This window comes from Fibrisoma montanum (assembly GCF_003583365.1).
GTDB lineage: Bacteria > Bacteroidota > Bacteroidia > Cytophagales > Spirosomataceae > Fibrisoma > Fibrisoma montanum.
In genome coordinates this window covers 288,356-948,717 of sequence record NZ_QXED01000003.1, presented here as the reverse complement: position 1 = coordinate 948,717, position 660,362 = coordinate 288,356, and the positions used below count along the sequence as shown (strand labels likewise).

577 protein-coding genes and 4 tRNA genes (1 of these 581 cut by a window edge) are annotated in these 660,362 nt (G+C 55.5%); 310 read left to right on the top strand and 271 right to left on the bottom strand.

What is annotated here, in order from left to right; translation table 11 throughout:
• Nucleotides 1-150: 150 nt before the first annotated feature.
• From DYU11_RS13990 to DYU11_RS13975, 4 genes are all read right to left on the bottom strand, one after another.
• Nucleotides 151-1,146 carry a DNA-processing protein DprA gene (locus DYU11_RS13990; protein WP_158600285.1) on the bottom strand — a complete coding sequence of 332 codons (996 nt, stop codon included), beginning with the start codon at nt 1,144-1,146 and terminating at the stop codon, nt 151-153.
• 1 nt (nt 1,147) lies between these two features.
• The gene (locus tag DYU11_RS13985; RefSeq protein ID WP_147367941.1) at nt 1,148-2,416 is read right to left on the bottom strand and encodes a hypothetical protein; all 1,269 of its coding nucleotides are present in this window, start codon (nt 2,414-2,416) and stop codon (nt 1,148-1,150) included.
• A 508-nt stretch (nt 2,417-2,924) separates the two neighbouring features.
• Nucleotides 2,925-4,025: a TFIIB-type zinc ribbon-containing protein gene (locus tag DYU11_RS13980; RefSeq protein ID WP_119668282.1), complete on the bottom strand. Its 1,101-nt coding sequence runs from the start codon at nt 4,023-4,025 to the stop codon at nt 2,925-2,927.
• Nucleotides 4,026-4,330: 305 nt separating this feature from the next.
• Nucleotides 4,331-5,320: an SPFH domain-containing protein gene (locus DYU11_RS13975; protein WP_119668281.1), complete on the bottom strand. Its 990-nt coding sequence runs from the start codon at nt 5,318-5,320 to the stop codon at nt 4,331-4,333.
• A gap of 579 nt (nt 5,321-5,899) precedes the next feature.
• On the opposite strand from DYU11_RS13975, the gene DYU11_RS13970 reads away from it, so the two are divergent.
• Complete coding sequence (locus DYU11_RS13970; protein WP_119668280.1) at nt 5,900-7,072, top strand: alpha/beta hydrolase-fold protein; 1,173 nt, start codon at nt 5,900-5,902, stop codon at nt 7,070-7,072.
• A 60-nt stretch (nt 7,073-7,132) separates the two neighbouring features.
• Here the strand turns inward: DYU11_RS13970 and DYU11_RS13965 are convergent, their stop codons facing one another.
• Entirely contained in the window at nt 7,133-7,921 is a 789-nt protein-coding gene (locus DYU11_RS13965) for an SDR family NAD(P)-dependent oxidoreductase (RefSeq protein ID WP_119668279.1), read from the bottom strand.
• Between the two features lie 151 nt (nt 7,922-8,072).
• Between DYU11_RS13965 and DYU11_RS33815 the strand changes: the two genes are divergently transcribed.
• A complete protein-coding gene (locus tag DYU11_RS33815) occupies nt 8,073-8,198 on the top strand; it encodes a hypothetical protein (protein WP_262697108.1) in 126 nt (41 codons plus the stop codon).
• Nucleotides 8,195-9,874 (top strand): sodium:solute symporter family protein, encoded by a 1,680-nt coding sequence (locus tag DYU11_RS13960; protein ID WP_119668278.1) that lies wholly within the window; start codon nt 8,195-8,197, stop codon nt 9,872-9,874. Before DYU11_RS33815 ends, DYU11_RS13960 begins: the two co-directional genes overlap by 4 nt.
• Before the next feature lie 170 nt (nt 9,875-10,044).
• Here DYU11_RS13960 and DYU11_RS13955 read toward each other — a convergent pair whose 3' ends face one another.
• Together DYU11_RS13955 and kefF are read right to left on the bottom strand one after the other, a co-directional pair.
• Nucleotides 10,045-11,931, bottom strand: coding sequence for a monovalent cation:proton antiporter-2 (CPA2) family protein (locus DYU11_RS13955; RefSeq protein WP_119668277.1), 1,887 nt, complete (start codon nt 11,929-11,931; stop codon nt 10,045-10,047).
• Entirely contained in the window at nt 11,928-12,530 is a 603-nt protein-coding gene (kefF, locus tag DYU11_RS13950) for a glutathione-regulated potassium-efflux system oxidoreductase KefF (protein ID WP_119668276.1), read from the bottom strand. The genes DYU11_RS13955 and kefF overlap by 4 nt, the downstream gene beginning before the upstream one ends.
• Before the next feature lie 164 nt (nt 12,531-12,694).
• Between kefF and DYU11_RS13945 the strand changes: the two genes are divergently transcribed.
• The 11 genes from DYU11_RS13945 (at nt 12,695) to DYU11_RS13895 (ending at nt 24,594) form a co-directional block, all read left to right on the top strand.
• A complete protein-coding gene (locus tag DYU11_RS13945; protein WP_119668275.1) occupies nt 12,695-13,258 on the top strand; it encodes a TetR/AcrR family transcriptional regulator in 564 nt (187 codons plus the stop codon).
• Nucleotides 13,259-13,301: 43 nt separating this feature from the next.
• On the top strand, nt 13,302-14,117 hold the full coding sequence (locus DYU11_RS13940) for an oxidoreductase (RefSeq protein ID WP_119668274.1): 816 nt from the start codon (nt 13,302-13,304) through the stop codon (nt 14,115-14,117).
• Nucleotides 14,118-14,240: 123 nt separating this feature from the next.
• Entirely contained in the window at nt 14,241-14,831 is a 591-nt protein-coding gene (locus DYU11_RS13935; protein ID WP_119668273.1) for a GNAT family N-acetyltransferase, read from the top strand.
• Nucleotides 14,832-15,278: 447 nt separating this feature from the next.
• The gene (locus DYU11_RS13930) at nt 15,279-16,373 is read left to right on the top strand and encodes a hypothetical protein (RefSeq protein WP_119668272.1); all 1,095 of its coding nucleotides are present in this window, start codon (nt 15,279-15,281) and stop codon (nt 16,371-16,373) included.
• A 452-nt stretch (nt 16,374-16,825) separates the two neighbouring features.
• Nucleotides 16,826-17,509, top strand: coding sequence for a hypothetical protein (locus DYU11_RS13925; protein WP_119668271.1), 684 nt, complete (start codon nt 16,826-16,828; stop codon nt 17,507-17,509).
• Between the two features lie 36 nt (nt 17,510-17,545).
• The gene (locus DYU11_RS13920) at nt 17,546-18,577 is read left to right on the top strand and encodes a sensor histidine kinase (protein WP_119668270.1); all 1,032 of its coding nucleotides are present in this window, start codon (nt 17,546-17,548) and stop codon (nt 18,575-18,577) included.
• A 274-nt stretch (nt 18,578-18,851) separates the two neighbouring features.
• On the top strand, nt 18,852-19,619 hold the full coding sequence (locus DYU11_RS13915; RefSeq protein ID WP_119668269.1) for a LytR/AlgR family response regulator transcription factor: 768 nt from the start codon (nt 18,852-18,854) through the stop codon (nt 19,617-19,619).
• Nucleotides 19,620-19,710: 91 nt separating this feature from the next.
• Complete coding sequence (locus DYU11_RS13910; RefSeq protein WP_119668268.1) at nt 19,711-20,244, top strand: putative outer membrane beta-barrel protein; 534 nt, start codon at nt 19,711-19,713, stop codon at nt 20,242-20,244.
• 9 nt (nt 20,245-20,253) lie between these two features.
• A complete protein-coding gene (locus tag DYU11_RS13905; RefSeq protein ID WP_119668267.1) occupies nt 20,254-21,414 on the top strand; it encodes a cytochrome-c peroxidase in 1,161 nt (386 codons plus the stop codon).
• A 45-nt stretch (nt 21,415-21,459) separates the two neighbouring features.
• The gene (locus tag DYU11_RS13900; protein ID WP_119668266.1) at nt 21,460-23,769 is read left to right on the top strand and encodes a TonB-dependent receptor; all 2,310 of its coding nucleotides are present in this window, start codon (nt 21,460-21,462) and stop codon (nt 23,767-23,769) included.
• Between the two features lie 18 nt (nt 23,770-23,787).
• Nucleotides 23,788-24,594, top strand: coding sequence for a DUF4249 domain-containing protein (locus DYU11_RS13895; RefSeq protein WP_119668265.1), 807 nt, complete (start codon nt 23,788-23,790; stop codon nt 24,592-24,594).
• On the opposite strand, the gene DYU11_RS13890 is transcribed toward DYU11_RS13895, so the two are convergent.
• From DYU11_RS13890 to DYU11_RS13870, 5 genes are all read right to left on the bottom strand, one after another.
• On the bottom strand, nt 24,570-25,424 hold the full coding sequence (locus DYU11_RS13890) for an N-acyl homoserine lactonase family protein (RefSeq protein ID WP_119668264.1): 855 nt from the start codon (nt 25,422-25,424) through the stop codon (nt 24,570-24,572). The two genes, DYU11_RS13895 and DYU11_RS13890, sit on opposite strands and share 25 nt — an antisense overlap.
• 231 nt (nt 25,425-25,655) lie before the next feature.
• Nucleotides 25,656-26,150 carry an SRPBCC family protein gene (locus DYU11_RS13885; RefSeq protein WP_119668263.1) on the bottom strand — a complete coding sequence of 165 codons (495 nt, stop codon included), beginning with the start codon at nt 26,148-26,150 and terminating at the stop codon, nt 25,656-25,658.
• A 58-nt stretch (nt 26,151-26,208) separates the two neighbouring features.
• Nucleotides 26,209-26,790, bottom strand: a complete 582-nt coding sequence (locus tag DYU11_RS13880; RefSeq protein ID WP_119668262.1) for a Crp/Fnr family transcriptional regulator — start codon at nt 26,788-26,790, stop codon at nt 26,209-26,211.
• A 31-nt stretch (nt 26,791-26,821) separates the two neighbouring features.
• Nucleotides 26,822-28,408 (bottom strand): alpha,alpha-trehalase TreF, encoded by a 1,587-nt coding sequence (gene treF / locus DYU11_RS13875; RefSeq protein WP_119668261.1) that lies wholly within the window; start codon nt 28,406-28,408, stop codon nt 26,822-26,824.
• 119 nt (nt 28,409-28,527) lie between these two features.
• The gene (locus DYU11_RS13870; RefSeq protein WP_229365826.1) at nt 28,528-28,620 is read right to left on the bottom strand and encodes a hypothetical protein; all 93 of its coding nucleotides are present in this window, start codon (nt 28,618-28,620) and stop codon (nt 28,528-28,530) included.
• Here DYU11_RS13870 and DYU11_RS32980 point away from each other — a divergent pair.
• Both DYU11_RS32980 and DYU11_RS13860 read left to right on the top strand, forming a co-directional pair.
• Nucleotides 28,608-28,961: a nuclear transport factor 2 family protein gene (locus DYU11_RS32980; RefSeq protein ID WP_147367940.1), complete on the top strand. Its 354-nt coding sequence runs from the start codon at nt 28,608-28,610 to the stop codon at nt 28,959-28,961. The genes DYU11_RS13870 and DYU11_RS32980 overlap by 13 nt on opposite strands.
• Nucleotides 28,962-29,170: 209 nt before the next feature.
• Nucleotides 29,171-29,593, top strand: a complete 423-nt coding sequence (locus DYU11_RS13860; protein ID WP_119668258.1) for a secondary thiamine-phosphate synthase enzyme YjbQ — start codon at nt 29,171-29,173, stop codon at nt 29,591-29,593.
• Between the two features lie 14 nt (nt 29,594-29,607).
• Here the strand turns inward: DYU11_RS13860 and DYU11_RS13855 are convergent, their stop codons facing one another.
• From DYU11_RS13855 to DYU11_RS13845, 3 genes are all read right to left on the bottom strand, one after another.
• Complete coding sequence (locus DYU11_RS13855) at nt 29,608-30,531, bottom strand: hypothetical protein (protein ID WP_147367939.1); 924 nt, start codon at nt 30,529-30,531, stop codon at nt 29,608-29,610.
• 147 nt (nt 30,532-30,678) lie between these two features.
• Nucleotides 30,679-32,700 (bottom strand): thioredoxin domain-containing protein, encoded by a 2,022-nt coding sequence (locus tag DYU11_RS13850; protein ID WP_119668256.1) that lies wholly within the window; start codon nt 32,698-32,700, stop codon nt 30,679-30,681.
• 226 nt (nt 32,701-32,926) lie between these two features.
• Nucleotides 32,927-34,573, bottom strand: coding sequence for a T9SS type A sorting domain-containing protein (locus DYU11_RS13845; RefSeq protein ID WP_119668255.1), 1,647 nt, complete (start codon nt 34,571-34,573; stop codon nt 32,927-32,929).
• 103 nt (nt 34,574-34,676) lie between these two features.
• On the opposite strand from DYU11_RS13845, the gene DYU11_RS13840 reads away from it, so the two are divergent.
• The 3 genes from DYU11_RS13840 (at nt 34,677) to DYU11_RS13830 (ending at nt 37,477) form a co-directional block, all read left to right on the top strand.
• Nucleotides 34,677-35,153: a hypothetical protein gene (locus tag DYU11_RS13840; RefSeq protein ID WP_229365820.1), complete on the top strand. Its 477-nt coding sequence runs from the start codon at nt 34,677-34,679 to the stop codon at nt 35,151-35,153.
• An 84-nt stretch (nt 35,154-35,237) separates the two neighbouring features.
• Nucleotides 35,238-36,089, top strand: coding sequence for an alpha/beta fold hydrolase (locus DYU11_RS13835; RefSeq protein WP_119668253.1), 852 nt, complete (start codon nt 35,238-35,240; stop codon nt 36,087-36,089).
• Between the two features lie 77 nt (nt 36,090-36,166).
• Nucleotides 36,167-37,477 carry an MFS transporter gene (locus DYU11_RS13830; RefSeq protein ID WP_119668252.1) on the top strand — a complete coding sequence of 437 codons (1,311 nt, stop codon included), beginning with the start codon at nt 36,167-36,169 and terminating at the stop codon, nt 37,475-37,477.
• Nucleotides 37,478-37,485: 8 nt separating this feature from the next.
• On the opposite strand, the gene DYU11_RS13825 is transcribed toward DYU11_RS13830, so the two are convergent.
• Nucleotides 37,486-37,680 carry a hypothetical protein gene (locus DYU11_RS13825; RefSeq protein ID WP_119668251.1) on the bottom strand — a complete coding sequence of 65 codons (195 nt, stop codon included), beginning with the start codon at nt 37,678-37,680 and terminating at the stop codon, nt 37,486-37,488.
• Nucleotides 37,681-38,076: 396 nt separating this feature from the next.
• On the opposite strand from DYU11_RS13825, the gene DYU11_RS13820 reads away from it, so the two are divergent.
• A tRNA-Val gene (locus DYU11_RS13820) sits at nt 38,077-38,151 on the top strand.
• Nucleotides 38,152-38,383: 232 nt separating this feature from the next.
• Nucleotides 38,384-38,950, top strand: a complete 567-nt coding sequence (locus tag DYU11_RS13815; protein WP_119668250.1) for a fasciclin domain-containing protein — start codon at nt 38,384-38,386, stop codon at nt 38,948-38,950.
• A 128-nt stretch (nt 38,951-39,078) separates the two neighbouring features.
• Here the strand turns inward: DYU11_RS13815 and DYU11_RS13810 are convergent, their stop codons facing one another.
• The 3 genes from DYU11_RS13810 to DYU11_RS13800 form a co-directional block, all read right to left on the bottom strand.
• Nucleotides 39,079-40,329, bottom strand: coding sequence for a PAS domain-containing sensor histidine kinase (locus DYU11_RS13810; RefSeq protein ID WP_119668249.1), 1,251 nt, complete (start codon nt 40,327-40,329; stop codon nt 39,079-39,081).
• Nucleotides 40,330-40,345: 16 nt separating this feature from the next.
• Nucleotides 40,346-41,101, bottom strand: coding sequence for an alpha/beta fold hydrolase (locus tag DYU11_RS13805; RefSeq protein ID WP_310589471.1), 756 nt, complete (start codon nt 41,099-41,101; stop codon nt 40,346-40,348).
• A gap of 324 nt (nt 41,102-41,425) precedes the next feature.
• Nucleotides 41,426-41,833 (bottom strand): hypothetical protein, encoded by a 408-nt coding sequence (locus DYU11_RS13800; RefSeq protein ID WP_119668247.1) that lies wholly within the window; start codon nt 41,831-41,833, stop codon nt 41,426-41,428.
• A 226-nt stretch (nt 41,834-42,059) separates the two neighbouring features.
• Here DYU11_RS13800 and DYU11_RS13795 point away from each other — a divergent pair, with 226 nt between their 5' ends.
• Nucleotides 42,060-42,458 carry a hypothetical protein gene (locus tag DYU11_RS13795; protein WP_119668246.1) on the top strand — a complete coding sequence of 133 codons (399 nt, stop codon included), beginning with the start codon at nt 42,060-42,062 and terminating at the stop codon, nt 42,456-42,458.
• A 71-nt stretch (nt 42,459-42,529) separates the two neighbouring features.
• Here DYU11_RS13795 and DYU11_RS13790 read toward each other — a convergent pair whose 3' ends face one another.
• The 3 genes from DYU11_RS13790 to DYU11_RS13780 form a co-directional block, all read right to left on the bottom strand.
• Nucleotides 42,530-43,834, bottom strand: a complete 1,305-nt coding sequence (locus DYU11_RS13790; RefSeq protein WP_119668245.1) for an NAD(P)/FAD-dependent oxidoreductase — start codon at nt 43,832-43,834, stop codon at nt 42,530-42,532.
• A 12-nt stretch (nt 43,835-43,846) separates the two neighbouring features.
• On the bottom strand, nt 43,847-44,932 hold the full coding sequence (locus tag DYU11_RS13785; RefSeq protein WP_119668244.1) for a shikimate dehydrogenase: 1,086 nt from the start codon (nt 44,930-44,932) through the stop codon (nt 43,847-43,849).
• A gap of 82 nt (nt 44,933-45,014) precedes the next feature.
• A complete protein-coding gene (locus DYU11_RS13780) occupies nt 45,015-45,353 on the bottom strand; it encodes a hypothetical protein (RefSeq protein ID WP_119668243.1) in 339 nt (112 codons plus the stop codon).
• A gap of 903 nt (nt 45,354-46,256) precedes the next feature.
• On the opposite strand from DYU11_RS13780, the gene DYU11_RS13775 reads away from it, so the two are divergent.
• On the top strand, nt 46,257-47,282 hold the full coding sequence (locus DYU11_RS13775) for a sensor histidine kinase (protein WP_147367938.1): 1,026 nt from the start codon (nt 46,257-46,259) through the stop codon (nt 47,280-47,282).
• The gene (locus DYU11_RS13770; protein ID WP_119668241.1) at nt 47,279-48,070 is read left to right on the top strand and encodes a LytR/AlgR family response regulator transcription factor; all 792 of its coding nucleotides are present in this window, start codon (nt 47,279-47,281) and stop codon (nt 48,068-48,070) included. The genes DYU11_RS13775 and DYU11_RS13770 overlap by 4 nt, the downstream gene beginning before the upstream one ends.
• Here the strand turns inward: DYU11_RS13770 and DYU11_RS13765 are convergent.
• On the bottom strand, nt 48,048-49,646 hold the full coding sequence (locus DYU11_RS13765; RefSeq protein ID WP_119668240.1) for a 4Fe-4S binding protein: 1,599 nt from the start codon (nt 49,644-49,646) through the stop codon (nt 48,048-48,050). The genes DYU11_RS13770 and DYU11_RS13765 overlap by 23 nt on opposite strands.
• A gap of 58 nt (nt 49,647-49,704) precedes the next feature.
• A complete protein-coding gene (locus DYU11_RS13760) occupies nt 49,705-50,430 on the bottom strand; it encodes a DUF547 domain-containing protein (RefSeq protein ID WP_119668239.1) in 726 nt (241 codons plus the stop codon).
• Nucleotides 50,431-50,740: 310 nt separating this feature from the next.
• On the opposite strand from DYU11_RS13760, the gene DYU11_RS13755 reads away from it, so the two are divergent.
• The 15 genes from DYU11_RS13755 (at nt 50,741) to DYU11_RS13685 (ending at nt 67,639) form a co-directional block, all read left to right on the top strand.
• Nucleotides 50,741-52,297 (top strand): GMC oxidoreductase, encoded by a 1,557-nt coding sequence (locus DYU11_RS13755; protein ID WP_119668238.1) that lies wholly within the window; start codon nt 50,741-50,743, stop codon nt 52,295-52,297.
• A 12-nt stretch (nt 52,298-52,309) separates the two neighbouring features.
• Nucleotides 52,310-53,347 (top strand): VOC family protein, encoded by a 1,038-nt coding sequence (locus DYU11_RS13750; RefSeq protein ID WP_119668237.1) that lies wholly within the window; start codon nt 52,310-52,312, stop codon nt 53,345-53,347.
• Between the two features lie 54 nt (nt 53,348-53,401).
• Complete coding sequence (locus tag DYU11_RS13745) at nt 53,402-53,950, top strand: YHS domain-containing (seleno)protein (RefSeq protein ID WP_119668236.1); 549 nt, start codon at nt 53,402-53,404, stop codon at nt 53,948-53,950.
• An 87-nt stretch (nt 53,951-54,037) separates the two neighbouring features.
• The gene (locus DYU11_RS13740; protein ID WP_119668235.1) at nt 54,038-54,508 is read left to right on the top strand and encodes a GlcG/HbpS family heme-binding protein; all 471 of its coding nucleotides are present in this window, start codon (nt 54,038-54,040) and stop codon (nt 54,506-54,508) included.
• 1 nt (nt 54,509) lies between these two features.
• Entirely contained in the window at nt 54,510-56,156 is a 1,647-nt protein-coding gene (locus DYU11_RS13735; protein WP_119668234.1) for an SMP-30/gluconolactonase/LRE family protein, read from the top strand.
• Nucleotides 56,157-56,213: 57 nt separating this feature from the next.
• Nucleotides 56,214-57,029, top strand: coding sequence for an SDR family oxidoreductase (locus tag DYU11_RS13730; protein ID WP_119668233.1), 816 nt, complete (start codon nt 56,214-56,216; stop codon nt 57,027-57,029).
• A gap of 50 nt (nt 57,030-57,079) precedes the next feature.
• Nucleotides 57,080-59,743 carry an MGH1-like glycoside hydrolase domain-containing protein gene (locus tag DYU11_RS13725; protein ID WP_119668232.1) on the top strand — a complete coding sequence of 888 codons (2,664 nt, stop codon included), beginning with the start codon at nt 57,080-57,082 and terminating at the stop codon, nt 59,741-59,743.
• Nucleotides 59,744-59,749: 6 nt separating this feature from the next.
• A complete protein-coding gene (locus DYU11_RS13720) occupies nt 59,750-61,729 on the top strand; it encodes an amylo-alpha-1,6-glucosidase (RefSeq protein WP_119668231.1) in 1,980 nt (659 codons plus the stop codon).
• A gap of 10 nt (nt 61,730-61,739) precedes the next feature.
• Nucleotides 61,740-62,582 carry an MIP/aquaporin family protein gene (locus DYU11_RS13715; RefSeq protein ID WP_119668230.1) on the top strand — a complete coding sequence of 281 codons (843 nt, stop codon included), beginning with the start codon at nt 61,740-61,742 and terminating at the stop codon, nt 62,580-62,582.
• On the top strand, nt 62,582-62,785 hold the full coding sequence (locus tag DYU11_RS13710; RefSeq protein ID WP_119668229.1) for a hypothetical protein: 204 nt from the start codon (nt 62,582-62,584) through the stop codon (nt 62,783-62,785). The genes DYU11_RS13715 and DYU11_RS13710 overlap by 1 nt, the downstream gene beginning before the upstream one ends.
• A gap of 19 nt (nt 62,786-62,804) precedes the next feature.
• Entirely contained in the window at nt 62,805-63,041 is a 237-nt protein-coding gene (locus DYU11_RS13705) for a hypothetical protein (RefSeq protein WP_119668228.1), read from the top strand.
• Between the two features lie 221 nt (nt 63,042-63,262).
• Nucleotides 63,263-63,973, top strand: coding sequence for a response regulator transcription factor (locus DYU11_RS13700; protein WP_119668227.1), 711 nt, complete (start codon nt 63,263-63,265; stop codon nt 63,971-63,973).
• A gap of 180 nt (nt 63,974-64,153) precedes the next feature.
• Nucleotides 64,154-65,392 carry a hypothetical protein gene (locus tag DYU11_RS13695; RefSeq protein WP_147367937.1) on the top strand — a complete coding sequence of 413 codons (1,239 nt, stop codon included), beginning with the start codon at nt 64,154-64,156 and terminating at the stop codon, nt 65,390-65,392.
• 368 nt (nt 65,393-65,760) lie between these two features.
• A complete protein-coding gene (locus DYU11_RS13690; RefSeq protein ID WP_119668225.1) occupies nt 65,761-66,819 on the top strand; it encodes a Rieske 2Fe-2S domain-containing protein in 1,059 nt (352 codons plus the stop codon).
• Nucleotides 66,809-67,639 carry a hypothetical protein gene (locus tag DYU11_RS13685; RefSeq protein WP_119668224.1) on the top strand — a complete coding sequence of 277 codons (831 nt, stop codon included), beginning with the start codon at nt 66,809-66,811 and terminating at the stop codon, nt 67,637-67,639. Before DYU11_RS13690 ends, DYU11_RS13685 begins: the two co-directional genes overlap by 11 nt.
• 26 nt (nt 67,640-67,665) lie before the next feature.
• On the opposite strand, the gene DYU11_RS13680 is transcribed toward DYU11_RS13685, so the two are convergent.
• From DYU11_RS13680 to DYU11_RS13635, 10 genes are all read right to left on the bottom strand, one after another.
• The gene (locus DYU11_RS13680) at nt 67,666-68,187 is read right to left on the bottom strand and encodes a GNAT family N-acetyltransferase (RefSeq protein ID WP_119668223.1); all 522 of its coding nucleotides are present in this window, start codon (nt 68,185-68,187) and stop codon (nt 67,666-67,668) included.
• A 26-nt stretch (nt 68,188-68,213) separates the two neighbouring features.
• On the bottom strand, nt 68,214-68,762 hold the full coding sequence (locus DYU11_RS13675; protein WP_119668222.1) for a chlorite dismutase family protein: 549 nt from the start codon (nt 68,760-68,762) through the stop codon (nt 68,214-68,216).
• 18 nt (nt 68,763-68,780) lie between these two features.
• Nucleotides 68,781-69,263: a DM13 domain-containing protein gene (locus tag DYU11_RS13670; RefSeq protein WP_119668221.1), complete on the bottom strand. Its 483-nt coding sequence runs from the start codon at nt 69,261-69,263 to the stop codon at nt 68,781-68,783.
• Between the two features lie 27 nt (nt 69,264-69,290).
• Complete coding sequence (locus tag DYU11_RS13665; RefSeq protein WP_119668220.1) at nt 69,291-70,127, bottom strand: hypothetical protein; 837 nt, start codon at nt 70,125-70,127, stop codon at nt 69,291-69,293.
• A 79-nt stretch (nt 70,128-70,206) separates the two neighbouring features.
• On the bottom strand, nt 70,207-70,665 hold the full coding sequence (locus DYU11_RS13660) for a YHS domain-containing (seleno)protein (RefSeq protein WP_119668219.1): 459 nt from the start codon (nt 70,663-70,665) through the stop codon (nt 70,207-70,209).
• A 12-nt stretch (nt 70,666-70,677) separates the two neighbouring features.
• A complete protein-coding gene (locus DYU11_RS13655) occupies nt 70,678-71,622 on the bottom strand; it encodes an alpha/beta fold hydrolase (RefSeq protein WP_119668218.1) in 945 nt (314 codons plus the stop codon).
• A gap of 96 nt (nt 71,623-71,718) precedes the next feature.
• Nucleotides 71,719-72,348, bottom strand: a complete 630-nt coding sequence (locus tag DYU11_RS13650; protein ID WP_119668217.1) for a LysE family translocator — start codon at nt 72,346-72,348, stop codon at nt 71,719-71,721.
• 16 nt (nt 72,349-72,364) lie between these two features.
• The gene (locus tag DYU11_RS13645) at nt 72,365-72,889 is read right to left on the bottom strand and encodes a DinB family protein (RefSeq protein WP_119668216.1); all 525 of its coding nucleotides are present in this window, start codon (nt 72,887-72,889) and stop codon (nt 72,365-72,367) included.
• A gap of 57 nt (nt 72,890-72,946) precedes the next feature.
• Nucleotides 72,947-73,381, bottom strand: a complete 435-nt coding sequence (locus tag DYU11_RS13640; RefSeq protein ID WP_119668215.1) for a DoxX family protein — start codon at nt 73,379-73,381, stop codon at nt 72,947-72,949.
• A gap of 35 nt (nt 73,382-73,416) precedes the next feature.
• Nucleotides 73,417-73,884 carry a YHS domain-containing (seleno)protein gene (locus DYU11_RS13635; RefSeq protein ID WP_119668214.1) on the bottom strand — a complete coding sequence of 156 codons (468 nt, stop codon included), beginning with the start codon at nt 73,882-73,884 and terminating at the stop codon, nt 73,417-73,419.
• A 392-nt stretch (nt 73,885-74,276) separates the two neighbouring features.
• On the opposite strand from DYU11_RS13635, the gene DYU11_RS13630 reads away from it, so the two are divergent.
• From DYU11_RS13630 to DYU11_RS13620, 3 genes are all read left to right on the top strand, one after another.
• Nucleotides 74,277-76,610 (top strand): ATP-binding protein, encoded by a 2,334-nt coding sequence (locus DYU11_RS13630; RefSeq protein ID WP_119668213.1) that lies wholly within the window; start codon nt 74,277-74,279, stop codon nt 76,608-76,610.
• Nucleotides 76,607-78,121, top strand: a complete 1,515-nt coding sequence (locus DYU11_RS13625) for a sigma-54-dependent transcriptional regulator (RefSeq protein ID WP_119668212.1) — start codon at nt 76,607-76,609, stop codon at nt 78,119-78,121. Before DYU11_RS13630 ends, DYU11_RS13625 begins: the two co-directional genes overlap by 4 nt.
• 115 nt (nt 78,122-78,236) lie before the next feature.
• Nucleotides 78,237-78,533 carry a putative quinol monooxygenase gene (locus DYU11_RS13620; protein ID WP_199736720.1) on the top strand — a complete coding sequence of 99 codons (297 nt, stop codon included), beginning with the start codon at nt 78,237-78,239 and terminating at the stop codon, nt 78,531-78,533.
• 160 nt (nt 78,534-78,693) lie between these two features.
• On the opposite strand, the gene DYU11_RS13615 is transcribed toward DYU11_RS13620, so the two are convergent.
• The 3 genes from DYU11_RS13615 to DYU11_RS13605 all read right to left on the bottom strand — a co-directional run bounded on the left by DYU11_RS13615 (nt 78,694) and on the right by DYU11_RS13605 (nt 81,111).
• Nucleotides 78,694-79,407: a DUF8737 domain-containing protein gene (locus DYU11_RS13615; protein WP_119668210.1), complete on the bottom strand. Its 714-nt coding sequence runs from the start codon at nt 79,405-79,407 to the stop codon at nt 78,694-78,696.
• Nucleotides 79,408-79,424: 17 nt separating this feature from the next.
• A complete protein-coding gene (locus DYU11_RS13610; protein ID WP_119668209.1) occupies nt 79,425-80,432 on the bottom strand; it encodes an NmrA family NAD(P)-binding protein in 1,008 nt (335 codons plus the stop codon).
• 94 nt (nt 80,433-80,526) lie between these two features.
• Nucleotides 80,527-81,111, bottom strand: coding sequence for a Crp/Fnr family transcriptional regulator (locus DYU11_RS13605; RefSeq protein WP_119668208.1), 585 nt, complete (start codon nt 81,109-81,111; stop codon nt 80,527-80,529).
• Nucleotides 81,112-81,309: 198 nt separating this feature from the next.
• Between DYU11_RS13605 and DYU11_RS13600 the strand changes: the two genes are divergently transcribed.
• The 6 genes from DYU11_RS13600 to DYU11_RS13575 all read left to right on the top strand — a co-directional run bounded on the left by DYU11_RS13600 (nt 81,310) and on the right by DYU11_RS13575 (nt 88,103).
• Entirely contained in the window at nt 81,310-82,218 is a 909-nt protein-coding gene (locus tag DYU11_RS13600; RefSeq protein ID WP_119668207.1) for a helix-turn-helix domain-containing protein, read from the top strand.
• A 208-nt stretch (nt 82,219-82,426) separates the two neighbouring features.
• Entirely contained in the window at nt 82,427-82,831 is a 405-nt protein-coding gene (locus tag DYU11_RS13595) for a hypothetical protein (RefSeq protein ID WP_119668206.1), read from the top strand.
• 217 nt (nt 82,832-83,048) lie between these two features.
• Nucleotides 83,049-83,786, top strand: coding sequence for a helix-turn-helix domain-containing protein (locus DYU11_RS13590; RefSeq protein WP_119668205.1), 738 nt, complete (start codon nt 83,049-83,051; stop codon nt 83,784-83,786).
• A 54-nt stretch (nt 83,787-83,840) separates the two neighbouring features.
• The gene (locus DYU11_RS13585; protein WP_119668204.1) at nt 83,841-84,779 is read left to right on the top strand and encodes an NAD(P)-dependent alcohol dehydrogenase; all 939 of its coding nucleotides are present in this window, start codon (nt 83,841-83,843) and stop codon (nt 84,777-84,779) included.
• 368 nt (nt 84,780-85,147) lie between these two features.
• A complete protein-coding gene (locus DYU11_RS13580) occupies nt 85,148-85,663 on the top strand; it encodes a GNAT family N-acetyltransferase (protein ID WP_119668203.1) in 516 nt (171 codons plus the stop codon).
• Nucleotides 85,664-86,252: 589 nt separating this feature from the next.
• Nucleotides 86,253-88,103 carry a hypothetical protein gene (locus DYU11_RS13575; protein WP_147367936.1) on the top strand — a complete coding sequence of 617 codons (1,851 nt, stop codon included), beginning with the start codon at nt 86,253-86,255 and terminating at the stop codon, nt 88,101-88,103.
• Between the two features lie 383 nt (nt 88,104-88,486).
• Here DYU11_RS13575 and DYU11_RS13570 read toward each other — a convergent pair whose 3' ends face one another.
• The gene (locus DYU11_RS13570; RefSeq protein ID WP_119668201.1) at nt 88,487-89,122 is read right to left on the bottom strand and encodes a MarR family winged helix-turn-helix transcriptional regulator; all 636 of its coding nucleotides are present in this window, start codon (nt 89,120-89,122) and stop codon (nt 88,487-88,489) included.
• Nucleotides 89,123-89,232: 110 nt separating this feature from the next.
• Here DYU11_RS13570 and DYU11_RS13565 point away from each other — a divergent pair, with 110 nt between their 5' ends.
• From DYU11_RS13565 to DYU11_RS13520, 10 genes are all read left to right on the top strand, one after another.
• The gene (locus tag DYU11_RS13565; RefSeq protein ID WP_119668200.1) at nt 89,233-89,868 is read left to right on the top strand and encodes a DNA-3-methyladenine glycosylase family protein; all 636 of its coding nucleotides are present in this window, start codon (nt 89,233-89,235) and stop codon (nt 89,866-89,868) included.
• Between the two features lie 3 nt (nt 89,869-89,871).
• Nucleotides 89,872-91,077 carry a DUF763 domain-containing protein gene (locus DYU11_RS13560; RefSeq protein ID WP_119668199.1) on the top strand — a complete coding sequence of 402 codons (1,206 nt, stop codon included), beginning with the start codon at nt 89,872-89,874 and terminating at the stop codon, nt 91,075-91,077.
• A 100-nt stretch (nt 91,078-91,177) separates the two neighbouring features.
• A complete protein-coding gene (locus DYU11_RS13555; protein ID WP_119668198.1) occupies nt 91,178-91,531 on the top strand; it encodes a SnoaL-like domain-containing protein in 354 nt (117 codons plus the stop codon).
• 34 nt (nt 91,532-91,565) lie between these two features.
• Nucleotides 91,566-92,408 (top strand): oxidoreductase, encoded by an 843-nt coding sequence (locus DYU11_RS13550; protein ID WP_119668197.1) that lies wholly within the window; start codon nt 91,566-91,568, stop codon nt 92,406-92,408.
• Nucleotides 92,409-92,506: 98 nt separating this feature from the next.
• Nucleotides 92,507-94,243, top strand: coding sequence for a gamma-glutamyltransferase (gene ggt, locus DYU11_RS13545; protein WP_119668196.1), 1,737 nt, complete (start codon nt 92,507-92,509; stop codon nt 94,241-94,243).
• 155 nt (nt 94,244-94,398) lie between these two features.
• A complete protein-coding gene (locus tag DYU11_RS13540; RefSeq protein WP_119668195.1) occupies nt 94,399-95,124 on the top strand; it encodes an NRDE family protein in 726 nt (241 codons plus the stop codon).
• On the top strand, nt 95,111-96,208 hold the full coding sequence (locus tag DYU11_RS13535) for an ATP-grasp domain-containing protein (RefSeq protein WP_229365819.1): 1,098 nt from the start codon (nt 95,111-95,113) through the stop codon (nt 96,206-96,208). Before DYU11_RS13540 ends, DYU11_RS13535 begins: the two co-directional genes overlap by 14 nt.
• A gap of 34 nt (nt 96,209-96,242) precedes the next feature.
• The gene (locus DYU11_RS13530) at nt 96,243-96,938 is read left to right on the top strand and encodes a phosphopantothenoylcysteine decarboxylase domain-containing protein (protein ID WP_119668193.1); all 696 of its coding nucleotides are present in this window, start codon (nt 96,243-96,245) and stop codon (nt 96,936-96,938) included.
• An 8-nt stretch (nt 96,939-96,946) separates the two neighbouring features.
• Complete coding sequence (locus tag DYU11_RS13525) at nt 96,947-97,624, top strand: Crp/Fnr family transcriptional regulator (RefSeq protein WP_119668192.1); 678 nt, start codon at nt 96,947-96,949, stop codon at nt 97,622-97,624.
• A gap of 34 nt (nt 97,625-97,658) precedes the next feature.
• A complete protein-coding gene (locus DYU11_RS13520) occupies nt 97,659-98,465 on the top strand; it encodes a hypothetical protein (protein ID WP_119668191.1) in 807 nt (268 codons plus the stop codon).
• A gap of 4 nt (nt 98,466-98,469) precedes the next feature.
• Here DYU11_RS13520 and DYU11_RS13515 read toward each other — a convergent pair whose 3' ends face one another.
• Nucleotides 98,470-99,966, bottom strand: a complete 1,497-nt coding sequence (locus DYU11_RS13515; protein ID WP_119668190.1) for a sulfatase family protein — start codon at nt 99,964-99,966, stop codon at nt 98,470-98,472.
• Nucleotides 99,967-100,176: 210 nt separating this feature from the next.
• Between DYU11_RS13515 and DYU11_RS13510 the strand changes: the two genes are divergently transcribed.
• From DYU11_RS13510 to DYU11_RS13495, 4 genes are read left to right on the top strand one after another with little or no spacing between them, the layout of a single operon-like run.
• Nucleotides 100,177-100,791 carry a TetR/AcrR family transcriptional regulator gene (locus tag DYU11_RS13510; protein WP_119668189.1) on the top strand — a complete coding sequence of 205 codons (615 nt, stop codon included), beginning with the start codon at nt 100,177-100,179 and terminating at the stop codon, nt 100,789-100,791.
• A 51-nt stretch (nt 100,792-100,842) separates the two neighbouring features.
• A complete protein-coding gene (locus DYU11_RS13505) occupies nt 100,843-101,271 on the top strand; it encodes a DUF2147 domain-containing protein (protein WP_119668188.1) in 429 nt (142 codons plus the stop codon).
• A 16-nt stretch (nt 101,272-101,287) separates the two neighbouring features.
• Nucleotides 101,288-102,115: an SDR family NAD(P)-dependent oxidoreductase gene (locus DYU11_RS13500; protein WP_119668187.1), complete on the top strand. Its 828-nt coding sequence runs from the start codon at nt 101,288-101,290 to the stop codon at nt 102,113-102,115.
• A complete protein-coding gene (locus DYU11_RS13495; RefSeq protein ID WP_119668186.1) occupies nt 102,112-102,876 on the top strand; it encodes a hypothetical protein in 765 nt (254 codons plus the stop codon). Before DYU11_RS13500 ends, DYU11_RS13495 begins: the two co-directional genes overlap by 4 nt.
• A 137-nt stretch (nt 102,877-103,013) precedes the next feature.
• On the opposite strand, the gene DYU11_RS13490 is transcribed toward DYU11_RS13495, so the two are convergent.
• The gene (locus DYU11_RS13490; protein ID WP_119668185.1) at nt 103,014-103,415 is read right to left on the bottom strand and encodes a hypothetical protein; all 402 of its coding nucleotides are present in this window, start codon (nt 103,413-103,415) and stop codon (nt 103,014-103,016) included.
• 249 nt (nt 103,416-103,664) lie between these two features.
• Here DYU11_RS13490 and DYU11_RS13485 point away from each other — a divergent pair, with 249 nt between their 5' ends.
• Complete coding sequence (locus DYU11_RS13485; protein WP_119668184.1) at nt 103,665-104,300, top strand: hypothetical protein; 636 nt, start codon at nt 103,665-103,667, stop codon at nt 104,298-104,300.
• 74 nt (nt 104,301-104,374) lie between these two features.
• Here the strand turns inward: DYU11_RS13485 and DYU11_RS13480 are convergent, their stop codons facing one another.
• Nucleotides 104,375-105,124, bottom strand: a complete 750-nt coding sequence (locus DYU11_RS13480; protein WP_119668183.1) for an NUDIX hydrolase — start codon at nt 105,122-105,124, stop codon at nt 104,375-104,377.
• Between the two features lie 288 nt (nt 105,125-105,412).
• Here DYU11_RS13480 and DYU11_RS13475 point away from each other — a divergent pair, with 288 nt between their 5' ends.
• Both DYU11_RS13475 and DYU11_RS13470 read left to right on the top strand, forming a co-directional pair.
• A complete protein-coding gene (locus tag DYU11_RS13475) occupies nt 105,413-108,805 on the top strand; it encodes a ThuA domain-containing protein (protein ID WP_229365824.1) in 3,393 nt (1,130 codons plus the stop codon).
• Between the two features lie 54 nt (nt 108,806-108,859).
• Nucleotides 108,860-109,231 (top strand): hypothetical protein, encoded by a 372-nt coding sequence (locus DYU11_RS13470; protein ID WP_119668181.1) that lies wholly within the window; start codon nt 108,860-108,862, stop codon nt 109,229-109,231.
• 66 nt (nt 109,232-109,297) lie between these two features.
• Here the strand turns inward: DYU11_RS13470 and DYU11_RS13465 are convergent, their stop codons facing one another.
• From DYU11_RS13465 to DYU11_RS13400, 14 genes are all read right to left on the bottom strand, one after another.
• Complete coding sequence (locus DYU11_RS13465; RefSeq protein WP_119668180.1) at nt 109,298-109,960, bottom strand: YdcF family protein; 663 nt, start codon at nt 109,958-109,960, stop codon at nt 109,298-109,300.
• Between the two features lie 9 nt (nt 109,961-109,969).
• Nucleotides 109,970-110,725 (bottom strand): hypothetical protein, encoded by a 756-nt coding sequence (locus DYU11_RS13460; protein WP_119668179.1) that lies wholly within the window; start codon nt 110,723-110,725, stop codon nt 109,970-109,972.
• Between the two features lie 192 nt (nt 110,726-110,917).
• The gene (locus DYU11_RS13455) at nt 110,918-112,552 is read right to left on the bottom strand and encodes a sulfatase family protein (RefSeq protein ID WP_119668178.1); all 1,635 of its coding nucleotides are present in this window, start codon (nt 112,550-112,552) and stop codon (nt 110,918-110,920) included.
• Nucleotides 112,553-112,562: 10 nt separating this feature from the next.
• Nucleotides 112,563-113,972 carry an arylsulfatase gene (locus tag DYU11_RS13450; protein WP_119668177.1) on the bottom strand — a complete coding sequence of 470 codons (1,410 nt, stop codon included), beginning with the start codon at nt 113,970-113,972 and terminating at the stop codon, nt 112,563-112,565.
• A 52-nt stretch (nt 113,973-114,024) separates the two neighbouring features.
• On the bottom strand, nt 114,025-115,800 hold the full coding sequence (locus tag DYU11_RS13445) for an arylsulfatase (protein ID WP_119668176.1): 1,776 nt from the start codon (nt 115,798-115,800) through the stop codon (nt 114,025-114,027).
• Nucleotides 115,801-115,980: 180 nt separating this feature from the next.
• Entirely contained in the window at nt 115,981-118,500 is a 2,520-nt protein-coding gene (locus DYU11_RS13440) for an alpha-L-rhamnosidase-related protein (RefSeq protein WP_119668175.1), read from the bottom strand.
• A 33-nt stretch (nt 118,501-118,533) separates the two neighbouring features.
• On the bottom strand, nt 118,534-120,252 hold the full coding sequence (locus tag DYU11_RS13435; protein WP_119668174.1) for a GMC oxidoreductase: 1,719 nt from the start codon (nt 120,250-120,252) through the stop codon (nt 118,534-118,536).
• A 30-nt stretch (nt 120,253-120,282) separates the two neighbouring features.
• Nucleotides 120,283-121,728, bottom strand: a complete 1,446-nt coding sequence (locus DYU11_RS13430; protein WP_119668173.1) for an arylsulfatase — start codon at nt 121,726-121,728, stop codon at nt 120,283-120,285.
• Nucleotides 121,709-123,319: a sulfatase family protein gene (locus DYU11_RS13425; protein WP_158600284.1), complete on the bottom strand. Its 1,611-nt coding sequence runs from the start codon at nt 123,317-123,319 to the stop codon at nt 121,709-121,711. Before DYU11_RS13425 ends, DYU11_RS13430 begins: the two co-directional genes overlap by 20 nt.
• A 31-nt stretch (nt 123,320-123,350) precedes the next feature.
• Entirely contained in the window at nt 123,351-124,832 is a 1,482-nt protein-coding gene (locus DYU11_RS13420) for a sulfatase family protein (RefSeq protein WP_229365818.1), read from the bottom strand.
• 33 nt (nt 124,833-124,865) lie between these two features.
• Nucleotides 124,866-126,542: a ChbG/HpnK family deacetylase gene (locus DYU11_RS33225; RefSeq protein ID WP_158600283.1), complete on the bottom strand. Its 1,677-nt coding sequence runs from the start codon at nt 126,540-126,542 to the stop codon at nt 124,866-124,868.
• 127 nt (nt 126,543-126,669) lie between these two features.
• A complete protein-coding gene (locus DYU11_RS13410; protein ID WP_119668170.1) occupies nt 126,670-128,172 on the bottom strand; it encodes a RagB/SusD family nutrient uptake outer membrane protein in 1,503 nt (500 codons plus the stop codon).
• Between the two features lie 17 nt (nt 128,173-128,189).
• Nucleotides 128,190-131,837: a SusC/RagA family TonB-linked outer membrane protein gene (locus DYU11_RS13405; RefSeq protein ID WP_119668169.1), complete on the bottom strand. Its 3,648-nt coding sequence runs from the start codon at nt 131,835-131,837 to the stop codon at nt 128,190-128,192.
• Between the two features lie 49 nt (nt 131,838-131,886).
• Nucleotides 131,887-132,903, bottom strand: coding sequence for a FecR family protein (locus tag DYU11_RS13400; RefSeq protein WP_119668168.1), 1,017 nt, complete (start codon nt 132,901-132,903; stop codon nt 131,887-131,889).
• Nucleotides 132,904-133,097: 194 nt separating this feature from the next.
• On the opposite strand from DYU11_RS13400, the gene DYU11_RS13395 reads away from it, so the two are divergent.
• Together DYU11_RS13395 and DYU11_RS13390 are read left to right on the top strand one after the other, a co-directional pair.
• On the top strand, nt 133,098-133,733 hold the full coding sequence (locus DYU11_RS13395; RefSeq protein ID WP_229365817.1) for an RNA polymerase sigma-70 factor: 636 nt from the start codon (nt 133,098-133,100) through the stop codon (nt 133,731-133,733).
• A 173-nt stretch (nt 133,734-133,906) separates the two neighbouring features.
• A complete protein-coding gene (locus DYU11_RS13390) occupies nt 133,907-134,467 on the top strand; it encodes a DUF6515 family protein (protein ID WP_119668166.1) in 561 nt (186 codons plus the stop codon).
• Nucleotides 134,468-134,900: 433 nt separating this feature from the next.
• On the opposite strand, the gene DYU11_RS13385 is transcribed toward DYU11_RS13390, so the two are convergent.
• The 4 genes from DYU11_RS13385 to DYU11_RS13370 all read right to left on the bottom strand — a co-directional run bounded on the left by DYU11_RS13385 (nt 134,901) and on the right by DYU11_RS13370 (nt 139,730).
• A complete protein-coding gene (locus tag DYU11_RS13385) occupies nt 134,901-135,623 on the bottom strand; it encodes an acyloxyacyl hydrolase (RefSeq protein ID WP_158600282.1) in 723 nt (240 codons plus the stop codon).
• Nucleotides 135,624-135,648: 25 nt separating this feature from the next.
• Nucleotides 135,649-136,425, bottom strand: a complete 777-nt coding sequence (locus tag DYU11_RS13380; RefSeq protein WP_158600281.1) for a DUF4249 domain-containing protein — start codon at nt 136,423-136,425, stop codon at nt 135,649-135,651.
• Between the two features lie 20 nt (nt 136,426-136,445).
• Entirely contained in the window at nt 136,446-138,791 is a 2,346-nt protein-coding gene (locus tag DYU11_RS13375; protein ID WP_229365816.1) for a TonB-dependent receptor, read from the bottom strand.
• A gap of 165 nt (nt 138,792-138,956) precedes the next feature.
• On the bottom strand, nt 138,957-139,730 hold the full coding sequence (locus DYU11_RS13370) for a sterol desaturase family protein (protein ID WP_119668162.1): 774 nt from the start codon (nt 139,728-139,730) through the stop codon (nt 138,957-138,959).
• A gap of 419 nt (nt 139,731-140,149) precedes the next feature.
• On the opposite strand from DYU11_RS13370, the gene DYU11_RS13365 reads away from it, so the two are divergent.
• From DYU11_RS13365 to DYU11_RS13355, 3 genes are all read left to right on the top strand, one after another.
• Nucleotides 140,150-141,157 (top strand): aldo/keto reductase, encoded by a 1,008-nt coding sequence (locus DYU11_RS13365; RefSeq protein WP_119668161.1) that lies wholly within the window; start codon nt 140,150-140,152, stop codon nt 141,155-141,157.
• A gap of 88 nt (nt 141,158-141,245) precedes the next feature.
• Nucleotides 141,246-142,142, top strand: a complete 897-nt coding sequence (locus tag DYU11_RS13360) for a helix-turn-helix domain-containing protein (RefSeq protein ID WP_119668332.1) — start codon at nt 141,246-141,248, stop codon at nt 142,140-142,142.
• Nucleotides 142,143-142,939: 797 nt separating this feature from the next.
• Nucleotides 142,940-143,527 carry a Crp/Fnr family transcriptional regulator gene (locus DYU11_RS13355; protein WP_119668160.1) on the top strand — a complete coding sequence of 196 codons (588 nt, stop codon included), beginning with the start codon at nt 142,940-142,942 and terminating at the stop codon, nt 143,525-143,527.
• Between the two features lie 56 nt (nt 143,528-143,583).
• Here DYU11_RS13355 and DYU11_RS13350 read toward each other — a convergent pair whose 3' ends face one another.
• The 7 genes from DYU11_RS13350 to DYU11_RS13320 form a co-directional block, all read right to left on the bottom strand.
• Nucleotides 143,584-143,943, bottom strand: a complete 360-nt coding sequence (locus tag DYU11_RS13350; RefSeq protein ID WP_119668159.1) for a nuclear transport factor 2 family protein — start codon at nt 143,941-143,943, stop codon at nt 143,584-143,586.
• Nucleotides 143,944-143,984: 41 nt separating this feature from the next.
• On the bottom strand, nt 143,985-144,977 hold the full coding sequence (locus tag DYU11_RS13345) for an alpha/beta hydrolase (RefSeq protein ID WP_119668158.1): 993 nt from the start codon (nt 144,975-144,977) through the stop codon (nt 143,985-143,987).
• Nucleotides 144,978-145,152: 175 nt separating this feature from the next.
• Nucleotides 145,153-145,434: a GNAT family N-acetyltransferase gene (locus tag DYU11_RS13340; protein ID WP_119668157.1), complete on the bottom strand. Its 282-nt coding sequence runs from the start codon at nt 145,432-145,434 to the stop codon at nt 145,153-145,155.
• A gap of 42 nt (nt 145,435-145,476) precedes the next feature.
• Entirely contained in the window at nt 145,477-146,088 is a 612-nt protein-coding gene (locus DYU11_RS13335) for an NADPH-dependent F420 reductase (RefSeq protein WP_119668156.1), read from the bottom strand.
• An 11-nt stretch (nt 146,089-146,099) separates the two neighbouring features.
• Entirely contained in the window at nt 146,100-146,963 is an 864-nt protein-coding gene (locus DYU11_RS13330) for a pirin family protein (RefSeq protein WP_119668155.1), read from the bottom strand.
• A 523-nt stretch (nt 146,964-147,486) separates the two neighbouring features.
• The gene (locus tag DYU11_RS13325; RefSeq protein WP_119668154.1) at nt 147,487-148,251 is read right to left on the bottom strand and encodes a LytR/AlgR family response regulator transcription factor; all 765 of its coding nucleotides are present in this window, start codon (nt 148,249-148,251) and stop codon (nt 147,487-147,489) included.
• A complete protein-coding gene (locus DYU11_RS13320; protein ID WP_119668153.1) occupies nt 148,232-149,290 on the bottom strand; it encodes a sensor histidine kinase in 1,059 nt (352 codons plus the stop codon). Before DYU11_RS13320 ends, DYU11_RS13325 begins: the two co-directional genes overlap by 20 nt.
• A gap of 304 nt (nt 149,291-149,594) precedes the next feature.
• Between DYU11_RS13320 and DYU11_RS13315 the strand changes: the two genes are divergently transcribed.
• Together DYU11_RS13315 and DYU11_RS13310 are read left to right on the top strand one after the other, a co-directional pair.
• Nucleotides 149,595-150,026 (top strand): DUF2147 domain-containing protein, encoded by a 432-nt coding sequence (locus DYU11_RS13315; protein WP_119668152.1) that lies wholly within the window; start codon nt 149,595-149,597, stop codon nt 150,024-150,026.
• Between the two features lie 116 nt (nt 150,027-150,142).
• Nucleotides 150,143-150,928 (top strand): hypothetical protein, encoded by a 786-nt coding sequence (locus DYU11_RS13310; protein ID WP_147367935.1) that lies wholly within the window; start codon nt 150,143-150,145, stop codon nt 150,926-150,928.
• 33 nt (nt 150,929-150,961) lie between these two features.
• Here the strand turns inward: DYU11_RS13310 and DYU11_RS13305 are convergent, their stop codons facing one another.
• Complete coding sequence (locus tag DYU11_RS13305) at nt 150,962-153,166, bottom strand: xanthine dehydrogenase family protein molybdopterin-binding subunit (protein WP_119668150.1); 2,205 nt, start codon at nt 153,164-153,166, stop codon at nt 150,962-150,964.
• Between the two features lie 69 nt (nt 153,167-153,235).
• Nucleotides 153,236-154,108, bottom strand: coding sequence for a helix-turn-helix transcriptional regulator (locus DYU11_RS13300; protein ID WP_119668149.1), 873 nt, complete (start codon nt 154,106-154,108; stop codon nt 153,236-153,238).
• A 182-nt stretch (nt 154,109-154,290) separates the two neighbouring features.
• Here DYU11_RS13300 and DYU11_RS13295 point away from each other — a divergent pair, with 182 nt between their 5' ends.
• From DYU11_RS13295 to DYU11_RS13280, 4 genes are all read left to right on the top strand, one after another.
• Complete coding sequence (locus DYU11_RS13295) at nt 154,291-156,768, top strand: TonB-dependent receptor (protein ID WP_119668148.1); 2,478 nt, start codon at nt 154,291-154,293, stop codon at nt 156,766-156,768.
• Between the two features lie 2 nt (nt 156,769-156,770).
• Nucleotides 156,771-157,598, top strand: coding sequence for a DUF4249 domain-containing protein (locus DYU11_RS13290; protein ID WP_119668147.1), 828 nt, complete (start codon nt 156,771-156,773; stop codon nt 157,596-157,598).
• Nucleotides 157,599-157,663: 65 nt separating this feature from the next.
• Nucleotides 157,664-159,229 carry a glycosyltransferase family 39 protein gene (locus DYU11_RS13285; protein ID WP_119668146.1) on the top strand — a complete coding sequence of 522 codons (1,566 nt, stop codon included), beginning with the start codon at nt 157,664-157,666 and terminating at the stop codon, nt 159,227-159,229.
• A 109-nt stretch (nt 159,230-159,338) separates the two neighbouring features.
• Nucleotides 159,339-159,803, top strand: a complete 465-nt coding sequence (locus tag DYU11_RS13280; protein WP_119668145.1) for a hypothetical protein — start codon at nt 159,339-159,341, stop codon at nt 159,801-159,803.
• Nucleotides 159,804-160,236: 433 nt separating this feature from the next.
• Here the strand turns inward: DYU11_RS13280 and DYU11_RS13275 are convergent, their stop codons facing one another.
• Nucleotides 160,237-161,418 carry a S8 family peptidase gene (locus tag DYU11_RS13275; RefSeq protein ID WP_119668144.1) on the bottom strand — a complete coding sequence of 394 codons (1,182 nt, stop codon included), beginning with the start codon at nt 161,416-161,418 and terminating at the stop codon, nt 160,237-160,239.
• Nucleotides 161,419-161,616: 198 nt separating this feature from the next.
• Nucleotides 161,617-165,021, bottom strand: a complete 3,405-nt coding sequence (locus DYU11_RS13270; protein WP_158600280.1) for a PKD domain-containing protein — start codon at nt 165,019-165,021, stop codon at nt 161,617-161,619.
• 148 nt (nt 165,022-165,169) lie between these two features.
• Here DYU11_RS13270 and DYU11_RS13265 point away from each other — a divergent pair, with 148 nt between their 5' ends.
• Entirely contained in the window at nt 165,170-166,246 is a 1,077-nt protein-coding gene (locus DYU11_RS13265) for a PorP/SprF family type IX secretion system membrane protein (RefSeq protein WP_158600279.1), read from the top strand.
• Here DYU11_RS13265 and DYU11_RS13260 read toward each other — a convergent pair.
• Nucleotides 166,181-167,998: a hypothetical protein gene (locus tag DYU11_RS13260; protein WP_119668141.1), complete on the bottom strand. Its 1,818-nt coding sequence runs from the start codon at nt 167,996-167,998 to the stop codon at nt 166,181-166,183. The two genes, DYU11_RS13265 and DYU11_RS13260, sit on opposite strands and share 66 nt — an antisense overlap.
• A 159-nt stretch (nt 167,999-168,157) precedes the next feature.
• Between DYU11_RS13260 and leuS the strand changes: the two genes are divergently transcribed.
• Together leuS and DYU11_RS13250 are read left to right on the top strand one after the other, a co-directional pair.
• Nucleotides 168,158-171,106 (top strand): leucine--tRNA ligase, encoded by a 2,949-nt coding sequence (gene leuS / locus DYU11_RS13255; protein WP_119668140.1) that lies wholly within the window; start codon nt 168,158-168,160, stop codon nt 171,104-171,106.
• 143 nt (nt 171,107-171,249) lie between these two features.
• Nucleotides 171,250-173,541, top strand: a complete 2,292-nt coding sequence (locus DYU11_RS13250) for a fused MFS/spermidine synthase (RefSeq protein ID WP_119668139.1) — start codon at nt 171,250-171,252, stop codon at nt 173,539-173,541.
• A 30-nt stretch (nt 173,542-173,571) separates the two neighbouring features.
• Here the strand turns inward: DYU11_RS13250 and DYU11_RS13245 are convergent, their stop codons facing one another.
• From DYU11_RS13245 to DYU11_RS13230, 4 genes are all read right to left on the bottom strand, one after another.
• Nucleotides 173,572-174,153, bottom strand: coding sequence for a DUF4256 domain-containing protein (locus DYU11_RS13245; protein ID WP_119668138.1), 582 nt, complete (start codon nt 174,151-174,153; stop codon nt 173,572-173,574).
• A 6-nt stretch (nt 174,154-174,159) separates the two neighbouring features.
• Nucleotides 174,160-174,627 (bottom strand): SRPBCC family protein, encoded by a 468-nt coding sequence (locus DYU11_RS13240; protein WP_119668137.1) that lies wholly within the window; start codon nt 174,625-174,627, stop codon nt 174,160-174,162.
• A gap of 6 nt (nt 174,628-174,633) precedes the next feature.
• Entirely contained in the window at nt 174,634-174,957 is a 324-nt protein-coding gene (locus tag DYU11_RS13235; protein ID WP_119668136.1) for an ArsR/SmtB family transcription factor, read from the bottom strand.
• A gap of 324 nt (nt 174,958-175,281) precedes the next feature.
• Nucleotides 175,282-176,301, bottom strand: a complete 1,020-nt coding sequence (locus DYU11_RS13230; RefSeq protein ID WP_119668135.1) for an LLM class flavin-dependent oxidoreductase — start codon at nt 176,299-176,301, stop codon at nt 175,282-175,284.
• Nucleotides 176,302-176,512: 211 nt separating this feature from the next.
• Here DYU11_RS13230 and DYU11_RS13225 point away from each other — a divergent pair, with 211 nt between their 5' ends.
• Nucleotides 176,513-177,385, top strand: coding sequence for a glycerophosphodiester phosphodiesterase family protein (locus DYU11_RS13225; RefSeq protein ID WP_119668134.1), 873 nt, complete (start codon nt 176,513-176,515; stop codon nt 177,383-177,385).
• Nucleotides 177,386-177,585: 200 nt separating this feature from the next.
• Here DYU11_RS13225 and DYU11_RS13220 read toward each other — a convergent pair whose 3' ends face one another.
• The 4 genes from DYU11_RS13220 to DYU11_RS13200 form a co-directional block, all read right to left on the bottom strand.
• A complete protein-coding gene (locus DYU11_RS13220) occupies nt 177,586-178,545 on the bottom strand; it encodes a YjiK family protein (RefSeq protein ID WP_119668133.1) in 960 nt (319 codons plus the stop codon).
• A gap of 174 nt (nt 178,546-178,719) precedes the next feature.
• A complete protein-coding gene (locus tag DYU11_RS13215; protein WP_158600278.1) occupies nt 178,720-182,073 on the bottom strand; it encodes a choice-of-anchor Q domain-containing protein in 3,354 nt (1,117 codons plus the stop codon).
• Nucleotides 182,074-182,665: 592 nt separating this feature from the next.
• Nucleotides 182,666-185,557, bottom strand: a complete 2,892-nt coding sequence (locus DYU11_RS13205; RefSeq protein ID WP_119668331.1) for a 7TM-DISM domain-containing protein — start codon at nt 185,555-185,557, stop codon at nt 182,666-182,668.
• A 441-nt stretch (nt 185,558-185,998) separates the two neighbouring features.
• Nucleotides 185,999-187,252 carry a hypothetical protein gene (locus DYU11_RS13200; RefSeq protein WP_119668130.1) on the bottom strand — a complete coding sequence of 418 codons (1,254 nt, stop codon included), beginning with the start codon at nt 187,250-187,252 and terminating at the stop codon, nt 185,999-186,001.
• Between the two features lie 306 nt (nt 187,253-187,558).
• On the opposite strand from DYU11_RS13200, the gene DYU11_RS13195 reads away from it, so the two are divergent.
• Nucleotides 187,559-189,772 (top strand): bifunctional alpha,alpha-trehalose-phosphate synthase (UDP-forming)/trehalose-phosphatase, encoded by a 2,214-nt coding sequence (locus DYU11_RS13195; RefSeq protein WP_119668129.1) that lies wholly within the window; start codon nt 187,559-187,561, stop codon nt 189,770-189,772.
• A gap of 131 nt (nt 189,773-189,903) precedes the next feature.
• Here the strand turns inward: DYU11_RS13195 and DYU11_RS13190 are convergent, their stop codons facing one another.
• Nucleotides 189,904-191,496 carry a carbon-nitrogen hydrolase family protein gene (locus tag DYU11_RS13190; RefSeq protein ID WP_119668128.1) on the bottom strand — a complete coding sequence of 531 codons (1,593 nt, stop codon included), beginning with the start codon at nt 191,494-191,496 and terminating at the stop codon, nt 189,904-189,906.
• 249 nt (nt 191,497-191,745) lie between these two features.
• Here DYU11_RS13190 and DYU11_RS13185 point away from each other — a divergent pair, with 249 nt between their 5' ends.
• The 4 genes from DYU11_RS13185 to DYU11_RS13170 all read left to right on the top strand — a co-directional run bounded on the left by DYU11_RS13185 (nt 191,746) and on the right by DYU11_RS13170 (nt 195,567).
• Complete coding sequence (locus tag DYU11_RS13185) at nt 191,746-192,744, top strand: fasciclin domain-containing protein (RefSeq protein WP_119668127.1); 999 nt, start codon at nt 191,746-191,748, stop codon at nt 192,742-192,744.
• Between the two features lie 165 nt (nt 192,745-192,909).
• A complete protein-coding gene (locus DYU11_RS13180; RefSeq protein WP_119668126.1) occupies nt 192,910-193,941 on the top strand; it encodes a sensor histidine kinase in 1,032 nt (343 codons plus the stop codon).
• Complete coding sequence (locus DYU11_RS13175) at nt 193,941-194,705, top strand: LytR/AlgR family response regulator transcription factor (protein WP_119668125.1); 765 nt, start codon at nt 193,941-193,943, stop codon at nt 194,703-194,705. Before DYU11_RS13180 ends, DYU11_RS13175 begins: the two co-directional genes overlap by 1 nt.
• 127 nt (nt 194,706-194,832) lie before the next feature.
• Nucleotides 194,833-195,567 (top strand): hypothetical protein, encoded by a 735-nt coding sequence (locus DYU11_RS13170; protein WP_119668124.1) that lies wholly within the window; start codon nt 194,833-194,835, stop codon nt 195,565-195,567.
• On the opposite strand, the gene DYU11_RS13165 is transcribed toward DYU11_RS13170, so the two are convergent.
• Nucleotides 195,559-196,596: a threonine aldolase family protein gene (locus DYU11_RS13165; RefSeq protein ID WP_119668123.1), complete on the bottom strand. Its 1,038-nt coding sequence runs from the start codon at nt 196,594-196,596 to the stop codon at nt 195,559-195,561. The genes DYU11_RS13170 and DYU11_RS13165 overlap by 9 nt on opposite strands.
• Nucleotides 196,597-196,864: 268 nt before the next feature.
• Between DYU11_RS13165 and DYU11_RS13160 the strand changes: the two genes are divergently transcribed.
• The 7 genes from DYU11_RS13160 to DYU11_RS13125 all read left to right on the top strand — a co-directional run bounded on the left by DYU11_RS13160 (nt 196,865) and on the right by DYU11_RS13125 (nt 203,632).
• Nucleotides 196,865-197,872: an OmpA family protein gene (locus DYU11_RS13160; protein ID WP_119668122.1), complete on the top strand. Its 1,008-nt coding sequence runs from the start codon at nt 196,865-196,867 to the stop codon at nt 197,870-197,872.
• Nucleotides 197,873-197,985: 113 nt separating this feature from the next.
• Nucleotides 197,986-198,474: a helix-hairpin-helix domain-containing protein gene (locus tag DYU11_RS13155; RefSeq protein ID WP_119668121.1), complete on the top strand. Its 489-nt coding sequence runs from the start codon at nt 197,986-197,988 to the stop codon at nt 198,472-198,474.
• A gap of 21 nt (nt 198,475-198,495) precedes the next feature.
• Nucleotides 198,496-199,173, top strand: coding sequence for a helix-hairpin-helix domain-containing protein (locus tag DYU11_RS13150; RefSeq protein ID WP_119668120.1), 678 nt, complete (start codon nt 198,496-198,498; stop codon nt 199,171-199,173).
• A gap of 133 nt (nt 199,174-199,306) precedes the next feature.
• Nucleotides 199,307-200,089: an SDR family oxidoreductase gene (locus tag DYU11_RS13145; RefSeq protein ID WP_119668119.1), complete on the top strand. Its 783-nt coding sequence runs from the start codon at nt 199,307-199,309 to the stop codon at nt 200,087-200,089.
• A 2-nt stretch (nt 200,090-200,091) separates the two neighbouring features.
• Nucleotides 200,092-200,436 (top strand): hypothetical protein, encoded by a 345-nt coding sequence (locus tag DYU11_RS13140; protein WP_229365814.1) that lies wholly within the window; start codon nt 200,092-200,094, stop codon nt 200,434-200,436.
• Between the two features lie 13 nt (nt 200,437-200,449).
• Nucleotides 200,450-201,358 carry a helix-turn-helix domain-containing protein gene (locus tag DYU11_RS13135; protein WP_119668117.1) on the top strand — a complete coding sequence of 303 codons (909 nt, stop codon included), beginning with the start codon at nt 200,450-200,452 and terminating at the stop codon, nt 201,356-201,358.
• Nucleotides 201,359-202,669: 1,311 nt separating this feature from the next.
• Nucleotides 202,670-203,632, top strand: a complete 963-nt coding sequence (locus tag DYU11_RS13125; protein ID WP_119668115.1) for a CvpA family protein — start codon at nt 202,670-202,672, stop codon at nt 203,630-203,632.
• A gap of 55 nt (nt 203,633-203,687) precedes the next feature.
• Here the strand turns inward: DYU11_RS13125 and DYU11_RS13120 are convergent, their stop codons facing one another.
• From DYU11_RS13120 to DYU11_RS13035, 18 genes are all read right to left on the bottom strand, one after another.
• The gene (locus DYU11_RS13120; RefSeq protein WP_119668114.1) at nt 203,688-204,425 is read right to left on the bottom strand and encodes an MBL fold metallo-hydrolase; all 738 of its coding nucleotides are present in this window, start codon (nt 204,423-204,425) and stop codon (nt 203,688-203,690) included.
• Nucleotides 204,426-204,635: 210 nt separating this feature from the next.
• On the bottom strand, nt 204,636-207,785 hold the full coding sequence (locus DYU11_RS13115) for an efflux RND transporter permease subunit (protein WP_119668113.1): 3,150 nt from the start codon (nt 207,783-207,785) through the stop codon (nt 204,636-204,638).
• 129 nt (nt 207,786-207,914) lie between these two features.
• Entirely contained in the window at nt 207,915-209,027 is a 1,113-nt protein-coding gene (locus DYU11_RS13110) for an efflux RND transporter periplasmic adaptor subunit (protein WP_119668112.1), read from the bottom strand.
• A gap of 22 nt (nt 209,028-209,049) precedes the next feature.
• Nucleotides 209,050-210,327 (bottom strand): TolC family protein, encoded by a 1,278-nt coding sequence (locus DYU11_RS13105; protein ID WP_119668111.1) that lies wholly within the window; start codon nt 210,325-210,327, stop codon nt 209,050-209,052.
• Nucleotides 210,328-210,486: 159 nt separating this feature from the next.
• Complete coding sequence (locus tag DYU11_RS13100) at nt 210,487-211,257, bottom strand: LytR/AlgR family response regulator transcription factor (RefSeq protein ID WP_119668110.1); 771 nt, start codon at nt 211,255-211,257, stop codon at nt 210,487-210,489.
• Entirely contained in the window at nt 211,232-212,395 is a 1,164-nt protein-coding gene (locus DYU11_RS13095) for a sensor histidine kinase (protein WP_119668109.1), read from the bottom strand. Before DYU11_RS13095 ends, DYU11_RS13100 begins: the two co-directional genes overlap by 26 nt.
• 206 nt (nt 212,396-212,601) lie before the next feature.
• A complete protein-coding gene (cobA, locus tag DYU11_RS13090; RefSeq protein WP_119668108.1) occupies nt 212,602-213,360 on the bottom strand; it encodes a uroporphyrinogen-III C-methyltransferase in 759 nt (252 codons plus the stop codon).
• A gap of 91 nt (nt 213,361-213,451) precedes the next feature.
• Nucleotides 213,452-215,587, bottom strand: a complete 2,136-nt coding sequence (locus DYU11_RS13085; protein ID WP_119668107.1) for a nitrite/sulfite reductase — start codon at nt 215,585-215,587, stop codon at nt 213,452-213,454.
• Nucleotides 215,588-215,770: 183 nt separating this feature from the next.
• Nucleotides 215,771-217,051: a sulfate adenylyltransferase subunit 1 gene (locus DYU11_RS13080; protein WP_119668106.1), complete on the bottom strand. Its 1,281-nt coding sequence runs from the start codon at nt 217,049-217,051 to the stop codon at nt 215,771-215,773.
• Between the two features lie 97 nt (nt 217,052-217,148).
• Nucleotides 217,149-217,370 carry a PIN domain-containing protein gene (locus tag DYU11_RS13075; protein WP_119668105.1) on the bottom strand — a complete coding sequence of 74 codons (222 nt, stop codon included), beginning with the start codon at nt 217,368-217,370 and terminating at the stop codon, nt 217,149-217,151.
• A complete protein-coding gene (locus tag DYU11_RS13070; protein ID WP_119668104.1) occupies nt 217,367-217,606 on the bottom strand; it encodes a hypothetical protein in 240 nt (79 codons plus the stop codon). The genes DYU11_RS13075 and DYU11_RS13070 overlap by 4 nt, the downstream gene beginning before the upstream one ends.
• Nucleotides 217,607-217,617: 11 nt before the next feature.
• The gene (gene cysD, locus DYU11_RS13065; protein WP_119668103.1) at nt 217,618-218,520 is read right to left on the bottom strand and encodes a sulfate adenylyltransferase subunit CysD; all 903 of its coding nucleotides are present in this window, start codon (nt 218,518-218,520) and stop codon (nt 217,618-217,620) included.
• 83 nt (nt 218,521-218,603) lie between these two features.
• Entirely contained in the window at nt 218,604-219,317 is a 714-nt protein-coding gene (locus DYU11_RS13060; protein ID WP_119668102.1) for a phosphoadenylyl-sulfate reductase, read from the bottom strand.
• A gap of 6 nt (nt 219,318-219,323) precedes the next feature.
• Nucleotides 219,324-219,779 (bottom strand): PIN domain-containing protein, encoded by a 456-nt coding sequence (locus DYU11_RS13055; protein WP_119668101.1) that lies wholly within the window; start codon nt 219,777-219,779, stop codon nt 219,324-219,326.
• Nucleotides 219,776-220,078, bottom strand: a complete 303-nt coding sequence (locus DYU11_RS13050) for a hypothetical protein (RefSeq protein ID WP_119668100.1) — start codon at nt 220,076-220,078, stop codon at nt 219,776-219,778. The genes DYU11_RS13055 and DYU11_RS13050 overlap by 4 nt, the downstream gene beginning before the upstream one ends.
• A 39-nt stretch (nt 220,079-220,117) precedes the next feature.
• The gene (locus DYU11_RS13045) at nt 220,118-221,215 is read right to left on the bottom strand and encodes a Gfo/Idh/MocA family protein (RefSeq protein WP_119668099.1); all 1,098 of its coding nucleotides are present in this window, start codon (nt 221,213-221,215) and stop codon (nt 220,118-220,120) included.
• Nucleotides 221,216-221,286: 71 nt separating this feature from the next.
• Nucleotides 221,287-222,495: a trans-sulfuration enzyme family protein gene (locus DYU11_RS13040; protein WP_119668098.1), complete on the bottom strand. Its 1,209-nt coding sequence runs from the start codon at nt 222,493-222,495 to the stop codon at nt 221,287-221,289.
• A 68-nt stretch (nt 222,496-222,563) separates the two neighbouring features.
• The gene (locus DYU11_RS13035; RefSeq protein ID WP_119668097.1) at nt 222,564-223,658 is read right to left on the bottom strand and encodes a sulfite exporter TauE/SafE family protein; all 1,095 of its coding nucleotides are present in this window, start codon (nt 223,656-223,658) and stop codon (nt 222,564-222,566) included.
• A 39-nt stretch (nt 223,659-223,697) separates the two neighbouring features.
• Here DYU11_RS13035 and DYU11_RS33810 point away from each other — a divergent pair, with 39 nt between their 5' ends.
• The 4 genes from DYU11_RS33810 (at nt 223,698) to treY (ending at nt 232,301) form a co-directional block, all read left to right on the top strand.
• Nucleotides 223,698-223,829, top strand: a complete 132-nt coding sequence (locus tag DYU11_RS33810) for a hypothetical protein (RefSeq protein ID WP_262697106.1) — start codon at nt 223,698-223,700, stop codon at nt 223,827-223,829.
• A 38-nt stretch (nt 223,830-223,867) separates the two neighbouring features.
• Complete coding sequence (gene glgX, locus DYU11_RS13030; protein ID WP_119668330.1) at nt 223,868-225,994, top strand: glycogen debranching protein GlgX; 2,127 nt, start codon at nt 223,868-223,870, stop codon at nt 225,992-225,994.
• Nucleotides 225,991-227,829 carry a malto-oligosyltrehalose trehalohydrolase gene (treZ, locus tag DYU11_RS13025; RefSeq protein WP_119668096.1) on the top strand — a complete coding sequence of 613 codons (1,839 nt, stop codon included), beginning with the start codon at nt 225,991-225,993 and terminating at the stop codon, nt 227,827-227,829. The genes glgX and treZ overlap by 4 nt, the downstream gene beginning before the upstream one ends.
• A 212-nt stretch (nt 227,830-228,041) precedes the next feature.
• Complete coding sequence (treY, locus tag DYU11_RS13020; RefSeq protein ID WP_119668095.1) at nt 228,042-232,301, top strand: malto-oligosyltrehalose synthase; 4,260 nt, start codon at nt 228,042-228,044, stop codon at nt 232,299-232,301.
• Between the two features lie 13 nt (nt 232,302-232,314).
• On the opposite strand, the gene DYU11_RS13015 is transcribed toward treY, so the two are convergent.
• The 12 genes from DYU11_RS13015 to DYU11_RS12960 all read right to left on the bottom strand — a co-directional run bounded on the left by DYU11_RS13015 (nt 232,315) and on the right by DYU11_RS12960 (nt 251,938).
• On the bottom strand, nt 232,315-232,890 hold the full coding sequence (locus DYU11_RS13015; protein WP_119668094.1) for a YceI family protein: 576 nt from the start codon (nt 232,888-232,890) through the stop codon (nt 232,315-232,317).
• A 68-nt stretch (nt 232,891-232,958) separates the two neighbouring features.
• The gene (locus DYU11_RS13010; RefSeq protein ID WP_119668093.1) at nt 232,959-233,342 is read right to left on the bottom strand and encodes a DUF779 domain-containing protein; all 384 of its coding nucleotides are present in this window, start codon (nt 233,340-233,342) and stop codon (nt 232,959-232,961) included.
• Nucleotides 233,343-233,427: 85 nt separating this feature from the next.
• Nucleotides 233,428-234,951 carry an aldehyde dehydrogenase family protein gene (locus DYU11_RS13005; protein ID WP_119668092.1) on the bottom strand — a complete coding sequence of 508 codons (1,524 nt, stop codon included), beginning with the start codon at nt 234,949-234,951 and terminating at the stop codon, nt 233,428-233,430.
• Nucleotides 234,952-235,184: 233 nt separating this feature from the next.
• Nucleotides 235,185-235,562 carry a hypothetical protein gene (locus DYU11_RS13000; protein ID WP_119668091.1) on the bottom strand — a complete coding sequence of 126 codons (378 nt, stop codon included), beginning with the start codon at nt 235,560-235,562 and terminating at the stop codon, nt 235,185-235,187.
• A gap of 910 nt (nt 235,563-236,472) precedes the next feature.
• Nucleotides 236,473-236,760, bottom strand: coding sequence for an antibiotic biosynthesis monooxygenase family protein (locus DYU11_RS12995; protein WP_119668090.1), 288 nt, complete (start codon nt 236,758-236,760; stop codon nt 236,473-236,475).
• A 238-nt stretch (nt 236,761-236,998) separates the two neighbouring features.
• Nucleotides 236,999-238,846 carry a tetratricopeptide repeat protein gene (locus DYU11_RS12990; protein WP_119668089.1) on the bottom strand — a complete coding sequence of 616 codons (1,848 nt, stop codon included), beginning with the start codon at nt 238,844-238,846 and terminating at the stop codon, nt 236,999-237,001.
• A 228-nt stretch (nt 238,847-239,074) separates the two neighbouring features.
• Nucleotides 239,075-240,340, bottom strand: coding sequence for a sensor histidine kinase (locus DYU11_RS12985; RefSeq protein ID WP_119668088.1), 1,266 nt, complete (start codon nt 240,338-240,340; stop codon nt 239,075-239,077).
• A gap of 17 nt (nt 240,341-240,357) precedes the next feature.
• Nucleotides 240,358-240,861 (bottom strand): SgcJ/EcaC family oxidoreductase, encoded by a 504-nt coding sequence (locus DYU11_RS12980; RefSeq protein WP_119668087.1) that lies wholly within the window; start codon nt 240,859-240,861, stop codon nt 240,358-240,360.
• A gap of 164 nt (nt 240,862-241,025) precedes the next feature.
• On the bottom strand, nt 241,026-245,756 hold the full coding sequence (locus DYU11_RS33805; protein WP_158600277.1) for an immunoglobulin domain-containing protein: 4,731 nt from the start codon (nt 245,754-245,756) through the stop codon (nt 241,026-241,028).
• A 73-nt stretch (nt 245,757-245,829) separates the two neighbouring features.
• A complete protein-coding gene (locus DYU11_RS12970; protein ID WP_119668085.1) occupies nt 245,830-246,126 on the bottom strand; it encodes an antibiotic biosynthesis monooxygenase family protein in 297 nt (98 codons plus the stop codon).
• A 167-nt stretch (nt 246,127-246,293) separates the two neighbouring features.
• Nucleotides 246,294-250,223, bottom strand: coding sequence for an ATP-binding protein (locus DYU11_RS12965; protein WP_158600276.1), 3,930 nt, complete (start codon nt 250,221-250,223; stop codon nt 246,294-246,296).
• Between the two features lie 197 nt (nt 250,224-250,420).
• On the bottom strand, nt 250,421-251,938 hold the full coding sequence (locus DYU11_RS12960) for a helix-turn-helix domain-containing protein (RefSeq protein WP_119668083.1): 1,518 nt from the start codon (nt 251,936-251,938) through the stop codon (nt 250,421-250,423).
• Between the two features lie 139 nt (nt 251,939-252,077).
• Here DYU11_RS12960 and pckA point away from each other — a divergent pair, with 139 nt between their 5' ends.
• From pckA to DYU11_RS12945, 3 genes are all read left to right on the top strand, one after another.
• The gene (pckA, locus tag DYU11_RS12955) at nt 252,078-253,709 is read left to right on the top strand and encodes a phosphoenolpyruvate carboxykinase (ATP) (protein WP_119668082.1); all 1,632 of its coding nucleotides are present in this window, start codon (nt 252,078-252,080) and stop codon (nt 253,707-253,709) included.
• An 8-nt stretch (nt 253,710-253,717) separates the two neighbouring features.
• Nucleotides 253,718-254,740 (top strand): class 1 fructose-bisphosphatase, encoded by a 1,023-nt coding sequence (gene fbp / locus DYU11_RS12950; RefSeq protein WP_119668081.1) that lies wholly within the window; start codon nt 253,718-253,720, stop codon nt 254,738-254,740.
• A gap of 444 nt (nt 254,741-255,184) precedes the next feature.
• Nucleotides 255,185-256,117 (top strand): AraC family transcriptional regulator, encoded by a 933-nt coding sequence (locus tag DYU11_RS12945; protein ID WP_119668080.1) that lies wholly within the window; start codon nt 255,185-255,187, stop codon nt 256,115-256,117.
• 200 nt (nt 256,118-256,317) lie between these two features.
• On the opposite strand, the gene DYU11_RS12940 is transcribed toward DYU11_RS12945, so the two are convergent.
• The gene (locus tag DYU11_RS12940) at nt 256,318-256,935 is read right to left on the bottom strand and encodes a 3-keto-disaccharide hydrolase (RefSeq protein ID WP_119668079.1); all 618 of its coding nucleotides are present in this window, start codon (nt 256,933-256,935) and stop codon (nt 256,318-256,320) included.
• Nucleotides 256,936-257,178: 243 nt separating this feature from the next.
• Between DYU11_RS12940 and DYU11_RS12935 the strand changes: the two genes are divergently transcribed.
• From DYU11_RS12935 to DYU11_RS12900, 8 genes are all read left to right on the top strand, one after another.
• A complete protein-coding gene (locus DYU11_RS12935; protein WP_229365813.1) occupies nt 257,179-258,438 on the top strand; it encodes a YdcF family protein in 1,260 nt (419 codons plus the stop codon).
• 12 nt (nt 258,439-258,450) lie between these two features.
• Nucleotides 258,451-259,314, top strand: a complete 864-nt coding sequence (locus tag DYU11_RS12930) for a hypothetical protein (protein ID WP_119668077.1) — start codon at nt 258,451-258,453, stop codon at nt 259,312-259,314.
• 128 nt (nt 259,315-259,442) lie between these two features.
• Nucleotides 259,443-262,811, top strand: a complete 3,369-nt coding sequence (locus DYU11_RS12925; protein ID WP_229365812.1) for a SusC/RagA family TonB-linked outer membrane protein — start codon at nt 259,443-259,445, stop codon at nt 262,809-262,811.
• 236 nt (nt 262,812-263,047) lie between these two features.
• Nucleotides 263,048-264,580 carry a RagB/SusD family nutrient uptake outer membrane protein gene (locus DYU11_RS12920; protein ID WP_119668075.1) on the top strand — a complete coding sequence of 511 codons (1,533 nt, stop codon included), beginning with the start codon at nt 263,048-263,050 and terminating at the stop codon, nt 264,578-264,580.
• A 72-nt stretch (nt 264,581-264,652) separates the two neighbouring features.
• A complete protein-coding gene (locus DYU11_RS12915) occupies nt 264,653-265,792 on the top strand; it encodes a helix-turn-helix domain-containing protein (RefSeq protein WP_147367934.1) in 1,140 nt (379 codons plus the stop codon).
• Between the two features lie 191 nt (nt 265,793-265,983).
• Complete coding sequence (locus DYU11_RS12910; protein WP_229365811.1) at nt 265,984-269,112, top strand: SusC/RagA family TonB-linked outer membrane protein; 3,129 nt, start codon at nt 265,984-265,986, stop codon at nt 269,110-269,112.
• A gap of 10 nt (nt 269,113-269,122) precedes the next feature.
• Complete coding sequence (locus tag DYU11_RS12905; protein WP_119668072.1) at nt 269,123-270,607, top strand: SusD/RagB family nutrient-binding outer membrane lipoprotein; 1,485 nt, start codon at nt 269,123-269,125, stop codon at nt 270,605-270,607.
• 103 nt (nt 270,608-270,710) lie between these two features.
• Nucleotides 270,711-273,170: an alkaline phosphatase family protein gene (locus DYU11_RS12900; RefSeq protein ID WP_119668071.1), complete on the top strand. Its 2,460-nt coding sequence runs from the start codon at nt 270,711-270,713 to the stop codon at nt 273,168-273,170.
• A gap of 143 nt (nt 273,171-273,313) precedes the next feature.
• Here the strand turns inward: DYU11_RS12900 and DYU11_RS12895 are convergent, their stop codons facing one another.
• Nucleotides 273,314-275,974, bottom strand: a complete 2,661-nt coding sequence (locus DYU11_RS12895; RefSeq protein ID WP_119668070.1) for a YncE family protein — start codon at nt 275,972-275,974, stop codon at nt 273,314-273,316.
• A gap of 2 nt (nt 275,975-275,976) precedes the next feature.
• A complete protein-coding gene (locus DYU11_RS12890; RefSeq protein ID WP_119668069.1) occupies nt 275,977-277,056 on the bottom strand; it encodes a phosphatidylinositol-specific phospholipase C1-like protein in 1,080 nt (359 codons plus the stop codon).
• Nucleotides 277,057-277,265: 209 nt separating this feature from the next.
• Between DYU11_RS12890 and DYU11_RS12885 the strand changes: the two genes are divergently transcribed.
• Nucleotides 277,266-277,538: a hypothetical protein gene (locus tag DYU11_RS12885; protein ID WP_119668068.1), complete on the top strand. Its 273-nt coding sequence runs from the start codon at nt 277,266-277,268 to the stop codon at nt 277,536-277,538.
• A gap of 17 nt (nt 277,539-277,555) precedes the next feature.
• Here DYU11_RS12885 and DYU11_RS12880 read toward each other — a convergent pair whose 3' ends face one another.
• Nucleotides 277,556-278,287, bottom strand: coding sequence for a 3-keto-disaccharide hydrolase (locus DYU11_RS12880; protein WP_119668067.1), 732 nt, complete (start codon nt 278,285-278,287; stop codon nt 277,556-277,558).
• A gap of 355 nt (nt 278,288-278,642) precedes the next feature.
• Between DYU11_RS12880 and DYU11_RS12875 the strand changes: the two genes are divergently transcribed.
• The 4 genes from DYU11_RS12875 to DYU11_RS12860 are packed head-to-tail and all read left to right on the top strand — an operon-like array spanning nt 278,643 to nt 281,824.
• Entirely contained in the window at nt 278,643-279,599 is a 957-nt protein-coding gene (locus DYU11_RS12875) for an aldo/keto reductase (RefSeq protein WP_119668066.1), read from the top strand.
• Nucleotides 279,592-280,620 carry a zinc-binding alcohol dehydrogenase family protein gene (locus DYU11_RS12870; protein ID WP_119668065.1) on the top strand — a complete coding sequence of 343 codons (1,029 nt, stop codon included), beginning with the start codon at nt 279,592-279,594 and terminating at the stop codon, nt 280,618-280,620. Before DYU11_RS12875 ends, DYU11_RS12870 begins: the two co-directional genes overlap by 8 nt.
• Before the next feature lie 4 nt (nt 280,621-280,624).
• Nucleotides 280,625-281,446, top strand: a complete 822-nt coding sequence (locus tag DYU11_RS12865; RefSeq protein ID WP_199736719.1) for a sugar phosphate isomerase/epimerase family protein — start codon at nt 280,625-280,627, stop codon at nt 281,444-281,446.
• 36 nt (nt 281,447-281,482) lie between these two features.
• On the top strand, nt 281,483-281,824 hold the full coding sequence (locus DYU11_RS12860; protein ID WP_119668063.1) for an L-rhamnose mutarotase: 342 nt from the start codon (nt 281,483-281,485) through the stop codon (nt 281,822-281,824).
• A 35-nt stretch (nt 281,825-281,859) separates the two neighbouring features.
• On the opposite strand, the gene DYU11_RS12855 is transcribed toward DYU11_RS12860, so the two are convergent.
• Nucleotides 281,860-282,162: a DUF1330 domain-containing protein gene (locus DYU11_RS12855; RefSeq protein ID WP_119668062.1), complete on the bottom strand. Its 303-nt coding sequence runs from the start codon at nt 282,160-282,162 to the stop codon at nt 281,860-281,862.
• A 224-nt stretch (nt 282,163-282,386) separates the two neighbouring features.
• Between DYU11_RS12855 and DYU11_RS12850 the strand changes: the two genes are divergently transcribed.
• Together DYU11_RS12850 and DYU11_RS12845 are read left to right on the top strand one after the other, a co-directional pair.
• The gene (locus tag DYU11_RS12850; protein WP_119668061.1) at nt 282,387-283,250 is read left to right on the top strand and encodes a sugar phosphate isomerase/epimerase family protein; all 864 of its coding nucleotides are present in this window, start codon (nt 282,387-282,389) and stop codon (nt 283,248-283,250) included.
• Between the two features lie 86 nt (nt 283,251-283,336).
• Nucleotides 283,337-283,717: a protease inhibitor I42 family protein gene (locus DYU11_RS12845; protein WP_119668060.1), complete on the top strand. Its 381-nt coding sequence runs from the start codon at nt 283,337-283,339 to the stop codon at nt 283,715-283,717.
• A gap of 2 nt (nt 283,718-283,719) precedes the next feature.
• On the opposite strand, the gene DYU11_RS12840 is transcribed toward DYU11_RS12845, so the two are convergent.
• Together DYU11_RS12840 and DYU11_RS12835 are read right to left on the bottom strand one after the other, a co-directional pair.
• Nucleotides 283,720-285,168: a DUF1593 domain-containing protein gene (locus DYU11_RS12840; RefSeq protein WP_119668059.1), complete on the bottom strand. Its 1,449-nt coding sequence runs from the start codon at nt 285,166-285,168 to the stop codon at nt 283,720-283,722.
• A gap of 103 nt (nt 285,169-285,271) precedes the next feature.
• On the bottom strand, nt 285,272-285,679 hold the full coding sequence (locus tag DYU11_RS12835; RefSeq protein ID WP_119668058.1) for a Dabb family protein: 408 nt from the start codon (nt 285,677-285,679) through the stop codon (nt 285,272-285,274).
• 185 nt (nt 285,680-285,864) lie between these two features.
• On the opposite strand from DYU11_RS12835, the gene DYU11_RS12830 reads away from it, so the two are divergent.
• Both DYU11_RS12830 and DYU11_RS12825 read left to right on the top strand, forming a co-directional pair.
• Nucleotides 285,865-288,738 (top strand): M14 family zinc carboxypeptidase, encoded by a 2,874-nt coding sequence (locus tag DYU11_RS12830; RefSeq protein ID WP_119668057.1) that lies wholly within the window; start codon nt 285,865-285,867, stop codon nt 288,736-288,738.
• A gap of 161 nt (nt 288,739-288,899) precedes the next feature.
• Nucleotides 288,900-290,441, top strand: coding sequence for a TolB family protein (locus DYU11_RS12825; RefSeq protein WP_119668329.1), 1,542 nt, complete (start codon nt 288,900-288,902; stop codon nt 290,439-290,441).
• 84 nt (nt 290,442-290,525) lie between these two features.
• Here the strand turns inward: DYU11_RS12825 and DYU11_RS12820 are convergent, their stop codons facing one another.
• From DYU11_RS12820 to DYU11_RS12785, 8 genes are all read right to left on the bottom strand, one after another.
• Entirely contained in the window at nt 290,526-291,185 is a 660-nt protein-coding gene (locus tag DYU11_RS12820) for a hypothetical protein (RefSeq protein WP_119668056.1), read from the bottom strand.
• 340 nt (nt 291,186-291,525) lie between these two features.
• Nucleotides 291,526-292,548: a transglutaminase-like domain-containing protein gene (locus DYU11_RS12815; RefSeq protein WP_229365810.1), complete on the bottom strand. Its 1,023-nt coding sequence runs from the start codon at nt 292,546-292,548 to the stop codon at nt 291,526-291,528.
• A 191-nt stretch (nt 292,549-292,739) separates the two neighbouring features.
• Nucleotides 292,740-293,171: a hypothetical protein gene (locus DYU11_RS12810; RefSeq protein WP_119668055.1), complete on the bottom strand. Its 432-nt coding sequence runs from the start codon at nt 293,169-293,171 to the stop codon at nt 292,740-292,742.
• Nucleotides 293,172-293,316: 145 nt separating this feature from the next.
• On the bottom strand, nt 293,317-293,859 hold the full coding sequence (locus DYU11_RS12805) for a TetR/AcrR family transcriptional regulator (RefSeq protein ID WP_119668054.1): 543 nt from the start codon (nt 293,857-293,859) through the stop codon (nt 293,317-293,319).
• A gap of 52 nt (nt 293,860-293,911) precedes the next feature.
• The gene (locus tag DYU11_RS12800) at nt 293,912-294,385 is read right to left on the bottom strand and encodes an RES family NAD+ phosphorylase (protein WP_119668053.1); all 474 of its coding nucleotides are present in this window, start codon (nt 294,383-294,385) and stop codon (nt 293,912-293,914) included.
• A gap of 9 nt (nt 294,386-294,394) precedes the next feature.
• Nucleotides 294,395-294,787, bottom strand: a complete 393-nt coding sequence (locus DYU11_RS12795; protein WP_119668052.1) for an Xre family toxin-antitoxin system antitoxin — start codon at nt 294,785-294,787, stop codon at nt 294,395-294,397.
• Nucleotides 294,788-294,870: 83 nt separating this feature from the next.
• Complete coding sequence (locus DYU11_RS12790) at nt 294,871-295,644, bottom strand: trypsin-like peptidase domain-containing protein (protein WP_119668051.1); 774 nt, start codon at nt 295,642-295,644, stop codon at nt 294,871-294,873.
• A 104-nt stretch (nt 295,645-295,748) separates the two neighbouring features.
• Nucleotides 295,749-297,305: a S10 family peptidase gene (locus tag DYU11_RS12785; RefSeq protein WP_119668050.1), complete on the bottom strand. Its 1,557-nt coding sequence runs from the start codon at nt 297,303-297,305 to the stop codon at nt 295,749-295,751.
• A gap of 192 nt (nt 297,306-297,497) precedes the next feature.
• Here DYU11_RS12785 and DYU11_RS12780 point away from each other — a divergent pair, with 192 nt between their 5' ends.
• Entirely contained in the window at nt 297,498-298,772 is a 1,275-nt protein-coding gene (locus tag DYU11_RS12780) for a M20/M25/M40 family metallo-hydrolase (RefSeq protein WP_119668049.1), read from the top strand.
• A 12-nt stretch (nt 298,773-298,784) separates the two neighbouring features.
• Here DYU11_RS12780 and ggt (DYU11_RS12775) read toward each other — a convergent pair whose 3' ends face one another.
• The gene (gene ggt / locus DYU11_RS12775; protein WP_119668048.1) at nt 298,785-300,488 is read right to left on the bottom strand and encodes a gamma-glutamyltransferase; all 1,704 of its coding nucleotides are present in this window, start codon (nt 300,486-300,488) and stop codon (nt 298,785-298,787) included.
• Between the two features lie 263 nt (nt 300,489-300,751).
• Between ggt (DYU11_RS12775) and DYU11_RS12770 the strand changes: the two genes are divergently transcribed.
• Nucleotides 300,752-301,153 (top strand): hypothetical protein, encoded by a 402-nt coding sequence (locus tag DYU11_RS12770; protein ID WP_119668047.1) that lies wholly within the window; start codon nt 300,752-300,754, stop codon nt 301,151-301,153.
• A 116-nt stretch (nt 301,154-301,269) separates the two neighbouring features.
• Here DYU11_RS12770 and DYU11_RS12765 read toward each other — a convergent pair whose 3' ends face one another.
• Together DYU11_RS12765 and DYU11_RS12760 are read right to left on the bottom strand one after the other, a co-directional pair.
• The gene (locus DYU11_RS12765) at nt 301,270-302,838 is read right to left on the bottom strand and encodes a DUF4394 domain-containing protein (RefSeq protein ID WP_119668046.1); all 1,569 of its coding nucleotides are present in this window, start codon (nt 302,836-302,838) and stop codon (nt 301,270-301,272) included.
• A 238-nt stretch (nt 302,839-303,076) separates the two neighbouring features.
• Nucleotides 303,077-306,001: a M16 family metallopeptidase gene (locus DYU11_RS12760; RefSeq protein ID WP_119668045.1), complete on the bottom strand. Its 2,925-nt coding sequence runs from the start codon at nt 305,999-306,001 to the stop codon at nt 303,077-303,079.
• Between the two features lie 181 nt (nt 306,002-306,182).
• On the opposite strand from DYU11_RS12760, the gene DYU11_RS33640 reads away from it, so the two are divergent.
• The 5 genes from DYU11_RS33640 (at nt 306,183) to DYU11_RS12735 (ending at nt 313,543) form a co-directional block, all read left to right on the top strand.
• Nucleotides 306,183-308,366 carry a sensor histidine kinase gene (locus DYU11_RS33640; protein WP_229365809.1) on the top strand — a complete coding sequence of 728 codons (2,184 nt, stop codon included), beginning with the start codon at nt 306,183-306,185 and terminating at the stop codon, nt 308,364-308,366.
• Between the two features lie 202 nt (nt 308,367-308,568).
• The gene (locus DYU11_RS12750; RefSeq protein ID WP_119668044.1) at nt 308,569-309,573 is read left to right on the top strand and encodes an NAD(P)/FAD-dependent oxidoreductase; all 1,005 of its coding nucleotides are present in this window, start codon (nt 308,569-308,571) and stop codon (nt 309,571-309,573) included.
• A gap of 96 nt (nt 309,574-309,669) precedes the next feature.
• Entirely contained in the window at nt 309,670-309,990 is a 321-nt protein-coding gene (locus DYU11_RS12745) for a 2Fe-2S iron-sulfur cluster-binding protein (protein WP_119668043.1), read from the top strand.
• Nucleotides 309,991-310,150: 160 nt separating this feature from the next.
• Complete coding sequence (locus DYU11_RS12740; protein ID WP_119668042.1) at nt 310,151-312,313, top strand: ATP-binding protein; 2,163 nt, start codon at nt 310,151-310,153, stop codon at nt 312,311-312,313.
• A 6-nt stretch (nt 312,314-312,319) separates the two neighbouring features.
• Nucleotides 312,320-313,543 (top strand): oxygenase MpaB family protein, encoded by a 1,224-nt coding sequence (locus DYU11_RS12735; protein WP_119668041.1) that lies wholly within the window; start codon nt 312,320-312,322, stop codon nt 313,541-313,543.
• A gap of 53 nt (nt 313,544-313,596) precedes the next feature.
• Here the strand turns inward: DYU11_RS12735 and DYU11_RS12730 are convergent, their stop codons facing one another.
• Complete coding sequence (locus tag DYU11_RS12730) at nt 313,597-314,112, bottom strand: RidA family protein (RefSeq protein WP_119668040.1); 516 nt, start codon at nt 314,110-314,112, stop codon at nt 313,597-313,599.
• A 147-nt stretch (nt 314,113-314,259) separates the two neighbouring features.
• Nucleotides 314,260-314,793: a GNAT family N-acetyltransferase gene (locus DYU11_RS12725; protein WP_119668326.1), complete on the bottom strand. Its 534-nt coding sequence runs from the start codon at nt 314,791-314,793 to the stop codon at nt 314,260-314,262.
• Nucleotides 314,794-314,908: 115 nt separating this feature from the next.
• Between DYU11_RS12725 and DYU11_RS12720 the strand changes: the two genes are divergently transcribed.
• Nucleotides 314,909-315,982, top strand: a complete 1,074-nt coding sequence (locus DYU11_RS12720; protein WP_119668039.1) for an NADH:flavin oxidoreductase/NADH oxidase — start codon at nt 314,909-314,911, stop codon at nt 315,980-315,982.
• A gap of 37 nt (nt 315,983-316,019) precedes the next feature.
• The gene (locus DYU11_RS12715; protein WP_119668038.1) at nt 316,020-316,514 is read left to right on the top strand and encodes an ankyrin repeat domain-containing protein; all 495 of its coding nucleotides are present in this window, start codon (nt 316,020-316,022) and stop codon (nt 316,512-316,514) included.
• 7 nt (nt 316,515-316,521) lie between these two features.
• Here the strand turns inward: DYU11_RS12715 and DYU11_RS12710 are convergent, their stop codons facing one another.
• The 4 genes from DYU11_RS12710 to DYU11_RS12695 all read right to left on the bottom strand — a co-directional run bounded on the left by DYU11_RS12710 (nt 316,522) and on the right by DYU11_RS12695 (nt 322,927).
• Nucleotides 316,522-316,929 carry a GtrA family protein gene (locus DYU11_RS12710; RefSeq protein ID WP_119668037.1) on the bottom strand — a complete coding sequence of 136 codons (408 nt, stop codon included), beginning with the start codon at nt 316,927-316,929 and terminating at the stop codon, nt 316,522-316,524.
• Between the two features lie 131 nt (nt 316,930-317,060).
• Nucleotides 317,061-317,588, bottom strand: coding sequence for an RNA polymerase sigma factor (locus DYU11_RS12705; protein ID WP_158600275.1), 528 nt, complete (start codon nt 317,586-317,588; stop codon nt 317,061-317,063).
• 275 nt (nt 317,589-317,863) lie between these two features.
• Nucleotides 317,864-321,991: a hybrid sensor histidine kinase/response regulator transcription factor gene (locus DYU11_RS12700; protein WP_119668035.1), complete on the bottom strand. Its 4,128-nt coding sequence runs from the start codon at nt 321,989-321,991 to the stop codon at nt 317,864-317,866.
• A gap of 219 nt (nt 321,992-322,210) precedes the next feature.
• The gene (locus DYU11_RS12695; RefSeq protein WP_119668034.1) at nt 322,211-322,927 is read right to left on the bottom strand and encodes an SDR family oxidoreductase; all 717 of its coding nucleotides are present in this window, start codon (nt 322,925-322,927) and stop codon (nt 322,211-322,213) included.
• A 208-nt stretch (nt 322,928-323,135) separates the two neighbouring features.
• Here DYU11_RS12695 and DYU11_RS12690 point away from each other — a divergent pair, with 208 nt between their 5' ends.
• Nucleotides 323,136-324,371: a DUF5009 domain-containing protein gene (locus tag DYU11_RS12690; RefSeq protein WP_119668033.1), complete on the top strand. Its 1,236-nt coding sequence runs from the start codon at nt 323,136-323,138 to the stop codon at nt 324,369-324,371.
• A gap of 6 nt (nt 324,372-324,377) precedes the next feature.
• Nucleotides 324,378-325,145, top strand: coding sequence for a cupin domain-containing protein (locus DYU11_RS12685; RefSeq protein WP_119668032.1), 768 nt, complete (start codon nt 324,378-324,380; stop codon nt 325,143-325,145).
• Nucleotides 325,146-325,148: 3 nt separating this feature from the next.
• Here the strand turns inward: DYU11_RS12685 and DYU11_RS12680 are convergent, their stop codons facing one another.
• The 4 genes from DYU11_RS12680 to DYU11_RS12665 all read right to left on the bottom strand — a co-directional run bounded on the left by DYU11_RS12680 (nt 325,149) and on the right by DYU11_RS12665 (nt 329,579).
• Entirely contained in the window at nt 325,149-326,456 is a 1,308-nt protein-coding gene (locus DYU11_RS12680; protein WP_119668031.1) for an alpha/beta hydrolase family protein, read from the bottom strand.
• A gap of 102 nt (nt 326,457-326,558) precedes the next feature.
• Entirely contained in the window at nt 326,559-327,758 is a 1,200-nt protein-coding gene (locus DYU11_RS12675; protein WP_119668030.1) for a hypothetical protein, read from the bottom strand.
• A 130-nt stretch (nt 327,759-327,888) separates the two neighbouring features.
• Complete coding sequence (locus tag DYU11_RS12670) at nt 327,889-328,827, bottom strand: S1/P1 nuclease (protein ID WP_229365807.1); 939 nt, start codon at nt 328,825-328,827, stop codon at nt 327,889-327,891.
• A gap of 95 nt (nt 328,828-328,922) precedes the next feature.
• On the bottom strand, nt 328,923-329,579 hold the full coding sequence (locus DYU11_RS12665; RefSeq protein ID WP_119668029.1) for a hypothetical protein: 657 nt from the start codon (nt 329,577-329,579) through the stop codon (nt 328,923-328,925).
• A 303-nt stretch (nt 329,580-329,882) separates the two neighbouring features.
• On the opposite strand from DYU11_RS12665, the gene DYU11_RS12655 reads away from it, so the two are divergent.
• On the top strand, nt 329,883-332,342 hold the full coding sequence (locus tag DYU11_RS12655; RefSeq protein WP_119668027.1) for a TonB-dependent receptor: 2,460 nt from the start codon (nt 329,883-329,885) through the stop codon (nt 332,340-332,342).
• A gap of 250 nt (nt 332,343-332,592) precedes the next feature.
• Here the strand turns inward: DYU11_RS12655 and DYU11_RS12650 are convergent, their stop codons facing one another.
• The 3 genes from DYU11_RS12650 to DYU11_RS12640 all read right to left on the bottom strand — a co-directional run bounded on the left by DYU11_RS12650 (nt 332,593) and on the right by DYU11_RS12640 (nt 338,371).
• Complete coding sequence (locus DYU11_RS12650; RefSeq protein ID WP_119668026.1) at nt 332,593-333,558, bottom strand: nucleoside hydrolase; 966 nt, start codon at nt 333,556-333,558, stop codon at nt 332,593-332,595.
• A 45-nt stretch (nt 333,559-333,603) separates the two neighbouring features.
• Entirely contained in the window at nt 333,604-335,340 is a 1,737-nt protein-coding gene (locus DYU11_RS12645; RefSeq protein ID WP_229365806.1) for an arylsulfatase, read from the bottom strand.
• Between the two features lie 625 nt (nt 335,341-335,965).
• On the bottom strand, nt 335,966-338,371 hold the full coding sequence (locus DYU11_RS12640) for an outer membrane beta-barrel family protein (RefSeq protein ID WP_229365803.1): 2,406 nt from the start codon (nt 338,369-338,371) through the stop codon (nt 335,966-335,968).
• 730 nt (nt 338,372-339,101) lie between these two features.
• Between DYU11_RS12640 and DYU11_RS12635 the strand changes: the two genes are divergently transcribed.
• Nucleotides 339,102-340,436, top strand: coding sequence for a Gfo/Idh/MocA family protein (locus DYU11_RS12635; RefSeq protein ID WP_119668023.1), 1,335 nt, complete (start codon nt 339,102-339,104; stop codon nt 340,434-340,436).
• A gap of 145 nt (nt 340,437-340,581) precedes the next feature.
• Nucleotides 340,582-341,940 carry a right-handed parallel beta-helix repeat-containing protein gene (locus DYU11_RS12630; protein ID WP_119668022.1) on the top strand — a complete coding sequence of 453 codons (1,359 nt, stop codon included), beginning with the start codon at nt 340,582-340,584 and terminating at the stop codon, nt 341,938-341,940.
• 293 nt (nt 341,941-342,233) lie between these two features.
• Here the strand turns inward: DYU11_RS12630 and DYU11_RS33480 are convergent, their stop codons facing one another.
• Both DYU11_RS33480 and DYU11_RS12625 read right to left on the bottom strand, forming a co-directional pair.
• Entirely contained in the window at nt 342,234-342,392 is a 159-nt protein-coding gene (locus DYU11_RS33480) for a hypothetical protein (protein WP_199736718.1), read from the bottom strand.
• 120 nt (nt 342,393-342,512) lie between these two features.
• Entirely contained in the window at nt 342,513-343,409 is an 897-nt protein-coding gene (locus DYU11_RS12625; protein WP_119668021.1) for an alpha/beta hydrolase, read from the bottom strand.
• Nucleotides 343,410-343,690: 281 nt separating this feature from the next.
• Here DYU11_RS12625 and DYU11_RS12620 point away from each other — a divergent pair, with 281 nt between their 5' ends.
• From DYU11_RS12620 to DYU11_RS12605, 4 genes are all read left to right on the top strand, one after another.
• Nucleotides 343,691-344,209, top strand: a complete 519-nt coding sequence (locus DYU11_RS12620) for a GFO_1088 family ECF-type sigma factor (protein WP_119668324.1) — start codon at nt 343,691-343,693, stop codon at nt 344,207-344,209.
• Nucleotides 344,193-344,969 carry a HEAT repeat domain-containing protein gene (locus tag DYU11_RS12615; protein ID WP_119668020.1) on the top strand — a complete coding sequence of 259 codons (777 nt, stop codon included), beginning with the start codon at nt 344,193-344,195 and terminating at the stop codon, nt 344,967-344,969. The genes DYU11_RS12620 and DYU11_RS12615 overlap by 17 nt, the downstream gene beginning before the upstream one ends.
• A 128-nt stretch (nt 344,970-345,097) precedes the next feature.
• Nucleotides 345,098-345,877, top strand: a complete 780-nt coding sequence (locus DYU11_RS12610; protein WP_119668019.1) for a DUF4097 family beta strand repeat-containing protein — start codon at nt 345,098-345,100, stop codon at nt 345,875-345,877.
• A 33-nt stretch (nt 345,878-345,910) separates the two neighbouring features.
• A complete protein-coding gene (locus DYU11_RS12605; RefSeq protein ID WP_199736717.1) occupies nt 345,911-346,606 on the top strand; it encodes a DUF4097 family beta strand repeat-containing protein in 696 nt (231 codons plus the stop codon).
• 167 nt (nt 346,607-346,773) lie between these two features.
• On the opposite strand, the gene DYU11_RS12600 is transcribed toward DYU11_RS12605, so the two are convergent.
• The 5 genes from DYU11_RS12600 to DYU11_RS32975 form a co-directional block, all read right to left on the bottom strand.
• Nucleotides 346,774-347,811 (bottom strand): sugar phosphate isomerase/epimerase family protein, encoded by a 1,038-nt coding sequence (locus DYU11_RS12600; RefSeq protein WP_119668017.1) that lies wholly within the window; start codon nt 347,809-347,811, stop codon nt 346,774-346,776.
• A gap of 95 nt (nt 347,812-347,906) precedes the next feature.
• Nucleotides 347,907-348,353 (bottom strand): DsrE family protein, encoded by a 447-nt coding sequence (locus tag DYU11_RS12595; RefSeq protein WP_229365802.1) that lies wholly within the window; start codon nt 348,351-348,353, stop codon nt 347,907-347,909.
• Between the two features lie 299 nt (nt 348,354-348,652).
• Complete coding sequence (locus DYU11_RS12585) at nt 348,653-349,138, bottom strand: hypothetical protein (RefSeq protein ID WP_119668015.1); 486 nt, start codon at nt 349,136-349,138, stop codon at nt 348,653-348,655.
• 984 nt (nt 349,139-350,122) lie between these two features.
• On the bottom strand, nt 350,123-350,899 hold the full coding sequence (locus DYU11_RS12575) for a hypothetical protein (RefSeq protein WP_119668013.1): 777 nt from the start codon (nt 350,897-350,899) through the stop codon (nt 350,123-350,125).
• Nucleotides 350,900-351,285: 386 nt separating this feature from the next.
• Nucleotides 351,286-351,606 (bottom strand): hypothetical protein, encoded by a 321-nt coding sequence (locus DYU11_RS32975; protein WP_147367933.1) that lies wholly within the window; start codon nt 351,604-351,606, stop codon nt 351,286-351,288.
• Between the two features lie 424 nt (nt 351,607-352,030).
• On the opposite strand from DYU11_RS32975, the gene DYU11_RS33635 reads away from it, so the two are divergent.
• Nucleotides 352,031-352,189, top strand: a complete 159-nt coding sequence (locus tag DYU11_RS33635) for a hypothetical protein (protein ID WP_229365801.1) — start codon at nt 352,031-352,033, stop codon at nt 352,187-352,189.
• Between the two features lie 163 nt (nt 352,190-352,352).
• Complete coding sequence (locus DYU11_RS12565) at nt 352,353-352,850, top strand: DinB family protein (protein WP_119668012.1); 498 nt, start codon at nt 352,353-352,355, stop codon at nt 352,848-352,850.
• 93 nt (nt 352,851-352,943) lie between these two features.
• Here the strand turns inward: DYU11_RS12565 and DYU11_RS12560 are convergent, their stop codons facing one another.
• The 3 genes from DYU11_RS12560 to DYU11_RS12550 all read right to left on the bottom strand — a co-directional run bounded on the left by DYU11_RS12560 (nt 352,944) and on the right by DYU11_RS12550 (nt 356,960).
• Nucleotides 352,944-354,041, bottom strand: a complete 1,098-nt coding sequence (locus tag DYU11_RS12560; protein WP_119668011.1) for a hypothetical protein — start codon at nt 354,039-354,041, stop codon at nt 352,944-352,946.
• A gap of 100 nt (nt 354,042-354,141) precedes the next feature.
• Entirely contained in the window at nt 354,142-355,509 is a 1,368-nt protein-coding gene (locus DYU11_RS12555) for a Gfo/Idh/MocA family protein (RefSeq protein ID WP_119668010.1), read from the bottom strand.
• A gap of 122 nt (nt 355,510-355,631) precedes the next feature.
• Complete coding sequence (locus DYU11_RS12550; RefSeq protein WP_119668009.1) at nt 355,632-356,960, bottom strand: DEAD/DEAH box helicase; 1,329 nt, start codon at nt 356,958-356,960, stop codon at nt 355,632-355,634.
• Between the two features lie 153 nt (nt 356,961-357,113).
• Between DYU11_RS12550 and DYU11_RS12545 the strand changes: the two genes are divergently transcribed.
• Together DYU11_RS12545 and DYU11_RS12540 are read left to right on the top strand one after the other, a co-directional pair.
• Entirely contained in the window at nt 357,114-357,437 is a 324-nt protein-coding gene (locus DYU11_RS12545) for a nucleotidyltransferase domain-containing protein (protein WP_119668008.1), read from the top strand.
• Nucleotides 357,434-357,826 carry a HEPN domain-containing protein gene (locus DYU11_RS12540; RefSeq protein WP_119668007.1) on the top strand — a complete coding sequence of 131 codons (393 nt, stop codon included), beginning with the start codon at nt 357,434-357,436 and terminating at the stop codon, nt 357,824-357,826. Before DYU11_RS12545 ends, DYU11_RS12540 begins: the two co-directional genes overlap by 4 nt.
• Before the next feature lie 73 nt (nt 357,827-357,899).
• Here the strand turns inward: DYU11_RS12540 and DYU11_RS12535 are convergent, their stop codons facing one another.
• The gene (locus tag DYU11_RS12535) at nt 357,900-358,295 is read right to left on the bottom strand and encodes a YybH family protein (RefSeq protein ID WP_119668006.1); all 396 of its coding nucleotides are present in this window, start codon (nt 358,293-358,295) and stop codon (nt 357,900-357,902) included.
• 274 nt (nt 358,296-358,569) lie between these two features.
• Between DYU11_RS12535 and DYU11_RS12530 the strand changes: the two genes are divergently transcribed.
• Complete coding sequence (locus tag DYU11_RS12530) at nt 358,570-360,465, top strand: M1 family metallopeptidase (protein ID WP_119668005.1); 1,896 nt, start codon at nt 358,570-358,572, stop codon at nt 360,463-360,465.
• A 61-nt stretch (nt 360,466-360,526) separates the two neighbouring features.
• Here DYU11_RS12530 and DYU11_RS12525 read toward each other — a convergent pair whose 3' ends face one another.
• Both DYU11_RS12525 and DYU11_RS12520 read right to left on the bottom strand, forming a co-directional pair.
• Nucleotides 360,527-360,838: a hypothetical protein gene (locus DYU11_RS12525; protein ID WP_119668004.1), complete on the bottom strand. Its 312-nt coding sequence runs from the start codon at nt 360,836-360,838 to the stop codon at nt 360,527-360,529.
• Between the two features lie 210 nt (nt 360,839-361,048).
• Nucleotides 361,049-362,449, bottom strand: coding sequence for a chloride channel protein (locus DYU11_RS12520; RefSeq protein ID WP_119668003.1), 1,401 nt, complete (start codon nt 362,447-362,449; stop codon nt 361,049-361,051).
• A gap of 273 nt (nt 362,450-362,722) precedes the next feature.
• On the opposite strand from DYU11_RS12520, the gene DYU11_RS12510 reads away from it, so the two are divergent.
• From DYU11_RS12510 to DYU11_RS12490, 5 genes are all read left to right on the top strand, one after another.
• Nucleotides 362,723-363,133 (top strand): DUF805 domain-containing protein, encoded by a 411-nt coding sequence (locus tag DYU11_RS12510; RefSeq protein WP_119668001.1) that lies wholly within the window; start codon nt 362,723-362,725, stop codon nt 363,131-363,133.
• Between the two features lie 80 nt (nt 363,134-363,213).
• Nucleotides 363,214-363,576 (top strand): hypothetical protein, encoded by a 363-nt coding sequence (locus DYU11_RS12505; RefSeq protein WP_119668322.1) that lies wholly within the window; start codon nt 363,214-363,216, stop codon nt 363,574-363,576.
• 2 nt (nt 363,577-363,578) lie between these two features.
• On the top strand, nt 363,579-364,181 hold the full coding sequence (locus tag DYU11_RS12500) for a DUF3828 domain-containing protein (RefSeq protein WP_119668000.1): 603 nt from the start codon (nt 363,579-363,581) through the stop codon (nt 364,179-364,181).
• Nucleotides 364,182-364,463: 282 nt separating this feature from the next.
• On the top strand, nt 364,464-365,006 hold the full coding sequence (locus DYU11_RS12495) for a hypothetical protein (protein WP_229365799.1): 543 nt from the start codon (nt 364,464-364,466) through the stop codon (nt 365,004-365,006).
• A gap of 114 nt (nt 365,007-365,120) precedes the next feature.
• Complete coding sequence (locus DYU11_RS12490) at nt 365,121-366,458, top strand: vanadium-dependent haloperoxidase (protein ID WP_119667999.1); 1,338 nt, start codon at nt 365,121-365,123, stop codon at nt 366,456-366,458.
• 52 nt (nt 366,459-366,510) lie between these two features.
• Here the strand turns inward: DYU11_RS12490 and DYU11_RS12485 are convergent, their stop codons facing one another.
• Nucleotides 366,511-368,307: a M61 family metallopeptidase gene (locus DYU11_RS12485; RefSeq protein WP_119668320.1), complete on the bottom strand. Its 1,797-nt coding sequence runs from the start codon at nt 368,305-368,307 to the stop codon at nt 366,511-366,513.
• A 256-nt stretch (nt 368,308-368,563) separates the two neighbouring features.
• Here DYU11_RS12485 and DYU11_RS12480 point away from each other — a divergent pair, with 256 nt between their 5' ends.
• Nucleotides 368,564-371,116, top strand: a complete 2,553-nt coding sequence (locus DYU11_RS12480; protein WP_119667998.1) for a glycoside hydrolase family 95 protein — start codon at nt 368,564-368,566, stop codon at nt 371,114-371,116.
• Between the two features lie 6 nt (nt 371,117-371,122).
• On the opposite strand, the gene DYU11_RS12475 is transcribed toward DYU11_RS12480, so the two are convergent.
• Together DYU11_RS12475 and DYU11_RS12470 are read right to left on the bottom strand one after the other, a co-directional pair.
• The gene (locus tag DYU11_RS12475) at nt 371,123-371,569 is read right to left on the bottom strand and encodes a DUF3592 domain-containing protein (RefSeq protein ID WP_119667997.1); all 447 of its coding nucleotides are present in this window, start codon (nt 371,567-371,569) and stop codon (nt 371,123-371,125) included.
• A gap of 345 nt (nt 371,570-371,914) precedes the next feature.
• The gene (locus DYU11_RS12470; RefSeq protein WP_119667996.1) at nt 371,915-373,231 is read right to left on the bottom strand and encodes a hypothetical protein; all 1,317 of its coding nucleotides are present in this window, start codon (nt 373,229-373,231) and stop codon (nt 371,915-371,917) included.
• A 257-nt stretch (nt 373,232-373,488) separates the two neighbouring features.
• Between DYU11_RS12470 and DYU11_RS12465 the strand changes: the two genes are divergently transcribed.
• Nucleotides 373,489-373,776, top strand: a complete 288-nt coding sequence (locus DYU11_RS12465) for a hypothetical protein (protein ID WP_119667995.1) — start codon at nt 373,489-373,491, stop codon at nt 373,774-373,776.
• Nucleotides 373,777-373,898: 122 nt separating this feature from the next.
• Nucleotides 373,899-374,468, top strand: coding sequence for a hypothetical protein (locus DYU11_RS12460; protein ID WP_119667994.1), 570 nt, complete (start codon nt 373,899-373,901; stop codon nt 374,466-374,468).
• Between the two features lie 69 nt (nt 374,469-374,537).
• Here the strand turns inward: DYU11_RS12460 and DYU11_RS12455 are convergent, their stop codons facing one another.
• On the bottom strand, nt 374,538-374,972 hold the full coding sequence (locus DYU11_RS12455; RefSeq protein WP_119667993.1) for a VOC family protein: 435 nt from the start codon (nt 374,970-374,972) through the stop codon (nt 374,538-374,540).
• Between the two features lie 258 nt (nt 374,973-375,230).
• On the opposite strand from DYU11_RS12455, the gene DYU11_RS33220 reads away from it, so the two are divergent.
• The 5 genes from DYU11_RS33220 (at nt 375,231) to DYU11_RS12430 (ending at nt 379,746) form a co-directional block, all read left to right on the top strand.
• Entirely contained in the window at nt 375,231-375,410 is a 180-nt protein-coding gene (locus DYU11_RS33220) for a hypothetical protein (RefSeq protein ID WP_119667992.1), read from the top strand.
• 3 nt (nt 375,411-375,413) lie between these two features.
• On the top strand, nt 375,414-376,703 hold the full coding sequence (locus tag DYU11_RS12445; protein WP_119667991.1) for an MFS transporter: 1,290 nt from the start codon (nt 375,414-375,416) through the stop codon (nt 376,701-376,703).
• A 42-nt stretch (nt 376,704-376,745) separates the two neighbouring features.
• Nucleotides 376,746-377,867, top strand: a complete 1,122-nt coding sequence (locus DYU11_RS12440) for a glycoside hydrolase family 18 protein (protein WP_119667990.1) — start codon at nt 376,746-376,748, stop codon at nt 377,865-377,867.
• A 64-nt stretch (nt 377,868-377,931) separates the two neighbouring features.
• Nucleotides 377,932-378,843: a helix-turn-helix domain-containing protein gene (locus DYU11_RS12435; protein WP_119667989.1), complete on the top strand. Its 912-nt coding sequence runs from the start codon at nt 377,932-377,934 to the stop codon at nt 378,841-378,843.
• 138 nt (nt 378,844-378,981) lie between these two features.
• Nucleotides 378,982-379,746 (top strand): SDR family NAD(P)-dependent oxidoreductase, encoded by a 765-nt coding sequence (locus DYU11_RS12430; RefSeq protein WP_119667988.1) that lies wholly within the window; start codon nt 378,982-378,984, stop codon nt 379,744-379,746.
• Between the two features lie 181 nt (nt 379,747-379,927).
• Here the strand turns inward: DYU11_RS12430 and DYU11_RS12425 are convergent, their stop codons facing one another.
• Nucleotides 379,928-380,404 (bottom strand): VOC family protein, encoded by a 477-nt coding sequence (locus tag DYU11_RS12425; RefSeq protein WP_119667987.1) that lies wholly within the window; start codon nt 380,402-380,404, stop codon nt 379,928-379,930.
• Between the two features lie 208 nt (nt 380,405-380,612).
• On the opposite strand from DYU11_RS12425, the gene DYU11_RS12420 reads away from it, so the two are divergent.
• The 4 genes from DYU11_RS12420 to DYU11_RS12405 all read left to right on the top strand — a co-directional run bounded on the left by DYU11_RS12420 (nt 380,613) and on the right by DYU11_RS12405 (nt 383,226).
• A complete protein-coding gene (locus tag DYU11_RS12420; protein WP_119667986.1) occupies nt 380,613-381,440 on the top strand; it encodes an alpha/beta hydrolase in 828 nt (275 codons plus the stop codon).
• A gap of 17 nt (nt 381,441-381,457) precedes the next feature.
• Nucleotides 381,458-381,718, top strand: a complete 261-nt coding sequence (locus DYU11_RS12415; protein ID WP_119667985.1) for a hypothetical protein — start codon at nt 381,458-381,460, stop codon at nt 381,716-381,718.
• A gap of 37 nt (nt 381,719-381,755) precedes the next feature.
• Nucleotides 381,756-382,148, top strand: coding sequence for a DUF5991 domain-containing protein (locus tag DYU11_RS12410; RefSeq protein ID WP_119667984.1), 393 nt, complete (start codon nt 381,756-381,758; stop codon nt 382,146-382,148).
• Between the two features lie 139 nt (nt 382,149-382,287).
• The gene (locus DYU11_RS12405; protein WP_119667983.1) at nt 382,288-383,226 is read left to right on the top strand and encodes an SGNH/GDSL hydrolase family protein; all 939 of its coding nucleotides are present in this window, start codon (nt 382,288-382,290) and stop codon (nt 383,224-383,226) included.
• A 45-nt stretch (nt 383,227-383,271) separates the two neighbouring features.
• Here DYU11_RS12405 and DYU11_RS12400 read toward each other — a convergent pair whose 3' ends face one another.
• The gene (locus tag DYU11_RS12400; RefSeq protein ID WP_119667982.1) at nt 383,272-384,963 is read right to left on the bottom strand and encodes an ELWxxDGT repeat protein; all 1,692 of its coding nucleotides are present in this window, start codon (nt 384,961-384,963) and stop codon (nt 383,272-383,274) included.
• A gap of 309 nt (nt 384,964-385,272) precedes the next feature.
• Here DYU11_RS12400 and DYU11_RS33215 point away from each other — a divergent pair, with 309 nt between their 5' ends.
• The gene (locus DYU11_RS33215) at nt 385,273-385,485 is read left to right on the top strand and encodes a hypothetical protein (protein WP_119667981.1); all 213 of its coding nucleotides are present in this window, start codon (nt 385,273-385,275) and stop codon (nt 385,483-385,485) included.
• Between the two features lie 122 nt (nt 385,486-385,607).
• Here DYU11_RS33215 and DYU11_RS12390 read toward each other — a convergent pair whose 3' ends face one another.
• The 5 genes from DYU11_RS12390 to DYU11_RS12370 form a co-directional block, all read right to left on the bottom strand.
• Nucleotides 385,608-386,474, bottom strand: coding sequence for a DJ-1/PfpI family protein (locus DYU11_RS12390; RefSeq protein ID WP_229365798.1), 867 nt, complete (start codon nt 386,472-386,474; stop codon nt 385,608-385,610).
• 4 nt (nt 386,475-386,478) lie between these two features.
• Nucleotides 386,479-387,447, bottom strand: coding sequence for a GlxA family transcriptional regulator (locus DYU11_RS12385; RefSeq protein ID WP_119667980.1), 969 nt, complete (start codon nt 387,445-387,447; stop codon nt 386,479-386,481).
• A gap of 103 nt (nt 387,448-387,550) precedes the next feature.
• Nucleotides 387,551-388,303 carry a DUF3307 domain-containing protein gene (locus tag DYU11_RS12380; RefSeq protein ID WP_119667979.1) on the bottom strand — a complete coding sequence of 251 codons (753 nt, stop codon included), beginning with the start codon at nt 388,301-388,303 and terminating at the stop codon, nt 387,551-387,553.
• 6 nt (nt 388,304-388,309) lie between these two features.
• The gene (locus tag DYU11_RS12375; RefSeq protein ID WP_158600274.1) at nt 388,310-388,984 is read right to left on the bottom strand and encodes a SatD family protein; all 675 of its coding nucleotides are present in this window, start codon (nt 388,982-388,984) and stop codon (nt 388,310-388,312) included.
• Between the two features lie 128 nt (nt 388,985-389,112).
• The gene (locus DYU11_RS12370; protein ID WP_119667977.1) at nt 389,113-390,222 is read right to left on the bottom strand and encodes an alpha/beta hydrolase; all 1,110 of its coding nucleotides are present in this window, start codon (nt 390,220-390,222) and stop codon (nt 389,113-389,115) included.
• Between the two features lie 182 nt (nt 390,223-390,404).
• On the opposite strand from DYU11_RS12370, the gene DYU11_RS12365 reads away from it, so the two are divergent.
• The 4 genes from DYU11_RS12365 to DYU11_RS12350 all read left to right on the top strand — a co-directional run bounded on the left by DYU11_RS12365 (nt 390,405) and on the right by DYU11_RS12350 (nt 396,641).
• On the top strand, nt 390,405-391,205 hold the full coding sequence (locus DYU11_RS12365; protein WP_119667976.1) for a 2Fe-2S iron-sulfur cluster-binding protein: 801 nt from the start codon (nt 390,405-390,407) through the stop codon (nt 391,203-391,205).
• Between the two features lie 15 nt (nt 391,206-391,220).
• Entirely contained in the window at nt 391,221-392,243 is a 1,023-nt protein-coding gene (locus DYU11_RS12360) for an FAD binding domain-containing protein (protein WP_119667975.1), read from the top strand.
• A gap of 19 nt (nt 392,244-392,262) precedes the next feature.
• Complete coding sequence (locus DYU11_RS12355; RefSeq protein WP_119667974.1) at nt 392,263-394,383, top strand: xanthine dehydrogenase family protein molybdopterin-binding subunit; 2,121 nt, start codon at nt 392,263-392,265, stop codon at nt 394,381-394,383.
• Nucleotides 394,384-394,781: 398 nt separating this feature from the next.
• The gene (locus DYU11_RS12350; protein ID WP_119667973.1) at nt 394,782-396,641 is read left to right on the top strand and encodes an outer membrane protein assembly factor BamB family protein; all 1,860 of its coding nucleotides are present in this window, start codon (nt 394,782-394,784) and stop codon (nt 396,639-396,641) included.
• A 105-nt stretch (nt 396,642-396,746) separates the two neighbouring features.
• Here DYU11_RS12350 and DYU11_RS12345 read toward each other — a convergent pair whose 3' ends face one another.
• From DYU11_RS12345 to DYU11_RS12335, 3 genes are all read right to left on the bottom strand, one after another.
• Nucleotides 396,747-397,466, bottom strand: coding sequence for a LolA-like protein (locus DYU11_RS12345; protein WP_119667972.1), 720 nt, complete (start codon nt 397,464-397,466; stop codon nt 396,747-396,749).
• 83 nt (nt 397,467-397,549) lie between these two features.
• Entirely contained in the window at nt 397,550-400,114 is a 2,565-nt protein-coding gene (locus tag DYU11_RS12340; RefSeq protein ID WP_119668318.1) for a TonB-dependent receptor, read from the bottom strand.
• A 204-nt stretch (nt 400,115-400,318) separates the two neighbouring features.
• The gene (locus DYU11_RS12335) at nt 400,319-402,154 is read right to left on the bottom strand and encodes a vanadium-dependent haloperoxidase (RefSeq protein ID WP_119667971.1); all 1,836 of its coding nucleotides are present in this window, start codon (nt 402,152-402,154) and stop codon (nt 400,319-400,321) included.
• Between the two features lie 433 nt (nt 402,155-402,587).
• On the opposite strand from DYU11_RS12335, the gene DYU11_RS12330 reads away from it, so the two are divergent.
• From DYU11_RS12330 to DYU11_RS12310, 5 genes are all read left to right on the top strand, one after another.
• A complete protein-coding gene (locus DYU11_RS12330; RefSeq protein ID WP_119667970.1) occupies nt 402,588-403,022 on the top strand; it encodes a hypothetical protein in 435 nt (144 codons plus the stop codon).
• A gap of 30 nt (nt 403,023-403,052) precedes the next feature.
• A complete protein-coding gene (locus tag DYU11_RS12325) occupies nt 403,053-403,358 on the top strand; it encodes a hypothetical protein (RefSeq protein WP_119667969.1) in 306 nt (101 codons plus the stop codon).
• A 682-nt stretch (nt 403,359-404,040) separates the two neighbouring features.
• On the top strand, nt 404,041-404,769 hold the full coding sequence (locus DYU11_RS12320) for a class I SAM-dependent methyltransferase (protein WP_119667968.1): 729 nt from the start codon (nt 404,041-404,043) through the stop codon (nt 404,767-404,769).
• A gap of 83 nt (nt 404,770-404,852) precedes the next feature.
• Nucleotides 404,853-406,622 (top strand): glycosyltransferase family 39 protein, encoded by a 1,770-nt coding sequence (locus tag DYU11_RS12315; protein ID WP_119667967.1) that lies wholly within the window; start codon nt 404,853-404,855, stop codon nt 406,620-406,622.
• Nucleotides 406,623-406,709: 87 nt separating this feature from the next.
• The gene (locus DYU11_RS12310; RefSeq protein ID WP_119667966.1) at nt 406,710-407,846 is read left to right on the top strand and encodes an acetamidase/formamidase family protein; all 1,137 of its coding nucleotides are present in this window, start codon (nt 406,710-406,712) and stop codon (nt 407,844-407,846) included.
• A 60-nt stretch (nt 407,847-407,906) separates the two neighbouring features.
• Here the strand turns inward: DYU11_RS12310 and DYU11_RS12305 are convergent, their stop codons facing one another.
• The 6 genes from DYU11_RS12305 to DYU11_RS12280 form a co-directional block, all read right to left on the bottom strand.
• On the bottom strand, nt 407,907-410,831 hold the full coding sequence (locus DYU11_RS12305) for a M1 family metallopeptidase (protein ID WP_119667965.1): 2,925 nt from the start codon (nt 410,829-410,831) through the stop codon (nt 407,907-407,909).
• A gap of 88 nt (nt 410,832-410,919) precedes the next feature.
• Nucleotides 410,920-412,056, bottom strand: coding sequence for a helix-turn-helix domain-containing protein (locus DYU11_RS12300; RefSeq protein ID WP_119667964.1), 1,137 nt, complete (start codon nt 412,054-412,056; stop codon nt 410,920-410,922).
• Nucleotides 412,057-412,361: 305 nt separating this feature from the next.
• Nucleotides 412,362-412,763 carry a hypothetical protein gene (locus tag DYU11_RS12295; RefSeq protein ID WP_147367931.1) on the bottom strand — a complete coding sequence of 134 codons (402 nt, stop codon included), beginning with the start codon at nt 412,761-412,763 and terminating at the stop codon, nt 412,362-412,364.
• A gap of 26 nt (nt 412,764-412,789) precedes the next feature.
• Nucleotides 412,790-413,617 carry a DUF4190 domain-containing protein gene (locus tag DYU11_RS12290; RefSeq protein ID WP_158600273.1) on the bottom strand — a complete coding sequence of 276 codons (828 nt, stop codon included), beginning with the start codon at nt 413,615-413,617 and terminating at the stop codon, nt 412,790-412,792.
• 321 nt (nt 413,618-413,938) lie between these two features.
• On the bottom strand, nt 413,939-415,915 hold the full coding sequence (locus DYU11_RS12285) for a tetratricopeptide repeat-containing sensor histidine kinase (RefSeq protein WP_147367930.1): 1,977 nt from the start codon (nt 415,913-415,915) through the stop codon (nt 413,939-413,941).
• A gap of 96 nt (nt 415,916-416,011) precedes the next feature.
• Nucleotides 416,012-417,022 carry a glycoside hydrolase family 5 protein gene (locus tag DYU11_RS12280; RefSeq protein ID WP_119667960.1) on the bottom strand — a complete coding sequence of 337 codons (1,011 nt, stop codon included), beginning with the start codon at nt 417,020-417,022 and terminating at the stop codon, nt 416,012-416,014.
• Nucleotides 417,023-417,288: 266 nt separating this feature from the next.
• On the opposite strand from DYU11_RS12280, the gene DYU11_RS12275 reads away from it, so the two are divergent.
• Entirely contained in the window at nt 417,289-418,524 is a 1,236-nt protein-coding gene (locus DYU11_RS12275) for a multidrug effflux MFS transporter (protein WP_119667959.1), read from the top strand.
• A 121-nt stretch (nt 418,525-418,645) separates the two neighbouring features.
• Here the strand turns inward: DYU11_RS12275 and DYU11_RS12270 are convergent, their stop codons facing one another.
• The 5 genes from DYU11_RS12270 to DYU11_RS12250 all read right to left on the bottom strand — a co-directional run bounded on the left by DYU11_RS12270 (nt 418,646) and on the right by DYU11_RS12250 (nt 425,211).
• Nucleotides 418,646-419,437 carry a 3-keto-disaccharide hydrolase gene (locus tag DYU11_RS12270; RefSeq protein ID WP_119667958.1) on the bottom strand — a complete coding sequence of 264 codons (792 nt, stop codon included), beginning with the start codon at nt 419,435-419,437 and terminating at the stop codon, nt 418,646-418,648.
• A 110-nt stretch (nt 419,438-419,547) separates the two neighbouring features.
• On the bottom strand, nt 419,548-420,909 hold the full coding sequence (locus DYU11_RS12265; protein WP_119667957.1) for an amidohydrolase family protein: 1,362 nt from the start codon (nt 420,907-420,909) through the stop codon (nt 419,548-419,550).
• Nucleotides 420,910-421,027: 118 nt separating this feature from the next.
• Entirely contained in the window at nt 421,028-421,741 is a 714-nt protein-coding gene (locus tag DYU11_RS12260; RefSeq protein WP_119667956.1) for a membrane or secreted protein, read from the bottom strand.
• 151 nt (nt 421,742-421,892) lie between these two features.
• Nucleotides 421,893-423,209, bottom strand: coding sequence for a PQQ-dependent sugar dehydrogenase (locus DYU11_RS12255; RefSeq protein WP_119667955.1), 1,317 nt, complete (start codon nt 423,207-423,209; stop codon nt 421,893-421,895).
• A 115-nt stretch (nt 423,210-423,324) separates the two neighbouring features.
• Nucleotides 423,325-425,211, bottom strand: a complete 1,887-nt coding sequence (locus DYU11_RS12250; RefSeq protein ID WP_119668317.1) for a heparinase II/III domain-containing protein — start codon at nt 425,209-425,211, stop codon at nt 423,325-423,327.
• 142 nt (nt 425,212-425,353) lie between these two features.
• On the opposite strand from DYU11_RS12250, the gene DYU11_RS12245 reads away from it, so the two are divergent.
• The 4 genes from DYU11_RS12245 (at nt 425,354) to DYU11_RS12230 (ending at nt 427,489) form a co-directional block, all read left to right on the top strand.
• Complete coding sequence (locus DYU11_RS12245; protein ID WP_119667954.1) at nt 425,354-425,887, top strand: hypothetical protein; 534 nt, start codon at nt 425,354-425,356, stop codon at nt 425,885-425,887.
• A gap of 271 nt (nt 425,888-426,158) precedes the next feature.
• A complete protein-coding gene (locus DYU11_RS12240) occupies nt 426,159-426,398 on the top strand; it encodes a DUF433 domain-containing protein (protein ID WP_119667953.1) in 240 nt (79 codons plus the stop codon).
• Nucleotides 426,399-426,434: 36 nt separating this feature from the next.
• Nucleotides 426,435-426,701, top strand: a complete 267-nt coding sequence (locus DYU11_RS12235) for a hypothetical protein (RefSeq protein ID WP_229365793.1) — start codon at nt 426,435-426,437, stop codon at nt 426,699-426,701.
• Nucleotides 426,702-427,012: 311 nt separating this feature from the next.
• On the top strand, nt 427,013-427,489 hold the full coding sequence (locus DYU11_RS12230) for a group II truncated hemoglobin (RefSeq protein ID WP_119667952.1): 477 nt from the start codon (nt 427,013-427,015) through the stop codon (nt 427,487-427,489).
• 63 nt (nt 427,490-427,552) lie between these two features.
• Here DYU11_RS12230 and DYU11_RS12225 read toward each other — a convergent pair whose 3' ends face one another.
• The 3 genes from DYU11_RS12225 to DYU11_RS12215 all read right to left on the bottom strand — a co-directional run bounded on the left by DYU11_RS12225 (nt 427,553) and on the right by DYU11_RS12215 (nt 430,344).
• Nucleotides 427,553-428,239, bottom strand: coding sequence for a hypothetical protein (locus tag DYU11_RS12225; protein WP_119667951.1), 687 nt, complete (start codon nt 428,237-428,239; stop codon nt 427,553-427,555).
• Nucleotides 428,240-428,312: 73 nt separating this feature from the next.
• Nucleotides 428,313-429,719 carry an enolase C-terminal domain-like protein gene (locus tag DYU11_RS12220; RefSeq protein ID WP_119667950.1) on the bottom strand — a complete coding sequence of 469 codons (1,407 nt, stop codon included), beginning with the start codon at nt 429,717-429,719 and terminating at the stop codon, nt 428,313-428,315.
• Between the two features lie 7 nt (nt 429,720-429,726).
• The gene (locus tag DYU11_RS12215; protein ID WP_119667949.1) at nt 429,727-430,344 is read right to left on the bottom strand and encodes a DUF3137 domain-containing protein; all 618 of its coding nucleotides are present in this window, start codon (nt 430,342-430,344) and stop codon (nt 429,727-429,729) included.
• A 382-nt stretch (nt 430,345-430,726) separates the two neighbouring features.
• Between DYU11_RS12215 and DYU11_RS12210 the strand changes: the two genes are divergently transcribed.
• Both DYU11_RS12210 and DYU11_RS12205 read left to right on the top strand, forming a co-directional pair.
• Nucleotides 430,727-431,098 carry a DUF3244 domain-containing protein gene (locus DYU11_RS12210; RefSeq protein ID WP_119667948.1) on the top strand — a complete coding sequence of 124 codons (372 nt, stop codon included), beginning with the start codon at nt 430,727-430,729 and terminating at the stop codon, nt 431,096-431,098.
• A 201-nt stretch (nt 431,099-431,299) separates the two neighbouring features.
• A complete protein-coding gene (locus DYU11_RS12205; RefSeq protein ID WP_119667947.1) occupies nt 431,300-432,448 on the top strand; it encodes a glycoside hydrolase family 5 protein in 1,149 nt (382 codons plus the stop codon).
• A 74-nt stretch (nt 432,449-432,522) separates the two neighbouring features.
• Here DYU11_RS12205 and DYU11_RS12200 read toward each other — a convergent pair whose 3' ends face one another.
• Nucleotides 432,523-434,439 (bottom strand): S9 family peptidase, encoded by a 1,917-nt coding sequence (locus DYU11_RS12200; protein ID WP_229365792.1) that lies wholly within the window; start codon nt 434,437-434,439, stop codon nt 432,523-432,525.
• A gap of 250 nt (nt 434,440-434,689) precedes the next feature.
• Between DYU11_RS12200 and DYU11_RS12195 the strand changes: the two genes are divergently transcribed.
• A complete protein-coding gene (locus DYU11_RS12195; RefSeq protein WP_374755988.1) occupies nt 434,690-435,943 on the top strand; it encodes a DUF6600 domain-containing protein in 1,254 nt (417 codons plus the stop codon).
• A 141-nt stretch (nt 435,944-436,084) separates the two neighbouring features.
• On the opposite strand, the gene DYU11_RS12190 is transcribed toward DYU11_RS12195, so the two are convergent.
• The 8 genes from DYU11_RS12190 to DYU11_RS12155 all read right to left on the bottom strand — a co-directional run bounded on the left by DYU11_RS12190 (nt 436,085) and on the right by DYU11_RS12155 (nt 444,161).
• Nucleotides 436,085-436,846, bottom strand: coding sequence for an SDR family oxidoreductase (locus DYU11_RS12190; RefSeq protein ID WP_119667945.1), 762 nt, complete (start codon nt 436,844-436,846; stop codon nt 436,085-436,087).
• Nucleotides 436,847-436,964: 118 nt separating this feature from the next.
• Entirely contained in the window at nt 436,965-437,801 is an 837-nt protein-coding gene (locus tag DYU11_RS12185; protein WP_119667944.1) for an alpha/beta hydrolase, read from the bottom strand.
• A gap of 201 nt (nt 437,802-438,002) precedes the next feature.
• Nucleotides 438,003-438,488 (bottom strand): helix-hairpin-helix domain-containing protein, encoded by a 486-nt coding sequence (locus tag DYU11_RS12180; RefSeq protein ID WP_119667943.1) that lies wholly within the window; start codon nt 438,486-438,488, stop codon nt 438,003-438,005.
• Nucleotides 438,478-438,855: a VOC family protein gene (locus DYU11_RS12175; RefSeq protein WP_119667942.1), complete on the bottom strand. Its 378-nt coding sequence runs from the start codon at nt 438,853-438,855 to the stop codon at nt 438,478-438,480. Before DYU11_RS12175 ends, DYU11_RS12180 begins: the two co-directional genes overlap by 11 nt.
• A 209-nt stretch (nt 438,856-439,064) precedes the next feature.
• The gene (locus tag DYU11_RS12170) at nt 439,065-439,601 is read right to left on the bottom strand and encodes a dihydrofolate reductase family protein (RefSeq protein ID WP_119667941.1); all 537 of its coding nucleotides are present in this window, start codon (nt 439,599-439,601) and stop codon (nt 439,065-439,067) included.
• 547 nt (nt 439,602-440,148) lie between these two features.
• Nucleotides 440,149-442,413 (bottom strand): xanthine dehydrogenase family protein molybdopterin-binding subunit, encoded by a 2,265-nt coding sequence (locus DYU11_RS12165; RefSeq protein WP_119667940.1) that lies wholly within the window; start codon nt 442,411-442,413, stop codon nt 440,149-440,151.
• A gap of 2 nt (nt 442,414-442,415) precedes the next feature.
• Nucleotides 442,416-442,919 carry a (2Fe-2S)-binding protein gene (locus DYU11_RS12160; RefSeq protein WP_119667939.1) on the bottom strand — a complete coding sequence of 168 codons (504 nt, stop codon included), beginning with the start codon at nt 442,917-442,919 and terminating at the stop codon, nt 442,416-442,418.
• Nucleotides 442,920-443,168: 249 nt separating this feature from the next.
• On the bottom strand, nt 443,169-444,161 hold the full coding sequence (locus DYU11_RS12155) for an aldo/keto reductase (RefSeq protein WP_119667938.1): 993 nt from the start codon (nt 444,159-444,161) through the stop codon (nt 443,169-443,171).
• 157 nt (nt 444,162-444,318) lie between these two features.
• Here DYU11_RS12155 and DYU11_RS12150 point away from each other — a divergent pair, with 157 nt between their 5' ends.
• A complete protein-coding gene (locus DYU11_RS12150) occupies nt 444,319-445,239 on the top strand; it encodes a helix-turn-helix domain-containing protein (RefSeq protein WP_119667937.1) in 921 nt (306 codons plus the stop codon).
• A 28-nt stretch (nt 445,240-445,267) separates the two neighbouring features.
• On the opposite strand, the gene DYU11_RS33475 is transcribed toward DYU11_RS12150, so the two are convergent.
• Entirely contained in the window at nt 445,268-445,663 is a 396-nt protein-coding gene (locus tag DYU11_RS33475) for a putative quinol monooxygenase (protein ID WP_229365790.1), read from the bottom strand.
• Nucleotides 445,664-446,094: 431 nt separating this feature from the next.
• On the opposite strand from DYU11_RS33475, the gene DYU11_RS12140 reads away from it, so the two are divergent.
• The 5 genes from DYU11_RS12140 to DYU11_RS12120 all read left to right on the top strand — a co-directional run bounded on the left by DYU11_RS12140 (nt 446,095) and on the right by DYU11_RS12120 (nt 451,810).
• Nucleotides 446,095-446,571 (top strand): c-type cytochrome, encoded by a 477-nt coding sequence (locus DYU11_RS12140; protein WP_119667935.1) that lies wholly within the window; start codon nt 446,095-446,097, stop codon nt 446,569-446,571.
• Nucleotides 446,572-446,761: 190 nt separating this feature from the next.
• A complete protein-coding gene (locus DYU11_RS12135; RefSeq protein WP_119668315.1) occupies nt 446,762-450,292 on the top strand; it encodes a ThuA domain-containing protein in 3,531 nt (1,176 codons plus the stop codon).
• Nucleotides 450,293-450,300: 8 nt separating this feature from the next.
• Nucleotides 450,301-450,615 carry an L-rhamnose mutarotase gene (gene rhaM / locus DYU11_RS12130; RefSeq protein ID WP_119667934.1) on the top strand — a complete coding sequence of 105 codons (315 nt, stop codon included), beginning with the start codon at nt 450,301-450,303 and terminating at the stop codon, nt 450,613-450,615.
• Nucleotides 450,616-450,665: 50 nt separating this feature from the next.
• Nucleotides 450,666-451,106: a nuclear transport factor 2 family protein gene (locus DYU11_RS12125; protein ID WP_119667933.1), complete on the top strand. Its 441-nt coding sequence runs from the start codon at nt 450,666-450,668 to the stop codon at nt 451,104-451,106.
• Between the two features lie 32 nt (nt 451,107-451,138).
• Complete coding sequence (locus tag DYU11_RS12120) at nt 451,139-451,810, top strand: NAD-dependent epimerase/dehydratase family protein (RefSeq protein WP_119667932.1); 672 nt, start codon at nt 451,139-451,141, stop codon at nt 451,808-451,810.
• 115 nt (nt 451,811-451,925) lie between these two features.
• Here the strand turns inward: DYU11_RS12120 and DYU11_RS12115 are convergent, their stop codons facing one another.
• Nucleotides 451,926-453,014 carry a Gfo/Idh/MocA family protein gene (locus DYU11_RS12115; protein ID WP_119667931.1) on the bottom strand — a complete coding sequence of 363 codons (1,089 nt, stop codon included), beginning with the start codon at nt 453,012-453,014 and terminating at the stop codon, nt 451,926-451,928.
• A gap of 96 nt (nt 453,015-453,110) precedes the next feature.
• Here DYU11_RS12115 and DYU11_RS12110 point away from each other — a divergent pair, with 96 nt between their 5' ends.
• A complete protein-coding gene (locus tag DYU11_RS12110; protein ID WP_119667930.1) occupies nt 453,111-453,827 on the top strand; it encodes a pseudouridine synthase in 717 nt (238 codons plus the stop codon).
• Nucleotides 453,828-453,852: 25 nt separating this feature from the next.
• Here DYU11_RS12110 and DYU11_RS12105 read toward each other — a convergent pair whose 3' ends face one another.
• From DYU11_RS12105 to DYU11_RS12095, 3 genes are all read right to left on the bottom strand, one after another.
• Complete coding sequence (locus DYU11_RS12105) at nt 453,853-454,524, bottom strand: class I SAM-dependent methyltransferase (protein ID WP_119667929.1); 672 nt, start codon at nt 454,522-454,524, stop codon at nt 453,853-453,855.
• Nucleotides 454,525-454,741: 217 nt separating this feature from the next.
• Nucleotides 454,742-455,197: a YybH family protein gene (locus DYU11_RS12100; RefSeq protein WP_119667928.1), complete on the bottom strand. Its 456-nt coding sequence runs from the start codon at nt 455,195-455,197 to the stop codon at nt 454,742-454,744.
• A 75-nt stretch (nt 455,198-455,272) separates the two neighbouring features.
• Nucleotides 455,273-455,947: a YMGG-like glycine zipper-containing protein gene (locus DYU11_RS12095; protein WP_119667927.1), complete on the bottom strand. Its 675-nt coding sequence runs from the start codon at nt 455,945-455,947 to the stop codon at nt 455,273-455,275.
• Nucleotides 455,948-456,233: 286 nt separating this feature from the next.
• Here DYU11_RS12095 and DYU11_RS12090 point away from each other — a divergent pair, with 286 nt between their 5' ends.
• Complete coding sequence (locus DYU11_RS12090) at nt 456,234-457,214, top strand: SPFH domain-containing protein (protein ID WP_119667926.1); 981 nt, start codon at nt 456,234-456,236, stop codon at nt 457,212-457,214.
• A gap of 136 nt (nt 457,215-457,350) precedes the next feature.
• The gene (locus DYU11_RS12085) at nt 457,351-457,653 is read left to right on the top strand and encodes a hypothetical protein (RefSeq protein WP_119667925.1); all 303 of its coding nucleotides are present in this window, start codon (nt 457,351-457,353) and stop codon (nt 457,651-457,653) included.
• A gap of 122 nt (nt 457,654-457,775) precedes the next feature.
• On the opposite strand, the gene DYU11_RS12080 is transcribed toward DYU11_RS12085, so the two are convergent.
• Both DYU11_RS12080 and DYU11_RS12075 read right to left on the bottom strand, forming a co-directional pair.
• Nucleotides 457,776-458,096 carry a hypothetical protein gene (locus DYU11_RS12080; protein WP_119667924.1) on the bottom strand — a complete coding sequence of 107 codons (321 nt, stop codon included), beginning with the start codon at nt 458,094-458,096 and terminating at the stop codon, nt 457,776-457,778.
• A gap of 215 nt (nt 458,097-458,311) precedes the next feature.
• Nucleotides 458,312-459,877, bottom strand: a complete 1,566-nt coding sequence (locus DYU11_RS12075; RefSeq protein ID WP_119667923.1) for a serine hydrolase domain-containing protein — start codon at nt 459,875-459,877, stop codon at nt 458,312-458,314.
• Between the two features lie 87 nt (nt 459,878-459,964).
• On the opposite strand from DYU11_RS12075, the gene DYU11_RS12070 reads away from it, so the two are divergent.
• On the top strand, nt 459,965-460,201 hold the full coding sequence (locus DYU11_RS12070; RefSeq protein ID WP_229365788.1) for a DUF3820 family protein: 237 nt from the start codon (nt 459,965-459,967) through the stop codon (nt 460,199-460,201).
• Between the two features lie 22 nt (nt 460,202-460,223).
• Here the strand turns inward: DYU11_RS12070 and DYU11_RS12065 are convergent, their stop codons facing one another.
• On the bottom strand, nt 460,224-461,204 hold the full coding sequence (locus DYU11_RS12065; RefSeq protein WP_119667922.1) for a GlxA family transcriptional regulator: 981 nt from the start codon (nt 461,202-461,204) through the stop codon (nt 460,224-460,226).
• A gap of 167 nt (nt 461,205-461,371) precedes the next feature.
• Here DYU11_RS12065 and DYU11_RS12060 point away from each other — a divergent pair, with 167 nt between their 5' ends.
• Together DYU11_RS12060 and DYU11_RS12055 are read left to right on the top strand one after the other, a co-directional pair.
• Nucleotides 461,372-461,803 (top strand): DoxX family protein, encoded by a 432-nt coding sequence (locus DYU11_RS12060; RefSeq protein ID WP_119667921.1) that lies wholly within the window; start codon nt 461,372-461,374, stop codon nt 461,801-461,803.
• Between the two features lie 67 nt (nt 461,804-461,870).
• The gene (locus DYU11_RS12055; protein ID WP_119667920.1) at nt 461,871-462,143 is read left to right on the top strand and encodes a hypothetical protein; all 273 of its coding nucleotides are present in this window, start codon (nt 461,871-461,873) and stop codon (nt 462,141-462,143) included.
• On the opposite strand, the gene DYU11_RS12050 is transcribed toward DYU11_RS12055, so the two are convergent.
• From DYU11_RS12050 to DYU11_RS12040, 3 genes are all read right to left on the bottom strand, one after another.
• On the bottom strand, nt 462,127-463,713 hold the full coding sequence (locus DYU11_RS12050; protein ID WP_119667919.1) for a serine hydrolase domain-containing protein: 1,587 nt from the start codon (nt 463,711-463,713) through the stop codon (nt 462,127-462,129). The genes DYU11_RS12055 and DYU11_RS12050 overlap by 17 nt on opposite strands.
• Before the next feature lie 131 nt (nt 463,714-463,844).
• Nucleotides 463,845-465,980 carry a xanthine dehydrogenase family protein molybdopterin-binding subunit gene (locus tag DYU11_RS12045; RefSeq protein ID WP_119667918.1) on the bottom strand — a complete coding sequence of 712 codons (2,136 nt, stop codon included), beginning with the start codon at nt 465,978-465,980 and terminating at the stop codon, nt 463,845-463,847.
• Nucleotides 465,981-466,058: 78 nt separating this feature from the next.
• Nucleotides 466,059-466,523: a (2Fe-2S)-binding protein gene (locus tag DYU11_RS12040; RefSeq protein ID WP_119667917.1), complete on the bottom strand. Its 465-nt coding sequence runs from the start codon at nt 466,521-466,523 to the stop codon at nt 466,059-466,061.
• Between the two features lie 264 nt (nt 466,524-466,787).
• Between DYU11_RS12040 and DYU11_RS12035 the strand changes: the two genes are divergently transcribed.
• Nucleotides 466,788-467,375: a hypothetical protein gene (locus tag DYU11_RS12035; protein WP_119667916.1), complete on the top strand. Its 588-nt coding sequence runs from the start codon at nt 466,788-466,790 to the stop codon at nt 467,373-467,375.
• A 237-nt stretch (nt 467,376-467,612) separates the two neighbouring features.
• On the opposite strand, the gene DYU11_RS12030 is transcribed toward DYU11_RS12035, so the two are convergent.
• The 3 genes from DYU11_RS12030 to DYU11_RS12020 form a co-directional block, all read right to left on the bottom strand.
• Entirely contained in the window at nt 467,613-468,314 is a 702-nt protein-coding gene (locus tag DYU11_RS12030) for a DUF3431 domain-containing protein (protein WP_119667915.1), read from the bottom strand.
• 94 nt (nt 468,315-468,408) lie between these two features.
• Nucleotides 468,409-468,990 carry a DinB family protein gene (locus tag DYU11_RS12025; protein WP_119667914.1) on the bottom strand — a complete coding sequence of 194 codons (582 nt, stop codon included), beginning with the start codon at nt 468,988-468,990 and terminating at the stop codon, nt 468,409-468,411.
• Between the two features lie 114 nt (nt 468,991-469,104).
• Nucleotides 469,105-469,698 (bottom strand): Crp/Fnr family transcriptional regulator, encoded by a 594-nt coding sequence (locus DYU11_RS12020; RefSeq protein WP_119667913.1) that lies wholly within the window; start codon nt 469,696-469,698, stop codon nt 469,105-469,107.
• A gap of 288 nt (nt 469,699-469,986) precedes the next feature.
• On the opposite strand from DYU11_RS12020, the gene DYU11_RS12015 reads away from it, so the two are divergent.
• Nucleotides 469,987-470,526 (top strand): hypothetical protein, encoded by a 540-nt coding sequence (locus DYU11_RS12015; protein ID WP_147367929.1) that lies wholly within the window; start codon nt 469,987-469,989, stop codon nt 470,524-470,526.
• Between the two features lie 293 nt (nt 470,527-470,819).
• Here DYU11_RS12015 and DYU11_RS12010 read toward each other — a convergent pair whose 3' ends face one another.
• Nucleotides 470,820-472,538, bottom strand: coding sequence for a glutamine--tRNA ligase/YqeY domain fusion protein (locus DYU11_RS12010; RefSeq protein WP_119667911.1), 1,719 nt, complete (start codon nt 472,536-472,538; stop codon nt 470,820-470,822).
• 461 nt (nt 472,539-472,999) lie between these two features.
• Here DYU11_RS12010 and DYU11_RS12005 point away from each other — a divergent pair, with 461 nt between their 5' ends.
• From DYU11_RS12005 to DYU11_RS11995, 3 genes are all read left to right on the top strand, one after another.
• Entirely contained in the window at nt 473,000-474,340 is a 1,341-nt protein-coding gene (locus DYU11_RS12005) for a TolC family protein (protein WP_119667910.1), read from the top strand.
• Nucleotides 474,341-474,384: 44 nt separating this feature from the next.
• Nucleotides 474,385-475,554 (top strand): efflux RND transporter periplasmic adaptor subunit, encoded by a 1,170-nt coding sequence (locus DYU11_RS12000; RefSeq protein WP_119667909.1) that lies wholly within the window; start codon nt 474,385-474,387, stop codon nt 475,552-475,554.
• A gap of 106 nt (nt 475,555-475,660) precedes the next feature.
• Nucleotides 475,661-478,855, top strand: a complete 3,195-nt coding sequence (locus DYU11_RS11995) for an efflux RND transporter permease subunit (protein WP_119667908.1) — start codon at nt 475,661-475,663, stop codon at nt 478,853-478,855.
• A gap of 65 nt (nt 478,856-478,920) precedes the next feature.
• On the opposite strand, the gene DYU11_RS11990 is transcribed toward DYU11_RS11995, so the two are convergent.
• Nucleotides 478,921-479,361: a winged helix-turn-helix transcriptional regulator gene (locus tag DYU11_RS11990; RefSeq protein WP_119667907.1), complete on the bottom strand. Its 441-nt coding sequence runs from the start codon at nt 479,359-479,361 to the stop codon at nt 478,921-478,923.
• Between the two features lie 100 nt (nt 479,362-479,461).
• Here DYU11_RS11990 and DYU11_RS11985 point away from each other — a divergent pair, with 100 nt between their 5' ends.
• Complete coding sequence (locus DYU11_RS11985) at nt 479,462-480,337, top strand: SDR family oxidoreductase (protein ID WP_158600272.1); 876 nt, start codon at nt 479,462-479,464, stop codon at nt 480,335-480,337.
• 31 nt (nt 480,338-480,368) lie between these two features.
• On the opposite strand, the gene DYU11_RS11980 is transcribed toward DYU11_RS11985, so the two are convergent.
• Entirely contained in the window at nt 480,369-481,577 is a 1,209-nt protein-coding gene (locus DYU11_RS11980) for a glycosyltransferase family 61 protein (protein WP_119667905.1), read from the bottom strand.
• 392 nt (nt 481,578-481,969) lie between these two features.
• On the opposite strand from DYU11_RS11980, the gene DYU11_RS11975 reads away from it, so the two are divergent.
• The gene (locus tag DYU11_RS11975; protein ID WP_119667904.1) at nt 481,970-483,022 is read left to right on the top strand and encodes a spore photoproduct lyase family protein; all 1,053 of its coding nucleotides are present in this window, start codon (nt 481,970-481,972) and stop codon (nt 483,020-483,022) included.
• A 61-nt stretch (nt 483,023-483,083) separates the two neighbouring features.
• Here the strand turns inward: DYU11_RS11975 and DYU11_RS33210 are convergent, their stop codons facing one another.
• The 6 genes from DYU11_RS33210 to DYU11_RS11950 all read right to left on the bottom strand — a co-directional run bounded on the left by DYU11_RS33210 (nt 483,084) and on the right by DYU11_RS11950 (nt 487,117).
• Entirely contained in the window at nt 483,084-483,254 is a 171-nt protein-coding gene (locus DYU11_RS33210; RefSeq protein ID WP_158600271.1) for a hypothetical protein, read from the bottom strand.
• A 12-nt stretch (nt 483,255-483,266) separates the two neighbouring features.
• The gene (locus DYU11_RS11970; RefSeq protein ID WP_119667903.1) at nt 483,267-483,464 is read right to left on the bottom strand and encodes a hypothetical protein; all 198 of its coding nucleotides are present in this window, start codon (nt 483,462-483,464) and stop codon (nt 483,267-483,269) included.
• A gap of 147 nt (nt 483,465-483,611) precedes the next feature.
• Nucleotides 483,612-483,821: a hypothetical protein gene (locus DYU11_RS11965; protein ID WP_199736716.1), complete on the bottom strand. Its 210-nt coding sequence runs from the start codon at nt 483,819-483,821 to the stop codon at nt 483,612-483,614.
• A gap of 33 nt (nt 483,822-483,854) precedes the next feature.
• Nucleotides 483,855-484,289, bottom strand: a complete 435-nt coding sequence (locus DYU11_RS11960) for a DoxX family protein (RefSeq protein ID WP_119667901.1) — start codon at nt 484,287-484,289, stop codon at nt 483,855-483,857.
• A 108-nt stretch (nt 484,290-484,397) separates the two neighbouring features.
• Nucleotides 484,398-485,390 carry an endonuclease/exonuclease/phosphatase family protein gene (locus tag DYU11_RS11955; protein WP_119667900.1) on the bottom strand — a complete coding sequence of 331 codons (993 nt, stop codon included), beginning with the start codon at nt 485,388-485,390 and terminating at the stop codon, nt 484,398-484,400.
• A gap of 89 nt (nt 485,391-485,479) precedes the next feature.
• Nucleotides 485,480-487,117, bottom strand: a complete 1,638-nt coding sequence (locus DYU11_RS11950) for a tetratricopeptide repeat protein (protein ID WP_119667899.1) — start codon at nt 487,115-487,117, stop codon at nt 485,480-485,482.
• Between the two features lie 162 nt (nt 487,118-487,279).
• Between DYU11_RS11950 and DYU11_RS11945 the strand changes: the two genes are divergently transcribed.
• Together DYU11_RS11945 and DYU11_RS11940 are read left to right on the top strand one after the other, a co-directional pair.
• Nucleotides 487,280-487,990 (top strand): DUF2461 domain-containing protein, encoded by a 711-nt coding sequence (locus tag DYU11_RS11945; protein ID WP_199736715.1) that lies wholly within the window; start codon nt 487,280-487,282, stop codon nt 487,988-487,990.
• A 22-nt stretch (nt 487,991-488,012) separates the two neighbouring features.
• The gene (locus DYU11_RS11940) at nt 488,013-488,456 is read left to right on the top strand and encodes a RidA family protein (RefSeq protein WP_119667898.1); all 444 of its coding nucleotides are present in this window, start codon (nt 488,013-488,015) and stop codon (nt 488,454-488,456) included.
• Between the two features lie 49 nt (nt 488,457-488,505).
• Here DYU11_RS11940 and DYU11_RS11935 read toward each other — a convergent pair whose 3' ends face one another.
• Nucleotides 488,506-489,996: a glutamate synthase subunit beta gene (locus tag DYU11_RS11935; RefSeq protein WP_119667897.1), complete on the bottom strand. Its 1,491-nt coding sequence runs from the start codon at nt 489,994-489,996 to the stop codon at nt 488,506-488,508.
• Between the two features lie 39 nt (nt 489,997-490,035).
• Entirely contained in the window at nt 490,036-494,634 is a 4,599-nt protein-coding gene (gene gltB / locus DYU11_RS11930; RefSeq protein WP_119667896.1) for a glutamate synthase large subunit, read from the bottom strand.
• 433 nt (nt 494,635-495,067) lie between these two features.
• Here gltB and DYU11_RS11925 point away from each other — a divergent pair, with 433 nt between their 5' ends.
• On the top strand, nt 495,068-496,264 hold the full coding sequence (locus DYU11_RS11925; protein WP_119667895.1) for a S8 family serine peptidase: 1,197 nt from the start codon (nt 495,068-495,070) through the stop codon (nt 496,262-496,264).
• Nucleotides 496,265-496,315: 51 nt separating this feature from the next.
• On the opposite strand, the gene DYU11_RS11920 is transcribed toward DYU11_RS11925, so the two are convergent.
• The 6 genes from DYU11_RS11920 to folP all read right to left on the bottom strand — a co-directional run bounded on the left by DYU11_RS11920 (nt 496,316) and on the right by folP (nt 501,772).
• A complete protein-coding gene (locus DYU11_RS11920) occupies nt 496,316-497,683 on the bottom strand; it encodes an SGNH/GDSL hydrolase family protein (protein WP_119667894.1) in 1,368 nt (455 codons plus the stop codon).
• 250 nt (nt 497,684-497,933) lie between these two features.
• Nucleotides 497,934-498,287 carry an SxtJ family membrane protein gene (locus DYU11_RS33630; protein ID WP_119668312.1) on the bottom strand — a complete coding sequence of 118 codons (354 nt, stop codon included), beginning with the start codon at nt 498,285-498,287 and terminating at the stop codon, nt 497,934-497,936.
• Between the two features lie 84 nt (nt 498,288-498,371).
• The gene (locus DYU11_RS33470) at nt 498,372-498,521 is read right to left on the bottom strand and encodes a DUF5989 family protein (protein ID WP_199736714.1); all 150 of its coding nucleotides are present in this window, start codon (nt 498,519-498,521) and stop codon (nt 498,372-498,374) included.
• 118 nt (nt 498,522-498,639) lie between these two features.
• Entirely contained in the window at nt 498,640-500,502 is a 1,863-nt protein-coding gene (locus tag DYU11_RS11910; protein ID WP_119668311.1) for a carbamoyltransferase family protein, read from the bottom strand.
• A gap of 251 nt (nt 500,503-500,753) precedes the next feature.
• Nucleotides 500,754-500,829, bottom strand: a tRNA-Lys gene (locus tag DYU11_RS11905).
• Between the two features lie 73 nt (nt 500,830-500,902).
• A complete protein-coding gene (gene folP / locus DYU11_RS11900) occupies nt 500,903-501,772 on the bottom strand; it encodes a dihydropteroate synthase (protein ID WP_119667893.1) in 870 nt (289 codons plus the stop codon).
• Between the two features lie 81 nt (nt 501,773-501,853).
• Between folP and DYU11_RS11895 the strand changes: the two genes are divergently transcribed.
• The 3 genes from DYU11_RS11895 (at nt 501,854) to DYU11_RS11885 (ending at nt 504,235) form a co-directional block, all read left to right on the top strand.
• Complete coding sequence (locus tag DYU11_RS11895) at nt 501,854-502,432, top strand: DUF1599 domain-containing protein (RefSeq protein ID WP_199736713.1); 579 nt, start codon at nt 501,854-501,856, stop codon at nt 502,430-502,432.
• A 73-nt stretch (nt 502,433-502,505) separates the two neighbouring features.
• On the top strand, nt 502,506-503,651 hold the full coding sequence (locus DYU11_RS11890) for a BT_3928 family protein (RefSeq protein WP_119667891.1): 1,146 nt from the start codon (nt 502,506-502,508) through the stop codon (nt 503,649-503,651).
• 77 nt (nt 503,652-503,728) lie between these two features.
• Nucleotides 503,729-504,235: a shikimate kinase gene (locus DYU11_RS11885; protein WP_119667890.1), complete on the top strand. Its 507-nt coding sequence runs from the start codon at nt 503,729-503,731 to the stop codon at nt 504,233-504,235.
• An 80-nt stretch (nt 504,236-504,315) separates the two neighbouring features.
• Here DYU11_RS11885 and DYU11_RS11880 read toward each other — a convergent pair whose 3' ends face one another.
• Together DYU11_RS11880 and DYU11_RS11875 are read right to left on the bottom strand one after the other, a co-directional pair.
• On the bottom strand, nt 504,316-505,887 hold the full coding sequence (locus DYU11_RS11880; RefSeq protein ID WP_119667889.1) for a porin family protein: 1,572 nt from the start codon (nt 505,885-505,887) through the stop codon (nt 504,316-504,318).
• A 138-nt stretch (nt 505,888-506,025) separates the two neighbouring features.
• A complete protein-coding gene (locus DYU11_RS11875) occupies nt 506,026-507,345 on the bottom strand; it encodes a pilus assembly protein (protein WP_119667888.1) in 1,320 nt (439 codons plus the stop codon).
• A 291-nt stretch (nt 507,346-507,636) separates the two neighbouring features.
• Between DYU11_RS11875 and proS the strand changes: the two genes are divergently transcribed.
• The 4 genes from proS to DYU11_RS11855 all read left to right on the top strand — a co-directional run bounded on the left by proS (nt 507,637) and on the right by DYU11_RS11855 (nt 511,056).
• On the top strand, nt 507,637-509,109 hold the full coding sequence (gene proS / locus DYU11_RS11870; protein WP_119667887.1) for a proline--tRNA ligase: 1,473 nt from the start codon (nt 507,637-507,639) through the stop codon (nt 509,107-509,109).
• Between the two features lie 3 nt (nt 509,110-509,112).
• Nucleotides 509,113-509,619: an NUDIX hydrolase gene (locus tag DYU11_RS11865; RefSeq protein WP_119667886.1), complete on the top strand. Its 507-nt coding sequence runs from the start codon at nt 509,113-509,115 to the stop codon at nt 509,617-509,619.
• Between the two features lie 287 nt (nt 509,620-509,906).
• Nucleotides 509,907-510,542, top strand: a complete 636-nt coding sequence (locus DYU11_RS11860; protein WP_119667885.1) for a thioredoxin family protein — start codon at nt 509,907-509,909, stop codon at nt 510,540-510,542.
• Between the two features lie 61 nt (nt 510,543-510,603).
• Nucleotides 510,604-511,056 (top strand): FKBP-type peptidyl-prolyl cis-trans isomerase, encoded by a 453-nt coding sequence (locus tag DYU11_RS11855; RefSeq protein WP_119667884.1) that lies wholly within the window; start codon nt 510,604-510,606, stop codon nt 511,054-511,056.
• 86 nt (nt 511,057-511,142) lie between these two features.
• On the opposite strand, the gene DYU11_RS11850 is transcribed toward DYU11_RS11855, so the two are convergent.
• Nucleotides 511,143-511,547 (bottom strand): hypothetical protein, encoded by a 405-nt coding sequence (locus tag DYU11_RS11850; RefSeq protein ID WP_119667883.1) that lies wholly within the window; start codon nt 511,545-511,547, stop codon nt 511,143-511,145.
• Entirely contained in the window at nt 511,528-512,433 is a 906-nt protein-coding gene (locus tag DYU11_RS11845; RefSeq protein ID WP_119667882.1) for a hypothetical protein, read from the bottom strand. Before DYU11_RS11845 ends, DYU11_RS11850 begins: the two co-directional genes overlap by 20 nt.
• 123 nt (nt 512,434-512,556) lie before the next feature.
• On the opposite strand from DYU11_RS11845, the gene uvsE reads away from it, so the two are divergent.
• Nucleotides 512,557-513,510, top strand: a complete 954-nt coding sequence (gene uvsE / locus DYU11_RS11840; RefSeq protein ID WP_119667881.1) for a UV DNA damage repair endonuclease UvsE — start codon at nt 512,557-512,559, stop codon at nt 513,508-513,510.
• Between the two features lie 166 nt (nt 513,511-513,676).
• On the opposite strand, the gene DYU11_RS11835 is transcribed toward uvsE, so the two are convergent.
• Nucleotides 513,677-514,282, bottom strand: coding sequence for a T9SS type A sorting domain-containing protein (locus DYU11_RS11835; RefSeq protein WP_119667880.1), 606 nt, complete (start codon nt 514,280-514,282; stop codon nt 513,677-513,679).
• Nucleotides 514,283-514,553: 271 nt separating this feature from the next.
• Nucleotides 514,554-515,291, bottom strand: coding sequence for a TetR/AcrR family transcriptional regulator (locus DYU11_RS11830; RefSeq protein ID WP_119667879.1), 738 nt, complete (start codon nt 515,289-515,291; stop codon nt 514,554-514,556).
• A 118-nt stretch (nt 515,292-515,409) separates the two neighbouring features.
• Between DYU11_RS11830 and DYU11_RS11825 the strand changes: the two genes are divergently transcribed.
• Genes DYU11_RS11825 through DYU11_RS11815 form a run of 3 tightly spaced genes read left to right on the top strand, consistent with a single transcriptional unit; the run spans nt 515,410 to nt 519,246 of the window.
• Nucleotides 515,410-516,414: an ABC transporter transmembrane domain-containing protein gene (locus tag DYU11_RS11825; RefSeq protein ID WP_119668310.1), complete on the top strand. Its 1,005-nt coding sequence runs from the start codon at nt 515,410-515,412 to the stop codon at nt 516,412-516,414.
• The gene (locus tag DYU11_RS11820; protein ID WP_119667878.1) at nt 516,407-517,759 is read left to right on the top strand and encodes an HlyD family secretion protein; all 1,353 of its coding nucleotides are present in this window, start codon (nt 516,407-516,409) and stop codon (nt 517,757-517,759) included. Before DYU11_RS11825 ends, DYU11_RS11820 begins: the two co-directional genes overlap by 8 nt.
• Complete coding sequence (locus DYU11_RS11815) at nt 517,756-519,246, top strand: TolC family protein (RefSeq protein ID WP_119667877.1); 1,491 nt, start codon at nt 517,756-517,758, stop codon at nt 519,244-519,246. The genes DYU11_RS11820 and DYU11_RS11815 overlap by 4 nt, the downstream gene beginning before the upstream one ends.
• Here DYU11_RS11815 and DYU11_RS11810 read toward each other — a convergent pair.
• The 12 genes from DYU11_RS11810 to DYU11_RS11755 all read right to left on the bottom strand — a co-directional run bounded on the left by DYU11_RS11810 (nt 519,243) and on the right by DYU11_RS11755 (nt 529,148).
• Nucleotides 519,243-519,743 (bottom strand): VOC family protein, encoded by a 501-nt coding sequence (locus tag DYU11_RS11810; RefSeq protein ID WP_119667876.1) that lies wholly within the window; start codon nt 519,741-519,743, stop codon nt 519,243-519,245. The two genes, DYU11_RS11815 and DYU11_RS11810, sit on opposite strands and share 4 nt — an antisense overlap.
• A gap of 32 nt (nt 519,744-519,775) precedes the next feature.
• Nucleotides 519,776-520,411 (bottom strand): NUDIX hydrolase, encoded by a 636-nt coding sequence (locus DYU11_RS11805; RefSeq protein WP_119667875.1) that lies wholly within the window; start codon nt 520,409-520,411, stop codon nt 519,776-519,778.
• Between the two features lie 76 nt (nt 520,412-520,487).
• A complete protein-coding gene (locus tag DYU11_RS11800) occupies nt 520,488-522,071 on the bottom strand; it encodes an NAD(P)/FAD-dependent oxidoreductase (RefSeq protein WP_119667874.1) in 1,584 nt (527 codons plus the stop codon).
• Between the two features lie 116 nt (nt 522,072-522,187).
• The gene (locus DYU11_RS11795) at nt 522,188-523,117 is read right to left on the bottom strand and encodes a bifunctional riboflavin kinase/FAD synthetase (protein WP_119667873.1); all 930 of its coding nucleotides are present in this window, start codon (nt 523,115-523,117) and stop codon (nt 522,188-522,190) included.
• The gene (gene truB / locus DYU11_RS11790) at nt 523,114-523,806 is read right to left on the bottom strand and encodes a tRNA pseudouridine(55) synthase TruB (protein ID WP_119667872.1); all 693 of its coding nucleotides are present in this window, start codon (nt 523,804-523,806) and stop codon (nt 523,114-523,116) included. Before truB ends, DYU11_RS11795 begins: the two co-directional genes overlap by 4 nt.
• 66 nt (nt 523,807-523,872) lie before the next feature.
• The gene (locus DYU11_RS11785; RefSeq protein ID WP_119667871.1) at nt 523,873-524,733 is read right to left on the bottom strand and encodes an undecaprenyl-diphosphate phosphatase; all 861 of its coding nucleotides are present in this window, start codon (nt 524,731-524,733) and stop codon (nt 523,873-523,875) included.
• 75 nt (nt 524,734-524,808) lie between these two features.
• Nucleotides 524,809-525,150: a DUF3098 domain-containing protein gene (locus DYU11_RS11780; protein ID WP_119667870.1), complete on the bottom strand. Its 342-nt coding sequence runs from the start codon at nt 525,148-525,150 to the stop codon at nt 524,809-524,811.
• 110 nt (nt 525,151-525,260) lie between these two features.
• The gene (locus DYU11_RS11775) at nt 525,261-526,142 is read right to left on the bottom strand and encodes a cell division protein FtsX (protein ID WP_119667869.1); all 882 of its coding nucleotides are present in this window, start codon (nt 526,140-526,142) and stop codon (nt 525,261-525,263) included.
• Nucleotides 526,143-526,302: 160 nt separating this feature from the next.
• On the bottom strand, nt 526,303-527,634 hold the full coding sequence (locus DYU11_RS11770; protein WP_119667868.1) for a site-specific integrase: 1,332 nt from the start codon (nt 527,632-527,634) through the stop codon (nt 526,303-526,305).
• Nucleotides 527,631-527,942: a helix-turn-helix domain-containing protein gene (locus DYU11_RS11765; RefSeq protein ID WP_119667867.1), complete on the bottom strand. Its 312-nt coding sequence runs from the start codon at nt 527,940-527,942 to the stop codon at nt 527,631-527,633. The genes DYU11_RS11770 and DYU11_RS11765 overlap by 4 nt, the downstream gene beginning before the upstream one ends.
• Before the next feature lie 44 nt (nt 527,943-527,986).
• Entirely contained in the window at nt 527,987-528,391 is a 405-nt protein-coding gene (locus tag DYU11_RS11760) for a hypothetical protein (protein WP_119667866.1), read from the bottom strand.
• A 1-nt stretch (nt 528,392) separates the two neighbouring features.
• On the bottom strand, nt 528,393-529,148 hold the full coding sequence (locus DYU11_RS11755) for an XRE family transcriptional regulator (RefSeq protein ID WP_119667865.1): 756 nt from the start codon (nt 529,146-529,148) through the stop codon (nt 528,393-528,395).
• Between the two features lie 109 nt (nt 529,149-529,257).
• On the opposite strand from DYU11_RS11755, the gene DYU11_RS11750 reads away from it, so the two are divergent.
• The 34 genes from DYU11_RS11750 to DYU11_RS11585 all read left to right on the top strand — a co-directional run bounded on the left by DYU11_RS11750 (nt 529,258) and on the right by DYU11_RS11585 (nt 554,069).
• The gene (locus DYU11_RS11750; protein ID WP_119667864.1) at nt 529,258-529,506 is read left to right on the top strand and encodes a hypothetical protein; all 249 of its coding nucleotides are present in this window, start codon (nt 529,258-529,260) and stop codon (nt 529,504-529,506) included.
• Nucleotides 529,503-530,165, top strand: coding sequence for an antA/AntB antirepressor family protein (locus DYU11_RS11745; RefSeq protein ID WP_119667863.1), 663 nt, complete (start codon nt 529,503-529,505; stop codon nt 530,163-530,165). The genes DYU11_RS11750 and DYU11_RS11745 overlap by 4 nt, the downstream gene beginning before the upstream one ends.
• A gap of 12 nt (nt 530,166-530,177) precedes the next feature.
• On the top strand, nt 530,178-530,369 hold the full coding sequence (locus DYU11_RS11740) for a hypothetical protein (protein WP_119667862.1): 192 nt from the start codon (nt 530,178-530,180) through the stop codon (nt 530,367-530,369).
• Nucleotides 530,369-530,680, top strand: a complete 312-nt coding sequence (locus tag DYU11_RS11735; protein ID WP_119667861.1) for a hypothetical protein — start codon at nt 530,369-530,371, stop codon at nt 530,678-530,680. Before DYU11_RS11740 ends, DYU11_RS11735 begins: the two co-directional genes overlap by 1 nt.
• 30 nt (nt 530,681-530,710) lie before the next feature.
• Nucleotides 530,711-531,199, top strand: coding sequence for a hypothetical protein (locus DYU11_RS11730; RefSeq protein ID WP_119667860.1), 489 nt, complete (start codon nt 530,711-530,713; stop codon nt 531,197-531,199).
• 12 nt (nt 531,200-531,211) lie between these two features.
• Entirely contained in the window at nt 531,212-531,679 is a 468-nt protein-coding gene (locus DYU11_RS11725; protein WP_119667859.1) for a hypothetical protein, read from the top strand.
• Nucleotides 531,657-531,791 (top strand): hypothetical protein, encoded by a 135-nt coding sequence (locus tag DYU11_RS33800; protein WP_262697104.1) that lies wholly within the window; start codon nt 531,657-531,659, stop codon nt 531,789-531,791. The genes DYU11_RS11725 and DYU11_RS33800 overlap by 23 nt, the downstream gene beginning before the upstream one ends.
• Nucleotides 531,792-531,805: 14 nt before the next feature.
• The gene (locus tag DYU11_RS11720) at nt 531,806-532,084 is read left to right on the top strand and encodes a DUF6948 domain-containing protein (RefSeq protein ID WP_119667858.1); all 279 of its coding nucleotides are present in this window, start codon (nt 531,806-531,808) and stop codon (nt 532,082-532,084) included.
• Entirely contained in the window at nt 532,063-532,506 is a 444-nt protein-coding gene (locus DYU11_RS33465; RefSeq protein ID WP_199736712.1) for a hypothetical protein, read from the top strand. The genes DYU11_RS11720 and DYU11_RS33465 overlap by 22 nt, the downstream gene beginning before the upstream one ends.
• Nucleotides 532,507-532,571: 65 nt before the next feature.
• The gene (locus DYU11_RS11710) at nt 532,572-533,576 is read left to right on the top strand and encodes a hypothetical protein (protein WP_119667857.1); all 1,005 of its coding nucleotides are present in this window, start codon (nt 532,572-532,574) and stop codon (nt 533,574-533,576) included.
• Nucleotides 533,576-533,827 (top strand): hypothetical protein, encoded by a 252-nt coding sequence (locus tag DYU11_RS11705; RefSeq protein ID WP_119667856.1) that lies wholly within the window; start codon nt 533,576-533,578, stop codon nt 533,825-533,827. Before DYU11_RS11710 ends, DYU11_RS11705 begins: the two co-directional genes overlap by 1 nt.
• A gap of 32 nt (nt 533,828-533,859) precedes the next feature.
• Complete coding sequence (gene dnaN, locus DYU11_RS11700) at nt 533,860-535,035, top strand: DNA polymerase III subunit beta (RefSeq protein ID WP_119667855.1); 1,176 nt, start codon at nt 533,860-533,862, stop codon at nt 535,033-535,035.
• 12 nt (nt 535,036-535,047) lie between these two features.
• Complete coding sequence (gene thyX / locus DYU11_RS11695; protein ID WP_119667854.1) at nt 535,048-535,722, top strand: FAD-dependent thymidylate synthase; 675 nt, start codon at nt 535,048-535,050, stop codon at nt 535,720-535,722.
• Complete coding sequence (locus DYU11_RS11690) at nt 535,719-536,186, top strand: pyrophosphohydrolase domain-containing protein (protein ID WP_119667853.1); 468 nt, start codon at nt 535,719-535,721, stop codon at nt 536,184-536,186. The genes thyX and DYU11_RS11690 overlap by 4 nt, the downstream gene beginning before the upstream one ends.
• Complete coding sequence (locus DYU11_RS11685) at nt 536,176-536,400, top strand: DUF3310 domain-containing protein (RefSeq protein ID WP_119667852.1); 225 nt, start codon at nt 536,176-536,178, stop codon at nt 536,398-536,400. The genes DYU11_RS11690 and DYU11_RS11685 overlap by 11 nt, the downstream gene beginning before the upstream one ends.
• Nucleotides 536,401-536,447: 47 nt before the next feature.
• Nucleotides 536,448-536,642: a hypothetical protein gene (locus tag DYU11_RS11680; RefSeq protein WP_119667851.1), complete on the top strand. Its 195-nt coding sequence runs from the start codon at nt 536,448-536,450 to the stop codon at nt 536,640-536,642.
• Nucleotides 536,639-536,944, top strand: coding sequence for a hypothetical protein (locus DYU11_RS11675; protein ID WP_119667850.1), 306 nt, complete (start codon nt 536,639-536,641; stop codon nt 536,942-536,944). The genes DYU11_RS11680 and DYU11_RS11675 overlap by 4 nt, the downstream gene beginning before the upstream one ends.
• Before the next feature lie 5 nt (nt 536,945-536,949).
• Nucleotides 536,950-537,156, top strand: coding sequence for a hypothetical protein (locus DYU11_RS11670; protein WP_119667849.1), 207 nt, complete (start codon nt 536,950-536,952; stop codon nt 537,154-537,156).
• Between the two features lie 5 nt (nt 537,157-537,161).
• Nucleotides 537,162-537,614 carry a hypothetical protein gene (locus tag DYU11_RS11665; protein WP_119667848.1) on the top strand — a complete coding sequence of 151 codons (453 nt, stop codon included), beginning with the start codon at nt 537,162-537,164 and terminating at the stop codon, nt 537,612-537,614.
• Nucleotides 537,611-539,191, top strand: a complete 1,581-nt coding sequence (locus DYU11_RS11660; RefSeq protein WP_119667847.1) for a DEAD/DEAH box helicase — start codon at nt 537,611-537,613, stop codon at nt 539,189-539,191. Before DYU11_RS11665 ends, DYU11_RS11660 begins: the two co-directional genes overlap by 4 nt.
• Nucleotides 539,192-539,237: 46 nt before the next feature.
• Nucleotides 539,238-539,756, top strand: a complete 519-nt coding sequence (locus DYU11_RS33950; protein WP_119667846.1) for an HNH endonuclease — start codon at nt 539,238-539,240, stop codon at nt 539,754-539,756.
• Nucleotides 539,725-542,238 (top strand): DNA methyltransferase, encoded by a 2,514-nt coding sequence (locus tag DYU11_RS11650; protein ID WP_119667845.1) that lies wholly within the window; start codon nt 539,725-539,727, stop codon nt 542,236-542,238. The genes DYU11_RS33950 and DYU11_RS11650 overlap by 32 nt, the downstream gene beginning before the upstream one ends.
• Nucleotides 542,235-542,807: a hypothetical protein gene (locus DYU11_RS11645; protein ID WP_119667844.1), complete on the top strand. Its 573-nt coding sequence runs from the start codon at nt 542,235-542,237 to the stop codon at nt 542,805-542,807. Before DYU11_RS11650 ends, DYU11_RS11645 begins: the two co-directional genes overlap by 4 nt.
• A 16-nt stretch (nt 542,808-542,823) precedes the next feature.
• Nucleotides 542,824-545,031 carry a VapE domain-containing protein gene (locus DYU11_RS11640; protein ID WP_119667843.1) on the top strand — a complete coding sequence of 736 codons (2,208 nt, stop codon included), beginning with the start codon at nt 542,824-542,826 and terminating at the stop codon, nt 545,029-545,031.
• Nucleotides 545,032-545,414: 383 nt separating this feature from the next.
• Nucleotides 545,415-545,837, top strand: a complete 423-nt coding sequence (locus tag DYU11_RS11635; protein ID WP_119667842.1) for a VRR-NUC domain-containing protein — start codon at nt 545,415-545,417, stop codon at nt 545,835-545,837.
• On the top strand, nt 545,821-546,603 hold the full coding sequence (locus DYU11_RS11630; RefSeq protein WP_119667841.1) for a LytR/AlgR family response regulator transcription factor: 783 nt from the start codon (nt 545,821-545,823) through the stop codon (nt 546,601-546,603). Before DYU11_RS11635 ends, DYU11_RS11630 begins: the two co-directional genes overlap by 17 nt.
• Before the next feature lie 25 nt (nt 546,604-546,628).
• Complete coding sequence (locus DYU11_RS11625) at nt 546,629-547,387, top strand: terminase small subunit (RefSeq protein WP_199736710.1); 759 nt, start codon at nt 546,629-546,631, stop codon at nt 547,385-547,387.
• A 143-nt stretch (nt 547,388-547,530) separates the two neighbouring features.
• A complete protein-coding gene (locus tag DYU11_RS11620) occupies nt 547,531-547,833 on the top strand; it encodes a hypothetical protein (RefSeq protein WP_119667839.1) in 303 nt (100 codons plus the stop codon).
• A 35-nt stretch (nt 547,834-547,868) separates the two neighbouring features.
• Nucleotides 547,869-548,264, top strand: a complete 396-nt coding sequence (locus DYU11_RS11615; RefSeq protein WP_119667838.1) for a hypothetical protein — start codon at nt 547,869-547,871, stop codon at nt 548,262-548,264.
• Nucleotides 548,246-548,629 (top strand): hypothetical protein, encoded by a 384-nt coding sequence (locus tag DYU11_RS11610; RefSeq protein WP_119667837.1) that lies wholly within the window; start codon nt 548,246-548,248, stop codon nt 548,627-548,629. Before DYU11_RS11615 ends, DYU11_RS11610 begins: the two co-directional genes overlap by 19 nt.
• 232 nt (nt 548,630-548,861) lie before the next feature.
• On the top strand, nt 548,862-550,274 hold the full coding sequence (locus DYU11_RS11600; RefSeq protein ID WP_119667835.1) for a phage terminase large subunit: 1,413 nt from the start codon (nt 548,862-548,864) through the stop codon (nt 550,272-550,274).
• Nucleotides 550,275-550,373: 99 nt separating this feature from the next.
• Nucleotides 550,374-552,221, top strand: a complete 1,848-nt coding sequence (locus DYU11_RS11595; protein ID WP_119667834.1) for a hypothetical protein — start codon at nt 550,374-550,376, stop codon at nt 552,219-552,221.
• Nucleotides 552,218-552,535, top strand: coding sequence for a hypothetical protein (locus tag DYU11_RS11590; RefSeq protein WP_119667833.1), 318 nt, complete (start codon nt 552,218-552,220; stop codon nt 552,533-552,535). Before DYU11_RS11595 ends, DYU11_RS11590 begins: the two co-directional genes overlap by 4 nt.
• Nucleotides 552,501-554,069 (top strand): hypothetical protein, encoded by a 1,569-nt coding sequence (locus DYU11_RS11585; protein ID WP_119667832.1) that lies wholly within the window; start codon nt 552,501-552,503, stop codon nt 554,067-554,069. Before DYU11_RS11590 ends, DYU11_RS11585 begins: the two co-directional genes overlap by 35 nt.
• Here DYU11_RS11585 and DYU11_RS11580 read toward each other — a convergent pair.
• Nucleotides 554,055-554,282: a hypothetical protein gene (locus DYU11_RS11580; protein ID WP_119667831.1), complete on the bottom strand. Its 228-nt coding sequence runs from the start codon at nt 554,280-554,282 to the stop codon at nt 554,055-554,057. The genes DYU11_RS11585 and DYU11_RS11580 overlap by 15 nt on opposite strands.
• A gap of 174 nt (nt 554,283-554,456) precedes the next feature.
• Between DYU11_RS11580 and DYU11_RS11575 the strand changes: the two genes are divergently transcribed.
• The 26 genes from DYU11_RS11575 (at nt 554,457) to treF (DYU11_RS11455) (ending at nt 583,741) form a co-directional block, all read left to right on the top strand.
• Nucleotides 554,457-554,915: a hypothetical protein gene (locus DYU11_RS11575; protein ID WP_119667830.1), complete on the top strand. Its 459-nt coding sequence runs from the start codon at nt 554,457-554,459 to the stop codon at nt 554,913-554,915.
• A gap of 51 nt (nt 554,916-554,966) precedes the next feature.
• Complete coding sequence (locus DYU11_RS11570) at nt 554,967-555,146, top strand: hypothetical protein (protein WP_119667829.1); 180 nt, start codon at nt 554,967-554,969, stop codon at nt 555,144-555,146.
• Nucleotides 555,147-555,334: 188 nt separating this feature from the next.
• Nucleotides 555,335-555,423, top strand: a tRNA-OTHER gene (locus DYU11_RS33205).
• A gap of 310 nt (nt 555,424-555,733) precedes the next feature.
• Nucleotides 555,734-556,615 carry a hypothetical protein gene (locus DYU11_RS11565; RefSeq protein ID WP_119667828.1) on the top strand — a complete coding sequence of 294 codons (882 nt, stop codon included), beginning with the start codon at nt 555,734-555,736 and terminating at the stop codon, nt 556,613-556,615.
• A gap of 60 nt (nt 556,616-556,675) precedes the next feature.
• Nucleotides 556,676-557,830 (top strand): hypothetical protein, encoded by a 1,155-nt coding sequence (locus tag DYU11_RS11560; protein WP_147367926.1) that lies wholly within the window; start codon nt 556,676-556,678, stop codon nt 557,828-557,830.
• Between the two features lie 87 nt (nt 557,831-557,917).
• On the top strand, nt 557,918-559,015 hold the full coding sequence (locus DYU11_RS11555) for a hypothetical protein (RefSeq protein ID WP_119667826.1): 1,098 nt from the start codon (nt 557,918-557,920) through the stop codon (nt 559,013-559,015).
• Complete coding sequence (locus DYU11_RS11550; protein WP_119667825.1) at nt 559,015-561,210, top strand: right-handed parallel beta-helix repeat-containing protein; 2,196 nt, start codon at nt 559,015-559,017, stop codon at nt 561,208-561,210. Before DYU11_RS11555 ends, DYU11_RS11550 begins: the two co-directional genes overlap by 1 nt.
• A gap of 7 nt (nt 561,211-561,217) precedes the next feature.
• Nucleotides 561,218-565,000 carry a hypothetical protein gene (locus DYU11_RS11545; RefSeq protein WP_147367925.1) on the top strand — a complete coding sequence of 1,261 codons (3,783 nt, stop codon included), beginning with the start codon at nt 561,218-561,220 and terminating at the stop codon, nt 564,998-565,000.
• Between the two features lie 9 nt (nt 565,001-565,009).
• Nucleotides 565,010-566,938: a hypothetical protein gene (locus tag DYU11_RS11540; protein WP_119667823.1), complete on the top strand. Its 1,929-nt coding sequence runs from the start codon at nt 565,010-565,012 to the stop codon at nt 566,936-566,938.
• Between the two features lie 3 nt (nt 566,939-566,941).
• Complete coding sequence (locus DYU11_RS11535; protein WP_119667822.1) at nt 566,942-567,577, top strand: hypothetical protein; 636 nt, start codon at nt 566,942-566,944, stop codon at nt 567,575-567,577.
• The gene (locus tag DYU11_RS11530) at nt 567,577-568,851 is read left to right on the top strand and encodes an SGNH/GDSL hydrolase family protein (RefSeq protein ID WP_119667821.1); all 1,275 of its coding nucleotides are present in this window, start codon (nt 567,577-567,579) and stop codon (nt 568,849-568,851) included. The genes DYU11_RS11535 and DYU11_RS11530 overlap by 1 nt, the downstream gene beginning before the upstream one ends.
• 9 nt (nt 568,852-568,860) lie before the next feature.
• Nucleotides 568,861-569,091 carry a hypothetical protein gene (locus DYU11_RS11525; protein ID WP_119667820.1) on the top strand — a complete coding sequence of 77 codons (231 nt, stop codon included), beginning with the start codon at nt 568,861-568,863 and terminating at the stop codon, nt 569,089-569,091.
• 27 nt (nt 569,092-569,118) lie between these two features.
• On the top strand, nt 569,119-570,126 hold the full coding sequence (locus DYU11_RS11520) for a hypothetical protein (protein ID WP_119667819.1): 1,008 nt from the start codon (nt 569,119-569,121) through the stop codon (nt 570,124-570,126).
• A 6-nt stretch (nt 570,127-570,132) separates the two neighbouring features.
• Nucleotides 570,133-570,669: a hypothetical protein gene (locus DYU11_RS11515; RefSeq protein ID WP_119667818.1), complete on the top strand. Its 537-nt coding sequence runs from the start codon at nt 570,133-570,135 to the stop codon at nt 570,667-570,669.
• Nucleotides 570,670-570,762: 93 nt separating this feature from the next.
• A complete protein-coding gene (locus DYU11_RS11510; RefSeq protein ID WP_119667817.1) occupies nt 570,763-571,389 on the top strand; it encodes a hypothetical protein in 627 nt (208 codons plus the stop codon).
• Entirely contained in the window at nt 571,343-571,735 is a 393-nt protein-coding gene (locus DYU11_RS11505) for a hypothetical protein (protein WP_147367924.1), read from the top strand. Before DYU11_RS11510 ends, DYU11_RS11505 begins: the two co-directional genes overlap by 47 nt.
• Nucleotides 571,732-572,268, top strand: a complete 537-nt coding sequence (locus tag DYU11_RS11500) for a hypothetical protein (RefSeq protein ID WP_119667815.1) — start codon at nt 571,732-571,734, stop codon at nt 572,266-572,268. Before DYU11_RS11505 ends, DYU11_RS11500 begins: the two co-directional genes overlap by 4 nt.
• Before the next feature lie 169 nt (nt 572,269-572,437).
• A complete protein-coding gene (locus DYU11_RS11495; protein ID WP_147367923.1) occupies nt 572,438-572,743 on the top strand; it encodes a hypothetical protein in 306 nt (101 codons plus the stop codon).
• 2 nt (nt 572,744-572,745) lie between these two features.
• The gene (locus DYU11_RS11490) at nt 572,746-576,474 is read left to right on the top strand and encodes a tape measure protein (protein ID WP_119667813.1); all 3,729 of its coding nucleotides are present in this window, start codon (nt 572,746-572,748) and stop codon (nt 576,472-576,474) included.
• On the top strand, nt 576,471-578,342 hold the full coding sequence (locus tag DYU11_RS11485; RefSeq protein ID WP_119667812.1) for a hypothetical protein: 1,872 nt from the start codon (nt 576,471-576,473) through the stop codon (nt 578,340-578,342). Before DYU11_RS11490 ends, DYU11_RS11485 begins: the two co-directional genes overlap by 4 nt.
• A gap of 12 nt (nt 578,343-578,354) precedes the next feature.
• Nucleotides 578,355-579,344, top strand: a complete 990-nt coding sequence (locus tag DYU11_RS11480) for a hypothetical protein (protein ID WP_119667811.1) — start codon at nt 578,355-578,357, stop codon at nt 579,342-579,344.
• 112 nt (nt 579,345-579,456) lie between these two features.
• Nucleotides 579,457-580,053: a hypothetical protein gene (locus DYU11_RS11475; protein ID WP_147367922.1), complete on the top strand. Its 597-nt coding sequence runs from the start codon at nt 579,457-579,459 to the stop codon at nt 580,051-580,053.
• A 111-nt stretch (nt 580,054-580,164) separates the two neighbouring features.
• Nucleotides 580,165-580,536, top strand: coding sequence for a hypothetical protein (locus tag DYU11_RS11470; RefSeq protein ID WP_119667809.1), 372 nt, complete (start codon nt 580,165-580,167; stop codon nt 580,534-580,536).
• Nucleotides 580,537-580,550: 14 nt separating this feature from the next.
• A complete protein-coding gene (locus DYU11_RS11465) occupies nt 580,551-581,141 on the top strand; it encodes a hypothetical protein (RefSeq protein ID WP_147367921.1) in 591 nt (196 codons plus the stop codon).
• Nucleotides 581,138-581,662 carry a D-Ala-D-Ala carboxypeptidase family metallohydrolase gene (locus DYU11_RS11460; RefSeq protein ID WP_119667807.1) on the top strand — a complete coding sequence of 175 codons (525 nt, stop codon included), beginning with the start codon at nt 581,138-581,140 and terminating at the stop codon, nt 581,660-581,662. The genes DYU11_RS11465 and DYU11_RS11460 overlap by 4 nt, the downstream gene beginning before the upstream one ends.
• A gap of 540 nt (nt 581,663-582,202) precedes the next feature.
• Nucleotides 582,203-583,741, top strand: coding sequence for an alpha,alpha-trehalase TreF (gene treF, locus DYU11_RS11455; protein WP_119668309.1), 1,539 nt, complete (start codon nt 582,203-582,205; stop codon nt 583,739-583,741).
• Nucleotides 583,742-583,833: 92 nt separating this feature from the next.
• Here the strand turns inward: treF (DYU11_RS11455) and metF are convergent, their stop codons facing one another.
• Genes metF through DYU11_RS11435 form a run of 4 tightly spaced genes read right to left on the bottom strand, consistent with a single transcriptional unit; the run spans nt 583,834 to nt 589,928 of the window.
• A complete protein-coding gene (gene metF / locus DYU11_RS11450) occupies nt 583,834-584,793 on the bottom strand; it encodes a methylenetetrahydrofolate reductase [NAD(P)H] (protein WP_119667806.1) in 960 nt (319 codons plus the stop codon).
• 10 nt (nt 584,794-584,803) lie between these two features.
• A complete protein-coding gene (locus DYU11_RS11445; protein ID WP_119668308.1) occupies nt 584,804-585,676 on the bottom strand; it encodes a phosphatase PAP2 family protein in 873 nt (290 codons plus the stop codon).
• 44 nt (nt 585,677-585,720) lie between these two features.
• Nucleotides 585,721-586,572, bottom strand: coding sequence for a phosphatase PAP2 family protein (locus DYU11_RS11440; RefSeq protein ID WP_229365784.1), 852 nt, complete (start codon nt 586,570-586,572; stop codon nt 585,721-585,723).
• Nucleotides 586,573-586,607: 35 nt separating this feature from the next.
• Nucleotides 586,608-589,928, bottom strand: a complete 3,321-nt coding sequence (locus DYU11_RS11435) for a UvrD-helicase domain-containing protein (protein ID WP_119667804.1) — start codon at nt 589,926-589,928, stop codon at nt 586,608-586,610.
• A 127-nt stretch (nt 589,929-590,055) separates the two neighbouring features.
• On the opposite strand from DYU11_RS11435, the gene DYU11_RS11430 reads away from it, so the two are divergent.
• Nucleotides 590,056-591,222, top strand: a complete 1,167-nt coding sequence (locus tag DYU11_RS11430; RefSeq protein ID WP_119667803.1) for a BamA/TamA family outer membrane protein — start codon at nt 590,056-590,058, stop codon at nt 591,220-591,222.
• Nucleotides 591,223-591,396: 174 nt separating this feature from the next.
• Here DYU11_RS11430 and DYU11_RS11425 read toward each other — a convergent pair whose 3' ends face one another.
• The 8 genes from DYU11_RS11425 to hisG form a co-directional block, all read right to left on the bottom strand.
• Entirely contained in the window at nt 591,397-591,933 is a 537-nt protein-coding gene (locus DYU11_RS11425; protein WP_119668307.1) for a hypothetical protein, read from the bottom strand.
• A gap of 52 nt (nt 591,934-591,985) precedes the next feature.
• Nucleotides 591,986-593,122 (bottom strand): histidinol-phosphate transaminase, encoded by a 1,137-nt coding sequence (gene hisC, locus DYU11_RS11420; protein ID WP_119667802.1) that lies wholly within the window; start codon nt 593,120-593,122, stop codon nt 591,986-591,988.
• Nucleotides 593,123-593,210: 88 nt separating this feature from the next.
• Nucleotides 593,211-593,744: a GNAT family N-acetyltransferase gene (locus DYU11_RS11415; RefSeq protein WP_119667801.1), complete on the bottom strand. Its 534-nt coding sequence runs from the start codon at nt 593,742-593,744 to the stop codon at nt 593,211-593,213.
• Nucleotides 593,741-594,262: a peptide deformylase gene (locus DYU11_RS11410; protein ID WP_119667800.1), complete on the bottom strand. Its 522-nt coding sequence runs from the start codon at nt 594,260-594,262 to the stop codon at nt 593,741-593,743. Before DYU11_RS11410 ends, DYU11_RS11415 begins: the two co-directional genes overlap by 4 nt.
• The gene (locus DYU11_RS11405; protein ID WP_119667799.1) at nt 594,259-594,642 is read right to left on the bottom strand and encodes a type II toxin-antitoxin system VapC family toxin; all 384 of its coding nucleotides are present in this window, start codon (nt 594,640-594,642) and stop codon (nt 594,259-594,261) included. The genes DYU11_RS11410 and DYU11_RS11405 overlap by 4 nt, the downstream gene beginning before the upstream one ends.
• Nucleotides 594,639-594,878 carry a hypothetical protein gene (locus DYU11_RS11400; RefSeq protein ID WP_119667798.1) on the bottom strand — a complete coding sequence of 80 codons (240 nt, stop codon included), beginning with the start codon at nt 594,876-594,878 and terminating at the stop codon, nt 594,639-594,641. Before DYU11_RS11400 ends, DYU11_RS11405 begins: the two co-directional genes overlap by 4 nt.
• A gap of 29 nt (nt 594,879-594,907) precedes the next feature.
• A complete protein-coding gene (gene hisD / locus DYU11_RS11395) occupies nt 594,908-596,197 on the bottom strand; it encodes a histidinol dehydrogenase (protein ID WP_119667797.1) in 1,290 nt (429 codons plus the stop codon).
• Between the two features lie 93 nt (nt 596,198-596,290).
• Entirely contained in the window at nt 596,291-597,151 is an 861-nt protein-coding gene (hisG, locus tag DYU11_RS11390) for an ATP phosphoribosyltransferase (RefSeq protein ID WP_119667796.1), read from the bottom strand.
• A 354-nt stretch (nt 597,152-597,505) separates the two neighbouring features.
• On the opposite strand from hisG, the gene DYU11_RS11385 reads away from it, so the two are divergent.
• From DYU11_RS11385 to DYU11_RS11355, 7 genes are all read left to right on the top strand, one after another.
• A complete protein-coding gene (locus tag DYU11_RS11385; protein ID WP_119668306.1) occupies nt 597,506-599,053 on the top strand; it encodes a DEAD/DEAH box helicase in 1,548 nt (515 codons plus the stop codon).
• Nucleotides 599,054-599,226: 173 nt separating this feature from the next.
• Complete coding sequence (locus DYU11_RS11380) at nt 599,227-599,643, top strand: DUF3052 family protein (protein ID WP_119667795.1); 417 nt, start codon at nt 599,227-599,229, stop codon at nt 599,641-599,643.
• Between the two features lie 75 nt (nt 599,644-599,718).
• Nucleotides 599,719-600,378, top strand: coding sequence for an NAD(P)-dependent oxidoreductase (locus DYU11_RS11375; protein WP_119667794.1), 660 nt, complete (start codon nt 599,719-599,721; stop codon nt 600,376-600,378).
• A 138-nt stretch (nt 600,379-600,516) separates the two neighbouring features.
• Entirely contained in the window at nt 600,517-600,768 is a 252-nt protein-coding gene (locus DYU11_RS11370; RefSeq protein WP_119667793.1) for a redox-active disulfide protein 2, read from the top strand.
• A 210-nt stretch (nt 600,769-600,978) separates the two neighbouring features.
• The gene (locus tag DYU11_RS11365; RefSeq protein ID WP_119668305.1) at nt 600,979-601,242 is read left to right on the top strand and encodes a hypothetical protein; all 264 of its coding nucleotides are present in this window, start codon (nt 600,979-600,981) and stop codon (nt 601,240-601,242) included.
• A 185-nt stretch (nt 601,243-601,427) separates the two neighbouring features.
• Nucleotides 601,428-602,768 carry a tetratricopeptide repeat protein gene (locus DYU11_RS11360; RefSeq protein ID WP_147367920.1) on the top strand — a complete coding sequence of 447 codons (1,341 nt, stop codon included), beginning with the start codon at nt 601,428-601,430 and terminating at the stop codon, nt 602,766-602,768.
• 98 nt (nt 602,769-602,866) lie between these two features.
• Nucleotides 602,867-603,118: a redox-active disulfide protein 2 gene (locus DYU11_RS11355; RefSeq protein WP_119667791.1), complete on the top strand. Its 252-nt coding sequence runs from the start codon at nt 602,867-602,869 to the stop codon at nt 603,116-603,118.
• A 105-nt stretch (nt 603,119-603,223) separates the two neighbouring features.
• Here the strand turns inward: DYU11_RS11355 and DYU11_RS11350 are convergent, their stop codons facing one another.
• From DYU11_RS11350 to DYU11_RS11335, 4 genes are all read right to left on the bottom strand, one after another.
• Nucleotides 603,224-604,189 carry an arabinan endo-1,5-alpha-L-arabinosidase gene (locus DYU11_RS11350; protein WP_119667790.1) on the bottom strand — a complete coding sequence of 322 codons (966 nt, stop codon included), beginning with the start codon at nt 604,187-604,189 and terminating at the stop codon, nt 603,224-603,226.
• A gap of 101 nt (nt 604,190-604,290) precedes the next feature.
• The gene (locus tag DYU11_RS11345) at nt 604,291-604,962 is read right to left on the bottom strand and encodes a DUF3823 domain-containing protein (RefSeq protein ID WP_119667789.1); all 672 of its coding nucleotides are present in this window, start codon (nt 604,960-604,962) and stop codon (nt 604,291-604,293) included.
• A 9-nt stretch (nt 604,963-604,971) separates the two neighbouring features.
• Nucleotides 604,972-606,822, bottom strand: a complete 1,851-nt coding sequence (locus tag DYU11_RS11340; protein WP_119667788.1) for a RagB/SusD family nutrient uptake outer membrane protein — start codon at nt 606,820-606,822, stop codon at nt 604,972-604,974.
• Nucleotides 606,823-606,841: 19 nt separating this feature from the next.
• The gene (locus DYU11_RS11335; protein WP_119667787.1) at nt 606,842-610,069 is read right to left on the bottom strand and encodes a SusC/RagA family TonB-linked outer membrane protein; all 3,228 of its coding nucleotides are present in this window, start codon (nt 610,067-610,069) and stop codon (nt 606,842-606,844) included.
• A gap of 640 nt (nt 610,070-610,709) precedes the next feature.
• On the opposite strand from DYU11_RS11335, the gene DYU11_RS11330 reads away from it, so the two are divergent.
• A complete protein-coding gene (locus DYU11_RS11330) occupies nt 610,710-611,819 on the top strand; it encodes a Gfo/Idh/MocA family protein (RefSeq protein ID WP_119667786.1) in 1,110 nt (369 codons plus the stop codon).
• Between the two features lie 31 nt (nt 611,820-611,850).
• On the opposite strand, the gene DYU11_RS11325 is transcribed toward DYU11_RS11330, so the two are convergent.
• Complete coding sequence (locus DYU11_RS11325; protein WP_119667785.1) at nt 611,851-613,026, bottom strand: FG-GAP repeat domain-containing protein; 1,176 nt, start codon at nt 613,024-613,026, stop codon at nt 611,851-611,853.
• Between the two features lie 296 nt (nt 613,027-613,322).
• Here DYU11_RS11325 and DYU11_RS11320 point away from each other — a divergent pair, with 296 nt between their 5' ends.
• The 19 genes from DYU11_RS11320 to DYU11_RS11225 all read left to right on the top strand — a co-directional run bounded on the left by DYU11_RS11320 (nt 613,323) and on the right by DYU11_RS11225 (nt 632,145).
• Nucleotides 613,323-613,865: a hypothetical protein gene (locus DYU11_RS11320; RefSeq protein WP_119667784.1), complete on the top strand. Its 543-nt coding sequence runs from the start codon at nt 613,323-613,325 to the stop codon at nt 613,863-613,865.
• 983 nt (nt 613,866-614,848) lie between these two features.
• The gene (locus DYU11_RS11310; RefSeq protein WP_119667782.1) at nt 614,849-615,040 is read left to right on the top strand and encodes a hypothetical protein; all 192 of its coding nucleotides are present in this window, start codon (nt 614,849-614,851) and stop codon (nt 615,038-615,040) included.
• A gap of 65 nt (nt 615,041-615,105) precedes the next feature.
• Nucleotides 615,106-615,960, top strand: a complete 855-nt coding sequence (locus tag DYU11_RS11305) for a fumarylacetoacetate hydrolase family protein (protein ID WP_119667781.1) — start codon at nt 615,106-615,108, stop codon at nt 615,958-615,960.
• Nucleotides 615,961-616,053: 93 nt separating this feature from the next.
• The gene (locus tag DYU11_RS11300; protein WP_119667780.1) at nt 616,054-616,878 is read left to right on the top strand and encodes an amidohydrolase family protein; all 825 of its coding nucleotides are present in this window, start codon (nt 616,054-616,056) and stop codon (nt 616,876-616,878) included.
• A gap of 52 nt (nt 616,879-616,930) precedes the next feature.
• Nucleotides 616,931-617,716: an L-fucose dehydrogenase gene (locus DYU11_RS11295; protein ID WP_119667779.1), complete on the top strand. Its 786-nt coding sequence runs from the start codon at nt 616,931-616,933 to the stop codon at nt 617,714-617,716.
• 131 nt (nt 617,717-617,847) lie between these two features.
• Nucleotides 617,848-619,227 carry an L-fucose:H+ symporter permease gene (gene fucP, locus DYU11_RS11290; protein WP_119667778.1) on the top strand — a complete coding sequence of 460 codons (1,380 nt, stop codon included), beginning with the start codon at nt 617,848-617,850 and terminating at the stop codon, nt 619,225-619,227.
• A 32-nt stretch (nt 619,228-619,259) separates the two neighbouring features.
• The gene (locus DYU11_RS11285; protein WP_229365782.1) at nt 619,260-620,360 is read left to right on the top strand and encodes an MBL fold metallo-hydrolase; all 1,101 of its coding nucleotides are present in this window, start codon (nt 619,260-619,262) and stop codon (nt 620,358-620,360) included.
• Between the two features lie 165 nt (nt 620,361-620,525).
• Nucleotides 620,526-620,852 carry an L-rhamnose mutarotase gene (locus DYU11_RS11280; RefSeq protein ID WP_119667776.1) on the top strand — a complete coding sequence of 109 codons (327 nt, stop codon included), beginning with the start codon at nt 620,526-620,528 and terminating at the stop codon, nt 620,850-620,852.
• A gap of 65 nt (nt 620,853-620,917) precedes the next feature.
• The gene (locus tag DYU11_RS11275) at nt 620,918-621,676 is read left to right on the top strand and encodes an endonuclease/exonuclease/phosphatase family protein (RefSeq protein WP_229365780.1); all 759 of its coding nucleotides are present in this window, start codon (nt 620,918-620,920) and stop codon (nt 621,674-621,676) included.
• A gap of 108 nt (nt 621,677-621,784) precedes the next feature.
• Nucleotides 621,785-622,528, top strand: coding sequence for a (Fe-S)-binding protein (locus DYU11_RS11270; protein ID WP_119667774.1), 744 nt, complete (start codon nt 621,785-621,787; stop codon nt 622,526-622,528).
• A gap of 64 nt (nt 622,529-622,592) precedes the next feature.
• On the top strand, nt 622,593-623,060 hold the full coding sequence (locus DYU11_RS11265; RefSeq protein ID WP_199736709.1) for a hypothetical protein: 468 nt from the start codon (nt 622,593-622,595) through the stop codon (nt 623,058-623,060).
• Nucleotides 623,057-623,257 carry a helix-turn-helix transcriptional regulator gene (locus DYU11_RS11260; RefSeq protein WP_119667772.1) on the top strand — a complete coding sequence of 67 codons (201 nt, stop codon included), beginning with the start codon at nt 623,057-623,059 and terminating at the stop codon, nt 623,255-623,257. The genes DYU11_RS11265 and DYU11_RS11260 overlap by 4 nt, the downstream gene beginning before the upstream one ends.
• 192 nt (nt 623,258-623,449) lie before the next feature.
• Nucleotides 623,450-624,814, top strand: a complete 1,365-nt coding sequence (locus DYU11_RS11255; protein WP_119667771.1) for a lactate utilization protein B — start codon at nt 623,450-623,452, stop codon at nt 624,812-624,814.
• Between the two features lie 259 nt (nt 624,815-625,073).
• Entirely contained in the window at nt 625,074-626,693 is a 1,620-nt protein-coding gene (locus DYU11_RS11250; RefSeq protein WP_119668304.1) for a hypothetical protein, read from the top strand.
• Nucleotides 626,694-626,763: 70 nt separating this feature from the next.
• Nucleotides 626,764-628,734 carry a CocE/NonD family hydrolase gene (locus tag DYU11_RS11245; protein WP_119667770.1) on the top strand — a complete coding sequence of 657 codons (1,971 nt, stop codon included), beginning with the start codon at nt 626,764-626,766 and terminating at the stop codon, nt 628,732-628,734.
• A gap of 15 nt (nt 628,735-628,749) precedes the next feature.
• Nucleotides 628,750-629,031 (top strand): DUF427 domain-containing protein, encoded by a 282-nt coding sequence (locus DYU11_RS11240; RefSeq protein WP_119667769.1) that lies wholly within the window; start codon nt 628,750-628,752, stop codon nt 629,029-629,031.
• A gap of 2 nt (nt 629,032-629,033) precedes the next feature.
• Nucleotides 629,034-629,765, top strand: a complete 732-nt coding sequence (locus tag DYU11_RS11235) for an ABC transporter ATP-binding protein (RefSeq protein ID WP_119667768.1) — start codon at nt 629,034-629,036, stop codon at nt 629,763-629,765.
• Between the two features lie 16 nt (nt 629,766-629,781).
• Nucleotides 629,782-631,341: an ABC transporter permease/substrate-binding protein gene (locus DYU11_RS11230; RefSeq protein ID WP_119667767.1), complete on the top strand. Its 1,560-nt coding sequence runs from the start codon at nt 629,782-629,784 to the stop codon at nt 631,339-631,341.
• Nucleotides 631,342-631,413: 72 nt separating this feature from the next.
• A complete protein-coding gene (locus tag DYU11_RS11225; protein ID WP_119667766.1) occupies nt 631,414-632,145 on the top strand; it encodes a 3-keto-disaccharide hydrolase in 732 nt (243 codons plus the stop codon).
• A gap of 20 nt (nt 632,146-632,165) precedes the next feature.
• Here the strand turns inward: DYU11_RS11225 and DYU11_RS11220 are convergent, their stop codons facing one another.
• Complete coding sequence (locus DYU11_RS11220) at nt 632,166-632,735, bottom strand: hypothetical protein (protein ID WP_147367919.1); 570 nt, start codon at nt 632,733-632,735, stop codon at nt 632,166-632,168.
• 252 nt (nt 632,736-632,987) lie between these two features.
• Here DYU11_RS11220 and DYU11_RS11215 point away from each other — a divergent pair, with 252 nt between their 5' ends.
• The 3 genes from DYU11_RS11215 to DYU11_RS11205 all read left to right on the top strand — a co-directional run bounded on the left by DYU11_RS11215 (nt 632,988) and on the right by DYU11_RS11205 (nt 636,177).
• Nucleotides 632,988-633,905, top strand: coding sequence for an oxygenase MpaB family protein (locus tag DYU11_RS11215; protein WP_119667764.1), 918 nt, complete (start codon nt 632,988-632,990; stop codon nt 633,903-633,905).
• A gap of 40 nt (nt 633,906-633,945) precedes the next feature.
• Entirely contained in the window at nt 633,946-635,454 is a 1,509-nt protein-coding gene (locus DYU11_RS11210; RefSeq protein WP_119667763.1) for a hypothetical protein, read from the top strand.
• Between the two features lie 174 nt (nt 635,455-635,628).
• Nucleotides 635,629-636,177 (top strand): hypothetical protein, encoded by a 549-nt coding sequence (locus DYU11_RS11205; RefSeq protein WP_229365778.1) that lies wholly within the window; start codon nt 635,629-635,631, stop codon nt 636,175-636,177.
• A gap of 54 nt (nt 636,178-636,231) precedes the next feature.
• Here the strand turns inward: DYU11_RS11205 and DYU11_RS11200 are convergent, their stop codons facing one another.
• Nucleotides 636,232-637,842: a SulP family inorganic anion transporter gene (locus DYU11_RS11200; protein ID WP_119667762.1), complete on the bottom strand. Its 1,611-nt coding sequence runs from the start codon at nt 637,840-637,842 to the stop codon at nt 636,232-636,234.
• A gap of 118 nt (nt 637,843-637,960) precedes the next feature.
• On the opposite strand from DYU11_RS11200, the gene DYU11_RS11195 reads away from it, so the two are divergent.
• From DYU11_RS11195 to DYU11_RS11180, 4 genes are all read left to right on the top strand, one after another.
• A complete protein-coding gene (locus tag DYU11_RS11195; RefSeq protein WP_229365771.1) occupies nt 637,961-639,148 on the top strand; it encodes a THUMP-like domain-containing protein in 1,188 nt (395 codons plus the stop codon).
• Between the two features lie 49 nt (nt 639,149-639,197).
• A complete protein-coding gene (locus tag DYU11_RS11190; RefSeq protein WP_119667761.1) occupies nt 639,198-639,881 on the top strand; it encodes a hypothetical protein in 684 nt (227 codons plus the stop codon).
• A 231-nt stretch (nt 639,882-640,112) separates the two neighbouring features.
• Nucleotides 640,113-640,874, top strand: a complete 762-nt coding sequence (locus DYU11_RS11185; protein WP_119667760.1) for a ferritin-like domain-containing protein — start codon at nt 640,113-640,115, stop codon at nt 640,872-640,874.
• Nucleotides 640,875-640,888: 14 nt separating this feature from the next.
• Nucleotides 640,889-641,659, top strand: coding sequence for a ferritin-like domain-containing protein (locus DYU11_RS11180; protein ID WP_119667759.1), 771 nt, complete (start codon nt 640,889-640,891; stop codon nt 641,657-641,659).
• Nucleotides 641,660-641,779: 120 nt separating this feature from the next.
• Here the strand turns inward: DYU11_RS11180 and DYU11_RS11175 are convergent, their stop codons facing one another.
• From DYU11_RS11175 to corA, 3 genes are all read right to left on the bottom strand, one after another.
• Nucleotides 641,780-644,329 (bottom strand): bifunctional UDP-N-acetylmuramoyl-tripeptide:D-alanyl-D-alanine ligase/alanine racemase, encoded by a 2,550-nt coding sequence (locus DYU11_RS11175; RefSeq protein ID WP_119667758.1) that lies wholly within the window; start codon nt 644,327-644,329, stop codon nt 641,780-641,782.
• 146 nt (nt 644,330-644,475) lie between these two features.
• On the bottom strand, nt 644,476-645,834 hold the full coding sequence (locus DYU11_RS11170; RefSeq protein WP_119667757.1) for an agmatine deiminase family protein: 1,359 nt from the start codon (nt 645,832-645,834) through the stop codon (nt 644,476-644,478).
• Between the two features lie 207 nt (nt 645,835-646,041).
• On the bottom strand, nt 646,042-647,154 hold the full coding sequence (gene corA / locus DYU11_RS11165) for a magnesium/cobalt transporter CorA (protein ID WP_119667756.1): 1,113 nt from the start codon (nt 647,152-647,154) through the stop codon (nt 646,042-646,044).
• Nucleotides 647,155-647,238: 84 nt separating this feature from the next.
• On the opposite strand from corA, the gene DYU11_RS11160 reads away from it, so the two are divergent.
• The 4 genes from DYU11_RS11160 to DYU11_RS11145 all read left to right on the top strand — a co-directional run bounded on the left by DYU11_RS11160 (nt 647,239) and on the right by DYU11_RS11145 (nt 650,867).
• Complete coding sequence (locus tag DYU11_RS11160; protein ID WP_119668301.1) at nt 647,239-648,411, top strand: hypothetical protein; 1,173 nt, start codon at nt 647,239-647,241, stop codon at nt 648,409-648,411.
• Between the two features lie 102 nt (nt 648,412-648,513).
• Nucleotides 648,514-649,161, top strand: coding sequence for a DNA-3-methyladenine glycosylase family protein (locus DYU11_RS11155; protein WP_119667755.1), 648 nt, complete (start codon nt 648,514-648,516; stop codon nt 649,159-649,161).
• A 22-nt stretch (nt 649,162-649,183) separates the two neighbouring features.
• Nucleotides 649,184-650,080, top strand: a complete 897-nt coding sequence (locus DYU11_RS11150; protein ID WP_119667754.1) for a helix-turn-helix domain-containing protein — start codon at nt 649,184-649,186, stop codon at nt 650,078-650,080.
• A gap of 100 nt (nt 650,081-650,180) precedes the next feature.
• On the top strand, nt 650,181-650,867 hold the full coding sequence (locus DYU11_RS11145) for an NADPH-dependent F420 reductase (RefSeq protein ID WP_119667753.1): 687 nt from the start codon (nt 650,181-650,183) through the stop codon (nt 650,865-650,867).
• Between the two features lie 9 nt (nt 650,868-650,876).
• Here DYU11_RS11145 and DYU11_RS11140 read toward each other — a convergent pair whose 3' ends face one another.
• From DYU11_RS11140 to DYU11_RS11130, 3 genes are read right to left on the bottom strand one after another with little or no spacing between them, the layout of a single operon-like run.
• On the bottom strand, nt 650,877-652,268 hold the full coding sequence (locus tag DYU11_RS11140) for a DUF4403 family protein (RefSeq protein ID WP_119667752.1): 1,392 nt from the start codon (nt 652,266-652,268) through the stop codon (nt 650,877-650,879).
• A 51-nt stretch (nt 652,269-652,319) separates the two neighbouring features.
• Nucleotides 652,320-652,484 (bottom strand): FeoB-associated Cys-rich membrane protein, encoded by a 165-nt coding sequence (locus DYU11_RS11135; protein WP_119667751.1) that lies wholly within the window; start codon nt 652,482-652,484, stop codon nt 652,320-652,322.
• A gap of 57 nt (nt 652,485-652,541) precedes the next feature.
• Nucleotides 652,542-653,078 (bottom strand): YfiT family bacillithiol transferase, encoded by a 537-nt coding sequence (locus DYU11_RS11130; protein ID WP_119667750.1) that lies wholly within the window; start codon nt 653,076-653,078, stop codon nt 652,542-652,544.
• Nucleotides 653,079-653,366: 288 nt separating this feature from the next.
• Here DYU11_RS11130 and DYU11_RS11125 point away from each other — a divergent pair, with 288 nt between their 5' ends.
• The gene (locus tag DYU11_RS11125) at nt 653,367-654,317 is read left to right on the top strand and encodes a hypothetical protein (RefSeq protein ID WP_119667749.1); all 951 of its coding nucleotides are present in this window, start codon (nt 653,367-653,369) and stop codon (nt 654,315-654,317) included.
• Between the two features lie 111 nt (nt 654,318-654,428).
• Here the strand turns inward: DYU11_RS11125 and DYU11_RS11120 are convergent, their stop codons facing one another.
• From DYU11_RS11120 to purL, 3 genes are all read right to left on the bottom strand, one after another.
• The gene (locus DYU11_RS11120) at nt 654,429-655,232 is read right to left on the bottom strand and encodes an inositol monophosphatase family protein (RefSeq protein WP_119667748.1); all 804 of its coding nucleotides are present in this window, start codon (nt 655,230-655,232) and stop codon (nt 654,429-654,431) included.
• Between the two features lie 49 nt (nt 655,233-655,281).
• Nucleotides 655,282-655,899 carry a Uma2 family endonuclease gene (locus DYU11_RS11115; RefSeq protein ID WP_158600270.1) on the bottom strand — a complete coding sequence of 206 codons (618 nt, stop codon included), beginning with the start codon at nt 655,897-655,899 and terminating at the stop codon, nt 655,282-655,284.
• Between the two features lie 78 nt (nt 655,900-655,977).
• On the bottom strand, nt 655,978-658,248 hold the full coding sequence (gene purL, locus DYU11_RS11110; RefSeq protein WP_119667746.1) for a phosphoribosylformylglycinamidine synthase subunit PurL: 2,271 nt from the start codon (nt 658,246-658,248) through the stop codon (nt 655,978-655,980).
• A 229-nt stretch (nt 658,249-658,477) separates the two neighbouring features.
• Between purL and DYU11_RS11105 the strand changes: the two genes are divergently transcribed.
• The 3 genes from DYU11_RS11105 to DYU11_RS11095 all read left to right on the top strand — a co-directional run bounded on the left by DYU11_RS11105 (nt 658,478) and on the right by DYU11_RS11095 (nt 659,860).
• Nucleotides 658,478-658,562 (top strand) — tRNA-Ser (locus DYU11_RS11105).
• 333 nt (nt 658,563-658,895) lie between these two features.
• Entirely contained in the window at nt 658,896-658,982 is an 87-nt protein-coding gene (locus DYU11_RS33945) for a hypothetical protein (RefSeq protein WP_374755990.1), read from the top strand.
• Between the two features lie 5 nt (nt 658,983-658,987).
• Nucleotides 658,988-659,860 carry an abortive infection system antitoxin AbiGi family protein gene (locus DYU11_RS11095; protein WP_158600269.1) on the top strand — a complete coding sequence of 291 codons (873 nt, stop codon included), beginning with the start codon at nt 658,988-658,990 and terminating at the stop codon, nt 659,858-659,860.
• Between the two features lie 121 nt (nt 659,861-659,981).
• On the opposite strand, the gene DYU11_RS11090 is transcribed toward DYU11_RS11095, so the two are convergent.
• Nucleotides 659,982-660,362 carry the end of a DUF5958 family protein gene (locus DYU11_RS11090; protein ID WP_119667744.1) on the bottom strand. It continues 387 nt past the right edge of the window, so 381 of the gene's 768 nt are visible here — the last part of the coding sequence; its start codon lies beyond the right edge, outside the window — the gene reads right to left on this strand; the stop codon is at nt 659,982-659,984.

The following is a 660,362-nucleotide window of genomic DNA, read 5'->3' as shown; positions in this document are numbered from 1 at the left end:
AAAAAGGAGAAATTGCATCCCATTGAGGGTCGGTCAGTTTAGAAAACTGTTTAGTCACAGCTTTGGAGTTTGGTCGCTACAAAGGTGACCCGATCCTCAATATTCTTTATTTCCCAACACTCTCTTAGATTAAGTCTTGACTAACATAAATTACCCAAATAATGAATTATCTCTGTGTAAACTACCATAGGATTTGCTTAGAAGACTTTCTAACTCTGCATAGTCATCCTTCGTTTTAATAGTAAAAACTCTGCTTGTTATAATTTTATCTTCCTTCAATTCTGTAAATCTACTTAGCCCCTTTTTATAACCTTCAATAATGGCTGTGTTTGCTTCATAAGACGAAAGATGATAATCTTCGCCAACAGGATTTATAACTCCTATAGGTCTTGAAATTTCACAAAAAGCTTTTGTAGTGAATTTCGATCCTCCATCAAGTGAACTCTGAACTAAAACTAATCCATTAGAAAGGCCTGCTTGAATTCTACACGATTTTACAACAGTAAATGTATCTTCTTTCTTGTCAGGTACTATTTCTGAGACGATAAGGCCACCATTTTCAATTACCTTATCAGCATTCAAAGCTGTATTTTTTAACAATGTACGTTGACTGTTATAGTTTAGACCGCCAGCCATTACTCCAATTACATTTCTGTGAAATGACTGTTCAATCTTTACCGAGTATGAATCAATACCTGCTGCAAGACCATTGCATATTGTCCAGTTGGAGTTTGCAAAGAAAGAACCGACTCTTTCTGCAATCTTGATTCCACGCTGATTCGGCTCTCTTGTTCCAATGATACATACTGTCTTACTATACAGTAGATCCAAGTTTCCTTTGCAAAACAGAACAGGCGGTGGGTCTCTCAACTCTTTGAGAGTGGCTGGATAATCTTGATTATTCAAGCTAATTATAGTTATACCATCGTCATTACACTTAGTTATTATTTCTTCAGCATACTCAGTGGCTCTAAATAATATCTCATCCTCGAAAAGCTTACTATTTTCCGTAATAATACGTCTTAATTCCTCATATGCATTAGACGATGATACGCCTAAGCCAGTAACTTTCTTAATAAAAGCTGGCCCTATACCTTTTAGTTGAGATAGGGCTAATACTACTACGCTTTTGCTGTTGTACTTCACGTCAGAAAATATTTTCTATAAATTCGCCACAACCCTTTCCACCATAACGGGGTGACACACAAGATAAAAACCGTGTTCCTCTGCTCCTATTTATTTTAACTTGGAGCTTAGTGCCGCATTTAGGGCAAGCACGCTCACATTCAACAGTACTGATAAGATAGAACATAGTAATGAATAGAACGTTTCTTGCCCCTCTCTCAATAAATTTGCCACATATTGAATAAGCTGTGCCACCTGTAGTAAACTGGTCATCAAGCACAACAATGTTCTTGCCGCTCAGGTTTGTATTTCTATCAATGAAAATGTGTTTGTCTACAAAATCTCTTCGGCTTCTATAATCTTTCTGGTTGCGTATACTGCCCTCTATCTGTTCGACCCAACGAATAAGGTTGGCCTTCGGTATGTTTGTCTGGATTTGACTAAACAATTCCCCAAGCTTATTAGGTGGTTGTGTTGTCGCCTTATCTGATACGTATGTAAAATAGTCCCACAAAGTAGACGGCATACTATTTTGGACGCTCTCTATGTAGTATCCAATGGCATCACTCAAGTTTTTCAAAACCTCTTGTGAACGGTCGGCTCTGTGGAATTCAAAATATTTATCAGCTACTGCATATTTATCACATTGGCCAGCATTTTGTCTTGCGAGTGTACGGTAGGCTGTAAATCGTTCAGAGTTTTTTATAGTTTTAAATTTTACTGCTTTCGATGAATAAGCCCCCTTGAAAATTGCTTCAATCGCGAGTAAGTTTTGTGTAGGGTTATTCAGAATATTATGTATTTCATAAAAATCTTTCGCATAGAAAGTCGGCCCACTCTTTATATGTTTCCAATTTTGTCCTATTCCATCCCTGTTCTCTTGGCTACTCGCAAAATAGAAAGTAGTTAGTATCGTGGGAAAATTCAAGGCTCTACCTAATTCAATATCAAGCCATGTGTCCCCAATTACGATACTATTTTCAGGAGTTGCTTCTCCGTTCAATGTGGATTTTAGATAAGATGTGGTCTTGGCCGAGTTTGGTTTATCCGCGAGACTTAACGAAGGAAGCTGAAAAATTTTATCCGCTATTATATTCACATATCGAGGGTGGCTATCAGATATTATAATTGGCTTATGACCGTTGCTTTTAGCTCGTATTATAAATTCCTTAGCTCCTTCAATCAGGGGGATGTCAGCTACGTTGGTTTCTTCAAGCCCATCTTTATATGGTTTGAATTTTTCATGTGCTGTGTCTGTAAGTGTTCCATCAAGATCAATAAGTAAAAACATAAAACTGGTGTGCAACGATGAATCACTAATTACAAAGCAAACGGTTATACATTTTACACTTTGGATTTCGCAAGTAAGTTTACTTGCGCCATCAAGTGCTTCTATAAACTAAAACTTAGGGAGCCCAACCGGGGCATTTGTCCTGTCGAGCGAGACCCGCCTGGCTTGTTGAGATTGACCTACCCAGGCGTTTGACTTGTCAACCTAGGCATGGCCCACCAGCACAAACCTGCCTAATCGGGGCGTTCAACTTGTCGCCCGCAACCCGCTTTGCAAGCATATTTTGGCCGCTCCACCCAACGTGTTATTGTGCGTGATATCACTAAGCTACATTTAATTAAAATTCAGTGCGTTGTGGTTTAGCACTGTTTTAATTCAGAAACTAATTCTTCGGCTCATATAAACCGGTCCACAATCATAAATAAGTTACCTAACTTCTGCAAAGAGGTACGTATGAGAATTTATTAAGCGTAGTATAAATTTTTGAGATTAGTGTAGATAAATACTTTTACCGCTTCTGCGTCAGCCAGTAAATCAGCGCCACCAGTAGGATAAAGCTGCCGATTAGCAGCGCCATCTTCCAGGCGGATTTTGGGCGTTGGCCGGCTACCTGGCCCGTCTGGCCGTTGACCATGAAGCGGTAGAGCTTGCCGTTGTACGTGTAGGCGCAGATCCAGAGGGGCAGCAGCAGGTGCTTGAACGTCTGGTTCGTCAGGCGTGTGTCTACCTGCAGGCCCTGTTGCGTGTCGCCCCCCAGTTCGGCCGAGCAGGCGTTCATCTCGCGGTCGCGGATCAACGCTTCGGCTTTTTGGGCGCTTTCGGTTAAGTCGATGCTGTAGACCTCGGCTTCCCAGCCCAGCAGAAAACGGGGGTCGTAGTCCACTACGTCGTTCATCTCGTAACGGCTCACTTCCTGCACCGTCCCTTCCTGCGCCGATAGCTGCCGGGAGGCCATTGTCAGAACGTCGTCGTAAAAGGCGGAGTGGCTGCCCGACCGGTATTCCCAGCGGACGCGCCGTTGCTGCTGCGTAACGACCCGGCCGTTGGCGTCCCGGACCTCCACCGGTACGTAGTAATAGTAGCCCGCTTGGCCCACCCAGTCGGAAGCGGCCTGCGCATCGAACGTCCAGTAGGGGATGTAGATGCCGTGGAGCTGATCGAGCATGGCCCCGGCCTTCAGGTCCGAGGGGGCCAGCCAGTCGCTGCCCACCCACGATTTGAAGCGTTCGGTGGCCCCGGCCCGCGAAATGCGGAACGGCAGTACCCCGGCCGGTTCAATCAGTCGGGTTTTCTGCGCGTCGGGGTTCACGTTTTTGGAGCCGCAGAACGCACAGGTGATGGTTGGTGTGTCGAGGTTCACCTGCGTTTTAGCCCCGCAGTTGCCGCAGGTAAACAGCCGTTTTTCTTCCGTGGGGGCGCTGGACAACTGCTGGTTCTCAAAGCGGTACGTGAGCGGGTTCTCAACCAGTTTGGTTTTCGCGAACGGAATGTCCTCGGTGTTGCCGCAGTGCGCACAGGCCAGTTTTTGCTTGTCCGCCGAAAAGTGGAGTTGCGCCCCGCAGTTTCGGCAGGGCGCTTTAATAACGTCGGTGAGGTCGGGTGGGGTCATTGGTCGATGGAACCGCATCGGCGGCTCGTGTAGATGACGCAGAGCACACTTACTATCAACGTGAGTTGTAAATAATTCTGTAGCTTTCAGAGAGCATTTTTGTCATCCCGACGTCAGGAGGGATCTTTGGGCGCCAGACGGTATCCAACTTTTCCCGAAGATCCCTCCTGACGTCGGGATGACAAAATATAAAAACGCAAATCACTGATAGATAGCTAATTGGTCTATGCTTTATCCAGAACTAACGTTAATATCAAAAATACTAGTTATTTATCTGCATAAATCAGTGAAACCTGCGGCCAAACTTATAATCTCGCCAGCAGCTCCGCTTTTTTTGCGGTAAATTCCTCTTCGGTCAGCACCCCGGCCGCTTTCAGTTCGCCGAGCTGTTTGAGAAGTTCCAGCACCTGCGCTTTATCTTCCTTAGGGGCGGCTGCGGGTTGAGGGGCGTTGGCCGCGTTGGCGTTGTTCATGAAGTTGCCCAGACCACCCATCAGGATCGCCGTGCCGGCCGCACCACCGTTTTCGGCCGCGTCTTCGAGGGCCATACCCGCCTGAAACTGCTGGAAACGAGCCATATCACCGACCATGTTCATCTGCGTTGTCTTGTCCAGAAACGCTTCCACTTCGGGCGGCAGGCTGGTGTTCTCGATGTAGAAACGGGTCAGTTCCAGCCCGTAAGCCGTGAAATCGTCCTGCAACATCGGCCGCAGCTTTTCGCCCAGTTCCTGGTAATTACGGGCCAGGTCCAGAATCGATACATTGGCTTCGGCGACCGTATCCGAAAACTTGCTGACGATGGCCGTGCGGAGCTGGTCTTCTACGTCGGCGATGCGGACAATGGGGGTCGTACCGGCAAATTCCTTGATGAATTTACCGCCATCGGTGACGCGCAGGGAGAACACGCCAAAGGCCCGCACCCGTACCTGCTTAAACTCCGGGTCGCGCACGATGATCGGGTTTTGCGTCCCCCATTTCAGGTTGGTGAACTGCTTCGTCGACACGAAGTAGACGTCGGCCTTGAACGGCGATTCGAAGCCGAACTTCCACGACCGCAGCGTGGTCATGATCGGCATGTTCTGGGTTGTCAGTTCGTAGCGGCCGGGCGGGTAGACGTCGGCGATCTGCCCCTCGTTCATGAACACCGCCACCTGCGACTCCCGGACGGTAAGCTGAGCGCCGTATTTGATGTTATTGCCGTTATCCGGAAACTTCCAGATGACCGTATCGGTCGAGTTGTCGACCCAGTCAATGACTTCGATGAGTTCGTTGCGGATGAAATCGAAAAGGCCCATGCGGTTCGTGTGTGATTACCGGCCTAACATACGTAAAAATCTGGTGCAGTCGGCCGCCTTCTTTGCAGTGGTTATTGTAAGGATGGCGGTAGCGGTCAGACGTACCGTGCTGACCGCTACCGCCATCCTTACAATAACCACTGAGACTGACTAAACTTGTCACAAGTGCCCGTCGGATTGGCTTGCGGTCAGACGTACCGTACAGACCACGGCCAATCCGACGGGCAGCTGGCTGAATTAACATAAAAGTCCAGGTCGTTAGGGGTAGTACAAAGCGGTCTGTACGGTACGTCTGACCGCTTTGTACTACCCCTAACGGTGATAGGCTGTAGTCTGCCCAGTGGTCTGGTTGTAGCGTTTGCGGTCTTTGCGGTCAGACGTACCGCAAAGACCGCAAACGCTACCTGTAACGATGTTGTGGCGGGTTGACTGGGGAGTATAGGCGGTCAGACGTACCGTACAGACCGCCTATACTCCCTGATCAACCCGCAAGCTATAACCAGGAAAAGACGTTGTCTGAAAGTAGATCGGAAACTACCGTCACTTTCCGTCGTGATGTCCTGTTACGTATCACACGCTATGAACATACGCTTGTTTACCCTGCCGCTGTTGCTGGTGGGTTTATTGCCGGCGTTGGGTTGGGCCCAGTCGGCTGCCGGTGATTTTCAGCCGGCCAGTTCAAATCTGCCCGGTGCCGAATACCCCAAAATCGCCCCCAACTCGCGGGTGAGTGTCCGCCTGAAAGCACCCGAAGCCACGAAAGTACAGGTGCAGGGGGGCGACGGCCTGCAGAAAGACCCGCTGGATTTGGTCAAGGATGCCGAGGGAAACTGGACCGGTACCATGCCGTCGGCGGGTCCGGGTTTTCATTACTACTGGTTTATTGTCGACGGAGTCCGGGTGAACGATCCCGGCAGCGACGCGTATTTTGGGTACGGTCGTCCGACGAGCGGCATCGAAATTCCGACCCCCAACGAGGATTTTCACCAGCTCAAAACCGTGCCGCATGGCAGCGTGCGCGAACACTGGTATCAATCGAGCATCACCAGCAAATGGCGTCGGGCGTTCGTGTATACCCCGCCCGGCTACGATGAGAACCCGAAGAAACAGTATCCTATTCTGTACCTGCTGCACGGAGCCGGCGAAAACGAACGGGGCTGGTCGTTGCAGGGGCACATGAGCGCCATCCTGGATAACCTGATCGCTGAAAAGAAGGCCACACCCATGCTGGTGGTCATGGACAACGGCTACGCGCTTGTGCCAAACGAAGCCCCTGCCAATACCCCCGGCGACATGGTCAAACGGGCGGCTACGCTCGAACAGGTCTACCTCAGGGAAATCATACCGACGATGGAAACGGCCTACCGGACGCTGCCGGGCCGGGAAAACCGGGCCATGGCGGGGCTGTCGATGGGTGGGCTGCAAACCATGCTGATCGGGATGAAGCACGTAGATATGTTTTCGCACTACGGCTTTTTCAGCGGGGCCATTTTCGGGGACATGCTCGCCGACCCGAAAACGGCCTTCAACGGGGTGTTTGCCGATGCGAAGGCGTTTAACAACAAGGTCAGGGTGCTCTGGTTCAGCGCGGGCAGCGAGGAAAAACGGTTCGTCGAGATGGCCGCCGATGCCCGCAAAAAACTGGGGGATCTGGGCATCAAATCGACGTATTATGAATCGCCGGGCACCTACCACGAGTGGCACACCTGGCGAAGATGCCTCCATGAGTTTGCACCGTTGCTGTTTAAATGACAGACCTGAGCTGACCTCACCGAACGCCGGCTCGGGCCGACGTTCGGTGAGGTCAGCTTCTTAAATCACCGTCCCCCCATCCACGTAGAACAGGCTGCCGGTGCAGTACGACGACGCCGGCGATGCCAGAAACAAGGCCAGCGGGCTCACTTCGTCGGTGGTGCCCATGCGGGCAATCGGCAGCCGGTCGGTGAAGTGGGAGAGGATCTGCTCATTTTGCCAGAGCGCCTGGCTGAACTTTGTCTTGATCAAACCGGGGCAGATGGCGTTGACGCGGATGCCGTCGGGTCCCCATTCTTTCGCCAGGACTTTCATCAGCATGTTCAGGGAGGCTTTGCTGACGCTGTAGATACCCAGCCCCGGGTCGGGTGTGTGGCCGGCGATGCTGCTCATCATGATGATGCTGCCCCCGCCCCGGGATTTCATGCTTGGATATACCAGCTTGCTTAGTTCAAACGGGGCCTTTACGTTGGCCTGCATGATCTTGTCGAAAGCGCCCCCGTCGCAGTCGAGGGCGGGGCCGAACACGGGGTTGGAGGCCGCGTTGTTAACCAGAATATCGATACCGCCGTACGCGTCGATGGTTTTATCGACCAGTTGCTTCAGTTGGTCCAGATCGCCGACGTGGGCCGCGATGCCCGTAGCGTCGCCCCCCTGCGCCCTGATGTCGCTGGCCAGCGCATCGCAGGCGTCCTGCTTCCGGCTGCTGATCACCACTTTCGCGCCGAAGCGGGCGTAGAGCCGGGCAATGTCTTCGCCGATGCCTTTGCTGGCTCCGGTAATGATGGCTACTTTATTGGTCAGGTCGAAAAGTTGCTGCTGGGGCGATAACGTTGACTCGTCTTGCATGTTTTTTGTATTGGATTATGCGTTTGCAAACTATACCATCAATAAGGTAAATCAAAGAAAAAAGGGTATTTGTGCCATAAACACATAGTTTACGCTCGCTTACATGGTTTTCCCCTATTTTCGCCGTTATATTGGTAAACCCACCTATTCTATGACTGATACGTCTGCTGATCTTCCTCCCTTCGTGCGTACCTGGCCCCAGCTTTACGCCATCGTCATCGGGGCCTTAGTGGCCGAAATCATTTTGTTTTACGGCTTGATGGTCTGGTTTTCATGAGTGGACTGGATTGGGGCGTTTTACTTATTACGTTGCTGGCCGTGATTGTCTACGGCGTTGTCCGGAGCCGGGGCAGCCGTAGTATGGACGATTATCTGCTGGCGGGGCAGTCGCTGCCGTGGTACCACGTTGGGCTGTCGGTTATGGCCACGCAGGCCAGTGCCGTTACGTTTCTGTCGGCACCCGGTCAGGGCTTCACCGACGGCATGCGGTTCGTGCAGTTTTACTTCGGCCTGCCGCTGGCGATGGTGGTGCTGTCGGTTACGTTCGTGCCGATTTTCCACCGCCTGAAAGTGTTTACCGCTTACGAGTTTCTTCAAAACCGGTTCGATACCCGCGTCCGGACCCTGACCGCCGGCCTGTTTCTGCTGCAACGGGGCCTGTCGACGGGGCTGTCGATTTATGCGCCGGCCATCGTTCTCTCCACGCTGCTGGGCTGGAACATCTACGTAACGAACCTGATCATGGGCAGTATCGTACTGATCTACACGGTGCTGGGCGGAACCAAGGCCATTTCGCACACGCACCTCCAGCAAATGGCGGTCGTTACGCTCGGTATGGCCCTGGCGGGGTTCCTGACTGTCCGGATGCTGCCCGATAACGTCGGGTTTGTCGAGGCCCTGCACGTAGCCGGAAAGGCCGGTCGGATGAACCTGATCGACCTTCAGTTTGATCCGAACAGCCGGTACAACATCTGGTCGGGGCTAATCGGCGGGTTCTTTCTGCAACTGTCGTATTTCGGTACGGACCAGTCGCAGGTAGGGCGCTACCTGACGGGTAACTCCATCGGTCAGAGTCGGTTGGGGCTGCTGATGAACGGGCTGCTGAAAATACCGATGCAGTTCCTGATCGTGCTGGTCGGGGTGCTGGTGTTCGTGTTCTATCAGTTCAATCCATCGCCCCTGTTTTTTAACCAGCAGGAAACCGACCGGCTGGAGCAAAGTCCCTACGCCCGGGAGTATCAACTGGCGGAGATCAAGCATCAGAACCTGACGACCCAGCGCCAGCGGGCCGTAACGGATATGCAGGTGGCCCTTCAGGCCGACGACCAGGCCGGGCAGGAAGCCGCGGCTACGCTGCTCCGGGAAACCGACGAATCGCTCAAAGCCGTGAAGGCCGACGTAGTGGGGCTGATCAAGAAAAACAACCCGGTTGCCGACACGAACGACGTGAATTACATCTTCCTGCGGTTTGTGCTCGATTACCTGCCCCACGGCCTGATCGGGCTGATCATCGCCGTGATCTTTGTCGCGTCGATGGGATCGATTGCGGCAGCGTACAATTCGCTGGCGTCTACTACGGTGGTGGATGTGTACAGCCAGCTCATAAAGGGCGGAAGCGATGCGCACTACGTCCAGGTGTCGCGCTGGGCTACCATCGGCTGGGGCATATTCTGCGTGGTGGTAGCTCAGTTCGCGAACCAGTTCGGCAGCCTGATCGAAGCCGTAAACATCCTCGGGTCGCTGTTCTACGGCGTTATTCTGGGCGTCTTTGTGGTAGCGTTCTACGTCAAATCCATCGGCGGACGCGCTACGTTCTGGGCCGCTGTCGTTGCCGAGGGGCTCGTTATTCTGAGCTGGTACCTCAACCTTACCGCGTTCCTGTGGCTCAACGTCATCGGATGCCTGGCCGTGGTAGGTATCGCGTGGGTGCTGCAAAAACTGTTCGCCCGCTAACGGCCCGCTCGACCGGGTAGAAGAGGAACTAGCCCTGAAAAAGCCCTTCTCCCAATTTGGGCGGTCCGCCGATGCAGAAGGGGGCGGACAGTAAGCCCCTCTCCTTGTTATGGGCGGTCCGCCGATGCGGGAGGGGTTGGGGTGAGGGTAAATCCCAAAAAGAAAACGGATCAGTTCGTTTGCTGATTGGCTTCCCGGCGCAGCGATTCAGAGTCCCAGCCTTCTTCGACTTCCCGAAGCCAGCGATCGGTCTCGTCTGAGCTTATCAGCTGCTCCAGTTCGCGGATGCGTCGGCGGGCGGTGCTGAAGTACTGTTTCTGATCATGACGGACAGACGCCAGTTCCGACAGTGCTTCTTCGTCGTGTTTGCGGAACAGCCGCGCCGACCGTTCGGCGTGGTAGGCCCGCAGCCCCAGCAGCCGCATGGCATCCACGCCCGTCCGCAGCGATGAATCCAGCGTTTCGCGGTACACGTGCTCGATGCCCGCGTCCATCAACTCGTAGGCATCGTCGCGGTCGCGGGCACGTACCAGGATTTGCAGATGCGGAAAATGTTTCTTGATCGTTTCGACCAGTTCCAGCGACTTTTCGGGTGAGTCGAGGGCAATCACAATCACTTTGGCTTCCTCCGCCCCGGCCGATTTGAGCAGGTCATAGCGCGATGCGTCCCCGTAGTACACCTTAATGCCGATTTTGCGGAGAATATCCACCCGGTCGGAGTCAAAATCCAGAACGGTGGTGCCGATGCCGTTGGCCCGCAGAAACCGCCCGACAATGTTGCCGTACCGCCCGAACCCCGCCACAATGACCGGGTTGGATGCGGAGAACTGATCCGACGCTTTTTTGTCCTGGGCGGTCGTGCCGATGCGGGGCAGCAGCAGTTTTTCATTCACCAGAAAGACGATGGGGGTCAGGGCCATGCTGAGCGCTACGGCCGCCGTCAGCAGGCCAACCGTTCGGGTATCCAGAATGCCGTTCTGCAGGGAGAACGACAAGAGCACAAACGCAAACTCACCCACCTGCGAGAGGGCCAGCGAAAAAATGAGATTCTGATCCGTACTGAGTTTAAAGCGCCGGCCCAATACGGCCAGCACGATGGCTTTCAGGGTCATCATGCCCAGCACCACCCCAACGACCAGCAGTGGGTTTTCCTGGATGAGGCCGAAGTCAATCGAGGACCCGACGGAGATGAAAAAGAGGCCCAGCAGCAACCCCCGGAACGGGTCAATGTCGCTTTCCAGTTCGTGTTTGTATTCACTGTTGGCCAGCACCACCCCCGACACGAAAGCACCCAGGGCCGGGCTGAGTCCCACCGATTCCATCAGCAGGGCCACACCACCCACCAGCAGCAGGGCTGAGGCAATGAACACTTCCCGCAGCCCCGTACTGGCAATGATCCGGAATACCGGACGCATCACAAACCGGCCCAGCATGACGACGGCCAGCACGGCCCCCAGCACGGCCAGGGTCTGTAACCAGCCGGGCAGATCGGCCAGCAGCGTATCGTGGCCGCCCCCTTCGCCCGACTCCGAGAGTGGATACGTAGCCAGCAGGGGTAAAAGCGCCAGAATGGGAATCACGGCGATGTCCTGAAACAAAAGCACCGAAAACGTACTCTGTCCCGAAGCGGCCTGCATCAGCCCCTTCTCATTCATGGTCTGCAGCACAATAGCCGTCGACGACATTGTCAGGATCATGCCCACCGCGAGGGCCGCCTGCCACGGTAAGCCGGTCAGCATGGCCAGGCCGCTGATCACGACCGTGGTAAGAACGACCTGCAGGCCACCCAGCCCGACAATGGGCACGCGCAGTTTCCAGAGCAGGTCGGGTTCCAGTTCCAGACCGATCAGAAACAGCATGATCACGACGCCGAACTCCGCTACGTGCATAACGTCCTGCCCCTCTTCACCAACGAGTCCCAGACCATCCGGGCCAATGACCATACCGGCCAGCAGGTAGCCGAGCACCGAACCTAAACCCAGCCGTTTGGCAATGGGCACAAAAACAACACCGGCAGCCAGGTAGACAATGGCTTGTAGTAGAACAGACTGGCTCATAACGATTGTTTTTCGATTAAAAAGTCATTGGCGTAGGCAAACTGGGCGGCATGGTCGGGGTTGAACTCATCGGCGGTCAGTCGCTCCAGCAACGTGCGGTACTGCTGGACGGCTTCCAGAATACCTTCTTCCGCAATGCGGTGCGTACCGTGCACGACGAAGGGGGGGAGGTACAGCATCTTGCAGAGCAGGGCCGTCTGTTCGAACGGAGCCAGAAACTGGCGGACGGTGTAGCGGTTATAACCGGCTTCCTGGTACGCTTCCTGGCGTCCGCCCGTGGTCATGACGTTCATCATTTTCTTGCCGGTCAGCGCATTACCCTGCCGGCCGTACGCCCAGCCGTGTTCGAGTGTCAGGTCGATCCACTGCTTGGTCATGGCCGGAGCGCTGTACCAGTACATGGGGTGATGAAGCAGTACGTAGTCGTGGCGAAGCAGGAGCTCCTGCTCGCGGTCAATGTCAATGTCAAAATCCGGATACTGTTCATACAGGTCGTTGACTGTCACCAGCGGTACGTCACTGGCTGCTTCGAGAAGTCGTTGATTTACCCGCGACTTCTCCAGAGCGGGGTGGGCAAATTGAATTAAAACAGAAGCCATGAATGTAGGGATTCCATAGAGTGCGTGCAAAGCTATGGATAAGGTATGGTGAATGTTAGAGTAGGGGAAGGTAAGAAAAAAGGATGGATTAAAATAGTGCGTTCAGGATTATGCATGAACCATTCTGACGAGTCTGCTGTATATAGAGTGATTAGTCAATCAATATGGAAAAGCAGGAACAGATCTATCGGGCGGCTTTGGCCTTGTTTGCGCAGTATGGCTTTCACGGAACGCCAACCAGTCGGATTGCGCAGGAAGCAGGGGTGTCAAATGGAACGCTGTTTCATTATTTCAAGACAAAAGAAGAACTGATCATTGCCTTGTACAACAAGATCAAGAACGATATCAGCCAGTACCTGTCGGCCGATATGAATCCGGAAGAAAAGTTTGAACTGGTCTTTAAGCGGTTGTTTATAAAGTCTTTATACTGGGCGGTTGATAACTCGCAGGCGTTTTTTTACATCCAGCAAGTGCACGTCTCTCCGCACTACGAACAAGTGCCGGCCGACGTAATCATGGAGCAAACACGTAGTCATCGGCAGCTGATTGAGCGTGGGTTGGCCGAAGGAGCGCTTAAACCGATGTCAGTTGAATTGATATATACCCTCCTCTCCAGTCAGGTGTTCGGCGTTTATCAATTCCTGACGGCGAATGAACAGACAGAAGCTGACCAAAAACAAGTGATTCAGCAGGCAGCCGACCTGGTTTGGCACATGCTGAAGGCATAAAAAATTTACCAACATAATAGAGTGATTAGTCAATCTAAATACGATGAAAAACAAAACTGTCCTGATCACTGGTGCGTCCAGTGGAATCGGCAAGGCTGCGGCCCTGCTGTTGAACGAAACCGGATACCGGGTATATGCCACGGCCCGGCAGCTCGAAAAAATGAAAGACCTCGAACAGGCCGGAATTCGGGTTATGGCTATGGACGTAACCAACGAGGAATCGATGGTGGCTGTTATGAAGGCAATCGGGCAGGAAGCGGGGGCCATCGATGTGCTGGTCAACAATGCAGGCTACGGGTCTTACGGAGCCGTAGAAGATGTGCCCATTGCGGAGGCTAAGTACCAGTTTGAGGTAAATGTGTTCGGATTAGCCCGACTGGTGCAGCTTGTACTGCCCGCTATGCGCGCCCAACGGTCGGGCCGGATCATCAACATTTCGTCCATCGGGGGGCGAATAGGGGAGCCGCACGGGGCGTGGTACCACGCAACCAAGTTCGCCCTGGAAGGCTTCAGCGACAGCTTACGGATGGAACTCCGGCAGTTTGGCATTGAGGTCGTAGTTGTTCAGCCCGGTGCGATCAAAACGGAATGGAACGGCATTGCCCGAACGAATCTTCTGAACGTTTCAGGCGCTACGGCGTATAAAAACCTGGTCGAGAAGCACGTCCGATTGCTGAAAGCGGCCGATGACCGGGGTTCGGAGCCGGAGGTGATCGCTCAGATCATTGCTAAAGCGATCAGGGCGAAAACGCCCAAAACGCGGTACGCAGCCGGTGCCGGCGCATCCTTGATACTGACCGCGCGCAAGCTGTTGCCCGATCAGGCCTTCGACCGGCTGGTGCTGAGCCAGATGAAATAGCCCAGTGTTCTGTACCAACCCGCCCGCTATGGGTATCGGGCGGGTTGGACTGAAGTTGCCTACACGGGGGCGGTGGCTATCTTTCCAAACGCTTATTTTGCAGCAACTAGTCTGTTCATTCCCATGCCTGAGCCAGCTACCTTGTTTCCCCGGCCAATCACTCTCCCCGATGGCGAAGTGCTAACGATCCGTTTGTTGCAGCCAACCGACGCGGCTACGCTCTACAACTACCTGTCCGGCCTTTCGGAGCAGTCGAAAAGCTACTTCGGACCGCATCCGTTCGACGAAGCGACGGCGCAGCTGATCTGCGATACCCTTGATCCGACGCACACGCTCCGCTTGATAGCCAGTCGGCAAACCGGCGACGTGGTAGCTTATATGCTGCTTCTCCTGGGTGTTTTGCCCGATGATCTGGCGCGTCTTCAGGCCGTTAAGTACCCAATTCAGCTTGACAAAGCCGGTACGGTAGCGCCGTCGGTGGCGGATGTGTATCAGAGCCGGAAGCTGGGCAGCCTAATGCTGGAACACCTGCTTGAGACCGGCAGGAGCCTGGGTAAGTCCCAGGTTGTACTCTGGGGCGGGGTGCAGAAGCGAAATCAGAAAGCGGTTAATTTCTACACCAAATTCGGATTCATGCCGGTTGGCTCGTTCTGGCGGGGCGATATCGACAACTACGATATGGTGCTCACCCTGGATGATTTGCCGCACAGATGAGCCGAAAGACGGAGAAGTCTGATCTTAATCAACACTTAATTCCTGACTAATTTCGATTTAACCCGGTCGGGTGATCTTTGTCTAAAGAAAATGACGTATCCACCGATAATTCATTTCGACGAAAGACTATTGACCACCGTAACTTAAAATCATAATTCCATTAGTACCATCGTACTTGAGAGTAAAAACTGTTCATAATAGAGAAGGTTGAAACACCCGGTCCAGTTTGAGGCCGGGTTTGTTTTTTTATCCGTTAAGGTCTGAATACCAGCTAATACAATGGCGGCTGCTCCCGAACGGCGAAAGCTTATGGCCCTCGATCCGGTGTGCCAACGGCTAAGAACGTATTGGCTACGGTTCATGGAGCGTTCTGCGTCAGCCAGGCTGATTTAGTTGGTGCCCACCCATTGCGGTATCACCTTTGGGCATGAATTACTGGACACCATCATGCTCGGATTTATTTTCTTTCTAATCACCCTGATTTTCTGGCTTGGAATGGCCCTGTTTACTGCTTCCAAACCCACGCTGGTCGGCGAGAATGCCATGGGCTACGGGCTTGGTCTGGCTTTCTTCGGACTTGGCTTTGCTATCAGTGCGCTGGCCTTGACCCTTACGTTACTCATCAAAGGAAATTTTCATTGGGTGGCCAGCGGCACTTCCGGGCGATCGGCGGTGGTGCTGTCAACCTGGCTATTTATAACCATAACCACCTTTTTCTGTGCCGTATTCAAGTGGGAATGGCACAGTAATACTGATCTGACGTATCCTTATTTTTTACGCATCGTAGCCACCTGGCACGGTCAGATATGGATACCGCTGCTCTGGCTGGTGGGTTGTCTGCTGTCTCTGAATACTGATTGGCAGTCGAGCCTTTCCAGTACGTTGATCAGAGCGCCTTTTTGGGGAGGGTTGTTGCTCAGCGGCCTCTATTGCGGGGGATTATTGGTGGGCTACGTGCGGGACTCAGCCGCCAGCGCCCGGGCTGATCTGGAACACAGGCAGCAGCAGCGGGACAGATGGCACCAGCAAAACCTGGACTATTTAGCCTCACAAACGCCCAGTAACCCGATCATGTTTCTACTGGGCTACGCCAACCGGTTTCAGGATGAAGATATTCGCCAGGCAGCTATCAAAAAGATCAGGGCGCATTCTGATTGGGAAGCCAAGATTCTGGCCCTGCTTGAGCACGAGCACACGGCCCGTGAGGTATATTATTTTCTGGATGGTAATGCCGTGACGCAGAAGGAAGCGTTTGCCCGGGCGCTTAATAAGAGCCTGCTACCTCTGGCTTCGACAATTGCCGCCGACATCCGGGACAGCAACAACCTGCAAAACTGGAGCTTCGACATGTACGGCATTGAGCAGGTGCTTCGGGCAATCGATTACCAGTTTCAGGGGACCGGGGTTGATTTTTACCCGAATGTGTACCGACTCAGACAAGCGCTGGAAACGACACCTCCCGAACGATTCAAAGGCGTACGGTTCACCATTGCGCAAGTCATCGACGGTTGGCTACAGACCCATAAACAGCAAACACGTTGAGCCGGTGGCTACCGGGTTGTCTACGTCTTCACAGAAAAAAAGTGAAAAATAAGCCGGCTTCTCTATCAGGGCACACAATAAAGTAGGCCGGGGGGCGTTTTAAAGGTGTTCTGTTCGCAAAACCCAGCTCCCAAGGCTGGGTTTTTTTGTGCCCTTGTCGGTAGTTGTCCAGTCTGCTGAACGGTTCTTCGTCACCTGCACGGCAACGGGTTCGGTGGTTGCGCAGGCAGCGTGTGGTCTGGTTGGCAACCTGAACAGGTTCAGCCCCCCGGCCGGTTAATGAACCTGGTTGGACAGAAATCCCCATTCAGTTCGCCCCGTCTTCTCAAACGCTTCGCCCCCGGTATTCCGACGGTTGACCCTCAACCCGCTTTCGAAACGTATCTGTCGTCGCCAATTTTGATTCGTCAACGCGACAAGAACAGATCGTCAACCAAAAAATAAGACAAGCCATGAAAGCGTCAACGATTACCTTCTTTGCCCTGGTGGCCATCCTTGGAATTGCAACTTCCGTTTCTGCTCAGGACCAGCCGGTTCGCTCAAAGTCCTTTCCGTACTCAAATCGTTTTACGCTGGGCGGAGGGGTTAGCCAGCTGCTGCTCGGTGGCTTCAACGTACAGGCCGAATACACGACCAATCGCCTGGTGTTCGACTACTCCCACGGCTTCAACATTACGTTGAGCGGGCAGTCGGCTTCGCCAGTTGCCCAGGATCAGAAACTCTCCGAAAAGCTCACCTCAACCCTGGGCATCGGGGTTGGTTACCGCATCACGCCAACGTTCGACCTTCGTTTTGAGCCGAAACTGCACATGTATGAGGTCTATTACGATGGACAGCCGCAGGTGGCCGCCAACCGCGTTACGTCGTACCGGACCGTAACGCTTGGCCTGGGTGCTTATTACCGCTACTATCCCTTCCGCAGGCAGGACAACGCCCTGGCCGGTATTCTGGTGATGCCGAGCGTACGCTACTGGCCGAACGTCTGGAGTTCGCTGGACAATAACAAGCTGACCTATGCCAACCGGGTGACGGAGCGTACCGAAACCTACAAGGCTGCTTCGCAGGGATTTCCTGGAACGGGCGGCCTGCTGGCAAACGTAACCATTGGGTATACCTTTGGGCTTCGTAAAAAGTAGTAACTTACAGTGCCTTCATATCGAGCCAGTTATCTCATGGACACAACGGACGCAAAGCCCTATACACTGAACGACCTGACGTTACGATTGATCGGTATCCCGCTGTTCGGCTTCCTGGTTCCGGCTCTCCTGCACGCCGACGAGTTTCGGGAGTTTGCGCCAACAATCTGGATGCACCTGATCGTCGGGATCTGTACAACGCTGCTAGTGTGGGAAGGTAACCGATTGATTATGATCTATATGCGCCGTGCGTTTCCCAACTATAACCAGACCACTAAACGGCTCCTGGGCGAAGGAGCGCTGGCCCTGGTCTACACCTTCGTGGCTACGTATCTGCTGGACGAAGTGGTGTGCAAAGCAATTTTTGGCAAAGAGATCGATCCGTTTACCGGCTTTCGCACGAGTCTGATTCCAACGGTGGTGGTGTATCTGGTCTACGAAGCTGTGTATTTTTTCGAGGCCTGGAAGGCGAACGTCCGCAAAACCGAAGCCCTGGCCCGTGAGAGTGTACAATCGCAGCTGGAGGTGCTGAAGAACCAGCTCGACCCGCACTTCCTGTTCAACAGCCTCAATACGCTGGCCGCCCTGATCGACGACGAAAACGTGAACGCGCAGCAATACCTCGAACGCCTGTCGGATGTGTACCGCTACGTTCTGGTTAGCCGCAGCAAGAACACGGTACCGCTGGAGGAGGAAATCGGTTTCCTGGATGCGTACATCTACCTCAACAAGATTCGGTTCCGGGATAACCTGCAGGTAGTAAAGAACCTGTCGCCGGATGCGTATCGCCAGTACGTAACGCCCCTGAGTCTGCAAATGCTCATTGAAAACGCGATCAAGCACAACGTCGTCTCGAAGGAAAATCCCTTAAAGATCAGGATTCAGCAGGAAGGCGATCAGTACCTGGTGGTGGAGAACAACATTCAGGAGAAGACAATCCTCGAAAAATCGACACGCGTTGGGCTGCAAAACATCATCAACCGCTACAGTCTGCTGACCGACCGGCAGGTGGAGGTAATCCGAAGCGGAGGCCTGTTCACGGTAAAAATCCCACTTCTTTTAAATTAGCGAAAGAGTGAATGAGCGAATGAGCGAATGACCGGGCGGCCGGGTGGTGAAAGAGCGAAAGAATGAAAGAGTGAAAGAGCGAAACACAATCCAGGGTACTAACCCCAAACTACCATTTACGATCATTCATATATCTGATAGTTGCAGACTTCATCACCGAGCGTCCTAGTCTTTCACCGCCCGGTCATTCGCTCATTCACTAATTCATTCACTCATTCATTAATTCTTTCGCTCATTCACTCATTCACTCTTTCGCTCTTTTCCTCCTTGACCCATGAAAGCATTAATCATCGAAGACGAATACCCGGCAGCGGAACGGCTCGAAAAGCTGATTCGGAAGCTGGACCCGCGGGTGGAGATTGTGGGGGTGCTCGAAAGCGTAGAATCGGCGAAGCAGTGGTTCAGAATGGGGCAGCCGGTTGATCTGATCTTCTCCGACATTCAGCTGTCGGATGGACTGAGCTTCCAGATTTTCGAGTCGTTTCCGGCGCACAGCCCGATCATCTTCACGACCTCGTACGATGAATATGCGATCAAGGCGTTTCGCGTAAAGAGCATCGATTACCTGCTGAAACCCATCAAGCTGCCCGAACTGGCCGACGCGATCAGGAAGTACCAGGAATTGAAGCAGGAGTTTTCGCCCCAGGCGTACGCGAAAAAGGTTGAGTCGCTGCTCGATAGTCTGGAAATGACGCGCAAGACGCATAAGACGCGGTTTCTGGTTAAAAACGGTGAACAACTGATTCCCATTTCGCAGGAGCAGGTTGCGTATTTCTACACGGCCAACGAACTGTCGTGCCTGGTTGGTCGCGACGGACGGCAGTATCTGGTCGATTACACCCTGGAAGAACTCGAAGCCGTGGTTGACCCCCTTCAGTTTTTTCGGCTCAACCGGCAGTTCATCGCTCAGGTGACGGCTATTCAAAAGATTCACACGTATTTCAACGGCAAGCTGAAAGTTGAACTCCGGCCCGAAACCGCCCAGGAGGTGCTTGTCAGCCGCGAAAAAGCCCCGGCGTTCAAAGCCTGGCTAGACGGTTAACACCCAGCCATTGCTTTCCTGAGAATAAACGTTTGCAGGCGTCAAAAACGCGCTGCCTGGTACAACTCATGCTTTTGTAAGCCACCAGTCCATGAAAAAGCTTCTCTTCGTACTCCTCATCAGCGTAGCCGTCAGCCAATCGGCGCCGGCTCAGCAAACTCTTCGCTATACGGTCTGGGCCGACGGTGTCCTGAATGCGCAACTCCCCAAATCGAATCTGTATGGCCTGGGTGCCGGATTGCGGGCAGAGGTTAGTAAGCCGCTGCGGACATCAAAAAGCGCACTCTTTGCGCAGGTCGGCTACACCCGCTTTTCCGAGAAAGCGGCCTTCACGGCCAACATTGCGCTGCTGAACGCAGGCTACCGCTATCAGGCCCGGAAGGCTTTCTCGGCGTCGATTGGGGTTGGCGCTCAATACTGGAGCGAACGGATGCGGGTTCGCTTTACGGACTACACCATCGACGAAACCTTTACCAACGTTCTGCCCAGTGCGACCGTCGGCCTCGGCTGGCGATTCAAATCACGGTATCACGTTGGCCTCGAAAACCGGCTCTTGGTCAAGCCCGAACGGGGTCGGCTCCCCATTCGCGATAACGTCGCCTTATCCCTTGGTTACACGCTTTGATGCAACGCCATGACAACACTAAAAACCTTCGCTTTATTCGCCAGCATCGTCCTGTTTGGCACGACGGTCTACTCCTGCCAGTCGAATGGTCTGGAGGTGAATCCCGACGAAACCATCGGTGCCTTACCCCCGACGGTGATCGATCCGGCCGACAATCCACGCACACCCGAAAAGGTTGCTCTGGGGAAGGCGCTGTTCTATGACCCGATTCTGTCGGGCAACAAAGACGTGTCCTGCGCGACCTGCCACCACCCGAATCTCGGCTACGGCGATGGCCTGGATCTGCCGATTGGCGTTGGGGGTGAGGGGCTGGGCAATAGCCGGCGGTTTCGCTCACCGGGCGTAATTCCGTTCACCAAACGCAATACGCCCACGCTGCTGAATGTCGCCTTCAACGGCATCGACGCCCACGGTACGTATAATCCCGTTACGGCCCCGATGTTCTACGACCTCCGGGCGTCGTCGCTGGAAGCGCAGTCGCTGCTGCCGATTGCAGCCTTTGAAGAAATGCGGGGCGATGTGTTCACCGAAGCAACCGCCATCGATAGTGTGCTGGCCCGGCTACGCGCCATTGCCACGTATCGCGAGTCGTTCAGGACGGTGTTTGGTGGGAATACCGCCATCACGGCGCAAAACCTGGGGAAGGCCATAGCGGCTTTCGAGCGGACGCTGGTTACCAATAATGCGCCGTTCGATCGGTATCGGCGCGGGGATGCCTCGGCCATGACCGAAGCCCAGAAACGGGGGATGGTGCTGTTTATTCAAAACGGCTGTACTACCTGCCACAGCGGGCCCATGTTCAGCGATTACAAAGCCCACGTACTGGGTGTTGCCGACAATGACAAGCTGGGCTTCTCCGATAAGGGCAAAGACAACAAATACGCGTTCCGCACGCCGACGCTGCGCAACATCGCCCTGACGGCCCCTTACATGCACAATGGCAAACAGCAGTCCCTCGCCGACGTACTGACGTTCTACGACCGCGTTCGGGACGGCGAACAGTTAAATCCAAATGTGGCGGTTAGCCAGCTGGATTCACTGCTACGCCCCCGCGTAACCCTCAGCAATGACCTGATCGAATTCATGCACGCTTTGACCGACAACAGCTTCGACAAGTCTATTCCGAGCCAGGTGCCGAGCGGGTTACCGGTTGGTGGGAGAATTCAATAGCTAGATCAACAAACGGCCATCAAAAGAGACTGACCCGTCAACATCATGAAAAAATGCCTTCTTTTCTGCCTGCTGGTGGGTAGTACCGCCCAGGCTCAGCCCTACCTGACGGTCAGCGGACAGGTAAGCGATGCGGCTTCCGGAGTGGGCCTTCCCGGCGCAGCTATTACGGTGCTGGAACGAGCCGGCAACGGTACCCGAACGGACAGCGATGGTCGGTTTGTCCTGACGCTACCGGTCGGCAAACAGACGGTACGTGTCTCGTATCTGGGCTACGTTGCACAGCGCCTTACGCTGAACGTGAACCGCAGCGAAGTCATTAATATCCGGCTGAAAGCGGCCGACAATCAGCTCAGCGAGGTCGTTGTGACGGGGCAGAGCAATCAGGATAAAGTGATGTCGACGCAGACGAGCGTGGACGTAGTGGATCGCAAAACAGCCCTGTCGCTGCCGGTCGTGTTCGGCGAGGTGGACCTGATCAAAGTGCTGCAATTGAAACCGGGGGTTAAATCGACGGGGGAGGGGACCAGTGGCATCAGCGTCCGCGGGGGCAGCACCGACCAGAACCTGTTCCAATACGATGGAACAACGGTCTACAACCCCAGCCACATGTTCGGCTTCTTCAGTACGTTCAATATCGATGCGGTCAAAAACGTATCGCTCTACAAAGCAGGCTTCCCGGCCGAGTACAGCGGTCGCCTGTCGTCGGTGGTTGACGTTACGTCATTGACACCCAGAGATAGTAGTTTTCACATCGGTGGCGGCATTGGCCTGATTGCATCCCGGCTGAACGTAACGGGCCCGATCGGCAACAAAATCAAGTTCAACGTAGCGGGTCGACGCACCTACGCCGATGTGTTCACTGAAGCCATCAATCGACGCAATGGCGACCGGCCCAATGCGAACCCGATTCCGCGCTACTACTTCTACGACCTGAACGGACGTATTGACTACACCATCAATGACCGGAGCCGACTTTTCCTGAGTGCCTATACCGGCCGCGATCGGTTCCATCTGCCATCCGATGTGTTTCGCAGTACGTTCGACTGGGGTAATACAGCCGTTTCGCTGCACTGGCATCAGACGTCGAAGGATGCGCGCTGGAACAGCCATACGTCCGGCCATTACGCCAGGTATGATTATCGACTGGTGTCGACCTTCGACCGGTTTACGTTCAACATTGGGTCGGGCATTGCCGATTTTGTTTTGAAAGAACGGGTTTCGTGGCAGCCCGGTCCGCGGCATACAGTGACGTTTGGCGGGGAGTTGACCCGGAGCCGGTTTTCGATCTCGCGGGTAAATATTTCGAGCGCCAAACCGGAAGAAAATATCGATACGGGCGAAAAACCGCGTGTTTGGGAGGGCGGCTTGTTCATTAGCGAAGACTGGGACATATCGCCGAAGCTGAAGCTTAGCGCCGGTTTACGCTGGTCGGGATTCCGGCAGGACAGCGCGGGCTACAATGCTCCGGAACCGCGTATCTCGGCCCGCTACGCCTTTAGTCCGTCGGTGTCGCTGAAGGCTAGCTACGCCCGCATGGTGCAGTATCGGCACCTGGTTGTCAGTTCGGGCGCGGCTTTGCCCACCGATATCTGGTACCCATCGACCGCGAAGATTAAGCCTGAGTACAGTGACCAGCTGGCCGCGGCCCTGACCTGGAACATTGGCAACCAGTTTCTGCTGACCAACGAAGTGTACTACAAGCGGCTGCGCCAGGTTGTCGACTTTAAAACGGGGGCGCAGTTATTCGCCAACGACCGGCTGGAAAACGAGTTTGTTTTCGGCAACGGCAGCGCCTACGGCAACGAAATCTACCTGGAAAAAACGTCGGGACGGCTCCGTGGCTGGGTAGGGTATACCCTGGCCTGGACCTGGCGTACGTTTGAGGATATCGACGGTGGTCGGCGGTTCTTCCCGCGCTATGACCGACGGCACGACATCTCGGTCGTAGCGATGTATCAACTACGCCCCCGCCTGACGCTGTCGGCTACCTGGGTGTATAATACCGGTAATGCCGTATCGCTGGCAACAGGCCGCTACGTAGCGATGGATAACCCGTACGTACGGGTCGAAAACCCGGTCGACCAGGTGGTGCCCGAGTTCCCGAGCCGCAACAATTACCGCATGCCGCCTTACCACCGGCTGGACCTGGGCTTCGTGTATAAATTCCGTCCTAAACGGGGCGATACGGACATCACGTTCAATGTAACGAATGCCTACAACCGCCTGAATCCGTACCTGATTACGTATCAGGCTGAGGAAAATTCGGAGGGCGAGCCGACCGGCCGGTTTCGGGCACGGGCCATTACGTTGTTTCCGCTGCTGCCTTCCGTTACGTACAATTTCCGGTTTTAACGCTTCATTCGTGTAAACATGAAACTGACAAAAGTTACCTACGTACTGACTGTACTGGCAGGCCTGGGCCTGGCTGCCTGTCAGCAGGATATTGACGTTGATCTGCCACCCTACGAGCCTAAACTCGTGCTGGAATGTTACCTCGAAGAGGGTCAGCCGGTGCGTCTGACGTTGCTTGAAAGCCGGGGCTACCTGGATGTAGCCAGCCTGCCGCTGGTCGATGGGGCGACTGTCGTGCTGTCGCATCAGGGCCTGAACGATACCATCCCGAACGTACCGTTTGTGGATCGCGCTACTGGAAAGTCGTACAATTATAGTAGCCCGACGCCAATCAAAACCGACTACGATTCGCCGTACACCCTGACGGTTACGGATAAGCAGGGCCGTAGGTTAACGGCAACGACGCGGTTTATCAGACCCGTCGCCATCAAGAGCATCACGCCCGAGTTCAACCAGAACGGTGAAGCCTACGGCCTGACCAAATTCGACGACAATCCGCAGCAGAAGAACTACTACCGGCTGACGCTGACCCGGAATATCCGGGTGGATACCCTGTCGCTGGATGCGTTGTTGGACGATGCGTTTTCCAACGGCGAGGAGATCAACTGGGGCTCCGGCTATACGTTTAAAAAAGGAGACACCATTCACGCGACGCTGTATCACTGCACCGAGGACTACTACAAGTTTCTGACTACGGCACAGAGCGCCCGCCAGGCTAATGTCAACCCGTTTGCCGCATCCGGTGAGGTGATCAGCAACGTCAGGGGTGGGCTGGGTGTGTTTGCAACGCTCACGTACGATTACCGGAGTGTAGTCATTAAGTGAGTGCGGACAATCCGGCCGTTTTTAAGACGTTCAGCGGACTGGGCGTCGTGGGTTGGCAGGTAGATGGTCGGGCGCTCTTGGCAATAGGATCGGATTGCGCCGAGGGTTCGGCGGGCGGCTGCCTTATCAATGCAGATGCCCGCTACCTGGTGCTCCAGGAGCTGTTGTTCGGTGAACGTCGTGTCGCCGGCGAAGAACAGGTCGACGGTAGCACCGCGAAAAATAACCGACTGGTGACCGTGCGAATGACCATGCGTTGGGACGATAATCACCCGGCCATCGGTTGTCAGCGGATAGGCTTTGCCGAACTGGTTGTGGGCGTACCCCCCTTCAATCCTGCGCGGGTTGAACCAGCCCGGAAACGTACAGGGCACCGAGCCGTAGGGCTGCTCATATTCGTTGCGTGACACCAGGATTTCGGCCCTGGGGAAGTAGCGCAGGCCGTCAGTATGATCGATGTGGAGGTGCGTCAGAACGACCCAGCGCACGGCATCAGGTGGGATACCCAGCGCTTTCAACTGAGGGCCGATCTCCAGTTGTTCCTGAATCCTGAAGCGAAGAATGTGTTTGGTCACCCAGCCGTCGGCTCCTCCGCAGTCGAAGTAGTGGGGTTCGGTTACGCGCTGGTTCTCGCCGGTATCAATCACAATAACCCCTTCCGGGTGCTCGATCACCCACACCCAGATGGGTAGCCACTCCGTCCAGAACGGATCGAGCAGAATGATGGGCGCTCCCAGACTCGGGCTCCGGTGCGATCGCTTGACCTGCACGAACCCGCAGTTGATGGCGTGAACCCTAACCCCGTCGATGGTGGTAGTGATGGGAGGCATGAGAGTGAAAGAGTGAAAGAGTGAATGAGCGAAAGAGTGAAAGAGTGAATGAGCGAAAGAGTGAATGAGTGAATGAGTGAATGAGTGAAAGAGTGAATGAGTGAATGAGCGAAAGAGCGAATCACAATCCAGGGTACTAACCCCAAACTACCATTTAAGATCATCCTTAAATTAGATAGTTGCAGACTTTACCGCCCAGCGGCCCGACCATTCACTCATTCGCTCATTCACTCATTCACTCTTTCGCCCATTACTCACCGCAATCGCGTTGATCGTTTTCATGACATCAGGCAGCATGGCCCGGTAGTTTTTGCCCAGGGCCTTGCCAAAAAGCCCTTTGGTTAGTCCGGTAAACCAGACTTCGTGCGTAAACAGCGTTTTATCCGCTTGCCGGGTCAGATACCGCCTGACGTACAGGGAGCCGAGCGGAAGCTTCGTCCGGAACGTGTACGATTCGTTCGGGACAATCGAATCGATGACGAACGTCGATTTAGGGCCTTTGTCTGGAATCAGAACCCCTTTCGTGCCCACCTGAAACGGACCGCGCAGTTCGGCCGATTGCAGACCGCGGTCCCATTGGTTCCAGTTCGGTACGTCGGTCCAGATCTGCCAGATTCGTTCGGCAGAAGCCGTGGTTTCGAGGGTGTGGCTGAAGTGGGTGTGACGCTGCTGGGCCTGGGTGGTTATGGCCGCAGTAAGAAACGCAACAGTAAGCATACCTTTCATGATTCTGTCTGAGTTGTGTACCACAAAGATCAGAACCACCCAACGGCGGCTACTTCACCTATGTTAAGTTCGTCAGGTTTTTCCGGATCCGGCTCAGCGACTGGGGAGCGATGCCCAGGTACGAAGCCAGGTATTTGAGCGGTATGCGCTGAATCATGGCCGGTTCTTCGGTAAGCATACGCCGATACCGATTTTCGGCCGTTTCGGTCTGGAGTTCGGTCAGAATCTCCTCCGTAAAATGACTGACTTCCTGAATCACCGACTGGATGAATTTTCGCCAGTTGGGTATCTGATCGTAGAGCGTCTGCAGGTCGCTGTACGAAATCTGAAGCAGCGAACAGGCCTCGATGGCCTGAATGTTTTCCGTTGCCGGTTTGCGGGTCGAGAAGCTGTATTGCGACGTAAACAGGTAGTCGTCGAAGGTGAAAAACTTGGTTTTGTCGACGCCGTCTTTCCAGACGAAAAAGCGCAGCAGGCCCTTGTCTACGTAGTAGAGATGGGTACAGATGCGCCCTTCTTCGAGCAGAAAATCCCCTTCCTTCAGCCGCCGGGGGACGAAGAAACGCTCAACCAGGGCCCATTCGCTGTCGGTGAGTGCTACGCGTCGATTAATAAAGTTTCGAAAGTGTGTGGTGTCCATTCCGATGTGAAATGAATGATCCGCTTCGGGGCTACTGTGGCTGCGGTTGTTCAGTCAGGGCCGTTTCCCAGTCGACAAGCCTACCATCGTTTGCCTGAAGAGACAGATAGATCCCGTTCGTCCAGCCAAAGCCATCCTGGTTGGGGTACTCACCACCGCCCGCAGGCAGGTTCGTGTTGATGACGTTATACTTCTCCATCATCTTGCCCGTGTTCTGGAACACGGTATCATTGAGGCCAAGCCAGCGCTCCCGAAGCTTAGCGGCCGTATCCAGGAAGCCGTAGCGAATCAGGGCCTGATGGGCAATCCACTGCAGGGGAGCCCAGCCATTGGGGGCGTCCCACTGCTGGCCACTGGTGTGCAGGGTTGATACAACCCCGCCTGCCTGCAGAAACTTCGTTTTTACGTGTTCGTGAATACGTTCGGCCTGTTCGGGACTGGCAATGCCCACGTACAGCGGAAACAGACCCGCCAGTGACCAGACCGGCGTATGCTGGTTACTGACACTGTCGTAATCCATGAAAAAGCCGGCCTCTTCATTCCAGAAATAGGTCAGAATGTTCCGGCACCGGGTGGCCGCGAGCGCATCGAAGCGTTCGGCAGCTTCCAGAAAATTGCTTTGTCGATACGCCAGGGCCAGGGTGCGTTCAAGGTAGTATAGCAGGCAATTCAGGTCAACCGGTACGATTTCGGTGGTCCGGATGGTAACCAGGCGCTGTTCATCCGCAAACCACCGACAGCTGAAATCCCAGCCGGTTTCGCAGGCCGCCCGTACGTGTCTGTAGAGCACGGAAGGCTGTATGCCCAGCGAAAAGGCTTCCTGCGCCAGTTCTACGTCTTCGCGGTAGGATTCGGGCCGGGGAGCGGGCGTATCGTCCCAGTAGCGGTTAAGAATAACGCCATTGGGCAAACAGATGACCCGCCTGAACGACGATTCTGCTTCGCCGAGCCGGAAATAGCCGTCGACCCAGAAATTATATTCCTTCTGCAGAAACGGCAGGTAACGCGTGAGCGTTTCGGGACCGTCGATGTCGGCGAGCAACCTGACCATATAGGCGAAAAACGGCGGCTGCGACCGGGTTATGTAGTAGCTCCGGTTGGCATTCGGGACGTGGCCATACGTATCGATCAGGTAAGCACAGTTATCGACCATGTGCCGGATATGCTCCTGTTGGCCGGACACATTCAGACCGAGCATGGTGAAGTAGCTATCCCAGTAATACATACCCCGAAAGCGCCCGCCCGGCACGATGTACGGCTTTGGGATGGGAAGCAGTGAACAGTTTGGCTGTGATTTGTGGGTAAGCTTGTCCCAGAGCTGATGCAGATGGTCGGCGGTCGACAAGGTTCGGTCGCTGACATAATCGACCAGTACGGGCGCCGGTACGATAAAGTGTGACTGCACAAATTCGTACAGGCGGAACTCGCTGTGGCTCTGTTCGACCTCGTACTGACTCAGAATGCGCTCGGGTGACTGGCGGGGGTAGGCATCGGCAAACGTAATCGAATCCGGGAATACGTGCTGCATCTGAACGTCGTGGAACAAGGGGCCGAACAACTGATCGGGCGGCAGCATGGCCGGAATTTGATTATAAACAGAAACTGGGTGGTCATTCATCAGGTATCAGTGGGTTGTCTCAGAATTACAACCAGTTATCGGCCCAGAGGTTTACGTAACGGCTGTCGAAAACTGCCGGACTACGTGCCGTGCCGTCGGCTGCCGGCCGGGCCCGACCGCTATTCCGTGGCTAACTGGAAACGCTCAGTGATGGCATGGGCGCTGCCCCAGGCGTGAATCTGGTTCAGCACCGGCACCAATGACTCCCCCAGTTGGGTCAGTGTGTACTCCGTTCGGGGAGGGATCTCGGGATAGATCGTTTTGTGAGGACGCCTTCGAGAAGTTTTACCACGATGCTATTGAAAAAAAGGACATCGACGGGGTTACAATGACCGGCAAAGCCGTGAAATACCAGCGCGGACTGGACCTGCTGGCAAACATTACGGCCGTGCGTGAACTGTCGAACAAGGGCTTTATTGTGGCCGGCGACCGGACGTTTACCACCTGGCAGGTCGATTTCGACCATGTCAACTGGGGTACCGTTAAAGGCACCGAAGTGGCCATTCAGGACTGGCAGGACGGCAAGATCATTCGGGAGCGGATTGTGCTGTAAGCAAACAGCCCGACTACCGATTGGGTAATAAAGCGCCCGAAAGCAGGGTTATAGCCAGCCTGCTTTCGGGCGTTCTGATAAGTACACCGTCGAGTTTCGCCATCCCTCTGCGCCGGACGGCCGGTGCGGAACAGCGAATCAGACAGGATAGCGGCAATCAATCCGGGTGCCGTAGCGTTGTTGAGTCGAACTACGTCTGTTTAGAGAGTATGCCCGTTATTCAACGTACCCTTCGCCTGCCCGAATACCCGCGCGGCTTCCACCTGATCACCCGAGTCATTGAGCGGGAGTTTTCGGACCTGCAACAGATTCGGGTCGGGATGCTTCAGGTATTTATTCAGCACACATCCGCCAGCCTGACCATCAACGAGAACGCCGACCCGACCGTTCGGCAGGATTTTGAAACCCACTTCAACCAGATGGTCCCCGAAAACGCACCGTATTACAAACACGATTACGAAGGTTCAGACGACATGCCGGCTCACCTGAAAGCGGCCCTGCTTGGCAGCTCGGTACTGATCCCTGTAACGAACGGTCGGCTGAACCTAGGCACCTGGCAAGGCATCTACCTCTGCGAACACCGCAACCGGGGCGGTAGCCGAACGCTCGTCCTGACGGCCTGGGGTGACTAACGTATGAAACCGGTTTAGTACGTTTCGTACTCGAAGCGAAGCGTTTCTGTCGGCGAACCGTTGGTCAGCGTCGTTCTAAGCGTAGGCAAGTTAGCCGCATTGTACTGATACTGGTAAACAGACGATGTGCTGTTGGGCCCAGGACCATTCGTGATTTCGGTCAGTACGTTGTTCTTGCTTAGAGTCAGGACATTACTAATACCACCGAAATACGTGTATTTGGCAACATAGTTACCGCTGGGAACATTATAAAATGAAGGCTCCACACCTGGCGCTGGGATGAAGAACACCCCAAAAAAAGGATTGACCTTATCATCGTAGGTAAACGTTTTCTGAAACGAGTAGCCAAAATCGGGTGTGTTGGGAGATCCGCCGAGTCTGATAATGGAATGCCGGTCTGAGGCTGCTGTCACGTTGTTTTCAGTGTAGGAAAACCCACCTCCACCAGAAACGCTCAGTCCACCGGTACCAATGTACGATCGGCTGAAGCCGGTTGGTTTGTTGTTGACCCCGTAGCTGAACGAAAGCAGGGCGGTCGAGGTAGAATTAAGCGTAGCAACCTGCCCCATGGCAGTATAGGTGTAGATGAGTGTCTCCTCATCGAGAGGAAAGGATGGCTGGCGGGTCACAATCCGGCGTTGGGCCTGAGTTAGCTGGTTCTGGGCATTGTACTGGTACGTGGTACGTTCTACCCGGGCTACCGAACTGTCGGGGGTCTGAAACGCCAGGATGAACGCAAGCCGCCCCTGCCCATCGTAGCTGAACTGGCTAACCCAGGTTTTGTTGTTGGGTAGTTCCTCTGTGATGGTTTTTACCCGCAGGCGGACATCCCGGGAGCCTGGGGTGATGGATGGCGTAAGGTGATCCGAGCAGGCAAATACCAGCCCGCCGAATAAAACCAGGACAATCAGGTGCTGAATCAAACGAGGTGCGGCCATTGTGGTTTTGAGAAATGAGGGTGGAACGAAGTTTCTACGGTACTTCGCTCCACCCAAACCACTCTAATGCCGACGACCGGTATTTGTTATTGAACGGTTATAGCCGAATAACTTAACTCCGCCCCGGTGACTGACTCAGTAAATTCGCTAGCGAACCATGCGCCAGACTTCCTCTACACTCGTGACCGGCAACTGACAGGCCCGGTTGTAGCAGACGTACACGGCCGTTTTGCCGTCGATGGGGCCGCGCTGCTGTAGCAACGGCAGTTCACTCTGGCTGGTTGTTCCGCACAGCACCTTGTTTGGATAGAATTCGGCGTCGATTTGCCGGCGGTACGTCTCGGCGTCCTGACCCACAATGGCGATTTCGGCCGTAGGACGTACCCGCAGGGCGTAGAGGGCAGCCCAGTTGGTCAGGTAATCGGCGTTTTGCTGCACCAGCGGCTGCACGCGCCCCAGCATCCGGTCGGCCCGTTCCGCGTAGGCCGGCCGTTCCAGCAGCAGGCTCAGGGCGTACAGATTGCCGGCCATAATGGAGTTTGACGACGGGATCACGTTGTCGAACAGTTCCTTGCGCCGGGCAATGAGTTCTTCCCCGTTCTTGTCGGTGAAGAAAAACAGATCGTCGTCGGGGTCCTGGAAATTATCGAATACGTACTGCGTCAGGCGGTCGGCTTCGGTGAGCCAGGTTTCGGTGAACGTGGCCTGGTACAGGGCCAGCAGTCCGTCGATTACGGCCGCGTAGTCTTCCAGAAAACCCGGTTGCCGGGCGCGGCCCGCTTTGTAGGTATGCCAGAGCCGCCCGTTCCGATTGTCGCGCATTTTCTGCAGCAGGAAATAGGCGTTCCGCAGGGCCAGCGTTAGGAACTCGGGCTCGCCAAAAATACGGTAGGCCGTAGCGAGTCCCTTCAGCATCAGTCCGTTCCAGGAGCACAGGATTTTATCGTCCAGCCCCGGCCGGATCCGTTCGTTGCGGATTTTGAACAGCCGGGCGTGGGTAGCATCGAGCCGAACGCTGAGGTCAGCCGCCGACCAGCCCATGCGTTCGGCAAAGGACTCGTCGCTTTCGGTCCGGTGGAGAATATTCCTTCCATGCTCCCAGTTTCCGTTTTCAGAGAGGTTGTACAACTCCGCAAACCAGTCGAAGTCGACGCCGAGGGCATCGCGGAGTTCGGGGGTGGTAAACGTGTAGAATTTGCCTTCTTCGCCTTCGCTGTCGGCGTCGAGGGCCGAATAAAAGCCGCCGTCCGGACTCAGCAGTTCGCGCTGGGCAAACGCAATGGTCTGGTACACGACGTGTTTATACAACGGACTCTTGGTCAGGCTATACGCTTCGCTGTAGAGAGTCAGCAACTGCCCATTATCGTACAGCATCTTCTCAAAGTGGGGAGCAAACCAGTCGGCATCAGTCGAGTAGCGGGCAAACCCACCGCCCAACTGGTCGTAGATACCACCGAGGGCCATGCGGTCGAGGGTCAGCGTGACCAGCCGGAGGGCCGTATCGTTGCCGGCCGAAACGTCGTAGTAGCGCAGCAGAAACTGCCAGATGCTCGGCATGGGAAACTTGGGTGCGCGACGCATTCCGCCTTTTTCATCGTCGGCTTTGACGTGTATTTTGCGGTAAAGTACGTCGAGGGTTTCGGCCGCGAACAGCGGAGTGGCCGGCTCCAGCCCAAACCGTTCCGAATCGGACAGGTTCAGTTCCGTCGCAAATCCCTCCGCCGACTGCGCCAGGTCGTCGCGGTGCTCATCAAACGCGTCGCGGATATTACCGAGCAGGTTTACCCAGTTCTGAGGAGGCAGGTACGTTACGCCGTAGAACGGTTTGGCGTTGGGCATCAGGAATACGTTTAGCGGCCAGCCACCCTGCACGCCCATCGCCTGCACGGCCTCCATGTAGATCGCGTCCACATCGGGCCGCTCTTCGCGGTCTACTTTGATGCAGACGAAGTTTTCGTTCATCACCCGCGCCACCGGCTCCTTTTCAAACGACTCGCGCTCCATTACGTGGCACCAGTGGCAGGCCGAATAGCCGATACTGACAATAATCGGTTTGTCTTCTTCTTGCGCTTTGGTCAGCGCTTCTTCACCCCACGGATACCAGTCGACGGGGTTGTGCGCGTGTTGAAGTAGGTATGGACTGGTTTCGTTCGCGAGTCGGTTAGCCATGTTTTCGAGTGTACGTTGAGGGTTTGTGGTTTGTAGTTGGCGGGTTTGTGGTTCGTGGTTTGTAGTTGGTGGGGTTTGTAGTTCGTAGTTTGTAGTTGATGGGGGTTTGTAGTTGGTGGGTTTGTGGTTGGGTGTGGTTAAGTGAAGCCTGCGCCTGAACCCGAAACAACGAACCACCAACTACAAACTACAAACAACGAACTACAAACCCCGAAACTCCAAACCATCACCGGGCGATTACCACCCGTCGGGTCTGGCTTTGCGTACCGTTCTGGATACGGAGCAGATAAATCCCGGCGGGCAGGGTCGCTACGCTGAGCGTTTCCCGGACACTGCTGACTGATTTTTTCAGCACCAGCTGGCCGGTCATAGTGTGTAACGTCATTTCGGTAGCCGGGGTTGGGGGGTGGGGAAAAGAAACCGATAATTCGGTCTGGGCGGGGTTGGGCGAAACCTGCATCGGGGGCAGCGTCGGCTCAACGGCCGTTACGGTCGGAATGTCGAACTGACAGAGGTACACCTCGCGGCCGGTCAGCTCGATGGTCTGCTGCCAGGATTTATACCGTACCGTCACCGCTGTCTTCTGCCCGTCGACTGCGTAGGAGTTCTGGGCAGCAATCAGAATCTTCTGGTCTTTGACCACGCCCCGCCAGACGGGCAATTGCTTGTCCATCAGGTCGCGGGCGGGTGTTTCAATCACTAGCTCGTAATTGCCCTGGAACATATCCGCAAACCGCGACAGGCGGTACAGACCGTGAATGAACTGTTCGTAGGCGTTCAGGTTCGCCGTAAACCGGCTCCCCACACCGGGTTCGTCCCACAACCACAGGCCTTTAGCGCCCGAAAAGAACGGGAAGATAGCCGTCGCTTCGGCCATGAACGGCTGAATGAGTTTTGGGTAGAACTCGGTGGTGTTGTGATACCGCAGCCAGACGTAGGGAACCACGGGTTTGTTGCTCCAGGCTCGGTTGGCCTCCACCTGAAACAACAGATAGGGCAGATAATCCCGGGCGAGCGGATTGGGGTAATCGTAGAAGTAGTAGGCCGACGGCGACAGGGCATCCAGCTGGTTGTAATACGGCCCACCAACCTGGCGTTCGGTCGAATCCTTCACGAGGTAATTGACCCGGTTGAGGTTCGTTGTCCAGTCGGCCCAGGTATTGCCGATCACGTTCAGGTACGTATTCAGGATGGGTGTATCGGCGTAGGAACTCACCACGACGTTCGACAGGTCTGCCCGTTCGCGCACGTAGCGCATGCCTTCGGCGTACAGGTTGCGCATGTCTTTTTTGTAGCGGGCGATAAACTCGGCGTCGGGTAGCTGTCGATAGGTTGCCGGTACGGCGGGGTCCTGTTTGAGCCGCAGAATGCGGGTGTCGGTTTCGCTGATGCGTTCGATGTCGAGGGTGAACCGCCCAGCCGGAAAACGATACCGGCCGTTGGCGTCTTTCTGGCCACCCGATACGTCGGACAGGTAGCGGTCCCACTTGGCCCGGTACGCATTCAGGTCATTATTCCACGGACTTTCGATGGTTTCCCAGGGTTGGTTGAGGCCGGTGGCGAAGCCCGCGTATTCCAGCGCCCACTGCCGAAGCTGCACCGACGTACCGAACTCGCCGTCCTGTACGTGAACGATGTGACTGAATCCATGCCGTAGTGGAGCCCCCTGCCGGTCGTTCAGCCGCGGACCGCCGTAGATGACCGGGAAAGGCAGCGTAAACTCCGGAAACTTGTTCCATTCGATCATATTTGGCTGGCTCACCGGGGTGAAATTGAGCCGCTCGGCGCACCGCGACTGAGCCGCAGCCGGTGGAGTCAGGCTGTTCAGCCAGCCCATTGCAAGAACAAACCAAAAGCCGTAACGAAGACGCATAGCTTGATTTTTGCCCAAAAGTAGAGAAATTTAGGCCCACTGAGGGCAATCTACGCGATAAACCAGTAACCAGCACGTTAGGTTTCTGTTACCCATGCACAACATGAAAACGAAAATTTCACTGAGAACCACAGCGTTTGCGATGCTGCTGGCTATTTTTCTGACCGGATTTTTAACCGGATGCGAGGATGATGACGGGGGCACTACCCCCGCAGCGGCTACCCAAACCGAGATGCTGGTCGGCAATTCCTGGCGGGTTAGCCGCGTTGCTACGCCTGATGGGCAGACGCTCGACCGCAACCGCCTGAACGTAACCACGCAGGTGTTGTACGATCTGGATATGCAGTTCAAGGCAGACAAAACAGTACGCGCTGTTGATAAAAATACCAAGCAGGTTATCAACGGCGGTACCTGGGAGCTGGTCGACGACAACAGGGCCATCGATGTAAACGTGACCGGCTTCAAAGGGAAATTTCCCATCGTCGAATTAACGCGGTCCAGAAAATTGATCTTACGTCAACAAGCTCCGGTCGACGGCCGACAGTCCGACATCAACCTTGAATTTGACCCGGTGCTTTAATTGACCGATTGACTGGCTGAATGAATAAGCAATCGCATTGGCTTCATTCAATCATTCAGCCAGTCAGTTTGTCGATATTCCCGTATGCAGACGATTCGATTTGAAACGGAACCTGGCTTTCACGTCGTGGGGGATGCCTGGGGCGATGCGGCCAATCCGATTGTGTTGCTGCTGCACGGTGGCGGACAAACCCGGCATTCGTGGGGCGATACGGCCCGGTGGCTGGCCGAAGCAGGCTGGTACGCTATTGCGCTGGATGCCCGGGGGCACGGCGACAGCGACTGGTCGGCGGAAGGGCACTACAGCATCGACTACCTGGCCGGGGATCTGCGGGCCGTCATTCGCCAGCTTGGCCGGAAACCGGCCGTGGTGGGTGCGTCGATGGGGGGGATGACCGCGCTGATTGCCGAAGGGGAACGGGATGAATCGATCTGCTCGGCAATTGTGCTGGTCGACATTGCTCCCCGCGCCGAACAGAAAGGCATCGAGCGCATTTTCGCGTTCATGAGTGCCAACAAACACGGGTTCGCCAACCTCGACGAAGCGGCTGAAGCCGTGGCTGCCTATCTGCCAAATCGTCCGCGACCGCAGGACCACAGCCGGCTGGAGAAGAACCTGCGCCGGAAAGCCGATGGGCGGTATTACTGGCACTGGGATCCGGTTATGCTCGACATCTGGCGGCAGGCCACTACGCCCGACAAACAGACCAGTAACGAAGAACGGCTCTACCGGGCCGCCAAAGCCCTGACCGTACCGACGCTGATTGTACGAGGGGGCATGAGCGATGTTGTGAGCGATAAAATAATGGCTGAATTTCTGGACCTGGTTCCGCACGTACGCAGCGTGAACGTCGCCGAAGCCGGCCACATGGTCGCCGGCGACTCCAACCACGCGTTTACGAAGGCGGTGATTCAGTTTTTGACTAATATTGAATGACGGAATGGTTGAGTGATTGAATTACTGAATAGTGGGCCAATTCAATCACTCAACCATTCCGTCATTCAATCATTTTTATGAAAAACAACCCTCGCACCTTAACCGCCTGGACGTACTACGATTGGGCCAATTCGGTTCATTCGCTGGTGATCGTATCCAGTATCTTTCCGGTGTATTTTTCCGCTACGGCCCTCAACGAAGCCGGCGGACCAGTCATTGATTTTCTGGGGGTTTCGATTAAAAATTCGGTTCTGTTTTCCTATACGGTATCGGCCGCTTTTCTGTTCACGGCTCTGCTGTCGCCGTTCTGTACGGCCATCGCCGACTACAGCGGTCGCAAGAAGGCGTTTATGAAGGCGTTCTGTTATGCCGGGGCCATTAGCTGCGGACTGCTGTACTTCTTCACGCCCGAAACGACCACCTTTGCCGTTATCATGTTCTGGCTCAGCCTGATCGGATGGAGCGGCAGTATCGTGTTCTACAATTCGTATCTGCCCGATATCGCCACCGAAGACCAGTTCGACCGGGTCAGCGCCCGGGGCTTTTCAATGGGCTACATCGGGAGTGTGCTGCTGATGGTGTTTAACCTGGTGCTGATTCTGAAGCCGGGCTGGTTCGGCAACATTTCCGAAGGCATGGCCTCGCGGATTGCCTTTCTGACCGTTGGGGTCTGGTGGATCGGCTTTGCGCAGATCCCGTTCAGCCGACTGCCCGATGGCGTTCGGAAACCGCAGGTGCCGGGCAACTGGCTGTTCAACGGCTTCAACGAACTGCGGCACGTCTGGCGGGCGTTGCAGGGGCGACCGCTGGCCAAGCGCTTTCTGGTGGCTTTTTTCGTCTATAACATGGGCGTGCAGACGGTCATGTACGTAGCGACGATCTTCGGCAGCGACGAGCTGAAACTACCCGCCCAGAGCCTGATCATTACCATTCTGCTAATTCAACTGGTGGCTATTGCCGGGGCGTATGCGTTTGCCCGGCTATCGGAGCGGTTCGGGAATACCTACGCCCTGATGGTGGCCGTTCTGATCTGGGTCGGCATCTGCGCCGGGGCCTACTTTGTACAGACCGAAACCCAGTTTTTTGGTCTGGCGGCCGTAGTCGGTCTGGTGATGGGCGGTGTTCAGTCACTGTCGCGGTCGACCTACTCCAAACTGATTCCCGCCACGACCGACACGGCCTCGTATTTCAGCTTCTACGACGTAACGGAAAAAACGTCTATCGTACTTGGCACGGCGGTGTACGGTCTGATCGAGCAGATTACGGGCAGCATGCGTAACAGCGTACTGGCTCTGCTGCTGCTGTTCGTAGTGGGCTTCGTACTGCTGTGGCGGATTCCATCGCAAAAAATCTACGGTGTGCGTTTGGAAACCGAAGGAGTTGCGTAAGAGGCTGGTCAGGACCTGCCAGCCTGCGTTCCATCTTTCGCCCGGCCCCGAACTTCATACTGGTAGGTTAATGGGTCCTGTTCCCATTTTACCGTCCCTGCATGCTTCGCTGCGTCAAACCCTTTGGGTTTTTTTCTGACGGCTTTCTTAATTTGCTTCTCAACATCGGTGGCAGAAGCGTTTTTAGGAATGGTGATCGTCATACGATAAAGCAATTATACCACGGCAAATAACGTGAAATAGGCGATTTGAGAGAGCCATCCTCTGTCATCCCGACGATAGGAGGGATCTTCGGTAGCCGTAGAGCCTGTTAGTCTCACCCAAAGATTCCCGCTTCGGCGGGCCGATCCTATCGTCGGGATGACAGAAGATAGCCAATTTTTAAATCCATCTTTCAGTAAGTTACATTGATACCTATCCACAATTTAGACGTTGTAAATACTTAAAATGAAGAAATTTAATCCTGAATAGTCGCCCGGCACCATTCTGCTTATGGCAGAAGCGGGAAACGTCTGTGGCGGATCCCATCGCAAAAAATCTACGGCGTGCGTTTGGAAACCGAAGGACTTTTATAAATTTGCAGTCCCGCAAGGGGACAAAGGAGGTTAGCTCAGTTGGTTCAGAGCGCTGCTTTGACAGAGCAGAGGTCAGCGGTTCGAGCCCGCTACTTCCTACTACGGCAAGCCCCGGATCGTGATGATCCGGGGCTTTTTTCATATCGACGTGGTTACAGCCCGCAAATGCTGTCAGTGAATGTACCTTACTGCCCATATTAACAAATTGCTACTATTAACTACTTATTTATTCCATTATAAACAATCTGGTTAATCAGGCCGTTGGCAATCTGAACGTTAACCTGACAACGGGTGTCAGGCCCTACCTTCATCACTTACTCAGTAACCAGTTATGTTTAAGCAAACCATGTTTAGTCTGGCCCTCGGCATTACGCTGCTAACAGGAGCCGCCGTTTCTGCCCAGGCGCAGTCAACCAACACCATGCCGGCTCAGTCGGGCACATCGAATGGAGCCATGGGGGCTTCTACAGGAAAGGATTTAGCCGCCAGCGCGGGTATGTCGTCCGACCACACCACGCTGCTTCAGGCGTTGCAGGCCGCTGGTCTGGCCGATCGGGCCAAAGGGGCCGGTCCGTACACGGTGTTCGCACCGACCAACGATGCCTTCGCCAAGCTGCCCGCCGGTACGCTTGACAACCTGCTCAAGCCGGAAATGAAAAAACAACTGACCGGCATCCTGGCGACTCACGTGGTACAGGGTAGTGTGAAAGCGGCCGATCTGAAGGATGGTCAGACGATTAAAACCGTCAACGGCGAAACGCTGACCGTAAGCAAGCAGGGCGATACGGTGATGATCAAAGATGCCAAAGGTGGTTCCGCTACCGTAACAATGGCCGATATTCAGGCAACGAACGGCGTTGTTCACTCGATCGATACGGTGTTGATGCCGTCGAAATAAGCAGTACGCCTATTGACAACGAAAGGGACTGGCCTCAGGCTGGTCCTTTTTTTATGGTACCTGATGTATCGGTTCAGAATCAGGTGTATACAGTCGATGCCTACCTGATGGGTCTTTTAAGCGTGCCGTTAGACCGGCAGGTACACGCTGAACGTAGCGCCCTCGCCCGGCCGGCTGTGGGCGGTGATGGCCCCGCCGTGGTTGGTAACGACCTTGGCGCAGATGGCCAGCCCGATGCCTGTACCGGCGTATTGGCTGCGCCCGTGGAGTCGCTGAAACACCTGAAAAATACGGTCGACGTATTTCTCATCGAACCCAATGCCGTTGTCGGATACATCAATGCGGTGGTACATACCGGCCGTACGGGCTGGAACAACAGCAGGAGGTAGGTCGTCGGCCGCTACCTGGCAGACCGTGATGCGAATCCGGGGGGAGATTGGGTTGTCGTCGGTCGATGTTCGGCGGAACTTCAGGGCGTTGCTGAGGAGATTCTGAAATAACTGGCCCAACTGCGACGGATCGCCTTTCACCGGGGGCAGTTGGTCAATGACAACCGTAGCGTGAGCCTCCTGAAGGGCCAGTTCAAGGTCGATCAGTACGGCATTGATCACGGTCGACAACTGGACAAAGGAGCTGGTGTTCTGCCGGGTGGAAATGCGCGAGAACGCCAGCAGGTCTTTGATGAGCATCGACATCCGGCTGGCCGCCAGTTGCATCCGTTCCAGCAGGGCCGTTCCTTCGCCAAGCTCCGTTGCGTACTGCGTTTTCAGCATATCGCTGAACGACTGAATCTTGCGCAGGGGTTCCTGAAGGTCGTGGCTGGCTACGTAGGCAAACTGCTGCAGGTTTTCGTTGGAGCGTTTCAGGTCGGCATTCAGATAATGGAGGTTGCTGTTGGCGATACTCAGTTCCTGCGTTCGTTCGGCTACGCGCTCTTCAAGTTCAGCCGCCAGGGCCCGGTAGCGGGCTTCGCTTTCCTCCACAGCCTGCCGGGCCTGTTCCGCAGCTTTGCGGGCCTGAATGAGTTCTGCTTCAAACAGGTGACGCTGGTCGAGGGGGAGGTAGGCGCAGTAGATCAGCCGCTGACCGTCGACCTCCCGGCAGAGCGCGTTAAGCAGGATTTGTGTGCGCTGATTGGACCGGCTCAGCAGGGTGAGCGCCACTTCATCGACCCGCCCTTTCAGGGTTAGTAGCGGATAGATATGCGTTTGGTAAAAAAGGCGGCTCGCCAGCGAAAGCAGGTTGGCAAACGGTTGCCCTTCCAGTTCAGCCGCGGTATACCCGACGTGATCTTCCACCGTTGCGTTGATCTGCGTGATATAACCGGCTTCAGTAAAAAGAATGACCCCACAGGGAAGCTGGTCAACGAGATCGTCCATAACTGCAAGTGTAGGATTAAGCCACCATTGCGTGGGTCAGATAATCGTCCATCAGTTCGATGGTTTCGGTTGGGGCACTCATGTGGGGGCAGTGGCCGGTTGCCTTCATGTACCGAAGCGTGCTTTTGGGTAGGTGCTGATGCATGTATTCACCAACCGGCTGCGGGGCAATGATGTCGTCGGCACACTGCAGAATCAGCGCTGGTATCTGCAGATAGGATAAATCCCGGCGATTATCAGACAGCAGGGTGGCCCGGGCAAACTGCTGCATAATGACCGGATCGGTCGAACAAAAGCTGTCGGTCAGCTCCTTTCCGAGGCCGGGGCGGTCGGCATTGCCCATGATGGCGGGTGCCAGCGAATTGGCCCAGCCGATGAAGTTATGGTCCATCAGGCTCAGCAGTTCGTCAATGTCAGCCTGCTCAAACCCACCGAAGTACCCGGGCTGGTCGTTGAGATAGCGAGGGGAGGGGCCAATCAGGATGAGCTGGTCAAAATACCGGGGCTGCTGTATGGCGGCCAGCAGTCCGATCATGGAACTGACCGAATGGCCGACGAAGATCGTATTGGTCAGTTGAAGGGCTTCGCAGATGTCGAGTACGTCCTGAGCGTAGCCGGTCAGTTCGCCGTACCGATTGGGGTCGTAGGCCGTCTTGTCCGATTTGCCCGAACCGACGTAGTCGAACAGAACGATCCGGTACCGGTCTTCAAACGCCGGCGTTAAAAAACGCCACATGTGCTGATCACACCCAAATCCGTGCGCAAACAGCATAGGCTGGGTTCCATGACCGAAAACCTTCACATTGTTTCGCTTTAAAACCCCTTCATGCATAGCCTTACTCGTTTCGTTGGACGAATATACGTAATGAACGTATTGTTCTATACGATTTCTATCGATTAGCCACTGAAATCGATCGGGACCGGGTTGGGAAGAAGCCGGCAGCCTGACACTTTCTGAGAAAGTAAATTGGCCGCTGCCGGCTAGGATCGGATGGGGGGGGGCTGAACGGTCAGGACAATGACGCTTTCCGGGTGTTCTTTCTAACCTGAAACAGATCGCGGGGCCTCCTGCCGAAAGCCCCGCGCCTGCAATGATTTACTGGTGTTCGGTCCTGCCGAACAACGGATCGGACCAACCCGATGTTTCGCGCTGGTTGACCAGCAGCGGACTGAGGTCTTCTTCCGTGAGTGGGTCAAACAGCGGCCATAGATCCCGGTCCGCAAAATAGATGGTAATCAGTGGAACCCGCAGGCCGGGATTATCCGGGTGGGTCACGTGGCGCAGGTACGGAATCATAGCTACCACGTAACAGCCCTGTTCGGGTTCGGGCGTGAACACCGTCAGCGTATGTTCGGTGCCATACTGGAAGGTTGGCCCCGTGGCTGTATCAAAATCCGTCCAGGCGTCGGGACACAACTGCGTCGCCGAATGCCGGCTGATTCCGTGGTAAAGCATAAGCCGCAATAACACCTCCGGCTTAGGTAATGACACGTTCTCCTGCATGTTTTAGTTATGTTGTTTACTGTTTCAAGCGCATCATAAAAGTAGGTATTTTATACGATATATAAAAGCTAAAAATCTGTTATTTCGGGCCGGAAGAAACGTTTATGATCTCTGGCGAGTTTATAGCGTACAGCCGCGCAACAGAACTGGCAGGCCCATGTCCATCGCTGATTGAAGGCATGGATTCCGGGCCCGACGGAACTACCTGCGGCTGTGCACCAACGTTATGAAACAGCTACAACTAATGATTGCAATACTGCTGATGGGAGCGTCGGCGGTTGCGCAAACGAAACCCGCAGCCACTACGCCACCGACCGTTGTTTCGGTGGTCGAAGGGGTTACGGGGAAAGATTTTCAGCCGGATACGTCCTATGCGGCTTTGACTCAGGAAGACGCTACGTTGCTGGCCAAAGAGCCGGTTGCCAACTGGAGTTTGGCGCAGGAGTCGGGGCAGATGATGTATTACAACCTGGTGATCGGTACCCGTTCGTACCAGTTGCTCGTTACGCGGTCGCCAAAGTCTTCGCTGCCGACAGCCACTCTGCTGCGGTACACAACGCCTAAATCAAAACCGGAAACGATAGCCCGGGGATCGCTGAAGCCGAAAGAGGATAAGGGGAAATAGCGACCGGTACGATCTGTCCGAATCAGCGAAGCCGCATTCATACGTGAGTGCGGCTTCGCTGCGTTTGGTGGTCAGGACCGGACCAGTGGGCGGGCGTCCGGCTGATCAGCGGTCAGGGCCCGCCGTTGCCGGAATCGGAACAGGTGCGCCCAGTCGCTCAGGGCATCGACCATCACCCGGCGGGATGGCATGAAGAAGTGGAAAAAGGCCCAGCGCATGCCCCAGGCAATCGGTCCGGTAAATTGCAGGCCGTACAACTCCGAAATGCCTTTCCCCAATCCCAGACTGGCCGACTGCCCCAGGCCCCGGTACGTAAACGGCTGCAGTCGACGGCCCCGGATCGCCCGGGCGATGTTACGACCAACGTAGTCGCCATGTTTGATGGCCCAGAGCGCATTGGCCGGACAGGCATCGGTGGTGTGCCGGTAGGGAACGTGACAGGCGTCTCCACCGCCCCAGATGGTGCTATGACCCGGAATCTGCTGGTACGCGTTGGTGATCAATCGCTGCTGGTTGTCGCGGGCCATGAACTCCGTCCCCTGCAGTACCAGGCGGCTTTGCCCTACCGTCGAAATAACCAGCCGGGCGGGCAGAAACTGGCCGTCGTTCAGCAAAGCACCCGCTCCGTTGATTTCAACAATTCGCCGGTAGCTGACCAGCTCAATGCCGTAGCCGGCGATGGTCTTTTCGGCGTAGCGGACCAGCCGGTTGTAGGCAGGCCGTAACGACGGCAGGATTCGGTCGCCACTATGAACCAGTCGGATCTGCGGCTGTATCCCCTGCAGGGAAGGATAGCCCGCCTTCAATACGGTAAGGTACTCGGCCAGGTTCGTGGCGATTTCCACGCCGGTGAAGCCACCCCCGGCTACCACAAACGACAGGTACTGCCGGGCGAGGGCCGGCGGTTCGGCGGCCGCCTGCGCTACCAGATCCTGAATAGCCTGCTTGGTCCGTCGGAAAGCGGCCGGTTCCTTGATCTGGTAGCCAAACGAGCGAATGCCCGGGATGGCTTCGCTGTCGTGGGCACCAATGCCCAGCAGCAGATGGTCGTAGGGAATAACCAGTTTTGTTCCGTTGCTCTGGGCTACGTTAACCACCTTGGCTACCGTATCCAGGGCGGTTGCCACCCCCTGTATCAGCCTGGCTTTAGGCATGAGTTCGGCCAGTGGGCTGGCCTGGCTTTGTTCGCGGAGGATTCCCGTCAGCGTTTCGGCCGTCCAGCCGTGGAAGGCATGGTGCGTGTTGGGGCAGATTACGGTGATCTGTACGTGCCCGGCGTCGATCGCCGACCGTAAGCGCCGGACGAGCGAGCGATAGGCCCAGACCGATACGTAACCACCGCCGAGCAGGACAATTTGGGTAGAGGCAGGTTTCATGGAGCAGTGGGTTTAGCTGATCAGTACGGATTCCGGTTCCTGCGCTACCTGAACCGTTTCGGTAGTCCCGATGGGCCGGCCGAAGCTGTAATCGCGCGAAATGCCGAAGCCCAGGTGAGCAAACTGACGGGCGACCCGGCTGATGTATTCCGCCTGCCCGAGCGTTGGGTGGCCGATGCTGAAATGTCCGTTGTAGTCGGCTTTGGCCAGGAGCATCGTTTCGGCTAAACAGGCGTAGGAGATCTGGCGGGGCAGCCCGATGTACCGATCCAGTTTCAGGAAGGGCATGGATACCAGGCCACCATCAATCACGGTCACGTCGGGGCGTTGCCGGAGCAGGGAAGGGTGCGTATTACGGGGCTGGGTGTCGTCCAGCACAATGGCCCCGGGTTTCAGGTGGCCGCTATCCAGCAACGCATCGGCTGCGCTGGTCAGCAGCACAACGATGTCGGCCTGCCGTACGTCGGTCATCTGCTGCGATACTACCGGCCGCACCCGAGCATTAATGCCGGTCATCTCGGCTGCAAGCGCCGTAAGCTTTCGTTCGTTGCGGGCCACGAGCATATAATCGGCCGTGGGCTGGTACGTAGCCAGCAGCTGAGAAACCAGACTGCCGACGCTGCCGGTAGCACCCACCAGCGCCACGACGGGGTTTGGCTTTGAGGAGGTATGGATTAACTGGGCCACTTTCTGCCAGGTGATGTAGGCAGTGAACGCGTTGCCGTTGGTGACCGAGATGGGCGAGTTTTTGACCAGCAATTTTCCCCCGAGGGTGACCGGCGAAGTAAGCGCCCCGAGCCCGACCAGTTCCGCACCTTTGGCAGCGGCCAGTTGAACGGCCTGCTCAATGCGGGGCAGCATGGCTTTCTGCTGTTCGAGGATTTGCCGGCCGGTATACGGCAGCATGATGATATGTCCTTCGGGTTCGGTAGCGCCCGGAGTCAGGGTTACGTCGCTCCAGACGAACGGCGGCAGGGGGCGGTTACGGAGCGCCAGCCGGTAGATGGAGTCCGGAATCAGGCCCAGTGGTTTAGACAGGGACCGCATATCCGTCTGGTAGCTGGCACGCATGTGGATCAAAAACGCAAATTTTTTCATGGGATTAATAAAAGAGGAAGGTTTTCTGAAAGAAGTCGGGACAGTGGCCTGCTCCGGGAGACGGATTTGGTAAGGTAAGTCGTTAGGAAAGCTGAAAATGGAAACGTACGATGTGCGTTTGTTGACGGGAACCTGACTGTCCGGTCAGTTTGCGACCCAGCAACTGCCGGGTGAGTTCGGCGTTGATCCGCTCGTTGTCGGTGTGAACAACCAGATCGGTCAGGCGCTGATCGGCACCGATCCGGAAGCTGACGACGATGACACCGCTCCGGCCCGACTCGATCAGCGCGGTGGGGCATTGCACACCGGCGGTAAGCTGAGTTGCCAGCGACTGGCCGTGGCGGGATGTTTGCGGATGAACAGGACGGGCCTGGGCGGTGGTGAACAGAAGCAGGAAAGCAGGCAACAATAGCGTTTTCATGAGTATGTGTTGTTTGAGGATTGAACGTGTCGTGTTGACGGATCAAAAGTAGAGGGACGCCCGGTGGAGGGAAACAAATAAAAGCGTGGGTGACCCGAAACGGCCCCTGACTCGTCGGATCGGACGGCTAAGCCGTTGGCTGCTACCGTAAGCACAAAATCCGGGAGTCGGTATTGACAGTCCAGAAGAGTTTGTGAACTTCCCCGACAGCATGTCCGGGCCTTATTCGTAGCCGCACGCTGGCCTCGCGGCTCCACGTTTCAGCCTGAAGCAATCGGCGCCTGGGCGGTAGTGAACAGAAGCAGGAAAGCGGCAGGCATCAGGAGCGTTTTCATGAGTGCGTGTTAGTTGACGGTTGATCGCGTTGGGTTGATGCTGTAAAAGTAGCCGCTACAACCAGGCCCGTGGGACCGATGAGGGTGAAAGCCGGGGGTTGGTAGGTAAACCGGCTTGCTGTGTAGGTAAGACAAAAGCGCAGGTGACCTAAAACCGCCCTGACCCGTCGGATTGGGCTATTCGATCGGGGTTGCTGCTGCTACCGTATTGATAGAATCCGGGCGTGGGTATCGACATGACCGGCGATCTTGTGACTTCACCGACGGCATGTCCGGGCCTTATTCGTAGCTTCACAATAGGCTGCCGGCTCTACGTTTCAGCCTGCAACAACCCGACCGTCTGGCCAACCGTAGTGCATAGCGCGGAACGGGATTCAAACGCTGGCCGGTGGAGGCTACGATTCAGTCGCCGGTATGTTCGACTCGCGCAATGGATTCGACAAGTTGAGCAGGTGTTCGCTGGCGCATCAGGCCGGATGCTGTTGATTTGTCATACGGGTACTGAATCGTGAGCCGTCTGCTGCCTGAGAACCCGAAAGTTACGTACCACCTGATTTACCTGTTACGGATGAGATTTATTCATGACATACGCATTCGGGCCGGGGGGATCCTGGTGATTGCGCTGCTGCGTTTTGGCCTGATGGCCATGGAGGTCTGGCAGGGTAACGTACCTGTCCTGCTGGTCGTTGACAATACGCTTGTAGCCGCGTTGCTGATCTGGGAGTCGAGCCGGGCGGTGGTTCTCTACACCCATCGCCGGTACCCGCTCAGTGACCTCTCGGGTCGGCGGTTTGGCCGGGAAGCGCTATTGCTGTTGCTGGTGATTGGGCTGATATATGGGGTCCGGATGGCCGTTTTCAGCTATTTCTTCACCTATGCTCAGGGGCCGCTGCTGTTGCACCTGTTTGGGTTGTTTTATACCTGTCTGTATGGACTATTGGCGGCCGGTTTTTACGAACTGCTGATTTACATGGATGCCTGGCAGAAAGCCAATCAGGAGGCTGAGCAGCTCAAGAAAGCCAACCTCATCAGCCAGCTCGATTCGCTGAAAAATCAGGTGAAGCCCCACTTTCTGTTCAACAGCCTGAACACGCTGACGGCCCTGGTCGAGAAGGACACCGAGCAGGCCGTCAAGTTCATCGCCGAGTTGTCGAAGGTGTACCGCTACCTGTTGCAGAGCAACGAGAAGGAACTGATTTCGCTGGCCAATGAACTGCAGTTTACGCAGGCGTATTTCTTTCTGCTGCAAACCCGGTTCGGCCCCGGTATCTCGCTGACCGTATCGCAGGCCGATACCTACGCCGACTGCCTGATTCCGCCCCTGACGCTCCAGATGCTGGTAGAAAATGCGGTGAAGCACAACCAGGTTTCGATCAGTAAACCGCTGCACGTCAGCATCGATAGTCCGGACGGCCGGTGGCTGTGGGTGACGAACAACGTTCAGCAGAAGCGCGTCAGCGTACCGACTACCGGCACCGGACTCGCCAACATTGCCACGAAGTATAAACTCCTGAACCAACCGAACGTCGAAGTGCTGGCCGAGCCGACGCGCTTCACCGTTAAAGTTCCTCTTATTCAACCCGTTGCCGAATGAACTTATTTATCATTGAAGACGAAATCGTGGCGGCCGAACGCATCCGGGAGCTGGTGCAGCAAACCGCCCCCGACGCCCGGATTGTGGGCTGGGCCGACAGTATTGAAGACAGCGTCCGGTTCCTGCGCGCCAGCACGGCCGGCCCCGACCAGCCCGACCTGATCCTGATGGACATTGAACTGGTGGATGGGCAGAGCTTTGAAATTTTCCACGAAGTGGAGGTGCCCTGCCCGGTGATTTTCACGACCGCCTACGACGAATACGCCCTTCAAGCCTTCAAGGTACACAGCATCGACTACCTGCTCAAGCCCATCCAGCGCGAGGAACTGCGCAACAGCCTGACCAAGTTCCGGCAGCTCAGCGACCGCTACCGGACTACGGTACCCGCGTTCGACGTCAATGCGCTCATCGAAGGACTCCGGCGGTCGACGGCCCCGGCGCAGGGGGTGCACCGCGAGCACTTTCTGGTCCGGCAGGGGCAGCGGCTGATTTCCGTTGGTATTGATGAGGTGGCGTACTTCTACAGCGAAGACCGCGTTACGTTCCTGAAAGCCCACGACGGCCGGTATTTTCCACTCGACCAGACCCTGGAGGAAGTGGAGCAGCAGATCGACGAGCGGCAGTTTTTCCGGACCAGCCGCCAGTACCTGGTGGCCCGACCGGCCGTATCGGGCGTGTACGTACACCTCAACGGAAAACTCAAGGTGACGCTGAAACCGGCTATCCCCGACATGCTGTTCGTCAGCCGCGACCGGGCACCGGAATTTAAGAAATGGCTGGGCGGCTGATTGTCGGTTCGTACGGACCTATCCGCGCTCCGTTGGTATCCAGTACAATCGGGCGGGGTTCCAGCTGCCGGCCGGTTACCGGGCCGTTTTCCAGGGTCAGGACCCCACGCGGACAGACGGCCGAGCAGATGCCGCAGCCCACGCACGACGATCTGACAATGTCCTGACCGCGCTGGGCGTACCAGCGAACGTCGATGCCCATTTCGCAGTAGGTCGAACAGTTCCCGCAGGAAATGCACTGCCCGCCGTTGGTGGTGATGCGAAAGCGGGATTTGATGCGCTGCACCAGACCGAGGTAAGCGGCCAGCGGGCACCCGAACCGGCACCACACCCGGCTGCCCATCAGCGGATAAAATCCCGTGCCGACCACCCCGGCGAAAACCGACCCGATGCCGAAGCCGTACCAGCTACGCAGGTCGTAGGTGCTAATACCCAGTACAGAACCACTGCCGGTGAAGACGGTGTACAGTACGCCCAGCGTCATCACGACGGCGAAAGCCAGCACGCCATGAACGGAATAGCGCTCAATCTGCCAGGCTTTCAGTGACTTGTCGGACAGGTGGCGGTAGGGGTCGCCCAGCGTTTCGGCCAGTCCTCCGCAGCCGCAGACCCACGAGCAGTACCAGCGCTTGCCGAAAAAATACGTCAGCACCGGCACCCCGACCACAAACAGGGCAATGCCCCAGATCAGCATCCAGATTCCCAGCGTGCCGGCTTGCAGGTGGTTCTCGATGCGGTAGTCGAAGAAGAACGCGTAATCCAGCGGCCACATGTTTTTCAGGTCCTGACCGGGCAGGTTAAATCGCGCGAGCAGTTCCGCCAGGAGGAACGCAAAGGTGATCTGAAAAAACATGACCGATACCGTACGGACCTGCTGGTACGGATTGTTCCGGTACCGGACCAGCATCCGGACGCCCATCACCAGAATCACCAGCGTGTAGAGCGTACCGTACAGAAACCACTGACTGGCCGAGGGGCCGGTATTGGCGTTGCCGCTCAGCGCCCGGTTGAGCGGGTCGACCAGCAGCACCCAGTTGGTGAGGTACTCGGGGTAGAAATACAGGAGGACGTAGAAGCCAATCAGAAACACCGCTACGCTGATGCCGATCCAGCCCCGTGACGTGGCCGGGTGACGGAACAGGTGATCATTCGAGCTACCCGTGGGCAACTGGCGGCCGGCCATCGAATACAGCAGGGCTCCACAAATGGCCACTACGATGCTCAGGATGAAAAACAGGCCGGTATGCTGGGGGAAAAAGCCCGTACTGGCCGCTTTGGTGACGCTGAAAGCGTATTTGTCGTAGATGATCCGGTCCCATTCCTGCCGCCGGCGGTACTCGTCGTTGATCTGGTTCAGCGCGGCTTTAAAATCACCGATAAACTGGATTTGTGAACTGTAGCGTTTGCCCAGCATGGAAGCCGTTCGGGCACGGATAGCGGGCAGGTGTTCGGCTTTGATCGTTTGGGATAGAATCGTTTCCGTGAGCTGAAACTGGCTCAGGGTCAGCGAACCGATCCATACTGCAAAGCCAGTCAGAAACAGAATAAGGCCGGCGCGACGGAGTAGGGTTGGCATGGGAGAACGGGTTTAGGCGGTGAGGTGGGTGTATTGTGTGCTGACGCCGGGCGCAAGACTACCGACCGTTGAGGGTCCAGTTGTATTCGTAGAAACCAAGGGCGTAGTCGTTGGGGATTTTCTCGCGCCGGAAGCCGTTGATGTACCCCAGAATGGACTGGCCGCCTTTTGTGAAGTCGGATTTATACCAGTCGAATATCTTAGATACATTCACTTTTTTTTGCCCCCGGTTCACCTGAGTGAACGACGGGTCGTTGAGGGCCAGCCGGGCGCGTTCGTCGAGCTGGGCATCCAGTTTGTCCGGCATATAGGCGAAGCTGGCCAGGGGTGGACAACTGACAGCCGCGCAAACGACCACGAAATGAACCCGGGCATCGCCGAAGGCGTTCAGCAGCCGGTCTTTTTCGAGCTGGTTCAGGGTCATCTCCTGGCCTGCAATCCGGTGTTTGACCTTGTCGAAGAAGCCGGGCTGATCGAGCGGAGATTTAAGCGGATACTGCTGCACGACCCCGTTAATCACGGCTACGTTATAAGCATTGATGTAAAACGCTTTTTTCTCGGCATCGGACGCGCCCGACAGGGTCGTGTTCCCGGCTTGTTTGTAAAGGGCACTGAGGTCCGCCCCCGATTTTTTGAGCCGGCCGTAGTCGACGCGGCCATCGTCGACGTGGGCTTTCATGAAGGCGTCGGTCGCGTCGTTGAAGGCTTTCGGGCTTGTCTGGCCAAAAAGAGCCGTTGAGACCAGCAGAAAACAGAGGGGTAACCAATACGTACGTATGGGCATGAGCGGGATTGGCATAATTTACACAGATAAATCAACGGAGAATTCAGGCGGCAAGGTGTCGGATATCTGACAAACAAACAACTTCACGGTGAGCCGCCGATGGATAAACGGTTCACCGGGGCCAAAACACCGAATATAGCCGGGTCGTATAGTCACCTCCGGACAGCGGTGCAGCGTATCACCAATGGCGCCCATTTTCAGGTAAATCGTGGGGAATCCAGTTCCAATGTCATCCTACCGACATTTCCCCATTTCGGGGGCCCGTACCTTGAACTCGGAATTGTGATTAGCTACGTTAACCCGCCTTCCTATGCAACCTTCCTCGTACGATGTAATCATTATTGGTACTGGCTCCGGTGGGGGCACCCTGGCGCAGAAGCTCGCGCCCTCCGGCGAAAAAATTCTGCTACTCGAACGGGGTGACTTCATTCCGAAAGAAAAGGAAAACTGGGATGTTGACGAAGTGGTCGTAAAAGGCCGCTACCGGGCCGATGAGGTCTGGTATGACAAAGACGATCAGCCGTTCAAGCCGTTTACCCACTACGTTGTTGGCGGAAACAGCAAAATGTACGGGGCTGCCAGCTTCCGGCTCCGCGAATCGGATTTTCGGGAGGTACAACACCCGGCCGGTGTTTCGCCGGCCTGGCCGTTGACCTACGCTGATTTTGCTCCGTACTACACCCAGGCCGAGCGTCTGTTTAGTGTACACGGCGTGCGGGGTATCGATCCGTTCGAGCCACCCGCCAGTGACCCTTATCCGTTCGGCAGCATCCCGATTGAGCCGTTTACGGAGGAATTGTACCAGCATGTGCAGCAAACAGGGTTGAAGCCGTTCCCGATCCCGATGGCGGTGCGGCTGGCCGAAGATAATCCCTACTGGCCCGATGCGCCTACCGTTCTGGGTAATTTTGACGGGTTCCCGGACCCGACCGAAGCCAAGGCCGATGCGCACGTAACGGGCGTCCGGGCGGCTTTGCAGCACCCCAACGTCACGCTCATGACCCATGCGTTTGTGTATCGGCTCGGCACCGACGAAACCGGTCGGCGCGTAACGACGGTTGAGGTGGAACGACACGGGCAGCGCGAAACGTTTCGGGCGAATGTGATCATTCTCGCAGCCGGGGCTATCAATTCGGCGGCCCTGCTGCTGCGGTCGGCCAGTGACAGACATCCGCACGGACTGGCCAACAGCAGCGGACTGGTGGGGCGGAACTACATGGCGCATATCAACGGCTGCCTGATCGCCTACACGCCCGACAAGCTCAATACGTCGTTCTTCCAGAAATATTTCTGCATCGGCGACTTTTACGAATCCTCGGCCCGGAATCCTTATCCGCTGGGCGAGATTCAGCTCATGGGTAAGAACGATCCCGCAACGGTAGTCGGCCTGAGCCAGACGATGTTCCCCGACAAGGCTGCCGACTGGCTTTGTTCGCATAGCATCGACTTCTGGCTGACGACCGAGGACCTGCCCGACCCCGAAAACCGGGTGACCCTGACGCCCAGCGGCCATATCCAGCTCCTGTATCACCGGGAACGTAACAACGTGGCCGCTTTTGAGCAATTAAAACAGTCACTCAAAGACCTGTTCTGTCGGTTAGGCGACATTGACCCAGCCTTGAAGACCGTACATTGGGCCGGCTATGATCTGGGAATCAGTGGGGTGTCGCACCAGTGCGGTACGCTTCGATTCGGTACCGACCCGGCTACGTCGGTGCTTGATACTACCTGCAAAGCCCACGATCTCGACAATCTGTACGTCGCCGACGCCAGTTTTTTTCCGTCGTCGGGAGCGTATAATCCGTCGCTGACAACGGCTGCCAATGCGCTGCGGGTGGGAGATCATCTGTTGCAACAGGTTCTCTAACCGGTCTGTCCCATGATCCGCCATACGAACTACATAAGGCAGAGCCTGTTGCTCGCCGGGCTGCTGGTTGGATCGGTTCCCGGCCGGGCGCAGGTAGCCGAGCGGGTGATGCACCCGACCATCACGGTGTCGGACCTGAATCGGGTGTTGCCGTTCTACACGCAGGTGCTGTCGTTTGACCTGATCGGTACCCGTACCGTGGCGGCCGGCGTGGCAGCCCGGTTGTTTTCACTGCCCGATTCCACCCATTCCGTGCGCGTGGCAACGCTCCGGCTCGGGCAGGAAACCCTGGAACTGCTCGATTTTGTGGGGCCGGAAACGGGGCGTTCCATGCCGCCCGATTCGCGCAGCAATGACCGATGGTTTCAACATATTGCCATCGTGGTGAGCGACATCGACAAGGCGTACCGGCAGTTACGGCAGCATCGCGTCGGTCACGTATCCACTGCGCCCCAAACGCTCCCGGCCTATCTGCCGGCCGCGGCCGGGATTCGGGCGTTTTATTTTCACGACCCCGATGGTCACGTACTTGAACTGATCTGGTTTCCGCCCGGAAAAGGCAATCCCAGATGGCAGCCACCAGCCGCGGGGCGGCAGGACAGCGCCCTGTTCCTGGGTATCGATCACACGGCCGTCGCTTCCGCCGATACGGACCGGTCGCTGGCGTTCTACCGGGATGGGCTGGGGCTGCAGCTGGGTGGCACGAGCGAAAACTACGGTACGGAGCAGGAACACCTGAATCAGGTATTCGGTGCTCATCTGCTGATCTCGGGCCTGACGACCGGGCGGGGCATGGGTATCGAACTGCTGGATTATCTCGCTCCGCCGGGTGGTCGGCCGTATCCGGAAGCATCGCGGGCCAATGACCTGTGGCACTGGCATACGGTCCTGAAAGTCAGCGGGCTGGCTGCGTTTCGTGATCGGCTGCACCAGCAGGGATACCCGTTTCTGTCGCCCGGAATTGTTTCGCTCGACGGGTTGGGTCTGGCGGTCCGGCGCGGCCTGTGGCTTCGCGACCCTGACGGTCATGCGCTGCTCTTGTGTGAATAACGAATGCTGAAGTAAACCTCTTTATCAATCCGCCTTACTACCCATTAACTCAGTATGAAAGCTATCCTAAGTATGTTCGCTTTGGGTCTGTTGCTCATCGGAGCGGCCCATGCCCAGGTGCCCCAGCGAAGCCGCGACGGCAAATTCCTGCTGAACCTCGACCAGAACGGTTGCGCCCTGCAGGGCTACGACTGCGTGGCTATGTTTACCATGCCCGACCAGACCATCAAGGGTACGTCCAGCTTCGCTTCCGAATACGAAGGAGCCACCTACTGGTTTTCGTCGGCGGCCAATAAAGCCCTGTTCGACGCTGATCCGGCCAGGTACGCCCCTCTGTTCGGCGGGTTCTGCGCCATTGCTGTTGCCGAGGGAAACCTGCGGCCGATCCAGATCTGGACGCACCGTATCGTGGATGGTCATCTGACGGTCAATCATAACGCCAAAGCCCTGAAACTGTGGCTGGCCAGACCGGTAAAGAACCTGAAAACCGCCGAAAGCAAATGGCCGGCCGTGAGTCAGAAAGAGCCGAAGTATGATATTCTGAAGAAAGGTGAAACGCAGGAATCCCTGGCGGCCACCTCGTTCGAAGGACCGAAAGAATAAGCCGGTTCATTGATTCGTGGGGCCGGGTTCCCAAACCCGGCCCCACCACCAACCCGACCCCAGAACACACCTAATTTATTCTGCACGATGGCAACGTCTTTACTCATTACCAGCGTACTGATCACCCTGGCTACCCTCGCGCAGGCGCAGGTGAAAACAACGTACCTGCTCACACAGGAGAGCTGCAAAAAGATAGCGGCTGCTTCGCTCAAATACGCGGCCGACAACGCGGCTCCCGGTGGCAGCGTCGCCATTGTCGATGCGGGCGGACATCTGCTTTACCTCGAACGGATGGATGGCACCTTTGCCCAGGCCGCTGAGGTGTCGTTCCAGAAGGCCCGCTCGGCCGCGCTGTTCAAAAAGGAAACCAAAGGCTTTGAAGACAACATCAACGGCGGTCGCTTTGCGCTGACAACCGTAGGTCCCGTGATGCTGCAGGGCGGGTTTCCAATCATCTACAAAGGTGAGGTCATCGGAGCCATCGGCGTGAGCGGAGCCAAGAGCGCCGATCAGGACACCGAAATAGCTAAAGCGGGCGCCAGTGCGAAACTCGACTAAAATGATTCGACTCTGCATCCTGGCGATTCTGCTGATTTCGGGTCGGGCACGGGCGCAGGAAATCCGCGAACTGGCCTGGGGCAATGCCGTTGCCGTGGTCGACCTGCGTACCACCGAAGGCACGCAGCTGGTAAACGCGAAGTGGAAAACCCTGAATGCCCGAATCGTACCGGCCCCGTTCAACGCCCCCGGCCCGTCTGAAACGGACAACGCGCTTCTGTACCCAACCGGCAGGGCCATCAGCACCTTTGCGCTCGAACCGCAGGCCGGCACACCGGCGTTCGACCAGGCCGACTGGCAGGCCGTGGCGGCTACGGACCTCGAAACCCGCCGTGGCAACGGGCTGCTCAGCCACGTCTGGTACCGGGTGAAGGTCACGCTGCCGGAAACGGTAGGGACGTTTGCCGTGACCGGTTCGCGGGTACTGTTCGAGCTGGTGGCCGACGATTACAGCGAAGTCAGAATCAACGGCAAACTGCGTAAATCGTACGGAGCGCGGGCCAACGGCGTCATCAACGGCTATAATGCCCGCCAGCGTGTCTGGCTGACCGATGATGCCAAACCCGGCGAAACGGTCGACCTGGCCATTCTGGTAACCAACGGGCCGGTGGCTGATCTGCCCGGCAACTACGTCTGGATTCGGAGCGCGACCCTGGATTTTTACCCGAAAAAGCCGACGCCCGATGCCTGGACGAACCTGGGGCAGGTGGTTATGAGGCAGGATGAACTGAAAAAGGCGCTTGATCCGACGGTGAAAATCGAGAAAGTAGCCGATGGGTTTCAGTTTACCGAAGGGCCGGTCTGGCACCCCGACGGCTACCTGCTGTTCAGCGACCCGAATGCAAACGTCATTTACAAATACGACCCGACGATGGGCAACGTGACGGTATACATGACCAAAACGGGCTACACCGGCTATAACATCGGCGAATACCACCAGCCCGGTTCCAACGGCCTGGCCATTGACCCGCAGGGGCGGCTGGTTGTCTGTCAGCACGGCAACCGGCGGATCGTGCGCGATGAACTGAAAGGGCCCATGACGGTGCTCTCGGATACGTACGGCGGTAAAAAACTGAACAGTCCGAACGATCTGGTGATTAAATCAAACGGCGACATCTACTTCACCGACCCGCCCTATGGCCTGCCGAAAGCCTACGATGACCCGCGCAAGGAAACGCCCCACTCGGGCGTCTACCGCATTCGCAACGGCAAAACGGACCTGCTGACTACCGACCTCGGCGGACCAAACGGCATCGCGTTTTCGCCCGACGAAACGTACCTGTACGTATCGAACTGGGACATCCGCGCTATCCAGCGTACCAAAACGCTCTGGCGGTATGAGGTAAAATCCGACGGTATGCTGGCCAATGGCAGGGTATTTTTCGACCTGAACAAAAGCGACCCCGATGGTGGTCCCGCCGACGAAGCCCTCGACGGTGTGAAGGTGGATACCAAAGGCTATCTGTTCGTATCGATACCGGGGGGCGTAGGCATTCTCTCGCCGGCCGGTAGGTACCTTGGCAAAATCATCGGTCCCGAACGCCCGGCGAACATGGCCTGGGGCGACGACGGCAAGACGCTGTACCTGACCGCCCATACGGGTTTGTATAAAATCAGGACGGTGAACGGCGGCAGGCTGGCAAAATAGATTTCAGGACGAGCCGGGCTTGCCAGCCGGGTTCAATCAATTCACTCCCAACACCTCATGTATCAAAAACCAAATCAGCGGCTTGTCGGGCAGACGGCCATTATCACCGGCGCGAGTTCGGGTATTGGCCGGGCCTGTGCCATTGCCCTGGCCCGCGAAGGTGCCAACGTCGTCGTTAATTACATCGGCAACCCCGCCGGGGCCGAAGACGTGGCCGGTATCATCCGCGCCGACGACGGGCAGGTACTGCTGGTGCAGGCCGATATCAGCCAGGAAGATCAGGTACAGCAGCTGTTTGCGCAAACAATCGAGGCATTCGGGACGGTTGATATTCTGGTAAATAATGCCGGTTTACAGAAAGATTCGTTATTTGTCGATATGACCCTGGCGCAGTGGCGGTTTGTACTGGACGTGAACCTGACGGGACAGTTTCTGTGCGCCCGCGAAGCGGCCCGCGAGTTTCTGCGCCGGGGGCCACGGCCGGAGGTGTCGCAGGCGACCGGTAAAATCATTTGTATGAGTTCGGTACATGAGTTCATTCCGTGGGCGGGCCATGCCAACTACGCGGCTTCGAAAGGAGGGGTGATGCTGCTCATGAAGTCGATTGCGCAGGAACTGGGCGAGTACAAAGTCCGGGTAAACAGTGTAGCCCCCGGGGCGATTCGGACGCCCATCAACCGGGGCGCCTGGGAAACCCCTCAGTCGCTGAATCACCTGCTTAAACTGATCCCGTACAAACGAATTGGTGAAACATCGGACATTGGTGCCGTGGTGGCGTGGCTCGCATCCGACGAGGCTGATTATATTCACGGTCAGACCATCGTCGTCGACGGCGGTATGGCGCTTTATCCCGGATTTGAAGATAACGGGTAACTGACTAGTAAAGACCGGCCCGGCGGTCGCCGTATAAACCTTCCAACTGTATGACTAATCCATCCCCTGAACAAGAACGTATTGAAGCCGGACTCACCTGGCGAAAGTGGGGCCCCTACCTGTCTGAACGGCAGTGGGGTACCGTCCGCGAAGACTACAGCCCCCACGGCACCGCCTGGGACTATTTCCCGCACGATCACGCCCGGTCGAGGGCATACCGCTGGGGTGAAGATGGGCTGGCCGGTATCTCCGACGACCGGCAGCGGCTGTGTTTTGCGCTGGCGCTCTGGAACGGTCGCGACCCCATCCTGAAAGAGCGGCTGTTCGGTCTGACCGGCCCCGAAGGCAATCATGGTGAAGATGTGAAGGAGTTGTACTATTACCTCGACAGCACCCCCACGCACTCGTACATGAAGCATTTGTACAAGTACCCGCAACGCGAGTTTCCCTATGCCGACCTGGTACATACTAACCGCAGCCGGGGGCGGCACGAACCGGAATATGAGCTGCTCGATACGGGCGTGTTTCAGGACAGCCGGTACTTCGACGTAGTGACCGAGTACGCCAAAGCGGCCGAAGACGACATACTGATCCGGATTACGGTCCACAACCGGGCGGCTGATCCTGCTGAACTGACGCTGCTGCCGACGCTCTGGTTCCGGAACCTGTGGTCGTTTGGTCAGATGGCCGAAAAGCCGAATCTGTCCTTGATTGCCCACGATCCGGTGGGGCACGTTCGGGCCAGGCACGAAGAACTGGGTACGTATCAGTTCTATTTCCAGCCCGCCCAGCGTACCCTCTTCACCGAAAACGAAACCAACAACGAACGCGTATACGGCTTTCCTAACCCATCCCCGTTCGTGAAGGATGCGTTTCACCGGGCCGTAATCAACCACGATTTCGACTGGATGGACGGGCGAACGGCCGGTACCAAGTTTGCACCGATGTACGCCCTGCGGATAGCGGGTGGCGCCAGCGCGACGGTTTGTCTGCGGCTGAGTGCAGACGTAGTGACTGAGCCATTCGACGGGTTTGATGAGCTGATCGACCTGCGCCGGCAGGAGTCGGATGGCTTTTACAGCCAGTTTGTGGCGTCGCACACGAATCCTGAACTGGCCAACATCCAGCGGCAGGCCTTTGCGGGGATGCTCTGGTCGAAGCAGTATTACCACATCGATATTCCGCGCTGGCTGGCGGGCGATCCGGGGCAGCCGACACCACCCGCCAGTCGCCGGACGGGCCGCAACCACCAGTGGGAGTCGCTCAACAACGAAGACATTATCTCCATGCCCGACAAATGGGAGTACCCCTGGTACGCGGCCTGGGACCTGGCGTTTCACTGCGTTCCGCTGGCGATGATCGACCCCGGCTTTGCCAAGCAGCAGTTGCTCCTGTTTCTGCGGGAGTGGTACATGCACCCCAACGGCCAGATTCCGGCCTACGAATGGGCGTTTGGCGACGTCAACCCGCCCGTGCATGCCTGGGCCTGCTGGCAGGTGTATCAGATTGAAAAGGCCAGACGGGGCGTTTCGGACATCGTTTTTCTGAAAAAGGCCTTCCATAAACTCAGTCTCAATTTCACGTGGTGGGTCAACCGGAAGGATACGCACGGAAAGAATGTATTTGAAGGCGGGTTTCTGGGGCTGGACAACATCGGCGTGTTCGACCGAAGCGCGGCCATTCCCGGCGGAGGACGGCTCGTGCAGGCCGATGGTACTGCCTGGATGGGGATGTACTGCCTCAACATGCTCGAAATTGCGCTGGAGATCACCCGGCACGATGCGGCCTACGAGGATATGGCTACCAAGTTCTTCGAACACTTCGTGTACATCGCCGAATCCCTCAACCGCATCACGCAGGACCCGGATATGTCGGGGTCCTGGGATGAGCGCGAAGGATTTTTCTACGACGTACTGGCCCTGCCCGACGGCCGGCACATTCCCCTCAAAGTACGGTCGCTGGTGGGGTTGTCGACTCTCTTTGCCGTGCTGCCGCTAGACATGAGTCATTTTGATAACGCCCCCGACTTCACGTTCCGGCTCAGGTGGTTTGCCGAATACCGCGCCAAGATTGTAAAGTATCAGGTGGTCGACGCTGCCGAACCGGATCAGATCCTGCTGTCGCTGATTCCACCCCGGCGGTTGCAGCGGCTGTTGCAGGCGATGCTCGACGAAGACGAATTTCTGGCGCCAGGCGGTATTCGGAGTATCTCCAGAGTCCATGAACGGGGGTATCAGGTCGACATCAATGGCGAGCAGTTCGGGTTGCGCTACGATCCCGGTGAATCAACGACGGGCGCGTTCGGCGGAAACTCCAACTGGCGCGGACCGATCTGGATGCCGATGAACTACCTGCTGGTGCAGGCGCTTCGGCAGTATGACCGGTATTATGGTCAGTCCCTTCAGGTCGAGTTTCCTACCGGTAGTGGTCAGTTCATGACGCTCGGGCGGGTAGCCGAAGCCCTGACCGAACGGCTGGTTGGTCTGTTCCGGCCGGGGGCCGACGGCAATCGACCCATCCACGGTTGGGATGCCGTTTACCGCGACGATCCGCACTTCCGGGATCTGGTGCTGTTCTACGAGTATTTTCACGGGGATACCGGGCGGGGCGTGGGCGCGTCGCACCAGACCGGCTGGACGGGTGTTGTAGCGCATCTCATCGATCAGGTTTTTATCAAGACAGTCAGTCGGCAACCGGCCCCTGTCGTCTCCTGATCGGCCATGTACTACTTTCTGAACAGTAATTTCGAACACCTCGCCGAGCGGGAATGGCTGATAACCAACGGCCTCGGCGGGTATGCCGGCAGCACACTGGCCGGGGCCAACTCCCGGCGCTACCATGGTCTGCTGGTGGCGGCCCGGAACCCACCCACCGACCGGCAGGTGCTGGTATCGAAGGTCGAGGAAACGCTCTTTACCGATCAGGCTACGACCGAGCTGTCGAGCAACCAGTACGTCGAAGTGGTCCATCCGCAGGGCTGGCGGTATCTGGTGTCGTTTGAGCGGTTGCCCCTGCCGAGGTGGATCTACCAGGTTGGCGGCCAGACTATTGCCAAAACGGTATTTATGGTGCAGACCGCCAACACGACTGTTGTTGCGTACCAGAACATGGGCCATCAGGCCGTTACGCTGCGGCTGAATCCGCTGTTCGTTCACCGCGATTACCACAGCCTGTTCCACCGTAGCGATTACTTCAACTATTACCTCGAACGACGGGAGGGCCTGCTGAAACTTTACGCGCACTTTGGTGCCGATCCGCTCTACGTCGCTTTTTCGGCCGGGGTGTTTATCGAGTCGCGGGCGTGGTACAACCGCTTCAGCTACCGCGAAGAGCAGCAGCGGGGGCTTGACTACCTGGAAGATGCCTATTCGGTGGGTTTCGTGGAAGTGCGTCTGGAACCCGGCGACGAATGTTTTCTTACGTTTTCGACCGATGAGCGCTTTCTGGCCAGTTCACCCGATGCGTTGCGGGCGTCGGAAATCAAACGGATCCAGACGCTCCGCTGTACGCAGTCCGACCAGTTTTTGCAGGACCTCGTCGTGTCGGCCAATCAGTTCATCGTGCAACGGAAAGTAACCACCGGAACGTCGGCGGCCGGCGTTCCGGCGTCCCAGAGCGAAACCATAATCGCGGGTTACCACTGGTTTACGGATTGGGGCCGCGACACGATGATTGCCCTGCGCGGTCTGTGCATTTCGCTCGGCCAGCAGCAGATGGCCCAGCGGATTCTGAGTACGTTTTTCCTGTATCTCGACGATGGGATGTTACCCAACCGCTTCCCGGACAACAACCAGGACCCCGTCGAATACAACACCATCGATGCAACGCTCTGGCTGTTTGTGGCCCTTTACGAGTACTACCTGCGCTTCGACGACGTATCGTTTATCGAACAGCATTTTGACCACCTGCTGACAATTCTCGACGCCCACCGTGCCGGAACCCGCTACGGTATCCACGTGACCGACGAGGGGTTGCTTTACGGGGGCAAGGGGAACGTACAACTGACCTGGATGGATGCCCGGGTCGGCGATTTCGTCGTGACGCCCCGGCACGGTTGCCCCGTCGAGATCAACGCGCTCTGGTACAATGCGCTCCAGATTACCATTTTCTTCGCCAAACAGCTTCGTAAAAAGCCCGACTTCTACGTCCTGCTGCTTCGGCGATTCGAAGAAAACTTTTCCCCGTACTTCTGGAACGAGCAGGGCTATCTGAACGACGTTGTCAAACCCGGCAGCGCCCCCGATGCCAGCATCCGGCCCAATCAGATCTACGCCCTGAGTTTACCATTCCCGCTGCTGAATCCCCACGCGCAGCAGCAGGTACTCACTACGGTCGAGCAGCACCTCTACACCCCCCTCGGCCTGCGGACACTGTCGCCCCAGGATCCGGCGTTTGTGGCCATGTACGGCGGTGATCCCTGGCTGCGCGATACGGCCTACCACCAGGGAACCGTCTGGCCGTTTCTGCTCGGCGAATACTGGCAGGCGTATCTGCGCATCCATGGTCAGTCGGAAGCCGCCAAACGTCGGATGTATGCCGAACTGGATACCCTGAAGCAGCATTTTTACGAAAACGACTGCCTGTTCGGTATCTCGGAAATTTTCGACGGGCTGCACCCGAAACGGGGCCGCGGAACGGTGCATCAGGCCTGGTCAACGGGCGCAATCATCAAGCTGCTGTCCGATTATCCGCTACGTTAACCGGTTACGCATGGCACCGACTCTCCGCAAAAAATGGCCTGTTTACCTGATTGAAGCGTGGGCTTTGGGTACGTTCATGCTCATGGCTTCCTTTGTCGTGATCCTGATTGAGCATCCAGCCTTTCCGGTTCGGGGGGCTGTTCCCTCGCCGTTGCTGCGCCGGGCGCTGATTGGCTTCGCTATGGGCCTGACCGCGATCAGTCTGATCTATTCCCGCTGGGGCAAGCTGTCGGGGGCGCACCTGAATCCGGCCGTGACCATTGCCCAGTGGCGGCTGAACCGGATTGCGCTACCCGATGCGCTGGCCTATATCGTCGCCCAGTTTGTGGGTGGAGTGCTGGCCATTGCCCTCCTGCACCACCTTATCCCGTACTTTATGACCCACCCAACGGTGAACCACGTAGCCACGGTGCCCGGCGAAACGGGGGTCTGGATCGCGCTGGCGTTTGAATTCGGCATGTCGTTCCTGATGCTGTCGATGGTGCTGGCCCTTAGCAATTCCCGGCGACTGGCCCCGTACACGGGCTATTTTGTGGGGGTACTCGTGGCGGTGTACATCACGGTTGAAGCCCCGTATTCGGGCATGAGCATCAATCCGGCGCGGACGGTCAGCTCGGCGATGTCGGCCGGTGTCTGGACGGCCCTCTGGATTTATTTCGTCGGGCCGATTGCGGGCATGTCGCTGGCCGGCTGGCTGTATCGGCGGCAGTACCGCCGGCGTTACGGGGAATGCCGGTCGATGGCCATGCACCTGTCGGGGCAGCGCAACGGTTGCCAGACGTACGAAGTGCTGTGGTGGGCCGAAGACGGCCCCGGTAAACACCTCATTGAACATCCATCAAACGAATCATAATGTCTGTCGAACTGCTTGTTACTCTCTTCTATGGCTACCTCGTTTCTGGCGCGGTGTTCGGGGTGTATTTTGCCGGTTGGGGAGCCGCCCGTCTTGATCCCGAAGCGCACCAGATGCCCGTTATGCTCAGGCTGCTGTTGTGGCCGGCATCGGTCGCTTTGTGGCCACTACTGTTATGGAAGCTGTGGCGGTCAGATAATTGACTTTCAACCACTTAATGCTATGACTCCAACCCTTCGACGCGCTCATCGCACCATCTGGCTGGTGCTGGCCCTGCCGGTTGGCCTTGTGGCGGCCCTGCTGGCGTACCGCTCTCCGCAGCAACAGGAGCCGGTTCGTCCGCCCCTGCCCGGTGCCTTACCGGTTCTTGTGCGCCCGGCCAGAACGGATAGGCTGGTACTCAGCCTGCGTCAGTTGGCAGATGGAACTGAGCGGCAGATCGGAATCCGGGTACGCTAGCCGTTCGAGGTGCCACTGGCGGTGGTGTGCCGTCGGGAAAAAGGGGAGTAGCAACCGGTTGGCAACTTAATGCGCCTGGTTTGTACCGGTTCCCAATCCGCCTAACCGACACTCATCCGCAGGGCGTTATCCTGGATAATTTACACCGGAAGACGCTGCAATTCATACCGCTTTAAACGGACAGTCTGGTAAATCCTTTTCCTCTAACCGACCCTAACGCTATGAAACCTCACCCCAGGAAAGTGCTGGTTATCGACAACGATGCCTGGATTGTCAATACGATCCGCCCTCACCTCTACCAGCTGCCAGCTAACCTCCTCAGCACCAACTCCGGACAGGCTGGCCTTTCACTGATCGCCGAGCAACCTGTCGATCTGTGCATTCTGAACAGCCACGCTATTGACATGAGTGGTCTGGAAATCTGTCGGCAGATTCGCCGGTTCGACCAGCAAATGCCCATTATGATGCTGACCGCAACGGCCCGGGAGGCCGACAAAGTGGAAGGACTGGAAGCCGGAGCCGATGACTACCTGACCCAGCCATTCGGGATTGCTGAGGTTATGGCACGAATACGGTCTGTACTGCGCCGGAGCAGTCTCTCCACCAACGCGATCCATACGTCCCGGCAGGCGCTTGTACACGGCCCGATGCGAATCGATGTAGCGGCCCGGATTGTGACAATCAGCGGCAACCGGATTGACCTGACTCCTAAAGAGTTTGACCTGCTGGCGTTGCTGGCGGCCAATCCGGGCAAAAGCTACCGACGCAACGATCTGCTCAAACAGGTGTGGGGGTATCAGTTCGACGGCTACGAACATACGCTGACGGCCCACATCAATCGCCTGCGAAACAAAATTGAGCCCGATTATACGCAGCCTGCGTACATCCTGACCACCTGGGGCATAGGCTACCGGTTCACCGACGTACCATAACGGGTCAGCCGGGACCAGGCAGGGGCTTCGATTGCACCCACGACAAGTATAACATTTCTATAACTATTGAATACTGTGAGGTTCTGGCGATATCCACTGCCGTTATTGCTGCTGCCTGGAAAGACAATGCCGGGTGGCAGCAGGCTACTTTTCATTCATACGTCAACAACCAAACTGGTTATGCAGACAACACTAACTTCCCTATTCGGACTTTGCCTCGTGAGCATACTGCTGGCGGGCTGTACGCACGAAACGACCGACCAGCAGCCGGCGCTTAAACAGGAAAAAGCGGGGTTTAACAAGGATGCCGCCCTGACAGAAGTAAACACCCTGCTGGCAACGGCCGACCGCCAGACGGGTCGCTTGGCCGGAGCCCGGCAGGCCGTCCGGTTCACCCGGGAACAGAACGTATTTTTTCCCAGTGCCCTGGCCGTGAACTTCCAGAGCACACCAAAAACCGTTACCCTGCCGCTTTACAAAGGCATCGGTCCCAGCGGCAACCCGACGTATTACATTATCACCGAAGCGGCCAACTTTTACGTAGCGAAACTGCTGGGCGTCAACTTTGCGCCAAAGCTCATCTTCGGCCGTGATACGGAAGGGGCTCAGGACGTGACGCTTGAAGGTGGTATGATCCGGTTTGAAGGCGACGTTGACTTTAGCCCGGTTCGTGAGGTTAAGGCGGGGCCAGACCCCAACACGTTCCCGCCGGCGGTAGCGAAGCCGGGTGCTGTGGGCGATGCCCAGTACTCGCCCCTGCTGGTTCTGCCTAGTGGCTCCGTTATCAACGCGCCCATCGTAGCCAACAGCACCGGCGTACACGACCACCTGGTGAGCATCGACTACGACCGGGGAACCGTTGTGTTTGAGCTACTGGACGGGTTTCAGGGCGGTGCGCAGTTCTATTTCCACCTGGTTACCGAGTCTTCCGATGTTGGCGCTGCAACCATCGAACGGGGAACGTACACGCCCCGGCTGGCGCAACTTCCGGCCTTTGGTCAGAGCTACCCAACGGATGAATCTGCCCTGCTGGGCTTCTCGCCGGTATCGAACGGCGAAACGGGTTTCAACAGCCCCAACCGCCAGGGACTCAACTCAACCATTCTGGATGGAAACCTGGCCGATCCGATCAACATTTTTCCGCTGGACCCGGAAAACAACAAGCAGTTTAACAACAACTACAGCCCCATGTGGGACGCGCACCTCAACGCGTGGACGCCCCAGGCTATTGCAGCCGGTAAACGTCGACGCATCCGGAGTCTGGAAGAGCTTCAACAGTTGGTGAAAGAAGGCCTGGTTACCAATTTCGCGGGCAATGTAGGAGCACCCAACGGGTTTGTGGCCGGACTGAAACCAACGAATGCGATCATCAACTGTCCGGTGATAGCGCAGCCCGTGGCTGCTGTAGTCACGCCTTAAATACACAGCTATACAGGAGTAAATCCACCCGGTGCTTCCTGTTGCCGAATCAGCCAGATGATGTTTCGTCTGGCTGATTCGGTACGTAGGCAGGGGTAGTTCGGGGCCAAAAAGCAAAATAAGGGTTGTCTGCCATTTGTATGCAGTCCTTGAAAAACGATGGCCGCTGCTACCGGGTGTTCACACCATTTCGGGTGACAGGAACGGCCTAGCCGACGAACAGATTTCCGAATGCTGGACTGTGGTCGGTTTTTGTCGTCTTTCTTTGCCGGTTTCTCGGATAATCAGTTGTTACAGAGCCGCAAAGTCTTTATTTTCAGGCAGTAATTGTTTCGTCTCATTCGTCTATCTGCTACTCGCGATCCTGCATGGCCGAGCATTATAGTTCTGTTCTCTGGAACCGTCAAAAGCGCCTGTACGATCTGACCATTGCCGGGTTAGCAGTTGTTTATCTGGTCATCTTCTGCACGCTGCAGGCCGTCCTGTTTCCACAGGTCACGACCGAAACCATTATCATCCGGGCTACCAGTACACTGGCGTTTCTGATGCTGCACGTCATCCTGATGATTGGGCCGCTCTGTCGGCTCGACCGGCGGTTTTTACCCCTGCTCTACAACCGTCGGCACCTGGGCGTCAGTATGTTTGTCGTGGCGGCTGTGCACGGCGGGTTTAGTATTTTGCAGTTTCATACACGGGGCGATGTCGATCCGCTGGTTTCGCTGTTCGCGTCCGAGCGGCAATACGCTAGTTTTTCGCAATTCCCGTTTCAGCCGCTGGGTTTTGTAGCCCTGCTGATTCTGTTTGTGATGGCCGCGACGAGCCACGATTTCTGGCTCAAAAACCTGAGCCCCCGCGTCTGGAAAATGCTGCACATGGGGGTTTATCTGGCCTACGCGCTGATTGTCATGCACGTTGCTCTGGGCATACTGCAACAGGAAACGTCGCCCGTGTATGCTGGGTTGATGGCTGTGGGCATACTGACCGTAACGGGATTGCACCTCGCAGCCGCTTTTATCGGGAATCGGCACGAGCTACACCCTGCGGCCCCGCCAGCAGACGGCTTTGTTCAGGTCTGCGACGTAGCCGATATTGCAGAGAACCGGGCGAAAACCATGCTCATCAACGGACAGAACATTGCCCTGTTTCGCTACGACGGCAAGCTATCGGCGGTAAGTAATCTGTGTCGCCACCAGAACGGGCCACTGGGCGAAGGCAGGATTATCGACGGCTGCATTACGTGTCCGTGGCACGGCTACCAGTACCTGCCCCAAAACGGCCAGTCGCCCCCGCCCTTTACGGAAAGAATTGAAACCTACGCTGTGCGGTGCGTTGGCACTACGGTCTGGGTTAATCCGCAGCCGCATCCACCCGGAACACCGCTGGCCCCGGCGCTCCTCAACCCGACCACTCTGAGCGATGAAAACTGACCCTGATTTCTACGTTGGCTGGCAGGACAAGGCGCCTGCTTCGTTTGCCAGGGCCCTGCGTTGGGTGGTTATTACGTTGGCGATTCTCGTGCCGCTGATGGCTGGATTGCTGGTCTGGGCGCAACGTGGGTTTTCGGAAGCAGTTTTCGAGTACGGTCAGCTGACTACGCTTGAAGGCCGGCTGATTCGCGAACCGGTTCCGTTTTTGCGTGTGCCGACGAACAAAACCTCAGCGGGTGCGCCACGTTTTGAGCGGGTGCTGCTGATTGGGTACGGCAAGCACGGTGCGGAACAAACCATCCGCCAATGGGAAGACCGGTATGGGGCGCTTACCAGCAAGTCGATCCGCATCCGGGGCACTCTGATTCGTTACCAGGGCCATACTGCGCTTGAACTGACCGAAGAAGCGGCTGCCCTACAGACCGTAGCAAACCCCGCTATACCACCCGCCAGGCCGGTTCTCCGACCGCTTGGCCACGTAACGTTGCAGGGTGAAATCACCGACCCCAAGTGTTTTCTGGGTGTCATGAAGCCCGGCGATGGCCGCCCACACCGCTCCTGCGCCATTCGCTGCATCGCGGGGGGGATACCGCCTTTGCTCTGGGTTCAGAACGGCCGGGGGCACGCAAACGGCTATGTTCTCGTCGGTCCGAACGGCGAGCGGATCAATACCCAACTCCTGGAGGCCGTAGGGCGCGGAGTTCGGGTAACGGGTCGGCTCGAACAGGCCGACAACTGGTTGATTCTGTATGTTGATGGGCCGGTTGAAACGACGACCTTACTGGCCGACGTGCAGGCGCAGATCGCGCTGTGCAGATAACGTACTGAACGAATCATTCCAGAGCGTCAGGAAGCGGAAAGCGCCTTTCTGAAAATAACTTTATCGTCGCCGGCTTTGTAGAAATCCCGGATGCGGGCTTCTTCGTCGTAGCCGCACTTGCGGTAAAAGGCCCGCTGGTAGTCAAACTCGGGGATTCCCGACGTTTCTACCAGCAAAATCCGCTCACCCCGGGCGGCCAGGGTATCTTCCACGTAACGTAACAAAGCGGCTCCCCGGCCCTGACCCTGACGGTCGGGGTGAATCGCGATCAGGTACAGGTTCCACGTTCCCTCGGTCAGTCGTTCCGGAGCGTAGTAGGCAACACCGACCGGGCCTTCGTCATCGTCGGTGAGCCAGTAGTGGTCGCTGTCCGGTCCCTTGTCGAAATAGTCGGCCATCATCGCGTCGAGCATCTCCGACGGAAACAGCTCAACGGCGTCGATCAGGGCTTTCAGGGCCGGTACGTCGTCGGGTACGGCCGGCCGAATCGTCGGTGTATTGGCCGGAGCATCCCGACCAGTAGTGGCAAGGTTCGTATTGTTGTGCATGGGATACGTTCATTTGGGTATGGGCCCTATGACGCCCGCACCAGCCGAATGTCAATTTCGCGGCTGATGTAGCTCCATTCCCGGGTTTGACGTAAGGCGTTCACAAGGGCTTCAAACTGAACAGCGTGAGCCGGTGCGTATTCAAACCAGGTCAGGAAGTCGAACGGCCCGCCAAGGTCCCGGCAATGATACAGTTTCCGGGCTATGGCGGGCAGATAAGCCAGTCCCGTCTGGATATGATGCGACTGATCTTCGAACAAATGCCGCCGTTCGTCCTGAGATAAAGCCCACCAGGCTTCTGTCTTGCGGATGGGAATCAGGGCTGCGCAGATGGCTTCGGGACGGCCAAGGCCAGCCTGGATGGCCGTCAGGGCTTCTTTTTCGGTTCGTTCGGTGTAGCGCAGGTTGCTGGCGACGCCTGTCAGGGCCCATACGCCTGCGTCGCGCCCGGGAGTGGAATCCAAATCGATCCGGAGGTGAGATGCCCAGTCAAGCGACTCCCCGGCCACGGTGTGCATGTGGGTTACCTTCCAGGGGCCGTGATTGCCACCGATAAACGTCGAATGTGTCGTCATGAATGCTGCCCGGGCGGGTTATTTAAGTTCTGCGTTACCAAACAGGACCGAAAATGCCTTGCACCAGATCAGCACGAATCGCTGCCGGGATGGGTCGGCCGTAGCCGGAAGTTCGACCGAGAAATTTCCCGTCGTGCTGTTCAGTCTGGCTACTTCGATGAAGTTACGCAGGGCGGTGTTTTCGGCTAGGTAAATGCGCAGGTCAGGGCCGCCGTCGGTTCGGAAGTTGGTGAACACGAGCGTTCGTTTGCCGTTGCTTTCGGATACCTGTACGGTGCCGCTGGTTGGGTGGACATTACTCATGAACACGCCCTGGAAAAGAGTCGGCTGGCCGGTCGTGCCGGTCATTGATCCCGGCGTTGTGCCAACTGACGTGGTGCCCGAGACCGGCGTTGTGCCGGTTGTCGGGGGAGTGGGATCAATGATTTCTTCGGTGGTTGTCGTACAACCGGTCAGTAGCCCTACAGCGAGGACGAAGGTAAGGGGAAACAGCGATTTCATACGTAGGTTGGTTTATGTTGATGCGTATTACCATTTGATGAAAATACCGGCGTTGTACGACCGCGAGAACGGTACGTTTTCGCCCGCCAGCGCTCCAATGACGCTGGCCGTAAGCCCCAGCCGGTCGGGAACGAGGTCGTAGGCTGCCTTCAGGCCGGCTCCCAGAAATAGCTGGTCGTTCAGGTACGTGCCCGTGAACTGATACGCTTCGGTGTTGAAGAATGGACCGTTTCTGGCGGGTAACCGGAAGTCGAGCGTACCGGCTACCCACAGACGCGGATGCAGTCGGTAGCCCAGTTCGCCGTTCAGTTTCAGGAAGTTGCTGTAGTTCTGCGTCATGAAGCCATAACCGGCTTCGGCATAATAGTAAGTACGGCTCCCTCCGGAGCCAACCGACAGGTAGGGCATGACCGTCCAGCCTTCGTAGCCGGTTCGTAACCCCAGCCGGTCGTTGTTGGCGAACGTATTGGCCAGCGCATCGACGCCCACGCTGAGTTTCACCGGGCCGTTCAGCAGGGCCCGTTTCAGACCCAGGCCGATGTTGCCGATGCCCGTCAGCGTACCGGCCGGGGTCGGGTTGGCGCTGAGGTTCGTGCTCCGTTCGGACCTCAGCAGTTTGTAGGGCAGCACGGCCCGCAGTTCCCAGTTTCTGGCGATACCATACTCGGCATACACCTGAAGCGTAACGTCGCTGAGGTTGCGGTAAACGGGCAGTTCGGAGCCGCTCGGACCAAACACGGCGTTGTAGTACAGACCTGAGTAGCCAAACTGGACAAATCCCTTGCGGTACCCCCGAATCCAGGGGCCACCGGCAAGCAATAGCGTTGGCAGAAGCAGGAGAATGATGGTTAGAAATCGGCGCATAGCGTTGGTAGGGTTGGAGGTTTATGGTATGTAGTGGCCGACCGGCCGGGAACCACATACCATAACCTGGTGTGTCTGCTTACTTCGGTTCTTTATCCTTATCCTTGATTGTCGGCCAGTTGGCGTCCGCTTTTTTGATGTAGCCGGCCTGATCTTTAGCCCATTCGGTACGTACTTTGGTGTTGTAGTTGAGGTACAGTTTGCCGTTGTTGATTGTCCAGGCATCGGGCTGGGTTGGGGCTTTGTAGCCGCGTGACGTACCGAACGCACAGTAACCTCCGTACTGGGGGGCGTACTTTTCGGGGTCCGCTTTGAAGGCGTCACGGTTTTTGGCACTGGCAAATTGCCAGTCGGCACCCTCGTAGCTGTACGAAAACTGCGGATCACCGGCTACCGGTTTACCCTCGGTGAAGTAAGCTACCGGATCGTATCCGCGAATGGCTTTGCCGTCGGGCGCAAATACGGGCGACTTCTGCGCAAAAGCGGCTGTGATGGTGAAAAGAAACAGAACCGTAAGTCGAATGGTGATTGATTTCATGGGAGTTGCGTATTATTTGGTTGATAAATCAGGTTGTGCCGAATCGGCAGGTAGGGGTTGATTGAGTTGATGAAGAATTGCATCGCGGATCAGGTCCGGGCGGCTCCAGGGGATAAAATGATTCATTTTTGGAACCATCTGAATCAGAACGGGGGCGCTGACGAGCATTCGTTTTGCAAAAGGGGCGTTATCGGGTGAAACCAGCGGGTCAGCGTCGCCCTGAATCACCGTTACCGGCACGCGGATGCTACGCCACAGGGGCATCATCCGCTGCAGTTCACCCTTAAGCGGTAAGATTTCCTGATTGCTCACGTCGAGTTCAGCAGGCAGCCACTGCCGGAACGGGAAAACATTTCCGACGTGCCGATACCATTCAAATTTCTCCAGGTCCGGGTCAATGGAGGGGGCTACCAGAACCAGACCGCCTACTTCATCGGGGTAATCCATCGCCAGCCGGGCTGCCACGGGGCCACCCAGCGAGTGGCCGACCAGAATGGGTTTACGGTTGGCGTGACCCAGGCGAAGCAGCGGAGCCAGATCGGCGGCCTGTGCTTCCAGCGAGCGTTCGGGCTCACCCAGATCCGATTTGCCGAAGCCCGGCCGGTCGACCGAGATCAACTGCGCCCGGCCGTACAGCGACGAGTCGGCGAAAAAACCGATGAAGGCGTCCCAGGCCCCCGGCGACCCATGAATGAACAGGACCGTCGGGAGTGTATCGGCGTTCGCTGCGGGTGTATGGATGCGGGCGTAATGAATCGTCCGGACACCATCCGGCGAAGGCACATCGTAAAATCCGAACGTGGGTTTAACCGGCCGGTCGGCGAAGTAAGCCTTCACTTTTTTGTCGGACATCCGCACCGAAACGCATTGGGGCAGAAAGACAACCAGCAGGATAAGAACGAGCCAGATCATACGCCAGCGTAGAAGTTGAAGCCACCAGGGCGTTGAAGGTTGCATGATGTAGACGTTTGGCTTTCAGCATTCGGGGGTTGGTTACAGATCAAGTTGAACGCCTGAACAGACCGAATCCCGAACGCCGACGACCGTAAACCGTTAGACTAACCGAACCGCCTGCCACAACGCCATGCCGATAAACAGACTCCCCGACAGGCGGTTGATCCACGGGCCACCCAGATAATCCAAAACGCGGTACCGCTGCCGGTCGGCCAGCCACACGATCCCGACCAGCAAACCAAAGGCACCCACGGCCGTAGCCAGCGAAAACACCAGATGGCTAGCTGCCCGCCCGGCCGGAACCAGCATGGATTGGCCGATGGTGGCCTGGCTCAGGTAGAGCCACACCGCCGACCAGAAGGGCAGGAGCTGAGGGTTCGTGCCGCCCAGAGCCATTCCTTTCCAGAACGGAAGCAGGGGGCCGTTGACGGGCTGACCTGTCAGCGAAACCGGTTTCTGGCGGAAAGCCGCGATACCCGCCCCCAGCAGTACCGGAATGGGGGCGATGGTCAGCACCGTTGCCCAGCCGGAATCCACCGGAATGAGCATCAGCCCGCCAGCCGCCAGCGCACTATACCCGATCTCGGGCAGACTACCCCCCAGCGCCAGCCACAGACCCGCACGTCGGTTCTGGCTGAGGGTCGTTTGCAGCACGGCCAGGTTGACCGTGCCGGGGTGCAGCGACCCGATGAAGCTGATGACACAGACGATGACGAACAGAAGGAGCATGGTGGTAGTGAGTAGGTCAGTGAGACTGATGCTGGACCGTTGAGTAGGCCACGCCAAAATGAGCCGGCAACACCAGGGTAGTAAAATCGCTCCGGACAGCCACCTGGATCAAGGCCATGTGGTGAATCGCGTGTTCAATGTTGTAGAGCAGCTCCCGGGCAAACGTCGACGGTATTTGAATGGTCTCGGCACCCGGAACGCCGGCCGCCGATAGATCCGCTTCCAGATGAAGCGGGTGGTTCAAATCCAGGTGGTGAATAGCCCGGTCGAGGGTGCCGATGCGCCGAAGAGCTTCATCGGTATCGACTTCGAGCCGAAGGTCGCGCTGCCGTCGGTCATAGTTCAACAGAGCGATACCACGTTGGGCGGTTTGGGCACTGTCGACCAACAATTCATAAAACTCCAGAATATGCCGTACGTGTTTGCCGATGGTGTTCCCTGAGAGGACAGGTAACGGGCGAGCGTAGTCCTGGTCAGTCAATTGGCCGATTACGTTGGCGAGTTGCATCAGAATATCAGTACTGGCGGATTTCAGAGACATAGGGGATGTGCGAAAGAGTGAACGGGCAAAAGAGCGAATGAGTGAACGAGCGAACTTTTACTCATTCACTCGTTCGCTCTTTAGTACAGGTTGGGCAGATAGCAGGCTACTCACAAGGGGTAACCACTGCTGGCGCGTCAGGTAGAGAACCACGACACAACTCAGGGCTACGATAAGGCCAAGGGCAAACAGATACCCGCCGTCGCCCAGAATATCAATACCCAGGATCGTGAGGTGAGCCCCGATGGCACCGAGCATTACGCCCAGGCCCAGACCAGCCCCGATCCAGCTCGTCCGGGGAATCAGGATGAGGAGCGCGGCAATCAGTTCGACGATCCCCGAGCCGATGCGGCCCCACGGTTCAACGCCCAGTTTGGCGAAGATGTACACGGATTCGGCCTGCGCACCAAACTTGAAATACAGAGTCTGAAGGAGGATGATGGCGGCTACCAGACGAGCGGCCCAGAGAATATAAACTGATACGTTGTTCATGAGTGATAAGAAGTTTGAAGGGATTGGAACAGAAATCAGGATTGGGTGAATTTTGACCAGCTGGCGTCGGCTTTTTTGTGCAGATTCGGCTCGTCCTTGTTCCACTTGGTTAGAGTGTTGTTGATGAAGCTGTGGTAAAACAGAAATAACTTGCCGTCCTTGATTTTGAAGGTTTCCGGATCGACTTCGACTTTCTCGCCGGCGGCACCCATTGCGTAGGCACACCAGCCGCCGTACTGCGGTTCGTATTTGTCAGGATTGTCCTGAAAGGCCTTCAGATTAGCGGGGGTTGCGAACCGGTACGTTACGTTTTTGTAGGTGAACGCATTGGCGGCTGAGCCTTTCACGGCCTTGTTCTGGGTGAAGTAGGCGACGGGATCATACCCCTGGATAGCGAGGCCATTTTCCAGGTTATACTGTTGTTTGCGGACGGCCGGGTTGGATTGGGCCAGCGCACTGCCTGTCAGAGCGAGGGCGACGAAGAGCGTTACTAGCGTTTTCATACTTCTTGTTTGGTTGCGTTGTGGTTGAGCCGGTTGACTGCGGCTCCCTGTCCATTCATTTTTCAAATACTGTTCCAGCCGGGCCGACCTGCTTAAAAAGGCCTTCTACGAACAGAAAAGGGCTAAAAACAAAGTGGGACGGTGTGCCGGGGCCAACTCTCAATTTGGGAGGAGTTACGATATTTCGTAACTTTCACGAAATGCCAGAGGCAAGCTAACTATTTGCCGGTCAGTCAATTGTCTGTCAGCCGACAAAAGAGACCATTTTCAGCCCGACAAGCGGTTGTCTGCGATCAATACCCCGTGTGGACTGGAAATTGCACGAATTTCTGCCAGCGGACGATCGCCCGGGCGGCTCATTCCATTCGTCGGCTTTTGTCAACCCCCTTGTCATGAACGAAACTGCTTTGATTCCGGCCAATGTGCTGCGTCTGTCGCACTTCACCGTCGAAAATGCGCTGGAGCCGATCCTGCTCTTCGACCACCGCGGGCAGGTGAAGCGGGCCAATGCAGCCGCCTGCCGACAGCTTGGCTATGCGCCGACGCAGGTCGACCGGCTTTATTTTGGCGATATTCACCCCGGCTATACCGATGAACAGTACGTGCAGTTGTGGCAGACACTCAAACAGCGCCATACGTTAACCCTCGAACTGCCCCAGCAGCGGCAGGATGGTACCACCCGGCAGGCCGAAGTCGGGATGAATTTCGTGCAGTTTGAAGGCGATGATTATTTGTGCTGCTTCGTCCGCGACGTAACCGAACGGTCGCAGCTGGACGATACCCTGCGCCGGATCTCGGAAGGAACGGCTTCCGACATTGGCATCGACTTTTTTCAGTCGCTGGTACAGCAGCTGACCACAACGCTGAACGTGCAGTTTGCGATGGTAACGGAGTGTACAAACGTCGAGAAAACCCGCGTCCGTACCCTGGCCTTCAGCGTTAACAACGCCCTCCACGAAAACATCGAATACGATCTGGCGGGGACCCCCTGCGACATTGTTATGAAAGGGCGCGATTTTTACTACCCGACCGACGTAGCCGAAAACTTTTCGAAGGACGCCGGGGTGGAATCGTATCTGGGCGTACCGATCTACGATAAAGCAGGTGAGATTGTAGGGCATTTGTCGGTCAGCGACTCACGGCCGATGACCGACCACCACAAGTACGTGGGTATTCTGCGGGTGCTGGCCGCCCGGTCGGGAGCCGAAATTGCCCGCAAAGTGGCCGAAGAACGGCTGCTTCAGATACAGCAGCACCTGGAGGCCACCGTCGTGGAACGTACCCGCGAACTGGCCGCAGCCAAAGAAGAAGCTGAAGCGGCCAATCGAGCCAAAAGTGAATTTCTGGCTACGATGAGCCACGAACTACGCACACCCCTGAACGGCATTCTGGGATATACGCAACTGTTCAAACGGGATCCGACTTTGAGTGACAGCCAGCAGAATGGCGTCAAGGTCATGCACGACTGCGCCGAAAGTCTGCTGTCGCTCATCAACGACGTACTGGACCTCTCCAAAATCGAAGCCCGTCGGATGGAGGTACTGTCGGAGGCATTTTACCTGCCCGACCTGCTGCACAACATCACCCAGCAAACGCAAATCCGGGCCGAGCAGAAAGGCTTACGGTTTGAAACGGACCTGTCGGCGAACCTGCCCGAGTGGGTATTGGGCGATGAGCGTAAACTCCGGCAGGTTCTGCTCAACCTCCTGGGCAATGCCGTCAAATTTACCCCGTCGGGCTCCATTACGTTCCGGGCCGGGTGGAACCCCCGGACTACCCCCGGTGACGCCGGTACGCCCAGCATCGGCTTTATGATTGAAGACACCGGTGTCGGCATCGCCCATGATCAGCTTGCCACCATCTTTCAGCCGTTTCAGCAGATTCGGGAATCGACCGATTTTGTGGAAGGTACCGGCCTTGGCCTGTCCATCACCGACCAGCTGGTTCGGCTCATGAACGGCGATCTGTACGTATCCAGCCAGGCCGGTCGGGGAACGCAGTTCCGGCTGTCGCTCACGCTGCCCGAGGCACCGGTCAGGCCGGCGAATCCCCCGGTCGTACAACCCGATCAGCCGATTGTGGGGTACGACGGCCCGCGCCGGACGGTACTGATCGCCGACGACGGCTGGGAAAACAGTTCCATCCTGAAAAACCTGCTTCAGCCACTGGGCTTTACGATTATCGAAGCCCGCAACGGACGTGAGGCCGTGGAGAAAGCGGTGCAGCATACGCCGGATCTGGTTCTGCTCGATCTCGTGATGCCGTACCTCGATGGCTACGGAGCCCTGAAGCAGATCCGGGTCAATCCGGCCACAAAAGCCGCTAAAATCTTCGCCTTTTCGGCCAGCGTGTTCGAACAGGACAGACAACGGAGCCGCCACGCCGGATTCGATGATTTTGTGCCGAAACCCGTTGATCTGGACGGCCTCCTGACCAAAATCGGAACCCACCTGACACTGACGTGGCAGACGCAGCAAGCGGTCGCCGATGCAACGGCCAACACGCCCCCGGACCGCGTGGTTTCGGTGCCGGAGCCGGGTCAGCTCGAAGCGCTGTATGAACTGGCCCGGATGGGCGATATTCAGGCTATCCTGACCCACCTGAAGGCCCTTGAAAAAGCCAGCCCGGCCTACCAGCCGTTTGTGGACGATATCCGGCAGGCAGCCAGTGAATTCGATACGCGCAAGATTAAAAAACTCCTCCAGGCTTCTCTGAAACCAGCATGAATGCACTCCCGACCTATCCTGCCGATGTGGACGACGTAGACCAGATGGGCGCTGGCCGTACCATCCTGATCGTGGACGACATGCCCAACAACATCAGCGTGCTGTTCGAAACGCTGACCCGCTTCAACTTCAAGGTGCTGGTGGCCCGCGACGGCAAAAGCGCCATCGAACAGGCCGGGCTGGGGCAGCCTGATTTAATCCTGCTCGACGTCATGATGCCCGGCATGGACGGCTTCGAAACCTGCCGGCGATTGAAGCAGCAGGAGACCACCCGGGCCATACCGGTGCTGTTTATGACGGCCCTCTCCGAAACCATCGATAAGGTCAACGGGTTCAACATGGGCGCGGTAGATTACATCACCAAGCCGTTTCAGTTGCAGGAGGTACTGGCCCGCATCAATACCCACCTGACCCTGCGCCAGTTGCAGCGCGACCTCCAGACTGCGAATGCCAGGCTCGAAACCCGTGTTGCCGAACGGACGGCCTCGCTGGCGAAAGCCCTGGCGGAAGTCGAGACTCTGAAAAATCAGCTTCAGGCTGAGAACACGTACCTCCGCGAAGAAATCAGGCAGACCAGCAATTTCGACGAAATCGTCAGCCAGAGCAAGGCCTTTGGAAAAGTGCTGCGGCAGGTGGAACAGGTCGCCCCAACCAACACATCGGTGCTGATTCTGGGGGAGTCAGGAACGGGGAAAGAACTACTGGCCAGGGCCGTGCATAATTGCAGCGGGCGGAGCAAAAAAACGCTGGTCAAGATTAACTGTGCGGCTCTGCCCGCTACGTTGATCGAAAGCGAACTGTTCGGCCACGAAAAAGGCGCATTCACCGGGGCTACGACCCAGAAAATCGGTCGCTTTGAACTGGCCGACGGCGGTACCATCTTCCTCGACGAGATTGGCGAGATGCCGATTGAGCTGCAATCCAAATTGCTGCGGGTGTTGCAGGAAGGTGAATTTGAGCGGGTGGGCAGCACCAGAACCCTGAAAGTCAACGTTCGTGTGATTGCGGCTACCAACCGCGACCTTGAAAAAGAAATCAGCGAAGGCCGCTTCCGGGAGGATTTGTACTACCGGTTGAACGTATTTCCCATCCAGAGTTTGCCTTTGCGGGAGCGGAAAGAGGACATCCCGCTGCTGGTGCGGCACTTCTGTACCAAACACGGTCCCGGCATCGGCCGCCGGATCGACGTCATACCGCCGGATGTGATCGATACATTGATGGAATACCACTGGCCGGGTAATATCCGCGAACTGGAGAACGTCGTCGAACGCTCGCTCATCATCTCAACGGGCCGGAAGCTGGAACTGGGCGACTGGTTGCTGCGGAAACGGTCGACGCCCAAACCAACCGGGCTCGTCACCATGGAAGAAGCCGAACGAAACCATATTCTGGCCGTGCTGGACCACACGCGCTGGAAAGTAAGCGGCAAAAACGGAGCCGCCGAAATTCTGGGCATGATTCCAACCACGCTCGATTCACGCATGAAGAAACTGGGGATCCAGCGGCCGTAGAAGGTAGACTGTCCCGGCTGCATTGTTAGTAAGTACCCTTTTCAAATGAAAGTGCCCATTTAGGGTGATGAAGTAAATAGAGTCAGTACCATTCACGTTAACCAGTCGAAAAATCATGGAAAAGAACGTAGGATTACTCGTCCGTCTTGTAGCAAAACCTGGTAAAGAACAGGCCGTTGCCGATTTTCTCAGTAGTGCGCTGCCATTAGCTGAAGCGGAACCAAACACCGTTACCTGGTATGCTGCCCGGATAGATGAACAAACGTTTATCATCTTTGACACCTTTCCGGATGATGAAGGTCGTCAGGCTCATTTGAGTGGCCCTATTGCTGCGGCTTTGATGGCTCACGCGGAGGAGTTACTGGCCGAAGCCCCTGACATCAAGCCTGTTGCCGTGCTGGCCTCAAAGTAGCATCTGGTAATTGCCACGCTGGCAACCTGTCCGACTGTTCGTTGAAGCAGGTTTGCCGTGTTAAGAAAGAGAATGTCCCTCTTTCTTAACACGATAGTATAAAGGCAGAACACCGAATCGGCTGGAGTTGTCAGATCCGTTTTAGGTTATAAGACCCGTCTTACGTAGTGGTTAAGCCGACCCGGGGAATAACCAGCAGTTGCCGGATTGACACCAGGTGGCTCCACAGCACCACCGGCACAATGAAGCTGGGCAGCAGCACGAACGGAAACAGGCCTATCCCCACGTTGGGCTGGTCAAAGCCGAACCGCTGAAACGGCAACGGAGCTGACAGGACTGCCGTACCAACGATGTTTAGCAGCAACCCGACACACAACAGGTTCCAGACCAGTAACAGGCGGTAGTTTACCCGTCCGCCGGTAAAGCCCAGCCAGGCTACCAACGGCGCACTTAACCCCGCCAGGATGTCGAAATTACGGCCTTCGAAGGTCATCTCTACCGGCACCAGTTTACCAAAAAACAACCAGAGCAATACCAGTTCCACAGGAATGCGGACGAGGTGAATCAGCGTCAGCCGCTGGAGCGGAAGCGTTTGAAAAAGAGCCCGGCTTCGCTTTCGACTGAACAGCCCGACGAGCAGCAACAGCGGTGGGCCAATCAGAAAAAACAGTCGGGGAGGTCTGGTATTGGCAACCTGAAAGAATCCGCTCAGCGCCAGACTGCTCACCAGCAGCCACCATAGCATGAGCAGTCCCGCCACGGTCAAAAGCCGCGGCTGGCTGACCCGTTGGCGCAGTACATTCAGCAGCAAAAAGAAGGTAAGCAGCACAGTCAGTCCAAAGACGACGGGGACATAAACGGGCAAGGTATTCATGGTGTGTTGTATTGAGTTTAGGATTGGTTTAACGCAGCAAGTTGCCGCTTATGGGGGAGGGGCGTAAAGGGCATGCTCATGAACTTCCTGACGGCGGAGAGCCAGGTAGTGAACGTACGTTTCCCGTAGGGCGACTGCTGAATGAGTCGGTGGGCAATGGTTTCAAAACTTTCGGGTTCGCGGCCGGTCAGTTCGTTGACGACGTCGGTTGGGCCACCCACATCGAATCGGTTGAGTCGAAACTGCTGGTTATAAAAATTGCCCTGAACAATACTGAACGCGTCATACCCAAATTCCTTTCCGGTCATGAATCCGGCTTTCAAAAACAACTGGTCGGGTATGTTTAGTAGCCTGACTTTCCGGCCACTGACTTTAGTGAAAACGGCCGCCATCTGCTCCGCTGAAACCGATTCGGGACCCGTCGGGTGTATTTTCTGGCCGACATAGGGCGCGGGGTTTTTGAGCAAAGCCGCAGCTACGGCACCCAAATCCTGACTCGAAATCCAGGGGCATTTCCCGACCCCGAACGGCGATGGCATAATGCCGAGTTGAACAATAAATTCGATAAGCGGGGCCACGTTCTCCGCAAAATATCCCGGATTGAAATACACAACAGGCAGTCCGGATGCTTCGAGCAACTGGTAGGCCGTTTTTATGTCGTTGGTGAGCATGCTTTCCTGATCGTCGAATTCGGCCAGCCACTGCCCCATAAAAACAATTGCATCGAGTTGGGCTTCCTCAGCCGCCCGGATAAAGAGTTTCACATGCTGCGGCATACCCGGCATGATCGGGTGACAGTAGTACACCCGCTTAACGCCCTTCAGCGCCTTCGTCAACGACTCGTACTGGCCAAACTCGCCGATAGCTAGTTCGGCCCCGAGCTTTTCCAGCTCCAGCGCCCGTGTGTTTCTGGATCGTACAAAAATCCGGACTCGGTACCCGTCTTTCAGCAGTTGAAGGGTAGTTTCGTAACCCGTCTTGCCCGTTGCCGATGTAATCAATATTGGCTCGTTCGTCTGTATCATAATCGTGTTCGTTTACGATACAAAAGACGCTGCCAGCATCTGGCCGCAGCTTCGCAAATGGAAAGAACGTACTTGTCATTTGGCAAGAAATGCGTCAGCCCTTTTTGGCGTACTCACGCCGGATGCGGCTCAGCGACGTGTCGGTAATGCCGAGGTAGGAGGCAATCTGCTTCAACTGGGCGGACTGAAACACCTCGCGGTTTGTGCGGATCAGGTCGGCATAACGCTCTTCGGCGCTTTGGTTAATCAGCGCCAGCGTGCGTTGTTTAAAGGCGGCAAACTCCCGCGCCAGCATCGCCCGCCCAAACTCCCGAAATTCGGGCATCGCGTGGAAGAGTTGGTTCAGCTTATCGAAGGTCAGGATAAAGCCCCGGCAGTCGGTCAGGGCCTGGATGTTTTCATCGGAAATCCTCCGCATGAAAAAGGACGACACCTCAAACACCACCCGATTTTTGGCGTAGAACCCGGTTGTTACTTCGTTGCCGTCGGTATCGAGCGTAAAAGCCCGCATAACACCATCGGTCAGAAACAGATAGTCGTTACTGACTTTACCCGCCCGGACGAAATACTCATTTTTGGCAAACACACCATCCTCGAACTGGTCGGCTATGCGTTCGACCGTTGCGCGGGGAATGGGCAGGGTTTGTTCAATAAACTGAATCAGTGGTTCTTTGTCCATCGTTTGACAACCAGCATAAGAACTTTGGCCGACAACAAGCCGTCTCCAAACCGGTTGGCGCTAAGTTAACCGACCGACATGTAAAAGTGAAGGCAAGGTTAATCAGAGGCCCGGCAAAGGAAGTATCTGAAGCTCTGGACTAGATTCTGGCCCGCTTTTTTTGCGCGTGAAAAAGCTAAATAGTCAAACTTTATAACAATGCAACTTGTCTTCCCGCTCTATTCAATCGGGCATTTTATCAACCAGCCCGACAAGCCAACGGAGTTCGAAATAACGCGCTTCGAACAGATGGAGGAGCCGGATGTGGAGGACCCCCACAAACACACCTTCTATGAAATTATCTGGATTGATTCGGGGCGTAGTCGCCAGGCGATCGACTACGTGGAGTACGAGTTGACGCCCGGTTCGCTGTTCTTCATTTCGCCGGGGCAACTTCATTTTTTTGAGGAGTGGGAGCCGCTCACCGGCGGCAGTATTCTGTTCACCGAAGACTTTTTTCTGCTCAATTATCAGAACCGGGACACGCTGTTTGAACTGAGCTTTCTGGATAATTTTTACGCCAATCCGCTGCTGAGACCCAGCCCCGACAACTTCGCCGATATCCGGCATACCATCGAACTGCTGGGTCGGGAGCAGCAGCGTACGGATCGGTCAAATGCCATTACGCAGTCGCTGCTTCATGTGCTGCTGGCGCAGATTCAGCGGTGCATTGACAGTGAGGCAGGCCAGGCGGTGCCGAAGAAGTACGTGCTTCTATATAAAAACTTGAAAAGCCTGCTGGATCAGCACTTTGCCGACAACTGGCCCGTCAGCGTCTACGCCGACCGGCTGAACATTACCCAGCACCACCTGAATCTAGTGTGTAAACAGGTGACCGGGAAAACGGCCAGTGAGGTTGTACGGGCACGGAGTATGCTGGAAGCCAAACGGCTGCTCTCGTTTTCTGACCTGACCATTACGGAAGTAGCGACGCAGCTTAATTTTCTTGATTCGTCTTATTTTGCCCGGGTGTTCAGGCGTGAAACGGGTGCATCACCGGTAGCGTTCAGGCAGGCTCTGATCGAAACGTGGCGCGGGAGCGGATCGCTCAGCCGGTATCCGACGTAGCCGGGTAAACCACTACGGGTGTTCAGACTATTTCCATGCATAGGGTAAAGCCGAGGGCTTGGTTCTCGCTCGGTTTACGAACCGATAAGCCTTGCCGTACGCTTGATAATGGGCCTTGAGAGGCCTCTAAGCAGAATTTAAGTTGTCTGTAAGCTTTTCTTAAGCTAACAAGAAGTTATTTGTGAATTGACAGTTAACTCAACGTACGATGAAAAAGACACTTGCTAACATCTCTTTTGCTTCGCTGATCCTGATTGCTGGATCATGCACCCCAACAATGAACTTCCTGCCCTCGTCAGTTGTCCCGGCGGCTACTGGTAAGGTGCACGTGAAGCGGGATAAAAACGAAAACTATCTGATTAAGATGAACGTACGGAACCTGGCCCCGGCCGACCGGCTAACTCCCCCACAACGTACGTACATCGGGTGGATGGAATCGGATCGTAACACCATCAAAAAACTGGGTCTGCTCGAACCGTCGTCCAAAGCGCTGGAGGCCGATCTGACCGCAACGGCCATCGACCGCCCTAATCGTGTCTTCGTTACGGCCGAGAAAGGCCCGGAAATTCAATATCCGGCCGGGACAGAGGTGTTAGCCACCGAACGCCGGTAAGCGTGTTGACGAACCGGAGCACCGCCTGAAAGCGCTTTCAAAGCAATGGCCGGAAAATAGTCAACAACGTAGGGCCATTCGCTTTCGGCTAAGCTGCTGTTATGATTCAGGCGCTCATTGCCAACGTATCAAAAGCGGCCGAAATCGTTGTCAACAGGGCTGAGGGTCTCAATTGCTTGCTAAAAATCGGCATATTGAGGCCCAAACCCTGGTTTTGATGAACCCATTCATTTTGTCGTTCAAGGTCTATGGCCTCAACGTGCATATCCACAAGCATTCGGCCTATCAGATTATCCTGGCGCTTAACAACTCACTTACGTCGATTATCAACAACGTGCCGTATACCGATATTGTCGGGTTTGTCATCAGGCCGCAGGTGCCCCATGCCTGCACCATCCTGCCCGACACGACGGTGTGCATCCTGAATATTGAAGCGTACTCGCGGGCCGGTTTGCAGTTGCGCAGCCTGTTCGCCGACGATCAGCCGGTTGTTATTCTGGAGCGTCCCGCTGATGTGGGCCGGGTATTCGATCCGCTCCGCCAGCAACCCCCCGACCAATGGCCCACGAGTTTGTCTTACCTGCTGACCGATGAGCGGTCAATTGGCAAGGTAGATGACCGCGTCCGGAAACTTATCGATTACATTGAGCAGCACTACACGCTGCACACGCTCACCCCACAACGCCTGGCCGAGGAGGTGTTTCTGTCGCCGTCGCGGATGGCTGCTCTGTTCAAGGCCGAGACCGGCAGCAGTCCGTCGAAATACCTGCTCTGGACCCGGCTGCGCCACGCGATTGACATGGCCCTGACCGACCGGCATAAGCACTTGACCGAAATCGCCTATGAGACTGGGTTTTATGACCAGGCGCAGTTTACTAAGTATATGTATGAAATGATGGGGGTGCCGCCCCGGGCCCTCAAGCAAAACAGTGATCTGATACAAGTTTTGGGCTGAAGCGTGATCGACCTTTGCTACCGTCAATGATGTCAAATCAAACCAGACAAGACAATGAAAACGGTAGTGTATAATCAATTTGGGGGTACCAATGTATTACAACTGACGGAAACCGAAACGCCTACGGCCGGAACCAACGAGGTGCTGGTTCGGATCAAGGCTGTTTCCATCAATCCCATCGACTGGAAAATTCGCCGGGGTGACATGAAGCTCATGTCAGGTTCTCACTTCCCCAAGCAGGTCGGTGCCGATTTTGCGGGTGTCGTTGAGGCCGTCGGCTCCGGGGTATCCGATTTTTCGGTGGGCGATGAGGTCTTTGGCGCAGTGGATGTGATGAAACATGGCGTTCTGGCCGATTTTGCCGCCGTCCCGGTAAAATCTATCTGGCACAAACCCGCCCAGCTTACGTTTGCTCAGGCGGCTTCAATACCGGTGGTTGGCGCGGCTGCCTACACGGCCCTGATCGATATCGCCCATATTGGTGCGGGCAGTGAGGTGTTGCTCAATGGCGCATCGGGTGGGGTGGGTATGCTTGCCATCCAGATTGCCCGGCAGCAGGGAGCCACCGTTACTGCGGTGGTGGGCCCGAAAGGCGTTCCGTTTGCCCGGCAGTGGGGCGCTAATGAGGTAATTGACTATACCCGGCAGGATGTTCGGAGCCTGAACAAACAGTTTGACGTGGTTTTTGATCTGGCCGGTAAGTTACCATTCCACGAGGCCGTCCACCTGATGAAAGACCATGCCGTGTTTATCAACCCCGTTCCGACCCCCGTCGGCATCATCAGCACGGCAGTTACGAATCTGGTAGCGAACAGGAAAAACAAAATGCTGATGTCAAACCCTAACTCAACCAGCATGGAGTACTTAACCAAAGCGGTTGAGAACGGACTGCATATTGAAGTTAGCAGAACCTTCCCGATGACCGAGGTGGTAGCGGCTTACGAGTATGCCGAAAAAGGCGGCTACATTGGAAAAGTGGTCATTGAGCTTTAACCAGACTGATGGCTGTCGGCGGAATCTGCAGCGATGAACACGATACGCAGGCCGGCCCCCTGTTCACTCCATTGGGGTAAACAGGGGGCCGGCCTGCTTTGGCGAACAGAAAACACAGAGCAGGTTGTTGCCTGACATAAAAAATCGCAGGAGTTAACTAATTTAGTCACTACACGCAGGTTAGACCCCTGCAACACGCTCATACAGAGTAACTAATACTCCGTGGATGCGCTGGACAGTGACATTGGCCATCACAGTAAACCATTGCGGCAATCCAGCCAGAAAAACTGGATTGCCGTAACTGAACTGCGTATTTTGAGAGGTAGGGTCAGGCTATGGGACAACAAAACAATTAACAGAGAAACAAAATGACAATAGAAACAAAGAACTTAAAACTCATTCCGTGTGACACTGAAATTTTAAAATCAGCTATTCAGGGGAATGAAAATCTTGCTGAGAAATTAAACATATCTGTTCAGGATAACTGGACTGAATTTGGAGTTGGCGCGTTGGAATATTCACTTGACAGACTAACAGAAAGTGAAGAACAAAAAAACTGGTGGACCTATTTTCCTATTCACAAGCAGGACAACAAACTTATCGGTTGCGGTGGTTATAAGGGCAAACCGACAAATGACGGAACAGTAGAACTAGGCTATGAAATTGCACCAGATTACCGAAATCGTGGGCTTGCAACTGAGATGGCCAATGGGCTAATTGAAAATGCGTTTAAAGACGAAAGAGTTAAATTAATTATTGCTCATACACTTGGACAAGACAATCCATCAACAAGAGTTTTGCAGAAATGTGGCTTTGAGAAGGTTGAAGAAATTAATGACCCGGACGATGGACTGATTTGGAAATGGGAGCTAAAAAGACAATAGAACAAGAAGCCCGAACCGCTAACAGCGTGTTGCCTCAATTAACGGTAACATGCAAAATTGAAACGGAGTGCTACTATCAAACCTTCGTGCAGGTTGAGTGATGTGCTCCGAAATCGCCAACTGCGGCAACACGCAAACCGTAGTGCGCAAGGCGGTGGGACAGACTAGATTATTACATTTCAGGATACGCAGGAACGTTGGTGGACCGGCCAAATTGACAAAATTACCAAAGACTTCAGACAGCCATTTGGGACATTGATTTTTATTAACCTGAATAGGAAACCCAACCAAAATCCGTGAAGCATTGGCCGAAACCTCGACCATCTGTTGTCATTAACGAGACGTTCCCTCCCTTTTTTACGGTTTTTTTTACCGTTATAAACTATCCCTCTTTTTATGGATAGGTTTCTTTTTAGAAAAGCCCAATTTGGTATTGCGGACCAAGATATCGCTGATACCACTGTTGACATAGGGACTGTAGGTCGGACCAGTCTTATTAGTAGCCGTGGCTCCTTGTCCACTAACTCAACCATAAAAGCCTTACATAGAATCAGGTTAGCTAGTTGGTAATTGAACAATTAAAATAAATGTGAAGACCATCATTCTACTCATTGTTATTGGAACGACAGTGACGTCGTCCTTTAGCCAGTCCATTCGTTCATCTGCCATTGCAGACAGTATGATTGGATGGATGAAGGTGTACAACTTCAAGGGTGCTAAAAAGCCTTTACAGGTGGACGCCAAACTTTATTCAGTCAATCAGTTGTCTATCTGCGACACGTTTGCGAACTGGATACAGACCAGCTATATACCAAAAGGCGGCTTGGGGGATGTGCGCAGAACGGCTTTGGAAAAACTGGGCCTGTACAACCAGAACAAAGCGGCCCTGCCGCAGAGCTACGGTGCCGTTGCGAAGATTTACACCTTTTTAAAATACGATAAAGGCAAAATGGTGCCTGAAAATAACCTTGGCCTGAACTGGAGCATTATGGCAAATGCCGTTCCCGGTTGGGAAGCCAGCGATATCAGCAGTCCTACGCAGTATTATTTCACCATGCCTTCTTTTGAAAGCGAACCGGGTTACGAAACGCAGCAAAAGATTCACGATCTGTCAACGAACAGCAATGTAAATCCCTACATCAGCTTTTGGGTAAAAAATCTTGAAGCGGGCGGTGGAACCGATTATGTTTTGTTGTGCAAAGACAACCGTTCACCGTTCATTCAATTAAAAAAGGGCGAATATCTCCGGTTGCTGGAACAAGTCATACCAAGAGTGTATGAGATCGAAAAGAAAAAGCTGTATGAAAGAGAACAGGGAGACCAAAAAAGAGCCGAGCCGTTCGTGAAAATCCTCGATGATAAACAAAGGACACGGTTGGCGAACCTCGAAAGGCTCAAAGAAAAGTACAAAGACCGCCTGGCCGAAATTGCCCTCGTCAATGCCCAGCCCTCACTAACCGATCTGGATACGAAAAGAGATGTTTTCAGCAACGGCTACATAACCGATGCCGAATCGACATCAGGAAGAATGCCGGTTTACAAGGTTGATCCGGCAATGGCCGAGCTTTGCAAAAAAGATCAACCACAGTGGATATTGGTAAGCTGGTGGTGGTCGCCAAATCAGCCTGTAGAAAAGCATCTTCATGAATCCATCGTCAACAACTTCAATTTTGGTCACCTCTATAATTTTTTCTTTGCTCCTGAAAAAGTGAAAGGCCAGCCCTACAAACCGCTGCGTTCGCCTACGTACAAAGAAGCCGTTGTTTTCACTGATGAATCCGAGCAGAGCAAAAAAATAAAAGCTGATAAAACTGTTTTCTTTTTTGACGATTTTTCCACAACTCCCGTCGGCAAAAAGCCGAACGGATGGAGTTCAAAACTAAATGCCGAGGGCAAGCCCTGCCTGGTTGCCATGCTTGACGGAGAGCCGGGCAACTGGGCTGAACTGAAGGGCAACGAATCCTTCGTTCCTACACGACTAAAAGGTCCGCTTCCGCAAAACTTCACGATCAGCTACGATGTGGTTGTACCCCAAAATTTTACCTGGGGAGGCAAGCCGCTTGCCATTCGGCTGTCAAAAGAAACATCGTCTGAAAACACCCAATCGTTTTTGAATGTCAGCATACGACCGGGCTTTAGTGGCCGCGAAGGTGAAGTGGAAATTGAACCAAAATTTCCGTCAACACCCGGATATTTGAACACCAGTAAATACTTTCCGGCACCGGGTTTTTCCAACAACAAAAAGAACAACCGGATCACCGTTACCATCAAAAAAAAGGAAGAAGACCTGCAGGTGTTTATTGATCAGCGTAAAATAGCTGAGTACAACAAAGCGATTCCGGCAGGTTTGTTATTGAATACCCTGTCATTTACTCACGGACGAAGCGATAAAGAGACGGAAAAGTATTATGTCAGCAATATTAAGATCATAAAAGAGTAGGCAGTCGCCTAAGACTTACTCAAGGGGAAGCTCTTTATGATTTCAGGTAGGGTGCCTTTTTTGTCATCCCGACGGAGGAGGGATCTTGTGTAGCCGGAGGTTATTAGCCTTACCCGAAGATCCCTCCTTCGTCGGGATGACAAAAAAGGCTTGACTTTTATCGCTTATATAAAATTCTGAACAGGTCCGGGATGTAGAGAAAAACTACGAAAGTCGAAGACCCCGCCAGGACACGAACAGGATAAGTTTTTCCTGAGGTATTACCCAATGTCGGCTATTTAGTGCTGGTAGTCACCAAAGATAGACATTATGTTCAGGTACGCCTTTATTGATCCGTGAATCCTTCCGTAATGAATGCTATCTCTTTTTATTGAAGAATGCCATTACTGATTTCGGGTCGTTTTACCCAGACGCTCGGTATGATACCGGTTGAGCCGGAGCAACAGCCCTTCCAGCACCTCCAGCTCTTCCGTCGACAGGATGTGAAACAAATCGTCGCCGATATAGTCCATCCGGTCCGACGCTTCCTGATACACCTCCTCACCGGCCGATGTCAGCGTAACCCGTTTCTGACGACGGTCGGTGGGGTCTGGTTTTTCTTCAGCCAGCCCCTGCTTGATCAGTCGGGCCAGCATTTGCAGACCCGTTGTGGTCTCCATCAGGTCGGAGTTGAACAGCTGGGTCTTGGTGGGCTCCTGCATATGATGCGCCCCAGACAGGAGCGTAAACTCGTCGATGCTCTGTAACGGATGTCCTTCAAAATGCTGCTTGAACGAAACCCGCATGAACCGCGAAATGCGCCAGATCAGCATACCAATCTTGTCCAGCAAACGGACTTCCTCGTATTCTGCCATTCCCGCCAGTTCCTGCCGTTGCGGTACATCAATAACCGTTGTTTGGCGCAATAACCAACTGGCAAACTGCGGCAAACCGGGGGTGATACCAGCCGCCAGGCACTCGGCAACGTACCGCTCCCACTGCTCAACAACCGGCACGGCGCTATACTGCTCATTCTTCATACTTATTTATCTCAGAAATGAGTAAATTTAATGCGTTTCTGCATAAACAATCCGTTTAGACACCTTGTTGCCCTTTTGTAAGACAATAACGCTGTAAAAGCCAGGCAGCTATGCACCCCACCACCGTATCGGAAGCAATCAGCTACTTAACCAGTAAAGACGTACGCCTGTACCAACTCATCCAAACAACGGCCCCACCTCCGGTCGATTCGTCGGGCGATGTGTACTACGACCTGCTGAGTTGTATCATCGATCAGCAGATTCACTACCGTAGCAAAAGCACCGCCTTCTGGCGTTTTCTGGACCTGTTTTCGGGGGGTTACCCGCACCCGCAACAACTCCTGAGCCTGCCGGAAGAGGCCGTACTTGATTTGAAAGTTTCTGGGCGAAAGTACCAGCATTTACGCGCCGTAGCAACGTGGTGGCGGCACGAAGGCGGAGCGCAGATTGACTGGACGGAATTATCCGACGAAGCGGTTCGCCGGCAACTGGCGTCGGTGCCGGGAGTAGGAACCTGGACTACCGACATGGTTCTGCTCTTCACGCTGCAGCGGCCCAACATCTTCCCGGCCGACGACTACGGTCTGAAAAAAGCCATGCGTGAGCAATACGGCCTCACATCGGAAGGGAAAGCGTTGAAGACCGACATGGAACAGATTGCCCAGGCGTGGGTGCCTTACCGGTCGCTGGCCTGTCGGTATCTGTGGGCGAGTACTCAAGTCAGGAAAACAAGCCAATCGTTATAAGCCATGAAAAAATCGGGTTCGGCTGATCTGCCGCTCTACAATGGTCCAATTCCCGCGTGGTTGTCAGACCGCATGAACGCCCTGAGTCTTGGTATTACCGAAGCCATTCTGCAGGAGTATGGCTCGGATGCGTTTCTGCGCCGACTGGCCGATCCGTTCTGGTTTCAGAGCTTCGGCGCGGTGCTGGGCATGGACTGGAACTCGTCGGGCGTGACCACGGCCGTGATGGCAGCCCTCAAGCGGGCCATCAATCCCCGCTCGAAAGAACTGGGTCTGTACGTCTGCGGGGGCAAGGGCAAATCGTCCCTGCAAACTCCCACCGAACTGTTGGCTGTGGGCGACAAAACCGGGCTGGATGGGCAGCAACTGGCGTATTGCAGTCGCCTGAGCGCCAAGGTTGATAATACCGCCGTTCAGGATGGGTTTCAACTCTACCTGCACAGCTTCGTAGTCAACGACCGGGGCAACTGGTCGGTGGTTCAGCAGGGTATGAAAGGCGATACGGCCATGGCGCGCCGGTACCACTGGCATTCGGGGCAGCTGCAATCGTTCGTGGAGGAACCGCACACGGCCGTTTGTGGGATTTCGCAAGGTACGATTCTGAATCTGGTGGCCAAAGAAGCCAAACCGTCGCAGGAGGCCATGATGCAGATCGTTCGGGAGCATCCCAACAAGATTCTGCGGGAAGCCAACCACCTCGTCATGCCGACCCGCAAGGACGTTAAAGCGTCAGACGTCGACCTGAAACGGCTCGGGGCGATGCTTTGGGTGGCTCAGGAAAAGGCCCCGGCCGATTTCGAAAATCTGCTGATGATTCAGGGCATGGGACCGCGTACGCTGCAATCGCTGGCGCTGGTGAGCGAGGTTATCCACGGTACGCCGTCGCGGTTCAGCGACCCCGCCCGGTTCTCGTTTGCCCACGGCGGCAAAGGCCGACGCCCGTATGCCGTGCCGACTCATGTTTACGACGAAACCATCAGTACGTTGCGGACCTCAGTAGAAAAAGCCAGACTAGGCCAATCCGACAAGCAGCAGGCCCTGAAAAAACTAAGCCAGATGGCCCAGGCCGCCGAACAGGATTTTACACCAAACGCTGATGCGGAAGGTAGCCTGAATCAATTGATTAAAACCGAGAAAAACGAATCGTGGCGGTACGGCGGCATGAGCATTCACGGACCCGAACAGCCACCTAACGTTGACGCTGAATAATTAATGTCCGTAAAGTACCGAGTAAAGTAAGTTCTGTTCTAACCCATTGGAATGCATTGGCTACAACTTTGTGTCGTTAGTCAACCAATCGAATTTGATCATGACAGAACAACAGATTTCAGCAGAACTGGATAGATTAATTTCTATGATGGCATCCGGTAAAGCCCTGGAGACATTTGACGAATTTTATCATAATGACATTGAAAAAACAGACCTTGATGGGGTTACCCACAAAGGGAAAATTGAAAACCGACGAATTGGAGAGGAATTACTCGCTAAAGTAAAAGCGGTGCGGGACTTTACCGCAGTAGGCAAAGTTGTTAAGGGAAACCGAAGTTTTTTAGTCTGGTCGCTCGACTACGATCATGCGGATAACGGACCTGTTAAACTTGTCGAGGTGGCGATTCAGGACTGGCAGGATGGCAAAATAATTCGTGAGTACTACGCGGCTTAAAAGATTATCCCAACTGGTTTACTGATTGCAAAATATGGACAGAAGAATCTGGGTGATCACGGGCGTATCGAGCGGGCTGGGCAAAGCCCTGGCAGAGTTGGTGATGGAGCAGGGCGATTGGGTGATCGGCACGTTTCGTCAGCCGGAACAGGTTGCCGACTTCACCGCAGCCAACGCCGGTCGGGGCTCGGCGTTGCAGCTGGACCTTACCCGGCCGGATCAATTTTTAAAGGTCGCGCAGGCGGTTGAACGTGATTTCGGGCGGATAGATGTATTGGTCAACAACGCCGGTTCTGGCTTTGCCGGGGCCATTGAGGAGACTACCGATGCGGAGCTGCGTACCATCTTTGAGACCAATTTCTTTGGGCCTATTGCGCTTACCAACGCGTTTCTGCCCCTGTTTCGGCGACAACGGAGCGGGCACATCATCCAGCTATCGTCGCACGGGGGCGTCAAGGCTTTTCCGGGCTTCGGGGGGTACAACGCCAGTAAATTTGCGCTGGAAGGGGCCAGTGAAGCCCTGGCGGCCGAGGTAGCCCCCCTCGGCATCAGGGTGAGTATTGTCGAGCCGGGACCATTCCGGACGGCTTTTGCGGGTGCTGGCTTCGGGCAGGCAGCGCAACGGCTGGCTGATTATGAACCCACCGCCGGCGCCTTTCGCGAACGAATGGCCCAGGTACATGGTCGGCAGGAAGGTGATCCTGCCAAAGCCGCCGAAGCCATCTGGCAGCTGAGCCTCCAGGAAAAGCCACCCCTTCGGCTCCCGCTGGGTCGCATTGCTCTGGCATCGATCACGAGTAAGATAGAGAGCCTCCGGCAGGACGTGGAAGCCAGCCGCGACGTAGCCAGCCGGGCCGTATTCGAGTCGGTTGGGTAAAGTAGAGATTACCCCAAAGCCGCTTATGCGTATGAGGTCGGGGAGGGCCTGCCAGCTGCATCTGGTCCCCCCGGCTCCGTCGTAAGCGGCTTTTGTTCATGACTCGACCAACCGTACTTTTTCTACTCCTGACCGTACTGGTTACCCACCTCTACGGACAGAACACCGGCAAAGGCGACCGCGTCGCCGGGGCCAATTTTGCCACCCGCAGTCCCGTACTGGGTCGGCATGGCATGGTGGCTACCAGTCATCCGCTGGCTACGCAGGTTGGTCTGGACGTACTGAAGCAGGGTGGTACGGCCATTGATGCTGCCATTGCCGCCAATGCCCTGCTCGGCCTGGTCGAACCCAACAACTGCGGCATTGGGGGCGACCTGTTCGCCCTGGTCTGGTCGGCCAAAGACCGTCGGCTCTACGCCCTCAACGCCAGTGGCCGATCGCCCAGAGGGCTCACCTACGAAGCCATGCAGCAGCGACTGGGCAGCCGCCCCCAGCTTCCGTTGTACGGTCCGCTGTCGGTTTCGGTGCCGGGGGCCGTCGATGGCTGGTTTCAGCTCCACGGTCGGTTTGGCAAGCTGCCCATGCGCACGCTACTGGCCCCCGGCATCCGCTACGCCAGGGAAGGGGTTCCGGTGGCGCAGGTCATTGCCTACTCCTGGCAGGTGGCGATCCGGCGACTGGTCGCCAGTCGGGACGATATTGGCGAATTTGACAACTTTCAACGGACATTTTCGCCGGGTGGTCAGTCTCCGGCCGAAGGGCAGCTCGTCAAAAATCCCGATCTGGCCGGAACTTACGAAGCGATTGCCACCGGCGGGCGCGATGTTTTTTACAAAGGCCGGTTGGCAGACGTTATGGACCAGTACGCCCGCCGAACGGGGATGCCGCTGCGAAAGGACGATTTAGCCGCCCACCGGAGTACGTGGATCGAGCCGGTATCGGTCAATTACCGTGGCTATGATGTCTACGAGTTACCACCCAACGGCCAGGGCGTAGCGGTTCTGCAAATGTTGAACATGCTGGAAGGCTACGACCTCAAAAAGCTGGGCCACAACAGCGCCGAGTACCTGCATCTGCTGGTCGAAGCCAAAAAGCTGGCGTACGAAGACCGGGCCCGCTACTACGCCGATCCGGAGTTCAGCAACGTACCGCTCACCTGGCTGTTGTCGAAAGACTACGCAGCCCAGCGCCGGAAGCTGATCGACCCGAACAAAGCCGCCGAACGCCTGGATGCTGGCGATCCCGCCCTGAAAACCGGCGACACGGTATTTCTGAGCGTGGCCGACGAGGAGGGCAATATGGTGTCGTTGATACAGAGCAACATGCTGGAGTTTGGCAGCGGCATGGTGCCCGATGGACTGGGCTTTGTGTTTCATAACCGGGGGACCAGCTTCACGATGAAGCCCGGCCACGCGAATGTTTACGCCCCCGGCAAACGGCCGTTCACGACCATCATTCCCGGTTTCGTGCTGAAGGATGGACAGCCCTTTCTGAGCTTTGGGGTTATGGGTGGACCGGTGCAGCCGCAGGGCCACGTGCAGGTGCTGTGCAACCTGATCGATTTTGGCATGAACGTTCAGGAAGCCGGCGATGCCGCCCGGTTCAGTCATTCGGGCAGCAGCGAGCCCATCGGCACCCTTATGACCGATGGCGGGCGGCTGGCGCTGGAATCCGGTATCGGCAAAGACGTACGTACTGAACTGCAACGGCGGGGGCATCGCCTGGCCGAAACGGACTTCTTCGGTGGCTATCAGGCCATTCAATGGGACCCGGTCAATCGCATCTTTTGGGGCGCTTCTGAGATGCGGAAGGATGGTCAGGCCGCCGGGTACTAGTTACGGCCCCTCGTAGGGTTTACGATATTTCGTAACTAGTTCAGGCCTGGCTGCCGGTTAATGTGAGTATTGATTATTGATTGTCAGTTGGTTAGCTGATTTTGGGCTCGTGGTACGGCCCTTGCAGCAGATAAGGCAACAGCTTTACGACTGGCATGTGTACCGCAACCTATATACCTCTTACGCCAAACGGCTTTATCCTGACGCACAGCCGCGATGAGAAAGCCATCCGCCCACCGGCTCAGTTGCCGCAGCCGGTACGGATCGGTGATCATACCGTTACGTTTCCAAAAGATCCCCAGGGCCACGGCACCTGGATCGCTGCATCGGCCGAACTGACCGTTTGTCTGCTCAACGGCGGCTTTGTACCCCACCAGCCTCAACCCCCTTACCAACACAGCCGCGGCCTTGTCCCGCTGCACGTCTTCACGTATCCCACCATTCAGGCGTTTGTCGATGGGTATGACTTCACCGGCATCGAGCCGTTTACGCTGCTTTCGCTTCAGTGGAACCGACTGACCGAATTGCGCTGGACGGGTCAGCGGTTGTTCGTACACGACAAAGACCCCAACCGGTCGCACATCTGGTCGTCGGTGACGCTTTACTCAGCCGACGTGATCGACCGACGTGAAGCCTGGTTTCGCGACTGGCAACTGAGCCACCCAACCCCCGCCGTTGGGGACATTCGGCTGTTTCATCAGTTTACCGGAGACGGTGATGAGGCCAACGCCCTGAGAATGAACCGCAACAACGAGCTTTTTACGGTTAGCCTGACCAGCGTTGTGCAGCATCCCGGCCAGACCGAAATGATTTACGAAGATTTTGGGCAGCAAACGTTCAGCCACGTGTCTATTCATGAATCAGTCTATGCAACCGCTTAGTTCGTCCGTCCGTCAGCCCGCCGGCCTCCGGGAGATACTCCTGGCATTACTACCCCGCATCCGGTTCAACAGTCCATTCTTCATCCGGTTGCGGCACTGGGAGTATTGGCCATTTGCGGTGGTCTATTTCCCAATTTTCATCTACCACCTGTGGCTGTCGATCAAGGCGCGGTCGCTATTTTTCTTTTCGGCGGCCAACCCGTCCATCGAGACAGGCGGACTGCTGGGCGAATCGAAAATTGATATTCTGGATCTGATCAGCGACGAGTTCAAGCCAAAGACGCTGTTTGTCCCAGCCGATACCCACATCAACGACGTATTTGCGCAGATCGACGCGCACGGCCTGACGTTTCCGCTGATTGCCAAACCCAATGTGGGTGAGCGTGGCTGGCGGGTCGAAAAGCTGGAGCATTGGGAAGACCTGGTTAATTATTGCCAGGGCAGTCCGGTCGATTTCCTGATTCAGGAGTACGTCGACGAACCGCTCGAACTGGGGGTGTTTTACTACCGTTTTCCGGGCCAGGTGCAGGGGGTAATTTCGTCCATTGTGCAGAAGGCGTTTCTGACCATCCGGGGCAACGGGCAAAACTGCATTGAAGAACTGATCATGCAGAACGAACGGGCCATTCTGCAACTGCCCGCCCTGACGGCCAAGTACGGTCACCGCTTTCATGAGATACCGGCCCCGGGGGAGGTAATTACGCTGGTGCCGATCGGGAACCACAGCAAGGGCACTACGTTTCTGGATGCCAACCACCTGATTACGCCCGGGCTGACCCGCGTTTTCGACCGCATCAGCGCACCCATCGACGGATTCTATTACGGCCGTTACGACCTCCGCACCCGCAGCATGGCTGATTTATACGCCGGCCGACACATCAGGGTCATGGAACTGAACGGGGCCGGGGCCGAACCGGCGCATATCTACCAGCCCGGCTTTTCGATCTGGGAGGCCTGGAACGTACTGGTAAGTCACTGGCGGGTGCTGTATGACATCAGCCGCGAGAATCATCGCCGGGGCGTGGCCTACATGACGCTGAGCGAGGTGGTCCGAATCTGGCGACGGATTCAACGAAACAAATAAATCTGATACACGATTAGTCAAAAACAACAAGCTAATGAACCCACTATTTGCCACCATCAACACCGATTTGTCGGGTCTTCACGCCCTGGTAACGGCCGGCCCAACGCACGAAGCTATTGACCCCGTGCGGTACATCAGTAACCAGTCAACCGGAAAAATGGGATATGCCGTAGCCGAGGTACTGGCCGAGCGCGGGGCTACGGTCACGCTCGTCAGCGGCCCAACCAGCCAGACCGCCAGCCACCCGGCCATTGCCGTCGTGCGCGTGCAGTCGGCGGCTGAGATGTACGCGGCCTGTCTGGATTACTTTCCCACGGCTTCGATTACCGTGCTGGCCGCAGCCGTTGCCGATTACACGCCTAAAGTGGTGGCCGACCGGAAGATCAAGACGAAGGAACCAGCGTTCCTACTGGAACTTGTCAGGACTGTCGACATCGCGGCCAGTCTGGGCCGGCAGAAACGCGACGATCAGTTTCTGGTTGGCTTTGCGCTGGAAACGGACAACGAACTGGCCAACGCCCGGGCCAAGCTGGTCAGCAAGAACCTGGACCTGATTGTCCTGAACTCGCTCCGGGACCAGGGGGCTGCGTTTGGGCACGATACGAACCAGGTTACCATACTGCACCGCGACGGGGCCATTCATCGCTTTGGATTAAAGGCCAAACGGGCCGTAGCCCACGACATTGCCGATGAAGTCAGCGTGGCGCTGAATACTATGCCTCTGAACTGACACAGACCATGACAAACGAAACTAAATACTGGTACCTGAAGAATCATCAGCTTTTCGATGAACTGTCGCGCAACGCCATCAACGAGATCTGCTACCTGAGTCATTTTCGCTCGCACCGCAAGGGGGATATAATCAACCTGTCGCAGGACGAAAACCGGGTGTATACGTTAAAAGTAGGTATTCTGAAGGTTGTAGAACTGGACGAGGAAGGCAATGAACAACTCATTGAGATACTGCGCCCCGACGATCTCTTTGGGCAATTTACGCTGACACCGGCCGAAAGCAATCAATACGCCGTCGTGCTGTCGGACTACGTCACGTTCTGCAGCTTTCTGGTATCTGATTTTGAGCGCGTCATTCAGCAGAACCCCACGCTCGGCATCCGGTTCACCAAACTGGTTGGGCTGCGGTTACGAAAAGTCGAAAACCGATACATTAACCTGATGTACAAGGACGTGCGGACCCGCTTCCGGCTGTTTCTGAAAGAGTGGGTCGAGAAGGATGCCAAACCTGGTCAGCCGTACGTTCTCAACAACTACTTGACGCACAAGGATATATCTCGGATGATATGCAGCAACCGACAGGTGGTCAGCGAACTGTTCAGTGAATACCGGCAGGCGGGGATGCTGGCGTATAACCGAAACCAGATTATTATTACGAATCCGGCGCTGCTGGATGTGGCTTAATCACCGGACCTCGCCAGAACCCAGACCACCCACCATGAACATCAACCCCGCGACCATCAATGAGGCCGACCGTGTGCTGCACAGTCTAGCTCAGCTCGTTGCCCTGACCGGTACCCAACTGCTCGATCAACAACCCGACGACAGCCACGCGAATATGGGCTGGAATTCCACCCGGCAACGGCTGGAAGGTCGGCCGTTTATCCGCAACGGGCAGGCAAAAAAGCTGGTTATTGACACCGAAACCTTCACCCTGGCGTTCATCGATCAGGCTGAAGCGGTCGTGGCGTCGTTTTCGCCCGAAACCCGGATGCCGGCCGATGCCCTGGCCTGGTGGAAAAGCCAGTTACAGGCCTGGGACCTACAGGCCATCAAACCGTTGAATTACCAGCTCGACCCGCCCGTGGCTCCGGATACGCCCTACGTTCGTCCGGCCGGGCTGCGGGCGTGGGGGCAATGGCGAACGCTGGCTAATACGTCGCTCGACTGGCTGAACGAATGGAGTGGCCGCAGCAGTGAGGTGCGCGTCTGGCCGCATCATTTCGACACGGGCGTTTACTACTCCCTGCGGGATGCAACCGGTCGGGAGCGGGCGGCTATCTGGGCCGGTTATGCCATTGCCGATTCGCTGAGCAACGAACCGTATTTCTACCTGTCCGGCTACGACAGCACGCGCGCTGTTAACTTCCGAGCCGCCCCCACACTGTCTGCCGGACGGTGGCTGATCACAGACGACTGGAAAGGGGCGTTTCTGCCCCTGTCGGCCATCGAAACCGAAGAAACCGTGACCGTTTTTTTGGGGGAAAGCTATACCTGGCTGGACCAGCGGGTAGCGCCGTCCTGACCGCTTACTCGTGCGTCCACTTCACGCGCCAGGGGTCGTTGGTAACCTCCTGAAAGTTTCGCAGCGACGCCAGCAGCGTCTCATACGTTGCTTTGTGCGCTTTGCTGCCCGCCAGATTTGTTCGTTCCTGCGGGTCTTTTTCGAGATCGTACAGTTCAAACGCCGGGCGACGCACGTACGCATCTTTGCTTCGCTGGCCGTACTGCGTCTTTCCGGATGTCAGAAAACCCTGCCAGGTGGCTGAACTCCAGAGGTCGGCTGCAAAGGGGAACGGCAGGTCGTGCGCTATGTTCCAGATCAGCTTGTAGCGTTTGGTCACCACCGATCGCATGGGGTAATACATCGTAACCTCGTGGAAGGTATGCGACAGAAAAACCGTATCACCCCGGAACTGGGTTGTTCCGCCGGTACGGTCGAAGTACGGTTTCCAGGATTTGCCGTGGAAATACGACGTTGGGCCTCGTTCGCCGTATTCACCACCACCCTGTGACCGGCTCGATGTAGCGAGTACAGGCGGGTTGAGTCCGGCAAAATCCAGCAGCGTCGGCGCTACGTCTACCCACGATACCAGTTCGTCGCACACCTGATTTCTGCGGGTCGAGTAGGGATTCCGGACGATGAGCGGCAGCCGCACACCCGGCTCGTAATGTGTCGTTTTGGCACCGGGCACCGGCATGCCATTGTCGGAGAGGTAAATCACGATGGTGTTGTCCCACAGCCCTTTTTCCTTCAGTTGATCGAACAGCCGTCCGATGCCCTGGTCCATGCGCGACACCGACTGGTAGTACTGCGCCAGTTCTGCTTTGGTTTCGGGGGCGTCGGGCAGGAAATACGGTACCCGCAGCGAATCCATTCCATACGGCGTCTCGGTCACCCCTTCGTGACCATTCGGTTTGTTGCCGTGGGGGTTGGCCCCGTGCGGCAGGTTTTTATTGGAACCGGCCCGGTGCGGATCAGTAGTGCAGAAGTACAGAAAAAACGGCTTGTTTCGGTTGGTTTCCAGGAAATCGGCGCACAGAGCAGCCATCTTCACCGGGTTAGAGCCGTCTTCGCTCAGGGCTTTGTCGAAGGGGTAGGCGCTGGCGGGGGCTACGTGGTATTTACCGATGCGGGCCGTGGTATAGCCGGCATCGTGCAGCAGGGCCGGCATGGTTTTCAACTCTTCGTGGGAGCGAAAATGGTGCGTAGCGTGAGCCAGACCGTATTGCCCGTTGTTGTGATTGTGCCGCCCCGACAGCAGGGTCGACCGGCTGGGGCTGCACGACGACGTAGTAGCATAGGCACGGGTAAACCGAACGCCCTCGTTGGCCAGGTAATCCAGATGGGGCGTTTTTACCTGGCGGTTGCCGTAGCAGCCAACTGCACTCAGATCGTGGTCGTCGCCGACAATCAGCACGAAATTAGGGCGTTGGGTAGCCTGAGACGATGAGGTCGTCTGGGCAAATGCGGGCTGGAACAACCCATAGATAATCAGCAGCAGACAGGTAACGGGTAGTTTCATACGATAAGCCGGAAAAGGGTAGACGCCAACGGTATAGTCGGTTTACAGGATGAGGTATAGACCGTATAAAGCAGAAAATGAACCGCTATTACTAGCACTATCAATTGGTACGTACCATTTTTCCGCCCGTTTCTGTCGGCGTAAAAAAAAGTTTGGCAATCAGGAACAAATTTTGAACGTTGTTCAATTTATAAGGCAAACGTAAAGGACATGGGCGTCGCTGAACGAAAAGCGAAAGAAAAGGAGGAGTTGCGGAGTCTGATTCTGCAGGGAGCCAAAAAGCTCTTTGTGCAGAAGGGGATTGAGCAGACAACCATCCGGAGCATCGCCGAAGCCATTGACTACAGCGTCGGTACTGTCTACGTCTATTTCAAAGACAAAAACGCCATTCTGCACGCGCTGCATACGCAGGGGTTCGCCGAGCTGGGCGGTCAGTTTGCAGTGCTTTTCAACGTAACAGACCCGATGGAACGGCTCAAGGCTATGGGGCGGGTGTACATCCGTTTCGCTCACGACAACCCGGATATGTATGAACTGATGTTCAGCATCAAAGCCCCCATGGAGTTTCTGAACGCCGTAAACGAGGAGTGGAAAGAGGGGAAAGCGGCTTTTACCGTACTACAGACCACGGTGCAGCAATGCATGGAGGCCGGGCATTTCGACGGGCACCGGCTCGAACCGATGACGTTTATGATCTGGAGCCTGGTGCACGGCATGTGCAGTCTGGAAATCGGACAACGGACGAAAAGCGTGAACCTGCAGGAGGCCGACGGGATAGTGGAGCAGGCGTACGACGAATTTTTGAAAATAATCGATAAGCTGTGATTTTTTTGCCCTTTTAATGAACAATGTTCAATTTTAAAACATCGATCAATTATGCGTACGTTCACCACGCTGCTCTTTGTCTTGTTCAGCGCAACCGCCTTTGCGCAAACGAAACCGGATGCCATTCTCGGCGAATGGCTCTCGCCTAAAAAAGACTCCCGTCTGCTCATCTACCGGCAGGCCGGCAAATTCTTTGGTAAGATTGTCTGGGGGACAGGCGGATCGGCCAAAGACGAAAAGAATCCGAATCCGGCCCTGCGAAACCGGGATGTGATCGGGCTGGTTATCCTCAACGATTTTCGGCACGACGGCGACGAAACCTGGGAGGGCGGCACCATCTATGACCCCCGCGAAGGCAAAACTTACGCCTGTAAAATGACCCTGAAGGACGCCAGTACCCTGAGCATTCGCGGCTACGTGGGTGTGGCCTTGTTTGGCCGGAGCGAAGTCTGGACAAAAGCTCAAGGAACCACTAACTGATAAACACCCTATAAACATGATACTCAAAACTTCCGAAAAGAATCGCCTGCGGCAGCAGTACGGCCCGTGGGCTGTTGTGACCGGGGCCTCGTCGGGCATTGGCCTGGAACTGGCCCGGTTACTGGCCGACGCCGGGTTGCAGCTGGTTATCAACGCCCGACAGATCGAGCGACTGGCACCGGTAGCTCAGCAGTTGCGGGAAACCTACGGCATTGACGTACGGATGGTAGCCGCCGATGTGTCGGCGCCGGGCGGTGTGCAGCAACTCATCGACGATACCGACGGGCTGGACGTTGGGCTGCTGGTACTCTCTGCGGGCTTCGGTACGTCGGGGCTGTTTCTCCGGTCGAACCTCGACGAGGAAATCAACCTGCTGCGGGTGAATGCTGAAGCGGTGCTGTCGCTGACGCACCATTTCGGCAGGCGGTTTGCGGCCCAACACCGGGGTGGTATCATTCTGCTGAGTTCAATGGTGGCTTTCCAGGGGGTGCCGTACGCGGCCAATTATGCCGCCAGCAAAGCCTATGTGCAGTCGCTGGCCGAGGCCCTGGCGCTGGAGTTGAAGCCCGACGGGGTCGATGTGCTGGCAGCGGCTCCGGGACCGGTCAGGAGTGGGTTTGAGCAGCGGGCCAACATGGCCATGACGATGTCGCTTACGCCCGAGCAGGTTGGCGTACCGATTCTGCGGGCTCTAGGACGACAAACCACGGTGCTGCCCGGCTGGCTGACCAAGCTCCTAGTCTACGCCCTCCGAACGGTGCCGCGCTGGGGAAAGGTACGTATCATGCAGCAGGTGATGGGCGGTATGACCCAGCACCAGCGTCAACTTCAGCCAAATCCATGAAGGTTTTTCTGACCCAACTCCGCCACAGCAACGAGCCACTGTATTACTTCGGACTCGGCTGCCTGCTGGCTGCGCTGCTTTGTCTGGTATGCATTCGGTTTACCCATACGCAGGTTCTGGGCATCAATGCCTGGTATAAACCCATGAAGTTTTTTCTGGCCACCGGCATTTTTGTCTGGACGATGGCCTGGTTTATGCAGTACCTGGGCAACAGCCGGGCGGTTGTCTGGTATTCGTGGGGACTGATTGTTCTGTTCACCTTTGAGGACCTGTTTATTGCCCTTCAGGCGGCTCGCGGGCAGTTGTCGCACTTCAACGTGAGCACCCCTCTGTTCGCTACGTTATACGGGCTGATGGCCGCAGCGGCCGTCGGTATCTCGCTCTGGACGGCCTACATAGCCCTGCTATTCTTCCAGCAGGACCTGCCGGACCTGCCAAGGGCGTATCTGTGGGGCATTCGGCTGGGGCTGCTTTTGTTTATCGTGTTCTCAATGCAGGGGCTGAGCATGGGATCCCGGCTGACGCATACGATCGGTGGGGCCGACGGCAGCCCCGGTTTGCCGGTGGTCAACTGGAGCCGACGCTACGGGGATTTGCGGATCGCTCATTTTCTGGGAATGCACGCCCTGCAGATTCTGCCGCTGCTGTCGTTCTACGTTCTGAAAAGCGTCCGGGCAACGGTTATTGCCGCGCTGCTGTACGCGCTTGTGACGACCTTCGTGTTCTGGCAGGCTATGCAGGGCAGACCGCTGTTTCGATAGAGTAGGGCCGTTCAGGACGGTTGCCGACACAGAGATTATATCGACCGGCGCAAAGACGAAAGCAGCCACGAAGCCCGGCCTGATCATAAGCCGGGCTTCGGTGGACGCGCACGGTGCCGGATGAACGGAACAGGGCCTCAGGCGTGCAGGCGCGGGGTAGAGTCGAGACCAGAAGGGTTGTAGGGTCTGGTATGACCGGCAGACGACAAGCGGTTTTGAGCCTGTTGGGTAAGGCGATTGAGTTCGTCCGTGTGTTGAGCAAGGGTCTGGTAGTCGTCGCCACTAAACGTACCCGATTGTACGTCAGACTGGCTTACGTCGGTAAGCAGGATGGTAAGTTGATCCTGCATGGCCAACGCGACTTCGGTAAGGGCATTGTCCGGAGACAGATGGTCGGCTGGTTGAGTCTGGATGCGCTGAACAAGCTGTTGATACGACCAGTAGAAGGTAGAAACGGCCTCAATCCAGTTTGATAGTATTTGTTCACAAACGTCTGTTGTAAGCGGGACAGAGAGCAACGATGCCTGTTTTGTAAACATTATAGTAGATAAGTTCCTTTTTGTGAGTGTTGTGAGGTTAAAGTTAAACAAATCATATTTAAATACAAGCTGTATTAGTAAAAAATACTGAAATTATTTACTTAAGTAACGTTTGCTTCGCAGCAAGTTAGTGGATAATGTGTAGCGTTTACATCGGGAGGTTAGACAAATTTTTGAACAATCAGGGGGGCGATACGTGTCCCTACTAAGAAGAGATGTATACCTATGAACTCAACGATGTGAGCCGTCATGCGGATTGATGAAAGCAGTACCCGACCCGATGATGTTTCGCCCGAGCTGGCCGCGTTTGGTGAACACAAGCACATTCCGTCGGTAATCCGGAAAAATGTGCTGATTGCGCTGTCGTTTTATCCCGAGCTACGAACAGCCTGTATCCGCTTCGTTTTTAAGCAGAAAATCCGGTCGTCGGTCATGCAGGCGCAGCCGGTGGTCGGCAGTCTGCTGAGTAGCCGGCAGAAGCGGGCGTATCAGATCAATATCAGCGCCATGTTCAAGCTGACGCATACGGCGATTCCTATCCACCACATTCCGGATGCGATCATGATCGGCTGGATTGGTCATGAGCTGGGGCATATCATGGATTACGAGAACCGCAGCACAATCGGCATGATCCAGTTTGGACTGGGGTATCTGTTTTCGCCAGGCTACGTGCGTAAAGCCGAACGCGTCGCCGACGACTTTGCGGTGCAACGGGGCCTTGGCAATTATCTGGTTGCTACCAAACGGTTTATTCTCGATCATGCCGAACTGCCCCAGGCCTACAAAGATAAAATCGCCCGGCTCTACGTATCGCCCGAAGAAATCGTCGAACAGGTCAGAAAGCTGGAAGAAGAGAAACTGGCCAATCAGAAACGGACCCTGTAAGTGCACAACAGCTTTAGTGTAGCCTTTTGGTCAGGTTCAGAACCTAAAGCTGTTCCAGCGCGTAGGGTACGTTGTCAGACTGCTTCCAGAAGCGGGGCTTGTTGCTGGAAACGGTACAGATAAGGCGCTTTGTTGGCCGCGCCGGTATACTTCTTTTCCAGCCGTTCCAGTACGTTCAGGTCCAGCATCTTCTTCTGGAAATTGTTGCGGGCAAACGGTTTGTCGAAGATGGCTTCGTACAACTCCTGCAGGTCCTTCATGGTAAAGGTTTCGGGGAGCAGGTTAAAAGCGATCAGCTTCTGGTCGAGGTTGGCCCGCAGCGTTTCGAGCGCTTTTTCAACGATTTCGTTATGGTCCATAATCATCGTGGGCAGCGCCTTGATCGGGTACCAGTCGATGGATTCGTCAATGTCGTTTTTTCGGGGCACCACCTTGTTGATGTCCACCAGGGCGTAGTAACCAATCGACACAAACCGGCGGGTAAGCCACTCAAATTCTTTGCGATTGAACAGGTGACTGTCAAACTTTTCCCGGTTCAGCTCGACCAGCCGGCCCATAAACTGAACATTGCTTCGTTCGGCATCGCCAAATACCCTGAACTGTTCCAGATAAATATCCCGGATGCCGGTGCGGTCTTCTAAAATCCGAAAGGCGGCTTCATGAATGCTTTCCTGCTGATGAATAAAGCCGCCCGGCAACGCCCAGAAGTCTCCTTTGAAATCCAGTTTGGGGCTTAACACCTTCAGTTGTTTGTCCTGATAGCCAAAGATAACGCAGTCGATCGAAAGCTGTTGGATGTAGTCTCGTTCACTAAGTGGCTGCATAGTATTAAATAAGTGGGTGTAGATCAGGTCGCCAATTTACACACTCTCACGTCAGATTGCTGATACTTCGAACTGCTATGTTATCGGCTCGGTCAGAAACAGGCAATGATTGTCCACAATAACGTAGTACTACAAATGTATGGAATTGTAAAAAAATTATTGTCTAAAAAATAGACAATAGGGAATTTTCTTCTTTACCTTTGCTCATCAAGGGTTAACTACATCCGCTCAATGCTACGTAAGTCTTTACAAACCACGGGGGTATTACTTGGACTTTGGCTGTGGTCGATGTCCGTCTTTGCCCAGGCACCCAAAATGAATCTGCTGGTCTTCAGCAAAACGGCTGCGTTCCGTCACCAGTCGATTGAAGCGGGCAAAACGGCGCTTTCCAGGATGTCGACGGAGAAAGGGTTCGGGGTGAATTTCACCGAAGATGCGTCGCTGTTTTCCGAAACTAATCTGAAGAAGTACAACGCCGTTGTGTTTCTGAACACCACGGGCGATGTACTGAACGACGACCAGCAGAACGCGTTTGAGCGGTTTATTCAGGCGGGTGGTGGCTATGTCGGGATCCATGCAGCCACCGATACCGAGTACGAATGGCCCTGGTATGGCAAACTGGCTGGGGCCTACTTCCTGGACCATCCCATGACGCCCAGTAATGTGCAGAAAGGGAAATTTATCGTTAAGCTGAAGAACCATTGGGCCACCAAAGGTATGCCCGATGCGTTTGAACGCACCGATGAGTTTTATAGCTTCAAGAATATTTCGTCTAAAATCACCCCGGTTCTGACCATCGACGAAACGAGCTATCAGGGGGGCAAGAACCCTGATTTTCACCCGATGAGCTGGTATCAGGAGTTCGACGGTGGCCGGTCGTTCTACACGGCGATGGGCCATACCGACGAGACCTTTGCTGAACCCCTGTTCTTAAATCACCTGTGGGCCGGTATCCAGTACGTAACGGGTGGCGATTCGCCCAAACCGCTGAACTACGCCAAAGCCCGGCCCGAAGAGAACCGATTTGCCAAAGTCGTACTGGCCGAGAAACTGGACGAGCCAATGGAATTAAGCGTACTCGGCGATGGACGCATTCTGTTCATTCAGCGGAAAGGCGAAGTGCGGCTTTACAACACCAGAACGAAGGAACTGAAAACCATTGCCAGGCTGCCGGTCAACATCAAATACGTCAGCAAGGAAGGTAAAGAGTCGATGGGGGAAGATGGGTTGCTGGGCCTCAGCAAAGACCCCAATTTTGCGCAGAATCACTGGATTTACCTGTACTACTCTGACCCGAATGAATCGAAAAACGTACTGGCCCGCTTTGAACTGAAAGGTGATGAGCTGGTGATGGATTCTAAAAAGGTGATGTTGGACGTACCGACCCAGCGCGAAGAGTGCTGCCACACGGGCGGCTCCATTGCCTGGGACCGTCAAGGAAATCTGTACCTGTCAACGGGTGACAACACCAATCCGCACGGCTCCAACGGCTTCAGCCCGAGCGACGAGCGGGCAGGTCGTAGTGCCTGGGACGCTCAGAAATCGTCGGCGAACACCAACGATCTGCGCGGTAAGATCATCCGAATCAAGCCCCAGCCGGATGGCACCTACACTATTCCTGAAGGAAATCTTTTTGCAAAAAGCACTCCCCAGACGCGCCCTGAAATTTACACGATGGGCCACCGGAACCCATTCCGTATTTCGGTCGACCCCAAAACGGGTTATGTGTATTGGGGCGAAGTAGGTCCGGATGCCGCCAAACCCGATCCCAATCGGGGACCAGCTGGCCACGATGAGGTTGGTCAGGCTCGCAAAGCCGGTAACTTCGGCTGGCCGCACTTCGTGGGCGATAACAAAGCCTACAACAAGTTTGACTTTGCCACCAACCAGATTGGCGAAAAGTGGGATGTCAACGCGCCAACCAATACTTCGCCGAACAATACGGGTCTGAAGGTATTACCCCCGGCGCAGAAGGCATTTATCTGGTATCCGTATGATGCATCGCCGGAGTTTCCGCTGGTGGGTGCCGGTGGCCGGAATGCCATGGCTGGGCCGGTATTTTATGCCGATGCCTTCAGCGGAGCCCCCCGCGTTTTCCCGAATTACTACGACGGTAAACTGCTGACGTACGACTGGATGCGTGGCTGGATTATGGCCGTTACGATGGATAAAGACGGCAACTTTGAGTCGATGGAGCGGTTCATGCCCAGCTACAAATTCAGCAATCCAATGGACATGGAATTCGCGACCGATGGCGACCTCTACATGCTTGAGTATGGATCGGGCTGGTTTTCGGCCAATGACGATGCCCGACTGATTCGCATTGAATACAACGGCGGCAACCGCAAGCCACAACTGCAGGTGGCGGCTAACAAAATGGGCGGTTCGGCTCCACTGAACCTGAAACTGACGGCGGCCGGTACGACCGATGCCGATGGTGACGCGCTGACGTATTCGTGGAAGCTATCGTCGAAAAACGGTTTTTCTAAAGTCATCAACACCCCCGATGCGGCCCTGACGCTGGCAAAAGCCGGAGTCTACAAGGCAACGCTCACGGTCAACGACGGTAAAGGCGGTATCTCGTCGCAGTCGATGGACATTACCGTTGGCAACGAATCGCCCGTGCTGACGGTGGACATGCCCGGCGGAAACAAGTCGTTTTTCAGTCCGAACAAGCCATTTAGTTACGCCGTGAACGTAAGCGACAAGGAAGATGGCAAACTAGGCAAGGGTATTGACCCGGAACGCGTAGCGGTTACCATTGACTATCTGCCGGAAGGATTCGATAAGGTAGCCATCGCGCAGGGGCACCGCTCGGCCGACGCGGGTGCTTTGCTGGCCACGGGCAAAAAACTCATCGAAGCCAGCGACTGCAAAGCCTGCCACAGCATCAATAAGAAGTCGATTGGTCCCGCATATGCCGACGTATCCAGGAAATACAAGGGTGATGGCTCCGCGCTGGAGCGCCTGACCAAGAAAATTATCACCGGTGGTGCCGGTGTGTGGGGTGAAACGCCAATGTCGGCTCACCCGCAACTCTCAACGACCGACGCGTCTGAGATGGTCAAGTATATACTCAGCGTATCGAGCCAGGCCGCTGCAGGTTCGCTACCAACCCAAGGCAGCTATACCGCTAAAATTCCGGCCGATGATAAAGGCAAAGGGGTGTACATTCTGCGCGCTTCCTACGAAGACCGGGGCTCGAACGGTCTGCCGGCGCTGCGGTCGGAGCAGACCTACGTACTGCGGAACGCCAGGGTGGATGTGCACGGCTTTGATACCTACGATAACGTTAACAAGATGGCGTTTGGTGGCAACAACCTGGCTATTCCGAGCAAGTCGGGCGCGTACATGGTTCTCAGACAGGCCGACCTGACTGGCGTCGGTGAGCTGCGGATTATGGCCTCGGCTCCCAAGCCACAGCTTAACGCCAAGGGGGGAAAGGTCGAAGTGCGCCTGGATAGTCCAACCGGCCCTTTACTCGGCGAATCGCAGTTTCTGGAGGCCAGCGATAAAATGGATTTCAAACCGTCGGCGTTAACGATTCCCATCAAGCCGTCAACGCCATTGGATGGGAAACTACGCGATGTGTATGTCATTTTCACCAATCCGAAGGAACCCCTCGGCAGCCTGATGGTGGTCATGGGCACTGAGTTCGTGCTGAATCCGAATGCCGAATAAGTCGAGGTACAGTAATAAGTCAGCTTAATTAACCAATCAAAATCCCCTGTTTCCATGAAAAAAGTAAGCTTCTTTCTGCTCTTTCTGCTGCTGAATGTAGTAACCCGCAGCGTTGCTCATGCCCCGGACGATTTCTTTGCCGGCAAATGGGAAATCACCGTAACCGGTACACCGAATGGTGATGCGAAACTCGTAGCTGAGCTGGTTCGGAAGGACGGTAAATTGACCGGCGAACTGGTGAACGCTGCCGACTCAAATCAGGAAAAAATCCCCGTAACTCAGCTCACCGAAAGTGCTGATAAGCTGTCAATGGCCTTCACCGCTCAGGGCTATGACGTTACGCTGGACCTCAGCAAAGTGGACGACGACAACCTGAAAGGTATGCTGATGAATATGTTCGAAGCCAAAGCAAAGCGGCTGAAGTAAGCTATGCCGTGTAATGGGTCTGAAGCAGGCGGTGAGTAATCACCGCCTGCTTCTTTTGCGTTCATGTCAGGCAGATGCCAGATGCCGGTCGTAGCCGGCCTTGACCAGTTCTTCGTAGGCGGCCCAGACGTCGTCGGGGATGGGCTGCGGAATCTGAAAACCCCGTTCCGGATACAGCCGGATGCGCTGTAAGTCCCCGACCATAATGCTGATCACGTCGTCGGGCGTCAATTCCGGGTTGGTGTATCGGCTCAGATAGACCTCGAAGGCGTCCTGCGGGGAGGTGACGATCACCAATTTTTCGGGCCATACCTTCCGGAACGTAGCGTAGCTCCGGCGCTCCATGTACGGCTTCTGTACAACAATGAACGTTTCTGGGTCGAGTCCTTTTTCGGCCAGTAGCTGCCGGGTGAACAAGACGTTCTGGCCGGTGTTGGCCGATTGGTTCTCAATCAGGATATGCTCCGCCGGAACGCCCATTTCCACGGCAATACGGGCAAACAGATCGGCTTCGGGTTCGGTCCACATCGAGCGGGTAATGACCCCGAGCCCACCCGAAAACATGAGCAGGGGTGCCCAGCCCTCCAGAAACAGCTGGGCTCCGCGTTCGGCTACCCGGGTGTCATGACTGCACAGCACCAGAATTACATCGGCTTTCCGGAGCGTATGGTTCACGTGGTGATAATCCCAGAGCGTCTGGGCCAGTTCGCGAATGCGCGCATTCATCATAATCAACGGTTAATTAACCAGGCGAAGGGAAATGATATTGATCAGCAGATTGACCACGAGCGCCAGACAAAACGACGCGCCCACTGAAAAGTGTGGCAGCAGAAACGCCTGCAGAAAAAAGAACGTAGTGAACCCCAGCACGCCAATCAGCAAACCGCGCAGAATCAGGATCGTGGCCGTACTGCCCTGCAGGTAATGCGTAAAAATGGCCAGTATAGACGTAATGATGGGGAAAGGCGTCAGGATGCCGCTCCAGGCGGGGCCGAGTACGTTAGCCAGCCAGGTAACTACTACCACAAACAACGTAGCGACCACCATCCGGATGGGCACATCGAACGGTAGCCGTCGGGGTTGGATCGTCTGCGCTGCGGGTTTGGGAAAAAGCCGCAGCGCAAGCAGGGCACAGCCAAGGGCAATGCCGTAGGTAGCAAACAGATTGAGGGTGAAGAAGGTGAAGACCCAGGCAATGGCTACGTACACCCCATACGAGATCAGGACGGTGGGCAACCAGTGAAACCGACGCGACAGCAGCGCGTAACTGTAGCAGAAGGTTGTCCAGGACACGATTCCCATCAGGATGCCCTGTACAGACCGAATGCCAAAGGTTTTCCCCTGTTCCAGAATAAAAAACAGCAGAATCGGTCCCGCGACCCACGGCAAACTGGCAACCATGCCCCCAATCCGATGGCCCCATTTCCGGCTGGAAAGAGTAATCAGACCGATCACCAGGGGCATCAGGGTCACTTTAACGAGCAAAACAGTCATGAAGCAAACGGAGCGGCCCGGCCTATGTGGCTCAGCCTGACAACCAACGTCCGGCCGCTTATCCGGGTGCAAAATACGACATACCCGGGGAAATATCCGCATGCCGTCCAGGACCCAACTGTCTCTGCCAGGGCCCCGGCATCGCGTTACCGCTTTCGGTGGTTACCCGTCAGGCATGCGTTGGGTAGTTACCTAGGGCATGACCGGTACTTCCGGACTTTTTGTGTACCCGATGCGCATGGCCATGACCGTCAGGACCTGATCTTTTGGCATTGTGATCGGGGTCGTGTACACCCGCCAGCTCTTGCTGTCTCCGATTCGGTAAGCAATGGACGCGCCCGGTGTCGAACAGCTCAGGGTGAGCCGGTCGCCCGACCGGGCTACCTGCGGTGTCGCCGTAACGGGTGGTTTGTCGGCCCCCTGCCACATCTGCCGCACCAGTTCTTTTTCGGGAAGTTTGCCGAGATCGTTGGTTTCGTTTAGCCATTTGTCCAGCTCCTTCCGCAGTCGTTTCAGATGACCCCCGTACGCCGGATTGTCGGCCAGATTGGTCAGTTCGGACCGGTCGGTGGTCAGGTCGTAGAGTTCGTCTACTGGCTTGGTCGTTTGAAACCACCGCATCTGGGTTGAATTGAGTTTACCCGCGTCGCGGAGTTGCAGCAGTTCGGCCATCATCGGCTGCTGCTTCCGGTAGGCGATGTCCATGTACAGCGGACGGTCGGGGTAGAAGTTCCGCACGTACTGGTAACGCCCATCGTGAACGGTCCGAACGCGGTCGTATTCTGAGTCGAGCCGGTCGCGGGCACCGAATACGTACCGCCGGGGCTGAACTCCGGCGGGTCGTCGACCGGTTTTGGGATCAAGAAATGCCCGGCCCTGCATGTAGGCAGGCGGAGCCGTACCCGCCAGGGTCAGGACGGTCGGGGCCAGATCGATCATTGAGATCAGTTCGTCGCGGGTCGTACCGGCAAAACGCCCGTCCGGAAATCGTACGATCAGCGGAACCCGCAGGCCCCGGTCGTAGATTTCGCGCTTTACGAACGGCAGCCCGTCGCCGTGATCCGACCAGAAGAAAATAATGGTTTTATCGAGCAGGCCATCGTCTTCCAGTTGTTTCAGAATACCACCTACCCAATCGTCCATGTCGCGGATGTTGCTGTAGAACCGGGCCATATCCTGCCGAACGGTCTTGGTGTCCGGGTAGTAGGGCGGTACGCTGATACGGGCCGGATCGACCCGCAGGGGCAGGTCTTTGCGCTGCCACACCTGCGATTCGTGCGTGACGGTGTTGTTGAATATGGAAAAGAACGGCTGGTTTTCGGGACGGTTTTTCCAGTGCGCTTTGGTACTGACCTCATCCCAGACCGTCGGCGGGGCTTCGAACTGGTAGTCGGTTTTAACGTTGTTGCTGGTGTAATAACCCGTAGCCCGCAGAAACTCCGGGAACGCTTTTACGTCCGGGGCCATCACGACCGAGTACTCCTTCGGCAGGCCGGTTTTGGCCGGATACGTATCGTAAAGCGTCCGCATGTTGTGGCCGCCCGTGCTGGTCTGGTACATACCCGTAATGATGGCGTTGCGGCTCGGGGCGCAGACCCCCGCTGTGCAGAACGCGTTGCTGAACCGTATGCCTTCGCGGGCGAGCCGGTCGATGTTGGGTGTCGGGATGGTCGTATCGCCGTAGCAGCCCAGCCGGGGCGACATATCTTCGCACGAAATCCAGAGGATATTTGGGCGCTCGGGTGCCGGAGCTTTCTCTACGGCCCAGCCGGACACTAGGGCGGCTGTGGTTACTAATACGAGCAGGAAACGATGGCGAAACAGCATAATCGGCGGCTTATTGGGTAAACGGAAAATCAGTGGATGGAACACGGGCCTGCTCCAGAATCGGTTTCAGTCGGGCAACGACTGCCGGACTACGGTCGGCGAGGTTGTGCTGTTCGGTCGGGTCGCGGTTCAGGTCATACAACTCCAGTTTGTTGTCTTTCAGCAGGTAAACCAGTTTGTAATTGCCCTGCCGAACGGCCTGCTTGCGTCCCTGCTCGTGAAATTCCCAGTAGAGGTAGGGATGCGTCGGCTGCTTACCCCGGCTTAGCAGCGTCGGCAGGTACGAAAGGCCATCGGTTGTGCTCGGTGCGGGCACTCCGGCCACTTCGCAGACCGTTGGCAGGAAGTCCCAGAAAGCCGAAACATGGTTGCTGAGGGTGCCGGCTTTAATGGCGCCCGGCCATCGGGCCAGCATGGGCACCCGGATGCCACCCTCGTACAAATCGCGTTTTATGCCGCGCAGACCGCCGTTGCTGGCAAAATAAGCCGGATCATTACCCCCCTCCGCGTGCGGCCCGTTGTCGCTGGTAAAAATCACCAGTGTGTTGTCGTCCAGCTTCAGCTCGCGTAGCTTGTCGAGCACTTTACCCACGTGCGCATCCAGGTAGGTGATGCTCGCGGCAAACGCTTTCTCTACCTCCGGGAAGTTCTGGTTTGCATAGGGGCCGTAGTCGGGGACCTCGATGCCGTGGGGCGCAACGAGTTTATGTTCGTTGTTGGCGTGGGGCGATACGTAGCTCAGATACAGATAAAACGGCCCCTGCTTCGACTGTTCGATAAACTGCAGGGCTTCGTTGGTAAACAGATCCTGCGTCCAGGCCACCCGTTTGGTAGCTGCTGATCCAATGCCTTTCACCCCGCCGTTTTCTACGTAAATGACCTCATTGGGAAGCTGAACTTTTGCCTCGTTGCGCCAGAGGAAATCGGGGTAGTGATTATGCGCGTGGGTCTGATTCAGGTAGCCATAGAAATAGTCGAAACCCTGCTGGCGCGGAGTGCCCGTGGAGCCCTCTTCGCCCAGGCCCCACTTGCCGATGAGTGCAGTCGTATAACCGGCCTCTTTGAGGTATTCAGCAACTGTTTTGTCGTTCGGTTGCAACGGAACGCGGGCGTTGCCCCGGATGCGGGTATGGCCGGTATGCAGCCCCGTCATGAGGGCGCAGCGCGAGGGGGCGCAAACGGTACTGCCGGCGTAATGCTGCGTAAACCGCATACCCTCCTGCGCCATCCGGTCGAGGTTAGGTGTCTGAATAACGGACTGGCCTGCTCCGGCGTTCCGATAACAGCCCAGATCCCCGTAACCCAGGTCGTCGGCCAGAATAAAGATGATGTTGGGTTTCCGGGGCTGGCGCTGTCCCGATGCGTTGTAGAAACAACCAACGGTCAGACAAAGAAAAAGGGTGGTTTTCAGGTAGTTCATGTCGTATGCGTAAGGGTTTGTGGGAGGCTCACTGTGGCCGGAAGCACTGTTATCATTTCAGTCGGTAAAGCTGTACGTTTTTCAAGTCTATCGGGTCACCACCGGTTCGATTCGTCGCCCGAACGGTCAGGGTAGCGGGCCCCGCGTTCAGGGTCAGCCGACCTAGCAAGCGGGGTGACCATTCGCCCGGTTTCAGCGTCGCGAGGGACTTCTCTACCGACCTGTTACCTACGCGCACCTGCACTACCGGGTCGGAAGTATCCGTCTGTGCCCGCAACGTCAGGGCCACGTCGTACGTACCCGGACGGGTTATCGCCAGGTTCCAGTATACTTCATCCTGCGATGATGTCCAGCCCGACAGCCAGTCGCCGTCTACGCCTTCGGGGTGCGGCCCAATGACACGCTTGCCGTCGATAATCCCCCGGTCGCCAAGGTACCTCAAACCGCCCCGCGCCCGACCGAGGTGGGGCGTGAGGGTAACCGGATTGGCCTCGGCGTACCCCACCGGAATCGGCAGCCGCCGGAAGCCACGCTGAGCGTGTGTCTGCTGCCACCATTGCCGGTACAGACTGTCCAGACGGTGCAACAGGGCCGGGTGCTGGTCGGCCACGTTGCGGGCTTCGGCCGGGTCGGCCTGCAGGTCGTACAGTTCGGTTCCGTTCACCATTTTATACCGCTGCGTACGGGCCATGCCACCGGGGTAGGGGGCCGGCTCGTGCAGGGTTTTCAGGGCGTAGTTCAGATACAACGTCCGCTCCGGCCACGCTTGTGGAGAGGCTTCCAGCAGCGGGCGCAGACTGCGTCCATCCATGGCCACCGGTTTCGGCTGCGCGATGCCACCGAGATCAAGCAGGGTCGGCAGCAGGTCGATATGAGCCGCGACGGCTTCCTCAGCTCTGTTTGCGGAAATATGTCCGGGCCAGCGCACAAAGCACTGCGTTCGAATACCACCTTCGTATACCGAGAATTTTTTATCCCGCAGTCCGGCATTGTAGCGGACGTCGTCGGGGCGGTTAGTGCGCCAGATCGGCCCGTTGTCGCTCAGGAAAATGACAATGGTGTTGCTGGTCAGATCCCGCTGGTCCAGATGAGCCAGTAATCGCCCTACATTTTCGTCGAGATTTTTGATCATGCCGTACACCCGGGCTACGTTGTCGGACAGGCCCTTTGCCCGAAACGCCTGCACGTAGCGGTCGGCAACGTCGAGGGGGGTGTGAGGGGCGTTGTAGGGCAGATAGCAGAAAAACGGCTTACCGCCCTCCGCCTGATCTACGAAGCGGATGGCCTCGTCGGTCAGTACGTCGGTGATGTAGCCCTGCGTGGGGTAGGGCTGCCCATTGCGTTCGAGGGTAGGGTTGACGTAGTGGTCGAAATGGCCCGTTCGGAAGCCAATGTACGTCCCGAATCCCTGGGCATTGGGCAGGCTGGGGTAGTTTTCGCCGAGGTGCCACTTCCCGAATAAACCGGTGCGGTACCCGGCCCGGTGTAGGATTTCGGCCAGCGTCGTTTCGTCCGGGGCTATCGTTTCGAAGCCGTTCGTTACGCTGCGAACCCCCGTCCGCTGGTGGTATCGACCCGTCAGCAGGCTGGCGCGGGTGGGGGCGCAGACGGGCGAGACGTAAAAGTTCGTAAATCGCACCCCTTCCCGGGCCAGCCGGTCGAGGTTCGGCGTGTGCAGGTGCGGATTTCCGGCCAGGCTGTAGTCGCCATAACCCATGTCGTCGGTCAGAATCAGCAGGATATTGGGACGCGGTTGAGGGGGCTCCCCGCTCGGTCGCCAGCCAAGGGGGAGTAACACAGCGACGGTTAGCAGCGAACGGGCGTTCATTGGGTTATCCTGGGTTAGCAGCTTGATTGAAACTATCACCTACCGGCCTTATCCAGCATGTGGAACGGTATGCTCTTTTAAAACAATGGGTCCGAATCAGGGGGTGTCTGATCCCCTTCCGTGCATCTCTCCTCGTAACGACCGTAGACCCCGGTCAGGCATCTGTTTCCGTGTTTAGTCTTACGGCGTATTGATCGTCTGCTGCCCCGGTTTCAGCGGGATAGTTTTTCCGCTCCAGACCAGCGTTCCAGTCACGCCTTCCGGCAGTACAATGGACCCACTCAGGCCCCGGCCTTTCTTTTCCAGCCGGAACACCATCTCGCCCATCGGCAGCGGATAAGTACCATCCAGAAGCGATAAGGCACCAAAGCGGGGCTCCATCCGAATCGACCGGAACCCTGGCTCGGCCGGACGGATGCCGGCCAGCGTACTGAAAAACGTGTAGCCCGGGGCCGTGCTCCAGGGGTGGCACTCTGAGCGCGTCGGCTTATTCGGTGACTCAAACCGTTCGGGCGTGGTCGACAAGCCATCGGCCAGAGCCGCTTTCCAGGGTTGCAGCACTTTGTCGAAAAGCTCACCGGCCCCGGGCGACGATCCTGCGGCTTTGTGCAGCGCTTCAAACAGGTAAATGCGGTAGTAATACGTAGCCTGCCCAAGACTGGTGTCCGCCAGGATCTTCTGCAACACGGGTAGTTGCTGAGAAGCCGGGAGGGCGTCGGTCAGTACGGCCATGATGTTGGTGTGCTGATCGAAATAATCGCGGGTGGGTCGTTCGGCCATCAGCCCCCGACCGGTATCGTAGCAAAGGTTGTACACCTGTTTTCTGATCTGATCGGCGCGTCGGCGGTACGTTTCGGCCGGGCCACGATTGGCCGGGCCACGCATGGCCCCGTCTGATTCGCCCAGCAGGTCGAAGATGCGGGCGGCATTCTGAAGCGCGTACACGTAGTGAAGCGTCACCACGGCGGAGTTGGCTCCGTCCTGCCCGGGTGCCAGACCACCCTTCGCTCCCGGCTCGCTGTACCAGTCCACAAAGTACGCCCAGCGGGTGTTGCCGGCCAGGCCGTTCGGCTGCATTAGCCCATCGAACATGGCCAGTGTCTGGTGGATGCCCGGCACGAACTGGCGGATGAAGGTTTTGTCGCCCGAATGCATCAGGTAATCGTAGAGCATGTCAATCCAGATTACCGAGTAGGTTGGGTGCACGAAGGTAGACCGCAGCGGGTAGCAACTGGTCAGGTTGCCGTCCCAAAGGCGGGAGTAATGAAATTGTTCTAGAGCGTTGCGTACGTGCAGATCGTTGCCGGTCAGGGCGAGCCAGGTGAGGTCGTGAACCTTGCTGTCGCCGAGGTACTGCATGGTTTCATAGTAGGCGTCGCTCAGGAAGTAGTCCTGCGTACACAACTCCACGGTTCGGCGGCAGATGTTGAAAATCTGTTCGTATTCCGGCTGGTCGGTTGCGAACCGGGCTTTAACGGGTATGGGCGATGCCGTGTAAAGGTTGTACAGGTCGTTGATTGTGAGCGGCTGATCACCGGTCGTTACGTCCAGTTGAATAAACCGGAACGTGCGCAGCCAGGTCGGGCGGAACACGCGGCCCGTACTGCCGTCGGGCACGATAACGTCCCGCATGCCGATAAACTGACGCCCTTCAACCTGGTTGCGGTTGCCTTTCCGGGCCGTATTCGGAATGAACAGGTTCTCGGCATACCCGATTCGTACCGTACTGCCCGCCCCACCGGAAAAGTGAAGGTGCGGGTACCCGATGGTAAGCGTACCGTGATCGATCAGCAGGGTGGTTCGGGTCTTGGCCGGGATCACCAGCGGGTTATTCCCCTGTAGAAAAGCTCCGTTGGTGGTTAGCCCTGACACGGTGGCGACGCGGCCGAGTCGTTCCTGGCGCTGGGTCTGCAACGGTACGTTCCGGGGTTCGAGCAACCAGGCAAAACCACCCCCTAAGGCGGAAACGCCTTCGCAGAAGACGGCCGGTTTCCAGCCGGAATCATCGAACGCAAGCTGCTCCCAACCCCAGGGGTAAGCTGCGGTGTTCAGGCTGTCGGTGGGGTTGGCGGCATAGAAACCACCGATGATGTCCCGATCTTCGGGCCGGACCCGCCACCGCACGGGTTTGTGCGTAACGCCCCGGTTGTGCAGCACCCGCCAGCCGGTCTGGGCGGTGGTATTGACATTGACGGGCGTTCCGGGTTCGGGCGTGTTCAGAATAAACGCCGTCCTGTACGATTGCATACCAAAAAAGCGGTCGGGGCCAAAATTGACCACCTCAGCGGCCAGTACGTTGCGCCCCGGCTGCAGCAACGGCGCGAGGTCAACGGTCTCGTAGCGCCAGTGCCGGATGTCGGAAAGCTGCGGCCCCAGACACACCTGCCTGCCGTTCACGAATAGTTTGTAATGGTTGTCGGCCGAGACGTTGACCACAAAGCGCTCCGGCTTCTGGGGCAGTTCGAATACCCGCCGAAACAGCACCACCGCCGACTCCCCGCCCGACAGATCGGGGTGGGTGATCCACTGCGCTTTTATGGCTGTTGGTGCATAGCGGGGGGCCGACCTGTCGCGGCCCGTCGCGGCCCGGCCTGTCGTGGCCGGGCCCTGCACATTCAGTTCCTGCACCTGCGCCTGGCAAAGAGGGGGGAGCACTGCCGTCAGGAGCAGTGTGATACAAATCTGAAAGGTGGGCTTCATGAACAGGTGTCGGGGTAAGGTGTTGTACAGACGTCAGAGGTTCTTGCGTTTCAGTTCAGCAACGGCAAAGTCGGCGGCCCGGGCTGTCAGCGCCATGAATGTCAGCGAGGGATTCTGGCAGGCCGTCGACGCAAAGCTGGCGCCATCGGTAACGAACACATTCCTGGCGGCCCAGAGCTGGTTGTGTGCATTGAGCATCGACGTTTTCGGGTCGCGGCCCATGCGAACGCCACCCATTTCGTGGATGGCGAGACCGGGTGCTGAGTTGTTGTCGTACGTATTGACGTGCTTCAGGCCGGCGGCTTCGAGCATCTCGGCGGCATCATTGGCCATATCCTTTCGCATGAGCTTTTCGTTCTCCCGGAATTTTACGTCGAATACCACCGTGGGCAGACCCCATTTGTCCGTTCGGTTACGATCGAGTGTGATTCGGTTGTCCTCGTACGGCAAACATTCGCCGAAGGCCACCAGTCCCATCGTCCACGGACCGGGTTTGGCGGCTTCTTCTTTCAGTTCCGCCCCGAAACCGGCCGTTTCGGCAACGAGCCGCTGCCAGCCCGACCGCGATGCGCCACCCTGGTAGCCGAAGCCGCGGACGTACTCCCGCTTGTCGGTGCCTATGTTTCGGTAGCGGGGAATGTAAATGCCGTTGGCGCGCCGGCCATAGTAGTAGTTGTCGTCAAAACCCAGCCCCTCGGCCCGGCCACTGGCCCCGATCTGGAAATGGTGGTCCATCACGTACCGGCCCAGCGTTCCGCTGTCGTTCCCGAAGCCATTCGGAAACCGGTCGGATACCGAGTTAAGCAGGATGACGTTGGTGCTCACCGTCGACGCATTCAGGAAGATGATGCGCGCGAAATACTCGGTGGGCTGCTTCGTAACGGCGTCTACCACCCGCACGCCCGTAGCCCGCCCGCGATCCTTGTCGAACAGCACCTCCGATACGATGGACTGCGTCCGGACGGTCAGCCGGTTGGTGTTCCGGGCTGCGGGCAACGTAGCCGACTGGCTGCTGAAGTAAGCGCCGTAGGGGCAGCCCCGGCTGCACATATTCCGGTACTGACACGGCGCCCGGCCAATCGCCGTCTGCACCGCGTTGGGCTGCGAGAGGTTGGCGGTACGGCCGATCATCATCGTCCGGTTCATCTTCTGCTTCAACTGCCGGCTGATGTGCTCTTCCACGCAGTTCATCGGCATGGCGGGCAGGAAGTCACTGTCGGGCAACTGCGGCAGTCCGGCTTTGCTGCCCGAAATACCGGCGAATTTTTCCACGTAGCTGTACCAGGGGGCGAGGTCTTTGTACCGGATCGGCCAGTCGGTGCCGAAACCGTCGCGGGCGTTGGCTTCCAGGTCAATGTCGCCCCAGCGGTAGCTTTGCCGACCCCACATGATCGATTTGCCCCCGAGAATGTCAGGTCGTCGCCAGTCGAACGGTTGAATTTCGCGGTAGGGCGCATCGTGGTCGTTGAACCAGAAGTGCGCGTTCTGGTCATTGTGGGTATGCACCCGGTACTGGGGGGGTGTCTTGTCGACGGGGAGGGGTGTCCGGCCGCGATAGGGAAACTCCCAGGGCGCTTTCAGGGCCGTTTCGTAGCCGGTAATGTGTTCCAGCGGACGGCCCCGTTCGAGCATCAGCACGCGCAGGCCCTTCTCGGTCAATTCTTTGGCTGCCCACCCGCCACTGATGCCGGACCCGACCACGATGGCGTCGAACGTATTGGAAATGGGTGGTGTCTTCAGTTGTAGTGTCATGGTTCAGTTCAGTCAATGATTGGCGGAACGTTACCCGTTCCGACCGAAAGTGAAGTGCGCTGACGGTGTTCGGGCAGACGCCAGCAGGCTTTTCAGTCGGCTGACGGTTTCGGGCTGCTGCTCAACAAGATTCGTTTGTTCGGCCGGGTCGCGGTTTAGGTCATAAAGCTCATACTGATCGGATTTTACCTTGTAAATCAGCTTCAGATTGCCCTGCCGAACGGCCTGCCAGCCCCCCTGTTCGTGGAACTCCCAGTACAGGTGATCGTGTCTGGTCTGCCGTCCCCGGCTGAGCAGCGTCGGTACCATTGACAGCCCATCCGTTGGTGTTGCAGGCTTCACTCCGGCCAGATCGCAGGCGGTGGCCAGAAAGTCCCACTGGGCCGACGGCAGATCACTCACCCCCGGTTTTACCTTGCCGGGCCACCACGCAATCAGGGGAGCGCGGATACCGCCTTCGTACGGACTGCGCTTCATGCCCCGCAGCCGGTTTGTTTTGGCGAATCGCTGCGGTATGTCTTCGGTCGAGCCGTTGTCGCTGCTGAACAGTACCAGGGTATTTTTGTCGAGCCCTTGTTTTTTGAGCGCATCCATGATCTGCCCCACGTAGTCGTCCATGCGGGTGATGGTAGCGGCATACGTCTTTTCGAGGAGCGTCCAGGCCGGGCCACCGGGCGGTTCGTTTTCGTAGGGAGCCAGCGTCGGCGATTGAAACCGCTGGTCTTTGGGCGCTTCGCCGTTGTTATGCGGCAGGGTGTAAGCCAGATACAGGTAGAACGGCTTGTTGTGCGGGCGGGCAATGAACTGAAGCCCTTCTTTGGTGAACAGGTCGTTGCTGTACACTTTCGGTTCCGGCGTGAAGCTCCCCAGTCCCTTGAACAGCGCGGTCTTAGGCTCCCAGATCACTTCGTTGCCCAGCTCTTCCCGCCGACCGTTGCGTACCAGATACGCGGGGAAGTTGTTGTGCGCCAGCACCTGATCGAGGTAGCCGAAATAGGTGTCGAATCCCTGTCTGGTCGGTTCGCCGGTGGTTCCCTCAATGCCCAGGCCCCACTTGCCGACCAGCGCGGTTTCGTAGCCGGCTTCTTTGAGCCGCTCAGCGACCGTAACCGTTTCGGGCGAAATTGGCATCTGGCCGTGTGGCTGCATCTGGATATTTCCCCGCACCTCGCAGTGGCCGGTGTGCATCCCCGTCATCAGGGCGCAGCGCGAGGGCGCGCAGACCGACGTACCGGCGTAGTGCTGAGTAAATTTCAGCCCCTCGGCGGTCATGCGGTCGAGGTTCGGCGTTTTGAAAAGGGGGTGACCGTAGGGGGCGGTTTCCTCAACCCCCAGATCGTCCATGTTGATGTACACGATGTTCGGCGGGCTGGTGTTGGGCGCTTCTGTCAGGGAAGGGGCCGGAATGCCCGCCCAGCAGGCCAGCAGCGTGATCGGCAGGAAGGTCCAGCGAGCGTTACAGGTTTTTTTTCTCATAACGATTGGGATGCGGGAAGATGCGTTTCTCCAGGTCGGATACCTGATCGCGGGGCTCACAGAACCAGGCCAGCGTCTGCTCCGTGGTCAGGTTGGTCGGGAGCCGGGCCGCGTCGGGGTGCGTTTCCCGGAACACGGCGATCAACTGCGCCTGCAGGGTTTGCAGCCGTGTCTGCTGGGCCGGATCGGTGGCCAGGTTATGCAGCTCGTCGGGGTCGCGCCGGAGGTTATAGAGCCGGTGGACGTAGCCGGCTGGTCGCGTATCGCCAATTTCGTAGCCCAGACCCAGATCGTACTGATTGGTCGAAAAGACGTATTTCCAGGGGCCGCCATCGCGATCGTCGGTGCGGAGCATGGCCATATTGTCGACCAGGTATTCCGAAAACACCTGGTCGCGGTGATTCTTTTTGGGGTTTTTAAACAAAGGGATCAGGCTCTTCCCCCGCGTTGGTAACGTCGGTGCGCTGGCCGCTTCCACGAACGTAGGCACCAGATCGACCAGTTCAACCAGTTCGCTGCTCACCGACCCGGCTTTGGTCAGGCCGGGGGCGCGAACCAGCAGCGGAGACCGCACAGCCGGTTCCCACATCGTGTGCTTCTCGAACCGGTTATGATCGTTGAGCAGGTAACCGTGGTCGGCGATGTACACCACGAGCGTATCATCCCGCAGGCCGTTGTCGTCGATGGCATTGAGGATCAGTCCTACGTTTTTGTCCAGGTAGTCGACGCAGGTGTAGTAGCCCGCGACAATCTCCCGTTTCTGGGTGTCGGTCAGGCCCCGGAAGATGGTCGGGGTCCAGGGCAGGTCTTCCGGGCCCGCTTTGCCCAGCATCATCTGCTCCGGCCGGTAGCGGCCGGCAAACTCCACCGGAAAATTCATCGGTGCGTGGGGCGCATGAAACCCCACGAAGAGCAGGAACGGACTGCTTCGCTGCGCCTGCAGGAAAGCAATGGCTTCGTTGGTCAGGTACGTATCGAGTGCGTCGGCATCGTACAACGGTTCGGGCCGAACGCCGGGATTTACCCACTGTTCCACCGAAAATCCTTTGGTTTTGCTCATGTCACGTACCGGTACGTCTGCGGGAACCGGCCTGGGCCCACCTTTACTTTTCAGCCACTTGGTGTACTCGGCGGTATCTTTCCGGATCTCGAACCCATGCGCCGGAACGCCCGCCGGCAGATTGGTGTTGGTGTGCATCTTACCGATGGCCGCCGTGCGGTAGTGCTGAGCGTTCAGGTGCTCGGCCACGGTGAGGTTCTTTTCGTCAGAAAACGGGGTGAACAGCAGGTTTACGCCGGTTTGGTGCGGGTAGTTGCCCGTCAGGAACGACTGCCGCGACGCGCTGCATACCGGTGACTGACAGAATGCGTTGGTAAACCGCATCCCTTCCCGGGCCAGCCGGTCGAGGTTAGGGGTGTTAACCCGCCTGTTGCCGTAACAGCCCATGACCCGCATGGCGTGATCGTCGCCGATGAGCAGAACGATATGTTTATACAGACCACCCGCGCGTTTTCCGTTCAGGAGCGATACGCCAAGGCCGGTGGCGGTCAGGGCTGCGAGCGTTTGCTGGAGGAACGTACGGCGCTGCATGGCTGGATCAGGTTGAGTGTATGAAAAACGATCAATCCGCTTTGGCGACCGTACCGGGGGCGCGCCGGTTCGAACCGGGTCGCTGCTGCAGGTTGTCGCCGAGATCGGCCCGGGCCTGTTCGGCCAGTTGTTGAAGGTCACTGACGACATCGGGGTGCATGGCCTGCCGGTCGTATCGTTCCCCGGGGTCGTGCCGCAGGTCGTACAGCGCCCCCTCGAAGGCGTGGTTGCCGGGCGTTTGGCCGGGTTTGCCGTCCCGGCCGGGTTTACCGGCTTCGTACGACACCCCCGGGTGGGCAAGTACCAGTTTCCAGTCACCTTTCCGAACGGCTTCGAGGTTGTTTTCGCGGAAATAGTAGAGGAACGTCTGCCGGGGGGATTCGGTCGCCGTACCCCGCCAGGCGGCCTGTACGTCGATGCCGTCGATAGGTCGGCGCGGCAGCCGGGCTCCGCACAGCCGGGCCACCGTTGGCAGTACGTCGAGGGTGCTGAGGAGTTGATTGCTGACCTGACCAGCCGGGACTTCGCCGGGCCAGCGGACGATGCAGGGCACCCGATTGCCGCCCTCGAAGGTGGTTTGCTTGCCCTCGCGCAGGCCGCCCGACGAACCGGCATGCTCGCCGTACGCGAGCCACGGGCCGTTGTCGCTGGTGAAAATGACCAGGGTGTTTTTCTCCACGCCGGTCTGCTTCAGCGACGCCAGTATCTGCCCCACGGCCCAGTCGACCTCCGTGATTACGTCGGCGTAGAGCCCGGCTCCGCTGCTGTTGCGGTGTTTGCCGGATACGGCCAGGGGTACGTGCGGCATCGGGAAGGGCAGGTACAGGAAAAACGGGTTCCGGCGGTTGCGCCGGACAAACGACACCGCCCGTTCGGTCAGGGCCGTAGTGAGGCTGTCCTGATCGGTAAGCGACGCCAGGGTTTTCACCGGCTGGTTGCCCTCAATCAGGGGTAGGGGTGGAAACTTCAGGTTGGCCTGATTCGGGTGCTGCGGCCACATGTCGTTGCTGTAGGGGATGCCCAGGTACTCGTCGAACCCCTGTTGGAGCGGCAGGAAGGGCTGCCGGTGACCCAGGTGCCATTTTCCGAAAATACCCGTGCGGTAGCCCTGCTCTTTCAGCAGCTCAGCGATGGTTTCTTCCTCCGGATGCAGACCCACCAGCGCGGTTGGATTCAGGGCGCCACTAATGCCTAGTCGATTCGGGTAGCAGCCGGTCAGCAAGGCCGCCCGCGACGCACTGCAAACGGGCTGGGCTACCAGAAAGTTGGTAAACCGCGTTCCTTCGGCAGCCAGCCGGTCGAGGTTCGGCGTTCGGTAACCCAGCGCCCCGTAGCACGACAGGTCGCCGTAGCCCAGATCATCCATGAATATCAGCACGACATTCGGCCGGTTCGGCCGGGCCACGTCAGGCCGAAAGTCGTGGCCCGGCCTGACGTGGCCCGGCCTGGCGTGGCCCGATATCAGCAAGATTGCCAGCAGGGCAGCGGTACCGGCCAAAAGCTTCGCAAGCATTGAATGTAACAAACGGGTTGTGCGCATACCGGATCAGCGTTGTTGAGAAACCTGAGAGATGGGTTGAGGACCGAGCAGTGATGGGTAGCCGACCAGTTTGATGCCCCGGTTCTGAATGGCCGCCTGCACGACCGGACTTTTCAGCATGGCCGCATCGGCATCGCGGCCGGGGGCGATGGACTGTTTGCCGCCGATGGGCTGTATCTCGTCGGTGTTGTAAGCAGGGTGGGTCACCAGCATGTAGGTGCCGGGGCCGAGCTGGTCCAGGGCTGCGACAAACGCCCGTTCCCGTTCGGCCGGGTCGGTGGCGTTCTGACCAGCGAATTTAGGAAACGGCTCAGCCATTGATGGTTCGAGCGTAGGTAAGCCGTATTCATTGGCTAATTTCTCGACTACCTCCCGCAAACGCAGGTCCGACCGGTCGAAGGCCATGTGAACCGACAAATGCGATACCTGACGGGGCAACGCCTGCCGGACCCGTTCAATCTGTGCCCGCAGTTCGCGCTCAACCTCGGCCATGTCGGGCTGGTGGTCGAGCAGTGATACGCCCGGCGTTGCGCCTTTCCAGGTGGTTGTGTAAAAATAACCGGCCGAATCCACCAGGCTGGGGGCAGCCGTCAACGGACGCCATTTCAGGTTGTTCCACTCGCTGGTCAGGACCAGGTGTACACCGACATCGGCATTGGGTAATCTGGCGAGTTCGGTTAAGGCTTCGGGCAGCCAGGCCGTTGGGGCCATCACTTCCACCGAGCGGGCGATGCCGTTGGTCAGTACGTCCAGACAGGCCCGGTTGGCGCTGTGGGCCATCCCGAGGTCGTCGGCCCGAACCAGCAGCCGGATTTCGTCGCGGTGGGCTTCCCAGTCGCGCAAAAAAGCGATGCTCTGCGGAACCTGCGCCATCGGCCGCAGCGATTCATCTTCAATAAACAGGTGTTTAACCCCATTGCGACGCGCTTCCTGCAAAAAGGCGCTCAGTCCAAGGTCACCTTGTCCGAGTGCCACCTGATGCGGCCGCAGCGCCGGATTTTCCAGCGAGGACGGTGTGCCGGGACGCCGGTCTTTGAGGTGTACCAGTGGAAAGCGACCGGTGTATTTCTTCAACAGGGCGATGGGGTCCTGCGGCCGGGCCGTCTGGCGGGTGTTTTTAGCCCAGATCAGATCCAGTTCGAACTGTACCGCGTCGGCGGGCATTTTCTCCGCCATGTAATCGAACAGCGTGCCATTGCCGTGGGCGACGAACTCGTAGCCGTGATTATGGTAGCAAAGCGTCAGTCCTTTTTTGCGCAGATACTGTCCGGCCTGCGTAAATACCGCAATGGCTTTGTCGGCATCAGCCTGGGTGAAGGTTTCGCCGTGCGGAATCCAGTAGCAGACCACGTACTTAGCGCCCAGCTGTTTCGCCCGGTCGGCCAGGAGGGCGACGCTGTCCTGCAACAGCCTGAAATCGCCACCAATGCCCACCATCCGAAGGCCGTGTTCCTTCATCAGTTTTCGGTACTCCCTGACGGGCATGTTGCGGGGCCAGCCGCCTTCCAGTTCGGTGACGCCCCACGCCCGAAGCTGCGCCATCATGGTGCGGGCGTCTTTGATCTCTTTCATGCTCGACAGTTGGATGCCAATCGGCCACTGAGCCAGCGCAGGCATTACCCAGATGAGCAGACCTGTCAACAGGAAAGCGGCTGTACCGTGTCGGAAAAAGGAGCGTTGCATAGGCCTTGGTTAAATAAAGAGCGGCTGATTCGCAGCCGCTCTGTCGTTGCTATTTTGTAAAAGCATCCGGACGCTCGGCTTTAACGATCAGGTTCGTGTAAATGCAAGTTCGGGTTGAGCGCGTGCGTTAGTACCCCGGATTTTGCTTTACGTTGGGGTTGTTGTCAGTTTCGGCCAGCGGGATCGGGAACAGCAGGTGTTTATTGGCGTCAAAGCCTAACAGCGTGGGCTGGTCGGAGCTGAAATCAAACCCCGACGACAGGTTAATCTGCCCGCCCTTATGCCACCGGCGCAGGTCGAACCACCGGTGTGACTCTTCGCCCGCCAGTTCGAGCAGGCGCTCGTTCCGGATGGCGTCCATGGCCTGAGCGGCCGTAAGCGTTGTCGGCAGATTGGCCGGTACGGTACCGTTCGGCACCATGTTCCGCGCCCGCGTCCTGACCTGATTGACCAGCGCCATGGCATCGGCCACCGCCCCGCCCGACTGCACAATGGCCTCGGCCTGAAGCAGCAGCACATCGGCGTAGCGCAGAATCCGGGCGTTGTTGGCCGAAGCGCCGGGGTTTGATGTCTTCTGGTCGCGGGTCCAGTATTTGCGGATGTCGCGGGTAGTCGGGTTCAGGGTCAGGTCGCGCCGGGGATCGGCCGGGTCGAAAGCCGCCAGTAGCTTCCGGGTGGCGATGAACCGGGCCGTTCCGAACAGCAGCGAATTGTTTGGTTCAAAAAGGCCCCACCAGCCCGACGTTGTCCCGACACCACCCGGCTCAAAGTCGTCGGAGAGGAATACGTTGTCGGTGTTGGGTGGCTGGCTCGCCTGAAATTCGTAGAGCGATTCGGCATTGTTCTCGCGGTCGGCGGCAAAGTTGTCGGCGAAATTAGCCACCAGTGAGCGGTTTCTGATTTTGCTGAAAGCCGCTACGGCCGCCGTAAAGTCGGCCGCTGTTTTGTTGATTGTTCCGCGAAAGACCAGACTCTTGCCCAGCATACCGTTGGCGGCATTGCTCGTGGCCCGTCCGGCATTGCGTGCATCCCAGGCTTCGGGCAGCAGACTGGCTGCTTCCGTAAAATCCTTAACGGCCTGGTCGAGCAGTTGCCCCTCTGTCGCAGACGGAGCCGCTACCTGATCCAGTGAGTTCAGCCGCTCAACTCGCAAGGGTGATGTCCCAAACGTATTGGCCAACCAGAAGTACGACAGTCCCCGCAAAAAGAGAGCCTCGCCCCGGTGCCGGTCTTTCAGCCCTGGGGTTAGGTAGACCCCGTCGGCCACCGTATTGATCTTGTCCAGCGCCGTGTTGGCCCGGTAGATGATTCGGTAAAGCGTGGTGTAGTAGTTCGTGAGTGTACCTACGTTGGGTTGCAAAGAGGCAAAGGTTTCGAGCGGGTTGGCGCCGGTGGTGGTGATATCGTCGCCGGGCAGGTGCCGCACCGCATGGACGTAGCCGCCAACCCGGTAGCCATACAACTCAACCTGTTTAGCGTAAACACCCCGAATCAGGGCTTCAAAATCCAGCTCCGACGTAAAAAAACTGGATTCAGTAGGATTGCCCGGGGCCACCTCCAGGTTATCCGGATTGCACGCGCCCATTGCCAGAGTCAGCGCCAGCACGGCAGAATATAGGAATGATTTCATGGCTTAGGTCAGGTGGTTTAAAAGTTGACGTTTAGTCCCAGAATCCAGGCGCGGGCGGGTGGAATGGCGTCGTTTTCGGGGTCGAGGCCCGACCAGTTGGTGAACGTCAGCAGGTTGTTACCCGTCAGGTATACCCGTACGTTCGACAGCGTATTACCCAGCACCGACTTGGGTAGGGTGTACCCCACCTGCATATTTTTCAGGCGCATGAAACTGGCGTCCTCCACGAAGCGGTCTGAGAAGCGGTTGTTGCTGGACGGATCGCCCTGTACGGCGCGGGGGATTGTATTCGAGGGATTCGTCGGCGTCCAGCGGTCGCGTACGTCCGTCCAGTAGTTGATGTTCTCCGAGTTCATGCTGATACCCGCCTGCCGTTCGGTGTTGATGTTCTGCACATCGCCTACGCCCTGGAAGAAAATCGACAGGTCGAAGCCCCGAAAAGCGGCCCCCAGATTTACCCCGTAGAAGAAGCCGGGGTTGTTAACGTTGCGGCCCAGAAACACCCGGTCGTTGGCGTTCACTATACCATCGCCGTTCGTATCCTGGAAGTAGGCATCTCCCGGCACCATCCGGTCGCCGTTGATGGCGTCTTTCACCGAGGCCCCAGTGGGTTTCGACGCTTTGTAGGCATCAATCTCACCCTGGTTCTGGAAGATACCGCCAAACTTGTAACCGTAGATGTAGCCAATCGACTGGCCGATCTCGGTGCGGAAGTTACCGCTGGTGAAAGCCAGATCCCGGTACAGGCCCGTTACCCGGTTGTTTACCGTCGTCAGGTTTCCCCCGATGTTATAGGTAAGGTCGTTACCCACCTTGCCGTTGTAGGTCACCTGAAACTCGAACCCGCTGTTGCGCACCGACGCGATGTTGTTGGGCGGGGCGGAACCGTCATCAATACCCGCGCTGGCCGGTAGGGTTACCGTTTGCAGAATACCCGATGTTTTCTTGTCGTAATATTCGATCGTAGCGGTAATGCGGTTCTCCAGCAGGGAAGCGTCCAGGCCAATGTTTTGCGTCAGCACCCGCTCCCACGACAGGTTGCGCACGGGGATGTTGGCCAGACGAATGCCGTTCTGCAGGCCACCAATCGCATCGCCGTTCACACCCGACCCGTAGGCATAATCGGGGTTGAAGTTCACCAGCGACACAAAGGCGAACTGGGTGGTTTCCTGGTTGCCGATTTCGCCAATACCCGCCCGGATTTTCAGGTCCGACAGCCACGACAGCGGCTTCATGAACGGCTCGGCCGTGATGCGCCAGGCGACGGCCAGCGAAGGGAACGTACCCCAGCGGTAGTCGCGGTCGAAGCGCGAAGTACCGTCCCGCCGAACGGTGGCATCGACGTAGTACTTGCTCTTGAAGTTATAACTCAGGCGACCCAGATACCCCTGCAGGGCGTTGTTTTCGGGAATAACCTGCCCGGTTGAATAGGGGGGTGTATTCAGCAACGCCAGCGCTTCGGGGTTGTAATAATTGATCTGGCTATTGTTGGCTGAGGTCAAATTGTAACCGTACTTCTGGTCCATGGCGTTAACCAGCAGATCGACCGAGTGCCCGCCAAACGTACGGGCATAGTTGATGGCGAACTCCTTGACGAGGTTGTAGTTGCGCGACAGCCGGGTGTTTATCGTCCCTTTCGAGGTGCCGTTCGTCGACGAGAACGTATTCACGAACGGCGACGCAAAGCGGTAATAATCCACGCTCTGCCAGACGTCACGGTTGTTCAGGTACCAGTCGGCGCTTAACGTACCCTTGACTTTCAACCCTTTGATTGGCTCAAGCTGTACATACGCCGACCCGATGTTGCGCAGCAGGCTGTACGTGGCCTGGCGGGTATCCCAGGCACCCAGTACGTTGGTTCGGGTGGCCGTACCGTACAACAGACCGCTGTTGGTTATGGTAAACGGTCCGCCCCCCAGCGACACGAGCGTTGGGTTGAAGTTGGGATTTGGATTAAACGTGGGGTTCACTACCTGCGCAATACCATTAAACTGCGGACGTCCTTCCAGGGCATAGATGGGCTGCCAGGGGGCAAACCGCCAGGCCGAGGCCAAATCCGTCTGGCTGTTGTCGAGCGCATCGACGTAGCTCAGGCGGTTGGTCAGGCCAACCTCAATCAGCCGGCCTACTTTACTGGTGATGTTGAATGCTAACGAGTAGCGTTTCAGGTTATTCTGCTGAATGGGGCTCTCGGTGCGGGCGTATCCGGCCGACACGTAATACGTTGTAGATTCCGAACCACCCGAAATTTTAGCGCTGTAGTCCTCAACCACCGCGTTCCGGTTGATGATGGCCGATTGCCAGTCCTGCTGGGGCAGATTACCTAGATAAGCCGCGTTTCCTTCGCGGTAAACGGCGGGCAGGTTGTTGGCTTGGGCGGGGTTGTTGGCGTACATTTCCCGCACCAGCCCAACGTACTCGGGCAGGTCAAGCACGTTGTAGCGATTCGGTAAATTCTGCACCCCGCGCGACGCGGCCACTTCAACCCGCGGCCGGCCTACTTTGCCCCGCTTAGTGGTGATAAGCACCACACCGTTGGCCGCCCGAACCCCATAGATAGCCGCCGACGACGCGTCTTTCAGTACCGAGATGCTCTCGATGTCATTAGGGTTAATCAGGTTCAGAATATTGATTGACCCACGGATATCGGTAGCCTGTGCCGTATTGCCCGACTGCGGGGCTCCGTTGCCGTATTCGGTTACCGGAACGCCATCGATGACGTACAGCGGATCGTTGAAGCCGAGCGTATTGACACCACGAATCCGTACCACGGGTCGGGCATTGGGCGCTCCGCCGGGCGTCGATACAAACACCCCCGGCAGCCGGCCCTGCATCGATAATTCAGGGTTCAGCGCTTTGGCTTTCACCAGGTCTTCGGCCCCCACGACCGACACGGCCCCCGTCAGGTCTTTGCGCTGGCGTTCGCCGTAACCGATCACAACCACCTCATTCAATGAGCGGACGTCGGGCTGGAGGGTGACATTGAGAACGGTGTTGCTGCCTACGGTACGGGTCTGCGACTGGTACCCCAGAAAGCTGAACGTCAGTACGCTGGCCGGGCCTTCGACGGTGAGCCGGTAGCGTCCCTCGCTGTCGCTTGTTGTGCCGTTGGTCGTGCCCTGCTCGGTGATGTTAACCCCTGGCAGCCCAGTGCCATTTTCGTCAATGACGCGCCCGCTTACGGCTACCCGCAGTGTTTGGAGGGGCTGGCTTATAGGTGCGTTCAGGTTGAGCGGAGCGGATGAAAAGGCCGACAGGGGAGATGGTTCCGGGCGGTTATCAACGGGGGACAGTGGATTGGTTTGCTGCTTCACCGCCGGTTTGTCCGACACAATCAGGTACGTATCTTTTCGGGTCTGGATGTAGTGCAGGCCATTACCTTCGAGGAGTAGACGCAGCCGATTAGCCAGATTCATCGGGCGGTTGAGCAGTCGGGTGTTAACCTCAATGCCTTCAATCAGTTTTTCGTCGAAAACGATGTTAACACCGTAGCGACTCTGCATGTCGAGCAGCACGTCGCGCAGCTTCATGGTGGCGGGTTGGCTGGGTTTAATACCCTGGGAGCGGTAGTAAGCCAGCGTTTGCCCGTAAGGGACCATCGGGTAGCTGAGCAGCAAACTCAGCCCCAGCAGCCGGTATAGCATGGGTCGTACCAGTTGGGTCATAGGGAGGTATAGGGTTTTAAAGATGCAGAAGTAAAGACTCTATTCGTTGTCAGGGGGCTGCCGACAGGCGGACCACATCCCCCTGTCGGTCGGCCCGCAGGTTCAACACCTGGGTGAGCATGGTCAGAACTTCATCGGCGGTCTGCGCGGGGTAATTGCCCGACAGTTGCCGGGTGGCAATGGCCGAATCTGCAAGCTGTACGTTCAGGCCGAATCGTTCCTGGATCTGCCGGGCAATGTCAGTCAGCGGGGTGCGGTTAAAGACAAAACGGTGCTCTTTCCAGGCACCATGGCTGGCCAGCGGTTCGCCGGTCTGCAGCCGGAAGCTGCCTCGTCGGTCAACAAGCACGACATCGCCCGGCCGGATGGTGAGCGCGGGTTGCCGGGTTTTCAGCGAGCGCAGCGTAACTTTTCCCCGGTTCAGCACCACTTTGCTGCCCCGGTTGCGGCTGTAGACGATAAACTCGGTACCCAATACCCGGACTTCGAGCTGATCGGGGGTATGTACCAGAAACGGCCGATGATCGACGGTGTGGACAACCGAAAATTCGGCTTCACCCAGCAACCGGGCTTCGCGGGTGGTCTGGAGCGCCAGGAAACGAGGGAACCGGAGCGTAGAATTGGCGTTGAGCGTTACGCGGCTGCCGTCGGGGAGTTCAAACCGGCGGATTTCACCGTAGGCCGTAGCATACGTCCGGTAGAGCAGTACGTCCTGCTGCCACCACCCGGTGAAGCCGATCAGCAGTACGGCCGCAGCCGCCATCCACCAACGGAAGCTGTTCCGATGATCGGCCAAAGGCCGGACATTGTCCTCGGTTGTGGGAGTAGGGGTCTGGCCGGACTGGTTGAGCCGGTCCATCAGCCGATGCCAGTCGCCGACCGAATCGGGAATGAGCTGTGGATTCGACTTTTCCCATTCGTGCAAAACCTGAAAGTACATTTCCCGGTTCTGTTCGTCCCGTAGCCAGTCGGTCAGCAACTGCTTTTGCAGTGGCGTTGCCTGCCCGGCAAAAAAAGTCCACAGAAGCGTTTTGGCCTGATGGGCCCCCACCTGATTAGGTTCCATTGAGTAAGGTGCTGTTACCGGATAGACCCGGCTTGTACCAAATACCCTACCTCTTGTCAGAAAAAAAAGCAAAACGAGTACGTTTCTTTTTTAGAACCTTATTGAGAAATATTTACAAAAAAATCAGAAACTTGAGGTAGGGTAAGCCGTCCCAATCGGGTCTTACACCAAAAGGAAAACTTTAGTACTGTCCGGTGGCTGCTGACTCGTTGTTTCCCCTGCCTGCCTCATCTCAACCCGTCCGGCCCGATGCGGAACCGGTGGGACGCCTGTTGACTGACGATGAGCAGTTCATCCGCCGGGCGTTTGACCAGGACCCTCAACAGGGGGCAGCGCTGCTGTTTCGGGAGTACTACGGTCCGCTGTGCAGCCACGCCATCCGGTTCGTTTATTCCCGCGAAGTAGCCCGCGACATCGTCAGCGATACGTTTTATGTTTTCCTGCAAAAACAGCTCTACGCCGACATTACTACGTCGTACCGGGCCTATCTCTACGCGGCCGTCCGGAACCGGTCGTTAAAGTACCTCCAGCGCGAACTGCGGCAGGATATGCGGTTGAGTTCTCTTTATGAGCCGGATACAAACTACGAAAGCGCTTCTGCCGAACGGCTGACCCCGGAAGAACTGATGGCGTATGACGAACTGCACAACCGGGTCGAGGCCGCTATCAGCCAGTTGCCCCCGCAGCGGCAGCGGGTATTCCTGATGAACCGGTTCGAAGGTAAAAAGTACCAGACCATCGCCGACGAGCTGCACATCTCCCTGAAAGCCGTCGAAGCGCACATCACCAAAGCCCTGACCGTGCTTCGGCGGGCGTTTGCGGGCGAATAGGGTTAATTGCCTGTTCGTTCCTGACCGCATACTACGTCCGGCTCACCACCCGTTTTGGCTGCTTCCCTTATGGAGTACTTTGCTATTGCCGTTTGCCGAGTAACCTTTGAGCTGCCTGCCCGCTGATTGGCAGAACGGCAGGCCAGTTTATCAGGGACTTAGCTTTTTTTACTATGAACCGATTTGGTCTGAATGCAGCCGTAGCGATGCTGATCGTACTCGTTACGGCAAAAGGATTAACAATGATGGCGTCACCGCTGCCAAGCTATCAGGTCACAGTTGTGCATGACCGATATGCTTCGTATCCACGGTGGGGATATCGAACAACCAGTCTGCCACGCTCGGCAACGGTGATTCACTACCAGCGGGTTTCGTATCGCTATGTGAACGGCATCGTGTATCGACCGGTTGGCCGAACGTTTGTCGTGGTACCGCCACCAGCCGGCTTACTGGTTCCGGCGCTGCCGGCGGGTTTCGTCAACATCAAGATTGGTGGAACGCCTTTTTATTACCACTATGGGACGTATTACGTCAAGCCGGCCGGCCAGCTGGGCTACAAGGTGGTTCCTCCGCCGGTGGGTGCGCGGGTCGATTCGCTGCCGCAGGGGTATGGCAAAGTCTCACTGGATGGGAAAACGTACTACGTTCTCGATGGCGTTTATTATCAAGCCCGAGTTAACGAAAAAGGAGAAGTAGCATACGAAGTGGTTGGTAGTCATATAAATTCCCGGTAAGCAGGCAGCCACACTGCGTAGGGTCCAATCTGGGGTAACTTTTGCGAGCGTTACTCCGGATTGGGCCCTGGCATTCAGTGGAACCGATGCTGAAAACGTCTTGGGAAAAGATTCCTTATCGCTTCGAAAAGATTTTACGGGCCTTTTTTGTGCTCGTCGGTCATTGCCCCTCGCTACAGCTTACAGGGGTGTATTTAACTCGGAACAGCCGGTACAGATGCTTCACGAAGCCGTTGTACAAGCCGGATTATGCGGAGGTTGTGCCGGGCCGGCTCTTCAATGCTTAACTTGTTGTCAGAGTGACGCCTGACCGGCTCCCATTGAAAACAGCTCTGTCCTGGCATCGTAAATGCCTGGAGGTTCGCCCCTGTAGACCGATTGGACGCTGCTTAAGATCAAAACCGCCCGCAGATAGGTTGAGCAGCTTGTGAGCTTATTTAGGTAGACCATAGCTGAACCCCACATAGAATCCATTGCTGTCGTGTCCGGGATTACGTTCCTGCCCCGGGTGGTTGCCGTTGGAGATGTGAACGTGTCGGACGCCCGCCATAATCGCCGTATGCTCGTTCAGATTCAATTCAACGCCAAGGCCATATTTAGGTGATCCATTCAGGCGCGTGCCCGTACGGGGTTCTGAAAAGGCGCCGTAGCCCGTAGTTGGTTGTGGAAACGGTTTGTTGAAAAGAAGCAACCCCGCCCCGGAATCGATGTACAGCCGAAAGCGGGTTTGGTTCACGGGGTAAAAACGGAAGAACGGGCGCAGACCGATCCCCCAGCTGTTGTTGAACGCGTCGCCCGGGTGGTACACATTGGCCTCTACGCCGATGGATAACCACCGCCGGGCATGAAACAACAGTCCTCCATTCGCCTGGTACATAGTAGTGTAGGGTGGATAATACCCCCAGGACGTGCCTCCTTCGCCAACTACCGAAATGCGGTGGAGGAGACTGGTATCTTTTCGGGTCAGTATTACCCCGATCAGAGCAATGCCGGCTGGTATGATAAGCCCGTTGGCGGTGTGCAGTTTAACCGGTTCAAAACCCAGTGGATTCTGGTACCATCTGGTAAACGGCGGGAAGGTAAGCCCCTGACCCGTTGTGGAGAAGCAGACAGCACCCCATAGCAATAGTGTACAGGCAAGCGTTCGGTGTTTCATGGGGTACATGCCAGGTTCAGTTCGGTTAGGGGATGACAACGGTTCGGCGGGCAACGGTGTGGGCGCTGAAATACCCCAACGCCCCTCCGCTGAGGTTGCCGGGCGGGTTAGTAGGCGAGACGCCCTGATTGATGTTGTCACCCTGAAGCTGGGCCAAGCCATTAAAATACTCGAATACGGCTTTCTCGATACACTGCATGTCGACGGCCATGGTGTCGCCCGGCTGAATCGTGATGTTGTCGTCCCGGATGGTCTGAACGACGCGGTTGCCGTTGATAAAGGCATCGGAGCGGACGAAGAACGTACGGGAAGCCAGGCCATTCTGGTAGTTGACAAACCGGTAATAGTTGCCGGGCGCAGCAGGGTCGGTATAGGTGGCTACCGTCCGGATGGACGTTCCATTCAGCCGATTGTCGGTGGTGTAGCTCACCTGATCCAGTTCTACCCGGGGGGGCATGGTGGCCAGCGCCGAGTAGGATTTTTCGCCAATAGTTACCGTAAGCTGGTAGCGGTGCCCGGGCACACCGGTCAGTTTCGTGATAGGGTAAACGCCCGGAAACGACTGGTGTAACGAGTCCGTCTGGCCGGTTGTCAGGTCGCGTACGGCAACCTGTGCGTTGGTGATGGGTGGAAATTCATTGGCATGATCGAAGTCCACCGATTGCGTAATGCGTACTTCATTCATACTATCCTGGTCAGTGATCCGGCCTTCAATCACCACGGCGGGGTTAGTCCGGTTAAGGTCCAACTGGATCACGTCTACGCAGGAGGTCAGGCTCGACAGCAGTCCGACAAAGAGCATACAATACCGAAGCATATGAATCAGAATCTAAAGTTATAGGTGATGGACGGGACCATTTTGAAGAGGGTAATCCGCTGAATTTCCGTCTGGTTGGGATCATAGACGTCCTGTTCGAAGTTGATGGCGTAGGGGTTGGCCCGGCCATAGGCGTTGTAGAGTCCGAAAGCCAGGTCAGATTCAAAATTTTTCTTCTTGGCAAACTGGACCGTAGCGCCGAGATCCAGCCGGTGATAAGCCGGCATCCGGTAGCCATTCCGTTCGGTGTAGTTAAACACCACGGCATTATCAATGCGGTATTTGCCGGTCGGAAAACTGACCGCGTTGCCGGTGTTGTAAACGAACGTAGCCGAAAGGGTCCACCGCTTCGAGAGTTGGTAGACGCCAACAATCGATACGTCGTGCGTACGATCCTGCCGGGCAGGATACCAGCGGCCGTTGTTGATTCCCTCGATCTGTCTTTCGGTTCGGGAAAGGGTATAGCCTAGCCAGCCCGTTAACGCGCCCGTTTTTTTACGTAGCAGCAGTTCCAGCCCATATGCGCGGCCTTTGCCAAAAAGTAACTGCGTTTCGAGGGCATCGGTAAACTGAAAGTCAGCTCCGTTCTTGTAGTCAATCTGATTCTGCAGGGCTTTGTAATACGTTTCCACACTGAATTCATAACGGTTATCGCTTATGTTCCGGAAGAAGCCCAGCGCAACCTGATCCGCAATTTCGGGGCGAATGACGTTGCTGCTCTGTAACCAGCGGTCGTTGGGCGTTGAGGTTCCCGAGTTGGAGATCAGGTGCAGGTTTTGCACGTTGCGGGTATAGGAAGCCTTGATGGACGTATTGTCGCTGAGCACATAAGCCGCCGAGAGCCGTGGTTCGGGATTAACGTAGTGGGTCACGATCTGCCCGGCCGGGTAGGACAAGGTATCCACGATGGTCTTATTGGCGTCCAGTGTGTAGTACTCGCTGCCGCCCAGCACGGCAAACGAGGTTAACCGCAATCCATATTCCAGCGAAATCCTGGGCGATAGCTGCCACTTATCGCTGACGAACACGGCGCTCTCTACTGAATACCGGCTCTTTTCCCGGGTAGTATTGATACTCGATGATTCGCTGGTGGCCGTGCGGTTGCGGGGCGTAAGGGTGTGATGAATAACGTTGGCCCCGAACCGCAGGGCATGGGCCGGATTGGGAAAATAGCTGAACTCCTGCTTGAGGTTATAATCCCGAATGGATGAGGTTAAGCTGAAATCATTGCTGCCGTTCTGAATTCCAACCTGGTAGTCATACTGGCTGTAAATCAATGACGTATTGCTGAATAGTTTTTCGTTGAGGAGGTGGTTCCAGCGCAGCGTACCCGTCGCATTGCCCCAGTCGATGTTGAACAGATCGCCCAGCCCGAACTTGTCGCGCCCGAAGTAGCCCGACACGAACAGCCGGTCTTTCGTGGAAAGCGTGTAGTTTAATTTGGCGTTCAGATCGTAGAAGTAGAGCGTATTGCGGTTGATGTCCGGATCGTTCGACAGCTTCAGAAACGCGTCGGCGTACGTCCGGCGGCCGGTGATCAAAAACGAGCTTTTGTCTTTCACCAGGGGGCCTTCGGCGTACAGCCGTGAGGCAATCAGTCCGATGCCGCCCCCGGCATGGAAGGTCTGGTTGTTGCCATCGTTCATTTTCACGTCCAGCACCGACGACAGCCGCCCACCGTACTGCGCAGGCATGCCCCCCTTGTAGATAGCCAGGTCCTTGATGGCGTCGGCGTTGAAGGTGGAGAAGAAACCCAGCAGGTGCGACGCGTTGTAAACCGGCGCTTCATCGAGCAGAATCAGGTTCTGGTCGCTGTTACCCCCGCGTACGTGGAAGCCACTGTTGCCTTCTCCGGCCGATTTGATGCCCGGCAGTAACTGGAGCACCTTCAATGGGTCACGCTCACCCAGCAGGACCGGAATCTGTTTGATGGCCGACATTGACAGCCGTTCGACGCCCATGGTGGGGTTTGTGATGTGCTCATTGGCAGCCTGGCTGCGGACCAATACCTCCTGCAACTGGGTGGCCGATTCCGCCAGCGTAACGTCCAGGTGCGTGCTGGTGGTCAGCGTAACCGTTTTCGTAACAGGCTGGTAGCTGACAAGGCTGACCTGAATCGTATACGTACCTTCGGGCAGAGTCAGCGAATAAAAGCCGTATTCGTTACTAATCGTACCGATGACAGGCTGTTGCTGCACGCGTATCGTCGCTCCGATGAGCACCTCACCCGATTGAGCGTCTTTCACCGAACCGCTTAGGGTGTATCGGGTCTGACCGAGGGCGAGTGTGGCCATGAGCAGGCAGCCAATGAAAAAGAGTAATCGTTTGCCGGAAAACATAACGTGGGACATGATGGTGGCACAAAGAGAAGGTATAGTTCAGGAGCTACCTACGGTTTCCCGTGCTGAACGGACAAATTCGGTCGCGAGCCGTTCAGGCACCGGTGCCAATGGATTAGCGTTTAATGGCAGAAGTCGCCCTCGATCAAAGGCGGCTCCTGAAGGAGGCCAGGGCCATTAGTTACGGGACGGACGGAACAAGTTGATGATGCCACCGAACAGGAGCTTAAACGGGTTGGTACCATTATACGATCCGTTTACTCCGTACCGCACCTTTTCGCCTTCCGGTTCATACGTACCCATCATCCGGTCCCAGATCAGCAGAAAGCCACCCATATTTTTGTCTACGTACTGCTCGTTGCTGCCGTGATGAACCCGATGGGCGGCCGGGGTATTGATGATGCCTTCCAGAAAGCCCAGCCTGCCAATGGCTTCCGTGTGGAGGAAAAACTGGTAGAAGATGTTCAGGAACACGCACGAAACAACCATCGAGGGGTTGAAGCCGATCAGGACGCAGGGCACAAAAAAGAATACGTTGAACAGGGCGTAGAGCCAGTTCAGGCGGTAGCTGGTGGTCAGGTTCATACGCTCGGCGGAGTGGTGGGTGATGTGAAAGGCCCAGAAAAAGGTGAGTTTATGGGAGGCAAAATGAAACCAGAAGTACATAAAATCGACTACCAGAAAGCAGGCCACCCAGGTCCAGGGGTTTTCGGGGAGGTGAACCGGGGCCAGCCCGTAGAAGAAATCGAGCACCAGCAACTGATACCCCAGCGTCACAAACTTGCGGGTCAGTTGAAACCCGGCCAGCAAAAACAGATTGGAGAGGGTTTCCCGGGTCTCATATACCTTTTTATCTGCCACCCAGTTCCAGATCATCTCCGCCACGACGGCGAGCACAAAAAGGATCAGAAAAATCAGTCGGTAACTGCCGAAATGTTCGTTCAATATCATGGTAATATCGGGTTGGCGTTAAACAGTCAGGAAAAACGGTTACGCTAAGCAAGCTTCATCAGCCACGTCGTTCAAGCCCTATCGGTTTAAAGCGGACAAATTTGAACCCGAGGCTGTTTGGCGGGAATCTGAGGTGTCAGGAGCCCGAGAGGGTTGGCTTTGCCGTTTCGTACGGCAGCGGCCGCCCGTAAAACCCGTGACTTGGCAGTCTACGATGCATCATTAACTCAATAAGTGATATGAAAGAGCAACACGGTCCGCCGTGCGGTTGATTAGTGACCGGGCCGCCGGGTGGATGGCACTGGTTTAAAAAATCGCATGGCCTCCCGACGGCATCCGGGATTTAACTACAACCTTCAGGAATTTGAACACACCGTTCTCTACTGGGAAGATGAACTTTGCTTCGTAAAACTTCAGGTATGGAACAATTGAAAAAAGTGACCTTAGGTACACAGGGATTGCAGGTGCCACTAATAGGATTAGGCTGCATGGGCATGACGGGCTTTGCCGGCAATGATATGTATGGGCAAGCCAATGAAGCGGAAGCTATCGCTACCATCCACCGCTCAGTTGAGTTAGGTGGGAATTTCTTGGATACCGCTGATTTATACGGGCCATTCGACAACGAAAAACTGATTGCCAAAGCGATCGGCAACAGTCGAGACAAGTATATCATTGCCACTAAATTTGGTTGGGAGATTGATGATGCCGGCCACATTACCTGGGCCATCAATGGAAAACCCGAGTATGTACGAAAAGCCGTCGAGCGTTCGCTTAAACATCTAAGATCCGATTACATTGATTTGTACTACCTGCATCGCCTGGATAAAAACACACCCATCGAAGAAACCGTGGGTGCCATGGCGGACTTAGTACACGAAGGAAAAGTACGCTATCTAGGTTTGTCGGAGATGTCGGCCCAAACCGTGCGCAAGGCCAATGCGGTACACCCTATTTCGGCGTTGCAATCCGAGTATTCGTTGTTTGAACGAACAGTAGAAGCGCGTGGTATCATACGGGATGTAGGGGAAATGGGAATTGGTTTTGTCGCTTATTCCCCGCTGGGCCGAGGCTTTTTGTCGGGAGAGCTACGAACCGTTGATGATTTGCCAGCAACTGATTTTCGTCGTCAAATGCCTCGTTTTCAACCGGCTTATTTCGATAAGAATATTGAGTTACTTAGGGCCATTGAAGCCCTGGCGAGCCAGAAAAGCAGTACCCCATCTCAGATAGCTCTGGCCTGGACCCTGAAAAAAGGAGCGTTGCCAATACCTGGCACCAAACGCAGAACGTATCTGGAGCAAAATATAAGGGCGGCTTCCGTTGAGTTAACCGACTCCGACATGGAACGCCTGGAAGCTATTGTTCCGTTGGGTATAGATACCGGTCAGGCTTACGATGAATTTGGCATGGGCCTGATTGACTAAATTTAATCCGTCGATGAATGCAGCCAGCTTTTGTGAGCTGCATTCATCGACGGGTGGTTTTCCGCCCGATCAATTTTACTGTCTTATTATGAAGAACATCCAGACTATAACGGAGTTTCATCGGTTGTTGTCGCTGCCGGACCCACAGCATCCGTTGGTGAGTGTTACCCCATCGGAGCTATGTAAGTTTGACGCCGATGGGCCTTGGGCTCAGTTTGTTCACCAGTTTTACTGTATTGCGCTGAAAAGGGAGGTGAAGGGCAAAATCAAATACGGGCAACAGACCTACGATTACGATAAAGGCGTGATGAGTTTTACCGCGCCCCGGCAGGTGCAATCGCTGGATGTACAAACCCTGGAATGCGGTACGGGTTTATTGCTGATGTTTCACCCTGATTTTCTACTCAAACACCCCTTAGCGAACGTAATCACCCAATACGGTTTCTTTTCGTATGCCGTCCATGAAGCCCTGCATTTATCGCCCAGAGAAGAAGAGGATGTGATCGGCCTTTTTAAGAAGATAGACCAGGAATGCCAGCATATTGATCGTCATACTCAGGACATCGTTCTGTCGCAGATTGCCTTGTTGCTCACCTATTCCAATCGTTTTTACGAACGGCAGTTTATCACTCGGAAAAACACCAGCAGTGATTTGCTGATAAAATTCCAATCGATTGTCGATGCCTACATCAATTCGGATCAGCCTGCAGAAAAAGGCCTGCTGACCGTCCAGCACGTGGCAGCCGCCCTGCATTTGTCCCCTAATTACCTAAGCGATATGCTGCGTTATCTAACGGGTCAAAATGCCCAGCAACATATCCAGCTCCGGCTGATCGAAAAAGCCAAGGAAATACTGGCAATCAGCAACCTGACGGTCGGTGAAGTAGCGTATCAATTAGGCTTTGAGCACCCTCAATCGTTCAGCAAGTTTTTCAAAGCAAAGACGAATCTGTCGCCTTTGGAATTTAGAACTTCGTTTAATTGATGTGGCTTTGTTGCGATTTCATCGGCCATCCTTTTTACTCAAGATGATACCGTGATGTCATTCGCGCTGGCCTACCGGTGGGTGAAACAATAGGCAATGGGTGGCTAGTCGTGAAATCTGTAAGCTGATCGAGCCATATTTCATTTTACAAAGTGTCACACATCCCTCATTTACAAAGTGAAAATAATGAAGCTGTTTTAAGATTTCAGTATGAGAGCATTTTTGTCATCCCGACGCAGGAGGGATCTTCGGTAGCTAGCGATTTTTCAGCCTCGCTCGAAGATCCCTCCTGCGTCGGGATGACAAAAATCGCCTGACTCTTATCCTTCTCCCCAAATCCTAAACAGTCCAATTTAAGTCGGTTAATTCACTCAGGGTAGTTTTATCAATTCGTAATTACTCGATTGGTACCGGTGTCTTTATTCTAAGGGACAGTTGGCCCTGGGTCGGCGCTCCGACGGCTGGTGTTTTTTCATGCTAGTGAACCGTGGCAGCGAAACGTTCGTCGGATAAAGAACCCAAAGCCAGTTCAAGACAGCCAGTGGTTTGTGCAACTTCCCATTTCAGCAAACCCTAATTTTCCAGTTACTATCTTTAGTGCTTGAAACGATGGCTTAGAAGCCGTTTGGGTTAGCAAGTTGAGTTTGTCAGGAGAGGTTAGTCGCTGTCAAGGCAGTTTTGCCGGTCGTAGCCGAGCTACGGCTCAAAAAAGTAACGCAGACAACGACCAAAAGACGCCCTGACGCACCAAAGCGATTAACTCAATCAGCTTCTTAAACTTTTACTTTATCCTCTTGATGTTTACTTCGCTGATACGCTATATACAGGAGCGCTCCACCATACCACTTTCTGAAACAGACATTAGCTTGATTGAGGAAGCGTTCATCCCGAAAAAATTAAGAAAGAGACAATTTCTGCTACAGGAGGGTGAAGTTTGTAAATACATCGCCTTCATTGTTAAGGGGTCAACCCGCCAGTACACCGTAGACGAAAAAGGGTATGAGCACGTGCTCAATTTATGCATTGAAAACTGGTGGACGGCTGACCGGGAGAGCTTTCACAAAGAATTGCCGTCTATTTACAATATAGATGCCTGGGAAGAAACTGAGCTGCTTCTATTACCGAAGGCAAATGGTTATTACGACCGGGTAAATAATATTCCGGCCTTCCACGAAATGCGGATAAAGCTTGACGATAATCAGCACATTGCAGCTCAGAAACGCTTAAATACGTCAATTAACTATACGGCTGATTATCGTTACGAGGAATTAAGCAAACTACATCCTGAATTTTTGCAGCGTTTTCCTCAACACATCATAGCTTCCTACTTGGGTATAACTAAAGAAACACTTAGTCGCATACGCCGTCAATCTGCAAAGAAATAATTAGGATACTCATTTGCACGTACCTCAAATAGCTTTACGTTGGCTAATAGTAAGCCTTACGACGCATCCATAAATACAAACAGATGCGCTACTTTATCATTTTCTACGACAAAAAAATCCATGCCGGTTAATACGTTCGGTTGAGGTCCGGTGCGGATAGTCCAATAGAGTCTGGCCCCATTTTGCGTACTTTCCATTGGCTGTATTAGGGTAAAACTGAAATCAGCATCACCCGCAAACAGGGTATCGATAAAGTCTGAAACGGCTGTTATGCCGCTAAGGATAAACTCTTTGTCGTACATTTTTATGTCGTCTGCGTAGATTGTCTGCATCAACGCATCGCGTTTTGTACGGTCTTTCTCATTCCAGACCGCTGAATGTGTCTGCTGAAGTCGATCCATTAACTGAGCATCCATAGGAAATCCTGCTAGAAGTTTCTTAACGATATAAGGCCATACTATGCCTTCAGAGCCGCTTTGATCACCGCAGCCGCCTGCAACAAGGCCGTTTGCACCGCCGGTACACTGGCAATGGGGTTCAGCAAACCGTAGTCATGAATCAGACCGCCATACCGGGTGTGGGTTACCGGTACACCGGCTTCGTTCAATTTACGAGCGTAGGCTTCGCCTTCATCCCGCAATACATCGTTTTCGGCGGTCTGTACCAGCGCCGGTGGCAGGTCTTTTAGGTCATCCGTAGTTGCCTGTAAGGGCGATGCATAGAGTTCGTTTCGCCTGCTGGCATCAGGCAGGTAGTTGTCCCAGAACCACTTCATCATGTTTTTGGTAAGGAACCGGCCGTTGGCAAACAGGTTGTACGAGTCAGTGTCAAAATTGGCATCCGTAACGGGCCACAACAGCACCTGCAATTTGAGTTTGGGGCCGTTGTTCTTTTTGGCCATCAAGGCCATAATCGCCGACATATTACCGCCGACGCTGTTGCCCACAACCGCCAGGTTACTACCATCTACACCTATTTCACTGCCCTGTTCGGCTACCCATTGCAGAGCGGCATAAATTTCGTTGATGGCTGTTGGGTACTGCGCTTCGGGCGAAGGCGTATAATCGGGGAAGACGGCCACGGCCCCGCTGTTCACCACCAGATCACGCACGATGCGCCGATGCGTGGGGTAGTCACCCAGCACCCAGCCACCCCCGTGGATAAAGAGGAACACGGGCGCCCCGTCTTGACTACGCTCGGGCTTTACGATGTGGATATTTACCTGATAGCCGTTTTGCGAAATCGTTTTTTCGGTTTCGGTGATACCTGAGTAATCGACCTCGACCGATTGTTGAGCACCGGTCAATACCTGCCGGGCATCGGCAGGACTTAAGGCCTCCACGGGCTTGCCATCGCCTGAATTTAGCGCCTGCAAAAAAGTCCTGATTTCAGAAAAGATCTGTGGATCCTGCTCGCCTTTAAAAGGGCGCTCCTGTCCTGTGCTGCTCATTGTTTATAGCCGTTAAGTTTGTTAAGATTTAAAAAGGATGGCTCCTGAGTGATACCTTGAACGACACGACGAAACTGGCGTTCAGAAAAGCGGAAGACGTTGAGGTGTAGTAAAATGCACCGTTGTTGTGCATTAGTAGAATTTGAAAGCTTGTAGCTCTTATTGGTTTCACTCTTTAAAAGAGTACATCCTGATAGTCAGGCGTTTTGTCAAATACGGCTCGGGCAAATGGACAGAGCGGCAGTATTTTTAGCTGTTTTTCCCGAGCCCAGACAACGGCTGCATGCACCAGTTGTTTACCAACGCCTTCGCCTTTCAGGGCTTCGCTTACGCCAGTATGGTCAATTATAATCCGTTGATCGCCTGACCATACGTAGGTCATTTCCGCTTCTGTTTTACCGTCTATCGCTACGTAAAAAATTCCCTTCTGTCCGTTGTCTTTCTGCTGAATATCCATGTATGACTAGCGCTCGTCTACTGATTAAGGTTAGCCTGTTGCTTACCGTTTTACTTTGATGAGTTCAACCCCAGACAAGGCTCCATCCACATCCTGAAGGGCACCACCTTGCTGGAAGGTGCCGATGTCAATCGGTTCAAAACCCATTGCTTTGGTAATGTCGGCTACTTCTTTTTTCGCATCGTCATCATCACCGCTGATGATAATAACGGTATTGCCCAAATCGCTTTGCGTAGGCTGGGCAAGGGCAGCAGCCGCGAGGGTATTAAACGCTTTCACTACCCGTTGGTCCGGAAACAGAGCAGCTACGTATTCTCCCGTTGTTTTACCCGCAGTATCGGCTAGTTGAAAAGGGTTGACCGAGACGATATTGTTGGTGGCGTCGACGATGATCTTCCCGCTATAACGCTGTAGTTCGTTGGCCAGATCCGATAGCTGTGTCCACGGAACGGCGATGAATAAAACGTCGGCCTGTGCAATGGTCTGGTTTAAGTCAGCGGCCGTTAACGATCCGCCAATAGAAGCTACCAGGTCTGTCAACGACTCTGGGCCCCGGCTGTTGGTAATCAACACCGGATAGGTTGTTTTGGCCAGATGCGTAGCCAGTCCACGCCCAATATGTCCTGAACCGATAATGCCTATTGTATAGCTCATACTTGCAAAAATTAAAATATCAGTTTTTGTGCTTCAGGGGCGGCAGCGATGTGCTGCATCGTACCGCTCCGGTATTGTTTGTACAGGTCGGCAATCTCGGCCTGGGTGTCGGCAATAAATGGCCCATAGGATACAATGGCTTCGTGGGTTGGCTTTGCCGCATACAGCACAAAACGCACCCCGTTTTCGCCGGCCTGCATTGCCAGATTGCTGTCCTCTTCGGTATCGAATAAATCCAGCCAGGCTACCTGATCATGGTTTATGACTTTACCCGCGATTTGTACTGAACCGCTGATGATATACAGGAAAGCGTTGAAATTGGCGGGAAACTGAACGCTGGTGCCAACGCCTGCTTTCAGGTCAAACTCCGCGGCTATGAGCGGTGTGTAGTTCTGTACCGGTGAGTGAATACCGGCGAGCGTACCACTGTACAGCCGCATGTACACACCCTCTTTGTTAAGGACCGGAACATGTTCGGCAGGCAAAATCTGAATGCGTGGCGTCACCCAGCGATCTTTCCGGGGCAGGTTCAGCCACATCTGAAACAAACGCCCTTTGGTGGGGCCTTCTATAGTTTCGGTGTGGATCGTACCACTACCGGCCGTCATGATCTGAAAGTCGCCCTTTTTCATGGACTCCAGCATCTCCTTTATTTCCCCATCAACCAGAAGAGACACTGTTTCAAAGCCTGCATGTGGATGAGGCCCCCCGGCGGGTTCGTGGTCTTTTTTATCCAGCATATCGTCCATTAAGAAAATGAACGGATCTGTCTTGGCGAAACCACCTGTCAAAACGGTACGTGCAACATGACCGGCACCGAGAAAGCCGCGTTCGTTGTTCGGTGTGTAGAGACTGGAAATAGTCCTTTGTATCATCACGCTTGCTCTTTTATTCAGGAGCAAACTTACTAGGCCCGCTACGGCGAGTCATTGAGGTATGGTAATTAAAACTATTGATCTAAATCAACAAAGTCCTGAAAGCGAAAGGGACGATTGTGGGTTAGGACAGATTCAACCGGTGTATGCTGCTGACAATTAATACTATGTATAGCCGTACACGTGTACGCTGGAATTATTTGACGTATGCTGCTAAGCGGACCGCGGTGGCGACGGTCATCCGCTGCTGGCCACTTGGCAGTCATTATAAATACTCGTTCTAGAAAAAACTCCTACCTGAAACAAAGGAGCATTCACGAATCTGCTTCTTTAACCGGGCGACTGAAGAGGCACTAATGCCAGGTACAATTTCGAGGTTTCCAAACCGCTACTTCGTTTTGCCTACCGGGATTCCGCAGCCATTCCGCCAGTGCATTAGCCGAAGCATGCTAAAACCATAAGAACTGAAATTGCAGACTTTACTGTGGCGACGCACTCCGCTTCTTATCCGGAAAACCATTCCTTACCGGTTCTCCAGCCAGTGCAGAAAACTGGTCGATTTCTCCCGGCTAACGAACACGGTCTCGGGTTTGACACTCCGTAGCTTCACGGCCAGTTTCCGGGTGTAGTACGGCTCCACTTCCTTTACAGCTTCAAAGGCGATGATATACTGTCGGTTAGCCCGATAAAACTGGCTCGGATCGAGTTGCTCTTCAATGACGTCGAGCGTCTGGGTGAGGGGTAGCTTGCGCCCGTCGAAGGTGATGATAAACGAAAGACCGTCTTCAATGATAAAGTAAGCAATGTCGCGGGTCGGCACGGGAAACATCTTGCCTTTGAAGGAGACCAGAAAACTGCTTTTCCTGCCCGTTTGCAGGCGGTCGTGCTGCCCAAACCAGCTCAGTAGTTTCTGGGGCCAGTCGCCGAGTTGCTCGCGCAGGGTCGTCAGTTTATCCAGACTCCGTTTGAGATCGGCTTCCTCCAGGGGCTTCAGCAGGTAATCAATGCTGTTGACCCTGAACGCCTGAAGCGCGTATTCGTCGTAGGCCGTGCAGAAAATAACCGGGCTTCGTACATCCACTTCCCGTAGGATCTCAAAACAGACACCATCGGCCAGTTGAATATCCATAAAGATCAGGTCCGGAGCCGGATGCTGGCGAAGCCACTCCACCGAGGTTTCAACACTGTCGAGCAGGGCGAGCATCTGAATACCGGCGTCCAGTTTCTGAAGCATGGCCGCCAGGTCGCGGGCTGCGTTGGGTTCGTCTTCAATGATGAGCGTTTTCATGGGGTGGTTCACAATCAAGCAGGGGTAATAGCACCCGAAAGGAAGTATCGGTTTGGTCAACCTCAATACCCTGGCCGCACAGGTAGGTATAGCGGTTATTAAGGCTTTGCAGGCCGTATTCGTTCGAGGGTTCGGGCGTTCGTTTGGGTTGCAGGTTGTTCTCTACCCGTACGTGCTGATCATCGACCTGTTCAATCTGAATACGTAACGGACGGGCGGCCGAAACCACATTGTGCTTAACGGCGTTTTCGACCAGCAACTGCAACGTAGCGGGCGGGATGCGGGTGGTCAATATGGTCTCCGGCACCGCGACCTGGACGAGCAGGCCGTCGCCGAAGCGGATTTCGAGCAGAAACAGGTACGCTTTCAGAAACTGAAGCTCTTCATCCAGGGTCACCCAGGGCTGCTGTTGCAGCCGGAGCAGGTACCGGAACACGTTGGATAGCTGAATGATGTAGGGCAGCGCTTCCGGTTTGTTGGCTTTAACCAGGGTTTTCAGGGTGTTCAACGTATTGAAAAAGAAGTGCGGGTTAATCTGCTGCCGAATGGCCTCCAGCTGCGCATTCAGGTTCTCCCGTTTCAGCCGTTCATTTTCCAGTTGTATCCGCTGCTTTTCGCCCAACAACTGCATCGTGTACTGAATCAGGAGAACGGCCGTAATGAGCGTGAACGACCGCAGGGGTTGGATCTGGAACAGATACGGAGCGATGTCCTGCCCCGGATTGCGCCTGTCCGTTAGCCGGACGGGGAGAATCCATTGATTTGACCATTGGTAGAACGTGTACGAAACGGCCGACATCACGATAAAACCAATCAGGTACACCAGGATTATTTTCTGCCACAGACGCAGACGCTTCCCCAGGCCATCGGCCAGCCACCACAGGAACAGACTAAACATAAAATTGTACGCAAACGCGTAACCGACGTACAGCCATTCCAGGGATGTAAAAAATACGAGCCGCTGGAAACTGCTGAACAGCCCTGCGATCAGAGCCACCGCCAGTGGAATGGGCAATCGATTCAGTTGGAGCGCTTTCAATGGGTTGTCAGATTAACGAGATGCCCGACCGGTTGAAAAGTAAGAGAAAGATACCGACGATTTCTACAGAAAGTACGCCAACCGGACAAACCAGCCCCTGAACCGGACGAGTTTGCCGCCAAACAATCGATAGTATCCTGACAAGCCGGCGCTCAGACGACCTGTCCTGCAAGCCTATTGATTACAAGCGGGTTACGCGGGTTGTTGGCTGGCTTGGGCTCTGGTTTGTCCGCTTCGATCAAGTCCTGCTGTTACCGGTTTTTCAGCCGCTGCATCTTTAGCCCATCAAACCAACACAATCGTCATGATGAAAATAGGAATGCTACGTGTGCTTTTTTTATGCGGCTGGAGTCTGTGGGGCTGGGCAACTGGGGATGGGAATCAGATTGTGGGCCAGTGGTATAGCGAAGACCGTAATCAGAAATACGAGGTTTTTCAATCGGGTGCTACGTATTCTGCCAGGCTCATCTGGATGGCTGAACCCAACCACCCGGATGGCAGCCCTAAGCTGGACGAGAACAATCCGGACCCGGCCAAACGTCGGCAGCCGCTGGTTGGGATGACGGTTTTCTGGGGGTTGACGTACCGGAATGGAAGCTGGGTAAATGGGAAAACCTACAGCCCCCGACAGGGCCGAACGGCAGACTGCTCCGTACGGCTCCGGTCGAACAATGAACTGGAGCTGACCGGCTCGGTGGGTTTTGTTAAACGGTCCCGAATCTGGAAGCGGGCATGAACGGCTACCGACGGCTGCTGGGTGGGTGGCTGTCATCGTAGGTACGCTGTCAGCCTTTGCCTAGCTTCTTGTCAAACCTACGAACCGATTTATTCAGACGGTCAACTGGTTCGCTCATGAAATCAATCCTTCTGCTGCTATCACTTTTCCTGCTAACAACGGCGCTCCGGGCGCAACGGATTATTCGGATAGAAACACCACCTGCCTGGCATCGACACCGACCAGTCTGTGAGGTGTATCTGGGTAGTCAATTGCCCCTTCAGCATGTAGCGGGTTTGTCGGTACGGCTTCGCCCGCGCTGGGCGGTGTTTGGTCAGGTGGGGTTTTCGTCGGCCTGGTACGCGAACTACCTGCTGCGCCAGCTGGAAAAACGTCGGCCCGATCAGGCGCAATCATACCAGTACCTCCGTGCCAACCTGCAGTCGGTAGCCGGGTTTGGTTTTGGTGGGCGGTGGCAGCCCGGCCACTGGCGGCTGAGCATCTGGATGCAAACCCTGAACTACCGGGTCGACGGAACGGCATCGGAACTCGTCAATAACCTGGCTCCCGACGAAGCCGAACGCATTAACGAACGGGTAGACGATTACCGGAACCGGTTTCCGGTCGTGGGAAATTTCTACGACGAAACCTGGCTACAGCCGGCGGCCAACCTGAGTCAGCTCGGGCTGAGCTTCGGGCGGGCTTTCTCTGTGCCGCGCGTAAACCGGCTGAAGCTGGCGCTGGATCTGGGGGTACTGGCGACGGTGGACGTTAACAGCCGCGTCCGATCGGAGGGCAGTGGATTGATCGGGCGGTTCATTGCCAATCAGATAACGCCTACCGTAACGGAGCGGCTCCGTAAGCGCTTCGATGGGCTGCTGGTTCCTGCCGGATCGCTCACGCTTTCGTATCGTTTTCAATAAGGTCTCCAATACGCGTGACCCAACGGGCCGCAATCAAAACAAATCCGTACCCATTGGAATCTGCCGGATGCGCTGGCCGGTTAGGGCAAACACCGCATTCAGTAAGGCCGGGGCGAGTGCCGGTACGCCCGGCTCGCCGGTTCCCGTCGGTGGCTCCTGGCTGTCTACCAGATGAACGTCAATGGATGGAGACTCGGGCATCCGGATCATTTTGTAATCGTGGAAATTGCTTTGCTGAACCCGACCCTCACGTAGCGTAATTCCACCGTACAGCACTGCCTGCAAACCCCAGATAATGCTGCCTTCTACCTGTCCTTTGACCAGGGAGGGATTGATAACCCGGCCGCAGTCCATGGCGGCCGTTACTTTTATTACCCGTAGCTTACCGTCTTCCAGGGTGACTTCTACCACCTGAGCGCAGTAGTTCGTTACGGCAATTCCCATTCCTTTTTTCGAACCCCAACCCGCTTTCTGAGCGGCCAGCTCCAAAATCTGCCGGGTTTTTCTACGTTCATCTTCGGCCCGCTTCAGCCAGTTGTCCGGATTCTCTACCCCGGCAGGTACAATAAGCGGTTTGCTCAGCAGGTCGAGCCGGTAGGCCAGTGGATCCTTGCCCAGTGCATGGGCCAGTTCATCGACGAAACACTCCCGGGCGAACGTTTCCCGGTGTGAGTCGACGCTGCGCCACGAACCGGTCTGTAAGGGCGACTCCAGGATAACAGCCCGCATGCGGCTGGCTGGAACCCCGTATCGATAGGGGTTCCACGACCAGCCCGCGAAGAAATCATACGTGTACCGCTTGAGGTCCCAGGCGGTAATATTTCCCTGTTCGCCAAGGGCCACCCGATGGTGGTCGCGCTCGTAGGCATGGTAATAATCATGCTGGATTTCATCTTCGCGCGTCCAGGTTACCTTCACGGGTTTACCAACCTGTTTGGAAATGATGACCGCTTCCAGGGCAAAATCGGCTTCCCACCGTCGACCAAACGCTCCGCCTGAGGGAAGGATATGAACGGTAACCTGATCAACGGGAATGTTCAACAACGCAGCGGTTTCTTCGGCCACCCGCCGGCCGTACTGATGACCTACCCATACCTCACACTGGCCGTTTTTGACATGAGCCACGGCGTTTAGGGGTTCCATGATGGCGTGCGCCTGAAACTGAGTATCATACTGGGCTTCGACCATCCGGGTGGCCCGTGCTATCGGTTGGTTTACCGACCCGTGGTGAAATACCTCCTCGCCCGGTTCCTGTTCGGCCGCCCTGAGCTGATCGGCAAGGGCCTGATTGGATACGTTACCGAACGGGCCGCTGTCCCACTCAAGAGTTAAGGCGTTCCGGCCCTGCATGGCCGCCCAGGTCGACGTAGCGACCACCGCGACCCCGGCCGCAATGGTGTAGGGGTACGTCGTCGGGTTGTTGTCGTCCGGACTTAGTTTTACCGCTTTTCGGATGGGCGTGATTGCCACGACATCAAGCACGCCCGGTATGTTTCGGGCGGCCGAATCAGCATAGTGCCTGAGAGTACCCCGGAAGAAGGGGCAGCGGGCAATTACGGCATGGACCATCCCGGGCACCTCCAGATCAATACCGTAGCGCATTTGGCCCAGCACGACACGTCGGGTTTGACGATTACCCAGCGGTTTGCCAATGTACCGGTATTCGGAGGGGTCTTTCAGGCGAGCTTCGGCCGGTATCGGTTTTTGAGCGGCCTGCTCGATCAACGCGCCAAACGGTAAGCGCCGTCCGGTGGGGCGATGAATGACAAAGCTATCTTCGGCCAGGCAGCCGGTTGGTTCGACCTGCCAGCGTTCAGCCGCTACGGTAACCATGAGGTCCCGAACGCGGGCGGCTGCTTCCCGCAGCGGCTGCCAGCAAGCCCGCATGGAATTACTGCCCCCGGTTACTCCCTGAATGACATTTCCGAAGCGAGGGTCATAATCGGCCTGCCTGACCAGCATCCGGTCAAAATCGGCGCCCAGTTCATCGGCGAAGATCATGGCTAAACCTGTACTGATGCCCTGGCCCATTTCCTGTTTCGGTAGATTGAAGACGATCGTATTATCGCGGCTGATCTCCACAAATACGTCTGGCGAAAACGAAGCAGACGGCTCGTTAACCGGGCCGGCGGACGCAGGAGAGGGCAGCCAGATCGACAAGCCGAACCAACCGCCGACCAGACCGCTCAACCGGATAAAGTCCCGGCGCGGTATTGCCTTGTCGTTCATAGTACGCATAGCTGTTAAAGTTGTTAGCGCTCAGTTAATGACGTAGATAGACTGCAGTCACGAACAGGAATGGAGTAGTTAATTAACCGGAATCCAAACCTCGAACTGCTCTACGTTGGCCGGCTCAACCAGGATTAACGAATTGTGGTCCCGCAGCCGAAACAGTCCCTGCTGCACCGATTCCTGAATCAAGGCATACGTCAGCAAACTGCCGGTGGGTAATTCCCCGCTGAATCGGGCCGTCAGGTAGTTACCCGCTTCAAATCGACGCTGGAAGAAACCCGACTGGGCTAGATACGTAGCGGTGCGGTCATCCCTGACGAGAAAACCGGCCCGTATCAGGGCATTCCGGGAGTGGGTGGCACAGCCAATGGCCGACGTACTCAACACGATCGGCTGCTGCACTATGGCCTGGAGTTCGAATACCCGCTGTAGCCGTTGGCTGAAGCTGGTACTGCGATCGGTGGCCATGGTGCCCAGGTACTGGAAAAAGTACACCATCGGCGGGAGAGGGCGTATGGCATACTGCCCCGTCAGCATCCGCTGCTTCCAGTGCCCGCGATACGTTGCCGGCGTCCCTGCCTGATGCACGAAGCTATCGGGAACCACCAGGTTCGACTGCATTCGAATCGCCGAGGGGGTATGATTAAAATGCTGTGAGAACGCCCGGCTAAACGAATGTTTTGAGCCAAAGCCCGTCAGCTCGCCAATGTCTCCGACGCTGTACGCCGAGTGTTTCAAATAACCGAAAGCCTGCTCCAGGCGCAGTCGTTTGATGAGTTCACCCAGCGGCTGACCGGTTGTTTCGCCAAACAGATGATGCAGGTAGAAATACGAAACCCCAAGTTCTTCGCTAATCGTCCGAATGGTAAACGGCTGGTCCAGATGCGCTTCAACGTAGTGAATTACCTGATGGGTCAGGTTGAGGTGTGCGGACGGTTGGAATAACATAATAGCAAAAATTGACAACTAGCCCCCGGATAACGTCTGCCATTTTTGTGCCGGCAGCCGAACTGACTGTGAAGGTAAGTTCTGGGCGCTAACGTTGGTTTTGATTTACATCGGCGGAAAAATAACTTGATAAACAACTGGTTATGTTCGGCCCGCTACCACTATGTACACTCCTCTACGACATGATGATCGTGAAAAAAAACATGCTACTTCTGGGGGCATTCGTGCTGGCTCTGGCCGGGTACCCGGTGGCGGGCCAGCCCGGGCAGACGCTGTATGGCTACGTGCGTGACGCAGCCAACGGCGAAGGACTGGTTGGGGCTTCTGTGCGGCTCAAAAGTCAGCCAACGGGCGTCGCGACCAATGCGTACGGGTATTTTTCGCTGACAGTCCCATCGCTTGCCGATACGTTGGTTATCAGCTACATCGGTTTCCGGAGCCAGGCGCTGTCAGTGGCCGTACTAAAGCCGGATCAGGCGGTCCAGATTCGGCTGGTAGCCGCAGCCCGGCAAATGGATGAGGTAATGGTCAGCGCCAACGAATCCGCTCAGCGCATCCACAATCTGGAGATGGGAACCACCCGGCTGGATCTGAAGACGCTGAAAATCCTGCCGACTTTACTGGGCGAGGTGGATCTGGTGCGAAGCCTGCAATTATTACCCGGGGTTACGTCTGTGGGCGAAGGGGCGGCCGGATTTAATGTTCGCGGGGGCGGGGTAGGTCAGAATCTGATCCTGCTCGATGAAGCGCCGGTTTACAACGCATCGCACCTGATGGGCTTCTTTACGGTAGTCAACCCCGACGCGGTAAAAGAGGCTACACTCAGTAAAGGGGGCGTACCGGCGCAATACGGTGGGCGGCTGTCGTCGGTGCTGGACGTGCGGATGAAGGAAGGGAATACCGAGCGGTTTCAGGCCTCCGGAGGGGTGGGGACTATCAGCAGCCGACTGACCATCGAGGGACCATTGGGAAAAGGCCGTCCAACTGGAGATCATCCAGTCCGGGACCATCCAGTCCGGGACCATCCAGTCCGGGGCTCCTTTCTGGTGGCGGGGCGTCGTTCCTACTCCGACCTGGTCGTGGGGCTTTCCGGGGATGAGCAGCTCCGAAAAAATAGCGTCTACTTCTACGACCTGAGCGCGAAAGTAAATTACCAGATCAGTGCGAAGGACCGGGTGTATGGATCGCTGTATTCGAGTAAGGATGTGTTCCGTGTTGATTTTCAAGGCAAAAAGGTTGACATGGAATGGATGAATCAGACAGGCACGCTTCGCTGGAACCACCTGTTTTCAAAACGCCTTTTTGCCAACCTGACCGGTGTCTACAGCGCCTACAGCTACCAGCTCGGTATACCGCAGGAAGCGCAGGGCGATATCTCGCTTGATCTGCCCAAAGGCATTCGGGGCGCCGTCTGGACGTCGGCCATCAGGACGTACAACCTGAAAACTGATTTTACCTTTTACGCCGGCTATCACAACACACTCACGTTCGGGGGGAGCTTCCTGCGATACCGCTTCGACCCGGGATCTCTTTCACCAACCGGCAATGACTCGCCGGTCGAAGCCATTGCCTTGCCCGCAAAACACAGCCGCGAATACGCGTTCTATATCGATAATGAACAGACGCTGGGCACGCGGTGGGCACTGCGCTACGGGCTACGGTTTTCGGTCTACGATTACCTGGGACCACAACGCGTTCGCGATTATGTGAACGTGGAAAAGGGGCCAAAACAGCCCGTGAATGAGCAGATAGTCGGGCGGGGGGCCGTCATCCGGTCTTTCAATACCTTCGAACCACGTGTTTCGCTGCGGTACGTGATCAACGAACGAAACTCAATCAAGCTGAGCTACAACCGGATGGCGCAGTATATCCACCTGATTTCGAATACAACGGCCGCGTCGCCCCTGGATAACTGGACACCATCGACGAATAATATTCAGCCCGAACGCGCTGATCAGGTTTCGGCCGGTTACTTTCGGACCCTCAGCCCGACGCGCTGGGAGGCATCGGCAGAGGTTTACTACAAAAACGCACAGAACGCGATCGACTACCGCAACGGCGCCCAGACTCGCCTGAATCCTGATCTGGAAGCGGATCTTCTGTACGGTCGGGGCCGGTCGTACGGGCTGGAGGTCTACGTACGAAAAGCCAGCGGCCGACTAACGGGCTGGCTTAGTTATACGCTGTCCCGCACGGAGCAACAAATTGACGGAATCAGCAACAATACCTGGTATGCCGCCAGCCAGGACCGGCGACACGTGGGTTCCGCCGTTGGCACGTACACTCTGTCAAAGCGGTGGAGCGGTTCGGCTACTTTTACGTACAGCACCGGTATCGCCACCACGGCCCCCAACGCCCGGTATGAAGCGGACGGAGGAACCATTGTCGTGCCGATAAACACCGGTAACGTCCGTAATAACTTCAGACTGCCGCCTTACCATCGGCTTGACCTATCGGCCACCTGGCAGGGTCGGTCCAGGCCGGATCGGCGCTGGCGGAGCGAATGGGTGTTTGGCTTCTACAATGTCTACGCCCGCCGGAATCCCTTCTCCATCTACTTTGAACAGAACGATGGGCGAAATACACGGCAAACCAACGCTGTCCGGCTGGCCATTCTGGGTTCGATTCTGCCTTCCGTAACCTATAATTTCCACTTTTGACGATGAAAACCCACAGATTCATGCCTGTTCTGCTGGTAGCTGGGATAGGCTTAGCCGGCTGCGAAGACATTGTATCGGTCGACGTACCTGATGGTGCGACGCAGCTGGTCGTTGATGGCTGGATCACAGACCAGCCGGGCCCGTATGCCGTACGGTTATCAACCACAGCCCCTTATTTCTCGAACCAGAGTACTCCCCGCGTTCAGGGAGCCGAGGTAACGATTACCGATAACAACGGTGTCCGGGACGTATTGAGAGAAACGGAGCCCGGTGTATATCAATCGGCTACGCTACGGGGGAAAATCGGTAGTACCTATACGCTTTCGGTAACGGTAGCCGGGCAAACGTATGTCGCCCAAACGCAGATCAACCGGGTGCCGGCCATCGACTCCCTTGGGGTGGTCTACAGGGAGGAAACCGATGATCAGGATGCCGGTTACTACCTTACCTACTTCGGCCGGGAACTGCCTGGGCGTGGCGATCACTACCGAATCAAGGTCTTTCGCAATGATACGTTGCTGAATAATCCGGAACTGGATCTGTTCTTCTTCAACGACGATTTTCTGGACGGAAACTACCTTACCGGCCTTGAGCTAAGCCCCGGTCCCTTTCGGACGGGCGACCGGGCGCGGGTGGAGATACATGCCATTACCGCCGATACGTATGGCTACCTGGTCGAACTGCAACGGCAGATGCGGAATGATGGTTTGTTTGCCAGCCCTACCGAAAACGTATCGACGAACATTACCGCCCTTAGCACGAATGCCCGGCCCGCTACCGGTTGGTTTGGTGGGTCGGCCGTCCAAAGCAAAACGATTTCCATTCCCTGAACCACGCTTTCTGCGTACCTTTCATCAGCAATGCTATTGGTTGGGCCCGGCCCGGATCTGAAGAGATGGTTTACCCGAACATAAAGACGTTGGCCGGCAAAGCGGCCGAGACCCGACAGACACTCCTCTTACTGGGGTTTATTCTGTTGAAGTTCATCCTGCAGTATTCCCTGATCAGCCCTGAATATGACCTGCAACGGGATGAGTATCTGCACCTTGACCAGGCCAGCCATTTAGCCTGGGGGTACCTGTCGGTTCCGCCGTTTACGTCCTGGCTTTCCTGGATCATCAGGCAGCTGGGCAACTCGGTGTTCTGGGTTAAGTTTTTTCCGGCCCTGTTCGGTGCCATGACCATAGGTGTCGTCTGGAAAACCATTCAGGCGCTGAACGGCAATACGTTCGCCCTGGTTCTGGGCGCCACGTGCGTATTGTTTTCGGTTTTGTTACGGCTCAATACACTCTACCAGCCCAATTCGCTGGACGTTCTCTGCTGGACGAGTCTGTACTTCATTGTGCTGAAATGCATACAGACGCAGCGGCTCAGCTGGTTTTTGGCGGGCGGAGTTGTGTTTGCCGTCGGTTTTCTCAATAAATACAACATCGGCTTTTTACTGGCCGGATTAATACCGGCTCTTTTACTTACCAGGCAGCGTTCTTTGCTCTTCACCCGGAAGGCACTCCTTGCCTGTCTGGTGGGCGCGCTGCTCGTTTTGCCGAACCTGCTCTGGCAGTACAACAACGGCTTTCCGGTGATACACCACATGAACCAGTTAGCTGCCTACCAACTGGTCAATGTTGATCGATGGGCGTTCCTGCGGGCTCAGTTTTTCTTTTTTGCCGGCTCCAGTTTTGTAATCGGTATGGCTTTGTATGCTCTATTGGTCTATCCGCCTTTTCGGCCGTACCGCTCGTTTTTCTGGGCCTTCTTCGGTACACTCGTCGTTTTTCTGTACTTCAGAGCCAAGGACTACTACGCCATCGGTCTGTATCCCATTTACCTGGCGTTTGGGTCTGTGTTCATAGCGAACAAGGTGCAGACGGGCCGCCTGCGGTATCTGCAACCGGTTTGTCTGCTGATTCCAATCGTTTTTTTTGGGTTTATGTACCAGTTCGCTTTTCCGAACAGGAGTCCGGCCTACATCGTTGCGCATAGCCGGATGTATCAGCAACTGGGGATGCTTCGCTGGGAAGACGGCAAAGATCATCCACTGCCGCAGGATTATGCCGATATGCTGGGCTGGCAGGAACTGGCCGCCAAGGTCGATCAGCTTTACGCAAAACTTCCGGAGCCAGACCGCACCCTGGTTTTATGTGACAACTACGGGCAGGCAGGGGCTATCAACTACTACACGAAGCAGGGCATTCGGGCCGTATCGTTCAATGCTGACTACGTGAACTGGTTTGATCTGGATACGTATTACACGAACCTGATCCGGGTAAAAGAGGCCGGGGAAGTCGGCGAGGAACTGCGGGAAACAAGCCCTTTCTTCCGGACTGCCCTCGTTGGAGGAAATATCCAGAACCCCTGGGCCAGGGAACAGGGCACCACTATTTTTGTTTTTACGGGCGCGAAGGTTGACATAAGGCGACGCATCAACGCCGAAATTAATCAGATTACGCAACCGCACTAAAAGGCCGTATAGCGTTTCAAAACTGATTCAGAAAGCCAAAGATCTACTTCGGCCAGCCGGTACAGAAGAAAGAATACCTGTGCAGTATTTGTCCGTTACTACAACCCTCATGAACAACAAAGACATTACAGCCGAAAGGGTGTCCAGGACTGCATCCTTTATCATCAACGCACCAGTCGATACCGTATTCCCGCTTTTTGGCGCTTTCGAAGAACGGAAATGGGCAGAGGGCTGGGAACCGGTTTTGATCTACCCGTCTGCCGAAGTGATTGAAGAAGGCACGACGTTCAGGACGAAGGCATACGACCAGGAGGAACTAGATTATATATGGCGGGTCAATCAGTACGTTCCGGCGGATCATCTGATTCAATACCTGGTTTTTACCCCCAATCGGTACTGGACAATAACCGTTCAGTGTGTTTCGCTAAGCGCCGACCAGACTCAGACTCATGTTACCTACACGTATCTTGGTCTGAACCAGTTGGGTAACCGGCTCAACCAGCAATCGATTGACCGGATGTATGCCGACAACCTGGAAGACTGGGCAGCAGCTATTCACCAATATTTATCGTGAGGTAGTGTTGATAAGGCATCTAACCTCGTGACTACCCACTCTGGATCAGGGAACTCGCCGGAAAGCCGAGGAAACCGGCTTGCCATTTGTAATCCGTTACGAAGTTGCCGGAAGCCGATGCGTTTCCGTATCAGGACGTTCGTGGCTATGGCCGATAAAAAGAAAAAAGGCCCTTAATCGCTTGGAAAGAGCCTTTTTTGCTGAATATATGAATACAACCTGAATAATTCGACGTGTGTGGGGCCGAAGTCGGCCCGCGGAAATTGTTACAAAGAAAGACTTTTTTGAAATATTCGGATAAATATAGACGCCTAAATGCAATAAGGCAAGTATTTAGGCAGGAATATGTGCAACAAATGCTCAAAATAGGCCAGCGGTTGCAATAAACGCCTGACAGGCAGGTTGCTCGGGTTCCTTATCCAAACGAACGAACTTACTCGCCCGCAACCGGATCGGCACGGCCGTCGGGATCACCCTGCACGAAACCACGCGTTGGAAGATTGCTGCCCCGGATCAGCAGCAGACCCGCTACGTGCGGAGCCGCCATCGAGGTGCCCGACAACGTAGCGTACCGGCCGTCTTTGTAGGTAGACGAAATCCGAACGCCATAGGCGCACACATCCACGCTGCTGCCGAAGTTAGAGAACGACGCAAACTGGTTGTTGCGGTCCATCGCCGATACCGTGAACACGTTGGGGTGGTTCACCCGCGCCGGGGAATACGTATCGGCATCTTCGCTATCGTTGCCGGCCGCAATCGCAAAGAGAATGCCCTGATCGGCGGCCTGCCGGATGGCCCGGTCGAGGGTCGCCGACGTTCCCTCACCGCCCAGACTCAGGTTAATGACGTCGCCGGAGCGTCCGTTGCGGATCACGTGATTCACCGCCTGAATTATACCCGACAGGCGACCTTCGCCCAGTTGGTTCAGGACCTTGAGCGACACCAGCCGGGCGCCCGAGGCAATGCCCGTTACGCCGATGTTGTTGTTCAGGGCGCCGATAACGCCTGCTACGTGCGTTCCATGCCCGTTTTCGTCGTCGGGGGTTTTGCCGGTAATGAACGACACGCTGCGTTCGGCATCCACGTTAAGGTCCGGGTGGTCGAGGTCGATACCCGTGTCGATCACCCAGGCGGTTTTGCTGGTTTGCAGGTCACCTCGCCCGTAGCCCGTTTGCCGGATGTTCCAGGACAGGGTGCTGGTTGTGGCAATATCCACGCAGTTGCAGATGGACATGATCCGGTCGGGCTCTACCAGGGCAACGGCGGGGTCCTGCTGCAGCCGGGCCGATTCGGCTTCGGTCAGGTGCGCCAGGAAACTGGGTTGCTGGCCGGTAGCCAGTACATCGATGTGGGTGTCGGCAACCTGATAGCGGGTCAGTAGCTGTTCGGCAGCTACACCCATCCGGGCGTTGGCACTGCTGCCGGGCAGCGCTTCCGGTTTGTAGGTGACAATGTATGAGCCGCTGACGATCTGCCCGTTGTTGGCAGAGGCTTTGACCAGGCAGTCGGCCGCAAGGGCCGTGGGCTCAATCGCCTGATCGGCCTGGCAACCGAGCAGACCAAGCCCGATAAAGGCAGCCTTCGCGAAGGCTGACAGAGACGAAACGTATCGCATGGGTACGAACAGACAAGTGGAGTAAAAAACGAGAAGAATACGCGTAGAGCTGTCAGATCATGCGGTTGTCTGCCCCGGAAAGTGGCTGTTTACTAAACGTAAAATCGCTGGTTTTGGTGCGTTCATCAACGCGGCAAAGAGACGTCCGGCGGGTTGGTCGCGGCCATTCTGCCGATTTTAGCGACCAACCCGCTCTGGTTAGCGAATCAGCGTGAGGCTGCCGACGAATCGTTCGGATTTTTCACCTTTCAGCAGCAGATCGGCTTCGTAGGTGTAGGCGCCGGCCGGCATCGGCACTCCGTTGAACGTACCGTCCCAGCCCTCATTGGCCTGCTGGCTGTTGGCCGGAAAATCCTTACCCTCGAAAATGACTTCCCCCCAGCGGCTGCGGATGCGCAGGAGCCGGATGCGGTCGATGCCTTCGCCGAACAGGGTCCAGAGGTCGCCGATGCCATCTTTGTTGGGTGTAAAGGCGTCCGGAGCATGGACCGCACAGGAGATGCCCCGCAGCACACTCCGCTGCCCTACCGAATCGCGGCAGACGCCGTTGAACGAAGCCACAAGCGATACGTCGTACTGCCCCGGCATGAGGGGTACCTCTACGGTAGCACCGGCCAGCGTCCGGCCGTCGCTGAGGTACCACTGCCACTGGTTGGCGTCGGTGGTGGTGCTGACCAGCCGAACGGTGGCCGGCGCGCACAGCTCCTGTCCGCCTTCGATCGTGAACGAGGCTTTGGGCTTCGCCCGTACGTCGACCTGCTTTTTGATTTCTGTTTTGCAGGCGGCCGATGAGCCGAAGATGGTCAGGGTGACGGTTTTGTTACCCACCCCCTGGTACGTATGAACAGGCGACACATTGACCGAGTCGAGAGCCGAACCGTCGCCGAAATCCCAGCGGAACCGGTTTGCCGGATTGGCCAGACTGGTAAACCGAATGGCCTGCTCGGTACAGGTAAACGGAGCCCCCGTCCGGAAATCGCCCGCGGGGGGCTGGGTGGTGCGTATCGTTCGGCGGGTCGAATCGTAGCCGCAGGCGGTCAGGGCCGTTAGCGAAATGGTGTACGTCGTGTTGGGCTGCGGAAAGCTGTGCTGCGGATTGGGGTCGGTCGATACGGTGCCGTCGCTGAACCGCCAGATCACCCGGTCGGGTTTGGGCGTGGTGGCATCCCGGAACGCAATCGGTTCGCCGGGGCAGGCTTCGGGTTTGTTCAGCGTCATGAGGGCTTTCACCTGACTCGGCGATACGCGGATGGCCACCGTATCGCGGTCGCGGCCACATTCGCCCGCAGCGATCAGCTGAACCCGGAAGGTACGGGTACTGTCGCGGGCTGAAAACAGGTGCGAGAGCGTATCGGCCGTTGACGACAGCGGGGAGGTACCATCATCCCAGAGCCACGTAGCGGGTTGGGTCTGGCCGGTCGAGCGGTTCGAGAACCGGATGCGGGCCGGCGAACACCGGAACGTCGTCGAATCGACGCCGATCTCGGCCAGTACGAGCGGCCGGGTGGTCAGTGTGGCTGTATACGACTGCACCCCGCAACTGTTGCTGGCGGTCAGCACGACGCGGTACGTCTGGGCCTGGCGGGTCTGGTTGAGATATGTCTGCGACGTGGCCTGGAAGGCCTGGCTGGTGGTGCCGTTGCCGTAGTTCCAGGTATACTGCACGTCGGGGTTGGCCGTTCCGGGTAGGGCAAACGAGACCGTCATCGGGGAGCAGCCGGTCGTCTGGCTGGGGGTGAACGTAATGGGTGTCGGCGCGGCCACAATCCTGAGCACCCGGCTGGTCGTGTCGACGCAGCCCGCCGTGCCCACCCTGAGCAGCAGCCGGTTCGTGCCCGGGGGCAACGTAAGGGCAGGGACGCGTTCGGTGGAGATGGTCTGGCCGTTGAGCGACCACTGGAACGTACTGCTGCCGCTGGAGCTGTTCTGAATCTGTACGGCCGAGCCGCTGCAGACGCCCGACACGGTGAACTCGGCGCGGGGGCGCCCGATGCTGACGGTCGCGCTGGCCCGGGCCGGGCAGCCGGACTGGCCGAAGTTGTATTCGTAGGTTAGCCCGATGATGTCGCCCGTAACCCCCTGCAGAAAGAGCGTATCGTTGCGGATGGCATTCGGGAAAGCCGCACTGCGCCAGGTGCCGCCCGCCGGACTGCCCTGTAGTTTGACGAACGAAACGCGATCGCAGGCGGCTACGTTCTGGACGCTTACCTGCCCCCCTTCGACGGTTATCCGGATGGTGTCGGCGCGTTGGCAGACGCTGGTACCCCGCAGGTAAACCAGGCTGTACTCGCCGGCGGTACGTGGATTGAAAAAGACGTTGTTGCCCTGTGTTTCGAGGTACGCTTTCCCGTTGCCTTCCCAGGTGCCGCCCGGCAGATTGACCTGCACCGGAAACCGGGCCGATCCGACGCACACGGCCGTTGTTCGGCCCGGGGCCGTGATCTGTACCGCCTGCGGAGCCTGTACAAAGAACGTATCGGCGACGATACGTCGGCCACACCGGCTGTTCAGTTCGCCCCGAACGATGTAGGGTGCGGTCGATACCGGCGCGTTAACCGACGTGCCGGGGGGCAGCGGCTGTCCGTTGAAGGTGTACGTAGCCCCCGGGGTGGGCGTGGTCAGGGAATAGCTGATCGGTTCGCAGGCATCGGGCTGGGTCGCGAGGTTCACTTCCGGTAGGTCTTCGACGCGGTGTTTGCAGATCAGCGGGGCCGACGTACCGCAGTCGTTCAGGGCCGTCAGGGTGATGGTATACTCGCCGGTGGTCGTAAACTGAACTTTCGTGATGGGCGAACTGCTGCTGGTGTTCTGGATGAATCGGTACGACGACGGGCTGATTGTCCACCGGTACCGCGATTCGTCGAGGGAGACCGTGCCGTCGAGGGTGAGCGTACCGCCGTTGGGCAGGCAAACGACCGTATCCTGGTTGAACAGGGTGTACCCTGCCGTGGTGTAGCTGGCCACGGGCGTACTTTTGATGGGTACCGACACGCTTTTGGTACTGATGCCGCAGCTGTTCGTGGCCGTCATCTTGACGGTATAGTTCGACTGGGTGGTCGGGAAGGTGTGCGACGGCGATACGTTGGTCGAGGTGGTGCCGTCGCCGAAGTCCCACGCAAACTCGGTGTCGTTTGTAATGGGGCAGCTCTGGTTCTGGAAATAAACGGCCTGGCTCCGGCAGGCGTCCGGCACTTTGAAATCGGCCCGGGGTTTCAGCTTGAAGGTAAGCTGAACGCCTTTGTTGTCGCCGGGGCAGTCCGTAACGATGAACAGTTTGAAGACCCGGTTACTGCCGTTTCCGCAATTCTTGATAAAACTGCGCAGGTCGTACACGTGCTTGATCTGGAGCGGACCGGCCTGGTTGAAGGTTTCCTTGTTGCCGTCGTCCCAGTCCATTTCAAATTTCTTGAAGGCACAGGTTGGCGCCGGTTTCACGTTGAAGCACATCTCGTAGAGGGTATCGGCTTCGGTGATGCAGCGTTCGAGGTTGCCCGAGCAGGCATCCAGTTCAACCAGTTGCGCAAAAGAAGGGAACGAGCACCCCAGCAACAGACAGCCGACCAGCAGGCGCATGGTCCGGCGGAGCAGGACTACAAAAGGCATACGGAATGAATGGATGGGTGGATGAACAGGCAAGATAAGGCCTGGCCGTGACAAAAGCATTCGAAAAACGTTGGGTAACAAATAAAAGCCCATAGCCTTGTTACTTAGGCGGTTTATTGAGTAATTCATGGCTATCCACAACCATGTTATGAATCGCCTGACACTTCCTGTACTCTTAATGGCCGTTGGCAGCCTGTCGGTAACAGGCTTCGCCCAGGATCCGCAGTTTTCGCAGTTTTACGCCAACCCCATCTACCACAATCCGGCCTTCGCGGGGGGAGCCGGTGCCTCCCGGCTCATCCTGAATTACCGCAACCAGTGGCCGGCGCTCGGGGCTAATTACCAGACCGTAGCTGCGTCGTTCGATACGTACGTTGCGCCCGACCGGGGGCGGATCGGCATCGGCTGGGGTGGGCAGGCCATCCACGATCGGCAGGGCAGCGCGTGGCAATCCAGTTCCCTGAGTGGCCAGCTCGCGCCGGACGTAACGCTGTTCGAAGACGGAGCGGATGTGATGCGGTTGATCGGAGCGGTTCAGGCCACGGTGACGTCGGGGCTCTACAACCCCGATGGGCTCTCATTCGTCGACCAGTTTTCGTCGGGAGGTCTGACCAATCCGGTCAGCATCGATCCGCTGTCGGTGGCGGGTGTCCGGCAGACGTTCTTCGGGTTCTCGTCGGGGGTGGTGCTGGAACATCAGTTTCAGGACCGCAACGGCAATCTCCAGTCGTACTGGCTCGGCGGAACGCTCCACCACATCGGGCGCTCGCTGTCGCGCTACGACGTACTGGGGCAGCGGTTTGGGTTGCAGGCCGGCCTGCGCATACCCCTCAACTGGAAAATCCGGCCGCGGGGGCTGGGCAACGAAGAAAGCATCGACCGCAGCGTTGGGTTCACGGCACAGTATCGACAGCAGGGCATGGACCGGCAGCTTGATGCTGGCGTTAACCTGACGTACTCGCCGGTAATGTTCGGTGTCTGGTACCGGGGCATTCCCATGCGGAAATACCAGCAAACGTCCCAGCGGGATGCGGTCGTACTGCTGACGGCCCTCCAACTCAATACGTTCATGATCCAGTATAGCTACGACATCACGGTGTCGACGCTGAGCTGGGCCAGTGGGGGAGCCCACGAAATCTCGATCTGGTACGGCTTCGACTCACTGTTCGACTTCTCGGGTCGACGCGCCAACGCCCGCCGGGCGCGGAAGTGCCAGCAGTTTTAGCGGAATGAACTGCACCCGGCCGGCCGACGGGAACCGGGTTTCGATGGCGGGCGGGCCATACCGCCGGTAGAACGCCGTTCGTGCTTCGGCGGTCAGCAGATCGGGGTAGAGGTTGATGCCCGCGAAGTTGTTTTGCCGCAGATACGTATCGAAAAACTGCCAGTCGGCCTCCGTAAACGAGCGATCGGGATTCAGGCACTGCGGCCAGTGGTCGCTCAGAAACGGCCTGATCTGGTCGGGGTGGAGCCGACCGAAATACTGCCCCACTACCTTCTTGTCGTAAAACCGCCGGAACGTAAATACGGCGTTCTGTTCCTCATAGAACGGGCAGAGTCCTTCGCGGGCCCCCACGCCATTGGCCCCGACAACACAGAACGGCCAGTCGAGCACCGCTTCACCGGGCTGCGCCCGAATGTAGTTGCAGTACCGTACCGTATTGGGCGATACCACATCCGTTGGCACAAAGAGCCGCAGGTGATAGCCGTGGTACCATTCGCCCAGCATCAGTAAACCAATCAGGCCGGCTACGGCAAGGGCTGGTCGGTGGCTGGGCCAGCGGAGGGGCAAGGCCATCAGACAGAACAGTACCGGATAAACCAGCGATGCCCGTCCGCCGTGCCGGTTGAAGCTAAACCAGGGAAAGACTTTCAGGGTGGGCAGCACCACCGGATGGTACAGCAGGCAGAGGGTCAGCATGGCCACGATGGGTAGCCACAGAGAAACCTGCCGACGGGTCTGCCAGAGGCCAGCCAGACCCAGCAGCACCACGTACAGGCCCGGACTGCCCTGGCCGTAGCTTTCGTAGGTGTCGCTGAACCAGTGGTTGTCAAAAGCCGCCAGGCTGTCGAGGCCGGGAAGGTACGGCATGAACAGCCGGAGCGGATGCGACCAGGCCCGCAGCTCCGGGACATCGCCAAAATCGAATTGCCAGGCCGTGAAGGCAATCTGAAGCGTGAGCGGCAGGTACAGGTACAGGCTCGCTACCAGCAACGCCAGCAGGAGACCGTTCAGCACCGGCTGTCGGTGCAGCTCGCTCGTTACGTAGCGAATACCCTGCGCCAGCCAGTCGCGGGGCGTTGGGAAGCGTCGAACGAGCAGGTATACCATCACCGGCAGGCTTAGGGTCGTGAACGTCAGCGCAAAGCCGGCGACGTAGCCCAGTTCCAGCCCCAGCGACAGCACGTGCAGGGCCGCCCAGACCAGCAAAAACGCCAGGGACACCGGCCGCCGGTTGAGCAGGTCGAACAGCAGCCGGTACGTAGCTACCAGGCACAGCACCGTCCAGTGCGCAACGCAGACGTTCATGTGCACGGGAAACTTCCAGAGGGCGTAGAAATTGAACACCGACACCACCAGCCCCGTCAGGAACGATTTGCCCACGCCAAACGCCGGTTGCAGCAAGGCGAACGTACCGACCGCCGTGATGACCAGACTGACGACGTAGTAATATTGCAGGAACGGCCCCGGCCCATCGAACAGCCAGTAGCCCAGCGCGTACCAGCAGTCCCGCTCAAAGCCCCAGGGCAGAAACACCTGCGTGGTGCCGTAGGGGTAAAAGGTCTGGTTGTTGACTAAATCAAGCGTTGGCCACGGCCGGAAGGAGAGATTCCTGAACAAATAATAGCCGGTGTATTCGTACTGATCCGTATCGTCGCCATCGGAGAGGGGGAGGCAGAAATTCCCGACGGCCAGTGCGCTCAGCACCGCCGTCAGGATGGTTAATGAACTATACCAGATAAAATGTTTGCGCATGCTCAGAGCCGGTGGCCATGCAAAGTAAAAAACCTTCCACCAATTTTGGATGGATTCCTTCGGGGTAAGCCGGTAATACGCTCAGTTCCGGGCTGAACCGCCCGCAATCGGTCGAAAACCGTTATCTTTGGGTTCTTTTTAGACGACTTCTCCATCCGTATGGAATACAACCACCGCGAAACCGAGCAGAAATGGCAGCGGTTTTGGGACGAAAACCAGACCTACCGCACCGATATTTCACCCAACAAACCGAAATACTACGTCCTGGACATGTTCCCGTATCCATCGGGGGCCGGGCTGCACGTGGGGCACCCGCTGGGCTACATCGCGTCGGATGTCGTGTCGCGGTACAAACGGCTGAAAGGCTTCAACGTACTGCACCCGATGGGCTTCGACAGCTTTGGTCTGCCCGCCGAACAGTACGCCATCCAGACAGGACAGCATCCGGCCGTTACGACCGAACAGAACATTACCCGCTACATTGAGCAACTGAAAAATATCGGTTTCAGCTACGACTGGAGCCGCGAAGTCCGTACGTCCGATCCATCGTATTACAAATGGACGCAGTGGATTTTCATGGAGCTGTTCCGGTCGTGGTACAACAAGGACACCGACCGCGCCGAGCCGATTGAAACGCTGCTGGAGAAGTTCGCGACCAACGGCACGACGGATGTGAACGCCGTCTGCGACGAAGACCGCGACGGCGGACCGGCTCCCACCTTCACTGCCGCCGAGTGGAACGCCATGTCGAAGCGGGAGTCGTACGAAATCACGTTGAAATACCGCCTGACGTACCTGGCCAACGCGGTCGTGAACTGGTGTCCGGCGCTGGGCACCGTACTGGCCAACGACGAAGTGAAAGACGGGGTGTCGGAGCGGGGCGGCTACCCGGTGGAGCAGAAGCTGATGCGCCAGTGGATGATGCGCATCACGGCCTATGCCGACCGCCTGCTGACCGGCCTGGACACCATCGACTGGTCCGAATCCCTGAAAGAGCAGCAGCGCAACTGGATCGGTAAGAGCGTAGGCGCGTCGGTTAGGTTTCCATTAGTTAAGGAGGAAAGCAGAAAAGGAGGAGAGGAGGAAAGCAATTCGGATGCTGTTTCCCTCTCTCCCTTCCTCCTTTCCTCCTCTTCTCCTTTCATTGAAGTCTTCACCACCCGTGTCGACACCATCTATGGGGTTACGTTTATGGTGCTAGCGCCGGAACATGAACTGGTGCCGCAACTGACCACGCCCGAGCAGCGCGACGCCGTCGAAGCATACGTCAATGCGGCTAAAATGCGCTCCGAACGCGACCGGATGGCCGATACCAAAACCGTGTCGGGGGTATTTACGGGGAGCTACTGCCTCAATCCACTGTCCGGCGAGAAGGTGCCCATCTGGCTGGCCGACTACGTACTGGCCGGATACGGAACGGGTGCGGTTATGGCCGTACCGTCGGGCGACCAGCGCGACTGGACGTTTGCGACTTACTTCGGGTTGCCGATTGTGCCGATCCTCGACGCGCAGAAAGACCTCGACAAGCAGGCCGACAACACCAAGGAAGGCCACTATATCAACTCGGGCATTATCAACGGCATGACGTATCAGGAGGCTACGAAAGCCCTGATTGCCTGGCTGGAAGAGCGTAACTTGGGTAGGGGCAAAGTCAACTACCGGATGCGCGACGCCGTATTCAGCCGCCAGCGCTACTGGGGTGAACCCGTGCCGGTGTATTTCGGGGAAGACGGGTTGCCGTACCTGATCGACGAAAGCGACCTGCCGCTGGAATTACCCGCCGTGGACAAGTATCTGCCGACCGAAACCGGTGAGCCACCGTTGGGCCGCGCCGAGGGCTGGCGGTATCATCCGAAAGGAAAGGGAAATAATTCTCCCGCTTCGGAAGAGGGCCGGGGTGAGGGCTACGAATACGAACTGAGTACGATGCCGGGCTGGGCGGGATCATCGTGGTACTGGTACCGCTACATGGACCCGAAAAACGAAACCTCGTTCGCGTCGAAGGAAACGATCAACTACTGGCGGAATGTGGACCTGTATATCGGCGGTACCGAGCACGCAACGGGCCACCTGCTCTACAGCCGCTTCTGGAACAAGTTCCTGAAAGACCGGGGCTACGTACCGGAAGAAGAGCCGTTTAAGAAGCTCATTAACCAGGGCATGATCCAGGGCCGGTCGAACTTTGTGTACCGGGTGAAAGGTACGGGTGTAGAGGGAACGGCTCCGGTTTTTGTCTCGCAGAGCCTGCTCGACGGCCACGACGTAACGCCCCTGCACGTTGACGTGAATATGGTTGAAAATGACGTACTGGATATTGACGCCTTCAAACGGTCGCGCCCTGATCTGACCGAGGGTGCCGAATTCATCACCGAACCCGATGGCCGTTACAGCGTTGGAGCGGAGGTTGAGAAGATGTCGAAGTCGAAGTTCAACGTCGTCAACCCCGATATGATCGTGGAGAAGTACGGAGCCGACGTCTTGCGGCTGTACGAAATGTTCCTCGGTCCGCTGGAGCAGGCTAAGCCCTGGAACACCAACGGCATCGACGGTACGTTCCGCTTCATCCGGAAGTTCTGGCGGCTGTTCTACGGCGAAAATTCGGATGGAACGGAGAAGTGGTTAGTGACCGACGAAGCGCCTACCCCCGCCGAGCTGAAGGTGCTGCACCGGACAATCAAAAAGGCCGAGGAGGATATTGCCAACTACTCGTTCAATACGTCGGTGTCTGCGTTCATGGTCTGCGTAAACGAACTGACCGCGTTGAAGTGCCACAAGCGGGCCATTCTGCAGGACCTGGTGCTGATCCTGTCGCCGTATGCGCCCCACATTACCGAGGAGTTATGGGCCGCGCTGGGCAACGAACCCGGAACGGTGTCTAAAGCCAGCTTCCCGACCTTCAACCCGGCTTATCTGGTCGAGGACGCGTTCGATTACCCCATTCAGATTAACGGAAAAGTGCGGACCACGATCAGTTTTGCCATCGACCGGGCCGCCAGCGAGATTGAAAAAGAAGTGCTGGCCAACGAAGTCGTACAGAAGTGGCTCGAAGGCAAGCAGCCCAAGAAGATTGTCGTCGTGCCGAAACGTATCGTGAACGTAGTAGTGTAACCGTCCGGACCAAGCGGGAGCTTGGCCCGGACAAAAGCGGGGGTAACTTCATGGAAGTTACCCCCGCTTTGCATTCTGAGTGAGCTGCTTGGAAAGCCGGTCAATAATGACTTGTTTCGCCGTTGCTTACCTATCTTGCCCGTATGATTGACTCACTACCAACCACTTCATCACGTCGTTTATCCATACCTGTCCTCATTCTTCTGCTCCTCTTTTTTCTGTCCGGCTTTGCGGCCCTGCAGTACCAGGTGGTCTGGCAGCGGCTGCTGGTGTTTTACACCGGCTCCGACACGGTGAGCATCAGCCTGATCGTATCGGCGTTCATGAGTGGTCTCGGTCTGGGGTATCTGGTCGGCGGGCGGCTGGCCGACCGGTCGTCAGCGGGAACGAACCTGCGCTACTTCGTGGGGGCTGAACTCGGAATTATGGCATTTGCCGCTCTCAGCAAAACGATTCTGTACGACTACCTCTACGCATCGGCCCCGGCCCTGGGCGATTCCCCCGTTATTCTCTACGGGGTAGTGTTTGGGGTTCTGCTGCTGCCGACGTTTCTGATGGGCGTATCGCTGCCCGTGCTGTCGCGGGCGTTTCGGTTTGGCACCATGGGGCAGCAGGCCCGCTACATCAGCCTGCTGTATTTCATCAATACACTCGGGGCTGCCTTTGGGGCTCTGCTCACCGGGTTTCTGCTCGTCCGGCGACTGGGCTACGACAACGCCATCTGGGTGGGTGTCGCGTTTAATGGTATTTGTGCCCTGTCGGCGTTGTGGCTGGGTCGGCGGTGGCTGAGTACGGCTGAATCGGTGGACCCGACCGAAGCCGGCAATCCGGCACCGCTGTCGTTTACGCCCGAGCTGACGGCCTGGTCGGTGCAGTATTTCCTGTCGGGGTTCGCGGCTCTGTCGCTGGAACTGATCTGGTTCCGCGTTCTTGACATCCTCATCAAATCCGTGTCGCTTACGTTTTCGGTGCTGCTGGCGATTTACCTCGGTTCCATGGCCATCGGTACGCTGGTCGGCACCTGGCTGACCCGAAGCGGTCGGTCGGCGGCCTGGCGCGAGCGGGCGTTCCTGACGGCGCAGACCGTGCTGTATGGATACACGGCCCTGTCCCTTACTGTATTCATTAATTCGGTGAGACAGGTGCCGGGGCTGCGGTTTTTATGGGATTATTTTACCAGCGGAGAGCCCATATTGAGCCCGGGGTTCAGCGTATTTACCTACGGGGCCGTGCCGCTGTTTCTGCTGTTTGTTCCAACGTTTCTGATGGGTCTCAGCTTCGCCCTGTCGCAGTCGCTGATTCAGGACAACTACGCTGAGGTTGGACGAAAGGTCGGCTGGCTGCAGTTCATCAACATCGTCGGGTCGGCGCTGGGTGCCTGGGCCATTACCTGGGTCGGCTTTCCGCTGTATGGAACGGCTACGATGCTGCGGGTTATTACGTCACTCAGCGTAGTATATGCCGGTATTCTGTTCGCCCGGCAATACTGGCGGCCGTTAACTACGTCGGTAATCGTGGTGCTGCTGCTCCTTGCCATCCTGACGATTCCCAGGCCGGCTCGATTCTGGCAGTTGCTGAATGGGGTCGAGCAGCCCGGCTCGTTCCTGTTCGACGAAAATGAGTCGGCGGTATCGGTGATCAAAATGGCCCCCAACCGGGCTAGTGGAGTCGTATTTGTCAACGGGCTGGGTCAGAGTGGATTGCCGTTCGTAATCGACGAGGTTCACACGCTATTGGGTGCGCTGCCCGTCATGATTCACCCAACACCCGAACACGTAGCCGTCATTGGATTAGGATCGGCCGGTACGGTCAACGGTATCGCCGGTCGGGCCGAAACCCGCCGAATCGATTGCTTTGAAATTGCCAGCAACCAGGCTGAGGTTCTGGCTGAATATGCCGCGCAGGCCAACGACACGGCGGTTAATGCCGTGTTGAGCGACCCACGACTGCGACTGATTTTTCGCGATGGCCGCTACGCCATCCGCAACCGGAACGTGTTTTACGACGTCATCGAAGCCGACGCTCTGCGGCCTAGTTCGGCGTATTCGGGCAATGTCTACTCGCAGGAGTATTTCGAGCTGATCCGGTCGCGGCTGAAGCCGGGCGGACTGGCCGTTACGTGGTGCCCCACGGCCCGGGTGCTGAATACGTTCCGGTCGGTTTTTCCGTACGTAGCCTACTGCGACCGGCTGGTGCTGATCGGCAGCAACCAGCCCATCCGGCTCGACTGGCCGAGCATCCGACAGCGGGCGGGAAGCGCGTTCAGTCGCCGGCACTACGGCCGGTCGGGCATCGACATACTGGCTTTGCTGGAGAAATACCGTGCGGACCTGCGCCTATTGCCGGCCGGAACCCGGGTGACCGGCGAAATCAACACCGACCTGTTTCCCCGCGACGAATACAGCATCCGGACCAGCGACCGCGCTGCATTCTGAGTGTGAGGTTCGGGAGAAGGGTAGCCATGGTTAAACCCTCAGCGAGCCACGAAACCCCCGGGCCCCGTAGTACGATTCTGCGCCGTTGTGATACACAAAAACATGGCCGTAGCGGCAGTCACAGAAGAGCGCCCCGCCGAGTTTCCGGATAGCATCGGGTGTTTTTACCCAGCTCGACGTTTTCGTGTCGAACGGTCCAAGCTGCTGCAATTCCCGGTACTGCGCTTCGGTTAACAACTCGATACCCATATCTGCCGCCATATCCACCGCGTTACTGGCCGGTTTGTGTTCCTTCCTCGATTCCCAGGCTGCCCGGTCGTAACAGACACTTCGCCGGCCTTTCGGACTTTCGGCCGAACAGTCGTAAAAAATGTAGTCGCCCGTCGTTGCGTCATACCCGACCACATCCGGTTCACCACCCGTCGTTTCCATGTCATCCAGCACCCACAGCTTTTCGGGGTTAGCGGCCAGTTTTGCCTGTACACTCTCCCAGTCGAGACCTTGGTGACGGTTCATGTTTTTCTCAAACCGTGCTTTCAAAACGCTGAGCAGATCGTCCTGCTGTTCCGGCGATAAGTGTTTCTGTTGGTTGATCGTACGTGTCTGGGACATGATGAGTTAATTTAATGGGCTTACAAGGTTCTGTAATCGGTTGTGGGCCATATTCAGACCCTGGGCAAAGGGTAGCTGGAGCATCTGGTCGCGGTGGGCCACCGACTTGAAGACGATCTGCATGGTGAGTTTGCTGGTGTGGTCGGAGAGGCTTTCGAATTCCAGAAACTCAAGCTGTACGGGAAAAGAGGTGGTCTCTATTTCAAACGTCCGGGTGATTTTTCGGTTGGGCACAAACTCGTGGATAACCCCATTGGCCCGAAACACGACGTTTCCCTGGGCATCGGTCGTTTCAAACTGCCAGCTGCCGTGGTTTCTATTGTCGAGCTTCAGCACGTTCGTTCCCATCCATTGCGCAACAAGGTCGGGCTCCACGTACGCCCTGAACAGCAGGTCCAGCGGTAAATCAAACTCCCTGGTAATCAGCAGATCCTGCTTACCGTCTTCAGCAATGATTTTCGTTTTTAGCGTCATGGCTGCCTACTCCCTGGCTTTGTAGTTTTTCATGATGGTTTCCAGCGTATTGAACCGTTCGTCCCACAGTTTGCGGAAAGGTTCAATGAAGTCGGCCAGTTCTTTCAGCTTACCGGGATTTAAGCGGTAGAGAATCTCGCGGCCGTTTGGCTCCTGCGCGAGCAAGTCACATTCGGTAAGGATTTGCAGGTGTTTCGACACGGTCGGTCGGGCGGTACCGAAGTTGGACGCAATAGCGCCGGCCGTCATGGCCTGCGAGGCCACGAGCAGAAGAATGGCCCGGCGGGTAGGGTCCGCAATGGCTTGAAATACGTCTCGTCGTAGATTCATTGCGTAGCTATTTGACTACAAATATACGTGTAGTTATTTGACTACGCAAATGGATTAAGTCATACGAACGGGCCTTCGATAAACGAACTGAGGGTCGGCAAAGGCGGCCAATGGCCGGCTTCAGTTTTATAATTGACTATTAATGTGAAACTAATCACGCTTTAACCTCGATCGGCCAGTTTTGTATTGTCGTTACGGCGAGCCCGTAGCAAAGTCATTGAGGAAGGTTTAGGAATAAAGTGCATAGCAAACACCCCGGCTGCCCTGCGGCCGGGGCTGTTTTTTTGTAGCCATGCGTAATGGTAAGGGGTAGTGCCGGCAAAGTCAGTGCAGATCTGCAACGGCCTGTTGAGCCGCCAGCGTTGAACGGACCTGGGCCGCAATCTCTATGGAACGTAATCGGGCGTGGTGGTCGAAGATGGGCGCGGTGAGAATCAACTCGTCGGCCTGGGTTTGTGCGATGAGGTTCGCGAGCCCTTTCTGAACCGTTTCGGGTGATCCCACGGCCGAACACCCCAGGACCTGCTCAATACCCGCTAGTTCATAATCCGGCCAGCGCGTAGTCAGATCGTCGACGGGGGGCTGCATCTGAATGGATTTTCCCCGACGAATGTACAGAAACTGCTGCTGCACCGACGTAAACAATCGCTCGGCTTCCTCGTCGGTATCGGCCGCGACAACGTTGACCGCCACCATGGCATACGGCTCGGCCAGTTGCGCCGACGGCTTAAAACGAGTGCGGTAGATGTGCAGCGCCCGCATCAGTTCGGCCGGGGCAAAATGGGACGCGAAGGCATAGGGCAGTCCCAGCATGGCCGCTAACTGCGCTCCGTACAGGCTGGAACCTAATATCCAGACCGGGATGGCCAGCCCTTCGCCGGGAACGGCATGCACGAACGGATTGGCATCGTCGTCGGGCTGGAAGTAACGCATCAGTTCCACCACATCCTGCGGAAACGAGTCGGCGCTCATGGGGTCACGCCGAAGCGCCCGGGCCGTGGCCTGATCGGAGCCCGGCGCCCGACCAACCCCCAGATCGATACGGCCGGGATACAGCGATTCCAGTGTACCAAACTGCTCGGCGATGAGCAGCGGAGCGTGATTCGGCAGCATGATACCGCCGGAACCCACCCGAATGGTGTTTGTGCCCCCGGCCACGTAGCCGATGCCCACGGACGTAGCGGCACTGGCAATGCCCGGCATGTTGTGGTGTTCGGCGAGCCAGTAGCGATTATACCCCCACTGTTCTGCGTGCTGAGCCAGATCCAGCGAATTGCGCAGCGCCTGTGTGGCCGTGGTGCCGGCTACGATAGGGGAGAGGTCCAGAATTGAAAAGGGAATCATACGTGATGTAGTCAAAAGCGCCATTTGTAGTCATCCGGTCGTTGATTACCCTTTCCTGTGGGTGCTCCCGAGGACTACAACTGACGGTTGATAAGGTAATGACTAAAAATAAAGAACGGTTCAGCTGCGTAATTCATTCCCAATTCGATAACAGACGTGGCTATGATTCCTGCCACGGCGGCTCTACTTTTGCGGCTTATTCATCAATGCCATGAACACCCGTATCGTATTGACCAGTCTGGTTGTCGCCCTGGCAGCCTGCTCTCCCAAACCTACACCAACCGGTAAGGCAAAGAGTGCGTATGACTATTTTCGTTACCAACCGAACCAGGCCCCTAAAATCAGTGCCCACCGGGGTGGGGGCGACCTGAAAGGATATCCCGAAAACTGCATCGAATCGTTTCAGTACCTGGCTCAGCAGATCGGTACGCCCACGCGGCCGGTGATTATCGAATGCGACATCGACCTGACCAAAGACAGCGTGCTGGTAATGATGCATGACGCCACCCTCGACCGCACCACGACCGGTACGGGCAAACTCATCGAGCAAACCTACGCCGATATCCGGCAGTACCGCCTGGAAGACAATCTCGGTAACGTAACGCCCTACAAAATTCCGACGCTGGAGGAGGTGCTGCGTTGGGGGAAAAACAAGGTTACGTTTACCCTCGATGTAAAGCGGAATGTCCAGTTTGCGAAGGTGGTGGAGATGATCCGCAAAACCGGCACCGGCGATATTGCCGCCGTCATTACTTATAACGCACAGGACGCGGCCAGGGTCCACCAGCTCGATCCGAACCTGATGATTTCGGTCACCATCCGCAACCGGGCCGAATACGACCGGCTGCGCGAACTGGGCGTTCCCGATAACCGCATGATCGCGTTCGTGGGGGTGAAAGAACCCGATAAGGCGTTGTACCAGTTTCTGCACGAAAAAGGCATTGCCTGCATCCTCGGTACGCTCGGAAACCTCGATAAGCAGGCCGCGGCCCGGGGCGATCAGGTATACAGGCAGTTTGTTGAGAACGGTGTCGATATCATGTCAACCGACCGGCCGCTCGAAATGGCCAAGGTGTTGTATTGATTCCCAGAGTAAGGCTAATTAGTCTGTCAATAAAAAGCCCCGGACGAAGACCATCCGGGGCTTGGCTATAGTTGGATAATAAGCGAAAATCAATTCCCTGACTGATTTGGGTGTACTCGTTGTTCGGCGAGGGCAGGACATCGTGGCTTGCTACGCAACTAACCCACCAAATTCAGTCTATCAACAGAAATAGACAGCGATTACTGGCGGGCGTAGTAGTAGATAGCCGCCGGGATGTTGTTCTTGATCTCGCTGACGGTGTAGTAACCCGCCCCGTCGACCTTCCAGCCGATGGCTTCGCCACCCGGTTCAGCCGTGTAGGGCAGCGTTCTGGGGGCCGTTGTCAGCAACTGGGCAATCGTCTGGCTGGACGAGCTTTTCTTCCAGTAGTACACCGTGTTGTAGTTCTTGATCAGCACTTCCTGGCCATTGTTCGAGATGTCGCCACCCGTCGCGGTCAGGATGTTCAGGCTGCTCAGACGCGTCAAGGTGTTGGTGCCCGACTCCCGGTAACCGGCAGCCGCCCGGTACACGCCCCCCTTCACGGGGTTGCTGACCTTGTTTTCGCCGAAGTCTTCCTTGGTGATGAAGTACAGATCACCGTTGGTGTCCACCATCAACGTTTCGCAGTTGTGGCGGCCATCGGCGTAGGCAAAGTCCAGCTTCTCTACTGCGCTGTTGCTCAGGTTTATTGTGGTAGGCAGAGACCGGCCGGCGATCGAGGGCTCAACGAAGCGGTACACATTGACGACGCTGGTATTGAGGCTGTTGTTGCCCACATCCGCTACGTACACATACCAGGTGTTGGGCTGAGGGCCACGGCCCACGGCGATGTCTTCCCAGTCGCGGTTGGCGTCGGGCATGTTCAGGGTAAGCACGGTTCGGCCCTGGGTGTCGATGAGGTAGACCCGGTTGGCGTTCCCGCTGTCTTCGTGGACCCACATGTAGCCCGAGTTGGTGCGGCTCATGGCCAGGCCCGAGATCTCGTTGAGGCTGCCATCTTTGACGGTGCCAAGCTGCTGGCGGGCAGAAAAGTTGGCCGTGGCGCTAAGGCGGGCCTGGACGTCGGAGCCGGTTTCGGTTACGACGACCTCATCCGGTTGGCAGGATAGTGTGGTGAGGCCCAGCAGGGCCAGGGCAAAGTAAACGGACTTTTTCATGGTACTACGTTAGTTTGATCTGGTTGACAGTGTCTGGTTGAAAGACGCTGCTAAGTACCGGCTTCTTGGCCCGAGGTGCTAACACTCCTGTTGCATGGATTGCCACTTATGTATCATTTTGCACAAAAAGCCCGAAAACCGGGCTTTTTGTGAGGTAATTAACGAACCGATGGCTTAGTGTTTGAGCAGTCTGATCGTCTGTCGGCGCGTAGCCGTGCTTACAAGCAGGAGGTAGTGACCAGCTGCCTGACCTACCCGCACCCGGTGCCGGCCATCGCCCTGACCGGCCGACAGCCCCTGCTCGCTGAGCACATGACCCCGCTCATCACTCACCACCAGACGCACCGATTCCGAGCCAACCCCCGCCAGTTCCACCTCCACCCACTCACCCGCCGTCGGGTTGCCTAGCACCCGCACCTGCAAGCCCGGCTCAACCGCTTCACTAACGCCCTGACGGGCCCCGCAGCTCTGCACCGTCACGGCAATCGCCCCCGAGACGACCACCCCGCAATCGCCCGTCACCCGCACGTAATACGGCTCACTCTGGCTCACCTTGACCAGCGTTAAACTAGCCGTGGTCGTGCCCGTCTGACGGGATGCGTTTTCGGCGAGTTTGTTTTGATTGGCCACGCTGCCCCGGAACCACTCATACTTCAGGTTCGTGCCGGTAGCCTGTACCGTCAGCGTTACATTGCTGCCCGAGCAGGCCGTCTGGTTGATGGGGGGCGTGACTAGCTGAGTAGTTAGATTAACCGTCAGCGTGAAGTTGGTCGGTACGCTTTCGCAGCCGGTGGCCGGATCAAACTGGGTAACTGCGAATGGATACGTACCGGGTTGATTAAGCACCACATTGGACGAGGGCAGCAACTGTCCGGCAGCGTTGTAATAGCGTACCGTATAGCTGTTGTTCGTACGGCTCACGTACTGGCCTAGGTTCACCGGTGTTGCGTCGGGACACAGCTGGCGACGGGTGGAGGTCGGCGGGGGAGGGACCGGCCGCTGGTTAACCGTCAAGTACGTTTCCCGCTGCTCAACGACACTACCATCTGCCCCCGTGACGCGGACAATGTAGCGACCGGCTTTGCCGCCGTCCGTAATCTCGACAGTATAGTCAGGGGTGGTAGCCTGGATGGGTTGTCGGGGATCGGCGCTGTTCTTGTACCAGGCGTAGGTAACGCCCTGGTCGGGGGTGACGCGCACCGAGAAGGTAACGCGGCCGCCCACGCAGGCGGTCTGGCTGGCCGGGGCCTGGACCACGGTGAACGAGCTGGCGGGCCGCACGGTCAGTTCGTAGGCGGTTCCGGTACCGCTGCAACCGTTGGCATCGCTGGTCTGTACGGTGATCGAGTAGCTACCGGCCTCCGTTGGCGTACCCGACAACACCCCTGCACTGGACAGGCTCAGGCTGGCGGGCAGGTTACTGCTGACCATCGAGTAGCTGTAGGGACCACTGCCTCCCTGGGCTGTGAAGGGCTGGCTGAAGGCCTGCCCCACCGTAGCCGTGCTGATAGCCGGATTGACCACCGTCAACGTAGTGGGGTTGCCCTGATACTCATAAGCACCCCGGTCGATGACCCCGCCAGTATATTGACGAGCGGCACCCGCCAGATCGGTAGCCGGCCCATTGGCTGCGCTGTAGGCCTGGTTGCTGCCGGTGTTGATGGCCACTGAGCAGTCCCGCAGTTGGGTAGAGGTAGTGGACACAAAGGGGGTAAGGGTGGTGGTGAGGTTGTTACCCTCATCATCGTAGCCGGTTACACTCGCATCAAAGAGACTGTAGCTGGCTGCAACTGGCCTCTCACCGGAAGGATACACGATTGAATTGGCTCCCCCGTTGTTCCATAGCACCGAATTAACCAGTTTAACATTGCCGCCTTCACTATAAATAGCTCCGCCCTGGAGCGCCTGGTTACCCTGGAATGACGTGTTGGTGAGTTGTGGGGAAGTAGAAGCATCATAGATAGCCCCGCCCTGCTCAGTAGCCACGTTGTTTACAAAGGAGCTGTTGGTCACCTGATGATTCTCACCATAGAAAAACACGGCTCCTCCCCGGTTAGCGGTGTTGCTCGCAAAGTGAGTATTGATGATAGTAGCTGAGCCGCTATTGACAAAGACCGCCCCGCCCCCGTCTCCTTCTCCCCGGTTACCTTCAAAGACACAGTTAGTTAGTTTCAGCGCTTGATCACCACCTGAAAATGAGACCCCACCCCCTTCAGCTACAGACGAGTTGCCCGTAAAGCGGCAATCCGTGGCTTCTAAGCCGGCTCCCTGTAAATAGATTGCTCCACCATCTCTCACTAGAGCCTGGTTGTTGACAAACTGGCAACGGGTGAGCTTCAGCAATCCGCTACTTTGATGATAGATAGCCCCCCCATTTCTGGCCGTATTGTTTTCCAGAAAGCAGTCGGTGAGTTCCATCTGCGTATTACCCTCATTCTGGAAAGCCCCGCCTATCCTACCTAAGTTTAGACGAAATGTGCTATTACTGACTACTAGCTTAACGTTATCGCTGATGAAAACAACCCCGTTGCCATTGTCTGTGTGCTTTTCAAATAAGCTCCCGGTGATCGTTATTGTTCCCGTTCCTCGATTGCTAATAGCACTGCCATAGACCCCGCCTGCTGAATTACCCTCAAAGCGACAATTGGTAATTATAGGACTACTATTTTCATTGTAGATTGCTCCTCCATTGGCGCTTCCATAGTTGTCGATGAAAAAGCAGTTTCGGATGCTGGGACTTCCACTAATAGTATAAAGGCCGCCACCCACGACAGAATTAATTGCATTAGGTTCTATAAGTACAGCGTTCTGGCCATTTCCTTTCGTAATGACAAAGCCATCCAGTACGGCGCTGGCCGTGAGACCCGGCTCGCTACGAACTACATGGCCACTGTTGTCACTGTCCCTGCCTGAATCACCCGGTGTACCAATATCACCCGAGAGGGTGCTGCTGGAGGGCTGCCCCGTAACCGGATTGGGGGAGGGTCGGAGAGCGGTTTCGTTGCCCACAAAGCCCCCGTAGATGGCTACCCCCTCTTTCAGCACAAAGCTGATGGTAGGGTCACTACCTGTCGTGGGTTTATAAAGGCCCTGGGCCACCCAGACCTGAGCCCCGCAGGTAGCGGCCGTGTTGATGGCCGTTTGCAGGGCCGTGCCGGCGAAAGCATTCTCCCAACTGCTGCCGTTCTGCAAACCGGCTCCCGCTTGAGTTACGTACACAACCGTTCCGCACGGAGGAGTTAGGTTCTGCACTTCCAGCGCCCCCATATCCACCCGGTTTCCCACAATGCGGGGGTTAGCAGCGGCATCGGTTCGGGGCAGATTCGTGGCCGGGTACGGTGCATTGGCTACTGTCATGCTGGTTGGGTCACCTGCATTGACGGCGGACGAGGTGTTGGGCAGGTTGAGGTCGCTGGACGATACAAAGGGCGAAGCCGTAGCCGTCAGGTTGCCGGGGCCACAGGTGTAGCCGGTGATGGCTTGGAACAGCAAGCCGACGAGTAAACAAAGCAGGTAATGTTTTTTCATACAGTAATTTGAAAAGATAGGTTTAACTACTAAGCGTGCATAGGTTGCTGGTAAACCGGTACGCCTGACAGCCATTCACAGGAGCCCATTTGGTAGCGCTAACGCAACTGGCTGTTTTGCTCAGCAAGTACGTGTTGACTGGCCCGAATTGCTAACACGCTCGTTACATTCATTACCATTGACGTTACATCTTGTGATTTTTTGCCCGAAAACTCCCACGTTTATTTGATAAGATGTTCTTTTCGGTATGCCGGAGAAGGTCTCAACTCACGGTGTCGGGGAAACTGCTGGCTTTATACGGCAGTCGTCTGCGGGCAATGAGGATGCGGATTGTGGGGGCGTTCACAACCCGTCAATCACCCCAATTGACAGGTCGGCCAGGCTCGCATCCGGGCTGGCGGACAAGATTCCGTTGGTTCGAAGAGGGTACGGTGAACGGCGCGCTTTGTCGGCAGACAAGCAGGCGACGACCTGACATCCCCGACGATAATCCTAGCTGCAGAGAAGCGGGGTTACATCAGTCGAGCGAAGAACGCCGGTTTTGAACAAAGTTGACGTAGCGGCTCATACCATGAACCAAGTAGTTGATTTGTTATTTAACCGACGAAGTTGCCTTGCCGTACTGGGAGGGCAGACTACCATACCGCTCCTGAAACACCTTGGCAAAATAGGAGAGGTTATCGAAGCCAACGGCAAAGGCAATCTGCGTTACGCTCTGGCTACCTTCGTTCAGCATTTCAGCGGCTTTGGCCAACCGAATGTCGCGGATAAACAGCGAAGCAGTGGTATTGGTCAGTGCCTTGAGTTTCCGGTGCAGCTGAACCCGGCTCATGTTAACGGCGTCTGCCAGGAGCTCGACCGTGAAGTCAAGATCGTCCAGATGCTGAACAATCACGGCCGTCAGCCGCTCCAGAAACTGCTGCTCAGTGGCTAACAGGGCCGGTTTGGCGGGCAGAACAGGCGGTTGATCCGAAGCCGAGGCCTGTGCCTGCTCCGCAAAATACTGGAACAGGCGTTGCCGCTGCTGAATCAGGTTCCGCACCCGGGCTGTCAGTTCATCCCGGTTGAACGGCTTGGTCAGGTAATCGTCGGCACCTAGTTCAAAGCCTTCCAGCCGGTCCTCCGGGGTCGCTTTGGCCGTCAGCATCACCACCGGGATGTGGCTGGTAGCTGCCTGACTCTTTAACGCCCGGCAAAAACCAAACCCATCGAGCCGGTGCATCATCAGATCGCAGATCACGACGTCGGGCAAGGTGGCTGTTGCCTGTTCCAGGCCGTCCTGTCCATCGACGGCTTCCAGAATCTGGTAGTCGCCCTCAAAAATACTCCGCACGTATGCCCGGATGTCGGCGTTGTCGTCGATGATCAGCAGTACGTTCTCCCGGGCAGCCGCGCTGGGGATTGAGTGATTGGCCCGGATGGGAATTTCAAAGCCAGCCGGTGTCCTCGGCTGTCCATACGCGTCCAGCGGTTCGGATCGCTCTTTAGCGTTCGCCTTTGGATGGCCCGCCGGATGAGGGTATTCGGCGGCTGGCTGATCGAATGGAACGGTGGGTACCAGCGGCATGGTTATATGGAACGTAGTGCCTGCTTTTTCGATGCTGCTGACCTCGATTCGGCCACCCAGTACGTTCGTCAGCTCGTGAACCAGGGCCAGCCCAATACCCGTTCCTTCGTAGGGGCGGTTAATCTTACCGTCTACCTGATAGAACCGCTCGAAAATTCGGGCCAGGTGGGTGGGCGGGATGCCGATCCCCGTATCCTCAACCACGCAGGTGAACTGCCCGGGGCCATAGTGTACGCTCATCCGGACGTCGTTGCCGGCCGGGGTAAACTTAAACGCGTTGGCCAGCAGGTTGTTGACAATCGTTTCCAGTTTCCCCCGGTCAAATTCGGCCCAGCATTCATCCTGGTTCTGGGAAAAGAGAAATCGAATCCGCTGACTTTCCGCCAGCGACTCAAACGACGACGCCTGCGTACGAAAGAAGGTGGCCAGATCACCCGGTTCGGGCTGGGCTTTCAGTTGACCGGCTTCGAGCTTGCTGAGGTCAAGCAGCTGGTTGATCAGGCCCAGCAGCCGGTTGGTATTCCGCTCCATCAGTGGCAGCAGCGGCTCGGCAGGAAACCTGCGTTTTAGATCGGCCAGCGGACCCAGCAGCAGGGTGAGGGGTGTTCGAAACTCGTGCGAGATATTGGTGAAAAACTGCGTCTTCACGGCGTCCAGCTCCTGAAGCTTGTCGACTTCCACTTTCTCCCGAATCAGGGCATCCGCGGTTGCAATGCGCTCTTTGATGTATGAACGTACCACGCGCCCCAGCACCAGCGACATGGACACCATCTCGACGGCGAGGGCCAGCAGCGCCAGCTGGCTGATGACCGGCCGGTACGGAATAACCGACAGCGACTGAAGCTGAAACAGGAAGAATGGAACAGTACAGAGAGCAATCGGCAGGACAAAATGAACCGCCGACCTCGATTTGCTGAACCAGATCAGGAAGACATTGAGAAAAAACAGGCCATACATCATGGCAACAATGACGGCATTGAACCGGCTGAGCGATGCATTTTGAACGAAAAAGGGAAGAATCACACCTACAGCACAGACGCCAATGACGCCGAGCAGGAGCCACCGCAGCGGCCGGAAGACCCGCCGATCATCCAGCAGGCTGTACATCCAGGCCGCCAGTCCGAGCGGCATCAGCCGCCCCATGCCGTAGTGCATCCATTCCAGCAGTACCGGATGGCCCGAGAGAATAATCGGGTAAATGCCCGTGCGGGAGAGCGTGGACAGATACAGCAGGAACGTACAGACGGCGTAGAAACGGAATTGCGGGTCGGGAATGAAACGGGCCAGCACGAAGTTGTTCAACGACCGGAGAATGAACAGACCCAGAAACATCCAGATGGCAAAAATGATGACCCGCCCTTTGCTCAGGTTATAATACTCGTCCCAGACGGTCACCTTGCCGAACATGGCCAGACTGCTCCTGATCCGGAAATAGACCGTAACGGGTGTATTGGGCGGCAGCTCGACCCGAAAAAACGGCGTCGTAGCAAAAAAGCCCTGGTCGACGTAAGGCCGTTTCAGTCCCCCGGCCTGGTGCCTGACCTGGCCATTGGGATAAACCAGGTAGAGGTCGACGTAATCGAGGGTGGCCGCATCCAGGAGTCCCACCAGCCAGTGTTTTGTATTTTCCCGGTTGCGGTTCAGTAAGTCAAACCGAAACCAGTACGCGCTGTTGCTGAACCCGTATTGGAAATTTTCGGACGTACTACGTCTGAAGTCCTGTCGCTGCCTGACCTCCGCCAGCGTCAGGCGGCCGGTTTTGTCTTCCAGCACAGCCAGTTGCTGGCCAACCGGTATAAACCGGGTCGTATCGTACAGAACGGTGGCCTGCCGGGGGGCTTTGTCGGATCGTCCCGACGCACCTGGCTGAGCCAACACGGTAATCGGGCAAAGAAGCAGAACGTAGAGTAAACGCATCGTCAAAAAGGAAGGGGTGTCGTCGATAGACATAAACACCTGATACTACGTAGAAAAGAGCGGTTTCGATTGCAAAGCAGACAATAATCCGGCCAGAGAAACAAATACGTTTTGTGAAAAGGTGTTGCTGGCGCGAACCAAGACTTAAATGGGTATGCGGTTCAAATCTAACCGTTTCACAAATACGAACATATGGAGCTGTTTGTGTATTTTTGGTAGCACATTCGCTATGTGCTACTGTACTTTTCATGCCAAGAATCGTTGCTTTACTGATCAGCTTGATCTGGTCAGCTTCTACCCAGGCCCAGGTAGATAGCCCTTACAGGTAGCTTTCAGCCTTTCTCTTTTCGATCTTTCGGCCGGTCAGCTTGCGGGCCAGTACGTTAAACGCAAAACAGCGGCCTGTGCCGCTGTTTTGCGTTTGAAACAAACAAGACGAGATCAAGCCGCTTCGGTCAGATAAATCTCCTGCGTAGCCAGCGTCGTGACGGCCGGGCGGGCCAGGTTCTGCAGGGCCTGTCGTCCGGTGTTCCACCGGCGAATTACGTTCATCTCGCGCACGGCGATGGGGTCTTTGGGCTGATTGGCTTCAGCGTAGTATTCCGGCATCCGGGCCGTCATCTGGCTTACAATCTCCCCGATGGTACCTTCCAGAATCAGGTCGGGATAATACCGCGCCACCTGGATCAGGGCCCGGCCGATGGAGGCCGTATAAAACGCACAGTCGATGTCCTGGTGCCGAACCGGTACGCCGTCGTGCAGGCGCTGCAGCTTTACGCCCCCATCTTCCAGCAGGTCCGATGCCGGGGCGCTGCCTTCGGGCTGCGGAAAAACCGTATCCACTTTCCGTTTAAAACTATGCCACCAGGGCGGTGTGCCCGAGGGGTTCAGCGTATCGCAGAAGATGATGCGCTGCGGACGGTCGGGATGCTCCGGGTGCATCACCAGCAGGGCCGCGCCCAGATGCCGGTCGTCGGCGGCATGGCGTCGCTGGATCACGAAGCAGTGGGGCTGATGCTCGCCGGTGGCGTGCAGGTGCTCGGCAATGGTTTTCACCATCCGCAGCGAGTCCTCCATATACCCCTCCGTGATGACGTGGACGGGCAACGGGGCGGGCAACAGAGCTTCCTGCTGTAGCTCATTGGCAATCAGCGTCAGGGCTGTGTTGTCGGACCGGCGGGTGCCGAAATACATACCAATGTCCTCGCGTCCCTGCCCTTCGGGCATATCGGCTAGCGCAATGGTGTCGCCGTGATCACCCTGGCGACTTTTGGAACTGTACCGAAACGGGATCTCCAGGTGTTCCCGGTGGGCAGCCAGGTTGTAGATACGGCGCTCAAACCGGGAAAACAGCGGTTCGTAGGCGTCGTGCTGGAAATACACCTCCTCAACGGGGCGCAGCAAATGCCGGGCAATGGCCTCCCGTTCGAGCAGATGCTCAAAAGGATCGGGAGTATGAATAAAGAACGTTCGCAGAGCCCCCTGTTCAATAAATTCGTCGACATCACTGCCGGACTCATGGGGTTTCTCGGAAACGGTGCCGTGTTCAATCCAGTCTCTGAGGAACTGTCTGACGGCATCATCGAAGGCGCGGTTGGCGGCTTCGGCTTTTTCGTTTGGGTAGCTTGTCAGGCTTAGGGGTTGATTCTCAATCGGACGCGCTCCGTCAGAGACGGTCCGAAACTCTTTGTGCATAGGGCGGGGTACGGTTCTGAAGTGAAGTTGTGCAAATTACAGGTTTTAAGTGTATTTTTTACATGGGGAGCTCCATTAAATAAACATAAATTCCGGCTCAATTAGTTGCGACCGGTGTGCCTGTTTTTGAGGTGAAAATCGTGCGCAGACCGGGGGGATTGACACCCCGGCACACCCACCTTTTCCCAAGTTTTTGGCTTGTCATTAAAACCATTCGGTCCCTAATCCTATTGATTTAGTAAAGGGGGCCCGCCGGGCAACGCAATTGGGGCGCTGTGGGCCGTTCGGATCTAGACCAACTACGCTATGAAAAACAATCGACTCGTCATCATCTCTTATCGGCTGCCGTTTTCAATCAAGACCCAAAACCGGGTTACGACGATCAAACCGTCGGCGGGGGGACTCGTTACGGCCGTAAAATCACTGGATCTGAGTGCATCGGCTGAAAAGCCCATCTGGATTGGCTGCGCGGATTTCACGCAGCGAGCCTGGGAGAAGCACCGGGAGGAGGTGGGCGACGATTTTGAATACGTACCGGTCTTTCTGGACAAAGCCACCAATAAGAAGTTTTACAACGGATTTGCCAACTCCGTGCTCTGGCCGTTGTTTCATTATTTCCCGTCTTTCGTCGACTACCACGATGAGTACCTGACAGCCTATCAGGCGGCTAATCAGGCGGTTTGCCAGAAAGTGCTGGAACTGTTGCGGCCCGGTGACCTGGTGTGGGTGCATGACTACCATTTTCTCCCCCTGCCCCAGTTGATCCGCGAGAGCGCACCAACCGCCACCATCGGGTTCTTTCTGCATATCCCGTTTCCATCCAACGAGTTGCTGAAACTCCTGCCCAAGCCTTGCCGGAACTACCTGCTGAACGGTCTGCTGGGCGCAGACCTGATCGGGTTTCATACCAACGACTACATGATCCATTTTCTGCAGTCGGTGCAACTCTCGCTTGGCTTGCCTCACAAACTCGCCCGGATTCAGCACCAGGACCGGAATGTGCAGTGCCAGGCGTTTCCGATTGGCATCAACTACTCGCTTTTCTACGATGCCTACGACAAGCCGGAGGTGGTGCACGAACGGGAAGACCTGAAAAAATCCTATCCGGGAAAAATTATCTTCTCCGTCGACCGGCTCGATTATACCAAAGGGGTCATGCAGCGCCTGGATGCGCTGGAGGTCTTTTTGCAGGCTCATCCGGAGTGGAAAGAAAATCTGGTGTTTATCCTCGTCGTCGTGCCCTCGCGGGACGAGATTCAGACGTACTGGGAACGGAAACAGATGATCGAGCAGGCCGTGGGCCGGATCAACGGGAAGTTTGCCACGCTGACCTGGGTACCGATTGTGTACCGGTACGCGTCTCTGGCGTTTCCGCAGCTACTGGCCCTGTATACGGCCTGCGACGTAGCCATGATTACGCCACTCCGCGACGGAATGAACCTGGTTGCCAAGGAGTTTATTGCCTCCCGGCAGGATCAGCGCGGGGTGCTGCTGCTGAGTGAACTGACCGGGGCCGCCAACGAACTGGGGGAAGCTCTGCAGGTCAATCCGCTCGATGAATACGAAGTGGCCGATCAGCTGAACCGGGCCCTGACCATGCCGTCCGAAGAACAGCGACGCCGGATGGCGGTGATGCAGAAGCGAATTTCCGACTACGATGTGAAACAGTGGGCCGGCGATTTCTTCGATTCGCTGCTGGTTAGCCAGCGGGGTAAAGAAATCAGCCACGTTCGTACGCTGAAAGGACCCAGCAAGCAGAAACTGATGGCGGCTTTCGACCAGGCGCAGACCCGGCTGCTGCTGATCGACTACGACGGTACGCTGGTCGAATTCACCGACGTTCCTGATCAGGCGGCTCCATCCGTGGAGGTGATCAGGCTGCTCAATGAACTGGCCGGCGACCCGCGCAACAAAGTGATCATTATCAGCGGCCGGGCGCACCAGACCCTCGACCGCTGGCTGGACGGTCTGCCCGTCGACATCGTAGCCGAACACGGTACGTTTATCCGGCAGGAGGGAGGCTGGCGCAGTTCGGTACTGGGCGACAGCGACTGGAAAGAGACGGTTCGTCCGCTGATGAACGATTTCGTAAGTCGGTGTGCCGGGTCGTTCATCGAGGAAAAAACGCATTCGCTGGCCTGGCACTACCGCAACGTAGGCGAAGAACTCGGGTTCCTCCGGTCAAGGGAGATGGTCACGACCCTCGAAGCGTTGCTGCCGCACCAACTGCGGGTGATCGACGGCAATCGGGTGGTGGAGGTGAAAAATGCCGATACCGATAAAGGCCGGATGGCGAAGCAGCTGGCCCTGGCAAGTCCCTATGAGTTTGTGCTGGCCATCGGCGACGACCGTACCGACGAGGATATGTTTACCGCCCTGGTTGGTCCGAATCAGTATACCATCAAGGTAGGGCGGGGCGCCACGGATGCCAACTACCGGCTCGACGCGGTGTCGCAGGTGCTGGCCCTGCTTCGCGATTTTGCGGGGCGGCAACCCGTACCCACTGATGACCAGGATTAGTTTACGATAGCTGCCTGACCCGTACGCTCTTCGGGAAAATGGGAGCGCTACGTAATCGGAACGGGTATATATGCATTGGGACAACCGGTCGACCGGTTGTCCCAATGCATAAAATCATCTATCGAGTGCGATTAATCGGCCACCACGATCACCGGTGGTACCATCTCGGGATCATCCTCGCGGGTTGATTTCTTCTTCAGCGCCTTGCGGGCCGCTTTCTTCACGCTGACGTCATAGAGGTCCGTCCGGCGGTCTTTAACGACCTGAACGGAACCGTACTCATGCAGTTCTTTCAGCAGCGACAGGTCCACGTCGGCAATGATCATCAGTTCCGTGTTGGGCGTTGCTTCGGCCTTCACCGCGTTGGTCGGAAACTGGAAGTCGGAAGGGGTAAACACCGCCGACTGGGCGTAGTTGATGTCCATGTTCTGCACGCGCGGCAGGTTACCGACGCAGCCCGAAATGGCAACGTAGCATTCGTTCTCGATCGCCCGGGCCTGGGCGCAGTGCCGCACGCGGGTGTAGCCGTTCTGCGTATCGGTCAGGAAGGGCACGAACAGAATCTGCATACCCTGCGAACCCAGGATCCGGCTCAGCTCGGGGAATTCGACGTCGTAGCAGATCACAATGCCGATTTTTCCGCAGTCGGTGTCGAACACCCGGATCTCATTGCCGCCGACCATACCGTAGTGCCGCACTTCATTGGGCGTAATGTGGATCTTGCGGTACTCCTCCCAGCTACCGTCGCGCCGGCAGAGGTACGCTACGTTGTACAGTTTACCGTCTTCGACCAGCGGCATGCTGCCTCCTACAATGTTCACGTTGTAGGAAATGGCGAACTCACTCAGCTTCTGCCGGACCGGCTCCGTATAGTCGGCCAGTTTCCGGATCGCGACCGGCTCGGGCAGTCCGTTGAAATCGGCCATCAGGGGCGTATTGAAAAACTCGGGCAGCAGCAGAAAGTCGGCCCGGTAGTCGCTCACGGCGTTGACAAAAAACTCGACCTGATCGAAAAACGCCTGAAGATTTCGGAACGGACGCATCTGCCACTGCACCACCCCAAGCCGGATAATGGAATCGGTATGCGGTTTTTTGTCTTTTTCGTCGACGTAGTAAATGTTGTTCCATTCCAGCAGCGTCGCGTATTCCTTCGACTCGCTGTCGCCGGGGAGGTAGCCCCGCAGGACCTTCTTCACGTGGAAGTCGTTCGACAGCTGGAACGTCAGCGTCGGGTCGTAAATTTCCTTCTGCTTTACCTTCGCAATGTACTCGCGGGGCGACAGATCGTCGGCGTATTTGTTATAGTTCGGAATCCGGCCACCGGCCAGAATCCCTTTCAGGTTCAGCTGTTCGCACAATTCCTTGCGGGCGTCGTAGAGCCGTCGGCCCAGGCGCAGATCGCGGAAGTCGGGGTGTACGAACACCTCGATGCCGTAGAGGTAATCCCCTTCTTCATTGTGCGTTTTGAACGTGTAGTTACCGGTGATTTCGGCGTAGGTATGGCTATCGCCGAAGTTGTCGTACTTGATCAGAATCGCCAGCGCGCAGGCAACGACTTTACCGTCGACCTCCACGCAGAACTGCCCCTCCGGAAACACCGACAGCAGTTTATTGATCTTGCTCTTCTCCCAGTAGTCACCACCGATACCACTGTAGACCTCGATCATGGCTTCTTTCAGATCGGGGTAGTCTTCTTTCTTTAAGTTTCTGGTTTGAATGTGCATATACGAACGCCTTGCTAATGAGTAACCCGTCTAACGGCAAATCCGTTTCAATTTCAGGCGGGCAGATGGACTTTACCGGCGATTTATCCGTACGGAGATCGCTGCAACATACGGATCAATTTCGACGGTTCACTCCCCCGATTTTACAATTCACTCCCTTCGCCGATCCAATCGAAACCGACGGCTGGTTAATGGCTTGGTAATCAACCCGCATTCAACCACAAAAACCAACAAAAAAACCGTTTTCCTATGAAAAAAATAGCGAAACTTTCTTTTGTAGCCTGGGCTGCACTCGCCTTACCCGCCCTGACATTCATGAGCTGCCAGGATCAGCTTGCCGAAGGCCCTCAGCCCGCCAGCCGCAAGGGAGCCCGCGTGGGCGTTGAAACCGGCGTGTCGGCCACTCAGATTGTCGTCAACAGTGCCGATCATACCCTGCTCGAAGCAGCCGTAATCCGGGCCGGTCTGGCCAACGCGCTGAGCACGGGCACGCTGACCTTGTTCGCACCGACGGATGCTGCGTTCCAGCGGGCCGGGTTCGCGGATGTCAACGCCATCAACAGCGCCGATATCAACGTACTCACCCGTATTCTGCTCTATCACGTAATTGGCGGCTGGAGCTTCGAAGCCGAACTGTTTCCGATGCGCCAGACGGGTTTCACTACCCTGCAGGGCGGCCAGTTTCTGGTTACCCGCAGCAACACCGGGGTGTCAGTAAACGGTATCCGCGTAACGCAGGGTAACCTGTTTGCAACCAACGGGGTTGTGCACGTAATTGATCGCGTGCTGATGCCGCCCATGGGTAACGTAGTTGAAACGGCCATCGCCAATCCGAACCTGTCGTACCTGGTAGCGGCTGTGCTGCGGGCCAGTCAGGGACCGGTTAACGTGCTACAGGTGCTGGGTACGACCCCGAACCTGACGGTGTTTGCGCCGACGAACCAGGCTTTCATCAATGCGGGCTTCCCGACAATCCAGTCGATCCAGACGGCCGATCCGGCGGTGCTGACCAAAATCCTGACGTATCACGTCGTCGCCGTGCCTCAGTTCAGCCAGTTCTTCTCGGCTAACCTTGCCAGCGGCAACGTACCCACCATCCAGGGCGGTAACGTAGGCGTAACGGTCAGCGGGGGCGGTGTAACCGTGAAAGGATTCAGCAACCCGTCGGCATCGAACGTTGTCATTCCGGACGTTGCCACCATCAACGGCGTTGTGCACGTGATCGATCAGGTGTTGCTGCCGCAATAAGCAGTTGCCGTACTCACCGTTTTTTTATCCTGTTTTCCCACTATTCACTGATCAGGTTGCCAAGCGGACGCAACCCGGCACCTTCGGGCGTCGGGTTGCGCCGTTTTGAGCAATCCCCGTTTGACCGCCGGCCGTATATTTACCAGCCTTAAGACAAGTCAGACCATGTTTGCACACCGGTATCGTTATGGGTTTATGCTCCTGCTAGGTGTGTATTCGTACCTGAATACGCTCTACGTAGAAGCGCTGACGAATTACCACATCGATGCACCGGAATGGGTCGTAGCGTCCAGCATGTCCGCCATCGTCGTGCTGGTGTGGGAGTCGAACCGTCTGCTGGCGGCTGCCCTGCCTGCGCTCCGACGCCGGCTTCCGGTTGCGGTTCATCCGCTTGTGATCCAGTTTCTGGGGAGTTTGCCGCTGGTGCTGCTGACCGTAACGACCCTGGTCTGGGCGGTAGCTACCTTCTATCTGGGCTTTTCGCCGGATGGCCTGCGGCTGCCTTTAAAACTGAGTCTGGTGTTCGGGTTCCGGGTGAATCTGTTCCTGCAAACCATCAATGCCGTTTATTTTTTGCTCAGACAATACCGGCAGGCTCAGATCGAAGCCGCCGAACTGAAAAAAGTCAGCGCCCAGGCGCAGCTCCAGCTCCTGAAAGCCCAGATCAATCCGCATTTTCTGTTCAACAACTTCAACGTGCTGAGTTCGCTGGTCGACAAAGATCCGTTCATTGCCCAGGAGTTCATACAGCAGCTGGCCAGTGTGTACCGCTACGTACTGGACCAGAACAACAAGGAATTGGTGACGCTCGGGGAAGAAATGCAGTTTCTGCGGTCGTACGGGTATCTGCTCAACAAGCGGTTCAACGGCGGGCTGCGCATTAACTTCGACGTGCCGGAGACGTACCTGCATTACTGCATCGTTCCGGTCGCGCTTCAGATGGTGTTCGAAAATGCGATCAAACACAACGTGAATTCGCACAGCCGGCCCCTGCACATTCGCGTAACGGTCGACGACGCGCCGAGCATCATCGTGACCAACAACATTCAGCCTAAAGCGGATGTAGAACCTTCAACCCGAGTCGGTTTGGCAAACATTCGTCAGCGGTATCAGTTTATCACGAAGCGTACCGTCCATATTTTGCGTACGGACGATACGTTCCGGGTAATCCTGCCATTACTACCGCTTCCTGACTGATGAATGCTTTACTGATTGAAGACGAAGACCTGGCGGCCGAGCGGCTGGCTGGTATGCTTCGCGATCATGATCCGGATATCCGGATTGTGGGTACACTCGACTCGGTGACCGATGCGGTGGATTGGTTTTCGACGCACCCGCGCCCCGACCTGATTTTTCTGGATATACAGCTCTCCGACGGCATCGGATTCAGTATTTTCAAACGGGTTACGATCAACAGCCCGGTTATCTTTACGACTGCTTACGACCAGTACGCTATTCAGGCGTTTTCGGTCAACAGCATCGATTACCTGCTGAAGCCGATCAACCGTGACCAGCTCGGCCGGGCGCTCGACAAGTGGCGTTCCCGGCTGACACCCGTACCAGCTTATCCGTTCGACATGTTTCAGGAAATTGCCCGGAACCTCGCCCGGATGTCGCAGCCGTATAAATCCCGGTTTCTGGTCCGGTACGGCGACCATATTCAGTTCAAGAATGTGGGCGATGTCGCGTACTTTTACGCCGACGGGAAAACGGTCTATCTCGTCACCCTCGATTCGAAACGGTACATCATTGAGTACACACTCGAAGAGCTGGAAACGCAGCTCGATCCGGCCCGATTTTTTCGGGTAAACAGAAAAGTCATTGCGCAGATTCAATCCATCCGCGATATTCGGACTCATCTGGGCGGCCGATTGCGGCTGCAATTGCAGCCGGCCGCCGGAGAGGATATCCTGGTCAGCCGCGAACGGGTGGCCGATTTCAAGTCCTGGCTGGAGTATTGATCGGTTTCCCCAAGTAGGTGTTCTGTGTAGGTATCCGGCATCGGGTACTGCACCCCGAACACTGTACACTCCGAACCGGTACTCCGCACACTCAACACCGCAAACTGTACTACATACCGATTAACGAATGCGTACGCTTTCCTCTGTCTTAATCCTGCTGTTGCTGCTGACGGGCTGGTCGGCCCAGGCCCAGAAACCCCTCGACGACGTACTGTACCTTCGCAACGGCTGGATACTACGTGGCCGGTTGCTCTCCACCTCTGCCGATTCGGTGGTGACTATTCAGACGTATGACCATAACCGTTTTGTGTTCCCCCGCGACCAGGTGCAGACCCTTACCAGAGAGCCGGCCAAAAGTCCGTCTTCACTCCGGTACCGCGAACGGGGATACGGTCTTTTTGCTGAACTGGGTGCCCTGGCGGCCCGCAACACCACTGCCGACGCCGTTACGACATCGGCCTTTACGTTCCACATCGTCAATGGCTATAAGTTTAACCAATGGCTGTATGCCGGGCTGGGGTCGGGCGTTGATCTGTACGCTACGCAGACGTTCGTGCCGGTTTTTGGCAGCCTCCGTGGTGATTTTACTAAAACAGGCGGGGTTATTCCGTTCTACTTCGCCGATGGTGGCTACGGCTTCAATGCAACCGTCAACAACAGCCAGAACCTGCGCTACGCGGGTGGGGCCTACGCATCGGCGGGGGCTGGGCTAAAAATCCTGTTTCAGGGCAACTCCGGGTTTCTGGTGAGCGTAGGGTATTACCTGCAGCGGTCTACGATTACGCAGACCACCGCAGGAGTCAGTTCGCGTCAGGGGGTCGATTATAACCGGATTGCCATCCGGGCGGGGTTCTCACTGTAGCACGGGAGCGTCGGTTCGCTGAAGCCGACGTTCGAACTCTTCCATGTGCTCATCGGTCAGATCGAGGTGCGTAACGAACCGAACCAGGTGCTTGCCGAACGGAACAGCCCGGATGCCTTTCTCCGCTAGTTGCGCTACGTAATCGGTGGCCAGGATCTGGTCGGTAAGCCGGAATATAACAATGTTCGTATCGACCGGGAAGACCTCTTCGACTTCGGGTAGTTCCTGCACCAGGGTGCCCAGCTTGCGGGCCCGGAGGTGATCAATTTTCAGCCGTTCGATGTGGTTGTCGAGGGCGTAGATGCCAGCCGCGGCCAGGTAGCCGGCCTGCCGCCAGCCCCCGCCCATCAGCTTCCGGAAGCGCCGGGCCTGGCTGATAACGTCGGCCTTGCCCAGCAACAGGGACCCGACCGGGCACCCCAGCCCTTTGGACAGGCAAATGCTGATGGAATCGAACAGGTGCCCATACGCCGTGGGGGTGTCGCCGGTTTCAACCAGGGCATTGAACAGCCGGGCGCCGTCGAGGTGCAGCAGCAACCCGTTTTCATCGCACACCTGCCGGATGGCCGCAATCTCGGGCACCGTGTAATAGCAGCCCCCGCCTTTGTTCACCGTGTTTTCGAGCACCACCAGCCGCGACAGGGGTTTGTGCGGATCGGCGGGGCTGTAGATGTAATCGCGGACGAGTTCGGGCGTCAGTTTGCCCCGTTCCCCCTGAGCCAGACTCACCGACGCCAGTGCGTTGACGGCAATACCACCGCCTTCGTATAGATACACGTGCGAAAGCTGGTCGCAGATTACATCGTCGCCGGGGCGGGTGTGGGTTCGGATGGCGAGCTGGTTGGTCATCGTACCCGAGGCACAGAACAGAGCCGCTTCCATGCCGAAGAGTCTGGCGGCTTTGGCTTCGAGGGCATTCACCGTTGGGTCGTCGCCCAGTACGTCGTCGCCGACTTCGGCGGTCATCATGGCAGTCAGCATGCCCGGTGTGGGCTTGGTAACGGTATCGCTGCGGAGGTCAATAATCATGAATAAACGAGCGTAAGGCAGCCGGTTATCGTTGCTGTTCGGCTGCTATTAGCCTGCAATTTACCAAAAAATGGCCTATACCGGCGTGTTTTTTGGGGGTCAGGCGGTTAGCCCGGAAGAATGGTCGACACGGGCTACGTACAATCGACCAAAAACGAAGGCCTCCTTGCTTTTGTACGGCTTCCTCGTATTTTTGAGCAGCCTTTTTGGTTAACGCTCCCCCGGCAGAGCCCCAAATGCGGAGTTAACCCACAATCCTTAACCTGCTATGTTGACCAATAAAACTCCCTGGATTATTCTGCTGGTGCTTTGGATGGCCGGATCGACCTGGTGGCACGTCTGCAAAATCAAGCAGCTCTGCCCCGAGTTTGCGACCGCCGATACCAACGCACAGTCAACCGCCGATACGCCCGCCCAAACGCCCACCCTGACGATCTCGGATGGCGATCGGTTTCGCCAGGCGTTTCCTGGTACGATTCAGTTTCCCCGCTCGGGCGCGAATGCCGGCCTGAACGGGCTGGGTGGTACCCTCGACTCGCTGGTGACGTACCTGAAAGCAAACCCCGGCCGAACGCTGACCATCACCGGGTACTACGATCTGACCGAAACCAATCCAACCAGCTTCGACAACCTGGGTCTGGCCAGGGCCGAAGCCCTGAAGCAGTATCTGGTTGGGCAAGGGGTTCCGACGGCTTCGCTGGCAACCCAGGGGCGCGTACAAAACGACCTGACCTTCGACGGCGACTCGCTCGTTGATGGACTGGCTTTTGCCTTTGGCACCGGCGAACCGGCTCCGGCGGAGCCAAAACCGGCTGCGCCCGATACGACGGCTACCGTACCGGCATCGACATCCGTAGCCGCGCCCCTATCGGCAGAAGAAACCGCATTGTTGCCAAAAACGGAAGAAGGGCTGGCCAAAGCCGAAAAATTCACGTCGGTCTTTGAACCGATTGACCTGTATTTTCCGCTGGCTGAAGCGAACTTTATCCGCACCGACGAAACCCAGAAATTTTTTAAGGAAGCGGCCGCGTACCTCGCCGAGCACAAGGATAAGCGGCTGGTAGTTACGGGGTATACCGACAGCGCCGGCCCTGACGATGTAAACCAGCGTCTGTCGCGCGATCGGGCCAACACCGTCAAAGCCCGGTTACGCAGGGCCGGGATCGATGCCGGTCAAATTGAGGTAATCGCCAAAGGCGAAGCCGACCCGAAAGCGTCGAACGAAACCCGCGAAGGACGCCGGGCCAATCGCCGGGTGTCGGTTGTGGTTAAATAAACCGGGGTTTAGTTGTCGGCTTACCGGGTCTGCGCCCTCAGGACCAACCGGAGCCGTTACCCGGTCCCGCAAACCGAACCACTGAAAACAAAACACTGAAAACGCATACACCTATGTTTGACATGAATCCCCTTAACCTGCCCGACGCGCAGCTGCAGCAGTGGATCATGCTGTTTGTAGCCGGTGCGCTGGGCTTCATCATCGGGTACGTATCCCGCCAGGAATTTGTCCGGCAACTGGAAACGACCCTGGTCAATACGGAACGGAGGCTGGACGACTGCCAACGGATGCCGGTGTCGGTGGCCGGCAATGATGAGTCGCTGATTCTGGCCCGCATCCGGGCCCGCGCCGGCGAACTGAACTTCGACCGGATTGGGCTGGCGTCGCCGTCGAGCGCTGATAACCTCAAACTGATTGTCGGCATCGGGCCCTTTCTAGAACGCAAACTAAATGCAGCGGGCATCTATACCTTTCGGCAAATCGCTAATTTCAACCAGCAGGACATTGATACGGTGAACGATATTATTGAATTTTTCCCCGGTCGCATTGAGCGCGACGACTGGGTAGGGCAGGCTGCCGAATTGCATCGTAGAACCCACTGAGTTTCTTAACCCATCGATACTATGTTTGGATTAGATCCGCTCAACCCACTCACGGCCCTCACTGAAATCTTGTTGCTGTTGCTGCTGGCAGCCTTCGTCGGCTGGGTGCTGGGCCGACTCCTGCTCAATGGCCGCGTCAGTCGGCTGCGCCAGTCGATCCGGCAAAAGGAAGCCGAACTGGAAGCGTGCCGGCAGGCAAAAGGACTAAGTCCGGCAGTTGACAAACCAGCCTCCGCTCCCGAACCGACGCTGGTAATACCGGCCTATGTCGAAGCGGACCCACTGCTGCCTGCTCTCAACGGCGATGCTACTCCGCATCCGGTAGCCGATCAGCCGATTCCGTCGGTGGCGAGTGCTGCCCCCGTTCCCATCATGACAACCGGAGCGGCCGGCAATTCCGAAGCGGCCGTATTGAACCGGATTGCCGCCCGGGCGCATGAACTGAATTTTGACCGGATCGGCCGCGCTACGGCCGCCGAGGCCGATGATCTGAAAGACATCGTAGGGGTGGGGCCTTTTCTGGAACGCAAGCTGCATAGTCTGGGAATTTATACCTTCCGGCAGGTAGCCAACTTTACGCAGGAGGATATCATCAAGGTGAATGAAATCATCGAATTTTTCCCCGGTCGCATCGAACGCGACAATTGGGTAGGACAGGCAAAGTCGTTCCACGAACGCAAATACGGTGCGCGAAGCTAGTGTTGTAGCCATGAGCAGGCCGGATCGGACGCCCGAAATGAAACACCATCCGTTTTCACTACAACGTCGCGACTTTTGGCTACATCCGTTTTTTGACTGCTGCTGAACTTTGTAGCAACAAAAAACGAAAACAATGAACCTAGCAAACAGCACCATCCTGATTACAGGCGGAACCAGCGGAATTGGTTTAGAGCTTGTCAAACAACTTAGCGAACAAGGCGCGACCATCATCGTGACAGGGCGTAACCGTGACGCCTTACGCCAGACAAAAGAGCAGTTTCCGGCCGTTCACCTCTTCCAGAGCGATGTGAGCAAGCCGAAAGACATCGAGCAATTGTATAAAGATGTCACGCAGCAGTTTCCCGGCCTCAATATCCTGATCAACAATGCCGGGCTGATGCGGCTGATTGACTTACAGGATGACTCGTTGGATATAGAGGACATCAATCGCGAAATTGCCACCAACCTGTCCGGGACAGTCCAGATGGTGCATCGGTTCCTGCCCCATCTGTTAAAACAACAATCAGCCGCTATCATTAATGTCTCCTCGGGCATAGCCTTTATGCCTTATTCGGCTGCACCCATTTATAGTGCAACCAAAGCGGGGGTACGTGCCTACACGCAAGCACTACGTTTGCAATTAGAAAACACTCAGGTAAAAGTCTTTGAAATGATTCCGCCCGGGGTAAAGACCAATTTGCAGAATGACTGGGTAAAAAAACCAGACGACAACATGATGATGGAGGTTGACAAAATGGTGAAAGTAGCCGTAGATGGACTTCGGAAAGACAAGAAAGAACTTAAGCCATTCATGATACGGGTTGTACAAACGGCGAGCAGACTGATGCCCAATGTTTTACTGAATTTTGCGCACGGAGAATTTAAAGCAATCAAGAAGCTTCAAACCGTTGGATAATCATGAAGGTCATAAGCATTATTTTACTGCTGGTATCCGCATTTTTAAGCCTTAAACACGGCTGGGATGCCTTCCAGCCCGCCAATGTCGAGCAGGCAAAAATGATGGCGGACCTGGGCATTAGTAAAGCCGCCCTGCCGTTTTTTGGCGTATTTTCCATCGTTGTTGGCTTGCTGCTGCTTTTTCCGCAAACCTTTTTCATCAGTAATGTGCTGAACGCGATGACCATTGTTCTGATCATGGCTCTATCGTTACGAGCGGGCAATGTAAGCATGGCGTTAATCGAAATTCCGTTTCTCGCCCTGCCGCTGGTCCTGATTGGGTTGACGTACCCGTTTAAATTTTAACCCGCTTTTGCTCATGGCAACGTCGAAACCGTACCGAATCGAATCCATCACGCAATTACACCGGATGATGGGGCTTGGCAAGCCCCATCATCCCCTCATCGGCATTATCGACCTGAAAGACCTGAAAGCGGATCCGGATGTCAATGCCGTTATGTTTGATCTGTATGTCGTGTCGCTGAAGAGAGGGTGCGACAAACTGCACTACGGCCAGCAGAAATACGATTTCGATGAGGGGCTGATGGCGTTTATGGCCCCCGGCCAGATTCTGCGGGGCGAAGAGAATGGAGTACCGCATACGCTCGAGGGCTGGATGCTGTTTATTCACCCCGATTTTTTGTGGAATACGTCACTCGCCCGAAAGATCAAGCAGTACGACTATTTTGGGTATTCTGCCCACGAAGCGTTGTTCCTCTCCGACAAAGAAGAAACGATTATCAACGGCATCGTTGACACCATCCGGCACGAGTACCGGGCCAATATTGATAAATTCAGCCAGGACGTCATCGTTGCCCATCTGGAGGTTCTATTCACCTACGCCCAGCGGTTTTATGAACGTCAGTTCATTACCCGCAAGATCACCAGTAGTAAATTGCTGGAACGGGTAGACGATATGCTGACGGATTACTTCAACGAAGATGATTTACTTTCCAGGGGGCTTCCTACAGTTCAGCATATTGCCGAAACGCTGAACGTTTCCACCAAATACCTGAGCAGTTTATTAAAGCAGCTCACGGGGCAAACGACGCAGCAGCTTATTCACGAAAAGCTGATTGATAAAGCCAAGGAAAAACTATCAACGACGGAAATGTCCGTCAGCGAGATTGCGTATGATCTGGGCTTTGAGCATTCACAGTCGTTTAGTAAGCTGTTCAAAGCCAAGACCAACCAGAGCCCGCTGGAATTCAGAGCCTCGTTCAACTGACAGCGCGAGCCCTGGTTTAGCCGTTAGATGGTTTACGGGAGGCTATCATATGTACCGTGAGTTACACATGACTCTTTAGCATTTTTGTCATCCCGGCGGCCCGGTCCTGGCGTCAGGATGACAAAAAAAGATCATAATGTGTTAGCTAATCAATATTATAAACTGCCTACTAATCCTGATAGGTATATACACTTTTACCACCGAAGCGTGGTGTCTCCCCGTCGGCATACAGAGCTATTTGCGAAGAAATAACCCTTCCTTTGGCATCATACTCATACTTGAATGCTCCCGTAGATTCCACCGTTTTCCCGTTGACCGAATACGGGTGAGTGAACTTGGCAATATTCCTGATCGGGAAAAACAAGACAAAAGCATTGGCGTATGAAAAGTAAGCGGGCAGGGCAAGACGGTAATACGCATTGTAGGAATCTTCGTAAAAAAAGGTCATCCACAGACTAAACGACAAGGAACTATTGTCCTGCCTGGAAATTGTACGTATTGAGTTATCTGGATTATAGGTAACCTGATAATAGGTTGGCGCACCTGGTCTGGGACTGCTGGGTTCTCAATGTGGTACTTGTACTGAGTAACAAGACCAGTTGAATTATACGTATACGAATACACTTGCGCGACACTTTCCGGATTTAAGTCAAACGTTACTTTGCTCAGTCGGTCTTGACCATCATACTCGGCCAGATACACCAGCAGCGATTTGGCTGAGGTGTTTCGATGCACAGCAATAACGTTTCCTGATGGTGAGTACGTCAATACGGAGGTTGATTGCAAGTCGCCCGTTTTATTATTTTTTCGTTCTACCCGAACAACCCGTTCGTTTTCGTAGATGTAATAATCAGTCGTGTTATCTGCTTCATAACTACGGGAGAGTAAACGACCTCCGGGATTGACTGGAACAGGCTCTTCTTTGTTTGAACTGGAACAACTGATGAACATCAGGAATTGGCTCGTTATCAATAGGAGTGGAAGAAGACGCATAAATTAAGTAGTTTATTGGGTTGACATACACTGGAAAACCATACCGGCACGCAGCGGGTGTTGGTTCGAGAGCCAAAAAAAGTCCCTGAACCGACTCGCGCGGCAAGTAGTTAACCTGCGGTGGGTTTGCGTTTAGGAACGGTTATAATCAGCGCTTCAGGCACAGTGTTTCAGTGTATCGTGATGCCTGACAGTAGCCGAAGATGCTGACTATTGAGCGTGTCGCTCATCGATATCCTGTGTCTGCCAGCCAGGCAAGGGAAGTGCTTTTAAGACGTAGTAGTTTCTTTCGGGAACTACCCAAGCGAACCGGCAGCTATGCAGTTGACAATCATTGACGTACTCCTTCTTTTCATTGTGTTGCTGTCGGTCTGGAGCGGATGGCAGAGGGGCTTTATTCTGGGAAGTATTCAATTACTATCCTTAATTGCCGGACTGCTGATCGCGCTCGCCCTGTATCAATACCTCGCTGCGCTGCTGAGCGAGTACGTTCCTGCTTTGGGCGTCTGGAATTTGCCCGTTTCGTTTCTGATTACGTTAATGCTGGTCCGATTCGGGATATCGACCATTGCCAATCGGTTGCTGCGGGATGTACCGATCAAAGCGCATGTCCACGGTGCCAATCGGTTTTTGGGAATGATTCCCGGGTTTATTATGGGTGTCATCTACGCGTCGTTTGCCGGAGCGTTACTGATGGCGCTGCCGCTTTCCGAGGGGCTAACCACCAGCAGTCGCAACAGCATACTGGCCAGTCGCCTGTCGCAGCCCGTCGAGTGGCTCGAACAGAAGCTGGCACCGGTGTTTGAGGAAGCTATTGGCCGGTCGATGAACAACATGATGGTGGAGCCGTCGTCGGACAAGTCGATTACGCTGCCATTCACCGTCACCGATGCCCGGCCCCGGCCCGACCTGGAAGCCCGGATGCTTGAACTCATCAATGAGGAACGGGCAAAAGAGGGGCTGGGACCGCTCAAAGCCGATCCCGAACTGGCCGAAGTGGCCCGAAACCACTCCCGTGATATGTTTGCCCATGGCTATTTTTCGCACGTTACGCCTGATGGTAACGATCCCTTCGACCGCATCCGGGCGGCTCAGGTACGGTTTCGGTCGGCGGGCGAAAACCTGGCCCTGGCGCAGACGGTCAACATTGCGCATACCGGCCTGATGAACTCACCCGGCCACCGGGCCAACATTCTGCAACCGGCATTCGGGCGGGTCGGCATCGGTATCCTCGATGGGGGAATGCACGGGCTGATGGTCACGCAGAACTTCCGGAACTGATTCCCGTTCTCCGCACTGGCTAAGCCGGGCGGATCAGGATCGAGGTCAGGTGTTCTTACGTATAGCGGGAAAGGAGTTCAGCTAGTTTTTGCTGGACAGCCCCTTCCATTAGGCCTCCATGATAGCAGATAACCCGGTCAATGGTCAACGACTGCAATGTTCTGACCGAGTCCACGGCCTGCTTCAGGTCAATTGCAAAGTGGGGATTGGCAAGGTTGAACGCACCGTTTTCGACCACCAGCGCATCGCAGGCAATCAGGGTTCGGGAACTGGGCAGATACACCGAAATGTGTCCAGGGGTATGACCTGGGGTGTCAATGATTTGAACATCGTCCCAGATTGCCGACTGATCGCCGGAGGATAGCATAGCGTCAACGTGTACCGGCCGAATGCTGCTTAACCGTTGCTGAAAAGCCAGGGCGCCTGGTTTTTGATCGTCGGGTAAAGAAGGAAACAAGTTTTCCGCCTGCAGTAGCCGGGCCGATTTAACCTGCCCCGTAATGGAAGCGGCTTCAACGGGCGATGCGTAGACTTTTAGCGAAGGATACTGCTGTTTAAGTTCATACAGGCCACCGACGTGGTCGATGTCGTGGTGGGAAATGATGACGCCTGTAAGATCGGCCAGCGACAGACCATGCCGATTGGCCGCGGTTTCGAACCGGGGCATAAATCCTGCGTACCCACAGTCGATTACCAGCGTTTCGCGCTGGTTACGCAGGATGACCGGATGCAATGTATCGTTGATGCCGTTGAAGGTAAAAGGAACGTCAAGGCAGTGCCAGGTCATGTTCATTTTAGTAAGGAACGTTTGCGCAAAAATACAAACCTAATGTGAGTGGAAATACAGCGTAGGTGTCCCTACGCTCACGGTACGGCTATTTCGTTGAGGTGACAGTGTACACTTCGCGTTAGCTCGTCCGGATGGGCGTATGTGTAACGGATTAGAAAACCAAACGTGCTCGGTAAAGCTGAGCACGTTTGGGAGCAACAGAGACCTCGATCGTTACGCTTCGACCAGTTCTTCTTCCTGCGAATTGGTGGGCTGCTCCTGTACCTTTCCCTTGTAGAAGCCGTAGAAGATCAGTGGAAAAATCAACAGTGTGAGCAACGTAGCGGTAATCAGACCGCCAATCACTACAATGGCCAGTGGTTTTGAGGTTTCCGACCCAATGCCTGTCGACACAGCCGCCGGAATCAGGCCGATGGCCGCCATCATGGCTGTCATAACCACCGGCCGTACCCGCGACAGCACTCCCTGCATGATCGCCTGATCGAGCGAGAGCCGGTTTTTCAGATTCTTCTTAAAGACCGAGATTAGAATAACTCCATTCTGGATACAGATTCCGAAGAGCGCGATAAACCCGATGCCGGCCGAGATGCTGAAGTTGACGTGCGTAATGAGCAGAGCCGCGATGCCGCCGATAATCGCGAATGGTACGTTGAACAGCACCAGCCCGGCGTCTTTAACGTTGCCGAAGAGCACGAACAGAATAAAGAAAATCATCAGCAAGCTCACGGGTACTACCTGACCCAGCCGCTTGGTGGCGCGTTGCTGGTTTTCGAAATCGCCCGCCCACTTCATGGTGTAGCCCGACGGTAGTTTGACAGCCTCATTTACTTTCTTCTGCGCTTCGGCAATGGCGCTGCCCATGTCGCGGCCCCGTACCGAAAACTTAACCGCGGTGAACCGCTGACTTCCTTCCCGGAAAATCAGCACCGGTCCGGTCTGGGTGTACACCCGGGCAATTTCCTTTATCGGAATCTGCGTTCCGTTCTGGGTGGGTACCATCAGGTTGGCGATCTCGGTTTCCGTTTTACGGAATTGCGGCTCGTACCGGATACGAAGGTCAAATTTGCGCTCACCTTCGTAAATCTGCGTGGCCGCTTTTCCGCCAATCGCCATTTCAATCACCGCCTGTGCATCGGCTTTGTTGACGCCATACACCGCCAGCTTGTACTCGTCCAATTCGACGCGCATTTCGGGCTGACCAATATTTTTGATAACGCCGAGGTCTTCGATTCCGGCTACCGTGGACAGTTGCTTGTCTACCTGACTGGCTTTGTCTGCCAGAATTGTTAAATCGTTTCCATAAATTTTAACCGCAATTGACCCTTTCACGCCCGACACCGCTTCGGCTACGTTGTCCATGATCGGCTGCGAGAACCCGAAATCTACGCCGGGGAAGATCTTGAGTTTATCCTGCATCTGCGCTATTAACTCCTGCTTGGTGATGTCGTGCCCGCCCCGGCGTTCGGCCCACTCATCTTTCGGATAAATATCGACCAGAAACTCCACGTTGTAGAAGCCCGTCGGGTCGGTGCCGTCGTTGGGTCGGCCGGTCTGCGAGATAACGCCCTTCACTTCGGGAAACTCTTCAAAAATATGCCGCATCTGCGTCGTGAGCCGTACTGACTCGGGCAGCGAAATACTCATCGGCATAGACGCCCGCACGTAGATTGACCCTTCATTCAGTTCAGGCAGGAATTCGGTACCCAGCAGGTTGAAGCCGGCCAGCCCAATTACCACTACTACCGCAGCTACAAGCAGGCTCAGTTTTTTGTGGGCAAACGTGAACGAGAATGCCCCCATTGTCCGCTTCGTCAGGAATTCGACAAAGACATTATGCTTTTCACGGACGTTCTTTTTCATCAGAATACTGGCCAGTACTGGTACGAGCGTCAGCGTGAAGAGGAGCGCACCCAGCAGGGCAAAGCCGAGTGTCCACGCCAGGGGTGAAAACATCTTGCCTTCAACCTTCTGGAACGAAAAAATCGGGATCAGACACGTGATGATGATAGCTTTGGAAAAGAAGATGGCTTTACCCATTTCGGTGCCGGTTTTACGCAGGATGCCGAGTTTGGCCAGCCGATTGAATTTTGCCATGCCTTCGCGGTGGGCCAGTTCGTCAAGCGTAACGAAAATACCTTCGACCATCACCACAGCGCCGTCGACGATAATCCCAAAGTCAATGGCCCCCATCGACAGCAGGTTGGCCGACATACCTTTTAGCCGCAGGCAGATAAACGCGAACAGCAGGGCCAGCGGGATGACGATCGATACGGTAATCGTCGTCCGCCAGTCGGCCATGAACAGGAACACGATCACCGTTACGAACACGATGCCTTCAATCAGGTTGTGGGTGACCGTATGCGTAGCGAAGTGAATCAGCGTTTCGCGGTTGTAAAACGTATTAATCTTCACATCCGACGGCAAAATGGTGGTGTTCAGTTCGTCGATCTTCGCCTTTACGCGCTCGATCACCTCACTGGGGTTTTCGCCCTTGCGCATAACTACAACCCCTTCCACCACGTCGTTCTGCTGGTCGCGGCCAGCCTGCCCCAGCCGCGGTAAGGCCGACTCCGACACCTGCGCTACGTTGCGCACCATGATGGGCGTTCCCTTCACGTTCTTGATGACGATATTCTGAATGTCCTGCTGGTTTTTGAGGAGACCAATACCGCGTACCACGTAGGCCTCGGAGTTTTTCTCGATCACGTCGCCCCCAACGTTGACGTTGGAACTGGCCACTGCCTGGTACAGTTGCAGGGGCGTAATGTCGTAGTCGGCGAGCCGACGCGGATCAACGGTGATTTCGTAAGTTTTAGCCTCGCCACCGAAGCTCACTACGTCGGCGACGCCCGGTACGCTTTTCAATTGGCGGTCAATCACCCAGTCCTGCACTGTTTTCAGTTCGCGGACCGTGCGCGTTGGCGAATCCAGGGTGTAGCGGAAGATTTCGCCGGTTGGGCCGTAAGGGGGCTGCACTTCGGGCTTGATGCCTTCGGGCAGGTCAACGTTGCCGAGCAGGTTATTGACCTGCTGGCGGGCGAAGGCGTCGTCGACACCGTCGTCGAACATGACGTTGACCACTGATAGGCCAAACAACGTAGTGGAGCGAATGTCCGTCTTCTTCTGTACGGAGTTCAGGCCAATCTCGACCGGAATCGTAACAAACTTCTCTACTTCCTCAGCTGAGCGGCCCGGCCACTGCGTAATGATCGTGATACGCGTGTTGGTTACGTCCGGAAACGCTTCGATCGGCGTGTTCTGGTAGCTGATGTAGCCCGCCACCACCGTCAGAGCCGTCAGGAAGAAAACGAAGAACTTGTTCTTCAGCGAGAACGTGAGTATGCTTTTGATGAATTTGTTCATGACCTTTTCTTTCAAAGAGCGAAAGAGTGAATGAGTGAAATTGGACTGCAATGGTGGACCATCGCCGAAGCGGAGTGAATAGCCGCTCTGCTAAACATTCTCGTTCTCGGCGGTTCGCTGTTTCACTCTTTAATTTCCCAGTGCGTTATAGATCAGCAGTTGGTTTTCCGTCACAACGCGATCGCCGGGGTTGAGGCCGCCGTTGAGGTAAGTTGTAGTTCCGGCGGTCTTGAAAATGTCAATCTCCCGTACGACCGGATGATGCTGGGCATTGACAACCACTACGAAGTTGCGGCTCTGGTCGAATACGACTGCATTCGACGGAATGGCTACCCGCTGATCGTGCCCGGCGTACTCGACGGTCACGTTAGCGAACATCTCGGGCTTGAGGCTGTTATCAGCGTTGGCCAGCGTAATCCGGACTTTCTCGGTCTTACTGTCGGGGTCAAGTACGTTGAACACTTTATCGATTCGGCCGGAAAAGACCTTGTCGGGGTACGAAAGGGTTGAGATACGCGCCTTATCGCCTTCGTGGACGTTGGCCAGGTCCGATTCATAGACGTTAGCCATTACCCAGACGTGGTCAAGGTTGGAGATGGTAAACAGGTTTTCCGGGTCGTCGGAGCGGAGTTCCATGCCTTGTGCCGCGCTTTTCTCCACCACAAATCCGCTGACGGGTGCTTTGACCAGGTAAACCGATGAGCCTTTGCTTCCCAGAATGCTTCGGCGTTCGTTGACACGATTAAGCTCGCCCTTGGCCGCCTGTAGCTGCTCACGAGCTGCCACTAAATCGCGCTGCGAGGCCAGCCCACCCTGCGCCATGTCTTCGGTTACCTGCATGGTTTTGTGCGCTACCGCCAGTTGTCCCTTGGCGGCAATGGCCTGCTGCTCTACGTCGGCCATCTCACCCGACCGGATGATGGCCAGCACCTGACCCGCCTGCACATACGCGCCCAATTCAGCTTTAACAGCTTCAATGTGTCCGCCGACCAGCGGGAACACCTTCACAACTTTGTCCTGGTTGAAGGTGATTTTACCCGTCAAGTTCAGCTCGTTTGTGACGGTTGTCAACCGGGCGGTGTCAAACCTGGCCGAAGCCAGCAGGTCAACGGGTTTGTTCGCTGCCGACGTACTGTCGGTAGATGACGCTTCAGACTGGCACCCAGCTAAACCGCCAGCCAGCAGGATGCCCAGCAGCCCGACGAAGGGCAGTGCCCGCCACGTATGTTTTATTGTGCTCATGATCGCGTTGAATCCGGTTTGGTTAGTTGCTGAAGGCGTTGGTGCCGACGGCCAGGTTCAGCTCTTCGAGCCGTTGTAGCCGGTCATTTTGTAATTGGATGTACTGAATCTGGTTGTTTTTGTAAGCGTCGAAAAAATCGATAAACTCCACGACATCAATGTTTTGCTTACGGTAGTTGAGCGTTACGCCATCGATCAATCGGCCGAAATCGGCATTAAAATGCTGATCGAACGTACGGTAGAGCTGGTCGGCCTGGCGGGCTTTGAGCAGCGAGCTTTGCACTTCGCCTTCTATCTGAAGTTCGTACGCTGACGTGGCCTGCTGGCTGCTTTTAGTCCGGATGCGGGCGGCCTGGATGTTGCCCTGATTCTTGTTGAAAAATGGCAGTGATGCACCAACACCTACGCCAAAGTAGTTGGGAATATAGCCGGCGTTCCGGTCGTAGGTGCCTTGCAGCGTGAGGTCCGATACAGCCAGGGCTTTTTGTAGTGCCAGGTTTTGCTGCTCGCTTTTAGCCTGGTGGCGGTAGGCCTGTAAGTCGGGGCGGTTGCGGTCGGCTTTGGCCAGAAGACTGTCAAGCGTCAACCGGGCCGGATTTCGCTCCATCGACAGGTCTGTGTCAGTCAGTACGGGCTGGATAACCAGCGTTGGGGGCTCGTTGAGTAATACGGCCAAGTTCGATTGATCGTCGGCAATCTGAGCGAGCCGTTGCTGCCGTTCGGTGGAAAGGTTGAACAGGTACGCTTTCAGCCGGGCCAGGTCTTTCAGCGGTACGTTGCCTTTGTCATACTGCTGCTGGTAGAGGGTTACTGTCTGGTTTAGGGTGCCGATTTCCTGGTCATATACCTGGAGGGACTCCCGCAGAGAATGCAGTTCGTAGAACGTGCTACGTAGTTGATAAACCAGCGTGCGTATCAGGTCTTCGTACCGATCGGCGGCCAGTTGGGTGTTTGTTGCGGCCAAAGCCATCTGTTTGTTCCGCTTTCCCGCCAGCAGAATCAGTTGCTGCACCTGTATAACCTGCTCGGAATTGCTTTGTGCCAGTGGCATGAACTCGCGCGATTGCTGGTTATAAGGCATCTGCTCAATGTAGATTGCTGGATTAGCAAAGAGCCTGGCCTGTGCCTGATACGCCCGGTATTCATCAATACCCAGTCGGGTCGCCAGTAGCGACAGGTTATGTTGATGAAACAGATCCTCGGCCTGAGGAAGCGTCATCTGCAGTGTGTCAGTGGTCGGTTGGGCGTGGCTCAGCCCGATGGTCAGGATAAGCATGAGCCCCGTTACTAGTTGTTTCATGGCTGGGTAAAAGACAGGTATTCCCTAAGCGATGAATCAAAAGTAGCCGGCTGACGAGTGGGTGGGGGTATAATTCAACTGAAACGGGCACTCTGGCGGGTCAACCGGACAAGCTGACGGGCCAATTGACAGCGGAGAGAAACGAAAGGGTAGGAGAGACTACCGTTGTTCCAGCCAGCGCATGAATTCCGGGGCTTTGGCCTTACTGATGACCAGCGGTTCGGGTGTAGCAGGCTGTAGCCGAACCAGCAGTTTGCGGTTGAAGTACGGCTCAAACTCCCTGACGGCTTCAAAGCGGATGATGAACTGCCGGTTGGCCCGGTAGAACTGCGTAGGGTTGAGTAAGGCTTCCAGTTCATCGAGGGTGTAATCAACGGGGTATTTTTCACCTGATGTTTTCTGGAGCCAGACGACCTCGTGTTCGGTGTAGAAGAACGCAATGTCGTTGACGGATACGGGGTAGTACTTTCCTTTCTGACTAACCAGAAACGTAGAGCGCTGAGCAGGTCGGAGCTGGCTAAGGAGTCGTTGGAGCGGTTCGTTGAGGTCGGCCTGGTTATGTTGCTGGAAATACGTTTGCAGACCGTTAAACTTGGCCAGGCTACCGGCAATAGCCTTACGGTCGAAGGGTTTGAGCACGTAATCGATGCCGTTGGCGTTGAAAGCCTGCATGGCGTACTCGTCGAAGGCTGTGCAAAAGATAACCGGGCAGCGTACGTTAACCTGTTCGAACACCTCGAAGCTCAACCCATCCGCCAGTTGGATGTCCGAAAAAATCAGATCGGGGCTGGCATGATCGCTCAGGTAGTCAACGGCTTCCTCAACGGTTTCGAATACGGCGAGTATCTGAACCCCCGGTATGATATCGCGGATGTAATGCTGTAGCTCCTCGGCTGTTATGAGCTCATCTTCCAGAATCAGGACGTCCATGGTCAGGGGCTATAATGGGTAAAACAACCGTAAAATACTCTTCATCCTGTTCGATGGTCAGGGTTTCTCCACAGAGGTACTCGTACCGTCGGCTCAGGTTCTGGAGGCCCACGTGGTTCGACGAATGCAGCGACTGTTTCGGTTGCAGGTTATTCCGGAAATAGAGGTTGCCTTCGGTTTCGGTTACGCTGACACGGAGTTTTCGGCTGCGGGTCAGTACGTTGTGCTTTACGCAGTTTTCCATCAGCATCTGAAACGTCAGCGGGGGTAGTACCGTACGGCGGGTTTCGGCCGACAGGTCGATGGTGAGGTCCACCGCGTCGCGAAACCGGTTCTTGAGCATGTAATAGTAGGCATCCAGAATTGCCAGTTCCTCGGTCATCGTCACTTGCTCTTTGGCCGAACTTTGCAGGATATACCGGTACACCTCGGCCAGTTTAATGAGGTATTCCTCCGCATCCTGATTGTGGGTGCGGATCATTCCCTTCAGGATATTCAGCGAATTGAACAGGAAATGCGGATTCACCTGCTGTTTGAGTACTTCATACCGCGCCTGAAAATTCTCTTCGGTCAGTCTGGAAATCATTCCCATGGCATTTTGTTGCGCTAACGCCTGCCGAACTCCCCACGTCGTGATCAGGGAGAACGCAACGATGATTAGTCCCCGCACTTGCAGGACACCGGCAATATCACCAGTTCCCGCACTTTCCATTCGCAAGGCGACATCAAGGGCTGTCCAGAGCCCCAGCAGTCCTTCGCTGAAGAGTAAACACAGCACCACCTGAACAAGCAGATCATACGCCGGAGTGACCCAGCGGTACACCGAAGGAAGCCCCTGACGGGTGTTGAGGTAGATGTTAAACATCCACACCAGAATCGTAAAAACGAATGCCAGCATGAACGAAAAAACAGCCGCCCCCGGTACGGGCTCTACGTCGATTACCTCGTAAAAAAGCAGCGAGATAATTCCCATGAACACACCAGTAAACACAGCCGCCCGAAGAAGAATCTTCCGAACTTCCTGGCTGAGTGTGCGGTTGGGCTGGGTAGTATCTTCCTGCTGAACCAACGAATGGATTGGTTGCGTTGTGGACAAGTCATTCAGTTGACCGTCGTGATTAAAAGTAAAGGTATCCATGCAGACCGCGGAGAAAAAAAGCAGTCAAACGGACGAACTAGGCCGTGAACTGACTCATTCAAGCGGTGGAAATATACGAACTATCCTACTGATTCCGGAATTCAGGCAGCACCTGATGAAAGCCGGTTGAGTTACAGACAGGACGCCAAACAAAAACGGGCCGCCGAAGCCGCCCGTCATCTATTCAGGTTGTTTGTGTACTTCGCTTATTCGGCCGATTCGCTGACGGTAGCATTCACGAACTGGAAATAATCCACGTTCCGCAGGCCCGCTACTTCGCCAATCACAATCACAGCCGGATTGCCCACATTGGACTCCTCTACCTTCTCGACTATGTCTGAAACGCGGCCCACAACCACCCGCTCGTCGGGCAGTGTCCCGTTTTGAACGATGGCGACCGGCGTTTCCGCTTTGCCAACCTGAGTGAACAGGGCGGCAATCTGCTCCAGTTTATGCATACCCATCAGAATCACGACCGTAGCCGACGATTGAGCCGCTAACTGAAGATCTCCGGAAAGCTTGCCTTCTTTTGTCGTACCCGTTACGACCCAGAAGCTTTCGGAAACCCCGCGCGTTGTCAACGGAATGCCCGCGCTGGCCGGAACGGCGTAACTACTTGAAATACCAGGAATCACCTCCGTCTCGATACCGTATTGGCGGGCGTACTCCATTTCTTCGTACCCGCGGCCAAACACGAACGAGTCGCCACCTTTCAGGCGCACCACATGGCCGTACTGCTGGGCGTAGTGCACGATCAGCGGGTTAATATCTTCCTGCATGCACGAATACGCACCCCGGCGTTTGCCGACGTAGACCTTGAGTGCCTCGGGACGGCAATAGTCCAGCAACTCAGCAGACACCAGCGCATCGTACATGACGACGTCGGCGGCTTTGAGGGCCTTAATACCTTTAAGGGTTATCAGTTCCGGATCGCCAGGACCCGCACCTACGAGGGTTAACTTCATTGGTTCAATTAGTGAATGAGTGAATGAGCGAATTAGTGAATGTCTGGAATTGTATTCGCTCATTCACTCATTCACTCTTTCGCTCATTGAATTAGCTGTCTTGTGCCTGTGTCAGTTCCTGCAATTCCGGAGCGCCCTCGATCTCAATCTGATGTTCGCGGTACGCTTGTACGCTGGTTAGGAAACCAGTGGCACGGGTGATGAACTGCCGGGCAAATTCTTCGGACGGTTCCTGCTTATTAATGCTGAACACCAGTGACTTGAAATCGCCTTCCGCTTCGTGGAAGCCGTTTTCGCCGACGAAGGTTTTGTCAAAGTCGCTGACAATCCCGTGCTGGGTGTTGGTCGGCACGTCGCGGCTCATCAAAGCGGCTTTGGCACCGGTGATGAACGTATTGTACGCGTGGTAGATGGCGTCGGCCCAGCGGCTTTCAGCCAGGGCTTCGTTGGCCCAGCCCAGTTTCTCCTGCGCTTCGGTCAGGGTGGTAGCCACGAGGTCGAGGATTACGCTGGCGCATTCGCCCACACCCACTTCCGTAACAAACTGCTCGGTATGATCCCAGTCAACGTAGTCGCTGTCGATCACGGTTTTCAGGTCGGCCAGCGGCTTCAGCAGCGTGTAGAAATAATTCTTCCCCTGCCGGGCGTAGTAATCGCTGTAATACTCGCCGTCGAACGCATTGGTCTCGAAGTCACGCAGCAACACGCGCAGCGAATCCGGTCCGCGTTTGGTCGGGATTTTGATGACCTTATCGGCAATCAGGCCTTCGCCTTTGCCATTGAAACCACCGCCCAGCAGCACCTGAAGGGCGGGCAGTACATACGCGCCGTTTTTCAGCGATGAGCCGTGGTAGCCAATGTTGGCCACCGAGTGCTGACCGCAGCCGTTCATACAGCCGCTGATCTTGATCTTGATGTCGTCGTTGAAAACAAGGTCCGGGAACTCCTCACGCATCATCGTTTCCAGCGCCCGCGTAATGCCGTAACTGCTCGAAATCGCCAGGTTACAGGTATCCGTACCGGGGCAGGTAGTAATGTCGGCGGTGGTGTCGAAGCCCGGCTCAGCCAGACCCAGGGCGTTTAATTCGTTATAAACGGCCGTCAGATCTTCAGGCCGGATATAACGAAGCAGGTAGCCCTGGTTTACCGTTACGCGAATGTCGTCGGCTGCGTACTTTTTCACAATGCCGGCCAGCGCCCGTGCCGTGTCGGACGACATGTCGCCGAGCAGGACCCGTAGCTGGACCGCGTACCAGCCTTTTTGTTTTTGCTCAAACACGTTGGTTTTGAACCAGGTATTGAGTTTTGTATCGGTCGTTTCCAGTTTGAATCCGGAGGCTTCTGGCCGATCAGCGCGTACTTCCAGGGGTAAGCCTGGAACCTGATACTGCTTAACCCGTAAAGCCGGCGTTTCCTCCTCGATCCGGCGGAGCATTTCGTCCAGGCCGAGGTCGTTGAGCAGGTATTTCATCCGGGCCTTATGGCGTTTGGTCCGTTCGCCGTAGCGGTCGAACACGCGGATAACGCCCTCGATGAACGGGATAACGCGGTCTTCTTCCAGAAACTCAAAAGCCGTCTGGGCCGGGAAGGGCTGCGCACCCAGGCCGCCACCCAGCATAACTTTAAAGCCACGTTTGCCGTCCTGAACACGAGCTACCAAACCTACATCGTGCATATAACCGTAGGCCGAATCCTTCTCCGACGACGACACAGAAATCTTGAACTTACGGCCCATATCCTGACAGATCGGGTTACGCAGAAAGTAATCGAAGATCGTGTAGGCGTAGGGCGTAATGTCGAAGGGCTCCTCGGGGTCGATACCCGCGCGGGCCGAACCCGTTACGTTCCGGACGGTATTGCCGCAGGCTTCTTTCAGCGTAACGCTGGCATCTTCCAGATCGGCCCAGAGCTGGGGGGAATCAGCCAGTTTTACAAAGTGAAGCTGAATATCCTGACGGGTAGTGGCGTGGAGATTGCCGGTCGCGTAGCGGTCCGATACGTCAGCAATGCGAACAAGCTGATCGGCCGTAATGCGTCCGTGGGGCAATTTGATCCGAATCATCTGCACCCCCGGCTGACGCTGGCCGTACACCCCCCGGGTAAGCCGAAACTTACGGAAGTGTTCGTCGGTCATGGAGCCGGAAACGAAGCTGCTGATCTTTTTTTCGAGGTCCAAGATGTCGCGCCGGGCTGCCGTACTGACATTCTCTGAGATTCGGATAGACATAATAGTATGTAGTCTATAGAATTAATCAACTAATACAAAGAAACAAAGGCCGGAACCCCGGCGCTTTGTCAATCAATGTACAATAATAAAGCAATTATGCCATGGTATGGTTCCGGCGTTCACTAACTTTTCGTTATGAAGGATAATCAAAAGTTATCAAAGCCAGACCGCGTGCCAACCAGTTTATGCTTCTGCTACCAGCATAACGGCGCCTACTGTTACGTTCGACGTTTCATCAATGAGGATAGCGCTGCCCGTAGCCCGGTTGTGGTTGTACGGATCGAAGCTGATCGGCTGGGCGGTGCGGAGCACTACCTTGGCTATATCGTTCAGTTTCAGATTTTCTACGCCTTCGATTTCTTCGTAGGTATTGACGTTGACCTGGTACGCAATCTCGCGGATCGAGCAGCGCGTCCGGAACGTACCCACCTGCAGCAGGTATTTGCTGCCCACTTTACAGTCTTTGGTGTCCATCCAGCACAGCATAGCCTCGGCGGTCTGGGTTACCACCGGCTGACTATCCGACCGGATAATAAGGTCTCCGCGGCTCACGTCTACGTCGTCGGTCAGGTGCAGCACTACCGACATGGGGGAAATCGCTTCGTCGTAATGCGTTTCGGCAACTTCAATGGCATCGATGGTCGACGTTTCGCCTGAGGGCAGGATCGTGACGGCATCGCCTTTGCGAAAGACGCCACTCGTAATCCGACCGGCGTAGCCCCGGTAATCGTGCAGTTCGGTCGTTTGCGGACGGATCACGTACTGTACCGGAAACCGGGCCTGATCGACATTGAAGTCATCGTCAACTTCAACCGTTTCGAGGTAATTCAGCAGCGTTTGCCCTTCGTACCACGGCATATTGTCCGATTTATCAACGACGTTGTCGCCGTTCAGGGCGCTCATTGGAATATAACTTACGTTCGTCACGTTCAGCTTCTGCGCCAGTTCGTTGTACTGGATGCAGATGTCGGAGAACACATCCTGCGAGTAGCCGACGAGGTCCATCTTGTTGACTGCCACGACGATATGCGGAATGCCCAGCAGCGACGCAATGAGCGAATGCCGACGGGTTTGCTCTACCACGCCATGCCGGGCATCGACCAGTACAATGGCCAGCTGGCAGTTCGACGCGCCCGTCACCATGTTGCGGGTGTACTGAATATGACCCGGTGCATCCACAATGATGAATTTACGTCTGGGCGTCTGAAAGTAGCGGTACGCCACGTCGATGGTAATGCCTTGTTCGCGTTCGGAGCGGAGGCCGTCGGTCAGCAGCGCCAGATCGACCGGAGCCGCACCAGCGGACCGGCCAGAACCTTCCCCGTTGTCGCGGTTTTTACTGGCCCGTTCGATGGCTTCCATCTGGTCGGCCAGGATGGATTTTGAATCGTACAGCAGGCGGCCGATGAGCGTACTTTTGCCATCGTCGACGGAGCCTGCGGTTATAAATCGTAGGAGATCCATAGTATTGAATTAGAACGAATAATTAGCGAGCCAGTCGATAGGTGTCGCAACATTGACATCGGCTGCTCTAAAATCATCCGTGTTACGTGTTATGATATCAGTTGGTCACGGCAAATTTTTCCATGATCGAGTCGTGAGCCACTTTGTAATGCGCATGAAGGATGTAATAGACTGTCACCAACGTCAGGACATTTACGTAGGCATTTATTTTCTCCTGTTCAGCCAGATCAAAAACCGCAGCGGCCGAGAAGCAATTAGGCTCCCGGCTAGCCAGCAGATCAATGACAACGTTGGTGTCGATCAGAACAACTGGCTTCATTTTAAATGTTTCTTCCTTACCGCTTGTTGGCGGCTTGACTCCTCGTCAATGGTTGCCAGCATTGGAAAAGCTCCCAGTAGAGAGGCTGTCTTGGGAGAAAGCTTCTTTTCCATGGGAGTTGAAGAGGCAGGTGCCTGAGGTTTGTTTTCGCTCTTCACATCTACAAAGGGAAGGCTTTTCAACAATTCCAGCACGAACGAAGCCTTAGTGTCGGATACCTCAATGACAATCTGCATAGCGCGTTGCTTTAAAAATACCCTCCCTTTTTCCGATCTTCCATAGCCGCTTCGCTCATCTGGTCGTCCATGCGGGTTTCGCCCCGTTCGGAGATGCGCGTGGCCTGAATTTCTGTAATGACCGAGTCGAGCGTATCGGCTGTCGACTCAACGGCGGCTGTGCAGGAGATGTCGCCGACGGTCCGGAACCGAACCCGGCGCGTTACGATCTGGTCGCCTGCTTCAGGTTTAATGATACCGCCTTCGGTTGCCATCAGCTTGCCGTCGCGCTGGATCAGTTCGCGCTCGTGGGCGAAGTAAATGTTGGGCAGCGCAATGTTCTCGCGCCGGATGTAGTTCCACACGTCGAGTTCGGTCCAGTTGGAAATCGGGAATACCCGGACGTTTTCGCCCTTGTGAATTTTACCGTTGTAGAGGTTCCAGAGTTCGGGGCGCTGGCGTTTGGGGTCCCACGAGCCAAACTCATCCCGAACGGAGAACACCCGTTCCTTGGCGCGGGCTTTTTCCTCATCCCGGCGGGCCCCTCCGATGCAGGCGTCGAACTCAAACTCTTCGATGGTGTCGAGCAGGGTAAACGTTTGCAGGCCGTTGCGGGTAGCATTACGGCCGGTAGGTTCCTTCAGTTTCTTCTCGCGAATGGTATCTTCAACGTAGCGAACGATGAGCCGCTCGCCCAGGCTTTCGGCCAGGTGGTCACGGAAGTCGAGCGCTTCCTGGAAATTATGTCCCGTATCGATGTGCACCAGCGGAAACGGGAATTTACCCGGCCGGAAGGCTTTACGCGCCAGATGCACCAGCGTGATCGAGTCTTTACCACCCGAAAAGAGTAAGGCTGGCCGTTCAAACTGCCCGGCTACTTCCCGCATGATGTGGATCGCTTCGGATTCGAGCTGATCGAGATAGTCAAGTTTCATTTGCAACAGAGTTGTTGAATGATTGACTTGTTGAGTGATTGAATGCCTACTCAATTCAATCATTCAACAAGTCAATCATTCTATTATTTAGCGTGTAGTCCGCATTCCTTCTTTGAGTTGTCTTCCCACCACCAGCGACCGGCGCGGAAGTCTTCGCCTTCCTGAATGGCGCGGGTGCAAGGCTGGCAGCCGATACTCACAAAACCCCGGTCGTGCAGCGGATTGTATGGTACGTTGTTGTCGCGCACGTACTCCTTCACCTGTTCGAACGTCCAGTCCATCAGTGGGTGGAATTTAAACAGGTTATGGCCACCGTCCCATTCAAGCTGGGTCATGCCCTGCCGGTTCTGCGACTGTTCGGCCCGGATGCCGGTGATCCAGATTTTGTTACCCGCCAGCGCCCGGTTCAACGGCTGAACTTTGCGAATGAAGCAGCATTCTTTCCGGTTTTCGATGGAATCGTACATGCTGTACGGTCCTTTCTCGGTCATCAGTTTTTCAACGGCTGCCTGATCGGGGAAGTACGTATCAATTGTTGTCGCGTAGCGGTCGTTGGTTTTTTTCCAGACCGAATACGTTTCCGAGAACATCCGGCCCGTATCGAGGGTGAAGATCTTGATCGGGATGTCGTTGGCGAGGATCAAGTCCGTAATGACCTGGTCTTCGTAGCCAAGGCTGGTTGAAAAGATCACCTCGCCCGGAAACAGGTCAGCCAGCGTCCGAAGGCTTTCCACTTCGTTTTTGCCGGCTAACTGCTCGGTCAGCGCTTCGAGGGTGTACGGTTGTGCAGCTATCATCTGGTTTTAACGGTATACGTCGGGGTCAATTCGAATTACTTCCACAAATTGCCCGTGCAAATGGTCGAAATCTTTATCGGTTGTAATAAGAACAGCATCTAACATAGAAGCAGTTGCTGCTATCCATAAGTCATTTTTACCCATGTTGCGGGCTGAACTACCAAGAGGGCGGCCCATTAACTTGCTTTGACTAAAAGCGTCAATCTCAGCGTAGTTCTGGATGATCGGCTCAAGGTTTATATCTACAATGGTCAATTGCCGTAAAATTTCAATCAATAACTCTCGTCGCTTTGGACCCCAGTTATTCTGCAAACACAGCGACCAAAGTTCGCCAACTGTCACAGCCGAGATAAATGGTTTAGCATGTTCGCTCAAAAGGCCATATTGCTTATCGAGAGCAACCGACAAAGTTGATTTTTTCAGATAAGCGAGGACAATGTTAGTATCCAGTAAATGCATCATTTGCCGATCTGGCTGGTCAGGTCTTCCCAAGATTCTTTAATATCTAATTGGTCGACCAACTGATCAAAATACTGACGGTTCATCGGTTTTGCCGTGGCTACTACCGTTTGCTTAATCCGCTCATCTTCCCGGTTAAAGGACTTTTGCATCTTTATTTTGAAATAAGTGGGTGTCAAACCTACTATTTCAGCCGCCTGTTCCAGCGTTAGTTCGCCTTTTTCGTAGAGCGAGCGAGCCAGTTCCCAGCGCGCAACCGCCGGGTCAAGCGAGTCGGGTATGTTCAGCGTTAGTGTCTTCATGGCGTCGTTCGGCGGTTTAGCTTGATCAGAAGATACCGGTTATTTCAGCGCTACCGGCTTGCCGCTTTTCGCCGACTGCCGGGCTGCGTCCAGAATCTCCATAACGATCATGTTCGTTTGCAGGGAAGACAATCCGTCTTCTTTTTTGGTTTCATTTCGCACGACGGCAGCCAGATACGCAAACGGGTCGACAGCCGGTGCTTCGGTCTGAGCTACTTCCTGAGCCTGCTCTGTTTTGTCGTCTTTCAGGCGAACGCGCATTCGTTTGCCGTCCAGTGTAAAGACGTAGCCATGCTGGCCGTACACCTCCATGTCTTTCCGGCTGAACGGCCAGTTCCACGATGCCTGAATCACGGCCTGCGCTTTTGGATACGTCAGGATGATGGTGGCTTCATCGTCGACTTTCGGATAAATATCCGGTTTGATCTGCTGGGTCACGGCCGTCACGGTCAGGGGGCGCTGGCCCTTCAGCAGCCACGTAGCCAAGTCGGCCCCGTAGCAGCCGAAATCGAAGAGGGCACCGGCACCGTTGGTGACCGGGTCGGTCAGCCAATCCAGAAATTCTTTATTTACGCCGATCTCCTTCGGACCCTGGTGACCGTCGTGGACGACAATCTTCCGGATGTCGCCGATGGCCCCGTCATTTACCAGGTCGTAGGCTTTGTGGTTACTACCGTACCAGGTCGTTTCGTAGTTGGTCAGCAGGTGGATTTTGTGCTTTTTCGCCAGGGCTTCCATCTGTTTCGCGTGGTCGAAGCTGACGGCCAGCGGTTTTTCTACCATCACATGAATGCCGCGTGGCGCGCAGATCTGCACTGTTTTCAGGTGGTCCACAATCATGCCGAAGTCGGTCACTGCTTCCGGCTTTGTCTTGTCGAACATCTCCTCAACGGTCGGGTAAAGGAGGCTCATCGGCAGCTTATGCTGCTTCAGAAACCGCTCGGCCAGCTCGCGGTTCGGCTCGGCGATACCGACGATTTCGATGTCGTCCTGTTTGGCCCGGCCCAGTATCCAGTGAACATGCGTATGCACCAGGCCCACCACGCCGACGCGAACCGGTTTTTTGGGTGCCTGGGCGTTGGCAGAGGAGCCTATCAATTGAACCACCAGTAGTACCAGAAGGGCTATCTTAATCATGAGAGAAGCTAAAGGAATAAGTTGTTTCCAAAATAAGCAACATGGAAGCGCCTTCTACCAGCCTTACGTAATTATGCTACCTTTTCTTTAGTAACCTCCGCACTCACTTCGGCTGCCTGAGTAAAATCGTCGATTAAATCCTCAATCGCTTCCAGGCCCACCGACACGCGAATCAGGCCTTCCGTAATGCCCAGCGCGGCTTTCTCATCCGGCTTGAGTTTGGCGTGGGTCGTGGTGAAGGGGTTGGTAACAATCGTTCGTGAATCGCCGAGATTCGACGACAGCGTCGGAATCTGCAACGCATCGTAGAACGCTTTGACCCGCTCAAACCCACCGTCCAGCTCCAGCGTTACGATGGCACCACCCGCCGACATCTGCCGCTTAGCTAACTCGTACTGCGGATGCGACGGCAGAAACGGGTATTTTACGGTAGCCACGTCGGGGTGCTGCTCAAGTGCCTGGGCCAGTTTCAGCGCGTTTGAGCAATGCCGTTCCATCCGCAGATCGAGCGTTTCGAGACTCTTCGACAGAATCCAGGCGTTGAAGGGCGACAGCGACGGCCCTGTATGCCGCGCAAAGAACCGGATCGGCTGAATCAGATCCGCCCGGCCCACGACGATCCCGCCCAGTACGCGCCCCTGCCCATCCATGAACTTCGTGGCTGAATGCACTGATAAATCAGCCCCCAGCTCAATCGGTGTTTGCAGAATCGGGGTGGCAAAACAGTTATCGACGTTCAGGATAAAGCCGTATTTCTCTTTCAGCCGAACCAGCATGGCCAGATCGACCAGTTCGAGGCCGGGGTTAGACGGCGTTTCCAGATACACCATGCGGGCGGCCGGTCTTGTGGTATTGGGTTGGATGGCCTTTTCCCATTCGGCTTCGGTGGCCGTAGCGTCGACGTACGTATACGTTATGCCCCACTTACTCAAAATCTGGGTAATAATCTGGTGCGCCGAGCCAAACAGCGCCCGGCAAGCCACAATGTGGTCGCCGGATTTCAGCAGACTGGCCATGCTCGCAAAAACGGCCGCCATGCCCGTTGCCGTGGCAATGCCTTCGTCGGCCCCTTCCAGCATACACACCTTATCGACGAACTCCGTTACGTTCGGGTTCGAAAAGCGTGAATAAATGTTGCCTTCTTCGGTTTCGTCGAACAGCGCCTTCCCCTGTTCGGCACTCTCAAATGTGAAACTCGACGTCAGAAACAACGGCGTTGAGTGTTCGCGGTACTGCGACTGATCCGTCTGCGTACGAATAGCTTTGGTTTGTTTTCGCATGGTATTCAACGGACGTTGGCAATAGGTCTACTGTCTACCAGCCAGGGGCTGATAACCAATACCCAACGTCAAAGAACTGATAAAATATTCCGTAAACTTACGATAATCACCACAACCCCGACCAGAATCATCATGGCTTTTACGGGGATCCGCTTGGACAGATGCGCGGCAATGGGCGCGGCAATCATCCCGCCCAGCACCAGCCCGACGACCACCTGCCAGAACTGCAGACCGATCAGGGTGGCGAACGTGAGAGAACTGGCCAGCGACACAAAAAATTCAGCCAAGTTGACCGAGCCGATGGTGTAGCGTGGATGCCGGCCGCTGGCAATCAGCGTCGACGAGACAATAGGTCCCCAGCCACCACCGCCGATCGAGTCCATCGTGCCGCCAAACCACGCCAGCCAGCCGACCCGCTTGAGCCGCTGCTTCCGGCCAGTGCGCTTGGCCATCGCCTTGCGAATAATCAGGATACCCAGGATGGACGTATAAACGGCTACGGCGGGTTTGATGAAGCCGGAGTACTGCTCCAGCGTAACGAGCACATAAGCCCCCAGAAACGCCCCGATAACGCCCGGTACCACCACGGTCCGGAACAGCTTCTTGTTGACATTGCCGAACCGCAGGTGCATGTAACCCGAAACCCCACTGGTAAAAATTTCGGACGCGTGGACGCTGGCGCTGATGGCCGCCGGCGATACCCCGGCCGTCAGCAGGAACGTAGAGGCCGTAACGCCATACGCCATGCCGAGTGCCCCGTCGATCATCTGCGCGATGAAACCGCCGAGAATATAATAAAAAATGTCCTCCGAAACGGGAATGGAGTGGTACAACAGCGTCAGCCGGTCGAGGGTAACGTAGCCGAACACGAGGTGCCCAACGATCATCAGGGCCAGAGCCGCCGATACGTAGATGGCTATTTCGGTCCGTGTCCGCCGACGCAGCAGCACCGACTGCTTACCTACCAACTGCGCCGGTTCGGCAGGGGCCGGAGTGGTGGTGTGTACCTGAGCCAGCGGAAAGTACGTCCGTAGAGCCTCAGCCTGTCGGGTGGCGTCCTCGCCTTCAAGCGTGATACGCAGGCCGTTCAGATCAAACGGGAGCCGTGATGTGGGAACAAGTTCTTCCGTTGATGGAGACGTATCGTCCGGCTGAATCTGCATAGTGAATAAAGTATATCGAATTAATATACTAACCGTCTTATGAAAAACGCCACTTATTTGTGGCGCCCTGGCGATGAAGCATTGATGGCGCAAAGAAACGGATTCTTTTGCGCATTAACAAAAAATTGGCTGTTCGGTTCCTTTACCCGTGTAGATAAAAAAGCCGGATGACTTCAAACATTATACCGGGCAATGTGATTGCACAGGGTATGAACACTACTGTATACCCTGGCGAACCCTTTCCATTGGGTGCCACCTGGAAAGGTGATTCCGTTAATTTTGCTATCTACGCTGAAAATGCCGTTGGCGTTGATCTTTGCTTGTTTGATACAGCCGATGGCGATACTGAACCCCTTAAAATCCGCATGAAGGAGCGGGATCATCACGTGTGGCACGTGTGCGTTCCCGGACTTAAACCAGGGCAGCTTTACGGTTATCGGATGTACGGCCCGTATGAACCCGAAAACGGTCACCGATTCAATCCCCATAAACTCCTGCTCGATCCGTATGCGAAGGCCATTGCGGGGACCATCGAATGGGACGACGCCCTGTTTGGCTATGAGGTAGGCCACCCCGACGAAGATCTGAGTTTCAGTGACGTGGACAGTGCCCCGTTTATTCCCAAATCGGTCGTTGTCGACCCTGAGTTTGACTGGGAAGGGGATAAACCGCCAAGAATTCCTTACCACCTGTCGGTTATTTACGAAACCCACGTGAAAGGGTTTACCAAAATGCACCCCGACATCCCTAAAAAACTGCGGGGTACGTATGCGGGACTCGGCCATCCGGCGGCTATCGACTACCTGAAAAAACTGGGTGTTACGGCGGTCGAACTCATGCCCGTTCACCAGTTTGTCAATGACCGGCACCTGGTGGAGAAAGGGTTGTCGAATTACTGGGGGTACAACACCATCGGGTTCTTCGCGCCGGATGTGCGCTACTCCGGCAGTGGGGTGCACGGCGAGCAGGTGGTGGAGTTTAAGAACATGGTGAAGGCGCTCCACAAAGCCGGTATTGAAGTCATTCTGGACGTTGTGTACAACCATACCGGCGAAGGCAACCACATGGGGCCAACGCTGTCGTTCAAGGGAATCGATAATGCGGCCTATTACCGCCTGAACGGCCGGCATTACATGGACTATACCGGAACCGGCAATACGCTCAATGCCATGTATCCGAACGTACTGCGCCTGATCATGGACAGTCTGCGGTACTGGATTCTGGAGATGCACGTCGACGGGTTCCGCTTCGACCTGGCCTCGACGCTGGCCCGGGAACTCCACGAGGTGAATCGCCTGAGTGCCTTCTTCGATATTATTCACCAGGACCCGGTCATCTCGCAGGTGAAGCTCATTGCTGAGCCGTGGGACATCGGCGAAGGCGGCTATCAGGTGGGTAAATTCCCGCCGGGCTGGGCCGAATGGAACGGTAAATACCGCGACTGCGTCCGGGACTACTGGCGCGGGGCCGACAGCATGCTGGGCGAGTTTGCCGAACGCTTTACGGGCAGCCCGGATCTGTATAAAGAAGACTACCGCCGACCAACCGCCAGTATCAACTTCATTACGGCCCACGACGGGTTTACGCTCAATGATCTGGTGTCGTACAACGAAAAACACAACGAAGCCAACGGCGAAGACAACAACGACGGCGAAAGTCACAATCGTTCGTGGAACTGCGGTGCCGAAGGGCCAACCGACGACAAGGTGATCTGCAGCCTGCGCGACCGGCAGAAACGAAATCTTCTGACCACCCTTTTCCTGTCGCAGGGCGTACCGATGCTGGTGGCGGGCGATGAATTTGGCCGGACTCAGAACGGGAACAACAACGCCTACTGCCAGGACAATGAAATCTCGTGGCTCGACTGGTCGAAGGTGGATGACAAACTGCTTGAGTTCACCCGGAAACTGATTCATCTACGGAAAGATCACCCGGTATTTTGCCGCCGTCGCTGGTTCAAAGGCCAGCCGATCAAAGGGGTTGGCGTTGAAGATATTGCCTGGTTCCAGCCCAACGGCGAAGAAATGACCGAAGAAAACTGGAGCCACGACTTTGCCAAATCGCTGGCCGTGTTCCTAAACGGACGGGGGATTCGGTCGCTCGGCCCGAAAGGTGAACACATTCTGGACGATAGTTTCTTCGTCATCTTCAACGCCCATTACGAACCGCTTACGTTCTCGCTGCCCTCGAAGAAATGGGGTAAAAAATGGCGTAAGGTGCTGGATACCAGCGAGGACTTGATTGAGGAAGAGGGAGATGTGTACCAAACCGGCGAGTCCATCCTGGTCGAAAGCCGATCGATCGTGGTACTTATGCAGCCATACAGCGGATTATGATGCCATCAGTTGACGTAACAAAACGAACTCTGGGCGTAAATTTTACGTCAGCCGGGGAGGCCCAGGTGGTAGTCTGGGCTCCCCTCCTCAACGGAATTGCCTTGTCCGTCACAGGGGGGCAGACCGTACTCCCGCTGGACAGGCAGGAGTACGGCTACTGGACCCTCACGACGAACCAGCTGAAGCCGGGAGATCTGTATCAGTTCTACCTGAACGGCGAAATTGAACGCCCTGATCCGGCATCGCTGGCGCAGCCGATGGGCGTACACGGCCCCTCGCAGGCGATCGACCTTTCCAGCGTGCCGTGGACCGACGGAGACTGGCCGAACCTGCCGCTTAGCGAGTACGTCCTGTACGAACTGCACACCGGTACGTTCACGCCCGAAGGAAATTTTGCGGCCATCGAAGAAAAGCTTGATTACCTGAAAAGCCTGGGCGTCAACGCGATCGAAATCATGCCGGTCGCGCAGTTTCCCGGCCCGCGCAACTGGGGCTACGACGGCGTGTACCCGTTTGCGGTACAGAACTCCTACGGCGGAGCGCTGGGTTTGAAGCACCTGGTTAATACCTGCCACCGGAAGGGAATAGCGGTCGTTCTCGACGTAGTGTACAACCACATGGGGCCGGAGGGTAATTACTTCCGCGATTTCGGGCCGTACTTCACCAACAAGTACAATACGCCCTGGGGCGAAGCCATCAACTTCGATGATGCCTATTGCGACGGCGTCCGGCGGTATTTCGTGGAGAACGTTCTGATGTGGTTTCGGGATTTTCACATCGACGCACTCCGGCTGGATGCGGTGCACGCCATCAGGGATTTCAGCCCAACGCACATTCTGAGAGAGATCAAACAGCACGTCGATCAGTTGATGGCGCAAACCGGTCGGCAGCATTACCTGATCGTGGAACTGGATTTGAACGATACGCGGTTCATCAACCCCCTCCATGAGCAGGGGTACGGCATGGATGCGCAGTGGATCGACGAGTTCCACCACGCGCTGCGCGTAACGGCAACCGGCGAACAAAGCGGCTATTACTCCGATTTTACGGGCATCCGTCACCTGGCCAAGGCCTACCGGGATGCCTACGTGTACGACGGTCAGTATTCGCCCCATCGGAACAAGGCGTTTGGCATTCGGGCGGAGACTAATCCGGGGCAGCAGTTCGTCGTTTTTTCGCAGAACCACGATCAGGTAGGCAACCGGATGCTCGGCGAACGTACCAGCCAGCTCGTGAGCTTCGAGATGCAGAAGCTGATGGCCGGCGCGGTGCTGGTCAGCCCGTTTCTGCCGATGCTGTTCATGGGGGAGGAGTGGAGCGAACCGCACCCGTTTCAGTATTTCGTAAGCCATACGGACCCCGAGCTGGCCGAAGCCGTGCGCAAAGGGCGAAAAGCCGAATTTGCGTATTTCCACCTCGAAGGCGAAGCGCCCGACCCGATGTCGGAAGATACGTTTCAGCTATCAAAACTGCAGTGGGACTTGCTGGACCAGGAGCCGCACCAGACCATGCTTCGCTTTTATCAGACGCTGATTGCCCTGCGCAAAGAGCACCCGGTCCTGCGCCACCTGAGCCGCAACGACCTGGACGTAATGGCGAACGAAGGGCAGAAAACCCTGGTGCTGCACCGCTGGCATGCCGGTCAGCATGTGGTGTGTCTGATGAATTTTTCGCAGGAACCGCAGACCGTTACGCTCCCCAACCATACGGGGCCGTGGCAAAAACTGCTGGATTCGGCGGACCCGCAGTGGAACGGACCATCGGCCGCCCCTGAAACCGTTTCCGCCAACGAGCCCATGTCGCTGCAACCGGAGTCGATCGTGGTTTATGGCTAGTGCCGGATGGACCGGCTGTTCGGTGGTGTGCCGTCAGTTTCCCGGAACGGCCGCAGGCGGTTGTTCACCACGGGTTCACACCACACCACAGCCTTAGAATCGCAGCGTTACAAGTTGATTTTCGGGCTGGTCAGACGTAACATGTACTGTTCACTTAACATCCCTGGCGTCGCTTCGGAAGTCCGATCAGCGGTGTAGAAAACCCCAACCCCATGAATAATCCTGTTTCTACGTATCGTCTTCAGTTTCATAAAGACTTTACGTTCGACGATTTTGACCGAATTCTACCCTACCTTCAGCGGCTGGGCGTAGGCACAATCTATGCGTCGCCGATATTCGCTGCCCCATCGGACAGTACGCACGGCTACGACGGCGTTAATCCGCACAACATAAACGCCGTAATCGGTACCGAAGAGCAGCTCCGGCAGATCAGCAGCCGGCTCAGCGAACGAAACATTGGCTGGCTGCAGGATATTGTGCCTAATCACATGGCCTTTGACCCGGGTAATCCGTGGCTGATGGACGTGCTGGAAAAAGGTCAGCTTTCGTACTACGCCCAGTTTTTCGATATTGCTTGGAACAGCGAACTCTACCACGGCCGCCTGATGGTGCCGTTTCTGGGGTCTCCTCTCGATGAGGTAATTCAGCAGGGGGAACTGACCGTCGCGTATCAGGAGGACCGGTTCGTGTTCAGCTATTTTGATTCAGTGTATCCGCTGCATCTGCGCTCCTATGCCACGGTGCTGCTGGCCGATGGCGAGAAAAACCAGGCGGTTCAGCAACTGCTGGTGCAGCTGGAGCAGATTCACCAGATCGACGATCAGGATGCCTACGCAACGCGGTTCGTTGAACTGCGGCTACAACTGGCCTCGCTGATGAAGAACGAGGTTGTCAACGACTACGTCAATGCGTGTCTGGACATCATCAACCGCAGCCCCGAAAAAATAAAGCAGATCGCCGACGAACAGGTGTATCGGCTGGCCTACTGGCAGGATACCGACAAGCAGATTAACTTCCGCCGGTTCTTCACCGTAAACGGCCTGATCTGCCTGAATATGCAGGATCCGTACGTGTTTGAACACTACCACGAGTTCATCAAACAACTGCTCGACGAAGGGGTGTTTCGGGGACTACGGGTCGATCACATCGACGGCCTCTACGATCCCAGCGGGTACCTCCGGCAACTCCGTGCCTTGGCTGGCGAAGAGGCCTACATCGTCGTTGAGAAGATTCTGGAGCCGGGCGAGGACCTGCCGAAATGGTGGCCGATTCAGGGCAATACGGGGTACGATTTTCTGGCGTTCGTCAACAATCTCTTTACCCAGAGCCGCAGCGAATCGGCCTTCACGGAACTGTACCGCAAACTGGTGGGCGAGGAAGCCGCTGTGCATGAACAGATTCATGAGAAGAAGGCTTACATTCTGTACGAACACATGGCCGGGGAGCTCGACAACCTGTACCACCTGTTCATGGAACTGAACCTGGTCGACGACGAAACGGCCGTGAACCCGGAGGTGTTGAAGCACGCCATCGGCGAATTTCTGATTCGCTGCCCGGTTTACCGCTACTACGCCAACGACTTTCCGCTGGGCGAAGAAGAAACGCAGGCCGTGCAGGCCATACTGGCCAGCATCCGGGAAAGCGAACCCGTAACTACCCCCATTGCCGTTGTGCCGCCGGCTACCGACAAGCCCCTGGCCCTGGCCGTTGATGTGCTCGAAACGGTGCTGCTGAACAAACCTCTGGGTGGCGACGAAGACTATAACCGCCGGGTGGCCCGATTCTACCAGCGGTGCATGCAGTTTACCGGTCCGCTGATGGCCAAGGGCGTGGAAGATACGCTGATGTACACCTACAACCGATTCGTCGGGCATAACGAGGTAGGCGATTCGCCCGAGGTTTTCGGCATCTCGCCCGACGAGTTTCACCGGACGATGCAGGAGCGTCAGAAAAACTGGCCATTGTCCATCAACGGTACGTCGACGCACGACACCAAACGCGGTGAGGACGCCCGCGCCCGCCTGAACGTGCTGACGGATCTAGCCGAGGAGTGGGTCAAGTCCATTCCGGAATGGCAGAAGCTGAATGCTGACCTGAAGCAGACGGATGGTCCCGATGCCAACGACGAGTATTTTATCTACCAGACCCTGATCGGTACCTACCGGATGCCGAATCAGGACGACGATGACTATGCCAATCGTATCCAGCAGTATCTCGAAAAAGCGCTGCGTGAAGCCAAGCGGCATTCCAACTGGACAACACCTAACGAAGCCTACGAAAACGCGGCCAAGGCGTTTGCCGTGGGCCTGCTGGATAAAAAACGGCCCTTCTGGAAAACCTTTGAAACGTTTCACCGGAAAGTAGCCGATTTCGGGGTCGTCAACTCCCTGTCGCAGGTATTGCTCAAGTTTACCTGCCCCGGTGTACCCGACGTATATCAGGGCACCGAATTGTGGGATTTCAGCCTGGTTGATCCCGACAACCGGCGGGCTGTTGGTTACGACCAGCGTGAACGGTGGCTCGACGAACTCGAAGCCCGTGCCGAGGATAAACCGGCGGACCTCTTGCAGGACTTGTGGGATAACCGCTTCGACGCCCGCATCAAACTCTGGCTCGTACACACGCTGCTGAACGAGCGGAAACTGGCCGCTGACCTGTTCGCCGAGGGCGACTACATCCCGCTTCAGGTGGCGGGTCAGTACAAAGACTACGTCATGGCGTTTGCCCGGAAGCACGCGCAGCAGTGGTACGTAACGGTCGTGCCCCTCCACCTGGCAGACCTGAGCCGACGGCAGAAAACGGAGATTCCGGCGCTCGACTGGAAAGATACCCGGATTTTGCTGCCGGATGATGCCCCCGCTGCTTGGGAGCATCTTTGGCTGAAAACGACGGGTACCGTTGATCAGGGTATTGCCATGCAGGACATCGTTGGACCGTTGCCGCTGGCTGTACTCAAACTGCAACGACAGCCGAAAGACCGGAATGCGGGGGTTCTGCTGGCCGTTACGTCGCTGCCGTCGGCGTTTGGGGTAGGGGATGTTGGCCCGGAAGCCAAGGCGTTTGCCGAGTTTCTGAGCCGCAGCCGACAAACGTACTGGCAGTTGCTGCCGCTCAGCCCAACCGAAGACCGGCAGGGCCATTCGCCCTACAGCGCCATCTCCAGCATGGGCGGCAATACGTTGCTGATCAGTCCGGAACTGCTGGCGGCCGACGGATTAATCGATCCGGCGGACTTGAAACGGTACCAGCTGCCGGTTCAGAGTCAGGCTGATTTTACCGCTGCCGAGCGCATCCGCGATGAACTGTTCGAAAAAGCCTGGCAGCACTACCAGCAGGGAAAAGCGGCCCACCTGCACCAGCCGTTCCGGCAGTTCTGCGAACGGGAGGCTGCCTGGCTGGACGATTATGCGCTCTACGTCGTGCTGAAACTGCGCCACGATAAACAGCCCTGGTTCACGTGGCCGGATGAGTATAAATTACGGCAGCTGGATGCCCTGGCTCAGGTCGTAACCGAAGCCGCCGAAGCCCTGAACAAAGTGAAATGGCTGCAATTCCTGTTCTTCCGGCAGTGGAGCGACCTGAAAACGTACTGTAATAACCTCGGCATCCGGATCTTCGGCGACCTGCCGTTTTATGTCAGTTACGATTCGGTCGACGTCTGGTCGAACCCCGATATTTTCTGCCTGGATGACGAAGGAAACATGACCGGCGTGGCGGGGGTGCCCCCTGATTATTTCAGCGAAGACGGGCAGTTGTGGGGGATGCCGACCTACCGCTGGGACGTCCTGAAAGCGCGCCAGTACGACTGGTGGATCAACCGGGTGCGGAAAAACCTGGAGCTGTACGATGTGGTTCGGCTGGATCACTTCCGGGCGTTTGCTGACTTCTGGGAAGTGCCGGCGGGAGAGAAAACGGCTCGTAATGGCCAGTGGAAGCGTGGCCCCCGCGCCGAGTTTTTCCAGGTGCTCCTGGACGAGATCGGTGATCTGCCCTTCATTGCCGAAGACCTGGGCGACATCGATGAACCGGTTTATGAATTACGCGATATGTTTGCCTTTCCCGGTATGCGGGTGCTCCAGTTTGCGTTTGGCGATACCATGCCGGAGTCGCTCTACATTCCGCATAATTTCACTACGCCGACGTGTATTGCCTACACCGGAACCCACGATAACAACACCACGCGGGGCTGGTTCAAGGAAAACGCCAAAGCGTATCGGAAGCAACTGGAGCAGTACACGGGCCTGTCGGTGACGGAGAAAACCAGTCATCTGGTGCTGGCCCGACTGGCCTACGGTTCAATCGCTCAGACGGCCATTCTGCCCATTCAGGACGTGTTGGGGCTGGATGAAACTGCCCGGCTGAACACACCCGGCTCTTCGGAGCACAACTGGCTGTGGCGACTGACGCCCGGCCAGCTAACGACTGCGGCTGAACAGCAGCTCAGACAGTGGACCGAGTTGTACAATCGCTGAGGAAGCAGAGGAGTCAGGTGGTAAGACTGGTGATCAGCTGGATGGTTACGCGAACCTCCTCGCTGAGCAGCCAGCTCTTATTGCCAACGCCGAAATCGAGCCGGTTGATGGTAAACTGACCCGTGAACGTACCGCGACCGTCTGCCTGGGTGTAGGTGAACGGTACGTCGATGGGCCGGGTAACGCCCCGGATCGTCAGGTTGAAGGTGCCCACAAAACTGGTTTCGTTGACCCGCCGGATGCGCGTAGACTGCATCAGCATGCGCGGGTACGTTTCGGCGTCGAAATACGCCTTACTCTGAAGGTGGCTGTCGCGGGGAAACAGGCCCGTGCGGATGCTGGCTACGCCCACCGAGGCACTGAGCTGGCTATCGGTCGGGTGGTCCGGATTAAACCGAACGCTGGCTTTCAGATCGGAGAAAGAGCCATTGACCGTCAGGCCGGCGTTCTTTATCCTGAACGTAACGGCATGTTCCAGAACCTGCCCCGTCGGGGCTGCCTGTTTGAAGGGACTCAGCCACAGCAGCGTAATAAGAATTAATTCGTTTGCCCACATACCACAGCCAGCCAGAACCGCCTGGCGAAACATACGAGAAATTACGGCCTCATCCCACCAGGGTAGTACAAAAAAAGCACGCCGGTTCGCGTGCCTTTGTCTTATTCTCCCATGTGCGTGGGAGTCAGGTGCTCGAGTTCTTCGTAGTCAAATAACCGTGACCGGATAATGAAGCGAATGCCGAGCGGAATTTCAAGGGAGAAACTGGCCCCCCGTCCGGGTGTTACGTCGACGGTGAGGTGCGTATGTTTCCAGTACTCAAACTGGTCTTCCGACATCCAGAAATCACACCCTTCAATCTGACCCAGCCATACGTCCGACGAGCCGATGATGAAGTCACCTTTGGGAAAGCACATCGGCGAAGAGCCGTCGCAGCAGCCTCCGCTCTGGTGGAACATCAGCGGACCGTGCTGGTCGTGCAGTTTGTGGATGATCTCAGCCGCAGCGGGCGTCACATCGACGCGGGAAATGGTTTGGGAAGTCATAATGAAGGGAGAAAAGGAGGAAAGGAGAGGTAGGAAAGGGATTGAATTCTGTTCTCCCTCCTCCTTTTCTCCCCCTTCCGCCTGTTTAAAAGAAACCAAGCTTACTCTTGCTGTACGAAATCAGCAGGTTCTTCGTCTGCCGATAGTGATTCAGCATCATGTGGTGGTTCTCCCGGCCAAAACCCGATTTCTTGTACCCGCCGAACGGAGCGTGGGCCGGATACTGGTGGTAGCAGTTGACCCACACCCGACCCGCCTGGATGGCCCGCGGAATCTGGTACAGCTCGTGCGCATCGCGCGACCAGAAGCCGGCCCCCAGACCATACATCGTGTCGTTAGCGATCTCAAGCGCTTCTTCCGCATTTTTGAAGGTCGTTACCGAAACGACCGGGCCGAAGATCTCTTCCTGGAAGACGCGCATCTTGTTGTGACCCTTGAAGATCGTCGGCTGGATGTAGTAGCCCTGCTCCAGACCGCCGTTCAACGTAGCCGGACCGCCACCTGTCAGCACCTCGGCACCCTCTTTCTTGCCGATGTCGATGTACGACAGAATCTTTTCATACTGGTCGTTCGAAGCCTGCGCCCCCATCATCGTATCCGGGTCCAGTGGGTGGCCCAGTTTGATGGCTTCCGTACGCTGAATGACCCGCTCGATGAAACGATCGTACGCTTTCTCGTGGATCAGCATCCGCGACGGGCAGGTGCAGACTTCGCCCTGGTTCAGGGCAAACATCACGGCCCCTTCCACGCACTTGTCGAAGAACTCATCGTCGGCGTCGGCGACCGATTCCATAAAGATGTTCGGCGACTTACCACCCAGCTCCATCGTAACCGGAATGAGGTTTTCCGACGCGTACTGCATAATCAGACGGCCCGTCGTGGTTTCGCCCGTGAAGGCTACCTTAGCCACGCGCTTCGACTGCGCCAGTGGCTTGCCGGCCTCCGGACCAAACCCGTTGACGATGTTGACCACACCCGGCGGAATCAGGCCTTCGAGCAGCTCCATCAAAACCAGAATGGAGGTCGGAGTCTGCTCGGCGGGCTTCATCACTACGCAGCAGCCGGCAGCCAGGGCCGGAGCCAGTTTCCAGGTGGCCATCAGCAGCGGGAAATTCCAGGGAATAATCTGGCCCACCACGCCGATCGGCTCTTTGATGATCATCGATACGGTGGTGCTGTCCAGTTCGGCAATGGAACCCTCTTCGGCGCGGATCACCCCGGCGAAATACCGGAAGTGGTCAACGACCAGGGGCAGGTCGGCGGCCATCGTTTCGCGAACGGCTTTACCGTTTTCTACCGTTTCGACCCGAGCCAGAAACTCCAGGTTCTGGTCGATGACGTCGGCAATCTTCAGCAGCAGGTTACTGCGCTCCGTCGCCGAGGTTTTGGACCACGACGCGAAGGCTTTGTGGGCGGCATCCAGAGCCAGCTCAATATCAGCCGCTTTTGAGCGGGGCACACGAGCGATGAGGCTGTTGTCGACCGGTGAGTGATTGGCGAAATACTCACCATCTACGGGAGCGACCCACTTACCACCAATGTAGTTTTCGTATTGGGTCTTGAACATCGGCCGGGGCAGAATCTTGCTGGGGGCTTCTAGTACGTCCATGTTGTAGAATAGTTAAATTGGATTTGTCACAAAGATTGTTTGTTTAGTTCAAACCCTAATTGAGCGATTATATCAGCTCATTGCACAATCCTATCAAACTACTCACTGGTCAATAAACCGCGGACTGACGGGGCAGACAAAACCAGAGACGGCTGTATGCCGATATAGAATCGCCTTGAAGACCTCGATCAGTATACTAACTAAGAAAACGACGGATAACTACCGGGCTGGGTTCATGCCTGTGGTAGTTGCGTGCGAGCCAGCATAAGCAGCAGCTGCTGGGTAAATACTTTCAATTGTCGGGTCTGGATGGGCAGAACACCCCAGTCTGCCGGCGGAAAACCAGTTGTAGAGAGCGAACGCTGGTCAATTAATGCCAGCCTTGCTTTAACCTGCTGATGCATCTGGGCTAATGAGACGGATAGATCTCTATCGTTCAGCAGCAGGATCCGTCCTGTCCACCCTGAACGGCTGGACATCTGGTGGCCAAATCGCTGGAAGGCCAGCCCATACACCCGGTAAAACTGACTCGCTTCAACCAGCCATTGAGAAAGGGTCTGATCGATACGGCCGGTATCTTGCTGAGAAGAAAGTGAGTGTGTACGTTTCATGGTTACAGTGGGTACGATCAATCAATATATTCGACAGGTCGATTTACGTTTCTTACTTATTTACAAGTAGATGCGTTATGGTTTACACCTGATTAACCATATATACGTTTCAAAGTTTATGGCGGATGTTCGTATTTCGATAAATTCTTGAATTTTTCTATTTTTAAATTAATAGTTGTCCGTTTAGCTCATATATGATTAAAAGTAAAGCCAAATGGTTGACGTAACGTAACAGGCTAAGATTAGCGGGCAGTGAATTATTAAGCCGGTACGTTAAAGGAGGTGTTCTATATACTGGCTGGTGGCATGGTCTATATCAATTACCAGCTCTTAACGGAAGGCCAAAGCGCGTCGTAGTAATCCTGCTGCTGGCAAGAAGTAGAGAAAATAACATGGGTGATGAAGTTAGGATGAAACCGTAATGGAGCACGCCACCGGATGAGCTTATGAGTCAGGGCCAGGTCGGTGGTTTGACAGGTGTAAAATTGACCAGAGGGCTGGCAGAAGGTCTATTACAACTGTCTCAATTTTAGTACGTATGTTCCAGGTTGGAAGCATTTCATGGGTACATGAGGCTTTTGTTAATACCTTAAAACAAGCCGACGCTCCCGCTAAGCCAGAAAAAGCATTTGGATAAAATTGTAACCCACTGATTAATAGAAGTCATTAAGGCAATCTGGCTTCGCATCTTGCGCAGTTGACCCGTAGTCTTTGGGGGTACATCAATGGATACCTGCGTTGTGGAGTAACTCGGCGGGCCGTTCAGCCCGAACTTTTTTTGGCTTGAATACTGTCATTGGCCAACTGCTGTGCCCGACAAGGTTAAATAGTGAGCACGACTGACCAGGTTGGTCAGTCGTGCCCCAGACCGCAATTTACGCGTAAACGCAAAGAGATCGGACGAGCCAGTCTAAACCGCCACCTGATAATAGTCCACGGTGGGTTTGCCGTTGAAGTAATCGCTCAGGTGACTGACTGCCTGACGGAGTAAACCACTGGTTTCCGCACTAAGACGGGCTTCCTCCGATTCCCAAACCGATATCATCAGGGCATGATGATCCGCCGGCGCATAGAAGCAATAACCGAAGGCAAACCCGGCATGTTGCTTGAGGGCAGGCAGTACGGTGTCCTGAAAATACGTAACAGCTTCCTCGGCCGTCTCAGCCGTCAGCGAAGCGCGAACAATACGTGCGTACATAGTAGTAATGTTTTAAAAATAAGTACTGTGAATTATTGGGTAAGACGCGACCTGATCAACTAATTCAGTTTACGGAAAAACAAAGGCTACTGCGGCTCCGGGATTAGGTAAAGAAGCGTTCATGCGACTCAAGGTTATGTTGATGTGTCAAAACAAACCTCTTCCCTCTCTACAGCCAAAAAAGCGTCTGGACAAACGTCTGGACAAAATCATAAGACGCTGATAATGAATGGCTATTTTATGCGCCTGAAGCCTCGTTGAGCAGATCCAGTAAGGAGGAGTGGTCGTTCTGAGTCAACTTTTTCCGCAGCCGGTAGCGGGTTTTGTGGATCGAGTCAGGCGAGATGCCCAGCATTCGGCTCATCTGGCGGGTGTCGACCCGCAGTTTTGACAGGGCCAGCAGGCGCTCTTCGGCCGGACTGATGCCGGCAAACTGCTGGTGAAGTTGCTCGAAAAAGTGGGGATATACCCGATCAAACCGCTGACGGAACTCGTACCAGTCGTCGGGCGTGAGCAGGCTCGAATGCAGCAGATGGCGCTGGGTTTCCAGCAGGGGTTTGTCTGCTCCATCGGCAGGGGTGAGTTGGGCGAGTTCGGCCGTGATGGCGTCGATGAGTTTATTTTTCTCCCGCAGGTTCTCCATGAAGCCATTCAGATCGGCATTGGCCTGCTGAAGCTGCTCCTCTACCAACTTTTTTTCTAACCGCAGCACACGTTCGCGTTCGGCGTTAATGACCCTTTCCTGCCGCCGTTTGAGCTGGGCCAACTGATAGAGCCGGAAAAATAGGCCTGCCATCAGGGCCAGGGCCACCCCTACGATCCAGAACCGGTTTTGCTGGGCCTGTTTCTCGGTTTGGAGGGCATCCATATCCGACTGGTGTTTCTGAATCATCAGTTTCTGATTTACCAGCGAAATCTGCTCGGAACGCTGCCGCTTATTAAAATTTCGGTTGAGCGTATTCAGGCTGTCGAGGTAGCGATAGGCAGTGGGCAAATCGCCGATGGCCCGGTAGTACTTTCTGGCTACATTGCAGTAGTCGCGCTGGAAGTATTCATTGGACAGCTCGATTTCTTCAGTCCCCCGCCGAAAAAACACCAGGGCCTGCTTCATGTAGTAGCGGGTACTGTCCAACTGCCCCAGGTTAAGGTGCGCTTCGGCCAAATCTAAAGCCGGACTGTCGGGCAGCGACCGATTTTGCCCATAGGTTAATCCAATCCGGTAACTGGTGCGGTATTCGGGTAGGGCGTCGGCCCATCGCTGCTGATTGATGTATAGCCGGGCGAGGTTGCCGGCCGCAATACCAATCCAAAGGGTGTCGCGGTGCAGTCTGGCACGATGCTGCGCTATCCGATAGTTTCCCTCTGCCCGCCGGGCTGCGTTGGTATCGCCCAGCGAGAACAGCCAGGTATGGGCCATGCCCAGCGTGTTAGCAGTCTGAATGTCTTCATTGGCATTGAAAGCCGGATACCGGTCAGCGTCGCTGAGCAGCGTAACGGCTTTACTGTATTCCTGGAAATGGAAGTAGGCAAAGGCCAGTTCGTAGAGGTAGTGACTAATACCAGGAACGTGGCCGTAGCCGATGGCCCGAAAGCGGGCATTGGCCGCCAGCAGGTGCTCGAAGGCTTTCCCGTAGTCTTCGTTAAAAAAGAAATACTGCCCGGCCATGTGTCGGCATACAGCAGCAATCTGTGGTTTGTCGGCGGCTTCGGCTTTCTGCCCGACGGCCAGCATCAGGGCGGCATTCTGGGCGTGACTGGCGGTGCGAAAGTGGGCGTCGGCCTCCCGCAGAAACCATGCGTAATCGCCTAGTTGTGTGTCGTCGAGGGCTTGCCCCAGGCTATCGACCCGGTCGAGCAGCCGAAAAACATGGGGCTGGTTTTTTGTAAACGCCTGACTCGAATGGAAGTGATTCAGCAGCAATCGAATGCGACGATCGGGGGCGCTCCGTTCAATCTGTTGGAGAAAAGCGTCGTCCGGATCGCCCGAACCCGGCTGAGCCGGACGCGGCCCGGCCATCGCCAGCAGCGACCCCATAAAGAAACTAAGCGAGATCAGACAGGTATAGAACACAACAAACCGGTACATAATCGGGCAGTAGGTGACTTTTCTCAGGTGTAAACTTATAGATATACATACGAATATCGACCGGGAAAAGACTGGAAATGAGCATAAGTTCACTTTGGTAAGCCAGACCGTCGGTCTCTGTGGACCAGGCAGGAGAGCTACGCGTGCCTACGCCTTATACCAATTCGTTATACGTCTTTAGTTATCAACGCTGGCTCGTTTAGTGAGTATTGACCGGGCCGCTTACGCTCAGCCCTCATGAAGGGGCAGGTACACGCTGAACGTAGCACCGTGGTCAGTTTGGCCGTGGGCCTGAATGTAGCCCCGGTGGTTTTCCACCACTCGCTTTACCAGCGACAAGCCAATGCCCGTGCCGGGGTACTTTCGCTGGCTGTGGAGCCGGTAAAACGCGTCGAAGATGCGCTCGGCCTGGCCCGGCTCAAAGCCGATGCCGTTATCGCTGACGTCAATCACCTGAAACTGCGTTTCGTATGCTGGCGGCTGATAGGTCGTGGGCAGTTCCGACCGGTTCAGCAACCGGCTGCTGATGGTGATACAGCTCGTTACGTCCGGTTTAGTGAACTTAAGCGCATTGCTGATCAGGTTACGAAACAGCAGTTCAAGCTGCGCGCTATCGCCGTACGCAGTTCCTAACGGGCCGACCTCTACGAGGGCCTGTTTCTCCTGAACCAGCGGTTCCAGGTCCCCCAGGACCCGTTCCAGCAGGGAGTTTAATGGCTGATGCCGAAAAGGCTGGCCGTGGGTTGTTAACCGCGAGTACGTTAACAGGTCGCGAATCAGAGCCGACATCCGCCCGGCCACCGTTTCCATGCGGGTGAGCAGTTCGCTGGCCTGCTCGCTGAGCCCTGCGCCGTAGGATGTCCTGAGCAGGGAACCGAACTCCCTGATCTTGCGCAGAGGCTCCTGCAGGTCATGACTGGCCGCGGTCACAAACATCTGCAGGTTGGCGTTAGCCTGCTCCAGTTCAGCCCGGCTTTGTTGCAGTGCCTGCACGTTTTCCACTTTCTGAGTGGTTTCGTGCACAATCGCCAGAATACCGCCCACCTGTCCCGTTTCGTCGATAACGGGGAGGTAGGTGTAGGTCCAGTAAGCATCTTCTACCCGCCCATTGCGATGAATCGGCACCAGCTGGTCCTCACTCAGAATGGCTTCGCGAGTCCGGGCGATCTGATCGAACAGGGGTTGGGCGAAGTCATTCCAGATCTCAGGCCAGCAATCGGGACCACTTTGCCCCAGGGCCTGCGGATGTTTGCCCGGCTGCCCCAGACTGGGTCGGTAGGCGTCATTATACAGCTGGGTATAGGACTTGCCCCAGAAGAGCATCATGGGAAACTTCGACAGCAGCACCAGGCTAACCATCGAACGCAGACTCTGAGGCCATTGCTGGGGCGGTCCCAGGGGTGTCTGCTGCCAATTGTGGGTCCGGACGAGTTGACCCATTTCACCGCCACCGGCCAGAAAAGTAAATTCAGAAGATAACGTTGACAATTGCATACCCAAAGGTAAGTAACCTATTCCGGTATTGGTACGCCAGGCTTCACATCGACGTTGTGGTAGCTGACAATCTGCCACGCACCGGCCTGTCTGACCAATACCTGGAGAAGCCGGGTATGCAGGCGTCCTTTCGCATCGAGTTGAGCCGGAACGGCCGGTCCCGTACCCGTAAAACCCGTTACCCGACACAGCGTTTCGACCGTGGCGACATCCGGATGAATAAAACGCATTGACACAATCGTTTGTTGCAGCACGGTCTTGTAAAAGATGCCTTTGAAAATGTCGTCGTGCCGTTTCAGAAAGGTCGGATGCCCGGTCATGAACATACCCGCAATGTTAGTAAACGTACCATCCTGGGCAAAGTGCCGGCTGTAGGCTACCGCATCGCCCTGATTCCAGGCCTCTGTTTCACTGCTGATGATCGTCTGTAACGCGAGGGTGTCGGCCTTACTTTGCGCGTGGAGGGAACTAAATGTGAAGCTAAGGCTGAAACTGATGGTGAATAGATAAAATACGTTCATGGACTAGAAAAGCCAGGTTGATCAGACTTAAATGTACAGATTTGCCTCAATCACGCATCTGATTACTGAGGCAGTGGTAGATGGCTTGTAACGAACTGCAGACTTAAACTTCGTCAGGAAAGCGGAGGTAGACGTCACCCACGTAGCCTACCTCCGCTTGTTTGTTAGTGTTTTACTACCTTGACGGTCTGCCGTTGGGTAGGCGTAGCCACCCGCAGCAGGTACAGACCGGCCACCTGACCCAGCCGCAACCGCACCGACTCCACGGCCTGAGCCGCCGGCCGGGCCAGTTCATCCACCAGTTGACCCCGCTGGTCTATTAGCTGCAGACGCAGGGGCTGGGCCTGCGCCCCGCGTACCTCTACCTCCACCGTCTGACCCGCTACGGGGTTGCCCAGCACCACCACTTGCAACCCCCTGGTGGCTTCGCCTACGCCCTGCCGCGCTCCACAGGCCTGCACCGTTACCGGGATGGCCTCCGAACTGATCACCCCACACTCCCCACTGATGCGCACAAAGTAGCTCTCCGACTGGCTCACCCGGATCAGCTTCAGGCTGGCCGTGGTCGTGCCGGTCTGCTGGCTGGGGTTGTCGGCCAGCTTGTTGAGGTTGCTGATGCTGCCCCGGAACCACTCGTACCTGAGGCTGGTGACACTGGCCTGCACCGTCAGCGTTAGGTCGCTGCCCGAGCACACGCTCTGGGCGGGGGGGAGACTCACCAGCTGGGTGGTGGCGTTGACCGTCAGGGTGAAGCGGGTAGGCACACTCTCACAGCCGGTGGCCGGATCGAGCTGGGTGACCTGGTAGGCGTAGCTGCCGGGCTGGTTGAGCACCACCTGGGAGCCGTTCAGGGCCTGACCTGGCTCGGTACTGTAGCGGAGCTGGTAGCTGGCGTTGGTGCGGCTGACGTACTGGCTCAGCTCAACGGGCGTGGGGCTAGGGCAGAGCTGTCGCCGGGTGGAGGTGGGTGGGGGAGCCACTGGCCGCTGGTTGACGCTCAGGCGGGCTTCGGTCTGCTGGCTGGCGCAGCCCGGAGCCGAGACGCGGACAAGGTAGCGGCCGGCTTTGCCACCTTCGTTGACGTTGACCTCGTAGGTGGGCGTAGTAGCCAGCACGGGCTGGCTGGGGTCGGCGCTGTTCTTGAACCAGGCGTAGGTCAGCCCCTGGGGTCCCTGGGCCTGGACGGCAAAGGTGACGGAGGTGCCCACGCAGGCGGTCTGGCTGGTGGGGGGCTGGGTGAGGGTGAGGGCCGTAGCGCCGGTGACGGTGGTAGTGGCCGAGGCTGAGCAGCCGGCGGCACTGGTGACGGTCAGGGCGTAGGTGCCGGGCTGGCTGACGGAGGCCGTGTTGGCGGTGCCGCTCTGGCTGAGGCCGGGTCCGGAGAAGACGTAGGTAAACGGCTGGCCGTCCTGGGCGGCTGGTCCGGCCGAGAGGCTGACGCTGGTCTGGGTGCAGCTCAGCGGGCTGTTGCTGGTCAGGCTGGCCTGGGGCCGGGCGTTGACGGTTAGGCCGGCGGCAGCGGTCGCTGCGCACCCGGCGCTGGTGGTGGCCGTCAGGGCGTAGGTGCCGGAGGCTGACACACTGATGGCGGCCGTGGTTTCGCCCGTACTCCACCGGTACGTATCGGCCCCGCTGGCGGTAAACGTAGCGGTCTGGCCGGCACAGATGGCGGTGGTCGAGGGGCTGATGCTGACGCTGGCTGAGGGGTTCACCGTTAGGCTGAAGGCCGTAGAGGTCAAACTGTTGCAGGTGCCGGTGACCACTACGGAGTACCTACCCGCGTTGGCCGTGGTCACGCTGGGCAGGCTGAGCGTGGCGGCCGTTTGGTTGGCCAGCGTGGTGCCGTCTTTGTACCACTGGTAGGTAGGACTGGCCCCACTAACGACTACTGAGACCGAGACGGATTGGCCCTCACAGACGGCATTGGCGCTGGTCGGCTGCTGGGTGATGGCCAGCGTAGCGGGGTCATCCTGGAACTCATAGGCGCCGATGTCGATGGTGCGCACCCGCCGGGGGTTGGCTGCCAGATCGGTCGAGCCGGCCTCCACTGCGTTATCGCCCGCGTCGATGGCCTCCGAACAGGCGTTGAGCTGGGTGGTGGTGGTCGAGACGAAGGGGTTGGTGGTGGTCGTCAGGTTGGAGGGATCGCTGGTGTAGCCGGTCAGGCCAGCCTCGAAGAGGCAGAAGCGGGCCGTGATGAGACCACTATCATTGCTGTTGATGGCATTGTCGAGACCATTGTTGACGATGATGCTGTTGGTCAGCGACAGGGAGGCCTCCACTAGGAACACGGCCCGGCCTTGCTGGGCGGTATTGGCCTGAAAGCTGACGTTGGTCAGCACCGGACTGCTGCTGCCCGAAGTCCCATTGTTAAAGATGGCCCCGCCGTTCCCTGCTGCCGAGTTGGCCACAAAGCTGACGTTGGTCAGCACCGGACTGCTCGAACCCTGAGTCCCCTCGTTAAAGATGGCCCCGCCGAGTGCGCTCGCTGAGTTACCCACGAAGCTGACGTTGGTCAAGACCGGACTGCTGTTGCCTTGCACCGCTCCTCGGTTCAGTAGGCCTCCTCCAGACAAAGCGGAATTACCCTCGAAACTGACGTTGGTCAGTACCGGACTGCTGTTCCCTTGATTGCCCCCGTCGTTGTACAGGCCGCCCCCATTCTCCGCCCGGTTAGCCACTAAACTCAGGTTGACCAGCATGGGGTTGCTGCTGCTCCCCCCGCCACTGCCATCATTAAGAATGCCGCCACCTTCATCATTGGGAAAGCTGCCATTGGCGTTGCCTCCACTGATGACCAACCCATCCAGGCGCGTCTGGGCGCTGGCGTTGCGCAAGCGCACCACACTGAAGGTGTTGTCAGCGTTGGTGGCCGCGTCGCCGATGTTGCCCGACAGGGTCGTGCTCGAGGGCTGCCCATTAACCGGATTAATCAGCGGGCGTTGGCCCACGCTGCTCTCGGTGCCCACAAAGCCCCCGTAGAGTTGTACCCCGCTGGGGATGGTAAAGCTCACGTTGCGGTCGGTACCTGTGGTGGGCGTGTAAAGGCCGGCCCCCACCAGAAAGGTCGTACTGCCACAGGCCGTCGCCAGCGCTCCCTGGAGGGCCGTGCCCGACAGGGCGTTGGTCCAGCTGGTCCCGTTCTGAAGGCCCGCCCCCGCCTGGGTAACGTACACTACCGGGTTACAGGGCGGACTGACGCTCAAGCTAAAGGCGGTCGTGGTGACACTGTTGCAGGGGCCGGTAGCCACCAGCGAATAGCTACCACTCTGGCTGGTGGTGACTCCATTGAGCGTGAGCGTGGCCGAGGTCTGCCCACTGACCAGGCCCGCCTGGTTAACCCACTGCAGGCTGGTGGCCGTGACATTGAGGCCCACCGGTACGCGGACGTTGGCCCCGGTGGCTACCGCGGAGCTGCTGGCGGGCGGCTGGGTGATGGCCAGGGGCTGGCTGGTGGTGGTCTGGAACTCATAAGGGCCCAGATCCACCTGGCAGCCCACGATGCGGTTGTTACCGGCCAGGTCGGTGGTGATGCCGGTCAGGCCAGGGTCCGAGGAGTTGCCCGCGTCAATGGCCAGCGAGCCAGCCGCTAACTGCGTAGAGGTGGTCGAGACGAAGGGGTTGGTGGTGGTGGTGCGGTTGTTGCCCCCATCGGTGTAGCCGCTCACCCCCGACTCGAAGAGGCAGTATCGAGCCGTGATCGTACTACTACCACCCAAATTGGTGATGGCATAGTCGAGACCATTGTTGAAGATAATGCCGTTGGTCAGCGACAGGGATGTCGCATCGAGGTACAGGGCCCCGCCCCGCGTGGCGGTGTTGACCTGAAAGCTGACGTTGGTCAGTTGGAAACTGCTGCCGGAGCCTCCATCGCTAAAGATAGCCCCGCCGTTTGAAGACGCCGAGTTGCCCACGAAACTGACGTTAGTCAAGACCGGTCTGCTGCTGCCTTGTCGTCCATCGTTGTAGATGGCCCCGCCATTTCCAGCCGTCGCTGAGTTGCCCACGAAGCTGACGTTGGTCAAGACCAGACGGCTGCTGCCAGCGCGACTGTTGTTGAAGATGGCCCCGCCGATTCCATTCGCCGAATTGTCCACAAAACTGACGTTGGTCAAGACCGGATTGCTGCTGCCTCCATTGCTCCCATCGTTATAGAGGGCCCCGCCGGATCCAGCAGCTCCCTCGCCATTTCTAGTCGCTAAGTTGCCCACAAAGCTGATGTTGTTCAAGACCGGACTGCTGCTACCCCCACTCCCACTACCGTCATTGCGAATGCCTCCGCCCCGTTCGTTGGGAAAACTTCCGTTGGCGTTGCCCCCGGTGATGACCAGCCCATCCAGCCGCGTCTGGGCGCTGGCGTTGCGCAAGCGCACCACACTGAAGGTGTTGTCAGCGTTGGTGGCCGCGTCGCCGATGTTGCCTGACAGGGTCGTGCTCGAGGGCTGCCCATTAACCGGATTAATCAGCGGGCGTTGGCCCACGCTGCTCTCGGTGCCCAAAAAGCCCCCGTAGAGGGCTACCCCACTGGGGATGCTAAAGCTCACGTTGCGGTCCGTAGTCGTGGTGGGCTTGTATAAGCCGGCTGCCACCCAGACCTGATCGCCCGCCTGACTGGCGTTGATCATGGCCTGCAAATCACCACTGGCGTTGGCCCACGAGGAGCCGGTACCCGTGCCACTGGCCGAGGGCTTCACGTAGCGGATGGTCTGCCCTTGACCGACCCCCCACAGCAAACAAAACAAGCCGGTGAGTAGTAGGTCGTTTCGCAAGGCTAAAAACCGCCTGACTAGTTGAGATGGGCCGGGCCAGGCCGCATGTGAGTCGAGCGTAGTACATCGATAGCGACTTCGTGTGCCGTAGTGCGTCAGCGTGTGCCGTAGAGATGGAGGATTCATACGAGGTTTGTGAAAAAAGTGAACAAATAGGCGTAAAACAGTCCAGCCATTAGCCGCATTAGCTACCAGCGAATCAGACAATCTGGACCTGGAGTTCATAGCTCTGGCTCATGGGTCGGTCGACAAAGTAGAGGCTCAGATGAGCCAGCAGCGTCTGCAGGAAACTATTGTCGTCGGCTTGCGCCCGGTCAGCTTCCGACTCCCAGACCAGCACCAGCAGGCAGGCTTGGGTGCCGGGGTCGCGCAGCAGGCGTCCGTTGAGAAAGCCGGGCTGGCGTCGCAGGGCCGGAGCCAGCGACTGCCGGACGTAGTTGATGGCTTCTTCGGCTGCATCAGCGGCCAGTTGCCCTTCCATGATACGTGCAAACATAGGAGACAACAATCAGGGTCTGCGTGGCTGAACCAGTGGTCAATGGACCGTGTCAGCTACGGGGCAAAAGTGGGGAGAACGGGCGGCTCAGGGGTAACACAAATGTGCCAAATCCGGCAACGGATGTTCCATTTTTGGCCGCAGAACGGAATTTTGACGCCTGGTTGTTAGTTGATTCCCTGCTTACGAACAAATTCGGCCGGGGTTACTCCGTAGACCTCACGGAAGCATTTGGCGAAGTAGGAGGGACTTTCGAAGCCAACGCGGTCGGCCGTCTGGGCGCTGTTGAGACCCTGGCGGAGCAGCGTCGTGGCGGCTTTAAGCCGGTAGTGCCGGACTACTTCGTTCGCCGAGAAACCCGTCAGGGCTTTGACTTTGCGGTGGAGGTTGGTACGGCTCATGGCCAGTTCATCCGTCAACTGGTCAACGCTCAGCCGCGGGTTACTCAGATTGGCTTCCAGCAGGGCATACAGGCGAGTCAGGAACGGGTCAGCCACGGGGGGATGTTCCCGCACGGGTTCGGCGCCGATTAACTGCTGACGAACCCAGTCGCGCTGCCGACGGCTCTGCTCCAGCAAGTTGCGCACTCTCAGGCGTAGTTCCGCCACCTGGAAGGGTTTGGTCAGGTACTCGTCGGCGCCCTGGGTTAGCCCTTCAAGACGGTCTTCCCGCGTTACTTTGGCCGTTAACAGCATCACAGGGATGTGGCTGGTACGGAGGTCGATTTTAAGTTGTCCACAGAGTGTGAGCCCATCCATGCCCGGCATCATGATGTCGGAAATGATTAGATCCGGTACGTGTTTGAGGGCTAGCCGGAGCCCGTCCAGCCCATTTATCGCCCGGTCGATGCGATAGAAATCAGGCAGGTTTTGGGTGATGAATTGAGCCAATTCATCGTTGTCTTCAACCAGCAGGATACGCGCTTCCGGAGTTGCGTCTGACCCGGTCGGCTGGCTGTCGGCTTCTATCGGCTGAATTACCGCTGGGTTTTCCGCTCCGTCGGCTTTGGCATACGGCAGCGTCACGACGAAGGTGGTACCCTGACCCGGGACACTATCGACCGTAATCGTGCCCTGCTGCAGTTGGACCAGTTCATTCACCAGCGCCAGCCCAATACCCGCACCCAGCGGCTGAGGGGCCTGGGCCTGTTTACTACGGCTGATGGCAGCAGACCCGGCCGGTTCCGATGCCACCTGATAAAAGCGGTCGAAGATATGGGGCAGGTGTTGAGCGGCTATGCCAATACCGGTGTCGGCAACGGTAAGCTGAATGCCTTCGGGCAACGGAACGACCGAGACCGTAACGGTGCCGACAGGCGTAAACTTCAGGGCATTGGCCGTCAGGTTGTACACGATGCGCTCGAATTTCTCGACATCAAACCAGTAGGAGCCGCTGACCTCGGCGCGAAACGAAAGCGTGATGCCCTGCGCGGTGGCCTGCTCGCTGAGCGGTGCCAGCCAATGGGTGATACAGTCGGCCAGATTGCCGCGGGAGGGCTGAACCGGCATCACGCTCGCTTCCAGCCGGGACAGGTCCAGCAATTGATTGATGAGCCGCAGCAGCTGGTGCGCGTTCTGCTCGATGGTACGCAACCGACGGCGAATCCGGGGCTCCAGGGCTTCGTCCATAAGTTGTTCAGTAGGCCCCAGGATGAGCGTCAGGGGTGTCCGGAACTCGTGGGTAATGTTGGCAAAGAAGCGGGTTTTCATCGCGTTCAGGTCCCGGAGTTGCTCGGTCTCGTGTTCCTTCAACTGCATCGACTGGCGCAGGTTGAGCCGGTTGATGTAATTGCGAAACAGCCCGTAAGCCAGTCCTGTGATCAGCAGAGCATAGATGGCATAGGCCCACCAGGTAGCCCACCAGGGTGGTTGGATACGAATCGTCAGCGTTCGAATGTGTGGGCTCCACTGCCCCGATACGTTGGACGCATTCAGCCGCAGGGTATACGTTCCCGGTTGTAAGCCCGTAAATACTACTTCCGCCCGACGACTTTCAACCCAAGCCGGGGCCAGACCCACCAGTTGGTAGCGATATTTATTCTTGGCGGGCTTGTTGAATTGCATAGCCGCAAAATCAATCGTCAGAAAATTCTGGTCGTACGGGAGTGTTAATGCCTCAACGGCCTGAATGGGTAAATTGCCCAGCGGTGAATCTGGTTCCGGCACAACCGGTTTGTTGTTGACGTACAGTGAGGTTATTTCGACCCTGGGCTGAAACGAATCCCGCTTTATCTGATGGGGGTAAAAAGCCGTAATGCCTTCCAGCCCACCCATCAGAATCCGATCGGCTGCGCGCCCACGCCCGTGGAAATGGAGGAAATGAAATCGATTGAATTCGTTCGCCAGAATTCCGTCTTCCAGGGTATACGTCTGGATGGTAAACGTTCGGCGGTTGAACCGGGCGATCCCTTTGTTCGTGCCCATCCAGAGGTCACCGCGGTGGTCAGGAATGGCCGAATAGATCACGTTGTTGGGCAACCCATCGGCTATGGAGAACCGTTTGCTGGTTCCGGATCGCTTGTCGAAGCGACAGAGCCCGCTCCCGAACGTACCGATCCAGAGCAGGTGAGTACTGTCGGGGTCCTCAGCCAGGCAGAGCAATGCATTGCTGCTGAGGGTGGCTGGATTATTTCGAACGTTAGAGAAGACCTGTACCTGGCCATTGGTGCGATTGATACGGAATAAGCCTCCGATAGACGTAGCTATCCACAGGGCCTGCTCATCGACAACCAGCATCTGCTGCAAACATCCGGTCGGACACGGAATTGGAAAAGGGAACTGAATCCATCGGGTCCGCTCCGAGTCGTAGTAGAAAGCGGCTGACTCATAAACCGCCCAGACGCGTCCATCCGGATCGGTAGCCATTGGACAGGGCGATTTGCCGACGAATGCACTTCGAAACCGGATGGGAAATGGAACCGGCTCGGTTTGTCCTGTCTGAAAATCAACCCGGTAGCAATCCGAACTGCCGGCATTGTACCACAACCGTCCCTGACCATCGAAGGCATACCGAAAATTATAGCTGGTCAGTCCGGCTAATGGAGCCGGTAACCGTTGAGCCGGGAGATTTAACCAACCCTGGCTAAATAAATCGGGCAGGAATTCCGTTTGGTAACGAGCCGTCTGGAAGGGGAGCGTTCGCAGATTGTATTTACGTACGCCTGCTCCTGCCGTTCCCAGCCAGAGCACCTCCGACTGATCAATGAACGTCGACTGGTAAGTATTTCGAGTTTGTCTGGGGCTTGAATCGAGCAGACGGATGCCTTGTTTGTCGTTGAACGCGTAGATGTATGTACTCCAGGCAATGTAAAGAGTACCCGCCCGAGCCTCAGCGAAATGGGCAAAGTCAGCTGATTGAACCGGCGAAGGCACGGGAAGGGCGTATTGACGAACCTGGCCGGAAGCCGGGTGGACTACGTACAGCCATTGACTGGTCATTACCAGCACATCCCCGGACGGGCGCACCCAAAGGCCTTTATAGTCAGTGGCTGTATCCAGTTCCTTTAAATAATGGCGGATGGTACGCGATCGTTCGTCCAGACAATCTAACCCTGCCTTAGTCAAGATCCAGATCGCTCCATTTGGCGCTTCCAGAATCCCAAAGATGGAATTATGACTGATTGAATAAGGCTGGTTCGGCTGATGACGGTATTGCTTTATCCGGTTGGATGATAGGTTCAGGCAAACGAGCCCAGCGGTGTCCGCAGTGATCCACAGGCGATCATGTTGATCGACGCAGAAGCGGTTAAACTGGCCAGGATTTAGTTTGAGCCGTTTGAAAATCGGCTGTTGGGACAAATTAATAAACTGTTCGGTTCTGGGATCGAATACGTCCAGATCACCCCGTTCGTTGGTCATCCAGAGCTTCCCGTGATGATCCAGTTGTAGTTGAGCAACATCCGTTGAGGAGAGAGAAGGTCGCCCGTCCGGGTCAGGCTGGAACACCTTGAAGCGACTCCCGTCGTAGCGGGCCAGCCCGTCGCGCGTAGCCATCCAGATGAATCCCTGTCGATCCTGCACAATGGCCGGAACAAATGCCTGGGGAAGCCCCTGCCGGTCGGTGATGAACTCCGGAGCCGGTAAATTAATGGGTTGCACCTGGGCCAGGCAGCCGATTGAAAGCTGGACCGCCAGCCAAACGCTGAGTATAGGTAAAAGGTGGGAACGCGATTCCATCCGAGCCTAGCACCTGACGAAGAATTAGGCTTACAAGTTACGGGAAAATCTTGTTCCGTGTTCATAGGAACAGAATTCATATTTCGTAGGAAGAGACAGTTCAGATTGATGGCTTTTCTCTAGTCCTTGGCCGGCAGCCCGGCCCGCAGCATAGCGAGCTCCTGTTTGATCTGCTCGTTGCGCCGGCGCTTTTTCCAGACAACAGGCGGGGCAGCCCGCTCCAGACAGTCGAGCGCACCGCAGCGTTCGCAGGTTTCGTTCACGGCCCGGCGGACCAGCTGTGGATCGTCGAGGAAGCGTACCAGGGCCCGCAGCCGGTCGTCGATGGCGAACCCGAGCGTAACGCTGCTGTTCAGGCCGGCCCGCGGGGGGGAGGGTTTCGCCACCGTCAGGATCAGGTAGCGGTTGCTGGTGTCCATATACTCCGAAATCTGCCCCCCGCAGAGCGGCTGCCCGTCCCAGCTACCGGCCTGTTGCTGCCGGGCCAGATCCTGTAGCAGCGTGAGGGATACCCAGCGGTGGCAATAGTGTTCGTTGATGGTGCCGTGGGGGTTGTGGAGCTTGGCCAGATGAAGTTCTTTGGCCAGCACGAACCGGTTGTCCGTCACGGCATTATCGAAACGCAGAAAGAAAAGCTGATCAATGCCGAAGTGGCTTGGCATGACGTTGCTGATGCGGTGCATGAACACCTCGGGTGTCGCATCAAAGCGGTTCATCAGGTCCAGTAAAGCCTGCGGCTCCCAGGTCGGTCGGGCAAAGAAGCTCGCCAGACCCGTAATCAGCAATGGTCGCGGCACCAGAATCGCTACGGCGAAATACGTCGCTTTGTAGTTGTTCAGGACCTGCTCGAACGACTCGGCTTCGGTCTGCGACGAGATGAGCGGGCGGTTGGTTAGCTGCATCACCCGAAACCCAACCTCGCGGCCGTAGGTAAAAGCCCGCTGGCTGGGCTCCAGAGACCGGTTTATCAGCAGCACCGTCGGGGAGCCCGGCAGCACCAGCGAGCGAATGCCCGCCAGGGCGGGGTAATCGACTTCCGAAAACTCGTCGATCCGGTACGAAAACTCTTCTTCCAGAATCCGCCGGAGTCGGCCCTCATCAAACGGCGGTTCCGTCAGGGGTTCGTTACCCGCGTGGTTCCGGATAAAATCGGCCGCTACGGTTTCAATGTCTTCGAAATAGTTGTTGTGGAGTTCCTGATACGACCGCAGCGCCGAAAAGTAAAACTGCTCGACGTTCATGCCGTAGTTGCGGCTGATCTCGATAATGGTGCTGATGAAGGCGCTGACCCGCGACGGGGCCTGCGACAGGATATCGAGCAGGTCGGCGGGTTCAATGCCGAACAGATTCAATGGTAACTCACTCAGAATATTGGAGTTGAGCAGTTCGGCGATGGGTTCGAGCTGTTTGCTGAGCTTAACCGAAACCAACGTATCGTAGTCGGTGCCGAGGGCAGCGGCCAGAGCAAATATCTTCTCCGACTTGGGGTATTTCTTACCTTTCTCAATCTCATTCAGGTACGATGGGGACAAACCGGCCCGATCAGCCAATTCGTACAACTGAAAGCCTTTGTCCTGACGTAGCTGCTTCAGTTTTAACCCAAAAATTACCCGAACGCGCTCTGTTGCCGAAATCATGTCGTGTCAAATAATGACAAAGCTACGAAACATACAGCATTAGCGAATTTAAAATAAGTTAGCGAATATTCGCTTGTTTAATTCAATTCGCAAAAATACATTTGCCACCCTATACACTTCATCAACAAGCTTTTCGTATATGTTTCAGGTAACCATCATCCGGTCCTCCGACAACGTACCCGCTGCGCCCATCCGGCAACTGGGGGTATCGACCTGCCGAACCGTGTTTCTTCACCTGCAGCCTACGCGGCTGGTCGAACTAGCCCTGGCCCGGCAGGAGGGGGTACTGACCAGTACCGGCGCGTTCATGTGCGATACGGGTCAGTTCACGGGTCGATCACCCAAGGATAAATTCATCGTGCACGATGCCTCTACGGAGCATCAGGTAGATTGGGGGGACATCAACCGTCCGTTCGATGCGGAAGCGTTTGGCCGGCTGCACGCCCGTATGCTGCGGTTTCTGGAAGGCAAGGAAACGTTTGTCCGTTACGCCTATGCCGGAGCAGCCGCTGCCTACCGGATGCCGATCGCGGTCGTGACGACAAAAGCCTGGCAGAACCTGTTTTGCTACAATCTGTTCATTCGCCCGACGGACGAGGAACTGCCCCATTTTGAACCCAGCTGGACGGTCCTGAGCGTCCCGGAGTTCAAAGCCGATCCGGAAGTGGACGGTACGCGGCAGGAAAACTTCACCATTGTTGATTTCAGCCGGAAGATGATCCTGATTGGCGGAACCGGCTACGCGGGCGAAATCAAGAAAGGCATCTTTACGGTGCTCAACTTCATCCTGCCCGTGGAGCACGGCGTTTTGCCCATGCATTGTTCGGCAAACGTGGGCCATCAGCAACCCGATGGCGAGCCGGATACAGCCCTGTTTTTTGGCTTGTCGGGAACGGGAAAAACGACCCTGTCGGCCGACCCCGACCGCCGGCTTATCGGCGACGACGAACACGGCTGGTCCGACGATGAGGTGTTCAACTTTGAAGGCGGCTGCTACGCCAAAGTTATCAATCTGAGCGCCGAGCAGGAACCGCAGATTTATAGCGCCATCCGGTTTGGTACCATTCTCGAAAACACCCGGTTCCGGCCCAATTGCCAGGAGGTCGACTATGCCGATTGTTCGGTGACTGAAAACACCCGCACGGCTTACCCACTGACCTACATCGCCAACGCCCTGACGCCCTCGGTAGCGGCTCCGCCCCGCAATGTTTTCTTTCTGTCGGCCGATGCGTTCGGGGTGTTGCCGCCCTTGTCGAAACTGACCCCCGAACAGGCCATGTTTTACTTCCTGTCCGGCTACACGGCCAAGCTGGCTGGAACGGAAATGGGGGTGACTGAGCCGGTTGCTACGTTCTCGGCCTGTTTTGGGGCCGCTTTTCTGCCGCTGGCTCCGCAGCGGTACGCGCAGTTGCTGGGCGACAAACTCCGTAGCAGCAGGGCGACGGTCTGGCTGGTGAACACCGGCTGGGTCGGGGGGGCGTACGGAGTCGGCAGCCGCATTGCCCTTCGCTACACCCGGGCGTTGCTGCGGGCGGTGCTGAACGGCGACCTGGCCGACGTACCGTTTGTAACCCACGACGTGTTTGGGGTGCAGATTCCGGTACATTGCCCCGGCGTACCGGACGAGTTGCTCCAGCCGGAGCTGTCGTGGTCCGATTCCATAGCATATCAGACTCAGGCTCAAGACCTTTTAAAGGCTTTTCAGGCGAATGCAGCCAAGTATTCGTATACTCATGTCGTTCAATCAGGGGAAGTCGTTCACGCTTATTAATCCATGTTATGCTAGCCGAAGATTCCATTGCCACCCCCGTCGGGGTGACGCTCGACCGCTTTATCAAACGAAGCCAGGATCATTTCAAGCAAGCTACCGGCGAACTGTCGCAACTCCTGCGCGACATTGCGCTGGCCGCCAAAATTGTGAACCGTGAGGTCAACCGGGCGGGGTTGGCCGACATTACCGGGGCGTTCGGCACTGAGAACCTCCACGGTGAACGGCAGCAGCGACTCGACGTAAGCGCACACGTGCGGTTTCTGCGGGCGCTGCGGAACGGGGGCGAGGTGGCCGCCATCGTGTCGGAAGAAGAAGACGGGATCATCTTCACCGGCAACAATCATGGGAAATACGTAGTGGCGCTCGATCCGCTCGACGGCTCGTCGAACATTGACGTGAACGTATCGATCGGGACGATTTTCTCTATTTATCGGCGGGTGAGTCCGGTGCATTCGCTGGCCGTCCAGGAAGACTTCATGCAGGGCGGCAACACGCAGATCGCGGCCGGTTACGTGCTATACGGTACGTCGACCATGCTGGTGTACACCACCGGCTCGGGCGTAAATGGGTTTACCTACGAGCAGTCGCTGGGTGAGTTTTTTCTCTCGCATCCGCGCATCACAACGCCCCGCAGCGGTACGATGTACTCGTGCAACGAAGGTAACTTCATCGACTTCCCGAAACCGGTGCAAAGCTACCTGAATGCCTGCCGGAACCAGCGGTACACGGCCCGCTACATTGGGTCGCTGGTGGCCGACTTTCACCGGAATCTGTTCAAAGGAGGCATTTACCTGTACCCCCCGATGGTCAAAGCGCCCAGCGGCAAGCTGCGGATGCTATATGAATGTTACCCGCTGGCGTTCATCATTGAACAGGCCGGGGGCGCTGCTACCGACGGCCGGATGCGGATTCTGGACGTACCCCTGCGGACCCTGCACCAGCGGAGTCCGCTGTACATCGGGTCGTTGGAGATGATCGACGAAGCCATGGCATACCACGTAGTGCCCGACAAGATCGTGCCGTCAACGTAAAACAAGGAGAGTGATTCAGGGCTACGTCTGCCATGACTGGGCGGGCCGGGGTGGTGTCGGGTTCTAAACTCAACGTCACCCCGGCCCGCCCAGTCGCGTAAACTGGGACCATCACCAGTGAGGCCCGAACCCGACACCACTACCGTTCCTCCCTACGGCATAAACGCAACCCACCTCATCGGTAGGGACAGTCCCCTACAGGCAGGGGCTAACTGGTAGTGGTTGGCTGGCGATGGTTATGGATTACACCTCTACGAATACATAAATCCAGCGGGTAGATTGAGTAGGATGGACAGAAAATCAGCTGACAGGAGAATCGTTTGCTATTTGATGAAACCAATAAAGATTATGATGTTTTTTATTTTTTTATAGCTCCATACTAGCTATTTTTAGCGCTCTAAGTGCTCTTTGTCAACAACATGAATAATTAACCTGACCATTCACATGAAGCGTGTACAGACCCCGACTTTTGATATTTCCCGCCACTTGAAAACCCGGCGACTGGAACAGGAAGTAGAAAACCGGACTGCTTACACAATTGATACGGCTGAACTGACTATTTACGAAACGCAGCACGTAGCCGAGAAAGTTGAACTGACATTTACCAGTCCGGTACTGGCCAGTATGATCCGCGGCAAAAAGGTGATGCACCTCCCCAATACGCCTTCCTTTGATTTCCTGCCCGGCGAATCCGTGATCGTACCCGGCGAAGAAACCATGCGCATCGACTTCCCCGAAGCGCAGACCCAGAACCCGACGCAGTGCCTGGCGCTGGCCATCGCTCCGGATAAGGTCCGGCAGGTGACCGATATGTTGAACGATCGGGTGCCGCTGGTCGATACCACCCAGGGCTGGCAGTTTGGGCAGAACAACTTTTACCTGACCAACGACGAGCCCATCAATCAGCTCATCTCCCGGCTGATCTACATTTTTACGGAGAATAATCGGGCTAAAGAAGTGATTGCTAACCTGGTGTTGCAGGAACTGGTGGTTCGGCTGATGCAGACCCAGGCCCGCTCGCTGCTGCTCAGTTCCGACGCATCCTATGGCAACGTAAATCGGCTGGCCCACGTCGCGCAGTACATCAACAAGCACCTGAACCGGAGCCTCCAGATCAAGGAACTGGCCGACGAAGCGTGCATGAGTGAACCCAATTTTTACCGGACCTTCAAGCAGACGTTCGGCATGACGCCCGTCGATTACATCAACCAGCAGCGGATCGCGCTGGCTTCCAAACTGCTTCGTACCACCAACCGGTACCTGGCCGATATCAGCCTGGAGTGCGGCTTCAACAACCTGACGTATTTTATGAAGCTGTTTCGCCGGGAAATGGGCATGTCGCCCGCGCAGTACCGCAAACAGGTGCTTCCGTTGTAAGTCCGGCAAAAACGACGACCGCTGACCGACAACAAGGGTCAACTACGCATGCCCTGCGCCCAGAACCGCTTTGGCAATTGCCGGCCCGGCATTAGCACCTCACCGATTTTTTATGGCCCCGAACCCTAGACGCCTTAGCCTGGAAAGGTTTAGGAATTTTGGTCGTGCAGCAAAAGCAATACGTCAGGGCGGAAAAGACCTTACAACTCCTCTAGCATCAGATTCCGGAACGAGGCCAGGGCTTTGCCGCCCCCGTGAATCTGCAACCCGATAAGGCCCGACTGCGGAATGCTCTGGTCCGGTTCGGTATAATCGACCGTTTGCCGGCCGTTGATCCAGATCTGGATGTGCCGGCCCTCGCAGCGAAGCCGGTAGTCGTTCCAGTCGTTCGGCTTTACGATCCTGCGCTGGGCGGTTGAGTCGGGGCCGGCCAGCACTTTGTCCCGGCGCGATTCGTCGTAAAGACACCCCCAGAATTTATCGCCCATGTCGGCCTGGTAGCCGATCATCTCGTAGGCCGGGTTCTGCGCCCGTTTGCTCCGAAACTGGATGCCACCATTCACAAAGCCTGTTCCTTCGAGTTTGACCTGTAAGGTTAGCTGGAAATCGCCGTAGGTTTTTCGCGTACAAAGAAAGTTGTTGTGGGGCACCGTCGTCGCTAGTGAGCCACCCACGAGGGCGCCGTTGACAATACGCCAGGTGTTGGCCGTATCGCCCTCCCAGCCCCGGAAACTGCGGCCATCAAACAGGGGCAGGGGAGGCATTGCATGGTACCATAAAGCAGGTAATATGAGCAGGGACAGGAATAATCGGATCATGAACAAAAGCTACCGTTCATTTTTGGATTTTCCAACGCTTTACGGCCAGAACCTTACTAAAACGATGGGTTTGTTGTGAATAAAAGTCAAAATAAACCCGGAAAACTACCGAAAAATTATTGTATGTCACTGATTGTCACATAGTTTCATACGAGTTTCTGCGTAAAGACAACAATATCAAAACACTGTCGTAACATTCAAGTAATCTGTAAGCCGTTGTTTTGTGCTTTCTTTTCAGCGCTTATGAAGCAACGGCTCTTGTTCCTTCTTTTCTTTTGCATTCCCTATTTTTCCATTGCTCAATCTCTCCCTCCCAGTCAAAAATATAGGATAGTACAAGGAGACAATGGGGTTGAGTCCAAGAATTACTACCTTCTCACCTTACTACGTACCAGCAAAGAGGCCCGGGCGCTCATCGAGAAGGATTCGGTACTGGCCCGCATCGCCCGCCAAAAACATCAGCAACTCGCATCCTCGCTGACCGATTGCAAAAATGTGGCGTCCTGCTATACCGAGCGGATGAAGGTTTCGCCGGAGGAGATGCACGCCATCGGCAGGCAACTCGCCCGGCTCTACAGCCCCGGCAATGCACTCGGCCGGCTGGTGGCCGACCACCTCATTCCGTCGGGAACGTATTACCGCCACCACAACCTGACGCCCGACAAACTGCTGGTGAAAGCCTGGGAGCAGGATGCGGCCGGGATCAATTTTGCTATTGGTGTCTACGCCCAGGGGCAGAAACCAAACTATCCCGCTATTGACTCCATCAGCTTCAACGTCAGGGATGCCCGCTACGCCCAGTTGGTCAACGCCTGTACGCAGGCGGTCTGGGATGAAACCCGCAACTCGACGCTGTTCTTTGAGCCGTCACTGACCAGTGCGCTGCGGTTTCTCGAAATCAACGAGCGCGAACAGGCCGCCGATTTTGAGCCGATGGCGGCCGGCGAAAACCGGGCGGCCTACGAACGGGTAGCCAGGATGAACTGGAGCAAGTACCCCTACACGGTCATTCTGGTGCCCGGTGCCGGTCCCGACGACCCCGCCGTTCCGCTCAGCGCGTCGGGGATGCTGCGGTGCCGGGTGGCGGCCCTGCGGTACCGGGAAGGCAAGGCCCCGTTTATCGTTGTGTCGGGCGGACGGGTGCACCCCTACAAGACCCGGTTCAGTGAGGCTTTCGAGATGAAGCGCTACCTGATAGCGGTCATGGGCATTCCCGAAGACGCCATCCTCATTGATCCCCACGCCCGGCACACCACTACCAACATGCGCAACTGCGCCCGGCTGATTTACCGCTACGGTATGCCGTTCGACAAGCCCTGCCTGGCGTCGACTACCAAATCGCAGAGTTATTACATCACGGACGGGGTCCTCGAAAAACGCTGCCTGCAGGAACTGGGCTACGTCCCGTACCGCAACGGCAAACGCCTGTCGGATACCGAATCTGAGTTTTACCCGACGCTTGAGTCGCTGCACATCAACCCAACCGAACCGCTTGATCCGTAAACAACAGACGCTATGAAGACACTTGTATTGATTGGTTTGCTGGGCGCGCTGCCGTTTCTGACGACCAGCGTGAACGTAGAGTTGGTCAGTTCCACCACCATCGATTCGCTGGGTGCGTGCCAGGGGGTCAGCTACTTGAAGGGAAAGGCGTTTCTCTACGGCGACCGCGAGGTGGGCATGATGCGTATCTACGACGTGAAAGACCGCCAACTGGTCTACACCGGGCGGGAAGTCAGACTAACGGAGGGCGGTAAGGATATCATTAACCACCCGACGGGCATCGCCTACAACGGGTCGGGGCCGACCTTCATTGGAAATAGCATCCGGTTAAATCCGGAAGGAACGGTCTGGCGGGCGGTCATCTACAGCGTCGACTGGGAGGGACTCCTGCGCACCGGCACCCTGGATGGGAACCTGCTCAACACCATCGAAGACGATGCCTGCATCCAGGGGACGCGCCCAGAATACGTACGCTACAACGACAAATGGTACGTTGCAACGGCCGATTACGGCGACAAGCGCAACGAAGTCCGGTTCTACGACCCTGAGAAACTACGTACCGCCAGAAAGACCAGCGAACCGGGTGTGGTGGTCAACAAATTCACCTGCTCACCCTGGGTGCAGAACCTGCACTGGATTCCGTCGAAGGGGGTACTCGTCCTGATTCAGAACCAGATCGAGGGCCGCCGGTGGCGGTTCACGTTCGTGGATCTGAAAAAGTCCATTGAATCGGGCCAGCAGGCGGTGATCAACACCATCGATGTGGACAAGGCCGACGAACTCGAAGGGTTCACGCTCCTCGACGACCTGACAACCGGCATTGCCGTTACGTCGTCCCGAACGAATAACGCACACCTTATGAAACTGGCCTGGTAGTTAAACCGGCCTCCTCCTAAAGCCGCTCTTCTACCGCAACTCACCCGTAGCCTGTCTGGCGGGTGCTGGTCCGGTCATTCTCTGTATTCCCTTTTTGCTCTATAGTTCTAACCAACTCAAAATGTGCTATGAACGTTTACTCAAGTTGTAGAAGCGGGTACCTGCGGTATCTGCTGGTTTTAGTGTGGATAATGAGTGCGTTGGCCGGGCCGACGGTCCGGGCGTCCGACTCGCCGGACAGCCAGTTGCTACGCATCACGGGCACCGTCACCGATCAGGCCAATCAGCCGCTGGCGGGGGTAAGTATCGTGGAAAAGCAAACCAAGCGCGGAACCGTGTCGGATGCCAATGGGCAGTTCTCGATTGAGGTGGCCTCGGGAGCGACGCTGGTGTTTTCGTTCATCGGCTTTGATACCAGGGAGGTAGCCGTATCGTCGCAGACCTCGCTGACCGTGCAGCTGACCGAAAGCGCCACGCAACTGAATGAAGTGGTGGCGGTGGGTTACCAGACCTTGCGCAAAAGCGACGTAACGGGGGCTATCGCCAACGTAAAAGCCCGCGAGCTGAACGTAACCGCCCCGACGCTGGGCCAGGCACTGGTCGGCAAGCTGGCCGGGGTGCAGGTGTCGCAGGTGAGTGGCGCGCCCTACATCGCTACCAAAATCCGGGTGCGGGGTATCGGCTCGATCAACGCCAGTTCTGATCCGCTGTACGTGATCGACGGGTTTCCGGCCGGTAACGACGTGTTTATCAACCCCAACGATATCGAAAGCATCGACATCCTGAAAGATGCGGCTTCGGCGGCCATCTACGGCTCGCGGGCGTCGGGGGGCGTGGTGCTCATCACGACCAAGCGCGGCAAGGAAGGCAAAGCCCGGATTGACTACGAATACCAGTTTGGAATTAACCAGCTGGCTAATAAAGTAAAGCTGCTGAATTCAACCGAGTTTGTCGAACTGCTGATTGATGCCCGCAACAACACATACCGCGACCTGATGCAGAACGCCGGCCGGCCGTTTACCAACGCCAACTTCTCCGACCCGAATGCAACCCGGGTCGCCAATGTGGGTAACGCCGGTGCGGTGCAGATCCCGACCGAGTTTTATGATTTTGCCAACCAGCGCATGATCGCTCCGCAGTACAACACCGACTGGCAGGACGTGCTGTACCGGAATGCACCCGTCAACCGGCACAACCTGTCGTTCTCGGGTGGTAATGCCACGACCCGTTATCTGATCAGCGCGGGTTACCTGAACCAGCAGGGCATTCTGGACCCGACCAGACAGGAGCGGCTGAACGTACGGGCCAACATCGACGGCGACATCAGCAAGAAGCTGAAAGTCGGAACGAGCATCTTCGTAACGTCGACCAACAGCCGGGAGGTGCAGGAAGGGCGTTTCAACCAGGGCCCGATTCTGGGGGCGCTGATCTACATGCCGATTTTCCGGGCGTTTGACGATAACGGCAACCTGCTGAAGAACGAAGCGGCTTCCAAGGCTCCGCAGTTTGGCTACCAGACCATCGAAAACCCGCTGGCGCTCGCCCGGGAGACCAACATTACCCGCAGAGGGCTCCGCAGCACGATCAACGGAACGGCCAGCTACGAAATCATTCCGGGACTGACTGCCCGGGCGAACCTCGGTTTCCAGGCCTATAACGAGAAGTACGAATACTACCTGCCGACCAGCCTGAGCAGCGGCAACAATCCGCCGTATTCACCGGCCGCCATCGCAGCCGCCCGGGCTACGGCCGCTACCACGGCGACGCAGAACCTGCTGGGTGAGTTTACGGCTACCTACAACCGGCAGTTTGGTCCGCACAACCTGAGCCTGCTGGCGGGGTACACGGCCCAGAAGACTACCGGCGATATCATCAGCGTAACGGCGCAGGGATTCCAGAATGACCGCGTACAGGAGATCACGGCTAAAGGCGCCGATCCGAGCTTCTTCGCGTTAAACAACGGCACCCGGAAATACAACGAAACGCTGCTGTCGTATCTGGCCCGCGCGACGTACAGCTTCAACGAAAAGTACTTCCTGACGGCCGCCTTCCGGACCGATGGTTCGTCGCGTTTCGGGCCGCTCAACCGCTGGGGTAACTTCCCATCGGTGTCGGCCGGCTGGACGGTATCGAACGAACCGTTCTATCAGGACTGGCTGGGCGATGCATCGACGCTCAAGCTGCGGGCGAGCTGGGGGCTGACCGGAAACTACAACATCGGAAACTACAATTACCTGCAAACGATGGCCAGTCCGGGCGGGACGGTATTTGGTACCGGTACCATTCAGACGGCGGTCTCGGCCGGTGCCATCAAAGATCAGGGCCTCGGCTGGGAGTCGACCTCGCAGTATAACCTGGGCGTGGACCTGGGCTTGTTCAACAACCGCCTGCTACTGATCGCCAACGGCTACATCAGTAATTCATACGACCTGCTGTTCAACCAGCCGATCTCGGCCGTTTCGGGTACGTCGAGCATCCTGACCAACCTGCGCAACTCCAAGATTGAGAACAAGGGGCTTGAATTCCAAGTCGACGGCCGGGTTATTTCAAGCGGGGATTTCAGACTGAATCTAAGCGGCAATTTCTCGCTGAACCGCAACAAGGTCCTCGACATGGGTGGGGCCAACACCATCATCGGGATCGGTGCTGAGCGGACGTACATCACGCACATTACGCAGGAAGGGCAGCCCATCGGTATGTTCTACGGCTTCAAGGTCGTCGGTATGGTACGTGAATCGGACATGGAGGCCATTGCGCAGGACAATGCCAACTACAACTCCGCAACGCAGACTTTCGCGCCGGGTTACGTCCGCAAAGGACCTCCCCGTTCAACGGCATCCAGCAACCCGCTACGTCCCGGCGACCTGATTTTCGAAGATGTCAACGGCGACGGGGTGGTCAACGATGCCGACAAGCGCGTGATCGGTTCACCCTACCCGAAGTTCTCGTACGGCTTCTCGGCGACGGCCAGCTACAAAGCGCTGGATATCAACGCCACTTTCAACGGTACGTATGGCAACGAGGTGCTCGACGGGCAGGATTACTACGTGTTCAACATGGAAGCGTCGGGTAACCAGTACTCGGTCGTGACGGAGCGCTACCGGTCGGAAGCGCAGCCGGGCAACGGCGAAATCTACCGGGCGTCGCGGGGCGGTACGCAGTCGAACAGCACGCGCCTGTCGACCTTCTACCTGCAAAATGGCTCGTTCCTGCGCTGCACGAACATTACGCTGGGCTACAACCTGCCCGCTAGTCTGCTGAGCAAGGTGCGGGTGAGCGGCCTGCGCGTGTATCTCAACGTGAACAACGCCTTTACGCTGACCAAGTACAAAGGCTACAATCCGGAGGTGGACTATAACTACAACACGTACTACGATGCGGCCACCGGTACGACCGGCGGTACAACCAGCGCGGGCAGCAACCTGACACCGGGTGTCGACTACGGGGTCTATCCGCTGGCTCGTGGATACAACGTAGGGGTTAAACTGACCTTCTAGCAGGCTGCCTGCGGTCAGACGTACCGCGTCAGACCGAGTCTGCGAACGGTAGGTCTGACGTACCGTCAGACCGGCAGATCCGAGGTGCCTGCTTTGCGGTCAGACGTACCGTCAGACACGAGTCTGCGGACAAGTAGGCTTGACGGTACGTCTGACCGAGGGACAACGAATAATCACGGTCCAATCCGTAGTTAGTCATTTCACAATAACTGAATCAGAACAAAGACGTTACATTTATGAATCATACATTCTTACGCGTATTGTGCATCTGTGCACTCTTACCGCTGGCGGCCTGCAACGAGGATTTTCTGGTGCAGACCGACCCGAACGCCGTGTCAGCCGCCGATTACTACCAGTCCGAAAATGATGTGCTGCTGGGGTTGAACGGGGTGTACCAATCCCTGCGCAACAACAACGGAATCGCCGAAGGCAGCGGCCTGTTTTCGGAAGAACGGTCGGATAACACGGGCCGGAACGACAACCAGTCGAACGCCGGCGAACCGTTCCAGTTCAACGATTTTTCCATTCTGCCCAGCAATACGTACCTGAAGTCGCACTGGCTGGCGTTGTACCAGATTGTCACCCGCACCAATCAGGTGCTGGCCGGCATGGAGAACGTAACCTTTGCCAACGCCCAGACGAAGGCGCAGTACCAGGCCGAAGCGAAATTCATCCGGGCGCTGATCTACTTCCATCTGGTCCGCAAGTGGGGGGATGTGCCGCTGGTAACCCGGCCCCTGAACTCCGCCGATGAGGTACAGGCCAATACGTTCCGCGAGAAAAAAGAGAAAGTCTACGAGCAGATCGTGGCCGATCTGACGGAGGTCGTTAACAGCCCACTGCCCGACCACCAGCCCGCGTCCAGCAAAGGCCGGGTGTCGAAGGTCGCCGGACTGTCGCTGCTGGGGCAGGTGTACCTGACGATGGCAACCACCCTCGACCAGGCCAACCGCGCGGCTAACCTGAATCAGGCGAAAACCCACCTGACGAATGCCTACAGCAAGAAAGCATTCGGGGCACTGAAGGACATCCCGTATCAGGATGTATTCGACGTGTCGAAGAAATCGACCAACCCGGAAATTATTTTCCAGATCGTGTACCGGCAGGGCGACGTAAACTTTGCATCGAGCATCGCGGCTAACAACCAGGCTGCCGGCGAGACCATCAACTCGCTGCGCGTCTCGACCGGTTCGGGCGGCAACGTCAAGCCGGATCTGGTGAAGGAATACGAAGAAGGCGATCCGCGCAGGGATTTTTCCATCAGGTTCGCCAATGCCAGCAACGTACGCGATTATTTCATCACGAAGTACCGCGACACGAGCCCGGCGGCTGGTACCAACGGCTGGGGCGGCAACGACTGGATTCTGATTCGGTACGCCGACGTAATTCTGATGCTGGCCGAAACGCACCTGTACCTGGGTGAAGAAGCTACGGCCATTCAGTATCTGAACATGGTGCGCGAACGGGCCAAACTACCGACCTATGAGGTGGCGAGAAACAATCCGGCTTATAGCAGTAAGTACCCGACGCTGAAACTGGCTATTCTGCACGAACGGCGGGTGGAGCTGGCGTTCGAGAACCACCGCTGGTTTGATCTGCTGCGGTTCTTCACCCCGGCCGAACTAGTGTCATACATGCAAACCAAGAGCCAGGCCGATTATGGAACGGCCAAGGTGTCGAACTTCGGGACAAAGGATTATTACTATCCAATTCCGTTCGATGAGGTGAAGCTGAATCCGGAGCGTATGTACCAGAATCCGGGGTATTGAGCCGCGTTAACGTAACAATTTCTTAAACCATCCATGCCGGGCTGATTGGGTAATTTTACCAAAAAGCCCGGCATGCTTGTTCTCGTTACGACGTTCGCCTTCGTACAAACCCTCGTTGTTCTGTACCTGTTGCCGCTCCGACACGCGCAGTCCCGCGATTACAGCTACATCAAAGCCCTGCTGACGCTGGTGATTTTACACCTGGGCATTAAATTGTACCTTCTCGGTATTTTACACGACCCCGTTCTGTTTCGGCGGCTTAACAGCTTTACTACCTTTGCCTACGGGCCACTGGTCTATTTTCAGTACCGGCAACTGCTCGGTAAACCATTGTCCCGGCCTGTTCATATACTACATCTCATTCCGTTTTTCGCGGCTTTCGCTCTTTACATCTTCAGCGTGCTGACGCAGCTGCCCCTGAAAAACCCAGCCTTATTCAAGACGATTTTTACTCCATACGGAAACCTGGGTGTGATTTCGCTGCTGTTGTATCACAGCTATCTGCTGGTGATGCTACGCCGTAGTCCAATACCTTCCCAGGCTGATCAGAGCCTGCTACAACGAATCAGCGGATTGTTCATTGCGGCTGGTCTGACTGGAAAAGGGTCGAAACTGCTGACCGAGTGGCTCCAGATCGAATGGGAAGGCCACCTCATTCCATACCTGATTTTCGGTTTGATTTCGTTCGTCTGCCTTCGCTTTTTCTTTACTCAGAAGGCCGAATCTGCACCAACGCTTTCTGAAGAAATCGCTGTTCCATCCATTGAGGAAAACCGGCAGGCGGTTATGTATAAAAAATCGGGATTGACTCAGGATCAGATTGAGGAACAATGGCAGGCATTAGAAAGCCTCATGGAGCGCGAGAAACCTTACCGCAATCCTGAGCTTTCTCTAGATGACCTGGCCGGACGGCTCGCTATATCCCGGCAGCATACGTCCCAGATATTGTCGGTAAAGGCCGGAAAAAATTTTTACGTGTACGTCAACGAATACCGTGTGCAGGAGATGATTCGGTTATTGAACCAAAACCCCCGGGGCCGCCGTATGGCCGAGTTGATGCGTCAGGTTGGTTTCCAGTCAAAGACGACGTTCAATACGTATTTTAAGGCTGTAACCGGTATGAGCCCAACTGAGTACCAACGGCTTGTGTTAAGCGAAAGTAAGGCGAAGCGGGCACAATTTAAAAATAAGGTAAAACAAATAAGTAGTTGAAAGTTAATTAGTTGTGATTGGTAATGTCCGAGCCGTTCGGCCCGAACCGCGCCGAACGGCTCGGACGCCTGATCGCCGGTCGTCTGGGTAGATTCGCCGTCGAACCTATCAGATGATCGTCCAGAATGGAACACAACTGTTTACTTCTTCAGCTGCTCAAGGCCGTTCGTACGCCAGTATCTACACTCGTTATGGCGCTTCTGTTGAGCGCTGGTAGTCTGTTCGGACAAACGGCCATGATCAAAGGCGTCGTTTCTGACGACAAGGGCCAGCCCATCCCGGGAGTTAACGTCGTGATTAAAGGCACACTCAACGGAGCCGTAACGGATGCAACGGGCGCTTACGCGCTTACGCCCGCCAGGACGCTGAAACCAGGCGATGTACTGGTGTTTAGTTTCGTCGGTTTCGTAACGACCGAAGTGCCCCTCGCCAACAAGTCGCAAATTGACGTACAGCTTAAACCCAACGACCAGATGCTTAACGAAGTGGTTGTAACGGCGCTGGGTATCAAACGGGAAGAGAAGTCATTAGGTTACGCGGCCCAGACGGTCAGCGAAAACGCAGTGAAAGACGCGCGCACCAGCAACTGGGTCAATTCGCTGTCGGGTAAGGTAGCTGGGCTGAACATTCAGGGAACGGGCGCGGGACCGATGGGGTCGTCGCGGATTACATTGCGCGGGGAGTCGTCGCTGAACCTGGAAAACAATCAGGCTCTGATCGTAGTGGATGGTGTGCCGGTCAGCAGCCGGATCACGGGAACCGGTTTTACATCCCACCTCTCGCAGGATAGCCCGGTCGATTATGGGTCGAGCCTGTCGGATCTGAACCCAGATGATATTGAAAAGGTGACGGTGCTGAAAGGCCCCGGTGCTACGGCTCTATATGGAAGCCGGGCCGCGGGTGGTGCCATTATTATCACAACTAAATCGGGTGTTCGGAAAGATAAAGGCATCGGCATAACGGTCAACTCTAACGTCAACATTGAACAGGTAAATCGTTACCCCGATTATCAGTTTGAGTATGGCGAAGGACGTACCGATGCCTACTATTCCTACCTCGACAGCCAGGATGGTCCCAACACCAGTACGTCAGTGGCGGCTGGCCGGGCATGGGGACCGAGGTTTAATGGCCAGTCGTATTTTCAGTATAACCCCAATGCGCCCGACGGTAAACCAACCGAACGAACACCCTGGGTGCCCCACAAAGATTACATTTCTGGCTTCTTTCAGACCGGTGTCACGTATTCCAACAGTGTCGCACTGGAGGGCGGGGGCGAAAACGGATCTGCGCGAGTAGCAATAACGCATTTCAAGAACAAGTGGATCATTCCCAACACCGGCTTCGAGCGTATCAACGCAGCTTTGTCGGTGAATCAGAAGGTTGCCGACCGGCTCAAAATCAATGGGAAAGTCAATTACACGAACAAGAAAAGCGACAACCTGCCGGCCGCAGGCTACAATAACCAGTCGCTGATGTATTTTCTGATTATCGGCACGGCCCCGAACATCCGGCCGGAGTGGTTCAAGCCGTACTGGCAGCCTGGTCTGGAAAACGTACAACAGCGGAACCCGTTTAACCCCGGACCCGATAACCCGTATCTGGGTATGTACGAGATGTTGAACAAGATGAACAAGCACGGTGTCATCGGCAACGTATCCGCGAACTACACGTTCTCGGACAAACTGGACCTGCTCGTTCGTACGGGTCTGGATATGTCGTTTGAGTTTCGATCGCAGCAGCGGCCGTTCAGCATGACTAAGTATCCACGGGGCATGTATCGGGAGCAGAACGTTTTCAGTTATGAATCGAACACGGATTTCCTGCTCACCTACCGTGATAAACTAAGTAGCCTGATTGGCGTAACGGCTTCAGTGGGGGGTAACGCCATGCGGCAGACGTACGACTTCGCCGGGCTCTACGCCGACCAGTTGGCTCAGCCGGGCATTTACCAGATTTCAAACAGTCTGGACCAAGCCGTGGCTGATCCCCTGAAAACCCAGAAGGCTATCAACAGCTTATACGGAGCCGCCCAGTTCTCCTACGACGAGAAAATCTTCCTGGACGTAACAGGCCGCAACGACTGGTCGAGCACGCTGCCGTTTAAGAACAACTCGTTTTTCTACCCCTCGGTAAGTTCGAGCTTCCTGCTGAACGAACTGTTCACCCTGCCGCGGGCCGTCTCGTTCGCGAAGGTTCGGGCGTCGTGGGCGCAGGTAGGGAACGATACGCGTCCGTACCAGACGGCGAAGTATTATGACCGGATTTACGGCAATAACTTCACCAACCCATCAACGCTGTTTAATGCTGATTTGAAACCGGAAATTACGTCAAGCTATGAGTTTGGGGCCGACATCCGGTTGTTCAACAACCGGTTGGGCCTGGACGTAGCGGTGTATAACAACAACAGCCGCAACCAGATTTTGGCCATTCCGCTCGATCCGGTGTCGGGCTACGCCAACGCGCTCATCAACGCCGGTCTGATTAACAGCAAAGGTGTTGAACTGAAGCTGACCGCCAAGCCTATTGTGAACCAGACTTTTAGCTGGAACACAACGCTGCTCTGGTCGCGAAACCGCAGTTATGTCCGCGAATTAGCTGAGGGCATCACTAACCAGATTATTTACAATCACGGCGGTAACGTAACGATTGAAGCGCGGGTAGGCGGCCGGATGGGTGACCTTTACGGCCGTGGTTTCCAGCGGTCGCCGGATGGCCAGATCATCTACTCGTCGGTTGGCTTACCGGCTCCCCTCGACCCGGTGACGAAGAAATGGGGCAACGCCTTTGCCGACTGGAAAGCCAGCATTGCCAACGAATTTACGATCAAGAATGTGCGGGTTAGTGTGCTGGTCGATGGACAGAAGGGCGGCAGCATGTATTCACAGACCAACCACAAAAACAACACACTGGGTAAAACCACGGTGACGCTGCCCGGTCGCGATGGCGGTCTCATCGGCGACGGCGTAGTAAAGCAGCCCGATGGCTCGTTTGTGCCGAATACAGTGAAAGTGCCAGCCAGCGCGTACTATGACAACTATTACCAGATCAGCAACGCCGAGACGAACATCTTCGATGCGTCGTTCATCAAGATCCGGGAAGTCCGGTTTGAATTTAACCTGCCCGTGTCCTTACTGAGCCGGGTGGGGATCCGGCAAAGCAGTCTGGCATTCTTCGGGCGGGAACTGTTCAACTTTACGAAATTCCCTGGTTTTGACCCTGAGGGTGGCAACCTGAACAGTGGCACGTTGACGCCGGGCGTGGAGCTGACCCAGTTCCCCTCAACCCGCACGATGGGCGTAAACCTAACCTTCAAACTATAAGCGATCTGACATGAAAACGATACGTATCACAGGTATTTTTCTAACGTTGGTCGCCCTCTTGCAGACCGCCTGTACCAACAATTTTGACGAGTTGAATATTGATCCAAACCGCCCCCAGGAAATTACGCCGGGCGTTATGCTGGGACAACTGCAATACCGCATCGTGAATGCGAGCGTCTCGGCGGGCCGGTCATTTACCCACGAACTCATGCAGGTCGATGCGCCACGAGCCAGCACGAGCGGGGGTGGGCTGCACCGTTACGTGGTTAATCCGGGTGCTGGTGTCTGGTCGAACTTTTACACGAACATAACTGACATTGAAGATATCTACGCCATTGCCGACCGGTTAAAGGAAAACAACTACAAGGCCATTGCACTGGTCTACAAAAGCTGGGCGTACTCAATCCTGACCGACCTGTACGGCGACATTCCGTATTCGCAGGCAATCAAAGCGACGGAGGGCGTTTTCAATCCTGCCTTCGACAAACAGAAGGATATCTACGTTCAACTTTTGAAAGATCTCGAAACGGCCAACGGTCTGTTTGACGATACGAAAGCGCTGACGTACGGGGGTGATCTGGTCTACAACGCCAACGCCTTGTCGGGCGGGAAAAACGTGGGCATTCAAAAGTGGAAGAAGTTTGCCAATTCGCTGCGCCTGCGGCTGTTGTTACGTATCTCGAAGCGCGACGGGGAGATCAACGTCAGGGAGCAGATCAACGCCATTCTGGCTGATCCAATTAAGTATCCGGTCTTTGCAGCTAACGCCGACGAAGCTATTTTTCGCTACCCCGGTACATTCCCCTATTTCAATCCGTACTTCAACGCCCGAACGCTGGATTGGCGTGATGGTACGTATTTTACGGAGTTTTTTGTCAACAAAATGAACGCCGACAACGACCCGCGCCGGGCTATCTGGATGAATCCCGTGACGGTCAACGGAGCCAGTGTCTACCAAGGTATTCAGAGTGGTTATCCGACATCGCTGGAGTACGTGGTCGGGCGTAACTCCAGTTATACGGACCTCCTGAAAACCCTGCCGCAACTCGGCGTGATGATGCCCTATGCCGAACTCGAATTCATTAAAGCAGAACTGGCCCTGAAGGGATACAATACTGGAAAAACACCGAAAGCGCATTACGAAGCGGGTATCCGGGCATCGATGACGCAGTGGGGGGCTACGCTGCCGGCGGGGTATCTGGAGCAAAAAGGCGTTGCCTACAACGACAAAGCCGCATCCGAAAAGCAACTGGAGCAGATCATGCTACAGAAGTATTATGCATATTTCTTTGTCGATTATCAGTCGTGGTTTGAAAAGCGCCGAACCGGTTATCCCGTATTACCACGCGGGTCGGGCATTCCGGCGGAGAATAAGTTTCCGTCTCGGGTTCCATATCCGACGTATTTACAATCACTCAACCCCGAAAACCTGGCTACCGCCGTTGCTGCTATTGGTGGCGACCGCAGCGATGTCAAAGCGTGGTGGGAGCAGTGATGATCTTAAATGTGGCCGGCGCGGGTGTGTACTTGCGCTGGCTATATGATGAGCATTCGTCTGCAAAGGCGCGTAAAAAAAAATATAGAACCCCAATTTCACCATGAGAGCCGTTTTGATTTGTTTGGTATTTGCTGTTGCAACCAGTGTCTGGGCGCAGAAAAAGCCGGACCTCAATAAACTAGATGCCGAACTTGAAGCCCGGCGGGTGCTCCTGCCCAACGGCTGGGGACTGACTCCGGCGGGTCGCTCGTTTGAGGTGGGCGACCTGCCGCTGAACATTGCTGTGTCAAAGTCGGGTAAGCTCATGGCCGTGACTAATAACGGCCAGGGTACGCAGAGCATCCAGCTAATCGACGCTCGTGCCGAAAAGGTAATTGACAAAGTCGTTATTCCGAAGTCGTTCTACGGATTGCGGTTCAGTGGCGATGAGAAGTTTCTGTTCGCGTCGGGTGGAAACGACAACTGGATTCTGAAGTACGCTGTCAATAATAACAGGTTGGTACTGGCTGACAGCCTGATTCTCGGCAAGAAGATGACCGAGAAGATTTCACCGGTGGGTATTGAAGTCGACGATGCCCGCAACCGGCTCTACGTGGTAACGAAGGAAAGCAAGGCGCTACACGTCATTGATCTGGCTACCAAAGCCGTGGTACACAAGCAGGATTTAGGCCATGAAGCGTACACTTGTGTGCTGTCGCCGGATCGGAAGGAACTGTATATCTCGCTCTGGGGTGGCAGGCAGGTCGCCGTTTACGACCCCCAGGCCCGTAAGCTGACGCATACCATACCCGTTACGTACAATCCGAATGAGCTGATTCTAAACAAGAAGGGGACGTTTCTATTTGTGGCCAATGCGGGCGATAACAGCGTGTCGATCATTGACACAAAGGCCAAAAAAGTCATCGAAGTGCTGGACGCGGCTCTGTACCCAAACTCGCCGGTTGGGTCGGTGACGAACGGGCTGGCTTTGTCGAGCAATGAAAAACAGCTCTACATTGCTAATGCTGACAACAACTGCCTGGCCGTTTTTGACGTCAGCGAGCCGGGAAAAAGTACCTCGAAGGGGTTTATTCCGGTAGGTTGGTACCCGACCAACGTACGGGTAATCGGCAAACGCATCTTTGCCACGAACGGCAAAGGGTTCACGTCGTTTGCCAATCCGCAGGGCCCGCAGCCGGTGAGTCGTTCGGTTCGCTCCGAAACGCACCTGGGTGAAGTAAAAGCCAATGATCGGCTGCAGTACATCGGTAACCTCATGAAGGGAACCATGAGCATTATCGATGAGCCCGGTGAAGCCGCGCTATCGGTTTATTCGAAAAAGGTGTACGCCAACTCGCCCTACAAAAAGGAAAAAGAACTGATTGTTGATGGGGAACCGGGTAATCCAATACCTATGAAAGTAGGTGAGAAATCACCCATCAAATACGTGTTCTACGTAATGAAGGAAAACCGGACCTACGACCAGGTGTTCGGGGATATGAAAGAAGGCAACGGCGACTCGACGCTTTGCCTGTTTGGTGAAAAATACACACCGAATCAGCACAAGCTGGCCCGCGAGTTTGTGCTCTTCGATAATTTCTACGTTGACGCCGAGGTGAGCGCCGACGGGCACAACTGGAGCATGGCCGCCCATGCCAATGACTACCTCGAAAAAACCTGGCCCACCGGCTATGGTCGGCGCGGGGGCACGACGGAGGGCATGGGCCGCCGGCAGATTGCCAACGACAAAGACGGCTTCATCTGGGATTTCTGCAAGAGAAAGGGCGTCAGTTACCGCAGTTACGGTGTGTTTGTCGACAAAACGAAAGGCAACATTTCCGCACTGGACGACCAGCACGTTTGCGCTAATTTCACAACTTTTTACGTCAATAAAACCAAGGATACGACGCGCTTTTACCAGTGGAAACGCGATTTCGACTCGTTGCTGACCGCTAACGCCGTGCCTGCTTTTAACTCAATTCGGCTCGGCAATGACCATACGCACGGGCTGGCCGTGGGGCAGATGACGCCCTACGCCTGTGTGGCCGACAACGACCTGGCTGTAGGCTTGCTGGTTGAACATATCAGTAAAAGCCCGATCTGGATGGAATCCGCCATTTTTATTCTGGAAGACGACGCTCAGAACGGCCCCGATCATGTGGATGCGCACCGGTCGACAGCCCTGGTCATCAGTCCTTACACAAAGCGGAAGTTTGTTGACCATACGATGTACTCGACATCGGGCATGTTGCGAACGATAGAACTGATTCTCGGCTTGCCGCCCATGAGCCAGTACGATGCCGGAGCCACCCCCATGTTCCGGGCGTTTTCGGCTACGCCAACACTAACGCCGTACCAATCCGTTCCGGCCAACGTTGACCTCGACGCGCTCAATACCGCCGACACCCGCAGCGCACGGCGTTCGGCCGAACTGGATTTTGCCGATGTTGACCGTATTGACGATAATCTGTTCAACGAAATTCTCTGGAAAGGATTACGTGGTGAAGACGCCGTGCTGCCCGCTCCCCGCCGAAGCGCTTTCGTGCGGGTCGTGAACAAAGGCGATGATGACGATGATTAATCCGGATAAAAAAGAAGTATGTGGCTATAGTGTCAAATTGAAGTCCTATCAGGATCATGCCGGGCTATTGAGTTTATAACCCGATAACCCGACATGACCATGACAAGGCGAAAAAGAATCAGTCCGCCTGCGCAGCAGTCGGGCTACTCTTTCTCACCGGCGTGGCGGAAACGCGGATAGGGCTTGTCGCCTTTTGTGGCGAACCAGAGAATTTGGTTCATGAGTTCGTCTTCGCCGGTATCGATGCCTTCTTCTGCCTGCTCTACCGATTCGCGGGCATAGTGCAGCGCCTTGCCCCGCAGACTCGACAGGGGCTTGTTCATCTCATCCAGTGGAATCCGGTTTTGAAGGGCCGTAAAAGGCGTCGGGTCGGCTTTGTCCGTAAAGCAGTCGAACATGGGCAGAGCCGTGGCATCGATGACGTTCATGGGTGGCAGCCCCAATATCAGTTCCATCGTGCGCATCATCGACGTCTGGTTGTAGTTGGTCGAGACCGTCCGCCGAAGCCGGGAGTAAGGACTCACCACGAAGCCCGTCGTTCGGTAGGCCGAAATATGATCCCAACCCGACTGCGAATCGTCTTCGGTAATGAAAATAACGGTATTGTCGGCGAAACGGCTCTTCTGGATGGCTTCCACAATCCGCCCGACGGCCAGGTCGTTGTCTGCCACCATGGCCCGCGGGGTGGGAAACTGCGGACTCAGGCCCGCTGTGTGGTCGTTGGGCAGGGCCATGATCATCAGGTTCGGCCAGTCGTCGCCGGAACGGGCGGCTGCTGCGTTCAGATCGCGGATAAAGGCATCGGCCCGCATCTGGTCGCTGATCGTTTCATCGTCGCAGCCGGGAAAATCCATCGCCAGAATGGGCTGCACCCGCGAAATGGTGGTTGTGTTGGTGTAGGAAAACGGTTGCCCGGCTTCGCGCATCTGGTACAGCTTCTGCCAGTCGTACTGTTTCTTGTCGAACTGGCAGGTGCAGGCTTCGCCGTAGATGCGGACCGTTTTGCCGTGGTCGAGGGCGTTGTTCCAGATCATGCCTTTCTTGTTGTACACCAGCGCATCGTAGAGGACGTGCGGGTACGACCGGAACCACGCCCGAACGCTTTTTTCGGTGTAGTCGGTCACCATCGCGGCATCGGCCCAGTGGTGGCCTTCGGCGGAGGATTTGCCCGATACGTGGTAGTTGTCGAGCAGCATGAACTCGCGGGCCAACTGGTGCTGATTGGGCGTCACACTGTCGCCGAATACGCAGAGCGACGGCATACCGCGGCCTTCCCGCATATCGCCCAGCACCTGATCGTAGGTGCGGTTTTCCTTGATGATGTACACCACGTGTTTGAACACCGACGGTTCGCCGATCCGTTCGGGAACGGGCCGGGGCCTGGCATCCGGACGGGGTAGCTGCTCGGCCAGTGCCAGCCGGAACTGCAGGCTCAGCTTCCGGACCTGATCGGTGTATTTCGTCAATTGAGCATCAGTCGGAACGGGAATGACCGACAGCGTAGCCAGCTGCCGGTGGGCCGTGTAGGCCTCCTGACCGGGTTTCATGGGATCGGCGGTCCGGTTGTTGCCCAGATCGACAGCTGTGGCAATGCGGGCTCCGCTGCCTTCGAGGTTGGTTACGTAGAGGTCGTTGCCCAGAGAAAGAACCCCGCCGGGATAAGCCTGGGTCGGAATGTAGCCCCGAACCTGTCTGTCGGCCACCGACACCACCGCCAGGGCGTTGTCGAGCCCATTGGCGACGTAGAGCGTGCGGCCCGACGAGTCGAGGGCCAGGGCGTTGGGCGTACTGCCGATGTAGGACGTTTGCCCCCGAAACAGGCCTACCGGAATGGAATCCGTCACCTGTCGGGTCTGCGCGTCGATGACCGATACGTGGTCGCTGTTGCCGTTGGCGACGTACAGCCGCTGACCCAATCGGTCGGGGATGATGGCGTTGGGGTGCAAACCAACCCGCAGTTCGGTGTCGGGGCGACCCGTTTTCTGGTCAATGACCGATACGGTTCCCTGCACGATTGCGCCCGTCCGCGGATCAACGTAGGCGCTGCCCCAGGGTACCCCCGCCGTTTCGCGCTGCTGGGTTGAGTCCGGCACCGGCCCGGCCCAGTTCGTTACGTAGGCACGGTCGCCGGCCAGCGCGACGCCGAAAGGAGCCACACCCGTGGGGGCCGTCCAGACAACGGTCCTATCCGCAAACCGAACTTTGGCGAGCTGGTTATTGCCGTTCAGGACAACGTAGAGATAAGGTTCACCCGCTTCCAGACTGACCGCTACGTCGTTGGCGAGCGCAATGGGGGCGGGGGCTACGGCGCTGAACGGAATCAAGCTGACCGACCCGATTTTGCCGCCCGCCCAGGTGGCTACCATCACGCCCGACTTACCCCGTTCCCGCTCCGACGCTCCCCATACGATGTACGTCTGGTTCTGGTATACAAACGTCTCAATGCCCGAGTAGGTGCTCATCATCGATTTGTACTCAGGAACGCTGCTGAACGCCCACCGCTGCCCGATTTTTTGGCTGGCCCGGTCGAGGATGGCGATGCCGTAGCGGTCTTCGATCACCAGCTGCTGTCCGCCCGGCAGCACGGCCAGGTCGAGTGTGTGGTTCTCCAGCCTGGGATCGCCGTAACTCAGCACTGTTCCGGCCGATTGGGTAAGCCGGTTGTAGGGCATAATCAGGGGCGACTTTTCGTTGAGTACCCGCTTGTCGGCACGGTGGCGGTACGCCCGCTGGGGGCGCTGAGCACTGACGGACAGGCTTATGGCCAGCCAGGTGCACAGGGTAATCACGGTTAACTTAGTCATTGTCAGCGAAGGAAAGGGTTGAGCCGAAGATACGTACCCCCGTTGAAACTCACGACGTAATCGGACGGAAAATGCGTGCTTTTGGCGTAGTAATCCGTGGTGATGATCTGCGCCCCCGACGCACAGGCGGCTTCAAATTTGCGGGTATCGTTCAGACGGGCCTCGCGGGTGTCGGCATCAGCGCGGGTCCGGACGAGGTAGCCTTTTTTAACCAGTTCCCGAATTTTAGCACCATCGGCAATCGGGTCGTTCAGGATCAGGAAAGCGGCTTCGGGCGTACCCGGCTCGGCATTCGTGAACAGCACCCGGCCTTTCAGAGAGGGGTGCCCGGCGATGTAGGCCGCCCGTTTAGTTTCCGACTCGTCGAGCACGAACATGAACTTGCCCCGGGCGGCTTTCACCATCGGCCAGTTGCCGGCCAGCACGGCTTTTTCGAGAGTTTCGGAGCGGCCGCGCACGTCGTCGGGCGTAATCAGCTTCCCGCGGCCGAGTCCGGCCAGGATGGTACTGTCCAGTTGGTCATACACCCGGGCCGTAAACGGCTCAGGCACCGTGAAGCCCGGCTGGTCGATCTTGTCATCCTTCGCGTTCATGGTGATAAAAACCGGGTAGTGGTTCGGGTGGGCCGCCGACCAGCGTTTCAGCTCGTCGAGGCAGGCCGCGAACGTCAGGCAGTTCGACCGGAAATCAATGTCCTGAATGTGCAGCACTTTAAACCCCGGCGCGTTCATCACGCCGTCCGGATCGTACGGTTTTTGCCCCTTAGCCAATGCCAGCCCTTTCGGGTGGGCGTATTTGCCGCCTTTAGTATCGGCGTACACATCAATTTCGAGGTTCTGCAACCCCAGGTTAAGCTGCTCCGACAGGCTGATGTGGCTATACTCGATGGCTTTAAAGCGGCTGGGTCGACGTTCGACTGAATCCGTGCGGGTCAGCAGGGCAAACAAGGCCGGGTCGATGGCCTGTTTGTAACTGTTGTGCGAGCCGATCACCTGAATCTGATTGAGCCTGGCGGAATCGATGTCGGGAAGGGTGAACGAAGCCGCCACGACGAGGGCGACAAGAGGAAGACGTTGTTTCATGGTTAACTAAGCGAAGCCTTGATGGTTGAAAGTTACGGCCCCCTGTATTACCCCTACGTTAAATGTTGCGGGTACGACGGAGCGCCAGGACGCGTCGGTCGGTTTCGGACTTCTTATCGAATGCACCAATCAAGTGGCCGGTCATTTTCGTTAGACATGGGAGGGAACGGTCTTCCTACCGAAGTGTTACCCGGCAATCAATCAACAGAATGGCCCGACAGGATTTACAAACGGAGTATATTATCACGCAGCAAGCCTACGAAAAAGCCCTTGCGAGCTTACCGGAACAGGGAACCGATCAACAGAAAGCCCACTCGGTGGGTGTGGTGGCCAAGCAGTACCGCCTGAACGTAAGCAACACCATCAATGCCGGCAAATGGGCCATGTGGTCGATCAGTGAAGAATCCTTCGAGTTTACCTGGCAGGACGGCGCCTGGCAGCCGCCGGCCAACCTGGTGGTCCTGAAAGATGGTAATCGGTAAGCCGGCGTTCAGGCGTATTACCGGGCGGCAAGTGGTTTCACCGACACCTCTTTGAAGAAGACCACATCGTTGGCTCCGTGATTCTGTAAGCCGATGTACCCCGCCGTGGGGCGTCTTCCGCGGTACGGTTCAAAGTCAAATTTGCGGGCCGGAACCGGCTGCCCTTCCCGGTAATCGGTCACCTTTACGCCGTTCACGGTCACGATCGTACGGTCGCCATCCAACGTAATCTCCATGGTGTTCCAGCTGGGGCCGGGTTTTCCGGGCTTGGCCAGCGGTTTGGTCAGGGAGTAAAGCGTGCCCGTTACGTGGTACTCGTCTTCGTTAGACGTTTCGGGGTGGTTGTCGATCTGCACTTCATAGCCGTAATGGACCGGCATCCATTCTTCCCGCGGTTCGACGGGGATGCGGATAAAGACGCCTGCGTTACTGTTTTCTTTTTCCATGCGGTACACAATGCGCAGGGTGCAGTTGCTGAACGTCTCTTTGGTCCAGTAGAGCAGTCCCATCCCGCCATGCCCCCGAATCAGGCCTTTATCGACCGACATACGCCCCTGCCCAACGTGTTTCCAGCCGCTCAGGTCTTTGCCGTTGAATAGCTGGCGCCACCCCCTGGCGACGGTCTGCGTGGGTGTCGATGCAGTTCCGGCAGCGAACGAGTCGGCCGATCGAAAAGAGACCAGGGCCAGCCCTGACGCAACAAGCAGACTCAGACAAATGAAGCCGGTCAAGTAAGGAATTCGTTTCATACGGGATGAAGAACACAAACGGTCTGAAAAAGTACTGTCCTGCCCGGTAGGGGCACTTTTGCCATTCCGGGATACGGAGAAACTTCGGGTGACGGGAAGAAGGCCTCTGGTTTCAGAAGATGCCTCGTATTTCGGAACGATAAAAAAGTTGGGGTCGTCCCGGCAAATACTGAGTAAATAAAGCAAGCCGACGTATCTACTGATAAGGGTGGAAAGAAATGTGGGATCACCCCGAACGGCCCAGCCTGACGCCGGGTGCGCTTACGGCGATTTCACCGTATCTTGCCGGCTCAGGTGACGACACAATCAGCCGTACCTGACAAAGACCCTCAACCTAATTCGTAAACGTAATTTCATGGAGTACAGAAGGCTCGGGAAGACCGATATGCACGTATCCAGCATTGGGTTTGGTGCATCGCCCTTAGGAAACGTCTTCGACACAACGGACGAGCAGGACGCCATTCGGGCGGTTCATTCGGCCATTGACCACGGCATCAATTTCTTCGATGTCGCCCCGTTTTATGGTGATACGCTCGCCGAACAGCGTCTGGGGAAGGCTCTTCTCAACAAACGAAACGACATTCTGCTGGCCACCAAATGCTGCCGGTATGCAAACGGGGTCTTCGATTTCTCCTACCAGCGGGTTATGACCAGCATCGACGAATCGCTGGAGCGACTGCAAACGGATTACGTCGATCTCTTTCAGGTTCATGACATCGAGTTCGGCGACCGGGAGCAGGTGCTGAACGAGGCCATTCCGGCGGCACTGGCCTTGAAAAAGCAGGGCAAAGCGCGCTACGTCGGTTTTTCGGGCCTGCCGGTTCGGTACCTGGCGCAGATCGCCCGCGAAGTAGAGGTCGATACGGTTCTCTCCTGGGGGCACTACACCCTGCTCAACGACGAGATCAACGACGAACTGGTTCCCCTGTCGAAGCAGAAAGGATTTGGCTTGCTGAATGCGGCTCCGCTGATGCAGCGCATCCTGTCGGATGCGCCCATTCCGGCCTGGCAGAATTCGCCCCAGCCGGTTAAAGACCTGCAGCCGAAGCTTCTTGACCTGTGCCGTGAACACGGCATAGCGCTGAGCGACGTAGCGATCCGGTTTGCCCTGGATCATCCGGCCATTGCCACCACCATCATCGGTATGAATGCGCAGCGGCAGGTCGACCAGAACGTGCGCGTCCTCGATTTTACCATTCCCGACGGCCTGCTCGAACGCATTGACGCGTTGGTAGCGCCGGTTAAAAACTGGATGTGGTTTGAAGGGAAACCCGAGAATAATGTGCGTAAACCGAACGAAATCAATGAATAAAATACGTGCGCTGGTTCTGGTTGAACCCGGCAAAACGGAAGTGCGGGCGATCGATATGCCGCGGCCCGGCGACGGCGACGTCCTGTTGCAGGTGAGTCGGGTAGGGTTTTGCGGGGGGGATCTGAATGGCTTCCGGGGTCTGTTTGAGTTACAGGAATACCCAAACGTACTGGGTCATGAAGTGGGTGCTACCATTATCGACGCTGGCCCGAGTGTGCCGGCATCGTTTCGGCCGGGGATGCGGGTAACCGTCAACCCGTATCTGAACTGCGGGCGGTGCATCTCCTGTCGGAAGGGACGCCCCAATGCCTGCCAGGATAACAAGACGATGGGCGTTCGGCGGCCGGGGGCTATGACGCGGTACATTGCCGTGCCCTGGGAGAAGCTGCATACGTCCGATGCCCTTTCGGTACGGGAACTGGCGCTGGTCGAACCCCTGACGGTTGGCTTCCACGCGGCAGCCCGTGGTCGGGTGGACGCCGGGGAGAAGGTAGCCGTGATTGGGTGTGGAATTGTCGGCATGGGTGCCATAGCCTCGTCGGTGAACCGGGGGGGCGAGGTCATTGCAATCGATATTGACGATGCCAAAATGGAGATTGCCCGCAAAGCCGGCGCTGCCCACACCATCAACACCACGAAGGTGGATCTGCACGAAGCGCTGATGCAGATCACCGACGGCGATGGTCCCGATGTCGTGATTGAAGCGGTCGGCCATGCGGCTACGTACCGCGCGGCTGTCGATGAGGTGGCCTACACGGGTCGGGTCGTTTATATCGGCTACGCCAAACAGCCGGTGGCTTATCAGACCGGTACGTTCGTGCGCAAGGAAGTCGAAATATTAGGCTCCCGCAACTGCCTGGGCGACTTCCCGGACGTAATCAGCTATCTGGAGTCGGGGCGGTTCCCCGTCGACGCGGTAATCAGCCGAACCGTCAGCCTGGATGAAGCCGGGGCTGCGCTGGCCGACTGGTCGGCAAATCCGGGACCCATTACAAAAATAATGGTTGATCTGGATGACTAGCCGCATGAAATCCTGCGTAACCATTGCGTTGGTGCCGTCGATCCGAACGGGGCCCTGGATTTACTGGGACGATCTGGAAGCGGGTATGCAGAAAGCCGCCACGCTGGGGTTTGATGCCGTTGAACTCTTCACCGCTTCGACAGACGCCATCGCCCCCAACCAACTGACCGCATTGGGCGAGCAGTATAACCTGGCGATAGCCGCGGTTGGGACCGGGGCCGGTAAAGTCATGCATGGACTAACGTTAACCGACCCGGACCCCGCTGTTCGGGCTAAGGCCAGGCAGTTTATTCAGGACATGATCGAATTCGGCGCGCAGGTTCAGGCTCCGGCCATTATTGGCTCCATGCAGGGGAACGCAGCGCCAACCGCATCGCGGCAGCAGGCTCTAGATTGGTTGGCCGAGGGGCTGAACCAACTCGGTGACTATGCCGAACGCCAGGGCGTACCGTTGATTTACGAGCCGCTGAATCGCTACGAAACCAACCTGATCAACCGCCTGGACGACGGCGTTGCTTTGCTTACTACGTTGGCAACCCGTAACGTGCGCCTGCTGGCCGATCTGTTCCACATGAATTTGGAAGAAGCGTCGTTGCCCGACAGTATCCGCTCGGCGGGGACGGCTATTGGGCATGTTCATTTTGCCGACAGTAACCGCCGTCCCGTTGGCTTCGGGCACACGGAGATGAATGGGATCGTCGAGGCCCTGACCGAGATTGGCTACGGCGGTTATATCTCCGCCGAAGCGTTTCCCTGGCCTGATCCCGATGCGGCCGCTGAGCAGACGATCCGTGCCTACCAACAGTATTTTGTGTCAAGTCATTAACTCACCTCGTTTCCGCTTCGGACAGAAGCATCCCCTATGCAGCGATTCTGTTTAACCCTCGACCTGAAAGACGACCCTGACCTGATCAAGGAATACGAAGCCTGGCACGCGCCCGGTAAAGGCTGGCCCGAGGTTCGGCAAAACGACCTGGCTACCGGTGTACTCGATCTTCAGATTTACCGGTTCGGCACCCGAATGGTGATGATTCTGGAAACCGACGACAATTTCTCGTTCGAGAAAAAAGCCGCCATGGACGCCGGCAACCCCCATGTTCAGCGCTGGGAGGAGCTGATGTGGAACTACCAGCAGGCCGTACCGGGTGCTAAACCCGGCCAGAAGTGGGTGCTGATGGAACAGATTTTTCAGTTCGAAAAGTAAGAAGCCAACTGACGTCTGACCCTGGCCCAGGCTGATTACAGGGCCTTCCCTTCGATGAGCAATACCCGGGCAATGGATTGGTCTTTCAGGGGCAGACAGGCCAGTCGCTGGGGGTTGTCGCGGTAGGCTTCAAAATCGGTCTGCCTGGGAAAACAAACCAGGTGAATTTCGTAGGGGTAGCCAATGCTGGTCGTCAGCACGGCGGACCGGGGTGGTCGTATCCGGTACAGCAGTTCGCCGTTGAACTGGCTGAGGAGCGGCAGCACCTGCTCTTCAAACGATTCAAATATGGCTTCCTGCCCCTCAACGACGAACAGCACCTGAGTATAGTATACCATCGGGCAACGGATTGAGTAGTGAAACGATCCAGACGGCACGCAGCGGCCGCTACCGGCTGAGTCTGGTCGGCCTGGACTACCGATGCCGCTAAAATGATGAATTTTGCTGAAAAGGATGCCCGGCTTACGTACGATGTAAAGATAAATCCGGAAATGTGCGCCACCGAAGGTTAGCCGGCGTTGGGTTCCTGCTTTAATAAGCAACAACTAATCAAGGTTTCTTAATGACAACCCGCAGATCGTTTCTGAAAAATACCGGCGGCTACCTGACCATGGCGGGCTTCAGTCCGGTGCTGGCTGCCGGCAACGCTACCCAACCCGTCAGTGCGCCCGATGAGGACTTGTTTAAACTCGGCATGGCCGGGTACTCCTTCGTTCATTTTAAACTGGATCAGGCGCTTGAGATGATGCGTAAGGTGGATGTACGCTATTTGTGCATCAAAGATTTCCACCTGCCGCTCGACAGCACCCCGGAACAGATTGCCGCGTTCCACGAAAAGCTGAAGCAATCCAACGTAACGGGCTACGCCGTCGGACCGATCTACATGAAAACCGAAGCGGAGGTCGACCGGGCGTTTGAGTATGCCAAACGGGTGGGGGTGAAGCTCATCATCGGCGTACCGAATACCCAGCTTTTGCCGTACGTCGATAAAAAAGTGAAGGCGTACGACATGCGGTTTGCGATCCACAACCACGGGCCGGATATTGAACTCTATCCCAATGCAGTGTCTATCTGGAAAGAGATCAAAGACCTTGATTCACGCATTGGTTTCTGTTTCGATATGGGACACGACCGCCGGAATGGTGATGATCCCGTTGCGGATCTGCAAACGTACGCCAAGCGCATTTTTGACATCCACCTCAAAAACGTAACGGCGGCTTCCAAAGAAGGAAAAACCTGTGAACTGGGCCGGGGAGTAATCGATATCCCTGCGTTCGTCGGCGCACTCCGAAAGGTTGGGTATACGGGTTCCTGCAGCCTGGAATACGAAAAAGATATGAAAGACCCACTGGCGGGCATTGCCGAATCCGTTGGTTATTTTCGGGGCGTCTGCGACGCTACCCGCCCGGGCAAACGCAAATCCTGATCCTGCTACGTACCTGCCGTTGGTTCGTTGAAGCGGATGGACCACCCCCGCGTAAACCGTTGCTGCGCTCAGCAGTTATAGGGAGCATGAAACAGATCGTCTATACGTTGCTCATTGCCGGGCTAAGCGCTTGCGCCACCGGTAAAAATGGAAATGAGAATACGGGTCGGCAGCAGCGGCTGCGGGTGGCAGTCGGCGAAATTAAGGAAATCAGGCTGGCCAGTCAGGGCGACAGTACCATCCAGCTGATCGGTTCGTCGGACAATACTGAAGTCGTCGAAGTATCCCGTCGACAACTCGCTCCGCCCGTCGATACGTTGACTCGCGACAATTCCGGGCCGGCTATCTTCGAGATCAAAGGCGTGACCACCGGTACTGCCAAAGTCGTGTTCAGCGAGAAGCGGGCCGGTGAGCAGGGGAGTGGTCAGCCCCGCAAGACCTACGTAGTGCAGGTCGTGACAAAGTGATCTCAGCGGTTGCTGACCTGCTTTGGATCAACGGTGACAAGCAGGCGCCGGTAGCCGAACAGGTTTGGCGTGCCGTTGTCCCTTACCTCGCAGATTAAGTGGATATCGACGGGTTTGTCAACCGTTGGGGCCGTAAACCGGGCCGTTGGCGTAGCGCTGCCCGTTAAGGCTAATGCACCGGCATACGTTCCGGCTTCTTTGTACACGAACCAGTTGTAAGTCACCGCGTGCCCGTCCGGATCGCTGGTTCCGCTGGCATCGGCCGTTACGGTTGCGCCCGGTGCTACGGTCAGTCGAACGATGGCCTTGCCCTTGTCGCCCTGGAGGGCAACAACCGGATTATGGTTAGCGTCGGCGTAGTTCGCTGCTACGCACCAGTCCATGCGGGCGGCAAAATCGTGCTGGAATGCTTCGCGCCACCGCCAGATCGTGGCCTGATCCGACACGTAGGTTTTGCCGTCCTGAGCCACCACCTCATCGCGCGAATCCTGCGAGTTCGTCCAGATGGGGTGCGTTTCGGCGTAACACTGGTACCAGACGTAGCGTCCGCCCCAGCCGCCGTACGCCGGACTCAGGCTGCTGCCCAGGCCGTTGTTGACCAGCCCCAGAAACGAGGGGGTATCGCCTTCCATGATATAAGCCAGTTTAGGATACAGCGCTCCCAGCGGACCGTGGTTCTTCATGACATGCTGCTCCAGCCAGGGGTTGTCGACCAGCGTAAAATGGTGCATGGGTCCGTTGCGGTACTGACGATCCCCCGAAATACCGGTCCAGGTTGCCCGCCAGTATTCGCGCCAGTCGGTATTGCTGGGGCTCACTACGTAGAAAAGACCGGGAAACTCCAGCCGGAGCCATCGACCCGAATCGTCCTGATCAGAGATGGAGTAGACCCGTAATTTGGCGACGAATTTATCCAGCTCGGGTTTACTGCGGGACTGACGAACATCCCAGAGCGCCTGCGCCAGGCAGTTGGCCCCACCCCACATGCTTACCCAGACGGGCCGGTCGTCTGCCCGATCGACCGCTTTGACGATGAGCTGCGACCCGGACGACGTTTTGCCCGCTCCTACGCCTGCCATACCATACAGCGGTACGTGTTCAGTGACCCCTGCCATCAACTGCTCTTTTGTTGGGTAACCCGGCGCGTGCTTCAGCAGGTTGGTACGTACCTGTCCGTAGGCGTCAATGGCTTCCACAATTTTGTCTTTCCGGACCTGGCCCCGCAGGTGAGTCGACGTAGTCGCGACGATGCCTTCAACGTCGTATTCGTTGGCATAGACCAGAAACCGCACCAGCGATTCCTGATCGTCGGGTTCGTTGGTGATGTCGGTCAGAACGATGACCCGTGGTTTGGGCACATTCGTGAGCTGAACCGCCTGAGCCTGTGCAATATACGTTATAGAAAAGAAGAGAAACGTCAGCAGCAGACTGACAGGTGGAAGGCGGAGCATGGCAACAGGCGTCGGGTTAGGGTTTGCAGCGCCAAGTAAGTAAAAATTACGTTGTTTGAGTAACGAACCGGTAAACGATCATTGGTTTACCGGTTCGCGTCGGCTATCGTCTGGGGCCTATCGAATCGTAGATAACGACTTTCTCCCACAGCGAGGCATAGTTGTTCCGGAACTCGTCGTGAATGGGGTGCTTCTGGTACGCTTCTTCGTCGGCCGCACTATCGAACAAACACAGCCACGAAAAGGTATAGCTCCGGTCAATTACGTCGCGGTTGGTGGCCGCCGGGGTGCCGATGTGCACCATTTTGATGGTGGGGACCTTAGCTAATTTGTTCAGGCCTTCCAGTAGTTTGGCTTTATCAGCCTCATTTCCGGCGTTTTTCAGGTAAAATAATACGTGGTGGACAAATACATCTTTGGGGGCCGCAGCCGACAGGGCGGGCACGGTCGTGGCGCTTAAGCCTGCGACAACGGTCTTCTTGACAAACGCGCGACGAGATTGTTCTTTCATCAGGTTATATGGACAACTGGTTCGAATGGAGATTCAGGGACAAAAATCAGCAGCGGATGGTGGCGAAACAAATAAGTTGAGGCTAGGGCCTGTTATTTTAGCTGTATGGCAAGGTTTGCGGGGATTTACTTGTAAAAAATTAGCTATCCGTGCTATTTTACGGAATAATCTTAGCCTACGCGCTTATGCAGTCAAACCATCTACGCTGTTGTCTCCTGTCTGTTCTGTGTCTTGGGCTGGTCAGTGCCCCGCTTCTGGCGCAGCAGTCTTATGATGAGACCTATAACGAAAAAATTAAGGAATACACTACCGACCCGCGGTTCTTGCCGGCGTCGGTGCTGAACCTCCCCGACGATCCGAAGGTACCTTCGCCCCGCAAGCACTTCGGCCAGATCATCGGAACGCCCGGTGTCATTCACCGCACCACCGACATTTACGCCTATTACCAGAAGCTGGCGCAGACCTCGCCGAACGTAACGATGCAGCAGGTGGGCACCAGCGAAGAAGGCCGGGCCATCAACCTGGTGGTGGTGGGGAATGAAGAGTCGCTGAAACGGCTCGATCATTACAAAAAACAACTGGCGCTGCTGGCCGACCCGCGCAAGGTCAATCCGCAGGATGTGGAGAAAATCCTGGGGGATACCAAGCTGGTGTACTACCTCAACGGGGGCCTGCACTCGCCCGAAATGGGATCGCCCGAGATGCTGATGGAACTGACGTACCGGCTGATTACCAGCCAGTCGCCAGACATCAAAACCATCCGCGATAACATCATCGTGCTGATCAACCCGGTGTCGGAGCCCGACGGCTGGGACAAGCAGGTCGACTGGTATTACCGCTACACCAAGGCCCGCAAGGAATATGACGATGGCTTCCCGAAATCACCGCCGTACTGGGGTAAGTACACGTACCACGACAACAACCGCGATGGATTGCAGGTATCGCAGGCGCTGACCAAAGCCTTGTACAAGATCTTTTACGAGTGGCATCCCACGGCCAGTCTTGATCTGCACGAGTCGGTGCCGTTGCTGTACATCTCGACCGGTACCGGCCCGTACAACGAAACCATCGACCCGATTACCATCGGTGAATGGCAGATTATGGCCCACCATGACATTACGACCCTGGCCGCGCAGGGCGTGCCGGGGGTGTTCACGTGGGCGTTCTACGACGGCTGGTACCCTGGTTACGCCCTCTGGATTTCCAACAACCACAATGCCGTCGGGCGCTTCTATGAAACGTTCGGTAACGCCGGCGCCAATACGTACCTGCGCGACCTGGCCGAACAGAAATACGCGGGCGATCCGGCCACGAGCAAGGAATGGTACCGCCCCGCGCCACCGACCGAAAAGGTGTACTGGTCGTACCGCAACAACATCAACTACATGCAGGCCGGGGTGCTGGCGTCGCTGTCGTACGGGGCTACCAACAGCCGCTTGCTGCTCAGAAATTTTTACCAGAAAGGGCTGAACAACCTTCGGAAAGGTGCTGAAGAGACGCCCCGCGCGTTTGTGATTCCGAAGAACCAGCGCGACCCCGCCATGGCGGCTTATCTGGTCAATCAGCTCCGGGCGCAGGCCATCGAGGTACACAAGGCCGAGTCGGGCAAGAATCAAGGGGATTATGTGGTGCTGCTGAATCAGCCGTACCGCAACCTGGCGGTATCGCTGCTGACCAAACAGAATTACCCCAAGGAAGCCAAGTTTCCGCCCTACGACGACATTGCCTGGACGCTCGGCTACCTCTACGGCGTGGACGTGAAAGCCGAAGACAGCGTGACGTACAACGCGGGCGATCTCAAACTGATCAGCGACGACGTAACATACGCCGGAACGATTGGTGGCGATGGTACGAACTACGTCCTGAATTACAAAGCGCAGACCAACGTCCTGCCCGCCATGCTCTGGCTAAAAACCCAGAGCAAAACAGCCAAAGCCGTTGTGCTGGACACCAAAGCAACCTTCGCCGGCATGAAAGACACCCTGGCGGCCGGGGCGGTGCTGTTCAAAGGCCTGACCGCCGACCAGTCGAAGAAGCTGGCTACGCAGTTTGGGCTGGATTTACAGGCGACCAAAGCCGAACCGACTGGGGTTGGTGCCCCGATCCGTCAGCACGAGGTTAGTTTGCCCCGGGTGGCCATTTACCATTGCTGGTACAATACGCAGGACGAAGGCTGGGCCCGCTACACTTTCGAGCAGCGCGGCATTCCGTATACGTCCATCAACAAAGACCACCTGAAAGCGGGCGATCTGCGGAAGAAATTCGACGTCATTCTGGTGCCCCGGATGCGCGGTTCAGCGGCCAACTTCATCCACGAAATCGACAGGAAATACGGGCCGCTGCCGTATACCAAAACGGCCGAGTTTCCGTCGCACGGCTTCCCAGATGCCACCAGCGACATTACCGGTGGGCCGGGCTTCGACGGGGTCGAAAACCTGAAGAAGTTTGTAGAGCAGGGTGGGGTGCTCGTAACCCTCGATAACTCGTCGCTGATGATCGCCCAGACCGGTATCGCCCGTGAACTGGAGGAAGCGGCTGCCCCAACGCTGTTTCATCCCGGCTCCATTGTAATGGCCAAGAACCGCAAACCCGATAGCCCGATCATGTACGGCTACCCGGAAACCTTCCCGATCTTCCGGGGGATTGCGCCGTTACTGCAAACCCGGAAGTACAACCGCGACATGATGGTAATGCAATACGGCACCAAACCTCTCAAGGATGAGGAGGAGTACAAAGGCGAAATCATGGGGATGCCCGGCAAAAAGCCGGTGAAGGATGCCAAGGCCGCGCCGAAGAAAGAGGAACCGTACGTCTTGTCGGGTATGGTGCGCAACGAGCAGACGATCATCGGCCACGGTAGCATTTTCAACGTACCGATTGGTTCGGGGCGGGTAGTCGCGTTTACGTTCGACCCGCTGCACCGCTACCTGAATCACCACGACGCCCCTCTGCTCTGGAACGTACTGATCAACTGGAACCACCTCGATACCCCGGCCAGCCCGGCCACCACGGCCGAAGTGAAAACTGGATCAGCGGTGAAGAGTAGCGGGGGAAATTAGCCGCAGCACTGATCGACAAAACCAGCGAATACGTCGGCGGAACCGTACTTGATAACGGTTCCGCCGACGCGTTTTCATCCGGTTTCGACGCCCATCAGTAGATTGAGCCAGTGGCTGGCTTAGTTGGGAACCGCCATACAAATCCGGCGATGGTCATCTGTATGAAGAATTGCAGCCTATTCCTGCTGATCTCACTGATCAGCCCCTTTCTGCTGAACAAACCGGTTCTGGCGCAAAAACAACCCCTCGGTATCTTCGACGGTCACGGCGACATTGGCGCGGTACTCAAGCCGGGATATGCCAGGTTCGACACTAAGACGCAGCAGTACGAACTGGGAGGTTCGGGGTATAACGTGTGGTTCGACCACGACGAATTCCATTTCATGTGGAAACGCATGAAAGGCGATTTCATCCTGTACACGCGGGCCTCGTTTATCGGCAATGGCGTTGATCCGCACCGGAAAGTGGGCTGGATGGTGCGCCAAAGCCTGGAAGGTAACTCCCCGCATATCAACGCCGTTGAACACGGGGACGGGCTGACGTCGCTGCAGTTCCGCCGGACGGCCGGGGCCAATACAGAAGAGATCAAGTCGACGCTCACGGGAGCCGACGTCATTCAGCTCGAACGGCGCGGCCGGACGTACACCATGCGCGTGGCCAAATTCGGTGAGCCGTTCGTAACGGAGCAGGTAACCGACCTCGACCTGGGTGATGAGGTTTATGTTGGACTGTTTGTCGGGTCGCACAATAAAGATGTGCTCGAACGGGGTACATTCCGGGATGTTCGGATCAGCGTGCCGGCCAGGGAAAATTTCGTGCCGTACCGCGAATACATCGGCAGCAACATCGAAGTGATGGACGTGGCCAATGGTCAGCGCCAGATTCTATATTATTCGCCAGAGTCACTGCAGGCTCCCAACTGGACGCCCGACAACCGGGCGCTGCTTTACAACAGCAACGGCAAGATGTACCGGTTCGATCTGAAGAAAAAGACGCCGACGCTCCTCAACACGGATTACGTCACAAATAATAACAATGACCACGTACTGTCGTTCGACGGCAAAATGCTGGGCCTCAGCAGTAGCAGTAAAGAAGACGCGAATAAGTCGATTGTTTATACCGTACCCGTGCAGGGTGGCAAACCAAAAAAGATTACGCCCGTTGGCCACTCGTATCTGCACGGCTGGTCGCCCGACGGCAAATCGCTGATTTTTACCGGCCAGCGCGACGGGGAATTTGACATTTATCGGGTTGGTGCCGATGGTGGCCCCGAAACCAGGCTCACCACGGCAAAAGGCCTCGACGATGGCCCCGAGTACTCACCGGACGGGCAGTACATCTACTTCAATTCATCGCGTTCGGGTACGATGCAGATCTGGCGGATGCGGGCCGATGGCAGTGATCAGCAGCAGATTACCAACGACGAGTTTAACAACTGGTTTCCGCACATTTCGCCGGATGGTAAGCAGATGGTTATCCTGTCGTTCGGGAAAGACGTATCGCCCGACGATCATCCGTTCTACAAGCATGTTTACCTTCGGCTAATTCCTATCGAGGGCGGTAATCCGGTTAAATCAACGCCCAGGGTGATTGCCTACGTCTACGGCGGTCAGGGAACAATCAATACGCCATCGTGGTCGCCGGACAGTAAGAAGATTGCGTTTATCAGCAACTCAGCGCCCCTGCCCCAACCAGCGAATTGATGGGTGATAGCACGCAGATTTTTATGATTAATTATGGAAATCATTTTGAATCATAAGCATCATAAAAATCTGCGTGCAATACCTTTAATTCATCTTCAGCTTAAACGTACCGTTCGTTACGGCGATCGTGTCGGTTTTGCCCTGCTTCTTGTAGCCGTTGCCTTCGGGATCGATGTTGGAATCGTAGCCCGATGCTTTCGTAACGGCCTTATCTTCCATCTTCGACACCAGCCGGCCGACACCGCCGAACACCGTAGCCGTTGCTTTCTCCTTCCAGTACGACCCTTCCAGGTTGCAGCTGAACGAAGCCTCCAGGAAACCGTCAGCGCCTTTTTTTACCGAGATGGTTTCGTTGTTGTTCAGCGACTTACCGACGTGGTATTCCATGCGCGGCTCGCGGGTTTCTTCTACGTACTTCACCACCGCGATGCCCTTGTACCCTTTCGTAGACTGCGCCTTTTTCCAGTTCTCCGGCGTATCGGGGTTGTCGGCGTCGACGATCAGGTACTCGCCCGGTTCTACGATGTCTTTGTTGTCGAAGCTGCCCAGCCAGATCCGCAGCGATTTGTCAGGTTTGTTGGCGTTGGCCGTTACCCACCAGTACGGACCAATCTTGATCCGGCGGGGCTGGGTTTTGAATTCCTTGTTGTCGATCTGGGCCGCGAAGCTATTGTCGTTGGCGATCTGCGCGAACGAGGTCAGGGCAACGGCCAGCAGCAGGCAAAGGGTAGTTAGTGTTTTCATGGGTATTCGGTTCGTTTCTGAGGTTAATGCAAAAGTCGGCTTTGCGGGTCGGGGTGAAAAACAAGAATGGGATGAACTGTTAAGATTGCTGTGTGAATCAGCTGAAACGGATGGTAAAAGTTAGGGCTTTTCTGCGTAATATCGACGACGTAGCGGCTGATTAGTCGGGAGTTATGGGCCAGATAGGGATAGTTAATATACGCTGTGATATAACCTTACCACAGATCACTGAACCCATGTCGTTTTGGGAGAGCAAGCCTGCTGCTAATGATTAGCTGGACCCGGTTCTGCGCTGGCCAGGCAGTGGGTTTTCCTAAACAGCTATTTATGAGTGGAGTAATTACCGGTTATCAGTCGTATTCAGGTCGCGGTACTGGATGTGTTTTTCCTCAATTGGCATCGGCTTACCGTCGGCTTCGGCATACGGATAAATGAAATAATTGAGCGGCTCTTTCTGGCCGGGGTACAGACTGAGGTCGCGGCCCATCGTAAACTCAATCCGGTTTTCGTCGTGCGCACCGAAGTAGTACCCGCGTTTCGCCGGGTTTTTGGCGGCCTCTGACGCATCAATCGGTACCCAGCCGATACCGGTCAGGTAACATTCCGCCCAGCAGTGATACCCGCCGATTTCGCCGGAAGGCCGATCGGTGGGCAGGGAGACGCCGATCGCAAACCGCGCCGGAATACCCGCAGCCCGGGCGTAGCCGATGAACATGGCGTGAAAATCGGTGCAGTTGCCGCGCCGGGTATCGCAGGCGTAGTAGATGTCGCCCCGCCCCCAGCCGGTGCCGGTCTTGTCGTACTTCACCGTTGAGATGACGTGGTTGTAGATGGCCCGGGCCTTCTCCAGATCGGTCTTCGCCCCAACCGAATCGATAATTTCCCTGGACCAGCGTTTAATATTGCCGTCGATGGGCACCAGCCGGTCGGGCTGAAGCCACCGCCCCATGTCCGGATCGGTGGGCATAGGTCCTGTTGCGTTTTGGGTATACAACCGTTCCTGAATGTGCTCTTTCCGCAGGGCGTTGAAACGCACATCGACTGTAAAGATGGTGGGCTCGGGATTTTTAAGCGTAAGATGAAGCATTCGATTGCCGAACCGACCAGTGTCGATTTCGTACGGATAAGGCGACGTAATGACCAGGTCCGTGATCTGCTGATACGGGCTGTTTCGGGGGATCGGCACCCAAAGCTGCATCGTTTTTGTGCCGGCCGGAATGTCCTTCACCACGGTCGTGTAGGTAACTGCTACGCTGCGTTCGCGGGGCGGCTCAGTCCCGGGCCGGGAGGATAGCAGCACCGGTAAAAGCATGAGCAGACACCAGCAAAGTGCCCGAAAATTTACGTGTGTACCCGTTTCCATAACGTTGCCTGTCCTGAACTGGAAAGAAAAATACAGCGCAGTTAGTTCACAGGACAGGCTAACAAACCGATTGGTTGCGTCCGGTAGTACACACTGATGGCCTGGCTGGGTTACGCGTGCTGGTCCGAACTACGTATCGCGAGCCGTTACCGGCGCAACGACTGGTTGCCTGACATACCTCACGACAGCCATTACTGGTTTGCCAACGCACGGGCCGGACGCCACAAAGGCCCTACGGCGATCAGCAGGACGAGTATGTTGAAAAAAGCATTGGAGGTATTTCCGGAGGCAATGGAACCGGCACTGTCCAGCACAAACCAGGATAGAACGCCGGTCAGGACCGTTTTGCGAACAGCCTCCGGTGCTTTGTCATAAACCCATACGGACAGGCACCAGATCATGACGCCCCAGCCCAACAGGAAGCCGCCCGTAAGCGCTGATAAAAATTGCGTGTCGGGGGAATCATAGGTGGTGGCGCTATCAACCGGCCAGCTCAACAGATCGAGTGTTAGCCGGGCGGGTTCCGATGTAGACTTCATCGTCCCGAGGAAGAAAACCGGCCCGAACGAGCCGACAACAAACGCCGTGACTTTCAGCCAGAATTTGTGAAATGAATGCGACATGAGTATACCTGACTTGTGGGTTGGCAGGCATGTGCATAAGGTCTAAACGCTTGTGTTCGCCGGCTGCAGCCTGCCTGACTACCGGCAAAGATGACGGCCACGTTCCGGTAATTTTAGACGGCAGCGTACAATCGGGGCAGGTTTCTTATGGTTTCTTGAACTCGGTAACCATTGAGCGTACTTCGCTGAAGTATTGGGCAAGCCACTCGTAGGTCAACGTCGCTTCGGTGAGCTGCAGATAGAAGTTTTCGAGGGTGAGCTTAAACAGGGAGTGGGCCAGATGGGATTTGTCGGCGAGGCCAAGGTCTTTGGCCCACACAGCCAGGAAAGCGCTCTCCACGGCTTGCGTGGATCGTTCGAGGCATGTATTGAACGCCGGATTGTGCCGGTTCACGCGCAACTGCCGGTTGAAAAGCAGATCCTGTTTTACATCGAGGAGGACGTGGATCAGATCGGGCGTTATCCGTTCGCACCGACTTTCTCGCTGGGCAATGATGTGCGACCGTTTGAGATGGTAGTTCAGCAAAAGCTCCGTAAAGACATCGACATCGGCAAAGTGATGGTAAAAGGACGATTTGCTTTTGTTCACCAGCCGGGCCATGACTTCTACCTTCAACGCGGCCGGCCCTTCTTTGGCGAACAGGCCATAGCCGACCAGAATCCAGGATTCTTTGCTATCGAAGGTCATTGCTGAAACTTTTGTTGGGAAGTAAGCCGAATCAATACTGCTGAACGATAAGTTACGAATTTGAGGTGCGCCAAAGCCGCCGATCGACCGGTTGAACTTCCTGAGCAATAACCTGAATCTTCTCGAAGAGATGATGAGCGGGATGGAGAATGACGTTGTACGACAGAGGCACAAGCACCGATGGGAGAGCAACACCGAGCTGGTCAGGCGTGGCTAACCAATTACTCAGCCACCCTTGTGTTCGCTCATAGGTTTCATCCTGCCAATAGTCCGGTAATTCTTCCCGGTTGACGTAACGAATGTCGTCTGGTACTTCCAGCGAAAATACCCAGTACGTGGGCAGTTCTTCATAACGAACAGTCGGCGCATGGGCCAATGTTTCAACCAGGCCCAACTCTGGCGTCGATGTTGCATAGAGGACACCTACGCCTTTAGGATTCCAGCGGCCACCAAACAGCCGACTACCAATGACGGATAGAGGTTCGTCCCGATACTTATCGCGAATGATTCGGTAAAGAATAGGCATAGACGCTGATCAGGCCGGTAGCCCGTAATCTAAGCGCCCTAAGACATCGTCTGCCAGGCCAAAGCCGGTTACGGTATCGAGCAATTGAATGGGGGCCTGGTTAGCCAGTTCGCGGATGGGCGTTCTGAGCCATTGCAAAACGGTTGCTTTACGGCCTTCAAACGTGTCCAGGGCGTGTAGCAGCAGATTTTTAAGTAACAGCAGCCGCTCGGAGGCATCGACACTGAAGCGCTGATCGTCTTTGAGCCGGTGCAGGTTGCGTGGCGTCATGCTAAGGGCATACGCCATCTCCTTATCGGTCAGTCCGACTAAAGCGGCTACTTCGTCAACCTGCGAGCGTAACGCTCCCTGCCGCGAAGAGCTTATTACATTGAAGGGAGATAAGCGAGTTGGCGCAGTCATAATGCGTGTGAATTATGGCACAAATGTAGGTGAAATAATTCTATTATATGTGTGTATTGTAGAAGCGCATAGTTATCGTCTATTTAGCTTGTGATCTCTGCCAGCTTATTTTTTTCAATTATTTCAAGTAAAGCCAAGGTTTTGTAAAAGTAAGAAATACCACTATGGCCAAAATGATCTGGAATGTGCCCTGCATTTACTCCGATTAAATAGCCATGTCTGGAATTAGGAATACCTTGCAGTCCTCGTGGTGGGGCAAAAATTGGACTTCCAGACGCTCCCTCAGAAGAAAAACCTTCGTAAGCAACACATTGACCTTGATAATCTCTATTCCATGAATAGTCGAACCTGGGGTCACTGGCTATTCGGCCACTTCTGATAATAGGCCTATTGCTAAACTTGTCGTAAGTGTTCGGGAAGCCAGTGTAACAGATTTCATCATACGCATCTAACTCCTTGTAAATATTGTTATTAGCCAAATGCTCCAATCCAAAGTGCCAATGGAGAGGTTTATCATCAGAATGATAGATTTTAGCTTCGACAATTGCAATGTCGTTTTGGTAGTCCTCATGAAAATAAAATTTAGCATCTTCATGAAGTTGAAAAGTGTACTCGGAATCGTCAGCTCTGCGGCCGGTAATTGATAGTTTTGATAGCTTAAAATCTTTGAATTTGGGAGTTACCTGTTTATAATCAATGTCGATAACATGTCTGTTCGTTATGATCCACGGTACTCGTTCTGCTATTTCAAGGACAAAGCCAGTTGCAACTCCACTTTTTGACTTTGCTCCATCGGAATGTTCAACTTCAATCTTGTATGCAGAATAAAGGAAATTTTTGGGTGGTTCATGAAACATAGTAACTGGTTATATACTGATAATGAGTAGATAGTATCAGGTGAGTATAAAAGTCTTTGAAACTTTAGAGGTTAGAAAGAACATTTCCCAATTTTACTTCTGGTTCACCGGCTCCCCGAATACTTTGCCGGAGTGCTGTTCTTCGGAATGCTTTTCTGAATGAACTGGCGGAGGTTTTCGTTGCTGGTCGCGAGGTCTTCTTTGCGGAGGTACATCATGTGGCCGCTGCGGTAGCCTTCCCATTCCATGCGGTCTTTCAATTTACCGCCAACGTCCATCTGCCACATGTTGTACTTGGCGTTGAAGTAATCGCAGGCGCCGTCGTAGTAGCCGGATTGAACCAGCAGATGCAGGTACGGGTTCTGGGCCATTGCCTGGCGCAGGTCTTCGCCCGTGTGGTTGTTGGTGTTGTCCCAGGGACGTACCGGGCCGAACATAAAATATTTCAGGTCCGTTTTGTAGTTCAGCTCCTCGCGCATGAACAGGTTGATGGCGGGCGTGAACGAGTGCAGCCAGGACGTCAGCTCGGCGTTGTAGTCGGGCGCTTCACCCGCGTCTTTGCTGTCGATGCCGAGGTAGCGCGAATCCAGTCGGCCCACCGTCTGGCCTTTGTCGCGGAGGAGTTCTTTCCAGAAGAAATTGGTCGGTACGTCGAGGTTCTGCTGCAGCACGGCTGTTTCTGATAGTCCCGAATACCGGGCCACTTTCTGAGCAATCTCCTTCCGCTTCTGATCGCTCATCGAACCACCCATCGCCAGAGCCGGTATGTACTCCGAAATGGTAAAGTTCTCGACTTCGGGCAGCAGATCGGTCAGGTCTTTCTTCTGCAAATCGGCGGGTAAGGCTTTGTGGTACCAGGCCGTTGCGGTGAAATACGGCAGTTTCAGCGCACCCTGCGCCGGTCCGTCGCGTTTGATGCCCAGGTCCGTAGGCGATACCAGCACGACGCCGTTGAGGTACATCCAGTGATTGTTCTGCAGCTCCAGCGCCAGGCCCGACACGCGCGTTGTGCCGTAGCTTTCGCCGATCAGGTACTTGGGCGAGGACCAGCGGTTGTAGCGGCTCACGAACGTATTGATCCAGTCGGCCAGGTACTTGATGTCGGCGTTGACGCCAAAGAACAGCTTGGCCGCCGGAACGTCCTTGTTGGCCGGGCGCGAGAAGCCGGTGTTGACCGGATCGACGTACACAATGTCGGCTACGTCCAAAATGGAATGTGGGTTGTCTTTAATGCCGTAGGGCTGAACGGGATAGCCTTCGTCGTCGACTTTCAGGATGCGTGGCCCGGTGTAGCCGATCATCATCCAGACCGAGGCCGTGCCGGGGCCACCGTTGAACGAAATAACCAGCGGGCGGGCCGAGCGGTCGGCTACGTCGGAGCGTTCGAAGTAGGTAAAAAACACACCCGCTACGGGTTTGCCTTCCTCGTCCCAAACCGGAATGGTCCCGGCCGTGGCTTTGTACGGCACGCGCTGGCCTTTGATCGTGACCTGTCCATTGGTCACTACCTGGCGGTCGAGGTCCAGGGTGCGGCTCTTACCCGAAAAAGTCGGCGCTTCTTCTTTAGGGGCGGGTTTTTCTTTGTCGGCGGTGGGTTTCTGGGCGTAGCTGCCGGGCAGGATCAGGCAACTGGTAAGCAAGGCGAGGAACGCTAGTTTCATGAGTACGGACTGAGCACGGATTGAGATGGTAAATGTAGTGATGAAGCCGTGCGTTTTGACGAAGATAACCAGAATGGCCGTATAAAATTCGGAGGAAGGGCAAGTTTGTTTATTTTAGCCGGTAACCTTACCCCAACTCCCTGAAGGATAATCGGGAAACTGACGGGGTGGAGATAAACACATAACAACCTGATGAAAAGACTTCTATTTACTCTCCTGCTCAGCAGCCACGTTGCCTTTAGCCAGTCGCTTACCAAACCCGAGAAAGGGATCGTCCAGACGGTTCAGAACCAGATGCCCGAAACGATGGCCTTTCTGGAAAAGGTCGTCAACATCAACAGCGGTACGCTCAACCTGGAAGGCGTCCGCACGGTCGGGAAGCTGATGGGGGATGAACTCCAGAAACTGGGTTTCAAAACCGAATGGATCACGCTGCCCGACTCGATGAACCGCGCGGGGCACCTGGTGGCCACGCGGCAGGGGAAGAAAGGCAAAAAGCTGTTCCTGATCGGCCACCTGGATACGGTGTTTGAAAAGAGCCTGCCGATGGAGCCATTTACCCGCCTGAACGATTCGACGGCCTCGGGACAGGGCGTCAACGACATGAAAGGGGGCGACGTGCTGGTGATCGCGGCCCTCAAAGCGCTACAAACGCAGGGTCTGCTCGATGATACGTCCATCACGGTCTACTTCACCGGCGACGAAGAAAGCTCCGGCGGCCCCGAAAGTCGGCGGGACTTCATCGAACGGGCGAAACAGTGTGACCTGGCGCTGGCGTTCGAAACGGCGCAGGGGCTGCGGACGGTTACTACGGGTCGGCGGGGGGCGAGCAGCTGGACGCTGAACGTAAAGGCTCGCTCCGGCCACTCGTCGGGTGTTTTCAGCAGCCTGGGCTACGGGGCGATCTACGAAGCCACCCGCATCCTCAACGAATTTCGGCGGGCGCTGAGCCAGGAGCAGTACCTGACGTTTAACCCCGGCCTGATCGTTGGTGGGGCGGAAGTGCGCTACGATGACAAAACGGCCAAAGCTGAAGCGGTCGGCAAAACCAACATCGTCGCGGGGGCGGCTCTGGTGAAAGGCGACCTGCGGTTTCTGGGTGAAGCGCAGAAGGAAAGCGCCCGCGCCCGGATGCGCGGGATTGTCGACAAAAGCCTGCCGCAGACCAAGGCCACCATTACGTTCTCGGATGGCATCCCATCGATGGAACCTTCGTCGGCCAACGATGACCTGCGCAAAGTGGTCAGCCAGGTGAGCGAGGCCATGGGCCTGGGGCCGGTCGCGGCCGGTGATCCGGGGTCGCGCGGGGCGGGGGATGTGTCGTTCGTTGCCGCCTACCTGCCTTGCCTGGATGGACTGGGCGCGTCGGGGAAAGGCGCGCACAGCATCGAGGAGACCATCAACCTGAAGGAGTATCCGCAGCTTATCCAACGTACGGCCGTGCTGATGTATCGACTGACGCGCTAACCCCGCCCCGACTTAAAAGCCGGCGGCCTGACCGTCTTTCCGCGATTCCGTTGCTCCATGGTAGACTTTGTTTTTGGCGTCGTACATGATGGCCTGATAACCGCCGTAGACGCCAAGGGCATAGCCGACCTGATGGCCGCGGATCATCAGTTCCCGGATGCTTTCGTAGGGAAAGCCGGATTCGAGCGTAACGATGCCCGCGTTCAGCATTTTTTCGCCCGTCGGCTCCGACGATCCCTGGTGGTCGATGCGGGGCGCGTCGCCGGCTTCTTGCGGATTCATGCCGAAATCGATCATGTTCATCACAATCTGAACGTGGCCGAGCGGCTGAAAGCTGCCCCCCATCAGGCCGAAGCTCATAAACGGTTGTCCGTCTTTTGTAATAAACGCGGGGATGATGGTCTGAAACGGTCGCTTGTGGGGGGCATAGGTGTTATTCTGCCCGTCGACCAGGCTGAACAGTTCGCCCCGGTCCTGAAGCATGAACCCCAGCCCGTCGGGAACCATCCCCGATCCGAAACCCCGGTAGTTGCTTTGGATCAGGGACACCATGTTGCCCTCACTGTCGGCAACGGTGAGGTAGATCGTGTCGCCGTCGCGGAGGGCCGGATTGCCCGCTTCTACGCGCCTGGCGGCCTGCTCCGGGTTGATCAGTTTACGCCGTTCGGCTGCGTACGACTTTGAAATCAGTTCGTTGACCGGAATTTTGGCAAAAGCGGGGTCGGCATAGTACTTGGCCCGGTCTTCGAAGGCCAGCTTTTTGGCTTCTACAAAGCGGTGAATGTGTTCGGGACTGCCCCATGGAATCGTTGAAAAGTCATAGCCTTCCAGAATATTGAGCATCTGCAGGGTGCAAATGCCCTGGCTGTTGGGCGGCAGTTCCCAGACGTCGTAGCCCCGGTAGTTGGTCGATACCGGTTCGACCCATTCCGACGTATGGTCGGCGAGGTCTTTGGCGGTCAGGTAGCCGCCCATTTTTTTCATGAAGGCGTCGATGGTGCGGGCAATCTCCCCTTTATAAAAGGCATCCCGGCCACCTTTGGCAATCTTCTCCAGTGTGTTCGCCAGGGCCGGATTTTTGAATAGTTCGCCCCGGTTTGGTGCCGTTCCGGTAGGCGCGTAGGTTTCCTTTACGTTCGGAAACGAGCCGAGTCGCTGGATCATGTAGTCCCAGTAAAACGTCGCTTCATCGTGGATGGGGTACCCGTCGCGGGCGTACCGGATGGCCGACGACAGAATCGTTGGCATGGGCGTTTTGCCGAACTTTTTGTGGAGTTCAAACCAGCCGTCGACGCAGCCCGGCACCGATACGGGCAACGGCCCGGTAGGGGGGATATGCGTCAGCCCGCGCTTTTTGAATTCGGCCAGGGTCAGGTTATACGGCGACCGGCCTGAGGCATTCAGGCCGTACAGTTTTTTGGTTTTGGCGTCCCAGACAATCGCGAACAGGTCGCCCCCGATGCCGTTGACGTGCGGTTCAACGACCCCTTCCATGGCGTTCGCTGCAATGGCCGCATCGATGGCGTTGCCCCCCGCTTTCAGCACCTCAACGGCGACTTGTGTCGACAGCGGATGCGAGGTGCAGGCCATACCATGCTGCCCCATCACGACGGACCGGGTGGCAAACGATTTGCCGCTGAGTCGGTCCTGGGCGTGGGTAAAGTTGATTAGACCCGTTGCGATAAGAACGAACGAACTGACAAAGAGAGACTTCATACAAATGACGTAGTGAACAGGTAGCGTGTAGGTACTGCCCTAAAATAGCGAAAAATTCGTCGGGACCGATTACCGGGTCAGCTGGCTCCTGAAACTTTACCGTATACTGCAACGCCTTCAATCAGGGAACGTTGCCCCGGGCTCTAACCAGAACCTGGTTGCCACGACTGGCAAACAGATAATTTTTATGAAAGTGATGGGGTACGTTTGGCAGACAGGCGTTAAATGCATAGCTTATTGAATACAAACAAAATGCTACGTTTATGAAAAAGCCAGCTCTATGCCTTGTTCTGTTCCTCGGCCTGGTGCCGTGGTCGTTCGGGCAAACTACGGCCAGGATGCATTTCTTTTTCCCGTTAAAATTCAGTTTACGGACCGTAAAGCTGCGAACAACCCTCAACGCGGATAAACCCATCCGGATCGGGTCGAATGAATGGGTACTGGTCGAAACGGATGCCGATAGTCTGGGGTTGCTGGATCGGGAACAGCCGTTCTTTATGCCTCTTGAGCGGGGCAGGACGTATTACTTTTTGGTCCAGTCCGAGCGGGATAACAACGCAGCCCTTTCGGTCCGGGCGGTCACTGAACAGGAGTTCTTGTTGACGGCGCACTTTGGCGGGGCGTCGAAACCCCAGGCCTATTTTTTGAGACACAAACCGAATTGATGACTGCCTTTATTCTCGCCCGCTTCGCCGGGCCGCCCAAAACCGGGGGAGGGGCTATTAACAAAGAAACCGAAGCTGAGACAGCTTCGGTTTCTTTGTTAACCCACAAAAAATGCTTAGAAACCTAGGCCAAGCGCCATACCGGAAACAGGTCCCAGCATGGTGTTACCCGTCATCGTTGCGGCACCCGTAGTGAGGTTTATCGAGTACACGCGGGTCATACCGCCGGACCGCAGCAGGGCATAGGCCGCATTGGACGTACCGCCGATGTCAAACCCGTTGCCTCCTTCGATCATGATACCCAGCGAGCCTACTACGTTCAGCACCCCGTCGTTGGGCGGGTTCTGCGTGAACAGCTGCATGGTGTTGTTGTCCATAACGTAGAGGGTTGTCGTGGTAGCGCCGGCGAAGTTGTTGGTATACGCAGCTGCCGGAACAGTCGGCATACGGCCACCACCCGCCAGACGTAACGTACCGTCCACAGCCGCTACGGCTGCGTTATCGGGGTTCAGGCGCAGGTTCTGGCCCGTGTTGCTCGTTACCCGAATCCGGTCGACGGTCGGGTTGAAGTCAAAGCCGAATTCGGTGCCCGACAACGGGGTGCTCAGCGGACCTGAGCCAACAACCGCAGCCGCTCCGCTCGACGTATTGATGGTGTACAGGCGGCTGGTGCTGCCAAGGGCGTAAAGCTGACCATTGACCGGCCGGAAGTCGATACCCCGGATCATTTCGCCGTCCTGCAGACCCATGATGGTCTTCCGGATGAGCGACGACGGATTCATCGGGTTGAACGTTACCAGCATGTTACCGCCTTCGACCGCGTAGGCGACCGGTTCGGTCGGAATGGCCAGACCCACAATGCTCATGCCAACGTCGGGCAGGTTGCCAATCTTCGTAGCGCGGCCCGTAGCCAGATCGATCTCGAAGAAAGCGGGTTGATTATCAACAATCAGCGTAGCCAGGGTATTGCCATCCGGGGCAATGTCGAAACTGCCGGTGCCGGCCGCGTTGACGCCCAGCGAACCGATTTCTACCAGCGTACCGTTGTTGGGCGGGTCCTGCCGATACAGTTTGTCGGTAACCGGATCGATCACGTACAACGTGGTGGTGGTCACGCCCGACCGGTTGTTAGTGTAGGCGGCCCCTGTCAGGCGGGCGCCCGGTGCGCCGTTGATATTGCCGTCGATGACCTGCACGGTTCCCGTTTCCGGGTTCAGACGCAGGTTCTGGCCGTTGTTGGTTACCAGACGAATCCGGTCGACGGTCGGGTTGAAGTCGAATCCAATGTCATCGCCCATGACCGTTGGCATGAAAGGTCCTGAACCCAGCGCCGTTGCGGCACCCGTCATGGGGTTGATGGCGTACAGGCGGCTACCGCGCGTAACCCCGTAGAGCTGCCCGGTGGCCGGCCGGAAGTCGATGCCCCGCAGTACGTCACCACTGGCAATACCGGTGATCGTGATGGTGGCCGTTGGCATTGTGGTATTCGCCAGCGTGACACGCAGCAGCCTGTTGTTGTCAGTAAGCAGGTAAACCGGTGCATTAGAAGCCAAGCGGGCGCTGCTGCGGGGAGTGTTCATCTCCTCAACTTCTGAGGGCTTACACGCATTCAGCGTTATCAGCGAGCCGACCAGCAGCAATGTGGCGGCCTGACGTAACGTCCGGAGTGGGGAATTGGTAAACATAGTTTGCGGATCAGTTAATTGTTAACAGTGAAAAAGTTGTATACGTACAATTCCCTTACGTACGCCCGCGCCTTTCAGATTGTCAATGGTTAAAATCTAATTAAAAACTAATTTCTCGGTCACTTCGGCCGCTTTCCCGGTATGTCGTCCGGCCGCGCTCGCCGAAAACGAAGCGCGGTGCGGCCAACAGGATTCACCTGCCGACCGCACCGCGCTTACTGGGTTAGTAACGAGTACGTTAGTCGATTTTTTTCTTCGCTCCGCCGTCCGATGACGAACCGGCTTTGGCGGGGGGCGTATCGGTTGACGGGGTCGTGGTTGCGGTAACAACCGGGTTGCCTTCCTTATCTAGTTCAATCAACTCGTAGCCAAGCCGCTGCAGGCCGGGTTTGATCAGTTCCTTATTCCCTACCACGGTAATGATCATCTTGTCGACCGGCAGGTTTTTCTTCGCTACGGCGTCGATCTGCGCTTTGGTGATGTTGCGCAGGATCTCGCTTTGCTGCTCCACGAAGTTGCGCGGCAGGTCGTACTCGATGATACGGCCGAGGAAAAATGCCTTTTGCAGCGGGGTTTCGTAACGCAGGGCGTCTACCTGACCCAGCGAGCTTTTCACGAATGCCAGTTCCTGCTCCGAAATACCCGACTTGGTGTAGTTGGTAATTTCCTTAACGAACTCCACTACCGAGCTATCCGTCGCGGCTGCTTTCACACCCGCCTGCGCCGTGAACGGCCCCGGGGTTTTGGTACTGCCAAAGCCGGAGCGGGCGCCGTAGGTCCAGCCTTTGTCTTCGCGCAGGTTCATGTTGATCCGGCTGTTGAAGGCACCACCCAGCATGTAGTTAGCCAGGCCGGCCCGGTAGTAATCGCCGGTAGCGTCGTAGGGCATGTCGGTCAGGTAGCCAATCCGGATTTCCGACTGAGCCGCTTTTTCTTTGTCGACCAGGTAAATGCGGGTCTTGTCGATTTTGCGGGCGGGCGCGGCTTTAGGCAGGGTCACGGACTTAGGTGCCCATTTGTTCAGAAACGCCAGCTTAGACAGGGCCGTCGACTGGTCGATGTCGCCCACAATGACGAGGTTCGTTACCGACGGCGACAGGTATTTCTGGTAGAAGGCCTTAACGTCGTCGAGCGTAATGGCTTCGACCGTTTTCACCGTGCCGCTAACCGGGATCGAGCGGATGTTGTCGGGGCCGTAAAGCAGTTTGCTGTAGGCTTTGTTGGCAATGACAACGGGCTGGGTGCTCTGGTTGGCGACCAGTTCGATCTGCTGCTTTTTGAGCCGGTCAAAATCCTCGGCCGCGAACTTCGGACGCAGCAGTTTTTCTTCGACCAGGGCCAGTGTCGAATCCAGGTTTTTGACCATCGATTCAACCGATACGTTGATTTCCTCAGTACCGGCCCGGATGTCGATGTTGCTGCCGAGTTTTTCCAGTTTGGCGCTTAATTCTTCGTTGCTGAACCGCTCGGTGGCCTCGTTCATCAGCGCGGCCGTCAGTTGGGCGATACCGGCTTTTGACGGATCGGTAGCCGACAGCAGATGCCCGCCTTTGATCGAGAACAGCATCGTAACGGTCGGCACTTCGTCGTTGCGCGCACCGATCACTTTCAGGCCGTTGGCCATCTTATCGGTCCAGTAGGGCGGAACTTTCAGCGTCGGGTTCGGACCCGGGCCGGGCTTCGCGCTCCGGTCGAAGCTGTCTTTTGGTTTCTTGTACGTCAGGCCGGTGTAGCCGTAGTCAGGGGCTTTATAACCGGTCGTGGCGATGGTGTAGTTGTCGGGCTTGGCCACGATGTCGGCTTTACCTTTGGGATACACCGTCAGGATCACGGCGTTTTTGCCTTTGATGTACTGATTATACACCCGCATAATATCGGCCTTGGTTACGCTCTTGTACCGCTTGAACTCCTGCGGCAGGTAGTTCGGGTTACCCAGAAACGTCTGGAACGAAGCCAGTTGTGACACCTTACCCGAAACGCTCGACAGGCCGTCGATGAGCTGAGCCTCGCGGGTAGCCGTAAACTGCTTGATGTCATCGTCGGTAACGCCCCGTTTTTCAAACTCAACCAGCGTCTGCCGAACGGCCGCTTCGATGCTGTCCAGTTTTTTGTCGGGGAACGGCAGCACCGTAAAGGCAAACTGCCCCGACAGTTCAGTGGCCGGGTGCGAGGCATTGGCCTGCACGGCAATCTGTTTCTTCACGAAGTTCTTGTAGAACAGGGAGCTTTTGCCACCGCCCAGAATTTCGGCCAGCGCATCGAGCGGAGCCTCGTCGGGGTGGAAGTTCGGCACCGTCGGGAAGACGATCTGCAGCATCGGGAACCGGATGTTGTCTTCGTACGATACGTAGCGGTCTTTGTCCAGCATGGGCGACGGTACCTGCGTTTTGGTTACGGCGGGTCCGGCCGGAATGTTGCCGAAATACCTCTCTACCAGCGATACCACCTGCTTGGGGTTCACATCGCCCCCGATGGTCAGTACGGCGTTGTTGGGACCGTACCAGCGCAGGAAGAAGTTCTTCAGGTCGTTGACGTTCACGCGGTTGAGGTCTTCGACGTAGCCGATTGTCAGCCAGGAGTAGGGGTGCCCGTAGGGGTACAGGTTCTTGGCAACGTACTCGCTGGCCAGGCCATACGGGCGGTTGTCGTAGTTCTGGCCCCGTTCGTTTTTCACCGTAGCCCGCTGAATCTCAAACTTTTTCTGCGTCACCGCATCCAGCAGGAAACCCATGCGGTCGGCTTCGAGCCAGAGGGCCCGTTCGAGCTGGTTGCTCGGCAGGGTCTCGAAGTAGTTGGTGCGGTCGCGGTTGGTGGTGCCGTTGAGCGTACCGCCCGACTCGGTCACGATCTTGAAGTGTTCATCGTCGGCTACGTGGTCGGAGCCCTGAAACATCATGTGCTCGAAGAAGTGGGCGAACCCCGACTTGCCGATCTCTTCGCGGGCCGAGCCGACGTGGTAGGTCACATCAACGTGTACGATGGGGTCGGAGTGGTCTTCGTGAATGACCAGTGTCAGGCCATTGGGCAGTACGTACTTTTCGTACGGAATCAGGAGTTCGTTGCCCTTGCGGGTGACCTTCTCCACCAGCCTGGTTTGGGCCTGAGCAACACCGACGGCCAGCAGGGCCAGCAGCGTTGCCAACTTGAAGGTAGTTTTTCTCATAAATGGGTATTGACCATAAATAAGTTGGTAATTTACGCAGATGTCAGGGAAATAACGGCATAATTGGTCTTGAAAAAGAATAAATAATCGGTCGAGGGTGCGCTCATGACTGGCCGGGACGATGCTCATAATCGAGTACCTTTGATTCATTCATTTACGTCAGTCAAGTCGATACCCACGCATGCACCGCCTTCTTCTGATTTTCCTTGGTCTGCTGAGCACCTCGTTCGTCGGTGCTCAGTCGGTAGATAGCGCAGAGACCATCCGGGTTATGCAGCAACTCGCTGATAACTACTGGCGATTCCAGGCTGGTGATAGCCTGGCCTGGGCTGACCCTACCTACGATGATCGGGCGTGGGAGCTAACGTCGCCAGCCGAGCCGCTCATCGAAAACAAGGCGTTGTGGGCATCCGGGCGCGGTTGGTTCCGGTTGCCTGTGAAGGTCGAGAAGCGGCTCGTGGGGCAGGATTTTCAGCTGGTAATCGAGCAGTACGGATCGTCGGAGGTGTATCTCGATGGTCGACGGCTGGCCGTTCTTCAGCCGCCGGGCACTGATTCGGCGGGGTCGCAACGCATTGCCCAGCTCATTCCGTTTCGCCTGACAGACACCAGTCGCCACTTGCTGGCGGTACGTTACTGGTTTCCCCGGCAGCCGGTTTACTACGCCAACGTGGACATAAATCCGTTCAAGATGCAGTTGGAGAAGCGTAGCGAAGCTGGTCAGAACCTGATACTGAGCCATCGCTGGATAGCCGGACTGGATTATTCGCTGGCTGGTATATTTCTGCTGCTGGGGCTGCTGCATAGTCTGTTTTACCGCGCCAATGCGGCACAACGGATTAATTGGTGGCTGGGGCTGATGATGCTGGCTTTTGGTGCCTTTTTTCTGCTGAACGGCTTGTCGGCCCTTTCGAACACGCTCCAGTTGTATTCACTGATCGTCCTGGTTGCCAATCTCCTTGGCTATGCTGGTTTGGCGCTGCTGTTGACGGCCGTGTATCATTACCTGAACCGGCGACGCGGCAAGGTCTACTGGTTGATAAGTTGTCTGTTACTGGTTGATGTCATGTATCAGATTGTTATTGGCCCTTTACCCGAGCCGGTTGCTGGCGTGGCCATTGCAGCGTCGCTGATCGAGTACGTACGGGTTAGCTGGCTGGGAAAGCGTCGGGGGGATGTCGATGCCCGATTGCCCTGGAATTCCCTGAGAATCATATTTTTTGTGGTGCTGGTTGGCTTCGTTATTCTCATCGTGCTGGCTTTTCTCTCGGTCGTACTGGGCGATGTAGACAGTCTTGTTCTGATGAGCATTACAACCGTAACTGTGCTGATTGCACTGCTGGCTATTCCGCTTGGCTTATCCCTGTCGCTCGTGCGCGACTACGCCCGAACGTACCAGTCCCTGCGCCAGAAACTGCGCGAAGTAGAAGACCTATCGGCCCGGACGATCGCCCAGGAGCAGGAAAAGCAGCACCTGCTGGCCGTTCAGAACGAAACGCTAGAACAGCAGGTTGCCGAACGTACGGCTGCGTTGCAGCAATCCCTGGCTGACCTGCGGGCTACGCAGGCTCAGCTGATTCAACGCGAAAAACTGGCCAGCCTGGGTGAACTCACGGCCGGAATCGCTCACGAAATCCAGAACCCGCTGAACTTCGTCAACAACTTCGCCGAAGTGTCGCTGGAACTGGTTCAGGAACTGGACGAAGAGCACGAAAAGGAAGCCGAACGGGACCACGATCTGGAACGGGACCTGCTGACCGATCTGCAACAGAACCTTGCCAAGATTGGTGAACATGGGCACCGGGCCGCCAATATTGTGCGGGGCATGCTGGAACACAGCCGCGTCGGGACCGGCCAGAAACAGCCCACCGATCTGAACGCACTGGTCGATGAATACCTGCGGCTCAGCTACCACGGATTACGGCGGGCCGGCGATCCGGCAACGGATAAAACGGTTAATTACACCCTCCTGACTGATCTGGCCGGCGACCTGCCGAGCTACAGCGTTGTGCCGCAGGACATTGGCCGCGTGCTGCTGAATCTGTTCAACAACGCTTTTTATGCCGTCGGTGAGCGGCAGAAACAGGAAACAGCCGCTTATCAGCCCACCGTTTCGGTACGTACGCAGCGGCTGGGCGACAGGCTGTCCATTCAAATCCGGGACAATGGATCGGGTATTCCTGCTGCCGTGATCGGGAAGATCTTTCAGCCGTTCTTTACCACCAAACCCACCGGACAGGGTACTGGTCTTGGCCTGTCGATCAGTTACGATATCATTACCAACGGCCATGGTGGCACCCTAACCGTGCAGTCGGAACCGGGGCAGTTTACGGAGTTCACGATAACGCTGCCCATTCCCGCGTGATGTCTGAGCCGTAGTCGTTCGAGTAGTGGTCAGGTAGGTATGTGGTGCCATACATTCCGTCCGGTTATCCTGCATTCCAATTTGTGATGCCCGGACCAACATTCGTCGGGCTACTTTTACGGCGAATTATTCACCAACACAGCACGTTCTGTTGATAGGGCCGGTCCGTTGTCGGGGTGGCCTGTGAACGACAAATACAACCATGATCACTACTGATATATGCATTATCGGCGCAGGCCCGGTGGGTCTGTTCGCCGTCTTTGAAGCTGGTTTGCTGAAGATGCGCTGCCACCTGATCGACGCCCTGCCGCAGGTGGGGGGCCAGCTCTCCGAGATTTACCCTCAAAAACCAATTTACGATATACCGGGGTACCCAGCCATCAACGCCCAGGACCTGGTCGACAACCTGATGGAGCAGATTGAGCCGTTTCACCCGACGTTCACGCTTGGCGAGCGCGTTGAGAATCTGGTGAAGCAGGAGGATGACTCGTACCTCATCACGACCACCGACGGTACGGCTGTGCATTGCCAGGTCGTTGTCATTGCCGGTGGTCTTGGCTGTTTCGAACCGCGCAAACCGGAGATTGAGAACCTGGAGCGCTTTGAAGGCAAGGGTGTAGCCTACATGGTGAAGAACCCTGAGCAACTGCGCGACCGGCGCGTAGTGCTGGCCGGCGGTGGTGATTCCGCCCTCGACTGGACCATTTTCCTGGCCAACGTAGCGAAGCAGGTCACGCTCGTGCACCGGGGCGATACGTTCCGGGGGGCACCGGATTCGGCCGAGAAAGTGTTCGAACTGGCCAAAGAAGGCCGAATCAACCTGGTGCTGCAATCGAACATCACCAGCATCAATGGAAATGGCCATTTGCAGGAGGTAAACATTACCGCAAAAGATAAATCGGTAACGACCCTGGAGGCCGATAACCTGATTCCTCTGTTCGGCCTGACGCCGAAGCTCGGACCCATCGCCGACTGGGGCCTGAACATCGACAAATCAGCGATTGCTGTCAACACGACCGATTATTCTACCAACGTCGAGCGGATCTACGCCATCGGCGACATCAATACGTATCCGGGTAAGCTCAAGCTGATCCTGTGCGGCTTCCACGAGGCCGCGCTGATGTGCCAGAGCGCATTCAGGTACGTCTACCCGAACCAGAAACTCAGTTTCAAGTACACGACCGTCAACGGCGTACCAACTTTTTAAAAAAGGAGTAAAGGGAAGAGAGGGACGAAAGGAAATAGTGATGCGCTGATCTATTTTCTCCCTTTCGTCCCTCTCTTCCCCTTCCTTCCCTTTATTATGATTCAATTTACCATAGAAGACCGCGACGGTACGCGGCAAACGCTGGAAATACCGGAAGGCATTACCCTGAGCCTGATGGAAGTGCTCAAAGCGTCTGAATACAACATTTTAGCGACCTGTGGGGGCATGGCCCTCTGTGCCACCTGCCATGTTCAGGTCCTGGACGGGCTTGACAGGCTGCCATCGGCTCAGGATGCCGAACTCGATATGCTCGACACCCTGCCCGACGCCGACTTCGACAGCCGGTTGTCCTGCCAGCTTCGCGTGGATGAATCGCTGGCCGGGGGCGTGTTCCGGATTCGGGGCGCGGAGCAGTAGCGATGCTTACCGTAAAAAAAATGTAAGGTCCTGATTTTGCAGTTATTATGCCCTGAATGAGTACATTGACGCGAATCGCTTCAGGCTGGTTGTGTGCCCCAGAAAGCACCTGACAGTTGTGTATGCGTCTGTCGACAAGGCAATGTAACATCAGGCTTTTATGAACTACCTCTTCTTTTTCATTTGCCTGTTGGTGGCTTTAAATGCCTCGGCGCAGGAATCTGAAACGTTTCGGCTATACGATTTAGGTAGGGAAGGGGTGTTGCTGCAAACCGGGTGGCGATTTCAGCCCGGCGACAATCCGGATTACGCCCGTCCCAACTTTGACGACCGGAACTGGCCGACGGTTGATCCTACCCAACCCATTCAGCAGTTCACCCGGTTGCAGCAGGCGGGTATCGGCTGGCTCCGCCTTCGCCTGAAGCCGTCCCCGCAGTACAACACAACCACACTGTTACAGGTCAATCAGGTCGTTGCTTCTGAAATTTATCTGAATGGCCGGCTGCTTCAGCGGTACGGCGTCATCGGCCCTACGCCCCAAACGAGCCGGGCCTACCAGCCTTCGGGTGAACCGATTGGATTTCCTTTGACGGCAAATACCGAGTCAGTGCTGGCTGTCCGGGTGGCTTACTGTCCGTTGCTATCGCCCCATTTTCCCGCTCCGTTGTCATACAGCGTATTTTCGGCTCGCCTTTCCCAGCCGGTGCAGGTGGTTCATTTTTACCGCAACCGGACCATTCTGGTTTGTATTAACCTCATTCCGTCCGCCCTGCTCCTGATCCTGGGCGTCATTCACTTCACATTTTTTTATTACAATCGAAAGCAGCTCACAAATCTGTATTTCGCGAGTTATACGATCCTATTTTCCATTGGCTACGCTATCGGTGCGCTGCCGTTTCTGTTTCGTTGGGTAGCCGTTCAGGAGTGGTTATTTATCGTCGGATTTATATTGAGTGTGGTCGGTTTCTGGTTCAGTGTTGTTGCTCATTACCTACTGTTTTCGTTTCGGCAGGGGAGGTTCTTCTACGCCATTACGGCGGCCGGATTGCTGAGCATATTCATGGCAAATGCTCCGGATAATCCGCTGAAATGGCTGGGCGGACCGTTTATCTGGGTGCTTTTTTCACTTGAACTTCTGCGGGTAACCATTGTGGCCCTGCGCCGGCAACGACCGGGTGCGCCGATCGTTGTGGCAGGTCATGCCCTAAAAGCCTTGTTTTTGGTGCTGTTTATCAACGTCTATTACCTGCCCCTACCGACAGGCGTCAACCCCTCAACCATTGGAAGCCTTTTTTTTAGCCTGAGTGCACTTAGCGTACCACTGGCCTTGTCGCTCTTTCTGGCCCGTGAATTTGCCATGATTAGTCAGCTGCTCGCTGTCAAGCTTACCGAAGTAGAAACCCTGTCGACACAGGCTATTGCGCAGGAGCAGGAGAAACAAGGGTGGCTGGCTTCGCAGAACGAAACGCTTGAGCGCGAGGTTAAAACCCGGACCGCCGAATTACAGCAGTCGCTCAACCAGTTGAAGACGACGCAGGATCAGCTTGTCCAGCAGGAGAAACTGGCCAGTTTGGGTGAGCTTACGGCAGGGGTTGCCCACGAAATTCAGAACCCCCTGAATTTCGTGAACAATTTCAGTGAAGTAAATATAGAGTTGACCGATGAACTCAGGCAGGCATTGCATCAACCGGCTCCGGACCTCGGTCTGGCCGACAGCCTGCTTGACGACCTGCGTGAAAACATGCAGCACATCAGTCGGAACGGTCAGCGGGCTGCGGGGATCGTTCGCAGTATGCTCGAACATAACCGAAGCGCCAGCGCTGTCCATGAACGTCAGCCGACCAATCTGAACACCCTGGCCGATGAATGCCTGACGCTCGCTTACCATACGATGCGAGCCAGAAATCCAACGCTGACGGTAGAGTTAATTAAGGTTCTGGACCCCGCCATTGGTACCCCCGAACTGGTACCTCAGGACATTGGCCGGGTGTTGATAAACCTCTTCAATAATGCGTTTTACGCCGTTGATCAGCAGGTCAGGCGCCTTGGCTCAGCCTATCATCCACAGATCCGGATTACAACCATGACGCAAAACGGACACGTGTTGCTTACGGTCAGAGACAACGGGGTGGGCATACCAGCCGACCAGTTAAAGAAAATATATCAGCCATTTTTTACGACAAAACCTACGGGAGAGGGTACCGGCCTTGGCTTATCCATCAGCTATGACATTGTAACGAAAGGGCATGGCGGCCAGATGACGGTGGCATCTGATGTAGGCAAATACACAGAATTTACTCTGCAACTACCCATAACCTCCTGACACACTATGAGCGCATCCCCATCCGACGACACCCGATCAATCGTACTGCCCGATTCAGTTCGTCGTAGAATCGAAGCAATACAGCAACGACCACTGCATGACTGGTCGTTGGCGTTTCTTGACGCGAAACGGCAATGTACAGACCCCTTAGCCGATGACGTGATTTCGACGGTGCTCGGTCGCGGCCAGGGCGGCTACGTCAACCAATTGTTTCGGGACCTGGTGCGGAATGACGATCCGGTACCCGGTAATATGCCCGCCGAGATCTCAGACTATTTCCGGCAGACCACCCAGCTGCCCGAGTGGTTTGATCCCGATTTGATTGCCTTATCCCAGCAGGTCTACAAACTGCATGGACACCTGATGGGGCTGGTGCTTTCGTGCAAATCGTTACCGGAGAGTTATGCCTGCGCAAAAGGGGCCATGGTGCTGTATCAGACAGGCCGATTGAACGAACACCACGGGGCCCGGGAGGCTTTCACGCGTCGAATCGTTGAAACCGCCCAGTTTGTGGTCAATGTTATGTCGCCAGATAGTTTCGAACCCGAAGGGCTGGCCATACGTACAGTTCAGAAAGTACGATTGATCCATGCTACTATTCGATATTATCTGCGAACGAACGGCTGGCAGACGTCGCTTTACGATGAGCCAATCAACCAGGAAGATATGGCCGGAACGTTGATGGCTTTTTCCGTTTTGGTGCTTGATGGCCTGAAAAAAATGCGAATAAATCTGGCTCCTGAAGAGGAAGAGGCTTTTCTGCATGCCTGGCGGGTTGTGGGCTATCTGATGGGTGTAGACGACGATCTATTACCAGCTAACTGTACCGATGGCCGAAGGCTGGGAAAAGCCATTCTGGATCATCAGATTGAACCAAGCGACCACGGGCGTGAGTTAACGGGTGCCTTAATTAAGTTCAAACAGGAAATATCACTGGAAGGCTGGGTCGGTAAAGTTCCTGAATGGATACATTTTATGGTTGGCCCCGACATCGCAGCAACTATCGGAGTTGAAGCCGACCCTGAGAAACTACAGGATTTGCAGGAATTGATGAATACGTTTGATAAGGTCGATAGCCTGGTCAAAAGTTCGCCTATTGTTGAAGATGTTGCGGCTATGTTAGCCAGAGTGGCGCTGAAAATGATGATTGGTTTCATGGGACGAAACGTCGATGTTAATTTTTACCTGCCCGAGTCATTAAAAAAAGACTGGGGGGTCGACCCAACTTGATTCGTGGGGCGGCTTCGTCTGAACGTTGTTAACTGGCGCTGCTCTTGAAACGCCTACTCTACTTCTACTACCAGTTCAATTTCTACCGCGTAATTCGACGGCAGGGCTCCCATGCCCACCGCCGACCGGGCGTGTTTGCCCCGTTCGCCAAACGTAGCCACGAGCAGGTCGGAGCAGCCGTTGACAACCTTGGGCTGATCGCCGAAGTCGGGGGCGGAGTTGACAAAACCGGTCACCTTAACGATGCGCTTCACCCGGTCGAGCGAACCCAGTTCAGCTTTCAGCGTAGAGAGGAGCGAGATGGTGGCGACCCGGGCGGCTTCGTACCCCTGCTCAATGGTCAGGTCTTTGCCGAGCTTGCCCATAATTCCCGAACCATCGGCGCGCGTGCATACGTGGCCCGCCAGAAACAGCAGATTGCCCGTCCGGACCGCCTTGACGTAGTTGGCCATCGGTTTGGCGGGGGTAAACAACGTAATGCCCATCTTGGTCAGCGTTTCCTCCACCGACTGGGCATACGTAGTACTGATGGAAAAGCTGAGCAGGCAAAGACACGTGATTGTTTTCATGTGGTGATTGATTGCGTTTAGTCTACCAGTCGATACGCAGATCCTGGTAATGGGTAGGTTAAGGCTGCAAACTACTAAAAAGTACCAAATCAGCGGGAGGCAGTCAACGTACGCCGAACGTACCCGTTGCCCGTCTGCGGATTCATTCTACAGCTTCTTCTCCATGACGATGAACGACAGAGGAACCTTAGGCAGACCAAAGCGCGGGTCGTCCATCGGAAACGGCCGGGTTTCGCCCGTTGTCCGGTAGCCGCGCCGTTCGTACCAGGCAATCAGTTCGTGCCGTTGTGGAATCACCGTCATCGTGATGCTGCGGCAGCCCTGGTTGCGGGCAACCTGTTCGGCTGCGGCCATGAGCTGCTTGCCAATGCCGCCTGTCTGCGCATCGGGCGATACGGTCAGCATACCCAGATAAAGCGTAGGCGCACCGGTATGATCCGGTTTTGTTTCGAGGTACACGCAGCCAAGGACGCGGCCATCGGCTTCGTAGGTCAGTAGGGTAGCCGCCGGGTTCTGCAACATGGCCCGCAGCGACGCTTCGTCGGTCCGGACGCCGTCGAGGAGGTCGGCTTCGGTGGTCCAGCCGCGCCGGGAGCTGTCGCCCCGGTAGGCACTGTTGACAAGTTGGTTCATCGTTGGGATGTCCGGCTCCATTGCGGGCCGGATGCATGCGTTGTTCATAAGCCGCAAAGATAAGAGATGATGGAAAACGTCCGCCCGCGGCTGACAATAGCACCGACAGGGTGATTTGATCAATCCGGTTAAACTTCGGGCCGCTGCCGGTTGTTGCTGTTGTATGTCGTATCTGTTTTCCCCGCTTACACTACGTAACCTTCAGCTTAACAACCGGATTGTGGTTTCGCCGATGTGCCAATATTCGAGCGTTGATGGGTTCGCCAACGACTGGCACCTGGTTCATCTCGGTAGCCGCGCCGTTGGCGGTGCGGGCCTGATCTTCACCGAAGCAACGGCCGTATCACCCGAGGGCCGCATTACGCCCGACGACCTCGGTATCTGGTCGGATGCCCACATCCCGGAACTGGCACGGATCACTACGTTTATTCGTCAACAGGGGTCGGTGTCCGGTATTCAGCTGGCGCATGCCGGTCGCAAAGCCAGCCATCGCCGGCCGTGGGAGGGAGGCTCTCTCATTGGCCCCACCGAAGAACGGGGCTGGCAGACCGTAGCGCCGAGTCCCCTGCCATTTGCTGAGGGAGGGCCAACTCCCACGGAACTGGACGACGCCGGCCTTCAGAAAATCCGGGACGACTTCCGGGCGGCCGCCGAGCGGGCGCTGTCGGCCGGGTTTTCGGTCGTCGAGATTCACGCGGCTCATGGCTACCTGCTCCACGAATTTCTGTCGCCCCTGAGCAATCACCGTACCGATGGCTACGGCGGCTCCTTCGACAACCGGGTTCGGTTGTTGCTGGAGGTGGTTCGAGCGGTCAGGCGTGTCTGGCCCGACGAGTTGCCCCTGTTTGTCAGGATTTCGGCCACCGACTGGACCGAAGGCGGCTGGACGGTCGGGGATTCGGTAGCCCTGGCCGGCTTATTGAAACCGGAAGGGGTAGATTTAATTGACTGTTCAACCGGCGGGAATGTGCCCCGGGCTACCATCCCAACCGGCCCCGGCTATCAGGTCAGCTTTGCCGATCGCATCCGCAACGAAACCGGGATGCCGACGGGAGCCGTCGGGCTGATTACGTCGGCCGATCAGGCTGAAGCCATTCTGGCGGCTGGACAGGCTGATTTGATTCTGCTGGCCCGAGCGTTCCTGCGCGACCCGTTTTTTCCGCTGCACGCAGCGCAGTCGCTGGGCGACGACCTAACCTGGCCGGTTCAGTACGAACGCGCCAAACCCCGGCCATAATCCGATCAATCCGAAAACTATCAATAAACCAATACGTATGAATTTTACATCCAACCGCCCCGAAGATTTGCTGTTTGATGCGGCCCGCCGGGGCGACGTAACGTACCTTCAGGAACTGATCAATGCCCAGGTTAACGTGAACAGCCAGGATGGCAAAGGATTCACCCCGCTGATTCTGGCGGCTTACGACGGGCATCTGGAAGCCACCCGGCTGCTGCTCAACGCCGGGGCGAATCCGAACCTGCAGGACGTAACGGGCAATACGGCCCTGATGGGCGTCAGTTTCAAGGGTTATCCCGAGATTGCTACGTTGCTCATTGAAAACGGAGCCGACGTGAACGCGCGGAACGGCAACAACGGTACCGCCCTGATGTTTGCCACGTTGTTCGGTCGCCACGCCCTGGTTCAGCTGCTGCTCGACGCCGGGGCCGATACCACCATCCGCGACGTCCGGGGGCTGACCGCCCGCGACCTGGCCGTTCAGCAGGGGAATGCAGAAGCCCTCCGGCTCTTTGCCGAACGAGGGGTGTAGGCCGGGTTTATACCACGGGCCGGGATTTGCGCATGAACACGAACAGGCGGGTGAACACGTAGCTGTAAAACACGAACACGGTCGAGCCGACAAGGATACGAACTACCCAGTAGTTGTCTACGCCCAGATGATTTAGCCCCCAGACACCGAGCGTATTGAGGAGGCCGTTGCCCAGTGAAACGACTACGTACCGGATCAGCTGGCTGGTGGTCTCGGTGGTCGATTTATCCCGAAACACCCAGAATTTGTTCAGGACGAAACCGACGATCATACCGCTGATGTGCCCCACGCCCGTAGCCACTACGAGACTCGTCAGGCCCGGTTGAGTCAGCAGGTAGCCAATGCCGTAATCGACCACCGTGGCGAAAAGCGATACGTTGGCAAAGCGGAAAAATTCGGCAAGTCGATGGTTCATGTCCGGTCGTTCCTGAAGCGTTTCCAGCCCTTTTATTGTAAAAAAGGCTGGCCGGACGTTTGTTTTTGAATCAACCGGCGAAACGGCAGATTTAACGCAGCGGTAACATCCGGCGGTGCGGCCGGGGAAAGCTACGCATGGAGATCGCTCGCGCCCGGTCGTGAAAGCAGCTTCCGGATCTCGTCGCGGGTCCGTTTCAGACGCATCTTCAGTGCCCCCTCCGACACGCCATACTGCTGGCTGAGGTCACGCAGCGATATCCCCCGCTCGTATTTAAGCCGCAGCAACGTCACGTCTTCATCGCGCACGTGTTGCAGCACCCGATCCAGTATGGTCAGCTGCCAGTCGATCGTTTCGGACTGGCCGGCGTCGGGCACGTGGTTGGAAACTTCGTCGGACAGGAGTTCAGTAGTCAGGCGTTTTTGCACCCGAATCTGATCCATGCAGTAATTGTACGTAATGGCGTACAGCCAGGTCGAGAATGTTGAGCGGTTGTTGAAGGAGTCGATCTTGCTGAGTACCTTCAGGAAAATGTCCTGCGTACAGTCCTGGGCCAGCTGTGGATGTTTGGTAAGCGTAAAACAAAGCCGGTACACCTTCGGGGCGTAGTGGCGGTACAGAGTCGTAAAGGATTCGATTCGGTTAGCGTCCTGGACCATTGAATGAGTTGAGTGTTGGGCAGCAGGCAGGATTGGCTTCATAGACTTTGGCTTTAGCGGGTTATGGGATCAGCAACAAACGGGCGGCCTGATGCCGCTCGATGCGGATACGTTCATTGGCCTGACGATGCTGGTGAACCACGTAGGCAAAGTACCCAAACCTGCCTGGCTTCGACTAACACTTTTGTATCATTTCCTGACACTCCTGTTTCATACACGAAAAAAAGCCCGGTTTTTCGGGCTTTTTTTCGTGATACATGACCAGATTGGTCGGTTTACGGGGTTGTTACGGTCGGCTTCCCGAACTGAGAGGGCGATACCCCATACCGCTCCTGAAATACCTTGGCGAAATACGACAGGTTTTCAAAACCGACGGCATAGGCGATCTGGGTGACGTTGTCCTGACTGGTGGTCAGGAGTTCGGCGGCCTTTTGGAGCCGGATCTCCCGGATGAAAGACACCGGAGTCGTATTGGTCAGGGCTTTGAGCTTGCGGTGCAGCTGGACCCGGCTCAGGTTGGCAGCCTGAGCAAGTTTCTCTACCCCAAAACCTGCGTCGTCGAGGTGCTGCATGACAATATTGGTTAGCCGGTCAAGGAACTTCTGCTCGGCGGTCAGCGGAGCCGGCGGAATCAGGGTAGGCGTAGGCGTTCCCAGCGATAGGGTGAAATACTGAAACAGGCGTTTTCGCTGCTGAATCAGGTTCCAGACCCGCACCTCAATCTCCTCGCGGTTGAACGGTTTGGTCAGAAAGTCAACGGCTTCGAGCCGGAAGCTTTCCAGCCGGTCTTCCAGTGTAGCCTTGGCCGTCAGCATGACTACCGGGATGTGGCTGGTTGTTTCCTGCGCTTTCAGGGCCTTACAGAAGCCATAGCCGTCGAGACGGGGCATCATCAGGTCACAGATTACGGCGGTGGGCAGGGTCATGGTCGCTTTTTCCAGGCCCTCCAGCCCATCAACAGCCTCGATGATCTGATACTCCCGTTCAAAAATGCTCCGCAAATACGCCCTGATGTCGGCATTGTCATCCACAATCAGGAGAACATTCTCCTGGATGTCGGAATCCAGTTCATCCGTCGGTGGCTCCGGCGCAGTCGCCTGTACCCGGAGGGCATCGGCCATTGCCTGTGTGCTGGGTACGTCCGTTGCCGGAACGGGGGCTTCCAGGGCTTGCAGCGGTAACCGCACCGTGAAGGTGGTACCGACCCCCTCGGTGCTGTCGACCTCGATGGTGCCGTTCAGGACATTGACCAGTTCGCTGACCAACGCCAGCCCGATGCCTGTGCCCTCGTAGTAGTGGCCGGCGTCGGTTTTGACCTGATAAAACTGCTCGAAAATATGCCCCAGATGGTCGGCGGCAATGCCAATGCCGGTGTCTTGAACGGTCAGGGTCAGCTGGTCGGCTTTGTCGGGCGCCGGATACGATATGGTCAGGAAAACTTCATGTCCAGCCGGGGTGAATTTAAAGGCATTGGACAGCAGGTTGGTAACGATTTTTTCAATCTTGTCGCGGTCGAAAGCCGTCCACCAGACGTCCTGAGTCTGGCTAAACCGAAACTGAATCTGGCGGCTTTGGGCCAGGGAGCCAAACGAACCGGCGAGCAGCCGGAAAAAGGCCGCGATGTTGCCGGGTTCGGTTTCGACCGTCAGCTGACCCGCTTCCAGTTTGCTGAGATCGAGCAGCTGATTGATCAGGCTGAGCAGCCGATGGCCGTTGCGCTCCATGAGCGTGAGTACCGATTCGTTGGGGAATCGCTGCTTCAGGTCGCTCAGCGGACCGAGAATCAGGGTAAGGGGTGTCCGGAATTCATGCGAGATGTTGGTGAAAAACCGGCTTTTCAGTGCGTCCAGCTCAGCCAGCCGACTGGCTTCCTTTTGTTCAAAAGCAACCTGCTGTTGAAGCAGGACCCGCTGCATCTGGAAGCGGTACAACTGCCAGGCAATGACCACCAGGAGGGCCAGATACAGACAGTAAGCCCACCAGCTCAGGTAGAAAGGCGGATGAACCTGAATGCGCAGGGACACCGGCGCACTCCAGATTTCGCCGTCGGCCGAGCCCATCATCTGCAGGGTGTACCGGCCGGGGGGCAACTGTGCATAATTGGCGAAGCGGTTGGTGCCGGCTTCTACCCAATCCTGATCGATGCCCTCTAGCCGGTAGCGAAAGCGGTTACGAACCGAATTAGTGAAATCCATCACCGCAAACTCGAACGTCACCAGGTTCTGATCGTACGCCAGATCGATGGACGGGGTGTATTCGATGCTCTCGCTCAGGATGCCGTCGGGCGTGCCGGGGTCGATGGTTCGGTTGTTTACTTTCAGGCCGATGATGTGCGCAACAGGTTTGGGTCGGGCCACGAACGGTCGGGCCGCGTTCGGTCGGGCGGCATTCGGAGCTGCGTTGGTCAGCGCCGACGCCCGGAAGGCCGTGAGGCCGTTGACGCCCCCAAACAGTAGTTCGCCCGCCGATGTTTTAAAGAACGAACTGGTATTGAATTCATCGTCCTGCAGACCGTCGGTTTTGGTATAGTTCCGGAACGTAAGGGTGCGTGGGTTGAAGTACGCCAGGCCCCGGTTCGTGCTCAGCCACAGGTTTTTGAACTCATCGGTCAGGATGCCGTACACGACCTTATTGGGCAGGCCCTGTTCTTCCGTAAAGTGTTCAAAGCGGCCCGTTTGCTTGTCCAGGCGTTCCAGACCGCCTTTGGTGCCGACCCACAGGAATCGATTGGGCTCGTAGGGGTCGTCGGTCAGGCTAAGCACAAAATCATTGGTCAGGCTCTGCCGGTTCGTGGCTGAGTTCTTAAACAGTGAAAAGACCAGACCGGTCCGGGTAGGTCGGGCTCGGATCAGACCTTTCTGGGTGCCGATCCAGAGCGTACCCGCGGCATCTTCGTAGAGGGCAAATGTTTCGGTGGGAGCGCCACTCCGGGGCAGCAGCGACTGGTAGCTGTACACCTGAAACCGTTCGGTGGTCGGGTTAAAACGAAGCAGTTTTCCATCGGCACCACCAAGCCAGAGGTAGCCGACCCGGTCTTCGATGGTCTGGTTACCAAAGAAACCGAACGACGTATTGGCCGGGAGTGGGTATTTTTTGAGCAGTTGCCAGTCCGGCGAAAACCTGAACAGGTGCTGCACGTGCGTTTCAAAATGAACATTGGACACCCAGAACGTACCGCGTCGATCCTGCATCAGGTACCGCTGTCGTCGGTCGGCGGGCGGAAGGTCGTTGCTGAGGAACGGCAGCAGTCGGTTATTCGCCCGGTCGAGCAGGCTGTAGGCAAACTCGTGCCGCAGGTAAATCCGGCCCTGCCGATCCGCGAAGATGTTGGAGAGGGTCGTGTTGGGCAGGTAGGACTGAAACTGCTTCACGTTGGGGTTAAACAGCCGGAGGCCGTAGCCACTGGTTCCAACCCAGAGCGCCCCGGTCTGGTCGCGGACCAGGTTGGTAATGGCGTACACATTGGCCGGCAGGGCTGCGAAGGCATTCCGGCTGGTCAGACTGTCCTGACGAAACAGGTCGGCGGGGGACATCAGCCAGAGAAAATCCTGGGTGGCTAAGGCTATGGTATGCTTGTCGATACGACGCAGGTTGACGCTCGTGTAATTGGTGCGGGGCAGGGGAATGATTTTCTGAACGTTTCCGAGCCGACAGATCAGACTGCTGGTGGTGGTAGCGGCCCAGAACTCCTGCTGAGCATCGGCATACATCGAATAAAACTCCCGAAAATTGCCGGTAAAGGGGTTGGCCGGGTGGATCTGGCCGGGCTGCCGCCACGAAAACGAGTAGGCACCGTGGGCATTCCCGGCAAACGCCCGGCCATCGGGCAGGAAATTGATGAAATGAAGTGGCGCACTCGCATCAACCCGGGGCATGGTCAGGCGTTTAATCTGCACCTGATCCGTAAAATTAGCTTTGTCCGGAAAGCCGGTTTTGAGCGATTCAGGCAGGCTGATGCAGAACAGCCGGTAGTTGTCTGTGCCAACCCAGATGTTACCGGTGGGGTCTTCGGCCAGCAGCCAGACCCCGTAATTGCCCGCATTGGGTGTGGCCTGATCGAGGATATCGAGGTGGTAGAACCGCTGCGTACGGTTGTCGAACAGATTCAGCCCCTGTGTTAGCGTCCCGACCCATAAACGCCCCTGCCTGTCGGTCAGTAAGGCCGAGCAGTTATTGTCAGACAGGCTGTACGCGTTATAGGAATCATGGGTAAAAACCTTGAACGTGTACCCGTCGTAGCGATTAAGCCCATCTTTCGTGCCCGCCCATATAAACCCTTTCTGATCCTGTTTGACGTCATAGACCATGCCCTGCGACAGCCCGTCGGATATCGTGCGTTCCTGCCATCCTTTGGGTTGAGCCAGAACGGACAGAGGCAAAAGAAACAGTAGCCAGAAGCGCATTCTTGCTAAAAGTTTATACGTAGTATAATACGGAGTAAGATATCCTGTAGATTTACTGATCTACAAAGACTTATTAATTTAAAGGAGTGGCAAAGCTGAGTGCATAGAAATCGGTCTGACGTTGACAGGGTGGTCAGTCAGAATAACCCAGTTGCCTTGTAGGGTATAGGCCCGAATGCAAAGGCACCGGACGTCCGGTGCCTTTTTCGGTTGGGTTGGTCAGCGTCCGCCGGGTCGGGTGGGGCGAACTTCAATTTTACTGGGCAGCGTCCGCGGGTTCATCCGGATCAGATCGGCCACCATCTGGCCAATGTCTTCGGGCTGGATTTTCCAGGCGTCCTGCTCGTTGGGTTCGTGGTTGTTGAAATGCGTCGCCACGGAGCCGGGCATGATTGTCGTTACCTTGATCCCCTCACTGCGCAGATCGAGCATGATGGCCTGCGTGAAGCCAACCAGCCCGAATTTGCTGGCGTTATAGGCTGAACCTTTCTCAAAGAAGTTCGTGCCGGCCAGACTGGCAATCGTAATGAAGTAGCCTTCACTTTCTTTCAGGGGGGCCAGCGTCGCTTTGGCGGTGTAGAAAACCCCCGTCAGGTTGATATCGATGGTTTCGTGCCACTGCTCGGGCGTCATTTCCTGGATGGACGCAAAGTGGCCAACACCGGCGTTGGCGATGACGTAATCGAGCCGACCCCACTGACTCAGGATGGTATCGACAACCCGTTGCTGGGAAGCCAGGTCGCGCACATCGGCACCGATGCCCAGGGCGTATCCGGCTTTGATTTCGTTTAGTTGGTTGGCGGCCAGTTCGGCGGCAACCGACGACCGGCTCGTTATCGCCACCTTGATGCCTTCCTTGATCAGTACTTCGGCGATGCCGTAGCCAATGCCTTTTGTGCCGCCTGTGATGAGTGCCGTTTTGGTAATGTCTGCCATGAATGCAATACGTTGATAGATGAAGAAAAGCCCGAACCTGGCTTGGGCGATAACCCCGAAGCCCAGCCGAAAGTTTCTGATTGAATAGTCCGAAACCGGTTTTGTAGCAGGCCGTCTACCGAATGCCTGATTAGTTTGACCCCATCTGCCGCTTTATGAAGGGAGCTCCGTATTGGCCGTCTACCCCGTAAAACCAGGCAACATCCCTATGATTGATCAACGAGTCGCTGCTTCACCAGAAACCCGAAGGCAATTGCCGGAAAAACGGGTGCAATCCATTGATGTATTCCGGGCGCTGACGATGCTGTTCATGATTTTCGTCAATGATCTCTGGACCCTGACCGGCATTCCTGACTGGCTGGAGCATTCGCCGGCTGATGTTGATTTTCTGGGCCTGGCCGATGTGGTCTTTCCCTGTTTCCTCTTTATCGTGGGCATGTCGATCCCCTTTGCGATCAATGACCGGCTGGCGAAGGGCGATTCCTATGGACTGATCATACGGCATATTGTCGTTCGCTCGGCTGCCCTGCTGATTATGGGGGTATTCACGGTCAATGTGCCGGAGCTAAACCCGCAGGCAACGGGCCTCAGCAGCGAGTGGTTTCAGATCCTGATGGTCGTGGGTTTTTTTCTGGTCTGGAACGTCTACCCTAGCCAGAAGGGCGCCAGCCAGTACGTCGTCAGGGGCGTGCAGCTAGCCGGGGTGATCCTGCTGGTCGGGCTGGCGATTCTCTTTCGTGGCGGAGACGGTAATCAGCTGAGCCGAATGACTCCGCAGTGGTGGGGAATTTTAGGCCTTATCGGCTGGACGTACCTGACCTGTGCCCTTATCTTTCTGTTCGTTCATCGGCAACCGCTCGGTTCATTGCTGGCCTGGGTGCTTTTTACGCTGGTATGTATCGCTGGCCATGCTGGCTGGCTACGGCAGCTCTGGCCCGACGGTCCGTCGAACTGGATCCTGGGCAACGGGGCTTTTCAATCCTTTACGATGGCCGGGGTGCTGGCTGCGGTACTGCTCAGTCGGTTTCGTAAGAACCAGAGTGCCCAGCACTTGCTTCTGCTCTTTAGCGGACTGGGCGGGTTGCTGCTCCTGGCTGGACTTGCTTCGAGGCAGTTTTTTATCATCTCCAAAATTCAGGCGACACCCACCTGGGTCCTGCTTTGCTCGGGCATTGCCTGCCTGGTGTTTGCTGGTGTGTACGTCCTGGTTGATATAAACGGCAAAAGCCATTGGTTCGACACCATCAGGCCCGCTGGCACGAGTACGTTGACCTGTTACCTGATTCCGTACGTTTGGTACAGCGTTGCTGCGTTGTCGGGTTTGTCGCTGCCCGACTGGTTGACGGTGGGCGTATTGGGCCTGCTGAAATCCCTGTTGTTTGCCTTCCTGATTATTGGCATAACGGCCGTACTGGGTAGAGCAAGGATTAAACTTAAACTGTAACCGAACATGAAGCTAGCTTTGGTGGTGGGTGTTAGTTGCTGGTTCGCGGCTGGCCGACTGGTCGCGCAGGCCGTTGAGTCGGGGGTGTATGAATGGGCAAAAGCCCCGGTTACGCAGAAAGCAAACGTAGCGCAGCGGCTGTTGCTGGAAGGGGCTACTACTGACTTTAAACGCGTCCGGATTCACGCAACGACCCTGCCGGCGCACCAGGTCCCGCACCCGTCGCACCGGCATGACGACGAAGAACTCATCATCGTAAAAGAAGGCGAACTGACCGTCACCATCGAGGGGAAGACAACGACCCTGGGGCCCGGCAGTATTGCGCTGATGATGCCCGGCGACGAACACGGTTTCGACAACCGGGGTAATGCACCGGCCACGTACTACGTTATGCGGTACGAAGCCAACGCCCCCGTCGACACCGCTCGGGGGCGAAAAGCCGGCGGATCGTTCTGGATCGACTTTCGGGACGTAGCGTTTCAGCCCCACAGCCAGGGGGGTATCCGGCGGATGTTCGACCGGGCCACGGCCATGACCAGGCGCTTCGAAATGCACGTAACGACGCTGAACGAAGGGCTATGGAGTCACCCGCCCCATACGCACCGGGCCGCCGAAATCCTCCTCATGATTGAGAACACCGCTCAGGAAAGCATCAACGGTACGCTGCACCCGGCCGCGGTTGGTGCCCTCATCTTCCTGGAATCCAACGTACCGCACGCCATTCAGAACACGAGCAAAGGGCGCTGCATGTACTTTGCCTTTCAGTTTGAGTAACGGCTAGGGTCGGGCGTGGCGCATCTCCAGCCCTACGGATGTTCGGGGTTTGAAGCCCGTCCACGGACCCGCGCTGTCGGTTTCGTTCAGATCAAGGTATTTGCCGTAGTCCTGCTTTTTGAGGTGAATGCCCAGAAACGCCGTTACAAAATGCTGGTTGATGTTGTTGATCCGGCGTTCGTTCCAGGCGGGTTCGGCGTAGCGCATGTATTCGTTCAGCGGCAAGCCCGGCTTCATCGATTCGGCCGGGGGCGGATTGGGCGCTACGTTGTGCCGGGCGTTGACGTACGTGAGCATATACCGGTCGGCATTAACGGCTCCGTCGTAGATGGCCTTGATGCCTTTTTCATACCCCGATACGTCGTCCTTGCTGCCGGCGATAAACAAGGTCGGTCGGTTTAATCCCTTCAGACCTTCGGCATCCCAGACGCCCCGTTCCATACCCCAGGGCGCAAAAGCCACAACCGCTTTGATGCGTGGGTCCTGCGAAGCTTTGTACTCCGGCGCGTTGGTCGACCGAACCTGCAGCGCGGTGCTGCCGCCGGTCATCTGGCCGAAAAACGCAACGGCCTGGTTGCTGTAGCCGGCTCCCGTGGCGTTGAGTACGCCGTAGCCACCCATGGAGTAGCCGACGAGGGCGGTGTTCTTGGCGTCGAGCAGTCCGGCCAGAAACGAGGTACTGCCTTTTTCGCTCAGCCGCGCCATCTCGTTCAGCACAAACAGATCGTCCGGTGCCCGGTTGAGCAGCGTACTCGGAAAAGCGGCTGCGTCGCGGTACGTGGACTCGGTATGGTCGATAGACACCACAACGTAGCCTTTCGACGCCAGGTTTTCCGTCAGGTACGTAAACATCAGCCGGGAGCCGGGGTAGCCGTGCGACACAATCACCAGTGGATAGGGGCTGTCGCCGGGGCGGGGTTCCGCATCGCGCAGGGCTCGTCCCATGAACGTAAACGGTACCAGCGGCCGCTTCGGATCATTGGCGACACCCAGCACCTCGTCGTATTGCACCAGTTCGGCTTTCCCCGCCGGGATGCGGGCCGGATACCAGATTTCGACGGTAAGCGGACGGTCATACAGGGGGGCTTTCCCGTCTTTAGCGTGAAGTACGTCGACCTGACCGGCATGATTCAGTTTCAGCGTACGGACGCCGACCCCGTAGCTGCCCCGGGCGGCCAGTTCAGGGGCATCGGGCAGCGGATCGCCGAACAGAAACGCGTCTTTGGTAGCCTGGGCGTGGGCAAGCGGTGGGTTGGTTAAGGTAAACAAACTAGACAACAGCAGAAAAGTGACCAGTAGTCGTGGTTTCATCGGGCAGTTTTATTGCAGAAAAGTGACATGAAATGAAAATTCAGCTTGCTAAAACAGGCCCGAATAACGCGGGTTACCATGGCATTTGCAACCAATCATGAGCTATAAACGGCCCGTGGGTCGTTGCCCGGCTCTGAGCGCTGTAATTTGCTCCATAGTAAAGGCGGAGGAAAATAGGTCGGCCGATTCGTGGTAGCACCGGAACAGATCAGCGATGAAATGCATCCGCTCGGGTAGATTGGCCCAGTCTACGGCCCCGCTCTGGTTCAGACTATCGGGCGACAGGTCAATCTGCCCGAGCAGGCTCCGTAAATCAGCGTTGGTTAGGGTTCGGAGTGATGCTGGGAACGTAGTGGTCAGGTCGTGACCCAGTCGTAAGCGCACGTTGGGCGGAAAGGTCAGGGTCATCAGGTGGGTCGTAATAGCTGATCGGATTTGCACCTGTACGAGACTAACCAGCCGGTCGAGGGCCTTGTCCAGCGCGTTCGTCTGCCCAAACAGATCGAGGAACGATAGCCGCAAACGGCTCAGCCAGCTTCCGGTCGGAAAGAGCAGTTCGCGCAGTTGGCGTTTCAGTTCATTGCCGTCTATGGTGGCTGCGTTCAATGATTCGGCAATCTCGGGCTGGAGTCGGGTCTGCTCGTGAAAACCCACTTCCAGATTGGCCAGCAACCGGAGTTCACACTGCTTTTTCGGGTCGGTCTCAAACCGCGATTGATAATAGTGCGTGAAAGCCTGACGCAGATACCGCTGGCCGTGGGGTGGATCACCGGGGCGTAGGCCGTCGCAGAAGGCATCCAGGTGGGGTTGCGTAAATACTGTGTCCGACCCGCACGTAGCCATGAAGCGGGCGAACTCCCGGGCTATCTCCTCGAATACTTTTTTATTCCCGCGACTGACGGCATCACTGGCTCGGTCGGCGGCTGCGATCAGCAGCCCGTACCAGACCGATTGCTGAAGCACCGACGTATCGGGTGTAGCATCGAGTTGTTTGGCCAGGGTAATGAGCCGCAGCAACGCCTGGCTGATTGCCTGATCTGTACTTAATACGGCTTCAACCGTACGGATCAGGTCTTCACGCCGAATGGTCTGCCCGGCTTGTTTGGAAGCCCAGGTCGCGAATGTACACCAGTTCGCACTCATACCGATCTGTGCCCGAAAGGCTGCCGATACGTCCGAATAGCACTGGGTAATTTGCAGGTTACGAAGTACCGGATCGGTCAAGGCGGCAATCCGATCGACGTCTGCTACGGTGGGTATGAATTGGGCAGGGGCGGGGCTGGAGAAGGGTTTCGGTACCATGGCGGGTTACTACGTTACTCGCTGAAGCCCCGGACGTATTACACTAAAGCCGGGACCGCATGGTACCAAGGTACACACGCGGTCCCGGAAAGCGGCTGCCCGATTTAGTGTATGGTGAATTGACCGTCGACTATCGCTTTTTAACGTCTGCCAGCAGTTCAACCGCCAGCCGATGGCCGGCCCAGGCGACCTGCTGTTCGGCAATTGGTTTCACGGAGTCCACATAGCCGGTAGGTAGCACGACGCCGTCGTTGCCGGTGCCGCCCTGAAGCTGCCCCTGCTGATACGCCATGGTGCGGGCCAGGTCAAAGCTTTCTTTCGACCAGCTGGTGATATCGGGTTTACGGGGCCGCGGCAGTTCACGGCGGGTATGCGCCTGACTCAGTGAAATAGCCAGTTGGTCGGCGGCTCTGAACGCGTCTTTTCCCAGCAGCATACCGTCCCAGAAGGAGTGCAGGTTGAGCGTGGGGTTGCTCATGGCCATTTTGATCTTGAACAGATTCCCACCCCTGTCGCCTTCCGGAAACTGCGGACTGATCAGAGCGGCCGTGTGAAGGGGCATGTGAACATCGCCCGCCAGGTGAAACAGCCAGCAGAGGGCAATGGCTTTGCTACTATCGGGAGCGTCGCTGGTCAGGATTTTCCGGTTCTGCTCGAACGCCTGCAGGATGTTCTCGCCGGTAGCCAGCGTTGAATCGGTACGGGCTATCCCCAGGCCGGGGTTGTAGACGTAGTTGATGAAGTGCCAGCTCGCGTGATCGTTCGGGTTGTTCTGCCCGCGGATGTCGTCGGGCCAGCGGGCCGCCAGCATGAACAGGTACCGGTCTTTTTCGTCGTCGGTCAGCGATGAATCCCGGAGCATAGAAGCCCATCGGGTCTTCGTATCGGGATGCTGCCGCAGAATTTCGACAACGCGGGCGAGTTTTCGGGGCGATCTGGCCTGCAGGTCGCGGTACGCGATAGCCCCGATCGCCATGTGGGTTGGTTTGTTCCAGCCGTAGGATGGGCCGGCCATGCTGAACACGAGCAGCCAGAGCCAGGCCCGTTTCAGCCGTAAAGCGGATTGCATTACTGAAATAGGTTAGTAAGAACCGCAAAGATACGACGACGGGCCGGGAAAACCGTTTCGGCATCCCGGCCCGTCGGCCTGTTCATGAGTGTTGGTTACTGTTGCAAGCAGAGGTGATTATAGGCATCGACCATCTCGCCGAAGCGATTCCACATCCGGGGCATAGCCGATGGATACTGGCGGATAAAGGCGGGACAGTCGCCGAAGAGTTTTTCGTGTACGGTTTCCACATCGCCCCGTTTGGCGATGAGCGACTCCTGGTTGTCTTTAACGATGACGTAGCTGAGGTCCTGCGGATTGGTGCCCAGGGTGAAATTGCCGAAGCTGTATTCAACGGTGCGTTTCCAGCCCGATACGTCAAAGTACAGGGCAACGCGGCCACCGGGCGGGGTCAGGCGTTCCAGCAGCATCAGTTTTCCGTTGCGCCGGGGATTCGGTACGCGTTCGAATACGATCAGGTCGCGGCTGCGGGGAATGCTGCCGGTCGAATACGCAAAGTCAGGAATGCGCTGGGCCAGTACGCGCAGGGTTTCGCCTTTTACTTTTACCTTTTTGCCGTCGGTGGTTTCGACAACGATTCCCGCCGGTGAATCATTGACGGTGGAACCAACCCGGACGCGGCCGCGAATGGTGTCGTTTTCGGCAGTAACTACGTAACCGTTGGTCCACATCGAGATAGGCCCCAGCGGCTGATATTGGGCAAAGCAGGACAAACTGCTGACGAGTAATAGACTGAAAAGAAGAACTCTCATAATAAAGAGGTATGGTTGACGGGGGTAAATTTAGACGACCAGCTGCCGGACGTAAACCGCTTTTTGTCTGAACTGCCGAACGAGCCGGATGAATTGTCGAAAATTCAGACCGGGGATACTGGCTGTATATCAGCCAGCAAGGCCGTAAGCCCCTTCGGGGATTGGGGTGAAAAAACTGACCACAGCTACAGCGCCAAGCAGCGAGGCTGCACCCGGTTATTTTTGGCAAAGGGGTAGGGGGTTTACAGTAAAATCGGGCAATACAACCTTTTATGCTGTATACAACCGACTCAACCCGACCTGATGAGCGTACCGTTTACCTTCCTTTCCAATCTGATTGGCCCGTTCGTTATTCGATTTGTTGCACTCTCCATTGCGGTACTGCTGACCGGTACGGCTCTTTTCGGTCAGGACAGCGGTAAACTGAAGCTGCGCGGCAAAGTGCTCGATGCCCAGGCCAACACCCCGCTGGCCTTTGCCAACGTCCGGCTGTTCCGACAGGCTGACAGCTCCTTCGTGACGGGAGCGATCACCAGCGAAACCGGTGAGTTTGCGCTGGATGCTGCGACCGGCAACTACTACGCCCTGCTCGAATTCATCGGTTATAAACCCCAGAAAACCGCGGCCATTCGCCTGACCCGCGAAAGCGCGACCGATCTGGGTACGTTCAAACTCCTCCCTACAGCCAGTACATTGAGCGAGGTGGTGGTACAGGGCGAAAAAAGCACGATGGAGCTGGCCCTCGACAAAAGGGTGTTCAACGTGGGCAAGGACCTGGCGAACCGGGGCGGTACGGCGGTCGATATTCTGCAGAACGTACCGTCGGTAGCCGTCGACGTAGAAGGGAACGTCAGCCTGCGCGGGAGTAACAGCGTCCGCATCCTGATTGACGGGAAACCGTCTGGGCTGGTCAGCCTGAAAGGATCGAGCGGCCTGCAGCAGTTGCAGGGCAGCGCCATCGAACGGGTGGAGATCATCACGAACCCATCCGCCCGCTACGAAGCCGAGGGCATGGGGGGGATCATCAACATTGTCTTGAAGAAAGAACGGAAGGAAGGCTTCAACGGCTCGTTTGATCTGATTACGGGAAATCCGGCCAACTACGGGGCGGCTGCCAACGTCAACTACCGGCGCAAGAACCTCAATTTCTTTGTCAACTACAGCGTGTCGTACCGCAATACTCCCGGCCGGAGCAACCAGTTTCAGCGCCTGAACCGCAACGACTCGACGTTTTTCACGCAGCAAACCTGGACGAATCGCCTGAACGGTATGTACAACAACGCGCGGGCGGGCATCGATTACTACTTCAATCCGAAGAACGTCCTGACCGGCGCCTACACGTACCGCATCAGCAAGGGCAAACGCTACTCCGACATTCAGTATCTGGATTACGCGTCGAGTTTAAGCAACCTGCTCAGCATTACGAACCGGCAGCAGGATGAAACCGAAACCGAGCCCAACTCGGAATACGCCCTGAGCTATAAACGGACCTTTGCCCGCGAAGGTCACGAACTGACCGCCGACGTTCGCTACCTCGACAACTGGGAAAGCTCCGATCAGTTCTTTACGCAGCAAACGCTACGTCCCGACCGGACTACGTCGGGCATCCCGAACGTATTGCAGCGGTCGCTGAACGACGAAACGGAGAAGCAGTTTCTGGTGCAGATCGACTACATCCGGCCGTTCAGGAAAGACGGTAAGTTTGAAGCGGGTCTCCGGAGCAGCACCCGCGACATGACCAACGACTACGCCGTAACGGAGCAGATTGCGGATGGTTCGTGGCGACCGTTGCCGGGCCTGACCAACAATTTTCTGTACGAGGAGCGGATTCATGCGCTCTACGGCATCGTGGGCAACAAGAGCCGGAAGTTTTCGTATCAGGCGGGGCTGCGGGCCGAGTGGACGGGCGTAACGACTACGCTCCGGCAAACGAACGACGTGAATCCGCGGCAGTACGCCAACCTGTTTCCGAGCGTTCACCTGACGTATGATCTGCCCCGGCAGCACGCGTTGCAGGTGAGCTTCAGCCGCCGGGTGCGTCGGCCGCAGTACAACGACCTGAGCCCGTTTATGACCTTCAGCGACAGCCGGAACTTCTTCAGCGGTAACCCCGATCTGAACCCCGAGTTTACGAACTCTTTCGATCTGGGCCATATCAAATACATCGGCAACGGGTCGATCACCTCCTCGCTGTACTACCGGCATACGAACGGCAAGATCATCCGCATCCGGCGGGTTGATGACCAGGGCAATGCCAACACCCGGCCCGAAAACCTGGCCACGGAGGATTCCTACGGCGCCGAATTTACCGGTTCCTTTGCGCTGTTCCCGTGGTGGAAACTTGACGGGAGCATGAACTTCTTCCGGGCTATGATAAACGGCGATAACCTCGACGCCAACTTCCAGAGCGATACGTATAGCTGGTTTACCCGCGCCACCTCGCGGTTCACCTTCTGGAAGAGTCTGGACCTACAGATGCGGGGTAACTACGAAGCGCCCCAGCAGACACCGCAGGGGCGTCGGCAGGCCATCGCGACGCTGGATCTGTCCATGAGCCGCGACATCCTCCGCGGCAACGGCACACTGACCCTGAACGTACTGGATGTATTCAACTCGCGCCGGTTCCGTACCATCACAGTAGGCGATAATTTCTACACGGAGAATAACTCACAGGGGCGGTTGCGGCAGGTCAACCTGACGTTCAACTACCGGCTGCGGCAGGCCAAGAAGAAAGCCAAAGAGCCGACCGAAGGGGAGTTCTGATTAGGCTGCGCTACTAAGAAAAGTACCTTTGAGCCGGTGGTCAAGAGGTTGTACTTTTCCTAATAGTAATTTATAACCAGTGTGTTAGTTAGAGTACTGGTGATTGTGGCAACACGTAACAAAATGGTTGACGCGTCAATATGCGTCAGCCATTTTTGCTGACTGGAAGCTGTTGACATAATTTCATCAGCATATTGTGCTGTGTTAATCGTTTGCAAAAACAGCAACCGACCACCGATGTAGATGCCCTTCAATGACGCTTCACCTGCTCCCAGAAGTCGTCGTACATGCCTTTCTGATCAATTTTTGTCCAGATTTTTACCAGCTGCTGATGGTTCTCGGGCGGAGTCGGCACGCTGATTACGTCGGCTAAGGCTGGACGGAGGTAGGCTTGTACCAGCGCAACGTCCCACAATACACGAGTTTTGTCCTGCGGGTTGGTTTCGCGCCAGCGTCGTTCCATGAGTTGCTCAACGGGTTTGTCGTCGGCCAGCTTTTGATAAACATCCTCCCGGTCAACGCGGTATACAGCGGCCGTGTAGGTGGTCATAATGGTCCAGTCAAGCCCCGTTTGATTCAACAGAAAATCCCACCCGTTGAGGTCGCAGCGGACGTTGAATTCGTTTTTATTCCACGCTTTCCGGGCGGTGTCGTAACTGCCACCGAGCGAGAACAACCGAATTTTGGCTTTTACGGTCGAATCGAGTGCAATCAGCGACGCAATGTTGGTAACGGCTCCAATCGTCAGGATATCCAGCTTTTCGGTGGGGCCGAGTTTTTTGATCACCCGCAGCAATTCGGTAGTAGCCGCCGACGGTCGTGGCTGAAATCCGCCCCAGGCGCGGCCCATTTGCCGGTCGGCCCCCAGCGGGTGCGCTATCCGGGTCAGTTTCATGGTCGTCAGGATTTCCTCGTTCAACTTCTGGCTGATTTGCACCGGTGCAATGCCGTCGGTAGGGTACTGGTTCCACTTGTCAAACGTGACCAGATCCGTGTTGTTGAAATGAGCCGAACTTAGCCCTACTACGTCTACCTCGTTGGTGGCCCACAGCAGCCGGATGATAGCGAATACGTCGTCCATTTCGTTGCCCGTATCGGCATCGAGCCAGACTTTTTGCTTCTGGGCCGATGCACTGAACAGAATGGTCAGCGTAAATAAGCCGGTTAGCCACCAGCGGGCGGGTGTTGATTGACGAAGAGCAGGCGGGGTATTCATGTTGTGATTGAGTCACGGCAAGATGGCAATGACTATGGTTGCTAATTAAGGCACTATTTCGCTTAAAACAATCCCTTTGACGTCGGCTACGCGTTTGCCAGCCACCTTTGGAGCCGTCAGCATCAGGCGTTGTTCGCCGGGGCCAATGGTGATTATACCGACAGGCATCACCGCCCAAGGTTTCTCATAGGCCTCCTTCCGTGGCACCCGGTCGGGACTGGGCATGGTGGGTGGGTCGTAGGCTTTGGCAAGGGTAGCCTGGCGGGTGGAGGTGGTCGTACTGATGCGGACCACAGAGCCGGTTTGGTCGGGCGGACAGGTATATTGAATCCCTACAGCGTACCGCTTGGTGTGGCGGCTGGTCACCTCCCACCAGATGCTGTCGGTGGGGGTTTGCCAGTTGGTGAGCCAGTCGTGCGCCCACCCATGGCCTTCGTTAAACCGAACTTGCCCCGTAAATTGGGCTTCGTGGGCGGGCAGTACCTGTTGCCGACGCCCTTCGCCAATGGGCGTGGGCCGGCTACCGGGATTCGTGGCCGCACTTACCGTACTGAACCAGCGCGTGTACAGTTCCTCAAACGCCCGCAGGGTGTCAGGGTAACGGTGGGCAATATTGGTGGTTTGCAGCGAATCGGCCTGCATATCGTACAGGGCCGTTTCGCGGGCTGTTTTCACCCACCGGAACCGTTCGCTCCGGATAGCAGCCGGCACGGCAGACAACTCCCGGGCCAACTGCGCTACATGCGTGAAAATTACCCGGTTCGCAGCGGTTTTAACCGGTCGTCCCAGCAGCTGATCCGCCAGGCTGATACCATCGTAATGCGCTGTTTTTGGGGCCGGTAATGCCAGTAAGTCGGTCAGGGTCGGCACCAGATCGATATGGGCCGCTATAGGACGGATGAGTTGGGGGCGGATTTTTCCCGGCCAGCGCACAAAGAACGGCACCCGAACCCCGCCTTCGTCAACACTACCTTTTATGCCTTTCATGCCCGCGTTGAAGCGGTTGCCATTGGGTCCGTTATCGGTCGAGAAAACAACAATCGTCTCCTCGTCGATTCCCAGTTCGGCCAGGGTGCCAAGGAGCCGCCCAATGTTTTCGTCCATGTTCTGCACCATGCCGTACACACTGGCCAATTCGTCGGAAAGCCCTTTGGCTTTATACGGGTTAAAGTAGCGGTCAGCAACCTGATGCGGGCTGTGCGGGGTGTTGAAGGGAACGTAGCAGAAAAAAGGCTGATCCCGGTTTTTACGGATAAACTCGATGGCCCGGTCCGTCAGCACATCGCTAATGTAGCCCTTCGTTTTCAGGGGTTTGCCGTTGTGATCAAGCTCCGTGTCGAAATAATTGGACCAGTGACCGGCGCAGAAGCCCACAAACTCTTCGAAGCCCTGACCGTTAGGGTGGTTGGGCAGATGCTCACCGTTATGCCATTTGCCAAAACAGCCCGTCCGGTAGCCGTAGCGTTGCAGCAACTCGGCCAGCGTTACTTCGCTGGCCTTCATCACTTCTAAGCCATTGCTCACTGACACTACCCCGGTGCGAAGGTGGTAACGGCCCGTCAGAAAACTGGCCCGCGACGGTGCACAAAGCGGACTGACATAAAACCGATTAAACCGCGCCCCTTCGCGACCAATCAGGTCAATGTTGGGCGTTTCGAGGTACCGGTTGCCGTGTAATTGTAGGTCGCCATATCCCTGGTCATCGGTCAGAATAAACAGCACATTAGGTCTCCGGGCTGGTTTGTGAGCCGGTGTAAAGCCGTACCATAGGCCCGTTGCCACTACGCAAAGGCACAGTAAGCCGACGGTTTTTTGCCTGAAGAACAGCCGGATAGGCCGAATTGATTTGTTGTCTGATAACATGCACATACTAAGCACCGCCGGGCGCGTTGGCTACTTTACCCAACAGTCAGGTTTATGGCGGGGCCTTTGGGCAGAATTAATGGTAAACAAACGAGTCTTCCCGTCAACGGAATGGTAGTTGCGTCCATTGCCAAACCATCCCCTGTGTATTCCGTCGATCGGTCGTATAGAGAAGGCCATCGTAGTGATCTTCTACCCGAAGCCCATGGTCATTAATGTATCAGGTTGCCGGGATAAAGTTAACGAGACTGCTGAGCCGGCTCCTTGCCAGCGCCGGCTCAGTCTGCCGAGATGACGTAATGAGTGGGTTCCCCGCAATCTTTGCCGATGTTTTACCTGTATAGGCTCAGTATGTCGGTGGGCGAACCGCGTGTTGACGAGGGTACAGTCGGCTCGGCCGTGATCTGGGTAACCTGCCGGATGCCCACTACGTGCGACGCATCCGCAGTAGGTTCACTATCAAGGCTTTATATCGAGTATCTGACCCAAGCCCAGTGCAGCGGAAAGCAAGCGGCCGTCCGTTCCATTACCTACTGTTATCAACCTAATTGCCGGTTTGAACGTCGTCATTCCGAATGCCTCGCTTGTTTTTCTTGATCGCTTCTTTCAGCTTTCCGAATTTGTAGTTCAAGCTGAGGTTGAAGGAACGAAAATAGTCTCTTCGAATGTCCAGTTGGTTAAAGTTTGGACCAAATGTCTCGCGACGTGCATCCCGGAACCTGGTAAACGGATTATTGAAGGCTGCTGAGAGGGCTAATTTGTCTTTGAACATATCTTTGCTCGCACTAAAGGAGGAACTTACCATGGCATTGGTCGTACCCTGAATGTTGATGTTCGGACCAACCATAGTCAGGTTACCATTCACCCGCCAGCCTTTCGGTAGTTTGTAGCCGGTTGACACATTGGCCTGGTACATAATGCCCTGATTGGAAACCACCTGACCATCCACCACGCCCGAGACCCTACCATGCGCGACTCTTGAATTCAGACTGAAATTCCAGTATTTATTAATCGGGTAATTGATATTCAGCATCAGCATAAACAACCGCGCCCGCCCCGTATTGCCGAACGTAGCTCTGGTGATGTTAGTCTCAGGATTAAAAACAGCCACCGGCATGATCATGTCCCGAAAGTTAGTGTAGCCCGCTCCAACGTTCACGGAGCCTTTTTTTGACGTATTGAAGCCGAGCTGAAAGTCGTTCACAAAGGCGGGGCGTAAGGTCGGATTACCGCTACGTTCAAAGTTGGGGTTTGATCGGTCCACAAACGGATTGAGCTGGTAGATACCCGGACGCTGAATGCGCTGGGTGTAACCAAGATTGAAACCGGCGTTCTTTTTCAATTTACGATTGATGGCAATAGACGGAATGACATTAAAATAGTTCTGATCTACTTTCGAATCGGTGGAGATAAAATCGACTTTTACCATGGTCTGCTCGATCCTGGCCCCCGCTTTCAGCCCCCACTTTTTGAACGTATACTGATACGTGTTGTAAGCGACTAAAACGTTCTGTGTATTGGTAAACCGGTTGCTTCTGGCCGGGTCCGGATCAAATGTATTTGCTTCCTGGTCAAACGATTCAAACAGAAAATCGCTTCGGTTATCACGCATAATCGCTTTCAACCCCGCTTCAACGTTGAGTTTTTTTACCGGATACACATAATCTACCTGGACGGTTTGCTCCGAAAATTGCTGGTCGTTGAACTGTCGGTAATCGGGCAGGTCGAAATTGATCCGTTCGGTAATGTCTACATTGGCCTTCTGGTTGTTGGTATAGCCAAAATATCGGTAGGAAATCGTCAGCAGCCGGTTTTTGTCCACTTTGGCACTTCGCTGATAATTAAAGGCGGCATCCATTCCTCTACCCTGATCACGACTTGTATTGGCCAGCTCATACTGTTCAATCGGTTCAGCGTTGGCATTCAACAGGGAATTTTGGAAGACAAACCCACGGCCCCGGCTACCGTTGATATTGAACTGAGCACTAACCAGGTTGAGCGTATCAATTTCGTAGCTAATCTCGTAGCCCAGGTAACCACTATAATTGTTCGATCGGGTGGTGCCGTTCTGGAAAAGGAGGGATGGATTCAGGTTTCTTGTATCGCGTTCGGAGAACGTACTGATACTCGGCGTGCGATACTGGTTTCCCCCCGTCATCAAAGTCATGCCAAGTTTGCCGAATTTGGCCGATACGGTGCCCCCTACACCCGGCCCGCCCACGGGAAAACGTTCGCTTAGGTTGATCGTGCCGTTATAGCCATTGTCGACTGTTTTACGGGTAATGATGTTGATGATACCCGCCAGTCCTTCGGCGTCATATTTAGCCGGTGGCGTGGTAATCACTTCAATCCGTTCAATCGACGAGGCAGGCATGCTCCGCAGTACGTCGCGGTAATTTCGCTCCATCATGCTTGAGGGTCTCCCATTAATGAGGATTCTGAAATCAGCATTTCCTTTCAGATAAACGTTATTGTCCGCGTCCACTGACAGTAGAGGGACTTTCCGCATCATTTCCAGCGCGTTAAATACCTTGTTTTCGGGATCGGCCTGCATATCGTAGGTAATGCGGTCCACTTCCTGCTTCACAATCGGTTTGATCGCTGTTACCTTGACTTCCTGCAAGCCAATCACCGTGGGAGCAATGTCGATAGTACCCAGGTTAACCGTCAATCGGGCCGTGTCCGACAGATTCACCGGAATCATTTTCGGCTTATAACCAACGCCCACGGCAACGAGCATATAGTTGCCCGGTTTCAAACGGTCGAGCATAAACGAACCGTCCGTTTTGGTAAAATCCACCTTGACAGTGACCTTCTGCTCATTGAGCAAATTGACGGTGATGTAGTCCCTTACTTTGTTGTCGACCGAATCGACTACGGTACCGGTGATTTTTCCCCGGGCTGGTGATTGAGCCAATGAGCTAAAGCCGAGTAAGCTGCAGACGAACATGGCTAAAAGAGTAGAGAGTACAGATCTCATATTTTTTCAAGGTCAAACGTTAAAAAAAGACATGGAAATACCAGCAAGAGATTTTATCTCTTTTAATGCATCTGTTTGATAAATAGGGTGATACCTAGTTGTCCTGATCCCTGGACCGCACCTGTTTTGATTGAGCTAAGGTATAGTAAGGTACTTTGTAAAGCAAGGTACTATGAACTATAAACGTATTTTTGTGATGAGTGGTTATTTATCGAGATCGCTGGTAATCGGTTGGCTCTAAATGCGCTCCAACACGTATTGAGTGGTTTTCAGTTTGACACAAAAGTTCAGGAGCCGACTAGCTTAGGTGAAAAGATCAGCCAGACGTACCGGTTCTTCGCTCGATTAATAGAAAGGTTGAGACCTACATTAGGCAAAGGCCAGCCACGCGTTCGCCAATAAGCGGATGATAAACAGCATCCATACGTAAGAAAGTCGAGTTGGCTCCTAAAGTCGACTACTCACAAACTCCCCCGGCTCAATCGTTGGTTTTCATTCTGAAACAGTTGTTTCCAAGAGTGAGCAGCATCCGGCCATGGCCGGGGTTGGCAGCACTACTTGAACTTAAATCCGGAAGGTGCCTGGCCGCGATTTAACCCCCCTGAAAAGACTCCGCTGTTTATTTCTTTGGATAAACGATTGACGGTGTAAGGGTTCCGAGGTCGTTTATTGTCTTATAAGTGCTGACCTGATTCACTCTATGCCAACCCGTCGCGATTTCGTTAAACAGACAGCCCTGATCGGGGCTGGTGCGCTGACAAGCACTAACCTCTACGCGTACTATGATACACCTGGGGGGTACTCCGCGAACGACAAGGTGGTCGTCGGGATTATGGGTACCAACAGCCGGGGGGCGTTTCTGGCTAAAACCTTCGCCAAACTGCCCAATGTAGAAGTGGGCTACATCTGCGATCCCGACGCTACTGTACTGGCCCGAACCGTCGCAGAGATCGAAAAACTCACTGGCAAGAAACCGCAGGGTTTCAGTGATATTCGTCGGATGCTCCAGCGAAAGGACTTTGATGCCCTGGCAATTGCTGCACCTGACCACTGGCACACGCCGGCCGCTATTTTAGGGCTTCAGGCCGGCAAGCACGTTTATGTCGAAAAGCCCTGTAGCCACAATCCCCACGAGGGTGAGATGCTGGTAGAAGCCAGCACCAAATACAAGAAACTGGTGCAGATGGGTAGTCAGCGCCGGACGTTTACCAACGTTCGGGATATGATTGCCAAACTGCACGGCGGGGCCATCGGGCGGGTTTATTTTGCCCGGGCCTGGTACGTCAACAACCGAAAATCGATTGGTAAAGGTAAGGTTATACCGGTGCCTTCGACCCTTGATTTTGATCTCTGGCAGGGACCGGCTCCCCGCCGGGAGTATCGTGATAATCTAGTTCATTACAACTGGCACTGGTTCTGGCACTGGGGTACGGGCGAGGCCCTCAACAACGGCACCCACGAGCTGGACGTGGCTCGCTGGGGATTGAGTGTTGACTACCCTGTGCAGGTAGTCTCGGCCGGGGGGCGGTTTGGGTTTACAGACGACTGGGAAACACCCGATACTCAAACGATCACCTTCAACTTTCCAAACAACACAGCCTGCACTTGGGAGGGACGTAGCTGCAACGGCTATCCCTCAGAAGGCAGTGGCCGGGGTGTCGTTTTCTACGGCGACAACGGCACGATTGTCTACCCCGGCAGTAATAGCTATAAGGTTTATGACAGTGCCAACAAGCTCGTATCGGAGGTAAAAGACAACACGCCCTATGATCCAGGCAACCCCGTCAGCCCCACCGAACAGCTCGATGGTCTGCATCTGTTGAACTTCTGCCAGGCCATTCGCGGGGTTGAAACCATTAACGCGCCCATTCTGGAAGGACACAAATCAACTCTATTGCCCCAACTCGGTAATATTGCCTACCGAGTCGGCCGTACCCTGCACTGCGATCCCACGAACGGTCACATCCTTAACGACAAAGAGGCTCTGAAATTCTGGTCGCGGGAGTACGCTAAAGGCTGGAATGTAGTGGTGTAGGGGAAGGGGCCGGACCGTCTAGAACTTGTACTCAAAAGGTTAGTATAATTGGAATCAGGTAGTCGGTGTGCTGCCTGATTTTTTTGCTTCGTCGATCCAGAAAATCCACCAAAACGGGGTAAGGGTCAGTTTAACATATTTATCCATGATGTCTATACGCTTTCTGATCATCCTGTGTCTGATTAGCCGCTCTGCCTTCGCCCAAACCTGGTACGTATCCGGCGATGGTAACGATACTAACGACGGTAAAACATCCCGGACCGCCTTCCGGAGCCTGCAAAAAGCCGCCGACCGGGTGCAGCCCGGCGATGTGGTGTGGGTGGGCAATGGGATCTATACCAATGAAGACACCGGTAACGGCAGTGCGGTGCTGGCCATCACCCGTTCAGGCCGGGCCGATGCCTGGATCACGTGGAAAGCTCGCCCTGGTCACACGCCTGTTGTTCGTCCGGCTGGCTGGAATGGTATTCACATCACGGGGTCATACCACGTTCTTGATGGGCTGACGGTGATTGGTAACAACGATTCCATTGTGCTGCTTGCCGCTCAGGAAGACGCCAAAAAGCCCAAACCAAACCCCTTTTTCAACTCCAACGGCATCTTTGTCAATGGGCGTCCGAACCTACCCGATCAGAAGCCGCATCACGTAGTAATCCGCAACTGCACCGTAGGCAAATGCGCAGGTGGAGGCATTGTCGGTATCGAAATGGACTACCTGACGATTGAAGACTGCCGGGTGTATGATAATGCCTGGTTTATGCGCTACGGCGGCTCTGGTATCTCCACACTGAACAACTGGGCCTACAACGATGCGCCTGGCTACCATATCATCATCCAGCGTAATTACGTCTGGAACAACAAAACACTCGTGCCCTGGGAGAAAATCGGTAAACTGAGCGATGGTAACGGCATCATTCTGGACGTGACCGACGGCGAACAGGGGGCTACGAATCCCAACGCAGACGCCCTGGTAAAAGCCGATTCCGGGCAGGCGGCTGCGGCCCGGCCGGCAAAGCCCAAGCGCCCCGAGTGGAAGGGGAGGGCGTTGGTAGCCAACAACATAAGCGTCTTCAACGGCGGTTCAGGTATTCATACCTTCCGTACTCGTCATGTCGACATCATCAATAACACCACCTACCATAACGGTGGCATTGTTGGTTATCAGGAGTTGTTTCCTAACCGCTCGGAAGATGTTGTGATCCTGAACAATGTGATTGTACCACGGCCCGGTGGTAAGGTCACCTCCAACAATCGAAACAATGACATTCGCTGGGATTACAACCTGTACCCAACTGCCCAGGATGTGTTTGTGGGGGCGAATGACATTGTGGCAGAGCCTAAATTTATCAATGTTCAGGCCGATCCGACAAAAGGTGATTTCCGGTTAGCCAGGGGAAGCCGGGCGCTACATTCCGGCACAAATGAACTGGCACCGGGGACTGACATACTGGGCAAGTCCCGCTCCCGGTCAAAAGGCCGCGATCGGGGTGCGTTTGAGCAATGATAACCGATGAAAGAAGATCGAACCTGGCGGCCGGGTGAAACCCTTTATGGTGCTTCTGAAGATGCTTCCTGCGTCAGCATAACAGAAACGCCACTAAAGACTACGCTTAGCTGTTTAAGGTTGACTACTTGCGTCACGAAAGACATTGGTTGTGACCACACGTATTTTGGCCAGGCCTATGAAAATAACATAACCCCAACAGGGCGTTTTGCCCGGCATTACGGTAACCCTCCCCAACAAACGCGAACCTGGGTTGACGGCCGTGAGGAGGACCCAATACTGCGTAAACGGATTCAGGGCTTCGTGCCCAGATTGGTTTCATCGTCCAGATCCGCGCCCGATTCCATTGCCGCAGCTTCGTTGTCGTTGGTGGCCTGATCAAAATCGACTGAATCGTAGTCGGTCTGACCCAGTGTGGGTGCCTGCGGGTCTTGTGGTTCCTGATTTTCCATATCGTTGACTGTGTTTAGTTCGTTATTGGCAGAACCTCCGGGCAAGCGGAAAGTTTACGCAGCTACGGGACAACGGCGCTTCGCTTAGCATACGGTGCAGGACTCATCCAGGTGGGAGTGCTATGTGCTGGGTTTAGCGCCCACAAATGGGAGCAGATCGCGGTAGATGATGTTGTTTTGCCAGAACAACTGCGTCACCATCGGAATGTGTTTCTTACCCGGCAGGACCTTGAATTCATGCCTGATTCCTAATTCCTGCAACCGCTTCTCGAACTTTCGGGTGCTGCTCGCGATGCTTGGGTAGGTACGTTCGCCCGCGTACATCAGAATAGGGGGCGCATCGGACGTGAGGTGATACAAAGCTGATACCTGCCGCCACACGGCCGGGTCTTTGCCGAACGGCACGAGGTATTGCTCGTCGTTGGGGTACTCCATTTTGGTCAGGTAATCGAACATATCCAGGCCGGCCGGATCGTCGAGAATCGCCCCACTGATCGGGTTCCTGTCGACGCCAAGACGGGAAAATACGCTGTCTTTCACCGTCAGCAGAGCCGCCAGGCCGCCACCCGCCGAATGCCCCATAACGTAGATGCGGTTCGGGTCGCCACCGTAGTCGGCAATGTGCTGCCGGGTCCACAGCACGGCTCGGGCACAGTCGTCGACCATGGCCGGCACTTCGACGGTTGGGGCGAGCTGGTAGTTGATAATCACCGCGACGACACCCTGTTTGGCCAGCCGCCGGCCAATAAAGGTGTACAGATTCTTCCGGCCGCTGTTCCAGCTACCGCCGTGAATAAACACAACAACCGGGTAGGGCGTCGCCGATTGTTTACGGGGGCTGTAGACATCCAGGATGTGCCGTTGCGGGTCGAAGCCGGGCAACGTACTGGCAACGTAAGGGATGTCTTTAACCCGTCGGCTGGGCCGGGCTATGGCGAACTCATTGGCAAACAGGAGCATCGTTGTAATAAGGAGCAGGGCAGCAGGCACCTGCCAAACTAATCGATAAAGGCGCATCAGTAAAGGTGTTCAGTATGTAAATCCATACGACAACCGTAAAGTTTACGATTGATCAGGGAGTTTATACGTGGGCGTGGTTTTTTCTGCTTCCGGGAAGGTGGTGGGGCCATCGGTTTTTGAAACGAACGAGCGTTGTTGCTGCGTAGAGCATCGGACGCTACATCCAAGGTTGTTTAGATTGCTGACTAACAGAAGTTTACGTGGTGGCTGAGAAAATTTTCAAAAATTTTTTCTATAATCTGTAATGTTTGGCTGCCGGGCTCGTCTTTGTCATTGAAATGGATGTACAAGCTTTCAAACAACGCATACTTCCGGTCCAGGGGCGACTATTTCGGCTGGCCAAGTTGTTTCTGCGCAACCGCGAAGAAGCGGAGGATGCGTTGCAGGAAGTCTTGATGCGGCTTTGGACCAACCGCCAGGAACTGGATACGTATCACAGCGTGGAAGCGCTGGCCGTTCGGATGACCAAGAATCTGTGTCTGGACAAGCTCAAAGCACACAGCCGCCAGAAAATGGACGATGCGGCCGATATGCTGGAAATTACGGCCGAGGGCGTGTCGCCGTACCGGCAGGTGGAACTCGCCGACAGCGCGGATTTGATGCGCCGACTAATGGACGAGCTGCCGGATCAGCAGAAACTGATTCTTCACCTGCGCGACGTAGAAGAATACTCGTTCGAAGAGATCGAGCAGGTGACCGGGCTTAGTGTCAACAACATTCGGGTGATTGTATCGCGGGCCCGGCAACGGCTGCGCGAGGGTTACGTAAAAGCAAACAACTATGAAGCAGGATATTGACGAACTGCTGGAGCGATACTACGAGGGCGAAACCTCGCTGGCGGAAGAACGCATACTGCGGCAGTTTTTCCAGGGCGACAATATTCCGGCCCATCTGGAAAGCCACGCGGCTCAGTTCAGGCACTTCGCCGACGCCCGGAAGGAACACCCCTCTATGGTGTTCAACAACCGACTGGCCGAGAAACTGAACCAGTCGGAGGCCGGTACGGTACGCAGACTGACGACGTGGAGCCTGCGCATTGCGGCCGGCGTAGCGTTGCTGCTGCTCGGGTTTGCCGGTGGCCTGTTCTACGATCAGTGGCGGACCGGCGAACCGGCGACCTCCCCGGTTGAGGCAACCTCCGCGCTGGAAATGAAAAAAGTGCTGGCGTTTGAACAGATGCCGAATACCTCAGCCAGCGAACGGATTCAGGCGGTGAACCAAAGCTATGAACTGTCGCAGGTTGACCAGGAAATTACGCAGCTGCTGATCAATACGTTGAATTTCGACGCCAACGTGAACGTACGGCTGGCGGCCTGTCAGGCGCTGTTACGTTTCGAGAATGAGCCGGGCGTGCGGGAAGCGCTGATCCAGTCGCTGTCGATTCAGACCGACCCGAACGTGCAGATTAACCTGATCGAATCGCTGGTAGCCATTAAGGAAAAGCGGGCCGTTGATCAGATTCAGCGACTGGCCAGAAATCAACAGGTGCTGGACGTCGTGCGCGTCAAGGCCGAAGAAGGCGTCAACCGGCTGGCGGGTCACAACTCGCCTTCTTAGTTCGGGGTTTGTGGTTTGTGGTTCGTGGTTTGTAGTTGCTCCGCCCATTCAACCACCAACCCCAAACTACGAACCACAAACCACCAAACACAAACAAAACAACTCACCAATTCCCAATTTACGTACCAATGAAAAAGCTCCTTATGCTGGGTGCCACGGCTTTGTGGTGCCTTACCAACACCTACGCCCAGGAATACAAGACCAAACTTGCCAATTCGAAAGACCGCAAAGTGATCATTGAGATTGATGCCGGTGATGTCAAAGTAGAAGGTCACAACGGCGATGAGGTGATTATCCAGGCGTCGTCGGGCCTCGAAGCCCCCCCCGAACGCGCCAAAGGGTTGAAGCCGCTCTACAATTCGGCCGTTGACAACACGAACCTTGGTCTGGCCGTGACACCGGAAAACGGTGGGCTGCGTATCGAAAAAGCGACTCGTAAGGAGATCAAGTATACGATCCGGTTGCCCCGGAAGGTGGCTGTGCTGTATCAGCAAACCAACTGGCGCGGGGGCGACATTGCCATCAGTAATATGGACGGCGACCTGGAAGTACGTACCCACAACGCCGACATCGACCTGATGAACGTAACGGGGCCGGTTGTGGCCAACAGCACCAGCGGAGAGGTCAAGGTGGTGTATTCGACCCTCAGCCAGGACAAGCCGACCGCCATTTCTACGGTTAGCGGACCAATCGACATTACGCTGCCCGGCAACACCAAAGCGAATATGAAGCTGCGGTCGATAACCGGTGAAATGTACACCGACTTTGACCTGGGCCTGAAAGGGACGAAGGACGGTATGCCGCGCGTGGGTGGGGGCAACAACATCGACGGCACAACGAACGGGGGCGGGGTGGAACTCCAGCTTCATACCGTAAGCAGCAACATCTACATCCGAAAGCAGAAATAAATGAGCCGTTCCATCCTCAACCAGTCTACGTGCATGAAAAAGAATATATGCCTGCTCGTGCTTGGCCTGTTCATCAGCCCGGCTTTTGCCCAGAAAATCATTGACAAGAAGCTGCCGTTCACCCAGGGTCAACTGGTCAATCTGAACCTCAAATTCGCCGACAGTATTCAGGTGCGGTACTGGGATAAACCCGAAGTGTCTGTTCGGATCGACGTAACGATCAACGGCGGCAAACTGAACGACGCCCTGCTGGTAACGACCGGCTCGACCGCCGAAGAAATTAGCGTCGGGGTCGATTTTGACAAAGAGATGGTGAAGCAAGGCAAAGCCGAGGATTGTCCCGGCTCCGGCAATACGTCGTGGAACGATCGAAACGGGACCCGCTACGTCCTGTGCAGCGACATCAATTACCAGGTGTACCTACCCCAGAAAGCAAAGCTGAAACTCGAAACCATCAGCGGCAACGTGAACATTCAGGGCGCTACCGAAGCGGTGTCGGCTAAATCCATCAGCGGGTACGTGGACATGAGCTGGCCCCGAGCGAAAGGCGCGAACCTGGCCATGAAGACCATCACCGGCGAAGTGTACTCCGACCTGGACATAAACTTCACGAGCAAGCGCCAGAAGAATCCTATGGTGGGTTATCAACTGGAGGGAACTGTCAACGGCGGAGGGCCCGCAGTTCGGCTCGAATCCATCAGCAACGACATCTACGTACGGAAGAAGTAGATACCGTGAAGTATGGCTGGTAAGCAGTAAAATCTATATTAGTTAATTATAGCACTTTTTTGTCATCCCGACGCCAGGAGGGATCTTCGGGTGAGGCTGAGAATTCCTCCGGCTACCGAAGATCCCTCCTGGCGTCGGGATGACAAAAAAATTGGTAATTCCCGTGTCTAGCTCAGAATTTTCCGGCAGTACTCCATGCACTTTTTGACCTCGGCTACGGCGTTTGAGCCTTCGGGGATTTTGTATTCCAGTTCAATAGTAGCCGGGAAGGTGTACTTCTGCTCCCGCATGAGGTTCAGCACCTGCGTCAGGGGCGTGTCGCCCTGCCCCCAGGGCAGATTGCCCTTGCCGTGGTCGGGCGTCTGGCGATCCTTGATGTGCATGCTGGCAATGCGGTCGTGCTTTTGCCGAACGAGTCCCAGCGGGTCGGGCTGCCCGGCCGCTACGTAGTGACCCAGATCGAAATTCAGGGCGTTGCCCGGCGATTGGGCCAGGGCCGTATCCCAGAACGTAGGCGTTTGCTGCTCATGGCCATGATACCCCACCCGGATGCCGTGTTTCTGCGCCATCTGTCCCAGCTTCAGGGTATGGGCATCGTTGGCAGGGTGCTCCAGCGTGACCTGGTTAGCTCCCAGCGCTTTGGCTGCCCGCATCCCGTAGTCGATTTCGGCGTCGGCATTCTGCATACCAAAGGCGTCGGGCTTGAAGCAATAGATCGAAACGCCCGCTTGGTTATACATCTTGCGGACCTGCTCAAACTTCGACATGGGTACCGACATCCGCCATTTGGCCAGTTCCGCCCGGTAGGCTTTCATCTGGCTCTCAGCCTCCGTGAGTGTTTTCTGCTCGTCGGCGGTCAGAGACTGGTTGTCGCGACGTTTCCGCATCAGGGGATACACCGACCGCATATCAACCGTATTCTTCGGCGCCCCGGCAAATGACTCGGCCGGGCCACCCATCAGCTCAATGGCGCTGATGCCGCTGTCGAGTACGTACTTCAGCGTAGCCTCGGCGCTCTGGTCGGGCAGGTCGCGAAACGAGTACGTAATCACCCCAACCTGAACGCCGTTGATCAGCGAGTTCGGTTTGTTGAGGTTCCGGATGATGGCTGGAGCACCAAACAGTTTATTAGTGCCCACGACGGCACTGGCGGCCAGGGCAGCCGACGCGCCCAGAAATTGACGACGGGATTGTTGATTGTTCATGGCTAAGGTTTCTATACGTACCTAAGCCAGACCAGGCCCGGAATCTACTCACAGGCAGAGATTCCCCGGGTGAAAGGTAGGGGAACAAGCAGACATCAATACGTAAAGATTCGGTCGTTTTCCGTAGCTAACCAAACCAGTACCGTGGGCATAGCGAACTCAGCGGGTTTGCCCTGCAGATCGGCCTCGGTGATGCCCCGGGCTTTGGCCGACATACCCGATACGTAAAACCGCCCACCTGCTTTGACAATGGCTTCGTAATGTTCGCGGAGTTTGCCGGTGCCGACTCCCTCTACTTTATCAAGTTCAGCGTCCCGGAGCAGAGTAGCCGCATCGCCGGCCAGAAATAACGTAACGGAGTGACCTTCGGCCAGCGCAGTCTTGGCAACCAGAAAACCAAGAGCGGCACGGGTAGGGTCGGCGGGGCCGCACGTGATGTGAACGAGCATCTTCATCTTTTTTGTGGTGGGGGTTTGGGCGTAGAGACTACTGATACTGAAGAGAAAGAAGAATGCAATAGCGAGGGTGTGTTTAGCGTGCATGGTTTATGTTCATTTGTGTGGATACGAATAGATTATGAATACGTAATTCGTCAGGCTGCCAGACCAATCTATCAAGATTAGCAGTACGCTGAAAACGAAAATCTTTGACTGCCAATCTATGGCTCTTTGATAACATTTTGCTTTTGCGCCCAACACCCGAAAGGGATGATGGATGAGTAAGTAATTCCCTTGAACACACGTACTTTCAACCTTTACACCCTTTCCCTTGTTGGGCTGAACGCCTGCCTTCGGGACGAGCAACCTATCGCCGGTGGGTTTGTTCTAATTTTTTTATTAACTTATCTGGTGGTATTCAAGATTTCATTTATTAGATTTCTACCTGTTTCTGTTATCCATACTTCGTTGGCATTTTCTAGTGAAGTGTTGTTGTGATTAATCAGCCCTTTGTCTCTAAGCGCTCTTAACTTAATTTTTAATGCTTCTTTTGGCTCGAATTTATCAGTCTTTGCTATTTCTGCTAATACTCCAATTTCTTCACTACTCGTAGTAGTTAAGAGAATCTGTGTTAAGGTGCTAAAGTTTTGAAATCTACTGCTTTCAATAGTTTTATCTCCAATTTGCAATTCAAAACTGCCAAGTTTTGCTTGTTTTGTGCTCTTAACCAAATTCACTATTATATTTCTTAAAATTAATATTTGGCTCTTGTAAATTATAAGTATAAATCCAGCAATTGCCACTGAAGCCACCGTTTGCATGCCTTTCCATGTAGAATAGGCAGCAAATGAAATTAAAATTATAATAGCTAAGATATCCTTAAATGTCATGCTGTAAATTATGAATTTATTAGCTATATTCTATAAACCTGATTGGCAGACAAATTAATAATTTCAAAAAATCTAATACTCTTTCTTCAAGTTTGTCCTAACGAGACATTTGCGTTGTCGGACGTGACCCGGCTGACTAAACGAGATGTTCGTCCTGTCGCCTGCAAGCCGGAAATACAAGCCTAAAGCTGCCTGTCGAGCCGTAGGGTCTGTCGCCGAGACATTGGGCAATCAAGTACTCTTATAGACCTGCGCCCAACGCCAACGGGTGTTGATGGTGGGTGAAAAACTCAACTGAACACAGGTACCTGAACCTTTACACACCCGTTCGGTTGGGCTGTGCCTCTCCTTCGGGGACGTGCAGCCTGTCGGCCGAGAAGCCGCCCACACGCAGAGCGGAAAACGTTATGCCTTACCAGACTGTTTGTTAAGGGCAAGTTGCAGTAGAATGAGAGGCACTACGGGAGCAATAATAGATGAACTCCATCTAACGTCGGTTTTAAGGTAAAACTTTTGGTAAGCGAAATAAACAAGCTGACTCACAATGAGGAGCAACATGATGTTGCGAACCCAGACAATTAGTTTTCGGCTTATGATAGTATATCGGCTCATGATAGAATGACTAATGCTATAGGTAAAGTGGTTAGTTCATCGCTCGCAGAAACACAATCTGCCTAACATACCGAGTTTCCTAATCGGGGCATTTAACTTGTCGCCCGCAAGCCGGAATTTGAAGCAACTTTTTGGACCTGCAACCAACACCCATGAGGGCTGATGGATGAGCACACGACTCAGAACAACAACCACAGCGTCAACCTTTACACCCTCATTAGGATGTACTGTTAAATTACAACCTATTGATTATCAGGCATCGTTCGGAAGGGCAATTTAACAGTTATTCTGGGTTCGTTCGCTCTTGAACACGGTGGCGGTTGGGCTGCCAACCTTCCTACGGGGCGTGCATCCTGTCGCCGGAGAGTTGCCCTATTTATTTGTCTGAGCAAGTTTTTCTAAGTTTTCCTGATAATTCATAATATTAAAACTGCCCAAACTCCTGATTAATTCTAATCCAATGTCTTTCATCTTTTTAGCGATGTCAGCGTCCAAATCCAAAAGCTTTGGAGTGACAACAAGTACAAGACCAACAGAATACGACAATTCTGTAATAGACACGTATGCCCCAACAGGCTGAACAATCATTCCTAATATAGGTACTCCGGTTCCAGTATAATGTCCTGGAATTTCAGATGGCGTTGGATGTGTACCAATTTCGCAGAGTTTGCCATATCTATCTTTGTCTATCGGAACCAGAGAGTTATTTTTTTCTAACATTTCCCTCACTGCCGATGGCTTAAACTGCTTGTATCGTTCTCTACTATTTAAAGCTTTCCATACCTCTATCTTATCAGGGAAAAAGAAGAAAAGATGAAGTAAATTGGCAATTTCGCCTATTCCTCTTGTAAGCATCAAAGACTCATCGTAGAAACAACCTCGATATAATTGAAATGAGCTAATAGCTTGATTTACAACTTTACCTATTAATTTTTCAATCGAATGATCGCCACCGATACATTTCCAATAACAACAAGCAGCTTGGTACAAAAGTGATAAAGCATTCCCCAAATTATTAATGGCTTTGGGGTGTTTTGCACCAGAAATTCTTTCAAAAAGTATTGTTTCTTCTTCCGCTTGCTTGAATCCTTGACTGAGTATATCAAGAAAATTATTTGTGTTGTGTAATTCTTTTTGTTCAGTATTCATTTGCAGTTTATTTCTTCAAAAGGGCCTTGTTTGAGTTGTGAATGCGTCGAGTACTGGATTAGCTTGTCGAACGCTAGGTGGCAAACCCGCTTTTAAAAGTTGCTCGATCTAAGACGTTTCTCGTGTCGACAGAAGCTGACCAACGAGCCACAACCTGCCTACTAGGGCGGCTTCCTTGTCGCACGGACGGCGGCAAACACTCCCAGCTTTGGCCGGAACACCCAACGACCCAGGGGGTTGATGGGCAAGCACACAACTCACCTGAACATACGTACCTCGGACCTTTACACCCCCTGCCGGTTGGGCTGCGTCGTTTGACCTTGCGGCCTGTACCTTGGCACCCGGCAGCTACCCCATAGGGATCGGACAACAACGCACATACCTATTTAACTCGTTAGCGTAACGAGCACTTTGGCAAGGCTATTAACTTCTTGATTCTTTTCATTTTGATTTATGGCTATCGGCAGTGGATTACCAAAACTAACATCACAAATTCTTGTCCATATTCCAAGATAAACCAATTGAACAACCGCTCTATCACTAGTCAAATCTGCGGGTTCATTTGCAAGGCTCATTGCTCGATTTATTACGGCTCGTAATGGATACCATTTTTTGTCAAACAAAAACGAGCGAATGTTTCCTGTGTTAAACGGAAGTTGTCCATTATCACACTCTTGGATAGCTTGATTTAGATGATTTAAGGTCATAAAAATAGTTTATGTTACTTCAATTAGACTTTAAGCAATACTGCTAGACTTTGAGCAATACTGTCTGTCGGCTATGACATAACTGATTTCTCAAGACCTCGCCTGTTGGAGCGTTCACCCTGTCGCACGAACGCTGACCCGCAAACCAAAACGTCGACTTTCTGGGCACTTGGCCTGTCAGACGAGACCCAGAAATTGATGCCCAAACTTGCCTACGCGGGCATTTAAAATGTCGCCCGGACGCTGGAAGTAGAAGCCCAGCATGGAAAAACACCCAACAAGTGTATGTACGCCAAACTGCGGAACTATATCTTATTCAAAATCAACTACATTTGCTTCTGCAACTAATTCGAGTCAGACGAACGGACTTGCAATAACAAATAAGTTGTTTTCCAGCAGAACTTCCAACTTAGATTAGCACGAAGTGACTAAACGGTATGTACAGGTACAAATACCCGTGCAGCGGGTGTGGGATATTGAGGGCTATCCCGATTACTTCTTCGATGAGAAAGAACAGCTTTACCGGTTCAACGCTCGGGGTGATGTAAAACCACTCCGCCGAACCGTGAAGCGGTACACCTAGGGCTACACCCTCAAAAGCCGGTTCTATAGCCTGTCACAACTGCGGCCAATGCTTCGGCGGCATGTGCCAACTACCAACGTGTGGTAATGAGCAAACCCTACTGACATAGGGCTGTCACCAAGGGCGGTTTACTTTGTATCATCAACCAAACGCAGTAAATCGTATGTCAGTCGTAGCCATGTTTGCCAAAGAACTGGAGCAGGAAGCCCAAACCACGCGGAAGATGCTCGAACGCGTACCCAACGACAAATTTGATTGGCAGCCCCATCCCAAAAGCATGACGGTCCGCCAGTTAACCACCCACATCGCTGAGTTGCCGGGTTGGGTAAAACTGGCCCTGACCACCGATGGCGTTGACTTCGCTACAACCCCCTACGTACCCGAAGACATTAACAACACAACCGAGCTTTTGACTCTCCACGAGCGGTCGCTGGATGAAGGGCGGTCGTCGCTGGGGCAGGCTACTGACGAGCAACTGGAACCAACCTGGATACTCCGGAATGGCGATGAGATTTACAGTGCTACGTCGAAGGGTGAGATGATCCGGATGTCGATGTCGCAGATCATTCACCACCGGGCGCAGTTGGGTGTGTACCTGCGGCTGCTGAATATCCCGATCCCCGGCAGCTACGGCCCGAGTGCAGACGAATTAGGGTTTTAATTAAACGTAACTTTAAACGCAGAGGGGCAGAGATAACGCAGAGAGCACAGAGAAAAAATTTGCGTACTCTGCGTTATCTCTGCCCCTCTGCGTTTAAAAACTTACCCCGGTGATTTCTTTGACTTTCTCGAAGAAGCCTTTCTTGCGGGGGGAGCTGATCTGCCAGTTGACCGGGATGGACTGGTAGCCCTCATCAAAACCTTCGTCCTTCATGCGGTAGTCGAAGAAACCCCAGGACGCGTAGACGCTCGTAGCCGCTACGAAGTTGTTGGCGGGTTTATCAAAGTCGAAATGGTCGTCTTCGTTAAAGACGATGGGCATGGGGCGATAACCGGCCACCGCACGGGTCTGCTGAACCATCTCCTTAATTTTGTTCGGGTCACTGACGCCGTTGCCGTGCAGCAGCAGAAAGTCGGCCTCCCGTACTACGTTTTCTTTTGGAATGGTACCCCCGCCATAGCTCGTGCTGACCAGCAACCGACGACCCCGCAGCTTCTTTGCCTTCACGCGCCGAATGAGCTCGTGGATACGATCGGGCTGCAAAATGGCGTGGTCGTACCGGATGTTGCATTCGTTGTTAATCTCGACCAGTACGTTCTGATACCCTTTTTCGAGCAATTCACCCGTAATGTTATCGACGGCGTTGATCACGGCGGCTTCGTCCTTGAGCCGCTCGTCCTGCCCGAAATAAAAGTACCCTAGAATCACCACCATACCCAGCTCGTCGGCTTTGTCCAGAATCCGGACCAGTCTCCGCATGTAGTACGGGTGGTAGCTGCCGTCGGCGTTGAAAAAGGAGTTATGCCAGGGTTGCTCTTTGGAATACCCTTGCGGACTGCCGCCCTGCAGATTGAGCGTAATGGCCAGCAGCCCATGCTGTTTCCAGGTTGGCATGGCGGCTACGAACTCGTCGGTGTTGCGGTCGGGGTTCCAGACTTTGGTGTCCGGGTAGGCCCACTGCGCCCGTGTCTCGGGATTCTGATCATCGAAAATGCCCTGGACCATTCTCGAATTAGGCAGCAGCCCCTCAATGCGGTACCCGTTCCACGTCCGGCCCCTGAACGTCGGCTGGCCGTTGATATAGAACTGATCTTTAACGATGGACACCGTCGTCCGGCGCCTGGGTGGTTCCGGTGCAGCTTCAGAGGTGAGGACAATGAAGGAAACGAGGGTGAGCAGAAGTAGTTGCATGGCTAAGTTGTTTAAACGCAGAGGAGCAGAGGATTCGCGGAGTTCACAGAGTTTTTCTCTGAGTTCTCTGCGTATTCTCTGCTCCTCTGCGTTTACTAATTTAAACAGTTCGTGGATCGGGGTGCACCCACGGCTGGCGGTATGGCCGCTGCAACAGCGCATTGGCTTCCTGATCCCCCACAATCTGGCGTTTCTGCGGATCGTACACCACCGGGCGACCGGTCTTCATGGAAATATTTGCCATAATGCAGCTCGCCGTCGAGATGTGCCCTTCCTCGATGTCGGCAACCGGCCGACCACCTTTTTCGATCGCCGACAGGAAATCGAGCATGTGCAGGCGGGTAGCGGGGGCCGCGTTCAGTTCAATCCGTTCTTCCTTGAGGTCTTCGGGGTATTTCTCTTTTTCGTAGACGACGTCCTTGTGAATCTTCTCGCCGTCCTTACCCTCGGGGATGAAATCGTAGGCCATCGTGCTGGCCCACAACGTACCCTTCTCGCCGTAGAGCGTCAGGGACCACGGATAGGCCGGGTTGTTTGGCGTGCCCCAGGTGCGGTGCTGCCATACGGCGTTCAGCCCGTCAAACTCAAACAGGGCCGTCTGCGTATCGGAAATGTTGGACTTACCGTCTTTCTGGACGTAGATGCCGCCCGTCGACGTAACGCGTTTCGGCCAGCCCAGCTTCAGCATCCAGCGAACCGTGTCGAGCATGTGGACGCACATATCGCCCATGATCCCGTTGCCGTATTCGTTGAAGGTCCGCCACCAGCGGATGTGCGGCAGACCGTCGTACGGACGTAGCGGAGCCGGACCGGTCCACATGTCGTAGTCAAGGAACGCCGGTACGGGCTGGACGGCCGGGTTTCCGTTGGCCCGCATGTGGAAATAGCAGCACATCTCTACGTGCTTGATGTTACCCAGCAGACCCGCATCGACGATGTTCTTCTTGGCGTCGATCAGGTGGGGGGTACTTTTGCGCTGCGTACCCACCTGCACCACCTTGTTGTACTTGCGGGCGGCCGCCACCATCGCTTCACCTTCCATCACGTCGACGCTGATCGGCTTCTGGACGTAGACGTGTGCACCGGCCTTCAGGGCGTCGATGGTTTGCAGGGCGTGCCAGTGGTCCGGCGTACCGATCAGCACAATGTCCATCTTGTTTTCGGCCAGCATTTTGCGGTAGTCGCCGTAGAGTTTGGGCACCTTGCCCGATTTCTGGCGCTCGCTGACGAGCTTACCGGCCGCGTCGAGGATGTTTTTGTCAACGTCGCAAAGGGCGACTACCTCGACCGGGGCCACCTGAATCAGGCGGAACAGGTCGCTTTTACCGTACCAGCCGGTGCCGATCAGCCCAACGCGGTACGTTTTTGCCTGGGTAAAAGGCATCGCGGTGGCTCCCAGCGAGGACAGAGCCAGCGACGCCGAAGCGCCTTGTATGAATTGACGGCGATTAATCAGAAAATCGTTCATGCGCAGTAAGAGGTTTCGGGTGGTTAAGGCCGGGTGTTAGTTCCTACGTGGCATAAAGTCGAGTTCAGCGCGTAATTACTGTCCTATAGCGGGCAATCTGAAACGGCCGCCCGCCGGGCACCTTATTTCTTGCCGCTCCGCTTAATCGGCCGGCCGTACTTAGCCCGCTTCTCGGCGGCATGGTCGCGCCGGACGTTGACCTTTTTGTTCTTGTCAATCTTCTCGTGAAAAGCGCCCCCACCTTCATCGGGACGGGGTTGTCTGACCGGCGGGGCTTTCATGTGGAGCTGCGGCTTTTCTTCATCGAGCAGTTCGTCGGAGATAAGCAGCCGTTCGGGCAGCGGCAGCACTGGAATCGTGTAGTTCATCAACCCCTCAATGGCCGCCAGTTTGTCTGTTTCCCGCTCCGACACAAACGCGATGGCTTCGCCTTGCCGGTCGGCGCGTCCGGTCCGGCCGATGCGGTGAATGTAGGTTTCCGGCTCGTCCGGCGTATCAAAGTTGATCACGTGCGATACGTCGGCAATGTCCAGCCCCCGGGCAATAATGTCGGTCGCGATCAGCACCCGGTACGTACCCGCCTGAAAGCGGTTGACGGTCTCGAAGCGGTAATTCTGGGATTTATTGGAGTGCATCACCCCCACCTGATCCGGCAGTTCGCAGGTGAGTTCGTCGTAGAGCCGGTCGGCCAGTTCCTTCGTCGCGACGAACACGAGCACGCGGTTCATGTCGGGCTGCTGATTCAGCAGGCGTTCCAGAAGGTTCACTTTGGTGTAGAAGTTCGGCACGTTGTACGCCGACTGTCTGATGTTGTCCAGGGGCGTTCCGACGGGAGCCGCTTCGACCCGCACCGGGTTGTTGAAATACGTATCGAGCAGGGCTTCCACATCGGCGGTGAGGGTGGCGGAGAACAGCAGGTTCTGGCGTTTGGAAGGCAACAGATCCAGAATGGTGGTCAACTGCGCCCGAAAGCCCAGGTTCAGCATCTCGTCGACCTCGTCGATAACGAGTTTTTTGATGGCTTTCACCTTGACAAACTTGCCCGTCAGCAGATCGACCAGCCGACCGGGCGTCGCCACCAGCACGTCGACGCCCTGCTGCACCTCGGCGGCCTGGGTTTTGAGATTAACACCCCCGTATACGCCGACCGTCACGACGTTCAGGTAGGTGGTCAGTTTTTTGACCGCTTCGACCACCTGCACCACCAGTTCGCGGGTGGGTACAATGATCAGAACCTGAGGGAGTTTCTCCTTCGAGAACTGGAACTGCCGCAGACAGGGCAGGAGGTAGGCGAAGGTCTTGCCGGTGCCGGTCTGCGCAATACCGCACACGTCCCGCCCCGACATCACCACCGAAAACACGTTTTCCTGAATAGGCGTCGGCGTGGTATAGCCCAGTTCGTTCAGGGCATTGAGGAGGGGTTTATTAAGATTCAGTTCGTCGAATGTCATGGCCTTGCTGTCAACTTTCGACTGCGAAGGTACGGGCTATCCGGCGAACCCACCAGAAATGGGTAGATTATCACTGCGTAAATTCGGTTCGGAACAAAGAGGTTGTTTGGAACACTAGTACCTGTTAATTTAAGCGCAAAATACCCAAGTCTTATGGATGACCGTGTTCAGACGATTGTCAATGACTTCAGGGCGGCAATGCAGTCGCTTTATGGAAAGCGGCTCGATCGGATCGTGCTGTTTGGTTCTTACGCTCGTGGAGATTACCACGACCACTCTGATATTGATTTTATGCTGGTACTGAAAGACGAGTCTATTTCCCGCTTAGAGGAAATAAATCGATTTTTAGCTGCCCAGTCAGAGCTTAGTTTGAAGCATAACGTAACCGTATCAATTCTGCCTACCAGCTATAAAAAATACAGTCAATCGGCGCAGCCGGTGTATTACTTTGCCCGTCTGGAAGGAATATTGGTATGAAAGACATAAGCCAACCGGTCTGGTCCAGAGCGTTAGAAAGCTTAGGTGATGCGGCTGCCAATCTGAAGGAGGAACGGTATCTTGTAACCTTGAACCGTAGTTACTATGCAGTTTTTTATGCCGTCACTACGTTGCTTTTCGAGCAAGATCACTTACATACGAAAAGCCACTCTGGGGCGCATGCAAAGTTTCGAGAGTTGTTTATCAAATCGGGTTTGATTCCTAAAGAAGCTAGCTTGTGGCTCGATAAAACTTGGGAGTTACGACAAGCCGGAGATTATGATTTTGAAGATATTGTGACAGCCGAGGAGGCTATTGAAGCACTAGAAGCGGCAACTCACTTCATAAGGGCTGTAGCTGCTTATCTTAATACAGCTTTATCAAACTAACTCCTTTCAATTTTTAGATTCATCTTATTCTTGTCCTGCTGTCAGTCCAACTCTGACAGCAGGACAAGTGCGTTTAGCCGGCGCCCTGGCTGGTGTTCCAGATGTCGCGGTGGAGAAACCATTGATCGCCCTGCTGCTTCCAGATTACAACGTATTTGCCGTGGTCAATCAGGTCGCCGGTGCTGGTGCTCAGCCGATAATTACCAATCTCGATGGCGGTATCGCCGTGCTGCTCGGCTTCAACGGTCGTGAGTTGAGCTTGGGCAACGCCCATGTTCATGGCGCCCTGCCAGAACTGGCCGATGGTCTGCGGTCCCTTCTGCTCGTTGCCGCCGGGGGGCAGGAGCATCGCGTCGTCGGTGTAGAGCGCGGCCAAGGCCGATACGTCCTGGTGGCGGAAGGCGGCTTCGAACGCGTCGTTGCCCTGCCGGATCTGATCCAGAATGGAGGCTGTGGTTGAGGTTTGCATGGGTTTAAAACGTATGGATGTAGACTACAGGCAAAAACATACCTGATCAAAGGTTTTAAATGCCTGATCGACTTGCAATGGGAGAAATCCCGTTTTTAGCGAATGCAACCGGCCGGCTGTAAACCCGCGAGACGCTGTCGTTGAGTGGTGTACCAGTGTCCGCTACTGTAGCCATACAGCCGATTAACCATTTACCATTGTCTGGCAGCGGCTAATTGATTATTTATGTACATTCCGTCAACTCATTCGTTACAATCACCAAACCAAATTACTTGTGTTAACGTACCAGCATCACCCGTGGCGAAGTCTGATCGTTCTGGGTTTAATAACCCTCTGGATCGGGGCCGTACAGGCGCAGAGTCTCTACATGCCGCGCAACGTCAAAAAAGCGTATCAGAAAGGTACCCGTTCGATGGACGGGAAGCCGGGCAGCCGATACTGGCAGAACACCGCCCGGTATACCATCAACATCACGGCCATGCCGCCGAATCGGACCGTTCGGGGCACTGAAGAAATCACCTACGTTAATAACAGTCCCGATACGCTCCGCTTTCTCGTGTTCAAGCTATTTTTAAACAGCCACCGGCCGGGGGCGGTCCGGCAGTCGGCAGCCTCGCCGGAGTACCTGACGTCGGGGGTTCACATCGACAAATACACCGAGAACAACACCGAGAAAAAAGTGCGGGAAACCACGGCGACCAACCAGCAGGTAACACTCAGCAAGCCGTTGATGCCCCGCGATTCGGTAAAGCTGACCTTTGACTGGCATTTCGACGTATCGGTGGAAAGTGGGCGCGAAGGAGCACTCGACTCCACGACTTTTTTCCTGGCGTATTTCTACCCGCGCGTAGCGGTTTACGACGATTATTACGGCTGGGACCGCACGACGTTCACCGAAGCGCAGGAATTTTACAATGATTTCAACAACTACGTCGTCAATGTCAGCGTACCGAAGAATTACGTCGTATGGGGAACCGGCGATCTGAAGAACCCCGGCGAGGTGTTGCAGCCGACGTTTGCCCAGCGTCTGAACGAGGCCATGCGGACGGATTCGGTGGTACACGTCGCTACGCTGCCGGACATCAACGCCCGGAACGTAACGCAGCAGAACGACATGAATACCTGGCGTTTCGCAGCCGATAACGTGCCCGATGTGGCTCTGTGCATCAGCGATCACTACGTCTGGGATGCGTCGAGCGTGGTGGTCGACAAGAAAATCGGTCGGCGGGCGAGCGTTCAGGCCGCGTTTCTGGACAACGCCCGAGATTTTCACCAGATGGTAAAATTTGGGCAGCACTCGCTGGACTGGTTTTCAAACAACTGGCCGGGTGTCCCGTATCCGTATGCCAAAACGACCATTGTGCAGGGATTCGCCGACATGGAATACCCAATGATGGTCAACGACGCCAGCACGCAGGACCTCAATTTTTCGCGCTTTGTGGCGGAGCACGAGATTGCGCACACCTGGTTTCCGTTCTACATGGGCATCAACGAAACCCGCTACGGTTTCATGGACGAAGGCTGGGTAACGGCCCTCGAATACCTGATCAGTCAGGCCGATCTGGGCTATGAGCAGGCGACCCGAAACTTCCAGCAGTTCCGGGTGGCGTACTGGAGCGCCGACCCGTCGGCGGAGCAGGATTTGCCGATCATTACGCCCGCCAACGTACTGAGTGGCGCGGCTCTGGGGAACAACGAGTACGGGAAAGCGGCCATCGGCTACCTCGCTCTGAAAGATTTGCTGGGCGATGAGGGGTTCCGGAAAGGGCTGCACGCGTTCATCAGCCGCTGGAACGGCAAGCACCCGACCCCCTGGGATATGTTCTACACCTTCAACGACGCGACCGGGAAGAACCTCAACTGGTTCTGGCAGAACTGGTTTTTCAGCAACAACTACATCGATCATGCCATCAGGCAGGTAACGACCTCGGCCGGTCAAACGACGGTTACGCTGCAAAACATTGGTGGCTACGTAGCGCCGGTCGATATGGTGGTGCAGTACACCGACGGAACGAAGGAAACGTTTCACCAGTCGCCGGCGATCTGGCAGGCAAACCAAAGCCAGGCCGTAGTGAAACTGCCGACGAAGAAAACCATGCAGTCCCTGGCGCTGGAAGGGGGCGTATTCATGGACGCTGATCGCAGCAACAATACCTGGAAGGCCAAATAAACCGGACAGAATTTCACTGGAACAGGCCCCTCAATCCATACGGACGAGGGGCCTGTTTGCTTTAACTGGCCGTGTCGGCGATAACCAGCGTGTCGACAAAACCCTCGTAGCGATCATCGATGTTGCCCGAGCCATCCCGCAGCAGGAACGAAACGCGATAGCTGACCGAGTTGCCACTGATAGTCGGCTCGCTGATGTCGACCAGTTGCCGCAGGATGTGGTGGTCGCCGTCGGTGTAGCGAATGTCGAAACCGTTCAGGGCAATCTGGGCCGTGCGAACGGTGCTGGGGAAAGAAACCGTGCGGGGTTCGTTTTGAACGATGCCCTTGGTCGAGTCGAACGTGACCCGATCCCGGATAAAACGTAGTGCCATACAACAGAGATTGGTTAAGTGAAAGACTAGGAATAGGTAGTTGGCCGGTACGTGGTCAACGGGGCAAGTTTATGGCTTTCCGGGGAGATTTTTTAGCCGGGAACTACGTGATTTTATACGTATAAATAGCTGATTATTAAATCAGTAGTATCGCTTAGTAGAGCGTTGTTCTACGTAGTCGGCCGCCCCGTCGTACTACGCAGAAAGGAATCAGGGGGTGGGGATTTGCCGGAATGATCGGGGATGCTGGTTGGGCTGCTTGAGGGCTTCGCGCAAAAACCCGATTTTCAGATGTTCGTACAACGAAACCGGATCGATCAGCGACGCGGCCCCCTGCGCCATCAGGCCCCCGATGAGCAGTTGAAAGATGGCCGAATGCCGGTCGGTCATCTCCAGGACCAGAATGGCCGCTGTGAACGGCGAGCGCACCACACCCGTCAGGAAACCCACCATACCTACCAGAATCAGCATATTGGTGTCGGTCTGGGTAACGTGTACCTGTTGCGCAATGACATCCCCCAGTAAGGCACCCGCGCTGAGCGACGTAGCAAAAACGCCCCCGGCCCCTCCGCTGCTGTAGCTGAGCGCCATGCCGATGAACCGCACCGGAAACAGGTACCAGGGCGTCAGGTAATCGTTCTGGAACAGCAGCCGGTTGATGATGGGTTTACCGGTTCCGGTAGCGTCGGACCCGAGTCCATACGCCAGACCCGCCAGTACCAGGCCGCAGCCGGCCACCCACGCCACCTGCGCCGATAGTGTGTTGAACCGCTGCCGGAATTTGTTTAGCCAGAGCAGCGTACGGGCAAAGAACGCCCCCGCCAGGCCGCAGATCATCGCTACCAGAATAAGGAGGCCAAACAACCAGGGCGTCGAGGTACTCACTTTCGGAAAGCCAAGGTACAGATATGGCCCCAGGATGGTCTGGGCCGTCATGCCGGCGATGATCACGGCCGTAAAAACGGCCGTCCGGAAGCGGGTAATGTGCGTCTGGGTGAGTTCCTCCACTACAAACACGATTCCACCCAGGGGCGTATTGAAGGCAGCCGCCAGCCCGGCCGCTCCGCCCGTTACGAGGGCGATCTGGCGCGAAAGCTGTGGCCAGCCTGCGGGCTGCAGCCGGTTGATGCTGCGGAAGATAGCCGCCGAAATCTGAATCGTGGGCCCTTCGCGGCCGATAACGCCACCGCCCAGCAGGAGTATCACACTGCTGATCACCTTCACAATGGCAACGCGCAGGCTCAGCAGGTAGGAGGTGTGGCCGTGAAACTTCGGGTTGGACAGTTCGATGCCCGCCATGACCTGCGGAATGCCACTGCCCCGGGCTGCCGGCGCAAACTTGTTAACCAGAAACCACGAAGCGACAAACGCAACGGGGATTATCCCAAAGGCGAGCAGGGGCTGCGCGGCTAACCACCGGCTGCTGATCTCTTCGGCCCAGACAAACAGCTTTTCATAGCCAACCGCTACCAGACCGGTCACCACGGAGGCAACCCAGAAGGGTAAACTCTGTAGAATAATCCGGCGAACCTGCTCATTATACAACCGGCGGATGATGGTTTGGTCGAGCCAGGCCAGCACCCGCGCATACCGGGAAGGTATATTGGCCATTCGAAAAAAGGAGAAAGCGTTATTTGGGTATAACGCCTTCGCGGGCATTTGGATTACGCTCCCGCCAATTTTAGGTGGATTTTATGAGTTGTTGGCGAGAAATACCACTGAGCAAACGGTTCGTGTTGGATCTGTCGCTTTTCGTTTGGACCAGCCTACGGTTCAGGTTTTTATTCTTGGAAAGGGCGTCGGCAGAGAGGCAATTTTGAACCACACAACAACGGGACCGCCGAAAACCGAACAGAGTAGGCACTACACAACAACCAAATACAAATGAACACGTTTGCAAATTCCAAAACCGAAAGCACTACTGCTTTCTCACCCGTAACCAACTATCTGTCAGTCCTGAAAAATTTCCGGGACTTCAATGGCCGGGCCCGCCGGAAGGAATACTGGTATTTCGTGCTGGCTAACACCATCGTTTCCTTCCTCGTTGGCTTCATCGACGGATTGCTGTTCAATGGCGCCCTGTTTCTGAATGTCTTCTACACCCTGGCCATCATCGTTCCGTACGTGGCCCTGTGCGTTCGGCGGATGCATGATGTCGACAAGAGTGGCTGGTATGCCCTCATTCCCATCTACAACTTTATCCTCGCCATAACGGAAGGAACCCGCGGACGTAACCAGTATGGCAACGACCCCAAAGCTACCGAACTATCCAGCATGACGCAGCCGGTAGCCTGATCCACGCTTTCTAACCAGAACCAGTGAGCGCCGGTAGCAGTTCGGCAGGCCGGGTGCCGGTGCTCACAACCTTTATGAACATGGCAAATCAAAAGACAACACTTGACGAATGGTCGGTGAAAGACCTTGAAGATGGTTCATCCATCAACGTTACGGTGCTGGGCTGCACCGAACTGGGCAACCAGTCATTACCGGGCATTCAGGTGATCTACATGGGCAACATCATCAACTATGAGCCGCTAATCGCCGAACGCTGGGCGTATCAGGCGGCTAAGGCTGGGGTTGAGGAGTATCTGCTCGAAGATAAATCCTGGATGGTGCACGACGATCAGTTTGTAAAAACGTATCTGGTGGCCGGCGAACCGCTGAAGGCGAAAGTAGAAGTGAAAACCCGCAGTTCAAAGGTGATCACCAAAGAATACGAACTGCCGTTTGCGGTATAACGATGGGACCTTATCGCCTTCTGAAATACGCGCTGGCTGGTGTTGGTATCGCTCTCGTGCTGATGATGGCTGTACCGGGTTACAGTAATCCGGGGCCCATTAAACCTAGGCCACCTGTAGCCGGAGCCTCATCCGCAAACGACTCGATTCAGGTGTCCCGGCGGGTCATTTCGTTCCTGCACTGGTATAAAATGAACCTCGGCACACTCAGTAAAATCTACCTGGTTAATCAGCAGGAGGGAAAGCCGTACTCCGTTAACTTCAGGAATACGGAACGGTATCTGGATTACCTCAAACGTAGTCAACTGTTCACCGACCAGTACCTGGATGAATGGCGGACGTACTTTGCGCAACGGGAAGCGGGCTTCCGGTTAAGCCCGCAAACCGAAGGGCCACCGACTGGCTTTGATTATGATCTGGTGATGCTGAATCAGGATGTCGATGAGCAGATGGATTCGCTGAACCGGATGACGGTCAGGAAGGTGAGGGTTCAGAAAAACCGTGCCACCGTTCGGTTTACGCTCTTTACAACCTACGACGTTCGGCTGGTTCGGCAAAACAACGTCTGGAAAATCGACGACATCCTCAATCTGGATGCTGAGTGACAGGGCCGAAACTCCGCTGGTCGGATCGAGTTAATTTAATGAACCAATACCCCGACCTGATCAGGCCGGGGTATTGGCGTTGACCGAGGACTGGTCGAAATGCAGTCGTCGGTCACACTGATCTGTTGGCAATACGTCTGGGTGCGGTCTGGAGCCAGTTACGAAACAGGAAAGTTGATCAGACCCCTTCGGTGGTTCATCCGCGTTGCGGGGAAAATCCGGGAAAATCGTTGAATTACTGCTTGAATTAATGCAGTTTTGTACGGAAAACTGACAATATCCGTGCGTGTACTTCTAGCCATCGGTCTGTTGCTACTGCTGCTCTATCATACGATAGGGGTGTCAGTGGCTGTCTGGTGTTTTGAGGAGTCGTATGAGGTAACGTCACCCGTATCGGCCGGGGATGAGTGGAAACTGGTGAAAATCCCCATCTCGCTGCCCTACACGATGTCGTGGGAAAACCCGGATGGGCAGACGGGGCTGGTTCAGGAAGGCGATGAGTTCTACAACATTGCGCACCAGCGGTACGAAAACGATACGTTGTATACCGTCCTGAAAACCAACCGCAACGCCCGCGACCGCTTCGTCGAGCTGGCCGATCAGGTCAATGAGCTCGTAAATCAGGAGTCCGCCCCGGCCAAACACCCGCTGTCGGGTCTTCTCAAACTGCTCAGCGAACGGATCACCACCTATATCCTCACCGAGCCGTTCCGCCTGGAGCCGCCCGTAGCGGAGCGTACGCAGTCCTCGGCGGTGCTGGCCGAGTGGCAGGCACTTCACCCGTCTGACAGCCTGTCGGTGCTGTCTCCTCCACCCAAAGCGTAGAAAGTCAGTTGAAACTGACCCGCTCGCTGTCGCCACTGGCAGCGGCTTCGTCTGTTGTTCCCCGACGAACAACAGCAGCTACGTGTATTTTCTAACCGACAAGACAAGTTTCCGATGAAACGTATATATGGTATTACCTTTCTGCTGATTGGGCTGGGGGCGTGTCAGCCCAGTGCCAGCCCGGATGAGTACAATGCAAAAGCGGCTGAACCAGCGCTTATCCACGACTGCGCCAACCAGCTGACCAACGTAATCATTCACGACATTTTTAAGCCCCCCGTGGCGAGCCGGATCTACGGCTACACGTACCTGGCCGCTTACGAAGCGTTACGACCGGCCTATCCCGACCAGCAGCCGCTGATGGGTCGGCTCAACGGGTCGAAACCGGCTCCGGCTCCCAATCCCACCAGTGTCTACTGCTTTCCACTGGCGAGTCTGAAGGCGTTTCTGACCGTTGGGCGGGCGCTGACGTTTTCGGAGGATATGTGGGATGAATTCGATACGAAGCTGACGCCCCGGCTCCAGACGTTTGGGGTGCCCGACGACGTGTATGAACGCTCGATGGCCTATGGCGAGCAGGTGGCGAGGCACATTCTGACCTACGCCAGTACCGATCATTACAAAGAGACCCGCGGCTTTCGGTATACCGTGACCAACAAGCCCGGTACATGGGTGCCTACGCCCCCGACCTACGCCGAAGCCTGTGAGCCCCAATGGAATACCGTCCGAACGTTCACCATCGACTCGGCGCAGCAGTTTCGCTGCCCGCCCCCGACCCGCTATGATCTGGCCAAAAGCAGTCCGTTCTGGAAGCTGACGGACGAGGTGTACCAGATCGGTAAAAACCTGAGTGAAGAGCAGCGCAGGATTGCGTATTTCTGGGACGACAACGCCTTCGTGACCAACGTGCGCGGTCACGTCATGTTCGCCAGCAAGAAGATGACCCCCGCCGGCCATTGGATTGCCATTGCCACGACGCTTGCCAAGCAGAAAAAGCTGACGATGATGCAGTCGACGGAGTTGTATGCGCTTACGTCCATCGCGCTGTTTGATGCGTTCGTTGCCTGCTGGGACGAGAAATACCGCAGCGTCCGGATTCGCCCCGAAACGGTGATCAACGCCAACCTTGATCCGCATTGGCGACCTTTCCTGGAAACGCCCCCGTTTCCGGAATACGTCAGCGGTCACAGCGCCATCTCAGCCGCAGCCGGTACGGTTATCATAAACCGGATTGGCAACATGGCCTTCGTGGATTCTACCGAGCATCCATTCGGGCATGGTGTGCAATCGTTTGCTTCGGTCGATGAGGCTTATCGGCAGGTGTCACTGAGCCGGGTGTACGGCGGCATTCACTACCGCGACGGCGTCGATGAAGGGACCCGCCAGGGCGAACACGTGGGCCAGTGGGTGGTGAGAAAACTGCTGCCGTCGGCCACCATCGCGGCTAAGTGACAGAGCGGGTTTTCACCCCCAACCCACTTCAGGGGGTTGGGGGTGAAAGTACTTATAGATTCCGCATCCAGGTTTCGCGCAGGCTGACCTGTTCCGGGGTAGCCTGCGGATCGATCTGGAAGACGTACTGCTTCACGATTTCTTTCTCCTGCATGGCGGCCTTCACCGTTTGCTCCTGACCATTTCGCCGGACGGTGATCTCGTACGTATCGCCGGGTTTCAGTTGCTTCAGGGTGTTCTGAATGCTGCCGATGGCGTCCATCTTCACCGCTTGGCCGTTGAACGCAAGCCACTCGTCGTTTTCCTGCAAACCGGCTTTCACCAGCGGTTCGGCCAGATTGGTCAGGATGAATTTGTTGTCGACGAACGCGGGCTTCATGCCGAGCGTAGCCGTTTTCTGCCCTGTCGGGATGGCCGGGATATACGTAATACCGAGTTTGCCGTAATATTCCTTAAAGGGCAATGGTTCGGTTGCTTTCACGTAGCGGTTGAAGAAATCGGCAATCTCGGGATAGGTCTTCTGCGTGAAAATGGTGAAGAACTCCTTCTCGGGAAAGGCTTTGCTGGGGCCATAGGTCGTGGCGAGTTCATTGACGACCTCGCGCAATCCGCGCTTTCCCCCCGACAGTTCCAGCAGCCGGATGTCGAGCAGGCCCGCCACCAGCGCCCCCCGGTTGTAGATGTTGAAATACTGTTTCTGGCCTTCGTCGGTAAAGCAGGTCAGGCCCAGTTTGCTCAGGCTGTAGGTCGTATCCAGGCTTTTGTCGATGGCGATTTTCTGGCTCAGTTCATCAAAATAGGTCGGTACGTCCATGATCTGGCCCCGCAGTTGCATGGCATCACTGGCCCATTCCGTTACGCCTTCGTAGAGCCACAGGTGCTCGGAGGGGGTCGGCGTTACGAAGTTAAACTGCTCGATGACCTCGCTGTGGATGTTCAGCGGGGTTACCACGTGGAAGAATTCGTGGGCAGCAATGGACGTCATGGCATCGGCCAGTTGTTTGGAAAACTCGGCTTCCTTAACGACGTACTCCGAGCTGTAGGAGTGCTCCCACGCGCCCCAGTCCTGGTCTTCGAAATGATACAGGAACGTGTAGCGTTTCACCGGCAGCTGCTTCAAGAACTGGCCGGCCGCGTTGAGCATCGACTGCATGTTGGTCAGCAGCTGCTCCGACTTGATCTTGTCGGTTTTCGAGTAGGTGTACACATCGATCTGAGCCCCCGCTACGGTTGTGGTGGCTTTCGTCAGGCGGCCGAGGAGAATAGGGGAGTCGACGATGCGGTCGTAGTTGGCGGCCGTGAAGTACCCTTTCGCGTTTTTGTCCAGCGCCGTTCCGACAGCCCACTCAGCCGGATAGTTCAGTTTTACTTCGATGGGAGCCGTCTGCAAACCCGACGGAAAGCCAAATACGCCCTGTCCGTTGATCAGCACGTGGTCGTTTTCGATGGACGTACCGCACATGTTGTACGGTTTATGCTCGTTCACCGGGGTGTCCCAGGTTTCGGCGATGCTGTACTGCACCGTCCGCACGGCTTCCGGCTGGGCAAATTTCCACTGGTTGGTCGAGACCTGTTCGGTTTTTACCTCCTTGCCTTTCGCGTCAAACGCTTTGAAGGATCGGACGTAGCGGCCAATATCCATGATCTGGTACGTACCGGGCGCGGTGGCGGCAAACTGATAGATCGCGTTGTCGGCCGTCAGTCCGCTGACGCGCAGGGTAACTTTAAACTGGTCGTCGGTGCGGTCGTTGAGGTTGACTTCATACTGCAGCGGCCCGGTTGGTGCGCCCTGCGAAAGGTGCGGTAGAAGCGCCGTAGCCCCTAGTAATAGCAGGCGTAAGATTCGCATAATTATGATGCTGATTGGATGAAAGCTACCAAGATAGCTGAATCGGGTGAAGGTTTCGCAGGGGTTGGTGTTTGCGGAATTATTTCGGGATGAACGGCGGGGCACCGGCGTCGCGGCCGGCGGGTGGGCGTCGGTGACGGTGCTCAATGGGGTGCCCCATTGAGCACCAATTTTAGATAGAAGTTTTCCAAAGCCGGTTCTGGGTAAGTAAAGTGGGTTTTCTTTGTGCCTTTCTGTCAAAAACCTGGCTCTCTCAATGACGCGACTTTGGCTTGCGACGCTTTTTTTGGTTCAGTCCATCGCTGCTTTTTCGCAGCAACCGCTGACAATCTGGTACCGGCAGCCCGCCCGCAACTGGAACGAGGCCCTGCCGGTCGGAAACGGACGGCTCGGGGCCATGGTCTTCGGCCGGGTCAGCGATGAACTAATTCAACTCAACGAAGCCACGCTCTGGTCGGGCGGCCCCGTAAACCCGAATCCCAATCCCGGTGCCGCGAAGTACCTGCCGCTCGTGCGCGAAGCCTTGTTTCGCGAGGATTACAAGGAAGCCGATAAACTGGTCAGGAACATGCAGGGGCTTTATACGGAAGCCTATCAGCCGCTGGGCGATCTGATCATCCGGCAAACCCTCGCGGGCGAACCCACGAATTATTACCGGGATCTGAACATCAGCGACGCCAGGTCCACCACCCGGTTCAACTCCGGTGGCGTTGGTTATACCCGTGAGATTTTCGTATCGGCCCCGGACCAGGTGATCGTGGTGCGGCTGCGGGCCGACCAGAAAGGCAAACTGAACGTAACGCTTGCCACGAAAAGCCCGCACCCGGTCAGCAAGGTCGTGGTAAGCCGCGATGAACTGGCCATGCGGGGCAAATCACCGGCCCATGCCGACCCGAATTACGTCAATTACAACAAGGTTCCCGTGCGTTATACCGACTCAACCGGTTGTCGCGGTACGCGCTTCGACCTGCGGCTGAAAGTGAAATCAACCGATGGGCAGGTGGCCACCGACACGGCGGGCATCCGCATCACCAATGCCACCGAAGCGGTTGTGTACCTGACGGCCGCGACCAGTTTCAACGGCTTCGACAAGTGCCCCGACAACGACGGCCGGAATGAAATACAACTGGCGCAAACGTATCTGAACAAAGTCCTGGCAAAGCGTCCGGATGCCATCTGGCAGGCCCACATGGCCGATTACCAGCGTTACCTCAACCGCGTGTCGTTCACGCTGAACGGCGGCCCGACGCCCGGCAGTCCGGAATCGCTGCCGATGGACGAGCGGCTGATGCGCTACGCGGGCGGAGCGCCTGACCCTGCGCTCGAAACCCTGTATTTTCAGTTCGGTCGCTACCTGCTCATCTCCAGCTCCCGACCCGCCACCGCAGGTGTACCGGGCATTGCCGCCAACCTGCAGGGCATCTGGAATCCGATGGTCCGGCCGCCCTGGAGCAGCAACTACACGACCAACATTAACGCGCAAATGAACTACTGGCCGGCTGAGATGACCAACCTGTCGGAGTTTCACCGGCCGCTGATCGACCAGATCAAACACGCGGCCGTTACGGGCAAGGCAACGGCCAGTACCTTCTACGGCGCGGGCGGCTGGACGGTTCACCATAATTCCGACATCTGGGCTGCTTCAAACCCCGTGGGCGATCTTGGCAAGGGTGGGCCGATGTGGGCCAACTGGCCGATGGGAGGGGCCTGGCTGGCGCAGCACCTCTGGGAACATTACGCCTTCACCGGCGACCGGACGTACCTGCAGCAGACGGCCTATCCGCTGATGAAAGAAGCCGCCCGGTTCTGCGTCGACTGGCTGGTGGAAGACAAACAGGGACACCTGGTTACGGCCCCGGCTACCTCGCCCGAAAACGTATTCGTGACCGCAAAAGGGGAAAAGGAGTCTGTTTCGGTCGCTACGACGATGGACATGGGACTGATCTGGGATCTGTTTTCCAACGTCATCGAGGCCTCCGAACACCTGGGCATCGACGCTGACTTCCGGACGATGCTGGCCGAAAAGAAAAGCAGGCTGTTTCCGCTGCAGATTGGCCGGAAAGGCAACCTCCAGGAATGGTACAAAGATTGGGAAGATGAAGACCCGCAGCACCGCCATGTGTCGCACCTGTTCGTGCTGCATCCGGGCCGGGAGATTTCTCCCCTCACTACGCCCAAATACACCGAAGCCGCCCGTAAAACGCTGGAAATCCGGGGCGACGGCGGCACCGGCTGGAGCAAATCCTGGAAGATTAACTTCTGGGCCAGGCTGCACGACGGCAACCACGCCTACAAACTCCTGCGCGAACTGCTGAAGCTGACGGGCGTTGAGGGAACAAATTACGCCGACGGGGGCGGTACGTATCCCAACCTGTTCTGTGCGCACCCGCCGTTTCAGATCGACGGGAACTTCGGTGGTACGTCGGGCATTGGGGAGATGCTCCTGCAAAGCCACGACGGCGTGGTTCACGTACTGCCTGCCCGGCCGGATCAGTGGAAAGACGGCTCCGTAAAAGGCCTGAGGGCGCGGGGTGGTTTTGAGCTCGACTACACCTGGAAAGACGGCCGGCTGACCCAACTGACGGTGCGGTCGCAGCGGGGCGGTAACTGCCGGTTGCGGGTCTACTCGCCCCTCAAACCGACCGGTGGGGCTAAGCTGACCACTGCGAAAGGCGTCAATCCCAATCCGTTCTATCAGCTGCCGGCCAATCAGTACCGGACAGCAACCCCCGAAACGGCCAGCAACGGTGCGGTGGTGTATGATCTGGCAACCCAGCCCGGCAAAGCGTACGTACTGACGGCCCTGTGAGGCAGACTAACTGACTTGTACTCGTCGCCTGACCAACGCGCTGATGATGTTCCAATACCCAATCAGGGAGAAGATCGTCCCCATAATGCCAAAGATCAATGGCAAAAGCAACCCGTCAATGCCTTCGAGTACCGGTTCCTGCGGGTTGTCGGGCAGGTACCATAACGTAATGGTCTGGCCGATGTCAAAACTTGGGGGCGAGGTGTACGTCTGGCTGTAATACGTGACTGGTGTACCATCGGCTGTCCGGAACTGTACCACCGGAGCCATTGATGAGGTTGTGCGGCCTTGCCGGTCGATGTTGTAGCGGTTGTCAATCACTACCCCTTTGGTTTCGATACCAGTCCTGATGATGCGCTGACTCGATTGCCAGCTTACGTACGCGACGATGAGAAAAATGGTGCCGATCAGGGCAAACAGCCCAAAGAAGGCGAGACCGATGTTCTGCTTCATGATGGAATAGGCGGGACTAGGTGTGTGTTACGTAGTGCTTTGATAAATAGAAGCTTAGCTGCAAACTATTGTGGTGAAAGATAGGGAGCAGATACGTACGGCCGTACGTTTAGTTCGTGAAAGGTTAGACGCGTGAGCAAAACGCAGCTGGCGAAGGGTGTCAATCCCAATCCGGTCCATCGGCTACCGGCCAGTCAGTACCGGCCGGCAACCTCCGAAACGGCCAGCAACGCAGTCAGCAGTATGGGCTGATGACCCTGTGCGTAAGGATGAATCAGACCGCCCCGCCAGTCTGTCCGAGAGTCAACCGGGCAGACTGGCGGGGCGGTCTGAGCAAAACGACAATCAAGGAATATAGACTGGAGCGGCTTTGAACTTGACCCGTACACCGATGCCCGTTGTTCCCTGGTAAAACGTACCGGCCAGCGTGCCCCGGGTCGGTTTACCACTTCCGCCGTGCTCGCTGATTGTCAGCGTTACGTTGCCGGACACCCATTCGCTGGTGTACGGCCGATAGTACCCTTGTATGTAGCCGCTGCCGTAATCGATGATGGCCGTCGCTTCGTTAACAGTGCCCTTCGGTTCGGGAAAGCTGTACGTGCCTTTGCCGGTAAAATTCGGAATAATGAAGCTAACCATCGGAACGCCCATGCCCGACATAACAACCGCGCGAAGCTCCTTGCCGGTTACGGTCAGGGAAATGGCAGGATTCGAATCCGTGTGGCCCCCGACCTGTAACAGCGAATTTGATTCTACCTGGATCGATTGTACCAGGATAAGACGGCCGAACTGCTTTAGATCAATCTCCGCAGCTATGGCCACCGGGTTTGTTTCCGGCTCACGCGTCGGGGCATCGTAGGCAGCTTTAGCCAGCGAACGATCCTCCGTAATCTGACCGGCAACGGCGTAGTTATCGCTATGGCCGACGCCTGCCGTCACGCCGTTGATCGTCCAGCGGACAACCCGGCTGGCCGAAAGGGTTTTTAACGGTGTTAGAAGAATCAGGTTGCTGATGTCGTTCGGCCCTTTGGCCTCACTATACCCTTCCTGATAATGAACGACCAGATTGGCCTGTTCGGTTGGCGCAATTACTTTTCGGTCGGCATGAATTTGAAATTGTTCATAGAATGACCAATGGGCCAGGTGACTGACTGGGGCGGTTACGGACTTCTTTGCTTTGTCGACAATCAGGTCGTTGCGTCCGTGCCATACGCCGTTTTTGTCCTGGTAGGCAAGACCAACGGCTTCGGGAGCCGAGCCGTCGAGTTCTTCGGGGGTATACTGCCAGGTAAGCAACGCGTTTTTCTTCAGCGTCAGATCGTTGGGCGTGATCTGGTACGCTGAGCCGGTGCCGCCAAATGCTTTATTCTCCACGGGCTGGATGGTAATGACCGTTTCCGTATCGACGGCACCGGACGGAATGGTCAGTGTCAGGCGGCTGTCGGGGAGTACAATGACCCCGCCCGCCGGTCCAATGGTTTTCGTTACGGACGTACCAGCCGGCTTTCCAACCTCGGTAGATACGCCGGTTGCCGAATTGGTGATATCGGGTGTGGTTGGGTTGGGTTCGACGGGGGCCGTTTCGCAGGCGGTCATGGACCAGGCGCTGCCGGTTAGCAGCAGTACGGTGGTCAGGGTGCGGATCGATTGATTGATAGTCATGGTGTTGTTTACTGAGGGATGGTCGAGAATAGATTAATGAATGAGACAAAGTTGATCTGGTCAGGCCCACAGATTCAATGAGTATCCGCACTAATCAGCGGAATAGCGTCATGGACTGACGACTCGCCGGAGCGAACTGAGGGGGTAATTTCCCGGCGACGGTTTCAGGAAACACCCTGGGGTATTTTCAGGAAGAATCCAAAACATACCCTTTGACGACTAGTTATCAATTTATTATTTAATCTATAGACTCAATTATGAAAAACAAAGTAATGGCCGTGGTTCTGGCTATGGCCGTCGCATCCACCTGCGCGCTGGCGCAGTCGGGCGGTTCGTCGAAAACCGCTAATTCAAAAAACAGCCAGTCAAAAACGGGATCGAGCAGCGGTCTGCAGCAATCCAACAAGGGCGGGGCTACGTCGGGTGGTCCGTCGCAGGGAGCCGGCAATATCGGCAGCCAGCGGGGCAGCACCACGAGTGGGTCCTCAACGAGCGCCAACACCAGCCGAAGCAAAAGCACCGGCAGCAAAAAGGGCAATCAATAATTGAAAGCAAGCGCGGCTTGGTCGCGACAGCAGGATTTTGTACTATGCAGCGGCTCGTGGAATGCTCTCCGGCAAACGACGGGCCGCTGCGTTTTCGTCAGGTTTTACCCAATTCTGTTTGTATGGCTGTTCTTCTGTTCACCATCAGTTTGTTACACGTTACGTGGTGCCCAATCGCCGGGCTGGCACTGCGGCTCACTGGTCCGGACTCAGTGTTGATTAGCCATGTACCCGAGCGGCCGGCCACCTCGCTGACCCAGACACCGGCTGCGGCTACCAAAGGCTGGACCTACGAAAAAACGGCCGACAAATTCAAGGGACGATGGCAGAAAGCCTCGCTGGTATCGGCCAATACGATCCAGTTTGATTACCCCTACGGCAGAACCCCCGCAACGCTGACCATCCGGGAGCGCGACGGCAACACGACCGTGTATATTGAAGTCGATAAAGGGCAGTTTAACCGGAGTTTCCAGAACGGGAACGCCAAGGTTCGATTCGACGGCAAAGCGCCCGTTACGTATCCGCTGACGGCCGCTGCCAACGGCCGCGCCAACATTGTTTTTTTCGACGCCGACCAGAAGCTGATTAATCAGATCAAAGCCGCCCGAACGATGTCTGTCGCGATCAGTTTTTACGGACAACCGGTCCGCCAGCTCGACTTCCGTACCGCCGGTCTGCGCTGGCCGCTGTAAAAGCCGACCGCCGTAGCGAAAACGATCGCTACGGCGGTTGACTGAACAAGGGTGGTAGAAAACGGAGCCTCAGGCGGCAGTACTGTCCGCAACGGCCTGCGGTTGCTCATTGGCCGAAGGTTCCATGTACATGAAACTCCAGGCGTGCCCATCCAGGTCTTCGAAGTCGCGGCCGTACATAAAACCCATATCCTGTGGTTCTTTCGGCTCGACGGCACCGGCTGCCAGCGCTTTTGCCAGCATCTCATCAACGTGCGCCCGGCTGTCGGCGGAAAGACAGATCGACACTTCCACGGTTTTCGACGTGTCTACGATCTCTTTGTTGGTAAAGGTTTTAAAGAACGGCTCTACCAGCAGCATGACGTAGATCGTGTCACTGATGACCATGCAGGTCGCGTTCTCGTCGGTGAATTCGGCATTGAAGGTGTAGCCGAGCTTGGTGAAGAACTCCACCGAGCGGTTCAGGTCTTTAACGGGCAGGTTAACAAAGATCATCGTTGCCATGTCGTATTGTTGTTTGAGGTTTACATGACAAAGGTAATACCCCCTCAACTGGCGCAGGGTGGCCGTTTCCGACAATAAAAGGGTAGTTTGCGACAAGTAAAGTTGGGTCGGCTGAACCTTCAAATAGGTATTGGAAATTGGCCCAAAAACCAGGCAAGCTGGAAGCCTTCCAGCCAGTTGGGGCGGGTCCTCCGAATCGTCGGACGCTGTGCCCCCGCCGTTTTGGAAACCGGGCTGGTCAGGTTGAAAGCCCGGCCCATGAGCTACCAAATTGGTAGATTTCCCGGAGCTGACGTAAACCAAACATTGACCGAAACCTGTATTTTGCTGAACAAAGCAGGCTACCGGGTGGTCTTCAAGAAAAGAACACAGTACGTTATGGACATACTGGCAGGAATTGCCCGGATTGTCCGCCTGCCCGACCATCCGCTACGTTAGTTCATGCTCGTACTCAGTCAAAGCCAGCCGCTCCGGTACGTTACGTTCTTTTACCTGTACATCATGCAGGGCATACCGTCCGGGTTTGCTCTAACGGCCGTGACGAACTACCTGACCGCTGAGGGACTCGACGCCCGGGCGATTGGTGTATTCGGGGCGATCATTGGGTTGCCGTGGGGGTTTAAATTCGTCTGGGGGCCGCTCGTAGACCGCTACCAGAACGCAGCCATGGGTCAACGCCGACCGTGGGTGCTGGCGGCTCAGACGATGGCGTTCCTGGCTTCACTGAGCATCCTGTTCATCGCTGATCCGGTGGCCAATCTTGACGCACTTTGCTGGGTGTTTGTTCTACACGGCGTTTTTGCCTCGCTGCAGGACGTCAGCGTAGATGCCCTGGCCATTACGCTCGTTCCCGACGTCGAACGGGGACGGGTGAATGCGTTTATGAAGGGTGGTATGGCAACCGGACAGGCCATTGGAGCCGCCGGACTGGCTTATCTGATCCGGGATGCCGGATTCCACACGGCTGCGCTGGTGCAGTCGGCGGTGCTGCTGTCGTTTACCGTCGTTACGTTCCTGATTCGCGAACGGCCGGATGATGCGCTCTGGTCGCTTCGTCGACGGTCCGATCGGACGGTCATGGCGATGCTGCCGCAATCGTTTGGCCAGCTGCTTCGTAAACTGGGCAGCGCCCTGACTGCCCCGACCAGTTTAGCGTTGTTTGCGGCCGTAGCGATGGTGTTTATCAGCGAGCGGCTGTTTCAACGCGTCTTTTTTTTCGATCTGATCCGCAATCAGGGCTGGAGCGATACGTCGGTATCGGTGCTGAGCGGCACGTATGGTACGCTGGTCGCGGTAGGGCTGGCGTTAGTAGGTGGCTGGCTGTCAGATCGCTTCGGCGCCCACCGCATGCTGATCGGGGTTGCGCTGACCATGGGATTGCTGCACGTCGGCTTTTCGCTGGCGGCTTCGACCTGGGGTAACCCCGCCGTGGCGACGATCGCGCTGGTGGTGCGACAAACGCTGGAACCTGTTTTCAGCATAGCCGCTTTACCGGTACTGATGGGGCTGTGCCGACGCGGTATCGAAGGGGCGCAGTTTGCCGTTTACATGGCACTGAGCAACCAGGCCGACATCCTGGGCATTTACGGAGCCGGGCAGTTGCTGGCGTTTTTGCCGGCTCCCGCCATTGGTGTACTTTGTGGTCTGCTGATGCTGGTGGCAACGGTCATCGCGGGCATAACGCTCCGGCGCATGCTGGTCAGCCACAACGTAGCCGCGGCTGACGGATGAACCCCCGAACCACTAACTGAATGAACTAACTCCATCCTGATCATGACTCGACTTTTCTACATTGGCTTCGCCCTGCTCACCGCGTCGTTACTCCAGTTCGGGTTTACCCCGGCTCCACCAGCGAAACCCGTCGTGCTGGCCTACGTCGGTGGTTTCCGGGGGCTGGTGGATACTGAGAAGATTGCCGCCGAAAAACTCACCCACATCAATTACGCGTTCGTCGACATTAAAAACAACCGGGCGTGGCTGCACAACCTCAGAACCGATACGACGAATTTTCGCAGGCTGAACGAATTGAAGTGGCGCAATCCGGAACTGAAAGTGCTGATCTCCATCGGTGGCTGGGCCTGGAGCGAGAATTTCTCCGATGCCGTCCTGAGCGATACGGCCCGTACAGCCTTTGCGGCTTCGGCGGTGGACATTGTCCGGCAGCACCGGCTGGATGGTATCGACATCGATTGGGAGTATCCGGGCATGAAAGGTGAAGACAACGTATTCCGACCCGAAGACCGCGAACATTTCACCCTGCTGCTGAAAGCCCTGCGCCAGCAGCTCGACGGCCTGAAACAGCAGACCGGTAAAGAATACCTCGTTACGACGGCCCTGCCCGGTTTTCCGGCCATTTTTACTCATACCGACATGGCCCAGGCGCAGCAGTACCTGAACTACATCAACGTGATGTCGTACGATCATTTTACCGGTGGGCCGCTGGCCGGGCACCACACCAACCTGTTTCCGTCGGGCAAGGTAGAGAACGAACAGTCGGGCGACCGGGCCGTGGCTTTGTACAAACAGGCGGGTGTGCCCGCCGAAAAGCTCGTGCTGGGCATTGCGTTCTACGGCCGGGCGTGGCAGTTGGAGCACAACAACCCCCGCAAGTATCCGCGGACCATCACGAAAGTAGAGCGGGGTGGGGGCTATACGTTCATCAAAGATAGCCTGCTGACCAATCCGGCCTATAAACGCTACTGGGATCGCAAGGCCAAAGCGCCGTATCTGTTCAATAAAGACCAGAAGCGGTTCGTGTCGTACGACGACGAAGAGTCAGTGCGGGAAAAGTGCCGCTACGTGCAGGAAAACGGTCTGGCCGGGGTGATGTTCTGGGAGTATTTCAGCGACCCGAACGCCTATCTGCTGAACGAGATCAACCGGCAGTTTCGATAAAGGCTGACCGTCTTCTGAAAAACCCGAGTTAATCGCCTATATTTGATTTTTACAAACAAGGGCTATGGAGGTCAAAACCATCGACGATTTTTACAGAGACACATCGTTGCTCGTTCCAGCGGAGATCAACAGGGAGGTTGGGCACTTCAACGTATTCCAGATTGCTGACCTGATCGCGATCCGGGCCCGGAAAGGCGGGAGCGAAATGCCGTACAACCGACGCGCCTACTACAAGATCAGCCTGATCTGCGGACGCAACCGGGCCGAATATGCCGACAAGGTCATCGAAATTGAAACGAACGCTTTGCTGTTTGCCACCCCTAAAATTCCGTACCACTACTACCCCCTCGACGACCAGCAATCCGGTTCGTTCTGCGTGTTTACGGATGCGTTTATGGTGCCCAGCAAGAGCGGGGTCGTGCTCGATGATCTGCCGATTTACCAGCCGGGTTCGGTGCCCGTTTTCCAGGTGTCGGATGAAGAAACAGAGCAAATCCGGTATATTTTTAATAAGATGCAGAAGGAACTGGCTTCCGACTATGCCTTTAAATACGACCTGCTGCGCACCTACGTACTTGAACTGATTCACTTCGGTCAGAAACTGCAGCCGGCTACGTCGCTGTATCCGACCCATACGGCTTCGTCCCGCATCTCCTCGCTGTTTGTCGAACTGCTCGAACGGCAGTTTCCGATTGAATCGCCCCGGCAGCAACTGCGCCTGCGTACGGCCAAAGAGTATGCCGGGCAATTGGCCGTGCACGTGAACCACCTCAACAAGGTGCTGAAAGCGCAGACGGGCAAAACCACCACCGAGATCATCAGCAATCGGATTGTGCAGGAGGCAAAAATTCTGCTGAAACAAACCGACTGGAGTGTTTCGGAGATCAGCAACAGCCTGGGCTTTGAGGAGGTGGCCCACTTCTCCAATTTTTTCCGGAAGCAGACTGAACTGTCGCCCGTGGCGTTCAGGGCCTGATTTGATTTTTGCAAACATCGGATTGATACACGCAAATAGCCGGCCGCGTTTTAGCCGCACCTTTGTACGGTCAATAGTTAACTAAATATCCAGTGGCGGAACCCATCTGCCGCCGGATCGTACAAACCAAATCATCCAATGTCTGCAAACTCAAAAATCGCTCTGGTGACCGGTGGCAGCCGTGGCCTGGGCAAAAACATGGCCTTAAGCCTGGCCCGGAAAGGCTTCAACGTTATTGTAACCTACAACAGCAGGCAGGACGAAGCCGAGGCTGTTGTTGCCGAAATCGAGAAGGGCGGCCAGAAGGCGGCTGCGCTCCAGCTGAACACCGCCGATACAAAAGGTTTCGACGGTTTTGTAGAGCAGTTTACCGCCGTTCTTACCAATACGTTCGGTACTGACCGGTTTGATTTTCTGATCAACAACGCCGGAACCGCATCCAACGCGGCCGTCAGCGACGTCAGCGAAGACGATGTGGATGCCATGTATACCATTCACTTCAAAGGGGTTGTGTTTCTGACGCAGCGCCTGCTGCCCATCCTGAACGACGGGGGACGGATCATTAACATTTCGTCGGGGTTGGCTCGGCTGACGTATCCGGGACGGGCGGTGTACGGGGCTATGAAAAGCGCCGTCGAAACCCTGACCCGCTACATGGCGCAGGAACTGGGACCACGTGGCATCGCCGTCAACGTCGTAGCGCCCGGAGCCATCGCAACGGATTTTGGTGGGGGCGTCGTGCGGGACAACCCGGAAGTGAACAAACACATCGCCAGTATAACGGCTCTGGGTCGGGTGGGCCTGCCCGACGACATTGGCGGGGTGGTAGCGTTCCTCTGCACCGACGAAGCCCGCTGGATCAACGCCCAGCGTATTGAAGTGTCGGGTGGGCAGGGATTGTAAACGTAGAAGAAAAACCGCTGGTCAGGTGCCAACCCTGACCGCATGACAATCGCAAAAGAAGCAAAGCAGCATGCAAAAAAGCCCCTCTCCCAAGCTTGGGAGAGGGGCTTTTTTGAGGGAAAATAGGCCGGTCAGTTCAGGGAGCTGTCTGCACGGAAACGTGGCAGATGCTCCGCTTACCTCACACCGCTTCGGCGACGGCTTCCTCAATGGCCTGGATGTCGATCTTTTTCATGGTCATCATGGCGGCCATGGCTCGTTTGGCTTTCTCCGGATCTTCGTCCTGCAGAAACTGCCCCAGCTTCGACGGAACGACCTGCCAGGATACCCCAAATCGGTCGTTGAGCCAGCCGCAGGGGCCTTCCGTTCCGCCCTCCGACAGCTTCTCCCAGTAAAAATCAACCTCGTCCTGCGTGGCGCAATTGACAAATAAGGAAATGCCTTCGGCAAATTTGAAGTGGGACCCGCCATTCAGGGCAATGAACGTCTGACCAGCCAGTTGAAAGATAACGGACTGTACGGAGCCGGCTGGCCCGGGGCCCCCGTCGCCGTACCGGGTGACGTTGGTAATCGTTGAGTTCGGGAAGATGGCCGTGTACAGCGTCGCGGCTTCTTCGGCCTGGTCGTTAAACGTCAGGAATGTGGTGATCGTCTGCATGTTGTTTACTGGTTTATTACGTAACAAAGCTACCACAAGAAGCACCGGTGGGAGGGGGGTAAATCCGTCAAGTTTGGGGGTGATTGCGACAGGCTGCTTTGCCGCAGATTTCAGCCCGACGAATGGCTATGGGTAGGTTTCGGCAGGAGATTCTTTTAAAAACATAGCGTCATCTGTTTACTTTGCCGGCCACACGTATTCCATCCGAATGATTACCCTACGTACTCTGTTTCTGCTCCTGTTCTGTTCAATTATCGGCCGTGTTCAGGCGGCCAGGGTAGACACCGTCGATACGTTCAGCGCGTCGATGAAAAAGACCATCAAAGCGGTGGTGGTTACGCCCGACGCGTACACCGGCGACCGGGAGTTTCCGGTGGTGTACCTGCTGCACGGCTACAGCGGCAATTATGCCGACTGGGTGAAGAAAGCCCCCGTGCTGGGCAGGACCGTCGATGCGAACAACGTCATTGTCGTATGCCCGGACGGCAACTTCGGCAGCTGGTATTTCGACAGCCCGGTCGATCCGTCGTTCCGCTACGAAACCTACGTGGCTAACGAGTTGGTAGCCTGGGTGGATAGCCACTATCGAACGATCAAAAGTCGGCAGGGTCGCGCCATTACGGGGCTGAGCATGGGGGGACACGGGGCCCTGTATCTGGCGTTCCGGCATCAGGACGTATTTGGAGCCGCGGGCAGCATGAGTGGCGGGGTCGACATCCGGCCGTTTCCCAACAACTGGGACATCGCCAAACGCCTGGGTACCTACGCCCAGCAGCCCGAACGCTGGGATCAGAACACGGTCATCAACCTGCTGCACCTGCTGACACCCGGGTCGCTGGCCCTGCTGATCGACTGCGGCACCGACGATTTTTTCTTTCGGGTCAACACCAACCTGCACGAGAAGATGCTGGAGCGGAACATCGCCCACGACTTCATCGCCCGGCCGGGAGCTCACAACTGGGCCTACTGGAACAACGCCGTTACGTACCAGCTGCTGTTTATGCGGCAGTTTTTCGATAAACAAAAACCGGGGTGAAAGACGTTGTATGACGTATGAACCTAACAAGACTAGTTGATATAGTCACTCCGCTTCGGATTGTCGCGCTGATGGGCGTTATCATGATCCTGTACGGATTTGTCGATATGGATCGACAGAACAACGTTCTGCAGTTCATGTTCGGCATTCCCATCCTGGCTGGAGCGCTGGGTGTTCATTACGTAGTTCGGCGGGCCACCCACCGCAATGCCCTGTCGATCTGGATCATAGAATCCGTCCTGGTTGGAGGGGGCATCTACGTCTTTCTCAACTCCTGATTAGCCAACTGGACATGACGGGTAAACGTAGGGCATTATGGTAAAATTTGGTTTGATTGTGGGTGTGTTGCTGGCTTCGGTGGGGCTGTTCAGCGCTCAGAAAACCGACGGGTGGCTGGGGACATGGTCGGGAGAACACCGGGAGGGCGTGACGTACACCATCACCGTCCGGGACAAGTACAAAGGCCTGAATCTGTGCGAGGTGCACGCCGAGGGTATTCAGACGCACTATACGCTGGAGTGCGTCGCAACCGGCCATCCGGCTACGTTGAACGTGTATTTCCGCTCAGTCAAAGACGGCGCGTTCTACGCCAGGGATCGGGTGAATATCAATCAGCCGCTGTTTAGCCTGAAGCGCGACCAAAGCCGGGTTTTGTGGCGGTGGCAGCAGATTTTTGAGGGAGGCATCGTCGTGCAGAAAACGAAGTAGCTCGTTCGGGAGCGTTGCACTACGTGGGTTGCGGTTAGATTGGCGGCTGTCGATGCTTTTCCCGTAGACCTGACCCGCTGGTCTGTCGGGTACATAGCCCGGTAGCGCGGTAAACTGATTCGGGTGGCTGCCATTCCTGATGAAAAAAATAACTCTCCTGTTGCTTGTTCTGATCGGTACCCTGACCTGGGTGCTGGCTAAGCCGTTTCCAAAACGTACGAAGCGGGTGTTGTTTCTGGGCAACAGCATCACGTATGCCGGTACGTACGTGGCCGTTATTGAAGCCTATCTAGTAACCCATTACCCGAAGCAGCACTACGAATTTATCAACGTCGGACTGCCCAGCGAAACGGTGTCGGGCCTGAGTGAACCGAACCACGCCGACGGGCGGTTTCCCCGGCCCGATCTGCACGAGCGGCTCAGCCGGGTGCTGGCCCAGGCGAAGCCCGACGTGGTGTTTGCCTGCTACGGCATGAACGACGGCATCAGTATGCCCCTGGCCGAAGAGCGATTCAGGCCCTACCGCGAGGGGATGAAGTGGCTGCACACCGAACTGGAGAAGGCCGGCGCCAAACGCATCATTTTCCTGACGCCCCCGGTCCATGACCACCCGAAGCTGGGGACGCAGGGCTACAACCGGACGCTGGATGCGTATTCGACCTGGCTGCTGGCGCAGCGCGATTCGCTCCGGTGGGAGGTGGCCGATATTCATTTTCCCATGACCCGCTACCTGGAGGAAAAACGGCAGACCGACTCCACGTTCAAGCTGGCGAAGGACGGTGTTCATCCCGGCGAGCTGGGCCACTGGCTGATGGCCAAACCGGTTTTGTTGTACCTGGGCGAGCCGGTGGAGTCGGCGGAGTCTGTAGAGGAAGCTCTGGCGGACCGGCCGCAGGGACAGGCTATTTTTACGTTAGTGGCCCGGCGCCAGAACGTCATGAAAAACGCGTGGCTCCGGGCCACGGGCCACAAGCGCCCCGAGATGGCACCGGGCGTGCCGATTACCGAAGCCCGGCAGACGTACGAAGAGATTGAAGGGCAGATAAGGGCTTTATTGTCAAACAGGAAGACACCGTAGAGAAACTGGGGTCTTCCTGCTGTACATGGCTGCTGTGTCGATAAGTCAGGGTTTCCAGAGACGGATAACCCGTTGCTGATCCGCGGTACTGGCCCGCAGCAATAGCAAACCGGCTGGCAGGTGGCCTACCTCCAGAACCTGTCGCTGCTTCTCCTGATGGCCTGACAAACGTCGCGTTTCCAGAATACGCCCCTGTAGGTCCGTCAGACTTAGCTGTACCGGTTGACCGGTGTCCCAACTGACATCAACCGTTAACGTTTTTCCGAGAATCGGATTCTGCTGCACCTGGAGTTGCAGGCTGCTGGGGGTTTCTGTCGGTAAATCGGCAGCCTCCCGGCCTCCGACCGGACAAAACGTACAGGGGACGTACTTATACAGTTCAACACCGTGGTCGCTTTCAAGAGCCGCGAAAAATACACGGTTGCCTGATTCCACAAAAGGCGTGGTTCCCACCGACGGTCCGTATGGATTCAGATCTTTCAACAGGCGGGTACCCGAGGTGGTGCCGTCTGAAATCCAGGGCTCTGGGCCGCCCAGGCCGGGACTTCCCGGACCATTGAAAAAGAGTTTCCCATTGACAGCATTCAGGTTGGACGGGTACAATTCCTTTACGATAACTGTGTTGGCCGTTGTTCCGTCTGTTTTCCATAAACAAAAGTTATCCGGTCCGTTCTGGCCGCCAAAAAACAGGGTATTTCCCACGGTTGTAAGTTGGAAAACCCGATCGTCGCCAAATGGATTCGTATTTTTCAAGCGCTGCGTTCCAGGTGGCGTACCGTCAGAAAACCAAAGCTCGTCGCTGTTTCCGGTATCCGTCGTAAAAAAGAGTTTACTCGTAAAGGCTATGGTTTCGTGCACTGTTCCCGAAAGCGTCTGCACGTGGGTTGCTGAACCAGGACTGCCGTTTGTTTTGTAAAGTCGGTTCTTAAAGGTGTCGGCTGAGTCGATGTACTGGTAAAAAAAGTAAAGCTGCCCACCAACCACCGTCAAATGCTGTGGGGTCAATGCCTGAATAACGCCAGCAATCGTCAAGGCAGATAGTGAGTGAATCTGGTAGGTGCCGGCCGTTGTTCCGTCGGATCGCCAGAGCCCCGGACCACTCGCGTCCTGAGCCACGAAATACAGAACACCGTTCATAACGTTTAACCCAGCCCACTCACCAAACAGGGTCACGCCATCGCCGGCTGGGTTGATGTCTTTCACCTGGTACGTTCCCGCCGATGTGCCATTGGACCGCCATAGTTCGCGGCCGTCTGTCCCATTATCGGCAAAAAAGTAAAGTATGTTGTTCATCACAACAGGACCACTGGGGTCAGAATCACCGGACGGGTTTATGTTCTTAACCAGTTCGGTGCCTGCCGCTGTGCCGTTGGACTTCCATAATTCCCGGCCTACACTCCCATTATCGGCCGAAAAAAACAGAACGCCTGAGTAATTAATAAGGTTATACGGATTTGAACTCCCGTTGAGGTTGATATTTTTAACCTGTACAGTTCCGGCTTCGGTTCCGTCAGACTTCCAGAGCTCCCGGCCATTGACTCCGTTTTCGGCCGTGAAATAGAGTACGCCATTCAGATCAGTTAACCAACTGGGGCCACCCGTGCTATAAACGGGATTAATGTCTTTCACCCGCGCAATATAGAATGACGTTGGTTCAGCCGGGCCAAACTGCGCCCAGAGTGAAAGCGGGTGCTGGATGAAGCTCAGCAGGGTGAGTATCTGTAAAACTTTCTTCATATGCTGTAATCGATAGGTTGAATAAATCTATTGATTATCAGAACGCTAGGTCGAAAGTTTTGAGTTAGCGGCTTCCTGGGAAAGTAGTTTGTAACCCTGCCCGTCTGAATAATCGAAGGCATGGCTCACCAGCCAACTGTCTTTTTAGCCCCACTGATGGAAGCATCTTCTACTGGTTCAGGTTGTGTTGATACGCAGTTGAGGTCGGTTTTTGCGCAATCCGGCCACCATATTTTCCAGTGCATAGAGCGTAGGGTGGAAAACAGCTTTGCGATCCGCTTATTTCGCCCGCTCACAACGCTCAATACGATGAAACGTTTATTTGTGTTTTTGATGCTGGTCGCCGGATCGTCCTGCCAGCCCGATAAGATTAACGCCACCTGCTACGTTTGCGACGTTTATTCAACCACGCAACCGTCGCGCCAGACAAAGGAGTTTTGCAATAAGGCCGAGATGGACCAGTACGTAAAGGATGTAAAAGCACAATCTGAAACCGCCCTGGTATCCTGCCGTAACAAATAGGATCAACGTTGTCTGTTAAACGTCTGGCTAAACTTACGCCGATTACTGCTGAAACGGTCAAAACCGACGTGGGTAGGCTCACAAGACCTGCTACATCGGTTTTGACCGTTCCCTTGGGCCGACTACCTGGTATCTGCCGCCACCTTGCCCGGTTGCTTCACGACTAATCCCTCGTCTGGTTTCCACTTGTCATATTCCATGTAGCGGGCGGTTTGGGTGGCTGCGGCCAGTCCTTTCAGTTTGGCCACTACGTGCAGCGCCCCGTCAATACCGGCCGATACCCCCGCCGTGGTGATAATCTGGCCATTGTCGACAAAGCGCGTGTCGCGCAGAATCCGGGCTTTGGGCGTTGCCCGTTGCAGCGGCTCAATGTACGAATGAAACGTAGTCGCCTGTTTTCCATCCAGCAGGCCCGCTTTAGCCAGCAGCCCGGCTCCCGTACAAACGGACAGCATTACCTCGGCCTGTTCGGAGCAGCGTTTGATCCAGTCGATAAGCGGCTTATTGTTGAGGAACGGACCGGTCTTACCACCCGGCAAAACCACGATGTCGGGTCTGGGGCAGTCGGTCAGATCATACGTCGGGATAATTTTTACGAAACCCTGGCTGATAATCGGCTCTTTGCTGAGCGACACCGTGTAGACGGTAAACCCCTCCGTGGCGGCAAAGACCTCGCTGGGACCCGCGAAATCCAGAATCTCGACCCCGTCGTGAATGAAAATGGCCACGTTCCGCTTCCTGACTTGCTTCTGGTTGCGCGCCAGTGAGTCTATGAGAGCAACGCTGCGTTTGATAAGGGGCATACCGCAGTGCTGACACCTGCCGGGCTTGTCGTGTCGTTCGAGATCGCATGCACTCCCGCAGGGTTCGCAGTAATACGCCATCAGGTTGTCTTTCACCCTTACTTTCTGCGACCACAGCGGGGAGCAGGGAGTAATCAGCCAGCCGGCAACAAGCAGGAGGAAACGGTAGCGACGGATGCGGTTCATGAGCTTATGCATTACGTTGAAACAAAGGAGTTGAACGTGTTTTTGAATCGTCTTTCTGCCAGATACGGCGGAGCTGGCGGGCGTCTTGGAATCCGCACTTTTCGGCGATAGCTTCCATGGTCATGCCGGGATTGTGCCGCAGGGTTCGGGCCAGTTCCAGCCGGAGCAGGGTGGTGTAGACATGAATGGAAATGCCGGTTTCTTTCCGAAAGGTGCGCGTTAGGTTACGGGTACTCATACCGGCCACCTCGGCGAGTTCGTCTAACGTAGCCCTGGTTTTCAGATTGGTAATCAGCCAGTCCTGCACCTGATGAACGGCTACGTTCATGTGGTTGCGGTAATCGAGGTACACGCTTTTCTGCGAATGCTCGGGGCCGCGCCGTTGATACACAACCAGTTCGCGGGCTATTTTCGACGCAAACAGCGGGCCCTGCTGTTCTTCCAGTATCGCCAGGGCCAGGTCGATGCCAGCCGTTATGCCCGCGCTGGTGTAGATACCGCCATCGTTCACGAACAGGCGGTCGGGCTGGGTAACGATCCGGGGATACGTTGTTTGCAGTTCGTCCAGGCGTTTCCAGTGGGTGGTACATTTTCGGCCATCCAGGAGCCCGGCCTGAGCGAGCACGAACGCACCCGTACAGACGGAGCAGATCGTTACGCCCTGGCAGTGCTGCTCCCGGAGCCAGGTCAAAAAATCAATCTCCGCCCTGAATTCCGCCGACCGGATGTAGGCCATGTCCATCCCCGGTACGAAGATCAGATCGCCGGGTTGGGGATGCACGTCCGTCAACGGCAGCACCGGCCCCATCGCCAGTCCAGCTGAGCTAACCACCTGATGCTGAAACGAGCAGTAGCGTAACTGATAGGGCGCACCATACTCAGCGGCTTCGTAGAACACCTGAACCGGTCCCGTCAGGTCCAGTACGTGTACATGGGGTGGTACGACAAAGATGACTTGCTGAGTAGGCGACATGGCTTGGCTGAGTCAGGCTGTAAAAGTAGGCCATGCTCAGCTTCCCTGCGAGCCAAAGAGCGGACATTTTGAGCCAGGAGTCAACTCGTAACTACCAGATGTATCATTCGATGACCAACTTCGTCATCAAGCCGATCAGGATAGCCATACTATAACTCAGCAACGTTCCAACCAGTACGTATTCCGATTGCTTGGCGGCTTTCTCGCCTTCCCGGAACCGAAGCAACGACTTTGCCGCGATCAGAAAACCAATAGCTTCATACTGGTTAAGCAGAACAAATGAGAAAATAAGCACCCGTTCGGCAATGCCTATCCATTTACCAGCATCATCTAAGGAATCGGATGCCGATGGGTTAAGCGGATCAATCAGTTGACGTTGCCACTTGCTGGTAGCCATGCCAACAATAAAGCCGATCGGTGTCGTACAGATCAGGTAGCCGCTCAGAACCGCTACGACACGCTGTTCAGTTAGGGCTGACCTGACGAGTCTGCCCAGGTCGATCCAATTATCCGTTAGCCAGAGCCAGACGAGTAACAGAACACAAACGTGGGCCACCTGATCGATGAGAAACGGACGTAACGGTTGCGGACCGCCGAATCGTAGTTTCAGGTAGTCAATCAGTCCATGGGTTATACCCACAAATACAATTAGCGAAACAACTGCCCAGAAACCTACAAATACGTATGCCAGGATACCCGCCACCAGGCTATGCCAGTACAGGTATTTTGAGCGATGTAGCTTCTGCTGTTTGTGAAGAACCCAGGAGGTTGGCTGCAAGACAAAATCGGTTAGCAGATGGGATAGTAGAAGCCTAAAGAAAAGAGCATTTTCGTCAGCGGTAAAGAATTGCGTCATGTGATGTTACGGTGTCAGTAAATCCTGAAAGCGGATCAATAGGCGCTCAATGGCTACCCAGGAGGCTGCTTTGGCCCGTTGATTGATGGCCGGCTGCTTCACCTTAAGTAGTTCGGCGATGTGAACCTCCGTATGGTTCTGTAATTTGTAGTAAACGACTTCCGCTTGTAAGGCGGTCCATTTACCGATAATACCTTCCAGCAAAACCAACGCTGTATTCAGCTCATCGTCGAGTGTTTGTTGCCGACTTTTGATAGCGATCTGGTTAGGCTCTTTCTTAAGGGTGTCGAGTAAACGACCGGAAAAGCGAAATGCTTCGCCGTTAGACTCAGCCAGGGTGGCAGTGACGCTGTCTACAGACCCAATGCCGATGGCAATTCGAGCATCCGAAGCAATGAGTCGATCATCGATACTGACCTGGCTTTGTAAGTAGGTACGAATGATCAGGGCAATCCGCAAGGCTTGTTGGGGAATATCGAGCAAACTTTGAAAGCTGTCGCCCCGGTAGATCTCGAAAGTTACCTTCAGCTTGAGGTCATTTTCGCTTCCCTCCTGATCTTTGTCAAACAAGCTGGTTAAAGACCTTAGCAGCGTTTCACGCTCCGTTACGTTGAGTTTAGACGAGTTTACGATGTCGCCCGTTAAGACTGCGTATTGTGCGTTACTAACTGGTGTTGACATACAATATAAGGCTATAAGCTTATAATGGGCAATTATAAGCATACAAGCTTATAATACGAACCAGCCAGTCGTTTTTCTTTTTGATACTAAAATTAGAGTAGTGTAAGGTAACACCGAGGTCTGCTTCACTACTTTCTTCCTGCTCTTATTTCTTCATCAACCAGATTCCCGCTAAAGAACGGCAGCATCTTCTGCTCGATGCGCTCGGCGATGCGGTTGATATGGTCGCCGTCGTATTCTTCGTAGGTGTGCGGTATCTGGTACGTAGTCAGCATGCCGTCCAGCACTTTGATGTTGGCCGCAATGCTCACGTCTTTGTTACCCGCATCGAAGGCCATCGCCCGTAGTTGCCGGATGTTCGATACGTACTGGTCCAGCGTAGCGAGGGGGGCGTTGGCGGTCCATCTGGCCGTAACCATCGGCTGCGGCTGGCCGTCTTTCACCGGCAAATCCAGATAGAAGGGGGCCTGGCCGGGATTCGGCGACCACGATGCCGCCGAGGCAAACATGGCTTTGGTGAAGAAATCGGCTTTTTCCAGCTCCGCCTGCGTCTTGATGCCTTCCAGTCGGGCCGCCATCTCGGGGTTGCCGGGGCCGTTTGTGCCCGGTATCAGGCAGCAGGGGCTGAGCAGGTAGAGACTGGAGAATATCTCGGGGTGCTTCTGCCCAATACGTATCGTGCCGTAGCCGCCCATCGAGTGCCCGGCCAGTCCGCGGCTGGCGGCTTGCGGCAGGGTGCGGTAGTTCTTGTCGATGTAGGCTACCAGTTCTTTCGCTACGTAATCTTCCCAGTTGCCAATCGTTACGGAGTTGGAGTACATGCTCCCGAAGTAGCGGTTGTAGGCGTTGGGCGTCACGATGATAAACTCCTTCGTTTTGCCCTCGGCCAGCGCCTTGTCCACCACGGCGGGCAGGTTGATCCAGTGCTTTGTCAGGCCGTACCACTTATCGTCGCTGTCCGTAAAGCCGTGCAGGAAGTAGATGACCGGGTAGCGCCGTTTCTTGTCGGTCTTATAGCTCGGGGGCAGGTAAATCGATACGTCGCGATCCGGCGAATCGCCCGCCAGATTGCCTTCCAGACCCTTGCCGTGCACCTTGATCCGTTCGACGGTCCCGGCCGGTGTGGTCTGGCCGTATCCGGGCGTAATCGACGTACTGATCAGAGTCCCGACGAGGAGCAGGACCGTAACGGCTTTATGGGCCGGCAGAAACGAGCGGAAGAGAGCAGAGCAACGCATGGTCTTAGAAGTTGGGTCGAAGCCGTTTCTACTTTTGCCCGCCAGTCGGCCACATCCCCTCAGGCCATGCGTCCGCACAACAATCAACTTGATAATAAGTTATGTTTAGTATACCTCTCCGTGTAAAAATAAGCGTCTCAGGTCTTTTGCCTGCATACACTTTATCCCCCAACTCGTGCCTAATGGAAGACAACCAAACCCCTCAACTGACCGACGACGAAAAGAAGCTGTTTGAGGACCTGATGCCCGAAGATCTGGACGAAATTCTGGATACGGGGGTGAACAGACGCCATTTCCTGAAACTGATGACGCTGGCCGGTGGCGGGCTCCTGGCGGCTCACTCGGCCGTGGCGGAGCAGGTCTTCACCCGGCCGCTCAGCGTACCATCGGCCCCGGAACCTGCGTCGGCGGCCATCGAAAACGGCGTGAACGTATCGTTCAAGGTCAACGGCGCGGCCCGAAAGCTGACGGTCGATTCGCGGATGACCCTGCTGGACACCCTGCGCGAAAAACTCGAACTGACCGGTTCCAAGAAAGGCTGCGACCAGGGCCAATGCGGTGCCTGTACGGTGCTGGTCGACGGGCGCCGGGTGCTGTCCTGTCTGACCCTGGCGGCCACCTGCGAGGGCCGGAGCGTGCAGACGATTGAAGGACTGGCGCAGAACCAGACCGGATCGGCGGTGCGGCTGCACCCCATGCAGGCGGCTTTCCTGAAGCACGACGGCTTCCAGTGCGGGTTCTGCACACCGGGACAGATCTGCTCGGCGGTGGCCCTGCTGGAAGAAGCCAGAACCGGTCACGCCAGCTACGTAACCGAAAACGTCCGGCAGACGGCGGGACCAGTTCGCTTATCGGCCGAGGAGATTCGGGAGCGCATGTCGGGGAATCTGTGCCGATGCGGTGCGTATCCAAATATTGTGGCGGCCATTCAGGAAGTCTACAGCGGCAAACCCGTCGAGCAGACCTGGCAGTTTGTCGGCTAACCCTTCACAACACCCATGAGACCATTCCGATTCACCAACGCCAAAGACGCGGCCTCGGCCGTGCGGAGCCTGACGGGCAACCCCAATGCCCGGTTTCTGGCCGGGGGAACCAACCTGCTCGATCTGATGAAGGAGGATGTTGAGCGGCCGGACGAGCTGATCGACATCACCCGGCTGCCGCTTACCCAGATCAGAACCATTACGTCCGGCCCCAACCAGGGCGGTCTGTCGATCGGCGGTCTGGGCCGGAACGCCGATGCGGCCAATCACCCGCTGGTCCGGCAGAACTACCCGCTGCTGACGCAGGCAATTCTGGCCGGCGCATCGGGGCAGATCCGCAACATGGCGACCAACGGCGGCAACCTGCTCCAGCGAACCCGCTGCCCGTACTTTTACGAGGTGTCGATGCCGTGCAACAAACGCGAGCCGGATGAGTCGTCGGCCCGGGCGGGATGCGGAGCGCTGGAAGGCATTAACCGCATGCACGCAATTTTCGGCTGGTCGGAGAAATGCGTGGCCGTTTACCCCTCCGACATGGCCATAGCGCTGGCCGCGCTCGACGCAACGGTAAACGTCAGGAAGGCCGACGGGCAGGAACGCAGCATCGCGTTTGCTGACTTCCACCGGCTGCCCGGCGATACGCCCGAGAAAGACACCAACCTGAATCACGGCGAGCTGATCACGGCCATTGAACTGCCCAGGAACCGCTTCGCCGACCATTCCTACTACCTGAAAGTGCGCGACCGCTCATCATACGCTTTTGCGCTGGTGTCGGTGGCGGCCGCGCTGGAGATGAAGGAAAACCGGATCGTTCAGGCCCGGATCGCCATGGGCGGGGTAGCCCACAAACCCTGGCGGGCACTAAAGGCCGAGCAGCTGCTCGTCGGGAAAGAAGCCAGCGACGCGACCTTCAGGCAGGCAGCCGAGGCCGAAATGGCCGGCGCCAGACCCCTGTCGCACAACAAATTCAAGGTTGAACTGAGTAACCGGAGCATTGTCCGGGCGTTGCAGATGGCCGTCAACGGCGGTAAAGCCTGATCGTTAGCTAACTCATCCCATGAACGATAACAACAAGGTAACCGGTACACCCATCAGCCGCATCGACGGGATTCTGAAGGTGACCGGCAAAGCGGATTATTCGACCGATCACCCGGTCCGGAACGTCGCCTACGGCATCCTGTTTAAAAGCACCATTGCCGCCGGAACGATCAGGACCATCGACACCGCCGAGGCCGAAAAAGCGCCCGGTGTGCTGGCCGTCATCACCCACAGGAATGCGCCGAAACTGAACGTAAAAGGGGGCATTCGCGGAGGAGCGATGCTGCAAAGCCCGGCCGTCGATTTTTTCGGTCAGCACATTGGTATCGTCGTCGCCGAGTCGTTTGAGCAGGCCCGCCATGCGTCGCGACTGATTCAGGTGACGTACGATGAGGCCCCGGCTAAAGTCGATTTCGACAAGCTGGCCAAAGGCGCGGTACGTCCGAAAGACAAGGAAGACGAAAAGCGGGGGGATGCGAAAGCGGCACTCAGCACCGCCGACTATAAAATCGAGGAGGTGTACACGACGCCGATTGAGCACCACCACCCGCTCGAACCCCATGCCACCATTGCCGAATGGAACGGGGATCAGCTGACGGTGTACAACAGCTCCCAGATCGTCAACGGCGCTCAGAATGCAACGGCGGCAACGCTCAACATCAAACCGGAGCAAGTCCGGATCGTTTCGCCCTACATCGGGGGCGGTTTCGGTTCCAAAGGCGGGCAGTGGGCCAACCTGGTACTGACGGCCGTAGCGGCAAAGGTGGTGAACCGCCCGGTCAAGCTGGCCCTCACGCGCCAGCAGATGGTCAACTCGGTCGGGCTGCGGCAGCAGAATGTTCAGAAAGTCAGTCTGGCGGCTACCAAAGACGGCAAGCTGACGGCCCTGGCCCACGAGACAACGACCCACTGCGCCATCAACGACGAGTTTGTGGAGCCCTGTGGTGACTGCTCGAAGCTGATGTACGATACGCCCAACTCGCTCATTACGTACCGGGTGGTGCCGATGAATCTGATTCTGCCCACCTACACGCGGGGGCCGGGGAAGTCGACCGGCAGTTTTGCGCTCGAATCGGCCATGGACGAGTTGGCGTACAAGCTGAAGATGGACCCGATCGAGTTTCGGATCAAAAACGAACCCGAACGCGATCCGTCGAACGGCAAACCCTGGTCGTCGCGGGCAACGGTGCAATGCCTGCGGGAAGGGGCCAACGCATTCGGTTGGGAAAAGCGGAAGCCGGAACCCCGCCAGCAGCAGGAAGGCAACTACCTGATTGGCTACGGGGTAGCCTGCGGTACGTATCCGGTTCACCAGCGGCCGAGTTCCGCCCTGGTGAAGCTGAAGCGGGAAGGCAGCACTGTAACGGCAACCATTGAGCTGGCCGCTGCCGACCTGGGCACGGGTACGTACACGATACTGGCCCAGACGGCTGCCGATGCGCTGGACCTGCCGATCGGCAACGTAACGGTCCGGATCGGGGATTCTACCCTGCCGCCGGCTGCGGGATCGGTTGGATCGGTCGGCGCAATCAGTTATGCGAACGTGGTCAATGATGCCTGCATGAAGATCACGGACGATCTGATTGCGCGATCGGGCAAACAGTACTTCGCCCGGCCGACCGCTTCGCAGGTAATGATTGCCGAACGGATTGATACGTTCCAGGCCCGGGTGGATTCCAAAGCGCCGGAGGGTGCGGACGACTATTCGTCGCACAGCTTCAACGCGAATTTTGCCGAAGTGCGGGTCAACATGTCGACGGGGATGGTGCGGGTGTCCCGTTTTCTGGCCGTGACGGGTGCCGGTAAAATCCTGAATCCCAAAACGGCCCGGTCGCAGATCATCGGCGGCAATGTCTGGGGCATCGGCATGGCCCTGACCGAAGAGTCGGTGGTGGACCCGCGCTGGGGTAATTTCGTGACCCGTTCGCTGGGCGATTATCACATTCCGGCCAATCTGGATATCGGCAACATGGAGGTCATCTTCGTTCGGGAGGACGATACCATCTCCAACAGAATGGGTGTGAAAGGCATCGGCGAGGTGGGTATTGTGGGTGTGGCCGCGGCCGTAGCCAACGCCGTCTTCAACGCCACCGGTAAGCGCATCCGCGAACTGCCCATAACGCCCGATAAGCTGCTGTAAGCGTATAAACTAACGTGAAGTACAGATAAGCATCTAGGCCATGAGAACCGGTTTCTGTCGTCGGGATGACAGAAATAGACTAAGTTATGCGTCTATTATTTAGAACGTTACTCTGAAGTCTGGCCAAAATTCACGTTCAAACCAGTAACAGCAATCCCCGTCTGACCGCGACTCGCACCGGTCAGGCGGGGATTTTTTCGGTTACCACACCGGCCCATTACGGGCCTTTCGCTCCTTCGTTGATCGGCCATTATTCGTAGTTCGCGCCGACTGATCGGGCATTCGTCACAAAACCAGCGGGTTTGCGTTCCGGGCTGCCTATCTTTATTCCATGTCTGAACGCCGTGCCGAACCGTACGTCGGCACGGCCGTAGTTCCCCTAACCCAACTTCCTCGGCATGAAACACATCGCTCTCTCCACAGTTCGATCATCCCGGCATCGCCAGTATGCGTTGTTTGCCCTCCTGCTGGCTGCCGGCTCATCGACCATCGGTTTCGCACAGCAAGCGTCCATCTGGTCGGGGCAGGAGCTGTATAAGGCAACCTGCGACAACTGCCACAAAGCCGATGCGGGTATGAAAGCCCCCGGCTACCTGGTACTGGCGCAGATGCCGCCCCGAGCCATCCTGGCCGCGCTCGAAACGGGCAAAATGCGGGAGCAGGCCAGAGCCCTGACCACCGATCAGAAAAAGGCCATCGTGCGCTATCTGACCGGTAAGGCTGTAACCGAAACGACCCTGCCGAAAGAGGCCTATACACCGTTTAGCCTGCCGTCGGGTAAAGGACTGGTTCATCATTCGGGTTGGGGAGGTAATCTGGAGGGCACGGGCTTCCGGTCGGCGGAGCAGGCGGGTATGTCGGCCGCTACGGTTGGTAAGCTCAAACTGAAATGGGCCTTTGCCATCCCGGAAGCGAATCAGGTACGTAGCAAACCCGCCATCGTGGGCGACTGGCTCATACTGGGCACGCAGTTCGGCGATGTCTACTGTCTCAACAAAACGACCGGTAAAATCGGGTGGCAGTTCGCGGCTAAAGCGGCCGTTCGGGGTGCGATCTCGGTGGTGGAGCAGGGCAGTACCCTCCGCGCTTACTTCGCCGACAACAGCACCAACGTCTACGCCCTCGACGTCCGGACCGGTAAACTGCTGTGGGAGAGCAAGTCCGGCCAGCACCCGCAGTCGGGCGTAACGGGGTCGGTAGCGGTATATAACAACCGGGTGTACGTGCCGATTACGTCCATCGAAGTTGCGTCGGTGCTGGACCCGGCCTACCCGTGCTGCTCATCGTCGGGCGAAATCGTCGCGCTGGATGCGCAGACCGGCAGGACCGTCTGGCGGCACCGGGTCATTCCGGAAGAGGCCAGGGAAGTCGGCAAACGCAAGGACGGCAAGCCGTTCTACGGACCCTCGGGGGCCATCGTGTGGAGCAGTCCTACGGTCGATACCAAACGCGGGTTGCTGTACTACGGAACCGGCGAAAACTACACGGCTCCGGCCACAACCAGCAGCGATGCCATTCAGGCGCTGGACCTCAGAACGGGTAAGCTCGTCTGGTCGTTTCAGGCCACCAAAGACGACACCTGGAACATGGCCTGCCCCTACAGCCCCAACTGCCCCGAAAAGGCGGGACCCGATCATGATTTTGGTATGGCCCCGCTGCTGGTCAGACAGCCGGATGGCAGCGACATGCTGACGGTCGGGCAGAAGTCCGGGTTTGTGTATGGCCTGTCGCCCGACAACGGGAAGCTGATCTGGAAAACCCGCATCGGCAAGGGAAGTGCGTTGGGCGGTATCCACTGGGGTATGGCCACCGACGGTAGGCTGGTGTACGCGGCCAATGCCGACAATAAATACGCTATGGACCCGAAGGTTGACTCGCTGATAAAACCCAGCCCCGGCCTCTACGCACTGGATGTCCGTACGGGGAAAGTTGTCTGGAAAGCGGCTGCACCCCCCTGCGAAGGCAGAGCCGGTTGCATAGAAGCCAATTCGGCGGCTCCTGTCGTCGTGCCGGGGGTGGTGTTTGCGGGCGGACTGGATGGCCACATCCGGGCGTATGCAACGGCGGACGGGGCCCTTCTCTGGGACTACAACACCATGCACGACTACGAAACCGTAAATGGCGTTCCCGGCAAGGGAGGAGCCATCGACGGACCGTCGCCGGTGGTGGCCGATGGGATGCTGTTTGTCAACTCCGGTTACGGTATGTTTGGCGAAAAGCCGGGCAACGTACTGCTGGCGTTTGAGGTAGACAAGTAGGGGAGAGGGCACCGGTTTTCCGCTCTGGCCGGTCATTAAAAAGCAGTTAGCCCCCTTGTCAAATCGACAAGGGGGCTAACTGCTTAATCGGCGGGAGATTACCCGTTACTTGGCCGGCTTTTTGAAAACCGATTCATCGACCGGTCCGTTGATCGTTACCTTTTCGGTGGTTAACGTAACCTGTCCCTGTGGTGAGACTATATCCGTTGTCTTGGCGAACTTGATACCGTCCGTATCCTTGTAATCCGAAAACGAAATTTCGCCCGGTTGGCCGTTCATCGACGTCTTGATCTTACTGAGCAGGTACGTATTGGCATCCAGAAACTGGTCAATAACCTGGTTCTCCTTGGTGGTCACTTTGAGGTGATAGGCATCTTTGCCGTCGACTTTTTCTTTGCCTACGAGTTCCACTTTGTTTCCCTTGTTCTTGTAATCGACCAGGCCACCGAACGGATCGAGCTGGCCAGCCTGCTGCTTCAACTGATCAGCGGGTAGATCTTCGGGGTCGCCCGTGCCGCCCATCATGGCCGGACGAATCATCCAGCCGGTCGATCCGTCGACCACCTGAATCATGGAGTTGCCCATTACGGTCGACTCGCTCCGCATGGATTTCCCGACCACCATGACGGTTTTATTCGGGATTTCCATGCCCCCCTGTATGGCCAGCGACCGTTCAATCGTCAGGGTTTTAACCCCATTTAATTTGTCCATGCCGCCGAGGGCCGCTACGTGTTTATCCACGATTTCGTCGACCGTCTGCGCGTAGGCACCGAGTGAAAGAAAAAGAGCCGTGGCTGTGCCGAAAAGAATGTTGTTGGTTTTCATTGAGACAAGAGATACTGTTTAGGGTAATTTGACAATAAGCTATACGCTATAAAGTTAATCGATTGACTGTAAAGCCGTCGCGGTTACTGACGTGACTGGCCTCCCGGTGTACCACCGCCCTGTGTCTGCCCGTTGCCGTCGCTTTTCACGTCGTCATTGTTGACCGACTTGGCTTTGCGCCGGGGCGCGTCCATCGACATTTTTCCAATTTTGTAGCTGAACGTCAGCCGCACCCCCCGGTTGTAGAGATACACGTCGTTCACCTGACTGAACATCGGCGAGTTGAGCACCGAATGAATGTTGAAGCGGTTGCTGAGGAAGTTTTCGGCCGCAAAGCCTACGCTGCCTTTCTTGTTGTTGAAATCCTTTTTGATCCCCACCGTGTAGAAGCCGAAGCCACCCTGCCGACCCTGAAGCTGCACCTGCGACCCCGACATAAACCCGAATGCCTGAGCGCCCCAGCCGTTTTTAAACTGAGCCGAAGCGAACGTACCACCGCTTACGTTTACCCCGGTGTTTTTCATCGTCGTCGACACCCCCTCCCGGCTCATGGCCTGGCCGGTCAGGCTCGTGTAGAAGGCATTCAGAAACAGGCCAATGTTGATCTTCGACGTTACCGCTACGTTCGAGAATATGTTGGCTCCGTAGGCGTGCTGCCGGCCAATGTTCTGGAACGTCGTGACGATGGCACCCGGCAGTGAATCCGACGGCTGGCTTACCTGGGTAATGGCGTTATTGGTCACCCGGCCGAAGAACGTTGCGTTGATGAACGTTTTCTTGATGGTTTTGCTCAGGCCCAGTTCCATGTTGTTGGTCAGTTCCGGCCGGAGCGAGGGGTTCCCCTGCGTGATCACCTGCGGGTTGGCCGCGTTGAAGTTAGGGTTCAGCTGCTGCAGGCCGGGCCGTTGAATACGTCGGTTAAAGCCCAGTTTAACGGTTGTTCCCTTGATGGTTTTGGACGCGTTCACGCTGGGAACCAGCACACCGTAGTCGGCCACGCCGAGCGTACCGCCCTCGCGGGTACTGGCATCGATGAATGTGTGTTCGTAGCGCAGACCGCCTTTGAACGTGTACCGCTGCTTGGTAGTGTAGGTATAGGACGTATACCCGGCCGCAATGTTCTGGTGGTAGAGCAGCTCGCCCAGCGTACCGTTGTTTTCGGTGATGAAATTGCCCGACGGCCCGGCGATCAGGTAGCGGTATTCGCTGTTTACCTGCCGGAAGATGGCCTTACCCCCGAACTCGATCAGCTGGTTTTTCTTGATCGGCGTCTGGTAGTCGGTTTGCAGCGTAAATTCCTGGTTCAGGTTCTTGTTCACGTTCCGCTGGCGTCCGGTCAGTACGTCCGAATTGCTGAGGAGGTCCGCGTCGAAGTTATTGGTCAGGTCATTGCGGCTGTAGAGGGTGGAAATGCTCCATTCCTGCTGGGGCTTGAACGTATGCAGGTAATCCACGTTCATGTCGATGGTGCCCGACAGGTTCTTGGCGTCAACATTCCGTTTGTTCGACGAGCCGGGAGTGCCGTCGGTGAACAGTTGCGTCACAAGATCCTGCTGGCTCACGAAGTTCCGGACCCCGTAGCGAACGCCGGCCGTTATCGACTGGTTCTTGGCCAGGTCGTAGTCGAAGCCGAGGTTGTACTGACCAAACAGTCCCGAACTCCTGCCGTCGCCGGTCTGGCGCGTGAGGGTCGATACGTTGTTGATCTCGCTGGTCTGGTCGAGCTGCGTCCGGGTGATGGTGTTGTACATGGCCCGGCCGAAACCGCCCAGCGTAAAACCGGTCTTGCCTTTCCGGTAGTTGCCGTTCAGCGACAACTGCGAACCGCGGTTACCGACGCCCGAATCAACGTTGAGGTTCAACCCCTGGAGGCTGTTCTTTTTGGTGATGATATTAATGATACCACCCGATCCTTCGGCGTCATACTTGGCCGAGGGGCTGGTGATGACTTCCACGGTCTTGATCTGGTCGGCGGGGATTTGCTTCAGCGCATCTGCCACGCTGCTGGCCACGATTGTAGAGGGTTTGTTGTTGATCAGCACCCGGATGTTCTGGCTGCCCCGGAGCGATACGTTGCCATCCAGATCAACCGTCAGCAGAGGCACTTTACGCAGGATGTCGGTAGCATCACCGCCTTTGGCCGCAATATCCTTGTCGGCGTTGTAGACCAGCCGGTCAACTTTTTCTTCAATCAGGGCCGCCTGTCCGGTCACAGTTACCTCTTCGAGGGTTTTTACGTTGGCGCTGAGTTTGATAACACCCAGCTCAAGGCTCTGGCCATTGGTGAGGGTTACGTTTTCGAGGGTTTTGTTCCGAAACCCGACGAAGCTAACCAGAACGGTATACTGCCCGGCCACCAGTTTGGTCAACGAAAATTTCCCTTTCTCATCCGCTACCGTTCCGTCGACGGTCTTGCCGGTCGCCTTGTTGATAAGCGCAATGCTGGCGAATTCAACCGGCTTGGCCTGGGTCGAGTCGAGGATGCTGCCGGTAATCTTACCACTGCCTTTTGGACTTTGGTCGCCGGCCGTACCGGGTAGGGCCTTGGATGGGGTAGCGCCACCCATCACCGGAAACTGAGCGTTGGCCGGCTGTTGCAGTGTGGTGAAGAGTACCGTGAGAATGAGGAGTAAACCGTTCCTTTTCATAGAATTTAACTTAGACAGAACAAAGGTGTGTCGAAGTACTGACGGCTGAAACGGAAAGCGGACAAAGGCAGTAAACAAACGGATAAACGTCAGTTTAGACCCGACGAACGGCGGCTGCTCATTCCGCTGGCTTTGACTGCGTAAAAAAAGCCGCACCGGGTTTCCTGGGACCCGGTGCGGCTTGGTATGCGTTGAAAAACAGGCTCAGATACGTACGCTTGTGCCGTCGAAAAGGGGTACGTTCATGGAGAAGTTCTCGCCGTACTGCAATTTCTGCTCTTCCAGAATACCGAGGGCGATCTGTTCACCGAGCCGCAGGGATTCAATCTGATCCGACCAGTAATGAACCCCCGACCAGTCGCGCCCGAACGCAACGTTGGCCGCCAGCTTGTTCAGTTCGTTCTCAACGGTCAGTTTACCTTTATTGGCCATATCTACCTCGAGTTTACGGCCTTGCTGCGTCGGTTTGTAAGCGAAGGGGAGTTCAAAGCCTTCGTCAAAGAACGCTTTCAGGATGGTGACGCAGGCACCGGCTACCGTAGCGTGACCAGACCCATAAGACGGGTGCATGGGCGACCCTTCGACAAACGGCATGGGCAGCAGAAAAGACGGAGATGTCGCCGATGGATCGGTTTTTCGGTCTGCTTTCTGGTTCTGGGACTGATTATACGCTTGCAGTTCCGGCCAAAGACCCAACCCCTGCAGAATGGTGGTTGGGTTTTTCATGATGTCGAGGTTGTTCGTATGGCCACTGGCGTAGCGATGAATCCACCCCGCCACTACCTCCGGCCGAGCCCGGCGATGGACATTGTATTTCTGATAACGAACCGCTTTGAGCGCGCGGGTCGCTACTTCCGATACCAGATTGAGAATGTGCGGACCGCCAAACTGAGCAAATCCGGTTTGCTTATCCACGCTGTCGGGTAGCCGGAACGGTAACCCCGGGTCTACCGGGGCATTGATGCCAAGCAGAATCAGACAAGCGTTAAAGTAAGCCTGGTGCAGCGCATCGTAGTGTACCCACGTACACAAATCGCGGGGCGTCCAGATAAACCGGTACCCATTTTCGCGGTTGATGTTATTGTCGTTATCGACGTTTTCGTACTGCTCCAGTTCGCGAAGGTTTGCCCCGTTCTGCACATCCAGCCACTGTTCCCAGGTGGTCATGTAATCGAGCTTCGGCTTGGCGGTGCGAACGCGCTGGTCGATGGTCGTTGACCCGTACGAAATCAATCCCTGATCTGCTCCAAACGACACTGTGCTGCTCCCCAGTGATTTATTGCCGACATACAGAAACTGGGAGATGTACAAACCGATGTCATCACCTTTTACGTTGCCCCGGAAAATTGTTTTTGGTGAATAGGCTTCAAACTCGTTCTGGGCAAAATACCCCCGTTTGCGTAAAGCCTGGTAGGGCTGGAGCCCATAAAAGCTTTTGTTTTTGAACCAGTTCAGGCTGTTAAGATCCGCTACGGCCTGGTTGATTTTGCTGTTGTTGGTGTCAAAGTCTGTAAACGGAATATCGCGACAGAGCGCCATCCAGTAGAGTTCAGCCATCTCGGCAATGAGTTCTTCGCTATCCAGTACGGGGGCGGGTGGAATCGTTACTGCCTGCGCGTCGGGGCCTTCCAGGTCATACGTAAGGCCCGCCCCCATGCTTTCCCACCCACGAACTTTTGCGTCGGCATCAAGGGCGATTTTTGAGCGCCAGTCATTGGCGGGTTTAGCCGGGGTTGCGTCAGCAGGTTTTACCCGTTCGTTCAGAGCCAGTGCCTGAATTGATTCAAGGTCGCCCTTGTCGCAGGCCCGAATAAAGAAGGGATAGGCATCGCTTTCGGGTTTTACCAGAAACCCATTGTCGTCATGCTGCATGCCTTTTGTGAAGGCCGCCAGGTAGGAAGGATAACTTTTGCCATCTCCACCGACAATCCGGTAGCGGTTTTCTTCCCCGTTGGAGCGGTGATAGGGGTGGGGGCGGTTGTAGGCCACATCGGCAGCTTCGTACCGGAGCAGGTGAGACGCAAGTCGGCGATTCTTCATGAGTGTCAGAGTTATTGGTGATTTACGTGGAATAGATAAAAGTAAGTGTTTGAAAATCAATATATTAATGGCTAAGTAAGCGGGCATTACCGATCTGGACAAGCGTATTTTACCCGTATTGAAAGCGGATAACCCCGGTAAATCGGACCGACGGTATCGCCCGATACGTTGATCGGTGAGGATACCCGCAGCCGGCCGCTCAACCTAATAGTCGAAACCAGACGGGCGATTGGAAACAGACGTAACGGACGATGACAAAAGAAGGCGCTGGATTGCAACTCATCCGGCAGAAACAACGCTTCAGACAACAGAGATGATGGTTGATACAGTCCACGCTTCGCAGCCGCTGAATCCCCTCCCAATTTTGTTGCGTCAGAACGGCCAACGGTGGTTTGTCTGGCGGATGTAAACAAGCCTCTAACAACAACTACTCATGAAAACAACAGTACGCCTTCGCTTTGTCTGGTTCGCTCTTCTGCTGAGCGCCACCCTGTTCACCGGGTGCAAAAAAGAAAACGTTGACCCTGTCGCACCGGCCGATTTAGCGGACCGGGTTGCCGGTACCTACAAGTACGCCGAATTGTCGTCGAACGGCCAGACCCTGCCCGCCGACGAAACCAACCTTAAAGGCACCATCACCATCAGCCGCCAGACCGCGACGACTGTTCGCATGGTTTTCGCCATCAGCCTGAAAAACGGCAACCCGTTCCTGGACGATACGTTCGACGACGTGGAGGTCAGCGAAACAGGGAATGAAATTCTGTATGAAGTGGATGGGCAGACTTTCGCCCGGGGCAAGGGCAATGCCATCAGCATCAACGGACGCGATTCGGCCAACAAGGCGTTTACGCTCACGGCCAAGAAATAAGTCAGAACCTTCCTCTTTTCAAAAACTACGATGAAATCAGTCAAGAAGTTTACGGTGCTGGCGTTAGCCGCCCTTACCCTGTCGGGTTCATTATCTTCATGCGCTACGGTGTTCGGCGGGCGCGTAACGGCCGAACAGAAACGGAAACCGGCTGCGGGCGAAGCGCGTCGGGAGGTACGGGTAGGGGCCCTGATTGCCGATATCCTCCTGTTTCCGCTGGTGAGTATCCCGGTCGATTTCGCCACCGGAGCCATCTATAAGCCAAAATCAGGGGCGGTAGCTCAGCAGGCTCCAGCCGCGAAACCGGCGGCAACGGCTGCCCCCAAGAAGAAATAATACAGGTTAGGTAAAGTAAGTAGTTTAGTAAACCCCCGGCGTAGCTACGCCGGGGGTTTTTGTTGTGCCTTAACAGAGAATCAACGCATTAGCTGTCAGGTTATTTTTACGCCTGGGTCACAGTATGAACCTTCAATGTTCGGCTTACTCCCACGGAAAGACGCTGGCGATGGTCTATCTGGTTAGAACCGGACTGACGAGTATCCTGGAGCAGATATACTTCGATACACTGACGTGAATGATGATCAGGTGCTTATCGATAATTCACGTTAAACTACATACAATCCAGAGGTTAGCCTTTCCCTTTTGCCAGGCGATCGGCATAGGCCCTCGCTTGTAAAGAAGTAAACAGAGTGGAGTATAACATTTATTTAATAAGGCCTGATCATTAGAAAGCGATTAGATTTGACCTGTTTTCCCCTTGAAATTTGCTTGTTTTTAATCCGCTTTTAACCTTTGTCGGGAAATTAAGTCCGTATGCTACAACTTACTCCCCCCTGACGACTCATCGTTGACTAAGCCCTTAGTCAGCTCGTTCACGCGGCCAATTCTTTGCCGGGGGAGTATCCTATTTCTTTAATTTTTCAGAAATTCTTGGCCGAAAAACGGGCAATTGCTGCCTGTTTATGCTAGGTCTGCTCCTCTGGTTTACTCATCTATCAGTAACCAAACAAACTCGCCTATGCAGTCTGCAGTCAAAAAAAACGTTGACGTATTTAATCAAAATGTGCATGAGAACGGTGGATTCCTGTACACCACCAACGCCCAGTTTTCCTCGCACGTAGCCAACAAGCGAATCACAGACGAGATTTTCCGGTTTATCAAACCTGCCCACAAAACCCTAGTTGATATTGGCTGCGGTGACGGTATGTACACAGCTAACATCAAACAGAATTTCCCGCACCTGACCGTACATGGTTTTGATGCAGCCGAGGCTGCCGTGCAGATTGCCGCCAAAAAATACCCGTCCGTTCACTTCAGCACGATTAACCTGCTCGACGATCACCTGCCGACGCCCAATCAGAAATACGACGTAGGCGTAATTCGGGGGGTGTTGCACCACCTGTCGGACCCCCAGAAAGCCCTGGCGAATGCCTTCAAACTGGCCGATGAGCTGATCATTATGGAGCCAAATGGCAACAACCCCATTTTGAAGCTCATCGAACGCACATCCAAATACCACATTGAACACGAGGAGCAGTCCTTTTTTGAATGGCAGTTGAAACGGTGGATCCGGCAGGCCGGCGGGCGGGTGAATCAATGGGAGTACATCGGCTACGTACCGTTCTTTTTCCCGACCGGACCGGCCAAAATGATTTATGCGGTTCAGCCCTTTCTGGAAAAAATTCCGGTGTTGAAACACGTTTTTTCCGCTCAGTTTATCATTAACTGTTCCCGTACAACCAGGTGATTAGGAGCGGCCGATTGGAGCGAATTACGTTAGTAGCTCCAATCGGCCACCAAACCATACCCCACTGCTCAGTTCATTCGTATATGCAGTTTAGTAAAAACAGAACCCTCTGGCTTACTCTGATTCTCCTGCTGGCCTTCGGGCTGCGGCTGTACAGGTCTGGAACGTACGGCATCTACCTCGACGAAAAATACACGATGGTCATTTCGCAGGGGATCGTTATGGAAGGATCGAATCAGCACGATGTGTTTTTTACCCCCGGCAAGACGTATTTCACGCCCGCGGAGTTCTGGTCCCCGAAAACCATTCAGGATTTTATTGAAGCCAATATTCGTGGCGACATCGGCAACAGTCCGGCCTATTACGCGGTGCTGTGGGGCTGGATGAAGGTATTTGGGCTGAGCGATTTTTCGGCCCGGTTTCCGTCCGTTCTGTTCAGCACACTCCTGGTTGGGCTGGTCTACATCTTTGTCAGGCGGCATTTCCGGTCTGAATCGCTGGCCTTACTGAGTGCCCTGATTGCGGCCGTTGAGCCGTTTTTCATCGCCTACAGCCACATGGCCCGGAACTACTCCTTCAGTTTCTTTCTGACCCTGCTGGCCACGCACCTGTTTCTGCTGCTGCTGGAACGGGCCCGGAATCAACAGCGGGTCGGCGGACTGTTCGTGGCGTATGGGCTTACGTTCGTCCTGTCGCTACTGTCGCATTACCTGACCATCACGGTGTTCCTGTGCCACGGAATCTACATGCTGCTCTACGTTCGCAAACCCCGGCTATGGCTTTCGTTCTCTGTGGTGGCGCTGATTGGCGTAGCGGTCGTGTCGCTGTGGTTTATATACGGCGGGGGTAAATACACGTTCCAGACGTTGGCGTATCAGGCGCAGGTGTACCGGCAGGCGGCTCTGACAAATCCGTACAACAACGGGTTCGGTATTATTCTGCCGGCTACGATTCTGACCGTGGGGGAGCGGTCGCTGCCGATCTGGGCCGACCTGTTCATTTTGTCCAATGGTCTGGGGCAGGCCGATGCCCTGGGTGTCCGGAACCTGTTAGTAGCCTTAGGCTTTGGATTGGCCGCGGGCTGGCTGCTGAGCCGGTACGTCGGCCGGACCGACGTACCCGGCTGGGTCGCTCCGGTGTACGTGGCGTTGCTTCTGATCGGTCTGCCGCTCTACACGGTCATGAAGCCCCAGTACGTTGTGGTGGCAGCCCTGCCTTCGTTCGCCTATCTGCTGTACCGGGCGCTTCGGGAGGACACCACCCGCGAACAGCGCCCGTTTCTGGTCCTGGTTACCCTGCTGGCGGCTGTTCCGACCCTGTTTCTGTTACTCATGTCGTTCCGGAACGGCCATACCTACGGAATTACGCAGCGGTATTCCGGGTTTTCGTTCCCGTACACGGCCCTGCTGGTGGCCCTGATTTTGCAGCGGATGGCCAGACTGCCCATCGCGTTTCGGGTGGTGCTGGTGGGCGTTACGTTCCTGCAGGGCGTTTTGGTAGCTCAGTTGCTGAACCGGATTTACGACGACAGCGCCCCGAAGTATACGTATTTTGGACGGCCCCGTGGCCCAAATCCGCACTACCTGGTGGCGCAGAAAATCAGGAACCAATACGCGCCGGGCGACACGGTACTATATCCGTCGGTGCCTTTATCGTTTCGCGATGAGGTTGAAAAAACGTACTGGCCCTATTCAATTCAGGATGCTCAGTTGACGAACCTGTATCTGCCGAAAGACGCTACCTACCTTCAGCGGTTGGACACGACCCAGACCGATCGGATTATTCTGGTGAAAGGCCGAACCGGAGAAAAGATTACGTTATTTGACCTGGACGGCAAGACCCATCGGTATTAACGGCCAGGGGTTGCATGGTGGCGCATTCGGATTCGCGGTCTATTCGCTATATTGGACACCGCTTCCGGCACAAAACGATACAACCTCATGAGCACATCCCGACGTACCTTTTTACGGAGAACAACCCGGCGTGGCCTGGCGGCTTTGTCGGTGGGTCAGCTGGCTACCAGTACCTCTGATTTATTCACCCTGCCAACCGGGCCGGCGGCTGTACCCGCCCGCATTAAGCCGGATCACGTGGTGCGGTCGCTGCCCGAGCACATGGTCTGGGGCTATTTCGGGGCCGACGTACCGCCCGTTTACAAAGTGAAAGACGGCGACGTAGTAGAGATCCAGACGGTTAATCCGTCGGGGGTGAGCCGGACCAATCCGGAGGAGTTCTACCAGAAAAACAACCTGCCGATCGACGCCCACGCGAAGGAGGTGATTGCTATCATGAAAACGGTCAGGCCCGAACCCTCCGGCATTCGGGGCCACATGCTGACCGGGCCGGTGTACATCGACGGGGCGCAGCCGGGGGATACCCTGGAGATCCGTATTCTCGACCTGACCTTTCCCGCTGGTTTTGGGGTCAACAGCGTGTGGCCGGGTGGGGGTGGAATTCCCGATGCCGTTACGACGCGCGAAACGTTCGTGTACCGGTACGATACCAGACGTAACGTTGCCCTGCTGAAAGAAGGCGTTGAAATACCGCTCAGGCCGTTTATGGGGGTCATGGCTTTGTCGCCACCGCCCGAAACCGGTCGGGTCAGTTCAATACCGCCCGCGTTTTTCGGGGGAAATTTAGACATTAAACACCTGACCAAAGGCGCTACGTTGTACCTGCCGGTATCGGTGCCGGGCGGCTTGTTTACCACGGGCGACGGCCACGGGGCGCAGGGGAACGGCGAGGTAAGTGGCGTAGCGATTGAAACCGCCCTGACGCTCACCGCTAAGTTTATCGTGCATAAAGGCAGAGCGTTACAGATGCCCCGGGCCGAAACGCCGACGCATTTCATCGCGGTCGGGCTGGATAAGGACTTAAATAAGGCCATGAAAAATGCACTCACAGAGGCCGTTACGTTCATCAGGTATGAACTCGGCTTTACCTTCAACGAGGCCCTGTCGATTGCCAGTACGGGCGTGGATTTTGAAGTGAGTCAGGTTGTGGACCAGACCCTGGGTGTTCACGCCATGATTCCTAAAGCGATCTTTACCAGGCGCAAGTTCAGCTACTGGGCCTAGCAGGCGTCAGTGAGCCGGGACCTGCGAAGCTCACAGGTCCCGGCTCACTGACGGGCTCTGTCATTTCGCATCAGCCAGCGGCTCAATTTCTTCGACCTTCACGTAGAATCGGGTTTCATCCACCTCGAAATCATCGGCGGTCATGCGGGGTAAGGTCATGGTCTGCCAGTCGGTTGAGGGGGTTATGAATTCGTATCGGTCCGGGGCTTTGGTCACCTGAATCGGCATGCGGAAGTTCGGTACATCGGTCTTCCATCGGTAGCTCACCACCAGTGACTGGCCCTTTTCGGCCAGCTTGACCTGTAACGTGGGGATTGAGGTGTAGTTCAGATACTGGTCAAAAAATGGTGTATAATCGGTTCCGGTTCGTTCATTGATATACGCCACGAGGTCTTTGGTCGAAAGAGTCTGGTACCGAAACCGCTGCTGAATGCCTTTCAGGATGGACGCCCACAACGTGTCGTTGTTGAGTGCGTGCCGGAACGTATACACGACCAGACTTGCCTTTGCGTACATGTCGCCGATGTTGTAGTGAATGTGGTTCACATCGCGCACGCCGATAATTGGCTCTTTTCCACTCACCTGCTCCGGCAGCGACGCGATGTAACCTAGTTCGCCCTCCTCCGGAATGACTGAATCCAGGTAAAAACCTTCCGAGTAGGTAGCAAACGCTTCATGAATCCACAGATCGGCCATGTCGCGGCAACTGATGTTGTTCCCCCACCACTCGTGCGACACTTCATGCCAGACCAATTGCATCAATCGCAACGTATCGACCATTGACAGGGAGTCGGCCCGCCCGGTCGGCAGCTTCCCGAACGAGACGGCGCTTTGGTGCTCCATCGGATGGAGCGATTCCATCAGCGTAAATCCGTCGCGCGGAAACGGGTACTTGCCGTAGTGTTTTTCCAGCGTAGCCAGCATGAGTTTCACGCCGTCGAAGACCCAGCGGAACGGTTCGCTGTTATAAGGCATGCAGTAATAATCCAGCGTCAGCGAATCCGGGCCGTAGGTTTCCCGGCGGTGGGCGTATTTGCCGATGTTCAGCGTAACGTTGTAATTATTGATCGGATAGCTTACGTACCAGTCGTAGCGGGTCCAGTTATCCGGTAAAGCCGTTTTTCGCAGCAGTCGCCCGTTGGAGACATCCACCAGATCACTCGGAATGGTCACGCTGATGCGCATGCTGTCGGGCTCGTCGGAAAGGTGGTCTTTGTTGGGCCACCACAGACTGGCGCCCGAGCCCTGGCAAACCACCTGCACCCACGGATGGCCGTCGCGGTCTTTGTCCCACAGAAATCCGCCCATCATGGGTACCGAGCGGTCAGGTACCTGTGGTGTTCCGGAATATTCAATTGCCAGTTCCTGCTCACTGCCAGCCCTGAGTGATTCCGGAAACTGTACAAAAACGGCGTTAAACTCCCGCGTGAAGGAAAGGGGCTTCCCGGCGTACCGAATCTGGTGAATTTGCATGTTGGCGTACAGGTCCAGCTGAAGTTTGTCCAGCGGAGCCAGCACCCGAAACCGCATTCTGTTACTACCGCTGATGGCTTTATTGGGGATATCCACCTTCACGGCCAGGTCATAGAACGTAACGTCGTACTGGCTGCGCAAGGGCGTCAGTTTGCCGCGTAGCGTATCAGCGCGGGTGAAGCCGTTCTGCCGGTTGGAAACGCGGACCTTCGGTGAGTCGGCGCGGGCGCTGAGTGGCCAAGTCGATTGTTCCACGGACGCTGTATCGGTGGAGGTAGTCCGCTGCGTATTGTCTGTTGCCCAGCCGGTCGAGTCGGTTTGGTTCTTAATGATCGAGCTTATTGCGTTGCCATCCTCGCCTATGTTTCCCTCCGTAAATGGCGGTATACCTTTGGGTCCTATCGCTGTCACCGTAAAACTGGATGACACGTTCCAGCGTTTATCGATCAGCTTTCGCGAAGGGCTATTGAGCCAGAAATCGAACTGGCGTTCTACGTTGTTGAGGTACCATTTGCCGTTGTAGGGCCTGTACGACAGGACAAGATTGTAACTCGTAAGTTTGAGGTTCATCTTGTGCACGATCGACGCCATCTTCTTCAGAATCCACTGGCGATTGTTTTCGGCATCAAGTCCAGCCTGAGTCAGTTGCAGATCGATGCGTACAAAAGCCAGCGTTTCCATGTCGATGAAAATTTTACCCTGGCCTTGTGCCTTGCGCTTTCGTTTTCCCGGCTTAAGGTCAATGACGTACATAGGCCGGTCGCTGGCTAGTGTGCTCAGTTTCAGATCGAAATAAGAAAGCCCCCGTTTCGTAAAGAGGCCAACTTTAGCGGTGCCGTGTTTAACAAGATCGTTCGTCAGCGAACTGCGCGCGCCGTTGCTGAGGTTCACAATCGACGGCAGGTGATGTTGAGATTGATCATACGCTTTGGTCCGGCCCTTGATGAGTTTAAGCCCGTCTTTCACCTCAGGCTGGTTAGCCGGCGTCTTGTAAACCGCCATCACGGCTTCGCTGGACCGGACCGGTTTTCCATCAAACTGCTGGTCTTCGTGGTAAAAGGCCGTCAACTGCACCGACGTCGTGTCGTAGTTGCGCGGAATGGCGGCCACAGCTTCCAGAATAATATCCGCGGCTGTTTTCCGCCGAGCCTGTACCTGCACTTCATTCAGAGTAACGGCGGCCGTTGTCAACCGCACCACCAACGCCCGATTCGTTGCGGCCGAAATCGCCAGCTTAACTGACTGATACCCCACACACGATACCTGCAAACTGTCGGTGGCTTGGGCAGTCGGTACGTTGAGCCTGAAGTCACCCTGGGCGTCTGTTACCGTGCCGATACCCCGCCCGACAACGGTGACGGTAGCCAATGAAATGGGATGATTTCCTTTGTCCTGACTGACCACCTTTCCGGTCAGGGTCAGGTAGCCGGACTGGGCCAGGGTACCGGCTGCGAAAACAGAAGAGAGTATTCCGGCGAGGAGGGTTGAAACGAATAACGTTGTCGGCCGCATGGTCTTGCTTTTTCTGACAAAACACGCGTCTATAGGCCATACGGACTACTCAAATCCGGATTTGAGAGGTATAGAACCGGAAAATCGACTAAAAAGCAGCTTGTTGGTTGACGTATTCTTTGGGCGTGTGACCGGTCAATTGCTTGAAGGTACGCTGAAAGGTGGCCTGAGAATTGAAGCCGCAGTCGAAAGCGATACCCGTCAGGGTCAGGTGAGCGTGGGCCGTATCGCCCAGCCGCCGTTTCACCTCGGCAATCCGGTACTCATTGACAAAGCCGTTGAAGCTTTTACGAAGGTGCTGGTTGAGAACCGCCGACACCGTTTTGGGGGGAAGCTGTACGTGGCGCCCCAGCTTATCGACGGTCAGCTCGGGGTCGAGATACAGTTTATCCTCGGTCATGGCCCGCTGAAGCCGACACAGCGTCTCATCGGCCTGATCTTTGGGTAGGGCGAGTGGGGTTGATTTACGGGTTGCCGGCTGGACTACCTGGCTCCGGGCATGAATATACCCGCGCAGTCCCAGCCAGTAAATCATGACAGCAATGGGAATGTAAAGCGGATACCAGCCGAACGCATCCAGCAGGGCATTGCGGGTAGCCGGAATAATGTACGGAACCAGATGAATAAACCAGATAACCTGAAAGACCAGGAAAATCGTTATAAACTGCCGGAGCCAGCGCATCGCAACCTGCTGCGGTTCCGTTGCCGTGCCTGTTTCCCGAAAGCGATTCACCCACCGACGGGTCACGAGCAGATAAACCGTCACTGAAATCCAGCGGGGAATATCAGCATAGGTATTGTACTCGTCCATGAAGGCGCCTACTTTGAAATTATCCTTAGGACTGAATACACCTGCCAGGACACCCAAAATGAAAACGCAGCCAATCAGCTTGCTGCCACAGTCGATGATGACCGGCCAGAAATGTAGTTTTTCCCGTTTACCCAATTGAAAATCAGGTGCTAACACCGAACGGGTATAAAAGTAGATTAACGGTCCAATCGGCATCGCGACAATCAGCGGGGCCAGGTCCAGAAACAGACTGATCTGCCAGTTTGCGACCGGAATACCCACGGCGAAACTGGCTAGCCCCAGTAAACCGACCAGCGCTGCCAGCAACCGGTTTGACAGCCGGTTACCTTTCCGGTTAAACCACAGCAAAGCCGCCAGGATAAAACCTTGCAACGCGCCGAACAGCAGTACTATATCCAAGGGCGAAATAGTCATGGCAGCTTACAATCTACAGGAACAAAGCTAATCAATTGACTACGTAATCAAACCGGAAATCAGTATCCTGTCGGCTGGCTATGATTAAAAATGGATCTGACCCCTGTTGTCCTGCCTGGCTAGATCGGAATGGTAAAAATCAGGCAACGCCCATGTTCAGGCAGTCTCTTCTATAAACCTGACTGTTTTATTGAGTCAACTCCTTTTTTGTCATCCCGACGCCAGGAGGGATCTTCGGTAGCTGGAGGAATTCTCAGCCTCACCCGAAGATCCCTCCTGGCGTCGGGATGACAAAAAAAGACAAGCTATTTTCTGGCTATGATTACGACGCGGTCGTTATTCGAATCGGTGATGTCGAACCTGAACTGGGTACCGTCAATATCCCCGACGAGTTCGTTGTCGACGAACATATCGTACAACTTGCCACTGGCCTTTCGAACGTCTACCTGAAACGTATCAATTGACTGGTTATTTACCGTAATATCAACGTCGTAGGATGCAGTTGACACTTTCGATACCCGTACCGTGCCGGAAACGGAGGTATTGGTGTTGGCGTTGAACCGGACCGAGGTAACCCGGTACGTTCCGCTCAGATCCGGTTCGGGATCATCTTTATCCCGATCTCTGCGTTGAAAATTACAAGCCGTGACCAGGAGCACTATCAGCAGGATGATCAGGCGACTTACAATATGCATAGAGTATTTCATATAGCGATTGAGTAATTGGAAGATGATTAGATGACGGCGAAATAGTAAAGGAAGTAAACTGCTGCTGCCACAATGCCCGCTACCATCCCACCGAGTGCTAAGCCTTTGCCTTTAAATCGCTCCGGATTTTTTCGAATACGCGCCAAGCTAAGAGCGCCAAATACGATCGCAACCGGACCAAGTATGAAACCACCGAATAGGAGTCCAGCCCCGCCGACCGCAATGGCTACGATGGCAAACGGATCCGTTCGGGGGCCGTCATTCTGAGCATTGGTCGGGCTATCGTACGAACTACGGTTGTTGCCCGAGGAGCTGTTGGTTGTTGACGAAGAAAAGCGTTCGACATCGCCGTTGGTGTACTTGATGCTGAGTACGTCGCGCTTGGAGATGGTGTAGTCGGGGCCATCGGGCCGGTCGCATTTCTTGTACTTGATCTCATTCACACCCACTTCCTTGATCTTGGCCTCCACAACATCGCCGTTGCGCAGCACGATCTGATCGCACTGGGGCGGTGCCATTTTGGTCAGCAAGGTTGCTTTCAGCCGGGCTCTGAACGAAGGGCGACTCGCTTTCGTAGCGGTTTTGGGAGCCACCACAGCCGGTGCCAGCGTCGGCAGGGCGGTCGTTTCTTCCCAGACGGGCCTGGTCGGGGTCGGGATGTCGTCAGCCGCCGAAGCCGTAAGCAAGGGATCAACCGGTGGGGCCGGAGCCGGCTCACTGACCGCCATACGCTGGGCCGCCGGATGAGGGGTCGGCGTAAAATACGCATAGGGCGCGCGCTGACAAGCGGAGAAGGTTCCAAGCCATGCTACAGTGAGCAGGAGGGTAATTCGACGTAGGAATACAGTCTGCATACGGTTAATTGGTTTGATCAGGCGAATGAAGAGATGGTAATATTCGGAGACCCGAACGACAATCACTTGAGCAAAACTACCGGCTGGCTGTAGGGTGAACAATACGTCATTTGTATGATTTTTAGCGCAGAAACAACGCATTCCGGGGCAGAAAACCGCTTTCTGGTATCTGCTCAACCCGGCTAAACTGCCCGAATTAACCGATGGGGTCAGCAAGGGGGGGCAACCGTTGAGAAAAGAGGGAAAGAAACCGCCACTGCGGAGCGTACGGGGTAAGCGCCTGTTTGCGGGGGTGAACAAACCGGCCGGTCCGGGCCTATACTACATTTGCAGTATGCCGGCTGTTGCGGGGAGTGGATAGGGGTAGGTTATTTTCACCGTAGTGCCACCCGGCGATGACGAAATGGTGCAGGTGCCACCCGAAGCAACCATGCGGTTCTGCATATTTGTGAGCCCATTGCGCAGGCGGGTCTGTTCGTTCGGCACAAACCCCCGCCCATTGTCGCTGACTTCAATGTGCAGCCGGTCGGTTTCGGGCCGGATGGTGAGGGAAACCTCGGTGGCCTGCGCGTGTTTGACTACGTTATGCAACGCTTCCTTAACGGTCAGGAAAATGTTCCGCCGGTCCGATCCCTGAATCGTGACCTCCTGCGCCGACTCGTGTACCCGCGTACGTAAGTGCAGCGGGGTGTTGTCGATGAACTCACTGGTGTACGCCCGGGTGTAGGCAATCAGGCCATTGAGGCTATCGTTGCGGGTGTTCAGCGACCAGATAATTTCGTTCATGGACGTTACCATGTCGGCCGAAATCGTTGATATCTTCTCCACTTCCGGGGCGGTTTCGGTGCCCATACGCGTCTTGACCACTTCGCTCAGCAACCCGATGGCGGTCAGCGACGCGCCGAGGTCATCGTGCATTTCTTTGGAGATACGTAGTCGTTCTTTCTGCTGCCCCTGCAGCTCCGACTGCATAACGGCCAGCGAATTGGCGCGCTGGGCCGCCAACAGGGCCTGTTCGGACGCCCGCTGCCGTTGCCGTGAATACTGATAGGCGAACACCAGACTGCCAACCGCAGCCACTACAACCAGCCCGGCAATCAGTATCCATAACTGCTGGCGCTGGTGCGCCTGAGCGAGCTGATCGATCTGCCGTTGCTTTTCGGTCAGTTTCTGCCGGGATTCCGCCTGCCGGAGCTTTACTTCATACTCTTCCAGCAGCGCTTTGGCTTCCAGGGTTGAGAGTGAGTCCTTGGTTTCGATATACCGGTCGTACCAGGGAATCGCGCCTTTGTAATCACCTAAGCCAAGGCTGGCGTTCGCGTATTCGCGGTAGATGTTTCTGAACTCCGACAGGCCCACCTTGTGCTGCCTGGCCAGCGCATATGCGTTGTCGAGCAGGGTTTTAGCCCGTTCGTACTGCTTCATTTCGTTGTACGTTTCGGCCAGGCCGGCCAGCAGGTGCAGTTGCTGAAGGGGGTTGTTCAGGACCCGATTCATCCGCAGGGCGTTCTGGTAATAGTACAGCGACGAATCAAAGTGGCTCAGCTCCTTGTGCAGGTTGGCGATGTTGCCGTACAGACTGGTGAGAAAATGCAGGTCTTTCGTTTGGCTGAGCAATGATTTGGTCCGCCGGAAATACGCCAGCGCCATCGGAAGCTGATTCTGCTTTACGTAGACCGTGGCCATGCTGTGGTAATCCAGCGCAATGTCCAGCTGCGAGCTTTTCGCGATCAGATCGTACTTCAGCGCCCGGTTGAAATAAGTCAGCGCCTGCGGATACAGCTTTTCGGCTTCGTACATCAGGCCCAGGTTCTGGTAGAGAACGGCGGCTTTTCGGCGGTTCTTGTGGGCCAGCATGAAGGGCGCGGCTTTCTTGAAGTAATGGATTGCTTCTTTGTTTTTACCCTGAAACATCGCCGATTGCGCCAGGGAGAAGTAGCACGTACTCCGGTTCTGTTCCGACGTATCCCGCAGCGCCTTCTGTAACCCTTCGGTCGCCAGTTTTTGCGATTCAGTATGCCGCCCGAGCTGATCCAGCAGGTAGGTGGTGAGCCGGATGCTTTCAAAATAGCCCTTCGTATAGCCGATCCGGCGGGCAAAGGTGTACGCTTTCTGATAGTCCCGAAGGGCTTTTTCGGGCTGCTGCATCTCGATTGTTTCGGCTTTACGCAGCAGGGTCATGATGTAGCTGGTATCGCTGGGCGCTGAGGCCGACTGACCAACGCTGCTCAGGGGGGAGAGCAGCAGAAAAAAGCATAAAATCAGGAGTCGTTGAGCCAGCATCAGAAAGGTTTTCACTGAACCGTTGCCGGACAAAGATAAAAAGCCGAACGCAATGTCCGACTTTATCCATGGCTTTTAAAGGCCTGCGTCGGGCAGCTGCCCGACGCAGGGTCATTTTTTGGCTGCCTGCTGCATCACGTTCTTAAAATACTGCCCCTGCCGGGTGGGGGTGTAGTTCCAGTCGGAAAACATCATGGGGGCCCACTGCGGATCGAACACCCAGACGATGTAAGAGATGCCGTGGGTGTCGCAGTACCGGGTGATAGCGTCGCCGTACGACTCGTCGCTGATCACCGGTACGTGTGCGCCTTTTTCGTCGGCGGCACTAAACCCGATCTCGGTCAGCACCACCGGGTATTTCTGCGCCACAAATCCCCAGTCGGCTGTCCACTTCGCTTCCCACGGTTTGTCGCGTTTCATCGGGTAGGGGTGGCTGACATAGGCGATTCCTTCGGCCTGGATGGGGTTCTGGGCTACGTCTTTCAGGTCATACGCCCAATTAAAACCGGCTACCAGCGGTATGGCTTTCGACCCGTTCGCCCGGATGATCGTGATGGTTTCTTCCATCAGCTTCTTCCACTCGGCCCAGCTGCAGGTGCCCAGTTTGCCGTTCATTACGGTTGGCTCGTTAAACAGTTCGAAGAACGCCACCGTCGGGTTATCTCTGTAGTGGTCGGACAGGGTGCGCCAGAATTCGAAACTTTCCTTCTGGGTGGTTTCGTAAATGGGGCTCTGGTACATCTCGTTCTTTAGATTACCGATGCTGTGCCAGTCAATGACCACGTACATGCCGAGTTCACCGGCCCAGGCCACGCCTTTGTCCAGCAGCTCAAGGTATTGCTGCTGACCGCGACGGCGCCAGGCGGGTGGGTGTACCGGAAACCGGACGAGCGTAGCGCCCCAGCGTTTCATCTCTTCAAAATAGGACTTATTCCAGTGACCGGACTTTTCCAGCTTGTCGGGGTCGCTGGTGTTCAGGCCGCGGAAAACGAGTGTTCGGCCGTCGGCCGTAACGAATTTGTTGCCCTGAACCCGCAACTGGCTGAGCCTGGGCGTCGTCTGCGCCAGCGATTGACACGTAACAAAAAGCAGTGTAAAAAGCGTAAGGGACCGGAATGTCATAGCAGGGTTACTGGTCAGGTTGCTTAACGATCATTGACCCGATGGGCGTACCGGGTCGGCAATGGGAAGGCAAGTATACAAACAATACGCAACATGTGACCCCTTCGATCGACGGCGAATGCCGGTGCGCAGCGGTTTGACTCTGGTAAACATTCAATAGAATTTATAGAGTAATAAAAATAATCCTTTCCAGTTGCGGCTGGTCGGGGGAACAATCGGCAACTGGTTAATCGTTGACCAACTTAGTAGATGTATTTTTTTGACGTATGACGCGCCGTCAGCAATTTGGGATTATTTTAATTTTAGGGACTCTGGCTACCATCAGCCCGTTCTCGATCGACATGTATCTGCCGGGGTTTCCGGCTATTGCCGACGACCTGAACACGTCGATTTCTCAGGTGCAACTGTCGCTGACGGCCTATCTGGTCGGGATTTCGGCGGGGCAGCTGCTGTACGGGCCGCTGCTGGACCGGTTCGGGCGCAAGCTACCGCTGTATGCCGGGCTGAGCGTGTATATATTGGCCTCGCTGGGTTGTGCGGTAAGTACGTCAATCGACACCCTGATTTTGATGCGGCTGTTGCAGGCGCTGGGTGGCTGCGTCGGTATGGTGGCGGCTCAGGCGCTGGTACGCGATCTGTTTCCGGCCGACCAAACGGCTCAGGTTTTCTCCCTGCTGACGTTGGTAATCGCAATTTCGCCGATGATTGCGCCGACGGTGGGTGGGTACGCTACGGTACTGTTCGGCTGGCATTCCATCTTCATCATCCTGGCGGTTATTACGACGCTGATTCTGCTCGGCATCGTGTACGTACTGCCCAGCGGGCGACAGGCCGATGCGACGTTGTCCCTGCGACCGCAGGCTGTTCTGGGTAACTTTTATACGGTGATCCGGCAGCCGCAGTTCCTGACCTATGCGCTGGCTGGTGGGATAGCGTCGGCGGCTCCGTTCGCGTACATTGCCGGTTCGCCGGACGTATTCATGACTATGTATAAAGTAAGTGAGCAGGAATACGGCTGGATCTTTGCTATTCTCGCCGTTGCTATTCTCGCGCCCAACCAACTGAATCATATCCTGCTGAAGCGGTACAGCAACCAGCAGCTCGTGTCGACGACGCTGGTGTATCAATCTGTAGTCGGGGTTTTTCTGGTGCTCGGCACCTGGGCGGGCTGGTTCAGTCTCTACGGCCTGCTGGGGGTGCTGTTTTTGTTTCTGCTGGGTCAGGGGTTGGTATCACCAAACTCGGCTGCACTGACGCTGGCGCCCTTCGTTCGGCATACAGGCAGTGCCGTTGCCCTGATGGGCAGTTTCCGAATGGGCGTGGGAGCGCTGGTATCCGCGCTGGTCAGCGTTCTGCACAACAATACCGCGGTCCCGATGGTGGGCGTTATGGCTGGCTGTATCCTGATCAGCTTTCTGATCCTGATGATTGGACAACGGGCAATCCGCTACCGCAGCGAACATACGGATGTAGGCGAGTCAATCGCTGAAGCTACGTTGTAAGCCAGTGTGGCGTCTAACAGATCAGGCTAACAGCCGCACCGTGCGCTGTTAGCCTGACGATCTACTGTTTGGTAGACGTTTACCCGTATCGGACAAATACGATGCGAATTGGGGTCTCTACTTAAAAATTCGTATCCGCTTTTTTAAAGTCCATTTCTTTGATCCAGATGTTCCGGTACAGAACGTCGTGACCTTCGGCCTGGAGTTTCAGGCCGCCGGGCGTATCCGTAATGCCTTTGCCGCCATCGTTACCGCCGTCGATGCCGGAGTTTGGTCCGCCCCACACCTGGCTGATCGGCTGGTTGGAGTGTACTTTTTTACCGTTGAAATACATCGTGACCATAGCCGGCTCGGTACGTTTGCCATCCTGGAAACGAGCGGCCCGGAACTGGATGTCGTAGGCGTTCCATTTGCCGACGCCGTTGTAGGCGTAGTAGGGCGATGGTGTTTCGTTGATAACGGCTCCCATGCCGTGCGAGGTCGTGTCGCCGTCGACGATCTGCATCTCGTACCGATTCTGGAGATAGACCCCACTGTTGCCACCCGGCTTGCTGATGTAGAACTCGACATGCAGCCGGAAATCGCGGTACGGTTTCTTCGTCACAATATCGGCGGCTCCGTATTTGCCACCCGCAGCGGCCGGGTCGTTGGTGTTCAGCACCATTCCAGAGCCGACCGGATCTTTCTGGATTTCCCATTTGATCGGGAGCGTTGCTGCCAGGCGGGGACCTTGCCAGTACGTCCACTTGTCGTCGAGCATCTGCCGGGAACCATCGAACAGGATTTCGGCTCCTTTGGGGGCTTTGGCACCAAGGCCGACCGGCTCTTTGGCGTTTGGAATCATGGCCACGGTAACGGCAAGCAGCACCAGGGCAGGCAGTAGGTTAACGGGTTTTCGGGAAAATAAGCGCATGGGGTAGGGAATTGTTGTTTGTGAGTAAACGATAATTAGACGGGGTAGTCAGACGCTTTTTGATCGATTGGCAAAAGGTCGTGGGGCGGTCCCACAGCGCCTGAAACGCCTTATTGCTTTTCCAGTTTCTTCAACTGGCTTTGTATGTATGCGTTCGACAGCCAGTTTGTGCCCATCATTACGCCTTCAATGTTCCGGGTCTGGCTGATGTCGCTCAGGGGATTGCCGTTGAGCAGCACCAGGTCCGATACGTTGCCGATTCTGATGGTACCGGAATCCGGCTTGTTCAGGTACGACGCTACGTTGACCGTACCGGTACGCAGGGTTTCGTAGGGGGTCAGGCCCGCGTCGACCATGTACTTCATTTCGTGGTGAATCGAAAAGCCCGGTACGTTGAAGACCTGAGGGGCGTCGGAGCCGAGGAGAAGTTCTACGCCGTTCTTCTGGCATTCGGCGATGAGCTTCCGGCGAATCCGGATCAGTTGCCCGGCCCTGTCTTTCGAGAACTTGGGATTGCTGTTGTAGGTATTCTTCGCCCGCTCCCAGCTCTGCACTTCCTGCGGCTTCATGTACTTCATCTCCGGGTCGTCGGTAAACGCACTGGCCGGCAGCGGAGATAACCAGCGTTCGGCCAGCGCCTGCGTCGGCACTACGCGCACCTTATTCCGGCGCAGTCCGTCCATCAGCTTAGGCATCAGTTTTTCGTCGGCCCGGTCGGCAATCCACGAGCCAAACAAGCCCGTTTCCTGTTCGGCCAGGGTGTCGATGCCCGGCGTTAAAGCTTCCACGAATCCATCGAGGTGGTCGATGGACGAGTACTTGGCATCAATAGCGCGCCAGACACCCACGTTGAACGATACGTGGCCGACAAATGGAATGCCCACTTCCTGCGCGGTTCTGGCAATGGCCGGGAAGGTCTGGTTGGTCAGGCCGGGGTGAAGTTTCAGGTAATCGTAGCCGGCGGCTTTCTGCTCGCGGACCATGTCGGCTCCGCGCTCGGGTGTTTTCACCGACTGGCCGTTGAACGACGGTCCGGTGGCGTAAAAATGCGGCCCCAGGATTTCACCGTTTTTGATTTTGCTGCGGAGTTCAAGGTGTCTGGGGTGGCCCAGCATACCCCGGATGGTCGTGATGCCGTTCGTTACGTAGAGGATCAGCACGTCCTTCATCGGCTCGATATCGTCGATGGGCGGTACGTGCGCGTGCATTTCGGCCCAGCCGGGCGTCAGGTACTTGCCCCTGGCGTTGATGACCAGCGCATCCCGGCCGAACTTAACGCTGGCTGCATTGCCCATCGCCGTGATCTTTCCGTTGCGAACAACCACCGTCTGGTTCTCCAGCACCCGTTCGCGATCCATCGGAATTACGTTAACCCCCTGGAGCACAATGTCGCGCTGGCGGTTGCTGATCAGCTCCTGCGCGAAGGATGCGGTGGAGATACCAAGTAAAAAAGCGAGTAGTACGTATCGCATGGACTTGATTGCGTTTTCGGGTTGTAAAGTGATAGAACGCTGATTCCGCTGATTTTTATGAGTAGTTATGATTCAACTTACAATCATTGGTATCCTACGAATCATGACGATCTGCGTGCTAGTTTTCTCTCGTCCAGACTTCGTTGACTGCCCCGCCCGTTGAGCTTTGGCCCAAATGCCGCCACTCGTTGCCGTTCACCTCGGCGTTGAACGTCAGCGACCGGCCAACCCGGCTGTTGTCGCGGGAAAAAAAGTCGATCGTTTCGGTGTATTTCCCGTCTTTGAAGGTGTACGTACCGCCCCCGGTGCCGGCAAACAGCTTGGTTTGCGGATTGATGGCGGCCCATTGAAAGCGGCTGCCCGTCAGGAGCTTGATGGTTTTGCGCGCTCCCCGTTGCATGGGCGTAATCTGACCGGCCTCGTTGGCGCGGCCCGTAATACGCCAGAGCCCGGCCAGCGGGGTCTGCCCGGAAGGCTCGTCAACCCGCGAAAACGTTCGGTTGCCACCCGGTCCGTTCATGACCAACTGGCCGTTGCGCAGAGCGACCTGATACGTTTCGGTCTGACCCACGCGGCTGCTATCCTGCGTGTCGAACTCGACCGAGAGGGTGAGGGTATTGCCGTTTCGCTGCCAGGCACCCCCGCGCGTTGACCCGAACTGCGTGGGTTCGTAGGTGGTCTGCATCAGGTAATTATCGATCAGCGTGAGCATGACCGTTCGGCCCGACGGCTCGGCGAGTCGCCAGGCTCCGTCCAGATCGGTTTTTGCCGGTGCCGATGCCAGTAAGGCGACAACGGCAAGGAGCAGTCCGGAAATCATACGTAGTTGCATAGCCTGTAGGGTTTATCCGTTTCTGAGCAAAGTAAACGACCCGGCCGGACTACTCAATGACGTATAATAAGAACCGGAAAACGAATCGGGTACAGCAGCAAAAGGCAGCCACTAATCAGCGGCTGCCTGGGGGTTAGAAAACGTAGTTGGGTTATTTGTTTGCCGAAGCGGTCGCTTTGGGGCTTCGGCCCTGCGGCTTGTAACTGATCCGGAAGATGGTTCCGTTGAGGTCGTCGGAAACGTAGAGAGCACCGTCGGGGCCCTGGGCCAGTCCGCAGGGGCGGTGCTGAACCGGACCAGTCGGCTTTTCGAGGTCGGTGCCGGCGAAGTTGTCGGCAAAGATTTCCCAGTTACCGGCCGGCTTTCCGTTTTTGAAGGGCACAAATGCCACCATGTAGCCCTTTTTGAGTTCGGCCGACTGGCCATGAAACGCGATGAACGCGCCGTTGCGGTATTTCTCCGGAAACAGCGTACCGGTATAAAACAACAGGCCATTCGGACCGAGGTGAGCGGGAAAAGCCGCAACGGGGTTGATCGTTTTAACCCCGCCCGTTTTTTTGCCGTCGCCACCGTATTCGGGCGCTACGATTTTCTTTTTCTGCACGTGATCGTAGTAGACATAGGGCCAGCCCGCGTCGTCGCCTTTGTGTAGTTCATACATGGTTTCGGCGGGCAGTTCGGCGCTCTGCTTCGGCGTGTAGTACTGCGGGTAAAAATCGTGGAATTGCCCGCGACCGTGCTGCATCACAAACAGCGTGTTGGACTTTGGGTTCCAGTCGAGGCCCACTACGTTTTTCAGCCCGGTGGCAAAGCGGACGCCCTCGGCAAACGTCTGATTCGGTACGCTAGCTTTGTACTGCCAGATGCCCGCGGCCGAATCGAGCAGCGGACACGGCATCAGCCCTTTGCCCGTACCGGCTTCCCGGCAGGCATCGTTGTCGGACGCAATGTTGACGTAGAGATTATCCTGATTGTCGACGGCGATGGACTTCGACTGGTCGCGGGTTTTGACCCGCAGCCCCGAAACGAGCAGTTCGGGCTGGTCGGGGTTGGCGACCTCACCTTTGTCGTCGAGCTTGTAGCGGTACACGCTGCTGTTCGACGACGCATAGAGGTAGCCGTTCCGGATGTACATACCCGTGCCGGGGTAGTCGCCAAAGCCGACCCGTTCGTCAAACACACCGTCTTTGTCGGTGTCCCGGAGCCGATAGATGCCCTTGCCGTCTTTCAGCTTACTCAGCTTTACGTAGAGGTCGCCGTTTTTGCTGACGGCCATGTGCCGGGCCGGACCCAGTTCTTCGGCCACTACGGTAGCCGTAAAACCCGCCGGCACCTTCACGACCGCCGTCGATTTTTTCGGTTTGGTCGGGGCACGTAACGGCGGAGTATCGCCGAACGAAGCGCCGATGCTGTTCATTACTACCAGTGCCGTGAGCAGGCTAGTGAGCCGAAGGGGAATTGTACGCATGAAAAATGGTCGGAAACAAGTGATCGTTGGCTCTATAAGCGATCCGGAATTGGAAAATACTTGCCCCGAAATCCGGGACACGATAAAACCCGATGGCCGTTCTCGCCGTCTGTGTTTATTTCGGCCACTGCGCCAGCGGCTGAACACCCGGGCTTGTCTGGCCGGCGGCTTTCTCCGGTAAAAGCAGGACCGTCAGGGGCGTGTTTGTGTTGGCGGGGACTGTCACCTCAAAGCCGACCAGCGTCGTGCCGGGATTGGCGGCATCGTACTCGTGGGGCGGGTCGGTAGACCAGGTTTTCAGCGTTACCGCGGCTGGTTCCTCTACCTGAAGCACCAGCTTCCGCCCGTTTTTGGTTAACTCAGCCCGGTTTTTGCCCGTAATCGTTACGTTGGCGGAGGTTAGTAACGTCCAGCGTACCGTAGCCTCTTTAGCCGGGGTTTCGATCTCATCACGTACCACGACGTGGTTCTGGTTGACAATGGCAATACCGCGACTGGCTTTGTTCAATAGGCCCTTGTACAACTCGCTCAGGTCGGTGGTGGCGCTCATAAATTGCGGGTTGTTCGCTGACCGGGCGATGCGGGCGTTGCCGTCAACTTTCTGCAACTCGTTGTTCACCGTCAGGGTGTTATGAACAAAATTGTTGTAGCGATACACCTGCCAGCGCTGCGAATCCTGTTCTTTTCCCCACAGCTTTACGCCTTTTGATTCCAGCGAGTTGTAATCCTGCATGCCAAAATCCATGGCCCACCGAACGCCGTCGGCCTCCATCACGAACGAACCAACGTCCATGTGCGCGTGATTGACCGACGGTGAACCGGCTTTCAGACCCACAAAAATAGCCGACGGATCGCTCCATGATGTGCGCATCAGGGCTACCGGACTCTTACCGTCACCCACCCAGATCCTGGACTTTGGTTCAGGAATATCAGTTACGCGGATGCCGTTGCTCCAAAGCATGATGGCCGGCAGCAGCCGGTCTTTATCATATGTACCGCCTCCGGCCGACAACAGACGCCCCCGTTCGACCCACAGCACCGACGGGTCGTTTAGTTTGTTGGCAAACCAGAACATGGCCGGCTGAAGACCCCCGCCTGTTCCGGCGTCGGAATAGTTGAACGAGTTGCCGGAAGGGCCGGTCATGTTGGTCATGTAGGCGGCCGTTCTGAGAAAGCCGGGCTTCAAGGATAAGCCAAAATCGCTGCCGAACGCTTTTTCGAGGGCGCTGATGAACATAACGTTGAAGCTGGTGCCATAGCCCCAGTAACTATAGCCTTCCGGGTAGGCACCATCGGGAGCGTAGTCTTCCATCGGTAACTCGATACTGTCGATGGCCCGGTTGATGATGGTTCGCGCTAACTCCGGTTGGTCTTCGTAGATCGCCAGGGCGCCGTAGGTCATGCCCGCGTTGCAGACCTGGTTCCAGTTATGGGTTGCCTTCAGCCAACTGTTGAACTTTGGATCGAGTGAGGGTTCAATCCCTTTTTTCAGAATTGCCGCTTTGATAGCCGACCGGGAAGCCGGCGACAGGTCGTTGTGCAGCCAGTCATACCCGATGGCAACGGCCATGGTCATCTCGGCCACATCGAGGAAGTGCGACGGGTTCCAGTCACTGAACGCCGACACGGCCAGAAGCTCGGTTTCGGCCCGCTGCAGGTATTGTTTCTGCTGGGTCATGCGCCAGGCGTAAGCCAGCAGAAATACCCGACGCAGCGCTTCCCGTGATTTGTCCAGCAGCCGCCGACCGATCTGAATGCGTTCGACGGGAGCCGCTGACAGCAGCCTATCGCACTCGCCCAGCATCGCCTGGTGGACGTTCTTCCAGGTTTTGTCGGCCGCCAAGGTTTTTTTAATGGCGTTTTCTTCACCTTTGAGAAGCAGAATACGTGGATGATCCGGCAGTTTAGTGGCTGGCGTGATGGGCTCGTTCTGGGCGGAGGCCACTACCGACAGCAGGAGCAGCAGGCTGCTTGTGGTAAGGAGTAAGCGTTTGGAATACATGACCAGAGATGGTTTTGTATCAAAGCGCATCCCGTGGTTTTTTTACCGGCATTGTCGAGGGCGGAGTGTAATCGGGTGGGAGCGGACTTGCTGGTTTCGTGCCGTTGTTTACCTTCGCGCTTGATCATTCCTGAACGACCGTATGCAAACCTCCCGACTATTCGTCGCCCTGCTCGTGCTGAGCCTGGCGTGCCAGACCAAACCCAAACAGGAAACGGCCACCGCATCTGAAGCGGCCCAGCCCGATAGTGCCGCCATCCTGGCCAGTCGCCCGGGGCCGGATGCACCCCGTTCGGCCGCCGATCGGCTGGTGCGGGCGCTGTATTTCGAGCACAATAAAGAGGACAACCCGTTCCGGGAGAAAGACCGGGCCCTGATCGAACAGTATTTCGCCAAACCAACGGCCGATCTGATCTGGAACGATACACAGCAGGGCGGCAGCAAACTGAAGCCGACTACAACAAATCCGCTCTTCAACGCCCCCGACAAAGCCGTTCAGAAAACCTGGGTCAATCCGGCGGCCGTAGCCGGAACGCGGGCGGTGGTGTACGTTACGTTCACCAACAACGCCAAACCGGAAGAAATCAAAGTTGATTTGCAGCAGTTCGACGGCCGCTGGCGGATCACCGATATGCTGTATCCGAATGGTAAGCAACTGACGGAGGTGCTGCGTTGAGAAACGGTTGCGAACGTAAATACGCCTGGTATTGACTTAAATGCCTTAAGAGCAGAACACAAGACGATGCCAATGGGATTTTCGGAAGAGAGAGTAATCAACATATAATGTCTATAGCAATAGAATATATTTTGTACTTTGTTTTGCTTTTCTATCGGCTTCAGTTTCCAGGCTGACGAACCACAGAATGCCAGCAAAGCAGAAAGCTGATGGACGTTGGTTGTAACTTTTCCATCACTACCAGACGAGCAAATTTTGGTAACTTTGATATATGGATATTAAGACACTTATAACAATAGATCCCGACATTTTGGGAGGCATACCCGTTTTCACAGGGACACGTGTGCCGGTGGAGAGTTTATTTGACCATCTGGAAGCAGGTGTTGCCTTAGACGAGTTTTTAGATGATTTTCCTTCTGTACGTAGAGAGCAGGCAGTGGCCCTACTAGATGCTGCCAGTAAACTATTGACCTCTAAAGATGTGGAGCAACTCTATGCGGCTGTTGCTTGATGAGAATTTTTAAAGCAAGACTTCCCCGGACATGACGTGTTCACAGTCGCAGAGAAAGGATGGAATGGCATCAAGAACGGGGCTCTGCTTCAACTTATGCTGGATGAAGGCTTCCATGCGCTGCTGACCTTTGACAAAAACTTACAACATCAGCAGAACTTCACTAAGTACACCTTGGCCGTGTTTGTGCTGTATGCGCCAATAAACCAGTATACAGTACTGACAAAACTTTCCCCACAGGTGAACGCCTGCCTGCAACAGGATACGTTACCTGTCGGACCAATTATCATCAAAGCGGATTAAAGCAGAGTCCAGCACACGGCTTTGTATCAGCGGGGCCGACCAAACGCAGCAGTAACAGCTATCATCTTTAATCCTGTTGCGACAATCAAAGCCAAGATTAAAACTTGTACGTTAGTATAACACTATCGGTAGCAGCCCAGGGGGCGACAGAACGCGGTATACTCCGAACGCAAAGTCAGTGACGTTTGCAGCAGGTCGACGGCCGCTGGCGCATCGCGGATATGCTGTATCCGAATGGTAAGCAACTGACGGAGGTGTTACAATAAGCCATGGGGCTACAATATATACAGGCGTAACCCGACTATCCCGGTATGGAGAATAGCACAATACCAACCTTGTATGCCTGGGCCGGCGAAAACGACCGCCTGGAGCGGCTCACGGCCTTGTTCTACAGCAAAGTAAGTCAGGACGAGATATTAGCCCCCGTGTTCTTGCACATGGCTCCCGATCACGCCCGGCACGTTGCCCATTTTATCGGGGAAGTTTTTGGAGGGCCGCCCATGTACACCACGACCGATGGCGGAAGTCATGCGCAGATGGTGGCGCATCATGTAGGCAAACAGCTCACCGAAACTCAACGCCGGCGGTGGTTAGCGCTGCTGCTCGACAGTGCGGATGACGTAGGACTACCCGATGATCCGGAGTTTCGGTCGGCGCTGGTCGGTTATCTGGAATGGGGGAGCCGGCTGGCCGTGCTCAATTCCAATGCAGCGGAGAACCCGGTTCAGGCGGATGCCGCCATGCCAACCTGGGGCTGGGGGGAAACGGGCGGGCCCTACGTTCCGTAAACCCAAAACGCAGCCCATTAGCTATGGGTAAACTCGCCCTGAAGTAGGGTAAAGCCGAGTACCTTACGGCTGTTTGGTGACGGTCAGGTTGGTGAAATGGGCGTCGGTTCCAGAGCCGACCCACAGTCCGATGGCTCCTTCCTGACTGACACCGTGCTTCAGATCGTTGATGATCAGGGTCGGCTGGGCGGCTCCGTGGACGTACAGCCGGGCTTTGTCGCCCTGTACCTCAATCCGAACCTTCGTCCATTCGCCGGTTACGAGGTCGACGTACGATTCGTATTTCTCGGGCGTTTCTTTCCGGCTTCGCTCCCAGGGGTAATCCGGGTAGGAGACGTACTGCACCGAGTGATTTCGTCGGACCTGATCATCCGCCCGGCCGTTGGTGGGGCGGAGGTAAATGCATTCAAATCTGGAATTATCGTCGTTGATGCGGAATGCAATGCCCACGAATCCCCGGGCGGTTTGTATGGCTGTGCCCAGGGGCTTTCCGGCCACCTCCAGTTCAATGACGCCATTGCTGAACCGAAGGTCTTTGATTTTAGCATACTTGACTTCCGAGGTTATCCCTCTGGCCGTATCGACCACGCGCATGGCTTGTTTACCAAGGTAGGTATCGGTAGCCACCCGGACATTGACCGGCGCTAACGCGGCCGTGCTGGTCAGTGAAATACGCTGATCTTTTTGGGCGTGGCTCAGGCTGGCCGCAAACAGAAGAAACGCAGTGAAGAGGAAGAGTCGATTCGTCATTGCAACGAGTTTTCGGGTAAAGACTTTGTCTGGAATCCAGATGAACGTACGGTAATGAGTGACTTGCCTGCGGTTACGTCTGCTTGAATAGGTCAACGTAGTGCGCTGAGGGGGCGAAGATGCCGCCACTGCGTTGGTAATAGTCGTCGTTCAGTTCGAAGACACCCTTGCGCACCTGCGTCCACGACGCCGATGGAAATGGGTGATACTGCACCAGCTTATCCCAGTTTTTGTAGTACTGATGGCCGTTGGTTTCCTGCAATCCGAGACTCATCCCGGGAAAGGCCGGAAGCCGGGCCGCTACGTTCTTGTTCCACTCGACCAGTATCGGGTTGACGGTCAGGTCGGCGCAGAAACACGGTACGTTTTTCTCGTAGGCCAGCTGCGCGATCTTCATGGTCATGCTCAGCGTTTTGGCGATGGCTTTTACCGCAATGGCTGAGTAGCCCAGCTCGATGCGTCGGGCGGCATCCTCGACGGTATGGGCGCTTTCATCGGCGGCCACCCGAACGCCCAGGTCACCCACGAACGCTTCGACATGCTCGGGGAAAGGTTCTTCAATGACGGCGATCTGATCGAACGCACCGATCTTGCGGGCGTGGTCAAGAAACCGCAGCAGGGTTTCTTTTTTCTCATAGCGGCCGTTGGCATCGAAGTAGTACGGGATTTTGCCGCTTTGGGTGTAGGGCGTTTCGTAATGCCCGATGGCCTTGTGCAGCGCCGTCAGAAAGGCAATGTCCTTTTCGATCATCTCCTGCTGCGTACCGGCCGAGCCCGTCTTGAGCTTCATGATGAAGTACCCCTGATCGGCCGCCGTTTTGATGGTCTCGGCGGTGGTGCCGACGCTGAACGACGGAATGCTGGCCACTTTGGTATGGTGGTGCGACAGGCCGGGTTTGTACGTCGCCGGAATCAGGTCGTCGAACCGGTCGATCTGGTTTTCCTGGGCGTAGAGCAGCCAGGCCGCGTTGTCGACGCAGACCAGGGCATTGAGCGCGAAGGTTTTGCGCAGGTCGGGATTGCTCGTGATTTTTTTGGCGTAGGCGTACACCTCCGGCAGAAGCTGATCGAGGAGGTCAACCGGATTGGTGAACGTCGTGCCCCTGAGCAGCTGCAGGGCGCGGTCGCTGACGGCGTACATCAGGGCGTTGCCGGCCCGCTCGGAGTGGGCGGCAAACACGGCAGAGTCCGACCAGAGAACCCCCTGCGTACCCAGACCGACTTTGCGAATGCCGGAGTCGCTTTCCAGCAGGGCCGCGGTTTGCCAGCTTTCCGTAATAGCACTGCCTTTGAAGCGGTAGGGGTTCAGCGGTTCGCGCTCAAAACTCGAATCAACCTGTTTGATACGTATCGTTTTGGGCGATCTGGGAGAAGGCACAGCCGGCAGGGCGTCGCCGAGACTCAGCGCCGAAAGCGCACCCGAGTACCGCATGAATTCCCGGCGGTTAATGCGATTGGACTTGTCGGATCCGTTGCCCATAGTCGGTCTATTTCAGCTTAACCTGCGGATCGGTTTCGTAGGCCGAACCGATCTGGCAGAGGTGATTGAGGATCTCGCCAAAAAGCTCGTACAGCCGTTTGAGCCGTTCAAGGTCCTTGATGACGCCCACCACTACGAACGTCAGTTGGTCGACATTTTCGGGAAACTGATTCGACGCCAGCCAGCCGGCATCGTCTTTCACTTCCAGACTGATACTGGGTTGATAATCAATCAGCTGCCGGATCGTTTCGTTGTCGAACAGCATCCGGAGTTTGGTTTCGTCGTTGCCCTGGATGATGAACTGCTCGTCGAACTCGGGATAGCCCACCGGTACGTCCTGCATACCCAGCCACTTCCCCAGATTGCTAAATAGGCCTTTCCGGTAAATCTTAAAGCGAAAGCCATCCAGGTTTACGTAGGGCGCCCGCATCCGGGTGTAGGGAATGGTCGATTTGCCGGTCGATACGACGTAGGTGTCGAGCGTGATGGTCCATTCGCCGGCGGTTGCCTGAACTTTACTGCCTTTCAGGAAGCTGCCGTCAATGTAATTGGCGTTGATCTCGGTGGCTAATTGCTTCCAGACGTCGTCTTTGAAGGGCCCAAAAAGTTTTCGGAGGGTGCTCATGGTCGGGGAATAGGGGGCGTTTCCGGCTGTAAGTATACAGTTTTTACCAATCACCCGCACAGTGCCGGTCAACTTCTACGCCATCGTCCAACCACCGGTCCGTCGGTTAGTTTCTGGTTCGGTATGCGCCATAACCGTTTACGTTTCAGCTACTAATCAATACGGTTGGTAGGCTAATTCTTCCGGCTCGGCTAATCAGAAGGAGCAGCGATGAACAGCGGTGTGTAGTTTTGTCCGGTCGTGAACGAAGACTGTCCGAATGCGTACAGCACAAGGATTGGCACAAAGATGTAAAAGTCTGACAATCAATAGCAATACGTTTCTGGCACGTGCTTTGGATCACACAAACTGAACAGTAAACAACCATAAACAACACACAACCATGTTACCGTTAATGAGCAAATTGGTGCTGTCAGCCCTGCTGAGCACCGCCACACTGATCGACCCTACTACACCGAAAGCCTTGTCTTTCGAGGCCAGCGCGTTCGTTACGAACACCAATAAGATTCGCCTGTCGGTTTTGAAAACAGGTGAAAAACCAGTTACGGTTACGCTGCGGAACAGCCAGCATGAGGTGCTGTATCAGCAAACCCTGAGCAAGAAGGAATCAAAGCAGGCGTTTCTGTTCAGTGTTGAAGACCTGACCGATGGCGAGTATGAACTGGAGATTGCCTCTATCGAAGGCCGCATCCGCAAGCAGGTAAAACTGTCGTCCGCTTCTGTAGAAACGACCCGCGTCATTGCCATGCAATAAGACGCCCGTGTCCGGCCGGACCGGCTCCGAAAACGCCCCGATGCAAGTTGGGGCGTTTTTGTTTTTTAGGTGAAGGTTTACTCTGTGGATGAGGTTCTGCATAGACGATGGGGCAGACAGCCTGCTAATTTTAGGGGAGCGGGCGGTAAAACCGGTCCACTGCTGTGCTTTAACCGGCAGTTGTTTACTCACAATTGCCCGATGCACCGCAGAACATTCGTCAAAAAATCAGCCACGCTGGCTTCATCCGTTTACCTGGGATCGTCTGCCGATTTCACTTTACCGCTGGCGGCTGAAAAGCGAAAGAACAAACTACCCCAGTGGAAAGGCTTTAACCTGCTCGATTTCTTCTCGCCCAATCCGACAACCAACCGGGGGGCAACGACCGAAGAACACCTGAAATGGATGCGCGACTGGGGCTTCAACTTTGTCCGGCTGCCGATTGCGTACCCGCATTACCTGCGCTTCGACCGCAGCCGAAACATCACGCCCGATGAGGTGTATCAGATTGATGAGCAGGCCGTTGATCGCATCGATCATCTGGTTCATCTGGCTCATAAACACAAACTGCACGTCAGCCTGAATCTGCACCGGGCCCCCGGATATTGTATTAACGCGGGATTTCATGAGCCGTATAACCTCTGGACCGATCAGCGGGCGTTGGATGCGTTCTGTTTTCACTGGAACATGTGGGCGAAGCGGTACAGGAACGTATCGGCCAGGAAAATCAGTTTTGACCTGCTTAACGAACCAAGCTGGCGGGACGATATGAATGATCAGCTCGGCAAGAAAGGGACCGTACCGGGGGAGCTGTACCGCAAGCTTGCCGTAGCCGCTTCGCAGGCCATCCGGAAAGAAAACCCCGACCACCTGATCATTGCCGATGGGAATAACGTGGGGCAGTCGGTTATTCCGGAGATTACGGACCTGAACATTGCGCAGAGCTGCCGTGGCTACGTACCCGGGGCCATTTCGCACTACAAAGCCCCCTGGACGACCAAAAATCCTGAGCAGGCACCGGAACCCAAATGGCCGGGGCAGGTCGGGCAGCAGTACCTGAGCCGGGCGATGCTGGAAACGTTTTATAAACCCTGGATCGATCTGGTCAACCAGGGTGTGGGCGTCCATTGTGGCGAGTGCGGCTGCTGGAACAAGACCCCGCACGACGTATTTCTGGCCTGGTTCGGCGACGTTCTCGACATCCTGTCTACCAACCAGATTGGCTTTGCACTCTGGGAGTACATCGGCGATTTCGGCATTCTGAATTCCCGACGCACCGACGTGGCTTACGAAGACTGGCACGGCTACAAACTCGACCGCAAGCTGCTGAACCTGCTGATGAAGCACTGACGCCGGCTTACGCAGGGGCGTAAAACTGCCTGGCCGGGGGTTCTGCACGAGACTACACGGCCAGGCTCAATTCATTATCTCACCGCCGTTTGCGGATTCATCAGGTATTTGTCCAGAAACTCCTTCACGGCTTTGTACGCTGTGATCTCGTTCTCTTTTTTTACGAAGCCGTGGCCTTCGTCGGGGAAGGTGACGTACTCGACCGGTACCCCGTTTTTCTTAACGTTCACCACAATTTCATCGGATTCGATTTTTAGCACGCGCGGGTCGTTGGCGCCCTGAATCACCAGCAGCGGCTTGCGGATTTTCGCGGTATGGAACAGCGGGGATTTGTTATACAGCGCAACCGAGTCTGCTTTCGGGTGACCGATTTCTTTAAACATAGCCTCGCGTTGTGGTCCCCACCATTCGGGCATGCTGTTCAGGGTACGTATCCAGTTGGCCACCCCGAAAATGTCGACGCCGACGGCGAACTCATCGGGGGTAAATGTCAGTCCCGCCAGGGTCATGTAACCGCCGTAGGAGCCACCCATGATGCCGATTTTGGCCGGGTCAACGTAGCCGGTTGCGCTCAGGAATTTCTTGGATTCTACGCAGTCGCGCAGGTCGGCATCGCCGTGTTTGCGGTCGTCGGCCGCGTAGAAGGTCTTGCCATATCCCGAGCTGCCCCGGTTGTTGACCGCCAGCACAACGTAGCCGTTGTTGACCAGGTACTGCACCAGGGGCGAGTACGTCAGGCGCGTTTGTCCGCCGGGTCCGCCGTGGATCGACAGGATAGCCGGGTGTTTTTCGCCTGCTTTCCGGTCTTTGGGTTTGTAGAGCAGGGCCGGGATCTCCATCCCATCGAAGGATTTGTACCGAATGACCTCGCCCGATACGAGATCGTCGGGATTGATTTCGGGATTCAGGCCACGTACCAGCGGAGTGGCTTTATTAGTCTTGAAATCAAAGGAATACAACGTAGCCGGTGAGTTGGAGCTGTTCACGAAAAAGATCATCCGGCCCTCGCTGTCGGCGATGTTTACACCCGTTACGTCCCCACCCGGGAGCGCCGGGAGCCTGACGGGTTGGTTGGTCCGGGTGTCGATAATCTTTAGCTCCGTACGGGCGTCATTATTGATCGACACAACGCGGTAGCGGCCTTTGTACGACGGGTAGTCGGCAGAAATGTCCCAGGCGGCTTTATCCAGTACGGTACTTTTGCCGGTGGCCAAGTCGTAAGCTTTTACGTAGGCAAACTCGCTGCCTTCATCCGTCGAGAGCAGCAACGACTTGCCGTCTGGCGTGAACCCTTCCGGACCGTTGTTGACCTCGCCTTCGTGTTTGGTCAGCAGCTTCGTTTCCTTGGTCTGGGTGTCGAATAGATACACGTCGCTGTTGGTGGTCGTGTACGGCTTCACCAGGGCAACGTACCGTTTATCCGGTGATACGTCGCCCGGAAAAAAGCCGCCCGGATTTTCGAACACCCGCTTCGGTTTCATCGTAGCGATATCCATTTCGTACAGATCGTAGGCCGCCCGACTTCGCTCGTTCGACTGGTAGAAAAAGCTTTTCCGGTCGTGGCTCAGACCCGCAAACTGAAACTTGGCTTTTTCGGCCGGGGTCAGGTCCTTGACCGAGCCGTCTTTTTCACGCAGGTAAATGTGGTTCAGTTCATTACCACCCTGATCGCTGCTGTAGAGAATGCGGCCGTCGGGCAGGTAGCCGATGGCAAAAATGGCGTCGGTTTTCGAGGTCGTCAGTTGTTTGGGCTGCCCACCCCCGAAAGGTACTTCGTAGAGGTTAAAAACGCCATCCTGGTTGCTGCTGAACAGGACCGTTTGCTCGTCGGGGGAAATGTCGGCCACGCCGAACCGGATCGTTTTCATAAACTGTTCGATGGTGTATTTGCGGGGGGCTGCCGATCTGGGAACCGGCCCGGCCGACACGGAAACGACGGCTAACGACAAGCCGACGACCAGACGCATCTGGATTAAAAGACGAGTTTTCATGGCCATAAATTGGTAAAGAGGTACGTTTGGTTGACCCGTTGCTGCGGACTACCAGGGTTTGTAGGGGTAACGTAGCGGTTTTTACCCGAAATTCCAAATAAGCCCTTGTGAATGAAGGCCGTATAGCCAATGGACGCAATGAACGAAGCAGGTCAGCGCAGGAAGCCCGGTGGGGAGTTTAGCCGATCAGGGGGGGCAATTAAACCTTTCACCAGCCGATTAGTCTAACCGCTATAAGCCCCCAATGACAATGAAAACTGTTGGTAAATTCTGGATAGGACTGGTCAGCCTGGCCCTCGGCCTGATCAGCGCAACGACTACGCTGGCGCAGTCGGGCTATGACCCCAGGGGGTACGATGGGCCATCGTATAATCAGCCCGGTTATGGCCAGCCCTACGACCAGCCCGGTGATTTCTACGACGCGCTCTCACCGCATGGGCAATGGGTACAGACACCGGAATACGGAACCGTCTGGATTCCGAACGTAGAAGCCGGTTTTCAGCCGTACGGCACCAATGGTCATTGGGTCGTGACCGAATTCGGTAATACGTGGGTGTCGGATTACGACTGGGGCTGGGCACCGTTTCACTACGGCCGCTGGTACTTCGACCGATACCGGGGCTGGGCCTGGGTGCCGGGTACCGAGTGGGGACCGGCCTGGGTGAGCTGGCGGTCGGGTGGAGGTTACTACGGCTGGGCACCGCTGGGACCGGGCGTGAACATTAATGTGAACATCAATATTCCGCCGAATTACTGGGTGTTTGTGCCGCAGGCCTACATCACCAGTCCGCGACTGTACAACTACTGCGTACCGCGGCCGCGGGTGGTGACTATCTACCAGAATACAACGATTATCAACAACGTCTATCGCGTCAATAACCGGGCGTATGCCTATGGACCTCGGCGCGAAGAAATCGAATACGTAACCCGCCGGAGCGTACCGGTCTACCGCATCGACAACCTGGATCGGCCGGGCCGCGCGGTGTACCGGCAGAATTCCGTCGGCATCTACCGGCCGGATGGGAACACGGCCTGGCGGGGAAACGCCAACCGTGGCCCTGCTGACCGGCGTCCCGGCGACCGGCTTCCCGGCGACCAACGTGATTATTCCCGCCGGGATAATATTCCCACGCCGAACACATACGGCAACGACAACCGGGGGAATCGGGATTGGCGTACGGACGAGCGGGCTAACCAGCCACGGTATCAGTCGCGGGGTGAGCGGGAGTGGAGCCAGCGGCAAACGCCCCGGTATGAACCGCAGCCCGCGCAGCCGGTGCCGCAGCAACCCCAGTCGTCTCCACAGCCGCAGCGGTCGGAGTCGTATCCTCCGGGCTGGAGCCGGGGAGGGCGGCAGCAGTCGGCTCCCCGGGGTGACTACAACCAACCCCGCGAGCAACGGTCCGAGCGGATCGAGCAGCGGGGTGGGGGGCCTCAGGCTCAGCCCGATCAGCAACAGGGACCGACGTATCAGGGCCGGGGTGGTTCCCGCGGACCACGGTAGTTAGCATTGAACGGTTATAAACGCGATGCCCGCGGCCTCCTGGGAGGCCGCGGGCATCGCGTTTTTGCGGGTAGCGGTACGTCGTCCCTGACGGAACAGGAGGACGTAGGGCAACTATATTTTGTGTCCAATCTTCTTACGTTATCCGGCCGCTACTTTGTTGAGCAGTTTATGGAAAAAGCCGGGTGCAATCCGCGATGCGCCTTTCAATGACTTCGCCTGACCAACGATCGCTTCGTAGTTGTTGTTTTTCAACGCTTTCAGAGCTGCTTCCGCTACGTCTGAGGCCGGTATTCCGCGCTCGGCCTGCTTGCGGGCTTTCGCTTCCCGGTGGAGTTCCGTTTTAACAATCGGTGGGGCTATTTCAAAAACGCGAACATTGGTCTCGGCTAATTGCGACCGCAGCGAAATCGAAAACGAATGAAGGGCCGCTTTGGTAGCACAGTAGACCGGTACAATTTTCAGCGGGATGAAAGCCAGACCCGATGTGATGTTGACGATGGCGCATTCGGTTTTCTGCTGCAGGAAGTGCGGAATGAAAAGAGCAGCAAGATGAATGCTGGCGGTCAGATTCGTTTCGATTTCGCCCTCGTCCTCGTATAACTCGGGAGCGCCCGTCAAAAAGTTAACTTCTTTCTGAATGCCCGCGTTGTTGACGAGCATATTGATGTGGGGAAACTCGGAAGTTGCCCATTGAAAGAGTTCTTCCCGCTCGGCCTTTTTTGCAACATCGCAGACGCGGGTGTGGAGTTGCGGATGGTTGCGCTTTGCTTCAGCCAGTTTACTTTCCCGTCGGCCACAGATAAGCACTTCATTGCCGGCCTTGATAAACGTTTCGGCCATCGCCAGGCCAATACCTGAGCTGCCTCCGGTAATTAGAATTGTGTTCTTAGTAGTTTGCATAGCTTAGGTGATGAAGTGATTTTCTTCCGCCGAATTTGTGTCTTTCTACCACACTTGCTTAACTATTCATGTTGATGGCCATTTTTTAGTATTTTAATTTCAGTCCATTGCAGTTGTATCACTTTGTGTCATCGTTTGTCCAATTCTTGTAAACAAATCGTAGCGCATCGTAATAGGCAGGAATTGGTTCTGTCATGTGGTCTTCATTAGGGTAATATTTATACTGGTGTTTAAATGTTTTTGAATTATTCTGGGTAACCAGTTTATCAAATTTCAACAAATCATTTCGAAAGGTGCCATCTTCGTTCCCTACGCTGTAAAAAAGTTTTTTATTCGTCATGGCTAGATTGGGTAGTTTTTGTCCTGCCAATCGTAAAATATATTTATTGCCAAACCATAGTGAAGGACTTATGGCTATATAGGCACTAAACATATCAGGGCGCGTAAGCATGCAATTGATAGCAGTAAGACCACCGAATGAATGTCCGGCAAATATTTTGAAAGGACTTGTTTTATAATTAGCCTCTATGTAAGGAATCAACTCCTGTTGAATGAAGTTTAAAAACTGCTCATTGCCACCGGATGTCTTATAGTTAGAAGAGACTTCACCGTCAAAGTTTATTAAACTATTAATAGGCGTGAGGTCTTTTATTCGGTCCACACTAACAATGCCTACTACTAGTATTGGAGGAATAATCTTCCAATGCCTTAAATATTCTATATAAGCAGAAAGGATGTGAAAATGATTCTCTCCATCTAACAAATACAACACGGGCAATGACTTGTTTACATCTGCAGAATCGAGTTTTGGAACATTGATGTATATCTGGCGGTCTTGATGTAGTACCCGGGAGTATATCGAATGCACATCATTGGCGATATGATTATATAACTTTGGTATTTGGGCTGACGCCTGTGAAGTAAGAAGTATAAAGACTACTATGAAATACTTCATGTAATTAACGAAAAGTCAGGCAATAGTGTACTTATGTTAAAATACCTCGCTCAAAATCGCCACCAACGGCTTGGTATGGCCGAAGGCGTGAATTTTGAGCTCAAAATTTCAATCGAAGAACGAATGTTGAATCTTGCACAAATGTTCAATCGAAGCCATTCAGCCTCGCTTTTGGCAATACCTGGTTAGTGGCTGCCTATTTTAGTCTTTTCGTTCGTGTTCTAATGTTTCAAACCACGCTTTTTGAGGTCTGCTTGCTGGATACCCATGTTTAGCGCGAAACTTTTTTCGTTCTTCGGTAAAGTTCCACCACGTTGTTTTCGTGTCGTTTGTGTTTGCATAATTTACGACTAATCGAAACTGGTCTTCAACGCAAGGGTCTGTCCAAAAACCTTTTTTTAGTTCGTATTCGTCTGTCAGTCTTGCTCCGTCTTTGTTTTTTAGTTCGTTTAGTGAATAGTAACCTAAAAACACAAGGTCTTCGGCGAATTTTATTCCGACTGAAGGGACGGTTTGAAATTCTGCTAACGCATGAATTTCTTTTGCTCGTTCGGGTGTAGCGTTAAGCAAAACTTCCAATTCGTCAGTTGCAAAGTCAAGGACGCTTGCAATTTTGATTTTGTTCTTTCTCAAATTTGCTTTTTCAACGTCTGTCAGCGGAAGTTTTATGTTTGTCTTACTTTTCATCTTCAGCAAAAGTTAGTAAATAGCCATTGTTATCTTCAATAGAAAATTCGGTCGCACCGTAAAATGTTTTTTCAAGTCCTTTAACCACTTTTACTTTGTCTTTGACGTCGTCAAAGAATTTTCTGACTTCAGTAGTCTGAATATACAAAAGCAAAGAACCTCCGTTTTGTCTTGAAATCATTGGCAAGTCGTTGCCCAAACTTTCAAAGGCTTGAAACAAAAAAGTTACCTTTCCACAAGTCATCATAGCCCAAACAATATTGCCTTGCTCGGGAACTGTCGCAATAACGTCAAAGCCTAATTGTTTGTAGAAGTCAATTGTCTGTTTAATGTCAGTTACAAAAATGTTTGGTGAAATTGAGTCCATATTCTTTTCTTGTTTTATCTGATTTCGTGGTGTCTGTCTAAGGTTACCACTAACGGTTTTCGGCTTGGCGATGTGGCGGATTCTTAGTACAAAAGTTCAATAGAATTACTACCGTTGAATCTTGCACAAATGTTTTATAGAAGCACTTCAGTCCCGCTTTTGGCAATACCTTGTTAGCGGTTCGAGCTTTTTGTCCGTTGTTACTTCGGTCATTTTTTTGCACGTTTGTAATGCAGTTGTGTTAGTCCCGTGTCGAATGTTTTGACGTTCAAAAGTTCAAGTTGTTGTTCAGGTCTGCCATCTTTGAAAAGTCTTGTCCCGTCACCAAGCAATATAGGAATAACTGAAATAATAAATTCATCAATAAGGTCATTCTTTAATAGTTCATTTATTATCTCCGCTCCACCGTCACAATAAATGTTTTTTCCACTCTCGGATTTAAGTCGTCGAACTAGTTCGGTCAAGTTTCCTGTATAAAAAGTTGTCTTGCCTACACTCGGCCTTTTACTTCTTGTTATGATATACACATCTCTCTGACCGTTGTCATAATGAGAAGAACCAATTTCTTTAAGCACATAATCATAGGTTTTTCTGCCGATAATTAAGGTGTCAATGGTTGCCATGAAGTCTGCATAACCATAGTCTTCCCCTTCTTTTTCAACTGATTTTAGAAAACTTAGGTCGTCATTTGGTTTAGCAATGTAGCCGTCTAAACTTGTTGCAATGAAAAGTGATAATTTTCGCATTGTTGTTATGCCTATAGCTTGTCTGTTTTGCCTTTTTGAGTGGTGTTTAAGCCTAACGGTTAACGGCTTGCTGCTGTGCCGGGATCTTATATTTGTTAGCCCGGAACTGAGGCCGATTGAAAAATCAATGTACAAAATAGATTCAGTTGTTTATCTGCGCTCGGCAGCAGTTTCGGCTGCCGATAAGCGAGCAAGATGCTGATGCTGCGTTTTGTCTGCCGGCATAGCAGCAAACCGATGTTTGTGGCATGCCCTTCGTATAGGCAAGATGCTTTTACCCTATTTTTGGCTAACATAGTTGACATAATGACTGAGGTTTTAGGGTTGCCACTAGCTCTCAAATATACGCAACTTGATTGCGGCAATCTAACCGGTAAAAATGTATTGCCGCACTGTAAAGAAATTTACGAACCCTGTTGACTTAAACTTCGTTGCATAATGGGAACACCCTACCACAAGGGCTGCCTGATGAATCCCGGACAGCCCTTTGCAACTTGTCTGAAAAATGAAAAAGCCAGACCTTCGGATGAAGTCTGGCTTTGCTGTTTTAAAGCTTGATGAGCTGCTCGGCGAACGGCTGTCGGTAAAACCTTTTCCCCGTTGATTTGTAGAGTGCGTTGGCCACGGCACCAAACACCGGCGGGAAGGGCGGCTCACCCAATCCGGTCGGGTCGATGTCATTCTCGACAAAGTGAACCTCGATCTGTTTCGGTGCTTCGTTGTGGCGAATCAGGCGGTAGTTGTTGAAGTTGCTTTGCTCGGCAGCGCCGTTTTTGTGCGTCAGCGCGCCGTACAACGCGTTCCCGATGCCATCGACTACCGCGCCCTGCACCATGTTCGTAGCCGCATCGGGGTTCACTACGATTCCACAGTCCATTGCGCTGAAGACCCGCTCTACATACGGCTGACCGTCGCGGGTGACCATGTCCACCACATGGGCGGCATATGAGTTATGGCAGAAGTAAGCGGCCACCCCCCGGCTGTACTTTTCATTTCCCGGCGTGGCGACGCCTGCCCTGTTCCAGTTCGATTTGTCGCGTACCAGTTTCAGGACGCCCGCGTACCGGTCGGGGTCATATTCATTGTTCTTGCCGACGGGGTTTTCTTTGGCCCGTTTCAGCAGATCGAGCCGGAGTTTGATGGGGTCTTTTCCCATAGCCTCGGCCACTTCATCCAGAAACGATTGTTCGGCGGCTGCGTTGAAGTTGGAGCGGGGTGCCCGGAAAGCGCCGATGGTAATATTCGACGGAATCTCCCAGCCTTCGGCCAGGTAGTTGTCCACGGCTCCGGCCGGGAACCGATTGGCGTGAATTGGATGCTCCGGTATGCCGCCCCCTTTCACGTGGAAGGCAATCAGGTTTTTGTTGGCATCCAGGGCTGCGCGATACGTAGCTGTGTACATCGGGCGATAGATGCCGTAGGTCATGTCATCTTCGCGGGTGTAGATGAGCTTGATGGGGGCCTTGACTTTTTTGGAAATCAGAGCCGCTTCCGTCATGTAATGGGTATACGCCCGGCGACCAAAGCCCCCGCCCATCCGCGTCATCTGAATCTCAATCTTGTCGGCCGGCAGGTTCAATATTTTTGTCAGCGCCGGTTCTGCCCAGCCCGGTGCCTGCAGCGGTCCGGCCAGCAGGGCTTTTTCATCCGTCACGTGGGCGAAGAAATTCATCGGCTCCATGCAGTTGTGGGCCAGGAACGGAGCCGTGTAGGTACGTTCGATAACTTGGGCCGCGTTGCTGAACGCCGTTTCGGGGTCGCCGTCTTTTCGTAAGACCTGAGCCGGTTTTTTGGCCCATTCCGCCATTTTTTCAAGCTGGCTGCTGGTACTTTCAAGCCCGCCCGGAACAACAACCTCCCGTTTGCTACCCCTCCCCATCAGCGTATCTTTGGTATCGCCCGTAGGCTCCCAATCTACTTTCAGCTTCTTGCGGGCATTCATGACCTCCCAGGTGGTCTTACCCACCACAACCAGCAACTCGTTGAACGTGCGGGTATCAAAACCGCCCTGCTCGAAACCGTCTTCGTATAATTTCAGACTGAACACGTCCCGGATGCCCGGCATCTTGAGGGCTTGCGACGCATCGAACGATTTCAGCTTCATGCCGAAGGCGGGCGGGTGCTGAATCATGGCTATCAACATCCCGTCGGCCCGGTAATCCAGCCCGAACAGCGGTTGGCCGGTTACTATTTTCTGGCCTTCAACATTCCGCTTCGACTGTCTGACAATGGCAAAGTCTTTTGGGGCTTTCAGGGTCATGCCTTTCGGCACGGCGAGGGTAGCGGCTTTACTGGCCATGTCGCCGTACTTCGCTGACTTTCCGCCCGAATGCTGCAGGACACCCGCTTTGGTCGTCACCTCATCGACTGGCACACCCCACGTTTCGGCTGCTGCCTGGCGCAGCATCTGCCGGGCGGCTGCCCCGGCTTCGCGGAGGGGTTTCCAGTACATCCGGACCGATTGACTACCCCCTGAAAACTGGGGTCCAAGTTTCACATTGTCGTGTGGCCCCATTTCGACGACTATGTTCTTCCAGTCGACGTCCAGTTCCTCGGCGACAATCATCGGGAGCGACGTCATGACGTTCTGGCCGAATTCGGGATTGGGACAGATGAGTTTGACCACGTTGTCGGGCGTAATCTGAATATAGCCGTTGATTTCAGTCCATTGAGGAGGCAGGTTCAGGATCTCCGCTTTGTCGGCCGCCTGTGCTTTCGCCAACCAGCTGAAATTCAGCAGCAATCCTCCACCCGCCAGGGCCGAGGCTTTCAGAAACGAGCGTCGATTGACGGAGTTTTTTGCAGGTTTCATGGTCAGCGTTTAGGGGTGGTTTTGTTGGGTGTCTGGGGTTCAACGCGTGCCATAGTACCGGCTGCCGACCGGATGGCTTCCCGAATGCGCACGTACGTACCACACCGGCAGATGTTGCCGCTCATAGCCGCTTCGATATCGGCATCGGCCGGATTCGGATTCGTTTTCAGTAGCGAAGCCGCGCTCATGATCTGACCCGCCTGACAGTAGCCGCACTGGGCCACATCGTGTTCCAGCCACGCCTTTTGTACAGGATGGTCCCCTTTGGGTGATAAGCCTTCAATGGTTGTGACGGGCATGTTGCCAACGGCCGAAACGGGCAACTGACAGGAGCGTACTGCCGTTCCATCCAGATGGATTGTGCAGGCTCCGCACTGGGCTATGCCGCAGCCGTATTTTGTACCGGCTAAATTGAGGTGGTCGCGCAGTACCCAGAGCATCGGCGTCGATGGGTCAACGTCGACCCGCCTGATTTTTCCGTTGACCTTTACATTGAATGTTGCCACAGTTTTTGGGTTTACCGTTGTATGAATATGCTATAAATCCTAGGTAAGCATCCGTTATTTAATAGTTTACAGCAGTATTCGTTATCATCCCGGCGGCCCGGTCCTGGCGTCGGGATGACAACGAATTGGATCTTACTCATTCTTAACGCTTGTGAATATACAAAACGACCAGCCAGACTAAAAACGGGAATGTGTTCAGCGGTTCTAAAGCGCCACCAGACGTACTGATGACCACTGGACATCGCTCCTTTACAGCCCGGTCGACCGCTCCATCTGCTCGGGGTAGCGAGTGCCGACTACCCTGATTTCCGTCGAAGCCGCTTCAATCTCCTGAAGCTCTTCGGCGGTCAGCTGGATGGCGGCAGCGCCGTTGTTCTCCGTCAGGCGGTGCAGTTTTGTGGTGCCGGGAATGGGAACAATCCACGGTTTTTGCGCCAGTACCCAGGCCAGCGCGATCTGAGCTACAGTGGCGTTTCTGCGGGCGGCAAACGTGCCCAACAGATCAACCAGCGCCTGATTGGCCTTGCGGGCATCTTCCGTGAATCGGGGCAATACGTTCCGAATGTCGCCTTCAGCAAATTGGGCATTTTCATCCATCTTACCCGTCAGAAACCCTTTTCCGAGCGGACTATAGGCCACCAGGCCAATGCCCAGCTCGTCAATGGTCGGGATGATTTCGGCTTCGTGCTGACGGGTCCAGAGTGAGTATTCGCTTTGCAGCGCCGTAACGGGCTGTACGGCGTTGGCCCGGCGGATGGTCTGTGCCCCCGCTTCCGACAGGCCGAAGTGCTTCACTTTTCCCTCCTGAATCAGGTCGCGTACCGTACCGGCTACGTCTTCAATGGGTACGTTGGGGTCAACGCGGTGTTGGTAGAACAGGTCAATCACATCCGCGCGCAGCCGCTTCAGCGAGGCTTCGGCTACTTTTCGGATGCGCTCGGGACGGCTGTTGAGTCCGTCCAGACGGTTGCCTGCGTCGTCGATGTTGAAGCCGAATTTGGTAGCAATCACGACTTCGCCTTTGAAGGGTTCTAGCGCTTCGCCGACCAGGTCTTCATTGGCGAAGGGGCCGTACACTTCGGCCGTATCGAAGAAGGTAACGCCCTGCTCGACGGCCGCCCGAATCACGGCAATACCGTTCTGCCTGTCGATAGCCGGGCCGTAGCCGAAGCTCATGCCCATACAGCCCAGCCCAATGGCCGACACCTCCAGTTTATTCTTGCCTAACGTTCTTGTTTGCATAATGTCTTGCGGTTGACATGACAAAGGTCAGCGTTTCTTGCCCGGCAGATGGTATACAGATTACGGATATATCTACCAATATTACGGATGAAGGTATGCTTTTTACAGGGGACAGAAATAAAGGGCTAATTTTGAGGTAGGCAGAGCAACGAACGGCATGGATACGCTTCGACGTTTTGAGACAATAAACGATTACAACGCGTTTAACAATACGGAAACCTTACACCCGCTGGTCAGTGTCATCGACTTCTCGAAGGCTGCCCCCCGACAGGGTTCCCGCATGTACTTTGGCTTTTACACTATCCTGCTGAAAGACGTAAAATGCGGGGATCTGGTGTATGGTCGGCACACCTACGATTACCAGGAAGGCACCCTGATATTTCTGGCACCGGGCCAGGTAGCCGGCGTGATCGGCAACGGAGAAATCTATCAGCCCAAAGGGTACGCGCTGGCCTTTCACGCTGACCTGATTCATGGTACGTCGCTTGGACGGCATATTCAGGACTATTCGTTCTTTGGCTATCAGTTCAACGAAGCCCTGCACTTGTCGAACCGGGAACGGCAACTGGTGCTGGATTGCCTGTCGAAGATCAGCTACGAGCTGGAGCATGCCATCGACGCGCACAGCAAACGCCTGATCGTGTCCAACATTGACCTGTTTCTCAACTACTGCGCCCGTTTTTACGACCGCCAGTTCATTACCCGCAATCATGCGCACCAGGGCGTTCTGGAGCGGTTTGAAACCCTGCTCACGCAGTACCTTTCATCGGATAAGCCCCAAACGAGCGGGTTGCCGTCGGTGGCCTACTGCGCCGATCAGCTGAATTTGTCCCCCAATTATTTCGGCGATCTGGTTAAAAAAGAGACTGGCAAAACCGCGCAGGAGTACATCCAGTTCAGGCTGATTGAGGTAGCCAAAGCGAAGATTTTCGAGCCGGGCAAAACCGTAAACGAAATAGCCTTTGAACTGGGTTTCAAATACCCGCAGCACTTCAGCCGCCTGTTCAAACAGCGGGTTGGCCAATCGCCCAACGAATACCGGATGCAATTCGGACAGAAGCAGTCCGGGACTGCGTAGAATGAAGGCCGCGGTAGCCGGTGAAACCTTACTTTATCTTCATACCGGGCACAAGAGGAGTGGTGTCTACCAGTTCCAGCGACTTCACCATGTCTTTCGTGCCGTTCTTGTATTTCAGGAAGTGAGGAGTTTGGATATGAGCCTTGTACGCCGTTGAATCCGCGTAAATCTCCAGAATGGTAAAGTGCGTAGGCTTCTCTTTTTCCCAAACGGCGTACAGGGTCAGTACGCCGGGTTCAAGCCGGACCGAAGCCTCAATCTCCTCTTTCAGAAACGCTTTGTAACGTTCCAGCTGTGGGGCATCAATGACAAGTTTGGCCAGTCTAACCATCCGGTTCTTATCCTGAGAAAAGGCCGTACTGCAAAAGCAACCGACCAACAACCAGACGGCAAGCATCCGTAACAACCCACACTTGTAACTCATAAACCGGGTTGCACGACGGCTACCTGACTCGAACGAACTGTGGCTAATGGACTTAACAGCTGAATGATGCATAGGCTTATTTAATGATGTCTGATCGCAATGGAGCTGACTGGGCGTGTTTCTTGACGTGTGTGACCTCGGTAAAACCCGAAGAGAAATAGGTTAAAACGTGCATTGGCAGGCGAAAGATAAAGAAAGTCAAAGCTACACGACACCTGGCCGTCTGTCTAGCGAAATTCAAAGGAAAACTTACGAATAGCAAACAATAGATAGTGGGTTGGCAGTAACGCTTACCCCTACATCCAAACCAGCTGACTACCCGTTGCCAGGTGGTAACTGAACGGTCGACGTAACTCAAAAATAGGTTACGGTTTACTTGGATCGTGTCAGGCTGGCCCGTAAATTTCCGACGTATCCAGAAACCAATCGCCATGATGTCTATTTCATACATTCGACCGTTGACAACGGCTCTGGTGAGCCTCATAGGGCTGGTTAGTCTCAGTATCGTACTGCTGCTTTCTACCGCGTTTTTGTACCCGGACGATACCGAATCCGCCCCCGTTCAGCCGGCCGGTGGGCCGGTGAAAGCAGCAACGCCGGCTGTTTTGACCGAGCAACAGACAAAAGGGAAGGAGTTGTTCACCAACAACTGTGCGCAATGCCACACCGTAACGGAGGAGGTAGCCGTTGGGCCTGGCCTGAAAGGGGTAGTGGCCCGGACACCCGGCGAGGCCTGGTTGGTGAACTGGATACGAAATTCGCAGGCCGTCGTAGCCAGCGGGGACCCGTATGCGGTTCAGGTCTATACCAAATTCGGCAAAATACCCATGTCGAGCTTCCCGAATCTGACCGACGAGGACATCAGGGCCATTCTGGCTTATGTAGATCCGGCCGGGGCACCAAAGTAAAACAGAGATCAGGAAACGGTTTCTTTTGCTGACCCCCGGCGACGCCGACAGCTGCTATCGTTACATTCAGATATGAGTAGTTTTTATTAACAGAGTGCCTTAAGCTACTGTACCTGTACGGTGGTAAAAACGGGGCATTTTGGCTCTTTTTTACCACCGCAGCATCAAAACCCTCAACTTTTATTACCTCATGAATTGGTTACCGTCTTCGACGAAACCCTGGCTCCGGTTGGTTCTGGCGGCCGGTGCTACCGTTGGCTTATACGCTTGTCTGAGAACCCAGAACGTTGGTACACAAAACGCAGCGTCGTCGACGACAGCGACGGCTCCGGCCGCTCCGCGTCGGGTGCTTGTTTTCTCCCGAACCAAGGGGTACGTCCACGGCTCGATTCCCTATGGCATTGCGGCTATTCAGAAGCTGGGCAGGGAAAATAACTTCCGGGTCGATACAACCAAAAATGCCGCGTATTTCACCGACGACAGCCTGCGAAACTACCAGGCCGTCGTATTTATGAGCACGACCGGTAACGTACTGAATCCCCAGCAGCAGGCGGCTTTTGAGCGGTTTATTCAGGCCGGTGGCGGCTACATGGGTATCCACGCGGCTGCCGATACCGAATACGACTGGCCGTGGTACAACAAGCTGGTAGGCGGCTACTTTGCCAGCCACCCCAGTAACCCGAACGTACGGAAAGCAACCATCGACGTAACCGATAAAAAGCACCCCTCTACCGCGCATCTGCCCGACCGCTGGGAACGTACCGACGAATGGTACAACTACCGCTCGTTCTACGCCGGCCTGAACGTACTGGCAAGTCTGGACGAAAACACTTATGAAGGCGGCACCAACGGCAGCGATCACCCCATTGCGTGGTACCATGAATTCGACGGGGGCCGGGCGTTCTATACCGGCGGTGGGCACGAAAACGCCAGCTACAGCGAGCCGTTGTTTATCAAACACCTGCTGGGCGGACTCAACTACGTTATGGGCAACGGGGAGCCGCTGAACTACAGAAAAGCGTATGCGGTGGTGATGCCGGAAGAAAACCGCTTTGTCAAAACGGTGCTGGTCAACGACCTCAACGAGCCCATGGAGCTGGCCATTGCCGACGAAGGCAGCGGTAAGCCGGGCCGGGTCTTTTTCACCGAACGGAGCGGCAACCTGTCGGTTTATGATCCGGGCACGAACCAGAGCCGGGTGATGCACAAATTTAACGTAACGACGAAGCAGGGCTTTGGTGTGCAGGGCGTAACGGTCGATCCGCAGTTTGCCACCAACCATTTTCTGTACCTGTACTATTCCCCAATGACCGATAAAAATCCGGTTAATTACCACTTGTCTCGGTTTGTCGTCAACGACGATAACACGATTGATCTGGGATCGGAAAAAGTGCTTCTGAAGATTCCGCACGAGTTTGAGGCCAGCGCCCACCACGGCGGGTCGTTTGCCTGGGACAAAGAAGGAAATCTCTACCTCTCGACCGGCGATAACACCAACCCGTTCCCGTCCAACGGCTACGCGCCCATCGACGAACGCCCCGATCACCTGACGCTGGATGCGCAGCGCTCGGCGGCCAATACGAATGACTTACGCGGGAAAGTGCTCCGAATCAAACCCCAGCCCGACGGTACGTATACCATTCCGGACGGCAACCTTTTCCCGAAAGGCACCGAATCGCCGGACCGCGCCCTAACCCGGCCTGAAATTTACACGATGGGGTTGCGGAACCCGTACCGCATTGCCGTCAATCCGAGGTCGTCGGTGCTGTACTGGGGCGAAATTGGCCCGGATGCGGGTAAGGACAGTACCATCGGTCCGCGGGGGTATGATGAGTTCAACCAGGCGAAAAAGCCGGGTAACCACGGCTGGCCGCTGTTTATCGGCAACAGCCAGCCGTATCCGGATCTGGATTATGCGACCAACGCAGCGGGGCCGAAGTTTAACCCCAATACGCCGGTCAACAGTTCGGTGAACAACACGGGCCTGAAGAACCTGCCACCGGCTACGTCGGCCATGATCTGGTACCCGTACGCGGCTTCTAAAGAGTTTCCGGAGCTAGGGCAGGGGGGACGGAGCGCCATGGCGGGTGCGTTTTATACGTACGACCGCAGCTCAACCTCAAGAAGCAAGTTCCCGGACTACTACGACGGGGGCCTGTTCCTGTTCGACTGGATGCGGAACTGGGTGGTAGTGGCCCGGTTTGATCAGAACGAGAACTACCTGCGTACTGAGCCATTTATGGCAACGAACGGTGATTTTCGCCGGCCAATCGATCTGGCTTTCAGTAAAGACGGCGTGATGTTCATGCTGGAATACGGTTCGGTGTATGGGGCTGACAACGACGATGCCCGGCTGGTGAAAATCGAGTACAACACCGGTAACCGAGCGCCCATTGCCCGCGCCGGTGTGGTTGATTCGGTCGCGGTGGCCGAGCGACGCGCCCGGGCGTTTCTTACCTCGGACGGTCGAAACGTACCGCCCGTCAAAGAAGCGGTTGGGCAGGCTCCGCTGCGGGTGAGCTTCAGTGGCAATGGGTCCGATCTGGATCAGGATGATCAGCTGACGTACCAATGGCTGTTTGACGGCAAGACCGTTGGTGCAACCAGCGCCAACGCAACCTATACCTATTCTCAACCCGGTGTGTATACCGCCATTCTGAAAGTGAGCGATCAGACCGGTCTGGTAGGCATGGATACGGTCGTTGTGAAAGTGGGCAACGCCCAGCCGGAAGTCGCCATTACGACGACCGGCAACAAATCGTTTTTCTGGGAAGGAAAGCCGTTCACCTATTCAGTCAAAGTGACTGATAAAGAGGATGCCAAGATTGATCCTAAACGGGTTAACGTATTTTATGCGTACAGTGCCCAGCCGGGGAACGTACCGACCGCCCCACAGCAGGGCCACCAGAATCTGGACGCTATCGGCAACGGATCGCTCGGGAAAACGCTCATTGCTAACAGCGACTGCAAAGCCTGCCATACCATCGACAAGCCATCGGTCGGCCCGACGTTCGTGGCTGTAGCGAGCCGCTACAAAGGCCAGCCGGGCATAACCGAGCGGCTGGCCAAGAAGATCATCGAAGGCGGGGGCGGAAGCTGGAGCAAAGATCACCTCATGAGTGCGCACCCGCAGATTCCGATGCAGGACGCCCAGGAGATGGTGAAATACATCTTCTCCCTGACCGACGAGCAGAAGCGGGTAACCGTACCGCTCCAGGGGGCGCTGGCCCTGAACGAGCACAAAGCCGAAGAGCCCCGCGGTCAGTACACGCTGGTGGCGACCTACACCGACAACGGCGGTAAGGTGGTCGGGCCGCTGACCGCCACCGATGTTGTAACGCTCCGCAGCGCAAAAGTGCGGGCGCTCGATGCCGATGCGTACGTTGGTTTTCCGCGCTGGGGCAACCGCCTGAGTGCCGGTGGGCATAAAGCGTATCTGCTCTACAAAAACATCGACCTGACTGGTATCAAATCGCTCACGTACGACTACTCGTCGCTGAACAAAGACGGCGAGATTGAGCTGCGGCTTGATTCGTTTGCCGGACCCGTAATCAGCCGGACACCCTACAGCACTACAGGCGACTGGAAAACGATGCGGTCCGTAACGGGTGAGCTGGAGAAACCCATTACGGGCAAACACGATGTTTATATCGTGGTGGTCAAACGCACAAAACCGACCAACGAAATCATCCAGCTCAGCAGCATCCAGTTCAATCAATAAGAACCGACATGGAAGAAATTGCCTTTACCATGAAGCTCAGGCCAGGCGTGGAAGCCGAATACAAACGGCGGCACGATGAAATCTGGCCGGAGCTTTCGGCTGCGTTGACCGAGGCCGGTATCCGGGATTATTCCATCTACCTCGACCGAAGCAGCGGTACGTTGTTTGCCGTACAGAAACGGATCGACGGGCATCGGGCCGACGACCTGCCGGCGCTGCCCGTCATGCAGCGGTGGTGGGCCTATATGGCTGATCTGATGGACACTAACCCGGATAATTCGCCGGTGGTTCAGCCGCTGGAACGCGTCTTTCACAGCAACTGATCGAAAACTCTCTGCTCATTCGAATTGAACAAAACCCGTAAATAATCCCCATGAAAGCCCTGAAGCTCCTAACCCTTGCCCTGTTTACTGCTGGTTCACTGGTCATGCTGTCCGGCTCCGGAACCGTTGACGATAAGCAGGCCGTAACACAGGCCGTTGAAAAGCTGCGTAAAGCCATGATCGACCCCGAGAAGGCGACCCTCGAAGCCCTGGTCGCCAATGACCTGAGCTATGGTCATTCGAGCGGGACCATTGAAGACAAAGCCGCATTCGTCGAAGCCCTGGTTAGTGGGGCCTCCGACTTCAAAAGCATCGAGCTAACCGATCAGACGGTAACGGTAGTCGACAATACCGCTATGGTTCGGCATAAGCTTACCGGCGAAACCAATAACAAAGGCGTAGCCGGGCAGGTTAAGCTCGGTGTACTGCTGGTCTGGGTCAAACAAAAAGGCGACTGGAAGCTGCTGGCCCGGCAGGCTTTTAAAATGTAAACTGCCATCGGTCTGGCCGATGGGGCGAACGTATGGAATCGAAAGCAATCAGGGTAATTATCACCGGCGCAACCGGCATGGTAGGCGAGGGGGTACTGCACGAATGCCTGCGGCACCCGGATGTCGAACGGGTGCTGGTCATTAACCGGAAACCCGGTGGCGTATCGCATCCCAAACTGACCGAAGTGCTGCATGCCGATTTTTTCGACGTTTCGGCCATTGAGAATCAACTGGCAGGCTACAACGCCTGCTTTTTTTGTCTGGGCGTTTCGTCGGTGGGGATGAAGGAAGCCGATTATCACCGGCTGACGTATGACCTGACCCAGCACGTGGCCCGTACGCTCGTCCGGCTAAACCCCGACATGACGTTCTGTTACGTATCCGGGGCCGGCACCGACAGCACCGAACAGGGGCGGCTGATGTGGGCCCGGGTGAAAGGTAAAACGGAGAACGCGTTGCTGCAACTGCCGTTCAGAGCTGCGTATATGTTCCGGCCGGGCTTTCTGCGGGCGTCTGAAGGGGCCAGAAACGTGAAGAGCTACTACACCTATCTGGCCTGGCTCTACCCAATCGGCCGGGCGCTTTATCCGGCGGGGTTCTGTACGCTGGAAGAACTTGGCCGGGCCATGATCCACACCGTAACCAAGGGCTACGATAAGCGGGTGCTGGAAGTAAACGATATCGTTCGGCTGGCGGCTGGGTAAGTCGGGGCAAAACTAAAGACGGTAAGTTGATTTTGGGAAATACCCCAAACCCCTGGAGGGCGGCAACGGCCGACCGCCTTCAGGGGTTTGGGGTGTTATACAAACTAGCCGCTTTTTACAACAACACCGGCTGGCCGGTACGGACGGACTCATCGCAGGCGAAAGCTATCTGTAGGCTGTTCACCGCGTCCTGCATGTGATCGGTCAGGTCGAGGTTTTCGCGGATGGCCCGTAGGAAATACCGCTGCTCGCGGTTGCAGAGTTCCTGATGGTCGGGCTCGTCCTGCATATCGATCCACGTATCGGGCTGAACAAACTGGTCATTGGCGGTCAGATCAGCGTAATGTACCCGCAGGGACTCCGTCTTGGTGTGCGCATCGACATTGTCCGACTGACCGGTGGCTCCGGCGTTTTTAGCAACGATGGATACGCAGCCGTTCGGGCCGATTACGTCCTTGACGAAGAAGGCGGTTTCGCTCATCATCGGTCCCCAACCGGCTTCGTACCAGCCCACTGAGCCATCTTCAAACCGGATCTGCAACTGGCCGTAATTGTAATTGTCGGCTGGGATGTCGTTGGTCAGCCGGGCACCGATGGCGTTGACCTGCACGGGTTTCGACCGGGTCATCTGGCACATGACGTCGATATAATGCACCCCGCAGTCGACAATCGGACTCAGGCTCTTCATCAGGTTCCGGTGAACGGTCCACATCTGTCCGTGGCTCTGCTGGTTCAGGTTCATCCGCATCACCAGCGGCTTCCCCATCGTCCGGGCGACCTCCACAAACTTCTCCCACGACGGGTGATGCCGCAGAATGTAGCCAACCACCAGTTTTTTACCGGCTTTCCCGGCGGCCGCGACGACCCGTTTAGCCCCTTCGAGGGTGTCGGCAACGGGCTTTTCAATAAATACGTGGCAACCTTGCTCAAACGCCATGAGCGCAAACGCTTCGTGGGTGTCGGGATAGGTAGAAATGCAGACGGCGTCGGGTTGGGTTTCGGTCAGAGCCGTGGCGTAATCGCTGAATAAGGGATAGCCGCCACCGAGCCGTTCATTCAGAACTTCCTTACTTTTGCCGGTCGAGACAATACCGCAGATCTCGAAGCCATCCAGGGAGTGATAGGCGGCAGCGTGTGAAGCGCCCATATTGCCGCAGCCAACGACAAGAATACGCAGCGATTGTGAGGAATTCGGAATAGACATGCTTATCAGTTGAAATGAACTGCAAAAGTAGTCTTCCAAAAAGAAATAGCTCTGTATCTACCCTGGAACTTGAAACACGGAACCTGACATGTCAACATGATTGTAACCCAACAACTGCCCATTCTGTATCAGTCCGCCGACCTGGTCGCAATCAATAAGCCCCACGGACTGCTGGTGCATCGGTCGCCGATTGCGAGTGATGCCAGCGAATTTGCGGTGCAACGCCTGCGTGACCAGCTTGGGCAGCGGGTGTATCCGGTTCATCGGCTCGACCGCAAAACGGGTGGTGTGCTTCTTTTTGCCTTGAACGAAGCCATGAATGCGGCTATGCAGCAACAGTTTGCCGATGGTCAGGTGGCAAAGACGTATCAGGCCATTGTCCGGGGATACACGCCGGATGAGCAGGTGATCGATTACCCCCTCCGGCGCGACGACGGCGTATTGCAGGCAGCGGTGACCACGCTCCGAACGCTGCGACGAACCGAAATTCCCCTGGCGTTCGGCAAACATGCCACCTCGCGGTATTCACTGGTTGAACTGACGCCCACCACCGGCCGGATGCATCAGCTTCGGAAGCACATGGCCCATATCCTGCACCCCATCATCGGCGATCGTCCCCACGGCTGCAACAAGCAGAACAAGCTCTTTAAGGAACGATTTGCTATGGACACCATGCTCTTGCACGCCGGCCGACTACACTTCCAGCACCCCAGTACGTCGGAGACAGTTACCATCACGGCTCCGTTGCAACCTGAATTTATCCGGATGCTGGAGCTACTGTTTAGTGCCGAATCTGATCAGGGCAATCCATAAGGGATTCTGGGAAACGTAATGTTGGCTACACCCGGGTAGCAACACCAAGGTATTGGTGCACAAAGAAGTTTTCGAACATTCGGCCCGTCAGCGTATTGAATACTTTCACCTTCGTGCTGAATTTGTACTGGGGATGGTAATCAATCGGCATGATTTTTTGTAGTTTCAGTTCCGGCGTTGTCAGCAACTGCACTACATTCTTCCGGCAGAAAAAGCGTAGGTGGGTTTTGTCGAGGATGCCTCCTTTTGGGTCGTACCCAAAATCACCCTGCCCCAAGATTTTGAACATCACTTTGTAGTATCGGATGTTCGGAACGCTGACAATCAGTGAACCGCCTACGTTCAGGTATCTGATGAGTTTGTTAACCACCGACCAGGGATCGACCAGATGTTCAAGCACATCCCCACAAATGACGGTATCGAAATAAGAGTCGGGATAGCCCAGATCTTCCTTTTCGATGTCACAAATAATAAATCTGTCAATGAATGGGTGCTGCTGGTTAGTCGACGGCAGGGCAAACAGATCGACCCCAACCACTTCGGCTGCCAGACCACGTTCCTTAATGGCAACAATCGTATCGCCACCACCGGCCCCAATTTCCAGTACTTTCTGCTGACTCCTGTCCGGCATCAGACTGATTAAGTCCTCGCGAACATTAGTGTAGTAGGTGTTCGCCTTTTCGCTGTAGTACTTCATCTTAGTATAAGTAACGCCATTGAGTATATATTACACATATGCTTTACCGTACTAATAATCAAGTACAATATAGACTGAGCAAGCTCCAGAACAAAAAAAAAGAGCTGGTCTTTTTGTAAATAAATCGTTAAAAATCAGCCTGCTATCTTGTCGTAACGTAAAGTCGACAAAACTAGCAGGCTGATATACTAAGAAATCAAAAAATTGTGGGCTTTGGTTAGTTCTTAGCCCGTACCGGAAGATCTTCCAGTTGAGCGTAACTTAACTTCCAGCTATTGTCCTGGCTTTTCTTCCAGAGCAGAATAAAGTTGCCTTCGCCATAACCCCGTGGTAGGTTGGGGCTGGTAGGGAGCACATCCACCGAGAACGTACCGGCTTCGTAAGCTGTGGTGTTATCCGTTCCCGAGCTAACCACACTGGTTTTCAGCCCGGCCAGGGTCGGCAGGGTTTCCTGCACCCACCGCTTGGATACCTCCGACTTACCGGTAAAGTGAGTTTCCCCTTGCAGGAACTGTACGTCGTCGGCCAGGAAGCTGGTAATTTTATCCGCATCCTTGGCATTCCAGGCACTGATAAATTGCTGGTTGAGCGACTGTATGTTTACGGCCTCTTCCTGTTTCGTGCAGGCGGTCAGCGTGGCCATGATGATCAGAATATTCAGAAAAGCTTTCATCGCATTACTGGTTTGAGTGGATTGACGGGGCAGGGATACCGTATTCCCCGCCCCAAACTGAAATTTATTAAACCGTTACCAACTCTTCCGACGGACCTCCGACGTACTGTAGGCGAAGTTCGAGTCGCCGTAGTATTCGTTCGGCAGGTAAATACCGTCGATCAGGTACGACGTCAGATCGTTGGTCGGCAGGGCCGTAGCGGCACTTTTGGCCACGTCTGCAGCTCTGTAAGCCGGTTTCGGGTTAGCCGCCGTGTACACCCGGTTGCTGTTGGCGCTGGCCAGTTCTCTCGATTCCAGGGCTGCTTCACGTTCGGCGGCCGCCCGTTCGGCCGCGGCTATCCGGGCCTTCTGCTTGTTGTCGATGTGCTTACCGATGGCGTATCCGGCCGCACCGCCCGCAACTCCGCCAATTACGGCACCCACCGCGCGATTCCGCTTGTTGATGATCGCACCGGCCGCAGCGCCGGTTCCGGCCCCAATTGCCGTTCCTTTAGCCTGCGGGCTCCAGCGTTTTTTAGCGTTGCTTTTTGCATAGCCGTATCCGGCCGCCCCGCCAACTACGCCCCCTACGACGGCACCAACGGCGCGATTTTTCTTGTTAATGATGGCACCCGCAGCCGCACCGACACCGGCTCCAACCACCGTACCTTTAGTAGCCGGACTCCAGCCGCGCTGAGCCTGAGCGGAGGTGCCGAACAGGAGGCTGATCAGCAGCATCCAGACGAAACTATATCGAACCGTTTTCATCGCTATGTTTAGTTTAGTGAAACCCGTTTTTTGGTCTTGTCCTGCTAACGCAACGAGCCTGACCCTTTGTTCATTGTTGACCGTTAGATAAAGATGAAACAAAGAGGTTTAACAGATTTTCAAAAATTTTCTAAAATCCTTGCCGATCGTTTAACAGAAACTTTAATACGTTGTATACGTTTTATTTACCGCTTATCCGGACCAGATACCGGTCGCTACCCCGATCCCCATATCGTATCGCCTAATTGTGTACTTTCGATTGTCCTAAACTACTCCCGTATTCACTATGGAATTTACAATCGTATTACTTGTACTGGCGGCTGTTCTGTCTTTCTTCTCGTTCGCAATCGTACAGCAGGGGACCGTGGCCGTTGTTACGGTTTTCGGAAAGTACGCCCGGGTTATGGGACCTGGTCTGAACTTTAAGATCCCATTCATCGAATTCATTTTTCGGCGGATCTCCATTCAGAACCGATCGGTCGAACTGGCATTTCAGGCCATTACGTCCGATCAGGCTAACGTCAACTTTAAGGCGATGCTGGTGTATGCGGTGCTTAATCAGGGCGAGGAGACCATCAAGAACGTAGCGTTCAAGTTTGTCGATGAGCAATCGTTTATGCAGGCCCTCACCCGCACCATTGAAGGCTCAATCCGGAGTTTTGTGGCAACCAAGCGGCAGGCTGAAATTTTATCCCTCCGCTCGGAGATTGTTACGCACGTAAAAGAGCAGCTAGATGGACTGCTCGAAAGCTGGGGGTATCACCTGATCGATCTGCAGATCAACGATATCACGTTCGATGAGGTCATCATGCGGTCGATGGCGCAGGTCGTAGCTTCGTCTAATCTCAAAGCGGCTGCCGAGAACGAAGGGCAGGCCCTGCTGATTACCAAAACCAAGTCGGCCGAAGCAGAAGGCAACGCGATCAAGATTGCGGCCGAGGCCGAAAAAACGGCTTCTCAACTGCGCGGACAGGGGGTGGCGTTGTTCCGGGAGGAGGTTGCCAAGGGAATGGCCGAGTCAGCCAAGGTGATGACCGAAGCCGACCTCGATGCGTCGCTGATCCTGTTTTCGATCTGGACGGAAGCGGTTAAACACTTCGCTGAAAACGGACGGGGTAACGTTATTTTCCTGGATGGCTCGACCGATGGCATGGAAAAAACCATGAAACAGATCATGGCCATCGACAAGCTTAACAACGGACCGAACGGCAACGGTACGGATCTGAACAACGGACGGATCACTACACCCCCACCGGTGATTCGCTGAGGGGTTGACAGGGCATGCATCAGGTGGCAATTCAAACGGGTTGGCTACTACGTCTGGCCGGATAGACAGGACAGGCAGGTCCAAACCATTTTCGGATTGAGTGGTTAATACTGATTCACAAACCACTCAAAATGGTATGGATAAGCTGCAGAAATTTGAACTGATGAATAAAATAGCCCGTGAACTCGAGGACCTGCAAAACAGCCAGACGGTGCTGATGAGTAAGATTGGTCAGATCGAGGTGGATAACATGAACGGACTGAACGACAAATACCTGGAGGAGCATCTGGGCGAAATGCATGCCACGATAGCCAGTAACGTCGATACGATCAGCGAGATTTTTGCGCACTTCGAACAGCAGCGGGACGAGTTCGCTAAAACCAATCAATCGGACATCGAGGCTGCTCAGTCAGCCGCAGCGATTGAATCGGCCAAATAAAATAGACGTAGTCAGTAGCAACAACGCCCGGCAGCTAGCTGCCGGGCGTTGTTGCTTAGAATAGTTTTGCAAGGAGCGATAAGCATATCCCCAGGGCAGACTGATAGGAATCAATTGCCTGATCAATAAAACGAATGAAACACCAGATTATCAATGCTACGCTGCAAAGCTGGTAAATCGCCCAGCCGATCCAGAAGACGATCGTCGATGTGCTCGGGAGGAATGGTGAGTTTGAATCCATCCGTATCGATTACCCAGGCCTGATGAATGCACCACCCCAGCGACTTGAAGGCACTCAGAAACTCAAGGGCATGCTTGAGGTTCGAGACCCGAAATGAACCGTACTGCCAATTTACAGCTACCGCATTTGTGGATTTCTCTGCCTGTAACTGTGGGTTGCTGACCGCAAAATAGAGCATGGGTAAACTAACGGGCGTATCCATGACGAACCACTGGTATAACTAAAAAAAAGGAATTAAAAAAGCGTAGACTGGTGCGGAGAATAAAGTTACATCGATTTATTGACTAATTGGATAGATTAAGTGTGAAAAATGATTAACCGGCCTGAAGGGCTGCCCGTATGAATGGTTTATCAACTAATCAATTTGGTAGCTTACGAACGGTATTCTATACATGTATGCATTGAGCCTGGGCTACGTCAACGCTTTACCTCCCGGAAATCCAGTTGCTGGATTAAGGCCGGATTCTCCGGAGTCAGCGTAAAAAATACATCGATGCTACTTTGTTCGCCTTCCATCACGAAGTGGCCGCGCAACTGGTTCTCGGGGTCGAGCTCACCCACCCGGTGAATTTTTCCGGCTTTGGTAAACAGGGCCTGCACCTCCTTCCGGCGGGTTTCGATGGGGCGGTCAGGGAAAAAGTTTTCGGCAAAAATTCCGCTCTTTTCGGCGTTTGTCCAGTCAGGCATGAGCTTTACCAGTTCGGCCTGGCGCTGTTTCAGCATCGGCGACACGGGTAACCGACGGGGCTTTAGACCGCCAATCGACACCAGCGTATCGAGCACCACTGTGTTGATGCCACCCAGGCCGGCATACGTGAGGTTAGCGTAGGAGATCACCCCGATGCCGTAGTCGGGCAGGATGCGCCACTGGCTGCCAAAGCCCGGTAGCCCACCACTATGGCCGACGTTTACCATACCAGCGCAGTTTTTACCCCAGCCGAGTCCGTAACCATACGCTGTTGTTGTCGGGCAAACTTTACCCGATGCCGATTTGGCATCGGGATACAGTCCCGAAAACTGCCACGGCTGCTGCATTTCCCGGATCGAACTTCGTTTGACTGGCCCGTTATCCGAGTCGCTGCGGGGTGGCCAGGCTGCCTGGTGCAGCGCTACGTACTTGCTAAAATCCTCGATGGAGGTAATCAAACCGCCCATTGCCCCGTAGGAACCATCGTGCAGCAGCGGTTCATCGAGCCAGTTGCCATCCACGTAGCGATACCCGTGCGCGAGCAGGTCGGCCGGTACGTTGCTATACTCCCAAACGGTCTGGTTCATGCCCAGCGGCTTCAGGATAGTTTCCGTAATGTATTGCTGGTAGGGCGTACCGGATACCTTGGTAATGATGTTTCCGAGCATGGCAAACCCCAGGTTACTATACTCGTAAGCAACGCCGGGCGTATTTGAATGGCTCAGTCCGCCCTTGATCAGGTTGATCAGATCAGCGTCTGAATCAGCCAGCTGGCGGTCGCCCCAGGGGTTGTCTTCCGGAAAACCCGCGGAGTGCGTCATCAGGTGACGAATCGTAATCAGGGGGGCATCTGCCGTGAGATACGTCATTTGCTTCACGGCCGGAATGTACTGCTGAACAGGATCATCCAGCCGAAGCTTTCCCTGGTCGCGCAGGTGCAGAATCGCCATGGCCGTCAGGCTCTTGGTCATCGACGCAATCCGGAACAGAGATTTGGGCGTCGCGGGGGTCTTTTTCGCGACGTCGGTGTAGCCGGTGCTGCCGGAATAGACCAGCTTACCGTCTACCACAATGCCGTATGCCAGTCCGGGGAAGTTACGTTTGGCTGCGTGTTCTTTGAACAGCTTATCGATAATCGGGAAAGCGACTTCCAGCTTCTTCAGCCGGTCGGGGTCCATGAAAACGGGCGGTTGGTACGTACTGACGGCCGGTATACCGTTGGGAGCTTTGGGCTGGGCAAAGGCGCAAACCGTGATAAAACAGAGGAGAGAAACGGGTAGAATTCGGTTGATCATGACCTGGAAAATGAACTGCCAAGATAAAGGTTCTGCTGAAAGAAGCCTATCTTGGCAGCCCCGAGTGATGCTTGAAACCTGATTTTTATGGCCGAAAACCTGCCGATGGGCAATCCCGAACTGTTGCTTGAGTTGTTGCGCTACCCAATGCCCTTTGGGAAATACAAAGGTCGGCTGCTCAGGGAACTGCCGATGAGTTACCTGGAATGGTTTGCGCAGAAAGGGTTTCCGCCCGGTAAACTGGGTATGCTGTTGCAAACGCTTTACGAAATCAGGCTGAATGGCTTAGACTACCTGCTTACGGAGCTGGAAAGAAGGCGATGATCCGGGCGGGCCAGCGCAAACCTTACCCAATCAGCACCTCCCGGTTGTATTTCTGGCGGTACTCGATGGGCGAGAGGCCCGTAATCTTCTTGAATGTCAGCCGGAACGCTTTGGGATCGGTGTAGCCCACGCTGTACATGACCTCGTTGACATTGTCGCGGGAGGATTCCAGACTCATTTTGGCTGCTTCGATTTTTACCCGCTGAACGTATTCGACCACCGAGTTGGAGGTTGCTTTCTTAAACCGCCGTTCGAGATTCCGGCGACCAATGGCAAACCGGGACGCCAGCTGATCGACCGTGATTTTCTCTTCAACGTTCTGTTCAATGTATTCCTGGGCTTTTCGGATCGCTTCGTCGCCGTGGTCTTTCTGGCCGTGGAAGATGATGAAGGGTGACTGGCTCTGCCGCTCAATTTCGATCTGGAACGCTTTCGACATAAACACGGCAATCTGCCGGCCGGCGTATTTTTCGATTAGGTACAGGATGAGGTTCAGGTACGAAAACGCGCCCCCGCTGGAATACAGCCCCTGTTCGTCGGTAATGATTTTGTCCTCCACGAGCGTTACGTTGGGGAACAACTGGCGGAACTGCTGCGCGGCCATCCAGTGGGTAGCGCACTGCCGACCGTCGAGCAGACCGGTTGATGCCAGCAGGAAGGCTCCCACGCACAAACTGCCGACTTCCGCGCCTTTCTGGTAGTGCTGGATAATCCATGGAATAAAATCCCGGTTTGCGTCCAGGGTCTTCTGAAGATCACCGTCGAGGGCCGGAACAATGATGAGATCGGTCTTGCGGATGTGCTGAGTAAGGGCATCGGTGAATACGGTGTATTTGCCGCCCGCAACCGGAACCTGCTCGTCGAGCCCAATCAGTTGTACATTAAAAAGAGCGGGTTTACCGATGCTTTTGAGGTATTTGTTGACTTCGGTCAGCACCTGGCGGGGGCCTTCCACACTGCCTAAAACGGCCCCTTGCGGAACCAGAATCGATATGTGTTTCATAGGGTAAATATAACCAAAAACGATGTCGGAAACCACCCCTTTATTGCCGGATTTACCCCCCTTGCTTCACCGGTTGCGGGCTTACCTTTGTCTCACAACAACAGCACGAATGAACGCTTGAACCGAGACCAAACTCGCCATTTTTAAACCATCCAAACAACAATACTATGGAAACGACCCTGCTTCCCGTTGCCGAAAACCTGACTGCACCTATAGTCAAAACGATCAGGATTGCTTACTGGTCACTAACTGGTCTGTTTGCGCTGGCTATGCTTATGGACGGAATTGCCGGAACCGTACAGGAGGAAACCGGTCAGGAGGTTATGCGGCACTTAGGCTACCCGATGTATCTGTTGACCATTTGTGGTATTGCCAAAATTCTGGGTGTTGCAGCGCTGCTACAAACCAGGTTTCAGACCATCAAAGAGTGGGCCTACGCCGGGTTTACCATCAACTTTATCGGCGCTTTTGCATCCAGGGCGTTTGTGGGTGACCAAGCAGGCCTGCTGATTCCACCCCTCGTCATGCTTGCGGTGCTGTTTCTGACCTATTTCGTCTGGAAGCGGTATTCGCAAAGCAACGCGAAGTATACCGATTGATGGAGCATTGCCCCGGGGGCCTGAAACCGATCAGGCTCCCTATTGCCGGCACGTATCAAGAGGTAGTATGGTAGAAGTATTCAAAACCAACGTTCGTGACCCGAAACGGGCCCGTGCGCTGCTTGACCAGATTCACGGGACCTTTATCGGGTATACCGCCAGCTTCGACCTGGAAGACTGCGACAACATTCTGCGTGTGGCGTGTGCAACACGATCCATCAATGTCGCGACGTTACGCGGTTTTCTGGGACAACTGGGCTGTGAGGCTGAGGTGCTGCCCGACGATGTTCCGCCCGCACCGCTTCCTGGGGCTGACTGGCATCTTACTCCTTCTGCGTAACCGCCTGCACCTGACGTTTACCCCGCAGCGTTGGGCGCGGGTCTTTGGATTTATTCACCTGGGATAAGCTGCTGGCAAAAGTCACGGTCAGGCTGTCGTCGTCGAAGCGGCAGGTAACCGAATCGTAGTGGGCCGTTTCGATGAAACGCCAGGTCATTTCAAACGTATTGGCATCTTTCCACGTACCACTGCAGGCCACGCGTGATTTCGTTTCGCCGGGTACGGGCGTTTTGGCCAGTTTCAGGGGCATGGCCGAGAAGGTTGTTTCGCCTTCGGTCCAGCGGTTGATGCCGCACGTCACCTGATGGTCACCCTGATCGTTGCGGAGTTTGAAGATACAGCCGTCCTTGCCGAAAGTCAGGGAGGCCGACCGGGCCTTAAACGTATTGTCGTCGAAGTTATAGGTCTGACCGCTGATTTTAGTCGCGGTTGGCGATGCGGATTCGACGACCGGCGGAGCCAGGGCAAGCTTGTTGAGCCGTTGCTTCAGCGCATCGGTGGCCATCCGGTCGGCAGACAGACCCGTGCCCCGAAGCGCGGGCAGGATGTGGTTCCAGACTTCATTGAGAATGGCCTGCATGTTCGAGGTTTCCGAGGTAATGGCAATCACGGCATCCTCCCCGGGGAGCACGATGCAGTACTGTCCGAAGGCACCGTCGCCCCGGTAGGCGTCGTGGCGGCACCGCCAGAACTGGTAGCCATAACCCTGCAGCCAGTCGCTGTTCGCCCGGTCGGTGCCAGGCTGTAGAATCTGCTGACTCGTAGCATCGTTGACCCAGGCTTCCGGCAGAAGCCGCTTTCCGTTCCAGACGCCTTTTTGCAGGTAGAGCTGACCGAACCTGGCAATGTCTTCCGTACGTACCCGTAGGCCCCAGCCGCCCGTGTTAATGCCCCTCGGGTCCACTTCCCAGTCGGCACCTTCGATACCCAGCGGGGCAAACAGACGCGGTTTCAGATACGTTATCAGGGGCTGACCAGTTACCTGCTGGACAATAGCCGACAACATATACGTAGCCAGGCTATTGTACACAAAATGAGTTCCTGGTTTATGGTCGACCGGGTGAGCCAGAAAGTCGCGAGCCCAGTTGTCTGACTGTGGACGCGGCTCCTTATCATGACCGGTGCTCATCGTCAGTAAATCCTTTACCCGCATGGCTGCGAGGTTGTCACTAACGGTTTCGGGTACATCGGCTTTGAAGAACGAAACAACCGTATCGTTGACCGACAGTTTTTTCTCCGCAACCGCCAGCCCGACGGCCGTGGACGTAAAGCTTTTGCTAAGTGAATACAATGTATGTTTAAGCTGGGGTGCATAGGGTGCCCACCAGCCTTCGGCCACCACCTGACCGTGCCGCAGCACCATCAGGCTGTGCAGGTTCAGGTTGGCCGATTCAACGGCGTTGACAAAATCGAGTAAGCCGCCCGAAGCAACGCCCTGTTTTTCCGGAGTACTGCGGGGCAGCCTGACCGACCGGGAGGGGATGGCCCAAAGGTCGCTGGAGGTGGCTATGCCGAGACCAGCGGCACCAAAACCAAGTTGCTTGAGGAAAAGTCGGCGATTGAGCTGCATCTGGATAAACGATATCGATGTTGAGTAAAGAACAGCCCAGGTTGGTTATACTGCTTTGCAGTGGTAGCGATACAAAGAAGCGGGCCGGAGTTGTTGAACTCCGGCCCGCCTGATAGTACGTAGACTGGTTGCTACGAAACGCCTTTAAACACATCCTCCTCCACAAATGGCTGATTGCGCAGCCGCTTGCCCGTGGCTTTGAAAATGGCATTGGCTACGGCCGCCCCCGCCGGTGGCAGCGCCGGTTCGCCAAGGCCGGTCGGATCGATGGTGTTTTCGACAAAATGCACCTCCACCTGCGGAATCTCGCTCAGGCGAATCAGGCGGTAGGTATCGTAGTTCTTCTGATCGGGAACACCTTCCTTGAAGGTCAGGTTGCCGTACATGGCGTGGCCGATGCCATCCACAATACAGCCGGTTACTTGCTGCCGGGCTCCGCTTTGGTTGATGACCACCCCGCAGTCGGCGGCCGCGTAGACCTTCTGCAGAACGGGTTTGCCCTGCTTCATCACTACCTCGCCGATTTGCGCTACGTAGGACCGGTGCGAGAAATAGACGCTGAAACCCTGCGAAACGCCTTTCTTCTTGCCCCACTCGGCTTTTTGGGCAGCCAGTTCAATCACACCCCGCATGCGGTCGATGTCGTATTTAATGGCGCCCGTCGGCTTTTGTTTGGCTTTGTTCAGGAGATCCAGACGGAACTGCACGGGGTCCTTACCCGCTGCCTGGGCTACTTCATCGAGAAACGACTGCTCGGCAAAGGCCAGGAAGTTGGTGATGGGTGCCCGCCACGCACCCGTCGTGATGGGGGATTTGTGTTCGACACTGTCAATAAGCAGGTTTTCGACGGCTCCGGCGGGAAAATTGTCTTCGCGGGTTGAGTTGCCGGAGTTGATGCCGACCCCCCGCAGCTTGTAGCCAATGAGGTTGCCCTGGGCATCCAGTGCCGCGTCGAAGCGGTAGCGAACCGCCGGCCGGTAGCTGCCCCCGGTCATATCGTCTTCGCGCGTCCAGATCAGCTTCACCGGTGCGTTGACCAGTTTCGACACCTGAACGGCTTCGATCACGTAGTCGGCTTTGAGCCGCCGGCCAAAACCGCCACCCATGCGCGTAAGCTGCACGGTAACTTTATCGGGTGAGATCCCGAGCAGCTTGGCCGTTTCGTTGCGGGCCAGCTCGGGGGTTTGCGTAGGACCAACCAGTTCAACACCGTCCGGCCGGACATGCGCAAAGAAGTTCATCGGCTCCAGCGGGCTGTGGGGCAGGAACGGGCACTGAAACTCGGCCGACACAACCTTGGCCGCCGATTTGAAGGCCGCGTCGACATCGCCGTCTTTCCGTCGAACGGTCGCTTCTTTGCTGTCGAGCAGTTCTTTGAACAGTCGGTTATGATCGGTGGTACTTTCGAGGTTATCGGCTTTTTCCCACTCGATCTTCAGCGCGTCCTTCGCCTTTTTAACCTGCCAGGTCGATTTCCCGACAACGGCTACGTTGTTGTCGTAGGTCACGACGTTGACAATGCCGGGCATGGCTTTGGCCGCGGCCGCATCGACGGACTTGAGTTTGTAGCCAAAAGCCGGGCGCTGAATCATGGCAAACAGCATCCCCTCGCGGTAGAAATCCAGACCGAACTGGGGTTTGCCGGTGATGATTTTCGGGTTATCAACGTTTTTGATCGTCGTCCCGATCAGCTTAAACTCTTTGGGGTCTTTCAGCGTAACATCAGCCGGAACGGTCAGTTTCGACGCTTCGGTGGCGAGCTCACCGTAACTCAGCTTCCGGTTGCTGGCCGTATGCAGCACGTAGCCTTTGTCGGTGGTGCATTCGGCGATCGGTACGTTCCAGCGTTTGGCAGCTGCTTCGGTGAGCATCTGCCGTGCCGTAGCGCCGGCTTTCCGTAGCCGCTGCCACGAGTGCGGAATCGAGCCGCTGCCGCCGGCCACCTGCCGTTCAAATTTCTTGGTATCGAGCGGGGCCTGCTCAACAATGACCTTGGTCCAGTCGGCGTCCAGTTCTTCAGCGACAATAATCGGGAAGGCGGTTTTGATCCCCTGGCCGACCTCCGGGTTAGGTGACAGGATGGTGATAAGGCCCTGCGGACTGATGGACAGGTAACTGTTGAAGTCAACACCAGGTACGGCAGCCGCTCCGGCCGCATCGACCACCGCCGTAGTTGCGGCTTCCGACTCTGTCCAGTTAAAACCCAGCAGCAGGCCGCCCCCGGCCGCTGCGGCTATTTTCAGAAAATCACGTCTTGTTGCGGTCATGAGGAGAATAGTTCTTGGTTCGGTGTTTGTCGTCAGCAACTGATGAACATCAGGTAGCCGCTAACCACAAACGTCGAACTATTTAACACCTTTCGTGGAGGCTACTTTCACGGCTTCCCGGATGCGGTGGTACGTGCCGCAACGGCAGATGTTGCCGGTCATCGTGGCGTCAATTTGTTCCGTAGTTGGTTTCGGCGTGCGCTTGAGCAGGGCGGCCGCGGTCATGATCTGCCCCGCCTGGCAATAGCCACACTGCGGAACATCTACTTCGTTCCACGCCTGCTGAACCGGGTGGGTACCGTCTTTCGACAGCCCTTCGATCGTTGTAACTTTACCGGTGCCAATGGCCGAAACCGGCAATACACAGGAGCGCACAGCTTCGCCGTTCAGGTGAACCGTGCAGGCGCCACATTGGGCAATGCCGCAGCCATATTTGGTGCCAACCAGCCCGAAGTTGTCGCGAAGCACCCACAGCAGCGGGGTGTCAGGGTCCACATCGGCCTGATAATCACGGCCGTTGATTTTTAACTTAAACTGGGACATGGGTATGGGGTTATCGAACAGAATATCACGTATTAAAGCCCAAGTTTACTAAAATTTACCCAGATCGTAGAACCAAAGGCTGGGAAAGTCGATCAGGTTACAAAATATGGCCTGCCCGTCGGTCAGACCCGCTTTAGCTGCACCTCTCAAATTGTTTTCGTGAGACCGCTACCTAATAAATCTATAGTTTTTAAAGACTTTATTCCGCCAGGATAGTTAAAAAGATGTACAAGTAATCATTGATACGTTCTAATAGCTCAAATTATGAAAAAGGTAGTAGTAGCCGGCGCCCTGTTGATGGCCATCGCCACGTTCAGCGCCAACGCACAGACAACGAATTCAGGTAATACAGGCACGACCGGATCGGGAACCACCGGTTCAGGGTCTACGTATGGTACGCAGGGGTCTACCCAGCAAAGCACCCAGAGCGGTACGACCGGCACGACGACTAATTCAACCTACGGCACCCAGGGGACGCAGGGAACCACCGGCACGACCGGTACGACCGGCACAGGGTCTACGTATGGAACGCAGGGCTCACAGGGCACACAGGGCACCACCTATGGTACGCAGAGACAGGGAACCACCGGCACCGTGAATGGTACGACCGGCACAACCAGTGGGACAACCGGTACGATGAATAATTCTGGAACGACGTATGGCACCCAGGGTACGACCGGTACGGGGTCAACATATGGTACGTCGGGTAGCAGCACAACAAGCCCGTCGAATACACAACAACGGCAAAGCCGCAGAGATCGTCGGAACAACTCCACCAACAACAGTTCCAGCGGTACAAGTACTAGCGGCAGCAGCACCAGCGGCAGCACGACGACTCCCCCCCGGAAGTAGGCGTCTGTTAACCTGTTCAGGAAGTGAAACCGCCGGACAACCAGGTGTTGTCCGGCGGTTGTTTAAAATACCAGTACAATCGCTCGGTACAATGCCGGCGATCGCGGTTTCCATCACTAAAAGGAGACTGCCCGAATAATACCCGTTTGTATAATTTGTCTATCAAACAAGCTCACCGGTTGGCCTTGCTGACCGGTTGACTTTGTGAATAGACCCTGCCATTTTACCGGGCTGTTCTCAATGGTTTGAGGTTTCCTGCTCTACTTTTCGAACGGGTTTCAGATACACCGTCAGGCGGCCATTGAGCCAGACGGGGTCGATGCCAACAACCCCCAGCACCCGGTCCCAGGTACGTTCAAAGCAATGAGCCGCATCCGGAAACGTAACGGTCAGTTCCAGAGCCCGTTCGTAAAAAGCCACGCTCCGCTGCCGGATTACGTCCCGATGCACCGCAAACTGCGCCCCGAGCACAAACGAATATAAACCGGGGCCTTCGCTGCCAAACAGCGCCCGGTGAAACCCCCGGATGTCCAGTCCGCGCTGATCGTCATTCTTGCTCCATTGCCGGAATAAGCGTTCGCCCTGGTCGTCGTCGGTATCGATGATGTGGCCCAGCCAACGGAAAGAGCCGATATCGGCGGGATTCGCGGCAAACGCCCGCAGCTGGTGGTGAAAATCGTAGGCATGATCAAACGGTTTCCCCTGGCAGAAAACCGTCCACTCGGCCAGGCTGTCATAGCGGGTAACGAGGTGATGCAGGTACGTATGAGCCTCCCGGCCGACATTAGGCAACGGAACAGCACCGGGGTAGGGGTCTCGCTCGTGCTTATCGTACACCGTTATCTGCACCGTTTTCGGCACTTTGCGCAGCCAGTTCAGTGGCTCGTGGTATCGGGCGACAACTAATTCTATCGGAAAACGGGCGGCTGAAGCGTTCATGTACAAAGCAAACAGAAGAGTAAACGTCCGCGATGGCCAGGCGGTTTAAACGAATGGGGTAAGGTGCTCGTGCCTGTACCGTTCAAACTAACGCTTAGCTTACCTGAAACGTGTGCAGAACGCGCTGGGCCTGAAGCAGATGCCGCTGTTCATGCACAACGACAAACCGCAGCACATCCCCCAGGCTGAGCCGAATCCAGCGGGTCAGGGAAATCGGAATCTTCAGACGGCCAATGTCCACGTGCTGGGCCTGTTGCAGCAAATCCCATAAGTGCTCCTGCTGTTGAATGCACTCAAGCCGAACGGTCTCCGGATTCAGGTTGGAGGCAGGCCGGTGTTTGGCGGCTGCTTTATACCGGGCTCCAGTTTTACCCTCAGCCGGTGGTTCCATCATCCGTACAAAGTAATCGCCCAGCCAGCTGCTGTCGAACGTCGGTGTAGCCAAACGCTGCCGCTGCTCACCGTCCCGGATGGCCAGTGCAATACGGGGTACATAGTAGCGGCTGTAGGTGTTGAGGTGTTCGAGGCATTCGGCAATGCTCCATTGTGCCGGGTCGGGCCGTAGCAGCAGTTCAGCGGCCGAAAGCGAGCCAAATTCATAATCAATGGTTTGACGAACTGTGTTCACATCGTCGGCGAGTTGCCAAAGTAATAGCTGACTTGAATACTGAGTCATACGGGTTGCTGGTTGATGGGGCAAACCTACACGATGGCGTAATCGGGAATCTTGGTCCAGGCCAAGATTTTGATGGCTGGCGGAAATCTTTCGAACAAAGCTATGGCGGAGCGGCTATAGTTTTACCGATGCCAGGAGTTTGCTGAACGTAGCCGGGTCGAGGCCTAGGTACGACGCCAGGTATTTATGGGGAATCAGTTGCAGCACGTGCGGGCTGCGGGTCAGCAACCCCCGAAACTTTTCCTCAGCGCTGAAGGTCAGGATGTCGACGTACCGTTCGAGCAGGCCCGATAGAGCCCCGGCCGTAGCGAGTCGCCCCCAGCGCTCCAGCGAGGGATGCCGCTCCATAAGGTCCGAGAAATCACCAAACGACAGTCGGAGCATGCGGCTGGCGGTCAGTGTTTCGAGGTAAAAGCGCGACGGTTGCTGGAGTTGAAACGAATCGGCAATGCCTGAAAACGTCCGGGCGTACGAAAAAAGCAACGTAGCCTCCCGGGTGTTTTCTCCAATGTGATATATACGCTGTAGTCCATCCAGCACAAAATAAACGTACCGTTCAACCTCACCGGCGGCTGTTATGACTTCCTTACGTTTATACGAAACCGGTTGCCAGCCGGCCGCAAAGTCGTTCCATACCGGCTCGGTCAATGGCATCACTCGGTAAACAGCTTCCCGAAGTATATTCAATTCGGCTACATCCTGATGCATAGGCTTATAAACGCAAGGTACCTGCGAAAAAGTTGTTGTCCGTCATTCAGGCAAGTGTTTCTTTTATAGAGAAAAGTATCGAATCAAACTTTTTTGGATTGTCTGTAAAGTCAGGATGAGTGTGGTTAAAATTCGTTAAATTGAGAAAAAGTCAGAATTAAATGGCGGGTAAATGAGTTTTTACATTAGATTGCATAGAAGATGAATCAGGGACTTGGTTGCGAAATAATACGCAGCCACAACGGGGTTCCTGCCGATCAGAACCGTACTCACAAAACTTGTACCGTAATGAAAACTATAGAAATGAATATCGACGCTTTGTGTCGGTATAAATTGACGCCTAATCAGTACCTGCTGTTGTTTCTGATTCATTCCCGTCAGTACGCTACCATGTATAAATTTGGCCAGGAAGGGCCGGGTTTTACCGCCGAAGAGATTGGTGAACTGGTAGATCGCGGTTTCCTGCTGAACCTGAACAAATCGGGTTATTACTACGTCGATCTGTTCGTGCTGACCGACGAGGTCCGCGCCGATCTGTTCGAGCCGGATCGCGAGAAAGCAGCCCTGGAGTTCTGGAATACGTATCCCATTCTGATCCGTGACTCCACCACCGGCCAGGGCTGTTCGCTGCTCGCTACCGATAAACAGCGGTTCCTGGCCGACTATTACACGAAAGTGGGGTATTCAGCGGATCAACACGCCCGCGTCATGGAAGCCCTGCACTACGCCATCGATCACGACCTGATTGATATACCCCTTCGCGACTGGTTCGACTCGGAGCAGTGGACGCTGCTGCTGGAAGTAAAAGACCTACAAACTACTGCCTGACTTTGAGCCTTAAACGAGATGAGCCGGACTGAATCAGGCTCATCTCGTTTAAGGCTCAAAGTCAGGCAGTCAATCCAACCATCCTGACGACTAAACGACAAATAATTAGGAATGCGGGTAAAATCATTACCGTCAAAATGGCCGCCTAGAACCACGTATTCAACCCCTTCTTCGTTGAATAGGTGTGCCCGGCTGCGTCTGAATGACAAAAAACACGTTCAGATTGAAAGCCTGAACAGCTTCAATAAAGCGGCTCAAAAGTAAACTTCTGAGCCGCTTACCATTGCAAAAGCTTACCCTTTCTTCACTTCCTTCGCCCACGTATCTTTCAACGTCACGGTCCGGTTAAACACCAGTTTGCCCTCCGTTGAATCCGGATCGACGCAGAAATACCCTTTACGCATGAACTGGAAGCGGCCACCGTGCAGTGCATTGCCCGGCTGCGCATGAGCCAGGCTCGGCTCCACGAACGCCCGCACAACCTGCAGCGAATTCGGGTTAATGAACTCTTTAAAATCGACGGGGCGGCCTTCCACTTCTTCATTCGACGGGTCCTCGACTGTAAACAGCCGGTCGTACAGCCGGACCTCGGCTTCAACCGCGTGGGGCACCGATACCCAGTGAATCGTTCCTTTTACGTTGATGCCCGACGTATCAGAGCCGGACCGGCTTTCGGGGATGTACGTGCACCGCAGTTCAATGATTTCGCCGGCATCGTCCTTCACAACCTCCTCGCATTTGATGATGTAAGCTCCCTTGAGCCGAACCATGCCGCCCGGAAACAGCCGGAAGTATTTCTTCGGCGGATTTTCCATGAAGTCATCCCGCTCGATATACACCTCGCGGCTAAACGGTACGTCGCGTTCAGTCACGTACTCATCTTCGGGGTTATTTTCGATCTTCATGATCTCCGTCTGGCCTTCGGGGTAGTTTGTCAGCACAACCTTCAAGGGCTTTTCGTCGATTACGGCCATGACGCGGTCGGTAGTTTTGTTAAGCTCCTCGCGGATGCAGAACTCCAGCAAACCCACATCGATCAGGTTTTCGCGCCGGGCCACGCCAATCCGGTCGCAGAAGTCGCGAATGCTGGCCGGGGTGTAGCCGCGCCGGCGCAGGCCCGAGATGGTTGGCATCCGCGGATCGTCCCAGCCCTTCACGTGCCCTTCGTTCACGAGCTGAAGCAGCTTCCGCTTACTCATGACGGTATAGGTCAGGTTCAGGCGGGCAAACTCGATCTGCCGCGAGGGGAAGATGTCCAGTTTGTCAATAAACCACTCATAAAGCGGCCGGTGAACGACAAATTCCAGCGTACAGAGGGAATGGGTGATGTTTTCAATTGAATCGGATTGGCCGTGCGCGAAGTCGTACATCGGGTAAATGCACCACGTATCGCCCGTCCGGTGGTGATGCGCGTGCTTAATCCGGTACATGATCGGGTCGCGGAAGTGCATATTCGGCGAGGTCATGTCAATTTTGGCCCGCAGTACTTTGGCACCGTCGGGAAACTCGCCGGCTTTCATCCGACGGAACAGATCGAGGTTTTCGTCAATGCTCCGGTCGCGGTATGGGCTGTTGGTTCCCGGTTCTGTCGGCGTTCCTTTCTGGGCGGCAATCTCTTCGGCGGTCGAGTCATCCACGTAAGCCAGCCCTTTCTGAATCAGCGTTTCGGCAAACGCGTAGAGCTGGTCGAAGTAGTCGGACGCATACAGTTCCTGTTCCCAGTCAAAACCCAGCCAGCGCACGTCGGCCTTGATCGACTCAACGTACTCGGTATCTTCGGTCGTTGGGTTGGTATCGTCGAAGCGAAGGTTGGTTTTGCCCCCGTATTCGTCGGCCAGCCCAAAATTCAGGCATATGGACTTGGCATGGCCAATGTGCAGGTAGCCGTTCGGTTCGGGTGGAAACCGCGTATGGACCCGGCCCCCGTTTTTGCCGTTGGCAAGATCGTCTTCAACAATTTGTTCAATGAAGTTCAGCGAACGTTCACTTGATTCTTTGGGTGCGTCAGTCATACGGCCAGGTTGTACTTGGTAAAGCCCCGAAATTACGGCGATTGCACGGTTTTGACAAATAGGAAGCCAGAGTTCGGGTCGGAGCCGGTCTCCGGTACGTGTGAGGCCGGCCGGGTACGGTATCTGCTCACGGATGGCTATTGTATCAAAATCAGACAAAAATTTTTTGAGGAGTACATTTAATCAGATTTTGGATTTTTAACGGTGCCATAAAAACGGTCAACCGGTCAGTCTGACAGACGGTTTGTCGGCGTATGCTTAAGTAAAATTGCTCAATGCGTTGATTTTAAGTTATTTAGCCTGTTGTCCATTAAAAGTTCCGTGTTGCAACATTTTAATTGGCAAAGTGAACAAACAGGCAAGGTTATGTGGTTTGTACTTCGTGCATACCGTTTAGCCGCATCGATCGGCTATAACGTGCTATCGTATTGACGGGGTTTATTGGCAGCCCTACTTACACTATGAAATATTGTTTGTTTGTTTTGTTGTTTTGCCTTGTCTGGACATTATCAACTGTAACCTCTGCACAACCGACAGCCCCCAGCCTGACGGAACCGGCTTATCTCACTGACTGCATCCAGTACGCGCTTCAAAACCAGCCGATTGTCCGGCAAACGCTGATCGATCAGGAAATCACCGACCGGAACGTACGAAGTGCCCTCGCGGCCTGGTATCCGCAGATCGGGTTTTCCTACAACATTCAGCATTTTCTGCGGCTACCCGTAACGCTTATTCCCGACCAGGCAACGGGCGAACGGCGACCAGTGCAGCTGGGGGCGAAAAACACATCGGCGTTTTCGTTTTCAATGACGCAGAATATTTTCAACCGGGATCTGCTGCTGGCCAACCGAACCGCCGACGCCTACCGGGCGCAGGCCAATCAGACAACGGTGAGCAACAAGATCGACGTAGTCGTTAACGTAAGCAGGGCTTTCTACGACCTGGTGCTTACCCAGCGACAGGTCGAGATTCTGGATCAGGACATCAATCGGCTGCAACGGAGCCTGCAGGATGCCAACAACCAGTACCAGAGCGGCATTGTTGACAAAACCGACGTCCAGCGGGCAACGATCGCGTTGAACAATACCCGGGCCCAGCTGAAGCAGTACCGCGATCTGGTCGGGGCCAAATATCAGATCCTGAAACAGTTAATGGGGTATCCGCCCAACAACCCGTTGGCCGTAACGTACGATACCCTTCAGGTCGCCAGCGAAGTGGCACTGGACACCAGCCAGCTCGTAAATCCGCAGAACCGGATCGAGTACCAGTTATTACGTACGCAGGGGCAGTTGCTCGACGCCAACGTCCGGTATAACAAACAGGCGTACCTGCCGACGGTTGCGGCCAACGCAAACTATAATTTTCTGTACCAGAACAACGTATTTCCTCAACTCTACTCGCAAAGTTTTCCTAATTCACTGATCGCCCTGACGCTGGGGGTGCCTATCTTTCAGGGAGGGCGACGCGTGCAGCAGATAAAGATTGCCGAATTGCAGGTCAGGCGCTTACAGTGGGACCTGGCGGCTCTCACCAGTGCCGTGGATGCCGAGTACGCTCAGGCGCTGGCCAATTATAAAGGGAATCTGGCCAATTACAACGCGCTGCGTGAAAACCTGGTTCTGGCTCAGGATGTCTACCGCATCATCAGCCTGCAGTATCGGTCAGGTATCAAAGCGTACCTGGATGTGATCGTTGCCGAAGCTGACCTGCGAACGGCGCGACTGGCGCTTTACAACGCCCTGTTTCAGGTGCTGTCGAGCAAACTGGATGTACAGCGGTCACTGGGTACCATACAGTTCTGAGCGGAGGAATCCGAGTAGCATACGACATCGACTAGATCAATTATATGAGTGCATATTATAAGCAAGCGTTTATCCTCCTCGGCGCACTGTTCGTGTTGGGTTGTGGTGGCAATACATCGGAACAGCAGCGGCAGGGGCCGCCCCCGCCAACGCCCGTTACGGCCGTAAAAGCGACCAGAAGCAGCGCGACCTACTACGATACCTATCCGGCGTCGGTGACGGCCGTGACCGAAGTTGAACTGCGGCCGCAGGTGTCGGGCTACATCACGGGGGTTTTCTTTCAGGAAGGCAGGCGGGTCCGGAAGGGACAAAAACTGTACACCATTGATCAGCAGCAGTATCGCGCCAGCTATGATCAGGCCATTGCGAATCTGAATGCCGCCAAAGCGAACCTGGTTCGGGCGCAGAAAGACGCGGAACGCTACAATACGCTGGCCCAGCAGGATGCCGTAGCCCGGCAGCTGGTCGACAACGCCCAGGCTACGCTGGCATCGGCGGAACAGCAGGTGGCCGCGGCCCAGGCAAATGTCCGGCAGGTGCAGACGAGCCTGGAGTACGCAACGATCTACGCGCCCTTCGAAGGAACCATCGGTATCTCACAGGTGCGGCTCGGCGCGGCCGTAACGCCCGGACAAACGCTGTTGAATACAATTTCGGCGGACAACCCGATCGCGGTGGACATTGCGATCGACGAAACCGAGATTCAGCGGTTCGCCCAGTTGCAGCGCCAGCAGCCGTCGGCCCGCGATTCACTGTTCGTGCTGATGCTGCCGAGCGGCACTCGGTACGGGTACACGGGTCGGATTCTGACCATCGACCGGGCCGTTGATCCGCAAACGGGGACCATCCGGATCCGGCTGGGCTTCCCGAATCCCGATGGGCAGCTGAAGGCAGGTCTGAACGGGAATGTGTTGGTGAAAAACAGCACCGACGCGCCCCAGTTGCTGATCCCGTACCAGGCCGTTACGGAGCAGATGAGCGAATACTTTGTATACGTAGTGGGCGACAGTAGTAAAGTAACCCAGAAGAAAGTAACGCTGGGCGCCCGCATCAACGATAAGGTGATTGTAAAAAACGGACTGAACGAAGGTGAGGTGGTTGTTACGGAGGGAACGCAGAAGGTCCGGGAAGGGTCAGTGGTCCAGGTAAATCCGCCGGGTCAGGCCGGTGCGCAGCAACAGCCGGCCGGCAAACAAACGGCGTCAGTAAAATAAACAAAGGAGAAGAGGAAGGAGGGGGATGAAAGGGAGGAGAGGGTTAGCCCATTCGGCTCTCTTTCATCCGCTTCACCTTCCTTCTTTCCTCTCTATTTTTAAACCTATGTTCGCAGAAATATTCATCAAACGGCCGGTAACCGCGATTGTGGTTTCGGTAGTGATTGTAGCGCTTGGAATACTGGCCATTCTGGGACTTCCGGTTAGTCAGTACCCCGACATTACGCCCCCCGTTGTGCAGGTAACGGGTACGTATACGGGCGCCGATGCGCAAACGGTGGAGCAGACGGTGGCCACACCCATTGAAACGCAGGTGAATGGTACGCCCGGTATGAGCTACGTGCAGACCAACGCGACCAACGACGGGCGGATGAGCATGAACGTTACGTTCGATGTTGGAACGGACGTGAACATTGCCGCGCTGGACGTACAGAACCGCGTGGGGATTGCCGAGCCGCAGTTGCCAGAAGAAGTGAACCGGCTGGGCGTAACGGTGCGGAAACGGAACCCGTCGCTCTTCATGCTGGTGGCCATCTATTCGCCGAAGGGCACCCACAACGTATCGTTTCTGGACAACTACGCCAACATCTACATCCGCGATGCGTTGCTGCGGGTCGATGGCGTAGGGGATATTTTCAGCCGGGCCGATGATTTCAGTATGCGGATCTGGCTGAAACCCGACCGGCTGGCGCAGCTCGGCATGACCTCCGATGAGGTGATCGCGGCTTTGCAGGAGCAGAACCTGCAGGTAGCGGGCGGATCGGTGGGTGGCCCTCCGCAGCCGTCGTCGCAGGCGTTTGAATACACCGTTTTTACCAACAGCCGACTCAGCAAGGAAAGCGAATTCAACGACATCATCGTCCGCAGTGACCCCTCAAAAGGGGCGTTGGTATACCTTAAAGACGTAGCGCGGGTGCAACTGGGTAAGTTCTCATACGCGAGCAACTCGTTCGTGGATGGGAACCGGGCTGCCTACCTGCTCGTGTACCAGCTGCCGGGTAGTAACGCGCTGGAAACGGCCAAGGGGGTGTACTCAGCGATGGATGAACTCAAGAAAACGTTCCCGAAGGATGTCGAATACGTCGTGCCATTCGAGTCCGTATCGGTTATTCAGGTGTCTATCGGCGAAGTAATCGAAACCCTGCTGGAAGCCATTGGTCTGGTAATTCTTGTAGTGTTTCTGTTCCTGCAAAGCTGGCGGGCAACGCTCATTACGCTGCTGGCCATTCCGGTATCCATCATCGGTACGTTCGCCCTGTTTATTCCGCTTGGATTCACCATCAATACGTTGACGCTCTTTGGGTTCGTGCTGGCCATCGGTATTGTGGTGGACGATGCCATTGTGGTTGTGGAGGCCGTACAGACCAACATCGATAAAGGGATGTCGCCGAGGGACGCAACCGTTGAAGCCATGCGGGAAATATCGGCGCCGGTTATCGCCATTGCCTTGATTCTGGCGGCCGTGTTCGTTCCGGTTGGTTTCATTCCCGGTATTGTCGGGCGGTTGTATCAGCAGTTTGCCATCACCATCGCCATGTCGGTGCTGATCTCGGCTTTTGTGGCCCTGTCGCTGACACCGGCCTTGTGTACACTGCTGCTGCGGCCCCAGCACATTGATGAGAATGCCAAAGGGCTTAACCGCTTCTTTTACAAGTTTAACCAGTGGTTCGGGCGGGTTACCGAGTCGTATTCTAACAGTGTTAGACGACTGATCAAAGCCACTCCGCTGGTGCTGGTTGGGCTGGTGGTGGTGTACATTGGCACAGCGCTCCTGTTCCAGGCCAAACCCACCGGCTTTATCCCGACGGAAGATGAAGGGCGTTTGATTGTAACCTACGAAATTCCGGAAGCCGCATCGACCTCGCGGAGTCTGGTGGTGCTGAACCGGATGATGGATATTCTCAAACAGCAGCCCTACGTAAACCACTTCTCGGCGCTGGGGGGCCTGAACGCCATTACGTTCGCATCGAAGTCGAACAGCGGTACGATCTTTATTCAGCTGAAACCCTGGGAGGAGCGGACCGCATCGGGTATGCAGGCCGACTCGCTGGTCGGCAAACTGCAACGGGCCTTGTCGGGGCTCTACGATGCCCGGGTGCAGGTGATTCAGCCGCCGGCCATTCCGGGGCTGGGTCAAAGCTCCGGCTTTACATTCCAGATTCAGCAGCGGCAGACCAACGACGACGTAAAAGCGTTCGATGGTGTGGTGCAGAACTTTCTGGCTGAGGCCAACAAACGGCCTGAAATTGGACGCGCCTTCTCGTACTTTACAGCCAAAAGTCCGGCGTATCGCGTTGAAGTGGATCGCGACAAAGCGAAAAAGCTGGGCGTGTCGGTCAGCAACGTGTACCGGACCCTGCAGACGTATCTGGGTAGCCAGTACGTCAACGACTTCATCATCTACGGGCGAAAGTTCCGGGTGGTGGCGCAGGCCGATACGGCCTACCGAACCGATGTGGAAGACCTGAAGGATTTCTACGTCAGGAACCAGGCCGGGCAGATGATTCCGCTGAGTACCATCATGACCACGTCCGTGATCGAGAACGCGCCGTTGATTTCTCACTTCAACCTGTTCCGGTCGGTCGAACTGAACGGCGGAGCGCGGGAAGGGTACAGCAGCGGTCAGGCCATTCAGGCGCTGCGGGAGGTAGCCGAAAAGACTTTACCCGCCGGGTATTCGTATGATTTTTCGGGGCTGAGCCGCGAGGAGATCGGGGCCGGAAACAGTTCGGTCTACATCTTCGCCCTGTCCATTGGCTTCGTCTTTCTATTCCTGGCGGCTCTTTACGAAAGCTGGTCCGTGCCGTTCTCGGTGCTGCTATCGGTGCCCATTGGTGCCCTGGGGGCCATTCTGGCTCTAATCCTGTTTCCGTACCTGAGCAATAACATTTACGCGCAGATCGGCCTGATTACCCTCATCGGTCTGGCCGCCAAGAATGCCATTCTGATCGTGGAATTTGCGAAGGAACGCGTCGACCGGGGCGAAGACCTGCTGCAATCAACCCTCGAAGCCGTACGATTGCGGTTACGCCCAATTCTGATGACGTCGCTGGCTTTTATCCTCGGCGTTTTACCGCTGGCTATTGCGAGTGGTGCCGGAGCGGTGGCCCGGGTCACCATTGGCCGGACCGTGTTGGGCGGAATGCTGGCGGCTACGTCACTGGCGATCTTCGTAGTGCCGGTGCTCTACGTGGGGATCACCCGCCTGGCATACGGCAAAAAAGGCCTGGAAGAACTGCGGAAAAAAGCGCAGCAGCCGGAAGAAAAGCACCAGGAGCAGCCTCAGATGGTTGATAAATAATGACCTGCTCTAAAAAGCCAGGCGTTCAGCGGCCGGATCGGGGTTACCTGATCCGGCCGTATTGTTTAGGGGAGGTTCTGAAAGCCAGCTGCATTGGCGTGGGCGGCCCGCGACGTTATGATGTCGCCCATGTTGTCCTGTGCCCAGACCGCCAGCCCCAATACCTGATCGAGCAGACTGACGCCCAGAGCCGTAAGCTCGTATTCGACACGCGGTGGCACTTCGGCATAGATTCGCCGGGACACAAAACCATCGCGTTCCAGCCCACGCAGGGTCACCGTCAGCATGCGCTGCGAAATACCGTCAATGCGGTGCAGCAGTTCATTGAAGCGCAGCTTACCGGAATGACCCAGGTGCAGGACAGACAAGATTGACCATTTGTCGCCAATCCGGTCCAGTACGTCCCGAACCGGACAGCCGGGTACCTGAAGAGGGGCCGGGGTGAAAATTTTTTCGAGCCGGTGCGAAATTTTTTCCGATTGATTGTCAACAATAGTTCCTTCCATGTGCCTTAGTGAGTTCGACATGCCTTCTTGTTGAAGCAATAGTTACGCTTTAGTATTGAGTTCTTAAAAGTAACTAATGCTTCAACTAAACACAAAAAACATGATTGCGATCACAGGCGGTAATGGGCATCTGGGCCGGGCAACGGCGCTGGAACTACTGAAACGAGTTGACCCTGACCAGTTAATTGTTAGTGTTCGGGAGCCGGAGAAGGCTACTGAGCTTGCCGAAAAAGGGGTGTCGGTACGCCACGGCGATTTCAACGATCTCAGCAGTTTGGTCCGGGCGTTTCAGGGGGCCGAAACGGTGTTGATTATTTCGGGCGACGCCCCGAATGAGGTACGTACCCGACAGCACCGTACGGCCGTTGATGCTGCCCGACAGGCAGGAGCCAGACATATTGTTTATACGAGTATTCTGGACCCCGACCCCGCATCGCCGTTTACGTTTGCGGCTATTCATGCGGATACCGAGCAGTATATCATCGACTCTGGGTTGACTTATACGTTTTTCCGCAACGGCTGGTATCTGGAAACGTTGCCCTTGCTGGTCGGCAATCCAGCCGAAAATAAAGCGATTTACTTTCCGGCCGGGCAGGGTCGGCTGGTGTTCGCGGGCCGCGACGACATCGCCGAAGCGCTGGCCATCGTCTTAACTACAGCCGGTCACCACAATCAGGCGTATGACATTAACAGTGGCGAATCGCACAGCTTTACCGACATCGCAGTCTTAGTAAGTCAGCAGCTTGGCGAACCAATCACGTACGTTGATATCCCGGCGGCTTCGCTAGAGGAAGGGCTGCAGAAAGCTGGTCTGCCCGAGTTTGTAATAGCAGCGATGGTTGGTATGTCGGAGGCCCTGAAACAGCATCGGCTGGAAAAAGCCAGTGATACGCTGGCCACCTTGCTGGGCCGGTCGCCGAAGGGAGTAGCGCAGTACCTATCTGAATTAATGGGCGCAAGCCAGGTACGGGCATGATCAAAATTCACCCCCACAGCCGTGGAAACAATCAGGCTGTGGGGGGATAATTTGTCTGAATGGCTGGGTCGAGCAGCGAACGTAACCGGCTAATGAGCTCCGGCACAGCTACGTATATATCATCGCTGATGCCGAATCGGCCATCGCCGGTGGATTTCCCGTGACTGTATGCCGAATACTGAAGGTTCATGACCTGCGCCAGGTACAAAAAGTATTCCGGGGTATAATCCGGAGAAAACAATTCAAAAAGATGCGTTCCCGGCTCGCACCAGATTATGTTGGTGAACGACGCGCCATGGGGCCCGAGAATAAACGAAGCACTTTTGTAGAGCTGCACCTGTTCGGCAATGGATCGGGGCTTGTCGTCGATAATCTCAAACCCTAAAGGTTTCAGCGCGTCGACGAGTTCGGCTTCGTTCCGAATCCGACGACGACCGGCACGGCTAATGTATAAGCGTCGGGGTTCGGTCGGCACAAACTCGACCCGCGCTTCGACCTGTTTTTTCAGAGCCTGAATATCCGCCACATTCGGGTAGATCCAACTATTGCTGTTGCCGAGTACACAGGCCGAAAAGGTTACGTTGCAGAGTCGGCTGTCTACCACCTGTTCCTCCCGCAGACCCATCAGGTCCATAAAGTCCCGTTCGTAAGAAGTTCCCAGCAAGGGATAGGCAAGGATGGCTTCCGAAAAGACGGAGGCCGGCAGGGCTTCCCGAATCCGGCAGATCTTGGCCGCCACGAGCAGCATAAAATCATAGTACCCACCAAACCAGACATCGTCGAACACCTGGCTCCAGGGGGCAAGCAGCGTGTCGGTCACGATTACCCGCCTGATGCGCGGACGCAGGTACATCTTCGCCAGATCGCGGTGCCGGTAGTCGGTTTTCAGCACCTTATGATTCAGGAGCAGGCCACCGGTAACTAACTGGCGGGTTTTTCCGGCCGCGGCCGGAACACACCAGACGTACGTAGGCGGAAACTGGATTCTTTTTTCGGTAAAGATCAACTTCCCAGATTCGGACGCGTTAACGATTGCCGGTAGCCGAAGTGTACTACCGGCCTCGGTGGTAACTTCATAACGTTGCAGATACAGCTCGGTTTGCTCTTTCGTTAAAAAGTCAAAACCCAGCCGTTTTAGCAGATGTTTCCCTGTCTGAAACAGCCATTCCTTCATTGTTACGGTCAAAAAGGCTGGCCCATTTCTGGTAAGCGATGTGTATACTTTGTAGAGATTGGTCATGTAAATGGTGTGGAATCCATAAGAACGTATAAAATAGTTTGTATGAGGTAACTAGTTATTTAATAATGGTCGAATGGGACTTGCCTAAAAACGCTACGTTGAGGGTAGTATACAATCTTAGCCGTAGAAGAAAAAGGAAATTGATTGAGTAAGCAACATTTTACGTCAGTCGGTAAGCCGGGGGGAAAGTCGGCCCGTTTCGAACCCGCAGCACGCGCAACGTACCGGTTCAATTTTTCATTTTCCTGCCTCGCTTTCTGGCCTTCGTTATTACGATTTTAGCGGGGAAACTATTTTGTAAATAGCTGAAATACAGTTGATTGATCGGGGGTGATGCCGAACTATAGCTTCCGTTTACCTGTTATAACTATACCTTACTCAACTGTTCGTTCATGCCTGAATTCAATCCCAAGATGCTTTTATATACCGCCGATGCGCTCAATGAGCGTGGCGAAGCGATCATGAGCCAGTATCCGGATGCTGAAACCCTGCAGGTTACGCAGCATAACCGACTGCCTGAACTGGGCATGAATCATTTTAAGGTGAAGTCCGACGTATTAGTGCTTGGTAAACTTAAGACGAAGGAGATCAAGTGGAGCGGCCGTAGTTCCGATTACATCGCCCCGAGTCTGGCGAATGGCTGCTTCGGGGGTTGCGCGTACTGCTACGTCGACCGGCATAAGAAAGTAAATCCAATTACGCTCTTTACCAACGTCGACGAGATTCTAGGGGCGGTCGATAAACACGTCTACACGCTGCCCTGGCCAAAGGTGCCGAACCAGACCGACCCCGTTTATCATACCTACGACATTGGCTGCAACTCTGACATCTCAATTGACTACAGCCTGTCGGATGGGATTCAGCAGGTCTTTGAGTTTTACCGCGACCATCCGCGGGCCAAAGCGACCTTTGCTACCAAGTTTGTCAACCCCGACATGCTGACGTTTGACCCGAAAGGCAAGGTGCGTATCCGGTTTAGCCTGATGCCGTCGCACGTCAGCAGGCTGGTCGATGTGCGGACCGATTCAATTGAGAAGCGGATTGCTGCCATCAACGACTTCTACGACGCTGGCTACGAGGTCCACGTTAACTTCTCACCTGTTATTGTCTATGGCAGCAACCCCGGCGACCGTCGGCAGTGGCGCGACGATTACCGCGAGCTGTTCCGGCAACTGGACGCAGTCGTCCGGCCCGAGGTGAAAGCGCAGTTGAAGGCTGAGGTGATTTTCCTGACCCATAACCAATGGCAGCACCAGGCGAATCTGGCCATCAATCCGAAGGCGGAAGAACTGTTGTGGGTGCCCGAACTGCAGGAAAACAAACGGAGTCAGTACGGCGGCTGGAACATCCGCTACGACCACCAGCTGAAGGCGAAAATGATCGATGTGTTCGAGCAAATGATCCGGGAGGAAATACCCTGGTGTGAAATTCGGTATATCTTTTAGCCTGGGGCGAAGGGCCTGGGGCATAGGGTGTATTCTCACGCCCTTCGCCCCAGGCCGCACGCTAATCCACACTATTCGCGTTCTGTTTGCCTTTGCCGGGCTTATTGTCGTTGTCCTGGTTGCCCTCGCTCCGGTGGCGTTTGTTGCCGTGCTTGGTGCCTTCTTCCTTTTGGTTTTTGGTGCTGTTACCGCCCGCACTCTGCGGAGAGTAATACCTGATGAATTGGTTCATAGCGTCAGTTAGTTAACCTTGATCCTTGTTTGCGCGGCCGGGATTGTTCGGTTCCGAATGCCCGCCGTTATTATTGCCACTCCGGTTGCCACCGTGATTCCCCTGGCTTGGGCTGTTATGTCCGCCACCGTTCGATTTCTGCTGCCCCCGTCCCGCGGTTTTATCGCTGGAGCCGGTTTCTGTGGGCGAATAATACCTGATCAGTTTCATACGCGTCGCAGGATTCATCGAGTTGAATGCATTTTAAACTACAGGATAAATAGACTGTTTTGGCGACCGTTTGTTTTTGAGCCAGCGGACCGGCATAAAAAAAGGCCACTACGTTGGGTAGTGGCCTTGCTATACCGTTGTTAAAACTTAGTTGCTATGGCCGCCTTTGTTGCCTCCGGTTGCCTTGCCTGCGCTGCTGTTGCTGCTTTTCGAGTGTTTCGCGCTTTTGTGCGCCGTCGAACTGCGGCCCGTGCCGGTGGAACCATGACTGGTACCATTGTCCTGGTTACCCGTAATGCGCTGATCTTTGTACTCTTCCTCTACCTTTTCCAGGGCGTCTTTATGTTTCGTTGCCATAACGTTGCGAATTAGTAATGGCAAATTAACGGCTCAGCGGGCATTTTGTTTGACGTATTCGTCCATCGAAAAGCGTCCGGACCCGATCACCAGAAAGACCAGCAACAGAATCAGCACGATAACCGACAGCCAGAGTTCAGAATTCAGGGGCGAAAACCCCTGCGATATATTGACGAAGAAAACCGCCCCAATCAGGATGGGTAGTTGCAGCAGGGCCATCAGCCGGGTCAGGCAGCCCATGGCAATCAGGAAGCCGCCCATCAGGTGAGCAAAGGCAACGTAGTGGACCAGAACTACCGGCAGCAGACCAAAACGCAGGCCACCTACTAATTGAGACAGGTACGTTGTGTCGCTGATAAAGCTTACTCCCTTCAGAAACAAAAGCATACCCAGCATGATACGTACGGCGTCGGTCCAGGCGGGGTGATGCGTATCGCCCCAGTGTTCAATGCGGTGCAATAGATTCATAACCGTAAGGGGTTTAGTGAAAACTAACCTAATGTACGGAGATGAAAATCAATAATCAAGTTGATTGTCAATTAGTTATTGTGGGCAATCTGCCGGTCGTTACGGCGCTTACCGGTCCTCAGCGGACCATTGCAGATCCACAACCACCGCCTTATGATCGGAGCCGGGCTGTTCGATGGGCTGAAACCGAACAGTTCGGAACCCCTCGTTCACAAAGGCCTGATCAATCGGGATCATGGCCGGTGGGAGGAAGCGCGGCCACGTTGGACCAATGCCAAAGCCCTTGCGGCAGGCCGCCATGTCCGGGTTGTCGAAGATACGTTTGTAGACCGGCGAGAACACACTGATGTTAAAGTCGCCGATCAGCAGCGTAGGCCGGCGTTCCCGGCGGATCTGGTCGGCCACAAAGGCGAGTTGCTGATTTCGCTCACGAAACCAGGAAGGCAGCACCGGGGTGCGGGGATGTACGGTAATCAAGGCCATGTCCCGGCCTCGAACGGTCGTATGCAGGTGAATGACCTGCTGCGTTTGTACGGACTGCTTATCCACCGAAAAGGGCGTCCGGCTGCCCACCAGTATATGGCACGGCCCCTTCGACCAGATTTCGTACTGAAACGGATACGTATCGCGCAGCGGAGCCAATACCCGGATGGTGGGGGGCGTCATTTCCTGTAGAACAAACAGATCGGGCTGGTTCTCGCGGATCAGCCTGATGGTGCGCTGCATGTCGGTATTTGTGTACAGAACATTGGCGTGCAGTACCCGAAGATCGCGGCTGGATTCGACGACTGCCGGAGGGTCGGCCAGTAGCCAGGGATACACAAGAAAACCGTTCAGGATGAGACAGCCCACCGAAATTCTGACCAGCCAGCTGCCCGAAAAAAGCCAGTAAGTGGCCAGGAGCGCTGCCACCACGCAGTACTGAACGGCAAAGTGGCTGAATAATTCGAAGATGAACAGATACTCGCCCAGGCGCCCCACCAACGTAGCCGCTACCAACGCCCAGGTTGCCCAGCGTAGCCACCGGTTGACGTCAAACCGGCGGTCTTTCTTCTCAGAATGACGCGGGGCAGCCGATGTAAGCACGGAATTGCCTTTCACAAACTTCTTTTTCAGGTTGTCTTACAAAAGTAAGCGAGGCCGGTATGAAATGGTTGGCTGCCGGTACAGTTTCTTTGTAACGGGCCTGGTTAAAACACAGGACACCGCGTACTGCCCCGGTGCTTTGCTTTTTTCATTCGGGGCATCCGGCGTCGCTCCACCTGAGCCGGACTCTTCCGCGCGGCCGGGGCAACCGCCGTTGGAGCAGGTGCCAGCGGCTGTGCGGCACCGGTCGTTTCGGAAACTACGGGCGTTGGTGGGTCGGGCGGAATGGGCAGCACCACGGCTTCCGGATACTCGTAGGTATCGAACCCGTAGTCGTACAGGTAAATGTTGATATACCCGTCGAGGCTGTATTTTGTGCTTATGGTTTTGGCCGATACACCCTGGCCGGCCTGCACAAGGTCCGGTTTCATGGCCAGCGAGTCCTTATAAAATCGGCTGTACAGCACGTATTTGTTGTACATGAACGCCCGGTTGCCCGAATCCAGTTTAAGCGCTACGTCGAAGTAGAGCCTTGACTCCGCCGGGCGCTTGGCACTGGCGTACATGACGGCCATATTGTTGATCGCGGTTTTGCTCAGATAAGCCTGGTAGGCCTTAACCGCGTAGTCGTACTGCCGGGTGTTTTTAAACAGATTGCCGAGGTTGTTCTGGTAGTATTTGCTCGTTGTATCGGTGGCCTGCGCTTTCTGAAAATCAGCCTGGGCCCGCGAATAGTGCTGTTTGGCCTGGTGATCATCGCCCCGCTGTTCCTGCCGGAGGGCCTGATACATGCGGACAATCCCGCGGTTGTTGTACAGAAAGGCCGTGCGGTGCCCCCGATTGATCAAACTGTCGTAGATGGCCGCAGCTGCATCGATGCGGTCCAGCTCCAGTAGTGCGACTCCCGCCCCGTTCAGCGCATTCATGTCGCGGGGATTTTGCTTTAACGCCTGTCGGAAGTTGTCGTAAGCCTGATCCATCTGGTTCAGTTTCAGGTACAGGCTTCCCCGGTTGGTGAGCAGTTGAGCGTTGCTGCGATCATTGGGCAGGGCCTGCTCAACGTGGTGCAGAGCCGCGTAAAAGCGGTCCTGCCGTCGAAATAGATCACTCAGGGCCAGTTGCGTGGCCGGATTATTCGGGTTCAGGGTGTTAGCCGTTTTCAGGGCGGTTTCGGCCCGGCGTACCTGTTTGGCTTCGAGGTAACTTAGTCCGGCGAAGAGAAACGCATCGCTGTGGGCCGGATTTGAGGCCAGAAGGGCCGGTTCGCCCAGGGTAAAGTGACGGGCGGCTTCGGTATATTGTTTTTGCCGGTACGTAATGACGCCCAGTCCCAGGCGAGCGTAGCGGTCGAGGGAGTCGAGCCGGAGGGCGGCATCATAGGCAAGCTTAGCCGATCGGTATTGGCGTTGTGCGAGCAGGGCGTGCCCCAGGGCTGTCTGCGCCTGTGCCCACTGCGGCTGGAGCCGGGCCGCCTGACGAAAGGCAATCGTAGCCTGCGCAAAATTTCGGTTACGATACGCCACATTACCGGCCTGAAGCTGTTCGACGGCTTTCGGATTCGTTGGTTCGGCAGCGACTGCCTGGCCCGATACCCGACGAACGCCACTTGATGCCTGAGGGGAGGGGATATCTCCATTCAGACGGGTCGTAAGTCCATGGGCCGGGTTCGGTTGGGGCTGAGCCCTCGCGATAACCGGTACGCTACTCCACAAAAACAGCCAAACCAACTGCCAATACCTCATCCAGATTCTGTTATTGTTCACCAACTCAGGTAGCCTGAAACGCTTGAGACGCTTAAATTAGTATTCACTCTACAGGCTACATAAAGTATAACTGCTTTTGGCCAAAATTAGCGTGTCGGCGCGACTGTGACAAAACCTGAATTTTGTTACCTTTGGCATAGAATGGCAACAAAATCCGAAATGAAAGCCGTACTGACGGCGCAAACCCTTGATTTCCTGCGCGAATTAGCGCAAAACAACAATCGCGACTGGTTTCAGACAAATCGTAAACGCTACGTAGCGGCCAAAGCTGAATTTGAAGCGTGGGTTGGCCGCGTGCTGGCGGGGGTTTGTTCGTTTGAGCCGCTGCCTACCACCGACGTTAAAGACTGCATCTTTCGTATTAACCGCGATATCCGCTTTTCTAAAGATAAATCACCTTATAAGCTGAATTTTTCTGCGGCCATCGGGCCCGGCGGTCGTCATTCGGGACGTATCGATTATTACATTCATCTGCAGCCGGGTAATGAGTCATTTCTGGGCGCGGGCATGTGGCAGCCAACCCCCGAGCACCTGAGTAAATTCCGGCAGGAAGTTGATTATAACGTCGATGAGCTAAAGGCAATCATTGAGGCTGATGCCTTCCGGGCTTACTTTCCCGAAGTTTGGGGCGAAACCATGAAAACGGCACCTAAAGGTTATTCTGCCGATCACCCTGAAATCGGACTGTTACGTCGGAAACAACTGTTTTTCATGCACCGCTTCACCGATAAAGAGGTCCTGAAGCCTGCGTTTGCCGACGACGTTGTGCGGGGGTGTCAACTTCTGAAACCCTACTGTGATTTTCTGAACTACCTGTTTTTTGATGAAGTAAACGACGCCGTGTTGATGTAATACGGCATACCTTTTATCCAGCATGAAACGACTATTTTTGGGCTTGATCTGTGCCCTGTTGACGACCCTGGCCAGCGCGCAATCCAATCCCGTACAATTCGGGTACACCTACAAAGTAGATACCGGGATCCAGGGAAAGCAGGTGTACATCACCGGGCAGCGACCATTTAACGAAAAGGGCGAACTTGTTGGGGCCGGTGATCTTAGCGCTCAGATCAGACAGGTCTATGAAAATGTTAAAACAGCCCTGGGGAAAGTGGGGCTTACCTTACGGGATGTCAAGCAGGTTACGTATCATCTGAAAGGTGAACCGGGGCAGGTAAGCGCGCTGGCTAATCAGCAGATTCTACAATCCAATACGATCTATTTCCCGGACGGTGCTCCGAAACTTTCCGAGTTAAAAAACATTCCGAAAATTATCCGCGACGACGTATTGATTGAAGTCGAAGTGATTGCTTCAAAATAAAAAATCCCCTCAGCAGCACTGAGGGGATTTTTTATTTTGAATGAAGAAATTAGACGGTTGCCAGCATCGAAACGGCTTTGGCTTCAAGCATGGTCTCGCCCATCAGGTAGCAATCGGCAGCCCGGGCGGCTTCCCGGCCTTCCGAAATAGCCCACACTACCAGCGATTGTCCCCGGCGCATGTCGCCCGCAGCAAATACTTTCGGATTCGTGGTTGTCTGATAATGCGTTGTCTTGACGTTGCCCCGATCGTCGAACTCTAATCCAAGATCATCGAGTAGACCGTTGTGCTCTGGATGCAGGAAGCCGGCTGCCAGAAGCGCCAGTTCACACGGGATATCCCGCTCCGAACCGGGCAACTCTACCATCTGCATTTTGCCGCCTTCGTTCTGCCAGGTAAGATCCGCGATCCGCAGTGCTTTAAGATTACCGTTTTCGTCGCCGATAAACGCTTTCGTATTGATCGACCAGTAGCGTTCGCAGCCTTCCTCATGCGAGGTTGACGTCCGCAGCATCATCGGCCAGTTGGGCCAGGGGGTATTGGTTGCCCGCTCTTTCGGGGGCATAGGCATCAGCTCAATCTGGGTGACGCTGGTGGCTCCGTGGCGATTGGATGTACCCACGCAGTCGGAGCCGGTATCGCCCCCGCCGATGACGACAACGTTTTTGCCGGTGGCCCAGATATCGCCGTCGTTGTAGGCCACACCCCGGTGGTCTACCTCAACCGGTCGGTTCGATACGCGCTTATTTTGCTGACTGAGGAACTCCATCGCCGGATAAACTCCTTTCAGTTCGCGGCCGGGAATGGGCAGATCGCGCGGAACCGTTGATCCACCCGTCAGCATCACCAGATCAAACTGTTCTGTCAGCTCTTTGGCTTTCAGGTCAACGCCCACGTTTACACCGGTTTTGAACTCTACCCCTTCGGCTTCCATAACGGCCAGCCGGCGATCGATGGTCCATTTCTCCAGCTTAAAATCCGGAATACCGTACCGTAGCAGGCCGCCGATCTGATCGGCGCGTTCAAACACAGTTACCGTATGTCCGGCTTTGTTCAACTGCGCAGCCGCAGCCAGGCCGGCAGGCCCTGAACCAACAACGGCTACCCGTTTGCCCGTACGTTTCGTCGGCGGAGTCGGCTTGATATAACCGCGTTCAAACGCGACTTCAGCGATTGATTTTTCGATAAACTCAATTGCAACCGGCGGTTTATTAATGCCCAGTACGCACGAGGATTCGCAGGGAGCCGGACAGATACGTCCCGTAAACTCGGGGAAGTTGTTGGTCGAACTCAGAATCTCGTACGCATATTCCCAGTTCTGCTCATATACGGCGTCGTTAAACTCCGGAATGATGTTCCCGAGCGGACAGCCGCTGTGACAGAACGGGGTGCCGCAATCCATGCAGCGGGCAGACTGCCGTTGTGAGTCCTGCTCCGAAAACGGCATTTCTATTTCTTTGTAGTCGTGAATTCGCTCCTGCGGGTCGCGCTTCTTCGGCAGTTCACGAGTGAACTCTAAAAATCCGGTAGGTTTTCCCATTATCTGAAAAACAACTAAGTAATTGACTGATTGGAGGCTTTACCCCTGGGCTACATCCACAACAATGTCCTGGTACACCACGTTTTTGTCCCGAATCTGCTCCGACAACGCAATGCCCCGGCTGGCCAGCGCCTTGCTGAAATCGTCCGGCAACACCTTCACAAACTGACCGATCAGGGCATCCCAGTTCTGCATCAGCGTCAGGGCTGCGTTACTGGTCGTGTACTGGAAGTGTTTCTCGACGTACTCGCGAACAATCCCCTGGTCTTCGTCGGTCAGCGTTTCCAGGCTTACCATCTCCCGGTTTACTTTCGACGCAAACGTACCGTCCTGGTCCCAGACGTAGGCAACCCCGCCCGACATGCCGGCGGCAAAGTTGCGGCCGGTAGTGCCCAGAATAACGACCAGGCCACCCGTCATATACTCCAGGCCATGATCACCAACGCCTTCGACAACGACCCTGGCCCCTGAATTACGGACGCAGAACCGCTCGCCCGCCATGCCCCGGATAAACGCTTCGCCGGAAGTAGCTCCGTAGAACGATACGTTACCAACGATGCTGTTTTCTTCGGGCTTGAACGGCGCCAGCCGGTCGGGATAAACAATAAGCTGGGCACCACAAAGACCTTTGCCAAAGTAATCGTTGGCGTCGCCTTCCAGCTCCAGCTTTATCCCACGGGTAGCAAAAGCGCCAAAGCTTTGTCCGGCCGTTCCGCGCAGTTTGATGTGAATCGTACTGTCGGGAAGGCCAGGGCCTCCGTAGAGTTTCGAGATTTCGTTCGACAGCATCGTACCGATGCTCCGGTTGATGTTCTGAACGGTGAATTCGGCATACACAGATTCTGCGTCGGACAGGGCCGGCCGGGCCGCTTCGATTAACGTACGATCCAGTACGTCGTCGAGGCCGTGGTCCTGATCTTCCTGCTTGTACAGCGCCACATCGAGGCTAACCGGCTCTTTGTACAGCAGCGCCGACAAGTTGATGTGCTTGTATTTCCAATGCTGAACATCGTCACGCATCTCCAGCATCTGCGCCTGACCGACCATTTCGGCCACCGTCCGGAAGCCCAGTTCAGCCATAATTTCGCGCAGTTCCTGCGCCATGAACGTAAACATGTTCACCACATGCTCCGGTTTACCCGTAAACATGGCCCGCAGTTCCTTGTTCTGCGTAGCAACCCCAACCGGGCAGGTGTTCAGGTGGCACTTCCGCATCATGATACACCCGGCGGCTACCAGGGCGGCCGTTGCGACACCAAACTCTTCCGCACCCAGCAGAGCCGCTATAGCGAGATCGCGCCCGGTACGTATCTGCCCGTCGGCCTGCACGGTAACGCGGCCACGTAGCTTATTCCGCACCAGCGTCTGGTGCGCTTCAGCCAGGCCAAGTTCCCACGGCAGACCCGCGTGGCGAATCGACGACAGCGGAGAAGCGCCCGTACCGCCGTCGTGTCCTGAAATCAGGATGTGGTCGGCGTGGGCTTTGGCAACCCCCGCAGCAATGGTGCCTACGCCGGCTTCCGACACCAGCTTGACACTGATGCGGGCATCGCGGTTGGCGTTTTTCAAATCGGAGATCAGCTGCGCAAGATCTTCGATCGAGTAAATATCGTGGTGGGGTGGGGGAGAGATCAACCCTACGCCCGGCGTTGAGTGACGCGTCCGGCCAATCCAGTCGTCGACCTTATGACCCGGGAGCTGACCGCCTTCGCCGGGCTTGGCCCCCTGCGCCATTTTGATCTGTAATTCTTTGGCGTTGGTGAGGTAATAACTCGTTACGCCAAACCGACCCGATGCCACCTGCTTAATGGCCGAATTCATGCTGTCGCCGTTTCCAAGCGGCTTATAGCGGAGTTCGTCTTCGCCCCCTTCGCCGGAGTTGCTCTTGCCGCCGATCCGGTTCATGGCAATGGCCAGGGTCGTGTGGGCTTCCCATGAAATGGAACCAAACGACATGGCGCCGGTCGCAAACCGTTTGAAAATGCTTTCAATCGGCTCAACCTCGTCGATGGGGATGGGCGTGCTTTTTTTGAATTTGAGCAGCCCCCGCAGCGTAATGGCTTTCTGCGACTGGTCGTCGATCAGTTTCGAGTACTTCTTGTAGATAGCGTACTCATTCCGCTGCGTCGACTGTTGCAGCAGGTGAATTGTATCCGGGTTGAAAATGTGCTTTTCACCCCGCTGCTTCCACTGGTACACGCCACCCACTTCCAGGCGACGGGTCGACAGAGCGGGGGTTTCGGGGAAAGCCGTCCGGTGACGTACCAGAATCTCGCGGGCAATCTCATCCAGACCCATGCCGCCAATCCGGGAAACCGTTCCTGTGAAGTAACGATTGACCACGTCTTCGTTCAGCCCCAGACATTCGAAAATCATGGCACCCTGGTACGATTGCAGGGTTGAGATGCCCATTTTCGAAAAAATCTTGAGCAGTTCGCCGTTAACCGCCTTGATGTAATTTTTATACAATTTGTCGAGGTCGTAGTCAACTTGTAGCAAACTACGCTCCTTCATGCTCGCAATGGTCTCGAATGCCATGTACGGGTTGACGCCCGATGCGCCGTAGCCGATCAGCGTAGCGAAATGGTGCGTTTCCCAAACGTCGCCGGCTTCGACTACGATCCCTACCTTACCCCGGAGCCCGCGCCGAATGAGGTGGTGGTGAATCGTGGCTGTTGAGAGCAGTGACGGAATCGGCGCGTGGCTGCTGTCAACGTTCCGGTCCGACAGGATAATGATCGAATAGCCATCGGCAATGGCATCTTCGGCGTAGCGGCAGATCCGGTCGAGGGCGCGTTCGAGCGATTCCCCTTTGCCGTCGGCCAGGAAGTAACAGTTAATCGTTTTGGCCTGAAAGTGATGCCGGTCAATGAACCGCAGCTTGTCAAACTCCGGTACGGTCAGCACCGGCTGGTCCAGTTCTACCTGGCGGCAGTGTTCAGGGGTTTCATCGAGCAGGTTGTACGTAGCGCCCACGAACGAAATCAGGGACATGATGGCCCGTTCCCGTATCGAGTCGATAGGTGGGTTGGTCACCTGGGCAAACAACTGCTTGAAATAATGGCTCATGTGCTGGCTCTGCTCCGACAGCACGGCCAGCGGTACGTCGGTACCCATCGAGCCAAGGGCTTCTTTGCCGGTTTCGACCATCGGGGCCAGAATCATCCGCAGGTCCTCCGACGTAAACCCGAATACCTGCTGCAGCCGGAGGAGCGATTTCTCGTCGTAGTTCCGGTACGTACGAGCCGGCGCTTCCAGCTCCGAAATCCGGATTTTGTATTGATCAAGCCACGCCTGATAGGGTTGCCGGGAAGAGATGTCGGCTTTCAGTTCTTCATCCGAGATGATGCGGCCCTGCTCCATGTCCACAACGAACATTTTGCCCGGCTGCAGGCGTCCCTTCCGAACGACTTTTGCCGGATCAATGTCCAGCACCCCCGCTTCAGAAGCCATGATCACCACATCATCGTCGGTGACCCAGAACCGCGACGGACGCAGACCGTTCCGGTCGAGGGTAGCCCCCACGATTCGGCCATCGGTGAATGAAATCGACGCGGGGCCATCCCAGGGTTCGATCAGGCCGGCATGGTATTCATAAAAAGCTTTCCGGACGGGGTCCATCTGCTCATTGCCGTCCCAGGCTTCCGGGATCAGCATCATCATCACGTGCGGCAGCGAACGACCACTCATCATCAGCAGTTCGATGGCATTGTCGAGGTTGGCCGAGTCCGACTGCCGTGGGTCGCAGATGGGCAGCAGCATGTCCATCTCCTCTTTCGTAAACTTACCCGATTCGAGGAGCGATTCGGCCGCTTTCATCCAGTTGACGTTGCCGCGCACAGTATTGATCTCACCGTTATGGGCAATGTAGCGGAAGGGCTGCGCCAGTTTCCACGACGGGAAGGTGTTGGTTGAAAAGCGGGAGTGCACTACCCCCAGCGCCGATACCACCTCTTCGCGTTGCAGATCAGGGAAATAAGGTTCCAGCTGGCCGGTTGTAAGCTGACCCTTATACGTCAGGGTCCGGCACGAAAGCGACGAGAAATAAAAGTTATTGACCCCCGCTACGGTTTCATTGATGATGCGGGTGCTGTAGTTACGCAGTACGTATAATTTACGCTCAAAATCATCGGGGTTATTAACTGAAGACGGACGTTTAACAAACAACTGCTCCATCTGCGGCTCGCAGGACCGGGAGCCGTCGCCCAATTCAGTGTTATTGACCGGCACAACCCGGTAGCCGAGTAGTTCGAGGCCCAGCTTTTTCATGTTCCGGTTCAGAATAGCCCGGCACTCTTCCCGCAACCGGGCCTCTTTCGGAAAATAAACCATGCCGACGCCGTATTCCAGCGCAGGGGGCAGGTGAATGCCCAGCTTACGGCACTCGTCCAGAAAAAACTCGTGAGGAATCTGAATGAGCAAACCAGCGCCATCGCCGGTGTTAGGCTCAGAACCGACCGCACCGCGGTGCTCCATGCGCCGAAGCATGTGCAGGGCATCCGACACAATCTGGTGAGACTTGCGGCCTTTAATGTCGGCTATAAAGCCAATGCCACAGTTATCATGTTCAAATTCCGGGCGGTAGAGCCCTTCAGTCAGGGTTGGCGAAGAGCCGCGTTGGTCAACCTGATCAGACATAGACGTAACAGCGTTTATCACGAATGATTAACAAATTCAAAATTATAAAGGGTTCAGGTCGGGTAAAGAAGTGATGGCTGGCAGCCGACCTTTATTCCTGATACGATGAAGTCGTGCAATATACTACAAAAAATATTTGGTAAAAACAGCCTATTTCCGAATTTAATTCTTTTGAGCTTTATTTAATGAAGTCGTACTACTTTTTCTTTATTTATGACTAATTTTCAAAAATCGGGATGTTGCGTAGTAAATGTCATAATTATACAAATAGTACATAAAAAGAAAATAGTCCCATTGGACCGGCAATACGAACGCGACTTGTTGACCGATAACAAAATACTGCCTTATCCTTAATTTGCTTTTAATATATTCGTGGTGAAAAATACTTAGCAAAATTTTATCAAATCAAGTTTTCGTAAACCAAACTCTACCCATGCGTTTCAATCGCAATCTTCTCTTAGGTTCCCTCCTGGTTACCGGAGCCCTGTTCCTGGATGGTTGTCAGCCCCAGGATTCATCAGCAACTAAGCCCTCGGTCGATGACGTGCCGGCGGCTGCAAAAGCCCGGGTTGCGGCTGTAGATGGCCGTTACATCGTCGTGTTGAAAGATGGCGTGTTGTCATCGGCTCAACTGGCAAATCTTGGTCAGGTGGCCGCTCAGATGGGCATTAATCCCCTTGAAATCTACGAGCGCTACAGTAACGTAATCGAAGGCTTTGCGGCCAAGCTGACGCCCGAGCAAATCCGAATGCTGGCCAACAGCCCAATTGTCGACTACATTGAGCAGGATCAGATCATTCGCTTGTCTGAGCCTGTCAAGGGAGCCGTAACCACTGCGGCCAGCACGCAGGAAGTTCCCTGGGGCATCACGGCCGTGGGCGGATTCGTGAACTACACCGGTTCGGCCAAGGCGTACGTCATCGATACCGGGATCGACCTCGATAACCCGGAACTGAACGTTGATGCCAGTGCCGGATACAATGCATTTAAAACCGGACCGGACGCAGCTTCGCTCGACGACCTGAACAGTCACGGTACTCACGTAGCAGGTACCATCGCAGCCCGCAACAATGATTTTGGTGTGGTGGGCGTAGCAGCTGGTGCCAAAGTTGTTCCCGTCAAGGTGTTGGGGGGAGATGGCAGCGGATCCACGTCGGGGGTTATTGCCGGAGTTGATTTCGTGGGTCGCACGGGGAAGCGGGGCGATGTAGCGAATATGAGCCTCGGTGGTGGTTTTTCGACGGCGCTTGACAATGCCGTAAAAAACGCAGCGAACAAAGGGATTTATTTCGCCGTAGCGGCCGGTAACGACGGATTGCCCGCAAACTGGTTTTCACCGGCCCGCGTCAACGCAACCAACATCCGGACGGTGTCAGCGCACGACGTGAACGGCGTTTTTGCGTCTTTCTCGAACTACGGCAACCCGCCGATCGAGGTGGCAGCACCAGGGGTAGGCGTAAAATCAACGATTCCGGGTGGTGGCTATGCTGTCTATAGTGGCACATCGATGGCGGCTCCGCACCTGGCCGGAATCATGCTCGCCAATGGGAATGGTGTTTATTATACGAAAGGCACCGTTACGGGTGATTATGACCGGACACCCGACAAGAAAGCGTCGCGGGTTCGGTAGTTCTTACCAGGAGTAAATGAAAAGCCCCGGCTCATCACCGGGGCTTTTCATTTACTCCTGATAAACGGTTTTGGCCAGAACATCCGCTGCCAGCGCTTCGCCTTTCTCACTCCAATGCCCGTCGCACATGACGTAGAGGTCTTCCGGATTGCCTTTGTAGCCGGCAAAATAAGGCAGTAAATCGACGTATTGTGCGCCATACTGACGGCAAAGCGCAGCGTATCTGGGCGCCAGTTCATTCCGTTGCGTACGTTTATACGATCGCAGATCATTGAGGATGGGGATAGTAAACAAAACGACGCGTTTACCCCGCGCTTCCCTGATCAGACAGGCAAGTGAATGAGCATGATGGCGCCAGAGTTCTTCCATAATGGGTTCTGTATACCAGCAGACCAGCGGATTCCGGTTGGCAAGTTTTGCCCCCAATGTCAATACGCAACGAAACAGGTATGAATTTACGTGGAAGTCGGTGGCCAGTTTCTGCAGTATGCTTAAGTGAGAATACAATGAATCCGTGGTATTATAGATTTGAACCGGTTTGTTATAGCTTGTCTGCGAAGCGATGGACTGACTGCGACTGGACAATGAATACACCAGCCGATAGCCCGATGAATCCTCGACCCAATACGGTCGGTATATGGGGTAGCTGACCAATTTGTGGGTTGGATACCGGTTCATGATCTCGAAATCATTCGCTGGTAGTATGCCAACCAGCACGACGTCGTGCTGGAACTGCTTGGCCCGCCATTTATACGTAAGGTAGTATTCGATGGGAGCCGTACCATTTTCCCCAAAATTGAGGTGTTCGCGCTTTGTCCGCGGTTCCAGCAGGTTCGACAGACGTGAGGGGGTGTTCACCATAAACCCCTCAATGAATGAATCGCCAAGTACGAGTGTTCGGGGTCGGCCGGTCGTATTCGTAACGGTTCTCGCGGTGTCGCGGGCGCCGTGGGCGTTGGTATTGAACGTTACTTTAAGCCGACCATCGCAGCGGTCAATGGAGTGGGACGTAAATGGAAGCCGCCAGCGGGGAATGTGTTCATCGTAATCGCCCCAGAAGGGTAAGGGTTTGGTAGCCTGGTTAAAATTAACGAATAACCGGGCATGAGTTGGCGCTTCGTACGTAACAACCCCCAGCTTCAAAGCTGCCCAGCTAACGATTTCTAAAGCCAGCCAGGTAAATAGCAGGCTCGCGATTGAAAAGGTAATATTACTGATAATCGGCCGGCCGGAACGAATGCCAAGACTCAACAGAAAAAAGACGATATACGCTGTCCAGGCGTATTGGAATAAGCCGATTAGGCTGATTGATGCAAGGACATTATCATCATTGCCAAGCGAGTCATACCCGTGTAAACCAATTTGTATCAGGATGAGCAGCAACGCTTGTATGCCCCAAAAAAGCCAGAATCGTTTCAAGTGAGTGGATGGTTTCGGTTGTATTTTTTTTCAGAATTGCCTTCACCAGATTAACCGGGCAATTGCAGCTGAGTACGTTAAGGCGTTTAGCGATCGAAACGAATCATGTAGCGGTTGGCAGGCAAGTGAAACGTAGCAAGGAGTTGCTTAGCCGATCATAGCCATCAGATAATTTAAAAAGGTTTTGCCTATCGAGAAAACAGGAAACTGCCTGCGAAGTACAGTGAAAGACTAACGTAACGGATGAGGCTTACCAGATATTTTCCAGATCGTTGGCTGTATACGTATGGTTTCGTTCCACGAAAACGGAAGCTTCAGACCGCCCCGACCGTAATGACAAGATGTTCCGATTAAACGCCCGATAAAGCAGAGCAACCGGCAAGAGGAAGACAAAAAAGACAATGGACAGCAAAATTCTCGAGTTTACGAAGCCAAGTCCCTCGGCCAGTTTAAACCAGCCAAAACTGATCCACCTCGCAATAGCTGGTACAAGTAATGTCAGAGCTCCTACGGTCAGGGCTATGTATAAAAACCAGTTGTTGCGGCCAAAAAGAAAGTAAAAGGCTAAAAATCCCGTTGTTATGGCCAGATTGGCCTTATACATATCCAGTTCAGATACCCGCTTATGCATGAGTAGTCGAAGGGTAAAGCATGGCTTGGCTGATAGAGCCAAGCCATAGAAAAATCGCTAAAACAGGGTATAGATAAACGGTGCTATGGCGGAACCGCCACCAATTACCAGCAGGATGCCTAACAGTAGCAGGATAATGATTATTGGGGCCAGCCACCATTTCTGGCGCTCTTTGAGAAACTGAAAAAGATCTTTGACGAAATCCATGGTTTTGTTGAAGGTTTATTCAGTGAGTGCTAATTGATTTACTGGATTGACTTGTCGTAGCGGAGTATCCGGAAAGACCCGTATACAGATAAATGAGTTGGAATTTGTTGGTCAGATTTTAGTCCAGAACGAATTCTTCTTTCCAGTTATCTTTTTCCTGCCAGGCCGGCTGGTCCTGCTTGGCAAACAGGTAGTTGCCAACCACGAGGTAATCCATTTCGGTACGCATGAAGCAGCGATACGCGTCTTCGGGAGTGCAGACGATCGGTTCTCCCCGCACATTGAAACTTGTATTTACAACGACCCCGTAGCCCGTTAGTTGTTTAAACGCCTGGATAAGTTGGTGGTAACGAGGGTTTGTTTCCCGGTGAACCGTCTGAATCCGCGCCGAGAAGTCAATGTGGGTAATCGATGGCAGATCAGAGCGTAGGTAATAGAGCTTATCACGTAGTGGCAGCTGGTGGTACTCAGCCGGCAGCGCTTTCCGACGGGCCTGAGCAACCGGATGCACCAGGAGCATGTAAGGGGAAATACCGCCGTAGTCGAAATACTGGTCGCAGTCTTCGGCCAGCACCGAAGGGGCAAATGGCCGGAACGATTCGCGGTACTTAATCTTCAGGTTTAGTTTCTTTTGCATCTCCGGGTTTCGGGGGTCGCCCAGAATACTACGGCCACCCAGCGCCCGGGGACCAAACTCCATCCGCCCCTGTACCCAGCCCACTACGTTGCCGTCGGCCAGAAGCTGCGCCGTTGCCGTGCATAAATCGGCTACGGAATCGTAACGGGTAAAAACACCTTTATACTTACGAGCGGTCAGCTCAACATCCCGATCCGTAAAATCAGGACCCAGGTAAGAGCCCGACATTTCGTCCTGCTGACCGCTGAGGATTCTCTCGTTGCCGAAATAGATGTGATAAGCTGCTAAAGCCGCTCCCAGGGCACCACCGGCATCACCGGCCGCGGGCTGGATGAATATGTCATCAAAAACGCCTGCCGCCTGTTGCTTACCATTGGCAACGCAGTTAAGCGCTACCCCACCTGCCAGACATAAATAACGAGCCCCACTCAAACGCCGGGCCTCCTTTGCCATCAGAATGACAACCTCTTCGGTGATGCGCTGAATAGCTAAGCCCAGATTACAATGATGCTCCAGTAAGTCCTCTTCGGGATTCCGCTGCGGAAAACCGAACAGACGTGCCCATTTATCTCCGTGGACCATGCGCAGGCCTGTGGCATAATTGAAATAGTCCTGATTGAGCCAGATTGAGCCGTCGTCTTTAATCGATACAAGTTCACGCTTGATAATGTCCACGTACCGATCGACATCCGGCGACTCAGGATTGCCATAAGGGGCCAGACCCATGAGTTTGTACTCACCAGAATTCACCTTAAAGCCCAGAAAATACGTAAAGGCCGAGTACAGCAGTCCAAGAGAATGGGGGAAACGTAGTTCTTTCAGAATTGAAATCTGTTTACCCGATCCTTTACAGATAGAGGCCGTTGCCCACTCGCCAACACCGTCTATGGTCAAAATGGCTGCTTCTTCAAAAGGAGAGGGGTAGAAGGCACTGGCGGCATGAGAAAGATGGTGCTCGGGAAACAGCAGCTTGACTGACCTGGCGGCATCACCATACAATTTTTCCAGTTCTTCGCGGATCAGCCGCTTCAGAAACATCTTTTCTTTAATCCAGACCGGGATGGCCGTAATAAACGAACGTAAGCCTTTCGGGGCGAATGCATAATACGTTTCCAGCAATCGCTCAAATTTAAGCAGGGGCTTGTCATAAAAAACGACGGCATCAAGGTCTTTTAAGCTGAGTCCGCTCGACTGGAGACAGTACTGCACGGCCTGAGCAGGAAAGGCAGGGTCATGTTTTCGGCGGGTAAAACGCTCTTCCTGAGCAGCCGCAACAATTCTGCCATCAATAATCAGCGCGGCCGCCGAATCGTGATAGAAGGCAGAGATGCCAAGAATAGTCATGTAAACCAATAAATCTCAAATGGTGCGAAAATAGAGAAAACTAGTTGATGTCACAAAGTAAATAGAAAGGATATACAAAATAGCCGGGTCACTCTCTGGCAACCGTCTCTTTGATACCCCTGACTACTAGCGTTTCAAACCAGTCTCGTTATTATTTTTCGTAAAACCTCCTTCGTTTTCACTGCTGGATCAACAAAATGTAGGAAGTTGAACGGCCTGTAATAAAAAAAGCCGCTTATTGAGCGGCTTTTTGGTGATCCGGCTGGGACTCGAACCCAGGACCCATACATTAAAAGTGTATTGCTCTACCGGCTGAGCTACCAGATCATTCCGTTAGCGGTGTTTTACCGTTTTGGGACTGCAAAAGTAGGGTTTGTACGGCCTAAACGCAATACCTGGCTTAATTTTTTTTTAGGTGATCGACTAAAATTACGGCTTCGGCAGCCTCCCGCACGTCGTGTACCCGCACTATAGCCGCGCCGTTCAGCAGGGCCGCTGTGTTCAGTACGGTTGTGCCGTTGAGTGCCTGATCCGCGGTTATGTTCAGTGTTTTCCAGATGGTTGTCTTGCGCGAAATGCCCACCAGCAGCGGTTCGTCAAATACCCGGAAGGCGTCAAGTTGCCGCAGCAGTTGAAACGTATGCGCCGGGGTTTTGGCAAATCCAAAACCAGGGTCGAGAATAACGTCTTTGTGCCCCAGCGCCCGCAGGGCGGCCAGCCGAACGCCAAGTTCATCGATCACGTCCGTAACGAGGTTGTCGTAGCGGGCCAGCGACTGCATGGTTTGCGGATTGCCGCGCAGGTGCATCAGGACGTACGGAACCCTCAGACCCGCGACGGTTTCGAACATGGCCTCATCGAGCGTACCGCCCGCTACGTCGTTGACCAGCGCGGCTCCGGCATCGACCGCCTGCCGGGCCACCGACGCCCGGAACGTATCGACCGAGAGCAGCGCATCCGGAAACGACTTCAGAATGGCCTGAATGACCGGCAGCACCCGGTCGGCTTCTTCAACGGCGCTTACTTCAGCCGCTCCCGGACGGGTAGAATAGCCGCCTACATCCAGAAAAGTTGCTCCGTCGGTCAGCATCCGTTCGGCCAGCGCCACGGCCTGGTCAATGTGTGCTGAGGTTGAGTGGGTTAGGGGTAGCAGGCGGCTTCCGCCGTAGAAGGAATCCGGGGTTACGTTGAGGATGCCCATCACGGCCGGTGTCGTCAAATCGACGAGCCGGCCCCGGCAGTTCAGTGTTTTTTTTGTACTTTTGAGCAAGGTACGTTTTATGTTTGTTGTGCGTAGTTCGAGGTTAATCGGTCGGGTAAACTTCAGACGACAACCTACAAACTTCAGATTATGTCCCAAACTGAACTCGAATATCGGCAGGTTATCCAACGCTGCAAAGACCTTTTTCTCAAAAAAAACCAGGATTACGGCACGGCATGGCGTATTCTTCGGCTTCCCAGCATCACCGATCAGATTTTTATCAAAGCCCAGCGGATTCGTACCCTGCAGGAAACGGGTGTCAGCCACGTAGGTGAGGGGATTGAGCCGGAATTTGTCGGTATCATCAACTACTGCGTGATGGCCCTGATTCAGCTTCATTTTCAACATGAAGTTCAAATCGCCGACGGTCAGCCGGATAAGGCGGCCAAAATGGATATCCCCACCGACGAACTTGAACGCCTATACGACGAACAGATTGGCCGGGTAATGCGTTTGCTGTTTGCCAAGAACCACGATTACGGCGAGGCCTGGCGCGATATGCGGGTTAGCTCCATGACGGACATCATTCTGATGAAGCTGCTGCGTACCAAACAGATCGAAGACAATCGCGGCACGACGCTGGTCTCGGAAGGCGTTGACGCCAATTATATGGATATGATTAATTACGCCGTTTTTTGTTTGATTAAACTACAGGACACCGGACGTTAGACGATGGCTATTGGATACCCGCTCACCGGATCGTTGTCCGATGACTGGTCTGCAATAGCCCGTATCAAGTACTATGGATACAACCGCCCCCCAAGCCCGGGTTAAAACCGGAACCCCGGCCATGCTGATTGCTGCCCGGATTGCCCGTTATATTGTTGGCATTGTTTTCATTTTCTCGGGGCTGATTAAACTCAACGATCCCGTAGGCACTCAGATTAAGTTCGAAGAGTATTTTGAAGTCTTTGCGCAGGACGTTCCCTTGCTGCATGACTTCTTTATGGCCCTCGTTCCGTTTACACTGGCCATGTCGGTGCTCTTCTGCGCGGCTGAGGTGGTGCTGGGTGTGGCCCTGCTGGTGTCGTACCGGCCCCGGCTCATTTCCTGGCTGCTCTTTTTCCTGATTATCTTTTTTACGTTCCTGACGTTTTATTCGGCGTATTTTAACCGGGTAACCGACTGCGGCTGCTTCGGCGATGCCATTAAGCTAAAGCCCTGGACATCGTTCGGTAAGGACGTCGTGCTGACGGTGCTGATCCTGTTTATCATTGGACACCGCAACAGGATGCGGGCCCGCAAAACCGGCTGGATCGTGGGGCTAACCATCGTGCTGACCCTGGGTCTGGGCATCTACGCCATCGAGTTTTTGTCTCCGCTGGATCTGTTGCCGTATGCCGTCGGGAAAAGTATTCCGGCCCAGATGAAGCCGTCGGAACCTCTGCGGTATAAGTACGTGCTGGAGAAAGACGGCAAGGAGTTTGAATTCGAGCAGTATCCATCCGATCCGTCCTACAAGTTCAAGGAGATGGTGCTGGTGAACGAGAACGCCAAGCCGAAAATTACGGACTATCGGGTCTGGAATGACGAAGGCGATTTTACGCAGCAGACGTTCGAAGGCAGGAAACTGTTCATTATTCTTAAGGACGTTAACGACTTTGACCCCGGCAGCATCACGGCGATTCGTTCGCTGGTGAAAGGGTTACAGGGCTCCAACGTTTCGCCCTATTTCCTTACCTCCGTCGGCGACGACGAAATCAAGGCATTCCGCAAGGAATTTCAGCTGGAAAACGTACCGTATTACAAATCGGACGCGACGGTGCTGAAAACCATCATGCGCTCAAATCCCGGTACGTGGTTGCTGAGCGACGGCGTGGTGAAAGGCAAGTGGCATTACAACACCACCCCCGACGCAGCCGACGTTTTAGACGTAGTGAAGCAGTAGAGGAAGGAGGAAAGGGAGGAAAGGAATAAAGAATCTCTCCTCCCTTTCCTCCTTCCTCCCTTTCCTCCTTTCCTCCCTTGAAAAACATCTTCCTCATCGGGATGCCGTCGTCTGGTAAAACGACCATAGGCAAGCGCATCGCCGAAGCACTTCATTATCGATTCGTGGACACAGACAAGCGGATTGTTCGTGAAGAAGGACGTACCATCAACGATATTTTTGCGCAATCGGGTGAAGCGTATTTCCGCGAGGCTGAACGGCGGGTGCTCCATAAGATCAAACCCGGTAGCAGTCTCGTTGTAGCGACCGGGGGCGGTATGCCGTGCTTTAACGAGAACATGGCCTACATCCGGGCTACCGGGATTTCGGTGTTTCTGGACGTACCCGTGGCCGTGCTGGTGCAGCGCATGGTTGCCCATGCCATCCATGACCGACCGCTGTATAATGCCAATGATCCTGAATTACTCCGTTCACTGGAGCAGCGCTACCAGAGCCGGCTGCCGTTTTATAGTCAGGCGCATATTACGATAACCGGGGAAACCAACGAAGATGAGGTGCTGCGGAAAATAGGGGAGTTGTTGTAGCAGGAAGCCATACATCAAAAAAAGCCGGCCAGACTGAACGTTCAGTCTGGCCGGCTTGCTGTTGTAGAACAAACGTCCGATTAGAAAAACACCCCAAGCGATAGCGTCAGGTTCGCATTCCGGTTGGTCAGCAGGGCCGAACCGTAGTTCTGCGGGTTGTTCAGCGTGTACGGCGTATAAGCTGACTTGGTCGTGTAAAACACACCGGCCAGATCGGCAAAGAACCGGTCATTACGAGCGCCGATACCAGCGCTGTACAACAGGGTATTCCGTTCGTTATCCCGCGCTAACTGGTCGAAATTCGTGTTGTAGGCACTGGGAATGTAAGCAGCACCGGCCCGCAGCCGAAGGAGGCCACTACGGAATTCACCACCCACCCGAAAATTAACCGTGTTATTATACGTTTGCTCAATCTCGTTCCGGATGTCATTGCGGAACGCCTGGTTATCGGCCGCCGACGTATAGAATGATGTTCCGGCCCGTAATCCTTTATAGCCAACGTACTCAGCCGTAGCCGTTATGAAGCCACTACGTCCGAAGAGATACGTAACACCGGCCGAAGCCCGCAAAGGAGTTGTGATGGTAAAATCAAAATTCTGAGGGGCTGTGGGAACTGACGTAATGTCTGGAATAAACAGAACCGGGCGACCCTGCTCATCAGTCTGCGGAATACCGATTGGATCAATGGATAGATTCTGGCTGAATTCTTCACGGAATGTACGTGTAGTGAAATTCGGCGACACGACATTGGCTCCAATCTGAACGTTCTGGTCCAGCTTATAGATCAAGCCAATATTCAGGTTGATACCATTACCCGTAACGGAGTAGTCGGACGTTTGCCGGAATCCGTTAAACACGCGTCCTCCTACGTAACTTTCGTCAAACGTATCCGTGAATTCGTAGCGGGTGCGCGTAAAACCCAACGTACCACCAACGTACAATTTATCGTTGAAGTTGCTGGCCAGTGAAAGCCCCCACTGACTTACCGAACCGTTGGACGTAAAGCTACCCCGCTGATCAACCGGGACATTTACATCATACCTGAAATAGCTCGTCCCATTATTCTGCGTTGGGTTAATCAGATAAAGCTGATAGGCAGCTGCTTCAATGTTATCGGCTATGTTATTCTGACCATCATACTCTCCATCCAAAGCCCCTGAAGGAATGCCGCGGGCGTTCACCGTTTCGAGATAGGAATCCGCCAGCGAACTCCGGTTATTACGTCCCTGATACACGTACTCGTTGTTCAGACTGATCTGCCGCGAGTAGGTAAGACCGAATGTAGTCCGGCGGACGCTGCGGTTTTCGTTGTTAGGCGAACCACCGGCGAAAATCAGCGATGCACTCCCCACAAACGGTACCGCCTTTGAGGAGTTAGTGGTCTGTCCGAGGTAGTTGGCCCCAACATTCAGCAGTCGCAGGGAAGGGCTGATGCTCAGCTCCGAGCGGTTGTAGAAACCCAGACCGGCGGGGTTTCCCCAGGCGTTGCTGGCGTCGGCGCCCAGGGCCGCGTGGTTGCCGCCAATGCCCTGAAAGCGGGCGGTTCCATTTATGATTTGCTCCGAATACCGAAAAGCATCGGCTGCGTACTGACCGTACGAAACGGTGGCCATAAGCATGAGGCCGCCCGTTACATATATGCGTTTGTCCATTTTGTTAGATGAGTAAAGGGTGTGCTTTGCCGTTAAGACCAAATTGATGGGAAAACGTTTAAAGGCACCTACTCACATAAACGAAAAATCCCGCCGAATGTCAGTTCGGCGGGACGTAATTTTGATGAACGGTGCTGATTAGCGCGGTCCGCGTGAGCCACCACCGCCCGAATAGCCTCCAGAGCTACTACCGCTGCTGCCACCCCGGCTGCCACCGCTTGGGGCGGGGGCGCTGTAGCTGGGAGTCGGTGCGGAGTAACTACCCCGGCTCTGGCTTTGGTAAGAAGGCTGCTGATAGCTCGGTTGCTGGTAACTCGGCTGACGCTGCTGATAGCTACCCCGGCTGTTGCCGTTGTTCGACGGAGCCGGTGTATACGTACCACGGCTATTCGACCGCGGACGAGCATAGTAGTCGCTGCCGGAGTTACCGCTGTTATACGACGGAGCCGTGTAGGTGCCGGTACCACTGCTGGTGCGGCCACCGCTCGACGAACCGTTGTCGTAGTAGTACGTACCGCGGCTGTTCGACCGCGGACGAGCGTAGTACGAATCGCTGTTCGTCCGGCCGTTTGTATTGTTCGTAGACGCCGACGTACCATTACCCGATGAGTAATACGCATCGCCTGACCGACGACCACCATTAGATGTGGCCGGACGGGGCGTGTTTACAAACGCATCGTTGTACCGGGCCGACGACCGGTCATTCCGGGCACCGTATACCCGGTTGTTCCGGTAGGGATCTGCACCCGTTACAATCACATTGCCGGCATACACCGGACGGCCCCAGCCACCGAAGGCTCCACCACCGTAGAACGGACTATACAGGCCACCGTAGTAGGGACTGTAGAACGAATCGTAGAAACCACCGTAGCCATACCCAAACGGCGAATAGAATGGGCTGTTGAAAGCATAGGCAGGACTAAAGAACGGATCGTAAAAACCACCGCCGAAGCCGTAGCCGAACCGGTTCCAGCCCCAGGTTGAGCCAAGGCCCAGACCAAGGCCGAAATTCAGGCCGTTGTTGAAGGTATTGTTATACCCCCACGGATTCCAGCGGTACGCGTTGAAAGCCGGATTACCGACGCCTGCATAGTAGCCGTTCACAAAGCCGGCGTTGTAGTCATTGTCGGTGTTCCAGCCCGGATCGGGAGAAAGCCCCCGCTTCAGTTTGCGGGCACTCAGCTCTGAATAGTACTCATCTGAGTTAGCATCAAAAGCCTGCTGATCCTCCGAATACTCGGGGTTGGCGTTGCGGGCCGAGCGTCGGGGACGATCAAGCCGTTGGGCATCCCGGGTGGGTTCGGACGAATTGCTGGCATACACCTCGGCACTGGCCGAGTTACCGTACAAGTCATCAATTTCGCCTGCGTTCCGGGCGGTCTGCCGGCTGGAGCTACAACTCCAGAAACCCAGCAGCGCGGCCAGCGCCAGGTATCGATATACGCGTTGCGTGTTCATTGGGCAAGGGGATTATCGTAATAAAGGCTCATATTATTTGGCCGTTAAATCCATAACGCAGGAGTAAACGGTTTGATTACAAAAATAGAGGAAAAACCTATCTTTGCAAGTTTTCAACCTATTAGATTCCTATTTGTTCAGCAGGGTTTAAAACCTTCTAAACTTTTTTTGGACGCCGGATGCCGGACAATGGATACCAGCCATTAGATACTACACTAAACGCCGTGTTTCGGTCTAATGTTTAACCTCCACTACGTCAGCATCCCGCGTTCAGCATCCAACGTCTTACTTATGGCAAAAGCGATTCCTTCCCGTAGCGAAAACTACTCCGAATGGTACAACGAACTCATTAAAAAAGCGGATCTGGCCGAAAACTCAGCCGTTCGTGGTTGCATGGTGATCAAGCCGTATGGCTTCTCGATCTGGGAAAAAATGCAGCGTGCGCTGGACGATATGTTCAAGGAAACCGGCCATTCCAACGCGTATTTCCCGCTGTTTATCCCCAAATCGTTCCTGAGCAAGGAAGCCTCACACGTAGAGGGGTTTGCCAAGGAGTGCGCCGTAGTGACGCATTACCGGCTGAAGAACGCCGAAGATGGCTCTGGCGTGGTTGTTGACCCGGAAGCTAAACTGGAAGAGGAACTGATCGTCCGCCCGACGTCAGAGACCGTTATCTGGAGCACGTACAAGAACTGGATTCAGTCGTACCGCGATCTGCCGCTGCTGATCAATCAGTGGGCCAACGTAGTGCGCTGGGAGATGCGGACGCGGATTTTCCTCAGAACAGCCGAATTCCTGTGGCAGGAGGGACATACCGCCCACGCAACCGCTGAGGAAGCGATGGACGAAACCCGGCAGATGCTGGAGGTATACGCCAGCTTTGCCGAAGAATGGATGGCTATGCCGGTAGTACGTGGGGCCAAAACGCCGAACGAGCGCTTTGCGGGGGCCGAGGATACGCTGTGCATTGAAGCCATGATGCAGGACGGCAAGGCGTTACAGGCCGGAACCTCGCACTTCCTGGGGCAAAATTTTGCGAAAGCATTCGAGGTGCAGTTTTTGAACAAACAGAACCAGCTCGACTACGTCTGGGGTACGTCATGGGGGGTTAGTACCCGCCTGATGGGGGCGCTGATCATGGCCCACTCCGACGACGATGGCCTGGTGCTGCCGCCGAAACTGGCGCCCATTCAGGTTGTTATCGTGCCGATCTATCGCAAGGAAGAACAACTGGCGCAGTTGTCGGAGAAGATTAAGCCCCTGATTCAGGAACTGCGGAAAGCCGGGATTTCGGTGAAGTTCGACGACTCCGATGCGAACTCACCGGGCTGGAAATTCGCCGAGTATGAACTGCGGGGCGTACCGGTCCGGCTGGCCATGGGCGCCCGCGACCTGGAAAACGGCACGATAGAGATAGCCCGGCGCGATCTGAAAACCAAGGAAACGGTACCGTTCGAGGGCCTGACGGAGCGGATCAAGCTTCTGCTGGAGGACATTCAGCGGACAATTTACCAGAAGGCTATGTCGTTCAGGGAGGCCAACACCTTCCGGGTTGATACGTACGACGAGTTCAAGGCACAGATCGAGAAAGGTGGCTTTATTCTGGCGCACTGGGACGGCACCCCCGAAACTGAGGAGGCTATCAAGGAAGAAACGAAAGCGACTATACGCTGCATTCCGTTCGATCAGGAGCCGGAAGAGGGCGTTGATATCTTTTCGGGAAAACCATCGAAAGGCCGGGTTGTGTTTGCCCGGGCTTACTAAGCTATGGGTTCATTGAGCGTACCCCTCGGCCTGAAGCGTACGGCAGTGCTGTGTGTGCTTCGTCACGGTACTGCGTTTTTGCTGCTGAAACGGCTGAAAGAACCAAACAAAGACCAGTATACGCCGGTCGGCGGCAAGCTCGATCCGTTCGAGAGTCCGGTTCAGGCGGCTTACCGCGAAACCTGGGAAGAAACCGGAATCAGGGCCGACCGGATGACGTTTTGTGGGGTCTTAACCGAAAGCTCTCCGACAGCCTATAACTGGACCAGCTACGTATACGTGGCCGAGATTGAACGAGTACCGCCACCGCCCTGCAACGAGGGAACGCTTGAGTGGATCGAGTTTGCCGACGTACTGAATGTACCGACGCCTAAAACCGATTGGTTCATCTATGACTATCTGCTCAGGAGCAAACCCTTTGCCTTCAGCGCCGAGTTTGACGCGCAGTTAACACTGTTAACCATGCGCGAAGAAATTGAGGATGTCGTTGTGTATCAGCAGGGAAGCTGATAAAAAGAAGTAAAACATAAAGCCTGGCTAATCGGCCGGGCTTTATTCGTTTACCGTGAAGTATGGTAAGCAATCCAATCCATCAACTACCATTATAGTAGGGTCGTTTTATGTCATTCCAGTCGGGATACATAGTTGCAGGGTTATGGCCGACAAGATGATAGAATGTAACTTCCTAAATGATTGTCATACAGTCAATTGATTGGTAATTCAATGATAACTAACATAAGTTTACCGAACAAAAACGGCCGAATCTGCTGTTATACCAGCGCCTGATAAATCCCATCATGTCCACCGCATCGCCTAGCATTACCCATGAACTGATTGCATCAGCTTACACGTATGATCAGTACGTTACTCTGTCGGCCGATTTGCTGGCGCAGGGGCGTACCACCTCTGAATCGCCCGGTTATAATACGCCTGAAGTACTGGGATTTACCAAACTGAATCTGCACCGGATGAGCCGGGTTGGCCGGTTTACGGTTATTCAGCCCGAGCTAGCCGAAGCGTTGCAAAACGTACCTGAGCGCTGGATCTGGCTCGTGCTGACCGAATCGTGGTGCGGAGACGCAGCCCAGATTTTGCCCGTTCTGCAGCGAATGACCGATCTGACGCCAAACGTGCAGATGCGGCTGATTCTGCGGGATAAGCATCTGGATGTGATGGACGCCTACCTGACCAACGGTACGTCGCGGTCTATCCCCAAACTGATCTGCCTGAACGCCGATACCCTGGCCGAGCGGGGTACGTGGGGACCCCGGCCGGCAGCGTTGCAGGCCCTGGTGATGCAATGGAAGGCAGAGAAACGACCCTATGCTGAAACGGCCGAGCAGACCCAGCGCTGGTACAACGACGACCGGGCCGAGTCCCTACAGCACGAAATGCTGTTCCTGATCCGTCAGTGGGCAAAAATTAGCGTGTAGCCCTCTCGGGTGCCGGAAGTTTGGGTACATTTACGTCAGTGTTCACAAAACAACCACAATTATGGCACAGGCAAAATCCGGCGACACCGTACAGGTGCATTATACCGGTACACTGACCGACGGAACCGTTTTCGACTCATCGGAGGGACGTACTCCGCTGGAGTTTCAGCTTGGTAGCGGTCAGGTAATCAGAGGCTTTGATGAAGGCATTACGGGCATGAACGAGGGCGAACGGAAAACCATTCAGATTCCGGTCGAAGACGCCTACGGCCCGGCAAACGAAGAAATGATATTCACGTTGAACCGCACGGATATTCCGGCTGATATTCCGCTTGAAGTGGGTATGACCCTGAATATGCACGAAGATGGTAACCCCCGGCCAATTCCGGTCATCGTGCGTGACCTGACCAACGACAGCGTAACGCTCGATGCCAACCACCCGTTGGCCGGTCAGGATCTGGTTTTCGACGTAGAACTGGTAGGCGTAAAACCGGCTTCCGGAATTATAGTATAGAAGGGAGAAAAGGAGGAGGGAGGAAAGACATGTGAGCAACCGGTTCTTTTCTCCCTTCCTCCCTTTTACCTTTCCTCCCTTTCTCCTCATTCTTCACCCTCCATCTTCAGCAGCTCACCTAATTCCTTCAGGGCTGACTGTATTCCTTTCGGATTCGCGCGGGCAATGTTCGCGGCCAGGGCAACGGTTATGGCCCCTACGTTCAGAGCCAGTGTCAGGTTGCTGATCCGTTTTAAGCCCGACCGGGCTTCTTCCGTTGCCTGCAGAATGGCATCAATCATCGGCCCCGCTTCGTGAAAGGCCAGCCGCACAGAAAACGTCATAAGGTCCTGCGCCCGGTTTAGCAGGCTGTTCTGATACGCGTTTAGATCCAGGTGTTGCTCATGCGATAAGTCCGGCCAGTGGGTTAGCTGAAATTCGGCTAATGCCCGGGCGGTTCGTCGGTAGCTGTCGGCTAGTTCAACGATCTGTTCAGGGGTTAAGTCTTCCATTCGTGAGATTGAGTTGTTCAAGGTCAGCTTTCAGCGCCTTGAGCCTGGACAAGTACGGATCGATATTAGCAATTAACGCCTTGCTTTTCAGTAAGTAGCGGTTTTTATATACTTCCCGGTAACCGGCCTGTATCGTTTTTAGTGTCTGTACATAAGTCAATATGGTTTGTCGGGTCTGGTCGATAGTCTTGCTCGTGTTCAGCCACTTCTGAGCCAGTTCCCGTTTCTGCGAATAGGTCAGCGCGGGGTCCTGAATCAGCAGGTTTCGGTAGTGACCATAGGCCTGATCCCGGCTGATTTCGACAACGTCGGCCAGGCGTTCGTAGGCAAATACCAGCGCGGACAGAACCTGCTGCGCGTCGTCGTGACTCTTCGTGATAAGGATCGACAGTTTACGCCGTCGGTAGGTGTTGGTAGCGGCAGAGCCAAGGAGGTTAACCAGGCGGTTGGCCGCTGCCGTCTGGTCAGGCGACAGCTTAAGCCGCGAGCCCTGTAGATACTGATCAAACGCAGCCGACTTGAGCCGAACGGGCGTGAAGGTGCTGCCGGTAGCTGAAAAGTCGGCGATGGCCTGAAAATAATCGGCTAGCAGCCCCGTCACGGCAAGCGTCAGGCTATCGGCCAGTTGATACGATCTAAGGGAGTCCTGCCGGATGCTGCTGGTAAATTCCGGCCCGATCAAAGGTATGCGGTTGAATGGATGCCGGCTCAGGGAGTCGGCCAGCGTACGTTCCGTATATACGGACGTGAACGTAGCGGGTACGGTCGAGCCCTGCTGCAATCCCGTAACCGCCGACGACCCGAAGGTATTTACGGTTTTAAGATTTACGCAACTCGTAAGAAACAGACCGGTTAAGGCGACAAAACGATAGAAAAAAAGCTTCATGGGGCCAGGGAGTGGCGAATGCATAAAGTAAGCATGTGTAACGGTAGTGTCACAATATGGCTACAACTTTTGAACGAACGGTAATTTATAAAACTGTCAATTCATCGCTGAAGTTATCTACGTATGAAATTGACACCACAAAATGTTGGTTACGCCTGCATCAACCTGAGCCTACAGGCTGATAAAATTGTGACGAATCGGGGGATGATAAAAAAGACATTTACCGAACGGGGGGTTCAGTACGCTTCAGAGCTGGCGCTGAAGAACGTACAGGATTTGCTGAAGGTCGTGGACTGGAACCTTGAGCACGGCTTTCGCATCTTCCGCATCTCGTCGGACCTGTTTCCGTGGGCATCGGAGTATGCAATCAGCAGCCTGCCCGACTTCCCCGAGATCCGGGCTACGCTGGAAGAGATTGGTAGCCGACCCATTCGCCTGACGGTTCATCCAGGCCCGTTCAATCACCTGGCCGGACAAGGGAAGGTGCTCGACAATACGGTGGTTGATCTGGAATACCACTCAGAACTGTTTGATCTGATGGGCCTGAAGCCTTCGCACTGGAATAAAATAAACATCCACGCGGGGGGGACCTACGGCGACAAAGCCGCTACCCTGGCCCGGTTTGAAACGAATTTCAGAACCCGCCTGTCCGAAAACCTCCGCGCCCGGCTGACGGTCGAAAACGACGACCGGCCTGGGCTCTACAGCGTAAACGATCTGGTCCGGCTTCACGAAGCCATCGGGACGCCGGTGGTATTTGATTACTTCCACCACGCCCTGCACCCCGACGGCCTGACCGAAGAGGAAGCATTTCTGATGGCCTACGATACGTGGGATGTTCGCCCGGTGTTTCACTTTTCGGATTCCCGGCGCGACCACGAAGACCCGAAAGCCCGCAAAGAAGCGCATGCTGACTGGCTTTACTCAATGGTCAATACATACGGCAAGGAAGTGGACATCGTGTTTGAGTCAAAACTGAAAGAGCTGTCCATTCTGAGGATTCGGGGCGAAGAGCCTGAAATTTCCCCAAAACTGGCGAAGCTGATCAGCCAGCAGCGGGGTAGCTCGGGTGAGTAGAGGGGCGAGCCCGCCAGTTGGGAGAAAGAGCCAAAAAAAACCGGTGCACTCAAACGAGTGCACCGGCGGGGAGAGGGTGACGTATCAAGGCTTGTCCGAAAAGCCAGGATACGGAATACGCATACTAACGAATGCAACGGGTTAGTAAACCGCTTAGAAAACTGGCTTAACGACGAATGTCAATCCGGGTAGAGAATTTTTTCTCACTCGGGCCAACAACGAACGTGTATGACCCTTCGGGCAGCGACGACAGGTCGTACCGGCGGATCGTGCTATTGAGCGTTTCGGTCAGTACCGGTACGTTCTGGGCATCGTAGATCGCTACGTTTGCATCGTCTACGTTCGTTGAAGGCAGTACAACCTGCACCTTGTTCTTGGCGTACGTAGTAACCTGCGGCTGCTCAAGCTGCCGGAGTTTGCGTGCATCAACGTTCACGGCATTTGCCTGGATAATCAATCCCTGCGACATCCACCAGGTATTGGTGCTGGCCGTCAGAAAATACTGACCGTCGGGCAGACTGTTCAGGTTTAACGTCAAATCTTTCGATTTGGCAGATGAAACCTTACCCTGATAAAGCACGTTGCCATCGGCGTCGATTAGGGCAACGTCGACCGGCTGTCCTGCCTCTGTATGTAAACGAACTTTCTTTTGCTCGGACTTCACTACTTTCACCCCACTCACTCCCGAACCATTGTCGGCAACGGCACCTCCCATGCCAGCCAGACCCCATACTGTCAGCAGTACGGCTACGGATAAACGGAACTGTTTCATCGGTGTAAAATTTTATTTTTCCGTGACAAAGGTGGGGGCACAAACCGCTTTAATGCAAGGGGAGAAGCACTGATTCACAATTCATTAACAAAGATTCCTGATAATGAAACGGGTTTATATTGGTAAAGTACAACGATTATAAAAAATATACAAAAGGTTCCTTGAAACGAATAGATTTTGTATTTTTCTAATAACGCTAAAAAATAGTGCTATCTGTTTTTAAGGTGATATGATTTTCTGAGCAAAGTACAAAAGCCCCAAAAAAGCGGTTTTAGCGTTTTGTATGGACAGGCGGCAATTCGTGAAGGGGAGCATTCAGGGAGGAAAACAGCAGGTGACGCAGAAACTCAAGCAACCGGTCTTCGCCGGACGGTAAAACGTCGCGCTGCACCCCAAAATCAGTGAGGGAGGGAAGGTACTGCATGAAGTAGGCCTGATAATGGGCCGTTTCGATAATCGAGCTCGCCCGCGACCGGGCATACGGATAGTCGGGCCGGTATTCCAGGATAATCCCAGCCACCCGGCCACACAAGTCTTTGTACGGTTTGAATAATTGCTGCCGGTTATCTTCCGTTACATGATGAGTCAGGTACGCCTTGCTGGCTTCCCGGATAACGATACTGTGCAGGGCCGACACATCAATAGCATCGGCACCCAACGAGAATGAAGGCTGGGGTATGTTTTTCAGCAGCAGAATCTTTAAGATACGGTCCAGCTTTTCGCGGGGATCCGTTAAGTTGTTCGTATGGAAAATAACCTGGTATTCAAGCCATTGCCAGTACCAGGCGATTAAATACACCAATAAGCGATGCTTGTTTTCAAAATATCGGTAAATACTGGCTTCCTTTGTATTGATCCGGTCGGCGAGTTTTCGAAAGGTCATTTCTTCGAAACCAATATCAGCAATCAGCATAATGCTCTGACGAACAATCCGACGCCCGAGTTCGGAGCTTTCCGGATCGCGCAGAAACAGTTTTTCGTTCATCCGAACCTGTACGGTATATTCCATTTATACGTCGTATTTGCCTCTGACGGAAAATTTTGTCACAAAGAAACAAACTTTTATCGGTAAAAGTTATGTTTGTATCATTGATAGTAATACTATCATCTGCAAAGGTAATACAATTATGGCTTTAGATACATTTCCGCAACCACCACCTTCATCCTTGCAGCGGTTAATTCGGCTGTTAGGGACTGAAAAGAAAGATATCTGGTACATTTACCTGTATGCGATCATTACGGGTTTGATCAGTTTGTCCTTGCCGCTGGGCATTCAGGCCGTTTTCAACCTGGTTTCCGGTGGACTGGTTTTCAGTTCCGTTTACGTACTGATCGGCCTGGTTGTGGCGGGTGTGCTGGCAACGGGGCTGCTGATGGTTGGTCAGATGACCCTGGTAGAAATCCTGCAGCAGCGCATCTTTGCCAAAGCGGCATTCGAGTTCACGTATCGGCTGCCCCGAATTGAGCCCAAAGCGCTGGCCGCCTACTACCCACCCGAGCTGATGAACCGTTTTTTCGACGTTCTTACGCTTCAGAAAGGGATGCCGAAATTGCTCATCGACCTGACGGCCGCAGCCGTGCAGATTCTGTTCGGCATCATTCTGCTGTCGTTCTACCATCCCATTTTCCTGGGGTTTGGCTTGTTCACGCTGCTGGCCATTATCGGGATCAGCTGGATCTACGGGCCCTCCGGGCTGCGTACGAGCCTGAGCGAATCGAAGTATAAATACAAGGTAGTGGCCTGGCTTGAAGATCTTGCCCGGGATCTGCCAACGTATCGTCACCGCGACGACGCCCTGGAGCCCATCGACCGGATGGACGAACTGGTGGCCAGCTACGTCACCAACCGGAATGAACATTTCCGGGTATTAAAACGGTTTTTCTATAGCGCCGTTGCGTTCAAAACCCTGGTAACCGGCGGTTTGTTGATTCTTGGTACTGTGCTGGTGGTAGGCCGCGAAATGACCTTAGGGCAATTTGTAGCCGCTGAACTGGTCATCGTACTGATCACCGGATCGGTCGAAAAACTTATTTCAGGAATAGACACGGTATTCGATATGCTGACTGCCGTTGAAAAAATTGCGAATGTTACGGATCTACCCTTAGAAACCGATACGCCAACCCATGCTTAACTTATCAAATCAGCGGGTAGATGAAGAATTATTCAAACACTATCCGCTCAAAACGCTCCGTACGTTACCCCAGCCCAACAGTGGTCGGCGGCTGGGGCGCTGGATGCTTGGACTACTGCTCGTTAGTCTGTGCGTCATGTTTTTACCCTGGCAGCAGAACATCAACGGTGAGGGTGCCGTTACGGCCCTGACGCCCCAGGATCGCCCCCAGACCATTCAGAATGCCATTGCCGGGCGGATCGAACGCTGGGCCATCCAGGAAGGACAGTTTGTGCGCAGGGGAGACACCCTGTTGGTTATCTCCGATATTAAGGATGAATACTTTGACCCAAACCTGCCTCAGCGTCTCGACGAACAGCTCGGGGCGAAACGAGGCAGCCTGAGCGCGACCGATGCTAAGATCGTGGCCCTCGACGGGCAGATTGAGGCCCTGCAGGCGGGGTTACAGGTGAAGCTCGCGTCGGCCCGCAACAAAGTTCGGCAAAGCCAATTCAAGGTGATCAGCGACAGTACGGACCTGATTGCCATCCAGAAAAACTATCAGATTGCGCTCGACCGGCTTGATCGCTACGAGAAAGGCCATAAAAACGGCTTGTTTTCGCTTACGGACCTGGAATCGCGTCGGTTGAAAGTGCAGGAAGACTACGCCAAGGTGATTGCGCAGGAGAATAAGCTGAACGTATCGCGGCAGGAACTTATCAATGCCCGGCTTGACCTGACTACCATCCAGGCCGATTACCAGGAAAAGCTGGCCAAGGCCCTGTCGGACCGGAGTTCGGCGGTTTCGTACCGGGCCGAAGCAACGGGCGAAGTGGCGAAGCTGCGGAACAAAATTAGCAGCGTCGATGTCCGCCGGGGGCTTTACGTCGTGCGGGCTCCGCAGGATGGCTACGTGGTTCGGTCGTTCAAGGCCGGTATCGGCGAAACCATCAAGGAAGGCGAATCCATTGCTACCCTACAGCCCTCCAACCCATCGGTTGCGGTTGAGTTATACGTCCGGGCCATGGACGTACCCCTGATTCAGCGCGGTCGGCTTGTGCGGTTGCAGTTCGACGGATGGCCCGCCATTCAGTTTTCGGGCTGGCCAACGGTCGCTGTGGGTACCTTTGGGGGCGAAGTGGCGGTCATTGACGCCGTCAGCAGCGTGAACGGGAAATACCGGCTCTTGGTTAAACCTGTTGTAAAAGAAGGCGATCAACCCTGGCCGCAGCAATTGCGGGTTGGTTCCGGCGTGTACGGCTGGGTGATGCTCGACGACGTACCGGTATGGTACGAACTGTGGCGGCAGTTGAACGGCTTCCCGCCTAGTTTGCAGGAGGAGCCAAAAGAGGACAAGAAAAAATGAACGTTCGGATAATAATCAGCCTGATCGTATTGGGAAGTTTGTCCGGGCAGGTATCCGCCCAGATGGCTGTTCGCCCTGCGTCAGCAACAACGGTAGCCGACGCTGAGCCGAATCCGGCGGTTGTGTTTACGGCGGGCGATTTTTTTCAGGCCGTCCTGCAGCACCACCCGATTGTCCGGCAGGCGGCTTTGCTGAGCCGTGAAGCGCAGCAGGAGGTAATGCAGGCCCGGGGCGCCTTTGACCCGAAGCTTTTTTCAGTGTATGACCGGAAAGAATTTGGCCGTAGTCTGTACTACGATAAATGGCAGTCGGGGTTGTCAGTGCCGGTCTTACCGGGGGGGATTGACGTCAAAATGACCTACGACCGGAACATGGGTCAGTACGTCAACCCCGAAGATCGGGTGCCGACCTCAGGGCTGGCGGCTCTGGGCGTTAGTGTACCCATTGGCCAGGGCCTTTTAATCGATGCCCGCCGTACGGCGTTGCGGCAGGCGCAGCTGGCCGTTAATCTGGCGGATGCCGACCGGTTAAAACTCATCAATAAAACCCTGTTCGATGCGGCAAAAGCCTACTGGGAATGGTACCTGGCTTACCAGCAGTACCAGTTCGTTCAGGAAGGGTATCAACTGGCCGACACCCGTTTTCAGGCGATCCGGCAGCGGGCTTTACTGGGCGATGCTGCTACCATCGATACGACCGAAGCGCTCATCACCGCGCAGGATCGGCTCGTGCAGCTCCGCCAGGCTGAGGTGGAGCTGCAGAACAATCGCCTGCGGCTAACGGCTTACCTCTGGAACAGTACCGAGGAAGGGGCCAATCCGCAGCCGATCGATATGCCGGAAACGGTGGTGCCGCAAAGCCCGCCGGGTCAGCTGGCCGACGAACTGTTGTTGCAGCAATTGCTTAACCGGGCCGCCGAACAGCATCCGGAATTGCTGAAACTAACCGCAAAAGGGCAGCAACTGGCTATCGAAGAGCGGTTTCGGCGGTCGCTGCTTCAGCCCCAGATTGCGCTCAGTGCCAGTTTGCTGAGCCGTACGCCCGAACCGGGCATCGGGTACGACTGGGGGAGTTATTACGCGTTTCGGGCCGATAATCACAAGATCGGTGTGGACCTGACCTTCCCGTTGTTTCTGCGTAAAGAGCGGGGAAAGCTTCGGCAGGTACAGATCAAGTCGCAGCAAAACGAACTGGAACGGCAGCAAACCGGGCGGAATATAGCCAACGACGTGCAGTCGGCCTGGAACGAATTGAGAGCACTGGAACGGCAGATTGCCGTGCAGCAGCAGACCGTTGCCAATCAGCGTACGCTCCTGCAGGCCGAACAGCAAAAGTTTGATATGGGCGAAAGCTCGCTGTTTCTGGTCAACAGCCGGGAAACAAAGCTGATCGATTTGCAGATCAAGCTGGAAGAGTTACGTACCAAACACCAGAAGGCTATTGCCGGACTCTGGTACGCAGCCGGAACCTATGTGGGTGCTAACTAGACGCCCTCGTCCGCTGATTCGGCCAGTAACGCCTTGAGATCGAGCGGACGCGTATACATGGTGATGGAGCCGTCGGGCTGACGGGGCCATTGCTCCATCGGGCGGTCCCAATAGAGTTCGATCCCATTGCGGTCGGGATCATTCAGGTAAATAGCTTCCGATACACCGTGGTCTGAGGCTCCCGTGATGGGGTAGTTAGCGTCAGCCAATCGGCGAAAAGCAACCGACAGGTCCCGGCGGGTTGGGTACAGAATGGCCGTATGAAACAGTCCGGCACTGCGGACGGGGGCCGGTGGGGCATCTTTGCTGTACCAGGTGTTGAGCCCTATGTGATGATGGTAGCCACCGGCCGAGATAAATGCGGCATCGGTGCCCATACGCAGCATGATGGAAAAACCGAGCAGGTCGCAATAGAAACGAAGGGCCCGGTCGAGGTCGGCTACTTTCAGGTGAATGTGGCCAATCCGGGTTTGGGCGGGAATGGTATACATGCTCATGGCCTGTACAATGTTGATTGCATAAAGAACCGCTACTTTACCGACCCGATCACCATCAGCAACTCGCTGATCATCATGGCTGTAGCGCCCCAGACGCGGTAGTTTTCGATCTGATAGAACGGGGCGTCAACCGTCATGCCCCGTACTTCCACCTGGCTGTCGCCCACGATTGTTTCATCGAGCAACGTATCCAGATCCACTTCCACCACCGCTTCTACCTCGCGCGGATCGGGGTAGAAATCAGGCCGGTAGGGCAACATACCAATGACCGGCAGCACGTAAAAATTACTCGGGGGAATAAACAGCTCAGTCAGATGCCCCAGTACCGTAACGTCGGATACCCGGATGCCGATTTCCTCCTGAGCTTCCCGGAGGGCGGTGCGCGTCAGGTTTTCGTCAAACCGCTCCATGCGGCCACCGGGGAAAGCCATCTGACCCGCATGAACCCCATCGTACTGCGGCCGGAGAATCAGCGGCAGGTAAATGCTGCCCCGGTACGGGTAAAAACAGATCAGGACCGCACTCCGCCGGGTTCGCTCGTTTGGTTTGATACCCAGCCGATACCGGGATGCTGCGGCCATTTTGCTGTGGGCCAGCTCGCCCGGCAGCGGGTCCTGCAACCGCCGGCGGAGGGAATCGGTAAAGGTATGAAACGACGTTTGGAGCATATCGGTTTACGGTTCCCAATGTACGGCTTTCTGGTTTTGGTCGCACGTAGCCTGCTGAAAACTGTACGCAGAAAACTTAATTATACAGCTTAACCAATTCTTCGGCGCAACGTTCACCATCCATAGCTGCTGAAACAATCCCACCCGCAAAACCGGCTCCTTCACCGCAGGGGAACAGCCGGCTGATCTCGACATGTTCACACGTATCGCGGTGCCGCGGGATACGTACCGGCGACGACGTACGACTTTCCACGCCAATCACCTGGCCATCGTTGCTAAGGTAGCCCCGCATCTTTCGACCGAAATCCCGCAACCCCTGTTTCAGCGGTTGGGCGATGTGATCCGGCAGTACGTCGCTCATGTCGACCGACGCCAACCCCGGCTGGTAGGAGGTAGGCAGCAGCTCGGCCGAAACCCGACCACTCACAAAATCGGCCACTCGCTGCGCCGGAGCCGTCTGGGCCGGCCGTTTGCCGTTGTCATTACCCAGCCGGCAGGCCCAGCGCTCCAGTTCCTGCTGTAAGGCCAGACCGGCCAGCGGCCCTTCATCACGGTACGGCTTCAGATCATCGTCCGCAATGGCAACTACCAGTCCGGAATTGGCGAACTTTGAATCGCGACGGGAGGGCGACATACCATTAACAACAAGTTCGCCGGGGGCCGTTGCAGCCGGAACGATAAAGCCTCCCGGACACATGCAGAACGAAAACACGCCCCGCTCCACCCCATTGAACCGAGTCTGGGTTACCAAACTATACGAAGCAGCGGGGAGGTGATCGCCCCGTTCGGGCCGGTGGTACTGCAACTGATCGATCAGGGCCTGCTGGTGTTCAATACGGACGCCCATGGCGAATGGCTTGGCTTCGATACGAACCCCTTTATCATGCAGGAGGTAAAAAATATCCCGTGCCGAGTGACCCGTAGCCAGAATTACCCCAAGACCGGGCCATTCCCGACCGTCGGCCGTAACGACGCCTTTCATCTGATCCCCGGCCATCAGAAAATCCGTGACGCGCGTATCGAAGTGAACCTCACCACCGGCATCCAGAATGCTTTGTCGGAGGTCGGCCACTACGTTCGGGAGTTTGTTGGTGCCGATGTGCGGATGCGCATCCACCAGAATCTGTTCCGTTGCGCCGTGGGCCACCAGAATTTCAAGAATGCGCCGGACGTCACCCCGTTTGGTCGACCGGGTGTAGAGCTTACCGTCTGAATACGTACCGGCTCCTCCTTCGCCAAAGCAGTAATTGGATTCGGGATTCACGACGTGGTCTTTGTTGATGGCGGCCAGGTCGCGCCGACGGGTACGTACATCGCTGCCCCGTTCCAGCACGATGGGTTTCACGCCCAGCTCAATCAACCGGAGGGCCGCAAATAAGCCGGCGGGTCCAGCCCCCACAATGATCGCCTGGCGGGCCTGACTGACGTTTGGATACTGCTTCTGAAAGCTGAGCAGAGGGGGTGGTGGAGTGCCTACAAAAACGTCGGCGTCGATGTGGACACGTACCTGACGGCCACGGGCATCGATGGACTGGCGACGTTTGCGCACGACCGCCGAACTGTCGGCAGGTAGCCGGAGATGCCGCAGGGCCTCCGTTCGGAACGCTGTGTCGTCGTTGGCCTGCTCGGGAAGCAGGCTGAGGGAAATCTGGTGTATCATCGTGTTTCGGACGGGTATTTATCCCGCAGGAAAAGAGAACGTCAACCCCAATGGGGCTCTATTCTTAACAAACCGACGGTTTTGTGAGTTCAGCCAGGCCCCCGCCGACGTACGTATCAGCGACCCAGAGCGGCCCTGGCCTGTTCTTCATCGCGCTTCAGCTGGGCCACCAGAGCGGGCAGTCCGTCGAACTTCTGCTCCGGCCGGAGGAATTCCCGGAACAGCAGCGTCAGGTGTTCCCCGTAAATGTCCCGGTCAAAATCGAAAATATACGTTTCGATGGTCTGGTGCGTACCGGCCACGGTCGGGCGAAAACCAATGTTCAGCATACCGCCATACGTACTGCCGTTGTAAAGCACATCAACCGCATACACCCCGTTGGCCGGAATCAGCTTCACGGGGTCATCGACCTGCATGTTGGCGGTGGGGTAGCCGATGGTCCGGCCGAGCTGCTGCCCTTTTATGATGGTACCCGTCAGGTTATAGGGGCGCCCCAGAAACAGGCTGGCCGCGTGAATGTTGCCTTCGTTCAGAGCGGCCCGGATTTTGGATGAACTCACGCCCACGGCATCGACATCCTGCCGGGGAATCTCTTCAACGTCGAAGCCGTATTCGTGCTGGTGCTGCTGGATATAGTCGAACCCACCCTGCCGGTCCTTGCCGAAGCGATGGTCGTAGCCGATCACCAGTTTTCTGGTGCCTATGGCGTCGATCAGAATCTGCCGGATGAATTCTTCGGAGGTTAACTGCGAAAACGACCGCGTAAAAGGAATCACAATCAGGTGATCGACGCCCGCCTGTTCGAGTCGTTCAATTTTCTCGTCGAGCGTCGAGAGCAGCTTCAGATTCTGACTATCGTTGGAAACGACCGTACGCGGATGCGGCCAGTACGTCAGCACCACGGATTCGCCCGCGTTGGCCCGGGTTATTTCAACTAATCGCGCCAGAATGGTCTGGTGGCCAAGGTGTACCCCGTCAAACGTACCGCTGGTCACAACGGCGTAGGGAAGGGGCTGGATGGTATCAATGCCGCGGTGGACAATCATGCAGGAAAATGTTCGGCGCGGTAGCGTTCGATGAACCCGTCAACGCTATCGGCATCTTTTACAACGAATTCGCCGATTCGGGTACGGCGCAGGTTTGCCAGGTACGCGCCGTTGCCCAGCAACAGGCCCAGATCACGTACCAGACTACGAATATACGTGCCTTTGGAACATACAATGCGAAAATCGACCGCCGGGAACCCATCGGTCAGGACGTTGAAGGTCGACACCGTCACCACGCGGGATTTGATTCCTTCGGCCGTTTCGCCCCGGCGGGCCTTTTCATACAGGCGTTCGCCATTGACCCGAATGGCCGAGTAAATAGGCGGAATCTGCTGAATCTCACCGGTTAACTGGCGGGCTGCGGCCTGAATTTGCTCAGGCATAATGCCCGTTACGTCGAACTCCGCATCAAAGGCCGTTTCCAGATCGACGGAGGGAGTAGTTTTGCCCAGCACGAGCGTACCGGTGTATTCTTTTTCCTGGGCCTGGTATTGATCAATCTGCTTGGTCATTTTACCGGTGCACAGAATAAGCAGACCGGTAGCCAGCGGATCGAGCGTACCAGCATGGCCAATCTTCTTGAATTTACAGGCCCGGCGCAGCTTATTTACCACGTCGAACGAGGTCCACTCAAGCGGTTTATCGATGAGGATGAGCTGGCCGGGGTCCGTTTGGGATTCTTGATTCATTACGTACAAAAATAGAACGCTGCTTAAGCCGGTATTTATGTACGTAAGCAGCGTTCTGTATACTTGCTATACAATCTCCAGTTTCACCCCGGCCGCGACCAGGCCCAGCAGCAGCAGACCCAGCGCAATGCGGTAATAGCCGAACACCTTGAAGCCGTAGCGGTTCAGGAAGCCGACGAACCCGCGGATGGCCAGCAACCCCACCACAAACGCAATGGCATTGCCGATCAGCAGCGTCTGGTAGTCGGCCGGCTGAAGGAGCGTATACGTTTTGAGCAGCTTATAGCCCGATGCGGCCGCCATGGTCGGTACGGCCAGAAAGAATGAAAATTCGGCGGCTTGCTGGCGGGTCAGGCCCTGGGTCATGCCGCCGATGATCGTTGCCGCCGACCGCGATACGCCGGGAATCATGGCAATGCATTGAAAGAAACCTACTTTGATGGCTTCGGGAAACGTAATGTCATAATCGCGGGGTTTTTCGGCAAAAATCCGGTCGATGAACACCAGTACAATGCCACCCAGCAGCAGCATTACCGCCACAACGACGACGTTTTCCAGCAGTGAATCAATGAAATCATTGAGTAAAAAACCAATTACAGCCGCGGGCAGAAACGCCACCAGGAGTTTCAGGTAAAAATCGACCTGACTCGTGTAGGGGCCAATCAGCCGTTGCAGCCCACGGGGCAGATTGCGGTACCAGGCCACCGAATCAGACGTACGGGTGTCGCGCAGAAACCGCCGGTAGTACAACACCAGGACGGATAAGATGCAGCCGAACTGTATATCGACGGTGTAAAGCTTGGTGAATTCGTTTCCGGCGATGCCGGCGAGGGAAGAGTAGATAATCATGTGGCCGGTCGAGGAAACCGGCAGGAATTCCGTTAGTCCTTCGATGATGGCCAACGCAATCGCGTGAATTAAATCCATTCGGTCAGGTAAGTGATCGGGCAAAAATAGCGGTGCCACCGCTACTTGCTGTGGCACCGCTCAGTTTTTTTTCACTTACCCTTTGTTCGGACGGGCGAGGATGGCGAAGAATTCAAGCACAAAACCGCTCATCACAACCAATGGGCCCAGTGTCAATCCCAGAAATCCGAAGCCAAATTCTTCCTTGTCGAGGCTCATGATAAAGAAGCCGGCGAGGATGAGTCCAATGCCCGCCAGCATCAACTGATAGTTCCGGCGGCCAAACGGCAGCGCGGCCGAACCGTTCGAGTCCGAAACCGTCGACGCGGGCCGGGTCGTGGTTGCTTTGGAAACCGGCGGAGTCGTAACGGGAGCCGTTTTCTTGGCCGGCTCGTCGCGAGTCAGCGTTGCTGAGCTATATGCTTTGTCTTTTGCCATGTTCGTTCGTTAATTTTATAGTATCTATCTGGGTGGACCTCAGTGAACAGTCCGGTTTGTATCAATAAACTACCCTGAGCCGGAAACGTTTACGGCCCACTCGTGCGGCTCTATCCGTACATTTCATCAACGGAAAGGCCCAGGTATCGGTTCACGGCCTGCAACGTACTGATCAGGCCGATCAACACGCCCAGTCCAATCAATCCGCCCATCAGCATGGCAATCTTATCGGGCTCCTGCAGCGACGCCAGTTCGGGCAGGTTGCTGATGGCAACCTGAATCAGCACGAACAGCAGTATGCAGGACGCCAGCCCGCTGATGAGTCCCTGTAGCATCCCCCGGGCCAGAAACGGGCGCGTAATAAATCCGTTGGTAGCCCCGACCAGCTGCATGCTCCGGATCAGCAGCCGCTGCGAATGCAGCGCGAGCCGGATGGTGTTGTTCATCAGCACGACGATGATCAGCAGCAGAATTACGGCGAACACCGCCATTACGATATAAATCCGGGTGATATTCCGGTTGATGTTATCGACCAGGTTCTCCTGATAAACCACTTCAAATACACCGTCCAGTTCTTCCAGATTCTGCTTTACTTCCAGGAGTTTAGCCTCCGCAAAGTAGTCTTCAGTCAGTTTAATCCGGTAGCTGTCGCGCAGGGGGTTTTCGCCCAGAAACTGGGAAAAATCTTCTTTGGTTTCAGCAATGAACTCTTTGGCCGCTACGTCTTTGGTTACCAGCGTAATCTGCGGTGAGCTGTTGGACTTCAGCACAAACGGCCGTTCGGCAATGGTTTTGTACAGTTTCTGAAGTTTCGACTCGCTCAGGTCTTTATCCAGAAAGGCCCTCACTTCGTAGTTCTCGCGGATGTACGTTACCAGCCGTTTCGACTGGATGGCCAGTAACCCGCAGAAACCAATTAAAAACAAAGCCAGCGTCAGGCTAAACAGAATCAGACCGCTGGGATACGCACCTACTTTCTTTTTACGAGCCATTCAGGGGTTCGTGTTTTGGACAAAAATAACGGATTCCGCCTTGGTACGGCTTAATTTAACAAAATTTAGGAAGTTGGTAGATATTTTTGGGGAGATAGGTGCAAATTGATACTATATGGTTAAGTAGGCATTTGAATATTCACCTAAATACCGGCATTTTTTAACGTGATTTGACCCCAACGCTTTTTGTGGGGTCAGCAGTCCCCCGTTTCGATTGCTGCCAGGCGGCTACGCTCTGCGAGACAATCATGTGATTCGGTACCTTACTATACTTCTGGGTTGAGGAAATGGTTTTGTGACCCAGCAGGTCCTGCAATACTTTGGTGGGCAGACCGCCCTGGGTCATCAGCGAACCGAATGTACGCCGGGCGGTGTGGCTGGTCAGGGTCAGGTACAGTGCCACGTCGTCCGTAATGAGTTTGCCCTTGTAGTAGCTACCCACTAAGACAGTTCGCGCCAAGCCCGCCTGCTGACCGATGTGCTGCAAGTACGTCGTGTAGTTAAACCGGGGTTCGGGTGGATGGCGGGGAACGGGACCGTTCAGTAGCTCCAGCGCATCATCCAGCAGGGGCACGGTGACCAGCTTGCCGGTCTTCTGCTGGATCGCTTCCAGACAGGTAAGCCCGCCGACGGTGGTCAGCGTGGGGTGCATGAGCTGGTGCAGATCAGAGTGCCTGAGACCCGTGTAACACGCCATGAGAAAATACCAGCGGGTTTCTTCCATGGTTTGCAAAAACGCTTTGGGGTAGGTCGGCTGAGGTTTTCGAAGCGTGGCCGTTCGGATCGCTTCAAGATCGCCGTGGGTCAGCGTCGGTCGGAGCGTATCACCGACCAGCCGGGTTTCAAGCCAGGTATAATCGGGGGGCACCGGACAACCCGACCGGATGGCGTACTTAAGCATGCCCCGTAATAGGCTCACGTAGGTGTGCAGCGTAGCGTCGGACAGTTCCAGTTCTTCCTGCAAGTAGACTTTGAACAGATTCAGCGTGTTTATGGTCAGGTCCGGCCAGTCAATACCCAGCCGGAACGCGGCCAGGTGGTCACCGACAATGCCGACCGATTCGCACCATGATTCAGACCGATCCGCCCGGCGTTCGGCTACGTACTGCGTAGCGAAGCTGGAAAGGGCCGGGTAGGTGGGCGCAGCAGGCGGTTCAGGCGCGGAAACAATTCGTTTGGCGCGGCCCAACACCTCTACCTGAATGCGTTTGATTTCAGCCCGTACCTGATCCTCGGTAGGCAGTAGGGGTGCCTGCTCAAAGAACTGCTCCAGTTCATCGCGGTACTTGCTCAATCGGCGGTTCGCATTTTTTGCACCGGGGGCCGTGCGCCGGATGCGCTCTTCGTCGGAGTCCCAGAACAGCGGGGCAATGCGTTCACCGGTGGCCGTACGCACCTTCCGACCCTGCCAGCAGACGCGCAGGTGAATCGGTGCCGTACCATCGTCACCGAGTCGATCTTCCCGCAAATACAGGGTAATGGCAGGCGTCATGCCGTAGCCACGCGGATGATGTACTCAGTGGAGCCCGGTGTTTCCCGCACTTCCAGATGCGCTTTCTGGGGTTTTAATAGCATGGGGCCTTCGCCTAAGAACAGCCAGGTCGGTGAGCATCCCAGATCGGACAGGGCATACAAGACGGTAAAGCTGAATTCGGAGCGGCCGATTTCGATGTTGGAGACGGTCGTTTGCTCAACGCCTAGCTGAGCAGCCAGTTCGGACTGGGAAAGACCAAGCCGTTTACGGAACTCGCGGAAGCGCTTGGATAGATCAGCCGCTTTCGGATTACGAGTGAGGGGCATACAGTATGTTTTTAGGTGGTAAGTTGGGACAAATGAAAAATGTGTTATTTGAGGGTAAGGGATTCAATGGTTAATGTTAAATATTGAGGGAAATCGTTTTTGTTAATTCCTGTATAAAAATGTTTACTTAAATGATCGTCTTTCAGTTCAAATTTATATTTAGAGACAAGCTCAATAACATGGTCTTGTTTTAATAGATCAGATTTAAATTTCAACGAAAGCATAGTTCCTCTACGAAACTCATACTCATCATTTAAAAGGCTCCTTGTAAAAGGTGCTATGTCAATAACTTCACTGTTATATCGAAGAACGCCGAGAAAAATAGTTACACCATTGTTGTCTTTCACCAATGGGCTTTTAGTAATCGTTTCCCCATTATATCTATACGTTTCTGACTTTTGTGCTACGCAAATAGTGGTCACTAATGTTAAAAGTAAAGCTAGTTTCATATCAATTAGTGGTTTGGTTCCAATATCCTTTAACTAAAAATACACGTTGTATATCATTTTTCTCAACGGGGTAGGGCGGTTGGCGTTTATTTTCACTGACCAGCATAACTTTCGATTCATCCCCCTCGCAAGGTTGAATGTACTTTAATACACGGTGACCAGGATAGGCTACCATATATATCTGACCGTAATCAAAATACTTCTTTGACTCAATCGGATAAATGAAAACGGTAGCACCGGGCAGTATTCGATCATACATAGAATCACCCCAAACTTTACAGGCTATGCAGCCAGCGAATTCGGGTGCATAGATATATCCAGCGGGGTTATCGGACTCATCAAAAAACACCTCAATCTTTCCGGCTGTAACTTCTACATCATAAAAAGGGATGTAACTGCTTTTTTCATAAATGAGGTTGGAATCAGCCTGAACATTGTGCTTATATGAATCCTCAACTCTCTTATAGTCCGCAATTTTATAGAGCGGCTTATGTTCTTGAGCTTGCAAAGCGCCATTACGCTCTTCAATGAGATCGTCTAGAGATGTCTCGTAAAGTTTAGCCAAACTTGCCAATACTGATATAGGAGGTATATTAGTATTGCTTTCGTACAGACTAATCATCTGCTTTGACTTGCCAAGATTCAAGCCCTTTAAATGCTCTGCCACGTGCTGTTGCGTTAATTTTTTTGATTCACGCAACGCCTTCAATTTAGCTCCCAGGGACATTTCTTCAATAGCAGATACATAGTCAAGCATAAAATATCAAGTTTTGCTTGACAAGTTCGGTAAAACTTGCTTACCTTTGGTTCTATAATTTGACAAGCGGACGAATGAACGCTTGAATGCACGCAAAAATACACGAACGATGGTCGTAAGCAAGAACATTGAGCAATCTCTTCGTGAGCGGCTGGCGCAAACCGAAGGGGGAATTAAGGCGGCAGCCGCCTTAGGAGGCATCTCGGAGCGGGCCGCTCAGAAAATCATGCGCTTTGAAAACGTCACCCAGCCAACCTACGACGCTTTCATTAACGGTCTGGATCGGCTGGAACTAGCCGAACTGCAACGCAGGCAGGAAAACGAACGTAAGGCGGTGTCAAAATCACTGGTAGCATGAACGCACTGGTCACAATTGTAGAGCGCGATGGGCAACAGCTTGTCGATGCCCGCGAACTGCATGGTTTTTTGGAAAACGGGAAGCGTTTTGCCGACTGGATAAAGCTACGTATAACCCAGTATGGACTTGTCGAAGGTGTAGACTATTCTTCATTTCACCAGATAGTGAAGCGAGAAAAAGGCGCAACTACCCGCACCGAATACGCCCTCACCCTAACCTGTGCCAAAGAGTTGGCGATGGTGGAAGGAAACCGAAAAGGCAAAGCCGCCCGGTTGTATTTTATTGAGTGCGAACGCAGGCTTAAGGCCGATTCGCTCCACAGCCGGGTTGACGTGCTGGAAGGTCAGGTAGCATCCCTGCAACGGCAGATAGCCGGCTTACGCCCGGCGACAACTCAACCCAACCCCCCAACACGGCACTTGCCGGCCCGCCAGTACATTGAGTTTGAACTGGTGCCAAAATTCTTCAAAGCGCCGGAAACGTACACCGATGAGTTCTGGACGGTTCCGCAGGCTATCAGCTTCCTTGAGCAAAAAACAGGGGCCAAGAAGCTCAACCGCTACCGCGTTGGCAAGGCCATGACCCGTATTGCCGGTCGTCGGTTTCAGAAGCGAATCAATGGTAAACATCCCTGGGGCTATTCTATCACCTTACTTTAACCACCTAATCCAATGTCAGATCAACTCCAACACCCGATCAACATCGCCCAACGCCGGGCCGAACTCCTCGACTGCATTCGTGACAACGCTGTCAATCTGGCCGATGCCGTACGGCAGGCCAAACAGGAGGGCCTTGTCGTCTTTGTTGACGTTGTTGACACCTGCGAATCTGGTTTTAAAATCCACATCACCCAGGTCGTCTAATGGATTTACTGCAAGCACTCACGGCACTTCCCGAACTGGTCAAAGACTTTCGGCAGGTGAGGTCTGACCTGAAAGAAATTAAGTCTCGCGTTGATGCCCACCCCGACATTCTGAGTGTACAGGCTATTGTTGAACGCTCTGGTTTTTCTCAGAATGTCGTACGTGGATGGATAAATGACGGTCGACGGATACCCGGCACGACCCGGGTCGAAAAGTTAAAAATTATTGACGGAATCAGTGATGGTAGTCACCGGGTACGCTGGCAGGAATGGCAGCGCTGGCTTTCCCTGTTCCCCGACATTCAAGCGTAAAATTTTCACCTCTAATACCACCTAATAACAATGGAATCTGCAAGTGACATCATGCCGTCGGTCATTAAGCTTCAGCACCTGACCGACCTCTCAAAATCTGATCTGGCCATCATGGCAGCGGCTACCGTGGAATACGCCGTCGAAGGCGGGCACGATACGCTGGCCTTGCTGGGGCTGGCTACCAAACTCGAACTCTACGCAGCCGAGGTAAAGAAACAGGCTAAAACAGCCGCCTTGAATGAGCTGGCCACCTACGGAAAGGGGGGCGTTGCCAAGGCCGGGGTAAAGCTGCAACTCGCTGAGGTCGGTGTCAGCTACGACTACACCCATGATCCGGTCTGGCAGAGCCGCAACGCCGACGTGACAGCGGCCAAAAGCTTGCTGAAAGACTGGGAGGAACTGCTGAAGAAAATCCCCCACGGCGGCATGGTCATCAGTGATCCCGATACGGGTGAGGAGTATACCGCCCACCCGCTCCTGCGTACAGCCGAAGAATCCATCAAAGCTTCCATCCTCTAGACTCCTACCACCATGCCAACCGTATCAACCGCTACCAGTCTGGCCAATCAATTCTGGCAAACGTATGCTTTTGAGTTGCCCGGGGACGATAACGACCCGGGCAAGGGTTCCGACTGGATTCGGGACCTAAGCACCCTTTTAAACGAGTGGCCGATCACGGCCGCTGGCAAGTCCGATGAAGCGCAGCTCATGCTGGGCTTTGAGGTGGCCTTCTCGTTTTTTCAACTACGCTTGTCAGGCGTATACTACGCGTCGGAGGTGTACAAGTGGACCTACCGGTTCATGCCCCTGCTGTTCACCCGGTACCGCCAGTCCGACCGCATCTTTCGGCTGATGGGCATTCGGCAGGCGATCGTCCTGCAAGCCAATACGTATGCCTATATGGCGGCCGGTTGGGAGAACTGGATTTCGGAGCCGCTGAACGTAACCAAACACGCCTACCTGGACGGCATTGACTATGCAGCGGCCTACCCCAACTGAGGATGAGCGGGGCTTTCCGCCCCTGTGGTTCAAGTGTCTGAGCTTCTTTCTGGGCTGCTATCTGGTCGCCTACTTTCTGGTAACTATCTATGTCAAGTTTTTCAAATCGTAAACCAATTCAATTTCATGAAATCAATCCTAGTTACAACTGAGCACCGGGGCGTATGGTACGCCGAAGTTGAGGAGTCAACCGACCTGTCACAATCAACGCTGAAAGACTTGAAGAATTGCCGGATGGCCATTTATTGGGGTACGACTAAAGGCCTGCACCAGCTGGCCGAAACGGGGCCTACCAACAACAGTAAGATTTCAGCACCCTGTGACATTCTGGTACTCCATAAGGTGACAGGTGTGTTTGCTGTAACCGATGAAGCAAAAGCCAAATGGAACAAGTCGAATTCTTAACCTACGGGGATGTGATTGATTCAGGTGCCTGCCACGATGGGGTGGTGGGTGCCTGTGAAAAAGCCAGAGTGTGGGCCGGGCCTGTCGATACGATGCTAAAGCGATTTCGTGGAAACGAATCCTACATTTTAAAGGCAGCCAATTTGAACGGCTCCGGCGACGGCTCCGGCTACGGCGACGGCTACGGCTCCGGCGACGGCTCCGGCTCCGGCTACGGCTCCGGCTACGGCGACGGCTACGGCTCCGGCGACGGCTCCGGCTACGGCGACGGCTACGGCTCCGGCGACGGCTCCGGCTCCGGCTACGGCTCCGGCTACGGCGACGGCTACGGCTCCGGCTCCGGCTACGGCGACGGCTACGGCTCCGGCGACGGCTACGGCTCCGGCGACGGCTCCGGCTCCGGCTACGGCTCCGTAATGTAATTCTCGATAAACGCCCGGCCGGTTTAGCCGCTGGCCGGGCTTCATTTTCAAATCCTAAGTCTATCATGACACAATCACTCATACCGACTTCGACATCGGACATTCAGACGGTTGCCCAAAATCTGGCCCAATCAGGCTATTTCAAAGATGCGCAGGATGCTACCAAGGCATTCGTTAAAGTGCTGGCCGGGGCCGAGCTGGGCCTGCCTGCCTTTCAGAGCATGTCCGGCATACACATCGTGCAGGGTAAGCCGGTGCTGGGTTCGGGTCTGATCGCTTCCATCATTAAACGGTCGGGGCGTTACAATTACAAAGTGGTGGAGCATACGGCGGAGGTCTGCCGGCTGGACTTCTACGAGAACGGTGAACTGATTGGCACCTCGGAAATGACTATGAAGGAAGCCAAAGCCGCGAACATGAACATGGAATGGAACCGGGATAAAAACGCATGGCAGGAGAAAGCCACCTGGAAGAACTACCCTAAAAACATGCTGTTTAACCGGGCCATTTCCAACGGCGCCAAGTGGCATTGTCCGGACATCTTCGGAGGGCCGATCTATTCGGAAGGCGAAATTGAAGAGCGCGAGCCGGTACAGGACGTAACAGCTGAGGTGGTGCATGAGGCCAAACCCGTTGCTCGACAGGCCTACGAACGGCCTGAACCGGCTGAGGTGCCCACCAAACCTGCGCCTGCCACCGGCAAGAAAGCAGTGGCCGATCAGTCGAAAGTGGTCGATGCTTACATGAAGGACATCAGCAATGCCAATGATGATACATCCTTTGACTGGCTCGAATCGGCCATCGGTCAGGACGGCCAGATTCCCGATCAGGCCCGCCAGTTGTTGATCAAAGGCAGCATTGACCGGCGCATTCAGCATCACGTGCATGATCTGGATTCGGTCAACGTCATTAAAAAGCGCATCGTTGGCTGGGCCAAGCTGCTGGGTCAGGACACGACTGCCGACCTGCTGAAAGACCTCATCGAAGCAGCTGGCAACTTGGGCATCAAGTACGAGAATAAGCAGTTCTACATCCCCGAACCGGCCGAGGCCGTAACCGATGCCGCCTGATGAGTCAGCTAATTACGCCCGATATAATTGATACGGTTCTTGATGAGCTTAAGGAAATGGGCTACAAAATTGAGCCGCCCAAACTTGATGGCCCTACGTCGGTGGATTGGGCCGATGATGTCGACAACGAACCCGCCACTATCGTCTTTCAGGCGAGCCGATCCATCACCGACGAATCCGTAGTGGAAGAGCTACAGCGTCTGCACGACACCTACGGCTACCGGTTAGCCGAAAAACTACGCAACCTCTAACGGGGCCGGTCTGGCCCCACTTCTTTCCCCCAATGGCTAAAAAACAACCGGCCCCCCAGACGGGGCCACGGCTCGTCTTTGTCGGCTCCAGTCTTAAAAAAGCCCTCCAGTTCTGCGGTGGGGCCATGACGCCAAACCCGCTCGTGCCGGTCGCTGAAAACGTGCGCATCGTAGCTCAGAACGGGCAGGCTACGCTCACCGGTACCGATATGCGCATGACCAACTCGGTGACCATCGACTGCGAGCTGATGGGTACCAGCGCGGAAAGCCTGACGGCGCTGTTACCCTACGCCCTGCTGAACTCGCTCATGAGTTCGCTCACGAACGATCCGGTGATCGTGTCGATCGATGAGACCAGCTACGGTCACACGATTTCGGCCAAAACCGGTACCTACAAAATGACCGGCGAAAACCCGATCGACTTCCCAAGGGGCGTAAAGCCGGGCAGTGAAGAGCCCCTACGGTTAACCCTGTCCGGAACCGAGCGCGCTGCGTTTATGACCGGGCTGGCCAGAACCGTCTTTGCCGTCGGCACGGATGATCTCCGCCCGGCCATGACCGGCGTGAGTCTACGGGTAACCCCCGGGGTCATCCGGCTTTGCGCCACGGACGGGCACCGGCTGGCTCTGACCCGGCTGCCGGTTGAGCTGGCTACCGAGCTGGAGATCATCCTGCCCGCCAAGTTCACCCGGGCGCTGTTAAAGCAGCTCGCCGATACGGGCGAAGCCTTGCCGCTGGAGCTGGCCATTTCGGGCAATAGTTTGTCAGCCACCATCCAGCACTACCGCATGGAAACGCTGTTGATCGACGAGCGCTTTCCCGACGTGGAAAACGCCATCCCCGTGAATCAACCCATCGAAGTGCGCTTTCAGAAAGAGGAGGTAGCTGACGCCCTGAAGCGGGTGCTGCTGTTTGCCAACCGCACTACCTGGCAGATTCGACTGGCCATCTCCGAGGGTACGCTGACGATCTCGGCTGAAGACCTCGACTACTCCCACGAGGGCACCGAGATTGTGGATTGCCAGCTGACGGGTGATCCCATTACGATCGGCTTTAACGGCAAGCTGTTTGCCGACTGTCTGGCCCATACCGAGGGGGATACGGTCCGGCTAAAGCTGACCTCGTACAACCGGGCGGGTCTGCTATACGGTGCGTCGGAGCACAGCTTCGCGCTGGTCATGCCCTGTCTGTTGAATAGTATCGCTTAACTCCAATCATCCATGAATGTAAAGCTCATTTCCATTACCCAGTCGCTAATCGAGGAAAAGCAATTATCGGCTGAAGACCTGATCGTTTACACGGCTAGGGTTAGTAATCCCTCAAATCAACTTAATACAGAAACATCCGATAAGCTTATTGCCTACCTGATTCGCAATAAACACTGGTCACCGTTTGAGATGGTCGATATGACCGTCGAGATTGTAACCAGCCGGGCTATTGCAGCTCAGATTCTGCGGCATCGTAGTTTCTCGTTTCAGGAGTTCAGTCAGCGGTACGCCGAGGTTACCCAGATGGAACCGGTACAAATCCGGAAGCAAGCGGATAAGAACCGTCAGAGTAGTACTGAGGAGTTTGATCCCGTGCTTACCATTGACAGTGGCAATGATTTCGTGTCAGATGTGGCCTCGATGGCCATTGAGGATCATTTGCAATACAGTCAGAACTTGTACAAGTCGCTGCTACAGGCCGGTGTAGCTAAAGAGGTAGCCCGTATGGTGCTGCCCCTGACGACTCAGACTACCATCTACATGAAAGGTAGCGTACGTAGCTGGATTCACTATCTGCAAATCCGGTGCGATGAGCATACGCAGGCGGAACATAGACAAGTTGCCTGTGCCATTCTCGACTGTTTCAAAACGCAATTTCCTAGCATCTCTAAAGCCCTCGAATTATGAAAACCTCTATTGAGCAAGTACAGGAGTTTCACGAAGTATTTAATCATCCGGTTGCTGAGAGTCCCACTATTCCCGATCAGGCGACGGTTGATTTCCGGGTCAAGTTCATCCGTGAAGAGTTGGACGAATTAGTGAAAGCTGTTGAAGCGGGCGACCTGGTAGAATTGGCTGATGCGCTGGGCGACATTCAATACGTGTTGGATGGGTTCTTTCTGAACGCAGGCCTGCACGAAAAGAAAGATGCCATCCTGACGGAAATCCACCGCAGCAACATGAGCAAGGCTTGCCATTCGATTGAACACGCAGTCGAGACTATGAATGCACTAGGCCGGGATGGGTATGAGTGCTACTACCAACAGATTGGTGGCAAGTACATTGTTAAACGCCGGTCGGATGGCAAAGTAATGAAAGCGCTGGGGTATTGTAAGCCAAACCTAAAACCGATAATCAATCATGCAAAATGACCCCGTAAACCATCCGGCTCATTATACGGATGGACAGATCGAAGTAATTGATTTTATCGAAGACAAGAAGCTTGGTTTCTGCTTGGGTAACGCCGTCAAATACATTGCCCGGGCGGGTAAGAAAGACCCCACCAAAACGGTGGAGGATCTACAGAAAGCCAGATGGTACCTAGACCGGGAGATTGCCCATCATAAGGCGCAGGGAGGGGCATAACCATGTAGTAAAATACCACTATCAAACGTATCTTACTAATGTCACTCATGTTCCATCCCTCCCATTCCGCATCGCTGCTGCTGGTCACCCTGCTGGTAGTGATCGTCTGGACCGCGCTGGTGATTCGCCGGCTGGGATACCGCCCTGGCCGGCGCTACCGCCCGACCCTGGGCTTTCGGCTGGGCAATCTGGCCGGCCTTGTGATGCTGATCTGGTCCACGCTAAAAAACCGTACCGTATGAAACGCCAACCCAAATACCAGATTGTGGCCAAAGGCCCGTTCGTGGAACTGACCCGGACGGCTACCACCGAAACCCAGTGCCGGCGCATTCTGAAACTGATCCGGCAGGCGCACCTGTCGGCGCTGGATTACAACATGCCGAAACCGAAACGCCCGCCTAATCGGCCGGATCGATTTGGGAAATTTGGTCGCCAAGAAACTTATAAAGCCCAGATGGCCAGCTGGCAGGCCTACCGGGCCGATCCTGAAAACCGCCTGAGCGTTCAGATCATCAACCTTCAACAGCAATCAACTAACAACTAACCATCATGAAAACAATAGCCTCACTAAGTACCATCACTTTGATTCTCGTTTTCTACGCCGTTTTGCTGGCATGGCCGGTTCAGCTGCTTTGGAACGATGTTGCCGTTCGGCTCTTTCACATGCCGGTGCTGGACTTCTGGGACGCGCTGAAGCTAAGCCTGCTGTGTTCGATTCTGTTCAAAGGGGGCAGTAGTTCATCCAAGAAAGAGTAACCGGTATGATAAGTAAGAAGATCATTTATGGCTGTGAGGGTCGCGGTGATGCGGGTATACCTTATTTGACCCGGTATACGCTTATTCAGCGTAAAACATGGCAGTTATGCTTACACGTTTTCCACCGGTCAGATCATCCGGATTTTCACGATCACCCCTGGAACTTCTGGACACTGGTTTTGTGGCGGGGGTACATCGAACGGTTGCCCGGTGGTAAGTCCCGTCGCATTTGGCCGGGCATGCTTCTGTACCGGCCGGCTACGCACGCGCACTGGGTACAACTGCACCCTATATATGACCGAAACACCCAGGACCGGGCCAAAATCGGTAAGCGTTTAGGCGAGCGAACAGCCGTAACGCTGTGCCTGATGGGCAGACGTAGACGCGTCTGGGGATTTTTCACCGAAGGGAGCTGGGTAACCTGGTACAACTACTTTATTAAAAAAGGCTGTTTATGATCCAACTACGACCTTACCAGCTTTCCGCCATCGAGATGCTGCGCGATTCGTTCCGGGCCGGTCATCGCCGGGTAGTGCTGTGTCTGCCCACCGGGGCGGGAAAGACCAAGACGTTTAGTCACATGGTCGATGAGCACCTGGGGCGCAATCTGACCAACCGGGCCTTGATCCTCACGCACCGCATCGAGCTATTGACCCAGGCGGGCGGGGCGCTCTCGGAGCGGAACCTGCGCATCGAACGCATCACGGCCGACAACCGGCACATCAACCGGCGGGCGCGCTGCTTTGTGGGCATGATCGATACCTACATGAAGCGCATCGAAAAGATGCCCGACCTGGCCGCGGGCCTGACGATGGTGATCATCGACGAGTGCCACATGGGGAACTTCAAGCGGTTGTTCCGCTACTGGGATGAACAGGCGCTGAACCCGGTGGTGATCGGAGCCACGGCGACCCCCATCGCGGCCAGTAAGAAAGACCCGCTCTCGAACTACTACTCGGATATCGTCTGTCCGGTGCAGATTCCGGAGCTCATCGAGATGGGCTTTCTTTCCCCGGCAGTTACCTTTTCCGCCAAACAGGTCGACCGCTCGAAGCTCAAAGTGGACAAGAAAGGGGAGTACTCCGATCAGTCTCAGATGGACGTGTTTGCCAAGCGTGAGGTGTACGCCGGTCTGCTGGACAAGTACCGGGAGTTTTGCCTTCGAGACCGTGGCGACGGACCGCGCCACCCGCTGAAAACGATCGTCTTCAACGTGAACGTCGAGCACAGCCTGGCCGTCACCGAGGAGTTCAACCGGGCGGGTATTCCGGCCCGGCACCTCGACGGCGACACCGATCCCGATGAGCGCGAATCAATCATTATGGCTTTCAAGAGTGGCGCCTTCCCGGTGCTGTGCAACGTGGGCATTCTCAACGCCGGTTTTGACGATCCGGCCGTCGAGTGCGTAGTGATGAACCGGGCCACCACCTCGGAGGCTTACTGGCTACAGGCCTGCGGGCGGGGGAGCCGGATTGCGCCCGGCAAGGATCACTTTAGGATTCTGGACATGGGCGGCAATTACCGCGAGCTGGGCCTGTGGGAATCGCCCCGGGACTGGCGGGCCAAGTTCGAAGGGCGCAAAGGTACCTCCCAGAAAGAAGGCGTGGCCCCGGTCAAGGATTGCCCCAGCTGCGAGGCCATCATCCGGGCCAGTGCACCCATCTGCCCCCAGTGCCAGTACGAATTCCCCAAAAAGGAGAGCGCGCCATCGGTGGGCATCGACGCTGAATTTGAAGTCGTGGCGGATTTTCGGGAGGTGCTGAAGCTGGATAGGGCCGCCAACTGGCCGGAGCTACGTGTTGAACAACTCGAGCAGATCCGCAAAGCCCGTGACCGTAAGAAAGGCTGGATGATCCACATCATTCGCCAGCGGGCCCAGAGCGAAGCGCAGTTCCGGGATGAACTCCGAGCCGCGGCTGACCTGTGGGGCTACAAAAAAGGCTGGGAAAACTACCAGCCCTACCAGCTGCCCATCCTGCAGCCCAGTCACGATCTCGAAGCGCATCCCTTCCGGCAGGCATCGCCGGCTTACTAAGCTTTATAAATACGCTTGATAAGCGTAACTTACCAATCCCTTTCGTATGAAGACGCCATCTCGTAAAGTACAATGCACTTGTCCCGTTTGTGGGAAAGTTTTTGAAAAGTTCCCCTCACTGTTGGTTGGCAAAGTTCAGGTCTATTGCTCCAGAACTTGCAAGTATGAGGGCACTAAAACTAAGACGGAGGTTGAGTGTGCCCAGTGTGGAAAATCAGTGAGCAAGTTTGTCTGCGAAGTAAGGGATAATAGCACTCACTACTGTTCTGCAACGTGCTATAATTCAAGTAGGAGAAAGCATATCAAGTCCACGACCTACGTAAAGCTAAACGGAAGGCATGAGCATCGCGTAGTAGCCGAAAAGCTCTTAGGCAGGGCACTACTAAGCAGGGAGGTTGTCCATCATATAGATGAAAATAAACACAACAACGCTCCGGAAAACCTGGCAATTCTTCCTAATCAACGCTTGCACGCTATTGTTCATTCCACCCCCGATTTCGATTTAGAACCTTACAAATTATTGAATTTGAGCAATGGGAACATATCAAGAATTTCTCGAAAGTAAAATTACACTTGCCCCTAAAACCGGGCTTCAGATTTCACAAGACAAACTGCACCCGATATTAAAGCCGCATCAACGCGATATTGTTCAATGGGCTTGTAAAGGTGGATGTAGAGCCATATTTGCAAGTTTTGGATTGGGCAAAACCATGATTCAGCTCGAAACGCTGCGCCTGCTGCACCACTACAGTGATGGCACCAGGGCGGTGCTGATCGTCTGTCCGCTGGGCGTCAAGCATGAGTTCGTACGCGACGGGCTGAAGCTCGGCATTACGCCTATTCGCTACATTACCAGCACCGATGAGATGGACGCCGGGACGGTGTTTTACATCACCAACTACGAACGCATCCGGCGCGGTCAGATCGATGCGTCTCAGTTTCTGGCCGTCACCTTCGACGAGGCCAGTATCCTGCGGAGTCTCGACACCGACACGACCCAGACCATCCTGGAAACGTTTCAGCAGGTGCCGTTCCGGTTCGTGTGCACCGCTACGCCCTCACCCAACCGCTACCTGGAGCTGATCAACTACGCCGAGTATCTGGGCATCATGGACCGCGGTCAGGCCCTGACGCGCTTCTTTGAGCGTGACAGCACGACGGCCGGCAACCTGACGCTCTACGCCAAACGCGAACGGGAGTTCTGGCTGTGGATGAGCTCATGGGCCTGCTTCATTACCAAGCCCTCCGACTTAGGCTATGACGACGCCGGCTACGATTTACCCGAGCTGACGGTCGTGCCCCACCTGATCAGCTTTGAGCGGGCCGTCTCGGTCGACCGTAAAACCGGACAGTCGACGTTCGTGCCGGACTCCTCCAAATCGCTGACCGATGCCGCTAAGGAGAAACGGGAATCCATGCCCCATCGGATTGAAAAGATGGCCGAGCTGGTATTCAACGATCCGCATAACCACTGGCTGATCTGGCACCATTTGGAAGATGAGCGGAAAACCATTCAGCACAGGCTGGGAACCACCTGCAAATCCGTCTGGGGCTCGCAGAACATGGACCAGCGGGAAGAGTTTCTGACCGGCTTTGCTGAAGGTCGTTACCCAATTCTTTCGACCAAACCCGAAATCGCCGGCAGCGGGGTCAACCTGCAATACCACTGCCACAAGGCCGTCTTCGTGGGCATTGATTATAAGTTTAATGACTTTGTCCAGGCCGTGCACCGCATCTTCCGCTTTGGGCAGGAGCGGCCCTGCGAGGTGCACGTGATCTACACCGATGCCGAAACCGAGATTTACAAAACCCTCATGCAGAAGTGGCAGCAGCACCGCACCCTGCAAAGCGAGATGACGGACATCATCCGCCGGTTTGGGCTCAACAGTGACCTCTACCAGCAGGAACTGAAACGGGAGCTGTTCACCGGCCGTAAGGTAGCCGAAGGTGTTGGCTGGACGCTTATCAATAACGATTGCGTGGCCGAGTGGGAAACGTTTTCTGACGACAGCCTCGATCTGATCGTGACCAGCATCCCCTTTGGTAACCATTACGAATATTCGGAGAACTACAACTGCTTTGGCCATAACGAGACCAACGAAAAGTTCTTCGAGCAGATGGACTTTCTGGTACCGCACCTCTACCGTACGCTCAAACCCGGCCGCATTGCCGCCATCCACGTCAAGGACCGGATCCGCTACAGCTATATGAACGGTACGGGCTTTACCTCGATTGATCCCTTCAGCGACGAGACGACGGCCTGCTTTCGTAAACATGGCTTTCATTTGCTGACCCGCATCACGGTCGATACCGACGTCGTGCAGGAGAACAATCAGACCTACCGCCTGGGCTGGAGTGAAGCCTGCAAGGATATGACCAAGATGGGCGCGGGCCTGCCTGAATACGTGCTCGTATTTCGCAAAGCGCCGACCTCCTCCGACAACGCCTACGCCGATGTTCCGGTAACGCACAGCAAAGAGCAGTACAGCCGGGGCCGCTGGCAGCTCGACGCCCATGCCCACTGGAAGACCTCGGGCGAGCGGCTGGTGAGTGAGGAGGCCCTGCGCCGGCTCGACCTCAGGGACGTGCTCAAACTCTGGAAGGCGCTGGAAGCCACCGAGCGCTACGACTACCACCGCCACGTGGCGATCTGCGAAGCGCTGGACCGGATCAAAAAGCTCCCTTCGACGTTCATGGCCGTGCCACCCCAGGCGAACCACCCCGACATCTGGGACGACATTACCCGGATGCGGACGCTGAACTCGGAGCAGGTCAAGAAGGGCAACGGCAAGCACATCTGCCCCCTGCAGCTCGACATCATCGAACGGCTCATCGAGCGCTACAGTAACCCCGGTGAGCTGGTAGCCGATCCCTTCGGGGGCATTATGTCGGTGCCGTATCAGGCCCTGAAGATGAAGCGCCGGGCGCTGGCCACCGAACTGACGACCGCCTACTGGCAGGATGGCATCAAGCACGTGCGGGGGCTGGAAGTGTCCCAGTCGGCGCTGAGTATTTTCGATCTGATTGAAACCGGAGATGCGCTATGAAAAAGCCAAAGTACGACTGGCACCTTGGTCCTTACGGCCGGATCATCTGCGAGAACGGGGATACCGTACTTAACATCTGCACCTACGGGGATCGGCCCAATATCATGTGCTTTATCCGAGTTGCCTACTTCGAGACACCCCATGAAGCCGTCTGGCGGGGTGGTCATAAAGTGGGCTATACCGGCCCCGGCTGGCGGTATGGTTTGTCAGCCTGGGTAGGTGGGGGCTGGTCGCTGCTAAGTCTGGACGGAGGTAAGGATCAAAGCTATATCTGTGCCGACTCAACGCCCTACGCTACTCGGCAGGCCGCCATCAAGGGCGCGCTGCACGAATTTGTTACCGAGTGCGATCGGTGGCTGCAAATCCCTTCGGATTCCAGCAGGGCCTACCATACGCACTACGGTCTGATCAGTCGGCCCGGCCGTGAGCAGCTCGCGTATTATCTGTGCATGCCTGAATGGGAACCAATGTGGCTGCTACTGGAAGAGTACCTAAAATATGACGACTGGCTGATTGACGTGCGAACGCCTAAAACAACGCAGCCGGTTCAGCAACTCGCTTTATTCTAATACCCACTCCCCTGGTATGACAACCACCCTAAACGCCCTGATTACCTACTACCAGCACTACGGCGATAAGATCGGTCTGGACATCTCGCTGGAGGATTTCTTCACCGGTGTGCGCACGAACCCTACCTGGAAAGCGTACGCCGACGCCGTTCGGGCCATCGACCGGGATACCAACCCAGACGGCTACAAAGCCGCCAAGGATAAAGGCGAGTTCGTGATTCTGTCGGGCCGCTGCAAGGACCGCTCGGAGAAGGGGCTGGTCGAACCCTCGGGCGTGATGGGCATCGACTTCGATAAGCTCAACGACGATCTGGAGCGGGTGCGTGAGCAGCTTATGGCCGACAAGTACACGATGGCGGCCGGTAAGTCCGTCGGTGGCCGTGGTCTGTTCGCGCTGGTCCGGGTCGATGCCGGCCGGTGGGGCGATAGCTTTGACGGTCTTCGCGACTACTACGCCAAAACCTACGGGCTGGTAGCGGCTTTCGATAAGGGATGCCGCAACATCAACCGGCTCAGATTTGTCACCCACGATCCCGACCTGTACGTAGCCGCTTCGGAGCCGCCCTTGTTCCGGGAGTACCCCACGGCCAAAGCCCGGCGCGAAGCGGCCAAACCCATCGGTACATTCATTCATACGGGCCGCGACATCGATCATCTGCTGGAGCAGGTGGAAGGCCGGGCGCTGGACATTACCGGCTCGTATGAAGACTGGATCAAGCTCGGCTGGTCGCTCATTGCCCAGTACGGTGAAGAGGCCCGGGACTACTTCGACCGCTTCAGCCGCTTCCATCCGGATTACGACGAGCGGGAAACCGAGCGCAAGTTTGATTATTTGATGCGGGTCAACCCCCATACGGTGACCATTTCGTATCTCTACGCCCGCTGCAAGGCGATGGGTCTCGACGTAATGACCGAGCAGACCCGCGACATCGTCTCGCTGGCGGCCTTACGGAAGAAACTAAAAGTAAGCCGCGAGGGCACGGTCGATGAGCTGATCCGGATGGAAAAGGTAGACCCTGCCGAGGCCCAGGCCATCGTTAAGCAGGTTTACGACGCCAAGGAGGAGATTCAGACCGATGAGACGCTGTTCGATCAGCTGGAGATATTCCTGCGTAAGGAGTTTCCCATGCGCCGGAATGCCATCTCGCGCTACATCGAAGATCAGGACGGCCGTAGTCTGGTGGACGACGATTTTAACGGCATCTGGGTCGATGCCTACAAACGGGTCAGCGATAAGATCACCGATAAGATGGTCAACAAGCTCATTCATTCGCCGTTTACGCCGACGTATAATCCCATTCAGGATTTCTTTGAGCAGCATAAACACCGCCGGCCAACCGGCATGATCAAAGCGCTGGCCGATACGATTGATTCGTATACCGGACTGGAGGGCAGTTCGTTCTTTCCCGACTACGCCGAGTTTATCATCCGCAAATGGATGCTGGGGATCATATCGGCTGTCTTCGATGAGCACTCCCCGCTGATTCTGGTCCTGACCGGCCCCAAAAACACGGGCAAAACGGAATGGTTTCGCCGGTTGTTGCCCGCTGAGCTAAACCGCTACTTTGCCGAAACGACCTGGCCCGTCAGTAAGGATACCGAGATGATCATGTGCGAGAATCTGATCACCTTCAACGACGAATGGAAAGGCCCGACGGTCAAGGACCCCGAAACCCTGAAAGGACTGGCCAGCATTGATCGGTTTACGATCCGGGAGCCCTACGGCAAGGCGTTTGTCAAACGGCGCCGGCTGGCTGTTATGTGCGGCACGTCGAACCCCACCCAGATCATTGCCGATCCTGACAACAACCGCAAGATCGTGGCCATTCACGTGCGCTCGATTGACTACGAAGCCTACAACGCCATTGATAAGGTTGATCTGCTGATGGAGGCTTACCACGCGTATCAGGCCGGTGAGCGCCATCACCTCAGCAAGGAGGATGTTGCCCGCATTGCCGAGGAAATTCAGGGCTTTGAAGTGCATTCCATGGAGCGCCAACTGCTGGAAGCGTACGTTGAGAAACCGACGGGAAAAGGCGGTCAGGATGTGGTGTTTATGAGCGCTCTGAAGATCATGCTGTACCTGGAAAACAAGGCCAATAACCGTAAATTATCCGAGGCTATGATTGGCCGCGAACTGTCGGCACTTGGCTACGAGAAAAAACGGAAACGGGCCGCTGATGGACTCCGGGAGTACGGCTATGATGTGGTGCTGAGGGTCTGACGAGCCGCTGTCCCCCCTTTTTCTAGGACCGGCCCTACTTTTTTTTTGAAAAGGGGGGACAGATAAGCTACTGATATACAGCGTATTTATACCCTCTGTCCCTACTTACCCTACTTTTTTATAAGAATTAATATTACGAGAGTAGAGAGACACAGGGTATATGGTATAGGGGTATATATGTGTGTTAAACGTATTATACGTATATAGAAAATAATTTTTGGCCAAAAAAGTAGGGTAAGTAGGGACAGCGAGCCTAACCTATTGACAGTGAATATCTTATCTGTCCCCCCTTTTTAGTTCGAATGGGGGGACAGGGCAAAAAAAGGGGGGTTTGTCCCTACTTTTATCAGTTTTGGGCGTGAAGCAACACTAAAAAGCGTACGATGGACTCATTTATTCAACCCGACGAAACCAACTGGAGCGAAGCTAAACTCCAAAGCGAATGCTTTCAATGGCACTGGAATGAATACCCCGAGGAGCGGGGTCTGTTGCACTGCAACAACAACAACTCCGAGAACCGCATCAAGGGCAACCTCAACAAAGCCGTAGGTGTGGTCAAGGGTGTTGCCGATCTGGAATACCTGGCCAGTGGCTTTACCTGCTTTATCGAGATGAAGCTACCGGGCCAGTCCCAGAGCCGCGAGCAGATCCGGTTCATGCGCCAGTGTTTTGACCGCGGTCACGAGTACGTCATCATCCGCTCGAAGCCCGCCTTCATGGCCCTGATGCAGCAGCTGCAACGGGGCCAGCGCCCCCAATCCGTCGAACAATTTAACCAACCCCAATCCCATGCAACCCATTCTTAGCCGGCTCGAAGCCGATCAGATTCAGTACGTCAAGGGCTCAGGCCCCTACGCCGAGATTCATTACGCCGATCCCAGCCGGCCCCTCAGTAAACGCATGCTGGTCGTATCCCATCCGGTGAAAGCCGTGGCCATGCACCTGCCTGGCTTCGTCAGGATCCATAAGTCCTTTCTGGTCAATCCGGCGTTCGTGGAAAAGAGTTCGGCGTTCGATCCCAAGGTAGGGGGTACGGTGACCCTGCAATCGGGCCATCAACTGCCCATCAGCCGGCGCGTGTACTTCGAGGTGATCAAACTCCTGCCGGTGCTGATTCTGCTCCTCCTGAGCAGTTGCACGAGCTTTGAGAAGGCCTTTCGCAAGTACGGCCGCACGGTGAACGATACGACCTACACCACCGTTCAGCTAACGGTGCCCAAAGACTCGAGTATTCTGGTCGTTAAGACCGATACGACCCGCATTGTGGAGCGTGTTCGGCAGGGGAGGGCAACGGTGACGATTATCCGCGAGCCGACCAATACGACCGTGCTGGCTGAATGCGATACGGTGGTGGTGGAAAAGCGGGTTCCCGGCGTGATCAGAACCCAGCTGTGGGGCGTCGATCCAAAGTTCGAGAAACAGGCTAAACGCTGGCGAACGGCGTTTCTGATTCTGGCTGGTCTGGTTATCGCGGTGCTGGCGGCCGTCTGGTTTCTTAAGCGCTTTACCGTTGGGGTGCAGGTCCAACGGCGCAATCCACCGACCAGGCTGGAGAACAACCATCCGTGGTAATACGCTTTTGAAACGTGTTATATTTGTGAAACTTGTAACGAACATGGATCAGCCGGAACAAACCCCACTGGATATATTAACCACCCGACAGCGCCGGTTTGTGGAAGCCTACATCGACTGCGGCAACGCAACCAGGGCGGCTAAGACGGCCGGCTACTCCGAAAAGACGGCGTATGCGTCTGGTGCTGAGAACCTAAGGAAACCTCAAATCAAAGCCGCCATTAACTACCTGGGTGAACAGCTCGGCATGAGCGCCGGGGAAGCCTTTAAGCAGATGGCCGACATTGCCAAAACCCGCTTAAATGACTTCCTTATCATACATAAGGTGTTGAAGACGCCGACGGTTCGCAAGCCTCTCCAGCAGCTCATCAACGAACTGGATGCCGAGATGGAATTTGAGGAGGAGTTCGCCCGGCTGGCGGGTCTTGCGGGTAAGGATCTGGATGCCCACAAGATCGAACAGAAGAAACGCGAGCTGCAGGGCATCCGCTACGCGCTGGAGCTCGAACGTAACCCTTCTGCCTACCGGGACGTGCCGGGTGAAGCCGTCTGGGTCGATGAGGTGACCGTCGATCTGGTGAAGCTGGCCAGGGCCAAAGCCGAAGGTCGCATCAAGTCGCTGAGCTGGACCGAGCACGGCCCCAAGATCGAACTGTATGCCGCCGATGCTGCCCTGGACAAAATCCTGCAACTCCACGGCCGCTATAAGCAGGTGCCGGGCGATGCGGGAGGTAAGCCCCGGGCGGTCTATACCCTGCCTGATGGGACGACGCTGGAGTTTTAACCCCCGCAGGTGGGTAGCCTGTCGAATGAAACGATGGAAATGAACGCAACAATCTGGACTTACAACTACATGGGCGGGCCTATAATGACCTGCTACGTATGTTTACGACGTGAGCCGAATTGGAATAAGCCCGACTTCAGGCCTTGGCAACTGAACTTAGTTTTATCGATGAATTAACCACCCAACGGCCCGACGGGCGACTACTGTACACCCTCGCCGTGTTGGGTGCTTCAACCTTACTAACCACAACCAACCTGGTGGAAAACCACCGAGATCAGATGATAACAAAGCAACAGACGAACGAACTGTATGAACTGTTAGAGAAGTTCGCAGACGATTTAGGCGCAACCATTGATGCCGAAACCGATGTGGATAGCCTTGAAATCTTACGGCCTATCCACATACTTGTTCAGCAGTTGGGTAACGAACTGGAGCCTATTTTGTAACGTTTTAAATTCACCGAATTCGAGGGAATTATACTATGAAGACATACGGAGAAGGTGAAAGCTACGTCCTGCTTACTGTAAAAGAGTATAACAAACTCCTCCGTGGGGATGATGGCGATTATGTTAAAGTGCCGGTCGAAAATTGGAAGCGTCATGTTGATAACATGATGGAGCTTAGGGAAACCTGTAGGAAGCTTAAAGAAGTGCAGGATATGTTTCGTCGTCCGCATCTGATAGAAACGGCGGATGGTCAGCTTGTTGATATTGATTCGGTTCGGGCTGATCAACTGTCCCACATCCGCCAGCATTTAGCAAGTGAGGGGGCAAAGATTCTTTCTAGTCCTGTTTCTCAGTATTCAGAAGCTCCTAAAAAGTCTCTAATTTCACGCATTATTGATTTTATAAAAAACGGATGGAAACTAAGAAAGTAATAACTCCAATTGGCACTATGTCTAACCTGGTTGGCATGTACGCCTACATCTGGGATGGCGATGTATTACGTTATCGGTGTTTTATAAGTGGCAAGTGTGACGAATTCCGTTACATCGTTCAAGCCATAGATAACTTTACGGGCGAGCCTAATGTGGCTAGGATAGTTCACATAAAAAAAATGGTAGATTGGCAGATTTTGCCGACCCGAGCCATTGCTGATGAGGTTGATGAATTTTACTTCAAAGAAAAACGCAATGGCTATAAGTTTGATTATGACAAGCCAAGGCAACCTGTAGTTAAAGAAGACTTGGATGAGTCGCTTTTGAATCATTTATTAGAACAGGAAAAGCAACTTTGTGAATGATAACCGACCTTCAAATTAAAGCCGTAGTTCAGTGTGTAGAACATTTTATGCGTGATCATAGTGTAACGTCTTTTGGTTTGAGTCGGAATAAAAAGATTGCTATAAATGGGCAGAAACATGCTGATACGGATTTAAAGAACATCCTTTTTCAATTTGCAGACACTTATGGATATACCGATCATAATTATATTGGCTTTAGTCGTGATCTGTTAAAACAGTTAAAATCAGTTACATGACCGCCCTCGCTCCGCAATCCCTCGTCAGCTTCGACCCTCATCGCTTTCCCAAAGCGGCCCAGCTTTTCCATGCCGCCCATTCGGGCCGCTACCGGGTCATTGTGATGGGGGGAGCGGTGCGGGGTGGTAAATCGTTCGGGGTGCTGGGAACGCTGCTGACGCTGCACAAGCGCTTTGCTGGTTCGCGCTCGATTGTTGTCCGTGACTCGCTGGAAACCCTCCGCAACACGACCCTGCCGACGGTGGAAAAGGCCATGCCGAACAGTTTCGTTAAGAAGTTTCTGGGTGATCCTAAATTCCACTGGCAGTTTGCCAACGGATCCTCGTTCCAGTTCTTTTCCGAGCAGGCGCCCAATGACCCTGAACGCAAGCGCTGGAACGGTCTGGAGGTAAACTACATCTGGCTGGAGCAGATCGAGGAGTTAGAGCAGACGACGTTTGAGAAAGCGCTGGAACGGGCCGGCTCCTACTTCATTGCCAAGCACATTGGCCAGACGCCACCGCCCATCATTTTCGTGACGCTCAACCCGACCGACGAATGGGCGAGGGCCATGTTCTACGATCGGTATTTGAACGGGACCCTGCCCGACAACTGGCTGTACATTCCCGCCACGATCGAAGATAACGCAGGACTGGAACCCTCGTATCTGGAATCCCTGCAAAGCCTGAAACAAACCAATCCCGTCAAGTACAAGCGCTTCGTAGAAGGGGACTGGGACATCAAGGAAAAGACCGGCGGGGAGTGGTATTCCTCATTCGAGTTCAGTCGGCACGTAGCCAAGGTGCCTTTTATTCCGGGCGTTCCGCTTCATGCGTCCTACGACTTCAACGTAAAGCCCTACATGACCCAGCTGGCGGCTCAGCTCGTGCGGGGGGTGGACCGGCTCCAGATCCGGATTTTCAAGGAGTACACGCTGCGTAATCCCGATAACCGCACCGATCGCTGTTGTCAGGCCCTGATCAATGACTACCTCAGGGAATCGCGCCTGCCCGTCTACTACTACGGCGACCGGCAGGGCAACAACCGCATTGAGGGCTTTGGCCCAACGCTCCGACGTTTCGATACGGTCCGCAAGGAGCTGCAACTCTATCTAACCTCCACGTCGAATCAGGTCAACCCGGCCGTGGTGGTCAACATCAATTTCCGCGATTTCATTAATGACGTGCTGGCGGGTCTGCTACCGGTCGAGATTCTGATCGATGAAAACTGCACCGAGCTGATCCGGGACCTGCAGAACACCAAGGAAGGCAAGGACGGCTCCATCCTGAAAGCCATCGCTAAGGACGCTGACGGTGACCGCTACGAAAAGAACGGCCACTGCCTGTCAGCGTTTACGTATCTGGTTGGCTCGATGCTGTTTCAGCTGTATTTGCAGTGGAAGAAAACGCCCCGGCTGGGTAAGAGCTAATTATTTGCATTTTTACGTACTATACACGTATTTTACGCGTAATACCCATCTTGGCCAGCCTGAGCCCTAAGGACGGCACGCACTAATCGCACTGGCCTTATGCCCTTCACTGCTGAGGATGCCCACGCCCTGGTTCGGGAAACCATCAACACCAGCCTGCGTCACGCGGGCTACACCCGCACGGTTGATCTGCGCACAGCCTATATGACGATCTACACCGGTCAGTGCTGGCCGGATTTTCTAAGCCGCTTCACCCGGCGCGAAGACGAGCAGGCCTTCAAACAGCGGCTCGACCTGACGTTTCAGAACCTGTCGTCGGTGGCCTCACCGGTGGTTAAAAAGTTCGGCCAGATCAGCCGCATTCAGGACCTCAAGAAAGGTCTTAACTTTGAGGGAACGACCGATCGGGACCAGCGCGATCTAACCGACGTGCTGGATAACTTCCGCGCCGAGGGCCTTTCGCGCAAGGGGAGTCTGGACGACTACCTGTCCCAAGTTTACGACACGGTGAGCCTCTACGACCCCAACGCGTTTATCGTGCTGGAGTTCGCTCCCTTCCGGGCTGATCTGGGGGAGCGCGCCCGGCCCTACGCGGTGCTCTACGAATCGCCCCAGGTCTATAACTTCCGCTACACCCGCGGGGAGCTGGACTTTCTGCTGGTGGCCCTTGAGCAGTCGTTTAAGACGACCGAGAACAAGACCCTCACGCTGACCGATCTGATTCTCTACAGCGGGCCATTTCAGGTGCGCTACTACCAGCTGCACGACGATGTGGACCGCATCGACATTCCGGATGGTGAGAACTGGGTCAGTGATGCCGCGGTGCCCTACCGGATGGCGCAGTTTGCGCCGATGGTCGAAGAGACCCCGGCCGTCCGGCTGGGTGATCTGCCGGATGCCCAGACCCACGGACTGACGGTCGTGAGCCGGGCGTTCCATTCGGCCCTCGATCAGTTCCGCGAGCTGATGAACGTCAAAAGCCGCTCCGATCTGGTCAGCTGGCTGCACGGCTTTCCCCGGCTCACCGAGTACGCCCTGCCCTGCCCGGGTGAGATCGAAAACGGCTACCGGGTGGGTTGTAACGAAGGCCGCCATCCAACCTCGGGCCAGAAGTGCCGCGAGTGCGGGGGTACGGGCTTTCAGGCGCACCGCTCCGAGCAGGACCGCATCCGCTTCCCGCTCACCCAGAACATGATGGCCTCGGAGATGCTCAAACTCTCCGAGCTGAGTCATACCGATAAGCCCGACTGGGAAACGGTCAACGGCTTTGTCGAGCTTGTCGAGGGGATTCAGTCGAAGATTTACCTCACCATCTTCTCGACCGACTACCAATTAAAAACGTCCGGTCAGATCGCCATCGCCAAGACCGCTACCGAGGTGGCTGTCACCCGCGATGACATCAACAATACACTGCTTCCCTACGCCGATCAGAAGTCGGTCGTCTACAAAGCCATCGTTCGGCACACGGCGTCTCTGATGAACGTATCGGGTGAGGTGAAACCGCTGTATGAGTTTCCCCGTGATCTGAAGATGGCCAGCATCGGTGAACTCCAGAACGATCTCAAACTCGCCCGGGAATCCAACGCGCCGGCCTTTCTCATCGAGCAGATTCTGGACGACATCGCCCGTAAGACCTACGAAAGTGATCCCACCGCCCTGCACCACTACTTCATCAAAAAGCAGCACATACCGTATTTCGCCTTAACGCTGGAAGAATTCGAGTACTTCGATTCGACGGGCCGCATCCCGGCTGACATGGCCGTGCTGTGGGCGAATAGTGACATCATCTTTGGTGAGCTGGAGATTTCATCACCTACGTTCTACGATTTGCCCTATGCCGAACGCGATGCGCTAGTTATGGAAAAAGTCCGGGCGTTACAGGCCCGCCTGCCCCAGGGCGTGAGTATGTCCCGCATCGGTCAGCAGCCGCAAGAGGTAGAGGGATGAGAGGCACCGTCGTAAAGATTCCGCTTTATTTTGAGCGCCTTCGAATTCTGGTCAGCGAGGTTCTTGAAAAGCCGGAATACGATGCGTACGTGATGTTTCAAAAAGACGAAATGGTTTTGCACATCAAGCCAGATGCGTCAATAGGCATTATAGCTCACGAAACCGTTCACATCGTCAATCACGTCTTTAAGCAGTGCGGAATCTTACTTGATGTAGACAACGATGAGCCGCAAGCGTATTTAACCGGTTGGGTGGCTAACCAAATTTACAAGGCGATTCATGAACGAAAACAACGCCAAGAAGCGCATCGGTAAGATCGAACAGCTACAGGCTGACCTCGATGCGCGGCTGGCCGCCCTGAGCCGAAACCTCTATACCGACCTGATGGCCAGTGCCGATACCATCCTGGCCAGTCCCAAAACCCTCAGCCGGATCCTGAACCGCTTCGAGCAGGCGAACCACGTGCCGGTGCTGGAACAGTTCGGCGCCGATTTGCTGACCATTACCGATCTGAACGTAGGTTATTTCTCGGACGCTGTGGGTGAGACCATGGGCGGTACGCCGGTGAATGAAGCGCTGTTCAGCCGGGTCAAAAAAACCGTGCAGCAGTCCATCGCCGACCGGTTCGGGCTGACCCCCACCGGTGAGATCGTGCCAAACGGCCTGTTTGATCTGTTCACCCGCGACACCACCGTCCGGCGGCAGGTGCAGCAGTTCGCCTACGCCCAGCGGGCCGCTAACGTAGGCCTGGAGCGCTTCAAAAAGAACCTCCGTGCGTTCATCACCCCACCGGGTCAGAAAACGCTCTGGAACCGCCACTACGATACGGTCGCCTACGACACCTACCAGCAGGCTGACCGGCTGGCCCAGCAGACCTTCGCCGAGGGTCTCAACATGCGGGCGTTTCTCTACCTGGGGGGTAAGCTGGATTCTTCCCGGCCGTTCTGTCTGGCCCGCGATGGGAAGGTGTTTCTGCGCCCCGAGATCGAGAAGTTCGGCACGCCCCAGGATGCCTACGGCGGCTATCTCGACAAGGCCCGGGGTAAGTTTCAGGGTAAGCCCAGCGCCGGCTACGCGCCCTTTGAGATGGCCGGTGGCTACCGGTGCCGCCATCACTACAGCGCCATCAGCGACCGCGAAGCGATGCGCCGTCGACCTGATCTGGTGAAGGGGAAAGACGGGGCGCTACGGGTTCAGCCGGCTGCGCCCAATGTGCCCACTGCGCTGACGGATTATCAAACCGAGTACGGCGTATCCATCAATGCGGACGTATTTCGACCGCTGACCCATCCGGTCCCCATGGAACGTAACAGCCGGGGGTACTACTACAGTCCATCAACCAAGCCCGACGCGCCTAACGATTTCGTGAACGTGAATACGGGCGATGCCCGGGCCAAAAATAGCCAGTGGTTTGCCCAGGGGGTGATCTACCACGAATACGGTCACGCCACCGACTGGCACCACCGGCTCCGCGATCGCACCGATGTCAAGGTGCTCATGGATAAGTATCGCAGTAAACTGGCCGCCAAGCAGGACAAAGGCTACGCCCGGCTGAACGCAGCCGCGGCTACCCGCACCCGGCAGGCGTTCAGTGGTCCGGTTGATCACGATGCCGTTGAGCAAACGCTGGCCATGGCCGATACCTTGCAGGCACTCAATCCAGCGTATGGATTTGGGCATTCGGTGACGTACTACAAAACGCCCGGCTTTGCTGAAGCGGAGTTTTTAGCGCATGCCTGGGAAAACTACTTTCTGGAGAATCCGGTCTTTGAAGCCGAATGGCCCGACCTCTACCGGGATACGCGTAAGCTGGTGAAAAAACTGCTGAGCGAACTAGGCGGCAACTAGCCGAACCTCGGTGGGGTGGGCTGGCCCGGCCACGGTCGGCATAACCAGCTCCAGCCGCTTGCCGGTCCGGTCAGCCTCTTCCAGCAGTTGGTACAGATCAGAGAGGGGTACCAGGCTGGCGGCCGTCATCACAATACCCGCCTGCTCACGCGTCGATGCATCATCGGCCGATAGCTGATTCAGGTAACGCTGGAAAAGTTGTGAACCGGTCATGGGCTTACAAAGCTAATGGTCTCTATAACGCGGATTGTCCGAAAAAAGTGCCAGTGGACGGGCTTCACTGGGCTCGTGCGCTCAAAAATATGAATTTCAAGCGTAAATTATTTGCAATAATGGTATTCTCACTATATTTGCTTGCTATCGAAAACCAACCAACTCCCTACGGCCATGGCTGAGCTACTATTTCGAGACAAAAACGGTAACGAGAAGTTCCTGCCCGAAGCGGTAGGTAAGAGTCTGGGCTTTAAAGTCGTCAAAAGCTACACGCCCACCGAGTTGCAGGAAGCTGCGCCGGATGGGGATACGCAGGGCAGCCCGGCGAACTCACTCGCCGATGCGGTGGATTTAATCCTGACCCACGCCCGAGAGGAAAACCCGAACGAAGACGTACGTGCTCAGTTGGACCGGCTGGCCGATGGACTTGGCTTTGTGGCCGGCGTATCTGATGAAACCGCTACCAATGCCATCGACGGCATTCCGGGTGTAGGTGAAGCAGGTTCCGCCGAACAGGGTACGACCGAGCCGACCGAACAGGAGCAGCCGGGTAAGTCGGGTAAGAAAGGAGCCAAAACCGCCGATCAGGGCGAATCCACCGCACCGGCGGACCGGCCGGGCGACACGAAATAACCACCGGGGAGTTGTAAGCCAAGCGCTTCCTCCCCCTACTTTTTTAAGGCTATGAAAATTCGCCACAAACTGACCAAAATCGAGCAAACCGTCAGCGCCGACGACTGGAAAGTCCTCCAAACCAGCGGGCATGCCACCAACTTCGAGGTGACCGAGGAGGGCGACTACACGCCCAGCGAGCTGAAAAACGCGAAACCCGAGAAGGCGAAAGCCGACAAGGAAGAGAAATAAAGCCTCAACACTTGGTGGTAGCCAAGTTACGGTGGTAGTTAGCACTTCCCGGTATATAGTCCGGGCCAAGTGTTGAGGTAACTGGAATTCTGCGCTGCATTTTCAATCCTGTTTACAGGTCGCAGCAATCGAAACCTTGGCTACATGCCGGGTTTCACACCCAGACAGCCGGGAAAGACCGGCTTCACAGCGGATTGGAGAAGAGGTCGTTCTCGCTGGTGTGGTCCGCCACCCCGGTCATAAGCCAGAGCCGTCAGTTCGAATCTGACATCCGCAACAAGGGTAGTAAATGAGGGAGTGCGATGCCGTAGTCGGTTGTTACCAACCCCGGCACCGAATCAAAAAACGTTCAGCCTGGCTAGGGCCTGTTACCCTCCAGCCTGCTTTCGGCAGGTGACTTGCAAACAGGCCCGTGCTCATACCCTATCGCACTCGAAAGGGATTTCAGGGGAAAGGCTGAACTGGGGTAAACGCCGTTACGACGGGCCGCCCCACATTACCTTGCGTACCAGCCGCTTAGCTGGCTTTATTGGTCGCCCGGGACCTTAAACCGATTTTGGTCGAACTACCTTAACGTTCAACACGATATGCCACAGTTAACCGAGGATCAGCAGAACGCTGCAATCCAATCGCTGGCCAGTCTGGTCGGCAAGCCGGCCGCCGAGATCGAAACCATCCTGACGTCGGATAATCCCGCCGAGCTGCAGACGCAGGTCACGGCCCGGATTACAGCCATCCGCAAGGCAGGACATGATGCGGGAATGGGTCAGCTTCAGAAAGCCGCTAACAAAAAAGCCAAAGAGCTTTTCGGGATCGAGCTGACAGAAGCGCCTGACTCCGTGGAAACCCTGATGGAAGCGATCCGGGAAGGCTACAAGCCCCAGGTGGACCCGGCTACGCTCACCGAAGAGCAGGTCAAGCAGCATCCCACGTTTCGCCAGCTCGAAACGAACCTGAAAACCAAAGATGCCGACCATAAGAAGGCGCTGGAGGAGAAGGAAAAGGAACTGCGCGCTGAACTGCAATTCGAGAAGCTCAAAGGCCGGGCGCTGGAAGCCCTGAAGACCTACGGGGCCGTGCTGTCGGAAGACGCCAAACTCGAAGCCTACCGGCAGCAGATGTACCTCGACAAGCTCAAGGGCATCGAAACCAAGGAGGTGGACGGCAAGCTCGAATTCTGGCGGGACGGCAAGCGGGTGGAAAACGAGAACCTGTTCCCCAAAACGGAAGAGGAATTCTTCAAGGAGCTCGTCGAAGGCTCCTACACCGTCAAGGTCTCTGAACAGCGCTCCTCATCGGGTGCCCAGCAGCAGCAGTCGGGTAGCAGTGGTAATGGCTTTCAGCATTTTAAAGGGCAGACGCCCAAAACCCAGAAGGAGTATGACGCCATCCTGCTGGACCGGAACAAGCACAGTTTCGAAGCCAGAGAGGAGGTCAGAACCTACTGGGAACAGAACCAACCCAAGTAGCCGGTCCCACCGTCGGGGCCGGACGGCTAACGTCCACCGGAACGCATCCGGCCCCAAACTATGCCCCAAGTAACCGACTTCTCCGCGTCCGTAGTGCCTACCATGCTACAGGACCTTGAGCGCGTCTGGCGCGATTCGCGGGCGGCCCGCAATCCTGAATATGACGTCCGGGCCGAAACGCTCCGGGCCATCTTCGCCGAACAGACGGCCGATCTGCAAACCGAGCTGACCGAAAACGACGGCTGTAAGCCCGTCAAGGTGGTCTGGCTCGAAAACGGTGATCATACCGTCGAGGAGGAAAACAACCTGCCGGCCAACATCAAAACGTCCATCACCTGCGACATCGACGGCCCTCAGGCGGCTTCCAACGCCATTGAATACGAGATGAACGACATGGTCAAGGTGACCCTGAAGGTGCAGGATAAGGACTGCGGCAACCGCTTCACCCGCGATCAGAAGTTCCAGAAGCTTTACATGGACAAGCAGCGCGATCTGGTCAACAAAATGGCCCGTAAGATGCTCCAGTTCGTGGCGGCTTCGGCCGGTGTCTCGCAGGGTACGGGCTATCTGGGCACCTATCAGGGTGCGGGCGCATCGGCCGCTGAAAAGAGCCTGCTGCGCGTCGCTCCGGGTAACTTCAACGCCTTCGACTTTGCGCCGTACGTGGCCGAGCTGGCCGAAATCAACCAGCTGACCAATCCGTTCGTTCTGGACGGGGGTAATCTGCGCTACGCCCGCTTCAACGCCGAGTACCAGCAGGGTACGCCCGCGGGTGATGCCGGTCAGGAGAACCACTTCGATACGCTGCGCATGTACCGCGACGGGCTGAACTTTGCCGCTGAAACGCTGCAGAACTCGACCTTCGTGGTTGACCGGGGTGCGCTGGCTCTCTTCATGGCCGCGTTCTTCCCCCAGACGCCGACGGATGAGATTGGTGATGGGTATGCTTACACGCAATACCGTACGCCGATCATGGGCCTGAATCAGGCGTTTGGCCGTCAGATCGAAGCCGATACGACCTACGTCAAGAAGAAAGTGCCCGTAGCGGGAAACACCGACTACTGCGAAACGTTCCACATCTGGGAGATGCGGCTGTGGTATTTGCCCCTGCTGAACCCGAATTTGTCGGTCAACAACGGTACGACGGGCGTTCTGCGCATCAACAAGGATGCTACGCTGACCCAGAAGGGTACGGCCATGCAGAAAGCGCTGTAATCAAGTGGGGTAGGCCCGGGTACAACTGCCTGGGCCTACCCTTGTTTGTTCACCACCGGGCCACCTCAGGCCGCCTATTGATGCGCTATGCCGCTTACCTATAGCCAGCTCCTCACTGCCGCTCAGCAGATTCGTCAGGAAACCATCCCCTCGGCCAACACCGCCGAACGCGTCGGGGCTTTTCTGGAGAACCTGGCCAAGTCGGCTACGTTGCCCTATGATCCTGATGCCGAGTACGCGGCTGGCCAGAACGTCATTTACCAGAACTACATCTACCGGGCGCTGGCGCCGGGCGCTTTGCTGGGTGAATCCCCGGTGACGGCCCCGGCCAAATGGCGGAAGATGGGGTTGATTACCCTGCAGGAAGCCACCGACAACGGCCAGACGACCACCAACGATCTGATCCTGCTTCAGGACGAGCAGGGGCCGACCAACACCGTCTACCAGGGCACGGGGCAGCGCGGTGGTTACTTCACCGATCCGGCGGGCAACATCGTCGGTTTTGGCGGCATGGAAGCCACGGGGGTGCTGAGCTTCATCACCAATGTACTCAATACCGCCCTTAAGCTCGAAGCGAACGGCAAGCTGCGCGTCAACGGCCAGAAGGTCTACAGTGAACTTGAACCCCAGCCGACGCCCAACCTGCAACAGGTGACGCGGGCGGGGGGGCAGTCGATCGATGAGGTGACGCTGGGCCTGCTGAAGCTGTTCGGCCTGCGCTTCGCCGACTTTGACTTCGAGTTCGTACCCGGTGGGTACTACGATGGCTCAACGCTCGACTTTCCCGTCGTCTGGCAGACGCTGGTCAACTTCGCCCGGCGCTTACAGAAGAAAATGGATCTGCAGCTGCTGGCCGATGACCTGAAGCCCTTTCTGGAATCGGGTTCGGGCGGAACAACCCGGGGCCGCAAGTACATCATCCTGGAAACCCAGTGCTTCGAGGGGCCCGATGAGGACGTGCCCTCCAAAGTCATTCCCGTGGTAGCCGCTACGGCCGATACGGTCTTTACCCATCCCTTTGCCGAGACCGACGATCTGTGGATTGAGATGCGCAATCCCGACAAGAGCCGGCAGGATAACATTCCCCTTGACTTTTTCGCGCCGGGTCAGTTCCGGCTCAACCTGCCGACCGGCATGAGCAGCTGGACCGGCAAAATCCGATTGGTCCAAGACTTGAACTACTGATGAAGAACCTGCGACTACTGCTTACGCTTACGCTTTCCCTGTACGCCGGGCTGGGTCAGGCCCAGACCCGCTTAACGGCCGATACCACCCGCAAACCCACTACGGCCGGCGAATACGGCCTGTCCATGCGGCCCGATGGCCGGCTCTACGGCATTCCGGCGGGCGGTCCGGCTTTTCGTCCTGTTGTGGACAGCCTCAACATTCCCGGCTGGACCCAGCGGCTGCAATCGCTGGCGCCCAAGTCCTGGGTCTGGAGCCGCGTCGAAGCTGACAACCGCTACAAACCCATCGGCTACACGCCTACCAAGGCGGAGATGGGGCTGGAGAACGTCTCCAACACTTCCGATGAGAACAAACCCCTGTCAGCCGCGCAAAGGGCCGCTTTAGCCGAAAAAATTGAGCCGAAAACCATCGCGCAGATTCGGTCCGCTCCCTTGTTCAATGGTCAATCCCAGGCGGCTTACATCGTTACGGATCTGGGGCGGGAAGGTATACTTCGCCGGGATGATAACGACTTTACAACACCTGATAACGGGGCTACTGTCATCGTGAATTCGGTCACTGGCTACCGCTATAAGCGCGTCTTTGACGGGCCGATTATTCCACGTTGGTTTGGCGTAGTCGGCAACGGTACAACCGACGACACAGCACCGTTGCAAGCGGCTTTGAACGCGGCCGTGGGTCAAATCGCTCGTAAGGTGAGCATTCCCGTTTCGTTAACGTGCCTTGTCAGCAGTATCACTATACCAGCCGGGGTTACGCTGGAGATTCAGGAAGGGGCCGTTATTCGCGGCCGTGCGCTGACTAGTGCCGAGCAAACAACGGCTAACCGAGACGTGCCGGTCATTGAGTGTGCAGCATCGGCCAGGGTAATTGGTCCCGGTACGGTCGATGGCAATAAAACGGCCCGATTCTGGAGCCGTCAAGTGACCCAGAACAACATCGTAGTAACGATAACGACGTTCAGTCCGCTCATTTATGCCTTAAAAGCATCCGGAGCGCCAGACTACGAACTTGATATCTCAAATCTCAACCTCATCAACGGGGGCGATGGCGTATCGTTTCAGAACTACCGCCGGGCTACGGTGCAGAACTGTACCTTCAATGGCAATATTGATCAGAACATTGACGGTATTATCACCTCCAACGTGCTGATAACGGGCAACAGCATGAACGGGGGTGCCCACGGCATTCAGTGGTACGGTGTCGAGGGTAATTACTGCGAAAACTGGACTATCTCGAATAACATCGTTCGGAACGGCGGGGGTGGTGGTATCTGGGGGGCTCGTGGTCGTTACATCGCTATCACGGCCAACGTGGTCGAATATTGGGATGATGTGTGCATTGACCCTGAGCGCAGCTTCTACGTTACAGTGACGGGTAACACGGTCAAAAATGGCCGTAATGCCGCGTTGTCCATCTTCAACGCCTGCGATAAGATTACCTTTTCGGATAACATCGTTCAGCAGGACAGCCTCTACGGTGCGGGTTTCAAAATCTACGGCAACAACATTGCGGGCCTAACCGACAAGAGCCGCAACATCAGTCTGATTGGCGGATCGATCACCATGGGTAAAGGCAATGCCAACCCGGGCGTCACCACCGAGCAGAACGTAGCCGAAAATATCAGCATTCAAGCCATCGAAATCTACGCCGATGGGGGCAGTGGTATCCGCTCACTTGATTGTAACTACACGAGTATTTTGAACGTCAAAGCTCGCTCACGCAATCAGTACGTGATTTCAATTGAAGGTAGTTCGCGCTGTCTGATTCAGGGTAATGAGGTCCTGTATGCGGGCGCAACTCCGGCAACCGCCCGGGGAATTTATTTGATTTGGCGATCTTCTCAGTACCCCATTAAAAACAATACGGTGCGTAATAACCGCACGAACGTAGCCATCATGGATGATGGATGGGGGGATAATGCCACGGGCAGCGTCATCGAAAACAACGAGACGCCATCGGTGCTATACGCCGGTACGTTGAACGGTTCCTATACCGGCAAAGTGCGCAATAATTATGATTTAAACGGCAATCTGCAGGACGGTTCCAACCGATACACCATTACCCAGATGACGAACCCGACTGCTGGCGATCTGCTCTACTTCGACGGAACCTCATGGAACCGTCTACCCAAAGGTACCGATGGACAAACCCTGAAAATCGTGAGCGGGCAACCCGCCTGGTCCAACTAACAACGCTATGGCAAAGCGCCGAATGCATCGCTGCGAAGATGAAGAAACGAAGGAAGTTAAATTCTTCATCCCCCCACCGGCGGCCCGTTTCTATGACGGTCAGATCGTCTTTCCCGAAGACTGGGGCTGGATCGAAGACCCCAATGGCCAGCAGTGGGCGCTGAGTACGCCCGACTGCGGACCGGGCACCGTCAACCGCCCGCCGAACGTCATTGCCGGTCGCTACCCCTCGGTCAGGGATATCCGCATCAAACGAAACGCCAACGGTACCGGGGAGCTGTTCGGGGAGGTTGAGCCGGTGACTAAACAATTGGAAGTCCGCATCTTTGGCCCGGCTGAATACGGCTCCCGGGCCTACGTGACGACCTACACGCCGGAAGAGCCCTCCGCCTACAAACAATACACCGGGCTGGGCCTGCTGCCACCGGGTCAGTACGAGGTTTACTACCGGCCACAAGCCGCATCGGACTGGGCCAAAAGAAACCTGACCATTACGGCCGATTTCGATGGCACGATCTTTCCGCCCGAAGTGCCGGCCGCGGTGGGTCAGGTGGCCTTTTCGCTGACCTCGGACCGCTCGCAGCTCAACGTACAGGCCGAACTGCTGAACGATTCGGGCAGTGATGCACTGGAAATCCGGATGCAGGGCATCAACGGCACGGTCTGGAACAACATCGCTTTGCACGAGATGCTCGAACAGTCGTCGGGTGTCTTCACCCACGCGTATGCCTACCCGGGCCTTGCCGACGGTATGCAGCTCGAATTCCGCATCAACGTGCGGGGGCAGGGGGCGTATGTGGCCCGGTTTGTAACCGTTGCCGCGACCGGTTCGGCACCGGTCATCACCGGTTCGCCCGGGCAGGTCAATTTGGGCGAAGACTACATGCTCGATCTGAACGGCTTTGCTACCGGGGCTCAGTACTACACCATTCTGGCTAAACCCGGCTGGCTCACGTATCAGTCAGCGACTAACCGGCTGGTGGGCAAAGCGCCCTCGGTGAAGCCCAATCCCTCGGAAACGCTTACCATCCGGGCGGGTAACACCTTTGGCACCGACGAAGAAAGCTTTACGCTGCAATACGGTCAGCAGACGGTCAAGGAAGCGGCCATCCGGCTGACGCCCCTGAATCTGTTCGTGGGGGCCAATCCCGACGAGGGTACCCCGCCGAGCGTCAAAGTAACCCAGCTCTCGGGCAGTGGCTGGAACGATACGGCTACGTATTCGATGACCACGTTCCGGGTAACGCTGAACAACGTAGACTTCACCTGGAGCAAGCCCTACGGCCGCCCGCCGGCTGGTGACTACCTGGTGGAGCTGACCTTTCCGGGGAACGTCAAAAAGTACGATACGTTCAGCGTGGCCCAAGGCGTCGATAAAGATGAACCGCTGGTGCTTACCGATACCGCGCCATCTACTCCGTTGGCCGTTGGCGGCACCGACATCGTACCCGAAGGCGGTTCGCGCTCATTCCCGGTCACCGGGGGCGTACCGCCCTACACGGCCAGTTTGCAGGCGCCCGTTACGGGTCTGTCCATCGTGCTGGCAGGTACCAACGTGACGGCGACGGTGGGCAACAACACCACTACGGGCGATACGCGTTCGGCGGTGATCATTGTCAAAGATGCCACCGGCGCGCAGGTCACCAAGCAGATCACCGTGCAGGATACCTCCTCGATGGCCGGTCCGCGCATCAGCCGGGTTCGCTACCGCTACAACGACGAAGCCGGGCCGGTGAACCTGCCTAAACTGGTCGACGTGGAGGTGACCGTCGAAGGCGGTGCCGAAGCCGAAATCCGCAACCGGATCAAGTTCGACGGCGAACAGACCTACCGCGACTACACCGGCTGGCAGAACTGCGTCATGCTGACCTCGCAGGGTACGACCTTCTACGGGGGTGGCACCCAGAACGCCGTTGGCGTCATTTTTCAGGAGTTCCAGATTCGCCGGAAGGGAACGGGCGACGTGGTCGTCACCTTCGAGGTGGCTACCCAGGACGGTTACAACGACTGGAAAGAAGTGTATCCCATGGCATCGGGTACGATTGCAACGCCGTCGGCAACCAACGACGCCCAGAACTTTGCCGTGGCCTTTACCTACACGCCGGTCTACAATCAGGTATCGCGCTTGCAGCAGGTCGCCCACCCGGCCATTCTCGACGGCTGGAAGCAGCGCACCCACGAGCTGTTTGCCTTCAACAACGGCAACCAGAACGAAACGCCCGCGGCCCTCAAGGCCCGGGGGCATGGCATGCTCAGCTACCGGACCTACAACGATGCCGCCAATCAGCCGTGGGGCAATCTGCCGCCGTCGGATGCCGAGCTGTTCTTCGAGTACGGCGGGGGTGGCAGCTTCTCGGGTTACCCCCAGAACAGCCATACGTTCCTGACGCAGTCGCTGCAACAGGTGTGCAACACGCTGACGGGGTCACTGAACCTATTTAACTCGGTGCCGGCCAACGGGCTGATCGATGGCGTAGCCACCGTTAAGGAGGGTTCGTATAACCTCGAATACGGCTATTTCTCGATCTATGCGAGCAACGCCCAGTACAATTTCAACATGATGTCGGAGGCCATGAAGGACGCCCAGTTCTTCAACTACGCCACCGGTCAGCCCGAAACGGTACGGCAGTGCTTTAACCGGGGTGGGGATGCCGCCCTGACGGCCGCGCTGATTCAGAAGTGGAACAACGTCATTCTGTTCGCCACGAAGTACCTTCGCGCCAACTGCAACGGCATGGAACCGTTCTACGGCGATGATACGACGCTGGCTCCGATTCTGGATGTGAAAGACAGTTCACTGAATCTGGATGAGGTGCTGGCTTCGTCGGTCAACAACGGCGGGTTCTATCCGCAACTGAACGCGTTCGGCAACGGGGGTACTATCACCATTCCCAACGGCCAAACCTACAACCTGGACGGGCAGCTGTCGGCCGAGTTCAAGCGCCACATCACCTACAGCTACGAGAACTACTGCTTTGTCAAGCGCCAGGACTACAACGAGTTTTTCAGCATCACGCGCAACTCGCCGGATAATCTGAAAAACATCGACAACTGGTACAACAAGCTCCAGCCTCAGCTGACGCGGCCCTACACGATCGCCTTCCATGCCGCCCTGAACTGGAAGATTCTGGCCGAGAAGGGCTGGCAGGACCATAAGTTCTACTGGCAGACGGAGAGCATCTACGAGTTCGACTACCTCGACAAGGATACGTTCGAAACGCTCAATGGTGCCTGGGTGCCCTGGACCATCAACGGATCCGGTACCGGCAACGATCGTAACACAAAGCTGCCCCTGCACCGGGAAGTGATCAAAAACATCACGTTCCTGTCACGGCTCCACTTCCACGGCATGTACTTCTGGGGGGCGGGTACGGTCATCGACGTAGCGCAGTCAAACGGCGAGAACATGCACCCCAAAGTTCACCTGCGCTCACGGGATGCCCATCAGGAAGCCCTGAACGAACTGGCTCAGTACAACGGGGTGGTATTTCTGCCCGACAAACGCCAGCATATTCTGGATATTCCGGTGCGCAATCCGGCCAATGGCCAGTTCGTCACCGGCGGCCCGCATAAGCTCTGGCGGGCGAACGGCAACACGGCGGCTCAGGCTGTGCCCCTTGTTACGGGCGTCGACAGTCCGTCCACCGGCTGGGAGCTGTATTTCGTCTACGTGCCCCATGAGTTGAATACCCAGACGACCACGGTCACCTGGCGCTCACCGGTCGACGGCCGGCAGTTGTCGGGCGCGGTGACGGGCTGGGGCGGTCGGTTGTTCGCCCGCAAACGCTAACCATTCGCTATGAAAAAACGCCTGCTTTTGCTACTCCTTTTCATGCCCGCGCTGCTGATGGCCCAGCGCGGGCCTACGGTGACCGATCAGCTGGCCCCGCTGCACATTGCGGGCTATCCCGGTAATTCGATCACGGCCGTGCTGAACTTTACGGCGACGGCTCCGTCGAGTCTGACGGCTGCACTGTACTACGCGGGCACGACCCGGCGCTATCCGGTGCAGCCCGAGGTAACGCTTTCGGGCACTACGGCCAGCATCCGCTATACGTTTCCAGCCGCTCAGCTGTCGGTGCAGGCCTATCACGAAATCGGCTGGGAGGGCCGTACCCGCATCAACGGCAACGTCACCTCCACGCGCTTTATTCGCAACGCTACACCCCAGAGCCAGACGCTGACCATCGCCGGGGCGCTCATTCAGCCCATTACGGTGACGGTGCTGGGCAGTGTTTCATCCGGTGGGGGTGGGGGCACGGTTGACGCCTACACCAAAGCGGAGGTGAACACCCTGCTGGCCGGCAAAGCGAACGCGGCTACCTCGCTCGGTGGGTACGGTATTTCGGATGCCTACACCCAGGCGCAGGTCAATACGTTGCTATCGGGCAAGGCGGCTACGGCCACGACGCTGTCGGGATACGGCATCGCCAACGCCTATACCAGTGCCCAGGTGGACAACCTGCTGGCGGGTAAAGTGAACGTCGCGACTGGTAAGGGCCTGAGCACAGAAGACTACACCACGGCCGAAAAAACCAAACTGGCGGGCCTGTCAAACTTCAACCTCACGCTCACCACAACGGGTAGTTCCGGTCCGGCGACGCTATCGGGTTCTACGCTCAACATTCCCCAGTACGGTGGCGGAGGGGGTGGGGGCGATATGTTCAAGGCCACCTACGATGGGGACGGTGATAACATCGTCGATCAAACTGAAGCCGTGCCCTGGACGGGGGTATCGGGAAAACCCACGTTTGCCAGTGTGGCTACGTCCGGAGCCTATACGGACCTGACCGGCAGGCCAACGCTCGGCACGGCCTCTTCGCTGAACGTAGCCGCCACCGGCAATGCTGCCACGGGTGAAGTCGTCAAGGGCAACGATACGCGGCTGAGTGATGCCCGGACACCGACCGCCCACACGCAGACGGCCAGCACGATTACGGATTTCCAAGCTACCGTCAGCGCCAATACCGATGTCACGGCCAATACCTCATCACGCCACAGCCACAGTAACAAAACGCTGCTGGACAATACGACGGCGTCGTTTACGAGCGCCGATGAGAGCAAGATCGATGCGCTCGGCACGGCGTCAACCCGCAACGCTCCGGCATCGGGTAATGCGGCCAGCGCGGAGGTGGTGCTGGGATCGGACAGCCGGCTCAGTGACGCGAGAACCCCGACGACCCATACGCACACAAAATCGCAGATCACCGACTTTAGCCATACCCACGTCAAGGCTGACATCACCGACTTTGCCCATACCCACGCCATCAGCGATGTGACGGGACTACAGACCGCGCTGGATGGCAAGCAGGGGGCGCTCACGCTCACGACCACCGGTACCTCGGGAGCGGCAACGCTCTCGGGTAACACCCTGAACATTCCCAACTACGCCACTGGGGGCGGAGGGGGTAGCAGTGTGGCGTATCAGAAGATTACCACTACCAGCACGATCGCGCCAACGGCGGCCATCACCACGATCTCCGTCGATAACGGTTCGACGGCCGTGGCGGTGAATCTCGATGCGGCTTCGAGCGTGGGGGCTACGGTGTTTGTCAAGCGCTACGACACATCCTCTAGCGGCAACGTTCAGATCAACGCCAACGGCACCGCTCAGGTGCAGAACACGCTCGGCGCTTTCGGCGACGGAATTCTCTTGCCCACCGGTGGCGGCACGCGTCAGTGGGGTTTTGTGTGGAATGGAACGAATTACGAATTAATATCTCAGTAACCAATGCGCCTACTCCTGCTGTATCTGCTGGCCATGACCAGCGCCCTGGCCCAGCCCACCATCCGCCAGCGGGCGGCCACGGTCAACGCCGAAGTCTACAAAGGCAACCCCTTGCTCGAAGTGTTCGTGCTGCCCGCTTCCGTGAGCGATACGACGGCTGTCACGGTCCGGGTTCTGAACACCGTGGGCGGTAAACTGCTCGGCACGCAACCCACCGTAGAGCGTTCGGGGCAACTGCTGCGGATTCGCCATGTTACCAGCGGTTACACGGCAACCACCTACCGAACCATCAGCTGGCGGGGCCGGGTCATGATCGCGGGCACGGTGGCGGCTGATTACCGGACGGTATCGGCTCAGTCCACCCAGCCCTATACGGTGCAGACCGTTGAAGGCGATACGGTGCGCGTGCAGGTAGCGGGCGCGGATGCCTACAGTCGAAGCGAGACCTACACCCGCACCGAAGTTGATGCCGTAAAGCCTACGCTCGCCCTGGTCAGTACGTATGCTGAGGCTCAATTGCAGGCCGTGGCCGGGAAACCCGTTTTATTCATCATTGCCAATGATCCCGAATATGGCGGTAGCCTGACGCTATGGGACGGTTCAGACTGGTTTGTTTCACCCCTTATCCCTCGTAACTAATGAAGTACGCATTCACGATTTTGCTGGGTTTAGCTAGTCTGATTAGCCACGCTCAACAGATACCGGCCTTTCCGGTTAAAGTAACCAGTCCAGTAGGTGTCACCGGTACGGTACAGACCGAAGTAACAAAGCCCATCGCTATCACGGGGACCGTGCCCGTGTCGGGTACGGTTACGGCCAGTGTACCCGGTACAGTCACAGTAGGCGGTTCGGTCAGTGCGACAATCACAAATAGAGTAAGCGCCGTTCTTAACAACGTATCCTACATGTCTAGGGTGCTTCAGTCCTTTGAGAATCGGCTGGAGGTAGAGGGCATGCCGATCTTTCAGGCCTTCAATAACACCAATATTTCCGGTTCGGTCAGCAACAACCAAACCTATTTTTCCTTTACCCCGCAGGTTGGCACTAAGGTATGGATTGAAGAGTTACAGATTACCGTACCCGAGGCCCTGACAATGGCCGTACAGTGGCAGAATAGCGGCATTGCCGTAGCTGGTTTTGGAGGAAACTACATGGCCCGGCGCATGCTTCCCGGCGTGGAGAATCGCATTCCAATTCGGCGCTTTGTGCCTAATAACGTTACCATTGCCGTTACGCAGGTAGGCAATTATACCCTAACCAGTCCAATAGGGGTTACCGGTACGGTGCAGGCCGGTTTTTCGTCCGGACTACGCACATCAATGGATTTTCAGCGGAACGCAGAGCGCGTAATACTTAAATTACATGATTCTATCTGGGATGGGTCAGGGCCAGCATCATGGGATGATTATTCGGATGTAAAGCTCAGAAATCGACTGGTTACACAAACCGGCCAGACCTGGGAAATCTTGTCAAAGGGCAAGGGCGGTTTTACCTCCAGCAACATTGAAGTCCTTCGAACGCAGGGCCAGCTTAATGTTCTACAGGCCGACATCATTCTTTACGAACCGATGATGAATGATGCCAGCGCGGCAACGTATGACGCAAATCTGGCTAATATCATCGCCTGGAAACAGACGTATTTCCCCCGGTCATTGCTATTTGTCATTGGCATCTACCCTCGCTCTGATGCGCAGGAAACCATACTGGCAGCCGCCCGAACGGCCGCACAGACGCGCATTGCCGCCCTGAATGATCCCCGGATTATCTACGTACCCATGGGTGATTTGTGGAATCCATCCACACAACAAGGCACCTACACGATTGATAACATCCATGCCAACGCAGCGGGTCACGCCCTGATGGATAGCCGGATGTGGTCGTATGTACAACCAACGCTTTCATTACTTCCTTAAATCCCACCCATGGAACCCCAATCCAACCTCAAACTGATCCGCGTAGCCGCCCGCTGGTACGTGCTGGTCGACGTGCTGACGGCGGGCATTCTGGTACTGGCCGGCTACAGCTGGAATGAGCACACGTACATGGGCGTCACGTTTCTGGTGCTGTACGCCATGTGCAAGAAGTTTCTGGAACGCTCCGAGCCGATCCGGGAGACAACACCACCGGCTGAAACACCAACAGAGCGCGTATAATACGCGTGTAAATCGTATATTGCAGCCATGGACTTAACCCCGTACCTCGGCCTGGTTCGGCCCGAAACCGACCTGGCCTGTTTCCCCGAACCGCCCGTCATGGACCCGTCGTACTCGGATTCGCTGTCGGGCGTGTACGTATCGGACGTGGCTGATCTGCCCCTGAAACGGCTGGCCGGACCGGGCTTCTGGGAAGCGCTGCTGGCGGCCCGGCTGGGGGCGTCGCTCGATCTGAACACCGACCTGAAGGCGTTCCTACCGGCGAGCTTTCCAGCGCGGCCCACGTATTCGGGCGTGATGGGCAACAAGAGTTACACCCACTTTGCGCCGACGAATACGGAGCTGGCCCGACTGCCGTTCGTGACTGGCTACCGTAGGGGCGGCTGGGTGGTGATCAGCTCGGTGGGGCTCTTGCTGAATCAGGCCGTCGAGGGTCAGGTGATTGCGCTCTACCGCGAGGATGCGGACGGCAACGTGATCGGTGCGCCCCTGAAAAGCGTCACGGTGGACGTAGCCGCCCAGTCGAAAACCCACCATCCGGTGGGCGCACCCTGGCGGGTGCCGATGGACGGGGGTCACTACGCGCTCAGAGCTACGCTGCCCGATGGCGTCCGTTACGCGGATAATCTGCTGAGCTGCGGCTGCGGGGGGAACATGGCCCATTTGCAGGCGCTGATCTCTTCCTGCTGCACGGGTAAGGCCAGCGGGTTTCTGGTGTCGCTCACCTCCAGCTGCGAGTACGATCCTCTGCTGGAAAAGCTGGTGATGGATGACCGGACCCAGCTGGTGATCGGCTACATGCTGGCCTATCAGACGGCATATCGGTTGCTGCTTACGCCCGCCACGGGGGAGATCGACCGGGATTCGGTCCTGTCCACGAGCGATCTGGCGGGGGCCAGTGGGCGCTGCCGGCAGGAGTATCTCGACCGGCTGGGCTGGCTGAAAGCGGAGGTCGTCAAGCTCCAGATCGATGCCAGCGATTGTTGTTTTCAGGCGGGTCCCAGCTGGGGGCGCCGGGGTGGATTGTTTCGGTAGATAGCCATGAGCACGAGCGAATACCAGACCAAGATTGCCAGCATGATCCGGGCGCTGGAAGCCGAAGCGCCTACCATTGCCCTTCGCATGGGGCAAACAGGGCTTACCCTGGTCAAGGAGCGCTCGATCCGGGACGGCATATCGGTCGACGGCTCGTTTGCGGCCTACTCGGATACGGAGGTCTACCGGTCTTCGTTTCGGGGTAAGGAACTCAACGCCGGGGGCAGGGCCTACACGGCACCGTCGAAGCCGGCCAAGAAAGGCACCTGGGGCGGTCTTCGTCAGGCGCAGGGCCGCTCGGGTGGTAACGTGAATCTGTTCTACTCGGGTCGGATGTGGAGCTCGCTGCAGGTGATCAGTCAGGAGCGAAACGGCTACCGGTATTCGGTTTTGACGGGAGCTTCCGACCGGGATGCCCAGGCTGTGCTGCTGGGGAATCTGAAACGCTACGGCAATTTTCTGAAGCTCACGGCACCGGAAGTTGAGCAGATTCAAGCCGATGCCGCGGGTGATGTGACCGACCTTGTAAACCAGTATTTGTAAAATTACAAATCAGAAAAGTGTATTCTGAGACAATGAAGGCAAATTATTGGGTTTGATTTGTAAAATCACAAACTAAGTTAGCCAGTATTTTCTATGATCAACCTACTCATCGCCTACTACCTGGCCGAAAGCCTGCGGGCGCTGCCGTTCATCTCACGGCTGGCGGGGCTGGTCAAGGTGCTGGAAACGGATCGGTTCAGTAAAGATAAGAACGGGGCCGACCGTCGGGTGCACCGCTTTCCGATCAGTCTGGAATCGGAGCCATCGACCTGTACGACATCCGGCAGGCAGTACCCTGACCTGGTGCCCGATCAGTCGGAGCGGCTGATTGTTTACTTTGAAGATGGGAATGCCCGCAGCGTTGACGGCCGGGCCAAATGGCAGTCAACGCTGCGTTTGGTGGCCTGGGGGAACAGCGCCCTGTTTGAAGCCGGAGATTCGCCCAAAGCGGCCATACCGGCCATGATCATGAACGCCATCGGCAATACCCTGCGTACGGCCAAAGAATCGGGCCGGGGTCCCATTCAGAACCTGTCGGTCACCATCACCGGCGTACCCGATAGCAACACCAACCTGTTTGCCCGCTACACCTACGAACAGACGCGTTCGCAGTTTTTGTTTCCGCCCTACTTCGCCTTTGGTATCGATTTAACCGTTACATACACCCTCCAACATGACTGTCTCGACACTCTTACTTATCTCACTCCTGCTGAGTGTTAGCTGTGGTTTGCTGGCCGACAGCTACGTAAACATCCTGACCCAGCCGGGCAATCTGCTGGCACCGTGGGCACGGCTCTTGTACTGGCTGGGTGACCGCTACGTAAGCCCGGTTGTGGACAATCCCGACAAACTGCAACGGCGCGTTAGCCGGGTGGAAACCATCCTCAAACCCCTGCTGACCTGCGTGTACTGCGTAGCCGGGCAGATGGGCTTCTGGGTTTCGCTCTACGTGTATTACTGGTATTTTACGCACGTAAATCTTATCCTGTCCCTGCTGACGGCCGGTTGTGCGGTCTGGTTTGGCGGGTTGTTTTCCAGTGTTCGCGCTAAGCTGTTTCCCCTATGACTAACCCTGATTTGTATCCGGTCGAATTGGACCCCTCAGCATCATCGTTTGTTGCCAACGGGCATACGTATTATGTTGAACGGGAAGGTCGATTGTCGGTAGAGCGTGATGGTTGGCTTGAGAAGTTCGGTTTGTACGCTACACTCGGTCGACAGTCGACAGTGCTGGTAGCCGACATGCGCCGTGTTCACGATGCGCTTAATGACGGCAAGTTGGCTGATGCGGCCATTATTGTCGATAACATCATCAAAGCAGCGGCTGACATGTCGATCAAGGCGGCTCCTTTGTACTACATCTGCACGTTGTTTATTAACCGCGAAGATGAAGACCGCAAGTCATACAGCCTTGAACTGGGTAAGCAGAAAATAGCCGATTGGAGCGGTATCAGCGCTTTTTTTTTCAGTCACTTGGCGTTAAGCTACCTACAGATTACCGCCGAATCCTGGAAATCACTCATCCAAAGTATTTCAGCCGTACCAACAGTCGACATGACCCTGCAAACGCCAAGCCCATTACCGTTCGAAAGCAAGTAGTTGATCGTGATGCGTACTGGTCGAAGCTGTTACTATCAATGGCGGAAGGTAGAGCGGAAGGCGTAGCTGAACTGAAGCGAATAGATACTATTGAATTCTGGCATTTATACAGTGCCTGGGTGGAACGGCAAGATCATCTAGCCTCAGCCTACTCAAAGCATTAACGAAAATGATAGATAGCCTAATTGTTAAGAAAGTCCAGCCGGGCCTGTTTCGCTACTTTTTCGCCATACAAGCACCGGTCGGTCAACCCTTGCAGGGAATGATGTTGGTTCGGGTCTATGCCAAACGACTGGCGCTTCTGGGTAAAACCGAGCAGTTTCGGATAGACCTTAAACCGGGCCAGAGGTCTACGTTCAGTGTAGACTGCGACTATCTGTTTAAATCGCCCCGCTTCCGGTACCGAATAGGTTCCGTTACGGGCAAGGGAGCCGTTTCTGATAAACGGGAAGACTTAACCGCTTACACAACGTAGCCATGACGCAGGAAATCACCTCCAAGTACAATCTTGACATTTCCGACCTGCTGGCCAATCTAGAAAAAGCGGGTAGCGAGTTGGCATCGTTCGATGATCGGCTTCAGTCGCTTTCCCAAAAGAACCCCATTGCCAATTTCACAAAACAGCAACAGGGGTACAATCAGGCGCTCGGACAGCAGGTACGGGTGTATCAGCAAATTGAAGCGACGCAGGAATCATTCCGGCGCGAGGTGGCCCGGCTCGAAAACGAATACGAAGCCCTCAACAAGCGCCGGAATGAGTTCATTGCCGCCGGTCGCTATCAGGAGTTGCAGCGCGATCTGACGGCGACCCGAAACCGGATCAACGAAATCAAAACGGCTTTGGGTGAAGCCTCCGACGGCGTTGAAAAAGTAAAGAAGTCCACCAGCGGGGCCGGTGACATCTTCAGTAAGCTCAAAGACTACGTAATTGGGGCGTTCGCGGTTGACCGCATACTGGCCGCAGGTACGGCCATTGTCAACACGACGGGTAAGTTTGAGAAGTACGAAGCGGTGCTGACCAACGCGCTCGGTAGCCGGTCAGTAGCGCAGGAAAATCTTAGGCTCATTGCCGACTACGCGGCCAATTCACCCTCCCAGGTCGATGAAGTAACCGAAGCGTTCGTAAAGCTGGCTAACCGGGGTCTGGTACCCACTAAAGAACAGCTCATCAATATCGGGGATTTAGCTGCATCGCAGGGCAAGGGTATTGATCAGCTTACGGAGGCTATTCTGGACGCGCAGAGCGGGGAATTTGAGCGGCTGAAAGAGTTTGGCATCCGGGCTAGTAAATCCGGCGATCAGGTAACGCTGGCCTTTAAGGGAACCTCCCAGACGGTCAAAGCAACCAGCGAGGATATAACGGAAGCGATTCTAAAATTTGGGCAACTCAACGGGGTAGCCGGAAGTACGGCGGCCGTAAGTAAAACCCTCGAAGGCCAGATGTCGAACTTTTCAGATCAGGTGGACCGGCTGTCGGTAGGGCTGGGTAATTCGGGTTTAGGTGGTGCCTTCCGGGTAGCGCTTCAGGTCGGTGGTGAGTTTCTTGGTTTACTAACCGATCTGGTGACTAATTCGCCCGCTGAAGACCTGCGTAAACAGCAACTGGAACTAAACGGACTGGTTGGCGCTATTGCCCTGGCCAATGACAATGAACAGGTCCGGCTGAGTTTGATTCAGCAGTTAAACCAGAAGTACCCCGAATTTTTGGGTAAGCTCAATGCCGAAGCCGTTACGACTGATCTGCTGGCTGAGCGCTTGCGGGTGGTCAACGGGCTGTATGAGCAGAAAATCCGGATTGCACTGGGTCAGGAAAAGATCAAGAAAGTGCAGGATGAGTTAACGGCCTCCATTGCGGGTCAGTCGAAGGCCTTGCAGGATCTGGCCCTGGCATCGGGTAAATCGGTGGTGGAGCTGGAAAAGTTATCAGCCGCTGACCGGCTCCGGCTGGCGCGGGATTTTGCGTCGGGCCGTCGCCGGATTAGTCCCCAGGCTCAGGAGCAAAATCTAAACGCATCGTATTTTGAAATCACGGTCGATATTCTTGAGCGGAGGGGCAAACAGCAGATTGATCTGCAAAAGCAACTGGCTACGCTGTCGGGCGAAAATGCGATTCGCGAGGTTCGACTAACCCAGGTTACGGTTAAAGGCTATCAGGATCAGATCAAGCAGGTTCGGGAAAAAATTCGGCTCAAGCAGCTAGATAAAAAGCTTGGTGAAGAGGAAATTAAGCGACTCGAAGGCGAAATTCGCCGGGCCGAAGGCAAGCCGGCCGTAGTAGCCCCAACGCCAACAACGGGACCGACCAGCGAAGAAAAAAAAGCGGCCAAAGCCCGGCTGAAAGCCTATCAGGATGAGCAGCGCGAACTGCTTGGAGCGCAGGAGGAGTACGTGAAGGAGTACGAAAAGTTGCAGGAGCAGTTCGGAAAAGACAAGCTGGAGTCTTTGAAAAAAGACGGCGAAGCCTACATTCTGGAAAAGGCCCGGCTCGACAAAGCCGAAGTCGATGCCGAACGGGTGAAGTTTGAAAAGTTACTTCAGCTGGCCGCATCCAATAAGACCCGCATCAATCCGCTGACGGGTAAGCGTGAGGTCGTCGCCGATCAGTCGGTATCGCTTGAAAAGAACGCGCCGGACATTGCCCGGCAGTTTGAGCAGCGTCGAAATGCCGTCGACGTCGAAGCGGACCGGCAGATTCGGGTCCGGCGCATCCGTGAGGAGCGGGAACTGCTGAACACCCTGCGCGGAACGGCCGAACAGGAGCTGGCTTTGTTTGATAACAAGTGGGCGGAAATCTTAGCCAGTGAGGAGCAGAATGCGGGCAAGTATGCCGAAATGTACAACCAGTACCAGAACGCCCGGCTGGATTACGTCAAACTGGGTAACAGTGAGGAGCTGGCCGCGTTCGATGAAAAGTGGGAAAAGCTCTTGGCCGCTGAAGAAAAGAACGCGGGCAAGTATGCCGCCCTGGTGAAACAACAGGCCCGCGAACGGCGCGATCTGGTCTTTGATCAGATCATCCGGGGTCAGCGCGACATTGAGTCCATTGCCATCTCCAACATTCAGCTTCGCCGGAAAGGGGATGACCAGACCGGTACGCAATTTGCCAAACGTAACGAGCTGGATACGCTCGACGCGCAAATCTATTCCGGTGAGTCGCAGATATCAGCGCTGGAAGGTCAGGCCAACATTGCCAACACGCCAGAGATTAAGCGCCTGGAAGCGTACGTAAAGGCCCTGAAGGATAAGCGTAAGGAGATTGAACTGCTGAGCCCGGCGAATCGCGACATCTGGGATTTGCTGGGTATCAGTAAGAGCTTCAAAGATGAAACCGAACGGGAACTCTTTTTACAGGCCGTCGATCAGGTATCGCGGGTGGTGCAGGAAACGACCCAGCTCATCATTCAGGCCAGCGAAGAACGCATCCGGTTGCTGGATCAGCAGATTCAGGCCAAAGAAGAACAGGTCCGCGTCGAAGAGGAACGCGACAGAGAAGGCGCGGCCAACAACCTCAAGCTACGCCGGGCCGAACTGGAAGACCTGAAGCGTCAGAAAGCCGAAGAGGAAGCCGTACGGCGCAAAGCCCTGGCTACCCAGCAGGTGCTCGATCTGGCGGCTCAGGTCTCCAACAACGCCGTGACGGTATCCAACACCGTCGTGGCCATCACGGAGATGTTTAAAACCTACGGCAAGATTCCCTTCGTGGGCATTATTCTCGCGCTCGGGGCCATCGCCACCATCATCGGCACGATCGCATCGGTCAAAGCCCGGGCGAAAGCTATTACTCAACTTCGCGAAGGGGGCCGGATTCCCCTGTCGGGCCGCACCCACGAGCGGGGTGGTCACCGCATCGACGGCACCGATATCGAAGTCGAGCGGGGCGAATGGGTAACCAATGCGAAGAGTTCGGAGAAGTACCACGAGGTGCTCGACGCGCTGAACGAAGACGATCCCCGGCGGGCGTTTGCCGCGCTCATGGCCCGGGGGTTCGGTCTGCCCGATGTGGTCACTAAACAGCTGGCCACGGCTACGACCCCGGCCGGTTACGACTTCAGCCGGCTGGAGGGTCGCATCGACGGCATGAGCCGGGAGCTGGCCGAAATCAAACGCAACACCAAACCCGGTAAGCAGATTGTGCCACTGGCTAACGGCAAGATACTCGTTATTGACGGCAACCATACCAGCCTTCAGGACCCACCCCGCGTATGAAACTAATCGTCGAAATCACCCTGCCCCAGCTCGACGCCAGCGTGCCCCAGGTCCGGCGCGTCGAAGCGGGTCAGGCCGACTGGAAATTCGCCAGTGAACGCCAGTCGGGTGAGCTCTACTACCGCACCAAACTGCAGGGCAACGTCACGCTCTCGGGCGATGACTACCGCTGGCTGTATACCCAGCACGAGCGCTTTCCCTGCTGCGTGGAAATCAACCTGCGCGTGTTTACCAATACCTGCGCCGGGACGGTGGACGACGAAGGCAACCCCGTCACCGATCAGTTGCTCTGGCAGGGGTACTTCAACATGGCGGCCGTTCGCTGGAACCACGTCGACTGCAAAGCCGAGGTGCAGAGCGTGAACCCGCGCGATGGCTACGACGCGCTGTATAGGGTCTGGGAAACACCGATCAACCTGCTGGCCCCGGGCGCGAGCACAGCCGTGCCGCCGGCGCAGCTCTTCTACGCGTCCTACGGCGACTACTTTCAGTTCAAGCCCAACCCGGCCGGTCAGATGGTACTCCAGCTGCCCGACGGCAACAACATCGGCACGGGTCCCACCTCCCAGCTGCATCTGTACCCCAAGGGCTACCCGCTGGTACCGATGCTGACCAAACTGCTGGTCGATAGCACCTACGGCACCCCGGCGGGGCGGCTGGCCCAGATTCTGAAAACCGACTTCTATACGCTGCCGGTGAACCCGGTCACCAAGCGCCCCAACCTGATGTGGATCATCATGGCCGGCTCGGACGCCAAACGCCCGGCGTCGGTTACCCCGGCCGTCAAGCTGGTGGTGACCCTGAAAGAGATGCTGGAGGAATTAAAAGCCCTGCACAACGTCTGGCACATCATCGATCCCGAGACGGGCTTACTGCGTTTAGAGCACTACAGCTGGTTTGCCGAACGTAGCTACGTCCGGCGCGGCCGCGTGACGCTGAACCTGCTGAAGTTCCCGGAAAATCTGGCCAAAGCCAACAACGAAAGCGTTGATCTGGATGAGCTCTACGCGGTGGAGGAGCTGGTCATTGCCAACAATGCCAGCAGCGACGTGCGCGAATTCCGCCAGGGTAATATTCTCTTCACAGATCAGTGCGTAGTCAGAGACGACAAAGGCCAGGTCAAAACCAATACCCGCACGGCCTCACGCATCTACACCGACCTGCTGGCCGGTTACAAATACCCCGAGTCGGTACCCGACGAAGCGATCTTTCTGGGTGAGCTGGCCATGACGCCCGGGCTGGGTTACGAACTGGTACGCGACATTTCCATCAAAACCTACAAGGACTATGCCCTCGACGTGGGGCTGGGGCTGAACGGCTTTCAGTCGGCGGCCATGCTCATGCTCGACTACCACCGCCACGGCGTAGGCTTTTCGGCCGGCCGGGTGAATGCCATCAAAAAAGCCGACGGCTCGGTAGCCCCGGGTTTGCAGATGGCCATGCTGGAGCTAAAGCCCACGCGGAGGCAGGAGGGCATTACCGTGCCGGTCTGCTGCGCGGACTTTCCTATCAATCTCGACGGCTACGTCCGCACGAATCGCTTCGAGCTGGCCAAACTGGCCAAGATCAGCTTCGATCCCGTAGCCGATACGATCACCCTCGACGTGCTGGCCGGTAGCCGCTGTCAGGTGACGGTCGTAGACCCGCAGGATCCGGGCGATGGCGGTGGCGGTGGTGGCAATGGCGGTGGTGGTGGCGAGGGCGAATGCGCACCAGCGGGACTGGAGGTGTCCCGCTACAATGAGCAGACCTACTGCAGCGGTGACCCGACCCTCGTGCTGACGAATCAGGAAATGATTATCTACACCGATGGCAACTGTGGTACCTATGAACTGCCCGGCAAATTAACCGTTTACGGATGTGACTAACCCCCGCGAGATATGGCCCTAACGACCTTTGACTACACCTTTGATTTTACCTTCGACCGGGCCGCGGCTCCCGAGCTACCGACCTTACCCGAACCGGGCGGTGACGGCCTGCAGGGCGTAGGCGGAGCGGCCATGCCCTTCGCCCAGAACCCGGCGCTGCTGGCCTCGTGTCGACCCACCGGGCAGGGGTGGGAGCGCTGGGCGGGCGTACCGATCTCGCGGCCCAACTACCTCATGCCGTTCGTGCTGGCCGTACCCATGCCGGATGATCTGGAGAGTTCGCCCTGGTGCGTCGATGGGGGCAACTTTGTCGATGCCGATACGGGCGAAGACCGGGGCGGCTGGCAAGCCACGCTGTTCAGGATGACCGACGGCAACACGCTTTATATTATCAACATTGGCGAGCCGATCATGGAGTGGGGCACGGGCGCGCTGCGCTCCCTTTCCGAGGGCGTCTACCGGCTCAAGATCGGCCCGGCTTACTCGGCTCCCTTCGCCGTCAAGTGCGGTTTCTGCGATCTGCTGGAAATCCGCATGGTGAACGACACCCGGATTGGTGATTTATTGTACGGCTCCTACGGGTTTCAGCAGCGCTTTCTGGTGGAGGGTGAGCTGACGGGACCTACCTACGAAGAAATCGAGGAGCGCTCGGGCGACGAAAAGACCGGTGGGCAGGTGCGCAAAGTCTGGACGCTCCGCATCGAGGATGCCAGCGAAAGTGTAGCCGATGCGCTGAGCATGGCCGGTCTGCACAAAGTCTTCGAGGTGAGTTATCTGAACGGTGACGGCTCGATCCTGCGCTCGGTGCAGGCACTGTCGTTTGAAGCCAAACCCCGGATTACACCCACCGACTACGGAGCCTTTACGATCGAGGTGGTCATGCCGGTATCGAGTCTGGGGACGAGCGTGAAGGCGGGCACGGCCCAGAACGGATCGGCCTGTCTGGTGGACGTACCGGCCGGTACCTCGGGGGCAGCGGTGCTGACGCCCCTGGACTGCTGAGGGCTGAACCGTTTGGTTTAGAATACGTTTATCAAACATATTGTACGCTTGTAAATAGTATTTATATTTGTTCACACGTCGGGAGATAGCCCGGCATAACCCCGTTTCACACATGACTAACTTGTTTTGCCCTGAATGCAGCGATGACCTGTGCGTTGAGGGGTCCATGCCGGTCATTCCTGATCACTGCGAAGTCTTTAACGATGAGCTGATTTCGGAGATTTTCTTCACCGACCGGGCCGGTGCGCTCGAAGCTGATCCCACGTTAGCCGCCAGCTGGACGCCCCGACTGACCAACACCGGCGGTCCCGAATCGACGCCGACGGCAATTCCCCACCCGATCCGCCACTTCAAGGTGGTCGACGGCGAGAAGCCAATAGCGACCCTGAACTACAAGACGACCCGGGGCGGCTCCTCATCGATTCTGGGCCGCTCGACCCGCACGGTGACGCTGGTGCTGGAAGACGACTCGGATGAGATGTACGAGCTGATGACGGCCCTGCAGTGCAACGGCAACGTGCTGTTTGCCTACCGCTCGGGTAAGCACATATACGGCATGAAGGCCGGCGCGGGCGGTGGCACCTTCATCGAAGCGGTCATCAAACCCACCTACGGCATCGTCAGTGGTACCGAGATTTCCCACCGCTGGCAGGTCACCATCGAATGGTCTGCCAAGTGCGAAGAGACCCGCATCCTGGCACCGATTTAACTTCCGGGCGGGTGGTCCATTGGACCACCCGCTTTGGCTATCCACCCGGGCCACGTCGGCCACCTACAACCGGGCAATTTGCCTAACCTGCTAAGAGATCGAGAAAACGTTATGGAATTGCCTGGAGCCGTGCGACCGGTTGACTTCGCTTTTGTGCTGTTTTTCATATTTGTGGGTGCCGGTTTCCAGTTTGTCAACACGAAGAACCGAGAAAACTACTCGCTCCTACAGCGGCTGTATTCGCAGTTTGCCGCGATTGTCTTCGTGGGCCTGCTGGCGATGCTTGCCCTGTCGAACCACTGGAACGTGCTGGTGGTCGCCTTTGCGGGGTTTCTGGTCAGCATACCGGCCGAAAAGGGCCTGCGTCTGCTGAAAAAGTACTTCGATGAAAGCGCAAACTTTGGCGACTTCGTGCAGCGGTTGTGGAAGGCGTACCAGATGACCCGGAATAACAACAACTCAACGGATGATGACAAGACTTAACAATGAACAACGCGATGCTTATCCCTTTCGTTTTGGTTAGCCTGTCATCCCTGTTTCAATACGGGATGCTGCTGCTGGCTCCGCCTGATAAAGGGCGTGTGTGGAAAACGGCAATTTATGTCGGTATGCTCGGCTGTGGGCTGTCAGCGTTCGGGTTCATAGCGCCCCGGCTCAATCCCTGGCCCTGGGAAACCTTCGCAACGTTTACAGCCCTGATGCTGGGTGGTGTTGTGCTCAGCTACTACCAACGCCCCGTTCCGGACACGTATAGTCCTGAGCAGCGGGCGGCTGAGCTGGAAAAACGCCAGGACGCGCTGATGGATTTGGGTAGGGGACTGGCCTTTATGCTGATCCTGACCACGGTGGTTGCCTATCTACAGGGGCAACAGCAAGGCCAACGGGTGCAGGTTGGATTCTCGGAAGCACTACAGGCCATGGCCGATGAGGTCAAGTCGCTTCGCAACGAGGTTAAATCCCTGCGTAGCGAACTGAACGATCTGAAGCATCACGAACGGGCTACCGACTCGACTGTGATCCGTAACCAGCAAAAGGGGCTGGAGAATCAGGAAGCGATTAAGCAGGACCTAAAACGACGTAAGAAATGAGTGATCTGGATATGGCCGCTGACTTTCTGGGTGAGGGTCGCGTAGCCGATCTGTTTCCCGATTTCGGTGCGTACCTCACGTTCCGGGAAGCCATAAAATCAGCCACGGCCATCCGGAAGGGAATCACCAACGTGCCCACCTCTGAACACTACGGCAACATGGTCCGCACGTATCATAACGTCATCGTGCCCCTCTTCGACCGCTTTGGCAAGTTACCCATTACCAGTTTTTATCGAAGTCCGGCCCTGAACAAAGCCATCGGTGGTAGTAAAACGTCGGCGCATATGCTGGGTCAGGCAGTGGATATCGACTGCGATGGACTAAAGACAATTTCAAATAATACGGTGTTCGCCTACGTCCGGGCCGATCTGGACTTCGACCAGTTAATTCTGGAGAATCCAGACAGCCGGGGCAATGCCGCCTGGGTACACATCGGGTATCGGAGTAAGGAAGCTAACCGGCGTCAAGTGCTAAAAATGATCTGGCGAAACGGCAAGCAGATATACGAAGTCATGCAATGATCGGACCGCCGATGCGTCGGACCGCCGATGCGTCGGACCGCCGATGCGTCGGACCGCCGATGCGGTGGTTTGTTTTTAGGTGTGGATAGCGAAAGCCCGACGCTGCTAGTGCCGGGCTTTTTTGTGCTGATTGCACAGGGCCAGTGACCCCAAACGTGACCCCATGATTTATAAAAGCCCTCTGATTCCCTGTAAAGGGCATTTATATTTAACAAAATTTAAGCGACCGGACAAGGAAACAGACTGTTCAGACAAGGGAAACCCGGGCATGCCTTCCTGCGCAGAGACAGCGGCCCTTTCCATACAGTAACGAAAAAACGAAGACATTCGCCCGCTGCCGGTTTACGAATTAGACTGAATTCGTTGCGAAATGACGTTTTGAGTGGGTAAAAACAAGTTGATCAACCGGTATGTTGTATGTACCGTAAAGATTACCGCATGAAAGGAATAGAAAAGCGTTTCTGGTCGATTACACTACTTCTTTTTGGACTGGTTCCGGTTTCGTCCGGGCAAACTGCTCCGCAAACCGGGCAGACAAAGATGAGTCCGGCCCGGTCGGGACAGTCCTGGCAGAGTCCGGATCAGCAGTTTGGCAACTTATTCAAAGACGTTCAGCTCAAATCCGTGTTTCCGGACTCAAAAACATTCGCGGATTGTACACCCAAGTTTCCGCCCGCCACCATTCTGGCCAATTATGAAAAAGCCAGACAACGGCGTGATTTCAATCTGAAGACCTTTGTTGAGCAGCATTTTACCTTACCGATCACACCCGCATCGGGCTATACCAGCAAGGCCGGACAATCGGCGCAGCAGCACATCATCGACCTCTGGCCGGTGCTAACCCGGCCCGGTGTGGCGGGGGCACGTCAGGCCGGCTCGCTGATTCCGCTGCCCAAGTCATACGTAGTGCCCGGGGGGCGTTTCGGCGAAATCTACTACTGGGACAGCTATTTTACCATGCTGGGGCTTCAGGCCTCGGGGAAAACGGACCTGATCCGGAACATGGTCGATAATTTTGCTTATCTGATCCGTACGTTCGGGTTTATTCCCAACGGCAACCGGACGTACTTTCTGGGGCGGTCGCAGCCGCCGTTTTTTTCGTTCATGGTCAATCTGCTGAGCGAAACCCAGGGCCGGCGGGTGCTGGTCAATTACCTGCCGTATCTGCAGCAGGAATATAACTTCTGGATGCATGGCAAGGCACAGCTGACGGAGCAAAACCCAACGTTTCGGCGGGTTGTGCGGCTGGCGGAGGGCGTTTATCTGAACCGGTATTACGACGACCGCGAAACGCCCCGCCCCGAGTCGTACAAGGAAGATTACAACCTGGTTGAGAAAAACCTGAACCGGAATGAGAAAGAAGCGGGAGCTGTGTACCGTCACCTCCGGGCAGGCGCTGAATCGGGCTGGGATTTCAGCAGCCGGTGGTTTCGCGATGGGAAAAATCTACGAACTATTCACACCACCGATTTCATTCCGGTGGATCTGAATAGCCTGCTGGTCAATCTGGAACGAACGCTGGCCGAGGGCTACCGGCTGAAAGGCGATCAGCGACGGGCAAAGATGTACCTGCTGCTGGCGCAGCAACGGCGCGACGCAATCCAGAAGTACTGCTGGAACGAGCGCCGTCAGTTTTTCTTTGACTACGATTTCGTGGCCCGCAGGCAGGCTACGGTCTATTCACTGGCGGCCGTTTACCCCCTGTTTGTTAAGGTGGCCACACCCCAGCAGGCGCAGGGCGTTGCCAAAATCCTGCAGCGCGATTTCCTGAAACCGGGCGGTCTGACCACTACGCTCGTGCGCACCGGTGAGCAGTGGGATGCGCCCAACGGCTGGGCTCCGCTGCAATGGCTGGCCATTCAGGGGCTGCGTAATTATAACCAGACCGAACTGGCCAATAAGGTCAAACTGAACTGGGTAACCGAAAACCTGCGGGTCTACAAAGCCGCCGGAAAAATGGTGGAGAAATACGATGTCATCAGCACGGCCGCAGCCAAAGGGGGCGAATACCCGTTGCAGGACGGCTTCGGCTGGACAAACGGCGTGTTGCTGCGGCTGCTGAAGGAAGGGAAGGAATAGGGGAGGAAAGGGAAGAGAGGGAGGAAAGGAGGAAGGGGAGGAAAGAAGGGTTGAAGTTCTTTTCTCCTCTTCTCCCTTCCTCCTTTCCTCCTTCAAAACACCTCCTTCGCAATCTTTGCAATATTGTCCGCTTTGCCCATCGTGTAGAAGTGGAGGACGGGCGCTCCGGCGGCTATGAGTTCGCGGCATTGCTGAATGCACCACTCAATGCCAACCTGCCGGGCCTGCTGGTCGTTCTCGCACGCTTCAACGGCCGTGACAAGGTCCGGGGGCATCTGAAGGTGGAAGATACGGGGGAGCACCTGAAGCTGCTTGCGGGTGCTGAGCGGTTTCAGGCCTGGAATGATAGGCACCGTGATGCCCGCCTGCCGACATTTCCCGACGAAGTCGAAGTACTTCTGGTTATCGAAAAACATCTGCGTGACGATGTAGTCTGCCCCCTTATCAATTTTCTGCTTCAGGTACTGAAAATCGATCTCGTGGTCGACGGCTTCGAAGTGTTTTTCCGGGTAGCCGGCCACGCCAATGCAGAAGTCGCTGGGCGACAGGGCGGTGTCTTCTTCGTGGAGGTACACCCCATTGTTCATGTTGGCAACCTGCTCGACCAGTTCGCTGGCGTAGGAATACCCGTTGTCTTTCGGTTTGAACGTATTGAACGGCTTGGCCGGATCGCCCCGCAGCACCAGTACGTTGTCGATACCGAGGTAGTGCAGGTCGACCAGAAAATCCTCGGTTTCTTCGCGGGTGAAGCCACCACAGAGGACGTGCGGTACAGGATCTACACCAAACTTGTGCATGATCGCCGAGCAGATACCGACCGTTCCGGGGCGCTTGCGGGTAACGATTTTCTGGATGGTGCCGTCGGGCAGGGGTCGTTCGATGTACTCCTCGCGGTGGTACGTTACGTCGATGAACGGTGGCTTGAACGCCATCAGCGGCTCGATGTTGTCCAGTAGATTTTTCAGCGTATCGCCCTTAACCGGCGGTATGACTTCAATCGAAAAAATGGGTTTGCCGTTGGCGTTGCGGATATGATCGGTAATCTTCGTCATTGGTGCAAAATTAGCGAGAATCAAGCAATAAGCGCATGCTGAGCCCACTCGCCTGCCCAGTATGCCACGGTTGAATGGTCATCCGTTGACCCAGTCCCGGCCGGTTTCTGACTTCGTGCCACTTCGGGATGCCCCAGCCCAGAAACGACCCCAGCGCGGCTCCGGCCAGAATGTCGCTGGGGTAGTGGTAGCCGGCCGCGTATCGCATGTAGCTCGTGGTTGACGCCAGCCCCAGCATTACTATCCAAACGACGGGTTTAAGTTTCGAGTTCGGGTAATACTGCCTGAATAATTCGGCGGCAAACACCGCCGACGCAAAGGCGGTACCAGCGTGGCCGGAAAAAAACGACTGCCGCCCGTTGGCAACAAGCTTGGGTTCCAGGGGAGCCCCGGGATTATACACGTACGGCCGGGTTCGGAGGGCGATGTTCTTGACGGTCTGTTGAAACAGCGTAGGTACGGCCAGCACTTCAATGTACATAAGCGGTACGGTCGCCCAGCCTTTATGTCGAAACAGCACCGGCAGCGCAATCAGGCCGGTGGCAACAAAATTACCCGTCAGGGCCTGGTCACTGATCCGGAACGCTCCGGGCGACCAGTTGTACGTAGCGCCCCGGTCGAACGCATTCACCTGACTGCGGTCAAACCGGCTCAGGTCGGCTACGGTATAGGGCGTCACCTGCTGTTCCAGCAGATACGATGTAAGCCCCGTAACAGCCGCCGTTCCGAGCAGGATTCCATCTACCTTCCAGCTCAGGGCATAGGGGTTGGGCAAGCGGCCGGTCGGCTGCTGCGTACCCGCTGAATCGGCGGCAACCTGGCCGAAACCGACCAGTGTTTGAAGCGTCAGAATTAACGAACAGGTAAGCCAGCGAATGGTCACGATCAGAACCGGGTGGTGAGGTAATGAAATGGTAGGGTACAAACTTACGGATAAACCGGCGTCCACCGTACAAAAACGCCCGTAGCCTGGCCAGTGCTCCACGGTTGAACGTCCAGTTGACGAACCCAGGCTGAACGATTACCGGTACGTACCTCATGGAGTTTGGGAATGCCCCAACCCACGACCGAGCCAAAAACAGCCCCCGCCAGAATATCGCTTGGGAAATGCCGGCCTCCCTCGTAGCTCAGGATCATAGTCGTGGCTGCCAGCGCAAATGACCCGCCCCAGACGGCCGCTTTCCAGCGCGACTGCGGAAAATAATGCCGAAAGATTTCGCCGGTAAACACGGCCGTCGCGAAGGCGTTGGTTGAGTGGCCGGAGAAAAACGACTGCCGGGCATCCCGAACCAGTTTTTCATCGAGGGGGGCCTCCGGATTGTACACAAACGGCCGGGTTCGCTGCGTCAGGTTCTTCATGCAACGCTGCAATCCGTTCGCCAAGATGAACGTTTCTGCATACATCACGGCAATGGTCTTGAAATTTTGACGCATCGGACGGGTTCCCAGAACCAGTGCACCCCCAATGGCTCCGTTGCCGGCCAGCGTTACGTCGCTGATGCGGTCGAGGGTGAGGCTGTAGTTGCGGGTAGCGCCCCGGTCGAAGGCGGGGACCGATGCTCGGTCGAGCGCCCGGACCTGATCCGGGGTGAGTGGGGCAACCCGTTGTTCAAGAATCAGCGAGGTGGTGCCGGCCGCTATCCCCACGCCCAGCAAGGTTACTTCGCGGCCCGTTCGGAGCTGGTAGGGAGACGTAGCGGGCGCCGTAGATTGAGCTACACCAGCGACTGACTGAATCGTCAGCCAGGAAAACAGAACAAAACTGGGTTTGTGTATCAACTTGAAAGTGAGAACGGTAAACTGATAAAGTTGCATTAAACGACCCGCACTACGTTGGGCGTATCGGCCAGATAGACCAATCTGCCTTCTACATCCGGATAGCCCATGTCGCGGTAAAGCCGGGTAAAGTACCGAAGGGTGCGGGTGTGGTCATCGGTGGGGGGTAAGCTCTGGTACTGCACGAGCGTCAGGCTGCCGTTGGGCTGGTGCACAACCCGGTGGGGGGCACCGTGCAGGTGTTGCTTACTCAGAATACTACGGTCGGTATCGATACGGAGCGATGCGTCGAAGAGGGAAGCCAGTTCCGGGTGGGTAATGACCTGGGTTAGCCGGTTGCGGAGCAGATCCCGTTCGGATGCCCGCACAACCCCTTCGCTGACAAGCTGACGCAGGGCTTTTTCGGTCGACTCCGGTCCTTTGATCAGGCTCAGTGCCGCGCAGAGCTTACGGTCCTGCTCGCGGGTACGCTCGAAGGTAGCTACGTCGAAAACACGTTCGGCCTGCCGGCGCAGCTGTAAGTCCTGCCCCCGGTGACCACTGATGATTTCGTCGAGGCTGATTTCGTCAGTTTGGGTCTCCGTTTGGCGGTGCGTAAACACCTCAAAACATTCGCTGAGCACGTAACGACTCTGTCCCTCGTGCCACGTACAACCGCAGGCCTGTGCCACTTCCGAACTGTTCAGGAACGCATGCAACCAGTGGCTGACGGTGTTCGTTGGTCCTTTACTGAAGTCCTTAGCTTCACTGATCACGTAGAGCCGATCAGTTGGACGGGTAAAGGCCACGTAGAGCAGGTTCATGTTCTCGAGAAACGTACGGGTCATTTCTTCATCATACTGTGCCGACACGGCCGAAGGTGTCTGTTTAAGGCTGGCTGTCGTAAAGGCGGGCGCGTGAAGCAACCGGGCGAGTTGACCGGGGGCGTGCTCGTGGGTCAGCGCGTCGGTACGGATGGCCGACAGGTCCAGCCAGATCATGCTGTCGTGGTTGGGCGTCACCTGCCAGTTGGCGAACGGAATGATCACGACCGGGTATTCAAGCCCCTTCGCTTTGTGGATGGTTTGGATATTGACGGCCTGGCGCGACTCACCCTCGCCAATTGATACCTTTCCCTGGACGGTTTCCCAGTACAGCAGAAAATCACTGAGGTGGCCACTTTGCTTTTGGTTGAAGGTCAGCACTTCATCGAGAAAGCGGAACAGGAAGGGGTTATGCTCTGTCCGCTCAAACAACCGGAACTGGGCCGTCAGCCGCTCGGCGAGCTCGTAGGGATTGAGCTGTCCCAGCGCGTAGGGATCGAGTGGGTAACCCTGTGCGGCCAGGTAATCGTACAGCACCGAGACATCGTCGTTGTTGGCGATGGCACGTAGCTCTTCCGTCAGTTTGTCGTCGGGAAAGATACCCCGAATAACGCGGTGAAACAGGTACAACAGTTCGTAGCGCAGCAGTTGCTGATCCGGACGCTGCAGTAACTCCATGAGCGTTACGAGCCACTTGACGGGATCGGAAAACTCCAGCGACAGCGAATCGGCCGAAACCAGCGGTATCCGGCGGGCGTTCAGCTCATTGGCCAGGGCTTTGGCGTGGGCTTTCTTACGCGTCAGAATGGCGATATCGCCGTATTGATATCCATCGGCCAGGGCGCGCTTCAGGTACTCCATCGTCCGGTCGAGCATGGCCGCGGTCAGGTCCAGTCCTTCGTCTTCGTTTTTAGCCACGAAGTCGATCTGCACGTGGCCGAGGGCCCGGGCTTTGGGCGACGGTTCCTGGTGGAACTCCTGCGCCGGATCAAATACGTCCGCAATTTTTGGGTGATCGGTTTCGTATCGCCGGGCGGTAAACTCAAAAAACTGATTGTTGAACTGCACAATCGGCTGCGCACTTCGCCAGTTCGTTCCCAACACCTCGCTGTTCAGATGATCCGCGATCATATCGATCCGGTCGGCGGTCCATGAGTTTGGGTTATGAGCCTGTTTGAGTCCCTCCAGGTTTTTCCGGTGCAGAGCTACAATCTGGTCCATATCCCCCCCGCGGAAGCGGTAAATTGCCTGTTTACCGTCGCCTACGGCCAGGTTAAAATGCCCCGCACCCAGGGCGTTTTCGATCAGGGGCATCAGGTTGGCAAACTGCAGCCGCGAGGTATCCTGAAATTCATCGATCAGGATGTGGTTGAACTTGGTGCCGAGTCGCTCGTACAGAAACGGCACGGGCTCCGTAGCGACAATCGACAGGATTTTTTTATTGAATTCGGAAATATGAACCCGTCCGTCTTTGCGCAGCAGTTCATCAAATTCCAGCCGCATCTGTTTTAGCAGAGCGAGTTTCTGGAGGTGAGGCAGCAGGCATTCGAACAGCGCAACCTGCGTCTGCCGTTCCGTCCGGATGGCTTCGATCTGATGGAAGCAGTCGCAAAGCTGATCGCTGATCTGATCAATTAATTCCGCGACTGGCCTGGGCGTTTTCTTATCGTACCAGTCATTACCATCGATAATTTTACGGTGGGTTGCGGTTGGTTCTTTCTGAAAGTCTTTCTGACAGATCGTTTTAAAATAATACGCTACGCTCGTTGATTTTCCTTTAAAATCGGCTTCGCTCAGACCCGCGTCTGTAATCAAAGTCCAGGCTTTCTGACCAACGGCCACAATATCGGCCTCGAACTGTTCTTTATGCCGCATTAACTGAGCCCGGATGGCCCGTACGGCACCCGGTGATAATTCCTGAGCGGCATTAACGGCTTCATAAAACTGGTCGGAGGTCAGGTTGCGGCCAAAGTCCCGGAGAAGATCCGGGAGCTGGTTCCAGCTTTTTCCCTCGGTGGCGGTGTGGGTATAGTATTCGCTCAGGATGGTGGTGATTTCATCCATCTCTTCCGTACCAGCTTTTTCGATCAGGTTATCGATGGCCAGTTCAAGCACCTCGTCGGTGTCCATTTCCACGTCAAACGAATACGGGAACCCCAGTTCGTCGGTGAAGGCCATCACCACCCGCTGCGTGAACGAGTCGATGGTGGTTACGGAGAAATCGGAGTAGCGGTGGAGGATGGTCCGGAAAACATCACCGGCTTTTTTTCGCAGTTCGTTTTTCGCGATAGTAAACGCGTCGGTGCCGGGTACAATGCCCTGAATCTCCTGCACCAGATCGTCCAGCAAAGGCAGTTCTTTCCCACCGGCAATGTCCTGCAACCGCTCCAGAATCCGGTTTTTCATTTCGTTGGCAGCCGCGTTGGTAAACGTAATGGCCAGGATATGCCGGAAGTAATCGTCGCGCTGCCCGGGGCGGAGTGCCAGTTTCAGGTACTCTTTGGTCAGCGTGTACGTCTTTCCCGAACCGGCGGAGGAGCTATAGATTTTGAACATGTGCGAGGAACGTTGCCACCTGCGAATGGCTAAAATACGGCGAAATCAGGCAAAATGCCAAGTTATGCAATCAACCGGGTCGATATTGTGTTATACTGTAGTTGAAAATAATTCACCGTCACACCAATTGACTACGCTTATCCAACCAGGCCAGGTTTCCTTCTCAGCCTTGCTGTTTTTGCTGCTCTTTTCCTCCGAAAAGGTGCTGGCCCAATCGCGGTTTGGTCCGTGGCGCTGGGTTCAGACCATGGCGGGAAAAATCATTAATGACACGGCTTCACCGGCAAAGCCGCGCTTTCTGGTGTATCCAACCCTGAGCTATGCTCCCGAAACCAGTATTGAGGTGGGGCTGTCGGCGCTGTATCTGTACCACGCCAAGAACGATTACGAACTAAATCGGCTCAGCGAAGCGCAGGCTTTTGGGTTTGTAACGCTGATGGGGCAATACGGCCTGAACATCGACCACAATCTGTACACCGACAAAGACAAATGGTACTTTCTGGGCCGGGCGCGGTTTCAGCAGTTTCCGTTGCTCTACTACGGCATTGGTCCCGGCGTTGCTATGCGGGAACCGGCTACGGTCGAAGCCGGCAACATCCAGATCCGGGAACGGGCGCTGCACCGTATTGTTCCTAATCTGTTTGGTGGCATTGAAATCGATTTTCAGCGGTTGAGCAACGTCCGGTTCCGTCAGCCCGACAATCTTGCCTACGATATTCCCATTGGCGGGCGGGGATCAGCAAATTTCGGGGTTGGTGTGGGCCTGGTCTACGATAGCCGACATAACGCGCTGAATGCCCGCAAAGGTGCTTTTGGCGAGATCGCCTACCTGCGCTACCACCGGGCTCTGGGCAGTTCGCTGACGTTCGGGACGCTTAACATAGACACCCGACTGTATAAAACCATCGGTAAAACCCAGGTGCTGGCCTGGCAGGCTGTGGGGATGTTTCAGAACGGCAGTGTGCCATTCAACCAACTGGCCCTGATGGGCGGTGAGATCATCATGCGGGGCTACTACGCCGGTCGGTACCGCGACAAAAACTACGTAGCCACGCAACTGGAATACCGACTGCTGCCGTTTCCGTTCAGCAAACGATTCGGTGCGGCTGCGTTTGTGGCGGCCGGTGCGGTGGCCAATCGCCCGCGTGAGCTGCAGTTTAAATACGTTCGCCCCTCCGGTGGCGTCGGGCTGCGCTATTTCCTGTATCCGAAGAAAGACGTATTCCTCCGTTTCGACGTTGGCTTCACCCGCGAAGGCACCGGCTTCTACATCTTCACCGGGGAGTCGTTTTAAGGGGAGGAGTAAGCCGAGGTTCGTTTCAGGTCTGACGGTACGTCTGACCCTTTCTCAGCTTTTTCTACGCGTTGGTCACTGTGGCTTTTACGCAGAAAAAGGGTCAGACGTACCGTCAGACCCTACTGTATAAAAAAACGGTTTCTCTCCTCCTCTCTTCCCTTTCCTCCTTCCCTAAAAATTATACCGCAGGCCCACCCCTGATTGCAGGTTCAGGAAAAACGGAGCGGGCAGCACTTCGACGTAGAGGCCGGTTTCCAGGAAGAACGAATAGGGTTTACTGGCCGGGAAAATTTCCAGACCGGCCACGCCCGAACCGCCCAGCGAAATCGTGCTTTCAAACTCGTTAACATAGGCCAGCCGGTCGGGGTAGTAGCGCCGGGAGCCGATCTGCCCACCGAAGCCGTAGTAGCCCCGGAACGTCTGGCTCGACCCGAACGACGTATGCCAGAGGAAATGCCCCTGAACGGCCAGACCCACACTTTTATAGCGACCAGCCCGGTACGCCCGGTTATTGCCGTACAGGCCACCGTACGTCCCGATGTTCAGGTCGAACGCGTGATTTTCGCCAAAGTATTTCCGGACGTTCACCCCCGACGGTTCACCGATGCGGAAGCCGACCGACCAGTTGTTGTATTGGGCCTGGGCGTGGTTGGTGGCGCCGAGCCAGCCCAGCGACATCAGCAGTAGAAATAGACCAATTTTTCTCATAGCCTGGAAAACGTACTCATTCAGTTGTTGGATACTCAGCCTCCGGCGAAGTTCAGGCATTCGACACGGGTTCGGGATGCGTAACGGAGCCGGTATGCGCCGATACATCCGGCGTTGTGGGACCGTTGTACTGACGCAGCTCCGTCAGCAGCCGCTCGTTCTCATCCGGCGTTCCTACGGTGATGCGCAGACAGCCTTCGCACAGCTTCACCTTCGAGCGGTCACGCACGATCACCTGCCGGTTGATCAGGTACTCGAACACCGCTTTTGCGTCGGTGAAGCGTACCAGCAGGAAGTTCGCATCCGACGGGTAAATGTGCTGCACAATGGGCAAAGAAAGTAGTTTTTCGGCTAAAACCTGCCGGTCAGCCAGAATCTGAGCGACCATCTCGTTTTTTTCGCGTTCGTGGTCCAGCGCTTCCAGAGCCAGCGACTGGGTAGGGGCCGAGATGTTGTACGGGGGTTTGATCTTGTTCAGCACCCGGATCAACTCTTCCGAAGCGAAGCACATGCCCAGCCGAAGCGCAGCCAGTCCCCAGGCTTTCGAGAAGGTTTGCAGCACGACCAGATTCGGGTAATTGTCCAGTTCACTCGTCCAGGAAGCTGTTTCGGCAAAATCAATATAGGCTTCATCGACGACCACCAGCGCGTGACTGGCCGCGTTCAGAATGGTCCGGATGGCGTTCGGATCGATCAGGTTGCCGGTCGGGTTGTTGGGCGAGCAAATCCAGATGATCTTCGTTCCGGGCGTAATGGCGGCCAGTACTGCATCCGTATCGAGCTGAAAAGCAGCTGTCAGCGGTACCTTAACCAGCGTAACGTCGTTGATCGTCGCCGACACTTCGTACATACCGTAGGTGGGGGGCATGATGATGATATTGTCGGCCGAAGCGTCGGACTGTCCCGGTTGGCACGTAGCGCGGATGAGCAGGTCAATGGGTTCGTCGGAGCCGTTGCCCAGAAAAATCTGCTCCGGGCGCACGCCTTTGATAGGGGCCAACCGTTCTTTGATGGCCCATTGATACGGGTCCGGGTAGCGATTATACTGGCCCGAGTCGGTAGTGGAACCGAGGGCGTTTTCGTTGGCGTCCAGAAACACACCTTCCTTGCCGGTGTACTCGTCGCGGGCCGAGGAGTAAGGGGTCAGCGTCAGGATGTGCGGACGGAGAAGGGATTGTAAATTAAACATTGTGCTACAAATTTACGCCGTGTTTAATACGGCCCATTACATGCGTGAGTGTCAATAGGGTTGGCGTAGTTATTACACTGCAATACTGTCAAAGGGGCCTGCGCATTACCACCATGCCCCGCACGTCCTCTTTCATGACATCGAACGTCAACCGGTCGGTGCCGCAGACGACGAAACCCATTCGCTCGTAAAACGCAATGGCATCGTGGCTCGTATCCATCGCCTTGAGCCAGATCAACTCCTTACCCAACTGCCGGGCATAATCAACCACAAACGTCAGCACGGCTTTACCGATGCCCTGTCCCGTTACGTCCTTACTCAGGTAGATACGTTCCAGCTCCATGGCGTTAACCGTTTCCTGACCTTTCAGCGGTTGGTCGAGGTTCAGTTTAAAGAAACCGACTGCCTGCCCCTGCTGCCGAACGAGGTAAAAGCGGGCGTTGGAATTGTCCAGTTCGCGTTGCAGTACGGCCGGGGTAAAGCACCGCTCCATATACCAGGCCCCACCGTCGTGCCACAGATGCAGGTAATGGTCGGTGTAGGCTCGCCGGGCTACGTCGGCCAGTAGGGGAGCATCCGCTACTGAGAGGAGGTCAAAAACTAACGTAGTATCAACTGTCATAGGGGTTGCGTAGGCGTGGGTCGCCAGCGAAACGATTGGGGATCAATGGCCCGCATGGTGCAGAGGACGCCGTTCAGGTGGTCGTACTCATGCTGAATTAACTCCGACATGGCCCAGTCGGTTACGGTCCAGGTGTGTTCCTGCCAATGCTCATCGCGGTAACGGAGCGTCAGGCTGCGGTGTCGTTTGACGCGTACCAGCAGGTTCGGAAAGCTCATGCAGTCGTCCCACAACTCGTTCATCTCGTCGCTGGCCTGCACAATCTCCGGATTGATAATGACCTGCGGCCCAGCGTGGCCCGGCCCGGTCACATTGAGGTAAAACAGCCGTTTCATGATGCCGAGTTGCGGAGCCGCAATACCCCGGCCAAACTGGTATGTCGCCCGAATCTCCTCCATCACGTTGTGCAGGTCGGCTACCCAGCCCGCTACGAGCGGAAGTTCTTCCTGACGGATTGGCTCACAGGTTTCGTACAGGCGCGGGTCGCCCAGCAGCAGCAGGTCGGCAAGGTGTTTCATGAAGGGGTCAATAGGCTGGTTAACGCAATGACTTGTAAGCCCGGAATGTCAATGAAGTCGTCAATGTTGTTGGTCAGCACGGGCAAGTTATAGAGCAGGCCAGTAGCCGCGATGATCGAGTCCCCGATGGACCGTTTACGTTGTTGGCGCAAACGAATAGCTTCGTCAACAACATCATCAGTTATAGGCAATATAGAGGCTGCACCCAGCAAGCGTTCCAACTCAACTTTATCAGTAGCCTTGAGCTTGTGATAACCTAAAACCTCTAATTTGGATATCAAGGAAACATGAAGTGTAGTTTCCCGTTCACGCAGGTAAGCTCGTAACTTAGCATACGCTGGATCGACAAAATAAATGATGATATTACTGTCTAAAATCATTCCTCACGCCCATCCAGAACCCGATCCCAACCACGAATTTTACGTTGCCACTCGGATGGATCACCGAATGAAGTAACACCACCCAGGGCAGCGATTTGTTCGGCAATGTCCACAAAAGATGGTTTAGAGGCTTCCGGTTGAGGCTGAGGTATAACACGGGCGTTGAGCTTCGGAAGCAGACGCAGCAGCAGCGCTTCGTCTTCCGGCGTATCTATTTCAATCAATAACTGGCTCATAATTTTCTGTTTTTACCAATATAACAAAATCAGTCCGTAACCTGCTCGGCCAATGCCGCCAGCCGCAGACTCACGGCCCGTTTGTGGGCCTCCAGCGACTCGGCTTCAGCCATGGCTTCGACCACCGGACCGAGCACCTGAAGGCCTTCGGGCGTGATGTTCTGTACGGTAATCTTCTTCACGAAACTGTCCAGCGATACGCCACTGTAGGCCCGGGCAAAGCCGTTGGTTGGTAGTGTATGGTTCGTGCCCGACGCGTAATCCCCCGCTGACTCAGGGGTATAATTACCCAAGAAAATGGAACCGGCATTCACAATCCGTTCGGCGACGGTTTCGGCGTCGGCTACGCTCAGGATCAGGTGCTCGGCCGCATAGGCGTTCAGCAGGTCAATGGCCTCGTCGGCGGTGTCGACCAGAATGGCTTTGCTGTTGTCGATCGCCCGGGCCGCCAGATCGCGACGCGGCAACCGACTCATTTGCGTATCCAGCACCAGATTGACCGTGCTGACCAGTTTTTTGCTCGTTGACACGAGCAGCACCTGGCTGTCGGCCCCGTGTTCGGCCTGCGACAGCAAATCGGCCGCGACGAACGACGGCACGGCCGTATCGTCGGCGTAAATGGCCACTTCGCTCGGTCCGGCGGGCATGTCAATCGCAACGCCCTCTTTGGCGACCAGCATTTTGGCGGCCGTTACGTACTGGTTGCCCGGCCCGAAAATCTTGTACACCTGCGGAACCGACTGCGTTCCGTAGGCCATGGCGGCAACCGCCTGCGCCCCGCCGATGCGGAACACGTGCGTAACGCCCACCAATGAAGCCGCGAAGTAGATGGCCGGGTGGTTGCTCGGCGAACACAGTACGATCTGACGGCAGCCGGCCAGTTGCGCCGGTACGCCCAGCATCAATACAGTACTGAACAACGGAGCCGTGCCGCCCGGAATGTAGATGCCAACTTTTTCGATGCCGACACTACGGCGCCAGCACGTAACCCCCGGCATGGTCTCGATCTTCTCGACCGCCTGTTTCTGCGCTTCATGAAACGTCCGGATGTTCTGATACGCCTGCCGGATGGCGGCTTTCAGGTCGTCGCTCAACTGGCTCTCGGCCGCAGCCAGCTCGTCGGGCGATACGGCAAGACCCGTTTGGGCGAGATCAACTTTATCGAAGCGGGCGGCCAGCTCGATCAGGGCCTTGTCGCCCTGGCTGCGGACCTGTTGCAGAATAGGCGCAACCACCTGTTCAATCTGCGCACTCGACTGCACTGGCCGGGCCAGCAACGCAGGCCATTCGGCGCGGGTGGGGAAAGGGATGATTTGCATAGGAAAGGAGGAAGGAGGAGAGGAGGAAGGGAGGGAAGGAATTGAAGCGCAAAGCTTCCTTTCCCTTTCCTCCTTTTCTCCCTTCCTCCTTTATTAATTGATCATTTTCTCAATCGGGATAACCAGAATGCCTTCGGCACCGGCAGCGCGGATGGCTTCGATGTTTTCCCAGAACGCATTTTCGTTGATAACCGAATGCACGGAACTCCAGCCTTCGGTGGCCAGGGGCATAACAGTCGGCGCTTTCATCCCCGGCAGTAACCGCGAAATCTGCGGAATGGCCTCGTTCGGGGCATTCAGGACGATGTACTTGTTGTTTTTGGCGGCCTGTACGGCTTTGATCCGGAACAGCAGTTGCTCGGTCAGCGCCTGCCGGTCGTCGTTCATCTGCGGATTGGCGATCAGGATGGCTTCAGACCGGAAAATCGTTTCAACCTCCTTCAGCCCGTTGCTCAGCAGCGTACTGCCCGAACTGACAATATCGCAGACGGCTTCGGCCAGGCCAATGCTAGGCGCAATTTCAACCGAGCCGCTAATCTCGTGAATAGTAGCCTGGACGCCCTGATCGGCGAGGTAGCTGCCGAGGAGGTTAGGATAGGACGTCGCAATGTTTTTGCCGTCGAGATCGCTCAGACCACCCCAATCGGTGCCGCGGGGAATGGCAATTGACAGGCGGCATTTCGAGAAGCCTAATTTATGGACAGTGGCCACCTGGCGGGCGGTTTCGACGGCCACGTTTTCGCCGACGATGCCGAGATCCGCCACGCCATCTTCGACGTAGCCGGGGATATCATCGTCGCGCAGGAACAGGAATTCGGCCGGAAAATTCGACGAGATGGATTTAAGCTTACCAGTGCCGTAGTCGAAGCGGATACCACATTCTTTAAAAAGCTGGTACGAATCTTCGCTCAGCCGACCGGATTTTTGCAGGGCAATGCGTAGTACGGAAGACATAATTCAGGTTGAAAAGGACGATAACTGACTGAATCAATCAGCTACAGCGTCGGCAATCGGGACAATGGAACGGTAAAAATACAGGAAACAGACGGACCAACGAGTCAAACGAAGAGGAAAGATGGCCTAGCAGCCATGATGATGACGATGTCGGAAGAAAGTAGCGTCAGTCTGTTGGGAATTCATGCGGCAAATATAGAAGATTTTGGTATATTTGTCATAATCAATCGGTGATCCGATTGCGACGGTTGCTGACTGAGGAAAGTAGGTCAGCTATACTTCACTAACACGTGCTGCACCTTGACATTTTCCGAATTTAATCTTCATGACGACCTGCTCGCTGGTGTGCAGGCTATGAATTATCAGCAGGCCACGCCCATTCAGGAGCAGGCCATCCCCCTGATTCTCGAAGGCAAAGACCTGATTGCCAGCGCCCAGACGGGTACGGGCAAAACGGCCGCCTACCTCATTCCGCTCCTCGACCGGATTTCGCACGCCGACCATGATCACACCAGTACGTTGATTCTGGTCCCGACGCGTGAACTGGCCAAACAGATCGACGAGCAGGTAGAGGGCTTCGGCTACTTCGTGGAAGCGACCAGTATTGCTATCTACGGTGGTAGCAAAGGCGACGAATGGGACAAACAGCGCAAAGCCCTCGAAACGGGCGCCGATATCATCATCGCGACACCCGGCCGGCTCATTGCCCACATGCAGCTGGGCTACGTCAGCTTCGATAAACTGGATTACCTGGTACTCGACGAAGCCGACAAAATGCTCGATATGGGCTTTTCGGACGACATTCTGAATATCGTGCGGAAGTTGCCGGTCAAGCGCCAGACGCTGCTGTTCTCGGCTACCATGCCGAACAAAATCCGCGAGTTTTCAAAGCAGATCCTGCAGGAACCCGCCGAAATCCGGCTGGCCGTATCAAAACCGGCTGCGGGCATCGATCAACAGTTTTACCTGGCCTACGACCGCCAGAAACTTCCTCTGCTGGCCCATCTGATTCAGAACAGCCCGACCCCGGTGCAGAACATGGTGCTGTTTACCTCGCGTAAATCGGAGGTGGGTAGTATTGTGCGGGCGCTGAGCAAGTTAGGGTACGAATCGCGCGGCATCAGTTCCGATCTGGAGCAGGAAGACCGCGAGATTGTGCTGCGGGATTTCAAAAACCGCAAGTTTCCAATCCTGGTCGCCACCGACGTATTGTCGCGTGGAATCGACATCGACAACCTGACGCACGTAGTGAACTACGACATTCCCCGCGATGCCGAAGACTACGTACACCGGATTGGCCGGACGGCCCGGGCCGCCACCACCGGAACCTCCATTACGTTTATCAGCGACGAAGACCAGCAGCGGGTGGTGAAGATCGAGCGGCTGATTGAACGGGCGGTCGACAAACTGGCTATTACGGAAGATCTGGGCTTAGGTAAAGCGCCGATATTTGATCCGAAGCGCTACGGTAGCCGCCGTGGCGACGGCCGTCGTAGTGACGGTCGTCGCGGAGATAACCGCAGTAGTAATGGCCGCGGTAGCAGCAGTGGCCGGGAGGACGGGGCACGGCGTAGCAGTTCGCGTGGTCAGGAACGCGCCGGGCATAACGGGGAGGCCCTCGCGGTGGAAACAACCGATGCACAGCCCGTTCTGGACGGCGAACAACCACAGGCAACAGAGCGCAAGCGGAACAACAAACGACGCCGTAACGGCCGTAAGCCTCGTCCGGAAGGAACGCCCCTGGCCGTTATCCCGGAAGCGGGCGTACCGCTGCCCGGCGATCCGGTCTTGAACGTCAGCGGAGACGTAGCGGATAAGCCCAAGCGCCGAAAAAAACGCCGGAATCGATCCAAAGGCGACCGGCCCGAAGCTGGGCCGCAGCCGGTAGCGGTGGCTGAGTAAAAAAACAAAACGACGGATATCTGCGCAGATATCCGTCGTTTTGTTTTTGGGGTTGTGCTCAGCTGGTTGTCAGTACATGCCGGCGGAGATGGTACGCAGTCTAAACAAGGTAACGACTGAACCGGTTTTGCCTGGTAGATCGATCTAAAACGAGCATTCGACAAGCAGTGAGCATGACGAAATCTGTTTCATCCAAAATGGGTATTAAACCGGGGAGTAGTTCTCTGTTCATCAATGCTCCTACGGAAGCCATAACAGCAATGGAGTTGCCCGATCTTGACGTTAAGACAACGCTTGATGGAAGTTTCGACTACATCCACCTTTTTGTTACAAATCAGCAAGAAATGCACGAGCAGTTCGCCATGCTCAAAAACCATCTAAGGGCAACGGGTATGCTTTGGGTGTCATGGCCCAAGGCAGGCCGGCAAGGAACTGATCTCAAGCTAACCAAAGTAATTGAAATAGGCTACGAGTATGGCCTTGTAGAAAGTAAGAATTTAAGCATAAACACTATCTGGCCAGCTTTGAAATTTACCCACCCGAAGGAGGGGAAACTCTATAATAACAGCTACGGGAAGCTCAGGCTGTAGGCTGGGCGGATAACTCGTGTCGCTTGGATAGGCTTACCCTCGATAAGCGGCCTGTCCCGAAATACAGTCGGTCCAATGGAGGCTGGTAGCCAGCCAATTACTCAACAGGTCATCATGAAAATAGCTGTTTTTGGGGCCACGGGCGGAACAGGCCGCGAACTGATCCTACAAGCCCTTGACAAAGGCCATGAGGTAACGGCGATTGTTCGTCGTCCCGCAGCCTTCACGCTAACCCATGCGCGACTGCGCACGGTAACCGGTGATGTTATGAAGCCGGATTCATTCGCTCCCGCACTTCAGCATCAGGACGCTGTGCTGTCAGTTATTGGGAAGAACAGCCTGAAACCTATGACGTTTTACCGCGAGTCAGCCCGCAATATTGTCGATCAAATGGATAAAGCTGGCGTTCAGCGGTTGATTTGCCTTACCAGTGTCGGTGTTCTGGACAAACCGGTTGGGCCCCTGTTTTACATTTGGCTGATTAAGCCACTGCTCAAGAATATCTACGACGATATGCGGCATATGGAGCAGACGATACGAGAGAGCCGTTTAGCCTGGACGATTGTGCGTCCGTCATTCCTTTTCGATGGGAAGCGAACGGGTCAATATCGGGTGGGTTCATCGGGTGAGTTGGACCATGCGAATAAGATTTCGCGGGCTGATCTGGCGAATTGCATCTTGGATCAACTTGACACTCAGGCTAACTGGCAAAAAGCTATCGCCGTTGCCTATTAATTCGGAATAAAGAATCTGTTAGAATCCAGGCAGGTAATTTAGTGGATGAGTGCGCTGTGGCAGCTCCACGTGGCGGCTTTTCGGGCGACAGGCCTGTCGCCCGATACGGTATTTTATTTATTTTATTAAATTAACTGCATGAAAATTCAGGAGATGAGCGATGAGGCTTTGCTCAAACGGAAAAAAACAACAGAAGTCGTAACGGCTTCGCTTGCCGGTTTACTCACGGTGCTATTGATTGCAGCCCTGTTTTTATGCTTCAACGATCAGTTCACCATTGGCCTTCCCCTGCTTATCATCCCTCTCTCACTTTCCACTGTTGTATTTATGAACATAGCTGATGTGAAAGCTGTCAGGAAGGAATTACAAACGCGAAATCACGTGCTTTGACTTCGCTTCGTGTGAGTCAGCCTCCGGTGACGGGTCGCTCGCCGGTTAAGAACGTTGGTGCGTAAAAGGTGCTGGTACGTCCGTTCAGTCAAGCGACTCGGTCAGCACAGGGAACGCCCCCAACCGGAAAGACTGGACATCCATTCTGACCTCCCAAGCGACCCAATAAATACGTGGCCAATTAATAGTTTTATCACCCTGGATATCGGTATGCTTTCAGGTAAAGACCACAGCAAAATGACTCGTGACGAATTGGTGGCAGAACAGAAAAAATTAACGTCACAAAGAACCACAATTCCACTGGCCGTGCTCATTGGTGCAGTTATTGGCGTAGCGGTTTGGTCGGCTACCCACCAGGGTGGTTTTATCCTTACTGTTTTGTTGCTGATTGCGCCGTTTCTACTTGGGTCCAGCTACTCGAAAAGACTGAAAAGCATTAAGGCGGAATTAAGTCGTAGGAATACCGTTCGTTAATTATCCCGGCAGTTAGCCGCCCGGTCGTTAGCCGGCTCCTCTGGGCGAACCCGCCGGAACGGGGAACTGCTCGTTGGGCCACTTCCCGGAATCTGGTTGGTACGTAAAAATCGGCCGGTATTATCGGCATACAGGGCTAATTCTTTCGTATATTGAGGAGTTTTAGCTGGTTACTCTTCTCTGGAATGGAAGCAAATCCTTCGTCTACTGTTCAGTCCGGACGTCTTAAATCATTTTTAAAGCAGATTCAGCGATTAGCGTGGCTCGAGTTGTTCGAAAAGTGGTTTGGGGTTGGCGTAAAACTGTTGTGGCTCACGCTCTTTATTGCGTTTAGCGTTTACCTCCGGAAAGAATACAAGAGAAACATTTTCTACGTCCAGGATTTTAAAGTGCCGCCCGCCTGGGTAGAACAGGGGTACAGCGGAGAAGTGGTTAAACAAGCCATTCTCGATGAGATTGACAACATCATGAACGGTGTGTTTGCCAGGGACGAATCTCTGGTCGGCAGTAATACGGATAACACCGAGTTGTTGAATGAGCTTTCCGTTGAAGGGTTTAATCTCAGAGCTATTACCAAATCCATTCTGGTCTTCCTGGGCAAGAAAGATAAAAGCATCGGCGGCTACGTAACGCTCAGCGACTCCACCCAAACCGTAGCGATACAGGTTACGGACCAGATCACGCAGCCGTTGACCATCAGACGGAATGAACCTGCCCAACACCTGATTCATAAAGCAGCCATGGAAATTATGAAGGTGCGGTCGCCAAAAGCGTTGGTTACGTATTACATGGCCAGGAAAGATACCGTCATGGTTAACAAAGTGTATGCGTATATAAAGAAACACCGGGAACTGATGAACGATTATACGTTCTATCTGACCTCGGTTGCCGTTGCCTTGAATAGCCAGAATTATGAGGAAGCCCATGCCTGGTCTGATAGCCTCGCTAAGGGGTTCCCGAACGATAAATCAGTGTTTTACACCCGGGGAGAAATCTATATGTACCTGGTCTATTACGCCAGGGCAGACCCGGCAACGACCCGAAACAACAAACGGTTGTTCGTCGAAAATATGCGTAAAGTCAGTGAGCCGGGCCTTCCCGACGTGTCAAACAATCTAGCTCAGACTGCCAATATGTATTTGGCTGGATTTTATGCCAACGAGAATGATTTCAAATCACTCATCGACCTCGTAGAGCGTAACCATATGGAACAGAAACTGAGCCCTCCCCTGAATAATGCCCTGGCCTACGCCTATATGAGTCAGAAGACCTACAAGAAAGCCGATGAGGCCCTGTGGAGAGTTATTTATCAGGTGGGCGACGTTGGTGACTACTGGGACTCACTGGCCGAGTTATACAGCATTCAGGGCAACGATTCGCTGGCTGTTGTGCATTTGGGTAAAGCGTTACGGAGTCCGCAAAAATCAGCCGCCGTGTCCGCGCAGGCTTATCAGACCGATTCGCGCTGGCAGCGTTTGCGAAAACGGGAGGATTTTCAAAATACGCTGAAACGTCATTCAATCTGAACCACTAGGGCCGTCTGGAATGGAATGCCCATGCCGGCGTTGCTGTGATAAACGCAAAGCCCGGTTCGCAACCCATACGTTTAACCTAAACGAATCAAATGAAAAGTAAGAACCTGAATGAAATGAGTAGCGAAGCCTTGCTCAAGCAGGAGAAGACGGTAAAAGTAGTGACAGGTACGCTTGCCGGCATGCTGCTTTTACTGCTGGTTATGGGAATTGTTATGGCCTTCGAGAAAGGCTTTAATGCGTTTATCATTATGCCTTTCGGCTTACTGCCCATCGTGTTCCTGAACCTGAATCATTTAAAGGAAATAAAGAAAGAACTTGACGCCAGGAAAGACGTGCTTTAGCCGTGCGGTATGCTCTTAACAATAAGGCGTATGGGCGTCGGGGGGCTGCCCAGCTCAGCAGATCCCACTACCGGAGTAAGGCTATCTCCGCGCTGGCCGCACACCTCAGTACATGTCCCGCTCCAGCACCGGCCAGCCGTCCCGAAACGAAAGTCTGCGCAGACTGAATTTGGATCGCCCTTTGTCTTCGGCGTCGTAGTAATGGATAGACACCAGGTTACGGCCTCCCTCACGTAACAGCCCGACGTGACCGGGACCGATGTACTGCCCTTCGGTACGGAGCACCAGCGTGCCGCCCCCCGCCGTTAAATCGCGCCCTGATTTGTCCACGAATGGACCGAGCGGATTCGTTGACCGGCCCACGACGATGTAGTACGTGCTGTTCAAACCCTTGCAACAGAGGCCGTTATTGACAAATAGGTAATAGTAGTTGCCTTCTTTCACAAGGGCGGGGGCCTCCCAGTCGGACTGGCGACCACCGGCTACGGTTTTGACGGTCGTACCCCCCTTGAGCTTGCCGGTCAGCGTATCGAGTTCGGCGGCTCCGATACCGCCGTGGAACGAACCGTAGACCAGATACACCCGGCCGTCGGTGTCGCGCAGCAGGCCGGGATCGATGGCGTTGATGTCCGTCCGGACTTTCGACGTAACGACCACGCCCTGATCGGTCCACCGGTAGTCCGGCGATTGTGGGTTGAGGGTTGGCGACGTAGCAACGCCGATGGCCGACACCGCCGAGCCGAACGTGGAGCAGGAGTAGTAGAGGTAGTATCGGCCGTTCATCCGGATGCAGTCGGGGGCCCAGAAATGCCCTTTGAAGCCCCGCACGGTGCTGTCGATCCAGCCGGGCCAGGTGCCTTTGTCAAAGACCGGCTTGCTGACGGTCCAGCTCCGCAGGTCGGTGGCACTGACGGTCTGAATACCGTTGCCGGTCGAAAAGTACCAGTACGTACCGCCTTCCTTCTGTATGGTGCTCGGATCGTGGGTGGTGAAGCCGCCCTCCTGCGCTTTTGCCGGGCTCAGGACACACCAGAGCAGGCTTACCAGCAGGCAGATGATAATTCTGGACATGACAACGCGTGCGGTTGGTGAACGACGTAGGGAGGAAAGGGTTTGGGTGGATAGAAGAAACCGGATGACAGCGAACTGGCTGTCATCCGGTTCGAAACGGCTTACTGCGCGATTTTCATCACGGGCGTGTACAGCATTTCGGCAACGCCGACCGTTTTGACACCGATCCGGCCGTAGAAGTAACCTTTGCCGACCAGCGACCCCGGCACCGCCATTGAGAAGGCGAGGGGCTTGCTCAGGTCAGCCAGAGCGGCCCCCGTCAGGTCGACGCGACCGGCGTTGTTGTTGATGTCCACAAACTGGGTTGCGCCGACGTACATCGTGACCCGCTCCACCGCCCGGCCCGTAGTGGCCTGCGCCACCTGGCAGGTCGCGGTCAGGGTTGTGCCGCTGCGCTGGAACTTTTCGTTGCGAATCACGTAGTAGGGCAGCACCGGCACGTCGACCGTGGCGGCTCCCCGCACCTGAACGTTGATCGTGTCGGTATTGTCAACCCAGGGACCGTTGCCCCGCAGCCGCACCAGCTTGTAGTCGCCATCGAACAGGGAAGCCGAGAATGAACCGTCCTGCGCTACGTACACCGGAATTTTGGTGAACAGCTGGAAGCCCGGCTGCCACAACTCCAGCTGAACGCCGTTCGTGCGGACACCCACCGGCTGATTGTCGTACACCACCCGACCGGTCAACGTTGATTTTGGCGGCTCGAAGTTGTCTTTTTCACATCCGGCCAGCATAACCGTGCCGACGAGGAGGCTATAAAGGATCGCTTTCATGGTCTCAGATCAGTGGAAGGGATTGCGAACGATTTTAGGATTGTTGTTGATAACCGCCTGGTCGATGGACGAATAGTAGTTGCCCATCTGGAACAGGCGCGGAGCCCGGAAACGGGGCGCTACCAGCCTGACAAAGATGTACTTGCCGTCGCGGGCCGGGTCGCCGGGACGGATCACCCGGTAGGGGTACAGCGCGTACATCATCGCTTCCGGATTGGTCGGGTTGCCGTTCCAGACCTCGTGGGCAATGCGCCAGCGCATCAGGTCCCACACGCGGTGGTCCTCAAACGCCAGCTCAACCCGGCGTTCGTTCTGAATGCGGGCGAGCGTCAGGCTGCTCAGACTGTTGGCGGGGAAACCGGCCCGCTCGCGCAGGCGGTTCACGTACGTCAGCGCTTCGGCGGTCTGGCCGATTTCAAAGGCGGCTTCGGCAGCGTTCAGCAGGATTTCGCCCAGCCGGAACCGTACCCACCACATATCGCTCCGGATACCGCGCGTGCTCGACAGCGGGGTAGGATCGATGTACTTGCGGAGGTAAAAGCCGGTATTCGACACTTCCGTCTGCGACCGCTGCGGCCCCGAACTACCCGTCAGCAGCCTGCCGTCTGTATGCAGCGAGCCCAGGGTGTTGCCTTCGACAAACTGGTAGTTGTTACTGGCGGCATTCCAGACCGCTACCCCCGCCTGAATCTGCACCTCCTGGCCTTTGAAGCTGGTACCCGGGTAGATGACCGTACCGTAGAGCCGGGCGTCCTTGTTGGCAAACGGACCGCTGAGGTTATCGTAGTAGATGTAATCCCGGTCGTCGGGGGTGCGGATTTTCAGCTCACCCGAACTGCCGTCGAGGTATTCGTAGTCTTCGACCAGGTTCAGCACCGGTGTGATGTTCGACGACGACAGGTTATCCTCCCGGATGTTGCGGGCGATGTTGTCGTAGCTGAAGCCGTGCCGCTTGTCCTTGGCCGTCAGGAAGTCCTTCGCCAGGATGATCTCCGGGTTGTTGATTTTCTTCGTGATGGCTTCAAAGAAGTTTTCGCCCAGGATCGGGTTGGCGCGGTAGAGCGAATACGGCCCCGCAATCACCTCTTTGGCGGCTTCGAGCGCCTTGGTGTAGTACTCCTGCGCCCGGCTGGCCGGAATGCCAACCTCACCGCCCGGGGTTGCAATGGGGGCACCCATGCGACTGTTGTACTTCGCAATGGACCCGGCATACAGCATCGCCCGGCTTTTCAGCGCCATGGCCGTGAACTTGTTGGCGCGGGTGTTGCTGCCGGCGTTACCCAGGTCGTTCTTGATCGCGTCCAGTTCGCTGGCAATGAAGTCGTAGACCTCAACTTCCTTGTTGCGCGGAAACTGCAGCGACGACGGATCGCCACTGAAGTCGTAGATGAGCTGCTTGGTGATGATGGGAACGCCCCCCATGCGTTTCACCAGCTCGAAATACGTGTACGCCCGCAGGAACCGGAACTCGGCCGAGAACTGAGCCTTCTGAGCGGCCGACAGCGCCGTACTCTTGGTTTCGATGCTTTCCAGCGCCAGGTTGATGTCCCGGATCAGACCGTAATCCCACAACCGCCAGCGATCAAACCCGTAGGAAATGATGTTGTTGGGGCCGTCGTTGTTGCCCGACCACATGGCTTCGTCGTAGGCCGCAAACTCCGTCCAGCCAATATCGATCTGGGTGTGGGCCGGCAGCCGATCGTAATAGTTGGCCAGCAGGCCCGTGATCATCCGGCTGTCGTTCCAGACCTGGCTTTCGAGAATAATATTAGGCGGCTGGCGCTCGAGAAAGTCTTCCTTGCAGGCAGACAGGCTAAGAGTCAGCAGGCTAATCGAGAGGTATTTATGAAAACGATTCATCGGTACAGTCATTTGTTGATTAGAAACTCATCGCAAAACCAGCGTTGTACAGGCGCTGCGGAGGATACACCAGTGCGCCGTTCGACGAAATTTCGGGGTCAACCTGGATGGCTTTCAGGTTGTCGAACGAAATGAGGTTGGTGCCGTTGACGTACACTTTCATGGCCGACACCCCCAACTTGCTCAGGAACGGCTTGGGAATGTTGTAGCCCACCTCGAAGTTGCGCAGGCGCAGGTAGCGTACGTTGGTCACCCAGAAGTCGCTCCGGCGGCTGTAGTTCACGTGGCTGGGGCTATCCTTCCGAACGGCCGGATACGTACCGGCAATCCACGGACTTTCCTGATTGAACGGATCGGCCCGGTGCCAGCGGTCTTCGAAGATGTAAGCCGGTGACGTACCGTTGTTCTGGAACGGAATCTTCTGTTCCACTTCGCGCCGGAACGTTTGCAAACCAGCCCCCACTACGTCGATCTGCACCGTAAAGCCCCGGTAGCCCAGCGTGCCGTTGAACGCGTAGTTGAAGTACGGCGTAGCACCTTCAGCATACCCGATGGGCCGTTCGTCGAATCCGTTGATGATACCGTCGCCGTTAACGTCCTTATAGATGAAGTCGCCGGGGAGCATGGTCCGGTTGCCCTGTCCGTCGTTATCCACCCTGTAGTCGTCGATCTCCTGCTGCGACTGGAACCGGCCGACGACCTGGTAGCCCCAGTTGATGCCCGACCAGCGGTCGACGGCGGAGTTGCGGTATTGATCCCACGAGTTGCCGAAGCGGGGCTTATAGATGTCGAGGCTCCGCTGCCGCGCCAGGGTTGCGTTGCCGCCAATCGTGTACGTAAACTCGCCGGCCTTGCCGCTGTAGGACAGTGCGCCCTCCAGGCCGCGGATGGCATCGGAGTTCAGGTTGGCGTTGGGGAGCGTGTAGCCCACTTCGCTGGGGAGCAGCACGTCGTACTGAGCCGCCGGCAGTCCTTTGCGTTTGCGCTCAAACACGTCGAACTGACCGGAAATCTTGCCGCCGAAGAGGCCAAAATCAACCCCTACGTTGGTCGATACGTTCGTTACCCACGACAGCGTCGTGATGGGCAGACCCCGGGGGCGGACACCAATCACGTAGTTGCCGTTAAAGATCGCGCTGCCCTGCAGGAAGTTATAGCCGGGCAGGTAGCTGAACGGGGCCACAATGAAGGCGTCGTTGATCAGGTCACTACCCGTACGGCCGTAGCTGGTCCGCAACTTAAGTTCACTAATCACGTTGTTGAATTTTCCCTTGAAAAACGGCTCTTCGCTCAGCCGCCAGCCCAGGGATGCACCGGGGAAGAACCCGTACCGACGACCGGGTGCAAACAGAAACGAGCCATCATACCGACCCAGCGCTTCGACCAGGTACCGCTGCTTGTAGTTGTAATTAACCCGGCCGATGTAGCCCGCCCGGGCCGTTACGTTCCATTCGTCGATCAGCAGATCCTGGTTGGCAAACGACATCAGCGGAATGTAGTTGTTGGGCGGCACGGTATGCACCACCAGGTACTTGTTGTCGGTGTCGTAGCGCTCGTAGGCACCCACTGCCGACAGACCGTGGTCGCCGAACTGCTTGTTGTAGGTGGCCTGCAACTGCATGAAGCGGTCGACAATGTTCCGTTTCCGCCGTTCGCGCCAGGGGTTCTGGTTACCCCCGCCCGGCACTACGTTGTAGGCGTCGGTTTTAGGGTCGTAGGTGTACGCATCGTAGGTGTACTCGAACCCGTCGAAGTCGAAGTTGGAGAAGTTGTACGAGTACGTTCCCTTCACGTTCAGCCCGAAATCAAAATTGTACTGCGCCGTGAAGTTGGCTTTGACGGCCCGCCAGTATTCGTTTATGTAGCCCGTGACTTCCTTCTTGTAGGTGGCCGGGTTAACGTTTACGTTATGGGTCTGGTTGATGTAATTCGGGTTATCGTTGGCGTAGGGCCGCTCGGTGGGCCACATCGAAAAGATACTCAGGAACGGGTTGAAGTAATCGTCCAGCCCCGGTACACCCACCTGAAACCGGTCTTCGATGCGCCCGCTGATCTGCGTACCAATCCGGAGTTTCTTGCTCAGACCCGCATCTACGTTGGCCTGGAAGTTACTCCGCTTGAAGTGATAATCCCGGATGAGGGCGTCCTGGCTCAGGTGGCTGGCTGATACGTAGTAGGTTACGTTGTCGGAGCCGCCTGATACGCTGCTGTTCACGTACCACTGCGGAACGTTTGGCCGCATCACCATATCGTAATAATCAAAGCTCTGGAAGCCTTTTTCGGTACCGGCCTGCCATTTGGCCAGTTCATCCGGCGTGATGGTCGTCGGAATGCCCCGGTTCTGGTCGGATTCGGCCAGGGCGCGAACGTGCTGATAGGCGTTGGCCGGGCGGGGGTAGCGCGTGAAGTTTTGCAGACCGTAGTACCCCGACAGGCTGATGACCGGCTTCTGGCCTGCTTTCCCGCGCTTCGTGGTGACGAGTACAACCCCGTTGGCTGCCCGAAGGCCGTAAATGGCGGCAGAGCCGTCTTTCAGAATGGAAATGTTTTCAATATCGTTAATACCAAGGTTATTAAACTGACCGGCATCGGCTACGATGCCGTCGATAACGAACAGGGGCGAACCCATGTTCCGGATCTGGATGTTGGTGCCACCACCCGGCCGGGCGTCGGGTTGCCGGGCCGTAATCCCCGGAACGCGGCCAACCAGGGCGCTGGACGTAGCAACGGCCGGTGTGCGGATGATCTCGTCGGCTTTGACCGACCCCACCGCACCGGTAACCGTTCCCCGTGACTGGGTACCGTATCCAACTACCACCACCTCATCGAGCGACTGGTCGTCGGCAATCAGCTTGACGGTTACGCTGGAGGCCGACGTGACCGGGACCTCCTGGGTTTTGTACCCCACGAATGAAAACACGAGGCTGGCACCCTGGTCCGGTACGTTGATGGTGAACTTCCCCTGGGCGTCGGTCGTGCTGCCGCGGGTCGAGCCTTTGACGACAACGTTGACGCCGGGCAGGCCTTCGCCTTTCTCGTCGGTAACGGTACCACGTACCGTAATGTCAGCCGCGGTTGATAGGACCGCACGGGTATTCATCCGGAAAGCAGGGCTTAGGTGTGACGATCCGTTCCGGTCATCGTCTGGCAGGGCCAGCGCAGCAGGTAGCGCGGCAGTAAAGAGAAGTGAAAACAGGGTATATCTTCCAAGAACGTGCGAACGCTCGGTGTGTAAGATATTTTTCATAACTTCAGGCGTTTTTGTTCGACACAAATAGGGCAAAAGCATTCCTGACACCCCGCTCGGGGTGCATTGCAGATCGGGAATTACTGGTCAACGGTGCTGGACCCACCGTTGACTTCTTCAAATTTCTTCGGTTATCTACGCATAGGCAGTTATCAGGCTAGGGTTTGGGATGAATACGCATCAGTGGGTTTTGCCACGGACAAAATGGCTGTTGTACGCTGTGAAGCAAAATCTATTTGCCAAAAAAGAAGCCATCTGAAAGATTTTGAACTGTATATATTGTTACCGGTATTGTCCAATAAATCAAACATAAAATACAGATAAGCGAAAACCAAATAAATGTCAAAATACAGTTAGTATTGGCCTAAACCGAGCTATTTTATGCCCTCAAATAGATAAAAACTTCTCTTTTTTTAAGAAAGATGACTCTTTATGCACATTTATGGGATGTGCCGATACGTATAGTCAGTACCCGGTTGGGCGTGGTTTCGACCGGCATTCGCCCCAGCTTTGTTCCTGAGTGATCTTTACGAAATGCCGGATCTGGGTAACACCTGAGACTTTGTGATGAACGGTAGTGACTAGTCACGGTTTGTTCTATTTTTTTGTCCTATTGTTCATAGACTCAACCTGTTTGCCCATGACACCGTCCATGTCCCGTCGCCAATCGCTGCAAACGCTCGCCCTGTCGGCAGGTGGTTTGCTGTTGCCCTCGTCTGATCTGCTGGCTCGCCAGCAGCCGGCTCCCGAAAAGCTGGGTATTGCGCTGGTCGGGCTGGGTAACTACAGCACCAATCAACTGGCTCCTGCCTTGCAGGAAACGCAGGGCTGTTACCTCGCCGGCATCGTAACCGGATCGCCGGACAAGGCAAAAACGTGGGCGGAGAAATACAGCATCCCTGCCAAAAATATTTACAACTACCAGACATTCGACCAGATTCGGAACAACCCGGACATCGACATCATCTACGTTGTGCTGCCTAATTTCCTGCACGCCGAATACACGATCCGGGCCGCTCAGGCCGGCAAGCACGTCATCTGCGAGAAACCCATGGCGATGAATGCGGCCGAAGCGCGGCAGATGATTATGGCCTGCGAAAAGGCGGGCGTTCAGCTATCGGTGGGCTACCGGCTGTATTTTGAACCCCACCACCTGGAAATGCGCCGACTGGCGGCCGGAAAGGAGTTCGGGGGCGTAAAAGTAATCGAGTCGGGGCTTGGGTTTACCGTACCGGGACCGGGTTCGTGGCGGCTGGATAAGAAAATCGGCGGGGGCGGGGCCATCATGGATTTAGGGGTCTACGCGATTCAGGGGGCACGCCGAACTCTCAACGAAGACCCGATCAGCGTGACGGCGCAGGCCTATACCTTCGACAAAGTGCATTTCAAGGATGTGCACGAAACGGTGTTCTGGCAGTTTGAATTTCCCAACGGGGCATTGGCGCATTGCAGCACGACCTACTCGTCCTACGTCGACCGGCTGTACGTAACCTGCGAGCGGGGCTGGTTTAAACTGGACCCATCTTACAACGCCACTGGTGCGCAGGGAATCACCAGCCGGGGAGCCATGAACGTACCATCGCCCCGGTATCAGCAGGTGGCGCAGCTGGATGCGTTTGCACAGAGCGTACTGACGAAGCAGAAACCCGAGGCTTCCGGCGAAGAAGGCTGGAAAGACATGAAGCTCATTGGGGCGATTCTGGAAGCCGCCGAAACCGGCCGGAAGGTAGCGATTGATCTGCGGGCCTGATGTTCCGGCCAGGCGCTTGCTGGGCCGGAAATTACCGCTTTCCCAGCAGCAGTACGTCCGTATCGCGAAAAATGCCAAAGTAAAGATCAGGGAGGCCGTCGTTGTTGACGTCGGCTATTTCGACCGAGATGGCTTCCCGACCGACGCCTTCGGGCAGGTACGTTTTGGTTTGCTCCGAGAACACCCCCTTTCCATTATTGATCAGGACCTGCGGCCCGGCAGTGCCAAATATGTTTGCCAGCACCAGATCGGGGTCTTTGTCGCCGTCGAGATCGGCAAACTGCGCATCGGCGGTGTTCAGGTCGTTGGTTGCTTTGTACCGTTGAGCGGTTTCGTCGGTGAAGGCGCCCTTGCCGTTGTTGATCAGCAGTCGATTGGCGGGGTTCTTGGTGCGCCGGAAGTTAACGTTGGAAAAGTGGACATCCAGATCCCCGTCGCCATCCACATCGGTCAGGTCCACCTTGCGGGTTTCTTCGGTACCGGGCGTGATTGGGAGCCGTCCGGTGGTTGCGTTGGTAAACGTACCTTTCCCGTTGTTGAGGTAGAGCTTGTTGTCATCTTCGTTGCCGAAAATCAAATCCAGGTCCCCGTCCTTGTCCATATCAGCGGCTTCAACGTCCTGGGTTACGTCCTGATCGACCGGCATCCGGCTCGTCGACTCGTTCGTGAACCGGCCTTTACCGTCGTTGGCCAGGAAGTAATCCTGCCCGTCGTTGCCCATAATCAGGTCGAGGTCACCGTCCTGATCGAAATCGCCAGCCACAACGGCATTACTGATGCACTGCACAGGGAACTGATCGCTTACGTCCAGAAACACCCCTTTGCCGTCGTTCAGGTAATATTCATGAATTTTATCGTCCTCGCTTACAAAAATCAGGTCCGTATCCCCGTCCCGGTCAAAATCGCCCAGGGCAATGTCTTCATGATCGTGGTTTTTGGTTGGCAGCCGACCTTTGGTTCCGCTCGTGAAAACACCTTTTCCGTCGTTGAGCAGGATGACGTTTGGCCGGAACTCGGAGGCAATGATCAGGTCGAGGTCGCCGTCTTTGTCAACGTCCAGGGGCTCAACATCCATGGAATTATTGGTGAGGTCGAGCAGGGGCAGATTCGTCTTCGACACGTCGGAAAACGTCAGGGCAGTTGGGGCGGGCGTAATGCAGGCCGCACTCAGCAGTGAGCCGATCAACCAGCAGGCGGTACGTTTCATAGGGCAGAAGTTTACCAAGTTTACTAAAAAACGACGTTCGCCCTTTTGTCAATTACTGCTTTTCTGTTTCGAGGCCGCCGAATTCATCCATTTTGGAGCCCGGTCCGTTCCGTAGGCTTTTCGTGAGCCGCTTTTACGTTTCGTTAACATTGTTTTACAGGTCATTAACAGACGACAGAATAGAACCTTTTAGCTTTGCTGCTCACCGCAGTGGTTGACATCCTTGAAAAAAAGAACGCCTACATGCATCTGATTTTTCAGGATAATGATTCATTTTAATTAAACCTACAGAAAAAATGAAGAAAATCATTTTTGCGCTGATCTTACCACTGGTTGTGGTAGGCGGACTCGTATTTGCCAATCGTGAACGTACACATGAAGCGGCTGAAAAGTCACCTTCAACACCACCCTCTGCGGCTGAAAGGAAAGCTGCATTGAAAAAATGGGAGGCTACCCCTGATGGGATACTGTACAAAAAATGGGAAGCATCTCCCGCAGGTAAAAAAGTATATGCCAGTGAAGCTAAAATAAGGAAGCATATAAAGGCTTTTACCAATATGGAGGCTGTTGTCACCTCTCTTTCTCTTCCGCCAGGCTCACGGTTAGGTTTCGGACTGATGGTCAGGATTGATGGTGATGATTATATTCTTGGTTATGGACCGGAAAAGTCTGATGAATTGCAGCAATTGCATAGCCTGAAGGTTAACGACAAAATAGTCATAAGAAGCCATAGCGTATTGCATGCGCCCAAGTATGCATATCCAATCATCTCGCTCAACCTAGTTGAACGAGATGGTAAAATGTTGTATAAACGTGTCCCTCGCAAAGGCGGCTGTTAAGTAAAGTATGAAATTCATATATGCTTTATTCTTAACGGTTGTTTTTCGCACGTTCTGTGGAGGACAGAATAAACCAGACCTTCCAAAAGACACTGTCAAGTCCGTAATCAACGACCTATTCACTTCTCCCGGACCTGATGAACGGTATGTTCACACGAAGCATGAGTATACTGATTCTTTCGGTAGGCGCCTAATCATACAAAACAGTTACCCTAAAGGTGGAGTAGCTATTAATGGAAGGAGGGGATACACTAGTTTTAGCGGAAAAACGCATGGATTTGGCATATTCTGGACTCGGGTTATCAACGAAACGGCTACCCCGGTAGAACTAACAATTAATTTTCCTGCCGATTCATTCGCCATTTCCTCCGTACCGAACTCTTACTTTAAATTATTACTACCTCCAGACGCAATGACGCTTGACAGGCAATCATTGTATAACTATGGGTATAAGACAGCTGATTTAGTATCTTTTTTAGATACAAGCTTCAATAAACCGACCAGGTTTCAACGAACGCTTAATCCCAAGGAAGCGTGTCTTTTTTATGTCGTAATGCTCAGTTATACCCCTGATAATGGCCCCGTACGAGCCGGACTTTTCGCAAAAGGACAAGACCTTTTTTATAGAATGAGCATAGACCCTTTTGGTTCGCAGGAAGTTTCCTGCGGGCAGATCGTTTTCAACAAGTAATGGGGATCGAAACCCTGCAGATGTTTTTGATAATAAAGGATTTGCCGGCGTACGACCAGCTACTTCGCACCAGGTTCAACACCAGGCTGATTGATAAATTCGATCAATAGATGAAAGAAAAAAACCGCCGGAGTTAGGACTATTTACTGCACCTGACCGGTTAACATCCGGATGATAGTGGTGAAAACGGGAAGAGTCAGGTTTCAAACCTGACTCTTCCCGTTTTCACCACTATTGCCATATAAACCAGCCTTGATCATACGAGATTTCAGCCAGGTAACAGCTGCCTGAAATGATAGCCATTATCCTGGTGGTCAGCTGGTCAGCCGAAAAGAAAAGGCATCTGTATTTCCTGGTTAAAGAGAAAAATGAGTGGGGCATCAGCCAGTCCCGAAATTATCCCGAAGGGCGGCCAACTACGCTGAGCGATAAACCTGGTGAAGGGACGGATGAACTGGCTTTATTTATTTGTAAATGGGCCTGACACTTGATTCGTATGGTTATAATTTGCCAAATCCTTACTTTTCCGGGCAGATACCTTTCTATAGTATGAAACTATTCCGCTTCGGCGCTCCTTCCCACGAACACCCCGGCGTGGTATTACCTACCGGACAACACATTGATGTCACCCACTTCGGTGAAGACTACGACGAAACCTTCTTTGCCTCCAACGGTCCCGAACGACTGGCCCACTGGCTGGAAAGTCACGCGCAGCACTGCCCGGACGTGTCGCCCGATACCCGCTTTGGCCCGTGCGTCAAGCGGCCCTCCAAACTTATTTGTGTCGGCTTAAACTACGCCAAACACGCAGCCGAAACCGGCGCGCAACCACCCGCCGAACCGATCCTGTTCTTTAAATCCACGACGGCACTGGTCGGTCCGAACGATGAGGTTATCATTCCAAAACGCTCGGAAAAAACGGATTGGGAGGTGGAACTGGCCATCATTATCGGCAAAAAAGCCACTTACGTTGAGCTTGATGACGCGATGGATTACATCGCCGGCTACGCCGTTCACAACGACTACAGCGAGCGGGCTTTCCAGCTCGAACGGGGTGGTCAATGGGTAAAGGGCAAGAGCGCAGATACGTTTGCGCCCCTGGGGCCGTATCTGGTCACGAAAGACGACGTACCCAACCCGAACGGCTTGCACCTGTGGCTGTCGCTCAACGGCGAACGGCTGCAGGATTCCAACACCGACGATATGATCTTCGACGTACCGACCCTGGTCAGCTACATCAGCCAGTTCATGACCCTGCTGCCGGGCGATGTGATTTCAACGGGTACCCCGGCGGGCGTAGGCATGGGACTCAAACCGCAGCGCTTCCTCCAGCCCGGCGACGTCGTGGAACTGGGCATCGAGGGCCTGGGCGAACAGCGCCAAACCGCAGTTAGTTATCATTGAAAAAGGAGAAAGGGAGGAAAGGGGAGAAGAGTAACCGCATTCGGTGCCCTCCCTTTCTCCTTTCCTCCCTTTCTCCTTTCCTCCCTTTCTTGTATGACCATCGACGCGCATCAACATTTCTGGTTCTATGACCCCGAGCGGGATACGTGGATTACCGACGAGATGGCCGCCATCCGGCGCGACTTCCTGCCGGCCGATCTGGAGCCGATCCTGACCGAGAACGGCATCGACGGCTGCGTAGCGGTTCAGGCCGACCAATCGGAGGCCGAGACGCTGTTTCTGGTGAAAATGGCTGAGTCCTACGACATCGTCCGGGGGGTGGTTGGCTGGGTCGATCTGCGGGCCGAGACCATCTACGAGCGGCTGGAAGCCTTTTCGCTGTATGAGGAGATTAAGGGATTCCGGCACGTAGCCCAGGCTGAACCCGACGATTTCCTGACGCGGCAGGACGTAATCCGGGGCATCCGGCAACTGGCGGCATTCGACCTGACGTACGACATCCTGATTTATCCGCAGCAGCTTAAATCCGCGCTGCATCTGGTACGGGCCGTGCCGGAAGTCAACTTTGTGATCGATCACCTGGCAAAGCCGCGCATCAGTGAACAGCGGATCAATACATGGTCGAATTTCATGGCCGAGATTGCCAGGCAGCCGAACGTGTACTGCAAGTTATCGGGCCTGGTTACGGAAGCCGACTGGCAGAACTGGAGCAAGAAAGACTTTTTTCCGTATCTGGATGCAGCTTTTGAGCACTTCGGCCCTGATCGGCTGATGTTCGGGTCAGATTGGCCGGTCTGTCTGGTAGCGGCCAACTACACCCAGGTCAAAACGCTGATTGAGGAATACGTCATTCCCTGGGGGGATGAGGTTCGGGCGAAGGTGTTCGGAGCCAACGCCGTCAGGTTTTATCGGCTGTAGCCGTTCAGTAAGCAATTTTAACCGTTTAAAAACAGGTGCAAGCCTGTCGTGCATGTACTTAAACCTAGAGGACAAAATTATTCTGGTTACGGGCGGTGCCAAAGGCATTGGTGAGGGCATCAGTACCGTATTGGCGGCCGAGGGGGCTATTCCCGTTATTGTTGGCCGGAATGAAGCGGACAATCAGCAGGTTGTGGATGCCATTCAGGCGTCGGGTGGAAAAGCGCACCAGTTTGTGGCTGAGCTCACCCGGCCGGACGACTGCAAACGGGCCGTTGAACAAACACTGGCTCATTTCGGTCGGATCGACGGGCTAGTAAACAACGCCGGAGTGAACGACGGAGTCGGCCTGGAACAGGGCAATTACGAAGACTTCATGGCGTCGCTGCACAAAAACCTGGTGCATTACTACCTGATGGCCCACCACGTTCTGCCTGCCCTGAAACAATCGAAGGGATCTATCGTCAACATCGGTTCCAAGGTGGCCGAAACCGGTCAGGGAAATACCTCCGCCTACGCGGCTTCCAACGGGGGGCGGAACGCGCTGACCCGCGAATGGGCGGTCGAACTGCTGCCGTACGGCATCCGGGTCAACAGTGTCATTGTGGCCGAAAGCTGGACACCCCTGTACGCGAACTGGATTAAAACGCTGCCGGAGCCGGATAAGAAACTACAACAGATTGTCTCGAAAATTCCGCTGGAACGACGCATGACGACTACCGAAGAGATTGCTAATGCCGTAGCGTTTCTGCTGTCCGACCGATCCAGCCACACGACGGGGCAGCTGCTGCACGTCGACGGGGGCTATACCCACCTCGACCGGGCGATAACGGACTGAGCTTGGGAATTCGGGGCCAGGTTGGGTGAAGCCGGGTGCAGAACTCACCCCACATTACCTGACGCCACCCATACAAAACCGTCAGCCGAACGACAAAACCTGTACATTTACCTTTTCCAAACCCGCTACTTATGCCCCTCGGACCCACAACCGATAACGTCAGACTTAAATCCGGCGAGAATACCGGCAGCTTCGGCATCGCCTTTGCGCTCGTCACCAGCCTGTTTTTTCTCTGGGGGCTGGCCAACAGCCTGAACGGTTCGCTGATCAAGCAGTTTCAGATTGCCCTCGACCTGGACCGTTTTCAGGCCGGAATCGTTGATTTCGCCTTTTATCTGGGTTATTTTTTTATGGCCCTGCCGGCGGGGTACGTCATGCGTAAGTTCGGCTACAAGCGCGGCATCCTGTTTGGGTTGGTACTTTACGGGGGTGGGGCGTTTTTGTTCTACCCCGCGGCCGAAGCCCGGGTGTACAGTTTCTTTTTGTTTGCCCTGTTTACGATGGCCTGCGGCATTGCCTTTCTGGAAACGGCCGCCAACCTGTACGTAACGGTGCTCGGCGATCCGGCCAAGTCGGAATGGCGACTGAATTTCTCGCAGTCGTTCAATGGCATCAGCATCATTCTGGGGCCAATCATTGGGGCGCTCTTCATCTTCTCCAAGACGGAATACACGCCGGAACTGCTGAATGCCATGCCCGCAGCGCAGGCCGAAGCGATACGGGTGCAGGAAGCTCTGTCCGTTCAGGGACCGTATCTGATCATCGGGCTGATTATCGCGTTCGTAACCGTGCTGTTTGCCATTACAAAAATGCCCGAAGTTGGCGCTGAGGAAGAGCAGGCTGCCGGGGATATACCCATTACGAGTCTGTTTCGTCACCGCCACCTGACGCTGGGCATCATTGCGCAGTTTGTCAACGTTGGAGCGCAGGCTACGCTCTGGGGCTACTTCGTTGATTTGAAGCTTGACCTCTCCCGCGAAGGCCACTGGGGGCTGGCCGAAGGATACATGAACGCAATCAACGCGCTGACCGGTTCGCCAACCGACCTGTCGCCCACGCAGATTGCGGGCTTTCACGCATCGTTTGCCCTGGTGCTGTTCATGCTGGGGCGGTTTGTCGGTACGTCGCTGATGACGCGCATGCGGCCCAACGTAGTGCTGACGATCTACTCCGCCGGAGCTGTGGCGATGGTGCTGCTGGCGATGCTGGCCGGTGGCGTAACCGCCGTCATTGCGTTGAGCTTTACGTACTTCTTCCAGAGCATTATGTTCCCGACCATCTTCGCGCTGGCCACAAAAGGCCTGGGCGTGGAGTCGAAGCTGGCGTCGTCGCTGGTGATTATGAGCATCGTTGGGGGCGCGTTGCTGCCGCTGGTGGCCGGGGCTTTGTTTGCCAGTGGACCGATGTATGCCCTGCTGGTACCGCTGGTCTGCTTTGCATACATTGTGTTTTACGCGGCACAGGGGTACCGAACCCGGGCAGCGGATGTTGAACGGGCTCCGATCGTGTAAGCGAATAAACGATGCGGTTGCTGCGACGAAGTATGTACGTATTCCTCGGATTGATTGCCGTGTTAGCCGTTGTGACCGTGCTGGTCCTGCAACTGGCTACGTTTGGAGCAACGCCCGCCGGCGACCGGCTGACACGAATTGGCCGGTCGGCGAATTATCGGGATGGGCATTTTCGCTATCCCATCGAAACGTCGATGATGGCACCGGGCGTATCGTACTGGCAGCTCCTGATGAAATACCTGCGGCCCGTGGCAAATCGGGAACCGACTAAGCCACTGCCGTCGGTCAAAACCGATCTGAGCCGCCTGGAGGCCGATTCGGCGGGGGCAAACCCGGTACTCGTTTGGTTCGGTCACTCGTCGTACCTGATCAAGGTGGCGGGGCAGACGATCCTGGTCGATCCGGTGTTCAGCGACCGTCCTTCGCCGATTTCCGTGCTGGGTACGAAAAGCTACCCGGGGTCGAACGTTTACACGGTCGATGATCTGCCGGCGATTGACGTGGTTGTCATTACGCACGATCATTACGATCACCTCGACTACGATACCATCCTGAAGCTGATTCCTAAAGCCAGGCAGTTTCACACGGCCCTCGGCGTTGGCGCGCACCTGGCTCGCTGGGGCGTTCCGGAGTCGGCCATCCACGAATACGACTGGGGGGAGGGCGGACCCGCCGGGCGCGGACTGACCCTCCGGGCGGTTATGGCACGGCACTTTTCCGGGCGCGGGCTGGTCAACGGAAAAACCCTCTGGACCGCCTTCGTCCTTCAGGCACCCTCGCATACGTTGTTCCTGGGGGGCGATTCGGGCTACGGACCACATTTTAAGGAGATTGGCGATCAATACGGTCCTTTCGATCTGGCCCTGCTCGAAGCCGGACAGTACGATGTTCAGTGGCCATTCATTCACATGATGCCGGAAGAAACCGTGCAGGCGGCCGTCGATCTGCGGGCAAACGTGCTGATGCCAGTACACTGGGGAAAGTTCACCCTGGCCCTCCACCCCTGGACCGAACCGGTCGAACGGGTGCTGAAAAAAGCCGGCGAACTGAACGTAACGGTCACTACGCCCATGATCGGCGAACCTGTGGTGGTTGGAAAAACATACCCGCAGAAGCGGTGGTGGGGGTTTTGAACAGGTTTGTGGTTGATCGGTTTGTTGTTCGTGGTTTGTGGTTCGTTAACACACAGGTGCTGAATAACCACAAACTGATTAACCACAAACTACAAACCAAACAACCACAAACCGATCAACCACAAACCACAAACCAACCAACTACAAACCTACCAACCAACTTCAATGCGTTACGCACTGGCCCTTGATTTGAAAGACGACCCGGCGCTGATCGCCGAATACGAACAGCACCACAAGCAGATCTGGCCCGAGATTGAAGACAGCATTCGGTCGGCGGGTATTACCGGTATGGAGATCTACCGCCTGGGTAACCGGCTGTTCATGGTTATGGAAACCGATGAAACCTTTTCGTTTGAGCAGAAAGCGCAATTGGATGCTGCTAACCCAAAGGTGCAGGCCTGGGAAGACCTGATGTGGCGGTATCAGCAGGCTTTACCCCTGGCGAAACCCGGCGAGAAATGGTTGATCATGCAGCGAATCTTTACGTTATAGCCCGGTTTTCAAACTGTTTCGGACCAATAACGAGTTATTAGGTGATGAAATCAATCACCGTTACTATGACCCACGGATGGATAAGCCTACTGGTCTGGCTCGTGTCGATTACGGGCGTTGCAGGCCAGAAACTGACCGTAATGACCTACAACATACACCACGGCACCAGCCAGCGCGGAGGAACCAATCTGATTCAGGTTGGGCGATTGATCCGCACGACGGGTGCCGATCTGGTGGCTTTGCAGGAAGTAGACAGCGCCACCGCCAGCAGTTTAGGTAAAAACCAGGCGGCTCAGCTGAGTTACCTGACCGGTCTGAAAGCGGTGTTCGGAAAAGAAGCGAATGCCGAAGCAGGAGGGTACGGGTTAGCTATCTTATCAAAATATCCGATCATTGCCCAGCAACTGATCCAACTGCCAAATCCTGACCTGACCGACCCCCGGGTGTTGCTGTGTGCGTATGTCGAACTGCCCAGCAAAAAGACGGTTCGGTTCTGCACCACGCGGCTCGACGACCGCTCGGAAGTTGGGCGGGGGGTGCAGGCGGCAACGATCAGTGCTCTGCTGGAACCGAGCATTCAGCCGGTGATCTGGGCGGGTGATCTGAACGCCCATCCCGATCACAAGGCCGTGGAGCCCCTGCTGGGCCGCTGGTACGATGCGGGCCGGAAGTCGGATGCCATTACGTTTCCGGACATGGGCAGCCGGACGGATTACATACTAACGCAGCCGGGCGGGCCACTGAAACCGCTCAGTTACCGCGTCATTGAAGATAACAATACGTCGTATCACTATCCGGTGGTGGCAACGTATCAACTGAAATAACGGACGGTTCGGCGGTCCGACGGTTCGGCGATCCGGCGGTCTGGTGGCCGGCGATTCGGCAGCAGCCCGAAAGTGAAAATTTTAAGCGGTCGAAACCCGCGCTTCTGTATGAACGTCGCATTATTCATTCCCTGCTACGTAGATCAGTTCTACCCGCAGGTAGGCATCGCAACGCTGAGGTTACTGGAAAAACTGGGGGTTCAGGCGACCTTTCCCATGCAGCAGACCTGCTGTGGGCAACCAATGGCCAACGCCGGCTGCGAACAGGATTCCATTCCGGTGTACCACAACTACGTCCGGACATTCGCCGATTATGATTACATCGTCGCGCCATCGGCCAGTTGTGTATACCACGTCCGGAAGCACTTTAACATCATCGAGCAAACCCCCGCCGTTCAGCACGTGCGCGAACGTACCTTCGAGCTGGTGCAGTTCCTGACCGACGTACTGGGGATCACCAGCATTGAGGCCGAATTTCCGTTCCGCGTGGGGCTGCATTTAAGCTGTCACGGTCAGCGGGGCCTCCGGCTGGCTACCGATTCGGAGCAGACACCGGTGCGCGATGGGCAGATCAGCCGGCTGCTGAAACAGGTAAAAGGGCTTGAACTGGTCGATCTGGGACGCTACGATGAGTGCTGCGGATTTGGCGGAGCGTTTTGCATAACGGAAGCAGCCGTATCGGCCCGAATGGGTCAGGATCGCGTACAGGATCACGTCGAACACGGGGCGCAGGTCATCACGGGGGGCGATATGTCGTGCCTGATGCATATGGAGGGGATTGTCCGGCGACGAAAATTGCCTGTCCGGGTTATGCACGTCGCGGAAATTCTGACCGCTGAAAATAAATTGTAAAGTTTGCTTGACAAATAGTAAAATAAATTTGATACTTGTGTGTCAAATAAACTTTACATGTCAAATGAAAACGCAGTGGTTATTTCCGCATCGGTACCGCCTGATTGGCTGGATTATTTTAGTTCCTTGTGTCGTACTGGGTATTGCCGCAATGTATGGCGAGTTCTATTTTGATTTTTTAACGATAGTGCTGCGACAAACGGGTCATGCCAAAGGTAGCCTTTCGGTATTTTTTGAAGTCGATGAGATTAACCTGACGGATGAACTCGCGGCTGTGGGCATAATCGCCGGTTTGATGATGATTGGTTTTTCGCGGGAAACTATTGAAGACGAAATGGTTAGTCAACTGCGGCTGGAATGCCTGCAATGGAGCGTGTATGTCAATTACATCATTTTAACCGTCGCTATCCTGGTGATTCACGGAACCCGGTTTCTGGATGTTATGATATATAACATGTTTACCGTATTGCTGGTGTTTGTGATCCGGTTTCGGTTGTTGATGTTGAAAAACAGTCGGGTGCTGGCCTTATGAAAAACCGCATCAAGGTATGTAGGGCTGAGCATAACTTATCGCAGGGGGAACTGGCTGACCGAATCGGAGTGAGTCGACAAACCGTGAATTCGATTGAAACCGGACGCTACGTTCCGTCGACGATCCTGGCCCTGAAAATTGCGCGTGTGTTTGGGCAGCCGGTAGAGGCTGTCTTTCAACTGGAAGAAATGGATTAATCGGGTCGAACTCCTGAAAACAGAACTGCAGGGGAATCGATCCTGAAACACAGGTGTTAGATAAAGAGATCTGGCATTCGATTTAGCAGCATAGTAACGAAGCCGATTCGTGGTAACGAAACGTTTTGGCCGGTGTGCGCCGGTCCGTGCAGAACATCATTGAGCAAGTTAAAGCCTAAGATCATATAGCCTATGACCCACCCCGAAGCCGCCGAACGCTTTACGGCCGATGTAGACCGCACCACCTGGCACGATCAGGCACTGTGGTTTATCCGCCAGAAACGCGACCGCCAAACCTACCAGCTGCCCGAATGGGAGCAGTTGCGCGAGATGGCGTCGCAGATTAAGGAGCACGCGCTGAGCCGTCTGGATGTGTATCTGGAGGAGTTTGAGCGAAATGCACAGGCCAACGGTGTTCAGGTGCATTGGGCTGCCGATGCTCGCGAACACAACGAAATCGTGCTGCGCATTATCCAGCAGCACCAGGCGCAGCGTATCGTGAAAAGTAAGTCCATGCTCACCGAGGAGTGCCACCTGAACCCGTTTCTGGAGCAGCACGGCATCGAGGTCGTGGATACGGACCTGGGAGAGCGCATTATCCAGTTTACGAACGAACCGCCGAGCCACATCGTCATGCCCGCGATTCACCTCAAAAAGGAGGATGTGGGCCGGATTTTTCACGAGCACCTCGGCACGCCCGAGGGCGAAAGCGATCCGCAGCGCCTGACCGAAACGGCCCGGCAACACCTGCGGGCGAAGTTCGTCGCGGCCGACGTAGCCATTTCGGGGGTTAATTTCGCCATTGCCGAAACGGGTGGGTTTGTGGTCTGCACCAACGAGGGCAACGCCGACCTGGGTGTGACCCTGGCCCCGGTGCACATCGCCTGCATGGGTATCGAGAAAGTGATTCCAAAACTTGAACACCTGGGCGTCTTTACGCGCCTGCTGGCCCGTTCGGCTACTGGGCAGCTATCGACCACCTACACCAGCCATTTTCACAAGGCAAGACCCGGTCAGGAGCTGCATATCGTGCTGGTCGACAATGGTCGTACGACCCAGCTCGGCCGTCCTGATTTTCGAAATTCGCTCAAGTGCATCCGGTGCGGAGCCTGCATGAACACCTGCCCCGTGTACCGGCGGAGTGGGGGCCATAGCTACGACTTCACCGTGCCCGGCCCGATCGGAGCGATTCTGTCGCCGAACATCGACCTTAAAAAACACAGTTCGCTGCCGTTTGCGTCGACGCTCTGCGGCTCGTGTTCGGACGTGTGCCCGGTGAAAATTGACATTCACGTTCAGCTTTACAAGTGGCGGCAACTGATTGGGCAGGCTAATGCTATGCCCGCAGGTAAACGGCTGGGTATGAAAGGTCTGGCTGCCGTGCTGGCGCGGCCTGCCGTGTACGCCCGATTAGGTCGGGTGGCTCGTAAAATGCTGGCTATGACACCTCACGCGTTGAGCCACAACGGTAAACTGAATCCCTGGGCCATTGCCCGCGAACTTCCTGAACCGCCTAAGGAGAGTTTCCGCGACTGGTACGCTAAAACGCAGATGTAGCACATAGTTCGGCTACGGGGCGGCTGATAGCAGTGGAGCAGGTTCAGAACTTGCACCCACCGCTGTCAGGCGCCCCATAGCCATATATGCAATAAACCCGGTGCTTGGCATTGAAGCAGTTCAATGCCAAGCACCGGGTTTATTACTTTGAACAGATAACCAACTATTCCCTACTGATTTAGAATAATAAAAAGCCTAATGAATGGGCTTTTTATTTACATTTATACTTATTAATGACGTTAATGTTATTATTAAGTTTATGAAATACTTAAAAAGGTACGTATTGTGCCTCCTTCCTTTTCTGACGGATGCCTGCAAAAATCCCATTGATGGGGTTCAACTGGGGTTTAAAGATCCCATTACGCAGGGTGTGGTGGAGCTACGGGTAGTCGAGCCGTCGGGCAAACCGCTGCCAAAACAGATCAGCGTGAAGCTGGCCGGACCGGATGCCTCGCGTATGGTTACGACGCTGAACACCAACCGCTATAAGGTCAACGCGGATGGCGTTCTATTGCTGGCCGCTGCGCCCCAGTCGACGCCCACCGCGCAGCAGCCCCTGCGGTTTACAGTCGTTCTTGAATCGGAAGGCTATTTACCGGTAGTGCAGCCGGTCGTGATGAACAGCCTGAATCGTCAGGTGCGTACGGTTCGGTTTATAAACCTACCCCAGCCGCCCACCACGCTTTCGGCAGAACTTGCGGCCGGTCGCGCCGGAACGGATGGCTCCCTCACGACAACATTTACCCTCGCCACGCCCGCACAGTCGGGAAAGGTTGATAACGCCAGCCTTACGTTGCCGATGGGGACCCGGCTAACCGACCGCGACGGGCAGGCCGTGGGCGGAGAGCTGGCAATCAGTCTGGTACATACAGATACCCGCAGCGGCAATGCTACGGCTCAGGTGCCGGGTGGCGGATTGATGCAGAACGTTATGCCCCTGACGGCCGGTTCGCAATCGCTGGGGCTGATGCGTGTTTCGTCGCTGGCCGGTTCGATCACCATTGAAGCGTATAACAAACAATACCAGCTGGCCCGTAGCTTCTCGCAGCCGGTGCGCTGGACGATGGAGCTGAATCCCGCAATGCAGCATCCGCAGGCCGGACGAACCGTTCGCGCGGGTGACGTTATTCCGCTGTTCAGTTTTGATGCATTGACAGGCCTTTGGCGACAGGAGAAGCCGGGCGTCGTTGTGTTGAATCAGCAGACTGGGAAACTGGAATACCAGGCTGACGTACTGACGGCGGGAACCTACGTGGTGGCCTGGGCCGACAGCATCTGTGAGGTAGGGCCAATCTTCAGCGTAAGCAGTAAACTAAAGAACGTGGATGTCAATTATCGGTGTGAGGTGGTAGATGCCGTAACCGGGCAGGTGGCCAGTACGTTTTATGCCAATGCCAACGACGGGGCTCAGATCCCCATTACCGCCCAACCCCGGAACCGGCGGTTGACACTGCGGGTGTTCGACGAAACGGATGCCTGGGGCAAGGGATCGAAAAGCGGACTGATCGCCGAATCGGCGGTGGGTACCTCCTGCGACGTAACGCCGGTACAGATCAACCTGGGGACACTGCCCGTACCGCCGGCCATGAAGCTGGATTTTCAGTTTTCGTGTCCGAAAGGCATGACGCTGAACGAAGCCGCTCTGCCCGCCCAGCTACGGACGCAATACAGCGAATCCGGCAAAAATAACTGGCGCGAACTGGTTACGCTGACCCGGACCCAGCGAAGCATAACATCGTATAAGCTGAAGCAGGGCCGGACCTACGACCTGCGGGCCAGTACAGACGGGGGAGCGAGCTGGCCGTACCGGCAAAATGAATACCTGCTCGATAAAGCGCAGTGGGTTTTTAAAGTACGGCTGGAGGCCTATTGTAAGTAGAATCATTGGTTCGGCGAACGTAGCAAAAAACGGGGACAGATTGTACCTTGCGGAAAATAACCCGTTTGATATGCGTTTCCGATTACTTACGCTGCTGGTCGGGCTGCTGAGCCTGACGGCGCTGGCCCAGCCGAATCCGGTGGTTAATACCTTCGTCAAGGACAATTATCAGAAATACGAGCACCAGATTCCGATGCGCGACGGCACGAAGCTGTTCACCATCGTGTACGTGCCGAAGGATGCGTCAGAAACAAACAAATACCCGTTTCTGATGCAGCGGACCTGCTATAGTATTGCGCCCTACGGTCCTGATCAGTACGCTAATCGCCTGGGACCGTCGCCCACACTTGAGCAGGATAAGTATATCTTTGTGTACCAGGATGTTCGGGGTCGATACATGTCGGAGGGGACCTGGACGAACATGACCCCAAACCTGCCCGATCCACCAGCCACGGCCGCCCGGAAGAAAGGGAAAGCGTCCGCTGCGGCTGTGTCCACAGCGGCTGCGTCCACGGGGGCGGGTTCGCCAGACGAAAGCTCCGATACGTACGATACGATCGAGTGGCTGCTGAAAAACGTCAAGTTCAACAACGGTCGGGTAGGACAGTGGGGCATCAGCTACCCCGGCTTTTACACGGCCGCGGCCCTGCCCGACGCCCACCCGGCCCTGAAAGCGTCGTCGCCCCAGGCCCCCGTCTCCGATTTCTTCTTCGATGATTTTCACCACAACGGCGCCTTCATTCAGGCGTATCTGTTCACGTATCCTGTGTTTGGCGTGCAGCACCCCAAGCCTACAACCACGGCCTGGTTCGCGTCGGAAATGATCAACACGGGGTCGAAAGACGGTTTCCAGTGGCAGTATGACCTGGGACCCCTCAAAAACGCCAACAAATACTACAGCGATAACTTCTTCTGGCAGGAAACGATCAATCATCCGAATTACGACGAGTTCTGGCAGAAACGGTCTATCCTGCCGCACCTGAAGAACGTCAAACACGCCGTGATGACGGTCGGAGGCTGGTTCGATGCCGAAGACCTGTACGGTCCCCTGAACGTGTACAAAACGCTGGAAAAGAACAACGCCGGGACGTATAACACGCTCGTGATGGGGCCGTTCGGACACGGGCGGTGGTCGCGGGAAACGGGGCATACGCTGCACAGCAACATCTATTTCGGCGACAGCATCGCTACGTTCTACCAGCGGAACATTGAAGCCCGATTTTTCAATCACTTCCTGAAGGGGCCCGGCGACGGCAAAACGGGCCTGCCCGAAGCGTATCTCTTCGATACGGGTCGCAAAGAATGGAAAACCTTCGATAAGTGGCCCGCTGCCAACGCCCGGACGCTAACCTTCCGCCTGGCCGGCGATGGCCGGTTGTCTCGGTCAGAGGGTACGTCTGATCCGTCAACAGCCAATTCCGGCAGTGCTGCTTTTTCGGAATTTATCAGCGACCCGATGAAGCCCGTGCCGTATACGGAGGACATCACGACAACGCTCGGGTTTACACCGTTCAACTACATGTCGGAAGACCAGCGGTTTGCGGGGCGCCGGCCCGACGTGCTGACGTTCCAGACCGAACCCCTGACCGAGGACCTGACGCTGGGGGGAGAAATTATGGCGAAACTGAAAGTCAGCACCACCGGTACCGACGCCGACTGGGTCGTGAAGCTCATTGATGTGTATCCGCCCGACGAACCCAATCATCCGTACCTGCCGAACAAAAACATTACGCTCGGCAATTACCAGCAGATGGTGCGGTCGGAGGTGATGCGGGGCCGGTTTCGGAACAGCTTTGAAAAACCGGAGCCATTTACACCGGGGCAGGTAACCGACGTAAATTTTCGTCTGCAGGACGTGCTGCATACGTTCAAAAAAGGCCACCGGGTGATGATTCAGGTGCAGAGTACGTGGTTCCCGCTCATCGACCGCAACCCGCAGAAATACGTCGACAACATCTATAAAGCCGATGCGGCCGATTTTCAGAAGGCCACGCACCGGGTTTACGATAACTCTTTGGTTGAAGTTCAGGTTTTACCGTAAAACACGTCAAAAACCATGAAAGCGATCTGGAACGGCACCACCATTGCCGAAAGCGACGATACCGTTGTGGTGGAAGGAAACCATTACTTCCCCCGGGAGGCCGTCAACAGCGATTACCTGACGGATAGTAACACGCACACGACCTGCCCCTGGAAAGGACTGGCCTCGTACTTCACCCTGACCGTCGACGGTAAGACAAACCCGGATGCCGCCTGGTACTATCCGGACCCCAAGCCGGCCGCCAGCGAGATTAAAGACCGCGTTGCCTTCTGGAAAGGCGTGCGGGTGGAACCGTAGCGATGATCACCGTTCGGAACGTATCCCGACAGTATGGTAACCAGCTGGTTGTAAACGACGTATCGTTTGCCGTAGCCAACGGCGAAACGCTGGTGCTGCTGGGCACCAGTGGCAGCGGAAAAACCACGACCCTGCGGCTGATTAACCGGATGATTGACCCCACCAGCGGGTCAATCGTCGTAAATGGGGTTGATGTTCGGCAGCAGGATGGTCCCACCCTGCGCCGGAGCATCGGCTACGTTATCCAGGATGGGGGCCTGTTTCCGCATTATACAGTAGCCGAGAACGTAGCAACCGTACCGAACCTGCTCGGCTGGAATGAGGCCGCCATTCGGGAGCGCACGCGCGAGCTGGCCGACCGGCTCCGGCTGCCCGCCGATATGCTGAATCGCTACCCGGCCGAACTGAGCGGGGGGCAGCGGCAGCGGGTCGGACTGGCCCGGGCTTTAGCGGCCCGTCCGCCCGTGGTGCTTATGGATGAGCCGTTCGGCGCCCTGGACCCCTTCACCCGCCGACACGTCCGGCGCGAAGTATTCGGGCTGAACGAATTGCGCGAAACCACCGTCGTGCTTGTTACGCACGATGTCGGCGAAGCCCTCGAACTGGCCGACCGCATTGCCCTCATGGACCAGGGACGTATCGTGCAGATCGGACTGCCGGATGAGTTGCTGCAGCGACCTGCCAATGACTTTGTGCGGGATTTTCTGGACGAAACACCGCACCGACTATTGTAAAACGAGCACAGCGAGCATGGCAGATTTCTTTACGTTCGTGCGCGAGCAGGCCGATAAACTACTCGAACAAACGATTACCCACATCGGCCTGACGTTTATTTCGCTGTTGCTGGCGTTGCTGGTCGGCGTACCCCTCGGGATTCTGATCGCGGGTCGTCCCCGGCTGGCGTCGGGGGTGCTGGGTGTGGCCGGGGTGCTGCAAACCGTGCCGAGTGTGGCCTTGCTGGGCTTTCTGATTCCTCTGCTGGGTATTGGCGTTGGGCCCGCCCTGGTAGCCCTGTTTCTGTACGCCCTGCTGCCTATCATCCGCAATACCTACGTCGGTATTCAGGAAGTAAGTCCGGCCGTGCGGGATGCCGCCCGAGGTGTTGGCATGACCGACCGGCAGATTTTGGTCAACGTTGAACTGCCGCTGGCCCTGCCGGTACTGTTTGCGGGCATCCGGACGGCTACCGTCATTAACGTGGGAGTGGCCACGCTGGCGGCCTACGTAGCGGCCGGTGGACTGGGGGAGTTTATTTTCGGGGGGATTGCCCTCAGCAACGTCAACATGATTCTGGCCGGAGCCATACCGGCGGCTTTGCTGGCGGTGGGTTTTGATCTGGGGCTGGCCCGGATGCAGCGGCTGCCCGCCCGCCGGCTGCGAGTAGGGGCGCTGGTGTTTGCAGGCCTGCTGCCACTTTTGTCGGGATTTTACCTGCTGCCGTCACAGTCCGATAGGCTGGTGGCCGGCTTTGCGCACGAATTCTACGGACGAGCCGATGGGTATCCGGGCCTCCGGCAGACGTACGGTCTGCAGCTGACACCACGACTGATCGACCAGAACCTGATGTATGAGGCCATTCACCGCAAACAGGTCGATATCATCAGCGGCTATTCGACCGACGGCCGGATCAAGGCGTATGACCTGGTCGTGCTCGACGACGACCGCCATGCGTTTCCGCCCTACGATGCGGCTCCGGTGGTACGACAGGCGACACTGAAACGACACCCTGAGCTGGAAGCCGTGCTGAATCGGCTGGCGGGTAGGCTGACGGATACCGTCATGACAACGCTTAACTACCGGGCTGACTACCGCCACGAATCGCCGGAAACCATTGCGCGTGATTTTTTGAAAGCGAACGGCTTATGGAATCCAGCCTCGCCCGGCAATCGCACGGCGACGATCGTGCTGGGTTCCAAAGTGTTTACCGAGCAGTACATCCTGGCCGAGATGTACCGGCAGCTCATTGAAGGGCAAACCAGCCTTCGGGTAGCCACCCGTACGGGACTTGGCGGCACGCAGATCTGCTTCGACGCGCTCCGTACGGGGGCGCTGGACCTCTACCCGGAATATACAGGAACCGGACTGCTGGTAATCCTTCAGCCCCCGGCCGCTACGTTGCGGCAGCTTCCCATGCAGTCGGATTCGGTGTATTCGTTCGTTAAAACAGCCTTTAGCCGGCAACACGGCTTGTCCTGGCTGAAACCGCTGGGGTTTGGCAACAGCTATTGCCTGATGATGCGCCGGGAGCAGGCCCGAATGCTGGGGATTCGTACCATCTCCGATCTGGTCCGCTACCTGCAAACCGGCTAGTTTATCCCCAAAGCATTGAGTAGGCTGCTTTCCCGGATCGCTTTATGCCAGATACCCGTCTTCTCTATTCGTATGATTAACATCGTTCGCTTCGTCGTCTTCTACGCCATCGTAGGTAGCCTGTTTGCTGCGCAGGCCCAGTCCGTCAATACCCTGTCGGCCCAGGAGCGGCAGCAGGGCTGGAAACTGCTCTTCAACGGTAAAGACCTGACCGGCTGGCATGCGTACCTCGGCAAAGGCGTTGGTAAGGCGTGGCGCATAGAACAGGGGGCCATCAAGCTGGACGTACCGGTCCGGTTAGGAAATAAAGCCAAAGACGGAGGGGATATCATCACGAACGCTTCGTTTGCGGGCGATTTTGAATTCAAGGCCGACTGGAAAGTCAGCCGGCTGGCCAACAGCGGCATTTTCTTTTTCGTCACCGAATCGCCGACGTACAAACACATGCACGACTCCGGCCTGGAGCTACAAATCCTCGATGATGCGATCTATGAGGGTGCGGCCGAGAACATGCACCGGGCCGGCGATTTCTTCGGCGTCGCCAACGCCCGGCTTCGCGAGTCGGCTCCGGTTGGCCAATGGAACCAGGTGCACGTAATCCGGAAAGGAAAGCAGTTCACCGTATCTATTAACGGGTTTCTGGTGCAGGAACACGACCTGACGTCGGCCGACTGGAAGCAGCGCCTGGCGAAAAGCCCGTTGAAAACCGCCCCGATTGGTTCGGGAACCCTGGCCGGCCATATTGGTTTACAGGATTGGGGCAGTACGGTCTGGTACCGCAATCTGAAAGTAAGGCCGTTGTAGGGAAGCTATGTAAGTTATTGTTAATCGCGTGGCTGAATATCACCCTGCTTCATAGCAAACCGCTCTTTCTGTTCATCTGTAAGCCCGTAACAAATAGAGACAACTACGTCTTTGGTGTATTGATACCCACTCAGAGGCCAAATCTTACGCCGATGAATAGACAACTGAACATGCTCGTTAACCTGTAAAACACCCAACGTTGAATCTTTTTCGTAATACTCATATTTACCTAGATGCTTAGGTGTGAGCAAAGGCTCAAAGGGTTTTTTGTACTGCGCTTCAAGGGCTGTGCGGATTGAGTCCATTTGGTGCGCTTTATTACGAAGAGTTACTATAATGGCATACGCTTGGCTTTTAGGATTATAAATTGATTGGTTAAAGCGCCATTCAACATCCATGTCTGATGTTGTCTCTGTTAAATACACAAATAAGGACTCTTTGGCATTGGGGTATTTAGCTCGTATTTCACCTGATGTAACAGGGAGGTTAATGGTATATCCCGCTAATTTGGTTTCAAACGGCTCAGCTTGAGAGCGACATCCGTAAATCAGTAATAGAGCGCAAAGTGTATGTACGATACGGGAAAACATAATTATGTAGTAATCTTGACCGAAGGAATGGGCCTGTAAGATAACGAACATTGACTATTTAAATAATCAAATGGCGCTAATAGGTTGACTTTAAGTTTTACTTATATTACACAGCTTAACTTGCTTCAAGGTTAAGAAATGGGTTAATTTAAGTCTCATTTAACATATTATCTGCGTCCGGACCATTAAATGACAAGGTTTGCAAAAAGGGAGAAAGCTCTCTTTTTTTCACAAATGACGTATTGACTCAACATGAACGTTTACCAGAAGCGGTTTGGGCTGTTTCGTGATCCGGCGGTTCGGCGGGAGTTGGAATCGCTCGACCCGGTTCGTGATCACCAGCGGATTGTACACCTGCTGACCGCCTATGAATTTCCTTTCGACATCACCCGGGCCCTTGAGCTGGCTTTATTTCATACGTACGCCAGTCCGCGGGTATCGGGGCTGCTGGTAAAAACCGGCGAGTTTGAGCGAAATGGTCAGAAACGGTACGACGATACGAGCCGGCTGATTGCTGAATTTATGGAATCGGGCTACGACAGTGAAAAAGGCCAGCGGGCCATCACACACATGAACCGCATTCACGGCCATTACCGCATCGATAACGCCGAATACCTGTTTGTGCTGGGTACGTTCGTGCTTTACCCGATCGAATGGATTAATCAATACGGCTGGCGCCAGCTTACCGGGGCCGAAGAACAGGCGCTTTTTCTGTTCTTCCGGGAGGTCGGCCGGCGTATGCACCTCCACGACCTGCCCGAAAGGCTCGACGACCTGCGATCATTCATGGAAGCGTATGAGGAGCAATACGTTCGCTTTGCCCCCAGCAACCGGCGCATAGCCGACGCTACGGTAGCCATCGTGCAGCGCTGGTTCCCGTCGCTGCTGCACCCGCTGGTGCCGCCGGTGTTTGCCGCCCTGCTCAACGACAAATTGCTGGCGGCCTTCGGTTACCAACGTCCGCCCGGCTGGGTATCCGGATTGGTGCGGATGGGGCTGTGGGTTCGTAAATGGCCGCTGCGCTGGGTGACGTTCAAACCGTATCCGTCGTTGATTCGCAACACCTCATTCCGCCATTACCCGAAAGGTGCCCCTGACATTGAAGCGGTCGGTCCCGATCATATGCTGAACGCAGCTACCCGGGAGCCTACATCCCATCGCTCCGAATAATGGGTTTGTTCCGCTATTTTTGCGGCCCCAATGTCACTGTATGAATAAATTGTCTTCGCCGGTCGTCACCTGGTTGCGGGTGGTGTCGCTTGCATATCTGGTTGCTCCCACGTTTTTATTTCTGCTTACCTGGATTAAACCGCTGATCGGCGGCTGTTGTGCGCTGGCGCTGGGCTGGGTAGGCTGGCAGGCGGTAACCAGAATCAGACGGACCGATCCCAGTACGGTGCCGTCTGTACCCGTATCCAGCGTGGCTGGCGCCGGGGGGCTGGCCCTGGCCATGGCCGTAGTGTTCGGGTTTGGGGAGTTTAATCACCAGACGCTCGACTACCAGACAAACAATTTTAAGTTCTACGACCTGGCCGTGAACGACTGGCCTGTTTATGTCGACCGCTACAGGGCCTACCTGTGTTACTACACGGCCTATTACCTGCCGGTGTCGTTGCTCTGCAAATGGTGGGGACTGGCCTGCGGCCGCTACGTGTCGCTGGCGTGGTCGTGGCTGGGACTGACCCTGCTGTGGGGCTGGGTCGTGGCCCTGGCCCCCCGTCGGGCGGGGCTGGTGGTCGGTTTGCTGGTGTTGTTTGGCGATACCTGGTTCATCATCCGGGCGCTGCGGGCGCTGGGTGTCGAGCAGCATCTGCCTCCCAACTACATTGACCTGAACGGGTTTATGCTGACCGCCATGACACCCTATTCAGACCAGATTGCCTGGGCACCCCAGCATCTGCTGCCGGCCGCCATCGGGGTGTTTTACGTACTGTTTCTGCACCCTCGGTTTTCGCCCTGGAGCAGCGTAGAGATGGTCCTGATTGGCCTGGGTACGTTGCTCTGGAGCCCTTTCGCGACCGTTGGGCTGGCTCCGTTCATGGTGCTTGCTGCCTGGCCCCACCGCCTGAAGATTCTGAAAAGCCGGGAGGTTATGCCGGCGTTGCTGATACTGGCTGCCAGTGCTGTACCCGTTCTGTCGTACCTGACCAGCACCCAGGCGATGGAGAATCCGTCGACCAATATGTTTATCTGGAAGACGGGCGTATCCGCGTGGCCGCTGTATTATGGCTTATACGTAGGAGGGAATTTTTTACTGTGGGTGCCATTCGTTCGACGGTTGCCGACTACTAGCCGGGGGTTTTACCGGCTGGCGCTGGTGTTGCTTTGCCTGATTCCTCTGTACCGAATTGGCGTTTATAACGATTTCCAGATGCGGGCCAGCATTGCCGCCATGTGCGTACTGTCGTTTTGCGTGGCCAGCGCGGTGGTAATGGGCGAAGGGTTTACCCGGCGCCGATACGCCCTGTTTGGAGTAGTGTTTGGCTTGAATGCGTTGGCCATTGTCAAGTTTTACGCCGAGCAGTTTCCTGTTTCAGCGCCTGCCAACACCATCGAACGGCCGTTTCTCCACGGATGCACCAACACCTTTGACTTCCTTGGGAAGATGTACGACGGCGCACGAACAGCCCGTCAGTACATGCTCAAGGACCACTCGTCGTTCGAGACGTACTTCATGAAAAAGCCGGACGATGCGTTCATGAACCCTTCAGGCTACTGAACGGCCTCTGCAGCCGACTTCCAGAAACCGTGTCGATAAGCTTCTTTCAGATAAGCATGGTAATGTGTTGATACCGTTCCGTCAATTCTGCTAAACACGAGTCAGTCTATAGAGTTGAAATTATAGCTGCTTATGTGTGGCTGGTACATTTTTCAACCATAACCCAACAAAACCATGGCAGATTACACCAACCAAACCATGTCTGGCTCGACACTGACCGATCGGACCGACCGGGTCATGACGGCATTGTTCACCGACCGCGACAGCGCGGACCGGGCGTACGAAAAGTTGAAAGATCGCGGGTTTTCCGACAAGGACATCAACGTGATGATGTCTAACGAAACGCGTGACCGGCATTTTACGGCCCGGCACGACAGTCAACACGATACTGATCTGGGAAATAAGGCGATGGAAAAAGCAGGCGTTGGTTCTGCCATCGGAGGCACCGTCGGAGCGGTAGCTGCGGCTATTGCGGCCATCGGCACCAACCTGCTCTTGCCGGGTCTGGGGCTGGTCGTGGCCGGTCCGCTGGCGGCTGGTCTGGCCGGTGCGGGCGCCGGTGGCCTTACGGGCGGCCTCATCGGGGCGCTGGTGGGCTCAGGTATTCCGGAAGAACGGGCTAAAACCTACGAATCCGGCATCAAACAGGGTGGAATCCTGATCGGGGTGAAGGCCCGCGACGTCGATGATGTACGCTATCTGGAGCAACACGGCTTTCATTGATACGGAGGTAACTACAACAGGCCCCGGAACCTGACGTTCCGGGGCCTGTTGTAGTTAATCGATGGCCGGAACAAGTTTGGCGGCCTTTTTCGGGCGTACGTTCAATTCGACATTACGCAGTTCGTAGTGAATGCCCTGCGACTTGGCCGTATCCTTGAAATTTTGCAGGATGGCGTAAATATCGTGATCGATGAACTGCGCCCGACTGCCGTCAACAATCACCTCGTCGCCCGGCCGCAGCGCCCGCAGGGCGTCTTTGAGCTGGGGTTTGCTGAGGAAGAACAAATCTTTCTCAAAGAGAATCAAGACCTTGTTTTCTTCCCGAACGACACTGAACGTAGACTGGAAGTTCGTGTACAGGACAAAGAGAATCCCCACAACGGAACCGATGGCAATGCCAATGAGCAGGTCCGTAAAGATGATCCCGAGTACAGTGATGATAAACGGAATGAACTGATTACGCCCTTCTTTATAAATTGTGGCAAAGACTTTCGGCTTAGCCAGTTTGTAGCCGACCATAATCAGCACAGCCGCCAGGCACGAAAGCGGAATCAGATTGAGCAGTGGCCCGCCGAGGAACACCGCCACCAGCAGAAAAATGCCGTGCAGAATAGCGGAAACCCGGCTTTGGCTGCCGCTGTAGATGTTGGCCGACGTCCGAACTACCACCGACGTTACCGGCAGACCACCGATCAATCCCGACAGGGTGTTGCCAATTCCCTGCGCAATCAGCTCCTTATCGGGCGACGACACGCGACGGTGGGTATCGAGCCGGTCGGAGGCTTCGAGGTTAAGCAGCGTTTCCAGGCTGGCAACAATCGCGATGGTGATGCCGATGAAATAGACCTGCGGGTTAGCCAGTACGCTGAAATCCGGGAAATCGAAAATCGAAAACGGACTTTTGCCGGCAGCGATGATCGGCACCTGAACCATGTGCTGATGTGCCGTATCGCCCAGGTACCAGGCTGGCATCGAGGTCCGGAAAAACTCGTTGAGCGCTATGCCGATAAACACTACGACGAGCGCCCCGGGGAAGTTGCGGAAAAACGTTCGGTTGCTGCGCCCGGCCGTTCGCTCCCAGACAATCAGGAAAATAAGCGACAGGGAACTGATCAGCACCGCGCCGGGGCTGGCTGTTTCGATGGCCCGGTAAATCTCCGAAATGGTATTTTCACCATCGGCCAGCTGGGCAAACTCAAACTCACCCTCGTAGTCGTTATCCCGCCCCAGGGCGTGCGGAATCTGCTTCAGGATGATAACCAGCCCGATGGCAACCAGCATGCCTTTGATGACACTATCCGGGAAAAAGCTGCTGAACCGCCCCGCTTTGAGCAGCCCAAGCAGGAGCTGAATCAGGCCGGCGATCACAACAGCCGCCAGAAACGCTTCGTAAGAGCCTATCTTTGCAATGGCATCAGCCACGATGACAGCCAGGCCGGCCGCCGGCCCACTGACACTGACTTCGGAACCCGACAGCAGGCCGACAACAATTCCGCCGATCATCCCGGCAACCAGGCCCGAAAACAACGGGGCTCCGGAAGCCAGGGCAATGCCCAGACAAAGGGGGAGGGCAACAAGAAAAACCGATACTCCGGCCGGAAAATCCTGTCGCAGATAAGCCGCACGGTATTGTTGTAAGGTGCGGAAAGGGTTAGGAGATTGCATGAGTTATAACCTGTTGGGTTAACCAAATTAACGTCGACAAGGAAACGATCGATGTACAAAATTAAAGAACGATTAAAAATTTTTAACCATTTTCTAATTGTTTCCTGAAACTAATCATTTGAGTCCTGACGATCAGCAGTTTATCAGGCAGAACGTAACGGCAGATGTCCGACAATTGATGCTACGGCCTCCTCGTCAGGGGGATATCCGACCTTTGGTGGCGCAGATTTCGGCCCGTCAGAAGGCCCGCGACAAGCTGCCGGCCTGGTACGAAAACGACGATCTGATTTTTCCGCCGACGGTTTCGGTTGAGCAGGCGTCTTCGGAACAGACGGCCCGGTACAAAGCCTCGCTGGTGGCAGGGGACACCCTGCTCGATCTGACCGGCGGGATGGGAGTCGACACCTGGGCCTTTGCCCAGCGCATGAAGCAGGTAGTGTATGTAGAACACCGGGCTGAACTGGCGGCCCTGGCTGCGCATAATCTGCCGAAGCTTGGCCTGACCAACGTTCGGGTGCTGAACGAAGATGGACTGGCGTTTCTGCAGAATTTTGACGGCAGAGCCGACTGGGTCTATCTGGATCCCGCCCGACGGGATGAGCAGGGTGGACGGGTGGTCCGGCTGGAGGACTGCGTGCCAAACGTATTGGCCGCCGGGGTACTTTCCGGCGTACTGGCCAGGGCCGAACACCTGCTGCTTAAAACATCACCATTGCTCGATCTGGAAGCGACTATTCGTGGGCTTGGTCGGGTAAAGGCCGTCCACGTAGTGGCGCTGCAGGGCGAAGTGAAAGAGATTCTCTTCGTGGTCGGTCAGGCGCCTGTGGCTTTAGAAAACGTACAGGTTAACGCTGTTAACCTCACTATAAACAAAGCGGTTATACAATCGTTTCTGCTAGGGGAGGAGCGGAGCGCCGAGGTGGTGTTTGACGACCCCGGGCGGTATATTTACGAGCCGAACGCGGCCGTACTGAAGGCAGGTGCGTTTCGGCTCATTGCCCAGCGTTTCGAACTGGCCAAACTGGCTCCGCACAGCCATCTCTACACCAGCCCGGAGCTGAAGGCTGATTTTCCCGGGCGTGTTTTTGACCTCGTAGCCACTTGCAAACCCGACCGGAAAGCGCTGCGGTCGCTGCTGCCCGATCTGCAGGCCAACCTGACCGTCCGGAATTTTCCGCAGTCGGTCGATGCGCTGCGCAAACAACTGGGGTTGCGCGAAGGCGGGAACGTGTATATCTTGGCCACAACCCTCCGAACCGGCGAAAAACGATTGTTAATTACCCAGAAAACGGGCGCTGGTCGGTAAGCCGCCCGCTCGCAGAAAACCAGACCTACACACGTAACGGATGACACCGATGAAAAAACAAGCAACCTACCTGCTCTGCCTTGTTGTATGCCTGAGCAGCCGACTAGCCGGTGCGCAGACCATCTACGCAGGCGAAAGTACCATCGACCGGGATAAACTGCCCGGCTTATTCCTGACCATTACCGGCGACGGCCGCCAGATTGAAAAAGACTGGGAAGAACAATTGAAAACCTACGGCCGGCTGCTGGCGTCGCGCGGTACGTACCGGGTGGCCAATGCCGATATTCCGGCCCTCTCGTCGGAACCAATCAACCTCGTCAGTACGGTAAAAGCGGGGCGTTCGTCGGCTACGCTGTTTGTTTCCTTCGATCTGGGCAGTCGCACGTTCGTTCGACCCGGCGACCGGGCGTATCGGGATGCGGAGCAGTTGCTGAAAGACTTTGCCGGTCGGTCGCAGGTAAACCAGGAAGTCCGGCAGGCCGAGCTGGGCTTCGACGAAGCGCAGCGAACGCACCAGCGGCTGGTCAAAAATGGAGAACGGCTGCTGCGGGAGATTGATCAGAATAAAAAAGAGAAAGAACGGCTGCTCAAACGCATCGAGGAAAATGAAAAAGAACTCACGCAGCTCGAAAAAGACGTCGAAACGAATAAGGTTGAGCAGGAGAAAGCGCTGATTGAGGTGGATAATCGCAAAAGCAACGTAGAGGCTGTAAAAACCCGCCGGCAGCCCTGAATCAGGCCCCGGTACGCTTCTCAAACCGAATCACATTTGACCCGTTATCCAGATCAGAAAGAAGGGAAACGGGCTTCTTGCATGAAAAAATGAACGGTTTTAGGCCGTTTACTCAATTCAACCAATTTATTACCAATAAAACGCAAAAATTTAAAACCCTTTTGAGTCCATAGGAGTAGTTGCAGTGACTTCGTCGCCGAACGGCGAAGGCTTACTCAACTTTAACTTTTTATGGAACAACTACACAAAGATCCGACTTCACCCAACCAACGGGTGTCGGTGCTGCCTGTGGTCCCGGTGAATATTGGTCGCCGGTGGTTTATGCGGTACGTTGGCGTAACGGCTGCTGGCGGTGTGCTACTAAGCTCCTGCGCCCAGGAGAATCTTAACCCCATCACCGGTCCGGGTGAAACCTCAATGCGGGGAGGTCGCGCCGGGGACGTTGTTGACCTGGGTTCGGGCGATATTGGCGTTCTGAACTACGCCTATGCGCTGGAGCAGGCCGAACTGCGTTTCCTGGAGCTGGTTCTCGACACGCGTTATGATGGGATGTCGGCTAAGGAGTTCCAGGTGTTCAAAGACCTGCGCGATCAGGAAATCACCCACGTTGATTTTTTTGAAGCCGTTCTGGGTAGTTTCGCCATTCCTAAACTGACCCTCGACTACAGCAGCGTAAACTTCCGCAATCGGGACAGCGTGCTGACGACGGCCCGTAACTTCGCCGATCTGGCAACGGCTGCGTATAACGGTGCCGGTCAGTTGCTGACGGACGCCAACAACCTGGCAACGGCGGGTAAGATCGTGTCGGTGGAAGCGCGTCACGCATCGGTGATCCGTGAGCTGATCGCTCCGGGCAGCACGTACTTTGCCGGCGACGATGTCGTTGACCCGGCTACTGGTCTTGATCCGGCTAAAATGCCTGCCGAAGTACTACCCGTTGCGCAGCAGTTTATTAAAGAAATTATCTCAGCCTCGCGTCTGCCGATGGCTTAACCGGACTCAACACGATGAACTTACAGAACATTCTCAACGAAATTGAGCAGGTTGACAGCGAAGTGTACGACCGGCTGAAGCACGTGTCGCGCCGTAACATGTTCAGCATGTTCGCTAAAAAAGCGGCATCGGTGGCCGCTCCTACGTTACTGGCCTCTGCCCTGAATAAAGCCTATGCCCAGAGCGATGTCGTGGTCGACGTCCTGAATTTCGCCCTGACGCTGGAATACCTCGAAGCCGAATTCTATAACGTCGGTATGGACACGCCGGGGCTGATCACGAACCTCGACCGGAACGTATTCGGCCAGTTGCAGAAGCACGAGAACGCGCACGTTAATTTGCTGAAGTCGGTGCTGGGCAGCCGCGCCGTAGCGAAGCCTCGCTTTGATTTTACGGCGAAAGGTGCGTTCCCCGATGTGTTCCGGAACTTCAGAACGTATGCGCTGCTGTCGCAGGCGTTTGAAGATACGGGGGTTCGGGCTTACAAAGGCCAGGCGCCCCGCCTGATCATGGATGATCCTATCCTGACGACGGCGCTGCGGATTCACTCGGTAGAAGCCCGTCACGCGGCCCGCGTTCGCGAATTGCGCGGCCTGAAGGGCTGGATCACCGGCAACGAAAGCGGTGGCGCACCACCGGCCGTGTACGCGGGTGAAGAAGCCGTTACGCACCTGGAAGTGTCGTCGCTGATTCCGGGCGTTCCCTACTCAGCTTCGACCGAAGCCTGGGACGAGACGCTCTCGAAAGAAGACGTACTGCGGATCGTAACGCCGTTCCTGGCGTAAAAAAGAGGAGGAAGGGAGGAGAGGAGAAAAGGAGGAGTGGTAACCATACCACCTCCCTTTTTCCTCTCCTGCTTTCCTGCTTTTCTCCTTTCCTGCTTTTCTCCCTCCTCCCTTTCCTCCTCAATTCCCCTCCTTATAAAACACTCGCTTGACGCGTTCACTGACGCCGGTGAGGATTTCGTAGGGAATGGTGCCGATGGTGCGGGCGAGGTCGCTGATGGCTATTTCCTGACCGAAAATAATAACGTCGTCCCCTTCGCTGGCCGGTGCTGCCGTAACGTCGATCATGGTCATGTCCATGCAGACGTTCCCAACGGTGGGGCAGAGCGTTCCATTAACCCACACCTGCCCGACACCATTGCCGAGTCGGCGGTCGAAGCCATCGGCGTACCCGATTGCAATGGTCGCAATCCGGGCGTCGTGGTCGAGTACACCGCGTCGGCTGTAGCCCACTGATTCACCGGCTTTTACCTGTTTGATCTGGCTGATTACCGTCCGCAACGTACCGACGGGCCGCACCATCGACCGTTCCAGTTGGCTCGATTCGACCCCGTAGAGACCAATTCCCAGCCGCACCATATCCAGTTTGTAGTCCGGAAAGCGGACAATACCCGCCGAATTGAGCAGGTGACGCATTGGCCGGTACCCTAAACCGTCTTCCAGTACGGCCATGCTCCGCATGAACGATTCGTACTGCTGCTTCGAAAAGGCATTGAACTGCGCGTCGTCGGCCCCGACGAGGTGGCTGAATACCGACGCGACCCGAAGAGCCGGGTGTTGCTGTAGATACGCGATGACCGACGGCAGTTCAGCCTCGACAAATCCCAGCCGGTGCATGCCCGTATCAATTTTTAAATGCAAAGGAGGAGAGGAGGAAATCAGGAATGGAGAATGAAGATCTCCTCCCTTTTCTCCTTTCCTCCCTTCCTCCTTTTCTCCTCTCCTCCTTTCCTCTCCTCCTCTCTCCCCAACGAAGCTGCCCCATTCCTGCAGCAGGCGCAGACTGTACAGTTCCGGTTCCAGATGGTAATCCAGTACGGTCTGGAAGGTTTCCGGGGCTGGGTTCATGACCATGATGGGCAGGTCAATGCCGTTCTGACGCAGCGAAACGCCTTCGTCGGCGTAGGCTACGGCCAGGTAATCGACCCGGTGGAACTGCAGCAGCTGAGCCACTTCGGCGCTGCCGCTGCCATATGCAAACGCCTTCACCATGACCATGATTTTAGTCTGTTGCCCGGTATCACCACGGCCAACTTTTTCGCGGTAGTAATTCAGGTTATGGGTCAGCGCATCGAGGTTAATTTCCAGCACTGTGCCGTGGACTTTCCGCTGGAGCCGGTTAACGATCCGTTCGAAGGAAAAAGGCCTGGCTCCTTTGACCAGCACCGCACTGTCGCGCAGCCGATCGAACGGGTAGCTGGCCAGAAACTCGTCGGTACCTCCGTAAAATCGACTCGTTGCCGGGAAAACATGGGCGTTCCGGCTGATTACCGGGCCGATGCCGACAAACTCGCTGATCTGATTCGCCCGCTGCAGGGCGGCTACTGATTCGTAGAGCTCGTCTTCCCGCTGCCCCGACTGTAGTACGTCCGAAAGGATAACAACCTTGCGGGTGCGGGTCAGTTGCTGATCCAGAAAACCCAGCGCGAGCTGCAGCCCAACGATGTCGTTGTTGTACGAATCATCGATTAGCACACAACCATTAATGCCTTCTTTTACTTCGAGCCGCATGGAAACGGGCCGCAGCCGATTCAGGCGGTTTTGTAAGGCGGCTTCGTCGCTGAACCCCAGCGTTAGCAGCGCAACGATGCTGTGAATCAGGTTCTCGACCGACGCCGGATCGGCGAAGGGGAGTTTCAGCGTCCAGGTGCCATGTTCAGCGGTCAGTGTCAGCCGATCCTGCTGCACGGCGGCCTTGTAAACGGCCCCTTCGTGCTTTGACCAGTGAATCAGGCGAATCGCCGGGTTAACGGCTTTCAGGAGCAGGTTAATCTCTTCGTCAATGTCGGGATAATCTTTGCAGTAAATCAGCGTTTCGGCACGGGTGAAGAGCCTGAGCTTTTCGGCTACCTTCTGCCGACGGCTGCGAAACCCTTCGTCGTGGGCCGTACCGATGTTGGTGAAAATGCCCAGCGTGGGCCGTACGATCGTTTCCAGCGCCTGCATTTCGTGCGGCCGGGAAATGCCCGCTTCAAACAGGCCGAGCGTGTGGCTGCTGTTCAACTGGTGTACCGACAGCGGTACGCCCAGCTGGGAGTTGTAGCTCTTGGGACTTTTCGCAATGACGTAATCACCGGCCAGCAACTGGGCCAGCCATTCCTTGACGATGGTTTTGCCGTTGCTGCCCGTGATGCCGATCACCGGAATCTGAAAACGTTGACGGTAGTCGGTGGCCAGCTGCTGCAACAGCCGCAAACTACTGTCTGTTTCGGTGAACTGCGCATCGGGATAGTGGGTAAACTCGGTCCGGCGGGCGGGGGTCAGCGCGGCCCGCTCGACCACAAACTGCCGGACACCTTTCTGGTACAGCTCACCCACGAACGCATGACCGTCGTGGTGTTCGCCCTGCATGGCAAAGAAAACAGCCGACCGGCTCTGCTCAGGCGAAAGCACCTGCCGCGAGTCGGTCAGCCAGTAAGCGTCGAGAAGATTGGGCGTTGCGGTTGTCATATATTGCGGTTGTCGGTACGTATACAACGAACGCGCAAGTTAGCAATTAACTCCCCCAGACACACCTTAAAGTCCTTGATGGCTACGGTTAGGAGGTCATTTAGACTTCTATTTTATGCAAAACAAGTCCTTAAGGCGTGCCGAAGCTAATCTTTATGTTTATCAAGGGAAGGCACCTGCTGGGTAATGCAGTGCATACCACCCCCGCCGACCGTGATGCCATCGGCATCGATCTGCTTCACCTGACGGTTTGGATATACGCTTTGGATTAACTGCCGGAATTCTTCATCACTGGCGGCTAAACTCGACGCCCGGCCGGGTTTATAAAACTTAGGAATCAGCACCACATCGTTGGTTACAACGTAGTTCATGTAGCTGGCTGCCATCACAAACTTGATAGGGCTGCCGTCTGTGGGGAAGTGCTGGATGCCGTTCAGGCTCTGCAGAAACTGGTACATCACGTCGTTCGGTCCCAGCTCAACAACAATTGGGCTGGGCTCGGGGGCCCGCAGGATGGTGAGTGGCTTGCCATCCTGATCCGTTGCACTACGGAGCACCTGATAGGCGTCTTCCAATGCCTGATAGGATTGCTGCTTGAAAGGATTCCCGCTGCTGAGTTCAGCGGCCGGCACCTGGGCCACAATGACCGTCCGCGGATCAACCCAGGTTACCATTTCGTCGGCGTGCCAAACCCCCAGGTTAAACTGATAGCCTCCATTGACCAACTTCGGAGATTCCAGAACAGGATGAGAGTCGGTGCCCGTAGTTTCGTTCAAAAAAATGACCTTTTTCAGATTGAATACACGCTTCAATTCAGCCTCGATCTCGGCCAGCGTCAGGCCAGGGTTGCTGGCCAGTAAAGATTTTTTGATCGCAATGACGGTTCCTTTTCCGTTGAAATGCAGATTGCCACCTTCCGTGATTAACGGTGAACTGACGATGGTTGCTCCTTTCGCAGCCCCAATACCATAGGAAACATTATTGTCGAGTTGGTAAAGCGCATACGTATCAGCGCTGACGTAGCCCTTCATGCGGTACGCGTCAAAGTCGAAATCCACCACCCGGTAGCCTTCTTTCTCTTTTTTGCTTTTCATGAACGTACCCCCGGTGTCGCGAATCCATAAGTCGCCGTGCGGTACCGTGTGAAAGCGAATGCCGGACTGAATCGCCCCCTGCGAAACCCCTCTATTGACCAGATACGTCGTTAAAGAGTCAATGTCGGATGGGCCGTTGATGGCGTAGTCGATTTTGGTCGATGTGGGCAGGATTTCTTTGATCATGGCCGCCTGCACATCCCACATGGGCAGATTGCTCTTGTAACGGGTCGTTGGGGCCGAAAGCCAGATGGATGCCAGGGGCTCAAATTCGGCCGGTACGTAAAACTTGTCGGCCGAGGCTTTGCCGCTGTCATGGGGCTGATCAACCCCGAAATCTTCTTTTTGACAACTGGCCGTCAATACAGATAGGGCCGTCAGGACTAATAAACGGAAGGGTAATGTGTTCATTCGATTTGCGATTTAACTGGTAGTTTGCGGTTGATATGTATCGCCTGCAAAACTACCGGACGGTCTGCCCCAAGAAGAGGCACATCCTTCACAGTCGGACAGGAAGGTGGGTTTACCGCCTAAAAGTCCCGCTTTCGCGAATGAAATCAGGAGGGCTGAGCCAATGGTCACCTGCCCAAAACGTTACCACTTCCTTCCTTTTCTCCCTTACATCCACCCTCGTCGTTTAAAGTAAATAACTTCGCCGATGCCGATGACAAGCATGGCGAACAGTACCCAGAAATACCCCGTGCGGGCGTGAAGTTCGGGCATATTGTCGAAGTTCATGCCATAGATACCCGCAATGAACGTCAGCGGAATAAAGATCGACGAAATGATTGTCAGCGTTTTCATGACTGAGTTCATTCGGTTGCTGACGATGGAATAATACACGTCCATCAGGCCCGCGATGATTTCCCGGTCGGAATCCAGGGTTTCAATCACCTGCGTTACGTGGTCGTACAGGTCGCGCAGAAACGGCAGGGTCGACGGCTGAATCAGGTCCGACTCGCCCCGCAGCAGCGTACCGATCATATCGCGCAGCGGCCACACGGCCCGGCGCATATAGGCCAGTTCGCGCTTGAGGGTGTACAGCGTGGCGAGCGTATGCTGACCGGCTTTTTCCTGCACGATCTGCTCTTCCATCTCGTCCATCTTGTCGCCGATCCGTTCCATAACCAGAAAGTAATGGTCTACGATGATGTCCATGAGCGCATACAGCAGGTAATCCGGCCCGTTCCGGCGGGTTTTCCCCGCCGACGCTTTAATACGATCCAGCACCGGCTCAAAAATGTCTTTGTTCCGCTCTTCCTGGAATGAAATCAGGAAATGCCTGCCCAGCGCAAAGCTGACGTGCTCCGTGTCGATCTCCTGCCGCTGGGAACCCCGGTGAAGATACTTCATCGTAACAAACACGACCGGGCCGCCGGACCGCAGATCGTCGGACCGGGTGTCGTCGTACAGCTCCAGCTTTGGTTTCTGCTCGGTGTTCATTACGTCTTCGAGCAGCAGCGGGTGCAGGGTATACTGCCGACCGATGGCGTCGATCACCTGCGGTTCGTGAATACCGTCGATGTTGAGCCAGTGAACGAAAGGGGTAGTAGACGCCGGTAACCGACAGGCACTCAGTCGGCTGGACTCATCAATATGATAATCGGCCTCGTTATATTCGATGCGTTTAATTTTGGTCGCGTGTTCAATCTCCTGGCCTACGTACGTAAGCGTACCCGGAGACGTACCAAGGGCTTTCTCGGCCGAGCGGTAGCGGTGGCGTTTCGCCATAGGGTAGTAAAAAAAAATTGGCTAAATATAAACCTATTACCCATGAGCCGGGTCCAATGTTCAGAAAATTACCCGTATCCTGCCATGCGTCGACTCCTTATGATCAGCGTACTCGCCTGCTACGTGCTGACGGCCTGCAGCAGTGGGCAGGCGGCTCTGCGTCGGCATAAATTTGACCTCGCCGTACGCAAAGCGTCACAGCGGCTGCAGCAGCCCCGCGGCTGGGGTAAACGGGGCCACACCCTGGCCCCTCAGGTGCTCCGTACAGCGTTTGAACAGGGCTACCAGCAGCACCAGTCCGAAATCCGGCGGCTTAGTTCGCCCGCTGCCCAGATCCCGTTCCGGTGGGAGCCGGTGTATGAGCAGTACAGGCTGCTTCAGGCACTGACCGACAACGCCCGGTCCTGCACGGCCTGTGCCGACTGGCTGGCCCTGTACCCCGCTACGTACGACGATCGCCAGCGCGAAACCCGTGAACTGGCTGCTGCCGACCGCTATGAGGTGGCCGAGCAGGCGTTTGCCTTCCGCGAAGAAAATCGGCTGGCGGCCAAAGATGCGTATCTGAACTATCGGAAAGCAATGGAATGGGTACCCGACTACCGGCAGGCCCGGGGAAAAGCCGAGGATGCCCTGGCGCTGGCCATCCTGCGCGTAGTGGTCGAACCGTTCAGCCCTTCGCCGGAACTGGATCGGGACGATCAGGCCGACCTGCAGCGCCTGGTCTTCCGGGAAATTGGTCGCCAAACGGCTCCGTCGGAATTTGTGCGGCTGTACTCGCCCGATGAGGGCGATGCCGCGTTCGGCTGGCCGATTCACCAGGCCGTTCAGATGGTTGTTACCAGATACCGGCCTTACGATGAGCGCGTGTCGTCGGCCAGTACCACCGTCTACAGCGATAAGGAGTATAAAGTCGGCGAAAAGAAAATCAACGATTCGACCAAAGTTGATATTAAAGAAAAGGTCAAAGGAACGCTGACGACCTACCGCAAGGAAATCTGCGCCCGGCTGGAGGTCAGCGTTCGGGCTATCGACACCGAAACAGGTCAGGTGCTTTGGGAAGAGCCGGTCAGTGAGTCCGAAATCTGGGCAACCGAATGGCAGAAGTTCGACGGCGACGAACGGGCGCTGAACGGCCAGTCGCTGAAAACAGCCGATTTCTTCGAACCATCACGCTGGTCGCTGTTCAGGGAGATACGCGACGATATGGCCAGTTCGGTAGCGTATCTGCTCCGCCGGCGATACAGCAGGGATCAGTAACGGCCGGTCACGAAGGGCAGGGCGGCATAAGCCGGTTCGGGGGATTTTGCGTATATTTGAGGAAGACGATTCCGCCTGTTTGTGACCCATTCCGACCAGACAATGCCGCTTACCCATTTGTCGAAAGACCCTGTTTTTGCCCGCATCATTGCCGAAACCCCCGCGCCCAAGCCGGTGTATGACTGGGATAACGACCTGTATCTGGCCCTGCTCGAAAGCATTGTTTCCCAGCAGATTTCAACCAAAGCGGCTGATGCGATTTTCAAACGTCTGCTGACCCTGTTTCCCGACGGCTACCCGCATCCCAACGCGCTGCTGGCGAAAACCACGGAGGAGCTACGTAGTGCGGGGCTGTCGTTTCAGAAGGCCAGGTACCTGCAAAGCGTGGCTGAGTTTGCGCTGACCCACCGGATGGACCGCCCCTACGTCGACGCCATGACGGACGAGGAAATTGTGCAGTATCTGATTCCGATCAAAGGCGTCGGGCGCTGGACAGTCGAGATGTTGCTTATGTTTGTGCTGGACCGGCCCGACGTATTTCCGGTGGATGACCTCGTTATCCGGCAGCGGATGCTTCGGGCCTATGCCGATCAGACGGCAGGGCTGACCGGGAAGGCCCTGTACAAAAAACTGCATGAAATTGCCGAGCCCTGGCGACCGTACCGCACGCTGGCCTGCCGGTACCTGTGGCGCTGGAAGGCGGACGTCCCCGCGCCGGTTGCCGATCCGGCGCTGACCCCGGAAGATTAGTTCAGCCCGTGCTCCGTGCCCTATGACGCCCACTATTCCGTATTTTGAAACGATCAACGAGTTTCTGACCGCCATTCAGTCGCGGCATCGGACCATCAATGATACGCTCTTCTGCCTGCGGCTCGAAGATACGTTTCCGCATACGGTAGACGTAATGCCGCCGTTCAGAAAAGGGTTTCATTTTATCTCGCTGATCACCGATCCCGGCGCCACCCAGATCGGGTACGATACGACCCAGATCGGCAACCTGACCGCCTTTCTGGTGTTTCAGGCCCCGGGACACATCTATAGCTGGCACCGCGACCGAACCGCCAAAGGGTATCTGATCTATTTCCGGAAGGAGTGCTTCCGCTTCTTTCGGCCGGACTTCGACGAGGAGTTTCCGTTTTTTAACAGCCTGCACACCAATTTCTTCCCGATTCGGCAGGATCATTATAATACGTTTGCGCCCTTGCTGGACGATGTGTTTGCGGCTTATCAGCGGTTTCCGCAGCCCCAACAGGCGCCGATTGCGGCCCTGAAGCTGCTGACGGTGCTGTATGAGTTCAAGACCTTCGTGGCCGATCTGAATCAGTACGAACAGCGCTTCGTAACGCCCGAACAGCGGCTGTTCCGGCGGTTTATTCAGTTGATCAATACCTATTACCTCGACAAACGGACGGTCGAAGAATACGCTGAGCTGCTGAACGTAACACCCCACTACCTGTCGGAGCTGGTAAAAGCCACCACCAGCCAGAACGCCCTCCATTTCATCAACCAGAAACTGCTGCACGAAGCGCAGATTCTGCTGCGCTACACCCCGAACGATATTGCCGAGGTAGCGTACCAGCTTAACTTCAGCGATCCGGCCAACTTTGGGCGATTCTTCAAGAAACACACGCAGAAAACACCCCTGGCGTACCGCCGGGAAGGGGCGTAGAAATTGACCAGCGCAGCTACGTTTTTGACTAGGCTCCTCTTCGTGTGGGGTTATACCTTTGTTGCGTACGTATTGATCACAGAACCAATTCCTTACAACAATGACTATCGGAATTTTAGGAACGGGCATGGTCGGCCAGACGCTGGCCACCTCACTTTTGGCCAAGGGCAACCAGGTAATGATCGGGACGCGTAACGTGGCCGACACGCTGGCCAAACCAGGTAATCCGGCTATGGGCACACAGTCCTTTTCGGACTGGCACCAGAACAATGCGGGGGTTCAAATAGGGACGTTCGCCGAAGCGGCTGCTTTCGGGGAGATCCTGATCAATGCTACGTCCGGGATGGGCTCTATGGACGCGCTGGCATCGGCGGGCGTCGATAACCTCGGGGATAAAGTGCTGATCGACATCGCCAATCCGCTCGATTTTTCGAAAGGCATGCCGCCGACGCTGTCCGTCGTTAACGATGACTCCCTGGGCGAAGTCATTCAGCGCGAGTTTCCCAGGCTAAACGTGGTAAAAACACTGAATACCATGACGGCCGCCCTGATGGTCAATCCCGCGGCTGTTTCCGGCCAGCATAACGTATTTGTGAGCGGAAATGACGCCGACGCGAAGGAACAGGTAAAAACCTTTCTTACCGAACAGTTTGGCTGGGCACCCGGCAGCATCATCGACATGGGTGATATCACGACCGCCCGGGGAACCGAGCAACTGCTGCCCATCTGGATCCGGCTCTACGGGGTGCTTCAAACGCCCATGTTCAACTTTGCTATTGTAAGATAAGCCACAGGTTCAGAGCTTTTTAACGGCCACCTCCACCGCCGATTCAACCTTGATGAGCAGTTGAATGCCATCGGGGCGAATGACGATCCGCTGGGGTACAAACCGGAACGCGTCAATGTTGAGGTCCGATTTAAGGCCCGCTTTGCCGCGCTCGAATGCCGTTTCAATTTTCTGCGGAAACTGCACGATCTGGCTTTTAAGCGGAATGATGAGGGCATTCTGCAACGTATCGCGCAGGTGATCGTGAAGCAGCCAGTCGGCGGTGGAGAGCAGGCTTTCCTTTGTATCGACGGCGTAATCGACGTGTTTGATACGAAGCGTGTTGGTCAGCGTATCGTAGCCGGGCTGCCCGTGGAAATACAACGTACCGTTGACGGCCCCGGTTACGTCCGTTCGGAGCACAATCGACCGGCCACCCCCCGAAATGGTGGTGTTCCGGAGCTTGAGCGTACCCCGCAGTAAATCAAATTTCTGATCATCGATCGACTGGGCCAGCACTTTGTTGAGGCTTGAATACGGAATAAACCACAACACCCGCAGGCTCGATACGGCCGGAATAGACGGTTTGCGCTGAAGCCGCGGCAACCGGGCTGAGCGCTGTACGATGGGCTCCTCGCCCAGGCGGGTGTCGGCCTCGAAGCCAATCTGGATCGGGATGGTAATAGACGTCCGGTTTCCTTCAATGCGGGCTACGGCCACGCTGACCGGTTTGGGCACGACCCAGAACTGCTCAGGTTTTTTACTGATCCGCAGGGGCTTTTGCAAGTCTACCCAAACGCGCCGGACAAACCGGTCGAGCCGGAGTTCCTGGTGAACGGCGCTGTCGACGGCCGCTTCAATGTCGGCGCGCCGTTTGTTCAATACTTTGTCGGCGAGCTTCGTTACGGGAATGTTCACGCCCAGCACCCGCACTTTGGGCCGCTCAATCCAGCGGTAGTTCACAAATTTCGACCGGGTCGACAGCCGCCAGTTCGACGACACCGCCAGCGGACTCGCGAAATTCACTTCCAGCGCGCAAAGGGATCGGCGAACGGCCCGTTTCTTCCGGAATCCGATGGGGTTGCTGAGCCAGATGCGCAGGGGAGCGGATACAAACACCTGCTGCCGGGCGTAGCGAATGCGAACGCGCCCCATCCGTTCGATGCGCAGCCGCCACTTCATGCCCCGTCCGCCGTCGAGCGTATCCTGATTGAGCAGTACGGGTTTCAGGCAGTGATTTATCTTTTTTTCCAGATCGGCAATGTCGAAGGTGATCCGGCCGGTCAGGTAAGAAGTTGTTTTGGTAATAGGTGGCTCAAAGGAGCCCAGCTCCGGTGCTTTCGGGCGGACGCGGTTGCATCCGATGGAAAGCGCCAGAAAGAAACCAATAATGAGAAAGCCGGTAGTTCGTTGAGTGCCCATGGCACCTCCTTAAACTACCGGCCTGTAAAAAAGTTATAAGTGCTTAGTTACCTACGTCCTGGATAGCCTCTCAGGCGTTGCTGGAGTGGTTTTCGTGTCGCAGCCGCAGTTCTTCCCACAGCCACCCGTTTTGGGTCGGGCAAGGCTCTGCACCGCCCGGCGGATCAGATAACCGACGGCCGCCAGAAAAACCAGAAGGATAACGAGTTCCTGCATACGTTTACGAATGAAGCCGTTCAAACCGACGAACTACTTCCCATCAATAACGGCTTTTTACACCCATCCGTTCCGCTCCGCCAGCCGATAAATGTGCTGATAGTGATGCTCGCCGTGCCAGACATACATCCCGATAACGTCCGACAGGGTGTACTGCCGCTGCGCTCCGGGGTGGTAATACGTTCGCTGCAAATCGGTCTCCGTCAGTGCATCGAGGATGGTGGCCCAGCGTTCGTGCAGGTTACGCAGGATCACCAGCGAGAGGGCAATATCGAGCGTCGAATCGGGCAGTTTGGCCCATTCCTGCTCTTCGTAAGGCGAAATGGTCGGGTTGGTTTCGGTCAGGGCCAACTTGGTCCGGACGTAGGCGTTGATGTGGCTGTCGGCGATGTGGTGCACCAACTGGCGGACGGTCCAGCCATCGGGTCGATAGGGGGTGTCGAGTCGGTCGTCGCCCCATTTGCCAACCAGTTCGGTCAGGGAAACAGGAAAGTCGCGGATGGCACCGATCAGTTGTTTGGTCTGCTCGATGGAAATGGCCTGATCGGGTTGGTACCGGCCAATGGGATAGCGGAGAACATCAATGTCCTGCATGAGCGTACGGGTTTTTTAGAAGGAAAACTTGCGTCAGCGCACCAAATACGGATTTCTTCCCAGGAACTCCAAATAAAAGGCCGGATCGGGGGCTGGCTTCTTATTTACCCGTCCGGACTGATTTTGTTTCGATCAGTTGGCAGGCGGTGTCTTCCGGTTGGGCCGCTCCTTTTTCCGGTCCGTAGCTAAGTTGATTGGTCTGTTGCCAGGGGCGGCTCATTTTTGGCCTGATTAATGATAGAAATCAACCATATCGACTGATATAACACATTCTCTCTCGAATCGACCATGAAAAAAGTACTGCTTCTGGCCCTGATCGGCTCAGGGTGCTGGCTCGCAGCCCGACCGACCGATGTCCTCACGCAGACCGGCGTTACGCTGGAAGCCATACGCCAGCACGCGGTCACGAACCTTACGGAAGATCATTCGTTTTCGTTTACCAGTACGGTTACCATGCGCAAACTGGCCCGGCGGCTCCCGAAAGGCTCGCAGGCAACCGTCGTGCGGTCACTGGGCCGGGTGGTGCGGTCGTACGTAGAAGCCGAAACCTTTGAAAACGAATACGTTACCTGGCTCCGAACAAAATACCCGTTGGACGAAACCTACAGCGACGAGCAGATCGCCCGGCTGGAAGCCCACGTCAGCCAACTGGCGACGCAGGCCGGCCAGCAGCAAAGCGCTGAGCAGCGGAAACTGGCGGAACTGGACGCGGCTACGCTGCTGAAAACGGTGCGGGGCCAGCTCCAGCAGCAGGAGCAGGACCTGGCCAAACTGACTGCCAGCGACCGCGCCCGCAAAACGATGGAGATTGGTAAGATAAAGCGGATGCTGGTGGCCACCGAGGGCCGCCCCGACGAGTTTAAAAAGCAGTACGTAGCCTTTCAGACGCAGCTCAGCCGGCAGCAGATCGCCCGCACCCTGGCCGATGAACAACAGCTCCTGGCCGATGCGAAGGAACACAACCGGGTGTACCGGACTCAGAAAGAAGCTTTTACCGCCCGGGAAAATCACCAGGTGCTGCTGAAGAAACGGTTACGGGAGTTTATCGCCCTGTGCGATGACGTAACGTTCGATGCCCGGGTCAGCGCCCGGGGCCGTACGCAGGAGTTTGTGGAGGACCGCTACCGGCGGAAGTCGCCGGACTGGAAGTTTCTATATCGCCTGGGCCGGGAGCCGGTTCAGGAAGCGCGGGCTTTTGCGCAGGAGTGGCTCGCTGATTTGCAGAAAGTATCCGCTTAAGGATGCGCTTTATTGTATTACCGCATTACCCCAAACTTTCAAGGGTTTGGGGTAATGCGTATAGGCTGATTTAACGACGTATCAGAACCACGTTTTAGGATGGTACTGCGTTCAGGCCTGCCAGACCTCGCGAATGACCCGCTGCAGCTCGGGATGAACGCCACAGCCGGCAATCACATCGCCCCGGAACAGAAACTCATCCCCGCCGTCGAAGTCGGTCACGATGCCCCCCGCTTCGCGGACGAGCAGCACCCCGGCGGCCATATCCCACGAGTTCAGGTTGTACTCATAGAACGCTTCAAACCGACCGCACGCTACGTAGGCGAGGTCAATGGCCGCCGACCCCATCCGGCGCAGTCCGTGCGACTGCTGCATCAGCGTTTGCAGGATCTGGAGGTATTTCTGCATCTGATCGAAGCTGAAATACGGAAAGCCCGTGGCAATCAGGCTCTGGCCCAGCTGCGTCGCGGGCGATACCCGAATCGGGTTACCGTTGCAGTACGCCCCACCGCCCTGCCAGGCCGAGAAACACTCATCGCGGTTGGGATCGTAGATAACGCCCGCAATCGGGGTTTTACCCTGGGCCAGCCCCACGCTCACCGAATAAACGGGCAGGTTATGGATGAAATTGGTCGTACCGTCGAGGGGGTCGATGATCCAGTTCAGTGCGGTTGGGTCGGCCTGGGTGCCGGTAGTGCCTTCTTCGGTGATGAATCCCGCTTCGGGCAGCAGGTCATGCAGGCGGGCGACCAGTTGTTTTTCGGTTTCTTTATCGACGTAGGAAACCAGGTTGTTCAGGCCCTTGTACTCGATCGCATCGGTTGAAAACTGAAGGCGTTCAGTACGGATAAACTGCCCGGCTTCCAGGGCGATGGTACACAGGTCGCGGGTCAGCGCGGCTAAATCGTGGGTCATAAACGGGCGTGACGGTTTACTGTTGTCAGTGGTTAGTCAGGAGGTAACGTCAGGGTTGCAGGTCAGTTGGGGTATCGTCCGCTTCTGGCAGTAGCTCGATGCCCGCGTAGATGGCCCCAACGGTCAGTTCGAAATCAAGACGTGGGAAAACAACCGTATCGTCTACAGATTCATACATTGTATTGATCCACTCATCAGTTTGTTCGATTCGGCTGAAGAGTTCAACGGTTGTCGAATACTGATCCACCAATACGTAATACCAAAGAGACGGAAGCTTTCGGTAGTTTCTCCACTTAAATCCCCGGTCTATATGAGCCGTTGATTTTGATAATACTTCAACAAGGATGCGGGGTTGCCGAATTAAATATTGCTCACCCCGTAAATCGAACGGATGGCAGGTGACAATTACATCGGGATATGGAATATAAATCCCTCGGATAACTTCTACTTTAATACTCTCCGAAAAAACCTGGCAGCCACGAGGTCGGAAGTGTCGCTTTAGAAGGTCTTTTACATTATCAACTAATAAGTTGTGGGTTAGCGTCGTACCCGCCATTGCGTAAACCTTCCCCTTGAAAAATTCATGGCGCACCTCACTTTTTTCTTCAAACTGAAGGTATTCGTCGACGGTAAGCCGGTTCGGCTGATTGGGTGTGTTTGTGAGCATATGGAAGAGAGTAGACGATGCGGAATCCATCAGAAGCAGTCCGAACCAGATGCATCTGGTTCGGACTGCCTGACATACTTACGCCATAATCCGGCCCAGCGAATTATCATACAGATCCTTAGCCTCGGCTGAGGTCAGGATGGTCTGGTCGTTGATGACAAAATCGGCCGCCGTGACTACCCCAAGCCGCACGAACGTCTGCCCTTCGTTGAAGTAACCTTCCACTTCGTGCAGCTTATCCGGCGAAACCGTGATCACGACCCGGCTCTGGCTCTCCCCAAACAGGAACGCATCCGTCCGGTAGCGGTCTACCGTATCGATCTGGAAGCCTTTGTTGCCCGCCATCGCCGACTCGGCCAGGGCGACGAACAGACCCCCGTCCGATACGTCGTGGGCGGACTTGATCCAGCCGTGGCGGATCATCGTCTTGATGGCTTCCTGCACGCGCCACTCGGTTTCGAAATCGAACAGCGGGGCAGGGGAGGCTTTCACCTTGCGGTAGGAGTACAGGTATTCCGACGAGGCAATGTCGTCGGTCGGGGGGCCGAGGAGGTAGATCCAGTCGCCTTCGGCTTTGAAGTTCAGGGTCATCTGGTGGCTCGGGTCTTCCATCAGACCGAGCATACCGATGGTTGGCGTCGGGAACACCGGGCCATCGTCGGAGCTCTGGTTGTAAAAGCTTACGTTGCCGCCCGTTACCGGGGTACTGAACCGGCGGCAGGCTTCGCCCATGCCCTGCACAGCCTCCACAAACTGCCAGTACACTTCCGGTACGTACGGATTGCCAAAGTTCAGGTTGTTCGTGACGGCCAGCGGTTCACCCCCCGAGCAAACGATGTTGCGGGCGGCTTCGGCGACGGCGATCATGGCCCCGCGCCGGGGATTGGCGTTGACGTAGCGGCTGTTGCAGTCGACGGTGATGACGATGGACTTGTTGCTCAACCCAACTTCCGGCGTTTTGATACGTACCACGGCCGCATCCGACGGAGCGTTGGTGCTGCGGTTGGCCGTGCCGACCATGGAGTCGTATTGTTCGTACACCCACCGGCGCGAGCAGATGTTCGGGTGCGACAGCAGGTGCCGCGCTACGTCGGCGATCTCGTCGGTCTCTACGTCGTCGACATCGTCGGCATCAAACTGCTCAAATTCCTTGATGTAGGCCGGTTCGCGGTATTCGCGGTGGTACTGCGGAGCGCCCCCGCCCAGCACGAGGTCATGCGCCGGTACGTCGGCCACCAGTTCGCCGTGCCGGTAAAAATGCAGGCGACCCACGCCATCCGGACCCGGGGCCGTTACTTCACCAATCTGGGCGCAGTTCAGGTCCCACTTGTCGAAAATCTGGTTGATGACGTCTTCTTTGCCTTTCTCGATCACGACCAGCATCCGCTCCTGCGACTCCGACAACAGAATCTCGAACGGCTGCATGTTGGGCTGGCGCATCGGTACTTTGTCGAGGTCGATGATCATGCCGTGTTCGCCTTTCGCGCTCATTTCGGAAGTTGAGCAAATAATCCCGGCCGCGCCCATGTCCTGAATACCGATCACATAGCCCGTGGCAATAATCTCCAGCGTGGCTTCCAGCAGCAGCTTCTCCATGAACGGATCGCCAACCTGCACGGCGGGCAGCTTCTCCGTCGATTTGTCGCTGATGTCCTCCGATGCGAACGTAGCGCCGTGAATCCCGTCCTTGCCCGTAGCCGAGCCGACGATGAACACCGGATTACCCACGCCGTAGGACGTCGCTTTGGCTACCTTGCCGACTTCCACGATCCCGGCCGAGAAGGCGTTGACGAGCGGGTTCGTATTATAGGACTCGTCGAAATAGAGTTCGCCCCCCACGGTCGGGATGCCGAACGCGTTGCCGTAGTCGCCGATGCCTTTCACGACGCCCCGCAGCAGCCGGCGGGTTTTGGGCAGGTTCAGGTCGCCGAAACGCAGCGAGTTCAGCTGGGCGATGGGCCGGGCACCCATCGTAAAAATATCGCGGTTGATCCCGCCCACGCCCGTAGCGGCACCCTGGTACGGTTCCAGCGCCGAGGGGTGGTTGTGCGACTCGATTTTAAACGAGCACGCCAGGCCGTCGCCGATGTCGACCAGTCCGGCGTTTTCTTCGCCCGCCTTGGCCAGCATCCGGTCCGAATCGCGGGGGAGGGTTTTGAGCCAGACGATCGAGTTCTTATAGGAACAGTGTTCGGACCACATTACCGAAAAAATACTGAGTTCGGTAAAGTTGGGCTGGCGACCCAGGATTTGCCCGATGCGATCAAATTCTTCAGGCAGCACGCCCAGTTTGCGGGCGGTTTCGACGGTTGGGAGCGGACCGACGTTCGGCGATTCGGTGATTTCCATAAAAGCGAAAGAGTGAAAGAGCGAAAGAGTGAAAGAGCGGTGGCTTGTTGCGAAACACTGCCGTTACCATGAACAGTCAAAAGGGCTGATACTGAGTACCTCGCTCTTTCGCTCATTCACTCATTCACTCTTTAGAACGTCCAAAATTACGGTTTTTAGCCAAAAAACGGGGTTAGGGGGTTGACAAATCTGAAAAGCGCCGTATATTTGCACCCACAAATCACCACGAAGAGGGATGGCGGAGTGGTCGATCGCGGCAGTCTTGAAAACTGTTGACTGTAACAGGTCCGGGGGTTCGAATCCCTCTCCCTCTGCTGAAGCCCGGTTAAGCTAGCTTAACCGGGCTTTTTTATGCTCCTTATATTCTCCGCATCCGGTTTTACTTTACAATATTGCTTGTTTTGTATAATTATGAGAAAGGTGGTAAATTATGCTCGCTTGATGAAAATTGGCTACATCAGGCAGTAAGCTGTTCTGCCTCTTTAGCAGTCTGGCCGAGTTTGAACGGGAGCTGATCCGGCAGCGGACGCTGCCGGGGTTGCCGCGGCCAGGCTCAAGGGCGACACAGGGGGTAAGCCTAAAGGCCTAAGTGAGGAGGCTAAGAAGACCGCCCGGTAGCAGAATCGCTTTACAAAGAAGGCTTTGGCATCAAGGTAATCGCTCAGCAGTTGCAGTTATCCCGAACGACGGTTTACAAGTATTTGGATGTAAGAGGAATAAACTATAAACAATAAATATCGTGACGATTAGTGCCAAAGCATTATTCCACTTCACTGGAAGAGGTGAGAAAGAGGTTTTAAAGAAAATATTAAGTAACGGTTTTCGTCCAAGTTATTGCAAAGAATTTGGAGAATGTACTGGGGGAAGAATTACCGAATCTCAAATACCTATGGTTTGCTTCTGTGATATTCCACTATCAAGTATTCGATCTCACATGCTTGGCCATAGCTGGGAACATAATGGCGAGAAAGTAGAAGCGGAAGGTTATGGATCTTATGGATTGGGTATGACTAAAGAGTGGGGTAAAGCAAATGGCTTGAATCCAGTATTATATTTTCATTATGATGACAATTCAACTTATATAAAATCAATGGTTGATGCACAAAGTATACTATATGATTTCTTCAGATTGTATGATCCATTAGTGAAACAATCTTTTTCTAAATATCCATTGATATCTCAACTTCCTAATCATACAAGAGAAATTTTGAATATGTATTTTGCGATGAAGCGTGTAATGGAACGTGTTCAAAACTGCTTTAGCTATAACAAACCTTACGAAGATAAAAGAGACGGGCGGTTGTACTACAACGAACGCGAATGGAGATTTACAATTCCTTATGATCAAGCAACTAATTACGAAATACCTGTAATTTTCCCAAGTCTATATCCTGAACTATTAGAAAAGAAACACGAATTAATGAAGTTGATTGAAGAGAAGTATATGCTCAAATTCACACCTCATGACATCAAATACATAATTGTTAAAGATGAGAATGACATTGAAGATATAATAGAGTATATGAGGTCTACTGGAAAATACTCTGAGGATCAAATTAAGATGCTTTATCCTCGAATTATTACCAATAGACAAATATTAGAAGACTTTTAACGTTCATCGAACAGGCGATGCTGTTCTGACCCGCTGCTCAAGTTTACCCACGAGGAAATAACTTACTTGCACCATCACAATACAAACAGGGAGCATTAAATGCAACAAGCTTTTCTGCGAATCACACCCAGGGCGAATCGACGTTGTATTTTGTGCGGAGGTGCAACCGGGTGACCTCGCTGATGATCCGAATCGCGTCTTCGTTTTGCAGTTTATACTGGGTAGACAGGGCTTTACGTAAGGAGTGGGTCAGGATCGATCTGGCCTGACTATTCCGGCTGGACGATACATTCCCGAACTGCTCACTGATTTCGTCGTAGGTCACGAAGGCGTAGGGGGCCGTGTGTTTAGGCGTAAGCTCGAGCGATTCAGCTAACCGTTCCGCTATTTCGTCGTTCCAGAGTCTGGCCAGACAAACAAACTCACTGCTGTAGCTGGGATGGTGGTAGAGTTCGTCAACCAATTGATGGTGGCTCGCCAATATGTCCTCTACAACGGCCGG

Bases quoted from the DNA above. Each gene is read 5' to 3' on its own strand.
- DYU11_RS11640 (WP_119667843.1), top strand. From the start codon at position 542,824: ATGACAACCACCCTAAACGCCCTGATTACCTACTACCAGCACTACGGC.
- DYU11_RS11575 (WP_119667830.1), top strand. From the start codon at position 554,457: ATGGCTGAGCTACTATTTCGAGACAAAAACGGTAACGAGAAGTTCCTG.
- DYU11_RS13310 (WP_147367935.1), top strand. From the start codon at position 150,143: ATGAAATCAATCCTTCTGCTGCTATCACTTTTCCTGCTAACAACGGCG.
- purL (WP_119667746.1), bottom strand. From the start codon at position 658,248: ATGGAAATCACCGAATCGCCGAACGTCGGTCCGCTCCCAACCGTCGAA.
- DYU11_RS13355 (WP_119668160.1), top strand. From the start codon at position 142,940: ATGTTTACTTCGCTGATACGCTATATACAGGAGCGCTCCACCATACCA.
- DYU11_RS13695 (WP_147367937.1), top strand. From the start codon at position 64,154: ATGCAGACAACACTAACTTCCCTATTCGGACTTTGCCTCGTGAGCATA.
- DYU11_RS11480 (WP_119667811.1), top strand. From the start codon at position 578,355: ATGGCCCTAACGACCTTTGACTACACCTTTGATTTTACCTTCGACCGG.
- DYU11_RS13205 (WP_119668331.1), bottom strand. From the start codon at position 185,557: ATGCGTTTACTCTACGTTCTGCTTCTTTGCCCGATTACCGTGTTGGCT.
- DYU11_RS13470 (WP_119668181.1), top strand. From the start codon at position 108,860: ATGAAAAAAGTAAGCTTCTTTCTGCTCTTTCTGCTGCTGAATGTAGTA.
- DYU11_RS13490 (WP_119668185.1), bottom strand. From the start codon at position 103,415: ATGTTTACAAAACAGGCATCGTTGCTCTCTGTCCCGCTTACAACAGAC.
- DYU11_RS12880 (WP_119668067.1), bottom strand. From the start codon at position 278,287: ATGAAACGAATTCCTTACTTGACCGGCTTCATTTGTCTGAGTCTGCTT.
- DYU11_RS12875 (WP_119668066.1), top strand. From the start codon at position 278,643: ATGGAGTACAGAAGGCTCGGGAAGACCGATATGCACGTATCCAGCATT.
- DYU11_RS12190 (WP_119667945.1), bottom strand. From the start codon at position 436,846: ATGCAAACTACTAAGAACACAATTCTAATTACCGGAGGCAGCTCAGGT.
- DYU11_RS13285 (WP_119668146.1), top strand. From the start codon at position 157,664: ATGGTTTACCCGAACATAAAGACGTTGGCCGGCAAAGCGGCCGAGACC.
- DYU11_RS13215 (WP_158600278.1), bottom strand. From the start codon at position 182,073: ATGAAAAAACATTACCTGCTTTGTTTACTCGTCGGCTTGCTGTTCCAA.
- DYU11_RS12675 (WP_119668030.1), bottom strand. From the start codon at position 327,758: ATGGTACCGAAACCCTTCTCCAGCCCCGCCCCTGCCCAATTCATACCC.
- DYU11_RS11865 (WP_119667886.1), top strand. From the start codon at position 509,113: ATGGGTTCATTGAGCGTACCCCTCGGCCTGAAGCGTACGGCAGTGCTG.
- DYU11_RS13650 (WP_119668217.1), bottom strand. From the start codon at position 72,348: ATGCTCCTTCTGTTCGTCATCGTCTGTGTCATCAGCTTCATCGGGTCG.
- DYU11_RS11405 (WP_119667799.1), bottom strand. From the start codon at position 594,642: ATGATTTTAGACAGTAATATCATCATTTATTTTGTCGATCCAGCGTAT.
- fbp (WP_119668081.1), top strand. From the start codon at position 253,718: ATGCTAGCCGAAGATTCCATTGCCACCCCCGTCGGGGTGACGCTCGAC.
- DYU11_RS11600 (WP_119667835.1), top strand. From the start codon at position 548,862: ATGACCGCCCTCGCTCCGCAATCCCTCGTCAGCTTCGACCCTCATCGC.
- DYU11_RS13740 (WP_119668235.1), top strand. From the start codon at position 54,038: ATGGCAACGTCTTTACTCATTACCAGCGTACTGATCACCCTGGCTACC.
- DYU11_RS11375 (WP_119667794.1), top strand. From the start codon at position 599,719: ATGGAGGCTGGTAGCCAGCCAATTACTCAACAGGTCATCATGAAAATA.
- DYU11_RS13780 (WP_119668243.1), bottom strand. From the start codon at position 45,353: ATGAAAACGCTATTGTTGCCTGCTTTCCTGCTTCTGTTCACCACCGCC.
- DYU11_RS11180 (WP_119667759.1), top strand. From the start codon at position 640,889: ATGAACTTACAGAACATTCTCAACGAAATTGAGCAGGTTGACAGCGAA.
- DYU11_RS13450 (WP_119668177.1), bottom strand. From the start codon at position 113,972: ATGAACTACCTGAAAACCACCCTTTTTCTTTGTCTGACCGTTGGTTGT.
- DYU11_RS13140 (WP_229365814.1), top strand. From the start codon at position 200,092: ATGAAGGTCATAAGCATTATTTTACTGCTGGTATCCGCATTTTTAAGC.
- DYU11_RS11895 (WP_199736713.1), top strand. From the start codon at position 501,854: ATGTCCCAAACTGAACTCGAATATCGGCAGGTTATCCAACGCTGCAAA.
- DYU11_RS11560 (WP_147367926.1), top strand. From the start codon at position 556,676: ATGCCCCAAGTAACCGACTTCTCCGCGTCCGTAGTGCCTACCATGCTA.
- DYU11_RS11415 (WP_119667801.1), bottom strand. From the start codon at position 593,744: ATGACAGTTGATACTACGTTAGTTTTTGACCTCCTCTCAGTAGCGGAT.
- treF (WP_119668309.1), top strand. From the start codon at position 582,203: ATGAGTCCGGCCCGGTCGGGACAGTCCTGGCAGAGTCCGGATCAGCAG.
- DYU11_RS11825 (WP_119668310.1), top strand. From the start codon at position 515,410: ATGGCTTTAGATACATTTCCGCAACCACCACCTTCATCCTTGCAGCGG.
- DYU11_RS12420 (WP_119667986.1), top strand. From the start codon at position 380,613: ATGATTACCCTACGTACTCTGTTTCTGCTCCTGTTCTGTTCAATTATC.
- DYU11_RS13775 (WP_147367938.1), top strand. From the start codon at position 46,257: ATGAGATTTATTCATGACATACGCATTCGGGCCGGGGGGATCCTGGTG.
- DYU11_RS11745 (WP_119667863.1), top strand. From the start codon at position 529,503: ATGAACGCACTGGTCACAATTGTAGAGCGCGATGGGCAACAGCTTGTC.
- DYU11_RS13505 (WP_119668188.1), top strand. From the start codon at position 100,843: ATGCGTACGTTCACCACGCTGCTCTTTGTCTTGTTCAGCGCAACCGCC.
- DYU11_RS12945 (WP_119668080.1), top strand. From the start codon at position 255,185: ATGAAGCGTGTACAGACCCCGACTTTTGATATTTCCCGCCACTTGAAA.
- DYU11_RS33210 (WP_158600271.1), bottom strand. From the start codon at position 483,254: ATGAACCAATTCATCAGGTATTACTCTCCGCAGAGTGCGGGCGGTAAC.
- glgX (WP_119668330.1), top strand. From the start codon at position 223,868: ATGAACACTACTGTATACCCTGGCGAACCCTTTCCATTGGGTGCCACC.
- DYU11_RS11155 (WP_119667755.1), top strand. From the start codon at position 648,514: ATGCCGCTTACCCATTTGTCGAAAGACCCTGTTTTTGCCCGCATCATT.
- DYU11_RS12550 (WP_119668009.1), bottom strand. From the start codon at position 356,960: ATGACATTCGACGAACTGAATCTTAATAAACCCCTCCTCAATGCCCTG.
- DYU11_RS11160 (WP_119668301.1), top strand. From the start codon at position 647,239: ATGCGTCGACTCCTTATGATCAGCGTACTCGCCTGCTACGTGCTGACG.
- DYU11_RS13890 (WP_119668264.1), bottom strand. From the start codon at position 25,424: ATGCCTCCCATCACTACCACCATCGACGGGGTTAGGGTTCACGCCATC.
- DYU11_RS13445 (WP_119668176.1), bottom strand. From the start codon at position 115,800: ATGAACGCCCGTTCGCTGCTAACCGTCGCTGTGTTACTCCCCCTTGGC.
- DYU11_RS13850 (WP_119668256.1), bottom strand. From the start codon at position 32,700: ATGGCTAACCGACTCGCGAACGAAACCAGTCCATACCTACTTCAACAC.
- DYU11_RS11330 (WP_119667786.1), top strand. From the start codon at position 610,710: ATGACACCGTCCATGTCCCGTCGCCAATCGCTGCAAACGCTCGCCCTG.
- DYU11_RS11380 (WP_119667795.1), top strand. From the start codon at position 599,227: ATGACGAAATCTGTTTCATCCAAAATGGGTATTAAACCGGGGAGTAGT.
- DYU11_RS11525 (WP_119667820.1), top strand. From the start codon at position 568,861: ATGGAACCCCAATCCAACCTCAAACTGATCCGCGTAGCCGCCCGCTGG.
- DYU11_RS12245 (WP_119667954.1), top strand. From the start codon at position 425,354: ATGCAAACCTCCCGACTATTCGTCGCCCTGCTCGTGCTGAGCCTGGCG.
- DYU11_RS33225 (WP_158600283.1), bottom strand. From the start codon at position 126,542: ATGCAACGCTCCTTTTTCCGACACGGTACAGCCGCTTTCCTGTTGACA.
- DYU11_RS13730 (WP_119668233.1), top strand. From the start codon at position 56,214: ATGTATCAAAAACCAAATCAGCGGCTTGTCGGGCAGACGGCCATTATC.
- DYU11_RS32980 (WP_147367940.1), top strand. From the start codon at position 28,608: ATGACTCCCCCAGTTGGGTCAGTGTGTACTCCGTTCGGGGAGGGATCT.
- DYU11_RS11935 (WP_119667897.1), bottom strand. From the start codon at position 489,996: ATGGGAAAACCTACCGGATTTTTAGAGTTCACTCGTGAACTGCCGAAG.
- DYU11_RS13675 (WP_119668222.1), bottom strand. From the start codon at position 68,762: ATGACGACACATTCGACGTTTATCGGTGGCAATCACGGCCCCTGGAAG.
- DYU11_RS11320 (WP_119667784.1), top strand. From the start codon at position 613,323: ATGAAGAAAATCATTTTTGCGCTGATCTTACCACTGGTTGTGGTAGGC.
- DYU11_RS13600 (WP_119668207.1), top strand. From the start codon at position 81,310: ATGCAACTTGTCTTCCCGCTCTATTCAATCGGGCATTTTATCAACCAG.
- DYU11_RS11190 (WP_119667761.1), top strand. From the start codon at position 639,198: ATGAAAAAACAAGCAACCTACCTGCTCTGCCTTGTTGTATGCCTGAGC.
- truB (WP_119667872.1), bottom strand. From the start codon at position 523,806: ATGAATCAAGAATCCCAAACGGACCCCGGCCAGCTCATCCTCATCGAT.
- DYU11_RS12175 (WP_119667942.1), bottom strand. From the start codon at position 438,855: ATGGACTCAATTTCACCAAACATTTTTGTAACTGACATTAAACAGACA.
- DYU11_RS12310 (WP_119667966.1), top strand. From the start codon at position 406,710: ATGAGCACATCCCGACGTACCTTTTTACGGAGAACAACCCGGCGTGGC.
- DYU11_RS13745 (WP_119668236.1), top strand. From the start codon at position 53,402: ATGAAAGCTATCCTAAGTATGTTCGCTTTGGGTCTGTTGCTCATCGGA.
- DYU11_RS12760 (WP_119668045.1), bottom strand. From the start codon at position 306,001: ATGAGAAAAACTACCTTCAAGTTGGCAACGCTGCTGGCCCTGCTGGCC.
- DYU11_RS12220 (WP_119667950.1), bottom strand. From the start codon at position 429,719: ATGGGCAACGGATCCGACAAGTCCAATCGCATTAACCGCCGGGAATTC.
- DYU11_RS13920 (WP_119668270.1), top strand. From the start codon at position 17,546: ATGGACACAACGGACGCAAAGCCCTATACACTGAACGACCTGACGTTA.
- DYU11_RS12305 (WP_119667965.1), bottom strand. From the start codon at position 410,831: ATGCGGCCGACAACGTTATTCGTTTCAACCCTCCTCGCCGGAATACTC.
- DYU11_RS13100 (WP_119668110.1), bottom strand. From the start codon at position 211,257: ATGGACGTCCTGATTCTGGAAGATGAGCTCATAACAGCCGAGGAGCTA.
- DYU11_RS13375 (WP_229365816.1), bottom strand. From the start codon at position 138,791: ATGTCCCACGTTATGTTTTCCGGCAAACGATTACTCTTTTTCATTGGC.
- DYU11_RS11540 (WP_119667823.1), top strand. From the start codon at position 565,010: ATGAAAAAACGCCTGCTTTTGCTACTCCTTTTCATGCCCGCGCTGCTG.
- DYU11_RS13165 (WP_119668123.1), bottom strand. From the start codon at position 196,596: ATGATTATTGACCTCCGCAGCGATACCGTTACCAAGCCCACACCGGGC.
- DYU11_RS11185 (WP_119667760.1), top strand. From the start codon at position 640,113: ATGGAACAACTACACAAAGATCCGACTTCACCCAACCAACGGGTGTCG.
- DYU11_RS13010 (WP_119668093.1), bottom strand. From the start codon at position 233,342: ATGACTTCCCAAACCATTTCCCGCGTCGATGTGACGCCCGCTGCGGCT.
- DYU11_RS12345 (WP_119667972.1), bottom strand. From the start codon at position 397,466: ATGAAAACCAACAACATTCTTTTCGGCACAGCCACGGCTCTTTTTCTT.
- DYU11_RS13185 (WP_119668127.1), top strand. From the start codon at position 191,746: ATGAAAAAAATAGCGAAACTTTCTTTTGTAGCCTGGGCTGCACTCGCC.
- DYU11_RS11250 (WP_119668304.1), top strand. From the start codon at position 625,074: ATGAAATACTTAAAAAGGTACGTATTGTGCCTCCTTCCTTTTCTGACG.
- DYU11_RS12485 (WP_119668320.1), bottom strand. From the start codon at position 368,307: ATGCGAATCTTACGCCTGCTATTACTAGGGGCTACGGCGCTTCTACCG.
- DYU11_RS13630 (WP_119668213.1), top strand. From the start codon at position 74,277: ATGAACGAAACTGCTTTGATTCCGGCCAATGTGCTGCGTCTGTCGCAC.
- DYU11_RS13425 (WP_158600284.1), bottom strand. From the start codon at position 123,319: ATGCAGCGCCGTACGTTCCTCCAGCAAACGCTCGCAGCCCTGACCGCC.
- DYU11_RS11830 (WP_119667879.1), bottom strand. From the start codon at position 515,291: ATGGAATATACCGTACAGGTTCGGATGAACGAAAAACTGTTTCTGCGC.
- DYU11_RS11410 (WP_119667800.1), bottom strand. From the start codon at position 594,262: ATGAAACACCTTGCCGACCTGCTGCTGCTGGGCGACCCGCGCCTGTAC.
- DYU11_RS11200 (WP_119667762.1), bottom strand. From the start codon at position 637,842: ATGCAATCTCCTAACCCTTTCCGCACCTTACAACAATACCGTGCGGCT.
- DYU11_RS12465 (WP_119667995.1), top strand. From the start codon at position 373,489: ATGAAAAACAAAGTAATGGCCGTGGTTCTGGCTATGGCCGTCGCATCC.
- DYU11_RS13480 (WP_119668183.1), bottom strand. From the start codon at position 105,124: ATGCAGCCACTTAGTGAACGAGACTACATCCAACAGCTTTCGATCGAC.
- DYU11_RS13095 (WP_119668109.1), bottom strand. From the start codon at position 212,395: ATGGATACCTTTACTTTTAATCACGACGGTCAACTGAATGACTTGTCC.
- DYU11_RS13055 (WP_119668101.1), bottom strand. From the start codon at position 219,779: ATGATGCATTTACTGGATACTAACATTGTCCTCGCTTATCTGAAAAAA.
- DYU11_RS12870 (WP_119668065.1), top strand. From the start codon at position 279,592: ATGAATAAAATACGTGCGCTGGTTCTGGTTGAACCCGGCAAAACGGAA.
- DYU11_RS13125 (WP_119668115.1), top strand. From the start codon at position 202,670: ATGCAGTTGACAATCATTGACGTACTCCTTCTTTTCATTGTGTTGCTG.
- DYU11_RS13620 (WP_199736720.1), top strand. From the start codon at position 78,237: ATGGAAAAGAACGTAGGATTACTCGTCCGTCTTGTAGCAAAACCTGGT.
- DYU11_RS12475 (WP_119667997.1), bottom strand. From the start codon at position 371,569: ATGAAGCAGAACATCGGTCTCGCCTTCTTTGGGCTGTTTGCCCTGATC.
- DYU11_RS11775 (WP_119667869.1), bottom strand. From the start codon at position 526,142: ATGGCTCGTAAAAAGAAAGTAGGTGCGTATCCCAGCGGTCTGATTCTG.
- DYU11_RS13110 (WP_119668112.1), bottom strand. From the start codon at position 209,027: ATGAGCACAATAAAACATACGTGGCGGGCACTGCCCTTCGTCGGGCTG.
- ggt (WP_119668196.1), top strand. From the start codon at position 92,507: ATGACTCGACCAACCGTACTTTTTCTACTCCTGACCGTACTGGTTACC.
- DYU11_RS13720 (WP_119668231.1), top strand. From the start codon at position 59,750: ATGTACTACTTTCTGAACAGTAATTTCGAACACCTCGCCGAGCGGGAA.
- DYU11_RS12340 (WP_119668318.1), bottom strand. From the start codon at position 400,114: ATGAAAAGGAACGGTTTACTCCTCATTCTCACGGTACTCTTCACCACA.
- DYU11_RS11720 (WP_119667858.1), top strand. From the start codon at position 531,806: ATGAAATCAATCCTAGTTACAACTGAGCACCGGGGCGTATGGTACGCC.
- DYU11_RS11490 (WP_119667813.1), top strand. From the start codon at position 572,746: ATGACGCAGGAAATCACCTCCAAGTACAATCTTGACATTTCCGACCTG.
- DYU11_RS13115 (WP_119668113.1), bottom strand. From the start codon at position 207,785: ATGAACAAATTCATCAAAAGCATACTCACGTTCTCGCTGAAGAACAAG.
- DYU11_RS13370 (WP_119668162.1), bottom strand. From the start codon at position 139,730: ATGATATTGAACGAACATTTCGGCAGTTACCGACTGATTTTTCTGATC.
- DYU11_RS12770 (WP_119668047.1), top strand. From the start codon at position 300,752: ATGAAAAAGCCAGCTCTATGCCTTGTTCTGTTCCTCGGCCTGGTGCCG.
- DYU11_RS12210 (WP_119667948.1), top strand. From the start codon at position 430,727: ATGTTACCGTTAATGAGCAAATTGGTGCTGTCAGCCCTGCTGAGCACC.
- DYU11_RS12065 (WP_119667922.1), bottom strand. From the start codon at position 461,204: ATGAAACACATATCGATTCTGGTTCCGCAAGGGGCCGTTTTAGGCAGT.
- DYU11_RS12865 (WP_199736719.1), top strand. From the start codon at position 280,625: ATGAAATCCTGCGTAACCATTGCGTTGGTGCCGTCGATCCGAACGGGG.
- DYU11_RS13645 (WP_119668216.1), bottom strand. From the start codon at position 72,889: ATGTCTCTGAAATCCGCCAGTACTGATATTCTGATGCAACTCGCCAAC.
- DYU11_RS13325 (WP_119668154.1), bottom strand. From the start codon at position 148,251: ATGAAAACGCTCATCATTGAAGACGAACCCAACGCAGCCCGCGACCTG.
- DYU11_RS13380 (WP_158600281.1), bottom strand. From the start codon at position 136,425: ATGCTCTTTGTCGGACTGCTGTCGAGCCTGACCTCCTGCGTAGACGTG.
- DYU11_RS13360 (WP_119668332.1), top strand. From the start codon at position 141,246: ATGAAGAACATCCAGACTATAACGGAGTTTCATCGGTTGTTGTCGCTG.
- DYU11_RS12780 (WP_119668049.1), top strand. From the start codon at position 297,498: ATGAAAAGACTTCTATTTACTCTCCTGCTCAGCAGCCACGTTGCCTTT.
- DYU11_RS12905 (WP_119668072.1), top strand. From the start codon at position 269,123: ATGAAAACGATACGTATCACAGGTATTTTTCTAACGTTGGTCGCCCTC.
- DYU11_RS13570 (WP_119668201.1), bottom strand. From the start codon at position 89,122: ATGAAGAATGAGCAGTATAGCGCCGTGCCGGTTGTTGAGCAGTGGGAG.
- DYU11_RS11220 (WP_147367919.1), bottom strand. From the start codon at position 632,735: ATGTTTTCCCGTATCGTACATACACTTTGCGCTCTATTACTGATTTAC.
- DYU11_RS13005 (WP_119668092.1), bottom strand. From the start codon at position 234,951: ATGGACGTACTAGAAGCCCCCAGCAAGATTCTGCCCCGGCCGATGTTC.
- DYU11_RS12030 (WP_119667915.1), bottom strand. From the start codon at position 468,314: ATGAACGCTTCAGCCGCCCGTTTTCCGATAGAATTAGTTGTCGCCCGA.
- DYU11_RS12480 (WP_119667998.1), top strand. From the start codon at position 368,564: ATGACGCGACTTTGGCTTGCGACGCTTTTTTTGGTTCAGTCCATCGCT.
- DYU11_RS11345 (WP_119667789.1), bottom strand. From the start codon at position 604,962: ATGAAAGCGATCCTTTATAGCCTCCTCGTCGGCACGGTTATGCTGGCC.
- DYU11_RS13485 (WP_119668184.1), top strand. From the start codon at position 103,665: ATGCGGATTGATGAAAGCAGTACCCGACCCGATGATGTTTCGCCCGAG.
- DYU11_RS12170 (WP_119667941.1), bottom strand. From the start codon at position 439,601: ATGCGAAAATTATCACTTTTCATTGCAACAAGTTTAGACGGCTACATT.
- dnaN (WP_119667855.1), top strand. From the start codon at position 533,860: ATGGCTAAAAAACAACCGGCCCCCCAGACGGGGCCACGGCTCGTCTTT.
- leuS (WP_119668140.1), top strand. From the start codon at position 168,158: ATGGAATACAACCACCGCGAAACCGAGCAGAAATGGCAGCGGTTTTGG.
- DYU11_RS12830 (WP_119668057.1), top strand. From the start codon at position 285,865: ATGCAGTCAAACCATCTACGCTGTTGTCTCCTGTCTGTTCTGTGTCTT.
- DYU11_RS13525 (WP_119668192.1), top strand. From the start codon at position 96,947: ATGACAAACGAAACTAAATACTGGTACCTGAAGAATCATCAGCTTTTC.
- DYU11_RS11140 (WP_119667752.1), bottom strand. From the start codon at position 652,268: ATGGGCACTCAACGAACTACCGGCTTTCTCATTATTGGTTTCTTTCTG.
- DYU11_RS11425 (WP_119668307.1), bottom strand. From the start codon at position 591,933: ATGAGAAAAATTGGTCTATTTCTACTGCTGATGTCGCTGGGCTGGCTC.
- DYU11_RS12505 (WP_119668322.1), top strand. From the start codon at position 363,214: ATGGCAAATCAAAAGACAACACTTGACGAATGGTCGGTGAAAGACCTT.
- DYU11_RS13270 (WP_158600280.1), bottom strand. From the start codon at position 165,021: ATGCCTTTTGTAGTCCTGCTCCGCCGGACCATGCGCCTGCTGGTCGGC.
- thyX (WP_119667854.1), top strand. From the start codon at position 535,048: ATGAATGTAAAGCTCATTTCCATTACCCAGTCGCTAATCGAGGAAAAG.
- DYU11_RS33950 (WP_119667846.1), top strand. From the start codon at position 539,238: ATGAAGACGCCATCTCGTAAAGTACAATGCACTTGTCCCGTTTGTGGG.
- DYU11_RS12630 (WP_119668022.1), top strand. From the start codon at position 340,582: ATGATGTCTATACGCTTTCTGATCATCCTGTGTCTGATTAGCCGCTCT.
- DYU11_RS11125 (WP_119667749.1), top strand. From the start codon at position 653,367: ATGAAAAAAGTACTGCTTCTGGCCCTGATCGGCTCAGGGTGCTGGCTC.
- DYU11_RS13195 (WP_119668129.1), top strand. From the start codon at position 187,559: ATGAAAAACAATCGACTCGTCATCATCTCTTATCGGCTGCCGTTTTCA.
- DYU11_RS12230 (WP_119667952.1), top strand. From the start codon at position 427,013: ATGGAGAATAGCACAATACCAACCTTGTATGCCTGGGCCGGCGAAAAC.
- DYU11_RS13975 (WP_119668281.1), bottom strand. From the start codon at position 5,320: ATGGGCCTTTTCGATTTCATCCGCAACGAACTCATCGAAGTCATTGAC.
- DYU11_RS12860 (WP_119668063.1), top strand. From the start codon at position 281,483: ATGCAGCGATTCTGTTTAACCCTCGACCTGAAAGACGACCCTGACCTG.
- DYU11_RS13290 (WP_119668147.1), top strand. From the start codon at position 156,771: ATGAAAACCCACAGATTCATGCCTGTTCTGCTGGTAGCTGGGATAGGC.
- DYU11_RS12110 (WP_119667930.1), top strand. From the start codon at position 453,111: ATGATTGTAACCCAACAACTGCCCATTCTGTATCAGTCCGCCGACCTG.
- DYU11_RS12425 (WP_119667987.1), bottom strand. From the start codon at position 380,404: ATGCAGACGATCACCACATTCCTGACGTTTAACGACCAGGCCGAAGAA.
- DYU11_RS13385 (WP_158600282.1), bottom strand. From the start codon at position 135,623: ATGAAACACCGAACGCTTGCCTGTACACTATTGCTATGGGGTGCTGTC.
- DYU11_RS13565 (WP_119668200.1), top strand. From the start codon at position 89,233: ATGCACCCCACCACCGTATCGGAAGCAATCAGCTACTTAACCAGTAAA.
- DYU11_RS13980 (WP_119668282.1), bottom strand. From the start codon at position 4,025: ATGACCCCACCCGACCTCACCGACGTTATTAAAGCGCCCTGCCGAAAC.
- DYU11_RS13340 (WP_119668157.1), bottom strand. From the start codon at position 145,434: ATGGATATTCAGCAGAAAGACAACGGACAGAAGGGAATTTTTTACGTA.
- DYU11_RS11230 (WP_119667767.1), top strand. From the start codon at position 629,782: ATGGCAGATTTCTTTACGTTCGTGCGCGAGCAGGCCGATAAACTACTC.
- DYU11_RS12470 (WP_119667996.1), bottom strand. From the start codon at position 373,231: ATGACTATCAATCAATCGATCCGCACCCTGACCACCGTACTGCTGCTA.
- DYU11_RS11670 (WP_119667849.1), top strand. From the start codon at position 536,950: ATGAAAACAATAGCCTCACTAAGTACCATCACTTTGATTCTCGTTTTC.
- cobA (WP_119668108.1), bottom strand. From the start codon at position 213,360: ATGAAGTTAACCCTCGTAGGTGCGGGTCCTGGCGATCCGGAACTGATA.
- treY (WP_119668095.1), top strand. From the start codon at position 228,042: ATGAATAATCCTGTTTCTACGTATCGTCTTCAGTTTCATAAAGACTTT.
- DYU11_RS11505 (WP_147367924.1), top strand. From the start codon at position 571,343: ATGACTGTCTCGACACTCTTACTTATCTCACTCCTGCTGAGTGTTAGC.
- DYU11_RS12535 (WP_119668006.1), bottom strand. From the start codon at position 358,295: ATGCAAACCTCAACCACAGCCTCCATTCTGGATCAGATCCGGCAGGGC.
- DYU11_RS11800 (WP_119667874.1), bottom strand. From the start codon at position 522,071: ATGATACACCAGATTTCCCTCAGCCTGCTTCCCGAGCAGGCCAACGAC.
- DYU11_RS11965 (WP_199736716.1), bottom strand. From the start codon at position 483,821: ATGGCAACGAAACATAAAGACGCCCTGGAAAAGGTAGAGGAAGAGTAC.
- DYU11_RS12635 (WP_119668023.1), top strand. From the start codon at position 339,102: ATGCCAACCCGTCGCGATTTCGTTAAACAGACAGCCCTGATCGGGGCT.
- DYU11_RS11585 (WP_119667832.1), top strand. From the start codon at position 552,501: ATGAACGAAAACAACGCCAAGAAGCGCATCGGTAAGATCGAACAGCTA.
- DYU11_RS11735 (WP_119667861.1), top strand. From the start codon at position 530,369: ATGGATTTACTGCAAGCACTCACGGCACTTCCCGAACTGGTCAAAGAC.
- kefF (WP_119668276.1), bottom strand. From the start codon at position 12,530: ATGGCTTCTGTTTTAATTCAATTTGCCCACCCCGCTCTGGAGAAGTCG.
- DYU11_RS12015 (WP_147367929.1), top strand. From the start codon at position 469,987: ATGAAAACTATAGAAATGAATATCGACGCTTTGTGTCGGTATAAATTG.
- DYU11_RS13725 (WP_119668232.1), top strand. From the start codon at position 57,080: ATGACTAATCCATCCCCTGAACAAGAACGTATTGAAGCCGGACTCACC.
- DYU11_RS11970 (WP_119667903.1), bottom strand. From the start codon at position 483,464: ATGAAACTGATCAGGTATTATTCGCCCACAGAAACCGGCTCCAGCGAT.
- DYU11_RS13795 (WP_119668246.1), top strand. From the start codon at position 42,060: ATGAAACAGCTACAACTAATGATTGCAATACTGCTGATGGGAGCGTCG.
- DYU11_RS13180 (WP_119668126.1), top strand. From the start codon at position 192,910: ATGTTTGCACACCGGTATCGTTATGGGTTTATGCTCCTGCTAGGTGTG.
- DYU11_RS12080 (WP_119667924.1), bottom strand. From the start codon at position 458,096: ATGGATACGCCCGTTAGTTTACCCATGCTCTATTTTGCGGTCAGCAAC.
- DYU11_RS11295 (WP_119667779.1), top strand. From the start codon at position 616,931: ATGTACTTAAACCTAGAGGACAAAATTATTCTGGTTACGGGCGGTGCC.
- DYU11_RS12050 (WP_119667919.1), bottom strand. From the start codon at position 463,713: ATGCAGCTCAATCGCCGACTTTTCCTCAAGCAACTTGGTTTTGGTGCC.
- DYU11_RS13350 (WP_119668159.1), bottom strand. From the start codon at position 143,943: ATGGATGCTCAGTTAATGGATCGACTTCAGCAGACACATTCAGCGGTC.
- DYU11_RS13595 (WP_119668206.1), top strand. From the start codon at position 82,427: ATGAAAAAGACACTTGCTAACATCTCTTTTGCTTCGCTGATCCTGATT.
- DYU11_RS13550 (WP_119668197.1), top strand. From the start codon at position 91,566: ATGGACAGAAGAATCTGGGTGATCACGGGCGTATCGAGCGGGCTGGGC.
- DYU11_RS12835 (WP_119668058.1), bottom strand. From the start codon at position 285,679: ATGAAAGAACAATCTCGTCGCGCGTTTGTCAAGAAGACCGTTGTCGCA.
- DYU11_RS13000 (WP_119668091.1), bottom strand. From the start codon at position 235,562: ATGAAACGTACACACTCACTTTCTTCTCAGCAAGATACCGGCCGTATC.
- DYU11_RS13925 (WP_119668271.1), top strand. From the start codon at position 16,826: ATGAAAGCGTCAACGATTACCTTCTTTGCCCTGGTGGCCATCCTTGGA.
- DYU11_RS11630 (WP_119667841.1), top strand. From the start codon at position 545,821: ATGCAACCCATTCTTAGCCGGCTCGAAGCCGATCAGATTCAGTACGTC.
- DYU11_RS11950 (WP_119667899.1), bottom strand. From the start codon at position 487,117: ATGAGGTATTGGCAGTTGGTTTGGCTGTTTTTGTGGAGTAGCGTACCG.
- DYU11_RS13800 (WP_119668247.1), bottom strand. From the start codon at position 41,833: ATGCAGGAGAACGTGTCATTACCTAAGCCGGAGGTGTTATTGCGGCTT.
- DYU11_RS13880 (WP_119668262.1), bottom strand. From the start codon at position 26,790: ATGGACACCACACACTTTCGAAACTTTATTAATCGACGCGTAGCACTC.
- DYU11_RS13915 (WP_119668269.1), top strand. From the start codon at position 18,852: ATGAAAGCATTAATCATCGAAGACGAATACCCGGCAGCGGAACGGCTC.
- DYU11_RS11280 (WP_119667776.1), top strand. From the start codon at position 620,526: ATGCGTTACGCACTGGCCCTTGATTTGAAAGACGACCCGGCGCTGATC.
- DYU11_RS13260 (WP_119668141.1), bottom strand. From the start codon at position 167,998: ATGCGCAAACATTTTATCTGGTATAGTTCATTAACCATCCTGACGGCG.
- DYU11_RS12090 (WP_119667926.1), top strand. From the start codon at position 456,234: ATGGAATTTACAATCGTATTACTTGTACTGGCGGCTGTTCTGTCTTTC.
- DYU11_RS11120 (WP_119667748.1), bottom strand. From the start codon at position 655,232: ATGACCCACGATTTAGCCGCGCTGACCCGCGACCTGTGTACCATCGCC.
- DYU11_RS33220 (WP_119667992.1), top strand. From the start codon at position 375,231: ATGAGCTACCAAATTGGTAGATTTCCCGGAGCTGACGTAAACCAAACA.
- DYU11_RS13825 (WP_119668251.1), bottom strand. From the start codon at position 37,680: ATGACGATCACCATTCCTAAAAACGCTTCTGCCACCGATGTTGAGAAG.
- DYU11_RS12900 (WP_119668071.1), top strand. From the start codon at position 270,711: ATGAGAGCCGTTTTGATTTGTTTGGTATTTGCTGTTGCAACCAGTGTC.
- DYU11_RS13280 (WP_119668145.1), top strand. From the start codon at position 159,339: ATGAACAACAAAGACATTACAGCCGAAAGGGTGTCCAGGACTGCATCC.
- DYU11_RS12205 (WP_119667947.1), top strand. From the start codon at position 431,300: ATGCACCGCAGAACATTCGTCAAAAAATCAGCCACGCTGGCTTCATCC.
- DYU11_RS11845 (WP_119667882.1), bottom strand. From the start codon at position 512,433: ATGAAGCTTTTTTTCTATCGTTTTGTCGCCTTAACCGGTCTGTTTCTT.
- DYU11_RS13540 (WP_119668195.1), top strand. From the start codon at position 94,399: ATGTGTACCGCAACCTATATACCTCTTACGCCAAACGGCTTTATCCTG.
- DYU11_RS13790 (WP_119668245.1), bottom strand. From the start codon at position 43,834: ATGAAACCTGCCTCTACCCAAATTGTCCTGCTCGGCGGTGGTTACGTA.
- DYU11_RS11590 (WP_119667833.1), top strand. From the start codon at position 552,218: ATGAGAGGCACCGTCGTAAAGATTCCGCTTTATTTTGAGCGCCTTCGA.
- DYU11_RS12840 (WP_119668059.1), bottom strand. From the start codon at position 285,168: ATGCTCCGCCTTCCACCTGTCAGTCTGCTGCTGACGTTTCTCTTCTTT.
- DYU11_RS13835 (WP_119668253.1), top strand. From the start codon at position 35,238: ATGCAGACGATTCGATTTGAAACGGAACCTGGCTTTCACGTCGTGGGG.
- DYU11_RS11260 (WP_119667772.1), top strand. From the start codon at position 623,057: ATGAAAAACCGCATCAAGGTATGTAGGGCTGAGCATAACTTATCGCAG.
- DYU11_RS11730 (WP_119667860.1), top strand. From the start codon at position 530,711: ATGGAATCTGCAAGTGACATCATGCCGTCGGTCATTAAGCTTCAGCAC.
- DYU11_RS13750 (WP_119668237.1), top strand. From the start codon at position 52,310: ATGATCCGCCATACGAACTACATAAGGCAGAGCCTGTTGCTCGCCGGG.
- DYU11_RS12295 (WP_147367931.1), bottom strand. From the start codon at position 412,763: ATGAAATACTCTATGCATATTGTAAGTCGCCTGATCATCCTGCTGATA.
- DYU11_RS12540 (WP_119668007.1), top strand. From the start codon at position 357,434: ATGAAAGACATAAGCCAACCGGTCTGGTCCAGAGCGTTAGAAAGCTTA.
- DYU11_RS13155 (WP_119668121.1), top strand. From the start codon at position 197,986: ATGTTTGACATGAATCCCCTTAACCTGCCCGACGCGCAGCTGCAGCAG.
- DYU11_RS11310 (WP_119667782.1), top strand. From the start codon at position 614,849: ATGATAGCCATTATCCTGGTGGTCAGCTGGTCAGCCGAAAAGAAAAGG.
- DYU11_RS12460 (WP_119667994.1), top strand. From the start codon at position 373,899: ATGGCTGTTCTTCTGTTCACCATCAGTTTGTTACACGTTACGTGGTGC.
- DYU11_RS13910 (WP_119668268.1), top strand. From the start codon at position 19,711: ATGAAAAAGCTTCTCTTCGTACTCCTCATCAGCGTAGCCGTCAGCCAA.
- DYU11_RS12255 (WP_119667955.1), bottom strand. From the start codon at position 423,209: ATGCGTACAATTCCCCTTCGGCTCACTAGCCTGCTCACGGCACTGGTA.
- DYU11_RS11705 (WP_119667856.1), top strand. From the start codon at position 533,576: ATGAGTCAGCTAATTACGCCCGATATAATTGATACGGTTCTTGATGAG.
- DYU11_RS13900 (WP_119668266.1), top strand. From the start codon at position 21,460: ATGAAAAAATGCCTTCTTTTCTGCCTGCTGGTGGGTAGTACCGCCCAG.
- DYU11_RS13145 (WP_119668119.1), top strand. From the start codon at position 199,307: ATGAACCTAGCAAACAGCACCATCCTGATTACAGGCGGAACCAGCGGA.
- DYU11_RS11515 (WP_119667818.1), top strand. From the start codon at position 570,133: ATGAGCACGAGCGAATACCAGACCAAGATTGCCAGCATGATCCGGGCG.
- DYU11_RS12850 (WP_119668061.1), top strand. From the start codon at position 282,387: ATGACAACCCGCAGATCGTTTCTGAAAAATACCGGCGGCTACCTGACC.
- DYU11_RS12960 (WP_119668083.1), bottom strand. From the start codon at position 251,938: ATGATTTCGGCAACAGAGCGCGTTCGGGTAATTTTTGGGTTAAAACTG.
- DYU11_RS13105 (WP_119668111.1), bottom strand. From the start codon at position 210,327: ATGAAACAACTAGTAACGGGGCTCATGCTTATCCTGACCATCGGGCTG.
- DYU11_RS11910 (WP_119668311.1), bottom strand. From the start codon at position 500,502: ATGACTATTCTTGGCATCTCTGCCTTCTATCACGATTCGGCGGCCGCG.
- DYU11_RS11370 (WP_119667793.1), top strand. From the start codon at position 600,517: ATGAAAATTCAGGAGATGAGCGATGAGGCTTTGCTCAAACGGAAAAAA.
- DYU11_RS13225 (WP_119668134.1), top strand. From the start codon at position 176,513: ATGAACACCCGTATCGTATTGACCAGTCTGGTTGTCGCCCTGGCAGCC.
- DYU11_RS13605 (WP_119668208.1), bottom strand. From the start codon at position 81,111: ATGGACAAAGAACCACTGATTCAGTTTATTGAACAAACCCTGCCCATT.
- DYU11_RS33475 (WP_229365790.1), bottom strand. From the start codon at position 445,663: ATGAGTTACAAGTGTGGGTTGTTACGGATGCTTGCCGTCTGGTTGTTG.
- DYU11_RS12690 (WP_119668033.1), top strand. From the start codon at position 323,136: ATGATTGATCAACGAGTCGCTGCTTCACCAGAAACCCGAAGGCAATTG.
- DYU11_RS12600 (WP_119668017.1), bottom strand. From the start codon at position 347,811: ATGAACAATCAACAATCCCGTCGTCAATTTCTGGGCGCGTCGGCTGCC.
- DYU11_RS11945 (WP_199736715.1), top strand. From the start codon at position 487,280: ATGGCAACAAAATCCGAAATGAAAGCCGTACTGACGGCGCAAACCCTT.
- DYU11_RS11835 (WP_119667880.1), bottom strand. From the start codon at position 514,282: ATGAAACAGTTCCGTTTATCCGTAGCCGTACTGCTGACAGTATGGGGT.
- DYU11_RS13810 (WP_119668249.1), bottom strand. From the start codon at position 40,329: ATGGACGATCTCGTTGACCAGCTTCCCTGTGGGGTCATTCTTTTTACT.
- DYU11_RS12500 (WP_119668000.1), top strand. From the start codon at position 363,579: ATGGGACCTTATCGCCTTCTGAAATACGCGCTGGCTGGTGTTGGTATC.
- pckA (WP_119668082.1), top strand. From the start codon at position 252,078: ATGTTTCAGGTAACCATCATCCGGTCCTCCGACAACGTACCCGCTGCG.
- DYU11_RS13265 (WP_158600279.1), top strand. From the start codon at position 165,170: ATGAATCGCCTGACACTTCCTGTACTCTTAATGGCCGTTGGCAGCCTG.
- DYU11_RS12560 (WP_119668011.1), bottom strand. From the start codon at position 354,041: ATGCAACTACTTCTGCTCACCCTCGTTTCCTTCATTGTCCTCACCTCT.
- DYU11_RS13060 (WP_119668102.1), bottom strand. From the start codon at position 219,317: ATGATAGCTGCACAACCGTACACCCTCGAAGCGCTGACCGAGCAGTTA.
- DYU11_RS11710 (WP_119667857.1), top strand. From the start codon at position 532,572: ATGACACAATCACTCATACCGACTTCGACATCGGACATTCAGACGGTT.
- DYU11_RS33815 (WP_262697108.1), top strand. From the start codon at position 8,073: ATGACTGATACGTCTGCTGATCTTCCTCCCTTCGTGCGTACCTGGCCC.
- DYU11_RS33810 (WP_262697106.1), top strand. From the start codon at position 223,698: ATGAAAAACGCCACTTATTTGTGGCGCCCTGGCGATGAAGCATTGATG.
- DYU11_RS12820 (WP_119668056.1), bottom strand. From the start codon at position 291,185: ATGAAAACACTAACTACCCTTTGCCTGCTGCTGGCCGTTGCCCTGACC.
- DYU11_RS12665 (WP_119668029.1), bottom strand. From the start codon at position 329,579: ATGAGAGTTCTTCTTTTCAGTCTATTACTCGTCAGCAGTTTGTCCTGC.
- DYU11_RS12060 (WP_119667921.1), top strand. From the start codon at position 461,372: ATGGAAACGACCCTGCTTCCCGTTGCCGAAAACCTGACTGCACCTATA.
- DYU11_RS12290 (WP_158600273.1), bottom strand. From the start codon at position 413,617: ATGCAGACTGTATTCCTACGTCGAATTACCCTCCTGCTCACTGTAGCA.
- DYU11_RS12915 (WP_147367934.1), top strand. From the start codon at position 264,653: ATGCTTGTTCTCGTTACGACGTTCGCCTTCGTACAAACCCTCGTTGTT.
- DYU11_RS12885 (WP_119668068.1), top strand. From the start codon at position 277,266: ATGGCCCGACAGGATTTACAAACGGAGTATATTATCACGCAGCAAGCC.
- DYU11_RS11265 (WP_199736709.1), top strand. From the start codon at position 622,593: ATGAAAACGCAGTGGTTATTTCCGCATCGGTACCGCCTGATTGGCTGG.
- DYU11_RS13700 (WP_119668227.1), top strand. From the start codon at position 63,263: ATGAAACCTCACCCCAGGAAAGTGCTGGTTATCGACAACGATGCCTGG.
- DYU11_RS13240 (WP_119668137.1), bottom strand. From the start codon at position 174,627: ATGACGCTAAAAACGAAAATCATTGCTGAAGACGGTAAGCAGGATCTG.
- hisD (WP_119667797.1), bottom strand. From the start codon at position 596,197: ATGCAAATCATCCCTTTCCCCACCCGCGCCGAATGGCCTGCGTTGCTG.
- DYU11_RS11400 (WP_119667798.1), bottom strand. From the start codon at position 594,878: ATGAGCCAGTTATTGATTGAAATAGATACGCCGGAAGACGAAGCGCTG.
- DYU11_RS12135 (WP_119668315.1), top strand. From the start codon at position 446,762: ATGAATTGGTTACCGTCTTCGACGAAACCCTGGCTCCGGTTGGTTCTG.
- DYU11_RS12980 (WP_119668087.1), bottom strand. From the start codon at position 240,861: ATGAACGTATTTTATCTATTCACCATCAGTTTCAGCCTTAGCTTCACA.
- DYU11_RS13530 (WP_119668193.1), top strand. From the start codon at position 96,243: ATGAACCCACTATTTGCCACCATCAACACCGATTTGTCGGGTCTTCAC.
- DYU11_RS11205 (WP_229365778.1), top strand. From the start codon at position 635,629: ATGGCAGATTACACCAACCAAACCATGTCTGGCTCGACACTGACCGAT.
- DYU11_RS12335 (WP_119667971.1), bottom strand. From the start codon at position 402,154: ATGAAGAATCGCCGACTTGCGTCTCACCTGCTCCGGTACGAAGCTGCC.
- DYU11_RS12620 (WP_119668324.1), top strand. From the start codon at position 343,691: ATGGATGTACAAGCTTTCAAACAACGCATACTTCCGGTCCAGGGGCGA.
- DYU11_RS13895 (WP_119668265.1), top strand. From the start codon at position 23,788: ATGAAACTGACAAAAGTTACCTACGTACTGACTGTACTGGCAGGCCTG.
- DYU11_RS13050 (WP_119668100.1), bottom strand. From the start codon at position 220,078: ATGAAGACACTAACGCTGAACATACCCGACTCGCTTGACCCGGCGGTT.
- DYU11_RS11660 (WP_119667847.1), top strand. From the start codon at position 537,611: ATGATCCAACTACGACCTTACCAGCTTTCCGCCATCGAGATGCTGCGC.
- DYU11_RS33465 (WP_199736712.1), top strand. From the start codon at position 532,063: ATGGAACAAGTCGAATTCTTAACCTACGGGGATGTGATTGATTCAGGT.
- DYU11_RS12315 (WP_119667967.1), top strand. From the start codon at position 404,853: ATGCAGTTTAGTAAAAACAGAACCCTCTGGCTTACTCTGATTCTCCTG.
- DYU11_RS11305 (WP_119667781.1), top strand. From the start codon at position 615,106: ATGAAACTATTCCGCTTCGGCGCTCCTTCCCACGAACACCCCGGCGTG.
- DYU11_RS13315 (WP_119668152.1), top strand. From the start codon at position 149,595: ATGATGAAAATAGGAATGCTACGTGTGCTTTTTTTATGCGGCTGGAGT.
- DYU11_RS11365 (WP_119668305.1), top strand. From the start codon at position 600,979: ATGCTTTCAGGTAAAGACCACAGCAAAATGACTCGTGACGAATTGGTG.
- DYU11_RS11975 (WP_119667904.1), top strand. From the start codon at position 481,970: ATGCCTGAATTCAATCCCAAGATGCTTTTATATACCGCCGATGCGCTC.
- DYU11_RS12555 (WP_119668010.1), bottom strand. From the start codon at position 355,509: ATGAACGATTTTCTGATTAATCGCCGTCAATTCATACAAGGCGCTTCG.
- DYU11_RS11595 (WP_119667834.1), top strand. From the start codon at position 550,374: ATGCCCTTCACTGCTGAGGATGCCCACGCCCTGGTTCGGGAAACCATC.
- DYU11_RS11300 (WP_119667780.1), top strand. From the start codon at position 616,054: ATGACCATCGACGCGCATCAACATTTCTGGTTCTATGACCCCGAGCGG.
- DYU11_RS11610 (WP_119667837.1), top strand. From the start codon at position 548,246: ATGGAAACTAAGAAAGTAATAACTCCAATTGGCACTATGTCTAACCTG.
- DYU11_RS12415 (WP_119667985.1), top strand. From the start codon at position 381,458: ATGAACCTAACAAGACTAGTTGATATAGTCACTCCGCTTCGGATTGTC.
- DYU11_RS13860 (WP_119668258.1), top strand. From the start codon at position 29,171: ATGCCCGTTATTCAACGTACCCTTCGCCTGCCCGAATACCCGCGCGGC.
- DYU11_RS11770 (WP_119667868.1), bottom strand. From the start codon at position 527,634: ATGACGCCTGCCATTACCCTGTATTTGCGGGAAGATCGACTCGGTGAC.
- DYU11_RS11645 (WP_119667844.1), top strand. From the start codon at position 542,235: ATGAAAAAGCCAAAGTACGACTGGCACCTTGGTCCTTACGGCCGGATC.
- DYU11_RS13805 (WP_310589471.1), bottom strand. From the start codon at position 41,101: ATGCTGTTTGCGCACGGATTTGGGTGTGATCAGCACATGTGGCGTTTT.
- DYU11_RS13935 (WP_119668273.1), top strand. From the start codon at position 14,241: ATGCCTGAGCCAGCTACCTTGTTTCCCCGGCCAATCACTCTCCCCGAT.
- DYU11_RS13755 (WP_119668238.1), top strand. From the start codon at position 50,741: ATGCAACCTTCCTCGTACGATGTAATCATTATTGGTACTGGCTCCGGT.
- DYU11_RS12985 (WP_119668088.1), bottom strand. From the start codon at position 240,340: ATGCAATTGTCAACGTTATCTTCTGAATTTACTTTTCTGGCCGGTGGC.
- DYU11_RS11580 (WP_119667831.1), bottom strand. From the start codon at position 554,282: ATGACCGGTTCACAACTTTTCCAGCGTTACCTGAATCAGCTATCGGCC.
- DYU11_RS11235 (WP_119667768.1), top strand. From the start codon at position 629,034: ATGATCACCGTTCGGAACGTATCCCGACAGTATGGTAACCAGCTGGTT.
- DYU11_RS13080 (WP_119668106.1), bottom strand. From the start codon at position 217,051: ATGGATCTCCTACGATTTATAACCGCAGGCTCCGTCGACGATGGCAAA.
- DYU11_RS12075 (WP_119667923.1), bottom strand. From the start codon at position 459,877: ATGATCAACCGAATTCTACCCGTTTCTCTCCTCTGTTTTATCACGGTT.
- DYU11_RS13585 (WP_119668204.1), top strand. From the start codon at position 83,841: ATGAAAACGGTAGTGTATAATCAATTTGGGGGTACCAATGTATTACAA.
- gltB (WP_119667896.1), bottom strand. From the start codon at position 494,634: ATGTCTGATCAGGTTGACCAACGCGGCTCTTCGCCAACCCTGACTGAA.
- DYU11_RS11980 (WP_119667905.1), bottom strand. From the start codon at position 481,577: ATGACCAATCTCTACAAAGTATACACATCGCTTACCAGAAATGGGCCA.
- DYU11_RS11495 (WP_147367923.1), top strand. From the start codon at position 572,438: ATGATAGATAGCCTAATTGTTAAGAAAGTCCAGCCGGGCCTGTTTCGC.
- DYU11_RS13200 (WP_119668130.1), bottom strand. From the start codon at position 187,252: ATGCACAAAGAGTTTCGGACCGTCTCTGACGGAGCGCGTCCGATTGAG.
- DYU11_RS12995 (WP_119668090.1), bottom strand. From the start codon at position 236,760: ATGTACGCACGTATTGTTCGCGCTTCGCTGACGGCTGAGACGGCCGAG.
- DYU11_RS11545 (WP_147367925.1), top strand. From the start codon at position 561,218: ATGGCAAAGCGCCGAATGCATCGCTGCGAAGATGAAGAAACGAAGGAA.
- DYU11_RS12410 (WP_119667984.1), top strand. From the start codon at position 381,756: ATGGTAAAATTTGGTTTGATTGTGGGTGTGTTGCTGGCTTCGGTGGGG.
- DYU11_RS12330 (WP_119667970.1), top strand. From the start codon at position 402,588: ATGAAAACAACAGTACGCCTTCGCTTTGTCTGGTTCGCTCTTCTGCTG.
- DYU11_RS12655 (WP_119668027.1), top strand. From the start codon at position 329,883: ATGAGCGTACCGTTTACCTTCCTTTCCAATCTGATTGGCCCGTTCGTT.
- DYU11_RS12350 (WP_119667973.1), top strand. From the start codon at position 394,782: ATGAAACACATCGCTCTCTCCACAGTTCGATCATCCCGGCATCGCCAG.
- DYU11_RS33480 (WP_199736718.1), bottom strand. From the start codon at position 342,392: ATGGAAAATCAGGAACCACAAGACCCGCAGGCACCCACACTGGGTCAG.
- DYU11_RS13770 (WP_119668241.1), top strand. From the start codon at position 47,279: ATGAACTTATTTATCATTGAAGACGAAATCGTGGCGGCCGAACGCATC.
- DYU11_RS11565 (WP_119667828.1), top strand. From the start codon at position 555,734: ATGCCACAGTTAACCGAGGATCAGCAGAACGCTGCAATCCAATCGCTG.
- DYU11_RS13120 (WP_119668114.1), bottom strand. From the start codon at position 204,425: ATGAACATGACCTGGCACTGCCTTGACGTTCCTTTTACCTTCAACGGC.
- DYU11_RS12120 (WP_119667932.1), top strand. From the start codon at position 451,139: ATGGAATCGAAAGCAATCAGGGTAATTATCACCGGCGCAACCGGCATG.
- DYU11_RS12095 (WP_119667927.1), bottom strand. From the start codon at position 455,947: ATGAAAACGGTTCGATATAGTTTCGTCTGGATGCTGCTGATCAGCCTC.
- DYU11_RS13690 (WP_119668225.1), top strand. From the start codon at position 65,761: ATGGCCGAGCATTATAGTTCTGTTCTCTGGAACCGTCAAAAGCGCCTG.
- DYU11_RS13685 (WP_119668224.1), top strand. From the start codon at position 66,809: ATGAAAACTGACCCTGATTTCTACGTTGGCTGGCAGGACAAGGCGCCT.
- DYU11_RS12445 (WP_119667991.1), top strand. From the start codon at position 375,414: ATGCTCGTACTCAGTCAAAGCCAGCCGCTCCGGTACGTTACGTTCTTT.
- DYU11_RS12740 (WP_119668042.1), top strand. From the start codon at position 310,151: ATGAACTACCTCTTCTTTTTCATTTGCCTGTTGGTGGCTTTAAATGCC.
- DYU11_RS12800 (WP_119668053.1), bottom strand. From the start codon at position 294,385: ATGCCTATTCTTTACCGAATCATTCGCGATAAGTATCGGGACGAACCT.
- DYU11_RS12720 (WP_119668039.1), top strand. From the start codon at position 314,909: ATGTCGTATCTGTTTTCCCCGCTTACACTACGTAACCTTCAGCTTAAC.
- DYU11_RS12920 (WP_119668075.1), top strand. From the start codon at position 263,048: ATGAATCATACATTCTTACGCGTATTGTGCATCTGTGCACTCTTACCG.
- DYU11_RS11340 (WP_119667788.1), bottom strand. From the start codon at position 606,822: ATGAATCGTTTTCATAAATACCTCTCGATTAGCCTGCTGACTCTTAGC.
- DYU11_RS11115 (WP_158600270.1), bottom strand. From the start codon at position 655,899: ATGCTCACAAACACACCCAATCAGCCGAACCGGCTTACCGTCGACGAA.
- DYU11_RS13510 (WP_119668189.1), top strand. From the start codon at position 100,177: ATGGGCGTCGCTGAACGAAAAGCGAAAGAAAAGGAGGAGTTGCGGAGT.
- DYU11_RS13085 (WP_119668107.1), bottom strand. From the start codon at position 215,587: ATGTCTATCCGAATCTCAGAGAATGTCAGTACGGCAGCCCGGCGCGAC.
- DYU11_RS12650 (WP_119668026.1), bottom strand. From the start codon at position 333,558: ATGAATACCCCGCCTGCTCTTCGTCAATCAACACCCGCCCGCTGGTGG.
- DYU11_RS13220 (WP_119668133.1), bottom strand. From the start codon at position 178,545: ATGAAAAAGTCCGTTTACTTTGCCCTGGCCCTGCTGGGCCTCACCACA.
- DYU11_RS13410 (WP_119668170.1), bottom strand. From the start codon at position 128,172: ATGAAATCATTCCTATATTCTGCCGTGCTGGCGCTGACTCTGGCAATG.
- DYU11_RS12990 (WP_119668089.1), bottom strand. From the start codon at position 238,846: ATGTACCGGTTTGTTGTGTTCTATACCTGTCTGATCTCGCTTAGTTTC.
- DYU11_RS13760 (WP_119668239.1), bottom strand. From the start codon at position 50,430: ATGCCCATACGTACGTATTGGTTACCCCTCTGTTTTCTGCTGGTCTCA.
- DYU11_RS13330 (WP_119668155.1), bottom strand. From the start codon at position 146,963: ATGATACAAAGGACTATTTCCAGTCTCTACACACCGAACAACGAACGC.
- DYU11_RS13135 (WP_119668117.1), top strand. From the start codon at position 200,450: ATGGCAACGTCGAAACCGTACCGAATCGAATCCATCACGCAATTACAC.
- DYU11_RS12710 (WP_119668037.1), bottom strand. From the start codon at position 316,929: ATGAACCATCGACTTGCCGAATTTTTCCGCTTTGCCAACGTATCGCTT.
- DYU11_RS12585 (WP_119668015.1), bottom strand. From the start codon at position 349,138: ATGACATTTAAGGATATCTTAGCTATTATAATTTTAATTTCATTTGCT.
- DYU11_RS12705 (WP_158600275.1), bottom strand. From the start codon at position 317,588: ATGGTCCAGGACGCTAACCGAATCGAATCCTTTACGACTCTGTACCGC.
- DYU11_RS13945 (WP_119668275.1), top strand. From the start codon at position 12,695: ATGGAAAAGCAGGAACAGATCTATCGGGCGGCTTTGGCCTTGTTTGCG.
- DYU11_RS13665 (WP_119668220.1), bottom strand. From the start codon at position 70,127: ATGCGCCGATTTCTAACCATCATTCTCCTGCTTCTGCCAACGCTATTG.
- DYU11_RS11350 (WP_119667790.1), bottom strand. From the start codon at position 604,189: ATGTCCAGAATTATCATCTGCCTGCTGGTAAGCCTGCTCTGGTGTGTC.
- DYU11_RS13420 (WP_229365818.1), bottom strand. From the start codon at position 124,832: ATGCTTGCGAAGCTTTTGGCCGGTACCGCTGCCCTGCTGGCAATCTTG.
- DYU11_RS13845 (WP_119668255.1), bottom strand. From the start codon at position 34,573: ATGCGTCTTCGTTACGGCTTTTGGTTTGTTCTTGCAATGGGCTGGCTG.
- DYU11_RS12385 (WP_119667980.1), bottom strand. From the start codon at position 387,447: ATGTCGCCTACTCAGCAAGTCATCTTTGTCGTACCACCCCATGTACAC.
- rhaM (WP_119667934.1), top strand. From the start codon at position 450,301: ATGGAAGAAATTGCCTTTACCATGAAGCTCAGGCCAGGCGTGGAAGCC.
- DYU11_RS12930 (WP_119668077.1), top strand. From the start codon at position 258,451: ATGAAGACACTTGTATTGATTGGTTTGCTGGGCGCGCTGCCGTTTCTG.
- DYU11_RS12545 (WP_119668008.1), top strand. From the start codon at position 357,114: ATGGATGACCGTGTTCAGACGATTGTCAATGACTTCAGGGCGGCAATG.
- DYU11_RS11665 (WP_119667848.1), top strand. From the start codon at position 537,162: ATGATAAGTAAGAAGATCATTTATGGCTGTGAGGGTCGCGGTGATGCG.
- DYU11_RS13560 (WP_119668199.1), top strand. From the start codon at position 89,872: ATGAAAAAATCGGGTTCGGCTGATCTGCCGCTCTACAATGGTCCAATT.
- DYU11_RS13190 (WP_119668128.1), bottom strand. From the start codon at position 191,496: ATGCACATTCAAACCAGAAACTTAAAGAAAGAAGACTACCCCGATCTG.
- DYU11_RS13235 (WP_119668136.1), bottom strand. From the start codon at position 174,957: ATGAATCTACGACGAGACGTATTTCAAGCCATTGCGGACCCTACCCGC.
- DYU11_RS13785 (WP_119668244.1), bottom strand. From the start codon at position 44,932: ATGAAAAAATTTGCGTTTTTGATCCACATGCGTGCCAGCTACCAGACG.
- DYU11_RS11215 (WP_119667764.1), top strand. From the start codon at position 632,988: ATGAACGTTTACCAGAAGCGGTTTGGGCTGTTTCGTGATCCGGCGGTT.
- DYU11_RS11685 (WP_119667852.1), top strand. From the start codon at position 536,176: ATGCAAAATGACCCCGTAAACCATCCGGCTCATTATACGGATGGACAG.
- DYU11_RS13815 (WP_119668250.1), top strand. From the start codon at position 38,384: ATGTTTAAGCAAACCATGTTTAGTCTGGCCCTCGGCATTACGCTGCTA.
- DYU11_RS13075 (WP_119668105.1), bottom strand. From the start codon at position 217,370: ATGAAGCCAGTTGTTCTGATCGACACCAACGTTGTCATTGATCTGCTG.
- DYU11_RS12695 (WP_119668034.1), bottom strand. From the start codon at position 322,927: ATGGCAGACATTACCAAAACGGCACTCATCACAGGCGGCACAAAAGGC.
- DYU11_RS13660 (WP_119668219.1), bottom strand. From the start codon at position 70,665: ATGAAATCAATCACCATTCGACTTACGGTTCTGTTTCTTTTCACCATC.
- DYU11_RS13615 (WP_119668210.1), bottom strand. From the start codon at position 79,407: ATGAATACCTTGCCCGTTTATGTCCCCGTCGTCTTTGGACTGACTGTG.
- DYU11_RS12625 (WP_119668021.1), bottom strand. From the start codon at position 343,409: ATGCGCCTTTATCGATTAGTTTGGCAGGTGCCTGCTGCCCTGCTCCTT.
- DYU11_RS12525 (WP_119668004.1), bottom strand. From the start codon at position 360,838: ATGGCACTACGTTTTATCCGGGATCGGGTCACGTTCGACTCGACCAAG.
- DYU11_RS13940 (WP_119668274.1), top strand. From the start codon at position 13,302: ATGAAAAACAAAACTGTCCTGATCACTGGTGCGTCCAGTGGAATCGGC.
- DYU11_RS13840 (WP_229365820.1), top strand. From the start codon at position 34,677: ATGAAAACGAAAATTTCACTGAGAACCACAGCGTTTGCGATGCTGCTG.
- DYU11_RS12005 (WP_119667910.1), top strand. From the start codon at position 473,000: ATGAAATATTGTTTGTTTGTTTTGTTGTTTTGCCTTGTCTGGACATTA.
- DYU11_RS12055 (WP_119667920.1), top strand. From the start codon at position 461,871: ATGGTAGAAGTATTCAAAACCAACGTTCGTGACCCGAAACGGGCCCGT.
- DYU11_RS11940 (WP_119667898.1), top strand. From the start codon at position 488,013: ATGAAACGACTATTTTTGGGCTTGATCTGTGCCCTGTTGACGACCCTG.
- DYU11_RS12435 (WP_119667989.1), top strand. From the start codon at position 377,932: ATGGAGGTCAAAACCATCGACGATTTTTACAGAGACACATCGTTGCTC.
- DYU11_RS12020 (WP_119667913.1), bottom strand. From the start codon at position 469,698: ATGCATCAGGATGTAGCCGAATTGAATATACTTCGGGAAGCTGTTTAC.
- DYU11_RS11725 (WP_119667859.1), top strand. From the start codon at position 531,212: ATGCCAACCGTATCAACCGCTACCAGTCTGGCCAATCAATTCTGGCAA.
- DYU11_RS12185 (WP_119667944.1), bottom strand. From the start codon at position 437,801: ATGAAGTATTTCATAGTAGTCTTTATACTTCTTACTTCACAGGCGTCA.
- DYU11_RS13390 (WP_119668166.1), top strand. From the start codon at position 133,907: ATGAACCGATTTGGTCTGAATGCAGCCGTAGCGATGCTGATCGTACTC.
- DYU11_RS11820 (WP_119667878.1), top strand. From the start codon at position 516,407: ATGCTTAACTTATCAAATCAGCGGGTAGATGAAGAATTATTCAAACAC.
- DYU11_RS13765 (WP_119668240.1), bottom strand. From the start codon at position 49,646: ATGCCAACCCTACTCCGTCGCGCCGGCCTTATTCTGTTTCTGACTGGC.
- DYU11_RS11755 (WP_119667865.1), bottom strand. From the start codon at position 529,148: ATGCTTGACTATGTATCTGCTATTGAAGAAATGTCCCTGGGAGCTAAA.
- DYU11_RS11210 (WP_119667763.1), top strand. From the start codon at position 633,946: ATGAATAAATTGTCTTCGCCGGTCGTCACCTGGTTGCGGGTGGTGTCG.
- DYU11_RS12010 (WP_119667911.1), bottom strand. From the start codon at position 472,538: ATGACTGACGCACCCAAAGAATCAAGTGAACGTTCGCTGAACTTCATT.
- DYU11_RS11550 (WP_119667825.1), top strand. From the start codon at position 559,015: ATGAAGAACCTGCGACTACTGCTTACGCTTACGCTTTCCCTGTACGCC.
- DYU11_RS13610 (WP_119668209.1), bottom strand. From the start codon at position 80,432: ATGATACAGACGAACGAGCCAATATTGATTACATCGGCAACGGGCAAG.
- DYU11_RS12270 (WP_119667958.1), bottom strand. From the start codon at position 419,437: ATGCGCTTATTTTCCCGAAAACCCGTTAACCTACTGCCTGCCCTGGTG.
- DYU11_RS11500 (WP_119667815.1), top strand. From the start codon at position 571,732: ATGACTAACCCTGATTTGTATCCGGTCGAATTGGACCCCTCAGCATCA.
- DYU11_RS13930 (WP_119668272.1), top strand. From the start codon at position 15,279: ATGCTCGGATTTATTTTCTTTCTAATCACCCTGATTTTCTGGCTTGGA.
- DYU11_RS13230 (WP_119668135.1), bottom strand. From the start codon at position 176,301: ATGATTCCCTTTTCAATTCTGGACCTCTCCCCTATCGTAGCCGGCACC.
- DYU11_RS11850 (WP_119667883.1), bottom strand. From the start codon at position 511,547: ATGGAAGACTTAACCCCTGAACAGATCGTTGAACTAGCCGACAGCTAC.
- DYU11_RS11615 (WP_119667838.1), top strand. From the start codon at position 547,869: ATGAAGACATACGGAGAAGGTGAAAGCTACGTCCTGCTTACTGTAAAA.
- DYU11_RS11690 (WP_119667853.1), top strand. From the start codon at position 535,719: ATGAAAACCTCTATTGAGCAAGTACAGGAGTTTCACGAAGTATTTAAT.
- DYU11_RS11360 (WP_147367920.1), top strand. From the start codon at position 601,428: ATGGAAGCAAATCCTTCGTCTACTGTTCAGTCCGGACGTCTTAAATCA.
- DYU11_RS13305 (WP_119668150.1), bottom strand. From the start codon at position 153,166: ATGCGTACTATGAACGACAAGGCAATACCGCGCCGGGACTTTATCCGG.
- DYU11_RS11245 (WP_119667770.1), top strand. From the start codon at position 626,764: ATGCGTTTCCGATTACTTACGCTGCTGGTCGGGCTGCTGAGCCTGACG.
- DYU11_RS12355 (WP_119667974.1), top strand. From the start codon at position 392,263: ATGAACGATAACAACAAGGTAACCGGTACACCCATCAGCCGCATCGAC.
- DYU11_RS11815 (WP_119667877.1), top strand. From the start codon at position 517,756: ATGAACGTTCGGATAATAATCAGCCTGATCGTATTGGGAAGTTTGTCC.
- ggt (WP_119668048.1), bottom strand. From the start codon at position 300,488: ATGAAGTCTCTCTTTGTCAGTTCGTTCGTTCTTATCGCAACGGGTCTA.
- DYU11_RS12365 (WP_119667976.1), top strand. From the start codon at position 390,405: ATGGAAGACAACCAAACCCCTCAACTGACCGACGACGAAAAGAAGCTG.
- DYU11_RS13175 (WP_119668125.1), top strand. From the start codon at position 193,941: ATGAATGCTTTACTGATTGAAGACGAAGACCTGGCGGCCGAGCGGCTG.
- DYU11_RS13735 (WP_119668234.1), top strand. From the start codon at position 54,510: ATGATTCGACTCTGCATCCTGGCGATTCTGCTGATTTCGGGTCGGGCA.
- DYU11_RS11130 (WP_119667750.1), bottom strand. From the start codon at position 653,078: ATGCAGGACATTGATGTTCTCCGCTATCCCATTGGCCGGTACCAACCC.
- DYU11_RS11990 (WP_119667907.1), bottom strand. From the start codon at position 479,361: ATGGAAGGAACTATTGTTGACAATCAATCGGAAAAAATTTCGCACCGG.
- DYU11_RS11325 (WP_119667785.1), bottom strand. From the start codon at position 613,026: ATGAAACGTACCGCCTGCTGGTTGATCGGCTCACTGCTGAGTGCGGCC.
- DYU11_RS13830 (WP_119668252.1), top strand. From the start codon at position 36,167: ATGAAAAACAACCCTCGCACCTTAACCGCCTGGACGTACTACGATTGG.
- DYU11_RS13440 (WP_119668175.1), bottom strand. From the start codon at position 118,500: ATGAAGCCCACCTTTCAGATTTGTATCACACTGCTCCTGACGGCAGTG.
- DYU11_RS12815 (WP_229365810.1), bottom strand. From the start codon at position 292,548: ATGGAAACGGGTACACACGTAAATTTTCGGGCACTTTGCTGGTGTCTG.
- DYU11_RS13400 (WP_119668168.1), bottom strand. From the start codon at position 132,903: ATGGAACCTAATCAGGTGGGGGCCCATCAGGCCAAAACGCTTCTGTGG.
- DYU11_RS12250 (WP_119668317.1), bottom strand. From the start codon at position 425,211: ATGTATTCCAAACGCTTACTCCTTACCACAAGCAGCCTGCTGCTCCTG.
- DYU11_RS12125 (WP_119667933.1), top strand. From the start codon at position 450,666: ATGAAAGCCCTGAAGCTCCTAACCCTTGCCCTGTTTACTGCTGGTTCA.
- DYU11_RS13435 (WP_119668174.1), bottom strand. From the start codon at position 120,252: ATGACACTACAACTGAAGACACCACCCATTTCCAATACGTTCGACGCC.
- DYU11_RS12510 (WP_119668001.1), top strand. From the start codon at position 362,723: ATGAACACGTTTGCAAATTCCAAAACCGAAAGCACTACTGCTTTCTCA.
- DYU11_RS13335 (WP_119668156.1), bottom strand. From the start codon at position 146,088: ATGAGCTATACAATAGGCATTATCGGTTCAGGACATATTGGGCGTGGA.
- DYU11_RS13295 (WP_119668148.1), top strand. From the start codon at position 154,291: ATGATGATCGTGAAAAAAAACATGCTACTTCTGGGGGCATTCGTGCTG.
- DYU11_RS12925 (WP_229365812.1), top strand. From the start codon at position 259,443: ATGAACGTTTACTCAAGTTGTAGAAGCGGGTACCTGCGGTATCTGCTG.
- DYU11_RS12610 (WP_119668019.1), top strand. From the start codon at position 345,098: ATGAAAAAGCTCCTTATGCTGGGTGCCACGGCTTTGTGGTGCCTTACC.
- DYU11_RS11385 (WP_119668306.1), top strand. From the start codon at position 597,506: ATGAATTATCAGCAGGCCACGCCCATTCAGGAGCAGGCCATCCCCCTG.
- DYU11_RS12325 (WP_119667969.1), top strand. From the start codon at position 403,053: ATGAAATCAGTCAAGAAGTTTACGGTGCTGGCGTTAGCCGCCCTTACC.
- DYU11_RS12785 (WP_119668050.1), bottom strand. From the start codon at position 297,305: ATGAAACTAGCGTTCCTCGCCTTGCTTACCAGTTGCCTGATCCTGCCC.
- DYU11_RS13965 (WP_119668279.1), bottom strand. From the start codon at position 7,921: ATGCAAGACGAGTCAACGTTATCGCCCCAGCAGCAACTTTTCGACCTG.
- DYU11_RS12025 (WP_119667914.1), bottom strand. From the start codon at position 468,990: ATGACTCAGTATTCAAGTCAGCTATTACTTTGGCAACTCGCCGACGAT.
- DYU11_RS12805 (WP_119668054.1), bottom strand. From the start codon at position 293,859: ATGACCTTCGATAGCAAAGAATCCTGGATTCTGGTCGGCTATGGCCTG.
- DYU11_RS11650 (WP_119667845.1), top strand. From the start codon at position 539,725: ATGGGAACATATCAAGAATTTCTCGAAAGTAAAATTACACTTGCCCCT.
- DYU11_RS13460 (WP_119668179.1), bottom strand. From the start codon at position 110,725: ATGACTGTTTTGCTCGTTAAAGTGACCCTGATGCCCCTGGTGATCGGT.
- proS (WP_119667887.1), top strand. From the start codon at position 507,637: ATGGCAAAAGCGATTCCTTCCCGTAGCGAAAACTACTCCGAATGGTAC.
- DYU11_RS11555 (WP_119667826.1), top strand. From the start codon at position 557,918: ATGCCGCTTACCTATAGCCAGCTCCTCACTGCCGCTCAGCAGATTCGT.
- DYU11_RS12890 (WP_119668069.1), bottom strand. From the start codon at position 277,056: ATGAAACAACGTCTTCCTCTTGTCGCCCTCGTCGTGGCGGCTTCGTTC.
- DYU11_RS12375 (WP_158600274.1), bottom strand. From the start codon at position 388,984: ATGTCAACACCAGTTAGTAACGCACAATACGCAGTCTTAACGGGCGAC.
- DYU11_RS11510 (WP_119667817.1), top strand. From the start codon at position 570,763: ATGATCAACCTACTCATCGCCTACTACCTGGCCGAAAGCCTGCGGGCG.
- DYU11_RS13625 (WP_119668212.1), top strand. From the start codon at position 76,607: ATGAATGCACTCCCGACCTATCCTGCCGATGTGGACGACGTAGACCAG.
- DYU11_RS12265 (WP_119667957.1), bottom strand. From the start codon at position 420,909: ATGCGATACGTACTACTCGCTTTTTTACTTGGTATCTCCACCGCATCC.
- DYU11_RS12910 (WP_229365811.1), top strand. From the start codon at position 265,984: ATGGCGCTTCTGTTGAGCGCTGGTAGTCTGTTCGGACAAACGGCCATG.
- DYU11_RS13705 (WP_119668228.1), top strand. From the start codon at position 62,805: ATGACTCCAACCCTTCGACGCGCTCATCGCACCATCTGGCTGGTGCTG.
- DYU11_RS12400 (WP_119667982.1), bottom strand. From the start codon at position 384,963: ATGAAGAAAGTTTTACAGATACTCACCCTGCTGAGCTTCATCCAGCAC.
- DYU11_RS12680 (WP_119668031.1), bottom strand. From the start codon at position 326,456: ATGAAACCACGACTACTGGTCACTTTTCTGCTGTTGTCTAGTTTGTTT.
- DYU11_RS13500 (WP_119668187.1), top strand. From the start codon at position 101,288: ATGATACTCAAAACTTCCGAAAAGAATCGCCTGCGGCAGCAGTACGGC.
- DYU11_RS12940 (WP_119668079.1), bottom strand. From the start codon at position 256,935: ATGATCCGATTATTCCTGTCCCTGCTCATATTACCTGCTTTATGGTAC.
- DYU11_RS12105 (WP_119667929.1), bottom strand. From the start codon at position 454,524: ATGAAGTACTACAGCGAAAAGGCGAACACCTACTACACTAATGTTCGC.
- DYU11_RS12380 (WP_119667979.1), bottom strand. From the start codon at position 388,303: ATGACGCAATTCTTTACCGCTGACGAAAATGCTCTTTTCTTTAGGCTT.
- DYU11_RS12320 (WP_119667968.1), top strand. From the start codon at position 404,041: ATGCAGTCTGCAGTCAAAAAAAACGTTGACGTATTTAATCAAAATGTG.
- treF (WP_119668261.1), bottom strand. From the start codon at position 28,408: ATGAATGACCACCCAGTTTCTGTTTATAATCAAATTCCGGCCATGCTG.
- DYU11_RS12565 (WP_119668012.1), top strand. From the start codon at position 352,353: ATGTCAGTCGTAGCCATGTTTGCCAAAGAACTGGAGCAGGAAGCCCAA.
- DYU11_RS11795 (WP_119667873.1), bottom strand. From the start codon at position 523,117: ATGATTGTCCACCGCGGCATTGATACCATCCAGCCCCTTCCCTACGCC.
- DYU11_RS12825 (WP_119668329.1), top strand. From the start codon at position 288,900: ATGAAGAATTGCAGCCTATTCCTGCTGATCTCACTGATCAGCCCCTTT.
- DYU11_RS12715 (WP_119668038.1), top strand. From the start codon at position 316,020: ATGAATTTTACATCCAACCGCCCCGAAGATTTGCTGTTTGATGCGGCC.
- DYU11_RS12615 (WP_119668020.1), top strand. From the start codon at position 344,193: ATGAAGCAGGATATTGACGAACTGCTGGAGCGATACTACGAGGGCGAA.
- corA (WP_119667756.1), bottom strand. From the start codon at position 647,154: ATGGCGAAACGCCACCGCTACCGCTCGGCCGAGAAAGCCCTTGGTACG.
- cysD (WP_119668103.1), bottom strand. From the start codon at position 218,520: ATGAAACTTGACTATCTCGATCAGCTCGAATCCGAAGCGATCCACATC.
- DYU11_RS13885 (WP_119668263.1), bottom strand. From the start codon at position 26,150: ATGAAAGGTATGCTTACTGTTGCGTTTCTTACTGCGGCCATAACCACC.
- DYU11_RS11810 (WP_119667876.1), bottom strand. From the start codon at position 519,743: ATGAGCATGTATACCATTCCCGCCCAAACCCGGATTGGCCACATTCAC.
- DYU11_RS11675 (WP_119667850.1), top strand. From the start codon at position 536,639: ATGAAACGCCAACCCAAATACCAGATTGTGGCCAAAGGCCCGTTCGTG.
- DYU11_RS13045 (WP_119668099.1), bottom strand. From the start codon at position 221,215: ATGATTAAGATAGCCCTTCTGGTACTACTGGTGGTTCAATTGATAGGC.
- DYU11_RS13495 (WP_119668186.1), top strand. From the start codon at position 102,112: ATGAAGGTTTTTCTGACCCAACTCCGCCACAGCAACGAGCCACTGTAT.
- DYU11_RS33805 (WP_158600277.1), bottom strand. From the start codon at position 245,756: ATGAATCCTCCATCTCTACGGCACACGCTGACGCACTACGGCACACGA.
- DYU11_RS13555 (WP_119668198.1), top strand. From the start codon at position 91,178: ATGACAGAACAACAGATTTCAGCAGAACTGGATAGATTAATTTCTATG.
- DYU11_RS13710 (WP_119668229.1), top strand. From the start codon at position 62,582: ATGTCTGTCGAACTGCTTGTTACTCTCTTCTATGGCTACCTCGTTTCT.
- DYU11_RS13275 (WP_119668144.1), bottom strand. From the start codon at position 161,418: ATGCGATACGTTTCGTCTCTGTCAGCCTTCGCGAAGGCTGCCTTTATC.
- DYU11_RS12155 (WP_119667938.1), bottom strand. From the start codon at position 444,161: ATGCAAACAAGAACGTTAGGCAAGAATAAACTGGAGGTGTCGGCCATT.
- DYU11_RS12035 (WP_119667916.1), top strand. From the start codon at position 466,788: ATGAAAAAGGTAGTAGTAGCCGGCGCCCTGTTGATGGCCATCGCCACG.
- DYU11_RS11740 (WP_119667862.1), top strand. From the start codon at position 530,178: ATGTCAGATCAACTCCAACACCCGATCAACATCGCCCAACGCCGGGCC.
- DYU11_RS13455 (WP_119668178.1), bottom strand. From the start codon at position 112,552: ATGCTGTTTCGCCATCGTTTCCTGCTCGTATTAGTAACCACAGCCGCC.
- DYU11_RS11135 (WP_119667751.1), bottom strand. From the start codon at position 652,484: ATGCAGGAACTCGTTATCCTTCTGGTTTTTCTGGCGGCCGTCGGTTAT.
- DYU11_RS12405 (WP_119667983.1), top strand. From the start codon at position 382,288: ATGAAAAAAATAACTCTCCTGTTGCTTGTTCTGATCGGTACCCTGACC.
- DYU11_RS12390 (WP_229365798.1), bottom strand. From the start codon at position 386,474: ATGAACCGCATCCGTCGCTACCGTTTCCTCCTGCTTGTTGCCGGCTGG.
- DYU11_RS13955 (WP_119668277.1), bottom strand. From the start codon at position 11,931: ATGAGCCAGTCTGTTCTACTACAAGCCATTGTCTACCTGGCTGCCGGT.
- DYU11_RS11855 (WP_119667884.1), top strand. From the start codon at position 510,604: ATGGCACAGGCAAAATCCGGCGACACCGTACAGGTGCATTATACCGGT.
- DYU11_RS12765 (WP_119668046.1), bottom strand. From the start codon at position 302,838: ATGTTTACCAATTCCCCACTCCGGACGTTACGTCAGGCCGCCACATTG.
- DYU11_RS11520 (WP_119667819.1), top strand. From the start codon at position 569,119: ATGGACTTAACCCCGTACCTCGGCCTGGTTCGGCCCGAAACCGACCTG.
- DYU11_RS11860 (WP_119667885.1), top strand. From the start codon at position 509,907: ATGTCCACCGCATCGCCTAGCATTACCCATGAACTGATTGCATCAGCT.
- DYU11_RS12085 (WP_119667925.1), top strand. From the start codon at position 457,351: ATGGATAAGCTGCAGAAATTTGAACTGATGAATAAAATAGCCCGTGAA.
- DYU11_RS12040 (WP_119667917.1), bottom strand. From the start codon at position 466,523: ATGTCCCAGTTTAAGTTAAAAATCAACGGCCGTGATTATCAGGCCGAT.
- DYU11_RS11880 (WP_119667889.1), bottom strand. From the start codon at position 505,887: ATGGACAAACGCATATATGTAACGGGCGGCCTCATGCTTATGGCCACC.
- DYU11_RS11475 (WP_147367922.1), top strand. From the start codon at position 579,457: ATGACTAACTTGTTTTGCCCTGAATGCAGCGATGACCTGTGCGTTGAG.
- DYU11_RS11680 (WP_119667851.1), top strand. From the start codon at position 536,448: ATGTTCCATCCCTCCCATTCCGCATCGCTGCTGCTGGTCACCCTGCTG.
- DYU11_RS13475 (WP_229365824.1), top strand. From the start codon at position 105,413: ATGTCCGTCTTTGCCCAGGCACCCAAAATGAATCTGCTGGTCTTCAGC.
- DYU11_RS12280 (WP_119667960.1), bottom strand. From the start codon at position 417,022: ATGACATTCCGGTCCCTTACGCTTTTTACACTGCTTTTTGTTACGTGT.
- DYU11_RS11960 (WP_119667901.1), bottom strand. From the start codon at position 484,289: ATGAATCTATTGCACCGCATTGAACACTGGGGCGATACGCATCACCCC.
- metF (WP_119667806.1), bottom strand. From the start codon at position 584,793: ATGACGAAGATTACCGATCATATCCGCAACGCCAACGGCAAACCCATT.
- DYU11_RS13715 (WP_119668230.1), top strand. From the start codon at position 61,740: ATGGCACCGACTCTCCGCAAAAAATGGCCTGTTTACCTGATTGAAGCG.
- DYU11_RS12935 (WP_229365813.1), top strand. From the start codon at position 257,179: ATGAAGCAACGGCTCTTGTTCCTTCTTTTCTTTTGCATTCCCTATTTT.
- DYU11_RS12260 (WP_119667956.1), bottom strand. From the start codon at position 421,741: ATGCAACTACGTATGATTTCCGGACTGCTCCTTGCCGTTGTCGCCTTA.
- hisC (WP_119667802.1), bottom strand. From the start codon at position 593,122: ATGTTTAATTTACAATCCCTTCTCCGTCCGCACATCCTGACGCTGACC.
- DYU11_RS12855 (WP_119668062.1), bottom strand. From the start codon at position 282,162: ATGGTATACTATACTCAGGTGCTGTTCGTCGTTGAGGGGCAGGAAGCC.
- DYU11_RS13970 (WP_119668280.1), top strand. From the start codon at position 5,900: ATGAACATACGCTTGTTTACCCTGCCGCTGTTGCTGGTGGGTTTATTG.
- DYU11_RS13150 (WP_119668120.1), top strand. From the start codon at position 198,496: ATGTTTGGATTAGATCCGCTCAACCCACTCACGGCCCTCACTGAAATC.
- fucP (WP_119667778.1), top strand. From the start codon at position 617,848: ATGCCCCTCGGACCCACAACCGATAACGTCAGACTTAAATCCGGCGAG.
- DYU11_RS33630 (WP_119668312.1), bottom strand. From the start codon at position 498,287: ATGTATAAGGCCAATCTGGCCATAACAACGGGATTTTTAGCCTTTTAC.
- DYU11_RS12215 (WP_119667949.1), bottom strand. From the start codon at position 430,344: ATGAGCACCCTCCGAAAACTTTTTGGGCCCTTCAAAGACGACGTCTGG.
- DYU11_RS12605 (WP_199736717.1), top strand. From the start codon at position 345,911: ATGAAAAAGAATATATGCCTGCTCGTGCTTGGCCTGTTCATCAGCCCG.
- DYU11_RS12595 (WP_229365802.1), bottom strand. From the start codon at position 348,353: ATGCACGCTAAACACACCCTCGCTATTGCATTCTTCTTTCTCTTCAGT.
- DYU11_RS11255 (WP_119667771.1), top strand. From the start codon at position 623,450: ATGACCCACCCCGAAGCCGCCGAACGCTTTACGGCCGATGTAGACCGC.
- DYU11_RS11750 (WP_119667864.1), top strand. From the start codon at position 529,258: ATGGTCGTAAGCAAGAACATTGAGCAATCTCTTCGTGAGCGGCTGGCG.
- DYU11_RS12845 (WP_119668060.1), top strand. From the start codon at position 283,337: ATGAAACAGATCGTCTATACGTTGCTCATTGCCGGGCTAAGCGCTTGC.
- DYU11_RS12045 (WP_119667918.1), bottom strand. From the start codon at position 465,980: ATGACCGCAACAAGACGTGATTTTCTGAAAATAGCCGCAGCGGCCGGG.
- DYU11_RS11335 (WP_119667787.1), bottom strand. From the start codon at position 610,069: ATGAAAAATATCTTACACACCGAGCGTTCGCACGTTCTTGGAAGATAT.
- DYU11_RS13985 (WP_147367941.1), bottom strand. From the start codon at position 2,416: ATGTTTTTACTTATTGATCTTGATGGAACACTTACAGACACAGCACAT.
- DYU11_RS11275 (WP_229365780.1), top strand. From the start codon at position 620,918: ATGACCCACGGATGGATAAGCCTACTGGTCTGGCTCGTGTCGATTACG.
- DYU11_RS12790 (WP_119668051.1), bottom strand. From the start codon at position 295,644: ATGTTTCATGAACCACCCAAAAATTTCCTTTATTCTGCATACAAGATT.
- DYU11_RS11805 (WP_119667875.1), bottom strand. From the start codon at position 520,411: ATGCTCCAAACGTCGTTTCATACCTTTACCGATTCCCTCCGCCGGCGG.
- DYU11_RS11240 (WP_119667769.1), top strand. From the start codon at position 628,750: ATGAAAGCGATCTGGAACGGCACCACCATTGCCGAAAGCGACGATACC.
- DYU11_RS11635 (WP_119667842.1), top strand. From the start codon at position 545,415: ATGGACTCATTTATTCAACCCGACGAAACCAACTGGAGCGAAGCTAAA.
- DYU11_RS11225 (WP_119667766.1), top strand. From the start codon at position 631,414: ATGATTAACATCGTTCGCTTCGTCGTCTTCTACGCCATCGTAGGTAGC.
- DYU11_RS13580 (WP_119668203.1), top strand. From the start codon at position 85,148: ATGACAATAGAAACAAAGAACTTAAAACTCATTCCGTGTGACACTGAA.
- DYU11_RS12140 (WP_119667935.1), top strand. From the start codon at position 446,095: ATGATGTCTATTTCATACATTCGACCGTTGACAACGGCTCTGGTGAGC.
- DYU11_RS13520 (WP_119668191.1), top strand. From the start codon at position 97,659: ATGAACATCAACCCCGCGACCATCAATGAGGCCGACCGTGTGCTGCAC.
- DYU11_RS12795 (WP_119668052.1), bottom strand. From the start codon at position 294,787: ATGACTGCGCCAACTCGCTTATCTCCCTTCAATGTAATAAGCTCTTCG.
- DYU11_RS13250 (WP_119668139.1), top strand. From the start codon at position 171,250: ATGATTGACTCACTACCAACCACTTCATCACGTCGTTTATCCATACCT.
- DYU11_RS33215 (WP_119667981.1), top strand. From the start codon at position 385,273: ATGAAACGTTTATTTGTGTTTTTGATGCTGGTCGCCGGATCGTCCTGC.
- DYU11_RS12200 (WP_229365792.1), bottom strand. From the start codon at position 434,439: ATGAAAACTCGTCTTTTAATCCAGATGCGTCTGGTCGTCGGCTTGTCG.
- DYU11_RS12685 (WP_119668032.1), top strand. From the start codon at position 324,378: ATGAAGCTAGCTTTGGTGGTGGGTGTTAGTTGCTGGTTCGCGGCTGGC.
- DYU11_RS13535 (WP_229365819.1), top strand. From the start codon at position 95,111: ATGCAACCGCTTAGTTCGTCCGTCCGTCAGCCCGCCGGCCTCCGGGAG.
- DYU11_RS12700 (WP_119668035.1), bottom strand. From the start codon at position 321,991: ATGCGCTTCTGGCTACTGTTTCTTTTGCCTCTGTCCGTTCTGGCTCAA.
- DYU11_RS13680 (WP_119668223.1), bottom strand. From the start codon at position 68,187: ATGCACAACAATACGAACCTTGCCACTACTGGTCGGGATGCTCCGGCC.
- DYU11_RS12895 (WP_119668070.1), bottom strand. From the start codon at position 275,974: ATGACTAAGTTAACCGTGATTACCCTGTGCACCTGGCTGGCCATAAGC.
- DYU11_RS13655 (WP_119668218.1), bottom strand. From the start codon at position 71,622: ATGCAACCTTCAACGCCCTGGTGGCTTCAACTTCTACGCTGGCGTATG.
- DYU11_RS12150 (WP_119667937.1), top strand. From the start codon at position 444,319: ATGGATACGCTTCGACGTTTTGAGACAATAAACGATTACAACGCGTTT.
- DYU11_RS13245 (WP_119668138.1), bottom strand. From the start codon at position 174,153: ATGTCCCAGACACGTACGATCAACCAACAGAAACACTTATCGCCGGAA.
- DYU11_RS12735 (WP_119668041.1), top strand. From the start codon at position 312,320: ATGAGCGCATCCCCATCCGACGACACCCGATCAATCGTACTGCCCGAT.
- DYU11_RS13960 (WP_119668278.1), top strand. From the start codon at position 8,195: ATGAGTGGACTGGATTGGGGCGTTTTACTTATTACGTTGCTGGCCGTG.
- DYU11_RS12750 (WP_119668044.1), top strand. From the start codon at position 308,569: ATGATCACTACTGATATATGCATTATCGGCGCAGGCCCGGTGGGTCTG.
- DYU11_RS13015 (WP_119668094.1), bottom strand. From the start codon at position 232,890: ATGTTTCGCCAGGCGGTTCTGGCTGGCTGTGGTATGTGGGCAAACGAA.
- DYU11_RS13365 (WP_119668161.1), top strand. From the start codon at position 140,150: ATGGAACAATTGAAAAAAGTGACCTTAGGTACACAGGGATTGCAGGTG.
- DYU11_RS13855 (WP_147367939.1), bottom strand. From the start codon at position 30,531: ATGGCCGCACCTCGTTTGATTCAGCACCTGATTGTCCTGGTTTTATTC.
- hisG (WP_119667796.1), bottom strand. From the start codon at position 597,151: ATGTCTTCCGTACTACGCATTGCCCTGCAAAAATCCGGTCGGCTGAGC.
- DYU11_RS11145 (WP_119667753.1), top strand. From the start codon at position 650,181: ATGACTATCGGAATTTTAGGAACGGGCATGGTCGGCCAGACGCTGGCC.
- DYU11_RS12240 (WP_119667953.1), top strand. From the start codon at position 426,159: ATGGATATTAAGACACTTATAACAATAGATCCCGACATTTTGGGAGGC.
- DYU11_RS11460 (WP_119667807.1), top strand. From the start codon at position 581,138: ATGAGTGATCTGGATATGGCCGCTGACTTTCTGGGTGAGGGTCGCGTA.
- DYU11_RS12430 (WP_119667988.1), top strand. From the start codon at position 378,982: ATGTCTGCAAACTCAAAAATCGCTCTGGTGACCGGTGGCAGCCGTGGC.
- DYU11_RS11285 (WP_229365782.1), top strand. From the start codon at position 619,260: ATGTACGTATTCCTCGGATTGATTGCCGTGTTAGCCGTTGTGACCGTG.
- DYU11_RS12360 (WP_119667975.1), top strand. From the start codon at position 391,221: ATGAGACCATTCCGATTCACCAACGCCAAAGACGCGGCCTCGGCCGTG.
- DYU11_RS12275 (WP_119667959.1), top strand. From the start codon at position 417,289: ATGACGCGCCGTCAGCAATTTGGGATTATTTTAATTTTAGGGACTCTG.
- DYU11_RS11875 (WP_119667888.1), bottom strand. From the start codon at position 507,345: ATGAACACGCAACGCGTATATCGATACCTGGCGCTGGCCGCGCTGCTG.
- DYU11_RS13345 (WP_119668158.1), bottom strand. From the start codon at position 144,977: ATGAGCAGCACAGGACAGGAGCGCCCTTTTAAAGGCGAGCAGGATCCA.
- DYU11_RS33640 (WP_229365809.1), top strand. From the start codon at position 306,183: ATGCACCGCCTTCTTCTGATTTTCCTTGGTCTGCTGAGCACCTCGTTC.
- DYU11_RS11985 (WP_158600272.1), top strand. From the start codon at position 479,462: ATGATTGCGATCACAGGCGGTAATGGGCATCTGGGCCGGGCAACGGCG.
- DYU11_RS11470 (WP_119667809.1), top strand. From the start codon at position 580,165: ATGGAATTGCCTGGAGCCGTGCGACCGGTTGACTTCGCTTTTGTGCTG.
- DYU11_RS12300 (WP_119667964.1), bottom strand. From the start codon at position 412,056: ATGACTATTTCGCCCTTGGATATAGTACTGCTGTTCGGCGCGTTGCAA.
- DYU11_RS11780 (WP_119667870.1), bottom strand. From the start codon at position 525,150: ATGGCAAAAGACAAAGCATATAGCTCAGCAACGCTGACTCGCGACGAG.
- DYU11_RS12115 (WP_119667931.1), bottom strand. From the start codon at position 453,014: ATGTCTATTCCGAATTCCTCACAATCGCTGCGTATTCTTGTCGTTGGC.
- DYU11_RS12165 (WP_119667940.1), bottom strand. From the start codon at position 442,413: ATGAAACCTGCAAAAAACTCCGTCAATCGACGCTCGTTTCTGAAAGCC.
- DYU11_RS12455 (WP_119667993.1), bottom strand. From the start codon at position 374,972: ATGGCAACGATGATCTTTGTTAACCTGCCCGTTAAAGACCTGAACCGC.
- DYU11_RS12810 (WP_119668055.1), bottom strand. From the start codon at position 293,171: ATGTCGCATTCATTTCACAAATTCTGGCTGAAAGTCACGGCGTTTGTT.
- DYU11_RS13040 (WP_119668098.1), bottom strand. From the start codon at position 222,495: ATGCGAAAACAAACCAAAGCTATTCGTACGCAGACGGATCAGTCGCAG.
- DYU11_RS11570 (WP_119667829.1), top strand. From the start codon at position 554,967: ATGAAAATTCGCCACAAACTGACCAAAATCGAGCAAACCGTCAGCGCC.
- DYU11_RS13640 (WP_119668215.1), bottom strand. From the start codon at position 73,381: ATGAACAACGTATCAGTTTATATTCTCTGGGCCGCTCGTCTGGTAGCC.
- DYU11_RS11760 (WP_119667866.1), bottom strand. From the start codon at position 528,391: ATGAAACTAGCTTTACTTTTAACATTAGTGACCACTATTTGCGTAGCA.
- DYU11_RS13300 (WP_119668149.1), bottom strand. From the start codon at position 154,108: ATGTTATTCCAACCGTCCGCACACCTCAACCTGACCCATCAGGTAATT.
- DYU11_RS12195 (WP_374755988.1), top strand. From the start codon at position 434,690: ATGAAAACTGTTGGTAAATTCTGGATAGGACTGGTCAGCCTGGCCCTC.
- DYU11_RS11355 (WP_119667791.1), top strand. From the start codon at position 602,867: ATGAAAAGTAAGAACCTGAATGAAATGAGTAGCGAAGCCTTGCTCAAG.
- DYU11_RS12970 (WP_119668085.1), bottom strand. From the start codon at position 246,126: ATGTTTGCACGTATCATGGAAGGGCAACTGGCCGCTGATGCAGCCGAA.
- DYU11_RS13635 (WP_119668214.1), bottom strand. From the start codon at position 73,884: ATGAAAACGCTAGTAACGCTCTTCGTCGCCCTCGCTCTGACAGGCAGT.
- DYU11_RS32975 (WP_147367933.1), bottom strand. From the start codon at position 351,606: ATGACCTTAAATCATCTAAATCAAGCTATCCAAGAGTGTGATAATGGA.
- DYU11_RS11925 (WP_119667895.1), top strand. From the start codon at position 495,068: ATGCGTTTCAATCGCAATCTTCTCTTAGGTTCCCTCCTGGTTACCGGA.
- DYU11_RS12070 (WP_229365788.1), top strand. From the start codon at position 459,965: ATGGCCGAAAACCTGCCGATGGGCAATCCCGAACTGTTGCTTGAGTTG.
- DYU11_RS12180 (WP_119667943.1), bottom strand. From the start codon at position 438,488: ATGAAAAGTAAGACAAACATAAAACTTCCGCTGACAGACGTTGAAAAA.
- DYU11_RS12440 (WP_119667990.1), top strand. From the start codon at position 376,746: ATGACTCGACTTTTCTACATTGGCTTCGCCCTGCTCACCGCGTCGTTA.
- DYU11_RS12725 (WP_119668326.1), bottom strand. From the start codon at position 314,793: ATGAACAACGCATGCATCCGGCCCGCAATGGAGCCGGACATCCCAACG.
- DYU11_RS11175 (WP_119667758.1), bottom strand. From the start codon at position 644,329: ATGACAACCGCAACGCCCAATCTTCTCGACGCTTACTGGCTGACCGAC.
- DYU11_RS11270 (WP_119667774.1), top strand. From the start codon at position 621,785: ATGAACGTCGCATTATTCATTCCCTGCTACGTAGATCAGTTCTACCCG.
- DYU11_RS11890 (WP_119667891.1), top strand. From the start codon at position 502,506: ATGGATACAACCGCCCCCCAAGCCCGGGTTAAAACCGGAACCCCGGCC.
- DYU11_RS12490 (WP_119667999.1), top strand. From the start codon at position 365,121: ATGAAACGTATATATGGTATTACCTTTCTGCTGATTGGGCTGGGGGCG.
- DYU11_RS11535 (WP_119667822.1), top strand. From the start codon at position 566,942: ATGCGCCTACTCCTGCTGTATCTGCTGGCCATGACCAGCGCCCTGGCC.
- DYU11_RS12000 (WP_119667909.1), top strand. From the start codon at position 474,385: ATGAGTGCATATTATAAGCAAGCGTTTATCCTCCTCGGCGCACTGTTC.
- DYU11_RS13590 (WP_119668205.1), top strand. From the start codon at position 83,049: ATGAACCCATTCATTTTGTCGTTCAAGGTCTATGGCCTCAACGTGCAT.
- DYU11_RS13170 (WP_119668124.1), top strand. From the start codon at position 194,833: ATGCGTACGCTTTCCTCTGTCTTAATCCTGCTGTTGCTGCTGACGGGC.
- DYU11_RS12745 (WP_119668043.1), top strand. From the start codon at position 309,670: ATGATTCAATTTACCATAGAAGACCGCGACGGTACGCGGCAAACGCTG.
- treZ (WP_119668096.1), top strand. From the start codon at position 225,991: ATGATGCCATCAGTTGACGTAACAAAACGAACTCTGGGCGTAAATTTT.
- DYU11_RS13515 (WP_119668190.1), bottom strand. From the start codon at position 99,966: ATGAAACTACCCGTTACCTGTCTGCTGCTGATTATCTATGGGTTGTTC.
- DYU11_RS12370 (WP_119667977.1), bottom strand. From the start codon at position 390,222: ATGCGTTGCTCTGCTCTCTTCCGCTCGTTTCTGCCGGCCCATAAAGCC.
- DYU11_RS11765 (WP_119667867.1), bottom strand. From the start codon at position 527,942: ATGCCCCTCACTCGTAATCCGAAAGCGGCTGATCTATCCAAGCGCTTC.
- DYU11_RS12575 (WP_119668013.1), bottom strand. From the start codon at position 350,899: ATGAATACTGAACAAAAAGAATTACACAACACAAATAATTTTCTTGAT.
- DYU11_RS11530 (WP_119667821.1), top strand. From the start codon at position 567,577: ATGAAGTACGCATTCACGATTTTGCTGGGTTTAGCTAGTCTGATTAGC.
- DYU11_RS33800 (WP_262697104.1), top strand. From the start codon at position 531,657: ATGCAGCGGCCTACCCCAACTGAGGATGAGCGGGGCTTTCCGCCCCTG.
- DYU11_RS12225 (WP_119667951.1), bottom strand. From the start codon at position 428,239: ATGACGAATCGACTCTTCCTCTTCACTGCGTTTCTTCTGTTTGCGGCC.
- DYU11_RS13465 (WP_119668180.1), bottom strand. From the start codon at position 109,960: ATGATGAATGCGCGCATTCGCGAACTGGCCCAGACGCTCTGGGATTAT.
- DYU11_RS11150 (WP_119667754.1), top strand. From the start codon at position 649,184: ATGACGCCCACTATTCCGTATTTTGAAACGATCAACGAGTTTCTGACC.
- DYU11_RS11485 (WP_119667812.1), top strand. From the start codon at position 576,471: ATGAAACTAATCGTCGAAATCACCCTGCCCCAGCTCGACGCCAGCGTG.
- DYU11_RS12640 (WP_229365803.1), bottom strand. From the start codon at position 338,371: ATGTTCGTCTGCAGCTTACTCGGCTTTAGCTCATTGGCTCAATCACCA.
- DYU11_RS12730 (WP_119668040.1), bottom strand. From the start codon at position 314,112: ATGAAAACAATCACGTGTCTTTGCCTGCTCAGCTTTTCCATCAGTACT.
- DYU11_RS11170 (WP_119667757.1), bottom strand. From the start codon at position 645,834: ATGAACACATTACCCTTCCGTTTATTAGTCCTGACGGCCCTATCTGTA.
- DYU11_RS12100 (WP_119667928.1), bottom strand. From the start codon at position 455,197: ATGAAAGCTTTTCTGAATATTCTGATCATCATGGCCACGCTGACCGCC.
- DYU11_RS33470 (WP_199736714.1), bottom strand. From the start codon at position 498,521: ATGGATTTCGTCAAAGATCTTTTTCAGTTTCTCAAAGAGCGCCAGAAA.
- DYU11_RS11995 (WP_119667908.1), top strand. From the start codon at position 475,661: ATGTTCGCAGAAATATTCATCAAACGGCCGGTAACCGCGATTGTGGTT.
- DYU11_RS11435 (WP_119667804.1), bottom strand. From the start codon at position 589,928: ATGTTCAAAATCTATAGCTCCTCCGCCGGTTCGGGAAAGACGTACACG.
- DYU11_RS13430 (WP_119668173.1), bottom strand. From the start codon at position 121,728: ATGAGAAAAAAAACCTGTAACGCTCGCTGGACCTTCCTGCCGATCACG.
- DYU11_RS13405 (WP_119668169.1), bottom strand. From the start codon at position 131,837: ATGACCCAACTGGTACGACCCATGCTATACCGGCTGCTGGGGCTGAGT.
- DYU11_RS13670 (WP_119668221.1), bottom strand. From the start codon at position 69,263: ATGAAATCGCTGTTTCCCCTTACCTTCGTCCTCGCTGTAGGGCTACTG.
- DYU11_RS13905 (WP_119668267.1), top strand. From the start codon at position 20,254: ATGACAACACTAAAAACCTTCGCTTTATTCGCCAGCATCGTCCTGTTT.
- DYU11_RS11785 (WP_119667871.1), bottom strand. From the start codon at position 524,733: ATGGATTTAATTCACGCGATTGCGTTGGCCATCATCGAAGGACTAACG.
- DYU11_RS11465 (WP_147367921.1), top strand. From the start codon at position 580,551: ATGCTTATCCCTTTCGTTTTGGTTAGCCTGTCATCCCTGTTTCAATAC.
- DYU11_RS13035 (WP_119668097.1), bottom strand. From the start codon at position 223,658: ATGCAGATTCAGCCGGACGATACGTCTCCATCAACGGAAGAACTTGTT.
- DYU11_RS12520 (WP_119668003.1), bottom strand. From the start codon at position 362,449: ATGGCCAATATACCTTCCCGGTATGCGCGGGTGCTGGCCTGGCTCGAC.
- DYU11_RS13160 (WP_119668122.1), top strand. From the start codon at position 196,865: ATGTTGACCAATAAAACTCCCTGGATTATTCTGCTGGTGCTTTGGATG.
- DYU11_RS12670 (WP_229365807.1), bottom strand. From the start codon at position 328,827: ATGCAATCCGCTTTACGGCTGAAACGGGCCTGGCTCTGGCTGCTCGTG.
- DYU11_RS13070 (WP_119668104.1), bottom strand. From the start codon at position 217,606: ATGCAGATTGTCATTGAGGTATCCGACACTAAGGCTTCGTTCGTGCTG.
- uvsE (WP_119667881.1), top strand. From the start codon at position 512,557: ATGAAATTGACACCACAAAATGTTGGTTACGCCTGCATCAACCTGAGC.